This is a genomic window from Kosakonia cowanii JCM 10956 = DSM 18146 (assembly GCF_001975225.1).
In the GTDB taxonomy this organism is placed as follows: domain Bacteria; phylum Pseudomonadota; class Gammaproteobacteria; order Enterobacterales; family Enterobacteriaceae; genus Kosakonia; species Kosakonia cowanii.
This window is the reverse complement of the sequence record NZ_CP019445.1, coordinates 633,515-1,556,260: the sequence shown is the minus strand read 5'-3', so window position 1 is coordinate 1,556,260 and position 922,746 is coordinate 633,515. Positions and strand designations below refer to the sequence as shown.

The window sequence follows — 922,746 nt, the reverse complement described above, 5'->3', positions numbered from 1 at the left end:
CGTCTGGAAAGCCGCCGTGCTTGGCGTGCTGCTCGGCTCACTGATTCAGGTGCTGATCCCGCGCGACTGGCTGCTGCGCACGCTTGGGCAGCAGCGCTTTCGCGGCACGCTGCTCGGCACGCTCTTCTCTTTACCGGGCATGATGTGCTCCTGCTGCGCGGCACCCGTCGCGGCCGGTATGCGTCGCCAGCGTGTTTCGATGGGCGGTGCGCTCGCCTTCTGGATGGGCAACCCGCTGCTTAACCCGGCCACGCTGGTGTTTATGGGCTTTGTCCTCGGCTGGCACTTCGCCGCCATTCGCCTGGTGGCAGGGTTGGTGACGGTGCTTGGTGTGGCGATGATTGTGCAGAGCGTGGTTAAAGAGAGCCCGCAGCAGGCGGAGGCCGTGGATATCACGCTGCCGGAGCCGCAGGGCAGCTTTATGGCTCGCTGGGGCCGGGCGCTGTGGCAGCTCTTCTGGAGCACCATCCCGGTCTATATTCTTGCGGTGCTGGTACTTGGCGCAGCGCGCGTCTGGCTCTTCCCCCATGCCGATGGCGCGGTGGATAACACGGTACTCTGGGTGGTGGCGATGGCGATTGCCGGCTGTCTGTTTGTCATTCCAACGGCGGCCGAGATCCCGATTGTGCAGACCATGATGCTGGCGGGGATGGGCATGGCGCCTGCGTTGGCGCTGCTGATTACGCTGCCGGCGGTAAGCCTGCCGTCGCTGGTGATGCTGCGCAAATCCTTCCCGGCAAAAGCCCTGTGGCTGACCGCCGCGCTGGTGGCGGTGTGCGGAATGTTGACCGGATTTGTCGCGCTGGTGTAACGCGTGACGTGAAAGAAAAAAGCCCGGTTGATACCGGGCTTTTTCATTATTTGAGCAGGGTAAAGGCGGTGGTGACGTGCTTGACGCCGCTGACGCGGCTGGCGATATCCGCCGCGGCCTGGCCTTCACGCGCGGTCACCAGACCCATCAGGAACACTTCGCCGTTCTCGGTGGTGACTTTCACGTTAGAGGATTTCACTTGGTCGCTGCCGAGCAGCTGCGAGCGCACTTTGGTGGTGATCCAGGTATCGGACGAGGCCGTTCCCAGACCAATCGGCTGGCCCGGACGGATCTCGTTAAAGACTTCCGTTGCGCCTTCCACGCCGATGGCAATCTGTTTCGCCCGTGAAGAGAGTTCGGTATTCGGCGCCTGGCCGGTCAACAGCACTTTCCCCTGATAGGCGGTGACGTTAACACGCGCCTCTTTCTTCAACTGCTGATCTTTAGACAGTGCGCTGTTGACGCGCAGCTCCAGGGTGCCGTCATCCACCTGGGTGCCCACGGTGCGGGGATCCGTCGCGGCTTTGGTGCCAACGGCGGCAGACCCGACCACCACTGCGCCAACGCAACCCTGTAGCAGCAGTGCGGAAATAAGGACTGCGAGGGGCGTAAATGCCTTCATGTGTACTCCTTAATCATCCTGGTGAGGAAAAAGCGTGTTATCAATCAAATCGCACAAGCAATTCACCGTCAGCATGTGCATCTCCTGGATGCGCGCGCTGCGGTGAGAAGGAATACGAATTTCCACATCCTGCGGGCCCAGCAGGCCAGCCAGCTCGCCGCCGTCATAACCGGTCAGCGCGATGATCGACATATCGCGCGTCACGGCCGCTTCCACGGCTTTTACGATATCGCGGCTGTTACCCCGGGTGGAGATCGCCAGCAAAATGTCGCCGTTATGGCCCAGGGCGCGCACCTGCTTGGCATAGATCTCGTCATGCAGACGGTCATTCGCTATCGCGGTTAAGACCACATTATCGGTATTAAGTGCAATGGCAGGTAAACTGGGGCGCTCTGTTTCAAAACGGTTGATCATGCTGGCAGCAAAATGCTGTGCGTTGGCGGCGGAGGTGCCGTTGCCACAACAGAGGATTTTGTTGCCGTTGAGCAGGGAGTGCACCATTGTCATGGCTGCGCGGGAAATCGCATCGGGCAGCGCTTCCGCAGCTGCAATTTGAGTTTGAATGCTTTCCGTAAAGCAGACTTTAATTCGTTCGAGCACGGTAATCCCTATGATTGAGCAATTATGCGTGGCCGCCAAAGGCGTTCTGTAGCCACTCAACGTCATTTCCGGTGAAGGCTACCACATCAAACCGGCAATCCACAGTATCAAAACTCCCATTGTGCCGGGCAAGCCACAAATGGGCGGTATGCAGCAGTTTGCGCTGCTTGGCGAGGGTTATGCTGCTTGCCGCGCCGCCAAAACGCGCCGAGGCGCGGTAGCGCACCTCGACGAAGACGGTGGTGCTACCGTGGCGCATAATCAGGTCGATTTCGCCGCCGCGCTCGCGCACGTTGGCGGCGATAAAACGCAATCCCTTGCTCTGCAGAAAACGGCGCGCCTCCATCTCCCAGGCATCGCCGCTCTGTTTGCGGGTTAGTTTGCCGGGACGATCTGCCCCTGCTGGTATTTGAGCCATGACAACTTCCTGTTGATCACGCAATCCTGGGTGGCGGTGAGGTCGCCGGTATTGCCGTTCAGCTCAAAGCCCGGCACCTGACGCATTTGCGAGAAGTTATTCGCCAGCGACCAGGCATCCGCGCCCATCGCGTAGAGACGCGCCAGCGAGTAGTCGTTATTCACACTGCGCAGCGCTTGCTGCATCAGGGAAGGATTCGCGCCTGCGAGCATCGGGATCTCATTGTATTGCAGCCCTTCCATCTCAAGGCGGAAGTCCGGCCCTGCGCCGCCCTGTGCGCTGCGCGAGCTGGCGTAGAGCATCACACCGCTCTGGCTGCCGGTGCGCAGGGTGATCATCGGTTTGATCAGCGCAATTTCATCCTGCGTTGCCAGAATATAGACCGCATCAACTTTGCCGCCGCCGCTAATCTGCGCATCGCTCGGCGGTGCCGGAATATTGAGGCCGCCAATGGTGACGCCCTGCTGCTGCGGCAGGCTGGCGGAGACCGGGCTGCCGGTCATTGAGATGCCGGAGCGGCCATTCAGCCCCATACGCAGCTCGGCGGTGGAACCAAACTTCTGCGCCAGCACAACGCCGCCGCCGATTTTCTGCCACTCGTCAGCAAAGGCGGTGCTGACGCGATCGCCCAGCGCGCTGCGTGGGATCAGCAGCAGCGGTGCCTGACGCCCCTGATCGTGAATATGGCGCGCCGCGTCGCGGGCTTCATCTTCCGGCGACAGGGCGAAGTAGCAGATGTTCGGGCGGTTCTCGACCTGCTCCGGCTGGTTAAGCGCCAGCACATTGAGCGTGGTATGGCTGCGCATCAACTCTTCAACATGGTTTTTCAACAGCGGGCCGACGACGATGCTTGCGCCATCCTGCTGCACCTGGTTGAGGATCTGATCCATCGGCTGCGCGCTGGTGTCATAGATTTTCAGCTCCGCGCCCGCGTTAGATTGTGCAGTAACGGCGACAGGCTGAGAGGTGGTGGTTTGTGGTGCCGTCGCCGCAGGCGTTTGCTGCGCGCTTTCAGCAGGCTGCTCGTTATTGGCGGCTGGCTGCTGTGCATTTTCCGCAGGCTGTGTTTCTTCGGCAGGGGCGCTTTGCGCCGCGCTATCCGGTGCCTGTACCGGCTGGGCAGTCGGTGCAGCAACGTTCGGCTGTGCCTCGCCACTGGTCAGGTCGGCAACATTCGCCTGCGAAGGGCTTACCACGTCAGAGGTGGCCGCTTGCGCCACCTGCTGTGGAACCGCCGGGCCGGAGACCGGCGAAGCGCCGTTTTTCGCCGCTTCAAAACCCTGCTGAATAGCGCGACCAAACACCGCCGCCTGGCCGTTTAACGGCAGCAGCAGGGCGATTTTACTGGTCGATGCCGGTTTGAAATTTTGCAGATTGGAGAGCTGAGTCGGCAGCATTTTCGCCGCCGGGTTCTGCGGGTAGCGGGTCTGCCAGTCGCTGATACCGGCTTTCAGCATTTTGGCATCGTTGCGGTTGTCGAACCACATACGCTGCAGATCGAGCCAGCCCTGTAGGGTCACTTCATCGGCGTTGATCACCAGCGTTCTCGCCTGATCCTGGGTCATCGAAGAGAGCGCCTGCCAGGTAGCATCAATATTTTTCTGCTGCTCTTCCGGCGTCGTCAGCAGCGGCTGGCGGGCGATAAGAGCGCGCAGCAGCGTCAGGGAGGGTTTACCCTGCGCGGCGGCAATGGCGATCTGCCAGTAACGCGCCTGCTGGTTCTTCTCAAGCTCAGCGGGATCGATCTTATCAAGCAGCGCCTGCGCACCAGCTACATCACGCTGCGCCAGCTTCATTTCGGCGGCGAGCAGCGCGTACTCTTTACGCTGCGTATCGTTCAGATCCTGCGGCAGCTGACCAAACAGCTCGTTGGCGTGCTGGGTTTTGCCCTCTTTGAGCAGTGCACGAATGGCGAGTAATTGCCAGTTGGTCTTGCTATCATCTGTGCTTTGCTGCATCTGATGCAGATAGTAGGCAGAATCAGCCTGCGCTGAGCCCTCCATATGCGAGGTGCTCTGGTCTGTTGACTGTGTGCCGCAGCCCGCGAACAGCAGGGCGGCCAGCACCACAGGCAGGCAGCGCGTGGCTTTCGAACGAAGAAATTTTGACGGTAGCATACTGTATCCAGTGATATTTTTTACGCAGTGCTCAATATTAAATCGGCAATACGGATGAAACAATGAAACAACACGAATCGGCGGAGAATTCTCAAGGTCAGCTTTACATTGTACCTACTCCCATCGGGAATTTGGCTGATATTACCCAACGCGCATTAACCGTGTTGCAAGACGTTGATTTGATTGCTGCTGAGGATACCCGCCACACCGGTTTACTGCTGCAACATTTCGCCATCAACGCGCGGATGTTTGCCCTTCACGACCATAACGAGCAGCAAAAAGCGCAAATGCTGGTGGCGAAGCTGAAAGAGGGGCAGAACATTGCCCTCGTCTCGGATGCGGGCACGCCGCTGATTAACGATCCCGGCTATCACCTGGTGCGTACCTGCCGCGAAGCTGGCATTCGCGTTGTGCCGCTGCCCGGCCCCTGCGCGGCGATTGCCGCCCTCAGTGCGGCAGGGTTGCCCTCCGATCGCTTCTGTTACGAAGGCTTTCTCCCGGCGAAATCTAAAGGCCGCCGCGACGCGCTTAAAGCGATTGAGGCCGAGCCGCGCACGCTGATCTTCTACGAATCGACCCATCGCCTGCTGGAGAGCCTGGAGGATATGGTTGCGGTTTGGGGCCCCTCCCGTTACGTGGTGCTGGCGCGCGAGCTGACCAAAACCTGGGAGAGCATTCAGGGCGCGCCGGTTGGCGAGCTGCTGGCATGGGTGAAAGAGGATGAGAACCGCCGCAAAGGCGAGATGGTGCTGATTGTCGAAGGCCATAAAGCGCAGGAGGACGCGCTACCCGCCGATGCGCTGCGCACGCTGGCGCTGCTGCAAGCCGAACTGCCGCTGAAAAAAGCCGCCGCGCTGGCCGCAGAGATCCACGGCGTGAAGAAAAACGCCCTCTATAAGTACGCACTGGATAACCAGGGGTAACACCGATGAGCCGCTATGTGCCTCCCTTTACCATCACCGCCGCGATCCTCAATCAGGTCGTTGAGATCGCGGAGTTGCTGGGGCTCTGGGCGGCGCAATCCGGGCGCTCTTCACCGCTGCTGCGCAAAAATAACCGTATTCGTACTATTCAGGCGTCGCTGGCGATTGAGCATAACAGCCTGACGACAGAGCAGGTTACCGCCGTGCTGGAAGGGAAGCGCGTGCTGGCACCGGCAAAAGATATTCAGGAAGTGCGCAATGCGATAAACGCCTATGAGTCCATGACTCGCTGGAAAAGCGGACGTGTTGCCGACTTGCTGGAAGCGCATCGCCTGCTTACGTTTGGTCTTGTGGATAATCCCGGCCATTTTCGGCGCGGCAATGTCGGTATCTATCGTGAAACGCAGTTAATCCATATGGCACCGCCCGCCTCACGGGTTGCGCACCTTATGGATGAGCTTCTGGAATGGCTCGCCACCACGGATTTGCATCCGTTAGTCGCCAGTTCAGTTTTCCATTACGAATTTGAATTTATTCACCCCTTTGCCGATGGTAATGGACGCATGGGCCGCTTATGGCAGACGCTTATCCTTAGCGAGTGGCGCTCCGAACTGGCCTGGCTGCCGGTAGAAACCATCATTCATTACCAGCAAGACCGCTATTACCAGGTGCTCGGAGAGTGCGATAAAGCCAGTGACTGTACGGCGTTCGTCGCCTTTATGCTCTCGGTGGTCAACGCAGCGTTGATCGAGGGGCTTAATCCGTCATTCACCTTGTCGGATAACGTGTCGGAAGAGATGTCGGAACAAATTTTATCCTTCAGCGAGGCGGAGCGCGCGGTATTAAGCCTGCTTAACAGACGGCCTGATCTCTCTGCAAAGGCGCTCGCCAGCGAACTGGCGGTAAGCGCACGCACGGTGGAGCGCTACCTGCAATCGTTACAGCAAAAGGGAAAGCTGCTACGTGTCGGTGCGAAGAAAGGGGGCTACTGGCAGGTAACGTGACAGCAGCCCGCTTGCAACGCCAGCAGGGTATTAAACCACCCGAAGTTCCTTACCCAGTTTTCGTAAAGCCGCTTTCTCTTTCTCACCAATCCCCTCGTCGGTGATCACGCAGTCGATCTTCTCCATCGGCAGCACCTGATTAAAGCCGCGGCGGTTAAATTTGCTGGCGTCCACCACTGCTACAACCATATGCGCCGCCTCTGCCATGACACTACTGATGGAGTAGCCTTCATTAAAGGTGGTGATGCCATGGGTCGGATCGATGCCATCTGCACCGACAAACATGATATCGGCGCTGATACCCTGTAGCGATCGCTCTGCAATCGTGCCGTGCATCGAATGGGTTTTATGCCGCAAGGTGCCGCCACACACTACCAGTGTGATGTCCTTGTTTTCCGACAGGGCAAACGCGGCGGGGAGGTTATTGGTAATAACGGTGATATTGCTTTTTTTCGCCAACGCTTCGGCAATCAGCATGGTGGTGCTGCCGCTGTCGAGGATAATCGTCATCCCCTCATCGATCATCGCCGCCGCTGCCTGAGCGATACGCTTCTTCGGATCGCTCGCCAGTTTGTAGCGATCTTCCAGCACCACTTCCTGATTTTCGCTGTCGAGCATATAGCTGCCCGGTTTCGCTGCGCCGCCGTGAAAGCGCGTCACCAGACCTTTCTCTTCCAGCAGCCGGAGATCGGCGCGGATAGTGACTTCTGAAATCCCAAAGCTATTCGAGAGGTCAATGACCAGCACACTTCCCTGCGCATTCACCAGATCGACGATCTTATTCCTTCGTTCAAATGAGTTCATTTTGATTTGCCTGCGAATTAACTCCCCGTAGTGTAATCGAAGGTTTGTGAAACGTGAACGTTAACTTTCGAAAGGAAATGTGAGCCAGCGCAGGTTGCTGGCTCTGTCGTTTAATCAAGGCGCAGCAGTATTTTTCCCTGCATCGGTTTGCCATTTAGCGCCTGTACCGCGCGCGCGTAGCTTTCGGGGTCACCACGATGAGCAATCAGCGGCTCGAGTGCGAGACGTTTTTCCGTGAGCAGGCGCGCCGCGGTATGCCACTCCTCCCCAGGCCAGGGGCCGGAGTAGTTCATCCAGCTGCCGATAAGCGTCAGCTCTTTACGCAAAATCAGCCCAAATACCGTAGCAGTAAGCGTGAGTTCGTCATGCAGCGTCCCTACCAGCGCCACCTGCGCACGCGGCCCGGCAATTTCGATGGCCAGCGAAACCGTTTGTGGTGTGCCAGCCGTTTCCAGCACAAGCTGATCGAAGCACTCTGCCTCCAGCCCGGCGAGTATGTCAGCCGCGCTCTGCTCGCGGCTGTTAAAGGTGCGGGTGGCACCAAGCGCAGAAGCCAGCGCTAATTTGTCAGGGTTGATATCAATGGCGGTGACGCTTTTCGCCCCTAAGACTCGTGCACACTGCATTGCCAGCAGCCCGATAGTGCCAGCCCCGACGATCACCACGTTTTTATCTTTACAGCCAGCGGCGAGGTGAAACGCGTGCAGGCCAACAGTTATCGGTTCAATAAACGCCCCATCTTCAATGGGCAGATCCGCAGGTAAGCGAACCAGGTTGGGTCGCTTAACGACAATGTATTCGGCATTGCCGCCGTCGCAGCGCGAGCCGATAAACTGATAGCGTTTGCACAGCGAGTAGTACTCCCGGCTGCAGGCAGGGCAGTCAAAGCAGGGCAGCAACGGCACGCAGGCTACGGCGTCGCCCGCGTGCAGATCGGTGACCGCCGGGCCACAGGCTTCGACATAACCGCTGAACTCATGTCCAAGGGTAATGGGGTAGAAATGCGCGCCGTTAGCGAAGATGCGCGGAATATCTGAGCCGCACAGGCCGGAGCTGACTACTCTCACCTTCACTTCATCCTCATGCTGCAACTGGGGTTCGGGGCGATCTTCAACGCAGACGTTGCCCTCAGCATGAATAACCACTGATTTCATAACACTCTCCAGGATGTAACAGGGGAGCGAACGCTCCCCAACGATCACGATGCGGGCTGGCTTTCCGGCGTGGCTGCCGCTTTCTCTGCCGCTTTAAAATGGCGCGCTCTACGCCAGGTAAGCAGGACACCGGTCAGGTAAATCGCGGCGATAACCACGAAACCGAGCAGATTTTGCCAGGTAAAGAGTTGAATGAGCAGCCAGGTGACCGGGGAACCGCCCTGGTCCATCGAGGCCACCATCCCGCCCGCTTTTAGCGCGCCCGCGTTGGCGGCCAGCTGCGTATGCAGGCCGATGGTTTGCGTGGCGATCCACAGGGTCATGCTCATAATAATGACCCCGGAGATCAGCGTGCGGAACAGGTTGCCCTGATGCACCGCAACAGCCATCGCCACAAAGAAACCAATGGTCGCCAGGTCACCGAATGGCAGCACCTGGTTACCCGGCACCAGCACCGCAATCAGAATGCTCAGGGGGATAAAGATCAGGCTGGCGGAGACCACCGAGGTATGGCCCAGCAGCAGCGCCGGATCGAGGCCGATCAAGAACTCCTGGGTGCCGAACTTCGCCTGCAGACGTTTACGCGCCTGTTTCGCGATTGGCGTCAGGCCATCCATAATCGGTTTGATCACCCGCGGCATTAGCAGCATAACGGCCGCGGTTTTCACCGCCAGTTGCAGTACGCCTTTCAGGTCATAACCGGCCAGCAGCCCAATCACAATCCCCATCACAAAACCGACGGTGACCGGTTCGCCGAATGGCCCGAAGCGCTTCTGAATATCATCGGCGCTGAAATGAATACGCCTGAGGCCCGGGATTTTATCAATCAGGGTGTCCACCAGCACGGCAACCGGCCCCAGCCAGGCAGAGGTGCCATGGGGAATGGCGATGCCTTCGAGGCCAAAGAAGTCCCGCGTATCTTTGGCAAACCAGTCGCCCAGTTTATAGACGAACGCTGCGTGCGCCGCCACGCCAAGGATGCCAATCCAGTAAGAGCCGGTGGCGAGATGCAGCATCGCGCCGGTAAAGGTCATGTGCCAGATATTCCAGATATCCACGTTGACCACGCGCGTCATGCGCGTTACCAGCATGATGATATTCACGGCGATAGCGACAGGGATGGCAACCAGCGCAATTTGCGATGCCCATGTCATCGGTGACGATCCCGGCCAGCCAACATCAATGACCTGAAGGTTGATCTGGAAATGCTCCGCCATGGCTTTAGCCGCCGGGCCGATTGAGTCGAGCATCAGACCGATCACCAGGCCAATGCCGACAAAGCCGATGCCAATATGCAGACCGGATTTAAAGCAGTCGCCGAGTTTCATTCCCAGCAGCTTCGAGAAAATAATGATCACCACCGGCAGCATCACGGTAGGACCTAAGTCGAGGATATAACGCATTATTTCGCTAAACATAGCGTTACCCCACGAGAATGGTCAGGATTTTTTGCTGTAGCGCCTCAATGCCCACTCCAGAAACGAAGGGCATACCGTGCACAACAGGAATATCGCCGAAGGCGCGATCCACTTTTGCGGTGGTGCAGATGAGATCCGCGCCGTCCATATAGGTTTCGATCTCATTTACCCGACACTGCACAAGATCGAGTTCGATGTGGTGCGTATCGCACAGCTCTTTGATCTCTTCTGCCGCCATCGTGGAGGTGGCGACCGCACCGCCGCAGGCGACAATCACTTTACGTTTCATAGGGTACTCCTTTTTATTATCAGTATGTTATTAAGCCTGTCCGCACGTTTCAGGCTCCAGGATCGTCTCCCGAAAACATCTCGCCAGATCGTCATCCGCGGCGTTCAGCAGCGCGTCCAGCGTGTTCGGGTTTTGTAGCTCACTAAACAGTTTTCTCAGTAGCGTCAGCTGCGCCGCCGGGTTTTCAACAATCAGGGCAATAATTAGCGATGCGGCAACGTCGCCATCATCATCAGCCTGTTGAAAAACAATAGGTTTGCGCGGACGAATCAGATAGAGCGCCGGGGAGAGGGCGTGGCTCGCCTCGCAGTGGGGAATGGCGATCCCATGACGCTCCAGGGCGATGCCGGTTGGGTAGTTTTCCTCGCGCGCCAGCAGCGCGGCGGGGTAGCTTTCATGGACGACGCCTTTTGCCAGCATCTCCTCGCCAATGTGTGCCAGCAGTTGCTGGCGCGAGGCAAAATCCACTCCGGTTCGGACAAACAGTTGGCTCATACACACTCCGCTTAACAGGCAGTTTCAGGGGCGCATCCGTAGCGATAGGCACGCAATACGTCCTGTATTTTGTCAATAATCAGGCTGCGTGGCGTTGTGACTATCTCGTTTAGCGACGCGCGTTCCAGTTGTAGAGGCATAAACTGGCTAATCAGCCCCAGCGGCAGCCTGACGGTGTCGAGATTCGCGAGCAGTTTTTCCACCGCCTGGCGGATGCGCGGGTGGGGCCAGTAGTAGCGGATGCGGTCAGAGAGACTGAAGTGGATATCGACCATCGCCTGGCTCCAGGTGGGGTGGTAATACTTCTTCCAGTAGTCCGGCTCGTTGAGCATCACTTCGTCAATCACCTCCAGCACCCGGCTACGACTCTCTGGAGCAATCAGCTCGTTTTCCATCTGCGCGAGGGCGAAAATCGCTTCGCGCAGGGCAAAGGTCAGCGCCGGGCCAACTTTCAGGATGGCGAAATGATCGCGTACCAGCGCGCGATAGGCGTGGCGGGACTGGTAATCCGTCGAGTGGGCCTCATAGACCATTGACGTCTGACGGATCCAGCCGGAAAGCGCTTCGGCCGCCTGAGGCTGATAATGAATCACCTGCGTATGATCGAACTCCACGCCGGGCTGAACCACGATGGCGATAACCCGCTTCATCGCTGCTTCCAGCCCCAGCGCCTTGAAGGCGACACGGTGAGTTTCCAGCGTGCGCGCGGCATCTTCCACATGGGTAACGTGCACCGCGCTGATGCTGCTGGCCTCGCCGCCCGGCACCGGTACTTCCGTGCCGATGACATAGGTCAGCGCCTTTTTCTGCGCCTCGCTTGCCGTCTGCTCCGCAGCCAGACACAGGCGAGCGGCGCGCTCTGCCACCACCTGCGGATCCAGCGGAACGGGATCGTCCGCGCAGGACATTGAGGCATCAAGGTGGATCTTGCTAAAACCAGCGGCAACGTAAGCTTCGATCAGCGCGATCGCTTTCTCCATCGCCGCGTCGGCATGTTCGTTCTGCCAGCAGTTAGGCCCGAGATGATCGCCACCGAGGATCAGCCGCTCCAGCGGGAAGCCGACCTCGCGGGCGATGGCATAGACAAAGTCGCGGAAATCGGCAGGCTGCATGCCGGTATAGCCGCCAAACTGGTTAACCTGGTTGGATGTCGCTTCGATCAGCACGCTGTTATTCGTATGCAAATCGAAGCGCAGCGCGGCTTCAATCACCAACGGATGGGCCGAGCAGACGGAACAGATACCAAGGTGTTCTCCCGCTTTATGGCGGGCAATAATCTCTTTCACGTGATTCTCCGGTTAAATGGGTGGGCTTACAGCTTCCCTTCACAGCCGCAATCGTGGATGACTTTACGTACCACCTCTTTCATGGCGGCTTTGGCCGGAACCATGTAGTGGCGCGGATCGCTGGCATTCGGGTGCAAGAGCAGGTACGCCTTAAGCGCGTCGGAAAAGGCGATTTTGAGTTCGGTGGCGACGTTGACCTTGCAGATGCCAAGGCCGATAGCGCGGCGAATATCGGCCGCAGGCAGGCCGGAAGCGCCGTGTAACACCAGCGGAACCTCGACGGCCTGGCGAATCTCCGCCAGCCGATCGAAGTCGAGCTTTGGCTCTTCACTGTAGAGGCCGTGCGCGGTGCCGATCGCCACCGCAAGCGAGTCGATACCCGTCTTTTCGATAAAGTCCTGCGCCTGCTGCGGATTGGTAAAGCGTGTGTCTTTGGCGTCGACGATCAGATCGTCCTCCTGGCCGCCAAGACGCCCCAGCTCTGCCTCAACGCTGACGTCATAGCGATGGCAGAAGTCGGTAACGGCTTTTACCACTGCAACATTTTCCGCGTAAGGGAGATGCGAACCGTCGATCATCACCGAGCGCACGCCGGCGTGTACTTTGCGCTCAATATCGGCAAGCTCTTCATGGTGATCGAGGTGGATCGCCAGCGGTTGGTTGTAGGTTTTTGCCAGATCGGCGGCGATGGCAACAATATTGCCGATCCCGGCGTAGCTAAAGGTCCCTGGTGTACCCGCTACAATCAGCGGTGAGCGCAACTCGGCGGCAGTCTCAACGACAACCTGAAGCGTTTCGAGGTTATGGATATTAAAAGCAGGCACCGCGTAGCCTTCGCGCTGCGCCTTACTGAGCATGGTTTTGGTGGAAATGATAAACATCCTGCCTCCGAACCCTTTCGTTTATTTTCCTCGAAAGAAGATATAGTCTTTCGGAACGCTTTTTTGTGATTTGAATCGTAAAAGCGAAACTTTCGAAAGGGATGGAAAGAGAATGAAAGGGAGATGGGCAAAAAAAAAAGCATGGCCGGAGCCATGCTAAGGGTGAGGTTTATACATCTTCTTGCGGGGATCAGGTCACCGGCGCCGGGTTAAACACTGCCAGCTGGTTATGCAATCCCCATTGATCGGAAAAGGTTTTTTTACGCCCGCTGGCGACATCGAGAATAAAGTGGAACAGCTTCCAGCCCACCTCTTCAATGCTCTCTTCGCCGGTGGCAATGGTGCCCGCATTAATATCCATTAAGTCATACCAGCGGTTTGCCAGCTCGGTACGGGTCGCCATTTTGATCACCGGTACCGCCATCAGCCCATAGGGGGTGCCGCGACCGGTGGTAAAGACCTGCACGGTAATGCCGGAGGCGACCTGCTGGGTGCCGCACACGAAATCACTGGCCGGCGTGGCGGCGTAGATCAGGCCGCGTTTAGTCGGGCGCTGGCCGGGGGAGAGCACCTCGGAGATGGCGCTCTTGCCTGATTTGGCAATCGAGCCCAGCGCTTTTTCCACCACGTTAGCCAGCCCGCCCTTTTTGTTTCCGGGCGACGGGTTGGCGCTGCGGTCGGTTTTGCCAAGGTCGAGGTAGTTATCGTACCAGGCCATCTCTTCCAGCAGGCGTTTGCCCACCTCTTCGTTGATAGCGCGGGGGGTGAGCAGGTGGATCGCGTCGCGCACCTCCGTCACTTCCGAGAACATCACCGTGCCGCCGCAGCGGATTAGCAGATCGGAAGCAAAGCCCACCGCCGGGTTAGCGGTCACGCCGGAGAAGGCGTCGCTGCCGCCGCACTGCATGCCAACCACCAGTTCAGACGCCGGGCAGGTTTCGCGTTTGCGCTGGTTGAGTTTGATCAGATGCCGCTCGGCGACCTGCAGAATATCATCCACCATCGAGCGGAAGCCCACATGGTGCTCATCCTGCAAACGTACAATGCTGGCGCCGTCAGCCGGGATTGCCTGCACATCATCCGTCCCCTGTAGCAGCCGTTCCGGCTGCAATTTTTCACAGCCGAGGCCAATCACCATCACTTCACCGCCGAAGTTCGGGTTGAGGGAGATGTTGTGAATAGTGCGAATTGGGATCACCGCCGCCGGGGCGTTAATCGCCACGCCGCAGCCGTAAAGGTGATTAAGGCCAACCACGCCGTCGACATTCGGGTATTTCGGCAGCAGATCGCGCTCGATCAGCTTCACCACATAATCCACCACCCCGGCCACGCAGTGCACGCTGGTGGTTAAGCCGAGCAGGTTTTTCGTGCCGACGCTGCCATCCGCATTGCGGTAGCCTTCGAAGGTATACCCCTCCAGTGGCGGCAAAGGTTCGGGTACTTTGGTCGCCAGCGGCAGGGTGTTGAGCGGAGGGGCCGTCGGCAGCTCAACGAGGGATTCATCGATCCAGCTGCCGCGCGGGATCGGGCGCACGGCGTAGCCGATCACTTCGCCATAGCGCACGATCTCGCCGTGATGAGGAATATCGACCAGCGCGACTTTATGCCCCTGCGGAATATGCTCAATCAACTCCAGACCATCCGGGAAACGGGTGCCGGCTTTTAAGCCGTTGTCGTTAACGATAATCGCGACATTATCGGTGTCGTGAACCTTAATATAAAATGCGCCAGGCACTTGCTCTCTTATTTCAATGTCGGACATTATTAATTTATCTCCCGCTCACTGTACGCTGCATCACTCACAATAGAGAAACCCGTTCTTTACTCTGGAATTAATATCAGCAAGAAAATTCTTGTTTTCTGGAAATAAGAATGTCAGGTGTTCAATCATTAAAATGTGACACATATCACTTATTAACGCCGGGCCGCACCCTGCGCGGCGGCATAATGCAAGAAGTGTGCATCAGCGCCCAGCTTTATGGGCATATGCTCAAAATATTCTTTTGGAATAGTTAAAAAATTGAGCAAGATTACAATGTGTGCTCTCCCGGCGCTGCTTATACTGAGGGCTAATTAAATCTCTGTATCTGTTATCTGAATTAACTCTACGTCGTTAAATACCATCAGATAAACCACCCAAATAAATATATTTAAAAGTTAGCGGTGTCCGAGGAAATTAAAATGGCTATTGAACAAACCGTCGAAGCAAAACGGGCGATTCCTACCCGTTATTTAATTTTGCTGATTATATTTATTGTCACCGCAGTCAACTACGCTGACCGTGCCACACTCTCTATTGCCGGAACCGATGTCACTAAAGAGCTACAACTCGATTCCGTCTCGATGGGTTACATCTTCTCCGCCTTCGGCTGGGCCTACCTGCTGATGCAGATCCCCGGCGGCTGGCTGCTCGACCGCTTCGGCTCCAAACGCGTCTACACCTACAGCCTCTTTTTCTGGTCGCTCTTCACTTTCTTGCAGGGTTTTGTCGATGTATTCCCCCTCGCCTGGGCCGGGGTGTCGATGTTTATCATGCGCTTTATGCTCGGTTTTTCTGAAGCGCCCTCCTTCCCGGCAAATGCGCGCATCGTTGCGGCATGGTTTCCGGCGAAGGAGCGCGGCACCGCCTCGGCACTCTTCAACTCGGCGCAATACTTCTCGCTGGCACTCTTCTCGCCGCTGCTCGGCTGGCTGACCTACGCCTGGGGCTGGGAGCACGTCTTTACCGTCATGGGCGGGATCGGTTTTGTGTTGACCTTCGCGTGGGTGAAATTTGTGCATAACCCAACCGACCATCCGCGTATGACCCGCGAAGAGCTGGAGTACATTGCGGCGAACGGCGCGGTGGTTGATATGGACCACAAAAAAGCGGGCGACGACAAGAAAGCCGGGCCGAAGCTCGATTACATCAAGCAGTTGCTGAGCAACCGTATGATGCTGGGCATCTTCTTTGGTCAGTACTTCCTCAACACTATTACCTGGTTCTTCCTCACCTGGTTTCCCATCTACCTGGTGCAGGAGAAGGGAATGTCGATCCTCAAAGTGGGCTTTGTGGCCTCCATCCCGGCGTTGTGCGGCTTTGTCGGCGGCGTGCTGGGCGGGCTCTTCTCCGATTACCTGATTAAACGTGGCTCATCCCTGACCGTGGCGCGTAAAGTGCCAATCGTGATGGGGATGCTGCTGGCCTCCAGCATTATCCTCTGTAACTACACCGACAATACCGCGCTGGTGGTCGCGCTGATGGCGCTGGCCTTCTTCGGCAAAGGTTTTGGTGCGCTCGGCTGGCCGGTGATTTCCGACGTTGCGCCAAAAGAGATTGTCGGCCTGTGCGGCGGCGTGTTTAACGTCTTTGGTAATGTGGCCTCTATCGCGACGCCGCTGGTTATCGGCTACATGGTAAAAGAGTTGCACTCCTTCAACGGTGCGCTGGTGTTCGTCGGCTGTTCAGCCCTGATGATGATGGTCTGTTACCTGTTTGTCGTCGGCGACATCAAACGTATGGAACTGAAGAAATAAGCACCAACACATTTAAGGTACAAAAGATGACTAACGATATCTTCCCTAACAAATTCAAGGCCGCGCTGGCCGCGCAGCAGGTTCAGATTGGCTGCTGGTCTGCGCTGGGTAGCCATATCAGCACTGAAGTGCTCGGGCTGGCGGGTTTCGACTGGCTGTTGCTCGACGGCGAACACGCGCCCAATGACGTGCTCACTTTTGTACCGCAGCTGATGGCGCTCAAAGGCAGCGTCAGCGCGCCGGTTGTGCGCGTGCCGACTAACGATGCGGTGATCATTAAGCGCCTGCTCGATATCGGTTTCTATAACTTCCTGATTCCCTTCGTCGAGAGTGAAGAGGATGCGTTGCTGGCCGTAGCGGCGACCCGCTATCCGCCGGAAGGCATTCGCGGCGTCTCCGTATCGCACCGCGCCAATATGTTCGGCACCGTGCCGGACTACTTTCGCCAGTCCAACGCCAATATCTCGATTCTGGTGCAGATAGAGAGCCAGGCGGGCGTCGATAACCTTGACGCGATCCTCTCGACCGACGGCGTGGACGGCGTGTTTGTCGGGCCAAGTGACCTGGCGGCGACGCTCGGTTACCTCGGCAACGCTGCGCACCCGGAAGTGCAGCGCACCATTCAACATATTTTCGCCCGCGCGAAGGCGCACAACAAGCCGAGCGGCATTCTGGCGCCGGTTGAGGCAGACGCGCGTCGTTACCTGGAGTGGGGCGCGACCGTGGTTGCCGTCGGCAGCGATCTGGGCGTATTCCGTGCGGCGACGCAGAGACTCGCCGACGCCTTTAAAAAATAACCTCACCACCTGAAAGAGAGAGACGCAATTATGACGATTAAAGTCGGTTTCATTGGCCTCGGCATCATGGGTAAACCCATGAGTAAAAACCTCATCAAAGCTGGTTACTCACTGGTGGTCGTCGACCGCAACAGTGACGCGGTGGGCGAGCTTGTTGCCGCCGGAGCAGAAACCGCGAGCAATGCCAAAGCCATCGCCGAGCAGTGTGATGTCATCATCACCATGCTGCCGAACTCGCCGCATGTCAAAGAGGTGGCGCTGGGTGAAGGCGGCATTATTGAAGGGGCGAGAGCGGGCACGGTGCTGATCGACATGAGCTCCATTGCGCCGTTGGCAAGCCGTGAAATCAGCGAAGCGCTGAAAGCGAAAGGCGTGGAGATGCTGGATGCGCCGGTCAGTGGCGGCGAACCGAAAGCGATCGACGGCACGCTCTCCGTGATGGTTGGCGGCGATAAAGCGGTGTTTGATAAGCACTACGACCTGATGAAAGCGATGGCGGGATCGGTGGTGCATACCGGTGATATTGGCGCGGGGAACGTCACCAAACTGGCAAACCAGGTGATTGTGGCGCTTAACATTGCCGCGATGTCGGAAGCCTTAACCCTGGCGACCAAAGCGGGCGTTAACCCGGATCTGGTCTTCCAGGCGATCCGCGGCGGCCTTGCGGGCAGCACGGTGCTGGAGGCGAAAGCGCCGATGGTGATGGATCGCAACTTTAAACCGGGTTTTCGGATCGATCTGCATATCAAAGATCTGGCAAATGCGCTGGATACCTCCCACGGCGTGGGCGCGCAGCTGCCGCTGACCGCCGCGGTGATGGAGATGATGCAGGCGCTGCGTGCAGACGGTATGGGCACCTCCGATCACAGCGCGCTGGCGTGCTACTACGAGAAACTGGCGAAAGTCGAAGTCACTCGTTAATCAGAAAGGGCGCAGACGCGCCCTTGCTTCTCTTGATATCCACTTCTGCAGGCTTCCTTTCGCGTGCAGGGTGATGTGCGCGGCTTGACCAGGCTCACCACTATGAAAATCGTAATCGCCCCAGACTCTTATAAAGAAAGCCTCTCTGCGACGCAGGTCGCGCAGGCAATAGAAAAAGGATTTCGGGAGATCTTTCCCGATGCGCACTATGTCTCTGTTCCTGTCGCGGATGGCGGTGAAGGTACCGTTGAAGCCATGATCGCCGCCACGCAGGGCGCGATGCATACCGCCCGCGTGACCGGCCCGCTGGGCGAGCCGGTTGAGGCCTGCTGGGGAAGCTCGGGCGATGGCGCGACCGCTTTTATTGAGATGGCGGCGGCAAGCGGGCTGGCACTGGTCGCGCCTCAATTACGTAATCCGTTAATTACCACGTCGCGCGGCACCGGGGAGCTTATTTTGCAGGCGCTAAATAAGGGGGCGAGCAACATTATCATCGGCATTGGCGGCAGCGCGACCAATGACGGCGGGGCCGGTATGGTGCAGGCGCTGGGCGCGCGTCTTATGGATGCTAACGGCAAAGAGATTGGTCACGGCGGCGGTAGCCTGATCGGCCTCAATCATATTGATCTCTCTGGCCTCGATCCGCGCTTGCAGGAGTGTACGATCCGCGTGGCCTGCGATGTGACCAACCCGCTCACCGGCGAGAGCGGCGCATCGCGTATATTCGGCCCGCAAAAGGGGGCGACAGAAGCGATGATCGTCGAACTGGATCGCAGCCTGGATCACTTTGCCGAGGTGATCAAAAAAGATCTGCATATCGATGTGAAGCGTGTTCCGGGATCGGGCGCGGCAGGCGGCATGGGGGCGGCGCTGATGGCGTTTCTCGGTGCGGAACTGCGCAGTGGCATTGAAATTGTTACCCAGGCGCTCAATCTGGAGGAGCATATCCACGACTGCACGCTGGTAGTGACGGGCGAAGGGCGCATCGACAGCCAGAGCATTCACGGCAAAGTGCCGGTGGGCGTGGCGCAAGTAGCGAAAAAATACCATAAGCCGGTGATTGGTATCGCCGGCAGTTTGACCAGCGATGTCGGCGTGGTGCATCAGTACGGTATCGACGCGGTGTTCAGTGTGTTGACCACGATTGGCACGCTGGAGGAGGCGTTTCGCGGCGCGTTTGACAACATTTACCGTGCCTCGCGAAATATCGCGGCGACGCTGGCGGTGGGAATGTCGACGGAAGGGTGACACGCGGGCGCAAACCCTCTATACTGCGCGCCGAAGCTGACCAGACAGTCGCCGCTTCGTCGTCGTCCTCTTCGGGGAGACGGGCGGAGGGGAGGAAAGTCCGGGCTCCATAGGGCAGGGTGCCAGGTAACGCCTGGGAGGCGCAAGCCTACGACCAGTGCAACAGAGAGCAAACCGCCGATGGCCCGCGCAAGCGGGATCAGGTAAGGGTGAAAGGGTGCGGTAAGAGCGCACCGCGCGTCTGGCAACAGTTCGCGGCACGGTAAACTCCACCCGGAGCAAGGCCAAATAGGGGTTCACAAGGTACGGCCCGTACTGAACCCGGGTAGGCTGCTTGAGCCAGTGAGCGATTGCTGGCCTAGATGAATGACTGTCCACGACAGAACCCGGCTTATCGGTCAGTTTCACCTCTTAAAAAACCCCGCCTCGGCGGGGTTTTTGCTTTTCCTGGCCAACAACGACAACTGATCCCGGTATTTGCGTAGGCCGCATAAAGCGCGAGCCGCCATCCGGCAATGGATGCAGATGCCTGATGGCGCTGCGCTTATCAGGCCTACAACGACCACCAGCTCCGGCACTCCCGTAGGCCGGATAAGGCGAGAGCCGCCATCCGGCAATGGGTGCAGATGCCTGATGGCGCTGCGCTTATCAGGCCTACAAATTGCGCTTATCACGCCTACAAACGGCTTCGACGCTGGGCTATTTTCACGCTCTCTACGCTAATTCTGTCTAATTCATAAACAATTAATCGATCAATTTCGCGGCGAAACGCGCTACCCTGTCTGGCACATGTCTATTTTTTCGCCACGGGAGGCGTTGCTGTTATGGAACAAAAATCGATTTTGATTCTCCAGATGGGGAACGCTCCACAGACCATGCGCGACGCGCACGGCGATGTGCCACTCTGGTTTTGCCAACTGCTGGGATGTGAGCTTGATGATGTCGAGGTGATCCGCGTGTTCGAAGGCGAAGTGCTGCCGGCACCGGATCCGCGTCGGGCGGCGATCATCACCGGATCCTGGGCGATGGTTACGGACAGATTGCCCTGGAGCGAGCAGACCGCTGCGTGGATCCGCGAGGCGATGGCGATGGAAATGCCGCTGTTTGGCGTCTGCTATGGTCATCAACTGATGGCCTGGGCGCTGGGCGGCGATGTGCAGTACCACAAAGATGGGCGTGAAGCGGGAACCAAAACCGTTTATCTCAATGCCGCCGCCGCTCACGAGCCGCTGCTTGCGCATCTTGAAGAGAGCTTTCCCGCCCACCTGACCCATCGACAGACGGTTACCCGTTTACCCATTGGCGTTACGGTGCTTGGTGCCTCGGTTCACGATCCGCATCAGATCGTGCGTTACGGGCCGAATGCGTTTTCGGTGCAGTTTCACCCCGAAATGCGACCGGAGATCGCCACCGATCTGCTACGGCTTAACCGTCCCCATATCGAAAAAGAGGGTGGCGACACCGACAGCTTAATCGCTGGCGTCATACCCGCGCCGGATGCGGCGGAGATTTTACGGCGGTTTATGCAGGAGGCATTCAGACAGGAGAGGGCGCTTTCACTGCGCGCGGCCTCATAAAGGCAGGAACAGAACCCCGGCGTGCGCCGGGGCTGGCAATCAGGCGGCTTCTTCTTCCTCAGCAAGACGGACAACGGCTTCTTCGACGATCACTTCCAGCTCCGTCAGCATCTCTTCAAACCCGAACGCCTGGTTTGCGGCGGCGGAACTCTCCTGGCTCGTGGTGACACGATCGAACGAACTGTACATAGTGCGGATACTCATTTACTCACCTGATAAAAAATGTTCATTACACCGGTAAATCAACCAACAGCGCGCGAAGCGGCGTGTCGGCGACCAGCGTGATAGTGGCTTCATCACGAATGAAAGCGCCATCACCGCAGGTGAGGGCTTCTTGCTCTTTGTGATGGGTGACGGCATGCACCGTCCCGTGAATGGACTGCAGATAGGCTCGCGGTCCGTGTAATTCGATTTTCAGCTCTTCGCCTTTATTAAGCGAAATATGGTGCAGCCACACCTGCTGACGCAGCTGCATGCTACCTTTATCGCCATCGGGCGAGGCCAGCAACTGGCAGGTACCATCAGCAAGGGTCAGCTTCTGCACCGGCGCGTTTTCCCGCTCCGGGCAGGCATCCAGCCATAGCTGCATGCGCGTAAGCGACTTGTCTTTACTCAGATTGTGCTCACTGTAACTGATGCCTGGCTGGGTTGCGATAAGCAGCGCTTCACCCGCTTTGGCCTGCACATGATGACCTTCGCTGTCGCGGTACTCCGCTTCACCTTCCAGAATCAGATTCAAAATATCCACTTTCGGATAGGCGCGCGGCTGCAAAGAAGCCCCTGGTGCGAGCACTTCCTGGTTCAGCACGCGCAGTGATGCATAACCCAGCAGTTTGGGATCAAAGTAGTGTCCAAAGGAGAAGGTGTAGCGAGCTTTAAGCCAGCCGAAGTCAGCTTGTCCGCACTGTTTTGCCGTTCGGGTAGTAATCATTATTCTTGACCTCTCTTTACTTAAAACAATGTTAAAGGGATGGACGCTGCATTGTTAGCCAGATATTCTGCCCGGTATGTTCAAATTTCCTGAATGAGAACACCTATGGCCAAAGAAAGGGCACTGACGCTGGAAGCACTGCGCGTGATGGATGCAATTGACCGCCGCGGTAGCTTTGCCGCCGCTGCGGATGAACTGGGGCGCGTCCCCTCCGCACTCAGCTACACCATGCAAAAACTTGAAGAAGAGCTGGATGTGGTGCTGTTTGACCGCTCCGGCCACCGCACCAAATTCACCAATGTCGGGCGTATGCTGCTGGAGCGCGGGCGCGTTCTGCTGGAAGCGGCTGATAAGTTGACGACCGACGCCGAAGCGCTGGCGCGCGGCTGGGAAACCCATTTAACGCTGGTGACGGAAGCGCTTGTACCGACGGTGGAGCTGTTTCCGCTGGTGGAGAGGCTGGCGGCGAAAGCCACCACCCAACTATCGATTATCACCGAAGTGCTGGCGGGAGCCTGGGAGCGGCTGGAGCAGGGGCGGGCAGATATTGTTATCGCGCCGGATATGCACTTTCGCTCCTCATCGGAGATCAACTCCCGCAAGCTCTATACCGTGATGAACGTCTATGTCGCCGCGCCGCAGCACCCGATTCATCAAGAGCCGGAGCCACTCTCTGAAGTGACGCGCGTGAAGTATCGCGGCGTGGCGGTAGCAGATACCGCCCGCGAACGCCCGGTACTTACGGTTCAGCTGCTGGATAAACAGCCGAGGCTGACGGTCAGTACAATTGAAGATAAACGCCAGGCGCTACTCGCCGGGCTGGGCGTCGCCACCATGCCCTATCCGCTGGTTGAGCGTGATATTGCGGAGGGCCGCCTGCGCGTGGTCAGCCCGGAATACACCAGCGAGGTGGATATTATTATGGCCTGGCGCCGCGACAGCATGGGCGAGGGCAAATCGTGGTGCCTGCGCGAGATACCCAAGCTTTTTGCCGGTAAATAACGCTACGCGCCGCGCTCGGTCGCATGCACTATTTGCGGGAAGGGCTGCGGTTCCGGGCCGAATTCGTTCTCCTGCGGCGTGCCGCGCTGGCTATAAAACGCGAGCAGCACCAGCGAGCCAAACAGCGGAATAATCATCAGCAGCAGCCAGCGCCAGCTGCGATTGGTGTCATGCAGGCGGCGCACCTGTACCGCCAGCGTCGGCACCAGCATCAGCAGGGCGTAAACAAGGCTTAAGATATGGTGCCAGCCCACGATACTGTCAATCACATTCAGCACGCCGAACAGGATGATGTTAACGAGTGTGAACATCCAGAATTCGCGGCGATGGGCGCGTCCGTGGAAAGTGGCGTAATTACGAAGTACCCAGAAATACCAGTCCATTTTTACCTCGGTCAACGGTCAATCCGTTGTTTTAACAACGATAAGAGTAAGAATAGACGGCAAATTTACAAAGGGATAAGTCGGGCGGGGAATTATTTGGGCGCGATGTGACGCGCCCGAAAGTTCAGGAAAAACGGCTGTCACGACCGTGCGGTTCATCAAGATCCTGCCACGGGCCGATAGAGATAATCCCTGTCGGGTTCAGCGTTTTATGGCTGCGATAGTAGTGATTGCGGATATGCGCAAAATCAACCGTCTCGGCAATGCCCGGCATCTGGTAGAGGTCGCGCAGGAAACCATGCAGGTTAAGGTAATCACTGATGCGGCGCTTATCGCATTTAAAGTGCGTCACATAGACCGGATCGAAGCGCACCAGCGTTGTCCATAAACGGATATCCGCTTCGGTCAGGCGATCGCCCGTCAAATAGCGGTGCCGCCCAAGGATCTGCTCCAGGCGCTCCAGCGCACTAAACACCCCGGTTACCGCTTCATCATAGGCCTGTTGGCTGGTGGCGAAACCGGCTTTGTAGACGCCGTTATTCACATTGTCGTAGATCCAGCCATTCAGCTCGTCAATCTTCTCGCGCAGCTCAGGCGGGTAGTAATCCCCGGCTTTAGCACCCAGCCCATCAAATGCGGTATTGAACATGCGAATAATATCCGCCGATTCATTGCTGACGATGGTGTGGTTCTTCTTATCCCACACCACAGGCACCGTTACGCGCCCGGTATAGTGCGGATCGGCATGCAGATAGAGTTGATAGAGAAACTCATGCTGATAGAGGGTATCGCCCGTCGCGGCGGGAAAATCATCGCCAAAGGTCCAGCCATTTTCCAGCATCAACGGATGCACCACCGAAACCGGTAAAAAAGGCTCCAGACCTTTCAGCTTACGCAAAATCAGCGTGCGGTGTGCCCAGGGGCAGGCGAGCGAAACATAGAGATGGTAGCGATCTTTTTCAGCGGCAAACCCGCCTTCGCCAGAGGGGCCGGCAGCGCCATCGGCGGTCAGCCAGTTACGAAACGCCGATTCTGAACGTTTAAAGCGCCCGCCGGTGGATTTGGTGTCATACCAGGTGTCGTGCCAGACGCCGTCAATCAGTTGTCCCATTGCTGCTTCTCCTTCTGATAGCAAAAGCGAGGAGTGGACTCCTCGCTTTGGTGTATTCAGTCAGTATAGAGCGCTTACCACTTTTTATTCAGTACGCGGTCGATGCTGAACGCGCCCGGACCGGTGATGCCCAGCAGCAGGTAGCCGCCAGCGATGGTCAGGTTTTTCATGAACATAATGGAGTTCGCGCCTTCCGCAAAGTTGTTGTGGAAGATAAACGCCGTCAGCAGCGTAAAGCCAGCGGTGAACAGCGCCGTGGTGCGGGTCAGGAAGCCGAACAGAATGGCCAGACCGCCGCCAAACTCAAGCAGGATGGTCAGCGGCAGAAAGAAGCCCGGTACGCCCATCGATTCCATATATTGCTGAGTACCTGCATAACCGGTGATTTTGCCCCAGCCTGCAACGATAAACAGGATTGGCATCAGGATACGAGCAACCAGGAAACCAACATCGTCTAATTTTTTCATCTTTCTCTCCAGGAACCACATAGGCGTTATGCAGTAAAAATTGTGTAAGAAACGGCGTATGCCGCGGGCTTGCAGTTGATGGAGAGGATATTAATCGCGGAGGGAAAATATTGTTAGCTAGGAAAACTGTCGAAATCTTTCAAAAAAATTGCCCAAGCACAAAAGCAAACGGGCGATCCCAGGATCGCCCGTGTTAGCAAGCAAGTGACGCTTTAGCGCTGCGCATTAACGGTGGATTTCACCAGCCGCCACATGCTCCAGGCACCGAAACCGCGTCTGGCCCAGCGCACCAGCATATTAGGATGGCGAACGCTCCAGATAGCCATTGCGCTACTGCCTACCAGCGCCCATGAGCGCAGGCTTAACAGCGTGTTCCAGCCGCGATCGTAAGCGCCGGTGGCTTCAAGCCAGTCCCGGCGCCCGGCGGTGAGATCCAGACGTTGCTGCTGGATCATGCTGAGCAATTGCGCTTTACGCTTCAGACGTTCGGCTTTGCTGCTCACGATTTATCGTCCTCCAGCAAGGCGCGATCGTTCGACAACTCCTGGCGCGTGTGACGCAGCAGTGTCGAGGCCCGCGCTTTACGCAGTGTCGAAATGCCGCCTATCAGCGCCAGCACCAGTAACACTACGGTGGTTGCAATCATCACATTCAAGCGATATTGCGGATCGACGGCCCAAATAATTAGCACCATCAGACTCATCAGGCCAAATGCGGCGAAAAGCATGGTCAGCCCCACCATCAGGAGCAGCTGGAATAAGTTGGCTTTCTCTTCTTCAAGCTCAACAACCGCCAGCCGCAGGCGGGTCTCAACCATTTCAACCAGAATGGTCAGCATACGCTGACCAATCCCGAGCGCGCTTTTGCCAGGCCCTTGCGCGTATCGTGAATCCGCCATATCAGCGACGCGACATCAGAACGCCTAACACCACGCCGATTGCGGCGCCGATGCCAACGCTGGCCCACGGATTATCACGCACGTACTCGTCGGTACGGGCAGCAGCTTCGCGGGTCTGACGAGCAATAACATCGCCGGTATCGCCCAGGCGGTCGCGGCTGTTACGCAGCGCTTTTTCCGCTTTGGTACGCAGCTTGCTCAGCTCTTCTTTCGATTTTTCACCAGAATTACCCAGCACTTCTTCCAGGGTGTCCGCCAGCGATTTCAACTCAGCGCGCAGATGGTCAGCATTATCTTTCGACATAATTCTCTCCAGGTGAGTGTGTGGTCATTTCCATTTAATCAGTAGTCACGCGCTTCAAGAGATTTCAGCTCCTGCTGAGCCTCTTTCAGCTTGTGCTCTCGCTTGTGAATCTTGTCCGCATCGCCTTTCTGTTTCGCTTCGCTCAGGTCACGACGGCGCTCGGCAATCTCTTCTTTCTGTTCAGCGATTTTCTTCTGATGCGCAGCGCGCAGCTTCTCATCAGAACAGTTGGCGCGAACTTCGCGCAGGGCTTTATTCAACCCGTCAATACGGCTCTGATTGTTATGCTTTTCGGCATAGCTGATTTCGCGTTGGATCTCATGCTCTTTTTCCTGACACGGTGAAGCAGCATGGGAAAAAGCGCTAACAGAAAAAAGAGCCAGCGCCATAGCGATGCGGTTTTTCATAGTCGATAACCTTCCGTTGTTAGCTGGCGAAACAGGGTACGCCAGCATCCAGTTACGTAATGTGAACCCTGGTCCCGTTACTCAAGCATAGTTAAGTAACGGCTAAACACCAAAGTTAGTGAAAAGATTCAGAATCCTGGAGAGGTTAGCCGAATCTGTGTGTGCTGTTGCGCAGGCGGTTAAGCCACGCAGAAGTTTGGGTGTCGGCATCATCCTGAGCGGCAATGACATACCCCTGGGGGAGAGTGCGATCCAGAACGGCCTTGGCGGCGGCGCTCTGCTCGCTGGAGTCGAATTTAATCAGCAGGGTGTCATCCTGCGGGGTGATGCTTTTAAAGTGAATGCCGTTGGCGTCGAGATGATGCCAGATGGAGAATCCATCCGGCACGGTAATGTTTTGCGTCAGCGGGCGGATCGCAAGCGTCGACTCGCGATTTTGCACCGCCGTCCAGGCGAGAAACAGCACGCAAAAGAGCGCCGCAGCAGTGAGGCTTGTAAATACCCAGCGCAGAAAAGGCGCACGCAGTTCCATTGTCTTTTAGCTCCGATTGCTATGTTTTTTCTTCCACAACACCACCAGTGAGCCAACCAGGCCAATCACCAGCAGCACCACCGGAAGCAGCATCAAACAGGACATCAACGCATCTTCATACTTTTTAAACACCGGCGTGATGCCCAACAGGTAACCCAGCGTTGTCAGGATCAGCACCCACAGCAGGCCGCTCATCCAGTTGAAAAATTGAAAACGCGTATTGCTCAGACCAGAGAGTCCGGCAATAGTTGGCAGCAATGTGCGAACAAATGCGATAAAGCGCCCGACTAACAGCGCCGACAGCCCATGTTTATGGAACAGATGGTGCGCGCGCTGGTGGTAGTGGGCTGGAAGATGAGAGAGCCATTTCTGCACCAGCCGCGTGTTGCCAAGCCAGCGCCCCTGAATGTAGCTCAGCCAGCAGCCGGTACTTGCAGCGACGGTAAGCAGTAACAGAGTTTGCGGATAGCCCAGCGCACCTTTGGCAATCAATACGCCAACCAGCACCAGCAGGCTATCACCGGGCAGAAACGCCGCCGGCAGCAAACCGTTTTCCAGAAATAAAATGACAAATAAAACGAAATAGAGCATGCCGATCATGCCAGGCTGCGACAGCGTCTCAAAATCCTGGCTCCAAAGGGCGTGAAGTAACTGGCTTAAAAGTTCCATTCGGTGTTCCTGGTACATCGGTTTACGTCACGTCTGCTACGTACGAAACAGCACGGCGATACGTTCTCATACATTATGGTCGCTCGTGGCACATCCGGTGCAGGGGTCATCCTGGTGAGGCGCTGTGAGCAAGCGCTGACTCACACAGAAGCGAAATGCATCCAATTGTAACAAAGGCTGAGGTAATGCGTCAGTCAGAAAAGCGCTCAGAAGTGATTTTGCCGGGGGAAGGCGGAAAGAGGCGAGGGTATTTACACACGCTGACACTCTATACTTTTCACTTACCCAAAATTCTTACAGGCGCGGTGTAAGTGCGCGCCTGTAGAGGATTTTTTATTTCGTGCCGTTAGCCGCCGTATCGAGATGAACGACCGGGTTATCGGCGAAGAGGTAGCGGTCGGCATTGAACTCAAAGTCGTCGCTGGTTTCGTTAAACAGCATCTGTTTGGTGTTCTCCAGGTGCTGCCACATCGCCAGCTTCGCGCCGTGGGGATCTTTACGGATCAGCGCTTTCAGGATCTGGTCATGATCGTCGCACCAGTTATCAACGGTGCGCAGATCGATATGGTCGTGCAGTTTCTTCCAGTAGGGGTTATGCACGCGCTGCGTCCACATCTTTTCAACGATAGCGGCCAGGGCCGTATTCTGCGTTGCCAGCGCCACCTGTACGTGGAACTGCAAATCCCATTCAGAGTCGCGAAAGCACTTCTCTTTGCGCGCTTTGTCCTGGATCTCCATCAGCTTCATGATGTCCTGCTTCGTCACCTGCGTAGCAGCGAACTCCGCGATATTGCTCTCAATCAGCTGGCGCGCCTGCAGCAGCTCAAAAGGACCGTAGCTGGCGAACTCAAGATTCTCATCCGGTGCTTGTGTATGGCGCGCCTGGTTGGAGATAACGTGAATGCCGGAGCCTTTACGCACTTCGACATACCCCTCCACTTCGAGCATGATGATCGCTTCACGCACCACGGTCCGGCTGACGCTTTTCTCATCGGCGATAAAGCGTTCGGCGGGCAGCTTCTCTCCCACAAGATAAACGCCTTGCTCAATCCGGCTTTTAAGCTCGGCGGCAAGTTGCTGGTAGAGACGTCGTGGTTCGGAGATTTCCATACAAGCTCCAGAGGAGAGGGCAATAATGGGATTTGTTATACCACTTTTAGCGCCTTCTCACCATTGTCAATAACGAAAAAGCCGCCCTCAGGCGGCTTTAAATAGTTTTAAAAAAAGCGGGGCTAACTTTGTGCGGCGGGCGAGCCGACAGCCTGCTCTTTTGCTACCTCTTCGGCAGATTTGTTTTTCAGCACCGTCCAGATGAGCACCGCGCCCATCAGGTCAAACAGCGCCAGTACCGCGAACAGCGGGCTAAAGCCGATGGTATCTGCCAGCGCACCCACTACCAGGGCGAACATGGTGCTTGCCATCCATGCTGCCATCCCGGTCAGGCCGTTGGCAGTTGCCACTTCGTTACGACCAAACACGTCGGAAGAGAGCGTAATCAGCGCGCCGGAGAGAGACTGGTGCGCAAAGCCGCCGATACAGAGCAGGCCAATCGCCACATACGGGCTGGTGAAGAGACCAATCATGCCTGGGCCAATCATCAGCAGCGCGCCCATGGTGACCACCATTTTACGCGAGACAATCAGGTTCACGCCGAAGATGCGCTGGAACAGCGGCGGCAGATAACCGCCCACGATACAACCGAGATCCGCGAACAGCATCGGCATCCAGGCGAACATCGCAATCTCTTTCAGGTTAAAGCCATACACTTTGAACATGAACAGCGGGATCCAGGCGTTAAAGGTACCCCAGGCTGGTTCAGCCAGAAAACGCGGCAGCGCGATACCCCAGAACTGGCGGGTGCCAAGGATCTGGCGAACGGACATTTTCTTACCGTTGTTGGTCTGGTGCTGTGCTTCCTGACCGCCAATGATGTATTCACGCTCCTCTTCGCTCAATTTTTTCTGATCGCGCGGGTGCTTATAGAAGATGAGCCAGGCCATCGCCCAGATAAAGCTCAGTACGCCAGAGATAACGAACGCCATCTCCCAACTGTGCATAACGATTGCCCATACCACCAGCGGCGGCGCAATCATCGCGCCAATCGATGAACCGACGTTGAAGTAGCCGACGGCGATGGAGCGCTCTTTTGCCGGGAACCATTCGGAAGCCGCTTTCAGGCCTGCCGGGATCATCGCCGCTTCAGCTGCGCCCACGGCGCCGCGTGCCAGTGCCAGACCGCCCCAGCTGCCTGCCAGTGCGGTGGCGCCGCAGAAGATAGCCCAGGTAATTGCGAAGAAGGCGTAACCAATTTTGGTGCCCAGAATGTCGAGGACATAGCCCGCAACCGGCTGCATGATGGTGTAGGCCGCAGAGTAGGCCGCGATGATATACGAATATTGCTGAGTCGAGATGTGCAACTCTTCCATCAACGTCGGAGCGGCTGCCGCTATGGTGTTACGTGTCAGGTAGCCAAGCACGGTGCCGACCGTCACCAGTGCTATCATGTACCAACGTAATCCTTTGATTTTACGCATGTAAACCTCATCGTTATGTTATTACCGCTTGCGCGGACACCCTTCGCTCGCATCGGAGGGTGGAAACGGGAGGGCGTAACCGGAAAGAGGTTCCGCTACGGCCCAAGCCTGCCATCAGTAAACGTTCTGTTTGTAAGTCGGCGTCCGTACCGTTAATTCCGATTAACGTCTTATCGGGAATGCATTCCGTCGGGTAATCAATTCGACGGCAGCAAGATAACTTGTCATACAACTTGAAAAGGTGAGTGACATCACAAAAGTGTTTTTCTTTGTGTGGTCTTTAGCTTCGGCGCGGAGAGCCAGATTTGGCGCGGCCTGGCGGGCGGTTTAACCAATTAGCGTGTCAGTTTTTGTCTGCTTTTATTGATCCAACTCACGAAAATACCTTCGGTCTATAGAAATTGGTGTGATAACTTTGACAGCATTAAGGTAGACATCAGACGCACTCGTTGAGAGGAAGACGATAATGACCCCGTTTATGACCGAAGATTTCCTGCTAGATACCGAATTTGCCCGCCGTCTGTACCACGACTACGCCAAAGACCAGCCGATTTTCGACTACCATTGCCACCTGCCGCCGCAGCAGATCGCGGAAGATTACCGTTTCAAAAACTTGTATGACATCTGGTTGAAAGGTGACCACTACAAGTGGCGTGCGATGCGCACTAACGGCGTGCCGGAGCGTCTCTGTACTGGCGATGCGTCGGATCGTGAGAAGTTTGACGCCTGGGCGGCGACCGTACCGCACACTATTGGCAACCCGTTATACCACTGGACGCATCTTGAGCTGCGCCGCCCGTTTGGTATTACAGGTAAGCTGCTGTCGCCTGCTACGGCTGATGAGATCTGGGAGCGTGGTAACGCACTGCTGGCGCAGGATAGCTTCTCTGCGCGCGGCATCATGCAGCAGATGAACGTCAAAATGGTCGGCACCACCGATGACCCGATTGACTCCCTGGAGCACCACGCGGCAATTGCCAAAGAGACGACTTTCAGCACCAAAGTGCTGCCGAGCTGGCGTCCGGATAAAGCCTTCAATATTGAACAGGCGACCTTTAACGACTACATGGCGAAACTGGGTGAAGTCTCTGATACCGAGATCCGCCGCTTTACCGATCTGCAAACCGCGCTGACCAAACGCCTCGATCACTTTGCCGCGCATGGCTGTAAAGTCTCTGACCACGCGCTGGACGTGGTGCTGTTTGCCGAAGCATCTGAATCAGAGCTGGACGCCATTCTGGCGCGTCGCCTGGCGGGTGAAACGCTGAGCGAAAAAGAGGTGGCGCAGTTTAAAACTGCGGTGCTGGTATGGCTCGGCGCGGAGTATGCCCGTCGCGAATGGGTGCAGCAGTACCACATCGGCGCGCTGCGTAATAACAACCAGCGTCAGTTCAAACTGCTCGGCCCGGATGTCGGCTTCGACTCCATCAATGACCGTCCGCTGGCGGAAGAGCTATCCAAACTGCTGAGCAAGCAGAATGAAGATAACCTGCTGCCGAAAACCATCCTTTACTGCCTGAACCCGCGCGATAACGAAGTGCTGGGTACGATGATCGGTAACTTCCAGGGTGAAGGCATGCCGGGCAAAATGCAGTTCGGCTCCGGCTGGTGGTTTAACGATCAGAAAGATGGCATGGAGCGTCAGATGACCCAGCTTGCGCAGCTTGGCCTGCTGAGCCGCTTTGTCGGCATGCTGACCGACAGCCGCAGCTTCCTCTCCTACACCCGTCATGAATATTTCCGCCGCATCCTCTGCCAGATGATTGGCCGCTGGGTTGAAGCGGGCGAAGCTCCGGCTGACATTCAGCTGCTGGGTGAAATGGTGAAAAACATCTGCTTTAACAATGCGCGTGATTACTTCGCGATTGAACTGAACTAGGGCCGTTTGAGGTTGATATGCAATACATCAAGATCCATTCGCTGGATAACGTCGCAGTAGCGCTGGCCGATCTTGCTGAAGGCGCGGAAGTCGTTATCGACAACCAGACCGTACAGCTGCGCCAGGCCGTATCGCGCGGGCATAAATTTGCGCTGCACGCCATCAAGCAGGGCGAAAACATTGTTAAATATGGTCTGCCGATTGGTCATGCGACGTCAGATATCGCGTCGGGCGAGTACATCCATTCCCACAATGCGCGAACGAACCTCAGCGATCTGGACGAGTATAGCTATCAACCTGATTTTCAGGATGAGGGCAGCCAGGCGGGCGATCGTGACGTGCAGATCTACCGCCGGGCGAATGGGGAAGTGGGGATCCGTAATGAGTTGTGGATCCTGCCGACGGTCGGCTGCGTGAATGGCATCGCCCGTCAGATCCAGAACCGCTTTCTGAAAGAGACCCATGACGCCGAAGATATCGACGGCGTTTACCTCTTCAGCCACACCTACGGCTGTTCACAGCTGGGCGACGACCACATCAATACGCGCACCATGCTGCAAAACATGGTGCGTCATCCGAATGCGGGCGCGGTGCTGGTGATTGGCCTTGGGTGTGAAAACAACCAGGTTGACGCTTTCCGCCAGACGCTGGGTGAATTTGATGCTGACCGCGTCCACTTTATGGTCTGCCAGCATCAGGACGACGAAGTGGAAGCGGGGCTTGAGCATCTGCATGCGCTCTATGAGGCGATGCGTAACGATAAGCGCGAGCCGGGTAAACTGAGCGAGCTGAAGTTTGGCCTGGAGTGTGGCGGCTCTGACGGGCTTTCCGGTATTACCGCCAACCCGATGCTCGGCCGCTTCTCTGATTATGTGATTGGCAACGGCGGCACCACGGTGCTGACCGAAGTGCCGGAGATGTTCGGCGCTGAGCGCATTCTGATGAGCCATTGCCGTGACGAAAGTACCTTTGAGAAGACCGTGACCATGGTTAACGACTTCAAACAGTACTTTATTGCCCACAATCAGCCGATCTATGAAAACCCGTCACCGGGCAACAAAGCGGGCGGCATCACGACGCTGGAAGAGAAGTCACTGGGCTGTACGCAGAAAGCGGGTGCCAGCCAGGTGGTTGATGTGCTGCGCTACGGCGAGCGTCTGCAAACCCACGGCCTCAATCTGCTGAGCGCGCCGGGCAACGATGCGGTCGCGACCAGCGCGTTAGCCGGTGCCGGCTGCCATATGGTGCTGTTCAGCACCGGTCGCGGGACGCCCTACGGCGGTTTTGTGCCAACGGTGAAAATCGCCACTAACAGTGAGCTGGCGGCGAAAAAGAAACACTGGATCGATTTTGATGCAGGTCAGTTGATCCACGGCAAAGCAATGCCGCAGCTTCTGGAGGAGTTTGTCGATGTGATTGTTGATATCGCTAACGGTAAACAGACCTGCAACGAGAAAAATGATTTCCGTGAGTTAGCCATCTTCAAAAGTGGTGTAACTTTATAAATCGCACTGAGGTGCACTAAGCAAAGCGGCGCTCCCCTGACAGCGCCGCTTTTTTTTGCCTCTCCGCCGCTTAACTACGCAGCGCGTTCTTTACCAGCCGCTCATCTTCCGCCTGACACACCGCAGCGGTAAACAGCACATCGGTTGAGGAGTTGAGCGCGGTTTCGCAGGAGTCCTGCAACACGCCGATGATAAAGCCGACCGCCACCACCTGCATCGCGACATCGTTGGAGATACCGAACATGTTGCAGGCCAGCGGGATCAGCAGCAGCGAGCCGCCCGCCACCCCGGATGCACCGCAAGCACAGAGGGACGCCACCACGCTCAGCAGCAGCGCCGTCGGCAGATCGACCGTAATGCCCAGCGTATGCACTGCCGCCAGCGCCAGCACGGTAATGGTGATCGCTGCGCCCGCCATATTAATGGTTGCTCCCAGCGGGATGGAGACGGAGTAGGTGTCGCGATCGAGATTGAGCTTTTCACACAGCGTCATATTGACCGGGATATTCGCCGCCGAGCTGCGGGTGAAAAAGGCCGTTACACCGCTTTCGCGCAGGCAGGTAAAGACCAGCGGGTAGGGGTTGCGGCGGATCTTCCAGTAGACCAGCAGCGGGTTAATGACCAGCGCGACAAATGCCATGCAGCCCACCAGTACCACCAGCAGTTGCGCATAACCTAACAGCGCGCCGAAACCCGACGTGGCAAGGGTCGAGGAGACGAGACCGAAAATGCCAATCGGCGCAAAACGAATCACGATCCGCACCATAAAGGTGACGGCGCCCGACATATCCTGCACCATTTTTTTCGTCGTCTCACTGCTGTGACGCAGGGCAAAACCCAGCCCGACGGCCCACACCAGGATACCGATATAGTTTGCTTCCATAATTGCCGTCACCGGGTTGGCGATCATGCTGGTCAGCAAGCCGCGCAGCACCTCAATAATGCCGGAGGGCGGCGTAATATCGCTGGCGCCGGGTACTAACTGCAAAGTGGAAGGGAAGAGGAAACTGGCCAGCACGGCGGTAAGTGCAGCGGTAAAGGTACCTAATAAATAGAGCACCAGTACCGGACGAAGGTGGGTGCGTTGGCCCTGCTGGTGTCCGGCAATGGACGCCATCACCAGCATCAATACCAGCACCGGCGCAACGGCTTTTAAGGCGCTGACAAACAGCGTACCGAGAATACCGGTGGCGATGGCGGCGGGCGTCGAGATCCACGCCAGTAAAATCCCCAGAACGAGGCCGAGAAGAATCTGTTTCACCAGGCTGCCGTCAACGAAACGCTGTAGCAACCCCGCGGAGCGGTGTGTTGTCATGCCATTTTCCTTTCATGTTGTGGAATCACACCCCGCTGCTCTTTTAAACAGAGCTTTGTCAGGATGTAACAATTGTTTGCTGAAAGGAGTATATGAACTCTGTGAGAACAGGGAAGAGAGAGATTTCTACTTTTACGCTCTGGCGCGTCTTTTTCATTTTTGCTGTCGGCATTTTGTGACCAGCACGACAGGGCGTGGTAAATCGCCGCTCGCCGGGGTGGCAGAGCGGCGATTTACGGCTTACGCGCGGTTTTTCTTGTCGTTCTGGTAGTTAACCCAGCTATTAATCAGCAGCGTCAGCACCAGAATGCCGCCCACCACGCCAAGGGAGATGGCAATCGGGATATGGAAGAAATCGACGATCAGCATCTTGATACCGATAAACACCAGAATTACCGACAGTCCATATTTAAGCATCGAGAAGCGCTCCGCCACGCCTGCCAGCAGGAAGTACATCGCGCGCAGCCCCAGAATAGCAAACAAGTTAGAGGTAAGGACGATAAAGGGATCGGTGGTGACGGCGAAGATCGCCGGGATGCTGTCGACGGCAAAGATCACATCGCTCAGCTCGACCAGAATCAGCACCAGCAGCAGCGGCGTGGCATACAGCAGACCGTTTTTGCGCACAAAGAAGTGTTCACTTTCGATGCTGTCGGTCATGCGCAGATGGCTACGCAACCAGCGCACCACCGGTTTATCGCCAATGCCCTTCTCATCCTCTTTCGCCAGCGCCATCTTCACGCCGGTAAAGAGCAGGAAAGCACCAAAAACGTAGAGCAGCCATGAGAACTGGGTAATCAGCCAGCTACCGGCGAAGATCATGATGGTACGCAGCACGATCGCCCCGAGTACGCCGTAGATCAGCACCCGGCGTTGCAGTGCCGCAGGGACGGCAAAGTAACTAAACAGCATCAGCCAGACGAAGACGTTATCCACCGCCAGGGCTTTTTCAATTAGATAACCGGTTAAGAACGCCAGCGCCTGGGTATCTGCGACCGCGCGCCCTTCGGTTTGCGTCAGATACCACCAGAAGGCGGCATTAAACAGTAGCGACAGGCTAACCCACACTACTGACCACACGGCCGCCTGTTTCATGGTCATCGTATGCGCGCCGCGACGCCCCTGAAGCAGAAGGTCGATCGCCAGCATTATTACCACGGCAACGGCGAAAACGCCCCATAACATCGGTGTGCCAACACTATTCATCAGCAGATCCTCACGCAAACAAAAACGGCCAACGTCAGAAGACGTTAGCCGCTTGCCTGGTGCAGGGGGATCTCGCCTTCCGGCAAGGTCTCACTTACGTCGATAACGACGCCCGGCGACCGGGTGCTTAACGCACCGTAATGACGACCCACCGGCGAAGAAGTTACTCCCCTTTGCTGGTAACAAATTATGTCAACACATTGAGCTGGTCAATGTGTCGCCAGCGCTTCTTACGAAGCTTTACGCAGGGAGCTGGGCGCTGACATCATCGGCCGGGAAGACGACGCCGGTCTGGCGGCGGATCTCCGTTTGCAGTTTCGCAGTAATGCGGCTGACGGCAAGTCCCGGGTGATTCACCTCATTCTCCTCCACCAGCCGCGCGAAGGTTTCGGCTTCATACAGCATGGTGTTGATATGCTGCGGCTGGGTCAGCTCCTGCGCTTTGCCGCCGCGCGGGATAAAGGCGAGCTTCTGGCATTCGGAAATCTTTTCAATCACCAGCGAGCCCGATTCGCCCTGAATCTCACTTGCCAGCACCGAATCGCTCACTTTCGAGTGTTGCAGCGTGACGCTGAAGTCGCCGTAATTCATCACCACCACGCCGTGCGCGTCGACACCGCTTGAGAGCAGGCTCGCCGAGGCCTGCACGCTGTGCGGTTCGCCCCACAGTGCTACCGCCGAGGCGAGGCAGTAAAACCCGATATCCATAATCGACCCATTAGAGAACGCAGGGTTGAAGGTGTTGGGGTTTTCGCCGTCGAGAAAACGCTGATAGCGCGACGAGTACTGACAGTAGTTAATAAAGGCTTTACGCAGCTTGCCCGCTTTCGCCAGCGACTGTTTCAGCACCAGGAAGTTCGGCAGGCTGGCGGTTTTGAAGGCTTCAAACAGCACCACCTGATTTTCACGGGCGCAGGCGATGGCGGCTTCCACTTCACGCAGGTTTGAGGCCAACGGTTTTTCGCAGATCACATGCTTTTTATGGCTGAGAAACAGCTGCGTCTGGGAAAAGTGGAGGGAGTTGGGGCTGGCAATATAGACCGCGTCAATCGCATCGCTCTGCGCCATCTCCTCAAGTGAGGTAAAGAGATGCTCGACAGGGTAGTCGGTGGCGAAGGTTTGCGCCTGTTCAAGGCTGCGGGAATAGACGGCGGTAAGTCTGTATTTGCCCGTTTCATGGGCGGCATCGACAAACTGGCGCGAGATCCAGTTCGTCCCTATGACAGCGAAACGTATCATAAAGGCGCTACTTCTCCGTTAAAGGGTTCCGCTGTCACTCTAGCACGTCAACATGACAAAACCAGTGCGCTGGCGCGCATGCTTAGCGTAAGGCGAGATGGGTCAACCACAGCCTGGTATCGAACTCGAGCTGGTGGTATTGCGGCTCCATATGACAGCAGAGCTGGTAAAACGCTTTGTTATGCTCTTTCTCGCGCAGGTGTGCCAGTTCGTGTACCACAATCATGCGCAGAAAGGCTTCCGGCGCATCGCGGAAAACGGTGGCGACGCGAATCTCCGCTTTCGCTTTCAGCTTGCCGCCCTGCACGCGGGAAATGGCGGTGTGCAGGCCAAGGGCATTATTGAGCACATGAATTTTACTGTCATACATCACTTTATTGATCGGCGCGGCGTTACGCAGGAACTGGTTTTTCATCTCTTGCGTGTAGTGATAGAGCGCTTTATCGGTGGTAACGCCGTGGCTATCGGGGTAGCGTTTTGCCAGCACCTCGCCCAGACGGTTCTGCTCAATCAGCGTATGTACCTGCGCCAGCAGGGATTCAGGATAGCCCTGAAGATAGGTGAGGGTCTTCATGGTGAAATGTGTTTACATCCTTACGTAATTGAGCGATAAAACGCGCGAATTTTAGCATTGCGGAGGGTCAATGAGCCAGGTTGAGTTAAACGGACAGTCATTCACTTTAGACAGATTCCCTGTCGGCGTGGAAGAGGCGTCGCTACAGGCGTGGGATGCAGCAGATGAGTATCTTCTGCAACAGGTGGATGCGGTCGATGGCCCGGTTCTGATCTTCAACGACAGCTTCGGCGCGCTGGCCTGTGCGCTGGCGGCCCATCATCCGGTGTCGATTAACGACTCCTTTATTGCCGAGCTGGCAACGCAGCATAACCTGCGCATTAACGATCTGGATGAAGAGGCGGTCATCTTTCAGGATTGCCTCAGCCCGCTACCGGCCAATCCGGCTTTAGTGCTGATTAAAATACCCAAACAGCTGGCGCTGCTTGAACAGCAGCTGCGCGCCCTGCGCGAGGTGGTTACGCCGCAGACGCGGATTATCGCCGGTGCGAAAACCCGTGATATTCACAATTCGACGATGGCGCTGTTTGAAAAGATCCTCGGCCCGACTACCACTACGCTGGCATGGCGCAAAGCGCGCCTGATCAACTGCACCTTTAACGCTCCCGCGCCTGTTGAAACCTCGCTGCTGGCAAGCTGGAAGCTGGATGGTACGCCCTGGACCATTCACAACCACGCGAATGTTTTTTCCCGCAGCGGGCTGGATATCGGCGCACGCTTTTTCCTGCAAAATCTGCCGGAAAATGTCGAGGGCGAGATGGTCGATCTCGGCTGCGGCAATGGCGTGATTGGCCTGCAACTGCTGGCCAGCAACCCGCAGGCGCAGGTGCTGTTTGTTGATGAGTCGGCCATGGCGGTCGCCTCTTCGCGTCTGAACGTGGAGAGCAACCTGCCAGAGGATGTGGAGCGCTGCGAGTTTATGATCAACAACGCGCTCTCCGGCATTGAGCCGGATCGCTTTGCGGCGGTGCTCTGTAACCCGCCGTTCCATCAGCAGAGCGCCATCACCGATCACATTGCCTGGCAGATGTTTAACGATGCGCGCCGCTGCCTGAAGTATGGCGGTGAATTACGTATTGTCGGCAATCGCCATCTCGACTATTTCCGCAAGCTCAAACGCGTGTTTGGCAATTGCGAAACCGTGGCGACCAACAATAAGTTCGTGATCCTCAAATCGGTTAAAGTGCGCAAAAAGCGCTAACCGACCGTGCCATCAGGCGCTCTGCCGGATGGCGGCTTACGCCTTATCCGGCCTACAACATCTCAAACCCCACAGGCCTGATAAGCGCAGCGCCATCAGGCGCATTGCCGGATGGCGGCTCACGCCTTATCCGGCCTACAACGTCTCAAAGCCTGTAGGCCTGATAAGCGCAGCGCCATCAGTCGCTTTGCCGGATGGCGGCTCACGCCTTATCCGGCCTACAACGTTTCAAACCTCGTAGGCCTGATAAGCGCAGCGCCATCAGGCATTTTTTAAATGGTTAACGCCAGTTGCGTGCCCTGGGCTATCGCCCGGCGGGCATCCAGTTCCATCGCCACATCGCAGCCGCCAATCAAATGCACCGGTTTACCGGCTTCGCGCAGCGGTTCGGCCAGCTCGCGCCGCGGCTCCTGGCCGGCGCAGATCACCACATTATCCACCGCCAGCACCTGCGGCTCGCCGCCGACCAGAATATGTAAACCCTCATCGTCGATCTTCTGGTAGCTCACCGCCGGGATCATCTTCACACCGCGCGACAGCAGCGTGGCGCGGTGGATCCAGCCGGTGGTTTTCCCCAGCCCGTCGCCCGGCTTGCTGGCTTTGCGTTGCAGCATCACAATCTGCCGCGGGCTTTTCGGCAATTGCGGCCCTTCCGGACGCAGGCCGCCGACCTCGTTCAGGCTGGTATCGATGCCCCACTCAACGCAGAATTCAGCGATATTCTGGCTGGTGGACTCCCCCGGCTGGCTTAAATAGACCGCGGTATCAAAGCCGATCCCGCCGCAGCCGACGATCGCCACGCGCTCGCCGACTGGCGCTTTATCGCGCAGCACGTCGAGATAGTTCAGCACCTTTGGATGATCGATGCCGTCGATAAGCGGCATGCGCGGCTCAATGCCGCAGGCGAGGATCACCTCATCAAACAGCGTCAGCATACCGGGATCGACACGTTGATTGAGGCAAAGTGCGACGCCGGTTTTGTCGATCATCCGCCGGTAGTAACGCAGGGTTTCATAAAACTCCTCTTTACCGGGGATCTGCTTGGCGACGTTAAACTGCCCGCCGATCTCTGCCTGCGCATCAAACAGCGTTACGCTGTGCCCGCGCGCGGCGGCATTCACTGCAAAAGCCAGCCCGGCAGGGCCTGCGCCAACCACCGCGAGGTTTTTTTTCTGCTCTGCCGGGAAGATCGGCATCAGCGTTTCATGACAGGCGCGCGGGTTGACCAGGCAGGAGGTCACTTTGCCGTAAAAGATCTGATCCAGACACGCCTGGTTGCAGCCAATACAGGTGTTGATCTCCTCTTCCCGGCCGCTCTGTGCTTTGCTTAACAGCTCTGCATCGGCGAGGAAGGGGCGCGCCATCGACACCATATCCGCATCGTCACGGGCAAGGATCGCTTCGGCCACCTGCGGATCGTTAATGCGGTTGGTGGTGATCAGCGGGACGTTGACTTTGCCTTTCAGCTTGCGCGTCACCCAGCTAAACGCTCCGCGCGGCACCGGCGTGGCAATGGTTGGGATCCGCGCTTCATGCCAGCCGATCCCGGTATTGATAAGCGTGGCGCCCGCCGCTTCAACGGCCTGTGCCAGCGCGATGGTCTCATCCAGTGTGCCGCCGCCCTCCACCAGATCGAGCATCGACAGGCGATAGATCAGGATGAAGTTCTCCCCGACGCGCTCACGGATCGCCCGCACCACCTCGAGAGGGAAACGCATTCGGCGAGCGTAATCACCGCCCCATTCATCTTCCCGCTGGTTGGTACGCGCGGCGAGAAACTGGTTAATCAGATAACCTTCCGAACCCATCACCTCGACACCGTCGTAACCGGCCTGTTGAGCCAGATGCGCGCAGCGGGCGAAATCCTCAATCAGGCTTAGAATTTCATCATGGCTTAGTTCGTGAGGTTTGAAGCGATTGATCGGTGCCTGAATGGCGGAAGGGGCGACCAGGTTGGGCTGAAAACTGTAGCGCCCGGTATGCAGGATTTGCAGTGCGATTTTGCCCCCCTCCTGATGTACCGCATCGGTAATGTGCCGATGGTGCGGCAGTTGGCTGATATCGTTCAGCACTGCGGCACCCTCCATTGTCACGCCGGAAAGAGCGGGGGAGATGCCGCCCGTGACAATCAGCGCCACGCCATGACGAGCGCGCTCGGCATAGAAGGCCGCCAACCGCTCTGCGCCGTCCGGGCGCTCCTCCAGACCGGTGTGCATCGACCCCATCAGCACACGGTTTTTAAGCTGGGTAAAACCCAGATCCAGCGGGGCGAACAGCGACGGGTAGTGGCTCATGCTCTCTTCCAATGTAAAATTATTGTTATGTGGTCGGATGAGTTCTACTGTAGCCGCCGCGACAACAGAAGGGAAAAGCGGGAGCGAATGATTGTGATGGGATTCAAAAAAGTGCGGGCAGAGGACATGCCGGATGGCGGCTACGCCTTATCCGGCCTACGGTGAGTGCGGTTTGTAGGCCCGATAAGCGAAGCGCCATCGGGCAGAGTGTTACACCGGCTCTACTGAAACGCGCAGCGCGGACAACGCTTCGCCTGCGGCGCGCAGCACCTGCTCGCACTGTTCAATGGTGAGCGTCAGCGGCGGCTCAATACGAATGGTTTTCGCATTATTGAGCGTACCGGCCACCAGCACGCGCTGGCGGAACATCTGGCTGGCAAAATTGTACCCCGTCTCGTTATTCACAAACTCAAGCGCCATCAGCATGCCGCGCCCGCGCACATCCTGTACCAGATCGGGATACTCACGCGCCAGTGCCCGGAAGCCATCCAGCAGCATGTCGCCTTTCTGCTCCGCCTGCGCCGGCAGGTTCTCTTCCAGCAGCACATTAATGGTTGCCAGCGCCGCCGCACAGGCCAGCGGATTACCGCCGAAAGTAGTGGTGTGCAGGAACGGATTATCAAACAGCACCGAGAAGACCTCTTCGGTCGCGATGGTCGCGCCAATCGGCATCACGCCGCCGCCGAGAGCTTTGGCTAAACACATAATGTCCGGCTGCACGTTTTCATGCTCGCAGGCGAACATTTTGCCAGTGCGCCCCATACCGGTTTGCACTTCGTCGAAAATAAGCAGCGCGCCAAACTCATCGCACAGCTTACGCACCGCAGGCAGATAGCCCGGCGGAGGCAGGATCACGCCCCCTTCACCCTGAATCGGCTCCAGAATCACCGCCGCAACGTCATCCCCGGTTTTCTGCCCTTCGCTGAGGGCCGTGCGCATGGCATCGATATTGCCAAACGGCACATGGTGAAAGCCCGGCAGCAGCGGCATAAAGGGTTTACGGAAGGTCGACTTCGCCGTCGCCGAGAGCGAGCCAAGAGATTTACCGTGGAACGCGCCGCTGGTGGCGATAAAGGAGAATTTCCCGCGCGGAGATTGATAGGCTTTCGCCAGCTTCAGAGCCGCTTCGACGGACTCCGTGCCGCTGTTGCTAAAGAAACTGTATTTGAGTTTGCCGGGCGCGAGCGCCGCCAGCGTTTTTGCCAGCATCGCCCGTAGCGGGTCGAGAAGCTCCTGGCTATGCAGAGGTTGTTTGGCGAGTTGGTGCTGTACGGCGGAAACGACAACTGGATTACGGTGCCCCACATTGAAAATACCAAATCCACCCAGGCAATCTAAAAACTCCACTCCCTGGGTGTCGACAAGCGTATTCAGACTGCCTGCTTGCCACTCTACGGCTCCGTAATCCCCGCCGGCAGTTACAGATTTTCGATACTCTAAAAACCCCGGGTTAACATGCTCTTTAAAGTAATCCACCACCTCTCGGTTTAAAGCTTTCATCTCCTCATGATCAAGCGTTCGCTTCTCAATGAGATTCAGGGCGTGAGCGCTGCACGCTAAAGCGGATGCGCTGGAAGGTAACCTGTTCAAAATAAGCTCCAGGAGTCGCGTATCACGTGATACTGATTAAAGTATTGCAGGGATTACGCCACTTCGGCGGCGGGCAGAGAAATCGGGATAAACGCCAGGTGAAAGCCAAATCGTACAAGATTTAATCATGCCGTCTGGGCAAAAAATAGGTTACAGCATTGTTAAAAAGCGCGAGGCGAGGGGGTGAAAAGGCGCTTTGCGCCAAAAAAGTGCGTCGAATGCATGAAAATGGGGCATAACCCGTTAGCGCAACTAAGTGTTTTCAGGCTGAAACTATTAAAATCAATATCTTAACAAACCTATCAAAATCAGGGTTTTCTGCGGATTTGCGATCTAAATCAAATTTAACAACTAAAGATAAATTCATTATCGCCGAAATAACATTCGCAATAATTTTTTCACGGCAATATAACCTGCACAGGACGCAACCATGTCTTCTCCTCTTTATGTCAGCCAGCGCAACTTCCCGCTGGACGATGACACTACGCTGATGTCCACCACTGATACGCAGAGCTACATCACTCACGCTAACGATGCGTTTATTCATGCCAGCGGCTATCACCTCAATGAGTTAAGCGGCCAACCGCACAATGTTGTGCGCCATCCAGATATGCCGAAAGCGGCATTTGCCGATATGTGGTTCACCCTGAAACAGGGCGAGCCGTGGAGCGGTATTGTGAAAAACCGCCGTAAAAATGGCGATCACTACTGGGTGCGTGCCAATGCCATTCCGATGGTGCGTAACGGCGAAGTGACCGGCTATATGTCGATCCGCACCCGCGCGACGGAGCAGGAGATCGCGGCAGTTGAGCCGCTCTACAGCGCATTAAATGAAGGGCGCAGCAAAAAGCGCCTGCATAAAGGTCTTGTACTGGGTAAAGGCTTATTTGGGAACGTGGCCACGCTTCCGCTGCGCTGGCGGGCGCGCGGCGTCATGACGCTGCTGTGGGTCGCACAGCTGGCGGCGCTGTGGTTCACTGGCGCGCATCCTGTGTCGATGCTGGTCAGTACGCTGGTGACGCTGCTGGGCGCGCTGGCGTTTGAGTGGCAGATTGTTCGCCCGGTCGAGAATGTGGCAAAGCAGGCGCTAAGTGTGGCAACGGGCGATCGTAACAGCGTCGATTTCCTCAACCGCAGCGATGAAGTGGGGCTAATTCTGCGCTCGGTCGGTCAGTTGGGGCTGATGTGCCGCTGGCTGATAAACGATGTCTCTGGTCAGGTGAGCAGCGTGCTTAACGGCAGCGAAACGCTGGCGAAGGGCAACGACGACTTGAATGAGCGTACGCGCCAGACGGTGGTTAACGTGCAGCAGACCGTGGCGACAATGGGCCAGATGGCCGCGTCGGTACAGAGCAACTCGGAAACGGCGTCTGCGGCAGATAAGCTCTCCAGTTCCGCCAGCAACGCCGCCGCTCACGGCGGTAAAGCGATGGAAACGGTGGTGAAAACCATGGATGAGATTGCCGACAGCACGCAGCGTATCGGCTCCATTACTGCGCTGATTAACGATATCGCTTTCCAGACCAATATCCTGGCGCTAAACGCCGCAGTTGAAGCAGCGCGGGCAGGGGAGCAGGGCAAAGGCTTCGCGGTGGTTGCCGGGGAAGTTCGTCACCTGGCAAGCCGCAGCGCGAACGCCGCGAATGATATCCGTAAACTGATTGATGCCAGCGCCAGTAAAGTGCAGTCCGGCTCCGACCAGGTTCACGCAGCAGGCCGCACGATGGACGATATTGTGGCCCAGGTTAAAGATGTCACCGCCCTGATTGCCCAGATTAGCCAGTCCACCTCTGAGCAGGCGACGGGGCTTGCGGATCTGACGCGCGCCGTGGCGGAGCTGGATGCGATTACGCAGAAAAACGCCGGGCTGGTTGAACAGAGCGCGGAGGTGTCGTCAATGGTGAAACAGCGCGCAGGTCGGCTACAGGACGCAGTTTCCGTATTACATTAAGAGATATTTAATTAAAAAAACCGCCGCCTCTGCTGGCGGTTTTTTTATTTCTGCTAATCCATCTTCATGTTAATAATTTTTTCTAAATTGTTACTTTTTTATTAATTGATATTTTGTTAGTGCCTGGCTCAATAAATTAGTTAGCTTGAAATTTAATTTCCAATTAACTCTAGTTAACTCCCATTAATATATCCATGAAATAATAAGAAAACGAAACAAATAACGATCAATGACGCTAAATTGATAGTTCCTGGCTATCCAGTGGCCAATTAATTTAATAAAAAAACGATCAAACTCATAAAGTTAGCATTTACGTTACCGATAACGTCTGGTGGCGACAGGGTTTCCATTCGCGCCGGGGACTTAAGCGTGCCTTCTGAATTAGGGTTCAAAGCTTTTGTCAGCAAGACATTCAAATCCACGGAGAAGATATGTTTTTACATGATGTAAAAATCGGTACGAAATTATTTCTGGCATTCGGATTCTTTATTATATTGATGGTGGTGAGTTCCTGTTTCTCGCTTTTCAGCCTTAATCGTGCCAACAACGGTATGCAAGAAATTGTGCATGAGGATTATCCCACGACCGTAAAAGCAAACGAGCTGATTGATAATTTCCAGACGTTCGTCAGTACGCAACAATTAATGCTGCTGGATACGGACGGCAAATGGTCGGCTGATTCCCAGAAACAGCTGGCGGCTATTAGCTCGCGTATCTCTGCCTTACTGGCCGATCTCTCGAAAAACTTGCGCGACGAGCAGTCGCAGCAAATCCTTGCTGAGATCCGCACCGTGCGCCAACAGTACCTCGACTCCCGTTTTCGCATCCTCGATGCGGTAAAGCGCAACGATCGCCCGGCCGCCATTCAGGAGATGATGACCAATACCATCACTGTCCAGAAGGCCTATAAAGCGAAAGTGCAGGAGCTGATTGCCATCCAGGATCAGCAGATGCGTGACGCCGGTCAGCAGGTGCAGAAGGACTTTGGCTCCAACCGCCTGCTGTTGATTGCGCTGGCGGCGATCAGTATTGCCCTCGGAAGCCTGATTGGCGTGGTCATCGCGCGAATGATCACTCGTCCGCTTCGCGAAGCAGTCACTTTTGCGGAAGCGATCGCCGATGGCGACTTAACCCGCTCCATTGACTCTCGTCATCATGATGAGACCGGAACGCTGTTGCGTGCGCTGATGGAGATGAAAAATCGCCTGGTGGAGATTGTGCATCAGGTGCAAAACGGCTCTGAAAATATCTCCAGCGCGGCGGCGCAAATTGTTGCCGGTAACCAGGATCTGGCGGCGCGCACGGAAGAGCAGGCAAGTTCCGTTGAGCAGACTGCGGCATCCATGGAGCAGATCACGGCAACCGTGAAGAACACAGCCGATCACACCTCTGAAGCCACGACGCTGTCGGCCGATGCCGCGACGGTGGTGAAGAGCAATGGCGAGATGATGATGCAGGTCACCGAGAAGATGCGGGTTATCAACGACACCTCTAATCGCATGTCTGACATCATCAACCTGATTGATGCGATTGCTTTCCAGACCAATATTCTGGCGTTGAACGCCGCGGTTGAAGCGGCGCGTGCCGGTGAGCATGGCCGTGGTTTTGCCGTGGTGGCCGGTGAAGTGCGTCAACTGGCGCAGAAAAGCGCCTCGTCGGCGAATGATATTCGCCATCTGATCGAGAGCTCAGCCAGCCAGACCCGTGAAGGGATGGCGCTGGTGGAGAAAGCCAGCGCGCTGATTAACGGTATGGTGACCAACGTCGAAGAGATGGATGTGATCCTGCGTGAAATCGGCCAGGCGAGCCGCGAGCAGACCGATGGCATTTCGCAGATCAACAGCGCTATCGGCCTGATTGACTCCACCACCCAGCAGAACTCAAGCCTGGTGGAAGAGTCCGTTGCGGCAGCCGCGTCACTGAACGATCAGGCGCTGCATCTGCGCGAACTGGTGAAGGTCTTCCGCCTGCGTGAAGCGCCAATGCCAGCTTAATCCAGCTGGGATATCTCCAGCGCCGCGCGGTCGATAATGCCAATTATCTGTTTAAGCTGCGCGGCGCTAAGCGCCTGCTGATTCACGCGCAGATCGAGCACGGCTTTAAAGTTCGCCAGCGCCCGCTTCATCTGTGGATCTCTGCGTAACTGATAGCCGACATTACGCGCTTTAACCCGCTCCAGAATCTGCGTCAGCTGCTGCTGGCTCTCATCCAGCCACTGCTGGCCGTGGCGGGTTATCGCAATCACCCTGCGCCCACTCTCCTCATCGCTGATAGTAATCAACTGCTGATCGCGCAACAGATCGAGAGTCGGGTAGATCACGCCGGGGCTGGGGGTGTAGTTTCCCTCGGTCAGTGTTTCAATAGCTTTGATAAGTTCATAGCCGTGGCTGTCGCTGTCGCGCAGCAGATGCAGCAGCACCAGGCGTAACTCCCCGTGGCCAAAAAAGCGCTGCCGACGGCCGCCGTGGTGTTCGTTATCGTGACTGTCGTGTGAATGGCGCATCCTACTCTCCGTTTTAATTCGATATATCTAATCTATATCTAAACTCTGTCTGGTAACAGGCTGGTTTAATGATTTATTTATATCTTGTTGATAATAATGATTTTAAATAGTGATTTTGTCAGCGCGTGCTCTTAGCTGTTGCTATATCTTAAAAAAATCTTGCCTTCCCCATAAACAACAATCATTATCATTTGCACAAAATTTAGATATATCTATTTCACATTCAGTAGGGCCGATTATGACCACAACTTCTTCACGTTATCCGCAGCGCGTGCGCAATGAGCTGCGTTTTCGCCAGTTAACCGTTTTGCGCGTTGAGCGGGCAAGCGAGGGCTTCCAGCGCATTGTGCTTGGCGGCGAGCAGCTCGATGGCTTTAGCTCACGCGGTTTCGATGACCACACCAAAGTTTTCTTCCCGCAGGAGGGCGCTCCTTTCGTTCCGCCAGAGGTAACGGATGAGGGCATTAACTGGGGCGATGGGCCGCGTCCGCTGTCGCGCGACTATACGCCGCTCTTTGATGCCAGCCGCAATGAATTGACTCTCGATTTTTACATTCACGACGGCGGGGTAGCGAGCGCATGGGCACTCAACGCGCAAGCCGGAGATCTGCTGACTATCGGCGGGCCGCGCGGTTCGCTGGTGGTGCCGGAAGATTACGCCTGGCAACTCTACGTGTGCGATGAGTCCGGTATGCCGGCATTGCGCCGTCGGCTGGAGGCGATAAGCCAGCTTGCGCGGCGTCCGCAGGTGAAGGCGCTGGTAACCATCGACAATGCCGCTTATCAGGATTACCTCGCGCATCTGGAGGGCTTTGATATTGAGTATGTGATTGGGCATCAACCGCAGAAGGTGGCGGAAAAGCTGGCGGCGCTAACTGTACCAGGTGAGGACTATTTTATCTGGCTGACCGGGGAGGGGGAGGTGGTGAAATCGCTGAAGGCGCGGTTTGAAACGGACGCTATCGATCAGCAGTGCGTTCGCGCGCAGGCTTACTGGCATAAAAAGTAATTGCGGCCCGGCAGAGCGCCGGGCACATATCAGGCAACTTCGTCGTATTCGGCTTCGTTAACCTGCTGCTCAAGGGATTCACGGATCTCAGCCAGCGCTTTCTCCTGCTGGCGGAAATAGGTTTCCCGATCGCCAAGGGAAGAGACCAACTGCCAGGTCTCCTCTTTATCCAGCGTCATTAACTCTTCAATCAGCGTGGCGATGTGCTGCTTCACTTCCACAATGCGCTGACGCAGACGCTGGACGTCGTTCAGCCTGTCGCTGGCCATTAGCGGCTCCAGCCCTTTTTGCAGGCGGCTGAGCATGGATCGAATCGCGCTCAGATCGCCGCGTTGACGGGCCTGATTGAGCTGCACCATCATGCTATTGGCATCGTTTTTCATCTCGCTGTCGACCAGATCGGGGTGACAGAGTTTACTCGCCTGTCGCCAGAGACGCTTCAGCTCATGGCGCTCCTCTTCCGACATCTTCTGCTCGAAGCTGAAGCGTTTTTCCGCATCGTGCTGCTGCTCTTGATAGCTTTCGTACTCCTGACGCGCTTCGTCGCGCGCCTGGCGCGTCGGCTCCTCTTCACGCGTCAGACCGCGCTCCAGCTCCTGCGCCTCTGCCAGCAGGGAGGCGATCAGCTCGCTTTGCTGCTGGAGATGTTTACGCGCTTCAGCCGCCTGCATCGAGTGCGGCGGCATGCTCTGCCAGCGCTGCGTGAGCGTCACCAGCACATTCACCGCCTGCGAGAGGTATTTCTGGCAACGCAGATAATCAGCCTCGCGTCGACGTGCTTCCGCTTCCTGGCGACGCACTGCGGCTTCAGCCAGCATTTTACGCAGGCGCAGGATCTGCGACATCAGCGGCCCAAGGCGGGTTAAGTAGAGATCGTTAAATTCATCCAGCTGCTGAATGCGCGCATTGCGCTTATCGATAAGCTCGCGGAGCTGCTCCTCCAGCGCTTTGAGTTCCAGCTTGCTGGCAGAAACCTGCGGATCTTGCCAACTGACGACCGAGCGCTGGCTCTGTAGCCACACCGTAATGGCGCGCATCGCATCGCTGTAGTTCTTCTCTTCGAGCGCGTGAACAATAAACGCTAACTCCGGGTCGGTCACTTCCGTTTTCAGCAAAGGAAGCTGGCTGAGGATGATGCTGTCATCCTCCAGTTCAATGGCGTATTTGATGATTTCAAGCCGTTTTATTGGTTTGTTCATGGCGTTTCGTCAAAGCGCTTAATGAGTCTGTTAAGGGGAGTCGTTATTCATCAAATCTGGACCACGAAGGCGAAAGTCGCAATAGCCCGGCCTCATATTACATGGGCACATTTCAATGCGTTAGTCTTTCTATGAAAATTGCGCTTATGGCATTTTAATTGCGCGATAAGCGGCTAAAAATGGGAAGTCAGGCGGGGGTAGAGATGCGCTGACGGGGAGGAATGACCTCACAGCGGCAGGATACCAAAAAGCGGCATACAGAGGATGTGCCGAACAGCGCTTTGTCGGTAATTGTTTCAAATGTTATGATTGTGAGGAAATTATGAATCCCCCGTTAGCGCTCGCGAGAGGGGCAGGAGAATCACTATCAAACTGTTAACATGCCTCTTTTTTATTTTCTCGTCTAAAGCACACGATCTGCGCGAGTTCTGGCGTATTGAGGTGATTCGCAAAGATAAATTCTCGTTTCGCCGCCTTCTTAGAGAGAAAAAGAACCGCCGCAGGAATTTTTTATTCTGGTGGCGCCTCGCCAGTGAAATGAATGAGCATGGCAACAAGCGCCAAAAGCGGGTAGCTGAATCACTCTCCAATATGATTAAAAGCAAATTCGCAGCGGATATCGATCTGGAGGCCAGAATAGGGCCCGGACTGCATATACCGCACCATACCGGCGTCGTTATCACCTACAGCGCCCGTATTGGCGCTAACTTCACTATCCGGCAAAACACCACCATTGGCGTTGTCCAGGGAATGACGGATAACGACTTTATTCGCATCGGTGATAACGTCGATATCGGCGCAAATTCATGCCTGGTGGGCTCAATCACGATTGGCGATAACGTGGTGATTGGCGCCATGTCGTTTGTGAATAAAGATATTCCATCGGACACGATTTTTATTACCCGCAAGCAATCGGTGATGACCCCGCGTGGGAATGATTTCGTCCCGATGCTGCCGCGAACCAGCCATAAGAGACAAGCCAGATCTGAGTAAAAGGCGATCACAGCTTAAAGAAGAGATTATCAGCCGCGGTATTCGCTCAATCTCAATACCGCCTCCTGGATATGGCCCTGGCGGGTTAGAGTGGAAGGTTGTTGAACCGATGAGGACTAAAACGCCGGGCGAAACCATCTATATGGCCTGAATCCCCACCCTGACTTCCGCTTTGTTCTGTGCTCTGCCAAAAGAGTAGGATCCATTTAACGTGCTCGCCTGAGCAACGACAATCGTGCGCTTCACGTAACGAAGAATATATGTCTCATTGCTTTGTAGCTTTATCTTTTGATTTAGCAGCGGCCTATTATTCCCCTCGGACTTAATTATCGTATTGAGAATAGAGCTAAGTATGATTTTAGATGAATGCCATTGAGGTTTTTCACATCAGACATATCTCTTTCGAAGCAGAAGATAAGCGCTATTGTGGTTATTTTTTGCTCAGCCTCATGCCTGGTTAATATCTCTAATTCACTCAAACAGCTTTGTTATATGTTTTATATGATTAAGTTAAATCTGAAGCCTGTGCTCTTTGTTAGCCCTTTATTGTTAAGGATTTTCTTGTATTCAGCGTCGCCCAAGGTATGATTTTGCTATCCCGACGCTTACCGGATGGGGCTTTCTGCTTGAATCAGCCTTTTCGCGGTGAGGTCTCTTTTTGAATTTAGCATCGTCAGTAATAAACATGGCTTGCTGATACATACAGAACGATCGCAAGCGACATAACTTTTATTCCTGTCAGGTGTTGGAACCAGAAGTTTTGGTAAGTTCTGGTTATCCTTTTGCTGATGATCTACAGGGTTTGATATGGCGGAATACTCTTCTTCACTCGATGGTGAATCCAAAGAATATATTCTCAAGTCGCTTGAGGATATGCGGCGCAAATTGTTGGATTTGACCTCGCGAAACAGGTTATTAAATTTTCCAATTAATCAAAAACACTCTTCGCTGCGTATCATCAACGCGCTACCCGATCAGCTTTTTCAAACCCTCAAATCAGAACAGGTTATGCAGTTTGCTCCTGTTCCGGATCCAACCAAAGCGCAGTTACAGCAGTTTGGTTATCTGGATAAAAACGTGCCTTCAGCCGAGGAAAAAGCGACAAAACCTATGCCCGATGCGAAAACGTGGGCGGGTAAGCTGGGCATTAATACCGACTATGAATTACCGAGCGGCGCGCAGAGTGCTATTTCCCCGGAAGATTATGAACTGGTGGTTAAAGCGCGCGATCTTATTCTCATCCACTTGAAGGAAAACGGCGGCTCTTTGGCCGGCGTCAGTAATACGGAGGCTAAATCCGGCCTTCCTGCTGAGCGTCTGGATTCCCTACTTATCCAGCTTGGCTACAAAGATATTGGTGAGTTTGAGCGCGATACGAAAGCGGGCAAGCCGTTGCGTAAGCCATTAGTGCAGGAGACTGAAGCGAATAATGAAATACAGACGCTTTATTACCCGGCCGATCTGGAGGCCGTACTGCGCTCTATCCACGGTAAAGCACAGGTAGCGATTGAAGAGACCGGTGCGGGTATTCTCTATTTGTCCCTTGGCTTTCTTGAATGGTATGAAAGTGATGATTCAGATAAGCCCCGCCTTGCTCCGCTCTTTACCGTTCCCGTAACGCTGGAAAAAGGTAAACTCGATCCACAAGCGGGCCTCTATCGCTACCACCTGCGTTATACCGGGGAAGATATTATCCCTAACCTGTCGTTGCAGGAGAAATTGCAGGCTGATTTTGGTTTTGCACTACCTGGGCTGGATGAGGAGACGTTACCGGAAACCTATTTCCAGCAAATAGAGGCGATTACCGAAACGAACAAGCCGCGCTGGAAAGTGCGCCGCTATGGGGCATTGAGCTTATTAAACTTCAGCAAGATGCTGATGTATCTCGATCTTGATCCAGAGCGCTGGCCACAGGGCGGTAAAAACTTACTGAATCATGAGGTGATCAAACGTCTTTTTACTTCGCAGACGGGAGAACATTCCGGTTCAGAAAGTTTATCCAGCGAATATCACATTGATACTCTCGATAATATTCATCAACAATTTCCGCTTATTTTTGATGCGGATAGCTCACAACATAGCGCACTGATTGATGCGGTAAATGGCGAGAATCTGGTTATCGAAGGCCCTCCAGGCACGGGCAAATCACAAACCATTACCAACCTGATTGCCGCGGCAATGCTGAATGGCAAGAAGGTGCTTTTTGTTGCGGAAAAGCTTGCGGCATTAGAGGTTGTTAAACACCGACTCGATAAAGCAGGGCTGGGTGATTTTTGCCTTGAGCTGCACAGCCATAAATCGCACAAGCGTAAGGTGTTAGAAGACATCCAAAAACGGCTGCATAACCCGGCATTGCAAAAAATGCCGGCGCAAATTGATGCCGAGATCTCTCGCTATGAAGATTTAAAGAATCAGTTAAACAGCTACGCTCAGGAAATTAATGAGAGCTGGAAGCTTACCGGGCTGACTATTCACCAAATTTTGACCGGCGCGACGCGTTATCGACGCGAGCTGGGCATCGATCCCACACTGCTACATATAGAAAACCTGTCCGGTCAAAAACTGGATCGCGTGGCGCAGTTAAGGCTACGTGACCAGATCAAAGAGTTTAAAGACGTTGTCGTGGAGTTTCGTCAGCAGGTCGGTCAGCAAGCGGAGCTGTGGGAGCACCCCTGGTATGGCGTTAACAACACTGATATCCAGCTTTTCGACAGTGAAAGAGTTGTTTCACTGCTTAAGGAGTGGAATGAGGCGCTAATTGCCTGGCAGCAGGCACTTGCAGGTTTTCTCGCCAGGTATTCGATTACTGCTTCGCATTGTGACGAATTAAGCTGGCAAACGCAGCTGGTAGCGCTGTGCGACCAACTTCCGGAACTTCCTGCAGAAGCCGATTTCCAGGCTTATACCCGGCTTGATAGCAACAACATTGAGAGTCTGAAAAGCTGGTTAAATGATTTCAGTGCCGTTCAGGCGGATTACCATCAGGTAGCAGGCGATTTAATGCCTGAAAAACTGCGTTTCCTCGAAGAGGGAAATCCAGTCCCGGACTTTCCGGATATCACCAAAATCTTTGGTCTGGATGGGGCAACAACGCTTGCGGATGTGGTTCTCCTGATTCGTGGTTTAGCGCAACTGCAAACTGCCTTTGCTGCTGACAAAGAGCATCTCGCCCCATTACTGGAATCGTTGCCCTCTGCTGTTGCTGATAGATTCTCAATAACGCCTGCGGGCCTGCAGCAAATAGCCACGTTCATTCATGTCGCCTCCAAATTGCCGAGCGAACTGGTGAGATACAGACATGACAGGTTTGATGATGAAGATATCGAGCCACACATTGAAGATCTCAATCAGCGGCTGGTCTCGTTGCATGCACTGCGCGACCAGCTCAAGGCGCGCTTTACGCTGAATAAAGTGGCAGATGGTGAGCAGCTAAAAACGATCGAAAACATCCTGCACAACTCGGGCCTGTTTAGCTGGTTAAGCGGCTCATGGCGCGAAGCGAAAAATACGCTGATCGGTTTATCCAGCGAGCCTAATGCAAAATGGAAAACGCTGTATGACGAATTGCCGGTCCTCCGCCAGTATGTGCAGGAACGCGATGAGTTTGAGGCGCGCAATTTTGAGCAGATCTTCGGCGAGCTCTATCGAGGGCTGGAGACCGATCCGAGCCAGCTCCGGCAGATTCGGGAGTGGTACAGCGGAGTGCGCAGCGTCTGGGGGATCGGCTTCGGTGCTAATGTTGCCATTGGTGGCGCTCTATTGACGCTGGATAGCCAGATACTAAAAGGAATACAGCAACTTAAGCAGCAGGGTGTCGATGCGCAGATTTCTCAACATCTTGATAAGTTAAAAAGCTACGAGGAAACCTTCGCTTCAGCACACTTTGACTCTGAAGGTGAGCAAAGCCTTGCGGGCGAAAAGAGTATCTTACTGCCGCTTATTGAGAAACTGACCGCTGCACTGACGCCCATTCAGCAGTGGTTCAGCACTGAGCAGCTTGCGCTGAATACGGTAAATGAAAAGATAACCGTGTTGCGTCAGATACATAACAGACAGGCTTGCTTATCTGTTGATCGGTTGCCCGGCACCATTTTTTCAGCGGCGGATTCACTCCTGTTTGGCGCAGATAAAGATAATGCGCACACGCTCAAGGTCATGGGCAATACCCTTACTTTTGCAGAACAGATGGGGGAAAACGTTCAGGATGCTGATTTGGTTGCGGCCATCCAACGGTTACCCGGCGCAGATGAGTACCGCGAACTGCAACACTCTCTTCGTGCTCTTCAGCAGAAGTGGCAGCTGCAAACTGACCGTCAGAGTCACTTTGCGCAGGAAACGCAGCTTAATAGCGAGCAGTGGCATCAACGGTGTGAAAATCGTCTCTCTGCATTAATCGCCTGCAACGAAGAGGCGATCGCTAAGCCCCGCTGGCTGAATGGCTGGCTTAACTTCATTCGTATCTCTCAGGATATTGAAAATAGCGGGCTGCAGCGTATTCGTGACGCAATCATGAGCCATACGCTGACTATTGAGGATATCGATACCGGCCTGGAAGTCGCTATTTTCGATCAGCTCGCCCGCGAAATCGCGACTGAACGTCCGCATCTCCTCCGGGTGTCTGGTAATAGCCGCAGCGCGATGCAAAAAACGTTTCGTGACTATGACCGGGCGCTACAGCGCTTGCAGCGTGAGCGCATCGCGGCGGTTATTGCGAGCAATCCCGTTCCCCCCGGCGCGTCAGGAGGACGAAAAGCCGACTATACCGAAATGGCGCTTATCCTGAATGAGACGGGTAAGAAGATGCGTCATATTCCGATTCGCCAACTGATTAATCGCGCCGGCCGTGCTCTGCTTCAGCTGAAGCCTTGCTTTATGATGGGGCCAATGTCGGCGGCTAATTATCTTCAGCCAGGCGATATCGAGTTTGATCTTGTGGTGATGGATGAAGCCTCACAGGTTAAGCCGGAAGATGCGTTGGGTGTTATCGCGCGCGGTAAGCAAATTATCGTGGTGGGTGACCCGAAACAGCTGCCGCCAACGAGCTTCTTTGATCGCGCGGGCATTGATGATGACGATGATGACACGGCCGCGGTCAGCCAAACGGACAGTATTCTGGATGCCTCGTTACCTCTGTTCAAAATGCGCCGTTTGAGATGGCACTATCGCTCTCAACATGAGAGCCTGATTGCTTACTCTAATCGCCATTTTTATAACAGCGATTTGGTGGTTTTCCCTTCCCCGAACGCTCATGCCCCGGAGTATGGCGTTAAGTTCAGCTTCGTTAAAAATGGTCGCTTCATTAACCAGCACAATATTGAAGAAGCGCGCGTTATCGCCAGGGCTGTGGCTTTACATGCGACCAATTCGCCTGACGAATCCTTAGGCATCGTGGCGATGAACTCAAAGCAGCGTGAACAGATTGAACGGTCGATTGATGAAATATGCCGTGAAGATACGCAAGCTGAGGCCGCGATTGATCGGTTAAGAATGAAAAGCGATGCGCTGTTTATTAAAAACCTAGAGAACGTTCAGGGTGATGAACGCGACGTTATTTTCATCTCCTTCACTTATGGGCCGGGCGAGGTCGATGGCAAAGTGTACCAACGCTTTGGCCCGATCAACTCCGATGTTGGCTGGCGTCGCCTGAACGTACTCTTCACGCGTTCTAAAAAGCGGATGCATGTGTTCAGCTCAATGCGCTCGGAGGATATCCAGGTAACAGAGACATCTAAGCGCGGTGTGCAGGCGCTGCGTGGCTTTCTGCACTTTGCAGAAAAAGGCAATATGGACGGGCTTGCACACCACACGGGTAAAGCGCCGGACAGTGATTTCGAAGTCTCTGTTATTACAGCGCTGGAGAATGCTGGTTTCCGCTGTGAACCCCAGGTTGGCGTAGCCGGATTCTTTATTGATATTGCGGTGCGCGATCCCGGTAAGCAGGGGCGCTATTTGATGGGTATTGAGTGTGATGGTGCGACCTATCACTCTGCTAAGTCAGCTCGCGACAGAGATCGCCTGCGTCAGGACGTGCTGGAGGGCTTAGGGTGGAGAATTCGTCGTATCTGGTCCACAGACTGGTTCTGCAATCCTGATGAGATCCTCGAGCCCATCGTTCGCGAGTTAAATCGGTTAAAAACCACGGTTGCGGAAGAGGAGTACTCTGAAGAGCACGCTATCGCACAGCTGGTTGTTGAAGGGCAAACCGCAAGTAACAATATTGCGGATTTTAGCGACCATAGTGAGCCACTCAGATTACGTCTTGAAAGATTTGCCCGCGAGGTCATTGATGTTGAGTGTCCCTATATTGCCGATGAGAGCAAGTTGCTGCGTCCTGCAATGATTGAAGCATTGGTCGAGCATCAACCGCTTTCTCGCTCTGAGTTTGTTGAACGTATTCCGAAATACCTGCGTGAGGCAACGGAAAGCAAGATGAGTAAAACCTATCTGGACAGGGTGCTGGCGATTATCGATGGAGATGAATTCGCTTAAGCGGGTTTTTCAGTACACAACTCATCATCGATATCAGGGGGTTACGTGCTAACGTGACCCCCTTTTGCTTTGTAAAAGAAAGACAGAGTAAGACGCTGGGCTATGAAAAGGAATTCTCAAAACATCATGCGACACTTTTGCGACAGTCGGTAAACAAGAAACAAAAAAGCCACTCTGTCGAGTGGCTTAATTATATGATTTTAATGCTAAAATTTGGTGGCCCCTGTTGGGTTTGAACCAACGACCAAGCGATTATGAGAACCATAACCGATACTTGAAAATCAACCACTTACTTGAAAATCAGCAAGTTATAAAACCAATATCCCCTAATAAAGGCCAGTACTCTTAAGTTGTTGCGACACTATATCTGGCTTAGTGCGCGTGTTGGAAATAGCCTTTCTATTCTAATTCTTTCAAAACCTTTCATCTTCATGGCCTCAAGTTTAAGTGTTACACCTACCGCATATAACCACTCCTTCTCATTAACTAAATTAGACATCCCCCCCCTCGTATATCGGTTTATAAGTATATTTCTGACCTTATCCCATTCCTCATAAGGGCGGCATAACCATGATAGAACAAAATCATCGGGAGGAATTATCGTAAGGACGTCAATGCCTGAGTATTTACCCCATGTTGAACCATCACCAATTAGAAGTTGGTTGAATTTATGAAGATCATTATCTAAAGCATACATTATCTCTTTGGCAAATTGAGGATAGTTGTTGCGCAATGCTTCTTTTTGTTTTTGACCAAGGTATAATCTAACTTCATTAATGAATCTCTTATACTGCTCATCTAGCCAAAAACTATGCCCATGGGCACCAGAATCGGAATGAATGCTATAAAAATTTCCTATGTTATTTTCATAGTTCAAATTATTGGTAGTCACAAGATCATCTATATATGCTTTGCATTCATTTACTACTTCTTCGAAGCATTCATCAATCACATTAATAGACGACATTAAAAACATTAAATGAAACATATGTAGCATCGTTCCAAGGTCAGTTATTTCTCTATTTTCAAATTGACTAAGTAATTCACCGACAGCACTATCAACAATATTATCATCAGTGTAGTCAAAACTTTGGATTTTTACCCACGCTGGAATTTCTTTTTTTGCTTCCACTCTAAAGTATCTTGACTGTTGAATTCTGTCTCTTATTCTATTTTTGGGGTATATGCCGTCAATAAGCATTGAATACATAAGTTCATTATCAAATATACCATCATGAAAAATCTCTTGGGAAAATTTATTAAAAAGAGTTAATAACCTTTTTTCCTTAAGTTCTTGCTCTTGCTCTTCCCCTTGGTTTTTATTTTCTTCGCCACCTTTTGATGTTGGTAAGGAATAAGATATAGATGTAAACTCTGCGTCGAGATTTTTTATCTCATCTGCAAAAATCATACCTGTCCTACATGCTGTATTCATTATAGAGAATGTATTAAAAACCTCATTCATAGCATCATGGTTGTGTAATTGACTATAGGGAAGTGTTGCTACTAGTCTTTCGCAGTCTTTAATCACATACCTAAAAATGCGCAATGACTGACATTGAGTGTTCTTGAATGCGTTAATTATTATTTTTTTTAGATGGTCTAGATGTTTTAATTTATAGGTTTCGTTAAAAAATGAATCTGCGGCATCATCTATTTGGGGTTTAATTTTTACTGTGTGACCAATTATTTTTTCTTTAGTTTCTAAAAACTCTGATTCTATCTCTGAGTCATGCGCTATAACTAATACACGACATTTGTGATGTTCTACATATTTATTAATTGCGCCAAGGATGTCTTTTAATTTTATTGAACATCTTTCAAGGTCGTCAAAAACTATTATTTTTGTATTGTCTACAACTTCTTTTATGAAGGCATCAGCAAGGCTACTAATGATCGTTCCTGCGGCAAGGGTAAATCCATTCAATTCTGCCGCTGACTCTTTAGCAGCATTCACGGTTCTCTTTAAAGCATTCCTTTTGGGGTACATTGCAGCAAATACATTTGCATATATTTCGCTTGTTGAGTTTAAACCGAACAAACTAATATAACATACTTGATCCATTGGCAATGCATTCATAACTTGGTAAGTTTTACCTATTCCCCAGTCACCAGTGATTAGAACAGCATATCTCGGTTCGTTTTGTTTGATATAATAATCAAGGTATTGTTGAAAACTTATATCGTTCATCATTAACGTCCTTCTTCACTGAATCGGATAATGGATTGAATGTTACAGCTTCAATTAAATGAGATGGCGCAAAATGAGCATATCTCATTGTCACTTTTATATCAGTATGACCTAAGATTCTTTGAGTGACTAGTATATTGCCTCCATTCATCGTGAAGTGGCTTGCAAAAATGTGACGTAATACATGAGTTAACTGGCCCAGAGGTAACTCAATATTCGCTCTCTCAAGTGCATTCCTAAAAGCATAATAACAAGGCGTAAACAAGACACCATTCTTACTGGGAATATTTGCCATCGAACTCTTATCGATTGGGATAGTGCGATTCCGTTTGCCTATGGTTTTTATAAAGGTGATTTTCCCGGAACTTATTTGGCTAAGTTTCATTTTTCAACCTCCCCACAGCGAGCATTAGGGTGCCGCGCGAAAAAGCCAGCGGCGCGCCCCTGCAAAAAACACCGTCACAGCGGCAGATTGAAAGTGATTACCCGGAGCTGGCCAGCGGTATCCACCTACCAAAATTTGCGCGGGGGATGGCCGTGAGTGAACCGGCCAGCAGTGATAAGTTTGCTGGTCCATTCTTGCCACGTTATGCCGTCAATGTGCAACTGCTTAACGCAGACGGCAGGCCCGACAGCGGTACGTCGGTTTATTCTGCCGTGCTGCTGCCCGAGCCAATGGCCGGGAATGATTCGGGCATGTTCCCGTTTCCGCTCGAAGGGACACTGGTAGAGGTGGCCTTCACCGGCGGCAGGCCGGATAAGTCCTTTGTGCGCCAGACCGTGCCGGAGGGCACAAGCCTGCCGGACGTGAAGCCGGACGAGCAGCTGCAACAGCAGCGCGCCGAGGTATCGCAGCGGGTGACCCGGCACTGGTGCACCAGCCAGTGCGAGCGCTTTTACGCAGGTGGCTGCCAGGGCGGGGCAGACCCGCAGCAAATACCAGAAGACAATCGCCTGATCCCAGCCCGCGCAATGCGGGCTTTTTTATACCCCCACGCCAGACGCCACGCAACGCGCTGTGGGCGCATGAAGCATCATCCCGCCATCAAGAACACCTTAAAACGATCTCGCCAGCACCGTTACGCAGGCGCAGCCGCACGCCGACAAAATAAATGTGTCGCAGACAAAAACGGCACTACACCGCACCTGCCTGCAAGTTTTGGATCACAAAAAATTTTCAGTTTTGTTTTTCTACAAACCAGCCTGCCAGCCCGCGCCACCACTGACGGCGTGCCGGGAATCCTGAACTGAAAAGAATGAAAGGAATTTCACTTTTTTTCAGTTAGTTGGATCAGATTAGGATCTGATATTTTTAATAAATCATTGTTTTTATTTAGATAAATTAATTTTCGGTCGGTTAAATGGATCTTAATATGAGCTTAAAGGAAAACTTAAACTCAACACAGGGCCAAGCATATGGCGGGTTTGCCTCCTTTACACAGGATTGGCATCACTGAAAAATGTCGCATATGATGTTCTGTATGTTTATACAGTTATTCAGCATTGAAGCGGGGCGGTGATGGGACGATTTGAAATTGATGGCGCGCTTTTCATTTTCTTATCTAGGGGGCAGAAACTCGAAAAGAGAGACGCACAGATTAACAACTTTTGGCCAGATAACAGGTATGTTCTCTGGCCACGTGCGCAGTACTGGGATGTCCGGTATCTGGACAGGTCGCACGGGAAGCAGCAATGGCTTCCCATAGCTGAAAAGCCTTTTGCTGATCAGTCAGCCGCATGGCAAACGGCATACGGGCACTGGTTAGATCGAAAAACACTAGGGTAATTCAATCCCGGCTCTTAATTTTTTTAGACGTGAAGTATACGCCTTATACAATATGCGGTTTCTTGCAGAGGAGACATAGCCAGAGGTTAACGTAGCAAGAAATGTAATAGATCCTAAGAACGTATAATAGAAAAGCACTGTAACTTCAGCATCGTTGGCAAAAAGAGCCTCAAAAAGACTCATTCTTGTAATGCTATCAAAATTAAAATTACTGATCTGTTGCTGAGCATATACAAGCAGCAGAATACTCAAAATATTTGATGTCACCCATAATAAATTGGACCTTACTGCTCTAAATGTGAATAAAGAGAGTAAAACCGGGTCACGCAGTAAGAAGCGCGCCTGCTTAAAAACCCTTTTCTTGCTTGCTACACTGCGCGCCTTCATACCTTTCGAAAAAACGCTAAATAGTTTCAGCAACCAGTCCTTAATAAAGGCTCCGAATATCGACAACAATGCTGCCGCAAACAAAGCTAAGCCAGCTTCTAAAGGGTCATTATAAAATAATTGCAGCTTCTCCACTCTTCCCTCTCCATCCTGTGTTGATAGATTCTATACGTTCAATCCGGTAGGTGTATATAGGCACCTTTTTTGTCCTCGCACATAGAAGTCTCAACATGAGGGGACGAAAAGAGGACACTTGCATTTTCGTCTACAAAAAAACCACTCCCTGGAGTGGTTTATTTTGCTGATTTATATAGAGAAATTTGGTGGCCCCTGTTGGGTTTGAACCAACGACCAAGCGATTATGAGTCGCCTGCTCTAACCACTGAGCTAAGGGGCCGTGGCGGTGAATTATAGAGTAACTTACCTTCGCAATCCAGCAGGAATCGCCCGGCTGATGTTTTTATAAACAGCGCATTTTCAATCTCTTATACTTAAGTTTATCGTTTCTAATCGGGAGTAAAGCATGATCCACGATATTCTGGCGCCGGGGCTGCGCGTCGTGTTTTGTGGCATTAATCCGGGGAAGTCCTCTGCCCATACGGGGTTTCATTTTGCGCATCCGGGGAATCGCTTCTGGAAAGTGATTCATCAGGCCGGCTTTACCGACCAGCAGTTGCGCCCTGAGGATGAGCACCATCTGCTGGATACGCGCTGCGGCATTACCATGCTGGTGCAGCGTCCGACGGTGCAGGCGACGGAAGTCGGGCTACATGAGCTGCGTACCGGCGGCAGGGATCTGGTACATAAAATAGAGGAGTATCAGCCCGCCGCGCTGGCGGTGCTTGGCAAACAGGCGTTTGAGCAGGCCTTTAGCGTGCGCGGTGCGAAGTGGGGTAAGCAGGAGATGACCATTGGCGTGACGCAAATCTGGGTGCTGCCCAATCCCAGCGGCCTGAACCGCGCGTCGTTAGAGAAACTGGTTGAAGCCTATCGCGAGCTTGATGACGCGCTGGCATCGCGCGGCTTGTAAATAACAGGCGAAAAAAAAGCTCCCGTCGGGGAGCTTTTTTGTCTGGCGTGACGATTAATCGTCGAGGAAGCTACGCAGCACTTCAGAGCGGCTCGGGTGGCGCAGTTTGCGCAATGCCTTCGCTTCGATCTGACGGATACGTTCGCGGGTAACGTCGAACTGTTTACCCACCTCTTCCAGCGTATGGTCGGTATTCATGTCGATACCGAAACGCATGCGCAGCACCTTCGCTTCACGAGCGGTAAGGCCAGCCAGCACATCGTGCGTTGCAGCGCGCAGGCTCTCGGTGGTTGCAGAGTCCAGCGGCAGCTCGAGGGTGGTATCCTCGATAAAATCACCCAGATGCGAATCTTCATCATCGCCAATCGGCGTTTCCATGGAGATTGGCTCTTTGGCGATCTTCAGCACTTTGCGGATCTTATCTTCCGGCATCAGCATACGCTCAGCCAGCTCTTCCGGCGTCGGTTCACGACCCATCTCCTGCAGCATCTGGCGAGAGATACGGTTGAGCTTGTTGATTGTCTCAATCATATGCACCGGAATACGGATGGTACGCGCCTGATCCGCGATAGAGCGGGTGATTGCCTGACGGATCCACCAGGTTGCATAAGTCGAGAACTTGTAACCACGGCGATATTCAAACTTATCAACCGCTTTCATCAGGCCGATGTTCCCTTCCTGAATCAGATCGAGGAACTGCAGACCACGGTTGGTATATTTCTTGGCGATAGAGATAACCAGACGCAAGTTCGCTTCAACCATCTCTTTCTTCGCACGACGCGCTTTCGCTTCGCCGATAGACATACGACGGTTGATATCTTTAACCTGCTCAATCGTCAGGCCGGTCTCTTCTTCAATCTGCTGCAGCTTCATCAGGCCGCGTTGCACTTCTTCAGTCACATCTTTCAGCTTCTCAGACCACGGTTTGTTCATGGCCAGCGCGGCGTTGAACCAGGTTTCGCTGGTTTCATTACCGGTGAAGAGGGTGATGAAGTTTTTCTTCGGCATTTTGCACTGTTCAACGCACAGCTTCATGATGATGCGTTCCTGGGTACGTACGCGATCCATCATCACGCGCATGCTGTTTACCAGGTAGTCGAACTGCTTCGGCACCAGACGGAACTGCTTGAAGACTTCAGACAGCTTAAGGATCTCTTCCTGTGCGGCAGCGTGGCTGCGTCCTTTTGCTTTGATTGTGTCGCGAGCCAGCTCGTACTGCGTACGCAGTTCAGCGAATTTCTCACGTGCCAGCTCAGGGTCGATGCTGTTGTCATCGTCGCTGTCGTCATCGCTGTCGTCTTCTTCTTCATCTTCATCGTCGTCCATCTCTTCGCTGGAGAGCTCAGAGCCGACGTGGGTCGCCGTTGGCGCCATATCTTCTTCGGCGTTCGGATCGACGAAACCGGTGATCAGATCGGAGAGACGAGCCTGCTCTGCTTCAACACGGTCGTACTGTTCCAGCAGGTAGGTGATAGCTTCCGGATACTCGGCAACGGAGCACTGAACCTGGTTAATCCCGTCTTCAATACGTTTGGCGATGTCGATTTCGCCTTCACGGGTCAGCAGTTCAACGGTGCCCATTTCGCGCATGTACATGCGCACCGGGTCGGTAGTTCGTCCGATTTCAGACTCTACGCTGGACAGAACCTGTGCAGCGGCTTCTTCAGCATCTTCGTCTGTGTTGTTGGAGTTTTCAGCCAGCAACAGATCATCAGCATCCGGCGCTTCTTCCATCACCTGGATGCCCATGTCGTTGATCATTTGGATGATGTCTTCGATCTGATCGGAGTCGACGATATCTTCCGGCAGATGGTCATTGACCTCGGCATAGGTCAGATAGCCTTGCTCCTTACCACGGGTAACAAGAAGCTTCAGCTGTGACTGCGGGTTTTGCTCCATAAGACGGTATCCACACTTAAATTCATGAGGTTGGTGTCGGTTAGCGAAATAAACCGCCAACATTTAACGCGAGGGTGTATTTATATTTTTGCCGCTGGCCCTCGTCGCGGCTGTCGGGATCAACCCGAACGATTATCGGCACTTAAGCCGTTGAATTTATTTTTTAGCCAGCTCCTGGTTCAACTGCCAGAGCTCCCGGCGTTCTTCGCTGCTTAGACCGTGCGTGCGATCGCGAGCTATCAACTCTTCTTGTCGCCGTTCAAGCATTGAATCAAACATATGATTGAGCGCGTCGGTAAAGGTTTTTTCAGCGATGTCCTTATCTGCTATATCGTCCCACATTGACAGTTTTTCAAGGGTTGCGGCCTCATTCGTGCCGCGATAATGTTCCAGTAACTGCCCAGTTGTCAGACCAGGTTGAGACAAACAAGTGTTGACCAGTTCTGCAAATAAGCCAAGTCCGGGCAGTCTGGATTGATCAAGACCGGCCAGCGAAGGCACTTTTGGTGCAAGCTCCGGATTCTGGATCAACAACCCTATCAGTATACGCATGGTTGTGCGTTTTAGCTGAGGGGCAGGGCGCGCCGCCGCGCTCTCCACCTGCTTTGGCATTAATCGATCGAGCTGTGCATCGTCGAAAATGCCAATCTTGTTGCCGAGGATCTGGCGTAACTGAATACGCAGCGTCTCGCCCGGCACCTGGTTGATCAACGGCAGTGCCAGCGCGGCAAGCTGCGTTGTCCCATCCGGCGTGGTGAGATCCGCCTTCGGCAACAGGCTGTTAAACAGAAACGTGGAGAGAGGCTGAGCCTGCTCCATCCGCGCTTCGAACGCCTCTTTGCCCTCTTTACGCACCAGCGTATCCGGATCTTCGCCATCCGGCAGAAACATAAAACGCAGCTGACGCCCATCGCTCATATAGGGCAGCGCGGTTTCCAGCGCCCGCCATGCGGCTTCGCGGCCGGCACGGTCGCCGTCGTAACAGCAGATGACGTTTTTGGTCACCCGGAACAGCAGCTGAATATGATCCGCCGTCGTGGAGGTGCCAAGCGATGCAACGGCATAGTTAATGCCATATTGCGCCAGCGCCACCACGTCCATGTACCCTTCGACAACTAACAGCCGCTGCGGTTCATCCTTATCCTGCTGCGCTTCATAGAGGCCATATAGCTGGCGGCCCTTATGAAAAATATCCGTTTCCGGGGAGTTCAGGTATTTGGGCGTATCGTTGCCCAGCACGCGTCCACCAAAACCAATCACCCGGCCGCGCTTGTCGCGAATCGGAAACATCACCCGCTCGCGGAAGCGATCGTAACTGCGTCCTTGATCGTTTGTGACCAGCATGCCTGCATCGATCAGCGACTTGCGGTTTTCGCTATTGTTGCCGAAACGCTTTAAAACGTTGTCCCAACCGGGCGGCGCGTAACCAATAGCGAATCGCGTAATGACTTCACTGCTCAAACCACGCCTGGAGAGGTACTGACGAGCAGGCTCTGCGGCGGATTGGGTCAGCGACTGCTGATAAAAAGCATTCAGCCCGTCCATCAATTGATAGAGTGTTTGCCGTTGATGGCGCTCTATCAGGCTCGGTCCGCTGCCTGCTTCGAACGGCACTTCGAGGTTGTGCATTGCCGCCAGCTCTTCGACGCTTTCGACGAACTCGAGCTTGTCGTAGTTCATTAAAAAGTCGAGGGCGTTGCCGTGCGCGCCACAACCAAAGCAGTGGTAAAACTGTTTTTCACCGTTTACGGTGAAAGAGGGGGTTTTCTCGTTATGGAATGGACAGCACGCGTGGTAGTTCTTGCCCTGCTTTTTTAGCTTTACGCGCGCGTCGATAAGATCGACGATGTCGGTACGTGCCAGCAGGTCATTGATAAAAACACGTGGGATTCGTCCAGCCATAGGCCCCGTTTTGATCTTATATAGTTTTCGTTATGCTCATCAGCGGTAAGTTGCTGAAAAGGCGAAAATTATATCAGGTTATAAACGAAAATAAGCCGCGCATTCCTTTCGGAAGCACGGCCTTACAACTACAACTCGGTCTAACACAGAGGGCGCTCGCCCTCAGTAATTAGTACAGACGAGTACGGCGTGCGTTTTCGCGAGCCAGTTTCTTCGCGTGACGTTTCACAGCGGATGCTTTAGCGCGTTTACGTTCGGTAGTCGGTTTTTCATAGAACTCACGACGACGAACTTCCGCCAGAACACCTGCTTTCTCGCAGGAACGCTTGAAGCGACGCAGAGCTACGTCGAACGGCTCGTTTTCACGTACTTTAATTACCGGCATGTGCCTCTCACCTTTGATTAAATCGGTTTGCCGCTGGCGTTCACGCCAGCTTATTTCAAAATGGTGCGGAATTTTACTGCAACTGGTGCTGCTTTGTAAAGCACCGCCGCCCTTTTTGAAAGGGGACTTTTGTAAGGGTGAGGAGTATACACGAACTCAGCTGCACAAGTGAGCAAAGTTTTACATCGCCCCCCATTCGCCCTACACTGCGCGCTATTGCAAAGAGGTAAACAGAGCCATGCGCGTACTGGGTATTGAAACATCCTGCGATGAAACCGGCATCGCTATCTATGACGACCAGAAAGGTCTTCTCGCTAACCAACTCTATAGTCAGGTAAAACTGCACGCCGATTACGGCGGCGTGGTGCCGGAGCTTGCCTCCCGCGACCACGTGCGCAAAACCGTGCCGCTGATTCAGGCCGCCATAAAAGAGGCCGGATTAACGGCCAAACAGATTGATGCAGTGGCCTATACCGCGGGGCCAGGCCTTGTCGGCGCGCTGCTGGTTGGTGCAACCATTGGTCGTTCGCTGGCCTTCGCCTGGGATGTTCCGGCGATTGCCGTACACCATATGGAAGGGCACCTGCTGGCACCGATGCTGGAAGAGAACCCGCCTGCGTTTCCGTTTGTCGCGCTGCTGGTTTCCGGCGGTCACACGCAGCTTATTAGCGTGACCGGCATCGGTCATTATGAACTGCTTGGCGAGTCTATAGATGATGCTGCCGGCGAAGCGTTCGACAAAACGGCCAAACTACTGGGTCTTGATTACCCGGGCGGGCCGATGCTGTCGAAGATGGCGGCGCAAGGCACAGAGGGGCGCTTTGTCTTCCCGCGTCCGATGACCGACCGACCGGGGCTTGATTTCAGCTTCTCCGGCCTGAAGACCTTTGCTGCTAACACCATTCGTAATAGTGGCAATGACGATCAGACCCGGGCAGATATCGCGCGCGCCTTTGAGGATGCGGTGGTCGATACGCTGATGATTAAGTGCAAGCGCGCGCTGGATCAAACTGGTTTTACCCGGCTGGTGATGGCGGGCGGCGTCAGCGCTAACCGTACGCTGCGTGCGAAACTGGGGCAGATGATGGAAAAACGTCGCGGTGAAGTGTTCTATGCGCGCCCGGAATTTTGTACCGATAACGGGGCGATGATCGCTTATGCGGGCATGGTGCGCCTGAAAGCGGGTCATGATGTCGGGCTTGGCGTGACGGTGCGTCCGCGCTGGCCGCTGGCGGAACTTCCCGCCGCGTAATTACTGTTGCCCGGTGTTTTCTAGCGCCGGGCAAATTTACGCTTTATCCTGCCGCTTCTTCCTTTTCAGCTTCGTCCAGATTTTGCTCTCCTGATGCCGCCACAAACGCTGAATATTGTCATGATGACGCAGCAGGATCAGGCATGAGAGCATCGCCACTGGAAAGGTGAACTGCGGTTTAAACCACCAGACATAGAATGGCGCAATCAGCGCGCTGACAATTGCGCCCAGCGACGAGTAGCCGCTTAGCAACACCGTCAGCAGCCAGGTACCTGCCATTACGCCCGTTAAATCCCAGCCAATCGGCGCAATCGCGCCAAACGCGGTGGCCACGCCTTTACCGCCTTTAAATTTAAAGAATACCGGCCAGATATGGCCCAGACAGGCGGCGATAGCGATAAGGCCCAGCCAGAAGGGCGTAACGCCAAGCGCATAGGCGCCCCAGACCGGCAGCATCCCTTTTAAAACATCAAAAATCAGTACCGCTGCGGCTGCGCCCTTGCCGCCAATACGTAATACGTTGGTAGCACCGGGATTACCGGAGCCACTCTCTCGCGGGTCAGGGAAACCTGCAAGGCGGCAGACCAGGATGGCGCTGGAGATTGAGCCACAAAGGTACGCAAGGAAGATCATCCCAGGCGCGATTGCACTCATAACGCTGTTCCGTTTTGAAAATGTCGTTTTATTCTCTGCATCCATGGATAATACGCATAAATTTTGCAAAGTGGTATCCGGGTTTAGTGCAAATTCTGAAAGATAACCACTCAATTAGCGGCCTGGCGGCAGTAGTCCAGGCGCAAATAAGCAGGCGGAGAAAAATGGACATTGTATTTATCGAACAGCTTTCTGTGATCACCACCATTGGTGTTTACGACTGGGAACAGACCATTGAACAGCAGTTGATGTTCGATATCGAAATGGCGTGGGATAACCGCCAGGCGGCAAAGAGTGATGATGTTCAAGACTGCCTGAGTTATGCGGATATTGCCGATACCGTCGTCGGGCATGTCGAAGGCGCGCGCTTTGCGCTGGTCGAACGCGTCGCGGAAGAGGTGGCAGATCTGCTGCTTGCGCGCTTTAACTCCCCCTGGGTGCGCATCAAATTGAGCAAACCTGGCGCGGTAGCACGAGCAAAAAATGTGGGTGTGATCATCGAGCGTGGCCTAAATCCGAAAAAAAGTTTTTAAATTCATCATCGTTAAACCAAACGCTAGTATTCAGGTCATAGATACGGCTTTTCGCGGCTTCTCCACTGGATGAGCCGTTTTTTATATCTTTTTAGGGGTTTATTTGATGAGCGATATGCACTCCCTGCTGGTGGCGGCCATTCTTGGTGTCGTTGAGGGGCTTACCGAGTTTCTTCCCGTCTCAAGTACGGGTCATATGATTATCGTCGGGCATCTGTTGGGCTTTGAAGGCGATACTGCAAAAACCTTCGAAGTGGTGATCCAGCTCGGCTCGATCCTCGCCGTGGTGGTAATGTTCTGGCGACGCCTTTTCGGCCTTATCGGCATCCATTTTGGCAAACCGCCGCGCCATGAAGGCACCGGCAGCGGGCGCTTGTCGCTGATCCATATTCTGCTCGGGATGATCCCGGCGGTGGTAATTGGCCTGGTGTTCCACGATGCGATCAAAACACTCTTCAACCCGAAAAATGTCGCCTATGCCTTAGTGGTTGGCGGCGTGCTGCTGATCGCCGCCGAGCTGCTAAAGCCGAAAGTGCCGCGCGCGCAGGGCGTTGATGATATGACCTACCGCCAGGCGTTTTTAATTGGCTGCTTCCAGTGTCTGGCGCTGTGGCCGGGCTTTTCCCGCTCTGGCGCGACCATCTCCGGCGGTATGCTGGTGGGTGTCAGCCGTTACGCGGCTTCGGAGTTCTCATTCCTGCTGGCGGTGCCGATGATGATGGGCGCGACGGCGCTGGATCTCTATAAGAGCATCGGTTTTCTCACCACTGGAGATATCCCGATGTTCGCCGTCGGTTTTGTGACGGCGTTTATCGTCGCGCTGATCGCGATCAAAACCTTCCTGGAGCTGATTAAACACATCTCCTTTATTCCGTTCGCGATCTACCGCTTTATCGTCGCCGCAGCGGTCTACGTCGTCTTCTTCTAAGCGTTATCGCCCTCAGGCTTCGGGCTGAGGGCAATGCTCCGCTTTCCACTGAGCAACCGCCGCAATACGTCGGCGGGTCAACTCTTCACGCACTGCCGCACCGGTAAAACCTGCTTCAATCACCGCTTTTGTCGGCACCGCGCGCGCCACTTCCCAGGCCGCACGCAGTAAGCGCCCCTGCGAGTAATCAATGGCTTCAAAGCCGGTACGCCCGCGCACATCCGCTTCGCTGGTCAGCGCGATTTGCTCGACCCGCTGCGGTTTGCGCCAGGCATCAATGGAGTCGAACAGCTTGACGATGGTTTTCGGCTGCAAAACAGGGAAGGTGTGGATCAGATCGTGGTACTCGGCCACCAGCTTCGCTAAATCGCGCAGCTCATTCGGCACGCGCAGGCGCTGGCACAACCCCTCAACCAGCCGGACACCCGCCGGGCCGTGGCCGTGATGGCGCGGCCAGAGCGCAGGGGGGGTCAGCCCTTTGCCGAGATCGTGGCACAGCGTGGCGAAACGCACATCCACCTCCGGGCTGAGCATCGCTGCCATTGATACCGTCATCAGCGTGTGAATACCGGTATCAATCTCCGGGTGCCATTTCGCCGGAGCCGGTACGCCAAACAGCGCATCGATCTCCGGGAAGAGTACCTTCAGCGCACCGCAGTCACGCAAAACCTGAAAGTAGACCTGCGGATTACGGGTGCGCAGCGCGCTCTCCGTCTCTTTCCATACTCGCTCAGGCGTCAGGTGCGCCAGCTCGCCTGCCTCGGTCATGTCACGCATCAGCGTCATGGTTTCATCGGCAATACGGAAGCTGAGATGGGCGTAACGGGCGGCGAAACGCGCCACGCGTAGCACGCGGAGCGGATCTTCATTAAACGCAGGGGAGACATGGCGCAGAATGCGCTGACGCAGATCCTGCTGACCATTAAACGGGTCGATAATCGTGCCGTTTTCATCCTGCGCCAGCGCGTTAACCGTTAAATCACGGCGCAGCAGATCCTGCTCAAGGGTGACATCGGGGGCGGCATAGCAGGTAAAACCGGTATAGCCGGAGCCGGACTTCCGCTCGGTGCGCGCCAGGGCGTACTCTTCGCGGCTTTGCGGATGGAGGAACACAGGAAAATCGCGGCCTACCTGCTGGTAGCCCGCGTCGAGCATCTCTTGCGGCGTGGCGCCGACCACTACCCAATCTCTGTCTTTGACCGGCAGACCCAACAATGTATCGCGTACTGCACCACCGACCAGATAACTCTTCACCCGCCACTCTCCTCTACACATTTGTCGTCAGATAATACGTAAGTGTAGAGAAGATGGCGAATCTGCTTAGTTCATCCAGCGATCTTTGCGTTTACGTGTCGGGATCATGTGCGGCAGTAACAGGCCGAGCAGCAGACCCGCGCCCAGCACGCCACCGCCATACATAAACCACTGCATAATGATGGTGCGCTGCTTGTCATCAAGCTGCAGGTTAGCGGCGTTGACCTTCTTCTGCGCGACGATCAGCTCATTTTTGAGCTTCTGGTTCTCATCTTTCAGACCGTTAATCACCCCGTCGCTGCGCGCCACTTTCTGCTGCATATCCGCGGTGCGCTGGTTCCAGGTGTTGTCGATATTGGTCAGTTTATCGGTCAACGTTTTCACCTGGTTTTCCAGTTCCGGCACGCGGGTGCGCAGACTTGGCTGGGTGTTAAGCTGCTTAAGCGGGATCCAGGCAGTACGGCCGCTGCTGTCACGCACCTGGCCATACTCATTATTTTGTTGCAGCAGGGCGACCTCTTCACCGGCGTTTACCGTGCCAACAAGGCGGTAATTATCGCCGGGACCGCTGCGGACCCAGGTGCTCAATTCGTCCGAAACATACCGCTTCTCTTCAGCGTGGGTGCCGACAGAGACGCTAAGCGCGAAAAGGGTTATTCCAATCAGGCGTAAATTTGGCATCAGGCAATCATTATTTTCTTTGAATGTGAATGGTAAACAGTGGCGACAGTCTGACGACACCCGGCAGGTACCATCAATCGGAATCTTCCAGATCAAACTGCGCACTGATGCGAACATTTGCACCCGCCAGATTGCGCATTCATGGCAATTTGGCAAAAAATACTATCTACTGACAAACCGAGGGCGCGTTAGTTCGCCAAAAATTTTCACTGATGTGACATAACCATAAGTGCAAGGCCATGGCTCAGGAAATTGAATTAAAGTTTATCGTGAAGAGCGACTGCGTGGAAACGCTTCGTCAACATCTTCATACGCTGACCGACGAACATATCGCGTCCAGCCAGTTACTCAACATCTATTACGAAACGCCTGACAACTGGCTACGCAGCCATGATATGGGTCTGCGTATTCGTGGTGTGAACGGCCAATATGAGATGACGATGAAAATCGCCGGTCACGTGATTGGCGGTTTACATCAGCGCCCGGAATACAATATTCCCCTTGATAAGGCCGAACTTGACCTTTCGCGCTTTCCCGCCGAAGTGTGGCCCGAAGGCGGCCTGCCGGACGACCTGCAATCGCGCGCGCAGCCGCTGTTCAGCACCGATTTTTACCGCGAAAAGTGGCTGGTTAACGTCGGCGACAGCCGCATTGAGATTGGCCTCGATTTAGGCGAAGTGAAAGCGGGCGAGTTCGCCGAGCCGATTTGCGAACTGGAGCTGGAGCTGCTGAGCGGCGATGCGGCGGATATTCTCAAGCTGGCGCGCCAACTGGCGACGCTCTCCTGCCTGCGTCAGGGCAGCCTGAGCAAAGCCGCGCGCGGGTATCATCTCGCGCAGGGCAACGCGCCGCGCGAACTTCGCCCGACCCCCTTTTTGCAGGCCGCGCCGAAAGCGACCGTTGAGCAGGCGTTTGCCAGCGCGCTGGAGCTGGCCCTCTCCCAGTGGCAGTACCATGAAGAGCTGTGGGTGCGCGGTAATGACGCGGCACGGCCTGAAGTGCTGCGCGCGATCGCGCTGCTGCGCCACGCCTTTACGCTGTTTGGCGGTATTGTGCCGCGTAAAGCGAGCGCTCACTTACGTGACCTGCTGACCCAGGCGGAAGCGACGCTGACCTCTGCCGTCTCCGCTGAAACGGCGGTGTGGGATGTGCCGTCGGCAATGGCGAAACTGCTGTTAACGGAGTGGCTGGTGACTGAGGGCTGGCGCGCGTTTCTTGATGAAAAAGCGCAGGCGAAATTTGCCGACTCCTTCAAGCGCTTTGCCGATATCCACCTCTCGCGCACCGCCTCTGAACTGAAAAAGACCTTTGCTCACCACCTTGGCGACAGCTATCGCGATCAGCTGCCGCGCCTGGCGCGTGATATTGACAGCACGCTGCTGCTGGCAGGCTATTACGACCGGGCGCTGGCGAATGCGTGGCTGGAGAACTGGCAGGGGCTCTACCACGCGATTGAAACGCGTCAGAAAATCGAGATTGAGCATTTCCGTAACACCGCCATTAACGAGGAGCCATTCTGGCTACACAGCGGGAAACGCTAACGTAAGGACGTTTTGAATGCAGCACGCATCCCTCTTATCGCAACAGTGGCAAACGGTGCTTTCCCGCTTGCCGGAGGCGCTGACCGCCCGGCCGCTTAGCGCGCAGGCGCAGTCAGTGCTCACGTTCAGTGATTTCGTCCAGCAGAGCCTGGCCGCTTATCCCGAGTGGCTGGCAGAGCTGGAGAGCGCGCCGCCCACGGCTGATGAGTGGCAGCACTATGCGACGTGGCTGGATGCGCTGCTGCAAACCGTCACCGATGAAGCATCGCTAATGCGCGCGCTGCGGCAGTTTCGCCGCCGCATCATGGTGCGTATCGCCTGGGCGCAGGCGCTGCGACTCATCAGCGACGAGGCGGTGCTGCAGCAGTTAAGCGTTTTGGCGGAAACCGTGATCGTTGCCGCGCGGGAGTGGCTCTACAGCGCCTGCTGCCGCGAATGGGGAACGCCGTGCAACGCGCAGGGCGTTCCGCAGCCGATGCTGGTGCTCGGCATGGGCAAGCTCGGCGGCGGCGAGCTTAACTTCTCTTCCGATATCGATCTGATCTTCGCCTGGCCGGAAAATGGCGTGACGCAGGGCGGCAGACGCGAGCTTGATAACGCCCAGTTTTTCACCCGCCTTGGGCAGCGGCTGATCAAAGTGCTGGATCAGCCGACGCAGGATGGGTTTGTCTACCGTGTCGACATGCGCCTGCGCCCGTTTGGTGAGAGCGGCCCGCTGGTGCTGAGCTTTGCCGCGCTGGAGGATTATTACCAGGAGCAGGGGCGCGATTGGGAGCGCTACGCAATGGTAAAAGCGCGCATCATGGGCGATGACGAGGGCGTGCACGCCAGCGAACTGCGCGCCATGCTGCGCCCGTTTGTTTTCCGCCGCTATATCGACTTCAGCGTCATCCAGTCCCTGCGCAATATGAAAGGGATGATTGCCCGTGAAGTTCGCCGCCGCGGCTTGAAAGACAACATCAAGCTCGGCGCGGGCGGTATTCGCGAAATCGAATTTATCGTGCAGGTGTTCCAGCTGATTCGCGGCGGGCGTGAACCGGCGCTGCAATCCCGCTCGCTGCTGCCGACCTTAGCGGCTATCGATCGGCTGCATCTGTTGCCGGAGGGCGATGCGGAGAAACTGCGCGCCGCCTATCTCTGGCTGCGGCGGCTGGAAAACCTGCTGCAAAGCATTAATGACGAGCAGACGCAGACGCTGCCGGGCGATGAGCTAAACCGCGCGCGCCTTGCCTGGGGTATGGGCGTGGAGAGCTGGGATGCGCTGAGCAGCCAGCTTGAGGCGCATATGGCCGCCGTGCGGCGCATCTTTAATGAACTGATTGGCGATGATGACGCGGAGTCCGCCGACGAGGCGCTCTCTGAGCAGTGGCGCGAACTGTGGCAGGACGCGTTGCAGGAGGAGGACAGCACGCCGGGGATTACGCATTTAAGCGATGAGGATCGCCGTCGCGTGGTGGCGCTGATCGCCGATTTCCGCCAGGAGCTTGATAAGCGCCCTATCGGCCAGCGCGGCCGCCAGGTGCTCGATCACCTGATGCCGCACCTGTTAAGCGATGTCTGCTCGCGCGAGGATGCGCCGGTGCCATTATCGCGCCTGACGCCGCTGCTTACCGGTATCGTGACCCGCACCACCTATCTTGAGTTATTGAGTGAATTTCCCGGCGCGCTAAAACACCTCATCTCGCTCTGTGCCGCTTCACCTATGGTGGCGAGCCAGCTGGCGCGCTACCCGATTCTGCTCGACGAACTGCTCGATCCCGCCACGCTCTACCAACCGACGGCAATGAACGCCTATCGCGATGAGCTGCGCCAGTATCTGCTGCGCGTGCCGGAAGAGGATGAAGAGCAGCAACTGGAAGCGCTGCGCCAGTTCAAGCAGGCACAGCTGCTACGCGTTGCGGCGGCGGATATCGCCGGCACGCTGCCGGTGATGAAAGTGAGCGATCACTTAACCTGGCTGGCAGAGGCGATTATCGATGCCGTAGTCCAGCAAGCCTGGGGGCAGATGGTGAAGCGTTACGGCCAGCCTGCGCATCTGCACGATCGCGAAGGGCGCGGCTTTGCGGTGGTCGGCTACGGCAAGCTGGGCGGCTGGGAGCTGGGTTACAGCTCCGATCTCGATCTGGTCTTTTTGCATGACTGCCCAATGGATGTGATGACTGACGGCGAGCGTGAGATCGATGGCCGTCAGTTCTACCTGCGGCTGGCGCAGCGCATTATGCACCTCTTCAGCACGCGCACCTCTTCCGGCATCCTCTATGAAGTGGATGCGCGCCTGCGCCCCTCCGGCGCGGCAGGCATGTTAGTGACGACCGCCGAGGCCTTTGCCGATTACCAGAAGAACGAAGCCTGGACCTGGGAACATCAGGCGCTGGCCCGTGCGCGCGTGGTCTACGGCGACCCGCAATTGACGGTGCAGTTCGACGCGATTCGCCGCGATATCCTGCTGACGCCGCGCGATGGCGCGACGCTGCAAACCGAAGTGCGCGAGATGCGCGAGAAGATGCGCGCCCACCTTGGTAATAAGCAGAAAGATCGCTTTGACCTGAAAACCGATGAGGGCGGTATTACCGACATTGAGTTTATCGCGCAATATCTGGTGCTGCGTTACGCCCACGGTAAGCCGAAGCTGACGCGCTGGTCAGACAATGTGCGCATTCTGGAAGGGCTTGCGCAGAACGGCATTATGGAGGAGCAGGAGGCGCTGGCGCTGACCCATGCTTACACCACGCTGCGCGATGAGTTGCACCATCTGGCGTTGCAGGAGCTGCCGGGAAATGTGCCGCTATCCTGCTTTGTCGCGGAACGAGAGCTGATTAAAACCAGCTGGGTGAAGTGGCTGGTGGAACCGTGCGCCCCGTCGTAAGTGTGATATCATCGCGCGCAAATTTTGTATCTCTCAGGAGACAGGAATGAAAGTTACGCTGCCAGAGTTTAAACAAGCCGGTGTGATGGTGGTGGGCGATGTGATGCTGGATCGTTACTGGTACGGTCCAACCAGCCGCATCTCCCCGGAAGCGCCGGTGCCGGTGGTCAAAGTCGACACCATTGAAGAGCGTCCGGGCGGCGCGGCGAACGTGGCGATGAACATTGCCTCGCTGGGTGCCTCCGCGCGCCTGGTCGGCCTGACCGGCATTGATGATGCGGCGCGCGCGCTGAGCAAAGCGCTGGCGGATGTTAACGTCAATTGCGACTTCGTTTCTGTTCCGACTCACCCAACCATCACCAAGCTGCGTGTGCTGTCACGCAACCAGCAGTTGATCCGCCTCGATTTTGAAGAGGGGTTTGATGGTGTCGATCCGCAGCCAATGCATGAGCGCATTAACCAGGCGCTGGGCTCGATTGGCGCGCTGGTGCTCTCCGATTACGCCAAAGGCGCGCTCAACAGCGTTCAGCAGATGATTGCGCTGGCGCGGAAAGCCGATGTGCCGGTGCTGATCGATCCGAAAGGGACCGATTTTGAGCGCTATCGCGGCGCAACGCTGCTGACGCCGAATCTCTCCGAGTTCGAAGCGGTGGCGGGCAAATGTAAGAGTGAAGAGGAGATCGTCGAACGCGGCATGAAAGTGATCGCCGATTACGATCTCTCAGCGCTGCTGGTGACCCGCTCCGAGCAGGGGATGACGCTGCTGCAGCCGGGCAAAGCGCCGCTGCATATGCCGACCCAGGCGCAGGAAGTGTATGACGTGACGGGCGCAGGCGACACGGTGATTGGCGTGCTGGCGGCAACGCTTGCGGCGGGTAATTCGCTGGAAGAAGCCTGCTTCTTTGCCAATGCTGCCGCCGGTGTGGTGGTTGGTAAACTCGGCACCTCAACCGTTTCGCCGATCGAGCTGGAGAATGCCGTGCGCGGTCGTGCGGAAACCGGCTTCGGTGTGATGAGCGAAGAGGAGCTGAAAGTGGCCGTTGCCGCCGCGCGTAAACGCGGTGAAAAAGTGGTGATGACCAACGGCGTCTTCGACATCCTCCACGCCGGGCATGTCTCTTACCTGGCGAACGCGCGCAAGCTCGGCGACCGCCTGATTGTTGCCGTCAACAGCGATGCTTCCACCAAACGCCTGAAAGGCGAAACGCGTCCGGTCAACCCGCTTGAGCAGCGCATGATTGTGCTGAGCGCGCTGGAAGCCGTGGACTGGGTGGTGTCGTTTGAAGAGGATACGCCGCAGCGTCTGATTGCCGGCGTTCTGCCGGATAAGCTGGTGAAAGGCGGGGATTATAAACCGGATCAAATCGCTGGCAGCGAAGAGGTGTGGGCGAACGGCGGTGAAGTGCTGGTGCTCAACTTCGAAGATGGTTGCTCGACGACGAATATCATCAAAAAGATCCAGAAAAACAGCCAGTAAGCGGCTGTTAACTCTGTAAAGCAGAACGGGCCTTGCGGCCCGTTTTTTATTACGGCGTATCGTCCACAGGCGGGATCGCCGGTGCCGGTTTTATCTCCGTCACCTCGGAGGCCACAACAGGCGCAGGAGCCGGTTGCGCGCTGGCAGCGGTGGAACCGCGGTTTTCCAGATCGTTCAGACGCTGCTCCAGCAGCGCCAGCTTTTCGCGGGTGCGCAGCAGAACCTGCGTCTGCACATCGAACTCTTCCCGGCTGACCAAATCAAGGCGGGTTAACTGCCCCTGCAAGGCCTGGCGAATCTTCTTCTCAACGTCTTCGCCAAGCTCACGGATCCCTTTCGGCATGGATTCGTGAACCTGTCGTGCAATCTGTTCAATTTTCTTCGGATCAATCATTTTCGGTTCCCTGCTCGGATGGGCTCAGCTAATTATTGTAGTGTGATAACCGCAGGTGATAAACCAGAATTGTTTGAAGCTTATGCATTGCCCGCCGTTATCATTGGCGTTATAGTTATCGCGCTTATTCTCAGGGCGGGGCGAAATTCCCCACCGGCGGTAAATCAGCGTACGCTGAAAGCCCGCGAGCGCTTCAGACTTCGGTTTGAAGGTCAGCAGATCCGGTGTAATTCCGGGGCCGACGGTTAAAGTCCGGATGGGAGAGAGTAACGATTCTGCCGGGCAAAGGTGCCCGCTCGCGTTATTTTTGGTCGTTTAATGACACTCCTAAGACTGCCCTGATTCTGGTAACCATAATCTTATTGAGGTCTTTTACCATGAATCAGACGCTACTTTCCTCTTTTGGCACCGCTTTCGATCGCGTTGAACAGGCGCTTGCCGCCCTGCGCGAAGGGCGTGGTGTGATGGTTCTCGATGATGAGAGCCGTGAGAACGAAGGCGATATGATCTTCGCCGCCGAAACCATGACCGTTGAGCAGATGGCGCTCACTATCCGTCACGGTAGCGGCATTGTTTGCCTCTGCCTGACCGACGAGCGTCGTAAACAGCTCGACCTGCCGATGATGGTGGAGAATAACACCAGCGCCTTCGGCACCGGTTTTACCGTCACCATCGAAGCGGCACACGGCGTTACCACCGGCGTTTCCGCCGCTGACCGCCTGACCACCGTGCGTGCTGCGATTGCTGACGATGCCAAACCGTCCGACCTGCACCGTCCTGGCCACGTCTTCCCGCTGCGCGCGCAGAAGGGCGGCGTATTGACCCGCGGCGGCCACACCGAAGCAACCATCGACTTAGTGTCGCTGGCGGGCTTTAAACCGGCCGGCGTACTGTGCGAATTAACCAATGATGATGGCTCAATGGCGCGCGCGCCGGAGTGCATCGCCTTTGCGAAGCAGCACAATATGGCTGTCGTAACGATTGAAGACCTGGTGGCTTATCGCCAGGATCTGGAGCGCAAAGCCAGCTAACGGCGAGCGTTCAGCAGAGAAAATCCGATGCCAGCGGCGTCGGATTTTTTTTTGCCTGCGCCAGGTCAAAGTTTGGTGTGCTTACAGGAGTTCCGCATTGCTATTAACCCTTCCTACTTATAAAGTGGTAGTCGCTGTGGCACGGAAATGCTGCGGCTAACCTATTATTTTTTCGAAGGTTTATTTGCGGAGGCGCCGTGTTTATTTCCTGGTATTGGTTACTGCTCGTGGTAGTGCTGGTGGTTGGTTATGTTCACGCCCTAAGACGCCGTTATAAGGCCTGCCGCCACGAGCGCGATGCCGTTTACGAGGGCTATCAGCGCGCGCAGGCGGAGCTGAAAAGATTTCAGCGCGCAGGCCAGACCAAATAGCGCAGCCGTTAACCGCCGAAGCCCATCGCCTGCAGGGCGACCAGGCTTAAGCCCATCACCGACATGCCGCACAGCACGCCGTAGCTTGGGTTGTTGTTGGGATCGATCTCCTTCGCCAGCGGCATTAACTCATCCACCGACAGTGCGACCATAATCCCCGCGACCGCCGCCATAATCGCTGCCATCACTATCGGCGAGACCAGGCTGCCGAGAATCAGCCACGCCAGCACGCCGCCCAGAATCTCCGCTAAGCCGGAAATACCGGCCCACATCACCGCGCTGCGCTTTGAACCCGTCGCCGCGTAGACCGGGCCTGCGACCGCCAGTCCTTCAGGAATATTGTGTAAAGCCACGGCAAAAGCGATGCCGAAGCCCAGCTCCAGATCGTTGCTGGCGGTGACATAAGTGGCGATCCCCTCCGGGAAGTTGTGCAAACTGATACCGAGGGTCAGCAGAATAGCGGTACGGCGGATGCCGCGCGGCAGCGCCTCCTGCGAACCCTGCATTAAATCCTGCGCATGGGCATGGGGCAGCAGGCGATCCAGCGCGAAGTAGCCGAGCAACCCCACGACAAACATGCCGTAACCGAGCATTGGCGGCATACTTTCGGTTGCCAGCGCGGCGGGTAGCATCTCCATTAACGAGATAAGCAGCATGATCCCGGCGGCAAAGCCGAGCGAAAACGCCAGTACGCGGTTGGAAGGTTTCTGGCCGATAACGCCCAGAATGGCGCCAATAAACGTGGCGGCGCCCGCCAGGATGGTCAGAATCAACGGGACTGACATACATCGCTCCTTTATGATAATCATTCTCATTAATTTAAGTTTTCGCCCGCGGAAAAGCGAGGCAGCCACGGCACTTTTACGTATTCCTTACATTCAAAATTACTGACGATCTTCATCATGCTTATCTGAGTTCATCGCCCTGAGAAAAAGCGTAACCTGCTTTCATCATATTGGCATCTTCTGTAAGGATATCCTCATGTCTGCACCTCGTATGCCCGCGCTGTTTCTGGGGCACGGCAACCCAATGAATGCGCTGCAGGATAATGTTTATACCCGCGCCTGGGGGAAACTGGGCGATACCTTGCCGCGTCCGAAAGCGATTGTGGCGATCTCCGCGCACTGGTTTACGCGCGGCACTGGCGTAACGGCGATGGAGACACCGCAAACGATCCATGATTTCGGCGGTTTCCCGCAGGCGCTGCACGACGTGCATTACCCCGCGCCCGGTTCGCCCGCGCTGGCACAGCGGCTGGTGGATCTGCTCTCACCGCTGCCGGTGACGCTGGATCATGAGGCCTGGGGCTTCGATCATGGCTCCTGGGGGGTGCTGATCAAGATGTACCCCAATGCGGATATTCCCATGGTGCAGCTCAGTATCGACAGCACCAAACCGGCGGCGTGGCATATGGAGATGGGGCGCAAACTCGCCGCGCTGCGCGATGAAGGGGTGATGATTGTCGCCAGCGGCAACGTGGTGCACAACCTGCGCACGGCGCGCTGGCACGGTGACACCACGCCTTTTCCGTGGGCAGTCGGCTTCAACGATTTTGTGAAGCAGAATCTGACGTGGCAGGGGCCGGTTGAGCAGCATCCGCTGGTCAACTACCTCGAACATGATAGCGGTTCGCTCGCCAATCCAACGCCGGAACACTTCCTGCCGCTGCTCTATGTGCTTGGCGCATGGGATGGCAACGAGCCGTTGTCGATTCCCGTTGAGGGGATGGAGATGGCTTCCATCAGCATGTTGTCGGTGCAGGTGGGGTAAAAACGATGGCGCGCAATGCGCCATTTTTTTTGCGCCAGGATCGCGGAAACCGGAGAAAGATCGCAAAAAAACGCCGCTGAACCGGGGTTTTTATGAAAATAAAAAGATCTGTTCTGCAAAAATGAAACGCTGTGCTGAATTTGGTGTTTTTTTGTGAACCCCATCGTCGCGCAAATTCTCACCAGTAACTACTCTTCTGATTGTCCTGTTCTCATACCCATAACCACTCTCGACTCCCAGCCACGTGCTTTCTGCTCGCGGCAGTTTTGACTGTGCCAAAAATTAAACCTCTGGAGATCCGGCAATATGAACGCTGCACAACGTTTTCTGACTCTTTCGATCGGTTCCGCTCTGCTCTTTATGTCGCATACCGCGCTCGCACAAACGTTTCGCGCCGCCGATGTCCACCCGGCGGATTACCCCAATGTCGTGGCGGTAAAACATATGGGCGAGAAATTAAGTAAAGCTACCGATGGCCGGCTGGAAATTAAAACCTTTCCCGGCGGCGTATTAGGCGATGAGAAACAGGTGATTGAGCAGGCGCAAATCGGCGCTATCGATATCATTCGCGTCTCGATGACGCCAGTGGCGGCGATATTGCCGGAGATTAACGTTTTCACGCTGCCCTATATCTTTCGCGATGAAGATCATATGCACAAAGTGCTCGACGGCATGATTGGCCAGGAGATTGGCAACCGGCTCTCTGCGAGCAGCAAATCGCGGCTAATTTTCCTCGGCTGGATGGATGCCGGCACGCGCAATCTCATCACCAAAGCGCCAGTTACTAAAGCTGAAGATTTAAAAGGGATGAAAATCCGCGTGCAGGGCAGCCCGATTGCCCTTGATACCCTGAAAGCGATGGGGGCGAACTCGGTGGCGATGGGCGTGAGCGAAGTTTTCAGCGGCATGCAGACCGGGGTGATTGACGGCACGGAGAACAACCCGCCGACCTTTGTGGCGCACAACTATTTGCCGGTGGTGAAGAACTATACCTGGAGCAAACACTTCATTATTCCCGAGCTGTTTCTCTTCTCAAAAGCCAAGTGGGACAAGCTAAAAAAAGAGGATCAGGAGTTGATCCTTAAGCTGGCGAAAGAGGCGCAGGCGGAGCAGCGCGAGCTGTGGAAAGCCTATAACGAGAAGTCGCTGCAGGCGATGAAAGCGGGCGGCGTGCAGTTCCACGATATCGACACCAAAGCCTTCTACGATGCCACGCAGTCGGTACGCGATAAGTACGGCAATGCGCACCAGGATCTGATTAAGCGTATTCAGGACGTGCAGTAAGCTGGCCGGGCAGGTTCGCCTGCCCGTTTGTGACTTCTACCGGGAAAACCGTTATGGCAGAACGCTATTCGTTGTTAATGGATATTCTCTATCGCCTCTCTATGTGGGTGGCCGGTCTTGCGCTGTTGGTGATGGTGGCGATTATCCCCGTGGGGATTTTCGCCCGCTATGTGATGAACAGCGCGCTCTCCTGGCCGGAGCCGGTGGCGATCATCTGTATGGTGACCTTTACCTTTATCGGCGCTGCTGTGAGCTACCGTGCCGGATCGCATATCGCCGTCACCATGATGACCGACCGTTTAAGCGAGCCGCTGCGTAAGGTCTGTTTCCTGCTGGCGGATCTGATGCTGATGGCGATCAGCCTCTTTATCCTCTGGTACAGCGCGACGCTGTGCGCCGAATTGTGGGAGCAGCCGGTGGCAGAGTTCCCGCTCTTTACCGCCGGAGAGAGCTATTTACCGCTGCCGATAGGCTCTGCGATCACCCTTCTGTTTATTGTCGAGAAGATGCTTTTTGGCGCGCAGTACCACCGTCCGGTGGTGATGCTCGGCTCGTCGAGCTGACTCCGGTAAGGAACCTTTATGGATGCATTTATTCTGGTCTTTACGCTCGCCATTATGTTGGCGATTGGCGTGCCGGTCGCCTATGCGGTCGGCATCAGCGCGGTACTCGGCGCGTGGTATATCGATATTCCGCTGGAAGCGGTGATGATCCAGCTGACCAACGGCGTGAATAAATTCTCACTGCTGGCGATCCCGTTTTTTATTCTGGCCGGGGCGATTATGGCGGAGGGCGGCATTGCCCGCAGGCTGGTCAACTTTGCCTATATCTTTGTCGGCTTTATCCGCGGCGGCCTGTCGCTGGTTAATATCGTCGCTTCGACCTTTTTCGGTGCCATTTCGGGATCGTCGGTGGCAGATACCGCCTCGATTGGCTCGGTGATGATCCCGGAGATGGATAAAAAGGGTTACCCGCGCGATTTCGCTGCCGCCGTCACCGCCAGCGGATCGGTGCAGGCGATCCTCACGCCGCCCAGCCACAACTCGGTGATCTACTCGCTGGCAACGGGCGGTACTGTCTCCATCGCGGCGCTGTTTATCGCCGGGATTTTGCCGGGCCTGCTGCTCAGTTTTACCCTGATGGTGATGTGCGTGGTCTTTGCCCATAAGCGCGGCTATCCGAAAGGGGAGCGCGTGCCGTTTCGCCAGGCGTTAAAGATCTTTGCCGATACGCTGTGGGGGCTGATGACGGTAGTGATCATCATGGGCGGCATCCTCTCCGGGATCTTCACCGCCACCGAATCAGCGGCGATCGCCTGTCTGTGGGCCTTTTTCGTCACCATGTTTATCTATCGTGACTACAAATGGTCCGAGCTGCCGAAGCTGATGTACCGCACGGTGAAAACCGTCACTATCGTGATGATCCTGATTGGCTTTGCCTCGGCTTTTGGCGCGGTGATGACCTATATGCAGTTGCCGGGCCGCATCACCGAGGCGTTTACCCAGCTCTCTGACAACAAGTATGTAATTCTGATGTGCATTAACATCATGCTGCTGCTGCTCGGCACGCTGATGGATATGGCACCGCTGATCCTGATCCTGACGCCGGTACTGCTGCCGGTGACCAATGCGCTGGGCATTGATCCGGTACACTTCGGTATGATCATGCTGGTCAACCTGGGGATTGGGTTGATTACGCCGCCGGTGGGATCGGTGCTGTTTGTCGCCAGCGCGGTGAGTAAACAGAAGATCGAACAAGTGGTAAAGGCGATGCTGCCTTTCTACGCCATCCTGTTCGTGGTGCTGATGCTGGTGACCTATATTCCGGCCATCTCGCTCTTCCTGCCGAAGCTGTTTGGCGTGATGTAAGCTGAGCCTGAGAGAATAAAAAACCCGGCGCTGATGGCCGGGTTTCTACTTATTCGACAAAGACATGCGGGTAGAAGCGGGAGAGATCCTGGGTGATCAGCGCCCGATCTTCGCGGATGCCGATACCGGCAGGCTGATCGTTAATAAGCCAGCTGCCAATCAGCGTATAGCTGTCGCCAAACTTCGGCAGCGGGTAGAACTCCTGCACGATCATCCCCTCTTCGCCGTACGGGCCCTCCACCGACTCGACAGTTTTGCCGTTCTCAACGATCGAGACGTTGGCACCTTCGCGGGAGAAGATCGGTTTCACCACATACTTCTCCATCGGCGGATGATCTTCATCGGCAAACCAGGCTGGCAGCAGATTGGGATGATCCGGGAACATCTGCCACAGCATCGGCAGCAGCGCCTTGTTGGAGATGATGCTCTTCCAGGCCGGCTCCAGCCAGCGCACGCCGGCATCTTCCAGCTTGGTGGAGAACATTTCCCGCAGCATGTATTCCCACGGATAGAGCTTGAAGAGGTTGCCAATCACCTGATCCTGCAGATCGGAAAACTGCCCCTTTTCACCAAGGCCAATATCTTCGATATAGAGAAACTCGGAGGCCAGCTCCGCTTCGGCCGCGCAATCCTGGAGATACTGTACCGTACCGCGATCTTCTACCGTATCGCGGCAGCAGGTGAAGTGCAGCAGCTGGAAGCCGTGCTGCTCGCGCAGCTCTGCAAAGCGTGCGATGAGCTTCTCCTGCAGGCTGTTGAACTGATCGCTGCCCTGCGGCAGGTTGCCGGCGTTGAGCTGATCTTCGAGCCAGATCCACTGAAAGAAGGCCGCTTCATACAGCGAGGTCGGCGTGTCGGCGTTATTTTCCAGCAGCTTAGGTTCACCGACGCCATCCCAGGCGAGATCGAGACGTGAATAGAGCGAAGGCTGACGCGTGGCCCACGACTGGCGCACAAAGCCCCAGGTGTGTTTTGGAATGCGGAATTTGGTCATCAGCTCATCGCTGGCAACGACCTTCTCTACCACCTGCAGGCACATCTGGTGCAGTTCGGCGGTGACATCCTCCAGCTTCTCAACCTGGGCAAGCGTCAGTTTGTAGTAGGCATCTTCACACCAGTAAGGCTCGCCATACATGGTGTGAAAATTAAAACCGTACTCCGCCGCTTTTTCGCGCCAGTCCGGGCGCTCGCTAATGCTGATTCTTTCCATCGACGTCAGCCACCCATTGAACGGCTGGAGGTGCCGGAGGCGCTGCTGCGCTGCATGGTGTTCTGTTTGGCGACCGATTCACCAAAGCCGCCGCGGGTTACGGTGGTAGTGGTGGCCGGTTTCGGCGCCATCGCGGTTTTAGGTACCGTTGCGGTACGGCCCGGCTGCGCTGCGCCATAACCTTTACCCGAGGCGTCGGTGTATTGACCGTAAGCCGGGCTTGCCGGGTTACGCGAGCTAAAGAGCGGCTGCTGAGCAAAGCCCGCGCCGCCGCCCATTAAGCGGCCCATCATGTAACCGGCCATCAACGGCATCCAGAAGCTGCCGCTGGACTGATTCTGCGCCTGGTTTTCTGTGCCCGCCGCACCTACGCCTGCCTGTGCTGGCGCCTGCTGGCACTGGCCTTCACCAAACTCCGCCACACAATCTTCGCGCGAGGCGTATTTCGGCGCGGTACGTTCAGCTTCTTTTAAGGCATTGTTGTACGCGGCTTTACACTCCGCGCTTTTACCCGGATTCGCCGAGGAGCAGTCGTCGGCGTTCTGGTACATGGAAACCGTTTCGTCATTTTGTTCACAGGCTGCCAGCATAAACACGGCGGAGACCGCCAGCGCGACAGGCGTTAAATGACGTGCGCTCCAGCTTTTGCGGAACGTCGCATGATTAATATTTTTTGTCCGTTTCATTGTTATCTTCCTGTGGACCCAAAGGCATGAATAAAACAATCAGGATAGAGGATGGGGGGGCGAAGTTAAAGCGAGGCGAGAAGGCCTTTACGTTGCCTTACGTAAAAACGGGGGCTGTGTGCCCCCGTGATGTATTGCGGGTGTTTAACGGGTCAGGCCGGTGCGTGCGGCGGCAGGTTGTGTACCCGCGCCGAATTTCTCAACCTTAGCCTGCTGCTCCGGGTTCTCCGGTGCCACGCTCTCTGGCGCAGTAGAGATGGATTTGCCCAGCGCACCGTTAAGCGCAACCAGATCCTGCTCATTCAGCGTACCGAGCGCCTGCTTAATATTAAGCTGGTTAATCAGGTAGTTATAACGAGCGCTTGAGAGCTGTTGCTTCGCGTTGTAGAGCGTCGTGGTGGCATCCAGCACGTCAACAATGGTGCGTGTACCGACCGAGTAGCCCGCTTCCATCGCATCAAGGGAGCTCTGCGCAGAGACCACCGCCTGTTTGTAGGCGTTGATGCTGCTGATCGAGGCGTTGACGTTATTAAAGGAGGAGCGAACGTTCTGCACTACGCTGCGGTGCGCGCTCTCCAGCTGCTCGCTGGCACCCACGAAGTTAAATTGCGCCTGTTTGACCTGCGAGTTTACCTGACCACCCTGGTAGAGTGGCAGTGAGAAGCTCAGGCCAACTTTGTTCTGACCGACGTCGGAGTCGCTGAACTGCGAGTTGTTACGCGTTCTGGAACCGCTGTAAGAGGAGTTAGACACGCCGGTAGAGGCAGTCAAATCCAGGGTCGGCAAGTGACCATCCTGCGCCTGGCGAATCTGCTCGCGTGCCAGATCCTGGCTCAAACGCGCCTGCAACAGCGTCAGGTTGCGGTTTTCCGCTTCTTTCAGCAGGTTGTTCACCGGCTGCGGTTTGTCGGTCTTAAAGCTCTGGACGTTCAGCGAGGCCAGTTCCGGGTAGTAATTGCCGGTCACCTGGCGCAGCGTCTCTACGGCGTTATCCAGCGCGTTACGCGCCGAAACTTCGTTCGCCAGCACGGTGTCATACTGTGAGCGTGCGTTCTGCACATCGGTAATGGCGACCAGGCCAACGTTAAAACGCTGGGTGGTTTGATCTAACTGGCGATAGATAGACTGCTTCTGCGCTTCGGTGTAGGAGAGCGTATCGATGGCGCTCAGCACGTTGAAATAGGCGGTAGCGGTGTTCAGCATCAGCGTCTGCTGGTCGGTCTGCCAGGTGACATCCTGAATCCCGGCACTTTTTTCCTGTAAAGTCAGCGCGCGCCATTTCGACATATCAAAAATGGTCTGCGTTAATTGCAGTGAACCGCTGGTCACGTTGGAATCGACGCCCTGGCTATCGCGGAAGCCGTTGGTATAGGTGTAGTCTGCCCCCAAACCAAGCTGAGGCAGTAACGGGCTACGCGCTTCATTGATCTTTTCGAAGGCGGCATCGCGGTCGGCGGCGGATTTACGCAGATCCGGGTTGCTTAAACGCGCCTGCTGATAAACCTGTAACAGGTTTTCTGCCTGGCTCATCGCACTGAAACCGGTCAGGCTCAGGCCGATAAAGAGGGGGAGCAATTTCTTCATTTGCATTCCTTGTTGTGAAGCAGTACTAGCGCTGATCTAAATTGGAAAAATAATCGCAGATTCTACCAGAAGTACGCACCGCGAAAGCTTGGCGTAACGTGCCATCGGCATAAATTTGCATCAATCTAACACATAGCGCTTGAAACACGCGTAAAACAGGCTTGAAAATCCACCGATTTATCATCACTTCATATGAGATGCCGCCAATGAATAAGCCAGACTCATCCATCGTTACTTTCACAAAAAATGATGTAGAAATTATTGCACGGGAAACGCTCTACACCGGTTTTTTTTCGCTTGTTCGCTATCGTTTTCGCCATCGTCTTTTTAATGGCGGAATGAGCGGCGAAGTGCAGCGTGAAATTTTTGAACGCGGTCACGCCGCAGTCTTGCTACCCTATGACCCTGTGCGCGACGAAGTCGTGCTGATCGAACAGATTCGCATTGCAGCTTTTGATACCAGCGACACGCCGTGGCTGCTGGAGATGGTTGCCGGCATGATCGAAGTGGGCGAGTCTGACGAAGAGGTCGCACGGCGTGAAGCGGATGAAGAGGCCGGTTTAGCGGTCGGACGCGTAAAAAGGATGCTGAGCTACCTGGCAAGCCCGGGCGGTACCAGCGAGCGCACTGCCGTACTGGTTGGTGAAGTGGATGCCACACAGGCCTCAGGTATTCATGGCCTTGTGGATGAAAACGAAGATATTCGTGTTCATGTGGTGAGCCGGGAACAGGCTTACCAGTGGGTAGAAGAGGGGACAATTGACAACGCAGCGTCTGTCATCGCCTTGCAATGGCTGCAGCTGCATTATGAGAGCTTACAAAACGAGTGGAAAAAATGAAGCGTTACACACCTGACTTCCCAGAAATGATGCGCCTGTGCGAAACCAATTTCGCCCAGCTGCGCCGCCTGCTACCGCGAAATGATGAGGCGGGCGAAGCGGTAAGTTATCAGGTGACCAATGCGCAGTACCGATTAACGATTGTTGAATCCACCCGCTACACTACGCTTGTGGAGATTGAACAGACCGCGCCTGCCGTCAGCTACTGGAGCCTGCCCTCAATGACAGTGCGCCTGTATCACGATGCGATGGTGGCCGAAGTGTGTTCGAGCCAGCAGATCTTTCGATTTAAAGCGCGGTATGATTACCCCAATAAAAAGTTGCATCAACGCGACGAAAAGCATCAAATTAATCAGTTTCTGGCCGACTGGCTGCGTTACTGTTTAGCACATGGAGCAATGGCGATTCCGGTTTGTTAGCGTCGTGAAACCTAAGGACACCATTTGGAAAGCCTGTTAAACCTCTCTCTGGGGAGTGAGTCCAGAGTCAGGGTATTACAAATAACCGATTCTCACCTGTTCGCCAAAAAGCATGAAACGCTGTTAGGAGTAAACACCTGGGAGAGCTATCAGGCGGTACTGAATGCGATCCGGGCTCAGCAGCGTTCGTGCGATCTGATCGTCGCCACCGGCGATTTGGCGCAGGATCATACCGCTGCGGCTTATCAGCACTTTGCTGAAGGTATCGCAAGCTTCGACGCACCCTGCGTCTGGCTGCCGGGCAATCACGATTTTCAACCTGCCATGTACAGCGCGCTGCAGGATGCGGGGATCTCCTCCGCGAAACGTGTTTTTGTCGGTGAGCAGTGGCAAATCCTGCTGCTCGACAGCCAGGTGTTTGGCGTTCCGCACGGTGAGCTAAGCGAATTTCAGCTCGACTGGCTGGAGAAAAAACTCGCCGACAGTCCGCAGCGTCATACGTTACTGCTTCTGCATCACCACCCGCTGCCGTCCGGCTGCAGCTGGCTCGATCAGCACAGCCTGCGCAATGCCGCGGAGCTTGATAACGTGCTGCAACGCTTTCCTCAGGTGCGCACGCTGCTCTGCGGGCATATCCATCAGGAACTCGATCTCGACTGGAATGGCCGCCGTCTGCTGGCGACGCCGTCGACCTGCGTGCAGTTTAAGCCGCACTGCGCTAGTTTCACGCTGGATACCATCGCGCCAGGCTGGCGCTGGCTGGATCTCTACCCTGACGGAACGCTGCACACCGAAGTGTGCCGCCTGGCGGGGAGTGAATTCAGGCCTGATACCGCTTCAGAAGGCTATTGATGTCAACGCTTCTTTATCTCCATGGTTTCAACAGTTCGCCCAGCTCCGGCAAAGCGACGCAGCTGGCGCAATGGGTCGCACAGCATCATCCACATATTGAAATGGTGGTGCCGCAACTGCCGCCCTATCCGGCCGAAGCCGCAGAGACGCTGGAGTCGCTGGTGCTTGCACGGGGCGGAAAAACGCTCGGTATTGTCGGCTCTTCGCTCGGCGGTTATCTGGCGACCTGGCTCTCGCAATGCTTTATGCTGCCGGCGGTGGTGGTCAATCCTGCGGTACGGCCGTTTGAATTGCTGGCGGATTATCTTGGCCCTAACGAGAACCCCTACACAGGGCAGCAATATGTGCTAGAGTCTCGCCATATTTACGAGCTCAAAGTGATGCAAGTTGACCCGCTTGAGGCGCCGGATCTGATCTGGCTGCTGCAACAAACCGGGGACGAAGTGCTCGATTACCGCCAGGCGGTGGCCTATTACGATGCCTGCCGCCAGACAGTTGAAGAGGGCGGAAATCACGCCTTCACGGGCTTTGAGAAACATTTCACACAGATTATCGATTTCCTTGGGCTTGAATAAGCCGCCGGAAACGATGCGATCACTATCTACGAATACACCATGACGCAATCCTATAACGCTGATGCCATAGAGGTACTCACCGGGCTTGAGCCGGTTCGCCGCCGTCCGGGGATGTATACCGATACCACGCGCCCTAACCATCTGGGGCAGGAAGTTATTGATAACAGCGTGGATGAAGCGCTGGCGGGCCACGCGAAGCGCGTAGAGGTCATTCTTCACGCCGATCAGTCGCTGGAAGTTATCGACGACGGGCGCGGCATGCCGGTGGATATCCACCCGGAAGAGGGCGTTCCTGCCGTTGAACTGATCCTCTGCCGCCTGCACGCGGGCGGTAAATTCTCCAACAAAAACTACCAGTTCTCAGGCGGCCTGCACGGCGTCGGCATTTCGGTGGTTAACGCCCTGTCACGCCGCGTAGAAGTGACCGTCAAACGCGACGGCCAGGTCTACAGCATCGCCTTCGAGAATGGCGACAAGGTGCAGGATCTGAAAGTGATCGGCACCTGCGGTAAGCGCAATACCGGCACCAGCGTGCACTTCTGGCCCGATGAATCCTTCTTCGACAGCCCGCGCTTCTCCGTCTCCCGCCTGATGCATCTGCTGAAAGCGAAAGCGGTGCTCTGCCCGGGCGTTGAGATTGTCTTTAAAGACAATGTGAATAATGCCGAGCAGCGCTGGTGCTATCAGGATGGTCTGAACGACTACCTGAGCGAAGCGGTAAATGGCCTGCCGACGCTGCCGGAAAAACCGTTTATCGGCAACTTCTCTGCCGAAACGGAAGCGGTGGACTGGGCGCTGCTCTGGCTGCCGGAAGGCGGCGAGCTGCTGACCGAAAGCTACGTCAACCTCATCCCGACCATGCAGGGCGGCACCCACGTTAACGGCCTGCGTCAGGGCCTGCTCGATGCGATGCGCGAATTCTGCGAATACCGCAATATCCTGCCGCGCGGTGTGAAGCTCTCGGCGGAAGATATCTGGGATCGCTGCGCTTACGTGCTGTCGGTCAAAATGCAGGATCCGCAGTTTGCCGGGCAGACCAAAGAGCGTCTCTCCTCGCGTCAATGCGCGGCGTTCGTGTCCGGCGTGGTGAAAGATGCCTTCAGCCTGTGGCTGAACCAGAATATTCAGACCGCGGAAATGCTGGCAGAGATGGCAATCTCCAGCGCTCAGCGCCGCATGCGCGCCGCCAAAAAGGTGGTGCGTAAAAAGCTCACCAGCGGCCCGGCGCTGCCCGGCAAGCTGGCGGATTGCACCGCGCAGGATCTCTCGCGCACCGAACTCTTCCTGGTGGAAGGGGACTCCGCGGGCGGATCGGCGAAACAGGCGCGCGATCGCGAGTTTCAGGCGATCATGCCGCTGAAGGGCAAGATCCTTAACACCTGGGAAGTCTCCTCCGATGAAGTGCTGGCCTCGCAGGAGGTGCATGATATTTCGGTGGCGATCGGTATCGATCCGGACAGCGAAGATCTCAGCCAGCTGCGCTACGGCAAGATCTGTATCCTGGCGGATGCGGATTCCGACGGGCTGCACATCGCCACGCTGCTCTGCGCGCTGTTTGTGAAACATTTCCGTACGCTTGTGAAAAACGGTCACGTCTACGTTGCGCTGCCCCCGCTCTACCGTATCGATCTCGGCAAAGAGGTCTATTACGCGTTAACGGAAGAGGAAAAAACCGGCGTGCTGGAGCAGCTGAAACGCAAAAAGGGCAAACCGAACGTACAGCGCTTTAAAGGGCTGGGCGAGATGAACCCGATGCAGCTGCGTGAAACCACGCTCGATCCGAATACGCGCCGCCTGGTGCAGCTCATCATCAGCGATGAAGATGACAAGCAGACCGACGCCATGATGGATATGTTGCTGGCTAAGAAGCGCTCGGAAGATCGACGCAACTGGCTGCAAGAGAAGGGCGATACGGCGGAGATCGAAGCCTGATCCCTGTGCCCGGTGGCGTCCGCTTACCGGGCCTGGTCAACGCTTTCAGGTTTTATGTAAACCGGATAAGGCGTAAGCCGCCATCCGGCACGCTGTGTTCAACCAGGCCCGGCAATCAGCTATAACTCTTCGGGTTTTATGTAGGCCGGATAAGGCGCAAGCCGCCATCCGGCATGTTGTGGTCAACCAGGCCAGGCAATCAGCTATAACTCTTCGGGTTTTATGTAGGCCGGATAAGGCGCAAGCCGCCATCCGGCACGCTGTGCTCAACCAGGCCCGGCAATCAGCTATAACTCTTCGGGTTTTATGTAGGCCGGACAAGGTGCAAGCCGCCATCCGGCATGTTGTGCATCTTATCTGAAGCGTGTGGCTGTGTAGATCTCATCGTTCTCGCGTTTGCCCACACCGATCACCGTCACGGTGATGATCTCCTCTTCGACTTTATAGACCAGCCGGTATCCCGCACCGCGTAGCTTAATTTTGTACTGATCTTTGCGCCCATGAAGCTGTGCTGCCGGGACGCGCGGGTTTTCGAGCCGCTCCTGAAGCTTCTTTTTGAACTGTTCGCGAACGGTGCTTCCCAGCTTCTTCCACTCCTTTAATGCCGATACGTTGAACGCCAGCTTATAGGTCATCAAGCTTGACCTCGATGGTGGGTTCATCAGCACGTTCGTCCGCAATGCGCCCCAGCTCTTCGTCTTCGAGCATCTCCATCAGGCGTGCATAGAGCGCGGGCGGGACGCAGTAGAACGCGGGTTCATTGCGATTAAGAATGGCAACCGGCGCGCCTTCACCGGCATTAAATGTTCCCATCGGGTCACGTTTCAGTTCGGTGATGCTGGCTGCGGTGGTCGTCAGAATCTGGAATGGCATGATCGTTCTCCTGTCAAAGAGAGGCCATTATGGTGCATTAAAAAGTGCTTTTAAAGGTGCTTTTTAAGGGCGTGTTCGTTGCGATGATTCTTCCTGTACTGCAACGGCGTTTCGCCGATGCCGCGTTTAAACGCGCTAATAAAGTAGGTCACATCGGAAAACCCGACATCAAGGGCGATCTCGCGGATGCTGAGCGGCGTGTGAAGCAGCGAGTCGCACGCTTTGCGCAGACGCAGGGTGTTTAAATATTGATGGATCGGCTCGCCGGTCTCGAAGTGAAAGCGGCGCGAGACATAGCTGCGCGACTTACCCAGATCCCCGGCGAGGCGTTGCAGGCTAAACTTCTGCCGGTAATTCTCTTGTAGCCAGAACATTACTGGCGTGGCGATCCCGCTCTGCTCTTCCGGTAATTTCTCAATATCTTCCGGCAACATACTTAACAGATTCAGCAGCAGGCAGGCGACCTGCTCCACATTCAGGCTGCGGTTCTCCGCCAGCTTCCCATAACAGCTAAACAGATGATCGATATGGGGATGGATATCGGCCGCGTCCATCACCACCGCCGCGCCGCCGCGTAAGGAGAGGCGCTGTAAACGCTGGTGATTATGTGGAAAATCGCGCAGGTGTTTCAGCACCACATGGTGATCGACATGGATAATGGTGCGGCGATAACAATCCTGCGCCTGCTCATCCACCATCACCCGGTGCAGCGTAAAAGGCGGAAAGAAAAAGAGCCTGCCGGGCCGCATGGTGTAGTGGCGATTATCAACAATCACCACGCCAAAACCCTCTTCGACATAAAGCACTTCCAGGCATTGATGCCAGTGGTGGTACCGCACGGTATTGGCGTAAAGGCGACTAAACGACACGATCGCGTCGTTGAGGGTAATCAGTTCCAGCCGCTCTGCCTGCAAGCCCGAAGTCATGGTGCAATCAATCTCAATTTTTACTTCCCTGTAGCCATTTATAAACCACGGTTTTAAATTTTCTTAATAACGGGTTCAGAGAAGTTACGGCGGTGTGACAGAGGTAACATTTCCCCGCGCTGTTCATTAACTATTCTTCTGCCACACATCAGGGGAGGAAAGGTTATGCAGGCGGCGCACGAGAAAAAATCAAATCCATTGTCATCCCGCGACGAGGTAGTAAGCGCGCTGACTACCATGCTCGACGCGCTGGATAAACAGTTTCCGGCCGGTGCGGCGCAATTCTCCCTCGGTGCTACCAGCGCCCACTACAGCGATGAGATTGCTGAAATGGAGGGGCTCTCCCGCGCGCTGTGGGGGCTCTTCCCGCTGATGGCGGGCGGCGATGCACAAACCTTCAGCGAGAAATATCTGGCGGCGATCAAGCGCGGCACTGATCCGCAGGATAGCGGCTACTGGGGCGACACCGTGGCATACGATCAGCGGCTGGTGGAGATGGCGGTCTACGGTCTCGGGCTGGCACTGCTGGGTGATAAATTCACACTGAACTTCAGTGCGCAGGAAACCGAAAACCTCTACCGCTGGCTTAACCAGATCACCGAAGCGGAAATGCCCGACAGCAACTGGAACTTCTTCGCCATCATGGTGCAACTGGGCTTCAAACGCGCCGGTTTGCCGTGGGATGCGCGGGCGATTGAACGCCGCTTTGCGATGATGGATGCCTACTATCTTGGCGACGGTTGGTACTCCGACGGCCTCGGCCGGCCAAAAGATTACTACATCTCGATGGCGTTTCATTTTTACGGCCTGATCTACGCCACGCTGAACGGTGAAGAGGATGCGCCGCGCGCGGCAACCATTCGCGAGCGCGCCAGCCTGTTTGCCGAGGACTTTATCTATATGTCAGCGGCAGAAGGGGAGTCAGTGCCGTTTGGCCGCAGCCTCACCTATCGCTTTGCGATGGTCGCCTTCTGGAGCGCCGTCGCCTTTGCTGACCTGCCGGTCTTGACGCCGGGCGTGGTAAAAGGCGTGATCCTGCGCCACCTGCGCTGGTGGCTTAAACAACCCATCTTCGATCGCGACGGCATTCTGACGCTCGGTTTTGCCTACCCGAACCTGGCGATGTGCGAGGATTACAACTCACCCGGCTCGCCCTACTGGGCGCTGAAGGTCTTCTTGATCCTCGCGCTGCCCGACTCTCACCCCTTCTGGTGTGCCGAAGAGCAGCCGTTACCGCGGCTCGACGCGCAGCGCGTAATTGCCCCTGCCGGGCAGCTTATCGTGCACAGCGAAGAGTCAAAGCACGTCTGGATGCTGACCGCAGGACAGCTGGAGCTGAATAACTACGTCAATACCGAAGCGAAATACACCAAATTTGCCTACTCCAGCCGCTTTGGTTTCACCATAGAGCGCGGGCGCTACGGCATCAAGCATGCCGCCTGCGACTCAATGCTGCTGCTGAGTGAAGGGGATAACTACTTTCGTGGCCGCCGCGAGTGCGACGAAGTGGTGATAAGCGAGCAGGCGATCTTCTCCCGCTGGTCGCCGTGGCATGACGTACAGATCGCCACCTGGCTGATCCCCTGCGGCGAGTGGCATCTTCGCGTTCACCGCATCAACACCGCTCGCGCGCTGACCAGCGTGGAAGGGGGCTTTGCGGTGCTGAAAGCGCCCCATCGCTCTGAGCAGCACGGCAGCCTGGTGGTCGCTGAAAACGGCGTCAGCGGCATTTTCAACCTGCTCGCCGATGAGGTGCGCGAGGCGGACAGCATCGTCACACCGCCCAACAGCAGCATCATGTTTTCGCCCTGCGCCTCCATTCCGGTGCTACGCACCGAGATTGCTGCAGGCCAGCAGTGGCTGGCGTGTGCCGTGCAGGCGGCAACCTGCGAACTGGCCTTCAACCCGCTCTTACCGGAACTGCTTATCAACAATAACGCGCTGGTGATCCATCAACCGGGGCAGAAAAACCGTATCGAGATTGCACTTTGATGCCCGGCGCTGGCCGGGAAATAACGCTGAACCCTACATGCTTTCGTCGAGGATAGTATGGAAAAAATCACCATAAATAATAAAACTGAATATTACAAAATCAGCACCTTTATCTTTCTCTACTTTTTTACCTGGTCGGCGAGCATTGGTTTGCTGGCGATCTGGCTGGGACAAAAAGCCAATTTAAGCGGGACGGTTATCGGCACGGTCTTTGCCGTTAACGGTATCTTCTCCGTTATTCTGAAACCGATTTATGGCTATATCCTGGATAAAATCGGCATGAGCAAATACCTGCTCTATTTTGTCGTGCTGATGTCAGCCTTAATGGCACCGTTCTTTATCTATGTCTATCAGCCGCTGTTAATGTCCAACACCCTGGTCGGGATTATTGTTGGCGCTATCTATTTAAGCTTCGCGTGGTATGCGGGCGTGGCGGCGTGCGAATCCTATACCGACCGTTACAGCCGCTTAAACGGCATGGAGTTTGGGCAGATCCGCATGTGGGGATCCCTTGGCTGGGCGGTGGCTTCCTCTTTCTCCGGCCTGCTGTTTAACCTCTCTCCGGCCTATAACTTCATCATGGGTTCTGTGGCGTCGCTGATTATGCTGGCAGTGCTGCTGAGCCTGAAAGTGAATGTCCACTCCGCCCATGCGGGTGAAGTGCTGACGAAAGAGAAGATCGCGCCTGCCGATGTCTATGCGCTGCTGCGTAACCGCAAATTCTGGGCCTTCTGCCTCTATGTCGCCGGTGTCGCGTGGATGATGTTTATCGCCGAACAGCAGTTCTCACGCTACTTCGTCACCTTCTTTGACGATGTGCATGAAGGCAATGCGGTGTTTGGTTATCTGGGCACGGTGCAGTCGGGCATGGAATTTGTCATGTATATGGTCATCCCGCTGTTTGTGAACTTTATTGGGGCCAAGCGCGGGTTATTAATTGTCGGCCTGATTGTCGGCGCGCGGTTAATTATCTCCGGGCTGTGCGAATCGCATCTGCTTATTTCGATCCTCAAACCGCTCTACGGTCTCGAAATCTGTTTGCTGCTGGTGTCGGTATTTAAATATATCGCCGAGCATTTCGATAAACGCGTTAATGCCACCATGTATCTGCTGGGCTACCAGGCGATGCTCTACGTCGGCAATGTGGTGGTCTCGTCGCCCGCCGGGATTTTGTATGACCGCATCGGCTTTGAACACACCTACATCATCATGGGCGCGATTGCGCTGACCTTTACCTTTATCTCCCTGTTTACCCTGTCTGCCTGCCAGAGCAAATGGCGGCAAGCCCGCACGCTGGATGCGAAAACGGCAGGGTAATGGCTATCCGATTATCGAACAGAGAAGGAACCGAACAATGTTAAGTAAAATCAACGAGGAAACGTTACGCCCATGCCCGGCTGCGCCCGATGCGCAGACCTTTAAAGATGAGCTGGACTCTGCGCGTAGCCACACCCTTGAACTGATTCGCCGTCATTTAACCGAGTTCGGTGAGCAGTTCCCGGCGGAGACCTGCGTCGACGGCTTTTATCCGCTGACCGGCAACGTCGAGTGGACCACCAGCTTCTGGACCGGGCAGCTGTGGCTGGCCTGGGAGATGAGCGGCGATGAGGCGTTTCGCGCGCTGGCTGAGCGTCACGTGCGCTCCTTTGGCCTGCGCATCGCCGGACGCGAAGACACCAACACGCACGATCTCGGCTTTTTATACACGCTCTCCTGCGTGGCGGCCTGGCGCTTAACCGGCAATCGCGATGCGCGCGGCTTTGGGCTACTGGCGGCCGAGGCACTGCTGGAGCGCTTTCATGAAAAAGCGCAGATCATCCAGGCGTGGGGCGATCTTAACGATCCTGCCCAGGCCGGGCGGATGATCATCGACTGCAATATGAACCTGCCGCTGCTCTACTGGGCGACGGAGCAAACCGGCGACCGGCGCTTTGCCGATGCCGCCGAAGCCCACGTGCGCCAGGCGGCGAAATACCTTATCCGCGAAGATGCTTCCACCTTTCACACCTACTATATGGATGTGCAGACTGGCGCGCCGCGTTATGGCAATACCCAGCAGGGCTACGCCGATGATTCCTGCTGGTCGCGCGGCCAGGCGTGGGGCATTTACGGCTTCCTGCTGAGCTATATCTACACCGGCGATAAAGAGATGGTGGCGCTGTCAAAACGGCTGGCGAACTACTTCCTCAACCGCCTGCCGGAAGATGCGGTCTGCCACTGGGATCTGGCGCTGGTGGGTACCGACGCGCTGCGCGACTCCTCGTCGGCGGCGATTGCGGTCTGCGGCTTGCTGGAGCTGGTTAAGCAGTTACCGGTGACCGACCCGGATCGCGCCCATTACCAGCAGTGGGCAATGCGCATTATGTCATCGCTGAGTAAGCACTATCTGGCGGGCAAGCAGGAGGCGACCAACGGCCTGCTTAAGCACTCGGTCTACCATCTGTCGAGCAATAAAGGGGTGGATGAGTGTGCAAGCTGGGGGGATTACTTCTATGTCGAAGCGCTGGCGCGTTTCTCGCTGAGCTGGAAGTTGTACTGGTAAACAAAGGGCCGGCAAGCGCCGGCCTGAGTATTCTCCCCCCGCCTGGCGGTGAGGGGAAGGCTGTTACAGACCCGATTCGAGAATACGGATATGGGTCTCGAGGACATCGCCTTTTACTGCTTCGCTCCACGCTTTCATGTGGGGCGTTTGCAGGTGCGCTTCAAGATGCGCCACGCTTTCCCAACGCTCAACCATCGTGATGGAATCCGGCGCGGTCGTCTGGAAGCTGACGCCAGCGGCGTGGTCGATCAGCGGCTCATAGCCGTGGCAACCTGCTTCTTGCAGCACAACCGGTACAATTTTCGCGAATTCATCAAGCACGGCCTGGCGATGGTGCTGCCCTGGGCGAGTGCGGATCTCTGCTACTACTGTCAACATGGTTTACTCCTTTTAAGTCCAGCTACAGTTAAGCAAAAATCTCCGCCAGATGCTTGCGATATTCTGCAATATAACGCGGGACGTCCGGCATTTTGATCACGTCATTAGCGATAAATGTCGGCAATGCGTCCATGCCGAGGAACTGGTTCGCTTTATGGAACGGCAGGTAAACACCGTCAACACCGACGCCGTGGAAGAACTGCTCTTTATCGGTAAAGGCGTCGATTGGCGCGTTCCAGGTGAGCGACAGCATGTAGGTTTTGCCCTGGATTAATCCGCCGGAGCCATACTTCTTCGCCGCGTCGGAGCGGGTACGACCATCGCTGGCATACAGTGAACCGTGGCCTTCGGTAAAGACATCATCCATATACTTTTTCACCGTCCACGGTGCGCCCATCCACCAGCCCGGCATCTGCCAGATCACCGTGTCGGCCCACAGGAAATTCTCCACTTCCGCTTTAACGTCGTACTCGCCGTCGGTACGCACGGTTTTCACTTCGTGCCCGGCATCGCGCAGGAAGCTGGCCGCAACGTCGGTCAGGGTATCGTTCAGTTCGCCATTGGAGTGCGCGAATTTCTTCGCGCCGTTGATAATCAGAATGTTGCTCATTTTTTGTTCCCGGATAAATACGTTTGTCGGCGATTCTATCCGTATCAACGGGGCGATTAAATTGGCAATAATGGCAAAGACTTTTGCGCAATAAGCAATAATCCCTCTACCAGCGCAGAGTAACGATAAAACCGCCCTCCGGATGATTAGCAAAGGTGGCCTGCATCTGATGCAGAGCGGCAATACGCTGCACAATCGATAACCCCAGCCCGCTGCCGGTTTCACTCTGCCCCGGCGGGCGATAGAAGCGCTCGCCAATGCGCGCCAGCGCCTCGTCGCTGACGCCTGGGCCATTATCCCGCACGCTCAGGCTGTTGGCTTCAAGGGTGACATCCACCACGCTGCCCGGCGGGCTGTAGCGGATGGCGTTATCCAGCAGGTTGCGCACCAGCAGGCTGAGCAGCAGCGGCTGGCCCTGGCGGCGCACGTCGTGGGCATTCAGATGCAGGCGGATATCCATTCCCGCCTGCTGCGCGCTGTGGTAGGTCTCCATCACTGCCGATTGCAGCAGCGCATCCAGCTCCAGCGTCTCGACATCCTCCATATGCTCCAGCGAATCGAGGCGCGAAAGGGTTAATAGCTGATCGACCAGCCGGGTCGCGCGATCGATCCCAAGATGTAACTGGCTCAGCGCTCTGGCGCGCGCAGTGGGATCGTCATCGGAGAGCTGTGCGACTTCCGTCTGCACTTTCAGCGCCGCCAGCGGGCTGCGCAGCTCATGGGCGGCGTCGGAGGTAAAGCGCCGCTCGCGCAGCATCATGGTATGCGTGCGGGCAAAGAGTTGGTTGAGGGCATCCAGCAGCGGGCGCACTTCGCCGGGCACGCCGCGGGTTTCCAGCGCATCGGCGCGATCCGGAGCGCGCGTACGCAGCGCCAGCGCCACCTTTTTCAAAGGGCGCAGCTCACGGGTCAGCAGGGCGATTAACAGTAACAACATTAATGGCAGCGCCACCAGCCACGGCGTCAGCTGTGAGGTGATGATCTCCAGCGCCATCTCCTGGCGATACTCCCACTCCTGACCAACCACAATGCGGTACTCGCCGCCGGGGGCGGTCAGCCACAAAAAGCGCCACTTATCGTCATCATCGCGCAGTTGCCCATCATCAAAGCCATCGCGACGCCAGGCGTAGGGGATATCGCGCCCGTTGTCGCCATCGTGCAGCAGCAGTTTGCCGTCGGTGGAGTAGATGGCGAAGGCCAGCACGTCATCATCAAGATGGCCATGCTTAATCTTCTTTTTAGTGACCTGCGGCGCGGCGCTTTGCAACTGGTCGAGCTTCATCACGCTCAGGCGTTTGGCAAACAGCATCTGCTGGGTATCAAACAGCTTGTCGAGTTTGTCGCGCGTCTGCTGCCAGGCGACGACGCTGGCGCAGAGCCACGCCGCCAGCGAGAGCAGCAAAAAGAGCAGCGTCAGACGCAGCCGCAGGCTATGGGGAAACGTAAATTTCATGCCTCTCCTAAGGTGTAGCCGATGCCGTGCACAGTGCGGATAAAGTCGCTGCCGAGCTTGCGGCGCAGATGGTGCACATGCACCTCCACCGCGTTGCTGGAGACATCCCCATCCCAGCTGTAGAGCTTCTCTTCAATCGCTTTGCGCGGCAGCACGCGCCCAACGTTGCGCAGCAGAAGTTCCAGCAGGGCGAACTCTTTCGGTTTCAGCACCAGTGTTTCGTTATGAAAGGTGGCGACCAGGCTTACCGGGTCGAGGGTGACCTGGCCGTGGCGCAGCAGGCTTTGCGCCTGGCCGTGGGTGCGGCGAATCAGCGCCTCCAGCCGGGCGGCCACTTCCACCAGCGCAAAGGGTTTGCAGAGATAGTCATCAGCGCCGAGCCGCAGCCCTTCGACCCGCTGCTCAATGGCGTCGCGCGCGGTAAGGATCAGCACCGGCTCGCTGCGCTTCTGCTCGCGCCAGTCGCGCAGGATGGTTAACCCATCAAGTCCCGGCAGCGTTAAGTCGAGGATCACCGCGTCATAAGGTGCGGCAAACAGCGCCGCTTTGCCGAGCTTGCCGTCGGTAAACCAGTCGACGGTGAAGCCTTTTTTGCCAAGGCCAGCCTTCAGACCATCACCAATCAGCGCATCATCTTCTATCAGCAGAATTCGCATACTCTCTCCGTGTACTCAGGCTTCGAGGCAGTTAACCCGCTTGCAGCGGGCGTTGTACAGCGAAAAATAATCTTTTTACGCCTTAAGAAGTTGTTAAGAAGTGGCTGGCTTAATGGAGCCTTACCAACAAAAAGGGAGAGATAAGATGAAAAAGTTTGCTGCTATCACCGCTGTTCTCGCACTCTGCGCCGCGCCGGCATTTGCTGCTAATCAGGGCGGTTTTACCGGCCCGGGGGCGGCACAACAACAAACCACCTCTCAGCAGGGCGGCGGCTTTACCGGGCCAAACGGCAGTAAAGCGACCGTTGAGAGCGCAAAATCCCTGCGCGATGATGCCTGGGTTACGCTTAGCGGGAACATCGTTGAGCGCATCTCGGATGATACCTACTCCTTCAAAGATGCCACCGGCACCATCAATGTCGATATTGACCAGAAACGCTGGAAAGGGCTGAGCGTTGGACCGCAGGATAAGGTCGAAATCCAGGGTGAAGTGGACAAAGACTGGAACTCCGTTGAGATCGACGTAAAAGAGATCCGCAAAGTCGGTCAGTAAGCGCTGACCGCGCGTGAAAAAATCGCTCATCGCTATGACTCCTCGCCGCAGATAGGGTAGTATCTGCGGCAATATTGCCGCCGAAAAGGTGGGCGCATACGTTGAGGAATCACGATTAATGAGCGATATGGCAGAGCGCCTTGCGCTGCATGAATTTACGGAAAACGCATACCTGAACTACTCCATGTACGTCATCATGGATCGTGCGTTGCCGTTTATCGGTGATGGCCTGAAACCCGTTCAGCGTCGCATCGTCTACGCAATGTCTGAACTGGGGCTGAGCGCCAGCGCGAAGTTCAAGAAATCCGCCCGTACCGTGGGCGACGTTCTGGGTAAATACCACCCGCACGGCGACAGCGCCTGCTATGAAGCGATGGTGCTGATGGCGCAGCCCTTCTCCTATCGCTACCCGCTGGTCGACGGCCAGGGGAACTGGGGGGCACCGGACGATCCGAAATCCTTTGCCGCCATGCGTTATACCGAATCCCGCCTGTCGAAATATGCCGAGCTGCTGCTGAGCGAGCTGGGGCAGGGCACCGTTGAGTGGGTGCCGAACTTCGACGGTACGCTGCAGGAGCCGAAAATGCTGCCTGCCCGCCTGCCGAACATTTTGCTGAACGGCACCACCGGGATTGCAGTCGGTATGGCGACGGACATTCCGCCGCACAACCTGCGCGAAGTCGCCAACGCGGCGATGGCGCTGATTGACCAGCCAAAAACCACCCTCGATGAGCTGCTGGATATTGTCCAGGGGCCGGACTACCCGACCGAAGCAGAGATCATCACTTCACGTGCTGAAATCCGCAAAATCTACCAGAACGGTCGCGGCTCCGTGCGTATGCGCGCGGTGTGGAAAAAAGAGGATGGCGCCGTGGTGATCACCGCGCTGCCGCACCAGGTCTCCGGCGCGCGCGTGCTGGAGCAGATCGCAAGCCAGATGCGCAATAAAAAATTGCCGATGGTCGATGACCTGCGCGATGAGTCGGACCACGAAAACCCGACCCGCCTGGTGGTGGTGCCGCGCTCCAACCGCGTCGATATGGATCAGGTGATGAACCACCTCTTCGCCACCACCGATCTGGAGAAGAGCTACCGCATCAACCTCAATATGATTGGCCTCGATGGTCGTCCGGCGGTGAAAAACCTGCTGGAGATCCTCACCGAATGGCTGACCTTCCGCCGCGATACGGTGCGCCGCCGCCTGAATCACCGCCTGGAGAAAGTGCTCAAGCGCCTGCATATCCTTGAAGGTTTGCTGGTGGCGTTCCTCAATATCGACGAAGTGATTGAGATTATCCGCGGCGAAGATGAGCCGAAGCCGGTGCTGATGTCGCGTTTCGGCATCAGTGAAACCCAGGCGGAAGCCATTCTTGAGTTAAAACTGCGCCATCTCGCCAAACTGGAAGAGATGAAGATCCGCGGCGAGCAGAGCGAGCTGGAAAAAGAGCGCGATCAGCTGCAGGCGATCCTCGCTTCCGAGCGCAAGATGAACACCCTGCTGAAAAAAGAGCTGCAGGCCGATGCCACTGCTTTCGGCGATGATCGCCGCTCACCGCTGCACGAGCGCGAAGAGGCCAAAGCGATGAGCGAGCACGATATGTTGCCGTCAGAGCCGGTGACGATTGTGCTGTCGCAGATGGGCTGGGTACGCAGCGCCAAAGGGCATGACATTGACGCGCAGGGTTTGAGCTACAAAGCGGGCGACAGCTGGAAAGCGTCGGCGAAGGGCAAGAGCAACCAGCCGGTGGTCTTTATCGATACCACCGGGCGCAGCTATGCTGTCGACCCGATTTCGCTGCCGTCGGCGCGCGGGCAGGGCGAGCCGATCACTGGCAAGCTGACGCTGCCGCCGGGCGCGACGGTTGAGCATATGATGATGAGCAATGAAGATCAGAAGCTGCTGATGGCATCCGATGCCGGTTACGGTTTCGTCTGTACCTTCAATGACTTAATTGCCCGTAACCGTGCCGGTAAAGCGCTGATCAACCTGCCGGAGAACGCGCGTGTAATGGCACCGATTGCCATCGAGCACGACGACGATATGCTGCTGGCGATCACCGCCGCCGGCCGCATGCTGATGTTCCCGGTCAGCGATCTGCCGCAGCTCTCGAAAGGCAAAGGCAACAAAATCATCGGCATACCTTCCGCTGAAGCGGCGAAAGGCAGCGACGCGCTGGCGCACCTCTACCTGCTGCCTCCGCAGAGCACGCTGACGCTCCACGTCGGCAAACGCAAGATCAAACTGCGTCCGGAAGAGCTGCAAAAAGTGCATGGCGAGCGCGGACGTCGCGGTACGCTGATGCGCGGTTTGCAGAAGATTGACCGCATAGAGATCGACTCGCCGACCCGTCCGGGCGCGGGCGATAGCGAAGAGTAATCTTCATCATCCTCTCCCCGCCGCGCGCGGGGAGATATTTCTTAGAAATTTCCCGTAAAGACGTTGTTTATTCGCAGATTGCGATTAACAATACGTTCTTTTTAAAGGCCGCATAACACAAGCCCGGACCGCATGGCGGTCAGCGAGGCGCAGCCAGCATCAGCGGATTTACGCTGGCGTGTATATAATGCTCAGGGTATGGGCTTCAGAGGTCGCTATGTTATTTATTTTTCGTGTCATCATCATCGTTATCTACTCCATTCTTGTCTCGATATTCGGCTCGATTTACTGCCTGCTCAGTCCAAGAAACCCAAAACATGTTGCCACCTTCGGCCATCTTTTTGGTCGCCTTGCGCCAGTGTGCGGGCTGAAAGTGGAAAGACGCCTGCCGCCGGGCGCGGATAAGTTCGGCAACGCCATCTATATCGCTAACCACCAAAACAACTACGATATGGTCACCGCCTCCAGCATTGTGCTGCCGCCGACGGTTACCGTGGGTAAAAAGAGCCTGCTGTGGATCCCGTTTTTTGGTCAACTCTACTGGCTGACCGGCAACCTGCTGATTGACCGTGATAACCGCGCCAAAGCGCACGGCACCATCGCGCAGGTGGTGAAGCAGATCCAGAAACGTAACATCTCGGTCTGGATGTTCCCGGAAGGGACGCGTAGCCGTGGTCGCGGCCTGCTGCCATTTAAAACCGGTGCGTTCCACGCCGCGATTGCAGCCGGTGTGCCGATTATTCCGGTCTGCGTCTCCACCACCTCGAATAAAGTGAATCTCAACCGCCTGAAGAATGGGCTGGTGATTGTTGAAATGCTGCCGCCGGTGGATGTTACGCAGTTCGGTAAAGATCAGGTTCGCCAGTTAGCGACCCACTGCCGCGAACTGATGGCGGCAAAAATCGAAGAGCTCGATAAAGAAGTGGCAGAACGCGAAGCCGCCGGTCGGGTATAAACGTCAGTTGTGAGCAAACCCGGAGGCACCCAGCCTCTGGCGTATTAAGTCAGTGTTACTCGGAGCAAATATGTCACTCAGTCGGCGTCAGTTTCTTCAGGCTTCCGGCCTTGCGCTATGTACCAGCGCAGTGCCGCTGAGGGCGAATGCTGCCGGGCAGCAACCGCCGCTGCCCGTTCCGCCGCTGCTCGAATCGCGGCGCGGACAGCCGCTTTTTATGACGCTCCAGCGCGCGCACTGGTCCTTTGTTAAAGGCACCCGCGCGCCGGTTTCCGGCATCAACGGTCGCTATCTCGGGCCGACCATCCGCGTGTGGAATGGCGATGACGTAAAGCTGATTTACAGCAACCGGCTGACGGAAAGCGTGGCGATGACCGTGAGCGGCCTGCAGGTGCCAGGCCCGCTGATGGGCGGCGCCGCGCGCATGATGAGCGCCAGCAATGACTGGGCACCGGTGCTGCCAATTCGCCAGAGCGCCGCGACATTGTGGTATCACGCCAACACGCCGAACCGCACCGCTGAGCAGGTCTATAGCGGTCTGGCGGGGATGTGGCTGGTGGAAGATGAGATCAGCAAAGCGCTGCCGATCCCCAATCACTACGGCGTGGATGACTTTCCGATCATCATTCAGGATAAGCGGCTGGATAACTTCGGTACCCCGGAGTACAGCGAGCCGGGCAGCGGTGGGTTTGTCGGCGATACGCTGATGGTCAACGGCGCGCAAAGCCCCTTTGTCGAAGTCTCCCGCGGCTGGGTGCGCCTGCGTCTGCTCAATGCCTCCAACTCCCGGCGCTATCTGCTACAGATGAGCGACGGCCGCGCCCTGCATGTAATCGCCGGTGATCAGGGCTTCCTGCCTGCGCCGGTGTCGGTCAAACAGCTGTCGCTGGCACCCGGTGAGCGGCGCGAAGTGCTGGTCGATATGACCAACGGTGATGAAGTTTCGATTACCTGCGGCGAAGCGGCGGGGATCATGGATCGGCTGCGCGGCCTGTTTGAGCCGTCGAGCATCCTTATCTCCACGCTGGTACTGACGTTGCGTCCTACCGGTCTGCTGCCGCTGGTGACGGATACCCTGCCGATGCGTCTGCTGCCTGCGGATCTGATGGCCGGTTCGCCGTCGCGCAGCCGGGACATGACCCTCGGTAGCGATCCGGGTATCAATGGCCAGCTGTGGGATCCACAGCGCATCGATGTGACCGCCCAGCAGGGCACCTGGGAGCGCTGGACGGTGCGCGCAGAGATGCCGCAGTCGTTCCATATTGAAGGCGCGATGTTTATGCTGCGCAGCGTCAACGGCGCGCTGCCGTTCCCGGAAGATCGCGGCTGGAAAGATACCGTCTGGATCGACGGCCAGGTGGAACTGCTGGTGTGGTTTGGTCAACCTTCGTGGCCGCACTTCCCGTTCCAGTTCCAGAGCCAGACGCTGGAGATGGCCGATCGCGGCTCAGTCGGCCAGCTGCTGGTCAACCCCGCGCCGTAATTTCCTCCAACCCGGCGGCGCTCTGCCTGCCGGGTGCTGAAAAAACCTCCTTCTATTCCCCTACAAAGAGGGCGTATAATCGCCGCCCTTTGACTCCCTTTTTACCTTTTCTGGAAGCACGATGAGCGCACTCTCCCTGATCCAGCCGGATCGCGATCTTTTCTCCTGGCCGCAGTACTGGGCGGCCTGCTTCGGCCCCGCGCCTTTTCTGCCGATGTCGCGCGAAGAGATGGATGAACTCGGCTGGGACAGCTGCGACATCATCCTCGTGACCGGCGACGCCTATGTCGATCACCCGAGCTTCGGCATGGCGATCTGCGGAAGAATGCTGGAAGCGCAGGGCTTTCGCGTCGGCATCATCGCCCAGCCGGACTGGAGCAGCAAAACGGACTTTATGCGCCTCGGCAAACCGAACCTCTTTTTCGGCGTCACCGCCGGCAATATGGATTCGATGATCAACCGGTATACCGCCGATCGTAAGCTGCGCCATGACGATGCTTATACGCCAGATAACGTGGCCGGCAAGCGCCCGGACCGCGCGACGCTAGTTTATACCCAGCGCTGCAAAGAGGCGTGGAGAGAGGTGCCGGTGATCCTCGGCGGGATTGAGGCCAGCTTGCGCCGCACCGCCCATTATGACTACTGGTCTGATACCGTGCGCCGCTCGGTGCTGGTCGATTCGAAGGCGGATATGCTGATGTTCGGCAATGGCGAGCGCCCGCTGGTGGAAGTCGCGCACCGCCTTGCCGCCGGGGAGCCGATAGGCCAGATCCGCGATGTGCGCAATACGGCGATTATGGTCAAAGAGGCGCTGCCAGGCTGGAGCGGGGTGGATTCCACCCGCCTCGACACGCCGGGGAAGATCGATCCGATCCCCCATCCGTACGGCGAAGATCTGCCCTGTGCCGATAATAAACCCGTTGAGCCGCAGGCCGCGAAACGCGTGATCGTGCAGCCGCCGCGCCCGAAGCCGTGGGAAAAAACCTATGTGCTGCTCCCCTCTTACGAGAAGGTGAAAGCGGACAAAGTGCTCTATGCCCATGCGTCGCGCATTCTGCACCACGAAACTAACCCCGGCTGTGCCCGCGCGCTGCTGCAAAAGCATGGCGATCGCTATATCTGGATCAACCCGCCGGCCATTCCGCTCTCCACCGAAGAGATGGACAGCGTCTTTGCGCTGCCTTACCAGCGCGTGCCGCACCCGGCCTATGGCGAGAGCCGCATTCCGGCCTACGACATGATCCGCTTCTCGATTAACATTATGCGCGGCTGTTTCGGCGGCTGCTCCTTCTGCTCCATCACCGAGCATGAAGGGCGCATTATTCAGAGCCGCTCCGAGGATTCGATCATCAATGAGATCGAAGCGATTCGCGACACGGTGCCCGGTTTTACCGGGGTGATCTCCGATCTGGGCGGGCCAACGGCCAATATGTATATGCTGCGCTGTACCTCGCCGCGCGCCGAGCAAACCTGTCGACGCCTCTCCTGTGTCTATCCGGAGATCTGCCCGCATATGGACACCAACCATCAGCCGACCATCGATCTCTACCGGCGTGCCCGCGATCTGCGCGGCATCAAGAAGATCCTGATCGCCTCCGGCGTGCGGTACGATCTGGCGGTGGAAGATCCGCGCTATGTCAAAGAGCTGGCGACGCACCACGTTGGCGGCTATCTGAAGATAGCGCCGGAACATACTGAAGCGGGGCCGCTGTCGAAGATGATGAAGCCGGGCATGGGCAGCTATGACCGCTTTAAGCAGCTTTTCGACACCTACTCGAAGCAGGCGGGCAAAGAGCAGTATCTGATCCCCTACTTTATCTCTGCGCACCCCGGCACGCGTGATGAGGATATGGTGAACCTGGCGCTGTGGCTGAAGCGCCACCGATTCCGTCTCGACCAGGTGCAGAACTTCTACCCGTCGCCGCTGGCCAACTCGACAACCATGTATTACACCGGCAAAAACCCGCTGTCGAAGATCGATTACAAAAGTGAAGAGGTGGTGGTGCCGAGAGGGGAGAAGCAGCGCCGCCTGCATAAAGCGCTGCTGCGCTACCACGATCCGGCCAACTGGCCGCTGCTGCGCCAGGCGCTTGAGGCGATGGGGAAAAAGCACCTGATTGGTTCCCGCCGCGAGTGCCTGGTGCCTGAGCCAACGATGGAGGAGATGCGCGAAGCGCGCCGCCAGAGCCGCAGCGCGCGACCGGCATTAACCAAACATACGCCGATTGCGCACCAGAGAAAAAAAGCGACGCGCTAAGTTGATTTGTAGGCCGGATTACCTTGTAGGCCGGATAAGCGCCAGCGCCATCCGGCAAGGCATGGCGCTGGCATTATGCCGGATGGCGGCTTCGCCTTATCCGGCCTACGTTTAAGTCCGGCCTATACTCTTTAACCGCCGAACTGATCCGGGTCTGGCCCGAGGCGTTTGCCCTCGTCCAGTTTGGCAATTTCGCTTAGCTCATCTTTATCGAGGCGGAAATCCCAGACGTCGAAGTTCTCAACGATGCGCGCAGGGGTGACCGATTTCGGGATCACCACCAGACCGCTGTCGAGATGCCAGCGAATAACGATCTGCGCCGGGGTTTTGCCATATTTATCCGCCAGATCGCGAATGATCTTCTGATCGAAAACGCCTTCACCACCCTGTGCCAGCGGGCTCCAGGACTCAGTCTGGATCTTGTGCGTCGCGTTCCAGGCATGCAGCTGGCGCTGTTGCAGCAGCGGATGGAGTTCAATCTGGTTAATCACCGGAATGACGCTGGTTTCATCGATGAGCTTTTGCAGATGGTGGGTCTGGAAGTTACAGACGCCGATACTCTTAATCAGCCCCTGCTGTTGCAGCTCGATCATCCCTTTCCAGGCCTCGACATAGTGATCGATTGCCGGAACCGGCCAGTGCATCAGATAGAGATCGACATAGTCGAGTTGAAGCTTCTCCAGGCTCTCTTTAAAGGCCTCGGCCGGGCGTTTCTGATCGTCATTCCACAGCTTGGTGGTGATGAACAGCTCTTCACGCGGCACGCCCGCGCTGGCTAAGGCTTTACCAACACCCTCTTCGTTCTTGTAAGCCGCGGCGGTATCGATAGAGCGATAACCCACTTCCAGAGCTTTATGGATGGCGGTAACCACTTCCTCGTTGCTCGCTTTCCACACGCCAAGACCCAGTTGCGGCATCAGATTGCCGTCAGCGAGTTTAATCACCGTTGGATGTGTCATGCATTTCTCCTTTCGCTAGGCTTACCGGGACAGGCCGGGTAAGCTGGTTTGCATTAAGTGTGGTCGAAAAACCCAAAAACGAAAGCCGGGGGTGGAGAAGCGCTTAGCGCGCGGCTTCGTAGATGCGGCGGCTCACATCCAGCGTAATATCCTGATGCTCGCCCAGCGCCGTCATGCCGTGCTCTTCCAGTTTAGCCAACAGCGCCGGAATGGAGCTGCCATCAAGGCCGTAGCCGGAAAGACGCGTCGGCACGCCCATACGCTCGAAGAAGTCGCGCGTGGCGGTAATTGCCGCGTCAATGCGCTCATCGTCGCTGCCTTCGGTGATATTCCATACGCGTGCGGCGTATTGCAGCAGTTTTTCGCGTTTGGTGTCGCGCTTCTCATTCCACAGCGCAGGCAGTACCACCGCCAGCGTTTGTGCGTGATCCAGCCCGTGCATCGCTGTCAACTCATGGCCCAGCATATGGGTAGCCCAATCCTGCGGCACGCCCGCGCCAATCAGGCCGTTCAGCGCCTGGGTCGCCGCCCACATAACGTTGGCGCGCACGTTGTAATTCTCCGGCTCCTGCAACGCTTTCGGGCCATCTTCAACCAGCGTCAGCAGAATGCCTTCGGCGAAGCGATCCTGAATTTTGCCATCTACCGGATAAGTGACGTACTGCTCTACAGTATGGACAAAGGCGTCAACTACGCCATTCGCCACCTGACGCGGGGGCAGGGTGTAGGTGTAAACCGGATCGAGCACCGCGAAGACCGGCTGCACGAACGGAGAGTGGAACGCCTGCTTATCGCCGGTCGCTTTACGGGAAACCACCGCACCGGCGTTGGATTCAGAGCCGGTAGCCGGCAGCGTCAGCACGGAGCCCATCGGAATGGCGCTTTTGATCTCGCTGCCGCGGGTTTGCAGGATATGCCATGGATCGACGCCCTCGGCGTAGTGGGCAGCGGCTGCGATAAATTTGGTGCCATCCAGCACTGAACCGCCACCGACTGCCAGCAGGAAGGTGATCTGCTCATCGCGTACCACCTGCACCGCTTTCATCAGCGTTTCGTAGGTCGGGTTTGGTTCGATACCGCTGAACTCGCGCACGTCCATTCCGTCCAGCGCGCTGTAAACCTGGTCAAGTACGCCGTTTTTCTTCACGCTGCCGCCGCCATAAGTGATCAGCACGCGGGCGTTGTCAGGGAGCTGCGCGCGCAGTTCGGCAATTGCGCCTTTGCCAAAAAGAATGCGGGTTGGGGTATGCAGATTAAAGTTATTCATTGCTCGTTCCCTTCTGATGAGGTGAAAAATCTGAGGCGGCAGGCCGCCCGATGCCGATCATTGTGGGCGCGGGGCTGCACAGGCTCAATGCACATTCCTGCCGATGTCTTGCCTGTTTCTCTATCCGGCTGGAGAAATGTCACAAAAGTTTGCACACTAGAGCCGTTGAAACTGGCCGCCGGAGTGGCAAACCATGAACCGTGAAGCGATCTGCCTGCATCTGACTGAAAAAGTTAAGAGACTGAAAAATAATGAAAATAGATTGACCGCGCTGCTGCCGGATATCCGCCTGCTCTATGGCACGCAGCCCGGCACCCGGACGCCGGTGATGTACCAGCCGGGGATCGTGTTTCTCTTTTCCGGCCATAAAATCGGGTATATCAACGAGCGCGTCTTTCGCTATGACACCAACGAATATCTGCTGTTAACGGTGCCGCTGCCCTTCGAGTGTGAAACCTTTGCCACGCCGGAGGTACCGCTGGCGGGCATTCGTCTTAATGTCGACATCTTGCAGTTGCAGGAGCTGCTGATGGATATCGGTGAAGATGAGCATTTTCGCCCGGAGAACGCCGCCAGCGGTATTAACTCGGCGGTGTTATCAGAGGAGATCCTCTGCGCGGCGGAGCGCCTGCTGGATGTGATGGAGCGCCCGCTGGACGCGCGCATTCTGGGCAAACAGATTATCCGCGAGATGCTTTACCACGTGCTGACCGGGCCGCGCGGCGGTGCGCTGCTGGCGCTGGTGAGCCGTCAGACCCACTTCAGCCTGATTAGCCGCGTCTTAAAGCGCATTGAGAGCCAGTACACCGAAAACCTCAGCGTCGACCAGTTAGCGGCAGAAGCGAACATGAGCGTCTCGGCGTTTCACCATAACTTCAAATCGGTGACCAGCACCTCGCCGCTGCAATACCTGAAAACCTACCGCCTGCACAAAGCGCGGATGTTGATGGTGCACGATGGCATGAAAGCGAGCGCGGCGGCGATGCGTGTCGGCTATGAGAGCCCATCGCAGTTTAGCCGCGAATTTAAGCGTTACTTCGGCGTGACGCCGGGAGAGGATTTGGCGCGCATTCGCACCATGCAGGGGGCATAACGGAGGCCCTCTTCGCGCGAAGAGGGCAGTAACTCAGGCGTTGCTGAACTTCTTCTTTAGCACGACAGTAACGGCACCAATCAGGCCCACCACCAGCAGGAACAGCGGCAGCACCATTAAAAAGGTCATCACCTGGTCTTCGTGGCGTTTCACAAACGGGATCATGCTAATCGCGTAGCCGAGCGAGATCACCACGCCGACCCACAGCAGCGCGCTCAGCCAGTTGAAGAGCTGAAAACGGCGGTTCGACAAGCCAGAGATACCGGCCATCGTTGGCAACAGGGTGCGGATAAAAGCCAGAAAACGCCCGGCCAGCAGCGCCAGCAGGCCGTGACGGTCAAACATGCAGGTGGCGCGCTCGTGATACTTCACCGGCAGCTGCGCCAGCCAGCTTTTCACAATACGCGTATTGCCCAGCCAGCGCCCCTGAACATAGCTCAGCCAGCAGCCGAGACTGGCGGCGGAGGTAAGGATCAGCAGCGTTGAGACAAAGTCCATGCAGCCGCGCGCAATCAGCGCCCCGGCGAGCAGCAGTAAGCTGTCGCCCGGTAAAAACGAGGCAGGAAGCAAGCCGTTCTCTAAAAAGAGCGTGGCAAACATCACGAGATAGACAACGCCGACAACGTGCGGATCGGCCAGCGCAGCAAAGTCGTGATGCCAGAGCGCAGCAATAATATCTTGAATAACAGCCATGGGCTTTCCTGTGGAACCGCGTAGAGGAGGCTATTGTACTCCACTTCGCCAAAAAGACCTCGATCCGGGGCGCAACAAAGGGAGAATAATCTTACTTTTTGCCCCGTTAATCATGGTTTACACGATGCGCTGAAAGCCTGCCACTAAATCACCGATAAGATCATCAACGTTTTCTAAACCAATGTGCAATCGGATCAGCGTGCCGTCGAAGTCGACACGGCCTTCCGGGCGAATAGCGGCGATGTGCTCAGGCTGGTTGGCGAGGATCAGTGATTCAAACCCGCCCCACGAATAGGCCATGCTGAAGAGCGAAAAATTATCGAGATAGTTGGCCAATTCTTCATTGTTCAAACGCTTGTTGAGCACAAAGGAGAAGAGGCCGCTGCTGCCGCTGAAATCCCGCTTCCAGTACTCATGCCCTTTACTGCCTGGCAGCGCCGGATGATTGACCTGCGCCACCTGCGGATGCGCCGCCAGCCACTCGGCAATCTTCAGGCTGCTTTCGTGATGCTGGCGTAAACGCACCCCCAGTGTGCGCAGGCCGCGGCTGGTCATATAGGCGGTATCCGCATCCAGCATCTGCCCCATCAGATAGGCGTTTTCCCGCAGTTGCTCCCAACAGCGGGCGTTTGCTACGGCGGTGCCGACCATCGCATCGGAGTGACCAATCAGATATTTGGTGCCCGCCTGAATGGAGATATCGATATCAAAATCCAGCGCCTTAAACAGCACGCCCGCCGCCCAGGTGTTGTCGATCATAATGATGGCCTCCGGCGCGACGCTACGCACCGCCTGCACGATGGCGGGAACATCATGCACTTCCATGGTGATGGAGCCGGGCGATTCGAGGAACACCACTTTGGTATTGGGTTGCACCAGTTGCACGATGCTTGAGCCAATCAGCGGATCAAACCAGCTGGTGGTAACGCCCAGTTTAGCGAGGATTTTGGTGCTGAAATCTTGCGTCGGTTCGTAGGCGGTATTGGTCATCAATACATGATCGCCCTGTTCGACAAAGGCCAGGATGGTGTTTGCCACCGCCGCCGCGCCGCAGGGGAAGAGCGCACAACCGGCACCACCTTCCAGTTCGCACATCGCCTCTTGCAGTGAGAAGTGGGTCAGCGTCCCGCGCCGTCCATAGAAAAGCTCGCCGTTGGCGCGGTTGCGCGTGGCGTGCTTTTTCGCTTCCACCGTTTCGAACACCAGGGAGGAGGCGCGCTGAATCACCGTATTCACCGAACCCTGAGTATACTTTTTGCTCCGCCCGGCGTTTACCAGCGCGGTATCAAGATGTTTCGCCGTCATGTCTGCTCAACCTGTTTTTATACGTCTGGATGTCCAGACTACCATGATTGCGAAATGATGCATCAGAGGCGGTGAATTTTTCTATAAAACCAGCAGACGCGCCGGTTTACTGCGTCAACGCAAGGAAATAGCGGGTTGTGTTGTGCACTATGTAAATACTAATGAGAACTACTATCAATTCGACGACTTTTTGCTATTATGGCGCAGTGTTTTTTGTGATTTGCGTCCCGGAGAAACAGAGTGGGTAATAATTTGATGCAGACGGATCTTTCCGTATGGGGTATGTATCAGCACGCCGATATCGTGGTGAAAATCGTGATGATCGGTCTGATTCTGGCGTCAGTCGTCACCTGGGCGCTTTTCTTCAGTAAAAGCGTTGAGATCCTCGGGCAAAAGCGCCGTCTCAAGCGTGAACAGCAGCAGCTGGCCGATGCCCGCTCGCTGGATCAGGCGACTGAGATCGCTTCGACATTCCACGCCCGCAGCCTGAGCGCGATGTTGATCAACGAAGCGCAGAACGAGCTGGAGCTCTCCGCAGGCAGCGAAGATAACGAAGGCATTAAAGAGCGCACCGGTTTCCGCCTTGAGCGACGCGTAGCGGCAACGGGCCGTCATATGGGTCGCGGCAACGGTTTCCTCGCCACCATCGGCGCGATTTCGCCCTTTATTGGTCTGTTTGGTACCGTCTGGGGCATCATGAACAGCTTTATCGGCATTGCGCAGACGCAAACCACTAACCTCGCGGTTGTCGCGCCGGGCATCGCTGAAGCGCTGCTGGCAACGGCTATCGGCCTGGTCGCCGCTATCCCGGCGGTAGTGATCTACAACATCTTTGCGCGCATGATCGGTAACTATAAAGCTAACCTCGGCGATGTTGCTGCTCAGGTGCTGCTGCTGCAAAGCCGCGATCTGGATCTGGCCGCCAGCAACGCGCAGCCGGTTCGTACCACCCAGAAATTACGCGTAGGTTGATTGGCTATGGCAATGCGTCTTAATGAAAACCTCGACGATAACGGCGAAATGCACGAAATCAACGTCACGCCGTTTATCGACGTGATGCTGGTGCTGCTGATTATCTTTATGGTGGCCGCGCCGCTTGCTACCGTTGACGTTAAGGTCAATCTGCCTGCCTCTTCCAGCCAGCCGCAGCCGCGCCCGGAAAAACCGATTTATCTCTCCGTGAAGGCAGATAACAGCATGTTTATCGGCAACGATCCGGTGACGGAAGAGACGATGATCAACCAGCTGAACGCGGTGACCGAAGGGAAAAAGGATACCACCATCTTCTTCCGCGCTGATAAGACCGTTGATTACGAGACGATGATGAAAGTGATGGACAGCCTGCATCAGGCGGGCTATCTGAAGATCGGTCTGGTAGGGGAAGAGGTCGCGAAAGCGAAGTAACCCGCGAACGAGATAAAAAAAAGCTGGCCGGAGCCAGCTTTTTTTATGCCTGCTTAACTCAGGTGCTCACCACCCGTCACGCCATGCACTTCAGCGGTGACATAGCTCGACTCCTGGCTTGCCAGATAGACATAAACAGGTGCCAGCTCGGCTGGCTGACCGGCGCGTTTAAGCGGCGTCTGCTGGCCGAACTCCGGCAGTTTCTCCTGCGGCTGACCGCCGGAAATCTGCAGCGCGGTCCAGATTGGCCCTGGCGCAACACTGTTGACGCGAATGCCTTTCTCAGCGACCTGTTTCGCCAGCCCGCGGGTGTAGTTGAGAATAGCCGCTTTGGTTGAGGCGTAATCAAGCAGGTGCGTGCTTGGCTGATAAGCCTGAATCGACGAGGTAGTAATAATGCTACCCCCGCGCGGCATCAGCGGAATCGCCTCCTGGGTGATCCAGAAGAGCGCGAAAACGTTGACCTTATAGGTATAGATAAACTGCTCGCTGCTGAGGTCTGCAATATCCTCAATCGCGGTTTGCGTACCCGCTACCAGCGTCAGCACATCCAGGCCGCCAAGCTGCTCTTTCGCTGTATGCGGCAGAGAACGGGCAAATTCTTCATCGCTCAAATCGCCCGGGATCAGCACGGCTTTGCGCCCGGCTGCTTCAATCTGCTCTTTCACCTGCTGCGCATCTTCCTCTTCGGCAGGAAGATAGTTGATAGCGACATCAGCGCCTTCGCGGGCATAGGCAATCGCCGCCGCGCGACCAATACCGGAGTCGCCGCCGGTCACTAACGCTTTACGACCTTTCAGCCGCCCGCTGCCGACATAGCTCTTTTCACCGCAATCGGGAACCGGTTCCATTTTCGCCTGCACGCCGGGGAAGGGCTGCTTCTGCTTAGGATATTCACCGGTGTAGTACTGGGTGGTCGGATCCTGGATTTTTGTCTGGTCAGTTGCCATTAAGTATCCTCCATATCGGTTGCTTAGACCTTAAGGATAGAAGTTCACGCTGACTTCGCAGGCAAATTCAGGATTTTCTTTATCGCGGAGGGTTACTTCCCTTTGCTGCTCGCTTTGGCTGGCTTTTCTTTCACCGCTACTGCCACCGCCTGCACCGTCGAGGTGCGGTATATGCCTTCGCTCAGTTTGCGGCTCCAGCGCAGTGTCGCGCTCTCACGGCTCACCAGGTGCTGATAGTTCGCCTCCAGCCGGCCCATGATCTTTTCGCGCAGCTCAGGGTTCTGTTCGATAATGGCGGCAATCGCAGCGCCGTAAATCTCCTCTTTCACCTGCAGGGGGTAGATTTCACGGCGGTTTTGCCACTTCAACCGCACCAGTGCCGCCGGAATAGAAACTAAATCCTGGGCAATGCGTTGAATCGTCTCGTTTTTACTCTGCACCAGCGCATCGATATTTTGCTTTAAGATAAATTCGTCGCTTTTGCTTTCGCTGTAATTGATATAGACGTTATTATTTTCAATTTCAGCCACGTTATTCATCCCCAAGTTTATAAAAGATTGGCTCATCTTTTTCGCGGGTAATCAGATTAAGCCAAATCTCATTACCAGCGTCGTTAATAGTTTGCGTCTTATCGGAAATTATTTTGCTCAGAGTCTGAGCATCAATCTCACCTTCGGCTTGCAAATCATTAAGTAAACGCGCAAAGGTTTCAATCTTCACGACCCGGAATAGGCGCTCTTTAATATGACGATCGTGCTCTTCAAGCAGCATATTACGCGATTGGCCGCTGCGGCTGGCGTTGGCTAATATATTTTGCGCATGCTCAGAAAGTGGGCCAATATCCTGAGTAAAATCAGGCTCTTTTCCCTCTGGTGCTGCCCCGGTTTCAACGGCAGAAAGATGAAAGCGTGCCGGGACAAGGTTCTCGGGAAGCATTTCTATTATCCTTTACTATTTAACAGGGGAGAGAATATTAAGGGGCGAGGTTCGTTGACAATATCATGAGGCAATTTTAAAATCAAAAAAAAGGAGTCTGCCGATGGACAGTATTTTGTATTCTGTTATTACTTTATTGCTGCTAACGGGCGGCGTTTTATTATTGATGCATGAGTACAATAAAAAGACTCCCCTTAGTGAAATTAATGAGCAAGCACCACAGTTAACGCCGCTATCAAAAGAAGAGGGCGAAGATCATTTTTCGACGTTAATGAACGCGATTACCCCAGAGTGGTACTGGCGCGTTAACCATGAATATATCGATTTTTTGCAAGCGACGATTAAGCGCATGAAGATGGCGGAGATAAATAACACGCCCGGTTTATTTGAAGCGCAGCGTCGTTGCAGCGATCTCAATTCCGCCGTGTATAAGTATTACGACAACATTAAAAAACGCTGCGTCAATGGCGAAAAAGTCTCGCCGAGCGATCTGGATGTGCTCAACCTGCGCCAGTGTTTCCATGAGTTCAGCACCGAAGCTTACCCTGCGCTGGTTGTGCTGATTTGGCCGGAGAACCAGCGTCCGTGGGTAAACCCCGCCGAGGTGTAGTTAAGTCAGCCGGAGTGTTGCAAAAGGCTGACGGTGTCAGGCTATACTGAGCGCCGGTTTAGCTATCTGACGAGACACTACGGAACATGGAACGCTTTCTGGAAAACGCAATGTACGCTTCGCGCTGGTTGCTCGCCCCGGTCTACTTTGGCCTCTCTCTTGCTCTCCTGGCGCTGGCCATCAAATTCTTCCAGGAGATTATTCACGTTATCCCTAACATCTTCTCGCTGGCAGAAGCGGATCTGATCCTCACGCTGCTGTCGCTGGTGGATATGACGCTGGTCGGCGGTCTGCTGGTGATGGTGATGTTCTCCGGCTATGAAAACTTTGTTTCGCAGCTGGATATTGGCCCGCATAAAGAGAAGCTGAGCTGGCTGGGGAAAATGGATGCCACCTCGTTAAAAAACAAAGTGGCGGCGTCGATTGTCGCCATCTCGTCGATTCACCTGCTGCGCGTCTTTATGGATGCGAGGAACGTACCGGATAACAAACTGATGTGGTATGTGATTATCCACCTGACGTTTGTGCTCTCCGCGTTTGTGATGGGCTATCTGGATCGTTTAACCCGCGGCAAGCATTGATTTTTGGTGGGGCCTGGGCCGGATAAGCGCAGCGCCCTCCGGCAAACTGCGCCTCCGGCACGTCACTTCTATTTATCCGATGATGCCTGCCACAGGTTCAGCTCCCCGTCGGCCACATGCTTATCAATTTGCGCCAGCTCATCGGCGCTAAAGCTCAGGTTGTTTAACGCCTGCACATTCTCCTCCAGCTGCTCCGGGCGGCTGGCACCAATCAATACCGATGTCACTCGGCTATCTTTCAACAGCCAGCTTAACGCCATCTGCGCCATTGACTGCCCACGGCGGTCGGCCATCTCATTAAGCAGACGCAGGCTGGCGAGATTGCTCTCGGTGAGCATCTTCTCCGTCAGGCCGCGCACCTTTTTGCCTTCGCGCTGCATGCGCGACCCTTCAGGAATACCGTTGAGATATTTGCCCGTCAGCAAACCCTGTGCCAGCGGCGTAAAGGCGATACAGCCGACGCCGTTCTCCTCAAGCGCGTCTAAAAGCCCAGTGTTATCGACCCAGCGATTGAGGATGTTGTAGGAGGGTTGATGGATAAGCAGCGGCACTTTCCACTCGCGCAGTAGCGCGGCCATCTGCTGCGTACGCTCCGTCGAATAGGAGGAGATGCCAACGTAGAGCGCTTTGCCACTCTGCACCGCCTGCGCGAGCGCGGCAGCGGTCTCCTCCATCGGTGTCTTCTCATCCACGCGGTGGGAATAGAAGATATCGACATAGTCGACGCCCAGACGCTTAAGGCTCTGATCGAGGCTGGCGAGCAGATACTTGCGCGAGCCGCCGGAGCCATACGGGCCGGGCCACATATCGTAGCCCGCTTTGGTGGAGATAATCAGTTCATCGCGGTAAGGGGCAAAATCGTCGCGCAGCAGGCGACCAAAATTCTCCTCCGCGCTGCCGGCAGGCGGCCCATAGTTATTGGCTAAATCGAAGTGGGTGATTCCCAGGTCGAACGCTTTACGCAGCAGCGCGCGCTGCGCATCCAGTGCGTTGACGTGACCAAAACTGTGCCATAAACCGAGCGACAGGGCGGGCAGTTGCAGACCGCTCTTGCCGCAGTAACGATACTGCATCTCTTCATAACGCTGAGGGTTGGCGAAGCCGGGCATGATCTCTCCTCTCGTATCTGGCGGTGCCTGATGGTTTTGAAACGACGTTTCTATCTTACGTGCGATAGCCTGTCAGCAAAAGCTCCGCTGAGCGGAAGGTAAACAGAGGCCACAAATAATGTTCTGTGTAAGCCTTACACTGCTGCTTAATTCTCTTCATGCGTGGCTTAAATCTGCGAAAATTCCTGGAGAGCGAGGGTAAAAAGCCGCAACCCTTTTTCCTGCCAGCATCGCCAAAAGGCGGTGAAATATAAGAAGAAGCGATGGCATTACGCGTAATAAAAATGAGCTTAGTATCACGACGGTCAGCCCGCGTGACGGCAGGGCGCATGGTTATTAGGTTTTTGCGTTGATAACGGCGCGTAAAGTCTTGCGGGCAGGGTTCTCAAATAAGCACCTCAAAACGCACTTTTATTAATTGTTGAGTGCTTTTATGAGGCGAGTTAAATAAATTAAATTCGTCGAGAGTTGTTGGTTTTTCGTTATTGTTAATTTTATAAAATTCTTGTTTTTAATATTTTAAGCAAACAAATTCTTATTTTTATACCGATAAATTCAAATTGTGCCAGCTATCCACTTTATTCTTATTTTTAATATTATCCTTTCTTAATCAATAACTTACATTCTTTGTGCAAGCGCGTTTGCGCAACAAAAAGTTAGCAGAATAACCATTTAATAGGTGACAAAATTTGTGATGGCCATAAAAAAAAGAGGCCTCTTTTTTACATAAATATTTTAAACCGACCATACAACTTCCCAAACGCGTGCCGATAAAAGTGATAACTCTCGCCCGCAGGCGAGGGTCTACCTTCACCGCAAGGATTAAAATTATGAATATGCTTCGTAACTTCACTATACGCGCCGTGTTGCTTGTGATCCTCGGGATCTTCAGCGTGCTGTGGTCTGGCGTCGGTCTGTATAGCGTTTCTTCTTTGTCAAAAGTTGCCGACGGTAATGAAGTCGACCGCCAGTTGGTGACGCAAATGACGCTTCTGAGCCAGGGCAATGATCAATACTTTCGCTTTGTGACACGGCTCAGCCGCGTGATGGAGGCCAAAGCGGCGGGGGCAACGCCAGACATGGCACCCGCGCAGCAGGCGCTGGATAACATGGCAAAACGCCTTGCCGACTTCAAAGCCGTTTCGCCAGGGCCGATGGATCCGAAAGTCTCCGAACAGGTGATCGCTGGCTGGCAGGCGCTACTGGAGCAGGGCATCAACCCGCAGATGCAGCTGGCGCAGCAGGGCTCACCGGAAGCCTACCGTGCGCAGGCCAATAACGTTACGCCTGGTCTGAGCCGCAACTTTGGCGTCGCGACCGAGAGCTTCAATAAAGCCGCTGGCGTAATGCTGGATGAGACCCGCGTTATGGTCGATCACCAGACCAGCACCACCCGCGCAGCAATCATCGTTGCGATGGTACTGGGCCTGCTGATCCTGCTGTTTACGGATCGCTACCTGGTGACCATGCTGGTCAAACCGCTGAACCGTATTCGCGCGCACTTCAAACTGATGGCGCAGGGCGATCTCAGCCAGCCGCTGGAAGATATGGGGCGCAACTGCGTAGGCCAGGTGATCCCACTGCTGTTAGCGATGCAGGATAGCCTGCGCGAAGCGGTAAGCAGTATCCGCCACGGCAGTGAAAACATCTGGCGTGGCGCGACCGAGATCTCCACCGGCAATAACGACCTCTCCTCGCGTACCGAAGAGCAGGCCGCCGCGCTGGAAGAGACCGCCGCCAGTATGGAAGAGTTGACCGCCACGGTGAAACTGAACGCCGATAACGCCAGCCAGGCGAGCGAGCTGGCGGAAGTCGCCTCGGTCACCGCCAGCAAAGGCGGCGCGCTGGTGAAAGAGGTGATCAGCACGATGGATGGTATCTCCGGCAGTTCGAAGAAGATTGCCGAAATCACCACCGTGATTAACAGCATCGCTTTCCAGACCAATATTCTCGCCCTTAACGCGGCGGTAGAAGCGGCACGTGCCGGTGAACAGGGCCGTGGTTTTGCGGTGGTGGCTGGCGAAGTGCGTAATCTCGCCAGCCGCAGTGCGGGCGCGGCAAAAGAGATCGAAACCCTGATTGCCGACTCCGTCTCGCGCGTTGAGAAAGGGGCGAAGCTGGTTAACGACACCGGTACCACGATGGAAGGCATTCTGCGCGCCGTGCGTGAAGTGACCACCATTATGAAAGAGATTGCCGCCGCCTCTGCCGAGCAGAGCAAAGGGATCTCGCAGGTGGGCGTTGCCATCACGCAGATGGATAACGTTACCCAGCAGAACGCCTCGCTGGTTGAGCAGGTATCGGCTGCCGCCGCTGCGCTGGAGCGTCAGACCGAAGAGTTGCAGCGTTCCGTGCAGCAGTTCCGTTTGACCCGTGAAGAGGAGCATAAACCCACCGCTGCCAAACTGGTGAAACCCGATATGAGCCGTGGAACTGCCCGCAAACCCGGCGCATCGTCCGATGAGTGGGTCGCGTTCTAATCCTGTAACAGCGCGCCTCAGGGATGGGGCGCGTCGGTGATCATCTGCGTCACCTGGGAAAGGTTACCGATGCTGGCTTCGCTGGCACGGTAAAACTTACTCTTATCAATCAGTAACAGCGACTGCTGCGCCCGGCGCAGCAGTGCCGATTTAAACGCCGCGTTATGGCGTGTGGAATCCCACATCTCACCGTTGCCATCAATCCCCTCGCAGGAAAAGATAAACAGATCGATCTCCAGCGATTTAAGCAGGCTGGCGAGCGCCGGATTGACGTAGCAGCGCTCACCGCGTGCCAGCCGACCGCCGGAGCAGATAAGCTCGCTGTGCTGGCGACGGGCCATCACTTCGCATACCGGCAAACTGTTGGTAAACACCGTCAGCGGAATATCCGGAAGTTGTCGCGCCAGGTGAAAGCAGGTTGAGCTGGCATCCAGTGCCAGTGTCATGCCAGCTTCCACCCAGTTCAGCGCATGACGGGCGATATCGGCTTTATCCGCATAGTGGCTTTTTAAGCGAGCACGAAAGGGTTCGCTGCCGTCCGCCAGCGTGCGTGCGCGACCGTGTCGGCGAATGATTTTGCCCTGCATCTGCAGGGCGTTGAGATCGCGGCGAATGGTCTCCACGCTGACGGCAAGCTCAGCGGCGAGCGCGGCGGTAGTGACCGACTGCTGGCTCTTCAGAAGCTGCACAATTGCCTGCTGGCGTGCCGTCTTTATCATTCCCTTACGCGCCGCGTTTATCTTCGGTTTGCGTATCAAAGTCGCTGGCGTCGTGGCGCTCATGCAACTGCTCATTCGCCGGGCCGAAGGTGCGGTTAACCATGCGGCCGCGCTTCACTGCCGGGCGTTCAGCGATCGCTTTCGCCCAGCGCTGGACGTTTTTGTAGCTGCCCGCGTCAAGGAACTCCGCCGCATCATAGACATTGCCCAGCACCACGTTGCCGTACCATGGCCAGATCGCCATATCGGCAATGGTGTACTCATCGCCTGCGACAAATTGATGTTCCGCCAGCTGCTTATCCAGCACGTCGAGCTGGCGCTTGGCCTCCATGGTGAAGCGGTTGATAGCGTATTCGATCTTCACCGGCGCATAGCTATAGAAGTGACCAAAGCCGCCGCCGAGGAACGGCGCGGAGCCCTGCAACCAAAAGAGCCAGTTCAGCGTTTCGGTGCGCGCGGCGAGATCGCGCGGCAGAAAATGACCAAACTTCTCTGCCAGATAGAGCAGGATATTGCCCGACTCAAACACGCGGGTCGGCGGGGTGGTGCTGTGGTCGCGCAGCGCCGGGATTTTCGAGTTCGGGTTCACCTCGACGAAACCGCTGGAGAATTGATCCCCTTCACCGATGCGGATCAGCCACGCGTCATACTCCGCTTCAGAGACGCCTTTCGCCAGCAGCTCTTCGAGCATAATCGTCACTTTCTGGCCGTTCGGCGTACCGAGGGAGTAGAGCTGCAACGGATGTTTGCCCGTCGGCAGCGCCTTTTCATGGGTGGCACCGGAAACCGGGCGGTTGATATTGGCAAACGCGCCGCCGCCGGATTGATCCCATGTCCACACCTTCGGGGGTTGATAGTTGTCTGACATAGCGTTTCCCTCTCTGTGATGTTTGATGTTGTCGGGCTACATGCCTTGCAGTGTAGCAGTCGCCTTTCGCGAGGATACACCACAATCCGGGCGGAAAAGAGTGGCCATTATTGTGGTTATCGGCCGCGCTATCTTTCACTGGTTGTCTGCAAAAGTTTTATTTAAATGCACTGACTTAAAATCGATTCATTATTATTTCGTCTCTTTAAGTAAAATTCTTATTGTATTAAATAAGTCTTTTCTTATTTTTAAAATGTCTATAATTAAGCTACTGTTACCATTATTTCTTATTAATTTGTTTTCTCAGGCTGACGATAAACGTTATAGGGATATTTTTTTCGACTCATCCTGGAAGAGTCATCAGCTAATTATCTGTTAACTACACGCGGAGAGAATTATGCAGGAAATTCAGGCTATTCAGGCAAGCCCTCCGCTTGCCAACACACATGAGCACGCCACCCATAAAGCGGCGATGACCACCTCTACAGAGAGTGTCAAAGAGGCTCATACCTATCAGGATGAGAGCATAAAAGTGACCCTTTCCAGCAAAGCGGAGAGCCATAAAGAGAGTAAAGAGGTAAAAGCCGAAGAGCCGGTGCGTCAAAAGAAACGAGTGGAAAATCAAGAGATTGATTATGCCCTTGAGATGTCCGGCATTCCCCAATTCGGCGGGCGACTGGTAACCGTAGTGAAATATCCCGATGGGCGAACCGAAATGGTTGATGCCTTTACCGGGAGAAAAGTGACGCAGGAGCAGCTAGCGCGTGCCCAGGAGCTTGAGGCACTTAACAAAACGGCCCAGCAGAGCAAAATAAAACAGGCGCAGCAGATTGCACCCGGCGAATCTACCCCGACGGATATGCAATAACGCTTCGCCGTTTTAGTTAATATATTTTATATTCTCAGTGAGTTAATTAAGAAATAACTCAAAAAAAATTATTCTATTTGGCTTAAGGTAAGGCAAGCAAGATTGATTATAAGCAGGCATTCGGCTGAGAATTACTGCCGCCTGTTTTCCAGGCGGCAGTAGATATCAGAAGAGAACCGAATAATTTACGCCGAATGTCCGACCACGTCCTTTGTAGGTATATAACCCCGGCGCGCCATAGGTTGGGCTATATAATCCCGGTGCACGCTGGCCCCAGGTGGTGGTGTACTCCTCATCCAGCAGGTTTTCCACACTAAAGCTCACTTTGCCCACCGGCAGGGCATAACTGCCAAGCATATCAATCGTGTTATAGCCATCGATGCGCTTACCGTCGGCATCGGAGAGGTCGAAACTCTGCGTGCTCTGCAGGCGCAGTGTCCAGTCGCCCGGCGCCCAGTTGATCCACGCGCTCACTTTCGACGGGCTGGCGCTGTCGATGCTTAGTTTCTCCCACTTACCGTTCGCCTGCGTCTCGGATTTGATGGCGTTGAAGTTGGCACCGGTGCTCCACTCGCTGTCGGTAAAGAAGTAATCCACCTGACCCTCGACGCCATAAATGCGGCGCTTACCCTCATCAACAACGATAGACATGTCGCTCTTGTTGATCTTGATAGTCTTATCAGAGAGTGAATAGTAGCCTGCAATCTGCGTGCGCAGGTTGTCGCCGGTGTAGCGCCAGCCCAGTTCGTAGGCGTTAACTTTTACGCCATCCAGCTTCAACTCGTTCATGTTGACGCTGTTCAGCAGACGGTAGTGACCATCAACTAACTGATAGGTGCCCGCGCCGTAATACTTAGCAGGGTCAGGGATCTCAAAACCCTGCGAGAAGTTGAACCACAGCTGCTGGCGGTCGCTCAGATGACCGAGGATTCCGGCGTTAAACAGCAGATTGTTGTAATCCGTTTTCCCGCCTGGCACGGCGTCCGCTGAGGTCGCTTTACCACTGGCAATCGCCTGCTGCTGGGAATAACCGACAAAATCGTCGATGCGGTTTTCCATGTACTGGTAACGCACGCCGCCGCTCAGGGTGATGGCGTCAATGTCGTAGCTGCTTTGCAGGAACGGCGCGATATTGGTGATGCTGTAGCCCGGATAGCGCTCAACCTTAAAGGTTTTATCGAGCTGCATGCCTCCGCTGGCGGCGGCGCTGTTCAGATTGAAGAACTGCTGGTTGGCGTCGAAGGTTTCATGTTCAGCATCGATCCCCCAGGTCAGCGTCAGGGCATCAACCGGTTTGCTGTTGATGGTCAACTTGCCGCCATAAAAGTCGGTCTTCTGCTGCGAAGCACCAATGCTGGTGACCCGGCCGCTTGAGAGGGTTGGGAAGGGGTAAAACGCCAGGCTCTCATCGCGGTAGTAGATCTGCGCTACCACATCCTGGCCCCAGAAATCGGTGTTCGAGTATTGCAGATTGATCAGGTGGCGCTCGGTGCCCGGGATACGGTCGGCATCAAGGTTGCCTTTGTTGTAGGCCGTAGCGGAGCCGGTGACTGCCGAGAAGTTTTCGCCTAAGAAGAGGCCATGTTTCCCGTCAGACTCGCTCTTAAAGTACTGAGTGGTAAGTTGCAGTTGCTGGTGCTCGTCGATATTGAGCGTGCCGGTGCCCATCACGTCCAGCCGGTCAGAGTATTGCAGGCCGGTCTGGGTGTTATCAATGAGTACCTCATCGCCTTTGCCATCATACCAGCCGCCGTAGCGCTGATAAGCAACCGACAGCCGCCCGGAGGCCTTATCATTACCGCCACTCACCGAGGCCGCAACGTTGTCATCATGATCGTTATGGCTGTTAAAACCGCTTTTGGTACCGGTCTGGAACTCGACTTCCGTCTCCGGCTGCCCCTTTTTAGTGACGATATTGATCAGGCCGCCGGTGCTGCCGCCGCCATAGAGCGAGGTCGCGCCGGAGATAATCTCAATGCGCGCGATATTAAAGGGATCGATAGAGTCGAGCTGGCGGCTGTCGGTGCGCGATGAGTTGAGACGCACGCCGTCGACCATCACCATCATTGAGCGCCCGCGCATATTCATGCCGTAGTTGGTGCGCCCCTGGCTGCTGACATCCATTCCCGGAATAAGCTGCGCCAGCACCTCTTTTAACTCTTTACCACCCTGAACCTGCTGCTCAATTTCAGCCTGCTCAATGACCCAGGTGGTTTGCGCCATATCGGCGACGCTGTGATTGGCACGGCTGGCGGCCACCACCAGCGTCTCCTCTTTTGCGTCTTGTGCCGCGGCCTGCGCGGATAACATCATCAACAAACAGGGGTTAATAGCCCAAAGGTAACGATTTTTCATTCTTATAACGTTCCTGATTATGCAGGTGAAGACGACCTTAACCGGTCGGGGTAAACACCGCTCTCAAGTTGAGAGTAATTATCAAGATGATATGAATTATCGTTACCAAGTAAACAACTTGTGTAAAAAAATTATGCCTAAGCTTGTGATTTAACTACTAATTTTAAGAGGTTGTTTCTTTGAGGAATTAATGACGTGCGCGAAGAGACCGGCGCGAACGGTAATGTCGCCCGGTATTATGTGTGCTCTAAGATTTAATTACAGGAGTAAACGCGGGGCATAAAAGCGTATTTGCAGGTTTATCAGCGCCTGTTTTTGTTATTTTTTTCTTTAAAATCCGCAATCGCCTGGTTGATGTTTTCCGTAGCGAAGGTGTCAACTTTTTCACCGTCCAAAAAGACTTCGTAATGTCCGGAAACATATTTAAAGGTAAACATCTTATCCTGGTAGCGAAGACGTTTTTCCTTTACTGATAAGCCCCTGATGCGCATAGCGACGCGGGCCATCGTGTCTATCTTTTTATTTTTCATGATTATTTTACTTACCGTTGCAGGTTGAGTCCGCGTTCAAATATTAAAACCACGTCGGGCAATGTTAATTTTTTACCCACTCAAAGGGAAGCAAAGGTTGCCAGAAAAGCACTCCTGAGGCCAGGTAAAATAGCTTCTTATGATTTAAGGCGTTTTTAGTCAATTAATCAACCTGCTGCCATATATAGCTGCGTTCAGAAACAACCTATGTCAGCGGGAATAATTTCTCTTTTTTATCGTGATAATAGTTTTGATTCTCGTTTGAGTAATGGACGTCATAAGTTTGAGTTTGATCTCAAAACAGCGTTTTAAAATGCGCAAAGGCTTTTTACTGGCCTATGCTCTCGTAAAAAAATAAAAGCATTACAGCCCGTTAAGCCGACTCTCCTTACTGACTTTGGACAGAGGCCGCTATTTGCCAGTAGCAGATCCCGATGGAACCGGCGCGCAGCGCTGGCAACGCGTCATATCTGGCGGATCTGCGCCCTGCTGCATGAACTGCCTTTGCCCAAAAAACGACCAAGGAGAGAACAATGAAAACCCTGCACTGCTCCGCACTGCTGCTGATCTGCCTGAGCGCCAGCGCGCAGGCAGCCGAGTGGAACGCCGTGGTATCGCCGACGCCGCAGGCTGGTGAATTTTCCACTATCGGCCAGGCGCTCGACGCCGCGCCTCAGAGCGGCACGCCGTGGCGCATTCTGATTAAAGAGGGGCGCTGGCATGAGCGGCTGGTCATTGAAAAGCCCGTCACACTGATTGGGGAATCGACGGCAGGCACGGTGATTGAGGCCAATACCCCCGCAGGTGCGCTGGATGAGCAGGGAGAGAAGCTCGGCACCGGGCGCACCAGCACGGTAGAGATCCGCGCCAGCGGCGTGACGCTGGAGAACCTCACCATTCGTAATACTTTTGATTTCCCCGCCAACGCCGCGCTGCCGGAAGGCGATGCGAAGAAGCTGAAAGATACCCAGGCGGTGGCGCTGATGGTGGCAGACGGGGCAGACAGAGCGCGCTTTCGTCACGTTCGCCTTGAGGGTTATCAGGACACTTTTTACAGCAAGCAGGGCAGCCGCAGCTACTTCACCGACTGCGCCATCAGCGGCCACGTCGATTTTATCTTCGGCCCCGGTATCGCGGTGTTCGATCGCTGCGAAATCATTGCCCGCAACCGTGATGACACCGCTCCGCCATACGGTTATCTCACCGCGCCTGCCACCCAGGCCGGGGAGCGGTTTGGCCTGTTTATTATCAACAGTAAGCTGAGCAAAGAGCCGGGCGTACCGGCGAAAAGCTTTGCGCTGGGCCGCCCGTGGCACCCGACCACCCAGTTTAGCGACGGGCGCTATGCCGACCCGAACGCCATTGGCCTGGCGGCGATTATCAATAGCGAGATTGATGACCATATCTACGGCTGGGACAAGATGTCCGGCAAAGATAAGCACGGCGATAAAATTTGGTTTTACCCACAGGACAGCCGTTTTTATGAGGTCAATAACCGTGGGCCAGGCGCCGGGCAGGGCGGTGAGCGCTATCAGCTCAGCGAGGCGGACGCCGCGCAGTATAACGTGGCAGCCATTTTCGACGGCTGGGAGAGCACCCTTCTGCAATAAGTGATGTTGCCCCCGCGCCGGGGGCCTTTATTTAGCGTTGCCGAATAAATAATTTCATTTTTTATCGATAGGTTTTCATTTTTATCGCGCTTTTGATTTTTATTAATATGATCCTTTCGGAGTATAAAAAGTAGCACGAAATAGGTTTGTGAAGATTTATCTTATCAACTTTAAATAACATTTATAAAAAATAGTCGATATTTTTTAAAACAGGTATATGCTATGCAACATATGCTTTTCCCCCTCCCGGCGACAACAGTGGCTGAGATAAAAAGAGGATGAAATATGCAACGCATTACTATACCCGCGAATTATGTCCACACCCGCACCACGCCGTTCTGGACAAAAGAGACCGCGCCAGCCTCCATCTGGAAACGCCATCTTGATGCCGGTACGCGTCAGGGTGTTTACCCGCGTTTAAGCGTGCAGCGCGGCGCGATCCGCTATTACGGCTATGCCGATGAGACCAGCCCAGAGCCGGCGGAAACCCTGACCATCCACGCCGGTGAGTTCGGCGTCTTCCCGCCTGAAAAATGGCACAACATTGAGGCGCTCAGTGACGACACAGTATTCAGCGTCGATTTCTATGTTGATCCCCAAATTCTGATTGAAGGTTGAGGTAGCAATTATGGATACAGAAAACAGAGGTTACTCACTCTCAGTTTCCCATCGGGAAAGCGGTAAAGCAGAGCAGAAAGTTTATTTAAAGCCGATGTCGCTCTACCTTCCTGATATTGCGAACCAGGCCGTTTCTGAACTGGTTGCGAAATTAAAATTGCCTCTCGATAATGACGGAGAATATGCGCTGACTGTCACCAATAATAATAATGGCGTCTCGGTCGATAAAGATTTTACCCGCCTCAGTGAACTGACCGATCCCCTTATTGCCGCCGACGCGGTAAAAGATCTGATTAATATCGTCCGCGGCTACGAATCGGATGAAGAGACCAACGTATGCGGCTGGTAACCGGAGGCTAACAATGACGCAGCTTATTCCACTCCATTTTCGCCACACCCGCTCGACGCCCTTCTGGACCAAAGAGACGGTGCCGCCGGCGCTTTTGACGCACCACAACACCAAAAAGGGGGTCTATGGCCGCCTGTCGGTGATGCAGGGCGCGGTGAAATATCTCGGTTTCGCCAGTGAGCATGACACCACTCCTGAGCGAGAAGTGGTGATCGAAGCAGGGCAGTTTGGCATCAGCCCGCCGGAGTACTGGCACCGGGTTGAACTGCTGACCGATGACACTTACTTCAACCTCGATTTTTTCGCCGATCCTGATGCCGCCCTTGATGGCAAAGGCATCGGACAAGTGGTCAATACCCACCGCCGTTAAACGCTTAGCGCCCGATCCTCCGGGCGCTTAAAAGTGATCGATAAACCGCCTGACCGCCGGTGAGCGCTCGAACTTGCGCCACGCCAGCGCCACATCGGTTTTCAAGGTGTTTCCCGCCACCGAATGAAACGTCACCATCGGATGCCCAAAGCAGGCCATCGACTGCGGAATGATGGCAAAGCCGAAACCGGCCGCCACCATGCTCAGGGATGAAGAGAACTGCGAGGCCTGATGGGCGTTATCCATCTCCACACCGGCACGCAGGCAGGCGTTGTAGATCAGCTCATACAGCCCTGGCGACACCGCTTGCGGAAAGATAATCAGCGGCGTGTTCTGCAATTCGCTGAGCGCGATATCCGCCTTCGCCGACAGCGGATGGGTGCGGTGCAGGGCAATCAGCATCGGCTCCTCATCCACCAGTTTCAGGCTAAAGGTTTTGCTGCTTTCGCACGGCAGGCGCACGAACGCCACGTCAATCAGCCCCTCATCCAGGCCGTGGATCAGCGTCGCCATATTGTCCTCTTTCTGATAGAGCGCCACCTTCGGGTAGTCACGCTGAAACTGGCGCAGCACCGAGAAGAAGTGGGTATGGAAAGCGTTGGAGCTGGTCACGCCAAGGTTGAGCTTGCCGTTAATCCCCCGGGCGATGCCCTTCGCTTTTTCCAGCGCCGCATCGCTCATGGCGAGGATATGGCAGGCATCTTCATAGAAGGCCTCGCCGGCCTCGGTGAGCGTGACGCCACGCGTCAGGCGATGGAACAGCGGGGTGCCCACTTCCTGCTCAAGTCGGCGGATCTGTTGGCTTAATGGCGGCTGCGACATACCGAGCATTTCGGCTGCCCGCGTGAAGTGTTGCGTCTGGGCAACGGCGACAAAATAACGTAAATAACGAAGTTCCATATCTAAAACATCTTAAACCCTCATGTTTTCTATATTGGAATCCCCCGCTGAAACGAGTCAATATTTAATCAGCTTTTCTAATCGTCTCTACAGTGGGGGAAAAGATGATGGGTAACGCAACTGATTGTTCTTGCGAAGAAAATCTACGAAACACAATTCGTGCTTTTTCTGAAAGCAAGCCAAACGGCGTGATATATCAAACATCGCTAATGAGTGCGCTACTTAGCGGAGTTTATGAAGGAAATACCACGATTAAGGATCTACTTAATCATGGCGATTTTGGTCTGGGTACATTTAATGAGCTTGATGGCGAATTAATTGCCTTTAACAGCGAAGTGTACCAATTACGTTCCGATGGCAGTGCCCGCGCCGCGAAGCCGGAGCAGAAAACCCCCTTTGCGGTGATGACCTGGTTTAAACCGCAATACCGGCACGTGTTTGAGGAGCCGATCAGCCGCCAGGCGCTGCATGAGGTAATTGACCGGCAGATCCCGTCCGACAACCTGTTTTGCGCCCTGCGCATCGACGGCCATTTCCGCCATGCGCACACCCGCACCGTGCCGCGCCAGACGCCGCCCTATCGCGCCATGACCGATGTGCTCGACGATCAGCCCGTCTTCCGTTTTAACGGTCGCGACGGCGTGCTGGTCGGTTTCCGCACCCCGCAATATATGCAGGGGATCAATGTGGCGGGTTACCACGAGCATTTTATTACCGACGATCGCCACGGTGGCGGTCATCTCCTCGACTACCAGCTGGATCACGGCACGCTGACCTTTGGTGAAATCCATCAACTGATGATCGATCTGCCTGCCGATGAAGCCTTCCTGAAAGCGGATCTGCACCCGGATAATCTGGACGCCGCCATCCGTTCGGTTGAGAACTAAGTGATGTAAAGGAGTAGTGTATGAGCAACGAACGCCATACCCAGATGTGGGCCCACGGTGCCGACATGGTGGTGGGGCAACTGGAAGCGCAGGGTGTCAAACATGTCTTCGGCATCCCCGGCGCGAAAATCGATAAAGTGTTTGATTCTCTTCTCGATTCCTCAATTGAACTTATTCCGGTACGCCACGAAGCGAACGCCGCGTTTATGGCGGCAGCGGTCGGGCGTATCACCGGCAAAGCGGGCGTAGCGCTGGTGACCTCGGGTCCTGGCTGCTCCAACCTGATTACCGGCATGGCGACCGCCAACAGCGAAGGTGACCCGGTGGTCGCACTCGGTGGGGCAGTAAAACGCGCCGATAAAGCCAAGCTGGTGCACCAGAGCATGGACACGGTCGCCATGTTCCAGCCGGTGACCAAATATTCCGTTGAGATCTCCTCCCCGGATGCTATCTCTGAAGTGGTTTCGAACGCCTTCCGCGCCGCCGAACAGGGCCGCCCGGGCAGTGCGTTTGTCAGCATTCCGCAGGATATCTCTGACCAGCCGGCCAGCGGCAATATTCTGCCCTCTAACGCCGTGCCGCAGTTAGGCTCCGCGCCCGACAAGATGATTGATGAGGTCGCGAAGCTGATTGCCGGGGCGAAAAATCCCGTCTTCCTGCTCGGCCTGATGGCCAGCCGGGAAGAGAATATCGCCGCGCTGCATCACCTGCTGGAGAAAACCCATATTCCGGTGACCAGCACCTACCAGGCGGCGGGCGCGGTTAACCAGGAGCACTTCACCCGCTTTGCCGGGCGTGTGGGCCTCTTCAATAACCAGGCGGGCGACCGACTGCTGCACCTGGCGGACCTGGTCATCTGTATCGGCTACAGCCCGGTGGAGTACGAACCGGCCATGTGGAACACCGGTGATGCGAAGCTGGTACATATTGATGTGCTGCCCGCGTATGAAGAGCGCAACTACTCGCCGAGCGTTGAGCTGATTGGCGATATCGGCAGTACGCTCGATAAGCTGGCACATAAGATTGCCGAACCGCTGGTGCTCTCGCCGCGCGCGTCGGAAATCCTTATCGATCGTCGCAACCAGCGCGAACTGCTCAGCCGTAAAGGCGCGCAGCTTAATCAGTTTGCTATTCACCCGCTGCGCATTGTCCGCGCGATGCAGGATATCGTGAATAACGACGTCACCCTGACGGTGGATATGGGCAGCTTCCATATCTGGATTGCCCGCTACCTCTATAGCTTCCGCGCGCGTCAGGTGATGATCTCCAATGGCCAGCAGACGATGGGCGTTGCCCTGCCGTGGGCGATTGGCGCATGGCTGGTCAATCCGGGGCGCAAAGTAGTCTCCGTCTCCGGCGATGGCGGATTTTTACAATCCAGCATGGAGCTGGAAACCGCGGTGCGTCTGGGTGCCAATATCCTGCACATCATCTGGGTGGACAACGCCTACAACATGGTGGCGATTCAGGAAGAGAAGAAATATCAGCGCCTCTCCGGAGTCAACTTCGGCCCCGTCGATTTTAAAGCCTATGCCGAATCCTTCGGCGCGAAAGGGTTTGCCGTTGAAAGCACCGCCGCGCTCGAGCCGACGCTGCGCGCAGCGATGGACACGCAAGGCCCGGCGGTGGTCGCCATTCCGGTGGACTACAGCGATAACCCGCTGTTGATGGGCCAGCTGCACCTCAGCCAGATTCTGTAAAAACTAAGGAGTCGTTATGAAAAAAGTCGCATTTGTTACCGGTGCCGGCCAGGGTATTGGTCGCGCCATCGCCCTGCGTCTGGCCAAAGATGGTTTTGCCATCGCCGTTGCCGACTACAACAGTGAGACCGCAAAAGCGGTGGCCGAGGAGATCAACGCCAGCAACGGCAGCGCGATTGCCGTCACCGTTGACGTTTCCAACCGCGAGCAGGTGTTTGCTGCGGTCGAAGAGACGCGCAAAAAACTGAACGGCTTTGACGTGATCGTCAACAACGCCGGGGTTGCGCCTTCAACACCGATTGAGTCCATCACCGAAGAGGTGATCGACAAGGTCTATAACATCAACGTGAAAGGCGTGATTTGGGGCATGCAGGCGGCGATTCAGGCCTTCAAAGCGGAAAAACACGGCGGCAAAATTATCAATGCCTGTTCACAGGCCGGTCACGTCGGTAACCCGGAACTGGCGGTTTACAGCTCAAGCAAATTCGCGGTACGCGGCTTAACCCAGACCGCCGCACGCGATCTGGCCCCGCTGGGCATTACCGTTAACGGCTTCTGCCCGGGGATCGTTAAAACCCCAATGTGGGCCGAGATTGACCGCCAGGTCTCTGAAGCGGCGGGAAAACCGATCGGTTACGGCACCGAAGAGTTCGCGAAACGCATTACGCTTGGCCGCCTGTCAGAGCCGGAAGATGTCGCCGCATGCGTCTCTTACCTCGCTGGCCCGGATTCGGACTACATGACCGGGCAATCTCTGCTGATTGATGGCGGTATGGTATTTAACTAGTTTTACGGCTCGGACATGGCCTTGCCTCTGCCTTCGCGCAGGGGCTTTTTTTTATCTACACCTTTTGCGTTTTTCGGTAAACGAGCGAAGAAATTGTCGTTTTGGTTGCGCAACAAAGTGCGTTTTACTGACAGCATCAACCCTCTGCTGGAGTACGTGCTGATGAAACAACGGCTGCAACAATGGCTTTCACGCCTCACCCCACCGCTGAGTGTGCCGGTAGAGGAGGGGGAGTTTGATTCCGGGCGCCATGTCGCGCTGCTTATCCCTTTTGGCCTGCTCTACGGTCTCGACTACCACCCCTCAATGTGGATTTACGATGAAAAGTGAGCGCTTCCACCTCGTCATGCGCTACAGCTACTGGAATGAACTGTGCGCGCTAACGCACGGCCCGTCAGCGGCGGGTCTTCTCTTATTGATTGATGAACAGGTTCACCCCCTCTTTTTCCGCACCGCTTGAGGTCATCAGTGCAGATGCACGTCAGGCGCAATAAACTCAGCGCTGCCTCGCATTTTTTGACTTTTTAATCCCCTCAACGCGTTATTTTTCCCGGCTTATAACGAAGCTCACAATTTCATCACTTCATCTTGTATGGTAGTAGACTTGAAATCATCAGCAGAGATAACGTGGGTGCCGTGAAGCATGCGTCCTCAATCTGGCTGCGTAAAACAGCGGCCAGCGGTTAACGCGATAATCCTTATATGGGGTTTTTATGTCTCTGATAACTAAAATGATTAATCAAAATGCGGGAGGGGATGATGAGTCGTAAACAGCGTAAAGTCACCATCCCTGTCAGCATTGGCTACGGCATGACGGATATTATGGGCGGCGGTGCCTTTACGGTGATCGGTGCCTGGCTGCTCTTCTACTACACCACCTTTGTCGGCCTGTCACCGCTGCAAGCCGCCTCTATTGTGGCCATTGCCCGCATCGTTGACGCCATCGTCAGCCTGTTTATGGGCAGCTTTACCGACCACTTCTATAAAAATGCCTTAGGCAAAAAGTTTGGCCGCCGCCGCTTCTTTCTGTTGATTGGCGCGCCGTTAATGCTGGTCTATGTCCTGCTCTGGCTCAACGGCATGAACTTCTGGTTCTATCTCGCCGTCTATCTCGCTTTTGAGATCATCGCCGCGATGGTGCTGATCCCGTGGGAGACGCTGCCATCAGAGATGACGAAAGATTTTAACGATCGCACCAAGCTCTCAACCTGCCGCATGTTTCTTTCCGCGTCCGGCACCTTTCTCGCCACCTTTATCCCGGGCTTGCTGATTGGCTGGCTGGGCGAGAAGAATGCTGATGCGTATCTCATCAACGGCATTGTCTTCGCGGTGCTCTTTATGGTCTGCGTCTTTATCTCCTGGCGCGTCACCTGGGAGCGCGAGTTAACGCCGGAGATGCTGGCCGAGATGGAGAAAGCGGCGCAGAAGCGCAGCATGGCGCAGACGCTCTACGGCATTGGCGCGCTGTTTAAAGATTATGCCTCTACGCTTAAAATCCGTGCCTTTCGTAAACATCTGGCGATCTACCTCTTCTCCTTTACCGCAAAAGATGTCTACAACACGGTGTTCGTTTTCTTCTGCGTCTACTGCCTGAATGTCTCGTCATCACTGGCGGGCACGCTGCTGTCGATGAGCATTGTCGGCCTGCCGGTGACGCTGGCGGCAGGGGTGGCGATCATCAAATTTGGCCCTTCGCGCCTCTATGTGTTCGCCTATAGCCTGATGATGATCTGCCTGGCGGGCTTCTTCCTGGTCTATCAATTCCCGACTGAGCACAAAGTGCTGATGCTGGTGATCCTCGCCGGGGTCTATCAGGTGGGGCGCTGCGTGCTGGAGTTCACGCCGTGGAACGTCTTCCCGTTTATTCCTGATATTGACGAAATGGTGACGCGCCAGCGCCGCGAAGGGCTGTTCGCCGCGGTGATGACCTTCTCACGCAAAACCACGGTGGCCATCGCAACCTTTGCGGTGGGGCTGCTGCTGCAAAGCGGTGGTTTCGTAAAAGGCAGCCAGGTGCAGCCGCAGGAAGCGATCAACACCATTGTGATGCTGCTGTTTGTCGGCACCGTTGGTCTGCTGCTGGTGGCGCTATGGCAGGCACTGACCTTCCATCTCAATAAGCGCACGCACCGCATCTTCGTCGAAGAGCTCGATCGCCTGAAGGCGGGCGGCCTGAAGCAAAACGTGACGCCACAAGCGCGCCATATTGTTGAGGATCTCACCGGCCACGCTTACGACACCCTGTGGAGCGACGTACCGCAACCCGCATTAAAATCAGCCACACCCACCTCCTCGCTGAGCTAACGTTACCGCTCATCAAGGCCATGCTTGTCAGCGTGGCCTTTTTTATTTCCTGCTCCCAACGTAATCAAATAATTTAATCCTAAAAGCACTAAGGGAAGAATATTATTGTTTCGTCTTTTATAACGAATAAGTAATAACTTCTTAATATTATTAGAGAGCGATCACATCAGTCGATTTTTTTAAATGAAACTGCAGTGGTGGAGAATTATATTGGCTCTGCGCGCACTGCTATTTTATTTATTTGCAGAGTTTTCTCGTTATTAATGTAATTAACGGTGTCGATCTTTCTGTTTTCGGATAATTATTTACAGGGAGTTGCTATGACCACTATAGAAAATAGATCGCTGTTTTCACGAATGATGTTATGGGTAAATGAACGTTTTCCATTAACCAATACCCCGCTCTTTTTTATTCTCTGGTTTTTATCTTTTTCAGTCGCAATACCCGCACAAGAGAGTATTAGCCCGGTAAAAATTGCTCTCGGTTGCCTGCTGTCACTCTCCTTTTTTCTGCTGCTCCGCGTGCTGGATGAACATAAAGATTATACGGATGACTGCCTTCACCACCCGCAGAGAGTATTGCAGCAGGGCATTATCAGCCTCACTCACCTGAAGTGCCTCGGCGCGCTCTGCGTGCTGATCCAGCTGGGCGGCATCGCGCTGCTCAGCGAGGGCGAGCCGCAGATATGGCTAAGTTGGGGGCTGCTGCTCTGCTGGACTATCCTGATGACAAAAGAGTTTTTCGCCGCCGAGTGGCTTAAACAGCACTTCTCCCTCTATGCGCTCTCCCACACGCTGGTGATGCCGTTTGTTATCGGCTGGCTGGCAACCCTCGCCTCGCCTGCGGCAACGCTTAATCTGCCGCTTATTTTGCTGATGCTGCTCGCCTTCTTATGCGGATTAAGTTTTGAAATTACCCGGAAATGTAAAGGGCCGGACGAGGATCGCGAAGAGCTCACTAGCTGGTCGCAATTATATGGTCGGCCCCTGTCGGTATTGATGATTATCGGCCTGCTGATATTGATGGTTATCGTGCAGTATTTTCTTATTTTGTGCAAAACCGGTGCGGTATCAATCTGGTTTTATGCGGCAAGTGCTTTTATTAATTTCTTCACCATAAGCCAGTTGCTGATTTTTCTGATTAATGCCAATCAACAGAACAGAAAAAGAAATGAAACGATGGTCGGCATGGCAATGCTGACAGGATATTTGCTGTGTATTGTTGAAATATATTTGTAGCGCAAGGGAAGGGAATAATGATGATGGAATCGTTAATTACGGCGACAATTGTCGATATACGCCCGGCTGAGTTTACACTCTTATTTGAAAGCGAAGATCGCTGTAATGCCTTTATCACGGACCCGCAGCGCGCGTTATCTCTCTACGATCGGGCGGTGCAGCTCCCGGCGCTAAAAATCCTGCATAAAGAGCGTCAGCAGAGCGGGCAGTGGCTGGCGACATTAACCTGCCGCTCGCCGCAGGAGAATAAACAGTGCTACTGGCAGCTCAAGCTGTGCCGCCCGCACGAAGAAACCCCTGAAAGTGCCGCCACCTTACCCCGCCGCCATCTCTACGACTGGAGCGAGAAGGCGCGGCAAACGAGGCTGACCTGGCTGCGTCAGCACACCGGCCACACTTTAAACCAGATCGCTACCACCCGCCTGCAGGCGGAAAAGCTGCAAAGCCATCTTGAGGGGTTTATCGGCTCGGTTGAAGTTCCCGTCGGCATTGCCGGTCCGCTGCTGATCAACGGCTGGCGCGCGAAAGGGATCTTTTACGCGCCGCTGGCGACCAGCGAAGGGGCGCTGGTGGCCTCCGTTTCGCGCGGTGCCAGCGCCATCACCCACAGCGGCGGGGCGACAGCGCGCGTCACCGGTCAACGGATGATGCGTTCGCCGCGCTTCGAATTTCCCTCAGTGCGCGACGCGCTCGCGTTCTGTGCCTGGGCCGAAGACTATTTCACCGACATCAGCGACATTGTGCGCCAGCACTCGCGTTTTGCGCGCCTCACCAGCCTGACGCCGCGCATCATCGGTAATGCCGTGCATCTGACCTTTACCTATCACACCGCCGATGCCGCCGGGCAGAATATGACCACCACCTGCACCTGGCAGGCGTGCCGCTGGATCCTCGCGCACCTTCCGCTGGCGTTAACTCCCCAGCGCTACATTCTGGAAAGCAACCTCTCCAGCGATAAGAAAAGCTCGTGGAGCAGCTTTGCGCAGGGCAGGGGAACCCAGGTTATCGCCGAGGCAACGCTCACCGCTGCCGCCTGCCGCAGCCGTCTGCGCATTGAGCCAGCGCAACTGGTCGGGGCGTTTCAGGGCTTTTGTGAAGGCTCCGTCGCTGCCGGCATGACCGGGGTAAATATTAATACCGCCAACGTCATCGCGGCGATGTTTACCGCGCTCGGCCAGGATATCGCCTGTAGCCATGAATCCTCCCTCTCGCAGCTGCAAATGCGCCTCACGCCCGAGGGCAACGTCTATTGCAGCATGACGCTTCCGGCGCTGGTGATTGGCACCGTCGGCGGCGGGACCACGCTTCCCGACCAGGCTGAGTGCCTGCAAATGCTGGGCTGCCAGGGTGCCAACGGCAGCGAAAGGCTGGCGGAGATCATCGCCTCATTTTGCCTGGCGCTCGATATCTCAACCCTCAGCGCGCTGGCGAGCGACGAATTTGCCAAATCCCACGAACGGCTTGGGCGGCAGCGGCGTACCGCGCCGCCGGGCAGGAGGGGAGGCGATCCGCTTCACCGCTGCTTTCAGCACGCCCGCTATACCGCTGCGTGGGGCGAACAACCACCTGCACACATCGCTCCGATGCGCTGGCAGGGAAACCAGGACAGTATTTTGACGGCGCTCAGTTCGCATAGCGCGACGCTGCCCGTCGGCCTGTTTGCCTATCGACTTCAGCGTGAAGATGGCACACAGGTGGCGGCGCTACTGAAGCACAAACCGCCAACCGATGCGATAACCCAACTGCTGCACTCGCTGGCGGCAGGCTGCACGCCCGAGCTTGCCGAACTGCTTGCACGTCTGCTCCCTGCCAGCGAGTTCAGCCACGCGCGGGAAAGGGAGATGGCGCTTATCACGCAAAGCGATCCCGCCTTTACCCGCCATGTGCCGACGCTCTACGGCACCTACGAAGAGGGACAACAGAGCGTCATCATTGAGGAACTGCTCGGGGAAGAAGTGCTGCTTAACAGCCTCTCCAGCGGCGTGCGCTGGCAGCAGCCGCAGATCGATGCCGCGCTGCGGGGCATCGCCGATATCCATGCGCTCTGGTATCGCCGCCATGATGACCTGCAAACCACCTTTTGCCATATCGATTTCCCCTCGGTCGACACCATCAACAGCATGGTGCCGCTGTGGCAGGCCATCGCCGCCTTCAGCCATCGCACTGCGCCACAGCTTTTCACCACATCGCTGCTGCATCACTGGCTGGACTGCGCCGAAAACAGCGCGGCGCAGTGGCGCGAGCTGGCGACGCTGCCGAGAACGCTGGTGCATAACGACTTCAGCCCGCGCAACATCGCGCTGCGCCGGGAGGATTCGCGGCTGTGCTGCTGGGACTGGGAGCTGGCGACGCTGCATGTCCCGCAACGCGATCTGGCTGAGCTATTAACGTGGACGCTCGATGAGCGCACCACGCTGCAAACGCTGTTACATCACGTGGCGTTTCACCGCAGCCAGCTGGCGACGCGGCTGGGCACCGCTATCGATGCCGGGGAGTGGTATCGCGGTTTCTGCCTCGCCCTGCGCGACTTCGGCCTGCGCCGGTTGTCGTTTTACCTGATGCTTCATCACGTCAAGCCACGGCCCTGGTTCCCCGCCCTTTTGCGCACCTGGGGGCATCTGGTCGAGCTTAGCCAACAACGGATCTAAAAGGAGTTACCGTGAACTATCTCTACTCTGCCGCAGAGGCGGCTACCCTCGATGAGCAGCAACTGGGCGGCAAGGCAGCCAACCTGTTGTGGCTCACTGCCCACGGCTATCCGGTACCGAACTGGTGGGTGATCCCCGCCAGCGCGATGGATGAGATGCTGCGCTGCGATGCAAAAGCCGCGCAGTTGATAGCGCAACTCTCACCACTGATGCCCGCCGATCAGGTTGAAACCCTTGCCGGGAAAATCAGCGCGCGCCTTGCCCGGCTACCGCTGCCGGAACCGCTGATGCAGGCGCTCGACGCCCTTGATGGCGAGATGCTCTGGGCGGTGCGATCTTCCTGCAGCGATGAAGATGCCCGCCAGGCCTCGTTTGCCGGGCAGATGGACAGCTTTCTGTTTCAGCGCGGCAAGCAGCAGCTGGTGGATGCGGTAAAAGGGGTGATGATGTCGACATGGAGCGCGCGCGCCATGGCCTACCGCCTGCGCAAAGGGCTGGCGCTAAGCGCGATCCACTGTTCGGTCATTATTCAGGAGATGGTCGAAGGCGAGGTGTCAGGCGTGCTGTTTACCGCGCACCCGGTCAGCGGGTCGCGCCGGACGATGCTTATCTCCGCCGCCTGGGGCAGCGGGGAGGGGATCGTCTCCGGGCAGTGCAGCACCGACGAATTTAGCGTGCCGCTAGAGGGCAATAGCTTCACGCAATCCCTCAGCGAGAAAACCACCGCCGTGGTCTTTGACCGCAAGCGCGGCAACGGCACCCGCGAGGTGGAGCTTGCTGCCGACCAGGCGGCGGCATCCTCACTGACGGCGGCGCAGATCCTCGCCCTGCGCGATATGGGCGCCGCCATCGCCCGGGCGCTGCGCGCGCCGCAGGACATTGAGTGGACGCTCAAAGATAACCATCTCTACCTGCTGCAAACCCGCCCCATCACCCATCTGCCGAAAGATAGCAGCTGCGTGAGCGAGACGCTGATCTGTGACAATGCCAATATTCAGGAGTCTTACTGCGGGGTGACGACGCCGCTCACCTTCTCCTTTGCCCGCGCCGCTTACGCCACCGTATATGAGCAGACCCTGCAACTGGTGGGTTGCTCTGCCAGGGAGCGCGACCAGCGCCGGGCCATCACCGACAATATGCTCAGCCTGGTGCGCGGGCGGGTCTACTACAACATCCAGAACTGGTATCGCGCCCTGCTGCTGCTGCCGTCGTTCAGGATGAATAAGCGTGATATGGAAGCGATGATGGGGCTGGAGGAGCCGGTCGACACCATCAGGGATAAGCAGCTCTCCACCTGTGAAAAGGTCGCCGCGCTGCCAGCAATGCTAAAGATGGGGGCACGGGTTGGCTGGGCGCTCTTCACCCTTGAACCGCGCATCCGTGACTTTTTGCATAACTACACCCTTGCGCAGAGTTATATCGATCGCGACGCTCTCCACACCCTCTCCCCGGCGGAGCTTATCGCCCGGCTTAAATACCTTGATCAACACCTGCTGGCGCGCTGGACTGCGCCAATTGTGAATGACTTTTATGTGGCCCGTTACAACGGCAACGTGCAGGCGCTGCTGCGCGAACTCTGGCCCGATGAACATCAGCAGATGAGTGGCGATCTGCTGGCGGACGAGGGGCAACTTATCAGCACGGAGCCGACCCGGCACCTGCTGGCGCTGAGCCAGTATGCCCGCCAACGCCCGCAGCTGGCGGCGCTGATTCAGAGCGATGCCAGCGCCCATCTGCTTATTCGCCTGAAAGCGCTGGACCAGCACTTTTACCAGCAGTGTCTCGACTACATCGAACGCTACGGCGATCGCACCATTGGCGAACTCAAGCTGGAAACTATCACGCTACGCCAGGATCCCCGTTTTCTGTTTGACGTACTGCGTAACTACCTCAACAGCGAAACCGTGCACGCAAAGCCGACGGGCACGCTGCGGGCCGCAGCGGAAGAGAGAGTCTTTTCCCGTTTGCAGCAGACGCGTGGCAAACGCGCGCTGGCGCGCTTCAAGCGCGATCTCAGCAGGCTGAGGCATGCGATCCACCACCGCGAAACGATGCGCTTCACCCGCACAAAAATGTTTGCCCTCTACCGCGATATCTATCTTCAACTGGGGCACCAGTTGGCACTTGAAGGTGTGCTGGAGAGCGATCGGGATATCTTCTGGCTGACACGGGAGGAGATTTACCAGGGGCTTGAGGGAACGGCGGTGCAAACGGGCTTAACCACTCTTATCGCCCAGCGCCGCGCCGAATATGCGGGCTATCAGCAGGAGGAGGAGCCGGCTAACCGCCTCTCTCTTACCCAGACGCTGTACCAGCAGCAAACCTTACACGCCGCACCGCAGCCGACGGCAGAGATTACGCAGCTGCAAGGCACCGGCTGCTACCCCGGCATGGTGGAAGCGCCGGTGAGCCTGGTGCTCTCGCCGGAGGAGGCAGCCAGGCTGGACGGCACCATCCTCTGCACCGTGCGCACCGATCCGGGCTGGGCACCGCTCTTTCCGGGTCTTAGCGGATTGATTGTCGAGCGCGGATCGACGCTATCGCACTCCGCCATCGTCGCCCGCGAGATGGGCATTCCGGCGATTGTTGGCGTACCCGGCGTGACCCGCCAGCTTCAGCAGGGCGAGGTGATCCGCATGGATGGCGCGAGCGGGCAGATTACGCGCGGCACAGAGAGAGGGAGAGGAGAAAATGAACCGACCGTTGATTGAACAGGAGTGGCAGGCAGGCGATACGCTGGATAAGGGCTTTCTGGCGATTGCACCCCACATCTATGCCCATGATCCTTACTGGCCGGGCGAAGATGAGGCTGAGATGGCGCGTCAGTTCAGCGCCGCCAACCCCTTTATGCAGCAGGGCCGTGTCTGGACCGGCTACATTCGCGACTGCGCGCGCTTAACGGGCTTCGCCACCCTCAACGCCGCCGGGGAAACGGTGGTCAACTTCGGTTTCTGGGAGACCATCAATAACCGCATTCCCAACCATCGCCTGTTTCGCGCCCTGATGCGCTGGGCAAAAGCGCAGGGGGCCTCACGGCTTATCGGCCCGATTAATTTCAGCACGTTAGGGAAATTTCGCCTGCGGCTGGATACGCCGACCTGCGCGCCGTTTGCCGGTGAGCCCTATAACCCACCCTGGTATCAACACCTGCTGGGGCAGATGGGGTTTCAGCCGCTGGCGCGCTACTTCTCGCTGTTTGAAGATGCGGACGTGGTGCGCCAGCTATCCCTTCCCGCAGAGGATATCGGGCGCTGGCGCACCGCTGACTTTTCCCTCCAGCCGCTGACGCCCGCGCTGTGGCAGGCGCACCGGCAGGCGCTGTATGCGCTCATCACCCGGCACTTTGCTAACAATATCGGCTGGAGCATCAGCAGCGAGGCGCTCTTCGACTGGCACTTTAACGCCGATACGCTGCAACCCTATTGCCAGGCGTCCGGCTCCTGTCTCGCCTTTGGCCCGCAGGGCGATGTCGCCGGGCTGCTGTTTACGCTGGCGGATAAGCGCCAGCGGGCGGGGATCTTCAAAACCATCATGATTGTGCCGCGCTACCGCCGCTCTCTGCTGTACGCCACGCTGGTGCGCCGCTTTCTCTTCAGCTTCGATGCCCAGTGGCCGCGCCTCGGTGCGGCACTGCTTAACTGGAAAGGGCCGACAACCGCCACCGCGCTGCGCGCCTGTTGCAGCCCGAACAAGGTTTTTCACCACTATGGACTCTACTACAGGGATGTGCGCCATGAACTTCTGTGACTTTTTGCTGCAACAGCCCCCTTCGCTGCCCGCGCTCTGTGCCGGGCCTGAAACTGTCACCTATGCCGAGCTTCTCTCCCGTGCGGCGGTGTATCAACGCAGGCTGGAGCGCAGCGGGCTGCATACGGGCCAGCGCGTGCTGCTGCTGATGCGCCCGGGCATCGAGTTTTACCTGCTGCTCTACGCGATGCTGGGAGCCGGGCTGATTCCGGTGCTGGTGCAAAAAGAGATGGCGCGCCAACAGCTGCGCAGCTGTCTGAAGCAGGCGCGTCTGAGCGCCATGATCGTGGCGCAGAGCGCCGGAAAAGGGTGGTGTCTGCTGCCGGAGCTGTGGATGATTCGCCGCTTTACGATCGATACGCCGCGGATCTTTACCGCCCCTTTAGTGCAGGTAGAGCCGGAGGGCGTTAACACCGCTTTTCGCGTAGAGGCCCTTGATGACGAGGCGACCGCGCTGCTGACCTTTACCAGCGGATCGACGGGCACGCCAAAAGGCGTGGTGCGCTCCCACCACTCGCTGCGGGCGCAGTGTCAGGCGATGAGCCACTTCTTTCCACACCGCCAGCAGCGGGATGTGACCTCTTTTCCGATCCTGACGCTGTTCAGCCATTTTCACGCGGGCTGCTGCTCTCTGCTGCCCGGTTTTGATGAGCAGGGCCGCCTGCCGGTGCAGATGATTGCCGACGCGATTAATGCCCAACAGATCACGCGCCTGAGCGTCTCGCCCGCCTGGCTAAGAGAGCTTGTCGCCTATGCCGAAGTTCAGCCGTGTACCTTTGCGTCGGTAAGAGAGGTGATTATTGGCGGCGCGCCGGTAACGCGGGCGCTGTTACTGGCTGCCCGCAGCTATTTCCCCAAAGCCGCCTGCGCGGTTAACTATGGCGCGTCGGAAGCCGATCCCATCAGCAATGTTAGCGTCGACGAGCTTCTTGACGCCTGGGATCGGCAGCCTGGCTACCTTGTCGGGCGACCGGGGCCGCAAACCGCGATCCTGATTGCGCGCGAGCGGGTTCCTCAGCCCGTGGGGGAGGAGGGGGAGATTCTGGTCTGCGGGCCGCAGGTGCTGATCCGCTATCTCGATAACCCGCAGGCGGAGCAGCGCACGAAAATCCGCGATCCCGAGGGGCGCGTCTGGCACCGCACCGGAGACAGCGGCTTTCTCGACGCGCAGCAGCGCCTCTGGTTGACGGGCAGGATCGCCGACCAACTGCGCACGCCGTCGGGCTTAACGCTCTCGCCCTATCCGGTGGAAAAGCAGCTTAATGGGCTGCCGGGGATCGCCGACAGCGCGGTGGTGCAGGGGCCGCAGGGGGAGATTTGCGTGGTGCTGCAACAGGCGGCGCAATGCCGCACCGCTGCGCCATTGCTGGCAACCCTCTTTCCCGACGAGACGGTCCGCTTCTGGCTCTGCGCGAAGCTACCCGTCGATGCCCGCCATCACAGCCGTATCGACCGCGCGCGGCTGCGTTGCCTGATAGCACGGCGAAAGCTAAAAGCGTTTTTGCCGGAGGTGCAAGGATGAACTATCCCTTTATCTGCCGTCTGTCGCTGCCAGATTGCCTGACGCTGACGGGCATGGTTATCGCCCTTGGCGGGATCGGTGCCGCCTTGTCCGGCGCTCTCTGGCTCAGTCTCAGCCTGCTTTACCTTGCGATGCTGGCCGATGCGCTGGATGGCAAACTGGCCCGCTGGCTCGGCTGTGAACGCCCCTTTGGCCGCTACCTTGACGGCTTTTGCGATCTGCTGCTCTACCTGGTGGCACCCGCGCTGATTTTTTACCTCAGCGGCTATCGCGGCGGCAGCGCCTTTTTTCTCGCCCTGATGGTGGTGTGCGGCGCGCTTCGTCTCTCCCGATTTAACGAAAGCGGCAATATCACCCACAATGCCGCGCTGGCGTATCTGGGCATGCCGGTCTTCTGGAGCCTCTTTATCCTTAGCGGCTGGGCGCTGCTGGCCCTCGTTTTACCGCCGCTGATCTGCGCCCGGCTGCTGAGCGTGGCATTAACGCTCTTCAGCCTGGCGATGCTTCTCAACCGCCCCTTCCCGAAGTTCTCCTCACTGATGACGCTGGTTACGCTCTGCCTTAGCGGCGCGGCGCTGTTTGGCTTGCTGCATTTCGGAGGCGTGCATGGATAATCCCACCCTGTGGGCGCTCTGGCAGCTGCTGCTGCCGGTGTTTATTGCTGGCTGCGTGCATATGGCGGTGGTGACCTGCAATGCGCTGCCCAGGCTTGCGGTGCCGCTCAATGCACGTCTGTTTGGCGGCAACAAAACCTGGCGAGGGATGGTGATTGTGCCGTTTATCAGCATGCTGGTGGCACCCCTCTGCCTGGCAAATGAGATGGAGAACCCGTGGCTGCTGGGCGCATCGACGGGGCTGGGCTATATGCTTGGCGAGCTGCCGAACTCGGCGCTGAAACGGGCGCTGGGGATTGCGCCGGGCACGCTGCCCGCGCGCGGCCGGTGGCTGTTTCTCTTTCTCGATCAGGCGGACTCCGGCCTCGGTGTGGCGCTGGCATGCGGCTGGCTGCTGGCGCTGGATGCATGCCAGATTCTGCTTCTGCTGGCGCTCTTTATCCTCAGCGTGCCGGCCATCAAGTTAACGCTCTTTTCGCTCGGCCTTAAAAAGAGCCGCTTCTGACGCAGAGATAAAAAAAACCGCCCTGCAGGCGGTTTTTTTACTCCACGGAAATTACTTCTCTTTGGCTATCCAGTCGCGGATCAGCGGCCCGGCCTGCTGCAACGCCTGCGGGCTGAACATACCGTCATGAGTGCAGGGCAGGGTGTGGATAGCGATTCTCCCCTCGACAAAGGGTGCCCACAGCTGCGCATCGAAACCCTCTTCGCCGTCGCGCCGCGTTGCCGCGCGCAGGAAGAGGATATCCCCCTGAAAGCGCGACGGCGTGAAGGCTGCCAGCAGGCGCGGCGCCTCGCGAAACTCCGCAAGGATACGCTCAAATACCACCGGCTCCATTACCGCCAGCGGATGCTCCTGCGCCACTAAACGGCGGCGCAGCGCCTCGACGGTAAGCTCACTCTCTGCGGGCACGCTGCCGGTTAAGGCTTCAAACAGCGCCGAGAGGCTCTCGCTGTCTTGCCGCTCCTTGTCGCGGTAGCGCTCGCCCAGCGGGTAGCCATCGAGCAGGATTAACGTGCTGACAGCCTGCCCGGCCTGCTGCAACAGGGTGGCGATTTCATGGGCCAGATGGCAGCCAAACGACCAGCCGAGCAGGGCATAGGGGCCGTGTGGCTGCACCTTCACTATCTCCGCGAGGTAACTTTTTGCCAGCGCGTTAACCGAGGGTAACGACACCCCGCTGCTCAGCCGGTGCGATTGCAGGCCAAACAGCGGTTGCGCGTCGCCAAGCCAGGGAATAAGCCCGGCGTAGGACCAGCTCAACCCGCCGCCGGGCGGCAGGCAGAAGAGGGGCGTTTTCTCCCCGTGCGGTTGCAGAGGCAGCATCACATCCAGCACGTTGCTGCGGTGGTTGCTCTGAAGCCGCTGCGCCAGCAGCGCCACCGTCGGGTACTCAAACAGATCGCGCAGCGTCAGTTTCACCTGCCACGTTTTGTCGATAGCGTTAATCAGCCGGGCCGCCAGTAATGAGTGGCCGCCAAGGGCAAAAAAGCTGCTGTCGACGGTGATGGTTTCCACATTGAGCAGTTCGCAAAACCGCGCAGCCAGCCAGCTTTCCCGCTCGTTTTGCGGCGCGCGCCCTGGCCCGGTATGGAAATCGGGCTTCGGTAAATCTGCAAGTGCCAGCTTACCGTTGGCGTTAAGCGGCAGCGCCGCCAGCAGCACAATCGCCGCGGGCACCATAAAGTCCGGCAGGCACTCGCGCGCAAACTGTTGCAGCGCTGCGCTGAGATCGGTCTCCGGCACAGAGGGCACCACATAGGCGACAAGCTGCTTATTGCCGCTGCGATCCTCAAGGGCCACCACCGCCGCCTGCTGAACCGCAGCGTGCTGTTTCAGCACCATCTCCACTTCACCGGGTTCAATGCGGAAACCGCGAATCTTCACCTGCTGATCGCGGCGGCTGACAAAACAGAGCGCGCCATCGCGCCGCCATTTGACGATATCGCCGGTGTGGTACATCCGGCTTCCCGCCGGGCCAAAGGGATCGGCGACAAAGTGTGCCGCGCTCAGCGTTGGGTGGTTGATATAGCCGCGTGCCACCCCGCGTCCGGCGATATAGAGCTCTGCCGCCACGCCCGGTGGCACCGGCTGCAGATGGCTATCAAGCACGTAGAGGCGGGTGTTATCGAACGCTCTGCCAATCGGCACGTCAAGGTAGGGCGCATCGGCCTGAGTGATGGGGTAGTCCGTCGCATAGGTGGTGATCTCCGTCGGGCCATAAATATTCAGTAGTTCGAGATGCGGCCAGCGCTCGCGCACCGCCTGAACCGCGCTGGCGGAGATCTTCTCCCCGCCGGTATAAACCCGGCGTAAGCCTGCAAGGCAGTCGCTCGCCTCCTCGGCGATCAGGCGGAACAGCCCGGAGGTTAAAAAGGCGGTCGTGACCTCACCCGCCACAAGCGTGTCGGCAAGCAGGGGCAGATCCAGCGTCTCACCGGGGACGATCACAGCATGGTGACCATTAAGCAGCGTTCCCCACAGCTCCCAGGTGGAGGCGTCAAACGCATAGGCCGAGTGCAGCAGAATGCGCTGGCAGGCCTCCGCTCGCCAGCGGCGATCGCGTGCCAACGCCAGCACGTTATCCTGAGTGGTGGCAATGCCCTTCGGTTTGCCTGTCGAGCCGGAGGTGAACATCACATAAGCCAGATGGTGCGGCATTACTGTTGTTGCAACGCCCGCCGCCGTGGCGCGGGTTGCCGCCTCATCGACGATAAGCCGCGCAATGCCCGGTGGCAGCGCCGCCTGGCGGTGGATCTCATCCAGCAGCACGATGCGCAGATCCAGCTCATCAATACAATGTTGCCAGCGCTCTGCGGGATCGCTCGCCCGCAGCGGCACATAGAAACCGCCCGCTTTCACCACCGCGAGAAGGGCAATCACCAGCGAAAGTGAGCGTGTCATCAGCACCGCCACGCCCTGCTCGCTGTTTACGCCCTGCTGTTGCAGGTGCTGCGCGAGGGCATTGGCGCAGGCATCCAGTTGCTGGTAGCTCAGCTGCTCCTGCCCGCAGCTGACGGCGATACGCTGCGGTGTGGCGGCGACCTGGCGGGCAAACTGCGCGGCCAGGGTGGCGGGCGGCACGTCACAACGGGTCTCATTCCATACTTCGAGCATCTCGTTACGCTGCCGGTCAGTGAGCAGCGGCAGCGTCATCACCGCACTCTCCGGCTCCTTCACCATGGCCTGCAACAGGTGTATGAAGTAGTCCGCCAGCGCAGTGATGGTCTGCCCATCAAAGCGATCGACCGGGTAGTCAATTTGCACCTCCAGCGCGCTGACGTCGCCGCGCTCGCCGTAAACCTGCTCAACGTTGAAGGTCAAATCAAATTTGGTGGTCACCAGTCCGACAGGCTGCGGCAAAAGCGTCAGATCCGCGAACTCCGGGGGCGTGGCGTCGTTATTTTGCAGCACCATCATCACCTGGAAGAGCGGATGCCTGCCAGAGACGCGCTCGGGGTTAAGGCTTTTCACCACCCAGTCGAAGGGAACCTCCTGGTTAACCCAGGCGGAGAGCATAAACTCGCGCACCTGGGCCAGCGCCTTAGCCACCGTGGGTTTCGCCGCCAGATCAACGCGAAGTACCAGGGTATTGACGAAGAAGCCGACCAGATCGCGCATCGCCTCATCTGATCGCCCGGCGACGGCGGTGCCGAGCGTAATATCCTCCCCGGCCCCCATGCGGCCAAAGAGGATCGCGGCGGCGGTTTGCAGCACCATAAAGGGCGTCGCCCCCTCATGGCGCGCCAACTGTGTAATTTGCTGATAAAGCTTCTCATCAATGCGCAGCCTGACCTGCCCGCCAACGTAACTCATCTCGGTCGTCGGGTGACGATCGACGGGCAACGTCATCGCTTCCGGTACGCCGGAAAGGGCTTCACGCCAGAAGGCGACCTGCTCTGTGGCAGTCTCGCTCAGGCTCTCAATGTCGCCCAACCTCTCGCGCTGCCAGAGGGCGTAATCGGCGTACTGCACCGGCAGCGGCGCCCACTGCGGGGCTTGCATGGCGCAGCGCGCGGTATAGGCGCAGGCGAGATCGCGAAACAGTGGTGCCAGCGAGCCACCATCGCAGGCGATATGGTGGATAACCAGCAGCAGCACATGCTGCCGGGTTTGCGAAAGATGGAACAGGCTGGCGCGCAGCGGGATCTCTTCTGCCAGCTCAAACGGGTAGGCTGCGGCGTGATTAAGGGCATCGGTAAGCGACGAAGCCGCGATATCGCTCACCTCAAACGTCACTTCAAACGCATCGGGGGCGAGGATCTCCTGCCAGGGCTGCCCCTGGTGGAGCGGGTAGCGCGTGCGCAGGATCTCATGGCGTTCAACCACATCCCGCACGGCTTCACGCAGTGCGGCGTCGTTCAGCTCCCCCTGTAAGCGGATGGCGAGCGGCATATTGTAGGCTGCATGGTTGTTATCGAGGTTTTTCAAAAGCCACATCCGCTGCTGGGCAAAAGAGAGCGGCAGCCGCTCGCTGCGCGGCTGTAGGCAGAGGGGCCCAGCAAGCTGGCTTCCCTGTTTTGTCAGTTGCCCGGCAAGCTGCGCGACCGTTGGATAGTCAAACAGCGTGCGGATCGGCACTTCGACCTCCAGCACGCGGGTGATACGGCTCACCAGACGCATCGCCAGCAGCGAATGACCGCCGAGGGCAAAGAAGTCGTCATCAATACCGGGAGCGTCTGACTGCAACACCTCGGCAAACAGCCCCAGCAGAATCTCCTCCTGCACGCTGCGCGGTGCGCGTCGTGCGCTTCCTGCACTCAGATCGGGGCGCGGCAGGGCGCGTTTATCCAGCTTGCCGTTGAGGGTCAGCGGAAACTGTTCAATCTGCATAATCGCGCTCGGCACCATGTAGCCCGGCAGTTTTGCTGCCGCCAGGCTGCGCAGCGCGGCAATATCGAGCGGCGCATGCGTGTCGGCGGTGACGTAGGCCACCAGCTGCGGCTGAGTGTCGGCATCAAGCAGCACCACTTCTGCATGGGTAACCTGCGGGGCGCTTTGCAGGATGGCGGCAATTTCGCCCAGTTCAATACGAAAACCGCGCAGTTTCACCTGCTGATCCGCGCGCCCCAGGTAGTGCAGGTCTCCCTCTGGGCTCCTGACGGCGATATCGCCGGAGCGATACATGCGCGAGCCAGGCGCACCCCAGGGATCGGCAACAAAGCGTTGGCTGGAGAGTTCGACCCGGTTTAGATAGCCGCGCGCCAGCCCGGCACCGCTGATATACATTTCGCCCTCAACGCCCGGCGGCACCGGACGCAGCGCATCATCCAGCAGATGGATATGCAGATCGGAGATCGCCACGCCGATAAGGCTGCCTGTCGCCTCGCGCGCCCGCGCCGCGGTTAACGGCTGATAGCTCACATGCACGGTGGTCTCCGTGATGCCGTACATATTGATAAGTTCGGGAGCCGTATCCGGGTGGCGTTGATACCAGCGCTCGAGTTGGCTGAGATCCAGCGCTTCGCCACCAAATATCACCTTGCGCAGCGCCAGCGGCAGTTCGTCATGCTCAAGGTCGCGCTCGGCTTCAATCAGCTGATAAAAAGCGGACGGCGTCTGGTTAAGGATGGTCACTTTTTTCTCGCTTAACAGCCGCAAAAAGGCCTGCGCATCGCGGCTGACCATAAAGGGCACTACCACCAGCTCGCCGCCATAGAGCAACGCGCCCCATATTTCCCAGACCGAGAAATCAAACGAGCAGGAGTGAAACAGCGTCCAGATATCGTGGCGCGAGAAGTTGAACCACGCCTCTGTCGCGGCGAAAAGACGCAGCACATTGCTGTGCGGGATCATCACCCCCTTTGGATTGCCGGTGGAGCCAGAGGTGTAAATGATATAGGCGAGGTTGTGCGCATGCACCGGGCGCAGCCGCTCGCTTTGCTGGAGATCCGCGCCGCTCTGCTGCGCCAGCCGTTGCTGGCTTTCAGCGCTATCAAGGAGCAGCAGCTGCGATTCATCAAACATCCCCGCGTGCGCCTGGAGTGACACGATTAGCGCCGGTCTGGCGTCGGAGAGAATGTAGGCCAGCCGCTCCGGCGGGTTATGCACATCCAGCGGCAGCCAGGCCGCGCCCGCTTTCAGCACCGCAAGAATAGCCACCAGCGCCTCAAGCGTGCGCGGCAGCGCCAGCGCCACAATCTCTTCGCTGCCGATGCCGCAGCTCACCAGATGACGGGCAAGTTGGTTCGCCCGCTGGTTAAGCTCGGCGTAGCAAAGCGTCTTATCGCCAAGCGAGAGGGCAGTGGCATCCGGGTAGTGCGCGGCGCACTGTTCAAACACCTCGTGCAGCGTGGTTTGCGTCCTCTTATCGAACGATGACGGTGTGGGAAGCAGCGCCTGCGCCTCTTGCGGCAGTAACAGCGAAGCGTGGCCGATACGGCTGTCGGGGCGGTCAATCATGGTGTAAAGCAGATGCAGGAAGCGATCCGCCAGCCGCTCAACCTCCTCATCGGGGAAGATATCGGCCAGCGCGCTAAAGCGCAGCGCGAGCGATTCGCCGGGAACAGCGATAAGCCCCAGCGGGTAGTGGGAGGCATCGCCGCCGCGGTGCGAGGCGAGCGAAGCCGTTAATTTTTCGCTCATTTCGGCGCTTGCGCTATGCGGGTAGTTCTCAAACACCATCAGCGTATCAAACAGCGCCTCGCCGCCGGCGTCAGCCTGGATGGTGGTGAGATCGAGATACTGGCTGTCGAGCAGGCGCGTCTGCTCCGCCTGTAGCCGTTGCAGCAGCGTGGCAAAACTCTCCTCCATGCGCCAACTGAGGCGAAGCGGCAGCGTGTTGATCAGTAACCCGACCATCCTTTCGATACCGCTAAGCTCCGCCGGTCTGCCGGAAACCGTAATGCCGAAAACCACGTCGCAGCGCCCGGTAAGCGCGCCAAGCAGCATGCCCCAGGCGCACTGCAACAGCGTATTGACCGTTACGCCAAGCTCGCGGGCGCAGCGGTTAAGCTGCCGGGTACGGTCGGCATCCACCGTTCTGTGGAGCAGGTGCGGCTGCAAATTGTCGGTGGTACGCCCTTTGGCGAGATGGGTAGGGCCTTGCAGGCCGCGTAACGCCTCGCGCCAGGCCTCGCGCATCTTGTCGGTGTCACGCTCGGCAAGCCAATACAAATAGTCGCGGTAGGGCACGGCTGGCGGCAACGGCTCCGCGAGGTATAAGCGAAACAGCTCATCGAGCAGAACCGGAATCGACCAGCCATCCAGCAACAGGTGGTGATTGGTGAAGATCAGCTTATGTTGCGTCGGCGAACACTTCACGACAGTAAAGCGCAGCAGAGGCGGGGTGTCGGCGGCGAAGCGGGTGTTGTAGTCCGTTTCCAGCAGCGCGTGAAAAGCCGACGCCTGCGCTAACGTTGACAGGATACTTAGATCGATCTCCTGCCAGGGGAGCGGCAGGCCAGAGAGGATCAGCTGAACCGGCGTGTCGACCTCTTCATACTCAAACCCGGCGCAGAGATGGGGATGGCGCGCCAGCAGTTGCCCGACGGCCTGCCTGAGCCTCGCGACATCCAGCTCCCCTCAAGCTGATAAACCTGTTGTACCTGATAGGCATCGCTGCCGCGCGTATCAAGCAGCATATGGAACAGCAGACCTTTCTGTAACGGGGATAACGGCAGTATCTCTTTAATATCCATACTCATTTTTTCTTCGTCCATTTTGCCTGAAGTTTTGACAGCCCCGCTTGTTGCAGCGCCACCAGGGGCACATCTGAAGGGGTGAAACCGCCGATATCGTCGACCTGCGTAAGCTGCGACAGCGCTTTCAGCCAGCTAAACCACCCCGTAGCCAGGCGGCTGACGCGATCTTCAGCGTAAAGCTCAGTCGCCCAACTCCAGTTCGCCACCAGCACCGGGCCGCTTGCACGTGCTTCCACCACGGCATTGAGCGAGAGGGCATGCGGCAGCGCGAAGCTGTCGTGCGCGCGGGTATCAAGCAGGCGGGCCTCAGCCGCAAGCTGCCAGTCCCGCGCCTCTTCAACGCTGAGGCGGCCCAGATAGTTAAAGCCGATTTGCGGCTGTGGCAGCGCGGCAAGCTGCGGGCGCGTTTGCGTATTGAGATAGCGCAGCAGGCCGTAACCCAGCCCGTTGCCCGGCACCTGGCGCAACTGCTCTTTGACGCTCTTCAGCGCGCTACCGAGCGAGTGGGGATGGGTTAACTGTGCGCGACCCGGAGCAAGACGCACCGGGTAGAGCGTGGTAAACCAGCCAACGGTGTTCGACAGCGCGGTTCCCGCCAGCTCTTCGCGCCCGTGCCCTTCGACATCCAGCAGCACATCTGTTTGCCCATCCTCGCGCCATGCCGTGATGGCCAGCGCCAGGGCGCAGAGCAGCACATCGTTGATACCGGCGTGAAAGCGCGCGGGCAGGGTGGCCAGCAGAGGCTGGGTGAACTCGCTGCCAAGCTCCATCTGCAAAGAGGCGCTGGTGGCGAGGGTGTCGCACGTGCCTGCAAGAGGTCGTGTGGTTAACAGCCTATCCGGTTGGTTGAGCACGCTCTGCCAGTGCGCCAGCTCATCACCCCGGCGTTGCGCTTCCTGCTCAAGGCGCAGCGCCCAGGCGCGAAAGGAGGTGCCTGCGTCGGTCAGCTGCGCGTTTCTCCCCGTAGCGCGGGCGCGCCAGAGGGCAAGCAGGTCGGCGGCGAGTATCCGCCAGGAGACGCCGTCCACCACCAGGTGGTGCAACACCAGCATCAGCTGGCCCGGTTCGCCGCAGGCGGCGCGGAACCAGACGGCCTGCACCATCTTGCCGCGTGCCGGGTCGAGCCGCTGTTTTGCCCGGCGACACGCCTCTTCTATCTGCTGCTGCCGCTGCTCAGGCGAGAGCGGCTGGGCGTCGATAATCTCCAGCATCTCACTCTCGTCGATGGCAGTCGGCACAGCGAGATGGATCTCGCCGTTGGCCTCGCGGCGGGCAGTTAAGCGCAGCGCATCGTGGTGCCTGAGCAGCTCGGCGAGCAGCTCGCGCAGGGTTTGCGCATCCAGTTCTGCGGGCGTGTGCAGCAGCGTTGCCTGGCAGAACGCGTTGATATCGCCGGGGTTCTCCATCAACCAGTGGATGATCGGGGTCGCGGGCAGGTCGCCGACGGCAGCAACCTGCGGGGCGGTATCCTGCTCTGCAACGGCGGTCATGATGCCAGCCAGCCCGGCGACCGATTTATGCTCAAACACATCGCGCGGGGTGAATAGCCAGCCCGCCTGACGGGCGCGCGCGACCAGCTGTATCGCCGTGATGCTGTCGCCGCCCAGCTCGAAGAAGCTTGTCGTGCGGTCGACCTCCGCCAGGTTGAGCAACTCGGCGAACAGGGTGCTGAGCAGCTGCTCCTGCGCGTTACGCGGTGGGGTGTGCTGGGTGCGGGTAAACTGCGGCGCAGGCAGCGCGCGGCGGTCGACTTTGCCGTTTGGCGTGACCGGTATCGCCGGTAGCAGGACCACGGCAACCGGCACCATATAGTCCGGCAGAAAGTCGCGTAAAAAGTCGCGGATCTCCCCGCCCTGCGCCTGCTCATCGCGGGCAACGGCGTAAGCCACCAGCTGGCGCAGTCCGGGCTTATCCTCGCGGACAATCACCGTCGCCTGCGTGATCTGCGGATGTTTTCGCAGCTGGGATTCAATCTCGCCCAGCTCAATACGAAAACCGCGGATTTTGACCTGGTGATCGACGCGCCCGGCGAACATCAGCTCGCCCTCACGGCTCCAGCTTGCCATATCGCCGGTGCGGTACATCCGGCTGCCTGGTGCGCCAAAGGGGTTGGCGACGAAGCGTTCTGCCGTTAAATCAGGCCGTTTCAGGTAGCCGCGCGCCAGGCTTTCACCGGCAATATAAAGCTCGCCTTTTACCCCCGGCGGAACGGGTTGCAGATGCGCGTCCAGCACATAAGCCTGCATGTTGAAAATCGGCCTGCCAATCGGCGGCAGGCGGTCGGCCTGCAACGGCTGGCTGATGGTGGCGCAGACGGTCGATTCGCTCGGGCCATAGGCATTAATCATTCGCCGCCCGGTGCCCCAGAAGGCGATCAGTTCCGGCGGGCAGGCCTCGCCAGCGACAATAAGCGTTGCCAGGGCGGGCAGCGGTTCGCGCGGCATAACCGCCAGCCCAACCGGTGGCAGCGTGGCATGGGTAACCGCGCGATCGTGCATCAGGGTATAAAGCGGTTTGCCAGGGGTTAGCGCCTCTTTTGCCGCCACGACCAGCGCCGCGCCGCTCAGCAGCGCCATGCTGATATCCCAGAATGAGGCGTCGAAGCTTGGCGAGGCGAACTGCAACACGCGGCTTTGCGGCGTGACGTGCAGGCGCTCAACCATGCTGGCGACCAGATGACCAATCCCCCGATGGGTGACGACGACCCCTTTTGGCGCGCCGGTCGAGCCAGAGGTGTAGATAAGGTAGGCGGCGTTATCGCACTGCAGCCTGCGCGGCAGCGTAATCGCTTCGGCACAGTGGTCGGCAAGCAGCCCGCGCAGGGCCGGGTGGTCAAGGCGCAGCGCGGCATACTCCGGTGCCAGCCGGTCGGCGAATGCCGCCTGGCTTATCACCAGCCCTGGCTGCGCGTGGCTTAACATATACGCCACCCGCTCGGGTGGGTAGTCAGGGTCGAGAGGCAAATAGGCGGCGCCCGTTTTCATGGTGGCAATGATGGACACGATAAGGGCAACGGATCGCGGCAGCGCGATGGCGACAATCTGCTCGGCGCCGATGCCCCGCGCCAGCATCAGGTTTGCCAGGCGGTTTGCCCGCTGATCCAGCTGCGCGTAGGTCAAGGTCTCCTCATCGCCAATCAGGGCTATTGCCTGCGGCGTGGCGCGCACGATGGCTTCAAACTGTTCGGCAAAGGTCGCGGCGGGAACCTCGCGCGCGCTGTTGTTCCACGTCTGCATGATTTCGTGCCGCTCAGCGTCGCTGAAAATGGGCAGTTCGCTCACGTTACGCGAGGCATCGGTGGCGATGCCCGCCAGCAGGTGGGTGAAGTAGCCCGCCATGCGCCCGACGGTCGCCTCGTCAAACAGATCCACGGCGTACTCCACCATGCCGCGCAGCCCCTCCGGCGTCTCTTCGAGGTTAAAGGTGAGATCGAATTTCGCCACCGGCAACGACGGCATCTCGACCACGGTTTCCAGTTCATCGAAGAGGGCATCACTGCGCGCGACGTTTTGCAGCACCAGCATCACCTGGAAGAGCGGATGGCGCGCTAGCGAGCGAGCGGGATTTAACGCCTCGACCAGGCTCTCGAACGGGATATCCTGGTGCTCCCAGGCCGCCAGCGCGCCCTCGCGAACGCGCTCAACCAGCGTCACAAACGAGGGATTGCCGCTGAGATCGGTCCGCATCACCAGGGTGTTGATAAAAAAGCCGACCAGCGGTTCGAGTGCCTCGTCGCTACGCCCCTCGACCGCCGTGCCGATCGGGATATCCTCGCCCGCACCGCAGCGGCAAAGCAGCACCGCCAGCGCCGCCTGTAACAGCATAAACAGGCTGGCGTTATGCTGCCGTGCCAGCGCCCCTAATGCTGCGGTTGTGCGGGCATCAATGGCGAAGTGGCACTGTTTACCCACATAGCTGGCGCGCAGCGGGCGCGGCCGGTCAGTGGGCAACTGAAGCTCGTCGGGCAGGTCATGCAGCGTATTGCGCCACCAGGCCAGCTGGCGGTTAAAGAGGCTGTCGTTCTCGTCCGGCGCGCCGAGCAGCGCCTGCTGCCACAGTGTGTAGTCGGCATACTGCACCGCAAGCGGTCTCCAGGCGGGCACCCGGTTCTGCGCGCGGGCGTTGTAGGCCTCTGCCAGATCGTGCAGCAGCGGGGCAATCGATCCGCCATCGCTGGCGATATGGTGCATCAGAATGAGTAACAGATGGTGGTCATCATCCACCTTAAACAACCAGGCGCGACAGGGATCTTCCTGCGCCAGATCGAAGGTGTATTGTGCGGCGGTCTGCACGGCGTGGGGCAGGTCGTCGGCGGAAACCGTGAGCAGGGTCAGCGGGCAACAGGCTATCGAGGCCGGGGTGATCCTCTGGCAAACCGTCCCATCGTTAAGCTCATGAAAGTGCGTGCGTAAGCTTTCATGGCGCAGCACGATATCGTCGAGTGCCGTCATCAGCGCGGAGACGACGATATCCCCCCGTAAGGTGAGCGTGACGGGCATATTGTAGGTGTATTTACCCTGCTCAATGCGGTCGATCATCCAGAGACGCCGCTGCGGTGATGAGAGCGGCAGAAGCGGTGGCCGCTCGCCCTGGCACAGGCGTGGGCGCGGTGTCTGGCTGGCCTGCAACCGCCCGGCAAACTGCGCGACCGTCGGGGCTTCAAACAGGTCGCGAATCGCCGGGTTGAGATTGAGCACCCGGCGGATTTTGCTCACCAGGCGGGAGGCCATCAGCGAGTGGCCGCCGAGGGCAAAGAAGTCATCATCAATTCCAACCTCCGGCACGCCCAATACCGCGGCGAAGAGCGTACAGAGGGTGCGCTCAAGGTCATTGCGCGGCGTACGGTGCGCGACGCTGGCAACCTGCGGTGCGGGCAGGGCGCGCTGATCGACTTTGCCGTTCGCGGTCAGAGGGAAGTGCTCAAGGGGAACAATCATTGCCGGCACCATAAAGTCCGGCAACTGGGCGCCCAGCGCCCGGCGCAGCGCATCGGCATCGCAGGTTGCGCCAGGTTTTGCCGTCACCCACGCAATCAGCTGCCTGTTCCCTTGATTGTTCTCGCGAGCGCTCACCAGCGCCTGAGCCACCGCTGCTTGCTTTCGCAGGGCCGCTTCCACTTCTGCCAGCTCAATGCGGAAGCCGCGAATTTTGACCTGCTGATCGCCACGGTTCAGGTACTCCAGCACGCCATCCTCGCGCCAGCGCACCTGGTCGCCGGAGCGATACATGCGCTCGCCGTGCACTGAAAATGGGTTCGCAACAAAATGCGCCGCGGTCAGGCAGGGGTTGCGGTGATATCCGCGCGCCAGCCCGATCCCGGCAATATAGAGTTCACCGGGCATGCCGACCGGCAGCGGGTTGAGGTAAGCATCAAGGACATAAAGCTGCGTATTGTCGAGCGGCGTGCCGACAGGCACCGTCACGCCCTCCGGGATCTGCACCATGGGCCATGTGGTGGCGAAGGTGGTGGTTTCCGTCGGCCCGTAGCCGTTCATCATCACAAGCGCGGGATTATGCGTCATCACCTCGCGAATGGCGTGTATGGAGAGCACATCCCCGCCCGCAATCAGTAAACGCACGCCCTTCAGCGCCTCAGGATGCACTTCTGCCATCAGGTGAAATAGCCCGGCGGTGAGCCACAGCGCGGTGACCTTTTCATCGACGATACTCTGCGCCAGCGTATCGATATCCAGCTCGCCCGGCGGCGCGACGATAACGGTGCCGCCGCCCAGCAATGGCACCCACAGCTCATAAGTTGAGGCATCAAAGGCCGACGGAGAGTGCAGCAGCACCCGCTGATGATCCTCTGCCCGCCAGCGGCGATCCAGCGCCAGCGCCGCCACGCTCTGCTGCTCGACCGCAATCCCTTTCGGCTTACCGGTCGAACCGGAGGTGAACATGATATAGGCCAGGCTGCCGGGCGCAGAGAGAAGCGGCGGATTGCTTAGCGGCCAGTCGCCCGCAGGTTCCTCACTGATAAACACCACATTGTCGATCGTAGGCAGCGGCAAGGTGGCATCGGCCAGCAGTAGCGTGGCGCCTGCCTCGTTTACCATTAGCTGCTGGCGCTCCAGCGGATCGGTGATGCGCAGCGGCAGGTAAGCACCGCCAGCCTTGATAACGGCGAGCACGGCAATAACTTCGTTCATCGAGTGCTGCATCAGTAATCCGGCGCAGAACGGTGCGCCCCCGGTCTGCGTCATCAGGCGGTGCGCAAGCCGGTTTGCTGCCTCATTGAGGTGGCGATAGCTCAGCGTTTTCTCACCCTCTTTCACCGCGATGGCATCGGGCGAGCGCTGCACCTGCGTTTCAAACAGCCCGGCCAGCGACAGCGGCGGCAACGTCACATCCGTTGCGTTCCAGCGCTTTAGCACGGTTTCACGCTGCGCGGCGCTTAACAGCGGGATCTGCGCAAGGCGGGCTTCGGGACGCTGCGCGATAGTTTCGATAACCCGGATTAACTGTTCGGCAAAGCCCGCAACCGTGCGGCCATCATAGAGGGCGGTGGCATATTCAATATGCCCGCTCAGGCGTTGCTGCGCGTCATCAACATCAAAATGAAACAGCAGATCGAATTTGGCGGTGGTGGTCGGGAGCTGGCGTTGTGCCACCGTCACTTGCGGGAAGGTGACCGCCTGTGGCCACGGTGTATCGACCACCATCATCACCTGAAAGAGCGGATGACGGGCTAAGGTGCGACCGGGTGCCAGCGCCTCGACGACCTGCTCAAAGGGGAGATCCTGATGCTGGTTGGCTTCCAGCACCGCCGATTTTGCCTGGACGACAATGTCGCTTAGCGTCGGGTTGCCTCCCATATCCGTTCGCAGCACCGCCGTATTGGCGAAATAGCCGATCAGCGGCAGCAGGGCGGCGTCGCTGCGGGCGTAAAGCGGCGTACCGATTACGATGTCATCACCCGCGCCGAGGCGATGCAGCAGCGTTGCCAGCGCCGCATGCAGAAGCATAAACAGGCTCACGCCCATCTCATCGCCCCGTTTTTTCAGGCGCGATAACAGCTCATCGGGGAGCGCGAAGTCGACGCGGTCGCCACGGTAATCCGCCTGCGCGGGGCGAGGCCGGCCGGCGGGTAGCGTCACCTCTTCCGGCACATCCGCCAGCTGTTGAAACCAGTAGTTCAGCTGCTGGCTATGGCGCGGCGCTTCGCTCAGCAACGCGCGCTGCCAGAGCGCGTAATCGGCGTACTGGACGGTCAGCGGCGGCAACTGCGGGTGTTGGCCTGCGGCACGCGCCTGCCAGCAGAGACGCAAATCCTCCAGCAGTGGCAGCAGGGAGCCACCATCCCCGGCGGTATGGTGAATGAGCAGCAGCAGAACGTGTTGCTCTGCTGCCAGTTGATAGAGCCAGGCTTTAACCGGCAGTTCACTATCCAACGCAAAGAGATGCTGGCACTCCATTACCAACTGCGCTTCAAGATGCTCGGGCGCGATGGCGAGGGTCGGTAGCGCAAAATCGACGTCGTGGACAGGGATGATCTGCTGGCAGGGCATCTCTTCCTGCTGGGTTAACAGGGTGCGCAGGCTCTCGTGGCGGGCGATAACGTCAGAGAGCGCCTGCGCCAGCACTGCCGCATCCAGCGGGCCGCTCAGCGTCAGCGCCAGCGGCATATTGTAGGCGCTGCTGGGGGCGATTTGCTGCTGCAACCATAAGCGCTGCTGGGCAAACGACATCGGCAACTGCGGCGGGCGCGGTTGTGCGACCAGCGCAGGGCGTGCGGTCTGGCCGTGCGCCGCCGCTATCTGCATACTCAGTTCGGCAACGGTCGGGGCATCAAACAGGGTTTTCAGCGACAGCTCCACGCCGAAACTCTGGCGCAGGCGGCTGAGTAATTGCAGGGCTAACAGCGAGTGCCCGCCGAGGCTAAAAAAGTTGTCATCAATACCGGGCGGGTCGATGGCCAGGCACTCGGCAAACAGCTGGCACAGCTCCCGCTGCTGCGCAGTAGCGGGCGGCACCGGGGCGAGGGAGGTAAAAGTCGGTTGCGGCAGCGCCCGGCGGTCAATTTTGCCATTCGCCGTCAGGGGGAAGTGCGCCAGCACCATCACCCGCGCGGGCACCATATAGTCCGGCAGTTTTTGCGCTGATGCCGCGCGCAGCGCATCCGGGCTACAGGCTGCATCATCGTGCGCCACGACGTACGCCACCAGCCGTTTCTGCCCGCTCTTTTTCTCCTCATGGGCGACGACCAGCGCCTGTTTAACGTCGGGCAGGGCGTTGAGCGCATTTTCAATCTCCCCGAGTTCAATGCGATAGCCGCGGATCTTGACCTGATTGTCCACCCGGCCAAGGAAAACGATCGTCTGCGCTTCACTCCAGCAGGCCATATCGCCGGTGCGATACATACGCTTACCCTCCTCATCAAAGGGGTTGGCAACAAAGCGCTCGCTGGTTAAATCTGCGCGGTTGAGATAGCCGAGCGCCAGCCCGTCACCAGCGATATAGAGTTCGCCAGGCTGCCCAACCGGCACTGGTTTCAGGGCGTCATCAAGGATATGGATGCGGGTATTAAAGAGCGGTCTACCGATAACCGACGGCGAGGGGTGCGCGGCGCTCAGCTCGCTTAAGGTCGACCAGATAGTGGTTTCGGTGGGGCCATAGAGTTGAATGACGCGCTCAGAGAGGGCGACCATGCGCTCCGCAAGCGTTTGGGGTAGCGCATCGCCGCCGACCATTGCCGTCAGGCCAGCCAGCGAATCGGGCTGATAGGCCACTAACCCATGCCACAGCGCGGGCGTACCCTGCATATGGGTGATCTGATGTTCAGCGATCGCCTGCGCCAGCAGACGCGGGTCGCGCGCGCACTCCCGTGAGGCGATAGTGACCGACGCGCCGGTCATCAGCGGCAATAAAAGCTCCAGCGCGGCGATATCAAAACTGAGGGTGGTCACGGCTAACAGCCGATGCTGCGCCGTCAGTTGCACGGTGTGCTGTATGGCGGTGAGGAAGTTGGTTAACGAGCCGTGAGAGACCAGTACCCCTTTCGGCGCGCCGGTGGAGCCGGAGGTAAAGAGCACATACGCTGGCTGCTGCGGTTGTGGCAGCGTGGTCAGGTTATCGTCGTGCTGTGCCGCAATGGCCGCCACCGCCGCGTCACTGTCGATCTGCTGCTGGCGATAACCGGTAACGATCCCCGCCGTTTGCGACGAGGAGAGGATCAGCGTCGGCTGGGCGGTGGCGAGAATATGCTGCAGGCGCTCCGCCGGATGATCGGCATCAAGGGGCAGGTAAATGGCCTGTGCTTTGGCGACTGCCAGCATGGCGATGACCATCTCCACCGTGCGCGGCAGGAGCAGCGCGACGCTGTCGCCTGGGCGCACACCCTGCGCCTGTAGATAGCGGCTAAGCCGGTTCGCCTGGCGGTTAAGCTGGCTGTAGCTCAGTTGGGTGTGCCGATCGTTAAGCGCAGGCGCGTGCGGGGTGCTTCTGGCATGGCGTTCAAACAGCGCCGCAAAGGAGAGGGGCGGCACGGGCGCGCAGGTATCATTGGCGCGGGCAAAAAGCTGCTCCTCTTCTGCGCTCAGCAGCGAGGGGGCACCAATCGCGGCGTGTGGCTGGTCGATTAATGCGCTAAACAGCGCCAGCATGCGCTGATGATGGGCGGATAAACTCTCTGGGCTGTAGAGGGCGCTATTAGCATCAAAGCCGACGACCAGCGTGTGTTCGTCGCCGTAACCAAAGAAGAAGATCGCCAGATCGTCAACCGGCCCGTTGCTGGTATTCACCGGGAAAGTTTTCGCGCCGTTGAAAGCCAGATCGTCGCCAAATAACTCGACGTTGATGGTGGTGTGGTAGAGCGGGCGGTCGAGTTTAAGATCGCGGGTTAACGCTTCATGGGGATACTGCTGGTGACGTAACGCGGACATCATCTCTTTTGCGACCAGCACCAGCACATCATCAAGGGTCAGCGCGGGCGAAAGCGGCAGGCGTATCGGCATGATGTTGGACATCATCGCAGGCGTGGTGCGCTGCACTCGCCCGACGCGTGCCGCCATCGGTAGCCCAATCACCACCTCCTGCTGACCGGTCATGCGGTAGAGGTAAATGGCGGTTAACGCCGTAAGCAGTTGCGGGAGCGTGCAGCCTGCGGCTTCGGCATGGCGATGCAGGGCCTGATGCAGGGCTAAATCGATACTGTTGCGCTGGCGGACGATCGGCGCATCCGGCGCGCTGCGGCCCGCCAGGCTTGCGGGCGCTGGCGTATCCTGAAAGCGCGCCATCCAGTATTCGCGATCGCGAAGAAAGCGGTTTGAGTTTCTGTAGGCGGTATCTTCGGCAATCAAGGCGCGAAAGTTGCCGAACGGCGTCGGCGCGATAGGTTTATCCATCACCAGTGCATTGTAGATATCGACCGTGCGGCGAAGGATCAGCGAAGCGCCAAAACCGTCCAGCAGGATATGGTGGCAGCAGTGGTAATAGAGGAATCTTTTCGGGCTGAGCTTAATGAGACAAAAGATAAATGCGTTCCCTTGTGTAAGGGAGAAGCGTTGATTTGTCTGCTCGCTCATAAAGGCCAGTGCGGCTTCCCAGGCATCCGGGCGCGCACTGAAATCGTAAAAGGCAGCATCATAATTATCGATGGCGGGCAACTGCTGCTTTACCGTGTTGTCTGTTTGAAAAAACCGGCCGTGCATTGTTTCGGCTTCAGCAATCATTTTTTTGACTGCCGCTTTAAATAATATTGGGCTTACTTCGCCATCAATAATTAAATATTCGCTGATTGTATTATTCCCCGGATTCAGGGCGACTTCATTCGCTAACCACATTCCCATTTGTGCGGATGTTAAAGCGACGTACTCCATGTCAATTAGCGCGGACATAAGCAAAACCTCAATATTAGAAAGCGGCAGAGGAAAAGAGTGATGGATACAACTAAATGTTTTGCAGGCTTTTCGGCTTGATATCCTGCCAGTTCTCCTCAATGTAGTGCAGGCATTCAGCCCGGCTTGCTGGCCCATATACCGGCTCCCAGCCATCCGGAACCGGAATAAACTCGGGCCATAACGAGTGTTGGTTCTCCTGATTCACTAATACGATGAATATAAGGTTCTCATTGTCGAAGGGGTTGCTCATCTCTTTATCCTGTTCATAGGGGTGAGGCTTTTTTTTCTATAGAAGATTCTCTGTTAAAGCAATGAAGATGATTTCGCTTTTGCGTTTTTAAGAATTTGAATGCTGAGTTCAGGCTGTTTGTAAATATTATTATTTATTGGGAGTTATAAAAGGCTGAGTATTTAAAGGTGTGGGTGAATATTATTGTGGTAATTGATATTTAATTGCGGGGAATTAACGGCAGTTAAAAATAGAGGAGATAAGAGAGGCAAGGCGGCGTGTGATAAGCGGTGGTTGCCCGCCTCTGCTGAGCAACGAAGCAGAGGCAAAGCAGTGCTTATCCCTCAGGCAATAAGTGTGATGAGGTGATCCTCTGCAAGGGTGTAGTAACCCGTCAGTTGGCTTCCCGGCGCTCTCTCTGCCGTCAGAGGTTGCGTCAGTTCAAGGGTGATGCGCTGCGTTGCGGTATCAAGCTGACAAACCCGCGCGGCATCGAAGTCAAAAAAGCGCCGCACTTCGGGGTAGAGGGCTTTGAACAGGCTCTCTTTGGCGGAGAAAGCGATCAGTAGCGCACTCTCATAAGGCAGCGCGCAGCCCGCAAGTAGCGCCTGCTCCTGCGCTGAGGTGAACATATCAGCGGTTTCGCGCATGGTCTCTGGTGCCAGCATCTCAATATCCACGCCCGGTGTCAGGCCTGCGCCGCTGGGCGCGATAACGGCTATCGCCCGGTCATGGGTATGGGAAAGGCTACCGCACCAGCCCGCAGGCCAGATGGGGGAGCGATCCGCCGCCGAGCCAACGCTGGCGTCGCAGCCGTGGTGCGCAAGCAGCAGCTTTGCGCCGTAGCGCGCCGCCAGGTACTCTGCCCGGCGCTTGACGCCCGCCGCGTGCAGGCGCACGGGAAACGGGATCGCGTAGTGGTCAAACAACTCGTCCTGCCAGGCGTGGCGATCAAAACAGAGCTGGCAGTAGGCGAGCCCCGGAATGGCCGCTATCGTGCCCATCTCAAGATGGGAGATAAAAGGCGGCCGTGCGTGATGGGTCAATGGAGTTAACATGTTGCTCACTCTCAACAGGTAAAAAAAACCGCCATTACGGCGGTTTTATCAACATAACATTCAATCCGCTCAGTGGCTCTCAAGCCAGCGCTGAATCACCGGGCCGATGCTTTTCAACGCCTCCGGGCTGAACATACCGTTATGGGTGCCCGGCACAGGGTGGACGATGATATTGCCATCAACATAGTTTGCCCAGAGCTGAGGATCGAAATCCTCTTCCCCGGCATCACGCTTTGTGGCTTTGAAGAAGAGCATATCACCGCGATAGCATCCCGGTGTGGTGGCGGCCAGCAGCAGCGGCGCATCGCGAAGCTCAGCAAAGATACGCTCGAAAATCACCGGCTCCACGTCTGCGAGAGGGTGTTCCATCGCCTGCAACTCTCGCCGCAGCCCCTCAACAGAGAAGAGCGCCTGGTCATCAGGAACGGCACCCACCAGCGCTTCGAACAGCACCTTCAGCCCCTCTTCATCGCTCATTATCGTCTCAAGATAACGCTCCCCGAGCGGATAGCCATCCACCAGCACCAGCGCGCTGACTTCATGCCCCTCTTTTTGTAGCAGCGTGGCGACCTCATGGGCCAGATGGCAGCCAAAAGACCAGCCGAGGAGAGCATAAGGGCCTTCTGGCTGGACGTTATAGATCTCCGCCAGATAGGTTTTCGCCAGCGCCTCTACCGAGGCCGCTGCCTCGCCGGTGCTGATCCTGCTCGCTTGCAGACCGTAGATCGGCTGCTGCTCGCCGAGGTAGCCAATAAGCCCGGAATATGACCAGCTCAGGCCGCCGCCGGGAGGCAGGCAGAACAGCGCGGCTTTATCGCCCAGCGGTTGCAGCGGCAGCATCACATCCAGCATGCTGCTGCGCCGGTTGCTCCCCAGCCGCTGTGCCAGCATCGCAACCGTTGGCGATTCAAACAGATCGCGGATAGTCAGCTTCACCTGCAATTCGCGGTCAATCTGCGTAATCAGGCGCGCCGCCAGCAGAGAGTGGCCGCCCATGGCGAAGAAGCTGCTGTCGATGCTGACGTTCTCAACCTTGAGCAGCGTGCTGAATTTCTCTGCCAGCCAGATCTCCCGCTCGCTTTGCGGTTGACGCCCGGTCTGGGTGCTGAAATCAGGCTTCGGCAGCGACCTCATCGCCAGTTTACCGTTGGCATTGAGCGGCAACGCCTCCAGCAGCACCACCGCAGCAGGCACCATAAAGTCCGGTAGACGTTCACGGGCAAACTGTTGCAGCGCTTCAGGCAATGCCGGGGGCGCATCGCTTGCCACCACATAGGCAACCAGCTGTTTATGGCCCGCCGCATCTTCAAGTGGAATAACCGCCACCTGCTGCACGGCCTCATGCTGCTTGAGCACGATCTCGATTTCACCTGGCTCGATTCGGAAGCCGCGAATTTTCACCTGCTGATCGCCACGGCTGACAAAGCTGATGGCGCCGTCGCGGCGGCGTTTAACTCTATCGCCGGTGCGGTACATACGGCTTCCCGCAGGCCCGTAAGGGTCGGCGACAAAGTGCGCCGCGCTAAGCCCCGGATGGTTCACGTAGCCGCGCGCCAGCCCGCGCCCGGCGATGTAAAGCTCGCCTGCAACGCCCTCCGGCTGCGGTTGTAAGTACTCATCCAGCACATACAAGCAGGTGTTATCCATTGCGTAGCCGATCGGCACATCCAGATAGGGCGCATCCGCCTGCGTAATCGGGTAATCCGTGGCGTAAGTCGTCGTCTCTGTCGGGCCGTAGATGTTCATCAGCTCGAGATCCGGCAAGTGCTCGCGCACGGACTGTACCGCGCTTGCAGAGATCTTCTCCCCACCGGTATAGACTTTGCTGACCCCCGCCAGGCACTGCCACGCCTCTTCGGCAATCAGGCGGAACAGCCCGGAGGTTAAAAACACCGCGGTGACGTTGCGATCGGTAATTGTCGAGGTGATCACCGCCAGATCCAGCGCTTCCCCCGGCACAATCACCGCCTGGTGGCCGTTGAGCAGCGCCGCCCAGATCTCATAGGTTGAGGCATCAAAGGCATACGGCGAGTGCAGCAGAATGCGCTGATGATGTTCTCCCTGCCAGCGGCGATCCCGCGCCAGCGCAACGACGTTATCCTGGGTAATGGCAATCCCTTTCGGTTGACCGGTGGAGCCGGAGGTAAACATCACGTAAGCGATATGGTCAGGCTTGAGCGGCGTGGCGATAGTCGGCGCTTCTTCTTGCGTATGGGCATTATTGACCGTCAGCACGGCAATACCCTCCGGCAGAGGCGTCGCGCTGTGCTGCTCATCTACCACCGCGATGCGCACATCCAGCGTATGGGTAATATGCTGCCAGCGCTCAAACGGATCGCTGGTGCGCAGCGGCACATAGAAGCCGCCCGCTTTCACCACGGCGAGCACGCCAATCACCAGCGAGAGTGAACGCTCCAGCAGTAACGCCACGCCCTGTTCCGCTTTCACGCCCTGCTGTTGCAGGCTGTGCGCTAAGGCATTGGCGCGCGCATCCAGCTCCTGGTAGGTCAACTGCTCGTCGCCACAGCTGATGGCGATGTGGTGCGGCGTTTTTGCCACCTGGCGGGCAAACTCCTGCGCTAATGTGGCTGGCGGCAGATCCACAAAGGTGTCATTGCCGATATGAATAAGCGCGTCGCGCTGTTCGCCGCTCAGCAACGGCAGGTTTTTCACCGGCCGATCCGGCGAGGCGACCGCCGCCTGCAACAGCTGCACAAAGTAACCGGCCAGCGCAGTCACCGTTGAGCGATCAAACAGCTCGACCGGGAAGTCGATTTGCGCATCAAGCGCGCAGACTTCGCTGTTTTCGCCGCTAATCTCGTCAAAGTTAAACAGCAGATCAAACTTGGTCGTCACCAGACCGACCGGCTGGTGGGCGGCCTGCACATCCACCAACTGCGGCGGCGTATTGGCGTTGTTTTGCAGCACCATCATCACCTGGAAGAGGGGATGTCTGGCGGAGGAGCGCCCCGGATTCAACGCTTTGACCACCCAGTCGAAGGGCACATCCTGATTGACGTAGGCGGAGAGCATATATTCACGAACGCTGGCAAGCGCTGCACGGAAGCTGGGATTAGCCGCCAGATCGACGCGCAGTACCAGCGTATTGACGAAAAAGCCCACCAGATCGCCGATGGCTTCATCCGAGCGTCCTGCTGCGGCGGTACCGAGCGTAATATCATCGCCCGCGCCCATGCGGCTAAAGAGGATAGCGGCGGTCGCCTGTAGCAGCATAAACGGCGTTACCCCTTCCTGTTGCGTCAACGTTTTGATCCGCTGATAGAGCGCCTCGTCGATACGGAAATGGACCCGCTCGCCCACATAGCTCGGTGACGCCGGGTGCGGACGGTCGACGGGCAGCAGCATCTCTTCAGGTGCGTCCGCCAGCGCGCTGCGCCAGAAGGCGATCTGCTGGGCGCAGATCGGCGTGTTCTCCTCGATTTCGCCGAGCAGGCTGCGCTGCCAGAGCGCATAGTCGGCGTACTGCACCGCAAGCGGTGTCCACGTCGGCACTTGCTGCTGGCAGCGCGCGTTGTAAGCGCAGGAGATATCGTGGAACAGCGGCGCCAGCGAGCCGCCATCGCAGGCGATATGGTGAATGACAATCAGCAACACCTGCTCATGGGTCTGCGGCAGACGGAACAGCGTACAGCGCAGCGGAATTTCCCGCGCCAGGTCAAAGGCGTAGCCTGACGCCTCATCCAGCGCGCCAGCGAGCGCTTCCTCACTCACCGACTTCACCGCCAGCGTCATCTCGACCGAATCAGCGGCGAGAATATGCTGGTAAGGCTGCTCCTGATGGAGGGGGTAGAGGGTGCGCAACACTTCATGGCGTGCCACCACATCACGCAGTGCCTGGCCCAGCGCCGCTTCATTCAGCGGCCCGCTGAAGCGCACGGCGAGCGGCATGTTATAGGCCGCGTGGTTATCGTCGAGGTTCTTCAGTAACCACATGCGCTGCTGGGCAAAGGAGAGCGGCAGATACTCGCCGCGCGGCTGCGGGGTCAGCGCCACTTTCGGGGCGATATCCGCCTGCGCCAGCTGGCTGGCGAGCTGTGCCACGGTGGGGTAATCAAACAGCGTACGAATGGGCACATTTTTGCCCAGCTCGCTGCTGATGCGGCTTATCAGACGCATCGCTAACAGCGAATGGCCGCCGAGCATAAAGAAGTTGTCATCAATGCCCAGCGCGTCCAGCTGCAACACCTCGGCGAAGAGGCCCGCTAACATCTCCTCCTGGGCGTTGCGCGGCTGGCGACGGGTCGCGCTCTGCATCATGCTCGGTTTCGGCAAGGCGCGTTTATCCAGCTTGCCGTTAATGGTCAGCGGGAATTTCTCCATCTGCACAATCGCCGCCGGCACCATATATTCCGGCAGTTTATCCGCCGCATGATGGCGCAGCGCCGCCATGTCGACAGGGCTACTACCGTCACTGATGATATAACCCACCAGCTGCGGGTTGCCGGGGTTATCGTTTTGCAGGATCACCTCGGCCTGGGTCACCTGCGGATAGCTCGCCAGCGCGGCGGCAATCTCGCCCAGCTCAATGCGGAACCCACGCAGTTTTACCTGCTGATCGGCGCGGCCTAAGTAGTTCAGCTCGCCTTTGCGGGTGCGGATCGCCACATCGCCAGAGCGGTACATGCGCGCACCGGGTTCGCCATAGGGGTCGGCAACAAAGCGTTCACTGCTTAGCGCCACACGGTTCAGGTAGCCGCGCGCGAGGCCTGCGCCGCTGATATACATCTCGCCCTCCACGCCCACCGGAACAGGTTGCAGCGCATCGTCTAACAGATGGATATGCAGATCGGGGATCGCCACGCCAATCAGGCTACCGGAGGCGTTGCGCGCGCCCTCTGCCGTCAGCGGCTGATAGCTCACATGGACGGTGGTTTCGGTGATGCCGTACATGTTGATCAGCTCCGGCGCAGCGTCGTCATGGCGCTGATACCAGCGCTCAAGCTGGCTCAGATCGAGCGCTTCTCCGCCAAACACCACTTTGCGCAGCGCTAATGGGTAGCTTGCTGGCGCAACGGCGTTTTCCGCTTCAATCAGTTGATAGAAGGCGGAAGGGGTCTGGTTGAGGATGGTGACCCGCTTGTCGCTTAGCAGCTGCAAAAAGGCCTGCGGATCGCGGCTGACGATAAACGGCACCACCACCAGTTCGCCGCCGTAGAGCAGCGGGCCCCAGATCTCCCAGACGGAGAAGTCGAAGGAGCAGGAGTGGAACAGCGTCCAGATGTCGGTGCGGGCAAAGTCAAACCAGCCCTCGGTGGCCGCAAAGAGGCGCAGCACATTGCTGTGGTGGATCATCACCCCTTTCGGTTTACCGGTGGAGCCGGAGGTGTAGATGATGTACGCCAGGCTCTCCGGGGTGACGGGGCGCAGGCGCTCGTCGTCCCTGAGATCTTCGGCGCTCAGCCCTGCAAGCAGCTGCTGGCACTGCGGCGTATCGAGCAGCAGTTCGGGCAGCGTGCTGCTTAGCGTACCGGCATACTCCGCGAGGGTGATAATCAGCGCCGGTCTGGCGTCGTCAACAATGTAGGCCAGACGATCTGCCGGGTTATGCACATCCAGCGGCAGGTAGGCCGCGCCCGCTTTGACGATGGCGAGTAACGCCACCAATGTTTCCATGGTGCGCGGCAGCGCCAGCGCGACGCTATCTTCCGTGCCGATACCGCGGCTTACCAGATAGCGTGCCAGCTGGTTAGCGCGCTGGTTCAGCTCGCCGTAGCTCAGCGTCTCATCGCCGAGGCTCAGCGCCGTTGCCTGCGGTGTTTCACGCACCCGCTGTTCGAAAACCTCATGCAGCGTGGCGTCAGCCCACTGGTTAAAAGTGGTGCAGACCGGCACGGCGGCCTGGTACTCCTCCGCCAGCAGCAGCGGAACGCTGCCAACGCGCCGTTGCGGCTCTGCCATCACGGCATGCAGAACCAGCACGAAACGCTCGGCCAGCGCTTCGGCGGTGGCATCATCAAACAGATCGGTGGCGTATTCGAGAATGCCGTTAAGCGCCGTGGGCGTCTCTTCGATATTAAAGGTCAGATCGAACTTCGCCACCGGCAGCAGCGGTGTGGCAACGTTGGTTTGCAGATGGTCAAAGCGCGCCTCGCTGTAGGCCATATTTTGCAGTACCAGCATCACCTGGAAGAGGGGATGGCGCGCCAGTGAACGCTCAGGGTTTAGCGCTTCGACCAGGTTATCAAAGGGGAGATCCTGGTGCTCGTAGGCTTGCAGCGCATAGTCGCGAACCTTCTCCAGCAGGGCGCTGAAGGTGAGGTTGTCATCAATCGTCGTGCGCATCACCAGCGTGTTGATAAAGAAGCCGACCAGCGGTTCAAGCGCCTCATCGCTGCGCCCGGCAATGGCGGTACCGACGGGAATGTCGTCACCTGCGCCCATGCGGTGCAGCAGCACGGCCAGCGCCGCCTGCAACACCATAAACAGGCTGGCGTTGTGCCCTTTCGCCACCTCCAGCAGGCGCGCGTGCAGCGCTTCATCGATGATAAAGCGACACTGCTTGCCTCTGTAACTTGCGCGCGCTGGTCGCGGACGGTCGAGGGGTAGCTTCAGCTCGTCAGGGAGATCGGCGAGGGTGTTGCGCCACCAGGCAAGCTGGCGGCCCGCCAGAGTGTCAGCGGCGTTGAGTTCGCCCAGCCAGTCGTTCTGCCAGAGCGCATAATCGCCATAGTTCACCGCAAGCGGCGCAAAGGCCGGAGCCTGGCCCTGCGCGCGGGCATTATAGGCCGCAGCCAGATCATGGAGGAGCGGAGAGAGCGAACTGCCATCGCTGGCGATATGGTGCATTAAAAACAGCAGCAGATGGCGCTCTTCATTGACGGTAAAGAGCCACGCACGGCAGGGATCTTCCCCGGCTAAATCGAAGGTGTATTGCGCGGCGCTCAGCATCCGGCTTTGCAGATCGTCAGACGCAACGTGTTCGGTAATCAGGGTGCAGGCTGCCTCCTCAACCCCGGTAACGTGCTGATAAACGCTGCCGTCGGGCTGCTGTAAAAAGCGCGTGCGCAGCGTTTCGTGGCGCAGCTTCACATCGTTGAGTGCCGCCGCCAGCGCCGCCACGTTTACTTCGCCCGTAAGCTCCAGCGTCAGCGGCATATTGTAGGTGGCGGTTTGTCCCTCGATACGATCGATCATCCACAGCCGACGCTGCGCAGCGGAAAGCGACAGATGGGCCGGTTTTTCACGCGCCTGTAGCAGCAAACGCGAAGGCGCGGCGGCGTGCAAACGCTCGGCAAACTGTGCCACCGTTGGCGCTTCAAAGAGATCGCGGATCGCAGGATCAACTCGCATTTCACGGCGCACCTTACTGACCAGACGCGACGCCAGCAGTGAGTGGCCGCCGAGGGCAAAGAAGTTGTCGTCAATGCCGATATCGTCCAGGCCGAGCACTTTGGCGAAGAGTGCGCAGAGCATGCTCTCTCGCTCATTGCGTGCGCCACGATGCTGCGCGGCGGTAAAGTGCGGCGCGGGCAGGGCGCGCATATCCACTTTGCCGTTGGCGTTTAGCGGGAAGGTCTCCAGCGGGATAATCATTGCCGGCACCATAAAGTCCGGTAACTGCGCGCTCAGCGCCGCGCGCAGTTGTTCCGCATCGAACTCCACCTCTTTGCGCGGGATAACATAGGCGACAATCTGCTTATTGCCTGCGTTTGGCTCGACGATGCAGGCCAGCGCCTGCGCCACGGCAGGCTGCTGTTGCAGCGCGGTTTCCACTTCCGCCAGTTCAATACGGAAGCCGCGAATTTTCACCTGCTGATCGCCGCGGCTGAGGTATTCGAGCACCCCATCTTCACGCCAGCGCGCCCAGTCCCCGGAGCGGTACATGCGCTCGCCGGGCTGCGCGAAGGGGTTGGCGACAAAGTGCGTTGCCGTCAGCACCGGCTGGTTCTGGTAGCCGCGCGCCAGGCCGAGACCGGCGATATATAACTCGCCAGGAACGCCGACCGGCACCGGATTAAGATAGCCATCCAGCACGTAGACCTGCATGTTATCGATCGGCGCGCCGATGGGCACCGTCATCTCCGTCGGGATGCCCGGCATCAGGTGCGTGGTGGTAAAGGTAGTGGTTTCCGTCGGGCCGTAGCCGTTCATCATTTTTAGCGCAGGGCACTGCGTCATGACCTTTCTGATCGCCGCCACCGGCAGCACATCACCCCCGGCAATCAGCAGCCGCACCGCGTTCAGAGCGCTGGCATGCTCCTCGGCCATCAGGCGGAACAGACCGGCGGTAAGCCACAGCGCGGTCACGTTTTCCGCCATAACGATCTGTGCCAGCGCATCGATATCCAGCTCACCGGCTGGAGCGACAATCAGCTGACCGCCGCACAGCAGCGGCACCCACAGTTCATAGGTGGAGGCATCAAAAGCTGACGGGGAGTGCAGCAAGACGCGCTGGTGATCCTCCGCCGACCAGCGGCGGTCGAGGGCAAGGGCCGCCACGCTCTGTTGATTGACGGCAATCCCCTTCGGTTTACCGGTCGAACCGGAGGTGTACATGATGTAGGCCAGGCTCTGCGCCGCGCCCGCTACTGCCGGGTTAGTCTCTGTTCCGGCCTGCTGCACGTCGTCTGCCGGGTGAATGATATGCGCGGCATCCGGTAACGGCAGACCCGCGTCGGCGATAAGCAGCGTGGCACCTGCGTCATCCAGCATCATCTGCTGGCGCTCAAGGGGGTCGCGCGGGCGCAGCGGCAGGTAAGCGCCGCCTGCTTTGATCACCGCAAGCGTGGCAATCACTTCATCAATGGAGTGCTGCATCAGCAGCCCGGCGCAGAAGGTTGTCCCGCCGTTCAGCGCCATCAGCCGGTGCGCCAGACGGTTGGCCGCCTGGTTTAGCTGGCTGTAGGTCACCGTTTTGCTGCCTTGCTTGACGGCAATAGCGTCCGGCGTGCGCAGCACCTGCTGTTCAAACAGCGCGGCTATACGCACTTCAGGCAGCGCGACACGGGTGGCATTCCAGCCGCTAAGCAGCGTTTCGCGCTGGGCAGAGGTCAATAGCGCCAGCTCGCCAACGCGGGTAGTTGGCGCGCTCACCAGCGTCTCAATCACATTAACTACGCGTTCGGCAACGCCCTCGATGGTGCGCGCGTTATAGAGATCGGTAGCGTATTCGATATACCCGCTTACGCGTCCGTGCTGCTCATCAATGTTGAAATTAAACAGCAGATCAAATTTCGCGCTGCTGGTGGGCAGCTCCAGCTGTTCAAGCTGTAACCCTTCGAAGCTGACGGCCTGCGGCCACGGCGTATCGACCGCCAGCATTACCTGGAACAGCGGATGTTTCGCCAGCGAGCGGTCCGGTGCCAGGGCTTCGACAAGGCGCTCAAAGGGGAGATCCTGGTGTTCATTGGCTTCCAGCACGGCGCTGCGCGCCAGCTCAATGAGCGTGCGTAACTCCGGGTTGCCGGAGGCCTTGGTGCGCAGCACCGCAGTGTTGGCGAAGTAGCCAATCATCGGGATCTGCGCGATATCGGTACGGCCATAGATCGGCGTGCCGATGGCAATGTCGTCGCCCGCGCCCATGCGGTGCAGCAGCGCCACCAGGCCTGCGTGCAGCAGCATAAAGAGGCTGGCACCCGTTTGCGCGCTCAGCGCTGCAAGCTTTGCAAACACCCCATCCGGCAGCGTAAAGGCGACGCGATCGCCCGCCGAGGTGGCGCGCGCCGGACGGGGGCGATCGCCTGCCAGTGTAATCTCTTCCGGCAGCCCCTGTAGCTGATTGCGCCAGTAGGCCATCTGCCGGGCGAAGAGGGCGTTTTCATCCTGCTCTTCACTGAGCAGCGCGCGTTGCCAGAGGGCGTAATCCGCATACTGCACCGCAAGCGGCGTAAGATCGGGGGCGTGGCCTGCCTGGCGTGCCTGCCAGCAAAGGCTCAAATCCTGCAACAGCGGGAAGAGGGAGCCGCCGTCGCCTGCGGTGTGGTGGATCACCAGCAGCAGAACATGCTGCTCTGGCGCAAGTTGATAGAGCCAGCCTTTGATCGGCAGTTCGCGATCGAGGGCAAATACATGCGCGCTGTGCTGCATCAGCTGGGCGTTCAGATCGTCTGGCGCAATGGCCTGTTGTTGCAGGGTAAATGCCGCCTCTTGCGGCGTCAGTACCTGCTGGCAAGGGGTATCCTCCTGCTGGGTTAAGCGCGTACGCAGGCTTTCATGACGGGAGATAACATCCGCCAGCGCCTGCGTCAGCATTGCGGCATCCAGTTTACCGGTAAGCCTGATGGCGAGCGGCATATTGTAAGCGCTGCCCGGCGCGATCTGCTCCTGTAGCCACAGGCGTTGCTGGGCAAACGACATCGGCAGCAGGGCGGGGCGCGGTTGCGCTACCAGCGCAGGGCGCACAGGCGCGCCGCTTCCGGCCTCAATCAGCGCGCTCAGCTCCGCGACGGTTGGCGCGTCGAAGATCGCCTTCAGCGAGATCTCGCTGTTGAACGCTTCGCGGATGCGGCTCAGCAGTTTCAGCGCCAGCAGCGAATGGCCGCCAAGGCTAAAGAAGTTGTCATTGATTCCCGGTAACGCGCTGTCCAGGCACTCGGCAAAGAGCTGACACAGTTTTTCCTGCTGCGGCGTGGAGGGCAGCACGCGGGCGGGCGCGGTGAAAGCCGGTACGGGCAGCGCGCGGCGGTCAATTTTGCCATTCGCCGTGAGGGGGAACTGCTCCAGCACCATCATCACTGACGGCACCATATAATCCGGCAGCTGTTTGCCTAAGTCGGCGCGCAGCGTTTCCGGTGAGCAGTGCGCGCCATTGTGCGGCACCACGTAGGCCACCAGCCGTTTTTGCCCGGAGGCTTTTTCATCATGCGCGAGCACCAGCGCCTGCTTGATCGCCTTTGATCCCAGCAGCGCATTTTCGATATCGCCAAGCTCAATGCGGTAACCGCGGATCTTCACCTGGTTATCCGCGCGCCCGAGGAAGCCGATCTGCATATCCTGCTCCCAGAAGGCGATATCCCCGGTGCGGTACATGCGCGACCCCTCAGGGCCAAAGGGGTTAGCGATAAAGCGCTCGCTGGTGAGATCGGCGCGTTTCAGGTAGCCAAACGCCAGACCGTCGCCAGCGATATAGAGCTCGCCTGCCTGGCCGACCGGCACCGGTTGCAGCGCGCTATCGAGGATATAAACCTGGGTATTGTTGATCGGCAGACCGATGATAGAAGGGGCCACGCGATCGGCGCTCAGTTCGCGGAGGGTTGACCAGATCGTCGTTTCCGTTGGCCCGTAAACCTGAATCACTCGCGATGCCAGCGTCACCATCTGTTCGGCCAGATTGGCTGCCAGCGCGTCACCGCCCACCAGCGCGGTGAGACCTGTCAGCGCCTGCGGTTGATAGCTGACCAGGCCCTGCCACAACGCGGGTGTGCCCTGTAAATGGGTGATGTTCCAGCGATGGATCTCATTTGCCAACAGATGCGGGTCGCGCGCCGCATCGCGTGAAGCAAGCACCACCGCCGCGCCGTTGAGCAGCGGCAGGAAAAGCTCCAGCGCGGCAATATCAAACCCGACCGTGGTGACGGCCATTAAACGGTGCTCTGCCGAGAGCTGAACGTGCTGCTGCATCGCCACCATAAAATTGGTCAATGCGTGATGGGGGATCAGCACCCCTTTCGGCGCACCGGTCGAGCCGGAGGTGAAGAGCACATACGCCGCCTGCTGTCGCTGGGCGGAGGTTGTCACAGGGTTGGTTTCTGGCTGCGAGATAATGTCAGCAATAATGGCGTTATCATCTATTTGATATTGCGGGAATTGTGCAACCAGGTGCGACGTTCCGGAGGTGGTTAACAGGCAGGTCGGCGCGGCGGTGGCGAGGATATGTTTTATCCGCTCGCCGGGGTGATCGGGATCTAACGGCATATAGACCGCACCGGCTTTCATGATCGCCAGCATAGCGATCACCAGATTATCCGTGCGCGGCAGCAGCAGCCCGACAATGTCGCCCGGTCGTACCCCCTGCTGGCGTAAATAGTGGCTCATTTGGTTGACCAGGCTATTCAGCTGCCCATAGCTCAGCACGCTCTCCTCGTAAAAGATGGCCGGAGCATCGGGTGTAAGCTGAACATGTTTTTCAAAGCACTCCGCAAGCGTAAGGGAAGGTGTCGGCGCGGCGGTTTTCTCATTCAGCAGGGCAATCTGCTGGTGCTCACTGGCGCTCAGTAACGCGGGGATGCCGATGGCCATCTCAGGGTTAGCAATCAGTTCACTGAATAGCGCCGTCATTCTTTCATAATGGGCAAGCAGCTGTTGCTCGCTATAGAGTGCGCTGTTGGCATCGAAGCCCAGCACGATGGTGCGCTCACCGCCATAGCCAAAGAAGAAGATGCTCAAATCTTCCACCAGGCCGTTGGAGAGATTCACGGAAAAGGTTTCCGCCCCGGTCAGCGCGAGGCTTTCGCCGAAGAGTTCAACGTTAATCGCCGTGTTAAACAGCGGGCGCGTGACGTTAAGCTCGCGAAGCAGATCTTCATGACGGTATTGCTGGTGGCGCAACGAGGAGATCATCTCTTTCATCGCCTGCGCCATCACGTCGTTGAGGGTCAGAGCCGGCGATAAGTTTAAGCGCAGCGGCATGATATTGGACATTAAGCCGGGAATGCTGCGCTGCGCTCGCCCAACGCGTGCCGCCATCGGAAAGCCAATCACCAAATCTTCATTACCGGTAATGCGGTAGAGATAGATCGCGCTCAGGGCGGTGAGCAGCTGCGGCAGCGTAAAGCCGGAGTCGCTTGCCCGCTGCATGATGGCGTCATGAAACGGTTTTTCCAGCGGGATGCGCTGGCGGATTAGCTGGTCGCAGGGGGCGGCGCGCCCGGCGAGACTCACCGGCTCCGGCAGATCGCTAAAGCGCGACACCCAGTAGTCTCTGTCGCGTGCGAAACGCTTTGAGTGGCGATACTCGACATCGTCGGCCATCAATGTTTTAAAGCTGCCGAAAGGTGAGGGGGAGACCGGCTTGTCGGCGATTAAGTCGTTGTAGATTTCAATGGCGTGGCTGAGGAGCAGCGCGGCGCCAAAACCGTCGGTAAGAATGTGATGGCTGCACTGGTAATAGAGATGTTTGTTTTCGGCAATCTTAATCAGGAAAAAGGTAAACAGATGCTTTTCAGAGAGCGAATATGCTCTGTTTGTCTGCGCCGTCATATATTCAATGGCGGTTGCCCACGGGTCGTCCATCATACTGAAATCATAAAAGCCTGCTTCATAATCATTAACCGGCGTCAATGATTGCCTGACGTCGTTATTTTCATGAAAAAAACGGCCATGCATGGCATCCGTTTCAGCAATCATTGTTTTTATAGCGTCTTTAAATAGTGATGGGTTAATTGCGCCATCAATAATTAAATACTCACTAATATTATTATTTGCTTGATTCAGTGCGACTTCATTCGCTAACCACATGCCCATCTGAGCCGACGTTAAAGCGAAATAATCCATGTCTTCTGGTGCGGACATATAAAACCTCAATATTAAAGCGAAATAGGATAACGAGTGGGCAACACGGGGTTATAGATTTTGTAAAGTTTTCGGCTTGATATCCTTCCAGTTTTCCTCGATGTACTCAATGCACGCCTTGCGACTGGCGGGCCCGCAGACCACGTCCCAACCCTCGGGGACAACCATAAATTCCGGCCATAAAGAGTGCTGATTCTCTGCGTTTACTAATACTAAAAAAGGAATGTTTTCATTTTCGAATGGATTGCTCATTTACTTGCCCCTGTAATAATAAAAACGAGGGTAATATTTATAGAATAAAAATCTGGAAGGCAATCTGTAATAGGAGGCTGTAAAAGAGATAACTTCTTGTTGTGATCTATCTCACGTTTTATTGCTAATTAATAATAGCGTGAATAAATAAGAGTTTTATTCTCAGGCTAAGCTTTAAATAGTATAGATAAAAGAAATGGCAATTTTATTATTTGAATAATATTACTTTTTAACATGTGCTCTTAGGTATTAATTAATATAAGGCGCGGTGTGTGGTTAATAATCGAACGGAGTTCGATGGAGAATCCATACTCCAGAAAGCAAAAAACCAGCCCGTAGGCTGGTTTCTTTAAATTAGTGGTGCCCGGACTCGGAATCGAACCAAGGACACGGGGATTTTCAATCCCCTGCTCTACCGACTGAGCTATCCGGGCAACGGGGCGCATTAAACCTGATTCACTGCGCTCCGTCAACGAAATTTCTTCATTTCGTCACAGAGTGCACAATCTATCACCACTTTCTGCCCATTGCACGCGCACTCAGGCAAAAAAGGCCGTCCAGAGAGCGGATAGCGGCATTGCCAGCACCAGCGCCGGCAGCATATTCGCCACGGCAAACATCTTTATTCCGCAGATGCGCAGCCCGGTCGCCAGCAGCAGAATGCCACCGACGGCGGTAAAATCGCCCATCATCGCCGGGGTGGTCAGCGGCAGAATCAGCGTCGCGCAGGTGGCGAGCGTCAGTTGAATAATCAGCATTGGAACCGAGATGATCGCCACGGCGAAACCGAGCGAAGTGGCGAAGATCAGCGCGGTAAAGAAATCGAGAAACGCTTTAGCAATCAGGATGCTGGGATCGCCGGTCATCCCTTCGCGCATGGCGCCAAAAATCCCGGTCCCGCTGGCGCAAAAGAGAATAATGATCGCCACCAGACTCTGAATAAACGACTCATGGGCGCTGGAGGCTGACTCAACCGCGTTGCGCTTCTGCGCCAGCTTGCGCAGGGCGTTAACGCCGCCGCCGATGCCGCGCTCAACATAACATAGCTCGCCAATCAGTGTGCCGAGCAGCGTCGCCAGCACCATCACCGGCAGGTTGACGCATTTGACTACCAGTAAAATGCCGATGCCAAGCGAAGCAAGGCCAAAAATGGAGGGCATTGATGAGCGCACGCGCTCCGGTAAACGGTGGCTCATCAGCGCACCGAGCATGCCGCCGATCAGCACGGCAGCCGCGTTAATAAAAGGACCTGTCAGCACGTTCACACTCCTGAAGTGCCATAAAAATGAATAAGAAGGCGCATACCATAGCATTTTTATGCGCGGCGAAGTGCCACCCAGGTTGCGCCTGCGGGTTAAAAATGACATGATTGCGCGAATTTTCATCCATCTGACGGGGCCGCCTGATGCTGTACATTTCAGCCGCTGATACTGCGTTTCACGCCCGTGCCAAGGCCACTCGCCCCCGCTTATCGTCACTCTTTCTCACCATGCGGTGAGGGTAGCGCACGCTCACCGCAGGACAACAGTAAGATCAGCGGTTTTCTGCTTTTACTGATGTCTGGCGTCCGGAGCTGATCCCAGCCAGACATTTTCGTTGGGCGAAGCCACCGCTTCGTCCGGGGCTTTTTACTCCCCTGAAACGGGTATTCGTGCTTATGAACTCACTGAAAATTGCCGTCAGCCGCGAGCTGCTCTCTACCCTCTCAACCCACCGCGAGGTGATCTCCCTTGAGAGTACCGATTTTACGGATGTGGCGGCAGTCGTCATGACGGTAGCGGAGAGCCGCAGCGGCATTCTCGCGCTGCTCAAACGCACTGGTTTTAATCTGCCGGTCTTTCTCTTCTCCGGCGAACCGGTTACCGCGCCTGAAGGCGTGACGGCGGTGATTAGCGGACGCGATCAGGAGTGGCTGGAGCTGGAAGCCGCCGCCTGTGATTATGAAGCGACGCTGCTGCCGCCGTTCTTCGATACGCTGCGTCAATATGTCGAGATGAAGAACAGCACCTTCGCCTGTCCCGGCCATCAGCACGGCGCTTTCTTTAAAAAGCACCCGGCAGGCCGCCAGTTCTACGACTTTTTCGGTGAGAACGTCTTTCGCGCCGATATGTGCAACGCCGACGTCAAGCTCGGTGATTTGCTGATCCACGAAGGCTCCGCCAAGCACGCGCAGAAGTTTGCCGCCAAAGTATTTAACGCCGACAAAACCTACTTTGTGCTTAACGGCACCTCTGCCGCCAATAAGGTGGTGACCAATGCGCTGCTGACGCGCGGCGATCTGGTGCTCTTCGATCGTAATAACCATAAATCCAACCACCACGGCGCGCTGATTCAGGCCGGGGCGACGCCGGTCTATCTGGAAGCGGCGCGCAACCCGTTTGGCTTTATTGGCGGCATTGACGATCACTGTTTTGATGAAGCCTACCTGCGCACCTTAATCAGCGATGTCGCGCCTGATAAGGCCAAACAGCCGCGTCCTTTCCGCCTGGCGGTGATCCAGCTTGGCACCTACGATGGCACGATCTACAACGCCCGCCAGGTGATCGATAAGATCGGCCACCTGTGCGACTACATCCTGTTTGATTCGGCGTGGGTCGGTTACGAGCAGTTTATCCCGATGATGGCCGACTGCTCGCCGCTGCTGCTCGATCTGAACGAAAACGATCCGGGGATCTTCGTCACCCAGTCGGTGCATAAACAGCAGGCGGGCTTCTCGCAAACCTCGCAGATCCACAAAAAAGATAACCACCTGCGCGGCCAGGCGCGCTTCTGCCCGCACAAGCGTTTGAATAACGCTTTTATGCTGCACGCCTCCACCAGCCCGTTTTATCCGCTGTTTGCCGCGCTGGATATCAACGCCAAAATTCACCAGGGCGAGAGCGGGCGCAGGCTGTGGGCGGAGTGCGTCGAGTTGGGCATTGAGGCGCGCAAAGCGATCATCGCCAACTGCAAAATGATCCAGCCGTTTGTGCCGCCGGTGATCGGCGGTCGCCCATGGCAGGATCATCCCACCGAGCTTATTGCCCGCAAGCGCCGCTTCTTCAGCTTTGAGCCGGGCGACAAGTGGCACGGTTTTGCCGGCTACGCCCAGGATCAATATTTTGTCGATCCCTGCAAACTGCTGCTCACCACGCCGGGCATTGATGCGGAGACGGGTGAATACACCGATTTCGGTATTCCGGCGACCATTCTGGCGCACTACCTGCGTGAAAACGGTATTGTGCCGGAGAAGTGCGATCTCAACTCGATCCTCTTCCTGCTGACGCCTGCCGAAAGCGCGGAGAAGATGGCGCAGCTGGTGGCGATGATCGCCCAATTTGAGCAGCATATTGAAGATGACACGCCGCTGGCCGACGTGCTGCCGACCATCTTTAACAAATACCCGGTGCGCTACCGCGATTACACCCTGCGCGAACTGTGCCAGGAGATGCACGATCTCTACGTCAGCTTTGACGTTAAAGATCTGCAAAAAGCGATGTTCCGCAAAGAGAGCTTCCCGGCGGTGGCGATGAATCCGCAGGATGCCAACAGCGAGTTTATTCGCGGCAACGTCGAGCTGGTGCGCATCAGCGAGGCGGAAGGGCGCATTGCGGCAGAGGGCGCGCTGCCCTATCCGCCGGGCGTGCTCTGCGTGGTGCCGGGTGAAGTGTGGGGTGGAGCGGTGCAGCGCTACTTCCTCGCGCTGGAGGAGGGGGTTAACCTGCTGCCCGGCTTCTCGCCGGAGCTTCAGGGCGTCTACTCGGAAACCGATGCCGATGGCATCAAGCGCCTCTATGGTTACGTGCTGAAGTAATCACCGCGCCGCCTGGGATGCGTCTCAGGCGGCCGCGCGGCGGTAAATGCGTCGCGGGTGACCAATCTTGCCATACTGCATCTCCACCGCCAGAAAGCCCGCTTCGACACAGTGTTCAAGGTAGCGGCGGGTGGTGGTTTTGCTTAGTCCCGTTTCGCTTACCACCTCATCAACGGAAAAACAGCGCGCCTCGTCGTCGGCGAATAGCTTCTGCACCAGCGCCAGCGTGCTCTCTTCAATGCCTTTGCTGCCGTTATCCTGGCGGTAATTTTTCGACTGTAGCTGATAGAGGGTGTCGACGTTCTGCTGGTCAACAATCTTCCACACCCGCTGCTGCTCGGTGAACTGCACAAAGCGCTCCAGCGACTGGCTTAAGCGCTTCCACGACACCGGTTTGAGAATGTAGTCGAAGGCACCGTTGCGGATCGCCTGGCTACAGGTGTCCATATCGCTGGCGGCGGTAATAAAGATCACCGAACAGTTGGCGTTGATAATCTCGGGGTCGCTAATCAGCGTGATGCCTTTGCCATCCGGCAGGTAGTTATCCAGCAGGATGAGCTGCGGCTGCCGCTGGCTAAGGAGTGTTTTCGCTTCCGCCAGCGATGACGCCATCCCCACCAGCCGCAGGCGCGGATGTTTACTCACCAGTTCAGCGTTTAGCTGCGCCAGCGTCTCTTCATCTTCGACGATCAGCACGTCTATCGGTTCATGTTGCATACATCTCATCCACGGTGGCAACGGGGCGCGGAGCGCTGCCCGTTTCAGGAATAAACAGAGAAAAAATGGTGCCGCGGGGCGCATTAGCCGACACCTCGATCGCGCCGCCCGCCTGGGTGACATAGCTGGCGATCAGATAGAGGCCAATGCCGTGATCGCCGCGGCGTTTGGTGGTCACCCCGCGCTCAAAAATGCGATCGGCAATCGCCGGATCGATCCCAATCCCGCGATCCGCCACTTCAATGATCAGCTCCCGCTCGTTAAGCAGGATCAGCACATCAACCGGATCGTGCGGCAGGGTGGCGCGCTGGGTCGCTTCAATGGCGTTATCCAGCAGGTTGCCGATGATGGAGATCAGCTCCGCTTCTGCCAGCCCACGACAGGGGCGATCCATGCGGCTTAATGGGTCGAAGTTTAGCTCCACGCCCTTCTCCCGCGCGCGCGCCGCTTTGCCCAGCAGCAGACCGCAAATGGTCGGCGAGGTAAAGCGCGAGGAGATAAAGTCCAGCAGCTCCTGAGCGTGTTCCGACTGGGCCTGAATATAGTTCACCGCCTCGTCGTAACGCTCCATATGCAGCAGGCCGGAAAGGGTGGTCATGCGGTTAAGCTGCTCATGGCGCATAATGCGCAGGTTGTCGGCATAGCGCTTTACCTGGCTTAACTGCGCGCTCAGGCTGTCGATCTCATTGCGATCGCGAAAGGTGATCACCCACCCTTGTAAGCTATTTTCGAGCATAATGCGCACCCGGCTGGCGATCACCGTCAGGTGGTTGAAGCGGCAAATCTCATCATGGGTGTCGCTCTCCAGCATCGTCTCGGCGGCAAAAAAGGGCACCGGCGCAATGACATCGCTTATCGCATGGCCCCGCAGAGCACGGGTCGGCTGGCTCAACCCCAGCAGCTTACGCGCCGCCTGGTTGATCACCTCAATGCGCGACTCGCGATCAATCGCAATCACCCCTTCGTAGATCGACTCCATCATCGCCTTCTGCTGACGCACCAGCAGACCAATCTCGCGCGGCTCAAGGGAGAAGATCTGCTTTTTAATGCTGCGGGTAAAAAACCAGGAGAAGACAAACAGCGCGACGAGCAGCAGTACGGCGGCGATAAAGATATTAATCACTTTGCCGAGGGTAATGGCATCCAGATAGCTGGTCAGATACCCGACGGAGACAATGCCAACCACCCGGCCAGCGTCATCAAAAATAGGCGCTTTACTGCGTAGCGAAATCCCCAACCCGCCTTTGCGAATGGTAGTGGTGCTTTTGCCCTGTAATACTTCCGCGTTATCGCCGCCGACCAGCGTTTTTCCCACCACATCTGCATGTACGGAGTGAAATAGGTGCAGGCCTTTATTATCACCAATCACAATAAAGCTGGCATCGCTGTGGGAAACCACCTTTTGCATAAACTGATTAATAACGGGAATATTCTTCTCGGCGACGGAGCGCCGAAGATTCGGAATAATCGCAATCTCTTCGGCCTGTATTTTCGCGCGGGCGCTCATCTCCTGATAGAGCTGGCGTCCGACGTCCTTGTAATAATAAACGCCCAACAGGACGAACAGGCCGGAGAAGAAAAGCACCAGCGAGATAAACAGCTTGATTTGAAAGGAGACTTTCATAACGACACGCGCAGCAATAAGGAAAGCCTCAATGTAACACTTTTCCCTGCGCGGGCGAGCAGTTTGCGGGAAACTTGTGATCCCTTACACAGCGCGTGTTGCTGTGGAAAAACAAGCTGTTACAACCTCCTGTTACGGTTTGTTATGAACATGTATTTCCTTTTATAAAAACCATAAAAACCACGGAAATAAATAAGAGCCAGCTCACGCAAAATAGAAGAAACCATAAAAACCATAGGTGCCTTAAAAACTCTGGTTTTATTATGCCTGCCCTCACATAAAGTGTGTATTTAGCCCACTACGCTGTAAGCACAAAATAACGAAGGGGCTTAATTATGAGCACAACTGACGATTCATTCTCTGTACCCGGAAAGTCGCGAACGCTTGATAAAACATCACTGAAAGATAAGTGGTGGCACATTATGGATAGCTGGAAAGTCGGGATTATTCCCCTGCCGCTGTTTCTTTTGGCGGGGGCATTAATTGCCGTCGACTGTCTCGGCGGTAAGCTGCCGAGCGATATCGTGGTGATGGTCGCCACGTTGGCCTTTTTTGGCTTCGCCTGCGGCGAGTTTGGCAAGCGGCTGCCGATTGTTGGCAAGCTGGGCGCGGCGGCGATTTGCGCCACCTTTATCCCCTCGGCGATGGTCTATTACGGCCTGCTGCCGGATGTGGTGGTTGAGTCCACCACTAAGTTCTACAAATCGACCAACATTCTCTATCTCTACATCTGCTGCATTATTGTTGGCAGCATTATGAGCATGAATCGCACCACGCTGATTCAGGGCTTCTTGCGTATCTTCTTCCCGATGCTGTGCGGTGAAATCGTCGGCATGCTGGTCGGCATGGGCGTTGGCATGGCGCTCGGTATGGAGCCGTTCCAGATCTTCTTCTTTATCATTCTGCCGATCATGGCGGGCGGTGTGGGCGAAGGCGCGATCCCGCTGTCAATTGGTTACGCCACGCTGCTGCATATGGATCAGGGCGTTGCGCTCGGTCGCGTGCTGCCGATGGTGATGCTCGGCGGGCTGACGGCGATCATTATCTCCGGCTGCCTGAACCAGCTTGGTAAACGCTTCCCGCACCTCACTGGCGAAGGCCAGCTGATGCCGAACCGCAGTAACGGCGACGAACCGGCCTCTGCGACCCCGGCCTTCTCCGGTAAAACCGATGTCACGACCATTGCCGCAGGCGCGTTGCTGGCGGTACTGCTCTATATGATCGGTATGCTCGGCCACAAACTGATTGGCCTGCCTGCGCCGGTCGGCATGCTGTTTGTTGCGGTGCTGATTAAGCTCGCTCACGGCGTCTCGCCGCGTCTGCTGGAAGGCTCGCAGGTGGTCTACAAATTCTTCCAGACCTCGGTCACCTACCCGATCCTCTTCGCCGTTGGCGTGGCCATTACGCCGTGGGAAGAGCTGGTTCACGCTTTCACCATCAATAACCTGCTGGTGATTGTCAGCACCGTCTCCGCGCTGGTCGCGACCGGCTTCTTCGTCGGTAAAAAGATCGGTATGCACCCGATTGATGTCGCCATCGTCTCCTGCTGCCAGAGCGGGCAGGGCGGTACCGGCGACGTCGCCATTCTTACCGCAGGTAACCGTATGAGCCTGATGCCGTTCGCACAGATCGCTACCCGCATCGGTGGGGCAATTAACGTCTCCATCTCGCTGCTGGTGCTCGGCAACTTCCTCGTCTGATTCAGGAATTACAGGAACTGATATGAAACTCGCAAGCTTTGTTCACCAGGGTATCCGCAGCTACGGCATCGTCAGCGCGGAAGGCGTCGTCAACCTCGGCCAGCGCCTGGGCGACCGCTACGCCGATTTAAAAGCGCTGCTCGCCGCCGACGATGGGCTGGCGCAGGCCGCGCGCTACAGCGAAGAAGCCGCCGATCTGCGTTTTGATGAGATCGCCTTTCTGCCGGTGATTGATAACCCAGGCAAAATCCTCTGTGTCGGGATGAACTACGCCGAAAAACGCAAAGAGTTCGACCAGCACAACCCGGCGCCGACGCTGTTTGTCCGCTTTGCCGATTCGCAAACCGGCCATAACGCGCCGGTGGTGAAACCGCGCCACTCCAGCGAGTTCGACTATGAAGGCGAACTGGCGGTGATTATCGGTAAAGGCGGGGAGAATATTGCCCGCGAAACGGCCTTAAGCCATGTGGCGGGTTACAGCTGCTATATGGATGGCTCGGCGCGAGACTGGCAGCACAGCTGGTTTACCGCCGGGAAAAACTGGCGGCAGACCGGGGCATTTGGCCCGTGGATGACCACCGCCGATGAGATCCCCGACCCGCATACACTCGCCATCCGCACCTGGCTCAATGGCCGCATGGTGCAGGATGACACTACCGCCAGCATGATCCACAAAGTTGCCGAGCTTATCGAATACATCAGTACCTTCACCAGCCTGACGCCGGGCGATGTGATCATCACCGGTTCACCGGGGGGCGTCGGGAAAAAGCGTACGCCACCGCTGTTTATGAAGGCGGGCGATCGCATCGAAGTGGAGATCGAGAAGATCGGGCATCTCAGCAATGTGATCGTGGAAGCGCCGGAGCAGGCGCTGGCGGCAGCGCACTAAGGACGAAGGCCAACAGATGCACACACGACCCTCCATCGACTTCCGCATTGCGGAAGTCAACGGTAACACGCCCCGGCTCGAGCGCATCCGCTCGCTATTAGCCGACAGCGGATTAGGCATGGACAGCGACATCACGACCTTCGTTGAAGCCTGGTCGGGAGAGCAACTGGTGGGGTGTGCAGGCCTTGCCGCGAACGTCATTAAATGCGTGGCGGTTGATGCGCAGCTTCGCGGCGAAAACCTCAGCGCCCGGCTGCTGGCGGAAATGGAGAACCTGGCGCTGGCGCGCGGCCACTTCCACCTCTTTCTCTGCACGCGCCCCTGCAACCGGGAGCGCTTTCAGCACAGCGGCTTCTGGCCCATCGTCCAGAGCGGCAATAACGCGGTGCTGATGGAGAACACGCCGTCGGGCATTGAGCGCTACTGCCGCTCGCTGCGGGCAAAACGGCTGACGGGTAAGCGCATTGGCGCCATCGTCATGAACGCCAACCCCTTTACCCTCGGCCACCGCCATCTGGTGGAGCAGGCGGCAAAAGCCTGCGATGCCCTGCATCTGTTTGTGGTGCGCGAAGATGCTTCGTTTTTCCCCTTCGCCACGCGGCTGAAGATGGTGAAAGCGGGCGTAGCGCACCTGGCGAATGTCACGGTGCATGAGGGCTCGCAGTACATCATCTCCCGCGCCACCTTTCCGGCCTACTTCCTGAAAGAGACCGGCAAAGTGCAGCAGGCGTGGAGCGAAATCGACCTGCTGATCTTTCGCAACCATATCGCCCCGGCGCTCGGCATTACCCACCGCTTTATTGGCAGCGAACCCTTTTGCGCGGTGACCCGCCAGTACAACAACACCATGCACCAGATGCTGGCGGGCGCGGTTGAGGTGATGGAGATCCCACGCATTAAAGCCGCAGGCACGGCAATTTCGGCGTCCGAAGTACGCCGTTTATTAAAAACACACCAGTTTTCCCGCATTCGGGAAATCGTACCGGATACCACTTTCGCGCACCTTGAAGCTCATTACAGCGTGGAAGTCGCTTAAAAATCAGGACTAATAACTATGAAAATTGTACGGGAGGCGCTGGCGGGAACCCTCGAATCCAGCGACCTGATGGTGAAAATCGCCCCTACCGACGGTGAACTGGAGGTGGTGGTGCGCAGCGAAGTGATTAAGCAGTTTGGCGATCAGATCCGCCGCGTGGTGAATGAGACGCTGCGCGCGATGGAGATCCGCCAGGGCTTAATCATCATTGAAGATAAAGGCGCGCTGGATTGCGTAATCCGCGCCCGTCTGCAAAGCGCCGTGTTGCGCGCGGCGGAAGAGAAGGAGATCGCGTGGGGGACACTGCTGTGAAAAAACACCGTCGTAGCATGCTGTTTCTGCCGGGCGCTAACGCCGCCATGCTCTCCACCGCCTTTATCTACCGTCCCGATTCAATCATGTTTGACCTCGAAGATGCGGTGGCGCTACGCGAGAAAGACACCGCGCGCCTGCTGGTCTTTCATGCTCTGCAACATCCGATGTATCAGGATATTGAAACCGTGGTACGCATCAACCCGCTGAATACGCCGTTTGGCCTGCCGGATCTCGAAGCGGTGGTGCGCGCCGGTGTTGATGTGGTACGCCTGCCGAAAACCGACAGCCCGGAGGATATCTACGAACTTGAGCGCCACCTGGAGCGCATTGAGCTTGCCTGCGGGCGGGAAGTGGGATCAACCCGCGTGATGGCGGCGATTGAGTCGGCGATTGGCGTCATTAACGCCGTGGCAATTGCCCGCAGCTCGCAGCGGCTGATCGGTATTGCGCTGGCGGCCTTCGATTACGTGATGGATATGCAGACCGAGCGCGGTGACGGCACCGAACTCTTCTATGCCCGCTGCGCGGTGCTGCACGCCGCCCGCGCTGCCGGTATCGACGCTTTCGACGTGGTGTGGTCAGACGTCAATGATGAAGCCGGGTTCCTGCGCGAAGTGGAGCTGGTGCGCAAGATGGGCTTTAACGGCAAATCGCTGATTAACCCGCGCCAGATTGACCTGCTGCATAACGCCTATGCGCCGACGCAGCAGGAGGTCGATCACGCCAAAGTCGTGATTGAAGCGGCAGAGGAGGGGGAGCGCAACGGCCTTGGCGTCGTCTCCCTGAACGGCAAAATGATCGACGCCCCCATTATTAACCATGCGCAGATGGTGCTGGAACGCGCGGCGGCGTCCGGCGTGCGTCGTTAAGGAGAAAACCATGAACCAAACCGAGCTGCTTCACGTCAACTTTCCCCATCTGCGTGAATTAAAACCCTTTGATACCGCCCATAGCGCCACACCGTGGCTGGCGGATGAGGACGCCAGGCTAAACCGTAAACTCTGCGCCTCGCTGGAAGAGGCGATTACGCGCAGCGGCCTGCGCGATGGTATGACCATCTCTTTCCACCACGCCTTTCGCGAAGGCGACCGGGTGATCAACACCGTGGTGGCAACCCTTGCGCGCCTCGGCTTCAAAAACCTGACGCTCGCCTCCAGTTCGCTGATGACCTGTAACGATGAGCTGATTGAGCATATTCAGAGCGGCGTGATCCGCAAAATTTACACCTCCGGCATGCGCGGCAAGCTGGCGGATGCCATCTCCCACGGGCTGATGGCGGAGCCGGTGCAGATCCACTCCCACGGCGGGCGGGTAAAACTGTTGCAGGATGGTGAGCTGAAGATCGATGTCGCCTTTCTCGGCGTGCCGTGCAGCGATGCCTTCGGTAACGCCAACGGTACGCAGGGGAAATCCTGCTGCGGCTCGCTCGGCTACGCGATGGTTGACGCCGAATTTGCCGATAAAGTGGTGCTGCTGACCGAAGAAGTGGTGCCGTTTCCCAATATGCCCGCCAGTTTGAGCCAGGATCGGGTGGATCTGATTGTCCAGGTGGAGAGCGTGGGCGATCCGGCGAAAATCAGCGTCGGCGCCGCGCGCGTCACCAGCAATCCACGAGAGTTGATGATCGCCCGCTATGCGGCGGAGGTGATTGAGCACTCCGGCTACTTCCGCGATGGCTTCTCGATGCAGACCGGCTCCGGCGCGGCATCGACTGCGGCGACCCGCTTTATGGCCGAGAAGATGGCGCGCCACGGCGTAAAAGCCCGTTTCGCCCTCGGCGGCATTACCGGCAGCCTGGTCGAACTGCATGAGAAGGGGCTGATTGAGAAGCTGCTCGATACCCAGTGCTTTGATGGCGAAGCGGCGGCTTCGCTGCGGCGTAATCCCAACCATGTGGAGATCTCGACCAACGTTTACGCCAACCCCGGCGGTAAAGCGGCAAGCTGCGACCAGCTGGACGTGGTGATCCTCAGCGCGCTGGAGATCGATATCGACTTTAACGTCAACGTTATTACCGGTTCGGACGGCGTGATGCGCGGCGCATCCGGCGGCCACTGCGATGTGGCAGCGGCGGCGAATCTGACCATTGTGGTTGCCCCATTGCTGCGCAGCCGCATTCCGACAGTGGTGAAGCGCGTGACCACCCGCCTGACACCGGGGGAGAGCATTGATGTGCTGGTCACCGATCACGGCATTGCGGTCAATCCGGCGCGCCCGGAAGTCCGCGAACGTTTAGTGGCGGCCGGGCTGAACGTTGTCGATATCGAGGCGCTCTATCAGCGGGCGATTTCGCTTACCGGCGAGCCAAAACCGATCGCCTTTACCGACCGGATTGTCGGGGTGATCCGCTATCGCGACGGCAGCGTGATTGACGTTGTGCACCAGGTAAAAGAGGAGGCGTTATGACTACGATGACTCCCGAGCGTACGGGTGTCAGCCTCGAGGCGCTGCTGGCGGCGAAAGAGAACCGCGCCGCGCGGCAGGCTGACTGGCTTCGCCACTATCAACAACCGATTATCTCCCTGACGCTGGTTACCCCGGGCGCGGTGAAAGATACGATGCGCTATCGCAACACCATGGGCGTGGCGTTACAGGCCTGCGACCAGATGCTGTGGCAGCGCGGCTGGCAGACGCTTGACCGGCAAGTGCAGTGGCTGCCGACCGGTGCGGAAGCGATGTGGTGCGTGGCCCATCCGGCGGCGGAAATCAAAGCGCAGTGCATTGAGCTGGAGCAGACCCATCCGCTCGGCAGGCTGTGGGATTTTGATATCTTCTGCCCGCAAAACGGCCAGGTTGGCCGCCATTCACTGGATCGCAGCACCCGTCGCTGTCTGGTGTGCGATGAACCGGCGCACAACTGCGCCCGCTCGCGCCGTCATCCGCTGGATGAGGTGGTGAACCGCGTTGAGGGGCTGATTAATGGCTGGTTTACCCGCGACTAAACCTGCCGTGGCGTTTGTGCCTGCGCTGGCGGCGCGGGCGCTGCGGCAGGAGCTGGATCTCACCCCGAAGCCGGGGCTGGTGGACAGCGCAAACAGCGGCGCGCACCGCGATATGGATTACGCGCTGTTTCTCGCCAGTATCGATGCCATTACGCCCTGGTTTGCACGCTTCGAGCAGGCGGGTTTTGATAACGCCCATAAACCGGCGGCGGGGCAGTTACGGCTGATTCGACCGATGGGGATTGCCTGCGAGCAGGCGATGTTTGCCGCCACCCATGGGGTGAATACCCATAAAGGCGGCATCTTTTCACTCGGGTTGCTGTCGTTTGCCGCCGGGCGGCTGCGGGGGCTGGGCTGGCAACTGAGCGCGGATGCGCTTTGTAACGAGGTGAGCGCGATTTGCCGCGGTCTGGTGGCACGCGAGCTGGCCGGGCGGGCGCAGGCAATCACGGCTGGTGAAAAGCAGTTCCGCGACTATGGCCTGACCGGCGCGCGCGGCGAGGCGGAGCAGGGGTTTATCACCGTGCGCCGTGCGGTATTGCCCTTCTGGCAGCAGGAGCAGGGGGAGCGCCGTTTGCATAACGCGCTGCTCAGGCTGATGGCGGTTAACCGCGACAGCAATCTGGTGTCACGCGGTGGCCTGGCGGGGCTGCGTTATGTGCAGGATTATGCGCAGCAGCTATTAGCCACCGGATGGGAGAAAGATGATTTACGCCAGATGGATCAGGCGTTGATTGCACGACATTTAAGCCCCGGCGGCAGCGCCGATCTGCTGGCAGTGGCGTATGTGCTGGCGATGATCCCGTAACCGAAGCTGTTACGTAGGCCGGATAAGGCATCGCCGCCATCCGGCGATGGGGGAAATGCCTGAAGAGGCTGTTTCGTAGGCCGGATAAGGCAACGCCGCCATCCGGCAATAGGTGAAAATGCCTGATGGCGCTGCGCTTATCAGGCCTACAAAATGAGACCCATAAAAAAACCCGGCGCTCAGGCCGGGTTTTCTGTTTACGCTTTCTGCGTCACGCCAGATGGCTCGCGCACGTGTTTGTACTTAAACAGCATCACGAAGGCGACGGCCAGCACCAGCGAGTAACCGGCGAAGATCAGCCACACGGTTTTCCAGTCGGTAAGACCGGCGGTGGTGTACATCTCTACCACTTTGCCGCTCACCATACCGCCGAGGATACAGCCGAAGCCGTTGGTCATCATCAGCAGCATACCCTGCGCACTGGCGCGGATTTCCGGGCTAACCTCTTTCTCAACAAACACCGAGCCGGAGATGTTGAAGAAGTCGAAGGCGCAACCGTACACGATCATCGACAGCACCAGCAGCACGGTGCCGAACGGCGTCGGGTCGCCGTAAGCGAACAGACCAAAGCGCAGCACCCAGGCGAGGATACTGATCATCATCACGTTCTTAATGCCGTAACGGCTCAGGAAGAACGGAATGGCGAGGATAAAGACGGTTTCCGAAATCTGCGAAATCGACATCATTACCGACGCATGGGTAACGATAAAGCTGTTAGCGAACAGCGGATTCGAGTCGAAGCTGTGCAGGAAGGTGTTGCCAAACATATTGGTGATCTGCAACTCCGCGCCCAGCAGCATAGAGAAGATAAAGAAGATCGCCATACGTTTGTTTTTATACAGCGCAAAGGCGTTCAGGCCGAGCATCTCCACCCAGGTCTGCTTCTGCTTGCTGTTAGCCACCGGAATGTGCGGCAGCGTCAGCGCAATCACGCTCAGCAGCAGCGACAGCGCAGCGCCAATGTAGAGCTGCATATGGCTTAACTCAAAGCCGGAGAAGCTCACCGCCCACATGGCGAGGATAAAGCCGATGGTGCCCCAGATACGAATCGGCGGGAAATCGGTGACGATATCGTGCCCGGCAGATTTAAGACGGAAATAGGAGATGGAGTTCACCAGGCTCAGCGTCGGCATATAGGCCAGCGAGTTGAGCAGAATAATGGCGAACATCGCGCCCGGCGTGGTGACGCCTGCGGCGATAAACAGCGTGATGGCACCGACCAGATGACAGAGGGCATAAACCCATTTTGCGCTGAGCCACTTATCCGCGACGATGCCTAAAAGCGTTGGCATAAACAGCGAGGCGATACCAAGGGAGCTGTAGACCGCGCCGACTTCCGCGCCCTGAAATTTCAGGGTCACGATCATGTAAGAGCCAAGTGTCGTCAGCCAACTGCCCCACAGGCAGAACTGCAGAAAGATGATCACTTTCAGCTGCAGCTTAAGATTCATGCTTTTTTCCTCGCAAAGGAGACGGTTGTCGTTGTAATGGGCAGATATACTGCGATTTGTGGCGGCACTTTATCACTTTGCGGCGGCGTTGTTTGTTACGTACGACAGAAAAATGCAATCTTCGTCTGATTGCATTCTTATTAAGTGATCTTGATCACGCTTTTACGCAACCGATTGCGAGGGCCAGAAGGCGGGCTTATGCCCTTTTACCTGCAAAGGTAAAAAGGCATAAACCACAAGGGGCGTTAATTACGACGGTAGGTTTTCTGCGCGGCGTTCACTTTGTAGAGATAGCGGCGTGACTCAGCAGAAGGGTGGCGCGTGGTAAGCGTTTCATACACATCGCCCGGCGACATGGTATTGATGATATTCGCCGCCTGCACTTTATCCGGCGAGAAGACGCGCAGCACGCTGCCCGCGCCGCCGTTATAGGCAGTGATCACCGCATAGCGCCGTGAGGTCGGGTTGCTGATACCGCCAAGATAGATATTGTTAAGCATCGCCAGGTAAGCGGTGCCGGTATCAATATTGCTCTGCGGATCGAAGAGATAGCTGCGGTCCGGCGTGCCGGATTTCCCCTGCGCGCGGAAGACATCTTTCCCGGCGCTGTGCTGCACCACCTGCATCAAACCGAGCGCATCGGAGCGGCTCACCGCATAGGGGTTGAAGGAGGATTCCGTCTGCATAATCGCCAGAATCAGCGACTCCTCGACGCCATACTTATGCGACGCTTTGCGCACCATGCCCATATATTTATGCGCACGTTTATCAAGGTGGTTCGGCACCAGGTTAATGGTGATGCTGGAGATCACACGGATGCCGCTGGTGCGGGTTTTCAGCCGCGTTTGCAGCAGATAGTCGGCATATTTTTCCGCGCGCCACTGCCAGCGAATCGCTTCGCCGTTGTTATCCAGCACCTGACCATAGAGGAAAGGCTGTTTGGAGATCGTGATGTCGTCGGTATCGGAGTAGAGGTCGATAGAGCCGGGGTCGTCGCCCATCAGCAGCGTTTTAACGATCGCCGCGCGCAGGTGCGCCGCCGGATCGGTCGCCGAGATGGTTTCGACAGTAATCGTCCCTTCATCAAAGTTGATGTGGCTTCGCGTCTGGTACTGATCGGTATACTTAACGTAATCCTTTGGGCCTGCGATCAGTACTTCGTTAAAGCCCCATAAATTCTCAATATTGTGGGCGAACTGGCCCATCAAAATGTCAAAACCGTTGGTGTCTTTGATCCAGGCTTCGTTGTAGTCTTCGCCGGATTTATTAGAGCTGGAACAAGAGATCAGCAACGGCGCGATCATCGCTAGCGCTAAAAATTTTTTCATCATTCCGGATGCAGTTGTGTTTGATTACAGCGCCTGAGACGCTCGCGAACCGGCAATGCCTTCCCTGGATTTATGGCACTGCCGGCGAGGTTAAACCACGACGCCTATTTTTTTTCTTGTGGCGTGTAGCCTTCAATGTGCACGTCTTTGCCTTCAAACAGGAAATTGACCATCTCCTCTTCCAGCAATTTGCGGTGCTCGACGTTCATCATGTTGAGTTTCTTCTCATTGATCAGCATCGTCTGCTTCTGCTGCCACTGCTTCCAGGCCTCTTTCGAGATCTCGTTATAAATGCGTTTACCCAGGTCGCCCGGATAGAGCTGGAAGTCTTGCCCTTCCGCTTCGCGTTGCAGGAAGGTACAAAAAATGGTTCTGCTCATAATCATTCCTCTTTTTGCGCGCCGCTAAGATGCCGCTTCGGCGCGTAATTGCTGTATCAGGCGTTCCACCGGAGCCGCCAGACCGACGGATGGCGGTTGCGCTAAGTTATACCAAAGACCTGCACCTTCATCCATGCACGCGGCAACGGAAGACACAGGAAGCCACATCGGCACAATATCGAGGTGGAAATGGCTAAAAGTGTGGCGGAACGCGACAAGTTGGCTGAGAGTATCTGCGTTAATCCCTTTTTGCGCCAGCCAGTCGCGCAGCGCCGCTTCATCGCTAAACTGCGGGAAGCAGAAGAGGCCACCCCACAGGCCGCTCGGCGGGCGCTGTTCAAGATAAACCGTGCCTTCGTGCTCCATCAGCAGCAGATAACCGGTGCGCTCGGGCAGGATCTGCTTCGGCTTTTTACCCGGGTAGCTGCTCCAGCTGTGCGTGGCGTAAGCGATACAGCCGCTTTGCAGCGGGCAGAGTTCGCACTTCGGTTTTGAGCGGGTGCAGACCATGGCACCAAGATCCATCATTGCCTGGTTAAAGCGCTCGACGCCTTTCGCCGGCGTCACCTGCTCGCTTATCTCCCATAGCCGTTTCTCCACCTCTTTTTTTCCCGGCCAGCCGGCCACCGCATAACAACGGGCCAGCACGCGTTTCACGTTGCCATCGAGAATCGGGAAGTGCTTACCGAGGGATAAAGAGAGGATCGCGCCCGCCGTTGAGCGGCCAACGCCTGGCAGCGCGGCGACTTCGTCAAAGGTTTCTGGAAAACGGCCATTGTGCAGCGTGGCGACCTGCTGCGCGGCTTTATGCAGATTGCGCGCGCGGGCGTAGTAACCGAGCCCGGTCCACAGATGCAGCACTTCATCCAGCGGCGCGTTGGCTAAATCAGTCACCGTCGGGAAGCGCGCCATAAAGCGCTCGAAATAGGGGATCACCGTGGTGACCTGGGTTTGTTGCAACATCACTTCTGACAGCCATACTTTGTAGGGCGTCTTTTCAATTTGCCAGGGCAGGGTTTTCCGCCCAAATTTGTCGTACCAGTCCAGAACCTGGGCTGAGAATTGAGACGCTTGCATGGTCACCAGAATCGCTTTATCAGGGGCGAAGATTGCAGCACAGCGGCGTTGCACTGTAAACCGGAACTTTCCGGTGCTTGCATCATGCCATGAACTTTGGATAATGCCCGTTTCCTGAACACTCTCACGAGCAGAAAACTTTATGAATAACGACGTCATTTCACCGGAATTTGATGAAAATGGCCGCCCGCTGCGCCGCATTCGTAGCTTTGTCCGTCGCCAGGGGCGTCTGACGAAGGGTCAGCAGCATGCGCTGGACAATTACTGGCCGGTGATGGGCGTTGAGTTTACCGAACAGCCGCTCGATTTTACCGCCCTGTTTGGTCGCACCGCACCGGTGACGCTGGAGATCGGTTTTGGCATGGGCGCTTCGCTGGTCGAAATGGCAAAAACCCGCCCGGAGCAGGATTTCCTCGGCATTGAAGTACACTCGCCGGGCGTCGGTGCCTGCCTCTCTTCCGCGCACGAAGAGGGCGTCGAGAACCTGCGCGTGATGTGCCATGACGCGGTAGAAGTGCTACACACTATGATCCCGGATAACGCCTTAAACATGGTGCAACTCTTTTTCCCGGACCCGTGGCACAAAGCACGTCATAATAAGCGCCGTATTGTGCAGGTACCCTTTGCCGAGCTGGTGAAGAGCAAGCTCAAGCTGGGCGGCGTATTCCATATGGCGACCGACTGGGAAGCCTATGCAGAACATATGCTGGAGGTGATGAACTCCATCGACGGGTATAAGAACCTGTCAGCCAGCAACGACTATGTGCCGCGCCCGGAATCGCGCCCGGTAACGAAATTTGAACAGCGTGGCCATCGTCTTGGTCACGGTGTATGGGACTTAATGTTCGAGAGGGTGAAATAATGGCAAAGAACCGCAGCCGTCGCTTGCGTAAAAAAATGCATATCGACGAATTCCAGGAAGTGGGTTTCTCCGTCGCGTGGCGTTTCCCGGAAGGTACCACCGAAGAGCAGATCGACAGCACCGTTGATAACTTCATTAAGCAGGTGATTGCGCCGAATAAACTGGCGTTTGATGGCAGCGGCTATCTGGCGTGGGAAGGGTTAATCTGCCTGCAAGAGATTGGCAAATGCACCGAAGAGCATCAGGCCCTTGTGCGTAAGTGGCTGGAGGAGCAGAAGCTCGAAGCGGTACGCACCAGCGAACTTTTCGACGTCTGGTGGGACTAAACAAACATAAGGGCCAGCATCTGCTGGCCCATTTTGTCTCTACAGGAGTTAATAGAATGCGTAAAACGCTGCTGGCGGCAACGCTCACCCTTACAGCTTTCGCGGCGCAGGCAGATTATCAGTGCAGCGTCACGCCGCGCGACGATGTGATTATCAGCCCGCAAACCGTGCAGGTGAAGGGCGAAAACGGCAATCTGGTGATCACGCCAGAGGGCAATGTGATGTTTAACGGCAAACAGCCGTCGCTTAGCGCCGCACAGCGCGAGCAGGCGAAAGATTACCAGGCTGAGTTACGCAGCGCCCTGCCGTGGATCGACAACGGCGCGCTGACTCGCGTGGAGAAAAACCGCATTGCGCTGGATAAGATCATCGTCAAAGAGGTGGGGGAGAGCAGCAGCATGCGTAACCGCCTTACCAAACTCGACGCGCAGCTCAAAGAGCAGATGAATCGTATTATCGAGCATCGCAGCGACGGCCTGACGTTCCATTACAAGGCGATTGAACAGGTTCGCGCCGATGGTCAGCAGTTGGTCAACCAGGCGATGGGCGGCATTCTGCAGGACAGCATTAACGAAATGGGCGCGAAAGCGGTGATGAAAAGCGGCGGCAACCCGTTGCAGAATGTGCTCGGCAATCTCGGCGGCTTACAAACGTCTATCCAGAACGAATGGAAAAATCAGGAAGCTGACTTCCAGCAGTTTGGCAAAGATGTCTGCCAGCGCGTGGTTTCTCTCGAAGAGAGCCGCAAAGCGTTAACCTCCTCCCTGAAGTAACTCTGTACCATGGCCTTTTGTCATCGACGAAAGGCCTTATTCGTAATGAATATGTTGTTACTCCCTTTCCCTTATTTCTGACGATTAAATAACAAACTCGTATCTTTTATTTAATTGGTTTGTCAGGCTCTGCTGATTATTCTCATCTATAAATTATTGCCCACAAAAGCAAGTGGCAATTCGCAGTTAACCCCTACCAGAATTTGGGGTTTTACTTAAGTAATTAATCGATTATTTGAATTGACCATAACTTGTATACTTTCAGAATGTTCTTGTTGATGTTAATATCGCCGCCTCAAATCACGGATATGATTTCTTCATAAATACTCCTATGTCATCAATAAACATACAGCCGAAAGGCGACGCTTCATTTTATGAAGAGCCCGCCCTTTCGTTTAAAAATAATGAGATCGATCTGCTCTATCTGCTGAGCCTGTTATGGCGAGGCAAGAAACTTATTGCCGGAACAGTGGTGTTGTTTGCCGTTTGCGCATTCTTTATCACCGCCTTACTACCGCAAAAGTGGACCAGCCAGGCGGAGATTACGCCGGCAGAGCGAATCCAGTGGGCTGAGCTGCAACGAGCGCTCATGACGCTGGAGGTTCTTAATGTGAAAACCTCTATTTCACAGGATGATGTTTACCACCTCTTCCTGAAAAAATTCTCTTCTCAATCATTAAAAGAGGAGTTTCTTGCCAACTCGCCGCTGGTGCTGGGCAAGCTGGAAGAGAACAATATCGATCAGGATGAACTGCGCCGTGCGCTGACGCTGTTGACGCAGAAGATCAAAGCGACCAATAACGCCAAACTGGCGACTGCTGATAATACGCCGTACGCTTCCTGGACGCTCAGCTTCACCGCGCCGACGGCAACAGAAGCCCAGCAGGTGCTGAAAGGCTACATCGCTTTCATTTCTGCCAAAGTAGTCAACGAGACGCTGGCAACGCTGCGTAATGATGTTGAGTTGAAGAAGAACTTTGAAAAGAACGTGCTGGAGATGGATCGTGCCCGAATTGCTACAAAGCATGATGCGAATGTGAAGCGTCTGAACTACTCCCTTGAAGTAGCGAATGCTGCCGGCATCAAACGCCCGGTCTATAGCAATGGTCAGGCGGTACAGGATGACCCGGACTTCTCTATCGCGCTCGGCGCCGATGGTATCTCGGAAAAACTTCGCATTGAGCAGTCGATGAAAGATTTTACCGAGCTGAATGCCGATTTTCGCAACCGTGAATACACTCTGGCGCAGCTGCAAAAAGTTGATATTAAAGATGTGGAGTTTTCCCCCTTCAAATATCAACTCTCGCCGTCGCTGCCGATGAAAAAAGATGGCCCGGGGAAAGCGATTATCATGGCGTTGGCCGTTATTCTTGGTGGCATTATCTCCTCTGGCATCGTCTTATTGCGCCACGGAATGCACCAACGGAAGTTGCTGTAATACTATTCTTTAAATAATCACGCCGCTAAAATAATTAAGGGGAAATAATATTTCCCCTTTCTTTTATCTCTCACTTCACGTTATTCGCTAAGAAACAACTCAAGCAATGAATTGAGAAACAGCTTACCGTGCTCGGTTATCTGCCAGTGCGTTGCGTTCTCGGTCAGATAATTGAGCGCCAGCGCCTGCTCAATTTGCGGGCGGATGGTCGCTTCATCCAGACCGGTATACGCGGAAAACTCTGCCCGCGGCGCCGGTTCCAGCAGGCGGAAACGGTTCATAAAGAACTCGAACGGCTTATCCTGCTCTTCTACATCATGCTGCTTATCAAGGTAATTTCCCTGCATATAGCCGCGTGGATGGCGCGTTTTCGCCGTACGCAAAATGCGCCCATCCGCGAAGGTCACTTTGCCGTGCGCGCCGCAGCCGATTCCGAGGTAGTCGCCAAAGCGCCAGTAGTTCAGGTTGTGTTGGCACTGATAGCCCGGTTTGGCATAGGCCGAGGTTTCATACTGCTGATAACCGGCAGCCGTCAGGATCTGATGCCCCTGCTCAAAGATATCCCACAGCGCGTCGTCATCCGGCAGCACCGGCGGGCGCGAGCTAAAGAGCGTATTGGGTTCGATGGTGAGCTGATACCACGACAGATGCGGCGGGTTTAAGGCGATGGCCTGGCGCAGATCGTCGAGCGCTTCCTCAACGGATTGATCCGGCAAGCCGTGCATTAAATCGAGGTTGAAACTGCGCAGCCCCAGCCCGCTCGCAAGGTGTGCCGCACGTTTAGCTTCTTCCGGGCCGTGAATACGCCCGAGACGCTGCAACTTGGTTTCGCTGAAACTCTGCACGCCTATCGAGATACGGTTAACGCCAGCGCGCTGGTAGTCGGCGAAGCGGTCAGCTTCAACGGTGCCCGGGTTCGCCTCCATGGTAATTTCCGCATCACTGGCCAGCGGCAGACGCGCGCGAACACCATCGAGCAGAGTCTGCATTGCCGGGCCGGAGAGCAGGCTTGGCGTACCGCCGCCGATAAAGATGGTCTTTATTTCCCGTCCCTGGGCGTACGCGGCATCACCATCCAGATCCGCAAGCAGATGCTGGACATAGTCGTCGTGCGGCACTTCACCTTTCAGCGCGTGGGAGTTGAAGTCGCAGTAGGGGCACTTCTGCACGCACCAGGGAATGTGGATATAGAGACTCAGAGGCGGCAAATCAGCCATTACGCATTGCTTCCAGTAACAGGGTTAACGCCTGACCGCGATGGGAGAGGGCGCGCTTCTCGTCGCGTGTCAGCTCCGCGGCGGTTTTGCCTTCGGAGGGGACGAAAAAGATAGGATCGTAACCAAAGCCGCCGCTGCCCGCAGGCTCGCGGGCAATGACGCCAGGCCAGCTTCCGTGGCACACCAGCGGTGTCGGATCGTCGGCGTGGCGCATATAGACCAGCACACAGTGGAACTGCGCCTGGCGCTCGCCGTCCGGCACGCTCTGCAGCGCGTCGAGCAGTTTTTCCAGGTTCTGTTGATCGCTGGCTTCAAGGCCTGCGTAGCGTGCGGAGTAGATCCCCGGCGCGCCGCCCAGCGCATCGACTGCCAGCCCCGAATCATCGGCAATGGCGGGTAAGCCGGTCACTTTTGCCGCATGGCGGGCTTTCAGAATGGCATTTTCAATAAAGGTCAGCCCGGTCTCTTCAACGGATTCGACGCCCAGCTCGGTTTGTGCGACCACATCGAGGCCGAAATCATTGAGCAGCGAGGCAAGCTCGCGCACTTTACCGGCGTTACCGGTGGCGAGGACAACTTTTTGCATAGCGGATCCTAATTTATCAGCGCCGCGACTTCTGTCGGGATCTGTTGCGGATGAACGATTTTAATCTGTTTATGGCGGCCCAGTTCGCCCTTTTCGATCAGCACCTGGCTTTTCGCAACGCGGAACTGTTTAGCGAGAAATTTCACCAGGTGCGCATTGGCCTGGCCATCCACTGGCGGGGCGGTGATGGCGACTTTCACTTCGTCGCCATGCAAACCGATAATCGCGTCGCGGCTGGCTTTCGGCTGAATATAAAGCCGTAAAACCAGCCCGTCCTGAGAGGATACAACGGCACTCATAGTGCCATCCACAGCCCCGGCAGCAGCATATCACCGGTAGATTGCAGCAGTTCGGCAATCCCCATATTGAGTACATAGAGCAGCAGCACGAGGATCATCGGCGAGAAGTCGATGCCGCCCATTGCCGGTAGCAGGTTGCGGATCGGGCGCAGCAGCGGCTCGGTCAACTGAACCAGTGCGTACTCAACCGGGCTGCGGCCCTGGCTGACCCAGCTCATGATTGCCATTACCAGCAGCACCCAGAAAATCATCAGGCCAATGGTTTTGACCAGAATTAGCAGGGCGGATATCCAGATAATCGGCTGCAAGGTGACCACCATAAACAGCACGATCGCCTTGATAAAACTCAGCACAAAAGCGACCAGCAGCGAGGCGCTGTCCAGCGGCCCCATCGCCGGGATAATGCGGCGCAGCGGCCCGACAATCGGCTGGGTGGCTTTAACGACAAATTGCGAAAAAGGGTTATAAAAATCACAGCGTGCCCACTGCATCCAGACGCGCAACAGCAGAACCATGGTGTAGAGTTCAATTACTGTTGAGAGCAGGAAAGTCAACGTCTTCATGGCGTTCCTCAGTTTCTCTTACTTTTTTGTGTAATCGCGCGCACCAAAAATGGCGGTACCAATGCGCACCATCGTACTGCCCGCCGCGATGGCGGCGCACATATCATCCGTCATGCCCAACGACAGGGTATCGACCGTTGAATAGCGCGTTTTAAGCGCCTCAAATGCTACAGCCATTTGCCGTGCCACGGCAAACTGCCGTTCGTACTCTGCTTCCGGTGCCGGGATCGCCATCAACCCGCGCAGGCAGATGCCCGGCAGTTCAGCGAGTTGCGCGGCAAGCTCATCCAGTTCGCTCAGGGCGATACCGGACTTGCTCTGCTCATCGCTGATGTTGATTTGGATAAGAACATTAAGCGGCGCGCGCGTGGCCGGACGCTGCTCGCTAAGGCGGCTGGCGATGCGCAGACGGTCGACAGTGTGGCACCAGTCGAAGTGCTCCGCTACCAGACGGCTTTTGTTGGACTGCAACGGGCCGATAAAGTGCCACTCCAGCCCGCTGACACCCGCCTGCTGGAAGTGCTGGATCTTCTCCACCCCCTCCTGCACATAGTTTTCACCAAACGCACGCTGTCCGGCGTCGATCGCTTCTGCGACGGCGCTCGCAGGCTTAGTTTTACTCACTGCAAGTAACGTAACTTCTTCTGAAGCCCGGCCGCAGCGTGCCGCGGCGGCGGAGATTTTGTCCCGGACCTGTGCCAGGTTATGCGCGATATCGTTCATGATTCCAGGATGGCGTAATGGATATAGAAGAAATAGTGGCGCTTAGTGTAAAGCATAATGTCTCGGATCTACACCTGTGCAGTGGTTCTCCACCGCGCTGGCGACAGCACGGGAAGCTTACCGCTGCGCCTTTTGAGCAGCCCGACATCAGCGCCCTGCTCAGCGGGCAGCTTACCTCCCTGCAACAGCAGCAGTGGCGCGAGTCGAGGCAGGTGGATTTCGCCCTGACTACCGCGAGCGGCAGGCGGCTGCGCGCAGCCGCGTTTGCCCGCCACGGCGGCATCTCGCTAGCGCTGCGCCTGCTGCCACAGCGCTGCCCACAGCTTAGCGATATCTCTGCTCCGGCAGCGCTGGCCGAACTGCTGGCGCGGGAGAACGGCCTGATCCTCGTCACCGGCGCGACCGGTAGCGGTAAATCGACAACCCTTGCGGCGATGGTGCAACACCTCAATCAACAGGCCGGGGCGCATATTGTGACGCTGGAAGATCCTATTGAGTTCGTGCACCAGAGCGGCAACAGCCTGATTCAGCAGCGCGAGATTGGACAACACTGCGCCTCGTTTGCCGACGGGCTGCGCGCGGCGCTGCGCCAGGATCCGGATGTGATCCTGCTTGGCGAGTTGCGCGACAGCGAGACGATCCGCCTGGCGCTGACCGCCGCCGAAACCGGGCATCTGGTACTGGCGACCCTGCACACGCGCGGCGCGGCGCAGGCCGTTGAGCGGCTGGTGGACAGCTTCCCGGCGCAGGAGAAGGAGCCGGTGCGCAGCCAGCTGGCGGGCAGTTTACAGGCGGTGCTGGCACAGAGGCTGGAGGCGGATAAGCAGGGCGGGCGCATGGCGCTGTTTGAGCTGCTGATTAATACTCCGGCGGTGGCGAACCTTATCCGCGAAGGCAAAACGCACCAGCTGCCCGGCGTGATGCAAACCGGGCAGCAACAGGGGATGCAGACCTTCGCGCAGAGCCACCAGCAGCGGGTGCGCGAAGGGCGTCTTTAGTGAAGATGCAGCGCGTAAACCGCGGGCAGCGCGCCCGCAGTAGCGACGATCTCCAGCCTGATGCTGCTCGCCGTAATGGGGCGGGTGAAACGGTGCTGGCAGACGGAGTGGTGATTATCATGCACCTCTGCCAGCAGCCACTCGTCGGCCCACAGGCGATAGTGCGTAATGCAGTGCGGCGTAACGGCGAGCGGGTGCCCCATCTGTACGGACTCCATGGCGTTATCGAAGTCGTTATCCTGTACCAGCGTCAACTGGCTAATCGTCTGCGGGCTCTCCCAGCGCCAGACGATCTCCGGCGCGGTGTCATCCAGCGCCGGGGACCAGGCGTTGATCTGCTGCTCGGGACGCAGGCGGCCATTGAGCACATTCTGCACGCTCCAGGCGGCAATCGGCGGATCGCAGCGCAGGGCGGGCAGGATCTGCGAAGGGTGGCGGCGAGGTAGCCAGAAGTCGAATTCATCGACGCCGTAATCGCCATCGGCAACCTGGCGGGTATGTTTGGCAACGCGCGCATTAAGGCTGTTAAACACCGTCATGATGCCCGGCAGGCGCGCATCGGTAAGCGCAATCTCAACCTCTTCATTGGCGGCGAAGGCGAGAAAAACGTACTGGTTGCGTTCGCTCTGCCACTGGAAGGTGACGGTCTGCTCGCCTTCGTCAGCCACGCTCAGCACCTGCTCTTCAAAGTGGCAATCCGGGGTGAAGTTGCCGGCCCGGACGCTGCCGAGTAGCGAGACCGCAAGCTCTGTTGGCCGCTTTGCCCGCAGCCGCAGGGTGATGGAGGGCACGTTATGGCCCGCCGGAACAGGCAGCAGCAGGGCCATCCTCTCTGCCAGCGGATGCCAGTTGCCGTTGGGCGCAAGCGCCGTCAGGCAGTACTCGCTGCTGGCGCTGACGCTGCCGCCTGCCGCCGGGTCGTTTAGCCACTGGCGCGGAATATAACAGCCGTTAAGCTGCAACTGCTGTTGCAGCGCACCGATATGCTCGCGCTGGGCCAGGGCCTGCGGCGTGAGACCGCGCGCATGGCACAGCGCGGCGGCGCGGCCCACCACTTCGCCGAGCAGGCCGCAAGTACACATTACGCGGGCGCTACCGAAGGCGACGTGGGAAGCAGAGATAATCCGCCCGGTCAGCAGCAGGTTATCCAGCGAGCGGCTGTAGAGGCTGCGAAACGGGATGGTGTAGGTGCCTTTGCTGTGAAACTGACGGCAGCCGTCATGGGTGCTGTAGACGCCGTCCGCCGGGTGCAGATCGATCGACCAGCCGCCGTAACCCACGGCGTCATAGTGGTCGCGCTGCTCAATGATATCCTGCTGGCTCAGCAGATGGTCGCCAACGAAGCGGCGGCTTTCCCGCTTGCCGGGGATCGCGCCGACCCACTCGATGGTCATCTTGTCCGCTTCCGGGAAGTTGCCGGAGTTTTTGATGTGATCCCACACCCCCCAAACGATCTTCCACAGCTCCCACTTGATCTCTTCGCTCTCATGCACGGTATCAAGACGTCCGCCCCACTCAAGCCACCAGAGATCGCAGCCGTTAAGGGTGGAGGTGAGGCGTTTATAGCGGGGGATGGCGGTAATATCTTTCAGCGCGAAGGAGGGGGGAACAAAGTTAACCGGCCCGTCAGTCTGCTTGGTGTAGAAGTAGATGGAGTGGCCGAGCTTGTGGCCGAAGTTGTCGCCGGGCGCCATTTTCTCCCCGAGTTCCTCCGCTTCTTCTGCGCCCTCACGATATTCGGCACCCGCCAGATAGCCGAGCACGCCGTCGCCAGTGGCATCACAAAACTGTGCGCCGCTGACGGTATAAAACGTCTCGTTGATCGGGTTAAAAGCCTTCACCTGAGTGATGGTCTGCGCCTCTTTTTCCACCTCAAACACGGCGGTATTAAGCAGCAGTGTCAGCCCCGGCTGGCTTCTAGCAAGGTCGAGCAGCACCAGGTCAAACATCACCGGGTTGCCCTCTTTGTTGCGCCAGAGGTTCTCCTCCATGATCTCGCCCATAATGCCGCCTTCTCGCGCCCAGCGGTTGTTGTTGCCCATGTGCGATGTCGCGCCGTTTGCCCACAGGCGCACTTCGCTGGAGGCGTTGCCGCCGAGCACCGGCCTGTCCTGGATTAGCACGACCTCTAAACCGTCGCGCGCTGCCGCCAGCGCGGCGCAAAGCCCTGCCAGCCCGCCGCCCGCGACGACCAGATCGGCGTGCAGCTGCCGGGTCGGAAAAGCTCTGGCATCGGTGTGAGGAAAGATTTTCATTATCTTGTTTCCTTTTTGACTGACGGTAGAATCGTTTTTTCCAGCCAACTGAAAAGCGAACCCTGCAATGTCTTCTCAACCGAACCAAAGTCTGATTGATGGCATTCGCTGCCTGCAGTACCTCGTCTCCAGCGATCGCGCCATTGGCTGTCGTGAGCTGTCGCGTCTGATGGGCATTAACACCACCCGCGTAAACCGGTTATTGATGACCATGGCCTCTATCGGCCTGACTATGCAGGACGCGCAGCGTCGCTACCTTCCCGGCCCTGGCATTCATGCGCTGGCGGCGCAGGCCATTCGCGGCTCGGCGCTCTTCTCCCACGCGCTGCCGCTGCTTGAACGCTACGCCCCGAAAGATATCGTCGTGGCGATGGGCGTGCTGTGGGAGGATCAGGTGATCTACATCTACCACTCTGAACCCGGTAGCCAGGTGAGCCAGGCGCTGGCCGGTTTCCATATGCTGCCTGCCTGGCAGTCGGTCATCGGTATGTCGCTGCTGGCAGCAGAGAGCGATGAGTCGCTGCAACAGCGCTTTACGCCGGAGCAGTGGCAGCAGCTTGGCCCGCATGTCGCCCAGCAGCGCGCGCAAGGGCACGTGGTGTGGCATCACGACGACGGCGAAGTGTCGATGGCGAAACCCCTTGGCGCCCACTCCGCCGCGCTCGCGTTTGCCGGTCTGTGGCAGGTTGACGATGCGGTGGTTGAGACGCGCTTAGACGCTCTGCATGAACTGGCTCAGCGCTTAACTGAGAAATCCTGATAGCCTTTAATGTTTCTTTTATAGAAACATTAGTGGGAATGCAAAAAGCAGGGCTGGAAAGTGTGAGAAGGATCGGCAGAAAGCCGCGACGCGATCGCGGCTAACAGAAAAGAGAGGGGAAAACGGGCAGGCTTACGGGTGCAGTTCGAAGTAGCTTTCGAGAATAATCACCGCCGACGCTGAGTCGACGCTGCCTTTATCAAGGGCGCGAAATCCGCCGCGTTCAAACAGCCCGGAGCGCGCTTCAACGGTGCTTAACCGTTCATCATGCAGGATCACTTTTGCGCCAAAACGGCCGTGGATTTTATTGGCGAAGTTGCGGGCGCGGGCGGTAAGCAGCTGCTCGGTGCCATCCATATTAAGCGGCAAACCAACCACCACCGCCTCGGGCTGCCACTCTTTGAGCAGGTTTTCGATCCGCTTCCACTCCGGCGTGCCGTCCTGCGCTTTCAGCGCCGTCAGCGCGCGCGCCGTCCCGGTAATGCGCTGCCCGATGGCAACGCCAATGCTTTTGGTACCGAAATCAAACGCCAGCAGTGTGCCGCTCATCAGGCGTGCCCCGCGACGCCCGGCATGGTCGAAATATCGATGCCGATAAGCTTTGCCGCTTCGCGCCAGCGATCGGCGATGGGCGTTTTAAACAGGATGTTGAGATCCGCCGGCGCGGTAAGCCAGGCGTTATCAAGGATCTCCTCCTCGAGTTGCCCCTTATCCCACGACGAGTAGCCGAGCGCGACCATCACCTCAGCGGGTTGTTCGCCTGTGCCGAGCGTCTCCAGCACGTCACGCGAGGTGGTGACCACGGTGTTGTCCGAGACGCGAATGCTGGAGGCAAAACCGCCGGGTGGGGTGTGCAGGATAAAGCCGCGATCTTCCGCCAGCGGGCCGCCGAGCAGCACCGGTTTATCAAGACGGATCGCCGGGTCGCGTTCAACGGCCTCGATTTTCAGTTTTTCAAGCACGCCCTCTACCGTCAGGTTTTCCAGCGGCTTATTGATGATAAGCCCCATCGCCCCTTCCTCGCTGTGCTCGCAGATATAAACAACGGAGCGCCGGAAGAGGGGATCCTGGAGAGCAGGCATGGCAATAAGAAAGTGATGCTGTAAATTCATTGTCAGAGGTTCTGTTCCTGGTTCAAAAAAGCGACAACGTAGTATGGGGGGAAAGCAGGGTGCTGTCACGAGATAAAGCGGGAAGGGCGCGGGCTCTCGCTCGCACCCTGTGTGGCACTTATTTAGCCAGACGTTTTTCGATAGCGTCCATCAGCATACCGGTGATGGAGACCGGGAATTCGGCTTCGATTTCACGGATGCAGGTCGGGCTGGTGACGTTAATTTCAGTCAGGCGATCGCCGATGATATCGAGACCGACGAAGATAAGCCCTTTGGCTTTCAGCACCGGCGCGACTTTACGCGCAATCGCCCAGTCGCTCTCGGTCAGCGGGCGCGGTTCGCCGCGACCACCGGCCGCCAGGTTGCCACGGGTTTCACCGCCTTGCGGCACGCGCGCCAGGCAGTACGGCACCGGTTCGCCATCGACTACCAGCACACGTTTGTCGCCCTCTTTAATAGCAGGCAGATAGTTCTGCGCCATGCAGTAGCGTGTACCCAGTTCAGTCAGGGTTTCGGTAATAACCGAGAGGTTAGGATCGCCCTCTTTGACGCGGAAAATCGAGGTACCGCCCATGCCGTCCAGCGGCTTGAGAATAATGTCGGTGTGCTTCTGCCAGAAGGCTTTCAGCCGTGCTTTATCACGGGTGACCAGCGTTTCCGGCGTCAGATCCGGGAACCAGGCGGTGAAGAGCTTTTCGTTACAGTCGCGCAGGCTCTGCGGTTTGTTAACGATCAGCGTGCCTTTCTCTTCCGCGCGCTCAAGGATATAGGTCGCGTAGATATACTCGGTGTCGAACGGCGGATCTTTACGCATCAGCACGGTGTCGAGATCCGCCAGCGCGATATCCTGCTCGCTGCCAAATTCATACCATTTGTCGTAGTTCTGCTCGACGGAGAGGGTACGCGTGCGGGCGCGGGCTTCACCGTTAATCAGATAGAGATCGGCCATCTCCATATAGTGCAGCTCGTAGCCGCGGCGCTGTGCTTCCAGCAGCATGGCAAAGCTGGAGTCTTTCTTGATGTTAATGTCCGCGATGGGATCCATCACGATGCCGAGCTTAATCATTCTGCTTCTCCTTTCAACCCAGGTCGCCGAAGCGAACCTGAAGCGCGGTGATGGCGGTAAGCGCCGTTGTCTCGGTGCGTAGCACGCGGGGACCTAACAAAATATCCGTAAACTGGTAGCGCGCTGTCATGGCGATCTCATCGGCGGATAACCCGCCTTCCGGGCCAATCAGCAGACGCACGCGCTCGACGGGCAGAGGCAAGGTGTTAATGCTCTGGCTGGCGCGTGGATGGAGGTTGAGCTTCAGACCGCTCTCCTCTTCGGCGCACCAGGCTTCGAGATCCATGGCCGGGCGAATCTCCGGAACACGGTTGCGCCCGCACTGTTCACAGGCGGCAATGGCGATCTTTTGCCACTGCTGCAGCTTCTTGTTCAGGCGTTCGGCGTCCAGTTTAACGCCGCAGCGCTCAGAAAAAAGTGGCGTAATGAGGCTTACGCCCAGTTCGATCGATTTCTGGATGGTGAACTCCATCTTTTCGCCGCGCGACATCACCTGGCCCAGGTGAATATGCAGCGGCGATTCACGATCGTCCACGCCGCCGCGCAGCACGCTAACGCGCACGCTTTTTTTATCAGCGTGGGTGATTTCTGCCTCGAAAACCTGGTTAGAGCCATCGAAAAGCTGCACCGCCTGGCCCGGGCCCATACGCAGCACGCGGCCAACGTGGTTGGCGGCATCCTCGCTGAGGGCAATTTCACTGCCCGGCTGAATACATTCTGGGTGATGGATGCGGGGAATGCGCATGTTTTAGATCCGTTCAGATTACCGCCCCGCACGGCAGGGCGGATGTTAACAATGGCGCTAGTGTAGGTTAGCTCTTTCGCGCCATGCAAGCGCGCTGCACATACGGGTTATGGTTGCCCTGAACGGCCGCGATACGCTCATCGCGCGTGCACTCCCATGCAGTAACCGGATAGAGCTTATCCCAGGCGGTGAAAAGCTGGGTCTGCTGGCGTGAGAGCGGTAGCTGGTATTGATCGCGCATATAGAAGTAGGTGCGGGCAATTGAACCGCGTGCGCGCGCCGGTGGTTCAGCCAGTTTCGCTTTGAAATCAACCTTCATTTCGCACTGGCCATACTGCCCTTCACCGCCGTTCCACTGGCTGTACATGAAGTTACCGCGATCGCCATTCACTTCGCCCACGGCGGGTTGCAAGTTATGCATATCGCTCTCGATCTTGCGGTAGACCGGATCTTTGGCGCACTGTTTGCGCCCGCCATCCTGCCAGCACTGACGCAGGTGGCCGAACTGCCAGGCGGGCATCACATGCTCCCACTCGATGCGGCTGGCGCGGTTCTCATTTTTTCGCACTTTATAGCCGCAGGAGGCGAGATCGACGACCCCTTTTTTGCCCTGCCAGTTGATTTTACAGCCGCAGTAAAAGTCGCCCGGCGCGTCAGCATTCACTTTCACACCGGCCGCTTTGGCCTGGGAAAAGTTGTTGATACCGTTGGCGGCCAGGGCAGGCACTGCCAGCAACGTGAAGAGAAAAGGTATAAAACGGAACATAGCGAACTCCCTGTCAAAACGAGCTCGCAACGTAGCGGAAGGGGCTTCCTGATGCAATCAGTTAGCGCATAAAACTTCTTAATGGATTCAGTTAGCGGCTTCAGCCATTAACGGCTCGCCGCAGCGCACGCAGCGGTAGATCGCCTCGCCGCGCACCACCCGATTATGGCGACGCAGGGTCAACTGATGCTGCTGGCATTTACAGCGGTAGGGGAAGGTGTTGCGCCGCACTGACTCCAGTTCAAACTGATGCGTTCGCCGTGCGGGCACGCCGAGCACGCTCTCCATCATCCACTTCCACTCTTTGCCGTGTGGCGCAACGCGTCCGAACTCTTTCCACACCAGCAGGTGCGCCAGCTCATGGGGGACCACTTCGTCAATAAAGGCTTGCTGATTTTCCAGCAGCAGCACCGGGTTGAGGCGAATCTCGTAGTCGGCAAGCCACGCCGTACCGGCGGCGGTGCCGCGCTGTTGGTAGACCAGCTTCGGCTCGGGGTAGTCACGCTCAAGCTTCTGGTTAGCGAGGGCGAGTTTATCCCGCAGGCTACGCATAACAGCTTGCTGGAGGGCGATAGGGAGGCGGGGTGTTTTCATAACTGCAGAGAATAGGATGGGCGGGACGGGAGTGCAATAAGCAAAAAAGGCTTCCTCCGCAGAGGAAGCCTGAAGGGTGTTAATCAGTCACGGGAACCAATTTCACGCAGCGGACGGCCACGCATCAGGTTGCGCTCAATGTGCTCCAGCGAAACGTGTTTGGTTTCCGGCACCAGCCACAGGGTGAGGAGGATGAACAGCACGTTCAGACCGCCGTACACCCAGAAGGTGTTGGCGTTGCCCAGCGTGTTCAGCATCGTCAGGAAGGTCGCGCCGACAATCATGTTGGCGATCCAGTTAGTGGCGGTGGAGAGGGTGATACCAAAATCGCGGCCTTTCAGCGGCTGGATTTCGGAGCAGAGAACCCAAATCAGCGGGCCGGCGCTCATTGCGAAGCCGATGATAAACATCAGCAGCATGGCGACAGCGAAGTACTGCGCTGACGGCGAGTGGATGCCCATATGCAGCATCGTGCCGAGAATACCCATACCGGCGGCCATCACCATAAAGCCCAGCACCAGCGTCGGTTTACGGCCCCAGCGATCCACCAGGCCGATAGCGATAAAGGTCGCCAGCACGTTGGTCAGACCGACGATCACCGTTCCCCACATCTGTTCGGTGGTGTTGGTGTAACCCGCCAGTTCAAAGATTTTCGGCGCGTAATACATGATGACGTTCATCCCGGTGAACTGTTGCATGATCTGCAGCAGCACGCCGAGGAAGACCGCGCGGCGGAAGTTGCTGTTCTCTTTAAACAGCGCCCAGCCGGTCTGCTTCACTTTCAGGCTTTCGCGGATCTCATCCAGCTCGTTCTTCGCTTCGGCGCTGGTATCACGCAGGCGCAGCAGCACCCGTTCAGCATCGTTGAAGCGGCGTTTCGCCGCGAACCAACGCGGGCTGTCCGGCAGGAAGAAGACGCCAATCAGCAGCAGCACCGCCGGAATGATGATCACGCCCAGCATCCAGCGCCATGCCCCGCTGTAGCTGAACGCGGTGTCGGAAAGGTACGCGCCGAGAATCCCGATGGTGATCATCAACTGATACATCGAAATCATACTGCCGCGGATTTTTTCCGGGGCGATCTCAGAGAGGTAGAGCGGGGCGGTATAAGAGGCGATACCGACTGCCAAGCCGAGCAGCACGCGAGAGACGATCAGGAACTCGACGTTCGGTGCGGCGGCAGAGCAGAGAGAGCCGATAACAAACAGCACCGCGCCGATCATCAGGCTCTTTTTACGCCCGAGACGCCAGGAGAGCCAGCCGCTGCCGACTGCGCCGACGGCAGCACCAAACATCATTGAGCTCACCACCCACTCCTGAGTGTGCGAGCTGATTTGAAAATCTTCCGTGATGAAGGGCAGTGCGCCCGCAATCACGCCAATATCCAGGCCAAAAAGTAATCCTGCCAGTGCTGCGAGGAAGCAGACAAAAAAGGTCATGGCCTTGTTGGAATGCTTCTGTTTCTTATTGTCAGGCATTATGCCCTCCATTCATGTTATGAATTTTATCGAGATAAACGTTAGGTCACTCATAAGCGAAAAGTCGTGATATGCATCACATGAGTGTAATCGGTTACATTTCGGGCAGGCCACGAATGTAAATAAAAGTGTTGAGGATTATAGGATTCTTGACAATGAATGGTTAATTGCAGGGCGTTATTTCAGACTAAACCGAAGCGTAATGTAACAATTATGACGCGTGACGGTTTCAGTCGGTGAGGGAAGGAGAAAGGTTCGGGTCGTGTCTGATGTAATCGCTTTCAAATGAAATAGTTACGGGCAGAATGAGTATAGCTGCACAAATGGCATTGGATGGTCATAACGCGCATAAAAATGAAAAAGGCCAGCGCGAGGCTGGCCTTGATAGCGGTGCGGTCAGCGGATTATTTCAGGCCGGCAGCGTCGCGCAGCAGCGCGGCTTTGTCGGTTTTTTCCCACGGGAAAGATTCGCGACCGAAGTGACCGTATGCAGCGGTCTCTTTGTAGATCGGGTGCAGCAGATCCAGCATCTGAATCAGGCCGTATGGACGCAGGTCGAAGAACTCACGAACCAGCAGCGTTAACTGCTCGGTGGAGACCTTCTCAGTGCCGAAGGTTTCAACCATGATTGAGGTCGGCTCTGCCACGCCAATGGCGTAGGAGACCTGGATTTCACAGCGGTCGGCAAGGCCAGCAGCAACGATGTTTTTTGCTACATAACGCGCCGCGTACGCTGCGGAACGGTCAACTTTCGACGGATCTTTACCGGAGAATGCGCCGCCGCCGTGACGGGCCATGCCGCCGTAGGTATCAACGATGATTTTACGGCCGGTCAGACCACAGTCGCCCATCGGGCCGCCGATCACAAAGCGGCCGGTCGGGTTGATAAAGAATTTAGTAGAGGCGTTCAGCCACTCGGTCGGCAGGATCGGCTTGATGATCTCTTCCATCACCGCTTCCTGCAGTGATTTCTGATCGATATCTTCTGAATGCTGGGTGGAGAGCACTACAGCATCAATGCCAACGATTTTGCCGTCGTCGTACTGGAAGGTGACCTGGCTTTTCGCATCCGGACGCAGCCACGGCAGGGTGCCGTTTTTGCGCACTTCAGCCTGGCGTTCAACCAGACGGTGAGCGTAGGTGATTGGCGCTGGCATCAGCACGTCAGTTTCGTTGGTCGCATAGCCAAACATCAGGCCCTGGTCGCCCGCGCCCTGCTCCAGCGGATCGGCACGGTCAACGCCCTGGTTGATATCCGGGGACTGCTTACCGATTGCGCTCAGTACGGCGCAAGAGTTGGCGTCAAAGCCCATGTCGGAGTGAACATAGCCGATCTCGCGCACGGTGTTACGAGTAATCTCTTCGATATCCACCCATGCGCTGGTGGTGATTTCGCCACCGACCAGCACCATGCCGGTTTTCACGTACGTTTCACAAGCGACGCGCGCTTTAGGGTCCTGCTCGAGGATTGCATCCAGCACAGCGTCAGAAATTTGGTCAGCAATTTTGTCAGGATGCCCTTCAGAGACGGACTCGGACGTAAAAAGGTGTTTTGCCATAATAAATTTTCACCTGGTGTAATTCGGTTGGATCGAATTCTGTGTTCGGCTCTCTTCGCGGTGGCTACGCAAAGATGACACAAGAAGTCTGTGTGTTAATCGGTCTGGACGGATTAACATCTGGACGGCTATTTTAGGTTACTTATTCATCCCATTGCCAGCGTTTTTTGATCTGCGTCGTCTCCTGACACACTCTGTCACGGAAAATTTTCCTGGCAATGGGGCAAGAAGGCCTTTTTTATTTTGCTTTTTCACCTGGTTATCGGTATAAAACGCCGCGCGCGGCTCATCAAAAAAGCGCACGGCATCGCTGCTGTGTCGCCACTTCCAGCCGGGTTAAGCAGTGTATTTAATGGCTTTGGCTTGTCGCGGGTCGTCATGGCTTGCGTGGAGGTGATACGAAATAATGAACCGTCGTTTTCCGAATATTCTGCCGCGTCGTTCTGACGTGCACGCATTTCCCATCATTCGCATCTCTGATCTGCAAACCAGCCGATGTTATCCCCATTTCGGCGCTTCTCAGGACTCCAGGGCCGGTAAGGCATTGTGATAACTGAACAAGGGCTCTCCTGAGCATCAGGAGTTTTCTCGTGGTTTCGCCGGCCTGTCATACTCGGGTCCGGACAGATGTTTTACTATCATATGAACCAGAAACCGGTCGCGCAGTCGGTGCTTTGGCATGTTATGCCGAAAATCATGGCTGTTTATGGGTTGTTATCGCTATGTGTCACTGCGATAGTAGTCAACTATTTCATCCCCGTGTCGCTTCGCCTCGCCAATGAGCAGCGTGACGTTTACAGGGTATACACTTTAATTAAGTGAGGTTCGCAATGTCTGACGACATCTCTTCAGTTTCGCCTTCGTCAGCAGGCGAACACGGTGCACTACGTTCCATGCAGGAGGTAGCGATGAGCTCCCAGGAAGCCAGCAAGATGCTACGGACTTACAATATTGCCTGGTGGGGCAATAACTACTATGACGTCAACGAGCTGGGCCACATCAGCGTGTGCCCCGATCCGGATGTCCCCGAGGCGCGTGTCGATCTGGCACAGCTGGTAAAAGCGCGAGAAGCGCAGGGCCAGCGTTTACCGGCGCTCTTCTGCTTCCCGCAGATCCTGCAACACCGTCTGCGCTCGATTAACGCCGCCTTCAAACGCGCGCGTGAATCCTATGGTTATAACGGCGACTACTTCCTGGTTTACCCAATCAAGGTTAACCAGCACCGTCGCGTCATTGAATCCCTGATCCACTCCGGCGAACCGCTGGGGCTGGAAGCGGGTTCAAAAGCGGAGTTGATGGCGGTACTCGCCCATGCGGGCATGACCCGTTCAGTGATCGTCTGTAACGGCTATAAAGACCGTGAATACATCCGCCTGGCGCTGATTGGCGAGAAGATGGGCCACAAGGTCTATTTGGTTATCGAGAAGATGAGCGAAATCGCCATCGTGCTGGAAGAAGCTGAACGTCTGAACGTGATCCCGCGCCTTGGCGTGCGTGCGCGTCTGGCATCGCAAGGCTCCGGCAAATGGCAATCCTCCGGCGGTGAGAAGTCGAAGTTTGGCCTGGCGGCGACGCAGGTGCTGCAACTGGTTGAGATGCTGCGTGAGCGCGGTCGTCTGGACAGCATTCAACTGCTGCACTTCCACCTCGGTTCACAGATGGCCAATATTCGCGATATCGCCACCGGCGTGCGCGAGTCTGCCCGTTTCTACGTTGAGTTGCACAAGCTGGGCGTGAATATTCAGTGCTTCGACGTTGGCGGCGGCCTGGGTGTCGATTATGAAGGCACCCGTTCACAATCCGACTGCTCCGTTAACTACGGCCTGAACGAGTACGCGAACAACATTATCTGGGCGATTGGCGATGCCTGTGAAGAGCACGGTTTGCCGCACCCGACGGTGATCACCGAATCGGGCCGCGCGGTGACTGCGCACCATACGGTGCTGGTCTCCAATATCATTGGCGTTGAGCGCAACGAATATACCCCGGCCATTGCGCCGGCGGAAGATGCGCCGCGCGCGCTGCAAAGCATGTGGGAAACCTGGCAGGAGATGCACGAGCCGGGGACGCGGCGTTCGCTGCGCGAGTGGCTGCATGATAGCCAGATGGATCTGCACGACATTCACGTTGGTTACTCTTCCGGCACCTTTAGCCTGCAAGAGCGCGCGTGGGCAGAGCAGCTCTACCTGAACATGTGCCATGAAGTGCAGAAGCAGCTCGATCCGAGCAACCGTGCGCACCGTCCGATTATCGACGAACTGCAGGAGCGTATGGCGGACAAGATGTACGTCAACTTCTCCCTGTTCCAGTCGATGCCGGATGCGTGGGGTATCGATCAGCTCTTCCCGGTGCTGCCGCTGGAAGGGTTGAACCATGCGCCGGAGCGCCGTGCGGTGCTGCTGGATATTACCTGTGACTCCGATGGTGCTATCGATCACTATGTCGATGGTGACGGCATTGCCACAACGATGCCAATGCCGGAGTACGATCCGGAGAACCCGCCGATGCTGGGCTTCTTTATGGTCGGTGCCTATCAGGAGATCCTCGGCAACATGCACAACCTGTTCGGTGATACCGAAGCGGTTGACGTGTTTGTCTTCCCGGATGGCAGCGTGGAAGTGGAGCTTTCTGATGAAGGCGATACCGTGGCCGATATGCTGGAGTACGTGCAGCTCGATCCGGGCAAGCTGTTAACCCAGTTCCGCGATCAGGTTAAAGAGACCGGGCTGGACGATGCGCTGCAGCAGCAGTTCCTCGAAGAGTTCGAAGCGGGTCTCTACGGCTATACCTATCTGGAAGATGAGTAACCTCATCTCACGGCGTGAGCCGCAATGAAATCAATCCCCTCCCGGCCCAGGCCCGGAGGGGATTTTTTTATCGGCGCTGCCGGGACGTAATAAAAAGGAGGCAAGCGCCTCCTTTATTGATTACTTGATGCCGTCTGCGGCCATACGATCGCGAATGTGCTGGGCACGGGCTTCTGAAGCCGGGTGATCGTCAAACATTGAGCTTTGACGGCCCTGGTCCATCTTCGCCAGTTTTTCGAAGCTGGTGGCTAAACCGACCGGGTTAATGCCGCGCTTACGCAGCAGGTCGTAAGAGTAGTCATCCGCTTCCGACTCCTGACGCTGGGAGAATTGTGAGTTGACCAGTTTTTCCCCGAGCGCGCCAAGCTGCGACTGGGACAAGCTACCAACCACGCCGCCCGCCGAGGCTGCCGCTGCGCGCACCGCGTTGGTACCGAGCGCCACCTGCATCCCTTTCTTCACGTGACCAAGCGCAACGTGGCCCATTTCGTGGCCAACTACCGCTTCCACTTCATTGTCGGTCATCATATCCATCAGGCCGCTGTAGACGCGGATGCAGCCATTCGCCATTGCAAAGGCGTTAACGTCTTTAGTGACATACACCTTGTAGTTCACCGGCTGGCCGTTGATGTTGTCGCCAAGGGCGGCAGCAATTTTGTTCACGCGTTGGCTGTATTCGCTGCTTGCCGGTGCGATGGTAGCTTTGCTGTCCATCTGCTTACAGGCGTCGTCACTCAGGGCAATAACCTGCGCATCGCTCAGGGTGTAAGCCTGAAAGGCCTCCGCGCCGGAGCTGAGAAAACCGTTTGAATCCATGTTCTGACAACCGGCAAGCAGGGTCGTCATTCCCAGGGCAAGGAGGGCTGGGCGAATTTTCATTTATTATCTTCCGCAATGATTGAGTCGTTTTTTGCTCCGCCGATCTTCTACACGAGAGGGCGGTGAACGCCAGTATAAAGAAGAGAGTGTTGGACGGGCGAGGAGATTGCGCAACTTGCGAGCGGCTTCCAGAGATTTCTGAAGCGCAAAAGGATGCTCCATGTACATGATTACCCGCTTGGGTTACATTGTTGGCACTTTTTTCCGGCGTAGCCCAAAACGCGCTGTCGTCAAGTCGTTACGGGATTAGCCCTTAACAGTCCGATCTGGAGTCAAAATGTCCTCACGTAAAGAGCTTGCCAATGCTATTCGTGCGCTGAGCATGGACGCGGTACAGAAAGCCAAATCCGGTCACCCGGGAGCCCCGATGGGCATGGCAGACATCGCCGAAGTGTTATGGCGTGATTTCCTGAACCATAACCCGACGAATCCTGCATGGGCTGACCGCGACCGCTTTGTGCTGTCCAATGGTCACGGCTCGATGCTGATCTACAGCCTGCTGCATCTCACCGGCTACGATCTGCCGATTACCGAACTGCAGAACTTCCGCCAGCTGCACTCCAAAACGCCGGGTCACCCGGAAGTGGGTTACACCGCAGGCGTTGAAACCACCACCGGCCCGCTGGGTCAGGGGATTGCAAACGCAGTCGGTATGGCGATTGCCGAGAAGACGCTGGCCGCACAGTTCAACCGTCCGGGTCATGATATTGTTGACCACTTCACCTACGCCTTTATGGGCGACGGCTGCATGATGGAAGGCATCTCTCACGAAGCCTGCTCGCTGGCCGGTACGCTGAAGCTGGGCAAACTCGTTGCGTTCTACGACGACAACGGCATCTCTATCGACGGCCACGTTGAAGGCTGGTTCACCGACGATACCGCAAAACGCTTTGAAGCCTACGGCTGGCACGTGGTGCGCGGTGTGGACGGCCACGATGCCGACGCCATCAAACGCGCCGTTGAAGAAGCACGCAGCGTCACCGACAAACCGTCGCTGCTGATGTGCAAAACCATCATCGGTTTCGGCTCGCCGAACAAAGCCGGTACCCACGACTCCCACGGCGCGCCGCTGGGTGATGCGGAAGTAGCGCTGACCCGCGAACAGCTGGGCTGGAAGCACGCTCCGTTTGAGATCCCGTCTGAGATTTATGCGCAGTGGGATGCGAAAGAAATGGGTCAGGCGAAAGAGTCTGCATGGAACGAGAAGTTCGCCGCTTACGCGAAAGCGTTCCCGGAGCTGGCTGCCGAATTCACGCGTCGTATGAAAGGCGAGATGCCGGAAGATTTCGCGGCGAAAGCCAACGAGTTCATTGCCAAACTGCAGGCCAACCCGGCGAAAATCGCCAGCCGTAAAGCTTCCCAAAACGCTATCGAAGCGTTTGGCCCGCTGCTGCCGGAGTTCCTTGGCGGTTCCGCTGACCTCGCGCCTTCCAACCTGACTCTGTGGTCCGGCTCGAAAGCGATCAATGAAGATGCCGCAGGCAACTACATTCACTACGGCGTGCGCGAGTTCGGTATGACCGCGATTGCCAACGGCATCTCTCTGCACGGCGGTTTTGTGCCGTACACCTCCACCTTCCTGATGTTCGTCGAGTATGCGCGTAACGCGGTACGTATGGCGGCGTTGATGAAGCAGCGTCAGGTGCTGGTTTACACCCACGACTCCATCGGTCTGGGTGAAGATGGCCCGACGCACCAGCCGGTTGAGCAGGTTGCTTCTCTGCGCCTGACCCCGAACGTCAGCACCTGGCGTCCGTGTGACCAGGTGGAATCTGCGGTTGCGTGGAAATATGGCGTTGAGCGTCACGACGGCCCGACGGCGCTGATCCTCTCTCGCCAGAACCTGGCGCAGCAGGAGCGTACCGAGCAGCAGCTGGCGGATATCGCTCGCGGCGGTTACGTGCTGAAAGATTGTGACGGTCAGCCGCAGCTGATCTTCATCGCCACCGGTTCTGAAGTGGAGCTGGCCGTTGCTGCATGGGAACGTCTGACGGCTGAAGGCGTGAAAGCGCGCGTGGTCTCCATGCCGTCTACCGACACCTTCGACAAGCAGGATGCTGCTTACCGTGAAGCGGTGCTGCCGAAAGCGGTCAGCGCGCGCGTGGCGGTGGAAGCCGGTATCGCCGACTTCTGGTGCAAATACACCGGCCTGAACGGCGCGGTTGTTGGCATGACCACCTTCGGTGAGTCTGCGCCGGCAGAGCTGCTGTTCGAAGAGTTTGGCTTCACCGTAGATAACGTGGTCGCCAAAGCCAAAGAGCTGCTGTAATCCCCATTACCCGGTAGCGTTTCGCTTACCGGGTCTGCACTATTCCGTGCCGGAGCAGGCGTCATCGCCCTCCGGCACGTCTACGTTATGCCTTCACCACGCTCTCCTCTTTTTACTCAACGCTCTTAAAGCACCCTTGATCTATGCGTAAAAAATATACTGGATATCTATCCAGTAAGTTGTATACTATTTCCTCACCTTAACTGATGTGAGTTTGAGTAAGGAGTGAACATGCAGATCTCTGGTGAACATCTCAATTCGCAGGCTGCCGCGTCGACCATCAGCAGCCGCGAAATCGCGAAGCTGACGGGCGTAACCCATGCCGAAGTCAAACGGATGGTTAAAAGCCTGGAAACTGCGCAACGTCTTTCCCAGCCGGTAAGCGCCAATGCTTACGAGCGCGAGGGCGAAATGCGGCAGGAGTTTTTGCTCAACAAGCGCGACTCACTGTTGACGGTTTCACGCCTTTCTCCGGCTTTTACCGCCGAAATGCTCGATCGCTGGCAGGAGCGCGAAAAAACCGTCGGCCTGCCGGATTTTACCAATCCTGCCGCAGCGGCACGCGCCTGGGCGGAGCAGTATGAAAAGCGCCAGCGTGCGGAAGCGCAGCTTGCCATTACTGCGCCTAAAGCGGAGTTTTTCGACCAGTATGTGCGGGTTGAAGAGTCGCTCGGTTTCCGCCAGCTGTGCAAAATGCTGCGCGTGAAAGAGCCGCAGTTCCGCCGCTTTTTGCTGGAGCGCAATATCATGCAGCGGGTAAACGGTGCGTTGATGCCGCCGCAGTACCATATCGATGCGGGTTACTTCACCGTGCATGGCGGCGTGGGCGAAAACAGCCACAGCTGGTCGCAGGCGCGCTTCACCGCGAAGGGCGTCAAATGGGTGGCCGATCTGTGGGCGAAAGAGCTCTCTTCGCAGCCGGTTGAGATGCCGCGCGCGGATCGTACCGAACCGCAGGTGCCGGAGCGCAGCTGGTTTTAAGCCGCGTTTAGTGCACGGCGTTTTATCGCAGAAGTGGGGGAGTGAAATGGGTTCAGAGTAGCCCTCATCAGCCCGGCTTGTTTAATGCTTCACAACACACTCTCCCGTCTGATAAACCAGCAAGGACGCTTTTCTTCCCCCTTCGTTCGTTTTTCTGGCCCTCAGTTAGACCTCTCTTTTCCCGTCAATTATTCCAGCAAAAATGTGATGCAAGTCAGATTACTGGCGAATCCGTCTGGACAATCATTCCTTTTATTCCAGCTTTCGCTTATTCTAGCTGAAGCGTTTCAGTCGGCTAAATGTTCGACAAATAACCAAACAGACGCAGTTCAGGCAGGCGAGGATTCCCCTCTGGTGGCGACTGGATTACTCTGTCATCCACTTCAGGCGGGCTGGCCTTGCAGGAGAGTTATGAGCCTACGCATAGCGATTAACGGTTTCGGTCGCATCGGGCGCAACGTGGTTCGGGCACTCTACGAATCAGGGCGTCGCGCCGAGATCACCGTGGTGGCAATCAATGAACTGGCGGATGCCGCGGGGATCGCGCATCTGCTGAAGTACGACACCAGCCATGGGCGTTTTGCCTGGGATGTGCGCCAGGAGCGGGAGCAGCTATTTATTGGCGACGATGCCATTCGCCTCCTGCACGAAAGCGAGATTTCTGCGCTGCCGTGGCGCGAGCTGGGCGTTGATATCGTGCTTGATTGCACCGGCGTTTATGGCAGCCGTGAAGATGGCGAAGCCCATCTGGCGGCAGGCGCGAAAAAAGTGCTCTTCTCTCATCCTGGCAGCAGCGATCTCGACGCAACCATCGTCTTTGGCGTGAACCATATGACGCTGCGTCCCGAAGATCACCTTGTCTCCAACGCCTCCTGCACCACGAACTGTATTATTCCGGTGATCAAACTGCTCGACGAGGCTTACGGCATTGAGTGGGGAACGGTAACGACAATCCACTCGGCGATGCACGATCAGCAGGTGATTGACGCCTATCATGCCGATCTGCGCCGTACACGCGCAGCCAGCCAGTCAATCATCCCGGTCGATACCAAACTGGCGGCGGGCATCTCGCGCATTTTCCCGCAGTTTAATGACAAATTCGAAGCGATTGCGGTGCGCGTACCGACCATTAACGTCACCGCCATTGATTTAAGCGTAACGGTGCAAAAGCCGGTAAAAGCGAGTGAAGTCAACCAGTTGCTGCAAAAAGCAGCGCAGGGAACATTTCATGGTATAGTTGACTATACGGAATTACCGTTGGTCTCAATTGATTTTAACCACGATCCGCATAGTGCCATTGTCGATGGCACGCAAACCCGGGTCAGTGGTTCGCACCTGATTAAAACCCTTGTGTGGTGCGACAACGAATGGGGCTTTGCTAACCGTATGCTCGACACAACGTTAGCAATAGCTGCAGTGAGTTTCAGGTAAGGCACGCGAGTGTCTACAAAACTTAAGAATCATCGAGAGGATTCACCATGTCTGTAATTAAGATGACCGATCTGGATCTGGCTGGTAAACGCGTTCTAATCCGTGCGGATTTGAACGTACCGGTTAAAGAAGGGAAAGTGACCAGCGATGCGCGTATCCGTGCTTCTCTGCCGACCATCGAACTGGCGCTGAAACAGGGCGCGAAAGTGATGGTAACGTCTCACCTGGGTCGCCCGACCGAAGGTGAATACAACGAAGAATTCTCTCTGCTTCCGGTAGTTAACTATCTGAAAGACAAACTCTCCAACCCGGTTCGCCTGGCAAAAGATTACCTGGATGGCGTAGAAATCGCTGCCGGTGAGCTGGTCGTGCTGGAAAACGTACGCTTCAACAAAGGCGAGAAGAAAGACGACGAAACGCTGGCGAAGAAATATGCCGCGCTGTGCGACGTCTTTGTCATGGACGCCTTTGGTACTGCGCACCGCGCGCAGGCTTCTACTCACGGTGTCGGTAAATTTGCTGATGTCGCGTGCGCAGGCCCGCTGCTGGCAGAAGAGCTGGACGCACTGGGTAAAGCACTGAAAGAGCCGGCTCGCCCGATGGTGGCTATCGTTGGCGGCTCCAAAGTTTCTACCAAACTGACCGTGCTGGATTCCCTGTCCAAAATCGCTGACCAGTTGATCGTTGGCGGCGGTATCGCTAACACCTTCGTTGCGGCCCAGGGTCATAACGTTGGTAAATCCCTGTACGAAGCGGATCTGGTTGATGAAGCCAAACGTCTGCTGAGCACCTGCGATATTCCGGTTCCGACCGATGTGCGTGTGGCGACCGAGTTCTCCGAAACCGCTAACGCGACGCTGAAATCCGTTAATGACATCAAAGATGATGAGCAAATTCTGGATTTGGGCGACGTTTCCGCACAGAAACTGGCTGAAATCCTGAAAAACGCCAAAACTATTCTGTGGAATGGTCCGGTTGGCGTCTTTGAGTTCCCGAACTTCCGTAAGGGTACTGAAATCGTGGCGAACGCCATCGCTGACAGCGACGCGTTCTCCATCGCAGGCGGCGGCGACACGCTGGCTGCTATCGATCTGTTCGGTATCGCTGACAAGATCTCCTACATCTCCACTGGCGGCGGCGCATTCCTCGAATTCGTGGAAGGCAAAGTTCTGCCGGCAGTAGCCATGCTCGAAGAGCGCGCTAAGCAGTAAGATCAGCAGGGCGGGGTAACCCGCCTTAATTTCAGCGCGCTATAAGGCACGCATTTTTCCAGGCCAAAGATACAGGACTACGTAACATGTCTAAAATTTTTGATTTCGTAAAACCTGGCGTGATCACCGGTGATGACGTTCAGAAAGTGTTCCAGGTAGCTAAAGAAAACAACTTCGCTCTGCCAGCAGTTAACTGCGTGGGCACTGACTCCATCAACGCCGTTCTGGAAGCCGCTGCGAAAGTTCGCGCACCAGTAATCGTACAGTTCTCCAACGGCGGCGCTGCGTTCATCGCGGGCAAAGGCGTGAAAACTGACGTTCCTCAGGGCGCGGCTATTCTGGGTGCGATCTCTGGCGCGCATCACGTTCACCAGATGGCAGAACACTACGGTGTGCCGGTTATTCTGCACACTGACCATTGCGCGAAAAAACTGCTGCCGTGGATCGACGGCCTGCTGGACGCGGGTGAAAAACACTTCGCTGCTACCGGCAAACCGCTGTTCTCTTCTCACATGATCGACCTGTCTGAAGAGTCTCTGGAAGAGAACATCGAGATCTGCTCTAAGTACCTCGAGCGCATGTCCAAAATGGGCATGACCCTCGAGATCGAACTGGGCTGCACCGGCGGTGAAGAAGATGGCGTCGACAACAGCCATATGGACGCATCTGCTCTCTACACCCAGCCGGAAGACGTGGACTACGCTTACACCAAGCTGAACGCCATCAGCCCGCGTTTCACCATTGCGGCTTCCTTCGGTAACGTTCACGGCGTTTACAAGCCGGGTAACGTTAAACTGACCCCGACTATCCTGCGTGACTCTCAGGAGTATGTTTCTAAGAAACATAACCTGCCGCACAACAGCCTGAACTTCGTGTTCCACGGCGGTTCCGGCTCTTCTGCTCAGGAAATCAAAGACTCCGTAAGCTACGGCGTTATCAAAATGAACATCGATACCGACACCCAATGGGCAACCTGGGAAGGTATTCTGAAGTACTACAAAGATAACGAAGGCTACCTGCAGAGCCAGCTGGGCAACCCGAAAGGCGAAGACCAGCCGAACAAGAAATACTACGACCCGCGCGTATGGCTGCGTGCAGCGCAGACCAGCATGGTGACGCGTCTGGAGCAGGCATTTAAAGAGCTGAACGCAGTAGACGTTCTGTAATTTACGCAGCTCTTTTCCGAAAAGGCCCGCACTTAGCGGGCCTTTTTTATTGCGAATTCAATAAGCTGCTATTCGCCCGCGAATGTTAACTATTTGGCGAAAGCGCCTCTTTTTGTTTACCCTTTAGGGGGCTGTCCTTTTGGCAAGGGGCGTTTTTTCCGTTTTGGAACAATAGAAGGAAGCACAATATGGAAGATCTTCACGTTGTCGATAGCATCAACAACGCGGGGTCCTGGCTGGTAAATAACCAGGCGCTGCTGTTGAGCTATGCCGTAAATATCGTGGCGGCGATCGCCATCATCATCGTCGGTATGATTGTGGCGCGCGTTATTTCGAACGCCCTTAACCGGGTGATGCGTGCAAGACACATTGACGCCACCGTTGCGGACTTCCTCTCCGCACTGGTTCGCTACGGTATTATCGCATTTACCCTGATTGCTGCGCTGGGGCGCGTCGGCGTACAAACGGCGTCGGTGATCGCGGTGCTCGGTGCCGCCGGCCTGGCCATTGGTCTGGCGCTGCAAGGGTCGCTCTCCAACCTCGCGGCGGGCGTGCTGCTGGTGACCTTCCGTCCGTTCCGCTCTGGCGAGTATGTTGATCTGGGCGGCGTTGCCGGCACGGTATTGCAGGTGCAGATTTTCTCGACCACCCTGCGCACGCCGGATGGCCGCATTATCGTCATCCCGAACGGTAAAATCATCGCGGGCAACATCATTAACTTCTCCCGCGAGCCGGTGCGCCGTAACGAGCTGATTATCGGTGTGGCCTATGATTCGGATATCGACCAGGTCAAACGTATTCTGAACGAGATTATCCAGGCCGATGACCGCATCATCAAAGATCGCGAGATGACGGTACGCCTCAACGAGCTGGGCGCGTCGTCGATCAACTTTGTGGTGCGTATCTGGAGTAAAAGTAGCGATCTGCAAAACGTCTACTGGGATGTACTGGAGACCATCAAGCGCCGTTTCGATGAGGAAGGGATTAGCTTCCCGTTCCCGCAAATGGATGTGAATTTAAAACGGGTTAAAGAGCAACCTGACGAGTAAGCACAAGGCCGACATTGTCGGCCTTTTTTATCGCTGTCGTCATTAGCCTGGTTAATGACGGATTAAAATTATCAATTTCACCTAATGATCCCCGCGCGTTATAGTCAGCTTCCTGCAATAAATCGAATGGATATTTGACGTGTTATCTTATTATTTACAAGGGCTTATGCTGGGTGCTGCTTTGATTTTGCCGCTGGGGCCGCAAAACGCATTCGTCATGAACCAGGGCATTCGTCGGCAGTATCACCTCATGACAGCGCTGCTCTGCACTCTGAGCGACGTTGCGCTGATTTGCGCCGGGGTATTTGGCGGCAGTGCGTTACTGATGCAGTCGCCGTGGCTGCTGGCGCTGGTGACATGGGGCGGAGTGCTTTTTCTGCTGTGGTACGGCTTTGGCGCGCTGAAAACCGCCTTTGCCGGTGATATCGATCTGGAAAATGCAGGAGCGCTTCGCCAGGGGCGTGGGCAGATCATCGCCACCATGCTGGCCGTTACGTGGCTCAATCCCCATGTCTATCTCGATACCTTTGTGGTGCTCGGCAGCCTTGGCGGGCAGTTCGCGGAGATGCCGAAGCGCTGGTTCGCCCTCGGCACCTTCAGCGCCTCTTTTCTCTGGTTCTTCAGCCTGGCGCTACTGGCCGCCTGGCTCGCGCCGCGTTTGCGCACCGCCACAGCGCAGCGGGTTATCAATAGTCTGGTCGGCCTGGTGATGTGGTTTATCGCGCTGAAACTGGCGGTGGAAGGTGTTAACCATTTGCAAGGATTATTCAGTTAAGGTAAGTCCGATGGACAATCAGGCGTAAGTGGCTAAGCTTGCTGCCAGGCGTCCGTCCAACGGGACGTAATTGAGTAACATGGAGGAGTACCTGTGAAACGTAAAGTGATAGCCCTGGCGGCGATGGTGGGTTTCAGCGCAATGGCGGTACAGGCCAGTGAATTGCCGGATGGCCCGCACATTGTCACAACGGGTACGGCAAGCGTGGATGCGACCCCCGATATCGCCACCCTGGCGATTGAAGTGAACGTCGCTGCGAAAGATGCGGCCTCAGCCAAGAAGCAGGCGGACGATCGCGTTGCGCAATACCTGAGCTTCCTTGAGCAAAACGGCATCGCCCGTAAAGATATCAACTCAGCGAACTTACGTACCCAGCCCGATTATGACTACCAGAACGGCAAAAGCATTCTGAAAGGCTATCGCGCTGTGCGCACCGTGGAAGTGACGTTGCGCGAGCTGGATAAGCTTAACTCACTGCTTGATGGCGCGCTGAAAGCGGGTCTGAACGAAATCCGCTCCGTCTCGCTTGGCGTTGCGCAATCGGAGTCCTTCAAGGATAAAGCCCGTAAAGCGGCAATTGATGACGCAACCCGTCAGGCGCAGCAGCTGGCTGCCGGCTTTAATGCCAAACTCGGCCCGGTCTACAGCGTTCGTTACCATGTCTCTAACTATCAGCCGAGCCCGATGGTGCGCATGATGAAGGCCGATGCGCCAGCGGAGTCTGCGGCGCAGGAGACCTACGAACAGCCGACCATCCAGTTTGACGATCAGGTCGATGTAGTCTTCCAGATTGAGCCTAATCAGGCGCAGCAACAACCGCAGTCCACGCCAGCCGCGAAGTAAAGCTGGCGTCCCTCTCCTCATTCGGGGAGAGGGTCTCTCTTAATCCTGTCGCAGTACCCGATGACCGAACGCCAGCAGCGCATCGGTGACGTTGCGCATCATCCGGCTTTCCGGCGCAAAGCGGTGCCAGTAGAGCATACGGCGCTGCAGCAGGCCCGGCGTCAGGTCGATAAGCTCACCGCTCGCCAGCTCTTTTTCGATTTGCAGATGTGGGATCATGCAGCATGTCGTTCCCTGGCGCGCCAGCTGCACAAAGGCTTCCGATGAGTTAACGATATGGCAGGGAACGCTGCCGGGCGGCAGATCGAAATATTGCTGCAAAAAGGCCTGATGCATATCGTCGAGATGGTCAAACGCCACCGCAGGCGCTTTCAGCAGCGCGGAACGCGTCACGCCGTTGGGGAAGTAGCGTTCGGCAAACTCTTTTGAGCCGACAAACAGGTAATCGAGCGCGCCCAGTTTATCCACCAGGCAGCTTGGCAGCGCCTGAGGCTGAATACTCACCGCGCCAACCACTTCACCGCGACGCAGACGCTCCTGGGTGCGGGTTTCATCTTCCACCTGCAAATTGAGGCGAATCGGGGAGTCGACCAGCACCGGCGCCAGCGCGGGCAGCAGCCATGTTGCCAGACTGTCGGCGTTGACCGCAAGCGACAGCAGCAGCGGCGTAGAACCGGTTTGCTCGTCGCCCAGCCACTCCTCTTCCAGCAGCTCAACCTGGCGCAACAGCGCCAGCAGCTTTTGCCCTTGCTCGGTGGGGCGCGGCGGTACGGTACGCACCAGCAATGGCTGCCCGAACATGTTCTCCAGTTGCTTGATACGCTGTGACACGGCGGATTGAGTAATACAGAGCTTTTGCGCAGCACGCTCAAACCCACGCTCACGAATGACTGCATCAAGTGCCTGTAGTGTTCTGTAATCCGGACGTTTCATTGCTCGGGCAATCTCCTGAAAAATAGTCTTTCGCACTATGACATAAATTTCCCGTCGTGGCAGACGAAAATGGTTGTCGAGTATTGTGACACAGGTCACAGGGACTTTTCGGCAGAGCCTATTTATAATGCGCCTGAAATTTCACACCACAGGCGAACGACCATGACGCAGGATGAACTCAAAAAAGCAGTGGGCTGGGCAGCACTTCATTATGTTGAACCCGGCACCATCGTCGGCGTAGGGACCGGCTCCACCGCGGCACACTTTATTGATGCGCTGGGTACCATGAAAGGGCAGATTGAGGGTGCGGTTTCCAGCTCGGATGCTTCCACCGAGAAGCTGAAAAGCTTGGGCATCACCGTTTTCGATCTTAACGCGGTCGATCGCCTGGGGATCTACGTTGACGGCGCGGATGAGATTAACGACCAGATGCAGATGATAAAAGGCGGCGGCGCGGCGCTGACCCGCGAGAAGATCATTGCTTCAGTCGCGGATAAGTTTATCTGTATCGCAGATGCCTCAAAGCAGGTGCCGATCCTCGGTAAATTCCCGTTACCGGTTGAGGTGATCCCGATGGCGCGCAGTGCGGTCGCGCGAACGCTGGTCAAGCTGGGCGGTCGCCCGGAGTATCGCCAGAATGTGGTGACGGATAACGGCAACGTCATCCTTGATGTCTATGGTCTGGAAATTCTCGATCCCATCGCGATGGAGAACACCATCAACAATATTCCCGGTGTGGTCACGGTGGGCTTATTCGCGAATCGCGGGGCTGACGTGGCGCTGATCGGCACCCCGGATGGCGTCAAAACCATCGTGAAATGATCTGACCGGGAGGCAGCGGTCTCCCGGTAAAAATCTGACATCGTTAAATTCGGTGATATCTGTCACGTTTTTCCCCTTCATCTCGCATCCCTGCCGCGAGCTTCTGCTTTTCCAGCATTTTTCTCTGCCATTTCCCGCTGGATGACATTTCTTCAGAGCGGCGACGCAAACGTTCATATTGCCGCGATAGTTTTTTTTGATATGTTGGCTAACGCGGTTTTCCTCCGCACAACATCACAGTCAGACATAAAACAGGGTCGGGTAAATGGCAAAGGTATCACTGGAGAAAGACAAGATTAAATTTCTGCTCGTCGAAGGGGTGCACCAGAAAGCGGTCGAAAGCCTCCGCGCGGCGGGTTATAACAACATCGAATTCCACAAGGGCGCACTGGACAGCGAGCAGTTGAAAGAGTCCATCCGCGACGCCCACTTCATTGGCCTGCGATCCCGTACTCAACTGACTGAAGATGTCATCGCCGCGGCGGAAAAACTGGTCGCCATCGGCTGTTTCTGTATCGGCACCAACCAGGTGAACCTGGAAGCCGCGGCCAAACGCGGTGTACCAGTCTTTAACGCCCCCTTCTCCAATACCCGTTCCGTTGCGGAGTTAGTGATCGGCGAACTGCTGCTGTTGATGCGCGGCATTCCGGAAGCGAACGCCAAAGCGCACCGCGGTATCTGGAACAAGCTGGCGGTTGGCTCCTATGAAGCGCGCGGCAAAAAGCTCGGCATCATTGGCTACGGCCACATTGGCACGCAGCTTGGTATTCTTGCTGAATCGCTGGGGATGAACGTCTTCTTCTACGATATCGAGAACAAACTGCCGCTCGGCAACGCCACCCAGGTGCAGCATCTCTCCGATCTGCTGAACATGAGCGACGTGGTCAGCCTGCACGTGCCGGAAAACGCCTCAACGAAAAATATGATTGGCGAAGAGGAGCTGGCGCTGATGAAGCCGGGCGCACTGCTGATCAACGCGGCACGCGGCACTGTGGTTGATATCCCGGCGCTGTGCGATGCCCTGAAGCGTAAGCACCTGGCGGGCGCAGCGATTGACGTCTTCCCGACCGAACCGGCGACCAACAGCGATCCGTTCGACTCGCCGCTCTGCGAGTTTGATAACGTTATCCTGACGCCGCACATCGGTGGTTCAACGCAGGAAGCGCAGGAGAATATCGGCCTGGAAGTTGCCGGTAAGCTGATTAAGTACTCCGATAACGGCTCAACGCTCTCGGCGGTAAACTTCCCGGAAGTTTCTCTGCCGTTGCACGGCGGTCGTCGTCTGCTGCATATCCATGAAAACCGTCCTGGCGTGCTAACGGCGCTTAACCAGATTTTTGCCAGCCAGAACATCAACATTGCGGCGCAGTATCTGCAAACTACGCCGCATATGGGCTATGTAGTGGTTGATATCGAAGCGGAAGAAGAGGTTGCGCAGACCGCGCTACAGAGCATGAAAGCGATTCCGGGCACCATTCGTTCCCGTCTGCTGTTCTAAGTTGCGTTAGCTGTTCCTCTCCCGTCCGGGAGGGGAACAAACGCTTACCACTCCCACACCGTTGACGGCGTGATCACCGCAGGCAGCGGAATATCCCACTCCTCTACAGGCAACGTCTCTACGCGCTGGCAATCATGGGCATAACCAACCGGCTGCACGCCATACGCGCGCCAGTTTTGCAGCGTTCTGTCGTAGAACCCGCCGCCCATGCCGAGGCGCTGCCCCTGTTCATCAAAGGCGACTAACGGCGTGATCAGCACATCGAGCTGGCTCAGGGGAAGCACATCACGCACATCCAGTTTCGGCTCCTGAATTTTCAGACGATTGGTCACCAGTTCGCTGCGCGGATGGTAGTGCAAAAAGAGCAGATTGCCGGGGCTGAAAGGGTGTAATACGGGAAGGTAAACGCGTTTGCCGCTTCGCCACAGTTGTTCGATCAGCGGTTGTGTATCGAGCTCGCCGTCAAAGGAGAGAAACAGGGCAACGCTGTGTGCCATGACAACAGGAGGCCAGGCCAGCATGCGCAGTGCGGCTTGTTCAGCGAATTGGCGCTGCTGGGCGCTGGTGATTTCTCGTCGGCGTTGACGAATCTGTTTGCGAATTGCTTGTCGTGACGGAAGTGAATCGGGCAGTTGCGTCATGGTCGTTACTGGTAGAAGAGGGGAATCTCCGAGATGCCGCCGCAGGCTGTAACCCTTGAACCCTTGGTTCAAGGTGAATGTGTCGTCATGATTTTAAGGCTTCTCGGACGGACCGAGCATGCTCACCAACCATGGATCGCCACACTCTGTTGGTATGAAATATCGGCTCAGGGGACTGGCCCGCTTGCAAACATCTCAGAGAATTTTTTAACTTCACTGTCAATCTACCATAGTTGACCTTGAAGTATTATTCAAACTTCGGCCCCGGTCTTTCCGTTATGCGACCCTGATCAAGTAAAGCCTGTTCAATGGTCTGCTGTAACATCTTAATACGCTGCTCCATGCTGGCGGCGTAATCACGGGTTTTTGCCTTTTCCTGAGCAAGCTCGTAGCTGATATTCAGCGCGGCGATAAACACCAACTGCTCAGTATTTGTGACTCTAGTGCGAACCTTCAGATCTTGCAACCGCTGATTCAGATCTTCCGCAGCCTGATTCAGCGCATCTATCTGCTCAGGCGGGCAGTTCACGCGGAGTGAACGGCCAAAAATTTGGATATCGACGGGTTGTGCAGACATGCCACCTTCCTGCTGTTTGACTGCGCTCTGCCTTCGCATTCGAGCCCTGGGCTGCGAAGGGGCGACACTATAAGCGACCCTGGTCAGTACTTTCAACTATTTTACGTCTATACCTTAAGTAATCCGCGTACATGCAATGGCATGTAACGTGAACCATCACGGGTATATCACCAGGGTCCAAAGTGGTAGCATACCATGAATATTTCCCCCAACGACGACGAATGCGCATGTCTATACAGAACGAAATACCTGGTTACAAGGAAGTAGGCCAGTTACTCAACCAACAAGGCGTTGGATTGCATCCTGCTGAAATGCATGGGCTGATCGCGGGGATGCTCTGCGGCGGCAACAAAGACACCTCATGGCAGCCGCTGCTGCATGATTTAACCAACGAAGGGTTGGCCTTCGGTCACGAGTTGGCCCAGGCGCTGCGTGCAATGCATGCCGCCACCAGCGATTCGCTGGAAGATGACGGCTTTCTCTTTCAGCTCTACCTGCCGGAAGGCGACGACGTCAGCGTCTTCGACCGCGCCGATGCGCTGGCAGGCTGGGTGAATCACTTCCTGCTGGGGCTGGGCGTCTCGCAGCCGAAGCTCGACAAAGTGACCGGTGAAACCGGCGAAGCGATTGATGACCTGCGCAACATTGCGCAGCTGGGCTACGACGAAGACGAAGATCAGGAAGAGCTGGAGATGTCTCTGGAAGAGATTATCGAGTATGTCCGCGTTGCGGCGCTGCTCTGCCACGATACCTTCACGCGCCAGCAGCCGACCGCACCGGAAGTGCGCAAGCCCACACTACACTAATTAGTTTTTTACATGGAGGAGGTGTCATGACACAGCTTGAGTTTCTCCGTCGTCGCCAGGCTTTACTGGCACAGATGGTTCCGGGTAGCGCGGCGTTGATCTTTGCCGCGCCGGAAGCGACCCGCAGCGCAGACAGTGAATACCCCTATCGCCAGAACAGCGATTTCTGGTATTTCACCGGTTTTAACGAGCCGGAAGCGGTGCTGGTGCTGATCAAAAGCGATGACACCCACAACCACAGCGTGCTCTTCAACCGCGTGCGCGACAAAACCGCTGAAATCTGGTTTGGTCGCCGCCTGGGCCAGGAGGCCGCGCCGGAGAAGCTCGGCGTCGATCGCGCGCTGGCGTTCCCGGAAATTGACGAGCATCTCTATCAGTTGCTCAATGGCCTCGATGCGGTCTATCACGCGCAGGGCGAATACGCTTATGCGGACACCATCCTCTTTGCCGCGCTCGACAAGCTGCGCAAAGGCTCGCGCCAGAATCTGAAAGCGCCCGCCACGCTGACCGACTGGCGGCCCATCGTGCATGAGATGCGCCTGTTTAAATCCGCTGAAGAGATTGACGTGCTGCGCCGCGCGGGCGAAATTTCCGCGCTGGCCCACACCCGTGCGATGCAGGTGTGCCGCCCGGGTATGTTTGAGTATCAGCTGGAAGGCGAAATTCAGCATGAGTTCAACCGCCACGGCGCGCGCTTTCCCTCCTACAACACCATTGTGGGCGCCGGCGAAAACGGCTGCATCCTGCACTACACCGAGAACGAAAGCGAAATGCGCGCGGGCGATCTGGTGCTGATTGACGCGGGCTGCGAATACAAAGGCTATGCCGGGGATATCACCCGCACCTTCCCGGTCAGCGGCAAATTTACCCCGGCGCAGCGTGAGATTTACGACATTGTGCTCGCCTCGCTGGAACGCGCGCTTGAACTGTTCCGCCCCGGCACCTCAATTCAGGAAGTGACCGGCGAAGTGGTGCGCATCATGGTGAGCGGGCTGGTGAAGCTCGGCATTCTGCAGGGCGACGTTGAAGAGCTGGTTGCACAAAGCGCTCACCGCGCCTTCTTTATGCATGGTTTAAGCCACTGGCTGGGGCTGGATGTGCATGATGTCGGCGTTTATGGCCAGGATCGCTCCCGCGAGCTGGCGCCCGGCATGGTGCTCACCGTTGAGCCGGGGCTTTACATCGCACCGGACGCCGACGTGCCGGAGAAGTATCGCGGTATCGGCATTCGCATCGAAGATGACATTGTCATCACCGACAACGGCAACGAGAACCTGACTGCCAGCGTAGTCAAAAAAGCCGATGAGATTGAAGCGCTGATGGCGAAGGCGCGCGCATGAGCGTGATCATCGTTGGCGGCGGCATGGCTGGCGCAACCCTTGCGCTGGCGATTTCACATCTGACACAGGGCAAGCTTGCCGTTCATCTGGTGGAAGCCAACGCGCCCGGCGCGCAGGATCACCCCGGTTTTGACGCGCGAGCTATCGCGCTGGCGGCAGGCACCTGCCAGCAGCTGGCGCACATCGGCGTCTGGCAGGCGCTTGCCTCCTGCGCAACACCCATCTCAACCGTACACGTCAGCGATCGCGGTCATGCCGGTTTCGTAACGCTGACGGCGGAAGAGTACCGGCTTGAGGCGTTAGGCCATGTGGTTGAGCTGCACGATGTCGGGCTGCGGCTCTTTAAGCGGCTGCAAAACGCGCCGGGCGTCACGCTTCACTGCCCGGATCGCGTCGATCGCTTTACCCGCAGTGAAGAGCAGGTGACGGTGACGCTGCAAAGCGGCAAGCAGCTTACCGGCGAACTGCTGGTGGCGGCAGACGGCTCGCGCTCATCGATTGCCGGGCAGCTCAATATCGACTGGCAGCAGTCGCCTTATGACCAGGCGGCGGTGATTGCCAATGTCACCACTTCTGTTGCCCATCAGGGGCGCGCCTTTGAGCGCTTTACTGAACATGGCCCGCTGGCGATGCTGCCGATGTCGCAGGGGCGCTCTTCGCTGGTGTGGTGTCACCCGCGTGAAAAACAGCAGCAGGTGGCGAGCTGGTCAGACGAACAGTTTTGCGAGGAGTTGCAAAAAGCCTTCGGCTGGCGTCTTGGCCGCATCCTGCATACCGGGAAGCGCAGCGTCTACCCGCTAGCGCTCTCCACTGCCAGCTCATCTGTTTCCCATCGCGCCGTGCTGGTCGGCAATGCCGCGCAGACGCTGCATCCGATTGCAGGGCAGGGCTTCAACCTTGGCATGCGCGATGTGATGACGCTGGCGGAAACCCTTTCTCACGCCTTTATCGAACAGAGTGATGTGGGAAGCTATCCGCTGTTGCTGCGTTATAACCAGCGTCGGCAGGCAGATAAAGCTGCCACCATCGGCGTGACGGATGGGCTGGTGCATCTCTTCGCCAACCGCTGGGCGCCGCTGTTCGTTGGGCGCAACCTCGGGTTGATGGCGATGGAACTATTTACCCCGGCGCGTGATGCGCTGGCGCAACGAACCCTCGGTTGGGTCGCCCGTTAAGGAGCTAAGAGTGCAGAGTGTTGATGTTGCGATTGTCGGCGGCGGCATGGTGGGTCTGGCATTAGCCTGCGGCCTGCAAGGGAGCGGGCTGCGCGTGGCGGTGCTGGAACAAACGGTTCCTGAGCCGCAGGCCGCGGATGCCCCTCCGGCGCTACGCGTCTCGGCGATTAACGCCGCCAGTGAAAAATTGCTGACCCATCTCGGCGTCTGGTCAAACATCGTTGCCGGGCCGGTCGGCTGCTATCACGGCATGGAAGTGTGGGAGAAAGACAGCTTCGGGCGCATCTCCTTTGACGATCTAAGCATGGGTTACAGCCATCTGGGCTACATCATTGAGAACACGCGCATTCACCACGCGCTGTGGGAGCAGGCGCAGCAGTGCAAAGATGTCACGCTGATTGCGCCAGCGGAGTTGCAGCAGGTCGCCTGGGGGGAGAACGAAGCGTTCCTGACCCTGAAAGAGGGCACTATGCTGACGGCGCGTCTGGTAGTGGGTGCTGACGGCGCTAATTCGTGGCTGCGCAACCGCGCGGATATTCCGCTCACCTACTGGGATTATCACCACCACGCGCTGGTGGCGACGATCCGCACCGCCGAGCCGCACCTGGCTGTCGCGCGCCAGGTTTTCCATAATGATGGCATCCTCGCGTTTCTGCCGCTGAACGATCCGCATTTATGCTCGATCGTCTGGTCGCTGCCGCCAGAGCAGGCGAAGGCGATGCAGGAGAGCAGCGCTGAGGCGTTCAACCAGGCATTGACCGTGGCCTTCGATAACCGCCTCGGGCTGTGCGAGCTTGAGAGCGAACGCCAGACTTACCCGTTAACCGGGCGCTACGCACGGCAGTTTGCCGGGCATCGGTTAGCGCTGGTGGGCGATGCGGCGCACACCATCCATCCTTTAGCTGGCCAGGGCGTTAACCTCGGCTTTATGGATGTGGCTGAGCTGATTGCTGAGTTGCGGCGCTTAAGCCGCGACGGCAAAGATATCGGTCAGCATCTCTACCTGCGCCGCTACGAGCGCAGCCGTAAACATAGCGCCGCGATGATGCTGGCGAGCATGCAGGGTTTCCGCGAACTGTTTGCCGGTGCGAATCCGGCGAAAAAGCTGCTGCGTGATATCGGGCTGAAACTGGCTGATACGCTTCCCGGCGTTAAACCGCAGTTATTGCGTCAGGCTTTAGGGCTTAACCATCTGCCGGAGTGGTTACGTTAACTGCGTCACACTTTCCCTTCCCGGCCCCGGGAAGGGAAGCTCTCCTCTCATTTGAAATATTCTAATTTCACCCCCATTCTCAGATTAGTTTTTCTCATGTCGTTAATTTTGGCTTACGCGCTTTTTTGCTTTTAACTGGCAGTAAATGCTAATTACCTGCCCAATAAGCGCGCAGAAGTGACCTCTTATCCGCGTGTGGCAGGGATTTTTCGCTATATTCCACTGCGGTTATCTCAGCGCGTTTTGGTCATAAGCTAATGTGATGACCGGTTTTTCCTTATGGTTAAGCGCACCTTTCGGTGATAAGTTCAGGCCAAAGAGAACGTTTGCGTCACCGCCTGTAACAGGGCATCGACACGCTTTTTTGCCGCCGGAAAGGCGCTGCGAAAAACGTGATAGCTCAGCGTATTCGATGAGGAAAAGATGGCTCAGCAGACCCCTTTATTTGAACAACATACTCAATGCGGCGCCCGCATGGTCGACTTCCACGGCTGGATGATGCCACTGCATTACGGCTCGCAGCTTGATGAGCACCACGCGGTGCGCACCGACGCCGGCATGTTTGATGTTTCACACATGACCATCGTTGACCTGAAAGGCAGCCGGACGCGCGAATTTCTGCGCTATTTGCTGGCAAACGATGTCGCGAAGTTGACTAAGCCCGGCAAAGCGCTCTACAGCGGTATGCTTAATGCCTCGGGCGGCGTGATTGATGATTTGATCGTCTACTACTTCACCGAAGATTTCTTCCGCCTCGTTGTTAACTCCGCCACCCGCGAAAAAGACCTCTCCTGGATTTCCCAACACGCCGAACCTTATAGCATCGACATCACCGTGCGCGACGATCTCTCGCTGATCGCGGTGCAGGGCCCGCATGCGCAGGAGAAAGCCGCCAGCCTGTTTACCGACGCGCAGCGCGAAGCGGTCTCTGGCATGAAACCCTTCTTCGGCGTGGAAGCGGGCGACCTCTTTATTGCCACCACCGGTTACACCGGTGAAGCCGGGTATGAAATTGCCCTGCCGAATGAAAAAGCCGCTGACTTCTGGCAAGGCTTGCTGAATGCGGGCGTAAAACCCTGCGGGCTCGGCGCGCGCGATACGCTGCGCCTGGAAGCGGGCATGAACCTCTACGGCCAGGAGATGGATGAAGGCGTTTCGCCGCTGGCGGCCAACATGGGCTGGACCATCGCCTGGGAGCCGCAGGATCGCGACTTTATCGGACGTGATGCCCTTGAGCAGCAGCGCGAAAAAGGCACCGAACAGCTGGTTGGCCTGGTAATGACCGAAAAAGGCGTACTGCGTAATGAACTGCCGGTGCACTTCACCGATGCGCAGGGCAATGTGCAGAAAGGGGTGATCACCAGCGGCACCTTCTCGCCGACGCTTGGCTACAGCATTGCGCTGGCCCGCGTTCCGGCAGGGATCGGCGAAACGGCCGTGGTGCAGATCCGCAACCGCGAAATGCCGGTCAAAGTGACCAAACCTGTTTTTGTGCGCGCCGGTAAAGCGGTCGCGTAACGTTATTTTTCTGGAGAGAAAGCAATGAGCAATGTACCTGGCGATCTGAAATACAGCAAAGAACACGAGTGGCTGCGTAAAGAAGCGGACGGTAGCTACACCGTTGGTATCACCGAGCATGCGCAAGAGCTGCTGGGCGATATGGTGTTTGTAGACCTGCCGGACGTCGGCACCACCGTTAGCGCTGGCGACGACTGCGCCGTGGCGGAGTCGGTAAAAGCGGCATCCGATATTTATGCTCCCATCGGCGGTGAAATCGTTGCGGTCAACGACAGCCTGAATGATTCGCCGGAGCTGGTGAACAGCGCGCCGTATGGCGAAGGCTGGATCTTCAAAATCAAGGCCAACGATGAGGCGGAAGTCGAAGCGCTGTTAGACGCAACCGGCTATAGCGCCCTGTTAGAAGACGAATAATGGTGTGCCGGATGGCGCGATGCGTCTCCGGCCAACCTTTACGTCCCTCAACAGGCCGGTGAAGCGTCGCGCTTTCCGGCAAGCCAGATCTTCGTTTTATCTATTACCGCACGTTTCAGGAATCCTCGCTCATGACTCAGACTTTAAGCCAGCTTGAACATCACGCCTCGTTTATCGGCAGGCATATTGGCCCGGACACCACGCAACAGCAGGAGATGCTGAACAGCGTTGGCGCAGAATCGCTCGACGCGCTGATCGGGCAGATCGTGCCGAAAGATATTCAGCTCGCCGCACCGCCGCAGGTGGGGGAGTCCACCACCGAATATGCCGCGCTCGCTGAACTGAAAACCCTGGCCCGTCGTAACAAGCGCTTTAAGTCTTACATTGGCATGGGTTACACCGCCGTGCAGCTGCCGCCGGTGATCCTGCGTAATATGCTGGAGAATCCGGGCTGGTACACCGCTTACACCCCTTATCAGCCGGAAGTGTCGCAGGGGCGTCTTGAATCCCTGCTCAATTTCCAGCAGGTCACGCTCGATCTGACCGGCCTCGATATCGCCTCCGCTTCGCTGCTGGATGAAGCGACCGCCGCCGCTGAAGCGATGGCGATGGCAAAACGCGTCAGCAAACTGAAAGGCGCGAACCGCTTCTTCGTCGCAGCCGACGTCCATCCGCAAACGCTGGATGTGGTGCGCACCCGTGCCGAAACCTTCGGCTTTGAGGTGATTGTCGATGAGGCAGAGAAAGCGCTCGATCACCAGGATCTCTTTGGCGTGCTGCTTCAGCAGGTGGGCACCACCGGCGAAGTGCACAACTACAGCGCGCTGATTGCCGAGTTAAAATCACGCAAAATCGTGGTCAGCGTTGCCGCCGACCTGATGGCGCTGGTGCACCTGACCGCGCCGGGCAAGCAGGGTGCAGATATTGTTTTCGGCTCCGCGCAGCGTTTCGGCGTGCCGATGGGCTACGGCGGCCCGCATGCCGCCTTCTTTGCCGCGAAAGATGAATTTAAACGCTCGATGCCGGGGCGCATTATCGGCGTCTCCAAAGATGCGGCAGGTAACACGGCGCTGCGCATGGCGATGCAGACCCGCGAGCAGCATATTCGCCGCGAGAAAGCTAACTCCAATATTTGTACTTCGCAGGTGCTGCTGGCCAATATCGCCAGCCTCTATGCGGTGTTCCACGGCCCGGAAGGGCTGAAACGCATTGCCGGGCGTATCCATCGCCTGACCGACATTCTCGCTGCTGGCCTGCAGCGCGGTGGTCTGAAACTGCGTCACGCGCACTACTTCGACACGCTCTGCGTTGAAGTAGCGGATAAAGCCGCGGTGCTGGCGCGTGCGGAAGCCCATGAGATCAACCTGCGCAGCGACATTCTTAACGCCGTAGGCATCACGCTGGATGAAACCACTACCCGCGACGATGTGCTGGCGCTGTTCAGCGTTCTGCTCGGCGACGCACATGGCCTTGAGATCGACGCGCTGGATAAAGAGGTTGCCCTCGACAGCCGCTCTCTGCCGGCTGAGATGGTGCGCGAGGATGCGATCCTTACCCACCCGGTGTTCAATCGCTACCACAGCGAAACCGAGATGATGCGCTATATGCATTCGCTTGAGCGCAAAGATCTGGCGCTCAACCAGGCGATGATCCCGCTCGGCTCCTGCACCATGAAGCTTAACGCCGCAGCGGAGATGATCCCCATCACCTGGCCGGAATTTGCGGAACTGCACCCGTTCTGCCCGCCGGAGCAGGCGGAAGGTTATCACCAGATGATTGCGCAACTCTCCGACTGGCTGGTGAAACTGACCGGTTACGATGCGCTCTGTATGCAGCCGAACTCCGGCGCGCAGGGGGAATACGCTGGTCTGCTGGCGATCCGCCACTATCACGAAAGCCGCAATGAAGGGCATCGCGATATCTGCCTGATCCCAAGCTCTGCCCATGGTACCAACCCTGCTTCGGCGCAGATGGCGGGTATGCAGGTGGTGGTCGTAGCCTGCGATAAGAATGGCAACATCGATCTGGGCGATCTGCGCGCGAAAGCGGAGCAGGCGGGAGAGAACCTCTCCTGTATTATGGTCACCTACCCATCAACGCACGGCGTCTATGAAGAGACGATCCGCGAAGTGTGCGAAGTGGTGCATCAGTTTGGCGGCCAGGTTTACCTTGATGGCGCGAACATGAATGCGCAGGTTGGCATCACCTCGCCGGGCTTTATCGGCGCGGATGTGTCGCACCTCAACCTGCATAAAACTTTCTGTATCCCGCATGGCGGCGGTGGTCCTGGCATGGGGCCGATTGGCGTCAAAGCGCATCTGGCACCGTTTGTTCCGGGCCACAGCGTGGTGCAAATTGAAGGCATGCTGACGCGTCAGGGCGCAGTTTCCGCCGCACCGTTTGGCAGTGCGTCGATCCTGCCGATCAGTTGGATGTATATCCGCATGATGGGCGCCGAAGGTCTGAAAAAGGCGAGCCAGGTGGCGATCCTCAACGCCAACTATATCGCCAGCCGCCTGAAAGAGGCCTTCCCGGTGCTCTACACCGGCCGTGATGGACGCGTGGCGCATGAGTGCATTCTCGATATTCGCCCGCTGAAAGAGGAGACCGGCATCAGCGAGCTGGATATCGCCAAGCGCCTGATTGACTACGGATTCCATGCGCCGACCATGTCCTTCCCGGTTGCCGGTACGCTGATGGTTGAACCGACGGAATCTGAAAGCAAAGTCGAACTGGATCGTTTTATCGATGCGATGCTGGCGATCCGCGCTGAGATTGAGCGCGTGAAACAGGGCGAATGGACGCTGGAGGATAACCCGCTGGTCAATGCGCCGCACACCCAGCATGAACTGGTGAATGAGTGGAACCACGCCTACAGCCGCGAGCTGGCGGTTTTCCCGGCGGACGCAGTCAACAAATACTGGCCAACCGTGAAACGCCTGGATGATGTTTATGGCGACCGGAATCTCTTCTGCTCCTGCGTACCGATGAGCGAATATCAATAATCGATTGATTCCGCTATCTTTTAAGGGCGCTTCGGCGCCCTTTCTATTTGGGAGAAGATGATGGCAATTGCCTTAGTGAGCGGCGCAAGCCGGGGAATTGGTCGAGCCACCGCGCGGTTTCTGGCGCAAGAGGGCTACACCGTGGCAGTCAATTATCATCGCCAGCGCGACGCCGCCGATGAGGTGGTGGCAGAGATCCTGGCCCGGGGCGGCAAGGCGTTTGCCGTGCAGGCGGATATCAGCAATGAAAGTCAGGTTGAAGCGATGTTTGCGCGTATTGACGAAGAGGGGCTGCCGCTGACCGCGCTGGTCAATAACGCCGGTATTCTGTTTCAGCAGAGCCGGGTAGAGGCGCTGAGCGCGGCACGCATCAACCAGGTGCTGGCGACCAATGTGACGGGCTATTTCCTCTGCTGTCGCGAAGCGGTAAAGCGCATGTCGACGCAGCATGGTGGGCAGGGCGGCGCGATTGTGAATGTTTCGTCAGCAGCGGCAAGGCTTGGCTCGCCGGGAGAGTATGTTGATTATGCGGCGTCAAAAGGGGCGGTGGATACGTTAACCACCGGTCTGTCGCTGGAGGTCGCGGCAAGCGGCATCCGCGTAAACGGCGTGCGTCCGGGGTTTATCTATACGGAGATGCATGCCAGCGGCGGCGAGCCGGGACGTGTCGATCGCGTCAGCAGCGCGATTCCGATGCAGCGCGGCGGTCAGCCGGAAGAGGTGGCGCAGGCGATTGCCTGGCTGTTAAGCGATAGAGCCTCCTATGTGACAGGAAGCTTTATCGATCTGGCCGGAGGAAAGTAGCGTTTTTATGCCTGATGGCGCTTCGCTTATCAGGCCTACAAATCGAATACAGCGCAACGCCTCAAGCGTGGTGCAATCCGTTGTAGGCCGGATAAGGCGCAGCCGCCATCCGGCAACGCCAGGCGTGGTGCAAACCCGTCCCAGGCCGGATAAGGCGTAGCCGCCATCCGGCAACGCTTCAATAGATCACACGTTCTCGCCGTTGCTGGCGATCACTTCTTTGTACCAGTTAAAGCTCTTCTTGCGTGAGCGCGACATATCGCCGGAGCCGTCGTCATGCTTGTTCACGTAGATAAAGCCGTAGCGCTTGCTGTACTGGCCGGTGGTGAAGGAGACGCAGTCAATGCAGCCCCACGGGGTGTAACCCATCAGATCCACGCCATCATAGGTGACGGCTTCGACCATCTCTTTCACGTGCGCGCGCAGATAATCGATGCGGTAATCATCGTTAATGCTGCCATCCTCTTCGACTTTGTCGTACGCGCCGAAGCCGTTTTCAACGATAAACAGCGGCTTCTGGTAGCGCTCATACAGCTCGCAAAGGGCGTAGCGCAGGCCAACCGGGTCAATCTGCCAGCCCCAGTCGGAGGCTTTCACATGCGGGTTCGGCACACTGCCCTGGAAACCGGAGAGCGCATCACCCGAACCTCCTTCAGCTTTTACCGCATTGGTCATGTAGTAACTGAAGCCCAGATAGTCGCAGCACCCTTCGCGCAGGATCGCTTCATCGCCAGCTTCCATGTTGATGGTAAAGCCGCGACGCTCCCACTCGTTAAGTACGTAGGAGGGGTAGTAACCGCGCAGCTGCACATCGGTAAAGACATAACGCTCGCGCATTGATTCCTGCGCATACATCACATCTTCAGGCTTACAGGAGAAGGGATAGAGCGGCACCATCGCCAGCATGCAGCCAATCTGCATCGACGGGTTAATGCGGTGACCAATTTTCACCGCCATCGCGCTGGCAACAAACTGGTGATGCAGCACCTGGTACATGGTCTCTTCCGGGTTCTCGTGGTCGGTATAGACCACGCCGGAGCAGCAGTAGCCAAACAGCGGCGCGCGCCAGTTGCGCTGGTTGTTGATCTCGTTGAAGGTCATCCAGTATTTGACCTTGTTCTTGTAGCGCTCAAACACCACTTCGGCGAAACGCACAAAGAAATCAACCACTTTACGGTTGGTCCAGCCGCCGTACTCCTGCACCAGGTGCAGCGGCATCTCAAAGTGAGAGAGGGTAATGACCGGCTCGATGTTGTACTTCAGCAGCTCATCGAACACATCGTCGTAGAACTTCAGACCCTCTTCATTGGGCTGCAACTCATCGCCCTGCGGGAAGATGCGGGTCCAGGCAATTGAGGTTCGGAAACATTTGAAGCCCATCTCGGCAAAGAGTTTGATGTCCTCTTTGTAATGACCATGAAAATCGACGGCCTCATGGTTTGGGTAGTATTTTCCCGCTTCCACTTGCGACGTGATTTCACGCGGGACGCCGTGTGCGCCGCCGGTCAGCACGTCGCAGATGCTCGGGCCTTTGCCGCCTTTATTCCAGCCGCCTTCTACCTGATGCGCGGCAACGGCGCCGCCCCACAAGAAATCTTTCGGTAAGGTCAATTTTTTCATCGTTGCTCTTCTCGTCATATTAGCTGTCAACGAGTCTAGCAAAGGGGAAATGAATGTCACGATATAACAAATTGCCGCTGCGGTAATTTGTTACACCGAAAAAACATCCTGTTTTTTTATGCTATTTTCTTCGCCAGTTTACGGCCCAGCGACTCGAGAATATAGACCACTGGAATTTGCGTCGTAATATCGTACCCGCCGGAAATACGCATTTGCGGCACGTGCCAGGAGATATTGTAATCCGCGAGTTTCGCCAGGCGTGAATGTTCATGGCTGGTAATCGAGAGAACTTTGCAGTGATGCAGGCTGAACTGGCTGGCAAAACGCAGGATCTCCTCAGTTTCGCCGGAGACAGAGAGCACAATCGCCAGCGCGTTTTTCGCCATGTCATTGGTCACCGGGAAATAGGGGTCGTCGATATGGTTACTGAATTTGCCAATATTTGAGAAGAATCGTGCGCCATATTTCGCCAGCGCTCCTGAAGTGCCCGCTCCGACGAAGATAATACGCTCGGAGGATAATATGATGTCGACGGTGCTATCGAGTAATTTATCGAATTCGTCATTATTAACGCTTTTAAAAAAGCTGATCACTTCGCTGGCACCGAAATTAGCCTGCGGCGGCTCGTTCTGCTCCAGATACAATTTAAAGCGCACGCGAAACTCCGAATACCCCTCGCAGTTAAGCTTGCGGCAAAAGCGCAGCACCGTGGTGGTCGAGACGCCCGCCGCGTCGGCCAGTTCGCGGATCGTCATGTACATTACTTTGTCGCGATTTTTGACCACAAAGTGGTAGACCATCATCTCCAGGGTGTTGAGGCTGGCGATAGCGGAGTGGGTAAACATCGTCACGGCGGTGTCCTTTGCTGCTGATAATGTAGCCAGCCCTTAGCGGGCCTGCCTGCAAATGTGCCTCATGCTGCCACAACTGCGGCTCGCGCGCCCCGACTTTTAGCGGATCCTCAGGCAGTGACATATTCATATGCGAAATATTTTAGCGTACAGGTGTGCACTGGAATTATTCTCAGTTACTCTAGTAACGCAACTAGTAGCACAACGTTTTTGAGTTCTCCTGGAGTTACCTATGGTCAAAAAACCATTAATCGCACAGGGATATACACTGGCAGAGGAGATTGCCAACAGCATCAGCCACGGTATTGGTCTGGTGTTCGGGATTGTCGGGCTGGTGCTGCTGCTGGGGCAGGCAGTTGACACCCATGCCAGCACGCTTGCCATCACCAGCTATGCGCTGTACGGCGGCAGCATGATCCTGCTGTTTCTGGCCTCGACGCTCTATCACGCCATTCCGCATCCCCGCGCCAAAATATGGCTGAAGAAGTTCGACCATTGCGCCATCTACCTGCTGATTGCGGGTACCTACACGCCGTTTCTGCTGGTCGGCCTGGATTCACCGCTGGCACGCGGGCTGATGGTGGTGATCTGGGGCCTTGCGCTGCTGGGCATCCTGTTTAAGCTGACGATCGCGCACCGCTTTAAGGTGCTGTCACTGGTCACCTACCTGGCGATGGGGTGGCTCTCGCTGGTGGTGATTTACGAGCTTGCCATGCGTCTCTCACCGGGCGGCATCACGCTGCTTGCCGTGGGCGGCCTGATCTACTCGCTTGGCGTTATCTTTTACGTCTGTAAACGTATTCCCTACAACCACGCCATCTGGCACGGCTTTGTCCTTGGCGGCAGCGTCTGCCACTTCCTGGCGATCTATCTTTACGTCGGCCAGATTTAAACCCGCGTAGTAGCCGGGCGGGCAGATGCCTTGCCCGGCTCAAAGGCGCTTACTCTTCAAGTGAGTAGGGTAGCGGCTCAATGCTCAACGTATTAGCATCCTCGCGCACGCGGAACACGCTGTCCGGCTCCATGTCATTATTCATCACCACCTGAACAATCACGCGGCCATCATCCAGCTGTGTGGCAGCCAGTACGGTGCCGGTACGACGCCAGTTGTCGCCCATTTTACGTTCGAGATCTTCTCCCGCTTCCGGAACGCGGCTGGCGGTGCCTGCCAGGTACCACAGCGCGCGTTTATTGGCCCCGCGGAATTTCGCTCGCGCCACCATCTCCTGGCCGGTATAGCACCCTTTTTTAAAGCTGATGCCGCCCAGCGCCTGCAGGTTGGTCGCCTGCGGAATAAACTGCGCGACATTCGCTTCGTCAATGACCGGCAGACCCGCTTCGATATTCAGTGCCAGCCACTGCTGGCTGTTATTGAGCTGGGCTTCGCCGCGCAGCTTCTCCGTGACCATTTCGGCCGTGGCGGCATCGGTCACTAACAGGAAGCGTTCAGCGGGGTGAGCAAACCACAGCAGCGTGGTTTCACCCTCCTGCACGACCTGATTTTCGCTCTCCGGCAGGGTGGAGAAGAGATTCGCCAGCGCGGCCCGCGCCTGGAAACCGGCCACACCAAGCAGAACGCGCTCGTCGTCCGCAGCGATAGTGACTTTGGAGAAGACGGCATATTTTTTCAGTTCGCGCAGCTGGGTTTCACGCACGCTGCGGCGCAACAGCCACGCGAAGCCCTCTTTATCGTGGAACAACCGCATATTGCTCCACATTTTGCCTTTAGAATCACAGTGCGCCGCCAGCAGATGCTGATTGGCCGCCAGTGTCGAGACATCTGCCGTCACCTGGCCCTGCAGATACTTCTCGCTATCGGCCCCGGTAATGGTTGCCAGCGCCCAGTCATCGAGCGTCATAAGCGTCAGCGGCAGACGTGAAGAAGCGGTCGGCTGGCGCGGAGGAAAAGGAGTAAAAGCCATATTAATGTCCTGATTAGCTTAACGCTGTGTTGGGTGTTAATGGTAAAAGAGCCGGTGTCCATTGCAAGCGATAAAGCATGCGATTTGTGCCATTGTGATGGCCTTGCGAGATATTACGCAGCGGAATGAAATCGTTGCAGAGAAGGCGAATTATTCTGGAAGCCAGCGCGAGCAGTGAAATATTCCGCAAAAGATATATTAAAAACACGTTACAATGTGCCCATCATGCCGAACAGGGAGATACACATGGATATTACTAACAAGGCCCGTATTCACTGGGCGTGCCGTCGCGGAATGCGCGAGCTCGATATTTCCATCATGCCTTTTTTCGAACATGAGTACGATTCGCTAAGCGATGATGACAAGCGTCTCTTTGTCCGCCTGCTGGAAAATGACGATCCCGATTTATTTAACTGGCTTATGAACCACGGCAAGCCACAGGATGCGGAGTTGCAAAGAATGGTGCAGTTAATCCAGACACGGAATCGGGATCGTGGTCCTGTGGCAATCTGAGTTACGCGTCTCCTGGCGCGCACAGTGGCTCTCCTTACTGCTCCATGGATTCGTAGCCGCACTCATCTTGCTGATGCCCTGGCCGCTGAGCTACACGCCGGTATGGCTGCTGCTGCTTTCGCTGGTGGTGTTTGACTCCGTACGGAGCCAACGGCGCATCAACGCCTGTCATGGCGAGATTAAGTTGCTGATGGATTCCCGCCTGCGCTGGCAGGGTGAAGAGTGGGATATTGTCGGTACGCCCTGGATGCTGCGTAGCGGGATGATGCTGCGTTTGCGTCGCGAGGAAGATGGGCGTCGGCAGCATCTCTGGCTGGCATCAGACAGTATGGATGCGCAGGAGTGGCGCGATCTGCGCCGGATGATTTTACAAAAACCGGCGCAGGGGCTGCACTAAAGGCAACGTCGCAGGGATCAGGCGAAGCGCTCTGCCATCTCCGTCAGGATCTGCTCGCACCAGGCTTCGAGGCGCGCGTCGCTCAGGTCATACTGGTTGGTTTCATCCAGCGCCAGGCCGACAAAAAGCTGCCCGTCGGCAATAACCGGTTTGTTGCTGGTAAACTCGTAGCCTTCGGTTGGCCAGTAGCCGACGAAGCTAACGCCTTTCGGTGCCAGCTTGTCATGCAGCATGCCCAGCGCGTCGAGGAACCATTCGCCGTAGCCGAGCTGGTCGCCCATACCGTAGAGCGCCACAATTTTGCCATCAAGGTTGAGCGTGTCGAGCGTCTCCCAGACGGCCTCCCAGTCTTCCTGCAGTTCGCCAAAATCCCAGGTCGGAATGCCGAGGATCAGCGCATCGTACTGCTCCATCAGGGCGGGAGCATTGTCTTTCAGGTTGTGTAGCGTGACCAGTTCCGGCCCGATAATGTCGCGAATTTTCTCCGCCGCCATTTCGGTGTAGCAGGTGCTGGAACCATAAAACAGACCAATATTCATAACGTAAACATCTCGGTTCTTGATGTGTCTTTGCACGCAGTGTACCAGAATCAGGTCTCAATCAGGCATAATGCAGCGATTGAGAGAAGGAGAGGGCGGATGGAAGAAGATCTCGCACGTATCGAACAATTTCTTGATGCGCTCTGGCTGGAGAACAACCTGGCGGAAAATACCCTCAGCGCCTATCGTCGCGATCTGAAGGGCGTCGTGGAGTGGCTTCATCATCGGGGCAGCAGCCTGGAGCGCGCGCAGAGCGATGAGCTGCAGGCACTGCTCGCCGAACGCGTCGAAGGGGGCTATAAAGCCACGAGTTCGGCGCGTCTGCTGAGCGCCGTGCGGCGTTTTTTCCAGTATCTCTACCGCGAAAAGCTGCGCCAGGATGACCCGAGCGCCCAGCTGGCCTCCCCTAAGCTGCCGCAGCGCCTGCCGAAAGACTTAAGCGAAACGCAGGTTGGACGGTTGTTACAGGCGCCGGTAGTTGACCAACCGCTGGAGTTACGCGATAAAGCCATGCTTGAGGTGTTGTATGCGACCGGTCTTCGCGTGACGGAGCTGGTGGGGTTGACGATGAGCGATATCAGCCTGCGCCAGGGCGTGCTGCGGGTTATCGGTAAAGGCAACAAAGAGCGCCTGGTGCCGCTGGGCGAAGAGGCGATCTACTGGGTTGAGCACTATCTTGAATATGGGCGTCCGTGGCTGCTTAACGGTGCTTCTATTGATGTGCTTTTTCCTAGCCAGCGTGGGCAACAGATGACACGCCAGACCTTCTGGCATCGCATCAAGCACTATGCGGTGCTTGCCGGGATCGACAGCGAAAAGCTCTCGCCCCACGTCCTGCGCCATGCTTTTGCCACGCATTTGCTCAACCACGGCGCGGATCTGCGCGTGGTGCAGATGCTGCTGGGGCATCAGGATCTCTCGACAACGCAAATTTATACGCATGTCGCCACCGAGCGGCTGCGCAAGCTTCATCAACAGCACCACCCGCGGGCGTGAGTGCTGACAATCTAAGGATCTGTTATGAAAAAAGGTTTAATCATGTTCACCCTGCTGGCTGCGTTCACCGGCGCGGCCCATGCCGATGATGCGGCGATCAAGCAGTCGCTGGCGAAGCTGGGTGTACAGAGTTCCGACATCATGCCCGCTCCCGTTGCCGGAATGAAAGCCGTGATGACCAACAGCGGTGTGCTTTATGTCACCGAAGATGGCAAACATATTATTCAGGGGCCGATGTATGACGTCAGCGGCGCGCAGCCGGTCAACGTCACCAGCAAAATGCTGCTGCCGCATCTTAACGCGCTGGAAAAAGAGATGATTGTTTACAAAGCGCCGCAAGAGAAGCATGTCATCACCGTCTTTACCGACATCACCTGCGGCTACTGCCAGAAGCTGCACAGCGAAATGGCCGACTACAACGCGCTGGGTATTACCGTGCGTTACCTCGCCTTCCCGCGCCAGGGCGTGCCGAGCGAGGTGGAAAAAGAGATGAAGGCGATTTGGTGCGCGAAAGATCCGAAGAAAGCCTTTGATGATGCGATGGCGGGCAAAGGCGTTAAGCCTGCGAGCTGCGATATCAGCATCGCTAACCACTACGCGCTGGGCGTGCAGTTTGGCGTAAACGGTACGCCAGCCATTGTGCTGAATGATGGCTATGTTGTGCCGGGCTACCAGGCACCCGCCGAGATGAAGGCCTTCCTCGACCAGCACCAGAAAGCGACGGGCGGTAAGTAATTCCCGTGAAAGCTGAGATACAACTTCGCCGCCGTGAGGTGGATGACGCGGCAGTGCTGGCGGATTCACTCCCGCCGCTGCTGCGTCGCTTATATGCCAGCCGCGGCGTGAAGAGCGACCGCGATCTGGAACGCAGCGTAAAGGGGATGCTTCCCTGGCAGCAGCTGACCGGCATCAATGAGGCGGTTACGCACCTCTACAACGCCATGCGCGAAGGGCTGCGCATTATCGTGGTCGGGGATTTTGACGCCGACGGCGCAACCAGCACCGCGCTGAGCGTGCTGGCGCTGCGCTCGCTGGGCTGCGACAACGTCAGCTACCTGGTGCCGAACCGGTTTGATGATGGCTACGGCCTCAGCCCGGAAGTGGTCGATCAGGCCCACGCCCGCGGCGCGCAGCTGATCCTGACCGTGGATAACGGCATCTCCTCCCATGCGGGCGTCGCGCGTGCGCATGAATTGGGTATTCCGGTTGTGGTCACCGATCACCATCTGCCCGGCGACACGCTGCCCGAGGCTGAGGCGATTGTTAACCCCAACCTGCGCGACTGCGACTTCCCGTCGAAATCACTGGCAGGTGTCGGCGTTGCCTTCTATCTGATGCTGGCGCTGCGTGCCTTTCTGCGCGACAACGGCTGGTTTGAGGCGCGCGGCATTGCGATGCCAAACCTTGCTGAGCTGCTCGATTTGGTGGCGCTGGGCACGGTGGCGGACGTCGTTCCGCTGGATGCCAATAACCGTATTTTGACCTGGCAGGGGCTGAGCCGTATTCGCGCCGGCCGCTGTCGCCCGGGTATTAAAGCGCTACTTGAGATTGCCAACCGCGAGGCGCACAAGCTGGCGGCAAGCGATCTCGGCTTCGCGCTCGGCCCGCGCCTCAATGCCGCCGGGCGTCTGGATGATATGTCTGTCGGCGTAGCGCTGCTGCTGTGCGACAACCTGGGCGAAGCGCGCCAGCTGGCAAGCGATCTCGACGCACTCAACCAGACGCGCAAAGAGATTGAGCAGGGCATGCAGGCGGAAGCGCTGACCCTGTGCGAGCAGCTTGAGCGCAGCAGTGAGACGCTGCCCGGCGGGCTGGCGATGTACCATCCCGAGTGGCATCAGGGCGTGGTCGGCATTCTGGCGTCGCGCATTAAAGAGCGCTTCCATCGCCCGGTAATCGCTTTTGCGCCCGCCGGTGAAGGCGTGCTGAAAGGCTCCGGGCGCTCCATTCAGGGGCTGCATATGCGCGATGCGCTGGAGCGGCTCGACACGCTCTACCCCGGCATGATGCTGAAGTTCGGCGGCCATGCGATGGCGGCCGGATTAACGCTTGAAGAGGCTAATTTTGACGCCTTCCAGCAGCGCTTTGGCGATCTGGTCACCGAGTGGCTCGACCCGGCGCTGTTACAGGGCGAAATTCTCTCCGACGGGCCGCTTAGCGCCCAGGAGATGACGCTTGAAGTAGCAGAGATGCTGCGCGAGGCGGGCCCGTGGGGGCAGATGTTCCCGGAACCGATGTTCGACGGCGAGTTTCGCCTGTTGCAGCAGCGGCTGGTGGGCGAGCGTCATTTAAAAGTGATGCTGGAGCCGGTTGGCGGCGGTCCGCTGCTCGACGGGATCGCCTTTAACGTCGATACCGCCATCTGGCCGGACAACGGCGTACGGCAGGTGAAAATCGCTTATAAACTCGATGTTAACGAGTTTCGCGGCAACCGTAGCGTGCAGCTGATCATCGAAAACCTCTGGCCACTTTAGCGCCACTATTCGCTACAAATAAGGGCATAGATCCGGTAGAATCTCGCCCTTATCACCGCTTTTTGACAAGTCCAATAAAAGAAAACAGACCATGTTTGAAATTAATCCGGTAAAAAATCGCATTCAGGACCTCACGGAGCGCTCCGACGTTCTTAGGGGGTATCTTTGACTATGACGCCAAGAAAGAGCGTCTGGAAGAAGTAAACGCCGAGCTGGAACAGCCGGACGTATGGAATGAGCCAGAGCGCGCACAGGCGCTCGGCAAAGAGCGCTCCTCGCTCGAAGCTATCGTTGAGACGCTGGATCAGATGCGCCAGGGGCTGGAAGATGTCGCGGGCCTGCTGGAACTGGCCGTTGAAGCCGACGATGAAGAGACCTTCAACGAGGCCGTCGCCGAGCTGGACGGGCTGGAAGAGAAGCTGGCGCAGCTTGAGTTCCGCCGCATGTTCTCCGGCGAGTACGACAGCGCCGACTGCTACCTCGATATTCAGGCCGGCTCCGGCGGTACCGAAGCGCAGGACTGGGCCAGCATGCTGACGCGTATGTATCTGCGCTGGGCCGAAGCGCGCGGCTTCAAAACCGAAATCATCGAAGAGTCCGAAGGCGAAGTGGCGGGGATTAAATCCGTTACCATCAAGATCATTGGTGATTACGCCTACGGCTGGCTGCGTACCGAAACCGGCGTGCACCGTCTGGTGCGTAAAAGTCCGTTCGACTCCGGCGGCCGCCGCCACACCTCGTTCAGCTCCGCGTTTGTCTACCCGGAAGTGGATGACGATATTGATATCGAAATCAACCCGGCTGACCTGCGCATCGACGTTTACCGTGCCTCCGGCGCGGGCGGTCAGCACGTTAACCGTACTGAATCCGCGGTGCGTATTACCCACATTCCGACCGGGTTGGTCACGCAGTGCCAGAATGACCGCTCTCAGCATAAAAACAAAGACCAGGCCATGAAGCAGATGAAAGCGAAGCTTTATGAGCTGGAGATGCAGAAGAAAAATGCCGAGAAGCAGGCGATGGAAGATACCAAGTCCGACATCGGCTGGGGCAGCCAGATCCGTTCTTATGTCCTGGATGACTCCCGCATCAAAGATCTGCGCACCGGGGTTGAAACCCGCAATACGCAGGCGGTGCTGGACGGCAGCCTGGATCAATTTATTGAAGCAAGTTTGAAAGCAGGGCTATGAGGAACCAACATGTCTGAACAACAAGCACAGGGCGCTGACGCGGCAGTCGATCTTAATAATGAACTGAAAACCCGCCGTGAGAAGCTGGCGCTGTTGCGCGAGCAGGGCGTTCCGTTCCCGAACGACTTCCGTCGTGACCAGACCTCTGACAAGCTGCACGCCGAATTCGACGGCAAAGAGAATGAAGAGCTGGAAGCGCTCGGCATTGAAGTTGCCGTTGCGGGTCGTATGATGACGCGCCGCATTATGGGTAAAGCCTCCTTTGTCACGTTGCAGGATGTGGGCGGTCGTATTCAGCTCTATGTTTCCCGCGACGATCTGGCGGAAGGCATCTACAACGAGCAGTTCAAAAAGTGGGATCTCGGCGATATCCTCGGCGCGCGCGGTAAGCTGTTCAAGACCAAGACCGGCGAGCTGTCGATCCACTGCACCGAGCTGCGTCTGCTGACCAAAGCCCTGCGCCCGTTGCCGGACAAGTTCCACGGCTTGCAGGATCAGGAAGCGCGCTATCGCCAGCGCTACCTCGACCTGATCGCTAACGAAGAGTCGCGCAACACCTTCAAAATTCGCTCCCGCATCATGGCCGGTATCCGCCAGTTCATGGTCAACCGCGACTTTATGGAAGTGGAAACCCCGATGATGCAGGTGATCCCGGGCGGTGCCTCTGCGCGTCCGTTTATCACCCATCATAACGCGCTCGATCTCGACATGTACCTGCGTATCGCGCCGGAGCTTTATCTCAAGCGTCTGGTGGTCGGCGGCTTCGATCGCGTGTTCGAAATCAACCGTAACTTCCGTAACGAAGGCATCTCCGTACGCCATAACCCAGAGTTCACCATGATGGAACTCTATATGGCGTATGCGGATTACAAAGATTTGATCGAGCTGACCGAATCCCTGTTCCGCACGCTGGCGCAGGATATTCTCGGCACCACCGAAGTGCCTTACGGCGAGCAGGTGTTCGATTTCGGCAAGCCGTTTGAAAAGCTGACCATGCGCGAAGCGATCAAGAAGTACCGTCCGGAAACCGAGATGGGCGATCTGGATAACTTCGACAGCGCGAAAGCGATTGCTGAAAGCATCGGTATCAAAGTTGAGAAGAGCTGGGGTCTGGGCCGTATCGTGACCGAGATCTTTGAAGAAGTGGCGGAAGCGCACCTGATTCAGCCGACCTTCATCACCGAATACCCGGCAGAGGTCTCTCCGCTGGCGCGCCGTAACGACGACAACCCGGAAATCACCGACCGCTTTGAGTTCTTTATCGGCGGCCGTGAAATCGGTAACGGCTTTAGCGAGCTGAACGATGCCGAAGATCAGGCCAAGCGCTTCGCCGACCAGGTGGCAGCGAAAGACGCGGGCGATGACGAAGCGATGTTCTATGACGAAGACTATGTCACCGCGCTGGAGCATGGTCTGCCGCCGACAGCGGGTCTGGGCATCGGTATCGACCGTATGGTGATGCTGTTTACTAACAGCCACACCATCCGCGACGTGATCCTCTTCCCGGCGATGCGTCCGGTTAAATAACCGCTAATCGCCACAAGCCCCGACGTTCACGCGCCGGGGCTTTTTTATTGCCCTGTGAAAGGGTTGGCATCCCACGTATGGCTGCTATGATATGTCGCCAGTTAATTTATTCGAGGAATGGTTTTGCGCGCAGGACGCCTGATGAAAAACCCATTTTGCATGGTCATATGCCTGGCATTTACGCTGCTGCTGGCGGGCTGTGCGGGGAATAATTCGACCGGAAGCTACGCAGGCGCGACCTACACGGTCAAGCGCGGCGATACCCTGTACCGCATTTCGCGCATTACCGGTACCAGCGTAAAAGAGCTGGCGAGCATGAACGGCATTTCGCCGCCCTACACCATCGAAGTGGGGCAACGGCTGAAGGTGAAAGGGGCGTCGAAAGGCTCCTCCTCCGGCAAGCTGGCGAAAGCGCGGCCTTCTTCGTCGGTGCCGCAAGCCTCCTGGCCGCCCGTTGGGCAGCGCTGCTGGCGCTGGCCGACCAGCGGGAAAGTGATCCTCACCTATTCCAACTCTGATGGCGGTAATAAAGGTATTGATATCGCCGGGTCGCGCGGGCAGCCGATTTACGCCGCCGGTGCCGGGAAAGTGGTCTATGTCGGCAGCCAGCTACGCGGCTATGGCAACCTGATCATGATTAAGCACAGCGAAGATTACATCACCGCCTATGCGCACAATGAGACGCTGCTGGTGAATAACGGCCAGAGCGTTAAATCCGGGCAGAAGATTGCCACCATGGGCAGCAGCGATGCCGACTCCGTGCGTCTGCACTTCCAGCTGCGTTATCGCGCGACGGCCATCGATCCGCTGCGCTACTTACCACCGCAAGGCAGCGTACCGAAGTGTTAATCTGCGCGCTAACAGGCGAGAAATTAACCTGTTAGCGCATCGGTGGGTTGTCAGACGCGATGTAAGGTCTATAATGCCTGAGCACTTCGAAAGCGGGCGTAGTTCAATGGTAGAACGAGAGCTTCCCAAGCTCTATACGAGGGTTCGATTCCCTTCGCCCGCTCCAGCATTTCCTCTCTCTTCATTTCCCTGCTTTCTGCAACGCATCCTTCACGTTTATATAATGACGCTTATTGCGGCCAGATTTTATTGCCGTTACAGCGGGCGGGTAAAGCGAAGCGTCGCGGCATTAGCACCGCCAGGCAGCACATCGCCCGTCAGCGCTGATGCCGGAAAACGATTAATTATGGGTAGTGTCCTGGCCGCCGAAGATATTGGCACGGCTGCTGGAAGAGCTGCCATCACTGTTTTTCGTATCCTGACCGTCGAAGATATTCGCGCGACTGCTGGAGGAGCTACCATCGCTATTTTGCGTGTCCTGGCCGTCAAAGATATTGGCGCGGCTGCTGGAAGAGCTACCGTCGCTGTTTTTCGTATCCTGGCCGCCAAAGATATTGGCTCTGCTGCTTGAGGTTCTTCCGTCGCTATATTTCGTGTCCTGTCCACCAAAAATGTTAGAGCGGCTGCTGGATGTTGTGCCATCGTCATAGCGGCAATCCTCTCCGCCAAAAATGTTAGACCGGCAGCTGTCCGCCATCGCGCTATTCAGCGAGCCGGCAAACAGAAAAAAACCTAAAAACAGTGCCCTGGTATTCATAGCGTCTCTCTGAAAAGTGAGCTTATCCGCGGATATGGGAAATCTGAATCTGCACGAATTATGCCTGACACCGCCCTGATGTCATTCCCCTGGCTCTGGTAGTTATCGCAGCCCTTCCACACCTTCCGGCGACAGCGTCATAACCGTTTTCAGGCTCGTTTCAATGCTGCTCACAATCGCTTCTCGCGGGCCACTGCGCCACGCATCGCTGGCATAAAAGGCCTCCAGCACCGTCGCCATACTTTCCGGGCTGGCAAAAGCGCGGATCAGGCAGTAGCAATCGGGATCGTGCAATGAGTTGCCGAACCTCACAACATCAATGCCGTGGCGCTGATGCAGGGGAACGCTGATCTCCTGCATGATGGCGTGAAAAGCCGCGCCGCTTTCTGGACGCAAGGTGTATTGCAATATTTCAACCGTCTTCACAATTTTCATCCCTATTAAGTGCCATCAGAGGTCAGTTATGAAAAGCATAACTATTCTTCTGGCGGCATAACTATTCACTCCAGGTATGGATTACTGCCTCATTCCGATGTTAACTTATGCTTCTGAATATGGAGGGAGTAATGCTGGATATTACACATTTTGGGCTGTTTGCCCTGTCAGTTTTTCTGTTGTCGGTAACGCCTGGGCCGGATATGGCTTATGTCATCGGGCAAAGCGTGGCTAACGGGCGTCGTGCCGGGGTGATCTCCGCGGCGGGCGTGGCGTTGGGCAGTTGTACGCATGCTGTGGCCAGCGCCGTCGGGTTAACGGCGCTGATCACCGCTTCACCGCTGATGTTTACGGTAATTAAATACCTCGGCGCAGCCTACCTGCTCTACCTCGGCAGTAAGATGATCCTCGGCACATTCGCCAAACCGCGCGTTGAGGGCGAGGAGAGTGCGCCCAGCAAAGCGAAAGCGACCACCCGCACGCTGCTCTCCCGTGGGTTTATCACCACGCTCACCAACCCGAAGGTGCTGCTCTTCTTTATCTCATTCTTCCCGCAGTTCGTGGTCGCAGATGGCGATCAGCATGCTGCCTCATTTCTTATTCTTGGCTTCGCTTACGCGCTGATTGCGTTCCTGACCGATATCACTTTCGCCCTGCTGGCGGGTAGCGCGGCGGGCGCAGTATCGCAAAACAGGGGCCTGCAAAAGCTGCTCGACCGCATTGTCGGCACCACGTTTATTGCGCTAGGTATTCGGCTGGCGCTCACGAAGCGCTAAGGGATAGAGCAAAAAAAGCGCGCCGTTATCGCTTTACCGGCGCGCTTTTTTTCTGTCGGAGTTACTTATCTCGTGGCGCCGTCACGATGGTAAATGGCGTGAAGTGGCGCGGCGTGATAAGCGAAAGAGGTAACCGCTTCTGCACGCCGTTGGCGACCTCAGCGAGTGAAGTAATGCGGATGCTTAACGTATCATCGCAATAGTGCTCCCCTTCAGCAGAGGTTGACTGATAGCGCGTGGCCTCTGAGGTGCCAAAGGGAGCAACGGCTAAGTGATCCACGCTCACGACTTCCTGGCGTGCGTTAACCAGTTCAATACCAATATCCAGCTGGCCGACCGGCTCCGTGCCGCTATCGAGAGTAAAAGTTGCGCTGCACATTCCCTGGTTAGCCCATACCGTATCCGAGTGCCAAATCTCAATGGCCAGCGCGGGTTTTAGCATCACAAAAGGCAGTAAAAACGGCCACAAATAACGGCGTGAGATCATCTGTTCCGTCCACTGTTAATCGGCATAGCCGTAGGTATCGTCATCGCCGGTATCGCTCTCTTTCACAAGATTTTCACCGCGATAATTCGTGTTCAAAAAGCCGCCGTTAGTACACTCCCGCTTCATAATACGTTTTTTGCCCTGGTAAACTTTCAGGCCGGTGAACTCCCATCCTCTGCCCATCCCGCTATAGACCACATAACTGAAGTTGCCGTTAATAAAGCGGTAGTAGAGGGAGCCGCCCCCAGCGAAGGTCATCTCACCAACGCGTACCTGGGTTTTATCACCTTCGATGCGCGGTAGCGTCATCTCGACTTGCCCAATAGAGCCGTAATAGTAAGTCGGGACGTTATCCTTCAGGCGAATAACAACGCCTTTCTCATTCGGCAAATCACAGTTAAATATCAACTCCGGGTCGGGGATTTCCGCCTGCGCATAGGTTGCTACGGACATTGCAGCGAGCAATATCGCAATCATAGAGATGCGTTTCATCATGGGTTCCTGATAGTGTCATCCCGCCGACGCAGCGCCGGCGGGCGCTGCTTATTGCGCGGCTAAGGTTTGCTGAAGTTCCGACAGCTGACCCTGCAATTTTTGCAGCTCCATCTGTTTTTCCATCTCGGAAGCGGAAGGGCGGTTTTGCGCCTCTTTCATCTTCTTCTCAAGCGCGGCGATCTGTTTTTGCACATCGGCCCGGCCTGCGTTTTTCTGCTTCAGCTGCGCAATCAGGTTATTCATCGAACGTTGCAGCGCCTGCTGTGATTTACGCTTGCTGGCGACGCTGGCATTGCTCTGCTTCTTCTCCTGTTCAATCGCCGCATAGACCGCGTTGAACTCCTTGTTCAACTGCTGCTCATGTTGCAGGGTCTGCTGCTTCTGCTCAACGCGCTTATCCCAGGTGCCGGAGTAGTTACAGTTAAACTTGGTAATAATGCTGACGTCGCCGGCGGTCGGGTCGCAATCACGCGCATTTGTCGCGCAGCCAGCCAGTAACAGCGCGCTCAACATCATTAAAATCTTCTTATGCATAGCGTGATCCTCAGCTAACTTTCAGTGCGGTACGTTGGGTATAGAGGCTGTCGAGTTCACCCTGCAACGAGCCAATTTGATCGCGCATCTGCGCAATTTCAGCGTCGAGCTTCTTGGTATCGCCGCCGGTTCTGTGCATATCAGAGGAGATATCCTGCCACTGCTGCTGATGTTTTTTCATATCGGTCAGCGTGTTACGCAGATAAGCGATGTTGGCATCGACGCCTTTAACCTGCTGTTGCAGCGCATCTTTCTTCACTTTCCTTGCGGCAATGTCCTTCTCAAGCTTCGCCAGCGTCAGCTTATCGCTGGCAATAACCGATTTCGCCACGTTAGTCGCATTCTGGATGCGGGTGTTTTCCGCCTGGATATCGCGAATGGAGGCGTTCAACTGCTCCTCCTGCGAGGCATATTTTTTACGCTGGTTATCAAGGTAGGCGTTAGCACCAACCCCGACGCCGCAGCCTGCCACCGCGGCAGCAATCATGCACACCGCTTTATTGCTTGAGTTACTTGCCGCACAGGCCAGCGCGCCGAGCAGCGCGCCGCCAGCACAGGCCATGACACCCGATTTATTAAAAAACTCGACGTCCTGGTTATTGGCTAAACGGGGATCGACACTCCCACTGCCGCCCATACCGCCCGAACTCTGGCAACCCGCCAGCACCACAATCAACCCAGCCACTACTGCTGTACGTAACCGTTTAAAAGCAACCATCACCACTCTCTCCTGAATGTCCTTAATTATTTTTTTTACAAGCGCTCAGCCACGCATCGCGCGCCACTTTGCCATCTTTCCAGTAGCCCTGAAGGTTGCCCCAGTAGGTATTCAGGTAACCATTCAGATTGGTTTTACCGCGCGCCGCCATCTGTTGCTGCACGACGGTCATCTGCGGATCGATCAGGCTCTTGTTATAGGTCGTGCCCATATCCACCAGCGTGTCGGCGTAATAGCTGGTGATAAACTCCAGCGCTTTTTTATGCTGATCGAGCTGCTCCTGGCGACGCGAACAGTTGGCATCCAGCTGGCTCCCGGCGGCACACGTTTTGCTATAAAGCTGGTTAAGGCGATCGAGAAACTCGCCGTCATCTTTCATCTTGGTGCACAAAAAGGCGCCCAGCTGCAAAGAGGTGCGGATCGCCTGGTCGCGTTGCTCATCCCGCAGCTGGCTATTGGCTCGCAGTTCATTACGCAGCGACTCCAGCTCCTTTTTCACACCTTCATCCTGCACTTTGGCGGAGATGGCATTCAGGTTCTGTAATGAGTCCGCGCCTTCGCCCGGTTTCTTCGCCGCTTTGCTCTCGGTACCCAGCGCCTGCCACTCTTTTTCAATCTCTTTGATGCGATCCCGCGAGGTGAGGGTGGTTGAGACCAGTACCAGGCGCATGCCGTTCGCTTTGCTGCTGTTCTCACCTTGCGCGGTGTAATAGGGCTCTTCCCCGCGCAGCGAACTGCGAATATCGGCCTGCGGCGTTAAGTAGCTGCCGCCGCGCACGATATAGCCGCCCGCTTTGCCATGCAGGCGGTCAAGTTTATTTAAGCGAAACGGCTCAAACATCATTTCGCCAACGTTGCCGAGCATATCGTGCAGACCCAGCGGGTTCGGTTTAAGCAGGCCGGTAAGCTGAAGTTTGTTATTTGCTGACTGCGCCCCCGCGAACCAGACATAGCCATTCAGGCCTTCCGGCATCGGGAAGTGGCGATCGCGAAACTCCGCCGACGAGACAGACAGCCCGCCGCGCGCGGCAAACTCCCATTCGGTTTCCGTCGGCAGACGTAAAAAGCCCGGCTGCTTATCATCCTGCGGCAGTGCGTCCGGCTTCTCTTTTCGCAGCCACAGGTTGTATTTATCGGCAATCGACATGGCGTCCATCCAGCCGATATTGACCTTCGGCAGACGACCTTTGATATCGGGTTTGGCGCAATCACCGGAGAGTGCGCGATACTGCAAATCCGTCAGCTCATATTTGGCCATCAGGTAGTAACGGCCTTTCTCTTTCTTCTCTTGCGGGAAGCTACCGGCGATATGGTCCGGGCGTGACTGTTCGATATAGCCCCACTCGTTGCCCTCTTCGCCAAGCGTAATGCTGTAATCGGCTAACGGCTTATCCAGAGGAATAGCAACCTTACGAAACGCCATTGCGCCATCGCAGGGCAGCGGCAGGATCACATCATCAGCCAAGGGTTTTGGATTCCAGAACTTCTCATCCCACGTTGCGTTTGCCGCGCAGGAAAAGCCTAACCCGGCCGCAGCCAGCGTCAGTAAGAGGTTAAATTTCACGTAAACTCTCCGCAGGTTCGATCTTTAACGCCCGCAGCGCGCCAATCGCGGCAACGCCCAGCGCCACGGCCAGCACGCTCAGGAAGGCGGCGGCAAAGTGGCCAGGATCAAGGTGACAAACAAAAGCGCTTTCGGGGAGATTAGCGCCCAGAAGGTGGTTAAACAGCGCGCTGCCCGCGCCATAAATCAACAGGCCAGCAATAAACGCAACGCCCGTCAGGCAGAGCGCCTGGATCATGATGAACAGCGTCACCGCCTGGCGGCGCAAACCGAGCAGGCGCAGCACTGCCATATCTTTGCGTTTACGATCGATATTGGCGATAAACGCGCCAATAAGCGACGCAATGCAGCCTGAGGCCGAGATCCAGGCGATCACCGCGAAAATCACCCCCAGCACGCGATCGATGGCGCGCACCGCTTCAATCTGCGCGGCCTGGGTTATCGCTTCGATATGCTGCGACTCAAGCCATTGCGCCAGGGGTGCAACATCATCCAGCGTGGCGGCATAGAGCCGCGCCCGCGCAAAGTTATGCCGCTCGCGCGCGTTTTCACCGTCGGTAACGCCGAGCAGCTGCACCTGGAAACCGTCGCGATAATCTTCCAGCGCCACCAGCAGAGGCAGGTCGACAAATAGCGCAGGGCGGGCAAAGCGCGCCTCGTCGAGAATGGCACCGACGCTGACGGAGAGCGATGTGCGCTGGTTCTGCCCGTCGCGTTTACGGCTGATAAACAGCCGGAACGTGTCGCCCGCTTTCACGTCGAGCTTACGGGCGGCGCTGTTGCTCAGTACTACCGTGCTGCCGTGCGGCAGCACTCCGCTCTCGCGCAGCAGCGGATCGCCTTTCGCGGAAGGGATCACCTCTGCACCAGCGGCAAAATGTTGCCCGTCGCGCACCAGGTCTGCCTGGGTATTCAGCGATCGCGTAAGCGGTATTGAGAAGCCAACCTCCGGGCGTGCCGCGAGCGCATTGAGCCACGCAAGATCGTAGTTACCGTTGCCGGTCATCCGCACTTCCCGCGTGCGTGGATCGTCGAGCAGATCGTGGCGCAGCTGGCTGACGATACCGTTCTTTAAGCCAAACAGGAGAAGTAGCGGGGCGATCACCGCGATCAGCGAGAAGACAATACAGAGCGCCACTTTCCGATCGTGTATCAGATCGCGCAGCGCCATATTTAGCAGTAGCCCCATCCTGGGGCGCGTTTCAGGCAGGCTGGAAGACACTTTGCCCCTCCTGCATCACGGCGCGATAACAGCGCAGATTACACTCGCTCACCCGCTGCCAGTCATGGCTGACGATCACCGCCGCCATCTCCATTGCCCGCACCATCTCAATCATTAGCGCAAACAGCCGGCTGGCGTTATCGGGATCGAGCGCAGCGGTTGGCTCATCTGCCAGCAGCAGGCGCGGCTGGTGGGCGATAGCGCGCACAAACGCCACGCGCTGACGCTCGCCAATAGACAGGCGGGAAGGCAGCTGATGCAGCAGCGGCGCAATGCCGAGCCGATCGATAGCGGTCTTAAGCCACGGCGATTGCACCGTTTGCCCGACCAGCCGACGGGTGAGGGTGATGTTCTCCTGCACCGTTAGCCACGGCAGCAGCCCGCCGTGCTGGAGTACAAAGCCGAGATCCCGTGCGCGGATACCCGACAGCGCGGCTTCATCATCCGCGAGCAGCGCCGGGGTAAGATCCCGCTCGCCGAGGCGATACTCCGACAGCTCTTCCGGGCGCAGGATCGCGCCCATCATCTCCAGCAGGGTGCTCTTACCGCAGCCGCTGGGGCCGGTAAGCGCCACCACTTCACCGGGTGCCAGCGTCAGCTCCGGTAGCGAGACCCGGTAGCCCTGCGTGCCGCCGCGACGGATCGCCATTGCGCGTATGTGTAGCATTACGGCAGGTTTTCCAGCGGCACAGGGTAGACGTTGTCACGCGGATCGCTATCCGGTGCCAGCGAGATCCAGCGGTCAACATCCTGGTTATAGCGTTGGTAGTAGTTCAGCTTGGTATTGAGACGGCGAATAAATCGCTCCTGCTCAAGGCCATCCCAGCTCTTCCAGGTCTCTTCATCAAGGCTCAGCACTTCACTCAGGTACGGCAGCCCTTCGATGTATTCACCCAGCAGACCCAATTCACCTAAGCGTGTGGCATTTTTGCTTTTCGCCTGGTTCGGATCGTTGCCCATCGTTGCGGCCAGCGAACGCAGGCTGGCGAACATATCGTCCGGCGAGATCAACCCTTCGTTGGCGGCGTTGACGATCTTCTTCATCACATCGCTCAGATCGCTCAACTCGCTTTTGGTCAGCAGGACACGCACTTCAGTGGCGGGAATGTTCTGGTTCACCAAATCGCGATCGCTGATCCAGGATTTAAACACCGGCGGTGCCTGGGTCCCCTGTTTTTCACCGAGATAGGCAAGGCGCATCGCTTTGCTCAGCTTGTCCGCATCGCTCAGCAGCGGGTCGGCTTTCTTACCGGCATACTCTTCGCTGGCGCCCAGCGCGCTGCCCGCCGTCTCTTCCCCGCTCCAGGCGGTTTTGATCTGGCCAGTGATGGCGTTCGCCAGGCTATCGACCATGGTGCCGAAGTTGTTCACATCGCCGGAGTCGATCGGGTAGTAGAGCGGTTTATGCAGGAACGGGTTGAGCGTCAGATCCTGATACTGCGCCTCGGCAGCAGCATGGTTTTTCTTACCGCTCGGGGTTTTGAGATGCAGGGTATAAAGCGCCACACCACGATAGGCCGCTTCCTGGCGAACCTGTGCGGCATCAAGATGTGTAGAGGAGAGATTATCTCCGCCCTCCAGCGCGCCGGCGTCGGTAATCAGGATCACGTAACGTGCGCCAAACTGCGTCCAGTCGACCTTATCAAGCGCCGTCATCACACCGCCATAAGCATCCTCATCCACTTTGCTGCTGGAGACCGTGGCTTGCTTGAGATCGTGTACTTTGGCGAGGAAATCTTTGCCATCTTTCACCGTATTGGGGTCGACATACATCTTGCTGTCATACTCCAGCCCCGGCACGGCTTTGACATTAGAGCGGAAGGCCACCAGCCCGAACTTCACCTGATCCTGGAGGTGCTCCTTTTCAATGCGCTGATAGATCTTATCGATCGCCTCTTTAGTGCGGTCGATATAGGGGCCCATCGAAATGGTGGAGTCGATTACAAACACCACCGACGCCGAAAAGCCCTTCATCATGTTCTTCTCGTCAGCCGCTTTTGCCGCTTTCTCCGGCGCTTTTTCACTGACCGAGGCGACATTAAGCACGCGCACCTGGAAACCGCTGTCGGTAAAGACATCGTCAGAGCCTAACACTGGCAGCAGGTAGAAGTTTTTCTGCTGATCGACCATGTAATCCGGCTCTTTCGCCAGCACCTGCGGCACGGGTTTATTGCTCTTCAGATTGGCCAATAACGGATCGAGCGCGGCGGCCGGTTTAGGGGTATTCAGCAACGATTCGACGTCGCTCTTATCGCGGAAAAAGAGCATCGGGTGGCGACCCGCCGGGTTGGTAAAGGCCAGCGTGAGCTGCATCTTCCAGTCGACGGTACAGGCGGCTTTAAGCCAGCCGGAAACATGACCGAAGCTATCCGGCCCCACCTGCAACCACTCATCCTGGCCCTGCTTGCTACGCTGATAAACGTAGAAGCGGCTAAACGCCGGCTGCTCTTTACCGGCCTCGCCCGCTTTCGGTGCCAGCTGGCAGCCCGGGTAGGTGAGAACACGCTGATAAAGGCTATGTTTCCCCTCTTGCAGCAGCGGTTTTTGATCGGCGGCGTGCGCGCCCATGGTGGCGGCCGTTAAGCACAGGAATCCGCCCAGCCAGACTCTCGTTTTCATCCTTTAATCCTATTTTTTCAGCTCGGCAAGACGGGCTTTCGCCCCGCTGTTTTGTGAGTCCTGGTTGACCACAATCTCGTACCAGTAGATGGCGGTTTGCGCATCCGGGCTAAAGCAGCCGCCGCTCTGTGCGGTTTTCGGGTCATACTCTTCGGCATAACGCATTGCCATCTGGGTATCGCCAGACTGCGCTTTATAGGCGTACAAGCGTTGCGCGACATCACACTGCTTCGCCGCTTTTGCTTTCGCGATCACCTCCAGCAGTTGCGCACTGCTTGGCTGGCTGCGCAGGCACCCTTTCACAAAAGCCAGTTCATTGCCTTTGGTCATCAGATCGTCGCCGCACGGGCCGCTGACTTTCGCCGCGGCCGCAGGCGCTGCCGCAGGTGGCGGTGTCTCTTCGGCTGGCGCTTCGGGGCTACGCATAAACCACCATGCCGCAGCGGCGGCGGCGATCAGCAGCAGAAGCACCACCAGTGCAATAATCAGCCCTTTACCGCTCTTCGCTTTCGGCTCCTCGACCGGCTGCGGCGCAGGCGGCTCGGCAACCACCGGCGCGGGTTCCGGCACCGGTTGCGGCGTTGGCTCAACGGCAGGTGGCGTCGGCGGGGTGTCATTCAGGGTACGGGTGTTGACCGGCAGCGGGTTCTCACCGCCCGCCTGGGAGCTGAGCAAGCCTTCGCTGATCATCAGGATCCCCATATCGCGCGAGGCGTCATCTTTGATGGCGATGCGATAGGCTGCCTGGCGGTTAGCCAGCAGGGGATCAACCAGCGACGGGCCGACCTGCACGGTAGGCACACCCTCGTCGAGCGTTAGCGTCGGCAGTGCCAGAAAGACTTCCGCGCTGCTCCAGCCGCCATCGTTGTCGAGATAGAGCGAATCCTGGTTACGCAGCACCGAGATCATCACGCCATCCATACCCCCTTTCCACGCTTTCAACAGTAGTTGCGCATAGCCCGGGATGACGGGCTGAAGGGCTTTAAGTTCGGGTTTGATCACCTGCTATTACTCCTGTGAAGTCTGAATCTGACGGATGATGGCGCCCAGTTTTTCGTTCTGCGCCACGCTGATCTCCCGACCGGCCGAATGGCCCGCGTTCTCGGTAATCAGCGACTCCAGTCCCACCAGCCAGTCGATAATGAACATGGCGGTGTAGTTCAGTTGTTGCGGCGTTAAACGTGCCAGGCGCTCGTCGTCTTTCCACACCACGCTGTCGCACTGAGAGGGGCGGGTGAAAATGTGCTGATCCGGCATATTCAAGCGTGTCGGGCGTTTCGCTGCGGGCATCTCGAGGTACCCAAGCCAGGTAATAAAATCGCCCATCACATGCAGGATGCGCGACACCTGACGGTCCACCATCTGCTCCAGCAACACGCCTGCCTGCTCGGTATTGGTCATCGCCTCAACGAGCTTCTCTTCGATGCGCAGACGGAGCAGGGCGGTAATCAGTTCATCGGCCAGCGCGTCGATAATCGGGCGCGGTAAATTGATGTAGTTGAGCAACGCCGGGCTTTCCGACAAGCCGCGTAGATGGTTGATCCAGTGCTGTACGCTCTGATGCGCGAAGGCAATTTCGTGGCTATAGGTCGTTGCCGCAGGTGCTTCAGCCCCAAAGGCAGCGCCAACACCGATATCGAAAATATCCAGCTCTTCAGGCGCCTCTTCCTGCACCGGCAGTGTGGTTTGTTGCAGATAGAGTGCCTGCAAATCGCGGCGCGTCGGCACCAGGCGCAGCAATAGCTCGCCGTGCATACCGCTGCGTTTTTTCAGCACATCCAGAATGTCGCGGGCAATCTGCGCCTTTTTCGCCGCATCCTCTTCGCCGTCTGGCTGATACCAGTTGCCTAAACCGCCCTCGATCAGCTCATCGCGGATCTCCTGCAACTGCTCGGCAATGCGCTCGAGCTTCACTTCCGGACGCGCAACGGTCGAGAGGTAATCAGCCATACGGCGCATCCCGCCGTCGTTAAGCTCGAGCATCGCGTCCCAGGCTTCGTCCGGCGAGGCGACATAGCGATTGACCGCTTCATCTTCGAGGAAGGTTTTGCGCATCAGCTGGAGCTGCGGCAGGTTCTCTTCGCTAAATGCCGCTTCGTTACCGTCGCTAATACGAATAAACGGCGTCTGCTGGCGCGGCTTGCGCACAAGGAAGGTGTTGTTAAACGCCTGTCCGCGCTGCCACTCCTGCATCCATTTGTACTGACCGAAGCGCTCGGTCATTGCCATTTTGATCATCCCCCCCAGCCCCCAGGATTGTCGCAGGATTGCCTCCTCTTGCGACAGCCCCTGGCTGATGCGCAGATCGAACATGGTCAGCGCCCAAATTAGCCCCGGCAGACGGCGGCCGCGCGCCTCGGCGTCGGCGCCCTGGGTGTAGCGGATCCACTCATCGAGCACGCCGCCCACCTCTTTCACATCCGACTGCTTGGTCGAGGCTGTACAGACCACCAGGACGTTCATCTCCTGGTTTTCGGTATAGCGCTCAAAGAGATAAGCGACTTTGCCACGTAAAATCAGCTGCGCCAGCGGGTTGCTCTCTTCGTTATTAACCGCGCGGCGAGTGTCATCCATCGACTCAACGCCGAGGCGCCCGCGATAACCGGGGAAATCGAGCAGATCGACGGTCTCAAACAGCGGCTCGCGGGTCGAGGCGACCAGCGGGATATGCAACTCAACGGTTAATGCCGTTAATTCTGCCAGCGAGAGGGTGACGGGCGCTGCGGCCTGGCCCTGCACCACCGGGCAGACCTCAATGCGGATATCGGTCTCTGTATTTAGCCGCTCCAGCATGTCGACATTCATAATGCTGTCGCGCTGCACCAGCAGGCCATTCTCTTCGCTGACCAGCGTGCTTAACGGTGCCCACACTTCCTGCGCGCCGCCTAGCCGATGCAGGGTTTGCGCAAAACGGATATAAGCTTCGGTCAGCCCTGCCACCTCGCCCCATAACACCGAGAAGAGCTGGCCGCGATCCTCCGGCGTCAGCCACGGCGCCAGCGTAATCGCCTGCGGCCAGTAGTGCAGCGCTAAGCGGCTCTGGCTTTTTTCCGCATGGCGGCTCAGGTAATCCCACAGCGAGACGACATCATCTTCACTGATGCCCGCCACGCGGGTTGGGCGACGGCGTTTGGTCAGCGAGGCCAGCAGATCGTTGATGCGCCCTTCGTCATACTGCCAGTCGAATTTTTCCTGATTAAAATCATGGATAAAGGCGTTGGCGAGAATTTTGCCCATCTCGATTTCGCTAAACAGTTGCAGCGTCACCGGCCAGCGCTCGTCGCCGCCAACCTGACGACGGCTAAAGCGCGTCACCAGGCCGGTTGCCTCTTTGCCGCCGCCCGGCGGGTTGATGTGGGTCAGAAAATCGAGCTGCTTACCGCCGAGGCGGGTCTCCAGCTTGCCGTTTTCACCCGCCGCCAGTGCGGAAATCAGGTAGGATTTGCCCGCCTGCGACAGGCCAAAGAAGCCGATGGTCATCGGTTTTGCCGCTGCCAGCGCCAGACGGCGCGCCTTGTTACGGCTGCGGCGGAGGTTAATCGTCAGACGGTCGGCTTCGGTATTAAGACGCGGCGCATTCTGGCGCACCGCGTTGATCCACTCAATCGCTTCACCGGCACCGCGTTCAACGCCCTGCCAGCCCTGGATAATTTGCTTCGAATTGATGCTGTTCATTAGCTCTTAATGCTCCCGCTATCCAGCCAGTACTGGCTTTCGCCCATGCCATTGCCAACCATCGTGTTTAACTGGAAGGTCACGTCCTTGCGGCTGTAGTTTCGTCTGGCGTTCTCCATCTCCAGCGACTCAATACGGAAACGCTCCGGGCTGACCGCCTCTTCGCCGTTTCGCGCGCGGCCCTGTTCCGCCATCAGCTCAATACGCATCACCGCATCGCCGGCGAGTTCGCTGGCAAGGTTAGGATTGTTGATTTTCAGGGTATAGAGCGACGAGGCCGGCCAGCGCTCGTTATCCAGCTGACGGAAACCGATACGCACTTCACCGCGCGCCTCAAATGGCTGGCCCTGAGGCAGCTGGAAGTCAGCGGCATCAAGGTCGATATCGCTGTAAAAGACGTTGCTGTCTTTGATGACGTTGTTGCCATCCAGCATGCCGAGGTAGCGGATCGTCGAGTAGGCGGTAAAGTTTGCCGCGCGGAAATAGAAGTTGTTGAGACGCGACTTCTCCGCCAGCAGGCAGAGCATCGCGCCGACCACCGCGGTGGATTTCGGATCGTCAATGCACCCTTTTTTGTTGAAGGGATACCAGCCGCCGGTTTCATACCCGTGCAGCGGCAGAACCCGCGTCGGCGGCACCGGCTGGAGCTGGCGAATCAGTGCCTGGATGCCCGGCAGGCGTGAAGGGCGGCCCGTTAACAGCAGCACATCGCAGTTGTAGTGCCAGAGCACTTCACACAGGGCGCGCAGGCTATGGCAGATGTTCATCCGGCCGCTGCGCGGATCGATAAACTCATTATGCAGACGGGCGAGATCGACCTCTAACGGCACGTCGAGCAGTGAGAAGAGCGCTTCGCTCGCCAACTGGCCGGTGCGCACCACGTCGTTAACGTAATCCTGCACTTTGGCGGTAGGCGTAGTGCCGGTGAGCAGTTCGCGGAAGGTATAGTTGAGGACTTCGCGGCCACTCTCCGGCTTGTACTCTTCATAGCGATGAAGAATGGCCAGCGCCAGCGGTGAGAAGATTTGCAGCGTCAACTGCTGGCGCAGCACCTGCTTGCCCGCTTCGATCGCTTCACTGCCGAACAGCTGCGACATCATCGACTCTGCCGCGATATCGCTGTGGCCGACTTTCATCATCGCCGCTTTTACGGCTGGCTGGAGATAGAGACGGATGACATCCAGCAGAATGTCGTCGCCCGCCACTTTAAAGCCTTCGCGGAAGAGCTGTTTCGGTGTAATGCGCACGTTAATGCCTTTACCGTCATCCAGCGTATAGCGGGTGATCACCAGATCGGTGGTGCCACCGCCAATGTCGATGGAGGCGATCTTCAGGCTGCGTTGTTCCCCCTCCGCCTGCTGATTATCGGGGCGACGGGTGGCGGCAAAAAACTCATCGGTGCGGCCACCAAAATTGGTCTGCGTTTCGTTATAGAGATAGACCAGCTGTCCGCAGGTCGCTTCATCCCACTTCACATGCACGCCGGGGTGCGGCTGCTTCGCATTGCCGCTCTCTTCGCCGTCGTAATCCATCTCTTCCCACTCCAGCGATTTCCACACCAGGCGGATAGCGTCATGCATGCAGGCTTCAAAGATGGCGCGCTCTGGTTTCGGCATCGCCGGCGGCACGGTCAGGATCACGTTGCGTAAACGACGTGGATGGCTGGCGTGGCTCATCTTCAGGCGCTGCGCCGGGCTGTTGATCTGCATTAACGCCTGGCTCAGCACTTCTGAGAGCATCATGGTCATCAATGAACTGCGGCTGTAAACCGGCGAGAAGACCGGCATCCGCTCATCTTCATTGAGGCGAATCAACAGCTTGCCATGATCATTGAGCATATAGAGCAGCGGGGCGGCGGTCGCCAGCGGTTCACGATCCGATTTGACAAACGCCTGGCTGAAACGCCAGCCCGGCGAGTAGGGCTGATCGTCCCACAGATAGCGTTTCGGGCTGGAGAGGCCGGTTGAGCCTTCGGTACCTAAACGCTGCGCCGCCATGCGGAAAGCCTCACCGCCGACGCGGCCGATGGTCGGCCAGGTAAAGGCGTCGCTGCGCCCGCTTTTCGATGAGAAGTCCTGCTTGCCAAACTCCGCCTGCGCGAACTCCAGTCGGCTCTCAAATGGCTCGTTATAGACAAACTGCGGCTGGCTCAGATCGCGCAATTGCAGCTGATAAAGCTGGGAGAGGCCTTTGTTATCTGCTGCATGCTCCTCAATCAGCACGCCGCAGCTGCGTGAGTTGCCAATATCCAGCACCAGGTCGACGGGGATCGCGGTATCACGAATTTTCACGTCATTGAGCTGTACTTCTGGAATGGCGATGGTCTTTTTCAGCACCTCGAGCAGGTTAAGGAAGTGCGCCTGATGCTCTTTCAGCCCCAGCTTCTCTTCGGTGTCTTCGGGGTGCTGACGCAGCACAGCGTGTGCCTGCCTGGTATAGATATCGTTCAGCCACTCCTCAATCCATGGAAGAGTCAGGAAGTCGCCCATCTGGTGCGGCAAGCAGGCCAGCGCAAAACCGGCCCCGGAACGGACATCATCTTCGCCGGGTGCCAGGTATTGTGTATGTTCGCGGTCGGGAAAGATTTTGGTATCGAAAATCAGCGTTGCACGCCAGGTGTTGCCTTTCTCGTCCGGCTCCGGCAGTTGATGAAACTGCACGCGCGACCAGTTAGTCGGCCCGTGAGAAAAGCCGCCCGGCGGGTTGAAGCGAAAGAAGGGCAGCGGCAACCAGATCCCCGCATAAAGGCTCAGGGAATCTTCAATCGCCAGCGCATACTCCGGTTCGGCGTTGCGCGGCGTTTCGCCGTCTGGCGTCGGGACCTGAAACTTGTCGTCACGCTCGTTGTAGATAAGGCGCAGCACCGCACCTTCGCCCTGCTGGCGCAGAAATTCGCCGTAGGCTTTACGCGCGGGCAGGGAGAAAGCGAAGTCGAGGAACTGAATCCCGCTGTCACGGATAAGTTTGACCTGTTTTTTAAAATCAGTGAGCTCAGCCAGCATTTAGTTACTTGCCTCCTGCTTCATCGAAAGGGGGAAAAGGGTACTGGTGCCGTAGCTGCCTTTACAGTCGGCAACGCTCTTAGCACCGGGCGCACAGACGATCTCCGGCATCTGGTAAACCGAGCCATCGGTACATTGCGCTTCACCCTGGTTATTAATGGCCAGCTTGCCGGCCTGGATGGCGGCATTGACCGCGCCGCGGCAGGAGACGCCATCGCCGCGCACCATCTGCACTTCACCTTTGCCATCTTTAATCTGGTAGTTGAGGCTCAGCGGCTTGCCGGTACGCTGATCCTGGATGCCTGCGCCTGCGCGCCATTGGCCATTGAGGAAATCGGTACGCCCCTGCGCCAGCGCTTCCGGCGGCAGGCTTAACGGGTTTTTCACCTCTACCGGCGCGGTAGCGTTGCCCGCAGTAGCGTTGGGTTCCGCCAGCGCCGGGTCGTTCACCTGCGCCTCTGGCGTCACGGGCTCAACGCCAGCTTGCGCAGGCTCGCTGCCTGTTTCAGGCGCGACCGGCACGGCGGGATCGTTAAGGGCGGCGGCGTTTTCCGGGGCAGCTGTGGCACGCTCTTCATCACTCAACGGGACGATGCCCGTCGTGCTGCCGCTCACCACTGGCGCAGTAACGCCTTCGGTGGTGCCAACAACACGTTCAGAGGAGGTGACGGGCAGGGTGGCGCCATTCTCCGCAACCGGAAGGTGCGCATCAGGCAGTGCTGGTTGCTCAACGCTAAAGCCAGGAATGGTGACGCCGGGTACGCAGCCGCGCAGCAGCCACAGCAGCAGAAGCGCTAACAGCAGCAGCGGTAGCAGCCAGCATAACCACGCGGGCAGGATCCACCATCCGCGACGCTTCGGCTGCGTCACCAGCGGTTCGTTGACCGGCGGCGCGCTGTGCAGTGGGGCTGCGGGCGTAACGGGTTTCGGCGGACGTAAGCAGTCCAGCGGATCGATCCGTGCCTGATGGCGGGCGTTGACGAATCCCCAGAAGCTGATCACCGGCTTGCCGTTGACCAGCCAGACATGCTCGGGATCGGGAAATTGCAGGGTTTTTTCCAGCAGCTTACCAAACAGCTGCTGCTCCGGCTGGTTGCTCTGGGCGAAGTCCTGGCTGAGCTGGCGCAACGTGGCCTGCGTGGTTTCCAGTTGCGCTAAGGCGCTTTGACGTTCGCTCTCCGTGGCCGCAGACCAGGGAATGACGTCGCCGGAAAAAGGGGCATACCAGTCAACCCGTTCGCCGTGTTCACTGATTTGCGGAATGGCGAGCACATCTGCCGCCGCGCTCTGTTTGCGCAGGCGAAGGGTTTCGCGCAACTGCAGCGCAGAAATATGGACAGCCTGCCCGTTTTCGCCCATCGACTGATATTTATTGAGCTTGTCACTGCACAGAAACATCTCTTTCACGTTGGCAGGTCCTGTGTTTTCTAAAAGGTAAAAATGAGCAGAATTAACCCTAAATACGCTGTTTCCGACAGGGTTAAATTGCTCATCTCAGCATGGGAAAATGCGAAAACGTTAAAGCGTTATCGGCGTTAAGCGCATTTTATTTAGCACTAAGGGAAATTTTACGCGGCAATGTATTACGCGAAAAAAATACCGGCGTGCCTAATAGTTTCTCTCTGTGAATATTATTCGCAGCCCTCAGGAATATATTCTTGCATCGCCTTTTTCATGATCTGCTTAAATTCCCGGGTATTGTTGACGGCAAAAACTTTGCCGCCGGTGCTGCTGGCAATACAATTTCCTGCACCGGTGCTCATAATATCGACGACATTCACCTGCAGGCGCGGTTTACTCTTTTTCAGCTCGCGGGCAACCTGGCAGGGATCGCCGCCGCAGGTTTCATCTCCGTCGGAAACCAGCAAAATAATCGCATCGCGGTTAACCCCATCCACTTTTTTGCCCGCCAGTGCTAAGGCTTCGGCGAGAGGCGTTTTACCGACCGGTTGAATACCTTCAATGCGCTTTTTCAGCGCCGATCGCTGGGCAAACGGGAAGCTGGGCGACAGGGAGACCTGACGGCAGTTTTCCGCCGCCACCAGGCTGATGTTCATATCGCGCGGGATAGTGTCAATAATGCCTTTGGCCGCGTTACGCGCCAGCGAGATACGGCGCGGTTCACGTTCGATATTCTCGACATATTTCCCCTGGTTCCAGCTGATCAACTCATCCTGCGTGGCATCCATGGTGATAGCCATCGAACCGGAGGCGTCCATAATCACAACCATTTCAGGGGCTTGCTGTTGGGTTCGCTGCGCCGGGCAGACCGCTTTGGTGGGTTTTACCGGCGCGTGCGGGGCGGGTGTCGTTTCAGGTTTCACCGGCTCGCCGGGCGTTACAGCTGGTGGCGCGGGCGTGACGGGTGCTGCTGTTTCGTGCAGTGGCGAACAGCGTGACAGCAGCAACAGAATCAGGGCGATAAGCAGAGCCAGAAGTAAAAGCCACGGCCACCAGCGACGCCTTGAGACGGCAGCGGCAGTGGTGGCGGCGGCAGCGGCGCGGGGCGCGCCCTCCGCAGGTGGGACGATGACCGGATGGCCGTCGATCACCCACACCTGCTCAGGTGCAGGAGAGTGGGTGGCCGCCTGTAGCAGGCGCAGCATTGTTTCTGGCTCGCTCCCGTTTTGCGCCAGCTTCTGATGCAGTGCCCGAACGCTGTCGAGACGCTGTTCCAGCACGGTGCGGGCGCGGCTCTGCTCGGTTTCACTCAGATCGAGTAAGCGGCGCGGCTGACCATTAATATCGCTATACCACTCAACGGCACCATCATCGGCGATAACCGGGCGGGCATATAAATTTTGGATAGAGGCGGGTAAATAGGTTTCGAGGAGCGTACGAAAAGGCGAAAATGACGCGGCATAATCGGTTAATTCAACTGAAGGTTTAACGATCCTTGTTATTCTTATCATTTATATCATTACGCTATCAGTTATTCATACGTGACTATCCCATTTGACTGAAAGGGTAATGAGTATAATCTTAAATACAACCTACCAGAAATAAGGAGTAAACAATTGCGTCGGGAGAAACGTATGATATTTTGCCGCTATTAGGCTTTTATTATCCGAATAACCCCGCCGGCAGTCTCAATTATTGGCTCACTTCATTTTTTCCACTTCCCTCAGCCAGTCGGGCAAATAGCTGCGATACCAGTGCTGAAAACGCGGAAAATCCGCTTTCTGTCGCTTGTGAAGGAGCGTAATCACTTCGCTGACAATCCACGCTTTCGCTAAGGCAATATCGCGAGCGAGATCGTTTTCCGACCGCGGATTAAATCGGCAGTAGCGCGCCGCGAGGTGTCGATACTCCTCAGGCGTGCCCATGCCTTTAATCAGCGGGGCTAAATCAATGGCCGGGTGACCGGTGCTGAACCGCTCCCAGTCAAACAGCACAAACTCGCCGTTCTCGCGCTGCCCCCAGTTGCCAGCATTACTGTCGCCAGAAATCAGGCCCGCTTCGGCAAAAAGCCTGTCGCTCTCGCGCTGGCAGCGGCGCAGCACGCTGGCGGCCTCTTCCGGCAAGGCGAGCAGTTGCAGGCTCAGCGCCAGCTGCGCGTCGGGCCAGCGATGGGGGTGATAGTTCCAGTTCTTATCCGGCGCAAAGCGGTGTAACCGTGCCAGCATCGACACGATAGCGTCGTTCGCGACATTTTGCTGGCTAACAGGGTAGGGAATCGCTTCAAGGGTGAGGGCGCGCGTGCTGGCATCGGCTGCCAGCAAGGCTGGGGTAAGGATTTCCGCGCGGTTTAGCTCGGGCGCAACCTGGTGGTAGAAGGCGTACTCAACCTTGCTGACCGGCGCTTTCTCAATCACGGCTATTCCGGTGGCGTTAACCCGCTTCACCACCCGCGCGGCGCCCATTTGCGCCAGATTCTCTGTTGTCATCGATGCTCCAGGGTAAGGACATTGCGATAACCAGCAGAGTAAAGGTTATGGCCGCACCTGTCACGGTGCGGCGGTCACTGCTTCCACGCGTGCGTTTTTACCGACCACTTTGCCCTGCTGGTCTTCAATCCAGTAGGCGATCCTGGCTTCGCCGGGCGCGGTGGGGGTTACCGAAACCTCTTTCACCATCTGGCCGGAATCCGCTTCGAGGGTCAGCGGCAGCTCACCGTTCTCCAGACTGTTGTCGTTTTGCGTGATGCGCCACTTCAGCGTGCACTTTTCGCAGGCCGACCAGCTATCGTTAATTGCCCACAGCCGCAAGATATTCGCTTTATTGGTCTGCCAGTTTGCCGTGACCGGCTCGATAGAGGGCAGCAGCGGTTGATAGGCAGTTTTCAGCGCGTAGTAGCCCGCTTTCGGCTGACGCAGATAGTCAACGACGCCCCAGTTGATCGACGGCCAGGTCTCGACAAACATAAAGTGGAACAGGGCGGTAACCGGTTGATAACGCTGGCGGCGATAGCTCTCTGCCGCCATTGCCACCAGCTGCGCCTGGTAGCGCTGGGTATTATCGATGGTTTGCTGAATATTCTCGCCGCGCGGCACGTTGGCAAAGCCAAAGGTCTGGAACGGCTGGAAGTTGTGATACTTCCAGCGATCCCAGCCGGGATCTTTCGCATCGGTACTCTTCGGCCACATCTCGCTGGCGGGAATAATGGTTTTGAGGGTCGAGAGGCGCGGCAGCGCCTGAGCGCCAAACTCGGTAATGATGCCGGTTTTCGCCGGAGCCAGCACATCGCGCATGGTGCCGAAATACCACCCCTGCCAGTAGTGCTCCTCCACGGCGGAGAAGCGGTGCACGATGCGCGAGGTGTCCTCGGCCAGCGCGTCCGCCACTTTCTGCGTCAGCTCGCGGTTAAGATCTTTATTCCAGTCTTTAAAGCGCTTCTCCATCCACGGCGAGTTCCACGGCGGCTCGTTGTGCCCACCCCAGGCCACAATCGCTGGTGAGTTGCCGAACTGTGCCACCATCTCCCGCGTCTGGCGCGCGGCGTTATCGGCAAATTCGCTACTGTTGTTATAGCCCCACTGCAACGGCACATCCTGCCAGATCATCAGCCCCATCTCATCGGCGACGTCATACAGCGCGCGCCCGGCGACATGACCATGCACGCGTATCGCATTGGCGTTCATCCCCGTTACCAGTTCGAAATCCTGGCGATACTTGGCGCGCGTCATGGTGCCGAGCCACGGCGAGCCGATATAGTTGCTGCCCTTCACAAACAGGCGCTTATCGTTGATGCGCCAGCCTTTGTTATCCGGCGCTTCCTCCATTTTGCGCAGGCCAGTGCGCGTGACGGCGGTATCCATCACCCCTTGCCGATCGATGAGCGAGGCGCGAACGCGGTAGAGGTTGGGTTTACCGTGACCCACCGGCCACCAGAGCCTGGCGGCTTCCATCGGCAGCGTCACCGTCAGCACCTTGCTGTCGCCTGTCTCAAGTGTGACGGGAAATTCCTGGCGGTAGTCACGACCATAAAAATTATCCGGCTTCGCCGCCAGGCGCAGCGTCACCGGCCCGGCCTGTTTCGCCCGGTAGCGGATCTCGGCGCGCAGCATTGGCTTCGCCAGCCCCTGTTGCCACTGCGGGCGCAGGATGACTTCATCAATTGCCGCGCCGCGGCTAAGGTGCAGCCGGACCGGTGCCCAGATGCCGCCGGAGTTGGCATCCTGCCCCTGCGCCGACCAGGCACCGCCAGGGCGAGTGTCATGCTGGTTCAGCACCCCTTTGACCATGGTTTTATGCAGCGGCCAGATAGTTTTTGGATCTTCAAACGGGCTATCGACGCGCACCGTCAGCTGGTTATGGCGGCGTAGCGCCTGGCTGACATCCACCGGGAAGCGCTGATAGTAGCCCTCATGGTGCGCCAGCCGCTGGCCGTTCAGCGTCACGTCGGCAAGGTAGTCGACGCCGTCAAACACCAGCGTTGCCAGCGTATCGGCAGACTGCTCTGGCAGGGTAAAGCTGTGCCGGTACCAGAGCGCGCCCTGGTGATCCAGCCCGTCGCTGTACCAGTTGGCGGGCACACGCAGGGTGCGCCAGTCGGCGCTGGAGGCGCTGACGCCATCGAAAGCGGGATCGTTAGCATCGTGCACGCGCCACTCTCCGGCAAGGGACCAGGTGACGGGCAGCGCGGTGGCAAAAGCCTGGGTTGAGAGTAAGAACGACAGCAGCAGCGCGTTACGCATCATGGTTTGCCTCCCGGCGTTGCAGCCACGCTTCAACGCGCACAAACTCCTCGCGAAGTGTCGTGTGCAGGTTATCCAGCGCCTGGTGATCGAGGCTGATGGCCTGACTCTCAAGCTGTTGCAGCAGCTGGCTCAGACGGGTGAAATCGAGGGCGATCGCCTCGCCGCGCAGTTTATGCGCCGCGCGCCGCAGGCCGTCGCGATCGTTGGTGTGAATGGCATCGGCAATCCTGGCCTGCATTGTCCCGACGCTTTCGCTAAACAGGGCCAGCAGCTCGTTAACCAGTTCAGCATCGTCGGCACACTGCGTCAGCAGGGCGCTCTGCGTGGGCAACCCTTCATCGTCACGTTGCGTGATGCGGGTCAGCTCATCGTGCAGCGCCTGCTGGCTTACTGGCTTTGCGATATAGCCATCAAACCCCATTGCCAGGCAGCGCTCTTTATCGCCCTGCATGGCGTGCGCGGTCATGGCGATCACCGGCTGGTGGCTGAGCGCATGCATACTTTCCTCTTCCCGCAGCAGGCGGATCGCCGTTTCGCCATCCATGCCGGGCATTTGCAGATCCATCAGGATCAGATCCCAGCCCCCTTCATGCCAGCGATCGAGCGCCGCACGCCCGTCATCAACCACCTCGGCATGATGGCCGAGACGCTCCAGCAGACGCAGCGCCAGTTTCTGGTTCACCAGATTATCTTCCGCCAGCAGAATACGCAGCGCGCTGGCTGCCACTTGCGGCGCGACAGGCTGTTCGACGGCAACCGGATCCGGCAGGCGACCCGGTGCCAGCACGCTGGCGATCGCCTGGTTTAGCTCGCTTTGCGCCACCGGTTTATGCAGGTAGTGGGCGATGCCGATGCGTTTAAGCATGCGCGCATCGAAGTGGCGGTTCATCGAGCTGAGCATAATGATGCGGCTCTGGCTCGCCTGCGGCAGCACCGAAAGCTCCAGCGCCAGCGAGATGCCATCCATCTCCGGCATCTGCGCATCAAGCAGGATCAGCGGAAAGGGTTCGCTCTCTGCCGTCAGGCGCAGTGCCTGGTGGGCGTTATCGACGCAGTGCGGCACCAGCCCCATCTGCGTCAGCATCGTCTCCAGCAGGCGCAGGTTGGTGCTGTTATCATCCACCACCAGCACCCGCTCGCCGCTAAAACGCGTCATCTGCATTGCCGCCAGCGCGGCAGGCTGGCTTACCAGCGTTAAGCCGAACGCGAACTCGCTGCCCACGCCCGGTTCACTGGTCACAGCCAGCTCGCCGCCCATCATCTTCACCAGCCGAGCGGAGATGGTCAGCCCCAGCCCGGTGCCGCCATAGCGGCGGGTGGTGGAGCTGTCTGCCTGGCTGAAGGCTTCGAAGATCGCCTGCTGCTTTTCGGCGGGAATGCCGATGCCGCTGTCGCGCACCGCAAACCGCCAGCTACCAGACTCCTCGCCCGGCGAGATGGCGAGCACCACTTCCCCCTGATGGGTAAATTTCAGCGCGTTGCCGAGCAGATTGGTGAGGATCTGCCGCAGTCGGGGGCCATCGATGGAGACGACCTCCGGCACGGCGGGATCGATATCGACCAGCAGTTCAATGCCTTTTTCGCTGGCGGCGGGCATATGCGGGCGGATCAACGCCTGGATAAAGGGGCGGATCTCCAGCGGCTCCTCATCGAGAATAATTTTGCCCGCCTCGATTTTCGAAAAGTCGAGAATGTCATTGATGATATGCAGCAGCGACTGCGCCGAACTCATCACCAGCGAGAGGTACTCCCGCTGCTCGCTGCTGAGCTGCGTGTCGAGACAGAGTTGCGTCATGCCGAGGATACCGTTCATCGGCGTGCGAATTTCATGGCTCATATTCGCCAGAAAGGCGCTCTTCGCCTCGTTGGCATCGCGTGCCACCTTCGCCGCTTCAATGGCCAGCAGCTCCGCCTCTTTACGGCGGGTGATATCCTGCAACGTACCGATCACCCGCTCCGCATCGCCCTGCATGGTCAGCGTTACCACCTGGCCGGAGAGCAGCATCCAGCGCCACTCCTCGCTCTGATGGCGAACGCGGATTTCACACTCAAACACCGGAACGTGGTGGCGGGTTGAGCCCTGCATCGCCTGGCGCAGGCGGGCGCGATCCTCTTCATGTACCAGACTGAGCAGAAAGCGCGCCGGATGGTGCCACTGGCTGCGCGGAAGGCCGATCATCGTCAGCAGCGTGTCGTTGACCTGCAAATTGTCGGCCGAGATCTGCCAGTCCCAGATACCAATATGAATAGAGTCGGCGGTGAGCAGGAAATCATCGTGCAACTGCTGGCGCGAGCGCTGGGCTTCATCCAGCTGCGTGATGTCGCTGTGCAGGCTGACGATGCTGCCATCCGCCAGGCGCTGGTGCTGAACAAACAGGCGGCGCTGCCCGGCCTGGCGCACTTCGCGGTGGCTATCCTGGCGGCAGTTGCGAATGATCGCCTCGCGCAGCGTCTGGCGGCGGCTCGGGTCGGTGTTATAGGCCGCGTCGATAAACTTCTCTGCCAGGCTTTGCAGCGTCGCGCCCGGCTTTAGCCCGCCGGCAAGCGTCGGGTAAAACGCCTCTACCTGGCCATTCCACGCCAGCAGCTGCTCGTGGCGATCGTAGATCAGCACCGCCGCGGGCAGGGCGTTGAGGTCAAAATGGCAGGCTGTCATGATGCCTCCCCGGCCTGGTAGTGCAGTTCTGCCTGGCGGCGCAGGTACTCCAGCCCCGGCGCAATCGCCATCGCCCACGCGGTCAGCGTCTCTTCATCGCACTGCGGGTCGCGCTGGCGCACGGTAATCAACATCGCTTCCCGCCAGAGGGCAAAAAAGCGCGGCGGCAAACGCAGGCCGTCGGTGCTCTGTTCGCGTGCCAGCCGCTCGAGGAAATCGGGCACAAACAGCGCGCCGTCGACCGCCAGCATGGCAAAGAAGCTCTTATAAACCAGCTGTTGCCCCTCTTCATTCTCAAGGCGGGCGAAGTGCTGCTCTGTCTCTGGCGACATATGCATAAAGGTGGTGTAGAAGGCGTTAAAGAAGGCGCGTTTCTCATCATCCGGGAAGACGCGGCTCAGACTCGCTTCAAAGAGATCGCGGTAGAATTTCATGGCGCGGCCCTCGGGGTGCGTTCACCCGGCAGGCAGAGGCCGGGTTTGTTAAATTCATCTGTCGTGCGGCGCACGAAATAGCTCTCATCGTCGATTAAACCGTCGCGAAAGAGCGGCCCGCCGTTGGCTTTGTAGAGCAGCGCCTCCAGCACCATCGCGTTGGTGGAGAGCGTCACCATTTTGTTGATATCGCCCGTCGCTTCAACGCGTCCCTCAAACCAGCCGCGTTCGGGGTCGTTCAGGTGTTCCGTCACTGCCATCAGGGCATTGGTGTAGGCGGTATCCCACAACACCCACAAGGCAAACACTGCTTTGGTCGTTACCTGCGACAGCCGCGGGTAATATTTGCCGTCATCGCCGAGGGTGTTCCACGCATAGCCATTTCCCCACACGCTGTCCTCCACGTGCCACGGTGCCTGCGCGAGGGTGAAGTCGGCGCGGGCGGTGAGGATCTTCTCTTTTTCCCAGCGCGTTTTCTGTGTCAGCCAGACGCCCTGCGCCCGATCGCGCAGCAGGGTTTGCACCTCGTCACTCAGCCCCGGCGGCTGCCAGCCAAACTCCAGCCCCGGCAACATTGCTGGCACCGTTGAGAGGATTGACGGCTGCCAGGTAGTGCGCGGATCGCGGGCATCCACCGGCAGGCTGCGCTGGTAGATGATGACGTTTTTTGACGGCGGCGTGAGCGCTTTCCCGGCCGGGAAACCCCACAGGCGGAAGGCGCTGGCGGCATATTCGCTCTCGCCGAGGCGCAGCTCTTCGCGCACCACCGGCTGGCCGTTTTGCAGCGAGGCGGACCACAGCTCGCCTTCGCCATCCATGACCGGGCAGAAATTCCAGCGCAGGATCACTTTGTCGAGATACTCGCGGTACTGCGGCGCGCGTTCGGCGGTCAGGCGCAGCGCCAGCATCAACCGCGCCATATCTTTCGCCGACCAGCCGCTCTTCACCGGCTTGCCGCTAAAGTCGACGATGGTCGCCGTCTGGCTGGAGTAGAGCCTGCCGGGCGTGCGGGTATCGGTAAGCATTAGCCGGTTGAGGGTGCCGAGCAGGCGGGTGAGGCGCGCGTCAAACTCCTTATCATCAACCAGATCGAGATCTTTTGCCGCCAGCAGGGCGATAAGCGTGTCGCCCATCTGCCACAGCGTAACGCGCGGCTGCTTGTCGCTGCCGTTGACCAGCCCGGTTTGCGGCTGGGTGTTATTGACGAAGTAACGCCAGGCGATGGCGGCCCACTCGCGCTCCTGCGGCGTCAGGCTGCTGACGCGCGCGGTGGTGTTCCACGCCCCTTTCGTCAGCCAGCGCCAGCCTGCGCCGCCCTCGCGAAATAGCGCAAAGGCGGCGAGCAGCAGCAGAAGGATCGCCAGCCAGCGAACTACGGTTTTAGACATTGCGCAGTCACCGGCGGCAGCTTCACAGGCTCATCCGCATTACAGGAGGCGCACTGGCACGCCTGGCAGGCAGGTTTCGTGCGCTGGGTGGTGCCGGTCTGCTGACACCAGTTTTTCACCGACGGCGTGCTCTCAAGGAACGGTCGGTTACGGCGGGCGTTGTTCTCCTCAAACAGATCGACCAGCTTCTTCTCCCACAGCGACGGGGCGAAGTTGCGGTTTTTCGGGTTATCGGTGTTGAATTGCAGCAGCTTGCCCTCTTTTTTGAACAGCAGCGCCTCAAGCATGATGCCGTTGTTGTTGGCGGTGAACTCTTTGATCGGGCCGTCGCCATTCTCATACAGCCCTTCGTAGTAACCCTTGCCCTCTTCGTTGGCGTTCTCGATGGCGCTCATCAGGCGATCGGTGTAGGGGGAATCCCACAGCACCCACATGCCGAGCGCCGCTTTCAGGGAGACGGCGGCGGCGCTGGGCATAAACTGCCCTTTATCGGTGATGGTGTTCCAGTCATAGCCATCGGTGTAGACCGTGTCATAGACGAAGTAGGGGGCTTTATCGAGCTGGTGCTCGGAGCGTGCGGTGAGCACGCCGGTAATGGTGTAGCGGTTCTCCTGCGCCTGGTAGACGCGGTCGGCGAAGTTTTTCATCCACGGATGGGAGTAGTTGCGCGGGCTGTTGTTGCGATCGTTCGGGTTATCAAAGCCGAACTCAAGACCGTAAAGCAGATAGGATTCAGTCACCACATAGTTGTGCTGCGAGGTGGCGCGCGGATCGCGCGTGTCGTAGGGCACCAGCACGCAGTAAATTTCCGCCAGCTCATAGGGCTGCGGTCGGCTCGCCTGGCAGGTGTTGAAGCCCCACAGCTGGAAACCGGCGGCACCATACTCCTCATACCCGAGGCGCCCCTCCTGCACATACTTCGGCTGACCATTTTCGAGGTAAGCACCGTAGAGCGTGCCGCACGGGTCAACAGCATGGCTAAAATCCCAGCCCAGCACGATGTTATCGATACTGTTGCCATACTCCGGGTAGCGCTCTTTGATCACCTTCAGCCAGATCAACATGCGCCCGATATCAAGCGCCGAGAAGCCAATCTCGCCCGGTTTGTTGGTGTAGTTCACCTTCTGTGCGGTGAGGGTGTTATAGGCTTTGTTGGGCAGCTCATTGCGAAACAGATCCAGCTTGTTGATGGTGGCGAGGATCTTCAGCATCCGCCGATCAAACTCCGCTTTATCGATAATCCCCAGTTCGCGTGCCGCCGTCAGCGCAGCAAGGTAGGAGCCGCTGTCCCACATGGTGGTGGAGGGGTATTTGTTTACCGCGTTAACCAGCCCGGTGGTGGGCTGGTAGTTGGCGACAAAGTATTGCCAGGCGTTTCTCGCCATCGTCATCTCTTGCGCCGTCAGCTTGCCGCTGCGCGGCGCATAGTCCGATGCCGGAAGATCGCCAGCGCGCGCCTGGCTCAGCGTCATCCAGAGCGCCATAAACCCGGCCAACAGGGGAAAAAAGAGTAGTGCTTTCAGCTTCATGGCGTAGCTCCTGCTGACGAAGGGGAACGGGGCGCGGGGTTAAAACAGGCCAGGCACAGCATCTGGCCGTGGGCGATATAGGCCAGGCTCTCCAGCACGATGGCATTGGTGTCGGCATCAATCACGCTGTTCACGCTGTTGTTGAGGTTATGCCCGCGCTGCCACCCTTTGCCCGGCACTTGCAGCACCTGCGCTTGCTGGCGCAGGGCCTCGCTCCAGCTGTTGCGAAACAGGGCATACCAGGCGAAGGCCGAGCGGGTCGAGGTGATCGCCGTCAGCTCAGGCGGCGCATCGCGCAGCGCCTCATTGTCGATAGGCTGGCGGTTGGGCAGGTCATTGATAAAGTCCGGCGCGGGTTCGGCATAGTCGGTACTGATGGGCGGTTTACGCACCCGCAGGCTGTGGCGGCGCTGCTGGATCTGCATGATGCGAAAGGCAATTTCGGCGCTCTGCGCATCAAAGCCCAGCTCAAGGCCAGTTAACAGATAGGGGAGGCTAATGAGCGAAGGCTGGCGTCCCCACGGTGTGCGCAGCCCCTCATCGGGCACCATAATGCCGTCGATATCGATCATCTGCTGCCCCTCAGGCGGGTTGGTCACTGCCAGCCCGGCGGCGCTGTCGATCAGCCGCAGCGTATGGCTGGCATAAAGTCGATAGCCAAAGCTGTTGCGCGGCTCATCGGTGGCCAGCGCCCAGTGATGCAGCGGCGCGGCGGCCTGCGTTGCGCCGCTGGTGACGATAAGCGCGCCCACCTGCCAGCGGTTAAAGAGATCGCGCACCGCCTCCGCGTGCTGCGGCGAGCGCCAGAGCAGGGTTTGCAGCGCCACCAGCAGGCGGCCCATGCCGATGGCGGAGCTTTCCGGTTTGCCGAGAATTTTCAGCGTATCGGAGTGATAGTAGGCCGCTGGCACGCCCTGCGGCGTAAGTGGCAGCCCGCCGAGTGTTGCCAGCGCATTGCTGATGCGCGCATCGCTCTCTGCTTCGCTGAGGATGTGCAACTGTTGTGCGGCAATCACCGCCAGCAGATAGCTGCCCGCGCTCCATAAGCTGAACCACGCCTGCCCATCCTGGGCATTCGGCAGGCCGTTGGGTTGCGTATTGTTGACGTAATATTGCCAGGCCACGCGCGCCCAGATCGCCTCCTCAAAGGTGAGCGCACGCGAGGTGGGCAGCGGCGGGAAATCTTTACTGAGCGCCATGCCACCGCTGCTCTCAACGCGGGTCGGCATCTGTTTTTCCACCCACACCACGATGGCGAAGCCGAGCAGAAAACCGAGCAGGATAGTGATGTAACTGCGTGCAGAAAGCAGTGCGTCGCGCGTTCTCATGTTCGCGCCTCCTCTTCGTCCGGCGTCCAGATGGCGGCGAGGATCAGCGGCAACATCGCGGCAATGTTGACGGCACCCCAAAAGATATTGATGACATAGCCGGAAGGGTCATCCACCTGGCCGCGCGCCACCTGAATGCCGCCCCAAATCAGCCCGGTCAGGGTGAGCAGCACGATGGCGATTTGTGGTTTCACCAGGTAGAGAAAGCGCCCGGTCTGGCGCTCCTTCGGCGTAACGTGAAACTTGATCTGCTCGCCGCGTAGCACCGTATTTAGCGCCCGCAGATTCATCGAGAAGAACGACAGATAGGATGCGCGCCCATCCCAGGCGGAAATGCCCCATGTGCCAAACATAAATGCCAGCTCCGAGAGGATAAAAAAGGGCAGGAAGTGGAGATAAAAGGGCGTCGACCAGGCCGACACCGGCGGAATGCCGGTGAAGAGGTAGATAATCGGCGAAATCAGGAAAATGGCGTTCCAGACGCAGGCCATATAGGACCAGAAGGTGGTGGCGTACATCAGGGTTTGCGGCAGCGAGAGCTTAAAGCGGCGGCGGCTGAAGATATTGTCATGAAACAGAATATCGAGCGATCCGGCGGCATACTTAAAGCGCTGGATCATCCACGTCAGCATATCTTGCGGCGATAGCATTTTTGATTCGATACGCGGGTGCATCACCGAGCGCCAGTTTCGCGCCGCATCGCCATGCAGCAGGATCGAGGTGTAGATATCTTCCGAGACGTGAAATTTATAGGGCGTCAGTTCAGTATCGAAAGCGACGTGGGGGCGCATCGCCTCCTGGAGCGCCTCGCGGGTGGCGGGATCGCGGATATCGCGCGTATGGCGGTCAATCTCCTCTTCCACCGTCCAGACATAGCTGCGCAGCGCTGCTTGCATCACCGCTTCGCGCCGGTGCACCGATGCCGCGCCGCAGCAGAAGGCGGCGTTAGCCCAGTTACGGCGGCGCAGGATCACATCGTAAAACATGCGCGGATCGTTAAAAAAGGGATCGCGTCCCATCGTCACCGGGCCGACAATTTTCTGCGCCAGCCAGCCGAAGGCGTAGCCCACTTTGCCGGTTTTTCGCTCCAGCCAGCGCGAGAGGTTCTCCCCGGCGGGCAGGTCGTAAAACCATTGAGGCGTCTGCACCCACGCCACATCCGGGTTGCGGAAGTAGCCGAGGGTGTGGGCGAGCAGGGTCGGGAAGACGCGGGTGTCAGCATCGCAAATCACCAGAAAATCGCCGTCGGTCTGCTCAAGACCGTTGCGCAGGTTACCCGCTTTGTAGCCGATATTGGTCTGCCGGGTAATGTAATTGACCCCCTCTTCGTCGCAGACGGCTTTCATCTCCGGGCGTCGCCCGTCATCCAGCACATGCACGCGGTAATCGAGGGGAAAGGGGTACGCCATTTTCATCGCATCGCGGATGGAGAGCCTGACCAGCTCAACATCTTCGGAGTAGGTGGCGATAAAGAGATCCACTTTCACCGGGCGCGGTTCGACCGCTTCATCTGCGCCCAGGCAGTCATTGATCTCCTGTGGCGGCGGCGCTTGCGGCGGATCCTCCTCTTTCCACAGGTTGATGGTAAATAACACCGTACCAATCCACGCCAGCGTTTCCGCTAATACCAGCGGAATGGCGTACCACAGGGCATCCATATTCAGCGACGCCGTCCAGCGCCAGTAGATATAATTCGCACCCAGAATCAGCGCCGCAACCGCTAATATCTGCCAGGTAATCATCGCCCAGCGCGGCGTTTTCAGCGGCTCGGGCGGTTTGCGATCTTCAAATCGGGAAAAGTAGAAGCCCATAGCGGTTGTTATCTTTATTCCGTAATAATAAGAAATCAGATAATACCCAGGCGGACCTGTTTCGCGGCCTGGCGTAATAACTTCCCGGTAAAACAAAAAGTAATGTAAGTGTAGATGGCTGATTAAAAGTTTCCAGCAAAGCGCAACGCGGAATAATTCGTTGCAGTTAATTTAATATCAATTTGAACGATTTTCGCGGGGCGCTTTTCGCTTCGCTAACATTGCCAGTCAGGCGTATTTAAGCTATCTAAATAATTTCCCTGTAGTTTTATTGCCGCCCTTAACAGGTCTATTTATGAGCCAGATGGCGCCCGCGCTGCCGCAAAAAGAGAGCATAGAATCAACGACATGGCGCTATGCCGTTGCCGGTAGCCGGGATTTGCGTATTGATTTAATGCGCGGTATTGCGCTGGTGATGATGGTGGTGGCGCATACGGAAGTGATGTCGATATTTAATATATTTTCGTGGGAGCGTTTTGGCTTAACGACCGGTGCCGAAGGCTTTGTTATTCTCTCCGGGTTTATGCTGGGGATGCTTAATCGGGCGCGGTTGCAAAAAGCGGCGCTATTAACGATTTGCTGGGGATTATATCTGCGGGCGTGGAAAATATATCGCGTTAATATCATCATCATATTGTCGATGCTGTTGCTCGGGTTTTTACCTTTTTTAAATGTATTTGAAGTGACCCACTTTACCGACCGTTTTTCTGGAACATCGTGGTCGCTTTATCCGGTGACGCCGCAAATAAAAGAGACATGGTTTAACATCGTGCTCTATTTGCAAATCGGGCCGCACCAGACGCAAATCCTTGGCCTCTATATTTTCCTGCTGCTATTAAGCCCGCTCTTTTTGGCGCTGCTTAAACAGGGCAGGGTGTGGTGGTTATTGAGCCTCTCCCTGTTGGTGTATGGCTGCTGGCAGCGCTGGCCGGTGCGGGTGACGGTGTCCGAGTTTGAGTTCGCCTTTCCACTGCTCGCCTGGCAATTTATTTTCGTCCTCGGCATGAGCTGCGGTTGGTACAAGGCAGAACTGCTCTCGCTGGCGCGCACGCCGCCGGGCAAAGTGGTGATTGTGGCGCTGGTGATCGTTGCGCTGATTTTGGCCTTCGTTGCCCAGAACCACACCAACCCCTTTATGCCGCCGGAACTGCTGATGCATGTGATTCCACCTGCCGATTTCAACGCGTTTTACCACACCTGGGCGGCGAAAAACGGTCTTGGCCCGGTGCGGGTGCTGAATGATATCAGCCTGATGGTGACGGTCTATCTGCTGTTGACCTGGTGCTGGCGGCCCATCTATCGCCTGACCGGCTGGTTTCTTATCCCGCTGGGTCAGCACTCGCTGTATGTCTTTATTCTGCATGTCTATGTGGTGCTGGCGGTGAGCCAGTTCGTCACCTTCGATCTCTGGCGACAGGCGTGGATCGTCAACACGCTGGTGCATGCGGCAGCGCTCGGCGTGCTGTGGCTGCTGGCGAAATACAATGTTGGCGCGCGCTGGATACCTAACTGAGGAAAGGCTTAATGCGGGAGAGATATTTACTGGCCTGCGCGCTGCTCGCTGCCTTACCGGCAGCAAATGCGGCGCAAAAGAGTGAAGCGGAGAGCGAGTCGTTGCGCGACAGCAATGGCGACCCGGTGCAGGTCGGCGTCTTTACCAGCCGCTGGGGGCGTCTTTTTTCCGGTAATAACAAGCCTTTTTCCGGCGCGCTCAGCTTTGGTACAGGCCTGAAAGAGCAGTGGGTAACGATCCCGAATAGTTCCAGCAGCGCCGAGCAGAAAAGAAAGGTGAATCAGACCGTTAACCTGAGCCTGCAATACTCACCCTACAGCTTCTGGTTTGCCAATATCACCACCCGCGTGCCGGTGACCGATACCAGCCGCTACACCACCGATTTCCGCTACAGCTTTGGCTATGACGACTGGCATGCCAACACCGTCAGCCTGGTCTACAGCAACTATGGCGATAACCACTTCTGGACGTCGGGCAGCAAGCGCAAAACCTATTTTGAACAGGGGGCGGTGACGCTGGCCTATAAATTCTCACTGCCGAAACCCGTTGAAAATAAGCTGCTGATTAACAAAGGCGATTCACTGATTTGCCAGGTCGGCTACAGCTGGGTGCCGCGTTACTACGATCTGAAGAGTAACGATATTGAGCAGAACAAAAACGTGGTGCTTGGCGGCTGCGGTTACACCTTTAAACAGCACTTCTTTGTGCGCGCTACCGCTTTCTGGTTCCCGGATCGCAGCCAGCAGCAGCCGTGGAACGGCGATTACAGCTACAGCTTTGGTTATGCAGGCTACACGCCGGGTTCCTTCTCGTTGCAGTACGCCAACTTCGCCGGCACGCGCTACCCCGGCCACAAGAGCGGCAATGGCAAATTCCGCGAAGGAACCGTCAGCCTGATCTGGTTTTTACCGTTATAAGGAGCCGCCGTGGCCCAACAGCATGTGCTTGTGGTGGAGGATTCGCCCATTTATCGCCGCCTGCTCTCACGCATGCTGGCGCAGTGGGGCTATGTGGTCAGCGAAGCGGAAAACGGCGTCAGCGCGCTGGAGATGCTGGCTACCTCACCCGTCAGCATGGTGATAAGCGACTGGGAGATGCCGGAGATGGATGGCTTAACGCTGTGCCGTGAAATCCGCGAACGGCAGTTTGGCCACTATATCTACCTGATTTTGCTCACCGCGCGGGAAAACCCCGGCGACCTGGCGCAGGGGTTCGATGCGGGCGCGGATGACTTTCTCAGCAAGCCGGTGGAGCAGAGCGAGCTGCGCGCGCGGCTGCATGCCGGTTCGCGCATTCTGGCGCTGGAGGCGACGCTGGCGGCACGCAACGCGCGGCTCAGCGAGGCGTTACAGCAGATTGAGCAGGATCTGCAAGCCGCGGCGCGCATTCAGCACTCGATTCTGCCCGCCCATCAATTGCGCTATCACGACTACTTTTCCGACTGGCTGTTTCTGCCCTCCGCGTGGGTCTCCGGCGATGTGTTTAACCTCTTTCAGCTAGACGACCATCTGGGGTTTTACTGTGTTGATGTCTCGGGCCACGGCGTCGGTGCCGCGATGATGTCCCTCGCGGTAGCACGGCAGTTTTTGCAGGGCCGCGTGGTGGAGCGTTTCCTCTTTTCTGCTGATGGCAGCGTCGCTTCGCCCGCAGACGTGGTGCGCATGCTTAATAGCCGCTTTTGCAGCGAAGAGGCGGAGATCATGAGCTATTTCACGATGATCTACGGCGTTATCCATTTGCCGAGCGGCAAAGGCAGGCTCTGCCAGGCCGGTCATCCCACTCCTTTTATTGTCACCCCCGCAGGTGAGGTCACGCCGATTGGCAGCGGCGGCGCACCGGTTGGGCTGATGCCCGATCTCAACTGGGATGATGTTGATTTTGAGCTGCGCCCCGGCGAGCGGCTCTGCCTCTTTAGCGACGGCATTACCGAATGCGAAAACCCCGCAGGCGAGCAGTTTGGCCCGCAACGCTTGCAGCAGTGGCTGCAACAGCACGTTAATGAGGCGATCGGCGCGCTTCTGCCACAGTTCGGCCAGCACTTAACCGGCTGGCGCAACGGCGAGCAGATGGCAGATGATGTTTCCCTATTAATTATTGAGCGAAATGGAGAGAAGTGATGAATATCGATAGCGAACGTCAGCCGCAGGTGACGATCCTTACGCCGGCGATTCGACGGCTGGATGCCTCCGTTTCGGCGGCTTTCAAAGAGGCGATTGCCCGCGAGATGGGTGATGAGCCGCGTGCGCTGATTGTCGATTTCAGCAAGGTCGATTTTATTGACAGTAGCGGCCTCGGCACGCTGGTTTCATTAATGAAGATGATGAACGGCAAAGGCGAAATGGTGCTCTGCGCCCTCAACCCCGGCATCAAAAATATGTTTACCCTGACGCGCATGGATCGCATTTTTCGCATCAGCGCGGACCGGGCCGCCGCCCTGCAACTGCTTGGGCTGTGAATTATGGCTAGCGAGATAACTTTCCCCGCCTCGCTCACCGCGCTCTCGCCGCTTGCTGAGTGGCTGAACGCGCAGATGGCCGCGTTGCCGGTGGATGAGGGCTGGCGTTTCTCTCTCGATCTGGCGGTGTGCGAAGTGGCGACCAATATTATTCGCCATAGCCTGCATCAGCAGGCCGCAGCCACCTTTAGCATCGCGTTTGCCGCCAGTGCGCAGGAGGTGCAACTGACGTTTCGCGATAATGGCGAGCCGTTTCCCGCTGAACGCTTACTGGCGGCACAGCAGGAAAATGGCCTTGAGATGACACCGGATCTGGAGAGCGGGCGCGGGCTGAAGCTCATCCTGCTCAGCGTTGACAGCTTTACCGTACAGCGCCAGGCCGACGTTAATATCGCCACGCTGTGCAAAAAATGGGGAGTTGAAGAGGCGAGCGGCTAACTCGTATGCTCGGGGCTCGGGTTAAGCGCTAACGGGAGCCATAGCATGCGCATTGATGAGACAAGCCAAAACGGGCCAACGCTGCATATTCTCTGCGGCAAAATTGCTTCCGGAAAATCGACCCTTGCGGCAACGCTTGCGCAAACGCCGGGCAGCGTGGTGCTCAGCGAAGATAGCTGGCTGGCACTGCTGTTTAAAGAGTCGATGCACAGCGTAGAGGATTATGTGCACTACTCCGCGGTGCTTAAGCGAGCAATTAAGCCCCATGTCATCGCCCTGTTACAGGCCGGGGTAAATGTGATCCTCGATTTCCCCGCCAATACCGTCGCCAGCCGTCAGTGGATGATGTCGATTATTCAGGATGCCGGGGCGCAGCATCTGCTGCACTATCTCGTGATAAGCGATGAGGCCTGTAAAGCGCGCCTGCGCCAGCGCAATGCGGCGGGCGAGCATGATTTCGCCGCCACCGATGCGCAGTTTGAGTTGATTACCCGCTACTTTGTGCCGCCTGCCGATGAAGAGGGCTTTAAGGTGCGCCGCTATGAGGAAGAGCACCGGTAAACACCGGTGCCGTTGGTCAGGGTTAGTGGCGTTTTTCCAGCGCTTCCCATAAGCCGTGCAGATAGGTGACGCCGAGCGCGCGGTCGTAGAGGCCATAGCCCGGACGCCCGGTTTCGCCCCAGATAAAACGGCCGTGATCCGGGCGGATATAGCCATTAAAGCCGTTGTCATGCAGGGCTTTCATCACCTCATACATATCGAGCGAGCCGTAGCGCGAAAGGTGCGCCGATTCGTAGAAATCCTTATCCTGAATAAGCTTGATATTGCGCACGTGGGCGAAGTGGATGCGCCTGCGGCGGGTAAACTCGGCGAGAATCTCGTAGACGTTATTATCCGGATCTTCGGCGATGGAGCCGGTGCATAAAGTGATGCCGTTGGCCTCAGAGTTGACGGCATTACAGATCCAGTCAAGATCGTCGCGGTTTTTCACAATGCGCGGCAGGCCGAAGATAGAGTAGGGCGGATCGTCCGGGTGGATGGCCATTTTGATGCCGACCTCTTCGCACACCGGGATCACGCGCTCAAGGAAATAGACCAGGTTCTGGCGCAGTGTGTTCTCATCGACATCTTTATATTTGGCAAACAGCTCCTGTACTTTCGCCAGCCGCTCTGGCTCCCAGCCCGGCAGCGCGAAGCCGTTAGAGTTCTCCAGCACCTCTTTCACCACTTCATCCAGCGTTTTATCGATGCCTTTTTTCTCAAACGCCATGGTCACAGAACCGTCCGGCAGGACGTAGTTCATCTCGGTCTTCATCCAGTCGAACACCGGCATAAAGTTGTAGCAGATGACTTTGATGCCGATCTCCGCTAAATGGCGGATGGTTTGCTGGTAGTTGGCGATAAAGCGATCGCGGCTCGGCAGGCCGATTTTGATGTCATCGTGAATGTTGACGCTCTCAATTACCTCCATTTTTAACCCGGCCTGCTGAACCTGATCGGCCAGCGCGCGCACTTTATCCTGTGGCCACACCTCGCCGACCGGAACGTCATACAGCGCGCCCACTACGCCTTCAACGCCTGGAACCTGGCGAATATGCGCCAGCGGAATTTTATCTTCGACTGGCCCAAACCAGCGCATTGTCATTTGCATGCTTGTTACCACCTTTATTAGTCCATGGTTTTAACTGCCATACTAGTATTGATAGTAACGCGCAGTTCGCTATCTTTTTGCGATCCTCTTCACACAACCCATTTTCGCGTTACGCTGCTTATCTAACGTTTACGTAATGCTGACAAAAGTTTCTAAATAAAGCCTTGCGCCCTAAGCCATAACCGTGCGTTAATGACTCGTCGGTTTGATAAATCATTATCTCCAGCCAGTAGTCCACTAAAGTCTCTCTCATCTCTAAGTACCTCGATAGTTACTTCTTTTTGGGTCTCTTTACACGCTGATAAATAATGCCTCAGACCATTGCCGCCTAAAAAGGCCACTAAAACAAAAGGGTAACAAACATGTCTAATAAAATGACTGGTATCGTAAAATGGTTCAACGCTGAGAAAGGCTTTGGCTTCATCACTCCTAAAGATGGCAGCAAAGATGTATTCGTACACTTCTCTGCAATCCAGAGCGATAACTACCGCACTCTTGATGAAAATCAGGAAGTTGAATTCACCATTGAAAATGGTGCGAAAGGCCCAGCCGCTGCTAACGTAGTGCCGCGCTAAGGACGATTTTATTACGAACCATATCCATTTCCGCTGCCCGTGCTGTCACGGGTCGCAATACAGAGTCTCCAATTTTGACGTGACTGAGAAAAACCCGGCCGGTGCCAAATGTATTTTTTGCAAATCTGCAATGATGACATTTGATAATATCGCCGCGATTATGCAGTCAAACCACGTTACGATGGAATTCCGTAAATAATAAAAAGGCCAGTTTACTGGCCTTTTTTTATGCCTCTTTTTTACTCCCCGACTAACATAATCATTTTTACCGAACGATTACTGGTTAATTGCCAAGTCATCTGCCGGTAGTGCAACTCTCCGCGCTGTGCATGCATAAACACCCGCTCGCCGCCTTCGCGCACTACCACCTGCTGGCGCGACCAGAAGGTGCGAAACAGCTCGCTCTCACTACGTAAACTCTCAACAAAACTATTCAGGGCCCGATCGTGCGGATAGTGCATCGCATCGGCGCGCAGCTCCGCCACAATGCGGCTGGCGCGCGGCTCCCAGTCGGCCACCAGCGTGCGCGCCAGCGGATGACGGAACATAAAACTCATCATATTCGGCTGCGGATCGCTGTCCAGCCAGCCGCTGAAAAGCGCTTCGGCTGCCCTATTCCACGCCAGCATTGTCCAGGTTAAATCGAGCAGATAGCAGGGGCACGCCATCTGCTGCACCGAGGCCAGCACCTCTTTTTCCACCGTCACCACATGCTCTTCCTGCGGATCGTTTTGCCGCGCCAGATGGAAGAGGTAATTTCGCTCCGTTGGCTTCATTCTTAATACGTTGGCGATATTCGACAGGGTTTGCGGCGAGACAACAATATCGCGCCCCTGCTCAATCCAGGTATACCAGGTGGTGCTGATGCCGCTGAGCTGCGCCACTTCTTCTCGCCGTAACCCGCGCGTGCGACGCCGTCCTTGAGCGGGCAAGCCAATATCCGCAGGCAGAGTGTTTTCCCGCTGGGATCGTAAGAACTCGCCCAGCGCTTTTGGCCCGGCGAAAAGGGTGTTTTCCATGGGTGGTACCTGCTAATACCAGTATAAGTAGCCATATTGTACCCCTATAAAAAGAGTCGTACAGTCGCAGCTGAGCCGGTTTGTCGTCATCCATCACGAAAAGGAAAAAGAGCATGGCCGTAAATCATCATCAGTTAACGCAGCAGCAGTTTGGCGATCGGGCGCAGGCCTATTTAAGCAGCCAGGTACATTCCCAGGGGGAGGATTTAGTGCGCCTGGCGCAGTGGCTGGGTGAAAACCCGGCGGCCGCAGTGCTCGATTTAGGCTGCGGCGCAGGGCATGCCAGTTTTGTTGCCGCAGGCGTGGTGCGCGATGTCACCGCGTATGATTTATCAGAGAAGATGCTGGCCGTTGTGCGCCAGGCCGCCAGCGATCGCCAGTTGAGCAACCTGCGCACCGTTCACGGCGCGGCAGAAGCGCTGCCCTTTGCTGAAGGCGAATTTGATGTGGTAATAAGCCGCTACTCGGCGCACCACTGGCACGATGTGCCGCAGGCGTTACGTGAAGTGCAACGCGTGCTGAAACCCGGCGGGAAGTTCATTCTGATGGATATCACCTCGCCGGGCCGTCCGGTGCTGGATATCTGGCTGCAAACCATCGAAGTGCTGCGCGATCCCTCCCATGTTCGCAATTACTCGCCGGGAGAGTGGTTGCAGATGACGCAGCAAAACGGCCTGCTGGTGGAGAAGCTGGTCACCGGCCGCCTGGCGCTGGAGTACACCTCCTGGGTTGAGCGTATGCAAACCCCGGAGGTGCTGCGCGCGGCGATCCGCTACCTGCAACAGACCACCTCTGATGAGGTGAAAAGCCATTTTGCTCTCGACGAGCAGGGCAGTTTCACCTCCGACACGTTGATGTTTCAGGCACAGGCTTAAGCCGCATGCGCCCGCGTTCCGGGCGCTAAATTTCGCTAAGCACTTCACGAATACGCTGCGCGATATAGCCGACGTGGGTTTCCAGTGCAAAGTGACCGGTATCAAGCAACTCCACCACCGCATTGGGGTTGTCACGTTTATAGGCTTCAGCTCCCGGCGGAATAAAGAAGGGATCGTGTTTGCCCCAGATGATCAACGCTGGCGGCTGCACCGCGCGGAAGAAAGCCTGAAACGCGGGTAGCGGGTCAGGTTGTTGGCATAGTCGAGAAAGAGATCCAGCTGGATTTCGCGGTTTCCCGGGCGCTCCATTAACAGCGCGTCGAGCTGATATCCCTCTGGCGCGACGCTCGTCGGATCGCTTACGCCGTGCAGATATTGCCACTTTGTCCCCTCCAGGTTGAGGATGGCATCATTCACCGCCTGGCGATTAGCGGCAGACGGCTCCTCCCAGTAAGTCCGCACCGGCGCCCACGCATCGCCCAGCCCTTCAAGATAGGCATTACCGTTTTGTGAGATAAAACCGCTGATGCGCTGCGGGTAGTGCACCGCCAGCCGTAAGCCTGTCGGCGCGCCGTAATCGAAGACATAGATCGCAAAGCGTTGCAGATCGAGCGCATCGACAAAATCGATCAGCGTCTTCGCAAGCCCATCAAAGGTGTAGAGATAATGGCGATCCGCAGGCACTTCGGTAAAACCAAAGCCGGGGAGATCCGGGGCGATAAGATGAAACTTATCCGCCAACAGCGGGATCAATTCACGAAACTGGTGGGACGAACTGGGGAAACCATGCAGCAGCAGCAAAGTCGGGTTCACCGGATCACCGGCTTCGCGATAAAAAACCTTTACGCCGTCAGCTTCGACAAACTGATAGCGAACCGGGAAATGGGTATTGCCAGCCATAATCACTCCTTCTCTGAAACCGTTAAAATGATATTTAAAAGGTTACGACGAAATGGAGTATGGCGCAGCTTTGTAACTGTGTAAAATTAATTTTATCGGTTACAATGCGCAGCACGCAAACTTCAGGAGCCACGATAATGACCACTTCAACCGCCACAAGGCCTGACGGCCCGTGGTTTATTGCCGATGAGCGGGCGCTGGATTTTATCAATACGCTGGCGATGGCTGAGCACTCGCCCCATGACTTTTTGCAGTCCGATGAGGATGTGCTTCTGTGGCTAAATCATGCGGGTTTTGCCGCAGCAGCCGTAGGTGAACCGGGCGAGCTGCTGGCGGCTGCGCGCGCGTTGCGCACCACGATCCGGGAGTTAGTGACGGCGAAAAAAAGGGGAGAGATGCTGGCGCTGAACGCGCTCAATACCTGGCTGGCGCAGGCGCAGAGTTATTTGCAGATAAGCGATGATGGCGGAAAAACGCTGAGTGTTGAGCGCAAATATAAGCTCACTACACCACAACAGGTGCTGGCACCCATTGCGGAAAACGCGGCATACCTGCTTGCAGAAGGGGAGTTTGCCTACGTTCGCCAGTGCGAGCACCCTGAGTGCACACTCTGGTTTTATGATAAAACCAAAGCGCACCGCCGCCGCTGGTGCAGCATGGCCTTATGCGGTAACCGGGCGAAAGTGGCACGGTTTCGCGCAAAAAGCTGACTGCCAATGCGCCCGGCGCGTCGTATCGCGCCGGGCGTTGATCCTTAACGCGGGATGATCTTTTCCTGTTTCAGGCGATCAAACAGCGCAAAGAAGGAGTCCGGCGTTGAGCGGTAGCCGGTAAAGCCCGCTTTGCGGCTTTTGCTCATATCCGTGAAGGCTTCCATCGGGCGACCGAGGTCGGCATCTGTATGCCACCAGGAGGCCAGCTTGTTGATATCCGCTTCGCGAAGCTGATACTTTTCGGCGATCTCCGTCCAGGCGGCCTGCGCCTCCTGCATGCGGTTTTCCAGCGGCATCATGCTTGCCGGGTAGGCCGCCGCTTCAATGCCGAAATAGGCCGCCAGCTTCGGCCACAGCCAGTTCCAGCGGAAGACATCGCCATTCACCGCATTGAAATCTTCATTCGCCGCCTGCTCGCTCTGTGCCGCCCAGCTTAGCTGCTCGGCCAGCAAACCGGCATCGGTAACATCCGCCAGCCCGTTCCACTGCTCGGGTGAGCCGGGGAAGATAAACGGCCAGCCTTTTTCACGGCACAGCGTGGCGTAGACGGCGAGCGTCTGGCCCATATTCATCGCATTGCCGAGGGCATAGCCAATAATGGTGTGCGGGCGATGGACGCTCCAGCGGTAGCCATATTTTTCTGCTCCGGCAAAGAGTTCATCTTCCTGCGCGTAGTAGAAGTTCTCCACCGGCTGGCGACCCTGCTCCTCGCGGAACGGCGTGACCGGCACAGCACCTTTACCGTAAGCTTCGAAGGGGCCAAGGTAGTGTTTCAGGCCGGTAACCAGCGCCACGTGGCTGCCGTTAAGCCGCTCGCCGAGCGCCTCAATCACGTTTTTGACGATGGCGCCGTTAACGCGGATGTTGGCCTGCTCATTCTCCTGGCGCGACCAGACGCTGAAGAAAAGCGCATCAGCCTGCACCTCTTTTAACGCCTCGTTGACGGCTGCCGCATCGGTGAGATCGGCGGTCAGGCTTTCGCACCCGTCCGGGATTGCGCCACGGCCGCGCGACAGGCCGCTGACCTGCCACCCTTCGCCTTTAAGTTGTTCTGCCAGTGCGCGACCAATCACGCCACTAATACCGACTATCAATGCACGTTTTTGCATAGGGGGCTCCTTTTCTTTATCAGCTTTAAAGCCTAATAGAGAATTTAATTCTTATCTCTGCTATTAATTCACATCATTCATAACCTCAATTCAGTAATGCCATGAGCGATCAACGCCTGAAAGATATCGTCCCTTTTGTCGCCAGCGTCGAAGAGGGGAGTTTTGCCGCGGCCGCAGAGCGCCTGCATCTGACCGGCTCGGCGATCAGCAAAAGCATCAGCCGGCTGGAAGCGCGCCTCGGTTCGCGGTTGCTGGAGCGCACCACCCGACGCCTGACGCTGACGGATGCCGGGCAGGCCTATTTCCAGACCTGCATTCGCATCCTTGAGGAGCTGGCGGAAGCCGAATCGGTGCTGGCGGCGCACCGCTCTATTCCCTCTGGCCGCCTGCGGCTGGCGGTGCCGACCACCTACGGGCGGCTCGGCGTGATGCCCGCGCTGATCCCCTTTTGCCAGCAGCACCCGGAGATTGATCTCAGCATCACCTTCTCTGACCGCTTTGTGGATCTCTTTGATGAAGGGATTGATGTGGCGGTGCGTATTGGGCTGGGTGGCGACTTACCGGTGTCGATTGGCCACCGGCAGCTTGGGCGGGAAAAGATGGTCTTTTGCGCTTCGCCTGACTATCTGCGCCGGGAAGGCACGCCGCAAAACGAGGCGCAACTGCTCCGCCACCGGGCGATCCTCTATGAGCGCGTCGATGGCAGCAGCAAACCCTGGTTATTGCTGACGGAAGATGGGCACCCGGAGTGGCGCAGCGTGCCTTACCGCATGACGCTGGGCGATGTGGATGCGCAGCGCCACGCGCTCTGTGCCGGGCTGGGCGTCGGGCAGATGCCCACCTGGCTGGTGCATCAGCAGTTAGCGCGCGGCGAGCTGGTCATCCTGCTGCCGCACCAGCAGCCGGACGGGTTGCCGTTAAGCCTGGTCTGGCCGCGGCGTAAACAGCTGCTGCCAAAAGTCGATGCGCTGTTAAGCGCGCTCGAACAATTAGTTATCGCACCGCCGCTTGCCCTTGACCCATGACAAGGCGGAGGGGGCGCTCTCTTTTTATAATCAGCGCCGTTTCCCTTCTCACTGGTGTGGATCTATGGCTTACCAACTCAACCTCAACTGGCCGGAATTTCTTGAGAAGTACTGGCAGAAGCAACCTGTGGTGCTGAAAGGCGCATTTACCAATTTTGTCGACCCGATTTCGCCCGATGAGCTGGCAGGCCTGGCGATGGAGCCGGAGATCGACAGCCGCATTGTCAGCCACGTCGACGGCCAGTGGCAGGCGTGGAACGGTCCTTTCGAGACGTTCGATCACTTAGGCGAGCGCGACTGGTCCCTGCTGGCGCAGGCGGTGAACCACTGGCATGCGCCCTCCGCCGAGCTGGTGGAGCCGTTTCGCGTACTGCCCGCCTGGCGCTTTGATGATCTGATGATCTCCTACTCCGTGCCGGGCGGCGGCGTTGGCCCGCATATCGACCAGTATGACGTCTTTATTATCCAGGGGATGGGCAGCCGCCGCTGGCGCGTGGGCGATAAGCTGCCGATGCGCCAGTTCTGCCCGCATCCGGCATTGCTGCATGTCGACCCTTTCCAGCCAATCATTGATGAGGATCTTGAGCCAGGCGATATCCTCTACATCCCGCCCGGTTTCCCGCACGATGGCTTTACGCATGAGACTGCTTTCAACTACTCGATTGGTTTTCGTGGGCCGAACGGCCGCGATCTGATCAGCAGCTTTGCGGATTACGCGCTGGAAAACGATCTTGGCGGCGAGCACTACAGCGATCCGGATCTCACCTGCCGTGAACATACTGGCCGGGTTGAGGAGCATGAGCTGGCGCGCGTGCGCAGTATGATGATCGCCATGATCAACGACCCTGAGCATTTCACCCGCTGGTTTGGCAGCTTTATTACCACGCCGCGCCACGAGCTGGATGTGGCACCGGAGCCGGATGATTATCCGGTCGATGAGGTGATCGGCGCACTGAAAGAGGGGCAGAGATTAACGCGTCTCAGCGGGCTGCGCGCCCTGCGCGTCGGCGAGCGGTTCTTTATCAATAGCGAATGTCTGGAGACCGCCGAGCCGCAAGCCGCCGATGCGCTCTGCCGCTACACCACCATTGGCGTGCAGGAGTTGGGCAGCGCGCTGGATAACCCGGCCTTTGCCGACGAGCTGACCTGGCTGGTCAATCAGGGTTACTGGTATTTCGAGGATTAACGCCACGCGGCGCGATTTTTTGTAGGCCGGATAAGCGCAGCGCCATCCGGCATTTTGCCCCTGTACAGGTGCCGGATGGCGGCTTTCAGCCTTATCCGGCCTACATTCCAGGCGGTTACGCGTAAGCCGGATAAGCACATTTCACGCAGTCACGCGTAGGCCGGATAAGCGCAGCGCCATCCGGCATTTTGCCGTTGTGCAGATGCCGGATGGCGGCTTTCAGCCTTATCCGGCCTACATTCCAGGCGGTTACGCGTAAGCCGGATAAGCACATTTCACGCAGTCACGCGTAGGCCGGATAAGCGCAGCGCCATCCGGCATTTTGCCCTTGTACAGATGCCGGATGGCGGCTTTAAGCCTTATCCGGCCTACATTCCAGGCAGTTACGCGTAAGCCGGATTAGCACATTTCACGCAGCCACGCGTAGGCCGGATAAGCGCAGCGCCATCCGGCATTTTGCCCTTGTACAGATGCCGGATGGCGGCTTACAGCCTTATCCGGCCAACATTTATCTGGCGACAATAAAACGCTTCTCGTCGTCGATAAACGTCTTCTCCTCTGCTGGCGCGAGGATGGCACCAAAATTCATCTCGGCGCGTAACGTCCAGCTCTCGGGAATATTCCACGTTGCGCGCACATCGGCATCAATCAACAGGTGATAATGCTGCAAATTCGCGCCAATCTGCTTATCCGCCAGCGCCAGCCACACCGCATATTGCGCAATGCCGCTGCTCTGCTCTGACCAAACCGGGAAGTGCTCGGCATAGGCAATGTACTGGCGCTGCAAGTGGCTTACCACCTCCTGATCCTCGAAAAAGAGCACCGTGCCGGCCGCCGCGCTGAAACCATCGAGCTTATCGGCGGTGGCGTGAAAACTCTCCGCCGGGATCACATTGCGCATCTGCGCGCGCACCAGTTCCCAGAAGCGTTCATGCTCATGATCGAGCAGGATCAGCGCGCGTGAGGTTTGCGAATGAAATGCCGAAGGTGCCTGGCGGATCGCCTCCTTGATCGTGGCGATCGCCTCTTCGTGCGATACCGGCAGATCTTTCCCCAGCGCGTAGATCGAGCGGCGCGCTTTCGCCAGCGCGAGAAACATCTCCACGCGCGGAACGAGGGTCTGTACGTTGAATACCGTTTCCAGCAACGCTTGCGGCGCTACGGCGGGCGGAACCACCTCTGTACGGGCGATAGTCGACTTCAATATTTGCTGAAACGGATCCATAAACAGCGCTCCTGTTCTGAGCTGTACGGTGAAAATAGCAAAGTTATCTCAACACACGCCGATAAGATTCCATTCAACAAACAGATGAAAGAAAGCGCGGTATTTAACGCCGCCTTGCGCGCGTGCTCAGTGAAAAGGTTAACGGAGTTATTTGCCGTCAGCTATTATTATCCGTCGTGGCGAACGGAGCCGTTTCTGACGCTTTTTTTACGCAAATCTGTGGCAGACCATCTTCTCTTTCATCCTGCATTTGTGCAGTGTAGAGCCTATGGCAAGTATTTATACAGTCAATGATTCACCCCTTCATCACCTTCTCCAGCTGTTATTGAGCGCATAGTAGGTCATGCGGAACCAATGAAATGAATAATGATAAAAAAGAGCACGATCACAGGGATGAAGAGATCAGGCATCTGTTTGAATTATTAAATAATAATTCAGACTGGGTCTGGGAAGTGGATGCACAAGGGCGTTACACCTGGTCGTCAGACGTGGTGACGGATCTCCTGGGTGTTTCCCCGGAAGAGGTGATTGGCAAAACGCCTTTCGATTTTATGCCGCCCGGTGAAGCCGAGCGCGTCGCGGGGGCATTTGGTGCCATCGTGGCGGAGAAGCGCGCCTTTTCCGGGCTGGTCAACCGCAACCAGCGCGCCGATGGCGGCATTGTGGTGCTGGAGACCAGCGGCGTTCCGCTTTTCGATGAGCAGGGCGAGCTGCGCGGTTATCGCGGCATCGACAGAAATATCTCCAATCTCGGCGAACGCGTGCTGCAACTGGAGACCATTTACGACACCACCGCCGTGGCGCTCTGCATGATCGACAGCCGCGGGCATCTGGTAATGTTCAATAAAGCGATGGCGAAACTGCTCGGCGACAGTGCGCCAAAAGATACTCATTGCCATTTTCAGCAGCTGATGCCGGCGTTCTGGCCCTTCTTCGTTGCCGATTTTGCCTTAGCAAAAGCGGGCGGCGTGCCGCCGTCGCGCGAGCTGAGCTGGCATGAGCGCAGTTACGATATTCAGGCGGTGCCGGTGCGCGACGCGATGGACATTGTGGTCGGATTATCGGTCACCTGGGTTGATATCACCGAGCGTCGCCTGGCGGAGCAGAAGCTGGCGAACGCCAATAAGGTGTTGCAGCAGTATGCCCAGCACGATCACCTGACAGGGCTGTTTAACCGCCGCTATATGGATGAGCGCCTGTTGCAGGAGATTAACCGCGCGCTGCAGGAGGGGTTCCCGCTCTCGGTCTGCCTGGCGGATATCGACTATTTCAAATACTACAACGACTCGCAGGGCCACCAGGCGGGGGATGACTGCCTGCGGCTGGTTGCCACTACGCTGACCTCGGCGCGGCTGCGCAGCAACAACAATGTCAGCCGCTACGGCGGGGAGGAGTTTTTGATTATCCTGCCCGGCACCAGCCTGGCGCAGGCGATGCGCGTCGCCGAAGGGGTACGGCATGATATCAGTGCCCTCCGGCGTCCGCACGCTGCCAGCCCGACCGGCTTTTTGACCATCAGCATCGGCGTCGCGACCCTGCAAAGCGATCTCCTGCCCCTTGATGAAAAACCGCTGCATATGATTGCCAGCGGGTTAATTCACCGGGCGGATACTGCGCTCTACGCCGCGAAAAAGCAGGGCCGCAATCAGGTGGTCTCTGCCAGAGATATGCCAACCACTTCGCAGGGCGCCTGACGGCGCTCTGTTACGACAGAGCCTGCTGCCAGTCGGCAATCAGATCCGCTTCATCCTCAATTCCCACCGATAAACGGATCAGTTGCGGAGTGATGCCGTTTGCCAGCCGCTGTTCGAGCGGAATGGAGGCGTGAGTCATGCTGAAAGGCTGGCTCACCAGGCTCTCTACGCCGCCGAGGCTCTCTGCCAGCGTAAACAGCTTCAGCTTCTGAATGATCTGCGTTGCACGCGGATCGTCCCCTTTCACCACCACCGAGATCATGCCGCCCGGCAGCGCCATCTGCTTGCGCGCCAGCTGATAGTGCGGGTGCGACTCCAGCCACGGAAACCACACCTTTTCAACCTGTGGATGCTGCTCCAGCCAGCGGGCCAGCGCCAGCGCGTTACTGCTGTGGCGCTCAACGCGCAGGGACAAGGTGCGGATGCCGCGCAGGGTCAGGAAACTACTAAAGGGATCAAGCACGCCGCCGACCGCGTTTTGCAAATAGCCCAGCTTCTCCGCAAGCGCCGGGTTATCGCTCACCACCGCGAGGCCTGCGACCACATCGGAGTGCCCGTTGAGGTATTTGGTGGCAGAGTGCACCACAATGTCGAACCCCAGTTCCAGCGGGCGATGGATCACCGGCGAGGCAAAGGTGTTATCCGCCACGCTCAGCACATTATGGCGTCTGGCGATGGCCGCAACCTGTTGCAGATCGACCAGCTTCAGCAGCGGGTTGGTCGGCGTTTCGACCCAAATCATCCGCGTTTGTGGGCGGATCGCCGCTTCCAGCCCGGCCAGATCGTCCGGTTTTACCCAGCTCACCTCAAGCCCGGCGCTACGTCGACGCACGTTTTCGATCAGGCGATAAGTGCCGCCGTAAACATCATCAATCGCCACGATATGGCTGCCGCTATCCAGCAGCTCCAGCACCGTGGAGATCGCCGCCAGCCCGGAAGCAAAAGCGTAGCCGCGCGTTCCGCCCTCCAGTTCGGCAATCGCCGTTTCCAGCGTATGGCGGGTGGGGTTGCCGCTGCGTGAATACTCATAGCCGGTATGCTGCCCCGGCGCCGGTTGCGCGAAGGTGGAGGTGGCGTAAATCGGCGGCATCACCGCGCCGTGTTGGTCGTGAAAAACGCCGCTGTGGACGCTCTGCGTAGCCAGTAATTTCATCTCGTGTTCCTTATTGTTCCAGTCGATTACGCCAGGTTGTTAAGACATCGCTGCGGGTTATCAGGCCGACAAAGCGGCCGTTATCGGTGATCACCACCACCAGACCGCGATCGAAAATGTCACGCATGGCGCTTTCCGGCGCGTGTTTATCCAGCACTTCCAGATTGCGGGTCATCGCTGCCTTCACCGGCAGGGCGAAGCGCTCGCTGTCGCCCTGCACATGGCTTATCAGATCCCACTCATCAACCAGCCCGACAAGCTGGCCATTTTCCAGCACCGGGAGCTGCGAAATGTCATACAGCCGCATGCGCGCCAGCACCGTTGCAAGGCTATCGTCGGGCGAGGCGGTCACCGTTGCCCCTTCGTCATGGCGAAGCGCAATAAAGTCCGTCAGATCGCCCTGCGACGGGCGCGTCAGCAAACCCTGCTGGCGCATCCAGTCATCGTTGAACATTTTTGAGAGATATTTATTCCCACTGTCGCAGGCAAACGTGACCACCCGCTTCGGCGAGGTTTGCGCCTGGCAGTAGCGCAGCGCCGCGCTCAGCAGCGTGCCGGTAGAGGAACCGGCGAGAATCCCTTCCTGTTGCAGCAGCAGGCGCGCGGTGGCAAAGGCCTCTTTATCGCTAATGCGAAACGCCTGACGCACGCCGTCGAGTTGTGCCAGCGGCGGGATAAAGTCTTCGCCGATCCCCTCAACCAGCCACGCGCCGGGTTCGCCGTAGCGCCCCGTCTCCACCTGGTCAGCAAGAATGGAGCCTGCCGGATCGGCGAGCACAAATTCGGTGTCGGGAGAGTGTTCGGCAAACCATGCCTGCAACCCGCCGAGCGTCCCGCCGGAGCCGACACCCACCACAATGGCATCGATTTTCCCTTCCAGCTGCGCGAAGAGTTCCGGCGCGGTAGAGGTGGCATGCGCCAGCGGGTTAGCAGCGTTATTAAACTGGTCGATATAGAACGCGCCCGGCGTCTCGTCGGCGAGACGGCGCGCATAATCCTGGTAATAAGCCGGATGGCCTTTATTCACATCGGAGCGGGTGATCACCACCTTCGCCCCCAGCGCGCGCAGGTGGAAAATCTTCTCGCGGCTCATTTTGTCGGGCACCACCAGCACCAGCGAGTAGCCCTTTTGCGCGGCGATCAGCGCCAGCCCAAGGCCGGTATTGCCCGCCGTGGCTTCGATAATCGTTCCGCCCGGTGCCAGCACGCCTTGCCGCTCAGCCTCAGTGATCATCGACAGCGCGACGCGGTCTTTTATCGAGCCGCCGGGGTTCTGGTTTTCCAGTTTTAAAAACAGTTCGCATGGCCCGGTCGGTAATTTGTGCAGTTGCAGCAGCGGTGTATTACCAATTAATTCAGTTACTGAATGAAAAAGTGACATAACCCATTTGCTCGCTAATCAGGGAAGTGAGCGGATGATAGGTCTCTCTTTTTGCGCTTTTAAAGAATCTTTGTTTGGTATTTAGAACGAATAGAAATATAAAGCACTGTTTAGCCATCGGGGCGGCAAGCCGTGCAGTCGTCTGGATGGGTATATCGCTAAAACGATGCTTTTTTAGCGCTTTTTTACCCATTATCTTTACCTGTTCGCCGTCGTTATGCGTTTTTCGGCAATCTTATGCTGAATAAATTCTTAGTTTGCGACGCCGCTTTATAACGCTTTTAGCGCTTTCTGCTATATCTAATGTCTATTTGGTTATTTGTATTATAACGCTGGCTGATTATTATCATCTGGACATCCATACTGCTAAACCGCCAAACGGAAAATACCAACGCATGATCGTCCTCAGGAATATCTCCAAGATCTTCGACCAGGGAAAGGCATCGATTACCGCCGTCGACAACGTCAATCTGACGGTTGAGCAGGGGCAAATTTATGGAATTATCGGTTACAGCGGTGCGGGCAAAAGTACGCTGATCCGCTTACTGAACGGGCTGGAAAAACCGACCAACGGCAGCGTGGTGATTAATGGTCAGGACATTGCCGCCGCGCGTGGTGAAGCCCTGCGCCAGGCGCGCCTGAAGATCAGCATGGTCTTTCAGCATTTCAACCTTTTATGGTCGCGCACGGTAAGCGAGAACATCGCCTTTTCCATGCAGATCGCCGGTGCACCGAAGAAAGCGATCAACGCGCGCGTTGCCGAGTTGATTGAGCTGGTGGGGCTAAAAGGGCGCGAAAATGCCTATCCGTCACAGCTGAGCGGTGGGCAGAAACAGCGTGTCGGCATTGCCCGCGCACTTGCCAACAATCCCGATGTGTTGCTCTGCGATGAAGCCACCTCGGCGCTCGACCCGCAAACCACCGATCAGATCCTCGACCTGCTGCTTGATATCAATCGCCGCTTCAAGCTGACGATTGTGCTGATCACCCATGAAATGCACGTTGTGCGCAAGATTTGCGACCGCGTCGCGGTGATGGAGGAGGGCAGAGTGGTGGAAGAGGGCGATGTGCTGCAGGTCTTTACCCATCCGCAGCAGCCGATCACCAAACAGTTTGTGCGCCAGGTGAGCCAGTATAAAGAAGAGGAAGCCTTTAACCCGGATCTGAACAGCGATCTCGACGGCACGGTGATTAAGCTGACCTTTACCGGCCACAGCACCCATCAGCCGATTGTCGGCGAACTGACGCTGCGCTACGGCCTGCCGTTTAACATTCTGCACGGCAAGATGTCGCAAACCGCGCACGGCGTATTTGGGCAATTATGGGTGCACGTGGTGGCCACCCCGGAACAACTGAACAACATTCTTACCGATCTCGGCAAGAGCAACATTGAGAGCGAGGTCGTGACCCATGGCTGAATCACTTTTTCCGCACCTGAAATGGGAGCAACTCTGGGCTGCGACGCAGGAGACGCTCTATATGACCGCGCTTTCGGGCGCAGCAACCTTCGTGCTGGGCATTCTGCTTGGGCTGGCGCTGTTTCTCACCGCGCGCGGCGGGCTGTTCCAGAATCGCGCGCTCTATAGCGTCATTTCGATTCTGGTGAATGTCTTCCGCTCGATTCCGTTCATCATTTTGATTGTGCTGTTAATCCCCTTTACCAAGGCGATTGTCGGCTCGATTCTCGGTGCTAACGCGGCGCTACCGGCGCTGATTGTCGGCGCGGCACCGTTCTATGCGCGGCTGGTGGAGATTGCGCTGCGCGAAGTGGATAAAGGGGTGATTGAGGCGACGCGCTCAATGGGCGCGCGTCTCAGCACCTTAGTCTTTCGGGTGCTGCTTCCCGAATCATCGCCAGCGCTGGTCTCCGGTATTACCGTGACGCTGATTGCGCTGGTGAGCTACAGCGCCATGGCCGGGGTTATCGGCGCAGGCGGTTTGGGCAATCTTGCTTATCTGGAAGGATTCCAGCGGAACCATAACGACGTCACGCTGGTGGCGACGGTGACCATTCTCATCATCGTCTTCATCATCCAGTTCTGCGGCGACGTGATTACTTCTCTGTTAGATAAACGATAACTATTGGAAACCAACAACATGAAAAAGACACTGACACTGATTGCCGCAGCCACCCTCAGCGTGCTGAGTTTCTCCTCCTGGGCCGATACGCTGACCGTTGGCGCCTCTAACGTACCGCACGCGGAAATCCTTGAGCAGGCGAAGCCGATTCTGGCGAAGCAGGGCATCGATCTGGAGATCAAACCGTTCCAGGATTACATCCTGCCGAACACCGCGCTGGCGGGCCGTGAAATCGATGCCAACTACTTCCAGCACATTCCGTATCTGAACAGTGTGCTGAAAGATCACGCGGGCGACAAAACCTATGATTTCGTCAGCGCCGGTGCGATCCATATTGAGCCGATTGGTATCTACTCCAAAAAATACAAATCGCTGAAAGATCTGCCGCAAGGCGGCAAAATCATCATGCGTGACGCGGTCTCTGAAGAAGGGCGTATTCTCTCTATCTTTGAAAAAGAGGGCGTCATCAAGCTGAAGCCGGGCATCGATAAAGTGACCGCGCGCATCGACGATATCGTTGAGAACCCGAAAAAACTGAAGTTCCTGCCGAACGTTGAAGCGGCGCTGCTGCCGCAGATGTACAACAACGATGAAGGCGATGCGGTGGTGATCAACGCCAACTACGCGATTGATGCCGGTCTCGACCCGGTTCACGATCCGATTGCCGTCGAGAGCGGTGAAAATAACCCGTATGCCAACATCATTACCGTGCATCGCGGCGACGAGAAGAAGAAAGATATCGTGGCGCTGGTGAACGTGCTGCACTCAAAAGAGATTCAGGAGTGGATCCGCACCAAATACAAAGGCGCGGTTATTCCGGTAAACAACTAATCACCCCCGATGCGCGGTCGCTCTGGCCGCGCATCTCTTTCTCTTCGACCACCCCGTACAATTCCCTGTGATTAATCTCACCAATTTTAAACATCCCTGATAAACCTTTTTAACAATGCTCTACTATTGCCCGGTTCAGCCACCGTGGGGGTAGAGATGAAAGATGTGGTGATTGTCGGCGCCGTGCGCACGCCAATCGGCTGTTTTCAGGGGGCGCTGTCGCGTCACTCTGCCGTTGAGCTGGGCAGCGCGGTGGTGCAGGCGTTACTGGCGCGCAGCGGCGTGCAGCCGCAGGATATCGATGAGGTGATTCTGGGCCAGGTGCTGACCGCCGGGGCCGGGCAGAACCCGGCGCGCCAGTCGGCGATCAAGGGTGGGCTGCCAAATACGGTTTCCGCGATCACCATCAACGATGTGTGCGGCTCCGGGCTGAAAGCGCTGCATCTCGCCTCGCAGGCGATCCAGTGCGGCGAAGCCGACGTGGTGATTGCCGGCGGCCAGGAGAACATGAGCCGCGCGCCGCATGTATTAACCGATAGCCGCACCGGGGCGCAGCTTGGTAACAGCCAGCTTATCGACAGCCTGGTGCATGACGGGTTATGGGATGCGTTTAATGATTACCATATGGGCGTCACGGCGGAGAACCTGGCGCGGGAATATGGCATCAGCCGCGAGCGCCAGGATGAGTGGGCGCTCAGTTCGCAACATAAAGCGCGGATGGCTATCGACTCCGGTCGTTTTCGCGACGAGATTGTTCCTGTGCAGACTCAGAGCGCCGACGGCAAGCGTGTGCTGGTCGATACCGATGAGCAGCCGCGCACCGATGCCAGTGCTGAAGCGCTGGCGCAGCTCAGCCCGGCTTTTGAAACCAGCGGCTCGGTGACTGCCGGTAACGCATCGCCTATTAATGATGGCGCGGCGGCGGTGCTGATGATGAGCGCGGAACGCGCAGAGGCGCTCAACTTACCGGTACTGGCGCGTATTCGTGCCTTTGCAAGCGTGGGCGTCGATCCGGCGCTGATGGGCATTGCGCCGGTTTACGCCATGCGGCGTTGCCTTGAGCGCGCTGGCTGGCAGCTGGATGATGTCGACCTGATTGAAGCCAATGAGGCTTATGCCGCGCAGGCGCTATCGGTGGGGAAAATCCTTGAGTGGGATGAGAAGCGCGTCAACGTCAATGGCGGCGCGATTGCGCTCGGCCATCCGATTGGCGCCTCCGGCTGTCGCATCCTGGTGTCGCTGGTGCATGAGATGCAAAAGCGTAAGGCGCGCAAAGGACTGGCAACACTCTGTATTGGTGGTGGCCAGGGCGTCGCGCTGGCCATCGAGCGTGACTAATTCTGCCCGCTTGATAATAACGCCCTCGCCATGAGGGCGTTATTATTTGTGATCCTTCTCGCAGCTTACGTTTCAATAAAAATAAAACCTCCGCTTTCCTGCCATAAGAATTAACGCAAACACCAAAAATAGCATTATCCCCTGCGTGACCATTCTGTTATCAACTGATAAGCCTGCTTATTAATTTTATTTGCATTAACTTACGCACTCCTTTTTCTCTATTTAGTGCTCTCCGTGTAAAACGCGATAATAAGCATGGGTTGTGATCTTAAACGCTTTTTTTAACCCTAAAGGGCAACTTTTATTGATGCTCGTCACGCGCTTTTACTTCGCTATTTTCTGTAGATATATTTACGATCCAGATCACTAAAATAAAGTTACTATAAAAATAAAATGCAATTCCATAAAAATGAAACGTAATTTTAATTGTTGAGGTTGCTCATGTTTAAGAAAACTCTGGCCCTTGCTACTCTCCTTGGCGCATCCTTCGCTTCGTACGCTGTTACCGTCGATCTGCGCCATGAATACATTGACAGCGGCTCCAACGCCGATCGCGTAGCCGTGTCGCATCGCTTTGATAATGGCCTGGGTTTTGGCGTTGAAGCGAAATGGAAATCGGGTGGCGATGACGCTGACAAGCCGTTAACAGAGATTGTCGGCAACGGCCATGAAGAGTCGATTAACTGGCGCTGGGCCGCAACCAAGAATATTGCGCTCACACCAGGCTTTAATATTGAAAGCAAAGATACCTTCTCTATCTATAAACCCTATATTCATGCGCAATACAGCTTTGATAATGGCGTCTATATTGCGGGCCGTTACCGTTATGAATATACCCGTAACCCGGATTCCAACGTTGTCGATAACAAAGTCAATAAATTCGATGCGTGGGTGGGCTGGGCAATGGGCGACTTCCGCACCGAGCTGAACTACGTATATGCCAAAAGCACGGAAGATGTGGTGCGTGAAAATAATAAAAACTACTCCAACGAATATAACGCTAAGCTGGCGTATAAACTCGATAAAAACTGGTCACCGTATGTCGAAATCGGTAACGTTGGCGTGAAAAATACCGACGAACGCCAGACCCGTTTTCGTTTGGGTGTTGCTTACTCTTTCTGAATTTCCGAATATCCTAGAAAACCCGGTGCCTGGCGCCGGGTTTTTTATGCCCGCTCTATGACCATCCTACTTCTTCGCGCCGCCCGTGCCTTACGCGTAGGCCGGATAAGCGTAAGCGCCATCCGGCAACAGAGTTCGCTGCAATTATGCCGGATGGCGGCGATGCCTTATCCGGCCTACATGATTCCACACTCCGGCATCGATCCCGTAGGCCGGATAAGCGCCAGCGCCATCCGGCAATAAACTCTGCGACGATCATGCCGGATGGCGGCTACGCCTTATCCGGCCTACATAGTTCGTGCTGCTAGAAAGCCAACGCCCCTGCGGCGCGAAATATAAAGGGCATTAATAGCACCCAAAAAAAGGCCCTCCATAGGAGGGCAAGGCCAGTTACAGAAACACTCACTCAAATTCAGGGTTGCAGCAGGGTGCGCTGCTCGGGCAGTTTGGCGATATAGAGCGCCGGTTTGCCGTCTTTATCGGAACTGAATAGCACTGCGCTGTCATCCGGGGTAAACGATGGATGCGGGTGCGTGACCTGGCGGCTGTTGGCAAAGGTCGCCCACGAGGTATCGTGGCGCGCGACGCGGTAATACCCTTTCTGCGCCACATCAAACGCATAGAGATAGGGGTCGTTATCAATGGCGTAGCCGCCGGTATCCTTCACATCCACCGGCGTGCCGGAGCCATCGCCGACCAGCAGCGTACCGTCAAAGTTGCTCATCAAATGCGAGCAGGCCGGCATCGGCATAATCTCTTCATTCACGCCGCTCTCCGGGTTGTAGCGCGAGATGGTGCGCCCCTGTTCGCCTTTCAGGTAAGAGACATAGACCAGCGCCGAGCCGTTCGGCACCCAGAACTCATGGGTACAGCTCTCACCTTCAGCATGATCCTTCACCTTGCGCACGTTGCTGCCATCTTCATTCACCAGCCACATCCGCGCATCGACCAGATCGTGCGGGCCTTCATGGCAAAACGCCACGGTGTTGTCATCAAACGGGCGATAGATCGGGTGACCAAGCCAGATCTTCTCTTCATGTATCACCTTGCTTTCGCCAGTCTGTAGATCAACGCGCAGCAGGCGGCAGTGTGGCCCTTTATGGAAGAAGTCATGGAACAGCTGCCAGTCGTTGAGCGGCGTCCAGTCGCTGGCGGCAATCTCAATCCCGACCAGCTTGGTGCAGTCGCTATTGGCGACCCAGGTGCCGTAACCCACCCACTCCTCGGGGACGCGGTAGATCTCGCGTTCAGCCAGCGTGTGCAGGTTAACTTCGCGCAGGGTGCGATCGTTTTTCACGTAGTAGAGCGCGCTGTCATCTGGCGAGAGAAAGCCGCCAAAAGTGTTATCGCCCGCGCCTTCGGTTAACTGCACCGCTTCGGCATTCTCAATATTCAGCAGATAGTAGTTCCAGTTGCCGTCAAACTCGCCGGCAAACAGCAGGTGGCTGCCATCGTTAAAGAAGCACTTTTGATAGAAGTAGTTGCGGTGACACGTCACCTCCGGAGGGGTTAAGCGGGTCACTTCCGCGCCGGTATCCGGATCGCGGCTCACTGCATAGTTGAGTTTTACCCGCATGCCTTTCGCCATTTTTCTCTCCTGTAGAGGGGCCGACCGCCATCTTGCGTCCCCGCATGACCCCGTATCTGCTTAAGTTTAAAAATAGGATTTCAATTTATCAAAACATCGTTTCAATATGTGTGATTGCGGGCGCAATTTATAAGAAAATTATTACGAAAGGGCTTAACAGCGTTTCTGATATCACGGGCGTGAATAATAGGCTTTGATTTTAAACGAGAAATTTTGCTACGACGGTCAAATTTCAAAGATTGAATTAACTTATTGATTAATCGCAATTAATTAACATGACGCGGAGCGCTTCTGCGCCCTGTATCGCTTGTCAACGCTCAACAATCGTGATCCCACTTCCAGAACGGAAAATAACTAACATAAAAATTGAAACGTTGTTTTATATAAGATTGAAAACGTGTTTTAGCCGGGATAAGATGCAGCAAAAGTTGAAACGGAACACTGTTTCTCTGTTTCGTCTCAGGCCATTTTGCTGAACATTGATGTCGGAGGTAAGTGTGGAAGTCAGACAAAGCATCCACAGCGCGCACGCTAAAACGCTGGATACCCAGGGGCTGCGCAACGAGTTTTTAATCGAAAACGTGTTCGTCGATGATGAATACACCATGGTTTACAGCCATATCGATCGCATCATCGTCGGCGGTATCAAGCCGGTGGCGAAAAGCGTGTCGGTTGGCGGCGAAGTGGGTAAACAGCTGGGCGTCACCTATTTCCTCGAACGCCGCGAGCTGGGCGTTATCAATATCGGCGGCGCAGGCACCATTACCGTGGATGGCGAGATTTATGAAATCGGCCATCGCGATGCGCTCTATGTCGGCAAAGGGGCGAAAGAGGTGGTGTTCGCCAGCGTTGATGCGGCGAAACCGGCGAAGTTTTACTACAACTGTGCCCCGGCCCATACCACCTATCCAACCAAAAAAGTGACGCCTGCGGAGGTTTCCCCCGTCACCCTCGGCGATCCGTTAACCAGCAACCGCCGCACCATCAATAAGTACTTTGTGCCGGACGTGCTGGAGACTTGCCAGTTAAGCATGGGGCTGACCGAGCTTGCGCCAGGCAACCTGTGGAACACCATGCCGTGCCACACCCACGAACGCCGCATGGAAGTCTATTTCTACTTCAATATGGAAGAGGATGCCTGCGTATTCCATATGATGGGCCAGCCGCAGGAGACGCGTCATATCGTGATGCAGAACGAACAAGCGGTGATTTCACCAAGCTGGTCAATCCATTCAGGTGTCGGTACGCGCGCGTACACCTTCATCTGGGGGATGGTGGGCGAAAACCAGGTCTTTGATGACATGGACCACGTTGCCGTAAAAGATCTGCGCTAATTGCGGGCAGCAAACACTCTGCCTGTCCGTGACAGGCGCTGATAGATTAAGGAACTCACATGATTCTGGATGCATTTTCTCTTCAAGGTAAAGTTGCGGTAGTGAGCGGTTGCGATACCGGTCTGGGGCAGGGCATGGCGCTGGGCCTCGCCGAAGCGGGCTGCGACATCGTCGGCATCAACATTGTTGAACCGACTGAAACTATCGAGCGCGTCACCGCGCTGGGCCGCCGCTTTCTGAGCCTGACCGCCGATCTGCGTAAGATCGACGGCATTCCTGCACTGCTTGAGCGCGCGGTCGCCGAGTTCGGCAAAATCGATATCCTGGTGAATAACGCCGGTCTGATCCGCCGCGAAGATGCGATCAATTTCAGCGAGCAGGACTGGGATGACGTGATGAACCTGAACATCAAGAGCGTCTTCTTTATGTCTCAGGCGGCGGCGAAGCACTTTATCGCCCAGGGCAACGGCGGCAAAATCATCAACATCGCCTCGATGCTCTCCTTCCAGGGCGGCATCCGGGTGCCTTCTTATACCGCTTCGAAAAGCGGCGTGATGGGCGTGACCCGTCTGCTGGCGAACGAGTGGGCGAAGCACAACATCAACGTTAACGCGATTGCGCCGGGTTATATGGCAACCAACAACACCCAGCAGCTGCGTGCTGACGAACAGCGTAGCGCCGAGATCCTCGATCGCATTCCGGCTGGCCGCTGGGGCCTGCCGAGCGATCTGATGGGGCCGGTGGTGTTCCTCTCCTCAAAAGCCTCTGATTACATTAATGGCTACACCATCGCTGTTGATGGCGGCTGGCTGGCGCGTTAATCCCTGCGCGATATATAAAAGAACCTGCTGCGGCAGGTTTTTTTATATCTGCATATTATTTGTCCATACGCAACAAATTGAAATATCCATATCATTTACTCTTAATTATTTCGCTAACGTTAAAATATGCTTAAAAATAAGCTAATTAAAAATAGTTTAGCGCTTAAACACTATTTTCAAAATTGTAAACTCCATCACAAAACAGTAGCTGACAGCTATTTTATCCATATCTTCGCGTTTTCCTCACTGACGCTTTTCCCGTCGCTGCCTTACTTTCATATAACGTCTTATTCTGTGCAGGCAGGAAATAATAATGGCTTTTCTCAGTAATGATTCTGTCGCTTTACCCCGTGCGCTGCGTGATACCCGACGCATGAATATGTTTGTCTCTGTTTCCGCCGCGGTCGCCGGGCTGCTGTTTGGCCTTGATATCGGCGTGATTGCCGGCGCGTTGCCGTTTATTACCGATCACTTCACCTTAAGCAACCGGCTGCAGGAGTGGGTGGTGAGCAGCATGATGCTCGGCGCGGCGATTGGCGCGCTGTTCAACGGCTGGCTCTCTTTCCGCCTCGGCCGTAAATACAGCCTGATGGTGGGGGCGATTCTTTTTGTGGCCGGTTCGCTCGGCTCGGCGTTTGCCACCAGCGTCGAAGTGCTGCTCATCTCCCGCGTGCTGCTTGGCGTCGCGGTCGGTATTGCTTCCTACACCGCGCCGCTCTATCTCTCTGAGATGGCGAGCGAAAACGTGCGCGGCAAGATGATCAGCATGTATCAGCTGATGGTAACGCTGGGGATTGTGCTGGCGTTTCTCTCTGATACCGCCTTTAGCTACAGCGGCAACTGGCGGGCGATGCTCGGCGTGCTGGCGCTACCGGCTGTTTTATTGATTATCCTGGTGATCTTTTTACCCAACAGCCCGCGCTGGCTGGCGCAGAAAGGGCGTCATATTGAAGCGGAAGAGGTGTTGCGCATGCTGCGCGATACGTCGGAAAAAGCGCGTGAAGAGCTGAATGAAATTCGCGAAAGCCTGAAGTTGAAGCAGGGCGGCTTTCAGTTGTTCAAGAACAACCGCAACGTGCGCCGCGCGGTCTTTCTCGGCATGTTGCTGCAGGCGATGCAGCAGTTCACCGGCATGAACATCATCATGTATTACGCGCCGCGCATCTTTAAGATGGCCGGTTTTACCACCACGGAAGAGCAGATGATCGCCACGCTGGTGGTTGGCCTGACCTTTATGTTCGCCACCTTTATCGCCGTCTTTACGGTGGACAAAGCCGGGCGCAAACCGGCGCTGAAAATCGGCTTTAGCGTGATGGCGATTGGTACGTTGATCCTCGGCTACTGCCTGATGCAGTTTGATAACGGTACGGCGTCGAGCGGCCTGTCGTGGGTGTCGGTTGGGATGACGATGCTCTGTATCGCCGGATATGCAATGAGCGCCGCGCCGGTGGTGTGGATTTTGTGTTCTGAGATCCAGCCGCTCAAATGCCGCGATTTTGGTATCACCTGTTCCACCACCACCAACTGGGTGTCGAACATGATTATCGGCGCGACCTTCCTGACACTGCTGGATGCGATTGGTGCGGCGGGCACGTTCTGGCTCTATACCGCCCTGAACCTGGCGTTTGTAGGTGTCACCTTCTGGCTGGTGCCGGAGACGAAAAACGTTACGCTGGAGCATATCGAGCGTCGTTTGATGTCCGGGGAGAAGCTGCGCAATATCGGCGTGTGATGAATTGCCGGATGGCGCGCAAGCGCTTATCCGGCCTACAAATCCTTGTTACAGCTTCAATTTTTAACCTGATTAACGCATGGCACGCTTGAGGATACGCTCAGCCTGGCGCTGGAAGTCCGTCGCGGTCTCTTCAACGGTTTTCTGGCCATAATCGATGTACTGAATCGCGGTACCGAACTGCGCCACAATCTGCGGATCGTCAAAATATGGCGACACGGAGAGTTTTGCCGGCAGCGACTGCGCCAGACGCAGGCCCGCGACCGCCGGATCCTCCTCTTTGATAACCCCGCTGGCGGTCAGCGTCTCAACCGCCGCTTTGCTCAGCGGCACACCGCGCTCAAGGCCCAGCGTCTGCACACCTTCTTTGCTGTTCAGCAGGAAGTTAATCACCTGCGCCGCCTCTTTCGGATGTTTGGTCGACTTACCAATCGACAGCATCTGCGCCGGTTTAAAGAACAGCCCCGCATCGGTCGCGCCCGGCAGCATCGGGTAGTCGCCCAATACCAGTTTGGCCGGTGGCTTCAGGTTGTCGGAGTATTTGGTGATGGTGGAGTTCCACATATAGGTGCCGCCCCATTCGCCCTCGATCCACGGCTTCATCTCATACATGTTGCTCTTACCGAACGAGGCGTAGTATTTCGAATCCGGCATCACGTGGCTGTCGACCAGCTTTTTGTACATCTGGAAGAACTCAACCCACTGCTCTTTGCTGTAGCTGAACTTCTTGGTCTTTTCGTCAACGGCCGGAATGTTGTACTTCTGCACCATATAAGAGTTGAGCAGCGCCAGCGTATCCTGGTGCTCCAGCACGACCGGGTAGTACTGCTTGCCCAGCTTGCTCTCAAAGGTTTTACCCGCCGCCATCAGCTCATCCCAGGTTTTCGGGAAGCTAACGCCCGCTTTTTTCCACTGCTCGTCATTGAAGTAGAAGACGCGCGCGGTGACCGAGATAGGAATACCGTTTAACTTGCCGTTAATGGTGGTGGTTTGCAGCTCTTTAGCGTCGAACTGGCTGAGATCGATAATATCTTTCACCTGGTTCAGGTCGTAAAAACCCTCGCCGTTTTTTGAGAAGATCGGCAGCCAGTTCCAGTTGGTCTGCATCACGTCCGGCTCGGTGCCGCCGGCGATCTGCGTGGTCAGACGGGAGAGGTGCCCGTCCCAGCCGGTATATTCGGACTTCACGGTAATATCGGGATGCTGTTTATGGAACTCTTCCAGCGCTTTTAAGGTGACCTGGTGACGACCGTTGCCGCCCCACCAGGACATACGCAAATCAACATTGTCAGCGGCGGTGGCGGGTACAGCGCACATGCCCAGGGTTGCGGAGATAGCTGCGCCGATTAGCACTTTTTTCATTTTTATACTCCAGTTTATGTAGGTCACGCTGAGGCCGCCTGACGCGGCCCGCATGTTTTTAGCTATAGAGAGATGTTCTGTTCCGTTTTCGCGTCAAAGATATGGCACTTATTCATGTCGAACTTAAAGTACACCTTCCGGTGAAGCCCCTTAGCAATCAACGGCCTGGCTTCATCAGAGGGAATGCGGGCGGTTAGCTCATAGTCGGCGACTTTCAGGTAGACGAAGAACTCGTGGCCCATGTTTTCGACGCGCACCAGATCGCCCGCGCCGCAGTCGTCGCTGAAGGGCTCATCGGCGACGGAGACAAACTCCGGACGCACGCCAAAGAAGACCTCTTTGTCGGCATAAGCCGCGACTCTCTCCTGCTGATGAGCGTTAAGCGCCAGCGTCTCCTGGCCGACGGTAATGTGCAGGGAACCCTCTTTCTGCACAATTTTCGCCGGTTTGATGTTCATCTCCGGCGCGCCAATAAAGCCCGCGACGAACATGTTTTTCGGGAAGTGATAGAGGTTATCCGGCGTATCGACCTGCATGATATGGCCGAGCTTCATCACGCAGATGCGGTCGCCCATGGTCATCGCTTCGGTCTGATCGTGGGTCACATACACGGTGGTCGCCGGTTTACCGGAGCTTTTTAACTGCTTATGCAGATCCGAAATGCGGATGCGCATCGAGGCGCGCAGCTTGGCATCAAGGTTGGAGAGCGGTTCGTCAAATAGGAAGACATCTGGTTTTTTCACAATCGCACGGCCAACGGCCACGCGCTGCGCCTGGCCGCCGGAGAGCTGGCGCGGCAGACGATCCATTAACTCCTCCAGTTCGAGAATTTTCGCCGCTTCATCTACCTGGCGTGCGATCTCATCCTTCGGCATTTTGCTCAGCTTCAGGCCGAAGGCGAGGTTTTCGCGCACGGTCATATGCGGATAGAGCGCGTAGTTCTGGAACACCATGGCGATGCCGCGCGACTTCGGCGCGAGGTTGTTGACAATCTTCTCACCGATGCGCACTTCGCCGCCGCTGATGGTCTCAAGCCCTGCCAGCATGCGCAGGGTGGTCGATTTGGCGCAGCCGGAGGGGCCAACAATCACCATAAACTCACCGTCGGCGATTTTCAGGTCGATACCATGTACCGCTTTGAAGCCGTTGGAGTAGACCTTTTCCAGTTTGTTGAAAATTACTTCAGCCATGATACTTCCCTCTTAACCTTTGATTCCGCTGCTGGTGACGCCCTGTACGAAGTAGCGCTGTGCCAGGAAGAAGACAATGATGGACGGCAGAATGGAGATACTCGCCATTGCCAGAATTTCGTTCCACGGTGCGCCTTCGGTCACGTCGATAGACATTTTCAGCGCCAGCGCGATGGGGTATTTATCCACGCTGTAGACGTAGATCAGCGGCCCGATAAAGTCGTTCATCGACCACATAAACTGGAACAGCGCCACAGAGATAATCGCCGGTTTCAGGATCGGCACCACCACGTACCACAACACCTGCCACGAATTACAGCCATCAATCTGCGCCGCTTCTTCCATATCGCGCGGCACGCCGCGTAAGAACTGAATCAACATAAAGACAAAGAAGCCCTGGGTGGCGAAAGCCAGCGGCAGGTAGAGCGGCATATAGCTGTTGAGCATGCCCATTTCACGGAACATCAGGTATTGCGGGATCAGCAGCACGGTGCTCGGCAGCAGCATGGTGGCGATCAGCGTGCCGAACCAGAAGTTCTTCCACGGGATCTCAAAGCGCGCAAAACCGTACGCCACCACCGTCGACGAGATGATCGTCAGGATCACTTTCGGGATTACATACTTAAAGGTATTGAGCATGTAATGGCCGAAGGTGTATTCGGTGCCGGTTTTCCAGCCGTTGATAAAACCGTCCCAGGTGGCGTGGTTCGGCCACAGCCCGAGGGTGGTGAAGATTTCATGGTTCGGTTTGAACGACGCCGAGAACATCCACGCCAGCGGGTAGAGCATCAGCAGGCCGACCAGCAGCAGGATCGTGTAGCGGATCCAGGCGCTGATTTTCTCGCGGCGCAGGGTGCGCGCCACTTCACGTTCAGCCTCTTTCATGCCCGGCGTAAGGTGTTGAACATCAGCCATTTTTGCCTCCCTTATCGGCAGAGTAGAAGACCCAATACTTCGAGGACTTAAAGGCGACAGAGGCAAAGACCGCCACCACCAGGAAGAGCACCCAGGCCAGCGCTGCGCCGTAACCCATATCGAAATATTTGAACGCGGTGTCGTAGATGTAGAGCGAGAAGAGATAGGTGTAGTAGGTCGGGCCGCCGCCGGTAATCACGTACGGGCCGGTAAACTCCTGGAACGCCTGCGTGGTCTGCATGATGAAGTTGAAGAAGATCACCGGCGTAATCAGCGGCACAGTCACCTTCATAAACATCTGCCATTTGCTGGCGCCGTCGATCATCGCCGCTTCATACTGCGACTGCGGAACGTTTTGCAGCGCCGCCAGGAAGATCACCATCGCCGAACCGAACTGCCAGACGCGCAGCAGCGTCACCGACATCAGCGCCAGCGACGGCTCGCCGAGCCAGTTAACAGGATCAAGGCCAAAGACGCCGATAAAGCTGTTTAACAAGCCATCGATGGCGAACAGCGCGCGCCACAACACCGCGATAGCAACCGAGCTGCCGAGGATCGACGGAATGTAGTAAGCGGTGCGGAAAAAGCCGATGCCGCGCAATTTAAAATTGAGCACAAAGGCGATGCCCAGCGCAAAGGCCAGCTTCAGCGGAATGGTTAAAAAGACATAAGCAAACGTCACGCCCATCGATTTCCAGAAGAGGGTATCTTCAGTAAACATGTAGCGGTAGTTTTCGATGCCATTAAATACCGGCGGGCTCATCAGATCATACTCAGTAAAACTGAGAAAGAAGGATGAGATGAATGGGAAAGCGGTAAAGACAATCAACCCTATTATGTAAGGTGATATCCAGGCCAATCCCAGTAGTCTGTTTTCATTCATAGATACCTACCTGGCGAGCAATGTGTAATTCGGATTCGGAGAGCCGCCGCCCTTTCACGCAACAAAGGGTGCGTTAGATCACAATATTTAATGAAATCAAAGCGTTTAAAATCTGTAACTGCCGGAAATTATTGGCATTATTCCGGGTTTTAAAATCCTCTGAACTTGCGTTCTTGAATTGTAAAACATCGTTTTAAAATATTTTATTGTGTTTAAATGTGCCGTCATTCGTTAAATTGCTGAAATGTGATCGAAGTCGAAACGATGTTTCAATAAAGTGATTTGGCAGTCATTTTCAGGTAAAAAGCGCGGGCTTTTCAGTAAATAAAAAGCGGGTATTTCGACAAGCGAAGGGGCAGAGAAAAATATCGCGCGGTGAAATCATTCAATATTTAAACCATTATCTGGCGAAGGATTATTTATGGCGCAGAAATAAAAACGCCTCCACGGCGGGAGGCGCTTTTCACGGCTCAAAAACTCAGGATTGCAGAAAATCTTCGCGAATCGGCGTGAAGGTATCGAGCAGGGTACCCGGCTTCAGACAGACGCAGCCGTGCATAATGTGCGGTTGCTTGTAAAGTGTATCGCCTGCGGTGACGATATGTTTCTCATCACCGATGGTAAATTCGAACTCCCCGGATAAAACATAGGTGAGCTGCTCATGAGGGTGGTTATGCATCGGGCCTATAGCGCCCTGTTCGAACATAACTTCAACCGCCATCATTTTGCCGCCATGGGCGAGAATACGGCGCGTAACGCCGTTGCCCAGGTCGTCAAGTTGCGTGTCTTTATGAAAGATAAACATCGGGCTGTCCTGTAGTCGGTAAGAGATAGTGAAACAATGTTTTAAATAATTTATCTCACGGTGGCGGAAAAATAAACGCCGGGCCGGAGAAGTTGAAAGTCGATCACAACTTTGCATGATTGCGCGAGAACGAGACGGAGAAAGGCGATGAAAACAATTGGACTGCTGGGCGGCATGAGCTGGGAATCGACCATTCCCTACTATCGGCTGATTAACGAGGGCGTTAAAGCACGCCTGGGTGGCTTGCACTCCGCAAGCTTGCTGCTGCATAGCCTCGATTTTCATGAGATTGAAACCTGCCAGGCCACCGCGCAGTGGCACAAAGCCGGAGATATCCTCGGCCAGGCGGCAGCGGGTCTTGAGCAGGCCGGGGCGCAGGCGATTGTGCTCTGTACCAACACCATGCACAAAGTGGCGGGGCAAATTGAGGAGCGCTGCCAGATCCCTTTCCTGCACATTGCCGATGCCACCGGCCACGCCATTGAAAATGCCGGGCTGCGCAATGTCGCGCTGCTGGGTACACGCTACACCATGGAGCAGGATTTTTATCGCGGGCGGCTGGAGAAGCAGTTCGCCATCAGAACTACGGTGCCCGGCCCGGAAGATCGTCAGCGTATCAATGAGATCATCTTTGATGAGCTCTGCCTTGGCACCTTCAGCGACGAATCGCGCTACTACTTTATGAATGTGATTAAACAGCTGGCGAGCGAAGGGGCGGAAGGGGTGATTTTTGGCTGTACCGAAATCGGCCTGCTGCTGCCTGAAACCCACAGCCCGATTAAGGTGTTCGACACGGCTGCGCTGCATGCTGCCGCCGCGGTCGATTTTATGCTCTCTTAATCCTCGCCGAGCATGGCGGCCAGCGGCGCGGTAATACGCGGCATGGCTGCCTGCAGATGTTCGGCAAAGGTATCGACCAGTGCGGAAGCGGGGCGGTGCAGCGGGCGCACAAGGCTGATGGTAAAGGGCACATCGATGCTGAAACGCCGCACCGCCACGCCGCTGGTGGCATAGTCGAGAGCGGTCAGCGGGTTCACCACGGAAATGCCGACCCCGGCGCGCACCATTGCGCAAACCGACGCCGCGCTGTGGGTTTCCAGCACCATGCGGCGCTTCACCTGGTGCTCACTAAACAGGGCGTCAAGCAGCTGACGATAGCTGTCGGTACGCGACAAACTGATGTAGTTCTCCCCCTGAAAATCCGCCGGTGTCAGCACCCTTTTCTGCGCCAGCGGATGATCCTCTGGCATCACGCACACTTCATTACAGGTCAGCAGCGGCGTGCGCTCGGTGCCTGCGGGCGTCGAGAGCGTTTCGGTCAGGCCCAAATCGTGGCGCTGCGCCGAGAGCCACTCCTCCAGCAGCGGCGACTCCTGCGGCACAATGTTGAGGCTGACGTCCGGGTAGCGGGCGAGAAAGGGCTGCAACAGCAACGGTAAAAAGGATTGCGAAAAGACCGGCAGACAGGCGACCGACAGCTCCCCCTGGCGAAACTCACGTAGGCTCTCCGCCGCGCTGACGATCCTGTCCAGCCCGTACCAGGATCGCTGCACCTCTTCAAACAGCCGCAGCCCCTGCACCGTGGCGTGCAGCCGCCCGCGCGAGCGCTCAAACAGCGTCAGACCCAGCACCTTTTCAAAGCGCGCCAGCTCCCGGCTGACGGTTGGCTGCGAGGTGTGCAGCATGGCCGCGGCCTCGGTCAGGTTGCCGGTGGTCATCACGGCGTGAAAAATTTCGATATGGCGCAGGTTAACAGCGGGCATGAGATGATCCAGTTGCAGAAGGTTATCCATATCATTTTTGCATAGCCCCGCGATAAAACGATATTTTTTATTCGCTCAAACCTATGGCGTAATCATAAAAAAGATTGCTGACGGAGTTGTTATGCCACGCTCGCTACACCAGACAGAAACCGACCTCAACGCCGCTAACCTGCTGCAACTGCCTGCGGAATTTGGCTGCCCGGTATGGGTTTACGATGCGCAAATCATTCGTGCGCAAATCGCCAAACTGCGCGACTTTGACGTCATCCGTTTTGCCCAGAAAGCCTGCTCTAACATCCATATTCTGCGCCTGATGTGCGAGCAGGGGGTGAAGGTGGATTCGGTGTCGCTGGGCGAAATCGAGCGTGCGCTGGCGGCGGGTTACGATCCGAAAACACACCCGGACGATATTGTCTTTACCGCCGATGTGCTGGATGAGGCGACGATCGCCCGCGTCAGCGAACTGGGCATCGCGGTGAACGCCGGTTCGGTAGATATGCTCGAGCAGCTCGGTGCCGTTTCGCCAGGCCACCGCGTCTGGCTGCGCGTTAACCCCGGTTTTGGTCACGGTCACAGCCAGAAAACCAACACCGGCGGCGAGAATAGCAAACATGGGATCTGGTATAGCGACATGGGTGCGGCGCTGGAGGTGATGCAGCGTTACGGCCTGCAACTGGCGGGCATCCACATGCATATCGGCTCCGGCGTTGATTATGGTCACCTTGAGCAGGTGTGCGGCGCGATGGTGCAGCAGGTGATCGACTTTGGTCAGGATCTGCCGGCTATCTCCGCCGGTGGCGGCCTGTCGATCCCCTATCACGAAGGCGAAGAGCCGGTTGATACCGCGCACTACTACGGCCTGTGGAACGCCGCGCGGGAAAAAATCGCGCAGCATCTCGGCCATGCGGTAAAACTGGAGATCGAACCGGGGCGCTTTCTGGTGGCGGAGTCGGGCGTGCTGATCTCCCAGGTGCGCAGTGTGAAAACCATGGGTAGCCGCCACTTTGTGCTGATCGACGCCGGGTTTAACGATCTGATGCGCCCGGCGATGTACGGCAGCTATCACCACATTACGGCGCTGGCCGCCGACGGGCGCGACCTGCGCGACGCGGCGCGCATCGACACCGTGGTTGCCGGTCCGCTGTGCGAATCGGGCGATGTCTTTACCCAGCAAGAGGGCGGCAAAGTGGAAACGCGCCCGCTGCCGGCGGTGAAAGCCGGGGACTATTTAGTCCTGCACGATACCGGCGCGTATGGCGCGTCGATGTCCTCAAACTACAACAGCCGCCCGCTGCTGCCGGAAGTGCTGTTTGATAACGGCGTGGCGCGCCTGATCCGCCGTCGCCAGACCATTGAAGAGCTGATCGGCCTCGAGCAGTTCTAAACCTGATCCACGATCCCGCTTGTAGATAGCGGGATCGCCCCTCCTTTTTTCCGTAAATCCCTGCAATCCGTAAGGTGGTATGCCAAATGCGCGCTATGCCGCATTTTGGAATACCAGATTGGGTGTTGCGAGGCGCATCACAGAACTTTTCGCCGGGCGTGGCTATTTTTGGTATGCCAAATGGGACGACAGCGGTATCCCTGCATCGATAAAAAAGCTCCTTTACTGAGGTGTTAACTCATGGCCCTACAAGAAAAGCTCATCGATTCGCTGGGGAGTTTCGCGACGAAATTCAACAGCTATCGCTACATTATGGCCATCAAGGCCTCATTCATTACCCTGATGCCGGTGATCATTGTCGGCGCTTTCTCTGTGCTGATCTCCAACATGGTGCTGGACCCGAAAAACGGGCTCGCCAGCTTCCAGTCGCTCTCCTTTCTGGCGGCGCTAAAGCCGATTACCAGCGCCATCAACTACGCCACGCTTAACTTCCTCAATATCGGGGCGGTGTTCTTAATCGGTATTGAACTGGGGCGTATCAACGGTATCCGTACGCTGTTTCCTGGCCTGCTGGCGGTGATCTGCTTTATCTGCGTGACGCCGACCACCGTTGAAATGCTGGTCGATGGCCAGATGCACGTGGTGAAAGATGTGCTGCTGCGCCAGTTCTCCGATACCCGCAGCCTGTTCCTCGGCATGTTTATCGCCATTTTGTCGGTGGAGATTTACTGCTGGCTGGAGACGCGCGAAGGGCTGAAGATCAAGATGCCGGACACCGTGCCGCCCAACGTCTCTGCCTCATTCTCCGCCCTGATCCCGGCGATCATCACCACTACCGCGATTGCCACCTTCGGCTTTATTTTCCACCAGCTGACCGGCATGTATCTCTATGACGCGGTTTACCAGGTGGTGCAACAGCCGCTGGAGCGGGTGGTGCAGAGCCTGCCGGGGATCTTGCTGCTGATGTTTGTCGCCCAGCTCTTCTGGGTGATTGGCATCCACGGTAACCAGATGATCAAACCGATCCGCGAACCGCTGCTGCTGGGGGCGATCACCGTCAATATGAGCGCCTTTGAGCAGGGCAAAGAGGTGCCGAACATCATCACCATGCCGTTCTGGGATGTCTATATGAGCATCGGCGGATCGGGGCTGACCATCGGCCTGCTGGTGGCGGTGATGATCGCCACCAAGCGCAAAGAGATGAAAGAAATCGCCAAGCTGTCGATAGGCCCTGGGATCTTCAACATCAACGAACCGGTGATTTTCGGTATGCCGATCATGCTCAACCCGATCCTTGCGATCCCCTTTATTATCACGCCGCTGGTGACCGGCTCGATCGGTTACTTCGCTACCGCCAGCGGTTTTGCCGGTAAAGCGGTGGTGATGGTGCCGTGGACCACGCCGCCGCTGATCAACGCCTGGCTCTCTACCGCCGGATCGATGGGGGCGGTGATCACGCAGCTTATCTGCATCCTGACCGCCATCATCATCTATCTGCCGTTTGTGAAGATTGCCTCACGCCGCGCCGAGCAGGCGCAGCTGCAAGCGGAAGCCACCTCTTCTACGCCGAAAGTGTGAGGACGTTATGAGCACCAAAACCGTCACCATCCCGCCTGACTTTATCCTCGGTGCTGCTGCGTCGGCCTGGCAAACGGAAGGGTGGAAGGACAAACGCGAGGGCCAGGATTCGTGGCCCGATCTCTGGTACAAAAACGATCGTCACGTCTGGCACCAGGGCTACGGCCCGGCGGTGGCGACCAATTTCTACCAGCGCTTTCGCGAAGATGTGCAGCTGATGAAGCAGGCGGGCTTAACCCACTACCGCACCTCGATCAACTGGTCGCGTTTTCTCACTGATTATGAAAACGGCGTGGTGGATGAGCGCTACGCCGCTTACTACGACGAGCTGTTTGATGAGATGGCGCGCCACGGCATTGCGCCGATGATCTGCCTCGAACACTATGAGCTGCCCGGTTATCTGCTGGAAACCTACGGCGGCTGGGCGTCGAAAAAAGTGGTCGAACTCTACCTGCTCTATGTCGAAAAGGTGTTTGCGCGCTACCACCAGAAGGTGACGCGCTGGTTCACCTTTAATGAGCCAATTGTGGTGCAGACCCGCGTCTACCTTGATGCGCTGCGCTGGCCCTATGAGCAGAACACCTCGACCTGGATGCAGTGGAACCATCATAAAAACCTCGCCACCGCGAAAGTGGTGAAGCTGTTTCGTGAGAAGGGGTACAAGGGCAGCGTCGGCTGCATTCTCAACCCGGAAGTGACCTACCCGCGTTCGCGCGCGCCGCACGATCTGCTGGCGGCGGAGCGCTACGATCTCTTCTACAACCGGGTGTTTCTCGACCCGATGGTTAAAGGGCACTACCCGGCGGAGTTGCTGGCGCTGCTGGAGAAACATGGGGTGAAGTGGGAGTGCAGCGACGAGGAGCTGGCGATTATTCGCGATAACACCGTCGATGAGCTGGGGATTAACCTCTACTATCCGCACCGCGTCAAAGCCCCGTCCCGCGCGTGGCACCCGGAAACGCCTTTCCATCCGGCCTACTATTACGAGCCGTTTGAGCTGCCGGGGCGCAAGATGAACACCTCGCGCGGCTGGGAGATCCTGCCGGAGATCGTTTTTGATATGGCGATGCGTCTTAAAAACGACTACGGCAATATTCCGTGGTTCGTGGCGGAGAGCGGCATGGGTATTGAGAACGAAGGGCAGTTTCGCAACGCGCAGGGCACCATTGAGGATGATTACCGCATCGACTTTATCGCCGCGCACCTCTACCAGGCGCTGCGCGCGAAGGAGGCGGGGTCAAACTGCCAGGGCTATATGCTGTGGGCGTTTACCGATAATGTCTCACCTATGAATGCCTTCAAAAACCGCTATGGGCTGGTGGAGATCGACCTGCAACACAACCGCGACCGCAGGCCGAAAAAGTCCCTTGGCTGGTTTCGCCAGCTCAGCGATGAGCGTCAGTTGACCCTGACCCTTGATGATGAAGTAAGATAGCGCAACGACTGATAAGTGCAGGTGATATCGTGGAGAAGGCCGTCGTCCCGCCGGAGAAAAAACAGTACCAGGAGATTGGCGACGATCTGCGTGAGCAGATCATCGAGGGTCACTACCCCGTTGGCTCGCGCTTGCCGCCGGAGCGCAATATTGCCGAGAAGTATGGCGTCAGCCGTACCATCGTGCGTGAAGCCCTGCTGATGCTGGAGTTGCAGGGCACGGTGGATATTCGCCAGGGCTCCGGGGTCTATGTGATGCGCATTCCTCAGGCCCATGAAAACGAAGAGGAGCGCTTTTTAAGCAGCGATGTCGGCCCCTTTGAGATCCTTCAGGCGCGCCAGCTACTGGAGAGCAATATCGCCGCCTTTGCCGCCAAAATGGCGACGCGGGCGGATATCGACAATCTTCGGCGCATCCTCGAGCAGGAGCAGCGCGCCATCGCCCTCAATGACACTTCGCAGGACAACAGCAAGATGTTCCACCTGGTGCTGGCGGGCGCGTCGCAAAACCAGATGCTGCTGGCAACGGTCGAGAGCATCTGGCATCACATGGACAGCAGCCCGCTATGGCAGCAGTTCAACGTGCATATCGCCAGCCGCGCCTACCGCCTGAAGTGGCTCGGCGACCGGCAAACCCTGCTGGCCGCGCTGCGCCGCCGCGATGTGATGGGTGCCTGGCAGGCGATGTGGCAGCATCTCGAAAACGTTAAAAAAAGCCTGCTGGAGCTGTCGGACGAAGACGCACCGGACTTTGATGGCTATCTGTTTGAGTCGGTGCCGATTTTTCAGGGGAAGTTGATGTGACTATTCTGCCGCTTTATGAGGCACCGCAGCATGCGGGGCAGGTGACCGACTGGCTGTGGCAGGAGTTTGGCGACTCGCTGTCGCGAGAGTTTTTCGCCAGCATTATTGAGCACAGCCAGACGCCGGGACAGCTGCCGCTGACTTATGTGCTGGTCGAGGGCGAGGAACTGCTGGGCACCGTCGGGCTGTGGCGCTGCGATTTGATCAGCCGCCAGGATCTTTACCCATGGCTTGCTGCGCTCTACGTAAAAGAGAGTGCGCGCGGCCAGGGGCTGGCCGGGCAGTTACAGCGCCATGTTATGGAGCAGGCGAAAGGGATGGGCTTTGACCAGCTGCACCTCTACGCCGCTTTCCGCGACTATTATGAGCGTTTCGGCTGGGCGTATATCGGGGATGGCCTAGATTACCCGAATACCAGCGTGCATCTGTATCGCATTGCGCTGAGATAGCGCCGCTGCATCATTGCCGGATGGCGGCTACGCCTTATCCGGCCTACCAAAACGCACCGATCCCGTAGGCCGGATAAGCGGTACGCGCCATCCGGCAATGGGGTTTGCATGTGGCTTTGGTGGAAGGGTTCCGTTCACCAGGCGTGCAGGGGAATATTTTTATCACCGGTGCGGTGAACGGGACAAGGGGGGGACCGCTCCCCCCTTGTCAATCCCCGCGGCCCCGCGAGGAAATCGGTGCTGCGCACTGCGCTCACCTCCCGCGTGCCTGACGGCGGCCGGCTCGACTCGACTTACTCGTTCCATTCTGGAACGAGTCCCTGTCTCGGTTCGCCTCTGTCCGCCATCCATGGCGTCCAGACCTTGTCATTCACGCTTCGGTTCGCCGATTTCAGCGGGGGGTCAACACCATCGCTGTCATATTGCAGATAAATGTCGCATCGATGTCGCTGTAGGCTCGTTTTGGTAGGCCGGATAAGGTGCAGCCGCCATCCGGCAAGGGTGCCGCGGAGATAATGCCGGATGGCGCGTACCGCTTATCCGGCCTACGTGGTTCCGGCGTTTCAGCGGCAATGTGCGCCTTATGAACTCTCCGGCGGCGCAATCACTGAATGACGGCGCACCAGCGTCGGGTTAAAGAGATGGGTGATCTCCGGCAGCGGGCGGTTTTCCGCCAGCGCCAGCGCCAGCTCGGCGGCCTGGGTCGCCATCGTCACGATCGGATAACGCACGGTAGTCAGCCGCGGGCGGACATAGCGCGACACCAGCACATCATCGAAGCCAATCAGCGAAATCTCGCGCGGCACATCAATCCCGTTATCATTCAGCACGCCCATGGCACCTGCGGCCATCGAGTCGTTGTAACAGGCCACGGCGGTAGAGTTGCGTCCGCGTCCGAGCAGCTCGGTCATCGCCTGCTCGCCGCCGCTCTCGTCCGGCTCGGCAAAGGTTACCAGCCTGTCGTTGCACGGCAGACCATTCTCTTTCAGCGCATCGTAGTAACCTTGCAAGCGGTCGTCGGCGTCGGAGATCTCATGGTTGGAGCAGAGATAGCCAATGCGCGTATGGCCCTGCTGGATCAGATGGCGCGTCGCCAGCCAGGCGCCGTAGCGGTCGTCGAGCGCCACACAGCGCTGCTCGAAGCCGGGCAGAATGCGGTTAATCAGCACCATACCGGGGATCTGCTTCATCAGCGACGCCAGCTCTTCGTCCGGCACCACCTTGGCGTGCACCACCAGCGCCGCGCAGCGGTGGCGAATCAGCTGCTCAATCGCTTTACGCTCTTTCTCTTCTACGTGGTAGCCGTTGCCAATCAGCAGAAAGTTGCCGGTGGCGGAGGCGACCTGCTCAACGGCTTTTACCATCGCGCCGAAAAAGGGATCCGATACGTCGCTCACCACCAGCCCCACCGACTCGGTCGATTGCTGCGCCAGCGCGCGGGCGTTGGCGTTCGGGTGGTAATTAAGCGAATCCATCGCGCTCTGTACCGCCTGGCGCGAGTTTTCACTGGCTTTTGGTGAGCTGTTGATCACGCGCGACACCGTCGCAACCGAGACCCCGGCCAGCCGCGCAACGTCTTTAATCGTCGCCATTCTCTACCTTCCTGGGTAAGCGTTTACACTGCAGTTAGTGTTACGGAAAAGGGGCGTCTGTTCAAGGCGGCGCGTGTACCAGTCTTTGCAAACGTGAGCCAGCGCGGCGCGCATCGTGAAAACGTTACATGCGCGGCGTTGCAAATGCACACACTGAGAACCTTTACTTACACTTTGCGAAAGCCTGTTTCGATTGACCGCTGGTTGTCTGCGGCCCGACCGTGCGACTCTGTTCATCCCAGAGGTATTGATAGGTGAGCGCAACGCTACGTTGCACACTCGACTTACACCGACCTGCGCAGATGCGCAGGTTTTTTTTATCCTGCCGTGTAACAGTAATCGCTAATCGACACACCTCGTTTCACTTCGGCTCATTCTCTTGCTTTTTCCCGCTGGTAGCGCATCCAGGCGCAGGTGACAATCGACGTCCCAGAGGTATTGATTGGTGATTTATTCAGTACGCTTTTCGTACTTATTGATTGCACCAACCTGCGCGGACGCGCAGGTTTTTTTTTGCCTGCGTTTTATCCCTCCGCACTTCTCATGTAATCTGCCAGACTCTGAATCACATGCCTCAATGACTGGCAAAAGGAGTTGAAATGCTACTGGGCTTTTTCCGCGGCCTGTTTCGCGTCTTGTTCCGTGTACAGCTGACCGGCGATACCGCGCCTTTAAACGGCGACCGGGTATTAATCACCCCCAATCATGTCTCATTTATTGATGGCATTTTACTGGCGCTGTTCCTTCCCGGGCGTCCGGTCTTTGCGGTCTACACCTCAATTAGCGAGCAGTGGTATATGCGCTGGGTCAGCAAAATCATCGATTTTGTCCCTCTCGACCCGACCAAGCCCATGTCAGTTAAACATCTGGTTCGCCTGATTGGCGAAGGCCGCCCGGTAGTTATTTTCCCGGAAGGGCGCATCTCCGTGTCCGGCTCGCTGATGAAGATTTATGAAGGGGCCGGTTTTGTCGCCGCGAAATCCGGCGCGACGGTCATCCCGCTGCGTATTGATGGTGCGGAGCTGACCTTCTTCAGCCGCCTGAAAGGGCTGGTTAAACAGCGCCTCTTCCCGCGCATTACCCTGCATATTCTGCCACCGACGCAGCTGCCGATGCCGGATGCGCCGCGCGCGCGTGACCGCCGCAAGATTGCCGGCGAAATGCTGCACCAGATTATGATGGAAGCCCGCATGGCGGTGCGCCCGCGCGAAACGCTGTTCGAAGCATTGCTCAGCGCCCAGTACCGTTACGGTGCCAGCAAGCCCTGCGTGGAAGATATCAACTTCACGCCGGACAGCTACCGCAAACTGCTGACCAAAACCCTCTTTGTGGCGCGCATCCTCGATAAATACAGCGCGCAGGGCGAGAAAATCGGCCTTATGCTGCCGAACGCCGGCATCAGCGCGGCGGTGATCTTTGGTGCCATTGCGCGCGGGCGCATTCCGGCGATGATGAACTACACCGCCGGGGTGAAAGGGATGAGCAGCGCGATTACCGCGGCGCAAATCAAAACCATCTTCACCTCCCGCACCTTTATGGATAAGGGCAAGCTGTGGCATCTGCCGGAGCAACTTACTCAGGTGCGCTGGGTCTATCTCGAAGATCTGAAAGGGGATGTCACCTTTGAAGATAAGCTGTGGATTTTCCGCCATCTGCTGATGCCGCACCGCGCCCAGGTGGAGCAGAAACCGGAAGATCCGGCGCTGGTCCTCTTTACCTCCGGCTCCGAGGGCAACCCGAAAGGGGTGGTGCACAGCCATAAGAGCCTGCTGGCGAACGTCGAGCAGATCCGCACCATTGCCGATTTCACCGCCAATGACCGCTTTATGTCGGCGTTGCCGCTTTTCCACTCCTTCGGCCTGACGGTTGGCCTGCTGACGCCGCTGTTTACCGGCGCGCAGGTCTTCCTCTACCCGAGCCCGCTGCATTACCGCATTGTGCCGGAGCTGGTCTATGACCGTAACTGCACGGTGCTGTTTGGCACATCGACCTTCCTCGGTCACTACGCTCGCTTCGCTAACCCGTATGATTTTTACCGCCTGCGTTATGTGGTTGCCGGGGCGGAGAAATTGCAGGAGAGCACCCGCCAGATCTGGCAGGACAAGTTTGGCCTGCGCATCCTTGAAGGCTACGGCGTGACCGAATGCGCGCCGGTGGTCTCCATTAACGTACCGATGGCGGCGAAACCGGGCACCGTCGGGCGCATCCTGCCGGGCATGGACGCGCGCTTAATGGCGGTGCCGGGCATTGAAGAGGGCGGTCGCCTGCAACTGAAAGGGCCAAATATAATGACCGGCTATCTGCGGGTGGAAAACCCCGGCGTGCTGGAAGCGCCAATGGCGGAAAACATCAATGGCGAGATGGAGCCGGGCTGGTATGACACCGGCGATATCGTGCGCTTCGACGAGCAGGGCTTTGTGCAGATCCAGGGGCGTGCAAAACGCTTCGCCAAGATTGCCGGTGAGATGATCTCGCTGGAGATGGTGGAGCAGCTGGCGCAGGCCGTTTCGCCGGAGAAAATGCACGCCACCGTGGTGAAAAGCGACGCCAGCAAAGGCGAGGCGCTGGTGATGTTCACTACCGATAGCGAACTGACACGCGACAAGCTGCAACAGCAGGCGCGCGCGCAGGGCGTACCGGAGCTGGCCGTCCCGCGTGATATCCGTTTCCTGAAACAGCTGCCGGTGCTTGGCAGCGGCAAGCCCGATTTCGTGACCCTGAAAGGAGTGGTGGATGAGGCAGAAACCGAACACGCATGAGTCAGTAAGCGCTAACTCGCCGCTCTTATCGCGAGGAATGATGGCGGTGATTGCCGCTCAGTTTCTCTCGGCATTTGGCGATAACGCACTGCTCTTTGCCACGCTGGCGCTGCTGAAAGCGGAGTTTTACCCCGACTGGAGCCAGCCTGTTCTGCAAATGGTGTTTGTGGGTGCTTACATTCTTTTCGCACCGTTTGTCGGCCAGGTGGCTGACAGCTTTGCCAAAGGGCGCGTAATGATGGTTGCCAACGCCATGAAACTGCTGGGCGCGGCGAGCATCTGCGTGGGGGTTAACCCGTTTGTCGGTTACCTGCTGGTGGGCATTGGCGCAGCGGCCTACTCCCCGGCGAAGTATGGCATTCTCGGCGAGATCACCACCGGCGATAAGCTGGTGAAGGCGAATGGCCTGATGGAGTCATCGACCATTGCCGCGATCCTCATCGGCTCGGTCGCGGGCGGCGTGCTGGCCGACTGGCATGTGCTGGCGGCGGTCGGCGTTTGTGCGCTGGTCTACGCCGGGGCGGTGGTGGCTAACCTGATGATCCCGAAACTGCCTGCGGCGCGCCCCGGGCGCTCGTGGCGCTTTGGGCCGATGACCGCCAGCTTCTTTAGCGCCTGTAAAAGCCTGTGGCAGAACGGGGAAACCCGCTTCTCGCTGGTGGGTACCAGCCTCTTCTGGGGCGCAGGTGTGACGCTGCGTTTCCTGCTGGTGCTGTGGGTGCCGGTAGCGCTCGGCCTGACGGATAACGCCACGCCAACCTACCTCAACGCGATGGTTGCCGTCGGCATTGTGGTGGGTGCCGGGCTGGCGGCGAAGCTGGTGACGCTGGATAAGGTCTCCCGCTGTATGCCGGCCGGGGTGCTGATCGGTATCGCCGTAGTGATCTTCTCGCTGCAGCACGCTCTGCTGCCTGCTTATGGCGTGCTGATGCTGATTGGCGTGCTCGGCGGTTTCTTCGTGGTGCCGCTCAACGCGCTGTTGCAGGCGATTGGCAAGGAGTCCGTCGGTGCGGGCAACGCCATAGCCGTGCAGAACCTCGGTGAAAACACCGCCATGCTGCTGATGCTGGGGCTTTACTCACTGGCCATCAAAGTGGGCGTGCCGGTGGTGGGAACCGGTATCGGGTTTGGTGTGCTGTTTGCGCTGGCGATTGCGGCGCTGTGGATCTGGCAGCGCCGCCGGTAAGTTTTACGGAGCGGGGTAGGTGTAGACCTGATGCACCGCCTCGATCTCCGCGATCACCTCATCGCTCAAATCCAGATGCAGGCTCTCAACGTTGGTTTTCAGCTGCTCCATCGTCGTCGCGCCCAGCAGGGTGCTGGCGACGAAGGGCTGACGACGCACGAAGGCCAGCGCCATCTGCGCCGGATCGAGATTGTGCCGTTTCGCAATATCGACATAGGCCGCTACCGCTTTTTGTGACTGCTCGCTGCTGTAACGGGTAAAGCGGCTGAACAGCGTATTGCGTGCACCTGCCGGTTTCGCACCGTTCAGGTATTTGCCGGTCAGCGTACCAAACGCCAGGCAGGAGTAGGCCAGCAGTTCAACGCCCTCATACTGGCTCACTTCCGCCAGACCCACCTCAAAGCTGCGGTTCAGCAAGCTGTAGGGGTTCTGGATCGTCACAATGCGCGGCAGCTCGTGCTTCTCCGCCAGTTGCAGGTAACGCATCACGCCAAACGCCGTTTCGTTCGAGACACCGATATAGCGGATTTTACCGGCGCGCTGGCACTCGGTAAGGGCTTCCAGCGTTTCCAGTAAGGTGATGACCGGCGCGCTCTCAACCCAGCTGTAGCCCAGCTTGCCAAAGCAGTTGGTCTGGCGCTGCGGCCAGTGAACCTGGTAGAGATCGAGATAGTCGGTTTGCAGGCGCTTGAGGCTCTCATCAAGCGCGGCGCGGATATTTTTGCGATCGAGTGCCTGGTTCGGGCGAATGCCGCTATCGCTGTTGCGGCTCGGGCCGCTCACTTTCGAGGCGATAACCAGTTTTTCGCGGTTGTTGCGTTTCGCCAGCCAGTTGCCGACGTAGGTTTCCGTCAGGCCCTGGGTTTCCGGGCGCGGAGGGACGGGGTACATCTCTGCGACATCAATCAGGTTAATGCCCTGGCTGACTGCGTAATCAAGCTGTGCATGGGCGTCGGCTTCGCTGTTTTGTTCACCAAACGTCATTGTGCCCAGCCCGAGGGTGCTTATTTCAAGCGAACTGTGGGGGATACGGTGATAGTGCATAGCCGGCTTCCTTAAACAAACATGCCACGTCAGTTGAGCTGACAAAGGAATATAACCATGGCAGAGGGGAAGCAAAAGGGAAAGGAAAAAATGGATTAAAGGCCAGCAGGTTACTGACCTTTATAGGGAATTTTTAACGCTCAATAATCTGGGATACGTCATCGCGGTTAATCTGCATTTTGTTGCCCTGCTGATCGTGATAGCTCACCAGCCCGGTGTCATCATCAATCTGCGGCTTACCATCCGTCAGAATCATTCTGCCGTCTTTGGTCGACATTACATAATCGCTGCTGCAACCGCTGACGGCACATGCCAGCCCGACCGCGGAAATAATCACTGCCCACTTCTTCATCGTTCGTATCCTCTCGGCTTTTCCTCACAGAAGTGTAGTAATAACGTGCCCTTATGCGATGAAAAAGCGGGATTATCTGAAAATTATTGCTGAGAGGGCGCAAACCGCCAATTACACCGTTATAAGACGAGGGCGTTTCGTTAAGCGCAGGTGCACGCTGTTACGCAGCGAAACGCGGTGATTTAGTGGCTAAAAACAGACTAGGTCGATAACGCAAAATGGCGCGCAAGCAGCGCACGGGTAAAGTTCTTTTTCAAATAAAAACCGCGCGGCAGGGTCAGAATCGGCTCGCCGTGCTCGCCGATGGCTTCGGTTAACGCTTTACTGTTGGCCGCTTTCGGGCGCAGCTGCAGCACTTCACCATGACGGGCGGTAATGCGCGTGACCTGGCCGAGCACAATCAGATCCATTAACTCTTCCCAGTCCTGGCGCAACTGCTGCTCCTCATCGGCGTCCGGGCTCCAGAGCAGCGGCGATCCCACCCGACGCTCAGCAAGGGGAATGGTGCGCGATCCCTCGACAGGTACCCACAGGACGCGCTTAAGCTTATGGCGGACATGGCTGGTTTCCCACACCACTCCTGTGTTGCCGGTTAGCGGTGCTACGCAGACAAAGGTGGTTTCCAGCGGACCGCCCAGCGGATCTATCGGGATAGTTTTCAGCTCCACGCCCAGCGCCGCAAAATCCTGCTCCGGCTTACTGCCTGCGCTCGCTCCCAGCCAGCGCTCCAGCAGCACGCCGATCCACCCTTTGTCGCGCTTCAGATCGCGCGGCGTCGGCATTCCGGCCAGTTCAGCCAGCTCGCCTAACGTATAGCCTGCCAGCCGCTGCGCCTGCGCCAGCAGCTGCGCTTCAGTTTCGGGTGGAGAGGTGAGAGGGGCGATTACACACATGCTAAAACCTTTTGGTTAAAAAATAGACAGCAGTTTTCCACCGCACGGCAGAAGTTTATCGTGTTCAGGGAAAAAAGAGCAATGCAATGATTTATAAGCTAATTTAGCAGAGCGCTTCGCGTGTTGCGCAACAGGGCGCGAGGTTTTCCAAATCTGGTCACTGACAATGAACAGGATCTTACACCCTGTTATCCACAGAAAAGTGGGATAAGTGGGAATAACCACGACTACTGTTTCCATTTACAGCCTTGACGCGGGAGCAAAATCGAATTTTTGCACAAAATGTGCCTAACTTAGTGGCATAATCTGTGGATAAATTCGGCTCTGCTCGATCTTTCATCAACGCCAGGATCCTAAGCGTGACGATCGTCACAAAACGGCAGCGGAAAGGGGTTTTCGATGCACTAAACCAATGAATTACGGAGAGTAATTTTTTGCGCATCTTAAGCCATTATTCAGACTACTCTGGGTTTTCCCTGGGTAATTCCATACTTCTTCACAACTCTATCCACAGAAAAGGTGAATAAAACCCCTCGGCGTGATGCGGGTCTGTTTATAAGTGTGATGATAACTGTGAGTTATTCAATTGTTATTCGTTTATATCCCTGTCATAGAGTGGTTTACCGTTTTCCGGGAGTGTGAAACAATCGCTTTATTCAGGTTTATTTTGAGGTAGTCCGGTGATTGATGACGATGGCTACCGCCCAAATGTGGGAATCGTAATCTGTAATCGACAGGGTCAGGTCATGTGGGCCAAACGCTTCGGACAGCACTCATGGCAGTTTCCCCAGGGGGGAATCAATCCTGGAGAATCTCCGGAGCAGGCCATGTACCGGGAGCTGTTCGAGGAAGTGGGCTTAAGTCGTAAAGATGTTCGTATCCTTGCTTCTACCCGTAACTGGTTGCGTTACAAGTTACCGAAACGTTTGGTGCGTTGGGACACAAAGCCGGTTTGCATCGGCCAGAAACAGAAATGGTTTCTTTTGCAGTTGATGAGCAACGACAGCGATATCAATATGCAAACCAGCAGTACACCCGAGTTTGATGGCTGGCGTTGGGTGAGCTACTGGTATCCTGTTCGCCAGGTTGTGTCGTTTAAACGCGACGTCTACCGGCGGGTGATGAAAGAGTTTGCAGCCGCTGTGCTGGCGCTTCAGGAGACCCCTGTGAAGCCGCAAAGCGCGCCTGCCTGGCGACGGAAACGAGGTTAAGCCACCCACATTATGCTCACCCGACTGCGAGAGATTGTTGAGAAAGTTGCCAGCGCGCCACGTCTTAACGAAGCGCTGGAGATACTGGTTACCGACGTTTGTCTGGCGATGGAAACCGAAGTATGTTCGGTCTATCTCGCAGATCACGACAGGCGCTGTTTCTATCTTATGGCGACGCGCGGTTTGAAAAAGCCGCGCGGCCGCACTGTTACGCTCGCATTCGATCAAGGTATCGTCGGCCTGGTAGGCAGGCTGGCGGAGCCTATCAACCTTGCCGACGCGCAAAAACACCCCAGCTTTAAATTTATCCCCTCGGTGAAAGAGGAGCGGTTTCGCGCTTTTCTTGGTGTGCCGATCATTCAGCGCCGCCAGTTGCTTGGCGTACTGGTGGTGCAGCAGCGCGAAATTCGCCAGTACGACGAGAGCGAAGAGTCCTTCCTTGTTACCCTCGCCACCCAGATGGCGGGTATTCTTTCCCAGTCTCAGCTAACCGCCCTGTTTGGCCAGTATCGTCAGACCCGTATTCGTGCGCTGCCGGCCTCGTCCGGCGTGGCGATTGCCGAAGGGTGGATGGATCAAACGCTGCCGTTGATGGAGCAGGTTTACCCGGCCTCGACGCTGGATACCTCTCTTGAGCGGGAAAGGTTAACGACCGCGCTGGAAGAGGCGGCGAATGAGTTTCGTCGCTACAGCAAACGCTTCTCCGCCGGCGCGCAAAAAGAGACGGCGGCGATCTTTGACCTCTATTCGCACCTGCTCTCCGATGCGCGTCTTCGCCGCGAGCTGTTTGAAGAGGTCGACCGCGGTGTGGTCGCCGAGTGGGCGGTAAAAACCGTTATTGAGAGCTTTGCCGCGCAGTTTGCCGCCCTCAGTGATGGCTATCTGAAAGAGCGCGCGGGCGATCTGCGCGCTCTCGGCCAGCGCCTGCTGTTCCATCTTGATGACAATATTCAGGGGCCAAATAGCTGGCCGGAACGCTTCGTGCTGGTGGCAGACGAACTCTCTGCAACGACGCTTGCCGAGTTGCCCCATGACAGGCTGGCGGGCGTGGTGGTGCGCGATGGCGCCTCCAACTCCCATGCCGCGATTATGGTGCGCGCGCTGGGCATTCCTACGGTTATGGGGGCCGATATTCAGCCTTCAGCGCTGCATCGGCGGACGCTGATCGTTGATGGCTATCGTGGCGAACTGCTGGTCGATCCTGAGCCGGTACTGCTGCAGGAGTACCAGCGTCTCATCACGGAAGAGAATGAGTTAAGCCGTCTTGCCGAAGATGACGTCAACCTCGAAGCCCGCTTAAGCAGCGGCGAGCGAGTTAAAGTGATGCTCAACGCCGGGTTAAGCCCTGCCCATGAAGAGAAGCTGGGCAAGCGAATCGACGGCATTGGGCTCTACCGCACCGAAATTCCCTTTATGTTGCAAAGTGGTTTTCCCTCCGAAGAGGAGCAGGTGGCGCAGTATCAGGGCATGTTGCAGATGTTTAACGACAAGCCAGTGACGCTGCGTACGCTGGATGTCGGCGCCGACAAGCAGCTACCCTATATGCCGATAAGCGAAGAGAACCCCTGCCTTGGCTGGCGTGGCATTCGTATTACCCTCGATCAGCCGGAGATCTTCCTGATCCAGGTGCGCGCAATGCTGCGGGCAAACGCTGCAACCGGCAACCTCAGCATTCTGCTGCCGATGATCACCAGCATTGATGAGGTGGATGAGGCGCGCAGGCTGATTGAGCGTGCCGGGCGGGAAGTGGAAGAGATGATCGGTTATGCCATTCCGAAACCGCGCATTGGCGTGATGCTGGAAGTCCCCTCGATGGTGTTTATGCTGTCGCACCTGGTTAACCGCGTCGATTTTATCTCTGTCGGCACTAATGACTTAACCCAATACATTCTTGCTGTCGATCGTAACAATACCCGTGTAGCGAATATGTATGACAGCCTGCACCCGGCGGTGCTGCGCGCGCTGGCGATGATTTCAGGCGAAGCTGAACGGCTGGGGATCGATCTCTGTTTATGCGGAGAAATGGCCGGCGATCCGATGTGCGTCGCGCTATTGATTGGCATGGGCTACCGGCATCTTTCCATGAATGGTCGCTCGGTGGCGCGTATCAAATATTTGCTGCGCCGCATTGATTGCGAAGAGGTCCAGGCGCTGGCACAGCGTGCGCTGGAGTCCCAGCTGACAACCGAAGTGCGCCACCAGATTGCCGCATTTATGGAGAGGCGCGGCCTCGGCGGGCTGATCCGCGGCGGGATTTAAGCGACGGTTTAGTATTCCCACAGAGCCGGTCTTCGGCTCTGTGGGCATAATGCCTGATGGCGGCTTCGCCTTATCAGGCCTACCAGGGCAGACCTTCTTCGGTGGCCGCATAAGCATTGTTTTGTAGGCCGGATAAGCGCAGCGCCATCCGGCAGAGGTTGCGCACCGTGCTTTGCCGTTTGTAGGCCGGATAAGCGCAGCGCCATTCGGCAGAGGTTACGCACTGGGCTTAGCCGTTCGTAGGCCGGATAAGCGCAGCGCCATCCGGCAGAGGTTACGCACCGTGCTTTGCCTTTTGTAGGCCGGATAAGCGCAGCGCCATCCGGCAAAGGTTACGCATCGGGCTTTGTCTTTCGTAGGCCGGATAAGCGCAGCGCCATCCGGCAGAGGCTGCGCACCGTGCTTAGCCTTTCGTAGGCCGGATAAGCGCAGCGCCATCCGGCAAAGGTTACGCACCAGGCCTGAAGCATCTGTAGGCCGGATAAGCGTAAGCGCCATCCGGCAAGGGCTCTGCGCAGAACCTCCGCCTGCACCCGTTTCGTTTATACATAACTTTTACAACATAGCGGCAACCTGCCTGGTGTGCCTTATGCTATGATTCGCAGCTTTGGAGCGGCCGCCAGGCGCGACCGCGTCGGTGTACCGCTGTCCACTTTCGGCGGAATAACAACAAGTTGTGGTGACAGATGAACAGTGGCTATCTGCATTTTCCGGATTTTGATCCGGTGATTTTCTCCATCGGACCCGTATCCCTGCACTGGTACGGTCTGATGTATCTGGTCGGTTTTGTTTTCGCTATGTGGCTGGCAACCCGCCGGGCTAACCGCCCGAACAGCGGCTGGACCAAAAACGAAGTTGAAAACCTGCTCTACGCAGGCTTCCTCGGGGTGTTCCTCGGTGGTCGTCTCGGCTACGTGCTGTTCTATAATTTCCCGCTCTTCCTCGACGATCCGCTCTATCTCTTCCGCGTATGGGACGGCGGCATGTCCTTCCACGGCGGCTTAATCGGCGTGATCGTGGTGATGATCATCTTTGCTAAACGCACCAAACGCAGCTTCTTCCAGGTCGCCGACTTTATCGCGCCGCTGATCCCGTTTGGCCTCGGTGCCGGTCGCCTGGGTAACTTTATTAACGGCGAGCTCTGGGGCCGTGTCGATCCCTCCTTCAAATACACCATGCTGTTCCCTGGCTCGCGTGCGGAAGATATGGCGCTGCTGCCTTCTCATCCGGAGTGGCAATCGATTTTTGATACCTACGGCGTTCTGCCGCGCCACATGTCCCAGCTCTATGAGCTGGCGCTGGAAGGCGTGGTGCTGTTTATCATTCTTAACCTCTTTATCCGTAAACCTCGCCCGACCGGCGCGGTCTCCGGCCTGTTCCTGATTGGCTACGGCGCGTTCCGTATCATCGTTGAGTTTTTCCGCCAGCCCGATGCCCAGTTTACCGGCGAGTGGGTGCAGTACATCAGCATGGGGCAGATCCTCTCCATTCCGATGATTATTGCAGGCGGCATCATGATGATCTGGGCGTACCGCCATCGTTCGCCGCAACACGTTTCCTGAGGAACCATGAAACAGTATTTAGAGTTGATGCAAAAGGTGCTTAACGAAGGCACCCCGAAAAATGACCGCACCGGGACAGGCACGCTGTCTATTTTTGGCCATCAGATGCGTTTTAATCTGCAGGACGGCTTCCCGCTGGTAACCACCAAGCGCTGCCATTTGCGTTCAATTATTCATGAGCTGCTGTGGTTCCTGCAGGGCGATACCAACATTGCCTACCTGCGTGAGAACAAGGTCTCTATCTGGGACGAATGGGCCGATGAAAATGGCGATCTGGGCCCTGTCTACGGCAAACAGTGGCGCGCCTGGCCAACGCCGGATGGTCGCCATATCGATCAGATTTCAACGGTCATTGAGCAGCTGAAAAACGATCCGGACTCGCGCCGCATTATCGTTTCGGCGTGGAACGTCGGCGAACTGGATAAAATGGCACTGGCCCCGTGCCACGCTTTTTTCCAGTTCTATGTGGCAGATGGCAAGCTCTCTTGCCAGCTCTACCAGCGTTCATGCGACGTCTTCCTCGGTCTGCCGTTCAATATCGCCAGCTACGCGTTGCTGGTGCATATGATGGCGCAGCAGTGTGATCTTGAGCCGGGTGACTTTGTCTGGACCGGTGGCGACACGCACCTCTACAGCAACCACCTTGAGCAGACGCATCTGCAACTGAGCCGCGAGCCGCGCGCGTTGCCGAAGCTGGTAATCAAACGTAAACCCGCTTCACTGTTTGATTACCGTTTCGAAGACTTCGAAATCGAAGGCTACGATCCGCATCCTGCGATCAAAGCGCCGGTCGCTATCTGACCTCGCTCAGCCTGACACAACCGGCGCGTTAACGTGCCGGTTTTTTTTGCCTGCAAATCGCTTTTTCGGCACAACTTCCAGGCTTTATGTAACCCGCTGCAATCCTCTTTTTTCCTTGCGTAACGCCTCGTAAACCTGCCTTTTCCTCCTCGACGAATTTTTCTCCCGACGACAGACTGCCGCCATGAAAAAAGAAGATGGCTTTACATTGATTGAAACCCTCGTTGCCGTGGCGCTGATTGTCATTCTCAGCGCAGCGGGGATTTCCGGCTGGCAGAGCTGGCAAGCGCAGCAGCGGCTGTGGCAAACCGCCCTTCAGGCGCGCCATTTCCTTGAGCGCCTGCGGGAGGAGGCCAACTGGCGCAACCGGTCGCAGGTTGTTTACAGCGTGCGGGAGGGGGAGCAGTGGTGCTTGCTTAACGCACCGGCGGCGCGTTGCTCAGCGCAGCAGGCGTTAATGATGCGCCCGGCCTGGCCAGACGTTACGCTGGCTGATGTCACGCCATCGCTCGGTTTTTATGGTTTACGCAATACCGCCTGGCCGGGGCATATTCGCCTGCGCAGCAGCGCCGGTGAGTGGCGGGTGGTGGTCTCTGCATGGGGGAGGATCAGAATGTGTCAGCCTGGAGGAGGGAGTGTATGTTAAATGCTCAGCGTGGTTTTTCCTTGCTGGAGACGCTGCTGGCAATGACCATCGGTAGCGTGCTGCTGCTTGCCTCCGCCCGCTTTCTGCCCGGTCTACAGATTGCCCTTATGCAGCACACCCGGCTGCAGACTATTGAGGACGACCTCTGGCAGCGGCTGCGGGCCGTTGCTAAACACCTGCAGCGCGCGGGTTACTGCAACGGTAGCTGTAATGGTCAGCCGCTTTTTATCAGCGCCAAAGGGGAGTGCGTCATTGCGCAGTGGGATGCCAACAGTAATGGTCGCTGGGAGAGTGCACCCAGTAATGACGCCGAACAAACGGCCTTTCGCCTGCAGAACGGGGCGCTAGAAACGCTACGCGGTGCGACCTCCTGCACCGGTAGAGGGTGGGAAAAAGTCACCGATCCCGCGCAGATGCACGTCGGGCGCTTTAGCGTGACCCAACGCCGGACGGTAGGTTTAGCGCCGCAGCTCACGATCCAGCTTGCCGCCAGCCTGCCGGGCGCTGCTGAGAAAACGGTGAGCGGCGAGCTAACCGTCACCGGGTATAACCTGTGAATCGGCAGCGCGGCGTATCCTCCCTGGCGCTGGTGCTTCTGTTGCTGCTGCTGGGTAGCCTGATGCTCAACGGCCTTAGCCAGCAGCTAACCAGCCATATCTGGCGGGTCAATCGTGAAGGGCAAGGGATACGCCGCACCGCAGAGATCTCATCGGCGATGGAGGCGGCGCGGCGCAGGCGATGGCCGTCAGAGCCTGCGCTGCAATGCTTGCAACCTGCCGCAGAGGGGGTGCGAAGCTGTCTGCGTATTTTTGCCGACGGCTCCGCTTTGCTGATCGCCGCCAGCGCAGAAGCGGCATTATGGCGGCAAGGGCGGGTAGAGGGTGAGCAGGTTCGCTTCTCTCCCCACGGCTGGAGCGATTTCTGCCCGCTTACGGAGAGCGCATTATGTCAACTTCCCTGAACCGGGAGCGGGGCTTCAGCCTGACGGAAGTCCTGCTGGCGATGGTGCTGATGGTGATGGTGGTCACTGCCCTTGGCGGGTATCATCGCGCGCTGTCCGCCGGGTTTTCCACCGCCAGCCAGTGGCGACAGCTCTGGCGCTATGCATGGCAGCAAGCTCAACCTCACGCGACGCCGCTCCCTTCGGGCTGGCAGGTTTCACGGGGGCAGACAACAACAGAAGGATGTGTCAGCATCAACGTCACCGTTATCTCGCCGCTGGGCAGGCAGGGGAAAATGACGCAACTTTTTTGCCCAAATAGTCAGTAGTCAGGAGCACGTATGTTAAGGGTTTATCACTCCAATCGTCTGGATGTGCTTGAAGCACTGATGGAGTTTATCGTTGAGCATGACAGGCTCGACGATCCCTTTGCGCCGGAAGTGATCATGGTGCAAAGCACCGGGATGGCGCAGTGGCTGCAGATGACCCTGGCGCAAAAATTTGGCATCGCTGCCAATATCACCTTTCCGCTGCCCGCGAGCTTTATCTGGGAGATGTTCGTTACCGTCCTGGAGGACATTCCCAAAGAGAGCGCCTTCAACAAACAGAGTATGAGCTGGAAGCTGATGTCGCTGCTGCCTGCGCTGCTGGAGCATGAAGATTTTGCCATGCTGCATCACTATCTCCACGATGATGATGACAAGCGCAAACTGTTCCAGCTTTGCTCACGCGTGGCGGATCTTTACGATCAGTATCTGGTTTATCGCCCGGAGTGGCTGACGCGCTGGGAGGCGGGTGAACGGGTTGACGGGCTGGACGATGCGCAGCGCTGGCAGGCGCCGCTCTGGCGCGCGCTGGTTGAGCATACCCGCGAGTTAGGCCAGCCCCACTGGCACCGTGCCAACCTCTATCAGCGCTTTATCTCCCGGCTTGAATCGGCGAAAGAGCCGCCAGCCGGGCTGCCTGCCCGCGTCTTTATCTGCGGCATCTCCGCGCTGCCGCCAGTCTACCTGCAAGCCCTGCAGGCGCTGGGCAAGCATATTGATGTCCATCTGCTGTTTACTAACCCCTGTCGCTATTACTGGGGCGATATCAAAGACCCGGCGTTTCTTGCACGGCTCGTCACGCGCCGCCGCCGCCATCACCGGGATGACCGCCAGTTTCCTCTTTTCCGCGATACACAAAGCGCGGAAGGTCTGTTCAATGGCGAAGGCGAGCAGGATGTGGGTAACCCGCTGCTGGCCTCCTGGGGCAAGTTGGGGCGCGACAACATCTTTCTGCTGGCAGGTATGGAGCGCTATGAAGAGCTGGATGCCTTTGTCGACATCACGCCGGGCTCGCTGCTGCAAAACCTGAAGTATGACATCCTTGAGCTGCAAAACAGTGCGGTAGCTGGCGTCACGGCAGAGGAGTTCGCGCGCAGCGATAAGAAACGCCCGCTCGATCCAGAGGATCGCAGCGTTACGGTGCATATCTGCCACAGCCCGCAGCGGGAAGTAGAGGTGCTGCACGATCGCCTGCTGGCGATGCTGGAGGAGGATCCGGAGCTGACGCCGCGCGACATCGTGGTGATGGTGGCAGATATCGACAGTTACAGCCCCTATATTCAGGCGGTGTTCGGCAGCGCCAGCGGTGAGCGCTACATTCCGTATGCGGTATCCGACCGCCGCGCGCGCCAGGCCCACCCCGCGCTGCAAGCCTTTATCAGCCTCTTATCCCTGCCGGACAGCCGCTTCGTCTCGGAAGATGTGCTGGCCTTGCTGGATGTGCCGGTGCTGGCGGCCCGCTTCAACATTACCGAAGAGGGGCTGCGCTACCTGCGCCTGTGGGTAAACGAGTCCGGCATTCGTTGGGGGATGGATGATGACAACGTCCGTGAGCTCGAACTGCCGCCAACCGGGCAGCACACCTGGCAGTTTGGCCTGACGCGCATGCTGCTCGGCTACGCCATGGAGAGCCACCGGGGCGAGTGGCAGTCAATTCTTCCTTATGACGAGTCGAGCGGGCTGATTGCGGAGCTGGTCGGTCACCTGGCCTCGCTGCTGATGCAGCTCAATATCTGGCGTCGGGGTCTTGCCGAAGAGCGCCCGCTGGAGGAGTGGCTACCGGTGTGCCGGGAGATGCTTAATGACTTCTTCCTGCCGGATCAGGAGACCGAAGCCGCACTGGCGCTGATTGAGCAGCAGTGGCAGACGATCATCGCCCAGGGCGTTGGCGCGAGCTATGGCGAAGCGGTCCCGCTCTCGCTGCTGCGTGATGAGCTGGCTCAGCGTCTCGATCAGGAGCGCATCAGCCAGCGCTTCCTCGCTGGCCCCGTCAATATCTGTACGCTGATGCCGATGCGCTCGATCCCCTTCAAGGTGGTCTGCCTGCTGGGTATGAACGACGGCATCTATCCGCGAACGCTTCCTCCGCTCGGCTTTGATCTGATGAGCCAGAAACCGCAGCGCGGGGATCGCAGCCGCCGTGATGATGACCGCTATCTCTTCCTGGAAGCGCTGATCTCCGCCCAGCAGCAGCTCTATATCAGCTATATAGGGCGTTCGATCCAGGATAACAAAGAGCGTTTTCCGTCGGTGCTGGTGCAGGAACTGGTGGACTATATCGGCCAGAGCCACCATCTGCCGGGGGATGAGTCTCTCAACTGCGACGAAAGCGAGCGGCGGGTAAAGGCACATATCACCCATCTGCATACTCGCATGCCGTTCGATCCGGCTAACTATACGGTGGATGAGTGGCAGAGCTATGCCCGCGACTGGCTGCCCGCCGCCAGCCTGCAGGGCGAAGAGCATCTGCCCTTTATCCAGACGCTGGAGACGCCTGCGCTTGAGACGCTGGCATTTGACCAGCTTCAGCGCTTCTGGGCGCACCCGGTGCGCGCCTTCTTCCAGATGCGTCTGCGGGTCAATTTCCGCCCTGAAGAGAGCGATATTCCTGACGCCGAGCCCTTTATTCTGGATGGACTCGATCGCTACCAGCTTAATAACGAGTTATTGAATGCGCTGGTTGAAGAGCAGGATGCGGAAAAACTGTTCCGCCGTTATCGGGCTGCGGGTGTGCTGCCATACGGGGCGTTTGGTGAGATTGTCTGGGAGACGCAGTGCAAAGAGATGCAGGCGCTGGCCAGCCGCGTTATTGAGCATCGCCAACCGGCAGACAGCCTCGAAATCGACCTGCACTGCGCGGGTGTTCACCTGACCGGATGGCTGGCCCACGTGCAGCCGGACGGGCTGCTGCGCTGGCGTCCATCGCAGCTTAAGGTCTCCCAGGGGCTGCAACTTTGGCTGGAACATCTTGTCTACTGTGCCAGTGGCGGAACGGGAGAGAGCCGTCTCTTTGTGCGCAAAGATGGCCAGTGGCGCTTCCCACCGCTGCCGCCCGAAGAGGCGCTGCGCTATCTGGCGTTAATGATCGAAGGCTACCGCGAAGGGATGGCGAAACCCTTGCTACTGCTACCGGAAAGCGGCGGCGCGTGGATAAAAGCCTGTTATGACGCAGCAAATGATGCCATGGTAAAGGACGACGAGACGTTGCAAAAAGCGCAGAGCAAATTTTTGCAGGCGTATGAAGGCAACATGATGGTCAGCGGAGAAGGTGCCGATGTCTGGTATCAGCGTCTGTGGCGAACCCTCGAGCCGGAGTACTTCGCAGAGATTACCGCGCAGGCGCAACGTTTCCTGTTACCGCTTTATCGACACAATCAGCCCGCCTGACGGTATAAAAATTGCGCAGAGGGGAGCCATCCCTTATTATGCGCGACGGTCACGGACTGATATAACACGCGTGCTGACGCCGTCAGCACACATTTACCTGCTACTCCGGCGGTTATCGGGGGAGCAGGAAAAGTTAATGATGAGGTTCGTGAATGCCCCGCAGCACCTGGTTAACTATCTTCGTTCTGTTTTTTGCCCTGTGGGCGCCACTCAGTCAGGCTGACACCGGCTGGCAGCCTGTTAAAGAAACTATCCGTAAGAGTGACAAAGATACGCGGCAGTATCAGGCGATCCGCCTTGATAACGGCATGGTCGTGCTGCTGGTCTCGGATGCACAGGCGGTCAAATCCCTTTCGGCGCTGGTTGTGCCGGTCGGCTCGCTTGAAGATCCCGATAGCCACCCAGGTCTTGCTCACTATCTTGAGCACATGACGCTGATGGGGTCGAAAAAGTATCCGCAGCCAGACAGCCTCGCTGAATACCTCAAAATGCACGGCGGTAGCCACAACGCCAGCACTGCGCCTTATCGCACCGCTTACTATCTGGAAGTGGAGAACGACGCGCTGGACGGCGCGGTGGATCGTTTAGCCGATGCCATCGCCGAGCCGCTGCTGGCAAAGAAGTACGCCGAGCGGGAGCGTAACGCGGTCAACGCGGAGCTGACCATGGCGCGTACCCGTGACGGCATGCGCATGGCGCAGGTGAGTGCGGAGACCATTAACCCCGCTCACCCTGGCGCGCGCTTCTCCGGCGGCAACCTTGAAACCCTCAGCGATAAACCGGGCAGCCCGGTGCATGACGCGCTGCTGGCGTTTCGCGATAAGTTCTATTCGGCCAACCTGATGAAAGCGGTGATTTACAGCAATCGCCCGCTTAACGAGCTGGCGACGCTCGCGGTGCAGACCTATGGCCGGGTTCCCAACAAAAATATCACCCGGCCTGAGATTACTGTGCCGGTGGTAACGGATGCGCAAAAAGGCATCATTATTCATTACGTGCCGGAAGTGCCGAACAAGCTGCTGCGCGTTGAGTTTCGTATTGATAACAACACGGCGGCCTTTCGCAGCAAAACCGACGAGCTGATTACCTATCTGATTGGCAACCGCAGCCCGGGCACGCTCTCGGACTGGCTGCAAAGCCAGGGGCTGGTTGAGGGGATTCGCGGTGACTCCGACCCGGTAGTCAACGGCAACAGCGGCGTGCTGGCCATCTCCGCCACGCTGACGGATAAAGGGCTGGCGAACCGCGATCGGGTGGTCGCCGCCATCTTCAGCTACCTGCAACTGCTGCGCGAAAAGGGGATCGATAAGCGCTATTTCGACGAGTTGGCGCACATTCTCGATCTCGATTTCCGCTACCCGTCGATCACCCGCGATATGGATTACGTTGAGTGGCTCGCCGACACGATGATCCGCGTGCCGGTTGCTCACACTCTCGATTCCGTCAACATTGCCGACCAGTTTGATGCTAAAGCGGTACAGGCACGCCTTGATGAGATGACGCCGCAAAACGCGCGTATCTGGTATATCAGCCCCGATGAGCCGCACAACAAAAAAGCCTACTTTGTTGATGCGCCTTACCAGGTGGAGAAAATTACCCCTGATCGCTTTGCCGCCTGGCAAAAAGATGAGGCGGGGATCGATCTGAAATTCCCGGAGCTTAACCCCTATATTCCGGATGACTTCTCGCTGATTACCCCGGCGAAAAAATACACGCACCCGGAGCTTATTGTTGATGAACCGGCGCTGCGCGTGGTCTACATGCCAAGCCGCTACTTCGCCAATGAACCGCGCGCGGATGTCAGCGTAGTGCTGCGTAATCCGCAGGCGATGGACAGTGCGAAAAATCAGGTAATGTTTGCCTTAAATGATTACCTGGCAGGGCTGGCGCTCGATCAGCTTAGTAACCAGGCTGCGGTCGGCGGCATTGGCTTCTCCACCAATGCTAATAACGGTTTGATGCTAAATGCCAACGGCTACACGCAGCGCCTGCCGCAGCTCTTCAGCGCCTTGCTGGAGGGGTATTTCAGCTATACGCCCACCGAGGAGCAGCTGACGCAGGCGAAATCCTGGTACAGCAGAATGATGGCCTCGGCGGAGAAGGGTAAAGCGTTTGACCAGGCGATTATGCCGGTGCAGATGATATCGCAGGTGCCCTATTTCCCGCGCGAAGCGCGCCGTGCGCTGCTGCCGTCGATCACCGTGCAGGACATTCTTCATTATCGCGATGCGCTGAAGCAGAATGCGCGCCCGGAGTTTCTGGTGGTGGGTAACCTGAGCGAACAGCAGGCGAAAGATCTGGCCCGCAACGTGCAAAAACAGCTTGGCACCAGCGGTAACGAATGGTGCCGCAACAAAGATGTGCTGGTGGATAAAAAGCAGAGCGCCATGTTTGAGAAAGCGGGCAACAGCACCGATTCCGCGCTGGCTGCCGTCTTTGTGCCGACCGGTTTCGATGAGTACAGCAGCTCGGCGTACAGCGCGATGCTCGGGCAGATTGTGCAGCCGTGGTTCTATAACCAGCTGCGCACCGAAGAGCAGCTCGGTTATGCCGTCTTTGCTTTCCCCATCAATGTTGGCCGCCAGTGGGGAATGGGCTTCCTGTTGCAGAGCAATGAGAAGCAGCCCGCCTGGCTCTGGGAGCGCTATAAAGCCTTCTTCCCGACCGCTGAAGCGCGCCTGCGCGCGATGAAGCCGGAGGAGTTTGCGCAGATCCAGCAGGGCGTCATTGCGCAAATGCTGCAAGCGCCGCAGACATTAGGCGAGGAGGCTTCCAAATTGAGCAAAGATTTCGATCGCGGCAATATGCGCTTCGATTCACGTGATAAAGTAGTGGCCCAAATAAAAGCGCTGACGCCGCAAAAACTTGCGGACTTCTTCCATCAGGCGGTGGTTGAGCCGCAAGGTATGGCGATACTGTCACAGATCTCCGGAAGCCAGAGTGGAAAAGCCGACTACGCCCGCCCTGACGGCTGGAAGGTGTGGAAGGACGCCAGCGCTTTGCAGCAATCCTTACCCTTGATGAGCGAGAAAAATGAGTGAAACGACCGCTGAGACCCTTGATCCCCTGCGCCTGCCGCTTACCGGCGAGCGCCTGATTGAAGCCTCGGCGGGCACCGGTAAGACCTTCACCATCGCCGCGCTCTATCTGCGGCTGTTACTCGGGCTTGGCGGCAATGCCGCCTTTCCCCGCCCGCTCAACGTCGAAGAGCTGCTGGTGGTCACCTTCACCGAAGCGGCAACGGAAGAGCTGCGCGGGCGTATTCGCAGCAACATCCATGAGCTTCGTATTGCCTGCCTGCGCGAAAGCAGCGACAACCCGCTCTACGCCAGCCTGCTGGCAGAGATTGAGGATAAACAGCAGGCCGCCCACTGGCTGATGCTGGCGGAGCGGCAGATGGATGAAGCCGCTGTCTTTACTATTCACGGTTTTTGCCAGCGCATGCTCAGCCTCAACGCCTTTGAATCCGGCATGCTGTTTGAACTGAAACTGCTGGAAGATGAAACCCTGCTGCGCTATCAGGCCTGCGCAGACTTCTGGCGTCGCCACTGCTACCCGCTGCCGCGCGATATTGCGCAGGTGATCCACGATTTGTGGAAGGGGCCGCAGGATCTGCTCAGGTCCATCGACCGCTATTTGCAGGGCGAAGCCCCGCAGATCAAATCGCCGCCGCCGGAGGAGGAGACGCTCGCGTCGCGCCATGCGCAGATTGTCTCGCAGATTAATGCGGTGAAACGTCAGTGGCTCGACTCCGTCAGTGAACTGGAGCCGCTGCTGGAAAATTCCGGTATCGACCGGCGCAAGTTCAACCGCGGCAACCAGGGAAAATGGATTGAGAAGATCTCCGCCTGGGCGCAGGAGGAGACCAGTACCTATCTGCTGCCTGACGCGCTGGAGAAGTTCTCGCAGGCGTTTCTCGCCCAGCGCACCAAAGCGGGCGGCGTGGTGCCCGAGCATCCGCTGTTTGTCACCATCGAAACGCTGCTGGCGCAGCCGTTGACTCTGAGCGATCTGGTGCTGACCCGCGCGATGCGCGAAATTCGCGACGCGGTCGCAAAAGAGAAGCGCCGTCGCGGTGAGCTCGGTTTTGACGATATGCTCAGCCGGCTCGATCACGCCTTACAAAGCCCGAACGGCGAGGCGCTGGCTGCGGCTATCCGCACCCGTTTTCCGGTGGCGATGATTGATGAATTTCAGGATACCGACCCGCAGCAGTACCGCATCTTTAGCCGTATCTGGCTGAATCAGCCCGAGTGTGGCCTGCTGCTGATTGGCGATCCCAAGCAGGCAATCTACGCTTTTCGCGGCGCTGATATCTTCACTTATATGAAAGCGCGCGACGAAGTGAGCGCCCGCTACACCCTCGACACCAACTGGCGCTCGTCGCCGGGGATGATCGCCAGCGTCAACCGGCTCTTTAGCCAGATGGACGATGCGTTTATGTTCCGCCAGATCCCCTTCCTGCCGGTAAAAGCGGCTGCGCGAAACAGCGGCCTGCGCTTTGCGGTGAAGGGAGAAAGCCAGCCGTCGATGAAGCTGTGGCTAATGGAGGGCGAAGGCGTTGGCGTCGGTGATTACCAGAGCTTTATGGCCCAGCTCTGCGCGACGCAGATCCGTGACTGGCTCAGCGCCGGGCAGAAAGGCGATGCGTTGCTCTACGAAGGGGATAAAGCGCGGCCGGTAAAAGCCTCGGATATCACCGTGCTGGTGCGCAGCCGCCATGAAGCGTCGCTTATCCGCGATGCGCTGACGCTGCTCGGCATTCCCTCTGTCTACCTCTCCAACCGCGACAGCGTGTTTGAAACGCCGGAAGCGCAGGAGCTGCTCTGGTTGCTGCATGCGGTGCTGACGCCGGAGCGTGAAAACACGCTGCGCAGCGCGCTGGCAACCTCGATGCTCGGGCTGACGGCGCGCGATATCGACGCGCTCAATCTTGATGAAGATGCCTGGGATCGGGTGGTTGAAGAGTTCTCCCACTACCGCGAGCTGTGGCAAAAACGCGGCGTGATGGCGATGCTGCGCACGCTGATGAGTGCGCGTAACGTGGCGGAAAATCTGCTTGCCACGCCCGGCGGAGAGCGGCGCTTAACGGACATTTTGCATGTCAGCGAGCTGTTGCAGGAAGCGGGCACGCAGCTTGAAAGTGAGCACGCACTTACCCGCTGGCTAACGCAGCACATCGCCGAGCCGAACACCAGCGCCGCTAGCGAGCAGATGCGTCTGGAGAGCGATAAGCACCTGGTGCAGATTGTCACCATCCACAAATCGAAAGGCCTTGAGTACCCGCTGGTCTGGCTGCCATTTATCGCCAACTTCCGCGTACAGGACCAGGGCTTCTATCACGATCGCGCCTCGTTCAACGCGGTGCTCGATCTCAGCCATGCCGAAGAGAGCATTGAGCTGGCAGAGGCGGAGCGGCTGGCGGAGGATTTACGCCTGCTCTATGTGGCACTGACCCGCTCGGTATGGCACTGCAGTCTGGGCATTGCGCCGCTGTTTCGCCGGCGTGGTGAGAAGAGCGGGCCAACTGATTTCCACCTTAGCGCGTTGGGTCGGCTGATTCAGAAGGGCGAAGCGCTGGACGCCGCCGGGCTGCGTCAGGCGCTGGCAGAGATCTGCAATGAAGAGATTGTGCTGGCCATACCGCCAACGCCGGACACCGAGCGCTGGGAGTTACCGCAGCCGCAGCCGCCCGCGCTCAGCGTGCGCGAAGTGATGCGCCGGGTCGCCGATGACTGGCGCGTGACCAGTTACTCGGGTCTGCAACAGCGCGGGCACGGCCTTGCTCAGGATCTGCTCCCGCGTCTGGATGTCGACGCCGCAGGTGAGCGCGAGGTGCAGACGCAGCCGATGCTGACGCCGCACCAGTTTCCGCGCGGCGCGGCGCCGGGCACTTTTTTGCACAGTCTGTTTGAAGATATTGACTTCACCCAGCCGGTATCACCGGAGTGGGTGGCGGAAAAGCTGCTGGTGGCTGGGTATGAGGAGCACTGGCAGCCGGTGCTGAGCAGTTGGCTGGAGACGGTGCTGCACGCGCCGCTTACCCCAGCGGGAGTCTCTCTTAGCCAGTTGACGACCAACGATAAACAGGTCGAGATGGAGTTTTACCTGCCCATCAGCGCCACGCTGAGCGCAGAGGCGCTCGATAGCCTGATTCGCCGCTACGATCCGCTATCGGCCGGCTGCGCGCCGCTCGATTTTCGCGACGTGCGCGGGATGCTGAAGGGCTTTATCGACCTGGTGTTTCGCCATCAGGGGCGCTACTACCTGCTCGATTACAAATCCAACTGGCTCGGCGAAAACGCGCAGGCCTATACGCAAGAGGCGATGGCGGCAGCCATGCAGTCCCATCGCTACGATTTGCAGTACCAGCTCTATACCCTGGCGCTGCACCGCTATCTACGCCACCGCATCGCCGATTATGACTATGAGTGCCACTTCGGCGGTGTGATCTACCTCTTTTTACGCGGCGTGGAGGCGCAGCAACCGGAGCAGGGGATTTTCACCACCCGCCCGGAGGCGGCGCTGATCGCCCGCATGGATACCCTGTTTGCAGGTGAAGTACCGGAGATGACGCCATGAATGTGCAGGCTTTACTGCAAGAAGCGATGGAGCAGAAACTGCTGCGTCCGCTGGACGTGCAGTTTGCCCTGACGGTGGCTGGCACGGAAGAGCCCGCCTTGCTGCTGGCCGCGGCGCTACTGAGCCGCGATGCCGGTGAGGGGCATGTCTGTTTGCCGCTCTCACGCCTGACGCCCGACGTGTTCGGCAGCGATTCGCCGCTCGCACGCCAGCTGTTTGAGATGGCCGGGCCGCCCGACGACTGGCAGGCACTGCTGCTTGCCTCACCGGCGGTTGGCGACGGCAGCGGCGCAACGCCGATTATTTTGCACGATGCGCGCCTCTACCTGAACCGTATGTGGTGGAACGAGCGGCGCGTGGCGGAGTTCTTTGCCGCACAGGAAGCCGTTGATGAGGCGGATGAAGCACGCCTTTCTGAGGCGCTGGCCTCACTCTTTCCGCCAGACAATGAAGCCGATGTGAACTGGCAAAAAGTCGCCGCCGCCGTGGCGCTTACCCGGCGAATTTCGGTGATCTCCGGCGGGCCGGGAACCGGTAAAACCACCACCGTGGCGAAGCTCCTGGCGGCGCTGGTACAAACGCTCAATGGCAGCCGCTGCCGTATCTGCCTGGCTGCGCCCACCGGTAAAGCCGCCGCGCGGTTAACCGAATCCCTCGGCAACGCGCTGCGCCAGCTACCGCTTGATGAGGCGCAAAAAGCGCTGCTGCCGGATGAGGCCAGCACGCTGCACAGGCTGCTCGGCGCACAGCCGGGAAGCCAGCGCATGCGCCATCACGCGCTCAACCCGCTGCATCTGGACGTGCTGGTGGTGGATGAGGCGTCGATGATTGACCTGCCGATGATGTCGCGGCTGATTGATGCGCTGCCGCCGCGGGCGCGGGTGATCTTCCTCGGCGATCGCGATCAGCTGGCCTCCGTTGAGGCTGGTGCGGTACTGGGGGATATCTGCGCCTGGGTAAATGCCGGGTACAGTGCGACGCGCGCGGCGCAACTCTCACGCTTAACCGGCGTGAAAGTGCCCGCAGGCGAAGGCGAGGCCGCCACCGCGCTGCGCGACAGCCTCTGCCTGCTGCAAAAAAGTTACCGCTTCGGCAGCCACTCCGGCATCGGGCAACTGGCTGCCGCGGTTAACCGGGGTGATAAGCGCGCTACCCAGGCAGTCTTCAGCCAGGGTTTTGAGGATATTGAGCGGAAACCGCTTAACAGCGCCGAGGCCTATCAGGAGATGATTGACGACGCGCTGGCAGGCTACGGGCACTATCTCTCGCTGGTGCAGGGCCACGCCGAGCCGGAAGCGATTATCGCCGCCTTCGGCGAGTACCAGCTGCTCTGCGCGTTGCGCGAAGGGCCGTTTGGCGTCAGCGGGCTGAATGAACGGCTTGAGCTGGCGTTGGTGCGTCAGCGTAAAATTACCCGCCAGCCCTTCTCGCGCTGGTATCACGGCAGGCCGGTGATGATTTCGCGCAACGACTCCGCGCTGGGGCTGTTCAACGGTGATATCGGCATTGCGCTGGATCAGGGGCAGGGGATGCGCGTCTGGTTCCCGCTACCCGGCGGGAAGATCAAGTCGGTGCAGCCGAGCCGTTTGCCGGAGCATGAAACCGCCTGGGCGATGACGGTGCATAAATCGCAGGGCTCGGAGTTCGATCACGCCGCGCTGATCCTGCCTGCGCAAAACGTGCCGGTGGTGACGCGAGAGCTGGTCTACACCGCGATTACTCGCGCACGTAAACGGCTGTCGCTCTATGCCGATGAGCGCGTGCTGGGCCAGGCGATTGCCACCCGCACCGAGCGGCGCAGCGGTCTTGAAGCGCTGTTCAGCGCCCTGAAATAAAACGCCCCGCACAGGGCGGGGCGTGAATCAGGTCAGATCGGCCATCAGCACTTTTGAGCGCCGCTGGTAGTTGTACATCTGCTTTTTGGTTTCAGGCAGCGAGTCGATATCCACCGGCGTAAAGCCGCGCTCCTGGAACCAGTGAATGCTGCGGGTGGTGAGCACAAACAGCTTGCTGAGCCCCATCTGCCGCGCCTGCAACGCAATGCGCTCCAGCAGCGCTTCGCCGCGTGACGAGCTGCGATAATCAGGATGCACGGCCACGCAGGCCATCTCGCCAATCTTCTCTTCCGGGAAGGGGTAAAGCGCCGCGCAGGCGATAGTCAGGTTGTCGCGCTCAATGATCGTGAACTTATCGATCTCCATCTCCAGCTGCTCGCGGGAGCGGCGCACCAGAATGCCCTGCTGCTCGAGCGGGCGAATCAGTTCCAGAATGCCGCCGATGTCGTTAATGGTGGCGCGGCGGATCTGCTCGGCGCTCTCCATCACAATCTGCGTGCCGATACCGTCGCGGGAGAAGAGCTCCTGCAACAGCGAGCCATCTTCCTGATAGCTGATTAAGTGGCTGCGACGCACGCCGCTGCGGCACGCTTTTACCGCGCCGCGCAGGAAACGCACGGTGCCGGAGTGGTAGTCGCCGCGCTGCTCCAGCTCTTCGACACGCGCTTGCGCGTCGTTAGGGAACAGTTCAGAAACAATTTCGCCTTCATCATTCATGACACCCTGCGACGAGCAAAAACCGATCATCTTCTCCGCTTTCAGCTTGATCGCCAGCTGGGTGGCAATCTCTTCGGAGGTGAGGTTAAAGCTCTCCCCGGTCACGGAGACTGCAACCGGCCCCATCAGCACAATCGCGCCGCTGTCGAGCTGGCGGTGGATCGCCTCTTCATCAATACGGCGAATACGCCCGCTGTGGCAGTAGTCAACGCCGTCATCAACGCCCAGCGGCTGCGAAATAATAAAGTTACCGCTGACCACGTTGATGTGTGCGCCCTGCAGCGGCGTATTGTTGAGGCTCATCGACAGCCGTGCGGTGATATCCAGCTGCAAAAGCCCTGCGGCCTGTTTCACCAGTTCAAGGGTTTTGGCGTCGGTAACGCGGGTGTGTTTGTGGTAGATCGGTTCGTGGTGATGTTCAGCAAGGTTGGCGTCGATTTGCGGGCGCGCGCCATAGACCACCACCAGCCTGATTCCGAGGCTATGCAGCAGGCCGATGTCGTTGACAATGCTGGAGAAGTTTTCATGCTCGATGGCTTCACCCCCGAGCATGATGACGAATGTCTTTCCCCGATGGGCGTTGATATAGGGAACGGAATGGCGAAATCCCTGCACCAGTTCGGTTCTGCGCTCTTTGACCACGGCCTGTCCTCACTGCATGATTATTCGTAAAAAGTGTATTTTTATTCTTTTATTGCCTTCGCTGCAAGCACAAATTTTCTTAACCCAGGATTCTCCCGTCTTTGTGAAGCATAGCGCCAGACATATGTTTACCCTTTAAAAGATGACAGTTTATGCATCATTCGCTAAAGTTTTCCGTCAATTCTGACGTTAAGCATTATTTAAACAAATTGCTCGGGAGAAGCATGTCGGGAAGTCATTCAGCGCTGAGCCGCCGCAAATTATTACAGGGTGCGGGGGCGATGTGGTTATTAAGCGTGAGCCAGGTTGGCCTGGCCGCCGTCAGTCAGGTGGTCGCCGTGCGCGTCTGGCCTGCGTCGAGCTATACCCGTGTGACGGTGGAATCGAACCGCGTGGTGAAGTACAAACAGTTCGCCTTGAGCAATCCCGACCGTCTGGTGGTGGATCTGCAAGGCGTTCACCTCAACTCCGTGCTTAAGGGCATGGGAACGCAGATTCGCAGTGACGATCCCTTTATCAAATCAGCCCGTGTGGGTCAGTTCGATCCGCAGACGGTGCGCATGGTGTTTGAACTTAAGCAGAATGTGAAACCGCAACTCTTTGCGCTGGCGCCGGTCGCAGGCTTCAAAGAGCGTCTGGTGATGGATCTCTATCCGGCGAATGCGCAGGATGTGCAGGATCCGCTGCTGGCGCTGCTTGAAGAGTACAACCAGGGCGATCTTGATAAGCAGGTGCCGCCCGCGCAGAGCGGCCCTCAGCCGGGAAAAGCCGGGCGCGACCGGCCAATTGTGATCATGCTCGATCCCGGCCATGGCGGGGAAGATCCGGGGGCGACGGGGAAATATAAAACCCGTGAGAAGGATGTGGTGCTGCAAATCGCCCGCCGTCTGCATGCGCTGATCGAGAAAGAGGGCAATATGAAGTCCTATATGACCCGCAACGAGGATGTCTTTATTCCGCTGAAGGTGCGTGTGGCGAAAGCGCAGAAGCAGCGCGCCGACCTCTTTGTCTCGATTCACGCCGATGCCTTCAGCAGCCGCCAGCCGCATGGTTCCTCCGTCTTCGCGCTGTCGACCAAAGGGGCGACCAGTACAGCCGCGAAATATCTGGCGGATACGCAGAACGCGGCGGACTTGATTGGTGGCGTAAGCAAAAGCGGTGACCGCTATCTCGATCACACCATGTTCGATATGGTGCAGTCGCTGACCATCAACGACAGCCTGAAGTTTGGCAAAGCGGTGCTTAATAAGCTGGGGCGCGTTAATAACCTGCACAAGAACAGCGTCGAGCAGGCGGGCTTTGCGGTGCTGAAAGCGCCGGATATCCCGTCGATTCTGGTTGAGACGGCGTTTATCAGTAATGTGGAGGAGGAGCGTAAGCTCAAGACCGCAAAATTCCAGCAGGAAGTCGCAGAGTCGATTCTGGCAGGGATTAAAGCCTACTTCGCGGATGGCGCGACGCTGGCGAGAAGGGGATAACAGTATGGCGCCGAAGGGCGCCATTTTTTTCTCTTGTTTGCTGCGCGCTTTTACAAACGCCAGAAACAAAAAAACACCCGTTAAGGTGTTTATTGTGTTGGTTGCGGGGGCCGGATTTGAACCGACGACCTTCGGGTTATGAGCCCGACGAGCTACCAGGCTGCTCCACCCCGCGTCCGTCTGTTTACACTTCCATCATGTAAACTTTTTCTTTCTTCCACATTTTAATTGGTTGCGGGAGCCGGATTTGAACCGACGACCTTCGGGTTATGAGCCCGACGAGCTACCAGGCTGCTCCATCCCGCGTCCGTGGAAGCGCACTATACGCCGTAGACGATTTGATGCAACCTTTTTTTGCGACATTTGTCGATTTAAGGACTTTATGTTTAAAAACAACACAATGTGCTTAAGATTTAAACAAAACTGGTGTCGGAATGTTCTTGTGCATTTCATTAGCCACAGCGGTTTGTTATCTTCATCCGGCTTGGGGTTAACCAAAAGATGAGAAACAATGAAAGCACGTTGGGCTAAGTTCGTACTCACAGGCGCGATGGTGGCACTTCTCGCGTCCTGCTCTTCTAAACCGACCGATCGCGGTCAACAGTATAAAGACGGAAAATTCTCTCAGCCTTTTTCCCTCGTTAATCAGCCTGACGCCGTGGGCGCACCGATCAATGCCGGAGACTTCTCCGAGCAGGTGAGCCAGATCAGAGGCTCTGCACCGCGCCTTTATGGCAACCAGAGCAGCGTCTATAACGCCATTGAAGCCTGGCTGCGCGCCGGGGGCGATACCCGCTCGCTGCGCCAGTTCGGCATTGACGCCTGGCAGATGGAAGGCACAGACAACTACGGCAACGTGCAGTTTACCGGCTACTACACGCCGGTGGTGCAGGCGCGCCACACCCGGCAGGGCGAGTTCCAGTATCCTATCTACCGCATGCCGTCAAAACGCGGCCGCCTGCCTTCGCGTGCAGAGATCTACGCCGGGGCGCTCAGCGAGAACTATGTGCTGGCTTACAGCAACTCGCTGATGGACAACTTCATTATGGATGTGCAGGGCAGCGGTTATATCGATTTCGGCGACGGCAGCCCGCTCAACTTCTTTAGCTACGCCGGTAAAAATGGTCATGCCTATCGCAGCATCGGTAAAGTGTTAATCGATCGCGGTGAAGTGAAGCGCGAAGATATGTCGATGCAGGCGATCCGCGAATGGGGCGAGAAGCACAGCGAAGCCGAAGTGCGTGCGCTGCTGGAGGAGAACGCCTCCTTTGTCTTCTTTAAACCGCAATCCTGGGCTCCGGTAAAAGGCGCCAGCTCCGTGCCGCTGATTGGCCGCGCGTCGGTTGCTTCTGATAAAACCGTGATCCCGCCGGGCACCACGCTGCTGGCGGAAGTGCCGCAGCTGGACAGTAAAGGCAAATTCAACGGCCAGTATGAGCTTCGCCTGATGGTGGCGCTGGATGTGGGTGGGGCAATTAAGGGCCAGCACTTCGACATCTACCAGGGTATCGGCGCAGAAGCCGGGCATCGTGCCGGCTGGTATAACCACTATGGCCGTGTCTGGATATTGAAGAACGCGCCGGGCGCGGGTCTGACGGGCAACGTCTTTAGCGGCTAAGGGAATGTGGTAAACTCTTCACCCCTTCCGGTCCCGGAGGGGGTTCTCTGTTTCAGCTTGAGGTTTCATATGTCAGCAGTAATCAGCGACGCCTGGCGCCAGCGCTTTGGCGGGACGGCGCGTTTGTATGGTGAAAAAGCGCTGCAGTGGTTTGCCGATGCGCATATCTGCGTGGTCGGCATCGGTGGCGTCGGCTCGTGGGTCGCCGAAGCGCTGGCGCGCACCGGAATTGGCGCCATCACGCTGATTGATATGGATGATGTCTGCGTCACCAACACCAACAGGCAGATCCACGCCCTGCGCAATACCGTTGGTGAAGCGAAAGCGGAAGTGATGGCCGCGCGCATTCGCGATATCAACCCGGAGTGCCGTGTCACGGTGATCGACGATTTCGTCACCGCTGATAATGTGGCACAGCTGATGAGCACCTCGTTCAGCTACGTGATTGACGCTATTGATAGCGTGCGGCCAAAAGCGGCGCTGATCGCTTATTGCCGACGCAATAAGATCCCGCTGGTGACCACTGGCGGCGCGGGCGGGCAGATCGATCCGACGCAGATCCAGGTGAGCGATCTGGCGAAAACCATTCAGGATCCGCTGGCGGCGAAGCTGCGTGAGCGGCTGAAGAGCGATTTCGGCGTGGTGAAAAACAGTAAAGGCAAACTCGGCATCGACTGCGTCTTTTCAACTGAAGCGCTGGTCTACCCGCAGGCGGATGGTTCGGTGTGTGCGATGAAAAGCAGCGCGGAAGGGCCAAAACGGATGGATTGCGCCGCCGGGTTTGGCGCGGCAACGATGGTGACCGCCACCTTTGGCTTTGTCGCGGTCTCCCATGCGTTAAAAAAACTGATGGCGAAAGCGCAGCGTCAGACCAGCGCCTGACGAGCCTGCTCCTGCACAGCGGCGGCCAGTGCCGCCAGCCCCTGGCTGCGCGAGGCGCTCAGCTGATTGCGCAACCCCAACTCATCAAACAGCGCCAGCGGATCGTTCTCTATAAGCGTCTGCGGGCGTTTGCCCTCAACCGCTGTTAGCAAGACCGCTAACAAACCGCGCACGATGCGCCCTTCGCTGTCGCCAAAAAAGTGCAGCGTGCCGTCGGGCAGAGGCGTTGAGCCGAGCCAGACGCGGTTTTCGCAGCCGGGGATCTCCTGCGCCTGCGCTTTTATCTCGTCCGTTGCGGCAGGCAACTGCTTGCCGAGCATAATCAGCTGGCGGTACTTCTCTTCCCACGCGTTGAGGGCGCCAAAGGTCTGGCGCATTCTCTCTTCAGTGACCACGGTGCCGAACGGATGTCCGGCGAATGCAGGGCTTGTCATCAATCCACCAATAGTTCCAGAGCACGGTCGACGGCGCTGACCAGCGCATCGACATCCTGTTGAGTATTATAGGGCGCAAATGAGGCGCGTAGTGTGCCGTTGACGCCAAGCGCGGCGAGCAGCGGCTGGGCGCAGTGCTGGCCCGCGCGCAGAGCGATGCCGTAACCCGCCAGCAGCGTCACCATATCGCTGTGATGCACGCCGTCAAACGTGAAGGCCAGCAGGCTGGAGTCCTGGCAGCGGAATGAGCGGAAACCGGGGCGCTGTGCCAGCTGCTCCTCCGCCAGCGTTGCCAGCCCACGGCTGTAGCGTTCCGCCTGCGCAATATCAATTCCGTTCAGCCACTCCAGCGCAGCGCTTAAGCCAATCACCCCCGCCACGTTAGGGGTGCCCGCTTCGAGCTTGTAAGGCACCGGCTGGGTGGTGAAACCCGCAAAGGTCACTTCGCTGATCATCTTCCCGCCGCCGAGCCACGGCGTCATCGCCTCCAGCAGTTCCGCTTTGCCATACAGCGCGCCAATGCCGTTTGGGCCATAGAGTTTATGACCGGAGAAGGCGTAAAAATCGATATCGAGTTGCTGCACGTCGGCAGGGAAATGAACCACGCCCTGCGCGCCATCGACCATCACCACCATGCCGGCCTGATGGGCAAGCGTAATGGCGCGGGCGAGATCCGGGCAGCCACCAGTGACGTTGGACATCTGTCCCAACGCCAGAATCCGGCTGCGGGAAGTGATAAGGGCAGGGAGCTGGTTAAGATCCGGCAGGCGATCGTCCGCCAGCGGCAGTTTCACCACTTTTGCGCCGGTCTGCTCCGCGACCATCAGCCACGGCACCAGGTTGGCGTGGTGCTCCGCCTCGCTGACAATGATCTCATCGCCAGGTTGTAAGCGCGGGTGGGCATAGCACTGGGCAACCATGTTGATCGCTTCCGTGGTGCCGCGCGTCCAGACAATATTTTTGCCGGAAGGGGCGTTGAGCAGCGTGGCGACCTGGCCGCGTGCGGCTTCGTAGCGGGCGGTGAGCTGCTGTGCTTCGGCAAACTGGCTGCGGTGAACATTGCCAGCGCTCAGGCTGTAGAACTGCTGCGTGGCGTCGATTACCGTCTGCGGTTTCAGCGCGGTCGCGGCGCTGTCAAGGTAGACACCCGCGTCGGCCAGCGCCGGAAACTGGGCGCGAAACTGCGAAGGATTAAATGCGTTCATACTTATCCTCATCTGTAGGCCGACGATGGTCGCGCACTTTTTTTCCGTGGGCAAGGGGATTGATAACCATCGGAATTATCTGTTTGTACTGGCGGAACTGCGTAAGCAGGTTATGCTGATAAGTGTAAGTAACGTGTTTGAGACTCTTCCAGTAAGAGTATTTCACAGCATTAATTGCCAGAATAAATCAAGGAGAAGAAGATGAAGAAGACTGCCGCAATTATTTCTGCTTGTACTTTAGCTTTCGCCCTGAGCGCCTGTTCCAGCCCGAACTACGCGTTGCACACCAACGATGGCCGTACAATCATTTCCGAAGGCAAGCCGAAAACTGACGACCAGACAGGAATGATTTCCTACAAAGACGCGAACGGTAATGAGCAGCAGATCAACCGTTCTGACGTGAAAGAGATGGTTGCTCTGGAGAAATAATCCCGGGCGCCAGGCAAAAAAAAGCACCGCAATTTGCGGTGCTACATTAATCACTATGGACAGACAGGGTAAATGTACAGGAAGTGAAAAAGGGGTAGCGTCGCTACCGGGGTCTGAAATGCAGACCAAATTGCAAACACAACAACACAACATCACATCCGTAAGCCAAAAGCCCTTCAGAATCTCAATTCCAAAACACTTTTCGTTCCGGCTTCAGGAAGTGGCGCCACTATAGGTATTTGCTGGTGCAACCTCAACGGACAATTTATAATGGCTCAGATAAAAAAAACTAATAGGTTAACTACTGTTTCCTGTTTGTTAAATTCAGTTTACATCTAAGCCTGATAAACCATGTCCAAGCGATTACCACCTCTTAATGCATTACGTGTTTTTGATGCCGCTGCCCGCCATTTAAGTTTCACCCGCGCGGCCGATGAGCTATTTGTGACGCAGGCCGCAGTAAGCCACCAAATCAAGTCTCTCGAGGATTTTCTCGGCCTGAAACTCTTTCGCCGTCGCAACCGTTCGCTGTTGTTAACGGAGGAGGGGCAGAGTTATTTTCAGGATATCAAAGAGATATTTTCCCAGCTTAACGAAGCCACCCGCAAATTGCAGGCGCGTAGCGCAAAGGGCGCGCTCACCGTCAGCTTGCTGCCCAGTTTCGCCATTCAGTGGCTGGTGCCGAGACTCTCCAGCTTTAACTCAGCTTATCCGGGAATCGACGTGCGCATCCAGGCGGTCGACCGCGAAGAGGACAAGCTCGCCGACGATGTTGACGTGGCGATCTTCTACGGTCGCGGCAACTGGCCGGGCCTGCGCGTGGAAAAACTCTATGCCGAATATCTGCTCCCGGTCTGCTCGCCGCTGCTGCTGACCGGCGAGAAGGCGTTAAAGACGCCGGACGATCTGGCGCGCCACACCCTGTTGCATGATGCTTCGCGGCGCGACTGGCAAACTTATACCCGTCAGTTGGGCGTTAACCTCAATGTCCAGCAGGGGCCGATCTTCAGCCACAGCTCGATGGTGCTGCAGGCGGCGATCCACGGTCAGGGCGTGGCGCTGGCAAACAATGTGATGGCGCAATCGGAGATCGAAGCGGGTCGTCTGGTCTGCCCGTTTAATGATGTGCTGGTGAGTAAAAATGCTTTTTATCTGGTTTGTCATGACAGCCAGGCAGAACTGGGTAAAATAGCGGCCTTTCGTCAGTGGATCCTGGCCAAAGCGGCAAGCGAGCAGGAGAAATTCCGTTTCCGCTACGAACAATAATTCGCGCGCGCAGGGCGCGTATGACTCTTGGGGAAGTAACATGACCAGCCGGTTTATGCTGATTTTCGCCGCAATAAGCGGTTTTATCTTTGTCGCGTTGGGCGCATTCGGCGCGCACGTGTTAAGCAAGTCACTCGGCGTCACCGAGATGAGCTGGATCCAGACCGGCCTTGAGTATCAGGCGTTCCACACCTTAGCGGTGTTCGGTCTTGCGGTGGCGATGCAGCGCCGCATCAGCATCTGGTTTTACTGGAGCAGCGTGTTCCTGGCGCTCGGCACCGTGCTGTTCAGCGGTAGCCTCTATTGCCTCGCGCTCTCCCATTTACGCCTGTGGGCGTTTGTTACCCCGGTCGGCGGCGTCTGCTTCTTAATCGGCTGGGCATTAATGTTAATTGGCGCAATTCGTCTGAAACGTAGGGGCGTTGTTCATGAATAAAGTGGTATTGCTGTGCCGCCCGGGTTTTGAGAAAGAGTGTGCAGCCGAAATTACCGATAAAGCCGGACGTCAGAACGTGTTCGGTTTCGCTCGCGTGAAAGAGAACGCGGGCTATGTCATTTTTGAGTGCTATCAGCAAGAAGATGCCGACAAACTGGCGCGCGAGCTGCCGTTCAGCTCGCTGATTTTTGCCCGCCAGATGTTTGTCGTCGGGGAACTGCTGCGCGACCTGCCGCCGGATGATCGCATTACGCCGATCGTCGGCATGCTGCAGGGCGTGGTGGAGAAGGGCGGCGATCTGCGCGTTGAAGTGGCCGACACTAACGAAAGCAAAGAGCTGATGAAGTTCTGCCGTAAGTTCACCGTCCCGCTGCGCGGTGCGCTGCGTGAAGCGGGCATCCTCGCGCGCAGCGACTCGGCGAGCCGCCCGGTGGTGCATATCTTCTTTATTGCACCAGGCTGCTGCTACACCGGCTACTCCTACTCTTATAACAACTCGCCTTTCTATATGGGCATTCCGCGCCTGAAGTTCCCGTCCGATGCGCCGAGCCGCTCGACGCTGAAGCTGGAAGAGGCGTTTCACGTCTTTATTCCTGCCGATGAGTGGGATGAACGCCTGGCGAACGGCATGTACGCCGTTGACCTTGGGGCCTGCCCTGGCGGCTGGACCTACCAACTGGTGAAGCGCAACATGTGGGTCTCGTCCGTGGATAACGGCCCGATGGCGCAGAGCCTGATGGATACCGGCCAGGTGACCTGGCTGCGCGAAGATGGTTTCCGCTATCGCCCGACGCGCAGCAACATCTCCTGGATGGTGTGCGATATGGTTGAAAAACCAGCTAAAGTGGCGGCGCTGATGGCGCAGTGGTTAACAGAAGGGTGGTGTCGTGAAACCATCTTTAACCTCAAGCTGCCGATGAAGAAGCGCTATGAAGAGGTCTCCAACAATCTCGCCTATATCCAGCAGCAGCTGGATGAGCACGGCATCGCCGCGCAGATCCAGGCGCGTCAGCTCTATCACGATCGTGAAGAGGTGACGGTTCATATTCGCAGAATGTGGGCGGCAGTGGGTGGACGCAGGGACGAGCGTTAATTCTTCTAAACGGAGCGGTGCTCAGACCCTTGCGTACTGCTCCTGTTCAGATAGCCTGCAACTACAACCTGCTGGCTTATTTTTTATTTCCCGTCCTGGCTAACTCTTTGACCAGCGGCAGCATAATCCGCATCACATCGCGGCTGCGGTGTTCAATTCGCCCCGGCAGCGCTTTATCGATATAGATCTGGTTATCAAGCCGCGCGCGGTGATAGCTCACGCCATCCGGAAACGCCTTCGACTTTGCCCGCTGCTGAGCGCCATCTTTATTCCCCAGAGACCAGTTGGCGGCTTCCACCGACAGCACCGGGATCATCGCATTATCAAACACCTGTGCGTCATGGCAGCAGGCGCTGCGCTTCTCCGCGCCCGCCGGGGCGCTTAACGCCTGAATGCCGTGCGAGCGGGCAATCGCCAGCGCGCGGTCGCGCGTCAGTTTGCGCACCGAGGCCGGGGTATTTTTCCCGCTGGTAAAATAGAGTTTGTCGCCGACGATCAGGTTATTGAGGTTAATCACCAGCAGGGTGTTTTTGCGCTCTTTCTCGCTCATGCGATCGAGAAAGCTCTTCGCGCCAAGCTGGCCCTCCTCTTCGCCGCTGGTGGCGACAAAGCGCACGGTGTACTCCGTCGGCGTCGTTTTCAGCGCCTGCGCCAGCTCAAGCATGACGCCAAGCGCCGCGGCATTGTCATCAATGCCCTGCAACGTTAAGCCACCCAGGTTGTTGTCAACATCGGCATCGCTTTGCGGCGCGTAGGTATCAAGATGCGCCATCACGATAATCTGCTGTGGCACGCGCCCTTCATGGGCGGCGATCACCGAACTGCCGGTCACATTCTGCCAGCTCTGCTGATTATCTTTGGTGCTGTAGCGGTAGCGGGTTTTGAACTTACGGATATCGCTCTGATAACCCATCTGGGAAAACTGCTGCTGGAGATAGTCCGCGCTGAGCATTTCGGCTGGCGTGCCGGTCATGCGGCCGGGAAAGAGGCTGGCGATATGTCGCGCCTGTTCATTTGCCATGTCACCGGGTTGGGAAGAGCGGGCAGCAACCGGAAGGATAAAGCATACGCCGAGCGCCAGGGCAGCGGTACGGAGGCGCAATGCGGAAAACATAGTGAGTCCTTTATGCAGCAAGATTTTAAACGGGCTTAGTATGAAACTGTGACGGAGTTTGCACAATTTCATTTGTCGTTAACCATGCGAAAAATCTCACCTTAAGCACTTTTTGGTATGAGCTTTCCCAGGCCTTTATTCTTTTGCGGAACTACTCATTCCAATTCGTAATTTCATTCGTTCTAACGCGCCCCCTATAGTCCCCCTATTGCTGGCTGTGAGTGAGTTACAACGTTGTGGATTACCTGCCTCTGTTTGCTGCTGTAAAAGACCGCCCTGTTTTAGTGATTGGCGGCGGTGAAATTGCCGCGCGCAAAATCACCTTTTTGCGCCGTGCGGGCGCGCACGTACAGATAGTGGCCAGACGACTCGATCCGCAACTGCAACAGCTTGCCGATGAGCAGGCCGTTCACTGGATAGCTACGGAGTTTGATGAGTCGCAGCTTGATGCGGTGTTTCTGGTGATTGCGGCTACCAACGATGCAGCCCTCAACCGCCGGGTATTTGACGCCGCCAACGCGCGCCATCGGCTGGTTAACGTGGTGGACGATCAGCCGCTCTGCTCCTTTATTTTCCCCTCTATTGTTGACCGTTCGCCGCTGATCGTCGCTATCTCCTCCGGCGGCAATGCACCGGTGCTGGCGCGTCTGCTGCGTGAAAAGATTGAGGCGCTGCTGCCGGGTAATCTCGGGCGGATGGCGGCTGTGGCCGGGCGCTGGCGCACGCGCATCAAAGCGTTTCGCCGCACCACCGACGATCGCCGTCGCTTCTGGGAGAGCGCCTTTCGCGGGCGTTTTGCCAGCCTGATGGCGGCAGGCGATGAGCCTGCGGCTGAGCGGGCGCTGGAAGCAGAGTTACAACAGCCGGGGTCGGCCAGCGGCGAGATCATTCTCGTCGGTGCCGGGCCGGGCGATGCGGGCTTGCTCACCCTGCGCGGTTTGCAGGTGATGCAGCAGGCCGATGTGGTCTTTTACGACCATCTGGTGAGCGATGCGGTGCTGGAGTTAACCCGCCGCGACGCGGAGAAGATCTGCGTTGGTAAACGGGCGGGCGTGCATGCGGTGCCGCAGCACGAAACCAATCGCATGCTTGTAGAAGCGGCGCAGGAGGGGAAAACCGTGGTGCGCCTGAAAGGCGGCGATCCCTTTATCTTTGGTCGCGGTGGCGAAGAGCTACAGGCGGCGGCTGAAGCGGGCATTCCGTTCCAGGTGGTGCCGGGCGTCACTGCGGCATCGGGCGCGACGGCGTATGCCGGTATTCCGCTGACGCACCGGGATTTCGCCCAGAGCGTCACCTTCGTGACCGGCCACTACAAAGCCGACAGCGCGCCGTTCGACTGGTCGCAGCTGGCGCAAAGCCGCCAGACGCTGGCGATCTATATGGGCACCATGAAAGCGGCCGAGATCAGCGCACAGCTGATTGCCCACGGGCGTGAGCGCACCACGCCGGTGGCGGTGATCTCCCGCGGCACGCGTGCCGATCAACAAATTACTACCGGCACATTAGAACAACTTGAGGAACTGGCTACAGGCGCGCCGATGCCCGCCCTGTTAGTGGTGGGTGAAGTGGTTGCGCTTCATCGCGAACTGGCCTGGTTCCAGCAAACGACAGCCACGGCGGCGTTTGACGCTTCCGTGATTAATCTGGCTTAAGGAAGGGATATGGACGAAAAACGACTCACTCACCTGCGACAACTGGAGGCGGAAAGCATCCATATCATTCGCGAAGTGGCCGCCGAGTTTGCCAATCCGGTGATGATGTACTCCATCGGCAAAGACTCCAGCGTGATGCTGCATCTGGCGCGTAAGGCCTTCTATCCGGGCACGCTGCCGTTTCCGCTGCTGCATGTCGATACCGGCTGGAAATTCCGCGAGATGTATGAATTCCGCGACCGTACCGCCAAAGCCTACGGCTGTGAGCTGCTGGTGCATAAAAACCCGGAAGGGGTGGCGATGGGTATTAACCCGTTCGTGCACGGCAGCGCGAAACACACCGACATTATGAAAACCGAAGGACTGAAGCAGGCGCTGAACAAATATGGTTTTGACGCCGCATTTGGCGGCGCGCGCCGTGACGAAGAGAAGTCGCGCGCCAAAGAGCGTATCTACTCCTTCCGCGACCGTTTTCACCGCTGGGACCCGAAAAACCAGCGTCCGGAGCTGTGGCATAACTACAACGGCCAGATCAACAAAGGCGAAAGCATCCGCGTTTTCCCGCTCTCCAACTGGACCGAGCTGGATATCTGGCAGTACATCTTCCTGGAAAATATTGAGATCGTGCCGCTCTATCTGGCCGCCGAGCGACCGGTACTGGAGCGCGACGGCATGCTGATGATGATCGACGATGACCGTATCGATTTGCAGCCGGGCGAAGTGATTGAAAAACGCATGGTGCGTTTCCGTACCCTCGGCTGCTGGCCGCTGACCGGCGCGGTGGAGTCCCACGCGCAGACGCTGCCGGAGATCATCGAAGAGATGCTGATCTCAACCACCAGCGAGCGTCAGGGACGCGTGATCGACCGCGACCAGGCCGGCTCGATGGAGCTGAAAAAACGCCAGGGTTATTTCTAAGGAGCCGCCATGAACACCACTATTGCACAACAAATTGCGGATGAAGGCGGCGTCGAAGCGTACCTGCATGCCCAGCAACACAAAAGCCTGCTGCGTTTTCTCACCTGCGGCAGCGTCGATGACGGCAAGAGCACGCTGATCGGCCGCCTGCTGCACGACACTCGCCAGATCTACGAAGATCAGCTCTCAACGCTGCACAATGACAGCAAACGCCACGGCACCCAGGGCGAGAAACTCGATCTTGCGCTGCTGGTGGATGGCCTGCAGGCCGAGCGCGAGCAGGGCATTACCATTGACGTGGCGTATCGTTACTTCTCCACCGAGAAGCGCAAATTTATTATTGCCGACACGCCGGGGCATGAGCAGTACACCCGCAATATGGCGACCGGTGCCTCCACCTGCGATCTGGCGATCCTGCTGATCGATGCGCGCAAAGGCGTGCTGGATCAGACCCGCCGCCACAGCTTTATCTCCACGCTGCTTGGCATAAAAAACCTGGTGGTGGCGGTGAACAAGATGGATCTGGTGGAGTTCAGCGAAGCGACCTTCGATTCTATTCGCCAGGATTACCTCACCTTTGCCGAACAGTTGCCGGGCGATCTCGATATTCGCTTTGTGCCGCTCTCGGCGCTGGAGGGCGACAACGTTGCCAGCCAGAGTGACAAGATGACGTGGTACAGCGGCCCGACGCTGCTGGAGATGCTCGAAACCGTTGAAATCAAACGCGTGGTAGAGAGCCAGCCGATGCGCTTCCCGGTGCAGTATGTTAACCGTCCGAACCTCGATTTTCGCGGTTTCTCCGGCACGCTGGCCTCCGGCGTGGTCAAGGTCGGGCAGCGCATCAAAGTGCTGCCGTCGGGTGTGGAGTCAACCATCGCACGTATCGTCACCTTTGATGGCGATCTGCAGGAAGCGGGCGCGGGCGAAGCGATCACCCTCGTGCTGAAAGATGAGATTGATATCAGCCGCGGCGATCTGATCCTCGACGCGCAGGAAACACTGCCATCGGTTCAACGCGCCTCGCTGGATGTGGTGTGGATGGCGGAGCAGCCGTTGCAGGCGGGCCAGAGTTTTGAGGTCAAAGTGGCAGGTAAGAAAACCCGCGCGCGCATCGACGCCGTGCAGTACCAGGTGGATATCAACAACCTGACCCAGCGCGAAGTGGAAAATCTGCCGCTGAACGGTATCGGGCTGGTCGACGTCACCTTTGATGAGCCGCTGACCCTCGACCCTTATCAGCAGAACCCGGTGACCGGCGGAATGATCTTTATCGATCGCCTGAGCAACGTCACCGTTGGCGCCGGCATGGTGCGTGAAGTACACACCGATGCGCAGGTTGTGCCGTCGGAGTTCAGCGCCTTTGAGCTGGAGCTGAACCAGCTGGTGCGTAAACACTTCCCGCACTGGGGCGCGCGCGATCTGCTGGGAGGCAAGTAATGGCGCAGCATGACGAAAACGTCGTCTGGCATGCCCATCCGGTAACGCCGCAGCAGCGCGAACAGCTTCACGGTCACCGTGGGGTTGTGCTCTGGTTTACCGGGCTTTCCGGCTCCGGTAAATCGACCGTCGCGGGGGCGCTGGAAGAGGCGCTGCACCGCGCGGGCGTCAGCACCTATCTGCTCGATGGCGATAACGTGCGTCACGGCTTGTGCAGCGATTTAGGCTTTAGCGATGCGGATCGTAAAGAGAACATTCGCCGGGTCGGCGAAGTGGCGAAGCTGATGGTCGAATCGGGGCTGGTGGTGTTGACCGCCTTTATTTCGCCCCATCGCGCCGAGCGGCAGATGGTGCGTGAACGCCTCGGCGCTGGACGCTTTATCGAGGTGTTTGTCGATACGCCACTAGCGATTTGCGAAGCGCGCGATCCGAAAGGGTTATACAAGAAAGCCCGCGCCGGTGAGCTGCGTAATTTCACCGGCATTGATTCGGTGTATGAGGCGCCAGAAGCGCCGGAAGTGCACCTCGATGGCGAACAATTGGTAACAAATTTGGTCAGCCAATTATTAGACCTGCTGCGGCAGGGAGATATTATCAGATCCTGAGACGGTACTGGCGATACACCCACTCTTCAGGCTTTAGCGAGTTTGCTTTTCGCGCCGTCTGAACAGGTGTGTATCGCGTTTACCGGTCGTGCAGGCAACAGGATCAGATATGCGTAACAGTCACAACATTACCCTCCCGCGGTCATCGTCTCTTCCCCCGACCGCCGACGAACCCACATGGTCGCTTCCGGGTGCCATCGTGGGCTTTGTCGCATGGCTGCTGGCGCTGGCAATCCCTTTTCTTTTATACGGCTCCAACACGCTCTTTTTTCTTCTCTATACCTGGCCCTTTTTTCTCGCCCTGATGCCGGTCTCGGTGGTGGTGGGAATTGCCTTGCATTCGCTGCTTGATGGTAGGCTGCGTTACAGCTGTATGGCGACGCTGCTCAGCGTGGCGGCAATGTTTGGCCTCCTTTTCCTCTGGCTGGTGGGCTAAGGCGCGCCATACTTCAAGGTGTAACGCCTGTTAAGGCAATGTGTCCGGGTTCGGATTGCTCAACATTTATGATAAAGTCTGGCGCTTGCGCGGTATCACCCGGCCCCGAAGTGGAGTCTGACGAAAAGTTATGGGATGATGATGCCGTTTTTCAGGGGGCAGGATGGGTAAATTAACGCTGCTTTTGCTGGCTTTGCTGGTCTGGCTGCAATACTCGCTGTGGTTCGGCAAAAATGGTCTGCACGACTACGGCCGCGTCAGCGAAGATGTGGCGGCTCAGCAGGCGACAAACGCAAAACTAAAAGCGCGCAACGATCAGCTGTTTGCCGAAATTGACGATCTCAATGGCGGCCAGGAAGCGATCGAGGAGCGTGCTCGTAATGAGCTGACCATGACGAAACCGGGCGAAACCTTCTATCGTCTGGTGCCGGACGCGTCAAAGCGCGCGGCAGGCTCAGCGCAGAACACACAAAACACGCAGAATACGCAAACTAGACCATAAACAGTCCCGGGTTAACGAATGGCAACACTCATTCCGGACGTCTGTGCCGTGGTGCCGGCCGCCGGATTCGGCCGCCGCATGCAAACGGAATGTCCAAAGCAGTATCTCTCCATCGGCGATAAAACCATCCTTGAGCACGCGGTCGCCGCGCTGCTCGCCCACCCGTGCGTCAGCCGGGTGATTATTGCCGTCAGCGCGGGCGATGAACGCTTCGCGCAGCTTCCTCTGGCCAACCATCCGCAGATTACGGTGGTAAACGGCGGTGCGGAACGTGCCGATTCGGTGCTGGCCGGGCTGAAAGCCGCTGCCGGTGCGCAGTGGGTGCTGGTGCATGACGCCGCACGCCCCTGCCTGCACCAGGACGATCTCAACCGACTTCTCGCCCTGCGTGAGACCAGCCGGGTCGGGGGCATCCTCGCCGCGCCGGTGCGTGACACCATGAAACGCGCCGAGCCGGGCAAAACCGCTATCGCTCATACCGTTGAGCGCAATGATCTCTGGCACGCCCTGACGCCGCAGTTTTTCCCGCATGCGTTACTCCACGACTGCTTAACCCGCGCGTTAGATGAAGGCGCAACCATCACCGATGAAGCCTCGGCGCTGGAGTATTGCGGCTATCATCCCGAGCTGGTCGCCGGGCGTGCGGATAATATTAAAGTGACCCGACCCGAAGATTTACGACTCGCAGAATTTTATCTGACCCATGCAGACCTTCAGGAGAAAGCATAATGCGCATTGGACACGGTTTTGACGTACACGCCTTTGGCGGCGCTGGCCCGATTATTATTGGCGGCGTGCGCATTCCCTATGAACAGGGGCTGCTGGCGCACTCCGACGGCGATGTCGCCCTGCATGCGTTAACCGATGCGCTTCTCGGTGCGGCGGCGCTGGGGGATATTGGTAAGCTCTTCCCGGATACCGACCCGGCTTTTAAAGGCGCGGACAGCCGCGAGCTGCTGCGCGAAGCCTGGCGACGCATTCAGGCCAAAGGCTATACGCTTGGCAACGTGGATGTGACCATCATCGCCCAGGCACCGAAGATGTTGCCGCATATTCCGCAGATGCGCGTCTTTATCGCCGAAGATCTCGGTTGCCATATGGATGACGTCAACGTCAAAGCCACCACAACCGAGAAGCTCGGTTTCACCGGGCGCGGCGAAGGCATTGCCTGTGAAGCGGTGGCGCTGTTAGTGAAGGCGGCGAAATGACGGAATTTGATAATCTCACCTTCCTGCACGGCAAACCTGGCGGCAGTGGCATCCTGAAGGCCAGCCCGGAGGATTTCGTCGTGGTGGAGGATCTGGGCTTCGAGCCAGACGGCGAAGGTGAGCATATTCTGGTACGAATTCTGAAAAATGGCTGCAATACGCGTTTTGTTGCTGACGCTTTAGCGAAATTCCTTAAAATTCATGTGCGTGAAGTGAGCTTCGCCGGTCAAAAAGATAAGCATGCCGTAACGGAACAGTGGCTTTGTGCCCGCGTACCGGGTAATGGTATGCCGGATCTCAGCCAGTTCACGCTCGAAGGCTGCAACGTGCTGGAGTATGCCCGCCATAAGCGCAAACTGCGTCTCGGCGCGCTGAAAGGCAACGCCTTTACGCTGGTGCTGCGTGAAGTAAGCGACCGCTCAGAGGTTGAATCACGTTTAAAGGCTATCGCGGAACAGGGCGTACCCAACTATTTTGGCGCACAGCGTTTTGGCATTGGCGGCAGCAACCTGCAGGGCGCGCTGCGCTGGGCGCAAAGCGACGCGCCGGTTCGCGATCGTAACAAACGCAGTTTTTGGTTGTCCGCCGCGCGCAGCGCGTTGTTTAATCAGGTGGTCAGCGAGCGGCTGAAGAAACCAGACTTCAATCAGGTTGTTGTCGGCGATGCGCTACAATTAGCGGGTCGCGGCAGCTGGTTCGTGGCGACCAATGAGGAGCGCGACGAGTTACAGGCGCGGGTCGATGCGAAAGCGCTGATGATTACCGCGCCGCTGCCGGGCCGCGGCGAGTGGGGAACACAGGACGCGGCGCTGGAGTTTGAGCAGCAGGCAGTTGCTGACGCGCCAGAGTTACAGACGCTGCTGGTGAGAGAAAAAGTGGACGCTGCGCGCCGTGCGATGTTGCTCTATCCGCAGGCGCTCAGCTGGAACTGGTGGGATGACGCCACCGTCGAGGTACGTTTCTGGCTACCGGCGGGGAGTTTTGCCACCAGTGTGGTCAGGGAACTTATCAACACATCGGGTGATTATGCGAATATTGCTGAGTAACGATGACGGGATCCACGCGCCGGGTATCCAGACGCTGGCCCGTGCTCTTAGGGAGTTTGCCGACGTTCAGGTCGTGGCTCCCGATCGTAACCGCAGCGGTGCGTCTAATTCGCTGACGCTCGAATCTTCGCTTCGTACTTTTACCTTCGATAACGGCGACATCGCCGTGCAGATGGGCACGCCGACGGACTGCGTCTTTCTCGGCGTGAACGCATTAATGCGCCCGCGCCCGGATGTGGTGGTTTCAGGCATCAACGCCGGGCCGAACCTCGGCGATGATGTTATTTACTCCGGTACCGTTGCTGCCGCGATGGAGGGCCGCCACCTCGGCTTTCCGGCGTTAGCCGTCTCTCTTAATGGTCACACCCACTATGAAACCGCCGCTGCGGTCACCTGCGCCATCCTGCGTGGGCTGAGCCGCGAGCCGCTGCGCACCGGGCGCATTTTGAATATCAATGTCCCGGATCTGCCGCTGAGTGAAATCAAAGGCATTCGTGTGACGCGCTGCGGCAGCCGCCATCCCGCTGACCAGGTGATCCCGCAGCAGGATCCGCGCGGCAACACTCTCTACTGGATTGGCCCGCCGGGGGAGAAGTGCGATGCCGGTCCCGATACCGACTTCGCCGCCGTTGATGAGGGCTATGTTTCCGTTACGCCGCTGCACGTAGATTTGACCGCCTACAGTGCACAAGAGGTGGTATCAGGTTGGTTGGAACGCGCCGGGGTGAATACGCAATGGTAAGCAAACGCATCCAGGATCTTCTCAATCAGCTACGCGCGCAGGGCATCAAAGATGAACAGGTGCTTGAGGCGCTGTCGCGGGTGCCGCGCGAGAAATTTATCGACGAGGCGTTTGAACACAAAGCGTGGGAAAACGTCGCGCTGCCCATTGGTCAGGGGCAAACCATCTCCCAACCCTATATGGTCGCGCGCATGACGGAGCTGCTTGAGCTGACGCCCGATTCGCGCGTACTGGAGATTGGCACCGGTTCCGGTTACCAGACGGCGATCCTCGCGCATCTGGTGCACCATGTCTGCTCCGTTGAGCGGATTAAAGGGCTGCAGTGGCAGGCGCGTCGCCGCCTCAAGCAGCTCGATCTGCACAATGTCTCCACGCGTCACGGTGATGGCTGGCAAGGATGGCAAGCACGCGCGCCATTTGACGCTATTATTGTGACAGCCGCTCCGCCTGAAATTCCCGCCGCGCTGATGTCGCAGCTGGATGACGGCGGCATTCTCGTTTTGCCCGTGGGCGACGAACTCCAGCAGTTGAAGCGGGTTCGTCGGCGGGGAAGCGAATTTATTATCGATACCGTTGAAGCCGTGCGCTTTGTTCCGCTTGTACGCGGTGAACTGGCCTGAGTTACAGATTTATCCTGGGTATTTCGGGCCATAACAGCGTATTGTGGGCAAATTTGCCGTCGAGCTTCGCGGTTATCTTTAAGTCATTGGTAATTTACATAATATTGGGGGAAAAATGAGCGCGGGAAGCCCGAAATTCACCGTACGCCGTGTCGCGGCATTGTCACTGGTTTCGCTTTGGCTGGCAGGGTGTTCAAATTCCAACAATACTCCGGCACCGGTCAGTTCCGTAGGCGGAAGCGCCAGCGGCAGCGACAACTCCGGCATGCTCATTACGCCGCCGCCTGCCATGAGCACTAACGCACAGCAGCCGCAAATGCAGCAAGTTCAACCGGTACAGCCTGTTCAACCGGTACAGCCGGTGCAGCCAATGCAGTCTCAACCTGTCCAGGCGCAGCCGGTACAGACGGTAGATGGTCACATTGTCTATAACCGCAAATACGGCAATATCCCGAAAGGGAGCTACACCGGCGGCAGCACCTATACCGTAAAACGGGGCGATACCCTCTTCTATATTGCCTGGATCACCGGCAACGATTTCCGTGACCTTGCACAGCGCAACAATGTGGCTGCGCCGTATGGTTTGAACGTCGGGCAGACGTTGCAGGTAGGAAATGCATCTGGTACACCTATCACAGGCGGAAATGCAATAACGCAGGCTGATGCATCGGAACAAGGAATAGTCTCAAAAACTGCGCAAAATTCAACCGCGGTGGTTGCTTCGAAACCGACAATTACGTATTCTGAGACTTCAGGTGAACAAAGTGCTAATAAAATGTTGCCGAACAACAAGCCTGCGACACCTGTCACAGCGCCTGTTACGGCACCATCCGTTAGTACAACAACCGAACCGACTGTCAGCAGTACAACAACCAGCTCGCCGATTTCAACCTGGCGCTGGCCAACTGAAGGCAACGTTATCGACAACTTCTCTGCCACCGAGGGTGGTAACAAGGGTGTCGATATCGCAGGCAGTAAAGGACAGGCTATCATCGCGACCGCAGATGGACGCGTAGTATATGCCGGTAACGCACTGCGCGGTTACGGTAATCTTATCATCATAAAACACAACGATGATTACCTGAGCGCCTACGCCCATAACGACACAATGCTGGTCCGGGAACAACAAGAAGTGAAGGCGGGGCAAAAAATAGCGACTATGGGTAGCACCGGAACCAGCTCTACACGCTTGCATTTTGAAATTCGTTACAAGGGGAAATCCGTAAACCCGCTGCGTTATTTGCCGCAGCGATAAATCGGTGCAAAGCAGGTGAGGTCATTCTCACTTATTCCGTTGCAGTGAGCGCTAATGCCGCTGCAGCGGAGGTAAATGAGAATGCGTCAGGTGTTTTGCCCAGGGATCACGGGTAGGAGCCACTTTATGAGTCAGAATACGCTGAAAGTTCATGATCTAAATGAAGACGCGGAATTTGATGAGAACGGAACAGAGGCTTTTGACGAAAAAGTCTTGGTAGAAGAGGAACCCAGTGATAATGACCTGGCTGAAGAAGAGCTGTTATCGCAGGGTGCAACACAGCGTGTTTTAGACGCGACTCAGCTCTATCTTGGGGAAATCGGGTACTCCCCGCTCTTGACGGCCGAAGAAGAAGTTTATTTTGCACGCCGTGCATTACGAGGTGATGTTGCCTCCCGCCGTCGCATGATCGAAAGTAACCTGCGTCTGGTGGTGAAGATTGCCCGTCGATACAGCAATCGTGGTCTGGCTCTGCTGGATCTGATTGAAGAGGGCAACCTGGGGCTGATCCGCGCCGTTGAAAAATTTGACCCTGAACGTGGGTTCCGTTTCTCAACTTACGCGACCTGGTGGATTCGTCAGACCATCGAGCGGGCTATCATGAACCAAACCCGCACCATTCGTCTGCCGATTCACATCGTCAAAGAGCTGAACGTCTATCTGCGTACCGCGCGTGAGTTGTCCCATAAACTGGACCACGAACCGAGCGCAGAAGAGATTGCTGAACAGTTAGATAAACCTGTTGATGATGTCAGCCGTATGCTGCGTCTCAACGAGCGCATTACCTCAGTTGATACGCCGCTGGGCGGTGATTCTGAAAAAGCGCTGCTGGACATCCTGGCCGATTAAAAAGACAACGGCCCGGAAGACACCACGCAAGACGATGATATGAAACAGAGCATCGTCAAATGGCTGTTCGAACTGAACGCCAAACAGCGTGAAGTGCTGGCACGTCGTTTCGGTCTGCTGGGTTATGAGGCTGCGACACTCGAAGATGTAGGCCGTGAAATTGGTCTCACTCGTGAACGTGTTCGCCAGATTCAGGTTGAAGGTCTGCGTCGTTTGCGCGAAATTCTGCAAACGCAAGGGCTGAATATCGAAGCGCTGTTCCGCGAATAAACACCCTTTCTCGTCAAAAAGGCCGGTCGTAAAGACTGGCCTTTTTTCTTTTCTGCTACCCGGCAAGCGCCGTTTCATGCAGATGCCGCCACATAAGCTTCCCGGCATCTTTCTCAAATACCACCGTTGACCAGCGCTGATGCGCCGACTGATCCGGCAATTGCTGCGTTTCACGGTAGCGCAGCACCGCGCCACTTTCCCACTCTGCCAGCAATTCGACATCATCCACACGAATGCTAAGCCCCGTGCGCGCCGCGCGCTGTGCCTGGAAAAAATTGACCAGCGCAGGCTTATCAAGCGTTGCTCCACCTGGGGTAATCATGGTGAATGCGTCACTAAAGCGCGCCATCAGCGCCGCGCCGTCGCCTTCGCCCCGGCCCAGCCACGCTTCAATGGCGATGTGGGCATCAATAATCTCCGTAGTATAAATATTCATGGTTGCTCCTGTTTTAGCTGTTGCAGGGTGTATTGGTTATCAAGGCGCAGCGCGCCCAAAAGCGGGAAAAGCGTAATTATGGCAGCGAGGGTAAATGTCCCGCGATAAGCGGCAAGGGGCGGCATAACCTGTTGCAGCAGACCAAGAACAAATGCCAGCAACGTGGCACCGATAAAAAAGCTCAATTGGCGGTTAAGATTCCACAGCGCGCTGGCATCCGGCATCGCCTGATTATCGATGGTGAGAAAAGCACAGCTCTGCGCGGTGCTGCTGCACAGGCTTCCGCCTGCGCCCATCAGCGCGAAGCTGACGATAAGCATCGCCAGCGGCGTCGACGGGGTAACAAGCAGCAGCATCACAATGCCCACGGCCTGTAGCAGAGCGCCGATCATCACCAGCGGGCGCGGGCCGAGGCGATTGAAATAGCGGCCGGTCACGGAGATCGCCAGTGCGGAGGCAAGCGACCACGGCACCATTAACGCACCGGTCACCGCAGGCGTGAGCCCCATCATGCGCTGCAAATAGAACATCCCCACCACGCTGACGCCAATAAACATCCCCGGCACGCAGAGGTAGATAAGCATGGCGAAGCGCAGCAGTGAATTCTTCAGCAAAGAGAGATCGAGCAGCCGACGCGACACGGCGGGCTTTGCCTCCTCTTTCAGCCAGCACCCGGCCAGCAGCAGTGTCAGCAGCGCCAGCGGCAGCGTGACGAAGAAGATCCAGCGCCAGCCGAGCAGTTCCACCAGCAGCCCACCGACAGCCGGTGAACAGGCGGGGGCGAGCAGTGCCACCAGCATCACCGCAGAGGAGATTTTTGCCCGCTCATGAGGTTTGAACTGCTGCCAGGCAAGGGCTTGCCCGACCGGGATCAGCAACCCGCCGCCTAACCCCTGCACTACGCGCCAGGCAATCAGGCTGCCCAGTGAGCTGGCAAAACCCGCCGCCAGCCCCGCCGCGCTGAAGAGTAACAGCGACAGCATAAAGAGCCGCCGTGCACCGATAAAGCGCGTCAGCAGGGCGCTGAAGAGGATCGCCACCGTCAACCCGGCGATATAGCCATTGCTGACCCACGCCAGCGCGGAGACCGATGCATGCAGGCTCTCTGCCATCGCCGGAAAGGCGACGCTGGCGATAAACATATTGATCAAGTCGAGAAAAAAGCCCAGCAGATAGACCACCGCGACTTTGTTGCGATACCTCATTTTTCCTCCTTCTGTGCGGAGCGCTACTGTAGCCGCTGGCAGAAAGGGGATAAACGGCGCGGGTGGCGATATACTGTCAAACCTGTTTTGACAATCACGAGAGAAGCGATGCTCAATTTGCAACGCGTCGCCATGTTTATCGCCGTCGTCGACACCGGCAGTTTTACCGCCGCGGCCGCAACGCTCGGGCAGACCAAGGCGGTGATCAGTTTTAATATCCGCCAGCTTGAGGATTCGCTGGGCGTGGCGCTACTGCTACGCTCCACCCGCCGTTTAACCCTCACCGAGGCGGGGAGCCTCTTTTACCAGCGCGGCGTGGCACTGTTACGTGATGCCGAAAACTTGCAGGATGAGGTGCAGGCAAACCATATTGGCCTGAGCGGCGAGCTGCGCATTACCACCACGCCGGAGTATGGCGCGCAGGTGGTGATCCCGGCGCTGGCGGCTTTCAGCGAGCGTCACCCGGCGCTGCGCATTCGCCACGTCTCTTCATCCCATCACGCGGATCTGATTAGCGAGCGTTTCGATGTTGCTATTCGCCTCGGCACACTGGCGGACTCCCGCTATCACGCAGCACTGATTTCACGCTTCGATATTCTTCCTGTTGCCGCGCCGCAGTGGCTTAGCCAGCCCCCGATTACGACGCTGCACGCCCTGGCGCACGCGCCGTGGATTATTCATGAGCGGCTCGCTTCCCCGCTGCGCTGGCAGGTCACTGATGCGGCAGGGTGCGGTGAAACGCTGGAGATAAAGCAGCCCGCGCGTATCTTCGCCGACAGCGCGCAGGCGCTGATGTCGTTTGCCCTTGCTGGCTGTGGTGTGGCGCTGCTGCCGGCGTGGCTGGTGCAAAGCGCGCTGGCTGAAGGGCGGCTGGTGCATCTGTTGCCGGAGTGGCGGTTTGCGCCGCAGGGCGTTTACGCAGTCTATGCCGATACGCAGCATCTCTCTGCCAAAGTGCGCGCGCTGGTCGATTTTTTGCGCCAGTGGGTGGCGCAGGAGGAGGTTGCCGGATGACATTAGCGCCATCCGGCAGCGTTTTTTAGACGAGGTTTTTTAAGCGGTAGATCCACTCCAGCGCCTGACGCGGTGTCAGGCTGTCCGGATCGAGATTCTCCAGCGCTTCAACCGCCGGGTTGGTCTCTTCCGCTGGAGCAAGCAGCGACATCTGCGTGCCGTCAATTTGTGTGCCCGCTGCACTCGGCGAGAGGCTCTCCAGCTCCCGCAGCTTGCCGCGCGCGCGCTTGACCACCTCTTTTGGCACGCCCGCCAGTGCCGCGACCGCAAGGCCGTAACTTTTGCTCGCTGCGCCATCCTGCACGCTGTGCATAAAGGCGATGGTATCGCCATGCTCAATCGCGTCGAGATGCACGTTCGCCACGCCCTCCATCTTCTCCGGCAGCTGCGTCAGCTCAAAGTAGTGGGTGGCAAACAGCGTCAGCGCTTTGATCTTATTCGCCAGATTCTCCGCACAGGCCCACGCCAGCGACAGGCCGTCATAGGTCGATGTCCCGCGGCCAATCTCATCCATCAGCACCAGGCTGTTCTCGGTGGCGTTATGCAGAATGTTGGCGGTTTCGGTCATCTCAACCATAAAGGTCGACCGCCCGCTTGCCAGATCGTCCGCCGCGCCGACGCGGGTAAAGATGCGGTCGATCGGGCCAATCTCGACTTTTTGCGCCGGGACATAGCTGCCGATATAGGCCAGCAGGGTAATCAGCGCAGTCTGGCGCATATAGGTACTTTTACCGCCCATATTCGGGCCGGTGATAATCAGCATCCGGCGCTGCGGCGACAGGTTCAGCGGGTTGGCGATAAACGGCTCTTTCAGCACCTGCTCCACCACCGGGTGACGCCCTTCGCTGATGCGGATGCCCGGTTTGTCACTGAAGGTCGGGCAGCAGTAGTTCAGGGTGTCGGCACGCTCGGCGAGGTTGATCAGCACATCCAGCTCCGCCAGCGCGGCGGCGCTCTGTTGCAGGTCGCCGAGGTGCGGCATCAGCAGATCGAACAGCTCTTCATAGAGCTGCTTTTCCAGCGCCAGCGCTTTCCCCTTCGAGGTGAGGACTTTGTCTTCATACTCTTTCAGTTCAGGAATGATGTAGCGCTCGGCGTTTTTCAGCGTCTGGCGGCGCACATAGTGGATCGGTGCCAGGTGGCTCTGCCCACGGCTGATCTGAATAAAGTAGCCGTGCACCGCGTTATAGCCCACTTTCAGGGTGTCGAGGCCAAGACGCTCGCGCTCGCGGATCTCCAGCCGGTCGAGATAATCCGTCGCGCCATCGGCGAGGCTGCGCCACTCATCCAGTTCGGCATGGTAGCCGGGAGCAATGACGCCGCCGTCGCGTACCAGCACCGGCGGGGCTTCAATAATGGCGCGCTCAAGCAGTTCGCGCAGTTCGCTGAACTCGCCCATCTTCTCACGCAGCGCCTGTACTGGTGCGCAGTCGACGTCCGCCAGCTGCGTGCGCAGCTCCGGCAGTTGCTGGAAGGCGTAGCGCATACGCGCCAGGTCACGCGGGCGGGCGGTACGCAGCGCCAGACGTGCCAGAATACGCTCCAGATCGCCCACCTGGCGCAACACCGGTTGCAGCTCGGCGGCGCGATCCTGTAATGCGCTGATGGTTTGTTGACGCTCGGTCAGCACTTTCGTATCGCGCACCGGCATGTGCAGCCAGCGTTTCAGCATGCGGCTGCCCATCGGCGTGACGGTGCGGTCGAGCACCGAGGCCAGCGTGCTTTCAATCCCGCCTGCGAGGTTCTGGGTGATCTCCAGATTACGGCGCGTCGCGGCATCCATAATAATGGTGTCCTGCTGACGCTCCATAGTAATAGAACGAATATGGGGCAGGGCGGTACGTTGCGTATCTTTGACGTACTGCAACAGGCAGCCAGCGGCGCACAGGCCACGCGCGGCGTTCTCAACGCCAAAGCCAATCAAATCGCGGGTGCCAAACTGCATATTGAGCTGCTGGCGGGCGGTGTCGATTTCGAACTCCCACAGCGGGCGGCGGCGCAAACCGCGGCGGCCTTCAATCAGCGCGGTTTCCGCAAAATCTTCCGCATAGAGCAGTTCAGCAGGGTTGGTGCGTTGCAATTCAGCGGCCATGGTTTCGCGGTCGGCGGGTTCGCTGAGGCGAAAACGCCCGGAGCTAATATCCAGCGTTGCATAACCAAACCCTTTGCTATCCTGCCAGATGGCAGCCAGCAGGTTATCCTGGCGCTCCTGCAGCAGTGCTTCATCGCTGATGGTGCCCGGCGTGACGATGCGTACGACCTTACGCTCAACCGGCCCTTTGCTGGTGGCCGGATCGCCAATCTGTTCGCAAATCGCCACTGATTCGCCGAGGCTCACCAGTTTTGCCAGGTAGTTCTCCACCGCATGATGCGGCACGCCCGCCATCGGGATCGGCTCCCCGGCAGAGGCTCCGCGTTTGGTCAGAGAGATATCCATCAGCTGCGACGCGCGTTTCGCATCGTCATAAAAGAGTTCATAGAAGTCGCCCATACGATAGAAAAGCAGAATGTCCGGATGCTGCGCTTTCAGCTTCAGGTACTGCTGCATCATTGGGGTGTGCGCGTCGAGGTTGTCTGTCGTACTCATCAGTTAGTGATGTCCATCTTCTTGAAAAATAATGAGTCAGTGATGTTTGTTGTTCTCATCGCTTATCACTTTCCTCACCGGAACTCATGAATTTGCATCGCGGTTCATGAAGGCGTAGCGAGCATGATAACGGACTCTGTGGGGCAGGAAAACAAGCGTGCGCGCAGCGGTTATTGAAAGCGACAGGAATGATAAAGCCAGATGATGAGGATAAAGCTGATAACGGCGAAAATCGTGGTTTACATCCCTCCTGTAGCGCTGCCGGGGTAAACTCTTTTTTCTACCGTTATATAGCCCGCTGAGGGAGAGGCTCCCTGAGGTCAACATTGGCTGCCTGGATTAGTCCTTGGTAGGCAGCAAACGAAGCGTTGCGATTATTAAAAGGTTATAAGCACGCCATTGTTTCCCCCGCCGCTGGATTTTGCGCCAGTGAGCCATTTATTTCATTAAACGGGGGAAGAGTTTTAGCCCGTTGAGATAATTAATTTCCCTTAACTGATTCCCCGTATAGCTTTCATAATTATCCAGCTGATGGGCGAATGAAGTACTGACGGACGCAGGCGCATAAGGAAAATCGCTACCGTAAAGGATATGTCCCGGCTCTGCAAAAGCCAGCAGACTTTTCAAAGCGACGTGACTACTGGACAACGCAGTGTCGAAGTAAAATTTTTTCATCTCCCCGAGCATCTCATCTTTGCTGAGCGTCGGGTGCAGGCCGGGTAACAACTCAGCAAATCGATATGAAGCGTAAGGCAAAAATCCTCCCGCATGAGAAAGGATCACGTTGATGTTTTGACAACGCTTCATTACACCTTTTACAACCATATGTATCGCAGTGCGGGTGGTGTCCATCGGATAATCAATTACCGGGCCGGGAATACCAGGTATTGATGCCATCGGTGGTTTGGCCGGGTGGATAAACACAACAGCAGAACGACGATTTAATTCATCCCATACAGAGCTGAAACGCTCGTCTCCTAAATATATTCCCTGATAGTTAGTCATCAGCACCACACCATCAGCATCCAAATGCTCATAGGCATAATTAATTTCAGACAGCGAGGCATCAATATCAGGCAATGGTAAGGTTATAAAATTACCAAAACGCCCAGGCATTTTCTGCACCAGAGCTGCAGTATATTCATTAACCTTTCTGGCCATATCAATCATGCCCTTACCATGCCATCCAGTAATACTTGGGGCCGTAAGCGAGAGAATTCCCGTGGCGATCTGATTATCGTCCATAAAGTTAATAGCATCGTCTGGTGACCAGGCTGGACTTTTCCATCCGGATGGATCTCCGCCATGTTTGGTCAGTTCACCGGCCCAGAAAGGAGGGACCACATGCTGATGAACATCAATACGATTTGAACAGGTCATAATATTTACCTTTTGCATCAGGTGGAAAATAGAGTGCGTGCTGAAAATAGATTAAGAGTGACATTTTAATCACTCAAATAGATTGATATTATCAAACGATAACTTTAAGTAATCGTTTGGTATGTGGAGAAAAGGTATGGAACTCCGTCACTTACGCTATTACGTTGCGCTGGTCGAAGAGAAACACTTTGGTAAAGCGGCTGAGAGATTGCATATTGTACAGCCTGCATTAACCAAACAAATACAGGCGCTTGAAGAACTTATTGGTACCACTTTATTAATCAGGAACAGCCGGCGGCTCTCTTTAACGAAAGCTGGTGAATTGTTTTACCATGAAGCCATAAAAACGCTAAGGCAGGCTGACTCTGCTGTAGAACTGGCTCAAAGGGCAGGGAAAGGATTGATCGGCGTGATCCGGATTGGCTACGTTGGTAATGCAGCACTTAGCGGCATGTTGTCGCATTATCTATTTCAATACCGCTTACATTATCCTGATGTAGAAGTTTATTTAGAAGAAATGTCCCCGTGGGAAATTTGTAAAGCCATTCTAAATGAAGAACTTGATATATCATTCGCGACAGATTTTAATAATAATTTGTCTGAGCATTTGGTTGCACAAAAGCTTATGTCATGGCACTGGGTAGTAGGGATGAGAAAAGACCATCCTTTGGCGGCGAGTAAATATATTTCACGTGAGCAGCTAAAAGATCAGGCATTTGTCGTATATAGCGACGAAAGAAACGATAGTGTACAAATTAGTATTTTACAACGATTGCTGGGTGCGGCCCCTGTAATCTCACATCAGGCTAAAAACACAATAGCCACTCTGACGTTAACTGCTGCAGGATATGGTCTGGCATTATTGCCATGTACATTAGTCAATATCAAAATGGCCGGGATGACATACCGTGAAATAATTGATTTTCCGGATCGAATGACAATGGAACTGTTTTATAGAAAAAATGAATCCAACCCCGTGGTGAATTCATTTTTACGGATTGCGTCAGATATGGATGTTTCTTTTCTTAATGAAAATTCATAGGTTATGTAAAAGCTATTAAAGTTTCTGTTTTGTAATCCTGCTTTTTAAGGAGTAAGGGATCTCGGGAATAAGACTGCATTATTCTGCGCCCTCTCATTTTTAGTTGTGCCATTCTGCGTGATGCAATTCAATATTAATGATCGTTATGAAATAATTTATTGATTAACGGCTGATTAAAGGCGTTTTCTATTGTGACAATGTATAAAAAATTTAGTTATAAAATATGAAATGCGTAATAAATTATTTACGCTTTTATTATTTCGGGTCGGAAAGAAATAACTTAACGCTTTACATTGTTTTTATTATGTGATTTTGGCTGTTTATTTTCAGTGACTTACGAATTTTTTGCAAACGAAAGTCTTCTCTCCGTCACCAATTTTAACTAACGCCGACTCTTAACGTTAAAAAAAATGAAGAAGCAGACTTATAGTTAGGAATAGTGTTTCAATATTAAATTATCCATAGCTAGTGCCTATTGAATGTCGGATTTAGACAGTTTTTAACGATCAATTTATAAACTCTCTTCCCTGTAAGCCGATATAACCTGTGCCGTTCCTTCATTCGAATGGTATATCCGTAAACTTACTAAGGGAATAATATGAGAAATGATTCGCACGCAGTCAAAACAACGGGCATGAGTATCAGAAATAAAATCATGATCTCTTTTGGCGTATTATTGTTATTACTTGCTTTAATTTCCGGTAATGCGCTTTATCGTCTCAGTGAAGCAAAAGGGAATATCACTGAGATTGTTACGGAGGTCTACCCGACAACCGCACTGGCAAACGATCTGATTCGTCAGGTTAATAATACCAGTGCTTTACTGCTTAACGCGCTGCTTGAAAAAGATCCAATAAATAAAAGGAACATGGTTAGTGAGCTTACGGAGCAATCCCGTAAAATAAGTGCGTTATATACCGAGTTGAGCAAAGCAGCAGATGATGAACAATCACAAATGATGCTTGAGCAAATTAAGCAGGCTCGAGCCACATATATTCAGTCGCGTAGCAAAGTGATTGAGATCATTGAATCAAATCCCGATGCGGCCATTGATGAGTACAATGCCAGAACGCGCAATTACACGACGCAGTACATCAGCAAAATTAGCGAATTTATTAAGCTGCAACGCAATGAGATGCAGGGTTCCTATGACGATTTTCTGGCTGACTACAGCCAGAGTAAAATCACCATGTTAATCATCTCGCTTATCAGCCTTGCCTTTGGCATAACCACCGCCATGGTGATGGCAAAGAATATTGTTAACCCGATTCGCCAGGTTGTGGATGCCGCTCAGCGTATAGCCAGGGGCGATCTCGGCCATGAGATCACTGTCATTTCTAAAGATGAGACCGGGCTGTTAACCAGCGCCATCATCAATATGCAGGAGGAACTGAAAAAGATCGTCGCCGAGATCCGTTCAGGTGCGGAAAACATCGCCACCGGCGCTTCGCAGATCATGGCCGGGACGCGCGATCTCTCGGCACGCACCGAAGAGCAGGCCAGTTCGGTTGAGCAGACGGCTGCCTCGATGGAGCAGATTTCATCGACGGTTAAAAACACGGGCGACAATACGGCTAACGCCGCGCAGCTCTCCGAAAGGGCAAGCCATGCGGCTAAAGATAATGGCAGGCTGATGACCTCGCTCACCGAGGAGATCCATAACATCAGCAGTTCAGCCGATAAGATGTCAGACATCATCAACCTGATTGACTCGATTGCCTTCCAGACCAATATCCTCGCGCTTAATGCCGCTGTCGAAGCGGCACGCGCTGGCGAACATGGCAAAGGATTCGCCGTCGTGGCGCAGGAAGTGCGTAACCTCGCGCAGAAAACGGCGAACTCATCAAAAGATATCCGCACGCTGATAGAGAACTCGACGCAGCAGAGTAACCGCGGGCTGGAGATGGTGCGTCAGGTGAACGGTAAGATGGATGAAATGGTGCTGAACGTTGATAACGTTTCGGAAATCTTAAAAGAGATCGAGCGCGCAAGCCTCGAGCAGAGCGACGGCGTTCAGCAAATCAACATTGCTATCGGGCAGATTGATACCACCACTCAGCAAAACGCCTCGCTGGTTGAAGAGTCCGTTGCTGCCTCAGAGATGCTCAATGAGCAGGCGCGAGTGATGAAAGATCTGGTCAGCGTTTTCAAACTGGAGCGCACGGTCAGTTGAGTCAGCGGCGATCGTGACGCTAGCGAGTTTCACTCTCTTACACTTAAAAACATTTAATAGTTACTCTGTAAAACTTATAGAAACTGAATGATGTATGGTCTCACTTTGACCGTGATGTGTATTTGCCGTTCCCTCCCCAAGGAACGGCTTTTTTTTGCCTGCTCTTTTTGAACTGCGCCCTCCTGGTTTGCATTCATCAGGGCAACAGACATTGGCAGTTTGTCGTGACCAGAAGTGATATCATTCGCTCACTCATTACTAAGGCGTTAGGTTCCAAAAGTGATTTCCTGGCTAATGAAAGCGCGCATTTAGGGGACGTTATGGATCTTCATAAAAAAGGGTTTGTTCTCTGCGTCATTAATAATGAGTCACTACGGGAAGGGAAGATCATGGAATGTGATCAGACACCGCTATCGCTTATATAGAAATCAGGAGAGCAAATGATCCCCTACGATAAAGAAATAAAATCAAAAGCAGATTTCCTGACTTTTCTTACGTTATACAACCAGGATCTCAAATCATGTCCAGAAGAGTGGTCTAATCGGGATCTCCCCTCTTTTTTGGATGCGTTAAAGGAGTGGATTGAAGACATGGAACAGTATTATATCAATACGAAACAAGAGGTTCCGTTAGACATAAGCTGGAAGGTTCTCTCCGATATGCTTATGGCTGCCAGGGTATATGAATAGGTACTGATTTTGTGTGTGTTTGGCTGATATCGACGGGGGAAGGAGCATGAGTGATAATTTTGGATATATGGAGTATGATTTTTCAAGGCTTAATAAAATAAAAAAATTAGAGCCAAAAGATGCAAGGGATAATTTCCTCCGGCATTATCAAGTTATGAAACAGTATAAATCTAAATGTATCCTTCAGTTTACCGATCTGAATAAAGTACTCATCCATGAAAAATATCTTTTGATGAACAATGAGCCTCGTCGTAAAGGTAAAGTTATTTTTTTTACTGGTAATGTCGTAGTCACTCATAAAGAGGATTTACTGGCCTGGATTGCTGAGCCTATAAAGCGGCACGATCTTATTATTCCTTTATTGATTATCCCTGTCGTTGAAAATCCTCATCCTGACTACATTCTGGCAACCCAGGAAGACCCTGTCTTCGAATTTCTGGTGCCTATTGAATAATGTCAGGTTTTATAATTATAAATTGCAACGCTGAGAGTGATCCCTATGAGGTTTATAGAACAGACTGTGTTAAACGAGTGGAAGAATTCTGGTGCAATAGTTAGTCACGATTCTTTATCAATGGTGTTTTCTGAAATTCTTGAGTCTCTTCCCTGGACGGCTGGTCATATTGATTTTAGCCAGCTAAATATAATAAGCACTTCGCTACGTTCACTCTCTGATGACAATGGTGATTTAGAGAGTGAGAAAGTAAAAAAATGGATAACTACTGCCGGGGCCGTTGAAGGTGAGTACATTGCTTTTTGGTATTCACAGAAGCAACCTTGCGTAATATGTAGCGCTGATTTTGCTTTTAAAAATATTGATGCGGCATATTGGGGGGTGCCTGGTTGGAACTATATGTTTTGGTGCTCACAAAATAATGGCGTTATTGTATCAAATTATAAAAACATTCTTTGCTATGACTCAGCAGACCAACTCGTATTGGTAACAACAGAATAAATATTGTGGCGGTCATGACATTGTCGGCAATAATTCATAGCATGAGCCTGAATCTATTTAATGAAAACGATTATGCACAAGGATCTCTATGAGCTACATCGATGGCTTTGACCACGAAATAATTGGCACCCTTGGCTACCTGCCGATCTACCACCCGCTGGAAGCTATCGAAGGCGACGGCGGCTGGGGAGCGTATGACTTCAACGCCTCGCCGCAAAACCTGGTGCTGGGTGGCGGCAGTGGCGAGCATCCGGGTCTGGTGGTGCATCACTTGCCGACGCTTGCCGCGCGCTTCCTGTTGGATAGCCTGACCGAGGCGCAAGCGGAGACCTTAAGCCGCGACGAGAGCGAATATGTCGACGAGCTCTATTACGCTGGTGAAACGCTGGAGTTTTGCGGCTGGCGTATCCGCCACTATGCACAGCTCCAGGCGATGGCGCAAAGCCCGGCGCTGAGCAACCCCGCCAGCGAAGAGGGGGAGGTTGAGGAGTGGCTTGAGCGCTCCCTTGGCGAACTGGTGTGGTTTTCGCTGCCGGAGCTTAATCCGCAGCATCAACGGCTGGCGGCCATATTCCAGCGCTTCGATATCTTCCCTTCAATGCGCAACGTCTCGGTCGACCCGCCGGGTTATCCGGCCTGCGGCGGCAGGATTATGGTTAACGGCGCGCTGAGCTGGGGGCACCAACGCTGGCGTTCACGCTAGCCGCCGCAGCGAATAACTATTTTGTGCAGCAGCGGTGCAGGGCGGCGATATCCTCAGGCGTGGTGCGACAGCAGCCGCCAATCAGCTTTGCGCCGGAGGCCAGCCATGCGGGCAGATGCCCGGCCAGCGTGTCGCAGGCAGCACCGTGTGCGTGCCAGCTTTTGCTTACCGCATCGTAGGTTTCGCCCGAATTGGGGTAGACCACCAGCGGCAGCGCGCTCAGGCTGTGCAGATGCTCCAGCGCGTCATTGGTGTTAGCAAGCGCGATGCAATTAATGCCCAGCGCCACAATCTGCGGCGTCGCTTCCACCACTTTCACCACCTCTGCGAGCGGGGTGCCGTCGCTTAAATGGTGCGCGTCGCGCAGGGTAAACGAGAACCATGCCCGCGCGTCCGGCCAGGCCTGCAACAGCGCAGCGAGGGCTTTTATCTCGGCAAAGGAGGGGAGCGTTTCGCAAGCCAGCAGATCGGCACCCGCCGCTAACAGCGCCTCGATGCGCGGGCGGTGGAAATCAGTAAACTCGGCAGCGGTGCGCTGATAATCGCCGCGATACTCCGACCCATCCGCCAGATACGCGCCATAGGGCCCGACGGAGCCGGCCACCAGCAGCGGCCCGGCGTGCGGGTTCTCTGCCAGTGCGGCATCACGTGCCGCCTGCGCCAGCTCAACGCTTTTGCTAATCAGTGCCCGCGACTGCGCCTCATCCAGGCCGCGTGCGGCAAAGCCGAGCGGCGTTGCCTGGTAGCTGGCGGTAATCGCGACCTGCGCACCGGCGCGGAAATAGTCGAGATGCACATCGCGGATCAGTTCCGGCGCTTCCATCAGCACTTTCGCAGACCAGAGGTTATCGGCAAGGTTACAGCCGCGCGCTTCAAGCTCCGTTGCCATCGCGCCGTCGAGCACAATAAAGGGCTGCTTCTCCAGCAGCGCGGTCAGGGGGTTAGGGCGCGACATGTTCACTCTCCTTCGCTTTTTCATGATGGGTCAGCCAGTAAGCACCATAGCACAGGGCCACAAACGGCAGCCCGCAGTAGAGCGCAATGCGCTGATCGGGATCGAACGCCAGGCCAACACACGCCAGCAGGCAGAGCAGGAAACCGGCGATCGGCACCAGCGGATACCACGGCGCATGGTAGTGCAGATCCGCAAGAGTCTTGCCGGACTGCAAATGGCGGCGGCGAAAGACAAAGTGCGCCGCGCAGATGCTGAGCCACACGGCAACCACGGCGAAACCGGAAATCGCCGACAGCGCGACAAACACCGTATCCGGGGCGATAACGCTTGAAAGCAGCGCCAGCACTCCACCCAGCATAGAGACGGAGAGCGCCGTCAGCGGCACGCCGTTTTTGGTGACGCGCATAAAGCAGCGCGGCAGCGTCTTCTCATTCGAGAGCGACCACAGCATGCGCCCGGACGCATACAGCCCCGAGTTAGCCGCCGAGAGGATGGCTGTCAGGATGACAAAGTTAAAAATATCGGCAGCATAAGGAATACCAATCTTCTCAAACACCACCACAAAAGGGCTCTTCTCCACGCCCGCCTGCTGCATCGGGATCAGCGCCGCCAGCACAAACACGGTGCCGATAAAAAAGAGGATCAAGCGCACGATAGTGGCGCGAATGGCGACCGGGATCACCTGCTGCGGGTTCTGCGTCTCGCCTGCGGCAATGCCAATCAGTTCTGTACCGGAGAAGGCAAAGTTCACCGCTACCATGGTCATTAAAATCGGCAGGCCGCCGTGGGGGAACCACCCTTCGGCGGTGATATTGGCAAGCCCTGGTGCGGGGGAGCCATCCTGCATCGGGATAAAGCCAAAGATCGCCGCGCCGCCAAGCAGAATAAAGGCAATGATGGTGATCACCTTCACCAGCGAGAACCAGAACTCACCCTCGGCGAAAAAGCGCGTTGAAACCACGTTAAGGGCGAAAATCGCCACGCAGAAGATGACGCACCATATCCAGACCGGAACATGCGGGAACCAGTACTGCATGCAGAACCCGGCGGCGGTAAAGCTTGATCCCAGCGCTACGGTCCAGGTGAGCCAGTAGAGCCAGGCCACGGTATAACCGGTTGCCGGGCCAAGGTAGCGCGCGGCATAGACATGAAACGCGCCGGTCACCGGCATTGCCACGGAGAGTTCGCCGAGGCACTGCATCACCAGCCAGACCACCAGCGCGCCAATCAAGTAAGCCAGCAGCGTGCCGGCCGCGCCAGTGGTAGAGATGATATAGCCGGTATTAAAGAACAACCCGGTGCCAATCACGCCGCCCAGCGACAGCATAATTAAGTGGCGGGTCTTCATGGTGCGCTTAAGCTGCCCCTGCGCCTGATCCTGCTGATTTTGCATACAACCCTCTAAACGTATGGACGTCTAAACATCTGCGTTCAGGGTTTATAACGTGATTGTTAACAAAAAGCCAGCCTCGCAGCGGGCAGGGGCGCTTAACTGCGCACTCTCTGGCCGGGGTTAGTTAAAGAAGAACACCACGCTCCAGAAAAGCAGTGATGTCAGCAGATGGACTTTTATCACCCGTAGCCAGTCGATGCGCTGGCCGGTGGCATCCCTAAAGCGGAACCACGTCAGATAGGGAAGATAGGTGGCCAGCGTTTTGGCCACTAATAACCAGACAACGATCGACAGCGTATTCAGACAGAGCCGGGTTAAATAGTGTATTGCCAGCTCATCCATATTAATGGTGTAGAGCAATTGTGTATGTATTACCTGATAGAGCCAGAATTCGGCGGAGGTAAACCACGAAAGGAGATGCGGAACGGAGAGTTGTGCCGCCACAGACTGAATAAAAAAATACCAGTAAGTGCTCGCAAAATCGAAAGCGTAAAGAATTACCTCATACAGCAGAAATAATTTCAGCGCCCGTGCAAAAGAACCTGGCCATAATTTTGGCGCACCGCGCGTAAGAAAAGCTTTAGTAGCAAAGAAAAGCAGGGCAAATAGCGAAAAAACAGCAATGAGCGCAATCATGACTATACTTACCGCCGCCGGACCTGACGCTGCGCCATATGGGTTTTGTGCGGCTATTCTTCGGTTGGCTTCATCGCGCTCAAACTCGCTGAGATGGCTATTGCCGTTGTAATCGTAATGCACGAACGATCCCTATAATAGTGACAAAAAAAGTGTGGCGCCCATGCTATCCGCTTTGTGGGGGGAATTAAAACGCTGCGGCGAAAACCCACCGGAAATGGGTGGTTTGCGCATCATCTTATTAGGATTTGAAAGGCACATAATAAAGGAGGGTTATATTTCTGGCCGTCCGGGAATAACCCGTGCACTTAAAAAAGTATTAAAAACAGCGCCGCAAAAAATAGTTAAACGCTATCTGCTTCACTCGTAACCTGTTTTGTGCGGAATACTTTTATCTATTGCAGCGATTAGTGAAGCTTTAGCGCAAATTGACGATAACGTCTTTGCGTCACCCTCAATCATGCAGGGGCGCAATTATCTTTTTTAACGAGTTCTGATCGCGAACGGATCTGCTTTTAGCCCTCCTTTAACAATCTCTGCAAGCGCATTTTCAGGCGCAATTTTTTATTTTAAGGAAAACAGTACTATGGCTTTCGTAAGATCACTGTATCGCGGTTTGTTGGGTTCCCGTCTGGCGGGTGGCGCTCAGCCTGCCAACGGCATTTTCGACTGCCGGGATTTACCGACCTCACTTTCGGCTGCGGGTCTTAGCGCGCGCTCATCCGGCATTTTATTGACCTTCGTTCCACCCGAAGCGGATTTTCACCGCGTTAGCCAGGCGTGGCAGCGTTTCACTTCTGCCGATCTGACGGTGATTACCCTCTCTTCTTATGGTGCGCTGAGCGCCAGCGGCCGCCAGACAACCTACTGCGCGGGCGACGGGCAGGAGGGGAGCTTCCTGCTGCTGCCGGACAGTCTTATCGCCGAGCACGAGACGCATATTGTCGATCTCCATCTGCACGACACCCAGACTGCCGCGCAGCGTATTAGCGCCATTCAGCGCGAATTAAACACCATTAAACCGCGCATGGCGCTCTCCGCTGAGCGCACTTTCGCGATGATTTACTGCGACGGGCTCTCTGCCTCGGAAGGTTTCTTCATGCAGGCCTGGTATAACAGCGGCCTCTTTCCTTGCCTGGCGATTGGCGGCTCCGCAGGCGGACGCGCGACCTTTGACGGCACGTGGATTGGCGTCGGTGACCGCGTCTTACAAGGCAAAGCGGTGGTCGTTTTCTGTCGCATGGCAGAAGGCAAATCCTTCTCGCCCTTCAAGAGCCAGAACTTCACCCCGCTGGATCAGAGTTGGTTGATCGCTGACGCTGACCCGATTGCCCGCACGGTAACTTCGGTCTTTGACCGCCAGGGGCAGCAGAAAGCCTTTACCGAGGCGCTGGCCGACCATCTGAAATGCAAAAAGTCGCAGCTGAGCGAGCGCCTGAAGGGGCTAACCTTCGGCGTGAAAGTGGGTGACGAGTACTTCATCCGCTCGGTGGCGAAAATTGAGCACGGCATGGTGCACTTCTTCTGCGATCTGGAGTTTGGCGATCGGCTGTTCCTGATGCAGGAGACCGACTTTAAACAGGCGACGCTGCGCGACTGGCAAACCTTTATCGCCGGCAAAGGCAAGCCTGCCGCCATCATGATGAATGACTGTATTTTGCGGCGTATGGGCAACAGTGATCAGCTGCACGATGCCCACTTCTTTAAAGGCATTCCGGCGGCGGGCTTCTCCAGCTTTGGCGAGATTCTCGGCGTGCCGATTAACCAGACTCTCTCCGCGCTGGTCTTCTTTAACCATGATGTGAAAGCGATGACGCAATTCCCGGTAGAGTACGCCGGGTATGCCGCGCACTACGCCCAGCGCGCGCTGCGCCGCTGGGAAGCGCTGAACAGCATTCAGACTCGCGTGCTGGATCGCGTGGTGAGTTATCAGCAGGAGCTGGCGCCGATTGTGCAGGCGTTGCCGGCGCTGGAAGCCGCGACCCAGAGCCAGAGCGAAGCGCTGGTCATGGCGGAAAGCAGCATTCGTGGCATTAGCGATATCGCCACCGAGAGCCAGCGGGCGCAGGGGCGTCTTGGCGAAGGGCTGGATTCGCTGGAGCAGATCTCCAACGGCATCGGTGTGATCACCCACGGCATCAGCAACATCGCCTTCCAGACCAATATTCTTGCGCTCAACGCGGCGGTAGAAGCGGCGCGCGCGGGCGATGCGGGGCGCGGTTTTGCGGTAGTAGCAGGGGAAGTTCGCCGCCTGGCGCACTCCTCAAAAGAGCAGGCGGAAGCGACGGCGAGCAATATCAGCGACGCGGTCAACACCATCTCGCATATCCGTGAAGTCGCCAGCAATACGGTGGAGACGGCAACCGATATGGCGGAGCGCAGCATTCTTGCCGCGAACGCTATCGCTGAGATGAGCCAGCAGACGCGCCAGGAGCGGGAAAACATTGCTAAGCAACTGAGCAACCTGCGCACCCTGACCGCCGGGATGGATGCGATGCAGGAAGCGGTTGCCCAGCTGAAAGTGCTGCAAACCCTCTCGACGGGTCGTTAAGGCGTTGAGTTGCAGACCTCTGGCGGCGCAGGCCGTCTGGGGTCAGCTTAAATCATGCAGTGTTTTGCCGAGCGGGCGGGTGATGCGAAGCTGTTCGAAGCGCACATCCAGCCCCTCTCTTTCCGGCGAGCAGCACATCACACCAACAAAGCGCTGGCCGCTGTCCTGCCACGGGAAGAGCCGCAGCAGCGGCCACGTTTTACCGTCGGTGGAGTATTGCAGGCGTAATGCCTGCTTCTCAAGGGTCGCGCGCATCCAGAACTCACGCGCATCGCCGGGGAAGACGCCGGTCGACCAGTCAGATAGCCCCTGCGTGACCACACAGCCAATGGCGGGCGCGCCATCGTTATACTCAATTCCGCTTTTCACCCACTGCGTCTCCGACGCCTCAATAAAGATGCCCGCTTGATCATAGAGCTGTTCAAACGCCGCAGCGATCTTCACTTCGAGGGTAAACTCCCCCTCCAGCATAAAACCAAAGGCATGGCCGGAGTGGCGTTCAAAGCCGTACCAGGTCTTGACCCAAAAATCGGTATTCGCCCCGGTGCGCATCAGTAACTGCTCTTCGGTCTGCGTAACGTGGGCCGGTTTATTGATCCACAAACCCTCTTCTGACGTGAAGCTCTCAATCGGTGTCACAGGCAACCTCATCAATGTTTACAGGAAAACCGGGGCCACTCTGCCACGCTTTTGCAGTGATTGCCGGGCGGTGGTTAACGTTTCGCTTTGCGCGCCAGTTTTTTACTGCGCACCGTTAACAGCGGCGTCACCGAAATGCCGTGCAGCAGCACGCTCAGCGTCACGATGGTGATGGCAATATGGGCGACAATATCGGCATCTGCGCCCTGCAAACCGTGGACATAGGCAAAGGCAATGTAGTTGAGACTGCCGATGCCGCGAATTCCCAGCCAGCCGAGGCTCGCGCGGTGAAACCAGGTCGTGCCGGAGCGCAGCGTGACAATAAACACCGACAGCGGGCGGATCACCAGGAACAGCACAAAGGCCAGCCCGAGCGCGTGCGCATCCCAGTGATGCGAGAGGGTGACGCCAAGGACAATCACCAGCAGTGCCGCCAGTAATCGCTCAACGGTATCGCCAAATGAGAGGGCATCGCCAATCACCAGCCCGACGGATTTAATCGGGTTCTGCTCCTCCAGCGCATGGCGCAGGTGCGGGTTAACCTGCATCTCTGCCGGCACATCCTCCTCATCTTCGGGATCGCCGTGGCGCTTCTGCACGCTCACTTCGGCGCTGCGCAGGCCGATACCGGCCGCAAAGGCGGCGAGGAAACCGGAGGCGCTCAGCGACTGGGCCAGCGCAAAGCTCAGGCAGATCAGCGCCAGGGCGATAAAGTCGCTCGGGGCCACTTCGCCCTGTTTATGGCGCGAACGGGTGGCGATAATCCCTATCAGTCGGCCCATACCGTAGCCGATGAGTAAGCCGCCGACCAGCGCCCACAGCAGATCGATGCTCAGCCAGTGCAGCAGCTCTTCGCCCGACGGCACGCCATCGGCTTTGTACCAGACCAGCGCCAGCATCAGGAAGGGCAGCGCGGTGCCGTCGTTAAGCCCCGCCTCGCTGGAGAGCGCAATGCGCAACTGGTCATCATCGCGCGCGTCGTTGATCGCCACCAGGCTTGCCAGCACCGGATCGGTGGGGGCAAGGATTGCCCCAAGCGCCAGCGAGAGCGGCCAGGCGAGATCGAGCAGATAGTGGGCGGCAACCATAATCCCGCCGATGGTCAGCAGCATAGCGGGCAGCGCCAGCTTAATGCCCATCTTCCAGTAGGGAGAGGTGAGCGGCAGGCGTATTTTCAGGCCGGTAATAAACAGCGAGGCCGCCATCGCGATTTCGGTAATACGGGCGGTGAGATCCGCATGGGCCGCCACATCAATATTAAGCACGCCCATCTCCCACGGGCCACAGATAATGCCAACCACCAGATAGAGACCAAACACCGGGATCGGCACGCGGCTTATCCAGCCGTAGGATAACGACATCAACAGTAACAGGCCGCCGGTTGCGGCCATCCACATCAAATAACTCATACTCCTCCACATCAGGCCGCAACCTGAACATTGCACCCCAAAAGGTATAGTTGCTGAAAAAGGTCTGCACCAGGCCAGACGGCGCGAATAGTGCAAGGGCTGAGCATTAGCTACGCTTAAAAAAAACGGCGTAACGGGGGTGTCAAATGAGCAAGAAGATCATGCAGGAGTATCTTGTGCTGGGCGGCAAACATCACGGCGAGGTCTGGCGCGGCGTCTACCCGGCGATGGGGCTGAATCTCTCGAAGCATGATGAGCGCTTCGGGCAGTTCTATGACCGAAGCGGGCAGAAGAAGGTGGAGCTATCGCGTAAAGAGCAGTACTTCATTACCGAGTGGCTATCGCCCGAAGGGCACACCTATCTGCTGGCAACCGCCGAAGATCTGACGGAGTTCAATATTGAAGAGGAGATAGGCCGGATCGCGCCACCGCTCCGGCCTCTGGACAGCGCTATTGAAGACTGGGTTTAGCCGTGCTCATGCGCCGCCTGCGTTTTTAAGCGTTTCGCTGCGCGCTGCTTGCGTAACTTATCAATCAGCTTGTGCGCTTCTGCGCGGGTGGCAACCGCAGGCGACGAGCCGCTCAGCGGTTTACGCGCCGTTTCGCGCAGCGTCAGCACGGTCAGCGCACCAATCAGCCCGGCACCCATCATGTAGTAAGCGGGCATCATCACATTGTGGGTGGTATCAACCAGCCATGCGGTGACCAGCGGCGTCGTGCCACCAAACAGCGAAACCGAGAGGTTAAAGCCAATCGCCAGCGCACTGTAGCGGATATCGGTGATAAACAGCGCTGGCAGCGTGGCTGGCATGGTGCCGCTAAAGCAGGTGTGCAGCACGCCCAGAATCACCAGCCCGCCGAAGACCGCCCACATATTGCCGGAGCCAATCAGCATAAAGCTCGGGATCGCGAGCAGCACCAGCCCCAGTGCGCCGAAGGCGATCACCGGGCGGCGGCCCAGACGGTCAGTCCAGTGCCCCCAGGCCAGCGTCAGCGGCATCATCACGAACATGATCATCATCACCAGCAGCAGGCCGGTCAGCTCGCTCATGCCCAGCACGCTGGTCAGGTAGCTCGGCATATAAGAAGTGAGCATGTAGTTCGAGACGTTAAACACCAGCACCAGACCAATACACTGCAGCATCTGTTTGCGGTATTTGTGCAGCATCTGCAACAGAGAGAGTGTCGGTTTGCTGTGCTCCAGCGCATCCTGCTTATCCATATGCTCTTTAAAGGCCGGGGTCTCCTCCAGCTTCAGGCGGATATAGAGGCCAAACAGGCCGAGCGGTGCGGCGAGGAAGAAGGGAATACGCCAGCCCCAGCTGTGCATCGCCTCGGTTGGCAGCACGGCAATCATAATGGTCACCAGGCTGGCACCCATCAGATAGCCGCCAAGCGTGCCGAACTCGAGGAAGCTGCCCATAAAGCCACGGCGCTTATCGGTGGAGTACTCGGCGATAAAGGTGGCTGCACCGCCATACTCACCGCCGGTCGAGAAGCCCTGAACCAGGCGCGCTACCAGCAGCAGGATCGGTGCGGCAATGCCGATGCTGTCGTAATCGGGGATAAGCCCGATACAGAAAGTACCAATCGACATCATGATCATCGTCAGGGCGAGGATCTTCTGGCGGCCAAAGCGGTCGCCGAGCGGGCCGAAGACCATGCCGCCAATCGGACGAACCAGGAAGGCGGCGGCGAAGGTGCCGAAAGAGGCAATCAGCTGTGCGGTACTGCTGGCACCGGGAAAAAATACCTGACCGATAATCACCGCCAGATAGCTGTACACGCCGAAGTCGAACCACTCCATCGTGTTACCCAGCGCGGCAGCGCCAACGGCGCGTTTCAGCAGCTTATTATCGATGACCGTGATGTCTTCGACGGTCAGTTCACTGGCCGTTGCGGCCGAATTCGTGTGGTGCGGTAAAGTCGTTCCGTTGCTCATAAACTCCCCATGAGTGCTGGTGGTGCGACCTTATAGCTTTCGCAGCCGTAGTGCTCAAATGGAGGGAAATGAAAGCTATAAGATGCAAGAAAAAGCAGATTGCCGACGTTTTCGGCAGGGGCACACCATAATTAAAATTTATGGATGAGGCAAATTTTTGGCGAAATTCGCTACTTTTATACTGGAAAGCTGAATATTAACGCGCCGTGACTAAAAGTAGCGGAACAAGCTAATCCCTTAGCTTGCATTCACTTCGGGGACCGCAGTTTGTTGATGCCCATCGCCATCACCTGTGAGGGATGGAACAGCGACAAACTTTCCACCTGCGACAGCAGCAGCACCTTGCGGAAATCGAGCGCCGACATTGGCTCCGAGGCGAGATCGATATCATGTTCATCGTACCAGGCGCTGTAGTTATGCTCGACGCGCAGATCCAGCGTCTCATGGTTGCGGTAGCCGCTCAGCATCGGGATGAGCACAATGTTGTTAGCATCGCCGACATCAAAGGTGGCGGTATGGATCATGCCGATGTAGATACGCTGCGATTTCAGAGTGATCCACGCCAGATCGCCGCGCTCCATGCACTGGTAGATCAGCCCCTCAATGCCGTTGGCGCGCGAGAGGTGTTTATACAACTCGCGGCGGCCGGGGATATCGAGGCGCGCGCTGCTGGACCAGTTCGAATGCCACAGGCAAAACAGCACCGCAAAGGCGAGCATAATCACCACCGGCGCCTGGATGCCGAGGAAGGTCCAGTTCATAAACGTCATATGCAGGTGGTGCTCTTCCGCGCCAAACGTGGCGGGAAAAGAGTTCATCACCGCCGAACTGGCGAGCAGGCAGAGCCAGATTACCGCGGTGGCGATAATCCCCTGCAGGACGAAGACGCAGCCGTAGAGCGCCACCAGAAAGTAGACGTCCCAGCCGAAGCTGCGTTTGAATTTGAAGCGTGTCGAGAGGTCGTGCGAGGTGTACCAGTAGCCGCAAACCATCAAAACCATGAATATTGCTGTACCCATCCTAAGCCCTCTTCAACGCATCAACGTGCTCTCTAAAATCTTCCTGTACCCTTTTGCAGTGGATATTCACCGAGGCGTTGCCGTCAGCATCGACCACAATGCGCTCACCATCTTCAATCGAATCCTGGATTTCACTGTGACTCATCACCTGTAACAGCTTGTCAGGGCTGGCAAATAAAGAACGAAGTAATTTTCTCATTAATAAACCTCCGCAGAGAGTATAGAAACCATTTCATGAATGTGTGAAATTTCCGAGAAAATTCTGTGCGAGAGAGATCTAAAAATGAATTTATCTTTATAGACATACCGAAACATCCTGAATGACTATTACCCGCTCAATAATAGTTGTTAAGGAGGCCGTTACCAGGGTTATCCCCTCATTTATCAATAATCTTATCTTTCTGTATTTGTTAACTTTCTTATATTTCACGCATTCAGGGTAAGACGCGCAAATTAAATTAAAGGGAATCTTTATTCAGCGCGTTTATATATTAATAAATGGATTAGTTATTATGAATAAATCATTACTCGCACTGCTGATTACAGCAGTCTGCGCGCACGCCTCTGCGCAACAATTAACGGTTGAGGAGCGACTGAGCCAACTGGAAATGGCATTACAACGCAATATGACGGAGCTGGCGCAGGCGAAAGCGGAGCTGGAACAGGCCAGAGCAAGCGGCGATAGCGGGGCAAAATCGACCGTACAGCCGCAGGCCGCTGCGGCAGAAAAATCCCACCCTACGCTGAAAGAGATCAGCGAGTTCGTTAAAGAGGATATCGGTTTTGCCTGGCACGGCTATCTGCGTTCCGGTTGGGGTGCGGCCGACAACGGCTCGCCAAAAGAGTACGCCATCGGCTCGCTGGGGCGTTTTGGCAATGGGTACTCATCGTGGTTCGATTTAACCTTCTCGCAGCGGGTTTATGAGGAGGGGAGCAAATCGGCGCATGCCGTGGTGCAGTTAGATGGCAATGTTGGCGCACAGTACGGCTCCGCGTGGTTCGACAAACACTCAGAAAACCTCCTGCAGTTCTCCGATATCTACCTTACTACGCGCGGTTTCCTGCCCTTTGCGCCGGAAGCGGATCTCTGGGTCGGTAAACACAACCTGCCAAAGTATGAGATCCAGATGCTCGACTGGAAAAGCCACCAGACCGACAGCGGCGCGGGGATCGGCGTGGAAAACTGGGCGCTCGGTGCGGGCAAACTCAACGTTGCGCTGGTGCGCCAGGATCTTGACGCCCATGCGGTGAACTACCCTGCCAGCCACAACACTATTCAGGTCAACACCCACACTGTCGATCTTCGCTATAACGCGCTGCCGCTGTGGGATCGCGCCACGCTCGAGCTGTTTGGCCGCTACTCGCTGGCGAACAAATCTGCCACCTACCGGGCGGGTGAAAAAGCGGGGCACTATTACAGCATTAAAGATGCGTGGTTAGCGGGTGCGATCCTGCGACAGAGCTTTAGCGCGGGCGGGTTTGAGGAGTTCACGCTACAGGCGGCGGATAACGCGCTGGCGAGCGGCTTTGCGCTTATCTCCAACTCCGGAGCGAGCTACGGTTACCACGACAATTATTATGGCGAACACACCTACGGGCACGCCGTGCGCGCCATCTCGCAGGGCGAGTTCTACCCCTCATCGCAGATCGTGCTGGCGCACGCGCTGGTCTACGCCGCCGGGCAGGATATTTACAGCTATGACACCGGCGCGCATACGGATTTTCGCAGCTACCGGGCGGTGATGCGCCCGGCGTGGATCTGGGATAAGCATAACCAGACGGGCGTCGAGCTGGCGTGGTTTAAACAAACCAACCGCCAGCAGGGCGAGGATTACCGTGAGAAGGGGTATAAAGCCACGCTCTATCACGCACTGAAAGTGGACACCAGCCTGCTGACCTCGCGACCGGAGCTGCGGTTTTACGCCAGCTGGCTCCGCGCGCAGGAGAACGGCATCAGCCACTTCCGCTTTGGCGATGAGCGGCGGGAGCAGTTCACCGTCGGCGCCCAGGCTGAGGTGTGGTGGTAAGTAACCAATGCGGCGCAGAAGTGCGCCGCATTAGCCTGTTCCGGGCGGGCAGACGGCCCCGGCATCAAGCTTGCTGATGCTTAAGGCGGGCAAGGGTAGCGGCGAAGTTCGGCAGCCACTTCTCATGAGCCAGCAACATCTCGCGCGCCAGCACCTCGGCGTCACCGTCGGAGTGCACCAGCGGGCTGAGATTGAGCGCCAGCAGCACATCATTAAACTCGCCGCTCAGCGCTGCCCGGCTGGCGGCGATCTCAAAGCCTTTGATGGTGTGGATCAGCCCCAGCACCTTGTCATCAAAGTGGGTGACACGCGGATGCGGCGTTGCTCCTTCGCGCCCAATCAGGCAGGTCATCTCAACCGCCCACTCCGCTGGAATGTTGTCGATATGCCCGTGATGGGGAATATTCACATAGTGCTCGGTCTGCTTATCGTTATAGATGGCGTTAATCACTTCGCAGGCTGCATCCGAGTACCAGGCACCGCCGCGCTGCTCCAGCGCCTGAGGTTTCACATCAAGGTTGGGATCTTTATAGAGTTCAAACAGCTCTTTTTCGATCTGCTGCACCACCTGCGCCCGCGCGCCGCCTTTGTAATATTCGCCAAGCTCAATCGCCAGCATCTCTTTCTGCTTGAAGTAGTAGAGCAGGTAGGAGCAGGGGAGCAGGTTGAGAGCGCGAATCAACCCTTCGCTAAACGGCAGGTCAAAGATGTTTTTCACCGACGATGGCTGCAACTTTCCGCTGGCAACGCCGTCGAGCAACTCCGCGAAGCGCGACACGCCGTTTACCTGCACATCGCTGAGAAACACCATATGGTTGAGGCCGAAAAGATCGAGCGCGATCTCATCATGCGCTTCCAGCGCCAGCACATCGCGGACAAACATCTTCATGCCGACAGGAATGTTGCAGACGCCGATAAATTTCCTGAAGTCGGTATGGCGACAGACCGCTTCGGTCACCATTCCCGCCGGGTTAGTGAAGTTAATCACCCAGGCGTTCGGGCAGATCTCCTCCACGTCGCGCAGAATATCGAAAATGACCGGAATGGTGCGCAAGCCTTTGAACAAGCCGCCTGCGCCGTTGGTCTCCTGACCAAGATAGCCGTGGCTTAAGGGAATGCGCTCATCCAGTTCGCGCGCTTTTAACTGGCCGACGCGCAACTGGGTGGTAACAAAATCCGCGCCCTGCAACGCCTCGCGGCGATCCAGCGTTTGGTAGACTTTTAGCGGAATGCCCGCTTTTGCCACCATCCGCTGGCAGAGCTGGAAAATAATCTCCTGCTTCTCTCTTCCTTCCTCGACGTCAACGAGCCACCACTCCGTAATCGGCAGTTCGTGGTAGCGCTTGATAAACCCTTCAAGAAGTTCCGGCGTATAGCTGCTACCCCCGCCGATAGTGACAACTTTCAGTTTCGGATCCATGCTCTCTCCTGTGGAGGGTCGCGCCAGCGGGCGTTACTGCGTGATTTCCGTCAACCGCTTGCGATAACTGTTGGGTGTAAACGACGTCATTTTTTTGAAGGTTTTGATAAACAGGCTTGGGCTGCTGTAGCCCGACTCCCAGGCGATGTCGGCCACCAAGTAGTTGGTCATCTCGAGCTGCTTTTTCGCAAAATCGATACGGATCTCATTGATGATCTGCATCGGCGTTTTGTCATAAAAGCGCCGGGTCGCGCGGGTAAGATACTCCTGCGATTTGCAGGAGAGCCGCACCATATTCTCCAGCGCATTGTCGCTGAACTGGCGCTTGTCGTGCATCGCTTCAACGGTGCTTCTCAGCCACTGGGGAATATCCTCCAGCACCTGCTCTTCGCGGTAGTGGCGCAGGCGATTGAGCACATAAAAGGTGACGGTTTCGATAAACTCATCCAGCCCGTTCTCGCGAAAATTGAGCGAAGCAATCACTGTTTCAACATAGGTCAAAAATGCGCTGTGCGTGCGGTAAGGTTGCGAGGCAACAAAGCAGAACGGCATCAGCGATTGATAGTACTGTTCGAAAAATTTGCGGCTGATCCCCACATTAAGGATCCGCGCGGCGCCGTACTCATAGACGCTCTGGTGGTGCGAACCCAGCGGGATAAAGACAAAGTCGCCGCGCTCCAGCAGCACGCGCTTGCCGTTAATGATCTGGTAGTAACGCCCGGTCAGAACAAGCGTAAATTCATAATAATCATGCTGATGCAGCCCGCTGGCGCTCTCCGATTTGTTGAAGATAAACACATGGAAAGGCTTTCCCTTAAAGAGCTGCTGTTCGTGGACGGTTTTGATCTCCTGTGTGCCGATCATTGGCGTTGGCTGCATCGTTCACTCCTTACGACTTGCTCATACATGTCAAAATTTCAGCGCGTTGGCGATCGCTCTGCGCGCGCTTCCTGCTTAATGAACACTGCCTTTTTTTCTGGCGCGAACGCTCTTCATCTGCGTTCAGGGCTCCTGGAAATGCTTCAATAATGACCGAAGCGGCAGGATATCTGGCTTATCATTAACGGTAAGCAAACAGGCTCGCCTGTAATGTCGAAAGAGAAATATGCTTCTCTACCCTCAACGCGCGCGCCAATTATTCCCATTTTTGCCAAAAGGGCGTCAGTACATCTTCACAGGAGCCGTAAATTTGCGTTTAGTACTTTTTTCCTGAGATAAAACAAGTATACGGGAGCGTGCCGGAGGGAGGTATTCTGCAATCTGCCACAATTATCTCTGGTTGACCGATTGTTATGCTCTTCTTCACAAATTCAGTAATTTTTTAGCGAGCCCGGAGAGGGCGCAGGCTCCTCTCCGGCGGAAAATTACACCAGGTTAGCAGCAAAAATAGTTTTGCCGATCTCACGCGCTTTTTGCAGGCAAGCCTGAGGCGAACCGAGATCGGGCTGCATCAGCGTGGCGTTGGTTAACACCGGCGCGCCGCAGTAATCGAAAATACCGTGCGGAATTTGCGTATTCCAGGATTGCGCATAGCCATGTTTTTCAAACGTTTTAGTGTCTGCGCCGCCTGTCGCCACCAGATGCACCGGCAGATGCCCCAGCTTCTTGATCACTTTGCCGGTACCGCTATCTTCGTAAGCCCAGCCGTTGGCAAAGACGCGATCGATCCACCCCTTTAACTGCCCCGGCATCGTCCACCAGTAGATAGGAAACACCAGTATCAACGCGTCGGCTTTCTCAATCCGCGCCTGTTCAGCCCGCACATCGGCGGGCAGCGGGGCGGTTTGCATAAAGGCGTTGTAATCGGCGGCAGTGAAAGACGGGTTAAAGCCCTCCCGCGCCAGATCGGCGATCTCAACGCTGTGCTGCGCGTTCTCTTCGCGGATCCCTTCTGCCACCGCGTGCGCCAGGCCACGGGTTAATGAGGTGTCGAGCGGGTGAGAGACTACGATCAGTGCATGCATGTTCTTCTCCTCGGTTGCCATTACGGATCAATCACCGTAGGCTTATATACTATCAGTAACCTACTACTAGTAAGTTACTAATGGTATATAAGCTTGTCAAGGAGGCAAATTATGGCCGATACGCGTGTACGCCAGCGGCTCTCGCGGGAAGAGCGCTACGCACAGCTTGTTGAGGTGGCATGGCAGATCATTCATGAGTTGGGTACCGAAGCGCTGACGCTCGGCTATTTAGCTGAACGCGCGGGCGTCACCAAACCGGTGGTTTACGACCACTTTACCAGCCGCTCCGGGCTGCTGGCGGCGCTCTATCGTGAGTACGATCAGCGCCAGAACCGCAAACTGGAGTCGCTGCTGGCGCAGACCGCACCCGAGCTACAGCCGCGCGCAGAGGTGGTTGCGAAAACCTATATCGAATGCGTGCTGTTCCAGGGGCGTGAGATGCCTAGCCTGCTGGCGGCGCTGGCCGGGACGCCAGAGCTGGAGAAGATCCGCCGCGAATACGCGGTGGATTTCACCGGCACATGCCGCACGCTGTTTGCGCCGTTTTGTGGTGCGCCTCTGCGCGACGCCGCGTTATGGGCGATGCTCGGCGCTGCCGAAGGGCTCTCCTGGGCGGCAGTGCAGGATGCGATTAGCGAACAGCAGGCGAAAGAGGAGCTGGAGCGGGTGATTATCACCATGGTGCATGCGACGTTGAGTGACGAGAGTGCATAAAACGCGCACCCAGGGTGCCATCACGAGGTATTAAGTTGTATTATTAATGCATCTTAATTATTGGTGATAACGATGTCTGGACCACGCATCCTGCGGGAAAAATTGACCATCAGGAAGATGATTGCCCTCTATCAACGCGCCTGCCCGGATGCGGTGAGCAGCGCGGCGCACTACGCGGATCTCTATGCCTACGCGGAGAAGCGGCTTGATAAATGCGTCTTCGGCGAGGCAAAACCGGCCTGTAAGCAGTGCCCGGTGCACTGTTATCAGCCAGCAAAGCGCGAAGAGATGAAGCAGGTGATGCGCTGGGCGGGGCCACGCATGTTGTGGCGGCATCCGATATTGACGGTGCGCCATTTGATCGACGATAAGCGCCCGGTACCGGAGTTGCCCGAAAAGTATCGACGCAAATAACCTGTAGGCCGGATAAGCGCCAAGCGCCATCCGGCAATGGAGCTTGCATGGGGCATTGGTGGAAGAGTTCCGTTCACCAGGCGTCTGGTGGCTGATTTAATCACCGGTGCGGTGAACGGGACAAGGGGAGCGGCCGCGCTCCCCTTGTCAATCCCCGCGGCCCCGCGAGGAAATCGGTGCTGCGCACTGCGCTCACCTCCCGCGTGCCTGACGGCGGCCGGCTCGACTCGACTTACTCGTTCCATTCTGGAACGAGTCCCTGTCTCGGTTCGCCTCTGTCCGCCATCCATGGCGTCCAGACCTTGTCATTCACGCTTCGGTTCGCCGATTTCAGCGGGGACACAACCCCCTCGCTGTGAGATTTGATGTAAAGGGAAAATTTGTGTTGCTGAAGGAATGCCTGATGGCGGCTGCGCCTTATCAGGCCTACAAAACCTGTTTCTGAAACGGCGTAGGCCGGATAAGCGCAAGCGCCATCCGGCATTGGCGTTCAAAAAGGTTGCCGGATGGCACCTGAACCTTATCCACCCGACAAATCATCCTTATCAATCCCCAGCCGTTTCATCCGTGAGAGCAGCGTCGTGCGCTTCAGCCCCAACCGCTGCGCGGCACCTTTTGGCCCGGCGACCACGCCGTTGGTCTCTTTTAATACGCGCACAATCAGCTGATACTCATCCTCCCCGTCGCGCGGTGACTCGGCAGGCGGCGTCGCGGGCATGGGCGGCATGGCAATCTCCGCCATCGAAAGCTGCAACACATTGCCGCGCGTCAGCAGCACCGCGCGCTCAATCATATTCTCCAGCTCGCGCACATTCCCCGGCCACTCCATCGCGCTTAGCACCCGCAGGGTTTCCGCCGGAATACTGTCGATATTGCGCCCCATCTTGCGGGCGATTTTGAAAGTGAAGGCTTTCACCAGCAGCGGAATATCTTCCGGGCGCTCGCGCAGCGACGGAAGCTGGATAGGAAACACATTCAGGCGGTAGTAAAGATCGCTACGAAACTCGCGATCGGCGACCATCTTCTTCAGATCGCGATTGGTGGCGGCGATCAACCGCACATCGGTGCGGATCAATTTGTTACTGCCGAGCCGCTCAAACTCCTGCTCCTGCAACACGCGCAGCAGCTTCGGTTGCAGCTCGAGCGGCATATCGCCCACCTCATCAAGAAACAGCGAGCTCTTATCCGCCAGCTCAAAGCGGCCGATGCGCTGGGCGCTGGCACCGGTAAACGCACCGCGCTCATGACCAAAAAGATCGCTCTCCATCAATCCGGCCGGCATCGCCGCGCAGTTCATCTTCACCATCCGGCGGCTGTTGCGCTCGCTCAGGTTGTGGATAGCGCGGGCAATCAGCTCCTTACCGGTGCCGGTTTCGCCGAGGATTAGCACCGTGCTGTTACTGCGCGCCACCATCTCCACCTGTTTCAGCACCCGCGACATCGCCTCGCTGCGGCCGATGATCTCGCCGAATTCGCTGTCGACTTTATTAAGCTGCTCGGTCAGCGCGAGATTCTCATCCACCAGCCGCTCCTTCAGGCGATGGATCTCCTGATAGGCCAGCGCGTTATCTACCGCAATGGCGATACGCTCGGCGATCTGGCGCAGCAGCTTGAGGTTCGCCTGGGTAAAGACCTCTTTCTGGCACTGCGCCAGCTTCAGCACGCCGAGCAGGTTTTTGCCCGACATCAGCGGCAGCAGGCAGAGCGTCTGGATCTGGTTGCCCCAGGTCTCAAACAGCATCCGCTCATAGGGGGCAAGTTTGTCGCGCTCGTGCAGGTTGAGCAGCAGCATCTCTTTACTCAGGAACACGCGCTCCGTCAGCGTGCCCGCCTCGTCCGCCTCCTGGGTTTCGTGCGTCGGATTGGCCTCATCAAGGTAGTGCGTGGAGTAGATGGTCAGCTTGCCTTTGCGGCTGCCGCGCAGCACCAGGCTGATGGCGTCAATGCCGAAGTAGTAATGGATCTCTTTGGCGACTTCGCTCACCAGTTCATCCATATGCAGCCGTGAGAGCACGGCGTTGGTGATAGCGACCAGAATGCGGTAATCGTTGCGCTCCTGGCTGAGCAGGGCATAGTCCGGCGTGCGCCGGTCGCGGGTCTGCAACTGTTCGGCCACTACCGCGACTAGCTGCGTCAGCGTATTAAGGCGCTCCAGCTCGCGCTCGCTCCAGGGCTGGTCGTCATAGCGAAAGAACTCGCAGCCGCCGAAAATCTGCCCCTCCGCTGCCAGCGGCAGTAGCGCGTAGTGGGCGAAGGGTGGGTAAAGCCCGCTTGCGGCAAGGACGGGCCAGGTCTCATTAAACAGCTCCGCCGTGCAGTGCAGCGTCTGCGGGTGCGAGAGAATATGCCGCACCGGGCCGCTCGCCAGCAGCGCCTGATCGCCATACTCCGCACCCTTTTCCGTTGTCTGCACACTGTAGCGGCTCGCCCGGTGGCTATCTGCATGCCACAGCACAATCGCCGCGCCCTGCGCCAGCCCCGCCTGACGCGCCAGCTGCGCCAGCGTTTCGCTGAGCGCCGCCACGTTCGGCTGCTGTAATAAAATCCGCGTGATATCGAAAAGCCCTTGCTGTCCGAGATCGCTCATCGGTGTATACGACATTTTGCTCATCCAGAAACACACCAACAGGTGTGAAAAATAACAACTAGCAGATCCGCGGTAACGGCTCCGCATGGGGGAGATCTAACAGGCGTTTCACGCCGTAAAGCCCGGCTAACCGCACGCCCTGTTGTTCGACCACTTCGCCAATCATCGATGCATCTTTACCTAAAGGGTGGGCGCGTAAGCGGCTAAGCGCCAGTTCGGCGCTGTCGCGCGCAACGGCGATCACCAGTTTGCCCTCATTGGCGAAGTTAAGCGCATCCAGCCCCAGCAGTTCACATACGCCGCGCACCGCCGGGTTAATCGGCAATTTGCTCTCTTGTAATTCAATGCCATACCCGCAGGCGGCGGCAAACTCATGCACCACCGCGTTGACGCCGCCGCGCGTTGCGTCGCGCAGAGCTTTGACGCCGGGCAGATCGCGCAGCGTCTCAATTAACGGCGTCAGCACCGCGCAGTCGCTGCTTAACTCCCCGTCGAGCCCCAGCCCTTCACGCAGGTTGAGGATCGTCGCGCCGTGGTCGCCCAGCGTGCCGCTTGCCAGTAGCACATCGCCCGGCTGTAACGAGGCCGCCGCCCAGTGAATAGTGGCGGGGATCGCACCAATACCGGCGGTATTAATAAACAGCTTATCCGCTGCGCCGCGCTGCACCACTTTGGTGTCGCCGGTGACAATGGCGATCCCGGCGCTGCGGGCCGTTGCCGCCATGCTCTCCACCACCTGTTTCAGGGTTGCCATCGACAGCCCCTCTTCGAGGATAAAGCCGCAGGAGAGGTAGCGCGGGATCGCGCCGCTGACCGCCACATCATTGGCGGTGCCGCAGACGGCGAGTTTGCCGATGTCACCGCCGGGGAAAATCAGCGGGTCAATCACATAGCTGTCGGTGGAGAAGGCAAGCCTGTCGCCGCCCGCCGCCAGCGCGGTGAGATCGAGGCGCGCCTGATCCTCCTGCTCCGCCAGCCAGGGGTTGGCAAAAGCCTGCATAAAGAGTTCGCCTATCAGCTGCTGCATCGCCTGGCCGCCGCTGCCGTGCGCCATCTGAACCTCATTCATACTTCACACTCCTGAGCACGATAGTGATACCAGGCAGCGCAGGCTCCTTCAGAGGAGACCATCAGCGCGCCAAAGGCGCTTTGTGGATTACAGGTGTTGCCAAACAGCGGGCAGTGGTGCGGTTTGCAGCGCCCGGTCAGCACGTCGCCGCAGCGGGCGCGCGGGTCGTCATAGACCTGCTGCATGGCTGGCTGGAAATGGGCTTCGGCGTCAAAACGCTGATAGGGAGCAGTCAGATGCACGCCCGACTCGCCAATCATCCCCAGCCCGCGCCACTCGCTGTCGCCGCGCACGGTGAACACCTCGGCAATCGCCTCTTGCGCCCGCCGGTTGCCCTCATCTGGTACCACGCGGCGATACTGATTCTCCACCCGGCTTTGGGCAGCAATCTTCTGCTCGACCAGCATCAACACGCCCTGTAACAGGTCGAGCGGCTCAAAACCGGCGACCACCAGCGGGCGCTGAAACTCATCGGCAATAAAGGTGTAGGCATCGGTGCCAATCACCATGCTGACGTGGCCGGGCGCGAGAAAGGCGTCAATGCCGTTATCGGGCTGTTCAAGCAGGCTGCGCAGGGTCGGGATCAGCGTGATGTGCTGGCAGAAAAACCAGAAGTTGTTGATATCCCGCGCCTTCGCCTGTTGTAGCGTAATCGCGGTGGCCGGCATGGTGGTTTCGAAGCCGAGGCCAAAAAAGACCACCTTACGCTGCGGGTTTTTCTCCGCCAGCGCCAGCGCATCGAGCGGCGAGTAGACGATGCGCACATCCGCGCCGCGCGCCTTCGCCTGTAACAGTGAGCCGTTTTTGCCCGGTACGCGAATGGCGTCGCCGAAGGTGCAGAAGATCACCTCCGGGTGGCTGGCGATCTCCACGCAGGTGTCGATGCGCCCCATCGGCAGGACGCAGACCGGGCAGCCGGGGCCGTGGATAAACTCAATATTCTCCGGCAGCAGCTGGTCGAGGCCAAATTTGAAAATGGCATGCGTGTGGCCGCCGCACACCTCCATAATGCGCAGCGGTCGCGTGGCGGTGTAAGCAAGTGCGTTAGCACGTTCACGCAGGCGGGCGATAAGCTGCATCACCTGCTCCGGTGCGCGGTATTCATCGACAAAGCGCATTATCCCTCCTCGCCGTAGAGCAGCGCGCCGACATCCGGCTCAACGTCGAACATATTTTGCAGCGCCGCCAGCGTTTCGCGCGCTTCCGCTTCGTTGATGATGCTCATGGCAAAGCCGACGTGCACCAGCACCCACTGGCCGATACGCGAGCGACCCTGCTCATCTTCACTGCCGACCAGCGTTAAATCGACATTACGCTGGATGCCGCTGACATCAACTTTCGCCTGCAGGCCGTCAATGGCGCAGATCTGCCCCGGTACGCCTATGCACATCGTTGCGCCTCCAGCCACTCAAGCCACGCGTCCATGCCGTCGCCTTTGGTGGCGGAAACCAGCAGGATCTCAATCTCTGGGTTTACCTCCCGCGCGTAGGCGATGCACTGCTCAACATCGAAGTTGAGGTAGGGGAGCAGATCGACTTTGTTGAGCAGCATCAGCGAGGCGGCGGCAAACATATGCGGATATTTGAGCGGCTTATCTTCCCCTTCGGTTACGGAGAGCACCGCCACTTTATGCCGTTCGCCGAGGTCAAAACTCGCCGGGCAGACCAGATTGCCGACGTTCTCAATAAACAGGATGCCCTGCTCGGCCAGCGGCAGACGCGGTGCGGCATCGGCAATCATCTGCGCGTCGAGGTGGCAGCCTTTACCGGTATTGACCTGAATTGCCGGGGTGCCGGTGGCGCGGATGCGCGCGGCGTCGTTGACGGTTTGCTGATCGCCCTCAATCACCGCGCAGGGGAGGCGGTTTTTCAGGCGCAGCAGGGTTTCCGTGAGCAGGGTGGTTTTGCCGGAGCCGGGGCTGGAGACGAGATTCAGCACCAGTTGCTGGCGGGCCGCGAAGCGCGCGCGGTTGCGGGCGGCGATGCGGTTGTTTTTATCCAGCACGTCGATCTCGACTTCCAGCATCCGCCGCTGGCTGATGCCCGGCGCGTGGGTTCCCGCTGCGCCGTGGCCATAATGCAGGTCGCCCTCGTCGAGCTGAGTCGGGCTGAACGCATCGGTTTTGACCCCGGTAATGGTCAGCGCCGGGCGCGTCGCCGGGGCGAAGGGGGCGCTGCGAAAGGCGGAGTGGGGGTTATGTTCATCGCCTTCTATATAGCGGTTTCCATCCTGACAACCACATGTCGTACACATTGCTTACTCCTCAATTTCCAGTCGCTGAATTTGCATACCGTCGTCGGCGACGATCTGCAACTGGTCGCTGTGGCATTGTGGACAGCGGCGTACACGCTGACTGAGTAACGTCACATACTGCTGGCAAGACTCACACCAGCACTCGGCCTGTTGTTGTTCGATATGCAGTCTACAACCTTCCGCCAGGCTGCCGCGGCAGACCAGATCAAAACAAAACGTTAAAGCGTCCGTTTCGACGCAAGAAAATGCGCCCACCTTCAGCCAGACGCCGGTGACCTTGCGTGCGCCATTTGCCGCCGCCTGTTGTTCAATCACCTCCAGCGCGCGCTGGCACAACGTGATTTCATGCATAACGCCTCCTTATCATTTCCCCTGCTAATGCAATAACAGTGCCACTCCCGATTTAGTCAGGGTGACGATGACGACAATGACGAGATGACACGTCGAAATTCACCTTTATTTTTATAAAATCAATTAAAATCAGGAGGTTAAAAACTGGCATGGATGATGCTTATCAGCAGTTGTTTCAATTAAGCGGGTAAGCTGAGATGACGATTTGGGAAATTAGCGAAAAGGCGGATTACATCGCCGGACGGCACCACCGTCTGCAAGAGGCGTGGCGCAGTTACTGCAATACGCTGGTTCAGGGCATTACGCTCGCCAAAGCGCGTTTGCACCACACTATCGGCTGTGCGCCGGAGCAGCAGCTCTGCTTCGTGCTGTTCGATCACTTCACGGTTTATATCACCCTGAGCGGCGGCTTTAACGGCCATACCATTGAGTATGCGATTGCCAATAAAGGCAGTGAAGAGAAGCGTTTAATCGCCGAAGCGCGGCTCACCAGCGACGGGAAAATTGATGGCCTGTTCGAGGTCCGCGATCGCGAAAAGGTGCTTGAGCACTACCTCGGCAAACTCGCCGCCGTCTACGACAACCTCTATGCCGCAATGGAAGCCGATACGCCGGCCAACCTCAACACCCTTGCCCGCGACGGGCACTCGCCGGTGCTGGCCTGAGCTGGAGTGTCGACAGGTGTCGATATGACACCCATCGACATGTTTCGTCAAAAATGACTGCCCGTAAGCGGGCGACTCACCTGAGGATTGACTGGTGAACCGTTTTGTAATTGCCGACCCGGCGCTCTGTATTGGCTGCCACACCTGCGAGGCGGCCTGCGCCGAGACGCACCGCGCGTATGGATTGCAGGCGATGCCGCGCCTGCGCGTCATGCGCAGCCATCATGAATCTGCGCCGCAGCAGTGCCACCACTGTGAAGATGCGCCCTGCGCCGGGGTCTGCCCGGTGAACGCCATCAACCGCGTGGATGGCGCGGTGCAGCTCAATGAGAGCCTCTGCGTCAGCTGTAAGCTCTGCGCGATTGCCTGTCCGTTCGGCGCGATTGAGTTTTCCGGCAGCCGTCCGCTGGATATTCCGGCCAACGTCAACACGCCGAAAGCGCCCGCCGCGCCGCCAATGCCTGCGAAAGTGAGTTCGCTGCTCGACTGGGTGCCGGGCGTGCGCGCCATCGCTGTGAAGTGCGACCTCTGCTACTTCGACGCTGACGGCCCGGCCTGCGTGCGCATGTGCCCGACCAAGGCGCTGCACCTGGTCAGCCCGCACGATATCAATCGCGCCAGCCGCCGCAAACGCGAGCAGACCCTTAATAGCGATTACGGCGATCTGGCGCGGTTTGCGCAGAATAACGGGAGTGCAAAATGACGCTTTTCTCTTTGCTGAGCACCGCGGTCGTCACACTGAGCGCTGCTGCGCTGCTGGCGGGCCTGCTGAGCGCGTTCAAACCCCTGAGCGGCTTCTTCGCGGGGCTGGGTGGTGCGGTGGGCTGCCTGCTGGCGACGGCGGCTGGTCTTGGTGCGCTGCTCGACGGGCAAACCGTGAGCGGTATTGTGCCGCTCATCAACCTTCATCTGTTACTCACGCCGCTCGGCGCCGTCTGGCTGCTGACGCTTGGCGTCTGCGGCTTCTTTATCAGCCTCTATAACCTGGCGTGGCACCGCCATCAGGCGGTAAAAGCCAATGGCCTGCTGATTAACCTCCTGCTGGCGGCGGCGATCTGCGCGGTGAGCGCAGCTAACCTCGGCGCGCTGGTGGTGATGGCGGAGATCATGGCGCTCTGCGCGGTGTTCCTCACCGGGTGCAGCGCCTCCGGCAAACTCTGGTTCGCCCTCGGGCGTCTCGGCACGCTGCTGCTGGCGCTGCTCTGCTGGCTGCTGTGGCAGCGCTACCAGACTCTCGATTTCAGCGTGCTGAGCCTGCACCCGCTGAGCGGCGGCACCTGGCTGCTTGGCGTGATGGGTTTTGGCCTGCTGGCGGGGATTATCCCGCTGCACGCCTGGGTGCCGCAGGCCCATGCCAATGCCCCGGCCCCGGCAGCGGCGCTCTTCTCCGCCGTGGTGATGAAAGTTGGCCTGTTCGGCATTCTGACGCTCTCTTTACTTGGCGGGCAACCGCCGCTGTGGTGGGGCGTGCTGCTGCTGGCGTTTGGTCTGCTGACCGCTTTTGTCGGCGGGCTGTATGCGCTGATGGAACACAATATCCAGCGGCTGCTGGCTTACCACACGCTGGAGAATATCGGCATTATCCTGCTCGGCCTTGGCGCGGGCATCAGCGGGCTTGCGCTGCGCCAGCCTGCGCTGGTGGCGCTCGGGCTGGTCGGCGGTCTCTATCATCTTTTCAACCATAGCCTGTTTAAAAGCACGCTGTTTCTCGGTGCGGGCGCGCTCTGGTTTGCTACCGGTTATCGCGATATCGAAAAACTGGGCGGCCTCGGTAAACGCATGCCGCTTATCTCGCTGGCGATGCTGGTTGGCCTGATGGCGATGGCCGCGCTGCCGCCGCTCAACGGTTTCGCTGGTGAGTGGGTGATCTACCAGGCCTTCTTCCGCTTAAGCGCCAGCGGCAATTTTCTTCTGCAAGTGATGGGGCCGCTGCTGGCGGTTGGGCTGGCAATCACCGGCGCGCTGGCGGTGATGTGCATGGCGAAAGTCTATGGCGTCACCTTCCTTGGCGCACCGCGCAGCGCGCAGGCGGAAAATCCGCGTCCGCTGCCGTGGCTGATGAGTGTAAGCGTGGCGGCGCTGGCGATCTGCTGTGTGATTGGCGGGGTTGCCGCGCCCTGGCTGCTGCCGCGCCTGTTCAGTGCCGTGCCGCTACCGCTTGAAACGGCGAACACCGTGGTGTCGCAACCGATGATTGCCCTGCTGCTGATTGCCGCGACGCTGCTGCCGCTGCTGCTGCTCGTGCTGCTGAAGGGCGACCGTCTGCCGTCCCGCAGCAGGGGGGCAGCGTGGGTGTGCGGTTACGACCATGAAGCGTCGATGGTCATCACCGCCCACGGTTTTGCGATGCCGGTTAAAGCGGCCTTCGCGCCGGTACTCGCGCTGCGCAAATGGCTGGAGCCAACGCTGTCGCTGCCCGTCTGGCGGGGCGACGCCGCGCCGCTGCTGTTTCGTCGCCTGGCGCTGATTGAGCTGGCGGTGCTGGTGGTTGTGGTGATTTCCCGAGGAGCCTGAAGATGAGTTTTCTGTTTGCTGTTGTACAGGCGCTGGTGCTGTTCGCCCTTGCGCCGCTACTTTCCGGCATCAGCCGCGTGGCGCGTGCGCGTCTGCACAACCGGCGCGGGCCGGGCGTGCTGCAAGAGTATCGCGATCTGTTCAAACTGCTTGGGCGGCAGAGCATTGCCCCGGCGGCTTCCGGCTGGGTCTTTCGTCTGACGCCGCTGGTGATGGTTGGCGTGATGCTGACGATTGCCACTGCGCTGCCGGTGGTGACGGTGGCCTCACCGCTGCCGCTACTCGGCGATCTGATCACGCTTATCTACCTCTTCGCCATTGCCCGCTTCTTCTTCGCCATCGCCGGGCTGGATACCGGTAGCCCCTTTACCGGGCTGGGTGCCAGCCGCGAAGCGATGCTCGGCGTGCTGGTGGAGCCGATCCTGCTGTTGGGATTGTGGGTGGCGGCGCTGGTCGCCGGGTCAACCCATATCACCCACATTACCGACACCGTTTATCACTGGCCGCTGCACGCCAGCCTGCCGCTGTTTCTTGCGCTCTGCGCCTGCGCCTTCGCCACCTTTATCGAGATGGGCAAACTGCCGTTCGATCTGGCGGAAGCGGAGCAGGAGTTGCAGGAGGGGCCGCTCTCCGAGTACAGCGGCAGCGGTTTCGCCATCCTCAAGTGGGGCATCAGCCTGAAACAGCTGGTGGTGCTGCAACTGTTTGTCGGCGTCTTTTTCCCCTGGGGCAGATGACTGCCTTCAGCGTCGGCGGGCTGCTGCTGGCGCTGGTTGTCGCGCTGCTGAAACTGCTGCTCGGCGTGTTGGTTATCGCCCTGTTTGAAAACAGCATGGCGCGCCTGCGTTTTGTTGCCGCCTCGCGCGTTACCTGGGCCGGTTTCGGCGTCGCCTTCCTGGCCTTTGTCTCCTTGCTGGCGACCTATTAAGAGAGTTCATCTATGTCTGAAGAAAAGATCGGCCAACACTACCTTGCCGCGCTGCATGAAAAATTCCCCGGCGTGGTGCTGGACAGCGCATGGCAGACAAAGGATCAGCTGACCCTGACCATCAAAATTAACTATCTGCCGGAGGTGGTCGAGTTCCTCTACTACCAGCAGGGCGGCTGGCTGTCGGTGCTGTTTGGCAACGATGAGCGCAAGCTCAACGGCCACTTCGCCGTTTACTACGTGCTGTCGATGGAGCAGGGCGTGAAGTGCTGGATCACCGTGCGCGTCGAAGTGGATGCCCTGAAACCGGAGTACCCCTCGGTCACGCCGCGCGTGCCGGCGGCAGTGTGGGGCGAGCGCGAAGTGCGCGATATGTATGGCCTGATCCCGGTAGGCCTGCCCGATGAGCGCCGTCTGGTGCTGCCCGATGACTGGCCGGATGAACTCTATCCGCTGCGCAAAGACAGCATGGATTACCGCCAGCGCCCCGCGCCGACCACCGATGCGGAAACCTACGAGTTCATCAACGAACTGGGTAATAAGAAGAACAATGTGGTGCCAATTGGCCCGCTGCACGTCACCTCTGACGAACCGGGCCATTTCCGTCTATTCGTCGATGGCGAGAACATTATCGACGCCGATTACCGCATGTTCTATGTTCACCGCGGCATGGAAAAGCTGGCAGAAACCCGCATGGGTTACAACGAGGTGACCTTTCTGTCGGATCGCGTCTGCGGCATCTGCGGCTTTGCCCACAGCACCGCTTACACCACCTCGGTGGAGAACGCGATGGGCATTGTCGTGCCGGAGCGTGCGCAGATGATCCGCGCCATTTTGCTTGAGGTGGAGCGCCTGCACTCCAACCTGCTCAACCTCGGCCTGGCCTGCCACTTTGTCGGCTTTGACTCCGGCTTTATGCAGTTCTTCCGCGTGCGTGAAACCTCGATGAAGATGGCGGAAATTCTCACCGGGGCGCGTAAAACCTACGGCCTGAACCTGATTGGCGGTATCCGTCGCGACATGCTGAAGGATGAGATGATCCAGACCCGCCAGCTGGCGCAGCAGATGCGCCGCGATGTGCAGGAGCTGGTCGATATGCTGTTGAGCACGCCGAACATAGAGCAGCGCACGGTCGGCATTGGCCGCCTTGATCCGCAAATCGCCCGCGACTTCAGCAATGTCGGCCCGATGGTGCGCGCCAGCGGCCATGCCCGCGACACCCGCGCCGATCACCCGTTTGTCGGCTACGGCCTGCTGCCAATGACCGTCCACACCGAGCAGGGCTGCGATGTCATTTCGCGCCTGAAAGTGCGCATCAACGAAGTCTTTACCGCCCTGAACATGATTGATTTCGGGCTCGATAACCTGCCCGGCGGCCCGCTGATGGTCGAGGGCTTTACCTATATTCCGCACCGCTTTGCTCTCGGCTTTTCCGAAGCGCCGCGCGGGGATGATATCCACTGGAGCATGACCGGCGACAACCAGAAACTCTACCGCTGGCGCTGCCGTGCGGCGACCTACGCCAACTGGCCAACCCTGCGCTACATGCTGCGCGGCAATACCGTCTCTGACGCGCCGCTGATTATCGGCAGCCTCGATCCTTGTTACTCCTGCACCGACCGCATGACGGTGGTGGATGTGCGCAAGAAAAAGAGCCAGGTGGTGCCCTACAAAGAGCTGGAGCGCTACAGCATTGAGCGTAAGCACTCGCCGCTGAAATAGAAGGAGCGTTGCAAGCCATGTTTACCTTTATCAAAAAAGTGATCAAAACCGGCGCGCCGACAAGCGACTATCCGCTATCGCCGATGCCAGTTGATAAAAATTTTCGCGGTAAGCCGCAGCACAACCCGCAGCAGTGCATCGGCTGCGCGGCGTGCGTCAATGCCTGCCCCTCTAATGCCCTGACGGTAGAGACCGATCTCGCCACCGGCGAGCAGGCCTGGCAGTTTAATCTTGGGCGCTGCATCTTCTGTGCCCGCTGCGAAGAGGTCTGCCCGACAGCGGCGATTACCCTGTCGCAGGAGTATGAGCTGGCGGTGTGGAACAAGGCCGACTTTCTGCAACAGTCGCGCTTTGAGCTGTGCCAGTGCCGCGAATGCGCGCGCCCCTTTGCCGTGCAGAAAGAGATCGATTACGCCATCGCGCTGCTGGCGCATAACGGCGACACCCGCGCCGAAGCGCACCGCGCCAGCTTTGAAACCTGCCCGGCCTGTAAACGCCAGCAGTGCCTGGTGCCAACCGACCGTATTGAATTGACCCGCCATATGAGAGAGGCCAGCTAATGAGCCAGCTTATTGGACCGCGCGACGCAGAGGGCATTCCGCTGCCCATGACGGTGGAGGAGTCCATCGCCAGCATGAAAGCCTCGCTGCTGAAGAAGATCAAACGCTCGGCCTACGTCTACCGCGTGGATTGCGGCGGCTGCAATGGCTGTGAAATTGAGATTTTCGCTACCCTTTCGCCGCTGTTTGACGCCGAACGCTTCGGTATTAAAGTGGTGCCCTCGCCGCGTCACGCCGATATTTTGCTCTTTACCGGCGCGGTCACCCGCGCAATGCGCTCCCCGGCGTTACGCGCCTGGCAATCGGCACCGGATCCGAAGATCTGCATCTCCTACGGTGCCTGCGGCAATAGCGGCGGGATCTTCCACGATCTCTACTGCGTCTGGGGCGGTACCGACAAGATCGTGCCGGTCGATGTCTATATTCCCGGCTGCCCGCCGACGCCCGCCGCCACGCTGTATGGCTTTGCGATGGCGCTCGGGCTGCTGGAGCAGAAAATTCACGCTCGTCTGCCCGGCGAACTGGACGATCAACCGGCGGAGATCCTCCATCCGCAGATGGTGCAGCCATTGCGGGTCAAAGTGGATCGCACCGCGCGTCGGCTGGCGGGTTATCGCTATGGCCGCCAGATTGCCGATGACTACCTGCGCCTGCGCACCCTCGGTGAGCATGAAGTGATGAACTGGCTGGCGCAGGAGAACGATCCGCGCCTGACGGAGATTGTCAGCCACCTTAATCAGGTGGTGCAGGAGGCGAAAATCTGATGGGCGAAACGGTGGTCTTTAGCCAGCTGCGGCGCAAATTTATCGATGAAAACGAGGCGACGCCGCCGCAGGCGCAGCAGGTGGTCTACTACAGTCTGGCTATTGGTCACCATCTTGGGGTGATCGACTGTCTGGAGGCGGCGCTCACCTGCTCGTGGGACGACTATCTGGCGTGGATCGCCACCCTTGAAGCGGGCAGCGAAGCGCGGCGGAAAATGGAAGGGGTGCCGCGCTACGGTGAAATTGTTATCGACAGTACGCATGTGATGCTGCTGGCGAACGCTTTTGACCGCGCGCTGGCGCAGCAAAGTGAAACGCAGCAGGCGTGGAGCCGCGAGTTGCTGTCGATGCTGCATGACATTTACCAGGAGAGCGCCATCTATCTGATGGTCAGGAGGTTACGTGACTGACGTTTTACTCTGTGTTGGCAACAGCATGATGGGCGACGATGGCGCAGGCCCGCTGCTGGCGGAGATGTGCGCCGCAAAACCTGCGGGAGAGTGGCGGGTGATTGATGGCGGCAGCGCGCCGGAGAATGATGTTGCCGCGATCCGTGATTTGCGCCCGGCACGGCTGCTGCTGGTCGACGCTACCGATATGGGGCTTAACCCCGGCGAGATCCGCGTGGTTAACCCGGACGACATCGCCGAGATGTTTATGATGACCACCCACAATATGCCGCTCAACTACCTGATCGATCAGTTGAAAGAGGATGTCGGCGAGGTGATTTTCCTCGGCATTCAGCCCGATATCGTCGGCTTTTACTACCCGATGACGCCGCCGGTGAAGGCGGCGGTAGAGACGATCTATCAGCGGCTTGAGGGCTGGCAAGGGCAGGGCGGTTTCGCCACCCTTTAGCGACGACGTTTTTCCGCGTACATCACTTTGCCGCTCTCCTCCAGCATGTCGCGCAGGGTGGTGTACTTCTCATCCTGCTCAATCACGCCGTGAGAGTAATTTATGTGGTAGTTTTTGCCGCCGCTCACCTCCAGCGTGTCCATTCGCGTTTGCAGGTCAAACAGGAAGGCATCGACATCGTGCTCGGCGCTGTTGCTGAGCAGCACGGCAAACTCACCGCCGCCCATGCGCGCGGCGATATCCTGCTCCTGCAGGCATTTCATCAGCGTGCTGGCGAAGGTTTTCACCACCGCATCCCCCTCTTTACTGCCCAGCACTTCGTTGATCGACTTCAGGTTATCGATACTGAAATAGAGCAGGCTAAAGGGCGTGTTGTGCTCTTTTGACAAGGTGAAGCGCTTCTCGCCGGAGCGGTAAAAGCCGCGGCTGTTCGGCATGCCGGTCAGGGCATCGGTCATCGCCATACTGAGGATTAAAAACTCATCTTCGACGATGGCGGCAAAATCGAGCAGGGTGTTGATCTCCGCGCTGGAGAAGGGGCGCGGGTAGGTGTCGATAATGCAGATGGTGCCGGCAATGGCGCCATCCGGCAGATGCACCGGGCAACCGGCGTAGAAACGCACCCACGGTTCGCCGGTAACAAAGGGGTTATCGGCAAAACGCGTATCCATCTGGGTATCTTTCACAATAAAGACGCCCTCTTCGAGAATGGCGTGGGCGCAGAAAGAGAGGTTGCGCGGGGTTTCATGGGTATCGATGCCGCCGCGAGAGAGCAGCCACTGGCGATCGCGATCGAGCAGGCTAATCACCGCAATCGGCACATCGAAGGTGGTTTTCGCCATGCGGGTTAAGCGGTCGAAGCGTTCGTCATCTTTTTTATCAAGCAGATCCATCATGTATAAAGAGTGCAGACGCTCTTTTTCGTTGACTGGCATAGCTGGAAAAATCATATGACATCCTCGAGAAGGCCCGTTTTCTCAAGTGTAGACATTTCTTGTAACGATTGCGTTATATATCCATGGCTTGAGGGGCGCCTTTACCCTTCGCACAAAAGGTGCATTGCCGCCTTCAGACGCGCCGCCTACAATCGACTGACTTAACACACAGGAGCAATGCTATGTCTGAACTTTCGCTGACTTATCGTCTGGGCGACAACGAAGTGGGTCGTCTGGGTTATGGTGCAATGCAGCTCGCAGGCCCTGGCGTGTTTGGCCCGCCGGCCGACGAAGCGCGCGCGCTGCAGGTGCTGCGCGATGCGGTGGCCGCCGGGGTGAATCATATTGATACCAGTGATTTTTACGGCCCACACGTCACCAATAAATTGATTAAGCAGGCGCTGCATCCCTATCCGGATAACCTGACGATTGTCACCAAAGTCGGCGCGCGCCGCGACGAGAAAGCCAACTGGCTGCCCGCTTTTAGTGATGAAGAGCTGACCCGCGCGGTGGAAGATAACCTGCGCAATCTCGGGCTTGATGTGCTGGATGTGGTGAACCTGCGCGCGATGTTTAGTGCCCACGGCCCGGCGGAAGGGTCGCTGGAGGCACCGCTGGAGACCTTAATTAAGCTTAAAGATCGCGGCTTGATTCGCCATATTGGCCTGAGCAACGTGACGGCGAAGCAGGTGGCGGACGCGCAGAAAATGACGCCCATCGTCTGCGTGCAGAATCTCTATAACGTGGCGAACCGCCAGGATGACGCGCTGATTGATAGTCTGAATGAGCAGGGCATCGCCTTTGTGCCGTTCTTCCCGCTTGGCGGTTTTTCACCGCTGCAATCGAGCGAGCTGAATGCGGTGGCGGCGGAGCTTGATGCCACGCCCATGCAGGTGGCGCTGGCGTGGTTGTTACAGCGTTCACCCAATATTTTGCTGATCCCTGGCACCTCCTCTCCGCAGCATCTGCAGGAGAACCTCGCCAGCGCCAAGCTGGTATTGCCGCGCGAGGCGCTGGAGACGTTAAACAGCATCGGCGCGTAGCAAACGATTCGGTATTTGTCGGCGTGATAAGTATTTGTAGGCCTGATAAGCGCAGCGCCATCAGGCATTAATCGGTGGCATTGCCGGATGGCGGCTCCCGCCTTATCCGGCCTACAAAGCTCTCAACCGATTCGGTTTGCGTAGGCCTGATAAGCGCAGCGCCATCAGGCATTAATCTGCTGCATTGCCGGATGGCGGCTGGTGCCTTATCCGGCCTACAAAGCTATTGACCGATTCGGTTTGCGTAGGCCTGATAAGCGCAGCGCCATCAGGCATTAATCTGCTGCATTGCCGGATGGCGGCTGGTGCCTTATCCGGCCTACAAAGCTATTGACCGATTCGGTTTGCGTAGGCCTGATAAGCGCAGCGCCATCAGGCATTAATCTGCTGCATTGCCGGATGGCGGCTTTGCCTTATCCGGCCTACAAAAACCAGGCATTAGCCTACCTTAACCACCGACTCGCGGCACACCAACTCGCCCTGATGGGCGCGCGGGGGCGTTTCATCCGGCAACAAGAGGATCGCTACCGCGTGGCGGATCATCTCATCCATCGGCACATGCAGGGTGGTGAGCGCCGGGTTGTAATATTTGCCAATCACCGAATCATCGAACCCGGCAAGGGAAACATCCTCCGGCAGGCGCAGCCCGGCCTCCTGACACGCTTTCGCCACGCCAATCGCCATATCGTCATTCCCCGCCAGCACACAGCTGAACGGCACATTGCGCGCCAGCAGCTCGCGCCCGGCCGCATAACCGCTATCGGTGCTCCAACTGCCGCGCACCAGCAACTGTGGGTCCGGCTCGATTCCGGCGTTGCGCAGCGCCTGGTGATACCCCGCCAGACGGCTGTCGCCGGTGGGCGACCCCTCGAAACCGGCGACAAAGGCAATACGCGTATGCCCCTGCGCCAGCAGATACGCCACCATCCTTTCACTGCTCTGCTGGTGGTCAACAAACACGCACTGGCTGCGGTTGCGGGTCAGCTCGCGGTTAATCACCACAATCGGCGTCTCGCTGGTATCAATAATCTCGTCCAGCTCGGCGACCGTCAGGTATTTCGGGTAGATGAGGATCGCTTCACAGCGCAGCGACAGCAGCAGGTCGATAGCGTCCCGCTCCTCTTGCGCGCTGTGTTTTCCATCCGCCAGCACCAGCTGACGACCGTGCATTTCGCTGTCGGTCGCCGCGTGGTAAATCATGCTGGAGAAGAACGGGCCGTTGTAGAGCCCGTTAGTGATCACCAGACCGACGGAGTTGGTTTTATTATTGGCAAGGTTGCGCGCCAGTTGGTTTGGCTTGTAACCCGTTTCGTCAATCGCCTGCATAATGCGGGCTTTAACCTCTTCGCGGACAAAGACTTTGCCGTTCAGCGCGCGCGATACCGTCGCTTTGGAGACGCCTGCCAGCCGTGCGACATCCAGTATCGTTACCATTCTTCATCCTCGCTCGTGTTATCTCTCTTGTCAGGCCAGCGACATCAGCGGCGCTCCCGCCGTGACGGCACCTTGTGACTGATGGTGAGTAAGCGTGAACTCATCGCTGTTCACTACCAGCACCGGCGTTGTTAAATCATACCCGGCCTGCTCAATTTTCGCCTTATCGAATGCCAGCAGAGGCGTGCCTGCTGTCACCCGGTCGCCCTCTTTCACCAGCGGCGTAAAGTATTGCCCCTGTAAATTAACGGTATTCAGGCCAACATGGATCAGTAATTCTGCGCCATTGTCACAGATCAGGCCGATAGCGTGATGGGAGTCAATTAATGTCGCGACCTGCGCATCGCAAGGCGCGACCACTTTCCCTTCGGCGGGGACAATCGCGATGCCATCGCCCAGCACTTTGCCGGCAAACGCTTCATCTTTCACGCTCTCCAGCGCAATCACTTCGCCTTTAATCGGGCTGAGCATTTGTAGTGTGCCAACGGTAACCGTCGCTGGTTTCTGCTCTGCGGGCGTCTCTTCAACCGGATCGTCAAAGCCAACAAACTGCACCATCACTACGGTCAGCACAATCGCCGTCCCGGCACCGGCCAGTTCGCCAATAAAGGACATAGGTGCATCGGGGCTGATGGCGTTCACCAGCGTAAAGAGGCCCGGCAGCGCGGCATAAGCATAATAGAGGCTGCCAAACAGGCTGGCGACCACTGCGCCGATGGCACCGCCAATACAGCCGCAGATAAAGGGCTTTTTAAAGCGCAGCGTAACGCCGTAAATCGCCGGTTCGGTAATACCAAAAATAGCGGTGACGCCCGCCGACAGCGAGGTGGCTTTCAGCTGTTTGTTACGGCTTTTGATAAACACGCCGAAGACTGCTGCCATCTGACCAATCACCGCGATGGTCTGGTAAGCCTGGAAGGAGTCATACCCCTGGGTGTCGAAGTTGGCCATGATCACCGGCGTAATGCCCCAGTGAACGCCAAAAATCACAATCACCTGCCAGACGCCGCCAATAATCGCGGCCGCCAGCGCCGGAGCGGCATGGAAAAGGGCGTTGTAGCCATTTGCCACGCCAATCGCTGCCCAACTGGTCAGCGGCCCAATCACAATCAGCGTCAGCGGCACAATCACCACAAAGCAGATAAGCGGTGTAAAGAGCGGGCTTACCACCTCCGGCAGCCATTTTTCCACCCGGCGCTCAAACCACGACAGCGCCCAGACGAGGAACAGCGGCGGCAGCACCGACGAGGTATAAACTGTTTCCGCCAGCGGGAAGAAGAGGAACTTCACTTCGTTACCGGCGGCGATTTTGCCCGCCAGCGCCGTCCACTCGGGGTTGATCAGCGCACAGCAGCAGAGCACGGCATTAAAGGGGTTGCACTTAAAATGGCGCGCGGCGGTGATAGCAATAAACACCGGCAGGAAGGCAAACGGCGTCCAGGACATAAAGTTGAGCACCGCAAAGGTGCCGGTGGACTTGATATCCGCATCCGCATCCGCAAGGCCGAGCAGGATCAACAAACCCTGTAAAATCCCGGCGGCGGCAAGAATATAGACGATTGGGGCAAACACCGCTGACATGGTGGCGATCACCGCATCAAGCCAGCGCGTTTTGGCTGGCGGCGCGTCATCCCCGCGCTCTTTCACCATGCCGCTCAGGGCGTTAAAGACATCGGCGACATGGGTACCAATCACCACCTGGAACTGACCGCCGCTCTCAACCACCGCAATTACGCCGGGCAAACTCTGCACGTTGTTTTTTGCCGTGGCAGGCGTTTCATTGAGGACAAGACGCAGTCGTGTGGCGCAGCGGGAGAAGTTGCTGATGTTCTCTTCACCGCCGACCTCCCGCAGGATATCGCTCGCTAACTTATTGTAATCCCTGATAACGGCCATTTTTATTTACCTTTTATTATCGGAAACTGAGTAGGTGTAACTGGGTGAAACCGGTTTCATGCTAGCCTGGTGACGCTCTGCCGCAACCGGTTTCATGGAAAAGTGCGAACTGAATCACTCCTAAAAAAGGGGGGTTACGGCGACATTTCGTTGCCGGGCGAAGCATCGCGTTGGGCGCTGCATAACACTGGCGAGACGGAACAGTGGAGGGAGTGACCTATGATCGCAGTGTTATTTGAAGCGGATATTGCGCCTGGCGAGCAGCCGCGCTATATGCAACTTGCCGCAGAACTGAAGCCGCAGCTGGCGGAGATTGACGGCTTTATCACCATTGAGCGCTTTCAGAGCCTGAGCACGGAGGGGAAGATTTTGTCCCTCTCCTGGTGGCGCGATGAGGCAGCGGTGATCGCCTGGAAGCAAAACGTCCTGCACCAGGCCGCGCAGGCGGAAGGGCAGCGCACCATCTTTTCGTTCTACCGCATTCGCGTCGCGCAGGTATTTCGCGACTATACCTCGACCGACAGGAGAGCCTGATATGTACGATCTTCACGTGGTGCTGGATAACGCGCCCGGCGCGCTGGCGGCGCTTGGCGAAACGCTCGGTCGCAATGGCGTCGGTCTTGAGGGCGGCGGGGTGTTTACCGTCAATGCGCAGTGCCATGCTCACTTTCTGGTGGAAGAGGGGGAGCGCGCAGGACAGGTGTTGAAGGCGGCAGGCTTTACGCTGCAAAGCGTGAGAAAGCCACTTATCCGCAAGCTAAAGCAGGAGAGGCCGGGTGAGCTGGGTGCAATTGCACGCGCGCTGGCAAACGCCGGGATCAACATTGAAGTGCAGTACAGCGATCACGATAATCGCTTGATCCTGCTCACCGATAATGATCCACTGGCGCACGAGTTGACACAACATTGGGACGTTTCGAAAGCATGAGTTTACCTGCCGATAATTCACCGCCTGCGCTGGAGAGCGCTCTTGCCGCCATAGCCAGCGCCATGGCGGAGCCGTCGCGCGCGCGGATGCTCTGCGCGCTGATGGATGGGCGGGCGTGGACCGCAACGGAACTCTGCGCGGTGGTTGATATCGCCGCGTCGACGGCCAGCGCGCACTTAACCAAGCTGCTAAACAGCGGGCTGCTAGTCTGCGTCTCGCAGGGTCGGCATCGCTACTACCGGCTGGCGGGCAGCGATGTCGCCGGGCTGCTGGAAAATATGATGGGTGTCTCGATGCGCGGCGCCAAAGCGCCCGTCACCCGCACGCCGCAAGCGCTACGCCGGGCGCGTACCTGTTACGATCACCTCGCCGGTGAGGTCGCTGTTGGCATTTACAGCGTGATGCAGCGAGATGGGTGGATAACCGAAGCGGGCGATGCGGTAACTGAAACCGGCAGGCGCGAGCTTGCAAAACTCGGCGTAGCGCTCGACCCGCACACCCGCCGTAAACCTTGCAGCGCCTGCCTCGACTGGAGCGAGCGCCGCTTTCATCTTGGCGGCGATGCCGGCGCCGCGCTGCTTATCGCCTTCGAACAGCGCGGCTGGCTGCAGCGCACGCCGGGCTACCGCGAAGTGACGATTACCGAAGAGGGAAGAAGCGCACTGTTTAGGGTGTTTGGTGTGCAAGGATGAGAAGAAAAATGTCGGTGCGCTTGTGAAATAACCAACGGCATCTTGCTTACATAGCTTGCAGACTATAATTTTTTCATATAGCAAGAAAGCTATGAGGGAACGGGGTTTTAACGAGAAGCGGTTTTATAAAGAGATGATTAAAATTGCCGGCGCAGAGTTCAGCAAGCATATGCGAAATAAGGAGTTATTATGGCAACCTTAGACGAACTATTAGCGAAACGAAGCCCTGAAAGTCTGGCGCGCATTGAAGAGCGGGTTGATGAGTTGCGTCGCAGCATTGTGTTAAGCCAGCTTCGTGAAGAGTTGAGCATTTCCCAGACCGAGCTTGCCAGCCTGATGGGTGTGAAGCAGCCAACGCTTGCCAAAATAGAGCAGCCGGGCAACGATCCGCGTCTCTCAACCCTTAAACGCTACGTTGCGGCGCTGGGCGGCGAGTTAACCATTGATATTACGTTGCCCACCGGTAAACGGGTGGCATTTCAGATCTGAGTCTGCCCCGCTATACCGCGTATGGCTTTCCGGTGGACGGTTGCAACATATCCAGCCACCAACCACTGTGCTGGCCCCAGCTTGAACCGCCTCGAACGCCACCATCCGCGCCCAAAGTCGTCGCATTTGTAGGCCGGATAAGGCATTAGCCGCCATCCGGCATTGCAGCCGATTGCTGCCTGATGGCGCTGCGCTTATCAGGCCTACGCAACCCAAATCGTATGTAAGGCAACGCCGCCATCCGGCGCATCAACCTCTCACGAATGCTCCGTTATCGCCTGCGCGGCGCAGATCAGCGCCAGATGGCTCAACCCCTGCGGCAGGTTGCCGCTCCATTTTCCGGTGCGCACGTCGAACATCTCATTGAAGGTTTCGACGTTGCCTTTATCGCAGATGCACTCAAGGATCTCCTCCATCGCGGTTTTCGCGCACTCGATCTCGCCCATTGCCGCCCAGGCTTCCGCCAGCCAAAACGAACAGGCGACGAAGGTGTTCTCCTCCTCCTGCACGCCGCTGTAGCGGTAGGTCATGGCGCAGCCGTCGCCCAACTCTTCGCGGATGGCGCGGTAGGTGGATAACATGCGTTGCGGATTAACGCTGTTGCCATAGCGGTGCACCAGCGCCAGCGACGCGTCGAGGCGATCCTCGCTTTGCGGGTAAAAGAGATAGGCCTGCTTGCTCTCGGACCAGCAGTGCTCCTCCACCCAGTCGCGAATACGGTCGCGCTCGCGCTCCCAGCGCCCCACCCAGGTCGGCTCAATATGCTTCTCGCGCGCCATCTCGACCGCGCGGTCAAGGGCCAGCCAGCAGGCCATTTTGGAGTGGGTATAGTGCTGGTGCTCAGGCAGTTCCCAGATGCCGCAATCCTTTTGCCGCCAGTGATCGGCGCAGCAGTTCGCCAGCTCGCCCAGTAAACGTGACGTGCGCAGATCGAGCACGTGTCCGGCGTTAACAAACAGCTGCGCCGTCGCCAGCATGTCGCCATACATACTCAGTTGCAGCTGATCGCGGGCGTTATTGCCGACGCGCACCGGGCGTGAATCTTTATAGCCACGCAGCGGAGGATAGGTCTCGGCGGGCACCGCTTCGCCCTCCAGCGTGTAGCAAGCGTGGAGGCGCACACCGTGGCGAATAATCGTTTTTGATAACCAGGAGAAGGCGGCTTTGCACTCCTCCAGCGCGCCGAGAAAGGCGAAGGCTTTAATAATCAGGCAGGCATCGCGCACCCAGGCATAGCGGTAGTCATAGTTTTTCTCTTTGCCGACCCCTTCCGGGATCGACGTCGTTGCCGCTGCGGCAAGGGCACCGGTCGGTGAGTACCAGAGAAACTTCAGCGCCAGCGCCGAGCGCCCGACATGATTTTCATACGCTCCGCGGTAGCTGAGGCTTTTTGACCAGTCGACCCACGCGGTGTGGCTGGTCTCGATCCGTTCATCAATCGCCGTGAGATCCGGCACCGCCAGCGGCTCTTTCTCCGTCACCAGCAGCGCCACCAACGTGCGGCTCTCAGGTGAGGCCGTAAAGGTGCCGTGGATCTGCTCATCATCAACATCGACGATCGCCACATCCTCGCTGGTACGCAGCATCGCCATCAGATCGGCGATATGGTAGACGTTGCCGTGAGCGGTTTCGTTAAGCCACGGCGAGCAGGTTTCCGCCCGCGTGCCAAAGCGCAGGGAGAGCTTCATCTTCACCTCCCCCTCAAGGCCTTCAACGCGCCGCGCCAGCTCGCTCCACGGTAGGCGGCCCGCCAGCGTGCTGTTAATCGATTCGGTAATTAGCACTTTGCCGCTGTCGGTAGTGAAGGTGGTTTCCAGCACGTTACTGTCATCGCGATAGCGCCGCGTCACGCTGTAGGGCGCATCCGGCTCAAGCTGAAAAAAACCGCCGATATCGGGGTCGAGCAGGCGGTCAAACAGCGGGGCCGAATCAAGATTGGGCGCGCACCACCAGTCAATCGAGCCATCCGGCGCAATCAGCGCCACGGAGCGACCCTCGCCGATAGCCGCATAATCGCCCGCCTCGACAAAGCCATTTTCCCGCACGGGAGAGGTGTATTGCGCGTTCTTCACGGTCTGTTATGTCCTGTTGAGAGGAGGGGAGAAGCGGACGTGGCCGCCGGGCGGCGACCACGAGATGCAGGATTGTGGCAATCCTTACAACGTACCGGTACCCCCGTCGGAGCACCATACCTGGCCGGAGCTGTAGCTGCTTTCCGGCGACGCCATCGTTACGTACAGCGGCGCAATCTCAACCGGCTGGCCTGGGCGTTTCAGCGGTGCGCTGGCACCAAACTGCTGCACTTTCTCCTGCGGCTGACCGCCACTTGATTGCAGCGGTGTCCAGTAAGGACCCGGTGCGACGGCATTGACGCGAATACCTTTCTCGCCCAGCTGCTGCGCCAGGGATTTGGTAAAGGCGACAATCGAGGCTTTGGTCTGCGCGTAATCAAGCAGGATCGGGCTTGGCTGGTAGGCCTGCACCGAAGAGGTGTTGATAATGCTTGCGCCTTCCGGCAGGTGTTTCACCGCCGCTTTAGTGATCCAGAACATCGCGTAGACGTTGGTCTTAAAGGTGGCGTCGAAATCTTCCGTCGACAGGGTGAGGATCGATTCGTTGAACTGCTGGCGACCGGCGTTGTTAACCAGAATATCCAGCCCGCCAAGGCCTTTAACGGCTTCCTCTACCAGCTGCTGGCAGAAGGCTTCGGAGCGGATATCGCCCGGAATCGCAATCGCTTTGCGGCCTTCTGCTTCAATCAGTTTGATCACTTCTGCCGCATCGGACTCCTCTTCCGGCAGATAGTTAATCGCCACGTCAGCCCCTTCACGGGCATAAGCGATGGCGACAGCGCGCCCGATACCAGAGTCACCCCCGGTGATCAGCGCTTTACGTCCGGTCAAACGGCCAGAACCGCGATAGCTGGTTTCGCCATGATCCGGCACCGGGATCATCTTGCTGGCAAGGCCAGGCGGCGTTTGCGGTTGCTCGGCAAAAGGAGGGGTCGGGTAGTGCGGCGCTAAAGGTCGTTTAGTGTTTTGCTCTGCCATGCTTGCTCCTTAAACGTTATGTAGACACGTGTTTAAGCCTGGCATAGATGTGAGCGTTGTCACGTTACGGGCAGGAAAACCAGGAATATGTGAAATAAAACGGCAGCGAAACGCGGTGTTTTCGCTGCCGTCAGGATCAGTCGAGATCCGCGCCGTTGCTGGCGATCACCTTCTTATACCACCAGAAGGATTTCTTGCGGCTGCGCGCCAGCGTGCCGTTGCCCTGGTCGTCGCGGTCGACATAGACAAAGCCGTAGCGTTTGCTCATCTCACCGGTGGAGGCCGCCACCAGATCGATGCAGCCCCAACTGGTGTAACCCATCACCGGAATACCATCTTCAATCGCATCGCCCATCGCGCGGATATGCTCGCGCAGGTAGCTGATGCGGTAATCGTCATGGATCTCACCGTTGGCATCGACCTCATCTTTCGCCCCCAGCCCGTTCTCCACCAAAAAGAGCGGCTTCTGATAGCGGTCATACATCATGTTCATGGTGATGCGCAGGCCAAGCGGATCGATACCCCAGCCCCATTCGCTCACCTCAACATGCGGGTTGCGCAGGGATTTGACGATATTCGCCGCGCTGGTGTTGGCGGCGTTCATCTCGGCCGAGGCGCAGCGCGAGGCGTAGTAGCTAAAGGAGACAAAATCGACGGTGTTTTTCAGGATGTCGTCATCGCCTTGCTCTTTAACAATTTGCACCCCTTTTTCGCGAAATACGCGGGCGGAGTAGGCCGGGTAGCTGCCGCGCGCCTGCACATCGATAAAGAAGAGGTTTTCGCGATCCTTCTCCAGCGCCGTCCAGACATCGGCCGGTTTGCAGGAGTAGGGGTAGAAGTTACCGCCCGCCAGCATGCAGCCCACCTGGTTTTGCGGGTTCACCTCATGGGCGATTTTGGTCGCCAGCGAGCTGGCAATCAGCTCATGGTGCGCGGCCTGGTACTTCACCTGATCCTGGTTTTCGCCCTCTTCGAACACCAGCCCGGCACCGGAGAAGGGGCTGTGCAGCATGATGTTGATTTCGTTGAAGGTAAGCCAGTACTTCACCAGCCCGTCAAAGGCTTCAAAACAGGTGCGGGCATAGCGGGTGAAAAACTCCACCATTTTGCGGTTGCGCCATGATCCATACTCCGTCACCAGGTGCATCGGCACATCGAAGTGGCACAGCGTCACCAGCGGTTCGATATTGTACTTTTTGCACTCTTCAAACACCGCGCGATAGAAGGCGATCCCCTCTTCATTCGGCGTTAATTCGTCGCCTTTCGGGTAGAGACGGCTCCAGGCAATTGAGGTGCGGAACACCGTAAAGCCCATCTCTGCCATCAGAGCGATATCCTCTTTGTAGCGATGGTAAAAATCGATCGCCTGATGGCTGGGATAGTACTCATCGTCGCGCAGGGCAAAGCGCTTCTCCTGCCCCAGTTTCACCGCCAGACGGTTCGCGCCGTGCGGGATCATATCGACGGTGGTCAGCCCCTTGCCGCCCTCCAGATATCCCCCTTCCGACTGGTTGGCGGCCAGTGCGCCGCCCCATAAAAATCCTTGCGGAAAAACAGCCATGCGTTACCTCGCTCTATTAATCAGGCTTGTGCTTCTTTTACCGTTACCGGCTGCGCCGTCGGTGCGTTTTTCTCCGCTTCGACCGGAATATCCTCAAAGCCGAGCAGCAGCGTCAGCACAAACGACAGCACCACCGCCAGCGCCATCACGCCAAACACCCAGACAATGGTCATCGGGTTTGCCGGATCGAAGAACTGCACGCTGGTAAATAACCCCGGTGCCGCCATGGAGTGGCTGGCAAGCCCGGCGATACCGGCGACCGCGCCGCAGATAAAGCCGCTGATGAGGCTGGCGATCAGCGGGCGTTTCAGGCGAACCGCCACGCCGTAGAGCGCCGGTTCGGAGATGCCGGCGAGGATCGCCGAGGCCGCCGCCGCCATCGCCGTCTGGCGCAGCTCCGGGTTTTTCGTTTTCCATGCCACCGCCAGCGACGAGCCGCCAAGGGAGAGGTTCGCGCCGATTTCCGACGGCATGACCATCCCCTCTTTGCCCGTCTCGGCAATGGTCTGAATGATAGTTGGCGTAAAGACGCGGTGCATACCGGTCATTACCAGCAGCGGCCACAGCGCGCCCATAATGGCAACCGAGAGCCAGCCGAGATAGCCGTGAATGGTGTAAACCAGCGCGGAAATGGCGCTACCGATCCAGATGCCGAGTGGGCCAATCAGCACAATCGCCAGCGGCGCAGCAATCAGCACAATCAGCATCGGCTTGAGGAAGTTTTTCGTCACCGCCGGGGTGATGCGATCGACCCAGCGTTCAATGTAGGAGAGGCACCAGGTCATCACCAGCGCCGGGATCACCGTGTAGGTATATTTCACCGCGGTCACCGGGATCAGCGCAAACTCGACGTGTTCGCCCTGCGCCGCTTTCGCCATCAGCTCAATAAAGCTCGGGTGCACCAGCACACCGGCAATGGCGATCGCCAGCGACATGTTGGTTTTGAATTTCACCGCCGCCGAGGCAGCCACCATCAGCGGCAGGAAGAAGAAGGCTCCGTCGCCAATCACCGTCAGGATGGTCAGGGTGGAGGAGCCTTTGGGCAGCGCGCCGGACATCTCCAGCACCATTGCCAGCAGTTTGACCATCGACCCGCCGATAATCGCCGGGATCAGTGGAGACATGGTGCCAATCAGCGCATCGAGAATGCCCGCGCCGATGCGGCGCAAGGTGAGTTTTTGTTTGGTCTGCGTCTCGACGGGCTGCATATCCTGCGGCAGCAGGCTGACCACTTCACGAAACGCCTGCGAAACCGTGTTACCGATAATCACCTGGCACTGGTTGTCGTTGCGTACCACGCCCATCACGCCGCTGATGCTTTTCAGCGTGGCGCTGTCGATGCGCGTTTCATCTTTTACCACGAAGCGCAGGCGCGTCATGCAGTGCGTTACGGCGGCAATGTTATCGACACCGCCCAGCGCATCTACCACCGAGTGGGCAAGCGCCGCATAGTTCTTAGCCATTGTTTTTTATCCTGTTTAATCAATAGGGTAATGACTTATCGCACGCCCAGGCGGCGATGAAACATGAGATAGGTAACCGGTTCCACAAAATCATGATGAGTTTGTTCGAGTGAAACAAGACCTAAAAATAACCACTTTTCCAAAGCGTGATGGAGATCACCGGATAACCACAAGCGCGCGCTATTTGCAGGATGGTTATCTGTTCCAATACGCGCCGTGGCTGAAGTACACTTCGCCACAGGACATTTGCAGGAGCAGGACAGATGGCGACAATGCAGGAGGTGGCGAAGCGGGCAGGGGTGTCGAAAGCCACGGTTTCACGCGTATTGACGGGCAAAGGCTATGTCAGCGAGGAGACAAAAAGCCGCGTCTTTCAGGCAATTAGCGAGAGCGGCTACCGGCCAAACTTGCTGGCGCGCAGCCTTGCCAGCAGCACCACCCAGACGCTGGGATTAGTGGTCACTAACACCCTTTACCACGGCGTCTACTTCAGCGAACTGCTCTCCCACGCGGCGCGCATGACCGAAGACAAAGGGCGTCAGCTGCTGCTGGCAGATGGCAAACACAGCGCCGAAGAGGAGCGTCAGGCGATCCAGTACCTGCTCGATCTGCGCTGCGATGCCGTCATCATCTACCCGCGTTTTCTCAGCGTCGACGAGCTGGATGCGATTATCGACAGCCACACTCAGCCGATTGTGGTGCTCAACCGCCGCCTGCGCAAAAACCTCAGCCACTGCGTCTTTTGCGATCAGCACGCCGCCAGCCAGCAGGCGGTCTCCGCGCTGATTGCGCGCGGTCATCGCGATATTGCGCTGATCACCGGCTCGCTCGATTCGCCTACCGGCATTGAGCGCCTATCAGGCTACAAAGATGCGCTGCAACAGCAGGGCATTGCGGTACGTAACGAATTGATTGTCGAAGGGAAATGGACACCGCAAAGCGGCGCAAGCGGCGTGCGTGAACTGCTGGAGCGCAATGTCTCTTTCAGCGCGCTGGTGGCGAGCAATGACGACATGGCGGTGGGTGCTATCAAACAGCTGCATGACAGCGGCATCGCCATACCCGGTCAGGTTTCCGTGGTGGGCTTTGATGATATCGCCATGGCCCCCTTCACCGTGCCGGCGCTCTCCAGCGTCAAAATCCCGGTCACCGGCATGATCAAAGAGACCATCAACCGCCTGATCTTTATGCTCGATGGCGGCGACTTTACCCTGCAATCCACCTTTCCCGGCGAGTTGATCCTGCGCGACTCCATCACCAGCGGCCCCTGCGCCTGAGGTGTCAGCCGTCATCGACACTTCTGTCGATGACAGCGCTGCGCTTTTACTAACATCATTAAATTCAGCCACTTAAAAAGTGGCACGCTTTATGAATACTTCAGCGGGACAAGGCTCTTAGCTGGAGAAAATGATGAACCGATTTATTATGGCCGACGCCGCAAAATGCATCGGCTGCCGCACCTGCGAGGTGGCCTGCGTGGTCTCCCATCAGGCGGATCGCGACTGCGCGGCGCTCACCCCGGAAACCTTCCTGCCGCGTATTCACGTGGTAAAAGGCGTCAATGTGTCGACGGCGACCATGTGTCGTCAGTGCGAAGACGCGCCCTGCGCCAATGTCTGCCCGAACGGCGCCATCCGCCGCGACGAGGGCTTTGTGCATGTGATGCAGGAGCGCTGCATCGGCTGCAAAACCTGCGTGGTGGCCTGCCCCTATGGCGCGATGGAGGTGGTGGTGCGTCCGGTTATTCGCCACAGCGGCGCGGGCCTCAATGTGCGGGCGGAAAAAGCCGAAGCCAACAAGTGCGATCTCTGCCACCACAGCGAGAGCGGCCCGGCCTGCATTCAGGCCTGCCCGACCAAGGCGCTGGTCTGCATCGATCGTAATGTGCTGGAGCAGATGAGCGCGGACAAACGGCGTCGCGCCGCGCTCGACAGTTCGCTCTCCATTACCTTCTAACCCCTTTACTTTCACTTTTAACAGGTCTGTTACTGATGAAGAAGATCACAAGTGTTTGCCCATACTGCGGCGCGGGCTGCAAACTGAAACTGGTTGTTGATGACGGAAAAATCATCCGCGCGGAAGCCGCCGACGGCCATACCAACCAGAATGAACTCTGCCTGAAAGGCTACTACGGCTGGGATTTCCTCAACGACACCAAACTGCTCACCCCGCGCCTGACGCAACCGATGATCCGCTATCAAAAAGGGGGCAAGCTCACCCCGGTCAGCTGGGATGAGGCGATCCGCTACACCGCTAAGCGCCTGGGCGAAATCAAAGCCCAGTTCGGCCCGCGCGCCATTATGACCACCGGTTCATCACGCGGGACGGGGAACGAAACCAACTATGTGATGCAGAAGTTCGCCCGCGGCGTGCTCAATACCAACAATGTCGACTGCTGCGCCCGCGTCTGCCATGGCCCCTCTGTTGCCGGGTTGCAGGAGACCCTCGGTAACGGCGCGATGAGCAACTCCATCAGTGATATTGAAAATTCCCGCTGCCTGCTTATTTTTGGCTACAACTGCGCCGATTCGCACCCGATCGTGGCGCGAAGAGTGATTAAAGCCCGGCAAAATGGCGCGAAAATTATTGTCTGCGATCCGCGTCGAATCGAGACCGCGCGCATCGCCGACCAGCATCTGCAACTGAAAAATGGCTGCAATATGGCACTGGTCAACGCCTTCGGTTATGTGCTGCTCGAAGAGGAGCTGTATGACAAAGATTATGTCGCCAGCTTTACCACCGGGCTGGATGCCTACCGTGAAACGGTAAAAGAGTACGCGCCGGAAGCGGTGGAACACCTCACCGGCGTGCCGGCAAAACAGGTGCGCCAGGCGATGCGCACCTTTGCCGCCGCGCCGTCCGCCACCATTATGTGGGGCATGGGCGTGACGCAGTTTGGTCAGGCGGTCGATGTGGTGAAAGGGTTATCGAGCCTCGCACTGCTCACCGGCAACCTCGGCCGCGAACATGTCGGCGTCGGCCCGGTGCGCGGTCAGAACAATGTGCAGGGCGCGTGCGATATGGGCGTCATCCCGAACCAGTTCCCTGGTTATCAGGATGTGGTCGACCCGCAGGTGCGGGCTAAATTCGCCGCTGCCTGGGGGATCGATCCGGCGGTAATGGATGGTCAGGTGGGCGTGCGCATTACCGAAGTGCCGCACCTGGCGCTGGAGGGCAAAGTGAAAGCCTACTACATCATGGGCGAGGATCCGCTACAGACCGAAGCGGACCTGGGCCTGGTGCGCAAAGGCTTTGAGGCCCTCGACTTTATCGTGGTGCAGGATATCTTTATGACCAAAACCGCCGAACAGGCGGACGTGCTGCTGCCCGCCACCTCGTGGGGTGAACATGGCGGCGTCTTTACCTGCGCCGACCGCGGTTTCCAGCGCTTCGAAAAAGCGATTGAGCCGACCTATAACGTCAAACGTGACTGGGAAATTATCAGCCTGATTGCCACCGAGATGGGCTACCCGATGCACTATGACAACAATCAGCAGATTTGGGACGAACTGCGCGAACTCTGCCCGCTCTTTTACGGCGTCACCTACGAGAAGATGGGCGATATGGGCCATGTTCAGTGGCCGTGTCCGACGCTCGAACACCCCGGCACGCCTTACCTTTACCACGACAACAAGTTTGATACGCCGGATGGCAAAGGCCACCTCTTCGCCGCGCCGTGGCGCGCGCCCGCCGAGCGCCCGAACAGCGAATTCCCGCTGGTGCTCTGTACCGTGCGCGAAGTGGGGCACTACTCCTGCCGCTCAATGACCGGTAACTGCGCGGCGCTGCAAACCCTCGCCGATGAGCCGGGCTTTGTGCAGATCAACCCGCAGGATGCCGATGCGCTGGGGATCCGTGACCGTCAGCTGGTGTGGGTGGAGTCGCGACGCGGGAAGGTGATCACCCGCGCGGATGTCAGCGAGCGCATCAACCAGGGCAGCGTCTATATGACTTACCAGTGGTGGATCGGTGCCTGTAACGAGCTGACGCAGGATAATCTGGATCCGATATCGAAAACGCCGGAGACCAAATATTGCGCGGTACGGGTGAGTGCGATCAACGATCAGTCCTGGGCCGAAGCGTACACTCAGCGCACCTATCAACAGATGAAGACGCGCCTGCGCGATGCGGCGCTGCAATGATGATATGAGCCAAAGCCCTGGGGTTTGCTTACGCGTTTACGGAAAAGTGCAGGGGGTGGGCTTCCGCCCCTTTGTCTGGCAACTGGCGCAGCAGCTGGCGCTGAACGGCGATGTCTGTAACGACGCGCAGGGGGTAGAGATACGCCTCGTTGGCGACGCGCAGGCCTTTCTCCGCCTTCTGCACCAGCGCTGTCCGCCGCTGGCGCGCATCGATCGCGTTGAGCAGCACCCCTTTCACTGGCCTGTTTTACCGCAGGCCTTCACCATCCGCGACAGCGCGGGCGGGGCAATGGATACGCAGATTGTTCCCGATGCCGCGACCTGTCCTGACTGTCTGGCGGAGATGTTCAACCCCGCCGGGCGCCGCTACCGCTACCCCTTTATCAACTGCACCCACTGCGGGCCGCGTTTTACCATCATTCATGCCATGCCCTATGACCGCCCGTTGACGGTGATGGCGGCGTTTCCTCTCTGCCCGGCCTGCGAAGCGGAGTACCACAATCCGCTGGACAGGCGATTTCACGCCCAGCCGGTGGCCTGCGCGGAATGTGGGCCGCAGCTGAGCTGGCATGATGCGAGCTACCGGGCGACGGGCGAAGAGGCGTTGCAGATGGCGGTGGCGCTGATCAAAAGCGGCGGCGTGGTGGCGGTAAAAGGCATTGGCGGCTTCCATCTGGTCTGCGATGCGGGCAACGAGGCCGCCGTGCGCTATCTGCGCGCGCGAAAACAGCGCCCGACCAAGCCGTTGGCGGTAATGCTGGTGTCAAGCGATGGCCTCTCCCCTGAAGCGCAGCGCCTGCTGGCCACACCTGCGGCGCCGATTGTGCTGGTGGAAAGCGCAAGCATCAGCGGCCTCTGTGAGGCCATTGCGCCTGGGCTTGATGAGATTGGTGTGATGCTGCCTTCAAACCCGGTGCAGCATCTGCTGGCGCAGGCGTTGCAGCGCCCGCTGGTGATGACCTCCGGCAACCTCAGCGGTAGACCGCCAGCACTCACCAACGCTGCCGCGCAGGCTGAGCTGGCGTCGATAGTCGACGGTTTCCTGCTGCATAATCGCGATATTGTGCAGCGCATGGATGACTCTGTGGTGCGGGCGAGCGGCGAGATGCTGCGGCGCGCGAGGGGCTATGTGCCCGATGCGCTGCCGCTGCCGCCGGGCTTTCGTGATATTCCGCCGCTGCTCTGCCTCGGGGCGCAGATGAAAAACACCTTCTGCCTGCTGCGCGGCGACAGCGCCGTGCCGGGGCAACATTTCGGCGATTTAACCGATGAGGGCGTTGAGGCGCAGTGGCAAAACGCCCTGCGCCTGATGCAGCAGATCTACGATTTCACGCCGCAGCAGGTAGTGGTGGACGCGCATCCGGCTTACCGCACTCGTGCATGGGCGGATCGCACCGGTCTGCCGCTTCGCTCCGTGCTGCATCACCACGCCCACGCCGCCGCCTGCCTGGGCGAGCATGGCTGGCCGCTCGACGGCGGGGATGTGATTGCCATCACCCTTGATGGTATCGGCATGGGTGAGGGCGGTGCGCTGTGGGGCGGGGAGTGTTTGCGGGTTAACTACCGCGACTGCGAGCACCTCGGCGGCCTGCCAGCTGTGGCGCTGCCGGGGGGCGATCTCGCCGCGCGTCAGCCGTGGCGCAACTTGCTGGCGCAGATGCTGGCCTTTGTTGAGAGGTGGCAGGCGTACCCGGAAACGGCGCTTATCCAACAGCAGAACTGGCCGGTGCTGGAGCGAGCAATTGCGCGCGGTATTAACGCACCGCTGGCCTCATCCTGCGGGCGGCTGTTTGACGCGGTGGCCTGCGCGCTCGGCTGCGCGCCAGAGCAGCTTAGCTATGAAGGGGAGGCCGCCTGCCAGCTGGAAGCGCTGGCGGCAAAAGCGGAAAACGTTGAGCACCCGGTAAAGATGCCGCTTTGCGGGAACCGGCTCGATCTGGCAACCTTCTGGCAGACGTGGCTGGGCTGGCAGGCGCTACCCTCCGCGCGGGCGTGGGCATTCCACGATGCGCTGGCGTGCGGCTTTGCCGGGCTTGCGCGCGAGCAGGCCTGCAAGCGCGGCATTACGACGCTGGTGTTCAGCGGCGGCGTGCTGCATAACCGCCTGCTGAAAGCCCGCTTACAGCACTACCTGGTCGATTTCACGCTGCTTTTTCCCCACCAGCTTCCGGCCGGGGATGGCGGCATCGCCTTCGGCCAGGGGCTGGTGGCGGCCGCGCGGGCTATTGCCCCAGCGCCTTCAGCAGCGCAAAGGCCTCTTTCATGCGATCTTCACTGACCACAAACGCGCGCAGCTTATCATCAATGTCGAACCCTTTTGCCACCATGCCTGCGGCATCGGTAGTGATGCGCCAGCGCAGGTCGGCGCGCGAGGTTTCACCCGCCAGGTGCAGCGGCATCAGCGGCGTTTTCACCTTTACCAGCATCGGCGGCAGCGTCAGTTGTGCCGGGCTTCCGGTCAGGTTTTTCGCCAGCGTCATGGCGCTGAGCTGAATGGGTTGCAGGAAGGGCAGTACCTGACCATTAATCTCGGCGCAGTCGCCCAGCGCGAAGAGATGCGGATGGCTGGTTTGCAGCGTTGCGTCGACGACAATCCCGCGGCGGGTCTCCAGCCCGGCAGCTTGCGCCAGTGCGGTGTGCGGCACCAGACCGGTGGCGGCAACCACCACATCGGCATCGACACTGCATTCATCATCCAGCTGCGCCCGCACGCCGCTCTCCCGAGCCTCAAGCCGTGCCAGTTTAGAGGCGAGCAGCAGGCGCACGCCGTTTGCCGTCAGGCAGTGTTGCAGGCGAGCGCTCACCTCCGGCGGCATCAGCGCCGGAAGGATGCTGGCGGCGTTATCCAGCAGGGTGACGGTTTTCCCGGCGCGCTGAAAATCCATCGCTAACTCACAGCCAATCAGCCCGGCACCGACAATCAGCACCCGCTTTGCCGCCCGCAGTTGCTCTTCGCAGGCGTGGTACTCCTGCAAACTGTTGAGCGTCAGCATCATTTCACGCCCCGGCAGCGGCGGCACAAAGGCTTTCGCCCCGGTCGCCAGCACTAACTTATCGTACTGCCAGCTTCTGTCGGCGCTTTTCACCACCTGCGCATGGGGATCGATGGCGGTGACAAAGGTGTAGGGGAAAAGGCGCACGTTGAACTGCTCGGCGAAGTCGCCCGCCGTCTGGCGGATCAGATCCTCAGCGCGCTGCGCCTGGCTTATCACATGGCTCAGTTCCGGCTTGCTGTACTCTTCCATGCCGTCGGCGGCAATCAGCGTCAGCGGCACGTGGCTGTCCAGCTTGCGGATATTTTTCACCAGCGTGCGGGCGGCGAAGCCCGAGCCGATAATCACAATCCCGGCGCTCATTTTGCCTCCACTGCCAGTTCGTCAAATACCTCTTTACCCAGCGAACACTCCGGGCAGAGGAAGGTGTCTGGCACCTCAGACCATGGCGTACCCGGCGCGACATCCTGCATCGGCTCGCCTGTTTGCGGGTCATAAATCCACTGGCAGACGCTGCACTGCATACGCGGGCCGAGATCGGCGGCTGATTCTGCGCAGCCGCTGGCGGCTTGCGCGGCGGGCTGGCTGAGCGGCTCCGGCAGCGGAGCGAGCGCCCACTGGCGGGCGATATCGCGCCCGTGCTGGCGGCAGATCTCCAGCGCGTCGACATCCGGGCGCCATTTCGCTTTCAGGCTAAGGGACATCTCAAACCCGGCATCCTGCAAACGCGTCGAGAGGCGATCGACCGCGCCGCCGCTCCAGCCGTGGGAGCCAAAGGCGCTGGCGCGCTTATTGCGAAAACGCAGGCCGGTGATCTCCTCCACCAGCCCGGCGATCTTCGGCATCATCACGTTGTTCATCGTCGACGTGCCGACCAGCACCCCTTTGGAGCGGAAGACATTGGTGAGCACATCGTTTTTATCGCTGCGCGCAACGTTGAAGATTTTCACCGCCACGCGCGGATCGACTTCGTTGATTCCCTGGGCGATGGCGTCGGCCATCATGCGGGTGTTGTTCGACATAGTGTCGTAGAAAATAGTGATGCGATCTTCCTGATAATCCGCCGCCCATTTCAGATACAGCTCAACGATCTGCGTCGGGTTATCGCGCCACACCACGCCGTGGGAGGTGGCAATCATCTCCACCGGCAGGTTAAAACCGAGGATCTCGGTAATTTTCGGCGTTACCAGCCGGCTAAAGGGGGTGAGGATATTGGCGTAGTAGCGCTGGCACTGCTCAAACAGCTCGGCCTGATCCACCTCATCATTGAACAGATGTTCGTCGCAGTAGTGCTGGCCGAAGGCGTCATTGCTGAACAGCACCGCGTCGCCGGTCAGGTAGGTCATCATGCTGTCGGGCCAGTGCAGCATTGGCGTTTCGACAAAGATCAGCTGTTTGCCGTTGCCGATATCCAGCGTATCGCCGGTTTTCACCACATGGAAATTCCATTCAGGGTGATGATGGTGGCCGTTAATCGAGTCGATAGCGTTATGGGTACAGTAGATTGGCGTATCGGGGATATGCGACATCAGCTCCGTCAGCGCGCCCGCGTGATCCTCTTCGGCGTGGTTAATGACGATGTAGTCGATCATCGCCAGATCGATCTCGCCGCGCAGGTTCTGCACGAACTCGCGGCTGAATTTGTGATCGACGGTATCAATCAGCACGTTTTTGCCCTCGCGGATCAGGTAGCTGTTATAGCTGCTGCCCTTCAGCGTTTTGTATTCGGTGCCGTGAAAATCACGAACTTCCCAGTCGCGTTGTCCAACCCAGTGAATGTTGTTTTTTACATGAATCGCCATGATCGTAATCCTGTGCAGTTTCTCAGTGTGATACATGGCTATATCAAGAGGCGTGCCAGCTTTTTATCATTTTGATATTGATATATTTTTTTAAAATAATCGAAAATTAGAATGTCATTATGACTATGATAAATACAGTCAATATGACACTATGCATTGTCAAAATGACAGTGAGGTCAGAATGAGTTTTTCACTGAATGTGCTGGCGGGCATCGCCATTGAGCTGCAAAGCGGGATCGGTCACGCGGATCGTTTCCAGCGGCTGATTACCACCCTGCGTCAGGTGCTGGCGTGCGATGCCTCGGCGCTGCTGCGCTACGAGGCGCGGCAGTTTATTCCGCTGGCGATCGATGGGCTGGCGCAGGATGTGCTCGGGCGGCGCTTTACCCTTGAAGGCCACCCGCGGCTGGAAGCGATTGCCCGCGCTGGCGATGTGGTGCGCTTTCCCGCCGACAGCGATCTGCCCGATCCCTATGATGGCCTGATCCCCGGCCAGGAGAAACTCAAGGTGCATGCCTGCGTCGGCCTGCCGCTGTTTGCCGGGCAAAACCTGATTGGCGCGTTGACGCTTGATGGCATGTCGCCGGATCAGTTTGACGCCTTCAGCGATGAGGAGCTGCGGCTGGTGGCCGCGCTGGCGGCAGGCGCGCTTAATAACGCGTTGCTGATTGAGGAGCTGGAGCGGCAGAACATGCTGCCCGGTGCGCCCGCGGCGTTTGAACAGGTCGCGCGCAGCGAGATGATCGGCCTGTCGCCGGGGATGGTGCAGCTGAAAAAAGAGATCGCCATCGTTGCGCCTTCGGATCTCAACGTGCTGATTGGCGGCGAAACCGGCACTGGTAAAGAGCTGGTGGCGAAAGCAATCCATGAAGCCTCGCCGCGCGCCGACAAGCCGCTGGTGTATCTCAACTGTGCCGCGCTGCCGGAGAGTGTCGCCGAGAGCGAACTCTTCGGTCATGTGAAAGGGGCCTTTACCGGAGCCATCAGCAACCGCAGCGGCAAGTTTGAAATGGCCGATAACGGCACGCTGTTTCTTGATGAGATTGGCGAGCTTTCGCTGTCGCTACAGGCGAAGCTGCTGCGCGTGTTGCAGTATGGCGATATTCAGCGCGTCGGCGATGACCGCAGCCAGCGTGTTGATGTACGGGTGCTGGCCGCCACCAACCGCGATCTGCGTGAAGAGGTGGTCGCCGGACGGTTTCGCGCCGACCTCTATCACCGCCTGAGCGTCTTCCCCTTACAGGTGCCGCCGCTGCGCGAGCGGGGCGAGGATGTGGTGCTGCTGGCGGGCTATTTTTGCGAGCAGTGCCGCCTGCGTTTTGGTCTCGGGCGCGTGGCGCTAAGCCCTGCTGCGCGCGGGCATTTGCAGCGCTACGGCTGGCCGGGAAACGTGCGCGAGCTGGAGCATGCCATCCACCGCGCGGTGGTGCTGGCGCGCGGTACGCAGCATGCCGGGGATATCGTGCTGGAAGCGCATCACTTTGCCCTGAGCGATGAACCCGTGCCGCCGGCAAAGCCGGTAAGCGTGCCATTAAGCGGGCAAAACCTGCGCGAAGCGACGGAGGCGTTCCAGCGCACACTTATCTCCCGCGCGCTTGAGGAGAGTGGCGGCAAGTGGGCTGCCTGCGCCAGAGCGCTGGAGATGGACGTCGCCAACCTGCACCGGCTGGCGAAGCGTCTTGGGCTGAAGGACTAGAGAATACCGGCCTGGTAAAAGTCCTGCAGGTTGATGGCACCGACCAGTTCACCTGCATCATCTACCACCGGCGCGGCGGCGATTTTGCGCTGCATCAGACGCTCTTTGGCATCCACTGCGCGGCTGCTGGCGTCAAGGGTAATGCCGCCCGGCGTCATCGCCTCGCTGACCACCGCAGTTAACGCTCCGCCCGCCACCAGCCAGCGGCGCAGGTCGCCATCCGTAAACACCCCGTGCACGTGACGCCCGGCGTCGCAGACCGCTACCAGACCCAGCCCGGTGCGGCTCAGCTCCAGCATCGCGTCCATCACGCTGCTGGTCAGCATCACCTGCGGCACCTGGTCCGCTTTGCGCATCAGATGATGCACTTTGTTTAATAGCCGTGCGCCGAGCGCACCCGCCGGATGCGAGCGGGCAAAGTCCTCTTCGTCAAAGCCGCGCGCCTGCATGACTGCAATCGCCAGCGCATCGCCCATCATCAGCGTATTGACGGTGCTGGACGTCGGCGCGAGGTGCATTGGGCAGGCTTCGCGCTCAACGGCGATATCGAGCACCGCGTGGGCGGCAAGCGCCAGCGGCGAACGCGGTTTACCGGTCATCGCCAGCAGCGTGACGGCTTTCTCGTCGAGACGCGGCAGGATCAGATCCAGCTCTTTTGCCGAGCCGGAGTAGGAGATAAACAGCATCACATCGCGGCTCTCGATCATGCCGAGATCGCCGTGCAGCGCCTCTGCCGGGTGGACAAAAAAGGCCGGGGTGCCGGTGCTGGCGAAGGTGGCGGCAATCTTCTTGCCGATATGCCCGGATTTACCGATCCCGGAGACGATCACTTTGCCTTTGCAGTTCAGCACCGTTTCAGCGGCGCGAACGAAATCGTCGCCGAGGCGCTCCGGCAGGCGGCTTGCTTCCTGTAGCTCCAGCAGCAGCGCCTGGCGTGCGGCGTTAATAAAAGAGTCACGCATTTTCTTCTCCGGCAATAATCACATCGATTCCTTTCTCTTCCAGCGCGGCGCGAACGTCCGGCGGGATCCCGGCGTCGGTAATCAGCTTATCGACGCTCTCAAGGCTACAGACAATATTGGGGCTTTTACGACCAAACTTGGAGGAGTCCGCCATCAGGATCACCTCGCGGGCGGCGTTGCACATCGCTTTGCTGACGGTGAAGACCTCGTTAAAGGTGGTCACCCCGGCGTTGAGATCGATGCCGTCGGTGCCCATAAACAGCTTGTCGAAGCTGAACTGCTCAAAGGCGTTCTCCGCCAGCTGGCCGTGGAAGGAGGCCGATTTTTTACGGAATGTGCCGCCTGGCATCAGGATGGTCTGTTCGTTATCCAGCTCTGAAAGGGCGTTGACGATATGCAGGCTGTTGGTCATCACGGTGATGTTATTGAAGTGGCTAAGCAGCGGCACCATTTGCAGCACCGTGCTGCCCGCGTCGAGGATAATCGAGTCGCCGTCGTGGATGTAGCCAACGGCTGCTTCGGCAATCAGCCCTTTCTGCACGGTGTTGATCAACGTTTTGTGATCGATGGGCGGATCGGCCTCGTCTTTATTTAGCACCACCCCGCCGTAGGTGCGGATCACCGCGCCGGACTGCTCCAGCGCGACCAGATCTTTGCGGATGGTTGTGCCGGTGGTATCAAAGTGGTGTGCCAGCTCTTCAACAGAACACTTTCCCTGCTTCTGAAGATGCTCAAGAATTGCCGCCTGACGCTGACGTGGTTTCATAGGCGAAGATATCCTGCGTTACGTTGCGAAATGATAATTTCGCAAGCTATTAGCGTTCACAACGAAATTATCCATGTTTCATTTTAAGCGCCAATGATAGAGCATTCTGACAGCCCGGATCATGGGGAAAGATCACATCGGGCTCTAATTCCTCTCTTTTTACGCCGATTAAGCGCTCAATTTTGCTCGGGCGGGCAAAAACCGTCAGGCCGCGCATCAGCAGCGTGTCGCTGACGCGATCGTGTTGATCGAAGGCCACCGCCAGCACCACGCGCGGTTTAAAGCGCCCGCCCGAGCGACCAACGCCGACGCGCCCGCGCTGGCAGAGCGCGTCGAAAGCTTTGTTGAACTGGCGGATTTGCCAGCCGCCAAGCGCTAACTGGCTGAGCCAGGCGATAACGGCGAGAGTGATAAGGGATGAAACCATCGATGTCTCCTTTGAATGCGATACCGCATAACGGCATCAGGCAGTTGTGCGGGCTGTTTGCCGGATGGCGGCTGGCGCCTTATCCGGCCTACAAAACCGCAGCGCCATCAGGCGTTGGTGCGGGCTGTTTGCCGGATGGCGGCTGACGCCTTATCCGGCCTACAAAACCCAGGTCTACATAAATCACTGAACCCGTAGGCCTGATAAGCGCAGCGCCATCAGGCGTTGGGGCCGAATCAGAACATCACCTGACCGCCGGTGACGTTGATTGACTGGCCGGTACAGTAGGAGGCTTTCGGGCTGGCGTAAAACATCAGCACGTTCAGCACATCCTGATAATCGCAGCCGCGCTTCAGCGGCACTTTATCAACGTAATGCTGCTCCACTTCCTCTGCCGGAATGCCAAGCTTGCTGGCATATTGCGGGATCAGCGACTGGAACATTGGCGACTTCAGCAGGTTGCCGAGCATCAGCGAGTGCACGGTAATGCCATACTCCGCCAGATCCAGCGCCAGGGATTGCGTCAGCCCCACGCCGCCGAACTTGGCCGCGCTGTAGCCGGAGTTGTGCTTGCTGCCCACTTTGCCCGACTTGGAGTTGATTTGAATAATGCGCCCCTGGATGCCGTCGCGGATCATCAATTTGGCGAACTCGCGGGCGCAGAGGAAATACCCCACCAGGTTGACCTGCAGCGAGCGGTCAAAATCCCCCAGCGCGAAGTCGCTGATAAACGCCGCTTTGGCGATGCCGGCGCTGTAGACCAGCAGATCGGCACGGCCAAAAATCTCATCGACGCCGCGCGCCAGCGCCAGCACGCTCTGCTCGCTCGTGGCGTCGGCACCAAAGCCATAGGCCATTCCTTCGCCATACTCGCTGTTAATTTCATTAGCGACCGTCGCCGCTTTATCACTCTGAATATCGACAACCGCCACGCGGTACCCTTCTGCGGCAAGCCCACGGCTGAGGAACGCCCCGAGGGTCTGTCCTCCACCAATGACAACGGCAACCTGTTTCATACTCTTCTCCTTAGACCTTAAGCGACAAATTTTAAAATGCAGCCCGGCGCGATAGCGTCCGGTACCGGGCCGGCGACGTGCACCGTGCCCGGAAACTCCGCCTGCGTCTGCCCATCGAAACGCAGGGTGATATGGCCCAGCTCGCGCAAATTCTGCTCGGCGACCTCGCCGACGGCAGTCACGGGGTAGTGTTTTTCACCGAGGGTAAACTGCGCGCCCGGCAGCAGCGCGCCGCAGAGCGGGCCGTGGTTATGGATAAAACAGAACTCGGCGACATCGGCAGGCGCGCCCTCCCGGAAGGTGATCAGCATGTTGTCGCTGAGCGCCTCCGGCGCGCTTTCGCCAATTGCGGTTATGGTGGTTTGATAGATAACGGTCATGCATCACCTCTTATTGATAGATAAAACCGGAGACAAACCAGGCGATTAGCACCGTTGGCGCACCGGTTAAAAAGCGGCTCACCAGCACGGAAGGGACGCCGACGCGTACCGTTTCCTGGCGGGCTTCCGCCAGCGACAGGCCAACGGGAATAAAGTCGCAGGCGGCCTGGGCGTTAATGGCGAACAGTGCCGGCAGCGCAAGGTGCGGAGGGATATGCCCCTGGCCTATCTGCACGCCAATCAGCACGCCAATGACCTGAGCGATAACCGCTCCCGGGCCAAGAAAAGGCGAGAGCAGCGGGAAGGAGCAAATCAGCGCCAGCGTCACCAGCCCAAGCGGATGGCTGGCTAGCGGCGCGAGGCCGTGAGCGATCCAGTCGCCCAGCCCGGAAGCCATGATGATGCCGATCAGCGCCGAGACGAAGGCCATAAACGGCAGGATGGTTTTCAGCACCGTATCAATGGTGTCGCGACCGGCCTGGAACAGCACCGCCACCGCCGAACCCATGCCCATGCCGACTTTCGCCAGCAGGCCGTCGCTCTGCTCGGTGATCTTTTTCGTGGTGTCGTAATCCCGCGGCTGGGGCGCGCTGGCAGCCGGAGCGCCACCCTGCAGCCGGATGTTCTCCTCTTTCACCCCGGAGACATAGATATCTTCCAGGATGTATTGCGCCAGCGGCCCTGACTTGCCCGTCGCATGAATATTGACGGTCGGAATGCGGCGTTTGGGGTAGATGCCGCAACGCAGGGTGCCGCCGCAGTCAATCACCGCCACACCGATCTCCTCTTCGGGTGGTTCGCCCTCTTTAAAGCCGTCCACCGCCTGCCAGCCGGTCAGCTGCGCCAGTTTGTCGACGATAGCCGGACGCGTGCCCGCGGTGATATAGACGATTTTCTTCTCGCTGCTGGCATCGATTTCCAGCGGCCGCCCCAGCCGCCGGCACCTTTTTCAATAATGATTCGACTCATGATTTTGCTCCGGCGAGGTGAACCTCTTGTGCAAGCTGAATGCCCATTTTTCGCTCAAAAATGCGGGTGGTGAGGTCGGTTACCCAGCCACGGAAGAAGTTGGTCACCAGACCTACCAGCAGGTAGCTCACCGCCAGCGGACCGAGGGGTAAGCCGAGCGTAGTAAGGCCGCTGGCGATACCGAGGTAGACAAACAGCTCGCCGGGTTGATATGCGGGAAGAGGCCGTTCATCGAGTGGCAGCTATAGGACGCGGCGGCGTAATAACTCGGTTTGTATCGTTCCGGCATAAAGCGCCCGAGGCTTAACGTCATCGGGTTACAGAACACAAATGTGCCGATGCAGGGCAGCAGTAAGTAGCGGGCGATCGGGTTGCCCGCGCAGCGCTGGGCAAGTTTTTCAATGCGGTGTTGGCCAATAAAGTTAATCAGCGCGTTCATGATCACCAGCAGGCTTATCAGCAGCGGCAAGATACCGGTCACCATGCCGGTAAAGACCTCACCGCCTTTCTGAAACAGCCCGATGAACCATTCGGCACCATGCGTGATGGTTTCCATTGTTCTCTCCTGTAGGGGTTTTTGTTATGTCACCGGGCGCTATCATAATCATGATGAAAGGTCTTAATGTGTTATTTAGATCTCAATATGAAAGAAAAAATGATCATTTTGAAAGTTTTTGCGAGGTGCTTCGGTTTTAAATGAATGAAAAGGGGAGGGGATACAGGGGAAATGCGATCCTCTACGCAGGTGATGCCGCGCTTCCTTGTCGGCGGGGAAATGCTTTACCATACTTGCCCCCTGGCTGAATTCGTTTAAGTGGATATCCCATGTTGAAGCGTTGTTACGCGGCGTTATTGCCCGCGTTTGTTGTGCTCTGTGCCTGTAGCAGTAAACCCCCGCTCGCTGAAGCTCCCCAGACCGTGTCGCCCGCGCCATCGGGCGGCTTTCTGCTTAAGCCACAACATGAGGTGGTGATGAGCGGCGGCGACTTTGCCAATAACCCCGCGGCAGAGCGCTTTATTGATGCGATGGTGAGCAAGCATGGATTCGATCGTCAGCAGCTGCATGAGATCCTCTCGCAGGCGAAACGTCTTGATTACGTATTGCGCCTGATGGACAAACAGGCGCCGACGACCGCGGGCCCAACCGGGCCAAACGGTGCGTGGTTGCGCTACCGCAAGCAGTTCATCACGCCGGATAACGTGCAGAACGGTGTCGCTTTCTGGAATCAGTATCAGGATGCCCTTGATCGCGCATGGCGCGTCTACGGTGTACCGCCGGAAATTATCGTTGGCATTATCGGCGTGGAAACGCGCTGGGGCCGCGTGATGGGCAAAACCCGCATCCTCGATGGGCTGGCGACGCTGGCCTTTGACTACCCGCGTCGCGCAGACTATTTCGCCAGCGAGCTGGAGACCTTCCTGCTGATGGCGCGCGATGAGAGCGACGATCCGCTGGAGCTGAAAGGCTCTTTCGCCGGTGCAATGGGCTACGGCCAGTTTATGCCGTCGTCCTATAAGCAGTACGCGGTGGACTTCAACGGCGACGGCCATATCAACCTGTGGGATCCGGTGGATGCGATTGGCAGCGTGGCTAACTACTTCAAACAGCACGGCTGGGTGAAGGGCGATCAGGTTGCGGTTCCGGCTAATGGCCAGGCACCGGGTCTGGAGAACGGCTTTAAAACCAACTACAGCCTCGGACAGCTGGCGGCGGCGGGTCTGACACCGCAACAGCCGCTGGGCGATCATCAGCAGGCGAGCCTGCTGCGCCTCGATGTCGGCACCGGGTATGAGTACTGGTACGGTTTGCCGAACTTCTACACCATCACCCGCTATAACCACAGCACCCACTACGCGATGGCGGTCTGGCAGCTCGGCCAGGCAGTGGCGCTGGCGCGTATTCAGTAAATTGCTTTCCCCTCCTGCGGGAGGGGATTGAAACATTTCGACGCACTCCCGTTACGCTCCGCGATTTACATCATTATCACTACAGTTTATTGTTACGTTATAACATATGAGGTGTGTGAATGATTCCCGTAACCCTTTTCTCCTTTTCCGCTGCGAGCCGCCTGCTGCTGGCGGCAGGGCTGTTGCTGCTGCTTTGGCTACTGACTGAGTGGGCGGTTGCGCTGCCATGATGGAACTGGACCACTTGGTTGCTGGCTATGATCGGCTGGCGATCACCCCGGCGCTGTGCGGCACGCTGGTGCGCGGCAGCATGACGGCGATTGTCGGTGCCAACGGCTGCGGCAAATCGACACTATTGAAAACCCTGGCGGGATTTTTACCCCCGGTCAGCGGCGTGCTGCGCTGGCAGGGCGCGCGGCCCACCATCGGCTGGCTGGCGCAGCGTCACGCGCTGGAGGCGCAATTTCCCCTGACGGTGCAGGAGGTGGTCAGCATGGGCTGTTGGCCGCGTATTTCCCTGTTTGCTGGCCTGAACCGCGATGCGCGCAAACGCGTGGCGCAGGGGCTGGAGCGTGTCGGGCTTGCGGAGATGGCTGGCGAGACCATCGACACCCTCTCTGGCGGCCAGTTTCAGCGCATGCTGTTTGCCCGCATCTGGGTGCAAAATGCGCCGCTGGTGATGCTCGACGAACCCTTTACCGGCATTGATGAAGCGACCTCGCAGCTGCTGATGGAGCAGATGGTGGATATGCACCGCGCCGGGCAGACGTTGCTGGCGGTGCTGCACGATAGCGCGCGCGTGACGCGCTACTTTCCGCAGACGCTGCGGCTGGATGAGAAGCAGGCGCAGTGGGGGGCGACGCTGAGCCTTGAGGAGAACTGCGCATGATTTGGCATCTCTTTTTCCAGCCCTTTATCGAATACGGGTTTATGCGCCGCGCGCTGGTGGTCTGCCTTGCGCTCTCTGTCAGCACCACGGCGCTCGGCATCTTTTTGCTGCTGCGGCGCATGAGCCTGATGGGTGATGCGCTATCCCACGCCATCCTGCCCGGCGTCGCGGTGGGCTACCTGCTGAGCGGCATGTCGCTGCTGGCGATGAGTGTCGGCGGGTTTATCGCCGGGATTGCCGTCGCGCTGGTGGCGGGGTGGGTCAGCCGCCGGACGCCGCTAAAAGAGGATGCCAGCTTTGCTGGCTTCTACCTTGGCTCGCTGGCGCTGGGCGTGACGCTGGTGTCACTGCGCGGGTCGAATGTCGATCTGCTGCACCTGCTGTTCGGCTCAATTCTCGCGGTGGATCGCGACGCGGCGCTGTTTGTCGCAGGGGTTTCCAGCCTGACGCTAATTACCCTTGCCATCTGCTATCGCGGATTGGTGAGTGAGGCGTTCGACAGCGCCTTTTTACAGGTCAACGCACCGCGCGTGCCGGGCATGCTGCACGGGCTATTTCTGGCGCTGCTGGTGCTCAATCTGGTGGCCGGGTTCCAGGTGCTCGGCACGCTGATGGCGGTGGGGGTGATGATGCTGCCCGCCGTGGCAGCGCGTTGCTGGGCACGAACCTTACCGCGCCTGTTACTGCTGGCTGCGGCGATTGGCGCGCTCTGCGCCTGGCTCGGCTTGAGCCTGTCGTGGCTGGCGGGACTGCCTGCCGGCCCGGCGATAGTGCTGACCGCAAGCCTTATCTTCTTTTTATCCATCTTATTCGGCACGCGCAGCGGGCTGGCAAACAGCCTGCGCGCGCTTTTTACATAAAGGGGAAAATAATGAAACGTACAGGAGTGATTCTGGCGCTGGCGCTCGGGTTGATGGCGCAGAGCGCAGTGGCAAAAACCATCAACGTGGTGACCAGCTTTTCGATATTGGGCGATATCACCCGCCAGGTGGGCGGTGATCATGTAAAGGTGACCTCGCTGGTCGGGCCGGATGGCGATCCCCACACCTTTGAGCCTTCGGCAAAAGATAGCGCGCTGCTTAATAATGCGGATGTGGTGGTGGTCAACGGGCTTGGGCTGGAAGGTTGGCTCGACAGGTTAGTGAAAGCCTCCGGTTTTAAAGGCCAGCTGGTGATCGCCTCTGACGGTGTGCAAACCCATACGCTGCAGGAGGATGGTGCGACGGTCACCGATCCTCACGCGTGGAACAGTGCCGCGAATGGTGCCCTCTATGCGAAAAATATTCTCAAGGCGCTGGTGAAAGCCGACCCGGCGGATGAAGCGGCGCTTAACGCCTCGGGACAGCGCTATATTGAGCAGTTGAAAGAGATGGATAGCTGGGCGAAAGAGCGCTTCAGCGCCATTCCGCAGGCGAAACGCAAAGTGCTCACCAGCCATGACGCCTTCGGCTACTTTGCCCGCGCGTATGGCGTTGAGTTTATGGCACCGCAGGGGCTCTCATCGGAAAGCGAGGCCAATGCATCGCAAGTGGCTGCGCTTATCAAACAGATTAAGGCCGATGGCGTGAAAGTGTGGTTTATGGAGAACCAGCTCGATCCGCGTCTGGTAAAACAGATCGCGAATGCCACCGGCGCGCAGCCGGGCGGCGAGCTCTACCCTGAAGCGCTGAGCGCAAAAGGGGGCGTGGCGGATACCTATCAGAAAGCCTTTCGCCACAATGTGGACACCATCGCCAATAGCATGAAGTAATCCTGCGCGGATAACCTGTAAACTGCCCGGTGACGCGATGGCGCACCGGGCTTCTCCTCACCACTTCCCCGCTATATCACACTGCTTTTTTCGGAAGTCGCCTCGTAAAATTTCCATCCCATCCCCATATTTGACGGGAAAGTGCTATCTTTCACGCCACGGTTTAATGGAGGCATGGGAGCCATCATGACGGACAGTGAATTAATGCAGCTGAGCGAGCGCATCGGGCTTGCGCTAAAGGGGCGCGGCGCGACGCTAACCACCGCTGAATCCTGCACCGGCGGTTGGGTTGCGAAAGTGATTACCGATATCGCAGGCAGCTCCGCCTGGTTTGAACGCGGGTTTGTGACCTACAGTAATGAAGCGAAAGCGCAAATGATCGGCGTGAAAAGCGAGACGCTGGATGCGCACGGCGCAGTGAGCGAGCCGGTAGTAGTCGAGATGGCGATTGGTGCCCTGAAAGCCGCGCGCGCTGACTATGCGATTTCGATTAGCGGCATCGCCGGGCCGGATGGCGGCAGCGAAAGCAAGCCTGTTGGCACTGTCTGGTTTGGGCTTGCCTGCGTTAACGGAGAAGGGATTACGCGGCGCGAATGCTTCCAGGGAGACCGTGAATCGGTGCGTCGTCAGGCGACCGCCTATGCACTTACGACCCTCTGGCAACATTTTCTACAAAAGGCTTGATACTGTATGACTATACAGTATAATTGCCGCAACAAATCAGTTATTCACCACGGGGCGTAACGCGCTTCACTCTGCATGACAGGAGTAATAATGGCTATCGACGAAAACAAACAAAAGGCGCTTGCAGCTGCACTGGGTCAGATCGAAAAGCAATTCGGTAAAGGCTCCATCATGCGTCTGGGTGAAGACCGCTCCATGGATGTAGAGACTATCTCTACCGGCTCACTCTCTCTCGACATCGCGCTGGGCGCGGGCGGTCTGCCAATGGGCCGTATCGTCGAAATTTACGGGCCTGAGTCGTCCGGTAAAACGACCCTGACTCTGCAGGTTATTGCTGCGGCGCAGCGCGAAGGTAAAACCTGTGCGTTTATCGATGCGGAACACGCGCTGGATCCGGTGTATGCCCGCAAACTGGGCGTTGATATCGATAACCTGCTCTGCTCCCAGCCGGATACCGGTGAGCAGGCGCTGGAAATCTGTGACGCGCTGGCGCGCTCCGGCGCGGTTGACGTGCTGGTGGTCGACTCCGTTGCGGCGCTGACGCCGAAAGCGGAAATCGAAGGCGAAATCGGCGACTCTCACATGGGCCTCGCGGCACGTATGATGAGCCAGGCGATGCGTAAGCTGGCCGGTAACCTGAAGCAGTCCAATACGCTGCTTATCTTCATCAACCAGATCCGTATGAAGATTGGTGTGATGTTCGGTAACCCGGAAACCACCACCGGTGGTAACGCGCTGAAGTTCTACGCTTCCGTTCGTCTCGACATCCGCCGTATCGGCGCGGTGAAAGAGGGCGATGTGGTTGTCGGTAGCGAAACCCGCGTGAAGGTTGTGAAAAACAAAATCGCGGCACCGTTTAAACAGGCTGAGTTCCAGATCCTCTACGGCGAAGGCATTAACTTCTACGGCGAGCTGGTCGACCTGGGCGTGAAAGAGAAGCTGATTGAAAAAGCGGGCGCCTGGTACAGCTACAACGGCGACAAGATTGGTCAGGGTAAAGCGAATGCTACCTCCTGGCTGAAAGAGAACCCGGCTGCAGCGAAAGAGATCGAGAAGAAGCTGCGCGAAATTCTGCTCAGCAACCAGACTGCGACGCCAGAGTTTACCGTTGATGACAAAGACGCGGGCGTTGAAGAAACTAACGAAGATTTCTGATAACGTTATCCGTAATCAAGGGCTGCTGATGCAGCCCTTTTTGTTTTTATGGTGACAGGATCTTACGATGTCCGATAACTCCTCTTCTGATAACACCTCCCGCCGCAGCGCCATGGCGCGCTTACGCGATCGCGCTATGCGCATTCTGGCGATGCGCGACCACAGCGAACTTGAGTTTCGCCGCAAGCTCGCAGCACCCATCATGACGAAGAAGGGCCCCGAAGCGGTTGATGCGACTCCGGAAGAGATCGATCAGGTTGTGGCGTGGTGCATAGAGCACAACTTTCTCGACGACAGCCGTTTTGTCCGCCAGTTTATTGCCAGCCGCGCGCGCAAAGGGTATGGCCCGGTGCGTATTCGCCAGGAGTTGAACCAGAAAGGCATCGCCCGGGAGACCAGCGAAAACGCCATGCGCGAATGCGAGATTGACTGGGTGAGCAGCGCCCGCGATCAGGCGCAGCGCAAATATGGCGAGCCGTTGCCCACTGAATTTGCTGCAAAAGTGAAAGTGCAACGCTTTCTGCTCTATCGCGGCTTTATGCAAGAAGATATTCAGGAAATATGGCGAAATTTTGCCGACTGAGCGCATACGGGATTTTACTTCCCACTAAAGAAAACTTATCTTATTCCCACTTTTTCCAGTAGCGGATGCGTCTGCCATGCGATGGCGATGGTCCGCTACCACATTTCGTTAGCTTGATTTCAGGATAATTATGAGCAAGAGCACCGCTGAGATCCGTCAGGCGTTTCTCGATTTTTTCCATAGCAAGGGACACCAGGTAGTTGCCAGCAGCTCCCTGGTACCGAATAACGACCCGACTCTGCTGTTTACTAACGCCGGGATGAACCAGTTCAAGGACGTTTTCCTTGGGCTCGACAAACGTAATTATTCCCGTGCAACCACGTCGCAGCGCTGCGTGCGTGCAGGTGGTAAACACAACGACCTGGAAAACGTCGGTTACACCGCACGTCATCACACCTTCTTTGAAATGCTGGGCAACTTCAGCTTCGGCGATTACTTCAAACATGATGCTATCCAGTACGCATGGGAACTGCTGACCGGTGAAAACTGGTTCAAGCTGCCGAAAGAGCGTCTGTGGGTGACGGTGTACGAAACCGACGATGAAGCATACGAAATTTGGGAAAAAGAGGTCGGTATCCCGCGCGAACGTATTATTCGTATCGGCGATAACAAAGGCGCAGCGTATGCGTCTGACAACTTCTGGCAGATGGGCGACACCGGTCCGTGTGGCCCCTGTACCGAGATCTTCTACGATCACGGCGACCACATCTGGGGTGGCCCGCCGGGCAGCCCGGAAGAGGATGGCGATCGCTATATCGAGATCTGGAACATTGTCTTTATGCAGTTCAACCGCCAGGCCGATGGCACCATGGAGCCGCTGCCGAAGCCGTCCGTAGACACCGGTATGGGCCTGGAACGTATTACAGCTGTGCTGCAGCACGTGAACTCCAACTATGAAATCGATCTCTTCGCGAAGCTGATCCAGCAGGTCGCGAAAGTAACCGGTGCGACGGATTTGAGCAACAAATCTCTGCGCGTGATCGCTGACCACATCCGCTCTTGCGCCTTCCTGATTGCGGACGGTGTGATCCCATCGAATGAGAACCGCGGCTACGTGCTGCGCCGCATCATTCGCCGCGCGATTCGTCACGGCAACATGCTTGGCGCGAAGGATACCTTCTTCTATAAACTGGTTGGCCCACTGATTGAAGTGATGGGTTCCGCCGGGGAAGAGCTGCAGCGCCAGCAGGCGCAGGTTGAGCAGGTTCTGAAAACCGAAGAAGAGCAGTTTGCACGTACGCTGGAGCGCGGTCTGGCGCTGCTGGATGAAGAGCTCTCTAAACTGCAGGGCGACACGCTGGATGGTGAAACCGCCTTCCGCCTGTACGACACCTACGGTTTCCCGGTCGATCTGACCGCGGACGTCTGCCGCGAGCGCAATCTGAAAGTTGATGAAGCGGGCTTCGAAGCGGCAATGGAAGAGCAGCGCCGTCGTGCACGCGAGTCGAGCGGCTTTGGCGCAGACTACAACGCGATGATCCGCGTTGATAGCGCAACAGAATTTAAAGGCTACGACCAGCTGGAGCTGAACGGCAAAGTGACCGCGCTGTTTGTCGATGGCAAACAGGTTGAGTCGATTGCCGCCGGCCAGGACGCGGTTGTTGTGCTTGATGAGACCCCGTTCTATGCGGAATCAGGCGGCCAGGTTGGCGATAAAGGCGAGCTGAAAGGCAACGGCTTTACATTCGCCGTCCTGGATACGCAGAAGTATGGTCAGGCGATTGGTCATGTCGGCAAGCTCAGCAGCGGTTCGCTGAAAGTGGGCGACGGCGTGAAAGCGGAAGTTGACGAAGCGCGTCGCGCCCGTATCCGCCTTAACCACTCTGCCACCCACCTGATGCATGCCGCGCTGCGTAGCGTACTTGGTACGCATGTCGCGCAGAAAGGGTCGCTGGTGAATGACAAAGCGCTGCGTTTTGACTTCTCCCATTTCGAAGCCATGAAGCCGGCGGAAATCCGCGCGGTGGAAGATATGGTGAATGCGCAAATTCGTCGCAACCTGCCGATCGAAACCAACATCATGGATCTCGAAGCGGCAAAAGCGAACGGCGCAATGGCGCTGTTTGGCGAGAAGTATGAAGATCGCGTCCGCGTGCTGCAGATGGGGGATTTCTCCACCGAGCTTTGCGGCGGGACGCACGCTTCGCGCACCGGTGATATTGGTCTGTTCCGCATTGTGTCAGAATCCGGCACCGCGGCGGGTGTGCGTCGTATCGAAGCCGTCACCGGCGAAGCGGCGATTGCCAGCCTGCATGCGCAGAACGATCAGCTACAGGATATTGCTCAGTTGCTGAAAGGCGACAGCCAGAATCTCGGCGACAAAGTGCGTTCAGTGATTGAACGTACGCGTCAGCTGGAAAAAGAGTTGCAGCAGCTTAAAGCACAGGCGGCAGCGCAAGAGAGCGCAAACCTCTCCGGTAACGCGATGGAAATCAACGGCGTTAAGCTGCTGGTGAGCGAGCTGGAAGGTGTCGAGCCGAAGATGCTGCGTACCATGGTGGACGACCTGAAGAACCAACTCGGCGCTTCGGTTATCGTTCTTGCCACTGTTGTTGAAGGTAAAGTTTCTCTCATCGCGGGCGTCTCTAAGGATGTGACTGACCGCGTTAAAGCAGGGGAACTGGTAGGAATGGTCGCCCAACAGGTTGGGGGCAAAGGCGGTGGACGTCCGGACATGGCGCAAGCCGGTGGTACCGATGCGGCCGCGCTGCCTGCTGCTCTCGCCAGTGTTAAAGATTGGGTAAGCGCTAAACTGTCATAATTACAAAGCGAACGCACAAGCCATAACCTTGAGGTTATGGCTTTGTTGCCACTACGCTATTGATAACGAGAAAGTCAGGTTGAAGTTGTGTATATCGGCTAAACTTACGTCTACAGAATGTAATGCCATGGCTGCTTGCATGTTATGAGTTTGTCATCGCTTATATTTTTGCGTTGTATGACGGATAATGCCGGGATACAGAGAGACCCGACTCTTTTAATCTTTCAAGGAGCAAAGAATGCTGATTCTGACTCGTCGAGTTGGTGAAACCCTCATGATTGGGGATGAGGTCACTGTGACTGTATTAGGGGTGAAGGGTAACCAGGTGCGCATTGGCGTAAACGCCCCCAAAGAAGTATCGGTCCATCGTGAAGAGATCTACCAGCGTATCCAGGCTGAAAAATCCCAGCAGTCCAATTTCTGATGCCATTATGCGTCTCGCGGTTGTTAGGCGAGACGCAACCCTCCCGTCGATTCTCCCGCTTCTCTGTCTCATTTTTATTGCAGATTTCCTGCATCTGATACTTTCTCGCGCCATTTTTGTTTATCACGCATGCGTAATGTCATGTCTGCCAGGCCGTGAATTTTTGCTGATAAAACATCCTTTTTGCCCTTTTTAGCGCCTAATTGCCTGCGAAGTGTGCAAACGATTCAGGGCTGGGAAAAATTGTTTGACTTATAAGTCCCAGAAAGTAATATGTGCGCCACGCAGCGACGATGAGCTCTTAACGAACTCTTCGAAGCACTCGTAAGAGGCGTGTGGTGAGGTGGCCGAGAGGCTGAAGGCGCTCCCCTGCTAAGGGAGTATGCGGTCAAAAGCTGCATCCGGGGTTCGAATCCCCGCCTCACCGCCATTTTGCATCCGTAGCTCAGCTGGATAGAGTACTCGGCTACGAACCGAGCGGTCGGAGGTTCGAATCCTCCCGGATGCACCATCTTCAGTGAAAAGCAGTTTTCGCTTTTCATCGTTAAAGTAGTAATCCTGATGCATCCGTAGCTCAGCTGGATAGAGTACTCGGCTACGAACCGAGCGGTCGGAGGTTCGAATCCTCCCGGATGCACCATCTCAATGAAAAAGCAGTGTTGCTTTTCATCGTAAAGCAGTAATCCCGATGCATCCGTAGCTCAGCTGGATAGAGTACTCGGCTACGAACCGAGCGGTCGGAGGTTCGAATCCTCCCGGATGCACCATCTTCTGCGAGATAACAGCGAGTCTGTTTTCTCAGGGGTAGCGGGCCTAACCGCGAGCACCAGGGAGGATAGCGTTGCTTCAGCAACGACCCGAAGGGCGAGGCAAAGCCGAGTCATCCTCCCGGATGCACCATCTCAATGAAAAAGCAGTGTTGCTTTTCATCGTAAAGCAGTAATCCTGATGCATCCGTAGCTCAGCTGGATAGAGTACTCGGCTACGAACCGAGCGGTCGGAGGTTCGAATCCTCCCGGATGCACCATCTTCTGCGAGATAACAGCAACTCTGGTTTATCCTCCCTCAACACCGCATACCCTGAACTTTCTTCACACCTGCCTTACATACTTCCAAAGCATCATCCTCACAACTCCCACACTTTCGACGAAATTCTGCCCAAAATCATATTCCCTGAAGCTAATCTCGCGCTGGATGCGACAAAAAGCCTTGTTTACGTTAAAGTAAATGTTAGTTATCCGGTTTGTGAGAACATGATGTACGCACGTTACGCTGGTTTGATTTTTGATATGGATGGCACCATCCTGGATACTGAACCAACTCACCGCAAAGCCTGGCACGAGGTGCTGGCGCGTTACGGCATGCATTTTGACGAACAGGCAATGGTCGCGCTGAACGGCTCGCCAACCTGGCGTATCGCCGAAGCCGTTATCAAAGAAAACCAGGCCGATCTTGATCCCCACTTACTTGCCCAAGAGAAAACCGCAGCCGTAAAAGCGATGCTGCTCGATTGCGTGCGCCCGTTACCGCTTATCGACGTGGTAAAAGCGTGGCATGGGCGTCGCCCGATGTCGGTTGGCACCGGTAGTGAAAGCGCCGTTGCTGAAGCGCTGCTGGCACATCTCGGTCTGCGACACTATTTTGATGCGGTAATTGCCGCCGATCACGTTCAGCACCATAAACCCGCACCGGATACCTTTTTACTCTGCGCAGAACGTATGGGCGTACAGCCGTCGCAGTGCGTGGTATTTGAAGATGCCGACTTCGGCCTGCAGGCGGCGCGTGCGGCCGGTATGGACGCAGTGGATGTCCGCGTATTGTGAGCGATGCGCTGCCGCTTCTTTCACTGTTCGCCAGCAGTTTTCTCAGTGCCACGATTTTACCGGGCAACTCGGAAGTGGTGATGGTCGCCATGCTGTTGGCGAAAGTCAGCCAGCCCTGGTGGCTTGTTGTAATAGCAACAATGGGTAATAGCCTTGGAGGGCTGACTAACGTTATTCTTGGGCGCTTCTTCCCGCAGCGTAAAGCATCGCGCTGGCAGGAGAGGGCGACCGGCTGGCTCAAACGTTACGGCGCCGCGGCGCTGTTATTGAGCTGGATGCCTGTTATAGGCGATCTGCTGTGCATACTTGCGGGATGGCTACGCCTTTCGTGGGGGCCAGTGCTCTTTTTTTTATGCCTTGGCAAAGCGTTACGCTATGTGGCTCTCGCCCTCGTAACGCTTCAGGGTATGACGTGGTGGCACTAATTGGATTGCGTGAGTGACCTTTCATCGTCAACCATTACAATTATGCTTAATAAAACGATTATTACAGGCGGGAGGTCAATTTGATCCCGGACGTATCACAGGCGTTGTCCTGGCTGGAAAAACATCCTCAGGCGCTCAAAGGCATCCAACGTGGCCTTGAGCGCGAAACCCTGCGCGTTAACGCGGATGGGTCTTTGGCGACAACCGGTCACGCGGCAGCGCTTGGCTCTGCATTAACTCATAAATGGATTACGACGGATTTTGCCGAAGCGCTGCTGGAGTTTATCACCCCGGTTGAGGGTGATATTGACCGCATGCTCACTATCATGCGCGACATCCATCGCTATACCGCCCGCCAGATTGGCGATGAGCGTCTCTGGCCGCTGAGCATGCCCTGCTATATCAAAGAGGGGCAGGAGATTGAGCTGGCGCAGTACGGCACCTCAAATATTGGTCGCCTGAAAACCCTCTACCGCGAAGGGCTGAAAAACCGCTATGGCGCGCTGATGCAAACCATCTCCGGCGTGCACTATAACTTCTCGCTGCCGATGGCGTTCTGGCAGGCGAAAAGCGGCAGCACCGATAAAGAAGCGGTCTCGGAGGGCTATTTCCGCCTGATCCGCAACTACTATCGCTTCGGCTGGGTCATCCCTTATCTTTTCGGTGCCTCACCGGCTATTTGCTCCTCCTTCCTGCAGGGCAAAGAGACGTCGCTGCCCTTCGAGAAGATGCACAACGGCATGCTCTATCTGCCCTATGCCACGTCGCTGCGCTTAAGCGATTTGGGCTACACCAATAAGTCGCAGAACAGCCTCAATATTACCTTCAACAATCTTCACGATTACGTGGTCGCGCTGAAGCGCGCGATCAAAACGCCGTCGGAAGAGTACGCGAAGATCGGTTTGCAGAAAGAGGGCAAGTATCTGCAAATCAATACCAACATCCTGCAGATCGAAAATGAGCTCTACGCGCCAATTCGACCGAAACGCGTGACCCGCAGCGGCGAAACTCCGTCGGATGCGCTGCTGCGCGGCGGCATTGAATATATCGAAGTGCGCTCGCTGGATATCAACCCGTTCACCGCGATTGGCGTTGATGAGCAGCAGGTGCGTTTCCTCGATCTCTTTATGGTCTGGTGTGTGCTGGCCGATGCGCCGGAGATGAGCAGTGATGAACTGCTCTGTACGCGCACTAACTGGAACCGCGTGATCCTCGAAGGCCGTAAGCCAGGCCTGACGCTCGGTATAGGCTGTGAAACCGCGCAATACCCGCTCGCCGATGTCGGACGCGATCTGTTTAACGATCTGAAACGGGTAGCGCAAACGCTGGATGGCGTGTACGGTGGCAACGAGTATGAAGCGGTATGCGATCAGCTGGTCGCCAGCTTTGACGATCCTGAGCTGACCTTCTCGGCGCGTATTCTGCGCTCGATGATTGATGAAGGTATGGGCGGAACAGGTAAAGCGCTGAGCGAGCAGTATCGTTCGCAGCTGCGTGAAGAGCCGCTGGAAATTCTGCATGAAGAGGATTTTATTGCTGAATGCCACGCTTCACTGGCGCGCCAGTCGGAGATTGAAGCCGGGGATAATGAATCGTTTGAAGCGCTGCTTGCGCGTCACGCATAGCAGAAAAGAAAAAGGCCACATCTCTGTGGCCAAAATTTCATCTCTCGAAGAACAGGGATGATGATAACAAATGCGCGTCTTTCATATATTCAGACTCGCACGCGAACAAAGAGTTCAGTTTATTTTAAAAAAAATCACTGTCGGAGGTGACTAAATGCCGTTACTGGATAGCTTCACTGTCGATCACACCCGTATGGAAGCGCCTGCAGTCCGTGTTGCTAAAACAATGAACACGCCGCACGGCGACGCCATCACCGTATTCGACCTGCGTTTTTGCATTCCTAATCAAGAAGTTATGCCGGAGAAAGGGATCCACACGCTGGAGCACCTCTTCGCTGGCTTTATGCGTAACCACCTCAACGGTGATGGCGTAGAAATTATCGATATTTCGCCAATGGGTTGCCGCACCGGCTTCTACATGAGCCTAATCGGTACGCCGGATGAGCAGCGTGTCGCTGATGCCTGGAAAGCGGCGATGGCTGACGTGCTGAAAGTCAAGGAGCAGAACCAGATCCCTGAGCTGAACGTTTACCAGTGCGGTACATACCAGATGCACTCGCTGGAAGAGGCGCAGGAGATCGCGCGTCACATTCTCGATCGCGATGTGCGCGTTAACAGCAATGATGACCTGGCTCTGCCGAAAGAGAAGTTGCAGGAACTGCATATCTAGTTCGCCATGCCGCTTTCTGGTTAACAGGAAGCGGCATTATTATATGCCCTCATATTTATAAGAAAGTTTTTATACATTATTTCTATTTAATTCTTTTAATTATTACCTGCGCTTAATATATAAATAATATCCTCACTGTCGCCACGCCTTCTTATTGTTATTTCAATCTTGCCATGATAGTTTGCACCGCACGTCGCTATTAGGCGAACGTGTTACCTTCTGTATTTATTTTCTGCATCTATTTCAGTGAAAAGAATGCCTGAATAACGAGGATATTATGCGGCGCTCACCCATCTCTTACTTATATCTCTCTTTTTGTCTCTCACTCACATTAACCGGCTGCGTTAAATCAAAAGCACCCGCGCTGGTGCAGGACGCGCCGCAGAAGCAGGAGACACAGCAGTGCTATGAACTGCTTACCGCCCTGCAGGGGCTCGACAAAACGGCATTTGAAACCTACAAACAGCAGTTCACCACCCTCAATCAAAGTTATGAAGTCTACAAAAAAAATCAGCCGATTATTGATAACAACTCGGCGGAAATAATGAAGACGGAAATTGATAACAAAATTGAAGTTGTTTGCTCGCGCGTACGCAGCGCGGTATTCGTTAACATGTCCCGGCGCGCAAATGCACTGAAACAGTTATGAGAAAATTATTATATTCGTCAGCTGTATTGCTATCAGCTATTTCATCCTCCGGGGTTCGTGCCGATCCGGCTGCATTACTTGAGCAGTTAAATAAAGAGAAGATTATCGCCGTTACTCCTCACTCTCCGTTTATTAACGATCGGCTTTCGGCGCAGCCGAACGCGACGCCTGCCCCACCGGTTGAGGTGCAGGGTAAGGTGAAAGAGAGTGAGGCGAAGCGTGAGGAAGTCGCGCAGCTAAAGCGCAAGCTTGCGTTAGCGCAACGCCAGATCGCCGCGCTGAAGAAAAAGCAGCACGCCACCGCGGTTGTACTGCCCGCTAAGCAGGACACAGTGGCAAAAGAGAGCGCGTCGTTAAAACAGCAGTTGCAGACCCATATTCAGCAACTGGCCGAAACGAAGCAGAAGCTTGCCAATGAGAGCGACGCGCTAAAACGTCTGCGAGATGAGAAAAGCCAGCTCGAACAGCAGCTCAAGGCCAGCCAGCAGCAGCTGGCGCAGACGAGCCAGAAGCACGCCGATGACACGCAAGCGCTGCAGGCGTTTCGCACAGCAAACAGCGAACTGCAGCAGCAGGTGAAAGCCCATCAGCAGCAGCTGGAGGCGCTGGAAAAGCAGGGCCAGCAGCACACCGCCGCGCCGTTGCTAAACGCGGAGCAGGTGAAGCAACTCACCCAGGCCAAAGAGGCGATAAGCAGCAAGCTTGATCTCGCTACAAAGCAGGTCAGCGACCAGGCTGCGCGTATCGCCACGCTGGAGGCGCAGCTCAAGCAGCGCACAGAGGAGAAAGCGCAGGCTGAGCAGAAGAGTGCAGCAGCGTTAGCGCCGCAAAAAGCGCAAAGCCGCTATCTGCTGACAGAGAACAGATCGCCCGCCGCCAGAATGAACTACGCCTGGGGCGCCTGGTTTGCGGCGAAAGCGCAGCAGGAGAGCGTCACGCTGACCCACTCCGGGCAAAAATATCTGCCAGAGGCGTTTTTACAGGGCTTTCAGGATAAGTTCGCCGGCAGCCTGCAGATGAAGAGCGACGATATCGAAAAGGTGCTGCAAAGCCTGAATAAAAAGATGGGCGATGCGCAGAAAAACGAGCTGGCGCAGAACAGGAAACAGGCACAAAACGTGCTGGCCGAGGCGGCAAAGCTGAAAGGAGCTGAGCGCACTGCCAATGGCATCATCTATCTGGTGGAGAAGAAAGGGCAGGGCGTGGCGCTGCTGTCTGGTGATGTGATCCGCTTTCGGGTTGATGAGAAGCTGAGTTCCGGCAAGGTGCTGTCGCGCGGTGCGGTACACAGCGGGCGAATTAGCGAGCTGCCGCCGCTGATGCGCGCAGGGATTGAAAAAGTGGTGGTCGGGGGGCGGATTCGAATCTATACCCCCGCTGAGCTGGCATACGGCGAGCAAGGGATCCCGGGCATGGTGCCACCGGGCGTGGCGTCGATTATGACGCTTGAGATCCTCGGTATTGTGAAATAAAAAAACGCCTCCCTGCGGAGGCGTTTTTATTTGGCGTTAATGCGCGCCGCCGCTGCTGCCTGCACCAAACGGGGGTTTGGCAAACCACACCAGGCCAAGCAGTATCAGGAAGACCCCCGCCGAGACCCAGAAAATTTCGTTTGCCGAAATGATCAGCCCCTGGTTGGTGATCTGCTGGGCTATCCAGCCTGATGACTGCTGCTGCGACATCCCCATTCCCTGCAGCTGGTTATACATCTCCTGCGCGTTCGGGTTGTAGGGGTTAACGGACTCCGTCAGCTGCGCGTGGTGCATCGATTCCCGGTTAGTCCACAGCGTAGTGGTGATGGACGTGCCGATCGAGCCTGCCAGCGTTCGCGTAAAGTTCGACAAACTGGAGGCCGCCGCCAGCCGCTCCGGCGGCAAGCCGGAGAGGGTAATCGTCGTCAGTGGCATAAAGAAGCAGGCCACGGCGAAGCCCTGAATAAACTGCGGCCACGCTGACGCGCCAAAATCCATTCCCGGCTCAAATGTATAGGCGCGCCAGTAGAAGCACACCGCATACATAATAAAGCTGAAGGTCACCAGCCGGCGCATATCCAGCTTGTGCGCAAAGCGGCCAATAATCGGCGACAGCAGTACCGGGATCACGCCGACCGGCGCAGACGCCAGCCCGGCCCAGGTTGCGGTATAGCCATACACCTCCTGCAATAGCTGCGGCAGCAAGACAATTGCGCCAAAGTAGAGCATATAGGCAAGGCTGATACACAAGCAGCCGATGGTGAAGTTCCGCGACTTAAACAGCGAGAGATCGACAATCGGGTTATCGTCGGTAAGCTCCCACACCACGAGGAAACTCAGGGAGATCACCGCGACAATCGTCAGCACAATAATCTCTGTCGAGTTGAACCAGTCCAGCTCTTTCCCCTGGTCGAGCATCACCTGCAGGCTACCGATACCCACCACCAGCAATGCGAGGCCTACGCCATCAATACGCCGCTGCTCGGTACGCGTCTCACGTCCGCGCAGGCTTTGCAGCGTCAACAGCACCACCAGCGCGCCAATTGGCACGTTGATAAAGAAGATCCAGCCCCAGTGGTAGTTATCGCTGATATAGCCGCCGAGGATCGGCCCGCAAATCGGCGCGACAATCACCGTCATTGACCAGAGCGCCAGCGCGATAGAGCGCTTCGCCGGCGGGTAGTTACTCAGCAACAGGCTCTGCGAAAGCGGGATCAGCGGCCCGGCAACAATCCCCTGGATAACGCGGAAGAAGATCAGCATCCCAAGGCTGTTGGAGACGCCGCACGCCCAGGAGGCGATGGCAAACGCCACCGTCGACCAGAGAAAGAGCCGCACTTCGCCGAAGCGTTTTGCCAGCCAGCCGGTAATCGGAATTGAGATGGCGTTCGCCACCCCGAAGGAGGTGATCACCCAGGTTCCCTGGCTCAGCGAGGAGCCAAGGTTACCGGCGATCGTCGGGATAGCCACGTTGGCGATGGTGGAATCCAGCACCTGCATGAAGGTCGCGAGTGAAAGTGCAATGGTCATAATGACCAGCTGCGCGCCTTCCAGCGGTTTCTGTTGCATGGCACTCATATAAGATTACCCGGCGTTGGCTTTCACGATGTTATTGATAAGCGTGTTGACCGGCTCAAGATTGATCTCCCGCGCGTTACTCTCATACGCTGGCGTGGTGCGTGCCTGCTTCGCCAGTACGGCGCCATCGCGCGCGGAGGTATCGACTTTCACCGTTGTTGACAGGCCAATACGCAGCGGGTGATCCGCCAGCTGTTGGGCATCAAGCTCAACACGCACCGGCAGTCGCTGAACCACTTTGATCCAGTTCCCGGTTGCGTTCTGCGCGGGCAGCAGTGAGAAGGCGCTGCCGGTACCCATATCGAGACCGACCACTTTGCCTTTGTACTCAACCTCATCGCCATAAAAATCGCTGATGATGGTCGCGGTCTGGCCAATGCGCATATGCGCAAGCTGCGTCTCTTTAAAGTTGGCATCCACCCAGAGGTTGGTTGCCGGAACCACAGCCATCAACGGAGTAGTGGTGGCGATCTGCGCGCCAGGCTGCACCGCGCGGCGGGAGACATAGCCGGTAAGCGGGCTGACAATTTTGGTGCGCTGCAAAGCCAGCCAGCTATTACGGACTTCTGTTGCTGCCTGCTTCACCGCGGGCTGCTCTTCGAGCGGCGTATCCAGCACGATCGCCTGGTTGGCGTTATATTGCTGAACGGCAACATCCAGTGCGGCCTGCGCGCTGGCAACCGCATCACGGGCGTGCTGCAACTCTTCGCGACCAATCAGATTCGCGCTGCCGAGCGGCACGCGGCGATTAAGATCGCTCTGCGCCTGGGCAAGGGCGGTCTTTTTCAGCTCAACGCTGGCCTGCAGTTGTTTGCTGTTGATGATGGACTGGCGGGTCTGGCGCACGCTGGTTGCCAGCTGGGTCTGCGCTTTTTCAAACGCCTGGCGCGCATCGGTCTCATCAAGGGTGACCAGCACATCGCCTTTCTGCACAAAATCGGTGTTGTCGGCCCAGACTTTCGTCACGCTGCCGGAGACCTGCGACATGATCTGTACCTGGTTCCCTGCCACATAGGCGTCGTCCGTCTCTTCAAAATGACGCAGGACTAAAAACCAATAAATTCCGTATGCCACGGCAATAACAACAAAGAGCAAGGTCAGTAACAGCAGCAATCCCTTACGTTTGCCGCGCTTTTTGACCGGTTGCTGCGGGGTCTGGCTCTCCGCATTTGCGCTCATGATTCTCTCCACGATCTTATTTTTAGTTATGTCGGCGTGTACCGACCTTTCGTCAGAAAGGCCAGCTTAGCTGGCCCTTCACATTGCTCATCCTGGAAACTAAAGCTGCTTATCGCGTTAGCGCAGCGCCTCGAGGACCACGTCCTCTTCATCCATCTGGTCGAGACGCGACAGAAGCTTACGGGTGATCTGCTCGAGCTGATCTTTCTCAGCGTTGGTCAGGGTTGACCAGAGTTGATGCAGGCAGTTGTGCTGCGGTGGCAGAACCTGACGCAGGAATTCGTGTCCTTTGTCGGTCAGTTGCAGATGCAGACAGCGGCGATCGTTGTCGCTTTCGCGACGCTCGATCCAGCCGCGCTTCTCCAGCTCATCGGCGATGCGGGTGGCGTTGGTGCGTGACGAGCCCAGCGCGCTGCTCAGTTCCGACGGCTGAATGCTGTGATTTTCCTGCGACTCCAGGGTAATCAGCGCCATAAACAATGTCTCGTTAATGCCCTGCGCTTTCAGCATCTTATTGCGGTTTTCCAGCAGCTTGCCCTGCATGTGCATACAGAGGCGGGTCAATAAAATCTCCTGAAACGGGAAATCTTCATAGCGGCTGGCGCGAAACTTAAGCATTTGTTCAATGGGCGTAAACGAACTATCCATTTGGGTATAACCTCATTAATTGCAGTCGATATAGTAACGACGGTGACAAATAAAGTAAATGTATTATTTGTGCTAATAAATTTGCTCTATCTATGCATGTGGCAGAAATTTCCAGGCGACACCGGACAGCAGTGCGCTCACTAGCGTGAAGAAGACAGGGCGGTGACGATGCCAGAGGTGGCGACCGGCGAAGCGGGCGTATAAAACGAAGGAAAATGCCACGGCGGGGTGGCTAACAAATGGGGACAGGCGGTTTGTGATGCCTTCCGTGTGCGATGCCACCTTTTCAGGCCCGGCGGTGTAATTCAATGAACGATCCATATCCATAAAGTTTGTTATATATCACCCACGTTAATATAACCGGGATAAACAAGTCCTATAACCTTAGCAGAGTGACGGACGTGTTAACACCCCGGTTTGGCACCGAATTGCCTAAACGTGAGCGGTTGCTTAGCTCTGCGCCTCCGTATGGCGATATCCTCGCCACCACACCAGCACATTAAGCAAGGCGAGGATAGCGCCCGCAGCGCAGACGCCAGCCCAACCCGCATGCTGCCACGCCGTGGCCGAAATTAGCGACCCTGCGGCACCGCCGATAAAGTAGCTGGTCATATAGCCAGCTGTGAGCCGGTTACGCGCTTCCGGGTTCACGCGATAGATAATCGTCTGGTTGGTGATATGCACCGCCTGTACCGTGAGATCGAGCACGATAATGCCGATAATCAGCGCGAAGACGGAACTGTGACCAAACCAGGTTGCCACCCAGGAGAGCAGAAGCAGCACCAGACCACCTGTGGTGGTGAGATGGCCTTTGCCGCGATCCGCCAGCCCGCCCGCCTGACGCGCACCTAATGCACCGGCGGCACCCACCAGGCCAAACAGGCCAATCATCGCATCAGAGAAGTGAAACGGCGGCGCGGCGAGCAGAAAGGCCATCGACGTCCACAAGACGCTGAAGTTAGCAAAGCTCAGGCAGCCAAGCAGCGCGCGGGTGCGCAGCAGTTTATTGCTGGCGAAAAGGGTGAAGACGGAGCCGAGCAGCTGCGGGTAGTTAAGGTGCGTTTCCGACTTGAGTTTCGGCAGGCCGCGCCAGAGCGCCAGCGCCATCAGCACCATTAAGACGCTGGCAACCCAGTAAACGGTGCGCCAGCCGCCGAGGCTTGCCAGCAGCCCGGCGACGGTGCGCGCAAGCAGGATCCCCAGCAGCAGGCCGCTCATAATCGTGCCGACCACTCGCCCACGGCTCTCGGGTGTCGCAAGCGTAGCGGCCAGCGGCACCAGAAGCTGCGCCACCACCGAGAAGAGGCCAGTAAGTGCGGTACCCAGAATCATCAAGCCGAGCGATGGGCTGCTGGCGGTAATCAACATTCCGCCCGCTGAGAGTAACGTCATCACCACAATTAATGCGCGCCGCTCAAACATATCGCCAAGCGGCACTAACAGCAGTAGCCCGGCAGCGTAGCCAAGCTGAGCGGCGGTGACGATAAATCCGGCCTGGCTTGCGGTGATCGAAAAGGCGTTAGCGATGGTGTCCAGCAGCGGCTGCGGGTAGTAATTGCTGGCAACGGCGAGTCCGGTTGCCATCGACATCAGCGCAATCAGCGCCGGGCTAAGTCCGTGGTGAGTTTTTGTCATAGGTATCAACTATCAATGAGGTTCTTTGTCAGAAATCCATCATAGACAATTGCCCGGCGGCGTGTGTTGTTATCTGTGCACCCGGGCTGGATAAACGAACGCGCCACCGGGCGATAACCCGCTGGCGCGTGAGAAGGTCAAAGAGTCAGTGCATTACTTCTGCGCGGCGAGCGCCTCTTTCACCCAGCCATCAAACTGCTGCTGATGGGCTTTGATCCAGCCATCAACGTGGCCCTGCACATCCGCTTCGGAGGCTTTACCGGCGTGCATCATCGCATTCTGGGCGTTGATATCCGCCAGCGGCAGTTTCATGACGGCAAACAGCTTCGCCGCCGCCGGGTTTTTCTCCGCCCAGGCTTTATTGGCAACAATGTGCATGGTGTTCACCGGGAAGCCGTAGTTCATGCCGTTCGGCAGTTTAGTATCGATATTCTTCTGCTCACCCGGCAGGGAGGAGAACGGCACCTGCAGCCAGACCACATCTTTGCCCGGTTTCAGCACATCGCTCACCCAGTACGGCGTCCAGGTGTAGTAGAGGATCGGTTTCCCCTCTTTAAAGCGGGTGATAGTGTCCGCCATCATCGCCGAGTAGTTACCGTGGTTAACCGTGACAGTGTTCTCCAGGCCATAGGCTTTGTGCTGGTGGTTAATCACCGTTTCACAGCCCCAGCCCGGCGAGCAGCCCATCATATCGGCTTTACCGTCGCGGTTGCCGTCGAACAGTTTGGCGATTTTCGGATCTTTTAGCTGCTCGATATTGGTGATGTGGTACTTATCGGCGGTTTTCTTGTCGATCAGGTAGCCCTGCGCCGCGCCGGTCACATAGGTGCCTTCACGGTAGAACTTCTTATCGCCCCCGGCGGCGGCATACATATCGTCATGCAGCGGCTGCCAGTTGACGGCGGTAAAGGTGACATCGCCTGCCGCCATCGAGGTGTAACCGACGTTGTAATCCACTTCATCCGGTTTTTCGACCGTATAGCCGAGCTTTTCAAGGCCGCGGCTAACCAGCAGCGTCTGGAACGCCTCTTCGGCGATGGTGCTCTGAAACGGCTTAACGGTAATGCCTTTGCCCGGCAGATCGGCGGCAAAAGCGCTGGTGGAGAGAAGGGTGGTAAACGCTGTGGCAAAAAGTACGCTATGTCGCATCGTTATTCCTTATTTTTCAGGTGTGATGTTGTTGCCCGGCCGGTGCGCCGGGCAGCAAAATTATTTGGCGAAGGGGCGGGTCAGCAGGCCTAGTGGGCCAGTCTGATACCAGCGGCGGTTACCGCGGCTGCGCGAGTCGCGACCCACGGCCTGGGTCAGACGGTCGAGGATAATCGCGAGGATCACAATCCCGACGCCGCCAACGCTGGCAAGGCCCATATCAAGGCGACCAATACCGCGCAGCACCATCTGCCCCAGCCCGCCAACGGCGATCATCGAGGCGATCACCACCATCGACAGCGCCAGCATCAGGGTCTGGTTGATGCCCGCCATAATGGTTGGCATCGCCAGCGGGAGCTGAACTTTGAACAGCATCTGGCGCGGGCTGGCACCAAAGGATCGCGAGGCTTCGATCAGATCGGCCGGCACCTGGTTAATGCCGAGGATAGTCAGGCGCACCACTGGCGGCAGGGCGAAGATAATCGTCACTACCACGCCCGGCACGTTACCGATGCCGAACAGCATCACAATCGGCACCAGGTAGACAAACGCCGGGGTGGTCTGCATCGCATCCAGCAGCGGGCGAACGATCTTCGCCGCCCGTGGGCTGCGCGCCAGCCAGATCCCCATCGGCAAGCCGATTACCACGCAGAACAGCAGCGCGGTGAGCACCAGAGCCAGCGTAATCATCGCCTGCGACCAGGCGCCAATCGCGCCGATAGCAATCAGCGACACCAGCGTTGCAACACCCATCCCGGCGCTGCTCATCTGCCAGGCGATCAGCGAGAAGAGAATAATCGCCACCGGCGACGGCATGCCGAGCAGCAGTTGCTGAAAGCCGCTGAGAATGTAATCCACCGGCACGCGAATGCCCTGGAAGAGCGGGCGGAAGTGGAGCACCACCCAGTCGATCGCCTGCGTCACCCAGCTGTCGAGCGGGATCAGCGTTTTATGGAACGGATCCATAATGTTGAAGTGTTCCGGCGCAGGCGCCGGGGCGCTGTTAAGCCAGTCAGCGCTGCCGCTATCGGCAGGTGCTGCTGCACCGCCGCCCCACGCATCAGCCGACTGTGCGGCGCTGTCCGTTGCCGGTGCGCTCTGCCACGGATTGTTTTGATCAGCCATTGTTTGCCCCCTCGCGATCTAAAGCCTGCAGCAGCATTCGTTTCGAAATGATGCCCACGTACTGTTGCTCTTCACCCACCACCGGCACCGCGCAGGGCGCCTGTCCGACATGGGAGAGCAGTTCGCTGAGCGGCGTATCTGCCTCCACCGCAAGCGGGGAGTCAATCAACGCCGCATCGATCCCTTGCGCGGCGGCCAGCGCCGCTTTCAGGGAGTCGATGGAGACAATGCCGACAAACTTATTGCCGCGCTCAATGACATAGCCATATTCGCGATCTTCATCCTGCAACATTTTCAGCGCCGAGCGCGGGCCGAAACCAGGCGTTTTACGGATCAGACCCACGGGCGTACGGCGCGCAATATCCTTCGCGCTGAACACCTGGCTAATATCAACGCCGCGGAAGAAGGTGCGCACATAATCATTGGCCGGATTATTCAAAATCTCATCCGGCGTGCCGACCTGCACCACTTCGCCGTTTTGCATAATCGCAATCCGGTCGCCAATGCGCATCGCTTCATCAAGATCGTGGGAAATAAAGACAACGGTGCGCTGATGTTTCGCCTGCAGCTTGACCAGCTCATCCTGCATCTCGGTACGAATTAAAGGATCGAGCGCGGAGAACGCCTCATCCATTAATAAGATATCGGGATTGATGGCTAATGCGCGAGCTAATCCGACGCGCTGGCGCATACCGCCGGAGAGTTCATCCGGATAGCCGTGGGCGTAATTTTCCAGCCCCACCTGGCGCAGTGCATCGAGCGCTTTTTCCTGGCGCTCCTGCGCGGGCGTGCCGGCTAACTCCATACCAAATGCGGTATTATCCAGCACCGTCATATGGGGCATTAGGGCGAATGACTGGAAGACCATTGCAATCTTTTTTCTGCGCACCTCGCGTAGCTCGGCATCGGATATTTTGGCAATATCGACGCCGTCTATCAGCACCTGTCCGCGGGTGGGTTCAATCAGGCGATTGAGAAGGCGTACCATAGTGGATTTACCCGAGCCGGATAACCCCATGATGACGAATATCTCGCCTTCTTCAATGGCCAGACTGGCGTCTTTCACGCCAAGCGACAGACCCGTTTTTTCCAGTATTTCTTCTTTCGAAAGTCCTTTTTCTATATATTTGAAAGCTCTCTGCGGATGCTCGCCAAATACTTTATAGAGATTCTTAACTTCTAATTTAATTGCCATGCAATAATAGAGTTCCTGTTATTTATTATTTCGATACGCTACCCAATGAATATATTTGACTGGTCATACCCTACCACACTCTCCATCTGAGACAACCCTTCTGTGCCGCGCTTTACAGAATCCCCATGCAGTCAAATGGCATTATTTCCCATGATATAAGGGCTGGCGCGGGTAATCATTTTTTCGAATTGGACAGAAAAATTAGCCTGAATGGAGATGATTTTGCGGAATATGAACAAACCATGACAGTGCAGATCGCCATAGTTATTTTGCTAAGAATCAGCTTAGATGAGGCGGAATAAATAGTAGTGAATTAAAAAACGGGGGGATATTCTCCTCCCGCAGCGCGAGAGGAGAGAATATTTAAAAGTTCCAGTCTTCGTCTTCCGTTTCGACGGCTTTACCCATCACATACGAGGAGCCGGAGCCGGAGAAAAAGTCGTGGTTTTCGTCGGCATTGGGTGACAGCGCCGACAATATCGCCGGGTTGACGTCCGCCATCTCCGGCGGGAAGAGCGCCTCATATCCGAGGTTCATCAGCGCCTTGTTCGCGTTGTAACAGAGAAACGCTTTCACCTCTTCGGCCCAGCCGCTGTCGGCATAGAGATCGTCAGTGTAGGCAAGCTCGTTATCGTACAGCTCCATCAGCAGATCGAGGGCGAAGTTTTTCAGCGACTCGCGCTCGGCCTCGCTCACTTTCTCTAACCCTTTCTGATACTTATAACCGATATAGTAACCGTGCACCGCTTCATCGCGGATGATGAGACGAATCAGGTCGGCGGTGTTGGTCAGCTTGCCGCGGCTTGACCAGTACATCGGCAGCCAGAAGCCGGAGTAGAAGAGAAACGACTCCAGAAAGACGCTGGCGATCTTCTTCTTCAGCGGATCGTCAGCGCGGTAATGAGCCAGCACGATCTGCGCTTTGCGCTGCAGGGCGTGGTTCTCTTCGCTCCAGGCGTAAGCAACATCAACATCCCGCGTCTGGCAGAGCGTCGAGAAGATAGAGCTGTAGGAGCGGGCGTGCACCGCCTCCATAAAGCTGATGTTGGAGAGCACCGCCTCTTCATGGGGCGTGGCGGCATCGGGCATCAGCGCCGGTGCGCCGACGGTGTTCTGAATGGTGTCGAGCAGCGTCAGCCCGGTAAAGACGCGGATCGTCAGCTGCTGCTCGGCCGGGCTTAAGCTCTGCCAGGCCGGAATATCGTTCGACAGCGGTACTTTTTCCGGCAGCCAGAAGTTACTGGTGAGCCGGTTCCACACTTCGAGATCTTTATCATCCTGGATTTTGTTCCAGTTCACCGCGCTGACGCGGGAGAGTGGGTTCATCATGCTTTCCTCATAGCGCACAGGAGACGCAGCCCTGGATTTCGGTGCCTTCCAGCGCAAGCTGGCGCAGGCGGATGTAGTAGAGCGTCTTAATGCCCTTTTTCCACGCGTAAATTTGCGCCCGGTTGATGTCGCGCGTAGTGGCGGTATCTTTGAAAAAGAGCGTCAGTGACAGCCCCTGATCGACATGGCGCGTCGCTTCAGCGTAGGTATCGATGATCTTCTCTGGCCCAATCTCGTAGGCATCTTCATACAGGGCCAGGTTCTCATTGGTCATAAACGGGGCAGGGTAGTAAACGCGCCCGGTTTTGCCCTCTTTGCGGATCTCAATCTTCGACACAATCGGGTGAATACTTGATGTCGCATGGTTGATATAGGAGATCGACCCGGTCGGCGGCACCGCCTGCAAATTCTGGTTATAGATGCCGTAACGCATCACCTCTTCACGCAGCTGTTGCCACATCTCGCGCGTCGGGATGGTGATATTGGCGCGGGCAAACAGCGCGCGCACTTTATCGGTTTTCGGCTGCCAGTCGCCTTCAAGATAGCGGTCAAAGTACTCACCGCTGGCGTAGCGAGAGGCGGGAAAACCGGCAAAGGTCTGGCCGCGCTCGCGGGCGATCATCATCGAGGTATGCAGCGCATGCCAGGTGATGGTGTAGAAGTAGAAATTGGTGAAATCGAGCCCTTCCGGGCTGCCGTAGGCAATGCCTTCGCGCGCCAGATAGCCGTGCAGGTTCATCTGCCCAAGCCCAATCGCATGGGAGGCGGCATTGCCCGCTTCCACCGACGGCACCGAGCGGATATGGCTCATATCGGAGACGGCGGTTAAACCGCGGATCGCCGTCTCAACGGTGCGGCCGAAATCGGGCGAATCCATAGTGTGGGCAATATTCAGCGAGCCAAGATTGCAGGAGATATCGTGCCCGGTGTCGGCGTAATCGAGGTTGTCATCAAAGGTTGAGGCGCTGTTAACCTGCAAAATCTCCGAGCAGAGATTGCTCATATTGATGCGCCCGGCAATCGGGTTAGCGCGGTTAACCGTATCTTCAAACATGATGTAGGGGTAGCCGGACTCAAACTGGATCTCCGCCAGCGTCTGGAAGAAGTCGCGCGCGTTGATCCAGCTTTTGCTCACCCGCTCGTCGGCAACCAGCTGCTCGTAGTTTTCGCTGATCGCCATATCGCCAAACGGCTTGCCATACAGACGTTCTACATCGTAGGGGGAGAAGAGCGCCATCTGCGCATTCTCTTTCGCCAGCTGGAAGGTGATATCCGGGATCACCACGCCCAGCGACAGGGTTTTGATGCGGATCTTCTCATCGGCGTTTTCGCGCTTGGTATCAAGAAAACGCAGAATATCGGGGTGATGGGCATGCAGATAGACCGCACCTGCGCCCTGGCGTGCGCCCAACTGGTTGGCATAGGAGAAGGCATCTTCCAGCATCTTCATCACCGGGATCACGCCGGAAGACTGGTTTTCAATGCGCTTGATCGGCGCGCCTGCTTCACGCAGATTCGAGAGCAAAAAGGCCACGCCGCCGCCGCGCTTGGAGAGTTGCAGGGCGGAGTTCACCGCGCGACCAATCGACTCCATATTGTCTTCAATACGCAGCAGGAAACAGGAGACCAGTTCACCGCGCTGTTTCTTGCCGCAGTTGAGGAAGGTCGGCGTCGCAGGCTGGAAGCGGGCAGAGAGGATCTCCTCCACCAACTCCTGCGCCAGTGCGGTATCGCCCTGCGCCAGCGTTAAAGCCACCATGCAGGCGCGATCTTCAAAATCTTCCAGATAGCGTTTGCCATCGAAGGTTTTCAGCGTGTAGCTGGTGTAGAACTTCCAGGCGCCGAGGAAGGTCTGGAAGCGGAAACCGCGCGCCTTCGCTTTCGCCAGCAGATCGATGACAAACGCCCGCTCATAGCGCGCGAGCACGCTCTCATCGTAATAATTTTCCGCCACCAGCCAGTTAAGGCGCTCATCCTGGCTCGCAAAGTGAACGCTGTTGGGGCGAACGTGGTGCGCCATAAACGCCTCCACCGCCTGGTGGTCTTTTTCAAACTGAATGCGGCCATCGCGATCGTAAAGATTGAGCATGGCATTCAGGGCATGGAAATCGGGCGTGCTCTGCATCACGCGCGCTGCGGTTGTCGTTGCCAAAATTCGCTTACTCCTGTTCGCACGTTGATGATGTCCTGCGCAGTACCCATCAATTCAAACCGATAGAGATAGGGCACCGCACATTTTTGCGCGATCACATCGCCCGCACGGCAAAACGCATCGCCAAAGCTGCGATTGCCGGCGGCGATCACGCCGCGAATCAACGCCCGATTATGCGGATCGTTCAAAAAGCGGATCACCTGGCGCGGCACAGCACCGGCCGTACCGCCGCCGCCATAGCTGGGAACCACCAAAATATAGGGTTCGTCTACCTGAATGCGCTCACGCTCGTTAAGCGGAATGCGCACCGCCGGCAGCCCAAGACGCGCAATAAAGCGATGGGTGTTTTCCGAGCTGCTGGAAAAGTAGACGAGCGTGCTCATGCGGCTGCGCTGAGACGATTAATCATATCCGGGCGGAAGCCGGACCACTTTGTCTCGCCTGCAACCACCACCGGCAACTGGCGAAAACCCATCGCGCGCAGGTGGTCTGCGGCATCCGGAACATGATCAATGTTCACCATCTCAAACTCAAAACCGCGGCTCTCCATCGCCCGTTTGGTGGCGTGGCACTGAACACAATCATCTCGAGTGTAAATAGTAATGCGCATGATTCGTATTTCCGTTAAAAGTAGTAGAGCGGCGCGATATGTCGCGTCAGTTAGTGTATTGAGTACAAGAAGAGATACTAGATGTAGTTATAAATTTTATCAACCATACAATATATGGGAAAAAGACACAGGCCGTGCCCAGGAGAGTGGCTGAATGGGTAAGGGCGAAATGTCGCCGCGTATTGTAAAGCGGGGCGGGAAAAGGACAAAGAAAAACCCCTGCCATCCGGCAGGATGGGCAGAGGTTTCAGATTATTTGTATAAATTAACGACGGAAGCTGAGCAGCGCGCCGACAAAAATACCAACGGCAGCAGCAGCACCTACGCTGCACCACGGACGGTCTTTCACAAAGCTATCGGCACAGCCGACGGCGTCACGTGCAGCTTGTTGCACACGGTTGCGACCATGCATGCGGGCGCGAGTCTCTTTCAGCAGCGCCTGCGCTTTACGGCGCGCAGATTCGCCTTCCTCTTTCGCGTCGCTGCCCCAGGATTTAAGCAAATCTTCCAGGCTATCAGCTAACTGGTTGACATCGTTATTGATATCATCAACACCTTCATCTACTTCACGGCGTGTGGGTTTGTTTAACATAGTAGCCTCCCTTTTTTTGGTGTGCTTTTAAGCGTAGACCATAATTTTACAGGCCAAACGGCAAACGCCCATTTACGCGCAGTTTGTGGAATTTTCTGAGTCACTGACCATGCTCAGTACTGTAAGGTTGCGAAGCAGTTGAGAGATGATGAGGAAAATCTATGTATTTACGACCCGATGAAGTGGCGCGCGTGCTGGAGAATGTCGGCTTTACGATGGATGTGGCGACCAACAAAGCGTACGGTTATCGCCGTGGCGAAAACTATGTATATGTTAACCGTGAAGCTCGTATGGGCCGCACGGCGCTGATTATCCATCCCACCCTGAAAGAGCGCAGTTCATCGCTGGCCGATCCCGCATCGGACATTAAGTTGTGCGATCACTACCACAATTTCCCGCTCTACCTGGGCGGTCATGAACAGGACCATTACGGCATTCCGCATGGTTTCAGTTCGCGTATGGCGCTCGAGCGCTTCCTGAACGGCCTGTTCGGCGAACAGCACTAACCCAGAGCTGCCATCAGGCTTTCGCCTGGTGGTAATGACTCACCCGGAAGAGACGGCGGCAGTAATCGAGGAAGTAGCCGTACACCGCACCCATCAACATCGATATCACGATATTTGAACTGACCGCCGCCATAATCTGCTGCCAGTCTGCCCCTACCGACCACAAAATCGTTACATATACCGGCGACTGAAAAGTGACATACGCCAGCACATCTGCCAGATTTTTCATCCAGCCTGCGGGGCTTATGCGGCGCGCATAGCGCATAAAGAGATCGCGATAGAAGCCGTAAGGCCAGGCAATAATGATGTTAACCGGGATCGCCACCAGACGAGAGGAAAGGGACTGCTCAAAGCTCATTCCGGAGAGGAATATTTCAATCACCATGTTCACTACTGAACAGTAGACCACCATCGCGAAAGTGTCCGCAGCGGCGTGGCGCAGGCGAGACTGCGAAGAGAACATGATGAAGCTCCTTGAAAAAATGATGGCGCAATGAAGAGATGTAGCGTTTTAAAACGGACTTATTTACGCGCATAGCGTATCTGTCTGATTTGAAACTCTCAACTAGCGATTAATTTTTATTTTTGACCACCGCCTGGATAAAGTGCTCTGCATCCGCTGCAATCTTCGGCATTGCCCTATTATTGTTGGGTTAGTATTGGAAAGCTTTTATTTTCATGTGGTTACATGAATTCACGGCAGGGCGTAGCGGTCAGCGTAGCGCGCTATGCTTTGGCGAAGAGTGAAAAGCGTTGAGGCAGTATGTTTTATGCTATTAAGGCGTTTTTAGCAGCATAAGATGCGGTCTGGAAGGGATGGAGTTTTACGCGTCAGAAGTGGGTATGTATGCCGTTACGCGGCGGGCGAGCCCACCGCAATCACTCAGCAGACACCAAAGTCGCCCTCTTCTTTGTACAGCTCGACGTCATCGGCTTTAAGCGTCAGCTTTTCCGCCTGTTCGTCGTGAGTGGGCACCGCAACAATCTGGTCATCATGCACTTCGAGCACTTTGAGTTTCGGGCCGCCAATGCGCGGTTGAACGATATCGCCTACAGCAAACATACGTCTCTCCTTTGTAACGAGGTTGTAAGAGTAAACATAGACTGAACAGTGAGAGTGGTACAGCGTAAAAGAGGGTAAACCTCTTGTTGGCTGATTGGCACTGTGGCCTGTAGCGGCTACGCTTAAACAGATTGTGTAAATTATCAATCACCTGGAATTTACTTTGCACAGGAGGCTATATGGGCTTTTGGCGTATTGTCATTACGATTCTTCTTCCGCCGCTGGGCGTACTGCTCGGGAAAGGCTTAGGCCTGGCGTTTCTTCTTAACATTCTGCTCACGCTGCTGGGTTACATCCCGGGCCTGATCCACGCCTTCTGGGTGCAATCCCGCGACTGATCCTTCCGGGGCGGTTCTCCGCCCCACGCCGATCAAGTGCACATTTTTTCGCCAAAACCTTAAAGGGATTGTTGATGACGTCGATAAATATCACGTTAGCAATCACTTTAAGGAAGCGAAATGAGCATTCAGGAAGTCAGTGCCTCTGCGGCAGCGCAGTCGCAGTATGAGGTGCGTGCGTCAAAAACAATAACGTTTGGTGGCAAAGAGATTGTCACCGAGAGTTCGATTTCTGTCTCTATCTCTGCAGAAGCGCTGGCGCGCGGCGCAGAGAGCCAGCCAAAACCAACCAAAGAGCAGAGCGAAAAGGTCGCCCGCGAGATGGCCGTCCTGCGTAATAACGATATGGCCTCTTATGCGCGTGGGCCGAGCCTTGCCAGCGCCTTCTATGGCGACCCGGCAACGGCCAGCGACGCGGTAAGCTTTATCGACTTTTTCCAGCACTCCACTATCAATGCTGATGACATGGCCACGGCGCTGCACCAGGCGTTGACCTCGCCGCAAGGCAGCGGTGATGAGACCACCCTCGGGATGGATGTGGCGATGACCCAGGCGAAACTCAATTATGTGGTGGATAAGTTTGTCTCTGCGGATTACCAGCAGCAGGCACGCGATTTCGTCGCCGGGTTTGTGGCTAAAAAAGGCGAGCAGGCGGATCAGACCAACCGCGCGGCACTGACCCAGTCGGCGGCGCTGGCGCAAAGCCGTGGCGACACTGCTCAGGCGAAACAGAGCCAGCAGGCGATCGAACAGCTCGATGCCGGGACACACTCCTCACAGACGGACCGTAAGGCGATGCTGGCGATCACCGCCAACGCTGACGACAGTAGCAACTGGTTTGCGCAGATGAATCAGCGGGTGGAAAACAGCAGTTCGCTGCCATTTGTCACCGCGCTTGAGAAAAACCACATCGGCGCGTTACAGCAGCAGTGGTCGCAGTTCACCACCCTGTTGAAAGCGGCGGAGCAACCGGCGGGCGACGAAAGCCAGCACGCTTAATATCCGACGGTAAAGGTGCGCCCTGTCTGCACGCCGTAAACACTGCGTCGATAGGCCAGTGCAGCGCGCGCGGCAGGCACACTTTCAAACCCCGGGAAGAAGGCGCCATATTTTTCAACGGATTCGCTGAGCACCGTCGGGCTAACCACGTTAATGCGTAAGCCGCGCGGTAACTCGCACGCCGCGGCACGCACAAACCCCTCCAGTGCCGCATTGACCGCGGTAGCATTCACCCCCTGCGCAATGGGTTCACTGCCGATAATGCCGCTGGTCAACGTGATCGAGCCGCCATCATTGAGATAGTGCTGACCTATAAGCGACAGCCGTACCTGCCCCAGCAGTTTGTCGTTAAGGCCGGAAGCAAAATCCTCTGCGCGCATCGCCGTTAGCGGGCCGAAAAAGAGTGAGCCGGTGGTGGCGATAATCGCGTCAACGCGTCCGGTCTGCGCAAACAGCGCCTCGACACTCTCATCACGCGTTAAATCGACCTGTAACTCGCCATGCGTTAACCCGACGCTTATCACCTCGTTATCCTGACCCAGCTCGGCCACCACTGCGCGGCCAAGGGTGCCGGTAGCACCTATTACGATAATCTTCATTGCAACTCTCCTTCAGTGTGCGGAGTGGTCATTTTTTCGCTAATCATTGATAAGATAAATGCTCTGAATGTTTATTCATTCCTAACTAATGGTTTGCACTATGGATAAGCTGCGCAGTATGGCGGTGTTTATCGCCGTGGTAGAGGCGGGGTCATTTACTCAGGCCGCCGCCAGGCTGGAGATCTCGGCGGTAATGGTCGGGAAATACATTGCTCAACTCGAAAACAGCCTGGCGACACGCCTGCTGGCGCGCAACACCCGACGTCAGCGCCTGACGGATGCCGGTCGCGTCTTCTATGAGGAGGCGCGGCGGGTGCTGGAGCAGGTGCATATTGCCGAAACCTCGGTCGAGCGGCTGCGCGCGGCACCTGCCGGTACGCTGCGCGTCAGCGCCTCAACTACCTTTGGCGGCTGCGTTATCGCACCCATCACCGCCACCTTTCTCACGGTGTGGCCGCAGGTGCGGGTCGATCTCGATTTGAGTAATCGCAGCGTTGATCTGCTGGAGGAGGGGTTCGATCTGGCGATCCGCATCGGCGCGGTGAACAGTGAGGATGTGGTGGTAAAACCACTCTGCCTCTACCGGATGGTGATCTGCGCCGCACCTGCTTATCTGGCGCGTTATGGCGAGCCGTCCTCACCCGAGGCGCTGCGCGATCATCGCTGTCTGTCGAACGGAGTATGGAACCGGCGTAATGAGTGGAAATTGCCGGGCGAAGCGGGAGAGATGAGCTGGCAGCGCGATCCGGTGCTGCGCTGTAATGACGGGCAGGGGTTGCGAATGGCGGCGATTGCCGGAGCGGGGCTGCTGTTGCAGCCTGAAATCCTGGTGCGCGAGGAGCTGGCAAACGGCACGCTGGTGCGCATTATGCAGCCCTTCACGCCCAGGCCGCGGCCGGTGAACCTGGTCTATCGCCAGGACAGCCGGCCGCTTCCAAAACTGACGCGGTATATCGAACACTTACACCACGAGATCACGCAGTGGGTGGCAGCGTAACCCGCGCGACAGCTTCATCGCGCGGGTGTCTGTCAGAAGGTTTCCCAGTTGCCGTCAACGCTGCCGGTGCTGGCGGTAGCCACCGGGCGCAGCGGCGCGACGCTCGGTTTACCCGGTCTGGCATTCAGCAGCGCGCTGTGCCCGTTGACGCGAAACACGGCAACGGCCTGACGCAGCTGCTCGGCCTGCTCTTCAAGGGCAGCGGACGCAGCGGCGGACTCCTGCACCAGCGAGGCGTTCTGCTGCGTGACGCTATCCATCTGCGACACGGCCAGGCTCACCTGCTCAATACCTTTGCTCTGCTCATCGGATGCTGAAGCAATCTCGCCCATAATATCCGTCACGCGGGTAACGGCATTGACGATCTCTTTCATGGTATCGCCCGCTTCCGCCACCAGCGTGGTGCCGGAGTTGACGCGGTTTACGGAGTTTTCAATCAGCGTTTTGATCTCTTTTGCCGCCTGCGCGCTGCGGCTTGCCAGCGTACGCACTTCGCCCGCCACCACGGCGAAGCCACGGCCCTGTTCACCCGCGCGCGCCGCTTCCACGGCAGCGTTGAGCGCCAGGATATTGGTCTGGAAGGCAATCCCGTCAATCACGCTGGTAATATGGGCGATCTGCTGGGAACTGTCAGAGATCTCGCTCATCGTACGCACCACATTGCTCACCACCTGGCCGCCACGTGCAGCGGTGTCAGACGCGGTTTTCGCCAACTGCGAGGCCTGACGGGCGTTATCGGTGTTCTGTTTCACCGTTGCGGTCAGCTGCTCCATGCTGGCAGCGGTCTCTTCCAGCGACGCCGCCTGCTGCTCGGTGCGTGAAGAGAGATCGTTATTGCCGGTCGAGATTTCGCTGGCACCGGTATAGATCGAATCCGAACTGTTGCGCACCGCGCTGACGGTTTTCACCAGCGAAGATTGCATCTCATGCAGACCGGCCGCCAGTTGGCTCATCTCATTACGCCCTTGCGCCGCAATGGACTGTGTCAAATCACCACCAGCAATGGCGCGAATATGGTTCATCACGCTGTGCAGCGGGCGCAGCAGCAGATGCTGCAGGCCGAGCCAGATCATCACCATCACCGCAATCACCACCAGCAGAATGACCCCCAGCGTCCACTGCATGCTGGTAAAGCTGTGCTGGTTCTGCTGCGCGGCTGCCTGCAAGAAGGTGTTGTTTTCGGTACGCCACTTGGCGTAGCTGGCATCCATATCATCCTGCGCCTGCTGCGCATCCAGGTTGCCATAGGCTTCATAATTGTTGGCGCGCAGGAAGGCGATCGACTGCTGCAACACATCGTGCATTTTAGTGATCTTTTGCGCGACGTCGTCCGCCAGGACGCTATCCTGCCCGGCGACGCGCGGTGTGCTTTTATAGTTATTGAAATAGGTTTCAGATTTCTGCAGGGAATCGGTTGCGGTGTTGAGCAGCTTTTCGATACTGGCGAGGGAAGCCGGATCGCGCTGGTTTTTCAGGAAGCGGATCGCCACGCGGGTGACGGTAACGCGGGTTTTGATCAGCGTATTCACGCTGTCGCCAAGGTTTTCTTGCTGCGCATTCAGCACGCCGGTGTTCTGGAAATTGACCCGGTCGTTATTGACCGCCGAGTAAAAAAGACCCCCGGTGACCAGTTGAAGAAGGCAAAATACCGAAAGGGCGATAATAATGCCGGTGATAACACGTATGTTTTTGAGCATGGCCATAGTCCGTAAGAGAGTCGGGATTGCTCAAGAATTATCGACCTGGCCAGGCTTAACTTTACGATCGCTTATCAAACACTTCACTCAGGCCGAGTGAAGTGTATTCTGCGTCACAGATTGCTCTTCTCTTTGCGCCGTTTCACCGCCAGATCGATGCGTGGTGCCAGCAGTTTTGCCACCGCGGCAAAGACCGGCACCACCACCGAATTGCCGAACTGGCGGTACGCCTGGGTGTCGGAAACCGGGATGCGAAACGGCTTTTCACCCACTTTCTCAAAGCCCATCAGGCGGGCGCATTCGCGCGGCGTCAGGCGACGCGGACGGCGAGCCTGGTTTTCAGCATGGGTAAAGTCCGCTTCGCCCAGCGCTTTATCCCAGCCGCGATCGATAAGAATTTCCGAACCATCTTTGTGATAGCGCGCCGACAGGGTGCGTGCCACGCTGCCCGCATTCGTTGGGTCGACCAGCCCGAAACCGAAACCGTTGCCTTTGGCGGCGTGCTTCTTCGCATAGCGATAGAGGTAATCCCACAGCTTGGGCGAGAGCACATATTTGCTGTCGACGGTCGGCTCCAGCAGTTCGCCAAAGGTCGGGCGCTGCTGCGGATAGAGGCGGTCGATATCGCGCAGCGTAAAGCCGTCGGCGAGATCGAGGTCGCGGCGAAAACCGACCAGCACAATGCGCTCGCGGTGCTGCGGCAGAAAATGTTTGCCGTCGATAATCTTCGGATCGTTCTTGCCCGAGGCTTCCGCGTCGGCGACGTCGTAACCCAGCTCATCAAGCGTATTCATGATTACGCTGAAGGTTTTGCCTTTGTCGTGGCTCTTGAGGTTTTTCACGTTCTCCAGCACGAAAATCGCCGGGCGGCGGGCTTTGATAATCCGCGCGACGTCGAAAAAGAGCGTCCCCTGCGCTTCGCACTCAAAGCCGTGCGCCCGCCCGAGGGCATTCTTCTTACTGACGCCCGCAAGGCTAAAGGGCTGGCAGGGGAAACCGGCTAATAACACATCGTGTTCAGGAATATGCTGCGCGATATGGGCATAAGCCTGCGCTTCAGAGATAGCAGGATTGCCGCTCAGCGTCACTTCGCGGATATCCTGATTAAAGGTGTGCGTGGCGCTGTCGTTATACCAGTTGGCTTTATAGGTGCGCACCGCGTTTTTGTTCCACTCGCTGGTAAAGACGCACTGCCCGCCAATCGCCTCAAAGCCGTTGCGGATGCCGCCGATACCGGCAAAGAGATCGATAAAACGAAAACGGTAATTGGGATGGTGCGCGGGCGGGGAGGGCAGCAGCTCGCGCAGCAGCTTCTCTTCGGTGGCGGTGAGGGTTTTCGCCGCGCCTTTGCCATTAACCCAGCGGTTGAGCGCTTCGCGGCTCCACTCCGATTTCCCTGCTTTCTTTAACTGCTCCGCCACATACTTTTGACCATAGATGTCGAGTACCTGGTTGAGCAGGGCACGATCCCGTGCCTGTTGCTGCAAAGCCTCTGCCTGCGCCAGCTCTTCCTGCGCGAGTGAATCAAATTCCGCCATGGCGTCTCCTTGGGTATAGGCCGGGAAATATATCACTCATTTGACCCGGAGGAGAAATGCCGCACATCAGGATCGGTTCCACGGCATCTTCGCCAGCAGCAGGGCCATACCGCACCAGCCGCTTAATCCGGCAAACAGCAGGCCTGCGCCGACAAAGCCTGAGAGCAGAAAGAAGGCCGGATTGAGCAGGTAGCCGAGCACCACGCCAAGTAGCACCAGGCTGCCCGCAACGATCTGTACCTGCTGCATCAGCGGACGCGGCTGAGCCTTATCCTGCACCGTCGGTAAGCCCGCGCGCTTCCAGTTCGCCAGCCCACCTTCAAGCAACAGCACCTGCGCAGGCGCGGCAGCCTGAATCAATGCTTCAACATTTTTCTGGGTACGCATCCCGGACTGGCAGTGGAAAATCACCGTTTGCGCGGGGGCTGCAGCGCTGAGGCGTTTACCAGCCAGCAGATCCTCCAGCGGCAGGGAGAGGGCATCGGGCAGATGTTCGCGGCGAAACTCATCCGGCTGGCGAATATCAATTAACGGCACGCCCTGCTGCTGTTGTATCCGCGCATCGTGCGGAGAAATGGATGTGTAGGACATATTCAGACCTCCGGGCAGTAGATGCCCTTAAGTGTGTTGACGATATGGTTCACGGCGGGATCTTTGATGAAGTAGGTGATGCGCTGCGCCTGGCGCACACTCTCAATCAGCCCCTCATCTTTCATACGCGTCAGGTGCTGCGAGGTGGCCGACGGGCTAAGGCCGGTCAACGCCGAGAGTTCGCCCGCAGGAGTGCCGGGCGCGTCACAGAGCATGCACAAAATCAGCAACCGGCGCGGGTGGCTCATCGCTTTCAGCAGCGCAGCGGCCTGCTCTGCCTGGTTCTGTAACTGGGTAATATTCGATGGTGGCATTTTTATTTTAGCTTTTTCTAAATTTAGGAAAATCTAAAATACAAATTGGAAAGAAGCAAGCGCAACGTACTCCCGTTGCGCTTAAATGCTAAGCCGATTCTTATCTGGCTGGCGCGGTAATATCGCGCCAGGGGGATGAGTTAAGGATGACGCCAGCGCAGCGTGGCGGGGAGAATGCGCTGCGGCGTGGTCGGTTCGTTACCGTCCACGAGTTGCGTGATGATCTCGAAGCAGTCCTGCGCCAGGCGTGGAATATTCTGCTCGACGGTATCGATGGGCAGCGAGAGCGAATCATAGAGATAGTGATCGTCAAAGCTGGCGATATGGATATTGCTCTCCAGCAGGTGATGCTGGCTCATATAGCGCAGCACCCCTTCCAGCAGCCCGCAGGCGGCGGTAAACAGCGCTTTCGGCGGGCGGCCAAGGCGCGCGCAGAGGGCGGCGAACATCTCATACCCACTGCTTGGGTGATAATTGCCGTGAATGATCCACTCCGGGCGTGGGGGGACACCGGCGCGCTCAAGCCCCTGCATAAAGCCCGCCAGGCGATCTTTGGTCGGTGATAAGCGCGGCTGGCCGCCAAGAAAATAGATCTCGTCCGGGTTGGCGCGCGCCAGGCGCTCGACCAGCTCAGCGGTGGGCGTCAGTGAATCGGTGATCACCAGCGGTAGCTGGGTGTCACTGATATGGCGGTCAAACAACACCACCGGCAGCTGCTCGCTCAGTTTTACGTAGTCGGCGTCGTTCAACATGCTGGAGGCGACAATCAGGCCATCGACCTGGCGCGACACCAGGTTATTGACCACCACGGTCTCCTGGCTGGCGTTTTCATCGGTGCAGGAGATAAGCAGTTGCAGGCCCGCTTCGCGACAGAGGTTTTCCAGTTCGTGAGAGAAGACGGCGAAACCATAGTTGATGATCTCTGGCACCACCAGTCCCAGCGTATGGCTGCGGTTTTCGCGCAGCAAGCGCGCGTAAATACTGGGCTGATAGTGGTGCTGCTGGGCAATCGCCTGCACGCGATCGCGCGTCTCCTGGGCGACGCGCAGCTCTTTGCCGCGGCCGTTAAGCACCAGGCTGGCGGTGGCTTTTGACACCCCCGCCAGCGCGGCAATATCACTGATGGTAACGCGTTTAGGTTTTCTCACGGTTTTGCATCGCTTAAGGAAACAAGCGCTTATTCTACCATGCAAGCTCGTAACGACCAGTAGCGCGCCCGCACTTCTGCATCACCCGCAAACGTTAAGCGCGCAGGCTGCTGCGGGAAGTAGCGGCTACTCATCACCCCTTCGCCATCATTAATAAAGATCTCGACGCTTGAGCGGTCGCAGAGGATCTGCAACTTGTGCGCCGCGCCTTGCCAGTAGCGGTAGTGCCACTCGCCGCTCTCGAGGCTTCTGCGCGCGAGGCGCAGTTCACTCTGACTCCACTCAAGGATCAGCGTGTCAGCAAAGTTCAGCGTGAGATCGCCTGCACTCTCTACGATCAGTTCCAGCGACGTGGCATCCAGCGCCGGTAGCGCGTCGGCCTGGCCGTTGAAGGTCTGCTGCTCGCCGCGCAGCGCCTGAAGCTCAACGACCGGCTGTTGATAAAGCTTGCCGTTGCGCGAGGTTAAGTGGCGCAGGCAGGTCATCTGGTGGATCCAGCCGTTGGCGACGGTGGGCTGGCGCATCTCTTCCCCGTCCGGCACGCCCATCCAGCCGACCAGTAAACGGCGGCCATCTTCGCTCTGCGTGGTTTGCGGTGCGTAGAACTCAAACCCGGCGTCCAGCTCGTGAAACTCGCCGTGGCGGAACTGCGCGTTGTCGTAATCCAGCTCGCCGCTGAGATAAGCGCTCGGGTGGGTGTTGAGCCAGCGTTTCTCATCACGCGTGATCCCCTGCGGGCAGCAGATAAGATAGGTACTATCGCCGAGCGCGAAGAGATCCGGGCACTCCCACATATAGCCCGCATCACCCAGGCCGTTGAGGCCGCTGCCGGCGATCTCACCGAGGTTCTGCCAGTTCCACAGGTTCTCCGAGCGCAGCAGCAGCACTTTGCCCTGCAAGGTGAGATCCTGCGCGCCGAGCACCATGTACCAGAAGTCGCCGTGTCGCCACACTTTCGGGTCGCGCACGTGTCCGGTGTAGCCGTTTGGCAGCGGGATCGCCGGGCCGAGCTTATCGAAGCCGCCGTCACGGTTCTGCACCGCCAGACACTGCCAGGCGGTGCGCGTGCCGTCGTCAAACTTGACGTTACCGGTGTAGCAGAGCGTCAGCACGCCGTCGTTATCCACGGCGCTACCGGAGTAGCAGCCGCTGCGGTCATACTCTTCGTCCGGCATCAGCGCAATCGGCTCATGCTGCCAGTGGAGTAAATCCGCTGAGCTCCAGTGCCCCCAGCATTTGTGGTTGTGCTGGCAGCCCAGCGCGTTCCATTGATAAAACAGGTGGTAACGCCCGCCCATCTGGATAAATCCATTGGGATCGTTGAGCAGCCCGGTGACCGGCGCCAGGTGCCAGTTCGGGTAGAAGGGGTCGCTCAGCGCTTTCGGCTGGCCTTTCATCACCGCCTGTAAAATGGCGGGCAGCAGAGAGTCAGATGCCATTATTCCGCGTCCGTTTTGTATTTCAGCAAGAAGGAGAGAATGAAGGCGACGCTAAAGGCGATAGCCATACCGATAATATAGTTAAGCAGCGAGCTGGCCTGCACAATCGCCAGACCCGGCAGCCCGGTGAGGCCCACCGCCGTCATATAGACATGCATCGACACCACCCACGCGCCGCCGACCGCACCGCCAATTAACCCGGCGATAAACGGCTTCATAAAGCGCAGGTTGATACCAAAGATCGCCGCTTCGGTAATACCGAGCATCGCCGAGAAGGCCGAGGGCAGGGTAATCGCTTTGATCTTTGCATCCTTGGTTTTAAACCACACCGCCAGGCAGGCACCGCCCTGCGCAAAGTTGGCCATCGCCCAGATTGGCAGCAGGAAGTTAACGCCAATCGACGGGTTGCCGAGCAGCCCAGCCTCAATGGCGTGGAAGCTGTGGTGCACGCCGGTAATCACAATCACCGAGTAGAGCCCACCAAACAGCAGACCCGCCAGCCAGCCCGCGTGGGCAATCAGCGTGCTGAGCACAAACGAGATGCCGTCGCCCAGCGCGCGACCCGCCGGGCCGATAATCAGCATGGCGATAAAGCCGGAGATAATCACCGTCAGGAACGGGGTGAGGATCAGATCCAGCGCGTCCGGGATCACCCGGCGCAGCTGTTTTTCCAGCATGCTCATAAACCACACCGCCAGCAGCACCGGGAAGACTGTCCCCTGGTAGCCGATCATCGCCACTTCGATGCCGAAGAAGTTCATGGTGTGGAAGCCTGCCGCCACGCCCCAGGCGTTGGTCAGCGCCGGGTGGGTAAGGATGCCGCCAAGCGTTGCGCCAAGATAGGGGTTGCCACCAAACTCGCGCGCGGCGGTAAAGCCAATCAGGATCGGCAGAATGATAAACGCCGCCGAGCTGAACATGTCGAGCATGATATAGAGCGCGTTATCCGGGTTGACCCAGCCGTAGGTCTTCACCATCCCCAGCAGGCCCATCAGCAGGCCCGACGCAACAATCGCCGGAATGATCGGCACGAAGATGTTCGACAGCAAACGGGCGATGCGCTGGAACGGGTTTAGCTTGCGCGCAGCGATATCCGCCGCTTCCGATTTGCTCGACTCGCTGATCCCCGCCTCGGTAATAAACGCGGCGTAAACTTTGTTCACTACCCCGGTGCCGAAGATGACCTGTAGCTGCCCGGCATTACGAAAACAGCCTTTCACACCGTCGATTTTGCCAATCGCGGCGGTGTCTGCTTTCGCGTCGTCCACCAGCACCAGGCGCAGGCGCGTCGCACAGTGCGCGGCGCTGGCGATATTCTCTTTGCCGCCGAGCAAGTGGAGCAGCGAGCGGGAAATTTGTGCAAAATCCATAACAACCTCTGTCTTATTTTTAGGCTTTCAAGCTACGCAAACGGCCCCCGCAGGGGCCGCGCTATCAGAACCAGGTTTCCATCTGTACGCCGAAGTTCCATTCGCCGCCGGCCTTGAAGCCAGCGCTGCCGAAGGCGTCATCCCCGGCGTAGTTATCCAGCCGGTGATCCCAGTCCATCCAGGTGGCAAACAGGCGTATTTCCGGGCGTTTCAGGAACTCACCGACATCGCCCGCTTTCAGCGTTGGCGCAACGGTCAGTTTGTAGAAGCTGCCGCTCACGTTATTGCGGCCGTTGTACCCTTCCGGGCGCAGATCCATGTACTGATACGTCCCTTCATACTGCATTTCAAAGTTTTCCGTCAGCCCCTGAATCAGGCGCACGTTGGCGGTCGCCCACTGGTAGCTGTCGCCTTTGACGTAACGATCTTTACTGCTCTGTGCCAGCACCGCCGGAGCAATGTGCCAGCCGCCGCCGAGCGGCGTAATGCCGTAGCTCGCCAAGCGCCAGGTGTCGGCCTGCGACAGCAGCGCGCCGTCGGAGCCGATGGCTTTCACCTCCGCACCGAGGCCGTGACCGTAGAGCAGCGCGGTTTTCGCCGACCCTTCACGCAGGCCGTAGAAGCTGTCGTTATGCAGGCCGAGCAGGGCGTGAACGCCGTTGTCCGCCGCGTCGCTCTTCACTTTATTGCCTTCCAGATCGAGGCGGTCGTCATTATCCTTCGCGCGCATGCCGCTGACCATCAGCTGCACCGGGCCGTAGTAGTTGTTCAGGGAGAGGATGTAGTTCTGCGCGGTGTTTTCGCTGTTTTCGATATCGCCAAAGGTGCGGCCATAGATAGAGAGGTTGCTGCGCGCCTCGTCGCTCCACTTCATGTCGTAGACCCCGGCGCCGGTCCCGGCGAGGAACACCACATCGGAGTCGATCCAGTGGATATCAAAGTTATCGCGGTCGAAGCGTTTCCCGGCCCAGACGGTGGAGTCTTTGAACGCGCCGGTAAAGCTCGGCAGATGGCCGATTTCCGTAAAGGCCTGGCGCAGGTTGAGATCGCTGCTGGAGGCGGTCCAGTCGTTATAGGTGCGCTGGCCGTCGGCAAGCATCACTTTAAAGCGGGTGGTCGCACCGTTGGCGAGGGTCTGTTTATGTTCGAGGTTCATCTCGACATAGGTATCCGGTTCGTTACCCAGACGACCCACATGGCCGCCGGTCTCACCGGCTGGCGTGACGGTTGGGCCGCCCTGGGTTTTGCTTGCCGAATCGCTCATCAGCAGACCGGAGCGCGCATAGCCGTGAAACTCAAAGCCGCCTTCGTCGCTGGCTTTCTGCTCCAGTTTGGCGGTGCGCTGCTCCACTTGTGTGGTGGTGGTGTCGGTTTTTTGCTGTGCGGCTGCCAGCTGCTGGGCCTGTTTTTCCGCGGCCTGCGCGCGGCTTTCGGCGGCGTTGGCGCGCTGTTCCGCAGCCTGTAAACGCTGCTCCAGCGCGGCAAGACGGGCTTCAATGCTGCTCATGCTCGGGTCGGCGGCCTGGGCCGCTCCCGCGCTGAGAATAAGACCAAGGGTTATGGCGAGCGTGCTTTTTTTCATCATTTTGCATCCCTAAGGAAGAGCCATCATCACAGAGTTATTTTTGCTAAACCGGTTTAGGTGTCGAATCATAATCGCGCATAATTTCAGGACGCAATGAAATTAGCTAAACCGGTTTAGTGAATGTGAGACGGCTCGCAAAACGAGACGTAAGCCCGCAGGTGTCAGGCGAGTTGCTCCTCAAGCTGGTGGCGCCAGGGCAGGGCGGTCATTGCCCCTTTGGCGGTGGTTGCCAGCGCACCGCAGATCTGCGCGCTCGCCAGCCGCGCGGCTAACTGCGGTTCGCTATCGGGCAGGCCGTGCTGCGCCAGCCCCCACAGCAGACCGGCAACAAAGGCGTCGCCCGCGCCGGTGGTGTCCACGCTTATCACCGGCAGCGTCGGGTAGTGGTAGCACTTGCCGTTCAGGCAGGCTTTCACCCCGGCTTTGCCCTGGGTGACCAGCAGCAGGGTGATGCCGTAACGCGCCGCCAGTTCGGGCAGGCTCACCTCCTCAGCAGGCGCGTCGGCGATAAACGCCAGCTCCTCTTCCGAGAGTTTCACCACATCCGCCAGCACCAGCCCGCGCTCGATGCAGTGGCGAAGCTGGGCGCTGTCGGCCCACAAATCGTGGCGAATATTGGGGTCGAAGCTGACAAACCCGCCCGCGCCGCGCACCCGCTCCATGGCGCTGAAGGTGGTGGAGCGCGAAGGCTCAGCCGCCAGCGCAATCGAGCAGCAGTGCAGCCATTCGCCGCGGGCAAACGGGGGCAGATCCGTTTCAGCCAGGAACAGGTCGGCGCTCGGACGCACCATAAAGGTAAAGGAGCGCTCACCCTCTTCATCCAGAGCCACCACCACCGTTGAGGTGCGGTGCTGCGCATCGGCACGCATAAAAGCAGTGTCGACCTGCTCTTTCGCCAGCGTCTGACGCATAAAGTGGCCGAAGGGATCGTCGCCGACGCGCCCGATAAAACCGCTATTTCCCTGTAAGCGCGCAATGCCGACCGCGACGTTGGCCGGCGCGCCGCCGGGGCACTGCATCAGGCAGGCATCGCCCTGCGGCAATAGATCCACCACGGCGTCACCCAGACACCAGACTCGAGCTGACATGATTTTCTCCCGATAATGAGTACCGCTAAACATTAACTAAACCGGTTTAGCTGTTCAACTAGGTCGTTGCGTTAATTGTGGGCTCAAGCAACTATTTAAGGTGAAATAACGTGATCGGCTTCTGGTGCATAACGGTTATGCTTGCACTCAATGTCTTTAATAGCGCAACACGATGGTCCTTTTACTTGCTGAGATAATAGAGGAGGTTTTATGGAGTTTGAATGGATCTACCTGGCCTACCTTTTTTTCTTTTTGGTTGCGATGGGCATGCTGCGCTTAGCCTGGACGATGATAATGCCCGGCATTCGCCAGTTCATAATGGAGTCTGCGGTGCGCAAAACGGGCATTGGCGTGAATGCGGATATCATCCATCGCCGCAAAACCGATCTCATTGATGGCGAAATGCCGGTTTATCAGCTCACTTTCGCATTCAAAACACGCGAAGGCGTTGAAGTTCAGGCGAGACTTGAGAGGCCGTTAGATATGGATGGTTTTATGCGGTACGCGCCTGGAAACGGCGTAGCGCTGAAATATGATCCTCAAAATCCGCAGCGTATAGCGCTCTACCCGAACGATCGCCCCCTTATCCTCGGCGATTAATTTGTTAAAAAGCGTAAACAACTCTTACCTCTTTTCCCCGCCATTTTTCATCCTGAGCAAAACGCCGTTCTGAATAAAATGCCGCTAACTCTCGGTAAAATAACGGCGTAATTGGCTTAAATCCCTTCAATGTCACAAAACCCGCAAAAAAGACCCTGGCGCGTTGCATCGGGTGGCTAAGGCGCTATATGTTAAATTTGTGTTTACAAAATGATAAATAGGGGTTTGTTCATGGAGATGAAAAAAAGCGTACTGGCGGGCGTAGTAGCGGCGCTCTTTTCCTCTGCCGCACTCGCAGCTGTCCCTGCGGGCTACCCGGCGGATTATCAGAAAATCGTCGATGCCGGCACCAAAGAGGGCAAAGTGGTGGTCTACTCAACGACCGACACCAAAGCCGCTGGCCCGCTGATCAAAGGGTTTGAAGCGCAATATCCCGGTATCAAAGTTGAATATAACGATATGAACAGCACCGAGCTGTATAACCGTTATCTTAGCGAGCAGGCCTCCGGCGGCGGCAGCGGCGACGTGGTCTGGAGTTCGTCGATGGACACCGCGCTGAAGCTGGCAACCGAGTACGCCGATGAGTATGCCTCCCCTGAACAGAGCAAACTGCCGAAATGGGCGGTCTGGAAAAACAAAGCCTATGGCACCACCTACGAGCCGGTGGTCTTTATCTACAACAAACGCCTGATCCCGCAGGGCGACGTCCCGGATTCCCACACTGCGCTGGCGAAGCTGATTGCCAGCCAGACCGATAAATTCAAGAGCAAAGTGACCACCTACGATATTGAAAAATCGGGGCTCGGCTTTATGCTCGCCGTTGAAGACAGCAAACACGATAAAGAGTATTTCACCCACCTTGCGGATATCGCCAAAGGCGGCCTGACGGTGCAATCCTCCACCGGCACCATGATGGAGCGCGTCTCCTCAGGTGAAAACCTGGTCGGCTACAACATCCTCGGCTCCTACGCCGAAGCGCGTGCGAAAGCGGATAAATCCTTGGGCGTCTCCTACCCGAAAGATTATGTGCTGGTGCTGTCGCGCGTCTCCTTTATCAGTGCCGAAGCGGAGCACAGCAACGCGGCGAAATTGTGGTTTGACTATGTACTGTCGGAAAAAGGGCAGAGCATTCTTGCAAGCCAGGCGGATATCCCCTCCCTGCGTAACGATATTGAAGGCAGCAATGATATCGACGGCATGACCAAACTGCTCGGCGATGCGCTGAAACCGATCCCGGTTGATGAGTCGCTGCTTGAGTATCTGGAGCCGAAAAAGCGTCTCGAATTTATTAAACAGTGGCGCACCGCCGCCGGGAAATAGAGGCGTTGCCGGTTGTGTGCGGCGCTGTTCGCACACAACCCTTTATCTCTCATCTTCTGACCACAGGGATTTTCTATGAATATCGTGCGCAGAAAATGGCAAGGGTTACCGCGCGGCGTAACGGTCCTGATTACCGCCCTGGTGATCTACGTTCCGTTATTATTTATCGTCGTACAGAGTTTTCTTTCAGCGCCTTTCTTCTCCCGCAGTAAGGAGCTGAGCCTCGAATCCTTCGCCTTTATCTTCACCGACCCCGATTTTTACCTCGCCTTAAAGTCCGGCTTTATTCTCGCCTTTGGGCTGGTGTTTATTGCCATTCCGCTCGGCGGCATTCTCGCCTTCTTAATGGTGCGTACTGACCTGCCGGGACGGCGCTTTATTGAGCCGCTGATCCTGGTGCCCATTTTCGTCTCGCCGATGGTGCTTGGCTTTGGCTATGTCGTCTCTGCCGGGCCGGTGGGCTTCTTGTCGCAATGGGCGCAACAGCTGCTGGGGTTTGTGCCGTGGAATATCTACTCGATGTTCAGCATCGTGGTGATCGCCGGGTTGACGCACGTGCCGCACGCCTATCTCTATATCTCGTCGGCGCTGCGCAGCGTTGGCTCAGATGTCGAGGAGGCCGCGCGCACGGTGGGGGCCTCGCCTTTACAGGTGATGACCTCTGTCAGCCTGCCGATGGTGCGCCCCTCAATCCTTTATGCCTGCGTACTGCTCTTTTTCCTCGGGCTGGAGGTGTTCGGCCTGATGCTGGTGCTTGGCGATCCCGAAGGCAACATGGTGCTGGCGACCTATCTCTATAAGTTGACCAACAAGCTCGGCACCCCTTCTTATCACCTGATGGCCGCCGTGGCGGTAGTGCTGATCTGCATCACCATTCCGCTGGTAATGCTGCAACGTCGCTTAATGCGTACCGCGAACCGCTTTGTCACCATGAAAGGCAAAGCGTCGCAGGCACGCGCGCTGCCGCTGGGCAAATGGCGCTGGGTGGCAGGTGCAGTGGTGGTGGCGTGGCTGACGGTCACAATCGGTGTGCCGCTGCTGGGCGTGGTGCTGCGCGCCTTTATCTCCCACTGGGGGGTTGGCGTGCCGCTGTGGGATAACGTCTCGCTGGAGACCTTCCGCAATATCTGGCAGCAGCCGAACTTGCTGCGGGCGATCGTCAACTCGATGGCGATTGGCGTCTTCGGCGGCGCGCTGGCGGTGATCTGCTATCTGTTTGTCGGCATCGCGATGCACCGCAAGCAGGATAACGTTACCCGTTTCCTCGACTACAGCGTGCTGGTGCCGCGCGCGGTGCCGGGTCTGCTCGCCGGTCTCGCCTTTTTGTGGGTCTTCCTCTTCTTACCGATGTGGCTCGATCAATCCCTGAAAAACGGCTGGCTGTCGGGGCTGCCGGTCTCTGAGTGGCTGCGTGACAACCTGATTGTCTGGTTGCGTTCGCTGCGCAACACCATCTTCAGCGTCTGGCTGGCCTACACCGTGGTGTGGATGGCTTATGGCCTGCGCCTTATCTCCTCGACGTTGCTGCAAGTCGGCCCGGAGCTGGAAGAGGCGGCGCGTAGCACCGGCGCAACACCGGGGCAGGTGACCCGCCATGTGACGGTGCCGCTGTCGCGCTATGGCCTGATCGGCTCCTGGCTGCTGATGTTTTTGATCTTTGAGCGCGAATACTCCACTGGGGTATATCTGCTCTCGCCCGGCACGGAAACCATCGGCTCGATGCTGGTGTCGCTGTGGGCAGCGGGCGCTATCGATATTGTCGCGGCCCTCTCGTTTATCAATATTTTGCTGGTGGTCATCGGTCTTGGTGTGGCCCTGCGTTTTGGAGTGAAATTACATGATTGAGCTAACGGTAGAGAACTTACACCTGACCTACGGCGACAACCCGGTGTTAAAGGGCGTGTCGATGGATCTCAAACGTGGCGAAGTGGTCTCCCTGCTTGGCCCCTCCGGCAGCGGGAAAACCACGCTACTGCGCGCCGTTGCCGGGCTGGAGAAGCCCACCCAGGGGCGCATCACCATTGGCAAAAATATGGTTTACGATGGCACACCGCGCAGCGAAGTGCCGGCGGAGGAGCGTAACCTCGGGCTGGTGTTCCAGTCCTACGCCCTGTGGCCGCACAAAACCGTGTTTGAGAATGTCGCCTACCCGCTGAAGCTGCGCAAAATTGCCGCTCACGAGATTAGCCAGCGGGTGCAGAGTGTGCTCGATCAACTTGGCCTCGGCGCACTCGGCCAGCGCCACCCTCATCAGCTTTCGGGCGGTCAGCAGCAGCGCGTCGCCATTGGCCGCGCGCTGGTCTATAACCCGCCGGTGATCCTGCTTGATGAACCGCTCTCTAACCTCGATGCCAAGCTGCGCGAAGAGGCTCGTGTCTTTCTGCGCGAGTTGATCGTCAAGCTCGGGCTGTCGGCGCTGATGGTGACTCACGATCAGAATGAGGCGATGGCGATTTCCGACCGCATTTTGCTGCTCAACAATGGGGTGATTGAGCAGCAGGGCACGCCGCAGGAGATGTACAGCAAGCCTTCAACACTCTTTACCGCCGAGTTTATGGGCAGCAACAACCGCCTGCATGGCAAAGTGACGGAAGTCTCCAATGGCCGCGCGCGCATTGAAGGGGCGCAGTGGGCGCTATGGGGCATGGCCGGGCCGGGCGTTAACGTGGGGCAAGAGGGGACGGCGGTGATCCGCGTGGAGAGCCTGCGGCTAACCGAGACGCCGCAGGATAACTCGCTGGATCTGCCGATGCTCACCAGCATGTACCTTGGTGACCGCTGGGAGTACCTCTTCCGCACGCCGGTTGATGACTATGTGGTGCGCGTCTACGGCACGCAGTCACGTGCGGCGCAAAACTACCGCGTGGTGCTGCCTGCCGATCAGTTGTGGATCTTCCCGAAAAAGTGACATTTACGGCAGGGAAACCCAGCGGTAACCGAGCACCACGGTGAGCAGCACAATGGTGCTCACCGCGGCGATATGCATCAGCAGATCCGCCGCGCTGATGTGCGTCGGGTGGCAGAGCGAGAGCAGGGTCAGCGCCATACAGGCGACCCCTGCACCCGCGGCGCCAAGGCTGCGGGCGGGAAAGAGCGTGCGGGTGCGGCGCAGGTAGCCGACCACGATTGCCGCCATCGGCACGCTCACCGCCAGCATAAAGAGGTAGCAGTTTGGCCCCTCGACCATGCCGCTCGCCGGAACGCGATGCAGATGCAGATTCAAAAACGTTGTTGCCAGCCAGAGGCTGACCAGCGGCGCAAACCAGCCCCAGCCGAGCGGACGCTGCCCGGCAATACTGAGCAGAAAGGCGTTGCGGATCGCCAGCGTGCCGGTGGCGAAGGTGAGCAGCAGTTGCAGCATCGCCCACGCAGCGCCGGCGTGCGACCAGTCAGTCTGTGTTCTGTTTAACAGCAGGCTGACTATCACCCCGCATGGCAATGCCACGGCAAGCCAGCTTGCCACCCGCCAGCCGCTGCGCCAGGGCCGTTTTACCGGCTCTGCCGAACGACCAAGTTTCTCAATTAACCACTCATGATCGGCCATGAAGGGCTCCTAACCGACGAAGATTATTCAGGGCGCGATGCAGCAGCGATTTGACGGCGGAGACCGTCAGGTTGTGCCGCGTCGCGGTTTCAGCAAGGCTCATTTCACGCAGGTGAAAATGCTCAATCACCTGGCGCTGGCGTGCGGGTAACTGGGCGAGCAGCGCCGCCAGCTCCTCTTCATGCAGAGTAGGGTGAGCATCTGCGACCGGTTCCGGCAGCAGCTCGTCCGCCACTTCCCGCTGTTGATGGCGACCGCGTTTTCGCAGCGCATCCACCGTGCGGGCATGAGCAATCGCCATCAGCCACGGTAAAAAGGGCGCAGCGGGATCGTAGGTGTGGCGAACCCGGTGCAGGGTCAGCAGCACATCCTGAATCACATCCTCGACCAGCTCGTCGTCGGCTACCTGCTTACGCGCAAGCGTGCGGATAACCGGCACCAGCGCTTTAAGCAGCCGGGTATAGGCCTGGCTGTCGCCAGCCTGCGCCTGAGCCATCAGATGCGGCCACTCTTCCCGCGCTGCCTCCGCTTTTTCCATCATCCGCCTTAGGTTTTTTTGCCGCTCGCTGCGTTCAGGGCATTGACCACAATTGTCGGCGTTAGCACCTGCGGCAGGATGGTCGGCGCGCCGCCATCCGCCGGGTAGACGACATAGAGCGGCAGGCTGCCCTGGCCCAGCTCGTTGAGCGCGTCATCAATATCGGCATTAAATTTCGTCGAGTCCGCCACCATGTAGAGGGTGCCACTCTTCGCCAGCGCCGTTTTGACCGCCTCGGTTGAGAGCGAGGTCTTCTCATTCACCTGGCAGGTGATGCACCAGGAGGCGGTGAAGTTGACGAAAATCGCTTTCCCGTGCCCGCGATTCTCCGCCACTTTTTGCGGCGACCAGCTGGTCTCCGCTACCTGCGACGAGGCCAGCGCCGCGCCGTTGTTCACCACCGTTGGCAGCGGGGCAAGGGCGGCGATGATCAGCAGTGCGGTGGCGGCGAACAACCCTTTATGGTCGCGCCCGGCGAAGCGGCGCTGCTGCGCCATGCCATAGAGCCAGGCGGCGAAGCTCACCACCACCGAGGCAGCAATGATCGCCGCCAGCGCCGTGGTGCCCGCCTGCTGCGCCAGCACCCACACCAGCCAGCCGAAGGCACCAAACATTGGAAAGGCCAGCCCGTGTTTCAGGGTGTTCATCCACGCGCCGGGTCGCGGCAGCCATTTGCCGAGAGCGGGGAAGAGCGAAATCAGGCTAAACGGTGCGGCAAAGCCGAGCGCGAGGGCGAAGAAGATCGCCAGCGCGACGGTGGGCGGTTGTACCAGCGCATAGCCAATGGCCCCCGCCATAAACGGTGCGGCGCAGGGGGTAGCAACAATAATGGAGAGCGCGCCGGTCAGCGCCGCGCGGATAAATGCCCCGCGTTCGACGCGGATCTCTCCGGCCCGCTGCACGGAGAGGCCCACTTCAAACACGCCGAGCAAGTTGAGCGCTGCCGCCAGCACAATCAGCGCCAGCGCGGCGATAACCAGCGGTGATTGCAGCTGAAAGCCCCAGCCAACGGCGCTGCCGCCGGCGCGCAGCGCAAGCAGGATGCCGGCGAGGATCAGCATGGTCGCCACGGTACCGAGTAAAAACCCCAGCCCTTCGCGGCGCGTCTGCGCTGGATCCCCGGTATGGCGCAGGAGGCCCAGCGCTTTCAGCGAGATAATCGGAAACACGCAGGGCATAAAGTTGAGAATAATGCCGCCTGCGAAGGCGGCGAGCATGGCGGTTAACATAATGATTCTCTGCCGGAAAAAGGGTTAGTTACGAATGGGATTTCGCATACTGTTTCACCGCGTCCATCGTTTTCTGGATATGCGTTTCCGGGTTTCTGTCAGTGTAGCTCAGCAGGATCTTGCCGTCCGGCGCGATAACGTAAGAGGTACGATCGGAGAGGGTTTTGCCCTTCATCTCCATCAGCGTGTCGTACTGCGCCGCCACTTTTGCGCCCGGATCGGCGGCAACGGTAAATTTATCGCGGCACTCCTCTTTGGAGAAGGCATCCACCTGCTCGGTATTACCGGCGGTAACGCCAATCACCGTCGCGCCAAGCTTTTTAAAATCATCCGTCGCTTCGGCAAAGGCGTGGGCTTCAATGGTGCACCCTTTACTGAATGCGGCCGGGAAGAAGTAGAGCACCACCGGCCCTTTTTGCAGCGCTTGCTTGAGTGAGAACGTGAGCGGTTTTCCCGCCAGCGCGCCCTGTAACTGGAAGTCGGGTGCCTGCGAACCGGTGGGCAGCGCCGCCTGTGCGCTGGCAACATTTAGCAGGGCTGCGGCAGAGAGGCTCAAAAAGAGTTTTTTCATCGGGGTCATCATGGGCTCCAGGTCAACGTTAAGTGTGCGTTCATCTACAGTTCGCTGGCGCAGAGGAAAAGGTTTCGCGGGCAGCGAAAAAAAAGTGAAAAATCTCATATGACCGCGCGGCGGGCGGGCAGAATCATAAGATTTATCTAATATGCTATATTCACTACTGCACTCTCCATCGTATCGAATCCCCTGTCGTCAGCTGTTTATCATGGTAAATAACCAATGGTTTATTACTCCGCTATTGAGAAGGGTAGCCTGCTGCGCCGTTATAACCGGCTGCTGGCGAAATACAGTACGCACCGACATGAGTTATCCCTGGCGCACATCGCTGACACCTTAGCCTGCACGGCGCGCTATGCACGATCCCTGCTGCAAGAGATGCAGGAGGAGGGGTGGCTCATCTGGCGCTCCAGACCGGGGCGCGGCGCGCTCGGCGTGTTGCAGTGCCAGATGAGCGTGGCAGCGCTGGAGAATATGCTTGGCAGCAATACCCCTGCGGCAGAGGTGAAAAGCGTGCCGGAAAACCACGGAACCTGTTACTCCCGCGACGGCTTTCACTATCACATCTCTTTCTATCGCCCGCTACAGGCGCCCGTGCCCTCTATTCATACCGATCGCGCCGGGCGGCATATTCTACAAATGGTGCATGCCGGGCTGACGCGCCATCTGCCGGAGCAGGCCGAGCCGGTTCCCTGTCTCGCACACACCATTCGGGTCAGTGATGATGGGCTGAGCTGGCACTTTATGCTGCGCCGCGGGCTGGTGTGGCACAACGGCGAGCCGTTAGATCCCGCGCAGTTGCAGACCACGCTTCAGCGTTACGCGGGCGGGCCTGGCTTGCCCCACGTGACGGATGTGATTGTGCAGGATTATGTGTTGATCATGCACCTCAGCCAACCGGATGCGATGCTGCTCTATCGGCTGGCAAGCCCGGTCTATGCGCTGGCGCACCCGGAAAATGGCGTGGTCGGCCTCGGGCCGTTTCAGCTTGGCAGCCATTCCGATGCGCAGATGACCCTCACCCGCGCACCCGGCTGGCATGGTGAAATGCCGCAGGCGAGCGAGATCGTCTACAACACGCCGCTGACCGCGACACCCTCTCCGGCGCTGGTGCGCCTCGATACCCCTCGCTCACACTTATCCCCCGAGCCGATGATCGTCCGCGAAAGTAGCGATGCGTTTTACTATGTCACCTTTAACCAACGGCGCGGCCGCCTGAGCCTCGCCCAGCAGGCGGTGATCCGCCAGATTGCGCAGTCGCTCGCCCGCGCGATGATGGAGCGGGAAGAGACGCTGGCACCGTTGCCGGCGTGGTTACTGCCGCCAACCGAGCCAGTGGCCCAGGCGCTGCTGCCAGCCACGCTCAATATCACCTACTTTCGATCTACCGAGATGAAAAAGCTGGTGGATGAGTTGATCAAAAGCCTGCGCTACCGCGGCTGTACGGTTAACACTAATCCGATCAGCGTTTCGCACTGGTTACTGCCCAACCAGCGCTGGGAAGAGGAGGATCTCTGTCTCGGCTTTCTGCGCTTTGACCAGCATGAAACCTTCAGCCTGGAGGAGCGCTATCGCCACAGCGAGATGTGGACCTGGTTCTGGGGGCATGCCCAGTGGCTGCGCGGCGTGCAACTGCTCGATCGCATCAATGCCGGGCCGGCGGCGCGTCACGGCGCGCGCATCCGGCGGCTGATGCGCTTTCTCAAAACCCACCATTTTGTGGTGCCGCTGTGTGCCCAGCGTTATCGCCTGACCACCCCCGTGTGCATCAAAAATATTGCCTGTTATTCGCAGGCCTGGCCCGACTACAGCCGTATCTGGACCGATGAACGGGAAGAGGAGGGGGGAACAACGCTTAATAAAGAGGTCGATGGCGAGTAAATTCGCAGTATACCCATTAACGGATAATGCACACGGGAAATAAGCCGGACGGTAAAACGAAACGGTAATTTAGCGAAGCGCTACGCTTACCTCTATTTACGGTGATAGCGATTTGGCAGCGTTTTTTTAGCCGTGCCCACACCTTGCTAACGCTATTGTTAATAGCGTTTTTTCTGTATTTAATTTTAATTATATGAAAAATAAGCAAAAAAAGCCACCCGAAGGTGGCTATCGAAAAGAGTGGTTATACATCACATATGACAGCTCACTACTGGTAATAAAAGTCAGTAATAGAGTTTGGTCACCGACCTTCCCGGCATAAGGCAACTGGAAAAATGGGCCTTTTCGAGAGGGAATTTTCACAGAGCCATCATTTCGTATTACCGGTAAAACGTCATGATGCAGTGCGTGGATGTATTTTCACGATTTCACGCTATGGCGTAAACAGGCTTTTTTTGTTTTGTTTCGTCAAATTTATAGAAGGAGTTTTTCGACCCTTTTCAATGGAGAAAGTGTGGCAATTAATCTACTGCAACCGCGCAGCCGTACAGTTTTTTTAACCGGAAAAAAGGGATCAAAATCAGCGCTTTTGTTTTTTCCTGCGCAGAGGGGCAATTCAGAGGGGGATTTTTAAGAAACATTTAGAAACATCTTGCTTTGTAAACCAGCGCGAAGCGTTGAGTGGCGCGGGATGGCGTAAAAAAGGGGTTGCAATTTGCGTCAGCAGAGGATGAGTAAAAAGCGTGCAGTGGAAAATGCTGGCTTGAGAGCACCGGAAATGAAACCGCGCGGTGTTTATTCCCGGTGCAGGTAGTGGGGCAAGCGCCTGAAAGCCGTGGTAAGGGTGATATGCGCGCTATACCGAGATGCGATAGACATTGCCGGAACCATCATTGCTGTGATTGCCGCTCTGCCCATAGAGTTGCGTCGTTGACGTCGCCCGGCTGACGATCTGCTTAACATCGTTAACCTTCTTCATATGCATCTCCAGCAGCTGATAGTTCTTCTGGTTCAGCTCGCTCGATTTTTTCACCACTAAAGTAATGCCTCTCCACAGCGCCGCCAGCTGCGGTTTATGGGGATAGGGTGAAGCGACACTCTGCTGGTTCTCCTCCTGCTTGCGCTGCTCATCATAAAAGTTGATGGCGGCAAGCAGGCGGCTTTTATTGTCAGAGATAATTTGCAGCGAAATCGGGTTGATCTGCGCCCGGCTTAGCTGCCCATTCTCTTCCACCAGCGTGCTCTCCAGCTCCTCCAGCAGGCCGGTGAGTTTTTTCAATATTACGGATAAATTTTCCATCTCTACTATTCGTCAGGTTTATGAGAACTGAAAGATGTCGCGGACCAGTGCGCTGGCAATCTTGTCGCTGTCCAGCGTTAACTCGCCCGCTTCCATCTTCGCCTTAACTTCAGCAACACGTGCGGTGTCGATATCACGGCTACTGTCAGCTTTAACGTGCTGCATCAATTGGCTCAGCTTGACCTGAGTACCGTTTGCACGATCGTCAGAAGTTGCTGCTGTGCCCATATCGTCATACTTTGCGCGCGGCTCGCCCTGCTGTTGTGCGGTGGTCGCCTGGATTGCGCGTGCTTGACTGGTGCGTTCAATGTTCATAAGTGTCCTGGTGATATCTTTTATGTGTGGCCTGTAATAAAGATATCGGCCCAGGCAAAATAAAACTGAAATCAGTTATCGATGTTGATGCTTACTGTCCCTTCTGAAACCGCGGTTGCCGCCACTACGCGGCCACTGCGCGTCTGTAGCCGTACCCGTTCATTTCGCGCCGCATTGTTCAACGCTTTGCCTTTGGCGTGGATCAAAAAACCATCACCGGGAGCGACAACCTCCACCTCCTGATTGGCCACCACCAGCCAGCGCTGACGCAGCTGATTTTCCGTCAGTGGCTGACCGGGGTGCAGGGTGCGTGTCGGCGTGCGCCCCACGATCTTACTGGCATCTAACAACAGCCCGGCGGGCAGCTTATCCAGCTCGCCGCGAAGGGGCTGAATATCACGCTGGCCAATGGTTTGCCCCGGTTTAAGCAGGCGGGCGGCGATCCAGTAGCGCCCGCTTGCGCTCACATTAACCTGAATAAAGTGCTGTTTCCTGCCGCATTTAGCGATCACGCTACGGTTACCGGTCAAACGCACCGGATGACCGGAAAGACGTAAATCAGGCTTTTCACACAGGGCGGCAAGTTTTGTGGCCGGGGTAAGAATGCGAATGCGCAGCTGCGGCGCGTTTTCCACCGATCCGTGATGATTAGCGGCCAGCAGTCCGGCAATGCGCGACGCAAGCTCGCCGTCGGGTGCACTCGCTGCCCGGACGGGAAGCGTGACGGCGCAGCAGAGCAGCAACAGGCAAAGCGGCCTTAATAGCATGTGCAGCATGTAGAACAACCTTATATATAAATAGAGGAAGGCGGATATCACGATTACTTTAATTGTAATCGAGGTCGGTAATTTGTTTATCGCGTAAATGCGCGCAGTTCTGTTTGTATATTGCCGATTTGCTGTTTCAGAGTATGTATAAAAACACTGTTTAGAAAACGATGCGTGTAACGAAGTATTCAAATGCGCTTATTTCTGTCGGATGTTTAAGGTATAGATTTATTAGGTTGTCTCTTAGACTATGCTCCGTAATCAATTAGCGAAGCAGGCGAGTCATTTCATGTTTGATAAACTTGATAATGAATTGCGTTTCCAGCAGCAGGCATTAAGCCTGATGTCACGGCGGCAGGATATTTTAGCCTCCAATATCGCGAATGCCGACACGCCGGGCTACCAGGCGCGAGACATTGATTTTTCAAAAGAGTTGAAAAATGCGATGACGCAGGAGACGCGAAATAATCATCCATTAACATTAGCTCTAACATCCGGGAAACATATTCCCGGCGTTGTGCCAAAAGCCGACGATCAACAATTACTTTACCGAATTCCGGATCAGCCAAGTGCGGATGGTAATACTGTCGATATGGACCGTGAGCGCGTTAATTTTGCAGATAACAATGTTAAGTATCAGTCGAGCTTAACCATCCTCGGCGCTCAAATTAAAGGTTTAATGAGCGTCATTAACCAGGGTTAATAATTTTCATGTCGCTGTTTAGTATTTTCGATATTTCCGGGTCGGCGATGACCGCCCAGTCAAAACGACTTAACGTCAGCGCCAGTAATATGGCAAATGCCGACAGTGTTGCCGGGCCGGATGGCAAACCCTATCGCGCCCGTCAGGTTATTTTCAATGTCGATAACGCTGCCGGTCAGGAGATTGGCGGCGTGAAAGTCAGCGGCGTGACGGAATCCGAAGCGCCCGATCGTCTGGTGTATGAACCGGCTAATCCGCTGGCGGATGAGCAGGGCTATGTGCATATGCCGAACGTCGATGTAGTGGGTGAGATGGTCAACACCATTTCGGCATCCCGCAGCTACCAGGCCAACGTCGAAGTGATGAACTCGGCGAAGAGTCTGATGCTGAAAACCCTGACGCTGGGTCAGTAAGGAGAAAACGATGGCAGTTTCACCGCTCATGACGCAAAGCGCCGTGACGACAAAAAGTACGTCAACCACGACGAACACCACTTCTTCCACGTCGTCGTCGAGCTCCAGCTCCGGGAGTGTCGGCACCGGTTCCACCGCGGATGAGCTGCTGGATAGTTTTATGACGCTGCTGGTGGCGCAGATGCAGAACCAGGACCCGACCGATCCGATGGATAACAACGACCTGACCGCTCAGCTGGCACAGTTCAACACGGCGGCGGGCGTGGAACAACTTAACACCACCATGAACAGCATGGGCACGCTGGTGGCCAGTATGCAGCAGATGAACTCCGCTGACTGGGTCGGCCGCGACATCATGATTCAGGGCGATCCGAAGGTCTCCACCGCCACCAATGGCAACCAGAAAGTGGGGCTTTCGCTGGACAGCGCCGCCGATGAAGTCACCGTCACGCTCACCGATGCGGCCGGCAATGCCTACAACGCGAAGCTGAAGAATGTGGAAGCGGGCGTGCATGAGTACACGCTGGATGATTTTGAAGATTTCCAGCCGAGCGACCCGCGTACCCAGGCGGACACCAGCTTTACGGTGTCGTTTACCGCCACCAATGCCGACGGCAGCGCGCCCGCGATTACCGCGCTGAAGCCGGCGAAAGTGCAGAGCGTCTCCTTCACCAGTTCAGGCGCTGTGCTGCAACTGGGCGTCGATGGCACCGCGTCGCTCAGCGATGTTTACCTTATTGAATAATTTTTCATTCAGAGTTGCGCGCTACGCGCACAGGACGTTTAACAAATGGGTTTCTCTCAAGGTCTTAGTGGATTAAACGCCTCATCGCAGGCGTTAGATGTGGTTGGTAACAACATCGCCAACTCGCAGACGGTAGGTTTTAAATCTGGCTCCGTGGCATTCGCCGACGTCTTCGCCGGCTCTCAGGTCGGGATGGGCGTACAGGTTGCCGGTGTAAACCAGAACTTCAGCGATGGCGTACTCGGCGCGGGCAGTAGCGCGCTGGATATGGGTATCCAGGGCAACGGCTTCTTCCGCATGGTGACAGAAGCGGGGCGCGTTTTTTATAGCCGCAATGGTCAGTTCCAGACCGATGAAAGCGGTTATGTGGTCAACAACCAGGGCATGCGTCTGACCGGTTATATGGCCACCGGCACACCGCCGGCGATCCAGCAGGGCGCACCGGTAGGCGCGATCCAGATCCCGACCGGGCAGATGCCGGCGCGTGCCTCTGACGCGGGTTCTATCTCCGGTAACCTCGACTCCGGTAACGACGTTGTCTCCGTGACCCCGTTCGATCCGACGGATGGCGACTCCTATACCTACTCCACGCAGGTGAACGCCTACGACAGCCTCGGTAACGAGCACGCGATTAACGTCTACTACGTGAAAACCGCGGATAACCAGTGGACGGCTTACTCGGTGGACTCTACATCACCGGGCACCACCAGCTCCGTGAATCTGACGTTTGATACCTCCGGCAAGCTGACCACCAACCCGGCTGAACTGGCCGTCGACGGCGCGGCTTACCAGGGCGGCGCGGCGCTCAACTTCAACCTCGATCTCTCTGGCCTCAGCCAGCAGGCATCGGAAAACACCATGGACAGCCCGAGCACCACCGGTTATCCGCCGGGATTGATGAACGGCTACACCGTCGGGGATAACGGCCAGATCATCGCCTCCTACAGCAACGGCGAAAGCCAGCTACTGGGCCAGGTGGTGCTGAGCAACTTCACCAACCCGGGCGGCCTCCAGTCTGCGGGCAACAACTGCTGGACCGAGACGCCGGAATCCGGGCAGCCGGTAATCGGTATTGCCGACACCGGTAACCTCGGTTCGCTGCGCGGCAACATGCTGGAAGCCTCCAACGTGGATCTGAGTAAAGAGATGGTGAACATGATCGTTTACCAGCGTAACTACCAGTCCAACTCGCAAACCATCAAAACCCAGTCTGAGCTGCTGCAGACGCTGGTTAACCTGGGTTAATGGCTGATGGATCGCGCGATATATACCGCAATGGGTGCCGCTAACGCGGCCCTTAACCGCCAGGCGGTGACCTCAAACAACCTGGCAAACGCGTCGACCAACGGGTTTCGGGCGCAGATCGCCGCGTATCGCGCGATCCCGGTGCACGGCCCGTCGCTGGAGACCCGCACCATGGTGACAGAGTCAACGCCATGGAGCGATAACACCATGGGCGCGATGCAGGCCACCGGGCGCAACCTCGACGTGGCGATGCCGCAGAACGGCTGGCTGGCAGTGCAACTGCCCGACGGCAGTGAAGGCTACACCAAAGATGGCAACATCGAAGTGGACGCCGACGGCCAGTTGCGCGTGCACGGCATGCCGCTGATTGGCGATGGCGGCCCGATTGCCGTCCCACCGCAGGCAGAACTGACGCTCGCCGCCGACGGCACCATTACCGCGCTGGGCGCCGGCGATGAGCCTTCTGCGCTGGCACAGGTTGGCCGCCTGAAAATGGTCAATGCCACGCCTGGCGTACTGAAACATGGCGACGACGGTCTGTTTCACGTCGCCGATCCGGCCGCTGCCGCCGTGCTGCCCGCCGATGCCGATCTGCGTCTGATGCCCGGCATGCTGGAGGGGAGCAATGTCAGCCCGGTGAAATCGATGGTGGAGATGATCGCCACCTCACGCGGCTTTGACATGAACATGAAAGTCATCACCACCGTCGATGACAACGAACAGAAAGCCAACCAGTTACTGAGCGCCAGTTAGGCCGCGGTAAGGAGAAATACAGCATGATCCGCTCTTTATGGATTGCGAAAACCGGCCTCGAAGCCCAGCAAACCAATATGGATGTGATTTCCAACAACCTGGCGAACGTCAGCACCAACGGCTTTAAACGCCAGCGGGCGGTGTTTGAGGATCTGATCTATCAGACCCTGCGCCAGCCGGGCGCGCAGTCGTCCGAGCAGACCACCATCCCGTCCGGTTTACAGCTGGGGACCGGTGTGCGTCCGGTGGCGACCGAGCGCATTCACAGCCAGGGCAGCCTGACGCAGACCAACAACAGCAAGGATGTCGCCATTGAAGGCGGCGGCTTCTTCCAGGTGCTGCTGCCGGACGGCACCACCGCCTATACCCGCGATGGCTCTTTCCAGTTTGACCAGAACGGTCAGCTGGTGACCTCCAGCGGTTATCAGGTTCAGCCGGCTATCACCATCCCGCAGGATGCGCAGAGCCTGACCATCGGCAACGACGGTACGGTAAGCGTCACGGTGCCTGGCCAGACCGCGCCGCAGCAGGTGGGACAGCTGACGCTGAGTTCGTTTATCAACGACTCCGGCCTTGAAAGTATTGGTGAAAACCTCTATCGCGAAACGCAATCGTCGGGTGCACCGAATGAATCCACGCCGGGTCTCAACGGCGCGGGCACCCTGAAGCAGGGCTATGTCGAAACCTCCAACGTTAACGTGGCGGAAGAGCTGGTCAACATGATCCAGACCCAGCGCGCCTATGAAATTAACAGTAAGGCGGTCTCGGCCTCTGACCAGATGCTGCAACGATTGTCACAACTTTGAACCCTGGCCGCGGGCACGCTCGCGGCTGCATTACCTGTAGTGAATATGATGACTAATCTCCCTTGCTCTGAAACCACGCTGGGCCGTATGGCCTCAACGCTCCTGTTAATGAGTCTGTTAACCGGCTGCGCCTACATTCCACAAAAACCACTGGTAGGGGGGGAAACCTCTGCCGCGCCTACGCCGGTTGCTGCCGCATCGGTTAACGGCGCAATTTTTCAGTCAGGGCAGGCGATGAATTATGGTTATCAACCGATGTTTGAGGACCGCCGTCCGCGCAATGTCGGTGACACGCTGACCATTGCGTTGCAGGAAAACGTCAGCGCCAGCAAAAGCTCCTCCGCCACCGCCTCGCGCGATGGCTCGACGGATGTGGGCATGAGCACCGTACCGGGCTTCCTCTCCGGGCTGGTGGGCGGCGGCAAAGCCGATGCCTCACTGAGCGGCACCAACGACTTCGCCGGTAAAGGCGGAGCGGCAGCGAAAAATACCTTTAGCGGCACCATCACCGTGACGGTGAAACAGGTGCTGGAAAACGGCAACCTGGCCGTGGTCGGGGAAAAACAGATCGCCATTAATCAGGGAACGGAGTTCATCCGCTTCTCCGGCATTGTGAACCCGCGCACCATCAGCGCCAGCAACACCGTTGTATCCACCCAGGTGGCAGATGCGCGCATTGAATATGTCGGTAACGGCTATATCAACGAAGCGCAGCAGATGGGCTGGTTGCAACGCCTGTTCCTTAACCTTTCTCCTTTTTGATTGATGATGAAAATGTTTTCCTTTACGCGTTACCTGGCGCTCTTCTGCTGTCTGTCGGCACTCATTGCCGGCCAGGCCAGCGCTGAGCGGATCCGGGATCTCACCTCGATTCAGGGCGTTCGCGGCAACTCCCTGATGGGCTACGGCCTGGTGGTAGGTCTGGATGGCACCGGCGATCAGACCATGCAGACGCCGTTTACCACCCAGAGCCTCAACAATATGCTCTCGCAGCTCGGTATAACCGTGCCTGCGGGGGTCAATATGCAGCTGAAAAACGTCGCCGCAGTAATGGTGACGGCGGAGCTGCCGCCCTTTGCCCGTGCAGGGGAGAAGATCGACGTCGTGGTCTCCTCCATGGGCAACGCCAAAAGTTTACGCGGCGGTACGCTGCTGATGACGCCGCTGAAAGGCGCGGACAGCCAGATCTACGCCCTGGCGCAGGGGAACCTGCTGGTTTCCGGCGCAGGCGCGCAGGCGGGCGGCAACCGGGTGCAGGTTAACCAGCTGAACGGCGCACGAATCAGCGGCGGCGCAACGGTTGAGCGCGAGGTGCCCTCTAACTTCGCTGGGCAGAGCACGCTGAAACTGGTGCTGAACCAGGATGACTTCACCGTTGCCCAGCAGATCAGCGATGCCATTAACCGTCGCTATGGCGGTGCAGCGGTGGCGGAAGATGCCCGTACCGTGAGCCTGCGTGCTCCGGCCGACAGCGCGGCTCGCGTACGCTTCCTCTCGGCGGTGCAGGATCTGCCGCTGCGGGTCGACGCGGGTGATGCGCGCATCATTATTAACTCCCGTACCGGTTCGGTGGTGATGAATGGTCATGTCTCCCTCGATACCTGCGCCGTGGCGCAGGGGGATTTGACGGTGGAAGTGGCGCAAAACCAGCAGGTTAACCAGCCCAATACGCCGCTGGCAGGCGGGCAGACGGTGGTGACGCAAAATACGCAGCTCTCAGTGCGTGAACAGAACGGCTCCCTGCAACGTGTGCAGACCAGCACCGATCTCAACAATGTCGTCCGCGCCCTTAATGGCCTTGGCGCAACGCCGAATGATTTGATGGCAATCCTGCAATCGATGAAAAGCGCAGGCTGTCTGCATGCCCGTCTGGAGATCAACTGATGATTGGCCCATCCGTGCCGCAAGATGCGGCGTTTGATGCCCACAGTCTCGATAAGTTAAAGCTGGCGGCGCGCAATGATTCGCCGCAGGCGCTCAAAGCCGTCGCGAAACAGATGGAGGGCCTGTTCGTGCAGATGATGCTGAAAAGCATGCGACAGGCCAGCTTTAAGGATGGGCTGTTCAACACTCAGCAGTCGGAGATGTTCACCTCGCTGTATGACCAGCAGATTTCGCAGAATATCGCCGACAAAGGCAAGATGGGCTTCGCCGATCTGATGGTCAAACAGCTGAGCGGCAAAAGCGATGCGGTGGCGGAAACGGCCACCGCGACGCGTGAAGTTCCCCTTAATATCAGCCCGGCACGCTTTATTGGCGTGCCGCTGCGTCTGCAAACAGAGGTTCCGCAACAGGCGCAGGCCAACAATGAACGGGCAGCGCAGCCCGAGGTCCCTGCGATCCCCGGCGGCGGTTTTATTTCCCGCATGATGGCGCCAGCAATGGCGGTGGCCCGTTTAAGCGGCATTCCTCATCAATTAATTATTGCCCAGGCGGCGCTGGAGTCCGGCTGGGGTAAACGGGAAATACTCACCGAGGAGGGTAAACCGAGCCATAACTTATTTGGCGTAAAAGCTACCGCAGAGTGGCACGGTGAAACGACCGAAATAACCACTACCGAATATGAAAATGGCGTGGCGCAAAAAATAAAGGATAAATTTAAAGTCTATTCCTCTTATGCCGAAGCGCTAGAAGATTATACGTCGTTAATTAGTCGTAATCCTCGTTATAAAAATGTTGTGAAATCGGAAACGCCGGAAATAGCGGCAAAAGCGTTGCAGACCGCGGGATATGCAACGGATCCGGCCTATGCGAAAAAATTGATCAATATCATTCAGCAGGTGCGAAATAAGGTGAGTGAAGCGACTGAGGCATATTCCTCGGATTTTTCCTCATTATTTTAGGCTGCGGGCTTTAGCGAAATTTTACAGGGCCGATAAATATAGAGAGCACTACTTTTATCGGGGGCTTCTTATCTCCTCCTCCTCTGGTAAGGATCGATACCAATGAATTTAATCAATCTGGCCCAGTCCGGGCTTAACGCCGCGCAGAACGCGTTAAATGTGGTGGGTAATAACTTGTCAAATGCCACAACAACAGGCTACAGCCGCCAGAATATTATTCTCGGCGAGGCGGGTGGGAAATCCACAAGCTATGGCTTCTTCGGCTATGGCGTAAAAGTGGGCGATGTACAGCGCGCTTACGACGGTTTTATGACCAACCAGGTACGTGGCGCGACCACCGAATTTTACTCCCTTAATAGCCGCTATCAGCAGGTCAGCCAAATCGATGACATGCTCGGCGACAACACCAACAATATCTCCGTCACCATGGATAGCTTATTTGAAGCCATGGAATCGGTCAGTAAAGACCCCGTCGATCCGGCCGCGCGCCAAAGTGTGCTTGCCGAGTTTAACGCGCTGGCGAACCAGTATCGCAGCAACAGCAAAACGTTAAACGGCCTTGAGCAGAGCACCAACACGCAGATTAGCCAGAGCGTTGACGACATCAACTCCTACACCAAACAGCTGGCAACCCTCAATAAACAGATTGAGAAGGTTCACGGCCAGACCGGCGGTATGCCTGCCGACCTGCTGGATCAGCGCGACCAGTTACTCAGCCAGCTGAGCGAAAAGATCGGCATTAAAGTGACTGAAAACAGCGATACCGGCGCGGTTAACATCTCGATGCAAAACGGCATGGCGCTGGTGAGCGGCGGGAAATCCTATGAATTAGAAGCCAGCGCCTCGGCAAGCGATCCGAACACCACCGTGGTGGCCTACGTTGACGCCTCCGGCAACGCCTTACCGCTGGATGAAGAGAAAACCACCGGCGAGCTGGGCGGGCTGTTCAAGTTCCGTAATGAAGATCTGGTCTCGGCGCGCGATCAGCTTAACCAGCTGGCGTTGCAGATGGCGAACAAATTCAACGAAGTGAATGCTCAGGGTTACGATCTTGACGGCAATCCCGGCGGCGATCTCTTCAACATTGCCGATCCGCTGGCGGTGGGCAACATCAACAACACCGGTACCGGTTCGCTGGATGTCAATTTCACGGACATTCCGTCGGTGAAAGCTGAAGATTACGAACTGGTCTATAACGGCCCGGGCAGCACCGACTGGAGTATCACCACCAGCGATGGCCGCAGCATCACGCCGACGATTGGCACAAATGGCGAACTGGAGTTTGAAGGCATCTCCGTAACGCCAGGCGGCACTCCGCAGCCGGGCGACAGCTTCACCCTCAACCCGACCGACGGCGCGGCGGATAACCTGTCCGTGGCGATCACCGACGGCGATCAGATCGCGGCGGCGAAATCTGCCGATCCCGACGATCAGAGCGATAACGAAAACATCCTCGATCTGATTGCGATTAAAGATGAAGAGGTGGTCGATGGTAAGACGCTCTCCGGCGCCTACGCCAGCCTGGTCAGCTCCGTTGGCTCCTCGGTCAGTGCGCTGAAAGCGGACATGTCGACTGCCGCGAACGTTTATGACGAGTGGGCGTTGCAGCAGCAGTCCGTTTCCGGGGTGGATATCACGGAAGAGTACGTCAACTTGCAGATGTTCTCTCAGTACTACCAGGCGAACGCGCAGGTGCTGCAAACCGCGAATACGCTGTTCGACACCATTTTAAATATCCGTTAATCGCGCCCGGGTAACCGGGTTGCTTAACCTTTGATCGGGAAATAACGATGCGTCTTAGCACAAGTTATATTTTTCAAAACCGCATAGACAGCCTGGGCGACGCGATGACGGGTTACAACGACCTGGCGACCCGCCTCTCTGCTGGCCAGACGCTGCTGAAGCCCTCTGACGATCCAACCGGCGCGTCGCAGTCTGTCACTTTACAAACGGCGCTGTCGCGCATGAGCCAGTTCGACACCGCGCGCACCTACGCGCAGGATGCATTAGGCCAGGAAGATAACACCCTGGACTCTATCGGCAACTTGCTGACAGAGAACCTGACGCAGAAAGTGATTGCCGGTGGTAACGGTGCTTACTCTGACGAAGATCGCGCCGCGCTGGCGGAAGAGTTACAGGGCATCCGCGATAACCTGCTGGATCTGGCGAACACCAAAAACAGCGACGGTCGCTACATTTTTGCCGGCTATAAAACCGGCAGCGCGCCGTTCCAGGCCGATGGCACCTATGTCGGCGGCGATACCGCCATGACGCAGGTGGTCTCTGACAGCACCGAAATGCAGGTCGGTCATACCGGCTCAGAGGTGTTTATGAGCGGCACGCCGGACGATCTGTTTGAAGCCCTCGACAACGCGATTGCGCAGTTGAAACAGCCGGTCACCAGCGATGCCGACAGGGACGCGCTGCAGGCTGTGCTGGATGATTCCAATGTCAGCATCAAGAAGAATATTGATAACCTCGGCAAGGTGCGCGCCACCGTCGGTACCAATATGCAGCAGATTGAATCGCTGGGATTCAGCGCTGAGGCTCAAAGCATCAATGTGCAGAGCCGCCTGCAGGAAACCTTAGGTTCGGACTGGGACTCGATGATTACCCTGTTATCCCAGTCAAAGATGTCGGAATTCGCGCTTAATTCTTCCATGACGGTATTTCAGTCAATGCAGCAGCTCTCTATTTTCAAAGTAATGGGTTGATGCCTGCCGCTGATTGTTAATGCCATAAGCTTTAATGGAATTGTTATTAGACGCTTATTCTTCAATGCATTCTTCCTGCGCGGAGGGTGCATTTTATTCCCTATTATTCAGGTTCAGCTATGTTTAAAGATTTGAAAATATCCACAGGAATAAACCTCCTGCTTGGTCTGTTAATTGTATGTATTATTGCGGTGTCAAGTTATGCCTTGACCAGCGCCAAATCATCATCAGATAACTTTGATGATGCGGTAATGACCAACAATAATATCGATACGTTAAATAGCGCTATTCTTGGCCTCACTAACGCCATGGCGCAGGTCAATGCCGGGATGCTGGCGACAATGATTAACCAGCCGGTTAATCAGGGCGATATTGATAATGCGAAAAAGATGTTCGCCCAGGCCGAAAAGGACATGAGCGAATTTTTGTCCACGCCTTTCAAAACGGAAAAAGAGGAGCTTATTGCCAAGGATATTCATAAGCGTTTTGAAAGCGTTCTGGAGTTTTCGCTGAAAAAAATTAACTACATTAACAACCCAACCAGTTACACCAATGACGTTGTTGATGAAGCGAAACAGCGTATTGCTTTAAAAGAGCTGGCGGATGAGTACCTCACTTTTGCCGAAGAGCTGGTGACAGGGTTTGGCGAGACAGCCCAAAGCGATGCGCAGCGTATGACGATGTTCGCCATGTTTGCGCTGATTCTTGCGGTCATCTGCGCAGTGGTTTCCCGCATCTGGTTAAAACGTACTATTTTCACCCGCCTGGATCAGGCGATTGCCGCCTTCCAGTCCATCGCTTCCGGTAACCTGAGCACCCGCATTGAGGCTGGCGCGCAGAATGAGATCGGCAAAATGCTGACGGAAGTAGAAGGTATGCGCCAGTCGCTGACCGACACCGTCTACGGCATTCGTAACGGCGTGAAGCACATCTATAGCAACGCGCAGGAGATTGCGACCAGCAACAACGATCTCTCTTCTCGTACCGAGCAGCAGGCCTCTGCGCTGCAGGAAACCGCCGCCAGCATGGAAGAGCTGAAAATCACCGTTCGTCAGAATGCCGACAACGCCCATAGCGCACAGCAACTGGCGGAAAGCGCCAGCGTCAGCGCGCAGAAAGGCGGCGAAGTGATGAGCAATCTTGACAAGATCATGGTGGAAATCACCGCCAACTCCCGTCAAATTGCTGACATCAACAGCGTTATTGATAGCATTGCGAACCAGACCAATATCCTCGCGCTGAACGCCGCAGTTGAAGCGGCTCGTGCGGGCGAACAGGGTCGCGGTTTTGCGGTGGTCGCGGGTGAAGTGCGTAACCTGGCGAAACGCAGCGCCGACGCGGCGAAAGAGATCCGCCAGCTGATCAACACCTGTGTTACCAATATGAATACCGGCTCCCAGGAAGTTGAACTGGCCGGGGCATCAATGCAGGAGATTGTGAAATCCGTAGTGCAGGTGACCGACATTATGGCGGAAATCACCTCGGCGTCCGATGAGCAGAGCACCGGTATTAACCAGATTGCTCAGGCGGTAAATGAGATGGATCTGGTTACCCAACAGAATGCCCAGATGGTAGAGAACGCGGCGAAAACCGCCACCAGCGTTGAGCAGCATGCCAGCAATCTTGATCAAATCGTGGCGCAATTTGTGGTTAATGAACATCACGTTTCCGTAAGTGCGCGTGAACAGCATGGTATAGAAACAGTGCGTCCTGTTATTTCCACCACACGAAAAGATTTCGTTCCTGTTAAAAAATCCGAAGGTGATTGGGAAACGTTTTAATTTCGCGAAGTTCGGGCGGGAAATAAAGTCGCAATATGTTCAACTTTACGGTTTCTTATCAGGCTATTTGATTTGGCGATAATCAATAATAATTTAATTCTATTATTATCATCCCGGAAATTGTAATAGTGAATGGCTTATACAGTCCCGAAGGGACAATTCAAAAAGAGCAACTGTGGGCTAAATATGGTTATTTAGTCCGCTATGAAGCACTGAAAATGCAATCAAGATTATCAGCCAGCGTGGAAATTGACGATCTTATTCAGGCCGGTGCTATTGCTCTGCTTGACGCAATCGATCAGTTTGACCCGAAAAAAGGGGTCAAACTTAGCGTCTATATTGCCCAGCGTCTGCGTTGGGCATTTATGGATGAACTGCGTGAACATGATTGGGTTCCGCGACGCGTGCGCCGTAAAACCCGCGAAGTCTCCTCCGCCATTATGCGCGTTGAACAACGTTCCGGCGGCGCGGCCTCGGAATCCGATGTGGCCGCTGAGCTTGGCATGACGCTGCAGGAGTATCAGCAGATCCTCGCCGACACTAACACCAGCATGCTCTGTTCGCTGGACGAGTTGCAGGAGTTGCTGGCCGATGGTGTCGAGCTGGCGGAGCTTGAGCAGGATCACCTTGATCCCCTCAATGACGCCGTGCTGGGCGATTTAACCCGGCAGGTCAGTAATGAGATCCGCGAGCTGCCGGAGCGCGAACAGATGTTGCTCAATCTCTATTATCAACAAGAGCTGAATATGAAGGAGGTGGGATCGCTACTGGGCATTACCGAAACTCGCGTCAGCCAATTACATAGCCAGACGATTAAACGTTTGCGTGCGCGGCTGGAAGGTCGGGGCTGGGAATCATAAGGTTATAAGTAATATCTCATGCCGATAATAAATTAATCCTCGATGAATGACGCTGCCTGATTATTTTTAATTTTATTTATTTTTATTGTTACTCATTAGTTACGAATTGCAGGACGGTAACTGCGTTATTGGTTACAAAATACAAGGGGCAGTTGAAGTGAACGTAACGAATTTTGATGAGCCGATGCAGTGTATTCGGGATATGAATCTTTCCTACCTGCTTTTGGCGCAGCGTTTGATTCTGGAAGACCGCCTTGCCGCTAAGTTTCGGCTTGGATTGAGTGAAGCCACAATCGATATTATCAAAGGGTTAACCTTTCCCCAATTAATCAAGCTTGCATCCACCGGGCAACTTATTTGCCAGCTGCGAATTGATAATGAAACGGTTATTGAGTGTTTAACCAGGGATTCCCGTATTGATGCTTTGCAGAGTATCCATACCGGAATCATCCTATCCACTGATTTGCTTAATTCTCTTTCCGGGGAAGAGCCGTCGACAACCTGAAAGCGGAGTTTATGATGTGTGAAAAAAGCATAATGTCGGAAATCAGGGATGCGCAGATTGCCATGGAATTGATCTCCTTTGGCGCAAGGATGCAGGTTCTGGAAAGCGAAACGAGCTTAAGCCGCAGGCGTTTATTAAAGCTTTATAAAGAGCTTAAAGGCTGTTCGCCGCCGAAAGGCATGTTGCCGTTTTCCACAGACTGGTATATGGCGTGGGAGCAGAATATCCATTCGTCAATGTTTTATAACATCTACTGTTATTTGCAAAAGACCGAATCGGGCCGCCCTGTTGAAATTATGCTTAAAGGCTACCGCCTCTATTTAGAAAATATCCTGAACGGTGCCACGCAAAAGCCGGTATTAGGTTTAACCCGCGCCTGGACGCTGCTGCGTTTTATTGACTGCGGCATGATCAAACATATCGAGTGTTGCACCTGCGGCGGGCGTTTTATTACCGCGCCAGAAAGTACCCAGGGCGTCTTTACCTGCAGTTTATGTTTTCCGCCCTCCAGGGCAATTAAACGCGCAGGCCCCGAGCGAACGCTCATCACCCCCCGGCTATAACCGGGTTGGGCATGCGCTGCGCGCACTATTCAGCGTGGCAGGTTGTTTTATTCAATGATTAAGGAGTTGCAGTGTTAGTCATTATTGGCTATGTCGTCGTCTTCGCTACCGTATTTGGCGGGTTTGTGCTGAGCGGCGGTAATCTCGCGTCACTATTTCAGCCGACCGAGCTATTAATTATCGGCGGAGCCGGAGCCGGGGCTTTTATTGTCGGTAATAATGGCAAAGCGATCCGCGCTACCCTTAAAGCCCTTCCCTCGCTGTTTAAAGGCTCGCATTTCAGCAAATCACTCTATCTGGATCTGCTGGGCATGCTCTATCTGCTGCTGGCAAAAAGCCGCCAGAGCGGGCTGGTCGCGCTGGAAAACGATATTGAAGATCCGCAAAACAGCCCGATCTTCTCTGCCTATCCGCGCCTGCTGGCCGATGCCGACATCATGAACTTTATCGTCGATTATCTGCGCCTGATGGTCAGCGGCAACATGAACGCCTTTGAAATTGAGGCGTTGATGGATGAAGAGATTGAGACCTGCGAGCACGAGCATGAAGTGCCGGCGCACAGCCTGAACGCCGTCGGCGATGGCCTGCCGGCGTTTGGTATCGTCGCGGCGGTAATGGGTGTGGTGAACGCGCTGGCGGCGGCGGATCGTCCGGCGGCAGAGCTTGGCGCGCTGATCGCGCACGCCATGGTCGGCACCTTCCTTGGTATTCTGCTCGCCTACGGCATGGTACTGCCGCTGGCGACCCTGCTGCGTCAGCGTAGCGCTGAACATCTGAAGATGATGGAGTGCATCAAAACCACGCTGCTCTCCAGCATTAACGGTTATGCGCCGCAAATCGCCGTCGAGTTTGGTCGTAAAACGCTCTTCTCGACCGAGCGCCCAAGCTTTGCCGAGCTGGAAGATCACGTGCGGGAAGTCCGCTCCTCTTCCTCCTCCTCAGGCGCCTCCTCGTCTGCGAGTGACGCAGCATGAGAAGGAAGCCCGTAGAGACCATCGTCGTTCGTAAAACCATCAAAAAAGGGCATGGTTCGCACGGCGGCTCGTGGAAGATTGCCTATGCGGACTTTATGACCGCAATGATGGCCTTCTTCCTCGTGATGTGGCTGCTCTCCTCCTCAAGCCCCGAACAGCGCCAGCAGATTGCTGACTACTTTAAGGTGCCGCTGAAGAACACGCTGGCGCACGGCACCAAGGCAAGTCTGAGCGACAGTATTGTCCCCGGCGGCGGCGATGATGCGATGAAGCAGGATGGTGAGGTGTTTAAGCGAACGCTGCAAAAACTCGATCAGAAGAAGAGCGAAGCCAACCTCAAGCGGGCGCGCGAGAAGCTGGAGAACCTGATTGAGGTCGATCCAAGGCTGAATAACTTCACCTCGAACCTGCGGCTCTCCCTGACCGACGACGGGCTGCTGTTGCAGATCACCGACAGCGCCGACCGGCCGATGTTTAAGGTCGGACGCCCGACGCCGGAAAACTATATGGTCAATATTCTGCAGGCGCTGGTGCCGGTGCTTAACGATATGCCCAACCGCATCATTTTGACCGGTCATACGGATTCACTCCCTTACGCCAACGGCGAACAGGGCTACAGCAACTGGGAGCTCTCTTCCGATCGCGCCAACGCCTCGCGCCGCATCCTCTCTGGCGCGGGCCTTGCCAGTAAAAAATTCATCCGGGTGGTCGGTACGGCGGACACCATGATGCAGGCTGGTTCCGATGCCGCCGATCCCATCAACCGCCGCATCAGCATCCTGGTATTAAGCCAGCAGAAAGAGAAACAGATCATGCAAGAAGATGTGCTTTTACGCGACACGCTGGTCAGCCCCGCACCGCAGGCAGCCAGCGGCAAAGGCACGCCAGAGCCCGCCGCTAAGCGCGCTCCTGAGGAGATCAAATAATGGATATAAGCGATTTTTATCAGGCCTTTTTCGACGAGGCGGATGAGCTGATGGCGGATATGGAGAAGTATCTGCTTGAGTTGGATCTCGAGGCTCCGGACAGGGAAGTACTTAACGCCATTTTTCGTGCCGCCCACTCCATCAAGGGTGGGGCGGGTACTTTTGGTTTTACCGTCTTACAACAGACCATGCATATTCTTGAAAACCTGCTGGACGATGTACGGAGCGGTAAATTGCAGATCAACGACCCGATCCGCGATCTGTTTCTGGAGAGCAAAGATATTATGCAGGACCAACTGGACGCCTATAAAGCTTCCGCTGAGCCCGATCAGGAGGCGTTCCGCTACATTTGTGAAGCGCTGCGCCAGATTGCCCTCGACAGTGCCGAACCGACTATGCTGCCTGCTGAAGTCGCCGCGCCTGTGGCCGTCGAACCGGTTGCACCGCCCGTCGCTGCGGCGAAGCCGGAGGGCGAGCGTTTACGTATTATCCTCAGCGCTATTAAAGAGGAGGATCAGCAGCCGCTGATTGACGAACTGGGCAACCTGGGTAAGGTCAGCGACTTGCAGACGGAGCAAACGGGTTTGCAACTGACGCTGGCGACCACCGCCACGCCGGACGATATCCTGGCGGTACTCTGTTTTATCCTCGAGCCCGAGCAGATTGCGATCTCTCCCGCCCCCGTGGAAGAGCCCACCGTTCCCGCTACTGAGACCACCGCGCCTGCACAAAGCAGCGCAGCCCCGGCGGTGCGCGCCGCGCGCCCGGAAACCGCGCGTGCGAAACCGCATCAGGCGGAGGCGAGCAGCATTCGCGTGGCGGTAGAGAAGGTGGATCAGATTATCAACCAGGTCGGCGAGTTGATCATCACCCAGGCGATGCTCTCGCAGCTCTCTGGCATGCTCGACTCCTCCACCCACGACATCCTGATTACCACCATCGCTCAGCTGGAGCGCAACGCCCGCGATCTGCAGGAGTCGGTGATGTCGATTCGCATGATGCCGATGGATTATGTCTTCAGCCGCTTCCCGCGACTGGTACACGATCTCGCCGGCAAGCTGAATAAAGAGGTAGAGCTGACGCTGGTTGGCGGATCCGCCGAGCTGGATAAGCGGCTGATCGAACAGATCGTCGATCCCTTAACGCACCTGGTGCGCAACAGCCTCGATCACGGCATTGAGCCGGTTGAGGTGCGTCGCGCCAACGGTAAAGCGGAGAAGGGTAACCTGGTGCTGTCGGCCGAACATCACGGCGGCAACATTATTATTGAAGTGACCGACGACGGTGCCGGGCTGAATCGCGAGAAGATCCTCGCCCGCGCGCAGCAGCAGGGGATGGCGATCAGCGACAACATGAGCGATGAAGATGTCTGGATGCTGATTTTTGCGCCGGGCTTCTCCACCGCCGAAAAGGTGACCGATGTCTCCGGGCGCGGCGTCGGCATGGACGTGGTGCGGCGTAACATTCAGGAGATGGGCGGCCATGTGACGATCCACTCCGAGCAGGGGCGCGGCTCCAAGATCCGCATCATTTTGCCGCTGACGCTGGCGATCCTCGACGGCATGTCGGTGCGCGTCGGCTCTGAGATCTACGTCCTGCCGCTCGGCAGCATGATGGAATCCCTGATGCTCTCCGAAAACACTCTGCACCGGATGACCGGTGGCGAGCGCATGTTGCAGGTGCGCGAAGAGTATCTGCCGCTGGTTGAGCTGGGCAAACTGTTTGGCATTCACGATGACGATTATGACTTCAGCGAAGGGATCGCCGTGATTGTGCAGAGCGCCGGCAGCCGCTACGCGTTGCTGGTCGATCAGCTGATTGGCCAACACCAGGTGGTGGTGAAAAACCTCGAACAGAACTATCGCAAAATCCCCGGTATTTCGGCGGCGACAATCCTTGGCGACGGCAGCGTGGCGCTCATTCTGGATGTGGCCGTGTTAACAACATTGGCGAAAAACGCGAAACCTCACTGACAGCAAGCCTGAAGGGCGTTTTTGAAAAGGTTAAAAGATGAACGTATCTGACTCAGACAAACAGTTATCGGGCGACAACGCCGGGAATGAGTTCCTGGTGTTTACCCTGGGCAATGAAGAGTACGGGATTGAGATCCTGAAGGTGCAGGAGATCCGCGGCTACGATCGCGTGACGCGGATCGCTAACACGCCTGATTTTATTGCTGGCGTCACCAACCTGCGCGGCGTGATCGTGCCGATCGTCGATCTGCGCGTGAAGTTTACCCTCGGATCGGCAGAGTTTGATCAAAATACCGTGGTGATCGTGCTAAGCCTCGACAGCGGTCGCGTGGTGGGGATTGTGGTAGACGGCGTTTCTGACGTGCTTGCGCTGAACGCGGCGCAGATTAAGCCCGCGCCGGAGTATACCGTTACGCTTTCCACGCAGTATCTGCTCGGTCTCGGCTCGCTGGATGAGCGGATGCTGATTCTGGTGGATATTGAGAAGCTGCTGAACAGCGAAGAGATGGAGCTGATTGAGCGCGTGACCGAGAACGCGTTTTAACGCTCCGCGCTCAGGCATTGGCACAAAGCCCCTCCCGGCAACGGGAGGGGCTTTTTTGTTGCCTGTTTCAGCGCCCGTAGGTCGGATAAGGCGGAGCCGCCATCCGGCATAATGCACCGTACCATTGCCGGATGGCATGTTTAATTGGTGGAAGGGTTCCGTTCACCAGGCGCTGGGGAGTTTCATTAACCCCTTATGCGGTGAACGGGACAAGGGGGGGATCGCTCCCCCCTTGTCAATCCCCGCGGCCCCGCGAGGAAATCGGTGCTGCGCACTGCGCTCACCTCCCGCGTGCCTGACTTCGGCCGGCTCGACTCGACATCCTGTCTCGGTTCGCCTCTGTCCGCCATCCATGGCGTCCAGACCTTGTCATTCACGCTTCGGTTCGCCGATTTCAGCGGGGACACAACCCCATCGCTGTCATATTGCAGATAAAAGTAAAGTCTGTGTCGCTGATATATTGCCGGATGGCGCGTACCGCTTATCCGGCCTACGGGGTGGAGCGGTTTTGTAGGCCGGATAAGGCGCAGCCGCAATCCGGCAAAGGTGCCCTGGGGATAATGCTGGTGAACGGAACCCTTCCACCAAAGCCACATGCAAACCCCATTGCCGGATGGCGCGTACCGCTTATCCGGCCTACGGGGTCGGAGTGGTTTTGTAGGCCGGATAAGGCGCAGCCGCCATCCGGCAGTGAATGCCGACCAACTAGGTCTAACAAAACGCAGGCATAAAAAAACCGCCCGGTGAGGGGCGGTTGAAGGATAAGGCAGGAACACCTGCCTTAAGCGGCAGAGATTAGCCCAGCAGGGACAGCACGTTCTGCGGAACCTGGTTAGCCTGTGCCAGCACGGTGGTGCCTGCAGACTGCAGAATGTTCGCGCGGCTCATTTCAGATACTTCAGACGCGAAGTCAGCATCCAGAATACGAGAGCGAGATTCAGACAGGTTGTTAACGGTGTTGTTCAGGTTGCTGATAACAGACGCGAAACGGTTCTGTACTGCACCCAGACCGGAACGCATTTCATCAACCTGCGCCAGTGCTTCGTCGATTTTGGTCAGCGGATCGGAAGTTGCCGGAGTAGTAGAAACAGCTTTACCGGTATCCGTTGCAGTCCAGGTAGTGGTATCAATAGTCGCTTCAGTCAGGTTGCCGGCACCGTCGTCAACGTAGTAGTTACCTTTACCATCTTCCATTAACGTACCGGTGATACCGGTCATGTTAATAGCCTGGTCTTTCATCATATCTTCACCAACAACGCTGGTCGGTGTGCCCACAACAGAGCTGGCAACGTCGTTATCGGAGTTGAAGGAGATTTCACCAGTAGTCGGATCTTCGGTTACGGCGTACATTTCAGCGCCTTTCACTGCAAACACGTCGCCGTTATCATCAACCACGATATCGTCGATGCTGGTTGCTGCGGTCGCGCCACTGTCGGTGAATTTAGCTGCATCGTAGTCGAAACCACTGTCAACTTTCACTGTACCGGTGCTTGCAGTCAGAGTAGTAGTGTCAATGCCGTTAGCTACGCTGAAGCCGTCCATACCCAGAGTAGAAGAGTCCATCTGGTTCAGTTCGATATCGATAGTCTGGCCATCGTTAGAACCAACCTGGATAGAGAGCTTCTGGTCTTTGCTCAGTACTTTCACGCCGTTGAACTCGGTCTGTTCAGAGATACGGTTGATCTCGTCCAGACGCGCGTCGATTTCGTCCTGGATGGACTGACGGTCAGAATCGGAGTTGGTGCCGTTCTGTGCCTGTACTGACAGACGACGGATGTTCTGCAGGTTGTCGTTGATTTCGTTCAGCGCGCCTTCAGTGGTCTGCGCGATGGAGATACCATCGTTGGCGTTACGGGAAGCCTGAGTCAGACCGTTGATGTTGGCGGTGAAACGGTTAGAGATCGCCTGACCTGCTGCATCGTCTTTCGCGCTATTAATACGCAGACCAGAAGAGAGACGTTCAATTGCAGTACCCAGAGAGTCCTGAGATTTGTTCAGGTTGTTCTGAGCGACGAGGCTAAGGGCGTTAGTATTAATAACCTGGGACATGATAGTTCCTTATACACAATTTACTATACAGAGTATGGTTATGCGTCATTTCGTTCGCATACTAAATAAATCGGCCTTTTAAAAAATGACTAAAGTTTTTCAGGGCAAAAACTTTTTATTGAGTCGGCCGTTTTTTGATTAAACACGCCGTTTTGATGCAATTCTGTCTCTTATTTATACGTTTTTTGTTTTTATTTTAAGAATTGGCGCCAGGAGTGGCATTATATCGAGTATTTAGTTGTGGGTTAGTAGTTGGTGATTTCTTTGGTGACTCTTCCTATATAAAGAAGAAAAGATGAGGAGAGGGCGATAGGCCAAATTAAAGTCATTTTTGCTGCCATTTAAAGGCAATAAATTAATGCTTTTTCAAAACCCGCTTGATGGCCTGTTAATACGCAAGGGAAGGCTGCTGGCTATATATTTGTTGTTTTTTAGATAACGGTAAAAAATTCATCTTTTATTTTCCTGCGCCGATAGCTTAATAGAGAACCACCGCAAAACGAGATTTCCGACAGGAGAAAAAATGGGTATTTCATCACTAGGCGTCGGTACCGGCGGGATTGATACAGCCTCGATGCTTGATCAAATTCAGGCGGCCGAGCAAACGCGACTGACGCCTTACACAAACCTTAAGAGCAAATATGAGTCGCAGATTTCCGACTGGGGCAAAATCTCCAGCCTGATGTCGACGCTGCAAAAAAGCATCACCACCATGAGCGGTGATGCCTTTAATAAATTAAACGTCAGCAGCAACGAAGCGTTCACCGCCACGGCAACCAGCAGCGCGCAAGCCGACAGCCATTCGGTGACCATCTCTCAGTTAGCTGCCGCGCACAAGCTAAAAACCCAGGCGCAAGCCAGTGCTGATACCGCGCTTGGCACCAGTAACACCGGCGGTACGCGCACCATTACCATCACCCAGAACGACGGCAAAACCATGGAAGTTGAACTGGAAGATGATGAAACCTCCCTGAACCAGATTGCGAAAGCGATCAATAAAGAGAAGGGCAACGTCACCGCCTCGGTACAGCGTACAGATGATGGTTACCAGTTAGTGCTGAGCTCGAAAACTACCGGTTCCGATGGCGAAATGTCGGTAAAAGTGGATGGCGACAGCGCGCTGGCGGGCGTGCTTGATACCGCTAACGGTGGTCAGCATATTGACGATCAGGGCCAGGTGATTAATGACCCGGGCCAGAGTGACAATATGATTTCGGTTTCCGACGCCAAAGATGCCAAACTGCGCGTCGACGGCTCGGACTACACCCGTTCCAGCAACAACATCACCGACATCATTGATGGCGTCACGCTGAACCTGAAAACCGTGTCGGAAAATGGTGAAGCTGAGCAGTTAACGCTGACCAACGATACCTCGGCGATCAAAACCAGCCTGCAAGACTTCGTCAGTAAATACAACGCGTTGCTCAAGCAAACCACCTCTTCCAGCAAGTATGTCGCGGCAGATACCTCCGATCTGGGCGATGAAGAAGTGGCGACCGAAAACTCCGACAACGGTTCGCTGATGGGCGACTCCACGCTGCGTGGGCTGGTGAGCGAGCTGCGTTCGACCGTCAACGGTGTGTATGGCGATGCGGGCGCAACTTACGGTTCACTGGCAGATTTAGGCATTACTATCGATGCCGCTACCGGCCAGATGACGCTGGATGAAGATACGCTGGACGAAGCGATTGCCGATAACCCGGAAGAGATCGCCACCATGTTCACCGGACGCAGCGATAGCGAAGGTATGGCCACGTCGCTCGGCAAAATCATGACCGATTACCTGGGTGATTCGAAAACCGACACCGACGGCATCATCGAAGGGGCGACTGACAGCCTGGAAGATCAGACTGAAATCGTACAGGCGCAGATCGATAAAACCCAGAAGCTGATTGATGCGCAGGTGGAGGTTTACCGCGTGCAGTTCCAGAACCTCGACTCCCTGATGTCGAACCTCAACAGCATGAGCTCGCAGCTCACCTCGCTGCTCTCCACACTCTAATTTTTATTTATAGCAGGCCGTTATCGGCCTGCTTTGAGGAGCTTTTTATGTATGCATCACAAGGCGCCAACGCCTACGCCCGGATTTCGCTGCAAAGCAAACTCGCTGGCGCGACGCCGCACCAACTGATCACCATGCTGTTTGACGGCGCGCACAGCGCCATCCTGCAGGCCGCCATCCATTTTGAGAACGGTAATGTCGCCCAGCGCGGCAAAATGATTTCGAAAGCGATCAATATTATTGATAACGGCCTGCGCGCCGCGCTCGATCATGAAACCGGAAAAGGTATCGCCGCTGACCTCGAACAGATGTATGAATATATGTCGCGCACGCTGCTTGAGGCCAATCTGCATAATAATCCCGAGCCGTTAAAACATATTGATGGTTTATTAATGAAGCTGGCAGCGACCTGGAAAGAGATTGAACCGGCACAGAAAAGGGTGCGCTATGGCTGAAATAATCCCTCATTACTATCGCGAGCTGTATGAGATGAACCTGGCGATCCTCGCAATGGCGAGAGAAGCGCGCTGGGATGATTTTATTGAGGTTGCTTCGCGTTATGTCATCAAGAAGCAGGATATTTTAAATAACAGTACGGATGCCCTTTCGGCCAGTGAAAAAGAGGCGCTGAAAGGTCTGCTACAACAGTTGCTCGATAATGAAGCTGAAATCACCCGCAATTTACGGGCGCGTCTTGATACGTTAAAGCAGAACTTATCCTCTATACATCGTGGTGCCCGGTGCAGCCAACTTTATACCCTTCATCAAGCCCCTTCGTTACATTGAGTTTATAAAAAAGGCTGTAGGTTGATTCTAAACCTGGAGCCTTTTTAATTACCTTAACGATAATTCACGGTTAATTGATTGCGCAGCACAGTAAGCGGCGGCTGCAGTTGACCGGCACGGTTCACAGAATAGATAAAACGAAACTCCCCGCTGGCTGGAAAAGGTATCGCCACGCGTTGCGTTCCCGCAAGCGCGGGTAATATGACGCAGCGCTCGATGCGGCAGAGCTTAATCTCTAATCCCGGTGGGGGAGGGGTGAGCAGAGTAATGCGCCAGGAGAAGTGCGTCACGCGCGCAGAAGGGGAGAGATGGTCAGGGGCATGCAGCGGGCGGCCGCGCAGGATCGCTTTACCGAGGCTGACGCTGCCCCCCATGCTTGTGGCGCTCCAGGCGCCTTGTGGCGGTTGAGCCGCTGCCGGCAATGCCAGCAGCAGGCTTATCAGCAGGGCGCGTTTCATGCACTGGTGCCAATCACGGCGGTCATCTGCACCGTTTTATTGTTGCTGATCTCCATGGTCGACAGCACGCCAAGCTGCGGGAAGGCGCGGCGCAGGAAGCGCGACACCATCGTGCGCAGCGCCGGATTGACCAGCACCACCGGCGAGACGCCGAGGGATTGCTGTTCGGTAATGGCGCGATCGGCCTGACGCATCAGGTTTTCCGCGATACCCGGCTCAATGGCGCTGCCGCTTTGCAATGACTGAATCAGCAATCTCTCCAGCGCGCTGTCGAGGCCAATCACTTTGATATCGTCATCATTGCGGAACCACTGGGCGGTGATCGCGCGGCCCAGACGCACGCGCACCTGCGAGGTGAGTTCATCTGGATCGCTCTGTACCGGCGCATACTCCGCCAGCGTATCAATAATGGTGCGCATATCGCGGATCGACACGCGCTCGGCCAGCAGGTTCTGCAACACTTTGTGGAACAGCGTTACGGAGATAACGCCCGGGATCAGATCTTCCACCAGCTTCGGCATCTCTTTGGTGATGCGATCGAGCAGCTGCTGCGTCTCCTGGCGGCTGAACAGCTCTTCGGTATGCAGCGTGATGAGATGGTTCAGGTGGGTGGCGATCACCGAGCTGGGATCGACCACCGTAAAGCCCTGGATCTGCGCCTGTTCACGCAACACCTCATCGATCCAGCAGGCGGGCAGGCCGAACGCCGGATCGACGCACGGCGTACCGGGCAGCGTCCCTTCGGCATAGCCGGGGTTGATCGCCATCCAGCGATCGGACTCAATATCGCCGCTGCCAATCTCCACGCCCTTCAGCAGAATGCGGTAATGGCCGGGTGCCAGATCGAGGTTATCGCGAATATGGATCGGCGGCGGCAGAAAGCCCATCTCCTGCGCGAACTTCTTACGGATACCGCGTACGCGCACCAGCAACTGGCCATCCTGGGTGCTGTCAACCAGCGGGATCAGGCGGTAACCCACTTCGAGGCCGAGCACATCTTCCATCTCGACATCTTCCCACGAGGCTTCGGCAGACGCGTGATCGTTGGCGGCCTGCGCGCTGGCGCTATCTTTATCATCAGCAACACCGCGCCTGGCGGCGGCGGGCTGTTTCATTTGGCGTCCACGCATCCACCAGGCAAGCCCCAGCAGAATGGCGGTAAACATCAGGAAGACAAAGTTTGGCATGCCGGGGATCAGCCCCAGCAGGCCGATAACGCCAGCAGAAAGCACCATCACCCGCGGGTTATTGAACAGCTGGCTGACCATCTGCTCGCCGATATCTTCATCGTTGGAGACGCGGGTGACAATCACACCGGCGGCGGTCGAGATAATCAGCGCCGGGATCTGCGCCACCAGGCCGTCACCGATGGTCAGCAGGGTGTAAGTCTCGCCCGCTTCGGCGACGCTCAGGCCGTGCTGAAGCACGCCGATGGTCAGACCGCCGATGACGTTAATCGCCATGATCAGCAGCCCGGCGATCGCATCCCCGCGCACGAACTTACTCGCACCATCCATCGAGCCGTAAAAGTCGGACTCCTGGGTCACTTCGCTGCGGCGACGTTTGGCCTCGGCTTCGCCGATAAGCCCGGCGTTGAGGTCGGCGTCAATCGCCATCTGTTTGCCGGGCATGCCGTCGAGCACAAAGCGCGCGCCCACTTCGGCGATACGCCCGGCACCTTTGGTGATGACCATAAAGTTGATGATGATGAGGATGGCGAACACCACGATACCAATCGCGAAGTTGCCGCCCACCAGGAAGTGGCCGAAGGCCTCAACCACGCGGCCCGCGGCGGCGGCACCGGTGTGGCCCTCCATCAAAATAATACGCGTTGAGGCGATGTTAAGTGCCAGTCGCAACAGGGTTGAGAAGAGCAGCACGGTCGGGAAGGCGGAAAACTCGAGGGTTTTCTGCGTAAACATCGCCACCAGCAAGATCATCAACGACAGGACGATATTGAAGGTGAAGAGCGTATCGAGCAAAAAGGCGGGCAGCGGCAGCACCATCATTGCCAGAATCAGCATGATCAGCACCGGGCCGGCCATAATTTGCCATTCGGTTTCTTTAAACGCCGGTAAGCGTAGTTTGCTGGCGAGATTAGCCATCAGTCTTTACTCTCAGTTGCGAAATCCATCGACGCAGGAACCGCAAGGTTCCCGGGTTTTTTCGGCGGAATGCCGCCGCTACTGCGCCAGCGTCGCAGGCCGTAAACCCAGGCCAGAACTTCCGCGACGGCGCTATAAAGCTCACCCGGAATCTGCTCGCCAATGTCACAGTGGCGGTAGAGCGCGCGGGCAAGCGGGGGCGCTTCGAGCATCGGCACGCGGTGTTGCGCGCCCAGCTCACGTATTTTTAAGGCGATATCACCGGCACCTTTCGCCACCACCGTCGGCGCACTCATGCCGCCCTCTTTGTAGGAGAGCGCCACCGAGTAGTGCGTCGGGTTATTGACGATGACATCCGCTTGTGGGATGTCGGCCATCATCCGGCTGCGAGCCGCTGCGCGCTGCATCTGCTTGATGCGGCTCTTGATATGCGGATCGCCCTCTTGTTGTTTAAACTCATCGCGGATCTCCTGGCGGCTCATGCGCAGCTTCTTCAGGTGACTCGTGATTTGGTAAAAGACGTCGTAGCCCACCACCGGCAGCAGGAAGAAGATCACTATCAGCAGGCAGTTAAGTACCATGCTCATGGCGTGGGCGACGGCCATCGGTAACGCTTCGTTAACCAGCTGGATGAAATGCGCTTTGTTGTTGTAGAGGTAGAGCGCGAAGGCGCACGCCACCAGCGCCACCCTCAGGCTGCCTTTGAGCATTTCCGACATCACCTGCGCGGAGAAGAGCCGTTTCAACCCCTGCAACAGCGACAACCGCTTGAGATCGACCTTCAGCGATTTGCCGCTTAAATTGACCCCGCCCAGCAGCATCGGCGCGGCAATCCCGGTGACGAAGAGACCGAATAAGATGGGCAGCAGCGCACTGCCCATCATCTCCAGTAAAAAGCGCGCCTGATGGAACATCGACTGCGGATCCATCACCGGTAACCGGTTGAGCACCAGCCCGCTGCGCAGCAGTTGCATCATGCTGTGGGCAAACTGATTGCCGCCGGAGAGCATCAGCGCCCAGCCGGCCAGCAGCATCAGTAACGAACTCAGCTCTTTCGAGCGTGGGATCTGCCCCTCTTCACGCGCCTTCTGTTTTCGGTGGGGCGTGGGTTCTTCGGTTTTTTCTACGTCGCTCTCTTCTGACATGATCTGCTCAGTGCACGGGCCGCGCCCGCTGCTTTAGAAGCCCAGCGAATCAAGCAGGTCATCGACCTGATCTTGCGTCGCCATCACTCCGGCTTTGTTGCTGTCGACCTGCGGACCGTTGACCAGCGTCACTTCATCCTCTTTCACTCTCTTCTCCTGCGGCGCATCTGGCACGTACTCCAGCAGCACCTGGATAAGCTCGGTCTCGACCGTTTCGATCAGCGACATCATGCGGCGAATCACCTGGCCGGTAAGATCCTGGAAGTCCTGCGCCATCATGATCTCCATCAGGTGCTCATCGCTTTTGCGTGCCGCCTGCGGTGCCTGCGTCAGGTAGTCACGGGTTGCGGTGACTAATTCCCGGGCATCAGCGAGTTCCACGGGCGCGGCAAACCAGGCATCCCAACGTGTCGCCAGCTGCTCGCCGTCATTAACGATCCTCTCCTGCAGCGGGCGCGCCTCTTCGACGCAGGTCAGCACGCGCTCGGCGGCCTGCGCGGTTTTGCCTACCACATAGTTCAATCGCTCACGGGTATCCGGGATGGCGTCGGCCGCTTCGATAATGGTGCGATCCAGCCCGAGGTCGACCAGGCTGTCGCGCAGCAGTCGCGCCAGTTGCCCGACGCGGGAGAAGATGCCTTTGAAATCCTCTTCAGGTTGCGTATGTTCCGCCGTCATGGGTTACCAGCCGATCTTTTCAAAAATTTTGTTCAGCTTCTCTTCAAGCGTCGCCGCGGTGAACGGTTTCACCACGTAGCCGCTGGCACCGGCCTGCGCGGCGGCGATGATGTTCTCTTTCTTCGCTTCGGCAGTGACCATCAGCACCGGCATGGTTTTCAAGTTCGCATCGTTGCGAATTTCCGTCAGCAGCTGTAAGCCGTCCATGTTGGGCATGTTCCAGTCGCTGATCACAAAGTCGAAGGCGTCTTCGCGCAGCTTGTTCAGCGCATCCAGGCCATCTTCCGCCTCTTCAACGCGGTTGAAGCCCAAATCTTTCAAAAGGTTGCGCACAATGCGTCGCATGGTGGCGAAGTCATCGACAACTAAAAAACGTAAGTTCTTGTCGGCCATCTCTATTTCCTAAACTCAGTAAGTGGAACGGGTAGTGGGGTGGTGGTTAAATTCTGCGAGCCTGATCGGCCGAGTGGTTCAAAATGTGCTGGCCAATATGGTCCAGATCGACCGTTTCACAGGCGGCGCCAAGGGCAATCGCTTCGCGCGGCATACCAAAGACCACGCAGCTGCGTTCGCTCTGGGCGATGGTCCATGCGCCGGCTTCACGCATCGCCAGCAGGCCGGCGGCACCGTCGCTGCCCATGCCGGTTAAAATGGCCCCGACGGCGTTTTTCCCCGCGCAGCGTGCGACGGAGTGAAAGAGCGCATCCACCGACGGGCGATGGCGGTTGATCGGCGAGTCATCACTCAATTTGATGTGATAGTTCGCCCCGCTGCGCGTTAGCTCCATATGGAAGCCGCCCGGCGCGATGTAAACATGACCGGGCAGTACGCGGTCGCCCTCTTCAGCCTCCTGTACCGACATCTGACAGAGATGGTCGAGTCGGTTGGCGAACGAGCGGGTAAAACCGCCCGGCATATGCTGTGCAATCACGATGCCGGGGCTGGTGGCCGGCATCGGTACCAGCAGCTGGCGCAGCGCCTCGGTGCCACCGGTCGATGAACCAATGGCAATAATCTTTTCGCTGCCAATCAGCGGGCCATGCACAATCCGTCGCGGCAGCGGCTTGCCGTCGCGGCGGGCGACGCGCGCTTTCGCCGCCATACGGATTTTGTCGACAATCATCTCGCTGTAGTGCGCCATGCCGTCCTGCAAACCGGTTTCCGGCTTGGTAATAAAATCAACCGCCCCCAACTCCAGCGCGCTGAGGGTAATATCCGAGCCTTTGTTGGTCAGCGATGAGAGCATCACCACCGGCATCGGGCGCAGACGCATCAGGCGCTCAAGAAAATCGAGGCCATCCATGCGCGGCATTTCAACATCCAGCGTCAGCACATCCGGGTTGTGCTGCTTAATCAGATCGCGGGCGATGATGGGATCGAGGGCAGTCGCTACCATTTCCATATCCGGTTGTTCATTGACGATGCGCGTCATGATTTTGCGAATCAGCGACGAGTCATCAATGCAGAGCACCTTAATCTTTTTCATCCTTCTCACTCCGCGAGGCGATAGACGGACTGTCCGAGCAAACGAAATGGACTGTTCATGTTTTGAAAATGTTCAGAGTGACCCACGAACAGCAGCCCGCCAGGCTTGAGCATTTTCGCGAAGCGCTGAAGCAGTTTCCCCTGGGTGTTGTGATCGAAATAGATCATCACGTTGCGGCAAAAAATCGCATCGAACGGGGCGGGAATATCCCACTGGCTTTCGATCAGGTTGAGCTGGCGAAACTGCACGCTGTTGCGCAGTTCGCTTTTGATTTTCACCATATTTGCCTGATCGCCAGTGCCGCGTAAAAACCAGCTTTTTTTCTGCTGCTCGCTCAGGTTGTCGATATCCGCCAGGCGATAAACGCCCTGTACCGCTCGTTCCAGCACGTCGGTGTCGATATCGGTCGCCAGCACGCGCGGGCCGGTAATACTGCGGCCCAGCGCTGCCTCCAGCGTCATGGCGATCGACCACGGCTCTTCGCCGGTTGAGGCCGCCGCGCACCAGACGCTGTACATTCCCGGTCGCGACTGGGCATGTTTCGCCAGCGTCGGAAAGTGGTACGCCTCGCGAAAAAAGGAGGTCAAATTGGTGGTCAGGGCGTTAATAAACTCCTGCCACTCGCGGCTGGCCGGGTTGTTCACCAGCAGCGCAATGTAGTCGTCGAATCTGCGCAGATTCAGCTCGCGCAGGCGGCGGGAGAGGCGGTTGAACACCATGTCTTTTTTTTGCGGCGTCAACACAATGCCCGCGCGCTGGTAAATCAGCGCGCTGATCTTTTCTAATTCATGGCCGGTCAACGTGCCCGGAGTGGGCGCTGCGCTATCGGCAGATGAAAATCTATTTTTCTGGCTCTTTGTCATAAGTGTTGGCTTAAACCCATGGGTTTTTTAAACGCACATTGCTGGTGACGCTAAAATGAATCACCGGCGATATGCCGGCTATTTTATTAAAAGTTATAAAACAGCCGGACTTATTCAGCCGTGAAAAATAGCAGCACTATTTTCGCGTTAATCGAGAATAAGATATTGCTTAGGCGTTATACCGGCATGCTCATTATTTCCTGGTAGGCGCTGACGAGTTTATTTCGCACCTGCACGCCCAGGTTTAGCGCCACCGACGATTTTTGAATGGAGACCATCACATCATTCAGGCCGATCCCCTCGGCACCGGTGAGATAAGCCTGTGACTGTTGCTTAGCAAATGTCTGCATCCCGCTAATATTGTTAATGCTGTTAAGCAAAATATTAGAAAATTGTGAACTGCTTTCTGTTTTACGCGTCGCGTTAAAGGGGTTTAACGCACTGATATCTGAGACTTGTCTGGCCTGCGACTGAATCTGATCCAATACGCCGCCTAATGTATTCATCGACATGAAAATGACCTTATTAGTTATTGGCCGCAAGCTTACCATGTGGTCTGAAAAACGACATAACGTGAATAGCTGACACAAATTTCACCTTATTACCACTTAGAAAAACGGGCTTTCTGTAGATAATACGCATCCGGGAATTTTCCTGAGAAATACATTTGCTTTTATTAATTGCATACCAGATGAGCCGAGCCGTAATTATTTTTACTTTTAATTCCGGCATTCACTTTTACAGGACATTGGCATGACTGCCACAATCACCGGTAGTAAAAAGAAAGGCATTGTCGATGTAAAGGCAGTGCTCGAAAATATTCGGGCTAACCCCCGCATCCTCTTTTTTGTCGCGGCTGCGGCCGCTATTTCTATTGTTATTGCGCTGATGTTCTGGGCGAAAGAACCAGACTACCGCGTGCTCTATAGCAATATCAGCGAGGAGGATGGCGGCGCGGTTGTCACTCAACTGAAACAGATGCAGGTGCCGTACCGTTTTGCCGAGCATGACGGCTCCATCGAGATCCCCTCAGAGCAGATCTACGAAGTGCGTCTCAAGCTGGCGCAGCAAGGGTTGCCGAAGGGCGGCTCGGTCGGTTTTGAACTGCTGGACCAGGAGAAGTTTGGTATCAGCCAGTTTAACGAGCAGGTCAATTTCCAGCGCGCGCTGGAGGGCGAACTGTCTCGCACTATCGAAACCCTGGGGCCGGTGCGCTCGGCGCGCGTCCACTTGGCGATGCCGAAGCCGTCGCTCTTTTTGCAGGATCGCAAAGAGCCTTCCGCTTCGGTGACGCTGAACCTGATTAACGGCAGAACGCTCGATTCAGGGCAGGTGAGTGCCATAACTTTCATGATCTCCAGCGCTGTGCCGGGACTGAGCGCCGATCGGGTAACGATTGTCGATCAGAGCGGCCACATGATGTCGCAGAACGGCGCACAGGCCACCCAGACCACGCAGCTGCAATATGTGCGCAAGATGGAGTCCGATTATCAGCGCCGTATTCAGGCGATCCTCGCGCCGATTGTTGGCACGCAGAACGTCAGAACCCAGGTGACCGCGCAGGTTGACTTCACCCAGCATGAGCAGACGGCGGAGCAGTATCAGCCGAACAGCCGCCCGGAAAATATGGCGATTCGCAGCCGTCAGAGCAGCAACAACGAGCAGGGCGGCAAAAATGCAGTCGGCGGCGTGCCGGGCGCGTTAAGCAACCAGCCACCGGCCCCGGTCTCCACACCGATTGAAGATCCCGCAGCGCAGCAGGCCAACAGGCAGGGCGGCGCGAACGGTAATAACGCAGCACCCGCTGCGGCACCGACACCGGCACCGACGCTGACGCCGTACAACAAGCAGAGCGATGAGACCACCAACTACGAGGTGGATAAAACGCTGACCCACATTAAGCGCAACACCGGCGTGCTTGAGCGCCTCTCCGTTGCGGTGGTGGTGAACTATAAGCAGGGCAAAGATGGCAAGCCGGTGGCGCTCAACAAAGCGCAGCTGGATCAGATCAATGCGCTGGTTAAAGAGGTGATGGGCTTCTCCGACAAACGCGGCGATACGCTGAACGTCGTCAACACCATCTTCACCGACCAGGAAGAGGAAGCGCCTGTTCCGCTGTGGAAACAGCCGGAATTTATCAAGCTGATGCTCTCCGGCGCACGCTATCTGTTTGTGGCACTGATCGCCTGGATCCTGTGGCGCAAGGCGGTGCAACCCTTCTGGATCCGCCATCAGGAGATGCTGATCCAGCGTCTGGAGATGGAGAAAGAGGTGCGCCAGGCGGAGCTGGATGAGCAGGTGCGTAAACGCCAGAGCGCGGAAACCGCCAAAGCGCAGCAGCGCGTCGAAACCGAACAACAGGCGCAGCACCTGCGTGAAATGGCTGACCAGGAGCCGCAGGTCATCGCCCTGGTGATTCGCCAATGGTTAAATAAGGAGCAGAAGTCGTCATGAACGCCGCCGAGAAATGCGCCATAGTCATGCTGACGCTCGGTGACGAGCGTGCAGCCGAAGTCTTTAAGCACCTGAATACCCACGAAGTGACCATGATCAGTAGCGCCATGGTCTCGATGGGCACCTACACCCACGACCAGCTGGCGGTAGTGATGAAGGAGTTCCGCCGCGATTCCGGTGAATTTGCGGTGCTCGATGTCAACACCAATGAATACCTGCGCAGCGTGCTGGTGAAAGCGCTGGGCGAAGAGCGCGCTAACAGCCTGCTCGAAGATCTGCTTGAGGCCAATGATGATCGTAACGGCATCGAAACGCTCAACTTTATGGAACCGCAGATGGTCTTCGATCTCATCCGTGATGAGCATCCGCAGATTATCGCCACCATCCTTGTCCACCTGAAACGCAGCCAGGCAGCCGATCTGCTGGCGAAATTCGACGAGCGCGAACGCAACGACATTCTGCTGCGTATCGCCACCTTCGGCGGCGTGCAGCCGGTGGCGCTGCAGGAGCTGACGGAAGTGCTCAACAACCTGCTGCATGGTCAGAACATCAAGCGCAACAAGATGGGCGGCGTGCGTCCGGCGGCGGAGATCCTCAACCTGATGAAATCTCACCAGGAAGATGCGGCTATCGAAGCGGTACGCGAATACGACCAGGAGCTGGCGCAGAAAATTATCGACGAGATGTTCCTCTTCGAGAACCTGGTCGAGATGGAAGATCGCAGCATCCAGCGCATCCTGCAGGATATCGACAACGAATCGCTGATCGTCGCGCTGAAAGGCGTGGACGACGCGCTGCGCGACAAGTTCTTCCGCAATATGTCCAAACGTCAGGCCGACATTATGCGTGACGATCTGAACTCCCGTGGCCCTGTGCGTATGTCGCAGGTCGAAAACGAACAGAAAGCGATCCTGCTGGTGGTACGTCGTCTGGCGGAGACCGGCGAGATTGTGATTGGTGGAGGCGACGATGCCTACGTCTAAGACCCAGTGGCACGCCTGGCGGCCTGAAAACCTGCTCGACGACGCGTTAAGCAGCGAGCCCGAGCTGCGCACCGCCGTGCCGGCCAGCGATCCGGCGAGTGAAGCGGCGCTGCAAATGGAACTCTCACGTCTGCGTAAGCAGGCCGAGCAGAAAGGGTTTGCCCAGGGCCAGACGCGCGGCGTGGAAGAGGGGACAAAGCTCGGCTACGCCAAAGGCTTTGAAGAGGGGCGCGAAGAGGGCATCGAGAAAGGGAAGGCCGAGTACCGTCAGTTACAGCAAGCGCAGGCACAGGAGTTCGCGCAACTGGTTGATAACGTCAAAATTACCCTTGATAGCCTCGACAGCGTGATGCCCGCGCGGCTGGTGCAGGTGGCGCTGATGGCGGCGCGCAGCCTGCTCGGCGAAAGCGTGGTCTCAACCACCACTAACGCCTGGCTGCTGACCCGCATTCAACAGCTGTTGCAGGAAGATACTAAACAGCTGGGGCAGGTGAAGCTGTGGATCAGCCCGGAGGCGTCGGCGTCGGTTCAGGAGCAACTGGGCGAAGTGCTGCATGCCCGTGGCTGGGAGTTGTGCACCGATGCGCAGATGCTGCCGGGCGGCTGCCGCCTGACTACCGACGGCGGTGAGCTTGATGCCACCACCGAAACCCGCTGGAACGAACTCTGCATCCTGAGCCGGGAGGACTTCTCCTTATGACCGCGCGGCTGAAGACATGGCTTGATGGCGTGGATCTGCGCGAGAAGCGCATCGCGGCGCTGCCGCTGTTTCGCCGCTACGGCCGCCTGACCCGCGCCACCGGTCTGGTGATGGAAGCCGTCGGCCTGAAGCTGCCCATCGGCACGCTCTGCATTGTCGAGCGTGAAAGTGAAGAGGGGATCCAGCGCGTCGAGAGCGAAGTGGTCGGCTTTAATGGTGAGATCCTCTATCTGATGCCCCTTGAGAACGTCGAGGGCGTGTTGCCGGGGGCGCGCGTTTACGCGCTGGGCAGCAACACCAAAGGCAAACAGTTACCGTTGGGGCCGGAACTGCTCGGGCGTGTGCTCGATGCCAGCGCCCGCCCGCTCGACGGCCTGCCGCCGCCGAACACCAGCGATCGCGGGCCGCTCTTTACGCCGCCGTTTAACCCGTTACAGCGCGATCCGATTAAAAACGTGCTTGATGTCGGCGTGCGTGCCATTAACGGCCTGCTTACCGTCGGGCGCGGGCAGCGCATGGGCCTGTTTGCCGGTTCCGGCGTCGGCAAAAGCGTACTGCTGGGCATGATGGCGCGCTTTACCAAAGCGGATGTGATTGTCGTCGGTCTGATTGGCGAACGTGGCCGCGAAGTGAAAGATTTTATCGAAAACATTCTTGGCAAAGACGGACTTAAACGCTCGGTGGTAATTGCTGCCCCGGCCGATGTTTCGCCGATTTTGCGTATGCAGGGCGCGGTTTACGCCACGCGCCTGGCGGAGGATTTCCGCGATCGCGGCCTCAACGTTCTGCTGATTATGGATTCCCTGACCCGTTACGCGATGGCACAGCGTGAGATCGCGCTGGCGATTGGCGAGCCGCCCGCCACCAAAGGCTATCCGCCCTCGGTGTTTGCCAAACTGCCCGCGCTGGTGGAGCGCGCCGGGAACGGCATTAAAGGCGGCGGTTCGATCACCGCCTTCTATACCGTGTTGACGGAAGGGGACGATCAGCAGGATCCGATCGCCGACTCGGCGCGCGCGATCCTCGATGGTCACGTGGTGCTCTCCCGTCGTCTGGCCGAGTCGGGCCACTATCCGGCGATCGATATCGAAGCCTCGATCAGCCGTGCGATGACCGAACTGATTGACCCGGCGCACTACAAAAAGGTGCAGCGCTTTAAGCAGATGCTCTCCTCGTATCAGCGCAACCGCGATCTGGTGAGCGTAGGGGCCTATGCCGCCGGCAGCGATCCGCTGCTGGATCAGGCGATTACCCTCTATCCAAAAATGGAGGCTTATCTGCACCAGGGCATTCATGAGTCCTGCGAATATGACGACTCCTATCGCGAGCTGTCGGCGCTCTTTCCACAGGGCAATAACGCGTAATGTGAAGGTGAAATGATGGCGAGCCAAAACCCGATGGATGTCCTGCGCGAGTTGGCAGAGAAGAAACTGAACGACACCACGACCCGCCTCGGTTCGGCGCGCCAGACCCACCTTAACGAAACCGCACGACTCGATCAGCTTAAGACCTATGCGCAAGAGTATCGCGAGCAGATGCAGTCGACGATTGTCGATCAGGGCGTATCGATTATGGCCCTACAGGCGCACCAGCACTTTTTGACCTCGCTGGATGGCGTCGTGGCGCAACAAGTCAGGAGAGTATCTGCCAGTCAGTACACGGTGGATAACGTGCAGGAAGCATGGAGAAAAGATAAGCAGCGGCTGAATGCTTTCGAAGCACTGAAAAACCGTGCCGACGCACAGCGATTGTTAAAAGAGAACCGACTGGAACAGAAGATGATGGATGAGTTCGCCCGTCGCGCCAGTCAAAGGAATAAATAAGATGATTATCCGACATTCACTCCCGGCCTCGCCCGTTGACGCGGGACGTCAGACCGCTTCCGCGTCCTCCGCGCAGGAAGAGGGGCACTTCGCTGGCGAACTGAAAAAGCAGCTCTCATCAGGAGAGGCTCAGGAAACCCGGCAGCACGGTGCGCCGCAGGATAAGGTGAAAAAACCTGCTGATAAAAAAGCGCAGCTCGCTGACGCCATGCCTGCGACTCAGGCTTTACCTGCCGACCTGCTTACCCAGGCGGCGACTACCCTGACGATGCCGCTTGATGCCTCTGCCACCACGGCGGACGCGCTGCTGGCGCAGGGCGTGCAGACGGCGCAGGCCGATCTGGCGGCACTGCCGCAGGTGAGTGCCGATCCGACGCTGGCTGCCGCCGTACCGGCAAGCCCGCTTCTTGCCGCGGCGCTGCCGGTTGAGCCGCAGGCTGGCGATCCGCTGACTCAGGTCAATTTCACCGCCGTGCTGGATAATGAAAAGCCGACCCAGGATCTGCCTGCTGGCGTTAAGCCGCAGCCGACACGGCCCGAGGCACAACCCGCCATGCCAGTAACGGAGAGTGCCGTTGAGGGTAAAGCGCAATCGTTAACCCCTGCTGATAGCAGCACCCAGCCGACTACGCCTGTGGCGGCCCCCGTCAGCGAGAGCCTGACGCAGGCGCTGCATAACTTAAAAAGTGCCGAGCCGGTAGCCACGCCGCATATCGTCGCTCAGGCCGCACCAGTGACGGCGACCGCTCCCGCAACCGCGATCGCCACCTCAACCGTTGCAACCGCTACGTTACAGGCGGAAGTCGGCACCCCGGCCTGGCAGCAATCTTTAGGTCAGCAGATTGCCGTCTTTAGCCGTAACGGCGTGCATCACGCCGAGCTGCGCCTCCATCCGGAAGAGCTGGGCGCGTTGCAGGTGAGCCTGCGGGTGAATAACGATCAGGCGCAGGTGCATTTTGTCTCCGAGAGCCATCACGTTCGCGCGGCGCTGGAGTCGGCAATGCCGAACCTGCGCACCATGCTTGAGGAGTCCGGTATTTCCCTCGGGCAGAGCAGCGTGGGCGCAGACACCTCCTCTTCGGCAGGGGATGCCCACTCTGGTCATACATCCGGACAAGGAAAGTCTGAGAGCGGGCAGGGCGATCTGAGTGTTTCCTCCGAGGAAGAGAGCCCGGTCATCACGCGCGTTATGCATTATTCGCGCGGAATCAACACCTTTGCGTAATTGCCAGGCGTGAACTGGCAAGGTGCCGTCACTAATTTCAGTTTTTCAATGAATTGTCCTGGATGGGTGCTGTATTAAAATAACGGCATTCCATCAGGTCATTCGCCAGTCGCGTGATTGCTGATTTAATTTTTACTACAGAGTTATCCATCAAATGCCGAAGAAAAAACATGCAGCGCAAGGCGGGAAAAAAAGTCCGCTATTAATTTTACTCATCCTGTTAGTTATCCTGGGTGTCTGCGCAATTGGCGCGTATGCCTATGTGGAAATCAGTAAATTAAAAAATCAGGTCACCCATATTAATAGTGGCAAGCCGCCCGCAGCACCGGTAGTGGAAGCGACGCCGGTTTATATGGATCTCGACACCTTTACCGTCAGCCTGAAACCCGATGCCCATGACAGCGATCGTATTCTTTATATCGGTCTGACCTTCAAGGTTGCGAGTGCTGAAGCGAAAGTCGCGCTGGAAAAACATCTGCCGGAAATTCGTAGCCATTTACTGGTGCTCTTTTCTCAACAAACTGCGGCTGAATTAACCGGCGATCAGGCAAAAGCTTTACTCGCGGCGAAAACCAAAGATGCGGTTAATGCCTCACTCCCAGGCCAGCATAAACCGATGGTAACAAACGTCCTGTTTAATGCATTTATCTTACGGTAATCATAATGTCGGACAGTATTTTATCCCAGGATGAGATCGACAATCTTCTGAATGGCGGTCCCAGCAGCAGTCAAAATAGTGCGCCGGCCACCCCCGCATCGCCAGAAGATAATATTAAGCCTTACGATCCGAATACGCAGCGTCGTGTTGTCCGTGAACGTTTATATTCGTTAGAGATTATCAACGAACGTTTTGCGCGCCAGTTTCGCATCGGCTTATTTAATATTTTGCGTCGTAGCCCGGATGTCACCGCAGGAAACATTAAGATTCAGCCGTACCATGAGTTTGCGCGTAATCTGCCGGTGATGACCAGCCTGAACCTGATGAACATGAACCCGCTACGCGGCACGGCGCTCTTCGTCTTCTCGCCGAATCTGGTCTTTACGGCGGTGGATAACCTGTTTGGCGGTGACGGTCGCTTCCCGACCAAGGCGGACGGACGCGAATTTACCCCAACGGAACAGCGCATTATTCAGCGCATGTTAGCGATGGCGCGCGAGGCCTATGACTATGCCTGGACCTCAATTTTCAAAATTAAAACCGAGTTTGTGCGTTCTGAATTACAGGTGAAATTTACCAATATCACCTCATCACCGAACGATATTGTGGTGACGACGCCTTTTCAGGTGGATATCGGCTCGCACAGCGGTGAGTTACAGATCTGTATTCCGTTTAGCATTATTGAGCCGATTCGCGAATTGTTGACCAATCCGCCGCTGGAAAATTCGCAGCATGAAAATAATCAGTGGCGCAGTTCGTTAGCATCACAAATGCGTGATACCGAACTGGAGTTGGTGGTGAAATTTGCTGAGATCTCCACCCGTCTCTCAAGAATTATGAAGCTGAAACCGGATGACATTATTCCGCTGGATAAGCCCGAGCAGCTTGGCGGGTTTGTTAATGATGTACCGGTAATGACCGGTAAATACGGCAGCGCAAATAATCAATACGCCATCCAGGTTGATGCGTTACAGAATTCAACATTGTTAGGTTTCAAGAAGGAGTAATTGTCGTATGAGCGATATGGAACATGATTCAGGCTCAAATAAGTCTTCGCTCGGCGACATCTGGGGCGACGCAATGAGTGAACAGTTTTCCAGTGAAAACAGTGCCGAGGTGCTTTCCCAGGCGGAAGATGTAATGGTTAATTTATCTGAAGATTTAAATCTGGTGCTCGATATCCCGGTGAAAATGACCGTGGAATTAGGCCGCACCAAAATGACGATCAAAGAGTTATTGCGATTAAGCCCAGGCTCCATTGTTTCTCTGGATGGCCTCGCGGGCGAGCCGCTTGATATTTTGATCAATGGTTATTTAATTGCGCAGGGCGAGGTCGTGGTGGTTTCCGATAAATTCGGCATCCGTATTACCGACATTATTACCCCGTCTGAGCGCATGCATCGTTTGAGCAGATAATGAATACGCCGTCGCTTAATGCTGTTCAGCCCGTCTCCGCAGCGCCAGCAATGGCGCCTGTTGGCACCGGCAATATTATCGGCGCACTGGCGCTGGTGATCCTGTTAATGGCGGCTATCGCCTGGATCGCCCGCCGCAGTGGCGTCGCTACGCGAATGGTAAAGGGACATAACATTCTTTGTGTGAAACACACCCAGTCAATCGGTGCGCGCGAGCGCCTGGTGGTGGTCGAAGTGGACGACAAATGGCTGCTGCTGGGCGTGACGCAGGACAATATCACTAACCTGATGACCATGGAGAAACGGGCAGACGTTGAAGACGTTAAAGCAGCGTCGTTCCTGCCGACTTTCCAGAGCGCGTTAGTGAACTGCATTGCCCGGCGCAAAGGTGAGAGCAAATAAGATGAAACGTAACGCACGCCTGCTGATGCCCCTCTGCGGCCTTGGCCTGGCGCTCGCCGGATGGCTGCTCCCGGCCCAGATGGCGTTGGCGGCCAACAATGACATTCTGCTCTCGCACTCCGCAAACGGCGAAAGCTGGTCGCTGCCGGTGCAGACCCTGGTGCTGCTGACATCGCTCACCTTTTTGCCCGCCATCCTGCTGATGATGACCGGCTTTACCCGCATTGTGATTGTGCTGGGGCTGCTGCGCAGCGCGCTCGGTACGGCAAGCACGCCGCCCAACCAGGTGCTGCTCGGGCTGGCGCTCTTTTTGACCTTCTTCGTGATGTCGCCGGTGCTGAACCGGGTCTATGACGACGCCTGGGTGCCGCTGTCGCAGGACAAGATCTCTATGGAAGTCGCCATAGAGAAGGGGTCGCAGCCGCTGCGCGCCTTCATGCTGAAGCAGACCCGTGAAGGCGATCTGGCGCTCTTCTCCCGCATCGCCAACGCTGGAGACTTTGCTAACGCCGACGCGGTGCCGATGAGCATCCTGGTGCCTGCGTTTGTCACCAGCGAGCTAAAAACCGGCTTCCAGATTGGCTTCACGCTGTTTATCCCGTTTCTCATCATTGACCTGGTGGTCGCCAGCATTCTGATGGCGCTGGGGATGATGATGGTGCCGCCGGCGACGATTTCGCTGCCCTTTAAGCTGATGCTGTTTGTGCTGGTCGATGGCTGGCAGCTGATTATTGGTTCCCTCGCGCAGAGCTTCTTTTAGCAAGAGAGTAAAAAATGACACCTGAAAGTGTAATGTCGCTGGGGTTCCAGGCCACCAAAGTGGGGCTGATGATTGCCACCCCGCTGCTGTTAGCCGCACTGGCAGCTGGCCTGCTGGTCAGCATTCTGCAGGCTTCAACGCAGATCAACGAAATGACCCTGTCGTTTATTCCCAAGATCCTGACGCTGGTGGTGGTGCTTATCGCCTGCGGCCCGTGGATGTTAACCACGCTGGTTGACTACATGCGCGGGCTCTTTACCAGCTTGCCGTACCTTATTCGCTAACTATGTTTACGCTCTCGCTGGTTCACCTCTATGACAACGTAAACCAGTACTTCTGGCCCTGCCTGCGCATGCTGGCGCTGTTTGGCGCCGCGCCGATTTTCAGCGAGAAGCCGCTCAGCGCCCGTTTTAAAGTAGCGCTGGCGCTGTTAACCGCTTTTCTTATTGCGCCGCAACTGCCCGCCAGCAACATTGCCATCGCCTCGCTGGATGGCTTCTGGGCCTGCTGCCAGCAGCTGATTATCGGCATCGCCATTGGCCTTTCCGTGCAGCTGATTTTTGTCGCCGTGCGCCACGCGGGCGAGATTATCGGTATGCAGATGGGGCTCTCCTTTGCCATGGTTTACGATCCTGCCGGCGGCCCGAGTATGCCGGTGGTCGCGCGCCTGTTAAACCTCTTTGTCACGCTGCTGTTTCTCACCTTTGACGGCCATCTCTATATGCTGGAAGTGCTGGCCAGCAGTTTCACCGCGTTTCCGATCAACGCCGCACCGCTGGGTGCAAACGGCTTTATGGCGATGGTCAGCGCCGGGGAGATGATCTTCCGTTACGGCATGATGCTCGGCCTGCCGGTTATCACACTGCTGCTGTGCCTCAACCTGACCATGGGGCTGCTCAACCGCCTCTCGCCGCAGCTCTCCATCTTCGTCATTGGTTTTCCGATTTCGTTAACCGTCGGCATGGTCGCCATGTCGCTGGTGATGTTCACGCTGGCTCCCTTCTTCGAAAATATGATGGGCGGCATTTTTGACCGCCTGTTCGTGATCCTTACGGGGTTCAGATAGCCATGAAGGGATGCTGCTATTTACCGTGCTGTTATTCACTTTTCGTCACCGGAGGTGACGTTTGCCAGGGAAGGGGTTATGAGCCTGAAATCCTCCGTCAGTAACGCTAATGTTTTGATTTACAGCGAAGATCACTTTTCGGCGATGGGGCTGATCACGCTGATAAAGCTCTATCGCCCCAATTTACGCGTCAGCTATATCAGCAGCCTTGAGGAGGCGAGCCGGGCGACGGGGAGTAAGCTGCGTATTCTGGTGGCGGTGGCCACTCAGGCCACTAATCTGATGTCGTTGATGCAGACCACCCACTATTTGCGTGAGCTGAAAGAGGGGTTGCCCTGCCTGCTGCTGTGCGAGGATTTCGATCCCGTGCTGCCCGCGCTGCTGCCGGATATGCTGCGGCTCAGCCTCAACGCGCCGATCCGCACGGTATTTGAGTCGATTACCGGCCTAATGTCGAAAAAGCGCGCGAAACCGCAGGAACTTTCGGTGCTGCCGCTGCTGACTCACCGCCAGCGCGAAGTGTTATGCCTGCTGGCGTCCGGCTCCAGCGCGCAGGAGGTCTCCTCTACGCTCGGCATCAGCCTGAAAACCGCCTACGTTCACCGGCGCGATATTCTCACGCGTCTTAATATCGGCCCGAGCTACTACCGCGGCGTCTTTACCGGCCGCCTGGCGTAATCTCGTCGGTTCAGAAACAGGAAAGCCCGGCGGGCCGCACTATAGCTGACCCGTCGGGGCTTTCATTGATAACCCGCTGTAACGCCTGTTATTGCAGGGTTGTCATGGTGCCGGCAGCGAAATCGAGCTGCGGGCTTCTTTTCATCGCCCGTGAAGGCGGTACACAAAGACTACAGGTAAAACCGTTAAACATATGCTCTGGCGTGCTGACAAAATTGCCGCCGCAGCAGTCGCACTGGGTCTGCTTCAGCATGCCGCCCTCCATAAAACGCAGTAGCGTCCATGCGCGGGTCAGCCCCAGTACCGGCTCCTCGTCCGCCTGCGCCAGACCGTGTTCCAGATAGATACGGTAGGCTTTAATCATCAGCTCTACAGAGCGACCCTTTTCCGCTCTCTGCAAATAGCGGTAAATATTGTAGAAAATTGACGAGTGAATATTCTGCTCCCACGACATATACCAGTCAGCGGAGAACGGCAGCATACCTTTCGGCGGCGAATCGCCTTTCAACTCTTTATAGAGTTTTAACAGACGACGGCGGCTTAAATTAGTTTCACTCTCCAGAACCTGCATCCTCGCACCGAAATTAATTAACTCCATCGCGATTTGCGCGTCTTTAATTTCAGACATGATGCTTTTTTCGTGCAGCATTATCTCGCTCATTACGCTGCCTCGTCGCCGTTATTATCAACCGTGTTGAGCAGGTTGCTCGACAGAATAATCCCGGTGTGCAGACGTTGCAGTGCATCGATACGGGACTCTTTAGTCAGGCAGTTAATCACTACATCATCATCGATACGCAGGCGGCTGATCAGCTGCCCGGTAGAGGCGAGTTTAATCAGTTGCGGCAGCGATAAGTGGCTTAGCGTCTCCAGCGTGGCATCGTTCAGGCCAAGGCGGAAACCGGCGGCAATCTTATCTTCACGGATCAAACGCTGAGCCAGTAATAAATAGGAGAGGTTCAGATCCTGAATAGACTGCATTTGTTCTTCAAAATTGTGTTCGTTCATAAGTTGCTCCCGTAACACCACACCGGATGCGGAATTACTATTATTTAACAATAAATATGCGAGCAACCACTTTATTTCGATAAGAATAAACTAACTAATAAATGAAACTTGACACTCTTATTGTGCAGGCGATGTTTTTTATTCCTGCATCTGTTTGTCTTTACGTTGTTCCCTAAGACGGAAATAAGATTACACATTTGACTTAATTCAAACAATCGCCTAAATGCGGAAAAAAGCGGATCATTGCAGTTCCGCTTTTATTGTTTCTGATTGATGCCTTTATTTTCAATATGTTGCCTTAACATTGCCTGTGCGTTTACTTTAATTACATAATCGAAGCCGTTGAAATGAAAAAGATTCTATTTTCCAGAAAGTTGTTATCTTATTGAATTATCTGAACTACAGAAAATATATTATGTAACGGCACCGTCATTCACGAAGAGTGAAAAAGTATGGTGGTAACGCATTAAATAAACACCTTTGTTGTGGTTTTTACCGTGGCGAACAACGTTTTTCCCGGTAAAGCGAGGATACTCCCGCACCCGGCGTTAATGGTAATTTCACCTTTGTTAACCAGGAGCTTCAGCGATGCGTGCAGTGATAGCGTTAGCCATGATGTTGTCAGGCGCTTTGCCCGCCTTAGCGGATACCACCCCTGCGCCGGAAAACCAACAGATTGCGGGCCTGAGCCGCACGCCGCTGATGCTGCCGGTGACGCTTGCAAACGACAAGCCTGCGCTGCTGGAGGCGTTTGTTACCCGCCCGGCGAACAACGACCCTGCGCCAGTTGCACTTATTACCAACGGCACGGCGGACACTGCCGACTTTGACCGCTTTGTGATGAACCCCAACCGTTATGCTTCGACGGCGATAGCGTTTGCCCGCCACGGCTATGCGGCGGTGGTGCTGCTGCGCCAGGGGTATGGGCAGTCGAGCGGGGCGGCGGAGTATGCGGGCGGATCGTGCGCGCAGCCGCATCATCAACTGGCAGGTGAGCGCGATCGCGACACTTTGCTGGCGGCGCTGAAGGCGATCCGTCAGCAGCCGTGGGCGTCGCCGAAGCAGGCGGTGCTGGTGGGGATGTCCTCCGGCGGTTTCGCCATGCTGGCGACCGGCGCGGCCAACCCGCCCGGCGTGCAGGCGGTGATTAACTTCGACGGCGGGCGCGGAGCGCTGGATGGCAAATCCTTCTGCGACCAGCCCGGTTTGCTGAAGGCGCTTACTGATTACGGTAAGAGAACCACGATTCCGTCGCTGTGGCTCTACGCCGCCAACGACCGCGCCTTTCCCCCGGCGGCGGCGAAAGCGATGTTCAGCGCTTATCAGCAAAGCGGTGCGCCCGCGACGTTCGTCGCGATGCCAGCATTTGGGGAGAATGGCCATACCTTTATGGACTCCGCCCCTGAGGCGTTCTGGTGGAAGCAGGTTGCAAACTTCTTACAGCAGCAGGCGCTGCCCTATCAACCTATTGCCGAACTGCCGCAGACGCAACTTCCTGTGCCGTCGGTACTGAATGACGCAGGACGTAAGGCGTTTCAGGAATATGCTGCATCACAACGTTATGAAAAGGCGTTCGCCATCGATGCGCAGGGAGACTGGGGTGTTGCTTACTGGGCGAGAACGCGCGACGAGGCGGCGGAAAGCTCGCTCGGCTACTGCGCAAAGCAGCAGGAAGCTGGCAAGGCGGGATGCCACCTCTACACTATTAATAATGAGGTTGTACCTGAACAGACCGTGCAACGTTAGTGAAAATCAGGAGGAACGATGAGACCACCGATGACCGATGACGAAATCACGTTACTGAAAGCGGACCTCGATAAGCTGGGGGAGAGCCAGCTGGTGGGGATTGAGGCCTATGAGGCGCTGCATCTGTTGGAGATCCGCAGGATGACGGCGAAGCTGGAGCACATTAAGCGGCTGCTGGGGAGCGAAGAGAACGAAGTGTAACGCCGGGCAGGTTCCCTGAAGTTTTGCGAGAAGGGTTCCAGTTTCGAACGTATTCGCAGCCGTAAAGCGGTTTTCCTTGCCGGGCGTCGTTAGACGCGCCGGTAAGGCTGACCCTCGCGTGCCGGGTAAGCTTCTCAGATGATGGCAACTGAAAGGCAAATGGCGGTGCGCGACACGGCTTCAAGTGTGACGCGGTTGGCAGGGCCAGCTAAATGTCGAACCCTAACGCTTTGACCATCTCACAGACTTTTTTTGCACCGTTGAAGTTTAAATGGTCGGCATCGTAAAAATCTTCAGGCGCGAATGTCTTAAGCTTATTAAGATCCGTTATAAAGATATTGTTGTCATCGGTAACGCTTTTCAAATATGCCAGCGTTTCATCTTTCAGGTTTTTTTCGTAATTTTCGATATAGAATTCAGTGAACGGCATTACGATAATATTAAGCGTTGCATTTTTTTCTTTTATTAACGTAGCCAGCGATGACATGACACGCTTATTGTTCTCAAAGCTGTGCTTTCGTTGATAATTTCTTGATAGCTCCGATACCCGATTGAGAATTTCTGAGGAGGAGTATGTGAAATCCGTGCGGGAACTTCTGCCATTGATGAAATCCAGGGATTTTTTTACTGCCGACTCATCCTGCAGCAATCTGTCCAGCGTGGCTAACTCTTCATCATTGGAGAATTGCGGATAAATATGGTTTTTATAGGTTTGCTGAACAAGCAGATCCAGAGGGCCTAATATGTGCTGCGTGACGGGTGTCTGATTTAACGCTTCGTTTTTGTTTCTGTAATTGTATTCGATATCCTGGCTTTTGCAGAAATAGCGCGCCACAGGGAACATCGGCGACGCCCCCATCGATAGCTCATAAAAAGCGTCATACAGCCCCACGCAGAGGATGAAGTTTCTAATGCTGGTGGTGTCGGTTATGTGTTTTATCAGGCTGTATGTCCACGTAAAATCCCCAGAGAACATGGAAAGATTGACTGCTTTATCTAATAAAGCATCCGGGAACCCCTGGTATGCGTAGGATGATCCTATTATTACGCTCTTTACTTCAGCCTCGCCGTTAAGTTTCTGATAACGCGCGTTGAGAAGAGGGATAAATCCAACATCCATATCCAGATGCGTGCTTTTCTTTTCGGGCAGCAGTAACGTGGTAAGCGCCTCGGGGAGCTTGATATTGTTATTTTTAATAAAGTTGAAGCCTATATGATCCGTGATAACCACTGGAATGAGTGAGTCGTCCTCCGGGTTTATTTTTATGCTTGCCGGATCAGTATCTGCATCAATTTCAAAAAGCGTAATTTTTCCCATATTGGGTGGAAGGAACAGTACATTAAGCCGATAGGTGTCCCAGCTTTTTCCTACAAAATATACATGACAGGATTGCATTAAGAGGAAATTGACAAAGAAGTTGTCTAAGCTCGATATCAGATTATCAACGTCTTCAGGGGTAACGTTTTTTTCCGCACAATAAATAAGCGTGTTAATAAACGACGCTGTTATCTCATCATCATTTAGCAGGCTACTATTTTTGATAATTAACTCTTTTAATTCATCAACGACAGCATCACTATTAATCCAGCTGAGTTTTTGTGCCAGGACATGAACTTCTTTTAGGAAAATAACAGCGTTGCTCATTGTGTCACCTGATAGACGGTCAAAATAACGTAATTGTGATAAGCATACCTGTTTTTATTGGAACAGGAGTACAGAGAAGGCACTCCGACAGGTAAGCAATGCAAGGAAACCTGGATGCAGATCACAAAATGAACACTTCTTTACGATGAATTTGCTGAAGGCGATTTAGGCCATGCGGAAAATGAGCCTGGTTAGTTTTGGGGCTAAGAGGTCTTCAGGCGGTTTCTGTTCTTATCAACGGTGAGTCTCTCCTGAGTGCATTTTGATGTAGCGTAAAGAGTAAGTGTGCAGCCATTGCTCTGAAGTTTTGCGGGAAGGGTTCCAGTTTCGAAACGACGCGTTACTATAGAGCGGTTTTTTCCTTGCTGATTGTAGGGTTTTCTTTTTATTGTTTGGCAGCGCCTGCCACAGCAGGCGTCGGGATTGACCTCCTGAAAACCCTCATCGGCAACAGAGCTGTTCTGTTGTGCGTTCGGTTACATCTCAATGGTGGGCCGGGCGGGGGCGTCGCGAGACGCGCCGGTATCCGATGGGCCGGTAAGGTCAACCCCGTTCAGCCCGCCTCCCATGAGTTTGACCTCTCTGGTGGCGGAGATTATGACTGCCATTGGAGAATGTCTTATGACGAAAACCCTTACGAAAACCCAGCGTCACTGTATTGTCGGCTACCGCCCGAACCGCGGCGACACCAGCACACCCGCCCTGCAACTGAAAGGCAAATGGCTGCGCGAAGCAGGCTTTGAAACCGGCGTGCATGTCACGGTGCAGATATCGAAAGGCTGCATTGTACTTATTCCCGATAATGACACCGTGCATGAACTGCGTGTGCAGCTGGAACAGGCCAGGGCGGTGATTGATAACGTAAGGGAAGGGGTGAGGGGGTTTAGAGCTGGGGGTTATTTTGTTTAATGGTTTTGAAGGTTTAATTGACGGTAGCCTGGTGATTCGAACCATTCAAAAGGGGCGGTAAGCGCCCCTCAGTAGATTCTGATTTATACGCTAATTTTTGGTATGAGATTAATTGCGCAGGCTCTCATCATACACATCGATTTTGCTGTAATTAGGATCTTTGCGGTAATAGACAATCGGCACTTCTTTACCCACATGATATTCATTCAGGTCGAGGGTGTTGATATTTAATATCTGCTGCTCTTTGGTATAGGTTTTATTGTCCGCGACGAAGTTGTAAGTCATGACGATATCAAGGCGACCTTTTTCATTTGGCGTTTTCGGGAAGTAAGTGACAATTTTCGCCTTGGCATAGACCGGATCTTTTTTGATTATCCTGTGCAGGAAATAACCTTTAAATATAAATAAAATAATAAAGCCGAGTATAACGCAAGGCCCTATCATTGCGATGATTCCAGAGTACTTGGACATTGAAAACCTCATGTAATGATATTTAGCATAGCGGTCTTTAAAGACAGCGTGTTAAAAGCGATTGAATTGCCAAGCATTTCAAAACGCGCACCACCACCGCCTCTTGTTTTGAATTGAACCGGATTGGTTTCATATTTGACTCCCCTGGAGGCTATCTCAGTTAAACCAAAAGAGGTCTCATTCAATTTCAATGCCAGAGCAATGGCTTTGAATTCATACCAGTCAGGGGATTGTATATCAACCTTGGTGCCACCTTTAATTGTTATGGTGCCTGGCGTTGAAATAGTAATGTCACCGTTAGTTATTTTCTGTTCCCAGTTTCCTGTGATCGTTGTATTTACACCACCGGTAATCGTATTTTTTTGTCCACCACTGTGAACAAGTAGTTCATCACCATTTTGAATTTCAACACCGCGCCCACCCGTGGAGATCTTGACCCACATACTGCCATCTTCGAGGGTGAGGTATTGCCAACCATTCTTTATTTTCGTATCAACCGAGCCATCAATTGTTGTTGTAACATTTCCTTTAATATCAGAAATATCACCACTATCGGTGATTGTCAGTTTACGTCCCTTCGAGATGGTTGTTGTTGTGCCCTGATTAAACGTCGCCGTTTCTTCCTTATCAACAGTCGTCGTCCGTTTCGCCTGGTAATAGAAAGAGGCATCTCCGACGACCTCGTCATTTTGGGTTTTGCCTATTTTAGTTGTACGATGACCATCGATATTTACTGACTTATCATTTTCAACGGAAATATTCATATTTCGTTCTGAATGCAGGTCTACCGTCTCACCCCCAATCCGATCTTCAAAGAACAGATAACTGGCATTGTCTTTATTCCCATCTTTGCTACGTGTCATAAAGCCCATACGGGTGGCATCGCCTGGCAACTCCCAGGGCGGCATACTGGCTTCATTGTAAACACGGCCTGTTACGATGGGACGATCCGGGTCTCCGTTAATAAAATCGATGACCACCTCATCATTAACACGAGGAATTTGTACCCCACCAAACCCTTGCCCTGCCCAGGCACTTGAAACCCGTACCCAGCAAGAGCAGGTATCATCACCTTTACCTTGACGATCCCAATGGAATTTAACTTTTACCCGGCCATACCTGTCAGTCCAAATACTTTCACCTTGCGGGCCAACGACTTTCGCTGTTTGCGGTCCATATGTTCTCGGCCAGGATGTGGCTTGAGCAGGTCGGAATACCACCGTTGATGGAATGACGGAGAAATCGATTTGGTGATGCGTATTATTGTCCGCGCCACTGGCATAGCGGTTTTCCTCAAACTGATAATGGGCTTCGGTTGTGAGATATTCACCGTTATCACTAAAGAAGGGGGCATTGCTTAATACAAAAGTCGTGCCTGGCGCAATGCCGAGCGCCGTCGCAGTTCCATTAATACGATGATGTTCTACTTGCCATCTCTGCTGGCGGATCCGCGCATACGTTTCGCCGTGTCCATGCTCAACAAATCTCCCCGGCCAGTCATAAACATCTATTTTTCCGGGTTGCGGAGAGGAGGGATTCTGGCGAGCCTGATGCAGCCATGCATTTGGTTTACGGAAGTCATAGTCGTCCAGGCTGTAAAGGCCCGGCGTCACGAAGTCTGCGATAGCCCACTGAGCGATGCCTTCGGTCGTCGTGCTACCACCGGACGGAGTATGTTGGTAAGGGATTATTTCGTAACCTTTCGCAGGCTGATATTGTTCGGCGGAATCAACCAGCACAAGGGTATGCTTGTCCTTATCATGCCGGAAGTAGTATGCAATCCCCTCCAGTTCCATTAAGCGACTGATGAAGTCAAAGCTACTTTCCTGATACTGGACGCTGTAATCCCAGACCCGATGGTTTTCAATCAATGCATCTTCAACATTGACCTGATATTCAGCAAGCAGGGTTTTAACAATTTGCGGTACCGTTTGTTCCTGGAAAATACGCATATTACGATCGCGTTGCATCGGCCATAGATCAGACTCAACGGTGAGCGTATAGGCTGCATAACGGCTTCCAGATAATTCAACCGCGCTTACCGCAACGCCGGTAACTTTTCCATTAAAGTATCTTGGGCTTAAGGCGTTTTGCGTTGGGATTGTTACAGTGAGTGGCTGCCCTAGTAACGCGCTGCGATCGATCCGTGCATCTGTACCAAGCAGCACGACATTGAGTGAGAATGGTTGCGAAATGGCCTCATGGCCTGACATTTTCCAGAAAAGAAGCCCATCTATGGGCGTTTGAATTGTTATACGGTTTGGCATGAAAGAACTACTGGATGGGAGGGCCCTTCCTGGTATCTCCTGATAGGCATAATGGCGCTTATTAAACTGCAACAGGAAGCTGCTTTACTACACACTTTGTAAAAATTTTACCAAGGCTTTACAGAATAGGATTAATCCTGGGTTAGGGCGCTTTGGTTCCCTGTTGAGCATGCTGCATGTAACGCAAGCATTAATAAACAATATTTGACCGTTAGGGGGAAATGTCTATGGGAAACAAAAAAGCCCGCAGGGCTTGCGCCGTGCGGGCTCTTAGGACTTCATCGGATGACTCTGGTAATCACCGATGGAGAATTTTGGTGGAGCTGGCGGGAGTTGAACCCGCGTCCGAAATTCCTACATCCTCGGTACTACATGCTTAGTCCGTCTTTACATTCGCCGGCCAGCTGCGGAAGGACACGCCACTGACAGACTAGCCTGATTAGTTTTAGCACTTCAACCCCAGGCAGGGCATCCGCGCGATCTCTTTTGGGTTTGACCTCTCTTGATCCCCGTCCTAAGAGCGGAGGCTAGGGAGAGAGGGCTCTAAGCAGGTTATTAAGCTGCTAAAGCGTAGTTTTCGTCGTTTGCGACTATTTTTTTGCGGCTTTTTACGAGGCCAACCGCCCCTCGGCATGCACCTTGGGTTTCGCGAATCCCGTCGAATCCAGAATCAGCCCCAAAAGTGTGAAAAGGAGTATAGCAAACTTTCACCGTGACATGCCAGTCCATATCCGCAACGTTTTTACTTTCAACCATCTGCCTGTTTTCTAACCAACTGCTTAAGCAGGATAGTTATATAGAAAAGCAATTATTTCAGGCGTAAATAAATATGAAGAGAGACTAAGGGTAATATTAATTAGCGTTCTCTAATATATTATACATTGTAAATTTCTTTACATTTCTCGCGTCATTAATTCAACTTCTATTAATCAATTTATGCGCGAAATTAAGCGGCACTTAATTTGAGATATATCCCTTAAAATATATTCTGTATCGAAGGTAATTGTTATCAATTTGTGATTTAAAACGTTGCCTAAATAGAGAAGCTTGTTTATATCTTTCTTAATGTAAAAATTTATTAAATGATGATGGATTAACATAATAAATGAAAAACAACGACTTAGGTATTTTTCATCTCGTATGTCCCACATCCGCTTCCTGTCAATCCTGGTGAATTGGTAAACCGTAATCCTGCGCAAAAACAGATGCTCGCAGGCGCTCTAATATTGCTTTCGCTTCCGAGGTGAAAATATGGCCCCGCAAAATAGTCTTCCTGGTTCCGTCGATGTAATAAACCAAAAAACTGGCGATGTAGTTGCGCAATATGCAAAAGGCAGCGACAGAGTAGTAAATCTGACTGAAACCAGTATCGTCCGCGTTAATGCTTCGCAGGAGTCAGTGAATTTCTTCGAGCGTGAAGGGAACGACCTGATCGTACATATGAAAGATGGCTCCACGGTGCGCTACACCAGCTTCTTTGCCGTGGATGGCGAGGGCCTACACAGCGAGATGATTTTTGAAGATGAGCTGGGCACACATCAGGCCGCCTTCCCCTATGCGGCAGCTGCGGGGCCGGCCACTGCAGAGACCATCGTTCCGGCGTTTAGCGACGTAGCGCTGGGATCGCTGGTCGGTACCAGCGGCCTGTCGGCCCTGGCGGTACTCGGCGGCCTGGCTGCCGTTGGCGGTATTGTGGGCGTAGCCGCTGCAGCAAATAATAGCGGAGGTGGAGGCGGCAATAACAATAACGGCGGCGGTGACAACGGCGGCGGTGATAATGGCGGTGGCAACAACGGCGGCGGTAATAACGGCGGTGGCGACAACGGGGGAGGAGATAATGGCGGCGGCGAAACCCCGGTGGTTCCGACGCTCAGAATTAACACTATTGCCTCCGATAACATCATCAACCTTGCCGAATCAACCGAGCCGCAGCTCCTGAGCGGCATGACAGAAGCGATTCATGCCGGGAGTACTGTCACCATCAGCGCCAACGGCAAAAAGTGGACCACCACCGTTGCAGATGATGGCAGTTGGGGCGTCTGGCTCTCGCCAGCCGATCTGAACACCTTCTCACAGGGCTTCCATCTCTTACGCTTTGCGCTGGTGACCCCTGCGGGCGCGACCGCGGCGGCGGATACGCAAATCATGATCAGTACCACGCCGCCGGTGCTTGAGCTTACTCAGTTCACGCCGGGCGACGTCCTCGATCAGGATCAGCATGTGGCGGATAAAATCGTCCGCGGCTATGTCGGTGCAGAGGATGCCGGCAGCACGATTTACGTCACGCTTAATGGCCGCACCTACAGCGCAATTGCCGATGCTGACGGTCAGTGGCAGCTGGTTATTCCCGCAGCAGACATGGCGCTGCTGGTAGACCGTCAGAGTTACACCCTGCTTTATCGCGCGGTCGATATTGCCGGTAACGTCTCCGAAGAGACGCGCGACTTCAGTACCAACTTCAACACCCCGGATATCACCATCAATCCGGTTGCCACCGACAACATCATTAACAGCGCCGAAATCCTCATCACGCAGGTGCTCTCTGGTCAGACCTACAACATCCCGCCAGGGCAGGTGGTGACCATTACCCTTAATGGCAAAACCTACTATGCCGAAGTGATGGGTGATGGCAGCTGGAAAACCTCAATCCCTGCGGGCGATCTCGGCTTATTGCCGCAGGGCGACAGTGCACTGACCGTCAGCGTTAACGATGCGGATGGCAATGCGATCGTCAGGACAGTTCCGGTTAACGTCGATACCACGCTGACCGGTGTCGCCATCGCCATCCTCTCTACCGATGACTATCTCAATGCCAGCGAAGCGGAAAACCCGCTTGAAGTGCGCGGCGTAACTACCGTCTTTGGCGAAGGGGTGACGATTTATGTCACCGTCAACGGCATCAACTACCCGGTGACCAGCATTGATGCCTCCGGGCGCTGGAGCGTGACCATTCCGTCGGAAGACTTACTGCGCCTTGAAGATGGGGCAAATGTCATCACCGCTACGGTGGTACTTGACGATCAGAGCGCGCAAGACTCGCGCACGCTCAATGTGCAAGTTCACCGCTTGCCTGATCCGGTCATGGATGCGCCGTTTGGCGACGGTTATCTCAATGCCGCCGAGAAAGGGGTTGATCAGGTATTGAGCGGCAACACCGGCGTGACCAGCATCGGACAGCGCGTTACCGTCCAGGTGGCGGGTAAAACCTACCAGGCGACGGTCGATAACGACGGTACCTGGAAAGTGACCATTCCCGCCGGCGATCTGCAAAATATCCCGGATGGCCTCGTCACCGTGACGGTGAACGCCAGCGATGCGGCGGGTAACACTGCCCCGCTCACTCAGACGGCAATTGTGGATACGCAATTCCCGGCGCTGAGCGTGCTGCCGCTCACCAACGACGGCAAACTAAACGGCGCAGAACTGGGCCAGGATCAGGTTTTAAGGGGCGTAAGCGGCGTCAGTGAGCAGGGACAAACCGTCGTCGTCACCCTGAATGGCAAAACCTACACCACGGTTGTGGGCAGCGACGGTAACTGGCAACTCGCGTTGCCGTCGGCAGATCTGGGCGCGCTTCAAAGCGGCAGTTACCCGCTGACGGTTACGCTGACCGATGCGGCCGGTAACCGCACCACCGTTACGCAGCCGATCGCGGTGAAAACCAGCGGTGTGGAAATTGGCCTACAGGCGCTTACCGACGGCAACACGCTTGATGCGGCCGAAATCAAAGTTGACCAGATCCTGCATGGCACATCCAACGCGGAGGCGGGCAGTATCGTCACCGTGATTTTAAATGGCGTGCGTTACGAAGGGGTCACGGACATTCAGGGCAACTGGCAGGTGACCCTTCCTGCCGCTGAGCTGCAAAAGCTGGCCGATGGCGGGCAAACGCTCACCGTCAGCGTGACGGATGGCTTTGGGCAGAGCACCACTATTGAGTCGGGCTTTAATGTCGACACCACCAGCGATGCGGTGGCGATCAACATTATCGCCAGCGATGACTACCTCAACGCCAGTGAAGCGGCTGATGGTTTAACCATCCGGGGTAACAGCGCAGGCCTGCCTGCGGGCACGGTCGTTACCGTCACGCTGAACGGTGTGAACTATGCGGCGACGATTCAGGCGGATGGCTCCTGGCAAACTGTGGTCGATCCGGCCGCATTGAAGGCGCTTGCAGATGGCACCCAGACGGTAACTGCCACGGTCACCACCAGCGGCGGTACGGTGCTTGATAGCCACAACTTCACGGTAGCGATCAATACTTTGCCGAGCGTGTCGGTCGATCCGGCCTTTGTGGATAACATTGTGAGCCTGGCGGAATCGGGCCAGAGCCAGACGCTGACCGGCAACACCAATGTTGTCGGCGCCGGGCAAAAAGTGGTCGCCATCCTGAACGGCCAGCAATACAGCGGCGTGGTGAATGCTGACGGCAGCTGGTCACTGACCTTGCCGCAGGGTGCAATGGAGCTGTTAGCCGAAGGGCCTGGCAGTCTGACCGTAGTGGCGACCGATGTGGCAGGTAACAGTGCTAACAGCACCGTCAACTTTACGGTGGATAAAACCCCGCCGACATTAAGCGTTACGCCGATTAACGGTACCGATGTGCTGAACGGCAGCAATATCGCCGCCGGTATCACGCTTTCTGGCACCACCTCTGGCGATGCGGCTTCGGTGATCATCACCCTTAACGGCAAAAGCTACCCGGCAACCATCACCAATGGCAGCTGGAGCGTTAACCTCGGCAGCGGCGCGCTTGGCGCTCTGCCTGACGGTGCCAGTTCATGGACCGTCACGGCCACCGACAGCGCAGGTAACGTAACGACAACCATCCGCACGGTGACTGTCGATACCTCCGCGCCTAACGTGGTGATGGATCCGGTGGCCCGCGACAACATTATCGATCTGGCGGAGCAGAACACTGGCTTTAGCCTGACCGGACGCACGGTTCCGGCCGAGCCGGGTGCGACGGTCTCCGTCATACTCAACGGGCAAACACTCACCGGCGTGGTGGGCGGCGATGGCCTCTGGTCCATTCCTGTCGCTCCGTCAGTGCTCAGCAGCCTGACCAACGGTAGCTACACCATTTCAGTGACGGTAAAGGACAGCGCGGGCAACACCTCGCCGCCGGTCTCCAGCACCTTCAAAGTCGATACCACTGCCAGCGCAATTGCCATTAACCCGGTTGACGGCGATAACCGTATCAGCGCCGCAGACATTGCCGATGGCCTGACCATCAGCGGCACGTCGGTGCGTATCCCGGAAGGGAACACCATTACCGTGACCCTGAACGGTGTGCAGTACACCGCCACCGTGACGGCGGGTGGTGGCTGGCAGGTGACGGTGCCGAATGCGGATGCCGCCGCCATTGCCGATGGTACCGCGACGCTGACGGTCACCGGAGTGGATGCCAACAATGCGATTATCTCCAACGAACTGCCATTTACTATCATCACCCACGTGCTGCCGCAGCCTGCCGTCAATGCACCGTTCGGTGATGGCGTGGTTAACGCTCAGGAAGCGGCCGCAGGCGGTAACCTGGCGGGCAATACCGGTATCGTTGGCGCCGGTCAAAGTGTAACCATCACCCTTGATAACGGCACGCCGCTCACCGCCCAGGTGGATGCGAACGGCAACTGGACGCTGCCGCTAACGCCTGCACAACTCGGTGCTCTCTCCCAGGGCCCCCATACTGTGACGGTAACCGCGACCGATGCGGCAGGTAACACCGTCAGCAGTTCGGCGCCGATGACCGTCGATACGGTTTTACCGACCTTCGCTATCAATGACGTCACCGCCGATAACATTATTAACAGCGCAGAAGCCGCTGGCGCTGTCACCATCACCGGTACCGGCGTTTACGATGCGCAGTCGGCGCAAACCGTTATCGTGCTGGTCAACGGGCAGAATTATGATGCCATTATCCAGCCGGACGGCACCTGGAGCGTGGTGCTCCCTGCCGGTGCGCTGGCAGGCGTGCCGGATGGTCCGGTTGCGGTGCGCGTTACCGTTACCGATGCTGCGGGTAACAGCAGTACGCAAACCGAAACCTTTACGCTCGACGCCTCTCCTGCTAACGCGCCACAGGTGCAGATCGATAAAGTCGCCGGAGATGATTTTGTTAACCGCGCGGAAGCGAACGGGCAGAGCGGAGTGACCATCTCCGGCTCTTCACAGAATGTCGAAGCAGGCCAGACGCTGACGGTAACCTTAAACGGCAAAAATTATACGGCGACGGTTAACGCCGAGGGGCGCTGGTCGGTAACGGTACCGCCGGCCGATCTGGCGCAGGTGCCGGATGGTCGTCAGGCCATCTCGGTTACGGTGAACGATGTGGCGGGCAACAGCACCATCTCCAGCCATAACGTCACCTTCGCCGCGCAGCCCGCGGCGCAGCCGACCATCACCATTAACCCGGTCGCGCAGGATGATGTGATTAACGCCCTCGAGCGTGGTCAGCCGCTGAACATCAGCGGGTCATCAACGTCGCTGGCTGCAGGAACGGTAATCACCGTTCTGTTTAACGATAAAACCTACACCGGCAGCGTCAACAGCAGCGGTAACTGGACCATTACCGTGCCGCAGGCCGATATGCAGGCGCTGCAAGAGACGGCCAACGGCACGCCATATGTCGTCTCGGCGTCGGCGGTCGATGCCGCGCTGAACCCGGCGAGCGCCAGCAGCAGTGTAACGGTCGATCTCAGTGCGCCGACGCTGGCGGTGGATGTTGCGAATTCGTTCCTCAGTGATGGCAATATCAGCATCGCTGAAGCGGCCGTCGATCAGACGGTGAGTGGCACAGGTACCCCTGGCGAGACGGTGACGCTTACTCTCAACGGCACTACGCTCTCGGCGCTGGTCAATGAGCAGGGCGCGTGGAGCATGGTGATCCCGGCGGGGAGTTTGCAGGCGTTGCCGCAGGGCACGTCGCAAATCACCTTCGTCACCACCGATGCCGCGGGCAATAGCAACCCGCAGGCGGTCAACATCAATGTCAAAACCGTCGATGGTCCGACGATGACGCTTGACCCTATGTTCGGCAATAACATTGTCAGCATCAGTGAAGCCGCCAGCGACAGTACGCTCAGCGGCAGTGCCAGCGGCCTTGCCAACGGCACACAGGTTGTGGTGACCATCAATGGCGAGGAGTATACCGGAGAGGTCAACGATGGTGCCTGGTCGGCGGTGATCCCGCGCGATTCGCTGGACACCAGCGGTCAATACACCGTGACGGTCACCGGGGTGGATGCGTTTGGTAACCCGGCGACGGTCAATGGCAACCTCGATGTGGTGCTGACACGGCCAACGGCCACGGTCACCGAACCGCTGTTTGGCGATGACAATATTCTCGGTCAGGCGGAAGCCAACGCCGGTGTGCAACTGACTGGCTCCACCGGTCAGTCCGGCCCCGGGCAGACAGTGAGCATCATCCTTGATAACGGTCAGCAGTTTACCGGCGCCGTTGATAACAACGGCAACTGGATCGTCTCCCTGACACCGGCGCAGCTGATTGCCATCACCGACGGGACGCACGATGTGCAGATCTCGGTCACCGATCGCGCGGGTAACACGGCGGTTTCTGACCCGGTAAGCGTTGAAATCCGCACCGATCCGCTGCCTGAGCCGCAATTAGCGCCGCTCTTTACCGACGGCATTCTCAGCGCCACCGAGGCCGCGGGCACACAAACCCTGAGCGGGCAGCTTAACCTTGATCCGTCGCGCGTTGCCTCGGTTACCGTCAGCATTAATAACGGCGCGCCGCTGGCGGCGACCATCAATGCGGATGGCACCTGGTCACTGAATGTCGACAGCGCCACGTTGCAGGCACTGCCGGATGGCGTGCTGCCTGTCACCGTCACGGTGACTGATACGGCGGATAACCAGTCGACCGGGCAGGGCAGTTTTGAAGCGATTATCAATGCGCTACCGCAGGCCAACTATGTGACGCCGTTTGGCGATTTCACCATTAACAGCGCTGAAACCAAGAGCGATCAGCTGATCAGCGGTAACACCGGGGTGATTGGCACCGGGCAAACTGTGTCGGTAGTGCTGGGGACGAAAACCTACACGGGCACGGTCAATGAGAATGGCGACTGGACGGTGACGGTTCCGCAGGCGGATTTAGCGGCGCTGAGCGATAACGACTCGCTGCCGTTTAGCGTCACGGTATCCGATCGCGCGGGCAACACGACCACCACCGATGCGCAGCAAACTCCGGACGTCACGGTACACACTGCGCTGCCTGCACCGACAGTCACCAATCCGTTTGGCGATAGCATTGTCAATATTAGCGAAGCGGCAGGTGAGGTCACGCTGGCGGGTCTCACCGGTGCCACCGGGCCGAACCAGTATGTGACGGTGAAGATTGACGTCGATGGCGTTACCTATACCGCTAACGTCGATGCCAACGGCAACTGGTCGGTGGTGCTACCGGCCGGGACGCTGCAATCTCTCGCCCCGGGCGAGCATGAGATTTCGATCTATGCCGAAGATCAGTATGGCAACAGCAACACCAGCACCGTTGAGTACCAGGTCGCGCTGACGCCGCCGTCGGTCACCATCACCGCGCCGGTCTTCGCGGATGGCTATGTCAGCGCAGCTGAAGCGGCGGCCGGGACAACGCTGAGCGGAACCTTCTCAACCTCTTACCCTGCTAACGCGCAGGTCAAAGTGACCATCGGCGATCAAACCTTTAACGCCACGGTGAACGGCAACCAGTGGACGCTGGCAATGGATGCTGATGACTGGAGCAGCATTACCGCGCGCGGTCAGCAAAGCATCACTGTCAGCGTGACTGATGGCGCGCAAAACGTCGGTACTGCCAGCATCACCACTACGCTGCTGCTCGACCCACCGACGGTCAGCGTGACTGCGCCGTTTGCAGGCGATAACCTGCTCGATTTTGCAGAAAGCCAGACCAGCCAGGCGATCGGCGGCACCTCAACCGGCTTAGCCACCGGCGATACGGTGCGTGTCACCTTTGCGGGAGGAAATGTCTTCGAGACCACCGTTCTGGCCGATGGCAGCTGGGAGCTGGTATTAACGCCAGGCGATCTTGCACAGCTGCAGGCTGGCGCCATTACGGTTGAAGGGATTGATAAGGCGGGCAACGTCGGCACGGCGAATAACGGCGGCACACTGACTATCGATCTCACGCCGCCGCAATATTCGGTGAATATGGATCTGGTCGCTGGCGATAACTATGTCAACGCCACCGAGTTCAGCAGCGGAACGCTGCGACTCTCCGGTCAGGCTTTTAACCTCAACGGCACCACGTTGACCATCCTGAATGGCCAAACGACGCTCGGCACGGCGACGGTCAACCCCGACGGCAGCTGGACGCTGGATGTGCCGCGCGCCGCGCTGCCGGACGGTAACTACACCTTGACGGTGCAGAGCGATGCGCAGGCCAGTGCCACGGCCTCGCAGACGGTGATCGTTGATACCGTCGCGCCGACGCTGGTGATGACGCAATTTACCAGCGATGACGTGATCAACAGCAGTGAAAAAGCGGTGGCACAGACTATCAGCGGCACCTCGGATGCCAACGGCAGCCAGGTCACCGTTACGCTGAATGGCAAAACCTACACTGCGCTGGTGGCTAACGGCACATGGTCGGTCGACGTACCGCAGTCAGATATGGCGGCGCTAGGCGACGGCAGCTACACCATTACTGCCACCCTGAGCGATGCGGCGGGCAACGCGACGAACGCCACACAGGCATTCACCGTTGATGCCTCCTCGCCGTTGCTGGCGGTGGATGCCCTCGGTGTCCCGGCGGTGCTGAACAGCGTTAACGCTGCTTCTGGCGTGGTGTTACAGGGGCAGGGCGAGCCGGGCAACAGCGTGACGATTCAGCTTGGGCCATTGAGCTGGACCGGCACGGTCGATCAGCAGGGTAACTGGAGCCACACCTTCCCGCAGCTCGACCTCACTACCCTGACCGACGGGCCGCAGGTGGTGACCATCTCCTCAACGGATGCAGCGGGCAACACCTCAAGCAACACTCTCTCCCTCAACGTTGCGCTGAACAAAGGCCTCGGCGTGGCCATCGACCAGGTGTTTAACGATGGGATCCTCAACGTTGCTGAATCACTGGTCACACAGCTGCTCACCGGTAAGGTGAGTGGCGATTATCGCGGCGCGAAAGTCTCGCTGACGGTGATTGGCACGGACTTCACCATTAACGATCTGGCGGTAGCGCCGGATGGCTCCTACAGCTTCTCACTGCCGCCTTCTCTCTGGCAGGGATTGATTACCGATACCTTGCAACTGCAAGTTAGTGTCGTTGATGCCAATGGCAATACCCGGTATGAAACGGTGGATGTCGGGCTGGCGCTGACCGACCTGCCGGTGGTTAACGATGTGGTGATCGCGGGCGATAACGTGATTAACCTCGTCGAAAGCACAGTGGCGCAGACCCTTTCCGGCACGGTGAGCAATGTCGCCAATGTCACAAGCGTGGTAGTGAACTTCGGCGGCCGGGCGATTAACGCTACCGTGGATGCGCTGGGTAACTGGAGCGCCGCGCTTCCCGCTGAACTGCTGAGCACACTGCCGGACGGCACGGCGACTGCCAACGTGACGGTGACCGATAAGTTTGGCAACGTCATCAAGAGCGATGCCAGCTTTAACGTCGTCAGCCATAACCTGCCGGCTATCTCTCTCGATCCGCTGTTTGGCGATGGCGTGCTGAGCATTCCTGAACTCGCCAGCGGCCTGCTGAGCGGTACGGCGACCAACCTTGCCGGGCGCGCACTGACCATCAAGATTGGCGATGCCACCGCCTTCACCACCAATGTCGATAATAGCGGGCGCTGGTCGGTGAACCTGCCGGATGCGGTGAAAGCCGCGCTGCAAGGGCTGGGCAGCGGTACGCAAACCGTCACCATTACCGCTACCGATCAGTATGGTAACCAGGCGTCGCAGAGTGCGGGGCTGAAGGTCAACCTGGTGGCGCCGGTACTCAACACTGTGACGCTGTTTGGCGATGGTTTGCTGAACGTGGCCGATTCGCTGGTCAATCAGACCATCAGCGGGGCCGCCAGCGGTGCGCCGATCGGCAGCACCGTGCAGGTGGCGATTGGCGCGAAAGTCTTTAATGGCGTCGTGAATGCCGACGGCACCTTCGCCATCGCCCTGACGCCGACGGATCTTGCCGGGCTGGCGGATGGCACCTTTACGCCGTCCATTACGCTGCTCACGCCGGACGGTAACAGTTCAACCACGGCCGGTAGCCAGGTGATTATCGGCGTGAAAAATGTGCCGACGGTGGCAATCACCTCCCTGTTTGGCAACGATGGTTTCCTTAACCAGAGCGAAGCGCTGGCGGCGCAGACTATCTCCGGTACTGTTACCGGGCTGACCTCCGGGCAGGTGACGGTGAATGTCGGCGGCACGGCGTATCAGGTACCGGTCACCGACGGGCGCTGGTCGCTGGCACTCTCTGCCGGTGCGCTGGCTTCAATCGCCGATGGCACCCTGAGCGTGACGGCAACGGTAACCGATGCGGTGGGTAACACCGCGACCGGCAGCCAGCTGGTGAACGCCATTGTGCAGGCGGTGCCTTCGATCGGTATCAACATGCTGTTTGGCAACGGGACGCTGGACCTTAACGATCTGCTCTCCAACCCGATCCTCTCCGGCACCAGCAGCAACCTGGCAGCGGGCACCCAGATCACCGTGAAGGTCGGTTTGCTCTCCTACACCACCACCGTCGGTGCCAATGGCCAGTGGCAGTTGGCGATCCCGGCGGTGTCGCTGCAAAACCTGCAGGATGGCAACAATGCGCTGCAAGTCTCTGCCAGCGCGACGGATGCTGCGGGCAATATCGCCAATGTGGTACAGAGCGCCAGCGTGGCGATCCAGGCCCTGCCGACGGTGGCGATCACCTCGCTGTTTGGTGATGGCGCCCTGAGCCTCGCGGATATCACCACCGCGCAGGTAATTTCCGGCACCAGCCAGAACGCCGTCGGTTCGCAGCTGACGGTCACGGTTGGCGGTAAAAACTACCTCACCACCGTGGCATCGAACGGCAGCTGGAGCGTGACGGTACCGAAAGTCGATCTCAGCGCACTGGCTGACGGTACCCAGGCGGTGAGCGTCGCGGTGACCAACGCCGCCGGGAAAGTGGCGAACATTACCAGCCCGCTGGATGTGATTACCCATAATCTGCCGACTATCACCCTCTCTTCGCTCTTCGGTAACGATGGCTATCTGAACATCAGTGAAGCGGCGAATGGTCAGGTTATTGGCGGCAAAATTGGCGGGGTGGTCAGCGGCTCGAAAGTGGTAGTGACCGTTGGCGGCACGGCAATCAACGCCACCGTCGATGCGAACGGCAACTGGACGGCGACGGTGAATAAAACCTTGCTGCAGGGGCTGAGCAGCGGCGCGGCGAAAGTGGGTATTTCGGTGACCGACCGGGTGGGCAACACCACCGCGACGGAAGCCGATGTGCAGGTGAAACTGACCCAGCCGACGCTCAGCACTAACCCGATTACCAACCTGACCAGTGTCCTCGGCAACGTCCTGCTAGGGTTGGTAGGCTCAGCAAAACTGACGATCAGCGGTGCGTCAACTAATCTCAATCAAGGGGCGATTGTTCACGTTAATTTACTCAACCTCGCCATGGCGACGGCGATTGTTGGCGCGGACGGCAAGTGGTCGACGCAGCTTGATGTTGGTCTCGACCTGGCGAAAATCCTCTCGCTTAATACGGTGGTGAACCTCTACACCGCGGATGTGGCGGGTAACCTGGCCTATCTCAACGTCGGCCTTAACGGCAGCAACCCGACCACCACACCACCGGCGGGCACCAGCGCGTCGCTGATGGCCGAGGCCAATACCTTCTCACTGCTGGCAGCGAGCGCGAGTGAAGAGTCGAACTCAACCACCAGTAGTGACAGCCTGAATGCGCAGCATACGGCCACGGTGGAAACGGCGCGTCAGCCAGAGAAGGAGACGGCGGCTGCCGCCACGGCAAGCGACGAGAGTTATACCATTGGCGGGCTGAGTATCGATCTTGCCGATGGCACCAGTGAAAGCGGTGCAAGTGTGGAGGGGAGCAGCGGCAACGACACCATTCACCTCTCTTCACTCGGCTTTGTGCAGATCGATGGCGGCGCGGGGACGGATACGCTGGTGCTTGACGGTGCCAACCTGCTGCTGAACCTGATCGAACTGGGGAGCAAAGTCAGCAATATCGAGATAATTGATCTCGGTAAATCGGGCAGCAACAGCGTCACGCTGGATGTCAACGAAGCGCTGAGCATCACCGATAAACCGGAAGATGATCTGCTGATCAAAGGCAGCATCGGGGATGAGATCAACCTCAAACATGGCGTCAGCGATACCTGGGCTATCAGCGGGCAGCGCGACGTGGATGGCATTCAGTTCGACGTTTATCACAATAGTTCGCAGGCCAATACCCTCAGCGATGTGCTGATCCAGCATGGCCTGCACGTCAATATGGTCTGACGGTCTGCCGCCTCAGGGATGAGGCGCATTAAGGAAGAGGTCATTACGGGCGCACCAGGGGTGGATGAATGAAAAGAGCGGTAGGGTTGTTGTTGTTGGTTATGCCCGTTACGAGTTTATTAGCAGCACCCGGCGAAGAGCAGGATTTTCGCTGGCAGAGGGCGCCGAGCGAACAGCGCGCGGCGCAGCTTACGATCAAAGACGCGATTTTGCGCGCCTTTGCCCGTAATCCAAAAATTGCCCAGGCGGCCGCACAGATCCGCGTGGGTAAAGCCAATTTAACCGAAGCGGAGAGCGCCTGGTTCCCGCAGCTCTCTTTGCAGGGCAACCTGGGGCGCTCGCACCGCACCGACTCGTCGGGGTCATTAAATAACAACGGTTCCGGCGGCGTCACCTTACGCCAGTTGCTCTACGATTTTGGCAAAACTGGCGGCAGCATCGATGAGCAGCACAATCTCTCTGATGCCTGGCGCTACGATCTCTTCAGCACGCTCAATGAGGTAGGGATGCAGACCCTGCAAGCCTATTTGCAGGTCAAGCGCTACCAGGCGCTGGCTGACGCGGCACGCAACAATATCCACTCGCTGGAGAGCGTGCTGGAGATGGCGACGCTGCGCTCCGAAGCAGGATTAAGCTCGGCTTCCGATGGCCTGCAGGCGCAGTCTCGCATCGCCGGGATGAACGCTACGTTGGCGCAATATGAGGCGCAGATGCGCTCCGCCCAGGCGGCGCTCAGCGTGCTGACCGGCGTGGTTGCCGATAACCTGCCCGACCTGCCTGAAGATCTCCTCAAACAAAATATCACCCTCGATGCGCTGCCCTATGAGCGCAACAACAGCGTGCGCAGCGCGCAGGCGAAACAGCAGGCGGCAGAGCAGCGTATTCGCCAGGCGCAGGCGCAGCACTGGCCGACGCTCTCGGTGCAGGCGGGGCGCACGCGTTATCAGAACGATCAAAGCAGTTACTGGGATGACCAGGTACAGCTGGTGGTCGATGCGCCGCTCTATCAGGGCGGGGCGGTGAGCGCCCGCGTCGATGCCGCGCAGGGCGATCGCGCCAATGCGCAGGCGGCGGTAGAGGCCAGCAAGCTGGATGTTAACCAGCGGGCGGCCACAGCGTGGGCCGATTTGACCGGCGCGCAGCTGCGCCAGCAGGCGGGCGAGGCGCAGGCTAACAGCGCCGGGCGCGCGCGCGGCGTCTACCGCGATGAGTACCGGCTGAGCAAGCGCAGCCTGAACGACCTGCTCAGCATTGAACAGGATGTCTTCCAGGCAGATACCGCGTCGATCACCGCGCGCTATGACGCCTGGGATGCCGCCGTGCGCTATGCCGCCGCGGCAGACAACCTGCTCGATATGCTGGGGGTTGAACGTAGTCGTACCGTGGGCGATGACCTGCCCGCGCTGTAAGCGCACAACACAGGAGTGGTAATGCAAGAGCCGGATACCGAAAGCTGGATTAATGTGATGGTGCGCGCGGCAGGACGCTTTGGCCTGCCCGCCGATGCGCCCGCGGTGCGCCAACAGATGCGCTGGTTTGAAGCGCTGCCGCTCAGCGCAAAGCTGGAACGCCTGAGCGGATTAATGGGGTTGCAGGTGCGCAGTGTGCCGCTCGCCCGCATGCGCTGGAATGGGCAAAACCTGCCGGTGATTGTGCAACTGGAGAGCGGTGAGCTGCTGCTGCTTGAGTCGCTCGATGCCGACGGGCTGGCAACCTACTGGCTCGATAACGGCGGCGATCTGGTGCGCGAAGAGCCGCTGGAAACGCTGCTCACCCGTGTGAAGCCTGAGGTGGTGATGCTGGGCATCGCCGCGCGTGGGCGCGATTCGCGTATTGATGATTTTACCCGCCCGTGGGAGGCGCACTGGTTCTGGAAGCACTTTCGCCACAGCGGGCGCAAGCTTACGGAGATCGCCCTCGCCTCGGTGGTCGGCAACGTGCTGGCGCTGGCCGGTATTCTCTTCTCGATGCAGGTTTACGACCGGGTGATCCCGGCCCAGTCGCTGCCGACGCTGTGGGTGCTGTTTTTCGGCGTCCTGCTGGCGGCGGCGCTGGAGTTCTTTATCCGCCTCGCGCGTACCCATGTCTCTGACATTATGGGTAAACATATCGACCTTAATGTCTCGTCGCTTTTTTTCGCCCGCGCAATGGCGATCAAAAACGATGCGCGGCCCAAATCGACCGGATCGTTTATCTCCCAGTTGCGCGAGCTTGATCAGGTGCGCGAACTGCTTACCTCCACCACCGTCGGCGCGGCGATGGATATCCCGTTTGTACTGCTGTTTCTCGGCATTATGGCGCTGGTCGGCGGTCCGCTGGTGATCATCCCGCTGGTTGCCATTCCGCTGATTATCATCCCCGGGCTGCTGGTGCAGTGGCCAATGTCGAAGCTGGCGAAAGCCGGGATGCGCGAAAGTGCGATTCGCAACGCGGTGCTGGTGGAGTCCATCGAAGGTGTGGAGGACATTAAAGCGTTACAGGCGGAGCCCTACTTCCAGCGTCAGTGGGAAAACACTCACGCCGTGGGGGCCAATGTTGGCATGAAGCAGCGCGTGTGGGGCGCACGGCTGAGCGGCTGGGCCTCGACGGTGCAGCAGATCACCTATGCCGGGATGCTGGTGTTTGGCTGCTTTCTGGTGATCGATGGCGACATTACTACCGGGACGCTGGTGGCCTGTAGTTTGCTCTCGTCACGCACCATTGCGCCGCTGATGCAGCTCACCATGGTCTTCTCCCGCTGGCAGCATGCCAAATCGGCGATGAGCGGCCTCAACGATTTGCTTAAAAAGCCGCTCGATAAAGAGGCAGATAAGAAGATGGCGCACTGCCCGGTGCTGGCAGGCCACTTTCAGTTGCAGCAGATGCAGTACAGCTATGACGAAGAGAAGGGCGATGTGGCGATCAATATTAACGAACTGGAGATCAAACCGGGTGAGCGGGTGGCGATCCTCGGCAAGACCGGTGCCGGGAAATCAACGCTGTTAAAACTGCTCTCCGGCCAGGCGCAGGCCAGCAAAGGGAAAGTGATTATTGATGGCGTCGATATGGCGCATATCGATCCGACCGACGTGCGCCGTCAGGTGGGTTATCTGTCGCAGGATTCGCGCCTCTTCTTCGGTACGCTGCGCCAGAACCTGATGCTTGGGCACCCGCATGCTACCGAGGCGGAGCTTATTCAGGCGCTGCGCATCAGCGGGGCGATCAACCTTGTGCAGCAGGATGCCGCCAGCCTCGATCGGCTGATTAATGAGGGCGGACGCGGGCTTTCCGGCGGGCAGCGGCAGATGGTGCTGCTGAGCCGTTTGATTGTGCGCAATCCGCAAATAGTGCTGCTGGATGAACCGACGGCCTCCATGGATGAGCAACTGGAAGCGTGGGTGATCCGCCAGCTGCAGCAGTGGCTCACCGGGCGCACGCTGGTGCTGGTAACTCATCGCCCGGCGCTGCTCAACTTAGTGGATCGGATTGTGGTGATGGAGAACGGCAAAGTGGTGGCCGATGGGCCGCGCGATACGCTGCTGAAACAGGCGGCGCGCAACAGTAACGTGGCGTCCATCGTCTGAGGAGCGGGAAATGAGTCAACTCTCAATGCAGGATGAGCTGGCGCGGCAGGGGCGCTTCTACTCGTCGGTGATCTGGCTGACGCTGCTTGGCCTGGTGGTGTTTATTGCCTGGGCGACGTTTGCCATTCTTGATGAGGTAACGGTCGGCACCGGCAAAATCACCCCCTCAACTCATGCGCAGGTGATTGAAAGCCTTGATGGCGGGATTGTCAGCGCCCTGATGGTAAAAGAGGGGGATATTGTTGAGCGCGGGCAGATGCTGGCGCGGCTCGATCCGACCCGTTTCCAGTCTAACTATGGCGAAGCGGCGGCGCGGGTGCGGGCACTGCGCGCCTCCAGCGAACGTCTGCGCTCAGAGCTGACCGGCGAGCCGCTGCGTTTTAGCGCTGAGTCGATGCGCGAACCGGATCTGGTCGCCCGCGAGCGGCAGCTGTATGAGTCGCGGCGGCGCAACCTCAATGAGACGGTGGCGAATCTGCAAAAAACGCATCAACTGGTGATGTCGGAGCTGCGCATGACGCAGCCGCTGGTGGCAAAGGGCGCGGCGAGCGATGTCGAGGTGATCCGCCTGCAACGCCAGGCGACGGAGCTGAAGGGAAAAATCGACGAGGCGCGTAACCAGTTTGCGGTGCGCGCCCGCGAAGAGCAGGTGAAAAATAATGCCGATCTCGATGCGCAGCTACAGGTGATGGCGGGCAAAGCGGATCAGCTGGATCGTGCGGTGCTTAACTCACCGGTACGCGGGATCGTTAAAGATGTGCAGATCAACACCGTTGGCGGGGTGGTGCAGCCGGGCGGTAAGCTGATGGAGATTGTACCGCTGGAGGATCAACTGCTGGTGGAGACGCGCATCAACCCGCGTGATATCGCCTATATTCGTCCCGGTTTACCGGCGACGGTGAAGGTGACAGCCTATGACTCTTCCATCTATGGCGATTTGAAAGGGACAGTAGAGGTGGTGTCGCCGGATACCTTGCAGGATGAGGTGCGGCGCGATCAGTTTTACTACCGCGTTTATGTTCGCACGCAGAGCGCGGAGCTGAAGAACCGCAGCGGCAAAAGTTTCCCTATCCTGCCGGGGATGATCGCCAACGTGGAGATTAAAACCGGGCAAAAATCGGTGATGGATTATCTGATCAAACCGTTGAATAAACTTAATGAGGCGCTGCGGGAGCGGTAGGGCGGGGAGTTGGTGCCCTCTCCCGGGGTGAGAGGGCAGCGCGGGCGAGCACTTAGCGGCCCGCGTTTTTCATGATGCGTGCTTTATCGAGCTGCCATTCGCGCTCTTTCACATCGGTCCGTTTGTCGTGCTGTTTCTTACCTTTCGCCACGCCGATCTTCACTTTACACCAGGCGTTCTTCCAGTAGAGGGAGAGCGCAACCACGGTGTAACCTTCGCGGTTGATGCGGCCGTAGAGTGAATCCAGCTCGCGCTGGTTCAGCAGCAGTTTGCGCGTGCGCGTCGGGTCACAAACATAGTGGCTGGAGGCGACGGTCAGCGGCGTGAAGTTAGCGCCGAAAAGATAGGCTTCGCCATCTTTAAGGATCACGTAGCTATCACCAATGTTGGCTTTACCGGCACGTAAGGATTTTACTTCCCAGCCCTGCAGTGAAAGCCCGGCCTCAAACTCCTCTTCAATGAAGTATTCATGGCGGGCGCGCTTGTTCAGCGCAATGGTGGCTGAACCTGGTTTATATGCTTTTTTCTTCGTCATAGTATCGTGGAGCCATCCGGTAATCTGATATCTGAAACTGACCTCATTGCGTCCTGTGAGGCTGAACGGGTTATCTTAGCATGAGTTAGGGCAACGCGTTTTCCTTTCAACCGGGGGAGATGTTATTATTTAACGATTGTGTGAATGCGGAAAACCTTATGCCTCAGATTAGCCGTACTGCGCTGGTGCCCTATAGCGCTGAGCAGATGTATCAGTTAGTGAACGATGTGGACTCCTACCCGCAGTTTCTGCCGGGGTGTACCGGCAGCCGAATTCTCGACTCCGGCCCGACGGAGATGACGGCGGCCGTGGACGTGTCGAAAGCGGGGATCAGTAAGACCTTTACCACGCGCAACACGCTGGAAGCTAACAAAAGTATTTTGATGCACCTGGTGGATGGTCCGTTTAAGTCGCTGAGCGGCGGCTGGACCTTTTCCCCGCTCAGCTCGAATGCCTGCCGTGTGGAATTTCAGCTCAATTTCGAGTTTACCAATAAGCTGATTGAGCTGGCTTTCGGCCGCATCTTTAAAGAGCTGGCCGCGAACATGGTGCAGGCGTTTACCCATCGCGCGAAAGAGGTTTACCGTGCCGGGTAAGATCGCCGTTGAAGTGGCCTATGCATTGCCGGAGAAGCAGTATCTGCTGCGGGTGAAGCTGGAGGTGGGCGCGACCGTCGAAGAGGCGATTCGCGCGTCCGGGCTGCTGGAGCTGCGCGAAGATATCGACTTAAAGGTGAACAAGGTGGGTATCTACAGCCGGACGGTGAAGCTGCACGACAACGTCAATGACGGCGATCGCGTGGAGATCTACCGCCCGCTAATTGCCGATCCGAAAGAGCTGCGTCGCCAGCGTGCTGAAAAAGCGGCGAACGAGAAGGCGGCAAGCAAGTCATAACTGCTTAGCCTGGCGCGAGATACAAAAAAGGTGCTCACTGAGCACCTTTTTCTTTTACAGGCGGTTAAACCAGCTGGTGTTTAACCGCGTTTTACAAACTTAGCGCTGGTTGGTCAGTGCCGGTTTGTTGTCGATATTGGTTAACACGCCGTTGCTGTTGAAGGTCAGAGTCAGCGTCTGCTGAGTCACATCTTCATGGCCTGGCTGCTGACGGAAGATATAGAACCAGGTATTGGTGCCAAACGGATCGCTCATCATCGGGGTTCCCAGTGCATACGCAACCTGCTGTTGCGTCATACCTACACGGATTTTGGCAACGTCGGTGGGCGTCAGGTAGTTCCCCTGGTTGATATCCGGACGGTAAACCACGCGTTCCAGAGTGGAGCAACCAGCGGTCAACATCAGAAGAACCGCTGCGGCAGCAGTCAGCATTTTACAGCGCATAGTGATTTGATTCCTTTTCGGGCCCGAACAGTACGTGGCTCATATGTAATATGCCGATAATAATAGACCTTTCGCCAGTTTAAAACCTTTGTGGCCGGGTCTGTTGTCGTTTTGTCGAGAAGTCAGACCGTCATATTACCGAAAAGTTTACGCTGCCAGCAGCTCTTTGGCATTCGCCAGCGCGTTACGCGTCACTTCGCTGCCGCCCAGCAGACGGGCCAGCTCCTGCAGACGCGCACGTTTATCCAGCGGCTGCATATGGGTTTCTGTCATGGCGCCATCGGTCTCTTTGCTGACATAGAAGTGGTGATGCCCACAGCCGGCCACCTGCGGCAGGTGCGTCACGCACATAACCTGTGTTGACTCGCCCAGTTGGCGCAGCATTTTACCAACAACGGCAGCTGTCGGGCCGCTGATACCCACGTCCACTTCATCGAAGATCAGCGCCGGGGTTTCCATCTTACGGGCGGTAATCACCTGAATCGCCAGCGCAATACGCGACAGCTCACCGCCGGAGGCGACTTTGGCGATCGCCTGCAGTGGTTGCCCTGGGTTGGTGGTGACACGAAACTCGATACGATCCGCACCGTCTGCCGTCAGGGTATGGTCATTGAATGCCACATCAATCTCAAACACGCCGTGCGGCATGGAGAGTAAGTGCATACTTTCGGTGATCAGCTGGCTGAGCTCCTGCGCATACTTCACGCGCTGCGCATGCAGCTGCTGTGCGCTCTCCAGCGCCAGCTGGTGATGATGGCTAACAGCCAGCGCCAGCGTCTCCTGTGAATCTGCCTGATCTTCAAGCAGCTGCTGCTCATCCAGCAGAGACTGGTGGAACTGCGGCAGCTCTTCCGGCGCGATATGGTGCTTGCGCGCCAGCGATATCTGGCGGGAGATACGCTGCTCCAGCTCATAAAGGCGGTTGGGATCGAGATCTAAACGGTCGCAGTAGTGGCGCAGCTCATCGCTGGCTTCACTGATCTGGATTGCCGCCTCTTCCAGCATCTCCAGCACGCTGGAGAGACGCGTATCCATCCCGATGAGCTCTGTAAGCAGCTGGCGGGCGCTGTAGAGCTGGCTCTGCAGGTTAACGTCTTCGCCATCGGCAAGCACGTTCAGCGCATGCTGGCTGGTGGAGAGCAGCTGTCCGCTGTTAGCGAGACGCTTGTACTCTTCATCGATCTGTTCAAATTCGCCCGGCTGCGGGCTGAACTCGTTAAGCTCTTTTAACTGATAGTGCAGCAGCTCAGCGCGCGCGGCGCGCTCCTGGCTCTGCTGCTGGTGCTGTGCCAGCTCACGACAGCTTTGATGCCAGGCGCGGTAGCGCTCCGCCATTTGCTGAGTGAGCACATACTCACCGGCATAGCCATCGAGCAGGGTTTTCTGGTGTTCGGATTTAATCAGCAGCTGATGTGCATGCTGACCGTGGATCTGGATAAGCAGTTGACCCAGTTCGCGCAGCTGGGAAAGGGGAACGGCAGTGCCGTTGATAAAGCCGCGGGAGCGGCCATCGCTGCTGATGACGCGGCGAAGTAAACACTCACGTCCATCTTCAAGCTGATTCTCTTCGAGCCAGCGCTGCGCGGCAGGGGTATCTTTCAGAGCAAAGCGGGCGCAGAGATCGGCGCGCTGTGCGCCGGCGCGTACCATGTCAGCTTCAGCGCGACCGCCAAGGCAGAGCCCGAGCGCGTCAATCGCGATGGATTTACCTGCGCCGGTTTCGCCGGTAATAGCCGTCATCCCGCTATTAAAATCGATCTCAAGCTCACGAACGATAGCAAAATTACTGATGGTGAGTTGTGCCAACATGGTTGCTTTCCTGTATGAAAAACCATAACTGTGTTTTCGTACAGTATAAACTGGAATTATATACAGTAAAGCCCCGCAGCCTCTTTTCAGAACAATTTTTTCGACCAGCCAAGCTTGGAGCTTAACGTGTTGAAATAGCTGTAATCTTTAGGGTGGATGAGATTCAGATGATAGTCACAGCGGCGGATAAGCACATCTTCACCCTCCTGAATCGGCAGCGCGATCTGGCTGTCGCAGCTCACTTCAAGGTCGCTACGGCGATGGGAAAAACGCAGGCGAATGGTGCTGCTGCTGTTAATCACCAGCGGACGCGCCGAGAGGGTATGCGGAAACATCGGCACCAGCGTAATGGCGTCCAGCGAAGGGGTGAGGATCGGGCCGCCCGCTGAGAGCGAGTAGGCCGTGGAGCCAGTTGGTGTGGAGATAATCAGGCCATCCGAGCGCTGGGAGAAGGCAAAGACTTCATCTATATAGACTTCAAACTCAATCATGTGCGCCACTTTGCCAGGGTGCAGCACCACTTCATTAATGGCAGTGCTGATGCGCTTCTGGCAATCCTGCTGGCACACCTGTACTTCCAGCAAAAACCGTTTCTCAGCGATGTAGTGACCCTCAAGCACATCGGCCAGCTGCTGCTGCGCATTATCGGGGTCAAGATCGGTCAGAAAGCCCAGATTGCCGCGGTTAATGCCAATCACTTTGATGTCGTAACGCGCCAGCGTGCGCGCCGCGCCAAGCATATTGCCATCGCCGCCGACCACCACCGCCAGATCCGCTTGTTGCCCAATGTCCGCCAGCGTACCGGTTCTCACATTCGCGAGTTTCAGCTCATGAGCAATACGCTGTTCAACCATCACGTCATAGCCTTTGGCATGCAGCCAGCGGTAGAGCATTTCATGTGTGGTGAGCGCGGTAGGGTGGCGCGGGTGCCCGACAATACCAATACACTTGAAATGTTGGGTCATTTTCTGCGGGTCCTTGTGGCGAATGAATGATGACAATCTGACTTGTTCCCTTGAATCCAGGAAACGGATCCCCATAATAATGCAGGTTAGCGAGATGATTGCAAAAAAACGCGGAGAAATTCATGAGTAGTGAAGAACAGAAAACGCCTGACGGGCAGTCCCCGGAAGAAATTATCAAGGAACAGCACGACGACGTTGAGGCGGTAGTTGAGCCTGACGAAGCGGCTGAGCAGGTGGATCCGCGCGATGAGAAAATTGCGAATCTGGAAGCGCAGTTAGCAGCAGCGGAAACCCGCGAGCGCGAGACGGTGCTGCGTATCAAAGCGGAGATGGAAAACCTGCGTCGCCGTACCGAACTGGATATCGAGAAAGCGCACAAATTTGCGCTGGAGAAGTTCATCAATGAACTGCTGCCGGTAATCGATAGTTTGGATCGCGCGCTGGAAGTGGCTGACAAAGAGAACGCCGAGATGGCGCCGATGGTCGAAGGTATCGAACTGACCCTGAAAAACATGCTGGATGTGGTGAAGAAATTTGGTGTTGAGGTGATTGCCGACACCAACGTTCCGCTGGATCCAAATGTGCATCAGGCGATTGCGATGGTCGAGTCGGAAGAGGTCAGCGCCGGCAACGTGCTGGGTGTGATGCAGAAAGGGTTCACCCTGAATGGTCGCACTATTCGCGCCGCGATGGTTACCGTCGCCAAAGCGAAAGCGTAAAACGAAAACCCTCTCATGATGAGAGGGTTTTTTTTACTCTGTAACGCTCTCCCGCAGCGCTTTAACCGGGATCACTTTTACCTGCTTAATCATGTTCTCCTGCACATCGAGAATATCGATATCATACTGCTCAATGCGCACGCGCGTGCCTGCCGCCGGGATCTCTTCTAACTCTTCAAGCACCATGCCGTTGATGGTCCGCGCTTCATCTTCCGGTAATCGCCAGTTAAAGGCTTTGTTCAGCTCGCGAACGCTGGCGCTGCCTTCAATAATTACCGAACCGTCGTTCTGCGGCGTCGCTTCATCTGCCAGCGCAGGCGACATAGACGTGGTGAAATCCCCGACAATCTCTTCAAGAATATCTTCGACCGTCACCAGCCCCTGAATATCGCCATACTCATCTACCACCAGGCCGACTTTCTTCTTATTACGCTGAAATTTCACCAGCTGAACGCTGAGCGGTGTGCCTTCCGGTACATAGTAAATTTCATCGGCGGCACGCAGCATCACTTCTTTGGTGAACTCCTTTTTCTCGGTCATCAGGCGATAGGCTTCACGCACGCGGAGCATGCTGATGGTGTCATCCAGCGAGTCGCGATAGAGCACAATGCGACCGTGCGGCGAGTGGGTCAGCTGGCGCACAATCGATTTCCAGTCATCATTGATATCGATACCGACGATCTCATTGCGTGGCACCATGATGTCATCAACGTTGACCTTCTCCAGATCGAGAATCGACAGCAGCATATCCTGATTGCGGCGGGAAATTTTCGAGCGCGACTCGTGAACGATGGTGCGCAGCTCCTCTTTACTGAGTGCGCCGCTGACCACCACATCGGCTTTAATGCCAATCATACGCATCAAAATACGCGTCACGCCGTTCAGCAGCCACACCAGCGGTAGCATGATGATTTGCAGCGGGCCGAGCAGCAGGCTGCTGGGAAAGGCGACCTTTTCCGGATAAAGGGCAGCGATGGTTTTTGGCAGCACTTCAGAAAAGACCAGCACCACGAAGGTCAGCACACCGGTAGCGATGGCAACCCCGGCGTTGCCGTACAGGCGCATACCGACAATAGTCGCCAGCGACGAGGCGAGAATGTTGACCAGGTTGTTGCCGATCAGCACCAGGCTAATCAGGCGATCGGGCTTACGCAGCAGCTTTTCGACGCGTTTGGCCGCACGGTTGCCCTGTTTGGCCATATGGCGCAGGCGATAGCGGTTGAGGGTCATCATGCCGGTTTCTGAACCGGAGAAATAGGCTGAAACCACGACCATGATGATAAGCGTAATAATCAGCGTCGTGGTGGAGATGTGTTCCAGGGGGAACTCCTTTGCTTTAACTTACGAAATGTTGCAGGACGCGGCTGCCGAAATAGGCGAGCGTTAAAATACCGGCTCCTGCGACGTTGAACCAGACGACGCGGCGACCGCGCCAGCCTTCATGATAATGGCCCCACAGCAGGACAATATAGACAAACCAGGCGATGATCGAGAGCACCGCTTTGTCGATATTTTCCATGCTGAACAGGTTTTGCATGTAGAACAGGCCGGTGCAGAGCGTCAGCGTCAGCAGCACCACGCCGACCTGGGTGATATGAAACATCTTGCGTTCAATCACCAGTAGCGGCGGCATTTCATTGCTGAAAGCCAGCTTTTTATTCTTCAGCTGATAATCGATCCACGCCAGCTGGAGCGCATACATGGCCGCGATAATTAAGGTGGCATAGGCGAACAGCGACAGGCCGATATGCACCATCATGCCGGGCGTGGTTTCCAGATGCGTGATGAACTCATTCGGCATGAAAATGGCGAAAGCGAGATTGATTAACGCGAACGTATAAACAATCGGCAGCAGCAGCCAGCCGCGGTTTTTCGAGGCGACAATGGTCATCACCGTACAGATCATCAGGCTGACCAGTGAACCGACGTTCAGCAGGCTGAGATTTTGACCGCCATCGTCAGGGAAGATGCGCTCTTTCAGCGCGAAGCCGTGGAATATAAGCGCAAGCACCGCTGAAAAGATGGCCATTTTGCGCCAGCCGCTATTTTTTTGTAACAAGCTGGGAACAATCAGCGCAATGCTGGTTGAGTAGGCAACAAGAGCGATCAGGGCAAAAACGGGCATAGGCGTGTCGACAGTTGACTAAGAGAGAAAGAGAAGCAGTATAACGTTACGTGACCCAGCCTCCAACAGTTCCATCACATACAGCCGCGATGTCTTCATGCTATACTGCGGCGAATTTCTGTTATGCGTCGCGCTGGCGGCCAATCGTATCACCTCAGGCGAGAGACAATGTTTGATAATTTAACCGATCGTTTGTCGCGCTCACTGCGCAATATCAGTGGCCGTGGACGCCTCACTGAAGACAACATCAAAGAGACCCTGCGCGAAGTGCGCATGGCGCTGCTGGAAGCTGACGTTGCGCTGCCGGTAGTGCGTGACTTTATCAACCGCGTGAAAGAGAAAGCGGTTGGTCACGAAGTCAACAAGAGTCTGACCCCGGGCCAGGAGTTCGTCAAAATCGTGCGCAACGAACTGGTTGCCGCGATGGGCGAAGAGAATCAGAGCCTCAACCTGGCGGCGCAGCCACCGGCAGTGGTGCTGATGGCGGGCCTGCAGGGTGCGGGTAAAACCACCAGCGTTGGTAAGCTCGGTAAGTTCCTGCGCGAGAAGCACAAGAAGAAAGTGATGGTCGTCTCCGCGGACGTTTACCGCCCGGCGGCGATCAAACAGCTGGAGACGCTGGCGCAGCAGGTCGAGGTCGATTTCTTCCCCTCTGACGTCGCGCAAAAGCCGGTCGACATCGTTAACGCGGCGCTGAAAGAGGCGAAGCTGAAGTTTTATGACGTGCTGCTGGTGGATACCGCCGGTCGTCTGCACGTTGATGAAGCGATGATGGAGGAGATCAAACAGGTTCACGCGGCGATTAAGCCCGTTGAGACGCTGTTTGTTGTCGACGCCATGACCGGTCAGGATGCCGCCAACACGGCAAAAGCCTTTAATGAAGCGCTGCCGCTGACCGGTGTCGTGCTGACCAAAGTGGACGGCGATGCCCGCGGCGGTGCGGCGCTCTCTATCCGCCATATCACCGGTAAGCCGATCAAATTCCTCGGCGTCGGTGAGAAAACCGAAGCGCTGGAGCCGTTCCACCCGGATCGTATCGCGTCGCGTATTCTCGGCATGGGCGACGTGCTGTCGCTGATCGAAGATATCGAAAGCAAAGTTGACCGTGCGCAGGCTGAGAAGCTGGCGAACAAGCTGAAAAAAGGCGACGGCTTCGATCTGACCGACTTCCTTGAGCAGCTGCGCCAGATGAAAAACATGGGCGGTATGGCGAGCCTGATGGGCAAGCTGCCGGGCATGGGCCAGATCCCCGATAACGTTAAAGCGCAGATGGATGACAAAGTGCTGGTGCGTATGGAAGCGATCATCAACTCGATGACCTTCAAAGAGCGCGCCAACCCGGACATCATCAAAGGCTCGCGCAAACGCCGCATCGCTGCAGGCTGCGGTATGCAGGTGCAGGATGTAAACCGTCTGCTTAAACAGTTCGACGACATGCAACGCATGATGAAGAAGATGAAGAAGGGCGGGATGGCGAAGATGATGCGCGGGATGAAAGGGATGATGCCCCCCGGTTTCCCTGGCCGCTAAAACAAGGGTATAAGGCTATCTTGTTTGCCATTTTGGCCCCGGGGTGTGCTCGAAATGCTCACGTACTACGTGTACGCTCCGCTTTCTGCGCGCACGCCGGAACCAAACTGGCTGCACCGACATACGCCTTATTTCCCCTGTTTGCTTTATCTTGATTGCAATTCCCCCCAAAATCAGTAAAATTTTCGGGCTTTTAATATGATACCAGGCTCCGTTCCTCGATGGGGCCGGGTGTTTTATTCACACAAGAGGATGTTATGGTAACTATTCGTTTAGCTCGTCACGGCGCTAAAAAGCGTCCGTTCTACCAGGTTGTTGTTACTGACAGCCGTAATGCACGCAACGGTCGCTTCATTGAGCGCGTTGGTTTCTTCAACCCGATCGCGTCTGATAAAGAAGAAGGCACTCGCCTGGATCTGGATCGTATCGCACATTGGGTTGGCCAGGGCGCTACCGTTTCCGATCGCGTTTCCGCGCTGATCAAAGAAGCAAAGAAAGCAGCTTAATCTGTCACGGTGGTCATGATGAGCAAGCAACAAACCGCATCGGCCCCTGCTGAGCCAATTATTGTTGGCAAACTGGGATCTTCTTACGGAATTCGTGGTTGGCTCAGAGTGTTTTCCTCCACCGAAGACGCCGAAAGCATTTTTGACTATCAGCCCTGGTTTATCCAGAAGGCGGGTCAGTGGCAGAGCATTGAGCTGGAAAGCTGGCGCTACCACAATCAGGATATCGTCATCAAGCTGAAAGGCGTTGACGATCGCGATGCCGCGAATCTTCTGACGAATTGCGAAATTCTCGTTGATTCCGCGCAGTTGCCGCAACTGGAAGAGGGTGACTACTACTGGAAAGACCTTATGGGTTGCCAGGTAGTGACTACTGAAGGTTACAGCCTCGGTAAAGTCATCGATATGATGGAAACCGGGTCGAATGACGTTCTCGTCATCAAGGCAAACCTGAAAGATGCGTTCGGTATCAAGGAGCGGTTGGTTCCGTTCCTCGATGGGCAGGTTATCAAGAAAGTCGATCTCACTACTCAAACCATTGAAGTAGATTGGGATCCTGGTTTTTAAACCTCCGGATATACGGTAAAAGACGGCGCTATGTGGATTGGCATAATTAGCCTGTTTCCTGAAATGTTCCGCGCGATTACCGACTACGGGGTAACTGGCCGGGCAGTAAAAAAAGGCCTGCTGAGCATTGAGAGCTGGAGTCCACGTGACTTCGCTCATGACCGGCACCGTACCGTGGACGAACGTCCTTACGGCGGCGGACCGGGAATGCTAATGATGGTGAACCCTTTACGGGACGCCATTCACGCAGCGAAAGCCGCGGCGGGCGAAGGCGCGAAGGTGATTTATCTTTCGCCTCAGGGACGCAAGCTTGATCAAGCGGGCGTGAGCGAACTGGCTACCAATCAGAAACTGATTCTGGTGTGCGGTCGCTACGAAGGGATAGATGAGCGGGTAATCCAGACCGAGATTGATGAAGAGTGGTCTATTGGTGATTACGTGCTCAGCGGCGGTGAGCTGCCAGCAATGACGCTGATTGACTCGGTTTCCCGGTTTATTCCGGGGGTACTGGGCCACGAAGCTTCAGCAACGGAAGACTCCTTTGCTGATGGATTGCTGGACTGCCCGCACTATACTCGTCCTGAAGTGTTAGAAGGGATGGAAGTACCGGCGGTTTTGCTGTCGGGAAATCATGCCGAGATACGTCGCTGGCGTCTGAAGCAGTCGCTGGGCCGCACCTGGCTTAGAAGACCTGAACTTCTGGAAAACCTGGCTCTGACTGAAGAGCAAGCAAGGTTGCTGGCGGAGTTCAAAAGCGAACACGCACAACAGCAGCAACAGAAACATGATGGGATGGCTTAAGCCCTCCAAATATCAGTTTACCCAGGATAAGAGATTAAATTATGAGCAACATCATTAAGCAAATTGAACAAGAGCAGATGAAGCAGGACGTACCTTCCTTCCGTCCGGGTGACACCGTGGAAGTGAAAGTATGGGTTGTTGAAGGTTCCAAAAAACGTCTGCAGGCATTCGAGGGCGTGGTTATCGCTATTCGTAACCGCGGTCTGCACTCTGCATTCACTGTTCGCAAAATTTCCAACGGCGAAGGCGTTGAGCGTGTCTTCCAGACTCACTCTCCGGTAGTTGACAGCATTGCTGTTAAACGTCGTGGTGCTGTACGTAAAGCTAAACTGTACTACCTGCGTGAGCGCACCGGTAAGTCTGCTCGTATTAAAGAGCGTCTTAACTAAGATAGCGCACGCGCTACATCCAAAGCGTGTTATAGAACAAGGGGTTAGCGTAATGCTAACCCCTTTTTTATTGTCTGTGGCGGCAGAGTGGCGGCAGAAAAACGGGCGATCTACAGGCATAAAAAAAGCCTGCGGATGCAGGCTTAATGAGGTGCGACGTTAGCGCAGGCTGGCAGGCGAAGCGGTGGGCGCTGCCACAGGCCGGACAATATAGCGTGCCAGCGATTCATGGGTGACAAACGTACAACCACACTCAACGTTCTGGCACTGGTGATAACGCTCTTTGGTTTCGGTACTGAGGTAGCGGCTGGAGCGCGCATGCGCCGCCTGCTGGCATACCGGGCAATGCATCATAATGGGGTCTCCTTCGTGTTTATGCTAGCTATGATAGCCTCCAATCTTGCAAATACAAGTTAATTAATGCATTTGTGATTTTTATTTTGCATCATACTCAACATTATTAATGCGAACCTCCAGCTCCACACTGCTGACAAAACCCTGCGTGTTCATGGTATGGGTCACTTTTTTGACGACCCACATCCTGGCGTTAATCACATTTTTGAACCCAGTCACTATCACCGGCGTTTCGGGACGCAGGTCTGCTCTGCCCTGCGCAAGGGTAATTGAAAATTTCGCCGCGTTGCGCTGGATCTCGCTCCATTGGGCTTCAGCTGCCAGCTTCGCCTCCTCTTTATTCGCGAACGTGGTGGAGAGAATCAGAACGTTTTCTTTTGAGCCTGCTGTGTAGTCTGTCGGCTCGCTTTTCCCATTTGAGGCTGCCTGGCTACTGACCGCCTGCGGATGGGAAATCGGCGTGACCTTCTGTTGCGATGATGTTCTCTGTAGCTGAATCGTGTTCTGGTTTTTTGGCATGGCGGTATCTTGCCAATGCGCCGTGACGCCAGAGTAGTTGATGCGATCGGCAACCGAGAAATCATGGCTGTCGCCATCGCTACGGGCTATCGTGGCGGAGGGCATTGTTTCGCCGCCTACTACGCACATGCCCGGGACGATGAAAAACAGTTTGCCCGATTTGACGGCGATCTCGGCACCGTTACGCCGCGCCAGGCGCGTCAGAAAGTTTGCGTCGGACTCATTCGACTGATCGATATGCGCAATCTTAATCTGCGCCAGCGAGGGTGGCAGACTGGTGTCCAGCTTATTACGTTTAGCAATCTCCTCAACGATGGCGCCGAGCGTCGTATCATGCCAGGAGCTATCCTGTGGGCTGTTCAGGCTGCCGCGAAAATCTGCGCTTTTAGCGGTGACGCTAACCTGATCCGGTGTGCCTTTGTGGCTGACCTGGTCGACAATAAAGGAGCCCATTTCAGTCAGCGCAGCACCCTGCCAGCCGATGGCCAGCGTGATGACATTGCTCCGCTCTGGCATCTCGATTTGCCCGTCAGCATCATCAAGTGTCAGCGTAAGCGTATCCGCTTCGAACCCCCGGTTATCCGTCACCGTCAGGGCAATCAACCGGGACTGAATATTGCCCGTAATATCCTTCTTCCCGAGCTTTAATGAAAATGCCGGCGTTTTTACCCGTGCTAAGCCGTTTGTGAATGCATTAAGCATCAGAACCTCTCCAGCATGTTGGTCGCCAGCTGCTTACCCTGGTCATAAATATCGCCAAACATCGCTTTCAGCGACTCATCGACGCGGGTCAGCTTCAAGGTGAAGTTGATTTTGCGCGGTGATCCGTCCGGGTAAAAAAGGGTGCCGGTTTCGCTGACGCTATTAATCACAAACATCCCGTAAATCATGCCCGTACCATCAATCAGCGGCCAGGCTTTGCCCTGTTCCGCCATCAGACGTACCGCCGAAAGTGACAGCGTGCCGCCGGTAATCTCCGGGAAGAGTTCGCCACTGATAGTGATGGTGTCGTTTTCCGGCCCGGTGTACTGAAAGGCGTTGCGTTTACCCATGCGCGCGTTGCTGGGCCATCTGAAGGTGCTATCGCGTTGCATGGTTTGATAGGGCAGCGTCTGCCGCATAAATACAAAAAGCCCAAGTGCCAGCATCATGAGGCAAATCCTCCTGCCGCGCTGAATTGTGAAAGGGAGTTAGTGCGTTTCTCCTGCTCGTGCTGCGCCAGCAGATCTCTTAACTGGCGCGTGCCATCGCCGCCGGATGACATATCTCCCTGCAGAGTGATGTTGTATTCGCTCTTGCTTTGATCGACATAGGATCCGCCGGTCGCAGGGCGCGCCGCCTGATAATTGTCTAAGCGTGGAGGTTGCACCATGCCAAACGCTGCACCGCCAGTGGTCGGTTGGGTTTGCTTATCCGGGCTGGCATCAGCGGATTGTTTGTTAATAACGCCAAGCTTATCCAGCAACCAGGTGACGCCCTCGATCAGCAGTTTTAGCGGTTTGAAAGGCAGTGTCAGTGCCTCAACCAGCAGTTGACCGAAAATCTTTCCGGCGTTACCGAAGCTCTCAAGGGTTTGCTGGCTGGATTTGACGGGGGTGAGCAGATCGCCGAACCACCCTGCAATGTTACTTATCACCTGGCCGATACCTTCGAAAAGCGGCTGGAACGGCGCAAACAACTCGGCGATGGGGGCAAACGCCGTTTTGATGCCTTCAATGACACCGCCAAAGAAGGCGCTAACCGGCTCCCAGTACTTATATATCAGCAGCGCAGCTGCCGCGATGCCGGCAATAGTGGCGACAATCGGTAGCGTGAGTGAGCCAATCACTGCCGCTATCCCGCCGAAAATAGTGGTAAATACGCTGCCGAGCGTCGTCGCGATGGTGATAAGCGTGCTGATGCCGGTGAACACCGGCGCGATAACGCCCGCTACGGTGCCGACAGCGCCTGCAATGCCCACCACGACCGTATCAATAAGCCCAAAGCTCTGCACCAGCCCCTGGTTGTTTTGCACCCACTCTTGCAACTTCCCGACGTAGCGGGTCGCAGTCTGCACCAGCGAGCGCAGGGATGACTCCTGGGTACTGAAAATATCAACGCTCAGGGACTGATAAGCCGCCTGCAGCGCCTCAAGATCGGTACCCAGGTTGCCGACACTGCCCTGCATCGCCGCGGCGGGGCCGGCAGCGCTATTCTGCAATGCTGCGACCGCCGTTCCCGGAGCACCGGTACTGTTTTGCAGGGTAGCAACGGCTGTTCCCGAGCCGTTTTGCAGCGTAGCGACCGCTGTTCCGGAGGCGGGGGTACTGTTCTGTGCACCGGGCTCTGCGTTATCGGACGCCGCAGCCGGCGCAAGCGGGCTGTTTTTCAGCGACGCTTCATAGCCCGGCTGCATAATTTTTTTGCCGAGTTCAAAGCCGGTGGTGGCAATCGACTTGCCTCTCTCGCCAATGGCGGAGACCTTTTCGCCCGCACCCAGAATGCGCTGCTGCACGGCCTGGATTTTTGCCGCACGCAACTGGCGCTTCTGGTGCTGCTCCTGTTTGAGCGCCTGGCGCTGGGTGATCAACTGTGCCGACTCATCGCTGATACGGCTATTGAGCTGGAGTCGTGCGGATAACGGCGTTCTCGCCTCAATACCGGCTGTCTTCAGGGAGGTCTTATTAGCTTTGATCGTTCTGCGCAGGGTAAGACGTTCCTTTTTGAGCGCTGTCTCCGACTTAGGTTTTCCGCTCCAGGGATCGATAATCGCTGGCGCTGCTGTGCCGTTGGCGGCATTTTGCCTGTTCTGTTTGATGTCGCTCAACTGCGCATTGACGGAGGCAAGGGCTTTTTCCGCGCGCATGATGTCGTCGACCTGCGCAAGCTGGGTGTACAAGCCGCGCAGGTTTTTCTCCGTTCCTTTCACGCTGTCAGACAGAGAGAGACTCTCTGTCTGCAACGATTGAAACGGGCGCGTCGCCTGATCAACAGCCGTGAGCAATTCCTCTAATTTTGCGCTGTTACTCATATCTGTTTCCGCTTCGCTGTAGCGCTTTCTCGCGCCAGGTGATGAGTTCTGTCAGGCTCAGGGGGTAGAGTTCTGACGGCGGCCAGTGAAAGATCACCGCGATATCCGCCATCAGATCGTCAACCGACAGAGAGGCCGGAAAAGTTACTGTGCCGAAGCCGGTGACAAAAAACCGACCACCTTGCCCGCCAGCGCGACCATATCGACCAGGTCGAGGGCGCCCACTTCCTGCTCCGTCAGCGACGGGGAGGTGATGCGCGGCAGCACTTTGATCAGCGCATCGACATCGGCATTCGCCACCGACGCCAGGCTCAATCCGCGCAGCGTACCGGCGTTGGGTTTCATCAGCGTCACGCTGTTAATCAGCTGCTCACCGCGCTTAATCGGCGTTTCCAGGGTAATCACGTTGTCAGTTTCGTTGCTCATGGCATCCTCACTCTCTTCTTCGCGGGAAAAGGTACCCGGCCAGCAGGCTGACCGGGCGGTTATTACAGGCCGATGTTACGGCGGTGCTGCTCAAGGCGATCGACGCCGTTCACTTTCTCCACCATGTTGACGGTGTCGATTTCCACCAGCTCCTTGCCATCCATCGTCAGCTTGAAGTAGCTGCAGACCACGGAGATTTTGGACTCGGTATCTTCGCCCGGTTTGTTCTCGCCGGTGTCGATCTCTTTCTGACGACCACGCATTACCACTTCAACAGCAACCGTCTCGCCGGTGTCGTCGCGCTGGTAGGAGCCGGCAAAGCGAATCGGAACCGCATCCGCGGTGGTGGCACCATAGAGTTCCCAGATGGCGGCATCAGGGAAGCCGCCCAGCGACCACTCCATCGACAGGGCTTCGTCATCGAGACCCATATCAATCGGTGCTACGCCGTTCATGCCTGCGCCACGGTAGTTCTCCAGCTTGCGGGTCAGCTTCGGCAGCGTGATGGATTTGGCGATCCCCTGATAGCTAAAGCCATTGAGGAACACGTTCATATATTTAAGTTTTCGCGGCATTGCCATCTATCTGTTCCTTACTTGCTGTTAACTGAGGAGACCAGGTTCGCCAGATACTTATCCGTGATGCGCTGGCGCAGGGTCAGGTTTTCCAGAGGCGGCACCGGCGTATAGTCGTAATCGATATAGAGCTTGCCCGCCTTCAGCGATGCGGCGTCGTTAGCCTCTTCATCGAACCAGCAGGTGGCATCGATGATGTAGCCATTGCTTTTCAGCTCGCGGAATTTGGCATTGATGCCGTCGATGATGTCGCGAATCAGCGATGCGGTGATCGGTTTGTCCACCGCCCACATATGCGCATCAGCCATGGTGTCGGCAATCACCTGCGCGGTACGGGTGTAGTTTTCAAACAGGAACAGCGGATCGTCGGAGCAGGTGCGGTTGCCCCAGAAACGGAAGCCATCTTTGCGAATCAGCGTGGTGACGCCCGCTTCGTTCAGCAGATCGGCATCGGTGCCCGACTCCTGCAGATCCCAGAACACCGGGGTGCTGATGCCGGTAACGCCATTGACGCCGACATTGGAGAGGGTTTTATGCCAGCCGGCGGACTGGTCGATCGCCGCACGCATGCCCAGCGCGCGAGCCGTTGAGTAAGCGACAGAAGAGCTGTTGCTGGCGGTATCCCAGGCGAGGAAATCCGGCCAAATGACCATCAGTTCGCGCTGGCTGAAGTTTTCGCGATACTTGATCGCTTCAGAAATGGTTTTACAGCCCCAGGCGCTGACATAACCAAAGGCGCGCAGCTTCTGGCAGATCGGTGCCAGCGCGGTAGCGACTTCGAGGCTATCGAGACCTGGTACGCCAAGAATGCGCGGTTTCACGCCGGTCACCGCTTCGGCGGTCAGCAGCGCTTTCAGGCCGGTATATTTACCGTTTTCGTCGGTGGTGCCGATGATGTTGGAGAGGGTCTGCGCCTGCGCATCCTCACCGCTGCCTTCGGCAACACGAACAACAACAATCACCGGTTTCGCCTGGTCGGCAATCGCCTGCAGCGAAGCCGCCAGCGTGCCTTGCTTGCCCGCTTTGGCAATTGCGCTCTGCACGTTAGTGATCAGAACCGGTTCATTGAGGGGGAACATCCCTGCGTCTGCATCGCTGGCGGTACAAACCATGCCGACAATGGCCGTTGAGACTGTGGAAATGACGCGCGTGCCATCGTTGATTTCGACGACCTGAACGCCATGATGATAATCACTCATCCGTTTAACTCCGTGGTGTTGGGGTGAGTGCTATTTTCGAGTGTGGCGTCGCGGCGCGCTATTTGTCCGGGTTGGAGAGAGGCTGATACAACAGCGGAAATTAAAAAAACGGGCCGCAGCCCGTTTGATTTATGCTGGCTTTGCCGGCCAGTCGATATTTTTGTAATGATCCTCAGTCGTCACATCACTAACATCAAGCGCTTTCAGTTTATTGGTATACTCCAGCCAGCTTATAAGCTTCGCCTTATTCTCTTCACTGAGGGTGCCGAGCTGCAGTTCCGCTTTCCAGTCACTAACAATGCTGTTAACGTCCAGAATCCGATTCTTAAGGTCTGACTTCGCTTTTCCCTGCCAGTTAATAACCGGCTCTTTCAGTACGGGGAAGCCGTTATTGTCTGCGGCGATCACTTTTCCGAACGATTGCGCCAGGATAATAGGCTGATACTCCTCCTCCGGAATTTCAACCAGGTCGTCAGGCCATGTGCCGGCGCGTTGATACGCCTCTTTTAATTCTTGCGGATAGAAAGCATTATTTTTGGCACTGTAAAAATAGATCATATTAATATCCTACCGCCCAGTAAGTAATCAGGCCCGTACGGGCATCAGAGGTTCCGTCATTTGACTGGAAGACCAGGTTAGCAGAAGCATTACTCATCGCCTGTCCCCATACAGAGAGCATTCCCAATGTGTTCGACGTTGTCGTGCTTCGTTTCAGCGTTGGCAAAAAAGCCACGCATGCAGAAGGAAATGCAATCGGGAACGTGATGGTTTTCAGCGTGTCGTCATAGACAGCATCAGTGGTTCCCCATTGATAAATCAATCCTGTGCTGGCGTCTTTAAACCAGCCATTGACCGCTTTCGAGGCTGCATTTTTTAACGGATAGCGCGAATCAAAGTTCGCATAGTCTGAAGGAATAACCATGCCTGAAATATTGGTCTGACTTCCACCTAAATTGAGCTGTTGGCCTGTTTTCGGTGACAGGAATACTGCGCCACTTTCAGAAAGGAATAGTCTGTTTTCACCTTTATAGTTGTAGAGGGCTACGTCGTTGGAATCATTGCTGCCCTTGCCGACATACCATTGGTTCACATTTGACGCGTCCCGTGAAATAACGTAACTGGCTGCCTCGTTGACGGTTCCCTTTATTGCAACAGCTTCACCATCAGCGTTAATAGCTAATCTTCCTGACATCACATCGCCGGCCTTTGACACAGCTCCCACCTCTGCTGCCGTGAGGCTGTTTTTAATTGCCAGACTTCCAAGACCCAGGTACGCACGAATATCTGTTACGGCTCCCTTTGCAATCAGTTCTCGCCCGACCGCAGTGAGGTCAGTCAGCGTGACGGTATCAACACCGGAGAAATAGGGAAGTTTGTTAGCGCTGGTTGCGAGAGCGGCAATTGCGGTTAAAGCCGCATCGAGAGGTTGCTTGCCGGCCAGTTCGCTATTTATTGTGGCGCTGAAATTGGGATCGTTATTAATAGCCGCAGCGATCTCTTTGAGAGTATCCAGTGTGGCAGGAGCACCATTAACCAGCGCAGTAATAGCTGTCTGAACAAACGCTGTGGTAGCGATCTGCGTAGTGCTGTTACCTGCTGTCGGAGTAGGTGCCTTCGGCGCACCGCTGAATGTCGGGCTGGCAAGGGGGGCATACTGCTTGTGTGGGTTTGCCACATCAATATGCTCTTTCATCTGGTTATCGGTGTAGGCTTTCACCTCAATAACCTTGTCATCGACATACTTGCGCGTCGCCAGCACCACAGCCGGATCGATTTTCAGGCTTACCGCCGAGGTAGCAGAGACCACCAGCGCCATACGCAGGGTTTGTGTGCGGGCGCTGCCCTCCAGCAGAAGCGGTTTATAGGTCTCCGGGCAGTTAGCAACGGCAATCAGCGTGCCATCGGCGTCATAAAGGCCGATTTCGCGGATCCAGAAACCGCCTTCGTTCTCGGGGATGACCTGCTCGGCGATAATCTGGTTCGCGTCACCAGGGTCGACGAACAGCATATTCAGTGGCGCAATACGTTTCTGGTTAACCAGCTTCGTTTGTGCGGGATCGGGCGTTGGCAGGCTGCCGTTACCGTCACCAGTGGCCATATGGGTCAGCTTCAGCTGCGTGCCGAGCGCGGTGGCGTTCGCAAGCTTCGCGGTACCCTGGTTAGTCAAAATGGCAAAATATTTCATAGTCAGGCGTTCACTCTCAGGTTTGCGATTGAGTAAACGCTATTGTCGTGGGCGCTCTGGGGAAGAGGCTATCGAATGCGGTTGGCTGCCAGGCGGGACAACCCAACGGAGAAAGCCTGATGCGGCGTCGCGTTATCAGGCCTGAGGATGTTGTAGGCCGGGTAAGCGCAGTGCCACCCGGCAAAACGGGCCGCAGCCCGTCATCTTTTATTGCGGTTGTTCAGGCCAGGCGATATCGGGCGCGGTTGCCGTATCGACTTTCTGCAGAGCCTGAATATAGCGCATCCAGGCGATAAGCTGCGCTTTATCATCATCGCTGATGATGCCGAGTTGCAGTTCGGTCTGCCACAGGCTGATGGTGTTTTTCGCATTGTTGAGCAGACGGGTTTTGGTCTGCTCTGCCTGCGCGATTTGCGCGGCCTGCTGTGCGGCCTCATCAGTTACCCAGGCACTGCCGTTCCAGACGTCATAGGGGGTGGCGGGGGCAAGCGGGGTGACATCGTCCGGGTAGTCGCCCAACTGCGTCAGCGTCCTTTTCACGCCAGTGGTTTTTTCATACACGTCGCTGCCGCGGTAGTCGGGGGCATACTCCCAGCCATCCAGCGCTGTGTTACGGCGCACCGCAAAACCCGGTTTCGCCGCTAAAGGCTCATCAAGCGCCGAGTTCGCCGGAATACCGACGCCTACAGCAATATACTCGACGGTGCTGCCGAGATATTCACGGCTTCCCCCGTCAAAGTTATAGACGGTGACAGTCCCTGCCTGGATAGCTAAGTGGTTTTCGTTAAAAATTGCGGTTGTCATTATGCGGCTCTCACGATGAAGTTAAAGGCAACGTTGCGTGGGCGGGTTTCGACACCACCCGTTTTTTCCATCAGGATATAGGTCTGAGCCCGGAGTCCTACTTGTTGTGTGGTCTCCAGACTTTCACTGTTTTCATCGGTATAAGCGATTATTCGATCTGTTCGAGTGTCATACTCGTTAATAAAACGGTGATTGTGCGCCCGGAACTCATCCGCCTGGGCGGAAAGCATAATTCGCAGGGGATCCACATTACGCCCTGCATCCCAGCCGCGAATAAACTCGCCGCGCAGATCCGGCAGTAAACCGGCCGGATACGCTTTCGCCAGACGTGGATATTTTGACTTATCGAACGTGGCGCCATTACAGACGAACCAGCCTGATGGTGGCTCTACCTGTGGCCAGGCGACCGGCACACCGACCGGCAGAATGTAGGCATCATTTGCCACCACATCACGCACATATTTGGTATTGGCAATCTGCTGACCGTAATTACTCACCAGCGTGTCCGGAACCGTCGGGATCCCCGTGAACGCTGGGCTGGCGAGCGGCGCATATTGCGGATGTGGATTGGCGGCCTTGAGATGATTACTCAGCAGGTCATCAGCATACTGGCGGGTGGCCAGTACCACCGACGGATCGATTTTCAGCGTCACCGCCGCCGTTGAGGAGACGACCACCACCATACGGATGGTCTGCGTGCGTCCGCTACCCTCCTGCAGCTGCGGTTTATAGGTTTCCGGGCAGTTCGCCACCGCAATCAGCACGCCAGCATCGTCATAGAGGCCAATTTCACGGATCCAGAAGCCACCTTCGGTTTCCGGAATCACCTGTTCAGCAACAATCTGGTTGCCATTTTTCGGGTCAATCGAGAGCCGGTTTAGCGGCGCGATACGCTTCTGGTTAATCAGTTGGGTTTGCGCCGGGTCGGGCGTAGGCAACTGGCCATTGGCATCGCCAACGGCCATCTGCGTCAGGCTGATTTGCGTGCCCAGCGCGGCGGCATTTGCAAGCTTTGCCGCCCCCAGGTTAGTCAAAATAGCGAAATATTTTGCGATCATGCATACGCTCTCAGGTTGTTTGTTGAGAAGTGAACGATGGCGATATTTTCCGTTCAGCCGCAGGCAAACACCATGAAGGGGCGTTGGTTGCGAACTCACACAACAGGGCGGGCAAAAAAAACGGGCGATGCCCGTTGGGATATAGAGAGGATTACGCTGCTCTGATGATGTAGTTAAAGGCGACGTTGCGCGGTCGGGTTTCCACGCCACCGGTATTGCCAACTCGTCCTTTACTATGAAGCGTTGGCGAGGGGATTAAATCGCCTACAGAAGATGATGCATCCAGGCCGCGGCCCTGCGTATAGGTCGAATTATAGATAACACCGATATCCCACTCTTCGGTTTCCTCATAGCGTGTATTAGCGACAATAAAATGGCGGTGTTTTTCTAACATCCCGAGTTGAGTACTGAGTAACGCACGCCCGCTATCCACTGCGCGTCCATCATCCCACCCGCGAATAAACTCACCGCGCAGATCCGGCAAATTGCCTGAGGGAAACAGGGCCGCCAGCTTTGGATACTGCCCTTTATTAAAGGCCGCGCCGTTGCATTTTAGCCAGCCGGCGGGCGGAGTGGCAGACGGGTAGGGCAGCGGCACGCCGACCGGGGTGAAGGAGGCGATATCGGCAATTTGCAGATACTGTGGATGGGGATTTGCCGCCTTCAGGTGTCCGGCCAGCAGATCGTCGGCGTATTTACGCGTTGCCAGCACCACCGACGGATCGATTTTCAACGTCACGGCTGCTGTTGAGGAGACCACCACCACCATGCGAATGGTCTGTGTGCGTCCGCTACCTTCCTGTAGCTGCGGTTTGTAGGTCTCCGGGCAGTTCGCCACCGCAATCAAGACCCCTTCGTCATCGAACAGACCCAGCTCGCGGATCCAGTACCCACCCTCATTCTCCGGGATAATCTGCTCCGCTACTATCTGGCTTGGGTTCTCCGGGTCGACCGACAGGGCATTGAGCGGCGCGATGCGTGTCTGATTGATAAGCCGGGTTTGCGCCGCGTCCGGTACCGGTAGCGTGCCGTTGCCATCCCCGATGGCCAGCTGCGTGAGGTTAAGCGTCGTCCCAAGCGCGGTGGCGTTCGCCAGCTTTGCCGCGCCCTGATTGGTTAAAATCGCGAAATATTTTACAGACATGGGATTCTCTCAGGTTTGTTGAGCAGTGAACGGTAGCGATATTTTCCGTTCAGCACCTGGCGGACGCCACGTGGCGACGTTGGACTGAGGGGCACACAACAGGCCAGACAAAAAAAACGGGCCGTAGCCCGAAGGGGAGGATTAAACCGTGATAGTGAGGCTATCAATCAGGTGGATCGCCGATGCCGCATAGCTTTCACCGCCGACAACAATCTCTTCCGGGCTGTAAGGGTAGACCGTCAGCTCCTCGCCAAGGTAGCAGGCCGCGCCAACGTAGCACTCGCCCTGGCTGCTGAGGCTGATATTCAGCTCCGTCAAATGGCGGCTTGCCGGTTTGGCATCGTTAATCAGCCGCTCCAGCTCCTGGTACGTCTCCTCGGTAATGCCGTTCTCCTGGACGCCAATCACCAGCCGGAAAGTGCCGGGTTCGGCGTTATCCTGCCACCACTCACGCAGCTCAATCAGGAAGCCGAGCGGCTCAACCACCCGGTGAATGGCGCTGCGTGTCCCTTTATGTTGATGGACGAAAAAGGAGGAGGCGATCACCTTACGTTTGGTCGCTTCCGGCCAGTTAAAATCCCAGCGGTCAACGGAGAGCGCCCAGGCGAGATAGGGCAGCAGCTCGGCCGGGCAGGTTAGCGGATCCCACAGCGTGCGCAGCGGCACCGGTACGCGTTCAATCTGCGCCGCCGCGTGTGCTGTCGCCACCTCAAGAACCGATGAGCCAACAGGCAACAGACGGTCGTCACTCATCGGTACCTCCGGTGGTAATTTTCCACGCCGTACACCAGGAGGCCTGGCTCTGATCGAGCACAATATCTTGCTGCGGTGCGTTCAACACCACCCGCTGCACGCCCTCAACATGGAGCGCGGCGTAAATAGCCGACAGGCGAATATCGCGCCCCAGTCGGCGCTGGGCAGTGATATAGGCTTTCAGCTTCTGCTCAGCCGCCTGGCGAATCGGCTCCGATTCAGGCCCGGGGTAGAGAAAAAGCGTGGCATCAATCTGGTAGGGCACAATTTTAGCGCTCTGTACCGTCACGCGATCGCCGACCGGACGCACATCCTCCGCGTTAAGCGCTTTATCGATAATCGCCAGCAGTTCAGGGCTGGCGGTACCGTCGCCTTCGCGGGAGAGCACGGAGATGGTGACGCAGGCGGGGGACGGGCTGACGGCAGAGATATCCGCCACGCGACCATCGGCGCTGCGGCCGTGATACTCATAAGCACCCACCGGCCCGGCCACGCTTAGCCCTTCAAAAGCCTGCTGCGCGCGCAGGCGTAAATCGGTATCGGACTCCATTACTGCCGGCGTGGGCGGTATGGTGCTCTCATCAGCAGGGGCGATCACCAGCCGCGCGGTGTTGCTGTTCGCCGCGATGGCATCGAGATCGCTGCGGGAAGCATACGCCAGCATCACCGCGCGGGCCGCTTCGTTGACGCGCTGGCGCCAGATCACTTCGCGGTAAGCATTCTCCTCGAGAAACTTAGTCAGCGGTTCGGACTCCAGCGCCAGCGTACGGGCGATGGCCTCCTGCTGATCGGCGGGAAAGAGTGAAACAAGGGTCGTTTTGCGCTCATCCAGGATGCGCTCATAATCCAGCGCCTCGACGACATCGGGCGCGGGCAGTTGGCTCAGATCGATAATCGGCATGGTATCAACTCACAGGAAGGGTTAAAGAGAGGGACTCGCCGGTGCTGGCAAGCTGGCCGGTCAGATTGACCACCATCTTGCCGTCGAACTGACGTTCGGCCGTCACCGCGCTGAGGGTGATGCGCGGCTCCCATTGCAGCAGCGCCATATAGCAAGCCACCTGAATTTGCAGCGCCAGCGCCGGGGTCTGCGGCTGATCGAGCATATCGAACAGCAGCGAACCGTAATCGCGGCGCATCACGCGCGAGCCCACCGGCGTGCGCAGAATATCGCTGATACTCTGGCGGATATGGTCGACGTCGGTCAGGCTGCGCCCGCTGGTGCGATCGAGGCCGAAATAACGTGCTGTCATAAAGGTGCTCCTGTGGTGGTGCCGCTGTCGCCGGGGTGTTGGTGGCTATGCAGCACTTTGCCGTTCGAGGTGAGCGAGCCGCCGCTGTGCGTCATATTGCCGCTCATCGTGCCGCCTTTTTGCACCTCCAGCGTGGCGGTGATCAGCTTATTGGTGCAGACCACTTCCGGCGTATCGAGGGTGATGCGCGTCGAAGCTTTCACCAGCACTTGCGGCACGCTGGCGGTAATCGACTCGGAGGCGGTGATATCGGCGGTTTTAATGCCGCTCACCTTCAGAGCGCTGGTCTGCGGTTCATATTCAAACACCGCGCCATCGGGAAAAGTGACGTGCCAGGCGTCTGCCGAGGCGGAGGGTGCCGGATGATCGTTGGCATAAATCCCCGGCATCACGAAGGCGGTCTCCAGCTCGCCGCCGACCGCAAGCAGTAACACCTGCTCATCGACGGAGGGCGCCCACCAGCTGCGCGAACGCCCGGCGCGGTGGGTTAACCACTGTAGCCAGTCGGTCACCATACCGCCGGTCTGCACCCGGCAGCGCCCGGCTTTCAGGTCGACCTCAACGATAATTCCGGTGCGGATCATATTGCGGAGCTGGCGGGCCAGCTCGTGAAGCGAAAGTTGTCTGTTCATAAGCGAAATGATGCTATGCGTCCCCGGTTTTGAAAATTGAACAAGGCTGTCCGGCTTTTGGCACAACGCAGCCCGTGGCGTATGGCGCAGGCGATCACGCCTGCCAGCGGCTCACCAGCTCGCCGTTGATATAGAGCTCTTTCGGGCGGGTGACGAAGGCCGGCGGCAGCGGCTCTGGCAGCGTTTCGGCAATCAGCGCGCCGTTGAGCTCTTTCACCTGGGTGCGCTCGGTCAGCTGGAGCACCATCGTCACATCCTGGGTACCGTCGGCGTTTGTCAGCAGCGTCCAGCTAAAGCCGCCTTTCTGCCCCGCTTCGACGGAGAGAATGTCGGGCTGGTTATCGCGCAGCCACGCCATTACCGGCACAAACAGCGTGTCGATATCGCCGCTGAAACCGGTGATGGTGACATTGAGGCTGAACAGTTTTTCAAACGATAAGGAGCTGGCGAGCGTGGCGATATTGCTGCCTTTATCGACCCACAGGCGCAGCATCGAGGGGGTATCGTGCAGCGCCGGGACGGCGTTAATCAGGGCGCTGCGCAGAGAGTTGGGTTTTAGCATTGTTCTCATCCTGGCAATGTTTAAGGGTTTCAACTTGCAGCGCGCACTGCACCAGCGCGTGCTCAAGCTGGCGGATATCGGCGCTCAAATCGCCGTTAGTTTGCGGCGCGCTTGCCGGCATCGGGCAGAGACTGACCTGCGGGCAACTGTTGTAAACAATGAGCGGCGGAGGGGCAGGCGGGGCGCTGGTGCACCCGGCGCACAGCATCAGGTAACTCAGTGCGATACCAGTGGCGAAAAGCCTCGTTCTCATTTAATAACCTCGCGATCGCGTTTTCTCGTTGCAGCGCCTGCGCGCTGGCGGCATCGAGCTGCTGGCGTAGCGTGACCTGCGCCTGCTGGTTCTTTGCCGCCAGTTCGGCGGTGGCATTGAGGGCAGTTTTAAGGCGCGTCAGCGTGGCGTTCTGCTCCTGCGCCAGCTGCTGCGCGTTGGCTAAAGACGCACGCAGAGCGTGGTTTTGCTCAAACAACCACAGCCCGGTCAGCGTCGCCAGGAGCGCGGCCACTATCACCAGGCGGGTGCTCATTTCACCCCCCGGAGGCACCAGTCGCGCTCGCGCTGGCGGCGGTTTTCCAGCCCGCGGTTGCGTACGCCATCGACATAGACCCAGCGCGGCAGCTGATCGCAGGCCTGTTTCCACGCCTTCTGGCGCAGGTGCCAGGCAAGCGTTGAGGCGCACGCCGCGCCGCTGCCGACGTTAAAGGTGAAACTGACTACCGCGTCATAGACCGGTTGCGGCATCTCCACCGGCACGCAGTGCGCCAGGCGGCGCTCAACGTTCAGCACGTCGGCAACCAGGTTGACGGCGGCCTCTTTTTCGCTGATATCGCGCGTGGGAATCACTTTCGCCGTGTGGCCAATCCCCGAGGTCCAGACTCCCGCGCTGCACTGATAGGGGCGCAGACGACAGCCTTCGAGATCGGTAATCAGCGCCAGCCCCGCCTGTGAGGTGTGCAGCAGATGAAAATCGGGCAGCAGCAGCGCCAGCGCCAACACGGCCGCCGCGCTACAGCGTTTAACGGGTAAGCCCATTGACCACCTCCTGGCTCACCGCACAGGATTTGAGGAACAGATAGCTTTTACGGCGGTAATACCAGTTCACGCCGACGGTCATGGCGACGCCGAGCGCGCCGAAGTAAGCAGCAAAGTCTTGTGGCGTCATGGCGCCAAAAAAGGTCAGGGCGACGCTAATCCAGTAGGCCAGCGACGAGCTGATTCTCTCGATACTTACGCCCATAGATTTACCGTCTCCTGCATGGTCTGCACCGCGACATCGGGCAGGGTGATGGCGGTGCCGTGCGGGAGAACCACCCCCAGCCCGGCAAGTCCAGGATTGGCGGCCAGCACGCGTTCGACGACGCCCGCCGTTCGCCCGTAGTAGCGCAGACAGATCAGATCGAGGGTGTCGCCCTGTTGTGTTATCGCATTCATCGTTTTGCGTCTCTTACCATCCGGAAGGTTTTTTCCATGGTTAAGTTTCCGCAACAGAGAGGCTAAGGGCTATGAATTGGTGCTGGCGCGTGGCTGGTACAACAACGGGGAGGAAAAAGCGACGCACCGGGCGAGGGAAACGCTAGCCGGTGCGTAAGAGTACGGTAAAGAGAGTGGCCGGAATGGCGTTCGGCGGGCTATTCGGCTTTGTAATAAATATCCTCATCATCGGGAGTAGTGTTCTCGCTCTCTGCCAGATCCGCGATCAGGCTTAAGGCCAGCTTCAGGTCGGAAGGCTTGCAGTTGGCGATAAGCGACACCTCGGCAATGAATTGCACGCATGCCCATTTGTGCTGAGTCTTATTTAGTCGTTCAAAGACCATGAATTCCTCTCATGAATTCTCTTACTGTATGTATATACAGTATCATAGGCTGGATATTTATGGGAAGCGAAGATTATTTTGTCTAATCACTATGTCGCTGATAAAAAAACAGTATTGTGAAGTGACAAATATTCTGACCATCTATTGCTTGCCAAAAAGTCATTATTCTTAATGATGTTGAGATCGGTTTTTAACCTCCCGTTTCGTTCACTGAGGATCCCTTCCCGCAGCCGGTGGGTGAGTTGCCGCCGCTGGTAATCTGTTAGCGGTTTACCCGGCTCGAAGGGCGTACAGTTATTGACAGAACTCCAAGCGGGCGCAGCCGCGCCCTGAAAAACCGCCGCCGCGCGCTTCGGCACGATGGTCCACTTCTTCAGGCGCGTCAGCACCGGCGAACCGCTACCGATTACCGTGTCATACACGCCGCGAATACGAACCGTCGGTTCGCCGTACTGGTTAAATTCACCCTCTGCTTCATACAGGGTGCGTACCTGCAGATCGTCACGGCGGACAAACGGGCCGCCCTGAGCATTGACGTAGCCAGCCCAGTCGCCGTTATCGGCGGCATCGTGGACGTCGGCGAACTCCACGCTCAGCCCTTTGGCCGTGGCGCTGTCGGCCATTTTGCGTAATTCCCGGTAGACGGTGACCGGCGCGCCGCCGACAAACTGAAACTGGCGGATATGCCAGCGCGCCGCCCAGGCGGAGACCGCGCAGGCGCTCTCTTTCAGCGGCGTGTCCGTTTCGTGGTCGGTTTCATTATCCAGTGCGTAGCCGTCAATATTCTTGGCGATATACTTCGCTACATACCCCGTTGCGCTCCCTTTTTGCGCATCGATCGCTTCGGCATGAAAACGGGCTTTTCGCGCCTTCTCGTTGCGTAACTCTTCACTATCTTGCTGGTGGGCAAAATCGCGCAGGATCTCGCGCACCTTCTCTCGGTTCTGCGGCTGCATAAACAGCAGCAGATGCCAGTGCGGGGTGCCATCGTGATGCGGCTCCGCAACGCGGATACCGAAAATGCGCAGGCCGTCGCGGTGCAGCCTGGCGCGAATGCGCGTCCACAGACGAGTGAAGTAACCCTGGGTTTGCGCCGGGCTGGCGCCGTTCCATTTCAGGTTGCGGTGCCCGGTATGGGAGGTGGCGTGAAAGGCGGCTGGGGCGGTCAGCGTGTAAAACTCGCCGACATAGCCAAGGGATTGACAGATAGTTTCGAAACCGCGGATGCGCGTCATCAGCTCGCAGCGGCGGATCGCCGGGTTGGCTATCGACCCGTCATGCTTATCAATCAGGCTGATGCGGTTTCCCTCTTCATCCTCCAGCTCCATGCTTTTGAGAAACGCGCGGTGGCGGCGCTTTTGTTCGCGCCAGGTGGTGATGCAGTCCCGGCTGGCGTAGGGCTGCGTTTTACGGCTGACCACGCCCAGCGCGATGTGCAGATGCTCGCGCCACTGAGCCGCTGCGCGGCGAAGATGACCGCGCCACCACTGCTCGCTGAAAAGACGGATCACCGCCGGGGCGAGATCCTCCGCGCAGACGCGGTGTTGCGTCACGCGCTGCCAGTGCGGTGGGGTGACGTTAAATTGCAGGGCGATAAGACCAGCGTGGTGATACCAGCGGTGCAGGGTTTTCAGCTCGGTCTGCTCATCGACATCAATATCCGCCAGCTCGCTACGGATTAAGTGGGCGATATCTTCCGCCAGCCGGTCGACGCTGGCCCGGTTGCAGTCCGCGAGCTGGTTGTAGCGGTTAACCAAATCGACCAGCCGGCCAGCCAGCGCCTGCTGGAAAGCGGTATCAAAATGGCCATTGAAAAGTGCCTTTGAGACGCGTGATTGCAAACAATCGATCTGGTAGCGGGCATTCACGGCCTTCAGGCGTGGCAGGGTTTGCCTGGCGAAGCGCAGCAGAAAGGCGTGCGCCCGCGCCGCGCCATGCGCCTTTTCCAGCGCTTGCTCTGTGCGGCTGATGGAGAGGCGCACGCAGGCGGGTTGCAGCGCCAGTGCGTGACGCGCCTGCAGCACCGCCGCAATATGCTGATTGCGGCGGTGCTGTTCGGCGTGAGTCAGGTAGGGGCTGGCGATAGCGCTGCGCGGCGCGTTCCAGGGGTAAGCCAGGCTGACAGCCACTTATGTTCTCCTGAAGTGCTTATCTTTCAGTTCGGCGATCTGCTGGCAGCTGACGCAGCAGGTCACGCCCGGCAGCGCCATGCGACGCGCCTCGGGGATCGGCATGTCGCAGCATTCGCAGGTTAAGCGAGAGGGGAGGAGTAAACGGCGGCGGGCGTGCAGGATATGCCGCTCGCGCTCCTCCATTTCGCGTTGTTGAACGCCATCCATTTCATCGGCCATCAGTGCAGCTCCAGTGCCTGGTTATCGATATGAGTCGCCTCCTGGCGCAACAGCTCGGCGGCGTCGCTCCAGTCGAGGCGCTGGGAGGCAATAAAGCTCGCCAGCGTATCAAGGCGGGCAGAAACGGCACCGGCGCAGCGCAGGCGTTCGTTATTGCGGGCTTCAGCCAGCAGCAGCGTGACTTCATCGCCACTGCGGGCGGGGGAGTGAATCGCGGTCTTTCTCATGGTAATTCTCCTGAATTTGGGCAAAGGGATGCCCGACGGGTTGACGTCTTGGTTTGAAAGTTGGGGTTAAAGCGGCATGGTTAGCCGTTTCGGAAACAGGCTGACAACGACGCGAAAGTGGTTCATGGCGGCAATCAGCGCGCGCTTCTCCTCGAGGGTGAGCTGCTGCGGGTCGAGCGCCTGGCGGGCAGTGGGGACGCGGGCGAGAAAGAAGATCGCCGCCAGCGCCCGGGCATTTGCCTCATACTGCTCGTCGCGTCTGTCGCGCATATCGTCGATAAAGCGCGCCACCTCGCTCCAGCTGTCCCCCCAGTGGCGACCGCGAAGCTCGCTGATGTGGTTTAACCCGGTAAGCCGCTCGCCGGCACTCAGCGGTGCGCTGGCGGCAGGTGAGGTGATCGCCATAGATCCTCCTGCGTGAGCGTGAACTCGCAAATGCAAAATTAACCGAATGAGGTGGCGGAGCGCCGGTCGATGTAACGGCAGTCGATAGCCTGCTGCGTTAATTTATCGCGCCAGGCTTTGACGTTAATCAGCGTGCGGCTGCGTTTACCGGCGTCGGTATGCTCGCGGGTTGGCGCTTTGAGCAGCACCCCTTCATCGAGCCACTGCCACACCAGACGCTCGCTGATACCGCGCATTGCGGCGAAATCCTTCACCGTCATCGCATCGGACATCGCCGAGCGGATCAGGGTTTGCAGCGCCGGCAGCAGGGCGGACATCAGCTCATCCATCTGCCCATGTGAAAAGGTGCTGAATTGCATTTGAGAGCCGGATAACGGATGCGACGGCATTGATTTTGCATCTGACATATCGCATTATCTCCTGTTGTTTGAAATGTAGTGCACTGCTGTGCATTTTGGTCGATGAACAGCAATATAAATCGCAAATGCGATTGTGTAAATCACTTTTTCGATGTTGGTGTCCATGAGTGAAAACAAGATGAGTGTTCAGGATGTGGTGGATCGCATTGCAGCGTCCTACTCCGTATCCAGTCAGAAAGCGCTTGCCGAGGCGCTGGATGTGCCGGCGAACAATATCAGCAGCTGGATCCAGCGGGAAAGCGTGCCCTATAAAGCGGTGGTCAAATGCGCGCTCGATACCGGCGCGGATCTGCACTGGCTGGTGAATGGTGAGTTTGCAAATGCGAATCTGGTTGAGAAGCCGCAGGTAAAAGGCAAGGCATTGTATGAGGAGATCCTCTCGGCGGGCGGACGCCCGGTGCTGCGTCGCATTCTTGATGCCTATGGCTTCCAGATGCAAAAAGATCTGGGCGATTTGCTCGATATCTCTTCAGGCACCATCAGCACCTGGGTGCGCCGCGACTTCTTCCCCGGTGATGTGGTCGTCACCTGCGCGCTGGATACCGGCGTCTCCCTGAAGTGGCTGGCAACCGGGCAGGGAGAGATGTACCCGGCACCGGCTGCTGCGCAGAACGATGCTGTTATTACCATTCCGAAATTCCGCCATGAGTCGGGCGAGCTGAAAGAGGCGGGCGTCTGGGTATTGGATCCGTCGCTGGCACCTGCCGCTACCGATAGCCTGCGCTTTATTGACGGGCTGCATGCCGGCTGGCTGGTGGATACCGCTGCGCAGAAGATTGGCAACGGGCGCTGGGTGATTGCCATTGATGACGCGCTGGATGTCTTTGATGTCGTGCGCTTGCCCGGTGGCAAAGTGCGCCTGAGCAATAACGCGGTCGATTTTGAGTGTGGCGTAGCGGAGATCGCGCCGTTCGGCGTGGTGCTCTTTACGCTGGAAAAGCATGTGTAAGCGGCAATGACGGTCAGCAAACAGAAGAGCGGGAAGTGGCTCTGCGAAGTCTATCCCCAGGGGCGCGACGGCCGGCGCATTCGCAAGCAGTTCGCCACCAAAGGCGAAGCGGAAGCCTTTGAGACGTGGGCGAAGCGGGAAGCGGAGGAGAAACCCTGGCTCGGCGAGAAGGCCGACCGCCGCCGCTTAAGCGAGCTGATTGCGCTGTGGTACAAGCTGCACGGTCAGTCGCTGGCGGCGAGCAAATCGCGGCTGGCGAAGCTGGAGATTGTCTGCCGCGGGCTGGGCGATCCCATCGCCGCGCAGCTGACGGCGAAAGCCTGGGCCCACTACCGTGATAAGCGCCTGAGCGGTGAGATCGACAATGGCTATACGCCGGACCCGGCAAAGTGGAAAGTGAAGCCCATCACCGTCAACCGCGAGCAGCACTACCTTAGCGCGGTGTTTAATGAACTCACCCGGCTGGGTGAGTGGTCGCTGCCCAATCCGCTGGAGAGCGTGCGTCCGTTTCGCGAAAAAGAGCGCGAGATGAGCTGGCTGACGCAGGCGCAGATCGCCGAACTGCTGGCGGCCTGTGTTCGTTTCGGCAATGTCGATTTAACGCGGGTGGTGAAAATTTGTCTCGCCACCGGCGCGCGCTGGCGCGAAGCTGAATCCCTCACCCGCACGCAGTTGTCACCCAATAAGCTCACCTTTGTCAAAACCAAAGGCGGCAGGAACCGCACCGTGCCGATCCCGCAGTGGCTGTTCGACGAGCTGGCTCCGCTCGAGGGGGCGCTGTTTCAGCCCTGTTATCCCGACTTCACCCGCATGCTGGCCACCACCTCTCTGGCTCTTGCCGAGGGGCAGAAAACCCACGTTCTGCGCCACACCTTCGCCTCGCATTTTATGATGAATGGCGGCAATATCCTCGTGCTGCAGCGCATCCTTGGCCATGCCAATATTCGTGAAACCATGCGTTATGCCCACTTTGCTCCCGATCATCTTGAAGAGGCGGTGACGCTCAACCCGCTGGCGGCGTTTAATGGCGGCAATGTGGCGGCAGAAGATGCATAACCCTGCATTTCACTGCACTTAACTTGCCTGGCGTGCCGGGAAAATCAGGGCGCAGGCCAGATGGCGTGGTGGGGCCTGCAAAAGCGGCTTAACTAACTTATCTGGCCCTTTACGCCACGCCGTTTTGCCTCTTCGGGTAAAATGATTAACCTTCTGGTGATGTTTAATTTACAATGCCGCTTCGACCTGAAGGAGACGCGGTGAAGCACGTTTTTCATCCTACGAGAGCCCAACGCTCAGCCCTGTGGCTGGCGCTGTTTGCGATCCTGCTGATCCTTGTCGCTCCTCTTATCTCTACCGCGCTGCAAAAAGATCCGATGAGCGCGATGCCCGGTATGCATCATGAGATGAGTATGCCGATGCCCGCGCAGAACGATCATGCACACCACGATGTTTCACACCATGAAATGTCGCCGCCGGAGAGCCCGCCGCCTGCCATGCCGCTCGATCACGCCGAAGCGTGTGGTTACTGTGTGCTGCTGGCCCATGTTCCCGGCCTGATTTTCCTGCTTGTTCTGCTGCTGCTGGGACGCGTGCTGCGCGTGACCTGCCCGCCTGCCCGCACGCGCCCTCGGCTGTGGCACTTTATCCCCTGGCTTTGGCCGGACACCCGCGCGCCGCCATCTTCACGCTTTTCCTGACCCCAAAATAGTGTTCCGCCTGCGCGGAATGGCACACCTTTGCGCTTTTTGAGGAAAAGTATGACTTCCTGCACCCCTCGTGCGGCGTGGCTTAACCTGCTGCGACGCCTGCATTTCTATATTGGCCTGTTTGTCGGCCCGTTTATCTTTATCGCCGCGCTGAGCGGCACGCTCTACGTTGCGACGCCGCAGCTGGAGAGCTGGCTTTATCACGATGCGCTGTATGGCGTGGAGAGCGGCGAGCGGCAACCGCTGGCTGACCAGCTTCGCGTCGCCGAACAGGTGACGGGCGGCCATCTGCGCTTGCTGGCTGTGCGGCCTGGCCTGAGCGATAGCGAGACGACACGGGTGATGTTTGCTGACCCACAGCTTGGCGTCTCGGAGAGCCGGGCGATTTTTGTCGATCCGGTGACGTTACAGGTGAAAGGGGATATGACCGTTTACGGCACCAGCGGTATTTTGCCGCTGCGCCAGTGGATTGATTACCTGCACCGCTCGCTGCTGCTGGGCGATACCGGCAGGCTCTACAGTGAACTGGCGGCATCGTGGATGTGGATCGCCGCGCTCGGCGGCACTGTGCTGTGGTTTTTTACCCGGCCGAAGCGGCGCATCAATAACCGCGTGCAGAACCATCGCCGCCTGCACGTCACGCTTGGCTGGCTACTGCTTGCCGGGATGCTGCTCTTCTCCGCCACCGGCCTGACCTGGTCGCAGTGGGCGGGCGGCAACGTCGATAAACTGCGCGCTGCATTTAACTGGATGACGCCGCAGGTTAATACGCAGCTCAAGGGCGAAGCCGCACTGGCCGATCCGCACGCTGAACACCATATGCATCACGAAGGGATGGCGATGCCCGACATGACGCTTAACCCGGCACAACTTGACGCGGTGCTCGCCCGCGCGCAGGCGGCCGGGATCGCGGCGATGAAGGTTGAGATCCGCCCGCCGCGCGATGCTGAGCACGCCTGGACGGTTACGGAGATCGATCGCCGCTGGCCGACGCAGGTAGATGCGGTCGCCATCGCGGGGAGTTCGCTGGCAGTGATAGATCACGTGCATTTCGCCGATTTCCCGTTGATGGCGAAGCTGACACGCTGGGGCGTTGATTTCCATATGGGCGTGCTGTTCGGCATCTTAAATCAGCTGGTGCTGATCGCCTTTGGCAGCGCGTTGTGCGTGATGATTATCGTCGGCTATCGTTTGTGGTGGATCCGCCGCCCGGCGGCGAGCGAAACGCTGCTGCACGCTTGGCTGCAACTGCCTATTGTGGGCCGCTGTGTGGTGCCAATCATCGCCCTGCTGCTGGGGTTGGCAATGCCGGTCATGGGCGGCAGCTTACTGCTGTTTATGCTGGTCGATGCCCTGCGCTGGCAGCGGAAAACGCAGCCGGTTCGCGCGGCGTAAAGTGCCAGTGGTTGCTATCTGTAAATTTATAATTACAGCTAGCAGCCATATAAGCGCTATTAAAGTTGGTTGTGTAACGATATATGTACGTTTTGTGGATTGAAATGTTTACCTGATGTGATATGGTGTCAGCTCCCTCGCTTGAGGAAACCTATCGCACACGAGCCATACAGGATTTGATCATGCAAAAAGACGCGCTGAACAACGTACACATCACCGACGAGCAGGTTCTGATCACTCCGGAACAGCTGAAAACCGCTTTCCCGCTGACCGGCGAACAAGAGGCGCAAATCGCGCAATCCCGCCAGACCATCTCCAACATCATTGCCGGGCGCGATCCGCGCCTGCTGGTGGTCTGCGGTCCTTGTTCGATTCACGACCCGGAAGCCGCGCTGGAGTATGCCCGTCGGTTTAAAACCCTTGCCGCAGAGGTCAGCGATAGCCTCTACCTGGTGATGCGCGTCTATTTTGAAAAACCCCGTACCACCGTTGGCTGGAAAGGGCTGATTAACGATCCGCACATGGATGGCTCGTTTGATGTGGAAGCTGGCCTGAAGATTGCGCGTCGTCTGCTGGTGGAATTAGTCAGCATGGGCTTGCCGCTGGCGACCGAAGCGCTCGATCCGAACAGCCCGCAGTTCCTCGGCGATCTCTTTAGCTGGTCGGCGATTGGCGCGCGCACCACGGAGTCACAAACTCACCGTGAAATGGCCTCCGGTTTGTCGATGCCGGTCGGCTTCAAAAACGGTACCGATGGCAGCCTGGCTACCGCCATCAATGCGATGCGCGCGGCTGCGATGCCGCACCGCTTTGTGGGCATTAACCAGGCCGGACAGGTCTGTCTGCTGCAAACCCAGGGCAACCCGGATGGTCACGTGATCCTGCGCGGCGGCAAAGCGCCGAACTACAGCCCGGCAGATGTGGCGCAGTGTGAAAAAGAGATGCAGCAGGCGGGACTGAAACCGTCGCTGATGGTAGATTGCAGCCACGGGAATTCCAATAAAGATTACCGTCGCCAGCCTGCCGTTGCTGAATCCGTTGTCGCGCAGATCAAAGATGGCAACCGTTCGATTACCGGCCTGATGATTGAGAGCAATATTCACGAAGGCAATCAATCATCCGAGCAGCCGCGCTGTGATATGAAGTACGGTGTTTCTGTTACCGATGCCTGCATCAGCTGGGAAGCGACCGAAGCGCTGCTGCGCGAAATCGACAGCGATCTGCGCAATAGCCTGGCGGCGCGTTTTGCATAAGAGGGTGTTATGGTTGCTGAACTGACCGCGCTGCGCGATCAAATTGATGAAGTGGATAAGGCGCTGCTGGGGCTGCTGGCGCGCCGGCTGGAGCTGGTGGCGCAGGTGGGCGAAGTCAAAAGCCACTACGGGCTGCCGATTTATGTTCCCGAGCGTGAAGCTTCAATGCTGGCCTCGCGGCGTAAAGAGGCCGAGGCGCTGGGTGTGCCGCCCGATCTGATTGAGGATGTGCTGCGCCGCGTGATGCGCGAATCCTACTCCAGCGAAAACGACAAAGGGTTTAAAACGCTCTGTCCTGCGCTGCGTCCGGTGGTCATTGTTGGCGGCGGCGGCCAGATGGGGAAACTGTTCAGCAAAATGTTGACGCTCTCTGGCTACCAGGTGCGTACGCTGGAGAAAGAGGATTGGGCGCAGGCTGAAACGCTGCTGGCGGATGCCGGCATGGTGATTGTCAGCGTACCGATCCACGTTACAGAAGCGGTGATTGCGAAGCTGCCACCGCTGCCGGAGGACTGCATTCTGGTCGATCTGGCGTCGGTGAAAAGCGGCCCGCTGCAGGCGATGTTGTCGGCGCATAACGGCCCGGTGCTTGGTTTGCACCCGATGTTTGGCCCGGACAGCGGTAGCCTCGCCAAACAGGTGGTGGTGTGGTGTGATGGCCGTAAACCGGAAGCCTATCAGTGGTTCCTGGAACAGATTCAGGTCTGGGGCGCGCGGCTGCATCGCATCAGTGCCGTCGAGCACGATCAAAACATGGCCTTTATCCAGGCGCTGCGCCACTTTGCCACCTTCGCTTATGGCCTGCACCTGGCGGAAGAGAATGTGCAGCTTGAGCAGTTGCTGTCGCTCTCATCACCGATTTATCGTCTTGAGCTGGCGATGGTGGGGCGTCTGTTCGCCCAGGATCCGCAGCTCTATGCCGACATTATTATGTCCTCGCCCGATAACCTGGCGCTGATCAAGCGTTACTATCAGCGCTTCGGCGAAGCAATTGGCCTGCTGGAGCAGGGCGATAAGCAGGCATTTATCGACAGCTTCCGCAAAGTGGAGCACTGGTTCGGCGATTATGCCCAGCGTTTCCAGAGCGAGAGCCGTACCCTGTTACGCCAGGCCAACGACAGCCGGGCGTAACTTCAAAAGCCGTTTATACTGAAAAGCCAGTGGTCACCCGCTGGCTTTTTTTATTTAAGGGATGCGCAATGGCTGAGTTGCAGAGACTGTTTGATTACACCGGACATTTACCTGAGTGTCCGACCTGGAGCGAAGCCGAACAGGCGCTCTACTGGGCTGATATTCTCGAAGGTGAAATCCACCGTTACCGGCTGGAGACGGGCGAGCATACGGTGCTCTCGTTCCCGGAAGAGGTGGGCTGCTTCGCGCTGCGTGAGAAGGGCGGTTTTATCGTCGCCATGCGGCAGGCCGTCTGGCTGACTGACGAGCGCGGGCTGCTGCGACAGAAAGTATGCGATAACCCCTCTAACCCACAACTGGCGCGTTTTAACGATGGCGGCACCGATCACCATGGCCGCTTTTATGCTGGCACCTTCTGGGCGCCGGGGGATTATAACGGCGCGCTGCTGCTGCGGGTGGATAACGATCTGACGCCGAAAGTGGTGCAGTGTGATATTCACGGCGCAAACGGCCTGGCCTTCAGCCATGACAAACAGTGGATGTTCACCTCTGACACACCTCACGGCGTGATTTACCGTACACCGCTGGATGAACAGGGCGAACCTGGGCGGCGCGAGCTGTTCCGTCGCTTCAACCCGGGAGAAGGTATTCCGGACGGTGCGGCGATGGATGTCGAAGGGTGCTACTGGAGCGCAATGTATGACGGCTGGCGAATTGCCCGTTTCTCACCACAGGGCGAGCAGCTGGAGGAGTACCGTTTGCCGGTGCGCTGCCCGACGATGGTCTGCTTTGGCGGGGCGGATATGAAGACGCTGTTTATTACCACCACCCGCGAAAATATGGATGAGCAAGAGATTGCTGATTATCCGCTTTCCGGGGGAATCTTCACCCTGCCTGTTTCGGTGGCAGGGATGAAGAAAGCGCTCTTTATCGAGCGTTAAACCGGGTCGACCGGCACGACGTTTTCGCTGGGGTAGCAGCCCAGCACTTTCAGCGAGCGGGTGATGCTGCCCAGCTCGCGCAGCGCTTTTTGCATCGCGCTGGCGTGCAGGTTGGCCTGAATATCCAGATAGAACATCTCTTCCCACGGGTTGCCGTGGATCGGGCGCGACTCCAGCTTGGTCATGATCAGGTTGTGGTTGCGCAGCACCAGCAGCGCTTCTACCAGCGCACCCGCCTGTTGCCCGGTCGCCATCAGTAGCGTGGTTTTCGCCGGTACCTGCTCAGACACATCGATCGCTTTACGCGCCAGCACCACAAAACGGGTGATGTTCTGCGTCTGGTTTGCCAGGTTGCGCTCCAGCACCTGTAAACCATACAGCGCGCCACCCGGTTCATTGCCCAGCGCCGCGACGTGCGGTGAGTTCAGTTGCGCGACTTTCTCCATCGCCGCCGAGGTGCTTTCGCAATACTCAATCTTCCAATGCGGATAGCGGTTCAGGAACTGGCTGCACTGCTGGAACGGTTGCGGATGGCTGTAGACCGTCTGGATCTGCTCAAGAGTTGTGGTACCTGATACCAGCACGCAGTGGTCGATTGGCACAGTCAGCTCGCCGACAATCGACAGGCTGGTGTGCTGAAGCAGATCGTAGACATCGTTAATCGCGCCCGAACTGGTGTTCTCCAGCGGCACGACGGCATAATCCGCCTGGCCGGTTTCGACCTGACTAAAAATATCCTGAAAACGTGCGCAGCCGCTCTCGATAAACTGCTCGAAATGACGCGCGGCATACTGGCGCGCCGCAAGATGCGAATAGGAGCCTTTCGGGCCAAGAAACGCGATACGCGCAGAGCGTGGGTTGATGTTGTTGAGGTGGTGCTGGAGCAGTGCTTGCTGGGTGAGAACAGAGTCTTCAATGATGAGCTGAAACAGGCGGGTGATGTAGTGGGCATCTAAATGATGCGTTTTGCCAAGCTCGATTAAATGTTCCAGCAGGGCCCGCTCTCTGTCGATATCGCGTACCGGGCGGTGGGAGGCGAGTTTCGCTTTGCCAACTTCAACGGAGAGCTGGCGGCGCTCGGCCAGCAGTGTCAGCAACTGCTCGTCGAGCGCGCTGATCTTCACGCGTAAATCCAGTAAGGGGTTTTCAGCCGTCATGTTGTTGCCTTTCATTGTTATCAATAAAAAAGCCTCCCGGCTTGGGAGGCTTTATTGTTCGTCTTCGCACTTTTTCTCACAAAACGAATCGCCTCCCTAACTGGGGAAGGTAAAAAAGAGTGCGAAGAGAAACGGGGTGGTTTTCATCATTTTTCCTGTTGAGCGAGGGGGTTAAAGTAACTGCTCTCTTTTCGCTCTGTCAATAAAAAACGCGCCCGTAGGCGCGTTGGAAACTCAATGTAGAGACTACTCTTCTTCTTCTTCAACGAAGTTGGCATCTTTCACCGATGTTGCGGCGCGACGCGCTTCGCCTTTGTGCTGCACTTTATTGAGCTGCCGTTCCAGCTTGTTGATCAAATCGTTGATGGCGATATACATATCATCATGTTTAGCGCTGGCGACAAGCTGCCCGTTAGGCGTGCTGATGGTCGCATCGGCGGTAAAACCCTGTGGCTCTTTAGAGAGGACGATATGGGGATTAATCAGCTGAGTTTGCCATTTATCCAGTTTGGCGAGACGGTCGGTGACATGCTGGCGGATTGCCGGAGTAATTTCCATTTGTTTACTGGTAATGTTCATTGTCATACATCTTACCTCTCTGTCTTTCCGTCTAAGTCACTTCAGCATAGCGCGCCTAATGTCAAAATGTGTGATTAAAATCACGTAATTTTGTCACTTTTTGTCAAAGGCGAGGGGTTTGTGAGGCAGGGCAGGAAGAGGGGAAATATAGCTTGTCGGATGAGAAGTTAGCGGTCATAGTTGATAGGTTGCATTGGCGTGAAAGCACGACAGCCAGGCATTCAACGGATAAAAAAACGGCAGCCCGCGGGCTGCCGTTTTGCGTTTACAGGCGTTATGCGTTGCTGTTATTGGCGGCGATAATTTTCGCCACTTTGTCAGCCTGCGCATTGAGCTGCAGCTCGCGGTAAGCGTGCTCCATCAATGGCAGCGCATCGCGCGTCGCTTTGGTATCCGGGAAATCACGCAGCATGCCTTCCACGCGATTGGTCACCGCAACCCAGGCACCGCGATCGGTGTAGTACTGCGCGACGGAGTATTCATACTTCGCCAGGCGATCTTTCAGGTAGACCAGACGCTTGTTGGCATCAGTCGCATACTGACTTTGCGGATAACCGCGTACCAGACGTGAGAAGTCATTGAACGCATCACGCGCATGAGCCGGATCGCGATCGCTGCGGTCAACGCCGAAGAAGCCCTGCAGCGCACTGTCATCAAGGGCCATGTTGGTCAACCCGCGCATATACATCACGTAGTCGATGTTCGGATGCGTTGGGTTAAGACGAATAAAGCGATCGATGGCGGCCTGCGCCAGCGGCAGATCGGCGTTTTTGTAGTAGGCGTAGATAAGATCTAACTGCACTTGCTGGGAGTAAGGACCAAACGGATAACGATTATCCAGAGCTTCCAGTTGCGTTATTGCCGCCTTCCAGTTACCGTCTTGCAGCTTTTGCTGGGCGGTCGCGTAGATTTCGTTTGGTGGATTATCAGGTACCTCTTCCTTAGAACCGGAGCAACCTGCCAAAGCCAGACTTAACGTGGCGGCTGCCACCAGATATTTCAAGCGCGTCATAACGTTTAGACTTTCCTCAGAATGTTCATGCGGGAGATTCTTTACTCCTGCTCCCGACTAAGACCAGCTACAATAGCACACTATATTAAACGGCGAAGCCGTAAAACCCAACGTTAACGAAGAAGCTGTATATGGCACAACTGGTACAACTCACCGCAACGGTATCCGAGAATCAACTCGGTCAACGCTTAGATCAGGCTTTGGCCGAATTGTTCCCTGATTATTCACGTTCGCGTATAAAAGAATGGATTCTTGATCAGCGCGTGCTGGTCAACGATGTCGTTAGCGACAAACCGAAAGAGAAAGTGTTGGGCGGTGAGCGCATTGCTATCAATGCGGAAATTGAAGAAGAAGCGCGCTTTGAGCCGCAGGATATTCCTCTCAATATCGTCTATGAAGATGACGATATTCTCGTCATTAATAAGCCGCGCGACTTTGTCGTACATCCCGGCGCCGGTAATCCTGACGGTACCGTGCTGAATGCGCTGCTTCACTACTATCCGCCGATTGTCGACGTACCGCGCGCTGGTATTGTGCACCGTCTGGATAAAGACACCACTGGCTTGATGGTCGTGGCGAAAACCGTTCCGGCGCAAACCCGTCTGGTTGAATCCTTGCAACTGCGTGAAATCACCCGTGAATATGAAGCGGTTGCCATCGGTCATATGACCGCGGGCGGTACGGTGGAGGAGCCTATCAGCCGCCATCCGACCAAACGCACCCATATGTCCGTTCACCCGATGGGTAAACCGGCCGTCACACACTACCGCATTATGGAGCATTTCCGTATCCATACGCGCCTGCGTCTGCGTCTTGAAACTGGCCGTACACACCAGATCCGCGTCCATATGGCGCATATTACCCATCCGCTGGTGGGCGATCAGCTCTACGGCGGTCGTCCTCGCCCGCCGAAAGGCGCATCGGATGAGTTCATTGATGCGCTGCGCAAGTTTGACCGCCAGGCACTGCACGCGACCATGCTGCGTCTCTACCATCCCATTACCGGTATTGAAATGGAGTGGCATGCGCCAATTCCACAGGATATGGTCGATCTTATTGCCGCGATGCGCGCGGATTTTGAAACCCATAAGGATGATGTCGCCTGGTTATGACCAAACTGATCGTCCCGGACTGGCCGTTGCCGAAAGGCGTGGCGGCCTGCAGCTCAACGCGTATCGGCGGTGTAAGCCTGCCGCCCTATGATGCCATGAACCTCGGCGCGCACTGCGGTGACAACAGCGAGCATGTCGAAGAGAACCGCGCGCGCCTGTTTGCGGCGGCGGGTTTGCCTTCAAAACCGGTCTGGCTCGAGCAGGTGCACGGCACGGCGGTATTGAAGCTCGACGGCGAGCCCTATGCCTCAAAACGCGCGGATGCCTCATACAGCAATACGCCGGGCACGGTGTGCGCGGTGATGACCGCGGACTGCCTGCCAGTGCTGTTTTGTAACCGGGATGGCAGTGAAGTGGCGGCAGCGCACGCTGGCTGGCGCGGGTTGTGCGGCGGCGTGCTGGAAGAGACGGTAGCCTGTTTTGCCGACAAACCTGAAAATCTGCTGGCGTGGCTTGGCCCGGCGATTGGTCCGGAGGCCTTCGAAGTGGGCCCGGAAGTGCGTGAGGCATTTATGGCTCACGATGCTGAAGCCGAACGCGCATTTCGCCCGCAGGGTGAGAAATATTTTGCTGATATTTATCAGCTGGCGCGTCAGCGGCTGGCAAGCGTCGGCGTCGAGCATATCTACGGCGGCGAGCACTGCACCTTCAGCCAGCAGAGTGATTTTTTCTCATACCGTCGGGACAAGACGACCGGGCGTATGGCAAGTTTCATTTGGCTGATATAACCTAACGAATCAAGACGATCCAGTACGCGTGAGTTTTCTTCACATAAATCAGGTCAATCACCTTGAATAATTGAGGGATGACCTCATTTAATCTCCAGTAGCAAATTTGACCTGTTATGGGAGGAGTTATGCGTCTGGATCGTCTTACTAATAAATTCCAGCTTGCTCTTGCCGATGCCCAGTCGCTCGCACTGGGGCACGACAACCAATTCATCGAACCACTTCATTTAATGAGCGCCTTACTGAACCAGGAAGGCGGTTCGGTTCAACCTTTATTAACCTCTGCTGGCGTCAATGCTGGCCAGTTACGTATTGCCATTGAACAGGCGCTGAGCCGCTTACCGCAGGTAGAAGGTACCGGCGGTGATGTGCAGCCTTCGCAAGATTTGATGCGCGTGCTTAACCTTTGCGACAAGCTGGCGCAAAAACGGGGTGATAACTTTATTTCGTCAGAGCTGTTTGTTCTGGCTGCGCTGGAGTCACGCGGCACGCTGACGGATTTGCTGAAATCCGCTGGCGCAACGACTGCGAACGTGACTCAGGCTATCGAGCAAATGCGTGGGGGAGAGAACGTGAACGATCAGGGGGCTGAAGACCAACGTCAGGCATTGAAAAAATTTACCGTCGATCTGACCGAACGTGCCGAGCAGGGCAAGCTTGACCCGGTCATCGGCCGTGACGAAGAGATCCGCCGTACCATCCAGGTGCTGCAGCGCCGTACCAAAAACAACCCGGTATTAATTGGTGAGCCGGGTGTCGGTAAAACTGCCATTGTTGAAGGGCTGGCGCAGCGCATTGTGAACGGTGAAGTGCCGGAGGGGCTGAAAGGCCGCCGCGTGCTGGCGCTGGATATGGGTGCACTGGTCGCTGGGGCAAAATATCGCGGTGAGTTTGAGGAGCGCCTGAAAGGTGTGCTCAACGATCTCTCCAAACAGGAAGGTAACGTGATCCTGTTTATCGACGAATTGCATACCATGGTCGGTGCCGGTAAAGCCGACGGCGCTATGGATGCGGGGAACATGCTGAAACCGGCGCTGGCGCGCGGTGAGCTGCACTGCGTCGGCGCAACGACGCTCGATGAATATCGCCAGTACATCGAAAAAGATGCCGCGCTGGAGCGCCGTTTCCAGAAAGTGCTGGTGGCTGAACCCTCTGTTGAAGATACCATTGCTATTCTGCGCGGTCTGAAAGAGCGCTATGAGCTGCACCACCATGTGCAGATTACCGACCCGGCGATTGTCGCGGCGGCATCGCTCTCCCATCGCTACATCTCCGATCGCCAGTTGCCGGATAAAGCCATCGACCTGATCGATGAAGCGGCATCCAGCATCCGTATGCAGATTGACTCTAAACCGGAAGAGCTCGATCGGCTTGACCGACGCATTATCCAGCTCAAGCTGGAACAGCGCGCGTTAATGAAAGAGTCTGATGAGGCGAGTAAAAAACGTCTCGACATGCTGAACGAGGAGCTGGAAGAGAAAGAACGTCAATACTCCTCCCTTGAAGAGGAGTGGAAGGCCGAAAAAGCCTCTCTTTCCGGTACGCAGACGATTAAAGCAGAGCTTGAACAGGCGAAAATCGCCATGGAACAGGCTCGTCGTAATGGCGACCTGGGCAGAATGTCTGAGTTGCAGTACGGAAAAATCCCCGAGCTGGAGAAACAGCTGGCGGCGGCGACACAGAGTGAAGGCAAAACCATGCGCCTGCTGCGTAACCGTGTAACCGATGCTGAGATCGCCGAAGTGCTGGCGCGCTGGACCGGTATTCCCGTTTCGCGAATGATGGAGGGTGAGCGTGAGAAACTGCTGCGCATGGAACACGATCTTCACCACCGCGTGATTGGTCAGGATGAGGCTGTCGATGCAGTCTCTAACGCCATTCGCCGCAGCCGCGCAGGGCTGTCCGATCCGAACCGCCCAATTGGCTCCTTCCTCTTCCTTGGTCCGACCGGGGTTGGGAAAACCGAGCTGTGCAAAGCGCTGGCGAACTTTATGTTTGATAGCGACGACGCCATGGTGCGTATCGACATGTCCGAGTTTATGGAGAAACACTCTGTGTCGCGGCTGGTTGGTGCGCCTCCGGGCTATGTCGGATATGAAGAGGGCGGTTATCTGACGGAAGCCGTTCGTCGCCGTCCCTATTCCGTCATTCTGCTTGATGAAGTGGAGAAAGCGCATCCGGATGTCTTCAACATTCTGTTGCAGGTGCTTGACGACGGTCGATTGACGGACGGGCAGGGCAGAACGGTAGACTTCCGTAATACGGTAGTCATCATGACCTCTAACCTTGGATCCGACCTGATTCAGGAGCGTTTTGGCGATCTCGATTACGGCCATATGAAAGAGCTGGTGATGGGCGTGGTGAGTCAGAGCTTCCGCCCTGAATTCATCAACCGTATAGATGAAGTCGTTGTGTTCCATCCGTTAGGTGAAAAACACATTGCTTCTATTGCACAGATCCAGCTGCAGCGGTTGTATAAACGTCTCGAGGAGCGTGGCTACAGTGTGACACTTTCCGACGAGGCGCTGAAACTGCTTAGCGCCAATGGATACGACCCGGTTTACGGTGCGCGGCCGTTGAAACGTGCGATCCAGCAACAGATAGAGAACCCGCTGGCGCAGCAGATCCTCTCTGGCACCCTGATTCCGGGCAAGCCAGTGCAGCTTGTGGTGAAAGATGACCGCATTGTTGCTGTTCAATAAAAGATAAAAACTGAAAAACGGGCCTCTCGGGGCCCGTTTTTGTTTAATAAAAGAGCATAAATAGACTCTTTTCACAGTTTTCGCCTGGAAAGTGAGCGAACGGTAACTTTTTTCAAATTAAGGGTTGTCAGCAGGAATTAACTCCCTATAATGCGCCTCCACTGACACGGCACAACGGCAAACACACCGGCCTGTCAGGTGAAGAATTCTGAAAATAATCAGTTGACTTCACAGCGGGGAAGCGTAATATGTACACCCCGCGCCGCTGCGAAAAGCGAAGCGGCACTGCTCTTTAACAATTTATCAGACAATCTGTGTGGGCACTCAGGTGACATGGATTCTTAATGTCCTCGGACACTAAATGAATACCAAGTCTCACGGGTGAACACGTAATTCATTACGGTTTAATTCGATGAGCATCAAACTTTAAATTGAAGAGTTTGATCATGGCTCAGATTGAACGCTGGCGGCAGGCCTAACACATGCAAGTCGAACGGTAACAGGAAGCAGCTTGCTGCTTCGCTGACGAGTGGCGGACGGGTGAGTAATGTCTGGGAAACTGCCTGATGGAGGGGGATAACTACTGGAAACGGTAGCTAATACCGCATAACGTCGCAAGACCAAAGAGGGGGACCTTCGGGCCTCTTGCCATCAGATGTGCCCAGATGGGATTAGCTAGTAGGTGGGGTAACGGCTCACCTAGGCGACGATCCCTAGCTGGTCTGAGAGGATGACCAGCCACACTGGAACTGAGACACGGTCCAGACTCCTACGGGAGGCAGCAGTGGGGAATATTGCACAATGGGCGCAAGCCTGATGCAGCCATGCCGCGTGTATGAAGAAGGCCTTCGGGTTGTAAAGTACTTTCAGCGGGGAGGAAGGCGATGTGGTTAATAACCACGTCGATTGACGTTACCCGCAGAAGAAGCACCGGCTAACTCCGTGCCAGCAGCCGCGGTAATACGGAGGGTGCAAGCGTTAATCGGAATTACTGGGCGTAAAGCGCACGCACGCAGGCGGTCTGTCAAGTCGGATGTGAAATCCCCGGGCTCAACCTGGGAACTGCATCCGAAACTGGCAGGCTTGAGTCTCGTAGAGGGGGGTAGAATTCCAGGTGTAGCGGTGAAATGCGTAGAGATCTGGAGGAATACCGGTGGCGAAGGCGGCCCCCTGGACGAAGACTGACGCTCAGGTGCGAAAGCGTGGGGAGCAAACAGGATTAGATACCCTGGTAGTCCACGCCGTAAACGATGTCGACTTGGAGGTTGTGCCCTTGAGGCGTGGCTTCCGGAGCTAACGCGTTAAGTCGACCGCCTGGGGAGTACGGCCGCAAGGTTAAAACTCAAATGAATTGACGGGGGCCCGCACAAGCGGTGGAGCATGTGGTTTAATTCGATGCAACGCGAAGAACCTTACCTGGTCTTGACATCCACAGAACTTTCCAGAGATGGATTGGTGCCTTCGGGAACTGTGAGACAGGTGCTGCATGGCTGTCGTCAGCTCGTGATGTTGGGTTAAGTCCCGCAACGAGCGCAACCCTTATCCTTTGTTGCCAGCGGTTAGGCCGGGAACTCAAAGGAGACTGCCAGTGATAAACTGGAGGAAGGTGGGGATGACGTCAAGTCATCATGGCCCTTACGACCAGGGCTACACACGTGCTACAATGGCGCATACAAAGAGAAGCAATCTCGCGAGAGCCAGCGGACCTCATAAAGTGCGTCGTAGTCCGGATTGGAGTCTGCAACTCGACTCCATGAAGTCGGAATCGCTAGTAATCGTGAATCAGAATGTCACGGTGAATACGTTCCCGGGCCTTGTACACACCGCCCGTCACACCATGGGAGTGGGTTGCAAAAGAAGTAGGTAGCTTAACCTTCGGGAGGGCGCTTACCACTTTGTGATTCATGACTGGGGTGAAGTCGTAACAAGGTAACCGTAGGGGAACCTGCGGTTGGATCACCTCCTTACCTTAAAGAACCTTTCCCTGTAGTGTCCACACAGTCTGATGAAAAGTAAATAGCAAGGCGTCTTGCGAGTGAGACTTTGTGTCCCCTTCGTCTAGAGGCCCAGGACACCGCCCTTTCACGGCGGTAACAGGGGTTCGAATCCCCTAGGGGACGCCACTTGCTGGTCTGTGAGTGAAAGTCACCTGCCGATGTATCTCAAACCTGATTCCTGTCTGACAGTGAGTCATGTCTGAGATATTTGCTCTTTAAAAATCTGGATCAAGCTGAAAATTGAAACACAGAACAATGCGAATTGTTCCGTGAGTCTCTCAAATTTTCGCAACTGATGGTGTTTTACGAAACATCTTCGGGTTGTGAGGTTAAGCGACTAAGCGTACACGGTGGATGCCCTGGCAGTCAGAGGCGATGAAGGACGTGCTAATCTGCGAAAAGCGCCGGTAAGGTGATATGAACCGTTATAACCGGCGATGTCCGAATGGGGAAACCCAGTGCAATCCGTTGCACTATCACAGCATGAATACATAGTGCTGTGAGCGAACCGGGGGAACTGAAACATCTAAGTACCCCGAGGAAAAGAAATCAACCGAGATTCCCCCAGTAGCGGCGAGCGAACGGGGAACAGCCCAGAGCCTGAATCAGCCTGAGTGTTAGTGGAAGCGTCTGGAAAGTCGCGCGATACAGGGTGACAGCCCCGTACACAAAAGCACACAGGTTGTGAGCTCGATGAGTAGGGCGGGACACGTGGTATCCTGTCTGAATATGGGGGGGACCATCCTCCAAGGCTAAATACTCCTGACTGACCGATAGTGAACCAGTACCGTGAGGGAAAGGCGAAAAGAACCCCGGCGAGGGGAGTGAAACAGAACCTGAAACCGTGTACGTACAAGCAGTGGGAGCCTCTTTATGGGGTGACTGCGTACCTTTTGTATAATGGGTCAGCGACTTATATTCTGTAGCAAGGTTAACCGTATAGGGGAGCCGCAGGGAAACCGAGTCTTAACTGGGCGTTAAGTTGCAGGGTATAGACCCGAAACCCGGTGATCTAGCCATGGGCAGGTTGAAGGTTGGGGTAACACTAACTGGAGGACCGAACCGACTAATGTTGAAAAATTAGCGGATGACCTGTGGCTGGGGGTGAAAGGCCAATCAAACCGGGAGATAGCTGGTTCTCCCCGAAAGCTATTTAGGTAGCGCCTCGTGAATTCATCTCCGGGGGTAGAGCACTGTTTCGGCTAGGGGGCCATCCCGGCTTACCAACCCGATGCAAACTACGAATACCGGAGAATGTTATCACGGGAGACACACGGCGGGTGCTAACGTCCGTCGTGAAGAGGGAAACAACCCAGACCGCCAGCTAAGGTCCCAAAGTCATGGTTAAGTGGGAAACGATGTGGGAAGGCACAGACAGCCAGGATGTTGGCTTAGAAGCAGCCATCATTTAAAGAAAGCGTAATAGCTCACTGGTCGAGTCGGCCTGCGCGGAAGATGTAACGGGGCTAAACCATGCACCGAAGCTGCGGCAGCGACACTATGTGTTGTTGGGTAGGGGAGCGTTCTGTAAGCCGTCGAAGGTGGCCTGTGAGGGCTGCTGGAGGTATCAGAAGTGCGAATGCTGACATAAGTAACGATAAAGCGGGTGAAAAGCCCGCTCGCCGGAAGACCAAGGGTTCCTGTCCAACGTTAATCGGGGCAGGGTGAGTCGACCCCTAAGGCGAGGCCGAAAGGCGTAGTCGATGGGAAACAGGTTAATATTCCTGTACTTGGTGTTACTGCGAAGGGGGGACGGAGAAGGCTATGTCGGCCGGGCGACGGTTGTCCCGGTTTAAGCGTGTAGGTGTGTGTTCCAGGTAAATCCGGTTCACTTTAACACTGAGGCGTGATGACGAGGCACCACGGTGCTGAAGTGACAAATGCCCTGCTTCCAGGAAAAGCCTCTAAGCATCAGGTAACACGAAATCGTACCCCAAACCGACACAGGTGGTCAGGTAGAGAATACCAAGGCGCTTGAGAGAACTCGGGTGAAGGAACTAGGCAAAATGGTGCCGTAACTTCGGGAGAAGGCACGCTGGTGTGTAGGTGAAGCGACTTGCTCGCGGAGCTGAAACCAGTCGAAGATACCAGCTGGCTGCAACTGTTTATTAAAAACACAGCACTGTGCAAACACGAAAGTGGACGTATACGGTGTGACGCCTGCCCGGTGCCGGAAGGTTAATTGATGGGGTCAACCGCAAGGTGAAGCTCTTGATCGAAGCCCCGGTAAACGGCGGCCGTAACTATAACGGTCCTAAGGTAGCGAAATTCCTTGTCGGGTAAGTTCCGACCTGCACGAATGGCGTAATGATGGCCAGGCTGTCTCCACCCGAGACTCAGTGAAATTGAACTCGCTGTGAAGATGCAGTGTACCCGCGGCAAGACGGAAAGACCCCGTGAACCTTTACTATAGCTTGACACTGAACATTGAGCCTTGATGTGTAGGATAGGTGGGAGGCTTTGAAGCGTGGACGCCAGTCTGCGTGGAGCCAACCTTGAAATACCACCCTTTAATGTTTGATGTTCTAACGTGGACCCGTGATCCGGGTTGCGGACAGTGTCTGGTGGGTAGTTTGACTGGGGCGGTCTCCTCCTAAAGCGTAACGGAGGAGCACGAAGGTCAGCTAATCCTGGTCGGACATCAGGAGGTTAGTGCAATGGCATAAGCTGGCTTGACTGCGAGCGTGACGGCGCGAGCAGGTGCGAAAGCAGGTCATAGTGATCCGGTGGTTCTGAATGGAAGGGCCATCGCTCAACGGATAAAAGGTACTCCGGGGATAACAGGCTGATACCGCCCAAGAGTTCATATCGACGGCGGTGTTTGGCACCTCGATGTCGGCTCATCACATCCTGGGGCTGAAGTAGGTCCCAAGGGTATGGCTGTTCGCCATTTAAAGTGGTACGCGAGCTGGGTTTAGAACGTCGTGAGACAGTTCGGTCCCTATCTGCCGTGGGCGCTGGAGAATTGAGGGGGGCTGCTCCTAGTACGAGAGGACCGGAGTGGACGCATCACTGGTGTTCGGGTTGTCATGCCAATGGCACTGCCCGGTAGCTAAATGCGGAAGAGATAAGTGCTGAAAGCATCTAAGCACGAAACTTGCCCCGAGATGAGTTCTCCCTGAGACTTTAAGTCTCCTGAAGGAACGTTGAAGACGACGACGTTGATAGGCCGGGTGTGTAAGCGCAGCGATGCGTTGAGCTAACCGGTACTAATGAACCGTGAGGCTTAACCTTACAACGCCGAAGATGTTTTGGCGGATGAGAGACAGATTTTCAGCTGATACCAGATTAGATGTTAAGTCCGAAGGATTTTACGCAGCAGCAAGGCGGCAACTGAGACGAGACGACAGGAGCATACTGAAGTATGTGACTGTTGCGAGCGAAGGCAGCCAACGCAGGAGCGGCGTGAAAGACACAGGACGGAGCACAAAGAATTTGCCTGGCGGCACTAGCGCGGTGGTCCCACCTGACCCCATGCCGAACTCAGAAGTGAAACGCCGTAGCGCCGATGGTAGTGTGGGGTCTCCCCATGCGAGAGTAGGGAACTGCCAGGCATCAAATAAAGCCGAAAGCCTCATGCGAAAGCATGAGGCTTTTTGCTATTCTTTTTTCACGCGTTTCAATCCCCTCTTCGTCGCTAAAGGAAGTAGCCATGGTCACGCTTTACGTTCAGCTGTATAAAAACCGCATGATTGTGCGCAATCTCGCCACTCAGCAGCAGGTTTCCGGCCACCAGCCCTTTAGCAACCAGCGCATCATTGTTGCCGACTTCTTTCTTGCAGAGAAACTGCTCCGGGATCTGATCCTGAAAGTCGCCCCCCGCTCTTTCTGGCATGCTCTGCCCGGAGCCGGTAAGCTGGCCATTCTCGCCCATGCGCTGGAGATGAACGAAGGCGGTTTATCGGCGGTAGAGGAGCGTGCCATCATGGAAATGACTTTCGGTGCAGCATATGGCCGGTGCCGCGCGCCTTATGTCATCGCCAATCCCGCCCCACTTAGCGATCCGCAGGTTTTAGACGCGCTGCAGCAGGCTAAAAAGCCAAAACCGCCGGGCAATAACAATCCCACTATCATCAGTTAAGGCGTTACCCCGCAAGCCGTGATGTGAAACTTTCTCACCTTCCACCGGCAGGCTCGACATTCAGACCATTTATGGGTATTGTCAGCTGTCTGGATGTCTAAACGTATAAACGTATGTTGTGAGGATATAAGTTATGCCGATTCGGGTGCAGGACGAGCTGCCGGCCGTCAATCTTCTCCGGGATGAAAACGTCTTTGTGATGACGACTTCACGCGCGACAGTGCAGGAAATTCGTCCCCTGAAGGTGCTTATCCTCAACCTGATGCCGAAAAAGATCGAGACGGAAAACCAGTTCCTGCGTTTACTCTCCAACTCCCCGCTGCAGGTTGATGTCCGCCTGCTGCGAATCGATTCACGCGAGTCGCGCAATACACCCGCTGAGCACCTCAACACCTTCTACTGTAATTTCGATGAAGTGTGCGACGAAAATTTCGATGGCCTGATTGTCACCGGCGCGCCGTTAGGCCTGGTCGAGTTTAACGATGTTGCCTACTGGCCGCAGATCGAGCAGGTGCTGGCATGGGCTAAAGATCACGTTACCTCTACACTTTTCGTCTGTTGGGCAGTACAGGCAGCACTCAATATCCTTTACGGCATTCCGAAACAGACCCGCAGCGATAAACTCTCCGGCGTCTACGAGCACCACCTCCTGCAGCCTCATGCCCTGCTGACGCGCGGCTTCGATGACTATTTCCTCGCGCCGCACTCGCGCTATGCTGATTTCCCCGCTGCGCTAATCCGTGATTACACCGATCTCGATATCCTGGCGGAAACGGCAGATGGCGATGCCTATCTCTTCGCCAGCAAAGATAAGCGCATCGCATTTGTCACCGGCCATCCGGAATACGATCCCGACACGCTGGCGAGCGAATATTTCCGTGATGTGGAAGCGGGCCTGCAACCTGAACTGCCGCACAACTATTTCCCACAAAACGATCCGCAAAACAAACCGCGCGCTTCCTGGCGCAGCCACGGTAATTTGCTGTTCATCAACTGGCTCAACTACTACGTCTACCAGATCACGCCATACGATCTGCGTCATATGAATCCGACGCTGGATTAAGCGTTTCAGCATCAGACGACAGGCACCTTCGGGTGCCTTTTTTGTTTGCGAAAATCACTTCAGTCCCCAATAAAAGTTTATCCTCTCTATAATCAACTACTTATCATCAATTGATAATTAAAATGGAAATTGTTTTTGATTTTGGAAAAGTTATTGTCCAGGATTGATCCTGCTGCACGAAAACTGCACAACCGATCGTCGTTTGCCCTGGAAAATGAGTTCGCTGCCAAAAGAGGAGACCGCACCATGACACAACAGGCGACCACAACTGAAGAACTGGCCTTTACGCAGCCCTTTGGCGCGCAGGAGAAGCAGATCCTGACGCCGGCGGCGGTAGAATTCCTGAGCGACCTGGTCGCGCGCTTCACGCCTAAACGCAATCAACTGCTGGCCGCGCGCGTCCATCAGCAGCAAGAGATTGATAACGGCAAGCTGCCAGGCTTCATTTCGGAAACCGCTTCCATCCGCGAAAGCGACTGGACGATCCGCGGTATTCCTGACGATCTTCTGGACCGTCGCGTAGAGATCACCGGGCCTGTTGAGCGCAAAATGGTCATCAACGCACTGAACGCAAACGTGAAAGTGTTCATGGCGGACTTTGAAGATTCGCTGGCGCCAAACTGGGGAAAAGTGATCGATGGGCAGATCAACCTGCGCGATGCGGTCAATGGCACTATCAGCTACACCAATGAAGCGGGAAAAATTTATCAGTTGAAGCCCGACCCGGCGGTACTGGTGTGCCGCGTGCGCGGCTTACACCTGCCGGAGAAACATGTCACCTGGCGCGGGGAGGCGATCCCAGGCAGCCTCTTCGACTTCGCGCTCTACTTCTTCCACAACCATAAAAACCTGTTGGCTAAAGGCAGCGGTCCCTACTTCTACCTGCCGAAAACTCAGGCCTGGCAAGAGGCCGCCTGGTGGAGCGAGGTCTTCAGCTTCACAGAAGATCGCTTCAACCTGCCGCGCGGCACCATCAAAGCAACGCTGTTGATTGAAACGCTGCCGGCTGTCTTCCAGATGGATGAGATCCTCCACGCGCTGCGTGACCATATTGTCGGGCTGAACTGCGGGCGCTGGGATTACATCTTCAGCTACATCAAAACCCTGAAAAACTACCCGGACCGCGTGCTGCCGGATCGCCAGGTGGTGACGATGGATAAACCCTTCCTCAGCGCCTACTCCCGTCTGCTGATCAAAACCTGCCATCGTCGCGGCGCGTTTGCCATGGGCGGCATGGCGGCATTCATCCCCAGCAAAGATGCCGAACGTAATAACTGGGTGCTGAACAAAGTGAAAGCTGACAAGCAGTTGGAAGCGGATAACGGACACGATGGCACGTGGATTGCGCACCCTGGCCTTGGCGATAGCGTGATGGAGATTTTCAACGCGGCGCTGGGCGAGCATAAAAACCAGCTCTTTGTCACCCGCGACGAGGATGCGCCGATCCGCGCCGAAGAGTTGCTGGCACCCTGCGAAGGGGAGCGCACCGAAGAGGGGATGCGCGCCAATATCCGCGTGGCGGTGCAGTACATCGAAGCGTGGATCACCGGCAACGGCTGCGTGCCCATTTACGGTCTGATGGAAGATGCCGCCACCGCGGAAATCTCCCGAACCTCTATCTGGCAGTGGATCCACCACCAGAAGACGCTGAGCAACGGCAAACCGGTGACCAAAGCGCTGTTCCGCCAGATGCTGGCTGAAGAGATGCAGGTCATTCAGGAAGAGCTGGGTGAGCACCGTTACAGCAGCGGGCGCTTCGACGATGCCGCACGGCTGATGGAGCAAATCACCACTTCCGATGAGCTGATTGATTTCTTAACCCTGCCGGGTTACCGCCTGCTGGCGTAACTACCCGGGCTAATTTGTTCGCCACGTTGGCCAGGGCAGCGTTCACCATCCCCGCTTATAGACAAACAAGCTGCGGTGGGTGTGCTGACCCTGAGCAAACGGCCTTCATCAATAACGCCTGGTACGCCAGGAGAAGAATAGGGAGCATCTGCATATGAAAACCCGTACCCAACAAATTGAAGCGCTGCAACAGGAATGGACACAATCTCGCTGGGAAGGCATTCGCCGCCCGTACAGCGCGGAAGAGGTGGTGAAGTTACGCGGCTCGGTCAACCCGGAGTGCACGCTGGCGCAGCTTGGCGCGGCCAAAATCTGGCGTCTGTTGAACGGTGAGTCGAAAAAGGGTTACGTGAACAGCCTTGGCGCATTAACCGGCGGGCAGGCGTTGCAGCAGGCGAAAGCGGGCATTGAGGCGGTCTATCTCTCCGGCTGGCAAGTAGCAGCGGACGCCAACCTTGCCGCCAGCATGTACCCGGATCAATCCCTCTACCCGGCGAACTCGGTGCCAGCGGTGGTTGAGCGCATCAATAACACCTTCCGCCGCGCGGATCAGATCCAGTGGTCGAGCGGCATTGAGCCTGGCGACCCGCGTTATGTCGACTATTTCCTGCCGATCGTTGCCGATGCGGAAGCGGGGTTTGGCGGCGTGCTTAACGCCTTTGAACTGATGAAATCGATGATCGAAGCCGGTGCAGCGGCGGTTCACTTCGAAGATCAGCTCGCCTCGGTGAAAAAGTGCGGCCATATGGGCGGTAAAGTGCTGGTTCCGACCCAGGAAGCGGTGCAAAAACTGGTTGCCGCGCGCCTGGCCGCCGATGTGCTTGGCGTACCGACCTTAGTGGTCGCGCGTACCGATGCGGATGCCGCCGACTTGATCACCTCTGACTGCGACCCCTATGACAGCGCCTTTATTACCGGAGAGCGCACCAGCGAAGGGTTCTACCGTACGCATGCCGGTATCGAGCAGGCGATCAGCCGTGGCCTCGCTTATGCTCCTTACGCTGATCTGGTGTGGTGTGAAACCTCGACGCCCGACCTGGCGCTGGCACGCCGCTTTGCTGATGCTATCCACGCGAAATTCCCCGGCAAGCTGCTGGCCTACAACTGCTCGCCCTCATTTAACTGGAAAAAGAACCTCGACGACGACACCATCGCGCGCTTCCAGCAGGAGCTGTCGGATATGGGCTACAAATTCCAGTTCATTACCCTCGCGGGTATTCACAGCATGTGGTTCAACATGTTCGACCTTGCGCACGCCTACGCGCAGGGCGAGGGGATGAAGCACTACGTTGAGAAGGTGCAGCAGCCGGAGTTTGCCGCCGGGAAAGAGGGCTACACCTTCGTCTCGCACCAGCAGGAGGTGGGCACCGGTTACTTCGACAAAGTGACCACCATTATTCAGGGCGGAGCCTCGTCGGTCACGGCATTAACCGGATCGACAGAAGAGGCGCAGTTCGGCGTCTAATGCGCCCGACTGCATTGTGGCTGCCGGATGGCGCGGGCGCGTCTCCGGCTTACACACTAATCCGGCCGTCACCTGGAGGTGCACATGTCGCGTGGCCTGGCGTTGTTAATTGCACAAACCATCCTGCAGGGTTTTGACGCGCAGTATGGGCGCTTTCTGGAAGTGACCGCCGGGGCGCAGCAGCGCTTTGAGCAGGCGGACTGGCACGCCGTGCAGCAGGCGATGAAACAGCGTATCCACCTCTACGATCACCACGTCGGTCTGGTGGTGGAGCAGTTGCGCTGTATCACCGACAGCCAGCATCCGGACGTGGAATTTTTGCAAGAGGTGAAAGCGCACTACACGCAGCTGCTGCCCGACTATCCCCGCTTTGAAATTGCCGAAAGCTTCTTTAACTCGGTCTATTGCCGCTTGTTTGATCATCGCTCCCTGTCACCCGAGCGGCTTTTCATCTTCAGTTCGCAGCCCGAACGCCGTTTTCGCACCATTCCGCGCCCGCTGGCGAAAGCCTTCTGGCCGGAGCGTGGCTGGGAAGTGCTGCTGACAAAAGTGTTATCGGATCTGCCGCTGCGGCTGCCGTGGCAGGACAAAGCGCGTGACGTGCGTTATATCAGCGCTCACCTGCTGGAAGCCTTTGGCATGGATGCGCTCAACCATGCGCATTTACAGGTAGCGAACGAGCTTTTCTACCGCAACAAGGCCGCCTGGCTGGTAGGCAAACTCATCACCCCGGCGGGAACGCTGCCGTTTCTGCTGCCAATCCATCGCAGCGACGAGGGGGAGCTGTTTGTTGATACCTGCCTCACCACGCACGCCGAAGCGAGCATCGTATTTGGCTTCGCCCGCTCCTACTTTATGGTTTATGCGCCGCTCCCGGCGGCTACCGTCGAGTGGCTGCGCGAGATCCTGCCGGGCAAAACCACCGCCGAGCTCTATATGGCGATTGGCTGCCAGAAGCATGCGAAAACAGAGAGTTACCGCGAATATCTCCACTACGTCACTAACAGTGATGAGCAGTTTATCGAAGCGCCTGGCATTCGCGGCATGGTGATGCTGGTGTTTACCCTGCCGGGGTTCGATCGCGTCTTCAAAGTGATCAAAGATGTCTTCCCGCCGCAAAAAGAGATGAGCGCTGCCCATGTGCGCGCCTGCTATCAACTGGTAAAGGAGCACGATCGCGTCGGGCGCATGGCAGATACTCAGGAGTTTGAAAATTTTGTGCTGGAGAAGCGGCAGATTGCGCCGCCGTTAATGGCGCTGCTGCTGGAGCAGGCGCCGGGCAAAATCACCGATCTTGGCGATCGGATTGCCATCAGCCATCTCTACATCGAACGGCGCATGGTGCCGCTCAATCTCTGGTTCGAGCAGGTGAAAGGCCAGCAACTGCGCGACGCGGTGGAGGAGTATGGCAATGCCATCCGCCAGCTTGCCGCCGCCAATATTTTCCCCGGCGATATGCTGTTTAAAAACTTCGGCGTGACGCGCCACGGCCGGGTGGTCTTTTATGATTACGACGAAATCTGCTACATGACGGAAGTGAATTTCCGCGATATCCCCGCCCCGCGATACCCGGAAGATGAGCTGAGCGCCGAGCCGTGGTACAGCTTCGCGCCGGGCGATGTCTTTCCTGAAGAGTTTCGCCACTGGCTCTGCGCCGACCCGGAGATCGGCCCGCTGTTTGAAGAGATGCACGCCGATCTCTTTCGCGCCGACTACTGGCGTGGTTTGCAGGCGCGCATTCGTCAGGGGCACGTGGAGGATGTCTACGCCTACCGCAAACGCCAGCGCTTCTGCATTCGCTTCGCCCAAAGCACGCTGCGGCAGGCGGGTTAATGCAGATGGGTGTTGTACTGCAACACCGAGTAGCTCAGTGAGCCAAATAGTAACAGCGTCAGCAGCATCGCCAAAAAGGCGGCGGTATTGGCTGTGGCGCTGCGAAACAGCACGGTTTCCCTTGGCGTAAGCAGGATCGCAATCAACGGCACAATAAAAGCCAGGTGGCCGACCACATCCGTGATGCCAAAGGGAATAAAGGCCAGCACCGCAATCAGCGCGAAGAGAGTGATGCAGGCGTAGCTTGCCAGCTTGCCGCTGTAGATATGCCAAATCAGGCACAGCTCCACAAAGCCGCAGCCGCGCACAAAGAAATCCCAGTCCAGCCCCATCGCCAGCCACGGGTGCGCGTCCAGCAACTGGAAATAGAGATTCGGCTGCATAAATTTCTCCACGGCGCCCCATAAAAAGGAGTAGCAGAGAACCAGCCGCACCAGGGCAATCACGCGTTCGTCGTTTTCTTCCGGCAGAAAGGTCTGGCTGACGAGATAGATGCCAAGGCCGATAAACAGCAGGTAATCGAGCATATGGAACGCGCCGTAAAGCTGCACCGCATAGCTATAAAGAAACAGCATCAGCAGCCCGGCGATAAAGCTGGTTTTCCGCGTCACGGCGGTGATGGCAATGGCGAAGTGAATAAAGGTCAACCACGGGTTGGCCACGATCAGTTCTGGCGTGAGGATCACCTGCGGGTAGAAGAGGCCGAGGATAAGAAAAAAGAGGCCGGTTCCCACACGCATAATCACCGGAACCCAGCGATGGGCGCGCAGAAGCGGCGGGCGAAAGCGCGGGATCTCAGGGAACGAAGGGAGGCGGCGGTCGGCCAGCGAGGTGGCGAAAATCACCAGCGTGGCGAAAACCAGCAGCGCCCAAAAGCTGAGCGAACCGGCAATCGCCGCCAGCGAGGCCGGGGCGAGTTTGACGTCATAATCCACAAACCATTTCACATGCGCCCACACCGGAACAGGGAGCGCCAGCAGGAGGGCGGCAAGCGTACGACTATTACACTTCATACAACAGAACCTCAGAAAGGGCATTTTTGCCAAAGTGCCACTGCCTGAGGGGGAACAACAATCAGAGATCCCTTCTGTCGCCTGCGAGAGTGCTCGCGCCCATAGAGAACACTCTTGTTTAGGTGCGGATGCCGCCGTAAGCCAGCGTCACCTCTTTTGCCGCGCGGATCACCATCGCGCCCAATTCCGTGACGCGATCGTCGGTGATGCGCGAAATCGGCCCGGAGATGGAGATGGCGGCGAACGGTTCGCCATGCTCGTCAAAGATGCAGGCGGCGACGCAGCGCAGGCCGAGCGCATGCTCTTCATCATCAAAGGAGTAGCCGCGTTTACGCGTCTGGGCGAGATCCTCTTTCAGATGCAGCGGCGACACCAGCGTGGCGTGGGTGTAAGCGTGCAGCCCCTGGCGATGCAACAGATTACCGACCTGCTCATCATCCAGCCGCGAAAGAAACGCTTTCCCCGCGCCGGAGGCGTGCATCGGCAATTTGCCGCCAATCGGTGCCGACATGCGCATCAACTGCGTACACTGCACTTGATCGATAATGATCGCCTGATGATCGCTCTTATCCAGCACCGCCAGGTTAACCGTCTCGCCCGACTCCTCCATCAGCTTGCGCAGAATCGGGTGCACAATCGCCATCAGGTTACGGCTTTGCAGAAAGCTGCTGCCGACGATAAAGGCGTGCGCGCCAATCGCCCAGTGCCCCAGTTCGCCGACCTGGCGGACAAAGCCCAGCTGCTGCATGGTAGTCAATAAACGGTGAGTAGTGGAGTTGGGTAAACCGGCCTGCTGCGCCAGTTCGGTCAGCGCGACGCTGCTATGTGATTCGGCGATCCACTCAAGCAATTTCAGGCCGCGCGTTAAGGATTGCACCTGCCCGCCAGCGGGCGCGGCGGGAGCAGCGGCTTTTCTGCCACGTTTTGCGGGGACGGAAGCGACCATAGGAGCTCCTTTTCTGTATCGTGGAAATGATTTTCGTTTTGCCAGAGTATAACGTAACTCTTCTTACTACTGATCGGATGAGTGATGGTGAACTTCTCTCATATTCCCCCCGCGTTGCTTTTCCGGCCTGTGACTTTATGCCAGTATGTTCTGCTGGCCTTTTGGCCTGATCTGGCGCCGTCGGGAGTGAGTGTGAGCAACAACGTTGAGCAACTGAAACAGCAGTTAAGTGAACGCATTCTGGTTCTGGATGGGGGCATGGGCACCATGATCCAGAGCTATCGTTTAAGTGAACAGGATTTCCGCGGCGAGCGTTTCGCCGACTGGCCCTGCGATCTGAAAGGTAACAATGACTTGCTGGTTCTCAGCAAACCGCAGGTGATTGCTGATATCCACGATGCCTACTTTGCAGCCGGCGCGGATATCATTGAAACCAACACCTTTAACTCCACCACCATCGCCATGGCGGATTACCAGATGGAATCCCTGTCGGCGGAGATCAACTTTGCTGCCGCGAAGCTGGCGCGTGCCAGCGCCGATAAGTGGACCGCGCAGACGCCGGATAAACCGCGCTATGTAGCCGGCGTGCTCGGCCCAACCAACCGCACAGCCTCCATTTCGCCAGACGTTAACGACCCGGCGTTTCGTAATGTCTCCTTCGATCAGTTGGTTACTGCCTATCGCGAATCAACCCGCGCGCTGGTGGAGGGGGGAGCCGATCTGATCATGATCGAAACGGTGTTCGATACCCTCAACGCCAAAGCGGCGATCTTCGCGGTAAAAGAGGAGTTCGACGCGCTGGGTATCGATCTGCCGATCATGATCTCCGGCACCATTACCGACGCTTCCGGGCGTACGCTCTCCGGGCAAACCACCGAAGCGTTCTATAACTCCCTGCGCCATGCCGATGCGCTCACCTTCGGGCTCAACTGTGCGCTGGGGCCGGACGAGTTGCGCCAGTATGTGCAGGAACTGTCGCGCATTGCCGAGTGTTACGTCACCGCGCACCCGAACGCCGGTTTACCGAATGCGTTTGGTGAATACGATCTCGACGCCGACACCATGGCGGCGCAAATCGGTGAATGGGCGCAGGCCGGTTTCCTTAACATTGTCGGCGGCTGCTGCGGCACCACGCCGGAACATATTGCGGCGATGAGCCGCGCGGTTGCTGGTGTGCCGCCGCGCAAACTGCCGGAGCTACCCGTTGCCTGCCGTCTCGCTGGTCTTGAGCCGCTCAACATCGGCGATGAGAGCCTGTTTGTGAACGTCGGCGAACGGACGAACGTTACCGGCTCAGCCAAATTCAAGCGCCTGATTAAAGAAGAGAAGTACAACGAAGCGCTGGATGTCGCTCGCCAACAGGTGGAAAGCGGCGCGCAGATTATCGATATCAATATGGATGAAGGGATGCTCGACGCCGAAGCGGCGATGGTGCGTTTCCTCAACCTGATTGCCGGCGAGCCAGATATTGCCCGCGTGCCCATCATGATCGACTCCTCCAAGTGGGAGGTGATTGAAAAAGGGCTGAAGTGCATCCAGGGCAAGGGCATTGTTAACTCCATCTCAATGAAAGAGGGCGTTGACGCCTTTATTCATCACGCGAAGCTGGTGCGCCGCTATGGCGCAGCGGTGGTGGTGATGGCCTTTGATGAAGTGGGCCAGGCGGATACCCGCGCGCGCAAGATTGAGATTTGCCGTCGCGCATACCAGATTTTGACTCAGGAAGTGGGTTTCCCGCCGGAAGATATTATTTTCGACCCCAACATCTTCGCCGTAGCGACGGGGATCGAAGAGCACAACAACTATGCGCAGGACTTTATCGGTGCCTGCGAAGATATCAAACGCGAGTTACCCCACGCGCTGATCTCCGGCGGCGTGTCGAACGTCTCCTTCTCGTTTCGCGGTAACGACCCGGTGCGTGAAGCGATTCACGCCGTCTTCCTCTATTACGCCATTCGTAACGGTATGGATATGGGCATCGTCAACGCCGGTCAGCTGGCGATTTATGACGATCTGCCCGCCGAGCTGCGCGATGGGGTAGAAGATGTGATCCTTAATCGCCGCGACGATGCCACCGAGCGCATGCTGGACCTGGCAGAGAAGTATCGCGGCAGTAAAGGAGCCGATGAGGGTGCCGCCGCCCAGCAGGCGGAGTGGCGCAGCTGGGAGGTGAAAAAGCGCCTCGAATATTCGCTGGTAAAAGGCATCACCGAATTTATTGAGCAGGATACCGAAGAGGCCCGCCAGCTGGCCGCACGCCCCATCGAAGTGATTGAAGGGCCGCTGATGGACGGCATGAACGTGGTCGGCGATCTGTTTGGCGAGGGCAAAATGTTCCTGCCGCAGGTGGTGAAATCCGCCCGCGTGATGAAGCAGGCGGTGGCCTATCTGGAGCCCTACATCGAAGCCAGTAAAGAGAAGGGCAGCAGCAACGGCAAGATGGTGATCGCCACGGTAAAAGGCGATGTACACGATATCGGCAAGAACATCGTTGGCGTGGTGCTGCAGTGCAACAACTACGAAATTATCGATCTTGGCGTGATGGTGCCGGCGGATAAAATCCTCAAAACCGCCCGCGAAGTGAATGCCGATTTGATTGGTCTTTCCGGCCTTATCACTCCTTCGCTCGATGAGATGGTCAACGTGGCGAAAGAGATGGAGCGTCAGGGCTTCACCATTCCGCTGCTGATTGGCGGCGCGACCACCTCGAAAGCCCATACGGCGGTCAAAATCGAACAGAACTACAGCGGGCCGACGGTCTACGTGCAGAACGCTTCGCGCACCGTCGGCGTGGTCTCTGCGCTGCTCTCTGCCACGCAGCACGATGATTTTGTCGCCCGCACCCGCAAAGAGTATGAAACGGTGCGCATCCAGCACGCGCGTAAAAAACCGCGTACGCCGCCGGTGACGCTGCAGGCCGCGCGCGAAAACGATCTCGCATTCGACTGGGCGAGCTATACGCCGCCGGTTGCGCATCGGTTAGGTGTGCAGGAGGTCACGGCCAGTATTGAGACGCTGCGTAACTACATCGACTGGACGCCCTTCTTTATGACCTGGTCGCTGGCGGGCAAATATCCGCGCATCCTCGAAGATGAGGTGGTGGGGGAAGAGGCAAAACGGCTCTTTGCCGATGCCAACGAGATGCTCGATATGCTCGGCGCAGAAAAGCGGCTCAACCCGCGCGGCGTGGTTGGCTTATTTCCGGCGAACCGCGTCGGCGATGACGTCGAGATCTACCAGGATGAAACCCGCACAGAACTGCTGGCGCTGGGCTGCCATCTGCGCCAGCAGACGGAAAAAATCGGCTTTGCTAACTACTGCCTCGCCGATTTTGTCGCGCCGAAACAGAGCGGTAAAGCGGACTACATTGGCGCTTTCGCCGTGACCGGCGGGCTGGAAGAGGACGCGCTGGCAGACGCCTACGACGCCGCGCACGACGACTACAACAAAATCATGGTCAAAGCGATAGCCGATCGGCTGGCGGAGGCCTTTGCCGAGTATCTCCATGAGCGGGTACGCAAAGTCTACTGGGGCTATGCGCCGTATGAAAACCTCAGCAACGAGGTGCTGATCCGCGAAAATTACCAGGGTATCCGCCCGGCGCCGGGATATCCGGCCTGCCCGGAGCACACGGAAAAAGGGACCATCTGGCAACTGCTGGATGTGGAAAAACATACCGGCATGAAGCTGACGGAGTCCTTCGCCATGTGGCCGGGTGCCTCGGTCTCCGGCTGGTATTTCAGCCATCCAGAGAGTAAATATTTCGCGGTGGCGCAAATTCAGCGTGATCAGGTGGAAGATTACGCACGTCGCAAGGGGATGAGTGTGCCGGAAGTGGAACGCTGGCTGGCGTCCCATTTAGGTTACGATGCGGATTAAATTATACGGGGCAGGTTAATTGCCCCGTTTTTTCATTTCATTTTCACGAAACTATCGCAAAGCAGACATAATACAAATTTGAACTAAGAACATTCTTAAAGTATGATATTTTCTTAGGCCCTCATTCCGCTTCATGCGTATGATGGAGGCAGATTAAAAAGTAAAGTTGCTCTCTTTTTTGCGCTGCTTTTGGCTGACATCAATTAAACGTGAGTATTATAAAATGGATATTTATGATATCAGGAAAAGAAATTTACTGCCGAAGGATTATGAGAATATCCTCGCGCCAGATATTGCAAAAAACATCATTAAAAAAGAGTACTTTATTGAAAGCAGCCCCAATAATCTTTTAGGCAGTATTGATGGCTACAGCATAAAACCCCATCACGGTTTTAAATATGGTTTACCGCACGATCCGCTGGGCCATCAAAAAGAGAACTATATCGATAGCCTGATTGATAAAGGCATTGTGGTGGTGGTCCGGCCAAATATCAGCTCGCGCAACCGCTTCTACTATCCGTTCTTTATTTCCGAAAGCGCTGAGCTGTTCTGCGTGCAGAGTCTGTCGTTCAACGCCGTCTTTGTGCGTACGATTATCAACGGCTTTAAAGATAGCGTGGCGGTGCACGGGCGTCCGGCACCGACCCGCAGCGATTTTGCACCGGTAACGGATGAGTTTGGCCCCGGCTACTGGAAAACCAGCGAAACGGACTTCCACGGCGTGAAGAATGCGGCGGTGATGCTGCTTAACCGTGCGACCAGTATGGGCGACGAGGGGCGCGTCTTCGGCTCTGACGGCAAAGATTATATGAACACCTCGCGCGATAAAATTCAGCTGTGGACACCGCTGCCGGCAGACCTGGCATCCGATACGCGCGAGTTCCTCTATAATCGTTCGGTGATCCGCCGCTATGGCGAAAAGCGGACGATCTACCAGAAATATCTTGAGGGTGATGATGCCTGGGCGGTGTCAGGTAAATCATGGCACTGGATTCCAGGCGTAAGGGATGAAGATTATGAATTTAAGAAATAAAATATTTATCTTTTGGGGCGTGATGGACGTGCTGGCGCTGCTCGGATATCTCTTTTTTTCGATGCAGAGCGGTAACGTGCCTTTTTATTCTGATATCAGCGCGTTTTATTCCAACTATGGCCGCTTAGGCGTCAGCGGTGTGACGGGTGGATTAGTCCAGTTGATGTTCTTTATTAATATTGCATTAATTATTTCGTTAATATTTTCTGCGTGGTCGTTTCTGGCAAAGAAAAATATCAATATGATTTTCTTTGTGGTGCAGGAAATTGCCCGCGTGTGCTCATTAAAATGCTCTGTTGCGCTGATTCCGATGATGCTGCATCTGACGGGATTCCGCTCGGCCCTGGTCGCGATAGTTCTGTTTATGTTGTCGGAAGCGTTAAAAATTGGCTCGGTGGTCTGGGCAAAACGTAACGGCACCCCACGCGCGGATGCCGCGTTAACGCGTTGACCGCCAACGCCTCGCTTCTGTCACATAACTGTCATCTATTCTTACAACTCACAGGGCGCGGATTGCGCGTCCTGCGCCCGTCTCAGGTTTAACGCCTTATACTTACTTCATAAAGTTGCCGTATCCATGTGGATAACAGGCAGCGCATAACGATAAGGAGAAGCTGATTCCGTGTTAACTTTGCTACATCTTCTTTCTGCTGTCGCCCTGCTGGTGTGGGGCACACACATTGTACGAACCGGCGTCATGCGCGTGTTTGGCGCGCGTTTGCGCACAGTGCTTAGCCGCAGCGTAGAGAAAAAACCGCTCGCCTTCTGCGCCGGTATTGGCGTGACCGCGCTGGTGCAGAGCAGCAATGCCACCACAATGCTGGTGGCCTCCTTTGTCGCCCAGGATCTGGTAGCGCTGACCCCGGCACTGGTGATCGTACTCGGCGCGGATGTGGGTACCGCGCTGATGGCGAGGGTGCTGACCTTCGATCTCTCATGGCTTTCGCCGCTGCTGATTTTTGTCGGCGTGATCTTCTTTCTTGGGCGTAAACAGACCCGCGAAGGGCAGCTTGGCCGCGTCAGCATTGGCCTTGGGCTGATCCTGCTGGCGCTGGAGTTGATTGTGCAGGCGGTGACGCCAATTACTCAGGCGAATGGCGTGCAGGTGATTTTCGCCTCGCTGACCGGCGATATCATGCTCGACGCGCTGATTGGCGCGGTGTTTGCCATTATCAGCTACTCCAGTCTTGCCGCGGTGTTGCTGACCGCGACGTTAACCGCGGCCGGTATAATCTCGTTCCCGGTGGCGCTGTGCCTGGTGATTGGTGCCAACCTCGGATCTGGTCTGCTGGCGATGCTGAATAACAGCGGGGCCAATGCCGCCGCACGCCGCGTTGCGCTTGGGAGCCTGCTCTTCAAGCTGGTGGGTAGCCTGCTTATTCTGCCTTTCGTTCACCTCCTTGCTGACGGGATGCAGAAACTGCCGCTGCCGGAATCGGAGCTGGTGATCTATTTCCATGTCTTCTACAACGTCATCCGCTGCCTGGCAATGGTGCCCTTTGCCAGCCCGATGGCGCGCTTCTGTAAACGAATTATCCACGAAGAGCCGGAGCTGGAGGCGCGTCTCAAGCCGAAGCACCTCGACAGCTCCGCGCTCGATACGCCAACGCTGGCGCTGGCCAATGCCGCACGCGAAACGCTGCGCATGGGCGATGCAATGGAGCAGATGCTCGAAGGGCTACATAAAGTGATGCATGGCGAACCGCGTCAGGAGAAGGAGCTGCGTAAGCAGGCTGACGATGTGAATGTGCTCTACACAGCCATCAAACTCTACCTGGCGCGCATGCCGAAAGATGAGCTGGCGGAAGAGGAGTCTAAACGCTGGGGCGAGGTGATTGAGATGTCCCTTAACCTTGAGCAGGCCTCCGACATTATTGAGCGCATGGGCAGTGAGATCGCCGATAAATCCCTCGCCGCGCGGCGCGCGTTCTCCTTTGAAGGGCTGAAAGAGCTGGATGCCCTCCATGAGCAGCTGCTTAACAACCTGAAGCTGGCGATGTCGGTCTTTTTCTCCCGCGATGTCACCAGCGCGCGACGGTTGCGCCGCAGCAAGCACCGCTTCCGCATTTTGAACCGCCGTTACTCCCATGCGCACGTCGATCGTCTGCATCAGCAAAACGTGCAGAGTATTGAAACCAGCTCGCTGCACCTCGGCCTGCTCGGCGATATGAAGCGCCTCAACTCGCTCTTCTGCTCGGTAGCCTACAGCGTGCTGGAACAGCCCGACGAAGACGAATCCCGCGAAGAGTATTAATCCACGCCGTGCCTGCGGGCACGGCAGCTTAGCGTTTGACTGTCAGTTCAATGCCCAGCGCTTTCATTACGGAGAGTGTCGTCTTCAGTGTCGGATTCCCCTTTTCGCTGAAAGAGCGATAGAGCTGCTCGCGTGACAAACCGGTTTCTGCAGCGATGTCGCTCATCCCTTTGGCCCGAGCGATCACCCCTAATGCTCGGGCGATATAAGCCGCATCGCCGGTTTCCAGTGCATCCGCCATGAAGAGCGCTATCGCCTCATCGTTAACCAGTGCCGCTGCGGGATCATAAGGGGTTAATTTATTCATGGTAATCACCTGATGGTTAAACACATTTTGCCAGCTATTTGGCGTAGATAATGTCTTTTGGTTGGGTACTTTTATCCCCCCCGCACAACAACACGACAACGGTATTACCCCGCAGCTGGAAATAGATGCGGTAACCGGCACCATAATGTATTCGTAATTCGCTTATCCCTTCCCCGACTGGTTTCACATCTCCGGTGAGGCCATTTGCCAATCTAAAAAGACGCGCTGAGATAATCGCTCGCAATTTCGCATCGCGTAATGATGACTCCCAGAGTTTAAACGCGTCGGTTTGGACTATCTCTTTCATGCCAGTTGCCTTGTAGTTTATAAACTACGGTTGTTTTGTTCAAGGCAAAATCATGGCATGCCCGGCGCACCAAAAAAGCGATTCATTTTCAGTCTGGAAAGCGTCTCGCAGACTACTTTGCTCGCTTTCACATAGTGCATATATTTTAACGAGTTAGCGCACACTTCTTCGCCGCTGGGGCAAAAATCCATTTTTCTCTTCAGCTCAACAACGTTATATTTCGCTTTCAGAGGAGAACTTATGCTGCCAACCCAATCTACACGTTTAAATAAATACATTAGCGAAAGCGGAATCTGCTCACGCCGCGAGGCTGACCGTTACATCGAACAGGGCAACGTCTTTATCAACGGCAAACGCGCCGGGATTGGCGACCAGGTGGTGGCCGGAGACGTAGTGAAAGTGAACGGGCAACTTATCGAACCGCGAAGTGAAGAAGATCTAGTGTTTATCGCGCTGAATAAACCCGTTGGCATCGTCAGTACCACCGAAGAGGGCGAAAAAGACAATATCGTCGATTTCGTTAACCACAGTAGCCGCATTTTCCCCATTGGCCGGCTCGATAAAGATTCGCAGGGGCTGATTTTCCTGACCAACCACGGCGATCTGGTGAACAAGATCCTGCGGGCGGGAAACGACCACGAAAAAGAGTATCTGGTCACGGTCAACAAGCCGGTTACCGATGAGTTTGTACGCGGGATGGGCGCAGGTGTGCCGATCCTCGGTACGGTAACCAAAAAGTGCAAAGTGAAGAGGGAAGCGCCTTTTACCTTCCGCATCACGCTGGTGCAGGGGCTTAACCGCCAGATTCGCCGCATGTGCGAACACTTTGGTTATGAGGTGACCAAGCTTGAGCGCACGCGCATTATGAACGTCAGCCTGACCGGATTGCCGCCCGGCGAGTGGCGCGACCTCACCGGTGATGAGCTGATTGCGCTGTTTAAGCTGATTGAGAACTCCACCTCGGAAGCCAAACCGAAAGCGAAGAGCAACGCGAAACCGCAGGCGGCGAAAAAGCCTGCGGTAAAAGCGGCGAAGCCGGAAGATAAAAGCCGGGCGAAACCGGCCGGTAAACGCTTTACCCAGCCGGGCCGGAAAAAGAAAGGGCGCTAATCAGCGGCGTCCGCGCGTTTGCGTGGTTGCCGACCACGAAAAGGTGCTGTTCTCATCAGGTTTATAAGCCTGCTGCTTTTTCACCTGGCGGGCTTTCTTCGCGGTCGCTTCACGCTGCGCCATCAGCTTATCGATGTACTCTTTCTTAACATGGTTCGCCTCAGAGTTACTCAGCGGGCGTCCATGTGCAATGCGGGCGCGATCGAGCAGCGTTTTAAGCTCCCGCTGTTCACTTTCGGTCATCTCTTTTTGCGTCAGTCTGGTCACGGCCATGGCATGTTCTCCTAAGGAAGTGTCACGAGTCTACGCGATAACGCGTCAAAAGCGCAGGCAAGAACGCCATAACTGGAAATTGGCTCGCAGGTCATCGCGAAGCCAGGTGACACTCTCGTTCACAAGGGTAATCTACACTCCACAATAGGTATAAAATTTTATACAAGGATGTAGTATGCTCACTTTCCGGCCTGCGTTAAAACCTGTCATCTGGATGGGGACTTCCTTCAACGATCTACGCGCTTTCCCTGCGGAGGTGCGTAAAGATGCAGGATATCAACTGCATAAAATTCAGGCAGGGCTGGATGCAACGGACTGGAAGCCGATGGCTGAAATCGGCCCCGGTGCCGTTGAAATCCGCCTGCGGGATCGTACCAGCGCCTACCGGATTTTCTATATAGCCCGTTTTGAAGAGGCTATTTATATTCTGCACTGCTTTAACAAACGATCGCAGCGCACGGCATTAGCCGATAAAACGCTGGCCCGATTGCGCTACCGTGATGTTATTGAGCACCACAGGAGTCAACATGAAAAAAGATAACCATGGCCCGATCGGTCATATCACCCCCGCCGATGCGAATATCTTTTCCGAACTGGGATTCGATGAGGCCGAGTCGCAACTTCTCGCGCAGGAGGCTGAAAAAGAGGTGCTCGCCCTCTTAGCGATCAAACAGCAGCTGATGCAGGAGATTTCAGACTGGATCGATGAAAACAAACTCAAGCAGGCCGACGTCGCTGCGAAACTGAATATTTCACGACCGCGCGTCTCTGACGTAGTGAATCAGAAAACCAGTAAATTTACCGTCGATGCGCTGATAACAATGCTGGGCAAACTGGGAAAACCCGTCACCGTCACCGTGGGTTAAGCCATATCAGGGAGAGCAGATCGACCTGCTACGATCCGCTCTCCCTCTATCCGTTAACTCGCTTTACGCTCTTTTGTCTGACGGCCCTCTACCGGTTTACCCGACCAGTAGCCTGCCAGCAGCGAGCCGGAAAGATTATGCCACACCGAGAAGAGCGCGCCGGGTAGGGCGGCGAGCGGTGAGAAGTAGAGCTTACCGAGCGCGGCAGCCAGCCCCGAGTTCTGCATTCCCACTTCGATAGCCAGCGTCCGGCAGGTGGACTCATCAAAACCAAACAGACGCCCGCCCCAGTAACCGCTCAGCAGACCAATCGCGTTGTGCAGGATCACCGCCACAATCACCATCAGCCCAACAGAAGCAATATGCGACGCGGAACCGGCGACCACTGCGCTGATGATGGCCAGAATACAGACCATCGAAAAGGCGGGCAGCCAGGGTTCTACCGCTTTCACCACCCGCGGGAAGAGGTAATGAACAATCAACCCCAGACCAATCGGGATCACCACGATTTGCAGGATACTCAGCAGCATCCCCATTACATCGACCTGGATATGGGCATCGACATAGAGGCGCGTCAGCAGGGGCGTGGCGATAACCCCCACCAGTGTTGAGACCGAAGAGATGGTCACCGACAGCGCGACATCGCCTTTAGCAAGATAGATCATCACGTTGGATGCGGTTCCACTGGCGACGCTGCCAACCAACACCATTCCAGCCGAGAGATCCGGCGGCATCTTGAAAATCATTGCCAGCAGCCACGCCGCCAGCGGCATCACCAGATAGTGAAGAAACGTACCCGCCGCGACGGGGGCCGGTCGGGAGAGCACGCGCTTAAAGTCGTCGAGGGTAAGATGCACGCCCATGCCGAACATAATCAGCATCAGTAGCGTAGTGACCCACGGGCCGATAGCGACAAACGTCGGCGGGAAACAGTAGGCGAGAACGGAGAGCAGCACGGCCCAGAGCGGGAACAGCCGCGTGAAGGTTGCGAGCATGGGGATTTCCTTGCGATGACATTGTGTTGTGTTGTTCCCCGTTCTCGTAAACGATTCGGGGGTTTATTAACGGTCGGGTTCGAGCCCGACCATAGCCAATGTTTATCGTGCTAAGGATTAATATTCAAACGAATTATGATGAAGATCGTTTATGTTATGCCGCGCACGCTCTCCCAGCTCAGGCCAAAGCGCGCGAGATATTTACGCAGCCGGTCAGCATCATTGGGGTTGGCTTTTTTCTGCCGCGAGACCGCAAACAGTTCGCGGCCCGCTTCAGAGAGGCTCTGCGTGCGGCGACACACCTCCACCACGCTCTCCAGCTGGCGTCTGTCGAAGAGATCCAGCGTCTCCATGTCGACCGGCAAATCGCCCATTGATGGCGCACCGCGCCAGTTGTACTCCAGCCGCGCGATCTCCTCCGCCACCAGCGTATCGGTGATGCGGCCCTGTTCCGCCAGCGTTGCCATGCGGGCAATCGAGGTGCTCAGCTCGCGGAAGTTGCCGCACCACGCCGCCTGCGCCGAGCAGGCGAAGGCCAGGTAACGCTCGCGCGCCCCTTTGTCGAAGCGGATCTGCGTCTGCTGCTCAAGACCAAAACGCTGCAACTCATACTCAATATTGGGGGCGATATCCTCGCGCCGCTGCGCCAGCCCCGGCAGTTCAAAGGTCCACATATTGATACGCGCGTAGAGATCCTCCCTGAAGCGCCCCTCATCAACCCACTGCTGCATATTGCGATGGGTACCGGCAATCAGCTGGAAGTCACTCTGCACCTCTTTATCTGAGCCGAAGGGGAAAAAGGTTTTCTCTTCAATCGCTTTTAACAGCATCGCCTGCTCGTCCAGCCCCAACTCAGCGATCTCATCAAGAAACAGCACCCCGCCATCGGCTTCGCGCAGCAGCCCGGTTCGCGCCTGCTGTGCGCCGGTAAACGCTCCCTTAACGTGACCAAACAGCGTCGACATGGCGTTATCGCCGCGCAGGGTGGCGCAGTTCACCGCCACCAGCCGCCCGGCAACGAGATGGCGGGAGTGGCGTAGCTGAAAGATGCGTTTTGCCAGAAACGATTTTCCTGCCCCGGTCGGGCCGGTAAGCAGAATCGGCGCAGAGGAGCGCAGCGCGACGCGCTCAATCTGATCGATCATGCGGTTAAAGGTGGCGTTGCGCGTATCAATACCCGATTTCAGGAACGAGACCGACTGCTGCTGCTCACGCTGAAAACGGCTGGTCAGCGTGGCATAGCGGCTTAAATCGAGATCGATAACCGAACAGACGCCCGCTGAGATCTCTTTATCGTTCGCGCCTCTCGCCGCCGGGCCGGTCTGCAACAGGCTGGCGGGAAGGTAGCGCGCTTCGGTGAGCAGGAACCAGCAGATCTGCGCCACGTGCGTCCCGGTGGTGATATGCACCAGGTACTCTTCATTGTCGGTGTCGAAAGGGTAGTGGGTGGCGAAATCGAGAAACGCGGCGTAGACCTCTTCGAAATCCCACGGGTTTTTGATCGCCACCGGGTGGGTGCGCACCTCGGTGCGCGGCGAGAGCACAGCGATATCCTCCGCGGTGTGCGCCGCCAGCCCCTCATCGCGCGGCTGGTGGATCAACTCCAGCCGGTCGACAGGAAAATCCGCTTGCTGGCAGAGCGCCACTGTCGGTCGCCATTTGCGAAAGCGGTTATGCCGTTTTCCGCGTTTATCCAGCACTGTTCCCAGCACCCCAATCACAACCCGACGTTTCATCTTTATCCTGAATAATAAAATGCGATATATAAAGATAAGAAATCTTGTAGGCTGGCACAATGCCTGGCATCGCCTTAAAAAATTAAATTATTTATTTTCAATAAGATAAAAATTTATTTTCTTGTTTCCCTCTTTTTGGCACGCCTCTCGCAATAGTTATCTCGTCAACACGCTGAGTTCGCTGGGGTTATTCACCCCGCCGGCGCATCAGGAGCGGCAAGCGCCGTTTTCCCGGAGGCGTTCCGTCAGTGCAGAGACATCTGCGGAAAATCGGTTATTGATCGGGTTCGACTCCCGAATTCGCAACCATTATCTCTCCAGATAATCATGATGCAGTACCCCGTCATCGCGCAGTTTACGGTGACATGAGACGACCGCCGATAATGGCGCCGGGCGGCAGGCAAAACAGTGTTTCCCCTGTCGCTTCGCCCCTGCATCCGCGGTCGTAACAACAAAAATAAGAGGGAATAGAGATGACCAACAAAATCACAATTCGAAAAGGTCAGTTAGCGTTACTGGCAAAAGAGGGCGACTACTACCAGGTTCTGGAAACCGGAGAGCACCGTCTGCCATGGTTTGGCAAAAAGCCGGATGTGCTGGTTGTTAACCGGGACGGCAGTGAAGTGCCGGCCGGGCTTGCCGAGTATTTGCGCCGCTTCCAGCCGGAGTGGGTGGAAAAGTATTGCCTGGCAGCCGATCTGGGCGATAACGAAGCGGGCGCGCTCTACCTGAACGGCATGCTGCTGGAGATTTTGCCGCCCGCCACGCGCCGTCTTTACTGGAAAGCGGACGACACCCTGACGCTGGTGCGCCTCAATACCGACGAGGTGAGCGTCCCGGCCGACATCGTTAACGCCGTATTGCAGCCGAAACGCGGCGCGGCGGTGAAAGGGCGCGATGCAATCCTGGTGGTGCAGGTTCCCGCCTGGCATGCGGGCGTGCTGAAAATCGATGGCGAAACCCAGGCGCTGTTACCGGCGGGTATCAGCGGTTACTGGAAAGTGAACCACCTGGTGGAAGCGGAAGTGGTCGATCTGCGCCTGCAGGTGCTGGAAGTAAGCGGCCAGGAGATCCTGACCAAAGATAAAGTGACCCTGCGCCTCAACCTGGCGGCGAACTGGCGTTACAGCGATGTGCTGAGCGCGTTTGCCCAGTTGAGCAAACCGCTGGATCACCTCTACCGCGAGTTGCAGTTTGCCCTGCGTGAAGCGATCGGTACCCGCACGCTGGATGAGTTGCTGGAAGATAAGCAGATTATTGCTGATGTGGTTAGCGTACAGGTGGCGAACCGCATGGCGGCCTTCGGCATCGAAGTGGCATCGCTTGGCGTGAAAGACATCATCCTGCCGGGCGAGATGAAAACCATTCTGTCGCGCTTAGTCGAGGCAGAAAAGTCGGCGCAGGCGAATGTGATCCGCCGCCGCGAAGAGACCGCCGCCACCCGTTCGTTGCTGAACACGGCGAAAGTGATGGAGAGCAACCCGGTGGCATTGCGCCTGAAAGAGCTGGAAACCCTGGAGCGTGTCGCAGAGCGCATCGATAAGATCTCGGTCTTCGGTGGTCTCGACCAGGTATTGCACGGCCTTGTAAACATTAAAGGAAAAGATAATGCAGCATAACGATTACAACCTGCTGGCGCGTGAAAACAGCGCGCCGGTGAAGATGTGGACCCACGGCGTGCCGGTCGAGCCAGAAGCGCGTGAGCAGCTGCTTAATACCGCCAAAATGCCGTTTATCTTCAAACATCTGGCGGTGATGCCGGATGTGCACCTCGGGAAAGGTTCCACCATTGGTAGCGTCATCCCGACCAAAGGGGCGATTATCCCGGCGGCGGTCGGCGTGGATATCGGTTGCGGCATGATTGCCGTGCGCACCTCGCTGCTGGCAGGCGATCTGCCGGATAACCTGAGCGGGCTGCGCAGCGCCATTGAGCAAGCTGTGCCGCACGGGCGCTCGGTAAACCGATCGAAGCGGGATAAAGGCTCATGGTCAAGACCGCCCGAAGAGGTGGATGCGCACTGGGCGTCGCTTGCGCCGCGCTTTAAGCGGCTGACGGATAAATATCCGCGCTTGCTGAAAACTAACAATTATCAGCATCTGGGAACTTTGGGTACCGGTAACCACTTTATTGAAGTGTGTCTGGATGAGCAGCAGCGGGTCTGGGTGATGTTGCACAGCGGTTCGCGCGGCGTGGGTAACGCCATCGGCAACGTCTTTATCACCCTGGCCCAGCAGGATATGCAGCAGCATATCGCCAATCTGCCGGACCGAAACCTCGCCTATTTCCGCGAGGGGAGCAAGCACTATGACGACTATCTGGAAGCGGTTGAGTGGGCGCAGGATTTCGCCCGTCATAACCGGGAAGTGATGATGTCGCGCGTGCTGGCAGCACTGTCGAGTATTGTCACTAAACCCTTTATGACACAGCAGGAAGCGGTGAATTGTCACCATAACTATGTGCAAAAAGAGACGCACTTTGGTGAAGAGGTGCTGGTAACGCGTAAAGGTGCGGTGTCGGCGCAAAAAGGGCAGATGGGGATTATTCCCGGCTCAATGGGTGCGAAAAGCTTTATCGTGCGTGGGCTGGGAAATGAAGAGAGCTTCTGTTCATGCAGCCACGGTGCCGGGCGCACCATGAGCCGTACTGCGGCGAAAAAGCGTTTTACCGTTGAAGATCAGATCCGCGCTACCGCGCATGTGGAGTGCCGTAAAGACAGCGAGGTGATCGATGAGATCCCGATGGCCTATAAAGATATCGACGCCGTGATGGCGGCGCAGGCCTCGCTGGTGGAAGTGGTGCATACCCTGCGTCAGGTAGTGTGCGTAAAAGGTTAAAGGAGTAAGAAATGGAACAGCACGGAGTTGATGCCGCCATGCGTGAACGCGTGCGGCTCGAGTTAGAGGCAGTAGAGCGCAAATATGATGTGAGAGTGCTCTACGCCTGCGAATCAGGCAGTCGCGGCTGGGGCTTTGCCTCGCCGGACAGTGATTATGATGTGCGCTTTTTGTATGTGCACAAGCCGCAGTGGTACCTGCGCGTCGAACCGCAGCGTGATGTGATCGAGCTGCCGATAGACGCGGAGCTGGATGTTTGCGGCTGGGAGTGGCGCAAAGCGCTGGGGTTATTGAAGGCCGCAAACCCGACGCTTATCGAGTGGCTCGATTCGCCGGTGGTTTATCAGCAGGATGAGGGCGTGCTGGCAGCGTTACGCGATCAGGTGCCGCACTGGTTTTCACCGGTTCGCGCGCGCTGGCACTACTACGCGATGGCGAAGAAGAACTTTCGCAGTTACTTGCAGGATGAGCAGGTGCGGCTGAAAAAATACTTCTATGTGCTGCGCCCGCTACTGGCGGTGCGCTGGATAGAGGCGGGGAAAGGGATGCCGCCGATGCGTTTCGCCACCCTGCTGGCAGGAAGCGATCTCGGCGCGCCGCTGCGGGCTGAAATCGATGAGCTGCTGGAAGTGAAGCAGCGCGCAGGTGAAGCGCAGTACGGCGCGCGTCGGCCGTTGATGCATGATTTTATAAGCCAGGAGTTGGCGCGCGGTGAAGTGGCCGATGCGTTGCCCGAGAGCCGCAGCGGCAATGTCCGCGATCTCGACCAGTTGCTGTTTGAAACGGTGATGGCGTAACCCTGCCGGGTGGCGCTGCGCTTACCCGGCCTACAAACGGCCATGCAGTTAAAACATGCATGGTTTACGTAGGCCTGATAAGGCGCAGCCGCCATCAGGCAGAACCACGATATTGCGGCTGGTTTTGGCTTGCGGAGGCTGCTTGCCGGGTGGCGCTGCGCTTACCCGGCCTACAAAGGGTCATGCAATTGAAATATGCATGGTTTACGTAGGCCTGATAAGGCGCAGCCGCCATCAGGCAGAACCACGATATTGCGGCTGGTTTTGGCTTGCGGAGGCTGCTTGCCGGGTGGCGCTGCGCTTACCCGGCCTACAAAGGGCCATCCAATTGAAATATGCATGGTTTACGTAGGCCTGATAAGGCGCAGCCGCCATCAGGCAAAATCTCACTCGAACAGGTTGTGGTGTAACTTCTGCACCACCTGTTCGGCCTCTTTTCCGGGGACGAGGAAACAGAGGTTATGGCTCGACGCGCCGTAACAGATCATGCGGATATTGAACGGTTCGAGCACGCCGAACACCTCTTTGCCCACGCCGCACGCTTTCGACAAATCGTTGCCAATCAGCGCCACCAGCGCCAGATCCTCTTCCACTTCCACCCGACAGAGCGCCGAAAGCTCCATCAACAGCCCCTGCGTCAGCAGCGTATCGCCCGTGGAGGTGGAACCGGTGGTATCCAGCGTCAGCGCCACGCTCACTTCCGAGGTGGTAATCAGATCGACCGAAATATTGTGCCGCGCCAGAATGCCGAACACTTCGGCGAGGAAGCCGCGCGAGTGGAGCATATTCAGGCTGTGCAGCGTTAACAGCGTTTGCTTACGACGCAGCGCCAGCGCGCGGAACAGCGGCGGATTGGTGGTGTTATTGCACACCAGCGTACCGCCCGCCTGCGGATCTTTGCTCGAGCCGACAAACACCGGAATATCGCTGCGCACCGCCGGTAACAGCGTCGCAGGATGGAGCACTTTCGCGCCGAAGGTCGCCATCTCTGCCGCCTCTTCAAAGGCGATTTCATCAATGCGTTTTGCTGCCGGCACCACGCGCGGATCGGTGGTGTAAATGCCCGGTACATCGGTCCAGATATCGACGCGCGACGCGCTCAGCGCTTCAGCCAGCAGAGCGGCGGTGTAGTCGCTGCCGCCGCGGCCAAGCGTAGTGGTGCGGCCTTTCGCTTCGCTGCCGATAAAGCCCTGGGTGATCACCAGGCCTTCGTTGATGCGCGGGGCAAGTTGCTGGGTGGCAAGCGTTGCGAGGGTGGCTACGTCCGGCTCGGCGCGGCCAAAGCGATCGCTGGTGCGCATCACTTTGCGAATATCAAACCACTGCGCCTGCACGCTACGCTCGCGCAGCACTTCCACAAACAGCAGGGTCGACATCAGTTCGCCGTGGCTGACCAATTCATCCGTCAGCGCTGCCGACGTTGCCAGCGAAGCAGCTTCAGCGAGGGTAGTAATATTTTCCAGCAGGCGTTCGATCTCTTCGCGGATCACCGCCTGGCTACCCATACGCTCCAGAATATCGAACTGAATTTTGCGGATGGCGTCGAGCTTGACGAAACGCTCGGTCGCTTCAAGGCCTTCGGCCAGCGCAACCAGTAAGTTGGTCACGCCTGCGGAAGCGGAGAGCACCACCAGACGGACACTGTTATCGGAGAGCACCACGTCCGCGCTGCGGTTCATGGCATCGTAATCGGCAACGCTGGTGCCGCCAAATTTAGCGACAACGAAACTTGACATAACTACCTCGTGTCAGGGGATATCATTTCAGCCATGGCACAAGGTTGAACCTTCGCCTTTCACCCCACAGCGGTGGCCTGGGTAGATGAAACTGAAGCGTGCAGTTTTCCTGCAAAAAACATTCGCAAAACAGTGTATTTATAAATAAAGGCTGGGCGGGCATAGTGTCAACGTCGGGATTATGCGGATTTTTCATGCTGCTTTTGCTGTTAGTAAAATGACTTATGTTGTGCTGGTTTTCGCTGTTTTTTGCCTGGCTTTTGCGCACATCGACCAAACCTTTGACATAAAAACCATCACACCTTCCCCGCGCAGGCGCTACAATCGACGGCAGTCTCACTTCTCAAATCAGAAGAGTATTGCTATGAAAAACATCAATCCAACGCAGACTTCTGCCTGGCAGGCACTACAGAAACACTACGCTGAAATGAAGGACGTCACTCTTGCGGATCTCTTCGCAAAAGACGGTGACCGCTTTACCAAATTCTCCGCCACCTTCGACGATCTGATGCTGGTGGATTACTCCAAAAACCGCATCACGCAAGAGACCCTCGACGCGCTGCTGGCGCTGGCGAAAGAGACCGATCTGGCCGGTGCCATCAAATCGATGTTCTCCGGTGAGAAGATCAACCGCACCGAAGATCGCGCCGTGCTGCACGTCGCGCTGCGTAACCGTAGCAATACGCCGATTATGGTCGATGGCAAAGATGTGATGCCGGAAGTGAACGCGGTGCTGGAGAAGATGAAAAGCTTCTCTGAAGCGATCATTTCAGGTAGCTGGAAAGGCTACACCGGCAAGCCGATCACCGACGTGGTCAATATCGGCATTGGCGGCTCGGATCTCGGCCCGTTTATGGTCACCGAAGCGCTGCGCCCGTATAAAAATCACCTCAACATGCACTTTGTCTCTAACGTCGATGGTACCCACATTGCCGAAGTGCTGAAGAAAGTGAACCCGGAAAGCACCCTGTTCCTCGTGGCATCGAAAACCTTCACCACCCAGGAAACCATGACCAACGCCCACAGCGCGCGCGACTGGTTCCTGAAAACCGCCGGTGATGAAAAGCATGTGGCGAAGCACTTTGCTGCGCTCTCGACCAACGCCAAAGCGGTGGGTGAGTTCGGGATTGATACCGCCAACATGTTTGAGTTCTGGGACTGGGTGGGCGGCCGTTACTCGCTGTGGTCGGCGATTGGCCTGTCGATCATCCTCTCCGTGGGCTTCGACAACTTTGTTGAGCTGCTTTCCGGCGCGCACGCGATGGACAAGCACTTCGCCTCTACCGAACTGGATAAGAACCTGCCGGTGCTGCTGGCGCTGATTGGTATCTGGTACAACAACTTCTTCGGCGCTGAAACCGAAGCGATCCTGCCGTATGACCAGTACATGCACCGTTTTGCCGCTTACTTCCAGCAGGGCAACATGGAGTCCAACGGTAAATACGTTGACCGTAATGGCAACGCCGTGGATTACCAGACTGGCCCAATCATCTGGGGTGAGCCGGGCACTAACGGTCAGCATGCGTTTTACCAGCTGATTCACCAGGGAACCAAAATGGTGCCGTGCGATTTCATCGCTCCGGCCATTACTCATAACGCGCTTTCCGATCACCACCAGAAGCTGCTCTCTAACTTCTTCGCTCAGACCGAAGCGCTGGCGTTCGGCAAGTCCCGCGAGGTGGTTGAGCAGGAGTATCGCGATCAGGGTAAAGATCCGGCAACGCTGGATCACGTGGTGCCGTTCAAAGTGTTTGAAGGCAACCGCCCGACCAACTCCATCCTGCTGCGTGAAATTACGCCGTTTAGCCTCGGCGCGCTGATTGCGCTCTATGAGCACAAAATCTTCACCCAGGGCGCCATCCTCAACATCTTCACCTTTGACCAGTGGGGCGTTGAGCTGGGTAAACAGCTGGCGAACCGTATCCTGCCAGAGCTGGGTGACGATCGCTCCATCTCCAGCCATGACAGCTCGACAAACGGGCTGATTAACCGCTACAAATCCTGGCGCGGTTAACAGAGAAAGCGTCGCTTCGGCGGCGCTTTTTTTTGTCTGCGCAATTATTCCCGCCGCGCCGTAAATATCCGCCGTCTGCGCCAATCAATATATAAGTAATTCCAATAATGTTATTTCCGTTAGGGCTAATCCGGGCGGAATAGCCTTCTTTACCGCGCGTAATATCATTCATCAGGTTTATCCGAAAATCAGGGTGCATAGCGTAACGCTTGCTATCTATTTTAGGACTAGCCTTATTGTATGAATAATATGTGATTATTTATGTCTATGTTTTTTAAAGTATTTATAAAGATAGCTGTTTGCTAAATATACGCTCCGGCTAATGTTCCGAAAAGGTTCCCCGCTATTTCCTGAGGCGTAATTCATCTGCTTTAGTTGTGTATACTCCCTATCGCCTGAATTTTTTCAGGCAAATCTCCATTCATTCAATGAAGGGAAATTGATATGAAAAAAGCTCTTTATGGCATTTTTGCCATAACCGCGCTTGCGGCGACGTCTGCTTTCGCTGCACCGGTGCAAACCGGTGACGCAGCAGGCTCGGCAGCGACCTCTGTTTCTGCAGGCAGCTCTGCGGCAACGAGTGCGAGCACCGTAGGGTCAGCGGTAGGTGTCGCTCTGGCGGCAACCGGTGGCGGTGATGGTTCCAATACGGGGACCACAACCACCACCACGACAAGTACTCAGTAATAGCGAGTGCATTAACTATAACCACACTTCGGTGTGGTTATTTCGTCCCTTTCGGAGAAGAGTCGTGAAGCGACCTGGTATCATTTTGATTTGCCTGCTCCTTCAGGCATGTTCTGGCCCGATCAAAGGCCTCGGGAATTCACTCTGGAATAGCGTATTTGGCACGCCGGGCGTGCAGCTTACCGATGAAGATATCCGTAATATGCCCTACGCCAGCCAATATATGCGGCTTAATAACGGCCCGCAGCTGTTTGTGGTGCTGGCATTTGCCGAAAACGGCCAGCAAAAATGGGTGACGCAAGATCAGGCCGTCATCGTGACGCAAAACTATCGCATCGTAAAAACCCACCTTGGCACCGATAACCTGCTTGATGTCACCAACCTGGCGGCAGACCCGCTGGCGAAACCTAACCAAATTATCGACGGCACCAGCTGGACGCGCATGATGGGCTGGACCGAATACAAACAGGTGCGCTACGCCACTGCCCGCTCGGTGTTCCACTGGAATGGCACCGACACCGTGCAGCTGGGCAGCGACGAAACCCGCGTTCGCGTGCTGGACGAAGAGGTCACAACGGATCAAAAAAGCTGGCGCAACCGCTACTGGGTGGATGAGGACGGGGTGATCCGCCAGTCTGAACAGTATCTTGGCGCGGACTGGTTCCCGGTGAAAACCACGCTGATTAAGGCGGGCAAACAATGAAAACACGCGCGCTCCTTTTGATGCTTTCAAGCCTCGTCTCCCCGCTGGCGCTGGCGGCGGGCAACGTTGATGTTTACACCCCCGGCGACAGCAAACCGAAAACCTTAACCAATGCCGAACATCTGGTCGATCTGGTGGGCCAGCCGCGGCTGGCGAACAGCTGGTGGCCGGGTGCGGTGGTCAGCGAGCGCAGGGCGACCATTACCGAGCAGGCACGCCATCAGGCGCTACTGGCCCGGCTCACCACGCTCGCGTCAGAAGAGGGCGGTGACAGCGCGGCTGCTATTAACGGCTTGCGTCAGCAGTTGCAGGGAATCAAGGTCACCGGCAGGCAGCTTGTTGAACTCGATCCCGACTTTTTGCGCACGCACCGCCGCGCTAACCGGCCGCTGGAAGGCGACTACACCCTGTGGGTGGGACCGCAGCCGACCACCATTACCGTCGTCGGGCTGGTGAGCCGTCCGGGCAAAAAACCCTTTACGCCAGAGCGCGATGTGGTGAGCTACCTCGACGAGATGGATCTGTTGAGCGGCGCAGATCGCAGCTACGCCTGGGTGGTCTATCCCAACGGTAAAACGCAAAAGGTACCGGTGGCTTACTGGAACCGTCGTCACGTCGAGCCGATGCCCGGCAGCGTGATTTTCGTCGGTTTCGCACCGGGTTTGTGGAGCGATGAGAATGACAAGCTCAATGCCGACATTCTCCAGTCCCTGACGCATCGGATACCGGAATAATAATGAAAAAATCGTTTGTTATTAGCATATTGGCGCTTGGCGTGAGCGCCGCTTGTCACGCGGAGTCCTGGCCGGACCCGATCGGGCCTTCGCAGTCAGATTTCGGCGGCGTTGGCCTGTTGCAAACGCCCACCGCGCGTATGGCACCTGAGGGCGAACTGAGCCTCAACTACCGCGATAACGACCAGTATCGTTACTACTCAGGCTCGGTGCAGCTCTTCCCGTGGCTGGAAACTACACTGCGTTACACCGACGTGCGCACGCGCAAATACAGCTCGGTCGAAGCGTTCTCCGGCAACCAGACCTATAAAGATAAAGCGTTCGATCTGAAATTACGCCTATGGGAAGAGGGCTACTGGCTGCCGCAGGTCTCCGTCGGCGCGCGTGATATCGGCGGGACGGGGCTGTTCGATGGCGAATATCTGGTGGCGAACAAAGCCTGGGGGCCGTTTGATTTCTCCCTCGGTATTGGCTGGGGCTACCTGGGCACTAATGGCAACATTAAAAACCCGCTCTGTAGCTACAAGTCAGCCTATTGCGTGCGCGATACCCGCTATAAACAGGCCGGTTCAACGGATACTAGCCAGATGTTCCGTGGCCCGAGCGCGCTGTTCGGCGGCGTGGAGTACCAGACGCCGTGGAACCCGCTGCGCCTGAAGCTGGAGTATGACGGCAACAACTATCAGCAGGATTTTGCCGGCAAACTGCCGCAGCGCAGCAAAGTGAACGTCGGCGCGATCTATCGCGTGTCGGACTGGGCAGATATCAACCTGAGCTACGAGCGCGGCAACACCTGGATGTTCGGCTTCACCCTGCGTAATAACTTCAATAATTTGCGTCCGGCGTATAACGATAACCCACGGCCGAAGTATCAACCGCAGCCGCAGGATGCGATCCTGCAACACTCGGTGGTGGCGAATCAGCTTACGTTGCTGAAGTACAATGCCGGTCTTGCGGATCCGCAAATTCAGGTCAAGGGCGATACGCTCTATGTTACCGGCGAGCAGGTGAAATATCGTCATAACCAGGAAGGGGTTGAGCGCGCAAACCGTATCATCATGAATGATTTGCCGGACGGTATTCGCACCATCCGGGTGACGGAAAACCGTCTGCGTATGCCAGCCGTGACCACCGAAACGGATGTCGCCAGCCTGAAACGCCACCTTGAGGGCGAACCGCTGGGACAGGATACGGAGCTGGTGCAAAAACGCGTCACGCCAATCGTGCCGGATAAAACCGAGCAGGGCTGGTATATCGACCGCACGGCGTTCGACTTCCATCTCGATCCGGTGCTTAACCAGTCGCTCGGCGGGCCGGAAGGCTTCTACATGTATCAGCTGGGGATAATGGCGACCGCCGACTGGTGGGTCACCGACCATCTGCTGACCACCGGCAGCCTGTTCGGCAACATCTCCAATAACTATGACAAGTTTAACTACACCAACCCGCCGAAGGACTCCGCGCTGCCGCGCGTGCGTACCCGCGTGCGTGAATATGTGCAGAACGATGTCTATGTGAACAACCTGCAGGCCAACTACCTGCAGTACCTCGGCAATAATTTCTATGGCCAGGTCTATGGCGGTTATCTTGAGACCATGTACGGCGGCGCGGGTGCAGAGGTGCTGTGGCGTCCGGTCGACGGGCCGCTCGCCTTCGGGATTGACGCGAACTACGTGAAGCAGCGTGACTGGCGCAGCGCCCAGGACATGATGAAGTTCACCGATTACAGTGTGAAAACCGGGCACTTCACCGCCTACTGGACGCCGTGGTTTGCCGATAATGTACTGGTGAAAGCGAGCGCCGGGCAGTATCTGGCGGGCGATAAAGGGGTGACGCTGGAAGTGTCGAAACACTTCGACAGCGGTATCGTGGTCGGGGCGTATGCGACGAAAACCAACGTTTCCGCCGCGCAGTACGGCGAAGGGGATTTCACCAAAGGGGTGTATGTCTCTGTACCGCTGGATCTGTTCAGCGCCAGCCCGACCCGCAGCCGTGCCGCCATCGGCTGGACACCGCTGACGCGTGACGGCGGCCAGAAACTGGGCCGTAAGTTCGATCTCTACAGCCTGACCAGCGATAAGTCAGTTAACTTCCAGTAAGCAAACGCCCTTCTCACGCTGAGAAGGGCGCTGTTCTACAACCGGCGCAGCAGTCGCGCCGGGTTGCCCGCATAAACGCCTTTCACCGTAGTCGACTTTGTCACCACGCTGCCCGCGCCAATTACGCAGCCATCGCAAATCGAGACCGCCAGAATCGTCGCACCGCTGCCAATAGATACCCCATTGCCAATCGTAATCCGCCCCCAGTTTTCGCGATTTGGATCGGGTTTGCCGTCGCGGAACAGATCGTTGGCGAACATTACGCCATGGCCGATAAAGCAGCCTTCGCCAATGGTGACGTACTCACAAATAAAGGTGTGGGACTGGATCTTCGTGGCTTTGCCTATCTGCGTATTACCCTGTATTTCTACAAATGGGCCGACAAAAACCTCATCCGCCAGCGTGCAGTCATACAGATTGGCGGGCTCATAAATCACCACATTTTCACCGCAGGTCACGTTGCGAACGGCGGCGTGGCGAAGAGAGGCGGTGTGCATGATGGCTCCTTAAAGCGCTTTGCCGAAAATATGCAGCGTGCTTTGTTGCGAAGGTGTGGTGAAGAGGGCGCTCTTAATAAACGCGAACCCCTGGCGCTGATAGAAACGCTGCGCATGCGGGTTGGCATCCAGCACTTCCAGCCAGAAAAAGGTCTCGCCACGGCCTTGTGCCTCACGCGCTATCTCATTAATGAGATGCTCGCCGTAGCCTTTTCCCGTTTTGCCAGGCAAGAGATAGAGCTTATGCAGCAGCGTGCCGGCCGGGCTTTCATCGTCACTGGCGCAATGCCACGTGACTTTAGCAAAACCCACCGGATCGGCATCGCAGAGGATAAACCAGTTTCCCGCTTCGCTTTGCAGGCTCTGTTGCAGGGATGGCACAGCGTACTCTTGGTGCAGAAACGCCTCCAGTTCACTCTTCTCCTGCCATAAGTGCGCGAAATGGTGGGTGTAACTGGCATAGCCCATCTCGCTCAACAGCGCGGCATCTTCCACGCTCGCTTTACGTATCGTCATCATCGCTTATTACTCTCCCGCTTCGCTGGCTCAGCGATACATCTCATCACGGGCTGTCACATAATCTAAGTAAAAAAAGTAGATCAAGATCACATTTACGCGATATACAGAGGATCTTCTAACAATAATGAGGTGCTGTTATGTCGTCGCTTAATCACCCGCGGGTGGCGTTTGTTTCAACTATTTTGCAGGGCATACTCAGCCTGGGTCTGCTGGCGCTGGGTATTATCCTGATTGTTTTTTTGGGCAAAGAGACGCTGCATCTGGCCATTGCGCTCTTCGCGCCGGTACAAACCAGCAAATATGAGCTGGTCGAAGGGCTGGTGGTCTACTTCCTCTACTTCGAATTTATCGCCTTGATTGTGAAGTATTTTCAGTCCGGGCTTCACTTCCCGCTGCGCTACTTTGTCTATATCGGCATTACGGCGATTGTGCGGCTGATCATCATCGATCATCAGTCGCCGATGGATGTGCTGATCTACTCGGCGGCGATCTTGCTGCTGGTGATCACGCTGTGGATCTGTAACTCCCAGCGCCTGCGCCGCGAATAAAAAAGGCGGCCTGTTCAGGCCGCCGAAATTGAGGGTGCAGTGGCAATAACAACAAGGGTATGACAACGATGAAATTTAGCCCTTCACCCCGCCGGCCGTCAGGCCATTGACCAGCCAGCGCTGCGCCAGCAGGAACACCAGGGTAATCGGGATGGCGGAGAGCACCGCCGCGGCGGCGAAATCGCCCCATAAGTAGTTCTGCGGGTTGAGATACTGCTGCATCCCCACCGCCAGCGTGTAGCTATCGACATCGCGCAGCAGCAGCGAGGCGACCGGCACTTCGGTAATGGCCGCAATAAACGACAGAATAAACACCACCGCCAGAATCGGCACCGACAGCGGCAGCAGCACCAGGCGGAACGCCTGCCATGGGGTCGCGCCATCCAGCGAGGCGGCCTCTTCCAGCGAGCTGTCGATCGTTTCGAAATACCCCTTGATCGTCCAGACATGCAGTGCGATCCCACCGAGATAGGCGAAGATCACCCCACCGTGCGTATTCAGCCCGATAAACGGAATGTACTGGCCTAAACGATCAAATAGGGCATAGAGCGCCACCAGCGACAGCACCGCCGGGAACATCTGGAAAATCAGCATTCCTTTCAGCAGCGTCGCTTTACCGCGAAAACGCATACGGGCAAAGGCGTAGGCGCAGGTAGTGGAGAGCGCGACAATGCCGATGGCGGTAATCACGGCGATCTTCACCGAGTTCCACAGCCATAACAGCACCGGGAAGGGCGGCGGCGTCACGCGCCCATCGGCATGCTCAACGCTAAAGCCCAGCGCCAGCCGCCAGTGCTCCCAAGAGATGCGCTCCGGGATCAGGCTGCCGGTGGCGAAGTTGCCTTCACGCAGTGAAATGGCGATCACCATCAGCAGCGGGAACATAATCGCGGCGATAAACAGCAGCAGTAACGCATGGGTGAAAAAGAGCCGCAGCTTTTGCGATTTCGCCTGCACCATAGCCATAGTTTTCCTCCTCCTTAATCGAATTTCATGCGCGTGGCTTTCAGATTGACGATGGCCAGCGCGCCCACCAGCAGGAAGATCAGCGTGGCGATAGCCGCCGCAAGACCGAAGTCCTGGCCGCCGCCGCCTTCAAAGGCGATGCGGTAGGTGTAGCTCACCAGCAGGTCGGTATAGCCCGCCGGTGTGGTGGTGCCGATGCGATCCGGCCCGCCGTTGGTCAGCAGCTGGATCAGTACGAAGTTGTTAAAGTTAAAGGCAAAGCTGGCGATCATCAGCGGCGTCAGGGGCTTTATCAGCAGCGGGAAGGTGATGCGGAAAAAGTTCTGTAACGGCCCGGCGCCATCCATTGCCGAGGCTTCATAGAGATCTTCCGGGATCGCTTTCAGCAGGCCCATGCAGAGGATCATCATGTAGGGGTAGCCGAGCCAGGTGTTAACGATCACCACCATCGCGCGGGCGGTATTCGGATCGCTAAACCACGCCGGTTTAATGCCGAACAGCGCGCTCAGCATCATGTTGATCTCACCAAAGCTCTGGTTGAACAGCCCTTTAAAGATGAGGATCGAGATAAACGACGGCACGGCGTAAGGCAGGATCAGCAGCAGCCGGTAGACAGCCTTACCTTTTAACGACTCCCACTGCACGACGCAGGCCAGCACCATGCCGACCGCTACCGTCAGCACCACGGTGAGGATGGAGAAGATCACCGTCCAGATAAAAATCTCGATAAACGGTTTCTGAATACCTTCATCGGTAAAGACGCGGGTGAAGTTATCCCAGCCGATAGTGACGGTATAACCGGGGCTCAGTTTCTCACTGCCCCAGCTGCCGTCAGCGTTAAGCGCCTGGTAGAAGCCGGTCTGGTTGTTCGGGCGATACTTGATGCCGCTCTGGTTATTGAGCAGCGTGCCGTCCTGCTCAACCTGATAGAGCGGGCGGGTGCCGGAGAACTGGCGCAGCGAGCTCATCGCCACTTTGCTCTCATCCGGCAGTACCGCGGTGAGCTGGTTCAGCCCCTGGCGGTTTTGCGTAATCACACGCAGATTGGCGCGCTCGCCCGCAGGCAGCGCATCGACCTCTTTAACCTTCAGCTGCTGTTCGCCGCCGGGTTTAAAGGCGTCGGAGAGATAGTGTTTGCCGCTCTCGCCGTCCGTCAGCGCTAATTGCCACTTATCCCCGTCCGGATAGAGGCCGAAGTTATAGGCTTTGCCCGCCTGGTATGAGCGGTCGAGCAGCACCTGCTGCGCGCGCTCCTGGGTGAGCTGGTTAGTGCTGCTGTAGTTGGTAAAGGCGATGGCGATGGTGCAAATCAGCGGGAAGAGGACGAACAGCCCCATCCCCGCGAGACCCGGATAGACATAGCGCCAGGCGTACGCTTTACGATTGGCAAAAATGTAGAGGCCCGCCGAACTCAGCACGAGCGTGGTGATGGCAAAAAGGTATTCCCCCTGGGCATACATCATGACGACAAGGTAAGCCACCAGCAGCCCGATTACGGCGATGGCGGCCCATGCAACCTGCGAGCTTTGCCACCAGTGGCGTTTTCTTACAACATCCATGGGAGTGTCCTCTCTACACGCCCCTCTTCACGCCGCTTCGTTGTGAGCGAGGCAGCGTGAAATCTGGCGTGTATACAGCCTGTCCAGTTAGCCCTGCTCCGGGTGGAGCAGGGCCGTTACGTTCTTACTTGGTGATACGGCCCTGCGCATCTTTCAGTGCCGCATCTACGGTCTGGCGACCGGTCACGGCGTTAATCACCGCGGTACGGGTGGCGTACCAGAAGGCGGACATTTGCGGGATATTCGGCATGATTTCGCCGGTTTTGGCGTTCGCCATGGTGGCAGCGATGCGCGGATCTTTCGCTAACTGATCCTGATAGGATTTCAGTGCCACCGCGCCCAGCGGTTTGTCTTTGTTCACTTCCGCCAGGCCTTCATCGGTCAGCAGGTAGTTTTCAAGGAACTCTTTCGCCAGCTCTTTGTTCGGGCTGGCGGCGTTGATGCCTGCGCTCAGCACGCCAACGAAGGTTTTCGACGGTTTACCGTTGAAGGTCGGCAGCTGCGCGACGCCGTAGTTGATCTTGCTCTTGTCGATATTGGTCCACGCCCACGGCCCGTTGATGGTCATCGCCGTTTCGCCTTTGTTAAACGCGGCTTCGGCAATGGAGTAGTCGGTGTCTGCATTCATGTGCTTGTCTTTGATCAGTTTCACCAGGAAGCTGAGACCAGCTTTCGCGCCCGCGTTATCCACGCCGACATCTTTCACATCATATTTGCCGTTTTCATATTTAAAGGCGTAACCCCCATCGGCGGCAATCAGCGGCCAGGTGAAGTAGGGCTCTTGCAGGTTGAACATCAGCGCGCTCTTGCCTTTCGCCTTCAGCGCTTTATCCAGCGCCGGGATCTCTTCCCAGGTTTTCGGCGGGTTCGGCACTAAGTCTTTGTTATAAATCAGCGACAGGGATTCAACAGAAACCGGGTAGGCGATCAGCTTGCCGTTGTAGCGCACCGCGTCCCAGGTGAAGGGAACCAGCTTCTCCTGAAAGGCTTTGTCCGGCGTCACTTCTGCCAGCAGACCAGATTGTGCGTAGCCACCGAAACGGTCATGCGCCCAGAAGATGATATCCGGGCCGTCGCCGGTTGCCGCAACCTGCGGGAACTTCTCTTCCAGCTTGTCCGGATGCTCAACGGTCACTTTGATGCCGGTATCTTTCTCGAATTTTTTACCCACTTCGGCCAGGCCGTTATAGCCTTTGTCGCCATTGATCCAGATAACCAGCTTACCTTCTTCGATTTTGGCAAGGGCAGAGGCGGAGAACATCATCGTTGCCACTGCGGACAATGCGAGGATGCGTGCGCCTGTTTTGATTTTCATATATCCCGTCCTTTAGATGATGTGCTCATAAATACGCATAAGGTGGTTTGACGGGAGTAGTCTCCTTTTTTGGCAAGCGCTTCTCATCATCCCCACCCCTACGCCCCTGGGGTGATTTGTGTGATCTCTGTTACAGGGATTTTCGTTATGTGTCGCAGCGCACATAAAAATGCGCCGTTTTTTGCAAAGCCGGTCACGAATTTACCCGCCGCCCGCTCGCCGGGGGGGCAGAGCAGCGCGTCTCATCCTCCCATCTCCTCCCCCATAAAAAACGCAGGGGGTGGAGGATTCGCCGGAAAAATCCTTACGCCATAGTCAGGCCACTTTGAATGTATCCGTTGGTATCAGGTTGTAACGAAGGGAGATGGGGATGGCGAGCGTACAGCTGCGAAATGTCACGAAAGCCTGGGGCGATGTGGTGGTATCGAGAGATATCAGTCTGGACATTCACGAAGGTGAGTTCGTCGTGTTTGTCGGCCCGTCAGGCTGCGGTAAGTCAACGCTGCTGCGCATGATTGCCGGGCTGGAGACGATTACCAGCGGGGATCTGCTGATTGGCGATACCCGCATGAACGACGTGCCGCCCGCTGAGCGCGGTATCGGCATGGTGTTCCAGTCCTATGCGCTCTATCCACACCTGTCGGTGGCAGACAATATGTCATTCGGCCTTACGCTCGCGGGCGCGAAGAAAGATCTGATCAAATCGCGCGTCACCCAGGTCTCCGAAGTGCTGCAACTGGGGCACCTGCTGGAGCGTAAGCCGAAGGCGCTCTCCGGTGGTCAGCGTCAGCGCGTGGCAATTGGCCGTACGCTGGTGGCCGAGCCGCGCGTTTTTCTGCTCGATGAACCCCTCTCCAACCTTGATGCCGCGCTGCGCGTGCAGATGCGTATTGAGATCTCCCGTCTGCACAAGCGCCTGCGCCGCACGATGATTTACGTCACCCACGATCAGGTCGAAGCGATGACGCTGGCCGACAAAATCGTGGTGCTGGACGCCGGGCGCGTGGCGCAGGTCGGCAAGCCGCTCGAGCTTTATCACTACCCGGCAGATCGCTTTGTCGCCGGTTTTATCGGCTCGCCGAAGATGAACTTCCTGCCGGTAAAAGTGACCGCCACGGCGATTGAACAGGTGCAGGTTGAGCTGCCCAACCGCCAGCAGGTATGGCTGCCGGTCGACAGCGCCAACGTGCAGGTCGGCGCCAATATGTCGCTCGGCATTCGCCCGGAGCATCTGCTGCCCAGCGATATTGCCGATGTCACGCTCTCCGGCACTGTTCAGGTCGTCGAACAGCTCGGTCACGAAACACAGATTCATATCCAGATCCCCGCAATACGTCAGAACCTGGTCTACCGCCAGAACGACGTGGTGCTGGTAGAAGAGGGTGCCACATTCGCCATCGGCTTACCGCCGGAGCGTTGCCATCTGTTCCGTGAAGATGGCACCGCCTGCCGCCGGTTGCATAAAGAACCTGGCGTTTAAGCTACCCCACAAAGAGATTACACAAAGCCATTCGCATGATGTCGAGGCGGCAACGGCATGCACTTGTGAGCATACAAAGGTAGGCGAACGGGTGAATACGGCAGCCAACAAAGCGTTAGCCGGACGGGGGCGTGTAAAAAAAGAAAAGCAAGCTCTCAGGAGATAGAACGATGATTACTCTGCGCAAAGTTCCTCTGGCAATCGCCATTACGGCAGGCATTTTGTCTGCTCAGGCGGGCGCTGTTGATTTTAAAGGTTATGCACGTTCCGGCATTGGCTGGACCGGCAGCGGCGGCGAGCAGCAGTGCTTCCAGGCCACCGGTGCAGATGCCAAATACCGTCTCGGTAACGAATGCGAAACCTACGCTGAAATTAAATTAGGTCAGGAAGTGTGGAAAGACGCTGATAAAAGCTTCTATTTCGACTCCAACATCGCCTACAAAACCGCTCAGTTGAATGACTGGGAAGACAGCAACACGCCAGCCGTGCGTGAATTTAACGTCGTGGGTAAAAACCTGATCGACGCGCTGCCGGGCGCTAACATGTGGGCCGGTAAACGCTTCTATCAGCGTCATGACGTACATATGATCGACTTCTACTACTGGGATATCTCCGGCCCGGGCGCAGGTCTTGAAAACATTGACGTTGGCATCGGTAAACTCTCTCTGGCCGCGACCCGCTCCTCTGAATCCGGCGGCTCTTCTGCCTTCGGCGATCGCGATCCTACGACGGGTATCAGAACCTATAACAACGACGTGCCTAACGATGTGTTCGATGTGCGTTTAGCCGGTCTGCAAACCAACCCGGACGGTGTGCTGGAACTGGGCGTGGATTACGGCCATACCAATATTCCGGATGACTACTACCTGGAGCCAGGCGCCTCGAAAGATGGCTGGATGTTCACCGCTGAACATACCCAGAGCATGATGAAGGGCTACAACAAGTTCGTGGTGCAATATGCCACCAACTCAATGATTTCTCAGGGTAAAGGCCAGGCGCGTGGCGGCTCAGTGGATAACGACGGTCACCTGATCCGCGTGCTGGACCACGGTGCTATCAACCTCGCTGAGAAGTGGGACCTGATGTATGTCGGTATGTATCAGGATACCGATCGCGATAACAACCGCGGCAACACCTGGTACACCGTGGGCGTGCGTCCGATGTACAAATGGACGCCGATCATGAGCACCTTGATGGAAGTGGGCTACGACAATGTGAAGTCTCAGGAAACGGGCGATCGCAACAACCAGTACAAAATCACCCTCGCGCAACAGTGGCAGGCTGGCGACAGCATCTGGTCCCGCCCGGCGATCCGTGTGTTCGCCACCTACGCCAAGTGGGATGAAAAATGGGGTTACGTGAAGACCGATGCTGACGGTAGCACTTCTTCGTTTGCAGCCAGCAACGGCACGATAACACCGTTTGGCACCACCAGCCGTGGTGACAACGACGAGTGGACCTTCGGTGCGCAGATGGAAATCTGGTGGTAATCGAGTTTTACCCGCTGTAATGCATGAAAAGAGGGGCGTAAGCCCCTCAATTTTAGGTGAAGCGCGCTATTGCCTGGCTACCGCTCACAACGAAATTAAGGTGATAACAATGAAAATGAAAAAGAGTCTTCTCGCATTGTGCCTCACAGCTGGCCTGCTGGCTGCGCCCATGACCAGCTTCGCAGCGATTAACATCGTGCCGCAGGATCTCTCCGCCGCGCCTGCTATTCCTGCCTCTGCGCTTCAGCAGCTGCAGTGGACGCCGGTGAATGCGTCACAAACCGTCACTAACGATATCGCTGTTGCAGGACAGCGTCTGAATGTCAGCGGCATCAGCGGCCCGGTGATGGCCTATAGCGTGCCGGCCAATATCGGCGAACTGAATATTACGTTAAGCAGCAAAGTCAAAGATGAAAGCGTCTTCGCGCCGAACGTGTTGGTGCTGGACCAGAATCTATCGCCAGCAGCCTTTTTCCCCTCCAGCTTTTTTGCCTACCAGGAGCCGGGCGTGATGTCCGATAACCGCCTCGAAGGCACTATGAAACTGACGCCTGCGCTGGGTCAGCAAAAGCTCTACTTATTAGTGTTCACCACGGAAAAAGATCTGCGTCAGACCACGCAAATGGTTGACCCGGCGAAAGCTTACGCCAAAGGAAACGGTAACGCGGTGCCGGATATTCCGGATCCCATCGCCCGCCATGCCACCAGCGGCACACTGGCGCTGAAAGCCAGCACCTCTTCTGCGTCCAGCATTCTTGTCGGCCCGCTGTTTGGCTCCTCGGCGCCGAGTGCGGTGACGGTCGGCAACACCGCCGCACCTGCTTATAACACGCAGCCCGCACCTGCGCCGGTGGCTGCTCCTGCTCCGGCACCTGCCGCGAAAAGCGAGCCGATGCTCAATGATACCGAGAGCTACTTTAACCGGGCGATCAAACAGGCGGCTGAGAAGGGTGATATCGATAAAGCCCTGAAATTATTGAATGAAGCAGAGCGTCTCGGGTCGAAAACTGCCCGTGCCACTTTTATCAGCAGTGTAAAAGGCAAGGGGTAATCTCTCCCCACGTTGTTGATATTTGTAGTAACTGGTGCGTCGCCAGACGCACCTTTTTTTCCGCCGTGCGGGTGCGCTGTTGCGCAACTGTTGCACGGATGAAAAGCGAATAAACTTTCCCGCCACTCACTAATCGGTTCTGCGATACACTACTGCGACGTTATGTACCGGAGAGTATGGCATGTCACATCCTGCGCTTACGCAATTGCGTGCGCTGCGCTACCTGGACGCAATCCCCGCGCTGGAACCGCAACTGCTCGAGTGGCTGTTGCTGGAAGATTCCATGACCAAACGTTTTGAACAACAGGGCAAAAAGGTCACGGTTACGCTGATCCGCGAGGGGTTTGTCACGCCTGATGAGATCGCCGAAGAGCGCGATCATCTGCCTGATGAAGCCCGTTACTGGCTGCGGGAAATTCTGCTCTGCGCCGACGGAGAGCCCTGGCTTGCTGGTCGCACCGTGGTGCCCGAGTCAACACTGAGCGGCCCGGAACTGGCGCTGCAGAAGCTGGGGAGTACGCCGCTGGGGCGATATCTTTTCACCTCTTCTACACTTACGCGTGACTTTATTGATATTGGACGCCACGAGCAGTTATGGGGGCGGCGCTCCCGCCTGCGTCTCGGCGGTAAACCGCTGATGTTGACCGAACTGTTTCTGCCCGCGTCACCGCTGTACTAAGAGGAACTGAAAATGGAGTGGAGTCTCACGCCAACTAAACTGTTGGCCTTTCATCGGCTGATGCGTACGGACAAACCAATTGGTGCGCTGTTACTGCTGTGGCCGACGCTGTGGGCGCTGTGGGTGGCAACACCTGGCGTACCGCCGCTGTGGATTTTGTTAGTGTTTGTCGCCGGCGTCTGGCTGATGCGCGCGGCCGGCTGTGTGGTGAATGATTACGCCGATCGTAAATTTGATGGGCATGTAAAGCGCACCGCGAATCGTCCTTTACCGAGCGGCGCGGTGACGGAAAATGAGGCGCGCGGGCTGTTTATCATCCTTGTGCTGCTGGCTTTTGCGCTGGTGCTTACTCTCAATCTGATGACGATCCTGCTCTCGGTCGCTGCGCTGGGCCTGGCCTGGATCTACCCGTTTATGAAGCGCTATACGCATCTGCCGCAGGTGGTGCTGGGGGCGGCGTTTGGCTGGTCAATACCGATGGCATTTGCCGCTGTGAGCGAGTCCGTGCCGCTGAGCTGCTGGATTATGTTCTTCGCCAACATTCTGTGGGCGGTGGCCTATGACACCGAATATGCGATGGTCGATCGCGACGATGATGTGAAGATTGGCATTAAGTCGACGGCGATCCTCTTTGGGCGTCACGACAAGCTGATTATCGGCATTTTGCAGGTGCTGGTAATGGCGATGATGGCGGCAGTCGGCTGGCTGAACGGGCTGGGGTGGAGCTATTACGCCACCGTGCTGGTTGCCGGGGCGCTGTTTGTTTATCAGCAGGTGCTGATTGCAGGCCGCGAGCGCGATGCCTGTTTTAAAGCCTTTCTGAACAATAACTACGTTGGTCTGGTGCTGTTTCTGGGGCTGGCGGTGAGCTATCTGCACGTATAGCGCGGGTTTGTCGGGGTTGTGCGCTCGTGCGCTGGGTTGACGGGCTCGGGCGCTGAGTTGCCGGATGGCGGCTGCGCCTTATCCGGCCTACGGGTTCGGTGCCCCTGAAACCGCCCAGGCCGGATAAGCGTTTGCGCGCCATCCGGCAATGAGCATACCGTTCAGCATTATCACCCAGGCCGGATAAGCGTTTACGCGCCATCCGGCACTTCCGTTACTCCGCTTGCGTCGCACTCTCGATCGTTAAACGCACATCCGATGTCATCAGCTCCGCCAGCATCTGGTAAACGCCAAGCGTGCGCGCCGGATCGGCGTCGCCGGTATCACTGATATAACCCTCGTCGCGCAGCGTCAGCACCAGCGTGCTGAAGACCGCTTTATCGAAGAACTCCGGTGCGTTGATGCCATGCAGCACCGACAGACGTTGCGCCAGCGTACGGCTCTCTTTCTCCAGCGTACTGCGGTTCATCGCCGGATTGGCGCTCAGCAGCCAGAAGGTGATGGCATAACGCTGCAGCGTCTCGCGCGCGCCTGCGGCCAGCAGCTGCAGAGTGCGTGAGTGTGCCGGATTGATGCTCAGCAGATCCTCTTTCAGGGTAATCAGCCCCTGGCGCACCAGCTCCTGAATCAGCTTATCCAGCACCTCCGCCAGCTCTGCATTTTCCCAGCGCAGGAACAGCTCGGCCTTCAGCATCGGGTAGAGCAGTTCCACATGACGCAGAATTTCACCGCGTGAGATGGCACGATGCTGGGTGACAATCGCCGCGATCAGCGACGGCAACATCAGCATGTGCGCAATATTGTTGCGGTAATAGGTCATCAGCACCGCCTGCTCGCGCGGCAGGATGATGATATCGCCGATGGTGTCCTTCTCGACCTCAAACTTGTTCATCTGCAGCGCGTGAGCGATAAGCTCAGCGGCGCTGGCGGATGGTGCGGTGGAGTCCGGGGAGTAGGGCACATTGCGCATCAGCTCAAGGTAGCAGTCAAGCTGCTCGGTGAGCTGCTCGCGCGTCAATGAGCGCTGGCGCGAAGCCAGCAGCGCCGTACAGCAGAGGTTCATGGCGTTTGCCGCCCCGGCATTGTTGATGCGAACCATCAGATCGGCGGCGATGCTATTAACCGTCGGCGTCAGCCATGCCGGACGGATCGCTTCAATCGGATCGATCGATTCGCGCCACTCCGGTACATGGTGGTTCAGATAGTTCATCAGCGGGATTGGCTCGCCGAAGTTCACATAGCCCTGACCGAGGTTACGCAGCTTGCTGAGGCCGCGCACCATCTGCAGTAGGCTCTCTTTCTCTTTTGTCGCGCCGCGCAGCTCTTTGGCGTAGGTGCCGACCTCCATCACATGCTCGTAGCCGATATAGATAGGCACCAGCGTGATTGGGCGTGTGCCGCCGCGCAGCATCGCCTGGATAGTCATCGACAGGGTACCGGTTTTCGGATCGAGCAGACGCCCGGTGCGCGAGCGACCGCCCTCAACGAAATACTCCACCGAATAACCGCGGCTAAACAGCTCGCCCAGATATTCACGGAACACCGTCGAGTAGAGCTTGTTGCCTTTAAAGGTACGGCGAATAAAGAAGGCGCCAAGGCGGCGGAAAATCGGCCCGGCGGGCCAGAAGTTGAGGTTGATCCCGGCCGCAATATGCGGCGGCACCAGGCCCTGGTGGTAAAGCACGTAGGAGAGCAGTAGGTAGTCCATGTGGCTGCGGTGGCAGGGCACATAGACAATTTCATGGCCCTCGTGCGCCAGCTGGCGTACGCGCTCGGCGTTGTGCACGTTGATCCCCTGATAGAGCCGGTTCCACGTAAAGCCGAGGATACGGTCGGTCAGGCGAATCATCTCGTAAGAGAAGTTAGCGGCAATCTCTTCCATCAGCGCGATCGCGTTCTGCTGCGCCTTATCGTGGGAGATCTTTTTGCTGCGCGCTTCATCTTCCACCGCACGGGCAATCGCTTTCGACGATAGCAGCTTATTGAAGAGATCCTGACGCGCCGGCAGGCGTGGGCCAACGGCGGCCAGACGCTGACGGGCGAAGTGCATACGCGCCACGCGGGCCAGTTTCTGCGCGATGATCTTATCCGTACCATGTTCGGTCGCCATGCGGCGCAGCGAAACCGGCGGGGAGAAGCGCACAAAGCTGTCGCGGCCAAGCCACGAAACAGCGAAGAATTTCTGCACACCGTTGAGCATGCGCAACGGCGGGTTGATTTCACCCTTTTCACGCCCCGGCGAGCGGCCAAACATCACCGATACCGGCACCATCTGCACATCCAGATCGGGATGGCTGCGGTGTAAATCCAGATAGTCGTGGAACAGTTTGATCGACTCTTCTTTCGGCGTGTAATAGGTGAATACGCGCGGGCCGCCGTGAATAAACACGTAGCGTGGCAGCAGCGCGCCATCGATCTCCAGCGGTTCGAGGGGATCGGGTAATTCATGCGCCAGGCACTGCTCGCGCAAGGTCATTAAGTCAGCCTTTGAGTTGTAAGGCAGCACGTACATAATAGGACGTGATGTGTCGAGCCCCAGTTCCTGTGCAGGTTCTGCGGGGATCGATTTACTTTTTACCAGCACGCTTAATGGTAAGTTCAGTAATTTGTAGTAAATTCGTGGCCAGCCGGACATAAAGGGTGTAAAGCCTCTGGTTATTAATAGTGCCATTGCGCCGCAAGAATATCAGAAAGCACGCATAATTTCTGTGGTACCGCTGCGTGTACCACTACTCATTGACGCTTAATAGTTAAAAAGGTTCTTTTCATGGCCAATAATACCACCGGTTTTACCCGGATCATTAAAGCCGCAGGATATTCGTGGAAAGGCGTACGCGCAGCCTGGATTAATGAAGCTGCATTTCGCCAGGAGGGCGTAGCCGTTGTTCTGGCTATTATTATCGCTGCATTTTTGGATATTGATGTCATCACGCGCGTCCTGCTTATTGGCTCGGTCACGCTGGTGATGATTGTCGAAATCCTCAACAGCGCTATCGAAGCGGTTGTAGACCGTATCGGGTCTGAATTCCATGAGCTTTCCGGCCGGGCAAAAGATATGGGATCGGCGGCGGTGCTGATGACAATCTTACTGGCGGTCTTTACCTGGGTCTCGCTTCTTTGGTCACATTTTCGATAGCGTTTCCATAATTCTATAACACTCTGGATTTTTGCTTAAATGTGGTTTCAAAATCGCCGTTGACTGTATATACTCACAGCATAACTGTATATACACCCAGGGGGCGGGATGAAAGCATTAACGGCCAGGCAGCAAGAGGTGTTCGATCTGATTCGCGATCGCATCACCCAAACCGGTATGCCACCGACGCGTGCGGAAATCGCACAGCAATTGGGGTTCCGTTCCCCAAATGCAGCCGAAGAACACCTTAAAGCGCTGGCGCGCAAAGGGGTGATCGAAATCGTATCTGGTGCATCGCGCGGTCTCCGCCTGCTGCTGGAAGAAGAGAACGATATTGGTCTTCCGCTGATTGGTCGCGTCGCTGCGGGTGAGCCGCTGCTGGCGCAACAGCATATCGAAAGCCACTATCAGGTCGATCCGAATCTCTTTAAACCGCATGCGGACTTCCTGCTGCGCGTTAGCGGGATGTCGATGAAAGATATCGGTATTATGGACGGCGATCTGCTGGCGGTGCATAAAACCCAGGATGCGCGTAACGGCCAGGTGATCGTCGCCCGTATCGAAGATGAAGTAACGGTGAAGCGCCTGAAAAAACATGGCAACACCGTTGAACTGTTGGCGGAAAACAGCGACTTCTCTCCGATTGTTGTTGATCTGCGTAAACAGAACTTCACCATTGAAGGGCTGGCAGTTGGCGTGATCCGTAACGGTGAATGGCTGTAACGCCTCTTTTCTCTGCTGTGGCGCCCGTTTAGCGCCGCAGCGCCACGCTTCCTCTTTTTAACGACGCTTACGCTATGCCGCTGTTAACCGCATCCGACAAAGCTTTGTGGCGGCTTGCGCTGCCGATGATTTTATCGAATATCACCGTTCCGCTGCTGGGCTTAGTTGATACGGCAGTGATTGGTCATCTGGATAGCCCCGTCTACCTTGGCGGCGTGGCGATTGGCGCAACGGCAACCAGCTTCCTCTTTATGCTGCTGCTGTTTCTGCGTATGAGCACCACCGGGCTGACCGCCCAGGCATTTGGTGCAAAAAATCCCTCTGCACTCTCACGTGCGCTTGTCCAGCCTCTGCTGCTGGCGCTCGGCGCAGGTATCGTCATTGCGCTGCTGCGTACGCCGCTTATCGACCTGGCGCTGCATATTACCGGCGGCAGCGAGGCAGTGCTGGAGCAGGCGCGGCGCTTCCTTGCCATTCGCTGGCTGAGCGCACCCGCCTCGCTGGGCAATATGGTGCTGCTTGGCTGGCTGCTCGGCGTGCAGTATGCCCGCGCACCGGTGATACTGCTGGTGGTCGGCAATCTCTTCAATATCGTTCTCGACCTCTGGCTGGTGATGGGCCTGCATATGAATGTGCAGGGCGCTGCGCTCGCGACGGTTATCGCGGAATATGTCACCTTCTTTATCGGCTTGCTGATGGTGCGGCAGGTTTTACGCCGGCAGGCTATCTCTCTTTCGATGCTGAAATCCGCCTGGCGCGGCGGCGTTCGCCGTTTGCTGGCGCTCAATCGCGATATCATGCTGCGCTCGCTGCTGCTGCAACTCTGCTTTGGCTCCATCACCGTGCTGGGTGCTCGTCTCGGCAGCGAAACGGTCGCCGCCAACGCGGTGCTGATGATGTTCCTCACCTTTACCGCCTATGCGCTTGACGGCTTTGCCTATGCCGTCGAAGCCCACTCCGGTCAGGCTTACGGCGCGCGCGATGGTAGCCAGTTGCTGCACGTCTGGCGCGCGGCCTGCCGGCAGGCAGGGTTTGTGGCCCTCGCCTTTGCCCTTGTCTACGCGCTGGCAGGAAGCACGCTTATTGCGCTGCTGACCTCCATTCCTGAACTGCAGGCGGTTGCCGGACACTATCTTATCTGGCAGGTGGTATTGCCGCTGGTGGGGGTGTGGTGCTATTTGCTCGACGGCATGTTTGTGGGTGCGACGCGCGCGGCTGAAATGCGTAACAGTATGGCGGTTGCCGCTGCCGGTTTTGGCCTGACCCTGCTGACGGTGCCGTGGTTTGGCAACCACGGTTTATGGCTCTCTCTGGCGGTTTTCCTGGCGCTGCGTGGTATCACGCTGGCGCTGATCTGGCGTCATCACTGGCGCAACGGCAGCTGGTTTGCCAATGCCGACAATGCATGAGGATCTGCGGCTTCGTCTGGCGTGTATGGTTAAAGATTCCGAATAAAAAACCGAACGCCGAATCCTTATCTACAATAATTAATACGTTCAGCACGCAAGAACGTCATTTTAACCGAACGATAAGGAGTCAATTATGAACAAAGACGAAGTCGGCGGTAACTGGAAACAGTTTAAAGGTACTGTTAAAGAGAAATGGGGCAAATTGACCGATGACGATATGACCGTCATCGAAGGTAAACGTGACCAGCTGGTAGGTAAAATCCAGGAGCGTTACGGTTACGCGAAAGACGAAGCGGAGAAGGAAGTTACAGATTGGGAATCACGTAACGAATACCGCTGGTAGCCAACACTTCCCCCTCAAGTGTATTAACCCTCACAGGCTACCCTGCCCGTAGGTACAAGGATGTACCTCCCTAATCTCCAATCCCTTCATCTTTCACGTTTTATCTGCGTTGGCTGCACTCGCTCACATGAGTCACATACTTTCGTATTCTTCCCATGATTCGCGCGCTTGCCGAATCCCTTCATCTTTCACGTTTTATCTGCGTTGGCTGCACTTGCTCACATGAGTCACATACTTTCGTATGCTCCCCATGATTCGCGCGCTTGCCGCCTTGCTAAAACGCGAAATATTTTGGGATTACTATCTGAAATAGAAACAGAAACAGAAACAGAAACAGAAACAGAAACAGAAACAGAAACAGAAACAGAAACAGAAACAGAAATTTTAACGCGGTTTTTTCTTCACCTGCAGGCTGTGATCGTGCTGGCAATGGTCGTGATGACGGCAGGCTTCGACCTCGACGCAGGCCGCGCATAAGCCGTGGGCTTCAATCACATTGTGGCGCAGGGCAAAGCCCATCTTCGCCGCCAGCGCATGCATAATATCTTCCACCCCTTCCGCCTGCTCCTCTTTAACCGCGCCGCAGCGGTCGCAGATAAACATCGCAGAGGTGTGCGTCGGCTGATCAAAGAGATGGCACAGCACATAGCTGTTGGTGGACTCCACCTTATGCACAAAACCCTGCTCCAGCAGAAAATCGAGCGCGCGGTAAACCGTGGGCGGCTTCGCCTGCGGTTCGCTCTCCCGCAGTAGGTCGAGCAGATCGTAGGCGCTGATGGCGCTCTTTTGCAGGCTCAGCAAACGTAAAACTTCCAGACGCTGTGGAGTCAGGCGCACGTTGCGCTGCGCGCACAGCTTTTCAGCCTGCACTAACATCTCTTGCGAAGTGGTCTTATCCATTGGCGCTCTCGGGTTGGTGAAAAGATGAAGCTTCACACTTTACCATGTCCTGCCGGAAACGCCGAGACCGCCAACTTTAAAGACACTTTCGGAACTTTCCTTCCCGAAATGATTTTCCTCTTCTATAAATAGTGAGTGCCATCACTATAAATATGATCCGACCGCCCTGGAGCGTTCGGAAGAGGTAGTGCCTTTTTCTACTGTTATTCACAGCAATATAAATTCCTGTTTGTGCGCAAACTAACAGGCTTAAATACTCATCTGGCTACGAGAACATACTGTGAAAATAAATGCGAAACTTTCGGTGGTCGCTATTGGTGTCTCCTTTTTTATGGCAAATCAGGCGGGAGCAGCCAATACATGGGCAGAGGCGCGTAACGATGCAATGGGTGGAACGGGCGTCGCATCGGCAAATTATGGCAGTGGAGCATTAATCAACCCGGCGTTGCTGGCGAAAGGTCAGCCGGAAGATGATGTCACCGTGATCCTGCCAAGCGTACAGGCACAAATTTCAGATAAGGATAATCTGCGCGACGAAATTGACTACATCAATGACAAAGTCGATCAATATAAAGATGTCGTCGATAATCTGACGGCAATAGACATTATTACCAACCCTTTCGGCACCGTCGATCAGTTCCAGAACGCGGCCAAAGATTTAGGTGACGAGCTGGTTAAATTGCGTGGTAAAACTGCGCAGGCTAAAGCGGCAGCCGGTATTGCGGTCAGCATCCCTAACGATGTGCTCTCTGCGGCTTTCGTCACCAAAGCCTACGCCCACGCGCGCGTTAGCTCCAATATCGATCAGCAGGATATTGATTACCTGCGCAGCATTCAGAACAGCGATGCCGTTGCGGTGCGTGAAGCACTGGGCGCGGCGCTCTCGCCAAACGGCAGCGATGAGATCACCCGTAACCTGAACTCCACCGCTTCCGGACGTGGCGCGATTGTCACCGACTTTGGCGTGGCGCTGGCACATCAGTTTGACGCGGGCGGCATTCCGCTCTCCGTTGGCGTAACGCCGAAGCTGCAAAAGGTGTGGGTCTACAACTACACGGCGTCGATTTATGACTACGACAGCAGTGACTGGAACAGCAGCCGCTACCGCCGCGATGACACCGGCTTCAACGTTGACGTTGGCCTCGCCGCCGACCTCAATGAAAACGTGACGCTTGGCTTAACCGGCCAGAACCTCATCTCGCGTAATATCGACACCCAGGATGCCATTATTCGTAACGGCAGAACGGGCGAAGTGCGCAACTACAAAGATACCTACCAGATTAGCCCGATCGTCACAGCCGGTGCCGCATGGCATAACGAGCTGGTAACGCTGAGCGCTGACGGCGATCTGACTGAAACCAAAGGATTTAAGAGCGAGAAGAACTCGCAGTATGTTGGCGTCGGGGCAGAAGTCCGTCCGCTTAACTGGCTGGCAGTACGTGCCGGTTACCGCGCTGATGTGAAGGGCGATGACAAAGATGTCTTCACCGCCGGTGTTGGCTTCTCGCCGTTCAACCGCGTTCATCTCGATCTGATGGGGCTGGTGGGCGAAGACGAAACCTGGGGTGCCGGCGCGCAGCTTAGCCTGACATTCTAAGGATTAACCGGAGGCGCTACGCCTCCGGTTTTCTACTGCGGTTACTGCTTGTTATGAATGGCAAAGCTGGTCATCAGGTTGCGGTAATCGGGAATATGGTTAGCGAAGAGCGTCCCCAGCCCTTCAACATCATTGCGCCAGTCGCGATGTAATTCACAGGCGACACCAAACCAGGTCATCAACTGCGCGCCAGCCTGCGACATGCGATTCCATGCCGAATGACGCGTAATCTCGTCGAATGTTCCTGACGCATCGGTCACCACAAACACTTCAAATCCCTCTTCCAGCGCCGATAAAGCAGGAAAAGCGACGCACACTTCCGTCACCACACCGGCAATAATCAGCTGCTTTTTGCCTGTGGCTTTAACGGCATTCACAAAATCTTCGTTATCCCAGGCATTGATATTGCCCGGGCGCGCAATGTAAGGCGCATCGGGAAATTGCGCCTTTAGTTCAGGAACGAGTGGGCCATTTGGCCCGGTTTCGAAACTGGTGGTCAAAATGGTGGGAAGCTTAAAATATTTTGCGAGATCGCCTAATGCCAGCACGTTGTTTTTGAATTTGTCGGGATCGATATCCCGCACCAGAGAGAGTAAGCCTGCCTGATGATCAACAAGCAGTACCGCAGCATTATCTTTATCAAGGCGAACATAAGGTGTGGTCATGTTTCAGCTCCTGTCACCCGCAGAGGTGAAGTGAATAGTGCGATTTATTGGAATAGAACTACGCTGACTAACAAAAATGATAGGTCATGGTTAAGTTTTGACCAGCGTGACGGCGCGGGCCTGTTTGCGGATGCGGGCCGCACGCCATCGGATTTAACGCATTTCTCTGTGCTAGAATGGCCGCCCGCGATTTCTGGAGTCGGTTTTTTGCCCGCGCCTGAGGTGGGAGCGATAACGAGAGATTGATTTTAATTGCCCAAAATATGCACGGTAATCCTGATATGACAAACACCCCTCAAACCTGCGTAACGTCCGCCGATTCGGCTTCTCACTGGCCCGGCCGATTCTCGGTTGCCCCGATGCTCGACTGGACGGACAGGCACTGCCGCTACTTCCTGCGTCTGCTGTCGCGCCACACGCTGCTCTATACCGAGATGGTGACTACCGGGGCGATTATTCATGGCAAAGGCGATTACCTGGCGTACAGCGACGAGGAGCATCCGGTGGCGTTGCAGCTTGGCGGCAGCGATCCGGCGCAGCTGGCTCACTGTGCGAAGCTTGCTGAAGCGCGCGGCTATGATGAAATCAACCTTAACGTCGGCTGCCCCTCTGACCGCGTGCAGAATGGCCGTTTCGGCGCTTGCCTGATGGGTGAAGCGCAACTGGTGGCGGACTGCATTAAAGCGATGCGCGATGTCGTCTCTATTCCGGTCACGGTCAAAACCCGTATCGGCATTGATGAGCAGGACAGCTATGAATTTCTCTGCGACTTTATTGGCACCGTAGCCGGTAAAGGCGAGTGCGAAAGCTTCACGATCCACGCCCGCAAAGCCTGGCTTTCTGGCCTTAGCCCGAAAGAGAACCGTGAAATTCCGCCGCTCGATTACCCGCGCGTCTATCAGCTAAAACGCGATTTCCCGCACCTGATGATGTCGATCAACGGCGGCATCAAATCGCTGGAAGAGGCGAAAGCGCATCTTGAACATATGGATGGCGTGATGGTCGGGCGCGAAGCCTACCAGAACCCCGGCATCCTCGCCTCGGTGGACAGAGAGATTTTCGGCGTTGATACGCCGGATGCCGACCCGGTGGCGGTGGTGCGCGCGATGTACCCCTATATTGAGCGCGAACTGAGCCAGGGGGCTTATCTCGGCCATATCACACGCCATATGCTGGGCCTGTTCCAGGGCGTGCCGGGCGCGCGTCAGTGGCGTCGTTACCTGAGTGAAAATGCGCACAAAGCGGGGGCAGATATCAATGTGGTGGAACACGCCCTCAATCTGGTGGCGTCGAAACGCTAAGGCGTGCAGATTTATTGCGCAATCGTAGGATCGGTTAGCAAAGGAGTGAGCGCTTCGTCACATCCTTGAAACATTTCCCCGTGCAGCCTGGTGAAGCAAATAGGATTTAGCGCGTAAATCTGTCACTATTCCGGCGTAACGAATTCATCGCGCTGTACCCTACAATACAGCCGAACTAAAAAAGAAAGGGCTTCCTGCGGGAAGCCCTAATTCTTTCTGCACAATCACTTACGGAATCAGCAGGCTCGATCCCTGGGTCGCCCGGCTCTCCAGCGCTTCATGGGCGCGCTGCGCATCGGCGAGCGCAAACTTCTGGCCCTCAGCCACCTCCACTTTGATTACGCCACTGGCGATCAGCGAGAAGAGCTCATTGCTCGCTTCCTGCAACTCTTCGCGCGTGGTGATGTAACCGTTCAGCGAAGGGCGGGTGGCGTAGAGCGATCCCTTCTGGTTGAGGATGCCCAGATTGACGCCGGTAACTGGCCCGGAGGAGTTGCCGAAGCTGACCATAAGACCGCGGCGGCGCAGGCAATCGAGGGAGGTTTCCCAGGTGTCTTTACCAACGGAATCGTACACCACGCTCACTTTTTTACCGCCGGTCAGCTCTTTCACTCGCTCAACCACGCTCTCTTCGCTGTAGTTGATCACCTGCCAGGCACCTGCCTGCTGAGCGCGCTGCGCTTTTTGCGCCGAGCCAACGGTACCAATCAGTTTCGCGCCGAGCGCTTTTGCCCACTGGCAGGCGATCAGGCCAACGCCGCCCGCCGCAGCGTGAAACAGGAACATCTCATTGGGCTTCACTTCATAGGTTTTGCGCAGCAGATAGAAGACGGTCAGCCCTTTCAGGAAGGAGGCGGCGGCTTGTTCAAAGGAGATGGCGTTGGGCAGGACGGCGACTTTATCGGCAGGCACATTGTGCATGGAGCTGTATGCCCCCAGCCCCGATTGCGCGTAGACCACGCGGTCGCCAACTTTCACATCCGTGACGCCAGAACCCACTTTACTGACCACGCCGGCGGCTTCGGTTCCCAGCCCGCTTGGCAAGCCCGGCGGCGGATAGAGGCCGCTGCGGATGTAGGTGTCAATATAGTTAATGCCGATGGCTTTGTTTTCGACCTGCACCTCATTTTCTGCCGGATCGACGGGCGTAAACTCCACAGCCTTTAAGACTTCAGGGCCGCCGTGCTGTTGAAACTCGATTCTTGTCGCCATGCTTCCTCCTGATCTGTGATAATCTCTCAACCCATTCATTACCCGGATAACTCCATTCACTATGGCAGGAAATAAACCCTTCAACAAACAGACTGAGCCCCGCGACCACAAGCTTGAGGGGATGAAAGTGCCTCCGCATTCGATCGAAGCGGAGCAGTCGGTGTTGGGCGGTTTAATGCTGGATAATGAGCGCTGGGATGACGTCGCCGAGCGCGTGGTCTCCGAGGATTTTTATACTCGCCAGCATCGCCATATCTTTACGGAAATGCACCGCCTGCAGGAGATGGGCAAACCCATCGACCTGATTACCCTCGCCGAATCGCTGGAGCAGCAGGGCCAGCTCGATATTGTCGGCGGCTTCGCTTATCTCGCTGAACTGTCAAAAAATACGCCAAGTGCGGCGAACATCAGCGCTTACGCCGATATCGTGCGTGAACGTGCGGTAGTGCGCGAGATGATCGCGGTAGCGAATGAGATCGCCAACGCTGGTTTCGATCCGCAGGGCCGCAGCAGTGAAGATCTGCTCGATCTGGCCGAGTCCCGCGTGTTTAAAATCGCCGAAAGCCGCGCCAATAAAGATGAAGGGCCGAAGAACATCGCCGATGTGCTCGAGGCGACGGTGGCGCGTATTGAGCTGCTGTTCCAGCAGCCTCATGACGGCGTGACCGGCGTGAACACCGGCTATGACGATCTGAACAAAAAGACCGCCGGTTTGCAGCCGTCGGATCTGATTATTGTCGCGGCGCGTCCCTCAATGGGTAAAACGACATTTGCGATGAACCTCGTCGAAAATGCGGCGATGTTGCAGGATAAACCGGTGCTTATCTTCAGTCTCGAGATGCCCTCCGAACAGATTATGATGCGTTCACTCGCGTCGCTGTCGCGCGTCGATCAGACCCGTATCCGTACCGGTCAGCTCGACGATGAGGATTGGGCGCGCATCTCCGGCACGATGGGCATTCTGCTGGAAAAACGTAATATCTATATCGATGACTCCTCCGGCCTGACGCCGACGGAAGTGCGCTCTCGTGCGCGGCGTATCGCCCGCGAGCATGGCGGCATTGGCCTGATTATGATCGACTACCTCCAGCTGATGCGTGTGCCGTCGCTGTCGGATAACCGTACGCTGGAAATTGCCGAGATCTCCCGCTCGCTGAAAGCGCTGGCGAAAGAGTTGCAGGTGCCGGTGGTGGCGCTGTCGCAGCTTAACCGCTCGCTGGAGCAGCGCGCCGATAAGCGCCCGGTCAACTCCGACCTGCGTGAATCGGGCTCTATCGAACAGGATGCCGACTTAATCATGTTTATCTACCGTGATGAGGTTTATCACGAAAACAGCGACTTAAAAGGCATCGCTGAAATCATTATTGGTAAGCAGCGTAACGGCCCTATCGGCACGGTACGTCTGACATTCAATGGGCAGTGGTCACGCTTCGATAACTATGCCGGGCCACAATACGACGACGAATAACGTTTCGTTACTCTTCGCGCCGCAGGTGCGTTGAACGCGCCTGCACACGAACGATCGACAAAATTGTTTTTGAGGAAAAACATGCAAGCGGCAACCGTAGTAGTTAACCGCCGCGCTCTGCGACACAATCTGCAACGCCTGCGCGAACTGGCTCCCGCCAGCCGACTGGTTGCGGTCGTGAAAGCGAACGCTTATGGACACGGTCTTCTTGAGACCGCGCGAACGCTCCCCGATGCCGATGCTTTCGGCGTCTCCCGTCTTGAAGAGGCCCTGCACCTGCGCGCAGGGGGCATTACTCAACCGATTCTGTTACTCGAAGGCTTCTTTGCCGCCAGTGATTTAACGTTGGTGGCTGAGCATCAGCTGCATACGGTGATCCACAGCGTCGAACAGCTTGAAGCCCTGGAAGCCACCACCCTGAGCGCGCCGGTGGATGTCTGGATGAAGCTCGACACCGGTATGCATCGCCTTGGCGTACACCCTCACGAAGCGGAAGCCTTCTACGCCCGCCTGAGCCAGTGCAAGAATGTGCGCCAGCCGGTGAACATCGTCAGCCACTTTGCCCGCGCTGATGAGCCCGACTGCGGCGCGACCGAGCGCCAGCTCGATCTCTTTACTACCTTTACCGAAGGTAAGCCGGGCATGCGTTCGATTGCCGCTTCGGGCGGCACGCTGCTGTGGCCGCAATCCCACTTCGACTGGGTGCGCCCCGGCATTATCCTCTACGGCGTTTCGCCTCTCGACCATAAACCGTGGGGTAGCGATTTTGGCTTCCAGCCGGTGATGACGCTGACTTCTCAGCTGATTGCCGTGCGCCAGCACGCGGCGGGCGAGCCGGTTGGCTATGGCGGCACCTGGCAGAGCGCGCGCGATACCCGTTTAGGGGTGGTGGCGATGGGCTATGGTGACGGCTACCCGCGCGCGGCACCCTCCGGCACACCGGTGCTGGTCAACGGGCGCGAAGTGCCGATTGTTGGGCGCGTGGCGATGGATATGATTTGCGTCGATCTGGGGCCAGAAGCGCAGGATAAACCCGGCGATCGCGTGGTGCTGTGGGGGGAAGGTTTACCCGTCGAGCGCATCGCGCAGGCAACAAATGTGAGTGCTTACGAACTTATTACACGCCTGACCTCAAGGGCGACCCTTATCTATATCGACTAAAAGGAACGCCCCGTGTCGCCGATGGAAATCGCCGCCTGCCTGGCTTACGCCCTCTCCGTGTGGCTTGCCGCGCGCAACAATGTGCATACGTGGTGGACGGGCATTATCGGCTGCGTGCTCTACGGCTGGGTCTTCTACTCCGTTCAGCTTTACGCGGATGTCACCCTGCAACTCTTCTTTATCGTCAGCAGTATCGCCGGGTGGCTCAACTGGCTGAAGGGCAATCACGGTCAGCAACTGGCGGTGCGCAAAACGCCGCTGCAACATATTGCTTTCCTGCTGGTCGGCGCGCTGATTGTCGCGGGCGGCTATGCCTGGCTGCTGCACCGTTTTACCAACGCCTGGTCGCCATGGCTGGACTCGGCAATTATGGTCTTCAGCATTCTCGCGCAGTTTATGCTGATGGGGCGGCGGCTGGAGAGCTGGTACTTCTGGCTGCTGGTCAACACCATCGCCGTGCCGCTCTATGCCGCGCGCGATCTGTGGCTGACCGCCGGGCTTTACCTGATCTTCTGGTGTAATGCCTGGCACGGGCTTTACCAGTGGCGCAAGGCGCTGGTTAAGCCATGAAACGCTTCGCCAGCGGGCTGATTGTTGGCAAATTCGCGCCGCTGCACTGTGGTCATGAACGGTTAATCAACACCGCGCTGGCGCAGTGCGAACGCCTGTGGCTCATCAGCTACTCCGTGCCAGAACTGCCCGGCTGCGAGCCGGAGAAGCGCGAGCGCTGGCTGCGGGCGCGGTTTCCGCAGTGTGAAATCCTCGTTCTGACACCGGCGCGCGTGGCGGCGCTGGGGTTAGGCCCGTTACCGCATAATGACGCCGATGGCGATCTGCATCGTCACTATGTTGCGGATATCTGTTTGCAGGTATTGCGCTGCCAGCCCGACGCAGTCTTTACGGCGGAGGAGTATGGCGACGGCTTCGCCCGCGTGCTGAGCGAACGGTTTTCCCGCCCGGTGACGCATGTGCGGCTAACGCGCGGGCAGGGTGAGGATGCGCCATCCGGGACGCTGATCCGTAGCGATGTCCACCACTGGCGGCAGATGCTGGCCGCGCCCGTCTATCACGACTTTGTTCAGCGCATCTGCCTGCTGGGCGGCGAATCAACGGGCAAAAGTACCCTCAGCGCCGCGCTGGCAGAGGCGCTGGGAACGGCGTATGTGGCCGAGTATGGTCGCGAGCGCTGGGAGGAGCAGGGCGGCGAGTTGGTGTATGACGATATGTTGGCGATTGCACAAACCCAGGTGCAACGGGAAGAGAGCACGCCTGCGGTGCGCTGGCTGGTATGCGATACCTCACCGCTGACGACGCTCTTTTATACGCTGACAATGTTTGGCGAAGCGCCTGCGGCACTCTATGCGCTGGCGCAGCGGCACTATCAGCTGGTGGTGTTGTGCGAGGATGACTTCCCGTTTGTGCAGGATGGCACCCGCCAGGATGAAACTTTCCGCCAGCGCCAGCAGGCCTGGTATCTCGAACAGTTGACCCAACGCGGCGTGCCGTTTATTCGCGTCAGCGGGTCGGTGGCTGAGCGCATCGCGCAAGTACGCGCAGTGCTGGGCTGTTAATCCTTATTTCGTTTCCGCTTTACTGCCCCCTCGACCTTGTCCGGCTTCCGGTTTATTGTGGTGTTTCGCCCACTGTAAACCTGGAGAATACACGCGTGTTTCAGAAAGTTGACGCCTATGCCGGCGACCCGATCCTCTCATTGATGGAGCGGTTCAAAGAGGATCCCCGCAGCGACAAAGTTAACCTCAGCATCGGGCTCTATTACGACGAAGAGAGCACTATCCCGCGTTTGCAGGCGGTGGCGGAAGCCGAAGCGCGTCTCAACGCGCAGCCGCATGGCGCGTCGCTCTATCTGCCGATGGAAGGGCTTAACAGCTACCGTCACGCCATCGCGCCGCTGCTGTTTGGTGCCGGCCATACGGTGCTGGAGCAGCAGCGTGTCGCCACCATTCAGACGCTCGGCGGCTCTGGCGCGCTGAAAGTCGGCGCAGATTTTCTGAAACGTTACTTCCCCAACTCCGGCGTCTGGGTCAGCGATCCGACATGGGAAAACCATATTGCGATTTTCGAAGGCGCGGGCTTCGAGGTCTCTACCTACCCGTGGTATGACAACGAAACCAACGGCGTGCGTTTCGCGGCATTCCTCGAAAAATTAAACAGCTTGCCTGAGCAGAGCATTGTTCTGCTGCACCCGTGCTGCCATAACCCGACCGGTGCCGACTTAACGCCTGCGCAGTGGGATGAGGTGGTTGAGGTGCTGAAAGCCCGCACGCTGATCCCGTTCCTCGATATCGCCTATCAGGGCTTTGGCGCAGGGATGGAAGAGGATGCCTATGCGATCCGCGCGATTGCCCACGCCGGGCTGCCTGCACTGGTCAGCAACTCCTTCTCAAAAATCTTCTCCCTCTACGGCGAACGTGTCGGCGGGCTCTCGGTGGTGTGTGAAGATGCCGATGCCGCCGGGCGCGTGCTCGGGCAGTTAAAAGCGACAGTGCGCCGCAACTACTCCAGCCCGCCGAATTTCGGCGCGCAGCTGGTGGCGACCGTGCTGAACGATGCCGGGCTGAAGGCGTCATGGCTAGCAGAAGTTGAAGCGATGCGCACCCGCATTAAGGCAATGCGTCAGACGCTGGTTGATGCGCTGAACGCGGCGATGCCGACCGGGGATTTCACCTACCTGCTGAAGCAGCGCGGCATGTTTAGTTATACCGGGCTGAGTGCTGCGCAGGTGGATCGTCTGCGCGAAGAGTTTGGTATTTACCTCGTTTCCAGCGGCCGTATCTGCGTCGCCGGGCTTAACAACCGCAACGTTCACCGCGTGGCGCAGGCCTTCGCGGCAGTGATGTAAGTATTCACTTACTTCTCTTTTCACCCTCTGCGATCGGGCAGAGGGTGACCCACCAATGCTGGCGGATTTCCCAGAAAAAACTTTGTTTCGCCTCGCCCTGCGGTTATGGTCACTCAGGTTTAAGACTATTCACCTCATTTATAAAAACTAAAGCATTAAGAAGCAGGGAAAATTATGCAAAAGTTCAGACACGCGCTCGGCGCGCTCTGCCTGTGGGCCGCCTTTAGCAGCGCGGTGGTTTACGCCTCGGTGCCGACGCCGGTTTCAACGGGCACTAACGTTGCAAAACTCTCTGAGCAGGCGGCGGTACACTGGGTTTCCGTAGCGCAAATCGAAAGCTCGCTGGTTGAACGCCCGCCAATGGCGGTAGGGTTTGATATCGACGATACCGTGCTCTTCTCCAGCCCCGGCTTCTGGCGCGGCAAGAAAACCTGGTCTCCGGATAGCGATGCCTATCTGCACAACCCGGAATTCTGGGAAAAGATGAATAACGGCTGGGATGAGTTCAGCATTCCCAAAGAGGTCGCGCGCCAGTTGATCGCCATGCACGTTAAACGTGGCGATACCATTTTCTTTATCACCGGCCGTAGCCAGACCAAAACCGAGACGGTGAGCAAAACTCTGCAGGATGATTTTCATATTCCCGCTGCCAATATGAACCCGGTGATTTTTGCCGGCGATCAGCCGGGCCAGAACAACAAGGTGCAGTGGCTGAAGGACAAAAAAATCCGCATCTATTACGGCGACTCTGACGGTGACATCACCGCCGCGCGTGAAAGCGAAGCGCGCCCGATCCGCGTGCTGCGCGCCGCGAACTCAACCTACCAACCACTGCCGCAGGCCGGTGCGTTTGGTGAAGAGGTGATTGTCGACTCCGACTATTAATCCAGCGCCCTTTTTTAGAGAAAAAAAGGGCGTCGGGTTTCCCCTTTTGGCCACATGCTGCACACTTACAGAGGTTCATTTTTGATAAGGAGCAGTTTATGTGGCATCAACAGACGCTTACGCTTAGCCAGAAATCGCGCGGCTTTCACCTGATCACTGATGAGGTGCTCGGGCAGATTACTGCGCTTAAGAGCGTGAAAACCGGTTTGTTGCACCTGCTGCTTCAGCACACGTCCGCTTCTCTCACCCTGAATGAAAATTGCGATCCCACGGTGCGCCAGGATATGGAGCGCCACTTTTTACGTGCTGTGCCGGACAATGCGCCCTATGAGCATGATTATGAAGGGCCGGATGATATGCCTGCGCATATCAAATCATCGACGCTTGGCGTGTCGCTGATGCTGCCCGTGCAGAATGGGCGCGTGTTGCTGGGGACATGGCAGGGGATCTGGCTGGGAGAGCATCGCATCCACGGCGGTTCGCGGCGGATTATCGCGACACTACAAGGGGAATAAACGATGACAATTTCGGAGTTACTGCAATATTGCATGGCCAAGCCTGGCGCGGAGCAGAGCGTGCACAGCGACTGGAAAGCGACGCAGATTAAGGTCGCCGACGTGCTGTTTGCGATGGTGAAAGAGATTGAGGATCGCCCGGCGGTCGCGCTGAAAACCAGCCCGGCGCTGGCGGAACTGCTGCGCGATCAGCACAGCGATGTGCGCCCCAGCCGCCATCTGAATAAAGCGCACTGGAGCACGGTCTATCTGGACGGCACTTTGCCAGACTCGCAAATCTACTACCTGGTGGACGCCTCGTATCAGCAGGCGATGGAGCTGGTGCCGGAGGGGATCCGGCAACAGCTCTCCGTCTGACTAGCTGAGCAGCGGTTTCAGGAACCGTGCCGTGTGCGACGCTTCGCATTCGGCAACGGTTTCCGGTGTGCCGGAGACGAGGATCTCGCCGCCGCCGCTGCCGCCTTCTGGCCCCAGGTCGACAATCCAGTCTGCGGTTTTCACCACGTCGAGGTTGTGCTCAATCACCACGATGGTGTTGCCCTGATCGCGCAGCTGATGCAGCACCTCAAGCAGTTGCTGAATATCGGCGAAGTGCAGACCAGTGGTCGGCTCATCAAGAATATAGAGCGTCTGCCCGGTACCGCGTTTCGACAGCTCGCGCGCCAGTTTCACGCGCTGGGCTTCACCACCGGAAAGGGTGGTGGCCGACTGGCCGAGACGAATATAGGTCAGGCCGACATCCATCAGCGTTTGCAGCTTACGCGCCAGCGCCGGAACCGCGTCGAAGAACTCACGCGCTTCTTCAATGGTCATATCCAGCACTTCGTGGATGGTCTTGCCCTTGTATTTAATCTCCAGCGTTTCGCGGTTATAGCGCTTGCCTTTGCACTGGTCGCACGGCACGTAGATATCCGGCAGGAAGTGCATTTCAACTTTGATTACGCCATCGCCCTGGCACGCTTCACAGCGCCCGCCGCGGACGTTAAAGCTGAAGCGACCCGGCGTATAGCCGCGTGAACGGGACTCCGGCACGCCAGCGAAGAGTTCACGCACGGGCGTAAAGACGCCGGTGTAGGTCGCCGGGTTGGAGCGCGGCGTACGGCCAATCGGGCTCTGGTCAATATCGATTACTTTGTCGAAGTGCTCCAGCCCCTGAATATCGCGATAAGGCGCAGGCTCGGCAATCGTCGCGCCGTTAAGCTGGCGCTGGGCGAGCGGGAAGAGCGTATCGTTAATCAGCGTTGACTTGCCGGAGCCGGAAACGCCGGTGATACAGGTAAAGAGGCCAACCGGTAGCGTCAGCGTCACATCCTTCAGGTTGTTGCCGCGTGCGCCACTCAGCTTCAGCACGCGCTGCGGATCGGCTTTCACACGCTCTTTCGGCACTTCAATTTTGCGTTTGCCGCTCATGAACTGGCCGGTCAGCGATTCCGGCACCGCCATGATTGCTTCCAGCGGGCCTTCCGCGACCACCTGGCCGCCGTGCACACCGGCACCAGGGCCGATATCGATCACGTGATCCGCGGCGCGGATAGCATCTTCGTCATGCTCAACCACAATCACCGTGTTACCGAGGTTACGCAGGTGCACAAGGGTGCCAAGCAGACGTTCGTTGTCGCGCTGGTGCAGGCCGATAGAAGGCTCATCCAGCACGTACATGACGCCGACCAGGCCTGCGCCAATCTGGCTTGCCAGACGAATACGCTGCGCTTCACCGCCGGAGAGGGTCTCTGCCGAGCGGGAAAGCGTCAGGTAGTTCAGGCCGACGTTAACGAGAAATTTCAGACGATCGCCAATCTCTTTGAGCACTTTTTCAGCGATTTTTGCACGCTGACCGGAAAGTTTGAGGTTGGTGAAGAAGTCCATCGCATGACCGATGCTCATATCAGAGATGGTCGGCAGCGGCGTATCTTCAACGTAAACATGGCGCGCTTCGCGACGCAGACGCGTCCCTTCGCAGGTGGCGCAAGGGCGGTTGCTGATAAATTTCGCCAGCTCTTCGCGCACCGCGCTCGATTCGGTCTCTTTGTAACGGCGCTCCATATTGTGCAGCACGCCTTCAAACGGATGGCGGCGCACGGAGGTGTCGCCGCGATCGTTCATGTATTTGAACTCAATCGATTCTTTGCCGGAACCTGCCAGAATCACTTTCTGCACGTTGGCGCTGAGGCTTTCCCACGGCGCTTCGACGTCGAATTTGTAGTGCTCAGAGAGCGACTTCAGCATCTGGAAATAGTAGAAGTTACGGCGATCCCAGCCGCGGATAGCGCCGCCAGCCAGCGACAGCTCCGGGTTCTGGATCACGCGGTCAGGGTCAAAATATTGCTGAACGCCAAGACCGTCGCAGGTCGGGCAGGCACCCGCCGGGTTGTTGAACGAGAAGAGACGCGGCTCCAGTTCGCGCATGCTGTAGCCGCAAATCGGGCAGGCGAAGTTCGCCGAGAAGAGCAGCTCTTCGGCTTTAGGATCGTCCATATCGGCAACGATGGCCGTACCGCCCGAAAGCTCCAGCGCGGTTTCAAAAGACTCCGCCAGGCGCTGCGTGAGATCGTCGCGCACTTTGAAGCGGTCAATCACCACTTCAATGGTGTGTTTCTTTTGCAGTTCGAGGCTCGGTGGATCGGAGAGATCGCACACTTCGCCGTCGATACGGGCGCGGATATAGCCCTGGCCTGCCAGGTTTTCGAGGGTTTTGGTGTGCTCGCCTTTACGCTCTTTGATCACCGGTGCCAGCAGCATCAGGCGTTTGCCTTCCGGCTGCGAGAGCACGTTATCCACCATCTGGCTGACGGTTTGCGCCGCCAGCGGCACGCCGTGATCCGGGCAGCGCGGCTCACCAACGCGTGCGTAAAGCAGGCGCAGGTAATCGTGAATTTCGGTTATGGTGCCGACGGTGGAACGCGGGTTATGCGATGTCGACTTCTGTTCAATAGAGATGGCAGGCGAGAGACCTTCAATGTGGTCAACGTCCGGTTTTTCCATCAACGACAGGAACTGGCGGGCATACGCAGAGAGCGATTCGACGTAGCGACGCTGCCCTTCTGCATAGAGCGTATCGAAAGCCAGCGAGGATTTGCCCGAACCCGACAGCCCGGTGACAACAATCAGTTTGTCGCGAGGGATGACGAGGTTGATGTTTTTGAGATTATGGGTGCGCGCGCCCCGAACTTCTATCTTATCCAATCCATTCACCTTTTACCCGGTGGAACACGTAATGCCCGGTGTGTTTGAAGGACAACCGGCGATCACAAACGGCTAATTATGACACAAATTAACCTGAATGAATATACAGTATAGGAATGCAACTTCCGCGTAAGTGTGTAAAATACGCACTTCGCGGACGATGTCTGGAACCTGCTTCGCAGCTATCAAAATGCTACGTGGAAATGGTACACTCGCGCGTTTACACTACTACGAAACGATTTCAGGAGACACGATCATGGCCAGCAGAGGCGTAAACAAGGTTATTCTCGTCGGTAATCTGGGCCAGGACCCGGAAGTACGCTATATGCCGAGTGGTGGCGCAGTTGCCAACATTACGCTGGCTACGTCCGAATCGTGGCGTGACAAGGCGACTGGCGAGATGAAAGAGCAGACCGAGTGGCACCGCGTTGTGCTGTTCGGCAAACTGGCGGAAGTCGCCGGTGAGTATCTGCGTAAAGGCTCTCAGGTCTACATCGAAGGCCAGCTGCGCACCCGCAAATGGACCGATCAGTCCGGCCAGGAAAAGTACACGACCGAAGTGGTGGTGAACGTTGGTGGCACCATGCAGATGCTGGGCGGTCGCCAGGGCGGCGGCGGTGCACCGGCAGGTGGCGGCCAGCAGCAGGGCGGTTGGGGTCAGCCTCAGCAGCCGCAGGGCAACAACAACCAGTTCAGCGGCGGCGCGCAGTCTCGTCCGCAGCAGCAGTCAGCCCCGGCACCGTCTAACAACGAACCGCCGATGGATTTCGACGACGATATCCCGTTCTGATTTAGCGCCTTTCTCTGGCGTCGTAATATGAACGAGAAGACCCCGCTCCGGCGGGGTCTTTTGCTTTACGCTTTCAGCGAAATCGATTCCAGCGCCTGCCACATATGCGCTTTATCCTGCCCGGTTAAGTTGTGCTGCTGCACCGTGCGCATAAACTCCTCTCTATCGGCCTCGGTCAGCTTGCCGCTGGCTTTCAGGCGTTCCGCCACTTTGCGCAGGATACGATCGCTCAGCTCGCTTATCTGTTTTCGCACCTCATTCAGCGGGCGCGGCTGCCAGCTTGTCTCCGGTGTCGCCAGCCAGTCAGCGCGGTAGCGGTACTGAATCGCTTTCGCGGCATCCATTTGCGCCTGAATAAAGGGCTTCACGCTCTCACCGTCCAGCCCCAGCGACTCGGCGTCGATAACGGCGCGCGCCAGCACTTTCTGCTCCTGAGCCAAATCTTCTATGGCCTGGTGCTGCTGTGCCTTAGCGCCTGCGACGTCTTTCATCCATGACAGCCGCTCGTTAATCAGTTTGCCGAGTGAGGCATCGGCCGTGACAGCCGCAGCGGCGGAGAAGCTGAGCGTGGCGAGCATCACCACGGCGGAGTAAAACTTGTAGTCCATAATCACTCTCCGAAGTCGATAGATGGGCGTGTATCTCAAGTTGCAGTGCGCGCTTCCTGTTAAACCACCGTGTCAGGCAAATGAGCCTCTCACATCCTGTGGCGGCGTGATTATATTAAAAAATTGTAATCACGAAATGAAATTACCGTTTCGTTTTATTACACCGTTAACAATGTACGCTGGTGCAAGTACCTGAAATAGCGCACGCTGAAGCGGCCACACTTTTTCGGCAAGCAGGAGGTAAATCGCGATGAAAACCCGGGTCACGCTTATCGTTATCATCACTCTGTTGCTGATGCTTTTTCTCAGCCTTTCACACAGCGATCTGGCAATGGAAATCCGCACTTTCCTGCGCGCACTGCTGCGCGCCATGTTCTGATAAATAAAAAGCGGTACGAAACAGAGCATACGTATATCTGGCACAATAGCTTACTTATCCAGAAAATTCTTTATCACAATAAAATTCGCCAAATAAAGAGCAGAATCTTCCTGTCACTTAAATAATGAAATTATCCTGGTAGCCTTTAATATGATTTTCATTGTTTGTACTTTGCACCCGATATTTATCATTCGATCTGCGTGGATCATATTTAAGGGATTATCATGAAAAGCATATTTAAGATGAATAATGTTTTCGCCTCGCTGGCGCTGGCGGGGATGGTGGGCGTGAGCGGCCCTGTATTCGCTAACACCGATTACGCCGATACCATGCCCTCCATTGAAGGCAAAAAATTATTAGTCGGCTACTGGCACAACTGGGATCAGGGTTTTTCCGGCGATTATGAGCAGGGCTACCCGCTGAAGCTGGCATTAAAAGATACACCGAAAGCCTTTAACGTGGTGATGGCCTCCTTTATGAAGTCATCAGATGGCAAAAGTATGCCGACTTTTATCCCCTACTACGGCACCGATCAAAGCTTCCGCGCGGAAGTGGCTGCGCTGAATGAACGCGGCCAGGCGGTGTTGTTATCCCTTGGCGGCGCGGATGCGCATATTGAGCTGCACGAAGCCAATGGCGATACGCAACATTTTGCCGACGAAATTATCCGACTGGTTGATTTATATGGCTTCGACGGTCTGGATATCGATCTCGAACAGAGCGCGATTAAAAAAGCCGATAACGAAACCGTTATTCCGGCGGCGCTGAAAAAAGTACGTGACCATTATCAGCAGCAGGGTAAACACTTTATTATCAGTATGGCGCCAGAAATTCCCTATCTGACCAAAGCGAATCCGCAGTACCAGAAATACATTAACAGCCTCGAAGGGTATTACGACTTTATCGCACCGCAGTTCTATAACCAGGGCGCGTTTGGGATTGGTTTTCAGCCAGACGACACCACGAAAGATGGCTGGTGGGTGAATTACGCGCAGAATGACGACAGCAAAAAATATGAGTTTCTCTACCACTTCAGCAAAGAGATCATTACCGACAAGCACGGCCTCTCTGCGGTAAAAATCCCTTCCAGCAAATTAGTCATCGGCCTGCCGAGTAATGGTGCTGCTGCCGCGACCGGGTTTGTTAAAACCCCGCAGGATGTTTACCGCCTCTTCGCCGATATGGAAAAAGAGGGGCTGCCGCTCAGAGGGTTAATGACCTGGTCCATCAACTGGGATGAGGGCGAAAACGTCAATCATGTGCCTTACAACGGGCAGTTCCGCAAAGCCTACACACAGCTGATCCACGATGGCAGCGTGATTGAGACGCCGGAGAAAGACACCACTGCGCCGGGCGTTCCCACCGGGCTGAACGCGCAGGCGACCGCCACCAGCGTGCATCTGACCTGGAAAGCCTCCACCGATAGCGGCTCGGGCGTGGATCACTATGAAGTGTTCCGCAATCAGCAGAAAGTGGCTGATGCCAGCGGTAATACCTATACCGATGACGATCTGACGGCGAACAGTAACTACGCCTACAGCGTAAATGCCATTGATAAGGCGGGGAATAAATCCCTTCTGTCGGCGGTATTAAACGTCATGACAACCGATCACGGTGACGATACGCCGGATCAGCAGAGCTACCCGAAATATGCCGCCGGCCATGCGTATAAAGCCGGAGATATTGTGCTCGGCAGCGACAATCATTTGTATCAGTGCAAACCCTATCCCTACACCGGCTGGTGTGCAGGGCTTGCCAGCGCCTACGCGCCGGGTGCCGGTAGCGCCTGGCAGATGGCCTGGGATAAGGTCGTGAAATAGAGTTGCCTGGAACCGTGCTTCCATGGACGGAGGCACACCCCTGCGCGGTTTTAATCAAATACTCGATCGCAGTTCAGCAAAAGCGCTGCTTGATATTGCCACGGATAGCGGCGGTGATGACGATATCCGCATCGAAGCGGTAAAGATCCTCGGCTTATATCATGGCGAGTATGACGATGCGTTTATTAAAGAGGCGCTGGTTCAGATAATTAATCATGATGCTATTGAAGATGACAGCCTGATTGTCAACTGCATTAATACCCTTGCGTTATTAACTGTGAATGAGAAAGAGATCGCCTTTGCGCTGAGCATTATTCAGGGGGACGCTTACATCCTGTTTAAACATGCTGCGTTCTCACTGATTTGTCAAAATAAACAGCACCCTGCGGCGCTTGAAGCACTGGAGGTTCTGCTCAAAGATAGTGATTTTGGCCGCCATGCAAAGCGGGAGCTAACATAACTCCCTGCTAATGGCAGTGTCTCTAATAAAGTAATTATTGCTTATATTTAAACAGCGCAGTGATATAACTTTATTATCATCTGGTTATATGCCGGAATTAAACCCTACTGTTTATCAAGTTATCAATAAGCTCAATATTTTCTTGATATCTGTATATTTCGCGCGAATTTATTTTTCATAATTTTACATTCAGACTTTTTTTACTAATTTAAATCCACAATAAGATTTTCCTTAGGATTATATTTCCGCCGACAGTGCTAGTAGTAAAAGTTCCCGCATCAAACCAGCCAGATTTTGTTCACCGTCTATAAGGGAGTCGCACTGTGAAAAGGTTAAAACCGTTGCTGGCCCGTTTCTCTTCCCATCGCCACCTTGCGCCAGGATACACTGGCAGGCGTAGTCGTTTTTCTGGTGGCGCTGCCACTCTGCCTGGGCATCGCCCACGCCAGCGGGCTACCGCCCTTTGTTGGCCTGCTAACCGGGATCATCGGCGGGCTACTGGTCACCGCGCTAAGTCCGTCGCGTTTTGCCGTCAGCGGCCCGGCTGCCGGGCTGGTAACCATTGTCGTGGCTTCGGTGGAGTCGCTCGGCTCCTTCTCCGCTTTTCTCTTCGCACTGGTGCTGGCAGGCGTGCTGCAACTGGCGATGGGCCTGCTGCGCGCCGGGCGGTTTATCGGGCTGGTGCCCGGTAGCGTGATTAAGGGGATGCTGGCGGCGATCGGTTTGTTGCTGATTATGCAGCAGATCCCGGTCGCGCTTGGTGAAGTGGAGGAGAGCGGTTTAGGCCAGCTCTTCAGCGGTGACTTTACCGTTTCGCTGACCTCGTTATTCGTCGCGGCTGGCGGCCTGCTCCTGTTATGGGGATGGGACTCGGCGGCAATGAAGCGGATCAAAAGCCTGAGCTGGATCCCCGGACCGCTAGTGGCGGTGCTGCTCGGCAGCGTGATGGTGATTGCCTTGAGCTACTTTGCGCCGCATCTGCTTCCCGCGTTACCTCGCATCACCCTGCCGGAGTTTGGCTCCCTTAACGATCTGATGGCCGAACTGGAGGGGCCGGACTGGAGCGCCTGGCAAAACCCGGCGGTCTACACGGTCGCGATCACGCTGGCGCTGGTGGCCAGCCTCGAAACCCTGCTTAGCCAGGAGGCGCTGAAGAAGCTACGTCCGCAGAACCCGCCGCCGTCGCCGGATAAAGAGCTGGTGGCGCAGGGCGCGGGTAACCTGCTCTCAGGCCTGGTGGGCGCAATGCCGATCACCGCAGTGATTGTGCGCAGTTCGGTCAACGTCAGCAACGGCGCGCAAAGCAAATTCTCGGTGCTGCTGCACGGCGTACTGCTGCTGGTGTGTGGCCTGTGGTTCGGAGAGCTGTTATCGGTGATCCCGCTGGCAAGCCTTGCCGCCGTGCTGCTCTACACTGGCTATAAGCTGGCGACACCGCGCCTCTTTATCGAGCAGTTTCGCGCCGGGTATCAACAGTATGTGCCGTTTCTTACCACCGTCGCGGGGATTATTGTTTTCGGTATGTTGATGGGGATTGCGCTGGGGCTGGCGGTGCAGATGGCGCTTAGCCTCTACCACTGCCATCGCAATGCGTTGCAGCTTGCACGTCGGGGCGATCACTATGTGCTGCGCATTCAGCAGAACCTGACCTTTTTGCATAACCCCCGTCTACAGGCATTACTGGCGAAGATCCCGGAGCGCAGCGTGGTGGTGGTTGAGCATGAGAATGTCGATTACTTCGATCCGGATGTGAAAGCGGTGCTGCGGGAGTTTGCCAAAACCGCGCCGCAGCGCGGAATCGATCTCAACCAGTGGCCTGCCCGCTAAGTAAGTTACTTCCCTGACGGCAGCAGCAGCGGTTGCAGCTGCTGCCACACTGCTGGCGTGGCGGCCCACGCCGTGTTGCCGTTGGTTAAGCCATCATTAGCAAGAAAGTCGTTGTGCCGACCGCCCGCTTCACTGATCAGCACCAGCCCGGCCAGCGCGTCCCAGCTGTGCAGGTGCGCTTCGTAATAGCCGTGCACCAGCCCTGCGGCGACGTGCGCCAGCATCAGCGCACCGGCGCCAAACCGGCGGTGTTCCACGCCCTGATCGAGCAGTTTTTCCAGCGCATCGGTATATTCACGCGGCGCGCGGCGGCTTGAGCGCCCGACGCCGAGCACCACGGCATCCGGCGAGGGTTCTGTCAGGGTCAAGCGGCGATCGTTGAGGAACGCGCCGTGGCCCGCGCGGGCAAAGAAAAACTCTTCGCGATCTGGCGCGTAGATAATGCCAAGCTCGATGCGGTTATCGTGCACCCAGGCGACGGAGATGCACCAGTAATCCATACCAAGAATGAAGTTGGTGGTGCCATCAATCGGGTCGATAACCCATGTTCCCTCGCTGCCCGGCTCCAGCCCGCGCTCTTCGCCAAGCAGGCCGTCCTGCGGGCGCTGTGCCTTCAGCCACTCGCGCAGCTGCGTCTCGACATAAACATCCGCCTGCGAGACAAAATCCTGGCGACCTTTCTGCTCAACGGTCAGCCCTTTATCACGAAGCTGTTTGGCCTCAAGGCCGAGGCGGCGAATCAGCGCGCAGAGCGCGTGGGTAAACTCTTCTGTCATAGATAGCTCTTAGCCAATGCGTGGCGATGTGTGTCGATGAATAAGTTCCACCTTAACCCACTCGACGTGGGAAGGCTGCAACGGATTTTTCGCCCGCTCCAGCAGACGCGTCAGCGCACGGTGGGCGATCTCCGTGGTGTTTTGATGCAGTGTGGTTAACTGGTAGCTGAACTGCCCGCTTTGCGGCGTGTTATCAAAACCGATCAGATGGAAATCGTGCGGTGCCTGTTTGCCGCGCTGGCGCATGCCGTCGAGAAAGCCGCAGGCTAGCTGAGCATTGGCGCAAAAAATGCCATCAGGCAGTTCAGCGTCGTGCGCTAGCGCTGCCTGCCAACCGCCCGCATAACCCTCTTCATGCGCCATGATGATCTGTAGCTGCTGCGCCGTATCGACGCCGCCATCCTCTAAAGCCTGGGAGAAGGCCTCACCCCGGCGGCGTCCCGCCCAGGTTGAGCCGTGAGTATTCAGCCAGCCGAAGCGACGACAGCCCGCGCTAAGCAGCTGTTCTGCTGCCAGCTGCGCTCCGGCGCGGTTATCGGAGCAGACAAAATCGACCAGCGGAATATCGGGGTCGCGGTTGATGCCCACCACCGGGATGTGCAGGTTAACGCACTCATTCACAATCGCCTGCGGCGGCTGGCCGGAGGTGACAATCACCCCCGAGACGCGAAACTGGGTAAAACGGCGCAGCGTAGCAACCAGATCCTGCTCGCCGGAAATCTCGGTGACCAGCGCCTGGTAGCCGCGCCGCTGAATTTCATGCAGCAGCTCCTCCAGCAGGCGGCTGCGAAACGGATCGGCAATACGCGCCACAATCACGCCAATCAGGTGGCTGCGCTGGCGGTTTAAGCCCTGGGCAAGGAAATTGACCTGATAGCCCAGCTCCTGTGCGGCACGCAGTACCCGCTCTTTCGTGGCGGGCGAGATACTGCCGTTGCTGCTCAGCGCCCGCGAGACCACCGCGCGGGAAACGCCAGCCCGTTTCGCCACATCCTCGGCGGTGACCGTCTGTTTAGCCATAATGGGCCGCCTGCTGGGTGAGAAGGTCAAACTGCCTGCCATCCTCGCTAAGAAACAGCCCCGGATAGGACGCGCATGCCTCTGCTAATGCCGCAAGGGCAGCATCGTTGCAGTGGTATAAGCCGAGCGCGGGCAGATGTAATTGCTGATAGAGCGCCAGGCAATCGGGAAAGTCGCCATGGGAGGCGTCGCTGCCTAACGCCGTCAACGAGGCGCACTCCTGGAAGGCGAGGTCAGCATTGTGCATCAGGGCGATACTCTCTGCCGTCGGACGACCATCGCCGCTGTAAAAGAGCGTGCACCCATCAGTTTCAATACGCAGCGCGAGATTGGGAATTTCATGGTGGGTAAAGGCGGTGTGGATCTGCCAACCCTGCCAGTGAAACGCGGCTTCGCTGTCGCGCCACTCAATCGGAAAACCCAGTTCTGCCTGCGGCCAGTTTGCCAGGCTTGCCAGCTGCATCAGTACCGGGCGCTGCTCACGCTGCGACCAGATAATCAGCGGTTTACGCCGTTGAAAGCTTTTCCAGTGATTGAGCAGTGCCGTCAGGCCAGTGCAGTGATCCGGGTGCACGTGGGTAAAGTAGAGGGCGTCAATCTCGTTAATCTCCAGATTTCGCTGCCAGAGCGCGCGCGGAATAGTGGGGCCGCAGTCAATCAACCATTGGCGCTTCTGCCGGTCGATGACCCGAATAGCGGACGTATTTTGCTGCCGCGAAAAGGCGCTCCCGCACCCCAGCACATCTATTTTCATGTCGCCTCGCTAAAAAGCGTTATCACTTAATCAAATTGTCACAAATAGCGGACAAAGTAGGCTCACATCATGTCGCTACAAAGTTGCATTTTTTTTACAAATAAATGAACACGTGTTCATTGCTAAATAAGATGCGCAACAAGGGATCGCCCGTGAGTTATTTGCATATCGATAAACTAAAAATTTCCTATGGCGAGAAAGTGGTGCTGCACGATATTCATTTATCCGTCGAAAAGGGTGAAATGATTGCGCTGCTTGGCCCATCCGGCTGCGGAAAAACGACGCTACTCAATGCATTATGCGGTTTTATCCCCGCGCAATCGGGTACGGTGGCAATTAACGATAGGGATATTACGCACCTCACGCCAGAGCAGCGAAATATCACCATGGTGTTCCAAAGTTATGCGCTTTGGCCTCACTTCACCGTGGCACAAAATATTGGTTATGGCCTCAAAGTGCGGCGCTGGAAAAAAGAGAATATCCAGCAGCGGGTGCGGGAATTATTACGCATCGTCAATCTTGAACCCTATGCCGAGAGTAAAGTCACGGCCCTTTCCGGCGGCCAGCGCCAGCGTGTTGCCCTCGCCCGTGCGCTGGCGATAGAACCGGACGTGCTGGTGCTCGACGAGCCGTTATCAAACCTTGATGCCAAAGTGCGCCTCAATGTGCGCCATGAGATTAAAGCGCTGCAAAAGCGCCTCGGTTTTACCTCGCTGATTGTGACGCATGACCAGCAAGAGGCGCTGGTAATGGCCGATCGCATTGCGGTGCTTAATCAGGGGCGCATTGAGCAGATTGGCACACCGGAGGCGATCTACCACCACCCGGCCACGCCCTTCGTCGCGGATTTTATGGGGGCCGATAACTGCCTGATTGAACAACAGAGCAGCGATAAACGCCTCTATTTCCGCAGTGCAGATGTCCAGCTGCTGCCCGCAACCGCGCAATACGACTTGCCGCAGGGCCTGGTGCTCGAGGGTGTCGTGGAGGAGAGCGCGTTTCTGGGTCATCACTATCGCCACAGCGTGCGCTGCAACGGGCAGATCCTGCTTGCCGACGCCGAGCAGAGCTGGCCTGTGCAAACGCCGGTCAAATTGCATATCCCGGCACCGGCGCTGCATCGCTTTGCGACCACTTTTTAATGCCAACCAACAGGTCTTCTTTTAGGGGAAAAACATGTCCGTAACAACGAAACTGGCGGTTATCGCCGCGCTCGGTCTGGGCGCTGTCGCGCAGGGCGCACAAGCTGAAACGGTGCTCAATGTGGCAACGGCAGGCGATCAGAATATGGTGGATTACGTAAAAACGTGGCTTGGGCCGAAGTTTGAAGCCGCGCATCCTGGGGTAAAAGTGCAGGTTGTCGGCACCGGACCTGGCGATGCCGGGTCGAACAAAATCCTCGAAAAGCTGAGCGCACAGCAGGCGAGTGGGGCGAAAAGCTGGGATATCGACGTTGCCGTTGTGCATCAGGCGGTCGGCGGTCAGCTGGTAGAGAAGGGGTTGCTGGATAAGTATCGCGCAGCCATTAATACCGGTTCGCTGGTCAGCGCCGATAACGCGAAAAATGCGCTGGGCGTCAATGTTGATGGCTATGTGATGCCGATGTTCCTTAGCCAGACGGCGATTGCCTATAACAGCGATCTGGTGAGCACACCGCCGAAATCCTATGACGAGCTGGTGCAGTGGTCGGCGAAAAACCCGAAGGCATTTGGCTATAACGGCATTAAAAACGGCATGTCCGGCGTCAGTTTTGTGGTCGGTTGGATCTACGCCTACGGCACCGATGCCGCGCGCTTGTCGGCGCAACCCTACGATAAAAGCGTTGAAAAGAGTTGGGATCAGGCCTTCGCCAAACTGAAAGCGTTCAACCAGAACGTCACCTTCACACCGGGCAACGCCGGCACACTCGATATGCTGAGCCGGGGCGAGATCGCCATGGGGCCAGTATGGGTCGATATGTTCTACAGCTGGCGGGATCAGGGCAAGCTGCCGCCCTCCATCAAACTGACGTTAATCGCGCCGGGCATGCCGGGCCAGCCGATGTACTACGTGGTACCGGCACATGCCGCACAGGCCAAACTGGCGCAGGAGTTTATCGCGCTGGCGACCAGCCCGGAGGTGCAGGCGCAGGGAATTGTGAAGCAGTTCAACTGGTATCCGGGCATTGACGCGAAATATGTCAAAGAGAAGCTGGACGCGGCGACCTGGCAGAAACTGTTCGCCGAGATCTCACCGAAAACGCTGAGCCGCTACGGTAAAAGCTTCCCCATTAATCAGTACTTTACCGATATCAAAGAGGGCTACGAGCGTCAGGTATCGAACTGATTAACCCCATGCCCGGATCGCCGATCCGGGCGTTTTTGTGACTATTCAGGTTTACCATGCGACATACGATGAAATCCCTTTTGCTGGTTGGCCCGGCAACGCTGACCATCGCGGTTTTGTTTCTCTGGCCGCTCGGCTATTCGCTGATCTCGGCTTTTACCGACGAGACCCATGCGTTAACGCTGGCGCACTTTGCGAAGATGTTCTCGCTCTACTCCAGCGATATCCTGTTTACGGTGATCATTGTGCTGGTGTCGCTGGCGATCCTCGCACTGCTGTCGATAACGATTTCCGCCATCATCGTGCTCTCACCCTGGCAGGGTATTGTCCGGGCGCTCGCTTTTCTCTACCGCCTGCCGCTCTTTATTCCCTTTATCGTTACGGCGCAGATGATGCGTACCTTTCTGGCGAAAAACGGTCTGATGAACAATGCGCTGGTGGCCGCCGGGCTGTTAACGCCGACAGAGACCACCTCGCTGCTCGGCTGGAGCGGGATCATTATTACTTTCGTCTGGAAACAGATGGCCTTCTCAACCCTGCTGATTTGCGGGGCGATGGCGGCGGTCGATCGCAGCCATATTCTGGCAGCTCAAAACCTCGGCGCGTCGCGCGTTCGTATCCTGTTGGACATTATTTTGCCGCAGGTTTTACCGACTATCGGCGTGGCGATGGTGCTCTCGACCGTGACGATGATGTCGGTACTTTCGGTACCGTTGATGATTGGCACCGGCACGCCGACCATGATGACGGTGGATATGGCTTTTCGCGTCAACTCGTACGGTGATTACCCGGTCGCCAACGCGATGGGCGTGATCTCTTATCTGATTTGCGCCGCGCTGTCGTGGTTCTATTTACGCCATACGCTGCGGGCAAAAGGGGAGCAGGCATGAACAGGTTACGGCAAAAAATTCGCGGCAGCTTTCTTTTACAAACGCTGCTGCTCACCTTCCTGGTGCTGGCGCTGTTTGGCCCGCTGCTTAATTTACTGATCTGGACGGTGGCGGAGAGCTGGTTTTTCCCCCATGCGCTGCCGAGCCAGTGGGGTCTGAAGTACTGGAACCAGGTATTTAGCCCCTATAGCGACATCTCCGGTTCACTGGGGGTAAGCGTGCTGATTGCGCTGCTGTCGGTGCTGGTCTGTCTGCTGATTTCGGTGCCGGCGGGTTACGCGCTTGCGCAGCGAGGAATGCCGTGGCGCGCCTTCTTTATGCTGCTCTTTTTGATTCCGCAGGCCTTTCCGAATTTAACGGTCTATATGAATGTGGCGCGGCTTTTTTATCAGTGGGGATTAAACGGCACGATTGCCGGGGTGGTGCTGGTGCACAGCGTGCATGGGTTGATCTACTCAATCTGGATCAGCGTTGCGGCGTTTTCGTCACTCGATCCGCTGCTGGCGAGGGCATCGCGCAATCTGGGTGCCGGGCCGCTCTATACCTTTTTCCACATTACTCTGCCGCAGGCGGCGCCAGGGTTGATTGCGGCGAGTATCTTCGTCTTTCTGGAGTCGCTGGATGAGTTCACCGCCACCTTTTTTGTCGGCGCGCCGGATATCACCACCTTGCCGATCCTGCTCTATACCGCCAGCATGTCCGGGAATTATCAGATCTCGTCGATTACCGCGCTGATCCTGTTAGTGCCGTCGGTGCTCTTTATGCTGGTTATTCAGAAATTTATGCGCCCGGAGATGCTGTCAAAGCTGGGGAAATAGCGCTTTGCTGGGGGGATCATCCGGGCCGGCTGCTTATCAGGTCATCACCATCGGCCACTCTGGCGGTGCGTTGCGGGTCATCTCTTCCCACACCGACGCAAAGTGTTGCCAGATTTTGGCGAAATCCATCACCGACAGGCCAAGCAGGCCGGTGGCAAACCAGCAGGCGGCTGCCAGCCCCATGCCGCTGCTGATCACCGCAAGCCCAAAGTAATCTGAACGGCGAAAACGAATGTTCAGCGTACTGGCCATAAACATTAAAAGTGCGCTCAATAACTGCCAGCGGAACAGCACCACGCTGGTGGTAAGGGTTGCCATCTTACTATCCTCAGGAGAATCAAACACCTGGCGAGCAAAGGCCTGCGCAGCGCGCGAAAGCAGTTGTCCGTCGGGTTAACACAACAATGTAAAAGTGGGGTTCCGCATACACGGAATTTGTGAACTCTATCACATTTGCTGTTTTATTCACCAGTACAAAAAGAGAGCTTTTTTAGTTTTTTAAGTCGGCAAAAAGCGGGTCGCAACATTATCGTCGCCGGGTGAGATCGCGCACATTGAATATTTTTATTTAACTTACTCTTGCCGGGAAATAAAAAATAAATTTTACATAAGCGCAGCAATAAAACGACAAAATCGCGATAACCGTGGTCATGAGGATGTTCTGATTGTGGAAACGCGCCACCTTATAAATTGCCCTGTTTTTCGCCAGATAATTAAGCCTGCTTATATTATTAAGCGTGAGTACATTATGACTTAACTATTAAGCACCGGTTTATGCTATGGCTACTTTTAGCCGGATATTTGAGTGAAAAATAGCCAATGTCGGCACTCTATTACCTATATGGTCACTCCCTCTTATTCCCGGTCGTTTCGCCTTAGGGAACGGCAGGACGAAATATTTAGTTAAATATAAAACCAGGGGCACACTTTTAGTTTGCCTTACGGTGGAATATTCTCAGCATCGTTAAATATCAGGATCCGGAAGAGAAAAGTCAGTTGCTAATGATCAGGGTTTGATGCAACGTAATCACCTGTTTCTAAAAGCCTCCTGCCCAACAATATAAAAGGCACATAAAATGCATGGATTTCGGCGGACATGAAGCTCAGTGTGCCTCATAAAATGCTCAGAATTAGCGGAATGATACTGGTGGTTCTTATCCCGGTAATGATCTCGCTATGGGTTGCGCATATCCATGCCGTAAAAGAGACGCGCACGCACCTGCGCGCATTTGCCCGCCAGGCGCTGAATAAAACCGATCTTGTTATCCAGCAGGCAGATAGCGTACGCCGCGCGGCAGAAAACTATCGCGGCACGCCGTGTACGCCGCAACATCGCGACGTGATGCTTAATATTGTTCATGGCAGCCAGTATGTCGCCGATCTTATTTATGCCCAGGGCAACCACTTTTTATGTTCCAGCGCCGTTACCCCCGCGCAATCGTATGCTATTTCACCAGCGGATTATGAAGGGAAGCATGGCACGGCGCTCTATTACTATCGCGACACCCCTTTTTATGCTGGCTATAAAATGGTCTACGTGCAGCGGGGAAATTATGTCGCGGTGATTAACCCGCTGACCTATAGCGATGTGACATCAGACGATCCGCGTTTAGCGTATGGCGTTTACGATACGCGCTCCGGCGGCTTTTTCTCGCTCAGTAAGAACGCGCGCCTGAAGACCTTTGCATCGCTAATCCACCGCCAGGATAGCTCTTTCTTACTGGGCGATCGCTTCTATACCATTGCGTATGCACCCTCACGGCCTATCGCCATTATTGTTTCGACGTCGCGCGAAAACTATTTCCACTCCCTTTACCGGCAGGCGGTCTTTACGCTGCCGTTAGGGATGGTCTGTAGTGCGCTGATCTTTTTTATCTGGACGCGAACACGGCGGGAAATTACCTCCCCACGCCGCAGGCTCCACCGCGCTTTAACCCGTCGTCAGCTTCGCCTTCATTACCAACCTATTATTGATATTAAAAACGGTACCTGCGTTGGCGCCGAGGCGCTATTGCGCTGGCCGGGTTTTAACGGTCAGGTGATGAGCCCGACGGAGTTTATTCCGCTGGCGGAAAAAGAGGGCATGATTGAGCGCGTGACGGATTATGTCGTCGATGAGGTATTCAATGATTTAGGGGATTTTCTGGCGGTGGTGCCGAATCTCTATATTTCCATCAACCTGTCGGCCTCTGACTTCCACTCGTCGCGCTTAATTTCGCTGATTGCCAACAAAGCGCGCGACTATGCGGTGCGCGCCGAGCAGATCAAAATTGAAGTGACCGAGCGTGGCTTTATCGATGTGCCAAAAACCACGCCGGTGATCCAGGCGTTTCGCCAGGCGGGGTATGAAGTGGCGATCGATGATTTCGGCACCGGCTACTCCAACCTGCACAACCTCTACTCGCTGAACGTCGATATCCTGAAGATCGACAAATCCTTTATCGACACGCTCTCCACTAACAGCACCAGCCACTTAATTGCGGAACATATTATTGATATGGCGCAGAGCTTGCGGCTGAAGATCATTGCGGAAGGGGTGGAGACGGCAGAGCAGGTCGCCTGGCTGCTTAAGCGCGGCGTGCAGTTTTGCCAGGGGTGGCACTTTGCGAAAGCGCTGCCGCCGCAGGAGTTTAAACGCTGGGTGCAGCAGCCGCCTTCGCTAAAGTGAGTTACGCCTGGTGGCGATAGTCGCTTGGCGTACGATCAAACTCGCGGCGGAAGACGCGCGAAAAAGTTTGCTGCGAGACGTAACCCAAATCCATCGCAATATCAAAAATCGGCCGTTTAGTGGTGCGCAGCGCTTCGGCGGCCAGCAGCAGACGGCGCTGGCGAATGTACTCCCCAAGCGTTTGATGCATCACCGTGCGGAACATCCTCTGCAAGTACCACTTTGAATAGCCTGACTTTCTGGCGACAACATCAATGTTCATTGGTTGGTCGATATGTTCATCAATCCATTCAATCAAGGTCTGAATAATCTGCTGATGGGACATAAAGCTTCCTCTTTCCCGATTCGTCGTTTTGTCTGCGGGCGAGTATAATTCCTCAAGTTAACTTGAGGTAAAGAGGTTTTATGGAAAAGAAAACGCCGCGAATCAAAGCCCTTCTCAGCCCCGGTGAAGTGGCGAAGCGCAGCGGGGTTGCCGTCTCAACGCTGCACTTTTATGAAAGCAAAGGGCTGATAAAGAGTTCGCGCAATGCCGGTAATCAGCGGCGTTATCAGCGTGATGTATTGCGCCATGTGGCGATTATCAAAATCGCGCAGCGTATCGGCATTCCGCTGGCGACCATTGGCGAGGCCTTTGGCGTGCTGCCGGAAGGGCACACGCTGAGTAAAAAAGAGTGGAAAGCGCTCTCTTCCCAGTGGCGCGAAGAGCTGGACAGACGTATCCACACGCTGGTCGCTCTGCGCGACGAACTGGATGGTTGTATCGGTTGCGGCTGCTTGTCGCGCAGCGACTGCCCGCTACGCAACCCTGGCGATACGCTGGGCAAACAGGGGCCTGGCGCGCGGTTGCTGGAAGATGAGTGAACTTAAAAAAACTAAAGCGCCCGCTGGGGCGCTTTAGTCGTTTTCCGGTCATTGTCTTTCGCTCTATCCCGCATCGAAACGGGAGGGTTTCCCCCGACATCAACACCCCTTGTGTAGCGAGTAAGGTTCCGGTTTGTGCTGACAAAATAAGTATAGAAGCTCATCGCCTCTCTGCTCGTTTTTTAAGCGCTTTCATTATGATTTTTTCGGCGCTTTGCCCGCGCTTCTCTATAGTTAAAACGAATATAAATGCGGGAGAGAATCATGCTTACAGTGCACCATCTGAATAAATCGCGCTCGCAGCGCATCCTCTGGGCGCTGGAAGAGTTGGGCGTTCCCTACAATATCGTGCGTTATGAGCGGCAGAAAAATATGCTGGCACCGGACGCGCTGAAAAAAATTCACCCGTTGGGAAAATCGCCGGTGGTGGAGGATAACGGCTTTATCCTCGCCGAATCGGGGGCGATCCTCGAATACCTGCAAGAGACCTACGACACGGAGCAGCGCTTCAAGCCGCACGATGCACAGCAGAAGATCGATTACCGCTTCTGGCTGCACTACGCGGAAGGCTCGCTGATGCCGCTGCTATTAATGAAGCTGGTGGTAGGGCAACTCGGCAAACCGCCGGTGCCGTTCGGTGTGCGCAGCGTCGGCAAGCTTATCGGGAAAGGGATCGAGAATGCTTTTTTAAATAAGCAGCTGGAGACCCACGCGCGCTTTATTGAAGGGGAGCTGGCGCACCGCCCGTGGTTTGCCGGTGATGAACTGAGCATGGCGGATGTGCAGATGAGCTTCCCGGTGTTCGCCCTGCTGTCGCGCGGCGGCATTGAGAATCTGCCCAATCTGCAGGCGTGGAAGAAACGCGTTGAAATGCGGCCAACCTGGAAACGCGCCATTGAACAGGGCGGCCCCTTCTCGCTGCCCGGCGAGTGAGAATGTTCGTAGAATGTTGCAAAGTTGCGCATCGACGATAACGTTTGCGCATCCGGCGGGCAGTTCTTAGCCGCTTTCGGCGATATTTGACAGAAAGCGGCAAAGTTTGGTTGAAAAGCGGCGTCTAAACGCTGGATAATCGTTTGCCTTTTTTTGACCACCCGTCGGATGCGCGGAGTTAAACGTTTGCTTTTTTGTGACCCCTTGTCACAACGCAGCACAGGGAGAAGACGTTTGACCGGCAGTGGACTGTCCACCACGCATGCCAACGCACAATAAAATTCTCAGGGGATGTATCTATGTCTACGCCATCTGCGCGTACCGGCAGTTCGCTTGACGCACTGTTCAAAATTTCTGCCCGTGGCAGCACCGTTCGTCAGGAGATTGTGGCCGGTTTAACCACCTTCCTGGCGATGGTTTACTCCGTCATCGTGGTGCCCGGTATGCTGGGCAAAGCCGGTTTCCCGCCGGCTGCCGTCTTCGTTGCCACCTGTCTGGTCGCCGGTGTCGGCTCCATCGTGATGGGGCTGTGGGCCAACCTGCCGCTGGCCATCGGCTGTGCGATTTCACTTACCGCCTTTACCGCGTTCAGCCTGGTGCTGGGCCAGCAGATCAGCGTCCCGGTTGCACTCGGCGCTGTGTTCCTGATGGGTGTGCTGTTTACCGTTATCTCCGCCACCGGCATTCGCAGCTGGATTTTGCGTAACCTGCCGCAGGGCGTTGCGCACGGCACCGGTATTGGTATCGGCCTGTTTCTGCTGCTGATCGCCGCCAACGGCGTTGGCCTTGTGGTTAAAAATCCGATTGATGGTCTGCCGGTTGCCCTTGGTCACTTCGCCAGCTTCCCGGTGATCATGTCGCTGATTGGCCTGGCGGTGATTATCGGTCTGGAGAAGCTAAAAGTGCCGGGCGGCATTCTGCTGACCATTATCGGCATCTCCGTTGTCGGCCTGATTTTCGACCCGACCGTGCACTTCTCCGGTATTTTCGCCATGCCATCCCTGAGCGATGACAAAGGCAACTCGCTGATCGGCAGCCTCGATATTATGGGCGCGCTCAACCCGGTGGTGCTGCCAAGCGTGCTGGCGCTGGTGATGACGGCGGTGTTTGACGCCACCGGCACCATCCGCGCGGTCGCAGGGCAGGCGAACCTGCTGGATAAAGATGGGCAGATTATCGATGGCGGCAAAGCGCTGACCACCGACTCCCTGAGCAGCGTCTTCTCTGGTCTGGTTGGCGCGGCGCCGGCTGCGGTCTATATCGAATCGGCGGCGGGCACCGCAGCGGGCGGCAAAACCGGCCTGACGGCGATCACCGTCGGCGTGCTGTTTATGCTGATCCTGTTCCTCTCTCCGCTCTCCTACCTGGTGCCGGCGTACGCCACCGCACCAGCGCTGATGTATGTAGGCCTGCTGATGCTGAGCAACGTGGCGAAAATCGACTTCGCCGACTTCGTTGACGCCATGTCGGGCCTCATTACCGCCGTGTTTATCGTGCTGACCTGTAACATCGTGACCGGCATTATGATCGGCTTCGCTTCGCTGGTGATTGGCCGCGTGGTATCGGGTGAATGGCGCAAGCTGAACATCGGCACCGTGGTGATCGCTATCGCGCTGGTAGCGTTTTATGCCGGCGGCTGGGCTATCTAATCATTAAACATTCGGACAATGGGCAACTTCGGTTGCCCATTTTTTTGCCCACAGCCCGGTTGCTTTGCGTTAAGCTGAAAGGCCCCGTCTCAGGTCTGATGCGGGTATAACAACACACTGCAAACAGGGAACGCATGGAAATCTTCTTTACCATTCTCATCATGACCCTTGTGGTATCGCTCTCCGGTGTTATCACTCGAGTTCTGCCGTTTCAAATCCCCTTACCGCTGATGCAGATCGCCATCGGCGCGTTACTCGCCTTACCGACCTTCGGTTTGCACGTTGAGTTCGACCCGGAACTCTTCCTCGTGCTGTTTATTCCGCCGCTGCTCTTTGCCGACGGCTGGAAAACGCCGACGCGCGAATTCCTTGAGCACGGGCGCGAGATATTTGGCCTCGCGCTGGCGCTGGTGCTGGTCACCGTGGTGGGTATCGGCTTCTTAATTTACTGGATGGTGCCAGGTATTCCGCTGGTGCCCGCCTTTGCGCTGGCTGCGGTGCTGTCGCCAACCGATGCTGTGGCACTCTCCGGCATCGTCGGGGAAGGGCGCATCCCGAAAAAGATCATGGGCATCCTGCAGGGTGAGGCGCTGATGAATGACGCCTCCGGCCTGGTGTCGCTGAAGTTCGCGGTCGCCGTGGCAATGGGCACGATGGTCTTTACCGTCGGCGGCGCCACCGTCGAGTTCTTCAAAGTGGCGATTGGCGGCCTGCTGGCCGGTTTCGCCGTCAGCTGGCTCTATGGCCGTTCGCTGCGTTTCCTCAGCCGCTGGGGCGGGGACGAACCGGCCACACAAATCGTGCTGCTGTTCCTGCTGCCGTTTGCCTCATACCTGATTGCCGAGCATATCGGCTTCTCCGGCATTCTTGCCGCCGTCGCCGCCGGGATGACCATCACCCGCTCTGGCGTGATGCGCAGCGCGCCGCTGGCGATGCGCCTGCGCGCAAACAGCACCTGGTCGATGCTGGAGTTTGTCTTTAACGGCATGGTGTTCCTGCTGTTGGGCCTGCAACTGCCAGGAATTCTGGAGTCCTCGCTGGTGGCGGCAGAAGCCGATCCCAATGTCGAAACCTGGATGCTGTTTACCGATATCCTGCTGATTTACGCCGCGCTGATGCTGGTGCGTTTTGGCTGGCTGTGGGTGATGAAGAATTTCAGCCGTCGCTTCCTGACCAACAAGCCGATGGAGTTTGGCGCATGGAGCACCCGCGAGCTGCTGATTGCCACCTTTGCCGGTGTGCGCGGGGCGATTACCCTCGCCGGTGTACTGTCGATTCCGCTCCTGCTGCCGACCGGCGATGTCTTCCCGGCGCGTTATGAGCTGGTGTTCCTCGCCGCCGGGGTGATCCTCTTTTCACTGTTTGTCGGCGTGATTGCCCTGCCGATGCTGTTGCAGCGTATCGAAGTGCGTGACCACGCCCAGCAACAGAAAGAGGAGCGCATGGCGCGCGCGGCGACCGCCGATGTGGCGATTGTGGCGATCCAGAAGATGGAAGAGCGCCTGGCAGCGGATACCGAAGAGAATATCGATACCCAACTGCTGACAGAGGTGAGTTCGCGGGTGATTGGTAACCTGCGCCGCCGCGCCGATGGGCGCAATGATGTGGAAAACACGCTGCAGGAGGAGAACCTCGAACGCCGCTTCCGCCTGGCGGCGCTGCGCTCGGAGCGTGCTGAGCTTTATCACCTGCGCGCCACGCGGCAGATCAGTAACGAGACGCTGCAAAAGATGCTGCACGACCTCGATCTGCTGGAAGCGCTGCTGATCGAGAACAAGTAAGCAAGACAGCAATGCCGGATGGCGGCTGCGCCTTATCCGGCCTACAAAACCGTAGGCATGATGCCAACCCGTAGGCCTGATAAGCGCAGCGCCATCAAAACTGCAGGCATGATGCCAACCCGTAGGCCTGATAAGCGTAGCGCCATCAGGCATTCAACGGCTCCAATGCCTCTCTTTATGCGTGGTGCGCCGCCTTCTTCAACCGCGCGACCAACTCAAACTCGTTGAAATTGACCGGCCGCTGCTGCTGGAGAGAGATATTGCCCGCAATGGCGGCTGTGCCTTATCCGGCCTACAAAACCGTAGGCATCATGCCAACCCGTAGGCCTGATAAGCGTAGCGCCATCAGGCATTCAACGGCTTCAATACCTCTCTTTATGCGTGGTGCGCCGCCTTCTTCAACCGCGCGACCAACTCAAACTCGTTGAAATTGACCGGCCGCTGCTGCTGGAGAGAGATATTGCCCGCAATGCCGGTCAATATCGACATCGCCCCCGCGCGGTGATCGGCTGCGCGTTGCAATGGATCATGCTCCGGTGTGCCAAACAGATCCGCCAGCATTGCGTTATCCCCGCCGCCGTGCCCGCCTTCGCCGAGGGTAAACTCCGCTTTCCACGGCGCGGCAAACATCGGGAAAACGGTGATATCACACGAAGTCAGGCTCCCCTCATTCGCGCGCTCGCCGCCCGCGTTCACATAGGATTTCTCGACGATTTTCATCTCCAGCCGCCCGAGGCTGCCGTTAAACACCACGTTCAGCCCTTCCCACGGCAGATAGGTGTTGAGCGAGTAGGTCAGCTGGCACTGATTCTGGTACTTCACCAGCACCGACATCGTATCTTCAATGGTGATGCCGTCGCTGAACACGCTCTGATCGCGCCAGTAGTTATCCTCATGTTCCGCATCAAGATAGAGCGCTTTTAACTGCGGGTTGTCGGCCATATGCAGCGCAAACGGATCGTCCTGGGCAGCGGCATAGCCGTGCGTGCGCGGGTAGAAGTGCGTCACGCCGCGCTTTTCGGCATTCTCTTTGCCGTAAAAGCGCAGGCCGCCCTCGGCGTAGACCCGCAGTGGGAAGCTGTCGAGCCAGAAGTTCATCAGATCGAAATGGTGAGTCGATTTATGCACCAGCAGGCCGCCGCTGTTGCGCTTCTCCCGGTGCCAGCGGCGGAAGTAGTCCGCGCCATGTTCGGTATTGAGCAGCCACTCAAAATGCACCGAGTAGACCTCGCCGATGGTGTTGTTCATCAGCAGTTCACGCACTTTGCTGTGGTGCGGCGCATAGCGATAGTTGAAGGCCACGCGCACGGTTTTGCCGGTCTCTTCAATGGCATCAAGAATACGCAGCGCGCGCGTCTCGTCGATGGTCATCGGTTTTTCGGTGATCACATCACAGCCCGCGCGCAGGGCACGCACGATATAGTCATCGTGGGTTCTGTCCATGGTGGTGACGATAATCGTATCGGGCTGCGTTTCGCGGATCATCGCCTCAAACTGCGCCGCCTGCCAGGTGGGAACGGAGGCCGCGCCCTCCTGCATTAACAGCTGGTTGGCGTAATCCATCCGCGTCTGGTTGGTATCGCAGAACGCCACCATGCGGGCATTCTCTCTCCACTGGCCGCCAATGGCGGAAATGTACAAACCGGCACGCCCGCCCGTGCCCACTAACGCATAGCTCTTCATCGCATCCTCTCTTATGAATTGACTTGCTGAATTAATGGAACGTTGTTTCAATTCGATGAGGTTACTGTAGCGCGATGGCGAAATATGCCTATGGCAGAGAGGGGAAAGTGTGATCCCCGGCCAAAAGTGGCCGGGGAGAGAGGGAGGTTAGTGCGCGCGGCCCTGCTCGATACCGACGCCGGTTTGTGAGCGGATAAACTGGGCGCGGAACAGCTCGCGCTCGCGTTTGCCCGCTTCGGTATTGTCGGTCGCCGAGAAGACCCAGATGCCGATAAAGGCCACGGCAATGGAGAAGAGCGCCGGGTATTCATACGGGAAAACCGGTGCGGCATGGCCGAGGATCTGCACCCAAATAGTCGGGCCAAGCACCATCAAAATCACCGCCGTCAGCAGGCCGAGCCAGCCGCCAATCATCGCCCCGCGCGTGGTCAGTTTCGACCAGTACATCGACAGCAGGATAATCGGGAAGTTACAGCTTGCGGCGATAGAGAAGGCCAGCCCCACCATAAAGGCGATGTTCTGATTCTCGAACAGAATGCCCAGCAGGATAGCCACCACGCCGAGGATCAGCACGGTGATTTTCGACACCCGCAGCTCCTGGCGCTCCGTCGCCCCTTTGCGGAAGACGTTGGCGTAGAGATCGTGCGACACCGCCGAAGCGCCCGCCAGCGTCAGGCCTGCGACCACCGCCAGAATGGTGGCAAAGGCGACGGCGGAGATAAAGCCGAGGAACAGATTGCCGCCCACAGCATCGGCGAGGTGCACCGCCGCCATATTGTTGCCGCCAATCAGCGCGCCCGCCGCATCTTTAAACGCCGGGTTCGCGCCGACCAGCATGATGGCACCAAAACCGATGATAAAGGTCAGGATGTAGAAGTAGCCCATAAAGCCGGTGGCGTAGAGCACGCTTTTACGCGCTTCCCGCGCATCGCTGACCGTAAAGAAGCGCATCAAAATATGCGGTAAACCGGCAGTACCGAACATCAGCCCAAGGCCTAACGACAGCGCCGATATCGGATCTTTCACCAGCCCCCCAGGGCTCATGATTGCATCGCCTTTCGGGTGCACCGCCATCGCTTCGCTAAACAGGTTATTGAAGCTGAAGCCGACATGTTTCATCACCATAAAGGCCATAAAGCTGGCACCGAACAGCAGCAGCACGGCTTTGATGATCTGCACCCAGGTGGTGGCGAGCATGCCGCCGAACAGCACATACATCACCATCAGCACGCCAACCAGCACCACCGCGATATGGTAGTTCAGGCCGAACAGCAGCTGGATAAGCTTGCCCGCGCCGACCATCTGCGCGATGAGATAGAGCGCCACCACCACCAGCGAACCGCAGGCAGAGAGAATACGAATCGGCCCCTGCTTCAGGCGATAGGAGGCGACATCGGCAAAGGTGTAGCGCCCGAGGTTACGCAGCCGTTCGGCAATCAGGAAGAGGATGATCGGCCAGCCGACGAGGAAGCCGAGGGAGTAGATCAGCCCGTCGTAGCCAGAGGTGTAGACCAGCGCCGAGATACCGAGGAACGAGGCGGCAGACATAAAGTCACCGGCAATCGCCAGCCCATTCTGGAAACCGGTGATATTGCCGCCCGCCGTATAGTAATCGTTGCGCGAGCGGACGCGTTTTGAAGCCCAGTAGGTGATGTAGAGGGTCAGCAAGACGAAAATCAGGAACATGATAATCGCCTGCCAGTTGGTTGGCTGGCGTTGTACCGCGCCGGTAATGGCATCAGCGGCATTTGCCGCCAGCGGAAGTGTGGCGGCAAGCGCCGTCAGGACTCTCTTCATGGCGCTTTTACCTCGCTCAGTACCGCCCGGGTCAACCGTTCAAACTCACTGTTGGCGCGCCAGACATAGACCGCTGTCAGCACGAACGAAATCAAAATCACGCCGATACCAATAGGAATGCCGCGCGTGACGGTGGTGCCCGCATGCAGCGGCGTGCCGAGCCAGTGCGGGGCAAAAGCGATAAGCATGATAAAGCCGACGTAGATAATCAGCATGATGATGGATAAGAGAAAGGCAAACCGTTGCCGTTTTTCAACTAACTCCCTGAAATGCGCACTGTTTTCTATCTGCTGATAAAGGTCGTTCATCGCAGGTCTCCAGAGGTTTATAGGGGCTTTCTTTGCCGGATGGCGACGTAACGCCTCTTATCCGGCCTACAACCCGCACGGGCTTATGTAGGCCGGATAGGGCGTCAGCCGCCATCCGGCGTAATGATTATCTTCAAAGCCAGCCGGATAACGACGTCCAGCGCATCCGGCCCAGGGTTACGACGGCATCGTAATGGACTGCTTCTCTTCGAGCAGTTTCTCCACTACGCCCGGATCGGCGAGGGTTGAGGTATCGCCGAGGTTGCTGGTATCGCCGGCGGCAATCTTGCGCAAAATGCGGCGCATGATCTTGCCGGAGCGGGTTTTCGGCAGCGAGTCGGTCCAGTGCAGCACATCCGGCGTCGCCAGCGGGCCAATCTCTTTACGCACCCAGTTCCGCACATCGGTATAGAGCTCCGGCGACGGCTCTTCGCCGTGATTGAGCGTCACGTAAGCGTAGATCGCCTGGCCTTTGATATTGTGCGGAATACCGACCACCGCCGCTTCGGCGATTTTCGGGTGCGACACCAGCGCCGACTCAATTTCCGCCGTGCCGAGACGGTGGCCGGAGACGTTGAGCACATCGTCCACGCGCCCGGTGATCCAGTAGTAGCCATCCTCATCCCGGCGCGCGCCGTCGCCGCTGAAGTACATATTTTTAAAGGTGGAGAAGTAGGTCTGCTCGAAGCGATCGTGATCGCCAAACAGCGTTCGCGCCTGGCCCGGCCACGAGTCGGTGATCACCAGGTTGCCTTCGGTCGCGCCCTCAAGCGCATTGCCTTCGTTATCAACCAGCGCAGGCTGTACGCCAAAGAAGGGGCGCGTGGCGGAACCGGCCTTCAACCGGGTTGCGCCGGGCAGCGGGGTGATCATAAAACCGCCGGTTTCCGTCTGCCACCAGGTATCCATCACCGGGCATTTGCCGTTACCGATTTTCGACCAGTACCACTCCCAGGCTTCCGGGTTGATTGGCTCGCCGACGGAACCCAAAATGCGCAGCGAAGAGCGGTCGGTGCCGGTAATCGCTTTATCTCCTTCCGCCATCAGGGCGCGGATCGCCGTCGGCGCGGTGTAGAGGATATTGACCTTATGCTTATCCACCACCTGGCTCATGCGCGCCGGTGTCGGCCAGTTCGGCACCCCTTCAAACATCAACGTGATGGCACCACAGGCCAGTGGGCCGTAGAGCAGGTAGCTGTGGCCGGTGACCCAGCCAACATCCGCCGTACACCAGTAGACGTCGCCCGGATGGTAATCAAAAACATATTTAAAGGTGGTTGCCGCATAGACCAGATAGCCGCCGGTGGTGTGCAAGACGCCTTTTGGTTTGCCGGTCGAACCGGAGGTGTAGAGGATAAAGAGCGGATCTTCCGCGCCCACTTCCACAGGCTGATGCTCATCGCGGGCAGTCGCGGTTAAATCGCTCCACCAGAGATCGCGCCCTTCATGCCACTCGATATTGCCGCCGGTGCGCTTGAATACCACCACATGTTCAACGCTCTTCACGTTGGGGTTTTTCAGCGCGTCATCGACGTTCTTCTTCAGCGGGATCGCGCGCCCGGCGCGGACGCCCTCATCGGCGGTGATCACTAAGCGCGAGCTGGAGTCGATAATGCGCCCGGCAACCGCTTCCGGCGAGAAACCGCCAAAAATCACCGAGTGAACCGCGCCAATACGTGCGCAGGCGAGCATCGCCACCGCCGCTTCCGGCACCATCGGCATATAGATCGCTACCACATCGCCTTTTTTAATGCCCAGATCCACCAGCACGTTGGCAAAGCGGCAGACATCGCGGTGCAGTTCGCGATAGGTAATGGTTTTGCTCTGGCTGGCGTCATCGCCTTCCCAGATAATCGCCGGCTGGTCGCCGCGTTCGGCGAGATGGCGATCGAGACAGTTCGCGGCCAGGTTCAGGGTGCCATCCTGATACCAGTTGATGGAGATATTGCCGGGCGCGAAAGAGGTGTTCTTAACGGTGGTGTAGGGTTTCATCCAGTCGAGGATTTTGCCCTCTTCGCCCCAGAAGGTCTCCGGGTCGCTAACGGACTGCTGATATTTGGCTTCATACTGCTGTGGATCGATCAGGCAACGCTCCGCAATGTTCGCGGGAATATCGTGTTTATGTATTTGGCTCATGGCGGTTGCTCTCCTTGTAAGATGTTAATAATATGTCACAAGAACGTTAATTGTAGGGCCTTTGCCTGCTTTGTTTATTATTTGCGCGATAGATCACGCATTAGGCAACGCAACTGCAAATTGGCAAAACCGTTTGTGCCGAACCTGAAAGGCGCTAAAAAGCACGCGGAGAGAGAAATCTCCTTCATAACAGTACGTTATGGAATAAGGCGATTTGATTACCGTGCTATTTGCTGGATAAAAGGTGAACAAGCGTAAGCACCTGAAAATAAACCACTGAACCAATAGGCTCTTAATAATTTTCGTCATGGATTATTCACTCTTTAAATAGAAAATGGCAGTGGAAATTTCGGTGTGGGATCGGTTGTACGACATTTCTGATGATTAAAAAGTGCGCAACCGAACAATTTCAGTGTATTAATTTCCAAAGTTAAATATTGGAATTACGCAGAGTGAAAAGTTTTCTATAACAAGTAGTTATTTTTCATAACTGGAATAAAAGACGGTTTTTCCTTAAAAAATCAGTCAAACCCCCTCCCGCTATAGGGTTGCGCGTTACACCTTGCAAATGGTACTGATAATGCGCGTTAAAAACCCCCGCAATACCGTGCAACGCAAATCATACCCTTTCAGTATGTGTCGTTCCTGTGCATGGAATGGCGCTTCATTGAGGATGTCTGTAGTGATGAAAAATATGAAAATCAGCCTGGCCTGGCAGATATTGCTGGCTCTGGTGCTGGGTATTCTTCTGGGTAGTTACTTGCATTATCAGAGCGATAGCCGCGAATGGCTGATTGCGAATTTCCTGTCTCCGGCGGGCGATATCTTTATTCATCTGATCAAAATGATCGTGGTGCCGATTGTGATCTCCACGCTGGTGGTGGGTATTGCAGGCGTTGGCGACGCGAAGCAGCTTGGTCGAATCGGCGCGAAAACCATTATCTATTTCGAAGTGATCACTACGGTTGCGATTGTGCTCGGCATTACGCTGGCCAACGTCTTCCAGCCGGGCGCGGGCATTGATATGTCGCAGCTGGCCACGGTGGATATTTCGAAATACCAAAGCACCACTGCGGACGTGCAGAGCCACGCTCACGGTCTGATGGGAACCATCCTGTCGCTGGTGCCGACCAACATTATCGCGTCGATGGCGAAAGGCGACATGCTGCCGATTATCTTCTTCTCGGTGCTGTTTGGCCTGGGTCTCTCGTCGCTGCCGGCAACGCACCGCGAACCGCTGGTAACCGTCTTCCGCTCCATTTCCGAAACCATGTTTAAAGTCACCCATATGGTGATGCGTTACGCGCCGGTTGGCGTCTTCGCGCTGATTTCGGTGACGGTCGCCAACTTTGGTTTCGCCTCGCTCTGGCCGCTGGCGAAGCTGGTGATCCTCGTTTATGTCGCGATTATCTTCTTTGCGCTGGTGGTGTTGGGTCTGGTGGCGCGTGTCTGCGGGCTGAGCGTCTGGACTCTAATCCGCATCCTGAAGGATGAGCTGATTCTGGCTTACTCCACCGCCAGCTCGGAAAGCGTGCTGCCGCGCATTATCGAAAAGATGGAAGCCTACGGCGCGCCGCCGTCGATCACCAGTTTCGTGGTGCCGACCGGTTACTCCTTTAACCTCGATGGCTCGACGCTTTACCAGAGCATCGCGGCAATCTTTATCGCCCAGCTTTATGGTATCGACCTGTCGCTGTGGCAGGAGATCGTCCTCGTGCTGACGCTGATGGTGACCTCGAAAGGCATCGCCGGTGTGCCGGGCGTGTCGTTTGTGGTGCTGCTGGCGACCCTTGGTAGCGTCGGTATTCCGCTGGAAGGGCTGGCGTTTATCGCCGGTGTTGACCGTATCCTCGATATGGCGCGTACCGCGCTGAACGTGGTCGGCAATGCGCTGGCGGTGCTGGTGATCGCCAAGTGGGAACACCAGTTTGACCGCAAAAAAGCGCAGGCCTACGAGCGCGAAATGCTGGGTAAATTTGATAAAACCGCCGGGCAGTAACCGGCGCAGGCTCCCCGGCGCACGAGTGTCGGGGAGCGTTTCTTTCCTTTGCTGTCGCGAAAACGACGCGCCTCTCATTTCTCCACCTCCCTCTCTCCAACTTATTGACACCCTTTATGTAAATGCCATGCTGATGCCTTCGAACCGGCAGAAGGATGGACGCAAGTATGGTTTCGCATAAACCCGATGATGAGCAGAGCGACGCCGCTTATCGCCGCGTGCGGCTGGAGGATATCGCTACCCGCTGCGGCACGTCGCTTAGCACCGTTTCGCGCGCGCTCTCGGGCGAGAAGGGAGTAAGCGAGACGCTGCGCGCCCGCATTCAGGAGGTCGCTCGCGCCATGCGTTACACACCGGCCCAGGAGATTGGCGGCACGCGTATTGTGCTGGCGGTGTCGCAGGCGGCGATGCTCGATTACAACCGCTATCAGTTCAGCTGGTATGTACTGCAAGGGTTAAAAGAGCGGGCAAAAGTGCTCGGCGTCGAGCTGACGACCCATGCCCTGAGCGGCCAGGATGACCCGGCCTTGCAGGCGCTGCTGAGCGAACCCGACATCGGCGGCGTGCTGGCGTTAACGGTGGATGACCCCGGTTTTCTCACCGCCGTGGCCGGGCTGCGCAAACCGGCGGTGCTGGTTAACAGCGAAGATCCGCTGATGCGCCTCTCCAGCGTGCTGCCCTGCAACCGCTCTGCCACCCGCATGGCCTGCGACTATCTGATTGCCCACGGGCACCAGCATATTCTGTTTCTTACCCATCCTGGTCGGCGCACCATTACGCAGCGGGAAGAGGGGTGGCGGGAAGCGATGCGCGATGCGCACCTCTCCTGCGACGAGGGCGATATTCTCACCGTGACCGACTGGCTGCCGGAGCTGGCCGAGCAGGCGGTGATGGCGTGGTTTGCGAAGGGGAAACACCCGCATACCGCAATTCTGTGTGCCAATGATTCGCTGGCGCTGGGGGCGATGCAGGGGCTGACAAAACTGGGCATCGGCGTGCCGGAGGCGGTGTCGGTGGTCGGCATGAACGATCTGCCGCAGGCGGAGTTTGCTTCCCCGGCGCTGACCACGGTGCATCTGCCGGTGCAGGAGATGGGCACCCTCGCGCTGGAGCTGTTGCAGGATATGATTGCCGGCAGCGTTGAAACCCCGCGGCGGATTGAGCTGGCCTGCACGATGGTTGAGCGTCAGTCGGTAGCAAAACGGGGCGCCGAAGCGTCCCCGTTTTAAGCGCGAGCGGGCTAATCGAATTTCGCCCGCTCCATTTTTGGCACCAACAGCAGGTACATCACGCCCCAGGCGACCAGATAGGCGACAGAGCTGATGGCAAACAGCGCCCAGTAATTGCCAGAAGATTCCAGCACGGCACCAATAACCGTTGAGAAAATCACGCTGCCGATCATGCCGAAGGTGCTGCCAATCCCGACCACAGAGCCGACCGCCGCGTTGGGGAAGAGATCGGAGACCGAGGTCAAAATATTCGCCGACCAGCCCTGATGCGCCGCTGCCGCCAGACCGACCAGCGCCACCGCTGCCCACAGATTATCGACCTGGGTGGCGGCAAAAATCGGCGTCACCAGGCAGGCGCAAATCAGCATCGTGGTTTTACGTGCTTTCGCTGCGCTAAAGCCCATATTCATCAGCTTGCCCGGCAACCAGCCCGCGCCAAGACTGCCGACAATCGCAAACAGATAGATCACGATCAGCGGTAAACCTAAGCCCTCCATATTCAGCCCGCGTGACTCGTTAAGCCACTTCGGCAGCCAGAAGAGGAAGAACCACCAGATCGGGTCGGTCAGCATCTTGCCCAGCGCAAACGCCCACAGCTGGCGATACTTCAGCAACTGCGTCCATTTGATGGCGGAGACATTCACCGCCTCCTCTTTGTCCTGGCGGATCCACGTCAGCTCTTCCTGGGTGGCTTTATCGCTCGCTTTACCAAAGGCTAAAAACCACGGGATCAGCCAGACAAAGCCGACGCCGCCGAGGATCAGAAACGCGCCGTGCCAGCCGTAATGAATGGCGATAAAGGGGATCAATGCCGGTGAGATCACCACGCCAATGTTGACCGCTACGCCAAGAATACCGGTCGCCAGCGTGCGCTCTTTTTTCGGGAACCAGTCGGAGATCACTTTCATCGCCGCCGGGAAGTTAGCCGCTTCGCCCAGCCCCAAAATCACGCGCACAATCATAAAACCGACCACGGTGCCGACCACCGCGTGCAGCATGGCGGCGGCGCTCCACACCACCATGGCGATGGCGTAGCTGATGCGTGTGCCGAGCTTGTCGATAATACGACCGCACACCAGCGTGCCGACGCCGTAAGCAATGGTGAAGGCATTTACCAGCCAGCTATATTCGATCTGCGTCCAGCCGATATCCTTTTGCAGCATCGGTGCCAGCAGGCCGAGGATCTGCCGGTCCATATAGTTGACCGTGGTGGCGAACACCAGCATCGAACAGATCACCCACCGGTAGTTGCTTTTCGGCTTCGCCACCGCGCGGGCGGGGTTGTGGATCGCATTCGGGTTAACGTCGTTTTGCGCCGCCGCCTTTGGGCTGCGCGCCTTATCAATTTGCGTTTCCATAAACTGTCTCCCGACCCGCACGGTCACCCGCCGGGTCGTTACGCGCCAGAGGGATTAGAGAGTGAGTTCGCGGCTTTCGCCATCCACGGTCCACGTCGCCGGGTCGAGTGTGCGCCCCTGCGCCTGCACGCGTCCGTCGGCATAAAACAGCACCTCACCGTAATTCGCATCGCGCACGTGCAGCGTGCCGTCGCCCCGCGTTTCAACCTGCAAATCAGCAAAGTGGCTGGCAAATTGCGCCAGCGTGGTGAGCGCGGGATCGTCATTGAGGCGGATCAGCCAGCAGGTTTCACGCCCGGAGAGGCGCACTTCGCATTCGCGGGTCGGGCCGCCATCGACCACCTCAAAAGGCCGGTTGCCGGTCAGTTGCACCATGCCTTCACCACCGCGCAGCAGAATACGCGCTGCATCGATCTGCTTCTCATCAAAGGCGCCCTGCGGCAGCCAGGCGTGAGTAAAGTCTGGTTGTCCGTCATGGGTGTTAAAGAGGACCACAGCCAGGCCGCGGTATTGCTGCACGCGCGGCAGCGTGCCGCACCCGCCCCAGTAAGAGGGGCGACCAAAGCCACCGTGCAGGGTTTCGCCGGGGTGATTGATCCACATCTGCGCTTCCGGCCTGTCGCCGATGCGCAGGTGGATCGGCGTCTCCTGATATCCCCATTCGCCCCAGCGATAGCCGGCAATCGAGCCCATCGCCGCCTGGCGTGTTTTGTAGTGATAGAGGCGGGCGATGCGGTTTGCGCCCTGGGCGAAACACCACTCCAGCGCGCTATCACCCTGCCAGGCAGCAACTCCGGCAAGCTCTGGCGCCAGCGACAGTTTTTGCTGGCGCAGCAGCAGCGCAATTTGCGGCAGGGCGTGGAAGCGGCAGCCGTAGTTGCCTTTGCCCCACAGCAGGCGAGAGAGGGCAGATAGTTCCAGCGAGCGCCCGGCACGTAAGGTGTATTCGTAGGAGCGCCCCTGCGAGGCGGTAAGCGTTCCCTGGTGGGCAGAACGCGCAATCTGTTCTAATAAACGGGCAATCGCGCGCTGGCTGCGGGCAACGATTTCAGCATCGTCCGCCAGCGCGGCGAGCGCGGTTAACCCTTTTAAATCAATAGGGAAATAGGGTGCCGAGTTCCACTCCGCCATTTCACACTGCTCGAAATGGTCGAGCCACGCCAGCACGCGTGTGCGCCCAGCGTCGGCCTGCTCCCGCCCGCTTCTACCGCTGCGCGTAAAGGTGCTGTCGGCAAAGAAGCTACCCGCCAGATAGGCGGCGGTGTGAAACAGCAGGGCGTGGTTTTCGGAGAAGTACCACTGCACATCATTGCCCGGCTCATCCATCCAGTAGCGGAAGTTGAGAATCGCATGATCGATTTTCGCCCGCGTCCCGGCGGCGATCTGCTCGCCCCAGGCGATACGGCACCACAGCAGCGGTACGAGGGTGAAATCCGCGCAGTCATGACACGCTTCGACCGAGGGCAGCACCCCTTCAAGCATGGCGTGAGTCTGCGCGTCGTTCATATGACAGGCCAGCCGCGCCAGCGCTTTAACGCTGCTGTATTCGCCCTGGGTCGCTACATAGTGCAGCGCTTCGTCGATGCGCGCCTGATGGGTGGCGGGCACCTGCGCCTGCTGTTCGGCGTGGCAGATCTCCACCCCCAGCGTGCGGGTGATGCGAAAGCCTGCTTTCTCTAAGCTGATGACAAAATTGCGGAAATCGGCGGGCAGCGCTTCGCTCTGCGCAATCTCCACCTCCGTTTCGCCTTTTTCCAGCGTTGCCGCAAGCTCAACTGGCCTGTCTAAGGAGATAAAATCCCCCACCACGCGAATGGCGAGATGCAGGGTCTCCGCTGCTGGTTGCGGGAAGCGCAGACGCACCGGGCCGGAGGTGTAGGTCGCCTGGTCAAAGGAGATGCCGTCGAGCAACTGCTCCATATGACGGGTCATCTCACCGCCCACCGGCGTCGGCAGCGCAATGTGCAGCGGCGCGCCTTGCAGATAGTCGAGTTGAAAGAAGAAGCGAATATCGCGCTCGGCCAGATCGTCAAACCAGACGGCAATCTCGTTTAACCCGGTGTTTAGCGTAACCGTAAATTCAAATACGCTCTCAAGGTTGCGCTGATAATCCGCCTTCCACGCCACCTCGTTGCCGTTCACCGACACGACCGCTGCGCCGCAGGTGGTCAGGCGAAAGGTGTGCTCGCCTGGCTGTTCTGCCACAAAGTGACTTTTTGCCAGCGCGCCGACGCGCGTTGGGCGAAACCAGAAGCCGGAGAGATCGACACGATCCGAGCCAAACGGAAACCACCAGCTTGTCATTGCGGTCTCGCCAAACGGCGTGGGTTTTTTGCCGGCGAAATCGCGCTGAAATTCCGTGCGGCACGGGTAGGTGTGGGGAATAAAGTTTTTATGTTTACTTAAAAAGAAAAAGGGATCCATCTCGCCCTGCATTGGCTGGTCAGCAACATCATAGGGCAGGGAAGAAATGGGCGATAATTGCCAGTAGCGCACGGCGTTATTTATCGCGAGTGGAAAATAACAATAATTATCTTGTGGCGTTGTCATTATTTTCTCCAGGTACAGAGCTGTTGTTTTATTTATTTTCTGTCAGACGCAGACCTTCGCTGAGGCATAAAATTGCCAGCGCCTGGCCATAGCCCGTCGGTTGTAGGGGAATATCCTTATAAAATTGCAGGGTTCTGCCCATGCGCGTGCCGTAGGAAACATTGTGTACGGTGCCGCGGCTATCAATATTGTTTTGCACGGCGGCCAGCGCTTTTAATCCCGCCGCTTTCCAGCGCGCATCGCCAATGCCGAGCCGTGCGCCTTTTAACAGCCCATAACCGAACCCGGCGGTGGCGGAGATCTCTTCATAGGAGTCGGGGTGATCGAGCAGAGTGTGCCATGCACCGCTCTCTGCCTGCAGATCGAGCAGGGTGTTAACCTGCGCTTTCAGGCACTCAAGCAGGTAATCGCGAACGCCGCCGCCGAGATCGGTAAGTTCAATAAACTCCAGAATGCCGACGGTGATCCAGGCATTACCGCGCGCCCAGCGCGCATTGGCGAAGTTGCTCTTTTCCGCGAAGCTCCAGCCGTGAAACCACAACCCGGTGTGCGGATCGTTAAGATAGCGGGCGTGGAGCAGGAACTGGCGCACGGCTTCATCCACCAGCTCCTGACGGCCGGACACGGTGCCGTAATGGCCGAGGAACAGCACCACCATAAACAGCGTATCGTCCCAGATCTCCTGCTCGTTGATGCCGTCGGAAACCACATGTTGGAAGCCGCGCTCCGGCGTGCGCGGCAATTCGCTCATCACACGATCGGCCCAGGCATCCAGCACCTGCTGATAGCGCGGGTTACGGTGATGGGACCAGAAGAGCGACAGCGGCAGCATCGGCGCGGTGGTGTTGATATTAAGCGGCGGCAGCCCTTTGGCGATATTCTCCTCAAACCAGCGATCGATTTGGTTATAAATGTCATCCCGGCGCGTAAATTCCCACAGCCTGACCATGCCAAATAACCCGACGCCCTGCGGCCACTCCCAGCTGGTAAAGGAAATATAATCCCCAGGCGTACCATCGAGATTTGGCTCATTAAATTTCCCCTCATCTTTTAATGAGGTAAATCCCAGCAATAATAAATTTAATTGATCACTTAATGTTCGCATTTGCATATTTAATCCCACGCTGAAAATTATTTTATGCGTTGATTAAATCACTTTGATTTTTTAATGCGCAATACGAAAAAATTTTGCGTTTTTGAATTGTGAGCCATGCGATGATTCTTAAGTGAGGGGCTTTACAGGAATGAAAGATAAAACAACAGGTTAATGAAATAATGTTTTAACTTTGTATGAAGGGCGCAAAAATTTTGCGTGCAGGGGTGAAAAGCAAAAAAAAGCGGGGGCATTTGCCCCCGCTTTTCTCAACCCATCGCGCTTTCGCGCAGCCGGGTTTTCAGTTTGCTGTACTCATCAATGACATACTGCTCGGCGGCGCGCTGATCGGCGATCGGCTCAATGCGCACGGCGCAGTATTTATACTCCGGCGTTTTGGTTATCGGGCTTAAGTTCTCCGTCACCAGCTCGTTACAGGCACCAATCCACCACTGGTAGGTCATATAGACTGCCCCTTTGTTCGGGCGATCGCTGACCTGCGCGCGGGTGATGATTTTGCCTTTGCGCGAGTTAACCCACACCAGCGCTTCATCTTCAATGCCCAACCTTGCGGCGTCGGCCGTGTTGATCTGCGCATAGCCCGGTTCATCCGCCAGTGCGGCGAGCGCGGCGCAGTTGCCGGTCATTGAGCGGCAGGAGTAGTGGCCCACTTCGCGCACGGTGGAGAGCACCATCGGGTACTCTTCGGTCAGTTTATCCATCGGCGCGACCCAGTCGCAGGTGAAGAACTGCGCCTTGCCGTTCGGTGTATCGAACTGCTCCTTAAACAGATACGACGTGCCCTGATCGGCCTCTGACTCATCGCGACATGGCCACTGGATGTAGCCCAGCTCACCCATTTTTTCATAGGTGGCGCCATAGAAGTCCGGGCACAAATGACGCAGTTCGTCCCAAATCTCCTGCGTGTTGCGATAGTGCATCGGGTAGCCCATGCGGGTGGCGATCTCGCTGATAATTTGCCAGTCCGTTTTCAGATCCCACTTCGGCTCGACGGCTTTAAAGAAGCGCTGGAAGCCGCGATCCGCTGCGGTGTAGACCCCTTCATGTTCGCCCCATGAGGTAGAGGGCAGGATGACATCCGCCGCGGAGGCGGTTTTAGTCATAAAGATATCCTGCACAATCACCAGCTCCAGACCCTCAAACGCTTTACGCACCGCCGACAGCTCGGCATCCGTTTGTAGCGGATCTTCGCCCATAATGTAGGCGGCGCGCACTTCGCCGTGCTCCACGCGGTGCGGCAGTTCGCTGATGCGATAGCCGGTATGTGCCGGTAAGCTCTCCACGCCCCAGGCTTTGGCAAACTTCTCGCGGTGGGCCTCCTCTTTCACATACTGGTAGCCCGGGAAGGTATCCGGCAGCGCGCCCATATCGCAGGCACCCTGCACGTTGTTCTGCCCGCGCACCGGGTTGACGCCAACGTGCGCTTTACCAAGGTTGCTGGTGAGCATCGCCAGGCTGGTTAGCGAGCGCACGGTCTCCACGCCCTGGTAGAACTGGGTGACGCCCATGCCCCACAGGATGGCGGCGGTTTTCGCCCCGGCGTACATGCGCGCGGCCTGGCGAATCTGCTGGGCGCTGACGCCGGTCACCTCTTCAACCGACTCCGGCGTATAACCTTCAACGATCTTGCGGTACTCCTCGAACCCTTCCGTGCGGCCGACGACAAACGCCTCGTCGTAGAGTTTTTCCTCAATAATCACATGGCCCATCGCATTCAGCAGGGCAATGTTAGAACCGTTTTTCAACGCGACATGCAGATCGGCGATGCGCGCGGTTTCAATTTTACGCGGATCGCAGACGATGATTTTCGCCCCGTTTTGCTTCGCGCGAATCACATGATTGGCGACGATCGGGTGCGAATCCGCCGGGTTGTATCCAAAGATAAAGACTAGATCGGTGTTATCGATTTCATTGATGGCATTACTCATCGCGCCATTACCGACCGACTGGTGCAGACCTGCAACCGAGGGGCCGTGTCAGACACGCGCGCAGCAGTCGACGTTATTGGTACCAATAACGGCGCGCGCGAATTTTTGCATGATGTAGTTGGTTTCGTTGCCGGTGCCGCGCGATGAGCCGGTGGTCTGGATCGCATCGGGGCCATATTTTGCTTTGATCTCGCTCAGACGGCTGGCGACATAATCGAGCGCCTCGTCCCAGGAGACCGACTCCAGTTTGCCGCCGCGCTGGCGGCGAATCATCGGGGTTTTCAGGCGCGGCGTCAGGATCTGGGTATCGTTAATGAAATCCCAGCCGTAATAGCCTTTCAGGCAGAGGGTTCCCTGGTTGGTTTTCCCCTGCGCTGCTTCCGCCCGAACGATTTTGCCGTTATCGACCACGAGGTGAATCTTGCATCCCGAGGCGCAATACGGGCAAACCGTGACGACTTTTTCCATCACTTTCGCTCCAGTTAAAAAATTGCGTTTCCGCTGTCGCTCCCGGTTATGCATCTTTTATGCCATCGCAATGCAGGGGGGCGTGAGGGGATATTACGGCGCAAAAGTGGGCAAAATAGTGACGAAGCGCAGTCCATCGTCAAATGTGACGTGTCGAAAGGCGAGGGGGATGTGACCGCGCTTAAAAAATCAGCATTTATTCACTGCATTTATTAAAGGCAGCCAACAGAATAGATAAGAGTGAGTAAAGCGAGCCTGTGGAAGCGAATAATGAAACCTGCGATCCTGGTGGTAGATGACGATACGGCGGTATGTGCGCTGCTGGAGGACGTGCTGAGCGAGCACGTCTTTACGGTTCATCTTTGCCATAACGGACTGGATGCGATCACGCTCTGCGCGCAGCATCCGGAGATTGCGTTGGTGCTGCTGGATATGGTGCTGCCCGATATCAACGGCCTGCGCGTATTGCAGCAGTTGCAAAAAATTCGTCCTGCGCTGCCGGTAGTGATGCTAACTGGCATGGGCAGCGAAGCGGATGTGGTGGTCGGCCTGGAGATGGGGGCAGATGACTATATCGGCAAACCGTTTAACGCCCGCGTGCTGGTGGCGCGCGTCAACGCCGTGCTGCGCCGCACCGGCGTGCTGGCGGCTGAAGCAACTCCAGCGAAAAGTGGCGGTTTTGCGTTTAACGGCTGGCATCTTGACCCGATACGTTGCGAGTTGATCAACCCGCAGCAGCAGGTGGTCGATTTAACGCAGGGGGAGTACAGCCTGCTGCTGGCGCTGGTGCAAAATGCGCGGCGCGTGTTGAACCGCGAGCAGCTTTTAACCCTGACGCACAGTGAAAGTGTGGAGGTGTTTGACCGCACCATTGATGTGTTGATTATGCGCCTGCGGCGCAAGATTGAGGTCAACCCACATCAGCCAGCGCTTATCAAAACGCTGCGCGGCCTGGGGTATGTGTTTGCCGCCGATGTCGCGCACGGCGAGAAGGCGGCGTAGGGGTAGTTTTTGCCGGATGGCGGCTGCGCCTTATGACATGTGTAGGCCGGATAAGCGAAGCGCCATCCGGCGGTGCCGCATTGAGCACATCGCCGGATGGCGGCTACGCCTTATCCGGCCTACGCCGTTCCAGTAACTCCAATCCACGTTCGTCGTTTGTAGGCCGGATAAGCGCAGCGCCATCCGGCATGCGGTGCCGCATTCAGCACACTGCCGGATGGCGGCTACGCCATCCGGCACTCGTCACCCGTTACCCCTTCATCCACATGCGGATGCCGTCGAGGAACATCTGCGTGGCGAGCATCACCAGGATCAGCCCCATCAACCGCTCCAGCGCGTTCACCCCTTTCTCGCCCAGCAGGCGCAAAAACAGCGATGACTGCAGCAGAATCGCCACCGTGCCGCCCCAGGCAATAAGCAGCGCAATCACTAAATGCCCCATCTGATTCGGGTATTGATGCGACAGCAGCATCAGCGTCGCCAGCAGCGTCGGGCCAGCAACCAGGGGGATCGCCAGCGGCACAATAAACGGTTCCTCCCCGGCGGGCAGGCCAGAGCTACTGCCGGTGGGGCTGGGGAAAATCATCTTGATAGCAATCAAAAAGAGAATAATGCCGCCGGAGATCGACACCGTTTCGGCGCGCAGGCTGAGGACAGAAAGAATTTTCTCGCCGGCGAAGAGGAAAATAAACATCACCAGCAGCGCAATAAGCAGCTCGCGGATCATGATCGCGCGGCGGCGTTTTGGCTCGGTGTGTTTTAACACCGACATAAATATCGGCAGGTTGCCCAGTGGATCCATTATTAATATCAACAAGACGGCGGCAGAGATGATTTCATTCATTGATTATTATTCCGGACATTTGCGGCGAAAATGGCGTGATTAGCGGCATTTCTAACGCAGTGGCGATCATTTATTAATTTCACTTGCGACTTTGGCTGCATTTTGTAATGTGGAGCGATGTCCAGTTATCGCTGGCTCGCATACACAGCACACATCTTCGCAGGAACTCGTTATGAAAAATGTTGGTTTTATCGGCTGGCGCGGTATGGTCGGCTCCGTCCTCATGCAACGCATGGTTGAAGAGCATGATTTTGACGCCATTCGCCCTGTTTTCTTCTCTACTTCCCAGCTTGGCCAGCCCGCGCCCGCGTTTGCAGGCCAGGCGACCGGCACCCTTCAGGATGCATTCGATCTGGAGGTATTAAAGGCGCTCGACATCATTGTCACCTGCCAGGGCGGCGATTATACCAACGAAATCTATCCAAAGCTTCGTGAAAGCGGTTGGCAGGGTTACTGGATTGATGCGGCTTCCTCGCTGCGTATGAAAGATGACGCGATCATTATTCTCGACCCGGTAAACCAGGACGTCATTACCGACGGGCTGAATAAAGGCATCAAAACGTTTGTTGGCGGCAACTGTACCGTCAGCCTGATGCTGATGTCTCTTGGCGGCCTGTTCGCCAACGATCTCATTGAGTGGGTATCGGTCGCCACTTACCAGGCCGCGTCCGGCGGCGGTGCACGCCATATGCGTGAACTGCTGACGCAGATGGGCCAGCTGCATCACCACGTGGCTGGCGAACTGGAAAACCCGGCCTCTGCCATTCTCGATATTGAACGCAAAGTAACGGCGCTGACCCGCAGCGGCGATCTCAGCACCGAGAACTTCGGCGTGCCGCTGGCAGGCAGCCTGATCCCGTGGATCGACAAACAGCTCGATAACGGCCAGAGCCGCGAAGAGTGGAAAGGGCAGGCGGAAACCAACAAAATCCTCAATACCGCGTCAGCCATTCCGGTTGATGGCCTCTGCGTGCGCATCGGCGCGCTGCGTTGCCACAGCCAGGCCTTCACTCTCAAACTGAAAAAAGATGTCTCGATCCCGACCATCGAAGAGCTGCTGGCGGCACACAACCCGTGGGCGAAAGTGGTGCCGAACGATCGTGAGATCTCGATGCGCGAACTGACGCCTGCCGCCGTCACCGGCACGCTGACCACTCCGGTTGGCCGCCTGCGCAAGCTGAACATGGGGCCGGAGTACCTCTCCGCCTTTACCGTCGGCGACCAGTTACTCTGGGGTGCCGCAGAGCCGCTACGACGTATGCTGCGCCAGCTGGCGTAGAACAATCCTCCTTATAAGGGTGCTTCGGCACCCTTTTTTTTGATCTTTTTAAATGAAATTAAAAGATGGGCGTTTATTTTCCCAGAAGTCTGAAAGCGTTGGCTATGCTTTAGGCTGGGTGTCTTACATTTTGCCTGAAAGTGGAACGGAGCAATCAGATTGCACATGACGTGCGGCACCGTTCAGGTTCAAAAGAGTATCGCAACCGCACGCAACGGCGGTGGAAGAGGCGATAACACAACAACAGGATGAGAACCATGTCTGTTCATGTTGATAAAGACGTGATTAATGCGCTTATTGTCGGCCATTTTGCCGATCCATTTTCTGTTCTCGGAATGCACCGTACCGATGCGGGTCTGGAAGTTCGCGCGCTTTTACCCGACGCCACGGAAGTCTGGGTCATTGAAACCAAAACCGGGCGTAAAGTGGCGAAGCTGGAGTGTATCGACTCCCGCGGCTTTTTCAGCGGCATCGTGCCGCGCCGCAAAAATCCCTTTAATTATCAGTTTGCCGTCTTCTGGCACGGCCAACAGAATCTGATTGATGACCCTTACCGTTTCGGCCCATTAATTCAGGAGTTGGATGCCTGGCTGCTGAGTGAAGGCACCCATCTGCGTCCCTATGAGACCCTGGGTGCCCATGCCGATACGATGGATGGCGTCGTCGGCACGCGGTTCTCCGTCTGGGCGCCAAACGCGCGGCGCGTGTCGGTGGTCGGTCAGTTCAACTTCTGGGATGGCCGCCGCCACCCAATGCGCCTGCGCCGCGAAAGCGGTATCTGGGAGTTATTTATTCCCGGTGCGCTCAACGGTCAGCTCTATAAATTCGAATTACTCGATGCAAACGGTCATTTGCGTATCAAATCTGACCCTTACGCCTTCGAAGCGCAGATGCGCCCCGACAGCGCCTCGCTGATTTGCGGCCTGCCGGGCAAAAAAACGCAGAGCGAAGAGCGCAAGCAGGCGAACAATTTCGATGCGCCTATCAGTATTTATGAAGTGCATCTTGGCTCCTGGCGACGCCATACGGATAACAACTTCTGGCTTAGCTACCGTGAGTTAGCCGACCAACTGGTGCCTTACGCCAAGTGGATGGGCTTTACCCACCTTGAACTGCTGCCGATCAACGAACATCCGTTTGATGGCAGCTGGGGTTATCAGCCTACCGGGATGTATGCGCCGACGCGCCGTTTCGGCACCCGCGACGACTTCCTGCACTTCATCCATACCGCGCACGCCGCCGGTCTTAGCGTGATCCTCGACTGGGTGCCGGGCCACTTCCCGTCCGATGATTTTGGTCTGGCGGAGTTTGACGGCACGCACCTTTACGAGCACAGCGATCCACGCGAAGGGTATCACCAGGACTGGAACACGCTGATTTACAACTATGGCCGCCGGGAAGTGAGCAACTACCTGGTCGGTAACGCCCTCTACTGGATTGAACGCTTCGGCATTGACGCGCTGCGCGTCGATGCGGTGGCGTCAATGATATACCGCGACTACAGCCGCAAAGAGGGCGAGTGGGTGCCTAACGAATATGGTGGCCGCGAAAACCTCGAAGCGATTAAGTTCCTGCGCGACACCAACCGCATTATCGGCGAACTGGCACCGGGCGCAGTGACGATGGCAGAAGAGTCGACGGATTTCCCCGGCGTCTCGCGCCCGCCATCAGGCGGCGGTCTTGGCTTCTGGTACAAGTGGAACCTCGGCTGGATGCACGACACGCTCGACTACATGAAGCTCGATCCGATCTTCCGCAAATATCACCACCACAAGCTCACTTTCGGCATGGTCTACAACCACACCGAAAACTTTATTCTGCCGCTCTCCCATGACGAAGTGGTACACGGTAAGAAGTCGATTCTCGATCGTATGCCGGGCGATGCGTGGCAGAAGTTTGCCAACCTGCGCGCCTATTACGCCTGGATGTGGGCCTTCCCCGGCAAGAAGCTGATGTTTATGGGCTGCGAGTTTGCCCAGGGCCGCGAATGGAACCACGACAGCAGCCTCGACTGGCATCTGCTGGAAGGCGACGACAACTGGCATCACGGCGTACAGCGCCTGGTGCGCGATATGAACACCCTCTATCGTCACCATAAGCCGCTGCATGAAATGGACTTTGACTCCTACGGCTTTGAGTGGCTGGTGGTGGATGATGAAGAAGCGTCGGTATTTGCTTTTGTCCGCCGCGACAAAGCGGGCAACGAAATCATCGTCGTCAGCAACTTTACGCCGGTCGCACGCCCGGGTTACCGCATCGGTATCAACCAGCCGGGGCGCTGGCGCGAAGTGTTGAACAGCGACTCGATGCACTACCACGGCAGCAACACCGGCAACGGTGGCCTGGTGCAGACCGACGAGATTGCTAACCGCGGGCGTGACAACTCGCTGCTGCTCAACCTGCCGCCGCTCGGCACCATCTGGCTGGTGCGGGAGGGGGAATGATCTCCCTGACGGCCGGCTACGCGAGCCCGCTCGGCGCAGAGGTGCAGAGCGGGGGCGTCAACTTTAGCCTCTTCTCGGCCCATGCTGAGCGCGTGGAGTTGTGCCTGTTCGACGCCGAGGGCAATGAGCAGCGCGTCGATCTGCCGGTGCGCACGGGCGATATCTGGCACGGTTTTCTTCCCGGCGCGAAAGCGGGTCAGCGCTACGGTTATCGCGTGCATGGCCCGTGGCAACCGGCGCAGGGGCACCGCTTTAACCCGGCGAAACTGCTGCTCGATCCCTGCGCACGGCGCGTGGAGGGTGAGGCGATAGATAGCCCGCTGTTCCATGCCGGTTTCGACCAACCCGATCCCCACGACAGCGCGCCTCTTGGCTTACGCAGCGTGGTGGTCAACGACGCATTTGACTGGGAAGCGGATAAAGCGCCGCGCACGCCGTGGGGCAACAGCATAATTTATGAAGCCCATGTCAAAGGGCTGACCTGGCTGCACCCGGACATTCCGCAAGAGATCCGCGGCACCTATAAAGCGCTCGCGCATCCGGTGATGATTGCCTGGTTTAAACAGCTCGGCATCACCGCCCTCGAACTGCTTCCTATTGCCCATTTTGCTCACGAGCAGCGCCTGCAACGCCTCGGGCTGAGCAACTACTGGGGCTACAACCCGCTGGCGCTTTTTGCGCTGCATCCGGCTTACGCCCACGATCCTGAACAGGCGATTAACGAATTCCGCGCGGCGGTGAAAGCGCTGCACGCGGCGGGCATCGAAGTGATCCTCGATATTGTGCTTAACCACAGCGCTGAGACGGACCTTGCCGGCCCGACCTTCAGCCAGCGCGGAATCGACAACCGTAGCTACTATTGGATCAGAGAAGATGGCGATTACCACAACTGGACCGGCTGCGGTAACACCCTCAATTTGAGCCAGCCTGGGGTGGTGGAGTATGCCCACGCCTGCCTGCGCTACTGGGTCGAGACGTTTCATATTGACGGCTTCCGCTTTGATCTTGCCCCGGTCATGGGGCGCACACCGGAATTTAACCCACAGGCACCGCTGTTTGCGGCGATCCAAAACGATCCGCTGTTGCGGGATCTGAAGCTGATTGCCGAGCCGTGGGACATCGGTGAAGGCGGCTATCAGGTGGGCAGTTTCCCTGCGCCTTTTGCCGAGTGGAATGACCATTTCCGCGACGCCGCGCGCCGCTTCTGGCTGACAGAGTCGCTGCCGATGGGTGCGTTTGCCGGGCGCTTTGCCGCCTCCAGCGATCTCTTTAAACGCAACGGACGCCTGCCGTCGGCGACGGTCAATCTGGTGACGGCCCATGATGGTTTTACGCTGCGTGACTGCGTCAGCTTTAACCACAAGCACAACCAGGCGAACGGGGAAGATAACCGCGACGGCACTAACGATAACCACAGTTTCAACCACGGTGTGGAAGGGCTGGATGCCAGCGCCGATGTGATGGCGCGTCGACGCGCAAGCCAGCATGCGCTGCTGGCGACGCTGCTACTGTCGCAGGGGACACCGATGCTGCTGGCGGGCGACGAGATGGGCCACAGCCAGCATGGGAACAATAACGCCTACTGCCAGGATAACGCGCTGACCTGGCTCGACTGGCGCCAGGCGGACCAAGGGTTAATCGACTTTACTGCTGCGCTTATCAAGGCGCGGTCGCACATCGCCGCGCTGACGGACGATGCGTGGTGGGAAGAGGGTGACGGCAATGTCGCCTGGCTTAATCAGCATGGGCGGCCATTAACGCCGCAGGAGTGGCAGGAGGGGGCGCCTCGCCTGCAAATCCTGTTATCGGATAACTACTTACTTGTGATGAACGCCACCTCTGAATTGGCGGAAATAGCGTTACCGACCGGCGACTGGCATGCCCTGTCGCCCTTTGCCGGAGAAGAGAATCCGGTGGTGATAACTGTCTGGCAGGCACCAAAGCACGGCGTGTGCCTCTTTCAGCGGTCAGATAAACGGAGTCAGTCATGGTGAGATTAGATAAGAACGACCCTACAATGTTGGCGCGCCAGCTGCCGTTAAAATCCGTCGCCCTGATTCTGGCGGGTGGACGCGGCACACGCCTGAAAGATTTAACCAAAAAACGCGCCAAGCCCGCCGTCCACTTCGGCGGCAAATTCCGCATCATCGACTTTGCGCTCTCCAACTGCATCAACTCAGGCATCCGCCGCATCGGCGTTATCACCCAGTATCAGTCCCACACGCTGATTCAGCACATCCAGCGCGGCTGGTCTTTCTTCAACAACGAGATGAACGAGTTTGTCGATCTGCTGCCCGCCCAGCAGCGCGTTCACGGTGAAAACTGGTATCGCGGCACCGCCGATGCGGTCACGCAGAACCTCGATATTATTCGTCGCTACGGCGCGGAGTACATCGTCATTCTGGCCGGTGACCATATCTATAAGCAGGACTACTCGCGCATGCTGCTCGACCACGTTGAGAAGGGCGCGCAGTGTACGGTGGCCTGTTTACCGGTGCCGGTGCATGAAGCCACCGCGTTCGGCGTAATGGCGGTCGATGAGAACGACAAAGTGATCGACTTCGTCGAGAAACCGTCCAGTCCGCCAAGCATGCCGGGTGATGAGACCCGCGCGCTCGCCAGTATGGGCATCTATATTTTTGACGCCGAGTACCTCTACGATCTGCTGGAAGCGGACGATAAAAACGAAAATTCCAGCCACGATTTCGGTAAAGATATTATTCCGCAAATCGTCAAATCCGGTATGGCGTTCGCCCACCCTTTCCCCTTGTCCTGCGTGCAATCCGACCCGAATTCCGAGCCCTACTGGCGCGATGTCGGCACGCTGGAAGCCTACTGGAAAACCAACCTGGATCTGGCCTCGGTCATGCCCGAACTGGACATGTACGATCAAAACTGGCCTATCCGTACCTATAATCAATCATTGCCGCCGGCGAAATTCGTGCAGGACAGATCCGGCAGCCATGGCATGACGTTGAACTCGCTGGTTTCCGGCGGCTGCGTTATTTCAGGATCGGTTGTTGTGCAGTCGGTGCTTTTCTCCCGCGTACGCATCAACTCATTTTGCAATATCGACTCGGCGGTTCTGCTGCCTGATGTTTGGGTCGGGCGCTCTTGCCGCCTGCGCCGCTGCATTATCGACAGAGCCTGCGAGATACCGGAAGGCACGGTGATTGGCGAAAACGCAGAAGAAGACGCACGACGCTTCTACCGATCGGAAGAGGGCATTGTGCTGGTTACGCGCGAAATGCTGCGCAAATTACAAGGTTGAAAGCACCACTTACATCCTTGCGCGGAAGGGGTCCGCGTGCTGTTTTTCCGTGAACGGCAACGCGAGCCGAACGGTTTTGACAGGAGCGATAATGCAGGTTTTACATGTATGTTCTGAGATGTTTCCGTTGCTGAAGACCGGTGGTCTGGCGGACGTGATTGGCGCGCTGCCCGCGGCACAAATTGCCGATGGGGTAGATACGCGCGTTCTGCTGCCTGCGTTCCCGGATATTCGCCGTGGTGTAACCGACGCAAAAGTGATCTCCCGCCGCGATACTTTCGCTGGCAAGATCTCTCTGCTCTTCGGCCACTTCAACGGGGTGGGGATCTACATGATCGATGCGCCGCACCTCTATGAGCGCCCCGGTAGCCCTTACCATGACACTAACCTGTTCGCCTACACCGATAACGTGCTGCGTTTTGCGCTGCTCGGCTGGGTCGGCAGTGAAATGGCCTGTGGCCTCGATCCCTTCTGGCGGCCGGACATTGTGCATGCGCACGACTGGCACGCCGGGCTGACGCCAGCGTATATGGCGCTGAAAGACCACTCGGCGAAATCGGTGTTTACCGTGCATAACCTTGCCTACCAGGGCATGTTTTATGCGCAGCATATGGATGACATCGATCTGCCATGGTCTTTCTTTAACATGCACGGGCTGGAGTTCAACGGTCAGATCTCCTTCCTGAAAGCGGGACTGTACTACGCGGATCACATCACCGCCGTCAGCCCGACCTACGCGCGGGAGATCACCGAACCGCACTTTGCCTATGGGATGGAAGGGTTACTGCGCCAGCGCCAGAAAGAGGGCCGCCTGAGCGGTATTCTCAACGGCGTTGACGAGAAGATTTGGGACCCGGCAACTGACCTGCTGCTCGGCGCGCGCTACACGCGTGACACGCTGGAGGAGAAGGCGGAGAACAAACGCCAGCTGCAGATCGCCATGGGGCTGAAGGTGAACGACAAAGTGCCGCTGTTTGCGGTGGTGAGCCGTTTGACCAGCCAGAAAGGGCTCGATCTGGTGCTGGAAGCGCTGCCCGGTTTGCTGGAGCAGGGCGGTCAGTTAGCGCTGCTCGGCGCGGGCGATCCGGTGCTGCAAGAGGGTTTCCTCGCGGCAGCGGCAGAGCACCCCGGCCAGGTAGGGGTGCAGATTGGCTATCACGAAGCCTTCTCGCACCGCATTATGGGCGGCGCGGATGTGATTCTGGTGCCGAGCCGCTTTGAGCCGTGCGGGTTAACGCAGCTGTATGGTCTGAAATATGGCACCCTGCCGCTGGTACGACGCACCGGCGGGTTAGCCGATACTGTCTCTGACAGCTCACTGGAGAACCTCGCCGACGGCGTGGCCAGCGGGTTTGTTTTTGAGGACAGCAACGCATTAGCGTTGCTTCGCGCGATTCGTCGTGCTTTCGTATTGTGGTCCCGTCCTTCGCTGTGGCGTTTTGTTCAGCGCCAGGCAATGGCAATGGATTTTAGCTGGCAGGTCGCAGCGCAGTCATACCGCGATCTTTACACTCGGTTGAAATAGTTTTCCAGGAATCACGCATATGAATGCTCCGTTTACCTATGCTTCACCGACACTAAGTGTCGAGGCATTGAAACACTCGATTGCCTATAAACTGATGTTCACGATCGGTAAAGATCCGGTTATCGCTAACAAACATGAGTGGCTGAACGCCACGCTGTTTGCCGTTCGCGATCGGCTGGTGGAGCGCTGGCTGCGTTCCACCCGCGCGCAACTCTCCCAGGAGGTGCGCCAGGTCTACTACCTGTCCATGGAGTTTCTGATTGGCCGTACGCTCTCCAACGCGCTGCTCTCGCTCGGGATTTATGAGGATGTGAAAAATGCGCTGGATGAGATGGGCCTCGACCTTGAAGAGCTGATCGACGAAGAGAACGATCCGGGCTTAGGTAACGGCGGCCTCGGGCGGCTGGCAGCCTGCTTCCTCGATTCGCTGGCAACCCTCGGGCTGCCGGGGCGCGGCTACGGCATTCGCTATGATTACGGCATGTTCAAACAGAACATCGTCGAGGGGCGTCAGAAAGAGTCCCCCGATTACTGGCTGGAGTATGGCAACCCGTGGGAGTTCAAACGCCACAACACGCGCTACAAAGTGCGGTTTGGCGGGCGCATTCAGCAGGAGGGGAGAAAGAGCCGCTGGGTTGAAACCGAAGAGATCCTCGCGGTGGCCTACGACCAGATTATCCCCGGTTATGATACAGACGCGACCAATACGCTGCGTTTGTGGAATGCGCAGGCCAGTAGCGCGATTAACCTCGGTAAATTCAACCAGGGCGACTACTTCGCGGCGGTGGAGGATAAGAACCACTCCGAGAACGTCTCCCGCGTGCTCTACCCGGATGACTCCACTTACTCCGGGCGCGAGCTGCGTCTGCGCCAGGAGTACTTCCTGGTCTCGGCGACGGTGCAGGATATTCTGCATCGCCACTTCCAGCTGCATCAGACCTACAGCAACCTGGCGGATAAAATCGCCATTCACCTCAACGACACCCACCCGGTGTTGTCGATCCCGGAGCTGATGCGTCTGCTGATTGATGAGCATAAGTTCGACTGGGACGAGGCGTTTGAAGTGACCTGCCAGGTCTTCTCCTACACCAACCATACGTTGATGAGCGAAGCGCTGGAAACCTGGCCGGTCGAGATGCTCGGCAAAATTCTGCCGCGCCATCTGCAAATCATTTTCGAAATTAACGACTACTTCCTGAAGACGTTGCAGGAGCAGCACCCGAACGATATCGAGCTGCTGAGCCGCACGTCGATCATTGATGAGTCGAGCGGCCGCCGCGTGCGGATGGCGTGGCTGGCGGTGGTGGTGAGCCATAAAGTGAATGGCGTTTCGGAGCTGCACTCCAACCTGATGGTGCAGTCGCTGTTTGCCGATTTCGCCGCTATCTTCCCGATGCGCTTCCTTAACGTCACCAACGGCGTGACGCCGCGCCGCTGGCTGGCGCTGGCTAACCCGTCGCTCTCGGAAGTGCTGGATGAGCATATCGGTCGCACCTGGCGTACCGATCTCAGCCAGCTGAGCGAGCTTGAGCAGCATATCGACTTCCCGACGGTGAACCAGGCGGTGCGCCATGCCAAGCTGGAGAACAAAAAGCGGCTGGCGACGATTATCGCCCAGCAGCTAAATGTGGTGGTCAACCCGAAAGCGCTGTTCGATGTGCAGATCAAACGTATTCATGAGTACAAACGTCAGCTGATGAATGTGCTGCACGTCATCACCCGCTATAACCGCATCAAGGCCGATCCGACGGCGGAGTGGGTGCCGCGCGTCAATATCTTTGCCGGTAAAGCCGCCTCGGCTTACTACATGGCGAAGCACATTATTCATCTCATCAATGATGTCGCGCAGGTAATCAACAACGATCCGGATATCGGCGATAAGCTGAAAGTGGTCTTTATCCCTAACTACAGCGTCAGCCTTGCGCAGGTGATCATTCCGGCGGCGGATCTTTCAGAGCAGATCTCGCTGGCGGGCACCGAAGCGTCGGGCACCAGTAACATGAAGTTCGCCCTTAACGGTGCGTTGACCATCGGCACGCTGGATGGCGCGAATGTGGAGATGCTGGATCACGTCGGCGAGGAGAATATCTTTATCTTTGGTAACACCGCGGATGAGGTGGAAGAGCTGCGTCGTCAGGGCTACAAACCGCGCGAGTATTACGAAAAAGATGAAGAGCTGCACCAGGTGTTAACGCAGATCGCCACCGGTCTGTTTAACCCGCAGGATCCGGGCCGCTACCGCGATCTGGTTGATTCGCTGATTAACTTTGGTGACCACTACCAGGTGCTGGCGGATTTCCGCAGCTATGTCGACTGTCAGGATAAAGTGGATGCGCTCTATCAGCATCCGGAAGAGTGGACCACCACAGCGATGCGCAATATCGCCAACATGGGCTACTTCTCCTCTGACCGCACGATCCAGGAGTACGCGGAGCATATCTGGAACATCAAGCCGGTGCGCCTTTAGCTCATCCGGTCTGTGAATATGTGGAACGGTGTGCTGAATGTGGCACCGCATGCCGGATGGCGCTAAACGCTTATCCGGCCTACGAATGTCCCCGGTCTGTGAATATGTGGAACGGTGTGGCTGAAACCGCGTAGGCCGGATAAGGCGCAGCCGCCATCCGGCGGTGTGCTGCATGTGGCACCCCATGCCGGATGGCGCTAACGCTTATCCGGCCTACAACTTCCCGACCGACGAAGGTCTAAACCGCGATATCAAGCTGTAACTCTTCGAGGGTTTTCGCGCCGTCAATCGCGTTGGCGGACAACAAGCTGGCGCGGGCGCAGGCATGGGCTAACTGAATGCTGTGCGCTAACGGCCACGCTTCATGGCAACCGTATAAAAATCCGGCGCAAAAGGCATCGCCTGCTCCGACGCTGCCGACAATCTCCGCCTGGCTTAACATCCGCGACGGGATCCACGCTCCGGCTTCATCCGGTGTTTCACCCCACGCCCCTTCCGGGCAATGAATTACCACCCGCTGTTTAACCCCTGCCGCCAAAAGCTGCGCCGCCGCGCGGCCAATATTCTCAACGTGTGGCTTATCCTGCGCCGTGCGCATCGGCAGGCCGCTGAACTCGCCCGCTTCCAACTCGTTGATCACCAGATAATCCAGGTGCGGCAGGCAGGGCAGCACCAGCGGTTTATAGCGCGGGTCACCTTTGCGCGACACCAGATCGAGCGAGGTCTCAAACCCCTGCTCGCGCATCTGCGCCAGCAGCCGCGCGCTGCGCGTGCCGTACACCTCATCAGCTTTATCAAGGCTGTCGAGCAGCAGCAGATAGCCGAGATGGAAGATCTTCATCTCGCCGTTAAGCGTCTCAAACGCGTCGATATCCAGCAGCCGGTTGGCACCGGGCGAGTGAAAAAAGGTGCGCTGGCCGGAGGGATCGGTCATCACCTGCGACATCGAGGTTGGGGCGGAAGGGGTGCGCTGCACATGCTGGCGATTGACATGGTACTGATCGAGCATCGCCATAATGTAGTCGCCGTCGCCATCTTCACCCACCAGCCCGACCGCCTGCAACGGCAGGCCAACGTGCATTTTCGCCAGCGTCAGCAGCACATTAAGCGGCGCGCCGCCCGTCGAACGCTCGCTCTGAACGATCTCCGCCAGCCAGCCGCGCTCCGGCCACTGGGCAATATGGTGGACGTGATCCACCAGCATATTGCCGGCGGCGATAACCCCGTGGCGGGCCATCAGCACTGCCCCGCGCTGCCGAAGATGCGCATCTGCCCGGCCACCGTATCGGCAATCGCCTCTTCAACACTGAGCAGCAACTGGGCGAACTCATCATACAGCGGCTGGCGATCCGCCATGCGCTGCTCAATGGCGCCAAGCGCCGCCTGAGACATGCCGGTGTAGAAGTTGATTTTATGAATGCCAAGCGAAATGGCGCGACGAAAATCCTCATCGCTGATGCCCGAACCGCCATGCAGCACCAGCGGCAGGCCGGTCTGCTGGCGAATGGCATCGAGGCGGGCGAAATCGAGCTTCGGTTCGCCCTTATATTTGCCGTGCGCATTACCGATGGCGACCGCCAGCGTGTCGATGCCGGTGCGATCGACAAACTCCCGCGCCAGCGCCGGATCGGTAAAGCAGGCTTCATCGGCGTGGCCATACAGCGCGCCGCCCTCATCACCGCCAACCGCGCCTAATTCTGCCTCCACCGAGACGCCCACGGCGTGGCACATCTTCACCACTTCCCGAGTCTGGCGAATATTCTCTTCATACTCCAGCGCGGAGCCGTCGAACATCACCGAACTGAAACCGAGGCGCAGGGCGCGTACCACCGACTCAAAATGCAGCCCGTGATCGAGGTTAAGCACCACCGGAATATCGCTGCGCGCGGCTTCAAACTTCACCGCCTCCACCAGCGACTCCAGCGAGACATACTTAAAGTGCACTTCGGCAATATTGATAATAAACGGCGAGCGCTCACGCTTTGCGGCGGCGAACAGCGCGCGCAGAAAGTGGGAGTCGAGCACGTTAAATGCGCCCAGGGCATACTGGTGCTCGCGCGCATGCGCCAGCCCTGCGGCGAGAGAGATCATGGGCATAACCGCCTCCTTTACCCTAAAAAGAGTGAGTACTCATTACAGAGCACCAGATGTGCCGGTTCATCCTCCAGCACGTCGCTAAAGCGGTTCGCCGGGTTGAGGAAGTGGTTGTCGTGCTGGTCATCGTTAACCGATGAGACCTCGCCGACCAGCACATCGCCAAACCCCGGCTCGCCCCAAAAGCTATGATAAAGCCCCGGTGTGACACAAATGCTTTCCCCTGGTGAGAGGCGCAGCTGGCTGCCCGCCGCGTGCGTGTGTCGGCAGCCATCGATGACCACGGTAACGTCGCTGCTGTCAGTCTGGTGCTGCGCATCCGCGTTCCACAGTTCAATAATTAAGTTTCCGCCGCCGCGATTAATGATGTCCTCGCGCTTGCGCCAGTGCAGATGCATTGGCGTTAGCTGCCCGTCGCGCACATGCATGATCTTCTCTGCATAGCACTTAGCAAAAGGCGCACCGTCCGGCGAGCCGTTGCGCAGGGTAAAGAGCGTCAGCCCCTCGGCGTAAAAGTTGTCGCCGCCAAAGGCGGTGACATCCCACCCCAGCTTTAGCTCGAACACTTCACGCCACGCCTCATGATCCAGCTCACGCCACTGGGTCGGCGCAAAGCTGGCAAAAGGCGGCAGATGCACGTCGTGCTTCGAGAAAAACTGCCGCGTGTGGCCGAGAATGTCATTAATGGCAGAGCGTTTCATCGTCTCTCCGTATGGCGCTTTCCCTCCCGCGCGGGGAGGGAGAGGGCTTATTTCACCGTCCAGCCTTTGTAGTTGGCAACGCTCTGCTTATCGATCAGCGTCACCGGGATCAGCACCGGCTCTTTCGGCGCGGGCTTGCCTTGCAGAATGTCGTAACCAATCTCCACCGCGCGCGCCGCCATCACCTGCGGGTCTTGCGCCGGGGTGGCAACGAACAGCGAGTTCTTACGCTTCAGCGCCTCTTCACCATCCGGGCTGCCGTCGACGCCAACGATAAAGAACTCGTTACGCTGTGCCTGTTTGGCTGCCAGATCGGCACCGATCGCTGTCGGATCGTTAATCGCGAACACGCCATCGATTTTCGGGTTCGCCGCCAGCAGGGAGGTCATCACTTCCAGCCCGCCTTCACGGCTGCCTTTGGCGTTCTGGTTATCCGAGAGCACCTTGATATCCGGGTGACGTTTAAACTCTTTCTGGCACCCTTCGACACGGTTCTGTACTGCGGAAACCGGCGGCCCGTTGATGATCACCACATTGCCTTTGCCCTTCAGGCGATCGGTGATGTATTTACAGGCCATTTCGCCCGCCTGGGTGTTATCGGAGGTAATTGTCGCGTCGGCACCTTCTGCCGCCACGTCCACCGCCACTACCACAATTCCGGCCTCTTTCGCCCGCTTAACCGCCGGGCCGATGCCTTTTGAATCCGCGGCGTTGAGGATGATCATGTCGACCTTCGCCGCGATAAAGTTATCAATCTGGCCAACCTGCTGACCGAGGTCGTAGCCGCTGGAGACCAGCGTCACTTTGACCTTATCGCCCGCCAGCTTGCGTGCTTCCAGCTCCGCGCCTTTGGTGATCTGCACAAAGAAGGGGTTGGCGAGATCGCCTACCGTAACGCCGATAGATTTCAGTTCTTTCGCCTGAACGAACGGTGTCGCGGCGAGCAGGGCCGTGGCGCAGAGCGCGGTGACAAGAGGTTTAAGACGCATGCTGTAATCCTCACTTATGTTACTGTTTTGTAGGGTTTTATTATGCTGCCTGATGGTGTCGGGTACGGTATTTGTCAATCAGCACCGCTATGATGATCACCGCCCCTTTGATCACCAGTTGCCAGAAGTAGGAGACGCCCATTAGCGTCATGCCGTTGTTAAGGGTGGCGATGATTAACGCGCCGACCAGCGTGCCGGTGATGGTGCCAATACCGCCGACAAAACTGGTGCCGCCGAGAATGACCGCCGCAATCGCATCCAGCTCGTAGCCCATGCCGAGGTTGCCGTTGGCGCTGTAGAGGCGCGAGGCGCTCATCACCCCGCCAAGGCCGGAGAGCAGCCCGCTGATGCCGTAGACGAAGAGTAAAACCAGCCACACTTTGATGCCGGTAAGGCGCGCTGCCTGCATGTTGCCGCCGACCGCGTAGATATGAACGCCGAGCGTGGTGCGGCGCAGAATAAACCAGCACACCGCAATCACCGCCAGCGCGATCACCACCAGCCAAGGCACCGGGCCGAGGTAGTTATTGCCGATCCACTCAAAGCTGATATCGGAGTTGATAACGGTAGTGCCATCCGCCAGCAGATAGGCCGCGCCGCGCAGCGCCGTATAGGTGCCGAGCGTGACGATAAAGGGCGGTAGCCCGGCAAAGGCGACCAGCGCGCCGTTAAACAGGCCGAGCAGCAGGCCGAGCATCAGCGCAGCGGGCACCGAGAGCATCGACAGCTCCGGCATCAGCGATACCACCATCGCCGCCACCGCCGTGGTGCCGAGGATCGAACCAACCGAAAGGTCGATCCCGCCGGTCAGAATGATGAAGGTCATACCTGCCGCCAGCACGATGTTGATTGATGCCTGGCGGGTAATGTTGAGCAGGTTGCTCTCGGTAAAGAAGTTCGGCGCGATAAAGCCAAAAACCGCGACGATCAGGATGAGAATCGGCAGGATGCCGACAGTTTGCATCAGATCGCCCATCAGCACTTTTTTGGAGGAGGCAGATTTGGCCTCCTGCTGCGGCGTGGTGGCCGGGTGTGGTTTCATTTCAGTCATGGTGTACCGCCTGGTGATGGGTGTCGTTAACGCCGGTCGCCAGCGTCATAATCTCTTCCTGGGTGATAGCCTCGCCCTGCAACTCGCCGGCGATAGTGCCTTCGCGCATCACGTAGACGCGGTCGCTCATGCCGACCACCTCCGGCAGTTCGCTGGAGATCATCAGGATCGCCACCCCTTCGCGCGCCATCTGGTTCATGATCCGGTAGATCTCGCTCTTCGCACCGACATCAACGCCGCGCGTCGGCTCATCAAGGATCAGGATGCGTGGGCCAATCGCCACCCAGCGCGAGATAAGCAGTTTTTGCTGGTTGCCGCCGGACAAACCGCCTGCCCGTACCTGCGCGTGCGGCACGCGAATATTGAGTAATTTGATGGCGTCATCGGAGAGGGTTTGCGCCTTTTTGCGGTTCAGCATGCCCCATGACGCATCGCGCTCCAGCGTCGCCATGGTGATGTTCTCCTGCGCCGCCAGTTCAAGGAACAGCCCCTGCTCTTTGCGGTTCTCGGTCAAAAAGCCGATGCCGAGATCGATCGCCGCACGCGGGGAGTGGATCACCACCGGTTCGCCATCGATCTCAATCATGCCGCCAGTCGCTTTGCGCACGCCGAAGATCAGCTGCGCCAGTTCGGATCGCCCGGCACCAACCAGCCCGGCAAGGCCGACAATTTCACCGGCGCGCACCTGCAGGCTGACCGGCTGGATCTTGCCGCCATCGGTGAGATGGTGAACGGTGAGGCGCGGTTTGCCGGGGTGATATCGCGCGCTTTATTAAACAGATCGCTGAGTGGTCGCCCGACCATCATGCGCACCAGTTCGGCGGCATTCAGGCTGTCGCGCGTCAGGCTGCCCACATACTGGCCGTCGCGCAGCACGCTGACGCGATCCGAAAGCTCATACACTTCCGCCATGCGGTGGCTGATATAGATAATCGCCATCCCCTCATCGCGCAGGCGCATGATCAGTTCAAACAGGCGGTGAGTTTCACGGGAGGAGAGGGCGGCGGTGGGTTCATCCATCACCAGAATACGACTGTTGCGGTGCAGCGCGCGGGCGATCTCCACCTGCTGCTGCTCGGCGATGGTCAGCTTCATCACCCGGTCGGTGGCGCTGAAATTGGCACCGAGACGGTCAATCACCGCCTGCGCCTGCGCCGCCATGGTTTTGCGCTGCACCAAACCGCCGCGTGCGATTTCGCTGCCGAGAAAGATGTTCTCCGCCACCGTTAAATTCGGCGCGAGCTGCATCTCCTGGTAGATCAGGGTGATGCCTGCCCCGAGGGCATCTTTTGGCCCACGAATGGTGTGAGGCGTGCCGTCGATCAGGATCTCGCCGCTGGTGGCGGTGTAGGCCCCGGCGAGGATTTTCATCAGCGTGCTTTTGCCGGCACCGTTCTCTCCCATTAAGGCATGGATCTCGCCGGGCCAGACCGTCAGGTCCACCCCTTTGAGGGCGTAAAACTTGCCGAACACTTTGGCAATATTACGCATCTCCAGCACGGGCACATTTGGCATGACGAAGCTCCTGCGAGTGACGATTTACGCACTTCATCACACGTTGGTAAATGGAGAATGTCAGAAGCTGTTCATATTTGTCATAGTGGCGCCACGCCACTGTTGTGACCTCTTCCGGAGCCGCTATGCCGTATCGCGCCAACCCCTTTTTCACCAGCGCCCGCGGGCGACTGCTCTTTTTCAATGTGCTGGTGGTGGCGGTGACGTTAATGGTCTGCGCCGTGGCGGTGCTCGGCTTTCGCCATGCCAGCCAGTTGCAGGAGCAGGTGCAGCAGCAGACGCTGGATGATATGACCGCCAGCATGAACCTCGCGCGCGATACCGCCAGCGTCGCCACTGCTGCGGTGCGGCTTTCGCAGGTGGTTGGCGCGCAGGAATATAAAGGGGAAGCGGAGCGGCTGAAAGCAACGCAAAGCGCCTTGCAACGCTCGCTCACACAGCTGGCAAACGCGCCGCTGGCGCGGCTCGAACCGCAGCTGGTGGCGCAGATCACCCGCCGCAGCCAGGCGTTACAGCAGAGCGTCACGGAGATGCTGCAACGCGGGCAGCGCCGCCACCTTGAGCGCAACGCGCTGCTCAGCTCCCTCTACCAGAATCAGAGTTATTTACGCCATTTGCAGACCATCGCCGCGCGCGACGGGCTGAACACCCCCGATCCGCGCCTGCTCAGTGAGATGGACAGATTGCTTCTCGCTGCCATTCAGACGCCATCACCGCGCGCCACGCTGGCGCAGCTGGCAGAGATTGTCGGCCAGCTCCCAACGCGGGCGGGCGATCCGCTGCTCGATTTTATCCTGCCCGATTTTCAGGCCGAGCTTAACAAGCTGATGCCGCTCGCGGGCCAGCTGGAGGAGAGCGATCTGGCGATCACCTGGTCGATGTTTCATATCAAAGCGCTGGGCGCGCTGCTTAATAACGATATCAACCAGTATGTGGCGGAAGTGGCGCAGGCCTCTGAACAGCGCACCGCCCAGAGCCACCAGGAGATGCGCTCCATCAGCATCTTTATCAGCCTGTTCGCGCTGCTGGCGCTGGCGATCACCGCCTGCGCCGGTTGGTATATCTACCGCAATCTGGGATCGAACCTGACCGCCATTTCACGCGCCATGTCGCGGCTGGCGCGCGGGGAATCCAATGTTTCGGTGCCTGCGCTGCAACGGCGCGACGAATTAGGCGAGCTGGCGCGCGCCTTTAACGTCTTTGCCCGCAACACCGCTTCGTTGGAGCACACCTCCACGCTTTTGAAAGAGAAAAGCACGCAGTTGGAGACCACCTTTCATGCCATGCGCGACGGCTTTGCGCTGTTTGATAACCAGGGCTGCCTGGTAGTGTGGAACCCGCAATACCCGCTGCTGTTGGGCCTGGGCGAGGAGCCGCTGCGGCGCGGTCAGCACTACCACAGCCTGCTGCGCCAGGTGAGCGATCTTCCCGGCCATGTGCAGGAGAATCTGGCGCGCCCGCTGCCGTTAACCCAGGAGCTGCGGCTGGCGGATAACCGCACCATTGAGTTGCGCTTCAGCCCGGTGCCGGGGCGCGGCATGGTTAACGTGGTGCTGGATCGTACCGAGCGCAAAGGGCTGGAGGAGGCGCTGCTGCACAGCCAGAAGATGAAAGCGGTCGGCCAGCTTACCGGCGGGCTGGCGCATGATTTTAATAACCTGCTGGCGGTGATTATTGGCAGCCTGGAGCTGGCCTCAACCGACTCGCCGGACGCAGCGCGCATCTCACGCGCGCTGAAAGCCGCCGAGCGCGGGGCGCTGCTCACCCAGCGGCTGCTGGCCTTCTCACGCAAGCAGTCGCTCCACCCGCACGCGGTAGAGATGCAGGCGCTGCTGGAGAATCTCGAGGAGCTGCTGCGCCACTCGCTCCCCTCAACGTTGGCCCTTGAGATTGAAGCGCAGCACGCCGCCTGGCCAGCGTGGATCGACGTCGGGCAACTGGAGAACGCCATCATCAACCTGGTGATGAACGCCCGCGATGCGATGGAGGGGCAAACGGGCGTGATCAAAGTGCGCACCTGGAACCAGCGCGTCACCCGCACCGACGGACGCAGGCAGGATATGGTGGCGCTGGAGGTGATCGACAGCGGCTGCGGTATGTCCCAGGAGGTCAAAGCGCGGGTGTTTGAACCCTTCTTCACCACCAAACAGACCGGCAGCGGCAGCGGGCTGGGCTTATCAATGGTTTACGGCTTTGTGCGCCAGTCCGGCGGGCGCGTGGAGATCGAAAGCGCCCCAGGGCAGGGCACCACAGTGCGTTTACAACTGCCGCGCGCCACTCTTCCGGCGGTGAGCAGCGCTGAACCGACCAGCGATGCGCGCCATGTGCACAGCGATACGCTGATTCTGGTGCTGGAGGATGAAGCCGACGTGCGCCAGACCCTGTGCGAGCAGCTTCACGAGCTGGGCTACCTGACGCTGGAGGCGGAAAACGGCGATGCGGCGCTACAGATGCTTGCGGCTTCCACCGAGATTGGCGCACTGATCAGCGACTTAATGCTGCCGGGGCGTTTAAGCGGTGCGGAGGTGATCGCCGCCGCTCGCCAGCACGCGCCAAACTTGCCGATGCTGCTGATCAGCGGCCAGGATCTGCGCCCTGCCCACAACCCGGCGCTGCCGGAGGTCGAACTGTTACGCAAGCCCTTCACCCGCGCGCAGCTGGCGCAGGCGCTGCAACGCATCGCGGTGTGAGGTGACGGCGCTCACAGGGTGATAAAAAGCTGGCTTGCCGGGACGCCTGTCGCCCGCTAGATTATCCGCCGTAAGGATAGTGACTCCCTCACGGCTAAACCTGAAACCCACGCACTGGTGATTAACCTCTGCGCTGCGTTTCAGGTTTTTTTGTTTTTGTCGGTCATAAAAAAGGAAAAGGACGTAACAATGAAAAAAGGGGTTATCGCGTTTCTGCTGCTGATGAGTATCAGCGCACCGCAGGCGCAAGAGGCAAAAGTGACGCTTATTCACACCGGGGATACGCACGGGCGCGGGATGAGCGAATCGGGTATCGGCTACGGCAAAATGAGCGCCTATGTGAAAAATCTGCGCGAGCAGGACGCCAACGTGCTGTTTGTGGACGTTGGCGATGCGGTAAGCGGCATGCCGGTGACCGATCTGACGCAGGGGGAAAGCAACGTGCGCGCCATGAACACCATGGGTTACGACGCCTTTACGCCCGGCAATGCGGATTTTATTTTCGGCGGCCCGGAGCTGCTCTCGCTGCGGGATAAAGCCCGCTTCCCGTTTGTCTCTGCCAATATTTACCATCATGACAAGCTCGCCTTTCGCCCCTATGTGATGAAAAAGGTGGCGGGGCTGAATATCGCCATTATCGGCGTGTCGCCGCTCAATGCGATGGTGGCAACCACCGACAGCAAACTGGCCGGGTTTTCCGTTAGCGATCCGATTCAGGCGGTGCGCAACACGGTAGCGCAGGTGAAGAGGAAGAGCGATCTGATCATTGTGCTGGCGCATCTCGGGAAAACCGATCCGGCGGTGAATATCACGAAGCTGGTGGAAGCGGTGCCGGAGATCGATGTGCTGGTGGATGGTCACGACCATATTGCCGTGCAGTCCGGTGAGCAGATGGGCAGAACGGTGATGGTTAACGCCGGGCAGTATGGCGACTATCTCGGTCATCTCACCTTAAGCATTAAAGATAAAAAGATCGTCGCGTGGAGTGAAAAGCTGCTGGATGTGGCGAGCTTAACGGCGCTGAAAGCGGATAGCGAAACCGAATCCTGTATCGAGCAAGCGCGGGCTGCGAGCGCGGAGGTGCTTAATAACGTGGTGATGGCGCTCCCCTTTACCCTCAACGGCCAGCGTGAGCGGGTGCGCTCCGGGCAGACCAACCTCGGCAGCCTGCTGGCAGATGCCGAGCGGGAGTATGCCAACGCCGATATCGCCTTTACCGTCGGCGCATTTCTGCGCGACAGCATTCCGGCGGGGCCCGTGACCTATGGCGACGTGCTGAATGCGCTGCCGTTTCGCCTGCCGCTGGTGACGCGGGAGATGAGCGGCGAGCAGATCAAAGCGTTCATTGAGCACAACTATGCGCAGCAGAACATTATTTCCGGGGCGTATGCCCACGTCAGCGGCCTGCGTTTCAGCGTCGATTTCACCCGGCCCGCCGGGGATCGCATGACCTCGATTGAGGTCAACGGTCAGCCGCTGGCGCGGGATAAAATCTATCGCGTGGCGTGTAATGAGCAGGTGAGCGATTTTGGCATTCGCGACATCGCCATCCGCGATCGTTACGATGTGCCGATGGCGGAGTTGCTAACGGAGTATGTGAATAAGCACGCGCCGCTCATCTCACCCGCGCCGCGTGTGCAGTTTCTCCACCCGGCGGGGTAATTTTTAGCGCTTAGGCAGGGACGCGCAGCCCTAGCCGTTCGGGAACAATATCTTCCAGCATGGCGACCAGCTGCGGGTCCATAAAGGCGTAGTGATTCGGGATATTGAGCACATGCAGCGGTTTATGCTGCACCAGACGGGTATAGTCGGTCAGCAGGCGCTCTTTGTGCTCCTCTTCCATGACGCAGATAACATCTGCCCAGGAGAGAATAGCGGGCGAAACGGTTTTTTTTGCCTGGCGTTGCATACCGGCGGAGCGGGCATTGAGCCCAGGATAGCGGCGAAACAGCTGCTCAGCGGTGGGGCTGCGCCATTGGTTCCGGCTACAAATAAAAAGCACATTCATGCAAGTCGATACTCATCAAGCCGCGCTGAGCGCACTACGTCGTGTCATACGCGGGTATTAAGACCCGGTTGCGTTATTTTCTGGCAACCCTCTGGTGCGAGTCTGTCCGCTTCATCCTACAAACGACCACATACTGGCTGCTTTCCGCCCCGATCGCACCGGGCGTTGCGGGACGCAATATAGCCACAATGGTCAGTCTAATCCAGCACAATCCGCGGGCCATCATAACCTGCTTCAGGCCCCGTCGGCAGCGGGTTTTTCATCATCCCTTGATCAGGGGCATATCTGATATGCGTTAGGATAAGTCGCGTAGCGTCTCACACCAGGTTTAAGGCCATTCTTACCCCATCAACACACTTCCACCAGGATGGTTCTTGGGATTGCCAACATGCGTTCGCCGCAGGTGAGGATCACATCGATTCCGCTCGGAAACGAGTGCGGGCGGTCGGTTAACTCATCGGTGATGCACTCCGGCAGCAGCGGGGCGATCATTCGCTCCTCCTGAATGCCGGGGCCGGTGAGACGCAGCATCCGCCCGCCGCTGAGCGCGGGCAGTTGTAAAATCAGCGTCGCGCTGCTCTCTGCGTTTAACGGTTGGCCCACGGGCAGGGCGCTGAGCTGTTGATGGTTAAGGGTGCTGTCGGCAATGGCAAAGAGCGCCTGATGCGGCGTATCCAGCAGTGGCGCCTGGGTGTGAAAGCGCAGGTTCTGGCGCAGCAGATCGTTATCCAGCGCGTTTGCGATCCACAGCGGCGTGTCGCTGTTTGCCAGTGTCAACAGAACGCTGGTGGTGGCCGCGTTGAGCGGCGGCCAGCTATGTTTCAGCTGCGGCAGGGCGACAATTACCCCCGGCTCGCTCATTGCTTTTAACAGGCGACGAAAGGCGTGCTGAGCGTCGTGAACCGCTGACGCGAAGGCGGGTTGTAGTGTCATGCATTCTCTCCGCGCACCGGAACAGAGGCCTCGACCCGGCCGGTGTGGCGCGTAGGGGTATCAACCTGCATTCAGTGCTCCATAGTAAATTCGATCATGTCGGCGCGATTCAGGCTGACGGAGTACTCCGTTGCGTTGATCTCACCGTCACGGTGGTTAAGGGTGCGCACGCAGAGCAGCGGCGCCATAGTGGGGATCTCCAGCCAGCGGCTCTCTTTCACCTGTGCACGGCGGGCGCTGATGCGCGTTTGCGTGCGCTTCAGCTCAAGACCGGCGCGCTCGCGCAGAAAGTCATGCAGCGACCCGCTGTCAAACGCTTGCAGCAGCGGCCAGAGCTGGCGGTCGGCAAAGTAGTGATCGATAAGACAAAGCGCGACACCGTTCACCCGGCGGCGGGTGCGCAGATGAATGACGTTATCGCCTTCGGTAATGCCGAGCGCATCGGCGACATGGCCGGATGCCGGGCGCAATACCGCCAGCAGGCGTTCGCTGGTGGGATGGCTCCCCTGATCGAGCAGGTTCTGGCTAAAACGCGCCTGCGCATTGAGCGGGTAGTCGAACGGACGCATCAACACCAACACGCCAACGCCCTGGCGGCGCTGCACCCAGCCCTTTTCGACCAGCTGATCGATGGCGCGGCGCAGAGTGTGGCGGTTGACCTGAAAGCGCGCGGCCAGCTGCTGTTCGGCGGGCAGCCAGTCACCACAGTGATAGTGGGTACGCAGCTCCTGCTCCAGTTTGGCGGCGATCTCCTGGTAACGTGTTGGGAAGCTGGTCGGATGTCTGGATAAGTGGATAGTCATCATTCCCCCGCAGACTCAGTTAATGTGCCTCCAGAGTGCCGGGGGAATGTTGCAATTGGGTTATGTATTGATTGCGCCAGGATGAAAAAAGAAAAAGGAGCCGCGATCGGCTCCCTGTTTCGGTGGTGTACCGGCGGTAAACTCCGCCGGCGAATCATCAATTCTTTTTAACGAATTCTGATTTCAGTTTCATTGGCCCGAAGCCATCGATTTTACAATCGATATTATGGTCGCCTTCCACCAGGCGAATATTCTTCACTTTGGTGCCGATCTTCAACATTGAAGAACTGCCTTTTACTTTCAAGTCTTTAATTACGGTCACGCTATCGCCGTCGGCTAACAGATTACCATTTGCGTCTTTGACGATTAATTCATCGCTCACCGACGCGGGTTCGGCATCGTTCCACTCGTGGGCGCATTCCGGGCAAACGAACATGCCATTATCTTCATAGGTGTATTCGGAATTACATTTTGGGCAGTGGGGAAGTTGCATAGGGGTTACCTCAAACAAGAGCAGAGAGAGCCGGATGTTTACCGGCACAAAAGGCGCAGTGCCTGAAAGCGCGCGATTATACAGCAAAACCGTACAATTGCCGTTGTTATTATTTCTTTAATCCCGGAGATAAAAAAACAACCCCCGCGACACCACCTGTCATTCGCTTAAGCGATGCTTATCTCATCACATCATTGAGAATGTACTTATGTGTGATAATTAGAATATTTGCCGGTTGAAATTGCCAGCATTTACTAATTCAGATATGGTGACAGTTAGCAACCGGTGTTATTTGTAACCAGGCTGTCACACCTGTTAAATGCGCCATTCCCGGCGAATAATTACCTCTCAGATCGGGTGGGTAAATCTATGATGATATATCCTGGCTATTCATAAAAATGCGCTAAGCTCTAACCCTTTGGTTTTTAAAGACCAGAGTACTATTGCTGTCCCTTTTTACGGGAAAGTTTTTATTTTCCCGAATGCCATCAGGTGTTTATCTTTTCGAAGATATTTTCTACACGTAATTATAAAAGCCGAAACTTCACTAATAAAACTCAACGGCTAAATAAAACAAAGAAAATTTGCGTTAAGGAAAGACTTTTGACATGCACACACAAACAATATTTGAATTAAGTCAGGAAGCAGAACGGCTGTTACAACTCTCTTTGCACAACCTGCTGGCTCTAAAAAAAATGCCGGCAGCGGAGCTTGATGAGACAAATATCAGCGGCGCGGCGCAAAATAAAAATGTGTTGCCCCTGCACTTCAGCGCCCGCGGCGTTGAAGCGCAAGAGGCGACCTTACAGAACGAACTGCGCAAAATTACCCGGCTGGAGATGGTGCTGGCGATTGTCGGCACGATGAAAGCGGGTAAATCAACCACCATCAACGCGATTGTCGGCACGGAAGTGTTGCCGAACCGCAACCGTCCGATGACGGCCTTGCCGACGCTGATCCGCCATACGCCCGGCCAGAAAGAGCCCGTGCTCCACTTCTCTCACGTCGGCCCGATTGATGCGCTTGCGCAGCAGTTGCAGACGCGGCTGTTCAATTACGATCGCGACAAGCTGGCGCAGAAGATCGAGATCGATCGCGATATGGACTCGCTGCTGGCGCGCATTGCGCAGGGCGATGCCTTTGATAAGCACTATCTCGGCGCGCAGCCGATCTTCCACTGCCTGAAAAGCCTCAACGATCTTGTACGCCTGTCGAAAGCGCTGGGCGTCGATTTTCCCTTCTCGGCCTACGCGGCGATTGAACATATTCCGGTTATCGAAGTGGAGTTTGTCCATCTGGCGGGGCTGGAGAGCAACCTTGGTCAACTGACCCTGCTCGACACGCCGGGGCCGAACGAAGCCGGGCAGCCCCATTTACAGAAGATGCTCAGCGAGCAGCTGGCGCGCGCCTCGGCGGTGCTGGCGGTGATGGATTATACCCAGCTGAAATCGATCTCCGATGAAGAGGTGCGCCAGGCGATCTCGGCCGTTGGCCGCTCGGTTCCGCTCTACGCGCTGGTGAATAAGTTCGATCAAAAAGATCGCAACAGCGACGATGAGCACCAGGTTCGTGCGCTTATCTCCGGCACCTTAATGAAAGGCAATATCACACCGACGCAGATCTACCCGGTCTCCTCAATGTGGGGCTATCTGGCGAACCGCGCCCGTCACGAGTTGCAGAAAAAGGGGCGCTTGCCCGATCCAAACGATCAGCCCTGGGTGCAGGACTTTGCCGAAGCGGCGCTTGGTCGGCGCTGGCGCATGGCGGATCTGGATGATACTGAACATATTCGTCACGCCGCCGATCTGCTGTGGCAGGATTCGCTGTTTGAGCTGCCGATCCGCAACTTGCTGCACGCGGCCCATGCCAACGCTTCCCTTTATGCGCTGCGATCCGCCTCGCATAAACTCCTCAACTATACCCAGAGCGCGCGGGAGTATCTCGATTTCCGCTATCAGGGGTTGACCGTCGCCTATGAGCAGCTGGAGCAGAATATCGCCCGGCTGGAAGAGGACATGACCCTGCTGCGCACCAGCCAGGCGCGGGTTCGTGATGAGGTCGATCATGAAGTGGAAGAGGCACTCGCGGCGGCAGAGATCTTTATCAACGGCCAGCAGTTTGAAATTGTCGAAGCGATCGACGCCTGGTTCCATGATGGTCAGCTAATGGCGATGGCCAGCGAGAGCCAGGCCGATTTACGCCTTGATGAGCGCTTAAGCCCCGGCCAACTGGTGCTGGAAGATGAAGGCCAGGCGCAGATCGCCCTGAGCAAAATGCGCTCCGCCTGCGAGACGATCCTGCTGGCGGCGCAGGAGCGCATCAGCCGTGAACTGGCGCTGCGCTTTGATGAGCTGGAGAACACGCTGACGCGCTCGCTGAACGACGCCATGCGCCCAATCGAAACGCGCATCAAAGCGGAGCTGAGCCATGCCGGTTTTCGTGCCCGCATCTCTTTTCCCGCGTTTCAGCCGAGCACGCTCAACTTCAATGCCCGCACGCTGTTTAACAATGTCATCGCGCCGGAAGAGACCAGCGCCGCGCAGGCCAGCCGCATTGGCGGTGTGCGCGAAACGGTCTCGCGCTGGCTCAATAACCCCAACTGGGGCTGGGACGACTATGTGGCGACGCGTACCCGGTATGTGATTGACCTCGGCACGTTGCATAAGAAGCTGACCGCCCATGTGGCGCACTTCTGCGAGCAGATCCGCAAAGCGCTAAGCGCGCAGGTTGATGTCTCCGTCACCGCAGGCATGGCGACCTTTTTTGCTGAGTTCTCCCAGAGTCTCTCCGGGTTGCAGGAGAGCCTGCGCGGGAGCATGGCGATCCGCCAGCAGAATGAATCCTCGGTCAGCGCGCTGCGTCGCCATTTGCTGCACTGCATCAGGACGGCGCACTGGATCCATGAGGATGCGCGGCTGTTACGTGACGATATCCAGACGCTCTTCGCGGCGGAGCAACCATGAAAAATCGACTGCTCGACGGCCCTGGCCGGGTGCTGGAATCTATCCATCCGAAATTTATTGTCGATCTGGTACAGGGCATCGATGCGTCGCGTCAGACGACGATCGCGCCACAGCAGCAGCTTTTTCGTGAGCGGCTGGCGCAGGAGATCATGACCCAGACGCAGCTGCGCCCGTGGGCGATCTCCGGCAAGCTTGAGGAGAACGACGCTCTGCGGCTCGGGCTGGCAGAGAAGCTGGCGAGCATGCTCGATCCCGGTTATCTGGCGCTGACGCGCATTACGCAGCGGCTGAAGGCGATGCAGCACGCCGAGCGGCGTCCCGGCAGCGTCACGCCCGGCGCGCAGCAGCAGTACGACGTGTTGCTGGGGCACTTTAGCCAGCGCGCGGCATTTAAGGAGAAAGCGCTGACGCAGCGCGGGCTGGCGGTGCAGGCCGGTCATCACAGTGAACAAGTTTTTACCCACTGGCGCGCGGGAAGCTACAACGGCTGGTCGATGGCCGGACGCTGCTACGTCGCGCTGGAGGAGCTGCGCTGGGGGGCGTTTGGCGATGCCTGCCGGCTGGCGAATGAGGATGTAGCGACGATGCTGAAAGATAACCTGCGGGTGATGGCGGCAGAGTTTCTGGCGCAGGGCATTGATGCGTCGCAGGGGACGCGCCACTTCTATCATCAATGGCTGGCTGCGCCATCCACGCCAGGGGTGATGGAGTATAAAGATCTGCTGGGCTGGCTTGGGGACTGGTGTGATGCAGAGCGCCACCCGATTTGCTGGTCGGTGACGCAGAGCTGGCAACCCGTCGCGTTGGGGATGCCGAGGCTCTGCTCGGCAGCCCGTCTGGCGACGGCGATGGTTGATGAGGTTTTCGACGACCTTTAGTGGCTCGTCGACTCGGTTCGCGCCGCCATCTCTTCCGGCGTCGGCACCTTGCCGAAGCGTCGTGCGTAGAGCGCGGTAATAATCGGCACCAGGATGGCGGTCACAATTACGCTCGCGGCGACCAGCGCGGTTGCTGATGCGGCAACCGGTTCAAAGGCCGGGTTAATCTGGGCGATGATCACCGGGTTAGCCACCGCCGCACCCGCTGCGGAAGAGGCCGCCACGCCCGCGGTACCATTCCCGCCGCCAATCAGTCGGTCCGCCATAATCAGCGGAATACCGGTGATGATAATCACCGCCACGCCGAGGAAAATCCCCAGCAGACCGGTCTCCATAATCACTTTCAGGTTGATGGTGTTACCCAGCGCGAAGCCGAAGAAGGGGATCAGCACCGGTGTCGCTTTGCTGAAGAAGGCGCGCAGATCGTGGTCGAGGTTACCGAGGGCAAAGCCGATCAGGAACGGCAGCACCGCGCCGACAAAGTGGTGTGGTTCAAACGAGGCGAGGCCAGCGGAGCCGAGGATCACCATGGTCATCAGCGGGCCGGACTCCAGCGACATCAACACAAATGCCCCTGACTCCTCTTTACTGCCGTACTGATTCATCAGGCTGGCATAGAGCCCGCCGTTGGTCATATCCATCGCTGAGACAATTGCCAGCACCGACAGCCCGGCGAAAAAGCCGGTCTGAATGCCGGTATCGGGAATAAAGGAAGCGGCAATCATCGCCACCAGCCAGGCGACGGCAATTTTTGTCAGCACCAGCGTGCCCGATTTACGCAGCACCGTGCCGGTCGCGCGAAGATCAATCGAGGCGCCAATACAGAAAAACCACACCGCCAGGATAGGCACCGTTCCGCTAATCATGCCTTTAGTGAAGGAGCCAAAATAGGCGCCGGTATCGGGCGCCAGGGTATTAAGAATGGCGCCTAACAGGAGCGGAACTAACATCATCCCGCCAGGAATACGTTCAATGGTGGCCTTAATTTTCATACACGATCCTCACGACTCGTCATTCAGATGAACGAGAAAGCTAAAAAATGAATCATTCGATGTTTCAGAGATTTAAAGCATTCAGAAGCCAGCGCATTGACGATGGGCGGCGGCAGAGCGGCCTGAACAGACTCATCAATACCGATGAGTTAGCCCTTAACGCTGCTATTAGTGGGGCTATCATGAGGTGATTGGAATATCTATTCAATAAGAATGAAACCGTGTTTTAGTTACGGCGATCACATAATTCGCGTAAACATTTATCGATGTTTCTTTATTTATTTTCGATGTAAATGGCTTGTAAAAAGGTGGGTCGAAAGCCGATCGCGCTTTTTTGAAATGAGGCAAAAAGTGAGGTAAAAACGGTGGTTGATGATTACCGGTTACAACTATGTGAATTTGATCACATTTATAAACCCTGATAGGGTAATTCGCTCAATCACTGCCCAACAGGCGTCAACAGGTTCGGTTGTACAGGCTTTGAACAGTTAGTGTAAGTAAACCTGCTACGCTTGAAAGAATGGCCGTAAGGCCGATAAAAAACGCCTGCCACGGATGGGTAAACGGGCGATACAGGGCGAGAGTCTTAAGAGGAAAACAGAGATGTTAAAAAGGAAAAAAATCAAACCGATAACGCTACGCGACGTCACGATTATTGACGACGCGAAACTGCGTAAAGCCATCACCGCCGCGTCGTTAGGTAACGCGATGGAGTGGTTCGATTTCGGTGTTTATGGCTTTGTGGCCTACGCACTTGGCAAAGTGTTCTTCCCCGATGCAGATCCCAGCGTGCAGATGATAGCCGCGCTCGGGACCTTCTCCGTTCCATTCCTGATTCGTCCACTTGGCGGCCTCTTCTTCGGCATGCTGGGGGATAAATATGGACGGCAAAAAATCCTCGCGATCACGATAGTGATCATGTCCGTCAGTACCTTTGCTATCGGGCTTATACCTTCGTATGAGTCGATCGGTATCTGGGCACCGATTCTGCTGCTGTTATGTAAGATGGCGCAGGGCTTCTCGGTCGGCGGCGAGTACACCGGCGCGTCGATCTTCGTGGCCGAATACTCCCCGGACCGTAAACGTGGCTTTATGGGCAGCTGGCTGGACTTCGGCTCTATCGCCGGGTTTGTCCTCGGCGCGGGCGTGGTGGTGTTGCTGTCGACGATTGTTGGCGAGCAGAACTTCCTCGACTGGGGCTGGCGTATTCCGTTCTTCCTGGCACTGCCGCTGGGCCTGATTGGCCTCTACCTGCGTCATGCGCTGGAAGAGACCCCGGCGTTCCAGCAGCATGTCGATAAGCTCGAGCAGGGCGACCGCGAAGGGCTGCAGGAAGGGCCGCGCGTCTCCTTTAAAGAGATTGCCAGCAAACACTGGCGCAGCCTGTTGACCTGTATTGGTCTGGTGATCTCCACCAACGTCACCTACTACATGCTGCTGACCTATATGCCGAGCTACCTGTCGCATAACCTGCACTACTCGGAAGATCATGGGGTGCTGATTATCATCGCCATTATGATCGGTATGCTGTTTGTGCAGCCGGTGATGGGTCTGTTGAGTGACCGCTTCGGCCGCCGTCCGTTTGTGCTGATTGGTAGTATCGCGCTGCTGGCGCTGGCCATTCCGGCCTTCAGCATGATCAACAGCGGCGTGATGGGGATGATTTTCGCTGGCCTGCTGCTGCTGGCGGTGATCCTTAACTGCTTCACCGGCGTAATGGCTTCCACATTGCCAGCGATGTTCCCGACGCATATCCGTTACAGCGCGCTCGCCAGCGCCTTTAACATCTCCATTCTGGTTGCCGGTCTGACGCCAACGCTGACCGCCTGGCTGGTGGAGACCTCAAATAATCTGATGATGCCAGCGTACTACCTGATGGTGATCGCGGTGGTTGGCCTGATTACCGGCCTGACGATGAAAGAGACGGCGAACCTGCCGCTGAAAGGGGCAACCCCGGCAGCGTCGGATATGCAGGAAGCGCGTGAAATTCTGCAAGAACATCACGACAACATCGAACAGAAAATCGAAGATCTGGATGAAGAGATTGCCCAGCTGCAGGAGAAACGCTCCCGCCTGGTGCAGCAGCATCCGAAGATTGACGAGTAACTAAATAAAACCCGGACGGCTTAGCCCTACGGGTTTTTTTAACACCCTGCCGCAATATAATCCCCGTTGGCACTCACCGGGATCACCGTTAAAAACAGCACCAGCGCAAAGAGCATCAGCGCCACGCCACCCGCGATTTTAAGCCCCGGAACCAGCCAGCGTAAGCGACCTGACTCACTGCCAAACAAGGCTGCCGTGCGGTTACGCGCATAACGCACCGCCAGCGACAGCCCCATGATCGAGAGCGCTGTGCCGAAGGCCATGGTCATCACCGCCGCCATTCCCCACGTGACAATGCCGAGCGCATTCGAGAAGAGCAAAATCATAATGGCTCCGCTGCAGGGCCGCGCGCCAATCGCCAGAATCACTCCCAGCCGGGTTTTCCAGTCGCCCTGCGTCGACACGCCAACGCCGTGATGAGCGCAGCCGCACTGTGCGTCGTGAACATGCGTCAGGGAGCGGATGCGCAGCGCGCGCGGTCGCAGGCTCTTCACCGCGCGCCAGATGATATAGGCCCCGAAGCCGCCAATCAGCACCGCGCTGACCTTCTCGACATACCAGCGGCTTTCGCTGAGATCGCCCGAAGCGAGGTTAAACCCGACCGCAAGAATAAAGACAAACAGGATTGCACTGACGCCCTGCATTAGGCTGCCGAGTAGCGGAACCATGCGCGCAGCGGTCTCGCTCTCCTTATTGGTGCTGAGATAGGTGGCGACAATAAATTTGCCGTGCCCCGGCCCGATAGCGTGTAGTACGCCGTAGAAGAACGCCCCGGTCAGCAGCCACAGCCCGCCGCTGTACTGATGATTATTGAGTTGCAGCAGATACATCACCAGATAGCGGTGCAGGGTGATTTGCGCCGCCAGGCACCACTGCAAAAAGACGCCCCAGTGCGTGTGCAGGGCGAAAGCGGCGACCAGCCCTGCCGCCAGCAGCGTAAGCGCCGCCGGCAGGCGCCAGTCGCGGGTGAGAAGTTGCGTCGTCATAGGCGTTCAGCGATTAAGAAGGGATAGCCCGCAGTATAGGTGTCGTTAGGTGCGGGCTCCAGTCTGGGATCAGGGATTGAGCGGGTAGAGAGTCAGATATGCCACTTTCCTCATCTATTATTTCGTTGCTGGTTTTAAAGAGGTCGTATCTATCAACGAAATAAACAGTGAGTACCTTTAAGATTGTTATGTAGTAAATAGCACTGTGCTGGCATAAACAGGTCGAGGGGCAATTCCACCTTCATCCATAATTTTTACCAGTTTGAAAAATGTACAGCGTGGTTATCCCGCGTGTCGTGTTCATATTCTATGGAGAGTGTATGAGTAGCGTCAAACTACCCTATAAGAGGCTGGCTTTTCTGGAAATGCTGGCTTTCTGGAAGGGAGAGGTTCGCAATAAAGATCTCGAAAATCAATTCGGCATTACCCGTCAGCAGGCTTATAAAGATTTCATCCAGTATCAAGAATTACATCCTCACCATTTACTGAAGCTAGATAAGGCCTGCTATGTCTTTGCCGAAAAGAAACTACCGCACTATTTTTCGGGCGGGTTAGATGATTTTCTCTCCTGGCTTGAGAGTGGACACTTTGTATTACCGCACACACTGCCGAATGCATGTGCAACCCGCCTCAACGTGCCCGAGAGGAGAGTCTCTCGGCAGGTAGTCGCAATGCTGGTTAAGGCGATTCAGCAAAAATTGCGCGTAGAAGTGAATTACATCTCTCTTTCTCATCCCGAAAACGAAGGGCGCATTATTAGCCCACACACCATTGTTAAAGCCGGGAGCCGCTTTCATGTGCGTGGCTATTGTGAGAAATCGCAAGGCTTCAGGGATTTTGTCCTGAGTCGTTTCAGGGAAGAAGCTGAAATAGAAGGCCCCTCTCCCTATTCGATTGATCAGGATGAAGCCTGGCAAACCTCTGTCACGCTAGTTCTGGCCGCCGATCCCCGGTTAAGTCCCGCCCAGCAACATGTCCTTGCCCATGATTACCAGATGGAAAATAACCAACTGTGCATCGCAACACGTGCGGCACTTGCCGACTATTTATTGCGGGAAATGCAGGTCAACACGAAATATCTCGATGGCAAGCCGGAAGCACAGCAACTGGTACTGGTAAACAGAGATGACATCAAAGCGTGGCTTTTCAAAAGCTGACAGGTGCACCAAAGCCCAGCAGGTAACCTCAGTTAACCTGATGATTTACACAGTGTTGTGAGGATAAGCGGGACGATGCACTCTCGCCAGCACCATCAGGTTTTCGGGCGCTTTAAATAAGGACGATGACAGTGAGACGCTTTCTAAACATAGCCGCGCAAAATAGCACATCAGTGCCGGCAATCGGCTTCGAGGCGTGCCCGGCGAAGACCCGTACACTTGGTGATGGCAAGGTTGTGCAAGGGCGTTCAGTGCTGAGCCACTGCCAGATAGTCGGCGAACTCGCACGCTGTTTGATTTCGCGTTTTCCTGAACCTATGCGCCATCATTTATTCCCGCGAGGCAGTGAAATGGCCGCCGGAAGCCATGATATCGGCAAGGTCAGCCCGACCTTCGCAGCAAAGATTTTCGCGGCGTGCGGCATCGATTACAAAACCATCCCCGCGCTCGCTGGCATTAACCCCGAGCTGGAAAAACAGTGGGGCGGTCATGCGGGTGTCAGTCAGGCCACTGCGGAAGAGTTGGGCGTTCCAAAATTTGTCGCTGAAATTCTCGGTCAGCATCATGGCTTTTCGCCGCCAGTCGATGATAAGCGAGGGAACGCCGCGTTGTTTGGTGGCGCCCAGTGGTTTGATGAACGCCAAAAGCTTGTGGCGGCACTGAAAGCACATTTTCAGACGGACTGGCCAATGTTTGATTCTGCCGCACAGGCGCGGGTTGTGGCTGGCTTGACCTCCGTAGCTGACTGGATCGGCTCCGGCGAATTTTTTGAAAACCCCGATGATGAGTGGCAACCCACTCTTACGGCTGCGCTGAACAATGCGGGGTTTATTACGCCAGATATTCGCAAAGGGCTCTCTTTTGCCGAGGTATTTGATCCTGACAAGCGCACTATGCAACCGCGCGAGCCGCAGTCGCTCTTTATTGAGCAGGTAACCGGGCCCGGCGTCTATATTCTTGAAGCGCAGATGGGGATGGGGAAAACCGAAGCGGCACTCTTTGCGGCTTATCAGTTACTGGCGCAGGAAAAAGCGACCGGTATCTATTTCGCGCTGCCGACTCAGCTTACCTCAAATAAGATCTATGACCGCTTTAACGCTTTTCTTAAACAGATTATCCATGCGGAATCGCCAAAACAGAGCCTGCTGTTGCATTCAGGTGCCTGGCTGCTGGATACAGAGTTAGGTGAAGAGGGGCGGCCGGGAGGATCGTGGTTCAACCAGAATAAGCGTGGTTTATTAGCGCCTTTTGCGGTAGGCACTATCGATCAGGCGCTGATGGCGGTCATGAACGTGAAGCACGGCTTTGTGCGCGCCTTTGGGTTGGCGGGCAAAGTTGTGATCCTCGATGAAGTGCACAGCTACGATCTCTACACAGGAACTCTGCTTAATGAACTCGTGGCCTTTTTGCGTCAAATCGACTGCACGGTGATTATCCTCAGCGCCACGCTAAGCCAGACCCGGCGCGAAGCCCTATTACAACACACCACACACTCTGCCGCCTATCCGTTGATCACCGCCGCGCCGGTTCTGGCTGAGAGCAGCAAGTTAGTGGAGGTGAGCGTGCCCGCAGAGGATGGTCAGCCGGTTGAGCTTCATTTTTGCCGCCAGGATGAGCGTGCCCTGGAAGAGGCGCTTGAGCGGGCCGCCCAAGGGCAGCAGGTACTATGGATTGAAAATACCGTCGCGGAGGCGCAGCAACGTTACCTGGATATTGCCAGCCGCGCAGCGCAGAACGGGTGTGAAACCGGCCTGTTGCACTCACGTTTTACGCCTGACGACAGGGGCAAACATGAGGATCGCTGGGTTGCACTTTATGGCCGCGCAGGATGGTCACAGCGCGCCGAGCGTGGGCGTATTCTGATCGGTACCCAGGTGCTGGAGCAGTCACTGGATATCGACGCCGATTTTCTCATCAGCCGCTTTGCGCCGACGGATATGCTGCTGCAACGCCTTGGTCGCCTGTGGCGGCATGCTGATACACCGCGTCATTCCAGTGCCAGCAAGGCGTGTTGGCTGTTGGCTCCCGCGCCTGAACAAGGGCTGGCTAATCCTCGCGGCGCATTTGGTCCAAGCGCAATGGTTTACGCCCCGTATGTGCTGTGCCGCAGCCTTGAAACCTGGCAAAGCCTGCAATCAATTCAACTGCCTTCTGGCATTCGCCCTCTCATTGACCAGACCTATGCCGAGCGACAAGAAACCGGGCAATGGGCGGCGTTGTTGCATGAGTTAAAAAATGGCAGTCGTTTCCGTACGGGCGAGCAAGCGCAGCAGGCGCTGGCAAAACTGACCTTGTCGAGAGGCGGTAAGACCTTGCCGGAGCACAAAGCGGAAACCCGCTACAGCGATCGGGACACGCACGATCTTCTCTTGCTGCGCAGCATGTATGTAAAAGATGGCGCAACCCATCTTCGTTTACTGGATGGCAGTGAAGTGATTCTGCCCCATGGACGTCATCGGCTAACCAAAGCGGGCTGGCGTCAGCTGGCAGTAAAACTGCATCAGCAACTGGTGCGCGTTAATCCGGCAAATTGCCCACCTGTAAGCCATAAGCACGACCTGGAGAATTTGCACCTGCACCAAGTCTTTTATCTCGGTCATCCGGAAAATGACGAAGCGCTGCTGCGCGTCGCGATCGTCAGCCTTTCCGGAGAGTTATTGACCCTTGATGGGCGGCCTGCGGGCGATAAACATCGGCTTGAATATCGCGATGATTTTGGCTTCCGGGTCATTTCCAATAAGGAATAGAGAATGGAAAACCGTTTTAACCTGATTGATGAGGCGTGGATACCGGTTGCCGATTGCGGGCGGGTCAGTTTGCGTCAGATTTTTATCGATCCTCATTTGCGCAAGCTGGGTGGCAACGCGATACAAAAGATTGCGCTGACTAAACTGCTGCTGGCTATCGCGCAGTCTGCCGCGACGCCGGAAGATGATAACGCCTGGCGCGAGATGGGCTGGCAAGGCATGGCAGATAAGTGCCTTAGCTATCTGGATAAGTGGCATGACCGCTTTTATCTGTATGGCGAGCAACCCTTTTTGCAGATGCCCACTATTCATGCGGCGGTGCTGAAAACGCTGGGCGTGGTTTCACCGGAAATCAGCACCGGTAACACCACGGTGCTGACGCAAAGCCAGCAAGAGCAATACGCCACAGATGCGGATAAAGCCGTTACGCTGGTGATTCAGATGGCGTTTGGCCTCAGCGGCAAGAAAACTGATAACGGCGTGGTACTGACGCCGGGTTATATGGGTAAGCAAAATGAGAAGGGAAAAAGCGCCAGCGGTAAAGCGGGCAGTGCGGTTGGGCATATGGGATTGTTGCACTCCTTCTGGCTTGGCAACGCGATAGTTGAAAGTATCTGGCTGAACCTGTTTACCAGAGAGGACATTGCTGAACTTGTGATGTATCCCTCGCTGGGTGTAGCACCGTGGGAACAGATGCCCTCCGGCGAAGATGACGAGATCGCCAGAGCGTTAAAGGCATCCCTGATGGGCCGGCTGGTGCCGGTAGGTAAGTTTTGCCTGTTAGCCGATACGGGGCTTCACTATAGCGACGGTATCGCCCACGCCGGTTACCTGGAGGGCAAAGCGGATCCCACGGTGTCAGTGGATTTCGCCCCAAAAAAACCTGCCGTCTTATGGGTAAACCCCGGCAAGCGTCCCTGGAGGGAGTTAACCTCAATCCTGCAATTTATTGAGCAAGGTAATACGAGTGGTTTCGACACGCCACAGCTGAAACGAACGCTAAAGCGGGTATCGCGCAGTGTTGAACAGTTTGCGATCTGGTCTGGTGGCTTGCGTGTCAGCAGCAATGCCGGGGAGCAATATGCTTCCGGCACTGATGATTATGTACAGTCTGAGTTCTGGCTGCCCACCTCGCTACTCGGCTCTGTTTTCCTGGCGCAACTCAAACACGAAATGGCACAGCTTGATACGGTGCAGAAGCAGCTTTGGGGGGCGGTGGCGCGTTACTTTCGCCAGCTCTCTGATATCGATAAATCCGGCTCAGGCAAAGCACAGCCCTTTGTCGCTGCTCAGGCGCAAAAAGCGAGCGAACGTTTCTGGCAGCTTTGTGAACGCCAGGCGCAGGCGCTAATCAATGCGTGTGATTCAACAGAGGATGCCAAATCGCAACGCCTACAGCTGCGTAAAACCTTTGCTGTTTACGCCAGTCAGGTTTTCGACCAGATGTGCCCAAATGATAGCGCCCGGCAACTGGACGCCTGGGCGCAGACCCGTCCCCATTTTTCAAAATACCTACACGCTGATTGAGGAGATAGTCGGTATGGATCAGCACGCGAATACCACCATGGCAGAAAAGGCACAGACGTTTTCCCGCGCCGAACGCTTTGTCAGCTACGTGATTGAACGCATCAATAAAGATAAAGGCTTTGCTGCGCGGCTCAAACGCGCCGACAACCCGGCCACGGAGTATCAAAGCTGGGAACTGCTGGCCGAATTTGGCGTCGACCTTGAAAAAGAGTGGCAGCGTCTGCCGTGGTGTGCCGTCGGTGCCGCGCTGGCGAGAGCCCAGCCTAAGGCCAATGGAACACTCGCGCTGGGCACGGCGATCGCCGCTTGTTATGACGAGGGCAATCAGTCAGAACAGGCCAAAACTCGTTTGCGTCGCCTGCTGGCCTGCACCAGCACGACAGAAGCGAGTCGTATTTTACGCCCATTACTGGCGCTGATGACCAGCCGCGGCGTGACGCCGAATTTCAGCCAGCTACTGGAACAACTGCTGTGGTTTTCCGGTAACGGGCAGGATCGCATCCGCGCACGCTGGGCACAGGATTTTTATCGTCGCGCCGATGACATGAGCCCGGAGATGACTGATGAGTGAATTATTCGCCAGCGCTTTACACCTCGATCGCGCTGCGGTGAAGGCGCTCAGGATGACGGATCCCTATTCACTGCACCGGGTCGTCTACAGCCTTTTTACGGATCTCCGCAGCGAAGCTGAAAAGCAGCGTGATACCCCAAGCGGTATCGTCTTTGCGGATCAGGGCGGTGATCGCCATGGTCGCAAAGTGCTGATTGTTTCGAACCGCTTGCCGGTGGAGAGGGTTGAGGGGCAGTACGGCACGGTGATCAGTAAGCCGATTGCAACGTCGTTTCTCAACTACCCACGTTACCGTTTTAACGTGCAGATCAATCCTGTGCGTAAGGACAAGCAGAGCGGAAAACGCGTGGCGGTAAAAGGCCGCGCCGATATCGCCCAGTGGTTTTTACAGCGCGCACCCCAAAGCTGGGGATTTGACGTCGATCCGCAAACCCTGCAGGTCGATGCCATTGAGGTGCTGCAATTCCCGGACAAGGCCGGCCGCGAGGTGACGCTTGGTAAAGCGTATATCCAGGGGCAGCTCACCGTGACCGATCCGCAGCGGTTTCAGACCAGCTTTAAGAACGGTATCGGTAAAGGAAGAGCGTTTGGCTGCGGCCTGCTGCAAATCGTACCGATCATCGACAACCCGTTTGCCTGATTTTTATTTTATGTTTAAGGACGTTTTTATGACTCACGCATTCAAAAACACCCGTATTGAGTTCCATATCCTGCAATCCTTTCCTGTCACTTGCCTGAACCGGGATGACGTCGGCGCACCAAAATCGGCGCTTATCGGCGGCGTACCACGCGCCAGAGTCTCTTCCCAGTGCTGGAAGCGCCAGGTGCGCCTGGCAATGCCGGACTTTGGGATTCGTTTGGGCATTCGCAGTAAAAAAATTGCTGAGATGCTCAGCAAAGAGTGCCTGGTGCTTGGGGCCAGTGAAGAGCAAGCCACGGCGTGCGGTAAGGCAATGGCAACATTTTTCGCCGACGACACGCTGCTATTTCTGAGTGAAACGGAGGCTAAAGCTTTTGCTGCCTATGCCGCGGAACATGGCTTCGATGCTGAGAAATTAAAAGACAAAGAGCTGGTTAAAGTCGCGAAGAAAGCCGTCAACAAGACGCTTGATGCGCTGGATATCGCGCTGTTCGGCCGCATGGTCGCAAAAGCGCCTGATATGAATGTCGAAGCCGCCGCCTCTTTTTCCCATGCGATCTCCACGCATAAGGTCAGCAATGAAGTGGAGTTTTTTACCGCAGTCGATGACCGCAAAACAGAAGAGGAGAGTGGCTCGGCACATATGGGCAGCCTGGAGTATAACTCTGCCACCTATTATCGCTATGTAAGCCTCGATTTAGGGCAACTGGAACAGACGCTGGGTGAAGGTGCCGATTTGAAAACCGCAGTAGAGGCGTTTGTTAAGGCGCTCTACGTTGCCGTGCCGGATGCCCGCCAGACAACGCAGTCGGGTGCGTGTCTGTGGGATTACGCGCGCGTACTGGTACGTAAAGGCCAGCGTATTCAGGCCTCTTTCGAACAGGCCGTAAGGAGTAAAGGGGAGGGTTATCTTCGCCCCAGCAAAGAGGAACTGAAATCCTGGCTCAACAAGAAAGAGAAGCTCTCCGGCTCGCTGTTTGGCAAGCAGGGTGATTATGAATGGGGGGATAACGAGGAGTACAGCATCGACCACCTGATTGCCGACCTGCACTCCCACCTGTAAGGGCGTTCACCATGAGCAACTTGACCCACTCTCTGCTCCTGTGGCTGGAAGGTCCGCTACAAGCCTGGGGGCATGACTCAAAGTTTGGCGTACGTGACACGCTTACCTTCCCGACACGCTCCGGCATTCTGGGGCTGCTTTGCTGCGCCCGCGGGGCTGGTGGCCCCGAAGTCGAATGGCTGGCGCAGATGAACGCTATGCGTATGGAAGTGCGCGCTTATGCCCGTGCTGATACTAACGGTCAGCCTTCGCTCCGCGAGCCTGCGCTGTGCGATTTTCATATGGTAGGCAGCGGTTACGATGACAGCGATCCCTGGCAAAACCTGCTCATTCCTAAGACTGCTGACGGTAAAAAAGCTGTTGGCGGTGGTGCCAAAATGACCTGCCGCTACTATCTGCAAGATGCCGCGTTTGCGGTGGTTCTGGCGCTTCCTCAGCAGCAAGCGGAATCGCTGGCTGACGCGTTGCAAAACCCGGTATGGGATCTCTATCTGGGGCGTAAAAACTGCGCTCCGAGCGAGCTGATTTATCAGGGGCTATTCGCCGATGAAGAGGCTGCCTGGTCTCAGGCGCAGAGTCTGGCTGAAGATAAACGTCGGCTGCTCAGCTATGCCGTGATTGAAGGCGAAGGAGACGGTGAGGTGCTCACGCTAAACGATGTGCCGGTGCAGTTTGGTCAGCAGAAGCGTTATCGGGATCGGCAAGTGACGGTGCTGGAGTATTACTGATGGCGAAGGGGGAACATCAAATGGATTGATGCCGAGGGCAATGTCGTTCCGCTTCCTGTCGCTACTCTGAACACCTTACTGCTTGGCCCCGGGACTTCCGTCACGCATGAAGCAGTGAAAACCGCGGCGGCGGCAAACTGTTCTATCTGCTGGGTAGGGGAAGATAGCCTGCTTTTCTATGCGGCGGGTTTTCTTCCTACGGCCGACACGCGCAATCTTAAAGCGCAGATGGCGCTTGCCAGCAACGAGCGTACCGCTCTTGATATTGCAAGGATGATGTTTGCAAAACGTTTTCCCGATGCGGAACTGGAAGGTAAAAGCCTGAGTAGCATGATGGGCATGGAGGGAAATCGGGTGCGCGCGCTTTATCAGCAAAAAGCGCAGGAGTATGGCGTCGGCTGGCGAGGGCGCCACTTTACGCCTGGCAAGTTTCAGCTAAGCGATATCACGAACCAGGTGCTTACCGCGACCAATGCAGCGCTTTACGGCATTGTCTGTTCCGCTGTACATGCCATGGGTTACTCACCGCATATTGGTTTTATTCATTCTGGAAGCCCGCTGCCGTTTGTTTATGATCTGGCCGATCTCTACAAAGAGCATCTCTGCATTGACCTGGCCTTCTCACTGACGCGAGAGATGGCTGGTCGTTACGATAAGCACCACGTTGCAGATGCCTTCAGAAAGCGGGTGATAGCAACAGATTTACTCAACCTGATCGCCGCAGATGTGAATTCGTTGCTGGGGAGTAAGCATGCTCGTCGTACTCGCCAATGATTTACCCCCGGCAGTACGCGGGCGAATGAAGCTCTGGTTTGTTGAACCCCGGCCAAATGTGTTCGTCTCTGGCGTAAAAGATGCCGTTGCACAGACAGTGGTTGATTACTTAATGCAATACACACCGCCTGAGGCAGGCCTGATGTTATTCAGAACGCTTCCCCAACCGCCCGGTTATGAAATTCGCTATAAGGGCGAAGTGAGAAAGCCAATTGCGACGCTGAGCGGATTACAGCTGATTATCGAAACCGTAAAAACGCTATAAGCGGTACATATAGTGTTTTAGCGGGGCTCTTTAACAAGATGTTGGTATCTTCCCCACGCATGTGGGGGTGTTTCTTCACGTTCATTCATTTGGTAAGCAATCCTCTGATCTTCCCCACGCATGTGGGGGTGTTTCCATATAAAACAGTCATTTAGCATTTCTATGCTTGTCTTCCCCACGCACGTGGGGGTGTTTCTATTCAGGGTGCCTATTTTCTGGCTGCGGTCTGGTCTTCCCCACGCACGTGGGGGTGTTTCTACGGCTTCAAACTGCGTCAGAAAACGGGAGCCGTCTTCCCCACGCATGTGGGGGTGTTTCCATGCTCGTCGCGCACATTGCGGCGCTCAATTCGTCTTCCCCACGCACGTGGGGGTGTTTCTTTGCTATCAGTTGGTGCGCGAGCTGCGCGGCGGTCTTCCCCACGCATGTGGGGGTGTTTCCATAGCTACGCCCAGCGCGATAATCGCCGGAATGTCTTCCCCACGCACGTGGGGGTGTTTCTAGACTGATTGCGATCGGCTGCGGCATCTCCACGTCTTCCCCACGCATGTGGGGGTGTTTCCGGGTCTTTACCATCAGTATCGGTAGCTTCTCGGTCTTCCCCACGCATGTGGGGGTGTTTCTTAGCGTAAGTTGCTGATTTAAAATGGTACGCCGTCTTCCCCACGCATGTGGGGGTGTTTCCTAAGACCTATTATTTCTTCGCATCACGACTCTGTCTTCCCCACGCATGTGGGGGTGTTTCCCATTCCTCACCCAGCTCGTCTTTTAGGCCCGTGTCTTCCCCACGCATGTGGGGGTGTTTCTTTTATTGATCCAAAAACCGCAGGCGGGTGCGGGTCTTCCCCACGCATGTGGGGGTGTTTCCTTATAGGAGGTGTTGTCGAAAATCGGCATAAAGTCTTCCCCACGCATGTGGGGGTGTTTCTCGTGCTATTGCTGTGTATATGACTCTGTTTGGGTCTTCCCCACGCACGTGGGGGTGTTTCTCTCTTTATCGAGAGCGCGAGCGGCAGCGGTGAGTCTTCCCCACGCACGTGGGGGTGTTTCTAATCCCGTTGAGCGGAGTCAGTAAGTCGGGGGGTCTTCCCCACGCAGGTGGGGGTGTTTCTGGCTGAAGTTGACCGGTGGTTTCGTGACAGAAGTCTTCCCCACTTATGTGGGGGTGTTTCCAGGTTCAGTTGAGCCACGCCGGTGACGGTAAAGTCTTCCCCACACACGTGGGGGGTGTTTCTGCCTTTATCGCTGATCCGCATTATTCTGGCCTGTCTTCCCCACGCACGTGGGGGTGTTTCTAGCTTAGAGGGTTAATGTTCTATTCATTGAGCACCTTCCCCACTCTTGTGGGGGTGTTTCTACCGGTCATCCCGGCACCATCACCACGGCACAGTCTTCCCCATGCATGTGGGGGTGTTTCTGACCAGATCCGCAGTGCAAACCGCGCCTATGAGTCTTCCCCACGCTTGTGGGGGTGCTTCATGTGTCCCTGTAAGTTTGTAGGTAAACACGTTTTTCCTTGCAGCCATAGGTGCGATGCTTTTGAATCTGTTCACTCGCTGCTTGTATATGCGATCCGCAAAGCGGAAGGCTTTTCGAACAAAAAATCGCCTTAAAAGATGGCGCCCACGTATAGTGCCATCTGCTTTTGGCATCTCAGTATGCTGATCGGCCTAAACCCGCCGATCAGTAATGCACCAGCCCGCCATCCACGGCGTACTGGCTGCCGGTAACGTATGACGCATCATCCGAGAGCAAAAAGAGCGCGACGGCGGCGGCTTCCTGTGCGGTACCGGCGCGTCTGAGCGGCACCTGGCTTACCACAAAATCCTCAAACTGCTGGCGCGACTCTTCGGGCATAAAGTGCCTGAAGTTGGTCTCAATCGGCCCCGGCACCAGCGTGTTGGCGCGGATATCGCGCGGTGCCAGCGCGCTGGCCCAGCTCTTGACCATCGCAACAACTGCGCCTTTGGTGGCGGCATAAAGGCTGGTCATCGCCGCGCCTTCGTAGACGGAAGAGGAGGCGGTGACCAGCACTGACGCGCCGGAATGTAATGCGCCAGAAAGCGCCGCCAGCTGGAGCATCGGGCCGCGCACGTTGGCGTTCATCATGCGGTTAAAGCTCTCGGCGGTAACCGATTCCGGTGCGCCGACTTCGGCATAACCGGCGTTCAGCCACAGGCCGTCGAGGGATCCCCACTGACTAATCGCCGTCGCCAGCGTCTCGATATCTGCTTCGCTGGCGGCATCGCTTTTCAGGATCAGCGATGAGGCGGGCAGCAGCTTGCGGGCCTCAGCCAGGCGCGTTTCGTTCAGCCCGGTGATGGCGACCTCACCACCCTCACTGACGATGCGTTGCGCACCCGCCAGCCCCATTCCGCTGGTGCCGCCGGTGATCAGCACGCGTTTGCCTTCAAATCTGCTCATAAATAGCCCCTGTTGGTTCCTGAAATGGACGTTTACCTTACGCAACAACCGCTTGCGCCGTCATCTGTTTCAGCCCGTAACCGTCTTAGCCGCGCGCCTGTTCCTGCTGCTGTTCATGCTGGCGTCGGCGGGAGCGGCAGATATCAGCATGGTTTTCATCCGCCCACTGAATAAGTTTCTGCATCGGTTCCAGGAACGATCTCCCTAGCGGCGTTAAGGTGTACTCCACGCGCGGCGGCACTTCCGCATAAACGGTGCGGCTGACGTAACCGTCTGTTTCAAGACGTTTTAGCGTGCGGGAGAGCATCTGGCGGGAGATATCGCCAATTTCCCGGTTCAGTTCATTAAAGCGCAGCGTGCGTTCTGCCAGCGCTTCCAGAATCAGCAGGCTCCACTGATCGCCGATTTGATTAAGCACATCCCGGATCGGGCAGGGCTGCCCAAACTCGGCGATATCATTCTGGTCGTTGTCGCTCATTCGTTATCTCTCTTTTGCCGCCAATAGTCAGCTTCGTGTGACTAAGTACCTGAATTTTGACCTCTTGTTGAGGTTTTGCGGGCAATGTACCATCCGCGTTTTCAACGGTCTATTTTTGTGACCAAAGGTAATGTACTAAAGGAGAGCACAATGAAAAAGTTTATTAGCGGTGCGCTGTTAACGGCAGTTCTGATCGCTTCTGGCAGCGCTGTAGCAGCCCCTGCGGCAAATGCGCGCAATGTGGCGACAGAAGAGGCTAACCGACAGCTGGTAGTTGATTTTTATGATAAATTCTTCAACCGCCACGAGGTAAAAGAGGCCGCGAAGGTGGTTGATGAGCATTACCGCCAGCACAATCCCGATGTGCCGGACGGCAAAGCCCCGTTTGTGAATTACTTCACCGGTTTCTTCAAGGAGAACCCGCACTCTGCCGCGCGGATTGTGCGCAGCGCCGCCGACGGCGATTTAGTCTGGTTGCAGGTTCACTCGACCAATGACAGTAAAGATCGCGGCCAGGCGGTGATGGATATCTTCCGTGTGAGCAACGGGAAAATTGTTGAACACTGGGACATCATTCAGTCGGTGCCGGAGAAGTCCGCCAACGCCAATACAATGTTCTGAAGAGCGATCCCGGCTGCGTGCAAACGAGGGCAGGGGAAGAACACCCATTTTGCGAAGCAAATTCCGGAATAACACTTTGTTTTGCAGGAAGAAGTAAAACCGCTTGTCGGCTTTGGGCATCAGCGCTATTTTTCACCGGCACCTGCAAAATCAGGTGCCGGGATTGGAACCCTGAATGACTTCATCGGCGATATATAGCGCGTTCACGCTTTTTTTATGTCGTGCGTTCGGCTACACCTCAATGGTGGGTCGGGCGGGGGCGTCGCAAGACGCGCCGGTATCGATGAGGCCGGTAGTTCCAACCCCGCCCGATTCCGCCACCCAAGAGATTGGAACCTCTGGTGACGGTAATAATCATTACTCATCGGAGGCTGCCCTTATGGCTACGACCCCTACCCAGGCTCATCCATCCCCCAAAACCGAACGCCGCTACACAGTCGGCTATGCCCCCAATCAGGGCGATACCAGCACGCCTTGCCTCAACCTGAGCGGCAAATGGCTGAAAGAGGCCGGGTTCACCACCGGCAAAGGCGTCACCGTGAAAATCGCCGGAGACTGCATTGTGCTAATCCCCGATAACGACAATGAGCATGCCCTGCGGCAGGAGGTAAAGCAGATGAAGCAGGCGGTAAAAGCGGTGAAAGAAGGGGTGCTGAGCGCGCTTTAAATCTGGAATTAAGTGGACACCAACACCACAGTTTTAGGGAGTTAGTGTCCACTTAATAACGCTGATAATCACTTCAAAAGCAGATTCTTATCTTTCGCCCACTTCCTTAAACGCCCATTCGCGTTGGCGTACGGCGAGGCGGTGTTAAACGAGATCATCCGGCCCATCGTCCATTTCGTGTACCACGGTCTTCCATACAAAACCTCATCCGTGCGCGCATCAATAAGCTGGACGATTTCACTTTTGGCGCGTTGCAGTTCTTCAATTAGCTCGCCATAGCTTAACGCGCTGTAATCCGAGTAAAATTTTTGCGCGAGGAGACCCAACTGGTTCCACTTGTACCCCGTTTCCGGGAAATCGACGGGCAGGCCTTTGGCATCATTGGTTATCCACTTCACGACCAGCTTGTTCCATCCGAGCAGATAGGCGACCAGGTTATGCACGCTCATCGTTGTCCCTTTCGCGTGACCCTCCATGGAAAGCTCTGACGTGATTTCCGGTGGGATCCTGTTTAGATAACTCATTAATTTAGCGAAATTTTTATCGATAGCGGAAAGCAGTTCAGCTTTGGTTTGCGGCACGCTCATCACGAATTCCTTCTCAGATAAGAAGAGACACTATCAATGCACGGGGTGAGGTTGAGTAGGAGCTCACCGTGTTAACACAGGGAAGTTACAGGCCATATCTGTACCTCATCGGGGAATAATATCTGCGCGGGAGCTCTCATTTTCGCGTCTGGTTTTCAGCCAAACCCTGTGCGAAAATCCATTTTTCTGAACCTGTGACAGGACGCACTTTATGTCAGAATCCGCTCAGCCCTGCCTGTTTACCGAAGGCCAGGTCACCCTTCCTGAAGGCTATCAGGACCGCACCGTCAATGTGTTCACGCCGCCCGGCGCGGATGCACCGGCGCTCAATATCTCCCGCGACACGCTAAAACCCGGCGAAACGTTGACGGCCTATATCGACCGCCAGATGTCGCTAATGGCGAAACATCTCAAGGGCTGGAAAACGGGCGAGCGCACAGAGGCTGTGCTTGGCGACAACCTGGTAACCGGCGAAATCATTCATGCCAGCTATCTTCGTGACGGTAAGCGCACCTTTCAGCAGCAGGCGGTGTTTAACCCCTCCGCTGACCATATCCTGGTGTTCACGATGTCCGCCATGCGGTCGTTAAATGACGCCGATCGTGCACTGCTTCTTTCTGTTCTCAAAAGTTTCCGTTTCCACGCTTAACAAGGATTGTTGCTATGTTTGAAGCTGCGCGTGTCGGTGATGATATAGGCCATTCCGGCGCGCTGGCCGGGATGATTGCCGGTACGATTATCGGCGGCGCGATTGCGGCGCTGGGTGGCATCGCGGCCGGTGCGCTGATGGTCGCAGGCATCGGCGCCTCCTGCCTGGGCATCGGTGTACTGCTTATCGGTGCCAGCCTCGCAGTCGGATTTCTCGCCGGGGAGGTGGCGACCGGCGTTCGCGACGGCATTGCCGAAGGAATGGCGGCGAACATGACGAAGAAAGGCGTCATCACCACCGGCTCTCCTGACGTCTTTATCAACGGTAAGCCTGCCGCCATTGCCACGGACAGCATGGTGGAGTGCGACGACGACGGCTCGCAGCAGATGGCGGAAGGCTCCTCACGCGTTTACATCAACAATCTCCCTGCTGCCCGTATCGGGGACCGCACCACCTGCGATGCGAAGGTGATGACCGGCTCCGGCAACGTCCTTATTGGTGGAGAGCCGGAACAGACCCTGCCGATAAGCCCGGAAGTCCCTGAATGGCTGTATAAAGTTTCGGATCTGACCCTACTGTTTGCAGGGCTGGCTGGCGGCTGGGGTGGTGCGGCCGGTAAAGTCGGCGCGGTGGGTAAACTGTTGTCGAAACTGCCGGGTATCAGCAAAATCGGCCGCATCGCCTGCCGCTTCGGCGCGATGCTGACCGCCATCGCGGCGGGAGGGATTATCGCCCGCCCGGTGGATATCATCTGCGGGCAGAAGTTTCTCAGCGGCGACGACGAGCTGGACTTTGTGCTGCCGTCGCGTCTGCCGGTGCGCTGGCAGCGTTACTGGCGCAGCGGCAATCCGGGCGACAGCGTGCTTGGCCGCGGCTGGAACCTCTTTTGGGAGACCCGTCTGGAGCGTTACCAGGAGGGGCTGGTGTGGCGGGCACCGACCGGGGATTACGTCTCCTTCCCGCAGGTGCCGAAGGGTTACCGGACCTACTGCGAAGCCGAAAAGCGCTGGCTGGAGCACCATCAGGACGATGCCTGGTCGGTGTATGACATCAGCGGTGAACGCTGGCACTACGCCCCGCTTGAGAGCGATAAACCCTCCCTGCTGCAGCGCATCTCCGGACCCTGCGGCAAAGATATCCTCTTCGAGTGGAACGATAACCTCACCCTGCATGCCCTGACGGACAGCGCCGGGCAGCGCGTGGTCTGCCGCTATGAGGGCGACCGCCTTGCGGGAGCCTGGCTGAATGATGATGTCTGCCTGGTCAGTTACGCTTATGACGAACAGCGCCAGCTGACCTCAGTGACCGGCCGGGGCGGTAGCGTGCGCAGGCGTTTCCGCTGGCAGGACGGCCTGATGTGCGCCCACGAGGATGCAAACGGCCTGGTGAGCGAATATCGCTGGCAGGAGATTGCCGGTCTGCCGCGCGTCACGGCTTTTCGCCACAGCGGCGGTGAGCAGCTAACTTTTGAGTATGATTTTGATAACGGCACCCGCCGGGCCATCCGTGATGACGGGGCGCAGGCGCACTGGCTGATTGATGACGATGACAACGTCGCCGCCTTCACCGACTTCGACGGTCGCAAGAGCGCCTTTATTTACCGCGACGGCGAACTGTGTGATGTCATCCTGCCGGGCGGTGCCCTGCGCCAGAGCCGGTGGGACAGGTACGGGCGCATGGTCCAGGAGACAGACCCGGCAGGACGGCGGACGGAATATTACTGGTACCGCCTCACCGACCGCCTCGCCCGCACAGTCCACCCGGACGGCACGGCAGAACAGAGCCTCTATGACCTGCAGGGGCGCCTGCTTTCGGAAGCCGACGCCGCAGGCAACCGCACCACTTATCACTACCCGAACGATGAAGAACCTTTACCGGACAGAATCACCGATGCGACAGGCGGTGTAGTGCGTCTGGAGTGGAACCGCCAGGGACTACTTACGCAGCGCACCGACTGCTCCGGCAGTGTCTCGCGCTATACATACCACCGCCTCGGGCAGCTTCTGTCGAGTGAGGATGCAGAGGGCAACATCACCCGCCGCGAATGGAACAGCGCGGGACAACTTTCAGTCGTTATTCGCCCGGACGGCAGCCGTGAAACATTACACTGGAACGCACGCGGCCAGCTTGCCGCCTGGCGCGATCCGCTGGAGAGCGAGGTGCGCTGGGACTATAACCCGCTCGGCCTGCCGGTGAGCATCACCGACCGCATCGGGCGCACCCGGCGCTGGCATTACGACCCGCGCGGCAACCTGTTGCGGCTTGAGAACGGCAATGGCGGGGAATACCGCTTTACGTACGACGCCGCAGGCCGCCCGCTCAGCGAAACCCGCCCGGACAACACGTCGCGCCAGATGATATGGGACAGCCGTGGATTCCTCAGCGAACTGCATGAAAATGGCAGGCCTGCCGTCGATGGCGGCATCGCCCGGCGTAGACGAACCTTCAGTTACGATGAAAGTGGCCTGCTGACCGCACGCGCTACCCGCCATGCGGAGTACCGCTATGACCACGACCTGAACGGCCAGCTCACCCGTATCCGGCGCACCCCGACGGCTGAAGGTGTTGCCCTGGGCATTGAAGCCGATGACATCGCCTTTAACCGCGATGCGGCAGGTCGCCTGGTAAATGAGTCTGGTGTTAACGGCGAACTCAGCTATGCATGGGATGCACTGGGCAATCTGACAAATCTGACCCTCCCCGGCGGGCAGCAGCTCTCCTGGCTGCACTATGGCTCCGGCCACGTCAGTGCCATCCGCTTCGGATCACAACTGGTCACTGAATTCACCCGCGACCGTCTGCACCGGGAAGTGAGCCGTACCCAGGGCGCGCGCGAACAGTCGCGCAGTTACGACAGCCTTGGCAGACGCACTGCGCAGCGCAGTACACTTATCACAGAGGTGGCCCTGCCGGAGCAGGCGATACTGGAGCGCCTGTACCGTTACACCGGACGTGGCGAGCTGGCGGGCGTCAGCGACACCCTGCGCGGCGAGGTGAATTACGGTTACGATGCTGAAGGCCGCCTGCTGAAGCATTATGAGTCCCGCCAGGGCAACAGCAGTGCGCTCTTTACGTATGATGCCGCCGATAACCTGGCCGCGAACGACGCCCCGGTCACGGATAACCGCCTGCAGCACTGGCAGAACCTGTTTATGCAGTACGATGCCTGGGGCAACATGACCCGCAGGCGCAGCGGGCTGTATGAACAACACTACGCGTATGACGCTGAAAATCGCCTTCTGTCCGCGCGCGGAACGGGGCCGCAGGGGCGCTTCGAAGCGCACTACCATTATGACGCGCTTGGCCGGCGCATCCGCAAGACGATCACCACCGGTCACGGCACCCATGAAAGCCGCTTCCTCTGGCAGGGTTACCGCCTTTTGCAGGAGCAGCATCAAGGCGGGCAGTGCAGCACGTATATTTACGATCCGAATGAAGCATGGAGCCCGCTGGCGCGGGTCGACCATCTGCGGGAGGACAAAACCGGGGAAATATTCTGGTTCAGCACCGACCTGAACGGCGCGCCGCTGGAAGTGACCGACGAAGAAGGCAGCCTCCGCTGGAGCGGGCAGTACGGCAGTTTCGGCGAAGTTCGGCACCAGACCGACGGCTTCACGCGACTGGCGCAGGACACCGCGCTGGCGCACCAGCCCCTGCGCTATGCCGGGCAGTATGCAGACAGCGAAACCGGCCTGCACTACAACCTTTTCCGCTATTACGACCCACAGGCCGGACGGTTCACCGTTCAGGACCCGATAGGGTTAGCTGGGGGCTGGAATCTTTATCAGTATGCGCCTAATCCGCAGGGCTGGATTGACCCGTGGGGGTTAAGTGGTGAGGATATCTTTATTCATTATACGGATAAAGCAGGGTTTGAAAGTATAATGAATAGCGGCGTGATTGAAGCAAATTCGCGGGGGAAAGTTTATATTACAGATATATTAATGTCTCCCGAAGATGCTATGAGAGATATCTTTATAAATGACGTTTCTCATCCGGGGCGAGGTGACTATTCTATTGTTTTTAAAGCTGATGCTTCGCAGATGTCTAAAATTGCTCAGAGCTCTGAGTTAGAGTATATTCACTCAGGCAGATTGAAACTGAGGGATATACTTCATGCAGGTAAAAATCCTTATGACACGGTATCTCATTTATCATATGATCAGCGGTGGAAAATGACGCACGAACAGATAAAATCGAGAGGAGGCGGGTGTGGTTGATGATAAAGATAAAGTACTGATGCTAAATCAAGGTGAAGTCGTGGCTTTGAAAAAAGCAATTATGTATTTGAAGTTTTCTTGTGAAGAAACAGAGTCATTGATGTATGCAGGAAGTCCCTTGATTAATTCTGCTTTTTCAAAGTTAATCGATATTGATGATCTAGGTGAGCATGCAAAAAACTTTTATAGTAAGCCTCATAAAATAAACGAAAATTTTATTTCATCAAAGATACACAAGAAAGAGCAGGAAACCGGCAGGCTGCTTGATGAGTCTATAAAAGAAAAGGTATTTAATGAGTGCCTTTATCCGTTTTCAAAAAAATGAATCATCAAAAGTACGGGTAATTGATTTTGCCCGTATTTACATTTTTTGGATTTGCAACTTATAAAGCCTGCTTTCATCATAAATTTTTCCGCTACTATATTCATAGGCTAGAAGTTTATTTTCATTGATTAATTTATTGTAAAGCAAGGAGATTATTAAAACCCAAGGGGTTTATTTAAAAAAAGGTAGGGCATGATGTCTGCTATATTGGGCAATATTATTATGAAAAACCTTGCTGCCAAGTGCTTCACTAAGACTGCATGATGAATTTTAGTTCCTAAGGAGACCACGCAAATTAAAGGTGTGGTATTGGTTTTGTTTCCTCTGGTAAATAAAATATGCTGCCGGAAATTCATTTCCCTAATGGCAAGGAGTTACTGGTTAGAGGTGTTTTTGTTCTGGAGCTATCTATTCAAATATAAATATTAAACTTACTGATCAATAAAGTTCATCCTGAAGAAGTAAATCATTAATATAACGTGAAATTAGTTGTCAGGGTCAAAACGAAAAAAGAAGTGTTGGTCGTTACTACGTTACTGTCTGATTTTTTTAGGCGAGGCGCTATCTTACTACATTAGTAACTGATCTTGCTAAATCAACTGGAGATGATGTTCCTTTTTCCAGAGCAAGAGGTGTATTAAGGAATTTATTAATAGAGCATCAAGAATAACTTTTTAAATTTCTTAGAATAATAAGCTTGGAAATAACTGCAGCCGTCCTGGGAGCAAATGATGGTTTATATTTACTCCAAAACATTGTCGGGGATTTTACTCTTAAATATGGAGGTGATGAAATACAAGGTTTATTACAAAGCAAATTAATATCTAAAGAATAAATAGTTCTCAATAAATAGCGATATGATTAAGATTGAGTGCTGTACAAATTTAATTTTTTATATGATGAGTAAGGGAGATAAAACTTTTAGAGTCTGCGTGTCGATACAAAACCGATTCCTCTCACAGCGCGCTTGTCGCGCTGGCCCCGAAGGGGTGAGCCGCTTGCGGTGAATAATCGAACGGAGTTCGATGGAGAGTCCGTACGCCAGAAACGAAAAACCCCGCCGAAGGCGAAGGTTAAGAATAAGTGGTGCCCGGACCCGGACTAACGCCGCAGGCGTTGAACAGCGCGCTTGTCGCGCTGGCCCCTAAGGGGTGAGCCGCTTGTGGCGAATAATCGAACGAAGTTCGATGAAGAGTCCGGTTGCAGAAAAGCAAAAACCCGCCTTTTGGGCGGGTTCTTTAAATAGTGGTGCCCGGACCCGGACTAACGCCGAAGGCGTTGAACAGCGCGCTTGCCGCGCTGGCCCCGGAGGGGTGAGCCGTTTACGGCGAATAATCGAACGAAGTTCGATGGAGAGTCCGGTCGTAGAAAAGCAAAAACCCAGCCATAGGCTGGGTTCTCTGAATAAGTGGTGCCCGGACCCGGACTAACGCCGAAGGCGTTGAACAGCGGGCCTGCCGCGCTGGCCCCGAAGGGGTGAGCCGCTCGCGGCGAATAATCGAACGGAGTTCGATGGAGAGTCCGGTTGCAGAAAAGCAAAAACCCGCCTTTTGGGCGGGTTCTTTAAATAGTGGTGCCCGGACTCGGAATCGAACCAAGGACACGGGGATTTTCAATCCCCTGCTCTACCGACTGAGCTATCCGGGCAACGGGCGGCATTAAACCGTAATCGCCCGTGGGCGTCAACCAAATTTCCCGAAATCCCTTTCAGTTGCTCAACTTTGCGGCAAAACGCGCAAAGCCGCGCCGAAAATCGGGGGCTGCACAAATCTTCCAGACTTTTACATTACGGTGATGAATGCTACTTTTCGATAGTATACGGAGGCGAAATGTCTAAAGACTGGCTTGAGCTGCGACAGCATGCGGATACGGGGATTGAAACCATCCGCGCCCATTTCGAGGGGCATGCGTACGACCCGCACTGGCATGACAGCTATCTGGTGGGCATTACCCTGTCTGGCACCCAGCAGTTTCACTGCCGCCGCGAGCGCCACCATAGCCGACCGGGCGACGCCTTTTTACTCGAGCCGGGCGAGATCCACGATGGCGACGCGCCGGTAGAGGGCGGCTTTACCTATCTCACCTTTTACCTCGACGATCGCTGGCTCAACACCACGCTGCGCGGCTTGTATGACGCGGTGCCTTCCAGTTATGCGCTGCACTTTTCCCATACCATCGCCCGTGAACCGCGGCTGATTCGCACCATTGCGCAAACCTTCTCTGCGCTGCACAGCGATGAGATGCGCATTGTGCAGCAGGGGACGATGGATGCGCTGCTTGGCGAGCTGACGCACCACTGCCAGTGGCGCAAACGCATCCCGACGCAGATCCAGAGTGTGGCGATTGCCCATCGCGCGCGGGATTATCTTCATGCGCATATCGGCGACAATATTGGCTTAACGGACCTGGCGCGCGAAACGGGAACCGATCGCTTTACGTTGACGCGCTGCTTTAAGCGCGAGTTCGGTTTAAGCCCGCACGCCTGGCTTGTTCAGCTGCGCCTTACCACCGCGCGTGCGCAGCTGGCGCGGGGCGATTTGCCCGCGGATGTCGCTGCTGCCGTGGGATTTGCCGATCAGAGCCATCTTGGGCGCTGGTTCCAGCGCGCTTATCGTCTCTCTCCGGCGCACTACCGCAGGCTCTGCACAAACCTTCCAGACGATGACATAAAATAACGCGACATTGACAGGCTGACACCTAAGGAGCCTGACAATGACCCTGATCTCTACCTTCCTGCCGTTTTTGCTCTTCGCCTTTGTCGCGTCGATCACCCCCGGCCCGACCAATATTTTGATCCTCGCCAGCAGCCAGCGCTTCGGCGTCAAAGCCACGCTGCCTGCTGTGGTGAGCGCCTGCGTTGCCGCCAGCGCGATTGTCTTTATCTCCGGTGCGGGCGCAGGGCAGATATTGCAGGAACATGTACTGGTGAGAACGGTGATGAGTTGGGCGGGCGTGGCGTGGTTAAGCTGGATGAGCTGGCAGCTTTTTCGTGCGCCGGCCACCGATCTGCACGGTGAGGCGCAGCAGCCCTTCAGCATACGTGCGGCGGCGATATTACAGCTTATCAACCCGAAAACCTGGATGATGGCGTTAGCGGTAGTGAGCCTGTTTGCCCCACACAGCGGTCATCCGCTGCGCGAGGTCTCGGTGATGGCGCTATCGTTTTTCCTGATCTCGCTCATCTGCCTTGTCGCCTGGGCGCTGCTCGGCAAAGCCGTTAACCGGCTGTTCCGCACCCCGGCGTCGCTTGTCGCCTTTCAGCGCGTCATGGCGCTGGGTCTGTTTATCTCCGCGTGGGCGGGGTTGCTGAGCGCTTAGGTCAGCGCGCCACCCTTGCGGCAGCGGGCAAAGCGCAGAATATCTTCTGCCAGCCGCTGGGCGGTGTCGACATCCGCCTGGCTGCGGTTGACCAGCATACGGCTAAGACACCCTTCCAGGATCAGCTCCATCTGCTTCGCCACCATCGCCGCATCGTCCACTTCCAGCTCGTTCAGCAGCTTGTGAGAGAAGTTATACGCTTCAAGCTTCTGCTGATCCGCCAGCTGGTGAATCGGGTGATCCGGGGCGGGGAAGAAGGCGCAGGCGGCGATAAACAGGCAGCCCGGATAGCGGTTGTTGCTCACGCACTCGGTCAGCGCGGCGTAACGCGCCAGCAGTTTTTGTTCATGGTTAAGGCTCTCATCCAGCAGCAGCTGGCGGCGCCAGGTATCGATCTGCTGGCTTAAATAGCGCAGCGCATCATAGAGCAGCGCCTCTTTATCGGGCCAGAAACGGCGGAACTCCTCCAGCGGATAGTCGACGCGCTCGGCAACCATTTCAAGAGTGGTGTCCGCAATGCCTCGTAATTCAAGCAGTTGCAATGTCTGGCTTAAAACGTCTTCGCGTTGCACAGTGGTCTCCTCCGTTACTGCGTCAAACTACCCCACCAAGTGTTGTTTACGGGGCGTGATTGCGCAAATGGTCGGCAAAGGCGTCGGCAGGCATAAACCCGGTCACCCGGGCCGCTTGCTGCTCTCGCCCTTGCGCGTCAAAAAAGAGCAGGGTAGGTAACCCCAGCACATTCAGATGGCGCAGAAGCGCGGCATCCTGTGCGTCATTGGCCGTCACGTTGGCCTGTAATAACAGCGTGTTTTTCAGCGCCGCCTGTACCTTTGGGTCGCTGAAGGTGTACTTCTCAAACTCTTTACAGGCCACGCACCAGTCAGCATAGAGATCCAACATGACAGGCCGACCATTGGCCTGCGCCAGCGCCCGGTTGAGATCGTCGACGGTTTTCACTGACGTGAAGGCCAGCGGCGTATGCGCCTGTGCCGCGGGCGTGCCGAAGGCCCAGTCCTGCAACGGACGCGCACAAACCAGCGCCGCGCCGAGGAGGGCGATTTGCAGCACCCGCATGATGGGGCGCGTGGCGTTGAGGCTGGTGATAAAGGCCCAGCCGAAGAAGGCGACGCCGAGCAATGACCAGAGCCGCAGCCCCCAGGCTTCGCCCAGCACGCGCTCCAGTAAAAAGACCGGCAGGGCGAGGATCACAAAGCCAAAGGCGGTTTTGACCTGCTCCATCCACGGCCCGCTTTTCGGCAGCAGGCGGTTGCCGAACACCGTCACAAGAATTAGCGGCAGGCCCATGCCGAGGGCGTAAAGGTAGAGCGTGCCGCCGCCGAGCCACAGGTTCCCGCTCTGAGCGATATAGAGCAGGATGGCGCTGAGCGGCGCGGTGGTGCAGGGCGAGCAGATAAGCCCGGCAATCGCCCCCATGGCGAACACGCCGCCGACGGAGCCGCCCTGCTGGCGGTTGCTCCACAGCGTTAAGCGGGTTTGCAACGCGGAGGGGAGTTGCAGGTTAAAGAGGCCGAACATCGACAGCGCCAGCAGGCTAAACAGCAGCGACAAACCGATAAGCACGTAGGGGTGTTGCAATGCGGCCTGGAACGACAGCCCGGCGGCGGCAACCACCAGCCCCAGTGCGGTGTAGGTCAGCGCCATCCCCTGCACATAAATAAAGGCCAGCAGCAGCGCACGCGGCGTGGCAAGGCGCTGTTTGCCGCCGAGCACAATGCCGGAAATCAGCGGGTACATTGGCAATACGCAGGGAGTGAAAGCGATACCGATGCCGATCAACAGCGCCCAGAGGGCGGAGAAGGGCAGCGGGCGGTCGGGCGCGGTTTCAGTCGTTGGTGCGGCTTTGGGTTCAACAACCGGCGCGGCAGCGACCTCCATCAGCGGCACCACTTTGGTCTCCGGCGGGTAGCAGAAACCGGCATCGGCACAGCCTTGATAAGTGACGGTGAGCGTCGCGCCTTTCCCCGCCTGCGCGATGCTTAGCGGCAGGTTCAGCTTCTGGCGGTAGATCTCCGTTTTGCCGTAGAACTCATCTTCATGCATCTCGCCCTTCGGCAGTTCGAGCGCGCCGATCTGCGCCTGCGCAGGCGTGACGCGGATCTGCTGGCGGTAGAGGTAGTAACCCTCTTTCACCTGCCAGTTGAGCGTCAGGTCATGTTGATGCTGTTGAAAATCAAAGGTGAACGCCTGGTCGGCAGGCACAAAGTCAGAGCGACCGGGCGCGTCGAACAGCCCGGCGAAAGCGGATGTGCTGCATAACAGCAGGATCAGCGTAAGGATGCGTTGAGCCATGTGAGGTAGTCGTGCTCTCCGTGAGAAACCGGCAGCGCCAGCAGTTCAGGGGTTTGATAAGGGTGGTGCGATTTCAGGCAGGCGAAGAGATCGTCCAGGTGCGCGACGTCGGTTTTCAGCAGCAGTTGCACTTCATACTCCTGCTCCAGCTTGCCTTCCCAGTAGTAGAGCGAGGTCGCTCCGGGGAGGATCGTCACGCAGGCGGCGAGTTTTTCCGCCAGCGCTTTGGCCGCCAGATCCTGGGCGGTGGCTTCATCCGGAGCGGTGCAGAGTACAACAACGGCGTCGGGCGTGTTCATTCTCAACCTCCTGAAAGCGAAAGCAGGGACTATAGCATGCGACGCGGGAAGATCGGGCCGCCGGGCAGCCCGATTTATAGACTTTTACAACAAGATAGTGCCGAAGATAAAGCCGAGCACCACGCAGAGCGCGATGGCGATCACGCCGGGGATCAGGAAGGGGTGGTTGAAGACGAATTTGCCGATGCGCGTTGAACCGGTGTCATCCATTTCGACCGCTGCCAGCAGCGTCGGGTAGGTCGGCAGCACAAACAGCGCCGACACGGCGGCAAAGGAAGCCACGGCGGTCAACGGGGAGACGCCAAGCAGCAGCGCGGCAGGCATCAGCGCTTTGGTGGTCGCCGCCTGCGAATAGAGCAGGGTCGCAGCGAAGAAGAGCACCACCGCCAGCAGCCACGGGTAGCTGTGCAGCAGATCGCCTGCCACCATCTGGATATCTTCAATATGGTGTTTGACGAAGGTATCGCCGAGCCACGCGACGCCGAGCACGCAGATACAGGCGCTCATGCCGGATTTAAAGGTACCGGCGTTGAGGATCTCGCCGGTATCGACTTTGCAGCTCAGGCAGATAAGCGTGGCGATGGTCAGCATAAACACCACAATCGCTTCGTTACGCGGCAGCACCGGGTTGGCAATAAGCCCCACCGTCGGGCTGATGGCGGTGGCGTAGAGCATCACGGCGATAATGCCGACCAGAAAGAGCATCACCGAGCGTTTGGCGTGGGGCTTCAGGGCGAACACCTGCTCGCCGCGCAGCTTCACTTCCCCTTTCGCCAGCCGCTCCTGGTAGACCGGGTCGTCCTTCAGCTCGCAGCCGAGAAAGTTACAGACAATGGCGGTCAGCATCACGGCAATCAGCGTGACGGGAATACAGATCGCCAGCAGCGTCAGGTAGCTGACGCCCAGCGGCTCAAGGATACCGGCAAAGAAGACCACTGCCGCAGAGATGGGCGAGGCGGTAATAGCGATTTGTGACGCTACCACGGCGATAGAGAGCGGGCGCGAGGGGCGGATGCCCTGCTCTTTTGCCACTTCAGTAATCACCGGCAGCGTGGAGAAGGCAGTGTGGCCGGTACCCGCCAGGATGGTCATAAACCAGGTGACCAGCGGGGCGAGAAAGGTGATGTACTTCGGATGGCGGCGCAGCAGGCGCTCGGCGAGGCTGACTAAATAATCCATCCCGCCCGCCACCTGCATGGCGGCAATCGCGGCGATGACCGCCATAATGATCTCGATGACGTCAAACGGGATGGCGCCCGGTTTGATTTGAAAGAAGAGCGTCAGCACCAGCACCCCGAGGCCACCGGCAAAGCCAATGCCGATCCCCCCGAGCCTGGCGCCAAGGTAGATGGCAAGTAAGACGAGGACAAGCTCTGCAGCAAACATAGTGGGCTTCCTTGTTTTCCAAGTGATATGAAATTGTTATTGGTAAGTAACCACCCAAAAGAAAAAGGCACGTCGCGGAGGACGTGCCTTTCATATTTTTTAACCTGGGGGAAGGTTACTGTTCGCTTTCATCGGTATAGCGTTTCGCTTTATAGGCCGGGTGCATCAGGTTCTGGGCAGAGAAGATATCATCCAGCTCCGTTTCCGTCAGCAATCCGCGCTCGAGCACCACTTCACGCACGCTCTTCCCGGTTTCGGCGCAGATCTTGCCGACGATATCGCCATTGTGGTGGCCGATAAACGGGTTGAGGTAGGTGACGATACCGATGGAGTTATAGACGTAGCTTTCACACACCTCTTTGTTGGCGGTGATGCCGTTAATGCATTTTTCCAGCAGGTTATAGCAGGCGTTGGTCAGGATGTGGATCGACTCGAACATCGCCTGGCCAATCACCGGCTCCATCACGTTCAGCTGCAGCTGACCCGCTTCGGAAGCCATGGTGACGGTGATGTCGTTACCGATGACTTTAAAGCAGACCTGGTTTACCACTTCCGGCACAACCGGGTTCACTTTGGCCGGCATGATAGATGAGCCCGCCTGCAGTTCCGGCAGGTTAATCTCGTTCAGCCCGGCGCGCGGCCCGGAGGAGAGCAAGCGCAGGTCGTTACAGATTTTCGACAGTTTTACCGCCAGGCGTTTCAGCGAGCTGTGCACCATTACATAGGCACCGCAGTCGGAGGTCGCTTCGATCAGATCTTCTGCGGCCACTACCGGCAGGTTGCTCACTTCCGCCAGTTTCTGCACGGCGAGTTGCTGGTAGCCATCCGGCGTGTTGAGGCGGGTACCGATAGCCGTTGCGCCGAGGTTCACTTCGAGCAGCAGTTCCGCGGTACGCAGCAGGTTTTTGGTCTCTTCATTCAGCAGCACGTTAAAGGCATGGAACTCCTGGCCGAGGGTCATCGGCACCGCATCCTGCAGCTGGGTACGGCCCATTTTCAGGATGTCTTTGAACTCTACCGCTTTGTTTTCAAAGCCTTCGCCAAGCTGTTTGATGGCGTCGATCAGTTTGACCACCGAGGTGTAGACCGCGATGCGGAACCCGGTTGGGTAGGCATCGTTGGTGGACTGGCATTTGTTGACATGATCGTTCGGGTTGAGGAATTGATACTCCCCTTTCTGGTGACCCATCAGCTCAAGGCCGATGTTTGCCAGCACCTCGTTGGTGTTCATGTTCACAGACGTGCCCGCGCCGCCCTGATAGACGTCAACCGGGAACTGGTCCATGCATTTGCCGTTGTTCAGCACCTCATCACATGCGGCAACAATAGCGTTAGCAATACTTTTAGGGATGGTTTGCAGCTCTTTGTTCGCCAGCGCTGCGGCTTTCTTCACCATCACCATGCCACGAACAAACTCAGGGATGTCACTGATCTTGTTGTTGCTGATATAAAAGTTTTCAATCGCTCTCAGAGTATGCACGCCGTAGTAGGCATCCGCTGGCACTTCCCTGGTACCTAACAAGTCTTCTTCGATACGAATGTTGTTTAACATGTGAACCTTCTTTTTCAAGCTACGAATGAATACACCAATCACACAATATTTATGTGGTTATGTGTCTTTTTCGACCGACGATTATTCCCTCAATCGGCCAGAAGAGTGAAATTATATGCTGGCGCGGGCGAATTGCCGTAATCGGGATCACTTATTATCTTACTGGACCCATCATAATTACCAATATGTGAAATAAGTCACCGCTGCGTAACAAACAAAACTTTACACCGCCGGTGAAATTGAATTTTTCAACTTTGCCACCATCTCATCCCTATGCGAATTCGCAGACTCATTTTAGCAACGGTGAGATGACCGTTGCTCGTTCACAGGAGAAGCCAGTGCGCTGGATACCGTTTATTGCTTTTTTCTTATACGTTTACATCGAAATTTCGATCTTCATCCAGGTGGCTCACGTCTTTGGCGTGCTGATGACCCTTATCCTGGTGCTCTTCACCTCGGTTATCGGCATGTCGCTGGTGCGCAACCAGGGCTTTAAAAATCTGATGGCGATGCAGCAGAAGATGGCGGCGGGTGAAAGCCCGGCGGCCGAGATGATCAAGAGCGTGTCGCTGGTGATCGCCGGTCTGTTGCTGCTGCTGCCCGGTTTCTTTACTGACTTCCTCGGCCTGCTGCTGCTGGTGCCGCCGGTGCAGAAGCTGATCACCCTCAAGCTGATGCCGCACCTGCGCTTTTCGCGCGGGCCGGGCGCAGGCGCCGGGTTTGGCGGTGGCGATACCTTTGAAGGCGAATATCAGCGTAAAGATGACCCCAACAACCGTCTGGATCATAAAGACGATCGTTAAGCTCCGCTGCCCGGCCTCGCCGGGCATTTTTTTATTCCGACACAGAACGAACCGTTGTGGTGCGCCGCTTCGGTAAAAAGAGCCACAGCGCCGCCAGCATCACCACCGCATACAAACTCTTCCAGCCTGGAATGATCAGCAACAGCAGGCAGAGCACGCTCCCCAACATCGCCAGCGCCTTATAGCGCCCTTTCAGCAAGCGACAGCCTGCCAGCATGCAGAGCAGGTAGATCATGATAAAGATGCCGTTGGCATAGATGATCAGCGTGTCGAGATTGATGTTGAAAGCGTAAATGACCAGCGTGCAGGCCACGCAGCAGAGAATGACCGCGTTGAGGGCGTTAAGCGGCAGCTGGCGCGCCGAGAGTTTTGCCAGCGCGCTGTCGGGTTTGTACGCCGCCTGCGACCACACCAGCCGCGCGAAGCTCTGAATATAGATATTGAGGCTGGCGAAACAGGCGAGATAGCCAATAATGCAGGCCACCCACAGCGCCTGCTTACCAAAAAGATCGACGACAATCACCGGCAGCGACGCCGCTGCGCCCAGGTGATGCCAGAGATCGAACTTCAGCACCGCCACGGTACAGGCCCAGTAGACGGTGCCCGCCAGCAGCAGGCCAATCATCAGCGCACGGGGGAAATCCCGCTCCGGGTTTTTGAACTCCGAGGCGAGATGGGCGAACGCCTCCAGCCCAACAAAACACCAGAACATCACCGCTAATGAAGCGGACATCTCCGGGAGGGTAATCTCGCCGAGCGGGGGAAAGGGGATATCGCGCAGCGTAATGCCGCCGCGCCACCAGATGGCGACCAGCAGGGCAACGATCAGCCCGGCGATAATCGATTGCAGGTTGGCGCTGGAGCCGGCGCCGCGCGTACCGATAAGCCAAATCAGCGCCAGCGTCATCAGCTCTGCCATCAGCAGCATCGGCCCCTGCCAGCCAAAGAGCCCCTGCCAGAAACCGGCAGCGATATGCAGGGCCGCAGGCAGCCCAACCGGGATCACCGAGAGAAACAGCCAGCCGGTTACCCGCTGGAAACGCGGACCAAATGCCATGCCGACAAAGTGGGCGACGCCGCCAGCGCTGGGGAAGTGGCGTCCGAGAATGGCAAAGACAATCGCCACCGGGAAGACCAGCACGATGAGTAATGGCCACGCCCACAGGCTACTGTTACCGGCCGCCAGTGCGGCCAGCGCCGGAACGGCGAAGACCCCGGTGCCCAGTAACGAGGTAGAGAGTAGTCCAACACCCTGCGCCAGCCCCAGCTCTTGTTTTAATCCGCTCATTTTTTCTGTTTGTCTCTTATCGGGAGCCTCGATGGTAGCACAAGCTGTTTTACTTATTGCTCGCCGTTCCCCGCCAGGAAAGGGAGGGGGCAGCCGATTGCATTTTCGAAAATTTTTTTTGTTTTACCCCTTGAAGGGAGAGAGGCCTAACCCCATCTCTCAGGTCACCAGCCGGATAACCGCATGGACCCGGCCTCACCATAACTGATAAAGACTTTCTCAAAGGAGAGCTATCAAATGAGTATTCGTCCGTTACATGATCGTGTGATCGTCAAACGTAAGGAAGTTGAGTCTAAATCTGCTGGCGGTATCGTTCTGACCGGTTCTGCGGCAGGCAAATCAACTCGTGGCGAAATCATCGCTGTCGGTAAGGGCCGCATCCTGGAAAACGGTACTGTTCAGCCGCTGGACGTGAAAGTGGGCGATATCGTGATTTTCAACGATGGTTACGGTGTGAAGGCTGAGAAGATCGACAACGAAGAAGTGCTGATTATGTCCGAAAGCGACATTCTGGCAATTGTTGAAGCGTAACAACGCGCGCGAACGAACCTGAACGAATTTAAGGAATACAGAAAATGGCAGCTAAAGACGTAAAATTCGGTAACGACGCTCGTGTAAAAATGCTGCGCGGCGTGAATGTTCTGGCAGATGCAGTGAAAGTTACCCTCGGTCCGAAAGGCCGTAATGTGGTTCTGGATAAATCTTTCGGTGCACCGACCATCACCAAAGATGGTGTTTCCGTAGCACGTGAAATCGAGCTGGAAGACAAGTTCGAAAACATGGGCGCGCAGATGGTGAAAGAAGTGGCCTCCAAAGCGAACGACGCTGCGGGCGACGGCACCACCACCGCGACCGTTCTGGCTCAGTCCATCATCACTGAAGGTCTGAAAGCCGTTGCTGCGGGCATGAACCCGATGGATCTGAAACGCGGTATCGACAAAGCTGTCGCCTCTGCCGTTGAAGAGCTGAAAGCGCTCTCCGTACCATGCTCTGACTCTAAAGCTATCGCTCAGGTTGGTACCATCTCCGCTAACTCCGACGAAACCGTAGGTAAACTGATCGCTGAAGCGATGGATAAAGTCGGTAAAGAAGGCGTGATCACCGTTGAAGACGGTACCGGTCTGCAGGACGAGCTGGACGTGGTTGAAGGTATGCAGTTCGACCGTGGCTACCTCTCCCCTTACTTCATCAACAAGCCGGAAACTGGCGCAGTAGAACTGGAAAGCCCGTTCATCCTGCTGGCTGATAAAAAAATCTCCAACATTCGCGAAATGCTGCCGGTTCTCGAAGCCGTTGCTAAAGCAGGCAAACCGCTGCTGATCATCGCTGAAGATGTGGAAGGCGAAGCGCTGGCGACCCTGGTGGTGAACACCATGCGCGGCATCGTGAAAGTAGCTGCGGTGAAAGCACCGGGCTTCGGCGACCGTCGTAAAGCAATGCTGCAGGATATCGCAACCCTGACTGCCGGTACCGTTATCTCTGAAGAGATCGGTATGGAGCTGGAAAAAGCGACCCTGGAAGATCTGGGTCAGGCGAAACGCGTTGTCATCAACAAAGACACCACCACCATCATCGATGGCGTGGGTGAAGAGGCCGCTATTCAGGGCCGCGTAACGCAGATTCGTCAGCAGATCGAAGAAGCTACATCCGATTACGACCGTGAAAAACTGCAGGAGCGCGTAGCGAAACTGGCAGGCGGCGTTGCGGTAATCAAAGTAGGTGCTGCGACCGAAGTTGAGATGAAAGAGAAGAAAGCCCGCGTTGAAGATGCGCTGCACGCAACCCGTGCTGCCGTTGAAGAGGGCGTGGTTGCCGGTGGTGGCGTAGCGCTGATTCGCGTAGCCAGCAAACTGGCTGAGCTGAAAGGCCAGAACGAAGACCAGAACGTGGGTATCAAAGTTGCGCTGCGCGCAATGGAATCCCCGCTGCGTCAGATCGTGCTGAACTGCGGCGAAGAGCCGTCTGTTGTTGCGAACATGGTTAAAGCGGGCGACGGTAACTACGGTTACAACGCAGCGACCGAAGAGTACGGCAACATGATCGACATGGGTATCCTGGATCCGACTAAAGTAACCCGTTCTGCACTGCAGTACGCGGCTTCCGTAGCCGGTCTGATGATCACTACCGAGTGCATGGTTACCGATCTGCCGAAAAGCGACGCGCCTGATTTAGGTGCTGCTGGCGGTATGGGTGGCATGGGCGGTATGGGCGGCATGATGTAATGGCTGCCGGACACGTGCCCGGGAAACCGGGCGCGGGTTCAACGAAGAGGAGCGGGCTTAATGCCCGCTCTTTTTTTGTCTGCATTTCAGCCCGCAGGCGAGTTGGCCGGGCATGCCAGCGGGGCTTTATCGCGCGTTGGCTCCTGCTCAACGGCCAGATCGTCCACCAGCGTCATAAATTTGAGTTTGTCACTCGACGCCAGCAACCTGGACTCCTCTTCGCTCTCCGCAGGCATAAAATCGCACTGGGTGAAGGTCACCACGCTTTTGCCAAATTCAGGCAGCGGTGCGCTGAGGGTACGGCTCTGCCACAGGCCAAAGAGCATAAAGGTGCACAGTAAAAACAGCACCAGCAGCGCCAGCGCACCGTACTGTTTACGCGCAAACAGCGGGTCAGGCGCGGCTGGTAGTGGCGCAGGGACAGGTATAGGTGTTGGTGCTGGTGCTGGTGCCGTCACATCATGCTGTTCCGTGAGGGCGATAACGGAGAGATCGCGGCTGAAGATAAAGCCGGTTTTGGGGATGGTTTTAATCACCTGCGCGCCTAAGCCATGGTCCGTCATCGTTCTGCGCAGCAGTGAGATGTACTGGTTGAGGGTGTTGTTGGTGGAGTGCAAACCATACCGCTCCCAAACCGCCTGGAAGATCGCATCGCGGGTCACGATCTCGCCGCGATGCTCAATAAAAAAGAGCAGCAAGCGGCTGCCGGCGAGGGTTAAAAATCGTTTTTCATTTTCAGCGCCCGCGCTCCATATCGCGCCATCGGCGGGTCTGAAATAGATTTCCTTATCTATAATAAAGAGCATATTGATACCTTTCATGATGCGGTTCATCATGGAATAAATTAAAAATAATATGTTAGATACTTCTGTAATAACAAAATTAATTAACGATTATCTTATCCTGTTAATTAAATCACTATATTCAGAATTATGAGACTGCACAAAAAGTGTAACCATATTGTCGATGCTACCTGTATTGTCAATAAATAAAGCCGCTTTTTTTTACTTTTAAGAGACGTATCCCGACAATTTACCAGAGAATTCTCCATGAATGACCGGGATTTTGTTATTATTTTTTTTATAATAATTATGCGTAACGCTGAAAGTGGCTTATATGACGATAATTTATCTTGTTTGTACCTAATGTTCCGATATAAATAGCTAAAAAGAAGAGTGGGAATTTATTATTGAACCTTATTAGGCGCGTGCAGTGTGTGGGTAGTCATATCCTCACGGCACTCGCACATTTAAAACCTAGTATTTTTGTTAATGGTTTAATTTTAAGGGGAAAAATAAAATGAACAATTTAAATGCCATTATATTAAGCACTGCGTGCGTATTGCTTCTCTCCGCCTGTGCAGGTAACAAAAACACCCCAAAAGAGAGGGTTTCAGCAGCCAGCGCCAGTAACGCCAGCGCGCCACAGGGCGTGGCGGCAGAGCGCAAATCGCCCTTTTTCGATGGGATCGTTATTGCATCCACTAACAATGCCTGTATCGACAAATTTAACTTCATTCGCGGTACGGATACCTCTACCTATAAAAACTACTCTGATGACTATTCAAAAATAGGCGAAGGCTACAAATTTCTGAATATTAATAAAAACATCATGGGTAAAGAGGCGAAAGAGATCTACACCATGCAGCTCGATCTCAAGCTGGATACCCTGTGTGCGAAGGCGCACTACACGAGTTACCAAATCGTTAAAGAAAAGATGCGGAATCTTGCCAATATCTGACAGAGGCATCGCCAATTTCTGTTTTAAACGCCGTTTCTAAAAACGGCTTTTTCGTGTTTTTCCTTGATGACATAATAATGAAAACCAGACAACTTCCCGGCTGGAAGCGTGGTACCGCGTGGGGAATTATCGCGCTCCAGTTATTCAGCCCACTCTTTTTTCCCTTCATCTCTGTGGCGCAGGCAACGGAATATGCTGATTACCGCAGCATGGATGAAACCATGGCCGGGCTACAGGCGCTCATCAGCGAGCCCAGAATGTTATCCCACGCTATTTCACCGGCGGTTGCACCCCAGCCGCAAAATAATCCGCCTCTGCCAACGCTAAATATAGAGCCGCCGCAGCCGGTTGAACCGACAACGGCCGAGGCGTGGCTGGCACCGAAAGCGACGCAGGCCGCGCAGCTACTGATGTCGGAAGATGTTAGCCGCTCAGCCTTTGCCTACGCCCGCAGCCTTGGCGAAGGGGTGATCAACCAACAGCTTAGCGACTGGATGGATCAAAAAGGCAGCGTCAGCGCGTCGCTGGACAGCAAAGGGAAGGTGAGCGGCGATCTGCTGCTGCCGCTGCTGGAGAGTGAACGACAGCTGCTGTTCAGCCAGTGGGGGCTGCGCAAAAGCGAGGCGCGCAACATTGGCAACGTTGGCCTGGGCTACCGTCACCTGCTGGCAGGCGGCATGCTGGGCATCAATGCATTTTACGACTATGACTACAGCGGCAAGAATGCGCGTCTTGGCATCGGTGGCGAAGCCTGGGCCGATTATCTGAAGCTCTCAGCCAACGCCTATTATGGCCTCACCGGCTGGCACGCCTCGACGCTAAAAGGCATGAAAGAGTATGACGAACGCCCGGCAAACGGTATTGATGTCCGCCTCGACGGCTGGCTGCCTGCGCACCCGCAGTGGGGAGCAAAGCTGAAATATGAGCACTACTTCGGTAAAGGCATCGCCCTCACGCCTGCCAGCGGGCCGGGCGATCTGCAACGTAACCCCTCTGCGATCACGCTCGGACTTAACTACACGCCGTTTCCGCTACTGACGCTCTCCGGCGAGCGCACCTTTGGTGATAGCCAGGATACACGCCTTGATATGGCACTGAACTACCGCTTCGGTGTGCCGCTGTGGCGGCAGATCTCTGCCGACAATGTCGATCTGCACCGCAGCCTGATCGGCAGCAAATACGCCCTTGTCGATCGCAATTACGACATCGTGATGCAGTACCGCAAGCAGCCGCTGGTGGTGCTCTCGCTGCCAAAGCAGCTCACCGCGGAAGCAGGCACGACGCTGACCATCCCGGTGACGATTAGCAAAGCGAAGTATGGTCTTGAGCGTATTGAGTGGAGCGCCTCGGCGAACTTTGCCGCCAACGGCGGCAGCTGGCAACAACCGGCATTGACCGCACTCCATGTGCAGGTTCCGGCCTATCGCGCCACGCGCAGCGAAGCCGCCAGCGTCGCGCAGGAGTATGTGCTGACCGCGGTTGGCGTTGATAAAAACGGCAACCGCGCCACGCCTGCGACCACTACACTCCGCGTGATGCGCGCCAGCGAAACGGTCGCGCCGATCGCCCTGACGCCCACCGCACCGCAGCTGGCTGATAACCAGCAGGCTTTTACCCTGACGGCAAGCGTGGTGAAGGAGGGACAGCCGGTCGCCGGGCAGCGCGTCACGTTCCATATTGCTCAGCTTGCCGACAGCAAAGGCAAACCGGCGGCCACGCTGTTTAACGACCAGGGGCAGGATAATACCTCGCTCAGCGCGGTGAGCGACAGCCAGGGTCTGGCGACGGTGAAGCTGAAGAGCCGCGTTGCGGGTGAAGGGGTGGTCTCCGCCACGTTACGCAATGGTAACAGCAGCAGCGCGCGGGTAATGTTTATCGCCGATACCGCCACCGCCACGCTTTCCGCGTTCGACATTATGACTGATAACGCGCTGGCGGATGGAAAGCAGGCCAATGCGGTGCGTGCGACAGTTACTGACCGCTATGGCAACCCGCTGGCGAACTACGCGGTGGGCTTCGCGGCGGATAACGGCGCGACGCTGATTGGCGGCAATGCGGTGCTGACCGATGCGCGTGGTCAGGCGACGTTACTACTCACGCATACGCGCGCGGTGGCGACGCAGATTACCGCGACGGTTAATGGCCAGGCGCTGACGCAAACCGTCAACTTCAGTGTCGATCGCCAGAGCGCCCGCTTTATCGAGAGCCGCGTGGCGCAAGATGCGCTGGCCAATGGCCAGGCGGGCAGCGTTATGACGGTCCGTATTGCCGATGCGTTTGGCAACCCGGTGCCGGGCATGGCGATACAGTTTATTCCCGACAGCCCGGTCAGCGTTCTGCCCGCGCAGGCGCTTACCGATGCGCAAGGCGTGGCGCAAACCACCTTAACCAGCCGCCGGGCGGGAACCTTTAACGCCACGGCGAAACTGGTTGGCACGCCGCAGGCCGCGCAGGTGAGCACCCGCTTTATTGCTGACAGCACCACCGCACAGCTGCCCAATGAAAACCTGCTTATCTCGCCCGATGGCGCGATCGCTAACGGTATTGCGCCGAATGGCGTCACGGCCACCGTTGTCGATGCTAATGACAACCCGATCCCCGGTGTTACCGTCAACTTTAGCGTGTCGCCAGGCGCAACCCTTGCCGCGACGACCGCCATTACCGGGCCGGATGGGCAGGCGCAAACCACGGTGGTTAGCGATATCGCTGGCCTCTACACGGTGACCGCAACGGTAAACGGCAGCACCCTGAGCAAAGCGACGCTATTCATTGCCGATGTGGTCACGGCGCAAATCTCCGATGCCAACCTGGTGGTGGAGAGCAACGGCGCGGTGGCGAATGGCAATGCGGTCAATAGCCTCTCGGCGACGGTGACCGATGTGAAGGGGAACCGGCTGAGCGGTATCACCGTTGATTTCACCGTCAGCGCTGGCGCGGTGCTGACCCGCACACAGGGGGTGAGCAATCTGGATGGTCAGGTAACCACCAGCGTTAACAGCCTGCGCGCCGGGCGGTTTACCGTAACGGCCCGCGTGGCGGGAACCTCGGCCAGTAAAGCGGTCGACTTTATCGGCGATATCTCGACCGCTGCGCTGGCGAGCGTCACGCTGGAGGGATCAACCACTGATAAAATCGCCAACGGCACAGACAGCTTTACCTTCCATGCGCGGGTCAAAGACGTCAATAACAACCCGGTCAGCGGCGCGACGGTGCAGTGGTTACAGGATAAAGGCGTTGCCGCCACCATCAACAGCCTGAGCGTGACCAACGATGAGGGGATCGCCGCCGCTCTGCTTGAGAGCACCACGACAGATGTGGTGAATGTGCAGGTTTCCGCGTCGCTTAATAACGAGGCCAGCATTGATGCGGACAAGACGGTGAGCTTCCATCCGCAGCAGGTCAACCTGCGCGGCGGCGTGTGGGGAGCCCAGGCGGTATGGGGCTACAGTAACCCTGCACCGGTTGTCGTGCCCGGCGCTGAGATCAAACTCTTTCATAGCAAAGGCGACGCGCAGCCGGTCTACTCCACCCAGGCCAACAGTAACGGCAGCTACAGCCTCAATGTCTTGTCAGGGAGCTACTATGTTGAGGTCACCGCGCCGGACTACTTCCCGTTGCAAACCACGATCACGGTCGTCAGAGGAACTCTCTTTGCCCAGGATTTCACCCTGACGCATCGCCTGAAGGGCGCAGTGGCGAAGATTGTTGTCAGCTGGAACGCCACGCCGGCGAATCTCGACGCGCACCTGATTGTGCCGCCAAAAGCGAGCAATCCCGGCGGTGCCCGGCAGCATGTCTACTATATGACGACGCACCCGGTCGGCGCAGAAGCGGGGCTGGAGAATGACGTGCGCAATGGCTATGGCCCGGAAACCGTCTCGATTGGTAATTTCCACCCCGGCGCGTACTGTTACTCAGTACACAACAGCCAACCGGCAACCGGCCCGCTGATGACGGGAGCGAAGGTGACGCTTTCGCTGTCGGATGGTCGCAGCTGGAACTGGGCGGTGGAAAACGCCAGCGGATCGCAGCGTAATACGTTGTGGCACGTGTTCAGACTTAACGTTGACCCGCAGGGCAGCGTGAATGTCGAAACCGTTGGCACCACCTCATCCGGCCCGCCGTATAAATTTGATGGCTGTTAATCTCTGCAAGCCCTGCCGTAACTGGCGGGGCTTTTTTGCAATTTTCCGCTGATTTATCTGAGCTGCGATGGCGACGTTTTTCTTTTAGTCATCTTTTTAGTATAAGGTTTAGACACGGACGAACCGCGTCCAGCTCATTGATTACGGGGAATAACATGTCGGTAAAATATTTGGCGGGAATGGTTGGCGCAGCGTTTCTGTTGGCGGGTTGCAGCAGCAGCAATGATCTCACCGCAGGCGGCCAGAACGTGCGTTTTGTGGAAGATAAGCCCGCCGCGCAGTGCAAGTATCTCGGCACCGCCAGCGGCAAGCAGAGCAACTGGCTCTCTGGCCAGCACGGCGAAGAGGGCGGCTCAATGCGCGGCGCGGCAAATGCTCTGCGCAACCAGGCCGCCGCTATGGGCGGTAACGTGCTCTATAACGTAAGCAGCCCGACGCAGGGCGTGCTGTCGAGCTTTGTGCCGACCGCCAGCGAAATGAACGCTCAGGTTTACAAATGCCCTAACTGATTTTTCTCCCTTCTGCCCGCCAGTGATGGCGGGCGCGCTGAAAGTACTGATATTTTTCCCATCGCTGTTATTTATTCTCTGCTTGTAAATAAGACGATTATAATTTTCCTGCTAATTAAATTTCGTCTCTCTGAATATTAAGTTTTCTTAAGCTTGATGCTTTTTTTAATTATATTTCCATAAATCTGATCTTTTTTTTAAAAAGAGGATATATCGGAATAAAGTAATAATTTTCGCTGCCGATATTCACTTCAGGACAAAACGCGAGGGAGTGTGAAAAAACAATACTATTTCTTGTATGACGTGTCGGGAGTTACCAATGAATATTACAAAAAGATTGTTACTTGCTTTCTCGTTACTGATTTTAAGCCTTATCGGCACAAACCTGATTGCGATATTTTCTTTATCGAAACTGGGTGAGTCGCAAACGAACTTTAAAGAAAATACCTTACCCAGCCTCGATATGATGAACAAAGAGATGCTGAAAGTGCTGACGATCCGCGGCCAGCTCTTCGTTCATGGTCTGACTGAAGAACCTGCCGGGATGGCGGAAATCAAACAGAACGCATTAAAGTTGTATGACGATGTTTACGCCATGCACCAGGGTTACATTAAAGATCTGGTTTCCGATCAACACGATCAGGAGATGTCGAATAAAACGCTGGGCGATTTAGAAAAGTTTCGCGCAGTAATGGATCAATTTTTTAAAGTCTCAGAGAGTAATGATCGGGCTGCCATTATTCAGGCTATGCGTAAAGGTGGGCCGGTTGCTGACAGTATTGCCATATTAATTAACGACTTTACCGATCAGGTCGCCTATAACAGCAATTTGGTAAATAACGCGGTGTCTGCTAACTCCAGCCTGATTAACCGCTCAATGGTTTTATCGATTAGCGCCACGCTGGCCGCGACTCTTATTCTCGGTCTGTTTGGTCTCTTTACCGTGCTTAACATCAAGCGTCGTCTTAACGATATGCGCGATGGGATGGAAAATATCAGCGAGAAACTGGATCTGAGCCAGGCGCTGACAACCGGACGGATGGATGAGATTGGCCGTGCGGTCGCCGCGTTTAACCTGCTGGTTGAGCGTGTCTCTGAGTCGCTGAAGATGGTGCGCGCCGCTTCAAGCTCGGTGAATACGGCAGCGAATGAGATTGCGTTAGGCAATAACGAACTCTCAGCACGTACCGAACAGCAGTCGGCAGCAGTTGTTGAAACGGCCGCCAGCATGGAAGAGCTGAGCTCGACGGTGAAACAGAACGCCGAGAACGCCCATCAGGCGAGCCAGCTGGCGATTACCGCTTCCGATACCGCTGCACAGGGCGGCACCGTGGTCAGCGTGGCGGTAAACCGTATGAAAGACATTATGGAGAGTTCAAAACGCATCTCTGAAATCACCTCGGTGATTAACGGCATCGCTTTCCAGACCAACATCCTCGCGCTGAACGCGGCGGTAGAAGCGGCAAGGGCAGGGGATCAGGGCCGCGGCTTTGCGGTGGTAGCGGGCGAAGTTCGCTCTCTGGCCCAGCGCAGCGCGCAGGCAGCCAAAGAGATTGAAACCTTGATCAGCGAATCGGTGAACTATGTGCAGGAGGGTTCCCGTCAGGTGGATCTGGCTGGTGAAACCATGAGCGGCATCGTTAACTCCGTTATGCAGGTGAAGGATTTGATGCAGGAGATCGCCGCCGCCTCTGATGAGCAGAACCGTGGCATCGGTCAGATTGCGCAGGCGATGTCTGAAATGGATACCACTACTCAGCAGAACGCCTCGCTGGTGCAGGAGTCCTCGGCGGCAGCGGGTAGCCTTGAAGAGCAGGCCACGAAACTGCAGCAGCTGGTGGATGTGTTCCGTTTACCGGGCCAGCAGCCGGCTCGCGCCAGCGCCAGCACAGTGAAAGCACCCGTACAGCGTGCGCGTCTGGCACCTGCCGGCGGCACCGATGAGGGCTGGGAGACCTTTTAAAGTTCCGACACGCGCTTGTTTCCCGTGCAAGCGCTTTTTCACGGTCGCGTTGCGTATTTCGCGACCGTGCTTTTTTTTACTGTTGACGCAGTTGTAGATCCAGCGGCGTTTTACTCGGCTCACCGCCAATCTCCCGCGCCAGCTTCGGCACCATATACCCCGACACCAGCGTCAGTAACTCACGCATAATCTCCCGCGCCGTTTCATCACTCACCATAAAGTGCGCCGCGCCCTCTACCCTATCCAGCACATGCAGATAGTAAGGCAGCACGCCGGCGTCAAATAAGGCGTTGCTGAGATCCGCCAGCGTCTGCGCATTGTCATTCACGCCGCGCAGCAGCACGCTCTGGTTGAGCAGCGTGACGCCCGCCTGGCGCAGCTGCGCCATTGCCGCACGGAAATCGTCGCCAATCTCCTGCGCGTGGTTGATATGGTTCACCAGCAAAATTTGCAGCGAGGAGCGGGCGAAACGGGCAACCAGCGTATCGGTGATACGCGCCGGGATCACAATCGGCAAGCGGCTATGGATGCGCAGGCGCTTAAGGTGTGGAATGGCTTCCAGTTGCGCGATCAACCACTCAAGCTCGTGATCTTTGGCCATCAGCGGATCGCCGCCGGAAAAAATGATCTCATCCAGCTCCGGGTGCGCGGCGATATAGTCCAGCGCGCCCTGCCAGTTCCGCTTGTTGCCCTGATTATCGGCATACGGGAAGTGGCGACGGAAACAGTAGCGACAATTTACCGCACAGCCGCCTTTTACCAGTAGCAGCGCACGGTTGCGGTATTTGTGCAGCAGACCTGGCACTACGCTGCTCTGCTCATCCAGCGGATCGGTGCTGTAACCCGGCGCGGAGATAAACTCTTCGCTGGTGGTAAGTACCTGACGCAAAAGCGGATCGTTGACATCGCCTTTGCGCATGCGCGCGACAAACGCCCGCGGCACCCGCAGCGGGAAAAGCCGCTTTGCTTCGCGTCCGCGCAGCAGGGCTTCATCAGGTTCTATATTTAAAATATGTAGCAGTTCATCGGGATCGGTGATTACATCGGCAAGTTGCAATAACCAATCTTCTCTGGAAGGGGATTTTAGGGTTACAATGTGTGCCATTTTTTTGGCTAAGCTACCAGTTAACAATTTCAGAGGGCCTTATGGCGACTTACTATAGCAACGATTTTCGTGCCGGTCTTAAAATCATGATGGACGGTGAACCGTACGCGGTTGAGGCCAGCGAATTCGTGAAACCGGGCAAAGGCCAGGCGTTCGCACGCGTTAAACTGCGTCGTCTGCTGACCGGTACCCGCGTTGAGAAAACCTTCAAGTCTACCGACTCGGCTGAAGGCGCGGACGTTATTGATATGAACCTGACTTACCTCTACAACGACGGTGAGTTCTGGCACTTCATGAACAACGAAACTTTTGAGCAGCTCTCTGCTGATAAAAAAGCGATTGGTGACAGCGAAAAATGGCTGCTGGATCAGGCCGAGTGCATCGTGACGCTGTGGAACGGCCAGCCGATCTCCGTTACGCCGCCGAACTTCGTTGAACTGGAAATCGTTGATACCGATCCAGGCCTGAAAGGTGATACCGCAGGTACCGGCGGCAAACCGGCTACCCTGAGCACCGGCGCTGTGGTTAAAGTGCCGCTGTTCGTACAGGTTGGCGAAGTGATCAAAGTTGATACCCGCTCCGGCGAATATGTATCTCGCGTGAAGTAATGCGCGCAACCGCGACGTAGCGCTCTGCTGCGTCGCGGGTTCGTTGAGGCCCGGATCATGCAACGTCTCGCAAAACTCCTCTCACTGCTGCTTATCAGCTGCGCACTGCTTGCAGGCTGCAATACCGCGCGCGGTATCGGCGAAGATGTGCAGACGCTTGGTCATATCATTTCGCATGCCGCCAGCTAATAACTTCCTTTCGTCTTAAAAATCCGCTTTTTTCCCGTTGCTTTTCGGGAATTTGTCTATGCTTAAGTGGCTATACACAAACGATATTGACAATAAAAGGAAGATATTATGGTTAAGAAGACATTTGTTGCGATCTTTTCTGTACTGGTTCTTTCATCCGTGCTGACGGCGTGTAATACCACCCGTGGCGTCGGCGAAGATATCTCCGATGGCGGTAGCGCAATTTCTGGCGCTGCGACCAAAGCACAACAGTGATGACTGCCGGTACGGCCTGTGCCGTACCGTTAGTTTGCCTCTGGTAGTGACAAAAACGGCGTAAAGCGGTTTCCCATCCCCAGTTTCATACGAATATTTCTTTTGTAGGTATAAACGGTTTTTCCGTTGATCCTCATGTTTGCTGCGATTGCTGCGTTATCTCTGCCTTCCATCCACAGGGTTAATACCTTCTCTTCCTGACGCGTTAATAGCGGCGTTACGACTCGCCGTGACTGCCTGATCGGACGCGCCTGCATCATCTTATCAATGGCCTGCGCCACTTTTTCCAGCGGATCCGTCTTTTGCAGGATCGCCGCAATCGGGAATTGCGCGCAAAACGCCGACAGCTGTGTGTCGTGGCCCGACTCCAGTAGCATCACCTGGCAGGATGCACCACATACCGAGAAGAGCGATGCAAGTTGTTGAATATGATGAATTTCATCTTTAAAACTGTGTAAATCAATAATGACCAAATCCGGCTGCCACTGAACAATATGCTCTTTCGCCAGCATCAAATTATGCAGCGCGGTAACCAGAAAAGCGGCGGGAAATAAATCAATTTGATTGAGCCAGGATTCCATCCCTGAGCGGGTGAAGTAACAGCGATCAATCACAAGCATTTTGAACATATTTTTCTTCGCAGTCAGAGGAGGGCGCACGGCTTCCTGTACCCAGGAAAGCGATTCATCATATTCGCTGGATATGATGAATAAATGCCTGAATTCCGCTGCGAAGAGGGGCTATTTCTTGCTTTAACTTCCTGAAAATGAATGGGGGTTTGTGGGGTTGAAATCCTCAGGGAAAGAAGGGAAAATCTGACACTCATCACTTGGCTGGCGGGACGACCCGACAGCGTCACTTTTTATTCGGGGACGGCCCCGTACTGGAGCCAACCATGTCCTGGTTTATTCTCGTCATCGCCGGTCTTCTTGAAGTCGTCTGGGCTATCGGCCTGAAATATACCCACGGTTTTACCCGCATCACTCCCAGCATTATTACCGTCGTGGCGATGCTTATTAGCGTCGTGCTGCTTTCATGGGCAATGAAAACCCTGCCGGTCGGCACCGCCTATGCGGTCTGGACCGGCATTGGCGCCGTCGGCGCGGCAATCGCCGGGATTGTATTACTCGGCGAGTCCGCAAGCCTGGCGCGTATCGTTAGCCTCTGTCTGATTGTGGCCGGAATTATTGGCTTAAAAATCAGCGCCCATTAATGGGGCTGATCGACCCAGATTAGCTTGTTCACTTCGAAACCCTGACGGGTCGCGTCTGCCAGCATCTTCTCTTTCACCTCGGGCGAAATGGTCGGCGTGCGGGAGAGGATCCACAGGTAGTCGCGATCCGGGCCGCAAATCAGCGCATGGCGATACTCTTTATCCAGCGAGATGATGTTGTAGCCGCCATAGAACGGGCCAAAGAATGAGACCTTCAGCGATGCAGTGCGCGGATCGCCGGTGAAGTAGGCTTTACCGACCGACTCCTGCCATTTGCCGCGATCCGGGTTATAACCCCGGTTGACAACGGTTAAGCCGCCATCGTCGCGCAGGCTGTAGGTCGCGGTGACGCGCTCCAGACCACGCTCAAAGCGGTGATCGAAGCGGGCGATCTCGTACCATTTCCCTAAGTAGCGTTGCGTATCGAAATTCTGCACCACGGTAACGCCTTTTGGCGGTGTGGGCGTGCTGCAGGCCGTGACTAAAAAAGCAGCGGTGACCGCTGCGAAGATAGGCAGTAAACGCATGGTATTCTCCCTCCTGGCTTTTACGTAAGTGTAGAAGATGGCGGGAAATTTGCTCTCCTGCGCATGCAGGAGAGCGACGGGTTTTACAGGAAAATCACGCCGACTAACGCAACGACACTAATAATCGCCGCGAGGCCGTAGAAAATCCATTTGCCCTGGGGCAGATGCACTTTCAAATCGTGCATCATGTGGTGGATGCGGTGCAGGCCGCACCAGACCGGCAGCACAATCATCAAGAAGAGAAAAGCGCGGCCAATGAAGCTCTGGGCAAAGGCGATAACGCGCTCGTAGCTCAGCGCCTCGCCGGGGAAGAGACCGAGCGGCAGCAGCAGGCCGACCAGCAGGATCATCACCGGGGCGAAGATGGCGCTCCACATACCGCCTGCGCCAAACAGCCCCCAGAACATCGGTTCGTCAGAACGTTTTGGATTCGGGTTAATCATCATCAATTCCTCACCAGAACAGGGCGATAAACAGTACAACCACCGTTACAACGGCAGCCACCACCCATAGCCCTTTTACCACCGGCTCTGGCCCCATTTTTTCGCCCTTCACAATGATAAGCGACGCTTTCGGTGCCAGATCGAACCAGGTTTTGGTATGCAGCAGCGCCGCCGCCAGCGCGATCAGGTTGAGCAACAGCACAACCGGGTTTTGCAGGAAAGCGACAAAGCCCATCCAGCTCTCCGGACCGTTTTTCAGCGCGAAAAGACCATACAGCAGTTCCAGGCTGAACCAGACCGCCGGGATCGCCGTCCCTTCGCGCAGCATATAGAAGCGATAAAACGGCAGGGTTTTCCACCAGCTTGACGGCATGGGGCGAACCCAGGCCTTACGTTTAGTCGTCATCATGCACTCCTTAGCGAGGTTTCAGGGTGGCGATAAGAAAGTCTTTCGAACTCTCAATCTTGCCCTGCTGAATGGCGGCGGCCGGGTCGACGTGCTTCGGACACACTTCCGAGCAGTAGCCGACAAACGTACAACTCCACACGCCGTTCTGGCCGTTGAGCTGCGCCATGCGCTCTTGTTTGCCGTGGTCGCGGCTGTCGAGGTTATAGCGGTGCGCCAGCGTAATCGCCGCCGGGCCGATAAACTCCGGATTGAGGCCAAACTGCGGGCAGGCGGCATAGCAGAGACCGCAGTTGATGCAGCCGGAGAACTGGTGATACTTCGCCATCTGCGCCGGGGTCTGCTTGCCCGGCCCCTGATCCGGCGTACGCGTATTGCCGATGATATAGGGCTTAATCGCCTCGAGGCTCTCGATAAAGTGGGTCATATCAACCACCAGATCGCGCTCAATCGGGAAGTTCGCCAGCGCCTCGACTTTCAACCCTTTGGTGTAGTCACGCAGGAAGGTTTTGCAGGCCAGCTTCGGCACTTTGTTGACCATCATGCCGCAGGAGCCGCAAATCGCCATCCGGCACGACCAGCGGTAGCTGAGATCCGGCGCGAGGTTATCTTTGATATAGCCCAGCGCATCGAGCAGCGAGGTGGCTTCATCGTAAGGCACGTCGTAGAAGGCGCTGTGCGGCGCGTTGTCGACCTCCGGGTTATAGCGCACCACTTCAATCTTCAGGTTCTTCATCTCAGACATTGTTCGTCTCCTTCTTCTCACCCGACTCCGCTTCTGCCCCATAGACGCGTTTCGCCGGCGGCAGCGTGGTGATTTTCACGTCGCTGTACTCGAGGCGGGTTGTGCCGTCCGCCTCACGGAACGCGAGCGTATGTTTGAGGAAGTTAACGTCATCGCGCTCGGTACAGCCTTCGTCGAGACGCTGATGGGCACCGCGCGACTCTTTGCGCGCCAGCGCCGAGTGAGCCATACATTCGGCAACGTTCAGGCCGTGGCCCAGCTCAAGGGTGTAGAGAATATCGGTGTTGAAGACGCTGGAGGTGTCGGTGATGCGTACCCGTTTGAAGCGCTCCTGCAACTCGGCGAGCTTATCGACGGTTTTCTGCATCAGCTCCGGCGTACGGTAAATGCCGCAGCCCTCTTCCATCGATTCGCCCATTTCATCGCGGATTTTCGCCCAGCTCTCAGTACCGTTCTGGTTCACCAGCGTCTTCAGACGCTGTTCAACATCGGCGGCCTGAGCGTTGAGCGCATCGTCATTTGCCGGACGGGCCGTTGAGGCGCGTTCAACCGCCTGTTCGCCCGCCAGGCGGCCAAAGACCACCAGTTCCGCCAGTGAGTTAGAGCCAAGACGATTCGCGCCGTGCAGGCCGACCGAGGAGCACTCACCGACGGCAAACAGCCCGGCGATGCGCGATTCGCAATTCTGATCCGTCTCAATGCCACCCATGGTGTAGTGCGCGGTCGGGCGCACCGGGATCGGCTCTTTGATCGGATCGACGCCGACATAGGCTTTTGCCAGCTCGCAAATAAAGGGCAGGCGCTCTTTGATCTTCTTCTCGCCAAGGTGGCGCAGATCGAGATGCACTACATCGCCGCGCGGTGTGGAGATGGTGTTGCCTTTGCGCCACTCGTGCCAGAAGGCCTGCGACACTTTGTCGCGCGGGCCAAGCTCCATATATTTGTTTCTCGGCTCGCCGAGCGGTGTTTCCGGCCCCATGCCGTAATCCTGCAAATAGCGATAGCCGTTTTTATTCACCAGAATACCGCCTTCGCCGCGGCAGCCCTCCGTCATGAGAATGCCGGAGCCGGGCAGGCCGGTCGGGTGATACTGCACAAACTCCATATCGCGCAGCGGCACGCCGTGCGACAGCGCCATGCCCATACCGTCGCCGGTAACGATGCCGCCGTTGGTGTTATAGCGGTAAACGCGGCCTGCGCCGCCGGTGGCCATTACCACCGCATTGGCGCGGATCTGAATCAGCGTGCCTTCCATCATGTTCATCGCGACCAGGCCGCGCGCGCGGTTGTCATCCACCAGGATATCAAGCACGAAGTGTTCGTCGAAACGCTGAATTTGCGGGAACTGCAACGAGGTTTGAAACAGCGTATGCAGCATGTGGAAGCCGGTTTTATCGGCAGCGAACCAGGTGCGCTCGATCTTCATGCCGCCAAAGCGACGCACGTTGACCGTGCCGTCGTCGCGGCGGCTCCACGGGCAACCCCACTGTTCAAGCTGGGTCATCTCCGTGGGGCAGTGATGGACAAAGTAGTCGACGACATCCTGTTCGCAAAGCCAGTCACCACCTGCCACAGTATCGTGGAAATGGTATTCGAAGCTGTCATGATCCTGGGCGACGGCGGCGGAACCGCCCTCGGCGGCAACGGTGTGGCTGCGCATGGGATAGACTTTTGAAATCAGTGCGATTTTAGCGTTGGGGTGGGCTTGCGCCGCGGCAATCGCGGTGCGTAATCCTGCTCCGCCTGCGCCAATCACAGCGATATCGGCTTGAAAGGTTTGCACGACATTCCTCCAGATTATTGTTGTTCCGCAACGATAAGCCAGGTGCGCTTGCCTTCATCACGGAAGAGGTCCACTGCTCCTTTTGGGGTAGCGGGCAGTATATCCATATTGACTGAGGGGAAATTTGACGTGTTCGAGTGTTTTGCTGTTCTTCCGCGTGATACGGCTTCCAGCTTGATCGATATCATCTCTAAATAGCTCATATCTATTTATTGACGAGGGCTATGAAAATTATTTGTGCAAAATTTGTCTAACCAGATCGATGCGGGTAGACTTCGTGCCCTTGTTAGAAATCGGAGAAAGAACCATGAGCGAGACGGCAACCTGGCAGCCGAGCGCATCCATCCCCAACTTATTGAAACGCGCGGCAATTATGGCGGAAATTCGCCGTTTCTTTGCCGATCGCGGCGTACTGGAGGTGGAGACGCCCTGTATGAGTCAGGCAACGGTGACCGATGTACATCTGGTCCCGTTTGAAACCCGTTTTGTTGGCCCCGGCCACTCTCAGGGCCTCAATCTCTATCTGATGACCAGCCCCGAATACCATATGAAGCGCCTGCTGGCCGCGGGCTGTGGCCCGGTTTTCCAGCTCTGCCGCAGCTTCCGTAATGAAGAGATGGGGCGTCATCACAACCCTGAATTCACCATGCTCGAATGGTATCGTCCGCACTATGACATGTACCGCTTGATGAATGAGGTGGATGATTTGCTGCAACAGGTGCTCGAGTGCCCGGCAGCAGAATCACTCTCCTATCAGCAGGCGTTCCAGCGCTATCTGGAGGTCGATCCGCTTTCGGCGGATAAAGCCCAGTTGCGTGAAGTGGCGGCAAAGCTGGATCTGAGCAATATTGCCGATACGGAAGAGGATCGCGATACCCTGCTGCAACTGCTGTTCACCATCGGTGTGGAGCCGCAGATTGGTAAAGATCGTCCGACCTTTGTTTACCACTTCCCGGCAAGCCAGGCGGCGCTGGCGCAGATTAGCACCGAAGATCACCGCGTCGCGGAGCGGTTTGAGGTCTACTTCAAAGGCATTGAGCTGGCGAACGGCTTCCATGAGCTGACCGACGCCCGCGAGCAGCAGCAGCGCTTTGAGCAGGATAACCGCAAGCGCGCCGCGCGCGGATTGCCGCAGCAGCCGGTGGATGTCAATTTGCTGGAAGCGTTAAAAGCGGGCCTGCCGGACTGCTCCGGCGTTGCGCTGGGCGTTGACCGCCTGGTGATGCTGGCGCTGCAGGCTGAAACGCTGGCAGAAGTGATGGCGTTTAGCGTCGACCGGTCGTAACTCCCCGTTTGTGCCGGGTGGCAGCTACGCCTCACCCGGCATGAAGAGTAACCCCTCCGCAGGCCGGATAAGCCGGCACCCAAAGAGTTACAGGCTGCCCGCCGGGCGGCTGCTTCTCCCCGCTGAAGACAACGTTTTGGCCGCGCGTTTACCGTCGAGGCTCTCAAGGCGCATCTGGAACGGCGGGAAGGGCAGGTCGATGCCGTGTTCACGGAAGCCCGCCAGAATAAGCTGGTGGATTTCGTGGCGCAGCGGCATGCGATGGCCCATCTCAGCCGCGTAGATGCGCAGCTCAAACAGCTGCAGCCCGTGCTGCAGATCGACCAGGAACACTTCCGGCGGCGGGTTATCAATCACCAGCGAACAGCGCTCAGCAGCGGTGTAAAGGATCTGTGTCACCTCTTCGCTGTTGGCATCGACCGGTGCGGGCACCGTCAACACCACGCGCGTGACGGAGTCCGAAAGCGACCAGTTAATAAACTGCTCGGTGATAAAGGCCCTGTTCGGCACGATGATCTCTTTACGATCCCAGTCGCTGATGGTGGTCGCTCGGGTATTGATCTTCATGACGCTCCCGGTCAAATCGCGGATCGTCACCGTATCGCCGATACGGATCGGTTTCTCAAACAGGATGATCAGGCCAGAGATAAAGTTGGCGAAGATCTCCTGTAGACCAAACCCGAGACCAACACCGAGCGCGGCCACCAGCCACTGTAACTTCGACCACTCAATACCAATCATCGAGAAGCCCACCAGCCCGCCAAACAGCATCAGCAGATATTTGGTGATGGTGGTGATGGCGTAACCTGTCCCCGGCGCCAGTTCAAGGTGCTGCAACAGCGCCAGTTCAAGCAAAGCAGGGAGGTTGCGCACCAGTTGGGTGGTGATAATAAACACCAGGATGGCAATCAGCACAGCGCCGAGGGTAATCGGCTCAAGGCTCTCGACGCCCTGTACCGTTGAGGTGACATCCCACAGCGGAATATTCTCGAGGAAGCCAAAGGCAGAGTGGATCTCAGACCAGAGGAAGATCACCGACAGCAGGGCGATCAGCATCAGGATCGAGCGCACCAGCCGCAGGGACTGGACGCTGATAGCGTCGAGATCGACTTCCTGCTCATCGATTTCGGCGGTGCCTTCGGTGCTGAGCTGATGGGCGGCATCCTCTTCGCCGCGTGCGCGCTGCGCGAGGATCTCTGCGCGGCGGTGGCGTGCACGCTCAAAGGCCAGACGGCGACGCTGGATAAACATCCAACGGCGAATAATGTGATAGACCACCAGCAGCAGGAACCAGATAGCAACGGAGGTTTCCAGCCTTGCCAGCAGCGCCTGCGCGGTTGCCAGATAACCGACCGCGGCAGCGAGAATTGCCGACAGCGGTGCGCAGAGCAGCAGGTTCCACAGCAGATGGTTAGCCATATTGTCGCCGTTGCCGCTCTTATCGACATACAGCGGAATGCCGGCACGTTTCAGGCTGAGGGTGACAATCGCCAGCGCACCGCAAATCAGGATAAAGCAGAGCCGCCCGAGCGAGCCGGAGAATTCCCGGTCGTTCAGGTTATCGAACATAATCAGCGCCATAATCAGCGGCACGATAAAGCCGATGCTCATCAGGTAGTAACGTAACCCGCGCGCCACGCGGTTTCGCGGCCAGCCGAAGTGCACGACAAATAGCCCGGTTGGGCGCGCGAAAGTCGCACAGATCATCACTGCCCACAGCAGCGGCACGGTGGCGGTGACGCCATCGCCAATCGCTACCGCCAGCGGATAGGGCCACGCCTCCTGCAAACAGTAGCCGAGCGTTGCCCACAGCACCGGCAATGGTGACGCCACCAGAATGGACCAGAAGACGGTGCGCATGGTGAGCCAGAAGTGATCCTGGGTCACTTTGCCGACGCGGGCGCTGGAGCGCTCCAGGAAGCGGGTGAAGTGGCGACGTGAGTAAATACTCACCCCCACCAGAATCAGCGCGCCAAACAGCGGGAAGAGCGTCTCTTTGCTGGTCAGCACCATTGCGCTGGCTTTGCCTAACTGGCTGATGGTGTTCAGCGAAAGCAGGCGACGCAGATCCTGCACAATCTCAAGCGGCCAGGAGAAGCCCATCGGGCTGACATCTGCCGTCCAGAAGAGGTAGCGGTGGGTCGCCTCATTCACCTCTTTTAACGCATCTTCAAGCTGGCTATTGGAAACTTTAAGTTTGGTCAACTCCAGAATCAGCGTATCGCCGCCCTGCAACAGCGAATTGAGCAGTTCGCGCTGCGTGCGCAGCTGGGCTTCAAGAATACGGTTTTGCTCAGCGGTCAGAACCTTGCCATCCGCCTGGCGAATCTGTCGCAGCTGCGGCTGCTTGTTGAGGAGATCTTCATAACGCATGCGGTGCACGCGCAGTTGCGCCATTTCGGTATCCAGTTGCTGCGGTTTCGGCATCTCCGGCAGACGAGCCACCTGCGCGCGCAGCGCTTCGCCGAGCATATTCGATGCGCCGAGCCACTGGGACTGCTCGCGCAGAGTCGTAAGCGCCTGGCGCACCTGTAGCGTTTGCCCGGTTGCCTGGCGCTGCTGCGAAGCGACCAGATCCATGCGCTGTGCCTGCTGGTTCAGCGCCTGTGAGAGTTCACGGTTGATACGGAACTGCTCGACGATACTGGCGGGCAGATTCGCGCTGTTCTCCGCCAGCATCTCCGTGCTCTCCAGCGCCTGCTCGGCTTCGCGCTGACGCTGGCTGTTGAGTTGATTGCGCAGCGCCTGTAGATAAGCGTCCAGCCGCTCACTCTGCTTTTGCGCCAGTTCCGAGCGCATACGCGCCAGTTCCTGGCGGTTGTTAGCCGAAAGCTGCGCCAGCTCTAATTCATCCACCAGCGCCTTCAGCTTTGCCGATTCCGCCTGGGCGGCAAAATTTTGCGCCTGAGCAAGCGCCGAGTTACTGGTTTGCGCACCGAGGCGACGCTCCACTTCCGTTACCTGGCGGCGGGCATCGGTCTGCTGCTGGGGAAGTTGGCTTAAAGAGTCGCTGATCTCCCGCGCGCGCTCCTGCTCCTGCTGCGCCTGGCGCGTCTTCTCCAGCAGCTGGCTGCTGACTTGCAGGATCTCCTGGTTGAGCGCATCGCTGCTCATGCCGGGTGAAACTGAAGGGGGATCGTCGCGCAGATTATCGAGCTGGGCGCGAAGGGTGCGGGAAAGTTTGGGGAAGTTGTCGATCACGTCCTGATACTGCTGGGCGCGTTCAAGGGAGCCTTTACGCTCGTCCAGCGCGTTCAACGCGCCTTGCAATGTCTCTACAATTTCCGCCTGGTCCGGCGTGTTTTTCGCCGCTTTGGCTTGCTCCAGCTCCTGGGCAATTTGACGGGCATCGGGAGCCGTTGCGGCAACGGCTCCCTGGCTGAGGCACCAGGCCATCAGAAAAGCGATAATCAGGCGCACTGCAGTCTCCCTGGGGTGAGGCTTAAACGTCTTCTTTAGTGTCGTCAACCAATGGGTTGGCGTCATGTTCCGCTTTAATTTCTTCTTCCGGCAGCGGTGCAGGCTCCTGCGCATCAACCGGCACAAACGGCTCGGTGGAGAGCGCCAGCGGCTGACCGATTTTGGTCACGGAGAGGCTGCGCAAGGCGTCAACCAGCTGCACTTTACCCGGCGCAAACAGGTTGATAACCGTGGAGCCGAGCTTAAAGCGGCCCATCTCCTGGCCCTTCAGCAGCGCGACCGCGCCTTCGCTTTCACCTTGCGGGAAGGTCCAGCGTTTGATGATCCCTTCGCGCGGCGGCGTGACGGTGCCCGCCCAGACGGTTTCGATGCTGCCAACAATGGTCGCGCCGACAAGAATTTGCGCCATCGGGCCAAACTCAGTGTCGAACAGGCAGATAACGCGCTCGTTACGGGCGAAGAGGTTAGGTACGTTCTGCGCCGTTAAGTGGTTAACGGAGAAGAGGTCGCCCGGGACATAGATCATTTCGCGCAGGATGCCGTTGCACGGCATATGTACGCGGTGGTAGTCGCGCGGTGAAAGATAGGTGGTGACAAAGCTACCGTTACGGAACAGGTCCGCCATCAGGTAGTTGCCTGCCAGCAGCGCTTCGAGGCTGTAGTTATGGCCTTTAGCCTGCAGGATTTTGTCATTGTCGATCGCGCCAAGCTGGCTGACTACGCCATCCGCCGGCATGACCAGCACGTTCGGATCGGTATTGAGCGGGCGCACCTCGTCGCGCAGCGGGCGCACGAAGAATTCGTTAAAAGAGCGGTAGCTGGCGGTATCCGGCTTCTGCGCCTCTTTCATATCGACCTTGTAGTATTTCACGAACAGATCGATAACCAGTTTGGTCAGCCAGCCTGCACGTTTGCTTGCGCCCCAGCCCGCCAGGCGAGTGAGCCACAGTTTCGGCAGAATGTATTGAAGCGAAAGTTTGAATGAGTTTAACAAGGTAGCCTCCAGGCCATTGTTTACTGTCGTTCCTGACCCGACGCGCGGCGTCGGAGTCTTAAAATGGGGGACGATTCTAACGACGCTTAGCTTAGTTGTCAGTCATCTGATTCAGAAAAGCTTTTACGCGTCTTTACCTGCGACATGCTTTCGAGAATACGGTGATAATTTTCGAAGCGGCTCTCCGCGATTTTGCCGTTCTCTACCGCTTCGCGGATAGCACAACCGGGATCGGTATCGTGCTTGCAGTCGCGATATTTGCAGTGACCGAGATAATCATGGAATTCGACAAAACCGTGGGTGATTTGTTCCGGTTCGAGATGCCAGAGGCCAAACTCGCGCACGCCCGGAGAATCAATCACATCGCCGCCCTGCGGGAAGTGGTAGAGGCGCGCGGCGGTGGTGGTGTGCTGGCCCAAACCTGAAACGTCAGAGACGTCATTGGTGAGGATCTGCTCCTCGTTGAGGCCGAGCAGCGCATTAAGCAGGCTCGATTTGCCGACGCCGGACTGGCCAGCAAAGATGCTGATGCGATCGGTCAATGCTGCGATCAGCGGATCAAGGCCATCTTTCGCATGGCTGGAGACCATCAATACGCGGTAGCCAATATGACGATAGATATCCATCTGCTCGTTAACGAACGCCAGGCCCTCTTCATCGAGCAGGTCGGTTTTATTCAGCACCAGCAGCGGTTCAACGTCCAGCGCTTCGCAGGCCACCAGATAGCGGTCAATAATGTTGAGTGAGAGTTCTGGCAGGATCGCCGAGACGATAACGATTTGATCGATATTGGCAGCGATGGGTTTAACGCCATCGTAGAAATCCGGGCGCGTCAGCACCGAAGTACGCTCGTGCACCGCTTCGACGATCCCTTTCACGTTGACGCCTTCTGCGGCCGCTTTGCCTGGCCGCCAGACCACGCGATCGCCGGTGACCAGCGAGCGGATAGTGCGGCGAATGTTGCAGCGATGCACATCGCCATCGGCGGATTCTACATCGGCATGCATACCAAAGCGGCTAATGACCACACCGTCGGCCGTTTCGCCAAACAGGTTGTCATCGTAGTCGGGTTTCTCCGTCGAGGTTTTCAGTCGGCGCTCATGGTTCGCTTTAACGCGGCGCTGCTGTCCCTTGGAGAGTTTATTTTTACTCAATCGTGCTGGCTCCTGGTCGCCCCGGATGGGCAAAACCTCTATGATACACGCAATTCTAGATGAATATAGTGACGCGATAAGGGTGGAAAATAGCATGAGCGCAAATGAAAACAACCTCATTTGGATTGATCTCGAAATGACAGGCCTGGATCCCGAGCGCGATCGCATTATTGAGATCGCGACACTGGTGACCGACGCCAACCTTAATATCCTGGCGGAAGGGCCGGTGATGGCAGTGCATCAATCCGACGCGCAGCTGGCGTTGATGGATGAGTGGAACGTGCGAACCCACACCGGCAGCGGCCTGGTTGAACGCGTTAAAGCGAGCACCTTTGACGATCGCGCGGCAGAGCTGGCGACGATTGAGTTTCTGAAAGAGTGGGTACCGGCCGGGAAATCGCCCATTTGCGGCAATAGCATCGGTCAGGATCGCCGTTTCCTGTTTAAGTACATGCCGGAGCTGGAAGCCTACTTCCACTATCGCTACCTGGATGTCAGCACCCTGAAAGAGCTGGCGCGCCGCTGGAAACCGGAAGTGCTGACCGGCCTGAAAAAGCAGAATACTCACCAGGCGCTGGATGATATCCGCGAATCGGTGGCGGAATTGGCTTACTACCGCGAACACTTTATTAAACTGTAAGCGTCTGAGTGCGCAGAGCCGATATGTCGTTTTCGGCTCTGCAAACCAGTGCTGGCGCGGTTTTGCTGCAAAAATGCGCGTTTTGTCGATTAAATCGGCAGTTAAACAAAAAAAACGAAAATTTGCTTTCAGGGGCTTGCAGCAGAAATGATTTCTCGTATAATGCGCCTCCCGTGAAGACACAGAAATGTGAAACACGGCATCACGAAATTTCAGCGGTTAAATGCTTTAACGTGTTGAAATAGCGCTGATAAGCGGGAATAGCTCAGTTGGTAGAGCACGACCTTGCCAAGGTCGGGGTCGCGAGTTCGAGTCTCGTTTCCCGCTCCAAATTTGAAATGCACCATCCAATTTACAGGCTTCAGTTTTTTGACACTGAACTCTGATAAATATGCGGGAATAGCTCAGTTGGTAGAGCACGACCTTGCCAAGGTCGGGGTCGCGAGTTCGAGTCTCGTTTCCCGCTCCAAATTTGAAATGCCGCAAGGCACGCACCATCCAGATTTACTGGTTCACGGCAATCAGCCAAGCCAGATAAGTATGCGGGAATAGCTCAGTTGGTAGAGCACGACCTTGCCAAGGTCGGGGTCGCGAGTTCGAGTCTCGTTTCCCGCTCCAATCTTTCATCTCCAAAAAATTATCCACAGCGAAGAACCGCGCTGCGGGCGATTTCCTTTCATGCTAAAAAAGTATTGTGAACAGAGTTATCCACAGGACGAGCTTTGCTTAGCCCGGATTCTATTGCTTCGCTTATCAAATTATTTCTTTGTAAATCATTGAATTTTAAAATAAAAATAACATTTCAAAATGTTAACACGATCGCTTGACGAATTTGTTAACGTTGAAACGTAATGTGTTTTTTATTTTATTCACAAGCTGTGGATGGCTCAGGCATCGCGCGGCAGACCCTTTTCCACCACCCGCACCAGGCGCTGTTTTTGTGGCAGCTGCACTTCAACGACGCAGGCATTACGCTTCTCAATTTGCTGCGCAATCGCCCAGGTTATGTGCTCATCAAGAAGTGGGTGCTCACCCAGTCGCTGCTCCAGCGCCACGATATTTGCCTCATCCCACGGCGCATTGCCCAGCGCGACCGCAATATTGCGTAGCCAGCGCAGATGACCGATACGGCGAATAGCTGAACCTTCCGTGACTTTTAAAAAGTGCGCTTCACTCCAGGCGAACAGTTCAATCAACGCCGGTGCGTGCAGAGCTTTGCGCGGGCTGAAATCCGCTTCATCCGTAAGCTGCGAGAAGCGGTTCCACGGGCAGATAAGCTGGCAGTCATCGCAGCCGTAAATCCGGTTACCGATAAGCGGGCGGAATTCCTCGGGGATCGCGCCCTCTAACTCAATGGTGAGATAGGAGATACAGCGACGCGCATCGACGGTATAGGGCTCGACAATCGCCCCGGTTGGGCAGATGGTCATACAGGCGACGCAGCGCCCGCACGCTTCCTCGACCGGTTGATCGACGGGCAGGGGAAGGTCAATCAGCAGTTCGCCAAGAAAGAAAAACGACCCCGCATCGCGGCTAAGAATAAGTGAGTGCTTACCTGTCCAGCCAAGCCCGGCTTTTTCCGCCAGCGGCCGTTCAAGAATGGGCGCGGAGTCGACAAACGGTCTAAAATTCAGCGAAGCACACTGCTGCTGGATCAGTTCGCCGAGCTTTTTAAGGCGGCTACGCAGCAGCTTATGATAATCGCGACCCAGCGCGTAGCGGCTGACATAGCCGAGCGCCGGGTTTTTCAGCGTGCTGGCGAAGGCCGCGTTCGGCGGCAGGTAGTTCATACGTACGCTGATAACGCGAAGCGTGCCGGGGAGAAGCTCATGGGGGCGGGCGCGCATCATACCGTGACGCGCCATCCACTCCATCTCGCCGTGATACTGCTTATCCAGCCACGCCTGCAGCTTCGGCTCGCTGGCGGTGAGATCGGTATCGGTAATACCGACCTGCTGAAAACCTAATTCAGTGCCCCATTGCTTGATTTGTTGCGCTAACTGATTGAGATCGAGGGGCTGTGACATGACGGACCATAGAGATGAAAAAAAACGCGGCAAGTATACCACACTCCATCTGGCCTGCTGGCGACCTGAAACGTCTCGAACAAGAGGCGGCCGACAGCCTTGGCATTACGTTATATGAATTGATGCTGCGCGCAGGCCAGGCCGCCTTCCAGCTGGCGCGGGATAACTTTCCCAATACAAAGCACTGGCTGGTGCTCTGCGGGCATGGCAATAACGGCGGCGATGGCTATGTTGTCGCGCGCCTTGCTGCCGCTGCGGGCATTGAGGTTACCCTCATCGCGATCGAGAGCGATAAACCGCTGCCGGAAGAGGCGGCACAGGCGCGTGAGGCCTGGCTCAATGCTGGCGGCATGATCCACGCCGAAGAGGCGCTCTGGCCTGAAGGTGTTGATCTGATTATCGACGGCCTACTCGGCACCGGCTTGAGCAGCGCACCGCGCGACAACGTTACGGCGCTGATTACGCGCGCCAACCAGCACGCTGCGCCGCGTATTTCTCTTGATATCCCCTCGGGTCTTAATGCGCAGACCGGCACCACACCCGGTGCAGTGATTCAGGCCAGCCATACCATCACTTTTATTGCTTTGAAACCAGGCCTGCTTACCGGCAAAGCGCGCGATGTGGTAGGGCAACTGCATCACCATGCGCTGGGCCTTGAGGCCTGGCTTGATGGTCAGCAGCCACCCCTTTCCCGTTTTGACGCCAGCCAACTTTCAGAATGGTTTACGCCGCGCCCGCCAACCTCTCATAAAGGGGATAATGGCCGACTGGTGATTATTGGCGGCGACCACGGTACGGCGGGCGCTATCCGTATGACGGGCGAAGCGGCTTTGCGCACCGGCGCAGGGTTGGTGCGTATTCTGACGCGCCGCGAGAACATTGCCCCCATCATCACCCAGCGGCCGGAGCTTATGGTTGATGAACTTACTCCAGAGTCCCTTGATGAGAGCCTCGAATGGGCCGACGTGGTGGTGATTGGTCCCGGCCTCGGTCAGCAGGAGTGGGGTAAAAAAGCCCTGCAAAAAGTGGAGAACTTCCGTAAACCGATGCTGTGGGATGCGGATGCGCTGAACCTTCTGGCAATCAACCCCGATAAACGTCACAATCGCGTATTGACGCCGCACCCCGGCGAAGCGGCGCGTCTGCTTAACTGCAGCGTGGCGGAAATTGAGAGTGATCGCTTACTTTCGGCGCAGCGTCTGGTAAAACGCTATGCGGGCGTGGTAGTGCTGAAAGGCGCGGGCACGGTGGTGGCGAGCGCGGAAGGCGAATGCGGTATTATTGATGCCGGCAATGCCGGAATGGGCAGCGGCGGCATGGGCGATGTGCTCTCTGGTATTATCGGCGCGCTGCTCGGACAGAAATTCAGTTTGTATGATGCTGCCTCTGCAGGCTGCGTCGCGCACGGCGCGGCGGCGGATCTGCGGGCGGCGCAGTATGGCCAGCGCGGCATGCTGGCTACCGATCTTTTTAGCACGCTGCTGCGTGTTGTTAACCCGGATGTAATTGATACAGAAAATGATTAATCGCGTGATTCCTTTACCTGATGAACAAGCCACCCTCGATCTCGGCCAGCGCGTGGCGCAAGCGTGCGCGGGCGCAACGGTGATTTATCTGTATGGCGATCTTGGTGCCGGCAAAACCACCTTTAGCCGCGGCTTCCTGCAGGCACTGGGTCACAACGGAAATGTGAAAAGCCCGACCTACACGCTGGTAGAGCCGTACGACCTCGATAAGCTGATGGTCTATCACTTCGATCTCTATCGGCTTGCCGATCCGGAAGAGCTCGAGTTTATGGGCATCCGCGACTATTTTGCCAACGACGCGATCTGCCTCGTCGAGTGGCCGCAGCAGGGCACAGGCGTATTGCCGGAGCCGGATATTGAAATCCATTTAGATTATCAGGCGCAGGGGCGTGAGGCGCGCATTGGCGCGGTATCCTCATCGGGCGAATCGTTACTGGCGCGTATGGCTGGTTAACAGGAAAGGTGACGGGATGATCTCTCGCATAACAAGTTGGTTGGCGCTTACGCTGTTGATGCTCTGTTTCCAGGTTAACGCCGCGAGTTTAGCGGATATTCAGGTATCGAATGGCGAAAGCCAGGCGCGCATTACCTTCAGTTTTATGGGCGATCCTGACTATGCGTTTAGCCAGCAGGGCAAGCGCAGCGTGGCGCTCGATATTAAGCAGACCGGCATTATCCAGGGGTTGCCGCTGCAGTTCAGCGGGAATAACCTGGTAAAGAGCATCCGTGCCGGGACGGCGAAGGATAACCAGTCGATCCGCCTGGTGGTCGACCTGACGCAAAACGGCAAAACCCGCGCGGTAAAACAGCAGAGCGGGGCAGGGTATACGGTGGTCTTCACCATCGATGCCGATGCGCCACCTCCGCCTCCGCCACCACCCGTGGTGGTGAAGCGCGCCGAGACGCCGGTTATGAGGCCGCAGCCGAGCGCGCCTGCGCGCAACCCGTTTAAACCGGACAACGATCGCATCACCAGCGTGGTGAGCAGTAATACCACCACCCGGCCTGCCTCCCAGGCGCGCGCGGCCTCGGGTGATAAAGTGATTATCGCGATTGATGCCGGTCACGGCGGCCAGGATCCTGGCGCAATTGGCGCAGGCGGCACGCAGGAGAAGAGCGTGACGATTGCCATTGCGCGTAAGCTTCGCGCTTTGCTGAATGCCGACCCAATGTTTAAACCGGTGATGACCCGCGACGGCGACTACTTTATTTCGGTAATGGGCCGTTCCGACGTGGCGCGTAAACAGAACGCCAACTTCCTGGTTTCGATTCATGCGGATGCCGCGCCGAACCGCGACGCGACGGGCGCATCGGTGTGGGTGCTCTCTAACCGCCGTGCGAACAGCGAAATGGCAAGCTGGCTTGAGCAGCACGAGAAGCAGTCGGAACTGCTGGGCGGCGCAGGCGATGTGCTGGCGAACAGCCAGTCCGACCCTTACCTCAGCCAGGCGGTGCTCGATCTGCAATTCGGCCACTCCCAGCGTGTCGGCTATGATGTCGCCACCAATATGCTGAGCCAGCTGCAGCGCGTGGGCGCGCTGCATAAACGCCGCCCGGAGCATGCGAGCCTTGGCGTGCTGCGCTCGCCGGATATTCCCTCGGTGCTGGTCGAAACCGGGTTTATCAGCAATCGCAGCGAAGAGCGGCTGCTTGCCAGCGACGATTACCAACAGCAAATCGCGGCGGCCATTTATGGCGGTCTGCGTAACTACTTCCTTGCGCATCCTCTGCAATCAGCCCCGCAGGGCGGCGCGCAAATGGCGAACGCGGGCGCGCCCGCAGATGGTCTGCTTAACTAAGGATTCTTTTCATGCCGATACAGGTTCTACCGCCACAGCTTGCGAACCAGATCGCCGCAGGCGAAGTGGTTGAGCGCCCTGCGTCGGTAGTAAAAGAGCTGGTGGAGAACAGTCTGGATGCCGGTGCGACGCGTATCGACATCGATATTGAGCGCGGCGGTGCCAAGCTTATCCGCATCCGCGATAACGGCTGCGGCATCAAAAAAGAGGAGCTGGCGCTGGCGTTAGCACGCCATGCCACCAGTAAGATTGCCTCTCTCGATGATTTAGAAGCGATCATTAGCCTTGGCTTTCGCGGCGAAGCGCTGGCGAGTATCAGTTCGGTTTCGCGCTTAACGCTCACTTCGCGCACCGCTGAGCAGCAGGAAGCGTGGCAGGCCTATGCCGAAGGGCGCGAGATGGCGGTCACGGTAAAACCTGCCGCCCATCCGGTGGGTACCACTCTTGAAGTGCTGGATCTCTTCTATAACACCCCGGCGCGGCGCAAGTTTATGCGTACGGAAAAGACCGAGTTCAACCATATCGATGAGGTGATCCGCCGCATCGCGCTGGCGCGCTTCGACGTCACTATTAACCTCAACCATAACGGTAAGATGGTGCGCCAGTACCGCGCGGTCGCGCAGGGCGGACAGAAAGAGCGTCGGCTGGGTGCCATTTGCGGGATGCCTTTTCTTGAAAAGGCACTGGCGATTGAGTGGCAACACGGCGATTTAGCCCTGCGTGGCTGGGTCGCCGATCCCAAGAGCAACACCGCTGCGTTTACCGATATTCAATATTGCTATGTGAATGGCCGCATGATGCGCGACCGGTTGATTAACCATGCCATTCGGCAGGCCTGCGAAGATAAGCTCGGGGCCGATCAGCAACCCGCTTTTGTGCTCTATCTTGAGATCGATCCGCACCAGGTGGATGTCAACGTCCATCCGGCCAAGCATGAAGTGCGCTTTCACCAGTCGCGGCTGGTGCATGACTTTATCTATCAGGGCGTACTGAGCGTGTTGCAGCAGCAGCTTGACGCGACGCTGCCGCTCTCGGACGAACCTGCGCCGCGCGTGCTGCCGGAAAACCGCGTGGCCGCCGGACGCAATCAGTTTGCCGAGCCGCGCGCCGCGCGCGAACCCGAGGCAGGATCTTATTCGCCCTCTTCTGGCGGCGGATCCTCCTCCGGTGCCTCTTCCCGTTCGCCTGCAAGCGGCGATCGCAGCTGGCCGAACGCGCAGCCGGGTTATCAGAAACAGCAGGGCGCGCTTTATCAGAAGCTGCTGGAAACGCCGGTGGCTGAGCCGAAAGCGGAGAAGCGAGCACCCGCTGCAACGCCTGCGCTCGACGGACACAGCCAGAGTTTTGGCCGCGTGCTGACGCTGATTGCGCCGCACTATGCGCTGCTTGAGCGCGACGGCAAGCTGGCGCTGCTGGCACTGCCGGTGGCCGAGCGCTGGCTGCGTCATGCGCAACTCTCGCCGGATAATGCGCCGGGCTGCGGGCAGCCGTTGTTGATTCCGGTACGCCTGAAAATTTCTACTGATGAGAGCGCGGCGCTCAAGCGCGCGCAGCCCGTGCTGACGCAAATGGGCATTGAATTTGTGCCGGATGGCCATCACGTAACCATTCGCGCGGTGCCTTTACCCTTGCGCCAACAAAATTTACAAAACTTGATTCCTGAACTGTTAGGCTACCTGGCGCAGCAGACAAGCATTGACGCGGTGAATATTTCCCACTGGCTGGCGCGCCGTCTGGCGACTGAACATGCGCAGTGGAGTATCGCTCAGGCGATCACCTTATTAGCCGACGTTGAACGGCTTTGTCCGCATCTGGTAAAGACCCCGCCGGATGGTTTATTACAACCTGTTGATTTACAAAAGGCGATGAACGCCCTGAACGATGAGTGAAGTGAGTAAGGCAAGCCTGCCGAAGGCAATTTTTTTGATGGGCCCAACGGCCTCCGGTAAAACAGCGCTCGCAATCGCGTTACGTAAAGTTTTGCCAGTTGAGTTGATAAGCGTTGATTCAGCCCTTATTTATCAAGGCATGGATATCGGTACAGCTAAACCGAACGCGGAAGAGCTTCGCGCTGCGCCGCACCGGTTGCTTGATATCCGGGATCCGGCGCAGGCCTACTCGGCAGCGGATTTCCGCCGCGATGCGCTGGCAGAGATGAAAGCGATCACCGATGCGGGCCGTATTCCTCTGCTGGTGGGCGGCACGATGCTCTACTTTAAGGCGCTGCTGGAAGGATTATCCCCTTTGCCATCAGCCGATCCGAAGGTACGAGCCGAGATTGAACAGCAGGCTGCAGAGCGTGGATGGGATGCGTTACATGCGCAGTTACAGATAATCGATCCTGTCGCTGCAGCACGAATCCATCCGAATGATCCGCAAAGGCTTTCCCGGGCACTGGAAGTTTTTTTCATTTCGGGTAAAACTTTAACAGATCTGACGCAAACGTCAGGAGACGCTCTGCCTTACCAGGTGCATCAGTTCGCCATCGCCCCGGCGAGCCGTGAACTGCTCCATCAGCGAATCGAGCAGCGTTTTCACCAGATGTTAGCTTCAGGTTTTGAAGCAGAAGTGCGGGCGCTTTTTGCTCGCGGAGATTTGCATACGGATATGCCTTCCGTTCGTTGTGTGGGATACCGCCAGATGTGGTCCTATCTCGAAGGCGAGATTTCATACGATGAAATGGTTTATCGAGGTATTTGCGCGACGAGGCAGTTAGCCAAGCGACAGATGACCTGGCTACGCGGATGGAGTGAGGTTCACTGGTTAGAGAGTGAAAAGCCAGAAAAGTCTTACCATGACGTGTTACAGGTAGTTAGTGCTATCGCAGGGTGAATGTGTACAATTACCGCGTATCGTGCGCAAATTTTTACGCAGTTTTCAGAGCTTCCGGGTTCTAAGTACAAAACAAGCATATAAGGAAAAGATAGAATGGCTAAGGGGCAATCTTTACAAGATCCGTTCCTGAACGCACTGCGTCGGGAACGTGTTCCAGTTTCAATTTATTTGGTGAATGGTATCAAACTGCAAGGACAGATTGAGTCTTTCGATCAGTTCGTTATTTTGCTGAAAAACACAGTCAGCCAAATGGTTTATAAGCACGCGATTTCGACCGTTGTTCCGTCCCGCCCGGTTTCACATCACAGCAACAATGCGGGTGGCGGCTCCAACAACAACTACCACCATGGTAGCAACGCGCAAGGCTCTGCACAGCAGGACAGCGAAGAAACCGAGTAAGGTTGAAGGCTGATTTCCAGATCGGGGAGCCAGTTTCGCTGTGTTCCCCGCTGGTATTTAATGAGGGTTTACGCTTGTTTGACCGTTATGACGCCGGTGAGCAGGCGGTGCTGGTACACATCTATTTTTCGCAAGACAAAGATATGGAAGATCTCCAGGAGTTTGAAGCTCTGGTCTCTTCCGCCGGTGTCGAAGCAATGCAGGTGATTACCGGTAGCCGTAAAGCACCGCACCCCAAATATTTCGTTGGTGAAGGTAAAGCAGTCGAGATTGCAGAAGCCGTAAAAGCAACGGGTGCGTCCGTCGTACTCTTTGATCATGCGCTATCCCCTGCCCAGGAACGTAACCTGGAGCGACTGTGCGAATGTCGCGTTATCGATCGCACCGGCCTGATTTTGGATATTTTTGCCCAGCGTGCACGAACGCACGAGGGGAAATTGCAGGTAGAACTGGCGCAGTTGCGCCATCTGGCGACGCGCCTTGTGCGTGGCTGGACCCACCTTGAAAGACAGAAGGGCGGGATTGGTTTGCGTGGTCCGGGTGAAACCCAGCTCGAAACCGACCGTCGTTTGTTACGTAATCGCATTACCCAAATCCTCTCGCGCCTGGAAAAGGTTGAGAAGCAGCGTGAACAGGGGCGTCGTTCCCGTACCAAGGCGGATATTCCTACGGTTTCACTGGTGGGTTATACCAACGCCGGTAAATCGACGCTGTTTAACCAGATAACCGAAGCGCAGGTCTACGCAGCCGACCAGCTGTTCGCCACGCTGGATCCGACGCTGCGCCGCATTGACGTTGCCGATGTCGGTGAAACCGTACTGGCCGATACCGTCGGCTTTATTCGCCACCTGCCGCACGATCTGGTTGCCGCGTTTAAAGCGACGCTGCAGGAGACGCGCCAGGCGACGCTGCTGCTGCACGTGATTGACGGCGCTGATGTGCGCGTACAGGAAAATATCGACGCGGTGAACACGGTGCTCGAAGAGATCGATGCACATGAGATCCCGACGCTGCTGGTAATGAACAAAATCGATATGCTGGAAGATTTCGAGCCGCGTATCGACAGAGATGAAGAGAACAAACCGACCCGCGTCTGGCTCTCCGCCCAGACGGGGGCTGGCGTACCACTGTTATTCCAGGCTTTGACAGAACGTCTTGCCGGCGAAGTTGCGCAGCACACGCTGCGGCTGCCAGCGGAAGAGGGGCGTTTAAGAAGCCGGTTTTATCAGCTTCAGGCAATAGAAAAAGAGTGGACGGAAGAGGATGGCAGCGTAGGTATGCAGATACGGATGCCCATCGTTGACTGGCGTCGACTCTGTAAACAAGAACCGGCGCTCGAAGAGTACATCGTTTGATCGGCAAAGCCTGAAGATTTTTCCCCTTTGGGGGTGCCCGCCTGTGCGGGCATACACCGCAAAATAAATATGGAGCACATACATGGCGTGGAATCAGCCCGGTAACAACGGACAAGACCGCGACCCGTGGGGAAGCAGCAAACCAGGCGGCAACTCTGAGGGAAATGGAAACAAAGGCGGTCGCGATCAGGGGCCACCTGATCTGGATGATATCTTCCGCAAGCTGAGCAAAAAGCTCGGCGGTCTGGGCGGTGGCAAAGGCACCGGCGGGAGTAATCCAGGCGCTTCTGGCCCTCGCAGTCCACTGGGCGGGCGCGTGTTCGGCATCGCTGCCGTTGCTGCCGTGGTGATCTGGGCTGCGACCGGCTTCTACACCATTAAAGAAGCGGAACGCGGCGTGGTGACACGCTTTGGTAAGTTCAGTCACCTGGTTGAACCGGGTCTGAACTGGAAGCCAACCTTTATCGACAACGTGACGGCGGTGAACGTCGAATCCGTTCGTGAACTGGCTGCCTCTGGCGTGATGCTCACCTCTGATGAAAACGTCGTGCGCGTTGAGATGAACGTGCAGTACCGCGTAACCGATCCTCAGCGCTATCTGTTTAGCGTTGCCAGCGCCGATGACAGTCTGCGCCAGGCGACCGACAGCGCCCTGCGCGGCGTAATCGGCAAATACACCATGGATCGTATTCTGACCGAAGGGCGTACCGTTATTCGTAGCGATACCCAGCGCGAGCTGGAAGAGACCATTCGTCCTTACAACATGGGTATTACTCTGCTGGACGTCAACTTCCAGGCCGCTCGTCCGCCGGAAGAGGTGAAAGCCGCGTTTGATGATGCGATTGCCGCCCGTGAGAACGAGCAGCAGTTCATCCGTGAAGCGGAAGCCTACACCAACGAAGTGCAGCCGCGTGCGAACGGTCAGGCGCAGCGTATCCTCGAAGAGGCGCGCGCGTACAAAACGCAGACCGTGCTGGAAGCGCAGGGTGAAGTGGCGCGTTTTGCCAAGATCCTGCCTGAGTATAAAGCTGCTCCGGAAATCACCCGTGAGCGTCTCTATATCGAAGCGATGGAGAAAGTGCTGAGCCACACCCGTAAAGTGCTGGTGAATGATAAAGGCGGCAACCTGATGGTGCTTCCGCTGGATCAGATGCTGAAAGGCGGTAACGCGCCGGCGGCGAAGAGCGACAGCAACGGCGCAAATAATCTGCTGCGTCTGCCGCCTGCCTCCAATTCCGGCAGCAACGCCAACAGCAGTTCGACTTCCTCTGCGGGAGATATCATGGATCAACGCCGCGTCAACGCGCAGCGTAACGACTACCAGCGTCAGGGGGAATAACGATGCGTAAGTCAGTAATCGCGATCATCATCATCGTGCTGGTAGTGTTTTTCACCTCGATTTTCGTGGTGCGAGAGGGCGAGCGCGGAATTTCGCTGCGCTTCGGTAAAGTGTTGCGTGACGGCGACAACAAGCCGTTAGTCTTTGAACCGGGCCTGCACTTCAAACTGCCGTTTATTGAATCGGTCAAACTGCTCGATGCGCGTATCCAGACCATGGATAACCAGGCGGATCGCTTTGTGACCAAAGAGAAGAAAGACCTGATCGTCGACTCCTATATCAAGTGGCGCATCAGCGATTTCAGCCGTTACTACCTGGCTACCGGCGGCGGTGACGTCTCCCAGGCTGAAGTGCTGCTGAAACGTAAGTTCTCTGACCGTCTGCGTTCTGAGATTGGTCGCCTGGATGTGAAAGATATTGTCACCGACTCCCGCGGCCGTTTGACCTCGGAAGTGCGCGACGCGCTGAACTCCGGCTCTGCGGGCACCGAAGATGAAGTGGTCACGCCAGCGGCGGATGACGCTATCGCGAAAGCAGCGGAACGCGTTCAGGCTGAAACGAACGGCAAAGTGCCGGTCATCAACCCGAACAGTATGGCCGCGCTGGGCATTGAAGTGGTCGATGTGCGTATTAAGCAGATCAACCTGCCGACGGAAGTGTCGGATGCGATCTACAACCGTATGCGCGCCGAGCGTGAAGCGGTTGCGCGTCGCCACCGTTCACAGGGTCAGGAAGAGGCGGAAAAACTGCGCGCTACTGCGGACTATGAAGTGACGAAAACGCTGGCGGAAGCCGAGCGTCAGGGTCGCATCATGCGTGGTGAAGGCGATGCCGAAGCGGCGAAACTGTTTGCTGATGCCTTCAGCCAGGATCCGGACTTCTACGCCTTTATCCGTAGCCTGCGTGCGTACGAAAACAGCTTCGACAGCAACCAGGATGTGATGGTGCTGAGCCCGGACAGTGATTTCTTCCGTTATATGAAGACGCCGACCTCAACCGCACGCTAATATCGCGTCAACGGTTTTGATAATGAAAACCACCGCCTCACTCCGGGCGGTGGTTTTTCTTTTGTGAGGATGACCCATGAACGCAACAATCTGGCTCGCGCTGGCGTTAGTTTTGGTGCTTGAAGGGCTTGGCCCGATGCTTTATCCGCGTGCCTGGCGGCGAATGATCGCCTCATTGAGCCAGCTTCCGGATAATATTTTGCGCCGTTTTGGCGGTGGACTTGTGGTTGCAGGCATCGTTGTCTACTACATGTTGAGGAAAACGATTGGCTGAGGCAATAATCGGCTAACTCGCGGGAATTTTGCACGGAAAAAGTGCTGATTCTCTAAAAAAGCGGTGGTAGAATCCATTTTTAAGCAAACGGTGATTTTGAAAAATGGGTAACAACGTCGTCGTACTGGGCACCCAATGGGGTGACGAAGGTAAAGGGAAGATTGTCGATCTTCTGACTGAACGGGCTAAATATGTTGTACGCTACCAGGGCGGTCACAACGCAGGCCATACTCTCGTAATCAACGGTGAAAAAACCGTCCTCCATCTTATTCCATCAGGCATTCTTCGCGAAAACGTCACCAGCATCATCGGTAACGGTGTTGTGCTGTCGCCTGCTGCACTGATGAAAGAGATGAAAGAACTGGAAGACCGTGGTATCCCGGTTCGCGAACGTCTGCTGCTCTCTGAAGCCTGCCCGTTAATCCTTGATTATCACGTTGCGCTGGACGTCGCTCGCGAGAAAGCGCGCGGTGCGAAAGCGATCGGCACCACAGGTCGCGGTATCGGCCCGGCCTATGAAGATAAAGTTGCCCGTCGCGGTCTGCGCGTTGGCGACCTGTTCGATAAAGCGACCTTCGCCGATAAACTGAAAGAAGTGATGGAATATCACAACTTCCAGCTGGTGAACTACTACAAAGTTGAAGCGGTTGACTACCAGAAAGTGCTGGACGATGTGATGGCAATTGCCGACATCCTGACCGCTATGGTTGTTGACGTTTCCGACTTGCTGGATCAAGCGCGTAAGCGCGGCGACTTCGTGATGTTCGAAGGCGCGCAGGGCACGCTGCTGGATATCGACCACGGTACCTATCCGTACGTCACCTCCTCAAACACCACCGCAGGCGGTGTTGCTACCGGTTCCGGCCTTGGCCCGCGCTACGTTGATTACGTGCTGGGCATCATCAAAGCCTACTCCACTCGCGTGGGTGCAGGTCCGTTCCCGACCGAACTGTTTGATGAAACCGGCGAGTTCCTTTGCAAGCAGGGTAACGAATTTGGCGCGACCACCGGTCGTCGTCGTCGTACCGGCTGGCTGGACGCCGTTGCCGTGCGCCGTGCCGTACAGATCAACTCCCTCTCTGGTTTCTGCCTGACCAAGCTGGACGTGCTGGATGGCCTGAAAGAGGTGAAAATCTGCGTCGCTTACCGCATGCCGGATGGCCGCGAAGTGGACACCACGCCGCTGGCTGCCGACAACTGGGAAGGTATCGAGCCGATCTACGAAACCATGCCGGGCTGGTCTGAAACCACCTTTGGCGTGAAAGAGCGCAGCGGTCTGCCGCAGGCAGCGCTCAATTACATCAAACGTATTGAAGAACTTACTGGTGTACCGATCGATATCATCTCTACTGGTCCGGATCGCACTGAGACCATGATTCTGCGCGACCCGTTCGACGCATAATCCTGCTTAAGGGCGCGAAATTCGCGCCCTTTCTCCTCGCTTTTTTTACCTTTCTGTTCAAATAAATTAGCGACCTGACTGGTGGCTGGTTTATCATCAATAAAGTCAATACCTACGGGTATCTCGCTTTTTTTCCTGTTATTGAGGTTGGTGTGCAGTTAACAAGCTTTACCGATTACGGTTTACGCGCTTTGATTTACATGGCGGCATTGCCGGAAGGGCAGATGACCAACATTTCTGCAGTGACAGAAACGTATGGTGTCTCCCGTAATCATATGGTTAAGATAATCAATCAGCTAAGTCGTGAAGGCTATGTCGCGGCGGTGCGTGGAAAAAATGGCGGTATCCGCCTGGGTAAGCCCGCGCGAGATATTCGTATCAGTGATGTTGTGCGCTCTCTTGAACCGCTGACTTTGGTGAACTGCCACAGCGATTTTTGCCACATCACCAACGCTTGCCGACTGAAAGTCGCCCTCTCAAAAGCCGTGCAGAGTTTCCTGAAGGAACTTGATAACTACACGCTTGCCGATTTGGTTGAAGAGAATCAACCGCTTTACAAATTATTGCTGGTGGAATGACGAAACGCTCCGCCAGAGCTGACAACGGAGGAACCGCTATGTCACAAGATCCTTTCCTCGAACGCGAAACTGAAAAATACTCTAATCCTATTCCCAGCCGCGAATTTATCCTCGACCATCTCTCCAAACGCGAAAAGCCTGCCAGCCGCGATGAACTGGCTGTTGAGCTTAATGTCGAAGGCGAAGAACAACATGAAGCCCTGCGCCGACGTCTGCGCGCCATGGAGCGCGACGGGCAGCTGGTCTTCACCCGCCGCCAGTGCTACGCCTTACCCGAACGTCTCGACCTGCTGAAAGGCATTGTTATTGGCCACCGCGATGGCTACGGTTTTCTGCGTGTCGAAGGCCGCAAAGACGATCTCTATCTCTCCAGCGAGCAGATGAAAACCTGCATCCACGGCGACCAGGTGCTGGCACAGCCGCTGGGCGCGGACCGCAAAGGGCGTCGCGAAGCGCGCATTGTCCGCGTACTGGTGCCGAAAACCGGGCAGATTGTCGGCCGCTACTTCACCGACGCTGGCGTCGGCTTTGTAGTGCCGGACGACAGCCGCCTGAGCTTCGATATCCTTATCCCGCCTGAAGAGATTATGGGCGCGCGCATGGGCTTTGTAGTAGTGGTCGAACTGACCCAGCGCCCGACTCGCCGCACCAAAGCAGTGGGTAAAATCGTTGAAGTGCTGGGCGACAACATGGGCACCGGCATGGCCGTCGATATGGCGCTGCGCACCCATGAAATTCCCTACCAGTGGCCGCCGGAAGTCGAAAAGCAGATTGCTGACCTGAAAGAGCAGGTGCCGGAAGAGGCCAAAGTGGGCCGCGTCGATCTGCGTAATCTGCCGCTGGTCACTATTGATGGCGAAGATGCCCGCGACTTTGATGACGCCGTTTACTGTGAGAAGAAACGCGGCGGCGGCTGGCGCTTATGGGTTGCCATCGCCGATGTCAGCTACTACGTGCGCCACGGTACGCCGCTGGACAACGAAGCGCGTAATCGCGGCACCTCCGTCTACTTCCCGTCGCAGGTTGTTCCAATGCTGCCAGAAGTGCTCTCCAACGGCCTCTGTTCCCTGAACCCGCAGGTAGACCGCCTCTGTATGGTGTGTGAGATGACCATCTCCGCCAAAGGGCGTCTGACCGGATATAAGTTCTACGAAGCGGTGATGAGCTCCCACGCGCGTCTGACCTACACCAAGGTGTGGCATATGCTGCAGGGCGATGGCGAACTGCGCGAACAATACGCGCCGCTGGTAAAACACATTGAAGAGCTGCATACCCTCTATAAAACCCTTGAGCAGGCGCGCGCAGAGCGCGGCGGCATCTCCTTTGAGAGCGAAGAGGCGAAGTTCATTTTCAACGCCGAACGCCGAATTGAGCGCATTGAGCAGACGCAGCGTAACGACGCGCACAAGCTGATTGAAGAGTGCATGATCCTCGCCAATATCTCTGCGGCACGCTTCGTTGAGAAGGCAGAAGAGCCTGCACTGTTCCGTATTCACGATAAACCGACCAACGACGCTATTACCTCGTTCCGTACCGTGCTCGCCGAGCTGGGCCTGGAGCTGCCGGGCGGCAACAAGCCGGAGCCGCGCGATTATGCCGCGCTGCTGGAATCGATCGCCGATCGTCCCGATCACGAGATGCTGCAAACCATGCTGCTGCGCTCGATGAAACAGGCGATCTACGATCCGGAAAACCGCGGCCACTTTGGCCTGGCGCTGCAATCCTATGCGCACTTTACCTCGCCGATTCGCCGTTACCCGGATCTTTCGTTGCACCGTGCGATCAAGTACCTGCTGGCGAAAGAGCAGGGCGAGAAGGGTAACAGCACCGCAACGGGCGGATGGCACTACAGCATGGAAGAGATCCTCCAGCTGGGTCAGCACTGTTCGATGGCCGAGCGCCGCGCCGATGAAGCGACCCGTGATGTTGCGGACTGGCTGAAGTGCGACTTTATGCAGGATCAGGTGGGTAACACCTTCTCCGGCGTCATCGCCAGCGTCACCGGTTTCGGCTTCTTTGTGCGTCTTGTTGACCTGTTTATCGATGGTCTGGTGCACGTATCGTCGCTGGATAACGACTACTACCGCTTTGACCAGGTTGGTCAGCGCCTGATTGGCGAATCCGGCGGTCAGACCTATCGCCTGGGCGACCGGGTTGAAGTGAAGGTTGAAGCGGTCAATATGGATGAGCGTAAGATCGACTTCTCGCTTATCTCCAGCGAGCGCGCCCCGCGTAACCCGGGTAAAACCGATCGCGAGCGTAACAAGAAAGGCACCGCAGGTCGCAGCAACGCGAGCAAAAAACCGCCGCGTCGCCAGGCCAATAAAAAGGTGAATTTCGAACCGGATAGCGAATTCCGTGGCGATAAAGCCAAGGGCAAAGCAAAAAAAGCGAAAAAGCCCTCTGAGAAAACGCAAAAAATAGCCGCCGCGACCAAAGCAAAACGCGCGTCGCGCAAGAAAAAAGCCGATTGATAATCAAAACCCCTTCTGCAAAGAGGGGGTTTTTCTTTATAGCGTCAGGGCAATAACGCTCCGCGAAATAATGCGTCAGAGGAAAGCCGTTTCGGCGCTACCAATTTCCGTTAAGTCATATCCATTGAATTTCATACCGATGCCGTGCTCTGGATCGATTTGAGTCGAAAAGAGTAAACCGAACCCCCTCTTTTCCTGCGATAGTAGATAGATTTTTATTAGCGTCAGATCGCTGAGCGCTGCGGAATAGATCCGCGCCGTATAGTTCTGCGCTTCGATAATCGCGGTATCAAAAATGGCGTGTTGCTGATGAATAAGAAAGGCGATTGTCTCCCTTATATTTTCATCCACCACATCGCACTCAAGGGCAGTACATTGCACCGCCTGCGCGCCAAAAGCGAGCAGGGTTAAATCTGTCGTTATACCTTCATCATCTTGATAAAAATCGCGGTAATCGCAGCCCATTTCTTCTCTCCTGAGCAGGTTTGCATCCCCACGAAAAGCCGCGTCAGAGTGCGCTCTACAAGGGTTCGGTAGGGAGAAGGTTATCAAAACGAGAGGATATATCTTTAAAAAGATTGCGCGCTAACGTTTTCACGTCTAACTTGTCGGTGTTGTACAAGTTTCGTGGGGAAATCTGTACAACATACTGGGCTGACTGCAAAGGATAGCCACGTCACTTTTTCTAGCGAGTTTATGATGAATAACGCGACTTTTAAGACATTTGAGACTACAGACAGCAAGCTTCATGCCTTTGAGGCCGAAAAACAGATTATTGACGAGCTGACCTTTGCACTGAAATCAGTGAAAACCGTGGTAACTAATAAGGATCTGATTCTGGCCCTTATTAGCCGCCTCGAGACGGAATCCGATGTTGTCCAGAATGACATCCTGCGCAACGCGCTGGAGATGATTGTTCATCGCACCCAGGATGATATCTAAATAAATGGATTTAGCACGGCAGCCTCTGCGCAAGTGGAGGCTGCCGTTTTTTATTAATGGATCTTGTCGTCTGCGCCTGGCTTCCACTGTGCAAGGAAGTTCTTACGGCTCACCGGCACACGCGAACGTTCGTTCGTCGTTTTGGCAATCATCGCCTGAATCTCATCAATAGCGCTGTCGCAGGCGGCAATACCTTCGCGGTTTACTGCCTGTTTGCGTTTGTCATTGAGTATTTCCAGCACGGCGCGAAAAGAGACTGCCTCATCGGTGTTCAGCAGCTGTTTAACAGCCTTTTCGATAAGCACGCCTGCCTTTTTTTCGGTATCAATGGTGCTCATGGTCTCCTCCTGTTAGGGGCTGCGAAGCGAGGCTCTCACTCTTTCAGTGCGCTCTGCTTTTTTTGCCACCCCTGCGTTGGTGAGCGTTCTCTGGAAAAGATCTCCAGCTGAGTCAAACCTGCGTCTTTTAATTAATAAAAAATCGCCCTGAACGAATAAAGATGCATATTTAAATCGCCTTATAAGAATTGTCGCTAAAAAAAGTTTTCTTATAAGCGGTGAAACACTTTGTATATTAAATAATAAGTCGCGCTTTTGAATTAATCACTGTTTATTTAATTATAAAAGATATTTGTGCTCTCTTCTTTTTTTGAGAACTATCTGCTTTTTATTCTATTGTTGATAATAAAAAACAGAAAAAGTGTGGTTTTAAATATTTTATTTTTCAGTGAGATAGATGATTTTTTGTCAGGCTGGCGTTTATCAGAAAACAGCTAAATTTGTTATTAGAAAGCATAACAGTTTGCGCTATTTTTATGATAACAGTTGAGCGTTAATTGAGATTTAGCTTAATCATTAAATCTGGAAAATAGGCCGTTCTGGGCGTTATTTTCCAGATTTGCAACATACCGTTACGCTTGTTTATTAATAGTCACATTGTCATAGACCATAAATACCCGGGTGGTGCCAGCGAGGCCGCTATATCCACCCTGACCGCCGCCAAGATGGCAGGCGAGTGCGGTAAAGGTCCAGGCATCTTCTGTCGAGGCGCTAATCTGGCGTGTGGTTAACGCTTCCAGACCATGCTGCTCGCCAAACGTGCGCACACAGGCGGCATATTCGCCGAGCGGTTCGCGCACGGAAGGGTGATCCCAGCCCCATAGCCAGGAGCCCTCTTCGGTATCATAGGTGCCCACCACTTGAACCGGTGCGGTAATGACCCACCCCTTTTCATGATTGGTAAAGGTAATGGTCCCTGCATCGAGATCGACGCCCCACTCGGCGCTGTCGATCCCCCACATCTCCGTTGCCGCCTGCGTACGCTGCTGCATCTCATTATTGGCGCGGGCAATGGTCAGGTCGGGTTCGCGAAGCACTTCATCCTTCGCTTTATCATTACCGCCGCCAAACCACTTCTTAAAAAAATTGGCCATCCAGGGTCTCCATTAACGCGTTGTCGTTTCGGCAAAATTTAGCACGCCAGGGCTTGATAACCAGATGAAAAAACACCGCCCGCAGGCGGTGTTGTCGTGGTTAACGAACCAGATGCAGGAAGTGTAGATGCTTTTCATATTGATCAAGAATATCGTTGATCAACTGCTCCTGGTTCCAGCCCATAACATCATAGTTTTGCCCGCCCTCTTTCAGGTAGATTTCCGCGCGGTAGTACTTATGCTGCTCCGCCTGTTGTTCATCGCTCTCCAGACCCGAAATCGCAAAGGTAGGGGTGTTATACCCGCGCAGCCTCACTTCATAGATAAAGTTAAGCTCATCGCCCAGGTCGACTTCGAAGCGAATACGATCGTCCGCCGCGTCGCTGATGGTGCTGCGCGTTCCCTGCTTATTCAGCTCCTCCTGCACCAGCGTCATGGCCGGCTGGATAACATCATCCATAAAACGTTTTACCAGCGAGCGTTTGGGCAGATAGGCGATATTACGTAACCGGCGCTGCCACGGAATCGGGTTGCGCGCCGCAGTCGGCGCGATGGTCGCCATACTCTGACTTTCACGTTTTGTGAGATCCCGGCGCAACGCTTTCAACAGCCCATAAATCGAGATCAGCAGGATCACCGAGAAGGGCAGCGCACTGGCAATGGTCACCGTTTGCAACGCGCTTAACCCGCCCGCCAGCAGCAGCGCAATTGCCACCACGCCCATCAGCCCTGCCCAGAAGATGCGCTGCCAGACCGGCGTATGGCTTGAGCCACCGGAGGCGAGAGTATCCACCACCATGGCACCAGAGTCAGCAGAGGTGACAAAGAAGACGATCACCATCGCCATGGCGATAAACGACAGGATGCTGGAGAAAGGGAAGTGCTCAAGGAAGTTAAACAGCGCCAGCGCGACATCCTGCTGCACGGTGTCAGCCAGGTCGCGTGCGCCTTCGGTCATGATGAGATGGATCGCGCTGTTACCAAACACCGTCATCCACAGCAGCGTGAAACCTGCCGGGACAAACAGCACGCCGGTGACAAACTCGCGGATCGTTCTGCCACGGGAAACACGCGCGATAAACATACCGACGAACGGCGACCAGGAGAGCCACCAGCCCCAGTAGAGCAGCGTCCAGCCGCCCAGCCAGTTGCTCGACTTCGGCTCATAGGCGTAAAGGTTAAAGGTTTTACTCACCAACTCGGAGAGATATCCGCCGGTGTTCTCGACAAAGGATTTAAGCAGCAGCACCGTCGGGCCAAGCAGCATCACTAACGCCAGCAGCAGCGCCAGGCTGAGGTTCAGCTCAGAGAGGATACGGATCCCTTTATCGAGCCCCGATACCACGGAAATGGTGGCAAGGCCGGTGATCACGACGATCAAAATGACCTGCACGGTTTCATTAATCGGCACACCGAAAAGGTGATTCAGACCAGCATTGACCTGCAATACGCCGTAGCCCAGCGAGGTGGCGACGCCAAAGACCGTACCGATCACCGCGAAAATATCGACGGCGTGACCCAAAGGCCCATAAATGCGATCGCCAATAATCGGGTAGAGCGCGGAGCGCAGCGTCAACGGTAAACCGTGGCGGTAGCTGAAGAAGGCGAGGATCAACGCGACGATAGCGTAGATGGCCCAGGCATGCAGACCCCAGTGGAAAAAGGTCAGGCGCATCGCCTGCTTGGCGGCCTCAATGGTTTCAGGTGTCCCCACCGGTGGCGATAAATAGTGCATCACCGGCTCCGCCACACCAAAGAACATCAGGCCGATCCCCATGCCTGCCGAGAAGAGCATGGCGAACCAGGAGTGGTAGCTGAAATCGGGCTGTGCATGGTCGGGGCCAAGTTTTATATCGCCGTAGCGCGAAAGCCCAAGGAAGGTCACGCTCAGCAGGATCAGCGCGACGGCAAGGATATAAAACCAGCTGGCATTGGTGAAAAGCTCCTGCTGTAGCAGCTTGAATTTGCTGCCAGCCAGCTCGGGAAAAAGCGAGGCAAAAGCCACAAGGAGCACGATTAATAACGCCGATGTAGCAAACACAGGCTTATTGATCGTGTTCCCGGCCTTTTTTGTCGAAAGATTTTGTTCACTCATAATCTATTCATTCCATAGGTTGGTTGCCCTGAACGGATATAAAGAACAGCGAAATAGTAACAAATATGATGGTCAAGAGAAGTTATTATTCGAACGAATATAACTCTGTAAAACATAATCTTTATGCGGTAATGCCTGGGCGGGTGTCATCCCTGGGCTCGCAGGGTTTTATCTTTGTTACTGGAAGGTGAGTCGCGGTAGAGGATCGATCCTGCCTGCGCGCCAATGTTAAGGCGGGGGAATCGGGGAGACGCGCGCTCCCCGCTGTGCGAGATATCAGAAGGTGACGCCAGCGCCTAAATAGGCCCCGTCGATAATGGTGTGGCCCGGACGACCATCTTTGCCATCGACGCTTGCGTGGCGGTAACCGGCTTTAAGCGTAAGCGGCGTGATAGGTGTCCATTTAATGCCGCCATTCGCTTCGACGTAGTTTTTCACGCTGTTGGTCAGACCTTCCGGTGCAGAGTAGCCTTCGCCATAGAGATGAATGCTGTCCGTCAGCGCCCAGTCGATGCCGCCGCCAATCGGGAAGGCCACGCCGTTATCGCCTTTTTTCGGCCCGAGGTAGACGGCTTTAGTGCCGGCTGAGAGGGTCAACGGACCGAGGCCAAAGTTATAACCTACACCCAGGCTGCCCAGCTGCGCGCCATCTTTAGTATTTTTTACCCAGTTGCTCTCTGCATATAAGCCGTCTGAGCTTTTGCCTAATTCAGCATTGAGATTGGTGTAGTTCTTACTTTGTTCGGCGGTAAAACCCATTGCCAGGGCTGAACCCGATGCCATCACCAGAGATAAAGATAAAAGTACGGATAATTTTTTCACGTTTGTTACTCCTCAATAATTTCGCAGTGAACTTATCAAGTGAGCGGCTGTCTGAAAAATTGCGCTGGTCTCAAAATGTAAATTGCGTAACGCTGATATTTAATGCCCGTTATGGCTATTATTTAACGATGTCAATGCTGGTTACCCGTCTGGTTTAGCGTTGGTTTAATTCCCCGCCTCAATTAATAGTGAATATTTACCCTGATTGTTCTTTTTTTAACCGTCGCTTTAAATGTGAAAAGTATTACCATCGCAATTAATAATAATCATTTCTCTTTGACCTTAATATGCAGTTACATTCTTTGAAATAATTATATGTGGCATGAACTCTATAACCCTGCTTGCTTACAAGTTTGCATCATCTATCTACCATTGCCGAAGGGCTGCGCCGCTTCGCTCAGGCACTCTTGCTCCAGCGCGCAACCGCCTAGTGCAAACTTATTTACAACGACATTAATAGCACCCTAATAAAATGCCAACTCTAAAAAAACAAATAAATATGATATATCCTAAGCGAAGCGGTAATATTTTATGCCGAAATGGATTCGTTGTTCGTTGCAGTAATACGTGATTTAGATCATGAATACTGTACTTTACGTATAAGCTGAAGAATAAATCATAAAGTTAAATTTTAAGGCTGACGATAACTGGAAATAGCGCCCAAAATCTAACTTTATGGTGAACCGTATGTCCGTTACCGCTTTTGTAGGAAACATCACGAATAATCTAAGCGTCGGCAAAAAACTGACCTCCAGTTTTATTATCGTGCTTATTATTATGATGATTACCGTTGCAACAGGTCTTATTGGCTTTAAAAAAGTTGAAGAAAATGCGGATAAAGAAGCGGTTACCGTCCAGATGGTAAATACACTCAGCACCGCACGGCTTAATCGCACCCTTTATCAATATACCGGCTCGGCAGAAAACGCTGATAAAAACCTCAAGGCTTTACAACAAATTATTGAGCTGGCGAAAACGCTGGATACCTTTTCCTGGAGCCAGGAAGGCCAGACAAAAATTGACAGCCTGCAACAGCAAACCGAAACCTATATGGCACAAAGGAGCACCTTTGTTTCGTCAATACAACGCCGTAATGAACTGGCCGCCGCATTACGTAGCGCAAAGATTGAAGATATCGCCCAGCAGGCCGCTTCACTGAGCGTCAGCGATAGCTTGCCACCTGAAAGCGCGGTGGTGGCCGTGCGCCTTGAAGCGCGGTTGCAGGAGTCGGCGCTGTTAATTGAAGAGCTGATTGACTCCGGCAGCGCTGATACGGCTGCCCGTCTCAGCACCGCACTTCAGCAAAGCGCGGAATATGGGAAAGCGCTGGCCGGGCAGGGCGGAGAACTCGCCTCTTTAAATGCCGCCTTGACCACCGAGCTTGCCAGCCTGCAGGGGAATATTGACCAATTCGTTACTACGTTTGCCAATCAGGCAACGCAGTCCAAAACCCTGACTGGCACCGCCACTCAGTTAAACGAATCCGTTGAGAATTTCTTCGTCTGGCAGCAGGCGCAGGTGAAGGAAACCATGTCTCATGCGATGACTATCATGCTGCTTGCAGCCGCAGTAGGCATTGCGATTGCGCTGCTGATTGCCTGGCGCATCACCCGTAACATTACCCGTCCGCTGCGTGAAACGCTGCACATCGCCGAGCGCATTTCGCAGGGCGATCTCACCATGTCTATCACCACCCAACGTCGCGATGAGCCGGGGCTGCTGCTGCAAGCGGTTTCCGTGATGAATGAGAACCTGAAAGAGGTGATCTCCCGTGTGCGTAGCGGCGTGGAGAGCGTGTCGCGCGCCTCGGCGGAAATCGCCGCGGGCAATATCGATCTCTCCTCGCGTACCGAGCAGCAGTCCGCTGCGGTAGTGGAAACTGCCGCCAGTATGGAAGAGCTGACCTCGACGGTGAAACAGAATGCGGAAAACGCCAGCCACGCCAGCAAACTGGCGGCAGAGGCCTCTTCCAGCGCCGACCGCGGTGGCAAGATTGTTGGTGAAGTGGTCACCACCATGGAGGGGATCCGCGCCAGCTCGCACAAAATTGGCGACATCATCAACGTTATTAACAGCATCGCTTTCCAGACCAATATCCTCGCGCTTAACGCCGCAGTAGAAGCGGCGCGTGCGGGCGAACAGGGACGCGGGTTTGCCGTGGTCGCAGGCGAGGTGAGAACGCTGGCGCAGCGCAGCGCCACGGCGGCGAAAGAGATTGAAGCCCTGATCCACGAAGCGGGCAGCCAGGTGGAGAACGGTTCTAAGCTGGTGGCGGGGGCCGGTGAAGCGATGGAGGGGATCGTCAACTCTGTGGCCCAGGTCCGCAATATCATGAACGAGATTGCCGGCGCGTCTGAAGAGCAGAGCCGCGGCATCTCGCAGATCGGTCAGGCGATGGCAGAGATGGATACCACCACCCAGCAGAACGCCGCGCTGGTGGAGGAGTCCTCCGCGGCGGCAAGCTCCCTCGAAGAGCAGGCGCGCGAGCTGGAGCAGACTATCTCCATCTTTACCCTCTCCGGCCATAAAGCGCAGGCCGCGAAAAAGCCAGCGGCAAGCAAGCCCGCCGCGCTTAAACCGGCGCTGGCAGAGACAAGCTGGGAGAGTTTTTAACGCGCATTGCCCGGGGTTTAGGTAAACCTGCCGCCTCGTGCGGCGGGTTAAGTTCGACCTGAGGCGTGGGTTGGTTATAATGGGCGCCGGTGATATCTATCACGGCCCTAACAACCCGGCGCAAACCGCCCCAAATGAGTACCATCAATGAGTGAAATGATTTACGGCATCCATGCGGTGCAGGCCCTGCTGGAGCGCGCCCCGGAGCGTTTTCAGGAAGTCTTTATTCTGAAAGGCCGCGAAGATAAACGTCTTATGCCGCTGATCCACGCGCTGGAAGCGCAGGGCGTGGTGATCCAGGTGGCGAACCGCCAGTATCTGGATGAGAAGAGCGAAGGCGCGGTGCACCAGGGGATCATTGCACGCGTTAAGCCTGGCCGTCAGTATCAGGAAAACGATCTGCCGGATCTGATCGCCAGCCTCGATCAACCCTTCTTTTTGATCCTCGATGGCGTCACGGATCCCCATAACCTCGGGGCCTGTTTGCGTAGCGCCGATGCGGCGGGCGTCCATGCGGTGATCGTACCGAAAGATAAATCGGCCCAGCTGAACGCCACGGCGAAAAAGGTGGCCTGCGGCGCGGCGGAGAACGTACCGCTGATCCGTGTGACCAACCTGGCGCGCACCATGCGTCTGTTGCAGGAAGAGAGTATCTGGATCGTCGGCACCGCGGGCGAAGCGGATCACACCCTGTTCCAGAGCAAAATGACCGGCCCGATGGCGCTGGTGATGGGCGCGGAAGGTGAAGGTATGCGCCGTCTGACCCGCGAGCACTGCGATGAGCTGATCAGCATTCCGATGGCGGGCAGCGTCTCCTCGCTGAACGTTTCGGTCGCGACCGGTATCTGCCTGTTTGAAGCGGTGCGCCAGCGCAGTTAAGTGCACGTAATGCCGGATGGCGCTTCGCTTATCCGGCCTACGCAACAGTGCCGGATGGCGCTTTGCTTATCCGGCCTACGCAAAATCGCGCTATTACTCCTCTAAAGACCGCAGATGGTCATCCTTATTGAGCGTCATCAGCGCCGCAATACTCACCACCGCTGTTGCCATCACGTAATAGGCCGGAATATCCAGGTTACCGGTCTGCTTAATCAGCCCGGTAATGATCAACCCCGCACAGCCCGAAAAGAGCGCGTTTGAGAGCGAATAGGCCACGCCCAGGCCGGTGTAACGCACGCGCGTTGGAAACATCTCCGACAGCATCGCCGGGCCGGGGCCTGCCAGCACCCCCACCAGACCACCCGCAATCAGCACCACCACCGCTTTCACCGCCAGCGTGCTCGACTCTGCCTGCAGGATTTTGAGCAGCGGCAGCGCGAGGATCAGCAACAAGATTGTTGCCGTCACCATGACCGTACGGCGGCCATAACGGTCGCTCGCTATTCCGGCAGGTATGATGGTCAGCGCAAAGCCGACATTGGAGATCACCGCAATCAGCAGCGCCTGGTTAAAGCCGGTATGCAGCGCCGATTGCAGGTAGGTCGGCATAATCACCAGATAGGTGTACCCGGCGGCGGACCACACCATCACCCGGCCGATACCCATAAAAATCGCTTTCAGCGTCGCGGTACGGTTGGCCTGCTGGACGACCGGTTTCTCCTGCTGTTGCACAAAGCTTGGCGTCTCCTCCATGCTCACCCGCAGCCACAGCGCGACCACGCCCATCGGCAGGGCGAGGAAGAATGGGATACGCCAGCCCCACTCGTGCAGTGCTTCCGGCGTGAGGATCGTCGAGAGCAGCGCCACCACGCCCGCGCCGCTGAGCAGCCCCAGCGCAACGGTAAAGGATTGCCAGGCGCCATACAGCCCGCGTTTACCGCGCGGAGCGAACTCGGTCATCAGCGACACCGCGCCGCCATACTCACCGCCGGCAAACAGCCCCTGCAAAATACGCAGCCCGGTAATGATCATCGGTGCGGCAATGCCAATCGAGGCATAGACCGGTACCATGCCGATAGCAGCAGTCGCCAGCGTCATCAGCACCAGGACGATAATCAGCATCGGTTTACGCCCGAGACGATCGCCAATGCGCCCAAACAGCACCGCGCCCAGCGGGCGAAAGAAAAAGGCGATGGCAAACGACGCGTAAGTGAGGATCAAGCTGGTCAACCCCGTGTCGCCCGCCAGCTGGAAGAAGTTTTTCGCAATCACGGTGGCGAGAAAGCCATACACCGCAAATTCATACCACTCGATAAAGTTGCCAATCGAGCCGGCGATAAGCGCACGCTTATGCGCATCTGGCGCAGGGTGAGGTGAATGCATAATGATTCTCGTTGGGAAGGTGAGAATAAATTATTCATTAGAATGTCAGCGGGGAAATATATTATTCCTGAATAATGTGAGCCGTTTCACGATTGATCGCAATGATATTACCGCTGTGTGACCCCCCTCCCATGCAGCGCCAGCGCGGGCTGTCCATACTTAGCGGCGTGGCCATTGAAGGAGGGCGAGAGCATGCGCTGGCAAACGCACACCGTTTTTAACCAACCCATTCCCCTGCATAACAGCAACCTGTTTCTGTCTGACCGTCCCCTCTACGACGCAGTGATGCGCGAGGGCGCGGCGTGGGATGCAGAACTGCTCGCCAGCATCGGCCAGCAACTCGGCACAGCAGAATCTCTTGAACTTGGTCGGCTGGCAAATGCCAATCCACCGGAACTGCTGCGCTACAGCAGCACCGGCGAGCGGCTGGATGATGTGCGCTTCCACCCGGCCTGGCACCTTTTGATGCAGGGACTGTGCAGCAACCGCGTGCATAACCTGGCGTGGGAAGAGCATGCGCGCGCCGGATCGTTTGTCGCGCGCAGCGCCCGCTTCGTGCTGCATGCGCAGGTGGAATCCGGCACGCTGTGCCCCATCACCATGACCTTTGCCGCCACGCCACTATTGCAGCAGGCACTTCCCGCTGCTTTTGCAGGCTGGCAGCAACCGCTGCTCAGCGATCGTTACGATCCTCATCTGCTGCCGGGTGGGGAGAAGCGCGGGCTGCTTATCGGCATGGGGATGACGGAGAAGCAGGGCGGCTCCGATGTGTTGAGTAACACCACGCGCGCGGAGAGGAGCGGCGATCACTACCGGCTGGTGGGGCATAAGTGGTTCTTTTCGGTGCCGCAAAGCGATGCGCACTTAGTGCTGGCACAGACGCCGGGCGGCCTCTCCTGCTTCTTTGTGCCGCGCTTTCTGCCGGACGGGGAGCGTAACGGCGTGCGCCTCGAGCGGCTCAAAGAGAAGCTCGGCAACCGTTCGAACGCCAGCAGCGAAGCGGAGTTTGTTGACGCCTGCGGCTGGCTGCTCGGCGAAGAGGGCGACGGCGTGCGCCAGATCCTCAAAATGGGCGGGCTGACGCGCTTTGACTGCGCCCTCGGCAGCCACGGCCTGATGCGCCGCGCCTTCTCCGTGGCGCTCTATCATGCCCATCACCGCCAGGCGTTTGGCAAAAACCTTGTCGATCAGCCCCTAATGCGCGACGTGCTCAGCCGCATGGCACTGCAACTTGAGGGGCAAACGGCGACGATCTTTCGCCTCGCCCGCGCATGGGATAGCCGGGCGGATGCACAGGAAGCGTTATGGGCGCGCCTCTTTACGCCGGTGGCGAAGTTCGCGGTGTGTAAAAGCGGCATACCGTTCGTCGCCGAAGCGATGGAGGTGCTGGGCGGTATCGGTTACTGCGAAGAGAGCGAGTTGCCGCGGCTCTACCGCGAAGTGCCGGTCAACAGTATCTGGGAAGGTTCGGGAAACGTGATGTGCCTGGATGTGCTGCGCGTGCTGGCCAAACAGCCGGGCGTGCTGGCGCTATTAAGCGAAGAGTTTGCAGCAGTAAAAGGGCGGGATCGCCATTTCGAACGCGCCTGGCGGCAGCTCCAGCCGCGGCTGCGTAAGCCGGACGAGGCGCAAGGGCGGGAGATTACCCAGCAGCTCTGGCTACTGGGCGTCGGTGCGCAAATGCTGCGGCACGCATCGCCGCCAATAGCGCAGGCGTGGTGTCAGATGATGCTTGATACCCGTGGCGCGTCGCGGATTGATGAACAGGTCAAAAGTGACCTGCTGCTGCGCGCCACGGGCGGAGCCCATTAATCCATTTTTAAGCGGAACAGGCTGACCAGCTCGCTCAGATGCGCCCCTTTTTCACGCAGAATGCGCGCGGTCTCTTCACTCTGGGTCACGCGTCCGGCGTTGATGTGCGTGGCATCGCCAATGTGCGTCATCGCCAGGTTCACCTGATTAATCCCGGCAGATTGTTCATGGGAAGCATGGTTAATCTCATGAACCAACTGGTTGATATTGTTCATGTGATTGATGATCGCCTGCATCGCGATGCGGGTCGCTTCCGACTGAGAGTGACCTTCGCCCACTTTTTTCAGCGTATCGCCAATCAGCGCGTCGATCTCTTTCACCGCGTTGGCGCTGCGTGCCGCCAGAGCACGTACTTCCTGGGCAACAACGGCAAAGCCTTTGCCATGCTCGCCTGCGCGCGCCGCTTCCACCGCCGCGTTAAGCGCGAGGATGTTGGTCTGGAAGGCAATTGACTCGATTACATGGGTAATATCGGCGATACGCTGTGAAGCGGCGCGAATATCTTCCATTGTCTCAACGGAGTGTTCGACGGTCTGACCGCCTTTTTTCACCGCGTCGGTGGTTTCATTTACCAGGTGCTGAGTCTGCTCCATATTGGCCGCATTTTGCTGCACGGTGGCGGCAATCTGCTCCATGCTGGCGGAAGTCTCTTCGACGCTGCTGGCCTGCTTATTGATTTGATCGCTGATCTCACTGCTGTCGGCGGCCAGTGCATTGGTGCCGAGGTTGATCTCGGCGGCGGATTCCCGCACCTGCAGCACAATTTTATGCAGCCCATCGCCGATGCCATTGATCGCGGCGATCAGCTCTCCCACCTCATCCTGACGATCCACTGCCAGCGTGGCGCGCAGATCGCCTGCGGCATATTGCTGTGCCAGATCGATCACGCTACGCAGCGGACGCGACAGCCAGCGGCGAATAATCACCACAAACATCGTCGCGAAGAGCAGGGAGACGATCACGCCCGCCAGCAGGAACTGGTTACGCATTGCGTTTACATCGTGCAGCAGCGTGGCTTTATCGACTTCACCCACGACCGCCCAGTTCCAGCCGGGCAGTGCGGTGTAGGAGAGCAGCAGCGTGCGGCCATCCGCACTCTGTTGTGTCAGGGTGCCGCTCTCGTTGTTCAGCACCGCCTGCAGATCGCTTTCGCTCCACTGCGGACGTTTGCCTTCCTGGTCACCGTGGAACAGGTAGTTGCCGAGGTTTTTCCCCGGGTTGCGGTCAATCACGAAGAAGTGTCCGCTCTCGCCCAGTTTGCGTCCAAGAATTTTGCCGCGCATCACCTGCCAGGAGCGGGTGATATCGACGCCAACAAACAGAATAGCGATGGTATTGCCGCTGGCATCTTTTACCGGCTGATACTGGGTGATATAGCGCTTGCCGAACAGCAGCGCGAGGCCGCGATAGACCTCACCTTTCATCACCGGAGCAAACGCCGGGCCGGCGGGATCAAGCTTGGTGCCGATCGCGCGATCGCCATTCTCTTTACGCAGAGACGTGGCAACACGCACAAATTCGTTGCCGCTGCGCACGAAGAGGGTGGCAATCGCGCCGGTGCGGTTAAGGAAATCATCGGGAATGGCGTTGTTGTTGTGCAGCTCAACGTCACCGGCTTTCAGCAGCGGAACGTCGATGCCGTTAATCTCGCGGCGCTGTTGCGGATCAATGGCAAGCGGCTGCGGCAGGAAACTGCCAAACAATCGGGTGTAGCTCTCAACTTCTTCAGTGAGGCTGCTGTTGAACATCTCTACCATGTCGACCACGCCGGTAGACTGGCTGTGCAGATCTTCCATAGCCAGCGTTTCCAGCTGTTGGCTGGCGTTGTTACTCATCAGAAAGGTAAATAAGAGAAATAGCGTCGCAACGCTTGCACCAGTCAGCAAAGAGAGCTTTGCACCAAGGCTGGCACGACGAAAGAGGGCGCTCATAATGTGTCCGTTTTTGTATGTGTGAGCCTCCTTAACGGCAGGGAGCGGACAACATTTAGCGTAGATTTGTAACAATATGTTACACGGATGTATCACCCGAATAACATAATCTTAAAGAAAGTAGGGGCATAAAGAAACGCCCTGATTTGGTGGCTTTTATTGACGACACTCAGGCGTAGAGGATCGCCTGCACCTGCCATGAATCAACCTGCATCGCCTCCTGCATGCGAATAATGCGATACCAGGAGGCGCCCTGTTCATCCGCTTTCAGGGCAATGACACGCTCAACATCTTGCTGGCTGCCGGCGACGTTATCGACCGAAATAAGGCCAATTTCGTTAAGCCCCGTCACGCGATCGGCGCAGGCGAACTCGGCGGACTGCGCGGTGGTGTGCAACATACCGGCAGAGAGTAACAGCGAGTTTAAGGCGAGAGATTGTTTCATTGTCGTCAGCTCCATTTTTCGCTACCCCGAGTCGGATCGGGGCTTCCTTACGCACAAGAGAAGTCAGAACCCAATAGTGCACAGAAGAACATCAATGGACGCAAAGCAGTGTAAAAGTCCTTAAAATCAATACCTCGCTACGATCGATAAAGCAGGGCGCGACCATACCAACGGCCGGGGAATACGCTGTCATCCATCATTATGATGACGTAATAGTCTGCTTTCGCCTCGGAGGCTTTGGCTTTGAGCGCTGTTTCGACATCCATGGGCGAGCCCATTACTGTGACGTTAACCGCCCCGATCTCCCGCAATCCCTGCGTCTGATTTCGACTGATCTCTTGCGGCGTTTCCGTGGCCGGCGGCGCAGGTTGCGGTTTGCCTTCCAGCGCGGCACAGCCGCTGATAAGCAGGGCAAACAACAGCGGCAGCAGGGCGCGCATCGGTTTCTTATCTCTACTGATAGCCATAGTGTAGTTCCTGATGGGTTTCACTTTGGGGGTGATGTTCCCGAAGTGTTAGCTTGAGCACTGATTTCGAATGAAAGTGTTTTGAAAGCGTAATCTGGCTCTCATCATGCGCAATGCTTATGCGGAATCTGGCTTGCGCCAGCGCGCTGCGGGTGGCATATCTGCACTATAGATCACGGAGGGAAAAATGATTGAAATTCAGACAGACCACTTTGCAGGTAATGAGGCGCTGCACGCCTTCCCGGCCGGAAAAGGGCAACAACCGCTCCCCTGCGTCGTGTTCTACCACGGCTTCACCTCATCAAAGCTGGTTTACAGCTACTTCGCCGTCGCGCTGGCGCAGGCGGGTTTTCGCGTGATCATGCCCGACGCGCCCGATCATGGCGCGCGCTTTAGCGGCAACGCTGAGCGCCGCTTGCGTCAGTTCTGGCAAATCTTGCAGGGCAATCTTGAAGAGTTTGCCACGCTGCGTGATGCGTTACACCAGCGCAATCTGATTGAAGAGAACCGGCTGGCGGTGGGCGGCGCATCCATGGGCGGCATGACGGCGCTGGGCATTATGACTCGTCACCCGGAGGTGCGCTGCGTCGCCAGCCTGATGGGATCGGGCTACTTCACCTCTCTTGCCCGCACGCTGTTCCCGCCGCTAGAGGTCACCAACGCCGCGCAGCAGGAGACTTTCGATGCCATTCTCGCGCCGCTGGCGAAATGGGAAGTGACGGGCCAACTGGAGAGAGTCGCCGATCGCCCGCTGCTGCTGTGGCATGGCGAAGCGGATGATGTCGTGCCCGCAGCTGAATCCTTCCGATTACAGCAGGCGCTGGCCGACGAACAGCGTGACGCCAGGCTTACCACTCTGTGGGAAGCGGGGGTTGCTCATCGTATTACGCCGCAGGCGCTGGAGGCGACGGTCGGCTTCTTCAGCCGTCATCTTTAAGCGGCGGGGCGGCATCCGGACGTTGAATCAACACCGGCTCGGCGTCGCTTTCGTCGGTAAGGTTATGATTAATATAGATAACACCTAAGCTCTGCACGTCATCCATATTGCGGGCTTGCGGTGGGGGCGGGGCGATCGCTGCGCTAGCCTGGGCGCTAAGCAGCAGGGTTGCTAGTAAAAGTGCGATGTATTTCATGATGTTACGCTCCAGTACGTCTTCGGGAACTATCGCCTGTACATCTCTTCTCCTTAGGTTATGAGGTGCGCTGGTTAAGTGTAATTCGCCGTGGCGGCTTCTCTTGGCGCTTAGTGCGAATTAATTGTGCAATTCACCTTGAGTTCCTGGGGTGGCGCCAGTATTATGACGCGTCAATTTTTCAGCCGACCTTTAACACGTTCCTTGCCTCCCCGGGCCTCGGCTGACCCAGACAGGAGGCTGAATAATCCGTAAGGAGCAATTCGATGCGTCATTACGAAATCGTTTTTATGGTCCATCCTGACCAGAGCGAACAGGTTCCGGGCATGATCGAACGTTACACTGGTGCAATCACTGCAGCAGAAGGTACGATCCACCGTCTGGAAGACTGGGGCCGCCGTCAGCTGGCTTACCCGATCAACAAACTGCACAAAGCACACTACGTTCTGATGAACGTTGAAGCGCCGCAGGAAGCGATCGATGAGCTGGAAACAAACTTCCGCTTCAACGACGCCGTTATCCGTAGCATGGTTATGCGTACTAAGAACGCGGTAACCGAAGCATCTCCGATGGTTAAAGCGAAAGACGAGCGTCGTGAGCGTCGCGATGATTTCGCAAATGAAACCGCAGATGATGCAGATGCTGGGGATTCTGAAGAGTAATTCCTGATGACCAACCGTCTGGTGTTGTCCGGCACCGTGTGCAGGACGCCGCTGCGAAAGGTCAGCCCGTCAGGAATTCCACACTGCCAGTTCGTGCTTGAGCACCGCTCTGTGCAGGAGGAAGCCGGTTTTCACCGGCAGGCGTGGTGCCAAATGCCTGTAATAATCAGCGGGCAGGAGAACCAGGCCATTACTCACAGTATAACGGTCGGTAGCGCAGTAACCGTTCAGGGGTTCATCAGTTGCCACAAGGCAAAGAACGGCCTGAGCAAAATGGTTCTGCATGCCGAGCAGATTGAATTGATAGATTCTGGAGACTAGCCAAATGGCACGTTATTTCCGTCGTCGCAAGTTCTGCCGTTTCACCGCGGAAGGCGTTGTTGAGATTGATTACAAAGATATCGCTACGCTGAAAAACTACATCACCGAAAGCGGTAAGATTGTCCCGAGCCGTATCACCGGTACCCGTGCAAAATATCAGCGTCAGCTGGCACGCGCTATCAAACGCGCTCGCTACCTGTCCCTGCTGCCGTACACTGATCGTCATCAGTAATCGGTCACGGTCCATTAATACGACTTTGAGAGGATAAGGTAATGCAAGTTATTCTGCTTGATAAAGTAGCAAACCTGGGTAGCCTGGGTGATCAGGTTAACGTTAAAGCGGGCTACGCTCGTAACTTCCTGGTACCGCAGGGTAAAGCTGTTCCGGCTACCAAGAAAAACGTTGAGTATTTCGAAGCACGTCGCGCTGAACTGGAAGCCAAACTGGCTGACGTTCTGGCGGCTGCTAACGCTCGTGCTGAGCAAATCAATGCACTGGGCACCGTTACCATCGCGTCTAAAGCAGGCGACGAAGGTAAACTGTTCGGTTCCATCGGTACCCGCGATATCGCTGACGCTGTAACTGCAGCTGGCGTTAAAGTGGCGAAGAGCGAAGTTCGTATGCCGAACGGCGTTCTGCGTACCACCGGTGAGCACGAAGTGGACTTCCAGGTTCACAGCGAAGTATTCGCTAAGCTGACTGTAAACGTAGTTGCTGAGTAATTTTTTACTCTTCACTGCGCTCTGAGTTGTTCGGGTCTGCAGGCGCTAACGCCTCTGCAACATGAACGACAATGAGAGACGAAGCGCCGGCCTTGTGCCGGCGTTTTGCTTTTCTGCCCCGCCCACAATTCCCGCCTTTCCCGGTAGCTATTTGCGCCGCATTCTCAGATACTAAATTGAAACGCAATTTTATTTTTGAGATTAGCCATGGACTCCCCTCTGCCCACCCCCGTTTTTGCCCGTCGTCATATCGCTTACGCCTGCGCCACGCTCTGCTGTCTGTTATGGGGTAGCTCCTATCCGGCGATCAAAAGCGGTTATGAACTGTTCCATATCGCTACCGACGACATCCCCTCCAAAGTGGTGTTCGCCGGGTACCGTTTTCTCTTTGCCGGAGCGCTACTGCTGCTGTTCGCGCTGGCGCAGCGTAAACCGATCGCCAGGCTAAGCGCTTCGCAGTTTGGACAACTGACGCTGCTCGGGCTGACCCAGACCTCGCTGCAATACACCTTCTTTTATATTGGCCTTGCCTATACGACGGGGGTGAACGGATCGATCATGAATGCTACCGGCACCTTCTTCAGCGTGCTGCTGGCGCACTTCATCTATCACAATGACAAGCTGAGCTACAACAAAACGCTCGGCTGCGTACTGGGCTTCGCTGGCGTCATGCTGGTGAACTTCCACGGCGGGCTGGCGGATTTTCGCTTTGTCTGGCAGGGCGACGGCTTTGTCATTCTGGCGGCATTTATCCTCTCTGCCGCCACGCTGTACGGTAAGCGGATTTCGCAAACGGTCGATCCTACGGTGATGACCGGCTGGCAGCTGGCGATAGGCGGCCTGGCGCTGCTGGCGGGCGGCTATCTTACGGGAGGAAAGCTGGCGGTGGATAGCGCGGCGGCAGTCGCGGTGCTCGCCTACCTGACGCTGCTCTCTTCGGTGGCGTTTGCCCTGTGGAGCGCCCTGCTGAAAGTGAACCGCGTCAGCATGATCGCGCCCTTCAACTTCGTGATTCCGGTGGCAGGCTCGGTGCTGTCGGCCATCTTCCTCGGCGAGAATATTCTGGAGTGGAAATACGCTGTCGCGCTGGTGCTGGTCTGTACGGGGATCGCGTGGGTCAATAAGCGCGCCGGGTGATCGCTGCCCGGCGCTCGAGGTTTAGCGGGCGCGGATAAAGCTGCCGTCCGGCTGGCGGGTAAAGAGCACCTGCTGGCCGCTGGTCTCAATCGTCAGGCCAGTGACCACGCCGCTGGCGTTCTGGCGGATCTTCACCATCTGGCCGCTTTGCAGATTGCTGAGCGGCTTGCCGTCGCCCTCAACCTTCGCCATCGCGTAGACATCCGTTGGCGGCAGATTATGATCGCGAAAGAGCTGCGCGAGGGTTTTCCCTTCGCCCACCCGGTAGGTGCGCCACTGCTGCTCAATGCCGCTACTGGTCGCCAGTGGCTGGCTGTTCTGCTCTGCGGTGGGCTGCTGCTCAGTGGAAGGCTGCTGCTCAATCGACTCCTGCTGCTGCATCGACGCTTCCGCGCTGGGGGCGTTGAGCTGCGGGTCGTTGACCACCTGCGGCGGCGCGACATTCGGCGAGTTTTGCAGATCGAGCTGCGCATCGCGCGCCTCACCGCTGCGCTGCGGCACGCTCTCATCCGTTGTCGGCAGCAGAAAGCCGATAATAACCAGCAGCGCCGCCAGAATCAGGCCGCGGCGGTGAAGAGGCGGGAGCGGGTCCATCAGGCGAAAATTGTCCGGGGCATGCCAGATCTTCGCAAGGGTAGGTTTCAGTTCAAATCGCCCGGGCATGGCTCTCCTCCTGCTCCGCGTCATTTAATATCCTGTCTCGTTGAGTATATACACTTTATCTTCCTGCATTGGCGTTCGCGGCGTTTAAGCGCATGAAAGCCCATATAAAGTACTATTTTGACACCACAATGCAGGGTTTTGCTAACGTGAACCATTCTTTCCCTTTCGCGCCCTTTTGTCATCTTTCCCGTGACAAAGTTGTGCCCGGCCCAGGGCGGCTGTTATGCTGCGCGCTACTTTAAAAAGCGATGGAAGGAAAACCCATGACCACCCCAACTTTTGACACGATCGAAGCGCAAGCCAGCTACGGCATTGGTTTGCAGGTAGGACAGCAGCTGAGCGAATCCGGGTTAGAGGGGCTGTTACCGGAAGCGCTGGTCGCGGGTATTGCCGATGCGCTGGCGGGCAAACAGCCTGCTGTACCGGTAGACGTTGTTCATCGCGCGCTGCGTGAAATCCACGAACGTGCTGACGCGGTTCGTCGCTCCCGTTTCGAAGAGATGGCGGCAGAAGGCGTGAAATACCTTGATGAAAACCGCGAGCGCGAAGGCGTTAACAGCACCGAATCCGGTCTGCAATTCCGAGTGATCACCCAGGGCGAAGGCGCTATCCCGGCGCGCACCGACCGCGTACGCGTGCACTACACCGGTAAGCTGATTGACGGCACCGTGTTTGACAGCTCCGTCGCGCGCGGCGAACCGGCTGAATTCCCGGTTAACGGCGTAATCGCAGGCTGGATCGAAGCCCTGACGCTGATGCCGGTTGGCTCCAAATGGGAACTGACCATTCCGCACAACCTCGCTTACGGCGAGCGCGGCGCTGGCGCATCCATCCCGCCATTCAGCACGCTGGTGTTCGAAGTGGAACTGCTGGAAATTCTGTAAGTTTCGGCGTGAAGCCCTCTCTTTTAACAGAGGAGAGGGTTTCTGACTTCGCGGATCGTTGGTAAACAGAACTATTAGCAATATATTATCTTGCAAAGCGCACAATCAGGTGTATTTTTGTGAGCTGTTTCGCATTTGCCAGGTGATATAACACTCACTTTAAACAAATATTTAACATTCGATTTAATTCAGAGTATTCATCCCGCCGATTCTTACCTAATATCGATGCGTCCATTAAGGACGAAGCAGACACGTAAAGGCCAGCAGAGCCCAACAACACAGACAGGAAAACAACATGGTAGATCAAGTTAAAGCCGACGCTGATAATGCGGCTCCGGCTGAACAGTCGCTACGGCGTAATCTTACGAACCGGCATATTCAGCTAATTGCTATTGGCGGTGCTATTGGTACCGGTTTATTTATGGGTTCCGGCAAAACAATTAGCCTCGCTGGCCCGTCAATCATCTTCGTTTATATGATCATCGGCTTTATGCTGTTTTTCGTTATGCGTGCGATGGGCGAATTACTGCTTTCCAACCTCGAATATAAATCTTTTAGCGACTTCGCCGCCGACCTGCTCGGGCCGTGGGCGGGGTATTTTACCGGCTGGACCTACTGGTTCTGTTGGGTCGTCACCGGCATGGCGGACGTAGTCGCCATTACCGCCTATGCTCAATTCTGGTATCCCGGCCTTGCCGACTGGATCGCCGCGCTGGCCGTGGTCGTCGTGCTGCTGAGCCTCAACCTCGCGACGGTGAAAATGTTCGGCGAGATGGAGTTCTGGTTCGCGATGATCAAAATCGTCGCCATCGTGGCGCTGATTATCGTCGGCGTCGGTATGGTGCTGATGCATTTCAAATCGCCGACCGGCGTTGAAGCGTCCTTCAGCCATCTGTGGAATGAGGGGGGCTTTTTCCCGAAAGGTATCAGCGGCTTCTTTGCAGGTTTCCAGATAGCGGTGTTTGCCTTTGTCGGTATTGAGCTGGTCGGTACGACCGCCGCCGAGACGAAAGATCCGGAGAAATCCCTGCCGCGCGCTATCAACTCGATTCCGATTCGTATCATCATGTTCTACGTCTTCGCGCTGATCGTGATTATGTCGGTCACGCCGTGGAGTTCCGTGGTTGCTGATAAGAGCCCGTTTGTTGAGCTGTTCGTGCTGGTCGGCATTCCGGCGGCGGCGAGCATCATCAACTTTGTGGTGCTGACCTCTGCCGCCTCTTCCGCCAACAGCGGCGTCTTCTCCACCAGCCGTATGCTGTTTGGCCTGGCGCAGGATGGCGTGGCACCGAAAGCGTTCGCCAAGCTCTCTAAACGCGCGGTACCGGCGAAAGGGCTCACCTTCTCCTGCATCTGCCTGCTGGGCGGTGTGGTGATGCTCTATGTCAACCCGAGCGCGATTGCGGCGTTCACCATGATCACCACCGTGTCGGCGATCCTGTTTATGTTCGTCTGGACCATCATTCTCTGCTCGTATCTGGTCTACCGTAAACAGCGCCCGCAGCTGCATGAAAAATCGATCTACAAGATGCCGCTCGGCAAAGTGATGTGCTGGGTGTGCATGGCGTTCTTCCTGTTTGTGCTGGTGCTGCTGACCCTTGAAGCGGACACCCGCCAGGCGCTGATCGTCACGCCGCTGTGGTTCGTGGTGCTGGGCGCGGGCTGGCTCTTTGCCGGTAAGAAGCGCATTGCTAACCGCAAGCCATAAAAAAAGAGCCGCGAGGCGGCTCTAAACTTCCATATCAAGGACGCTCTCGGGCGTCTTTTTATTTTTCACCTGCGAGGGCACGCGGGAAAAGATTGTTATTTTCCAGGCTGATGTGTTCCATCAAATCATCAATCAGTGTGTTGATACCGTTATACATCGCCTTCCAGGTGGTGCAGGCTTCCGGCGGCGGCGTCACATTTTGCGTGGTGTGCTTAATCACCTCCAGCAATTCGCCCGCCTCATCATGCTCGCTCTCCATCACGCTGATTGGCCCCATCGCCTGCGCGCCCATGCCCTGTTTAATCATCGGAAAGAGGATCTGCTCCTCCTTCATCATGTGGCTGGAGAGCTCCTCATGCAGCATAGTGAGGTACTTGGTTAACCCGCGCGGCACATTCGGTTTATCGGCGTGGACGCGCTCCACTTTGCTGGCTTGCAGAATCAGCTCCGGCAGCTGTTCACGGTGGCGATCGTGGTAACGCACAATGATGTGGTCGATGATCTCTGCCAGCGGCGCCGTACGCCACTCTTTGTCGAGAGGCTGCTCAGCAAGTTTCGCCAGTTCGGCTTCAATGACATCGATATCCAGCTCTTTACGCGCCGCCGAGCGGCCCAGCGTCTGCTTACCGCCGCAGCAGTAATCCATATCATATTTACGAAACAGAGCAGAGGCGCGGGGAATGGAGAGCGCCAGCTCGCCCAAGGGTTGATCGCGGAAAGCCATAGCAGTTACCTCATCGTGGAATCTATAAGTTGTATTTTAAATGCATCTTTATGGCGATGATATACCCCTTACGGAGAACGCTGTAGCCCTTATGCCTTTCTTGCGTGAAAAACCGTGATACGCATCACAAAAAATCTTTCGAAATTAACACATTGAATACAATTACTTTTTCTGGAAAGTTTTGGATAGGGCAAATTATTGACATTAAACAACTTTTCATCGATGCCGATACTCTTTCTTCTGACAATATTCTGTACGCAATAAAGGCCGACGATGTTCAAACGTATCAAAGTTATAACTTTATTAATTATGGTTTTAGTTGTGCTTGGCGCACTTCAGCTGATCTCAGCTGGCGTTTTCATTAGTGCGCTAAACAATGACAAGCACAACTTCAATGTTTCCCAGGTATCGAGCCAGAACGTATCCGAATTTACCGATGCGTGGATCAGCCTCAACCAGGCGCGTGTAACCCTGAACCGCGGCATGCTGCGCTTACAGAGCAGCACCGCCAGCCAAATTAACGGTGGCCAACTTGGTGAGCTAGTGCAAGACGCCACCAACCTGCTTAACCAAGCGCAGCAGCACTACGATATTTACTACAAGCTGCCGCAGACGCCGGGTATGGACCAGGCACTCTCTGACGAGCTGGAGAAGCAGTACAGCACCTACCACGCAACGCTGACCGAGATGAACCGCCTGCTGCTGGCCGGTAAGCTGGAAGATATGTTCCGTCAGAATGCGCAGAAAAAACAGGAAGGGATGGAGAAGAGCTACCGTGCCTGGCGCGCCGAGCAGGCTAAGCTTGCCAGCGACGGCGTGCAGCAGAACGAACATGACTACATCCGCATTCTCTGGATCCTGGCGGCAGTGATGGTCGTCGTGCTGGCTGTCATCGCCATGAGCTGGGTGGCAATGCAGCGCGTGCTGCTGAAGCCGCTGCATGAAGTTATGGGCCACATTCGCCATATCGCTACCGGTGATTTGACTCACGCGATCCACGCCGAAGGCTCCAACGAGATGGCGCGTCTGGCGCAGAACGTGCAGGAGATGCAGCAGTCGCTGGTGAAAACCGTTAGCGTGGTGCGCGATGGCGCAGACACTATCTATACCGGTGCCGGTGAGATTTCTATCGGTAACAACGATCTCTCTTCGCGTACCGAGCAGCAGGCGGCCTCGCTGGAAGAGACCGCAGCCAGCATGGAGCAGCTGACCGCGACGGTGAAACAGAACGCCGACAACGCCCGTCAGGCAACGCAGCTGGCGCTTAACGCCTCCGGTACCGCGAAGAAAGGCGGTGAAGTGGTAGATGGCGTGGTGCGTACAATGGACGAAATCGCCGCCAGCTCCAGCAAAATTGCCCAGATCACCAACGTGATCGACGGTATCGCCTTCCAGACCAACATCCTGGCGCTGAACGCAGCAGTTGAAGCCGCCCGTGCCGGTGAGCAGGGCCGTGGTTTTGCCGTAGTGGCAGGTGAAGTGCGTACGCTGGCACAGCGCAGCGCGCAGGCCGCGAAAGAGATCAAAGGGCTGATTGATGACTCCGGTAATCGCGTAAGCGCCGGTTCAGCGCTGGTTCATGAAGCTGGTGAAACCATGGCTGAAATCGTCAGTGCGGTAACGCGTGTGACGGATATCATGGGTGAAATCTCTTCCGCGTCTGATGAGCAGAGCCGTGGTATCGACCAGGTAGGCCAGGCTGTTGCCGAGATGGATCGCGTGACCCAGCAGAACGCCTCGCTGGTGCAGGAGTCCGCCGCTGCGGCCGCTGCGCTGGAAGAGCAGGCTGCGCGCCTGACCGAAACCGTTGCGGTGTTCAAAGTGAACCGCAGCCGTGACGTTCAGCGTCCCGCGTTGCGCTCGCCGGTTGCGATGGCGAAGACGCCGGTTGCGGCCAGCGTTAACGAAGCCAACTGGGAAACCTTCTGATTAAAACCCGGCGTAAGCCGGGTTTTTTTATGGCTGCTCAAGGGATGTGATACGGGCTTTCTGCGGTTTCGACGCGACTGCCATCACCACGCCGCCAATCAGCAGGGTAATGCCGAGCAGAGTTAAGAGCGGCGGCAGGCTCTGGCGCAGCAGGAAGGTATAGAGCAGCCCGGCAAGGGTTTCAAAGACGATCAGCGGGCCGACAATCACCGTCGGCAGGCGCTGGCAGGCAATGTTCCAGCACAGCGCACCCACCCACGAGCAGAGCACCGCAATGATGAACATCAGGCCGATAAACAGCAGCGGACGCGGGCCGAAGGGGAGCGCGAAGTCGGGCTGCTGAACGTCAAGCCACAGACACGCCGCAAGATAGCCTACCAGGGATAACGGCAGCGTCACCAGCGCCTGCGCCGTTGCCCACATCATCGGGTTCTTATCCGGGTTTTCCCGCAGCCAGCGCGCGTTACGCAGCGCATACCACGCCCAGCAGGCCACCGCAACAAAGGCCAGCGCAATCCCTGAGCCATACCGGCTCCAGCTAAAATCCGCAATGCCCTGGCGCAGTTCGGCAACATTCACACACCCCAGCCCGATAGCGATGGCAATCAGCGCCGGTAGCAGCCGGCCCCACGCGAGCTTGCCGTCACGCTGGCTGTAGAGCAGGTTGGCACAGACCGGGATCACCACCGGCAGCGTGGCGATAATCATCGTCGACACCGGGCCACCGGTGCGCTGGATAGCGCTGGCAAGGCAGACGTAGTAGATCAGATTGCCCATTAACGTGAGCCACAGCGCCGTCCACCAGTCGCTTCGCGTTAGCTGGCGCAGACGCGCGCGCCCAAACCACGCCAGCGGTAGCGCGATCAGCCCCAGAGCCAGGTAGCGCCCAGTCGATTGCAGGGCGGCCGGGTAATCCGGCACGATCAGCGGCCCGACAAAAATCAGCCCCCAAAACAGCCCGGCGAGCAAGGCATACAACACACCACTTACCATCTCTTCACCTCTTTTATCTGGTTCACGCCAGTGTAGGGGAGCAGGGCGGGGGCGTATTGTAGGAGATTGCGCATTATCGGCGCGCAACCTGCTTTTGGTAGCGTACCGGGGTAATGCCGTAGCGCAGGGTGAAGGCGCGGGTGAGGTGGGATTGATCCGTCAGGCCAGTGAGGGCAGCGACATCTGCCGCAGGCATCCCCTGGGTAAGGAAATGTTTGGCGCGCCACAGGCGGATTGCCATCAGCATCTGGTGCGGCGTGACGTGAAAATGGGCTTTGAACTGGCGCTGGAAGTGATAGGGGCTGAGCGACGCGACGCTTGCCAGATCGTCGAGCGTCAGGCTGCGCATATAGTTGTCATGCAGATATTCGCGCACCCGCTCAAAACGGTGCGCTCCTTCCGGGCGCTGCGGCGCGTGCTGCGCCAGCGGGCGAAAGGTATCAATCAGATCGAGCAGCACGCCCTGTTGCGCCAGCGGATCGTCGGTGTGCCAGAGGGCATAAATATGGCCGCAGATCTGGCGGGCGCGCAGAGCATCGAGCCGCGTAACGTCGCGAAACCACCAGTGACGCACGCCGGTTACCTGCTCAAGCAGATCGGGGTCGAGATAGACCATGCGGTAGCGCCACCCCTCTTCACCTACCGCTTCGCCGGTGTGGATCTCATCGGGGTTCATGGTGACGATCGCGTTGGTCGGGGCGACATGCTGCGTCCCGCGATAGCGAAAGCGCTCGGCACCTGATTCAATCGCGCCAATGCCAAACGCTTCATGGGTATGTGGCTCAAAGGCGTAGCGGGAGATATGCGCATGGTACAGCTCCACCCCCGGCAACTGCGCCAGGTGGCGAAACCGCGCGCTGTCGCGCTCATCTATAAACTGTTCAGGTACGCCTTCCACACTTCACCTCCCCCCGCAACATGCCCTCTATTATTAGGGATGACCCGGAGAGAGGCTATAAAATTTAACCAATTATTAACGTTACAGCAGATCGTTAACGCTGTCGGCGATCGAGGTTGTCGGGCGACCGATCAGTTTGCTCAGGGTCTGGCTATCGTCAAACAGCCCGCCTTTCGAGGCACCGATATCGGAATCCGCCAGCATCTCTGCCAGCCCATCCGGCAAACCTGCGCCTTTCAGCGCGGCGGCAAAATCTGCTTCACTCAGGTTCTGGTAAACCACCTTCTTACCGCTCGCCTCGCTTAGCAGTGCCGCCAGGTCGCTCAGCGTCCAGGCCTTGTCGCCCGCCAGTTCGTAAACCTTGCCGGCATGACCCTCTTCGCTAATTACACGCGCGGCAGCAGCGGCATAATCGGCACGCGTTGCCGAGGCAATTTTGCCCTCGCCCGCCGCACCGATGAAGACGCCGTGCGCCAGCGCCGCCGGTGCGCTCGCAAGGTAGTTCTCGCTGTACCAGCCGTTACGCAGCAGGGCAAACGGGATGCCGGATTCGGCGAGCAGCTTTTCGGTTTCCACATGCTCAACGTGCAGGCCAAGCGGTGAGGTATCGGCATGCAGCAGGCTGGTGTAGGCGATAAATTTCACCCCTGCGGCTTTGGCAGCATTGATCACATTGCGGTGCTGCGCGGCGCGCTGGCCGACTTCGCTGCTGGAGATGAGCAGCAGTTTTTCGACGCCCGCCAGCGCCTGGGTGAGGGCGGCCTGATCGTTGTAATCGCCCTGGCGAACAATAAGGCCTTGTTTGCTGAGCGCTTCGGCTTTCGCCGGGTTACGCACGATGGCGACAATCTCTTTTGCGGGAACGGTTTTTAACAGGGCTTCTACAACAAACTGGCCGAGTTGGCCGGTGGCGCCGGTGAGTGCAATCATGATGTTTCTCCTGCGTGGGGGTAAGTGTTGTGGTAGGCTAGCACCCTAGCTAACTTTTAGTAAGTACGTACAAAAAGGTAAGTATGAAACAGCAAACTCGTCCACAAACCCTGAGCGAACAGATGCGCGACGGCAATCTCTTCGCCGAGCAGTGCCCCTCCCGGGATGTGCTGAAACACGTCACCAGCCGCTGGGGTGTCTTAATTCTGGTCGCTCTGCGCGAAGGGACGCACCGCTTTAGCGATCTGCGCCGCAAGATGGGCGGCGTCAGTGAGAAGATGCTGGCGCAGAGCCTGCAGTGGCTTGAGCAGGATGGTTTTGTTAACCGCGTCGCCTTTCCGGTGGTGCCGCCACATGTTGAATATAGCCTGACGCCGCTCGGAGAGCAGGTGAGTGAAAAGGTTGCCGCGCTGGCAGACTGGATTGAGCTGAATTTGCCCGAAGTGCTGGCCCATCACCGCGAGCGCGATGTGGCGTAATCACCCGCAGCCGCTACCGACTGCGGGTAAATTGCTTACTTGCGTAAATCGATGCTGTAGAGCGCGAAACCGATCTCGTCGTTACCCACTTTCTGCATCGGATATTGCGCTTTCTCTTTGATAAATGCCGCCGCTTTCTCCGATGGCGCAGTTTCAAAGCGAATATCCAGCTTGTGGCTGCTGCTGATCGGTGCCAGGCGCCAGTTGTTGTCAGCCGCTGGGTGGATTTCCCCTGCGCGCTGCGTCTCATCGCTGATCCACTTCGCCAGTACCGCGCGGTTCTCATCCGGCGAGGCAAAGGCGATATGGCTGTCGCCGGTACCGGCAAACTTGCCGCCGTAAGCACGGTAGTTATTGGTGGCAACGAGGAAGACCGCATTCGGATCGATAGGCTTGCCGTCAAAGGTCAGGTTCTTAATGCGCTCCGCCTTTGGATTGATGCTCTGGCACTCGCCGTCATAACGCGCTGGCTGGGTGACATCAATCTGGTACTTCACGCCGTCGATAACGTCGAAGTTATAGGTGCGGAACCCGTCCCAGTTGATTAAGTTCTGCGGCTTGTCGCTGTTGGGATCGATCTGGTTGAACTGCCCGGCGGAGCACTCCAGCCACTCTTTCACCTCTTTGCCGGTCGCTTTCACCACCACCAGCGTATTGGGGTAGAGGTAGAGATCGGCGGCGTTACGGAAGGTGAGCTGCCCCTTTTCCACTTCAACAAAGCTGGCCGGATCGTTTTTACGCCCGCCCGCTTTAAACGGCGCGGCGGCAGAGAGCACCGGCAGCTTTGCCAGATCCGGATCGCCCTGAATAAAGTGCTCGACATAGGCTTTCTGCGCGTTGTTCACCACCTGCACGGTCGGGTCGTCCTGCACCAGCGACAGGTAGCTGTACATGTTGTCCGCCGATTTGCCAATCGGTTTACCGACGAACTCGCGGGTAGCATCGTGATCGTGCTTGAGGATCTGCACCAGCTTCGCATCTTCGCCGACCAGCGCTTTCTTGGCGGCGGCGTCATAAATCGGCCGCGCTTCGGCTTTCGCGTCGCTCACTTGCCACTTACCGGCATCGTTATTCAGCACCAGATCGACCACGCCGAGGTGATCGCCCCACATGCCCGGCATCACCGCCGGAATACCGTTCAGCGTCCCTTTGCTGATATCCGCGCCTTTAATGGCGGCAAACTCCTTGCTCGGGAAGACCGCATGCGCGTGACCAAACAGGATCGCATCGACGCCCGGCACCTGGCTGAGGTAGTAAACGGAGTTCTCCGCCATTGCCTGGTAAGGCTCCGCCGAGAGGCCGGAGTGAGCAACGACGACCACCAGATCGGCGCCTTTCGCGCGCATCTCCGGCACATAGTGGCGAGCGGTTTCCGTAATGTCATTTACCGTCACTTTGCCGCTCAGGTTGGCTTTGTCCCACACCATAATTTGTGGCGGCACGAAGCCGATATAACCGATACGCAGGGTGTGCGTTTTACCCTCTTTATCCACCACCGGCGTCTCTTTGATCAGATAAGGAGTGAAGAGCGGCTTGTTAGTTTTGGCATCGATGATATTGGCGTTCACATAGGGGAATTTCGCCCCGGCCAGCGCCATATGGAGGTAATCCAGCCCGTAGTTAAATTCGTGGTTACCGAGGTTGCCGACCGCGTAATCGAGGGTGTTCAGCGCTTTGTAGACCGGGTGAATATCACCTTTTTTCAGCCCCTTCGCCGCCATATAGTCGCCCAGCGGGCTGCCCTGGATTAAGTCGCCGTTATCGACCAGCACACTGTTTTTTGCTTCACCGCGCGCGGCATTAATCAGGCTGGCGGTGCGCACCAGGCCAAATTTTTCCGTTGCCGAATCTTTGTAGTAGTCAAAATCCATCATATTGCTATGCAAATCAGTGGTTTCCATAATACGTAAATCCACCGTTGCCGCTTGCGCGCTGGCCGCAATCAGCGTGGCCAAAAGCGTTGCACTAAACTTAATCATCAGAGGCGTCCTTTTCGATCTAAGCCACAAAAGAAATTGTTATGTACAGTGTGTTGCTTACAGAATTGTGAATAGTGCCATAAAAGTGAGCAATAAAACTGCAATCCCTCTCACAGTTGGCAGATCGCGGCGCAATGCGATATAAGTAAAACAATGAGTTACACACCACTGCACAGAGAGAGGTGGATATGTTAGATGCAATTTGTCAGCTCGCGCGCGACGCGGGCGATGCCATTATGCAGGTGTACGACGGCTATCAGCCGATGGATGTGACCAGTAAAGTGGATGACTCGCCGGTGACGGCGGCAGATATCGCCGCGCACCATGTGATTGTGCGCGGGTTACAGGCGTTAGCGCCGGATATTCCGATCCTGTCTGAAGAAGATCCCCCGGCGTGGGAGATGCGCCAGAATTGGCAGCGTTTCTGGCTGGTGGACCCGCTCGACGGCACCAAAGAGTTTATCAAGCGTAACGGTGAGTTTACCGTCAACATCGCGCTGATTGAGCAGGGCAAACCGGTGCTGGGCGTGGTCTATGCCCCGGTGCTTGATGTGATGTATGCCGCCGCAGAGGGCAGCGCATGGAAAGAGGAGGGCGGTCATCGCCAGCCGATTCAGGTGCGTGATGCGCGACCGCCGCTGGTGGTGATCAGCCGCTCGCACTCGAACGATCCGGAGCTGGAGGAGTATCTGCACCAGCTGGGCGAGCATCAAACCACGGCGATTGGTTCATCGCTGAAGTTCTGCCTGGTGGCGGAAGGGAAAGCGCAGCTCTACCCGCGCTTTGGGCCGACCAGCGTCTGGGATACGGCGGCCGGCCACGCGGTGGCGGTAGCGGCCGGGGCGCACGTTCATGACTGGAAGGGACTGACGCTGGATTACACCCCACGCGAGTCGTTCCTCAACCCCGGCTTTCGCGTCTCTATTTACTGAGCAATTTATGCAGCAGGGCAACCACCTGCTGCACCTCTTGCTGGCTCAGGCTGCCATCTTTCGCAAACTCTACGCGACCCTCTTTATCGAGCACCACAATCGCGGAGCCTTTCTCTTCCAGCTGCCAGGCTTTACGCACGGAACCTTCGCTGTCGACGATAAATTGTGACCACGGATAGAGCTTCTTATTGCTCTCCAGGCTGCTGCGCACAAACATCGCGCTGCCCGGAATGGCGTCATCGGTGTTCACAATGGTGGTGGTCTGGTATCTGTCGTGCGGCAGGTTGGCGCTTTTGATCGCCTCAATTAGCGCGGCATTCTTCTCTTTTGCCGAGGTGCGACCGGCAATATGCATCACCACGCGCACTTTTCCAGCCAGCTGCGCGCTATTCCAGTTTTTATAGCTAAACTTGTCGTTATTCAGCAGCAACTCCCCGCGGTCGGCAACGCCCACAGGCGGCACGCGCTGGTTGGTTTCAAAGTTATGCGCTGAAGCGACCAGCGGCAGTAACAAGCATGTCGCTGCCAGAATGTTACGTAGGGTCATGGTGTCTCCATCTCTCATGTTTATATGCAGGTGATCCGACCACTCGGTACGGCAGTTTAATCATATGTGCGATCAATACGCTTTTCCCGCAATTGGGGTGCCAGTTTGCGGGTTAACGCACATATCGGTTAAAAAACGTAGGCTTATACTGCGAAGTTTCAGGGTTTGAAAAGAAAATTCTGATTAATTGTCATCAAAAGGTAAATAAACCCATTCAGACTATGTATCGCTCATGTTGTGGACTATAGTCACTGGGCATCAAAATTTGCGCTCATCAACGTCGGACCAAATGTGGCACCGCAAGGGCGTAATGTGTTTTACAGGAGAGATAGAAGAATGAAAATTTTCCAGCGTTACAACCCACTTCAGGTGGCTAAGTACGTCAAGATCCTGTTCCGTGGACGGTTGTATATCAAGGACGTTGGCGCTTTCGAGTTTGATAAGGGCAAAATCCTTCTGCCGAAAGTGAAAGACAAACAGCACTTTTCTGTTATGTCTGAAGTTAACCGCCAGGTTCTGCGCCTGCAGACCGAAATGGCTTAATCTGTTGTGCTATGCAGTAATAAAGTCCTATAAAAAACGGCCCCAATGGGGCCGTTGATGTTTCCGCTTCCGGCGTTATGCCGCGCCTTTATCTTCCATATCCGGTAGTTTCGGCGTCAGCACCGTGGTGCGCGCATCAATACGCGTCACCAGCAGCTGATCGATGCGGTAGTTATCAATATCCACCACTTCAAACTTGTAGCCGGAGAACTTCACCGCATCGGTGCGTTTCGGGATTTTACGCAGCATAAACATCATAAACCCGCCGATGGTTTCATAGTTGCCGGACTGCGGGAACTCATCGATATCCAGCACTCGCATCACGTCATCAATCGGCGTACCGCCGTCAATCAGCCATGAGTTTTCATCACGGGCGACGATCATCTCTTCCACCTGGCCGACCAGATCGCCCATCAGCGTGGTCATTACGTCGTTCAGGGTAATCACCCCCACCACCAGCGCATATTCGTTCATGATCACCGCGAAATCTTCACCCGCAGTTTTGAAACTTTCCAGCGCTTCAGAGAGCGTCAACGTGTCCGGCACAATCAGCGTCGTGCGGATCTGCACGCCGCTGTTCAGGGCCATACTCTGGTTTGCCAGCACGCGGTTAAGCAGATCTTTCGAATCGACATAACCAACGATATGGTCAATATCACCGTTACAGACCAGAAACTTCGAGTGCGGATGCTCAGATACCTTGTTTTTCAGGCTCTGCTCATCTTCATGCAGATCGAACCAAATCACGTTTTCACGCGAAGTCATCGACGAGGGAACAGTGCGTGACTCCAGCTCAAACACGTTCTCAATCAGTTCATGCTCCTGCTTACGCAGCACCCCGGCTAACGCACCGGCTTCCACCACGGCGTAGATATCGTCAGAGGTGATGTCATCTTTGCGCACCATTGGCAGTTTGAAGATGCGGAAAATGACGTTCGCCATGCCGTTAAAGAACCACACCAGCGGGCGGAAAACGAAGAGACAGAAGCGCATCGGGTTGATGATGCGCAAAGCCACAACTTCAGGCGCAATCATACCGATGCGTTTCGGGGTCAAATCAGCAAACAGGATGAAGAGACTCGTTACCAGCGTGAACGAGATGATAAAGCTCAGCTGATCGGCAAGCTGTGGTGAAACGACATTGAGCAGCAGATTGTAAAACGCGGGGGAGAAGGCGGCGTCACCGACGATACCACCCAAAATGGCGACGGCGTTCAGGCCGATCTGCACCACGGTGAAGAAGGTGCCGGGATTTTCCTGCATTTTCAGGATGCGTTGGGCGTTGATGTTGCCATCATCGGCAAGCAGTTTAAGTTTGATTTTTCGCGATGCGGCAAGCGAGATCTCAGATAACGAGAAAAACGCGCTCACCGCGATCAGACAGAGTATGACTAAGATACTGTTTAACATAATTTATCCAGCTGTTAACCGGATCCTCGGAAGGTTTTTTTGGAATATCCATGTGGTAAACACAATGAATGCCGGCCCGAAGCGGTGGACCGGCAATTGCGCCGTTAGTATAGCGTAAGCGTGTTACAGCCTGCCAGCGGCTAATTTCGCCACTTTTTGTCGCCTATTCCCCCCTTTATTTAGGGGTTAAGCTGCGGCGGCAAGCACACGCCGATACCACCGATCCCGCAATAGCCCTGCGGATTTTTATAGAGATATTGCTGGTGCTCATCTTCCGCGTAGTAGAACGGTTTGGCGCTGGCGATCTCAGTGGTGACGGTGCGTGCGTCACCCGCTTCACGCATTGCTGCCTGGAAGCGCGCCAGGCTTTCGCGGGCGGCGGCGTCCTGCTCCGGGGTGAGCGGATAGATGGCGGAGCGGTATTGCGTGCCGCGATCGTTGCCCTGACGCATCCCCTGCGCCGGATCGTGGTTCTCCCAGAAAATCTGCAACAGCTGCTCGTAGCTCACCACGTTCGGATCGTAAACCACGCGTACCGCTTCGGCATGCCCGGTCTGGCCGCTGCACACTTCGCGGTAGGTTGGGTTTGGCGTATAGCCGCCGGTGTAGCCTGCGGCAGTGCTGTAGACTCCTTCGCGCTGCCAGAAGAGGCGTTCCACGCCCCAGAAGCAACCCATGGCGAAAATCGCCACCTCCATGCCCTCCGGCACATGTGTCATCGAGTGCTCGTTAACAGCGTGTAAACTGGCGACAGGCATCGGCGTCGGGCGTCCGGGCAGAGCATCAGACTGAGAAACAAGGTTATTTTTATCGAACAGGCTCACGGTAATACCTCCCGGCGAGTGTCATTGCGGTTAGGGTTGTGTTAAGGATGGTGTTTTAACACAATGTACGACCTAAATCAGACTAGATTTAAACATAAGAAATTTTGGGCTAGTCGTCCGTTTTTCAACCCGATAATGCGGGTTTTTATCAGCCTGGCTGCTGCTGTCGTGGCACAATCAGGCCCAGCGCGGAGCTGCGCTTACGTTTCCTTCCAGGAGTGGGAGCGAGGATATTCAGGAGAGAACGTGCCAAAGATCCGTCTTTTATGTTTTGCCGGTTTGTTGCTGGTGAGCGAAACGGCATTCGCCGCCAATGTGCGATTGCAACTTGAGGGGTTAACCGGGCAACTGCAGAAAAATGTGCGCGCCCAACTGTCGACTATCCAGAGTGATGAAGTGACGCCCGACCGCCGTTTCCAGGCGCGCGTTGATGATGCCATCCGCGAAGGGCTAAAAGCGTTAGGCTACTACGAGCCAACCATTGTTTTCGAACTGCGTCCACCGCCGGAGAAGGGGCGCCAGGTGCTGATCGCCCGCGTTACGGCGGGTGAGCCTGTGCGCATCGGCGGCAACAACGTGATCCTGCGCGGCGGCGCGCGTACCGACAGCGACTACCTTTCGCTGCTGAAAAAGCGGCCGGCTATCGGCACGGTGTTAAACCATCACGACTACGACAGCTTTAAAAAATCCCTTACCAGCGTCGCGCTGCGTAAAGGCTACTTCGACAGCCAGTTCAACAAAAGCCAGCTGGGTATTGCGCTGGATCGCCGCCAGGCGTTCTGGGATATCGATTATGACAGCGGTCAGCGTTACCGCTTCGGTGATGTTACCTTCCAGGGCTCGCAAATTCGCGACGAGTATCTGCAAAACCTTATCCCTTTCCACGAGGGGGACTATTACCAGACCCAGGATCTGGCGGAGCTTAACCGCCGCCTCTCCGCCACCGGCTGGTTTAACTCGGTGATTGTCGCGCCGGAGTTCGATAAAGCGCGTAAGACCAAAGTGCTGCCGCTGAGAGGCGTGGTTTCGCCGCGCACGGAAAACACCATTGAGACCGGCGTCGGTTACTCCACCGATGTCGGGCCGCGCGTCAAAGCGACGTGGAAAAAACCGTGGGTCAACTCCTACGGCCACAGCTTTACCACCAGCATGAGCGTCTCGGCGCCGGAGCAGCAACTCGATTTCAGCTACAAGATGCCGCTGCTGAAAAATCCGCTGGAGCAGTATTACCTGGTGCAGGGCGGGTTCAAGCGTACCGATCTTAACGATACTGAAGCGGACTCAACGACGCTCGCGCTGTCGCGCTACTGGGATCTCTCCAGTGGCTGGCAGCGGGCGATCAACCTGCGCTGGAGCCTCGATCACTTTACCCAGGCCAACGTCACCAACACCACCATGCTGCTCTATCCGGGCGTGATGATTAGCCGTACCCGCTCGCGCGGCGGCCTGATGCCAACCTGGGGCGACTCCCAGCGCTACTCGGTCGATTACTCCAACACCGCCTGGGGATCGGATGTCGACTTCCTCGTCTTGCAGGCGCAAAACGTCTGGATTCGTACGCTCTACGATCGCCATCGCTTTATCGCGCGCGGCAACCTCGGCTGGATCGAAACCGGTGATTTCCAGCGCGTGCCGCCGGATCTGCGCTTCTTCGCCGGGGGCGATCGCAGCATTCGTGGTTATAAATACAAATCGATCTCCCCGGAGAACGAACGCGGCAAACTGATTGGTGCCTCAAAACTGGCGACCGGCTCGCTGGAGTATCAGTACAACGTCACTGGTAAATGGTGGGGCGCGGTGTTTGTCGACAGCGGCGAAGCGGTGAGCGATATCCGCCGCAGCAACTTTAAAACCGGCACCGGCGTCGGCGTGCGCTGGCAGTCGCCGGTCGGGCCGATCAAGCTCGATTTCGCGGTACCGGTCGGCGATAAAGAGGAGCACGGGTTGCAGTTTTACATCGGGTTGGGGCCAGAATTATGAGTTTATGGAAGAAGATCAGCCTCGGCGTGGTGGCGTTTCTTGTATTACTGCTGGGTACGGCGATCTTTCTGGTCGGCACCACCAGCGGCCTGCATCTGCTGTTTAAAGCAGCGAACCGCTGGGTGCCGGGGCTGGAGATCGGTCAGGTCACCGGCGGCTGGCGCGATCTGTCGCTGAAAAATATCCGCTATACCCAGCCGGGCGTGGCGGTCGACGCGGGGCAGATCCACTTTGCGCTTAACCTCGGCTGCCTGCGCAACAGCAGTGTTTGCGTTAACGATCTGTCGCTGAAAGATATCAACGTGGCGATCGACACCAAAAAGATGCCGCCTGCGCAGAAGGTGGAAGAGGAAGATAGCGGGCCGCTGAACCTCTCCACGCCGTATCCGATTATGCTGAGCCGGGTGGCGCTGGAAAACATCAATATCAAAATTGATGACACCACCGTCTCGCTGATGGATTTTAGCTCCGGCCTGAACTGGCAGGAGAAAAACCTGACCCTGAAACCGACCTCGCTACAGGGCTTGCTGATTGCGCTGCCGAAAGCGGCCGATGTGGCGCAGGAAGAGGTTCTCGATCCGAAGGTGCACAACCCCAGGCCGGAAGAGAAACCGCTGGGCGAAACGCTGAAAGCGTTGTTTGAGAAGCCGCTGCTGCCGGAGATGCAGGATGTGCATCTGCCGCTCAACCTCAATATTGAAGAGTTTCGCGGTGAGCAGCTGCGCCTGACCGGCGATACCGATATCCTCGTGCGCAGCCTGCTGCTGAAAGTGAGCAGCATTGACGGGCAGATGAAGCTCGACGCCTTCGATATCGACTCGAATCAGGGCCAGGTCAACGCCACCGGCACCGCGCAGCTGCGCGATAGCTGGCCGGTCGATATCACGCTCAACTCGACGCTGAATGTCGATCCGCTGAAAGGCGAGAAGGTGAAGCTGAAAGTGGGCGGCGAACTGCGCAAGCAGCTGGAGCTTGGCGTAAACCTCTCTGGCCCGGTGGATATGGTGCTGCGGGCGCAGACGCGGCTGGCAGAAGCGGGGTTACCGCTCAATCTTGATATCACCAGCCAGCAGCTCTACTGGCCCTTTACCGGCGAGAAGCAGTATCAGGCCGATAACCTGAAGCTGAAGCTCAGCGGCAAAATGACCGACTACGCGCTCTCGTTCCGTACGGCGGTAAAAGGGCAGCAGGTTCCGCCGGCTACCATCACGCTGGACGGTAAAGGCAACGAGCAGCAGATCAGCATCGATAAGCTCTCTATTGCTGCGCTGCAGGGCACCACCGAACTGAAAGCGCTGCTCGACTGGCAGCAGGCGATCAGCTGGCGCGGCGAGCTGACGCTGAACGGCATTGATACGGCAAAAGCCTTCCCCGAGTGGCCTGCGAAGCTCAATGGCCTGGTGAAAACCCGCGGCAGCCTTTACGGCGGCAGCTGGCAGATGGATGTACCGGAGCTGAAGCTTAACGGCAACGTTAAGCAGAACCGGGTCAAGGTCGACGGGCAGCTTAAAGGCAACAGCTATTTGCAATGGGTGATCCCCGGCCTGCACCTTGAGCTGGGCAAAAACAGTGCTGATATCAAAGGCGAGCTGGGGGTAAAAGATCTCAACCTTGACGCCACTATCGATGCGCCAGGCCTCGATAACGCGCTGCCGGGTCTTGGCGGCACGGCGAAAGGGGTGGTGAAAGTGCGCGGCACCGTCGATGCGCCGCAGGCGCTGGCGGACATTACTGCCAACAATCTGCGCTGGCAGGAGCTCTCCATCGCCCGCGTGCGTGTGGAAGGGGATGTGAAATCCAGCGATCAGATTGGCGGCAAGCTGAACGTGCGCGTTGAGCGTATCGCCCAGCCTGGCGTCAACATCAGCCTGGTGACGCTGGCCGCCGACGGCAATGAGAAGCAGCATAAATTGCAGCTGCGCGTGCAGGGCGAACCGGTCTCCGGTCAGCTGGCGCTGGCAGGCAGCTTGGACCGCCAGCAGCAGCGCTGGAAAGGGACGCTCAGCGACACGCGCTTCGCCACGCCAGTGGGGCCATGGTCGCTGACGCGCCCGATTGCGCTCGATTACCGCAACCAGGAGCAGAAGATCGCCATTGGCCCGCACTGCTGGCTCAACCCGAATGCCGAGCTGTGCGTGCCGCAAACCATTGATGCCGGTGCGGCAGGGCGCGCGGTGGTCAATCTCAATCGTTTCGACCTTGCGATGCTGAAACCGTTTATGCCGGAAGCGACGCAGGCGAGCGGTGTCTTTAGCGGCAAAGCGGATGTCAGCTGGGACAGCACCAAACCGGGGCTGCCGCAGGGGCAGGTGACACTTGCTGGTCGTGGGGTGAAAGTGACGCAGGAGGTCAATGGTGCGCCATTGCCGGTCGCCTTCGACACGCTGAACCTGAATGCGAAGCTGCAAAACGATCGCGCCGATCTCGGCTGGCTGATGCGGCTGACCAATAATGGCCAGTTCGACGGCCAGATTCAGGTCACCGATCCGCAAGGTCGACGCAATCTCGGCGGGACGGTGAACATTCGCAACTTCTCGCTGGCGATGGCGAATGCCATCTTTAGCCGCGGCGAGAAAGCGGCGGGGACGCTCAATGCCAACCTACGCCTTGGCGGCAACGCTCAAAGCCCGCAGCTGTTTGGGCAGCTTGGGCTGAATGCGCTGGATGTTGAGGGCAACTTTATGCCGTTCGACATGCAGCCGAGCCAATTGGCGATGAACTTCAACGGAACAACGTCAACGTTGCAAGGCGTGGTACGTACCAGCCAGGGGCAGATCAACCTCAGCGGCGATGCGGACTGGAGCCAGATCAACAACTGGCGCGCGCGCATTGCGGCGAAAGGCAGCAAGGTGCGCATTACCGTGCCGCCGATGGTGCGCCTTGATGTCTCGCCGGATGTAGTGTTTGAAGCGACGCCGAGCCTGTTTACCCTGGACGGTGATGTTGATGTGCCGTGGGCGCGCATTGTGGTGCACGATGTGCCGGAGAGCGCGGTCGGCGTCTCCAGCGATGAGGTGATGCTCAACGACCAGCTGCAACCGGAAGAGGAGCAGCGGGCGTCGATCCCGATCAACAGCAATGTGACGGTGCATGTCGGCAACAACGTGCGGCTCTCGGCCTTCGGGCTGAAAGCGCGGCTGACAGGCGATCTGAAAGTGGCGCAGGATAAGCAGGGCCTTGGGCTGAACGGGCAGATCAATATTCCGGAAGGGCGCTTCCGCGCATACGGGCAGGATCTGATTGTGCGTAAAGGTGAGCTGCTCTTCTCCGGCCCGCCGGATCAGCCGCTGCTTAACCTCGAAGCGATCCGTAACCCGGAAGCCACGGAGAACGATGTGATTGCCGGGGTGCGCGTGACCGGCTCTGCGGATGAACCGAAAGCGGAGATCTTCTCCGACCCGGCGATGTCGCAGCAGGAAGCGTTGTCCTACCTGCTGCGCGGGCAGGGGCTGGAGAGCGAACAGAGCGATAGTGCGGCAATGACGTCGATGTTAATTGGTCTTGGGGTTGCGCAAAGTGGGCAGGTTGTGGGTAAAATCGGCGAGACCTTTGGCGTCAGCAACCTGGCGCTGGACACACAGGGCGTCGGCGACTCCTCACAAGTGGTGGTCAGCGGCTATGTGCTGCCGGGTCTACAAGTAAAATATGGTGTAGGAATTTTTGACTCACTGGCGACTCTCACGTTACGTTATCGCCTGATGCCTAAGCTGTATCTTGAAGCGGTGTCTGGCGTAGATCAGGCACTTGATTTGCTCTATCAGTTTGAGTTTTAGCAATGCGAATATTTGTCTACGGCAGTTTACGACGCAAGCAGGGCAACAGCCACTGGATGACCAACGCTCAGTGGCTGGGCGACTTCAGCGTTGAAAATCATCAGCTGTACAGCCTGGGGCACTACCCAGGCGCGGTGCCGGGCAACGGCAGCGTGCTGGGTGAAGTCTATCGCATCGACGCCTCAACGCTCGGTGAGCTGGACGCCCTGCGTACCGCAGGCGGCGAGTATAAACGGCAGTTGATCCAGACGCCGTACGGTGGCGCATGGATGTACGTCTACCAGCGTTCTGTTGAGGGGAAAACCTTGATTGAAAGCGGCGACTGGCTTGACCGCGACCATTATCAAAAGTAGTAATCAGTCACAGAGAACCGCGCCAATGGCGCGGTTTTTTTTGCGCCGCGCATTTTTGCCGGATGGCGCTGCGCTTATCCGGCCTACGTTTAACCGCAACCACTGTTATCTCGCATGCCAAAGGCGAACTTCGTAGGCCGGATAAGACATCGCCGCCATCCGGCAAAACAGGCCGACGCCGAAAGCCGGACGTGCGCACGTCGTAGGCCGGATAAGGCATTGCCGCCATCCGGCAAAGCAGGCCAGCGCCGAAAGCCGGAGGGCTAACCCGCCATCCGGCAACCCCAACCCGCACACATAAAAAAAGCCCTGTGCGCTCAACGCGCGACAGGGCTTCTCTTACAAAAACGGCTTACTTCTTGGCAGCGCGCTCGAAGGAGGCAACGATTTCAGCTTTCGCCGCTTCAGCGTTGTCCCAACCGTCCACTTTCACCCATTTGCCTTTTTCGAGATCTTTGTAGTGCTCGAAGAAGTGGGTGATCTGCGCTTTCAGCAGTTCCGGCAGGTCGTTCACATCTTTAATGTGATCGTACTCTTTGCTCAGCTTGGTGTGCGGAACCGCAACCAGCTTGGCATCTTCACCGGATTCGTCGGTCATTTTCAGCACGCCAACCGGACGGCAGCGGATCACAGAGCCTGGCTCCAGCGGGTACGGCGTCGGCACCAGCACGTCTACCGGGTCACCATCCAGGGAGAGGGTGTGGTTGATGTAACCGTAGTTGCACGGATAGAACATCGCGGTGGACATGAAGCGGTCAACGAACAGCGCGCCGCTCTCTTTGTCGACTTCGTATTTGATCGGGTCAGCGTTAGCCGGAATTTCGATAACAACATAGATATCTTCTGGCAGATCTTTACCCGCCGGGACGTTGAGTAAGCTCATGTTTGTTTCCTTTAAAATGTGTGGCAAACAAGTGCCGGGTATTATAGCCAACTGGCGGTGAATGTCTTGGGCTGTTTTACTCGCCAGCGACTTTTAAGAGCCTTTACCGGCGCCATTTAATGACAACTTTGTCCATATCCATAGCAGCATACTGAATAATTTTGTGTAAGCGGTTACAGCGTAAAAATGCGTTTTTGCTGCGCCAGTAAATTTCTGCAATTTCAAGGGAGATTCCTGCTGTGTTTCGCCTCCCCTTTTCGCGCGCCAGATCGCAACTGATAACTAACAATTCATTCACTTTTCCGATTTGTGATGTAACTCATTTTGTTACATCTCCGATTGTCTATAGTTTCCCCGCAGGCGAAGTAGTAGCCAACAATAACCCTACGAGGATGCTCTTATGTGGAAGCGTTTACTTCTTGTCACAGCAGTTTCGGCAGCTATGTCGTCTATGGCGATGGCTGCGTCGTTAACCGTGGGATTTTCGCAGGTCGGTTCGGAGTCCGGCTGGCGTGCCGCTGAAACCAACGTCGCGAAAAGCGAAGCCAGCAAACGCGGCATTACGCTGAAGATTGCTGACGGTCAGCAAAAGCAGGAGAACCAGCTTAAAGCGGTGCGCTCCTTTATCGCGCAGGGCGTTGACGCCATCTTCATCGCCCCGGTGGTTGCCACAGGCTGGGAGCCGGTGCTGAAAGAAGCGAAAGAGGCGAAGATCCCGGTCTTTCTGCTCGACCGCTCCATCGATGTGAAAGACAAATCGCTCTATATGACTACCGTTACCGCTGACAACGTCCTCGAAGGGAAGCTGATTGGTGAATGGCTGGTGAAAACCGTCGCAGGCAAACCGTGTAACGTGGTTGAGCTGCAGGGCACCGTTGGTGCAAGCGTCGCCATCGACCGTAAGAAAGGGTTCGCAGAAGCGATCTCTAAAGCCTCTAACATCAAAATTATCCGCTCTCAGTCCGGTGACTTTACCCGCAGTAAAGGCAAAGAGGTGATGGAGAGCTTTATCAAAGCCGAGAACAACGGCAAAAACATCTGCATGGTTTACGCCCATAACGACGACATGGCGATTGGTGCCATTCAGGCCATTAAAGAAGCGGGCCTGAAACCGGGCAAAGATATCCTCACCGGCTCTATCGACGGCGTACCGGATATCTATAAAGCGATGAACGATGGCGAAGCCAATGCCAGCGTCGAGCTGACGCCGAACATGGCTGGCCCGGCATTCGACGCGCTGGAGAAATTCAAAAAGGACGGCACCGAGCCGCCGAAGTTGACCATTACCAAATCCACCCTCTATCTGCCGGATACGGCGAAAGAGGAGCTGGAGAAGAAGAAAAACATGGGTTACTGAGTCCTGTCGTCCCTCTCCCCGCCGGGGAGAGGGCATCTGTGTAAGGGGTCAACAATGAACGCGGAAGCACACCAGGAAATCCTGCGTACCGAAGGCTTAAGTAAATTCTTTCCCGGCGTAAAAGCGCTCGATAACGTGGATTTCTCGCTGCGACGCGGTGAAATCATGGCCCTGCTCGGTGAGAACGGCGCGGGAAAATCGACGCTTATCAAAGCGCTGACCGGGGTTTACCACGCGGATAAGGGCACCATCTGGCTTGAAGGCCAGGCCATCAATCCCAAAAATACCGCCCATGCCCAACAACTGGGGATTGGCACCGTTTACCAGGAAGTGAACCTGCTACCGAATATGTCGGTGGCGGATAACCTGTTTATTGGCCGTGAGCCGCGCCGCTTCGGCCTGCTGCGCCGCAAAGAGATGGAGCAGCGCGCCAGCGAACTGATGCAATCTTACGGCTTCTCGCTCGACGTGCGCGAGCCGCTTAACCGCTTCTCCGTGGCGATGCAGCAGATTGTCGCCATCTGCCGTGCTATCGATCTCTCGGCAAAAGTGCTGATCCTCGATGAGCCAACCGCCAGTCTTGATACCCAGGAAGTGGAGATGCTCTTCACCCTGATGCGCCAGTTGCGCGATCAGGGCGTCAGCCTCATCTTCGTGACCCACTTTCTCGACCAGGTTTACACCGTTTGCGACCGCATCACCGTGCTGCGCAACGGCAGCTTTGTCGGCTGTCGCGAAACGCGCGAGCTGCCGCAAATTGATCTGGTGAAGATGATGCTGGGCCGCGAGCTGGAGAGTAACGCCCTGCAACGCGCCGGGCGCACGCTGCTCAGCAACAAGCCGGTGGCCGCCTTTAACAACTACGGCAAGAAAGGGGTCATTGCTCCGTTCGATCTTGAGGTTCGCCCCGGTGAGATCGTCGGTCTTGCCGGGCTGCTAGGCTCCGGGCGCACCGAAACGGCAGAGGTGATATTCGGCATTAAGCCCGCCGACAGCGGCAGCGCGATGATCAAAGGCCAGCCGCAAACCCTGCGCTCGCCCCATCGCGCCTCCTGTCTTGGGATCGGTTTCTGTCCGGAAGATCGCAAAACCGACGGCATTATTGCCGCCGCTTCGGTACGCGAGAATATCGTACTGGCGCTACAGGCCCAGCGCGGCTGGCTGCGTCCAATCCCGCGTAAAGAGCAGAACGCGATTGCCGAGCGCTTTATCCGCCAGCTGGGCATTCGCACGCCGAGCGCCGAACAGCCGATTGAGTTTCTCTCCGGCGGCAATCAGCAAAAAGTGCTGCTCTCGCGCTGGCTGCTGACGCGCCCGCAGTTCCTGATCCTCGATGAACCCACGCGCGGGATTGATGTTGGCGCGCATGCTGAAATCATCCGCCTGATCGAGACCCTCTGCGCCGACGGGCTGGCGCTGCTGGTGATCTCTTCTGAGCTGGAGGAGCTGGTGGGCTATGCGGATCGGGTGATCATCATGCGCGATCGCAAGCAGGTCGCCGAGATCCCGCTCGCCGAGCTTTCCGTTCCGGCGATCATGAATGCCATTGCGGCGTAAGGAGTAGAGTGTGATGCCTCAATCACTGGGCCAACAGGCGCAGCCGAAGCGCCGTTTTAGCTGGCCGACCGGCACGCCGCAGATCTTAGCCCTGCTGCTGGTTTTACTGGTGGACAGCCTGGTCGCGCCCCATTTTTACCAGGTGGTGTTGCAGGATGGCCGCCTGTTTGGCAGCCCGATCGATATTCTTAACCGCGCAGCGCCGGTCGCGCTGCTGGCCATCGGCATGACGCTGGTGATTGCCACCGGCGGCATCGATCTCTCGGTCGGCGCGGTGATGGCGATTGCCGGCGCGACGGCGGCATCATTAACCGTCTCCGGCCATAGCCTGACGGTAGTGTTGCTGGCGGCGCTGGCCACCGGCGTGCTGGCCGGGCTGTGGAACGGCATTCTGGTGGCGATCCTCAAGATCCAGCCCTTTGTTGCCACGCTGATCCTGATGGTCGCCGGGCGCGGGGTGGCGCAGTTGATCACCTCCGGGCAGATCGTCACCTTTAATGCGCCGTCGCTGGCGTGGCTCGGCAGCGGCTCGCTGCTGCTCTTCCCGACGCCGGTGATCATCGCGCTGGTGACGTTACTCATCTTCTGGCTGTTTACCCGCAAAACGGCGCTGGGCATGTTTATCGAAGCGGTGGGGATTAATATCCGCGCGGCAAAAAACGCCGGGGTGAATACGCGGCTGGTGGTGATGCTGACCTACGTGCTGAGCGGCGTTTGCGCGGCCATCGCCGGGGTGATTGTCACCGCGGATATTCGCGGCGCGGATGCCAACAACGCCGGGCTGTGGCTGGAGCTGGACGCCATTCTGGCGGTGGTGATTGGCGGCGGCTCGCTGATGGGTGGGCGTTTCAACATTGTGCTGTCGGTGGTGGGGGCGCTGATTATTCAGGGCATGAACACCGGCATCCTGCTCTCCGGTTTTCAACCGGAGCTTAACCAGGTAGTGAAAGCGGTGGTGGTGATGTGTGTGCTGATTGTCCAGTCGCCGCGCTTTATTGCGTTGCTTAAAGGAGTGCGCGGTCATGATAAAACGTAACCTGCCGTTGATGATCACGCTGGGCGTTTTCGTGCTCGGCTATCTCTACTGCCTGACGCAGTTTCCCGGCTTCGCCTCGACGCGCGTCATCTGTAATATCCTGACGGATAACGCCTTTCTCGGCATTATCGCCGTCGGTATGACCTTTGTGATCCTCTCCGGCGGTATCGATCTCTCCGTCGGCTCGGTGATTGCTTTTACCGGCGTCTTCCTGGCAAAAGCGATTGGTGCCTGGGGCATCTCGCCGCTGCTCGCCTTCCCGCTGATTTTGCTGATGGGCTGCGCTTTCGGTGCCTTTATGGGGCTTTTGATCGACGCGCTGAAAATCCCGGCCTTTATCATCACCCTCGCCGGGATGTTCTTCCTGCGCGGGGTTAGTTATCTGCTGTCGGAAGAGTCGATTCCCATTAACCACCCGATGTATGACACCCTCTCCAGCCTCGCCTGGACCATCCCCGGCGGCGGGCGGCTGAGCGCGATGGGGCTGCTGATGCTGATGGTGGTGGTGGTCGGTATTTTCCTTGCTCACCGCACCCGTTTTGGCAACGAAGTGTACGCCATTGGCGGTAACGCTACCTCGGCGAACCTGATGGGCATCTCGACGCGCAGCACCACCATTCGCATCTATATGCTCTCAACGGGGCTGGCAACGCTTGCCGGGATTGTCTTCTCCATCTACACCCAGGCGGGCTATGCGCTGGCGGGCGTGGGCGTCGAGCTGGATGCGATTGCCTCGGTGGTGATCGGCGGCACGCTGCTCAGCGGCGGCGTTGGCACGGTGCTTGGCACGCTGTTCGGCGTGGGGATTCAGGGGCTGATTCAGACCTATATCAACTTCGACGGTACGCTCAGCTCATGGTGGACGAAGATCGCCATCGGCATCCTGCTGTTTATCTTTATCGCTCTGCAACGCGGCCTGACGGTGCTGTGGGAGAGCCGACAGAACTCGCCGGTGACGCGAGTAAGCCCAACGGCAACAAAGTAACAAGATATTGAAATTGCTATTTTTCTTCTAAAGGAATTCCGGTAGCGGTCGATAACTGACGAATGGGCTTAATTTACGCCAAAAAGTTCTTCGCTACCGGAATCCACATCATGCTTAAAACGCTTTCGATCCGTACGGGCTTACTTTCTCTGCTGGCTGTTATGACTCTTCTGCTGCTGCTGGTCAGCGGCATCGGTATTTATGCGCTCAATAAGAGCTCCGCTTCGCTGGCGCGAATCAACCAGCTTCAGGGCGAAAAGATGGCGCGCCTTAACAGCGGCTACACCATGATTCTGCGCGCGCGCAACGAAGCCGGCCAGGCGGTGCGCATGATGGAGGTGGGGCTGCTTGATGATGCAGCCAACTCCGTAAAACTGATTAATAACGAAATCGCGCTCGGCGAGCAGTCCCTCACTGGCGTTATCAGCGCGGGCGTTGATGATGAGCAGGGCGCGGTGTTGCTGGCAAAGGTGGCGAAAAGCTATGGCGATTACGTCAGCCAGGGCATTAAGCCGATGCAGGACGCGCTCAACCAACAGAGCGCTGATGCCTATTACGAACTCCTCGAAAGCAAACTGATCCCTGTCTCCCGCCAGTTCGATAACGATATGCAGGCCTTCCAGGCGTGGGGCGAAGCGCGCGGTAAAACCGAAGTGGCAGCCGTGCAGAGCAGTAAGCGCTTTGTTATGTCGCTAATTTCTGTGGTTGCCCTGCTGGTGGCCGGGATTATCGTGCTGGCCTGGCTGGCGCTGCGCCATATGCTGCTTAAACCCCTCGATACCTCGATTCAACAGCTGGAACAGGTGGCGGCGGGCAACCTGATTGCCGCGAAAACCGAAGTGACGGGAAAAGAGTTTAACCGCCTGAACGCGGCGATTGAGGAGATGCGCCATGCGCTGATCGGCTCCGTGATGCGCGTGCGCGATGCCAGTTCGCAGATTGATACCGGTAGCCGGGAGCTGGCGGCAGGCAACCTCGATCTCTCGCAGCGCACCGAATCCACCGCCACTTCGCTTGAGCAGACCGCCGCCAGCATGGAGCAGATCACCGCCACGGTGAAACTCAATGCCGACAACGCCGAGCAGGCGCATAAGCTGGCGAAAACCGTCTCCGAGACCGCCGATCGCGGCAGCGAAATGGTCTGCTATGTGATTGAGAAAATGCGCGATATCGCTGGCAGTTCCGATCGCATCGCCGATATTCTTAGCGTGATCGACGCCATTGCTTTCCAGACCAATATTCTGGCGCTCAACGCCGCCGTCGAAGCGGCGCGCGCGGGTGAGCAGGGCAGAGGCTTTGCGGTAGTGGCGGGCGAAGTACGCAGCCTCGCCAGCCGCAGCGCCGACTCCGCGAAAGAGATCCGCCAGCTTATCAGCAGCTCGCAGGCGCAGGTCTCCGAAGGCAGCGATCTGGCGATGCAGGCCGGTGAAACGATGGATGAGATCGCCGAAGAGGTGTTGCGCATGACTAAATTGATGCGCGAAATTGCTAACGCCTCGCAAGAGCAGAGTCGCGGTATTGAGCAGGTTAATATTGCAGTAAGTCAGATGGATGAAACGGCGCAGCAGAATGCGGCGCTGGTACAACAATCGTCTGCGGCGACGCGCTCGCTGGAGCAGCAATCACGAGAGCTGCTTGAAGCGATGGCGTCGTTCCGTTTGCAGACGCAAGCATAATCAAAGGTAAGGTGTTATGGCTGTATGTATTCAATGTGATAGCGAGGCGCTGAAGGGCAGCGACTATTGTGCCATCTGCGAGGAGCGCGAGTTTAAAAAGATCCGCGGCTGGCTCTATCTTCCGGCGCTGGGGTTGGTTGCGTCGATCATCGTCAACCTGATATCCATTAACTTTACGCTGCGCTTTTTAATGGAGAACTTCGCGCTGATTGGCTCGGGGCAGAAAGGGATCCTCTTTTTCGAGCTGGCGTCGTTTGTCGGCATGTTTGCCTATGCGCTGTTTGTCAGCAGCCTCTTTTTCCGTAAAAAGCGTCAGCTGCCGCGGCATTACATTGTACTGGTGGGGGTGGGTACGGCCTTTGTCGCCGTCGATCTGCTGTTGGGGCACCACTATCTGAATGTGCCTTATGTCTTTGAGACGGTGAAACCGCTGGTGCGCAATGTGCTGAACGCCTGTATCTGGATCCCTTACTTCATCGTGTCCGAACGCGTGAAGCGTACCTTTGTGAAGTAAAGATTGGCCGGAGGGCCATCGCGCCCTCCGGCCATCACAACTTGTTATGCGTCCGGATACTCACGCATATAACGCTCAACATCATCCACCATATGCTCATTGCCGACGAAGAACGGACGGCGCTGGTGCAGGCTCTCTGGCTGAATATCAAGAATACGCTCTTTACCGTCGCTCGCTTTGCCGCCGGCCTGTTCCGCGAGGAAGGCCATCGGGTTGCACTCATACAGCAGGCGCAGTTTCCCTTGCGGGTGGCTGGCGGTGCTCGGGTAGAGGTAGATGCCGCCTTTCAGCAGGTTACGGTGGAAATCCGCCACCAGTGAACCGATGTAGCGCGAGGTGTAAGGGCGGTGGGTTGCTTTATCCTCTTCCTGGCAGAACTTGAGATACTTCTTCACGCCCTGCGGGAATTTGATGTAGTTCCCTTCGTTAATCGAGTAGGTGTTGCCGCGTTCCGGGAAGCGCATGCGCTCCTGGGAGAGACAGAAGACGCCGAGTGACGGATCGTAGGTGAAGGCGTGAACGCCGCAGCCGGTGGTGTAGACCAGCATTGTCGACGAGCCGTAAACCACATAACCGGCAGCAACCTGTTTGTTGCCCGGTTGCAGGAAATCCTCTTCGGTGACCGGCGTGCCAACAGGCGTAACGCGGCGGTAGATAGAGAAGATGGTGCCAACAGAGACGTTAACGTCGATGTTGGAGGAGCCATCCAGCGGATCCATCAACACCACGTATTTAGCGTGCTCGCACCCTTCGAAAACGACGATCTCATCTTCTTCTTCAGAGGCGATACCGGCGACGATATCGCGGGCGCGCAGCGCGGATTTCAGTTTCTCGTTCGCAAACAGGTCGAGTTTTTGCTGCACTTCGCCCTGTACGTTCTCAGCACCGCTGGCACCCAGGATATCGACCAGACCGGCCTTATTGATATCGCGATGAATGATCTTGGCGCCCAGTTTTATCGCCGACAGTAAAGCAGTTAGTTCACCCGTGGCATGCGAGAACTCATGCTGCTTTTCGACAATAAATTCACCTAACGTTTTCATAACACTTTCCCTGCATTTTTGAATATGGAGTAAAGCGATTGTAGCCTGCGGTTTTCAGCGTGTTTGACGGAGAAGTTCAGGGTCGTTAACCAACGAAACGGTAACAACCCGAGCTTTCGCAAACGAAAACGCAGCGGACATGCAACAATACTAACAAACATTCAAAACTTCGCGCACAGGTGAATCGCGCCAGCGGGGTACGGATTATCCTGAAATGCATTTCTCAGACGTTAAACATATGCGTAAAATGTGCGCCAGGTTAAGCAAGGATAATGACGTATGCGCATTCATATTTTGGGGATTTGTGGCACTTTCATGGGCGGGCTGGCAATGCTGGCGCGCTCGCTGGGCCACCAGGTAACGGGTTCGGATGCCAATGTCTATCCGCCGATGAGCACGCTGCTTGAGAAGCAAGGCATTGATTTAATTCAGGGATATGACGCAAGCCAGCTCGATCCCGCGCCGGATTTGGTGATCATCGGCAATGCGATGACCCGCGGAAACCCGTGTGTCGAAGCGGTGCTGGAGAAGAACATTCCGTTTATGTCCGGCCCGCAATGGCTGCATGATTTTGTGCTGCGCGACCGCTGGGTTGTGGCGGTTGCCGGTACGCACGGCAAGACCACCACTGCCGGGATGGCGACCTGGATCCTCGAAGCCTGCGGCTATAAACCCGGTTTTGTCATCGGCGGCGTGCCGGGCAATTTCGATGTTTCCGCGCGCCTCGGCGAGAGCGATTTTTTCGTTATCGAAGCTGACGAATACGACTGTGCCTTCTTCGATAAGCGCTCCAAATTCGTCCACTACTGCCCGCGCACGCTGATCCTCAACAACCTTGAGTTCGATCACGCGGACATTTTTGACGATCTGAAAGCGATCCAGAAGCAGTTCCACCACCTGGTTCGCATCGTGCCGGGGCAGGGGAAAATCATCTGGCCGGAAAACGACATCAACCTGAAACAGACGATGGCGATGGGCTGCTGGAGCGAGCAGGAGCTGGTGGGCGATCAGGGCCACTGGCAGGCGAAGAAGCTGACCACCGACGCTTCAAGCTGGGAAGTGTGGCTGGATGGTGAATGCGTCGGCCAGGTCAACTGGGGCCTGGTGGGCGAGCACAACATGCATAACGGTCTGATGGCGATCGCCGCTGCGCGTCATGTTGGCGTTACGCCTGCGGATGCCGCCAATGCGCTCGGTTCGTTTATCAACGCCCGCCGCCGCCTTGAGCTGCGCGGTGAAGCGCACGGCGTCTGCGTGTATGACGATTTCGCGCACCACCCGACGGCAATCCTCGCCACACTCGCCGCGCTGCGCGGTAAAGTGGGCGGGACGGCGAAGATCATTGCCGTGCTGGAGCCGCGCTCCAACACCATGAAGATGGGGCTGTGCAAAGATGATCTCGCGCCGTCGCTGGGCCGCGCCGATGAAGTCTTCCTCCTGCAACCGCAGCATATTCCGTGGCAGGTCGCGGAAGTGGCGGAGGCCTGTATCCAGCCTGCGCACTGGAGCGCGGATGTCGATACGCTGGCGGATCAGATTGTGAAAAGCGCCCAGCCGGGCGATCACATTCTGGTGATGAGCAACGGCGGCTTCGGCGGCATTCATCAGAAGCTGCTCGATAAGCTGGAGAAGAAAGCGCAGCTCGCGGCTGAAAAAGCCTGATAGCTGAGGCGTAAAAAAACCGCGCACGGGCGACCGGCGCGGTTTTTTTTATGCCTGGCGTTACTCTTTCGCCATCGGCGTATCAATGGATTGCGGCGCTTTGTCGCCCTGAATGGTTTTCACGCGCTCTTCAACTTTCGCCACCTGATCGCGGTTGTGCAGCAGGGTATAGGTGAGGTCGAAGCGGGTGCTCTGGCCTGCCTGAAGTTGCTTAACGCGTTTCTGCTCGCGCTCGATGGTGACCGGGTAGGCGTAGCTGGTGCCCGGCTCGATGCCGGTAACGTACCCCTGTTTTTCGGTATCGGTATTTTTCCACAGCGTCAGCACCGGCAGCTGATCGGTGTTGTAGTCAATCGCCACGCCTTTATCGCCCGCTTTATTCAGCAGCGCGGCGACGGTCTGCTTGTTCGCATCGGCCAGCGGTTTGATATTAAAGACCATTTCGTCGAAGCCTTTGGTCGGCCCGGCATAGGTTTGCCACGTTTTCATGCCGCCTTTGGCGTAGTCATTGAACGGGCTGACGCTCTCCAGCGGCGTGATAAAGCGCGCGCTCTCTTCGAGGATCGGTTTGCTGAAGTTGCTGTGATAGATGATCTGGTAATCATGCGGTTAGTCGGCGTGGTTGGTCAGCACATCATGCAGGCTGAAGCTGTTGCTGCCCGGAATGTAGCGCAGTTCCATCTCGGTTTGCAGATCGGCTTTTTTGAAGGTGCTCTCTTTCACCAGCCCGCGAATGCGGATCTCATACGGCGCTTTTTCGCTGACATCGACGGAAACCTGCGAGGCTGGCGTATTGCCCGCTTTACCATGCAGGGTGTAAAGCTGCCCGTCAGCGGTGACCGGGTGACCCGTCCACTCATAGCCGCAGCGCACCACCATTTCGTTGAAGCCTTCCAGCCAGCCAAGCCCGTTGCGGCTCTCCAGGTTCATAAACGCCGGGTTCACCACCTCTTTCACCGGCGAACTCCAGCCCATATGCACACCAAAACCATCGGCGTAGAGCAAATTCATGCCGCGCGTTGGGCTAAGGGCAATGGTCAGGCCGTTTTTGCTGGTCAGCTTGATGACTTTGCTCCCCTCCTGCTTGCCGCCGTGTAGCACCACCTGCTCAATGCTGAACTGCTGATCTTTAATGTTCAGCTGATCGCTGGTGATACGCCAGTTTCCCTGCTCGATATTGCCTTCAGCACTTTTCAGCACCCAGGTTTTTGCCATCACCGGCGCGGAAACCAGCAGCGCAATAGCGGAGAGCATCACGGTATTTTTCATCTTATTTTCCTTTTTAGCTGAATCGATTACCTGCGTTACAGCAGGAATCTACGTTTTGCGTCGCCAGGAAAATGTGATCCGTTTCATCTGCTGAAAATGAGCGTCGGGCAGAGGCGGAAAGGGAGATATTGATCTCGTTTATTGATGAAATGAAACTAATGGATGGTGTGAATATGTGAAGTGGCGTGCTTTTAGCTTTAACGTTTCAGCTAAAAGGGAATAAAAAAACCCTCTTCGGGTAAAGAGGGTTCTGTGCGGTTTAGCTCTCTTCGCTGCTCTCTGCGAGCTCACGCAGATACTGGAAGATTAAACGCGCGGTTTTTGGCGGCTTGTTGCTCTCTTTCTCTTTCTTGGCGTTGCGGATCAGCGAGCGCAGTTGCTGGCGATCAGCATTCGGCCACAGATTCAGCACGTCCGGCACCGCGTCATCACCCTCTTCAATCAGGCGATCGCGCAGGTGTTCAAGCTTATGGAAGAAGGCAACCTGCTGGTTATGGCGGTTTTTCAGCTTATCCAGCGCCTGGCGAATCGGCTCGACATCGCGTTGACGCAGCATTTTACCGATCAACTGCAACTGACGGCGGCGACCCTCTTTCTTGATGCGCTGCGCCAGCTCAATGGCGTCGCGCAGATCCTGGTCGAGCGGGATTTTATCCAGCGCGTTTTTTCCCAGCTCTACCATTTCAGCGCCAAGCTGCTTTAACTCTTCAGCATCGCGCTTAATTTCACTCTTACTGACCCAGATGATCTCATCATCTTCGTCTTCGCTCTCGTTACCGGGCACGTCGTCGAGCCAGTCGTCGGGCTGCTTTGTCATCTCAGGCTCCTTAAAAAAGAGGCTAATGTTACCAGTTAAGGCGCGCACTGAAAAACGGTTCTCTGTTAGACTTCAAAGATTCTCTCCCTTAATTATGGCATTGGCGATGAAAGTAATCACACAAGTGGCACAACAGCGCAAAGTTCTGGAAGAAGCGGTCGCAACCGCGCTTGATCTGGCCTCAGGCCGTTCGGATGGCGCGGAAGTGGCGGTCAGCAAAACCACCGGTATCGGCGTCAGTACCCGCTATGGTGAAGTGGAGAATGTCGAATTTAACAGCGATGGTGCTTTAGGCATCACCGTTTATCACCAGAACCGCAAAGGCAGCGCTTCGTCGACGGATCTAAGCCCGGAGGCGATTGCCCGCACGGTGCAGGCGGCGCTTGATATTGCCCGCTATACCTCGCCAGACCCGTTCGCTGGCGTGGCAGAAAAAGAGCTGCTGGCCTTTGACGCGCCGGATCTCGATCTTTTCCACCCGGCGGAAGTGACCCCCGATGAAGCAATTGAGTGGGCGGCACGCGCCGAGCAGGCGGCGCTGAAAGCGGACAAACGCATCAGCAACACCGAAGGCGGCAGCTTCAACAGCCACTACGGCATTAAAGTCTTCGGCAACAGCCACGGCATGTTGCAGAGCTACTGCTCCAGCCGCCACTCGCTGTCGAGCAGCGTGATTGCCGAAGCGAATGGCGATATGGAGCGCGATTACGCCTACACCATTAGCCGTGATATCAACGAGTTAAAAACGCCGGAGTGGGTGGGTGAAGAGTGCGCCCGCCGCACGCTGTCGCGCCTCTCGCCGCGTAAATTGTCGACCATGAAAGCGCCGGTCATTTTCGCTAATGAAGTGGCGACCGGGCTGTTTGGTCACCTGGTCGGCGCCATTGCTGGCGGCGCGGTCTACCGCAAATCGACCTTTTTACTCGATTACCTCGGCAAGCAGATCCTGCCGGAGTGGTTAACCATTGAAGAGCACCCGCACCTGCGTAAAGGGCTGGCCTCCACGCCGTTCGACAGCGAAGGCGTGCGCACCGAGCGCCGCGATATCGTCAAAGAGGGCGTGCTGATGCAGTGGCTGCTGACCAGCTACGCGGCGCGCAAACTGGGGCTGAAGAGCACCGGTCACGCGGGCGGCATTCACAACTGGCGCATTGCCGGGCGCGGCCTGAGCTTTGAGCAGATGCTGAAAGAGATGGGCACCGGTCTGGTGGTCACCGAGCTGATGGGCCAGGGCGTGAGCGGCATCACCGGGGATTATTCGCGAGGCGCGTCTGGTTTCTGGGTTGAAAACGGTGAAATTCAGTATCCAGTGAGCGAAATTACCATTGCCGGCAACCTGAAGGATATGTGGCGCAATATTGTTACTGTCGGTGACGATATTGAACAGCGCAGTAACATCCAGTGTGGTTCAGTGTTGCTGCCGGAGATGAAGATCGCCGGACAATAATTCGTGGCGCGGCGTTCTGCGCCTTTAAGCGTGATAATAAAAAAGGAAATGAGCAATGCGTAAAAACCTGTTAGCGATCCTCGCGGTGTCGTCGTTGTTTGTGGGTTCAGCGGTGTTTGCCGCTGACCTTGAAGATGATATGGAAACGCTGAATGACAACTACAAAGTGGTGCAGAAAACCGACGATGCTTCTGAGTTGAAAGAGGCGTTAGGAAAAATGCGCACTGCCGCGCAGGACGCCCAGAAAGAGACCCCGCCGAAGCTGGAAGGCAAAGCGCCGGACAGCCCGGAGATGAAAGATTTCCGCCACGGTTTTGATATTTTGATTGCCCAGATCGACGGCGCGATGAAGCTGGCGAACGAAGGTAAAGTGAAAGAAGCGAAGGCCGCAGCGAAGGATATTGCTGGTACCCGCAATACCTATCATCAGAAATTCCGCTAACCGAATTCCATCAGGAAAGGGCCGCCACCTCACCGTCGCGGCTCTTTTTTTATGCCGTTTTCCGGCATAGGTGACGTGCCGTGGTAGGCCGGATAAGGCGCAGCCGCCATCCGGCATTATCTCCGCGGCACAATTGCCGGATGGCGCGTTACACGCTTATCCGGCCTACTCCGTTTCAGCAACATGGGTTTCGTAGGCCTGATAAGGCGAAGCCGCCATCAGGCACTCCTTCAGCAACACATATTTTCCCTTTACATTCAATCTAATAGCGAGGGGTTGTGTCCCCGCTGAAATCGGCGAACCGGAGCGTGAATGACAAGGTCTGGACGCCATGGATGGCGGACAGAGGCGAACCGAGACAGGATGTCGAGTCGAGCCGGCCGCAGTCAGGCACGCGGGAGGTGAGCGCAGTGCGCAGCACCGATTTCCTCGCGGGGCCGCGGGGATTGATAAGGGGAGCGCGGCCGCTCCCCTTATCCCGTTCACCGCATAAGAGATTAATGAAACTCTCCAGCGCCTGGTGAACGGAACCATTCCACCAAAGCCACATGCAAACCCCATTGCCGGATGGCGGCTCCGCCTTATCCGGCCTACGCGGTTTCAGCGGTTCCGTAACCCCAGCAGCCCCCCAATAAGTAAACCTTATCCCCCTCACACTTTCTCCTCTTGGCTGCCCCTTTTTTTCTGCGCCATTGCGCGCCAAATCCCTCGCGCATTACCCAACGTTGTGACCGCCGTTCAGTGAAAAATCCCTCTGTAGGCTTTTTTTGTGGCGCAGATCACTAACGCCCTCCCGGTTTCCACTTCGAAGTGGAAAACTCCTCGCTACAAACTCTGCCTTCGCGCCGTTAGCTTTACTCCTGAGCCATCAACGGGGTACGACGAGTGAATAACGGAGCGGTAATGAACGATGCGACCATGCAGGCGGCGCAAACGGCAACCCTGGCGGAGCGCATGCTGTCGCAGGTCTACACCTTGCTTCATGCGCAGAACATCACGCCGAATGCGGTGCAGCAGCAGATGCTGACCTCCCATCTTCGCGCGATGGCGCACCGGTCGGTGACCGGCGAGCCGCTGCCGGAAGTGGATGCCAGCCTGTTTGATGAGATCTCGCCTGAATCGATGCGCCTCGCCCACGACGTGGTGGCGGCGTTTGGCAATCTCCCGGAAGAAGAGGCCTGGCTGCTGTCAGTGCACTTCGAAGTGGCAAAAGAGAACCTTTAAGGAGCAAACCATGGAACAGATTACCGTAGTGATTGGCGACCGGCTGGGCAAAGGGCAGAAAGTTGCGGCAGGCGTGGAGAAAGCGGGCGGGCGCGCGGTAGTGGTACCGGGCGTGGCGGCGGATATGAAACTCGGCGATGTGATGAACGCAGAAAACGCCACCTTCGGCATCTCTTTCTGCGGCAGCGGCGGCGCAGGCGCCATCACCGCGCAGAACAAATATGGCTATAAAGCGAAACACGGCATGCGCTCCATCGACGAGGGCGTCACCGCCATCAACGAAGGGTGCAAAGTGCTCGGTTTCGGCTTTATGGATAAAGAAGAGTTAGGCGAGCGCCTGGTGCAGGCGTGGCAGAAAAAACACGGCGCATAACCATGAAAGAACAGTTCACCACCACGGTCAGGGTGAAGGGCAAGGGCGACGCCAAAACGCGCGCCTTTGCTGACGCGCTGAACCATGTTCAGGCCGCGGTGATGAAGGCGTCGCCGCACATTTTACTGCGTATTGAGCCACAGGATGTGCAGGTCGTTCAGGCGCAGGAAACGACGCGCAAAGAGGCCTTTCTGTTCCTCTTTCTGCGTCGGGAAAGACGCTCGTACAGTGTGGAGCTGGACGTGACCGTCAACGTGACCGCCATCAATCTCGATAAGGTGGAGTTCGTCACGCACTAACTTACCGCATACCCCGCAGGCGTTGCTGGCAGGGTAGAAGAGGGCAGACTGATGTTCTTACTCATACTAATAAAATCGCTCATTATCGGCGGCCTGGTCGGCGTCGGTGTGGGCGCCGGGGCTGCACGCATGTTTCACGCGCCAACCACTCAGGGAATGGGCGCATTTCGTACACTGGGCGAGCTGAACTCCTGCGAAGGAGATCCGGCTTCGCACTTCTCCTTTGGTTTAGGCTTCTTCTTTAACGCCTGGGCTTCGTCGGTAGCGGCGGGTTCGTTTACCCAGGACGTTGACCACCGCATCATCCCGAACTGGGGCGCGGCGGCGCTGATGGTCAAAAACCGCAACGTCGGCGAAACCCTGCACAATCCGAAAAAGATGGCGATTGCCTGTGGCGTGATCGGCATGGTAGTCGTCACCTTCCTTAACCTTACGGCTTCCTCCGTTCCGGCAGCGCTGCAAGTCACCGCCGTGAAAGTGCTGGTACCCGCCGCTAACCTGCTGGTCAACACCATCATGCCGGTGATCTTCTGGCTGGCGGCGATCGACGCGGGCAAAAAATCAGGCTTCTGGGCGACGGTGTTCGGCGGCGCAGCGCAGCTGATTATGGGCAACGCCGTACCGGGCCTGGTGCTCGGCATCCTGATTGGTAAAGGGGTGGAAGAGAGCGGCTGGAACCGCGTCACCAAAGTGATGATGAGCGCCATTGTCGCCCTGTTTGTGCTGAGCGCCTTCTTCCGCGGCTTCGATCTGAAAATGATTGAGTCGTTCCACCTGAGCGCGCCGAACTGGCTGGAGCTCATCCACAACTCGCTGAGCGGCAAATAAGGATCTGCAATGGAAGAGAATAAAGGCTTCTGGTACGCCGACTGGTCATTCCCGATCTTCGTTGGCCTGCTCTCCTCCGGCGTCTTTGCCGGAACGCACATGTACTACCTCTACGGCATCGGCGCGTTTAACGAAGTGGCGTTTGTCTCGATGCTGCGCGCGGGGATGGACACCGGCGTTTACGGCGCGGTCGCCGCCTTCGGTGCCAGCTTCCTGTTTGCGCGCATTATCGAAGGGTCGCTGGTCGGTATTCTCGATATCGGCGGCGCGATCCAGACCGGCGTTGGTCTTGGCGTCCCGGCGCTGCTGCTCGGCGCGGGCTTTGTCTTCCCGGTCGCCAACTTTGTTGCCTCGCTGGCCACCGGGCTGGTGATTGGCCTGGCGATTGGTTACCTGATCATTCTGGCGCGTAAATTCACCATTAATCAGAGCGACTCCACCTACGGCGCAGACGTGATGATGGGCGCGGGTAACGCTTCCGGCCGTTTTCTTGGCCCGCTGATTATCTTAAGCGCGATGACCGCCTCGATTCCGATTGGCATTGGCTCGTTGGTGGGCGCGCTGCTCTTTTACCTCTGGCAAAAGCCGATTACCGGCGGCGCTATCCTCGGCGCAATGTTGCTGGGCGCGATCTTCCCGGTCGCACTCTGATCGATACGGGTGCTGCGGCACCCGTCACTTCTGGAGAGAGATATGTTTGATTTACTCCTGCGCCGGGCGCGTCTGGTGGACGATACGGTAACGGATATTGCCCTCAGCGACGGGAAAATCGCCGCACTTGGCGAGATTAGCGGCCCGGCGGTGAAAACCGTCGATCTGGCGGGCAAACACTATGTCAGCGCCGGGTGGATCGACTCCCATGTCCACTGCTACCCCAACTCACCAATTTACTATGACCAACCGGACAGCGTCGGGATTGAAACCGGCGTCACCACGGTTATCGATGCCGGCAGCACCGGCGCAGATGATATTGATGACTTCTACGCCATCACCCGCCAGGCAACGACCGACGTTTACGCCCTGCTCAATATCTCCCGCGTCGGGCTGATTGCCCAGAACGAGCTGGCGAACCTCGACAATATCGACGCCCGTGCCGTGCGCGACGCCGTGCAGCGCCACCCCGATTTTGTTGTTGGCCTGAAAGCACGCATGAGCAGCAGCGTGGTTGGCGACAACGGCATCACGCCGCTGGAGCGCGCGAAGGCGATGCAGCAGGAGAATGGCGATTTGCCGCTGATGGTGCACATCGGCAATAACCCACCGAACCTCGATGAGATTGCCGACCTGCTGAGCGCCGGAGACATCATCACTCACTGCTATAACGGCAAGCCGAACCGCATTCTGACGCCGGGCGGCGAACTGCGCGCTGCGGTGACCCGCGCCATTACGCGCGGCGTGCGCCTCGATGTCGGCCACGGTAGCGCCAGCTTCAGCTTTGCGGTGGCGAAGCAGGCCATCGGCCTCGGCATTCTGCCGCATACCATCAGTTCCGATATCTACTGCCGCAACCGCATCGATGGCCCGGTGCGCTCTCTGGCGAACGTGATGTCCAAATTTCTCGCCATCGGCCTCTCGCTGCCGCAGGTGATCGCCTGCGTGACCGACCACGCCGCCAACGGCCTGCGCCTGGCGAAAAAGGGGCGGCTGGCCGTGGGCTTTGATGCCGATCTGACAATTTTCGATCTTCGCCGCCAGCCGGTGCTGTTCACCGATGCAGAGAACAGCGCCTTGCAGGCTGACCAGTTACTTACGCCGCTGGCCGCCATTCGCGCGGGCCGGGGCTATCTGACCGAACAAGGGAGGGCAGAGCATGTCTTCGATTTATGAGAAGTACCAGTTAAAACAGGTGATTAACGCCTCCGGGCGCATGACGGCGCTCGGCGTCTCGACCCCGCGCCCGGAAGTGGTTGAGGCGGCGTTGCAGGGCATGAACCACTACTTTGAAATGAAAGACCTGGTGAATAAAACCGGCGACTACATTGCGAAGCTGCTGGATGTGGAAGGCGCGACCGTCGTCTCCTGCGCCTCGGCCGGGCTGGCGCAAGCCGTGGCCGCCGTGCTGGTGAAAGAGAGCGACTGGCTGCTGGAGAACCTGCACAGCACAAAGATCGAAAACAGTGAGATCGTGCTGCCGCGCGGGCACAACGTGAACTACGGCGCACCGGTCGGCACGATGGTGGCGCTTGGCGGCGGCAAAGTGGTTGAAGCCGGTTACGCCAACGAATGCTCCGCCGATCAGCTGGCAGCGGCGATCTCCCCACGCACTGCGGCGATCCTCTTTATCAAGTCCCACCACTGTGTGCAGAAGAGCATGCTCAGCGTTGAGCAGGCCGCCGTGGTAGCACGTAAACATAACCTGCCGCTGATTGTCGATGCCGCTGCCGAAGAGGATCTGCAGTGCTACTACCGCGCCGGGGCGGATCTGGTGATCTACAGCGGCGCGAAAGCGATTGAAGGACCAACCAGCGGGCTGGTGATTGGCAAAACGCAGTATGTCGAGTGGGTGAAACGCCAGACGGCGGGTATTGGCCGCGCTATGAAGGTGGGCAAAGAGGGCATTCTTGGCCTCACCTGTGCCATTGAGCACTATCTCAGCGCGAAAAAGGAGAGCGGGGCGGAGATGGTCGCCAAAATGACCCCCTTTATTGAGCAGCTCAATAGCCTCAATGGCGTCAGCGCCCGCGTGGTGTGGGACAGCGCCGGGCGCGACATTGCCCGCAGTGAAATCAAATTTGACGAAGCCATCACCGGCATCGCCACCGGCGAACTGGTCGAGGCCCTCAAGCAGGGGGAGTACGCCATCTATTTTCGCGGCTACAAAGCCAATGAAGGGATTATCGAAGCCGATGTGCGCAGCGTCAGCGCCGAGCAACTGACCATCATCGCGCAACGCATCGCCGAGGAACTGAATAAGGAGCCACGCCCATGAAACTGACCCCCAACTTTTACCACGACCGCGTCTGCCTGAACGTGCTGGCAGGCAGTATTGATAACGCCAGCGCCATCTATGAAGCGGCGGAAGGGCATGTGCTGGTCGGCGTGCTGTCAAAAAACTACCCGGATATCGACTCAGCGGTGGCCGATATGCGCCAGTATGCGCTGAGGATTGATAACGCGCTCTCCGTCGGCCTTGGTGCTGGCGATCCGAACCAGTCGGCGATGGTCAGCGCCATCTCCCGCGAAGTGCAGCCGCAGCATGTGAACCAGGTCTTTACCGGCGTGGGCACTAGCCGCGCGCTGCTCGGGCAGAACGAGACGGTGGTTAACGGTCTGGTCTCGCCCACCGGCACGCCAGGGCAGGTGAAAATCTCCACCGGGCCGCTTAGCAGCCAGGCCGCCGACGCGATTGTGCCGGTGGAGACGGCGATTGCTTTGCTGAAAGATATGGGCGGCAGCTCAATCAAATATTTCCCGATGGGCGGGCTGCAATGCCGCGAGGAGTACAAAGCCGTTGCCGAAGCCTGCGCGCGACACGACTTCTGGCTGGAACCGACCGGCGGCATCGATCTGGAGAATTTCAGCGAGATCGTCGAGATCGCGCTGGCGGCGGGCGTCAGCAAAATCATTCCGCACATTTATAGTTCAATTATTGATAAGGTGAGTGGCGAGACCCGCCCGGCGGATGTCCGCCAGCTGCTTATGATGACTAAAGCGCTGGTGTAAGGCCATCGCCGGATGGCGGCTGCGCTTTGATTATCTGCATAGGCTTCAACCCCTTACGCCACTTTTAACCATGAGGTAACGACGTGCGATTTCCGAACCAACGTTTAGCGCAACTCTTCACCCTGCTGCAGAACGAGACGCTGCCGCAGGATGAGCTGGCGCAGCGGCTGTCGGTCTCCACGCGTACCGTTCGCGCTGATATCACTGCGCTCAATGCGTTGCTGGAGAACCACGGCGCGCAGTTTATTTTGAGCCGCGGCAGCGGTTATCAGTTGAAGGTGCTCGATGCCGCGCTTTATCACGCGCTGCAAGCCACCCGCCCGCGCGCGCTGCGCATTCCGCGCACCGGGCCGGAGCGGGTGCACTATCTGGTGGTGCGCTTTCTCACCTCGGCCTTCTCCCTCAAGCTGGAGGATCTGGCTGACGAGTGGTTTGTCAGCCGCGCCACGCTGCAAAACGATATGACCGAGGTGCGCGAGTGGTTCTCCCGCTACCGCCTGACGCTGGAGACCCGGCCGCGCCACGGCATGAAGCTCTTCGGCAGCGAGATGGCGCTGCGCGCCTGCCTCACCGATCTGCTGTGGGAACTGGCGCAGCACAACGCTCATAACCCGCTGATTACCGAAGATGCGCTTAACGCGGGCGTGCCCGAGGCGCTGGCGCCGTTTCTGCACGACTGCTTCAGCCGCTACCATATTCGCCTTACCGATGAGGGCGATCGCTTTATTCAGCTCTACTGCGCCGTTGCCGTGCGGCGCATCAGCGAAGGGTTTCCGCTCTCGGAGTTCACCGCCGACGATGGCGACGAGCAGGTGCACCACGCCGCGCGGGATATTGCCAGTGCGTTGCAGCAGCTGGCGGGCAAACCGCTGGCAGAGGCGGAAGAGCACTGGCTGCGGGTGCATATCGCCGCCCGGCGGGTGCAGGATCCGGCGCCCAGCGCCATCAGTGCTGATGATGACGAAACGCTGGTGAACTACATCCTCGGCTATATCAATACCCACTATAACTACAACCTGCAGGGCGATGCGCAGCTGCATGCCGACCTGCTGACCCATATCAAAACCATGATCACCCGCGTGCGCTACCAGATCATGATCCCTAACCCCTTGCTGGATAACATTAAACAGCACTACCCGATGGCGTGGGATATGACGCTGGCGGCGGTGTCGAGCTGGGGGAAATATACGCCCTATACCATCAGCGAAAATGAGATCGGTTTTCTGGTGCTGCATATCGGTGTCGGGCTGGAGCGGCACTACAACGTTGGCTACCAGCGCCAGCCGCGCGTGCTGCTGGTGTGCGATGCCGGGAATGCGATGGTGCGGATGATTGAAGCGGTGCTGGCGCGCAAATATCCGCAAATCGTCATTACCCGCACCGTGACGCTGCGCGACTACGAGCAGTGCGACACGCTGGCGGAAGATTTTGTTATCTCTACCGCACGCATCAGCGAAAAAGATAAACCGGTGGTGACCATCGCGCCGTTCCCCAGCGACTACCAGCTGGAGCAGATTGGCAAACTGGTGCTGGTGGATCGCACCCGCCCGTGGATGCTGAAGAAATATTTCGACGCCGCCCACTTTCGCATTATCGATGAGGCGATGGATCAGCAAACCCTGTTCCGCACCCTCTGCGCCGAGCTACAGCAGGAGGGGTTTGTCGATGGCGAGTTCCTCGATTCGGTGGTGGAGCGCGAAGCGATTGTCAGCACCCTGCTCGGTGAAGGCATCGCGCTGCCGCACGCCCTTGGCCTGCTGGCAAAGAAAACCGTGGTTTACACCGTGCTGGCCCCGCAGGGCATCGCCTGGGGCGAGGAGACGGCGCACGTCATCTTTTTACTGGCGATCAGCAAAAGTGAGTATGAAGAAGCGATGGCAATCTACGATATTTTTGTCACCTTCCTGCGCGAACGCGCCACCGCCAGGCTCTGCGCCTGCGCCGATTTCGACACCTTTCAACGCGTGGCGATGGCCTGCGTAAGCCGGTTTTGAGAGCGGTTATCCAAAAACAGATGTAATGCCAATGTAATGCTATATTGCATTACACATTCCCACCTGCCCGGAGGCATAATGGCAACGCTCAATGTTCGACTGGATGACAAGCTCAAAGAGGAGGCCTGGAAAGTGCTGGAGAAACTCGACATCACGCCCACCGAAGCGGTGCGCCTGCTGTTTCAATACGTTGCCGAGAATGGCCGCATGCCGGTTAAAACCGTAACGGTGAGCGAAGACGAAGCGGCGCTGCTGGAGGTGGTCAGAGAGCGCCTGGCGAACCCGCAAAAAGGGATCAAGGTCAGGCTGGATGATCTATGAGCTGGCGTTTGATCCGCGCGCATTGAAAGAGTGGAAAAAACTGGGCGTGACGGTTCAGGCGCAGTTTAAAAAGAAGCTCGCAGAGGTGCTGGTTCAGCCGAGAGTGGAAAAAGCCCGGCTGCACGGCTTGCCGGATTGCTACAAGATAAAGCTTCGCGCCTCGGGCTATCGGTTGATTTACCAGGTCAGAGACAACGTGGTGACGGTGTTTGTCGTGGCGATTGGTAAACGTGAAAAAGAGGCGGCTTACCACAGCGCTAATCACCGCCTGTAACCCCATCACCGCAAGTGGTGCACTACCTGATTGCTACTGCCGCGCCAGATCAGCATCGGGTCTTTTAGATCCTGCATAAACTTGCCGTCGATCAGCACATTGATCAGCTCCACAACCTCCTGCTGCGCGGCGTTCAGCTCATCGATTTTGTAGCCGGTCCACACCCAGATATCTTTGCCGGGGCACTCGGTGCGGATGCGCTTCACCAACTTTAAAATATCGGGCACGTTTTGCGGATGCAGCGGATCGCCGCCGGAGAGCGAGATCCCCTGGCGCTTAATGCGCGTGTCGTTGAGATCGGCGATGATCCGATCCTCCATCTCCTGCGTGAACGGCAGGCCGGAGTTCAGCCGCCAGGTGCTTTTGTTGTAGCAGCCTGGGCACTCATGCACGCAGCCGGAGACGAACAGGGTGCAGCGGGTTCCGGGGCCGTTGACGATGTCGACAGGGTAGTATTGATGATATTTCATTTTCGCTTCCCACTTGCCGCCATAACTGTGTTGGCTGCTCTCACTCACCCGGGTCACTTACTTTTGTAAGCTCCCCGGGATTCCTTCGTTTGCCGCCTTGTTATGACGCCAATTGCTTTGCGAAATCGCTTCCCACTTGACGCCATAACTGTGTTGCGAAATTGCTTCAGAGTGACTTTGCAAAAAACCAGGATGGGGCAACCGTAGGCCCGATAAGCGTCGCGCCATCGGGCACATCTCCGGGCTTAGCCAATCTGCCCATTACCAAGGTGTTTCACGCGGCGTTTTACCTCTTCCTGCTTGCCAGCGTTGAACGGGCGCGCGTCCGGGCTGCCGAGATAACCGCACACGCGGCGGGTGACCGACACGCGGGAGGCGTCATGGTTGCCGCATTTCGGGCAGGTAAAGCCTTTGCTGGTGCAGGCAAACTCGCCGGTAAAACCACACTCATAACACTCATCAATCGGCGTATTGGTGCCGTAATAGGGCACATGCTGATAGCTGTAATCCCACACATCCTCCAGCGCGCGCAGGTTGTGCTGAATGTTCGGGTACTCGCCGTAACAGATAAACCCGCCGCTGGCTAACGGCGGATAGGGCGCTTCGAAGTCGATTTTGTCGTACGGGTTCACCTTCTTCTCCACGTCGAGGTGGAAGCTGTTGGTGTAATACCCTTTATCGGTCACGCCATCGACCACGCCAAAATCGGCGGTATCGATGCGGCAGAAGCGGTCGCAGAGGTTTTCGCTCGGCGTGCTGTAGAGGCTGAAGCCGTAGCCGGTCTCCTCTTTCCACTGATCCACCGCCTGGCGCAGGCGCTCAACAATCGCCACCCCTTTCGCACGCAGGGTTTCGCTGTCGTAAATATGTTTATTGCCGGAAAGGGCATTGATGGTCTCATGAATGCCGATATAGCCCAGCGAGATCGACGCGCGGCCATTTTTGAAAATCGGCGCAATATCGTCATCCGCTTGCAGACGCACGCCGCACGCCCCCTCCATATAGAGGATCGGCGCTACGCGCGCTTTCACCCCTTCGAGGCGGGCGATACGGGTCATCAGCGCTTTGCGCGCCAGCGCTAAGCGGCTATCCAGCAGCTTCCAGAAAGCGGCTTCATCCCCTTTCGCCTCCAGCGCGATGCGCGGCAGGTTGAGGCTGATAACGCCAAGGTTGTTACGCCCGTCGTGGATCTGCTCACCGTTCTCTTCATACACGCCAAGGAAGCTGCGGCAGCCCATCGGGGTTTTAAACGAACCGGTCACTTTCACGACCTGGTCATAGTTGAGAATGTCCGGGTACATGCGCTTGCTCGCGCACTCCAGCGCCAGCTGTTTGATGTCGTAATTCGGGTCGCTGAACTTGTGGTTCAGCCCGTCGCGAATGGCAAACACCAGTTTCGGGAACACTGCGGTTTTGCGGTTTTTACCTAAGCCTGCGATGCGGTTACGCAGAATCGATTGCTGGATCAGCCGCGATTCCCAGCTGGTACCAAGGCCAAAGCCGAAGGTGACAAACGGCGTCTGACCGTTGGCGGTATGCAGCGTGTTGACTTCATACTCCAGCGACTGAAACGCGTCGTAGCACTCTTTCTCGGTGCGCGAGCGGGCGTAGGCGTCGGCGTCCGCGATCTGCCACTCGTTTGCCACTTTGCGATGCTTTTCAAAGCTTTCAGTAACAAACGGTGCCAGCACTTCATCAATGCGGTTGATGGTCGTGCCGCCATAAATATGGCTGGCGACCTGGGCGATAATCTGCGCGGTCACCGCCGTGGCGGTGGAGATCGATTTCGGCGGCTCAATCTCCGCATTGCCCATCTTAAAGCCGTGAGTCAACATCCCTTTCAGGTCGATCAACATGCAGTTGAACATCGGGAAGAAGGGTGAGTAGTCGAGATCGTGGTAGTGAATCTCGCCGCGCTCATGGGCCTGCACCACATCGCGCGGCAGCAGATGCTGACGGGCATAGTGTTTAGCGACAATACCCGCCAGCAGGTCGCGCTGGGTCGGGATCACTTTACTGTCTTTGTTAGCGTTCTCGTTGAGCAGCGCCGAGTTGGTCTGCTCCACCAGGCCGCGGATCTCCTGGTTCAGGCGGCCACGCTTTTCGCGGGCGATATCGCGATCGTGACGGTACTCAATATAGGCGCGCGCCAGCTGCTTATAAGGGCCAGACATCAGCTGATTTTCAACGGCGGTCTGGATTTCACTGATATCGACCTGCGCGCGATCCTGCATCTGGCTACTGATAACTGCTGCGACGGTGGCGCAATAGTCTGCGTCATCGACTCCCGCTGCGGTTGCGGCGCGCCAGATTGCCTCCTGGATCCGCGCCGAGCTGAAAGGCACTTTACAGCCATCTCGTTTCATCACATGCGGTGTCATGATCACTCCCTTCTGCAAAACAGGTTATCCACACGATAAAGACGTCCCATCGGTTGGTTATTCATTATTAAAACCAATAAGTTCGTCCCGTTCTGGCCCCGATTATCCACAGAATGACCTGCATTCCGGGCGGTAGGTTTGTTCGTATAATAGTCAAGAACTACAACATGTAGGGCCGAGTGGCATTCTAATTTCTATATATAGTGATTTGCATCAAAGATGTTTACGTCTTTTTTGACTCAGGACAAAGTAAAAATCTGACGCTACAGCGGGCGGGGCATTCAGGGGAGATATAAAATTTCACGCTTTTATGATGATTAAAAATGCATCAAAAAAGCGCGCAAAAGTTAAACCAGACGGGCAGGGATGACGTGCTGGTGGGGGGCGTCAACGTCGGTCACCTGGGCGATCAGCTGCGCCGCCGCCTGACGACCGGCTTCGGCATAACCCGGATCGACGGTGAGGATCTCCGGGTGGAGAAAATTGATAAGGGACGTGTTGCCGACGCTGGCAAGCTGAAGCGCGATGCGCCGCTCCTGCAGATATTTGCTGGCACCCAGGGCCAGGCTGTCGCTGGCGCAGAGCAGCGCCGTGGTCTCGGGTGTCAGCACCTGCGCGACATGATCGTAACCCGGCTGCATACCCAGGCCGGGCAGCACCGCGCGCGGCGTCAAATCGTGCTGGCGGCAAAAGGTCTCATAAGCCTGGTGGCGACGCTTTCCGGTGGTGACATCGCTGTGCGGGACGCCAATAAAACCGATCTGCCGGTGGCCTTCGGCATAGAGCTTCGCCATCAGCAGTTCAATGGCACCCTCATCGTCATAGCTGACGGAGGAAAAGCCGCTGACGTCGCGCGCCATCACCACCAGCGAGTCGCGCCAGGCGGCAAGCAGGCAGGGGGTAATGCCGGTAAAGCCAAACAGCACCACGCCGTCGATATTACGCTGGCTCAACATCTGCAAATGCTCCGCCACCAGCTCCGGCTGAAAGCGGCTCTCCATCATGATCGGGTCGTAGCCCTGCTCATAAAAGGCCGGGAGCATGGTTTGTACTGCCAGGTTTTCGGCGCGGGAGTCGAGCCGCGTCACGATAATCGCCACCACTTTGTCACTCTGCCCGCGCATGGCGCGTGCGGAGCGGGAAGGGGAGAAGCCATGCTGATTGACCACCGCCGCCACCCGTTCGCGCGTCTGCTGGCTGACGCCATTTTCATTGTTCAGCACGCGCGAGACGGTCGATTTTCCCACGCCGCTTAAACGCGCGATGTCATTAATGGTCAGCCGGTTTGGCATGCAGCACTCCTGATACTGGCGATGGGGGTTGGCAGAGTCAGAAAGTGTTGCACTTCAGAGCAAATAACAACAATGAGTAAAGTCTGGTTTATCCCTGCGCGGCGCGAGTGGGGGTCGTATACGTTCGGTTTACATTTCGGGGTATATGATACCGCTGCGTAATCATTCCCTTTTAACCCTTACCGGAGGCGCTATGGATCCCGATCCCACCCCTCATCCCCGATGGAGAAGACCCTTCCGGTAAGCCCGCATTTGCTGCCTTACCGGATGCGTAAGGCAGCGACGTCATCTCGTCCCTGCCCGAGTTATTAACACCTGCTGGTGCGGCATTGTCGCGCCCGTAGTTAACGCACCCGCGTGAGGCGGGGGCAAGGACATCGCTATGCTGAAAACATTTACCCGGCAGCTTTTTGCTCGCCTGAATCGCCACTTACCGCGCCGCCTGGTGGCGCGCGATCCGCTCCCCGGCGTGCGTAGCGCCACCCAGGGCGAGATCCCGCCCTCAATGAGTGAACGCTGCCTGCAAACGGCGCTGATGGAGCAGCCGCAGCTGTGGGAAACCTTTAACAGCCACCCGGAGGGGTTAAACGCGCAGGAGGTGCGGCTGGCGCGGGAGATCCACGGAGAAAACCTGATTCCGGCGCAGAAACCGTCGCCGTGGTGGGTGCATCTCTGGCTCTGCTACCGCAACCCGTTCAACCTGCTGCTCACCGTGCTCGGCATCATCTCTTATGCTTCGGAAGATCTCTTTGGCGCAGGGGTGATCGCGCTGATGGTGGCGATCTCCACCTTGCTGAACTGGTTGCAGGAAGCGCGCTCGACCAAAGCGGCAGATGCGTTAAAAGCGATGGTCACCAACACCGCGACGGTGCGGCGCGTGATGGGTGATAGTGGCGAGAGCGACTGGTGCGAGCTGCCGATCGATCAGCTGGTGCCGGGCGATATCGTCAAGCTCTCCGCCGGGGATATGATCCCGGCGGATCTGCGCATCGTGCAGGCGCGGGATCTCTTTGTCGCCCAGGCGTCGCTGACCGGCGAATCGCTGCCGGTTGAGAAGAGCGCCATCACCCGTCAGGTAGCGCAGAGCAACCCGCTGGAGTGCGACACCCTCTGCTTTATGGGCACCAACGTGGTCAGCGGCACCGCGCAGGCATTGGTAATTGCTACCGGCGGCCAGACCTGGTTTGGCCAGCTTGCCAGCCGGGTCGGCGAGCAGGAGAGCGAACCCAACGCCTTCCAGAAGGGGATCGGCCGCGTCAGCCTGCTGCTGATCCGCTTTATGCTGGTGATGACGCCCATCGTCTTGCTGATTAACGGTTTTACCAAAGGCGACTGGTGGGAAGCGGCGCTGTTTGCCCTCTCTGTCGCCGTTGGGCTGACGCCGGAGATGCTGCCGATGATTGTCACCTCGACGCTGGCGCGCGGCGCGGTGAAATTGTCAAAACAGAAAGTGATTGTGAAACACCTCGACGCCATTCAGAACTTTGGCGCGATGGATATTCTCTGCACCGATAAAACCGGCACGCTGACGCAGGACAAAATCGTGCTGGAGAACCACACCGATATCAGCGGCAGAGTGAGCGAGCGCGTGCTGCACTGCGCGTGGCTCAACAGCCACTACCAGACCGGGCTGAAAAACCTGCTCGATACCGCAGTGCTGGAGAGCGTCGAGGCGGAGATGGCGCAGACGCTTGCCACACAGTGGCGCAAAGTGGATGAGATCCCCTTTGATTTCGAGCGCCGCCGCATGTCGGTGGTGGTGGCGCAGGATGCGGATGCCCATCAGCTGATTTGCAAAGGCGCGCTCAGCGAGATGCTCAGCGTCTGCGGCCATGTGCGCTACAACGGCGAGATTGTGCCGCTGGATAACAGCATGCTACGGCGCATTGAGCGCGTCACCAGCACCCTTAACCGCCAGGGATTGCGCGTCGTGGCGGTGGCGACCAAGTATCTGCCCGCGCGTAGCGGTGACTATCAGCGGATTGATGAGTCGGATCTGATCCTCGAAGGCTATATCGCGTTTCTCGATCCGCCGAAAGAGAGCACCGCCCCGGCGTTAAAGGCGCTGAAAGCCAGTGGCATCACCGTCAAAATCCTTACCGGCGACAGCGAACTGGTTGCTGGCAAAGTGTGTCACGAAGTGGGCTTAGCGGTGGGTGATGTGCTGATTGGTAGCGAAATCGAACGCATGAGCGACAACGAGCTGGCGCACGTGGCGCAGCATGTGACGCTGTTTGCCCGCCTGACGCCGATGCACAAAGAGCGCATTGTGCGCCTGCTGAAGCGCGAAGGGCACGTGGTGGGCTTTATGGGCGACGGCATTAACGATGCGCCTGCGCTGCGGGCGGCGGATATTGGTATCTCGGTGGATGGCGCGGTCGATATCGCCCGTGAAGCGGCGGATATCATCCTGCTGGAGAAGAGCCTGATGGTGCTGGAGCAGGGGGTAATCGAAGGGCGTCGCACCTTTGCCAATATGCTCAAGTACATCAAAATCACCGCCAGCTCGAACTTCGGGAACGTCTTTAGCGTGCTGGTGGCCAGTGCGTTTCTGCCCTTCTTGCCGATGCTGCCGCTGCACTTGCTGATTCAGAACCTGATTTATGATGTGTCGCAGGTGGCGATCCCGTTTGATAACGTCGACGAGGAGCAGATCGCTAAACCGCAGCGCTGGAACCCGGCGGATCTGGGGCGTTTTATGGTCTTTTTCGGGCCGATCAGCTCCATTTTCGACATTATTACCTTCGCCGTAATGTGGTGGGTGTTTAAGGCCAATACGGTGGAGGCGCAAACCCTGTTCCAGTCCGGCTGGTTTGTGGTGGGCGTGCTGTCGCAAACGCTGATTGTGCATATGATCCGCACCCGCCGTGTGCCGTTTATTCAGAGCCGCCCCGCCTGGCCGCTGGTGGCGATGACGCTGATGGGCATCTGCGTTGGCATTGCGCTGCCCTTCTCACCGCTGGCGGGTTACCTGCAATTACAGGCATTGCCGCTCGGGTATTTCCCGTGGCTGGTGGCGATCCTGGCGGGGTATATGATTTTGACCCAGTGCGTGAAGGGGATCTTTTACCGCCGCTATGGCTGGCAGTAGCGCGGATAAGTGCCGGATGGCGCTACGCTTATCCGGCCTACGGGAATGCGGTTTGTGGTCTGGTTTTGTAGGCCTGATAAGGCGCAGTTTCGTAGGCCTAATAAGGCGAAGCCGCCATCAGGCATTGCGTCGGAGGGTGATGTGCGGGCTGTTTGCCGGATGGCGCTGCGCTTATCCGGCCTACGGGAATGCGGTTTGTGGTCTGGTTTTGTAGGCCTGATAAGGCGAAGCCGCCATCAGGCAGGAGCGCTGATGGCGGCTGAAGGCATTAACGACGAACGGCGATGGCTTCGATTTCGATTTTCACATCTTTCGGCAGGCGGGCCACTTCGACACAGGAGCGCGCCGGGAAGGAGGCGTTATGCTCGGTGAAAAAGGCTTCGTAGGTGGCGTTAACGGTGGCGAAATCGTTGAGATCTTTGACGAAAACGGTGGTTTTCACGATGTCACCCACGGTCAAACCTGCCGCTTCAACGATCGCTTTCACGTTCTCCAGCGACTGGCGCGCTTGGGCATCGATCGCATCCGGCACGCTGCCGGTTTTCGGATCGACCGGGATCTGACCGGAAGTCAGGATCATATTGCCAAGATCGACGGCCTGCACATAAGGACCAATAGCGGCTGGTGCGTTTTCCGTGGCGATAACTTTAGTCATAAATCACTCCTGTAATCTGCGGTAAAAGGGATGCCGATCCATTATAGGGAGGGCACCCGGCTTTACCAGCCGCAATTAGTTAGCCAGCACCACGTGGTGCGAGAACTCTTTTTCACAATATTTGCACTTCAGCGCGATGTCGTTTTCGCGCTTTTTCACCGCAAAACTCGACGATACCGGCTCGGCGTGGCTGATGCAGTTGCTGTTCGGGCAGGTGAGCACGCCGCTGATGCGCTCCGGCAGGCTTGGGCGAGATTTGCCCACCACTTCATACTCATCAATACGATTCACCGTCGCCTGCGGCGCATAGAGCGCCAGCTGGTTCACCTGCTCGTCGGTCAGAAAGGTATTCTCGATTTTAATCAGATCTTTACGGCCCATTTCACCGGAAGGCAGGTTCAGGCCGATGGTGATGCGCTGATCCGTTTCCGTCAGCTTGAACAGCGTCAGCAGCTTAAAGCCGATACGCGCCGGAATATGGTCAATCACGGTGCCACGTTTGATGGCTTCGACCTGAAGTTTGTTGTCATGCGTCATTGTCGTTTCCCTCTTACAGAGCCAAATCGCGATTCAGAACCAGCGCCAGCAGCGCCTGGCGGGCGTAAATACCGTTCCCGGCCTGCTGGAAGTACCAGGCGTGCGGGGTTTTATCGACATCGGTGGTGATCTCATCGACGCGCGGCAGCGGGTGCAGCACTTTCATATTGCTGCGTGCGCCCTCAAGGTCGGCGGCGCGCAGCACAAACTGCGCTTTGACGTTGGCATACTCTGACGGATCGAGGCGCTCTTTCTGTACGCGCGTCATATAGAGAATATCGACCTCGGCCATCACCTCGTCGATGCTGGCGTGCAGGCTCCAGGCGATCCCTTTTTCATCCAGCATATCGAGGATGTACTGCGGCATTGCCAGCGCGTCCGGGGCGATAAAGTAGAAGCGGTTGCCGTTGAATTTCGCCAGCGCCTGCGCCAGCGAGTGCACGGTACGGCCATATTTCAGGTCGCCCACCATCGCGATATTGAGATTTTCCAGCCGACCCTGGGTCTCCTGAATGGTGAAGAGATCCAGCAGCGTCTGCGTCGGATGCTGATTCGCACCGTCACCGGCGTTGAGGATTGGAATGCCGCCGGAGAACTCCGTCGCCAGGCGCGCCGCGCCCTCCTGCGGATGGCGCATCACAATCGCATCGACATAGGTGCTAATTACCGAAATGGTGTCCGCCAGCGTTTCGCCCTTCTTGCCGAGCGAGGTGTTGCTGCTGTCGGAGAAGCCAACCACGCTTGCGCCTAAGCGGTGCATCGCGGTTTCAAAAGATAGACGTGTGCGGGTGGAGGCTTCAAAGAAGCAGCTGGCGATCACTTTATGCTTCAGCAGCTCCGGCTGCGGGTTGGCTTTTAGGCTCGCCGCCGTATGGAGTACCAGTTCAAGTTCTTCGCGGCTGAGATCGTTTATGGAAATGATATGTTTCTGATATAGCGGATTAGCCATGGTTATCTCCTGACGACGGCGCAAAAAAAAGCCCCTCAAAAGAGGGGCTGGATATGGGGTAAGCCACGGGAGCGAAAAACGGCAGGCCGGCGCCTTTGTTAAGACGCGGTAAGAGAGACTCTCGAACACACTGGACCATGCTTCCTCCCGGCAAATTGTCCCGGATTATACGCAGCTGTTTTCGCGGATCAAGCGTTTGATGCACACTTTACGCAGTGCAAACGGTTCTCTATGAATAGTAATGCGTTTTAAACGCCGCTTACGCGCCAGCGTTGAAACATGCGTTAACGCAAAACTCAGGCAGATAGGGGTAGCAGGCGCGGGGGAATCCTCGTATAAATGGTGGAAATGAAACGCTGTTTTAATCGAGAGTTTAACAATGATCGTTGGCAATATTCACAACCTACAACCCTGGCTGCCGGAAGAGCTGCGCCAGGCGATTGAGCATATCAAGCAGCATGTGACCGCAGCGACGTCGGTTGGCAAACACGATATTGATGGCAACCGCCTCTTTTACCTCGTATCGGAAGATATGACGCAGCCCTTTGCCGAGCGCCGCGCCGAGTATCACGCGCGCTATCTGGATATCCAGATTGTTTTAAAAGGCGAAGAGGGGATGACCTTCAGCACGCAGCCTGCGGGCGCGCCGGATACCGACTGGTTGGCGGATAAAGATATCGCCTTTTTGCCGCAGGGCGAGCAGGAGAAAACCGTGGTGCTGAGCGCAGGAGATTTTGTCGTCTTTTATCCTGGCGAAGTGCATAAACCGCTCTGCGCGGTGAACGCGCCCGCGCAGGTGCGCAAAGTGGTGGTTAAGCTGCTGGTGGCCTGATTGCTCCCCCTCTCTGCGAGGAGAGGGGAAACGCGTTACTCGCTGAGCGTGGCGACCATCACCGCTTTAATGGTGTGCATGCGGTTTTCCGCCTGATCAAACACCACGCTTGCCCGCGATTCAAACACTTCATCCGTCACTTCCATCCCGCCGTGCAGGCCGAACTCCTGCGCCATCTGCTTGCCAAGCGCGGTCTGATCGTCATGAAACGCCGGCAGACAGTGGAGAAACTTCACCTGGGGGTTGCCGGTCAGCGACAGCATTTTGCTGTTGACCTGGTAAGGACGCAGCAGGGCGATGCGCTCCGCCCACTTCTCTTTCGCTTCACCCATCGATACCCAGACATCGGTGTAGATAAAGTCCGCATCTTTCACGCCGACGGCGACATCTTCGGTCAGCAGAATATTGCCGCCGTTTTTCACCGCCTGCGCCTGGCACTCTGCCACCAGGCTCGCCTCCGGCCAGCAGGCTTTCGGTGCTACAAGGCGTAGATCGAGGCCCACCAGCGCGGCGGCTTCCAGCATTGAGTTGCCCATGTTGTTACGCGCATCGCCTGCATAAACCAGCGTCATCTGGTTAAAGGCTTTGCCCGGCAGGTGCTCGCGCATGGTGAGCAGATCCGCCAGCAGCTGCGTGGGGTGAAACTCATCGGTTAAGCCGTTCCACACCGGCACGCCCGCGAAGCGCGCCAGGGTTTCAACAATCTCCTGGCCGTAGCCGCGATACTGAATGCCGTCATACATCCGGCCCAGTACGCGCGCGGTATCTTTAATTGACTCTTTATGCCCGATTTGACTACCGCTTGGGCCGAGGTAGGTGACGCGAGCGCCCTGATCGTAAGCGGCAACTTCGAAAGAGCATCGTGTGCGGGTAGAGTCTTTTTCGAAGATGAGCGCGATGTTTTTGCCGGTAAGCTTCTGGACTTCCTGGCCTTTTTTCTTATCAGATTTGAGTTGCGCGGCAAGTTGCAGCAGAGCGTGGATTTCAGCAGGGGTAAAATCGAGCAGTTTCAGAAAATGTTTCTGGTAAAAAGGTGACATTTTTTCCTCGCATGGCGAACGCCACTTATTGAATTAAAATTCAATCTATATGGATGAATATTCATTTGCAACCCTGATGGATAAATCTTTTCGGCGAAGAGTGGAGGCAACGGCGGCGGTGTGTGACAATAAGAGTATCTGCCACTTTGATGAGGAACGACCCATGGCAAACCCGGAACACCTGGAAGAGCAGCGCGAAGAGACGCGTTTGATTATTGAAGAGTTGCTGGAAGATGGCAGCGATCCTGATGCGCTCTACACCATTGAGCATCACCTGTCGGCAGATGATTTCGAAACGCTGGAAAAAGCGGCCGTTGAAGCCTTCAAACTCGGCTACGAAGTGACCGAGCCGGAAGAGCTGGAGCTGGAAGAGGGCGAAGTGGTCATCTGCTGCGACGTGCTGAGCGAAAGCGCGCTGAATGCCGATCTGATCGACGCGCAGGTTGAGCAGCTGATCAATCTGGCAGAGAAATTCGACGTTGAGTACGACGGTTGGGGCACCTACTACGAAGACCCGAACGGCGAAGAGGGCGACGACGAAGACGACGAAGATTACGTTGACGAAGAAGATGACGGTGTCCGTCACTAAGTGAACGTTGCGGCAGCGCCATGCTGCCGCAAAGCAAGGAAATGTCATGGATTACCCGCAACTACTCGCCCCGGTTCGCGCTTTTCTGCACTGCCCAACCCCCACCGCCTGGATAGAAAAAGCCCGTCAGCCCGAGATGCTGCCGCTGCTGCTCACCGATCATCTGGTTTGCGAACTGAAGGCCGCCCAAACCGCCATGCTGCTGGTGCGCCGCTATGTTGCCGATAAAACCGGCTCAGAAGCGCTGCTGGCCTGGCTGACGCCCTATGAAGCATTTACCTTCCGCGAAGGCCCGGAACCGGACTTTGTCGCCCTGCATAAGCAGATCGGCAAAAGCGTGATGCCACAGACCGATGATGCCTGGGGCCAGGCGCTGATCGACAGCATGGTGCTGCTGATCAAAGAGGAGCTGCACCACTTCTGGCAGGTGCGCGAAGCGATGCTCGCCCGCAATATTCCCTATGTCAAAATTACCGCCAGCCGTTATGCCAAAGGGATGCTGAAAGAAGTTCGCACTCATGAACCGCTGACTCTGGTCGATAAATTAATTTGCGGTGCCTATATCGAAGCGCGCTCCTGCGAACGCTTCGCCGCACTTGCGCCGTGTCTTGACGCGGATTTGCAAAAATTTTACCTGTCGCTCCTGCGATCCGAAGCGCGCCACTACCAGGATTACCTCGCGCTGGCGCAGCAGATTTCGGCCACCGATATTGCGCCGCGCGTGCGCCATTTCGGCGAAGTGGAAGCGGCGCTGATTAGCTCACCGGATACGGAGTTCCGTTTTCACAGCGGCGTACCGGCCTGATTTGAGATCAAAGGAAAATAATGAACTGGACACATATCCTGATGGCGGGCTACGCCGGGATGGCGATCGCCGTGGTCGCCAGCCTGCTGCGTAAAAAAGGGTGGCTGAGCAAAGGAAGCGCGATCGTGCTGGTGGTGGTATTTATCGCCCTGTGGAACGTGATCGACATTAAATATTTGCAGGGAGAGAAGTTAGCCCAGACCGCGGATGAGAAGTTTGACGCGACGGTGCAGCAGGTCCCGGCGTGGAAATTTATCGCCGAACACGATCCCACCCTGATGGCGAAACTGCGCGCCCAGGTGATGGTGATGATGAAAGAGGGGGCGAATGAGCAGAAGGTGATCGACGCCATTCAGCCGCAAATCCTCGCGGTGCAGATGCAGCGTTTGCAGTTTGCGCCGGACGACCTGGTGGTCGCCGAAATGCGCGTGATGATGGAGCAGGCCGCCGAAATTCAGGCCAAGAGCGATGATGCCTGCTTCCGCTTTCAATACCCGGCGGTAAAAGGGGGCATTAACCCGGTGCGCTTTATCTCCCCGGAGATGTTAAAACGCCGCCTCGACACTGAAGCCGCCATGCTCAACGCCTCTTACGGGCCCAATAAACACACGGTGACAGCCGAAGAGCGGGCCAATGCGCAGCGGGATGTCGCGATTGTGGTACAGCCGATGGCGCAGAAGTATGGTCAGGATCTGCAACTGCTGGATGCGCCGCAAAATGCCATCGGCAAAGAGAAGCTGGTCTGCGATATGCTGCAACAGCTTTGGGGTGATGTACTGGCGCTACCGCCGCAGAAAGCCGCCGCGATTGTACGGCTGGTGCTGGCGTCGGAAGAGCAGTGATGGCGCGGGCCGATGCGCCCGCACTTGATTAGAGCGTTTTTAACATCCGCACTTCGCAATCGACGTGCCCGGTGCAGCCCAGCGGGCCGTCGATATGCGCAAACCCCAGGTGCTCATACAGACCGATGGCGTCAGTTAAAAAGGCGGTGGTCTCTAAATAGCAGCGCGTGAAGCCGCTTTTTTTCGCGTGGTCGAGCGCCATCAGCGCCAGCTTTTTCGCCAGCCCTTGGCCGCGCGCGCAGGGCAGAAAATACATCTTTTGCAGTTCGCAGATATCCGGCTCGCTGCACTTCAACGGTGCTACGCCGCCGCCGCCCACCACGTCGCCATTCAATTCAACGACCCAGTAAGCGCAGCCTTCGCGGCTATATAACTGATAAAGCTCGTCCAGTTCAGGATCGGCAACGGTGTAGCCTTTATCAGCCGTCAGGCCATATTCGGCTGACACCTGACGGATCACCGAGGCGATAGCCGCATTATCTGTCGCGGCAATGCGGCGCATTTTGACCTCTACCGGCGCGGTTACATTCATTTTCGCACTCTGTCTGTTGCTTTTTCGGGGATCCTGGTTAATACCACTACAGGGCCCATCTGGCAAGACCAGGAATATTGGGCGCTATTTTTTTGACCGTAAGGTATTTACACTGCACAGTGGAGATAATTCTTAAGCAATATTGCTGTGGTTAACTCCGTTAGCACCTCTTTTTTACAATAAGGATTGTTATGACTTCCGACATTCATGCTTCTGTGGCGGCTCCCGTGCGCCATTTCCGCTTTCAGGGTAGCGGGAAAGGCTATTTCGTTGTTTGGCTGGTTAATATTCTGCTGACCTTAATAACGCTGGGGATTTATTTACCGTGGGCGTTAATTCGCGCGCGTCGTTATTTCTACGAAAACACCGATCTGGAGGGGGCGCGTTTCTCTTACCACGCGACCGGCAGCTCCATTTTTGTTGGCTGGCTCTGCCTGCTGGCGCTGTATGTGATTTTTTTAATTAACGTGGTACATGGGAACGTTATTCTGCAACTCTGCATGATGGGTTTATTTATTCTCTTCTTCCCATGGTTAATTACGCAGGGTCTGCGTTATCAGATGCTGATGACCGAGATTAACGGCGTGCGCTTTAACTTTTACGCCAGCCCGCTGCGCGCGTGGTGGGTGATGATGGGCTGCCCGTTGCTGATTATGGTTGGCGTGGGGATTATTTTCTCTATCTTCGCGACCATGGCGGCAAGCAGCGGCTCAATTAGCGCCATTGTTACGGTGAGCATCGTGGGATCGCTGGCCGTATTGCTGGGTATTGGCGTGATGCAGGGCGTATTTGCCGCGCAGTGGTATGGCATGCTGGCGAATAATTTGCAGTACGGCAAATTAAAATTCTCCGGCAGTTTCTCAATGAAAAAATGCATCGGTATTGTGCTGCTGTCGATGCTGCTGTTTATTCCGTTTATCGCGCTGGTGATGGTATTGATTGTGCCGGCGATGATTGAACTGATGCAGTCCGCCTATTTGCTGCAGGGCGATCCGGAGCAGATGGCGATGATGATGGGCCCGATGTACGGCAAAATCATGCTGACCTATCTGATCTATATTCTCGGCGCGATTGTCTGCTTTACCTTTGCTTTCGTGAAGCTGCGCGCTTACCTCTACAGCCAGCTGGCGCTGGAAGGGGATATTCGCTTCTCTTCCACGGTGACCGTTGGGCGCATGCTGTGGATCGCCATCAGTAATATGGCGGTGTGCCTGGTGACGCTGTTCCTGGCGTGGCCGTGGGCGAAAGTGCGTATGACCCGCTACCTGCTGGAAAATACCCATGTGCATGGCAACCTGGAAGCGCTGACGCTGGAAGATCACGGCGTGCAGCCGGCGAAAGATCCGGCTAACCTGCTGGCGCGTGGTTTGTCGTTCTATCCGGCGGCGATTTAAGTTCGGTAGAGAGTGCCGGATGGCGGCTACGCCTTATCCGGCCTACAAAAGCGGTCGGGCAGAGAAGTTGCCTCATCCGGCCGACAAAAGCAGTTGGGTAGGGGAATCTTCTTATCCCGCAGCCAATAAAAAAGCCGGGCGCGATGCCCGGCTTTTTTTCGTGCTGAACATTACAGCGCGGCGATAACCGCCTGCTGCTCAATCAGCTTCGCTTTGGTCTGCGCGTAGCCGTCGAGCTTCTCACGCTCTTTGGCGATCACTGCTTCCGGCGCGCGGGCAACAAAGCCTTCGTTACCCAGCTTGCTTTCGATGCGGCCAATCTCCTGCTCAACCTTCGCCACCTCTTTCGCCAGACGCGCCAGCTCGGCCTCTTTGTCGATAAGACCGGCCATCGGGATCAGCAGCTCAGCGCCATCAACGATCTTGGTGACGGAAACCGGCCCTTTCTCGTCGGCAGAGAGCAGTGTGATGCTCTCCAGACGCGCCAGCGTCTTCAGGAAGCTCAGGTTGTCGTTTACGCGACGCTGCGCTTCAGGGCTGGCGCTACGCAGCAGCAGCTCAAGCGGTTTACCCGGCGCGATGTTCATTTCGGCGCGGATATTACGCACCGCAACGATCGCCTGCTTCAGCCACTCGGTATCGGCCACGGCCTGCTCATCCACCTGGGCGGCGTCAAAGCTCGGGAACGGTTGCAGCATGATGGTATCGGCATCAATACCTTTCAGCACTTTCACGCGCTGCCAGATGGTTTCGGTGATAAACGGAATGATCGGGTGCGCCAGGCGCAGCAGACCTTCCAGCACCGTTACCAGCGTGTTGCGCGTGCCGCGCAGTTCGGCTTCAGAACCGCCGTTCATTACCGGCTTGGTCAGCTCCAGGTACCAGTCACAGAACTGGTTCCAGGTGAACTCATACAGAATGCCGGCTGCAATATCGAAGCGGTAGCTGTCCAGCGCATCGCGGTACGCTTTGATGGTCTGGTTGAACTCGGCGAGGATCCAGCGATCCGCCAGCGACAGCACCATTTCGCCGCCGTTGAAGCCGCAATCCTGCTCTTCGGTGTTCATCAGCACAAAGCGGCTGGCGTTCCACAGCTTGTTACAGAAGTTACGGTAACCTTCGAGGCGCTTCATATCCCAGTTGATATCACGGCCGGTTGAGGCCAGTGCCGCGAGGGTGAAACGCAGGGCGTCGGTGCCGTGCGGCTCGATGCCATCCGGGAACTGCTTCTCGGTGCGTTTGCGAATTTTTTCCGCCAGCTGCGGCTGCATCATGTTCCCGGTGCGTTTTTCCAGCAGATCCGGCAGCGAAATACCGTCAACCATATCCAGCGGATCGATAACGTTGCCTTTCGATTTCGACATCTTTTGCCCTTCGTCATCGCGGATAAGACCGGTCATATAGACGGTCTTGAACGGCACCTGCGGTTTGCCGTTCTCATCTTTGATGAAGTGCATGGTCATCATGATCATGCGCGCGATCCAGAAGAAGATGATGTCGAAGCCGCTCACCATCACGCTGGTCGGGTGGAACTGACGCAGCGCGTCGGTGTTTTCCGGCCAGCCGAGGGTAGAGAAGGTCCACAGCGCGGAAGAGAACCAGGTGTCGAGCACGTCGTCGTCCTGGCGCAGCGCGACATCCGCAGAGAGGTTGTTCTCCTGGCGCACTTCCTCTTCGCTGCGGCCAACGTAGACGTTGCCGTCGTTGTCGTACCACGCCGGAATGCGGTGGCCCCACCACAGCTGGCGGGAGATACACCAGTCCTGAATGTCGCGCATCCAGGAGAAGTACATGTTTTCATACTGCTTCGGCACGAACTGGATATCGCCGTTCTCGACCGCTTCAACGGCCGGTTTCGCCAGCACATCGGCGCGCACGTACCACTGATCGGTGAGCATCGGTTCGATCACCACGCCGCCGCGATCGCCATACGGAACGGTCAGGTCGTGCGGTTTGATCTCTTCCAGCAGGCCAAGGGCGTCAACGGCAGCAACGATCGCTTTACGCGCGGCAAAGCGCTCCAGTTTCTGGAACTCCGCCGGGATGTCGCTGGCGTAGACGTCGGATTCATTGCCTTTGGTGTCATACACTTCTGCGCTTTCACGGATATCACCGTCGAAGGTCAGAATGTTGATCATCGGCAGGGCGTGACGACGGCCCACTTCGTAGTCGTTAAAGTCGTGCGCCGGGGTGATCTTCACGCAGCCGGTGCCTTTTTCCATATCGGCGTGTTCGTCACCAACAATCGGAATGCGGCGGTTAACCAGCGGCAGCAGCACGAATTTGCCAATCAGATCTTTGTAGCGCGGATCTTCCGGGTTTACCGCGACACCGGTATCGCCGAGCAGGGTTTCCGGACGGGTAGT

Annotated in this window: 809 protein-coding genes, 15 tRNA genes, 3 rRNA genes, 3 other RNA genes, 12 pseudogenes, 1 CRISPR repeat array, 1 riboswitch and 1 other annotated feature (2 of these 845 only partly in view); of the genes and pseudogenes, 463 read left to right on the top strand and 379 right to left on the bottom strand. The window is 56.8% G+C overall.

The features are described from left to right. Positions 1-811 carry the 3' portion of a permease gene (locus tag BWI95_RS07160; RefSeq protein WP_076769242.1) on the top strand. It extends 227 nt beyond the left edge of the window, so only the last 811 of its 1,038 coding nucleotides appear in the window; the start codon falls outside the window, past its left edge; it ends in the stop codon at positions 809-811. Positions 812-857: 46 nt separating this feature from the next. Here the strand turns inward: BWI95_RS07160 and dolP are convergent, their stop codons facing one another. Genes dolP through BWI95_RS07140 form a run of 4 tightly spaced genes read right to left on the bottom strand, consistent with a single transcriptional unit; the run spans position 858 to position 4,568 of the window. Next, positions 858-1,433 (bottom strand): division/outer membrane stress-associated lipid-binding lipoprotein, encoded by a 576-nt coding sequence (gene dolP / locus BWI95_RS07155; protein ID WP_023480922.1) that lies wholly within the window; start codon positions 1,431-1,433, stop codon positions 858-860. Between the two features lie 9 nt (positions 1,434-1,442). Then, on the bottom strand, positions 1,443-2,033 hold the full coding sequence (gene diaA / locus BWI95_RS07150; protein WP_023481027.1) for a DnaA initiator-associating protein DiaA: 591 nt from the start codon (positions 2,031-2,033) through the stop codon (positions 1,443-1,445). A 22-nt stretch (positions 2,034-2,055) separates the two neighbouring features. After that, positions 2,056-2,451, bottom strand: coding sequence for a YraN family protein (locus tag BWI95_RS07145; protein ID WP_054802984.1), 396 nt, complete (start codon positions 2,449-2,451; stop codon positions 2,056-2,058). Beyond that, positions 2,409-4,568: a penicillin-binding protein activator gene (locus tag BWI95_RS07140; RefSeq protein ID WP_076769241.1), complete on the bottom strand. Its 2,160-nt coding sequence runs from the start codon at positions 4,566-4,568 to the stop codon at positions 2,409-2,411. The genes BWI95_RS07145 and BWI95_RS07140 overlap by 43 nt, the downstream gene beginning before the upstream one ends. A 62-nt stretch (positions 4,569-4,630) precedes the next feature. Here BWI95_RS07140 and rsmI point away from each other — a divergent pair, with 62 nt between their 5' ends. Both rsmI and BWI95_RS07130 read left to right on the top strand, forming a co-directional pair. Then, positions 4,631-5,491, top strand: a complete 861-nt coding sequence (gene rsmI, locus BWI95_RS07135) for a 16S rRNA (cytidine(1402)-2'-O)-methyltransferase (RefSeq protein WP_023480862.1) — start codon at positions 4,631-4,633, stop codon at positions 5,489-5,491. Positions 5,492-5,496: 5 nt separating this feature from the next. Then, entirely contained in the window at positions 5,497-6,495 is a 999-nt protein-coding gene (locus BWI95_RS07130; RefSeq protein WP_076769240.1) for a Fic family protein, read from the top strand. Positions 6,496-6,525: 30 nt separating this feature from the next. On the opposite strand, the gene BWI95_RS07125 is transcribed toward BWI95_RS07130, so the two are convergent. The 8 genes from BWI95_RS07125 to garD form a co-directional block, all read right to left on the bottom strand. Then, positions 6,526-7,299 (bottom strand): DeoR/GlpR family DNA-binding transcription regulator, encoded by a 774-nt coding sequence (locus tag BWI95_RS07125; protein WP_076769239.1) that lies wholly within the window; start codon positions 7,297-7,299, stop codon positions 6,526-6,528. 110 nt (positions 7,300-7,409) lie between these two features. Further along, a complete protein-coding gene (gatD, locus tag BWI95_RS07120) occupies positions 7,410-8,453 on the bottom strand; it encodes a galactitol-1-phosphate 5-dehydrogenase (RefSeq protein WP_054802986.1) in 1,044 nt (347 codons plus the stop codon). Positions 8,454-8,497: 44 nt separating this feature from the next. Continuing rightward, on the bottom strand, positions 8,498-9,871 hold the full coding sequence (locus BWI95_RS07115; protein ID WP_054802987.1) for a galactitol-specific PTS transporter subunit IIC: 1,374 nt from the start codon (positions 9,869-9,871) through the stop codon (positions 8,498-8,500). A 4-nt stretch (positions 9,872-9,875) separates the two neighbouring features. Next, positions 9,876-10,160, bottom strand: coding sequence for a PTS galactitol transporter subunit IIB (gene gatB, locus BWI95_RS07110; RefSeq protein WP_023481001.1), 285 nt, complete (start codon positions 10,158-10,160; stop codon positions 9,876-9,878). A gap of 30 nt (positions 10,161-10,190) precedes the next feature. After that, positions 10,191-10,655, bottom strand: a complete 465-nt coding sequence (gatA, locus tag BWI95_RS07105; protein ID WP_076769238.1) for a PTS galactitol transporter subunit IIA — start codon at positions 10,653-10,655, stop codon at positions 10,191-10,193. A gap of 11 nt (positions 10,656-10,666) precedes the next feature. Further along, a complete protein-coding gene (gatZ, locus tag BWI95_RS07100; RefSeq protein WP_054802988.1) occupies positions 10,667-11,941 on the bottom strand; it encodes a tagatose-bisphosphate aldolase subunit GatZ in 1,275 nt (424 codons plus the stop codon). 26 nt (positions 11,942-11,967) lie between these two features. Next, positions 11,968-12,822, bottom strand: coding sequence for a tagatose bisphosphate family class II aldolase (locus BWI95_RS07095; RefSeq protein WP_076769237.1), 855 nt, complete (start codon positions 12,820-12,822; stop codon positions 11,968-11,970). Between the two features lie 190 nt (positions 12,823-13,012). Continuing rightward, positions 13,013-14,584 carry a galactarate dehydratase gene (gene garD / locus BWI95_RS07090; protein ID WP_042715448.1) on the bottom strand — a complete coding sequence of 524 codons (1,572 nt, stop codon included), beginning with the start codon at positions 14,582-14,584 and terminating at the stop codon, positions 13,013-13,015. A 419-nt stretch (positions 14,585-15,003) separates the two neighbouring features. On the opposite strand from garD, the gene BWI95_RS07085 reads away from it, so the two are divergent. The 6 genes from BWI95_RS07085 to BWI95_RS07060 all read left to right on the top strand — a co-directional run bounded on the left by BWI95_RS07085 (position 15,004) and on the right by BWI95_RS07060 (position 20,881). Continuing rightward, positions 15,004-16,338: an MFS transporter gene (locus tag BWI95_RS07085; RefSeq protein ID WP_076769236.1), complete on the top strand. Its 1,335-nt coding sequence runs from the start codon at positions 15,004-15,006 to the stop codon at positions 16,336-16,338. Between the two features lie 26 nt (positions 16,339-16,364). Next, positions 16,365-17,135 carry a 2-dehydro-3-deoxyglucarate aldolase gene (gene garL, locus BWI95_RS07080; protein WP_023480795.1) on the top strand — a complete coding sequence of 257 codons (771 nt, stop codon included), beginning with the start codon at positions 16,365-16,367 and terminating at the stop codon, positions 17,133-17,135. A gap of 30 nt (positions 17,136-17,165) precedes the next feature. Next, a complete protein-coding gene (gene garR / locus BWI95_RS07075) occupies positions 17,166-18,056 on the top strand; it encodes a 2-hydroxy-3-oxopropionate reductase (protein WP_054802990.1) in 891 nt (296 codons plus the stop codon). A 102-nt stretch (positions 18,057-18,158) separates the two neighbouring features. Further along, positions 18,159-19,304 carry a glycerate 2-kinase gene (gene garK / locus BWI95_RS07070; protein WP_076769235.1) on the top strand — a complete coding sequence of 382 codons (1,146 nt, stop codon included), beginning with the start codon at positions 18,159-18,161 and terminating at the stop codon, positions 19,302-19,304. Positions 19,305-19,336: 32 nt separating this feature from the next. Further along, an RNA gene (gene rnpB, locus BWI95_RS07065) (RNase P RNA component class A) lies at positions 19,337-19,714 on the top strand. A 414-nt stretch (positions 19,715-20,128) separates the two neighbouring features. Next, positions 20,129-20,881: a glutamine amidotransferase gene (locus BWI95_RS07060; protein WP_054802991.1), complete on the top strand. Its 753-nt coding sequence runs from the start codon at positions 20,129-20,131 to the stop codon at positions 20,879-20,881. Positions 20,882-20,920: 39 nt separating this feature from the next. Here the strand turns inward: BWI95_RS07060 and BWI95_RS23525 are convergent, their stop codons facing one another. Both BWI95_RS23525 and BWI95_RS07055 read right to left on the bottom strand, forming a co-directional pair. Further along, a complete protein-coding gene (locus tag BWI95_RS23525; protein WP_023480931.1) occupies positions 20,921-21,085 on the bottom strand; it encodes a hypothetical protein in 165 nt (54 codons plus the stop codon). A gap of 25 nt (positions 21,086-21,110) precedes the next feature. Then, positions 21,111-21,812 (bottom strand): pirin family protein, encoded by a 702-nt coding sequence (locus tag BWI95_RS07055; RefSeq protein ID WP_054802992.1) that lies wholly within the window; start codon positions 21,810-21,812, stop codon positions 21,111-21,113. 105 nt (positions 21,813-21,917) lie between these two features. Here BWI95_RS07055 and BWI95_RS07050 point away from each other — a divergent pair, with 105 nt between their 5' ends. Then, positions 21,918-22,814 carry a LysR family transcriptional regulator gene (locus BWI95_RS07050; RefSeq protein WP_042715458.1) on the top strand — a complete coding sequence of 299 codons (897 nt, stop codon included), beginning with the start codon at positions 21,918-21,920 and terminating at the stop codon, positions 22,812-22,814. A 2-nt stretch (positions 22,815-22,816) separates the two neighbouring features. On the opposite strand, the gene BWI95_RS07045 is transcribed toward BWI95_RS07050, so the two are convergent. The 11 genes from BWI95_RS07045 to BWI95_RS06995 all read right to left on the bottom strand — a co-directional run bounded on the left by BWI95_RS07045 (position 22,817) and on the right by BWI95_RS06995 (position 30,119). Beyond that, positions 22,817-23,197: a DUF805 domain-containing protein gene (locus BWI95_RS07045; RefSeq protein ID WP_054803022.1), complete on the bottom strand. Its 381-nt coding sequence runs from the start codon at positions 23,195-23,197 to the stop codon at positions 22,817-22,819. Between the two features lie 124 nt (positions 23,198-23,321). Next, on the bottom strand, positions 23,322-24,308 hold the full coding sequence (locus BWI95_RS07040; RefSeq protein WP_054802993.1) for a glutathione S-transferase family protein: 987 nt from the start codon (positions 24,306-24,308) through the stop codon (positions 23,322-23,324). Between the two features lie 74 nt (positions 24,309-24,382). Continuing rightward, positions 24,383-24,775 carry a DoxX family protein gene (locus BWI95_RS07035; protein ID WP_042715462.1) on the bottom strand — a complete coding sequence of 131 codons (393 nt, stop codon included), beginning with the start codon at positions 24,773-24,775 and terminating at the stop codon, positions 24,383-24,385. A gap of 212 nt (positions 24,776-24,987) precedes the next feature. Further along, positions 24,988-25,278: a YqjK-like family protein gene (locus BWI95_RS07030; protein WP_042715463.1), complete on the bottom strand. Its 291-nt coding sequence runs from the start codon at positions 25,276-25,278 to the stop codon at positions 24,988-24,990. After that, on the bottom strand, positions 25,275-25,673 hold the full coding sequence (locus BWI95_RS07025; protein ID WP_034813644.1) for a phage holin family protein: 399 nt from the start codon (positions 25,671-25,673) through the stop codon (positions 25,275-25,277). Before BWI95_RS07025 ends, BWI95_RS07030 begins: the two co-directional genes overlap by 4 nt. Position 25,674: 1 nt before the next feature. Next, positions 25,675-25,977, bottom strand: coding sequence for an ElaB/YgaM/YqjD family protein (locus BWI95_RS07020; RefSeq protein ID WP_023480772.1), 303 nt, complete (start codon positions 25,975-25,977; stop codon positions 25,675-25,677). A gap of 38 nt (positions 25,978-26,015) precedes the next feature. Next, positions 26,016-26,384 (bottom strand): DUF1090 domain-containing protein, encoded by a 369-nt coding sequence (locus BWI95_RS07015; protein WP_076769234.1) that lies wholly within the window; start codon positions 26,382-26,384, stop codon positions 26,016-26,018. A 145-nt stretch (positions 26,385-26,529) separates the two neighbouring features. Next, on the bottom strand, positions 26,530-26,916 hold the full coding sequence (mzrA, locus tag BWI95_RS07010) for an EnvZ/OmpR regulon moderator MzrA (RefSeq protein ID WP_023480845.1): 387 nt from the start codon (positions 26,914-26,916) through the stop codon (positions 26,530-26,532). 6 nt (positions 26,917-26,922) lie between these two features. Beyond that, positions 26,923-27,585, bottom strand: coding sequence for a DedA family general envelope maintenance protein YqjA (gene yqjA / locus BWI95_RS07005; protein WP_023481014.1), 663 nt, complete (start codon positions 27,583-27,585; stop codon positions 26,923-26,925). 333 nt (positions 27,586-27,918) lie between these two features. Then, the gene (gene exuR / locus BWI95_RS07000; RefSeq protein WP_042715469.1) at positions 27,919-28,695 is read right to left on the bottom strand and encodes a transcriptional regulator ExuR; all 777 of its coding nucleotides are present in this window, start codon (positions 28,693-28,695) and stop codon (positions 27,919-27,921) included. Positions 28,696-28,817: 122 nt separating this feature from the next. Then, positions 28,818-30,119 (bottom strand): MFS transporter, encoded by a 1,302-nt coding sequence (locus BWI95_RS06995; RefSeq protein WP_042715470.1) that lies wholly within the window; start codon positions 30,117-30,119, stop codon positions 28,818-28,820. A gap of 466 nt (positions 30,120-30,585) precedes the next feature. Here BWI95_RS06995 and uxaC point away from each other — a divergent pair, with 466 nt between their 5' ends. Continuing rightward, on the top strand, positions 30,586-31,998 hold the full coding sequence (uxaC, locus tag BWI95_RS06990) for a glucuronate isomerase (RefSeq protein ID WP_042715472.1): 1,413 nt from the start codon (positions 30,586-30,588) through the stop codon (positions 31,996-31,998). Between the two features lie 17 nt (positions 31,999-32,015). Further along, the gene (locus BWI95_RS06985; protein WP_054802995.1) at positions 32,016-33,503 is read left to right on the top strand and encodes a UxaA family hydrolase; all 1,488 of its coding nucleotides are present in this window, start codon (positions 32,016-32,018) and stop codon (positions 33,501-33,503) included. 70 nt (positions 33,504-33,573) lie between these two features. On the opposite strand, the gene sstT is transcribed toward BWI95_RS06985, so the two are convergent. The 4 genes from sstT to BWI95_RS06965 all read right to left on the bottom strand — a co-directional run bounded on the left by sstT (position 33,574) and on the right by BWI95_RS06965 (position 37,837). Beyond that, complete coding sequence (sstT, locus tag BWI95_RS06980) at positions 33,574-34,818, bottom strand: serine/threonine transporter SstT (RefSeq protein ID WP_054802996.1); 1,245 nt, start codon at positions 34,816-34,818, stop codon at positions 33,574-33,576. A gap of 240 nt (positions 34,819-35,058) precedes the next feature. After that, complete coding sequence (locus BWI95_RS06975) at positions 35,059-36,024, bottom strand: TerC family protein (RefSeq protein ID WP_076769233.1); 966 nt, start codon at positions 36,022-36,024, stop codon at positions 35,059-35,061. Between the two features lie 240 nt (positions 36,025-36,264). Then, positions 36,265-37,263: a Gfo/Idh/MocA family protein gene (locus BWI95_RS06970; RefSeq protein WP_054802997.1), complete on the bottom strand. Its 999-nt coding sequence runs from the start codon at positions 37,261-37,263 to the stop codon at positions 36,265-36,267. A gap of 82 nt (positions 37,264-37,345) precedes the next feature. Next, a complete protein-coding gene (locus BWI95_RS06965; RefSeq protein WP_054802998.1) occupies positions 37,346-37,837 on the bottom strand; it encodes a M48 metallopeptidase family protein in 492 nt (163 codons plus the stop codon). A 70-nt stretch (positions 37,838-37,907) separates the two neighbouring features. Here BWI95_RS06965 and rlmG point away from each other — a divergent pair, with 70 nt between their 5' ends. Further along, positions 37,908-39,038, top strand: coding sequence for a 23S rRNA (guanine(1835)-N(2))-methyltransferase RlmG (gene rlmG, locus BWI95_RS06960; RefSeq protein ID WP_076769232.1), 1,131 nt, complete (start codon positions 37,908-37,910; stop codon positions 39,036-39,038). 272 nt (positions 39,039-39,310) lie between these two features. Here the strand turns inward: rlmG and BWI95_RS06955 are convergent, their stop codons facing one another. Both BWI95_RS06955 and ygjG read right to left on the bottom strand, forming a co-directional pair. Continuing rightward, entirely contained in the window at positions 39,311-41,332 is a 2,022-nt protein-coding gene (locus tag BWI95_RS06955) for an oxidoreductase (protein ID WP_076769231.1), read from the bottom strand. Between the two features lie 210 nt (positions 41,333-41,542). After that, entirely contained in the window at positions 41,543-42,922 is a 1,380-nt protein-coding gene (ygjG, locus tag BWI95_RS06950) for a putrescine aminotransferase (RefSeq protein WP_156884898.1), read from the bottom strand. A 430-nt stretch (positions 42,923-43,352) separates the two neighbouring features. On the opposite strand from ygjG, the gene BWI95_RS06945 reads away from it, so the two are divergent. Both BWI95_RS06945 and BWI95_RS06940 read left to right on the top strand, forming a co-directional pair. Then, entirely contained in the window at positions 43,353-44,873 is a 1,521-nt protein-coding gene (locus BWI95_RS06945) for a methyl-accepting chemotaxis protein (protein WP_076769229.1), read from the top strand. Positions 44,874-45,304: 431 nt separating this feature from the next. After that, the gene (locus BWI95_RS06940; protein WP_054803000.1) at positions 45,305-46,867 is read left to right on the top strand and encodes a methyl-accepting chemotaxis protein; all 1,563 of its coding nucleotides are present in this window, start codon (positions 45,305-45,307) and stop codon (positions 46,865-46,867) included. Here BWI95_RS06940 and BWI95_RS06935 read toward each other — a convergent pair. Then, complete coding sequence (locus BWI95_RS06935) at positions 46,864-47,376, bottom strand: PadR family transcriptional regulator (protein WP_054803001.1); 513 nt, start codon at positions 47,374-47,376, stop codon at positions 46,864-46,866. The two genes, BWI95_RS06940 and BWI95_RS06935, sit on opposite strands and share 4 nt — an antisense overlap. Positions 47,377-47,614: 238 nt before the next feature. On the opposite strand from BWI95_RS06935, the gene BWI95_RS06930 reads away from it, so the two are divergent. Further along, the gene (locus BWI95_RS06930; RefSeq protein WP_054803002.1) at positions 47,615-48,385 is read left to right on the top strand and encodes a siderophore-interacting protein; all 771 of its coding nucleotides are present in this window, start codon (positions 47,615-47,617) and stop codon (positions 48,383-48,385) included. A 29-nt stretch (positions 48,386-48,414) separates the two neighbouring features. Here BWI95_RS06930 and BWI95_RS06925 read toward each other — a convergent pair whose 3' ends face one another. Continuing rightward, positions 48,415-49,584, bottom strand: coding sequence for a coiled-coil domain-containing protein (locus BWI95_RS06925; protein ID WP_054803003.1), 1,170 nt, complete (start codon positions 49,582-49,584; stop codon positions 48,415-48,417). A gap of 441 nt (positions 49,585-50,025) precedes the next feature. Here BWI95_RS06925 and BWI95_RS06920 point away from each other — a divergent pair, with 441 nt between their 5' ends. Together BWI95_RS06920 and hhe are read left to right on the top strand one after the other, a co-directional pair. Further along, complete coding sequence (locus tag BWI95_RS06920) at positions 50,026-50,577, top strand: serine acetyltransferase (protein ID WP_232374421.1); 552 nt, start codon at positions 50,026-50,028, stop codon at positions 50,575-50,577. Positions 50,578-51,384: 807 nt separating this feature from the next. After that, positions 51,385-57,066: a DUF4011 domain-containing anti-phage protein Hhe gene (gene hhe / locus BWI95_RS06915; RefSeq protein ID WP_076769227.1), complete on the top strand. Its 5,682-nt coding sequence runs from the start codon at positions 51,385-51,387 to the stop codon at positions 57,064-57,066. A gap of 361 nt (positions 57,067-57,427) precedes the next feature. Here the strand turns inward: hhe and BWI95_RS06910 are convergent, their stop codons facing one another. Both BWI95_RS06910 and BWI95_RS06905 read right to left on the bottom strand, forming a co-directional pair. Further along, positions 57,428-59,260, bottom strand: coding sequence for a P-loop NTPase family protein (locus BWI95_RS06910; protein ID WP_156884897.1), 1,833 nt, complete (start codon positions 59,258-59,260; stop codon positions 57,428-57,430). Next, positions 59,226-59,645: pseudogene (locus BWI95_RS06905) on the bottom strand (tyrosine-type recombinase/integrase); the annotation flags it as partial. The pseudogene BWI95_RS06905 and the gene BWI95_RS06910, both read right to left, overlap by 35 nt. A gap of 29 nt (positions 59,646-59,674) precedes the next feature. Here BWI95_RS06905 and BWI95_RS23520 point away from each other — a divergent pair. After that, positions 59,675-60,124: pseudogene (locus tag BWI95_RS23520) on the top strand (hypothetical protein); the annotation flags it as partial. A gap of 910 nt (positions 60,125-61,034) precedes the next feature. Here BWI95_RS23520 and BWI95_RS06890 read toward each other — a convergent pair. Together BWI95_RS06890 and BWI95_RS06885 are read right to left on the bottom strand one after the other, a co-directional pair. Next, the gene (locus tag BWI95_RS06890; RefSeq protein ID WP_076769225.1) at positions 61,035-61,565 is read right to left on the bottom strand and encodes a hypothetical protein; all 531 of its coding nucleotides are present in this window, start codon (positions 61,563-61,565) and stop codon (positions 61,035-61,037) included. 186 nt (positions 61,566-61,751) lie between these two features. After that, positions 61,752-61,827: transfer RNA gene (locus BWI95_RS06885), tRNA-Ile, on the bottom strand. A gap of 126 nt (positions 61,828-61,953) precedes the next feature. Between BWI95_RS06885 and mug the strand changes: the two genes are divergently transcribed. Then, a complete protein-coding gene (mug, locus tag BWI95_RS06880; RefSeq protein ID WP_054803008.1) occupies positions 61,954-62,460 on the top strand; it encodes a G/U mismatch-specific DNA glycosylase in 507 nt (168 codons plus the stop codon). Positions 62,461-62,514: 54 nt separating this feature from the next. On the opposite strand, the gene rpoD is transcribed toward mug, so the two are convergent. The 3 genes from rpoD to rpsU all read right to left on the bottom strand — a co-directional run bounded on the left by rpoD (position 62,515) and on the right by rpsU (position 66,646). After that, positions 62,515-64,359, bottom strand: coding sequence for an RNA polymerase sigma factor RpoD (gene rpoD, locus BWI95_RS06875; RefSeq protein WP_042715572.1), 1,845 nt, complete (start codon positions 64,357-64,359; stop codon positions 62,515-62,517). A gap of 156 nt (positions 64,360-64,515) precedes the next feature. Further along, a complete protein-coding gene (gene dnaG / locus BWI95_RS06870; protein ID WP_023481053.1) occupies positions 64,516-66,261 on the bottom strand; it encodes a DNA primase in 1,746 nt (581 codons plus the stop codon). 169 nt (positions 66,262-66,430) lie between these two features. After that, on the bottom strand, positions 66,431-66,646 hold the full coding sequence (gene rpsU, locus BWI95_RS06865; RefSeq protein ID WP_001144069.1) for a 30S ribosomal protein S21: 216 nt from the start codon (positions 66,644-66,646) through the stop codon (positions 66,431-66,433). Between the two features lie 238 nt (positions 66,647-66,884). Here rpsU and tsaD point away from each other — a divergent pair, with 238 nt between their 5' ends. Beyond that, positions 66,885-67,898, top strand: coding sequence for a tRNA (adenosine(37)-N6)-threonylcarbamoyltransferase complex transferase subunit TsaD (gene tsaD / locus BWI95_RS06860; protein ID WP_042717958.1), 1,014 nt, complete (start codon positions 66,885-66,887; stop codon positions 67,896-67,898). A gap of 36 nt (positions 67,899-67,934) precedes the next feature. Here tsaD and plsY read toward each other — a convergent pair whose 3' ends face one another. After that, positions 67,935-68,552 carry a glycerol-3-phosphate 1-O-acyltransferase PlsY gene (plsY, locus tag BWI95_RS06855; RefSeq protein ID WP_023480785.1) on the bottom strand — a complete coding sequence of 206 codons (618 nt, stop codon included), beginning with the start codon at positions 68,550-68,552 and terminating at the stop codon, positions 67,935-67,937. Positions 68,553-68,716: 164 nt separating this feature from the next. Between plsY and folB the strand changes: the two genes are divergently transcribed. Together folB and bacA are read left to right on the top strand one after the other, a co-directional pair. After that, positions 68,717-69,085 carry a bifunctional dihydroneopterin aldolase/7,8-dihydroneopterin epimerase gene (gene folB / locus BWI95_RS06850; protein ID WP_042717959.1) on the top strand — a complete coding sequence of 123 codons (369 nt, stop codon included), beginning with the start codon at positions 68,717-68,719 and terminating at the stop codon, positions 69,083-69,085. A 106-nt stretch (positions 69,086-69,191) separates the two neighbouring features. Further along, a complete protein-coding gene (gene bacA, locus BWI95_RS06845) occupies positions 69,192-70,013 on the top strand; it encodes an undecaprenyl-diphosphate phosphatase (protein ID WP_023480824.1) in 822 nt (273 codons plus the stop codon). Positions 70,014-70,025: 12 nt separating this feature from the next. Here the strand turns inward: bacA and BWI95_RS06840 are convergent, their stop codons facing one another. Both BWI95_RS06840 and BWI95_RS06835 read right to left on the bottom strand, forming a co-directional pair. Next, on the bottom strand, positions 70,026-71,267 hold the full coding sequence (locus BWI95_RS06840) for a multifunctional CCA addition/repair protein (RefSeq protein ID WP_054803009.1): 1,242 nt from the start codon (positions 71,265-71,267) through the stop codon (positions 70,026-70,028). Between the two features lie 66 nt (positions 71,268-71,333). Beyond that, positions 71,334-71,948 carry a TIGR04211 family SH3 domain-containing protein gene (locus tag BWI95_RS06835; RefSeq protein WP_023480821.1) on the bottom strand — a complete coding sequence of 205 codons (615 nt, stop codon included), beginning with the start codon at positions 71,946-71,948 and terminating at the stop codon, positions 71,334-71,336. 239 nt (positions 71,949-72,187) lie between these two features. Here BWI95_RS06835 and BWI95_RS06830 point away from each other — a divergent pair, with 239 nt between their 5' ends. From BWI95_RS06830 to hldE, 3 genes are read left to right on the top strand one after another with little or no spacing between them, the layout of a single operon-like run. After that, a complete protein-coding gene (locus BWI95_RS06830; protein WP_076769224.1) occupies positions 72,188-73,489 on the top strand; it encodes a CYTH domain-containing protein in 1,302 nt (433 codons plus the stop codon). Positions 73,490-73,505: 16 nt separating this feature from the next. Further along, positions 73,506-76,355 (top strand): bifunctional [glutamate--ammonia ligase]-adenylyl-L-tyrosine phosphorylase/[glutamate--ammonia-ligase] adenylyltransferase, encoded by a 2,850-nt coding sequence (gene glnE, locus BWI95_RS06825; protein ID WP_054803010.1) that lies wholly within the window; start codon positions 73,506-73,508, stop codon positions 76,353-76,355. A gap of 46 nt (positions 76,356-76,401) precedes the next feature. After that, positions 76,402-77,832 (top strand): bifunctional D-glycero-beta-D-manno-heptose-7-phosphate kinase/D-glycero-beta-D-manno-heptose 1-phosphate adenylyltransferase HldE, encoded by a 1,431-nt coding sequence (hldE, locus tag BWI95_RS06820; protein WP_054803011.1) that lies wholly within the window; start codon positions 76,402-76,404, stop codon positions 77,830-77,832. Positions 77,833-77,881: 49 nt separating this feature from the next. Here the strand turns inward: hldE and ubiK are convergent, their stop codons facing one another. Then, the gene (ubiK, locus tag BWI95_RS06815; RefSeq protein WP_054803012.1) at positions 77,882-78,226 is read right to left on the bottom strand and encodes a ubiquinone biosynthesis accessory factor UbiK; all 345 of its coding nucleotides are present in this window, start codon (positions 78,224-78,226) and stop codon (positions 77,882-77,884) included. 122 nt (positions 78,227-78,348) lie between these two features. Beyond that, positions 78,349-78,498: riboswitch (FMN riboswitch) on the top strand. Positions 78,499-78,603: 105 nt separating this feature from the next. Between ubiK and ribB the strand changes: the two genes are divergently transcribed. Further along, positions 78,604-79,257 carry a 3,4-dihydroxy-2-butanone-4-phosphate synthase gene (gene ribB / locus BWI95_RS06810; protein WP_023480747.1) on the top strand — a complete coding sequence of 218 codons (654 nt, stop codon included), beginning with the start codon at positions 78,604-78,606 and terminating at the stop codon, positions 79,255-79,257. A gap of 197 nt (positions 79,258-79,454) precedes the next feature. Further along, on the top strand, positions 79,455-79,628 hold the full coding sequence (locus BWI95_RS06805; RefSeq protein ID WP_042717974.1) for a hypothetical protein: 174 nt from the start codon (positions 79,455-79,457) through the stop codon (positions 79,626-79,628). A gap of 8 nt (positions 79,629-79,636) precedes the next feature. On the opposite strand, the gene zupT is transcribed toward BWI95_RS06805, so the two are convergent. Then, positions 79,637-80,413 (bottom strand): zinc transporter ZupT, encoded by a 777-nt coding sequence (zupT, locus tag BWI95_RS06800; protein WP_054803013.1) that lies wholly within the window; start codon positions 80,411-80,413, stop codon positions 79,637-79,639. A gap of 196 nt (positions 80,414-80,609) precedes the next feature. Between zupT and ygiD the strand changes: the two genes are divergently transcribed. The 4 genes from ygiD to BWI95_RS06780 all read left to right on the top strand — a co-directional run bounded on the left by ygiD (position 80,610) and on the right by BWI95_RS06780 (position 84,550). Next, entirely contained in the window at positions 80,610-81,398 is a 789-nt protein-coding gene (gene ygiD, locus BWI95_RS06795) for a 4,5-DOPA-extradiol-dioxygenase (RefSeq protein WP_054803014.1), read from the top strand. 306 nt (positions 81,399-81,704) lie between these two features. Beyond that, positions 81,705-82,682, top strand: a complete 978-nt coding sequence (locus BWI95_RS06790) for a TRAP transporter substrate-binding protein (protein WP_042717976.1) — start codon at positions 81,705-81,707, stop codon at positions 82,680-82,682. A 53-nt stretch (positions 82,683-82,735) separates the two neighbouring features. Further along, on the top strand, positions 82,736-83,245 hold the full coding sequence (locus BWI95_RS06785) for a TRAP transporter small permease (RefSeq protein WP_054803015.1): 510 nt from the start codon (positions 82,736-82,738) through the stop codon (positions 83,243-83,245). A gap of 18 nt (positions 83,246-83,263) precedes the next feature. Beyond that, positions 83,264-84,550 carry a TRAP transporter large permease gene (locus BWI95_RS06780; RefSeq protein WP_042717980.1) on the top strand — a complete coding sequence of 429 codons (1,287 nt, stop codon included), beginning with the start codon at positions 83,264-83,266 and terminating at the stop codon, positions 84,548-84,550. 49 nt (positions 84,551-84,599) lie between these two features. On the opposite strand, the gene BWI95_RS06775 is transcribed toward BWI95_RS06780, so the two are convergent. From BWI95_RS06775 to tolC, 3 genes are all read right to left on the bottom strand, one after another. Continuing rightward, entirely contained in the window at positions 84,600-85,760 is a 1,161-nt protein-coding gene (locus BWI95_RS06775) for a glutathionylspermidine synthase family protein (protein ID WP_076769223.1), read from the bottom strand. Positions 85,761-85,765: 5 nt separating this feature from the next. Further along, positions 85,766-86,446, bottom strand: a complete 681-nt coding sequence (locus BWI95_RS06770) for a DUF1190 family protein (protein WP_054803016.1) — start codon at positions 86,444-86,446, stop codon at positions 85,766-85,768. 144 nt (positions 86,447-86,590) lie between these two features. Further along, a complete protein-coding gene (gene tolC, locus BWI95_RS06765) occupies positions 86,591-88,030 on the bottom strand; it encodes an outer membrane channel protein TolC (RefSeq protein ID WP_054803017.1) in 1,440 nt (479 codons plus the stop codon). Between the two features lie 206 nt (positions 88,031-88,236). On the opposite strand from tolC, the gene nudF reads away from it, so the two are divergent. From nudF to parE, 5 genes are read left to right on the top strand one after another with little or no spacing between them, the layout of a single operon-like run. Beyond that, positions 88,237-88,869 carry an ADP-ribose diphosphatase gene (gene nudF, locus BWI95_RS06760; protein WP_023480789.1) on the top strand — a complete coding sequence of 211 codons (633 nt, stop codon included), beginning with the start codon at positions 88,237-88,239 and terminating at the stop codon, positions 88,867-88,869. Then, positions 88,866-89,288 carry a DUF1249 family protein gene (locus BWI95_RS06755; RefSeq protein WP_023480711.1) on the top strand — a complete coding sequence of 141 codons (423 nt, stop codon included), beginning with the start codon at positions 88,866-88,868 and terminating at the stop codon, positions 89,286-89,288. Before nudF ends, BWI95_RS06755 begins: the two co-directional genes overlap by 4 nt. Positions 89,289-89,312: 24 nt before the next feature. Next, complete coding sequence (gene cpdA, locus BWI95_RS06750) at positions 89,313-90,140, top strand: 3',5'-cyclic-AMP phosphodiesterase (RefSeq protein ID WP_076769222.1); 828 nt, start codon at positions 89,313-89,315, stop codon at positions 90,138-90,140. After that, a complete protein-coding gene (gene yqiA / locus BWI95_RS06745) occupies positions 90,140-90,715 on the top strand; it encodes an esterase YqiA (RefSeq protein WP_054803018.1) in 576 nt (191 codons plus the stop codon). Before cpdA ends, yqiA begins: the two co-directional genes overlap by 1 nt. A gap of 39 nt (positions 90,716-90,754) precedes the next feature. Then, complete coding sequence (gene parE, locus BWI95_RS06740) at positions 90,755-92,647, top strand: DNA topoisomerase IV subunit B (RefSeq protein WP_042717986.1); 1,893 nt, start codon at positions 90,755-90,757, stop codon at positions 92,645-92,647. Positions 92,648-93,000: 353 nt separating this feature from the next. Here parE and BWI95_RS06735 read toward each other — a convergent pair whose 3' ends face one another. From BWI95_RS06735 to BWI95_RS06725, 3 genes are read right to left on the bottom strand one after another with little or no spacing between them, the layout of a single operon-like run. Continuing rightward, entirely contained in the window at positions 93,001-93,282 is a 282-nt protein-coding gene (locus BWI95_RS06735) for a type II toxin-antitoxin system RelE family toxin (protein ID WP_054803376.1), read from the bottom strand. After that, on the bottom strand, positions 93,272-93,520 hold the full coding sequence (locus BWI95_RS06730) for a type II toxin-antitoxin system Phd/YefM family antitoxin (RefSeq protein ID WP_042717989.1): 249 nt from the start codon (positions 93,518-93,520) through the stop codon (positions 93,272-93,274). The genes BWI95_RS06735 and BWI95_RS06730 overlap by 11 nt, the downstream gene beginning before the upstream one ends. Positions 93,521-93,570: 50 nt before the next feature. After that, the gene (locus tag BWI95_RS06725) at positions 93,571-94,446 is read right to left on the bottom strand and encodes a helix-turn-helix transcriptional regulator (protein ID WP_054803377.1); all 876 of its coding nucleotides are present in this window, start codon (positions 94,444-94,446) and stop codon (positions 93,571-93,573) included. Between the two features lie 165 nt (positions 94,447-94,611). On the opposite strand from BWI95_RS06725, the gene BWI95_RS06720 reads away from it, so the two are divergent. The 3 genes from BWI95_RS06720 to BWI95_RS06710 are packed head-to-tail and all read left to right on the top strand — an operon-like array spanning position 94,612 to position 98,980. Next, positions 94,612-96,438, top strand: a complete 1,827-nt coding sequence (locus BWI95_RS06720; protein WP_076769221.1) for a DUF2264 domain-containing protein — start codon at positions 94,612-94,614, stop codon at positions 96,436-96,438. A 57-nt stretch (positions 96,439-96,495) separates the two neighbouring features. Next, on the top strand, positions 96,496-97,755 hold the full coding sequence (locus tag BWI95_RS06715) for an oligosaccharide MFS transporter (RefSeq protein WP_023480794.1): 1,260 nt from the start codon (positions 96,496-96,498) through the stop codon (positions 97,753-97,755). 37 nt (positions 97,756-97,792) lie between these two features. After that, positions 97,793-98,980 (top strand): glycoside hydrolase family 88 protein, encoded by a 1,188-nt coding sequence (locus tag BWI95_RS06710; protein WP_076769220.1) that lies wholly within the window; start codon positions 97,793-97,795, stop codon positions 98,978-98,980. Between the two features lie 63 nt (positions 98,981-99,043). Here BWI95_RS06710 and BWI95_RS06705 read toward each other — a convergent pair whose 3' ends face one another. From BWI95_RS06705 to qseB, 4 genes are all read right to left on the bottom strand, one after another. Beyond that, entirely contained in the window at positions 99,044-99,358 is a 315-nt protein-coding gene (locus BWI95_RS06705) for a putative quinol monooxygenase (RefSeq protein ID WP_023480887.1), read from the bottom strand. A 28-nt stretch (positions 99,359-99,386) separates the two neighbouring features. After that, positions 99,387-99,968, bottom strand: a complete 582-nt coding sequence (locus BWI95_RS06700; protein WP_023480904.1) for an NAD(P)H-dependent oxidoreductase — start codon at positions 99,966-99,968, stop codon at positions 99,387-99,389. Between the two features lie 106 nt (positions 99,969-100,074). Beyond that, complete coding sequence (qseC, locus tag BWI95_RS06695; RefSeq protein WP_054803379.1) at positions 100,075-101,421, bottom strand: quorum sensing histidine kinase QseC; 1,347 nt, start codon at positions 101,419-101,421, stop codon at positions 100,075-100,077. After that, positions 101,418-102,077 carry a quorum sensing response regulator transcription factor QseB gene (gene qseB, locus BWI95_RS06690; RefSeq protein ID WP_042717998.1) on the bottom strand — a complete coding sequence of 220 codons (660 nt, stop codon included), beginning with the start codon at positions 102,075-102,077 and terminating at the stop codon, positions 101,418-101,420. The genes qseC and qseB overlap by 4 nt, the downstream gene beginning before the upstream one ends. 145 nt (positions 102,078-102,222) lie before the next feature. On the opposite strand from qseB, the gene BWI95_RS06685 reads away from it, so the two are divergent. The 5 genes from BWI95_RS06685 (at position 102,223) to BWI95_RS06665 (ending at position 109,702) form a co-directional block, all read left to right on the top strand. Further along, complete coding sequence (locus BWI95_RS06685; protein WP_054803380.1) at positions 102,223-102,630, top strand: YgiW/YdeI family stress tolerance OB fold protein; 408 nt, start codon at positions 102,223-102,225, stop codon at positions 102,628-102,630. Positions 102,631-102,748: 118 nt separating this feature from the next. Beyond that, positions 102,749-105,007, top strand: a complete 2,259-nt coding sequence (gene parC / locus BWI95_RS06680; protein ID WP_076769219.1) for a DNA topoisomerase IV subunit A — start codon at positions 102,749-102,751, stop codon at positions 105,005-105,007. Positions 105,008-105,224: 217 nt separating this feature from the next. Further along, positions 105,225-105,962 carry a 1-acylglycerol-3-phosphate O-acyltransferase gene (locus tag BWI95_RS06675; RefSeq protein ID WP_054803381.1) on the top strand — a complete coding sequence of 246 codons (738 nt, stop codon included), beginning with the start codon at positions 105,225-105,227 and terminating at the stop codon, positions 105,960-105,962. Positions 105,963-106,032: 70 nt separating this feature from the next. Next, positions 106,033-107,445 (top strand): cell division protein FtsP, encoded by a 1,413-nt coding sequence (gene ftsP, locus BWI95_RS06670; RefSeq protein WP_042718004.1) that lies wholly within the window; start codon positions 106,033-106,035, stop codon positions 107,443-107,445. Between the two features lie 121 nt (positions 107,446-107,566). Further along, positions 107,567-109,702, top strand: a complete 2,136-nt coding sequence (locus tag BWI95_RS06665) for a YgiQ family radical SAM protein (RefSeq protein WP_076769218.1) — start codon at positions 107,567-107,569, stop codon at positions 109,700-109,702. Positions 109,703-109,833: 131 nt separating this feature from the next. Here BWI95_RS06665 and dkgA read toward each other — a convergent pair whose 3' ends face one another. Beyond that, positions 109,834-110,661 carry a 2,5-didehydrogluconate reductase DkgA gene (dkgA, locus tag BWI95_RS06660; protein WP_042718007.1) on the bottom strand — a complete coding sequence of 276 codons (828 nt, stop codon included), beginning with the start codon at positions 110,659-110,661 and terminating at the stop codon, positions 109,834-109,836. 103 nt (positions 110,662-110,764) lie between these two features. Further along, positions 110,765-111,928, bottom strand: coding sequence for an alcohol dehydrogenase (yqhD, locus tag BWI95_RS06655; protein ID WP_054803382.1), 1,164 nt, complete (start codon positions 111,926-111,928; stop codon positions 110,765-110,767). A 193-nt stretch (positions 111,929-112,121) separates the two neighbouring features. On the opposite strand from yqhD, the gene BWI95_RS06650 reads away from it, so the two are divergent. Continuing rightward, positions 112,122-113,021, top strand: a complete 900-nt coding sequence (locus BWI95_RS06650; protein WP_054803383.1) for an AraC family transcriptional regulator — start codon at positions 112,122-112,124, stop codon at positions 113,019-113,021. A 33-nt stretch (positions 113,022-113,054) separates the two neighbouring features. On the opposite strand, the gene BWI95_RS06645 is transcribed toward BWI95_RS06650, so the two are convergent. Together BWI95_RS06645 and metC are read right to left on the bottom strand one after the other, a co-directional pair. After that, complete coding sequence (locus BWI95_RS06645) at positions 113,055-113,714, bottom strand: DedA family protein (protein WP_042718012.1); 660 nt, start codon at positions 113,712-113,714, stop codon at positions 113,055-113,057. Positions 113,715-113,831: 117 nt separating this feature from the next. Further along, on the bottom strand, positions 113,832-115,019 hold the full coding sequence (metC, locus tag BWI95_RS06640; protein WP_054803384.1) for a cystathionine beta-lyase: 1,188 nt from the start codon (positions 115,017-115,019) through the stop codon (positions 113,832-113,834). Positions 115,020-115,259: 240 nt separating this feature from the next. Between metC and exbB the strand changes: the two genes are divergently transcribed. Next, positions 115,260-115,991, top strand: a complete 732-nt coding sequence (gene exbB / locus BWI95_RS06635) for a tol-pal system-associated acyl-CoA thioesterase (RefSeq protein WP_023480942.1) — start codon at positions 115,260-115,262, stop codon at positions 115,989-115,991. Between the two features lie 6 nt (positions 115,992-115,997). Then, positions 115,998-116,423: a TonB system transport protein ExbD gene (exbD, locus tag BWI95_RS06630; protein WP_042718016.1), complete on the top strand. Its 426-nt coding sequence runs from the start codon at positions 115,998-116,000 to the stop codon at positions 116,421-116,423. A gap of 53 nt (positions 116,424-116,476) precedes the next feature. Here exbD and BWI95_RS06625 read toward each other — a convergent pair whose 3' ends face one another. From BWI95_RS06625 to BWI95_RS06615, 3 genes are all read right to left on the bottom strand, one after another. Continuing rightward, a complete protein-coding gene (locus BWI95_RS06625) occupies positions 116,477-117,373 on the bottom strand; it encodes an SDR family oxidoreductase (protein ID WP_076769217.1) in 897 nt (298 codons plus the stop codon). Positions 117,374-117,465: 92 nt separating this feature from the next. Next, the gene (locus BWI95_RS06620) at positions 117,466-117,912 is read right to left on the bottom strand and encodes a hypothetical protein (RefSeq protein WP_054803385.1); all 447 of its coding nucleotides are present in this window, start codon (positions 117,910-117,912) and stop codon (positions 117,466-117,468) included. Beyond that, the gene (locus BWI95_RS06615) at positions 117,905-118,309 is read right to left on the bottom strand and encodes a hypothetical protein (RefSeq protein WP_054803386.1); all 405 of its coding nucleotides are present in this window, start codon (positions 118,307-118,309) and stop codon (positions 117,905-117,907) included. Before BWI95_RS06615 ends, BWI95_RS06620 begins: the two co-directional genes overlap by 8 nt. Positions 118,310-118,412: 103 nt before the next feature. Here BWI95_RS06615 and BWI95_RS06610 point away from each other — a divergent pair, with 103 nt between their 5' ends. Further along, positions 118,413-118,919, top strand: a complete 507-nt coding sequence (locus tag BWI95_RS06610; protein WP_042718021.1) for an ESA_00282 family adhesion-associated protein — start codon at positions 118,413-118,415, stop codon at positions 118,917-118,919. 86 nt (positions 118,920-119,005) lie between these two features. Beyond that, positions 119,006-119,500: a TIGR00645 family protein gene (locus BWI95_RS06605; RefSeq protein ID WP_023480998.1), complete on the top strand. Its 495-nt coding sequence runs from the start codon at positions 119,006-119,008 to the stop codon at positions 119,498-119,500. A gap of 68 nt (positions 119,501-119,568) precedes the next feature. On the opposite strand, the gene BWI95_RS06600 is transcribed toward BWI95_RS06605, so the two are convergent. Continuing rightward, positions 119,569-120,609: an aldo/keto reductase gene (locus tag BWI95_RS06600; RefSeq protein ID WP_054803387.1), complete on the bottom strand. Its 1,041-nt coding sequence runs from the start codon at positions 120,607-120,609 to the stop codon at positions 119,569-119,571. A gap of 830 nt (positions 120,610-121,439) precedes the next feature. Between BWI95_RS06600 and BWI95_RS06595 the strand changes: the two genes are divergently transcribed. Further along, on the top strand, positions 121,440-123,089 hold the full coding sequence (locus BWI95_RS06595; protein ID WP_076769216.1) for a methyl-accepting chemotaxis protein: 1,650 nt from the start codon (positions 121,440-121,442) through the stop codon (positions 123,087-123,089). Between the two features lie 17 nt (positions 123,090-123,106). Here the strand turns inward: BWI95_RS06595 and fucR are convergent, their stop codons facing one another. Both fucR and yghU read right to left on the bottom strand, forming a co-directional pair. After that, complete coding sequence (gene fucR / locus BWI95_RS06590) at positions 123,107-123,805, bottom strand: L-fucose operon activator (RefSeq protein ID WP_054803433.1); 699 nt, start codon at positions 123,803-123,805, stop codon at positions 123,107-123,109. Between the two features lie 7 nt (positions 123,806-123,812). Continuing rightward, positions 123,813-124,676 (bottom strand): glutathione-dependent disulfide-bond oxidoreductase, encoded by an 864-nt coding sequence (gene yghU, locus BWI95_RS06585; RefSeq protein WP_054803388.1) that lies wholly within the window; start codon positions 124,674-124,676, stop codon positions 123,813-123,815. A 397-nt stretch (positions 124,677-125,073) separates the two neighbouring features. Here yghU and BWI95_RS06580 point away from each other — a divergent pair, with 397 nt between their 5' ends. Then, positions 125,074-125,544: a hypothetical protein gene (locus tag BWI95_RS06580; RefSeq protein WP_054803389.1), complete on the top strand. Its 471-nt coding sequence runs from the start codon at positions 125,074-125,076 to the stop codon at positions 125,542-125,544. A gap of 165 nt (positions 125,545-125,709) precedes the next feature. On the opposite strand, the gene BWI95_RS06575 is transcribed toward BWI95_RS06580, so the two are convergent. Beyond that, entirely contained in the window at positions 125,710-127,899 is a 2,190-nt protein-coding gene (locus BWI95_RS06575) for a TonB-dependent siderophore receptor (RefSeq protein ID WP_076769214.1), read from the bottom strand. A gap of 302 nt (positions 127,900-128,201) precedes the next feature. Continuing rightward, positions 128,202-128,429 carry a hypothetical protein gene (locus BWI95_RS06570; protein WP_042718032.1) on the bottom strand — a complete coding sequence of 76 codons (228 nt, stop codon included), beginning with the start codon at positions 128,427-128,429 and terminating at the stop codon, positions 128,202-128,204. A 533-nt stretch (positions 128,430-128,962) separates the two neighbouring features. On the opposite strand from BWI95_RS06570, the gene BWI95_RS06565 reads away from it, so the two are divergent. The 4 genes from BWI95_RS06565 to BWI95_RS06550 all read left to right on the top strand — a co-directional run bounded on the left by BWI95_RS06565 (position 128,963) and on the right by BWI95_RS06550 (position 131,376). After that, positions 128,963-130,039: a pectinesterase family protein gene (locus BWI95_RS06565; protein ID WP_076769213.1), complete on the top strand. Its 1,077-nt coding sequence runs from the start codon at positions 128,963-128,965 to the stop codon at positions 130,037-130,039. Between the two features lie 285 nt (positions 130,040-130,324). Beyond that, a complete protein-coding gene (locus BWI95_RS06560; RefSeq protein ID WP_042718034.1) occupies positions 130,325-130,657 on the top strand; it encodes a TehB-like domain-containing protein in 333 nt (110 codons plus the stop codon). 10 nt (positions 130,658-130,667) lie between these two features. Next, on the top strand, positions 130,668-131,006 hold the full coding sequence (locus tag BWI95_RS06555; RefSeq protein ID WP_054803391.1) for a DUF1869 domain-containing protein: 339 nt from the start codon (positions 130,668-130,670) through the stop codon (positions 131,004-131,006). Positions 131,007-131,019: 13 nt separating this feature from the next. Continuing rightward, positions 131,020-131,376: a TehB-like domain-containing protein gene (locus tag BWI95_RS06550; protein ID WP_076769212.1), complete on the top strand. Its 357-nt coding sequence runs from the start codon at positions 131,020-131,022 to the stop codon at positions 131,374-131,376. Positions 131,377-131,403: 27 nt separating this feature from the next. Here the strand turns inward: BWI95_RS06550 and BWI95_RS06545 are convergent, their stop codons facing one another. Then, the gene (locus BWI95_RS06545; protein WP_023480780.1) at positions 131,404-132,276 is read right to left on the bottom strand and encodes a LysR family transcriptional regulator; all 873 of its coding nucleotides are present in this window, start codon (positions 132,274-132,276) and stop codon (positions 131,404-131,406) included. A 107-nt stretch (positions 132,277-132,383) separates the two neighbouring features. Between BWI95_RS06545 and budA the strand changes: the two genes are divergently transcribed. The 13 genes from budA to BWI95_RS06485 all read left to right on the top strand — a co-directional run bounded on the left by budA (position 132,384) and on the right by BWI95_RS06485 (position 148,228). Next, positions 132,384-133,163: an acetolactate decarboxylase gene (gene budA / locus BWI95_RS06540; RefSeq protein ID WP_054803392.1), complete on the top strand. Its 780-nt coding sequence runs from the start codon at positions 132,384-132,386 to the stop codon at positions 133,161-133,163. A gap of 20 nt (positions 133,164-133,183) precedes the next feature. Further along, positions 133,184-134,863 (top strand): acetolactate synthase AlsS, encoded by a 1,680-nt coding sequence (gene alsS, locus BWI95_RS06535; RefSeq protein ID WP_054803393.1) that lies wholly within the window; start codon positions 133,184-133,186, stop codon positions 134,861-134,863. 16 nt (positions 134,864-134,879) lie between these two features. Then, on the top strand, positions 134,880-135,650 hold the full coding sequence (locus BWI95_RS06530) for a (S)-acetoin forming diacetyl reductase (RefSeq protein WP_076769211.1): 771 nt from the start codon (positions 134,880-134,882) through the stop codon (positions 135,648-135,650). Positions 135,651-135,743: 93 nt separating this feature from the next. Beyond that, a complete protein-coding gene (locus BWI95_RS06525; protein WP_156884896.1) occupies positions 135,744-135,980 on the top strand; it encodes a hypothetical protein in 237 nt (78 codons plus the stop codon). After that, positions 135,970-136,110: a hypothetical protein gene (locus BWI95_RS23255; protein ID WP_156884895.1), complete on the top strand. Its 141-nt coding sequence runs from the start codon at positions 135,970-135,972 to the stop codon at positions 136,108-136,110. Before BWI95_RS06525 ends, BWI95_RS23255 begins: the two co-directional genes overlap by 11 nt. A gap of 299 nt (positions 136,111-136,409) precedes the next feature. Then, positions 136,410-137,954, top strand: coding sequence for an MFS transporter (locus BWI95_RS06520; RefSeq protein ID WP_076769210.1), 1,545 nt, complete (start codon positions 136,410-136,412; stop codon positions 137,952-137,954). Between the two features lie 320 nt (positions 137,955-138,274). Continuing rightward, a complete protein-coding gene (locus BWI95_RS06515; protein ID WP_076769209.1) occupies positions 138,275-139,192 on the top strand; it encodes a UbiA prenyltransferase family protein in 918 nt (305 codons plus the stop codon). A 17-nt stretch (positions 139,193-139,209) separates the two neighbouring features. Then, positions 139,210-141,840, top strand: coding sequence for a hydroxymethylglutaryl-CoA reductase (locus BWI95_RS06510; protein WP_076769208.1), 2,631 nt, complete (start codon positions 139,210-139,212; stop codon positions 141,838-141,840). Positions 141,841-141,851: 11 nt separating this feature from the next. Next, the gene (locus BWI95_RS06505; protein ID WP_076769207.1) at positions 141,852-144,551 is read left to right on the top strand and encodes a phosphoenolpyruvate synthase; all 2,700 of its coding nucleotides are present in this window, start codon (positions 141,852-141,854) and stop codon (positions 144,549-144,551) included. Next, positions 144,532-145,587, top strand: a complete 1,056-nt coding sequence (locus BWI95_RS23515) for a hypothetical protein (RefSeq protein ID WP_076769206.1) — start codon at positions 144,532-144,534, stop codon at positions 145,585-145,587. Before BWI95_RS06505 ends, BWI95_RS23515 begins: the two co-directional genes overlap by 20 nt. Then, the gene (locus BWI95_RS06495; RefSeq protein ID WP_076769205.1) at positions 145,574-147,109 is read left to right on the top strand and encodes an AMP-binding protein; all 1,536 of its coding nucleotides are present in this window, start codon (positions 145,574-145,576) and stop codon (positions 147,107-147,109) included. Before BWI95_RS23515 ends, BWI95_RS06495 begins: the two co-directional genes overlap by 14 nt. Then, positions 147,106-147,723: a CDP-alcohol phosphatidyltransferase family protein gene (locus tag BWI95_RS06490; protein WP_076769204.1), complete on the top strand. Its 618-nt coding sequence runs from the start codon at positions 147,106-147,108 to the stop codon at positions 147,721-147,723. The genes BWI95_RS06495 and BWI95_RS06490 overlap by 4 nt, the downstream gene beginning before the upstream one ends. After that, positions 147,716-148,228, top strand: coding sequence for a cytidylyltransferase family protein (locus BWI95_RS06485; RefSeq protein WP_076769203.1), 513 nt, complete (start codon positions 147,716-147,718; stop codon positions 148,226-148,228). Before BWI95_RS06490 ends, BWI95_RS06485 begins: the two co-directional genes overlap by 8 nt. 51 nt (positions 148,229-148,279) lie before the next feature. On the opposite strand, the gene BWI95_RS06480 is transcribed toward BWI95_RS06485, so the two are convergent. The 9 genes from BWI95_RS06480 to BWI95_RS06440 all read right to left on the bottom strand — a co-directional run bounded on the left by BWI95_RS06480 (position 148,280) and on the right by BWI95_RS06440 (position 182,473). Continuing rightward, positions 148,280-155,203, bottom strand: coding sequence for an amino acid adenylation domain-containing protein (locus BWI95_RS06480; protein WP_232374449.1), 6,924 nt, complete (start codon positions 155,201-155,203; stop codon positions 148,280-148,282). Continuing rightward, complete coding sequence (locus tag BWI95_RS06475; protein WP_156884894.1) at positions 155,137-155,370, bottom strand: hypothetical protein; 234 nt, start codon at positions 155,368-155,370, stop codon at positions 155,137-155,139. Before BWI95_RS06475 ends, BWI95_RS06480 begins: the two co-directional genes overlap by 67 nt. Then, positions 155,367-166,148, bottom strand: coding sequence for a non-ribosomal peptide synthetase (locus tag BWI95_RS06470; protein WP_232374448.1), 10,782 nt, complete (start codon positions 166,146-166,148; stop codon positions 155,367-155,369). Before BWI95_RS06470 ends, BWI95_RS06475 begins: the two co-directional genes overlap by 4 nt. 106 nt (positions 166,149-166,254) lie before the next feature. Then, complete coding sequence (locus BWI95_RS06465; RefSeq protein WP_054803412.1) at positions 166,255-166,455, bottom strand: MbtH family protein; 201 nt, start codon at positions 166,453-166,455, stop codon at positions 166,255-166,257. A gap of 323 nt (positions 166,456-166,778) precedes the next feature. Next, positions 166,779-167,492, bottom strand: coding sequence for a 4'-phosphopantetheinyl transferase family protein (locus tag BWI95_RS06460; protein WP_054803413.1), 714 nt, complete (start codon positions 167,490-167,492; stop codon positions 166,779-166,781). Between the two features lie 69 nt (positions 167,493-167,561). Beyond that, positions 167,562-180,908 carry a non-ribosomal peptide synthetase gene (locus BWI95_RS06455; protein ID WP_232374447.1) on the bottom strand — a complete coding sequence of 4,449 codons (13,347 nt, stop codon included), beginning with the start codon at positions 180,906-180,908 and terminating at the stop codon, positions 167,562-167,564. 105 nt (positions 180,909-181,013) lie between these two features. Beyond that, on the bottom strand, positions 181,014-181,214 hold the full coding sequence (locus BWI95_RS06450) for an MbtH family protein (RefSeq protein WP_054803421.1): 201 nt from the start codon (positions 181,212-181,214) through the stop codon (positions 181,014-181,016). A gap of 358 nt (positions 181,215-181,572) precedes the next feature. Continuing rightward, positions 181,573-181,648: transfer RNA gene (locus BWI95_RS06445), tRNA-Phe, on the bottom strand. Positions 181,649-181,753: 105 nt separating this feature from the next. Beyond that, the gene (locus BWI95_RS06440) at positions 181,754-182,473 is read right to left on the bottom strand and encodes a DUF554 domain-containing protein (protein WP_076769198.1); all 720 of its coding nucleotides are present in this window, start codon (positions 182,471-182,473) and stop codon (positions 181,754-181,756) included. Between the two features lie 398 nt (positions 182,474-182,871). Between BWI95_RS06440 and BWI95_RS06435 the strand changes: the two genes are divergently transcribed. Beyond that, complete coding sequence (locus BWI95_RS06435; protein ID WP_076769197.1) at positions 182,872-185,007, top strand: ornithine decarboxylase; 2,136 nt, start codon at positions 182,872-182,874, stop codon at positions 185,005-185,007. Between the two features lie 24 nt (positions 185,008-185,031). Here BWI95_RS06435 and BWI95_RS06430 read toward each other — a convergent pair whose 3' ends face one another. Continuing rightward, on the bottom strand, positions 185,032-185,724 hold the full coding sequence (locus BWI95_RS06430; RefSeq protein WP_042716834.1) for a response regulator: 693 nt from the start codon (positions 185,722-185,724) through the stop codon (positions 185,032-185,034). After that, positions 185,714-187,348, bottom strand: coding sequence for an ATP-binding protein (locus tag BWI95_RS06425; RefSeq protein WP_076769196.1), 1,635 nt, complete (start codon positions 187,346-187,348; stop codon positions 185,714-185,716). Before BWI95_RS06425 ends, BWI95_RS06430 begins: the two co-directional genes overlap by 11 nt. Positions 187,349-187,683: 335 nt before the next feature. Here BWI95_RS06425 and BWI95_RS06420 point away from each other — a divergent pair, with 335 nt between their 5' ends. The 8 genes from BWI95_RS06420 to citG are packed head-to-tail and all read left to right on the top strand — an operon-like array spanning position 187,684 to position 195,038. Continuing rightward, on the top strand, positions 187,684-189,048 hold the full coding sequence (locus BWI95_RS06420; protein WP_023480841.1) for a 2-hydroxycarboxylate transporter family protein: 1,365 nt from the start codon (positions 187,684-187,686) through the stop codon (positions 189,046-189,048). A 22-nt stretch (positions 189,049-189,070) separates the two neighbouring features. Next, positions 189,071-189,937: a fumarylacetoacetate hydrolase family protein gene (locus BWI95_RS06415; protein WP_076769195.1), complete on the top strand. Its 867-nt coding sequence runs from the start codon at positions 189,071-189,073 to the stop codon at positions 189,935-189,937. A gap of 16 nt (positions 189,938-189,953) precedes the next feature. After that, positions 189,954-190,973 (top strand): [citrate (pro-3S)-lyase] ligase, encoded by a 1,020-nt coding sequence (gene citC, locus BWI95_RS06410; RefSeq protein WP_076769194.1) that lies wholly within the window; start codon positions 189,954-189,956, stop codon positions 190,971-190,973. Between the two features lie 18 nt (positions 190,974-190,991). Beyond that, on the top strand, positions 190,992-191,285 hold the full coding sequence (gene citD, locus BWI95_RS06405) for a citrate lyase acyl carrier protein (RefSeq protein WP_042716827.1): 294 nt from the start codon (positions 190,992-190,994) through the stop codon (positions 191,283-191,285). Beyond that, a complete protein-coding gene (citE, locus tag BWI95_RS06400) occupies positions 191,282-192,157 on the top strand; it encodes a citrate (pro-3S)-lyase subunit beta (RefSeq protein ID WP_054803422.1) in 876 nt (291 codons plus the stop codon). The genes citD and citE overlap by 4 nt, the downstream gene beginning before the upstream one ends. 10 nt (positions 192,158-192,167) lie before the next feature. Then, the gene (citF, locus tag BWI95_RS06395; protein WP_054803423.1) at positions 192,168-193,694 is read left to right on the top strand and encodes a citrate lyase subunit alpha; all 1,527 of its coding nucleotides are present in this window, start codon (positions 192,168-192,170) and stop codon (positions 193,692-193,694) included. Continuing rightward, positions 193,691-194,230 carry a citrate lyase holo-[acyl-carrier protein] synthase gene (gene citX / locus BWI95_RS06390; RefSeq protein ID WP_076769193.1) on the top strand — a complete coding sequence of 180 codons (540 nt, stop codon included), beginning with the start codon at positions 193,691-193,693 and terminating at the stop codon, positions 194,228-194,230. The genes citF and citX overlap by 4 nt, the downstream gene beginning before the upstream one ends. Continuing rightward, entirely contained in the window at positions 194,208-195,038 is an 831-nt protein-coding gene (citG, locus tag BWI95_RS06385) for a triphosphoribosyl-dephospho-CoA synthase CitG (protein WP_054803424.1), read from the top strand. The genes citX and citG overlap by 23 nt, the downstream gene beginning before the upstream one ends. A gap of 197 nt (positions 195,039-195,235) precedes the next feature. On the opposite strand, the gene BWI95_RS06380 is transcribed toward citG, so the two are convergent. The 4 genes from BWI95_RS06380 to mutY form a co-directional block, all read right to left on the bottom strand. Then, a complete protein-coding gene (locus BWI95_RS06380) occupies positions 195,236-196,489 on the bottom strand; it encodes a nucleoside permease (RefSeq protein ID WP_076769192.1) in 1,254 nt (417 codons plus the stop codon). 245 nt (positions 196,490-196,734) lie between these two features. Then, complete coding sequence (mltC, locus tag BWI95_RS06375) at positions 196,735-197,817, bottom strand: membrane-bound lytic murein transglycosylase MltC (RefSeq protein ID WP_076770290.1); 1,083 nt, start codon at positions 197,815-197,817, stop codon at positions 196,735-196,737. A 104-nt stretch (positions 197,818-197,921) separates the two neighbouring features. Beyond that, positions 197,922-198,197, bottom strand: a complete 276-nt coding sequence (locus tag BWI95_RS06370) for an oxidative damage protection protein (protein ID WP_020455176.1) — start codon at positions 198,195-198,197, stop codon at positions 197,922-197,924. Positions 198,198-198,221: 24 nt separating this feature from the next. After that, on the bottom strand, positions 198,222-199,280 hold the full coding sequence (gene mutY, locus BWI95_RS06365; RefSeq protein ID WP_208864606.1) for an A/G-specific adenine glycosylase: 1,059 nt from the start codon (positions 199,278-199,280) through the stop codon (positions 198,222-198,224). A gap of 136 nt (positions 199,281-199,416) precedes the next feature. Here mutY and trmB point away from each other — a divergent pair, with 136 nt between their 5' ends. The 4 genes from trmB (at position 199,417) to wzz(fepE) (ending at position 202,673) form a co-directional block, all read left to right on the top strand. Beyond that, the gene (trmB, locus tag BWI95_RS06360; RefSeq protein WP_054803427.1) at positions 199,417-200,136 is read left to right on the top strand and encodes a tRNA (guanosine(46)-N7)-methyltransferase TrmB; all 720 of its coding nucleotides are present in this window, start codon (positions 199,417-199,419) and stop codon (positions 200,134-200,136) included. Next, a complete protein-coding gene (locus tag BWI95_RS06355) occupies positions 200,136-200,462 on the top strand; it encodes a YggL family protein (RefSeq protein ID WP_023480838.1) in 327 nt (108 codons plus the stop codon). Before trmB ends, BWI95_RS06355 begins: the two co-directional genes overlap by 1 nt. A 56-nt stretch (positions 200,463-200,518) precedes the next feature. Then, a complete protein-coding gene (locus BWI95_RS06350) occupies positions 200,519-201,235 on the top strand; it encodes a YggN family protein (protein WP_023480977.1) in 717 nt (238 codons plus the stop codon). A 331-nt stretch (positions 201,236-201,566) separates the two neighbouring features. Next, positions 201,567-202,673 (top strand): LPS O-antigen length regulator Wzz(fepE), encoded by a 1,107-nt coding sequence (wzz(fepE), locus tag BWI95_RS06345; protein ID WP_054803428.1) that lies wholly within the window; start codon positions 201,567-201,569, stop codon positions 202,671-202,673. Positions 202,674-202,753: 80 nt separating this feature from the next. Here the strand turns inward: wzz(fepE) and hemW are convergent, their stop codons facing one another. Genes hemW through BWI95_RS06320 form a run of 5 tightly spaced genes read right to left on the bottom strand, consistent with a single transcriptional unit; the run spans position 202,754 to position 206,061 of the window. Continuing rightward, entirely contained in the window at positions 202,754-203,890 is a 1,137-nt protein-coding gene (gene hemW / locus BWI95_RS06340) for a radical SAM family heme chaperone HemW (protein WP_076769191.1), read from the bottom strand. After that, entirely contained in the window at positions 203,883-204,476 is a 594-nt protein-coding gene (locus tag BWI95_RS06335) for an XTP/dITP diphosphatase (RefSeq protein ID WP_054803429.1), read from the bottom strand. The genes hemW and BWI95_RS06335 overlap by 8 nt, the downstream gene beginning before the upstream one ends. Before the next feature lie 8 nt (positions 204,477-204,484). Beyond that, the gene (yggU, locus tag BWI95_RS06330) at positions 204,485-204,775 is read right to left on the bottom strand and encodes a DUF167 family protein YggU (RefSeq protein ID WP_042713571.1); all 291 of its coding nucleotides are present in this window, start codon (positions 204,773-204,775) and stop codon (positions 204,485-204,487) included. Continuing rightward, positions 204,772-205,338: a YggT family protein gene (locus BWI95_RS06325; RefSeq protein WP_054803430.1), complete on the bottom strand. Its 567-nt coding sequence runs from the start codon at positions 205,336-205,338 to the stop codon at positions 204,772-204,774. The genes yggU and BWI95_RS06325 overlap by 4 nt, the downstream gene beginning before the upstream one ends. An 18-nt stretch (positions 205,339-205,356) precedes the next feature. After that, on the bottom strand, positions 205,357-206,061 hold the full coding sequence (locus BWI95_RS06320; protein WP_076769190.1) for a YggS family pyridoxal phosphate-dependent enzyme: 705 nt from the start codon (positions 206,059-206,061) through the stop codon (positions 205,357-205,359). A 17-nt stretch (positions 206,062-206,078) separates the two neighbouring features. On the opposite strand from BWI95_RS06320, the gene BWI95_RS06315 reads away from it, so the two are divergent. Beyond that, positions 206,079-207,059 (top strand): type IV pilus twitching motility protein PilT, encoded by a 981-nt coding sequence (locus BWI95_RS06315; RefSeq protein WP_054803432.1) that lies wholly within the window; start codon positions 206,079-206,081, stop codon positions 207,057-207,059. Here BWI95_RS06315 and BWI95_RS06310 read toward each other — a convergent pair. Continuing rightward, the gene (locus BWI95_RS06310) at positions 207,056-209,314 is read right to left on the bottom strand and encodes an FAD-dependent oxidoreductase (RefSeq protein WP_076769189.1); all 2,259 of its coding nucleotides are present in this window, start codon (positions 209,312-209,314) and stop codon (positions 207,056-207,058) included. The two genes, BWI95_RS06315 and BWI95_RS06310, sit on opposite strands and share 4 nt — an antisense overlap. Positions 209,315-209,381: 67 nt before the next feature. On the opposite strand from BWI95_RS06310, the gene BWI95_RS06305 reads away from it, so the two are divergent. After that, complete coding sequence (locus BWI95_RS06305; RefSeq protein ID WP_054803593.1) at positions 209,382-210,074, top strand: IclR family transcriptional regulator domain-containing protein; 693 nt, start codon at positions 209,382-209,384, stop codon at positions 210,072-210,074. 132 nt (positions 210,075-210,206) lie between these two features. Here BWI95_RS06305 and ruvX read toward each other — a convergent pair whose 3' ends face one another. From ruvX to metK, 8 genes are all read right to left on the bottom strand, one after another. After that, on the bottom strand, positions 210,207-210,623 hold the full coding sequence (gene ruvX, locus BWI95_RS06300) for a Holliday junction resolvase RuvX (RefSeq protein WP_023480823.1): 417 nt from the start codon (positions 210,621-210,623) through the stop codon (positions 210,207-210,209). Beyond that, a complete protein-coding gene (locus BWI95_RS06295; protein WP_023480870.1) occupies positions 210,623-211,186 on the bottom strand; it encodes a YqgE/AlgH family protein in 564 nt (187 codons plus the stop codon). The genes ruvX and BWI95_RS06295 overlap by 1 nt, the downstream gene beginning before the upstream one ends. Positions 211,187-211,304: 118 nt before the next feature. Next, a complete protein-coding gene (gene gshB, locus BWI95_RS06290; protein ID WP_042713582.1) occupies positions 211,305-212,252 on the bottom strand; it encodes a glutathione synthase in 948 nt (315 codons plus the stop codon). Positions 212,253-212,265: 13 nt separating this feature from the next. Further along, complete coding sequence (gene rsmE, locus BWI95_RS06285; RefSeq protein WP_076769187.1) at positions 212,266-212,997, bottom strand: 16S rRNA (uracil(1498)-N(3))-methyltransferase; 732 nt, start codon at positions 212,995-212,997, stop codon at positions 212,266-212,268. Positions 212,998-213,064: 67 nt separating this feature from the next. Beyond that, positions 213,065-213,763, bottom strand: a complete 699-nt coding sequence (gene endA, locus BWI95_RS06280) for a deoxyribonuclease I (RefSeq protein WP_054803592.1) — start codon at positions 213,761-213,763, stop codon at positions 213,065-213,067. 87 nt (positions 213,764-213,850) lie between these two features. Then, the gene (locus BWI95_RS06275; protein ID WP_076769186.1) at positions 213,851-214,357 is read right to left on the bottom strand and encodes a SprT family zinc-dependent metalloprotease; all 507 of its coding nucleotides are present in this window, start codon (positions 214,355-214,357) and stop codon (positions 213,851-213,853) included. A gap of 83 nt (positions 214,358-214,440) precedes the next feature. Continuing rightward, the gene (locus tag BWI95_RS06270; RefSeq protein ID WP_076769185.1) at positions 214,441-215,835 is read right to left on the bottom strand and encodes a sugar porter family MFS transporter; all 1,395 of its coding nucleotides are present in this window, start codon (positions 215,833-215,835) and stop codon (positions 214,441-214,443) included. Between the two features lie 404 nt (positions 215,836-216,239). After that, positions 216,240-217,394 (bottom strand): methionine adenosyltransferase, encoded by a 1,155-nt coding sequence (gene metK / locus BWI95_RS06265; RefSeq protein WP_076769184.1) that lies wholly within the window; start codon positions 217,392-217,394, stop codon positions 216,240-216,242. A 406-nt stretch (positions 217,395-217,800) separates the two neighbouring features. On the opposite strand from metK, the gene BWI95_RS24105 reads away from it, so the two are divergent. From BWI95_RS24105 to speA, 3 genes are all read left to right on the top strand, one after another. Beyond that, positions 217,801-217,944: a hypothetical protein gene (locus tag BWI95_RS24105; protein ID WP_419979817.1), complete on the top strand. Its 144-nt coding sequence runs from the start codon at positions 217,801-217,803 to the stop codon at positions 217,942-217,944. Positions 217,945-218,021: 77 nt separating this feature from the next. Beyond that, on the top strand, positions 218,022-218,216 hold the full coding sequence (gene yqgB, locus BWI95_RS24000; protein ID WP_054803590.1) for an acid stress response protein YqgB: 195 nt from the start codon (positions 218,022-218,024) through the stop codon (positions 218,214-218,216). A gap of 8 nt (positions 218,217-218,224) precedes the next feature. Next, positions 218,225-220,201, top strand: a complete 1,977-nt coding sequence (gene speA / locus BWI95_RS06245) for a biosynthetic arginine decarboxylase (RefSeq protein WP_076769182.1) — start codon at positions 218,225-218,227, stop codon at positions 220,199-220,201. A 120-nt stretch (positions 220,202-220,321) separates the two neighbouring features. On the opposite strand, the gene loiP is transcribed toward speA, so the two are convergent. Beyond that, on the bottom strand, positions 220,322-221,080 hold the full coding sequence (loiP, locus tag BWI95_RS06240) for a metalloprotease LoiP (RefSeq protein ID WP_042713594.1): 759 nt from the start codon (positions 221,078-221,080) through the stop codon (positions 220,322-220,324). A gap of 277 nt (positions 221,081-221,357) precedes the next feature. On the opposite strand from loiP, the gene tkt reads away from it, so the two are divergent. The 8 genes from tkt to BWI95_RS06200 all read left to right on the top strand — a co-directional run bounded on the left by tkt (position 221,358) and on the right by BWI95_RS06200 (position 230,805). Then, positions 221,358-223,349 (top strand): transketolase, encoded by a 1,992-nt coding sequence (gene tkt / locus BWI95_RS06235; protein WP_054803588.1) that lies wholly within the window; start codon positions 221,358-221,360, stop codon positions 223,347-223,349. Positions 223,350-223,580: 231 nt separating this feature from the next. Then, positions 223,581-224,330 carry a phage antirepressor KilAC domain-containing protein gene (locus BWI95_RS06230; RefSeq protein ID WP_076769181.1) on the top strand — a complete coding sequence of 250 codons (750 nt, stop codon included), beginning with the start codon at positions 223,581-223,583 and terminating at the stop codon, positions 224,328-224,330. Positions 224,331-224,741: 411 nt separating this feature from the next. Next, complete coding sequence (gene epd, locus BWI95_RS06225) at positions 224,742-225,761, top strand: erythrose-4-phosphate dehydrogenase (protein ID WP_076769180.1); 1,020 nt, start codon at positions 224,742-224,744, stop codon at positions 225,759-225,761. 47 nt (positions 225,762-225,808) lie between these two features. Further along, entirely contained in the window at positions 225,809-226,972 is a 1,164-nt protein-coding gene (pgk, locus tag BWI95_RS06220) for a phosphoglycerate kinase (protein ID WP_023481068.1), read from the top strand. An 86-nt stretch (positions 226,973-227,058) separates the two neighbouring features. Next, positions 227,059-228,138, top strand: a complete 1,080-nt coding sequence (fbaA, locus tag BWI95_RS06215) for a class II fructose-bisphosphate aldolase (RefSeq protein ID WP_023480871.1) — start codon at positions 227,059-227,061, stop codon at positions 228,136-228,138. Positions 228,139-228,326: 188 nt separating this feature from the next. After that, a complete protein-coding gene (gene mscS, locus BWI95_RS06210) occupies positions 228,327-229,187 on the top strand; it encodes a small-conductance mechanosensitive channel MscS (protein WP_054803587.1) in 861 nt (286 codons plus the stop codon). Between the two features lie 139 nt (positions 229,188-229,326). Continuing rightward, positions 229,327-229,962 carry an arginine exporter ArgO gene (gene argO, locus BWI95_RS06205; protein WP_054803586.1) on the top strand — a complete coding sequence of 212 codons (636 nt, stop codon included), beginning with the start codon at positions 229,327-229,329 and terminating at the stop codon, positions 229,960-229,962. 93 nt (positions 229,963-230,055) lie between these two features. Next, positions 230,056-230,805, top strand: a complete 750-nt coding sequence (locus BWI95_RS06200; protein ID WP_054803585.1) for an oxidative stress defense protein — start codon at positions 230,056-230,058, stop codon at positions 230,803-230,805. Positions 230,806-230,844: 39 nt separating this feature from the next. Here BWI95_RS06200 and argP read toward each other — a convergent pair whose 3' ends face one another. Further along, positions 230,845-231,738 (bottom strand): DNA-binding transcriptional regulator ArgP, encoded by an 894-nt coding sequence (argP, locus tag BWI95_RS06195; RefSeq protein ID WP_023480875.1) that lies wholly within the window; start codon positions 231,736-231,738, stop codon positions 230,845-230,847. Between the two features lie 162 nt (positions 231,739-231,900). On the opposite strand from argP, the gene rpiA reads away from it, so the two are divergent. Both rpiA and serA read left to right on the top strand, forming a co-directional pair. Further along, positions 231,901-232,560: a ribose-5-phosphate isomerase RpiA gene (gene rpiA / locus BWI95_RS06190; protein ID WP_023480899.1), complete on the top strand. Its 660-nt coding sequence runs from the start codon at positions 231,901-231,903 to the stop codon at positions 232,558-232,560. Positions 232,561-232,825: 265 nt separating this feature from the next. After that, entirely contained in the window at positions 232,826-234,058 is a 1,233-nt protein-coding gene (gene serA, locus BWI95_RS06180) for a phosphoglycerate dehydrogenase (RefSeq protein WP_076769179.1), read from the top strand. A gap of 44 nt (positions 234,059-234,102) precedes the next feature. Here serA and BWI95_RS06175 read toward each other — a convergent pair whose 3' ends face one another. The 3 genes from BWI95_RS06175 to zapA form a co-directional block, all read right to left on the bottom strand. Further along, positions 234,103-234,699, bottom strand: coding sequence for a 5-formyltetrahydrofolate cyclo-ligase (locus BWI95_RS06175; RefSeq protein ID WP_054803584.1), 597 nt, complete (start codon positions 234,697-234,699; stop codon positions 234,103-234,105). Between the two features lie 21 nt (positions 234,700-234,720). Next, a non-coding RNA gene (ssrS, locus tag BWI95_RS06170) (6S RNA) lies at positions 234,721-234,904 on the bottom strand. 42 nt (positions 234,905-234,946) lie between these two features. Continuing rightward, positions 234,947-235,276: a cell division protein ZapA gene (gene zapA / locus BWI95_RS06165; protein ID WP_023480874.1), complete on the bottom strand. Its 330-nt coding sequence runs from the start codon at positions 235,274-235,276 to the stop codon at positions 234,947-234,949. A gap of 227 nt (positions 235,277-235,503) precedes the next feature. Here zapA and BWI95_RS06160 point away from each other — a divergent pair, with 227 nt between their 5' ends. From BWI95_RS06160 to BWI95_RS06125, 8 genes are all read left to right on the top strand, one after another. Continuing rightward, positions 235,504-236,082 carry a YecA/YgfB family protein gene (locus BWI95_RS06160; RefSeq protein ID WP_023480800.1) on the top strand — a complete coding sequence of 193 codons (579 nt, stop codon included), beginning with the start codon at positions 235,504-235,506 and terminating at the stop codon, positions 236,080-236,082. Between the two features lie 26 nt (positions 236,083-236,108). Then, positions 236,109-237,422, top strand: coding sequence for a Xaa-Pro aminopeptidase (pepP, locus tag BWI95_RS06155; protein WP_076769178.1), 1,314 nt, complete (start codon positions 236,109-236,111; stop codon positions 237,420-237,422). Next, positions 237,419-238,597 carry a 2-octaprenyl-6-methoxyphenyl hydroxylase gene (ubiH, locus tag BWI95_RS06150; RefSeq protein ID WP_054803582.1) on the top strand — a complete coding sequence of 393 codons (1,179 nt, stop codon included), beginning with the start codon at positions 237,419-237,421 and terminating at the stop codon, positions 238,595-238,597. Before pepP ends, ubiH begins: the two co-directional genes overlap by 4 nt. A gap of 10 nt (positions 238,598-238,607) precedes the next feature. Next, on the top strand, positions 238,608-239,810 hold the full coding sequence (ubiI, locus tag BWI95_RS06145) for an FAD-dependent 2-octaprenylphenol hydroxylase (RefSeq protein WP_076769177.1): 1,203 nt from the start codon (positions 238,608-238,610) through the stop codon (positions 239,808-239,810). Between the two features lie 423 nt (positions 239,811-240,233). After that, on the top strand, positions 240,234-241,328 hold the full coding sequence (gcvT, locus tag BWI95_RS06140; RefSeq protein ID WP_042718311.1) for a glycine cleavage system aminomethyltransferase GcvT: 1,095 nt from the start codon (positions 240,234-240,236) through the stop codon (positions 241,326-241,328). A 24-nt stretch (positions 241,329-241,352) separates the two neighbouring features. Further along, the gene (gene gcvH, locus BWI95_RS06135) at positions 241,353-241,742 is read left to right on the top strand and encodes a glycine cleavage system protein GcvH (RefSeq protein WP_023481002.1); all 390 of its coding nucleotides are present in this window, start codon (positions 241,353-241,355) and stop codon (positions 241,740-241,742) included. Positions 241,743-241,873: 131 nt separating this feature from the next. Continuing rightward, positions 241,874-244,747: an aminomethyl-transferring glycine dehydrogenase gene (gene gcvP / locus BWI95_RS06130; RefSeq protein ID WP_076769176.1), complete on the top strand. Its 2,874-nt coding sequence runs from the start codon at positions 241,874-241,876 to the stop codon at positions 244,745-244,747. A gap of 60 nt (positions 244,748-244,807) precedes the next feature. After that, on the top strand, positions 244,808-245,551 hold the full coding sequence (locus tag BWI95_RS06125; RefSeq protein WP_076769175.1) for an SDR family oxidoreductase: 744 nt from the start codon (positions 244,808-244,810) through the stop codon (positions 245,549-245,551). A 186-nt stretch (positions 245,552-245,737) separates the two neighbouring features. On the opposite strand, the gene BWI95_RS06120 is transcribed toward BWI95_RS06125, so the two are convergent. Beyond that, entirely contained in the window at positions 245,738-247,171 is a 1,434-nt protein-coding gene (locus BWI95_RS06120; RefSeq protein ID WP_076769174.1) for a 6-phospho-beta-glucosidase, read from the bottom strand. 116 nt (positions 247,172-247,287) lie between these two features. Next, positions 247,288-248,016 (bottom strand): MurR/RpiR family transcriptional regulator, encoded by a 729-nt coding sequence (locus BWI95_RS06115; protein WP_076769173.1) that lies wholly within the window; start codon positions 248,014-248,016, stop codon positions 247,288-247,290. 238 nt (positions 248,017-248,254) lie between these two features. On the opposite strand from BWI95_RS06115, the gene trhA reads away from it, so the two are divergent. Beyond that, a complete protein-coding gene (gene trhA, locus BWI95_RS06110; RefSeq protein WP_076769172.1) occupies positions 248,255-248,914 on the top strand; it encodes a PAQR family membrane homeostasis protein TrhA in 660 nt (219 codons plus the stop codon). 49 nt (positions 248,915-248,963) lie between these two features. Here trhA and ygfZ read toward each other — a convergent pair whose 3' ends face one another. Further along, the gene (gene ygfZ / locus BWI95_RS06105; RefSeq protein ID WP_054803579.1) at positions 248,964-249,944 is read right to left on the bottom strand and encodes a tRNA-modifying protein YgfZ; all 981 of its coding nucleotides are present in this window, start codon (positions 249,942-249,944) and stop codon (positions 248,964-248,966) included. A 246-nt stretch (positions 249,945-250,190) separates the two neighbouring features. Here ygfZ and sdhE point away from each other — a divergent pair, with 246 nt between their 5' ends. Both sdhE and BWI95_RS06095 read left to right on the top strand, forming a co-directional pair. Further along, entirely contained in the window at positions 250,191-250,457 is a 267-nt protein-coding gene (gene sdhE, locus BWI95_RS06100) for an FAD assembly factor SdhE (protein WP_023480982.1), read from the top strand. Next, a complete protein-coding gene (locus BWI95_RS06095) occupies positions 250,438-250,854 on the top strand; it encodes a protein YgfX (RefSeq protein WP_054803578.1) in 417 nt (138 codons plus the stop codon). Before sdhE ends, BWI95_RS06095 begins: the two co-directional genes overlap by 20 nt. A gap of 17 nt (positions 250,855-250,871) precedes the next feature. Here BWI95_RS06095 and fldB read toward each other — a convergent pair whose 3' ends face one another. Next, positions 250,872-251,393 carry a flavodoxin FldB gene (fldB, locus tag BWI95_RS06090; RefSeq protein ID WP_054803577.1) on the bottom strand — a complete coding sequence of 174 codons (522 nt, stop codon included), beginning with the start codon at positions 251,391-251,393 and terminating at the stop codon, positions 250,872-250,874. A 99-nt stretch (positions 251,394-251,492) separates the two neighbouring features. Between fldB and xerD the strand changes: the two genes are divergently transcribed. The 7 genes from xerD (at position 251,493) to BWI95_RS06055 (ending at position 258,595) form a co-directional block, all read left to right on the top strand. Beyond that, positions 251,493-252,389, top strand: a complete 897-nt coding sequence (gene xerD / locus BWI95_RS06085; protein ID WP_023480693.1) for a site-specific tyrosine recombinase XerD — start codon at positions 251,493-251,495, stop codon at positions 252,387-252,389. 24 nt (positions 252,390-252,413) lie between these two features. Beyond that, positions 252,414-253,124 carry a bifunctional protein-disulfide isomerase/oxidoreductase DsbC gene (gene dsbC, locus BWI95_RS06080; protein WP_042718296.1) on the top strand — a complete coding sequence of 237 codons (711 nt, stop codon included), beginning with the start codon at positions 252,414-252,416 and terminating at the stop codon, positions 253,122-253,124. Between the two features lie 5 nt (positions 253,125-253,129). Continuing rightward, the gene (gene recJ, locus BWI95_RS06075; protein WP_054803576.1) at positions 253,130-254,863 is read left to right on the top strand and encodes a single-stranded-DNA-specific exonuclease RecJ; all 1,734 of its coding nucleotides are present in this window, start codon (positions 253,130-253,132) and stop codon (positions 254,861-254,863) included. Positions 254,864-254,954: 91 nt separating this feature from the next. Further along, positions 254,955-256,053 (top strand): peptide chain release factor 2 gene (gene prfB / locus BWI95_RS06070; protein ID WP_124967331.1). Its coding sequence is split into 2 segments (ribosomal slippage): positions 254,955-255,029 and positions 255,031-256,053, totalling 1,098 coding nucleotides; the frame shifts between segments, so codons are not numbered across the junction. 9 nt (positions 256,054-256,062) lie between these two features. Then, positions 256,063-257,580 carry a lysine--tRNA ligase gene (gene lysS, locus BWI95_RS06065; protein ID WP_076769171.1) on the top strand — a complete coding sequence of 506 codons (1,518 nt, stop codon included), beginning with the start codon at positions 256,063-256,065 and terminating at the stop codon, positions 257,578-257,580. Between the two features lie 117 nt (positions 257,581-257,697). Further along, entirely contained in the window at positions 257,698-258,429 is a 732-nt protein-coding gene (actS, locus tag BWI95_RS06060; RefSeq protein ID WP_094193196.1) for an amidase activator ActS, read from the top strand. 92 nt (positions 258,430-258,521) lie between these two features. Then, positions 258,522-258,595 (top strand) — tRNA-Gly (locus tag BWI95_RS06055). 174 nt (positions 258,596-258,769) lie between these two features. Here the strand turns inward: BWI95_RS06055 and BWI95_RS06050 are convergent. Both BWI95_RS06050 and BWI95_RS06045 read right to left on the bottom strand, forming a co-directional pair. Beyond that, positions 258,770-259,186 (bottom strand): hypothetical protein, encoded by a 417-nt coding sequence (locus BWI95_RS06050; protein WP_054803575.1) that lies wholly within the window; start codon positions 259,184-259,186, stop codon positions 258,770-258,772. A 102-nt stretch (positions 259,187-259,288) separates the two neighbouring features. After that, a complete protein-coding gene (locus BWI95_RS06045) occupies positions 259,289-259,612 on the bottom strand; it encodes an NIPSNAP family protein (protein ID WP_054803596.1) in 324 nt (107 codons plus the stop codon). 140 nt (positions 259,613-259,752) lie between these two features. On the opposite strand from BWI95_RS06045, the gene BWI95_RS06040 reads away from it, so the two are divergent. Further along, positions 259,753-260,397, top strand: a complete 645-nt coding sequence (locus tag BWI95_RS06040; RefSeq protein ID WP_054803574.1) for a LysE family translocator — start codon at positions 259,753-259,755, stop codon at positions 260,395-260,397. A 61-nt stretch (positions 260,398-260,458) separates the two neighbouring features. On the opposite strand, the gene BWI95_RS06035 is transcribed toward BWI95_RS06040, so the two are convergent. The 21 genes from BWI95_RS06035 to BWI95_RS05935 all read right to left on the bottom strand — a co-directional run bounded on the left by BWI95_RS06035 (position 260,459) and on the right by BWI95_RS05935 (position 289,999). Continuing rightward, positions 260,459-260,884, bottom strand: coding sequence for an IrmA family protein (locus BWI95_RS06035; protein ID WP_054803573.1), 426 nt, complete (start codon positions 260,882-260,884; stop codon positions 260,459-260,461). 15 nt (positions 260,885-260,899) lie between these two features. Continuing rightward, positions 260,900-261,379 (bottom strand): hypothetical protein, encoded by a 480-nt coding sequence (locus BWI95_RS06030; protein WP_232374419.1) that lies wholly within the window; start codon positions 261,377-261,379, stop codon positions 260,900-260,902. Positions 261,380-261,427: 48 nt separating this feature from the next. Continuing rightward, complete coding sequence (locus tag BWI95_RS06025) at positions 261,428-261,913, bottom strand: hypothetical protein (protein ID WP_054803571.1); 486 nt, start codon at positions 261,911-261,913, stop codon at positions 261,428-261,430. A gap of 10 nt (positions 261,914-261,923) precedes the next feature. After that, positions 261,924-262,631, bottom strand: a complete 708-nt coding sequence (locus BWI95_RS06020) for a hypothetical protein (RefSeq protein WP_076769169.1) — start codon at positions 262,629-262,631, stop codon at positions 261,924-261,926. A 22-nt stretch (positions 262,632-262,653) separates the two neighbouring features. Then, complete coding sequence (locus BWI95_RS06015; protein ID WP_076769168.1) at positions 262,654-264,195, bottom strand: SUMF1/EgtB/PvdO family nonheme iron enzyme; 1,542 nt, start codon at positions 264,193-264,195, stop codon at positions 262,654-262,656. Continuing rightward, positions 264,185-265,417, bottom strand: a complete 1,233-nt coding sequence (locus tag BWI95_RS06010) for an ABC transporter permease (protein WP_083699346.1) — start codon at positions 265,415-265,417, stop codon at positions 264,185-264,187. The genes BWI95_RS06015 and BWI95_RS06010 overlap by 11 nt, the downstream gene beginning before the upstream one ends. Beyond that, on the bottom strand, positions 265,398-266,084 hold the full coding sequence (locus BWI95_RS06005; protein WP_232374417.1) for an ABC transporter ATP-binding protein: 687 nt from the start codon (positions 266,082-266,084) through the stop codon (positions 265,398-265,400). The genes BWI95_RS06010 and BWI95_RS06005 overlap by 20 nt, the downstream gene beginning before the upstream one ends. Then, the gene (locus BWI95_RS06000; RefSeq protein ID WP_054803569.1) at positions 266,084-268,036 is read right to left on the bottom strand and encodes a vWA domain-containing protein; all 1,953 of its coding nucleotides are present in this window, start codon (positions 268,034-268,036) and stop codon (positions 266,084-266,086) included. Before BWI95_RS06000 ends, BWI95_RS06005 begins: the two co-directional genes overlap by 1 nt. A gap of 9 nt (positions 268,037-268,045) precedes the next feature. After that, the gene (locus tag BWI95_RS05995; RefSeq protein ID WP_054803568.1) at positions 268,046-269,038 is read right to left on the bottom strand and encodes a hypothetical protein; all 993 of its coding nucleotides are present in this window, start codon (positions 269,036-269,038) and stop codon (positions 268,046-268,048) included. A gap of 6 nt (positions 269,039-269,044) precedes the next feature. Further along, positions 269,045-271,711 (bottom strand): putative virulence factor, encoded by a 2,667-nt coding sequence (locus BWI95_RS05990; RefSeq protein ID WP_076769167.1) that lies wholly within the window; start codon positions 271,709-271,711, stop codon positions 269,045-269,047. Continuing rightward, positions 271,711-274,713 (bottom strand): virulence factor SrfB, encoded by a 3,003-nt coding sequence (locus BWI95_RS05985; protein ID WP_076769166.1) that lies wholly within the window; start codon positions 274,711-274,713, stop codon positions 271,711-271,713. The genes BWI95_RS05990 and BWI95_RS05985 overlap by 1 nt, the downstream gene beginning before the upstream one ends. After that, the gene (locus BWI95_RS05980) at positions 274,714-276,111 is read right to left on the bottom strand and encodes an SrfA family protein (RefSeq protein WP_076770289.1); all 1,398 of its coding nucleotides are present in this window, start codon (positions 276,109-276,111) and stop codon (positions 274,714-274,716) included. Between the two features lie 233 nt (positions 276,112-276,344). Then, positions 276,345-277,625 (bottom strand): VWA domain-containing protein, encoded by a 1,281-nt coding sequence (locus BWI95_RS05975; protein WP_076769165.1) that lies wholly within the window; start codon positions 277,623-277,625, stop codon positions 276,345-276,347. Positions 277,626-277,814: 189 nt separating this feature from the next. Beyond that, positions 277,815-278,600 carry a phosphotransferase gene (locus BWI95_RS05970; RefSeq protein WP_054803567.1) on the bottom strand — a complete coding sequence of 262 codons (786 nt, stop codon included), beginning with the start codon at positions 278,598-278,600 and terminating at the stop codon, positions 277,815-277,817. A 60-nt stretch (positions 278,601-278,660) separates the two neighbouring features. Next, entirely contained in the window at positions 278,661-280,853 is a 2,193-nt protein-coding gene (locus BWI95_RS05965) for a glycoside hydrolase family 2 protein (RefSeq protein ID WP_076769164.1), read from the bottom strand. Beyond that, positions 280,843-283,512: a hybrid sensor histidine kinase/response regulator gene (locus BWI95_RS05960; RefSeq protein ID WP_415859154.1), complete on the bottom strand. Its 2,670-nt coding sequence runs from the start codon at positions 283,510-283,512 to the stop codon at positions 280,843-280,845. The genes BWI95_RS05965 and BWI95_RS05960 overlap by 11 nt, the downstream gene beginning before the upstream one ends. After that, a complete protein-coding gene (locus BWI95_RS05955; protein WP_023480827.1) occupies positions 283,506-283,943 on the bottom strand; it encodes a globin family protein in 438 nt (145 codons plus the stop codon). The genes BWI95_RS05960 and BWI95_RS05955 overlap by 7 nt, the downstream gene beginning before the upstream one ends. Further along, entirely contained in the window at positions 283,940-285,331 is a 1,392-nt protein-coding gene (locus tag BWI95_RS05950) for a DUF3131 domain-containing protein (protein WP_054803564.1), read from the bottom strand. Before BWI95_RS05950 ends, BWI95_RS05955 begins: the two co-directional genes overlap by 4 nt. Next, the gene (locus BWI95_RS05945; RefSeq protein ID WP_042718269.1) at positions 285,316-286,860 is read right to left on the bottom strand and encodes a DUF3131 domain-containing protein; all 1,545 of its coding nucleotides are present in this window, start codon (positions 286,858-286,860) and stop codon (positions 285,316-285,318) included. Before BWI95_RS05945 ends, BWI95_RS05950 begins: the two co-directional genes overlap by 16 nt. Continuing rightward, complete coding sequence (locus BWI95_RS05940; RefSeq protein ID WP_076769163.1) at positions 286,857-288,188, bottom strand: DUF3131 domain-containing protein; 1,332 nt, start codon at positions 288,186-288,188, stop codon at positions 286,857-286,859. Before BWI95_RS05940 ends, BWI95_RS05945 begins: the two co-directional genes overlap by 4 nt. Beyond that, on the bottom strand, positions 288,185-289,999 hold the full coding sequence (locus BWI95_RS05935; protein WP_076769162.1) for a glycosyltransferase family 2 protein: 1,815 nt from the start codon (positions 289,997-289,999) through the stop codon (positions 288,185-288,187). The genes BWI95_RS05940 and BWI95_RS05935 overlap by 4 nt, the downstream gene beginning before the upstream one ends. A gap of 295 nt (positions 290,000-290,294) precedes the next feature. Here BWI95_RS05935 and opgC point away from each other — a divergent pair, with 295 nt between their 5' ends. Genes opgC through BWI95_RS05905 form a run of 6 tightly spaced genes read left to right on the top strand, consistent with a single transcriptional unit; the run spans position 290,295 to position 294,966 of the window. After that, complete coding sequence (gene opgC, locus BWI95_RS05930; RefSeq protein WP_076769161.1) at positions 290,295-291,512, top strand: OpgC domain-containing protein; 1,218 nt, start codon at positions 290,295-290,297, stop codon at positions 291,510-291,512. 11 nt (positions 291,513-291,523) lie between these two features. After that, entirely contained in the window at positions 291,524-292,429 is a 906-nt protein-coding gene (locus BWI95_RS05925; RefSeq protein ID WP_076769160.1) for a hypothetical protein, read from the top strand. 9 nt (positions 292,430-292,438) lie between these two features. Further along, positions 292,439-293,629 (top strand): PP2C family protein-serine/threonine phosphatase, encoded by a 1,191-nt coding sequence (locus tag BWI95_RS05920; RefSeq protein WP_054803563.1) that lies wholly within the window; start codon positions 292,439-292,441, stop codon positions 293,627-293,629. After that, on the top strand, positions 293,629-293,967 hold the full coding sequence (locus BWI95_RS05915; protein WP_042718254.1) for an STAS domain-containing protein: 339 nt from the start codon (positions 293,629-293,631) through the stop codon (positions 293,965-293,967). Before BWI95_RS05920 ends, BWI95_RS05915 begins: the two co-directional genes overlap by 1 nt. A 3-nt stretch (positions 293,968-293,970) precedes the next feature. Continuing rightward, positions 293,971-294,405 carry an ATP-binding protein gene (locus BWI95_RS05910; RefSeq protein WP_076769159.1) on the top strand — a complete coding sequence of 145 codons (435 nt, stop codon included), beginning with the start codon at positions 293,971-293,973 and terminating at the stop codon, positions 294,403-294,405. A 45-nt stretch (positions 294,406-294,450) separates the two neighbouring features. After that, the gene (locus BWI95_RS05905; protein ID WP_156884892.1) at positions 294,451-294,966 is read left to right on the top strand and encodes a P-loop nucleotide/nucleoside kinase family protein; all 516 of its coding nucleotides are present in this window, start codon (positions 294,451-294,453) and stop codon (positions 294,964-294,966) included. Between the two features lie 22 nt (positions 294,967-294,988). Here the strand turns inward: BWI95_RS05905 and uxuA are convergent, their stop codons facing one another. After that, complete coding sequence (gene uxuA / locus BWI95_RS05900) at positions 294,989-296,056, bottom strand: mannonate dehydratase (protein WP_076769158.1); 1,068 nt, start codon at positions 296,054-296,056, stop codon at positions 294,989-294,991. A gap of 362 nt (positions 296,057-296,418) precedes the next feature. Here uxuA and cspE point away from each other — a divergent pair, with 362 nt between their 5' ends. After that, a complete protein-coding gene (gene cspE, locus BWI95_RS05895) occupies positions 296,419-296,631 on the top strand; it encodes a transcription antiterminator/RNA stability regulator CspE (RefSeq protein ID WP_023480861.1) in 213 nt (70 codons plus the stop codon). A 10-nt stretch (positions 296,632-296,641) separates the two neighbouring features. After that, positions 296,642-296,830, top strand: a complete 189-nt coding sequence (gene ymcF / locus BWI95_RS23995; RefSeq protein ID WP_076769157.1) for a cold shock small protein YmcF — start codon at positions 296,642-296,644, stop codon at positions 296,828-296,830. A 40-nt stretch (positions 296,831-296,870) separates the two neighbouring features. Here the strand turns inward: ymcF and BWI95_RS05885 are convergent, their stop codons facing one another. Beyond that, positions 296,871-297,650, bottom strand: coding sequence for a helix-turn-helix transcriptional regulator (locus BWI95_RS05885; protein WP_054803561.1), 780 nt, complete (start codon positions 297,648-297,650; stop codon positions 296,871-296,873). Positions 297,651-297,763: 113 nt separating this feature from the next. Here BWI95_RS05885 and BWI95_RS05880 point away from each other — a divergent pair, with 113 nt between their 5' ends. Continuing rightward, complete coding sequence (locus BWI95_RS05880; RefSeq protein ID WP_076769156.1) at positions 297,764-298,525, top strand: class I SAM-dependent methyltransferase; 762 nt, start codon at positions 297,764-297,766, stop codon at positions 298,523-298,525. Positions 298,526-298,550: 25 nt separating this feature from the next. On the opposite strand, the pseudogene BWI95_RS05875 reads toward BWI95_RS05880, so the two are convergent. Beyond that, positions 298,551-299,425 (bottom strand): annotated as a pseudogene (locus tag BWI95_RS05875) (alpha/beta fold hydrolase). Positions 299,426-299,562: 137 nt separating this feature from the next. On the opposite strand from BWI95_RS05875, the gene BWI95_RS05870 reads away from it, so the two are divergent. Further along, entirely contained in the window at positions 299,563-300,135 is a 573-nt protein-coding gene (locus BWI95_RS05870; RefSeq protein WP_054803560.1) for a CGNR zinc finger domain-containing protein, read from the top strand. Positions 300,136-300,179: 44 nt separating this feature from the next. Here the strand turns inward: BWI95_RS05870 and BWI95_RS05865 are convergent, their stop codons facing one another. Continuing rightward, positions 300,180-301,247: an SDR family oxidoreductase gene (locus tag BWI95_RS05865; protein ID WP_076769155.1), complete on the bottom strand. Its 1,068-nt coding sequence runs from the start codon at positions 301,245-301,247 to the stop codon at positions 300,180-300,182. A 101-nt stretch (positions 301,248-301,348) separates the two neighbouring features. Between BWI95_RS05865 and BWI95_RS05860 the strand changes: the two genes are divergently transcribed. Both BWI95_RS05860 and BWI95_RS05855 read left to right on the top strand, forming a co-directional pair. Then, positions 301,349-302,272, top strand: coding sequence for a LysR family transcriptional regulator (locus BWI95_RS05860; protein WP_042718240.1), 924 nt, complete (start codon positions 301,349-301,351; stop codon positions 302,270-302,272). A gap of 64 nt (positions 302,273-302,336) precedes the next feature. Further along, the gene (locus BWI95_RS05855; RefSeq protein ID WP_054803559.1) at positions 302,337-303,458 is read left to right on the top strand and encodes a ribosomal protein uL16 3-hydroxylase; all 1,122 of its coding nucleotides are present in this window, start codon (positions 302,337-302,339) and stop codon (positions 303,456-303,458) included. Positions 303,459-303,966: 508 nt separating this feature from the next. Here the strand turns inward: BWI95_RS05855 and BWI95_RS05850 are convergent. Beyond that, the gene (locus BWI95_RS05850; RefSeq protein WP_054804557.1) at positions 303,967-304,557 is read right to left on the bottom strand and encodes a nitroreductase family protein; all 591 of its coding nucleotides are present in this window, start codon (positions 304,555-304,557) and stop codon (positions 303,967-303,969) included. A 485-nt stretch (positions 304,558-305,042) separates the two neighbouring features. On the opposite strand from BWI95_RS05850, the gene BWI95_RS05845 reads away from it, so the two are divergent. After that, positions 305,043-306,377 carry a sensor domain-containing diguanylate cyclase gene (locus BWI95_RS05845; RefSeq protein WP_076769154.1) on the top strand — a complete coding sequence of 445 codons (1,335 nt, stop codon included), beginning with the start codon at positions 305,043-305,045 and terminating at the stop codon, positions 306,375-306,377. 10 nt (positions 306,378-306,387) lie between these two features. On the opposite strand, the gene BWI95_RS05840 is transcribed toward BWI95_RS05845, so the two are convergent. The 3 genes from BWI95_RS05840 to BWI95_RS23250 are packed head-to-tail and all read right to left on the bottom strand — an operon-like array spanning position 306,388 to position 309,104. Beyond that, entirely contained in the window at positions 306,388-307,530 is a 1,143-nt protein-coding gene (locus tag BWI95_RS05840; RefSeq protein WP_054804555.1) for a trans-sulfuration enzyme family protein, read from the bottom strand. Positions 307,531-307,540: 10 nt separating this feature from the next. Continuing rightward, positions 307,541-308,911 (bottom strand): pyridoxal-phosphate dependent enzyme, encoded by a 1,371-nt coding sequence (locus BWI95_RS05835; protein ID WP_054804554.1) that lies wholly within the window; start codon positions 308,909-308,911, stop codon positions 307,541-307,543. Then, entirely contained in the window at positions 308,886-309,104 is a 219-nt protein-coding gene (locus BWI95_RS23250; protein WP_139567778.1) for a hypothetical protein, read from the bottom strand. Before BWI95_RS23250 ends, BWI95_RS05835 begins: the two co-directional genes overlap by 26 nt. A gap of 202 nt (positions 309,105-309,306) precedes the next feature. Between BWI95_RS23250 and BWI95_RS05830 the strand changes: the two genes are divergently transcribed. From BWI95_RS05830 to BWI95_RS05810, 5 genes are all read left to right on the top strand, one after another. After that, positions 309,307-310,329 carry a methionine ABC transporter ATP-binding protein gene (locus tag BWI95_RS05830; RefSeq protein ID WP_023481044.1) on the top strand — a complete coding sequence of 341 codons (1,023 nt, stop codon included), beginning with the start codon at positions 309,307-309,309 and terminating at the stop codon, positions 310,327-310,329. Beyond that, positions 310,322-310,990: a methionine ABC transporter permease gene (locus BWI95_RS05825; RefSeq protein WP_023480933.1), complete on the top strand. Its 669-nt coding sequence runs from the start codon at positions 310,322-310,324 to the stop codon at positions 310,988-310,990. Before BWI95_RS05830 ends, BWI95_RS05825 begins: the two co-directional genes overlap by 8 nt. A gap of 18 nt (positions 310,991-311,008) precedes the next feature. Then, positions 311,009-311,821 carry a MetQ/NlpA family ABC transporter substrate-binding protein gene (locus BWI95_RS05820; protein ID WP_076769153.1) on the top strand — a complete coding sequence of 271 codons (813 nt, stop codon included), beginning with the start codon at positions 311,009-311,011 and terminating at the stop codon, positions 311,819-311,821. Between the two features lie 156 nt (positions 311,822-311,977). Next, the gene (locus BWI95_RS05815; RefSeq protein WP_054804553.1) at positions 311,978-313,159 is read left to right on the top strand and encodes an acetyl-CoA C-acetyltransferase; all 1,182 of its coding nucleotides are present in this window, start codon (positions 311,978-311,980) and stop codon (positions 313,157-313,159) included. Positions 313,160-313,600: 441 nt separating this feature from the next. Continuing rightward, positions 313,601-314,281, top strand: coding sequence for an oligogalacturonate-specific porin KdgM family protein (locus tag BWI95_RS05810; protein WP_023480788.1), 681 nt, complete (start codon positions 313,601-313,603; stop codon positions 314,279-314,281). Between the two features lie 412 nt (positions 314,282-314,693). On the opposite strand, the gene BWI95_RS05805 is transcribed toward BWI95_RS05810, so the two are convergent. After that, positions 314,694-315,869 carry an oligogalacturonate lyase family protein gene (locus BWI95_RS05805; RefSeq protein ID WP_054804552.1) on the bottom strand — a complete coding sequence of 392 codons (1,176 nt, stop codon included), beginning with the start codon at positions 315,867-315,869 and terminating at the stop codon, positions 314,694-314,696. Positions 315,870-316,366: 497 nt separating this feature from the next. Between BWI95_RS05805 and kduI the strand changes: the two genes are divergently transcribed. From kduI to araE, 3 genes are all read left to right on the top strand, one after another. Continuing rightward, a complete protein-coding gene (gene kduI / locus BWI95_RS05800; RefSeq protein WP_128482172.1) occupies positions 316,367-317,203 on the top strand; it encodes a 5-dehydro-4-deoxy-D-glucuronate isomerase in 837 nt (278 codons plus the stop codon). Between the two features lie 59 nt (positions 317,204-317,262). Further along, complete coding sequence (kduD, locus tag BWI95_RS05795; RefSeq protein WP_023480692.1) at positions 317,263-318,024, top strand: 2-dehydro-3-deoxy-D-gluconate 5-dehydrogenase KduD; 762 nt, start codon at positions 317,263-317,265, stop codon at positions 318,022-318,024. Positions 318,025-318,337: 313 nt separating this feature from the next. Next, positions 318,338-319,756, top strand: coding sequence for an arabinose-proton symporter AraE (araE, locus tag BWI95_RS05790; protein ID WP_023480813.1), 1,419 nt, complete (start codon positions 318,338-318,340; stop codon positions 319,754-319,756). A 72-nt stretch (positions 319,757-319,828) separates the two neighbouring features. On the opposite strand, the gene BWI95_RS05785 is transcribed toward araE, so the two are convergent. The 5 genes from BWI95_RS05785 to BWI95_RS05765 all read right to left on the bottom strand — a co-directional run bounded on the left by BWI95_RS05785 (position 319,829) and on the right by BWI95_RS05765 (position 324,911). Beyond that, positions 319,829-321,118 carry an ABC transporter substrate-binding protein gene (locus tag BWI95_RS05785; protein ID WP_076769151.1) on the bottom strand — a complete coding sequence of 430 codons (1,290 nt, stop codon included), beginning with the start codon at positions 321,116-321,118 and terminating at the stop codon, positions 319,829-319,831. Between the two features lie 62 nt (positions 321,119-321,180). Continuing rightward, entirely contained in the window at positions 321,181-322,308 is a 1,128-nt protein-coding gene (locus tag BWI95_RS05780) for an ABC transporter ATP-binding protein (RefSeq protein ID WP_054804551.1), read from the bottom strand. A 12-nt stretch (positions 322,309-322,320) separates the two neighbouring features. Further along, positions 322,321-323,223 (bottom strand): carbohydrate ABC transporter permease, encoded by a 903-nt coding sequence (locus BWI95_RS05775; protein ID WP_023480718.1) that lies wholly within the window; start codon positions 323,221-323,223, stop codon positions 322,321-322,323. Further along, positions 323,216-324,106 carry a carbohydrate ABC transporter permease gene (locus BWI95_RS05770; RefSeq protein WP_076769150.1) on the bottom strand — a complete coding sequence of 297 codons (891 nt, stop codon included), beginning with the start codon at positions 324,104-324,106 and terminating at the stop codon, positions 323,216-323,218. The genes BWI95_RS05775 and BWI95_RS05770 overlap by 8 nt, the downstream gene beginning before the upstream one ends. Before the next feature lie 478 nt (positions 324,107-324,584). Continuing rightward, complete coding sequence (locus BWI95_RS05765; RefSeq protein WP_054804550.1) at positions 324,585-324,911, bottom strand: cupin domain-containing protein; 327 nt, start codon at positions 324,909-324,911, stop codon at positions 324,585-324,587. A 147-nt stretch (positions 324,912-325,058) separates the two neighbouring features. Here BWI95_RS05765 and BWI95_RS05760 point away from each other — a divergent pair, with 147 nt between their 5' ends. Then, complete coding sequence (locus BWI95_RS05760; RefSeq protein ID WP_023480863.1) at positions 325,059-325,751, top strand: aspartate/glutamate racemase; 693 nt, start codon at positions 325,059-325,061, stop codon at positions 325,749-325,751. Here BWI95_RS05760 and BWI95_RS05755 read toward each other — a convergent pair. Continuing rightward, a complete protein-coding gene (locus BWI95_RS05755; protein ID WP_076770287.1) occupies positions 325,748-326,674 on the bottom strand; it encodes a LysR family transcriptional regulator in 927 nt (308 codons plus the stop codon). The genes BWI95_RS05760 and BWI95_RS05755 overlap by 4 nt on opposite strands. 121 nt (positions 326,675-326,795) lie before the next feature. Here BWI95_RS05755 and lysA point away from each other — a divergent pair, with 121 nt between their 5' ends. The 5 genes from lysA to BWI95_RS05730 all read left to right on the top strand — a co-directional run bounded on the left by lysA (position 326,796) and on the right by BWI95_RS05730 (position 332,323). Continuing rightward, on the top strand, positions 326,796-328,058 hold the full coding sequence (lysA, locus tag BWI95_RS05750) for a diaminopimelate decarboxylase (RefSeq protein WP_054804660.1): 1,263 nt from the start codon (positions 326,796-326,798) through the stop codon (positions 328,056-328,058). 240 nt (positions 328,059-328,298) lie between these two features. After that, positions 328,299-329,636 (top strand): PTS sugar transporter subunit IIC, encoded by a 1,338-nt coding sequence (locus BWI95_RS05745; protein ID WP_076769149.1) that lies wholly within the window; start codon positions 328,299-328,301, stop codon positions 329,634-329,636. Between the two features lie 7 nt (positions 329,637-329,643). Continuing rightward, positions 329,644-331,071, top strand: coding sequence for a glycoside hydrolase family 1 protein (locus tag BWI95_RS05740; RefSeq protein WP_076769148.1), 1,428 nt, complete (start codon positions 329,644-329,646; stop codon positions 331,069-331,071). A 29-nt stretch (positions 331,072-331,100) separates the two neighbouring features. Continuing rightward, positions 331,101-331,874 (top strand): GntR family transcriptional regulator, encoded by a 774-nt coding sequence (locus BWI95_RS05735; protein ID WP_023481037.1) that lies wholly within the window; start codon positions 331,101-331,103, stop codon positions 331,872-331,874. Continuing rightward, positions 331,871-332,323 (top strand): GNAT family N-acetyltransferase, encoded by a 453-nt coding sequence (locus BWI95_RS05730; RefSeq protein WP_054804659.1) that lies wholly within the window; start codon positions 331,871-331,873, stop codon positions 332,321-332,323. Before BWI95_RS05735 ends, BWI95_RS05730 begins: the two co-directional genes overlap by 4 nt. 581 nt (positions 332,324-332,904) lie before the next feature. Here BWI95_RS05730 and galR read toward each other — a convergent pair. Beyond that, on the bottom strand, positions 332,905-333,915 hold the full coding sequence (galR, locus tag BWI95_RS05725; RefSeq protein WP_054803760.1) for an HTH-type transcriptional regulator GalR: 1,011 nt from the start codon (positions 333,913-333,915) through the stop codon (positions 332,905-332,907). 599 nt (positions 333,916-334,514) lie between these two features. Between galR and aas the strand changes: the two genes are divergently transcribed. Together aas and lplT are read left to right on the top strand one after the other, a co-directional pair. After that, positions 334,515-336,674, top strand: coding sequence for a bifunctional acyl-ACP--phospholipid O-acyltransferase/long-chain-fatty-acid--ACP ligase (aas, locus tag BWI95_RS05720; protein WP_054803759.1), 2,160 nt, complete (start codon positions 334,515-334,517; stop codon positions 336,672-336,674). Then, positions 336,649-337,860 (top strand): lysophospholipid transporter LplT, encoded by a 1,212-nt coding sequence (gene lplT / locus BWI95_RS05715; protein WP_054803758.1) that lies wholly within the window; start codon positions 336,649-336,651, stop codon positions 337,858-337,860. The genes aas and lplT overlap by 26 nt, the downstream gene beginning before the upstream one ends. A gap of 3 nt (positions 337,861-337,863) precedes the next feature. Here the strand turns inward: lplT and BWI95_RS05710 are convergent, their stop codons facing one another. The 3 genes from BWI95_RS05710 to mutH all read right to left on the bottom strand — a co-directional run bounded on the left by BWI95_RS05710 (position 337,864) and on the right by mutH (position 340,149). After that, positions 337,864-338,904, bottom strand: a complete 1,041-nt coding sequence (locus BWI95_RS05710; protein ID WP_023481132.1) for an NADP(H)-dependent aldo-keto reductase — start codon at positions 338,902-338,904, stop codon at positions 337,864-337,866. 133 nt (positions 338,905-339,037) lie between these two features. Then, positions 339,038-339,256, bottom strand: a complete 219-nt coding sequence (locus tag BWI95_RS05705) for a YgdI/YgdR family lipoprotein (protein WP_023481134.1) — start codon at positions 339,254-339,256, stop codon at positions 339,038-339,040. Positions 339,257-339,456: 200 nt separating this feature from the next. Further along, complete coding sequence (gene mutH / locus BWI95_RS05700) at positions 339,457-340,149, bottom strand: DNA mismatch repair endonuclease MutH (RefSeq protein WP_023481128.1); 693 nt, start codon at positions 340,147-340,149, stop codon at positions 339,457-339,459. Between the two features lie 680 nt (positions 340,150-340,829). Between mutH and rppH the strand changes: the two genes are divergently transcribed. The 12 genes from rppH (at position 340,830) to recD (ending at position 359,698) form a co-directional block, all read left to right on the top strand. Further along, entirely contained in the window at positions 340,830-341,360 is a 531-nt protein-coding gene (gene rppH / locus BWI95_RS05685) for an RNA pyrophosphohydrolase (protein WP_034813806.1), read from the top strand. A 12-nt stretch (positions 341,361-341,372) separates the two neighbouring features. After that, positions 341,373-343,619 carry a phosphoenolpyruvate--protein phosphotransferase gene (ptsP, locus tag BWI95_RS05680; protein ID WP_023481129.1) on the top strand — a complete coding sequence of 749 codons (2,247 nt, stop codon included), beginning with the start codon at positions 341,373-341,375 and terminating at the stop codon, positions 343,617-343,619. A gap of 686 nt (positions 343,620-344,305) precedes the next feature. After that, complete coding sequence (lgt, locus tag BWI95_RS05675) at positions 344,306-345,181, top strand: prolipoprotein diacylglyceryl transferase (protein WP_076769146.1); 876 nt, start codon at positions 344,306-344,308, stop codon at positions 345,179-345,181. Between the two features lie 6 nt (positions 345,182-345,187). Next, positions 345,188-345,982, top strand: a complete 795-nt coding sequence (thyA, locus tag BWI95_RS05670; protein ID WP_042713402.1) for a thymidylate synthase — start codon at positions 345,188-345,190, stop codon at positions 345,980-345,982. Positions 345,983-346,166: 184 nt separating this feature from the next. Then, complete coding sequence (locus BWI95_RS05665; RefSeq protein WP_054803755.1) at positions 346,167-346,628, top strand: prepilin peptidase-dependent protein; 462 nt, start codon at positions 346,167-346,169, stop codon at positions 346,626-346,628. Continuing rightward, positions 346,622-347,185 carry a prepilin peptidase-dependent protein gene (locus BWI95_RS05660; RefSeq protein WP_054803754.1) on the top strand — a complete coding sequence of 188 codons (564 nt, stop codon included), beginning with the start codon at positions 346,622-346,624 and terminating at the stop codon, positions 347,183-347,185. Before BWI95_RS05665 ends, BWI95_RS05660 begins: the two co-directional genes overlap by 7 nt. Then, positions 347,182-347,589: a DUF2509 family protein gene (locus BWI95_RS05655; RefSeq protein WP_054803753.1), complete on the top strand. Its 408-nt coding sequence runs from the start codon at positions 347,182-347,184 to the stop codon at positions 347,587-347,589. Before BWI95_RS05660 ends, BWI95_RS05655 begins: the two co-directional genes overlap by 4 nt. Beyond that, a complete protein-coding gene (locus BWI95_RS05650; protein ID WP_042713398.1) occupies positions 347,574-347,897 on the top strand; it encodes a prepilin-type N-terminal cleavage/methylation domain-containing protein in 324 nt (107 codons plus the stop codon). The genes BWI95_RS05655 and BWI95_RS05650 overlap by 16 nt, the downstream gene beginning before the upstream one ends. Positions 347,898-347,909: 12 nt before the next feature. After that, complete coding sequence (gene recC / locus BWI95_RS05645; protein WP_076769145.1) at positions 347,910-351,281, top strand: exodeoxyribonuclease V subunit gamma; 3,372 nt, start codon at positions 347,910-347,912, stop codon at positions 351,279-351,281. A gap of 152 nt (positions 351,282-351,433) precedes the next feature. Then, a complete protein-coding gene (gene ptrA / locus BWI95_RS05640; RefSeq protein WP_076769144.1) occupies positions 351,434-354,322 on the top strand; it encodes a pitrilysin in 2,889 nt (962 codons plus the stop codon). Then, positions 354,315-357,863, top strand: coding sequence for an exodeoxyribonuclease V subunit beta (gene recB / locus BWI95_RS05635; protein WP_076769143.1), 3,549 nt, complete (start codon positions 354,315-354,317; stop codon positions 357,861-357,863). Before ptrA ends, recB begins: the two co-directional genes overlap by 8 nt. Then, complete coding sequence (gene recD / locus BWI95_RS05630; RefSeq protein WP_076769142.1) at positions 357,860-359,698, top strand: exodeoxyribonuclease V subunit alpha; 1,839 nt, start codon at positions 357,860-357,862, stop codon at positions 359,696-359,698. The genes recB and recD overlap by 4 nt, the downstream gene beginning before the upstream one ends. 27 nt (positions 359,699-359,725) lie before the next feature. Here the strand turns inward: recD and argA are convergent, their stop codons facing one another. Next, positions 359,726-361,057: an amino-acid N-acetyltransferase gene (gene argA, locus BWI95_RS05625; RefSeq protein ID WP_023481070.1), complete on the bottom strand. Its 1,332-nt coding sequence runs from the start codon at positions 361,055-361,057 to the stop codon at positions 359,726-359,728. 224 nt (positions 361,058-361,281) lie between these two features. Between argA and amiC the strand changes: the two genes are divergently transcribed. Continuing rightward, positions 361,282-362,535: an N-acetylmuramoyl-L-alanine amidase AmiC gene (gene amiC / locus BWI95_RS05620; protein ID WP_023481090.1), complete on the top strand. Its 1,254-nt coding sequence runs from the start codon at positions 361,282-361,284 to the stop codon at positions 362,533-362,535. 98 nt (positions 362,536-362,633) lie between these two features. On the opposite strand, the gene BWI95_RS05615 is transcribed toward amiC, so the two are convergent. Continuing rightward, positions 362,634-362,710, bottom strand: a tRNA-Met gene (locus BWI95_RS05615). A gap of 54 nt (positions 362,711-362,764) precedes the next feature. Further along, positions 362,765-362,841, bottom strand: a tRNA-Met gene (locus BWI95_RS05610). Positions 362,842-363,046: 205 nt separating this feature from the next. On the opposite strand from BWI95_RS05610, the gene mltA reads away from it, so the two are divergent. Both mltA and tcdA read left to right on the top strand, forming a co-directional pair. Continuing rightward, the gene (mltA, locus tag BWI95_RS05605) at positions 363,047-364,153 is read left to right on the top strand and encodes a murein transglycosylase A (protein ID WP_054803751.1); all 1,107 of its coding nucleotides are present in this window, start codon (positions 363,047-363,049) and stop codon (positions 364,151-364,153) included. A 69-nt stretch (positions 364,154-364,222) separates the two neighbouring features. Further along, positions 364,223-365,035, top strand: a complete 813-nt coding sequence (gene tcdA / locus BWI95_RS05600) for a tRNA cyclic N6-threonylcarbamoyladenosine(37) synthase TcdA (RefSeq protein ID WP_076769141.1) — start codon at positions 364,223-364,225, stop codon at positions 365,033-365,035. Here tcdA and csdE read toward each other — a convergent pair. Further along, positions 365,020-365,469: a cysteine desulfurase sulfur acceptor subunit CsdE gene (gene csdE / locus BWI95_RS05595; RefSeq protein ID WP_076769140.1), complete on the bottom strand. Its 450-nt coding sequence runs from the start codon at positions 365,467-365,469 to the stop codon at positions 365,020-365,022. The genes tcdA and csdE overlap by 16 nt on opposite strands. Next, a complete protein-coding gene (csdA, locus tag BWI95_RS05590) occupies positions 365,469-366,674 on the bottom strand; it encodes a cysteine desulfurase CsdA (protein WP_054803750.1) in 1,206 nt (401 codons plus the stop codon). Before csdA ends, csdE begins: the two co-directional genes overlap by 1 nt. 201 nt (positions 366,675-366,875) lie before the next feature. Here csdA and BWI95_RS05585 point away from each other — a divergent pair, with 201 nt between their 5' ends. The 4 genes from BWI95_RS05585 (at position 366,876) to rlmM (ending at position 369,898) form a co-directional block, all read left to right on the top strand. Continuing rightward, the gene (locus BWI95_RS05585) at positions 366,876-367,103 is read left to right on the top strand and encodes a YgdI/YgdR family lipoprotein (protein WP_023481080.1); all 228 of its coding nucleotides are present in this window, start codon (positions 366,876-366,878) and stop codon (positions 367,101-367,103) included. Positions 367,104-367,454: 351 nt separating this feature from the next. Beyond that, positions 367,455-368,369 carry a glycine cleavage system transcriptional regulator GcvA gene (gene gcvA / locus BWI95_RS05580; protein ID WP_023481079.1) on the top strand — a complete coding sequence of 305 codons (915 nt, stop codon included), beginning with the start codon at positions 367,455-367,457 and terminating at the stop codon, positions 368,367-368,369. 40 nt (positions 368,370-368,409) lie between these two features. Next, on the top strand, positions 368,410-368,805 hold the full coding sequence (locus tag BWI95_RS05575; RefSeq protein ID WP_023481135.1) for a DUF423 domain-containing protein: 396 nt from the start codon (positions 368,410-368,412) through the stop codon (positions 368,803-368,805). Then, complete coding sequence (rlmM, locus tag BWI95_RS05570) at positions 368,798-369,898, top strand: 23S rRNA (cytidine(2498)-2'-O)-methyltransferase RlmM (RefSeq protein ID WP_054803749.1); 1,101 nt, start codon at positions 368,798-368,800, stop codon at positions 369,896-369,898. Before BWI95_RS05575 ends, rlmM begins: the two co-directional genes overlap by 8 nt. 76 nt (positions 369,899-369,974) lie before the next feature. Here the strand turns inward: rlmM and BWI95_RS05565 are convergent, their stop codons facing one another. Next, on the bottom strand, positions 369,975-371,012 hold the full coding sequence (locus tag BWI95_RS05565; protein WP_076769139.1) for an aminopeptidase: 1,038 nt from the start codon (positions 371,010-371,012) through the stop codon (positions 369,975-369,977). A 245-nt stretch (positions 371,013-371,257) separates the two neighbouring features. Here BWI95_RS05565 and cysG point away from each other — a divergent pair, with 245 nt between their 5' ends. The 13 genes and pseudogenes from cysG (at position 371,258) to rpoS (ending at position 382,552) form a co-directional block, all read left to right on the top strand. Beyond that, on the top strand, positions 371,258-372,664 hold the full coding sequence (gene cysG, locus BWI95_RS05560; RefSeq protein WP_167552479.1) for a siroheme synthase CysG: 1,407 nt from the start codon (positions 371,258-371,260) through the stop codon (positions 372,662-372,664). Positions 372,665-372,673: 9 nt separating this feature from the next. Then, the gene (cysD, locus tag BWI95_RS05555; RefSeq protein WP_023481127.1) at positions 372,674-373,582 is read left to right on the top strand and encodes a sulfate adenylyltransferase subunit CysD; all 909 of its coding nucleotides are present in this window, start codon (positions 372,674-372,676) and stop codon (positions 373,580-373,582) included. 9 nt (positions 373,583-373,591) lie between these two features. Then, a complete protein-coding gene (gene cysN / locus BWI95_RS05550; RefSeq protein ID WP_054803747.1) occupies positions 373,592-375,019 on the top strand; it encodes a sulfate adenylyltransferase subunit CysN in 1,428 nt (475 codons plus the stop codon). Beyond that, the gene (gene cysC, locus BWI95_RS05545) at positions 375,019-375,624 is read left to right on the top strand and encodes an adenylyl-sulfate kinase (protein ID WP_076769138.1); all 606 of its coding nucleotides are present in this window, start codon (positions 375,019-375,021) and stop codon (positions 375,622-375,624) included. The genes cysN and cysC overlap by 1 nt, the downstream gene beginning before the upstream one ends. A gap of 109 nt (positions 375,625-375,733) precedes the next feature. Further along, positions 375,734-376,060, top strand: coding sequence for a DUF3561 family protein (locus BWI95_RS05540; protein ID WP_076769137.1), 327 nt, complete (start codon positions 375,734-375,736; stop codon positions 376,058-376,060). 163 nt (positions 376,061-376,223) lie between these two features. Further along, entirely contained in the window at positions 376,224-376,562 is a 339-nt protein-coding gene (gene ftsB / locus BWI95_RS05535; RefSeq protein WP_023481120.1) for a cell division protein FtsB, read from the top strand. 18 nt (positions 376,563-376,580) lie between these two features. Continuing rightward, the gene (gene ispD / locus BWI95_RS05530; protein WP_076769136.1) at positions 376,581-377,291 is read left to right on the top strand and encodes a 2-C-methyl-D-erythritol 4-phosphate cytidylyltransferase; all 711 of its coding nucleotides are present in this window, start codon (positions 376,581-376,583) and stop codon (positions 377,289-377,291) included. Next, a complete protein-coding gene (gene ispF, locus BWI95_RS05525; protein WP_042713710.1) occupies positions 377,291-377,770 on the top strand; it encodes a 2-C-methyl-D-erythritol 2,4-cyclodiphosphate synthase in 480 nt (159 codons plus the stop codon). The genes ispD and ispF overlap by 1 nt, the downstream gene beginning before the upstream one ends. After that, on the top strand, positions 377,767-378,816 hold the full coding sequence (gene truD / locus BWI95_RS05520) for a tRNA pseudouridine(13) synthase TruD (protein ID WP_054803746.1): 1,050 nt from the start codon (positions 377,767-377,769) through the stop codon (positions 378,814-378,816). Before ispF ends, truD begins: the two co-directional genes overlap by 4 nt. Further along, the gene (gene surE, locus BWI95_RS05515) at positions 378,797-379,558 is read left to right on the top strand and encodes a 5'/3'-nucleotidase SurE (RefSeq protein ID WP_054803745.1); all 762 of its coding nucleotides are present in this window, start codon (positions 378,797-378,799) and stop codon (positions 379,556-379,558) included. The genes truD and surE overlap by 20 nt, the downstream gene beginning before the upstream one ends. After that, entirely contained in the window at positions 379,552-380,178 is a 627-nt protein-coding gene (locus BWI95_RS05510) for a protein-L-isoaspartate(D-aspartate) O-methyltransferase (RefSeq protein ID WP_023481101.1), read from the top strand. Before surE ends, BWI95_RS05510 begins: the two co-directional genes overlap by 7 nt. Positions 380,179-380,344: 166 nt before the next feature. Next, positions 380,345-381,433, top strand: coding sequence for a murein hydrolase activator NlpD (nlpD, locus tag BWI95_RS05505; protein ID WP_232045220.1), 1,089 nt, complete (start codon positions 380,345-380,347; stop codon positions 381,431-381,433). A 126-nt stretch (positions 381,434-381,559) separates the two neighbouring features. Beyond that, positions 381,560-382,552 (top strand): annotated as a pseudogene (gene rpoS / locus BWI95_RS05500) (RNA polymerase sigma factor RpoS). Between the two features lie 55 nt (positions 382,553-382,607). Here rpoS and BWI95_RS05495 read toward each other — a convergent pair. After that, positions 382,608-382,988 carry a DUF4440 domain-containing protein gene (locus BWI95_RS05495; protein ID WP_076769134.1) on the bottom strand — a complete coding sequence of 127 codons (381 nt, stop codon included), beginning with the start codon at positions 382,986-382,988 and terminating at the stop codon, positions 382,608-382,610. After that, positions 382,985-384,193, bottom strand: a complete 1,209-nt coding sequence (locus tag BWI95_RS05490; protein WP_076769133.1) for an MFS transporter — start codon at positions 384,191-384,193, stop codon at positions 382,985-382,987. The genes BWI95_RS05495 and BWI95_RS05490 overlap by 4 nt, the downstream gene beginning before the upstream one ends. 108 nt (positions 384,194-384,301) lie before the next feature. Between BWI95_RS05490 and BWI95_RS05485 the strand changes: the two genes are divergently transcribed. Continuing rightward, a complete protein-coding gene (locus BWI95_RS05485) occupies positions 384,302-385,207 on the top strand; it encodes a LysR family transcriptional regulator (protein WP_054803743.1) in 906 nt (301 codons plus the stop codon). A gap of 25 nt (positions 385,208-385,232) precedes the next feature. Here the strand turns inward: BWI95_RS05485 and mutS are convergent, their stop codons facing one another. Next, a complete protein-coding gene (gene mutS, locus BWI95_RS05480) occupies positions 385,233-387,794 on the bottom strand; it encodes a DNA mismatch repair protein MutS (protein WP_076769132.1) in 2,562 nt (853 codons plus the stop codon). 438 nt (positions 387,795-388,232) lie between these two features. Next, positions 388,233-389,174, bottom strand: coding sequence for an amidohydrolase family protein (locus BWI95_RS05475; RefSeq protein ID WP_054803741.1), 942 nt, complete (start codon positions 389,172-389,174; stop codon positions 388,233-388,235). 136 nt (positions 389,175-389,310) lie between these two features. On the opposite strand from BWI95_RS05475, the gene BWI95_RS05470 reads away from it, so the two are divergent. From BWI95_RS05470 to BWI95_RS05450, 6 genes are all read left to right on the top strand, one after another. Next, complete coding sequence (locus tag BWI95_RS05470; protein ID WP_054803740.1) at positions 389,311-390,216, top strand: LysR family transcriptional regulator; 906 nt, start codon at positions 389,311-389,313, stop codon at positions 390,214-390,216. Positions 390,217-390,850: 634 nt separating this feature from the next. Further along, entirely contained in the window at positions 390,851-392,389 is a 1,539-nt protein-coding gene (locus tag BWI95_RS05465; protein ID WP_076770285.1) for a methyl-accepting chemotaxis protein, read from the top strand. Between the two features lie 440 nt (positions 392,390-392,829). Beyond that, positions 392,830-393,078, top strand: coding sequence for a DUF7660 family protein (locus BWI95_RS05460; protein WP_054803738.1), 249 nt, complete (start codon positions 392,830-392,832; stop codon positions 393,076-393,078). 46 nt (positions 393,079-393,124) lie between these two features. Continuing rightward, positions 393,125-393,532: a hypothetical protein gene (locus BWI95_RS05455; RefSeq protein WP_054803737.1), complete on the top strand. Its 408-nt coding sequence runs from the start codon at positions 393,125-393,127 to the stop codon at positions 393,530-393,532. Between the two features lie 66 nt (positions 393,533-393,598). Beyond that, complete coding sequence (locus BWI95_RS23245; RefSeq protein ID WP_156884891.1) at positions 393,599-394,033, top strand: hypothetical protein; 435 nt, start codon at positions 393,599-393,601, stop codon at positions 394,031-394,033. Between the two features lie 88 nt (positions 394,034-394,121). Then, entirely contained in the window at positions 394,122-394,736 is a 615-nt protein-coding gene (locus BWI95_RS05450) for a hypothetical protein (RefSeq protein ID WP_054803736.1), read from the top strand. 16 nt (positions 394,737-394,752) lie between these two features. Here the strand turns inward: BWI95_RS05450 and mmuM are convergent, their stop codons facing one another. The 3 genes from mmuM to BWI95_RS05435 form a co-directional block, all read right to left on the bottom strand. Continuing rightward, positions 394,753-395,691: a homocysteine S-methyltransferase gene (gene mmuM / locus BWI95_RS05445; RefSeq protein ID WP_054803735.1), complete on the bottom strand. Its 939-nt coding sequence runs from the start codon at positions 395,689-395,691 to the stop codon at positions 394,753-394,755. After that, on the bottom strand, positions 395,678-397,084 hold the full coding sequence (mmuP, locus tag BWI95_RS05440; RefSeq protein ID WP_076769131.1) for an S-methylmethionine permease: 1,407 nt from the start codon (positions 397,082-397,084) through the stop codon (positions 395,678-395,680). The genes mmuM and mmuP overlap by 14 nt, the downstream gene beginning before the upstream one ends. Before the next feature lie 120 nt (positions 397,085-397,204). Beyond that, positions 397,205-397,843, bottom strand: coding sequence for a hypothetical protein (locus tag BWI95_RS05435; RefSeq protein WP_156884890.1), 639 nt, complete (start codon positions 397,841-397,843; stop codon positions 397,205-397,207). A gap of 463 nt (positions 397,844-398,306) precedes the next feature. Between BWI95_RS05435 and BWI95_RS05430 the strand changes: the two genes are divergently transcribed. Beyond that, the gene (locus BWI95_RS05430; protein WP_054803733.1) at positions 398,307-400,271 is read left to right on the top strand and encodes a methyl-accepting chemotaxis protein; all 1,965 of its coding nucleotides are present in this window, start codon (positions 398,307-398,309) and stop codon (positions 400,269-400,271) included. 42 nt (positions 400,272-400,313) lie between these two features. Here the strand turns inward: BWI95_RS05430 and BWI95_RS05425 are convergent, their stop codons facing one another. Further along, entirely contained in the window at positions 400,314-400,823 is a 510-nt protein-coding gene (locus BWI95_RS05425) for a DUF1349 domain-containing protein (protein WP_415859153.1), read from the bottom strand. Positions 400,824-400,984: 161 nt separating this feature from the next. Continuing rightward, on the bottom strand, positions 400,985-402,319 hold the full coding sequence (locus BWI95_RS05420) for a cation:proton antiporter (protein ID WP_076769128.1): 1,335 nt from the start codon (positions 402,317-402,319) through the stop codon (positions 400,985-400,987). A gap of 146 nt (positions 402,320-402,465) precedes the next feature. Between BWI95_RS05420 and BWI95_RS05415 the strand changes: the two genes are divergently transcribed. Continuing rightward, a complete protein-coding gene (locus BWI95_RS05415; protein ID WP_054803732.1) occupies positions 402,466-402,789 on the top strand; it encodes a hypothetical protein in 324 nt (107 codons plus the stop codon). On the opposite strand, the gene proP (BWI95_RS05410) is transcribed toward BWI95_RS05415, so the two are convergent. The 3 genes from proP (BWI95_RS05410) to BWI95_RS05400 all read right to left on the bottom strand — a co-directional run bounded on the left by proP (BWI95_RS05410) (position 402,786) and on the right by BWI95_RS05400 (position 405,479). Then, the gene (gene proP / locus BWI95_RS05410; protein ID WP_054803731.1) at positions 402,786-404,261 is read right to left on the bottom strand and encodes a glycine betaine/L-proline transporter ProP; all 1,476 of its coding nucleotides are present in this window, start codon (positions 404,259-404,261) and stop codon (positions 402,786-402,788) included. The two genes, BWI95_RS05415 and proP (BWI95_RS05410), sit on opposite strands and share 4 nt — an antisense overlap. Positions 404,262-404,509: 248 nt before the next feature. After that, entirely contained in the window at positions 404,510-405,280 is a 771-nt protein-coding gene (locus tag BWI95_RS05405) for a hypothetical protein (protein WP_076769127.1), read from the bottom strand. A gap of 1 nt (position 405,281) precedes the next feature. Beyond that, on the bottom strand, positions 405,282-405,479 hold the full coding sequence (locus BWI95_RS05400; RefSeq protein WP_023481113.1) for a hypothetical protein: 198 nt from the start codon (positions 405,477-405,479) through the stop codon (positions 405,282-405,284). A 313-nt stretch (positions 405,480-405,792) separates the two neighbouring features. On the opposite strand from BWI95_RS05400, the gene BWI95_RS05395 reads away from it, so the two are divergent. Continuing rightward, positions 405,793-407,307, top strand: a complete 1,515-nt coding sequence (locus BWI95_RS05395) for a carbohydrate porin (protein ID WP_054803730.1) — start codon at positions 405,793-405,795, stop codon at positions 407,305-407,307. A gap of 64 nt (positions 407,308-407,371) precedes the next feature. On the opposite strand, the gene BWI95_RS05390 is transcribed toward BWI95_RS05395, so the two are convergent. The 3 genes from BWI95_RS05390 to BWI95_RS05380 all read right to left on the bottom strand — a co-directional run bounded on the left by BWI95_RS05390 (position 407,372) and on the right by BWI95_RS05380 (position 410,691). Further along, positions 407,372-408,727 (bottom strand): 6-phospho-beta-glucosidase, encoded by a 1,356-nt coding sequence (locus BWI95_RS05390; protein ID WP_076769126.1) that lies wholly within the window; start codon positions 408,725-408,727, stop codon positions 407,372-407,374. A 33-nt stretch (positions 408,728-408,760) separates the two neighbouring features. Further along, complete coding sequence (gene chbR / locus BWI95_RS05385) at positions 408,761-409,606, bottom strand: transcriptional regulator ChbR (protein WP_076769125.1); 846 nt, start codon at positions 409,604-409,606, stop codon at positions 408,761-408,763. Positions 409,607-410,091: 485 nt separating this feature from the next. After that, entirely contained in the window at positions 410,092-410,691 is a 600-nt protein-coding gene (locus BWI95_RS05380; protein WP_076769124.1) for an NAD(P)H-dependent oxidoreductase, read from the bottom strand. Positions 410,692-410,802: 111 nt separating this feature from the next. Between BWI95_RS05380 and BWI95_RS05375 the strand changes: the two genes are divergently transcribed. Continuing rightward, a complete protein-coding gene (locus tag BWI95_RS05375; RefSeq protein WP_042713776.1) occupies positions 410,803-411,405 on the top strand; it encodes a TetR/AcrR family transcriptional regulator in 603 nt (200 codons plus the stop codon). Positions 411,406-411,477: 72 nt separating this feature from the next. Beyond that, the gene (locus tag BWI95_RS05370; RefSeq protein ID WP_023481143.1) at positions 411,478-411,819 is read left to right on the top strand and encodes a nitrous oxide-stimulated promoter family protein; all 342 of its coding nucleotides are present in this window, start codon (positions 411,478-411,480) and stop codon (positions 411,817-411,819) included. Positions 411,820-412,339: 520 nt separating this feature from the next. Here the strand turns inward: BWI95_RS05370 and flhA (BWI95_RS05365) are convergent. The 6 genes from flhA (BWI95_RS05365) to hypA are packed head-to-tail and all read right to left on the bottom strand — an operon-like array spanning position 412,340 to position 418,079. After that, positions 412,340-414,421, bottom strand: a complete 2,082-nt coding sequence (gene flhA, locus BWI95_RS05365) for a formate hydrogenlyase transcriptional activator FlhA (protein WP_054804319.1) — start codon at positions 414,419-414,421, stop codon at positions 412,340-412,342. A 43-nt stretch (positions 414,422-414,464) separates the two neighbouring features. Further along, entirely contained in the window at positions 414,465-415,475 is a 1,011-nt protein-coding gene (gene hypE, locus BWI95_RS05360; RefSeq protein ID WP_054804320.1) for a hydrogenase expression/formation protein HypE, read from the bottom strand. After that, positions 415,472-416,593 (bottom strand): hydrogenase formation protein HypD, encoded by a 1,122-nt coding sequence (gene hypD, locus BWI95_RS05355; protein ID WP_076769123.1) that lies wholly within the window; start codon positions 416,591-416,593, stop codon positions 415,472-415,474. Before hypD ends, hypE begins: the two co-directional genes overlap by 4 nt. After that, positions 416,593-416,865 (bottom strand): HypC/HybG/HupF family hydrogenase formation chaperone, encoded by a 273-nt coding sequence (locus BWI95_RS05350; protein WP_042718782.1) that lies wholly within the window; start codon positions 416,863-416,865, stop codon positions 416,593-416,595. Before BWI95_RS05350 ends, hypD begins: the two co-directional genes overlap by 1 nt. After that, positions 416,856-417,728, bottom strand: coding sequence for a hydrogenase nickel incorporation protein HypB (hypB, locus tag BWI95_RS05345; protein ID WP_042718780.1), 873 nt, complete (start codon positions 417,726-417,728; stop codon positions 416,856-416,858). The genes BWI95_RS05350 and hypB overlap by 10 nt, the downstream gene beginning before the upstream one ends. Positions 417,729-417,731: 3 nt before the next feature. Continuing rightward, positions 417,732-418,079 carry a hydrogenase maturation nickel metallochaperone HypA gene (gene hypA / locus BWI95_RS05340; protein WP_023480549.1) on the bottom strand — a complete coding sequence of 116 codons (348 nt, stop codon included), beginning with the start codon at positions 418,077-418,079 and terminating at the stop codon, positions 417,732-417,734. Positions 418,080-418,276: 197 nt separating this feature from the next. Between hypA and hycA the strand changes: the two genes are divergently transcribed. From hycA to hycI, 9 genes and pseudogenes are all read left to right on the top strand, one after another. Beyond that, entirely contained in the window at positions 418,277-418,744 is a 468-nt protein-coding gene (hycA, locus tag BWI95_RS05335; RefSeq protein ID WP_076769122.1) for a formate hydrogenlyase regulator HycA, read from the top strand. A gap of 94 nt (positions 418,745-418,838) precedes the next feature. Next, positions 418,839-419,447, top strand: coding sequence for a 4Fe-4S dicluster domain-containing protein (locus BWI95_RS05330; protein ID WP_054804321.1), 609 nt, complete (start codon positions 418,839-418,841; stop codon positions 419,445-419,447). Continuing rightward, complete coding sequence (hycC, locus tag BWI95_RS05325) at positions 419,444-421,258, top strand: formate hydrogenlyase subunit 3 (protein ID WP_076769121.1); 1,815 nt, start codon at positions 419,444-419,446, stop codon at positions 421,256-421,258. The genes BWI95_RS05330 and hycC overlap by 4 nt, the downstream gene beginning before the upstream one ends. Positions 421,259-421,260: 2 nt before the next feature. Continuing rightward, positions 421,261-422,186: pseudogene (locus BWI95_RS05320) on the top strand (respiratory chain complex I subunit 1 family protein). A gap of 12 nt (positions 422,187-422,198) precedes the next feature. Beyond that, positions 422,199-423,908, top strand: coding sequence for a formate hydrogenlyase subunit HycE (gene hycE, locus BWI95_RS05315; RefSeq protein ID WP_054804322.1), 1,710 nt, complete (start codon positions 422,199-422,201; stop codon positions 423,906-423,908). A 17-nt stretch (positions 423,909-423,925) separates the two neighbouring features. Beyond that, positions 423,926-424,468 (top strand): formate hydrogenlyase complex iron-sulfur subunit, encoded by a 543-nt coding sequence (locus tag BWI95_RS05310; protein ID WP_023480689.1) that lies wholly within the window; start codon positions 423,926-423,928, stop codon positions 424,466-424,468. Further along, entirely contained in the window at positions 424,468-425,232 is a 765-nt protein-coding gene (locus tag BWI95_RS05305; protein ID WP_054804324.1) for an NADH-quinone oxidoreductase subunit B family protein, read from the top strand. The genes BWI95_RS05310 and BWI95_RS05305 overlap by 1 nt, the downstream gene beginning before the upstream one ends. Next, the gene (locus BWI95_RS05300) at positions 425,232-425,642 is read left to right on the top strand and encodes a formate hydrogenlyase maturation HycH family protein (RefSeq protein WP_054804325.1); all 411 of its coding nucleotides are present in this window, start codon (positions 425,232-425,234) and stop codon (positions 425,640-425,642) included. Before BWI95_RS05305 ends, BWI95_RS05300 begins: the two co-directional genes overlap by 1 nt. Further along, entirely contained in the window at positions 425,635-426,090 is a 456-nt protein-coding gene (gene hycI, locus BWI95_RS05295) for a hydrogenase maturation peptidase HycI (RefSeq protein WP_076769120.1), read from the top strand. Before BWI95_RS05300 ends, hycI begins: the two co-directional genes overlap by 8 nt. Here the strand turns inward: hycI and BWI95_RS05290 are convergent. Beyond that, positions 426,087-427,040 carry a sensor domain-containing diguanylate cyclase gene (locus BWI95_RS05290; protein ID WP_076769119.1) on the bottom strand — a complete coding sequence of 318 codons (954 nt, stop codon included), beginning with the start codon at positions 427,038-427,040 and terminating at the stop codon, positions 426,087-426,089. The genes hycI and BWI95_RS05290 overlap by 4 nt on opposite strands. 167 nt (positions 427,041-427,207) lie before the next feature. Between BWI95_RS05290 and BWI95_RS05285 the strand changes: the two genes are divergently transcribed. Then, on the top strand, positions 427,208-428,068 hold the full coding sequence (locus tag BWI95_RS05285; RefSeq protein ID WP_054804326.1) for an aldo/keto reductase family oxidoreductase: 861 nt from the start codon (positions 427,208-427,210) through the stop codon (positions 428,066-428,068). A gap of 438 nt (positions 428,069-428,506) precedes the next feature. On the opposite strand, the gene BWI95_RS05280 is transcribed toward BWI95_RS05285, so the two are convergent. Continuing rightward, entirely contained in the window at positions 428,507-429,502 is a 996-nt protein-coding gene (locus BWI95_RS05280) for a LacI family DNA-binding transcriptional regulator (RefSeq protein WP_054804327.1), read from the bottom strand. A 30-nt stretch (positions 429,503-429,532) separates the two neighbouring features. Then, entirely contained in the window at positions 429,533-431,398 is a 1,866-nt protein-coding gene (locus BWI95_RS05275; protein WP_076769118.1) for a beta-glucoside-specific PTS transporter subunit IIABC, read from the bottom strand. A gap of 219 nt (positions 431,399-431,617) precedes the next feature. Here BWI95_RS05275 and BWI95_RS05270 point away from each other — a divergent pair, with 219 nt between their 5' ends. The 4 genes from BWI95_RS05270 (at position 431,618) to BWI95_RS05255 (ending at position 433,507) form a co-directional block, all read left to right on the top strand. Continuing rightward, positions 431,618-431,932 carry an antibiotic biosynthesis monooxygenase family protein gene (locus tag BWI95_RS05270; RefSeq protein WP_023480622.1) on the top strand — a complete coding sequence of 105 codons (315 nt, stop codon included), beginning with the start codon at positions 431,618-431,620 and terminating at the stop codon, positions 431,930-431,932. Between the two features lies 1 nt (position 431,933). Beyond that, complete coding sequence (locus BWI95_RS05265) at positions 431,934-432,326, top strand: amino acid-binding protein (protein WP_054804328.1); 393 nt, start codon at positions 431,934-431,936, stop codon at positions 432,324-432,326. After that, a complete protein-coding gene (locus BWI95_RS05260) occupies positions 432,323-433,018 on the top strand; it encodes an ArsR/SmtB family transcription factor (RefSeq protein ID WP_054804329.1) in 696 nt (231 codons plus the stop codon). The genes BWI95_RS05265 and BWI95_RS05260 overlap by 4 nt, the downstream gene beginning before the upstream one ends. A 189-nt stretch (positions 433,019-433,207) precedes the next feature. After that, positions 433,208-433,507: a helix-turn-helix domain-containing protein gene (locus tag BWI95_RS05255; RefSeq protein ID WP_054804330.1), complete on the top strand. Its 300-nt coding sequence runs from the start codon at positions 433,208-433,210 to the stop codon at positions 433,505-433,507. Positions 433,508-433,764: 257 nt separating this feature from the next. Here the strand turns inward: BWI95_RS05255 and BWI95_RS05250 are convergent, their stop codons facing one another. From BWI95_RS05250 to ascF, 4 genes are all read right to left on the bottom strand, one after another. Beyond that, positions 433,765-435,579 (bottom strand): glycoside hydrolase family 15 protein, encoded by a 1,815-nt coding sequence (locus BWI95_RS05250; protein WP_076769117.1) that lies wholly within the window; start codon positions 435,577-435,579, stop codon positions 433,765-433,767. 84 nt (positions 435,580-435,663) lie between these two features. Further along, positions 435,664-436,557, bottom strand: a complete 894-nt coding sequence (locus BWI95_RS05245) for an SDR family oxidoreductase (protein WP_023480577.1) — start codon at positions 436,555-436,557, stop codon at positions 435,664-435,666. A 136-nt stretch (positions 436,558-436,693) separates the two neighbouring features. Continuing rightward, positions 436,694-438,118, bottom strand: a complete 1,425-nt coding sequence (locus BWI95_RS05240; protein WP_054804333.1) for a 6-phospho-beta-glucosidase — start codon at positions 438,116-438,118, stop codon at positions 436,694-436,696. A 20-nt stretch (positions 438,119-438,138) separates the two neighbouring features. Next, positions 438,139-439,581, bottom strand: a complete 1,443-nt coding sequence (gene ascF / locus BWI95_RS05235) for a PTS cellobiose/arbutin/salicin transporter subunit IIBC (RefSeq protein ID WP_054804334.1) — start codon at positions 439,579-439,581, stop codon at positions 438,139-438,141. A gap of 263 nt (positions 439,582-439,844) precedes the next feature. On the opposite strand from ascF, the gene BWI95_RS05230 reads away from it, so the two are divergent. The 4 genes from BWI95_RS05230 (at position 439,845) to hypF (ending at position 446,001) form a co-directional block, all read left to right on the top strand. Further along, positions 439,845-440,858 carry a LacI family DNA-binding transcriptional regulator gene (locus BWI95_RS05230; protein WP_054804335.1) on the top strand — a complete coding sequence of 338 codons (1,014 nt, stop codon included), beginning with the start codon at positions 439,845-439,847 and terminating at the stop codon, positions 440,856-440,858. Between the two features lie 133 nt (positions 440,859-440,991). Next, the gene (gene hydN, locus BWI95_RS05225) at positions 440,992-441,537 is read left to right on the top strand and encodes an electron transport protein HydN (RefSeq protein ID WP_023480526.1); all 546 of its coding nucleotides are present in this window, start codon (positions 440,992-440,994) and stop codon (positions 441,535-441,537) included. A 35-nt stretch (positions 441,538-441,572) separates the two neighbouring features. Beyond that, entirely contained in the window at positions 441,573-443,723 is a 2,151-nt protein-coding gene (fdhF, locus tag BWI95_RS05220) for a formate dehydrogenase subunit alpha (protein ID WP_076769116.1), read from the top strand. A 4-nt stretch (positions 443,724-443,727) separates the two neighbouring features. Then, positions 443,728-446,001 carry a carbamoyltransferase HypF gene (gene hypF, locus BWI95_RS05215; protein ID WP_076770284.1) on the top strand — a complete coding sequence of 758 codons (2,274 nt, stop codon included), beginning with the start codon at positions 443,728-443,730 and terminating at the stop codon, positions 445,999-446,001. Here hypF and norW read toward each other — a convergent pair. Both norW and norV read right to left on the bottom strand, forming a co-directional pair. Further along, entirely contained in the window at positions 445,946-447,079 is a 1,134-nt protein-coding gene (gene norW, locus BWI95_RS05210) for an NADH:flavorubredoxin reductase NorW (protein ID WP_054804336.1), read from the bottom strand. The two genes, hypF and norW, sit on opposite strands and share 56 nt — an antisense overlap. Next, entirely contained in the window at positions 447,076-448,518 is a 1,443-nt protein-coding gene (norV, locus tag BWI95_RS05205; RefSeq protein WP_076769115.1) for an anaerobic nitric oxide reductase flavorubredoxin, read from the bottom strand. The genes norW and norV overlap by 4 nt, the downstream gene beginning before the upstream one ends. A gap of 181 nt (positions 448,519-448,699) precedes the next feature. Between norV and norR the strand changes: the two genes are divergently transcribed. After that, positions 448,700-450,214 carry a nitric oxide reductase transcriptional regulator NorR gene (gene norR / locus BWI95_RS05200; RefSeq protein WP_076769114.1) on the top strand — a complete coding sequence of 505 codons (1,515 nt, stop codon included), beginning with the start codon at positions 448,700-448,702 and terminating at the stop codon, positions 450,212-450,214. Here norR and gutQ read toward each other — a convergent pair. From gutQ to gutM, 3 genes are all read right to left on the bottom strand, one after another. After that, a complete protein-coding gene (gene gutQ, locus BWI95_RS05195; protein WP_076769113.1) occupies positions 450,211-451,176 on the bottom strand; it encodes an arabinose-5-phosphate isomerase GutQ in 966 nt (321 codons plus the stop codon). The genes norR and gutQ overlap by 4 nt on opposite strands. Then, positions 451,169-451,942: a glucitol operon DNA-binding transcriptional repressor SrlR gene (gene srlR / locus BWI95_RS05190; RefSeq protein ID WP_042714694.1), complete on the bottom strand. Its 774-nt coding sequence runs from the start codon at positions 451,940-451,942 to the stop codon at positions 451,169-451,171. Before srlR ends, gutQ begins: the two co-directional genes overlap by 8 nt. Before the next feature lie 67 nt (positions 451,943-452,009). Continuing rightward, positions 452,010-452,369 carry a transcriptional regulator GutM gene (gene gutM / locus BWI95_RS05185; RefSeq protein ID WP_023480516.1) on the bottom strand — a complete coding sequence of 120 codons (360 nt, stop codon included), beginning with the start codon at positions 452,367-452,369 and terminating at the stop codon, positions 452,010-452,012. Positions 452,370-452,371: 2 nt separating this feature from the next. Between gutM and BWI95_RS23240 the strand changes: the two genes are divergently transcribed. Continuing rightward, positions 452,372-452,515, top strand: coding sequence for a hypothetical protein (locus BWI95_RS23240; protein WP_156884888.1), 144 nt, complete (start codon positions 452,372-452,374; stop codon positions 452,513-452,515). A gap of 90 nt (positions 452,516-452,605) precedes the next feature. Here the strand turns inward: BWI95_RS23240 and srlD are convergent, their stop codons facing one another. The 4 genes and pseudogenes from srlD to srlA form a co-directional block, all read right to left on the bottom strand. Further along, positions 452,606-453,385 carry a sorbitol-6-phosphate dehydrogenase gene (gene srlD, locus BWI95_RS05180; protein WP_054804638.1) on the bottom strand — a complete coding sequence of 260 codons (780 nt, stop codon included), beginning with the start codon at positions 453,383-453,385 and terminating at the stop codon, positions 452,606-452,608. Between the two features lie 17 nt (positions 453,386-453,402). Further along, a complete protein-coding gene (srlB, locus tag BWI95_RS05175) occupies positions 453,403-453,765 on the bottom strand; it encodes a PTS glucitol/sorbitol transporter subunit IIA (protein ID WP_054804639.1) in 363 nt (120 codons plus the stop codon). A 10-nt stretch (positions 453,766-453,775) separates the two neighbouring features. After that, positions 453,776-454,734 (bottom strand): annotated as a pseudogene (gene srlE, locus BWI95_RS05170) (PTS glucitol/sorbitol transporter subunit IIB). Beyond that, positions 454,731-455,290: pseudogene (srlA, locus tag BWI95_RS05165) on the bottom strand (PTS glucitol/sorbitol transporter subunit IIC). The pseudogenes srlE and srlA overlap by 4 nt, the downstream one beginning before the upstream one ends. Before the next feature lie 269 nt (positions 455,291-455,559). Between srlA and mltB the strand changes: the two are divergent. The 20 genes from mltB to BWI95_RS05065 all read left to right on the top strand — a co-directional run bounded on the left by mltB (position 455,560) and on the right by BWI95_RS05065 (position 471,552). Next, a complete protein-coding gene (gene mltB, locus BWI95_RS05160; RefSeq protein ID WP_042714684.1) occupies positions 455,560-456,642 on the top strand; it encodes a lytic murein transglycosylase B in 1,083 nt (360 codons plus the stop codon). 226 nt (positions 456,643-456,868) lie between these two features. Continuing rightward, positions 456,869-457,531 carry a metal ABC transporter ATP-binding protein gene (locus tag BWI95_RS05155; protein ID WP_076769112.1) on the top strand — a complete coding sequence of 221 codons (663 nt, stop codon included), beginning with the start codon at positions 456,869-456,871 and terminating at the stop codon, positions 457,529-457,531. Beyond that, entirely contained in the window at positions 457,528-458,391 is an 864-nt protein-coding gene (locus tag BWI95_RS05150; protein WP_076769111.1) for a metal ABC transporter permease, read from the top strand. The genes BWI95_RS05155 and BWI95_RS05150 overlap by 4 nt, the downstream gene beginning before the upstream one ends. 11 nt (positions 458,392-458,402) lie before the next feature. Then, positions 458,403-459,281, top strand: a complete 879-nt coding sequence (locus tag BWI95_RS05145) for a metal ABC transporter substrate-binding protein (RefSeq protein ID WP_076769110.1) — start codon at positions 458,403-458,405, stop codon at positions 459,279-459,281. A 186-nt stretch (positions 459,282-459,467) separates the two neighbouring features. Next, entirely contained in the window at positions 459,468-459,965 is a 498-nt protein-coding gene (gene pncC / locus BWI95_RS05140) for a nicotinamide-nucleotide amidase (protein ID WP_054804649.1), read from the top strand. Positions 459,966-460,055: 90 nt separating this feature from the next. Next, positions 460,056-461,120 (top strand): recombinase RecA, encoded by a 1,065-nt coding sequence (gene recA / locus BWI95_RS05135; protein WP_023480527.1) that lies wholly within the window; start codon positions 460,056-460,058, stop codon positions 461,118-461,120. Between the two features lie 67 nt (positions 461,121-461,187). Continuing rightward, complete coding sequence (recX, locus tag BWI95_RS05130; protein WP_054804648.1) at positions 461,188-461,703, top strand: recombination regulator RecX; 516 nt, start codon at positions 461,188-461,190, stop codon at positions 461,701-461,703. A gap of 130 nt (positions 461,704-461,833) precedes the next feature. After that, positions 461,834-464,464, top strand: coding sequence for an alanine--tRNA ligase (alaS, locus tag BWI95_RS05125; protein WP_076769109.1), 2,631 nt, complete (start codon positions 461,834-461,836; stop codon positions 464,462-464,464). 238 nt (positions 464,465-464,702) lie between these two features. Then, positions 464,703-464,888 carry a carbon storage regulator CsrA gene (csrA, locus tag BWI95_RS05120; RefSeq protein ID WP_023480680.1) on the top strand — a complete coding sequence of 62 codons (186 nt, stop codon included), beginning with the start codon at positions 464,703-464,705 and terminating at the stop codon, positions 464,886-464,888. A 337-nt stretch (positions 464,889-465,225) separates the two neighbouring features. Further along, positions 465,226-465,318 (top strand) — tRNA-Ser (locus BWI95_RS05115). 4 nt (positions 465,319-465,322) lie between these two features. Beyond that, positions 465,323-465,399 (top strand) — tRNA-Arg (locus tag BWI95_RS05110). A gap of 52 nt (positions 465,400-465,451) precedes the next feature. Then, positions 465,452-465,528: transfer RNA gene (locus BWI95_RS05105), tRNA-Arg, on the top strand. A gap of 50 nt (positions 465,529-465,578) precedes the next feature. Further along, a tRNA-Arg gene (locus tag BWI95_RS05100) sits at positions 465,579-465,655 on the top strand. Between the two features lie 183 nt (positions 465,656-465,838). Beyond that, positions 465,839-465,915: transfer RNA gene (locus BWI95_RS05095), tRNA-Arg, on the top strand. A 226-nt stretch (positions 465,916-466,141) separates the two neighbouring features. Next, complete coding sequence (gene yqaB, locus BWI95_RS05090) at positions 466,142-466,711, top strand: fructose-1-phosphate/6-phosphogluconate phosphatase (RefSeq protein WP_076769108.1); 570 nt, start codon at positions 466,142-466,144, stop codon at positions 466,709-466,711. Continuing rightward, a complete protein-coding gene (locus tag BWI95_RS05085) occupies positions 466,708-467,136 on the top strand; it encodes a YqaA family protein (RefSeq protein WP_054803930.1) in 429 nt (142 codons plus the stop codon). Before yqaB ends, BWI95_RS05085 begins: the two co-directional genes overlap by 4 nt. An 80-nt stretch (positions 467,137-467,216) precedes the next feature. Next, positions 467,217-468,761 (top strand): glutamate--cysteine ligase, encoded by a 1,545-nt coding sequence (gene gshA / locus BWI95_RS05080; RefSeq protein ID WP_054803931.1) that lies wholly within the window; start codon positions 467,217-467,219, stop codon positions 468,759-468,761. A gap of 154 nt (positions 468,762-468,915) precedes the next feature. Next, a complete protein-coding gene (gene luxS / locus BWI95_RS05075; protein ID WP_023480587.1) occupies positions 468,916-469,431 on the top strand; it encodes an S-ribosylhomocysteine lyase in 516 nt (171 codons plus the stop codon). A 277-nt stretch (positions 469,432-469,708) separates the two neighbouring features. Continuing rightward, complete coding sequence (locus BWI95_RS05070) at positions 469,709-470,080, top strand: hypothetical protein (protein ID WP_232374415.1); 372 nt, start codon at positions 469,709-469,711, stop codon at positions 470,078-470,080. Further along, a complete protein-coding gene (locus tag BWI95_RS05065) occupies positions 470,077-471,552 on the top strand; it encodes an FKBP-type peptidyl-prolyl cis-trans isomerase N-terminal domain-containing protein (protein ID WP_076769107.1) in 1,476 nt (491 codons plus the stop codon). Before BWI95_RS05070 ends, BWI95_RS05065 begins: the two co-directional genes overlap by 4 nt. A gap of 36 nt (positions 471,553-471,588) precedes the next feature. On the opposite strand, the gene emrB is transcribed toward BWI95_RS05065, so the two are convergent. The 7 genes from emrB to proV form a co-directional block, all read right to left on the bottom strand. Further along, on the bottom strand, positions 471,589-473,121 hold the full coding sequence (gene emrB / locus BWI95_RS05060) for a multidrug efflux MFS transporter permease subunit EmrB (RefSeq protein WP_023480531.1): 1,533 nt from the start codon (positions 473,119-473,121) through the stop codon (positions 471,589-471,591). Between the two features lie 15 nt (positions 473,122-473,136). Next, positions 473,137-474,309, bottom strand: coding sequence for a multidrug efflux MFS transporter periplasmic adaptor subunit EmrA (gene emrA / locus BWI95_RS05055; RefSeq protein ID WP_054803934.1), 1,173 nt, complete (start codon positions 474,307-474,309; stop codon positions 473,137-473,139). Positions 474,310-474,426: 117 nt separating this feature from the next. Then, complete coding sequence (mprA, locus tag BWI95_RS05050) at positions 474,427-474,957, bottom strand: transcriptional repressor MprA (RefSeq protein WP_023480518.1); 531 nt, start codon at positions 474,955-474,957, stop codon at positions 474,427-474,429. Between the two features lie 450 nt (positions 474,958-475,407). After that, entirely contained in the window at positions 475,408-476,592 is a 1,185-nt protein-coding gene (locus BWI95_RS05045; RefSeq protein WP_054803935.1) for an MFS transporter, read from the bottom strand. Between the two features lie 153 nt (positions 476,593-476,745). Continuing rightward, complete coding sequence (proX, locus tag BWI95_RS05040) at positions 476,746-477,741, bottom strand: glycine betaine/L-proline ABC transporter substrate-binding protein ProX (RefSeq protein ID WP_076769106.1); 996 nt, start codon at positions 477,739-477,741, stop codon at positions 476,746-476,748. Positions 477,742-477,801: 60 nt separating this feature from the next. Further along, on the bottom strand, positions 477,802-478,866 hold the full coding sequence (gene proW / locus BWI95_RS05035) for a glycine betaine/L-proline ABC transporter permease ProW (protein WP_054803936.1): 1,065 nt from the start codon (positions 478,864-478,866) through the stop codon (positions 477,802-477,804). After that, complete coding sequence (proV, locus tag BWI95_RS05030) at positions 478,859-480,061, bottom strand: glycine betaine/L-proline ABC transporter ATP-binding protein ProV (protein WP_076769105.1); 1,203 nt, start codon at positions 480,059-480,061, stop codon at positions 478,859-478,861. Before proV ends, proW begins: the two co-directional genes overlap by 8 nt. A 125-nt stretch (positions 480,062-480,186) precedes the next feature. Between proV and BWI95_RS23235 the strand changes: the two genes are divergently transcribed. Beyond that, complete coding sequence (locus tag BWI95_RS23235; protein ID WP_156884887.1) at positions 480,187-480,363, top strand: hypothetical protein; 177 nt, start codon at positions 480,187-480,189, stop codon at positions 480,361-480,363. Between the two features lie 61 nt (positions 480,364-480,424). On the opposite strand, the gene nrdF is transcribed toward BWI95_RS23235, so the two are convergent. From nrdF to BWI95_RS05005, 5 genes are all read right to left on the bottom strand, one after another. Next, on the bottom strand, positions 480,425-481,387 hold the full coding sequence (nrdF, locus tag BWI95_RS05025) for a class 1b ribonucleoside-diphosphate reductase subunit beta (protein WP_054803966.1): 963 nt from the start codon (positions 481,385-481,387) through the stop codon (positions 480,425-480,427). 10 nt (positions 481,388-481,397) lie between these two features. Next, positions 481,398-483,542, bottom strand: a complete 2,145-nt coding sequence (gene nrdE / locus BWI95_RS05020; protein WP_076769104.1) for a class 1b ribonucleoside-diphosphate reductase subunit alpha — start codon at positions 483,540-483,542, stop codon at positions 481,398-481,400. Next, a complete protein-coding gene (gene nrdI, locus BWI95_RS05015; protein ID WP_054803938.1) occupies positions 483,515-483,925 on the bottom strand; it encodes a class Ib ribonucleoside-diphosphate reductase assembly flavoprotein NrdI in 411 nt (136 codons plus the stop codon). Before nrdI ends, nrdE begins: the two co-directional genes overlap by 28 nt. Continuing rightward, on the bottom strand, positions 483,922-484,152 hold the full coding sequence (gene nrdH / locus BWI95_RS05010) for a glutaredoxin-like protein NrdH (protein ID WP_054803939.1): 231 nt from the start codon (positions 484,150-484,152) through the stop codon (positions 483,922-483,924). Before nrdH ends, nrdI begins: the two co-directional genes overlap by 4 nt. 265 nt (positions 484,153-484,417) lie before the next feature. Further along, complete coding sequence (locus BWI95_RS05005; RefSeq protein WP_054803940.1) at positions 484,418-484,744, bottom strand: ElaB/YgaM/YqjD family protein; 327 nt, start codon at positions 484,742-484,744, stop codon at positions 484,418-484,420. 161 nt (positions 484,745-484,905) lie between these two features. On the opposite strand from BWI95_RS05005, the gene BWI95_RS05000 reads away from it, so the two are divergent. After that, positions 484,906-485,250: a DUF2002 family protein gene (locus BWI95_RS05000; RefSeq protein WP_042712548.1), complete on the top strand. Its 345-nt coding sequence runs from the start codon at positions 484,906-484,908 to the stop codon at positions 485,248-485,250. Positions 485,251-485,263: 13 nt separating this feature from the next. Here the strand turns inward: BWI95_RS05000 and alaE are convergent, their stop codons facing one another. Together alaE and BWI95_RS04990 are read right to left on the bottom strand one after the other, a co-directional pair. Next, on the bottom strand, positions 485,264-485,713 hold the full coding sequence (alaE, locus tag BWI95_RS04995) for an L-alanine exporter AlaE (RefSeq protein ID WP_054803941.1): 450 nt from the start codon (positions 485,711-485,713) through the stop codon (positions 485,264-485,266). A 420-nt stretch (positions 485,714-486,133) separates the two neighbouring features. After that, positions 486,134-486,313: a YodC family protein gene (locus BWI95_RS04990; RefSeq protein WP_054803942.1), complete on the bottom strand. Its 180-nt coding sequence runs from the start codon at positions 486,311-486,313 to the stop codon at positions 486,134-486,136. A gap of 179 nt (positions 486,314-486,492) precedes the next feature. Here BWI95_RS04990 and BWI95_RS04985 point away from each other — a divergent pair, with 179 nt between their 5' ends. Both BWI95_RS04985 and BWI95_RS04980 read left to right on the top strand, forming a co-directional pair. Then, on the top strand, positions 486,493-486,651 hold the full coding sequence (locus BWI95_RS04985) for a YqaE/Pmp3 family membrane protein (RefSeq protein ID WP_023480545.1): 159 nt from the start codon (positions 486,493-486,495) through the stop codon (positions 486,649-486,651). A 120-nt stretch (positions 486,652-486,771) separates the two neighbouring features. Then, positions 486,772-487,650 carry a hypothetical protein gene (locus tag BWI95_RS04980; protein WP_054803943.1) on the top strand — a complete coding sequence of 293 codons (879 nt, stop codon included), beginning with the start codon at positions 486,772-486,774 and terminating at the stop codon, positions 487,648-487,650. On the opposite strand, the gene BWI95_RS04975 is transcribed toward BWI95_RS04980, so the two are convergent. Then, positions 487,647-488,249: a short chain dehydrogenase gene (locus tag BWI95_RS04975; RefSeq protein WP_076769103.1), complete on the bottom strand. Its 603-nt coding sequence runs from the start codon at positions 488,247-488,249 to the stop codon at positions 487,647-487,649. The genes BWI95_RS04980 and BWI95_RS04975 overlap by 4 nt on opposite strands. 100 nt (positions 488,250-488,349) lie before the next feature. Here BWI95_RS04975 and BWI95_RS04970 point away from each other — a divergent pair, with 100 nt between their 5' ends. Next, positions 488,350-489,246, top strand: coding sequence for a LysR family transcriptional regulator (locus BWI95_RS04970; protein ID WP_054803944.1), 897 nt, complete (start codon positions 488,350-488,352; stop codon positions 489,244-489,246). 32 nt (positions 489,247-489,278) lie between these two features. Here the strand turns inward: BWI95_RS04970 and tcp are convergent, their stop codons facing one another. The 9 genes from tcp to BWI95_RS04925 form a co-directional block, all read right to left on the bottom strand. Beyond that, positions 489,279-490,943, bottom strand: coding sequence for a methyl-accepting chemotaxis citrate transducer (gene tcp, locus BWI95_RS04965; RefSeq protein ID WP_076769102.1), 1,665 nt, complete (start codon positions 490,941-490,943; stop codon positions 489,279-489,281). A 113-nt stretch (positions 490,944-491,056) separates the two neighbouring features. Beyond that, on the bottom strand, positions 491,057-492,481 hold the full coding sequence (locus BWI95_RS04960; protein WP_076769101.1) for a DNA cytosine methyltransferase: 1,425 nt from the start codon (positions 492,479-492,481) through the stop codon (positions 491,057-491,059). 66 nt (positions 492,482-492,547) lie between these two features. Beyond that, the gene (locus BWI95_RS04955) at positions 492,548-493,072 is read right to left on the bottom strand and encodes a rhodanese family protein (protein WP_076769100.1); all 525 of its coding nucleotides are present in this window, start codon (positions 493,070-493,072) and stop codon (positions 492,548-492,550) included. A gap of 2 nt (positions 493,073-493,074) precedes the next feature. After that, on the bottom strand, positions 493,075-493,386 hold the full coding sequence (locus BWI95_RS04950) for an ArsR/SmtB family transcription factor (RefSeq protein ID WP_042712534.1): 312 nt from the start codon (positions 493,384-493,386) through the stop codon (positions 493,075-493,077). A gap of 140 nt (positions 493,387-493,526) precedes the next feature. After that, positions 493,527-494,534, bottom strand: a complete 1,008-nt coding sequence (locus tag BWI95_RS04945; protein WP_076769099.1) for a substrate-binding domain-containing protein — start codon at positions 494,532-494,534, stop codon at positions 493,527-493,529. A gap of 29 nt (positions 494,535-494,563) precedes the next feature. Next, positions 494,564-495,973: a sucrose-6-phosphate hydrolase gene (locus tag BWI95_RS04940; protein ID WP_054803945.1), complete on the bottom strand. Its 1,410-nt coding sequence runs from the start codon at positions 495,971-495,973 to the stop codon at positions 494,564-494,566. Then, positions 495,973-497,343, bottom strand: coding sequence for a sucrose-specific PTS transporter subunit IIBC (locus BWI95_RS04935; protein WP_076769098.1), 1,371 nt, complete (start codon positions 497,341-497,343; stop codon positions 495,973-495,975). Before BWI95_RS04935 ends, BWI95_RS04940 begins: the two co-directional genes overlap by 1 nt. Before the next feature lie 64 nt (positions 497,344-497,407). After that, the gene (locus BWI95_RS04930) at positions 497,408-498,925 is read right to left on the bottom strand and encodes a carbohydrate porin (protein ID WP_076770282.1); all 1,518 of its coding nucleotides are present in this window, start codon (positions 498,923-498,925) and stop codon (positions 497,408-497,410) included. A gap of 164 nt (positions 498,926-499,089) precedes the next feature. After that, positions 499,090-500,016, bottom strand: coding sequence for an aminoimidazole riboside kinase (locus BWI95_RS04925; protein ID WP_076769097.1), 927 nt, complete (start codon positions 500,014-500,016; stop codon positions 499,090-499,092). A gap of 210 nt (positions 500,017-500,226) precedes the next feature. Between BWI95_RS04925 and BWI95_RS04920 the strand changes: the two genes are divergently transcribed. From BWI95_RS04920 to BWI95_RS04905, 4 genes are all read left to right on the top strand, one after another. Beyond that, positions 500,227-500,616, top strand: coding sequence for a DUF3592 domain-containing protein (locus BWI95_RS04920; RefSeq protein WP_076769096.1), 390 nt, complete (start codon positions 500,227-500,229; stop codon positions 500,614-500,616). Positions 500,617-500,847: 231 nt separating this feature from the next. Then, positions 500,848-501,936, top strand: a complete 1,089-nt coding sequence (locus BWI95_RS04915) for an ABC transporter substrate-binding protein (protein ID WP_023480653.1) — start codon at positions 500,848-500,850, stop codon at positions 501,934-501,936. Between the two features lie 75 nt (positions 501,937-502,011). Continuing rightward, complete coding sequence (locus BWI95_RS04910; protein ID WP_054803948.1) at positions 502,012-503,781, top strand: ABC transporter permease; 1,770 nt, start codon at positions 502,012-502,014, stop codon at positions 503,779-503,781. After that, positions 503,774-504,844: an ABC transporter ATP-binding protein gene (locus BWI95_RS04905; protein WP_076769095.1), complete on the top strand. Its 1,071-nt coding sequence runs from the start codon at positions 503,774-503,776 to the stop codon at positions 504,842-504,844. Before BWI95_RS04910 ends, BWI95_RS04905 begins: the two co-directional genes overlap by 8 nt. A gap of 3 nt (positions 504,845-504,847) precedes the next feature. Here the strand turns inward: BWI95_RS04905 and BWI95_RS04900 are convergent, their stop codons facing one another. From BWI95_RS04900 to BWI95_RS04885, 4 genes are read right to left on the bottom strand one after another with little or no spacing between them, the layout of a single operon-like run. Continuing rightward, on the bottom strand, positions 504,848-505,480 hold the full coding sequence (locus BWI95_RS04900) for an NrsF family protein (protein WP_054803949.1): 633 nt from the start codon (positions 505,478-505,480) through the stop codon (positions 504,848-504,850). Then, positions 505,467-506,018 carry a sigma-70 family RNA polymerase sigma factor gene (locus BWI95_RS04895; protein ID WP_076769094.1) on the bottom strand — a complete coding sequence of 184 codons (552 nt, stop codon included), beginning with the start codon at positions 506,016-506,018 and terminating at the stop codon, positions 505,467-505,469. Before BWI95_RS04895 ends, BWI95_RS04900 begins: the two co-directional genes overlap by 14 nt. Before the next feature lie 8 nt (positions 506,019-506,026). After that, the gene (locus BWI95_RS04890) at positions 506,027-507,247 is read right to left on the bottom strand and encodes a protein-disulfide reductase DsbD family protein (protein ID WP_076769093.1); all 1,221 of its coding nucleotides are present in this window, start codon (positions 507,245-507,247) and stop codon (positions 506,027-506,029) included. 28 nt (positions 507,248-507,275) lie between these two features. Next, entirely contained in the window at positions 507,276-507,827 is a 552-nt protein-coding gene (locus BWI95_RS04885; RefSeq protein WP_054803950.1) for a peroxiredoxin, read from the bottom strand. A gap of 216 nt (positions 507,828-508,043) precedes the next feature. On the opposite strand from BWI95_RS04885, the gene BWI95_RS04880 reads away from it, so the two are divergent. Beyond that, a complete protein-coding gene (locus BWI95_RS04880; RefSeq protein WP_076769092.1) occupies positions 508,044-509,702 on the top strand; it encodes an SgrR family transcriptional regulator in 1,659 nt (552 codons plus the stop codon). 856 nt (positions 509,703-510,558) lie between these two features. On the opposite strand, the gene BWI95_RS04875 is transcribed toward BWI95_RS04880, so the two are convergent. From BWI95_RS04875 to flgA, 3 genes are all read right to left on the bottom strand, one after another. Then, the gene (locus BWI95_RS04875; protein WP_076769091.1) at positions 510,559-511,002 is read right to left on the bottom strand and encodes a flagella synthesis protein FlgN; all 444 of its coding nucleotides are present in this window, start codon (positions 511,000-511,002) and stop codon (positions 510,559-510,561) included. Positions 511,003-511,020: 18 nt separating this feature from the next. Next, positions 511,021-511,317, bottom strand: coding sequence for a flagellar biosynthesis anti-sigma factor FlgM (flgM, locus tag BWI95_RS04870; protein WP_042712499.1), 297 nt, complete (start codon positions 511,315-511,317; stop codon positions 511,021-511,023). 71 nt (positions 511,318-511,388) lie between these two features. After that, positions 511,389-512,093: a flagellar basal body P-ring formation chaperone FlgA gene (gene flgA, locus BWI95_RS04865; RefSeq protein ID WP_083699334.1), complete on the bottom strand. Its 705-nt coding sequence runs from the start codon at positions 512,091-512,093 to the stop codon at positions 511,389-511,391. Between the two features lie 280 nt (positions 512,094-512,373). On the opposite strand from flgA, the gene flgB reads away from it, so the two are divergent. From flgB to cheW, 19 genes are all read left to right on the top strand, one after another. Further along, entirely contained in the window at positions 512,374-512,787 is a 414-nt protein-coding gene (flgB, locus tag BWI95_RS04860; RefSeq protein WP_054803955.1) for a flagellar basal body rod protein FlgB, read from the top strand. A gap of 8 nt (positions 512,788-512,795) precedes the next feature. Next, a complete protein-coding gene (gene flgC / locus BWI95_RS04855) occupies positions 512,796-513,200 on the top strand; it encodes a flagellar basal body rod protein FlgC (RefSeq protein WP_042712495.1) in 405 nt (134 codons plus the stop codon). A 10-nt stretch (positions 513,201-513,210) separates the two neighbouring features. Then, positions 513,211-513,945, top strand: a complete 735-nt coding sequence (locus BWI95_RS04850; RefSeq protein ID WP_054803956.1) for a flagellar hook assembly protein FlgD — start codon at positions 513,211-513,213, stop codon at positions 513,943-513,945. 45 nt (positions 513,946-513,990) lie between these two features. Further along, positions 513,991-515,190: a flagellar hook protein FlgE gene (gene flgE / locus BWI95_RS04845; RefSeq protein ID WP_054803957.1), complete on the top strand. Its 1,200-nt coding sequence runs from the start codon at positions 513,991-513,993 to the stop codon at positions 515,188-515,190. A gap of 6 nt (positions 515,191-515,196) precedes the next feature. After that, complete coding sequence (locus BWI95_RS04840) at positions 515,197-515,943, top strand: flagellar basal body rod protein FlgF (protein ID WP_076769090.1); 747 nt, start codon at positions 515,197-515,199, stop codon at positions 515,941-515,943. A 23-nt stretch (positions 515,944-515,966) separates the two neighbouring features. Further along, the gene (gene flgG, locus BWI95_RS04835; RefSeq protein WP_042712490.1) at positions 515,967-516,749 is read left to right on the top strand and encodes a flagellar basal-body rod protein FlgG; all 783 of its coding nucleotides are present in this window, start codon (positions 515,967-515,969) and stop codon (positions 516,747-516,749) included. 87 nt (positions 516,750-516,836) lie between these two features. Continuing rightward, positions 516,837-517,511: a flagellar basal body L-ring protein FlgH gene (locus tag BWI95_RS04830; protein ID WP_373456979.1), complete on the top strand. Its 675-nt coding sequence runs from the start codon at positions 516,837-516,839 to the stop codon at positions 517,509-517,511. A gap of 3 nt (positions 517,512-517,514) precedes the next feature. Beyond that, positions 517,515-518,633, top strand: a complete 1,119-nt coding sequence (locus BWI95_RS04825; protein ID WP_076769089.1) for a flagellar basal body P-ring protein FlgI — start codon at positions 517,515-517,517, stop codon at positions 518,631-518,633. Further along, a complete protein-coding gene (gene flgJ / locus BWI95_RS04820) occupies positions 518,633-519,592 on the top strand; it encodes a flagellar assembly peptidoglycan hydrolase FlgJ (protein WP_054803959.1) in 960 nt (319 codons plus the stop codon). The genes BWI95_RS04825 and flgJ overlap by 1 nt, the downstream gene beginning before the upstream one ends. A 102-nt stretch (positions 519,593-519,694) precedes the next feature. Further along, the gene (gene flgK / locus BWI95_RS04815; protein ID WP_054803960.1) at positions 519,695-521,335 is read left to right on the top strand and encodes a flagellar hook-associated protein FlgK; all 1,641 of its coding nucleotides are present in this window, start codon (positions 519,695-519,697) and stop codon (positions 521,333-521,335) included. Positions 521,336-521,382: 47 nt separating this feature from the next. Further along, positions 521,383-522,306, top strand: a complete 924-nt coding sequence (flgL, locus tag BWI95_RS04810; RefSeq protein WP_054803961.1) for a flagellar hook-associated protein FlgL — start codon at positions 521,383-521,385, stop codon at positions 522,304-522,306. A 119-nt stretch (positions 522,307-522,425) separates the two neighbouring features. Then, entirely contained in the window at positions 522,426-524,087 is a 1,662-nt protein-coding gene (locus BWI95_RS04805) for a methyl-accepting chemotaxis protein (protein ID WP_076769088.1), read from the top strand. A gap of 128 nt (positions 524,088-524,215) precedes the next feature. Next, on the top strand, positions 524,216-524,947 hold the full coding sequence (locus BWI95_RS04800; protein ID WP_042712475.1) for an RNA polymerase sigma factor FliA: 732 nt from the start codon (positions 524,216-524,218) through the stop codon (positions 524,945-524,947). Between the two features lie 157 nt (positions 524,948-525,104). Beyond that, positions 525,105-525,452 carry a flagellar transcriptional regulator FlhD gene (gene flhD / locus BWI95_RS04795; RefSeq protein WP_083699332.1) on the top strand — a complete coding sequence of 116 codons (348 nt, stop codon included), beginning with the start codon at positions 525,105-525,107 and terminating at the stop codon, positions 525,450-525,452. Between the two features lie 14 nt (positions 525,453-525,466). Continuing rightward, a complete protein-coding gene (flhC, locus tag BWI95_RS04790; RefSeq protein WP_054803962.1) occupies positions 525,467-526,015 on the top strand; it encodes a flagellar transcriptional regulator FlhC in 549 nt (182 codons plus the stop codon). Positions 526,016-526,086: 71 nt separating this feature from the next. Continuing rightward, complete coding sequence (gene motA / locus BWI95_RS04785) at positions 526,087-526,989, top strand: flagellar motor stator protein MotA (RefSeq protein WP_054803963.1); 903 nt, start codon at positions 526,087-526,089, stop codon at positions 526,987-526,989. After that, complete coding sequence (gene motB, locus BWI95_RS04780) at positions 526,986-527,915, top strand: flagellar motor protein MotB (RefSeq protein WP_042712469.1); 930 nt, start codon at positions 526,986-526,988, stop codon at positions 527,913-527,915. The genes motA and motB overlap by 4 nt, the downstream gene beginning before the upstream one ends. Then, positions 527,915-529,888, top strand: a complete 1,974-nt coding sequence (gene cheA / locus BWI95_RS04775; RefSeq protein ID WP_076769087.1) for a chemotaxis protein CheA — start codon at positions 527,915-527,917, stop codon at positions 529,886-529,888. The genes motB and cheA overlap by 1 nt, the downstream gene beginning before the upstream one ends. Before the next feature lie 37 nt (positions 529,889-529,925). Next, positions 529,926-530,432 carry a chemotaxis protein CheW gene (cheW, locus tag BWI95_RS04770; protein ID WP_042712466.1) on the top strand — a complete coding sequence of 169 codons (507 nt, stop codon included), beginning with the start codon at positions 529,926-529,928 and terminating at the stop codon, positions 530,430-530,432. A gap of 795 nt (positions 530,433-531,227) precedes the next feature. On the opposite strand, the gene BWI95_RS04765 is transcribed toward cheW, so the two are convergent. Next, positions 531,228-532,481: a FliC/FljB family flagellin gene (locus BWI95_RS04765; protein ID WP_054804579.1), complete on the bottom strand. Its 1,254-nt coding sequence runs from the start codon at positions 532,479-532,481 to the stop codon at positions 531,228-531,230. Between the two features lie 523 nt (positions 532,482-533,004). On the opposite strand from BWI95_RS04765, the gene fliD reads away from it, so the two are divergent. The 3 genes from fliD to fliT are packed head-to-tail and all read left to right on the top strand — an operon-like array spanning position 533,005 to position 535,269. Then, the gene (fliD, locus tag BWI95_RS04760; RefSeq protein WP_076769086.1) at positions 533,005-534,483 is read left to right on the top strand and encodes a flagellar filament capping protein FliD; all 1,479 of its coding nucleotides are present in this window, start codon (positions 533,005-533,007) and stop codon (positions 534,481-534,483) included. Between the two features lie 47 nt (positions 534,484-534,530). Next, positions 534,531-534,938, top strand: a complete 408-nt coding sequence (gene fliS, locus BWI95_RS04755) for a flagellar export chaperone FliS (protein ID WP_042712461.1) — start codon at positions 534,531-534,533, stop codon at positions 534,936-534,938. Continuing rightward, entirely contained in the window at positions 534,931-535,269 is a 339-nt protein-coding gene (gene fliT, locus BWI95_RS04750; protein WP_054804580.1) for a flagellar protein FliT, read from the top strand. The genes fliS and fliT overlap by 8 nt, the downstream gene beginning before the upstream one ends. Before the next feature lie 53 nt (positions 535,270-535,322). Here the strand turns inward: fliT and BWI95_RS04745 are convergent, their stop codons facing one another. The 8 genes from BWI95_RS04745 to fliE all read right to left on the bottom strand — a co-directional run bounded on the left by BWI95_RS04745 (position 535,323) and on the right by fliE (position 542,516). Next, a complete protein-coding gene (locus tag BWI95_RS04745) occupies positions 535,323-535,727 on the bottom strand; it encodes a flagellar protein FlhE (RefSeq protein ID WP_054804581.1) in 405 nt (134 codons plus the stop codon). Next, complete coding sequence (gene flhA / locus BWI95_RS04740; protein WP_042712456.1) at positions 535,724-537,832, bottom strand: flagellar biosynthesis protein FlhA; 2,109 nt, start codon at positions 537,830-537,832, stop codon at positions 535,724-535,726. Before flhA (BWI95_RS04740) ends, BWI95_RS04745 begins: the two co-directional genes overlap by 4 nt. Further along, the gene (gene flhB, locus BWI95_RS04735) at positions 537,832-538,977 is read right to left on the bottom strand and encodes a flagellar biosynthesis protein FlhB (RefSeq protein WP_076769085.1); all 1,146 of its coding nucleotides are present in this window, start codon (positions 538,975-538,977) and stop codon (positions 537,832-537,834) included. The genes flhA (BWI95_RS04740) and flhB overlap by 1 nt, the downstream gene beginning before the upstream one ends. A 33-nt stretch (positions 538,978-539,010) precedes the next feature. Continuing rightward, a complete protein-coding gene (gene cheZ / locus BWI95_RS04730; RefSeq protein ID WP_042712454.1) occupies positions 539,011-539,655 on the bottom strand; it encodes a protein phosphatase CheZ in 645 nt (214 codons plus the stop codon). 3 nt (positions 539,656-539,658) lie between these two features. Then, complete coding sequence (gene cheY / locus BWI95_RS04725) at positions 539,659-540,048, bottom strand: chemotaxis response regulator CheY (protein WP_042712453.1); 390 nt, start codon at positions 540,046-540,048, stop codon at positions 539,659-539,661. Positions 540,049-540,094: 46 nt separating this feature from the next. Beyond that, on the bottom strand, positions 540,095-541,141 hold the full coding sequence (locus BWI95_RS04720) for a protein-glutamate methylesterase/protein-glutamine glutaminase (RefSeq protein WP_054804583.1): 1,047 nt from the start codon (positions 541,139-541,141) through the stop codon (positions 540,095-540,097). A 5-nt stretch (positions 541,142-541,146) separates the two neighbouring features. Further along, positions 541,147-542,004, bottom strand: coding sequence for a CheR family methyltransferase (locus BWI95_RS04715; RefSeq protein WP_083699330.1), 858 nt, complete (start codon positions 542,002-542,004; stop codon positions 541,147-541,149). A gap of 176 nt (positions 542,005-542,180) precedes the next feature. Next, the gene (gene fliE / locus BWI95_RS04710) at positions 542,181-542,516 is read right to left on the bottom strand and encodes a flagellar hook-basal body complex protein FliE (protein WP_054804584.1); all 336 of its coding nucleotides are present in this window, start codon (positions 542,514-542,516) and stop codon (positions 542,181-542,183) included. Positions 542,517-542,757: 241 nt separating this feature from the next. On the opposite strand from fliE, the gene fliF reads away from it, so the two are divergent. The 14 genes from fliF to BWI95_RS04640 all read left to right on the top strand — a co-directional run bounded on the left by fliF (position 542,758) and on the right by BWI95_RS04640 (position 554,168). Continuing rightward, positions 542,758-544,458: a flagellar basal-body MS-ring/collar protein FliF gene (gene fliF, locus BWI95_RS04705; RefSeq protein WP_076769084.1), complete on the top strand. Its 1,701-nt coding sequence runs from the start codon at positions 542,758-542,760 to the stop codon at positions 544,456-544,458. Beyond that, a complete protein-coding gene (fliG, locus tag BWI95_RS04700; RefSeq protein ID WP_054804585.1) occupies positions 544,455-545,441 on the top strand; it encodes a flagellar motor switch protein FliG in 987 nt (328 codons plus the stop codon). Before fliF ends, fliG begins: the two co-directional genes overlap by 4 nt. After that, entirely contained in the window at positions 545,428-546,141 is a 714-nt protein-coding gene (locus BWI95_RS04695) for a flagellar assembly protein FliH (RefSeq protein WP_076769083.1), read from the top strand. The genes fliG and BWI95_RS04695 overlap by 14 nt, the downstream gene beginning before the upstream one ends. Continuing rightward, on the top strand, positions 546,138-547,505 hold the full coding sequence (gene fliI, locus BWI95_RS04690) for a flagellar protein export ATPase FliI (protein WP_076769082.1): 1,368 nt from the start codon (positions 546,138-546,140) through the stop codon (positions 547,503-547,505). Before BWI95_RS04695 ends, fliI begins: the two co-directional genes overlap by 4 nt. Positions 547,506-547,517: 12 nt before the next feature. Next, the gene (fliJ, locus tag BWI95_RS04685) at positions 547,518-547,964 is read left to right on the top strand and encodes a flagellar export protein FliJ (RefSeq protein WP_225975664.1); all 447 of its coding nucleotides are present in this window, start codon (positions 547,518-547,520) and stop codon (positions 547,962-547,964) included. Between the two features lies 1 nt (position 547,965). Further along, positions 547,966-549,189, top strand: coding sequence for a flagellar hook-length control protein FliK (locus tag BWI95_RS23600; protein ID WP_076769081.1), 1,224 nt, complete (start codon positions 547,966-547,968; stop codon positions 549,187-549,189). 262 nt (positions 549,190-549,451) lie between these two features. Next, positions 549,452-549,847 (top strand): flagellar basal body-associated FliL family protein, encoded by a 396-nt coding sequence (locus BWI95_RS04675; protein ID WP_232374413.1) that lies wholly within the window; start codon positions 549,452-549,454, stop codon positions 549,845-549,847. A gap of 5 nt (positions 549,848-549,852) precedes the next feature. Continuing rightward, entirely contained in the window at positions 549,853-550,854 is a 1,002-nt protein-coding gene (gene fliM / locus BWI95_RS04670) for a flagellar motor switch protein FliM (protein ID WP_054804457.1), read from the top strand. A 7-nt stretch (positions 550,855-550,861) separates the two neighbouring features. Then, a complete protein-coding gene (gene fliN, locus BWI95_RS04665) occupies positions 550,862-551,263 on the top strand; it encodes a flagellar motor switch protein FliN (protein ID WP_042712440.1) in 402 nt (133 codons plus the stop codon). Further along, positions 551,263-551,664, top strand: coding sequence for a flagellar biosynthetic protein FliO (fliO, locus tag BWI95_RS04660; RefSeq protein WP_042712439.1), 402 nt, complete (start codon positions 551,263-551,265; stop codon positions 551,662-551,664). The genes fliN and fliO overlap by 1 nt, the downstream gene beginning before the upstream one ends. 1 nt (position 551,665) lies before the next feature. Continuing rightward, positions 551,666-552,424 carry a flagellar type III secretion system pore protein FliP gene (gene fliP / locus BWI95_RS04655; RefSeq protein WP_083699326.1) on the top strand — a complete coding sequence of 253 codons (759 nt, stop codon included), beginning with the start codon at positions 551,666-551,668 and terminating at the stop codon, positions 552,422-552,424. 14 nt (positions 552,425-552,438) lie between these two features. Next, the gene (gene fliQ, locus BWI95_RS04650; RefSeq protein WP_042712437.1) at positions 552,439-552,708 is read left to right on the top strand and encodes a flagellar biosynthesis protein FliQ; all 270 of its coding nucleotides are present in this window, start codon (positions 552,439-552,441) and stop codon (positions 552,706-552,708) included. 2 nt (positions 552,709-552,710) lie between these two features. After that, positions 552,711-553,490, top strand: a complete 780-nt coding sequence (fliR, locus tag BWI95_RS04645; RefSeq protein ID WP_054804456.1) for a flagellar biosynthetic protein FliR — start codon at positions 552,711-552,713, stop codon at positions 553,488-553,490. A gap of 78 nt (positions 553,491-553,568) precedes the next feature. Then, entirely contained in the window at positions 553,569-554,168 is a 600-nt protein-coding gene (locus tag BWI95_RS04640) for a helix-turn-helix transcriptional regulator (protein ID WP_042712434.1), read from the top strand. 88 nt (positions 554,169-554,256) lie between these two features. Here the strand turns inward: BWI95_RS04640 and flhC (BWI95_RS04635) are convergent, their stop codons facing one another. Continuing rightward, the gene (gene flhC / locus BWI95_RS04635) at positions 554,257-554,817 is read right to left on the bottom strand and encodes a flagellar transcriptional regulator FlhC (RefSeq protein ID WP_042712517.1); all 561 of its coding nucleotides are present in this window, start codon (positions 554,815-554,817) and stop codon (positions 554,257-554,259) included. Between the two features lie 11 nt (positions 554,818-554,828). Beyond that, entirely contained in the window at positions 554,829-555,176 is a 348-nt protein-coding gene (gene flhD, locus BWI95_RS04630; protein ID WP_042712433.1) for a flagellar transcriptional regulator FlhD, read from the bottom strand. A 588-nt stretch (positions 555,177-555,764) separates the two neighbouring features. On the opposite strand from flhD (BWI95_RS04630), the gene BWI95_RS04625 reads away from it, so the two are divergent. Next, the gene (locus BWI95_RS04625) at positions 555,765-556,922 is read left to right on the top strand and encodes a dienelactone hydrolase family protein (RefSeq protein WP_076769080.1); all 1,158 of its coding nucleotides are present in this window, start codon (positions 555,765-555,767) and stop codon (positions 556,920-556,922) included. Between the two features lie 18 nt (positions 556,923-556,940). Next, positions 556,941-557,123, top strand: coding sequence for a hypothetical protein (locus BWI95_RS04620; RefSeq protein ID WP_042712430.1), 183 nt, complete (start codon positions 556,941-556,943; stop codon positions 557,121-557,123). Between the two features lie 208 nt (positions 557,124-557,331). Here BWI95_RS04620 and BWI95_RS04615 read toward each other — a convergent pair whose 3' ends face one another. Next, positions 557,332-558,768 (bottom strand): hypothetical protein, encoded by a 1,437-nt coding sequence (locus BWI95_RS04615; RefSeq protein ID WP_076769079.1) that lies wholly within the window; start codon positions 558,766-558,768, stop codon positions 557,332-557,334. 621 nt (positions 558,769-559,389) lie between these two features. On the opposite strand from BWI95_RS04615, the gene BWI95_RS04610 reads away from it, so the two are divergent. Next, positions 559,390-559,677: a SymE family type I addiction module toxin gene (locus BWI95_RS04610; protein WP_208864605.1), complete on the top strand. Its 288-nt coding sequence runs from the start codon at positions 559,390-559,392 to the stop codon at positions 559,675-559,677. Between the two features lie 108 nt (positions 559,678-559,785). Here BWI95_RS04610 and BWI95_RS04605 read toward each other — a convergent pair whose 3' ends face one another. The 3 genes from BWI95_RS04605 to ssrA form a co-directional block, all read right to left on the bottom strand. Then, a complete protein-coding gene (locus tag BWI95_RS04605) occupies positions 559,786-560,148 on the bottom strand; it encodes a hypothetical protein (protein WP_076769078.1) in 363 nt (120 codons plus the stop codon). 8 nt (positions 560,149-560,156) lie between these two features. Then, a complete protein-coding gene (locus tag BWI95_RS04600) occupies positions 560,157-562,415 on the bottom strand; it encodes a type VI secretion system Vgr family protein (protein WP_076769077.1) in 2,259 nt (752 codons plus the stop codon). Positions 562,416-562,730: 315 nt separating this feature from the next. Beyond that, positions 562,731-563,093: a transfer-messenger RNA gene (gene ssrA, locus BWI95_RS04595) on the bottom strand. A 573-nt stretch (positions 563,094-563,666) separates the two neighbouring features. Between ssrA and BWI95_RS04585 the strand changes: the two genes are divergently transcribed. The 4 genes from BWI95_RS04585 (at position 563,667) to BWI95_RS04570 (ending at position 580,634) form a co-directional block, all read left to right on the top strand. Next, a complete protein-coding gene (locus BWI95_RS04585) occupies positions 563,667-575,891 on the top strand; it encodes an Ig-like domain-containing protein (protein ID WP_076769075.1) in 12,225 nt (4,074 codons plus the stop codon). 101 nt (positions 575,892-575,992) lie between these two features. Beyond that, positions 575,993-577,300, top strand: a complete 1,308-nt coding sequence (locus tag BWI95_RS04580; protein WP_076769074.1) for a TolC family outer membrane protein — start codon at positions 575,993-575,995, stop codon at positions 577,298-577,300. Between the two features lie 21 nt (positions 577,301-577,321). Beyond that, positions 577,322-579,454, top strand: a complete 2,133-nt coding sequence (locus BWI95_RS04575; protein ID WP_076769073.1) for a type I secretion system permease/ATPase — start codon at positions 577,322-577,324, stop codon at positions 579,452-579,454. A 10-nt stretch (positions 579,455-579,464) separates the two neighbouring features. After that, on the top strand, positions 579,465-580,634 hold the full coding sequence (locus BWI95_RS04570; RefSeq protein WP_042712414.1) for an HlyD family efflux transporter periplasmic adaptor subunit: 1,170 nt from the start codon (positions 579,465-579,467) through the stop codon (positions 580,632-580,634). A 52-nt stretch (positions 580,635-580,686) separates the two neighbouring features. On the opposite strand, the gene smpB is transcribed toward BWI95_RS04570, so the two are convergent. Next, the gene (smpB, locus tag BWI95_RS04565; RefSeq protein WP_023480573.1) at positions 580,687-581,169 is read right to left on the bottom strand and encodes an SsrA-binding protein SmpB; all 483 of its coding nucleotides are present in this window, start codon (positions 581,167-581,169) and stop codon (positions 580,687-580,689) included. A 158-nt stretch (positions 581,170-581,327) separates the two neighbouring features. Here smpB and BWI95_RS04560 point away from each other — a divergent pair, with 158 nt between their 5' ends. Both BWI95_RS04560 and BWI95_RS04555 read left to right on the top strand, forming a co-directional pair. Beyond that, positions 581,328-581,765: a type II toxin-antitoxin system RatA family toxin gene (locus BWI95_RS04560; protein ID WP_023480643.1), complete on the top strand. Its 438-nt coding sequence runs from the start codon at positions 581,328-581,330 to the stop codon at positions 581,763-581,765. After that, a complete protein-coding gene (locus BWI95_RS04555) occupies positions 581,755-582,063 on the top strand; it encodes an RnfH family protein (RefSeq protein WP_054804244.1) in 309 nt (102 codons plus the stop codon). Before BWI95_RS04560 ends, BWI95_RS04555 begins: the two co-directional genes overlap by 11 nt. A 99-nt stretch (positions 582,064-582,162) precedes the next feature. Here the strand turns inward: BWI95_RS04555 and bamE are convergent, their stop codons facing one another. From bamE to nadK, 3 genes are all read right to left on the bottom strand, one after another. Next, positions 582,163-582,507 carry an outer membrane protein assembly factor BamE gene (gene bamE / locus BWI95_RS04550; RefSeq protein WP_023480683.1) on the bottom strand — a complete coding sequence of 115 codons (345 nt, stop codon included), beginning with the start codon at positions 582,505-582,507 and terminating at the stop codon, positions 582,163-582,165. Positions 582,508-582,654: 147 nt separating this feature from the next. Then, positions 582,655-584,316, bottom strand: coding sequence for a DNA repair protein RecN (gene recN / locus BWI95_RS04545; protein ID WP_076769072.1), 1,662 nt, complete (start codon positions 584,314-584,316; stop codon positions 582,655-582,657). Positions 584,317-584,402: 86 nt separating this feature from the next. Continuing rightward, the gene (nadK, locus tag BWI95_RS04540) at positions 584,403-585,281 is read right to left on the bottom strand and encodes an NAD(+) kinase (protein WP_023480522.1); all 879 of its coding nucleotides are present in this window, start codon (positions 585,279-585,281) and stop codon (positions 584,403-584,405) included. Positions 585,282-585,403: 122 nt separating this feature from the next. On the opposite strand from nadK, the gene grpE reads away from it, so the two are divergent. Then, positions 585,404-586,000: a nucleotide exchange factor GrpE gene (gene grpE / locus BWI95_RS04535; RefSeq protein ID WP_023480606.1), complete on the top strand. Its 597-nt coding sequence runs from the start codon at positions 585,404-585,406 to the stop codon at positions 585,998-586,000. Between the two features lie 33 nt (positions 586,001-586,033). Here the strand turns inward: grpE and BWI95_RS04530 are convergent, their stop codons facing one another. Further along, positions 586,034-587,320, bottom strand: coding sequence for an HlyC/CorC family transporter (locus BWI95_RS04530; RefSeq protein WP_076769071.1), 1,287 nt, complete (start codon positions 587,318-587,320; stop codon positions 586,034-586,036). A 16-nt stretch (positions 587,321-587,336) separates the two neighbouring features. After that, positions 587,337-588,125, bottom strand: coding sequence for a cytochrome C assembly family protein (locus tag BWI95_RS04525; protein WP_023480617.1), 789 nt, complete (start codon positions 588,123-588,125; stop codon positions 587,337-587,339). Between the two features lie 168 nt (positions 588,126-588,293). Here BWI95_RS04525 and ffh point away from each other — a divergent pair, with 168 nt between their 5' ends. The 5 genes from ffh to rplS all read left to right on the top strand — a co-directional run bounded on the left by ffh (position 588,294) and on the right by rplS (position 591,918). After that, complete coding sequence (gene ffh / locus BWI95_RS04520) at positions 588,294-589,655, top strand: signal recognition particle protein (RefSeq protein WP_023480583.1); 1,362 nt, start codon at positions 588,294-588,296, stop codon at positions 589,653-589,655. Positions 589,656-589,912: 257 nt separating this feature from the next. Continuing rightward, the gene (rpsP, locus tag BWI95_RS04515; RefSeq protein ID WP_023480584.1) at positions 589,913-590,161 is read left to right on the top strand and encodes a 30S ribosomal protein S16; all 249 of its coding nucleotides are present in this window, start codon (positions 589,913-589,915) and stop codon (positions 590,159-590,161) included. An 18-nt stretch (positions 590,162-590,179) separates the two neighbouring features. Continuing rightward, a complete protein-coding gene (gene rimM, locus BWI95_RS04510) occupies positions 590,180-590,728 on the top strand; it encodes a ribosome maturation factor RimM (protein WP_076769070.1) in 549 nt (182 codons plus the stop codon). A gap of 30 nt (positions 590,729-590,758) precedes the next feature. Further along, on the top strand, positions 590,759-591,529 hold the full coding sequence (gene trmD / locus BWI95_RS04505; protein ID WP_023480607.1) for a tRNA (guanosine(37)-N1)-methyltransferase TrmD: 771 nt from the start codon (positions 590,759-590,761) through the stop codon (positions 591,527-591,529). A 41-nt stretch (positions 591,530-591,570) separates the two neighbouring features. Next, entirely contained in the window at positions 591,571-591,918 is a 348-nt protein-coding gene (gene rplS, locus BWI95_RS04500; RefSeq protein WP_006178051.1) for a 50S ribosomal protein L19, read from the top strand. A 159-nt stretch (positions 591,919-592,077) separates the two neighbouring features. Here the strand turns inward: rplS and BWI95_RS04495 are convergent, their stop codons facing one another. From BWI95_RS04495 to BWI95_RS04350, 29 genes are all read right to left on the bottom strand, one after another. Next, complete coding sequence (locus tag BWI95_RS04495) at positions 592,078-592,272, bottom strand: ogr/Delta-like zinc finger family protein (RefSeq protein ID WP_054804241.1); 195 nt, start codon at positions 592,270-592,272, stop codon at positions 592,078-592,080. A gap of 81 nt (positions 592,273-592,353) precedes the next feature. After that, on the bottom strand, positions 592,354-593,493 hold the full coding sequence (locus BWI95_RS04490) for a phage late control D family protein (RefSeq protein ID WP_076769069.1): 1,140 nt from the start codon (positions 593,491-593,493) through the stop codon (positions 592,354-592,356). Continuing rightward, positions 593,493-593,942 carry a phage tail protein gene (locus BWI95_RS04485; RefSeq protein WP_076769068.1) on the bottom strand — a complete coding sequence of 150 codons (450 nt, stop codon included), beginning with the start codon at positions 593,940-593,942 and terminating at the stop codon, positions 593,493-593,495. The genes BWI95_RS04490 and BWI95_RS04485 overlap by 1 nt, the downstream gene beginning before the upstream one ends. Further along, on the bottom strand, positions 593,939-595,801 hold the full coding sequence (locus BWI95_RS04480) for a phage tail tape measure protein (RefSeq protein WP_076769067.1): 1,863 nt from the start codon (positions 595,799-595,801) through the stop codon (positions 593,939-593,941). The genes BWI95_RS04485 and BWI95_RS04480 overlap by 4 nt, the downstream gene beginning before the upstream one ends. Continuing rightward, the gene (locus tag BWI95_RS04475; RefSeq protein WP_034813568.1) at positions 595,794-595,913 is read right to left on the bottom strand and encodes a GpE family phage tail protein; all 120 of its coding nucleotides are present in this window, start codon (positions 595,911-595,913) and stop codon (positions 595,794-595,796) included. The genes BWI95_RS04480 and BWI95_RS04475 overlap by 8 nt, the downstream gene beginning before the upstream one ends. 32 nt (positions 595,914-595,945) lie before the next feature. Beyond that, positions 595,946-596,227 carry a phage tail assembly protein gene (locus BWI95_RS04470; RefSeq protein ID WP_042713148.1) on the bottom strand — a complete coding sequence of 94 codons (282 nt, stop codon included), beginning with the start codon at positions 596,225-596,227 and terminating at the stop codon, positions 595,946-595,948. A 62-nt stretch (positions 596,228-596,289) separates the two neighbouring features. After that, entirely contained in the window at positions 596,290-596,808 is a 519-nt protein-coding gene (locus BWI95_RS04465; RefSeq protein WP_023480575.1) for a phage major tail tube protein, read from the bottom strand. A gap of 11 nt (positions 596,809-596,819) precedes the next feature. Then, positions 596,820-598,001, bottom strand: a complete 1,182-nt coding sequence (locus tag BWI95_RS04460) for a phage tail sheath protein (RefSeq protein WP_054804239.1) — start codon at positions 597,999-598,001, stop codon at positions 596,820-596,822. Positions 598,002-598,130: 129 nt separating this feature from the next. Beyond that, complete coding sequence (locus tag BWI95_RS04455) at positions 598,131-598,559, bottom strand: tail fiber assembly protein (protein ID WP_076769066.1); 429 nt, start codon at positions 598,557-598,559, stop codon at positions 598,131-598,133. Position 598,560: 1 nt separating this feature from the next. Next, on the bottom strand, positions 598,561-600,192 hold the full coding sequence (locus tag BWI95_RS23670) for a phage tail-collar fiber domain-containing protein (RefSeq protein WP_232374444.1): 1,632 nt from the start codon (positions 600,190-600,192) through the stop codon (positions 598,561-598,563). A gap of 201 nt (positions 600,193-600,393) precedes the next feature. Next, positions 600,394-600,990: a tail fiber assembly protein gene (locus BWI95_RS04440; protein ID WP_054804237.1), complete on the bottom strand. Its 597-nt coding sequence runs from the start codon at positions 600,988-600,990 to the stop codon at positions 600,394-600,396. After that, complete coding sequence (locus BWI95_RS04435; RefSeq protein WP_076769065.1) at positions 600,990-602,048, bottom strand: phage tail protein; 1,059 nt, start codon at positions 602,046-602,048, stop codon at positions 600,990-600,992. The genes BWI95_RS04440 and BWI95_RS04435 overlap by 1 nt, the downstream gene beginning before the upstream one ends. A 151-nt stretch (positions 602,049-602,199) precedes the next feature. Continuing rightward, complete coding sequence (locus BWI95_RS04430) at positions 602,200-603,192, bottom strand: phage tail-collar fiber domain-containing protein (protein ID WP_054804236.1); 993 nt, start codon at positions 603,190-603,192, stop codon at positions 602,200-602,202. A 141-nt stretch (positions 603,193-603,333) separates the two neighbouring features. Next, positions 603,334-603,945 (bottom strand): phage tail protein I, encoded by a 612-nt coding sequence (locus BWI95_RS04425; RefSeq protein WP_042713141.1) that lies wholly within the window; start codon positions 603,943-603,945, stop codon positions 603,334-603,336. After that, entirely contained in the window at positions 603,938-604,846 is a 909-nt protein-coding gene (locus tag BWI95_RS04420; protein ID WP_076769064.1) for a baseplate assembly protein, read from the bottom strand. Before BWI95_RS04420 ends, BWI95_RS04425 begins: the two co-directional genes overlap by 8 nt. A 4-nt stretch (positions 604,847-604,850) precedes the next feature. After that, positions 604,851-605,198, bottom strand: a complete 348-nt coding sequence (locus tag BWI95_RS04415) for a GPW/gp25 family protein (RefSeq protein WP_023480652.1) — start codon at positions 605,196-605,198, stop codon at positions 604,851-604,853. Beyond that, complete coding sequence (locus BWI95_RS04410; protein WP_054804235.1) at positions 605,195-605,830, bottom strand: phage baseplate assembly protein V; 636 nt, start codon at positions 605,828-605,830, stop codon at positions 605,195-605,197. The genes BWI95_RS04415 and BWI95_RS04410 overlap by 4 nt, the downstream gene beginning before the upstream one ends. A 94-nt stretch (positions 605,831-605,924) precedes the next feature. After that, positions 605,925-606,392: a phage tail protein gene (locus BWI95_RS04405; protein WP_054804234.1), complete on the bottom strand. Its 468-nt coding sequence runs from the start codon at positions 606,390-606,392 to the stop codon at positions 605,925-605,927. Beyond that, positions 606,355-606,600 carry an Rz1-like lysis system protein LysC gene (gene lysC / locus BWI95_RS23665; protein WP_232374412.1) on the bottom strand — a complete coding sequence of 82 codons (246 nt, stop codon included), beginning with the start codon at positions 606,598-606,600 and terminating at the stop codon, positions 606,355-606,357. Before lysC (BWI95_RS23665) ends, BWI95_RS04405 begins: the two co-directional genes overlap by 38 nt. Next, positions 606,488-606,919, bottom strand: coding sequence for an Rz-like lysis system protein LysB (gene lysB / locus BWI95_RS04395; protein WP_054804232.1), 432 nt, complete (start codon positions 606,917-606,919; stop codon positions 606,488-606,490). Before lysB ends, lysC (BWI95_RS23665) begins: the two co-directional genes overlap by 113 nt. Continuing rightward, positions 606,916-607,425, bottom strand: coding sequence for a lysozyme (locus tag BWI95_RS04390; RefSeq protein WP_054804231.1), 510 nt, complete (start codon positions 607,423-607,425; stop codon positions 606,916-606,918). The genes lysB and BWI95_RS04390 overlap by 4 nt, the downstream gene beginning before the upstream one ends. After that, complete coding sequence (locus BWI95_RS04385; RefSeq protein ID WP_023480641.1) at positions 607,409-607,630, bottom strand: HP1 family phage holin; 222 nt, start codon at positions 607,628-607,630, stop codon at positions 607,409-607,411. Before BWI95_RS04385 ends, BWI95_RS04390 begins: the two co-directional genes overlap by 17 nt. Continuing rightward, positions 607,621-607,824 carry a tail protein X gene (locus BWI95_RS04380; protein ID WP_054804230.1) on the bottom strand — a complete coding sequence of 68 codons (204 nt, stop codon included), beginning with the start codon at positions 607,822-607,824 and terminating at the stop codon, positions 607,621-607,623. Before BWI95_RS04380 ends, BWI95_RS04385 begins: the two co-directional genes overlap by 10 nt. A 197-nt stretch (positions 607,825-608,021) precedes the next feature. Further along, a complete protein-coding gene (locus tag BWI95_RS04375; RefSeq protein ID WP_023480627.1) occupies positions 608,022-608,207 on the bottom strand; it encodes a hypothetical protein in 186 nt (61 codons plus the stop codon). An 89-nt stretch (positions 608,208-608,296) separates the two neighbouring features. Then, positions 608,297-610,336 carry a replication endonuclease gene (locus tag BWI95_RS04370; protein ID WP_083699320.1) on the bottom strand — a complete coding sequence of 680 codons (2,040 nt, stop codon included), beginning with the start codon at positions 610,334-610,336 and terminating at the stop codon, positions 608,297-608,299. Next, positions 610,337-610,558: a TraR/DksA C4-type zinc finger protein gene (locus tag BWI95_RS04365; RefSeq protein ID WP_023480592.1), complete on the bottom strand. Its 222-nt coding sequence runs from the start codon at positions 610,556-610,558 to the stop codon at positions 610,337-610,339. Next, on the bottom strand, positions 610,558-610,785 hold the full coding sequence (locus BWI95_RS04360) for a DUF2732 family protein (RefSeq protein WP_054804229.1): 228 nt from the start codon (positions 610,783-610,785) through the stop codon (positions 610,558-610,560). The genes BWI95_RS04365 and BWI95_RS04360 overlap by 1 nt, the downstream gene beginning before the upstream one ends. 66 nt (positions 610,786-610,851) lie before the next feature. Further along, entirely contained in the window at positions 610,852-611,190 is a 339-nt protein-coding gene (locus BWI95_RS04355) for a DUF5347 domain-containing protein (protein WP_054804228.1), read from the bottom strand. 38 nt (positions 611,191-611,228) lie between these two features. After that, positions 611,229-611,597, bottom strand: coding sequence for a hypothetical protein (locus BWI95_RS04350; RefSeq protein WP_042713132.1), 369 nt, complete (start codon positions 611,595-611,597; stop codon positions 611,229-611,231). 115 nt (positions 611,598-611,712) lie between these two features. On the opposite strand from BWI95_RS04350, the gene BWI95_RS04345 reads away from it, so the two are divergent. From BWI95_RS04345 to BWI95_RS04315, 7 genes are all read left to right on the top strand, one after another. Further along, the gene (locus BWI95_RS04345; protein ID WP_076769063.1) at positions 611,713-612,558 is read left to right on the top strand and encodes a helix-turn-helix domain-containing protein; all 846 of its coding nucleotides are present in this window, start codon (positions 611,713-611,715) and stop codon (positions 612,556-612,558) included. Between the two features lie 6 nt (positions 612,559-612,564). Then, positions 612,565-613,614, top strand: coding sequence for a site-specific integrase (locus tag BWI95_RS04340; protein WP_076769062.1), 1,050 nt, complete (start codon positions 612,565-612,567; stop codon positions 613,612-613,614). A gap of 173 nt (positions 613,615-613,787) precedes the next feature. Then, a complete protein-coding gene (locus BWI95_RS04335) occupies positions 613,788-614,255 on the top strand; it encodes a DUF2946 domain-containing protein (protein WP_054804227.1) in 468 nt (155 codons plus the stop codon). Between the two features lie 60 nt (positions 614,256-614,315). Next, positions 614,316-615,659, top strand: a complete 1,344-nt coding sequence (locus BWI95_RS04330) for a PepSY-associated TM helix domain-containing protein (protein ID WP_054804226.1) — start codon at positions 614,316-614,318, stop codon at positions 615,657-615,659. A 182-nt stretch (positions 615,660-615,841) separates the two neighbouring features. Then, the gene (gene aroF / locus BWI95_RS04325) at positions 615,842-616,912 is read left to right on the top strand and encodes a 3-deoxy-7-phosphoheptulonate synthase AroF (protein WP_054804225.1); all 1,071 of its coding nucleotides are present in this window, start codon (positions 615,842-615,844) and stop codon (positions 616,910-616,912) included. Positions 616,913-616,921: 9 nt separating this feature from the next. Beyond that, on the top strand, positions 616,922-618,043 hold the full coding sequence (tyrA, locus tag BWI95_RS04320; RefSeq protein WP_076769061.1) for a bifunctional chorismate mutase/prephenate dehydrogenase: 1,122 nt from the start codon (positions 616,922-616,924) through the stop codon (positions 618,041-618,043). Between the two features lie 68 nt (positions 618,044-618,111). Continuing rightward, the gene (locus BWI95_RS04315) at positions 618,112-618,984 is read left to right on the top strand and encodes an SMP-30/gluconolactonase/LRE family protein (protein WP_054804224.1); all 873 of its coding nucleotides are present in this window, start codon (positions 618,112-618,114) and stop codon (positions 618,982-618,984) included. Here BWI95_RS04315 and pheA read toward each other — a convergent pair. The 4 genes from pheA to bamD all read right to left on the bottom strand — a co-directional run bounded on the left by pheA (position 618,981) and on the right by bamD (position 621,732). Next, positions 618,981-620,141, bottom strand: coding sequence for a bifunctional chorismate mutase/prephenate dehydratase (gene pheA / locus BWI95_RS04310; RefSeq protein WP_042718544.1), 1,161 nt, complete (start codon positions 620,139-620,141; stop codon positions 618,981-618,983). The genes BWI95_RS04315 and pheA overlap by 4 nt on opposite strands. Positions 620,142-620,163: 22 nt before the next feature. Beyond that, positions 620,164-620,289 (bottom strand) — a sequence feature (Phe leader region). Further along, entirely contained in the window at positions 620,238-620,288 is a 51-nt protein-coding gene (gene pheL / locus BWI95_RS23595) for a pheA operon leader peptide PheL (protein WP_200134660.1), read from the bottom strand. Its footprint overlaps the feature before it by 51 nt. Positions 620,290-620,387: 98 nt before the next feature. Next, entirely contained in the window at positions 620,388-620,726 is a 339-nt protein-coding gene (gene raiA / locus BWI95_RS04305; RefSeq protein ID WP_054804223.1) for a ribosome-associated translation inhibitor RaiA, read from the bottom strand. A 268-nt stretch (positions 620,727-620,994) separates the two neighbouring features. Continuing rightward, positions 620,995-621,732 (bottom strand): outer membrane protein assembly factor BamD, encoded by a 738-nt coding sequence (gene bamD, locus BWI95_RS04300; RefSeq protein ID WP_023480633.1) that lies wholly within the window; start codon positions 621,730-621,732, stop codon positions 620,995-620,997. Positions 621,733-621,863: 131 nt separating this feature from the next. Between bamD and rluD the strand changes: the two genes are divergently transcribed. The 12 genes from rluD to aceK all read left to right on the top strand — a co-directional run bounded on the left by rluD (position 621,864) and on the right by aceK (position 638,561). Next, the gene (rluD, locus tag BWI95_RS04295) at positions 621,864-622,844 is read left to right on the top strand and encodes a 23S rRNA pseudouridine(1911/1915/1917) synthase RluD (protein ID WP_054804222.1); all 981 of its coding nucleotides are present in this window, start codon (positions 621,864-621,866) and stop codon (positions 622,842-622,844) included. Continuing rightward, on the top strand, positions 622,841-623,572 hold the full coding sequence (yfiH, locus tag BWI95_RS04290) for a purine nucleoside phosphorylase YfiH (RefSeq protein ID WP_054804221.1): 732 nt from the start codon (positions 622,841-622,843) through the stop codon (positions 623,570-623,572). The genes rluD and yfiH overlap by 4 nt, the downstream gene beginning before the upstream one ends. A 128-nt stretch (positions 623,573-623,700) precedes the next feature. After that, positions 623,701-626,274 (top strand): ATP-dependent chaperone ClpB, encoded by a 2,574-nt coding sequence (gene clpB / locus BWI95_RS04285; protein WP_023480639.1) that lies wholly within the window; start codon positions 623,701-623,703, stop codon positions 626,272-626,274. A 428-nt stretch (positions 626,275-626,702) separates the two neighbouring features. After that, positions 626,703-628,241 (top strand): 16S ribosomal RNA (locus tag BWI95_RS04275). 80 nt (positions 628,242-628,321) lie between these two features. Next, positions 628,322-628,397, top strand: a tRNA-Glu gene (locus BWI95_RS04270). A 201-nt stretch (positions 628,398-628,598) separates the two neighbouring features. Continuing rightward, positions 628,599-631,505 (top strand): 23S ribosomal RNA (locus tag BWI95_RS04265). Between the two features lie 204 nt (positions 631,506-631,709). Continuing rightward, positions 631,710-631,825, top strand: a 5S ribosomal RNA gene (gene rrf, locus BWI95_RS04260). Together the 16S, 23S and 5S rRNA genes with 1 tRNA gene alongside form the textbook arrangement of a ribosomal RNA operon. A gap of 98 nt (positions 631,826-631,923) precedes the next feature. Then, positions 631,924-632,352, top strand: coding sequence for a YjaA family stress response protein (locus tag BWI95_RS04255; protein ID WP_076769060.1), 429 nt, complete (start codon positions 631,924-631,926; stop codon positions 632,350-632,352). A gap of 133 nt (positions 632,353-632,485) precedes the next feature. Then, positions 632,486-633,415 carry a homoserine O-acetyltransferase MetA gene (gene metA, locus BWI95_RS04250; RefSeq protein ID WP_042712586.1) on the top strand — a complete coding sequence of 310 codons (930 nt, stop codon included), beginning with the start codon at positions 632,486-632,488 and terminating at the stop codon, positions 633,413-633,415. A gap of 246 nt (positions 633,416-633,661) precedes the next feature. Continuing rightward, a complete protein-coding gene (aceB, locus tag BWI95_RS04245) occupies positions 633,662-635,263 on the top strand; it encodes a malate synthase A (protein WP_054804507.1) in 1,602 nt (533 codons plus the stop codon). A gap of 154 nt (positions 635,264-635,417) precedes the next feature. Continuing rightward, the gene (gene aceA, locus BWI95_RS04240) at positions 635,418-636,728 is read left to right on the top strand and encodes an isocitrate lyase (protein WP_042712589.1); all 1,311 of its coding nucleotides are present in this window, start codon (positions 635,418-635,420) and stop codon (positions 636,726-636,728) included. 84 nt (positions 636,729-636,812) lie between these two features. Then, complete coding sequence (aceK, locus tag BWI95_RS04235; RefSeq protein WP_076769059.1) at positions 636,813-638,561, top strand: bifunctional isocitrate dehydrogenase kinase/phosphatase; 1,749 nt, start codon at positions 636,813-636,815, stop codon at positions 638,559-638,561. Here the strand turns inward: aceK and BWI95_RS04230 are convergent. Next, entirely contained in the window at positions 638,558-639,574 is a 1,017-nt protein-coding gene (locus tag BWI95_RS04230) for a hypothetical protein (RefSeq protein ID WP_076769058.1), read from the bottom strand. The two genes, aceK and BWI95_RS04230, sit on opposite strands and share 4 nt — an antisense overlap. 118 nt (positions 639,575-639,692) lie before the next feature. Further along, complete coding sequence (gene iclR / locus BWI95_RS04225) at positions 639,693-640,520, bottom strand: glyoxylate bypass operon transcriptional repressor IclR (protein ID WP_023478496.1); 828 nt, start codon at positions 640,518-640,520, stop codon at positions 639,693-639,695. Between the two features lie 192 nt (positions 640,521-640,712). On the opposite strand from iclR, the gene metH reads away from it, so the two are divergent. The 4 genes from metH to BWI95_RS04205 all read left to right on the top strand — a co-directional run bounded on the left by metH (position 640,713) and on the right by BWI95_RS04205 (position 647,686). Continuing rightward, on the top strand, positions 640,713-644,399 hold the full coding sequence (metH, locus tag BWI95_RS04220; protein ID WP_054804506.1) for a methionine synthase: 3,687 nt from the start codon (positions 640,713-640,715) through the stop codon (positions 644,397-644,399). A gap of 223 nt (positions 644,400-644,622) precedes the next feature. After that, on the top strand, positions 644,623-645,432 hold the full coding sequence (locus BWI95_RS04215) for a hypothetical protein (protein ID WP_232374411.1): 810 nt from the start codon (positions 644,623-644,625) through the stop codon (positions 645,430-645,432). Beyond that, positions 645,407-645,883, top strand: a complete 477-nt coding sequence (locus BWI95_RS04210) for a hypothetical protein (RefSeq protein WP_232374410.1) — start codon at positions 645,407-645,409, stop codon at positions 645,881-645,883. Before BWI95_RS04215 ends, BWI95_RS04210 begins: the two co-directional genes overlap by 26 nt. Before the next feature lie 171 nt (positions 645,884-646,054). Then, complete coding sequence (locus tag BWI95_RS04205; protein ID WP_042712600.1) at positions 646,055-647,686, top strand: Na/Pi cotransporter family protein; 1,632 nt, start codon at positions 646,055-646,057, stop codon at positions 647,684-647,686. 28 nt (positions 647,687-647,714) lie between these two features. On the opposite strand, the gene BWI95_RS04200 is transcribed toward BWI95_RS04205, so the two are convergent. Together BWI95_RS04200 and BWI95_RS04195 are read right to left on the bottom strand one after the other, a co-directional pair. Continuing rightward, positions 647,715-647,993, bottom strand: coding sequence for an addiction module antidote protein (locus BWI95_RS04200; RefSeq protein ID WP_042712602.1), 279 nt, complete (start codon positions 647,991-647,993; stop codon positions 647,715-647,717). A gap of 34 nt (positions 647,994-648,027) precedes the next feature. After that, positions 648,028-648,300, bottom strand: coding sequence for a type II toxin-antitoxin system RelE/ParE family toxin (locus BWI95_RS04195; protein WP_054804505.1), 273 nt, complete (start codon positions 648,298-648,300; stop codon positions 648,028-648,030). A 240-nt stretch (positions 648,301-648,540) separates the two neighbouring features. Here BWI95_RS04195 and rluF point away from each other — a divergent pair, with 240 nt between their 5' ends. Continuing rightward, the gene (gene rluF, locus BWI95_RS04190; RefSeq protein ID WP_054804504.1) at positions 648,541-649,410 is read left to right on the top strand and encodes a 23S rRNA pseudouridine(2604) synthase RluF; all 870 of its coding nucleotides are present in this window, start codon (positions 648,541-648,543) and stop codon (positions 649,408-649,410) included. Here rluF and BWI95_RS04185 read toward each other — a convergent pair whose 3' ends face one another. Further along, positions 649,411-649,683 (bottom strand): YjbD family protein, encoded by a 273-nt coding sequence (locus tag BWI95_RS04185; RefSeq protein WP_042712605.1) that lies wholly within the window; start codon positions 649,681-649,683, stop codon positions 649,411-649,413. It abuts the gene before it with no gap. Positions 649,684-649,858: 175 nt separating this feature from the next. Here BWI95_RS04185 and BWI95_RS04180 point away from each other — a divergent pair, with 175 nt between their 5' ends. Together BWI95_RS04180 and BWI95_RS04175 are read left to right on the top strand one after the other, a co-directional pair. Beyond that, positions 649,859-650,224: a type II toxin-antitoxin system RelE/ParE family toxin gene (locus BWI95_RS04180; protein WP_054804503.1), complete on the top strand. Its 366-nt coding sequence runs from the start codon at positions 649,859-649,861 to the stop codon at positions 650,222-650,224. Next, positions 650,211-650,549: a helix-turn-helix domain-containing protein gene (locus BWI95_RS04175; protein ID WP_042712607.1), complete on the top strand. Its 339-nt coding sequence runs from the start codon at positions 650,211-650,213 to the stop codon at positions 650,547-650,549. The genes BWI95_RS04180 and BWI95_RS04175 overlap by 14 nt, the downstream gene beginning before the upstream one ends. A 53-nt stretch (positions 650,550-650,602) precedes the next feature. Here the strand turns inward: BWI95_RS04175 and panS are convergent, their stop codons facing one another. Continuing rightward, on the bottom strand, positions 650,603-651,544 hold the full coding sequence (gene panS, locus BWI95_RS04170) for a ketopantoate/pantoate/pantothenate transporter PanS (RefSeq protein ID WP_054804502.1): 942 nt from the start codon (positions 651,542-651,544) through the stop codon (positions 650,603-650,605). A 149-nt stretch (positions 651,545-651,693) separates the two neighbouring features. Beyond that, positions 651,694-653,280, bottom strand: coding sequence for an RNA repair transcriptional activator RtcR (rtcR, locus tag BWI95_RS04165; RefSeq protein WP_076769057.1), 1,587 nt, complete (start codon positions 653,278-653,280; stop codon positions 651,694-651,696). A 473-nt stretch (positions 653,281-653,753) separates the two neighbouring features. Between rtcR and BWI95_RS04160 the strand changes: the two genes are divergently transcribed. From BWI95_RS04160 to BWI95_RS04150, 3 genes are read left to right on the top strand one after another with little or no spacing between them, the layout of a single operon-like run. Further along, positions 653,754-654,899 carry a slipin family protein gene (locus BWI95_RS04160; protein ID WP_054804501.1) on the top strand — a complete coding sequence of 382 codons (1,146 nt, stop codon included), beginning with the start codon at positions 653,754-653,756 and terminating at the stop codon, positions 654,897-654,899. Next, positions 654,889-656,115, top strand: coding sequence for an RtcB family protein (locus BWI95_RS04155; protein ID WP_054804500.1), 1,227 nt, complete (start codon positions 654,889-654,891; stop codon positions 656,113-656,115). The genes BWI95_RS04160 and BWI95_RS04155 overlap by 11 nt, the downstream gene beginning before the upstream one ends. Before the next feature lie 11 nt (positions 656,116-656,126). Next, positions 656,127-656,912, top strand: a complete 786-nt coding sequence (locus BWI95_RS04150; protein WP_023478385.1) for a nucleotidyltransferase domain-containing protein — start codon at positions 656,127-656,129, stop codon at positions 656,910-656,912. 386 nt (positions 656,913-657,298) lie between these two features. Here BWI95_RS04150 and lysC (BWI95_RS04145) read toward each other — a convergent pair whose 3' ends face one another. Then, positions 657,299-658,648 (bottom strand): lysine-sensitive aspartokinase 3, encoded by a 1,350-nt coding sequence (lysC, locus tag BWI95_RS04145; protein ID WP_054804246.1) that lies wholly within the window; start codon positions 658,646-658,648, stop codon positions 657,299-657,301. A gap of 364 nt (positions 658,649-659,012) precedes the next feature. Here lysC (BWI95_RS04145) and pgi point away from each other — a divergent pair, with 364 nt between their 5' ends. From pgi to BWI95_RS04120, 5 genes are all read left to right on the top strand, one after another. After that, positions 659,013-660,662, top strand: a complete 1,650-nt coding sequence (gene pgi, locus BWI95_RS04140) for a glucose-6-phosphate isomerase (RefSeq protein ID WP_054804247.1) — start codon at positions 659,013-659,015, stop codon at positions 660,660-660,662. A gap of 444 nt (positions 660,663-661,106) precedes the next feature. Then, complete coding sequence (gene yjbE, locus BWI95_RS04135; RefSeq protein ID WP_071789442.1) at positions 661,107-661,349, top strand: exopolysaccharide production protein YjbE; 243 nt, start codon at positions 661,107-661,109, stop codon at positions 661,347-661,349. A 64-nt stretch (positions 661,350-661,413) separates the two neighbouring features. Next, on the top strand, positions 661,414-662,052 hold the full coding sequence (locus tag BWI95_RS04130) for a YjbF family lipoprotein (protein ID WP_023478525.1): 639 nt from the start codon (positions 661,414-661,416) through the stop codon (positions 662,050-662,052). Continuing rightward, positions 662,049-662,786, top strand: a complete 738-nt coding sequence (locus tag BWI95_RS04125; RefSeq protein ID WP_076769056.1) for a capsule biosynthesis GfcC family protein — start codon at positions 662,049-662,051, stop codon at positions 662,784-662,786. The genes BWI95_RS04130 and BWI95_RS04125 overlap by 4 nt, the downstream gene beginning before the upstream one ends. Before the next feature lie 2 nt (positions 662,787-662,788). Next, positions 662,789-664,885: a YjbH domain-containing protein gene (locus BWI95_RS04120; RefSeq protein WP_076769055.1), complete on the top strand. Its 2,097-nt coding sequence runs from the start codon at positions 662,789-662,791 to the stop codon at positions 664,883-664,885. Positions 664,886-664,920: 35 nt separating this feature from the next. On the opposite strand, the gene BWI95_RS04115 is transcribed toward BWI95_RS04120, so the two are convergent. Together BWI95_RS04115 and BWI95_RS04110 are read right to left on the bottom strand one after the other, a co-directional pair. Next, positions 664,921-665,382, bottom strand: a complete 462-nt coding sequence (locus BWI95_RS04115) for an acyltransferase (RefSeq protein ID WP_054804249.1) — start codon at positions 665,380-665,382, stop codon at positions 664,921-664,923. 9 nt (positions 665,383-665,391) lie between these two features. Beyond that, on the bottom strand, positions 665,392-665,901 hold the full coding sequence (locus BWI95_RS04110) for a GNAT family N-acetyltransferase (RefSeq protein ID WP_076769054.1): 510 nt from the start codon (positions 665,899-665,901) through the stop codon (positions 665,392-665,394). A 137-nt stretch (positions 665,902-666,038) separates the two neighbouring features. Here BWI95_RS04110 and psiE point away from each other — a divergent pair, with 137 nt between their 5' ends. Next, positions 666,039-666,449, top strand: a complete 411-nt coding sequence (gene psiE / locus BWI95_RS04105) for a phosphate-starvation-inducible protein PsiE (protein WP_023478361.1) — start codon at positions 666,039-666,041, stop codon at positions 666,447-666,449. Between the two features lie 75 nt (positions 666,450-666,524). On the opposite strand, the gene malG is transcribed toward psiE, so the two are convergent. From malG to malE, 3 genes are all read right to left on the bottom strand, one after another. After that, on the bottom strand, positions 666,525-667,415 hold the full coding sequence (malG, locus tag BWI95_RS04100; protein WP_023478487.1) for a maltose ABC transporter permease MalG: 891 nt from the start codon (positions 667,413-667,415) through the stop codon (positions 666,525-666,527). 14 nt (positions 667,416-667,429) lie between these two features. Next, positions 667,430-668,974, bottom strand: coding sequence for a maltose ABC transporter permease MalF (gene malF, locus BWI95_RS04095; protein WP_076769053.1), 1,545 nt, complete (start codon positions 668,972-668,974; stop codon positions 667,430-667,432). Positions 668,975-669,098: 124 nt separating this feature from the next. After that, positions 669,099-670,289 (bottom strand): maltose/maltodextrin ABC transporter substrate-binding protein MalE, encoded by a 1,191-nt coding sequence (malE, locus tag BWI95_RS04090; protein ID WP_076769052.1) that lies wholly within the window; start codon positions 670,287-670,289, stop codon positions 669,099-669,101. A 370-nt stretch (positions 670,290-670,659) separates the two neighbouring features. Between malE and malK the strand changes: the two genes are divergently transcribed. The 5 genes from malK to ubiA all read left to right on the top strand — a co-directional run bounded on the left by malK (position 670,660) and on the right by ubiA (position 675,874). After that, positions 670,660-671,769: a maltose/maltodextrin ABC transporter ATP-binding protein MalK gene (gene malK / locus BWI95_RS04080; protein ID WP_023478364.1), complete on the top strand. Its 1,110-nt coding sequence runs from the start codon at positions 670,660-670,662 to the stop codon at positions 671,767-671,769. A 170-nt stretch (positions 671,770-671,939) separates the two neighbouring features. Beyond that, complete coding sequence (locus BWI95_RS04075; RefSeq protein ID WP_054804250.1) at positions 671,940-673,259, top strand: maltoporin; 1,320 nt, start codon at positions 671,940-671,942, stop codon at positions 673,257-673,259. Between the two features lie 109 nt (positions 673,260-673,368). Beyond that, positions 673,369-674,310 carry a maltose operon protein MalM gene (malM, locus tag BWI95_RS04070; protein ID WP_054804251.1) on the top strand — a complete coding sequence of 314 codons (942 nt, stop codon included), beginning with the start codon at positions 673,369-673,371 and terminating at the stop codon, positions 674,308-674,310. 181 nt (positions 674,311-674,491) lie between these two features. Next, positions 674,492-674,989, top strand: a complete 498-nt coding sequence (gene ubiC, locus BWI95_RS04065; protein ID WP_054804252.1) for a chorismate lyase — start codon at positions 674,492-674,494, stop codon at positions 674,987-674,989. Between the two features lie 12 nt (positions 674,990-675,001). Continuing rightward, positions 675,002-675,874, top strand: coding sequence for a 4-hydroxybenzoate octaprenyltransferase (gene ubiA, locus BWI95_RS04060; protein ID WP_054804253.1), 873 nt, complete (start codon positions 675,002-675,004; stop codon positions 675,872-675,874). A 214-nt stretch (positions 675,875-676,088) separates the two neighbouring features. Here ubiA and plsB read toward each other — a convergent pair whose 3' ends face one another. Continuing rightward, on the bottom strand, positions 676,089-678,509 hold the full coding sequence (gene plsB / locus BWI95_RS04055) for a glycerol-3-phosphate 1-O-acyltransferase PlsB (protein ID WP_076769051.1): 2,421 nt from the start codon (positions 678,507-678,509) through the stop codon (positions 676,089-676,091). A 132-nt stretch (positions 678,510-678,641) separates the two neighbouring features. Here plsB and BWI95_RS04050 point away from each other — a divergent pair, with 132 nt between their 5' ends. From BWI95_RS04050 to BWI95_RS04035, 4 genes are all read left to right on the top strand, one after another. Further along, positions 678,642-679,010, top strand: coding sequence for a diacylglycerol kinase (locus BWI95_RS04050; protein ID WP_054804254.1), 369 nt, complete (start codon positions 678,642-678,644; stop codon positions 679,008-679,010). A gap of 108 nt (positions 679,011-679,118) precedes the next feature. Continuing rightward, complete coding sequence (gene lexA / locus BWI95_RS04045) at positions 679,119-679,733, top strand: transcriptional repressor LexA (RefSeq protein WP_023478391.1); 615 nt, start codon at positions 679,119-679,121, stop codon at positions 679,731-679,733. Positions 679,734-679,807: 74 nt separating this feature from the next. Further along, entirely contained in the window at positions 679,808-681,142 is a 1,335-nt protein-coding gene (gene dinF, locus BWI95_RS04040; RefSeq protein WP_076769050.1) for an MATE family efflux transporter DinF, read from the top strand. A 133-nt stretch (positions 681,143-681,275) separates the two neighbouring features. Further along, entirely contained in the window at positions 681,276-681,485 is a 210-nt protein-coding gene (locus BWI95_RS04035) for a CsbD family protein (protein WP_042712644.1), read from the top strand. A gap of 384 nt (positions 681,486-681,869) precedes the next feature. Here BWI95_RS04035 and zur read toward each other — a convergent pair whose 3' ends face one another. Then, on the bottom strand, positions 681,870-682,385 hold the full coding sequence (gene zur / locus BWI95_RS04025; protein ID WP_023478461.1) for a zinc uptake transcriptional repressor Zur: 516 nt from the start codon (positions 682,383-682,385) through the stop codon (positions 681,870-681,872). A gap of 331 nt (positions 682,386-682,716) precedes the next feature. On the opposite strand from zur, the gene BWI95_RS04020 reads away from it, so the two are divergent. Continuing rightward, positions 682,717-683,982, top strand: a complete 1,266-nt coding sequence (locus tag BWI95_RS04020; RefSeq protein WP_083699447.1) for a conjugal transfer protein TraF — start codon at positions 682,717-682,719, stop codon at positions 683,980-683,982. Between the two features lie 41 nt (positions 683,983-684,023). Here BWI95_RS04020 and ycaC read toward each other — a convergent pair whose 3' ends face one another. Continuing rightward, positions 684,024-684,647, bottom strand: a complete 624-nt coding sequence (gene ycaC, locus BWI95_RS04015) for an isochorismate family cysteine hydrolase YcaC (protein WP_054804256.1) — start codon at positions 684,645-684,647, stop codon at positions 684,024-684,026. A 263-nt stretch (positions 684,648-684,910) separates the two neighbouring features. On the opposite strand from ycaC, the gene dusA reads away from it, so the two are divergent. Beyond that, positions 684,911-685,948, top strand: coding sequence for a tRNA dihydrouridine(20/20a) synthase DusA (dusA, locus tag BWI95_RS04010; RefSeq protein WP_369811773.1), 1,038 nt, complete (start codon positions 684,911-684,913; stop codon positions 685,946-685,948). A gap of 228 nt (positions 685,949-686,176) precedes the next feature. Here dusA and BWI95_RS04005 read toward each other — a convergent pair whose 3' ends face one another. Then, positions 686,177-687,160, bottom strand: coding sequence for a quinone oxidoreductase (locus BWI95_RS04005; RefSeq protein WP_076769048.1), 984 nt, complete (start codon positions 687,158-687,160; stop codon positions 686,177-686,179). Positions 687,161-687,221: 61 nt separating this feature from the next. On the opposite strand from BWI95_RS04005, the gene dnaB reads away from it, so the two are divergent. From dnaB to BWI95_RS03965, 8 genes are all read left to right on the top strand, one after another. Next, positions 687,222-688,628 (top strand): replicative DNA helicase, encoded by a 1,407-nt coding sequence (gene dnaB, locus BWI95_RS04000; RefSeq protein WP_023478500.1) that lies wholly within the window; start codon positions 687,222-687,224, stop codon positions 688,626-688,628. An 81-nt stretch (positions 688,629-688,709) separates the two neighbouring features. Then, positions 688,710-689,789 carry an alanine racemase gene (alr, locus tag BWI95_RS03995; protein WP_054804257.1) on the top strand — a complete coding sequence of 360 codons (1,080 nt, stop codon included), beginning with the start codon at positions 688,710-688,712 and terminating at the stop codon, positions 689,787-689,789. A 12-nt stretch (positions 689,790-689,801) separates the two neighbouring features. Beyond that, entirely contained in the window at positions 689,802-690,359 is a 558-nt protein-coding gene (gene pnuC / locus BWI95_RS03990) for a nicotinamide riboside transporter PnuC (protein WP_181162180.1), read from the top strand. Continuing rightward, on the top strand, positions 690,356-691,360 hold the full coding sequence (locus BWI95_RS03985; RefSeq protein ID WP_054804258.1) for an AAA family ATPase: 1,005 nt from the start codon (positions 690,356-690,358) through the stop codon (positions 691,358-691,360). Before pnuC ends, BWI95_RS03985 begins: the two co-directional genes overlap by 4 nt. A gap of 95 nt (positions 691,361-691,455) precedes the next feature. Next, positions 691,456-692,649, top strand: a complete 1,194-nt coding sequence (gene tyrB / locus BWI95_RS03980; RefSeq protein ID WP_076769047.1) for an aromatic amino acid transaminase — start codon at positions 691,456-691,458, stop codon at positions 692,647-692,649. Positions 692,650-692,823: 174 nt separating this feature from the next. Then, positions 692,824-693,534 (top strand): acid phosphatase AphA, encoded by a 711-nt coding sequence (gene aphA, locus BWI95_RS03975; RefSeq protein WP_076769046.1) that lies wholly within the window; start codon positions 692,824-692,826, stop codon positions 693,532-693,534. Positions 693,535-693,632: 98 nt separating this feature from the next. Continuing rightward, positions 693,633-694,049, top strand: coding sequence for a secondary thiamine-phosphate synthase enzyme YjbQ (locus tag BWI95_RS03970; protein ID WP_023478512.1), 417 nt, complete (start codon positions 693,633-693,635; stop codon positions 694,047-694,049). Positions 694,050-694,052: 3 nt separating this feature from the next. Further along, a complete protein-coding gene (locus tag BWI95_RS03965) occupies positions 694,053-694,406 on the top strand; it encodes an MmcQ/YjbR family DNA-binding protein (RefSeq protein WP_054804259.1) in 354 nt (117 codons plus the stop codon). Here BWI95_RS03965 and uvrA read toward each other — a convergent pair whose 3' ends face one another. After that, a complete protein-coding gene (gene uvrA / locus BWI95_RS03960; protein WP_042712659.1) occupies positions 694,407-697,232 on the bottom strand; it encodes an excinuclease ABC subunit UvrA in 2,826 nt (941 codons plus the stop codon). A 256-nt stretch (positions 697,233-697,488) separates the two neighbouring features. Here uvrA and ssb1 point away from each other — a divergent pair, with 256 nt between their 5' ends. Beyond that, positions 697,489-698,022 (top strand): single-stranded DNA-binding protein SSB1, encoded by a 534-nt coding sequence (ssb1, locus tag BWI95_RS03955; protein ID WP_054804260.1) that lies wholly within the window; start codon positions 697,489-697,491, stop codon positions 698,020-698,022. Between the two features lie 65 nt (positions 698,023-698,087). On the opposite strand, the gene BWI95_RS03950 is transcribed toward ssb1, so the two are convergent. Next, positions 698,088-698,630 carry a chorismate mutase gene (locus BWI95_RS03950; protein ID WP_054804264.1) on the bottom strand — a complete coding sequence of 181 codons (543 nt, stop codon included), beginning with the start codon at positions 698,628-698,630 and terminating at the stop codon, positions 698,088-698,090. A 250-nt stretch (positions 698,631-698,880) separates the two neighbouring features. Here BWI95_RS03950 and BWI95_RS23875 point away from each other — a divergent pair, with 250 nt between their 5' ends. The 4 genes from BWI95_RS23875 to BWI95_RS03935 all read left to right on the top strand — a co-directional run bounded on the left by BWI95_RS23875 (position 698,881) and on the right by BWI95_RS03935 (position 703,116). Further along, on the top strand, positions 698,881-699,009 hold the full coding sequence (locus tag BWI95_RS23875) for a hypothetical protein (RefSeq protein WP_255563494.1): 129 nt from the start codon (positions 698,881-698,883) through the stop codon (positions 699,007-699,009). Positions 699,010-699,233: 224 nt separating this feature from the next. Beyond that, positions 699,234-700,829 carry a glycosyl hydrolase family 18 protein gene (locus BWI95_RS03945; protein WP_076769045.1) on the top strand — a complete coding sequence of 532 codons (1,596 nt, stop codon included), beginning with the start codon at positions 699,234-699,236 and terminating at the stop codon, positions 700,827-700,829. Positions 700,830-700,851: 22 nt separating this feature from the next. Further along, entirely contained in the window at positions 700,852-701,289 is a 438-nt protein-coding gene (locus BWI95_RS03940) for a hypothetical protein (protein WP_054804262.1), read from the top strand. Positions 701,290-701,652: 363 nt separating this feature from the next. Next, entirely contained in the window at positions 701,653-703,116 is a 1,464-nt protein-coding gene (locus BWI95_RS03935; protein WP_054804265.1) for a SulP family inorganic anion transporter, read from the top strand. Positions 703,117-703,121: 5 nt separating this feature from the next. Here BWI95_RS03935 and BWI95_RS03930 read toward each other — a convergent pair whose 3' ends face one another. From BWI95_RS03930 to BWI95_RS03920, 3 genes are read right to left on the bottom strand one after another with little or no spacing between them, the layout of a single operon-like run. Continuing rightward, a complete protein-coding gene (locus BWI95_RS03930; RefSeq protein ID WP_076769044.1) occupies positions 703,122-703,892 on the bottom strand; it encodes an inositol monophosphatase family protein in 771 nt (256 codons plus the stop codon). A gap of 9 nt (positions 703,893-703,901) precedes the next feature. Next, positions 703,902-704,912 carry a LacI family DNA-binding transcriptional regulator gene (locus BWI95_RS03925; protein ID WP_054803077.1) on the bottom strand — a complete coding sequence of 337 codons (1,011 nt, stop codon included), beginning with the start codon at positions 704,910-704,912 and terminating at the stop codon, positions 703,902-703,904. Further along, on the bottom strand, positions 704,905-705,666 hold the full coding sequence (locus BWI95_RS03920) for an MBL fold metallo-hydrolase (protein WP_054803076.1): 762 nt from the start codon (positions 705,664-705,666) through the stop codon (positions 704,905-704,907). The genes BWI95_RS03925 and BWI95_RS03920 overlap by 8 nt, the downstream gene beginning before the upstream one ends. 152 nt (positions 705,667-705,818) lie before the next feature. On the opposite strand from BWI95_RS03920, the gene BWI95_RS03915 reads away from it, so the two are divergent. The 4 genes from BWI95_RS03915 to BWI95_RS03900 are packed head-to-tail and all read left to right on the top strand — an operon-like array spanning position 705,819 to position 709,699. Continuing rightward, positions 705,819-706,808 (top strand): ABC transporter ATP-binding protein, encoded by a 990-nt coding sequence (locus BWI95_RS03915; protein ID WP_076769043.1) that lies wholly within the window; start codon positions 705,819-705,821, stop codon positions 706,806-706,808. Positions 706,809-706,842: 34 nt separating this feature from the next. Further along, on the top strand, positions 706,843-707,991 hold the full coding sequence (locus tag BWI95_RS03910) for an ABC transporter substrate-binding protein (protein WP_076769042.1): 1,149 nt from the start codon (positions 706,843-706,845) through the stop codon (positions 707,989-707,991). 56 nt (positions 707,992-708,047) lie between these two features. Then, positions 708,048-708,881 (top strand): ABC transporter permease, encoded by an 834-nt coding sequence (locus BWI95_RS03905; RefSeq protein WP_076769041.1) that lies wholly within the window; start codon positions 708,048-708,050, stop codon positions 708,879-708,881. Then, positions 708,878-709,699 carry an ABC transporter permease gene (locus tag BWI95_RS03900; RefSeq protein ID WP_076769040.1) on the top strand — a complete coding sequence of 274 codons (822 nt, stop codon included), beginning with the start codon at positions 708,878-708,880 and terminating at the stop codon, positions 709,697-709,699. Before BWI95_RS03905 ends, BWI95_RS03900 begins: the two co-directional genes overlap by 4 nt. Positions 709,700-709,735: 36 nt before the next feature. On the opposite strand, the gene BWI95_RS03895 is transcribed toward BWI95_RS03900, so the two are convergent. Next, positions 709,736-710,017 carry a YjcB family protein gene (locus BWI95_RS03895; RefSeq protein ID WP_023478396.1) on the bottom strand — a complete coding sequence of 94 codons (282 nt, stop codon included), beginning with the start codon at positions 710,015-710,017 and terminating at the stop codon, positions 709,736-709,738. A gap of 778 nt (positions 710,018-710,795) precedes the next feature. Here BWI95_RS03895 and BWI95_RS03890 point away from each other — a divergent pair. Beyond that, the gene (locus BWI95_RS03890; RefSeq protein ID WP_076769039.1) at positions 710,796-712,367 is read left to right on the top strand and encodes an EAL domain-containing protein; all 1,572 of its coding nucleotides are present in this window, start codon (positions 710,796-710,798) and stop codon (positions 712,365-712,367) included. A gap of 1 nt (position 712,368) precedes the next feature. Here the strand turns inward: BWI95_RS03890 and soxS are convergent, their stop codons facing one another. Beyond that, a complete protein-coding gene (gene soxS / locus BWI95_RS03885; protein WP_042712678.1) occupies positions 712,369-712,692 on the bottom strand; it encodes a superoxide response transcriptional regulator SoxS in 324 nt (107 codons plus the stop codon). A gap of 80 nt (positions 712,693-712,772) precedes the next feature. Here soxS and soxR point away from each other — a divergent pair, with 80 nt between their 5' ends. From soxR to BWI95_RS03860, 4 genes are all read left to right on the top strand, one after another. Continuing rightward, positions 712,773-713,231, top strand: coding sequence for a redox-sensitive transcriptional activator SoxR (gene soxR / locus BWI95_RS03880; RefSeq protein ID WP_076769038.1), 459 nt, complete (start codon positions 712,773-712,775; stop codon positions 713,229-713,231). Between the two features lie 264 nt (positions 713,232-713,495). Then, positions 713,496-714,164: a glutathione S-transferase family protein gene (locus tag BWI95_RS03875; RefSeq protein ID WP_076769037.1), complete on the top strand. Its 669-nt coding sequence runs from the start codon at positions 713,496-713,498 to the stop codon at positions 714,162-714,164. A 299-nt stretch (positions 714,165-714,463) separates the two neighbouring features. Then, the gene (gene ghxP, locus BWI95_RS03865; RefSeq protein WP_042712688.1) at positions 714,464-715,813 is read left to right on the top strand and encodes a guanine/hypoxanthine transporter GhxP; all 1,350 of its coding nucleotides are present in this window, start codon (positions 714,464-714,466) and stop codon (positions 715,811-715,813) included. Between the two features lie 134 nt (positions 715,814-715,947). Continuing rightward, the gene (locus tag BWI95_RS03860) at positions 715,948-717,594 is read left to right on the top strand and encodes a Na+/H+ antiporter (RefSeq protein ID WP_023478511.1); all 1,647 of its coding nucleotides are present in this window, start codon (positions 715,948-715,950) and stop codon (positions 717,592-717,594) included. A 375-nt stretch (positions 717,595-717,969) separates the two neighbouring features. Here the strand turns inward: BWI95_RS03860 and BWI95_RS03855 are convergent, their stop codons facing one another. From BWI95_RS03855 to acs, 4 genes are all read right to left on the bottom strand, one after another. Next, positions 717,970-719,277, bottom strand: coding sequence for a Gfo/Idh/MocA family protein (locus BWI95_RS03855; protein WP_054803075.1), 1,308 nt, complete (start codon positions 719,275-719,277; stop codon positions 717,970-717,972). Positions 719,278-719,424: 147 nt separating this feature from the next. Then, the gene (gene actP / locus BWI95_RS03850) at positions 719,425-721,074 is read right to left on the bottom strand and encodes a cation/acetate symporter ActP (protein ID WP_076769036.1); all 1,650 of its coding nucleotides are present in this window, start codon (positions 721,072-721,074) and stop codon (positions 719,425-719,427) included. After that, entirely contained in the window at positions 721,071-721,382 is a 312-nt protein-coding gene (locus tag BWI95_RS03845; RefSeq protein ID WP_054803074.1) for a DUF485 domain-containing protein, read from the bottom strand. The genes actP and BWI95_RS03845 overlap by 4 nt, the downstream gene beginning before the upstream one ends. 177 nt (positions 721,383-721,559) lie before the next feature. Beyond that, positions 721,560-723,518 carry an acetate--CoA ligase gene (gene acs, locus BWI95_RS03840; protein WP_076769035.1) on the bottom strand — a complete coding sequence of 653 codons (1,959 nt, stop codon included), beginning with the start codon at positions 723,516-723,518 and terminating at the stop codon, positions 721,560-721,562. Positions 723,519-724,203: 685 nt separating this feature from the next. On the opposite strand from acs, the gene gltP reads away from it, so the two are divergent. Then, the gene (gene gltP / locus BWI95_RS03835) at positions 724,204-725,517 is read left to right on the top strand and encodes a glutamate/aspartate:proton symporter GltP (protein ID WP_181162182.1); all 1,314 of its coding nucleotides are present in this window, start codon (positions 724,204-724,206) and stop codon (positions 725,515-725,517) included. 167 nt (positions 725,518-725,684) lie between these two features. After that, positions 725,685-726,746 (top strand): LacI family DNA-binding transcriptional regulator, encoded by a 1,062-nt coding sequence (locus BWI95_RS03830; RefSeq protein ID WP_054803085.1) that lies wholly within the window; start codon positions 725,685-725,687, stop codon positions 726,744-726,746. Positions 726,747-726,757: 11 nt separating this feature from the next. Here the strand turns inward: BWI95_RS03830 and BWI95_RS03825 are convergent, their stop codons facing one another. The 4 genes from BWI95_RS03825 to fdhF (BWI95_RS03810) all read right to left on the bottom strand — a co-directional run bounded on the left by BWI95_RS03825 (position 726,758) and on the right by fdhF (BWI95_RS03810) (position 734,164). Then, positions 726,758-728,104, bottom strand: a complete 1,347-nt coding sequence (locus BWI95_RS03825) for an MFS transporter (protein ID WP_083699319.1) — start codon at positions 728,102-728,104, stop codon at positions 726,758-726,760. A 54-nt stretch (positions 728,105-728,158) separates the two neighbouring features. Further along, positions 728,159-730,654 (bottom strand): hypothetical protein, encoded by a 2,496-nt coding sequence (locus BWI95_RS03820; RefSeq protein ID WP_054803073.1) that lies wholly within the window; start codon positions 730,652-730,654, stop codon positions 728,159-728,161. Between the two features lie 28 nt (positions 730,655-730,682). Next, entirely contained in the window at positions 730,683-731,765 is a 1,083-nt protein-coding gene (bglB, locus tag BWI95_RS03815; RefSeq protein WP_076769033.1) for a beta-galactosidase BglB, read from the bottom strand. 251 nt (positions 731,766-732,016) lie between these two features. Continuing rightward, positions 732,017-734,164: a formate dehydrogenase subunit alpha gene (gene fdhF / locus BWI95_RS03810; RefSeq protein ID WP_083699318.1), complete on the bottom strand. Its 2,148-nt coding sequence runs from the start codon at positions 734,162-734,164 to the stop codon at positions 732,017-732,019. A gap of 270 nt (positions 734,165-734,434) precedes the next feature. Between fdhF (BWI95_RS03810) and BWI95_RS03800 the strand changes: the two genes are divergently transcribed. Further along, positions 734,435-735,166, top strand: coding sequence for a response regulator (locus BWI95_RS03800; RefSeq protein WP_076769031.1), 732 nt, complete (start codon positions 734,435-734,437; stop codon positions 735,164-735,166). A gap of 250 nt (positions 735,167-735,416) precedes the next feature. Here the strand turns inward: BWI95_RS03800 and BWI95_RS03795 are convergent, their stop codons facing one another. Beyond that, entirely contained in the window at positions 735,417-736,010 is a 594-nt protein-coding gene (locus BWI95_RS03795; RefSeq protein WP_023478474.1) for a YhgN family NAAT transporter, read from the bottom strand. Between the two features lie 172 nt (positions 736,011-736,182). Here BWI95_RS03795 and asd (BWI95_RS03790) point away from each other — a divergent pair, with 172 nt between their 5' ends. The 6 genes from asd (BWI95_RS03790) to glgP all read left to right on the top strand — a co-directional run bounded on the left by asd (BWI95_RS03790) (position 736,183) and on the right by glgP (position 746,996). After that, positions 736,183-737,289, top strand: a complete 1,107-nt coding sequence (gene asd / locus BWI95_RS03790; RefSeq protein ID WP_076769030.1) for an aspartate-semialdehyde dehydrogenase — start codon at positions 736,183-736,185, stop codon at positions 737,287-737,289. Between the two features lie 257 nt (positions 737,290-737,546). Further along, on the top strand, positions 737,547-739,733 hold the full coding sequence (gene glgB / locus BWI95_RS03785; RefSeq protein ID WP_054803071.1) for a 1,4-alpha-glucan branching enzyme: 2,187 nt from the start codon (positions 737,547-737,549) through the stop codon (positions 739,731-739,733). Continuing rightward, positions 739,730-741,727 (top strand): glycogen debranching protein GlgX, encoded by a 1,998-nt coding sequence (gene glgX / locus BWI95_RS03780; protein ID WP_054803070.1) that lies wholly within the window; start codon positions 739,730-739,732, stop codon positions 741,725-741,727. Before glgB ends, glgX begins: the two co-directional genes overlap by 4 nt. Beyond that, positions 741,721-743,004, top strand: a complete 1,284-nt coding sequence (gene glgC / locus BWI95_RS03775) for a glucose-1-phosphate adenylyltransferase (RefSeq protein WP_023478337.1) — start codon at positions 741,721-741,723, stop codon at positions 743,002-743,004. Before glgX ends, glgC begins: the two co-directional genes overlap by 7 nt. A 91-nt stretch (positions 743,005-743,095) precedes the next feature. Continuing rightward, positions 743,096-744,529, top strand: a complete 1,434-nt coding sequence (gene glgA / locus BWI95_RS03770) for a glycogen synthase GlgA (RefSeq protein WP_023478535.1) — start codon at positions 743,096-743,098, stop codon at positions 744,527-744,529. Positions 744,530-744,548: 19 nt separating this feature from the next. Continuing rightward, positions 744,549-746,996, top strand: coding sequence for a glycogen phosphorylase (glgP, locus tag BWI95_RS03765; protein ID WP_054803069.1), 2,448 nt, complete (start codon positions 744,549-744,551; stop codon positions 746,994-746,996). 238 nt (positions 746,997-747,234) lie between these two features. Here glgP and BWI95_RS03760 read toward each other — a convergent pair whose 3' ends face one another. From BWI95_RS03760 to BWI95_RS03735, 6 genes and pseudogenes are all read right to left on the bottom strand, one after another. Then, entirely contained in the window at positions 747,235-748,233 is a 999-nt protein-coding gene (locus BWI95_RS03760) for a carbohydrate kinase family protein (protein WP_076769029.1), read from the bottom strand. Continuing rightward, a complete protein-coding gene (locus BWI95_RS03755) occupies positions 748,233-749,093 on the bottom strand; it encodes a ketose 1,6-bisphosphate aldolase (protein ID WP_054803068.1) in 861 nt (286 codons plus the stop codon). Before BWI95_RS03755 ends, BWI95_RS03760 begins: the two co-directional genes overlap by 1 nt. A gap of 11 nt (positions 749,094-749,104) precedes the next feature. Continuing rightward, positions 749,105-749,791, bottom strand: a complete 687-nt coding sequence (locus BWI95_RS03750) for a D-lyxose/D-mannose isomerase (protein WP_023478366.1) — start codon at positions 749,789-749,791, stop codon at positions 749,105-749,107. Between the two features lie 47 nt (positions 749,792-749,838). Next, positions 749,839-750,780: an ABC transporter substrate-binding protein gene (locus tag BWI95_RS03745; RefSeq protein ID WP_042712719.1), complete on the bottom strand. Its 942-nt coding sequence runs from the start codon at positions 750,778-750,780 to the stop codon at positions 749,839-749,841. 40 nt (positions 750,781-750,820) lie between these two features. Next, entirely contained in the window at positions 750,821-751,822 is a 1,002-nt protein-coding gene (locus tag BWI95_RS03740) for an ABC transporter permease subunit (protein ID WP_208864610.1), read from the bottom strand. Position 751,823: 1 nt separating this feature from the next. Next, positions 751,824-753,346 (bottom strand): annotated as a pseudogene (locus BWI95_RS03735) (sugar ABC transporter ATP-binding protein). A gap of 125 nt (positions 753,347-753,471) precedes the next feature. On the opposite strand from BWI95_RS03735, the gene BWI95_RS03730 reads away from it, so the two are divergent. Next, positions 753,472-756,036, top strand: coding sequence for an ATP-binding protein (locus BWI95_RS03730; RefSeq protein WP_054803066.1), 2,565 nt, complete (start codon positions 753,472-753,474; stop codon positions 756,034-756,036). A gap of 189 nt (positions 756,037-756,225) precedes the next feature. Continuing rightward, complete coding sequence (locus BWI95_RS03725; RefSeq protein ID WP_076769027.1) at positions 756,226-757,698, top strand: bifunctional metallophosphatase/5'-nucleotidase; 1,473 nt, start codon at positions 756,226-756,228, stop codon at positions 757,696-757,698. A gap of 10 nt (positions 757,699-757,708) precedes the next feature. Here the strand turns inward: BWI95_RS03725 and BWI95_RS03720 are convergent, their stop codons facing one another. The 5 genes and pseudogenes from BWI95_RS03720 to BWI95_RS03705 form a co-directional block, all read right to left on the bottom strand. Further along, entirely contained in the window at positions 757,709-758,044 is a 336-nt protein-coding gene (locus BWI95_RS03720) for a low molecular weight protein tyrosine phosphatase family protein (RefSeq protein ID WP_023478546.1), read from the bottom strand. Between the two features lie 197 nt (positions 758,045-758,241). Beyond that, a pseudogene (gene phnP, locus BWI95_RS23990) lies at positions 758,242-758,352 on the bottom strand (phosphonate metabolism protein PhnP); the annotation flags it as partial. Positions 758,353-758,392: 40 nt separating this feature from the next. Further along, complete coding sequence (gene phnH, locus BWI95_RS03715) at positions 758,393-758,977, bottom strand: phosphonate C-P lyase system protein PhnH (protein ID WP_076769026.1); 585 nt, start codon at positions 758,975-758,977, stop codon at positions 758,393-758,395. 71 nt (positions 758,978-759,048) lie between these two features. Further along, positions 759,049-759,774, bottom strand: coding sequence for a phosphonate metabolism transcriptional regulator PhnF (gene phnF / locus BWI95_RS03710; RefSeq protein ID WP_054803084.1), 726 nt, complete (start codon positions 759,772-759,774; stop codon positions 759,049-759,051). A 163-nt stretch (positions 759,775-759,937) separates the two neighbouring features. Then, positions 759,938-760,273, bottom strand: a complete 336-nt coding sequence (locus BWI95_RS03705) for a zinc ribbon domain-containing protein YjdM (protein ID WP_023478448.1) — start codon at positions 760,271-760,273, stop codon at positions 759,938-759,940. A 608-nt stretch (positions 760,274-760,881) separates the two neighbouring features. Here BWI95_RS03705 and crfC point away from each other — a divergent pair. Both crfC and BWI95_RS03695 read left to right on the top strand, forming a co-directional pair. Beyond that, complete coding sequence (crfC, locus tag BWI95_RS03700; protein ID WP_076769025.1) at positions 760,882-763,236, top strand: clamp-binding protein CrfC; 2,355 nt, start codon at positions 760,882-760,884, stop codon at positions 763,234-763,236. Next, positions 763,233-764,114 carry a diguanylate cyclase regulator RdcB family protein gene (locus tag BWI95_RS03695; protein ID WP_054803064.1) on the top strand — a complete coding sequence of 294 codons (882 nt, stop codon included), beginning with the start codon at positions 763,233-763,235 and terminating at the stop codon, positions 764,112-764,114. The genes crfC and BWI95_RS03695 overlap by 4 nt, the downstream gene beginning before the upstream one ends. Here the strand turns inward: BWI95_RS03695 and kdgT are convergent. Then, a complete protein-coding gene (kdgT, locus tag BWI95_RS03690) occupies positions 764,111-765,106 on the bottom strand; it encodes a 2-keto-3-deoxygluconate transporter (protein WP_042712731.1) in 996 nt (331 codons plus the stop codon). The two genes, BWI95_RS03695 and kdgT, sit on opposite strands and share 4 nt — an antisense overlap. A gap of 603 nt (positions 765,107-765,709) precedes the next feature. On the opposite strand from kdgT, the gene proP (BWI95_RS03685) reads away from it, so the two are divergent. After that, complete coding sequence (proP, locus tag BWI95_RS03685; protein ID WP_076769024.1) at positions 765,710-767,212, top strand: glycine betaine/L-proline transporter ProP; 1,503 nt, start codon at positions 765,710-765,712, stop codon at positions 767,210-767,212. A gap of 38 nt (positions 767,213-767,250) precedes the next feature. Here the strand turns inward: proP (BWI95_RS03685) and BWI95_RS03680 are convergent, their stop codons facing one another. Continuing rightward, positions 767,251-768,198 carry a nickel/cobalt transporter gene (locus BWI95_RS03680; protein WP_076769023.1) on the bottom strand — a complete coding sequence of 316 codons (948 nt, stop codon included), beginning with the start codon at positions 768,196-768,198 and terminating at the stop codon, positions 767,251-767,253. Positions 768,199-768,518: 320 nt separating this feature from the next. On the opposite strand from BWI95_RS03680, the gene BWI95_RS03675 reads away from it, so the two are divergent. From BWI95_RS03675 to cas2e, 9 genes are all read left to right on the top strand, one after another. Next, positions 768,519-769,355 carry a WYL domain-containing protein gene (locus tag BWI95_RS03675; protein ID WP_083699316.1) on the top strand — a complete coding sequence of 279 codons (837 nt, stop codon included), beginning with the start codon at positions 768,519-768,521 and terminating at the stop codon, positions 769,353-769,355. Between the two features lie 125 nt (positions 769,356-769,480). Then, complete coding sequence (locus BWI95_RS03670; protein ID WP_076769022.1) at positions 769,481-772,102, top strand: CRISPR-associated helicase/endonuclease Cas3; 2,622 nt, start codon at positions 769,481-769,483, stop codon at positions 772,100-772,102. A 3-nt stretch (positions 772,103-772,105) separates the two neighbouring features. After that, entirely contained in the window at positions 772,106-773,629 is a 1,524-nt protein-coding gene (casA, locus tag BWI95_RS03665; protein ID WP_076769021.1) for a type I-E CRISPR-associated protein Cse1/CasA, read from the top strand. Positions 773,630-773,642: 13 nt separating this feature from the next. Then, the gene (gene casB / locus BWI95_RS03660; RefSeq protein ID WP_208864603.1) at positions 773,643-774,200 is read left to right on the top strand and encodes a type I-E CRISPR-associated protein Cse2/CasB; all 558 of its coding nucleotides are present in this window, start codon (positions 773,643-773,645) and stop codon (positions 774,198-774,200) included. Next, positions 774,193-774,840, top strand: a complete 648-nt coding sequence (gene cas6e, locus BWI95_RS03655) for a type I-E CRISPR-associated protein Cas6/Cse3/CasE (protein WP_054803063.1) — start codon at positions 774,193-774,195, stop codon at positions 774,838-774,840. The genes casB and cas6e overlap by 8 nt, the downstream gene beginning before the upstream one ends. Before the next feature lie 28 nt (positions 774,841-774,868). Beyond that, positions 774,869-775,903 (top strand): type I-E CRISPR-associated protein Cas7/Cse4/CasC, encoded by a 1,035-nt coding sequence (cas7e, locus tag BWI95_RS03650; RefSeq protein ID WP_076769020.1) that lies wholly within the window; start codon positions 774,869-774,871, stop codon positions 775,901-775,903. An 11-nt stretch (positions 775,904-775,914) separates the two neighbouring features. After that, positions 775,915-776,631, top strand: a complete 717-nt coding sequence (gene cas5e, locus BWI95_RS03645; RefSeq protein ID WP_054803062.1) for a type I-E CRISPR-associated protein Cas5/CasD — start codon at positions 775,915-775,917, stop codon at positions 776,629-776,631. 15 nt (positions 776,632-776,646) lie between these two features. Further along, positions 776,647-777,405: a type I-E CRISPR-associated endonuclease Cas1e gene (gene cas1e / locus BWI95_RS03640; RefSeq protein WP_083699314.1), complete on the top strand. Its 759-nt coding sequence runs from the start codon at positions 776,647-776,649 to the stop codon at positions 777,403-777,405. Continuing rightward, a complete protein-coding gene (gene cas2e / locus BWI95_RS03635) occupies positions 777,383-777,670 on the top strand; it encodes a type I-E CRISPR-associated endoribonuclease Cas2e (protein ID WP_076769019.1) in 288 nt (95 codons plus the stop codon). The genes cas1e and cas2e overlap by 23 nt, the downstream gene beginning before the upstream one ends. Before the next feature lie 46 nt (positions 777,671-777,716). After that, positions 777,717-778,842: a CRISPR direct-repeat array (repeat unit 28 nt; unit sequence GTCTTCCCCACGCATGTGGGGGTGTTTC). Between the two features lie 511 nt (positions 778,843-779,353). Here cas2e and BWI95_RS03630 read toward each other — a convergent pair. Then, positions 779,354-780,094 carry an SDR family oxidoreductase gene (locus BWI95_RS03630; RefSeq protein ID WP_054803061.1) on the bottom strand — a complete coding sequence of 247 codons (741 nt, stop codon included), beginning with the start codon at positions 780,092-780,094 and terminating at the stop codon, positions 779,354-779,356. Positions 780,095-780,179: 85 nt separating this feature from the next. Continuing rightward, positions 780,180-780,572 carry a winged helix-turn-helix transcriptional regulator gene (locus BWI95_RS03625; RefSeq protein ID WP_054803060.1) on the bottom strand — a complete coding sequence of 131 codons (393 nt, stop codon included), beginning with the start codon at positions 780,570-780,572 and terminating at the stop codon, positions 780,180-780,182. A 150-nt stretch (positions 780,573-780,722) separates the two neighbouring features. Here BWI95_RS03625 and BWI95_RS03620 point away from each other — a divergent pair, with 150 nt between their 5' ends. The 3 genes and pseudogenes from BWI95_RS03620 to BWI95_RS23660 all read left to right on the top strand — a co-directional run bounded on the left by BWI95_RS03620 (position 780,723) and on the right by BWI95_RS23660 (position 781,860). After that, on the top strand, positions 780,723-781,193 hold the full coding sequence (locus BWI95_RS03620) for a nuclear transport factor 2 family protein (RefSeq protein ID WP_054803059.1): 471 nt from the start codon (positions 780,723-780,725) through the stop codon (positions 781,191-781,193). Positions 781,194-781,368: 175 nt separating this feature from the next. Then, positions 781,369-781,542, top strand: a pseudogene (locus BWI95_RS23985) (ash family protein); the annotation flags it as partial. Between the two features lie 30 nt (positions 781,543-781,572). Continuing rightward, entirely contained in the window at positions 781,573-781,860 is a 288-nt protein-coding gene (locus BWI95_RS23660) for a SymE family type I addiction module toxin (protein WP_054803058.1), read from the top strand. A gap of 68 nt (positions 781,861-781,928) precedes the next feature. Here the strand turns inward: BWI95_RS23660 and BWI95_RS03610 are convergent, their stop codons facing one another. Further along, positions 781,929-782,447, bottom strand: a complete 519-nt coding sequence (locus BWI95_RS03610) for a ClbS/DfsB family four-helix bundle protein (RefSeq protein WP_054803057.1) — start codon at positions 782,445-782,447, stop codon at positions 781,929-781,931. Between the two features lie 211 nt (positions 782,448-782,658). Here BWI95_RS03610 and BWI95_RS03605 point away from each other — a divergent pair, with 211 nt between their 5' ends. The 3 genes from BWI95_RS03605 to BWI95_RS03595 are packed head-to-tail and all read left to right on the top strand — an operon-like array spanning position 782,659 to position 787,641. Next, positions 782,659-783,096 carry a DcrB-related protein gene (locus BWI95_RS03605; RefSeq protein ID WP_054803056.1) on the top strand — a complete coding sequence of 146 codons (438 nt, stop codon included), beginning with the start codon at positions 782,659-782,661 and terminating at the stop codon, positions 783,094-783,096. Positions 783,097-783,110: 14 nt separating this feature from the next. Next, positions 783,111-787,316: an RHS repeat-associated core domain-containing protein gene (locus tag BWI95_RS03600; RefSeq protein WP_076769017.1), complete on the top strand. Its 4,206-nt coding sequence runs from the start codon at positions 783,111-783,113 to the stop codon at positions 787,314-787,316. Next, complete coding sequence (locus BWI95_RS03595) at positions 787,309-787,641, top strand: hypothetical protein (protein WP_167552462.1); 333 nt, start codon at positions 787,309-787,311, stop codon at positions 787,639-787,641. Before BWI95_RS03600 ends, BWI95_RS03595 begins: the two co-directional genes overlap by 8 nt. Before the next feature lie 1,571 nt (positions 787,642-789,212). Here BWI95_RS03595 and BWI95_RS03580 read toward each other — a convergent pair. After that, positions 789,213-789,288 (bottom strand) — tRNA-Phe (locus BWI95_RS03580). Positions 789,289-789,470: 182 nt separating this feature from the next. Here BWI95_RS03580 and BWI95_RS03575 point away from each other — a divergent pair. Further along, a complete protein-coding gene (locus tag BWI95_RS03575) occupies positions 789,471-790,316 on the top strand; it encodes an AraC family transcriptional regulator (RefSeq protein ID WP_054803055.1) in 846 nt (281 codons plus the stop codon). A gap of 37 nt (positions 790,317-790,353) precedes the next feature. Continuing rightward, entirely contained in the window at positions 790,354-790,959 is a 606-nt protein-coding gene (locus BWI95_RS03570) for a LysE family translocator (RefSeq protein ID WP_076769016.1), read from the top strand. Here the strand turns inward: BWI95_RS03570 and BWI95_RS03565 are convergent. The 5 genes from BWI95_RS03565 to aspA form a co-directional block, all read right to left on the bottom strand. Then, positions 790,956-791,531 carry a transcriptional regulator gene (locus BWI95_RS03565; RefSeq protein WP_023478395.1) on the bottom strand — a complete coding sequence of 192 codons (576 nt, stop codon included), beginning with the start codon at positions 791,529-791,531 and terminating at the stop codon, positions 790,956-790,958. The genes BWI95_RS03570 and BWI95_RS03565 overlap by 4 nt on opposite strands. A gap of 46 nt (positions 791,532-791,577) precedes the next feature. Next, the gene (locus BWI95_RS03560) at positions 791,578-793,272 is read right to left on the bottom strand and encodes a protein-disulfide reductase DsbD (protein WP_076769015.1); all 1,695 of its coding nucleotides are present in this window, start codon (positions 793,270-793,272) and stop codon (positions 791,578-791,580) included. After that, positions 793,248-793,571 carry a divalent cation tolerance protein CutA gene (gene cutA, locus BWI95_RS03555; protein ID WP_023478491.1) on the bottom strand — a complete coding sequence of 108 codons (324 nt, stop codon included), beginning with the start codon at positions 793,569-793,571 and terminating at the stop codon, positions 793,248-793,250. Before cutA ends, BWI95_RS03560 begins: the two co-directional genes overlap by 25 nt. A gap of 84 nt (positions 793,572-793,655) precedes the next feature. Beyond that, positions 793,656-794,957: an anaerobic C4-dicarboxylate transporter gene (locus BWI95_RS03550; RefSeq protein WP_076769014.1), complete on the bottom strand. Its 1,302-nt coding sequence runs from the start codon at positions 794,955-794,957 to the stop codon at positions 793,656-793,658. 115 nt (positions 794,958-795,072) lie between these two features. Continuing rightward, positions 795,073-796,509: an aspartate ammonia-lyase gene (gene aspA, locus BWI95_RS03545; RefSeq protein WP_023478344.1), complete on the bottom strand. Its 1,437-nt coding sequence runs from the start codon at positions 796,507-796,509 to the stop codon at positions 795,073-795,075. Positions 796,510-796,847: 338 nt separating this feature from the next. Here aspA and BWI95_RS03540 point away from each other — a divergent pair, with 338 nt between their 5' ends. Continuing rightward, the gene (locus BWI95_RS03540; RefSeq protein WP_042718491.1) at positions 796,848-797,312 is read left to right on the top strand and encodes an FxsA family protein; all 465 of its coding nucleotides are present in this window, start codon (positions 796,848-796,850) and stop codon (positions 797,310-797,312) included. A gap of 31 nt (positions 797,313-797,343) precedes the next feature. Here the strand turns inward: BWI95_RS03540 and yjeH are convergent, their stop codons facing one another. Then, entirely contained in the window at positions 797,344-798,600 is a 1,257-nt protein-coding gene (yjeH, locus tag BWI95_RS03535) for an L-methionine/branched-chain amino acid transporter (protein ID WP_054803054.1), read from the bottom strand. 237 nt (positions 798,601-798,837) lie between these two features. On the opposite strand from yjeH, the gene BWI95_RS03530 reads away from it, so the two are divergent. Then, complete coding sequence (locus BWI95_RS03530; protein WP_007372708.1) at positions 798,838-799,131, top strand: co-chaperone GroES; 294 nt, start codon at positions 798,838-798,840, stop codon at positions 799,129-799,131. Positions 799,132-799,175: 44 nt separating this feature from the next. Further along, complete coding sequence (groL, locus tag BWI95_RS03525) at positions 799,176-800,822, top strand: chaperonin GroEL (protein ID WP_042718495.1); 1,647 nt, start codon at positions 799,176-799,178, stop codon at positions 800,820-800,822. Positions 800,823-800,908: 86 nt separating this feature from the next. Here the strand turns inward: groL and BWI95_RS03520 are convergent, their stop codons facing one another. Continuing rightward, positions 800,909-801,643 (bottom strand): winged helix-turn-helix domain-containing protein, encoded by a 735-nt coding sequence (locus BWI95_RS03520; RefSeq protein ID WP_167552461.1) that lies wholly within the window; start codon positions 801,641-801,643, stop codon positions 800,909-800,911. Between the two features lie 478 nt (positions 801,644-802,121). Between BWI95_RS03520 and BWI95_RS03515 the strand changes: the two genes are divergently transcribed. From BWI95_RS03515 to BWI95_RS03500, 4 genes are all read left to right on the top strand, one after another. Continuing rightward, positions 802,122-802,562: a hypothetical protein gene (locus BWI95_RS03515; RefSeq protein WP_054803052.1), complete on the top strand. Its 441-nt coding sequence runs from the start codon at positions 802,122-802,124 to the stop codon at positions 802,560-802,562. A gap of 77 nt (positions 802,563-802,639) precedes the next feature. Further along, positions 802,640-806,707, top strand: a complete 4,068-nt coding sequence (locus tag BWI95_RS03510) for an Ig-like domain-containing protein (RefSeq protein WP_076769012.1) — start codon at positions 802,640-802,642, stop codon at positions 806,705-806,707. Positions 806,708-806,862: 155 nt separating this feature from the next. Beyond that, positions 806,863-807,216: a DUF4156 domain-containing protein gene (locus BWI95_RS03505; RefSeq protein ID WP_042718501.1), complete on the top strand. Its 354-nt coding sequence runs from the start codon at positions 806,863-806,865 to the stop codon at positions 807,214-807,216. Between the two features lie 319 nt (positions 807,217-807,535). Further along, on the top strand, positions 807,536-809,179 hold the full coding sequence (locus BWI95_RS03500) for a methyl-accepting chemotaxis protein (protein WP_076769011.1): 1,644 nt from the start codon (positions 807,536-807,538) through the stop codon (positions 809,177-809,179). 76 nt (positions 809,180-809,255) lie between these two features. Here BWI95_RS03500 and epmB read toward each other — a convergent pair whose 3' ends face one another. Then, entirely contained in the window at positions 809,256-810,284 is a 1,029-nt protein-coding gene (gene epmB, locus BWI95_RS03495; RefSeq protein ID WP_054803047.1) for an EF-P beta-lysylation protein EpmB, read from the bottom strand. Positions 810,285-810,325: 41 nt separating this feature from the next. Between epmB and efp the strand changes: the two genes are divergently transcribed. From efp to ecnB, 3 genes are all read left to right on the top strand, one after another. Beyond that, positions 810,326-810,892: an elongation factor P gene (efp, locus tag BWI95_RS03490; protein WP_076769010.1), complete on the top strand. Its 567-nt coding sequence runs from the start codon at positions 810,326-810,328 to the stop codon at positions 810,890-810,892. A gap of 57 nt (positions 810,893-810,949) precedes the next feature. Beyond that, positions 810,950-811,081, top strand: coding sequence for an entericidin A/B family lipoprotein (locus BWI95_RS03485; RefSeq protein ID WP_034811937.1), 132 nt, complete (start codon positions 810,950-810,952; stop codon positions 811,079-811,081). Positions 811,082-811,189: 108 nt separating this feature from the next. Continuing rightward, positions 811,190-811,336, top strand: a complete 147-nt coding sequence (ecnB, locus tag BWI95_RS03480) for a lipoprotein toxin entericidin B (RefSeq protein WP_023478333.1) — start codon at positions 811,190-811,192, stop codon at positions 811,334-811,336. Between the two features lie 29 nt (positions 811,337-811,365). On the opposite strand, the gene BWI95_RS03475 is transcribed toward ecnB, so the two are convergent. Next, positions 811,366-811,965 carry a helix-turn-helix transcriptional regulator gene (locus tag BWI95_RS03475; protein WP_054803046.1) on the bottom strand — a complete coding sequence of 200 codons (600 nt, stop codon included), beginning with the start codon at positions 811,963-811,965 and terminating at the stop codon, positions 811,366-811,368. Between the two features lie 266 nt (positions 811,966-812,231). Between BWI95_RS03475 and sugE the strand changes: the two genes are divergently transcribed. Continuing rightward, positions 812,232-812,549, top strand: a complete 318-nt coding sequence (gene sugE, locus BWI95_RS03470) for a quaternary ammonium compound efflux SMR transporter SugE (RefSeq protein WP_023478475.1) — start codon at positions 812,232-812,234, stop codon at positions 812,547-812,549. Here sugE and BWI95_RS03465 read toward each other — a convergent pair. The 6 genes from BWI95_RS03465 to BWI95_RS23220 form a co-directional block, all read right to left on the bottom strand. Further along, a complete protein-coding gene (locus BWI95_RS03465; protein ID WP_042718507.1) occupies positions 812,546-813,076 on the bottom strand; it encodes a lipocalin family protein in 531 nt (176 codons plus the stop codon). The genes sugE and BWI95_RS03465 overlap by 4 nt on opposite strands. 83 nt (positions 813,077-813,159) lie before the next feature. Continuing rightward, positions 813,160-813,519: a fumarate reductase subunit FrdD gene (gene frdD, locus BWI95_RS03460; protein ID WP_054803045.1), complete on the bottom strand. Its 360-nt coding sequence runs from the start codon at positions 813,517-813,519 to the stop codon at positions 813,160-813,162. 10 nt (positions 813,520-813,529) lie between these two features. Continuing rightward, a complete protein-coding gene (gene frdC, locus BWI95_RS03455; protein ID WP_054803044.1) occupies positions 813,530-813,925 on the bottom strand; it encodes a fumarate reductase subunit FrdC in 396 nt (131 codons plus the stop codon). A gap of 10 nt (positions 813,926-813,935) precedes the next feature. Further along, positions 813,936-814,670, bottom strand: a complete 735-nt coding sequence (locus BWI95_RS03450) for a succinate dehydrogenase/fumarate reductase iron-sulfur subunit (RefSeq protein WP_054803043.1) — start codon at positions 814,668-814,670, stop codon at positions 813,936-813,938. After that, the gene (gene frdA, locus BWI95_RS03445) at positions 814,663-816,453 is read right to left on the bottom strand and encodes a fumarate reductase (quinol) flavoprotein subunit (RefSeq protein ID WP_076769009.1); all 1,791 of its coding nucleotides are present in this window, start codon (positions 816,451-816,453) and stop codon (positions 814,663-814,665) included. Before frdA ends, BWI95_RS03450 begins: the two co-directional genes overlap by 8 nt. Before the next feature lie 14 nt (positions 816,454-816,467). Then, entirely contained in the window at positions 816,468-816,656 is a 189-nt protein-coding gene (locus tag BWI95_RS23220; protein ID WP_156884886.1) for a hypothetical protein, read from the bottom strand. Positions 816,657-816,760: 104 nt separating this feature from the next. Here BWI95_RS23220 and epmA point away from each other — a divergent pair, with 104 nt between their 5' ends. Next, entirely contained in the window at positions 816,761-817,738 is a 978-nt protein-coding gene (gene epmA, locus BWI95_RS03440) for an elongation factor P--(R)-beta-lysine ligase (RefSeq protein WP_054803042.1), read from the top strand. A gap of 87 nt (positions 817,739-817,825) precedes the next feature. Here the strand turns inward: epmA and mscM are convergent, their stop codons facing one another. From mscM to rsgA, 3 genes are all read right to left on the bottom strand, one after another. After that, entirely contained in the window at positions 817,826-821,158 is a 3,333-nt protein-coding gene (gene mscM / locus BWI95_RS03435) for a miniconductance mechanosensitive channel MscM (RefSeq protein ID WP_076769008.1), read from the bottom strand. 22 nt (positions 821,159-821,180) lie between these two features. After that, a complete protein-coding gene (asd, locus tag BWI95_RS03430) occupies positions 821,181-822,152 on the bottom strand; it encodes an archaetidylserine decarboxylase (RefSeq protein ID WP_076769007.1) in 972 nt (323 codons plus the stop codon). 98 nt (positions 822,153-822,250) lie between these two features. After that, positions 822,251-823,306 (bottom strand): small ribosomal subunit biogenesis GTPase RsgA, encoded by a 1,056-nt coding sequence (rsgA, locus tag BWI95_RS03425; protein ID WP_054803041.1) that lies wholly within the window; start codon positions 823,304-823,306, stop codon positions 822,251-822,253. Positions 823,307-823,400: 94 nt separating this feature from the next. On the opposite strand from rsgA, the gene orn reads away from it, so the two are divergent. From orn to BWI95_RS03405, 4 genes are all read left to right on the top strand, one after another. Further along, the gene (gene orn, locus BWI95_RS03420) at positions 823,401-823,946 is read left to right on the top strand and encodes an oligoribonuclease (protein WP_023478488.1); all 546 of its coding nucleotides are present in this window, start codon (positions 823,401-823,403) and stop codon (positions 823,944-823,946) included. A gap of 254 nt (positions 823,947-824,200) precedes the next feature. Beyond that, positions 824,201-824,276 (top strand) — tRNA-Gly (locus BWI95_RS03415). 63 nt (positions 824,277-824,339) lie between these two features. Then, positions 824,340-824,415: transfer RNA gene (locus BWI95_RS03410), tRNA-Gly, on the top strand. 73 nt (positions 824,416-824,488) lie between these two features. Further along, positions 824,489-824,564: transfer RNA gene (locus tag BWI95_RS03405), tRNA-Gly, on the top strand. A 269-nt stretch (positions 824,565-824,833) separates the two neighbouring features. Here BWI95_RS03405 and queG read toward each other — a convergent pair. Beyond that, the gene (queG, locus tag BWI95_RS03400) at positions 824,834-825,973 is read right to left on the bottom strand and encodes a tRNA epoxyqueuosine(34) reductase QueG (protein ID WP_054803040.1); all 1,140 of its coding nucleotides are present in this window, start codon (positions 825,971-825,973) and stop codon (positions 824,834-824,836) included. Positions 825,974-825,987: 14 nt separating this feature from the next. Here queG and nnr point away from each other — a divergent pair, with 14 nt between their 5' ends. The 13 genes from nnr (at position 825,988) to rnr (ending at position 840,961) form a co-directional block, all read left to right on the top strand. Beyond that, complete coding sequence (gene nnr / locus BWI95_RS03395) at positions 825,988-827,499, top strand: bifunctional ADP-dependent NAD(P)H-hydrate dehydratase/NAD(P)H-hydrate epimerase (RefSeq protein ID WP_076769006.1); 1,512 nt, start codon at positions 825,988-825,990, stop codon at positions 827,497-827,499. Then, positions 827,492-827,953 (top strand): tRNA (adenosine(37)-N6)-threonylcarbamoyltransferase complex ATPase subunit type 1 TsaE, encoded by a 462-nt coding sequence (gene tsaE, locus BWI95_RS03390; protein ID WP_054803039.1) that lies wholly within the window; start codon positions 827,492-827,494, stop codon positions 827,951-827,953. Before nnr ends, tsaE begins: the two co-directional genes overlap by 8 nt. A 16-nt stretch (positions 827,954-827,969) precedes the next feature. After that, entirely contained in the window at positions 827,970-829,298 is a 1,329-nt protein-coding gene (gene amiB / locus BWI95_RS03385) for an N-acetylmuramoyl-L-alanine amidase AmiB (protein ID WP_054803038.1), read from the top strand. Positions 829,299-829,309: 11 nt separating this feature from the next. Beyond that, positions 829,310-831,187, top strand: a complete 1,878-nt coding sequence (mutL, locus tag BWI95_RS03380; protein WP_076769005.1) for a DNA mismatch repair endonuclease MutL — start codon at positions 829,310-829,312, stop codon at positions 831,185-831,187. Beyond that, positions 831,180-832,130, top strand: a complete 951-nt coding sequence (gene miaA, locus BWI95_RS03375) for a tRNA (adenosine(37)-N6)-dimethylallyltransferase MiaA (RefSeq protein ID WP_076769004.1) — start codon at positions 831,180-831,182, stop codon at positions 832,128-832,130. Before mutL ends, miaA begins: the two co-directional genes overlap by 8 nt. 96 nt (positions 832,131-832,226) lie before the next feature. Then, positions 832,227-832,532, top strand: coding sequence for an RNA chaperone Hfq (gene hfq, locus BWI95_RS03370; protein WP_023478362.1), 306 nt, complete (start codon positions 832,227-832,229; stop codon positions 832,530-832,532). A gap of 74 nt (positions 832,533-832,606) precedes the next feature. Further along, positions 832,607-833,887: a ribosome rescue GTPase HflX gene (hflX, locus tag BWI95_RS03365; protein WP_023478522.1), complete on the top strand. Its 1,281-nt coding sequence runs from the start codon at positions 832,607-832,609 to the stop codon at positions 833,885-833,887. Positions 833,888-833,969: 82 nt separating this feature from the next. Beyond that, complete coding sequence (hflK, locus tag BWI95_RS03360; protein WP_076769003.1) at positions 833,970-835,226, top strand: FtsH protease activity modulator HflK; 1,257 nt, start codon at positions 833,970-833,972, stop codon at positions 835,224-835,226. Between the two features lie 2 nt (positions 835,227-835,228). Continuing rightward, positions 835,229-836,233 carry a protease modulator HflC gene (gene hflC / locus BWI95_RS03355; RefSeq protein WP_023478485.1) on the top strand — a complete coding sequence of 335 codons (1,005 nt, stop codon included), beginning with the start codon at positions 835,229-835,231 and terminating at the stop codon, positions 836,231-836,233. A gap of 76 nt (positions 836,234-836,309) precedes the next feature. Continuing rightward, positions 836,310-836,507 (top strand): DUF2065 domain-containing protein, encoded by a 198-nt coding sequence (locus tag BWI95_RS03350; protein WP_023478406.1) that lies wholly within the window; start codon positions 836,310-836,312, stop codon positions 836,505-836,507. 103 nt (positions 836,508-836,610) lie between these two features. Continuing rightward, positions 836,611-837,909, top strand: coding sequence for an adenylosuccinate synthase (gene purA, locus BWI95_RS03345; protein WP_023478343.1), 1,299 nt, complete (start codon positions 836,611-836,613; stop codon positions 837,907-837,909). Positions 837,910-838,061: 152 nt separating this feature from the next. Continuing rightward, entirely contained in the window at positions 838,062-838,487 is a 426-nt protein-coding gene (nsrR, locus tag BWI95_RS03340) for a nitric oxide-sensing transcriptional repressor NsrR (protein WP_023478375.1), read from the top strand. A 38-nt stretch (positions 838,488-838,525) separates the two neighbouring features. Then, positions 838,526-840,961 carry a ribonuclease R gene (gene rnr, locus BWI95_RS03335; RefSeq protein ID WP_076769002.1) on the top strand — a complete coding sequence of 812 codons (2,436 nt, stop codon included), beginning with the start codon at positions 838,526-838,528 and terminating at the stop codon, positions 840,959-840,961. A gap of 75 nt (positions 840,962-841,036) precedes the next feature. On the opposite strand, the gene BWI95_RS03330 is transcribed toward rnr, so the two are convergent. After that, entirely contained in the window at positions 841,037-841,426 is a 390-nt protein-coding gene (locus tag BWI95_RS03330; protein ID WP_054803037.1) for a hypothetical protein, read from the bottom strand. 231 nt (positions 841,427-841,657) lie between these two features. On the opposite strand from BWI95_RS03330, the gene BWI95_RS03325 reads away from it, so the two are divergent. Next, positions 841,658-841,903 carry a biofilm development regulator YmgB/AriR family protein gene (locus BWI95_RS03325; RefSeq protein WP_094192953.1) on the top strand — a complete coding sequence of 82 codons (246 nt, stop codon included), beginning with the start codon at positions 841,658-841,660 and terminating at the stop codon, positions 841,901-841,903. Positions 841,904-841,956: 53 nt separating this feature from the next. On the opposite strand, the gene BWI95_RS03320 is transcribed toward BWI95_RS03325, so the two are convergent. From BWI95_RS03320 to BWI95_RS03305, 4 genes are all read right to left on the bottom strand, one after another. Next, positions 841,957-842,241 (bottom strand): hypothetical protein, encoded by a 285-nt coding sequence (locus BWI95_RS03320; RefSeq protein WP_076769001.1) that lies wholly within the window; start codon positions 842,239-842,241, stop codon positions 841,957-841,959. A gap of 572 nt (positions 842,242-842,813) precedes the next feature. Next, positions 842,814-843,335, bottom strand: coding sequence for a DUF6882 domain-containing protein (locus BWI95_RS03315; protein WP_076769000.1), 522 nt, complete (start codon positions 843,333-843,335; stop codon positions 842,814-842,816). 100 nt (positions 843,336-843,435) lie between these two features. Continuing rightward, positions 843,436-845,430 carry a BCCT family transporter gene (locus BWI95_RS03310; protein ID WP_076768999.1) on the bottom strand — a complete coding sequence of 665 codons (1,995 nt, stop codon included), beginning with the start codon at positions 845,428-845,430 and terminating at the stop codon, positions 843,436-843,438. Positions 845,431-845,706: 276 nt separating this feature from the next. Next, positions 845,707-846,252 carry a YfaZ family outer membrane protein gene (locus tag BWI95_RS03305; protein WP_023478513.1) on the bottom strand — a complete coding sequence of 182 codons (546 nt, stop codon included), beginning with the start codon at positions 846,250-846,252 and terminating at the stop codon, positions 845,707-845,709. A gap of 687 nt (positions 846,253-846,939) precedes the next feature. Here BWI95_RS03305 and BWI95_RS03300 point away from each other — a divergent pair. Beyond that, positions 846,940-848,865, top strand: a complete 1,926-nt coding sequence (locus BWI95_RS03300) for a methyl-accepting chemotaxis protein (RefSeq protein WP_076770272.1) — start codon at positions 846,940-846,942, stop codon at positions 848,863-848,865. A 147-nt stretch (positions 848,866-849,012) separates the two neighbouring features. Beyond that, on the top strand, positions 849,013-849,744 hold the full coding sequence (gene rlmB, locus BWI95_RS03295) for a 23S rRNA (guanosine(2251)-2'-O)-methyltransferase RlmB (RefSeq protein WP_042711831.1): 732 nt from the start codon (positions 849,013-849,015) through the stop codon (positions 849,742-849,744). Between the two features lie 93 nt (positions 849,745-849,837). Here rlmB and BWI95_RS03290 read toward each other — a convergent pair whose 3' ends face one another. Then, a complete protein-coding gene (locus BWI95_RS03290) occupies positions 849,838-851,127 on the bottom strand; it encodes an MFS transporter (RefSeq protein ID WP_076768998.1) in 1,290 nt (429 codons plus the stop codon). 192 nt (positions 851,128-851,319) lie between these two features. On the opposite strand from BWI95_RS03290, the gene BWI95_RS03285 reads away from it, so the two are divergent. Further along, a complete protein-coding gene (locus tag BWI95_RS03285; RefSeq protein WP_076768997.1) occupies positions 851,320-852,939 on the top strand; it encodes an isovaleryl-CoA dehydrogenase in 1,620 nt (539 codons plus the stop codon). Here BWI95_RS03285 and BWI95_RS03280 read toward each other — a convergent pair. The 3 genes from BWI95_RS03280 to bsmA all read right to left on the bottom strand — a co-directional run bounded on the left by BWI95_RS03280 (position 852,936) and on the right by bsmA (position 855,755). Then, the gene (locus BWI95_RS03280) at positions 852,936-854,870 is read right to left on the bottom strand and encodes a methyl-accepting chemotaxis protein (protein ID WP_076768996.1); all 1,935 of its coding nucleotides are present in this window, start codon (positions 854,868-854,870) and stop codon (positions 852,936-852,938) included. The two genes, BWI95_RS03285 and BWI95_RS03280, sit on opposite strands and share 4 nt — an antisense overlap. A gap of 169 nt (positions 854,871-855,039) precedes the next feature. Continuing rightward, on the bottom strand, positions 855,040-855,330 hold the full coding sequence (gene yjfN / locus BWI95_RS03275; RefSeq protein ID WP_042711837.1) for a DUF1471 family protease activator YjfN: 291 nt from the start codon (positions 855,328-855,330) through the stop codon (positions 855,040-855,042). 122 nt (positions 855,331-855,452) lie between these two features. Continuing rightward, a complete protein-coding gene (bsmA, locus tag BWI95_RS03270) occupies positions 855,453-855,755 on the bottom strand; it encodes a biofilm peroxide resistance protein BsmA (RefSeq protein ID WP_054803080.1) in 303 nt (100 codons plus the stop codon). Positions 855,756-855,969: 214 nt separating this feature from the next. Between bsmA and yjfP the strand changes: the two genes are divergently transcribed. Then, positions 855,970-856,719 (top strand): esterase, encoded by a 750-nt coding sequence (yjfP, locus tag BWI95_RS03265; RefSeq protein WP_054803033.1) that lies wholly within the window; start codon positions 855,970-855,972, stop codon positions 856,717-856,719. A 10-nt stretch (positions 856,720-856,729) separates the two neighbouring features. Here yjfP and BWI95_RS03260 read toward each other — a convergent pair. Beyond that, a pseudogene (locus BWI95_RS03260) lies at positions 856,730-856,915 on the bottom strand (hypothetical protein); the annotation flags it as partial. A 266-nt stretch (positions 856,916-857,181) separates the two neighbouring features. Here BWI95_RS03260 and rpsF point away from each other — a divergent pair. The 5 genes from rpsF to BWI95_RS03235 all read left to right on the top strand — a co-directional run bounded on the left by rpsF (position 857,182) and on the right by BWI95_RS03235 (position 859,758). Further along, positions 857,182-857,577 carry a 30S ribosomal protein S6 gene (gene rpsF, locus BWI95_RS03255; RefSeq protein ID WP_023478405.1) on the top strand — a complete coding sequence of 132 codons (396 nt, stop codon included), beginning with the start codon at positions 857,182-857,184 and terminating at the stop codon, positions 857,575-857,577. A 6-nt stretch (positions 857,578-857,583) separates the two neighbouring features. Further along, positions 857,584-857,898, top strand: coding sequence for a primosomal replication protein N (gene priB / locus BWI95_RS03250; RefSeq protein WP_023478447.1), 315 nt, complete (start codon positions 857,584-857,586; stop codon positions 857,896-857,898). A gap of 4 nt (positions 857,899-857,902) precedes the next feature. After that, positions 857,903-858,130 (top strand): 30S ribosomal protein S18, encoded by a 228-nt coding sequence (rpsR, locus tag BWI95_RS03245; protein ID WP_005974788.1) that lies wholly within the window; start codon positions 857,903-857,905, stop codon positions 858,128-858,130. 41 nt (positions 858,131-858,171) lie between these two features. Next, positions 858,172-858,621, top strand: coding sequence for a 50S ribosomal protein L9 (gene rplI, locus BWI95_RS03240; RefSeq protein WP_042711846.1), 450 nt, complete (start codon positions 858,172-858,174; stop codon positions 858,619-858,621). Between the two features lie 207 nt (positions 858,622-858,828). Continuing rightward, positions 858,829-859,758 (top strand): DMT family transporter, encoded by a 930-nt coding sequence (locus BWI95_RS03235; protein ID WP_054803031.1) that lies wholly within the window; start codon positions 858,829-858,831, stop codon positions 859,756-859,758. 21 nt (positions 859,759-859,779) lie between these two features. On the opposite strand, the gene BWI95_RS03230 is transcribed toward BWI95_RS03235, so the two are convergent. Further along, positions 859,780-860,421: a LysM-like peptidoglycan-binding domain-containing protein gene (locus tag BWI95_RS03230; protein WP_054803030.1), complete on the bottom strand. Its 642-nt coding sequence runs from the start codon at positions 860,419-860,421 to the stop codon at positions 859,780-859,782. Positions 860,422-860,684: 263 nt separating this feature from the next. On the opposite strand from BWI95_RS03230, the gene fklB reads away from it, so the two are divergent. Further along, complete coding sequence (gene fklB, locus BWI95_RS03225) at positions 860,685-861,305, top strand: FKBP-type peptidyl-prolyl cis-trans isomerase (protein ID WP_054803029.1); 621 nt, start codon at positions 860,685-860,687, stop codon at positions 861,303-861,305. Between the two features lie 295 nt (positions 861,306-861,600). Next, the gene (gene cycA, locus BWI95_RS03220) at positions 861,601-863,013 is read left to right on the top strand and encodes a D-serine/D-alanine/glycine transporter (protein WP_076768994.1); all 1,413 of its coding nucleotides are present in this window, start codon (positions 861,601-861,603) and stop codon (positions 863,011-863,013) included. A 58-nt stretch (positions 863,014-863,071) separates the two neighbouring features. Here cycA and ytfE read toward each other — a convergent pair whose 3' ends face one another. After that, the gene (gene ytfE, locus BWI95_RS03215) at positions 863,072-863,737 is read right to left on the bottom strand and encodes an iron-sulfur cluster repair protein YtfE (protein ID WP_054803027.1); all 666 of its coding nucleotides are present in this window, start codon (positions 863,735-863,737) and stop codon (positions 863,072-863,074) included. Between the two features lie 273 nt (positions 863,738-864,010). Between ytfE and BWI95_RS03210 the strand changes: the two genes are divergently transcribed. Then, entirely contained in the window at positions 864,011-865,666 is a 1,656-nt protein-coding gene (locus BWI95_RS03210) for a methyl-accepting chemotaxis protein (RefSeq protein ID WP_076768993.1), read from the top strand. A 27-nt stretch (positions 865,667-865,693) separates the two neighbouring features. On the opposite strand, the gene BWI95_RS03205 is transcribed toward BWI95_RS03210, so the two are convergent. From BWI95_RS03205 to BWI95_RS03195, 3 genes are all read right to left on the bottom strand, one after another. After that, entirely contained in the window at positions 865,694-866,659 is a 966-nt protein-coding gene (locus BWI95_RS03205; RefSeq protein WP_076768992.1) for a DMT family transporter, read from the bottom strand. Positions 866,660-866,732: 73 nt separating this feature from the next. Beyond that, on the bottom strand, positions 866,733-867,557 hold the full coding sequence (locus BWI95_RS03200; RefSeq protein WP_054803026.1) for an AraC family transcriptional regulator: 825 nt from the start codon (positions 867,555-867,557) through the stop codon (positions 866,733-866,735). A gap of 81 nt (positions 867,558-867,638) precedes the next feature. Continuing rightward, the gene (locus BWI95_RS03195; RefSeq protein WP_076768991.1) at positions 867,639-868,487 is read right to left on the bottom strand and encodes an SDR family oxidoreductase; all 849 of its coding nucleotides are present in this window, start codon (positions 868,485-868,487) and stop codon (positions 867,639-867,641) included. Positions 868,488-868,570: 83 nt separating this feature from the next. Here BWI95_RS03195 and BWI95_RS03190 point away from each other — a divergent pair, with 83 nt between their 5' ends. Beyond that, entirely contained in the window at positions 868,571-868,966 is a 396-nt protein-coding gene (locus tag BWI95_RS03190; protein WP_023478486.1) for a winged helix-turn-helix transcriptional regulator, read from the top strand. 35 nt (positions 868,967-869,001) lie between these two features. Here BWI95_RS03190 and BWI95_RS03185 read toward each other — a convergent pair whose 3' ends face one another. Further along, the gene (locus tag BWI95_RS03185) at positions 869,002-870,945 is read right to left on the bottom strand and encodes a bifunctional 2',3'-cyclic-nucleotide 2'-phosphodiesterase/3'-nucleotidase (protein ID WP_076768990.1); all 1,944 of its coding nucleotides are present in this window, start codon (positions 870,943-870,945) and stop codon (positions 869,002-869,004) included. A 188-nt stretch (positions 870,946-871,133) separates the two neighbouring features. Here BWI95_RS03185 and cysQ point away from each other — a divergent pair, with 188 nt between their 5' ends. Further along, entirely contained in the window at positions 871,134-871,877 is a 744-nt protein-coding gene (gene cysQ, locus BWI95_RS03180) for a 3'(2'),5'-bisphosphate nucleotidase CysQ (protein ID WP_054803079.1), read from the top strand. Here the strand turns inward: cysQ and BWI95_RS03175 are convergent. Continuing rightward, positions 871,867-872,424: a YtfJ family protein gene (locus BWI95_RS03175; RefSeq protein ID WP_023478441.1), complete on the bottom strand. Its 558-nt coding sequence runs from the start codon at positions 872,422-872,424 to the stop codon at positions 871,867-871,869. The two genes, cysQ and BWI95_RS03175, sit on opposite strands and share 11 nt — an antisense overlap. Before the next feature lie 336 nt (positions 872,425-872,760). Between BWI95_RS03175 and BWI95_RS03170 the strand changes: the two genes are divergently transcribed. Further along, positions 872,761-872,967 carry a DUF1107 domain-containing protein gene (locus tag BWI95_RS03170; protein ID WP_023478541.1) on the top strand — a complete coding sequence of 69 codons (207 nt, stop codon included), beginning with the start codon at positions 872,761-872,763 and terminating at the stop codon, positions 872,965-872,967. A gap of 75 nt (positions 872,968-873,042) precedes the next feature. On the opposite strand, the gene paeA is transcribed toward BWI95_RS03170, so the two are convergent. Further along, positions 873,043-874,377: a polyamine export protein PaeA gene (paeA, locus tag BWI95_RS03165; protein WP_023478420.1), complete on the bottom strand. Its 1,335-nt coding sequence runs from the start codon at positions 874,375-874,377 to the stop codon at positions 873,043-873,045. A 179-nt stretch (positions 874,378-874,556) separates the two neighbouring features. Next, positions 874,557-875,201, bottom strand: a complete 645-nt coding sequence (gene msrA, locus BWI95_RS03160; RefSeq protein ID WP_054803025.1) for a peptide-methionine (S)-S-oxide reductase MsrA — start codon at positions 875,199-875,201, stop codon at positions 874,557-874,559. Positions 875,202-875,447: 246 nt separating this feature from the next. Here msrA and tamA point away from each other — a divergent pair, with 246 nt between their 5' ends. Genes tamA through BWI95_RS03145 form a run of 3 tightly spaced genes read left to right on the top strand, consistent with a single transcriptional unit; the run spans position 875,448 to position 881,307 of the window. Further along, positions 875,448-877,181, top strand: coding sequence for an autotransporter assembly complex protein TamA (gene tamA, locus BWI95_RS03155; RefSeq protein ID WP_023478416.1), 1,734 nt, complete (start codon positions 875,448-875,450; stop codon positions 877,179-877,181). Beyond that, positions 877,178-880,954, top strand: coding sequence for an autotransporter assembly complex protein TamB (gene tamB / locus BWI95_RS03150; protein WP_076768989.1), 3,777 nt, complete (start codon positions 877,178-877,180; stop codon positions 880,952-880,954). Before tamA ends, tamB begins: the two co-directional genes overlap by 4 nt. Before the next feature lie 2 nt (positions 880,955-880,956). Beyond that, complete coding sequence (locus BWI95_RS03145; protein WP_023478402.1) at positions 880,957-881,307, top strand: gamma-glutamylcyclotransferase family protein; 351 nt, start codon at positions 880,957-880,959, stop codon at positions 881,305-881,307. A 352-nt stretch (positions 881,308-881,659) separates the two neighbouring features. Here BWI95_RS03145 and ppa read toward each other — a convergent pair whose 3' ends face one another. Then, positions 881,660-882,190: an inorganic diphosphatase gene (ppa, locus tag BWI95_RS03140; RefSeq protein WP_023478348.1), complete on the bottom strand. Its 531-nt coding sequence runs from the start codon at positions 882,188-882,190 to the stop codon at positions 881,660-881,662. Between the two features lie 400 nt (positions 882,191-882,590). Here ppa and ytfQ point away from each other — a divergent pair, with 400 nt between their 5' ends. The 6 genes from ytfQ (at position 882,591) to BWI95_RS03105 (ending at position 889,315) form a co-directional block, all read left to right on the top strand. Continuing rightward, the gene (ytfQ, locus tag BWI95_RS03130; RefSeq protein WP_054803024.1) at positions 882,591-883,547 is read left to right on the top strand and encodes a galactofuranose ABC transporter, galactofuranose-binding protein YtfQ; all 957 of its coding nucleotides are present in this window, start codon (positions 882,591-882,593) and stop codon (positions 883,545-883,547) included. Positions 883,548-883,601: 54 nt separating this feature from the next. Further along, positions 883,602-885,104 (top strand): galactofuranose ABC transporter, ATP-binding protein YtfR, encoded by a 1,503-nt coding sequence (ytfR, locus tag BWI95_RS03125; protein WP_076768988.1) that lies wholly within the window; start codon positions 883,602-883,604, stop codon positions 885,102-885,104. A 10-nt stretch (positions 885,105-885,114) separates the two neighbouring features. Continuing rightward, on the top strand, positions 885,115-886,140 hold the full coding sequence (gene ytfT, locus BWI95_RS03120; protein WP_164896952.1) for a galactofuranose ABC transporter, ATP-binding protein YtfT: 1,026 nt from the start codon (positions 885,115-885,117) through the stop codon (positions 886,138-886,140). Continuing rightward, positions 886,127-887,125: a galactofuranose ABC transporter, permease protein YjfF gene (gene yjfF, locus BWI95_RS03115; RefSeq protein ID WP_023478490.1), complete on the top strand. Its 999-nt coding sequence runs from the start codon at positions 886,127-886,129 to the stop codon at positions 887,123-887,125. The genes ytfT and yjfF overlap by 14 nt, the downstream gene beginning before the upstream one ends. Positions 887,126-887,235: 110 nt before the next feature. Then, positions 887,236-888,801, top strand: a complete 1,566-nt coding sequence (locus BWI95_RS03110) for a methyl-accepting chemotaxis protein (protein WP_054803078.1) — start codon at positions 887,236-887,238, stop codon at positions 888,799-888,801. A gap of 16 nt (positions 888,802-888,817) precedes the next feature. Beyond that, positions 888,818-889,315, top strand: a complete 498-nt coding sequence (locus BWI95_RS03105) for a DUF2569 domain-containing protein (protein WP_054803023.1) — start codon at positions 888,818-888,820, stop codon at positions 889,313-889,315. A 44-nt stretch (positions 889,316-889,359) separates the two neighbouring features. Here the strand turns inward: BWI95_RS03105 and fbp are convergent, their stop codons facing one another. Continuing rightward, positions 889,360-890,358 carry a class 1 fructose-bisphosphatase gene (gene fbp, locus BWI95_RS03100; RefSeq protein WP_023478503.1) on the bottom strand — a complete coding sequence of 333 codons (999 nt, stop codon included), beginning with the start codon at positions 890,356-890,358 and terminating at the stop codon, positions 889,360-889,362. Positions 890,359-890,637: 279 nt separating this feature from the next. On the opposite strand from fbp, the gene mpl reads away from it, so the two are divergent. Continuing rightward, positions 890,638-892,020: a UDP-N-acetylmuramate:L-alanyl-gamma-D-glutamyl-meso-diaminopimelate ligase gene (gene mpl / locus BWI95_RS03095; RefSeq protein WP_023478520.1), complete on the top strand. Its 1,383-nt coding sequence runs from the start codon at positions 890,638-890,640 to the stop codon at positions 892,018-892,020. Positions 892,021-892,080: 60 nt separating this feature from the next. Here the strand turns inward: mpl and BWI95_RS03090 are convergent. Both BWI95_RS03090 and yjgA read right to left on the bottom strand, forming a co-directional pair. Beyond that, a pseudogene (locus BWI95_RS03090) lies at positions 892,081-893,289 on the bottom strand (aldose 1-epimerase family protein). 259 nt (positions 893,290-893,548) lie between these two features. Beyond that, complete coding sequence (gene yjgA / locus BWI95_RS03085) at positions 893,549-894,106, bottom strand: ribosome biogenesis factor YjgA (protein ID WP_023478484.1); 558 nt, start codon at positions 894,104-894,106, stop codon at positions 893,549-893,551. 94 nt (positions 894,107-894,200) lie between these two features. Between yjgA and pmbA the strand changes: the two genes are divergently transcribed. From pmbA to BWI95_RS03020, 13 genes are all read left to right on the top strand, one after another. Further along, positions 894,201-895,553, top strand: coding sequence for a metalloprotease PmbA (gene pmbA, locus BWI95_RS03080; protein WP_042714065.1), 1,353 nt, complete (start codon positions 894,201-894,203; stop codon positions 895,551-895,553). A gap of 55 nt (positions 895,554-895,608) precedes the next feature. Beyond that, positions 895,609-895,995, top strand: coding sequence for a cytochrome b562 (gene cybC, locus BWI95_RS03075; RefSeq protein ID WP_023478426.1), 387 nt, complete (start codon positions 895,609-895,611; stop codon positions 895,993-895,995). Positions 895,996-896,880: 885 nt separating this feature from the next. Further along, positions 896,881-897,219, top strand: coding sequence for a glycine dehydrogenase (locus BWI95_RS03070; RefSeq protein ID WP_083699312.1), 339 nt, complete (start codon positions 896,881-896,883; stop codon positions 897,217-897,219). A 10-nt stretch (positions 897,220-897,229) separates the two neighbouring features. Further along, positions 897,230-897,592 carry an SFCGS family glycine-rich protein gene (locus BWI95_RS03065; RefSeq protein WP_023480243.1) on the top strand — a complete coding sequence of 121 codons (363 nt, stop codon included), beginning with the start codon at positions 897,230-897,232 and terminating at the stop codon, positions 897,590-897,592. 2 nt (positions 897,593-897,594) lie between these two features. Beyond that, entirely contained in the window at positions 897,595-897,891 is a 297-nt protein-coding gene (locus BWI95_RS03060) for a DUF4312 family protein (RefSeq protein ID WP_023480238.1), read from the top strand. 51 nt (positions 897,892-897,942) lie between these two features. Further along, a complete protein-coding gene (locus tag BWI95_RS03055; protein ID WP_023480218.1) occupies positions 897,943-898,719 on the top strand; it encodes a DUF4311 domain-containing protein in 777 nt (258 codons plus the stop codon). 9 nt (positions 898,720-898,728) lie between these two features. Further along, positions 898,729-899,370, top strand: a complete 642-nt coding sequence (locus tag BWI95_RS03050; RefSeq protein ID WP_023480214.1) for a DUF4310 family protein — start codon at positions 898,729-898,731, stop codon at positions 899,368-899,370. A 42-nt stretch (positions 899,371-899,412) separates the two neighbouring features. After that, positions 899,413-900,546, top strand: a complete 1,134-nt coding sequence (locus BWI95_RS03045) for an amidohydrolase/deacetylase family metallohydrolase (protein ID WP_076768986.1) — start codon at positions 899,413-899,415, stop codon at positions 900,544-900,546. Further along, a complete protein-coding gene (locus tag BWI95_RS03040) occupies positions 900,530-901,648 on the top strand; it encodes a DgaE family pyridoxal phosphate-dependent ammonia lyase (RefSeq protein WP_054804018.1) in 1,119 nt (372 codons plus the stop codon). The genes BWI95_RS03045 and BWI95_RS03040 overlap by 17 nt, the downstream gene beginning before the upstream one ends. Then, a complete protein-coding gene (gene dagF / locus BWI95_RS03035; RefSeq protein ID WP_042714055.1) occupies positions 901,645-902,382 on the top strand; it encodes a 2-dehydro-3-deoxy-phosphogluconate aldolase in 738 nt (245 codons plus the stop codon). Before BWI95_RS03040 ends, dagF begins: the two co-directional genes overlap by 4 nt. An 83-nt stretch (positions 902,383-902,465) precedes the next feature. Further along, on the top strand, positions 902,466-904,376 hold the full coding sequence (locus tag BWI95_RS03030) for a BglG family transcription antiterminator (protein ID WP_054804016.1): 1,911 nt from the start codon (positions 902,466-902,468) through the stop codon (positions 904,374-904,376). 78 nt (positions 904,377-904,454) lie between these two features. Then, positions 904,455-904,697, top strand: a complete 243-nt coding sequence (locus BWI95_RS03025; protein WP_042714051.1) for a type II toxin-antitoxin system RelB/DinJ family antitoxin — start codon at positions 904,455-904,457, stop codon at positions 904,695-904,697. Further along, positions 904,687-904,971, top strand: a complete 285-nt coding sequence (locus BWI95_RS03020) for a type II toxin-antitoxin system RelE family toxin (protein WP_076768985.1) — start codon at positions 904,687-904,689, stop codon at positions 904,969-904,971. The genes BWI95_RS03025 and BWI95_RS03020 overlap by 11 nt, the downstream gene beginning before the upstream one ends. A gap of 5 nt (positions 904,972-904,976) precedes the next feature. On the opposite strand, the gene nrdG is transcribed toward BWI95_RS03020, so the two are convergent. The 3 genes from nrdG to treR all read right to left on the bottom strand — a co-directional run bounded on the left by nrdG (position 904,977) and on the right by treR (position 909,114). Continuing rightward, positions 904,977-905,441: an anaerobic ribonucleoside-triphosphate reductase-activating protein gene (gene nrdG, locus BWI95_RS03015; protein WP_054804021.1), complete on the bottom strand. Its 465-nt coding sequence runs from the start codon at positions 905,439-905,441 to the stop codon at positions 904,977-904,979. 245 nt (positions 905,442-905,686) lie between these two features. After that, positions 905,687-907,822, bottom strand: coding sequence for an anaerobic ribonucleoside-triphosphate reductase (gene nrdD / locus BWI95_RS03010; RefSeq protein ID WP_076768984.1), 2,136 nt, complete (start codon positions 907,820-907,822; stop codon positions 905,687-905,689). Positions 907,823-908,169: 347 nt separating this feature from the next. Further along, positions 908,170-909,114 carry a trehalose operon repressor TreR gene (treR, locus tag BWI95_RS03005; RefSeq protein ID WP_076768983.1) on the bottom strand — a complete coding sequence of 315 codons (945 nt, stop codon included), beginning with the start codon at positions 909,112-909,114 and terminating at the stop codon, positions 908,170-908,172. Between the two features lie 382 nt (positions 909,115-909,496). Between treR and mgtA the strand changes: the two genes are divergently transcribed. Next, complete coding sequence (mgtA, locus tag BWI95_RS03000; protein WP_076768982.1) at positions 909,497-912,205, top strand: magnesium-translocating P-type ATPase; 2,709 nt, start codon at positions 909,497-909,499, stop codon at positions 912,203-912,205. 268 nt (positions 912,206-912,473) lie between these two features. Here the strand turns inward: mgtA and ridA are convergent, their stop codons facing one another. From ridA to BWI95_RS02980, 4 genes are all read right to left on the bottom strand, one after another. Then, complete coding sequence (gene ridA / locus BWI95_RS02995) at positions 912,474-912,860, bottom strand: 2-iminobutanoate/2-iminopropanoate deaminase (protein ID WP_023480382.1); 387 nt, start codon at positions 912,858-912,860, stop codon at positions 912,474-912,476. Between the two features lie 75 nt (positions 912,861-912,935). Then, complete coding sequence (gene pyrI / locus BWI95_RS02990; protein ID WP_023480436.1) at positions 912,936-913,397, bottom strand: aspartate carbamoyltransferase regulatory subunit; 462 nt, start codon at positions 913,395-913,397, stop codon at positions 912,936-912,938. 13 nt (positions 913,398-913,410) lie between these two features. Then, positions 913,411-914,346, bottom strand: coding sequence for an aspartate carbamoyltransferase (pyrB, locus tag BWI95_RS02985; RefSeq protein WP_023480227.1), 936 nt, complete (start codon positions 914,344-914,346; stop codon positions 913,411-913,413). Further along, on the bottom strand, positions 914,339-914,485 hold the full coding sequence (locus BWI95_RS02980) for a pyrBI operon leader peptide (RefSeq protein WP_187291244.1): 147 nt from the start codon (positions 914,483-914,485) through the stop codon (positions 914,339-914,341). Before BWI95_RS02980 ends, pyrB begins: the two co-directional genes overlap by 8 nt. A 240-nt stretch (positions 914,486-914,725) precedes the next feature. Between BWI95_RS02980 and BWI95_RS02975 the strand changes: the two genes are divergently transcribed. Continuing rightward, the gene (locus BWI95_RS02975) at positions 914,726-915,178 is read left to right on the top strand and encodes a YhcH/YjgK/YiaL family protein (protein ID WP_054804015.1); all 453 of its coding nucleotides are present in this window, start codon (positions 914,726-914,728) and stop codon (positions 915,176-915,178) included. A gap of 35 nt (positions 915,179-915,213) precedes the next feature. On the opposite strand, the gene argF is transcribed toward BWI95_RS02975, so the two are convergent. Both argF and argL read right to left on the bottom strand, forming a co-directional pair. Beyond that, a complete protein-coding gene (argF, locus tag BWI95_RS02970) occupies positions 915,214-916,218 on the bottom strand; it encodes an ornithine carbamoyltransferase (RefSeq protein WP_042714033.1) in 1,005 nt (334 codons plus the stop codon). Further along, positions 916,188-916,283 carry a putative translational regulatory protein ArgL gene (gene argL, locus BWI95_RS23980; RefSeq protein ID WP_225975695.1) on the bottom strand — a complete coding sequence of 32 codons (96 nt, stop codon included), beginning with the start codon at positions 916,281-916,283 and terminating at the stop codon, positions 916,188-916,190. The genes argF and argL overlap by 31 nt, the downstream gene beginning before the upstream one ends. A 98-nt stretch (positions 916,284-916,381) precedes the next feature. Here argL and rraB point away from each other — a divergent pair, with 98 nt between their 5' ends. From rraB to BWI95_RS02955, 3 genes are read left to right on the top strand one after another with little or no spacing between them, the layout of a single operon-like run. Then, entirely contained in the window at positions 916,382-916,807 is a 426-nt protein-coding gene (gene rraB / locus BWI95_RS02965) for a ribonuclease E inhibitor RraB (RefSeq protein ID WP_023480438.1), read from the top strand. Positions 916,808-916,853: 46 nt separating this feature from the next. Beyond that, on the top strand, positions 916,854-917,612 hold the full coding sequence (miaE, locus tag BWI95_RS02960; RefSeq protein ID WP_054804014.1) for a tRNA isopentenyl-2-thiomethyl-A-37 hydroxylase MiaE: 759 nt from the start codon (positions 916,854-916,856) through the stop codon (positions 917,610-917,612). A gap of 20 nt (positions 917,613-917,632) precedes the next feature. Continuing rightward, positions 917,633-918,454, top strand: a complete 822-nt coding sequence (locus tag BWI95_RS02955) for a hypothetical protein (RefSeq protein ID WP_054804013.1) — start codon at positions 917,633-917,635, stop codon at positions 918,452-918,454. A 28-nt stretch (positions 918,455-918,482) separates the two neighbouring features. Here BWI95_RS02955 and BWI95_RS02950 read toward each other — a convergent pair whose 3' ends face one another. Next, the gene (locus BWI95_RS02950; RefSeq protein ID WP_023480203.1) at positions 918,483-918,986 is read right to left on the bottom strand and encodes a GNAT family N-acetyltransferase; all 504 of its coding nucleotides are present in this window, start codon (positions 918,984-918,986) and stop codon (positions 918,483-918,485) included. Positions 918,987-919,177: 191 nt separating this feature from the next. Between BWI95_RS02950 and BWI95_RS02945 the strand changes: the two genes are divergently transcribed. Continuing rightward, a complete protein-coding gene (locus BWI95_RS02945) occupies positions 919,178-920,380 on the top strand; it encodes a YjgN family protein (protein ID WP_076768981.1) in 1,203 nt (400 codons plus the stop codon). 170 nt (positions 920,381-920,550) lie between these two features. Here BWI95_RS02945 and BWI95_RS02940 read toward each other — a convergent pair whose 3' ends face one another. Then, positions 920,551-922,746: the 3' portion of a valine--tRNA ligase gene (locus BWI95_RS02940; RefSeq protein ID WP_023480471.1), read on the bottom strand. 660 nt of this gene lie beyond the right edge of the window; the window shows 2,196 of its 2,856 coding nt (coding positions 661-2,856); its start codon lies beyond the right edge, outside the window — the gene reads right to left on this strand; the stop codon is at positions 920,551-920,553.

Coding starts and splice junctions, on each gene's coding strand:
- dolP (WP_023480922.1), bottom strand. CDS start 1,433: ATGAAGGCATTTACGCCCCTCGCAGTCCTTATTTCCGCACTGCTGCTA.
- BWI95_RS07145 (WP_054802984.1), bottom strand. CDS start 2,451: ATGGCTCAAATACCAGCAGGGGCAGATCGTCCCGGCAAACTAACCCGC.
- BWI95_RS07140 (WP_076769241.1), bottom strand. CDS start 4,568: ATGCTACCGTCAAAATTTCTTCGTTCGAAAGCCACGCGCTGCCTGCCT.
- rsmI (WP_023480862.1), top strand. CDS start 4,631: ATGAAACAACACGAATCGGCGGAGAATTCTCAAGGTCAGCTTTACATT.
- BWI95_RS07130 (WP_076769240.1), top strand. CDS start 5,497: ATGAGCCGCTATGTGCCTCCCTTTACCATCACCGCCGCGATCCTCAAT.
- BWI95_RS07125 (WP_076769239.1), bottom strand. CDS start 7,299: ATGAACTCATTTGAACGAAGGAATAAGATCGTCGATCTGGTGAATGCG.
- gatD (WP_054802986.1), bottom strand. CDS start 8,453: ATGAAATCAGTGGTTATTCATGCTGAGGGCAACGTCTGCGTTGAAGAT.
- BWI95_RS07115 (WP_054802987.1), bottom strand. CDS start 9,871: ATGTTTAGCGAAATAATGCGTTATATCCTCGACTTAGGTCCTACCGTG.
- gatB (WP_023481001.1), bottom strand. CDS start 10,160: ATGAAACGTAAAGTGATTGTCGCCTGCGGCGGTGCGGTCGCCACCTCC.
- gatA (WP_076769238.1), bottom strand. CDS start 10,655: ATGAGCCAACTGTTTGTCCGAACCGGAGTGGATTTTGCCTCGCGCCAG.
- BWI95_RS07095 (WP_076769237.1), bottom strand. CDS start 12,822: ATGTTTATCATTTCCACCAAAACCATGCTCAGTAAGGCGCAGCGCGAA.
- garD (WP_042715448.1), bottom strand. CDS start 14,584: ATGTCCGACATTGAAATAAGAGAGCAAGTGCCTGGCGCATTTTATATT.
- BWI95_RS07085 (WP_076769236.1), top strand. CDS start 15,004: ATGGCTATTGAACAAACCGTCGAAGCAAAACGGGCGATTCCTACCCGT.
- garL (WP_023480795.1), top strand. CDS start 16,365: ATGACTAACGATATCTTCCCTAACAAATTCAAGGCCGCGCTGGCCGCG.
- garR (WP_054802990.1), top strand. CDS start 17,166: ATGACGATTAAAGTCGGTTTCATTGGCCTCGGCATCATGGGTAAACCC.
- garK (WP_076769235.1), top strand. CDS start 18,159: ATGAAAATCGTAATCGCCCCAGACTCTTATAAAGAAAGCCTCTCTGCG.
- BWI95_RS07060 (WP_054802991.1), top strand. CDS start 20,129: ATGGAACAAAAATCGATTTTGATTCTCCAGATGGGGAACGCTCCACAG.
- BWI95_RS23525 (WP_023480931.1), bottom strand. CDS start 21,085: ATGAGTATCCGCACTATGTACAGTTCGTTCGATCGTGTCACCACGAGC.
- BWI95_RS07055 (WP_054802992.1), bottom strand. CDS start 21,812: ATGATTACTACCCGAACGGCAAAACAGTGCGGACAAGCTGACTTCGGC.
- BWI95_RS07050 (WP_042715458.1), top strand. CDS start 21,918: ATGGCCAAAGAAAGGGCACTGACGCTGGAAGCACTGCGCGTGATGGAT.
- BWI95_RS07045 (WP_054803022.1), bottom strand. CDS start 23,197: ATGGACTGGTATTTCTGGGTACTTCGTAATTACGCCACTTTCCACGGA.
- BWI95_RS07040 (WP_054802993.1), bottom strand. CDS start 24,308: ATGGGACAACTGATTGACGGCGTCTGGCACGACACCTGGTATGACACC.
- BWI95_RS07035 (WP_042715462.1), bottom strand. CDS start 24,775: ATGAAAAAATTAGACGATGTTGGTTTCCTGGTTGCTCGTATCCTGATG.
- BWI95_RS07025 (WP_034813644.1), bottom strand. CDS start 25,673: ATGGCGGATTCACGATACGCGCAAGGGCCTGGCAAAAGCGCGCTCGGG.
- BWI95_RS07020 (WP_023480772.1), bottom strand. CDS start 25,977: ATGTCGAAAGATAATGCTGACCATCTGCGCGCTGAGTTGAAATCGCTG.
- BWI95_RS07015 (WP_076769234.1), bottom strand. CDS start 26,384: ATGAAAAACCGCATCGCTATGGCGCTGGCTCTTTTTTCTGTTAGCGCT.
- mzrA (WP_023480845.1), bottom strand. CDS start 26,916: ATGGAACTGCGTGCGCCTTTTCTGCGCTGGGTATTTACAAGCCTCACT.
- yqjA (WP_023481014.1), bottom strand. CDS start 27,585: ATGGAACTTTTAAGCCAGTTACTTCACGCCCTTTGGAGCCAGGATTTT.
- exuR (WP_042715469.1), bottom strand. CDS start 28,695: ATGGAAATCTCCGAACCACGACGTCTCTACCAGCAACTTGCCGCCGAG.
- BWI95_RS06995 (WP_042715470.1), bottom strand. CDS start 30,119: ATGCGTAAAATCAAAGGATTACGTTGGTACATGATAGCACTGGTGACG.
- uxaC (WP_042715472.1), top strand. CDS start 30,586: ATGACCCCGTTTATGACCGAAGATTTCCTGCTAGATACCGAATTTGCC.
- BWI95_RS06985 (WP_054802995.1), top strand. CDS start 32,016: ATGCAATACATCAAGATCCATTCGCTGGATAACGTCGCAGTAGCGCTG.
- sstT (WP_054802996.1), bottom strand. CDS start 34,818: ATGACAACACACCGCTCCGCGGGGTTGCTACAGCGTTTCGTTGACGGC.
- BWI95_RS06975 (WP_076769233.1), bottom strand. CDS start 36,024: ATGAATAGTGTTGGCACACCGATGTTATGGGGCGTTTTCGCCGTTGCC.
- BWI95_RS06970 (WP_054802997.1), bottom strand. CDS start 37,263: ATGATACGTTTCGCTGTCATAGGGACGAACTGGATCTCGCGCCAGTTT.
- BWI95_RS06965 (WP_054802998.1), bottom strand. CDS start 37,837: ATGAAGACCCTCACCTATCTTCAGGGCTATCCTGAATCCCTGCTGGCG.
- rlmG (WP_076769232.1), top strand. CDS start 37,908: ATGAGCCAGGTTGAGTTAAACGGACAGTCATTCACTTTAGACAGATTC.
- BWI95_RS06955 (WP_076769231.1), bottom strand. CDS start 41,332: ATGAGCCACTACCCGTCGCTGTTCGCCCCGCTGGATCTGGGTTTTACC.
- BWI95_RS06945 (WP_076769229.1), top strand. CDS start 43,353: ATGTCTTCTCCTCTTTATGTCAGCCAGCGCAACTTCCCGCTGGACGAT.
- BWI95_RS06940 (WP_054803000.1), top strand. CDS start 45,305: ATGTTTTTACATGATGTAAAAATCGGTACGAAATTATTTCTGGCATTC.
- BWI95_RS06935 (WP_054803001.1), bottom strand. CDS start 47,376: ATGCGCCATTCACACGACAGTCACGATAACGAACACCACGGCGGCCGT.
- BWI95_RS06930 (WP_054803002.1), top strand. CDS start 47,615: ATGACCACAACTTCTTCACGTTATCCGCAGCGCGTGCGCAATGAGCTG.
- BWI95_RS06925 (WP_054803003.1), bottom strand. CDS start 49,584: ATGAACAAACCAATAAAACGGCTTGAAATCATCAAATACGCCATTGAA.
- hhe (WP_076769227.1), top strand. CDS start 51,385: ATGGCGGAATACTCTTCTTCACTCGATGGTGAATCCAAAGAATATATT.
- BWI95_RS06910 (WP_156884897.1), bottom strand. CDS start 59,260: ATGATGAACGATATAAGTTTTCAACAATACCTTGATTATTATATCAAA.
- mug (WP_054803008.1), top strand. CDS start 61,954: ATGATCCACGATATTCTGGCGCCGGGGCTGCGCGTCGTGTTTTGTGGC.
- rpoD (WP_042715572.1), bottom strand. CDS start 64,359: ATGGAGCAAAACCCGCAGTCACAGCTGAAGCTTCTTGTTACCCGTGGT.
- dnaG (WP_023481053.1), bottom strand. CDS start 66,261: ATGGCTGGACGAATCCCACGTGTTTTTATCAATGACCTGCTGGCACGT.
- rpsU (WP_001144069.1), bottom strand. CDS start 66,646: ATGCCGGTAATTAAAGTACGTGAAAACGAGCCGTTCGACGTAGCTCTG.
- tsaD (WP_042717958.1), top strand. CDS start 66,885: ATGCGCGTACTGGGTATTGAAACATCCTGCGATGAAACCGGCATCGCT.
- plsY (WP_023480785.1), bottom strand. CDS start 68,552: ATGAGTGCAATCGCGCCTGGGATGATCTTCCTTGCGTACCTTTGTGGC.
- folB (WP_042717959.1), top strand. CDS start 68,717: ATGGACATTGTATTTATCGAACAGCTTTCTGTGATCACCACCATTGGT.
- bacA (WP_023480824.1), top strand. CDS start 69,192: ATGAGCGATATGCACTCCCTGCTGGTGGCGGCCATTCTTGGTGTCGTT.
- BWI95_RS06835 (WP_023480821.1), bottom strand. CDS start 71,948: ATGCCAAATTTACGCCTGATTGGAATAACCCTTTTCGCGCTTAGCGTC.
- BWI95_RS06830 (WP_076769224.1), top strand. CDS start 72,188: ATGGCTCAGGAAATTGAATTAAAGTTTATCGTGAAGAGCGACTGCGTG.
- glnE (WP_054803010.1), top strand. CDS start 73,506: ATGCAGCACGCATCCCTCTTATCGCAACAGTGGCAAACGGTGCTTTCC.
- hldE (WP_054803011.1), top strand. CDS start 76,402: ATGAAAGTTACGCTGCCAGAGTTTAAACAAGCCGGTGTGATGGTGGTG.
- ubiK (WP_054803012.1), bottom strand. CDS start 78,226: ATGATTGATCCGAAGAAAATTGAACAGATTGCACGACAGGTTCACGAA.
- ribB (WP_023480747.1), top strand. CDS start 78,604: ATGAATCAGACGCTACTTTCCTCTTTTGGCACCGCTTTCGATCGCGTT.
- zupT (WP_054803013.1), bottom strand. CDS start 80,413: ATGTCAGTCCCGTTGATTCTGACCATCCTGGCGGGCGCCGCCACGTTT.
- ygiD (WP_054803014.1), top strand. CDS start 80,610: ATGTCTGCACCTCGTATGCCCGCGCTGTTTCTGGGGCACGGCAACCCA.
- BWI95_RS06790 (WP_042717976.1), top strand. CDS start 81,705: ATGAACGCTGCACAACGTTTTCTGACTCTTTCGATCGGTTCCGCTCTG.
- BWI95_RS06785 (WP_054803015.1), top strand. CDS start 82,736: ATGGCAGAACGCTATTCGTTGTTAATGGATATTCTCTATCGCCTCTCT.
- BWI95_RS06780 (WP_042717980.1), top strand. CDS start 83,264: ATGGATGCATTTATTCTGGTCTTTACGCTCGCCATTATGTTGGCGATT.
- BWI95_RS06775 (WP_076769223.1), bottom strand. CDS start 85,760: ATGGAAAGAATCAGCATTAGCGAGCGCCCGGACTGGCGCGAAAAAGCG.
- BWI95_RS06770 (WP_054803016.1), bottom strand. CDS start 86,446: ATGAAACGGACAAAAAATATTAATCATGCGACGTTCCGCAAAAGCTGG.
- tolC (WP_054803017.1), bottom strand. CDS start 88,030: ATGAAGAAATTGCTCCCCCTCTTTATCGGCCTGAGCCTGACCGGTTTC.
- nudF (WP_023480789.1), top strand. CDS start 88,237: ATGAATAAGCCAGACTCATCCATCGTTACTTTCACAAAAAATGATGTA.
- BWI95_RS06755 (WP_023480711.1), top strand. CDS start 88,866: ATGAAGCGTTACACACCTGACTTCCCAGAAATGATGCGCCTGTGCGAA.
- yqiA (WP_054803018.1), top strand. CDS start 90,140: ATGTCAACGCTTCTTTATCTCCATGGTTTCAACAGTTCGCCCAGCTCC.
- parE (WP_042717986.1), top strand. CDS start 90,755: ATGACGCAATCCTATAACGCTGATGCCATAGAGGTACTCACCGGGCTT.
- BWI95_RS06735 (WP_054803376.1), bottom strand. CDS start 93,282: ATGACCTATAAGCTGGCGTTCAACGTATCGGCATTAAAGGAGTGGAAG.
- BWI95_RS06730 (WP_042717989.1), bottom strand. CDS start 93,520: ATGCCATTCCAGATTCTGACGACCACCGCAGCCAGCATCACCGAACTG.
- BWI95_RS06725 (WP_054803377.1), bottom strand. CDS start 94,446: ATGACTTCGGGCTTGCAGGCAGAGCGGCTGGAACTGATTACCCTCAAC.
- BWI95_RS06720 (WP_076769221.1), top strand. CDS start 94,612: ATGCAGGCGGCGCACGAGAAAAAATCAAATCCATTGTCATCCCGCGAC.
- BWI95_RS06715 (WP_023480794.1), top strand. CDS start 96,496: ATGGAAAAAATCACCATAAATAATAAAACTGAATATTACAAAATCAGC.
- BWI95_RS06710 (WP_076769220.1), top strand. CDS start 97,793: ATGTTAAGTAAAATCAACGAGGAAACGTTACGCCCATGCCCGGCTGCG.
- BWI95_RS06705 (WP_023480887.1), bottom strand. CDS start 99,358: ATGTTGACAGTAGTAGCAGAGATCCGCACTCGCCCAGGGCAGCACCAT.
- BWI95_RS06700 (WP_023480904.1), bottom strand. CDS start 99,968: ATGAGCAACATTCTGATTATCAACGGCGCGAAGAAATTCGCGCACTCC.
- qseC (WP_054803379.1), bottom strand. CDS start 101,421: ATGAAATTTACGTTTCCCCATAGCCTGCGGCTGCGTCTGACGCTGCTC.
- qseB (WP_042717998.1), bottom strand. CDS start 102,077: ATGCGAATTCTGCTGATAGAAGATGATGCGCTGATTGGTGATGGTCTG.
- BWI95_RS06685 (WP_054803380.1), top strand. CDS start 102,223: ATGAAAAAGTTTGCTGCTATCACCGCTGTTCTCGCACTCTGCGCCGCG.
- parC (WP_076769219.1), top strand. CDS start 102,749: ATGAGCGATATGGCAGAGCGCCTTGCGCTGCATGAATTTACGGAAAAC.
- BWI95_RS06675 (WP_054803381.1), top strand. CDS start 105,225: ATGTTATTTATTTTTCGTGTCATCATCATCGTTATCTACTCCATTCTT.
- ftsP (WP_042718004.1), top strand. CDS start 106,033: ATGTCACTCAGTCGGCGTCAGTTTCTTCAGGCTTCCGGCCTTGCGCTA.
- BWI95_RS06665 (WP_076769218.1), top strand. CDS start 107,567: ATGAGCGCACTCTCCCTGATCCAGCCGGATCGCGATCTTTTCTCCTGG.
- dkgA (WP_042718007.1), bottom strand. CDS start 110,661: ATGACACATCCAACGGTGATTAAACTCGCTGACGGCAATCTGATGCCG.
- yqhD (WP_054803382.1), bottom strand. CDS start 111,928: ATGAATAACTTTAATCTGCATACCCCAACCCGCATTCTTTTTGGCAAA.
- BWI95_RS06650 (WP_054803383.1), top strand. CDS start 112,122: ATGAACCGTGAAGCGATCTGCCTGCATCTGACTGAAAAAGTTAAGAGA.
- BWI95_RS06645 (WP_042718012.1), bottom strand. CDS start 113,714: ATGGCTGTTATTCAAGATATTATTGCTGCGCTCTGGCATCACGACTTT.
- metC (WP_054803384.1), bottom strand. CDS start 115,019: ATGACGGCGAAACATCTTGATACCGCGCTGGTAAACGCCGGGCGGAGC.
- exbD (WP_042718016.1), top strand. CDS start 115,998: ATGGCAATGCGTCTTAATGAAAACCTCGACGATAACGGCGAAATGCAC.
- BWI95_RS06625 (WP_076769217.1), bottom strand. CDS start 117,373: ATGGCAACTGACCAGACAAAAATCCAGGATCCGACCACCCAGTACTAC.
- BWI95_RS06620 (WP_054803385.1), bottom strand. CDS start 117,912: ATGAATAACGTGGCTGAAATTGAAAATAATAACGTCTATATCAATTAC.
- BWI95_RS06615 (WP_054803386.1), bottom strand. CDS start 118,309: ATGCTTCCCGAGAACCTTGTCCCGGCACGCTTTCATCTTTCTGCCGTT.
- BWI95_RS06610 (WP_042718021.1), top strand. CDS start 118,413: ATGGACAGTATTTTGTATTCTGTTATTACTTTATTGCTGCTAACGGGC.
- BWI95_RS06605 (WP_023480998.1), top strand. CDS start 119,006: ATGGAACGCTTTCTGGAAAACGCAATGTACGCTTCGCGCTGGTTGCTC.
- BWI95_RS06600 (WP_054803387.1), bottom strand. CDS start 120,609: ATGCCCGGCTTCGCCAACCCTCAGCGTTATGAAGAGATGCAGTATCGT.
- BWI95_RS06595 (WP_076769216.1), top strand. CDS start 121,440: ATGAATATGCTTCGTAACTTCACTATACGCGCCGTGTTGCTTGTGATC.
- yghU (WP_054803388.1), bottom strand. CDS start 124,676: ATGTCAGACAACTATCAACCCCCGAAGGTGTGGACATGGGATCAATCC.
- BWI95_RS06580 (WP_054803389.1), top strand. CDS start 125,074: ATGCAGGAAATTCAGGCTATTCAGGCAAGCCCTCCGCTTGCCAACACA.
- BWI95_RS06575 (WP_076769214.1), bottom strand. CDS start 127,899: ATGAAAAATCGTTACCTTTGGGCTATTAACCCCTGTTTGTTGATGATG.
- BWI95_RS06570 (WP_042718032.1), bottom strand. CDS start 128,429: ATGAAAAATAAAAAGATAGACACGATGGCCCGCGTCGCTATGCGCATC.
- BWI95_RS06565 (WP_076769213.1), top strand. CDS start 128,963: ATGAAAACCCTGCACTGCTCCGCACTGCTGCTGATCTGCCTGAGCGCC.
- BWI95_RS06560 (WP_042718034.1), top strand. CDS start 130,325: ATGCAACGCATTACTATACCCGCGAATTATGTCCACACCCGCACCACG.
- BWI95_RS06555 (WP_054803391.1), top strand. CDS start 130,668: ATGGATACAGAAAACAGAGGTTACTCACTCTCAGTTTCCCATCGGGAA.
- BWI95_RS06550 (WP_076769212.1), top strand. CDS start 131,020: ATGACGCAGCTTATTCCACTCCATTTTCGCCACACCCGCTCGACGCCC.
- BWI95_RS06545 (WP_023480780.1), bottom strand. CDS start 132,276: ATGGAACTTCGTTATTTACGTTATTTTGTCGCCGTTGCCCAGACGCAA.
- budA (WP_054803392.1), top strand. CDS start 132,384: ATGGGTAACGCAACTGATTGTTCTTGCGAAGAAAATCTACGAAACACA.
- alsS (WP_054803393.1), top strand. CDS start 133,184: ATGAGCAACGAACGCCATACCCAGATGTGGGCCCACGGTGCCGACATG.
- BWI95_RS06530 (WP_076769211.1), top strand. CDS start 134,880: ATGAAAAAAGTCGCATTTGTTACCGGTGCCGGCCAGGGTATTGGTCGC.
- BWI95_RS23255 (WP_156884895.1), top strand. CDS start 135,970: ATGAAAAGTGAGCGCTTCCACCTCGTCATGCGCTACAGCTACTGGAAT.
- BWI95_RS06520 (WP_076769210.1), top strand. CDS start 136,410: ATGAGTCGTAAACAGCGTAAAGTCACCATCCCTGTCAGCATTGGCTAC.
- BWI95_RS06515 (WP_076769209.1), top strand. CDS start 138,275: ATGACCACTATAGAAAATAGATCGCTGTTTTCACGAATGATGTTATGG.
- BWI95_RS06510 (WP_076769208.1), top strand. CDS start 139,210: ATGATGATGGAATCGTTAATTACGGCGACAATTGTCGATATACGCCCG.
- BWI95_RS23515 (WP_076769206.1), top strand. CDS start 144,532: ATGAACCGACCGTTGATTGAACAGGAGTGGCAGGCAGGCGATACGCTG.
- BWI95_RS06495 (WP_076769205.1), top strand. CDS start 145,574: ATGAACTTCTGTGACTTTTTGCTGCAACAGCCCCCTTCGCTGCCCGCG.
- BWI95_RS06490 (WP_076769204.1), top strand. CDS start 147,106: ATGAACTATCCCTTTATCTGCCGTCTGTCGCTGCCAGATTGCCTGACG.
- BWI95_RS06485 (WP_076769203.1), top strand. CDS start 147,716: ATGGATAATCCCACCCTGTGGGCGCTCTGGCAGCTGCTGCTGCCGGTG.
- BWI95_RS06475 (WP_156884894.1), bottom strand. CDS start 155,370: ATGAGTATGGATATTAAAGAGATACTGCCGTTATCCCCGTTACAGAAA.
- BWI95_RS06470 (WP_232374448.1), bottom strand. CDS start 166,148: ATGTGGTTAGCGAATGAAGTCGCCCTGAATCCGGGGAATAATACAATC.
- BWI95_RS06465 (WP_054803412.1), bottom strand. CDS start 166,455: ATGAGCAACCCCTTCGACAATGAGAACCTTATATTCATCGTATTAGTG.
- BWI95_RS06460 (WP_054803413.1), bottom strand. CDS start 167,492: ATGTTAACTCCATTGACCCATCACGCACGGCCGCCTTTTATCTCCCAT.
- BWI95_RS06455 (WP_232374447.1), bottom strand. CDS start 180,908: ATGTGGTTAGCGAATGAAGTCGCACTGAATCAAGCAAATAATAATATT.
- BWI95_RS06450 (WP_054803421.1), bottom strand. CDS start 181,214: ATGAGCAATCCATTCGAAAATGAAAACATTCCTTTTTTAGTATTAGTA.
- BWI95_RS06435 (WP_076769197.1), top strand. CDS start 182,872: ATGAACTCACTGAAAATTGCCGTCAGCCGCGAGCTGCTCTCTACCCTC.
- BWI95_RS06430 (WP_042716834.1), bottom strand. CDS start 185,724: ATGCAACATGAACCGATAGACGTGCTGATCGTCGAAGATGAAGAGACG.
- BWI95_RS06425 (WP_076769196.1), bottom strand. CDS start 187,348: ATGAAAGTCTCCTTTCAAATCAAGCTGTTTATCTCGCTGGTGCTTTTC.
- BWI95_RS06420 (WP_023480841.1), top strand. CDS start 187,684: ATGAGCACAACTGACGATTCATTCTCTGTACCCGGAAAGTCGCGAACG.
- BWI95_RS06415 (WP_076769195.1), top strand. CDS start 189,071: ATGAAACTCGCAAGCTTTGTTCACCAGGGTATCCGCAGCTACGGCATC.
- citC (WP_076769194.1), top strand. CDS start 189,954: ATGCACACACGACCCTCCATCGACTTCCGCATTGCGGAAGTCAACGGT.
- citD (WP_042716827.1), top strand. CDS start 190,992: ATGAAAATTGTACGGGAGGCGCTGGCGGGAACCCTCGAATCCAGCGAC.
- citF (WP_054803423.1), top strand. CDS start 192,168: ATGAACCAAACCGAGCTGCTTCACGTCAACTTTCCCCATCTGCGTGAA.
- citX (WP_076769193.1), top strand. CDS start 193,691: ATGACTACGATGACTCCCGAGCGTACGGGTGTCAGCCTCGAGGCGCTG.
- citG (WP_054803424.1), top strand. CDS start 194,208: ATGGCTGGTTTACCCGCGACTAAACCTGCCGTGGCGTTTGTGCCTGCG.
- BWI95_RS06380 (WP_076769192.1), bottom strand. CDS start 196,489: ATGAATCTTAAGCTGCAGCTGAAAGTGATCATCTTTCTGCAGTTCTGC.
- mltC (WP_076770290.1), bottom strand. CDS start 197,817: ATGAAAAAATTTTTAGCGCTAGCGATGATCGCGCCGTTGCTGATCTCT.
- BWI95_RS06370 (WP_020455176.1), bottom strand. CDS start 198,197: ATGAGCAGAACCATTTTTTGTACCTTCCTGCAACGCGAAGCGGAAGGG.
- trmB (WP_054803427.1), top strand. CDS start 199,417: ATGAATAACGACGTCATTTCACCGGAATTTGATGAAAATGGCCGCCCG.
- BWI95_RS06355 (WP_023480838.1), top strand. CDS start 200,136: ATGGCAAAGAACCGCAGCCGTCGCTTGCGTAAAAAAATGCATATCGAC.
- BWI95_RS06350 (WP_023480977.1), top strand. CDS start 200,519: ATGCGTAAAACGCTGCTGGCGGCAACGCTCACCCTTACAGCTTTCGCG.
- hemW (WP_076769191.1), bottom strand. CDS start 203,890: ATGGCTGATTTGCCGCCTCTGAGTCTCTATATCCACATTCCCTGGTGC.
- BWI95_RS06335 (WP_054803429.1), bottom strand. CDS start 204,476: ATGCAAAAAGTTGTCCTCGCCACCGGTAACGCCGGTAAAGTGCGCGAG.
- yggU (WP_042713571.1), bottom strand. CDS start 204,775: ATGAGTGCCGTTGTATCCTCTCAGGACGGGCTGGTTTTACGGCTTTAT.
- BWI95_RS06325 (WP_054803430.1), bottom strand. CDS start 205,338: ATGAAGACGTTGACTTTCCTGCTCTCAACAGTAATTGAACTCTACACC.
- BWI95_RS06320 (WP_076769190.1), bottom strand. CDS start 206,061: ATGAACGATATCGCGCATAACCTGGCACAGGTCCGGGACAAAATCTCC.
- BWI95_RS06315 (WP_054803432.1), top strand. CDS start 206,079: ATGGATATAGAAGAAATAGTGGCGCTTAGTGTAAAGCATAATGTCTCG.
- BWI95_RS06310 (WP_076769189.1), bottom strand. CDS start 209,314: ATGAAAATCTTTCCTCACACCGATGCCAGAGCTTTTCCGACCCGGCAG.
- BWI95_RS06305 (WP_054803593.1), top strand. CDS start 209,382: ATGTCTTCTCAACCGAACCAAAGTCTGATTGATGGCATTCGCTGCCTG.
- ruvX (WP_023480823.1), bottom strand. CDS start 210,623: ATGAGCGGCACACTGCTGGCGTTTGATTTCGGTACCAAAAGCATTGGC.
- BWI95_RS06295 (WP_023480870.1), bottom strand. CDS start 211,186: ATGAATTTACAGCATCACTTTCTTATTGCCATGCCTGCTCTCCAGGAT.
- gshB (WP_042713582.1), bottom strand. CDS start 212,252: ATGATTAAGCTCGGCATCGTGATGGATCCCATCGCGGACATTAACATC.
- rsmE (WP_076769187.1), bottom strand. CDS start 212,997: ATGCGCATTCCCCGCATCCATCACCCAGAATGTATTCAGCCGGGCAGT.
- endA (WP_054803592.1), bottom strand. CDS start 213,763: ATGTTCCGTTTTATACCTTTTCTCTTCACGTTGCTGGCAGTGCCTGCC.
- BWI95_RS06275 (WP_076769186.1), bottom strand. CDS start 214,357: ATGAAAACACCCCGCCTCCCTATCGCCCTCCAGCAAGCTGTTATGCGT.
- BWI95_RS06270 (WP_076769185.1), bottom strand. CDS start 215,835: ATGCCTGACAATAAGAAACAGAAGCATTCCAACAAGGCCATGACCTTT.
- metK (WP_076769184.1), bottom strand. CDS start 217,394: ATGGCAAAACACCTTTTTACGTCCGAGTCCGTCTCTGAAGGGCATCCT.
- BWI95_RS24105 (WP_419979817.1), top strand. CDS start 217,801: ATGAACCGTCGTTTTCCGAATATTCTGCCGCGTCGTTCTGACGTGCAC.
- yqgB (WP_054803590.1), top strand. CDS start 218,022: ATGTTTTACTATCATATGAACCAGAAACCGGTCGCGCAGTCGGTGCTT.
- speA (WP_076769182.1), top strand. CDS start 218,225: ATGTCTGACGACATCTCTTCAGTTTCGCCTTCGTCAGCAGGCGAACAC.
- loiP (WP_042713594.1), bottom strand. CDS start 221,080: ATGAAAATTCGCCCAGCCCTCCTTGCCCTGGGAATGACGACCCTGCTT.
- tkt (WP_054803588.1), top strand. CDS start 221,358: ATGTCCTCACGTAAAGAGCTTGCCAATGCTATTCGTGCGCTGAGCATG.
- BWI95_RS06230 (WP_076769181.1), top strand. CDS start 223,581: ATGCAGATCTCTGGTGAACATCTCAATTCGCAGGCTGCCGCGTCGACC.
- epd (WP_076769180.1), top strand. CDS start 224,742: ATGAGCCTACGCATAGCGATTAACGGTTTCGGTCGCATCGGGCGCAAC.
- pgk (WP_023481068.1), top strand. CDS start 225,809: ATGTCTGTAATTAAGATGACCGATCTGGATCTGGCTGGTAAACGCGTT.
- fbaA (WP_023480871.1), top strand. CDS start 227,059: ATGTCTAAAATTTTTGATTTCGTAAAACCTGGCGTGATCACCGGTGAT.
- mscS (WP_054803587.1), top strand. CDS start 228,327: ATGGAAGATCTTCACGTTGTCGATAGCATCAACAACGCGGGGTCCTGG.
- argP (WP_023480875.1), bottom strand. CDS start 231,738: ATGAAACGTCCGGATTACAGAACACTACAGGCACTTGATGCAGTCATT.
- rpiA (WP_023480899.1), top strand. CDS start 231,901: ATGACGCAGGATGAACTCAAAAAAGCAGTGGGCTGGGCAGCACTTCAT.
- serA (WP_076769179.1), top strand. CDS start 232,826: ATGGCAAAGGTATCACTGGAGAAAGACAAGATTAAATTTCTGCTCGTC.
- BWI95_RS06175 (WP_054803584.1), bottom strand. CDS start 234,699: ATGACGCAACTGCCCGATTCACTTCCGTCACGACAAGCAATTCGCAAA.
- zapA (WP_023480874.1), bottom strand. CDS start 235,276: ATGTCTGCACAACCCGTCGATATCCAAATTTTTGGCCGTTCACTCCGC.
- BWI95_RS06160 (WP_023480800.1), top strand. CDS start 235,504: ATGTCTATACAGAACGAAATACCTGGTTACAAGGAAGTAGGCCAGTTA.
- pepP (WP_076769178.1), top strand. CDS start 236,109: ATGACACAGCTTGAGTTTCTCCGTCGTCGCCAGGCTTTACTGGCACAG.
- ubiH (WP_054803582.1), top strand. CDS start 237,419: ATGAGCGTGATCATCGTTGGCGGCGGCATGGCTGGCGCAACCCTTGCG.
- gcvT (WP_042718311.1), top strand. CDS start 240,234: ATGGCTCAGCAGACCCCTTTATTTGAACAACATACTCAATGCGGCGCC.
- gcvH (WP_023481002.1), top strand. CDS start 241,353: ATGAGCAATGTACCTGGCGATCTGAAATACAGCAAAGAACACGAGTGG.
- gcvP (WP_076769176.1), top strand. CDS start 241,874: ATGACTCAGACTTTAAGCCAGCTTGAACATCACGCCTCGTTTATCGGC.
- BWI95_RS06125 (WP_076769175.1), top strand. CDS start 244,808: ATGGCAATTGCCTTAGTGAGCGGCGCAAGCCGGGGAATTGGTCGAGCC.
- BWI95_RS06120 (WP_076769174.1), bottom strand. CDS start 247,171: ATGAAAAAATTGACCTTACCGAAAGATTTCTTGTGGGGCGGCGCCGTT.
- BWI95_RS06115 (WP_076769173.1), bottom strand. CDS start 248,016: ATGTTTACCCACTCCGCTATCGCCAGCCTCAACACCCTGGAGATGATG.
- trhA (WP_076769172.1), top strand. CDS start 248,255: ATGGTCAAAAAACCATTAATCGCACAGGGATATACACTGGCAGAGGAG.
- ygfZ (WP_054803579.1), bottom strand. CDS start 249,944: ATGGCTTTTACTCCTTTTCCTCCGCGCCAGCCGACCGCTTCTTCACGT.
- sdhE (WP_023480982.1), top strand. CDS start 250,191: ATGGATATTACTAACAAGGCCCGTATTCACTGGGCGTGCCGTCGCGGA.
- fldB (WP_054803577.1), bottom strand. CDS start 251,393: ATGAATATTGGTCTGTTTTATGGTTCCAGCACCTGCTACACCGAAATG.
- xerD (WP_023480693.1), top strand. CDS start 251,493: ATGGAAGAAGATCTCGCACGTATCGAACAATTTCTTGATGCGCTCTGG.
- dsbC (WP_042718296.1), top strand. CDS start 252,414: ATGAAAAAAGGTTTAATCATGTTCACCCTGCTGGCTGCGTTCACCGGC.
- lysS (WP_076769171.1), top strand. CDS start 256,063: ATGTCTGAACAACAAGCACAGGGCGCTGACGCGGCAGTCGATCTTAAT.
- actS (WP_094193196.1), top strand. CDS start 257,698: ATGGTTTTGCGCGCAGGACGCCTGATGAAAAACCCATTTTGCATGGTC.
- BWI95_RS06050 (WP_054803575.1), bottom strand. CDS start 259,186: ATGAATACCAGGGCACTGTTTTTAGGTTTTTTTCTGTTTGCCGGCTCG.
- BWI95_RS06040 (WP_054803574.1), top strand. CDS start 259,753: ATGCTGGATATTACACATTTTGGGCTGTTTGCCCTGTCAGTTTTTCTG.
- BWI95_RS06035 (WP_054803573.1), bottom strand. CDS start 260,884: ATGATCTCACGCCGTTATTTGTGGCCGTTTTTACTGCCTTTTGTGATG.
- BWI95_RS06030 (WP_232374419.1), bottom strand. CDS start 261,379: ATGATGAAACGCATCTCTATGATTGCGATATTGCTCGCTGCAATGTCC.
- BWI95_RS06025 (WP_054803571.1), bottom strand. CDS start 261,913: ATGCATAAGAAGATTTTAATGATGTTGAGCGCGCTGTTACTGGCTGGC.
- BWI95_RS06020 (WP_076769169.1), bottom strand. CDS start 262,631: ATGGTTGCTTTTAAACGGTTACGTACAGCAGTAGTGGCTGGGTTGATT.
- BWI95_RS06005 (WP_232374417.1), bottom strand. CDS start 266,084: ATGCTACACATACGCGCAATGGCGATCCGTCGCGGCGGCACGCAGGGC.
- BWI95_RS06000 (WP_054803569.1), bottom strand. CDS start 268,036: ATGAAAACGAGAGTCTGGCTGGGCGGATTCCTGTGCTTAACGGCCGCC.
- BWI95_RS05990 (WP_076769167.1), bottom strand. CDS start 271,711: ATGAACAGCATCAATTCGAAGCAAATTATCCAGGGCTGGCAGGGCGTT.
- BWI95_RS05985 (WP_076769166.1), bottom strand. CDS start 274,713: ATGCTGGCTGAGCTCACTGATTTTAAAAAACAGGTCAAACTTATCCGT.
- BWI95_RS05980 (WP_076770289.1), bottom strand. CDS start 276,111: ATGTTTCTGTGCAGTGACAAGCTCAATAAATATCAGTCGATGGGCGAA.
- BWI95_RS05975 (WP_076769165.1), bottom strand. CDS start 277,625: ATGATAAGAATAACAAGGATCGTTAAACCTTCAGTTGAATTAACCGAT.
- BWI95_RS05970 (WP_054803567.1), bottom strand. CDS start 278,600: ATGACAACAGAGAATCTGGCGCAAATGGGCGCCGCGCGGGTGGTGAAG.
- BWI95_RS05965 (WP_076769164.1), bottom strand. CDS start 280,853: ATGATGCGTAACGCGCTGCTGCTGTCGTTCTTACTCTCAACCCAGGCT.
- BWI95_RS05955 (WP_023480827.1), bottom strand. CDS start 283,943: ATGAAATTCTACCGCGATCTCTTTGAAGCGAGTCTGAGCCGCGTCTTC.
- BWI95_RS05950 (WP_054803564.1), bottom strand. CDS start 285,331: ATGTCTAAAACCGTAGTTCGCTGGCTGGCGATCCTTCTGCTGCTGCTC.
- BWI95_RS05945 (WP_042718269.1), bottom strand. CDS start 286,860: ATGAAGCTGAAAGCACTACTCTTTTTTCCCCTGTTGGCCGGGTTTATG.
- BWI95_RS05940 (WP_076769163.1), bottom strand. CDS start 288,188: ATGAGAACGCGCGACGCACTGCTTTCTGCACGCAGTTACATCACTATC.
- BWI95_RS05935 (WP_076769162.1), bottom strand. CDS start 289,999: ATGGGCTTCTACTTTTCCCGATTTGAAGATCGCAAACCGCCCGAGCCG.
- opgC (WP_076769161.1), top strand. CDS start 290,295: ATGAGCCAGATGGCGCCCGCGCTGCCGCAAAAAGAGAGCATAGAATCA.
- BWI95_RS05925 (WP_076769160.1), top strand. CDS start 291,524: ATGCGGGAGAGATATTTACTGGCCTGCGCGCTGCTCGCTGCCTTACCG.
- BWI95_RS05915 (WP_042718254.1), top strand. CDS start 293,629: ATGAATATCGATAGCGAACGTCAGCCGCAGGTGACGATCCTTACGCCG.
- BWI95_RS05910 (WP_076769159.1), top strand. CDS start 293,971: ATGGCTAGCGAGATAACTTTCCCCGCCTCGCTCACCGCGCTCTCGCCG.
- BWI95_RS05905 (WP_156884892.1), top strand. CDS start 294,451: ATGCGCATTGATGAGACAAGCCAAAACGGGCCAACGCTGCATATTCTC.
- uxuA (WP_076769158.1), bottom strand. CDS start 296,056: ATGCAAATGACAATGCGCTGGTTTGGGCCAGTCGAAGATAAAATTCCG.
- cspE (WP_023480861.1), top strand. CDS start 296,419: ATGTCTAATAAAATGACTGGTATCGTAAAATGGTTCAACGCTGAGAAA.
- BWI95_RS05885 (WP_054803561.1), bottom strand. CDS start 297,650: ATGGAAAACACCCTTTTCGCCGGGCCAAAAGCGCTGGGCGAGTTCTTA.
- BWI95_RS05880 (WP_076769156.1), top strand. CDS start 297,764: ATGGCCGTAAATCATCATCAGTTAACGCAGCAGCAGTTTGGCGATCGG.
- BWI95_RS05870 (WP_054803560.1), top strand. CDS start 299,563: ATGACCACTTCAACCGCCACAAGGCCTGACGGCCCGTGGTTTATTGCC.
- BWI95_RS05865 (WP_076769155.1), bottom strand. CDS start 301,247: ATGCAAAAACGTGCATTGATAGTCGGTATTAGTGGCGTGATTGGTCGC.
- BWI95_RS05860 (WP_042718240.1), top strand. CDS start 301,349: ATGAGCGATCAACGCCTGAAAGATATCGTCCCTTTTGTCGCCAGCGTC.
- BWI95_RS05855 (WP_054803559.1), top strand. CDS start 302,337: ATGGCTTACCAACTCAACCTCAACTGGCCGGAATTTCTTGAGAAGTAC.
- BWI95_RS05850 (WP_054804557.1), bottom strand. CDS start 304,557: ATGTTTCTCGCGCTGGCGAAAGCGCGCCGCTCGATCTACGCGCTGGGG.
- BWI95_RS05845 (WP_076769154.1), top strand. CDS start 305,043: ATGAATAATGATAAAAAAGAGCACGATCACAGGGATGAAGAGATCAGG.
- BWI95_RS05840 (WP_054804555.1), bottom strand. CDS start 307,530: ATGAAATTACTGGCTACGCAGAGCGTCCACAGCGGCGTTTTTCACGAC.
- BWI95_RS05835 (WP_054804554.1), bottom strand. CDS start 308,911: ATGTCACTTTTTCATTCAGTAACTGAATTAATTGGTAATACACCGCTG.
- BWI95_RS23250 (WP_139567778.1), bottom strand. CDS start 309,104: ATGGGTAAAAAAGCGCTAAAAAAGCATCGTTTTAGCGATATACCCATC.
- BWI95_RS05830 (WP_023481044.1), top strand. CDS start 309,307: ATGATCGTCCTCAGGAATATCTCCAAGATCTTCGACCAGGGAAAGGCA.
- BWI95_RS05825 (WP_023480933.1), top strand. CDS start 310,322: ATGGCTGAATCACTTTTTCCGCACCTGAAATGGGAGCAACTCTGGGCT.
- BWI95_RS05820 (WP_076769153.1), top strand. CDS start 311,009: ATGAAAAAGACACTGACACTGATTGCCGCAGCCACCCTCAGCGTGCTG.
- BWI95_RS05815 (WP_054804553.1), top strand. CDS start 311,978: ATGAAAGATGTGGTGATTGTCGGCGCCGTGCGCACGCCAATCGGCTGT.
- BWI95_RS05810 (WP_023480788.1), top strand. CDS start 313,601: ATGTTTAAGAAAACTCTGGCCCTTGCTACTCTCCTTGGCGCATCCTTC.
- BWI95_RS05805 (WP_054804552.1), bottom strand. CDS start 315,869: ATGGCGAAAGGCATGCGGGTAAAACTCAACTATGCAGTGAGCCGCGAT.
- kduD (WP_023480692.1), top strand. CDS start 317,263: ATGATTCTGGATGCATTTTCTCTTCAAGGTAAAGTTGCGGTAGTGAGC.
- araE (WP_023480813.1), top strand. CDS start 318,338: ATGGCTTTTCTCAGTAATGATTCTGTCGCTTTACCCCGTGCGCTGCGT.
- BWI95_RS05785 (WP_076769151.1), bottom strand. CDS start 321,118: ATGAAAAAAGTGCTAATCGGCGCAGCTATCTCCGCAACCCTGGGCATG.
- BWI95_RS05780 (WP_054804551.1), bottom strand. CDS start 322,308: ATGGCTGAAGTAATTTTCAACAAACTGGAAAAGGTCTACTCCAACGGC.
- BWI95_RS05775 (WP_023480718.1), bottom strand. CDS start 323,223: ATGGCTGATGTTCAACACCTTACGCCGGGCATGAAAGAGGCTGAACGT.
- BWI95_RS05770 (WP_076769150.1), bottom strand. CDS start 324,106: ATGAATGAAAACAGACTACTGGGATTGGCCTGGATATCACCTTACATA.
- BWI95_RS05765 (WP_054804550.1), bottom strand. CDS start 324,911: ATGTTTATCTTTCATAAAGACACGCAACTTGACGACCTGGGCAACGGC.
- BWI95_RS05760 (WP_023480863.1), top strand. CDS start 325,059: ATGAAAACAATTGGACTGCTGGGCGGCATGAGCTGGGAATCGACCATT.
- BWI95_RS05755 (WP_076770287.1), bottom strand. CDS start 326,674: ATGCCCGCTGTTAACCTGCGCCATATCGAAATTTTTCACGCCGTGATG.
- lysA (WP_054804660.1), top strand. CDS start 326,796: ATGCCACGCTCGCTACACCAGACAGAAACCGACCTCAACGCCGCTAAC.
- BWI95_RS05745 (WP_076769149.1), top strand. CDS start 328,299: ATGGCCCTACAAGAAAAGCTCATCGATTCGCTGGGGAGTTTCGCGACG.
- BWI95_RS05740 (WP_076769148.1), top strand. CDS start 329,644: ATGAGCACCAAAACCGTCACCATCCCGCCTGACTTTATCCTCGGTGCT.
- galR (WP_054803760.1), bottom strand. CDS start 333,915: ATGGCGACGATTAAAGACGTTGCGCGGCTGGCCGGGGTCTCGGTTGCG.
- aas (WP_054803759.1), top strand. CDS start 334,515: ATGCTACTGGGCTTTTTCCGCGGCCTGTTTCGCGTCTTGTTCCGTGTA.
- lplT (WP_054803758.1), top strand. CDS start 336,649: ATGAGGCAGAAACCGAACACGCATGAGTCAGTAAGCGCTAACTCGCCG.
- BWI95_RS05710 (WP_023481132.1), bottom strand. CDS start 338,904: ATGCACTATCACCGTATCCCCCACAGTTCGCTTGAAATAAGCACCCTC.
- BWI95_RS05705 (WP_023481134.1), bottom strand. CDS start 339,256: ATGAAGAAGTGGGCAGTGATTATTTCCGCGGTCGGGCTGGCATGTGCC.
- mutH (WP_023481128.1), bottom strand. CDS start 340,149: ATGTGTGTAATCGCCCCTCTCACCTCTCCACCCGAAACTGAAGCGCAG.
- ptsP (WP_023481129.1), top strand. CDS start 341,373: ATGCTCACCCGACTGCGAGAGATTGTTGAGAAAGTTGCCAGCGCGCCA.
- lgt (WP_076769146.1), top strand. CDS start 344,306: ATGAACAGTGGCTATCTGCATTTTCCGGATTTTGATCCGGTGATTTTC.
- thyA (WP_042713402.1), top strand. CDS start 345,188: ATGAAACAGTATTTAGAGTTGATGCAAAAGGTGCTTAACGAAGGCACC.
- BWI95_RS05665 (WP_054803755.1), top strand. CDS start 346,167: ATGAAAAAAGAAGATGGCTTTACATTGATTGAAACCCTCGTTGCCGTG.
- BWI95_RS05660 (WP_054803754.1), top strand. CDS start 346,622: ATGTTAAATGCTCAGCGTGGTTTTTCCTTGCTGGAGACGCTGCTGGCA.
- BWI95_RS05650 (WP_042713398.1), top strand. CDS start 347,574: ATGTCAACTTCCCTGAACCGGGAGCGGGGCTTCAGCCTGACGGAAGTC.
- recC (WP_076769145.1), top strand. CDS start 347,910: ATGTTAAGGGTTTATCACTCCAATCGTCTGGATGTGCTTGAAGCACTG.
- ptrA (WP_076769144.1), top strand. CDS start 351,434: ATGCCCCGCAGCACCTGGTTAACTATCTTCGTTCTGTTTTTTGCCCTG.
- recB (WP_076769143.1), top strand. CDS start 354,315: ATGAGTGAAACGACCGCTGAGACCCTTGATCCCCTGCGCCTGCCGCTT.
- recD (WP_076769142.1), top strand. CDS start 357,860: ATGAATGTGCAGGCTTTACTGCAAGAAGCGATGGAGCAGAAACTGCTG.
- amiC (WP_023481090.1), top strand. CDS start 361,282: ATGTCGGGAAGTCATTCAGCGCTGAGCCGCCGCAAATTATTACAGGGT.
- mltA (WP_054803751.1), top strand. CDS start 363,047: ATGAAAGCACGTTGGGCTAAGTTCGTACTCACAGGCGCGATGGTGGCA.
- tcdA (WP_076769141.1), top strand. CDS start 364,223: ATGTCAGCAGTAATCAGCGACGCCTGGCGCCAGCGCTTTGGCGGGACG.
- csdE (WP_076769140.1), bottom strand. CDS start 365,469: ATGACAAGCCCTGCATTCGCCGGACATCCGTTCGGCACCGTGGTCACT.
- csdA (WP_054803750.1), bottom strand. CDS start 366,674: ATGAACGCATTTAATCCTTCGCAGTTTCGCGCCCAGTTTCCGGCGCTG.
- BWI95_RS05585 (WP_023481080.1), top strand. CDS start 366,876: ATGAAGAAGACTGCCGCAATTATTTCTGCTTGTACTTTAGCTTTCGCC.
- gcvA (WP_023481079.1), top strand. CDS start 367,455: ATGTCCAAGCGATTACCACCTCTTAATGCATTACGTGTTTTTGATGCC.
- BWI95_RS05575 (WP_023481135.1), top strand. CDS start 368,410: ATGACCAGCCGGTTTATGCTGATTTTCGCCGCAATAAGCGGTTTTATC.
- rlmM (WP_054803749.1), top strand. CDS start 368,798: ATGAATAAAGTGGTATTGCTGTGCCGCCCGGGTTTTGAGAAAGAGTGT.
- BWI95_RS05565 (WP_076769139.1), bottom strand. CDS start 371,012: ATGTTTTCCGCATTGCGCCTCCGTACCGCTGCCCTGGCGCTCGGCGTA.
- cysD (WP_023481127.1), top strand. CDS start 372,674: ATGGACGAAAAACGACTCACTCACCTGCGACAACTGGAGGCGGAAAGC.
- cysN (WP_054803747.1), top strand. CDS start 373,592: ATGAACACCACTATTGCACAACAAATTGCGGATGAAGGCGGCGTCGAA.
- cysC (WP_076769138.1), top strand. CDS start 375,019: ATGGCGCAGCATGACGAAAACGTCGTCTGGCATGCCCATCCGGTAACG.
- BWI95_RS05540 (WP_076769137.1), top strand. CDS start 375,734: ATGCGTAACAGTCACAACATTACCCTCCCGCGGTCATCGTCTCTTCCC.
- ftsB (WP_023481120.1), top strand. CDS start 376,224: ATGGGTAAATTAACGCTGCTTTTGCTGGCTTTGCTGGTCTGGCTGCAA.
- ispD (WP_076769136.1), top strand. CDS start 376,581: ATGGCAACACTCATTCCGGACGTCTGTGCCGTGGTGCCGGCCGCCGGA.
- ispF (WP_042713710.1), top strand. CDS start 377,291: ATGCGCATTGGACACGGTTTTGACGTACACGCCTTTGGCGGCGCTGGC.
- truD (WP_054803746.1), top strand. CDS start 377,767: ATGACGGAATTTGATAATCTCACCTTCCTGCACGGCAAACCTGGCGGC.
- surE (WP_054803745.1), top strand. CDS start 378,797: ATGCGAATATTGCTGAGTAACGATGACGGGATCCACGCGCCGGGTATC.
- BWI95_RS05510 (WP_023481101.1), top strand. CDS start 379,552: ATGGTAAGCAAACGCATCCAGGATCTTCTCAATCAGCTACGCGCGCAG.
- BWI95_RS05495 (WP_076769134.1), bottom strand. CDS start 382,988: ATGAATATTTATACTACGGAGATTATTGATGCCCACATCGCCATTGAA.
- BWI95_RS05490 (WP_076769133.1), bottom strand. CDS start 384,193: ATGAGGTATCGCAACAAAGTCGCGGTGGTCTATCTGCTGGGCTTTTTT.
- BWI95_RS05485 (WP_054803743.1), top strand. CDS start 384,302: ATGCTCAATTTGCAACGCGTCGCCATGTTTATCGCCGTCGTCGACACC.
- mutS (WP_076769132.1), bottom strand. CDS start 387,794: ATGAGTACGACAGACAACCTCGACGCGCACACCCCAATGATGCAGCAG.
- BWI95_RS05475 (WP_054803741.1), bottom strand. CDS start 389,174: ATGACCTGTTCAAATCGTATTGATGTTCATCAGCATGTGGTCCCTCCT.
- BWI95_RS05470 (WP_054803740.1), top strand. CDS start 389,311: ATGGAACTCCGTCACTTACGCTATTACGTTGCGCTGGTCGAAGAGAAA.
- BWI95_RS05465 (WP_076770285.1), top strand. CDS start 390,851: ATGAGTATCAGAAATAAAATCATGATCTCTTTTGGCGTATTATTGTTA.
- BWI95_RS05460 (WP_054803738.1), top strand. CDS start 392,830: ATGATCCCCTACGATAAAGAAATAAAATCAAAAGCAGATTTCCTGACT.
- BWI95_RS05455 (WP_054803737.1), top strand. CDS start 393,125: ATGAGTGATAATTTTGGATATATGGAGTATGATTTTTCAAGGCTTAAT.
- BWI95_RS05450 (WP_054803736.1), top strand. CDS start 394,122: ATGAGCTACATCGATGGCTTTGACCACGAAATAATTGGCACCCTTGGC.
- mmuM (WP_054803735.1), bottom strand. CDS start 395,691: ATGTCGCGCCCTAACCCCCTGACCGCGCTGCTGGAGAAGCAGCCCTTT.
- mmuP (WP_076769131.1), bottom strand. CDS start 397,084: ATGCAAAATCAGCAGGATCAGGCGCAGGGGCAGCTTAAGCGCACCATG.
- BWI95_RS05430 (WP_054803733.1), top strand. CDS start 398,307: ATGGCTTTCGTAAGATCACTGTATCGCGGTTTGTTGGGTTCCCGTCTG.
- BWI95_RS05425 (WP_415859153.1), bottom strand. CDS start 400,823: ATGCGCACCGGGGCGAATACCGATTTTTGGGTCAAGACCTGGTACGGC.
- BWI95_RS05420 (WP_076769128.1), bottom strand. CDS start 402,319: ATGAGTTATTTGATGTGGATGGCCGCAACCGGCGGCCTGTTACTGTTG.
- BWI95_RS05415 (WP_054803732.1), top strand. CDS start 402,466: ATGAGCAAGAAGATCATGCAGGAGTATCTTGTGCTGGGCGGCAAACAT.
- proP (WP_054803731.1), bottom strand. CDS start 404,261: ATGAGCAACGGAACGACTTTACCGCACCACACGAATTCGGCCGCAACG.
- BWI95_RS05405 (WP_076769127.1), bottom strand. CDS start 405,280: ATGGGTACAGCAATATTCATGGTTTTGATGGTTTGCGGCTACTGGTAC.
- BWI95_RS05400 (WP_023481113.1), bottom strand. CDS start 405,479: ATGAGAAAATTACTTCGTTCTTTATTTGCCAGCCCTGACAAGCTGTTA.
- BWI95_RS05395 (WP_054803730.1), top strand. CDS start 405,793: ATGAATAAATCATTACTCGCACTGCTGATTACAGCAGTCTGCGCGCAC.
- BWI95_RS05390 (WP_076769126.1), bottom strand. CDS start 408,727: ATGGATCCGAAACTGAAAGTTGTCACTATCGGCGGGGGTAGCAGCTAT.
- chbR (WP_076769125.1), bottom strand. CDS start 409,606: ATGCAGCCAACGCCAATGATCGGCACACAGGAGATCAAAACCGTCCAC.
- BWI95_RS05380 (WP_076769124.1), bottom strand. CDS start 410,691: ATGCATGCACTGATCGTAGTCTCTCACCCGCTCGACACCTCATTAACC.
- BWI95_RS05375 (WP_042713776.1), top strand. CDS start 410,803: ATGGCCGATACGCGTGTACGCCAGCGGCTCTCGCGGGAAGAGCGCTAC.
- BWI95_RS05370 (WP_023481143.1), top strand. CDS start 411,478: ATGTCTGGACCACGCATCCTGCGGGAAAAATTGACCATCAGGAAGATG.
- flhA (WP_054804319.1), bottom strand. CDS start 414,421: ATGTCGTATACACCGATGAGCGATCTCGGACAGCAAGGGCTTTTCGAT.
- hypE (WP_054804320.1), bottom strand. CDS start 415,475: ATGAATGAGGTTCAGATGGCGCACGGCAGCGGCGGCCAGGCGATGCAG.
- hypD (WP_076769123.1), bottom strand. CDS start 416,593: ATGCGCTTTGTCGATGAATACCGCGCACCGGAGCAGGTGATGCAGCTT.
- BWI95_RS05350 (WP_042718782.1), bottom strand. CDS start 416,865: ATGTGCATAGGCGTACCGGGGCAGATCTGCGCCATTGACGGCCTGCAG.
- hypB (WP_042718780.1), bottom strand. CDS start 417,728: ATGTGTACGACATGTGGTTGTCAGGATGGAAACCGCTATATAGAAGGC.
- hypA (WP_023480549.1), bottom strand. CDS start 418,079: ATGCATGAAATCACGTTGTGCCAGCGCGCGCTGGAGGTGATTGAACAA.
- hycA (WP_076769122.1), top strand. CDS start 418,277: ATGACGATTTGGGAAATTAGCGAAAAGGCGGATTACATCGCCGGACGG.
- hycC (WP_076769121.1), top strand. CDS start 419,444: ATGACGCTTTTCTCTTTGCTGAGCACCGCGGTCGTCACACTGAGCGCT.
- hycE (WP_054804322.1), top strand. CDS start 422,199: ATGTCTGAAGAAAAGATCGGCCAACACTACCTTGCCGCGCTGCATGAA.
- BWI95_RS05310 (WP_023480689.1), top strand. CDS start 423,926: ATGTTTACCTTTATCAAAAAAGTGATCAAAACCGGCGCGCCGACAAGC.
- BWI95_RS05305 (WP_054804324.1), top strand. CDS start 424,468: ATGAGCCAGCTTATTGGACCGCGCGACGCAGAGGGCATTCCGCTGCCC.
- BWI95_RS05300 (WP_054804325.1), top strand. CDS start 425,232: ATGGGCGAAACGGTGGTCTTTAGCCAGCTGCGGCGCAAATTTATCGAT.
- BWI95_RS05290 (WP_076769119.1), bottom strand. CDS start 427,040: ATGATTTTTCCAGCTATGCCAGTCAACGAAAAAGAGCGTCTGCACTCT.
- BWI95_RS05285 (WP_054804326.1), top strand. CDS start 427,208: ATGTCTGAACTTTCGCTGACTTATCGTCTGGGCGACAACGAAGTGGGT.
- BWI95_RS05280 (WP_054804327.1), bottom strand. CDS start 429,502: ATGGTAACGATACTGGATGTCGCACGGCTGGCAGGCGTCTCCAAAGCG.
- BWI95_RS05275 (WP_076769118.1), bottom strand. CDS start 431,398: ATGGCCGTTATCAGGGATTACAATAAGTTAGCGAGCGATATCCTGCGG.
- BWI95_RS05270 (WP_023480622.1), top strand. CDS start 431,618: ATGATCGCAGTGTTATTTGAAGCGGATATTGCGCCTGGCGAGCAGCCG.
- BWI95_RS05265 (WP_054804328.1), top strand. CDS start 431,934: ATGTACGATCTTCACGTGGTGCTGGATAACGCGCCCGGCGCGCTGGCG.
- BWI95_RS05260 (WP_054804329.1), top strand. CDS start 432,323: ATGAGTTTACCTGCCGATAATTCACCGCCTGCGCTGGAGAGCGCTCTT.
- BWI95_RS05255 (WP_054804330.1), top strand. CDS start 433,208: ATGGCAACCTTAGACGAACTATTAGCGAAACGAAGCCCTGAAAGTCTG.
- BWI95_RS05245 (WP_023480577.1), bottom strand. CDS start 436,557: ATGGCAGAGCAAAACACTAAACGACCTTTAGCGCCGCACTACCCGACC.
- BWI95_RS05240 (WP_054804333.1), bottom strand. CDS start 438,118: ATGGCTGTTTTTCCGCAAGGATTTTTATGGGGCGGCGCACTGGCCGCC.
- ascF (WP_054804334.1), bottom strand. CDS start 439,581: ATGGCTAAGAACTATGCGGCGCTTGCCCACTCGGTGGTAGATGCGCTG.
- BWI95_RS05230 (WP_054804335.1), top strand. CDS start 439,845: ATGGCGACAATGCAGGAGGTGGCGAAGCGGGCAGGGGTGTCGAAAGCC.
- hydN (WP_023480526.1), top strand. CDS start 440,992: ATGAACCGATTTATTATGGCCGACGCCGCAAAATGCATCGGCTGCCGC.
- fdhF (WP_076769116.1), top strand. CDS start 441,573: ATGAAGAAGATCACAAGTGTTTGCCCATACTGCGGCGCGGGCTGCAAA.
- hypF (WP_076770284.1), top strand. CDS start 443,728: ATGAGCCAAAGCCCTGGGGTTTGCTTACGCGTTTACGGAAAAGTGCAG.
- norW (WP_054804336.1), bottom strand. CDS start 447,079: ATGAGCGCCGGGATTGTGATTATCGGCTCGGGCTTCGCCGCCCGCACG.
- norV (WP_076769115.1), bottom strand. CDS start 448,518: ATGGCGATTCATGTAAAAAACAACATTCACTGGGTTGGACAACGCGAC.
- norR (WP_076769114.1), top strand. CDS start 448,700: ATGAGTTTTTCACTGAATGTGCTGGCGGGCATCGCCATTGAGCTGCAA.
- gutQ (WP_076769113.1), bottom strand. CDS start 451,176: ATGCGTGACTCTTTTATTAACGCCGCACGCCAGGCGCTGCTGCTGGAG.
- srlR (WP_042714694.1), bottom strand. CDS start 451,942: ATGAAACCACGTCAGCGTCAGGCGGCAATTCTTGAGCATCTTCAGAAG.
- gutM (WP_023480516.1), bottom strand. CDS start 452,369: ATGGTTTCATCCCTTATCACTCTCGCCGTTATCGCCTGGCTCAGCCAG.
- BWI95_RS23240 (WP_156884888.1), top strand. CDS start 452,372: ATGTCTCCTTTGAATGCGATACCGCATAACGGCATCAGGCAGTTGTGC.
- srlD (WP_054804638.1), bottom strand. CDS start 453,385: ATGAAACAGGTTGCCGTTGTCATTGGTGGAGGACAGACCCTCGGGGCG.
- srlB (WP_054804639.1), bottom strand. CDS start 453,765: ATGACCGTTATCTATCAAACCACCATAACCGCAATTGGCGAAAGCGCG.
- mltB (WP_042714684.1), top strand. CDS start 455,560: ATGTTGAAGCGTTGTTACGCGGCGTTATTGCCCGCGTTTGTTGTGCTC.
- BWI95_RS05155 (WP_076769112.1), top strand. CDS start 456,869: ATGATGGAACTGGACCACTTGGTTGCTGGCTATGATCGGCTGGCGATC.
- BWI95_RS05150 (WP_076769111.1), top strand. CDS start 457,528: ATGATTTGGCATCTCTTTTTCCAGCCCTTTATCGAATACGGGTTTATG.
- BWI95_RS05145 (WP_076769110.1), top strand. CDS start 458,403: ATGAAACGTACAGGAGTGATTCTGGCGCTGGCGCTCGGGTTGATGGCG.
- pncC (WP_054804649.1), top strand. CDS start 459,468: ATGACGGACAGTGAATTAATGCAGCTGAGCGAGCGCATCGGGCTTGCG.
- recA (WP_023480527.1), top strand. CDS start 460,056: ATGGCTATCGACGAAAACAAACAAAAGGCGCTTGCAGCTGCACTGGGT.
- recX (WP_054804648.1), top strand. CDS start 461,188: ATGTCCGATAACTCCTCTTCTGATAACACCTCCCGCCGCAGCGCCATG.
- alaS (WP_076769109.1), top strand. CDS start 461,834: ATGAGCAAGAGCACCGCTGAGATCCGTCAGGCGTTTCTCGATTTTTTC.
- csrA (WP_023480680.1), top strand. CDS start 464,703: ATGCTGATTCTGACTCGTCGAGTTGGTGAAACCCTCATGATTGGGGAT.
- yqaB (WP_076769108.1), top strand. CDS start 466,142: ATGATGTACGCACGTTACGCTGGTTTGATTTTTGATATGGATGGCACC.
- luxS (WP_023480587.1), top strand. CDS start 468,916: ATGCCGTTACTGGATAGCTTCACTGTCGATCACACCCGTATGGAAGCG.
- BWI95_RS05070 (WP_232374415.1), top strand. CDS start 469,709: ATGCGGCGCTCACCCATCTCTTACTTATATCTCTCTTTTTGTCTCTCA.
- BWI95_RS05065 (WP_076769107.1), top strand. CDS start 470,077: ATGAGAAAATTATTATATTCGTCAGCTGTATTGCTATCAGCTATTTCA.
- emrB (WP_023480531.1), bottom strand. CDS start 473,121: ATGCAACAGAAACCGCTGGAAGGCGCGCAGCTGGTCATTATGACCATT.
- emrA (WP_054803934.1), bottom strand. CDS start 474,309: ATGAGCGCAAATGCGGAGAGCCAGACCCCGCAGCAACCGGTCAAAAAG.
- mprA (WP_023480518.1), bottom strand. CDS start 474,957: ATGGATAGTTCGTTTACGCCCATTGAACAAATGCTTAAGTTTCGCGCC.
- BWI95_RS05045 (WP_054803935.1), bottom strand. CDS start 476,592: ATGACAAAAACTCACCACGGACTTAGCCCGGCGCTGATTGCGCTGATG.
- proX (WP_076769106.1), bottom strand. CDS start 477,741: ATGCGACATAGCGTACTTTTTGCCACAGCGTTTACCACCCTTCTCTCC.
- proW (WP_054803936.1), bottom strand. CDS start 478,866: ATGGCTGATCAAAACAATCCGTGGCAGAGCGCACCGGCAACGGACAGC.
- proV (WP_076769105.1), bottom strand. CDS start 480,061: ATGGCAATTAAATTAGAAGTTAAGAATCTCTATAAAGTATTTGGCGAG.
- BWI95_RS23235 (WP_156884887.1), top strand. CDS start 480,187: ATGCAGTCAAATGGCATTATTTCCCATGATATAAGGGCTGGCGCGGGT.
- nrdF (WP_054803966.1), bottom strand. CDS start 481,387: ATGAACCCACTCTCCCGCGTCAGCGCGGTGAACTGGAACAAAATCCAG.
- nrdI (WP_054803938.1), bottom strand. CDS start 483,925: ATGAGCACGCTCGTCTACTTTTCCAGCAGCTCGGAAAACACCCATCGC.
- nrdH (WP_054803939.1), bottom strand. CDS start 484,152: ATGCGCATTACTATTTACACTCGAGATGATTGTGTTCAGTGCCACGCC.
- BWI95_RS05005 (WP_054803940.1), bottom strand. CDS start 484,744: ATGTTAAACAAACCCACACGCCGTGAAGTAGATGAAGGTGTTGATGAT.
- BWI95_RS05000 (WP_042712548.1), top strand. CDS start 484,906: ATGTATTTACGACCCGATGAAGTGGCGCGCGTGCTGGAGAATGTCGGC.
- alaE (WP_054803941.1), bottom strand. CDS start 485,713: ATGTTCTCTTCGCAGTCTCGCCTGCGCCACGCCGCTGCGGACACTTTC.
- BWI95_RS04990 (WP_054803942.1), bottom strand. CDS start 486,313: ATGTTTGCTGTAGGCGATATCGTTCAACCGCGCATTGGCGGCCCGAAA.
- BWI95_RS04985 (WP_023480545.1), top strand. CDS start 486,493: ATGGGCTTTTGGCGTATTGTCATTACGATTCTTCTTCCGCCGCTGGGC.
- BWI95_RS04980 (WP_054803943.1), top strand. CDS start 486,772: ATGAGCATTCAGGAAGTCAGTGCCTCTGCGGCAGCGCAGTCGCAGTAT.
- BWI95_RS04975 (WP_076769103.1), bottom strand. CDS start 488,249: ATGAAGATTATCGTAATAGGTGCTACCGGCACCCTTGGCCGCGCAGTG.
- BWI95_RS04970 (WP_054803944.1), top strand. CDS start 488,350: ATGGATAAGCTGCGCAGTATGGCGGTGTTTATCGCCGTGGTAGAGGCG.
- tcp (WP_076769102.1), bottom strand. CDS start 490,943: ATGCTCAAAAACATACGTGTTATCACCGGCATTATTATCGCCCTTTCG.
- BWI95_RS04960 (WP_076769101.1), bottom strand. CDS start 492,481: ATGGCGGAATTTGATTCACTCGCGCAGGAAGAGCTGGCGCAGGCAGAG.
- BWI95_RS04955 (WP_076769100.1), bottom strand. CDS start 493,072: ATGTCCTACACATCCATTTCTCCGCACGATGCGCGGATACAACAGCAG.
- BWI95_RS04950 (WP_042712534.1), bottom strand. CDS start 493,386: ATGCCACCATCGAATATTACCCAGTTACAGAACCAGGCAGAGCAGGCC.
- BWI95_RS04940 (WP_054803945.1), bottom strand. CDS start 495,973: ATGGCATCTGACTCTCTGCTGCCCGCCATTTTACAGGCGGTGATGAAA.
- BWI95_RS04935 (WP_076769098.1), bottom strand. CDS start 497,343: ATGGATTTTGCACAAATTTCCCGCTCGCTGCTCCACTTGCTCGGCGGC.
- BWI95_RS04930 (WP_076770282.1), bottom strand. CDS start 498,925: ATGAAAAAAAGCACGCTCGCCATAACCCTTGGTCTTATTCTCAGCGCG.
- BWI95_RS04925 (WP_076769097.1), bottom strand. CDS start 500,016: ATGTCAGCTCGAGTCTGGTGTCTGGGTGACGCCGTGGTGGATCTATTG.
- BWI95_RS04920 (WP_076769096.1), top strand. CDS start 500,227: ATGGAGTTTGAATGGATCTACCTGGCCTACCTTTTTTTCTTTTTGGTT.
- BWI95_RS04915 (WP_023480653.1), top strand. CDS start 500,848: ATGGAGATGAAAAAAAGCGTACTGGCGGGCGTAGTAGCGGCGCTCTTT.
- BWI95_RS04910 (WP_054803948.1), top strand. CDS start 502,012: ATGAATATCGTGCGCAGAAAATGGCAAGGGTTACCGCGCGGCGTAACG.
- BWI95_RS04905 (WP_076769095.1), top strand. CDS start 503,774: ATGATTGAGCTAACGGTAGAGAACTTACACCTGACCTACGGCGACAAC.
- BWI95_RS04900 (WP_054803949.1), bottom strand. CDS start 505,480: ATGGCCGATCATGAGTGGTTAATTGAGAAACTTGGTCGTTCGGCAGAG.
- BWI95_RS04895 (WP_076769094.1), bottom strand. CDS start 506,018: ATGGAAAAAGCGGAGGCAGCGCGGGAAGAGTGGCCGCATCTGATGGCT.
- BWI95_RS04890 (WP_076769093.1), bottom strand. CDS start 507,247: ATGTTAACCGCCATGCTCGCCGCCTTCGCAGGCGGCATTATTCTCAAC.
- BWI95_RS04885 (WP_054803950.1), bottom strand. CDS start 507,827: ATGACCCCGATGAAAAAACTCTTTTTGAGCCTCTCTGCCGCAGCCCTG.
- BWI95_RS04880 (WP_076769092.1), top strand. CDS start 508,044: ATGGTTTATTACTCCGCTATTGAGAAGGGTAGCCTGCTGCGCCGTTAT.
- BWI95_RS04875 (WP_076769091.1), bottom strand. CDS start 511,002: ATGGAAAATTTATCCGTAATATTGAAAAAACTCACCGGCCTGCTGGAG.
- flgM (WP_042712499.1), bottom strand. CDS start 511,317: ATGAACATTGAACGCACCAGTCAAGCACGCGCAATCCAGGCGACCACC.
- flgA (WP_083699334.1), bottom strand. CDS start 512,093: ATGCTGCACATGCTATTAAGGCCGCTTTGCCTGTTGCTGCTCTGCTGC.
- flgB (WP_054803955.1), top strand. CDS start 512,374: ATGTTTGATAAACTTGATAATGAATTGCGTTTCCAGCAGCAGGCATTA.
- flgC (WP_042712495.1), top strand. CDS start 512,796: ATGTCGCTGTTTAGTATTTTCGATATTTCCGGGTCGGCGATGACCGCC.
- BWI95_RS04850 (WP_054803956.1), top strand. CDS start 513,211: ATGGCAGTTTCACCGCTCATGACGCAAAGCGCCGTGACGACAAAAAGT.
- flgE (WP_054803957.1), top strand. CDS start 513,991: ATGGGTTTCTCTCAAGGTCTTAGTGGATTAAACGCCTCATCGCAGGCG.
- BWI95_RS04840 (WP_076769090.1), top strand. CDS start 515,197: ATGGATCGCGCGATATATACCGCAATGGGTGCCGCTAACGCGGCCCTT.
- flgG (WP_042712490.1), top strand. CDS start 515,967: ATGATCCGCTCTTTATGGATTGCGAAAACCGGCCTCGAAGCCCAGCAA.
- BWI95_RS04830 (WP_373456979.1), top strand. CDS start 516,837: ATGGCCTCAACGCTCCTGTTAATGAGTCTGTTAACCGGCTGCGCCTAC.
- BWI95_RS04825 (WP_076769089.1), top strand. CDS start 517,515: ATGATGAAAATGTTTTCCTTTACGCGTTACCTGGCGCTCTTCTGCTGT.
- flgJ (WP_054803959.1), top strand. CDS start 518,633: ATGATTGGCCCATCCGTGCCGCAAGATGCGGCGTTTGATGCCCACAGT.
- flgK (WP_054803960.1), top strand. CDS start 519,695: ATGAATTTAATCAATCTGGCCCAGTCCGGGCTTAACGCCGCGCAGAAC.
- flgL (WP_054803961.1), top strand. CDS start 521,383: ATGCGTCTTAGCACAAGTTATATTTTTCAAAACCGCATAGACAGCCTG.
- BWI95_RS04805 (WP_076769088.1), top strand. CDS start 522,426: ATGTTTAAAGATTTGAAAATATCCACAGGAATAAACCTCCTGCTTGGT.
- flhC (WP_054803962.1), top strand. CDS start 525,467: ATGTGTGAAAAAAGCATAATGTCGGAAATCAGGGATGCGCAGATTGCC.
- motB (WP_042712469.1), top strand. CDS start 526,986: ATGAGAAGGAAGCCCGTAGAGACCATCGTCGTTCGTAAAACCATCAAA.
- cheA (WP_076769087.1), top strand. CDS start 527,915: ATGGATATAAGCGATTTTTATCAGGCCTTTTTCGACGAGGCGGATGAG.
- cheW (WP_042712466.1), top strand. CDS start 529,926: ATGAACGTATCTGACTCAGACAAACAGTTATCGGGCGACAACGCCGGG.
- BWI95_RS04765 (WP_054804579.1), bottom strand. CDS start 532,481: ATGTCCCAGGTTATTAATACTAACGCCCTTAGCCTCGTCGCTCAGAAC.
- fliD (WP_076769086.1), top strand. CDS start 533,005: ATGGGTATTTCATCACTAGGCGTCGGTACCGGCGGGATTGATACAGCC.
- fliS (WP_042712461.1), top strand. CDS start 534,531: ATGTATGCATCACAAGGCGCCAACGCCTACGCCCGGATTTCGCTGCAA.
- fliT (WP_054804580.1), top strand. CDS start 534,931: ATGGCTGAAATAATCCCTCATTACTATCGCGAGCTGTATGAGATGAAC.
- BWI95_RS04745 (WP_054804581.1), bottom strand. CDS start 535,727: ATGAAACGCGCCCTGCTGATAAGCCTGCTGCTGGCATTGCCGGCAGCG.
- flhA (WP_042712456.1), bottom strand. CDS start 537,832: ATGGCTAATCTCGCCAGCAAACTACGCTTACCGGCGTTTAAAGAAACC.
- flhB (WP_076769085.1), bottom strand. CDS start 538,977: ATGTCAGAAGAGAGCGACGTAGAAAAAACCGAAGAACCCACGCCCCAC.
- cheZ (WP_042712454.1), bottom strand. CDS start 539,655: ATGACGGCGGAACATACGCAACCTGAAGAGGATTTCAAAGGCATCTTC.
- cheY (WP_042712453.1), bottom strand. CDS start 540,048: ATGGCCGACAAGAACTTACGTTTTTTAGTTGTCGATGACTTCGCCACC.
- BWI95_RS04720 (WP_054804583.1), bottom strand. CDS start 541,141: ATGAAAAAGATTAAGGTGCTCTGCATTGATGACTCGTCGCTGATTCGC.
- BWI95_RS04715 (WP_083699330.1), bottom strand. CDS start 542,004: ATGACAAAGAGCCAGAAAAATAGATTTTCATCTGCCGATAGCGCAGCG.
- fliE (WP_054804584.1), bottom strand. CDS start 542,516: ATGTCGATGAATACATTAGGCGGCGTATTGGATCAGATTCAGTCGCAG.
- fliF (WP_076769084.1), top strand. CDS start 542,758: ATGACTGCCACAATCACCGGTAGTAAAAAGAAAGGCATTGTCGATGTA.
- fliG (WP_054804585.1), top strand. CDS start 544,455: ATGAACGCCGCCGAGAAATGCGCCATAGTCATGCTGACGCTCGGTGAC.
- BWI95_RS04695 (WP_076769083.1), top strand. CDS start 545,428: ATGCCTACGTCTAAGACCCAGTGGCACGCCTGGCGGCCTGAAAACCTG.
- fliI (WP_076769082.1), top strand. CDS start 546,138: ATGACCGCGCGGCTGAAGACATGGCTTGATGGCGTGGATCTGCGCGAG.
- fliJ (WP_225975664.1), top strand. CDS start 547,518: ATGATGGCGAGCCAAAACCCGATGGATGTCCTGCGCGAGTTGGCAGAG.
- BWI95_RS23600 (WP_076769081.1), top strand. CDS start 547,966: ATGATTATCCGACATTCACTCCCGGCCTCGCCCGTTGACGCGGGACGT.
- fliM (WP_054804457.1), top strand. CDS start 549,853: ATGTCGGACAGTATTTTATCCCAGGATGAGATCGACAATCTTCTGAAT.
- fliN (WP_042712440.1), top strand. CDS start 550,862: ATGAGCGATATGGAACATGATTCAGGCTCAAATAAGTCTTCGCTCGGC.
- fliO (WP_042712439.1), top strand. CDS start 551,263: ATGAATACGCCGTCGCTTAATGCTGTTCAGCCCGTCTCCGCAGCGCCA.
- fliP (WP_083699326.1), top strand. CDS start 551,666: ATGAAACGTAACGCACGCCTGCTGATGCCCCTCTGCGGCCTTGGCCTG.
- fliQ (WP_042712437.1), top strand. CDS start 552,439: ATGACACCTGAAAGTGTAATGTCGCTGGGGTTCCAGGCCACCAAAGTG.
- fliR (WP_054804456.1), top strand. CDS start 552,711: ATGTTTACGCTCTCGCTGGTTCACCTCTATGACAACGTAAACCAGTAC.
- BWI95_RS04640 (WP_042712434.1), top strand. CDS start 553,569: ATGAGCCTGAAATCCTCCGTCAGTAACGCTAATGTTTTGATTTACAGC.
- flhC (WP_042712517.1), bottom strand. CDS start 554,817: ATGCTGCACGAAAAAAGCATCATGTCTGAAATTAAAGACGCGCAAATC.
- flhD (WP_042712433.1), bottom strand. CDS start 555,176: ATGAACGAACACAATTTTGAAGAACAAATGCAGTCTATTCAGGATCTG.
- BWI95_RS04625 (WP_076769080.1), top strand. CDS start 555,765: ATGCGTGCAGTGATAGCGTTAGCCATGATGTTGTCAGGCGCTTTGCCC.
- BWI95_RS04620 (WP_042712430.1), top strand. CDS start 556,941: ATGAGACCACCGATGACCGATGACGAAATCACGTTACTGAAAGCGGAC.
- BWI95_RS04615 (WP_076769079.1), bottom strand. CDS start 558,768: ATGAGCAACGCTGTTATTTTCCTAAAAGAAGTTCATGTCCTGGCACAA.
- BWI95_RS04610 (WP_208864605.1), top strand. CDS start 559,390: ATGACGAAAACCCTTACGAAAACCCAGCGTCACTGTATTGTCGGCTAC.
- BWI95_RS04605 (WP_076769078.1), bottom strand. CDS start 560,148: ATGTCCAAGTACTCTGGAATCATCGCAATGATAGGGCCTTGCGTTATA.
- BWI95_RS04600 (WP_076769077.1), bottom strand. CDS start 562,415: ATGCCAAACCGTATAACAATTCAAACGCCCATAGATGGGCTTCTTTTC.
- BWI95_RS04585 (WP_076769075.1), top strand. CDS start 563,667: ATGGCCCCGCAAAATAGTCTTCCTGGTTCCGTCGATGTAATAAACCAA.
- BWI95_RS04580 (WP_076769074.1), top strand. CDS start 575,993: ATGCCCGTTACGAGTTTATTAGCAGCACCCGGCGAAGAGCAGGATTTT.
- BWI95_RS04575 (WP_076769073.1), top strand. CDS start 577,322: ATGCAAGAGCCGGATACCGAAAGCTGGATTAATGTGATGGTGCGCGCG.
- BWI95_RS04570 (WP_042712414.1), top strand. CDS start 579,465: ATGAGTCAACTCTCAATGCAGGATGAGCTGGCGCGGCAGGGGCGCTTC.
- smpB (WP_023480573.1), bottom strand. CDS start 581,169: ATGACGAAGAAAAAAGCATATAAACCAGGTTCAGCCACCATTGCGCTG.
- BWI95_RS04560 (WP_023480643.1), top strand. CDS start 581,328: ATGCCTCAGATTAGCCGTACTGCGCTGGTGCCCTATAGCGCTGAGCAG.
- bamE (WP_023480683.1), bottom strand. CDS start 582,507: ATGCGCTGTAAAATGCTGACTGCTGCCGCAGCGGTTCTTCTGATGTTG.
- recN (WP_076769072.1), bottom strand. CDS start 584,316: ATGTTGGCACAACTCACCATCAGTAATTTTGCTATCGTTCGTGAGCTT.
- nadK (WP_023480522.1), bottom strand. CDS start 585,281: ATGACCCAACATTTCAAGTGTATTGGTATTGTCGGGCACCCGCGCCAC.
- grpE (WP_023480606.1), top strand. CDS start 585,404: ATGAGTAGTGAAGAACAGAAAACGCCTGACGGGCAGTCCCCGGAAGAA.
- BWI95_RS04525 (WP_023480617.1), bottom strand. CDS start 588,125: ATGCCCGTTTTTGCCCTGATCGCTCTTGTTGCCTACTCAACCAGCATT.
- ffh (WP_023480583.1), top strand. CDS start 588,294: ATGTTTGATAATTTAACCGATCGTTTGTCGCGCTCACTGCGCAATATC.
- rpsP (WP_023480584.1), top strand. CDS start 589,913: ATGGTAACTATTCGTTTAGCTCGTCACGGCGCTAAAAAGCGTCCGTTC.
- rimM (WP_076769070.1), top strand. CDS start 590,180: ATGAGCAAGCAACAAACCGCATCGGCCCCTGCTGAGCCAATTATTGTT.
- trmD (WP_023480607.1), top strand. CDS start 590,759: ATGTGGATTGGCATAATTAGCCTGTTTCCTGAAATGTTCCGCGCGATT.
- rplS (WP_006178051.1), top strand. CDS start 591,571: ATGAGCAACATCATTAAGCAAATTGAACAAGAGCAGATGAAGCAGGAC.
- BWI95_RS04495 (WP_054804241.1), bottom strand. CDS start 592,272: ATGATGCATTGCCCGGTATGCCAGCAGGCGGCGCATGCGCGCTCCAGC.
- BWI95_RS04490 (WP_076769069.1), bottom strand. CDS start 593,493: ATGCTTAATGCATTCACAAACGGCTTAGCACGGGTAAAAACGCCGGCA.
- BWI95_RS04485 (WP_076769068.1), bottom strand. CDS start 593,942: ATGATGCTGGCACTTGGGCTTTTTGTATTTATGCGGCAGACGCTGCCC.
- BWI95_RS04480 (WP_076769067.1), bottom strand. CDS start 595,801: ATGAGTAACAGCGCAAAATTAGAGGAATTGCTCACGGCTGTTGATCAG.
- BWI95_RS04475 (WP_034813568.1), bottom strand. CDS start 595,913: ATGGCGGATATCGCGGTGATCTTTCACTGGCCGCCGTCAGAACTCTAC.
- BWI95_RS04470 (WP_042713148.1), bottom strand. CDS start 596,227: ATGAGCAACGAAACTGACAACGTGATTACCCTGGAAACGCCGATTAAG.
- BWI95_RS04465 (WP_023480575.1), bottom strand. CDS start 596,808: ATGGCAATGCCGCGAAAACTTAAATATATGAACGTGTTCCTCAATGGC.
- BWI95_RS04460 (WP_054804239.1), bottom strand. CDS start 598,001: ATGAGTGATTATCATCATGGCGTTCAGGTCGTCGAAATCAACGATGGC.
- BWI95_RS04455 (WP_076769066.1), bottom strand. CDS start 598,559: ATGATCTATTTTTACAGTGCCAAAAATAATGCTTTCTATCCGCAAGAA.
- BWI95_RS04440 (WP_054804237.1), bottom strand. CDS start 600,990: ATGACAACCGCAATTTTTAACGAAAACCACTTAGCTATCCAGGCAGGG.
- BWI95_RS04435 (WP_076769065.1), bottom strand. CDS start 602,048: ATGATCGCAAAATATTTCGCTATTTTGACTAACCTGGGGGCGGCAAAG.
- BWI95_RS04430 (WP_054804236.1), bottom strand. CDS start 603,192: ATGTCTGTAAAATATTTCGCGATTTTAACCAATCAGGGCGCGGCAAAG.
- BWI95_RS04425 (WP_042713141.1), bottom strand. CDS start 603,945: ATGAGTGACGACCGTCTGTTGCCTGTTGGCTCATCGGTTCTTGAGGTG.
- BWI95_RS04420 (WP_076769064.1), bottom strand. CDS start 604,846: ATGCCGATTATCGATCTGAGCCAACTGCCCGCGCCCGATGTCGTCGAG.
- BWI95_RS04415 (WP_023480652.1), bottom strand. CDS start 605,198: ATGACAGCACGTTATTTCGGCCTCGATCGCACCAGCGGGCGCAGCCTG.
- BWI95_RS04410 (WP_054804235.1), bottom strand. CDS start 605,830: ATGAACAGACAACTTTCGCTTCACGAGCTGGCCCGCCAGCTCCGCAAT.
- BWI95_RS04405 (WP_054804234.1), bottom strand. CDS start 606,392: ATGCTAAAACCCAACTCTCTGCGCAGCGCCCTGATTAACGCCGTCCCG.
- lysC (WP_232374412.1), bottom strand. CDS start 606,600: ATGCTGTGCGCCGGGTGCACCAGCGCCCCGCCTGCCCCTCCGCCGCTC.
- lysB (WP_054804232.1), bottom strand. CDS start 606,919: ATGAGCACCCGCCTGGTGATAGTGGCCGCGCTCCTGGCGACGCTGACC.
- BWI95_RS04390 (WP_054804231.1), bottom strand. CDS start 607,425: ATGGGCTTACCCGTTAAACGCTGTAGCGCGGCGGCCGTGTTGGCGCTG.
- BWI95_RS04385 (WP_023480641.1), bottom strand. CDS start 607,630: ATGGGCGTAAGTATCGAGAGAATCAGCTCGTCGCTGGCCTACTGGATT.
- BWI95_RS04380 (WP_054804230.1), bottom strand. CDS start 607,824: ATGAATGCGATAACACAACAGGGCGACACCCTCGATCTGATCTGTCTG.
- BWI95_RS04375 (WP_023480627.1), bottom strand. CDS start 608,207: ATGGTCTTTGAACGACTAAATAAGACTCAGCACAAATGGGCATGCGTG.
- BWI95_RS04365 (WP_023480592.1), bottom strand. CDS start 610,558: ATGGCCGATGAAATGGATGGCGTTCAACAACGCGAAATGGAGGAGCGC.
- BWI95_RS04360 (WP_054804229.1), bottom strand. CDS start 610,785: ATGAGAAAGACCGCGATTCACTCCCCCGCCCGCAGTGGCGATGAAGTC.
- BWI95_RS04355 (WP_054804228.1), bottom strand. CDS start 611,190: ATGGCGATCACCTCACCTGCCGCCAGCGCACCGCTGAGTGCCGGCGAG.
- BWI95_RS04350 (WP_042713132.1), bottom strand. CDS start 611,597: ATGTCAGATGCAAAATCAATGCCGTCGCATCCGTTATCCGGCTCTCAA.
- BWI95_RS04345 (WP_076769063.1), top strand. CDS start 611,713: ATGAGTGAAAACAAGATGAGTGTTCAGGATGTGGTGGATCGCATTGCA.
- BWI95_RS04340 (WP_076769062.1), top strand. CDS start 612,565: ATGACGGTCAGCAAACAGAAGAGCGGGAAGTGGCTCTGCGAAGTCTAT.
- BWI95_RS04335 (WP_054804227.1), top strand. CDS start 613,788: ATGCCGCTTCGACCTGAAGGAGACGCGGTGAAGCACGTTTTTCATCCT.
- BWI95_RS04330 (WP_054804226.1), top strand. CDS start 614,316: ATGACTTCCTGCACCCCTCGTGCGGCGTGGCTTAACCTGCTGCGACGC.
- aroF (WP_054804225.1), top strand. CDS start 615,842: ATGCAAAAAGACGCGCTGAACAACGTACACATCACCGACGAGCAGGTT.
- tyrA (WP_076769061.1), top strand. CDS start 616,922: ATGGTTGCTGAACTGACCGCGCTGCGCGATCAAATTGATGAAGTGGAT.
- BWI95_RS04315 (WP_054804224.1), top strand. CDS start 618,112: ATGGCTGAGTTGCAGAGACTGTTTGATTACACCGGACATTTACCTGAG.
- pheA (WP_042718544.1), bottom strand. CDS start 620,141: ATGACGGCTGAAAACCCCTTACTGGATTTACGCGTGAAGATCAGCGCG.
- raiA (WP_054804223.1), bottom strand. CDS start 620,726: ATGACAATGAACATTACCAGTAAACAAATGGAAATTACTCCGGCAATC.
- bamD (WP_023480633.1), bottom strand. CDS start 621,732: ATGACGCGCTTGAAATATCTGGTGGCAGCCGCCACGTTAAGTCTGGCT.
- rluD (WP_054804222.1), top strand. CDS start 621,864: ATGGCACAACTGGTACAACTCACCGCAACGGTATCCGAGAATCAACTC.
- yfiH (WP_054804221.1), top strand. CDS start 622,841: ATGACCAAACTGATCGTCCCGGACTGGCCGTTGCCGAAAGGCGTGGCG.
- clpB (WP_023480639.1), top strand. CDS start 623,701: ATGCGTCTGGATCGTCTTACTAATAAATTCCAGCTTGCTCTTGCCGAT.
- BWI95_RS04255 (WP_076769060.1), top strand. CDS start 631,924: ATGGTCACGCTTTACGTTCAGCTGTATAAAAACCGCATGATTGTGCGC.
- metA (WP_042712586.1), top strand. CDS start 632,486: ATGCCGATTCGGGTGCAGGACGAGCTGCCGGCCGTCAATCTTCTCCGG.
- aceB (WP_054804507.1), top strand. CDS start 633,662: ATGACACAACAGGCGACCACAACTGAAGAACTGGCCTTTACGCAGCCC.
- aceA (WP_042712589.1), top strand. CDS start 635,418: ATGAAAACCCGTACCCAACAAATTGAAGCGCTGCAACAGGAATGGACA.
- aceK (WP_076769059.1), top strand. CDS start 636,813: ATGTCGCGTGGCCTGGCGTTGTTAATTGCACAAACCATCCTGCAGGGT.
- BWI95_RS04230 (WP_076769058.1), bottom strand. CDS start 639,574: ATGAAGTGTAATAGTCGTACGCTTGCCGCCCTCCTGCTGGCGCTCCCT.
- iclR (WP_023478496.1), bottom strand. CDS start 640,520: ATGGTCGCTTCCGTCCCCGCAAAACGTGGCAGAAAAGCCGCTGCTCCC.
- BWI95_RS04215 (WP_232374411.1), top strand. CDS start 644,623: ATGGATATTTATGATATCAGGAAAAGAAATTTACTGCCGAAGGATTAT.
- BWI95_RS04210 (WP_232374410.1), top strand. CDS start 645,407: ATGAAGATTATGAATTTAAGAAATAAAATATTTATCTTTTGGGGCGTG.
- BWI95_RS04200 (WP_042712602.1), bottom strand. CDS start 647,993: ATGAATAAATTAACCCCTTATGATCCCGCAGCGGCACTGGTTAACGAT.
- BWI95_RS04195 (WP_054804505.1), bottom strand. CDS start 648,300: ATGAAAGAGATAGTCCAAACCGACGCGTTTAAACTCTGGGAGTCATCA.
- rluF (WP_054804504.1), top strand. CDS start 648,541: ATGCTGCCAACCCAATCTACACGTTTAAATAAATACATTAGCGAAAGC.
- BWI95_RS04185 (WP_042712605.1), bottom strand. CDS start 649,683: ATGGCCGTGACCAGACTGACGCAAAAAGAGATGACCGAAAGTGAACAG.
- BWI95_RS04180 (WP_054804503.1), top strand. CDS start 649,859: ATGCTCACTTTCCGGCCTGCGTTAAAACCTGTCATCTGGATGGGGACT.
- BWI95_RS04175 (WP_042712607.1), top strand. CDS start 650,211: ATGAAAAAAGATAACCATGGCCCGATCGGTCATATCACCCCCGCCGAT.
- panS (WP_054804502.1), bottom strand. CDS start 651,544: ATGCTCGCAACCTTCACGCGGCTGTTCCCGCTCTGGGCCGTGCTGCTC.
- rtcR (WP_076769057.1), bottom strand. CDS start 653,280: ATGAAACGTCGGGTTGTGATTGGGGTGCTGGGAACAGTGCTGGATAAA.
- BWI95_RS04160 (WP_054804501.1), top strand. CDS start 653,754: ATGACCAACAAAATCACAATTCGAAAAGGTCAGTTAGCGTTACTGGCA.
- BWI95_RS04155 (WP_054804500.1), top strand. CDS start 654,889: ATGCAGCATAACGATTACAACCTGCTGGCGCGTGAAAACAGCGCGCCG.
- BWI95_RS04150 (WP_023478385.1), top strand. CDS start 656,127: ATGGAACAGCACGGAGTTGATGCCGCCATGCGTGAACGCGTGCGGCTC.
- lysC (WP_054804246.1), bottom strand. CDS start 658,648: ATGTCAAGTTTCGTTGTCGCTAAATTTGGCGGCACCAGCGTTGCCGAT.
- pgi (WP_054804247.1), top strand. CDS start 659,013: ATGAAAAACATCAATCCAACGCAGACTTCTGCCTGGCAGGCACTACAG.
- yjbE (WP_071789442.1), top strand. CDS start 661,107: ATGAAAAAAGCTCTTTATGGCATTTTTGCCATAACCGCGCTTGCGGCG.
- BWI95_RS04125 (WP_076769056.1), top strand. CDS start 662,049: ATGAAAACACGCGCGCTCCTTTTGATGCTTTCAAGCCTCGTCTCCCCG.
- BWI95_RS04120 (WP_076769055.1), top strand. CDS start 662,789: ATGAAAAAATCGTTTGTTATTAGCATATTGGCGCTTGGCGTGAGCGCC.
- BWI95_RS04115 (WP_054804249.1), bottom strand. CDS start 665,382: ATGCACACCGCCTCTCTTCGCCACGCCGCCGTTCGCAACGTGACCTGC.
- BWI95_RS04110 (WP_076769054.1), bottom strand. CDS start 665,901: ATGATGACGATACGTAAAGCGAGCGTGGAAGATGCCGCGCTGTTGAGC.
- psiE (WP_023478361.1), top strand. CDS start 666,039: ATGTCGTCGCTTAATCACCCGCGGGTGGCGTTTGTTTCAACTATTTTG.
- malG (WP_023478487.1), bottom strand. CDS start 667,415: ATGGCTATGGTGCAGGCGAAATCGCAAAAGCTGCGGCTCTTTTTCACC.
- malF (WP_076769053.1), bottom strand. CDS start 668,974: ATGGATGTTGTAAGAAAACGCCACTGGTGGCAAAGCTCGCAGGTTGCA.
- malE (WP_076769052.1), bottom strand. CDS start 670,289: ATGAAAATCAAAACAGGCGCACGCATCCTCGCATTGTCCGCAGTGGCA.
- malK (WP_023478364.1), top strand. CDS start 670,660: ATGGCGAGCGTACAGCTGCGAAATGTCACGAAAGCCTGGGGCGATGTG.
- BWI95_RS04075 (WP_054804250.1), top strand. CDS start 671,940: ATGATTACTCTGCGCAAAGTTCCTCTGGCAATCGCCATTACGGCAGGC.
- malM (WP_054804251.1), top strand. CDS start 673,369: ATGAAAATGAAAAAGAGTCTTCTCGCATTGTGCCTCACAGCTGGCCTG.
- ubiC (WP_054804252.1), top strand. CDS start 674,492: ATGTCACATCCTGCGCTTACGCAATTGCGTGCGCTGCGCTACCTGGAC.
- ubiA (WP_054804253.1), top strand. CDS start 675,002: ATGGAGTGGAGTCTCACGCCAACTAAACTGTTGGCCTTTCATCGGCTG.
- plsB (WP_076769051.1), bottom strand. CDS start 678,509: ATGTCCGGCTGGCCACGAATTTACTACAAATTACTGAACTTACCATTA.
- BWI95_RS04050 (WP_054804254.1), top strand. CDS start 678,642: ATGGCCAATAATACCACCGGTTTTACCCGGATCATTAAAGCCGCAGGA.
- lexA (WP_023478391.1), top strand. CDS start 679,119: ATGAAAGCATTAACGGCCAGGCAGCAAGAGGTGTTCGATCTGATTCGC.
- dinF (WP_076769050.1), top strand. CDS start 679,808: ATGCCGCTGTTAACCGCATCCGACAAAGCTTTGTGGCGGCTTGCGCTG.
- BWI95_RS04035 (WP_042712644.1), top strand. CDS start 681,276: ATGAACAAAGACGAAGTCGGCGGTAACTGGAAACAGTTTAAAGGTACT.
- zur (WP_023478461.1), bottom strand. CDS start 682,385: ATGGATAAGACCACTTCGCAAGAGATGTTAGTGCAGGCTGAAAAGCTG.
- BWI95_RS04020 (WP_083699447.1), top strand. CDS start 682,717: ATGGCAAATCAGGCGGGAGCAGCCAATACATGGGCAGAGGCGCGTAAC.
- ycaC (WP_054804256.1), bottom strand. CDS start 684,647: ATGACCACACCTTATGTTCGCCTTGATAAAGATAATGCTGCGGTACTG.
- dusA (WP_369811773.1), top strand. CDS start 684,911: ATGCACGGTAATCCTGATATGACAAACACCCCTCAAACCTGCGTAACG.
- BWI95_RS04005 (WP_076769048.1), bottom strand. CDS start 687,160: ATGGCGACAAGAATCGAGTTTCAACAGCACGGCGGCCCTGAAGTCTTA.
- dnaB (WP_023478500.1), top strand. CDS start 687,222: ATGGCAGGAAATAAACCCTTCAACAAACAGACTGAGCCCCGCGACCAC.
- alr (WP_054804257.1), top strand. CDS start 688,710: ATGCAAGCGGCAACCGTAGTAGTTAACCGCCGCGCTCTGCGACACAAT.
- BWI95_RS03985 (WP_054804258.1), top strand. CDS start 690,356: ATGAAACGCTTCGCCAGCGGGCTGATTGTTGGCAAATTCGCGCCGCTG.
- aphA (WP_076769046.1), top strand. CDS start 692,824: ATGCAAAAGTTCAGACACGCGCTCGGCGCGCTCTGCCTGTGGGCCGCC.
- BWI95_RS03970 (WP_023478512.1), top strand. CDS start 693,633: ATGTGGCATCAACAGACGCTTACGCTTAGCCAGAAATCGCGCGGCTTT.
- BWI95_RS03965 (WP_054804259.1), top strand. CDS start 694,053: ATGACAATTTCGGAGTTACTGCAATATTGCATGGCCAAGCCTGGCGCG.
- ssb1 (WP_054804260.1), top strand. CDS start 697,489: ATGGCCAGCAGAGGCGTAAACAAGGTTATTCTCGTCGGTAATCTGGGC.
- BWI95_RS03950 (WP_054804264.1), bottom strand. CDS start 698,630: ATGGACTACAAGTTTTACTCCGCCGTGGTGATGCTCGCCACGCTCAGC.
- BWI95_RS23875 (WP_255563494.1), top strand. CDS start 698,881: ATGAAAACCCGGGTCACGCTTATCGTTATCATCACTCTGTTGCTGATG.
- BWI95_RS03945 (WP_076769045.1), top strand. CDS start 699,234: ATGAAAAGCATATTTAAGATGAATAATGTTTTCGCCTCGCTGGCGCTG.
- BWI95_RS03940 (WP_054804262.1), top strand. CDS start 700,852: ATGGACGGAGGCACACCCCTGCGCGGTTTTAATCAAATACTCGATCGC.
- BWI95_RS03930 (WP_076769044.1), bottom strand. CDS start 703,892: ATGACAGAAGAGTTTACCCACGCGCTCTGCGCGCTGATTCGCCGCCTC.
- BWI95_RS03925 (WP_054803077.1), bottom strand. CDS start 704,912: ATGGCTAAACAGACGGTCACCGCCGAGGATGTGGCGAAACGGGCTGGC.
- BWI95_RS03920 (WP_054803076.1), bottom strand. CDS start 705,666: ATGAAAATAGATGTGCTGGGGTGCGGGAGCGCCTTTTCGCGGCAGCAA.
- BWI95_RS03910 (WP_076769042.1), top strand. CDS start 706,843: ATGTCCGTAACAACGAAACTGGCGGTTATCGCCGCGCTCGGTCTGGGC.
- BWI95_RS03905 (WP_076769041.1), top strand. CDS start 708,048: ATGCGACATACGATGAAATCCCTTTTGCTGGTTGGCCCGGCAACGCTG.
- BWI95_RS03900 (WP_076769040.1), top strand. CDS start 708,878: ATGAACAGGTTACGGCAAAAAATTCGCGGCAGCTTTCTTTTACAAACG.
- BWI95_RS03895 (WP_023478396.1), bottom strand. CDS start 710,017: ATGGCAACCCTTACCACCAGCGTGGTGCTGTTCCGCTGGCAGTTATTG.
- BWI95_RS03890 (WP_076769039.1), top strand. CDS start 710,796: ATGAAGCTCAGTGTGCCTCATAAAATGCTCAGAATTAGCGGAATGATA.
- soxS (WP_042712678.1), bottom strand. CDS start 712,692: ATGTCCCATCAGCAGATTATTCAGACCTTGATTGAATGGATTGATGAA.
- soxR (WP_076769038.1), top strand. CDS start 712,773: ATGGAAAAGAAAACGCCGCGAATCAAAGCCCTTCTCAGCCCCGGTGAA.
- BWI95_RS03875 (WP_076769037.1), top strand. CDS start 713,496: ATGCTTACAGTGCACCATCTGAATAAATCGCGCTCGCAGCGCATCCTC.
- ghxP (WP_042712688.1), top strand. CDS start 714,464: ATGTCTACGCCATCTGCGCGTACCGGCAGTTCGCTTGACGCACTGTTC.
- BWI95_RS03860 (WP_023478511.1), top strand. CDS start 715,948: ATGGAAATCTTCTTTACCATTCTCATCATGACCCTTGTGGTATCGCTC.
- BWI95_RS03855 (WP_054803075.1), bottom strand. CDS start 719,277: ATGAAGAGCTATGCGTTAGTGGGCACGGGCGGGCGTGCCGGTTTGTAC.
- actP (WP_076769036.1), bottom strand. CDS start 721,074: ATGAAGAGAGTCCTGACGGCGCTTGCCGCCACACTTCCGCTGGCGGCA.
- BWI95_RS03845 (WP_054803074.1), bottom strand. CDS start 721,382: ATGAACGACCTTTATCAGCAGATAGAAAACAGTGCGCATTTCAGGGAG.
- acs (WP_076769035.1), bottom strand. CDS start 723,518: ATGAGCCAAATACATAAACACGATATTCCCGCGAACATTGCGGAGCGT.
- gltP (WP_181162182.1), top strand. CDS start 724,204: ATGAAAAATATGAAAATCAGCCTGGCCTGGCAGATATTGCTGGCTCTG.
- BWI95_RS03830 (WP_054803085.1), top strand. CDS start 725,685: ATGGTTTCGCATAAACCCGATGATGAGCAGAGCGACGCCGCTTATCGC.
- BWI95_RS03825 (WP_083699319.1), bottom strand. CDS start 728,104: ATGGAAACGCAAATTGATAAGGCGCGCAGCCCAAAGGCGGCGGCGCAA.
- BWI95_RS03820 (WP_054803073.1), bottom strand. CDS start 730,654: ATGACAACGCCACAAGATAATTATTGTTATTTTCCACTCGCGATAAAT.
- bglB (WP_076769033.1), bottom strand. CDS start 731,765: ATGCAAATGCGAACATTAAGTGATCAATTAAATTTATTATTGCTGGGA.
- BWI95_RS03800 (WP_076769031.1), top strand. CDS start 734,435: ATGAAACCTGCGATCCTGGTGGTAGATGACGATACGGCGGTATGTGCG.
- BWI95_RS03795 (WP_023478474.1), bottom strand. CDS start 736,010: ATGAATGAAATCATCTCTGCCGCCGTCTTGTTGATATTAATAATGGAT.
- asd (WP_076769030.1), top strand. CDS start 736,183: ATGAAAAATGTTGGTTTTATCGGCTGGCGCGGTATGGTCGGCTCCGTC.
- glgB (WP_054803071.1), top strand. CDS start 737,547: ATGTCTGTTCATGTTGATAAAGACGTGATTAATGCGCTTATTGTCGGC.
- glgX (WP_054803070.1), top strand. CDS start 739,730: ATGATCTCCCTGACGGCCGGCTACGCGAGCCCGCTCGGCGCAGAGGTG.
- glgC (WP_023478337.1), top strand. CDS start 741,721: ATGGTGAGATTAGATAAGAACGACCCTACAATGTTGGCGCGCCAGCTG.
- glgA (WP_023478535.1), top strand. CDS start 743,096: ATGCAGGTTTTACATGTATGTTCTGAGATGTTTCCGTTGCTGAAGACC.
- glgP (WP_054803069.1), top strand. CDS start 744,549: ATGAATGCTCCGTTTACCTATGCTTCACCGACACTAAGTGTCGAGGCA.
- BWI95_RS03760 (WP_076769029.1), bottom strand. CDS start 748,233: ATGGCCCGCCACGGGGTTATCGCCGCCGGCAATATGCTGGTGGATCAC.
- BWI95_RS03755 (WP_054803068.1), bottom strand. CDS start 749,093: ATGCCCATGATCTCTCTCGCCGCAGGGCTGGCGCATGCGCGCGAGCAC.
- BWI95_RS03750 (WP_023478366.1), bottom strand. CDS start 749,791: ATGAAACGCTCTGCCATTAATGACATTCTCGGCCACACGCGGCAGTTT.
- BWI95_RS03745 (WP_042712719.1), bottom strand. CDS start 750,780: ATGCGTCTTAAACCTCTTGTCACCGCGCTCTGCGCCACGGCCCTGCTC.
- BWI95_RS03740 (WP_208864610.1), bottom strand. CDS start 751,822: ATGAAACCACACCCGGCCACCACGCCGCAGCAGGAGGCCAAATCTGCC.
- BWI95_RS03730 (WP_054803066.1), top strand. CDS start 753,472: ATGCCGTATCGCGCCAACCCCTTTTTCACCAGCGCCCGCGGGCGACTG.
- BWI95_RS03725 (WP_076769027.1), top strand. CDS start 756,226: ATGAAAAAAGGGGTTATCGCGTTTCTGCTGCTGATGAGTATCAGCGCA.
- BWI95_RS03720 (WP_023478546.1), bottom strand. CDS start 758,044: ATGAATGTGCTTTTTATTTGTAGCCGGAACCAATGGCGCAGCCCCACC.
- phnH (WP_076769026.1), bottom strand. CDS start 758,977: ATGACACTACAACCCGCCTTCGCGTCAGCGGTTCACGACGCTCAGCAC.
- BWI95_RS03705 (WP_023478448.1), bottom strand. CDS start 760,273: ATGCAACTTCCCCACTGCCCAAAATGTAATTCCGAATACACCTATGAA.
- crfC (WP_076769025.1), top strand. CDS start 760,882: ATGCACACACAAACAATATTTGAATTAAGTCAGGAAGCAGAACGGCTG.
- BWI95_RS03695 (WP_054803064.1), top strand. CDS start 763,233: ATGAAAAATCGACTGCTCGACGGCCCTGGCCGGGTGCTGGAATCTATC.
- kdgT (WP_042712731.1), bottom strand. CDS start 765,106: ATGAAAATTAAGGCCACCATTGAACGTATTCCTGGCGGGATGATGTTA.
- proP (WP_076769024.1), top strand. CDS start 765,710: ATGTTAAAAAGGAAAAAAATCAAACCGATAACGCTACGCGACGTCACG.
- BWI95_RS03680 (WP_076769023.1), bottom strand. CDS start 768,198: ATGACGACGCAACTTCTCACCCGCGACTGGCGCCTGCCGGCGGCGCTT.
- BWI95_RS03675 (WP_083699316.1), top strand. CDS start 768,519: ATGAGTAGCGTCAAACTACCCTATAAGAGGCTGGCTTTTCTGGAAATG.
- BWI95_RS03670 (WP_076769022.1), top strand. CDS start 769,481: ATGACAGTGAGACGCTTTCTAAACATAGCCGCGCAAAATAGCACATCA.
- casA (WP_076769021.1), top strand. CDS start 772,106: ATGGAAAACCGTTTTAACCTGATTGATGAGGCGTGGATACCGGTTGCC.
- casB (WP_208864603.1), top strand. CDS start 773,643: ATGGATCAGCACGCGAATACCACCATGGCAGAAAAGGCACAGACGTTT.
- cas6e (WP_054803063.1), top strand. CDS start 774,193: ATGAGTGAATTATTCGCCAGCGCTTTACACCTCGATCGCGCTGCGGTG.
- cas7e (WP_076769020.1), top strand. CDS start 774,869: ATGACTCACGCATTCAAAAACACCCGTATTGAGTTCCATATCCTGCAA.
- cas5e (WP_054803062.1), top strand. CDS start 775,915: ATGAGCAACTTGACCCACTCTCTGCTCCTGTGGCTGGAAGGTCCGCTA.
- cas2e (WP_076769019.1), top strand. CDS start 777,383: ATGCTCGTCGTACTCGCCAATGATTTACCCCCGGCAGTACGCGGGCGA.
- BWI95_RS03630 (WP_054803061.1), bottom strand. CDS start 780,094: ATGAGCAGATTTGAAGGCAAACGCGTGCTGATCACCGGCGGCACCAGC.
- BWI95_RS03625 (WP_054803060.1), bottom strand. CDS start 780,572: ATGAGCGACAACGACCAGAATGATATCGCCGAGTTTGGGCAGCCCTGC.
- BWI95_RS03620 (WP_054803059.1), top strand. CDS start 780,723: ATGAAAAAGTTTATTAGCGGTGCGCTGTTAACGGCAGTTCTGATCGCT.
- BWI95_RS23660 (WP_054803058.1), top strand. CDS start 781,573: ATGGCTACGACCCCTACCCAGGCTCATCCATCCCCCAAAACCGAACGC.
- BWI95_RS03610 (WP_054803057.1), bottom strand. CDS start 782,447: ATGAGCGTGCCGCAAACCAAAGCTGAACTGCTTTCCGCTATCGATAAA.
- BWI95_RS03605 (WP_054803056.1), top strand. CDS start 782,659: ATGTCAGAATCCGCTCAGCCCTGCCTGTTTACCGAAGGCCAGGTCACC.
- BWI95_RS03600 (WP_076769017.1), top strand. CDS start 783,111: ATGTTTGAAGCTGCGCGTGTCGGTGATGATATAGGCCATTCCGGCGCG.
- BWI95_RS03575 (WP_054803055.1), top strand. CDS start 789,471: ATGTCTAAAGACTGGCTTGAGCTGCGACAGCATGCGGATACGGGGATT.
- BWI95_RS03570 (WP_076769016.1), top strand. CDS start 790,354: ATGACCCTGATCTCTACCTTCCTGCCGTTTTTGCTCTTCGCCTTTGTC.
- BWI95_RS03560 (WP_076769015.1), bottom strand. CDS start 793,272: ATGGCTCAACGCATCCTTACGCTGATCCTGCTGTTATGCAGCACATCC.
- cutA (WP_023478491.1), bottom strand. CDS start 793,571: ATGAACACGCCCGACGCCGTTGTTGTACTCTGCACCGCTCCGGATGAA.
- BWI95_RS03550 (WP_076769014.1), bottom strand. CDS start 794,957: ATGTTTGCTGCAGAGCTTGTCCTCGTCTTACTTGCCATCTACCTTGGC.
- aspA (WP_023478344.1), bottom strand. CDS start 796,509: ATGTTAAACAACATTCGTATCGAAGAAGACTTGTTAGGTACCAGGGAA.
- yjeH (WP_054803054.1), bottom strand. CDS start 798,600: ATGAGCGGATTAAAACAAGAGCTGGGGCTGGCGCAGGGTGTTGGACTA.
- BWI95_RS03530 (WP_007372708.1), top strand. CDS start 798,838: ATGAGTATTCGTCCGTTACATGATCGTGTGATCGTCAAACGTAAGGAA.
- groL (WP_042718495.1), top strand. CDS start 799,176: ATGGCAGCTAAAGACGTAAAATTCGGTAACGACGCTCGTGTAAAAATG.
- BWI95_RS03520 (WP_167552461.1), bottom strand. CDS start 801,643: ATGAAAGGTATCAATATGCTCTTTATTATAGATAAGGAAATCTATTTC.
- BWI95_RS03515 (WP_054803052.1), top strand. CDS start 802,122: ATGAACAATTTAAATGCCATTATATTAAGCACTGCGTGCGTATTGCTT.
- BWI95_RS03510 (WP_076769012.1), top strand. CDS start 802,640: ATGAAAACCAGACAACTTCCCGGCTGGAAGCGTGGTACCGCGTGGGGA.
- BWI95_RS03505 (WP_042718501.1), top strand. CDS start 806,863: ATGTCGGTAAAATATTTGGCGGGAATGGTTGGCGCAGCGTTTCTGTTG.
- BWI95_RS03500 (WP_076769011.1), top strand. CDS start 807,536: ATGAATATTACAAAAAGATTGTTACTTGCTTTCTCGTTACTGATTTTA.
- epmB (WP_054803047.1), bottom strand. CDS start 810,284: ATGGCACACATTGTAACCCTAAAATCCCCTTCCAGAGAAGATTGGTTA.
- efp (WP_076769010.1), top strand. CDS start 810,326: ATGGCGACTTACTATAGCAACGATTTTCGTGCCGGTCTTAAAATCATG.
- BWI95_RS03485 (WP_034811937.1), top strand. CDS start 810,950: ATGCAACGTCTCGCAAAACTCCTCTCACTGCTGCTTATCAGCTGCGCA.
- ecnB (WP_023478333.1), top strand. CDS start 811,190: ATGGTTAAGAAGACATTTGTTGCGATCTTTTCTGTACTGGTTCTTTCA.
- BWI95_RS03475 (WP_054803046.1), bottom strand. CDS start 811,965: ATGTTCAAAATGCTTGTGATTGATCGCTGTTACTTCACCCGCTCAGGG.
- sugE (WP_023478475.1), top strand. CDS start 812,232: ATGTCCTGGTTTATTCTCGTCATCGCCGGTCTTCTTGAAGTCGTCTGG.
- BWI95_RS03465 (WP_042718507.1), bottom strand. CDS start 813,076: ATGCGTTTACTGCCTATCTTCGCAGCGGTCACCGCTGCTTTTTTAGTC.
- frdD (WP_054803045.1), bottom strand. CDS start 813,519: ATGATTAACCCGAATCCAAAACGTTCTGACGAACCGATGTTCTGGGGG.
- frdC (WP_054803044.1), bottom strand. CDS start 813,925: ATGACGACTAAACGTAAGGCCTGGGTTCGCCCCATGCCGTCAAGCTGG.
- BWI95_RS03450 (WP_054803043.1), bottom strand. CDS start 814,670: ATGTCTGAGATGAAGAACCTGAAGATTGAAGTGGTGCGCTATAACCCG.
- BWI95_RS23220 (WP_156884886.1), bottom strand. CDS start 816,656: ATGAGCTATTTAGAGATGATATCGATCAAGCTGGAAGCCGTATCACGC.
- epmA (WP_054803042.1), top strand. CDS start 816,761: ATGAGCGAGACGGCAACCTGGCAGCCGAGCGCATCCATCCCCAACTTA.
- orn (WP_023478488.1), top strand. CDS start 823,401: ATGAGCGCAAATGAAAACAACCTCATTTGGATTGATCTCGAAATGACA.
- queG (WP_054803040.1), bottom strand. CDS start 825,973: ATGTCACAGCCCCTCGATCTCAATCAGTTAGCGCAACAAATCAAGCAA.
- nnr (WP_076769006.1), top strand. CDS start 825,988: ATGAAAAAAAACGCGGCAAGTATACCACACTCCATCTGGCCTGCTGGC.
- tsaE (WP_054803039.1), top strand. CDS start 827,492: ATGATTAATCGCGTGATTCCTTTACCTGATGAACAAGCCACCCTCGAT.
- amiB (WP_054803038.1), top strand. CDS start 827,970: ATGATCTCTCGCATAACAAGTTGGTTGGCGCTTACGCTGTTGATGCTC.
- mutL (WP_076769005.1), top strand. CDS start 829,310: ATGCCGATACAGGTTCTACCGCCACAGCTTGCGAACCAGATCGCCGCA.
- miaA (WP_076769004.1), top strand. CDS start 831,180: ATGAGTGAAGTGAGTAAGGCAAGCCTGCCGAAGGCAATTTTTTTGATG.
- hfq (WP_023478362.1), top strand. CDS start 832,227: ATGGCTAAGGGGCAATCTTTACAAGATCCGTTCCTGAACGCACTGCGT.
- hflK (WP_076769003.1), top strand. CDS start 833,970: ATGGCGTGGAATCAGCCCGGTAACAACGGACAAGACCGCGACCCGTGG.
- hflC (WP_023478485.1), top strand. CDS start 835,229: ATGCGTAAGTCAGTAATCGCGATCATCATCATCGTGCTGGTAGTGTTT.
- BWI95_RS03350 (WP_023478406.1), top strand. CDS start 836,310: ATGAACGCAACAATCTGGCTCGCGCTGGCGTTAGTTTTGGTGCTTGAA.
- purA (WP_023478343.1), top strand. CDS start 836,611: ATGGGTAACAACGTCGTCGTACTGGGCACCCAATGGGGTGACGAAGGT.
- rnr (WP_076769002.1), top strand. CDS start 838,526: ATGTCACAAGATCCTTTCCTCGAACGCGAAACTGAAAAATACTCTAAT.
- BWI95_RS03330 (WP_054803037.1), bottom strand. CDS start 841,426: ATGGGCTGCGATTACCGCGATTTTTATCAAGATGATGAAGGTATAACG.
- BWI95_RS03325 (WP_094192953.1), top strand. CDS start 841,658: ATGATGAATAACGCGACTTTTAAGACATTTGAGACTACAGACAGCAAG.
- BWI95_RS03320 (WP_076769001.1), bottom strand. CDS start 842,241: ATGAGCACCATTGATACCGAAAAAAAGGCAGGCGTGCTTATCGAAAAG.
- BWI95_RS03315 (WP_076769000.1), bottom strand. CDS start 843,335: ATGGCCAATTTTTTTAAGAAGTGGTTTGGCGGCGGTAATGATAAAGCG.
- BWI95_RS03310 (WP_076768999.1), bottom strand. CDS start 845,430: ATGAGTGAACAAAATCTTTCGACAAAAAAGGCCGGGAACACGATCAAT.
- BWI95_RS03300 (WP_076770272.1), top strand. CDS start 846,940: ATGTCCGTTACCGCTTTTGTAGGAAACATCACGAATAATCTAAGCGTC.
- rlmB (WP_042711831.1), top strand. CDS start 849,013: ATGAGTGAAATGATTTACGGCATCCATGCGGTGCAGGCCCTGCTGGAG.
- BWI95_RS03290 (WP_076768998.1), bottom strand. CDS start 851,127: ATGCATTCACCTCACCCTGCGCCAGATGCGCATAAGCGTGCGCTTATC.
- BWI95_RS03285 (WP_076768997.1), top strand. CDS start 851,320: ATGCGCTGGCAAACGCACACCGTTTTTAACCAACCCATTCCCCTGCAT.
- BWI95_RS03280 (WP_076768996.1), bottom strand. CDS start 854,870: ATGAGCGCCCTCTTTCGTCGTGCCAGCCTTGGTGCAAAGCTCTCTTTG.
- yjfN (WP_042711837.1), bottom strand. CDS start 855,330: ATGGAGCTGACGACAATGAAACAATCTCTCGCCTTAAACTCGCTGTTA.
- bsmA (WP_054803080.1), bottom strand. CDS start 855,755: ATGCGCGCCCTGCTGCCGCTGTTGTTTGCCCTGCTTATCAGCGGCTGT.
- yjfP (WP_054803033.1), top strand. CDS start 855,970: ATGATTGAAATTCAGACAGACCACTTTGCAGGTAATGAGGCGCTGCAC.
- rpsF (WP_023478405.1), top strand. CDS start 857,182: ATGCGTCATTACGAAATCGTTTTTATGGTCCATCCTGACCAGAGCGAA.
- priB (WP_023478447.1), top strand. CDS start 857,584: ATGACCAACCGTCTGGTGTTGTCCGGCACCGTGTGCAGGACGCCGCTG.
- rpsR (WP_005974788.1), top strand. CDS start 857,903: ATGGCACGTTATTTCCGTCGTCGCAAGTTCTGCCGTTTCACCGCGGAA.
- rplI (WP_042711846.1), top strand. CDS start 858,172: ATGCAAGTTATTCTGCTTGATAAAGTAGCAAACCTGGGTAGCCTGGGT.
- BWI95_RS03235 (WP_054803031.1), top strand. CDS start 858,829: ATGGACTCCCCTCTGCCCACCCCCGTTTTTGCCCGTCGTCATATCGCT.
- BWI95_RS03230 (WP_054803030.1), bottom strand. CDS start 860,421: ATGCCCGGGCGATTTGAACTGAAACCTACCCTTGCGAAGATCTGGCAT.
- fklB (WP_054803029.1), top strand. CDS start 860,685: ATGACCACCCCAACTTTTGACACGATCGAAGCGCAAGCCAGCTACGGC.
- cycA (WP_076768994.1), top strand. CDS start 861,601: ATGGTAGATCAAGTTAAAGCCGACGCTGATAATGCGGCTCCGGCTGAA.
- ytfE (WP_054803027.1), bottom strand. CDS start 863,737: ATGGCTTTCCGCGATCAACCCTTGGGCGAGCTGGCGCTCTCCATTCCC.
- BWI95_RS03210 (WP_076768993.1), top strand. CDS start 864,011: ATGTTCAAACGTATCAAAGTTATAACTTTATTAATTATGGTTTTAGTT.
- BWI95_RS03205 (WP_076768992.1), bottom strand. CDS start 866,659: ATGGTAAGTGGTGTGTTGTATGCCTTGCTCGCCGGGCTGTTTTGGGGG.
- BWI95_RS03195 (WP_076768991.1), bottom strand. CDS start 868,487: ATGATTGCACTCACCGGCGCCACCGGCCAACTCGGCCAGTTTGTTGTA.
- BWI95_RS03190 (WP_023478486.1), top strand. CDS start 868,571: ATGAAACAGCAAACTCGTCCACAAACCCTGAGCGAACAGATGCGCGAC.
- BWI95_RS03185 (WP_076768990.1), bottom strand. CDS start 870,945: ATGATTAAGTTTAGTGCAACGCTTTTGGCCACGCTGATTGCGGCCAGC.
- cysQ (WP_054803079.1), top strand. CDS start 871,134: ATGTTAGATGCAATTTGTCAGCTCGCGCGCGACGCGGGCGATGCCATT.
- BWI95_RS03175 (WP_023478441.1), bottom strand. CDS start 872,424: ATGACCCTACGTAACATTCTGGCAGCGACATGCTTGTTACTGCCGCTG.
- BWI95_RS03170 (WP_023478541.1), top strand. CDS start 872,761: ATGAAAATTTTCCAGCGTTACAACCCACTTCAGGTGGCTAAGTACGTC.
- paeA (WP_023478420.1), bottom strand. CDS start 874,377: ATGTTAAACAGTATCTTAGTCATACTCTGTCTGATCGCGGTGAGCGCG.
- tamB (WP_076768989.1), top strand. CDS start 877,178: ATGAGTTTATGGAAGAAGATCAGCCTCGGCGTGGTGGCGTTTCTTGTA.
- BWI95_RS03145 (WP_023478402.1), top strand. CDS start 880,957: ATGCGAATATTTGTCTACGGCAGTTTACGACGCAAGCAGGGCAACAGC.
- ppa (WP_023478348.1), bottom strand. CDS start 882,190: ATGAGCTTACTCAACGTCCCGGCGGGTAAAGATCTGCCAGAAGATATC.
- ytfQ (WP_054803024.1), top strand. CDS start 882,591: ATGTGGAAGCGTTTACTTCTTGTCACAGCAGTTTCGGCAGCTATGTCG.
- ytfR (WP_076768988.1), top strand. CDS start 883,602: ATGAACGCGGAAGCACACCAGGAAATCCTGCGTACCGAAGGCTTAAGT.
- yjfF (WP_023478490.1), top strand. CDS start 886,127: ATGATAAAACGTAACCTGCCGTTGATGATCACGCTGGGCGTTTTCGTG.
- BWI95_RS03110 (WP_054803078.1), top strand. CDS start 887,236: ATGCTTAAAACGCTTTCGATCCGTACGGGCTTACTTTCTCTGCTGGCT.
- BWI95_RS03105 (WP_054803023.1), top strand. CDS start 888,818: ATGGCTGTATGTATTCAATGTGATAGCGAGGCGCTGAAGGGCAGCGAC.
- fbp (WP_023478503.1), bottom strand. CDS start 890,358: ATGAAAACGTTAGGTGAATTTATTGTCGAAAAGCAGCATGAGTTCTCG.
- mpl (WP_023478520.1), top strand. CDS start 890,638: ATGCGCATTCATATTTTGGGGATTTGTGGCACTTTCATGGGCGGGCTG.
- yjgA (WP_023478484.1), bottom strand. CDS start 894,106: ATGACAAAGCAGCCCGACGACTGGCTCGACGACGTGCCCGGTAACGAG.
- pmbA (WP_042714065.1), top strand. CDS start 894,201: ATGGCATTGGCGATGAAAGTAATCACACAAGTGGCACAACAGCGCAAA.
- cybC (WP_023478426.1), top strand. CDS start 895,609: ATGCGTAAAAACCTGTTAGCGATCCTCGCGGTGTCGTCGTTGTTTGTG.
- BWI95_RS03065 (WP_023480243.1), top strand. CDS start 897,230: ATGGAACAGATTACCGTAGTGATTGGCGACCGGCTGGGCAAAGGGCAG.
- BWI95_RS03060 (WP_023480238.1), top strand. CDS start 897,595: ATGAAAGAACAGTTCACCACCACGGTCAGGGTGAAGGGCAAGGGCGAC.
- BWI95_RS03055 (WP_023480218.1), top strand. CDS start 897,943: ATGTTCTTACTCATACTAATAAAATCGCTCATTATCGGCGGCCTGGTC.
- BWI95_RS03050 (WP_023480214.1), top strand. CDS start 898,729: ATGGAAGAGAATAAAGGCTTCTGGTACGCCGACTGGTCATTCCCGATC.
- BWI95_RS03045 (WP_076768986.1), top strand. CDS start 899,413: ATGTTTGATTTACTCCTGCGCCGGGCGCGTCTGGTGGACGATACGGTA.
- BWI95_RS03040 (WP_054804018.1), top strand. CDS start 900,530: ATGTCTTCGATTTATGAGAAGTACCAGTTAAAACAGGTGATTAACGCC.
- dagF (WP_042714055.1), top strand. CDS start 901,645: ATGAAACTGACCCCCAACTTTTACCACGACCGCGTCTGCCTGAACGTG.
- BWI95_RS03025 (WP_042714051.1), top strand. CDS start 904,455: ATGGCAACGCTCAATGTTCGACTGGATGACAAGCTCAAAGAGGAGGCC.
- BWI95_RS03020 (WP_076768985.1), top strand. CDS start 904,687: ATGATCTATGAGCTGGCGTTTGATCCGCGCGCATTGAAAGAGTGGAAA.
- nrdG (WP_054804021.1), bottom strand. CDS start 905,441: ATGAAATATCATCAATACTACCCTGTCGACATCGTCAACGGCCCCGGA.
- nrdD (WP_076768984.1), bottom strand. CDS start 907,822: ATGACACCGCATGTGATGAAACGAGATGGCTGTAAAGTGCCTTTCAGC.
- treR (WP_076768983.1), bottom strand. CDS start 909,114: ATGCCAAACCGGCTGACCATTAATGACATCGCGCGTTTAAGCGGCGTG.
- mgtA (WP_076768982.1), top strand. CDS start 909,497: ATGCTGAAAACATTTACCCGGCAGCTTTTTGCTCGCCTGAATCGCCAC.
- ridA (WP_023480382.1), bottom strand. CDS start 912,860: ATGACTAAAGTTATCGCCACGGAAAACGCACCAGCCGCTATTGGTCCT.
- pyrI (WP_023480436.1), bottom strand. CDS start 913,397: ATGACGCATGACAACAAACTTCAGGTCGAAGCCATCAAACGTGGCACC.
- pyrB (WP_023480227.1), bottom strand. CDS start 914,346: ATGGCTAATCCGCTATATCAGAAACATATCATTTCCATAAACGATCTC.
- BWI95_RS02980 (WP_187291244.1), bottom strand. CDS start 914,485: ATGGTCCAGTGTGTTCGAGAGTCTCTCTTACCGCGTCTTAACAAAGGC.
- BWI95_RS02975 (WP_054804015.1), top strand. CDS start 914,726: ATGATCGTTGGCAATATTCACAACCTACAACCCTGGCTGCCGGAAGAG.
- argF (WP_042714033.1), bottom strand. CDS start 916,218: ATGTCACCTTTTTACCAGAAACATTTTCTGAAACTGCTCGATTTTACC.
- argL (WP_225975695.1), bottom strand. CDS start 916,283: ATGAATATTCATCCATATAGATTGAATTTTAATTCAATAAGTGGCGTT.
- rraB (WP_023480438.1), top strand. CDS start 916,382: ATGGCAAACCCGGAACACCTGGAAGAGCAGCGCGAAGAGACGCGTTTG.
- miaE (WP_054804014.1), top strand. CDS start 916,854: ATGGATTACCCGCAACTACTCGCCCCGGTTCGCGCTTTTCTGCACTGC.
- BWI95_RS02955 (WP_054804013.1), top strand. CDS start 917,633: ATGAACTGGACACATATCCTGATGGCGGGCTACGCCGGGATGGCGATC.
- BWI95_RS02950 (WP_023480203.1), bottom strand. CDS start 918,986: ATGAATGTAACCGCGCCGGTAGAGGTCAAAATGCGCCGCATTGCCGCG.
- BWI95_RS02945 (WP_076768981.1), top strand. CDS start 919,178: ATGACTTCCGACATTCATGCTTCTGTGGCGGCTCCCGTGCGCCATTTC.